Here is a 922,746-nt window from a genome sequence, read left to right as displayed (position 1 = left end):
CCGGGTTGACGGTGACGCCGGGTTCCACGATCTCGTCGATGCGGTCCAGGACGTCTGCGGTGAGAGCGACTGAGGCCGCCGGAAGATAGGACTCCAGCTGTGCCATGGTCCGCGGGCCAACAATCGCGGAGGTGATGCCGGGATGGTTGATGACAAAGGCAATGGCGAGCTCTATGAGGCTAAGCCCGGACTCTTCGGCCAGTTGCGCCAGGTCTTCAACGAGATCGAGTTTGCGCTGATTCGCGAACCTCGTCATGTCGAACCTGGCGCTCGGACGCGCACTTGATGTGGGCGAAGATGCTGAGTCTTTCCGCCATCGACCCGAAAGCCAACCGCCGGCAAGGGGACTGTAGCTGAGGGTGCCCATCCGATGGCGCTGGACGGTGGGAAGGACGTCTTCTTCTATCCCGCGCGCAAGAATCGAGTAAGGCGGTTGCTCGGTGACGAAGCGCTCCAGGTTGCGTTCCCGCGCCGCCCATTGTGCCTCCACGATTTGGGATCCTGAGTAGGACGAGGAGCCGATGTAACGGACCTTGCCCTGGCGGACCAGGTCCGTGAGGGCACCCAGCGTTTCCTCCACATCGGTGTCGGGACTGGGGCGATGGACCTGGTACAGGTCGATGTAATCGGTGTTGAGGCGGCGCAGGGAGTTCTCCACCTCACGGATGATCCACCGGCGGGAACCGCCACTCTGGTTGGGATCGTCAGGGTTCATGGGCATGAAGAACTTGGTGGCGAGAAAAACGTCGTCCCGCCTGCCCTCGATTGCCTTCCCCACGATTTCTTCAGAGGTGCCACCGGAATAGACGTCAGCGGTGTCGATGAAGTTGATGCCGGCGTCCAAGGCCCGGTGAATGATGCGGATGGCGTCGGCGTGGTCATTGTTGCCCCAGGGGCCGAACATCATGGCACCCAGGCACAGGGGGCTGACCTTCACGCCGGTGCGTCCCAGAAGACGGTATTCCATAGCGGTTCCTTTGCTCGGTTCTAGGCTTCGGGGATGACCATCGCGAAGCGCTCTTCGCGGGCTACGTCAGGGTCCGGTCCATTGCGGACGCCCGTGTCCAGGGCATCGATGGCGGCAAGTTCTTCCGGGCTGAGTTCGAAGTCGAAGACGTCGAAGTTCTCGGCGATGCGTGCAGGGTTGGTCGATTTCGGAATGGCTGACCGGCCCTGCTGCAGGTGCCAGCGAAGCATGACCTGGGCAGGACTCTTGCCATGCTTGCGGGCAACATCGGCAATGGTGGGGTCTTCCATGACGTTCCGGCGGGCTTCGCCCCAGCCGGGGTAGAACGTGATGCCACCGATCGGTGACCAGGCCTGGGTGAGTATGCCGTGCTCCGCGTCCGCTTCCTGGACGTCCCTTTGGATGAAGTACGGGTGCAGCTCCACCTGGTTGAGTGCGGGGACGATGTCCGTTGCGGCCAGGAGCTGCTTCAGGTGGTGGGGCAGGAAGTTGCTGACGCCGATGGCACGCACCTTTCCTTCGGCGAGCAGGCTCTCCAGCGCTTTGTAGGCGGCGATGACCTTGTCGAAGCGGTCCGGAGCGGGCTGGTGCAGGATCAGCAGGTCGAGGTAATCAACGCCCAGTTTGGCCGTGGCCTTCTCCCAGGCGTGCCGTGTCTGCTCGTAGCCGTAGTCGCTGACCCAGACCTTGGTTTCGATGAACACCTCGGACCGGTCCAGGCCGCTGTTGCGGATGCCTTCGCCGACTTCCCGCTCGTTGCCGTAGGCAGCGGCCGTGTCGATGTGCCGGTAGCCGGTGGCCAGTGCAGCTTCCACCGCCGCTGTTGTCTGCTCAGGGGGACTTTGGAAGACACCCAGGCCCAGGGCGGGCATCGTGACGCCGTTGTTGAGAGTAAGTTCGGTATTCATGTTTCCCATGGAACAGCACTTCCAAGCACTCCGGGAGTAACTCTTGTTCAGGGTAATGTCAGTGCCTCCCACCCCGCCGTGGCCCCGCGTAGCGTAGAGCCATGACACTCAGCGACGACGTTCGCAAATTCCTGACCTCCCGCCGTGCACGGATCACGCCGGAGGAGGCCGGCCTGCCCGCATACGGAGGCAAGCGCCGGGTGACCGGACTGCGCCGCGAAGAGGTGGCGATGCTCGCCGGCATGAGCGTTGACTACTACATCAGGCTCGAGCGCGGTAATCTCTCGGGCGCCTCGGACAACGTCCTGGAGGCGCTCGCCCGGGCCTTGAAGCTTGACGACGCCGAGACGGCCCACCTTTTTGACCTGGCCCGCTCCACCGCGGCGTCGCCGCGGGTTCGCCGCAAGAGCAGTCCCCGGACGGTGCGTCCCAGCGTGCAGCGCGTCATTGATGCCATCAGTTCGGCACCGGCTTGGGTCCGCAATGATCGCGGTGATGTCCTTGCGTCCAACGAACTGGGCCGCGCTCTCTACATGGACATGATGGCTGAGCGTCCCGGTCCGCCGAACAGTGCCCGGTTTACGTTCCTCAATCCGAAGGCCCGTGAGTTCTTCATCGATTGGGAGCGCAGTGCTGACGACATCGTCGCGGCACTGCGCTCGGCCGCGGGCAGGAACCCCTACGACAAAGACCTCAGCGATCTCGTCGGAGAGCTTTCGACCCGCAGTGAGGAGTTCGGCACGCGGTGGGCCCGGCACGATGTGAAGTACCACCGGACCGGACGCAAGCGTCTTCACCATCCCATCGTGGGCGATCTGGACCTCAGCTACGAGGCCCTGGAACTGGCGGCAGATCCAGGGCTGCGGATCAATGTCTACACCGCCGAGGAAGACACGCCCTCCGCCGATGCCCTGAAAGTACTTGCCAGCTGGGTCGCCACCCAGCGTGAAACGACCAAGGCGGCTGTCAACGAGGAGCAGTAATCCGCCGGCGCTCCTGGCGCCGGCGGATATGCCCAGGGGTGGACCTACCTAGGGATGGACGAGGATCTTCACCGCGGTGTCATTGTGGTGGATGAGCGTATTGAAGCCTTGCTCCACCAGGTCTTCCAACGCAATCCTCGCCGTGATGAAGGGCTCCAGATTTACCTTTCCCTCCTGGACCAGCTTGATGGCCTCGGCATGGTCCCGGACGTAGGCTATGGTGCCGCGCAGATCGATCTCCTTCAGCACGATCTTCTGCATGTCCACTGTCGCCGGCCGGCCCCAAATGGAAACGTTCACCACCACACCTGCGGGTTTCACCGCCGTCAGGAGCGTATCCAGCACCGCGTTGACTCCGGCGCACTCGAAAGCCACGTCCGCGCCCACGCCGTCTGTCAGCTCCAACAGCCGTGCCTGCAGATCCTCCTGGCCGGGGTCGATGACATAGTCGGCCACCCCGCTGGAGATGGCTTTGTCTTTCCGGGCCGCACTGAGTTCGCTGATCACCGTGGTGACCCCCTGGCTCTTCAATACAGCGGCCGTCAGCAGCCCGATGGGTCCTGAGCCACCCACCAAGGCAACGTCTCCGGGCTTGGCACCGCTGCGGGCGACCGCATGGTGGGCCACGGACAGGGGCTCGATCAAGGCGGCTTGATCCAGCGGGATGTTGCCGACTTTGTGGACCCACCTGGTGTCCACAACCACCATGCCGCCCAGGCCTCCACCTCCGCCGGAGAGCCCAATGAAGCCCATTTTGGTGCAGAGGTGATAGTTCCCCGCCTTGCAGGGCGGACACTCGTCGCACACGAAATAGGGTTCCACGACTACGTTGTCGCCCACCGAGAGCGCCTGGACACCCTCGCCAACGTCCACGATTGTTCCGGAGAATTCGTGGCCCATGGTCACCGGGGCTTCTTCCCTCGACAGGGGATGCGGGTGTCCGGGAGCAGGGACAAAGATGGGCCCTTCCAAGTACTCGTGGAGATCGGTTCCGCAGATGCCGCACCAGGCCACTTGGATCTTGACGGTGCCGGGCCGCACCTCCGGCTCCGGGACGTCGTCGATCCTGATGTCGTTGCGGCCGTGGAATCTTGCTGCTTTCATAATCGGCTCCTTCAGCGGGTGTGGTGGGATGGCTGCAGGCTGTACACGGGGGTGGGGAGCCCTTCCATCCGGGCTTTCAGCTGCAGGGCGAGGTACTTGGAGTAGTGCCGGCTTTGGTGCAGGTTTCCGCCGTGGATCCAGAGGTTCTCCACGTTGGTGGGTTTCCACATATTGCGCAGTTCTCCTTCCCAGGGCCCGGGGTCTTTGGGGGTGTCGGAGCCGTACCCCCAGCACTTGCCCACTTGGTCTGCCACTTCGGGTGAGACGAGGTCGGCGAGCCAGCCGTTCATGGAGCCGTAACCGGTTGCGTAGATGATCACGTCGGCTTCGAGTTCGTCGCCGTTGTCCATGATCACGGCGTTGCCGGTAATTTTGCTGACCTGGCCGTTGGCGAGCTTCACGCGGCCGTCGATGATCAGCTGCGATGCGCCGACGTCGATGTAGTAGCCGGAGCCGCGCCTCAGGTACTTGAGGAACAGGCCGGAACCGTCCACTCCGAAGTCCAGCTCAAATCCGGCGGCTTCGAGCTGGGAGTAGAACCCGGCGTCGCGCTTTGCCATTTCCTGGTACACCGGCACCTGGGCCTCCGGAAGGATGCGGTAGGGCAGGGAAGCGAAGAGGAGGTCGGCCTTTTCGGTGGTCACTCCGTTGGCCAGTGCTTTTTCGGAATAGAGATCGCCGAGGGCCAGGTCCATCAGGGATTCGCTCCGGGCGATGTGGGTGGATGAACGTTGGACCATGGTCACGTCCGCTCCGTGCTCCCAGAGGTCCGCGCAGATATCGTGGGCGGAATTGTTGGAGCCGATCACTACAGCTTTCTTGCCGGTCCAGTCCCCACCGCCGGGGTGCTTGGAGGAGTGGTATTGCTCCCCAAGGAAGGAGTCGGCGCCGTCGAAGACCGGGATGTTGGGGTAGCCGGAAACGCCCAAGGCGAAGACAAGCTGCCGGGGACGCAAGGTGACCCGTTCGCCGTCGCGGATGACGGTGACCTCCCACGTACCGCTTTCCTCATCCCACCGAGCTTTGGTGCATTCGGTATTGGACCAGTAGTTGAGCTCCATGATGCTGGTGTAGTGCTCAAGCCAGTCGCCGATCTTGTCCTTGGCTGCGAAGACCGGCCAGTCGTCGGGGAAGTTCAGATACGGCAGGTGGTCGTACCAGACGGGGTCGTGCAGGTGCAGGGACTTGTACCGGTTGCGCCAGGCGTCACCGGGACGGGCGTTCTTGTCCACAATGATGGTGGGCACGCCCAGTCTCCGGAGCCGTGCACCGAGGCCGATGCCGCCCTGCCCGCCGCCAATGACCAGGGCGTAGGGCTGGTCCTCATAGCCGAGCCTGGCAGCTTCTTCCTCTTTGCGTTCCAGCCAGGACTTCCTGCCTTTTTCGATACTGTGGGCCACTCCTTGTTCGCGGTGGGGACCCTTCTTTTCTTCGTATCCTTTGAGCTCCTGCATGGTTGTCAGCAGTGTCCAGCACTTTCCGTTGCGGAGCCGCAGGTGTGCGTAGCCCTTTCCTTGCAGGGTCTCGAAATTGACCCAGGCTTCGGGGTTCATGGCGTCGCCCGCGGCGTCCTCGGCCAAGGCCCAGTTGGATGGCTGGACATCGCCGAGCACGGCCTCCAGCATGTCCTTGATCCCGGCCTTGCCCTCAAGGGTCTTGAGGTTCCAGGTGAAGGAGACGAAGTCGCGCCAATACGATTCGTCATCAAACAGCGCCAGTGCTGCTTCGATGTCCCGGCTGCGCAGGGCTGCGTCGAACTGCGCCAGCCAGGTTTCCATAGCACCGTTGGGTGTGTCAGGCATGATTCCTCTTTCCGTTGCTTGCGAGTGGACACCATCCGGCACATCATTCACTGGAAAGTGGCCCACGTCACAAGTAAAGGGCGGAGGGGGTTACAAGAGGGTTACACGGGACGTTGGGGGTGAAAGCTACCCTCCAACAACGGAGTATTCGCTCTTCAGCTTCGCGGTCAGGCGCTCGACGTTCCAGGGGGCTCGCGGGGGAGCGATCGATGGTGGCAATGTACGACGGCGGACGCGTCACCGTCCGCTGGTGCCCGCCCAGGGTTAGGCTGGGGTTTCATAAGTTTTGGGGGAATGAATGAGACGTGGCTGGACGCTTTGCTGCGCAATGGTCATCCTGGTGGCCTTGTCCTCATGTGCCCGGCCCGGCATCGAGGAACTGGGACGAAGCGCCATCCGGGACCGCGCTGCAGAGGGTATGGACTGGTTCATCGGGTTTACCGCGGCCACGGATACGTCCGACAGGGACGCCGTGCGCTCAAAGTTACAGGGAAGCAGCGTCACATACTCGTTCGGTTGGGAGGCCGACGGCAACTTCCATGCCGACCGGTACTTCCGCGAACACCTAACCACCAGTGGGGGTTGGTGGGCTGAACAGCGAACCGTCAGCGCGTGTGTGCGATACACAGCAAAACCCGGAGGGCCGGTGATGGCATCCGTGGCCTGTCCGGACAGGCTCCCGTTCACGGAGCGGGTCGACGAGCAAGTCACCATTCCTTGAGTCGGAGCTGTCGGGTGTTAATCCCGGTTGGCTCGCTCTTTCAGCCGTAGAGGCCGGAAGGGAGGGGAGTGCGCCCGCCTAAATGTTGAACGGCTTGAGCACTACCATGACCACGATCGCCAGGACGATATCAAGGACAGCCAGCACGATCCCAGCAGTGGCCTTGACGCCTTGGGTCTCGGCTTTGCGGGCAAAGATAAAGGCCGCGATGCCCAAAGGAATTCCCAGGATGAACATGCCGATGACGCCCAGGATGATTGAGGTCTTCTTATAAGACTGGCCGAGCCTTCGTTGAATCTCGGTCTCGGTGGTGTCGGTTGTAGTAGTCACGGCTTGAAGGATAACCCGCGGACGCCCTAACTCTTGCAGTCCGCGTCCCTCAGCATCCTTACCACCCCCGCCCAAAACCGCCCTATCCTTAATTGATGAGCCACTCCGCCGAATCGACCATTGCCTTCGAGGGCCACTTCGCCCGCGACTTCCCCGAGCTGGCTGTTCCGTGGCGGGCGGAGGAGGCCCCGGATCCGCAGCTTCTGCTGGTCAATGAACCACTCGCCGTCGAACTTGGCTTTGACCCTGGTTTCCTGCGGAGCCCGGAGGGCGTGCGGCTGCTGATCGGCAACGCCCTGCCGGAGGATGCAACCCCGGTGGCACAGGGCTATTCCGGGCACCAGTTCGGTTTTTATTCCCCGCGGTTGGGGGACGGGCGCGCGCTGCTTTTGGGTGAGGTCGCCGACACTGACGGGAAGCTACGCGACATCCATTTGAAGGGTTCCGGCCGGACGCCATTCGCGCGGAACGGCGATGGCCGGGCCGTCGTCGGACCCATGCTGCGCGAGTACATCGTCAGTGAAGCGATGCACGCCCTGAATATTCCGACCACCAGGTCCTTGGCGGTCGTCGCCACGGGCCTATCGGTCCAGCGCGAGACAGTCCTCCCGGGCGCGGTCCTCACCCGCGTGGCGAGCAGCCACATCCGGGTGGGCAGCTTCCAGTACGCGAGGGCCGGCAACGACATCGAACTGTTGCGCCGCCTGGCCGACCATGCAATCGAACGCCACCACCCGTCGTCGAGCACTGCAGACAATCCGTACCTCGCCCTGCTCAAGGGCGTCATAGCGGTCCAGGCGCGGCTTGTAGCCCAGTGGATGCTGGTGGGCTTCGTCCACGGCGTCATGAACACGGACAACATGACGGTGTCCGGCGAAACCATCGACTACGGTCCATGCGCCTTCATGGACGGGTTCGATCCCGGTGCGGTGTACAGCTCCATCGATGAGCAGGGCCGGTACGCCTACCGCAACCAGCCGGTGGTGGCCGAGTGGAACCTGGCCCGGTTCGCGGAATCGCTGGTGCCTTTGATCCATGATGACGAGGAGCAGGCGGTGGCGCTCGCCGTCGAAGCACTGGGCGGTTTCCGGCAGCAGTACAGCGCTGCCTGGTTCAGTGGCATGCAAGCCAAGCTGGGGCTTCCGGAGGGAATCGACGACGCCGTTGCGTCGCCTCTGGTGGATGACCTCCTTATGCTGGTCCAGGAAGCGCGCGCCGACTACACCTCGTTCTTCCGCAACCTCGGCAAGGCGGCCCGCGGGGATGCCGAGCCCGTCCGCGGCGTGCTTCTCGATCTCCCGGCGTTTGACGACTGGCTGGAGCGGTGGCGGGCCCAGAAGCCCGACGCTGATGCCATGGACAGGGTCAACCCGATCTACATCCCGCGGAACCATCTTGTGGAAGAGGCACTCGCGGCTGCGACGAACGGGGACAAGGGCCCGACGGCGGAACTGCTGGAGGCGCTCAGCTCGCCTTATTCGGAACGCCCTGGACTGGAGAAGTTCGCGGCTCCGGCGCCTGAGAGTTTCGGCCCGTACCGGACTTTCTGCGGCACGTAGGTTAAATGCCAAGGGGAAGCGGCCCGGCTGGGTCGCTTCCCCTTGGCATTTGTCCTTGCCTTAGCTCCAGACGGCCCTGACTACCATGTCTGCACCGGCAGCCAGGTGGTTGCCGGTGTGCCCTGCATCCAGAACACAGACATCCTCTGATTCAGGCGCGCCTGTTGATACAAGGCATTCTGCTGCCCTGAAGCTAAGAAGGTCTACGGGGAGGCTGTCGCCTATTCGAAGTTCACTCATGATGCCCTTTTGCTTGGTCCGGGCATCGCAGTACGTCACGCTGGCCCGGGGTGTGGAGATACAACTTTTCTAGCGCCGGACTTCATCAGCGTTAACTCCATACTGCCTTGCCGCGGAGGGTTCCGTCTACGCAGGCCCCTGAGAGCTAGTGGAAGGGGGTGTCCCGCACGATGGCCATGAGTTCGTCGCGGAGTCCCTCGGAGTCCAGATTGATGGTGGAGAGCACCGAGTTTTCCTGGCCGTGGGACTGTTCCAACAGGTCAAGGCCCAATGGGGTGATCGACACCAGTTGGCTGCGTCGGTCAAAGCGGTTGGGTTCTTTGAGGATGTATCCGCGGGCTTCGAGCCTGTTGAGGAGCGGGCCCATGGTCTGCGCCTGCACGCGGACGTTCTGGGCCAGTTTTCCAGGGGTGATGGGCCCACCGGTTGCCACGGCATCGAGGGTGAGCACTGCCGGATAGGTGAGGCCAAGTGGGCGCAGTTTTTCGTTCCATGCCAGCTCCACCAGTCTCGCTGCCGTAGACAGCAACCGGCTGGTTGGCCAACGGTCCATATCAGGCATTCAGGCACCCCCGGCCTATCGCAAATAGTCAGCTTGCTTACTATGCTACATCAGCCGTTGGACGTAAGGGCGGTGGTCAACCGGCGACCCTGAATTGTTCAAGTACAACAAGCGATGAGTCGGTGATGGTGAAATCCTCGCCAAGCTCCGCTTTCATTGGCTCTGATGACCAGAATCCGGTGTGGCCGACCAGCCAGTCTGTGACCGTAACGTACCCCTCTCCTTCGGCCAGCACGTGATCCAACGGAACATCGCGGAGTGGGACGATCCGGACCGCTGTAGTGTGAATCACCGCCACCCTCTGTCCATCCGAATCGATGACCGCACCCCTGTGCCCGACAACGGGCAGCGGTTCGTTGCCGACCTCGTATTCGTGGAGAAGGGAAGTTGTAGCAGTCTTGCGGCCAGCCAGGATCGCACTGACCAAGCGATCGCGAAGTGGCCCGGGGAAGGCGAATTCAACGATGGGGAGCTGTTCATGCATACAAACAGCTAATCACTAAGTCAGGAGAGCTCGAACGCCGGCCTTCCGCCGCTTCGCTCGTCGCTGTGCACTTGCAAGGCCCGGCGCATGGCCTGGCGGTTTTCTTCCACCGCTTCGAGGTTGCCGGCCACCCGGTAGAGGTCCGCGGCCCACTGGAACTCGTCTGCAGCGGCACGGAAACGGGCTTCGTCGAACAGGCGGCGGCCAATGTGGTGGCGGACGTAGGCTTCCTCGTCGGGTGTCCGAACGGTCCGGAGCGCCTTTTCGTGAAGAACTGCGGCATCGTGCCAGCGGTATTGCCGTTGGTAGACCTGGGCGAGAATCAGCAGCAACTCGCGGCGGTCGGGGGAGTCGGGTAGAAGCTTGAAGCCTTCGTCCAGGGCTTCAGTGTCCCGGCGGAGCAAGCCCAGGTACCTTACGCGCTCCATGGGCGGACAATCGCCGGCCAGTGCAGCTTCCAGTGCGGCGCGGTCGATCACCACGTCGCGGAATGTCGAAGGGTCAGTACGCCAAAGACTTGCAGTATCTTCCACCGTGATGTGCCCCCCATAGGACTGTTACGGAGCCGACTGTGTTGCAGCCGCCGTCGATGGCAAGCTGCGGAAGTCTCCATAATCTCATGAAGTGACCACCCCGCAAGCCAATCGTCAGTGGAGCTGGCTGTCAGGGGGAGTAACCCGCCAGGAGTGGAACGGAACGGTGAGTCCGGCGCGGGTGGGGGCGCAGGTGAATGGGCCGGCGAAGGCGGCCAGCTCCGGGGCGAAAGGAACCACGCGCACCAGTTGCAGCGGGCCGGTCCCCGCCGCGGCCCGGATGGTCAGTGCGTCGCCCGAGCGGCTGATGCGCACACGGACCCGGCCGCCGTTCCACTCCGGGACCGGTGCCAAAGACCAGTCCGAGAAACGGTCGGTGACCACTGCGCCCAGTTGAGCGGCGCCGTCGGCGAATTCAACGCCCGCCTTGACACAATGCCCGGCGCTGACTCGGACGAAAATCCCCGCCTGGTCGAACTGCTGCGAGAACGCGGCGGTGAACCCAACCTCCATGGCGCTGTCCAGCGGAAACGGGGCAAGCAGCGCGTGTTCGGTGTCGTGCACGAAACCGTAGGAGGTGACGCGCCAGGCGTCGCTGCCTTCGGCTGCGGTGACCAGCAGGTCGGTTCCATCCTCGACGACGGCGGCCGGCTGGTTGGTCCACTCGCCGCGGCTCCACGCTAGTTCCGTACTCACAGTGCTCCTTGTTTCCCGCGATCAGTGACTCCACTCTGACACATGGCACGACAGTGCCAATTGCGCGCGTACGGGTAGGTAGTTCCTAATGCCGACGGAGGCAAAAGGCAAGTACCGATTACTCGGGCGCAGGGCAGATAATTGTTCTTTACTAAGTCCAGCGGATCACCGCAGGGGCAGGAGACGGTTACGTAGGAGGTGCAGGATGGAACAGATTGAGTTGGACGACAGCGTCCTCCGTCTGGAAAAGGGTGTCCTGCATCTGGTGTGGAACCACGGCGTGCGCATCGAAGCGGGGAATGCCCGTGCGGCCGTGGATGCCGTCAATAGACTTGCGGACGGTCGGAAACTCCCGCTGCTGGTGGACATGGCTGCCACTGGGTTCCTGAGCCGTCGGGCGCGGGAGGTCTTCGAGGAACCGTGCGCCGCGTCCAGGATCGCGTTACTGGGAGAGAGCCCGGTGGACCGCACCGTGGTCCAGTACCAGCTTCACACCAGCAAGGTTCCGTGCCCCACCATGTTTTTCACGTCGCGACTGGAGGCGTTGGGATGGCTGGCTGAAGCTTCCACTGCTGAGGGTGCGTCTGTTTCTGCCGGGCGGCCTACCGGCTTTCGATAGAGATCCCCGGGAGCGGGATTGCCGAAGATGCACACCCGGCACAGCAGGAATCTGTTGCGTCCGGTTCCGTGGTGCCGATAGTGGCCGATTCACCCGTGCCTTTCGGGCGCTGCACCACAGGTGCGCAACAGCTGTCCCCCTGCCAGGCGTTGATGCCTTCCCTGACGGCGATACCGGCTATGACCAGTGCGGCGCCGGCGTCCGCCCACCACCACCCCAGGGTGCTGTTGAGCACCAGTCCGATCAGCAGGACGGCAGAAAGGTACGTGCACAGGAGCGTCTGTTTCGAATCGGCGACGGCGGTCCTTGAGCCGAGCTCCCGGCCCGCGGTGCGCTGTGCCCAGGACAGTACCGGCATGATGGCCAGGCTAAGGGCGGCAATGATGATGCCTGCGGTGGAGTGCCGGGCTTCTCCGGCCCCTGTCAGCGAGCGGACGGCGTCGAGGGCCACGAACGCGGCCAAGGCAAAGAAGGAAAGCGCGATCACCCGGAGGGTGAGATGTTCACGCCGTTCCGGATCCTTGCTGGAGAACTGCCAGGACAATGCCAAGGCGGACGTGACTTCGATGATTGAGTCGAGACCGAAGCCGACCAGGGCCGAGGAATCCGCTACACCGCCGGCCCACAGTGCCACCGCGGCCTCGATGACGTTGTAGCTGATGGTGGCTGCAGCGAAAATCCGAATGCGGCGCATCAAGGTGAGCCGGCGCGCGGGGTGCATTGTTCCTTGGAATGTGCTCATGCGATGCAGCTCCCGTCGGGTGCGCAGCAGGCGGGATCGACGGAGAGGACGACGCTCATCAGGTCCTTGATGGCATGGCCCAGCCGGGGATCGGCGAGTTCATAGCGGGTACGGCGGCCGTCGGGGATCGCGACCACCAGTCCGCACCCTCTCAAGCACGTCAGGTGATTGGACATGCTTTGCCGTGATACGCCAATCGCGTCTGCCAAGTCGGACGGGAAGGACGGAGCCTCGGCAAGGGCCAACAGAACCTTGGCTCGGGTGGCGTCCGAGATCGCGTAGCCAAATCTGGCGAGGACCGGTGCGTTGGAGAGAACCTGCATAATTTTAGAGTACATCGATGAGTGTATTCATCCAATGATGTACCTAAGGCCGTTACGCGGCTCTTTCGGGTTACTGCAACTAGTCCTCGAAGTTGAGCTTTCCGTCGCTGCTCCCGGTTACCCTTTCAACAATCTCTTCGGCTACGACGCGGAGTTTCTGGTTTCGGTGGCTGGAGGCGGTGGTCAACAGCTGGAACGCCTCGTCGTGTCCACAGCGGTTCTGGGCCATGATCACGCCGCAGGCAAGGTCAATCACTGTTCTGCTGGCCATGGCGGCCTTCAGGTCCGTGTTCAGCTGCTCTGTGGCTTCGATCCGGATAGCAAGGCGCAACGTGCTTCCGGCAACGTCCGCAAAATCAGTGGCCTCCCTGATGACGTCCTCGGTGAAGAGTCCCGGCGCCGGCGCGAAGAAGTTCAGAACTGCCTCCGAGGTTTCGCCCAGCATCATAGGCACCCCGAGGGCGCTGTGGACGCCTTCTGCTGCAAGCAGCCGGCTGTACTCGGGCCAGTCGATGTCAGTTTCGACGTCGGCCAGCAGCACCGGGCGCCCCTTGTCCAGGGCTTCCAGGCAGGGACCCTCCTTGAGGGTTTGTTCAATATGGTCCAGGTGCACAGCCTTCTCACTGCTGCCCGCAACGGTGGCTGTGCGTTTGCGCCGGCGAAGTGTCACGGCACAATCGATACGGGCTCCGCTGGCTTGGCTGATGGCAGTTGATGCGAACCGGGTCAGGCCATCGAGGATTGCCTTGATGTCCGCGGAGCCAGCCACCAGCTCGTGGAGCCCGCGGATGTGCTCGGTAGGGTCAAAGGTCTCCATGCGCCTAATGGTAGGCCACTCCAGCCGCGCCTGCTCCCTGCCGCAGCCCCCTATCTCCCTGCTCTGGCCCCCTAATGCTGGTGTGCGCGCAGAGGCTCAGGATGATGCGTCTCCGGCGGGCGAACATGCTGCGGGAGCGTCGGCGAAGGTGAACCAGTCCGGGAGGGCCGCCGTGTACGCCTCGCGCACCTGGGGATTTTTGGTTGCCGTCCAGTCCACGGTGGCCTTCACCTCAACCTCGTTCTTGTCCCATTCGAACCAGTTGATCATTTTCAGGGCGGGGTAGTCCGTGGGGATGGCCGGATCGAAGAGCTGACCCCACCAGGCCTCTTTAATGGCCAAAGCGTCGGCACCCTCGCCTGATGCGACCGTGAGGGCCGCAGTCTCAGGGATGGCCACGGGTTTGTTCCGGGCGGTCCCGTACTCGGTATAGAAGTCCGGGACGGCGAGATCGTCGCCGCCGGCACCGTTGTAGTTGCCGGTCAGTTGCTGAAGGAATTTGCCCTGCTCGGGAATGACGTTGGCACCCCACGGATAGGTATTGCCCCAGTGGTAGAGGGACATGCCCACCCAATCCACTGCATCATCCCCGGGGTAGTAGGGGGCGTAGGGATCGTCAACGCCGGTGACTTCGCCATCTTTGTTGGTGTCCAACGCAGCGAACTCCGGTGTTCCGGCTACGGCTTGATACTTACCGCCGCTAAAGGGGTATCCGCCGCCATAGTTCGGCGCCCACATCATGGCGCTTCCTGCCGCCTTTGCATGAACTGCTGTGGCCACGCGCTGATAGGCGGCCACGTAGGCCGTGGGTTGCTGGCCCCAGGCATACCAGGACCCATTCATCTCGTGGGCGAACCGGACGATCACGGGAACGCCTGCGTTGTTGAACCGGGCCAGCATGGTTGACAACTCGACGGCAACCTCCGGTGTGACGGAAGCCAACCCTTGCTTGGGCTCGAGGGTGAGCAGCATCGTCCCGCCGTTGGCACGGATCTGCTCGAACGCGGCTTCAACGTTCCCTCTATCTGTCCCCGACATGGGAAAGTCGGTGAACGTCACCGTGACAGCGGGCCGTTGCCCAAGGTTCGCCGCGTATTGCTCAAGGGTTTCGTGCTCCCAGTCCAGATTCACGCCCGCCAGGATGCCTTCAGGTGGTGCCGAAGGAAAGGCGGCCCGGCACGTGGGGAGCGGCGAAGTGGTGGAGCCTGGCTGTGGTCCAACGCAAGCGCTCAGGGAACTCCCCAGCAGGGCCGCGCCAGTGACAGCAGCAAAGAATTTACGGGCTCCCCAAATCATGGCTTTCAATGTAGCAGCGCACCTGTAGCATCATCATCATCACCGCATTCCCGCGTAGAGGAGCCGGAAGCCATGTCTGAGATATCCGATGGAACTGCCACCACTACCAGCAAGACATTCAGTCGTGAGACGCGGGTAGCCACTCTCATCGACGCGCCTCCCTCCACGGTGTGGGGGCTGTTGACCGACGCCGGGAATTACCCCACGTGGAATTCCACGGTGGTGTCAGTGGACGGTGAGATTGCTCCGGGATCGAAGATCACCTTGGTGTCCACGTTGGACCCCAGCCGCACGTTCAAACTCAAAGTCAAGGAATTCCAAGCGCCTGCCAAGCTCGCCTGGGGTGACGCTCTGGGAACCCGGACTTACACCATCACCGAGACCAACGACGGCCGGTCCCGCTTCGAGATGGCGGAGAAGATAGGCGGGCCCGTCTTCCCGCTCTTCGCCAATAAGATTCCGTCCTTCGACGCCAGTTTCACCCAGTTCGCCGCAGACCTGAAAGCGGCTGCCGAAAAAGCTTGAGAATGACGACGGCGGTGCGGGGCACCTGCCGGACTCAGGGGACAAACCTGTAGCCCATCCCTGGCTCGGTGATCAGGTGCCGGGGGCTCCCCGGTTCCTTTTCGAGTTTTCGGCGGAGCTGGGCCATGTAGACGCGGAGGTAGTTGGCTTCCTTGGCGTAGGCAGGGCCCCAGACTTCCGTGAGGAGTTGCTGCTGGGTGATGAGCTTGTCCGGGTTCCTGACCAGGATGTCCAGGATGTTCCATTCCGTGGGTGTCATACGGACGTCCTGGCCGGCCTTGGTGATTTGCCTCTTGCCCAGGTCCACTGTGAAGGAGCTGGTCTCAACCCTGGTGATCTCTTCGCTGGGTTCGGTGCTTCGGCGCAACAACGCCCGCAGCCTTGCCAGGAGTTCCTCCAACCCGAAGGGCTTGGTGATGTAATCGTCAGCCCCTGCGTCCAGGGCTTCCACTTTGTCGTTGGAGCCGTGCCGGGCGGAGAGCACCAGAATCGGTACAGCACTCCATTCACGCACTGCAGCGATGACGGCGTTCCCGTCCATGTCGGGCAGGCCGAGGTCCAGGATCATCACCGCGATGGGCCGTTGGGCGGCGGCGCGAAGGGCGGACTCTCCATCGGTGGCGGTCACCACCGTGTATCCCTGGCCTTTCAAGGTGATGGCGAGCGCCCTGACAATGTGGGGGTCGTCGTCCACGACCAGAATGTTCACTAGGGGCCTTTCGGGGCAGGCAGTGCGGTAACAGGGGGAGCCGCGGGGCGTTGCGGCAGGTCCGGGGCGGGGCCTGTGGAGAGGGGGAGCCTGATGAGCATGGTGAGTCCGCCTCCGGGTGTTTCTTCGGCGGTGAGTGTGCCACCCATGGCCTCGGTGAATCCTTGGGCTACGGCAAGGCCCAGGCCCACTCCCGTGGTCGCAGGAACATCGTCCAGCCGTTGGAAGGGCTGGAACATTTTCAGGACGTTGCTGGCCGGGACGCCTTGGCCGTGGTCAATGATGCGCAGTTCGCCGGCGGGCCTGCCGTCCAGGGTTGTGGTGCTGAACCCTCCCGCGGCGCCGGCGATGACCACCTCGGAGTCAGGGGCGTATTTCACGGCATTTTCCACGATGTTCGCGATGACCCGTTCCAGCATGCCGGCGTCGGCGTCCACTTCGGGCATGTTGGGTGGCAGGTCCACCCGGACCCGTCCAGGTGCGATGCCATGCAGGGCTGCGGGGATCACGTCGTACCAGCGCAGGGGCTTGATGAGGGCATTGACGGAATCTGAAGTGATGCGGGACATGTCCAGCAGATTGCCGACCAACCCGTCCAAGCGGTCCGAGCATTCGTCGATGGTTGCCAGCAGTTCCTGCTCTTCGTCCTCGGTGTACTGCACGCCAGGCTGGCGCAACCCTCCAACAGCGAGCTTGATGCCCGCCAGGGGTGTGCGGAGGTCATGCGAAACGGCCCTGAGGATGGAGGTCCGCATGGTGTTGCTTTCGGCCAGCCGCGTAACTTCCCGGCGGGTGGCGGCGAGCTGGCCACGTTCGAGCAAAGCGGACAGATGCGTGCCGAAGGCTCCGAGGAGCCGACGGTCGCTGGCGGGCAGTATCCGGCCGCTGAGGACCAGCCTGGTGGTGCTGTCCACCTGTTCAATGTTGTCGACGTCGTCCTGGTCACCTTGGGTGCTGCCCGCTGCAGCGACGCGGCGCCATTCCGGCTCTGCTGGGGACGGCCGGAGCTGCCGGTAGTCCCCAGCAGAGGAAACGTACAGTGCCGCGCCGTGGACCTGGAAGACTTCCAGTGCTTGTTCCAGGAGATCCTGCACGGGGTCGTCTGCGGTGGTTGCCCCGCGGGTGAGGTCTGCCAGGGTGGCTGCTTCAGAGCGTGCGCGTGCTGCCTCCTTCGAGCGCCGAGCGGAGAGGTCCACCACCACAGCCACCGCGGAAGAAACTCCGGCGAACACCAGGAGGGCCAGGAGGTTCTGTGGGTCACTGATGGTCAATGTCCCCATCGGCGGAATGGAGAAGTAGTTCACCAGGACGCTGCTCCAGAGCGCACCCAGAAGGGCGGGCCACAAGCCACCCACCAGGGCAACGGCTACCGAGCCGCTGAGCTGGATCAGCACTGCCGTGGCAATGTTGTGGGTTGGGGCCGCCGCAAGCACCAGCTGCAGCAGCACCGGAACGATCACGGCCATGGCAAAACCGACGGCTACACGCACACGCCCGAGGTCGCGTTTGCGGGTGCGCTCCAGGCCGCGGCCTCCCAGGGGGTGGGAGACCATATGGACGTCGATGTCGCCGGATCCTCTGACGACGCGGCTTCCCACGCCACCGCTGAGCAGGTTCGCGGGGAATTTGCGGCGTGATACTCCCACCACGATCTGGGTGGCGTTCACACTCCGGGCAAAGTCCAGCAGCGCCTTGGCAGGGTCTTCTCCGGAGACGGTGTGGTAGCTGCCGCCGAGGTCCTTGACCAGGGTGCGTTGGGCTTCCAGGTCCTGGGGGGACTCGGCGGCCACACCGTCAGCTGCCCGGACGTGGACGGCCAGGAGGTCACCGCCGTTGACCCTCTTGAGGATCCGCGCGGCACGCCGGATCAGTACTTCGCCTTCGGCGCCCCCGGTCAGCCCGATGACGATGCGCTCGCGGGCAGGCCAGCTTTCCTCGATCTGGTTCTCTGCCCGGTAGCGCGCCAATCCTTCGTCCACGCGGTCGGCGAGCCAGAGCAGCGCCAGTTCCCGCAGTGCTGTCAGGTTGCCCACCCGGAAGTAGTTGGACAGGGCAGCGTCGATCTTGTCGGCATCGTAGATCTTGCCGTCGCCCAGGCGTTGCCGGAGCAGCTCGGGCGAAATATCCACCAGATGGATCTGGTCAGCGCGGCGCACGACGTCGTCCGGGACGGTTTCGGCCTGCTTGACGTCGGTGATGGCGCTGACAACATCGCCCAGGGAGGCCAGGTGTTGCACGTTCACCGTGGACAGGACATTGATGCCGGCGTCCAGCAATTCCTCAATGTCCTGCCAGCGCTTCTGGTTCCGGCTCCCGGGAATGTTGGTGTGGGCATACTCATCCACGACCGCGGTGTGTGGGCGCCGGGCCAGGACCGCGTCCAGGTCCATCTCTTCGAAGGTGCTTCCCCTGTACTCGATGGACCGGGTCGGCACGATCTCCAGCCCCTGGGTGAGCGCTTGGGTATCGGCGCGTCCGTGGTGCATGGCGAATGCCACCACCACGTCCTCGCCGCGGCCCAGCAGCCTGTGGGCTTCTTCGAGCATTGCGTAAGTTTTGCCGACGCCCGGTGCTGCCCCCAGAAAAATCCTCAGTGTTGCCCGCGCCATGTCCTCATTCTTCCACTCGGGAACCGAAGCTACTCACGGGTTCGCGGCCAGCCGGGCGACATCCAGATTCAGCAAGGTCACGTTGACTGAGGGCTGGCTGAGGAAGGCCTCGAGCCCGCTGCTGGTCTGCTGGTCCACCAAGGTCTGAACCTCGCCGGCTTCGAGACCGTGGGCTTTGGCAACCCGCTGGACCTGGAGATCCGCGTAGGCCTTTGAAATGTGCGGGTCCAGGCCTGATCCGCTGGCCGTGAGGGCATCAGCCGGAATGTCGGCTGGGTTGGCGCCCTCCGCCGCCGCGATAGCTGCACGGTTGCTGTTCACGGCGTCCAGGAGTTTGGGATCGTTGGGTCCTAGGTTGCTTGCTGAGGACGATGCCGGGTCCCACATGACGGCGGACGGCCGGGCGTGGAACCACTGTGGGCTCTGAGTTCCTGATTCGTCCGCCATGGTCTGGGCTATGAGCGCTGATGCTGCCGGCCGCCCGGCGGAGTCCTTCACGATGGATCCGTTGGCCTGGAACGGCGCAACCAGCTGCCCTGCGCCGAAGACCACCAGGGGGTAGAGCAAACCCAGCACGATGGTTGCCAGCAGCAGGAACCTGACTGCGGTGCCTGCTTGGCGAAGGTATCCGGAAATGGTGTTCATGGGTGGCTCCTAGCCGATGCCTGGGATGAGGGACAAGACCAGGTCGATGAGTTTGATTCCGAGGAACGGGGCAACCAGACCGCCCAATCCGTAGAGCAGCAGATTCCGGCCCAGGGCCTGGTTGGCTGACACTGCCCGGTACTTCACGCCCCGCAATGCCAAGGGGACCAGGACAATGATGATGAGGGCGTTGAAGATCACGGCTGACAGAATCGCCGACGCCGGACTGGCCAGCCCCATGATGTTCAGCAGTCCAAGCCCCGGGAAGGCTGCCGTGAACAGCGCCGGAACAATGGCGAAGTACTTGGCAACATCATTGGCCACAGAGAACGTGGTCAAAGCTCCCCGGGTAATGAGCAGCTGCTTGCCGATGCCCACGATGTTGATCAGTTTGGTGGGGTCCGAGTCGAGGTCCACCATGTTGGCTGCTTCTTTGGCCGCCGGCGTGCCGGAGTTCATGGCCACTCCCACATCCGCCGCCGCCAGGGCCGGAGCATCGTTGGTGCCGTCTCCGGTCATGGCCACCAGGCGTCCTTCACCTTGCTCCCGGCGGATGACGTCGAGTTTGTCCTCGGGCGTGGCTTCGGCAACGAAGTCGTCGACGCCGGCCTCCGCCGCGATCGCTTTGGCCGTCACCGGGTTGTCACCGGTGATCATGACCGTTCGGATTCCCATGGCGCGCAGCTCGGCGAAGCGGGCTTTCATGCCCGGCTTGACCACATCGGCAAGGTGAACTGTTCCCAGAACCCGTGCGCCGCCGTCGTGCGTGCTTTCGGCTACCAGCAGCGGGGTGCCGCCTTGGGCGGAAATCTCCTGGACGCGGCGCTGGACTTCCGCCGGGAGGCGACCGCCGGCGTCGGTGACAAAATGCCCGACGGCGGACGCGGCGCCTTTGCGGATGAGGCGGCCGTCCAGGTCCAGCCCGCTCATCCGGGTGCTGGCGGTGAACTCCACAACCGTGATGTCCGAGTAGGCGGTGCGCAGTCCGGCGAGGTCGGGACCGCCGATACCGCGGGCATCGGCGAGCTCCACGATGGAGCGGCCTTCCGGTGTTTCGTCGGCCAGGCTGGAGAGCCGGGCGGCGGCGGTGAGTTCATCGAGTCCGACGTCGTTGGCCGGGAAGAAGTTCACGGCACGCCGGTTCCCGTAGGTGATGGTGCCGGTCTTGTCGAGCAGCAGCGTGGTGATGTCGCCGGCGGTTTCCACTGCCCGGCCGGATGTTGCCAGTACATTGTGCTGCACCAGCCGGTCCATGCCCGCGATGCCGATGGCCGGCACCAACGCACCAATGGTGGTGGGGATGAGGCAGACCAGCAGCGCAACCAGCACGATGGGAGACGGAGTGGCGTTCGCCAGTGATGCGAAGGGCGCCAGGGCCATGGTCACTACCAGGAACACGATGGTCAGTGAGACGAGCAGGACGTGAAGGGCGATCTCGTTGGGGGTCTTTTGCCGGACGGCGCCCTCAACCAGCTTGATCATCCTGTCGATGAACGTTTCTCCGGGCTCGGCGGTGATGCGCACGACGATCTTGTCGGAGAGGACCTTGGTTCCGCCGGTCACCGAGGACCTGTCGCCGCCGGACTCCCTGATGACCGGTGCTGATTCGCCGGTGATGGTGGACTCGTCCACGCTGGCCAGGCCTTCGATGATTTCGCCGTCGGAGGGGATGACGTCCCCGGCTTCGCAGATGACGACGTCGTTGAGCTTCAGGTCAGTGCCGGCCACCACTTTGGTGGTTCCATCGTCCTGGCGCAGCCGTGCCGTGACGCCCTGGCGGCCTGCCCGGAGGCTGTCCGCCTGGGCCTTTCCGCGGCCTTCGGCGATGGCTTCGGAGAGTGTTCCGAACAGCACCGTCAGCCACAGCCATGCGGTGACTGCGATGCCGAAAATGTCCGGCTTCACGGCGCTGATCACGGTACAGGCCGCTGCTCCCACCAGCACGACGAACATGACGGGGGAGTGGACCATTTGCCGGGGATCGAGCTTCTTGAACGCGACCGGGAGGGCAGCCCGAAGCGAGGCGGCATTGAGCTTGGCCGGTGCCTTGGTGTGGTGCTTGTGTTCCAGTGGAACGGGCGGAGCATCAACGGGGTGGCCGGGTTTTTCGGACTCCGCGGCCGGAGCCGTGCTGGAGTTGGTCATTTGATAAGTCCTTCTGCGAGGGGGCCCAGAGCCAGGGCGGGGAAGTAGCTGAGCGCGGTGAGGATCACGGTCACGCCCAGCAGCAGGGAGCCGAACAGCGGGCCGTGGGTTGGTACCGTGCCGGAGGAGACCGGGATTTTCCTTTGCCGTGCCAGGGAACCTGCGAGCGCAAGGACCAAGGCGATGGGCAGGAACCGGCCCAACAGCATGGCGAGCCCCAACAGGGTGGAGAGGTAGGGGCCGGAGCTGGTGATGCCGCCGAAGGCTGAACCGTTGTTGTTGGCACCGGAGGTGAAGGCGTAGAGCAGTTCGCTGAACTGGTGCGGTCCTGATGCCGGGGCATTGGCCATCACCTCCGGCAGGAGTGCCGAAACAGCGGCGAGTACCAGCACCAGAGTGGGGGTTACCAGGATGTAGAGGGCCGCGATTTTCATTTCGCGGGGGCTGATCTTCTTGCCCAGGAATTCCGGGGTCCGCCCCACCATCAGCCCTGCGATGAAGACCGCGATGATGGCCAGGACCAGCATGCCGTAGAGTCCGGATCCTGTTCCGCCGGGTGCCACTTCGCCGAGCATCATGTTCAGCATTGCGACGCCGCCGGCCAAGGGAGGCAGTGAGTCGTGGGCGACGTTCACCGCTCCGGTGGAGGTCAGGGTTGTGGACGCGGCGAAGATGGAACTGGCCGCCGGACCCAGGCGCTGTTCGAAGCCTTCACCCAGGCCGCCGGCTGCCGCCGTCGCCGTTCCTTGTGCGGAGGAGACGGCCCAAGCCATCAGGCACGTCGAGGTCAACCAGAGTGCGCCCATCACAGCGGCGACGGTGTAGCCCTGGCGCTGGTCTCCCACCATCCGCCCGTACATGTACGGCAGTGCGGAAGGGATGAGGAGGATGAGGAAAACCTGGAACAGGCTGGTGAAGACGCTCGGGTTTTCGAAGGGGTGGGCTGAGTTGGCGTTGAAGTAGCCGCCTCCGTTGGTGCCCAGGACTTTGATGGCTTCCTGTGAGGCCACGGGACCGCCGGGAATGGTCTGCGCGGCGCCGGTGGCGGCGTTCGTGACGTCGGTGGACCAGAAGTTCTGCACGACGCCGCCAATCACCAAGGCGATGGCCGCTACGGTCGCGATGGGCAACAGGATGCGGAAGGAAGCGCGGGCGAGGTCCACCCAGAAGTTGCCCAACCGGTCTGTTGTGGTCCTTACGATGCCGCGGATCAGGGCCACGACCACCACGATTCCCACTGCGGCAGAGAGGAAGTTCTGCACGGCGAGCAGGCACATCTGGACGAAGATGCCCACGGTGGCCTCGGGAACGTATGTTTGCCAGTTGGTGTTGGTGACGAACGAGATCGCCGTGTTCATGGCGACCCATGGGTCTACGCCCGGCAGGGAGTTGCTGCCCGGGAGCACGCCTTGGAGACGCTGCAACGCGAAGATCACAAGAATGGAGATCAGCGAGAAGAGCAGAACGCTGCGCAGATATACAGACCAGCTCTGTTCAGTCCCGGCGTCCACTCCGGCCAGGCGGTAGAGGATCTTTTCAGGCTTTGAGTGTTTGGCACCGGAGAAGACCCGGGCCATGTACACGCCCAAAGGCTTGTGCAGGAGAGCGAGGACCAGAAGCAGTACGGCTATCTGGGTGATGAAGGATGCAGTGCTGAAGACCACCCGGGGTCACCACTTTTCCGGGTTGAGGAGCACTGCCAGCAGGTACCCTGCAAGGGCCAGGCCAAGGATGAACAGACTGACCCACATGATCGCGTCCGCGTTCATCGCCCACTCACCGGGCCTTCGCCGTCCACCATCTTGCCCAACAGGTGGGCCACCCACATCACGATTCCCATGCTCACCACAAGAATCACCACAACAGCCACGTCGGCCACTGGAACGTCCTTTCATCAGTGCCCCGATTGCGGGGCTGATGACAGTCAACTCCCGCAAAAGTGCTGAAAAGACGTTCCTTACGGTTCCTTAATGCGGACGTGGGAAATCTTGATGCGCTCTTAACGCGGAGGCGTTAAGGATTCGTCAAGATCTGCCTGCTTCCCGCCGATCCATAGCTGATCGGTGCTAGCTTCGGCACGGTGCTAGCTTCGGCACGGAAGCCTACCCATTAGGAAGATCGGGCATGACTGAACGCTCCCTCATCCGCCGCAGCCCGCTGCAGTTGGCTGTTGCTGACCAAGGGCAGCGCTTGGTGTCGGGGCTGCTGCATCCGGTGCGTCTGGTGCCTCTGGCTTTCCTGGCGGTGATCATCGTCGGCGCGGGCATGCTGATGCTGCCGATATCGAGGACAGGCGACAGCGGCGATATCGTCACCACAGCGTTCTTCACCGCGGTTTCGTCTGTGTGCGTCACCGCCTCATCATCGTTGACGCTGCATTTCTGGAAACCCGGCGGGAGTGCAGGGACCGCTAGCGGAATTAAGGTCACGACGTTCGTGGTCCCGGGCTGAGCACTGACTACATCTTGGAGAAAGTGCTCAATAAGACTCTCCGCATTCGACACGGTAGCCTGAATACAGGAGTCACCTCCCCCCTTCTGCCGCCATGGATGGCCTCTCCATTACGCCCACTTAGCGGTTGTATGTGCCGAGCGCCGGAGCCGAACCACGTACCCAGCTGAGTTGCGTCCCTCGCCTGACAATCAGGCCGCTGTAACCACGAGGTATCTAGACGGGATCGTCCAAACTCAGGGTTCCAGAAGTCGGCTTCGTGCTAGTTGACGTGCATGCGGATATCCCACAGAGGATCGACTTGTTCCGTCGAATGTGGCCAGATCGCGCGGACTCGGGCACGGGGAGGTTTTCGAACCAGGGTGGCGCTGGGACGGAGGCAGGTACTGGAACCGAGGTGATAACGCGCCCTACGGCGTCGGTGACAGAGGAGTAAGGCCGTTCGCCCATCCCGGTTGAGTCAAGTTTTCGAGGTCCATCAATCCGAAATCGGATATCAGGTCCAGGTAGTCACTGTCGACAATCTGGTCATAACGGCCGACTATTTCCAAAGCAACGTCAACGCACGAGACTACACTGCGACTCTTACGGAACCAGTTAGTCAGAATTTCCAGGTAAGCATCAGTTAGCCATCCTGACAGCATTCCGAATCCGATCAAGTCAATGCTGCCAATTCTTCCCTCATGAGACGCCATATTCCTTACTGCGTACATAGTGTTCAACAGTCCTGAGTAATAATCCCTTCGGTGAGACAAATGTGAACGCAAGCTGGATGCGCTTGATAAAGTGGATTTAACTAGGCCAAGCCGGTCAGCGCATATGGGAAGAAATTCGGGCACTTTGGATAGGATTTCAAGTGTCATTGCTAAGTTGTCCTCACCCGCAGTTGTCTCTTGCTTTCTTTGGGCCCAGGAAGAAAGATGCGAGAACCATGAATTAGGATTAGCCGTACGACCGTGGCTGGTAAGGCTGCTAGCAAGATCGAGTTCGGCCGCCTGCTGGGATACCAGGTTGGCCGAAACGGCACGCATTTGTTGTAGGATAACAGTACGCGAGAGATTAACTGTCCATTCGTCACCAATCTTATATGCGTTGGGCGAAACGGAAATAGAACGACGATAGTTCCAGAGCGTGGATTTGAGTTGCCTAACCCGCTTCTGATAACTAACGGAAAGTTCAGTGGTTATATCTGAACGAAGTGTGACCAGATCATTCCTAAACTCTTGTAATGCAAGAAGTTTTGGGATGTTACTCTGTACAGCCTCACTTTTCATTCCGGCACTTTCGAAAAATATCCAGCCGTACATGGCTGCAATCGACTCTGAGTGCGCCTCTCTTGCGAGTCGATTCAGTCCGAAGAGCCTCTCAATCTCGGGACTTGTCTCATGGAGTGCGGGGTAGGCGGAAGACTTGGAGTACCGCATTGGCTCATCGCCATAACTGCGGACCTTGCGACCATCCAACGAATACAAGATGGTTTCCTGCAAGCGCGCATGCGGCGCTCGACGCCCCGCTCGGTAATTTTCGAGTTTGCCCTCCAAAAAAGTTCTTGCTTGAACGGCCGCTATCTGTCCTGATGGCGCGGCCCATTCAAACGAAACAAAGCAGCCGGCGAAGCGTCCTTCTTTGACCTTGTGTGAGAAATGCCATTTGAATTTCGAGCGACTTTCTTTGTCCACATTGTAGTAGACGAGCGACGGCCCATCTTCGCCCTCGTCCTTTACCCGCCAACAGAATGCTCCCGATAGCACCTTTTCGATCTCAGCCAGCTTACGCACGCCACGAATGGCAAATGTGAGCTCGTAGATTTTATTCCCGCTGGGAAATAAGTAATCAAGAAGCTCTGTTTCGCTGGTGAACCGTGCCACGAGGTCTGTTCTGCTGAGTCCTGAGTAATTCCAGCCTTGCTCCACGAGGAGGGCACTAAAGGCTCCGGCTAGGTATCCGCCCAATCCCGCATCGCTCAGGTTTCTCGCTGCAGTGAGTATGCTGCCTCCGTACCTGTTGTGGTTCAGTTGGCTGCGCCATTGACTGATTTCTTCGGCGATCCGAACGCATGCGGAAGACTTGTCGCTTTGCTCGGGAAGGCTGTTAAAATCGCTTATCGCTTGCGATAGGGCAAGTGAGGGTGAGTGGGAGATGCTTCTTAGTTCTAGCTCCAAGAAGGACTGAGCCTGACCGACGCATAATTTGACCGCGCTCCATCGAGGTTGTTTGTTTGCCGCATAGCCGCGTGCCAAAAGCTCTAGCTGTTTTATGGTTCCAAGGAAGTTGGATAGAATCTGGGACTTGGCGCTAAAATTTGAATTAATTGAAAGATATTGAATTGATGTGGCGATTAGGGTTTCCGACTTCAAATGATTCTCCTGGTTGTCAATGGCGGCTTCGCCTATCATCTACTAGACTAATCGATAATGGAAACACGCTGACGGTTTGCCAACGCTTAGGTGAACGACTTTTCCTTGTAGCGGAAATAGTCTTTAGCCTAGTCACATCCGTGTTGGGTCGCTGCCAGGGCTCTCGTCCGGATGCTGTATGGATGCTACGTCTTCGGAGAGATGTCTTTAGCGCGCTGCCGGTGAGGGTCGGATTCTTCAGCCGGCTGTGGTGTCTCGCATCTTTAGTCGAGCCCTGTGCACATAAATCGTTTATCACCCTAGGTTTGGGGCGGCAATGCCTGGGAGAATGTGGAAGTGAGCGGATTTGCGTTTCACTGGGATCCGCAAACCTAATGCCCAACGCTTACAGGCAGAACTCATACGCCAACGTCACCGAGTGCCCGGCCGACGGACATCTCTCGCGGGGTTAGGATACGGTTCGCATTCGCATTAGCGCATGTAGGGGACTACTAGATCTTCGGTGATCACGCTCAGATTGGCGGCGCTGCCTATGACGGACTGGAGGCCTAGCGAGTCGAATGGGCCGACATTTAGTGGGACTGCGGTGACTGTAAACACCACGGTGGCAGTCGCCGACACACGTGGATTAGCACTGTCTCCTGAGTGTGGCTAATTCCGGCGAGGGCTATGACGGCCTAGCAAGGAGGCTTGCTCGGAGCGCGGCAGTGAGCCGGCCGCACCCTAAGAGCGTCACTGTGGCGGGCGCGAGCGCCACGATGAGCAGGAGTCTCGGGCCCGGAGTACGGAGTCAGGTACTCCGAACGGACTACCCAACTCAGAACCCTGGGGTGACGCGCTCGCGGCCAGCAAACGCGAGGCTGGATACAGGGCGCACGGCGCGCACTGGAAAGGGATGTTTGAAGAGGTCAGTTAAGAAATTGCTCGTGACAGTCTCAGCCATTGGAGCCGTGGTGGCGCTAGGGTTGGCGACTACCACCGTGGTGAACGTGGTCGCGAGCAACGCCGAGACCAGCAAGATCGAGTCCTATGGCCAGCGTGTGGATGTGAACGGCAGCAAGATGAACGTCTTGGTGACCGGTAGTGGGCTCAAAGACGTCGTTCTACTGCCGGGGTTTGGAACGTCGTCGCCAGTTCTCGACTTCGCGCCCTTGGTGAGGGACCTCGCCAAGGACCATCGGGTGATTGTGGTGGAACCCTTGGGCTACGGGTTGAGCGACGGCACTGACCGCGAGCGCACCACTGAGAACATCGTGCAGGAAGTCCATAGCGCCCTGCAGTCCCTCCACGTCAACCGCTACATCCTTATGGGCCACTCGATCGCCGGCATCTACGGCATCGACTACGTCAAACGGTACCCGGATGAGGTGAGCGCCTTTGTGGGCATCGATACCTCCGTGCCCGGGCAACCGGGCACCGATACGCAGTTCCCCACGGGCTTGATGTCAGCGGCGAAAAGCCTTGGCCTGCTGCGGGTGATCACTGCCATCGCGTTCGCGGACGACAACAACCCCGCCTACTCGGACTATGCAAATGATCAAATGCAGATGCTCACCAACCGGAACTCGATGTCGCCCACGTACCTCAACGAGATGGAGCACATAGGCTCGAACTTCCAGCGCGCCCTTGGAACCGGCTTCCCGAAGGATCTGCCGCTGCTGTTGTTCGCGGTTGCGGAGAACAAACAGAACCCGGAGTGGCTCGAGCTGCACCGCCGCCAGGTCGCCAGCGTCACCGACGGCACCGTGGTGCCTATCCCCGGCGAGCACTACCTTCACCACACGCATGCGGGGGAGATCGCGGATGGAGTGCGGGCTTGGGAGGTTGGGCGGGGTTAGCACGTCCTTCCTGCCAGCGGCCGGGCGAGCGTACGCTGAGGCCATGGAGTCCGAAGTCAGGACCGTGTCTCTGAAAACCGGGATCAGCGTGCCTTGTTTTGTGCAAGGGAACCTTGAACAAGCAATTGACGACGGCGGCGCACCACTGCTGCTCCTACACGCCTGGGGCGAATCCTGGCGGAGTTTCGATCGCCTCATTGCGGCGCTTCCGGGGATTGTGATTGTGGCTCCTGACTTGAGGGGTCATGGTGCGGCCGACAAACCCGGCAACGGCTACTCGCTTTCCGAAGTTGTTGAGGACGTCGTCGGCGTGTTGGAGGCATTCGGCGCCAGACAGGCACATGTCCTGGGTTCATCCAGCGGTGGTTACGTAGCCCAGCAACTCGCTGTCTCTCATCCGGACCTTGTCGCATCCTTGACGTTGGTAGGAGCACCCTTGACGCTCCACGGAAGGCCACCATTTGCGGCAGAGGTGGAGCGGCTTACTGACCCGATCTCAGAGAACTGGGTTCGTGAGTCTTTGGCCTGGTACAGAATGCTGCACGCCGTGCCGACCTCATACATTGAGGACCGAGTACAGGACGGTCTAGCCATGCCAGCCTCGGTTTGGAAGGCTTCAATGCGAGGATTCTGCGAGGCCGTTCCTCCAACGGAGACTGGCGAGATTTCCGTCCCGACGCTGATGCTTTGGGGCGCCCACGATCACCTTGTGCCGCGACAGCATCAGGAAACCCTGGTTGGCCGCATCAAGGACGCACGAGTGCAGATCTACGAAGGGACCGGTCACCTTGTGCTCTGGGAGTGTCCGGAGAGAGTCGCCGAGGATGTGACGCGCTTCCTCGGAGAGCTGTCCAAACGCCCGTAAGTTCGCTTCGGGCACCGCCCACGCCCTGTGACTAACGAGGCTCACCCTGGACTACTGCTGCGAAGCGGACTGAACGGGATCCGGCCGAACGTAGACCAGCCGACGGCGCACGGAACAATCGCGGGGAGATCGTCGATGCAGCAAGTCTCACGTCTGCTTCAAAACTTGGATTTCACCGCCCCATCACGCGTGCAGCCGGAGCCCGCCGCGTCGCACCCTTGCAGGGCACCAACTAGTGCCCGAGTTTCCAACAACCAGCTTGTAGCATTCGATCGACGTGAGGTTGAGTCATGGGGTTGCATTGCTGACCGCCTGAAAGTTCAGCTTGCAACCACCCAGGGCCTTTTCGAGCCGCAACTTCTTGAGTGAGACGCTTAAAGGCACCCTCCTGAACTAGCACATCTCAACGAGCTTCCAGCGCGCTTTGGGAACCACCACACGCATGCGAACGAGATCGCTGATGAGGATAGGGACTGGGAAGATGGGCTGATTATGTGCGCACACTCCTGTCAGGGGCGGTGCCAGCGTACGATGGGCCCATCTAGTCCGAAATCAAGACTTTTGCTCTCGTCGGCCGGGCAGGAGTCCGTCTCGTCCAGAGATCGGTGAGCACGTTCCACGCTATGGTGCGAACCCCGGTCCCTCGTATCGCTCGGCAGCCTATCTCAAGGCACTTGTCCAGCTACGTGTTCCCCGCTCCTTCCAAGGTGTTGAAACCTTCACAAATTTCCACCACCTGAGCGTCAGGTGGTGGGGCGCTTTCGGCGTTCCTATAGCTACAGCTAGACTCGGCACCTGTGGGCAGCGTGTTCAAGAGCTGGGTCTGCCCCGGGAAGGTCTCTCATGCTATTCGCCTCATTCCTCGTTGCTGCCCTGACGCTGACGTACGTCCTGGGGAGCAACCCCAATCGAGGCCTCGGCCGGTTCCTCGCTCCAGATTCCATGGCGACGATCATGCTTATCGCCATCTTCACGATCCGGCCGGTGTTCACCAACCGGTTTGACGAAGCTGCCTGGTACGGCCTCTACTTGCCCGATCAAGCCGAAGAGTCGCTGGCCCTAGGCGTCGGTATGACGTGCCTCGTTGGTTTGCTGTTGGGGGTCTTTCTTGCCAGGCTGCGGCCGACGAAGCTGCAAGCTCTTGAAAATCGATCGGCGGGTCCGCGTTCTTACGATGGATGGTCGTTTAGTCGGGGGAAGCTTGTGTTCGCGACGGTTGCCGGGCTTGGTGCTTACATCGCCCTTCTCATGGCCGTCGCCGGGGCAGACGTTATTCGTCAGCTCGCCGGGGGGCGCTCGAGCGAAGTGGCTTTGGCAGGAGTGCCGGAGATTGTCATGATGATTCCCCTGGCAGGATCCATCGCGGCAGCCATCTTCATCCTCGGGGCCAAGGACCGGCAGTTGGTCTTCTTCGACTTGGCGCTCATTATCGGTAGCACAGCAGCGAGCATCCTCATGGTCTCCCAACTAGGAACCCGCCGGTTCATCATTCCGGCAATGCTTCTTCCCGTCTTGGCTGCGCTCATTCGCAAGCCAGTCCGAGTCAAAGCGGGACACGTCATCATCGGCGCGGTAGCTATTCTCTTCCTCGCCATCGTCCCAATGGTTCGGGCCGCAGGAGCCCGGCGAGTCGGCGAGAACCTCGCGACTGCTTCGTGGCGGTACCTGCAAGAGGAAGGAATTGGCGGGGTGCTGCGCCCGGTTTTCGCGTCTTACGACACAGAGATGTTCGACTACATCGCTGTGGCCTCCCGAGGGCTGTCCGGAGACCAGTACGGATTAGGCAGGGGCACGCTCTTGGAGTTCTTTACTCGGCCGATTCCATCTTTCACCCGAATCGGCGAGCTCACGGGAGTGCCGTTCTCCGATCAGATGATCACCCGACTATTCGGAGGTGGATGTGGGGAACCGTTCTGCCCTGTCGCCTCAGTGGCGGGCGTTCTCTACTTCGACGGCGGGTTCATCCTCGTGTTCCTAGGCTCCATCGCTTTCGGCGCGGGCATGCGGGCAATAGCGAACCGCTGGGTCTACAACCGAGGTCTTTCACCGTTCCAGATGTTCGCTGTGGTGAGCGTCAGTTCGTTCGCGCTCGTAGCTGCCCGTACGAACACGATCCACACCATGTGGTGGTGCATCTACACGCTGATCATCGGCTACGCCATCATCAAGGTTTTGAACGCCAGAAGGAACGCGAGCATACCGGCAGAGCTGCAGAGCAGGCCGGGCAAGGAGTACGACTTGACGCCAGGTCGGACCAGAACCTAACGACCGGTAATGTGACATGGTCGCGTTAATGCTAAATCGCACGAACGGTCCTCTGTGCTTAGAAGGACCTTCGGCTCTGCGAAAAACTCGCCGCTACCGTCGTGATACTCAGCGGAGCACGATAAGCTCATGTTCCCTCGATAGGCTGCAAATTCACCGTTAGTCCCGGCGTGCCCAGGCTGCCGAGTGATACCTGTACATTTCCGCGATGAGTCGTGGACAGACTCAGGGGGTGAGAGGGGCCGGCCTTAATGGGCTGTCAGCGCGAGAGTCACGATTGCAATGGTTGCGGCGAGCAGTATCGAAAGTCCGAGGAAGGCGGGCCACTTCGGCCCAGACTTGTGCGGGTTGATGTCTATGTAAGGCAAGAACTTTTCGTGTCCCTTCAAGAGCGCGCAGCTAATTACTAGAAGTTGATTTTTCGGGTACGAGCGTGCCCAACGAGTTGGCAGGGCGGCACACCTCTGTTTGGGCAACATTTGTACTGAGGCGTGCCGCCCTGTCCTATCCTAAGGCTACTTTCCAAAATACCAATACGGTACCGGTGAACACTCATACAAATCGATAAGCAGTGGATCACTAACCTCGGTCGAGAGGCATTAGGGCCTTACTCGTTCGCCATGAAGTCCGCAGCGATGACTGTAGACCTGCGCGGGGAGTTAACGTACCCTGAGCGGTCCGAGGCCGCCCAGAATAAACGGGCGGCGGTGGTGCCGCCATAACTGCCAATGCTCGCCTCGGTGCCTGAATTTAGGCGCAACTTCGACGCTGCGTTTGCCTTGTTTTCCGTCCTAGGTGCTCGTTATGCCAGACCGAAACCCATGATGATGCTAACAAATGCAGCCGGATTATCCGCTTTCGGAGGCGGCGGAGGTCAGAGTTGGACCGACGGATGCCTTGGTTACTGCACGTGCTTGTGTCGTGGGTTCTCCAGTGGACGATGCATGTGCCGCAACTGGCCCTTGAGTAACGGCAGCCTGGTAATTTAGAGGTCTTCGTACGAGTACCTCTGAATCTGCACTGAAATCCACGGACTGCCGGAGAGATTGACTAGATGACCGGTCCTAGCTCAAATGCTGGGGCCGTCTACCGATGCCGTGGTCCCGACTGCCTTACTCAGTGCCTGCCTTCTCCACGAATACAGTCTTCAGGATGGACCAGCTGTCGCGGCACTCATTTGCAAATTTCGCTTCAGGAGTCTACCAGTAGTCGCTGCCCCGGGAGCGGGTACCATTTAGTCCAAACAGGAATTATGGCACGCAGCCGCACGTCGAAGCCGGAGCAGCGGGCTCGTCTTCGGGATCCAAGACGACGATAAGTAGCTTCAAAATCAGGGGGTCTAGGTTTTGGAGGGTTTGATTGCATTGAGTCGAGCAAGCGTGCGCGCGAAGACTACTCCTGAGACAGCTCCACAAGTGTTTGTGACAATATCTGAAACGGTTGAAAAACGAGAAGTGATAAATAGCAGCTGTCCGAACTCGATACTCAGGGAGGCTACCAAGCCCATGGCGGCTAGTTGCCACCAAGGCTTCCTTGGTAGGGCCCTGGCAGCGAAAAAGCCAAGCGGAATGAACATCGCTACGTTGGCTGAAGCCTCGACGAAATAATAGTCAAACCAGGCAGGGATGCCGAGCCCATGGAGATGCTTCAGGACAGTACTCAGCATACCAAGAATTGGTCGGTCTATTGGGCTGGGCCAAAAACCGACCAATGCCAGGCCCGCCATATATGCTGTCAGGGCTATTCGCCAGGGGTATTGGTTTTTCATGCGTTTCCTCAAGAACTTCGAATGAGTGCCCACGCACTGACGCCTATAGCCGCAATAGCCAGCAGCCCAAGCAGTACATATTGTGCGAAACCCCGGGGCAACTGGACTCTCCGCATCCCGGGGAAGCGTCGCGCAGTATGCCACCTTCGCCTTCTCCAGTGTCGCCCCATATTTCCTATGGATACCACAGTTGCCTTCCCTGTGGAAACGAAAACAACAAATCAGGGTGGTTTGCCGACAATAAGATTGTCGGCAAACCACCCTGACGTGGTTCAGAACCTATTAAGCAGAGACCTCGGTGCCCTTAGCGCGACGGCGAGCTACCACGACGGATGCCGTGCCGGCTGCCAGAGCCCCTGCGCCTACGAGGGACCAGAGGATGAGGCTGGAGTCAGCTCCGGTGTTCGCGAGCGGAACGCCGCCGGTGTTTGCCAACCCTGTGCCAGCACCGGCGTTTCCGCCGGTGTTAGAGAGGGCGGCACCGCCGACGACCACTGTGACCGGTCCAACGGTAACGCCGGAGGAGTTACCGGTAGCGGTGACTGCGTATGCGCCAGGCTCGTTGATGACAATGGGGGCCGAGAACGAGCCATTTCCATCAGCGGTAGCCCCGAGAGTCGACGGGGCCAGTGGGATACGTGCGGAAACTGACAGGCTGCCAGCGGACACGCTGCCACTAGCGGCAGGCGTACCCGTCGGCGTAACGGTGATGGTGATGCTTTCGCCTGGGGTGAAGCCGGTCCCGCTGAAGACAAATGCTTCACCGGGAGCCACGGAGGCATCGGAGACCGCAACGGACGTGTTTGGTGCCGGGTAGTTGGCATTGTTGGCTACGGCCGGAACTGCGCCGAGTAGTGCGATAGAACCTGCGAGAGTAAGTGCTGCGAGAGATTTTCTCATGTGTGTCCCCCCTGAGACCTTGGTGGTACGACGTGGTGTTTGGAGATTTCCGAGACCCTACGTGACCGTAAGCGAAATCTCAGTGTGCTGCCCATATAGAACTTACCATTCGATGGTAACCAGCGGCAAAGAAAATCCATACCCGTTACAAAGGATTAACGTGAACGTCCCGCCCTATTCACAGGCTGACAGGTTTGCGGGTTGGATCACGTCCTTAACGGGCTGGGTTGTGGGTGTGACAACGATTTTTGGCTCTGAAAGTTGAACGATATGACCGAATTTGAACTCCAAGACCATACTTTGCCCTGGTGCCAGCTGCACCGTGGACGTTCCCACCGCCCGCTGGTTATGGGTTTGCGCTGCAAACGGAATCTTGTCGCCATCCTTAAGAACCGTGTCAATATGGGACTGCACCGGTCCATAGGCGACGATATTTGTCTGTACGGTGCCAGCCGGTACCCCGAATATCCCAGCTCCTGTGACGTAGGCCGGGAGAGTTAGGGCAGCGTCTGCTGGGGCCGTGTTAGTGCTCGTAACTCTGACGTCAACTTCCCTATACCCGTCACGAGTGCAGTCCTTAACTATCTGAACTGATCGTTTCATCCAGTAGTCCATCTTGGCGCCGGTGCCATCGTTGAAGTAGACGCCAAACTCCGCAGGAGATATCACGGGGCCGGAAACTCTCCCACCAACCTTGTAGCGACCAATGGTGTCCTGTTCTTCGGGTGAGCCAGACCAGAGAAGGATACGACGATCCTCAACACCCTTGGCGAGAGCTTCCATGAGCCTCTTTGGATCTGTCTGCCCGGAGGACAACGCGCCGAATATCTCCTTTGCTGCTTCTGCGAAGTAGACGTCCTGGAGTTTCGGTTCATTAATCTTGGCATAGGCGTCCGACAACAAGGTCTGGACGACATTCCTGCTGGTTAGCTGAGTAGGCAAATCGTTCGCGATCTGCAAAAGGCCTGGGTCAGTCAGTGGCACCGGACCCGTGGCTTCCAGAATGAAGCTCAATGCAATCGGATCCAGGGAGACAACGCCATCAAGCGGTTCGCCGTATCTTTTTTCCCACATAGCTTTTGCAGTTTCGGCAGTCGTCGCAAAATCTGGTGTGAGGTTGACATCCTGCATGAACTTGCCAACTCTCGCGGAATAGATGACCTGTTCTTCTGCTCCGATTGCCACTGGCGGTGTGAAGGCTCCCAAAGCTGCAGCGCTCGTTTGGGCTTCCAACTTCAGTTGCCCTTTGTCCACATGGAGGACGGCAACTGCGCCGGGTATACCTCCGGTCGCTCTCGATTCTGCGTTGTTCTGCATCAATAGCAGGTAGCGCTTTGGTTTCTCCGCACCGAGCATGCTTGGCGCAAGGCGCGCAACATCTGCAGCGGTGTCCAAATCTTCCTGGAGTGAGGCTAACCCCGACCGTGCTTCAAACAATGGTTCCGAAACCTGCGGAAGTAGATTGTTCGTCTCGATACTATTTAGCCGTCTTGTGGATTCTCTTACAGCATGGGCGGCAGCTTGAACCTGTGGCGCTGCTGATTGCAGTGCGGCGAGGTTCATTCCGTCCGCGGTGGGGGCGAGTGACTTCCAGTCCAGAGACTGAAATGTCCCAACGAGTGGCGCGGCTCCGAGGCGAGCCACGTCGTCTGCTGAGATAGAAGCCTCACTGACGGCCTGAAGATTGGGTCCTAGCCATGGCAGTACAGCGGCGGCCTTCCAGACCGGATCGTCCGCGGCATCACGGGCAGACTTCGTGTGTTTCACGAGTGTGTCGACTGTTTCTGCCGCCTGAAGGGCGTTGTTGGCCTTTATCTCAGACTTCAGAGTTGGTATTAGCGCATTTGCTGCTTTCAGTTCCGTCTGGATAATCGTCGCTTTCGCGCCAAGCCAGACAGTAACAGCTAGGACAGTCACGGCCAATGCTGCCAGCCACACGTATGCTGTGGCCCTGCGCCGGCGTTGATGCTGGGCACGGCTGGGCTTCCTGGCTAGTGCGGGGGTGGAGTGAGTCGTCTCTTTCGACGTGTCATCATCATTGGCGTTCATCTACGGCCGTCCGAGTCCGCGATACTGCCAACCGGCAGCTCTCCACTTTGCAGGATCAAGGACATTGCGGCCATCCAAAATACGGGGGCTTGCCACAATTCTGCTTAGCATATGGGGATCGAGTTCCCGGTACTCCTGCCATTCCGTCAGCAGCAATACGATGTCGGCATGTCGGAGTGCCGACTCAACGTCTTGTACATATTGAAGTTCAGGAAAACGCCGCGAGGCGTTCACCAAGGCTTTAGGGTCCGTCACCGTCACTACAGCGCCTTGGAGCTGCAATTGCGCCGCAATGCTTAGAGCAGGCGAGTCGCGCACGTCATCACTTTCCGGCTTGAATGCAGCACCGAGCACGGTGATCCGTTTACCAAGCAGTCCGTCCCCACAGAGTTCCCGCGTCAGTTCAACGACTCTTGTTCTGCGGCGCATGTTGATCGCATCAACTTCACGAAGGAAAGTCAGAGCTTGATCCGCGCCAAGCTCGCCCGCCCTGGCCATGAAGGCGCGAATGTCTTTGGGAAGACACCCTCCACCGAACCCAATTCCGGCGTTGAGGAACTTGCGGCCGATTCTGTCATCCATACCAATAGCGTCTGCTAGGCGCGTGACGTCTGCGCCTGCGGCTTCGCAAAGTTCAGCCATGGCGTTGATGAAAGAAATTTTAGTTGCAAGAAAAGAGTTCGCCGCCGTCTTTACCAACTCGGCGGTGGGGAGGTCGGTTACCAGGCGAGGGGTACCGCTGGCCAAAGGAGTCGCGTAGAGCTCGTCCAGAATTCCTACAGCGACATGTTCCTCAAAACCGTCGCTTACTCCATAGACAAATCGATCAGGATGAAGAGTGTCGTTGACCGCGTGTCCCTCACGGAGAAATTCTGGGTTCCACACCAGATGAGCTTGCGGTTCATGCTCGGCGACCAGCACAGCTAGTCTGGCAGCAGTACCAACAGGGACGGTTGATTTACCGACGACGACTTCTCCGGCACCTAAATATGGCAGCAAGCCGTAAATGGCTGCGTCGACGTAGCTCATGTTGGCGCCATTTTCGCCCTTTTTCTGGGGCGTCCCGACACAGATGAAGTGGACATCACTCCCGGTAGCGGCGGACATATCGGTAGTGAAAGTCAGGCGACCTGTTTCCTGGACGTCCTCGAGGAGAACGTCCAGCCCGGGCTCGTAGAAGGGGGCTTTTGCAGCCGACAGGTCCGCGATTTTTTGGGCGTCAACATCGATTCCAACGACCTCGTGGCCTAGTTTCGCCATGCAGGCAGCGTGAACAGCGCCAAGGTAGCCGCAGCCGATTACAGATATACGCATTTCAATTCCTTCCGCAGTTCTCCGCGCGATAATGTGCTAGTAGGCACCCGAGCTGCTGAAAACAGCACGGACAGTGCGCAGAATGATCACAAGATCACCGGCCAGCGACCAATTTTCGACATAGTAGAGGTCCAACCGAACAGAATCCTGCCACGAGAGATTGGATCGTCCGCTAACCTGCCAGAGACCCGTCAATCCGGGTTTGACCAGCAGGCGGCGTCTGACGTCGTGCTCGTAGGCCGCTACTTCTCGAGGAAGCGGGGGCCGCGGGCCAACCAGACTCATTGAACCCGTAAAGATATTGAAGAGCTGAGGTAGTTCGTCCAAGCTGTAACGCCGGAGAACGCTTCCAATCCGGGTGATGCGAGGGTCGTTCCTAATCTTAAATAGTAGACCGCTACCCTCATTCTGCCCCTTGAGATCAGCTAACCGTGCTTCTGCGTCAACAACCATCGACCTAAATTTCAGCATCTGGAAGTGCTTACCTTCCTTGCCTACTCGCTCCTGTCGGAAGAGAACAGGACCACGGCTGTCAAATTTGATCAGCAACGCAATGATAGACAGAAGTGGCGCAACAAGGACTATGAGGATTCCGGACACGCCAATGTCGAAGAGACGTTTTGCCACGCGCTGGCCGCCTTCGAGGGTTGGCGTGGTCACGTGAATTAGTGGCAGTCCGGCAACCTGTTGTGTGTGGATTCTTGGGCCCGCAATGTCTGTCAGCGCGGGTGCCATGATCAGAGCGATGTTCCTAGCCGCGAGTTCCCATCCGAGATGTCGAATAGTTTGAGGGTGTAGTTGCACGCCGGCAGAAACGGCTACAGCATCCGCCTGGCAGCTATCGATGGCTGCCAAAACAGAATGCGTGTCAGGCTCATGCCCGAGGATCGGTAGCCCCGAATCGGGTTCTATCGTCATGTTGCCTGCTGCGCCAGGAGTGTATGCGGCCACAGGGAGATACCCCGAATGCTTCGCGCCATGAAGTGACGAAGCCAGATGTGCGATCGCACTCGGGCCACCGAGCAATAGCAGGCGCGACATGCTTTGGCCCCCCCGTCTGGCTACGCTCAGGTGTTGGCGAAGCAGCCAGCGCGCTAGCAAGAGGCCCACAAGCCCTACTGGCAATGCTATGCCTACATACCCCCTGGCAGTCTCGATGCGAAAGACGTACGAAAATATCGCCACCAGCCCGAAGAGCCAAAGCGAGGCAGCCGCGACACGTTTGTATTCGTCAGGCCCAGCTCCTAGAACACGGCTCTGCCTGCTATTCCAAGCGCCCAGCATGAACCACCATACGACGGCCAGACCAACAGACAGCCAAGCGTAATTAGGCTCTTGTCCTGAGATCACGAACTCGGGCTCTGCCCCAAAGCGGATTACGTAAGCGCCGACTACTGCCCAGACTATGACGAAAGCATCCACCACACGAAGCCTTCGTGACGTCAGTGCCTGCCAATTTTTCTCCCGACTCAAGGAGGCCCCCATTTTCAGTAATAGGAAGAGCAAATCTGTCGAGGATTAGTTACGGACCTGTGCAGAATTGGAGCGGAACCAAGCTACAGTTTCTCGAATGCCCTCTTCTAAGCCAATGGAGGCTTTCCAGCCTGCTGCCGCAAGACGAGAGACATCGAGAAGCTTCCTCGGCGTTCCATCTGGTTTGGAAGCATCCCATTCGATGCTTCCGACGTAACCAACAGCATCTGCGACAATCTCAGCGAGCTCCTTGATCGTTACGTCCGCGCCCGTACCGACGTTGACTTGTTCAGGGCCATCGTAGTTTTCCATCAGGTGGAGGCAAGCTGAGGCCATGTCGTCGACATGAAGAAATTCACGGCGCGGCGATCCCGATCCCCAGTTTGTGACAGAGGACGCACCTGATGTCAAAGCCTCGTCAAAGCGTCGAATAAGCGCCGGCAGTACGTGGGATCCTGAGGGTGAAAAGTTGTCCGCTGGGCCGTACAGGTTTGTGGGCATTGCGGAAATCCATGGCAGACCATACTGACGTCTTACGGCCTGGATGTGCATTATCCCTGCAATCTTTGCTACGGCGTAAGCATCATTCGTAGGTTCCAAATGGCCGGTCAGCAGAGAATCTTCCTTAATTGGCTGCTCAGCAAATTTCGGGTATATGCATGAAGACCCAAGGAAAAGCAGTCGTTCTGTCTCATATTCTCGGGCAGCATCCAGGACATTGACTTGAATTCTCAGATTGTCACTGAGGAAGTCAACCGGGAATGTGCTGTTGGCAAGAATACCGCCCACTTTGGCAGCGGCGAGTGCCACATAGCGCGGCTTATTTTGCTCAAAGAAGGTAAAGACAGCATCGCGATCTGTCAGATCTAGTTCGGACGAGGTGCGACCAATCAGTCGACCGAAACCCTCCGACTCGAGTTTGCGCCAAATAGCGGACCCAACCAAGCCTCTGTGGCCCGCCACGTAGAAAACGGCTTCCCGGTCGAGAGGACTTGGTTTGTAACCAAGAGGTTCGGACATCAGTTGTTCCAACTTTCAAGGTCCACGTCGTCGATCCAATGGCTGCCGGCATGCTTGAGCGCCTCAATATCGGCATCAACCATGATGCGAGCGAGCTCCGGCGTTTCCACCGTCGCTTTCCAGCCGAGCTTTTCGTGAGCCTTTGAAGCATCGCCAACCAAAGCGTCAACTTCTGTCGGCCTAAGATACCTGTCGTCGAAGCGGACGTGATCTTCCCAGTTCAGTCCGGCATGCTCGAATGCGATTTGCAGGAAGTCGCGGACAGTATAATTTCCGCCGGTGGCGAGCACGAAGTCATCAGGCTCATCTACTTGGAGCATGCGCCACATTCCTTCGACGTACTCCGCAGCGTAGCCCCAGTCGCGAACGGCATCCAGGTTACCCATGTAGAGCAAATCCTGTTTACCCGCCTTGATGGCGGCTACGGCGCGCGTAATCTTGCGCGTGACAAAGGTTTCTCCGCGGCGCGGGGACTCGTGATTAAACAGGATTCCGTTGACGGCGAACATGCCGTACGCTTCCCGGTAGTTCTTCGTCACCCAGTAGCTGTACACCTTAGCGGCGCCGTAGGGTGAGCGCGGATAGAAAGGCGTTTCCTCATTTTGGGGGGGAGGTGTCGCGCCGAACATTTCGGATGAGGAGGCCTGGTAGTACTTTGTCTCAATACCCGACATCCGTACGGCCTCGAGTAGCCGTATGGAACCTATGCCAGTTGTATCTCCAGTGTGTTCGGGCTCATCAAAGGAAACCCGGACGTGGGACTGAGCTGCAAGGTTGTAGACTTCGTGCGGCTTGATCTCGGCAAGCAGCGTCACTAGACGGGCACCGTCACTTAGGTCCCCATAGTGAAGGAAGAGCTTGGCCGAAGGGTCGTGAGGATCGACGTAAAGGTGGTCGATTCGAGCCGTATTGAATGTGGAAGCTCGCCGAATCAGACCGTGGACTTCATAGCCCTTCTTCAGGAGCAGCTCGGCGAGATACGAACCGTCCTGACCTGTGATACCTGTTATGAGCGCGCGCTTTACCATGATCCCCCAATAAGAGAATGAAAATCGTAGACGAGGTGGACCTAACGGCTCCGGGCCGAGACGATGGTCGATAAGAACTCATCATAGTGGGCAATTGCTGTGTCTTCAGACAATGTGACTCTTCTGAACCTAAGTCCGTTAGCAGCAAGACGGCGAGACTGTTCTGTTTCCTGACTGAGCTTTTCAATCTCGTCCACCAGGAGAGCCGGGCTTGCAGCATCAACGCGAAGGCCGCCTCCGGATGTTGCGATCTCAGCGGCGGTCACGCTTCCCGCGTCTGTAGCCGCTATAACCGGTACGCCTGCGTTGAAGTATGAGGTCAACTTGCTGGGAACAGCCATATCCTTAACGCCCGGAAGCTCATTGACTAAGAGAAAATCTGCCGCCGACAGGGCAACCTGAAAGTCATCGCCTGGGAGGGGATCAACAAAGTCAATCCTTTGGAGCCCCTCAGCTAGTTTCTCCAAACGCTGGCGCTGGTTTCCGTCGCCCATGAGTACGAACCGAAGCCGGCTGCTGCGTTCCTCAGCGATCCTGGCGGCGTCAACGACATTTTCCAAGCCTTGTTTCATCCCCATGTTGCCCGCATGGAGCACGACGATGTCGTCAGGTGCCCAATTCAGCCTGTCGCGCAGTTCCTTCTGACCGCTCGTCGGAGCTGCGGGCAGATGCGTCCAGTTGCGAATAACGCGAATTCGGTCGGGCGCTACAGACAAGGAATCCACCATGAACTGTCGAAAGCGTTCATGGATCGCAGTAACGCCATCGGCGCCCTTCAGTATTGCCGATTCGAGCTTTCCCATGGCATTCACAATGAGACTGCCTCCGGATCGCGTCTCGGCAACGCCTCGACTGTAAATGTCCTGTACCCAGAGACCAACCGCAGGACGGTTCGGCCTTAACTTTGTTCGGGCTATGGCCATGCCGCTGGAGAACAAGGCTGGACTGATAACCAGGACAACGTCGGGTTTGCCCCATCGCGAAAACATGAGACGTAGTCCGAAGCTTAATTCCATATGCATCCGGTTAGCCAGTGTTGGTCTTTTAGGCACGTAATGTCGCAGACGCTTCACGTTCACCCCGTTGACCACTTCGGTGTGCTTCCAGCCGGTGTAGTTGGGGTTGCGCCTCCACTCAGGGTAGTGGGGATACCCCGTGACTACCGTCACTTGATGGCCCATGGCTACAAGGCCTTCGGCCAGGCTCGATGTGTACGGCGCATTTCCGGTTGGCTCTGGCGCATAGTTTATGCCCAGTATGGCGATCTTGAGTTGTGCCGTTGATCGACAAGTAGATGACAAGTCAGGGTATCCTTCTCCGGGATTGAGTGATTGCGTAGATTCAGACACGAGGCTCACTTTCTGAACTTTGCTTTTTCGGAGACTTGATCGACAAGGCATCTAGCGCTTCGGAGTGTCGCCGACGCTCGTCCTCTGACTCAAAGCGCTTACCAACCGCACTCGCGGGAACCCCGGCAACGATCGTGTACGGGGGAACGTCTCTGGTTACAACAGAACCCGCCCCGACAACGCTACCCTCGCCGATGGTCACACCTCCAAGAATTATGGCGGCAGCTCCCACCCAGACATCGCGTTCGATCAGGACCGTGTCCGCTTCGGACTGAGGACGGTCGCCAACCCACAACCCTCGCACGATCGGAACTCCAATTTCATCAATTGAATGATCGTTGCGCCCGACGATTTGCACGTTCCGGGCGATGAGCACGAAGTCGCCGAGCTGGCCGTCGACTTCGACTAGGGAACCTGGCCCAATGGACACTGAGTGACCCACTGTTAGGCCATGAAGGGAGTTGATACGAGTACCAATTCCAGCTCTGAAATCCGTCCCAACGGACACGTTGTTCCCAATGGCCAGCCGGTTAAGGACTCGCCGAACCAGTGTTTGGGCGGGAGCCGGAATGCGACTCCGCGAACTACTGCTCGTTGACTTCACGGGGCCATCCCTCTTTGTTTAGTTGTTGGGTCTCGTTGACCAGACTGCTCAGAAGTCCTTGGGCCATGGTCTCCGCCGAATAGAAGCTACGCACCGAGGATGCGAGCGACTCCCTCGAAGGGAGCCCGTCGTTTAGCCAAAGATTGTTCATGCAAGCTGCAAGAGCTTCGGGATCGTTTTCTGTAAATCGAATGACGCCACCAAACTTTTCGAGTTCGATCTCTGGTGCATGTGGTTCATCATTCGCGACTAGCATTGGGGTCCCGAACCCGAGGCTCTGCGTCAAGCTGAGCCCCACATAACCGGGTGAGACGGAGAAGCGCGCTTTGGCATACGCGCTTCTGAGATCGGTCACAGAGGTCACTGCTCCCTTGAACTTGATCCGGGCGACGCATCCCAGGCTCCGTGCTAGTTGTTCAAGTCCGGCACGTTCTTCACCTTCACCGATGATGGTCAGGTGGGCTTCCGTATTAATCCGTGCGAAGACGGCGAAGGCTCTAATCAGTAGATCAACCTTCTTTTCAGTCACAAGCCTTCCAACGTACAGAATCTCGTTAGCTTCGGATTGGCGCGACGGAGGAGTGATGTCCCTTTCGTTATAGAGAGCATTAGGTGCCACCCATACAGGCTGATTTGGCAGCTCTTTGCGTGCAGGTTGAACACTGTCGTATCCGTAGAGTACGGTTCCGTGGGCCAAAGACCGCATGAGTCGGCGCAGTCCTGCCGTTCTGCTTGATGCTCCCGCTCGCGGGTGCAAATGCCCCCACACGAGGGTTCTTTTGCCTAGCACGCGGCGCAGACCGAGCAATATCCAGGCCGACAGGCATCGAGGATTGAGGTCGAGAATTAAGCTTTTTGCTCTGACCGCATGGGTCAAGTGGCCGGTGAGAAAAAATGCTCGGTTAAGTACGGTCAGGGACCGTAGTGGCGTGTAGAGCTCCTTCCCGATTCCTGTCCTGACGGAGCCACCGAGCTGTTGTGGCCCTGCAAAGAGAGCCACCGGACTAGGGGAAAGGTCGGTGAGTGCTTCCATACATGCTTGCCTATAAAAAGGCAGAACCGTGAGGTAAATTGCGAGTTCATCAGACTTCATGGGGTCCTACTCCTTGGTACGTGATTCGCTAGACATCTTGGGCGAAGAGTTCCGGCTTCACTGTTCGCTACTGATTATGGATTACTGATCTCAGGTCTAACAATTGACTCGTCCTACTGTGGGCGGATGTGGCCCAGGAAGCCGGCATCGCCTAGGCTAGGCATTGGCCGAGTGGGATGATCTCCAACGTCACAGCGCTTCACGACTTGACACGTGGCCAGATCGCTATCGGTCCATAGGGGAAGAAAATTCGACGTTTAATCAAGTTGGCCACGAGTCCGATTCTCTTGTCCCAGATGGCCTCGAGTCTTTCGGGTGCGGTTCCCACACTGCTTGCCACGACTTGGATGTCATCATCTGCATTTACACTCTTCTCCATTGTCAACATGCTGTCCATCGTTTCAGTGAGTTTGGCTCGAGCAATATTATGGCAGCCTGCACTTATTCGGCAGCGCACTGACAAGCTCGCCAGAGTTCCGTTCCGATATGCGGTCACCGCCAGTCTTTCCGCTTCTTTACTCGTGCCCGCCGCGGCTGTGTTTGTTTCTCACGAAGAGGTTTGGAAACTGGCAATAGTCTTTGCGGCCAACGTTTTTTCCGTGGGCTTCGACTGGGCTCGTTTTCGGTGCCTCTCAATTGACCGTAGATGGAGTGTGGCGATTGCTGACATAATCCGGTTCATCTTAGTTCTTCTGGTTGGGCTCATTGCGCAGACCCAAGACGGCTTGCTGTTCCAGGCCCTTCTAGCCTTCTCGTGCATTCTGCCCCTGCTTTTTCTAACAATCAGAATGGGCAGAATAGATGTATGGACTCCTTACGGCATATACAAAAGAGATGCGCTCCTTCAAGGGGTTGACTATGGTGTGAGTCAAATAAATACGACTTTGCCAATTCTGATTATTGGTGCATTGTCCGTCAGTGGCATTGTAGGGGGTTTCCGTGTCGCGCAGACAATACTGGGACCCCTAAATCTCGTATTTGCTTCCGCCTCTAGTACGGTTATCGCTAATGCGGCAAATGACGAACGGTACAGTTCCAGAAAGCTGGCGGCTACAGGAACTAGACTCGCCTGGCGGCTCACAGCTTTTTCGTCTGCTGTAGTTCTGGGGGTGTTCTTTGTAGTGGCGTATTTGACGCCGCCCCTCTCCGGTGTAAATGCGAGTGAGCTCGCAGTGGCCTGTGTTGCCGTTGGATTCGTTGCTGTCGCTTCGAGTGGGGCGGGGATTCAAGGCGTAGTTCTGAGATTGCTGGGTCACAATCGGCTTGTCACCAAGGCACGCATGTTTGTGGTCCTATCAAGTTGGATCGGGTTTATAGTCGGTTATTATTTCGGAGGTGCGGCATGGAGCTTAGTGGCAGGATTCACTCTCAGCGCCGCTGCGTTTCCTTTGGCCTACTTACTTCCGGCTCGGAGGATATTTAGCGGACTGGGTTGATCGCGAACCGGTTCGGCGCGTATGTGGCCTTGTGTTCGACGGCTGGAAAGTGCCGTGAGCGTTAGGCGTGGGCACTTCGACCACGCCTAATAACGTTGGCGCCGCCGGCCGACACCGCCAATGCCGCCAGTGAAGAGTACAGCCACTTGCATGACATCGTTTGGTGGCCCCCGAGTCAACATCTTGCCGATAATCCCGTGTTGGATCAGAGCCAATAGTGAACGAGACCTGACCTGAAAAACTCAAAGATTGAGCATAATCGCGGGGCGTCTTCGCTTGCCAGATTTGGCGTCCGCTGCGGCTAGATGCCAGATGTGAAGTGGCAAGGGGAAAGAAGCTGGATAATTGACGTCAGCCCGAGGAGTGAAGACGATCATCCAGGTGGTGCTATTGGAGCGACGACAATCACGACTCCTATCGCTTGGGATGCTAGTAGTGCGGGAATGACGAAAACCGGGTGCCGGCGACGGCAGCTCGCAGCATGACTAATGCTTCGACATTAGCAACAGAAGCCTATCTAAGGACGTGAACGGGCCAGGTGGTCTCACGCGAATGGAGAGTGCTAGTGCCAAGAATCCTGCGATTTCTTCGTAGGACCTCCACGAATCCTTCCATTTGATTTGGCTACTCGTCTATCTTGCAACGTCCTCCCGCCAACGTGCGCTACAACTGCTTAGAGCCCGCTGCTGACGAGGGCAAATATTAGCGTCGGTAGGACGGGAGAGCGGACGACCCCTGGTTGGCATGCTCCACCAAGTTGGCGGCCGTGCAGGCATTGATTCGATCAGGAGGGCAGCCGCTGTCTTCGTCGCCTTAAATGTGCGAGCTAGGCGAGAGCCGGACAGGCCAGGCAAAGAACTCTGATAACCCGTGAGAGTCTCAGTGCGGCTCCGGATACTAAGGTTCCGCAAATTACTTGCGCTGGTGGGACAAGCTCGAAAGCTGGCCGAAGCTCTAAAAGGCTCGCAATTGAGATCCGCGAAGTGTGTCCGGCGCTATCCAGGGTACGAGCTCAGTGATCGGTGAGTCCAGACAATTATCGCTCAACAGTTTTGCACAGGCCTCGCTCCAAGATCGGCAACCTCGCCCTGAGGTGGCTTTGGCTCTCCTTACTTGCGAACTAATTCAACTATTCGGGCTTCCGCACGTATTGATTATCTTCCTGCTGACTCGACACGTGCCGCAGGGTAGTGGTGTCCGGGCGTTCCTTCGGCTGATTGGACTGTGCCGGAAGAGACCCGGCTTTGGTCACGGCTTTGTCCTTTTGCGGAGCGCGAGGCCGCATCGCCGGAAGTGTAGCTGTAATAGCTGTACGCGTACGCATCCGGCCCCTTTGCAGGGAGCCGGTTGAGTACTACACCCAGGAGTTCAGCCTTCACCATCTCTAACGCCTTGAGCGACTTCTCTAAGTCGTGATGCTTAATTTTTTCCGTTCCAACGACGACTACCACTCCGCCGACATTCGGCGCCAAGACGGCTGCGTCCGTGACGGGCAGCAGGGGCGGGGCATCGATAATGACAGCATCAAACGCATTTTCCAGTCTTCGGAGTAGCGCCTCCATTTCCTCTGAACCTAGGAGTTCACTCGGGTTCGGAGGAATCTGGCCGGACGTAATCACGTAGAGGTTGTTGTCACCCCACGGCTGCAAGACATCGTTTACATCGGCCTGTCCGACCAAAACCGTGGTGAGACCTACGTTTCTGTCCAAGCTCAGATACTCATTCACCATGGGACGTCGAAGGTCTGCATCAACTAGACAGACGGATTGCCCAGCTTGTGCCATAGCGATCGCAAGATTGGACGCTGTGGTGCTCTTACCCTCGCCTGGAAGGGAAGAAGTGACCAAAACTGACTTCGCTTTGCCGGAAACATTAGCGAATTGAAGATTGGTTCGGAGCTGCCTAAAGGCTTCAGAACGAGGGCTTTGCGGTGCAGCTTGCGTTATCAGGGGCTTCTTGACGGCATCTTGGGAGAATGAGATCCCTCCAAGCAGCGGAACCTGAGTCACTCGTCGAAGGTCAAGCTCGCCGCGGATTCGATTATCAAGGATCGTTCTCAATAGAGCGATCCCAACGCCAATGGCCAGTCCTAGTACCAGTCCTAGCACTAGGTTCATTCGAGTATTGGGAGCAGAAGGGGAGGTCGGGGCACTGGCAGGTGTGATTATTGAAAGGCTGACCGGAGACGTACCGCCGGACTTGGGCTTTTCTAGCTGATCGACAGCTTTAACCAAACTGTTGGCGACAGCTTGAGCGATAGCGGCCGCTTCGACAGGCGAGTTATCCGAGACGCTAATGTTTATCAAAACGGTATTCAGATCCGTAGTGGCCTTGATCTGCGTAGCCAGCTCATCTGGAGATAGATCCAAACCCAACGAGTCGATTACGGGTTGGAGGACTACTGGCGAATCCACCGTCTTGACGTAGGACTGAACTCGAGCCTGGCTAAACGTGTTTCCTTGCTGGAGCTCCTGTACGGATCCAGAGCCCTGGATGGCAACAAAGAGACGGGCTTCCGCGATGTACGTTGGCCGAACGAGTACGGAAGCCGCACCCCCACAAAGCAGTCCCACAAGCGCAGCGGCGGTGATCACTAGCCAATTGCGGCGAACGATGCGCATATAATCGCGTAAGTCCAAACTGGGGTCCCCCTTGTTGATTTCTGGCAATCGCGCATGGCTTGCTTCCAGAAGGGCAATATTCGTGCGGTCTCGGCAATTGTACCCGCCCACCGGGGGTCTCCTCCGATGCGGCAGCCGAAGCGGAACAAGCGGTGGAAACAGTCACTGTCTCAACTCATTAGGCATTGGCCTCGTCCCGGCGGTGATTCCTTTCCCACGCGTGCTTGCAGAAGCCACTGCGGGTCTCGGCACATTACGCCGATTTAGGGAATGATGACCCGTTGCCCGGCAACAACATCATGCTGCAGGTCGGTGTCCAGCGCTAGTACGAGCACGGCAGGATCCCTCTACTCTGGGCGTCGTCATATCAAGAAGAGAATCCGGCATGGCAGTAGCCAGGCTTCGGCATGTGGAGAACCCAGTCCCAAAGAACCCAGAGGAGCTCGGTGGGGCGCTGGACGTCGCCTCTAAGGACTGCGGGGGCCGTCGCGGCGGTAGGCGGTCCGCTACCTAGCTGCCTCCATCCCGAACTCCTCCACACGCCTGCCCACTCCCAGCAGCTCAGCAATCGCAGCGATTGTTCGCTCTGACGCCAACCCGTCCCCATAAGGGTTCACGGCATTCGCCATGGCCTCAAAATGCGAAGCATCGTGAAGCAGCCGGCTCACCTCGGTAACAATCCGCTCCTCGTCCGTGCCGATCAACGCAACGGTGCCGGCTTCCACGGCTTCGGGGCGTTCGGTGTTGTCGCGCATCACCAGCACAGGCTTGCCCAGGCTCGGTGCTTCTTCCTGGACTCCGCCCGAGTCGGTCAGGACAACGTGGGCCAGGGAGAGCATGCGGGTGAACTCGCCGTAGGCCAAAGGCTCCGTAACCAGAACGTTCGGCTTCCCTTCCAATGCAGGTAACACGGCCTCGCGGACCACGGGGTTCTTGTGGGCCGGCAGAACGATCGTCAGCTCGGGCTCGGCGGCGGCAATGCGGGCAAGGGCCCGGCCCACTCCGCGCATGGCATCACCTTGGTTCTCGCGGCGGTGCGTGGTGACCAGAAGAATGCGGCGGCCACTCACAGCAAGCGACTCCAACGCAGGGTCAGAGAAAGGCACTTGCTTGTCCACGGTGGTCAGCAATGCGTCGATCACTGAATTTCCGGTGACCACGATGTCTGCAGCAGCAACACCCTCGGCCAGCAGGTTGGCCCGACTGGTAGTGGTCGGAGCCAGGTGCAGGGATGCGATCTGGCTGGTGATCTTCCGGTTGGCTTCTTCCGGGAAAGGGGAGAGCAGGTTCCCGCTGCGGAGGCCGGCCTCCACGTGGACCACGGGAATGCCGTGATAGAAAGCGGCGATGGCGCCGGCAGTTGAGGTAGTGGTGTCACCCTGGACGATCACCGCATCCGGCTTTCCAGCAGCAAACAGGGAGTCGAGCCCACTCATGGTGCGGGTCATGATGTCCGTCAGGGACTGGCCCGGCTGAAGAATGTTGAGGTCGTGGTCAGGGGTGATCCCAAAAAGCTCGTTGACCTGATCCAGCATTTCCCGGTGCTGGCCCGTGACCGTCACTACGCACTCGAAGAGCTCCGACTCCATCAGTGCACGGACAATTGGAGCCATCTTGATGGCTTCCGGTCGGGTCCCAAAGATAGGCATGATGGTGTGCACGTTTTCCCCCAAAAAGACCGGCCCGAAGGCGCCCGAAACTAGTGCAATCCTAGCCGTTCACAAGCAAGCAGAATTCACCAGAACCCTTAGCATTCAGGGCGTAGCCAGACATCGAACAGACCACCTGTTTCCACCACGAAGCGCCAAAGCCAGCCGGCGGGGGAGAGCTGCGGTTTGCTGCCCACCATGTGCACGTCGGCGGCTATGCATTGCTTCATCAAGGTGCCTGCCCGGAGCAGGTGATAGTCGGACGTCACCACAGTCACCGACTTCCAGCCGCGCTCCGCGGCAAGGTCCCGCAGATGGGCGGCTTCACCCCTGGTGTTCAGCGGATCCGGACGGAAGCAGTCAAGGTGAGCATCGCCGTCGTGCGCTTCACAAAACTGATCCGAACCGGCGTTGGCGGGCAATCCCGTGGTGACCACCACCAGGTCCGGAATGTCCAACTGCTCCCGCAAAGCCAAGCCCTCCGGGAGGCGTTCGCTGCTCATGCCGCCCAACACCACAATCGCGTCGGTCCGCTGGGGAGTGGCGTGGGGCGGGTTGTGGAAGAGGTGGTAGGCGGCCATCAGCCACAACAGCCCTGCGAGCATGGCAGCAACAACCGTCCAGGTGACTTTCCGTCGGAAGGTCACCGGGTATCAACGTCTTCGAACACCAGGAAAGTCTGGGTATCCAGGATGCCCTCCATGGACTGCAGCTGATCGAAGATCACGCGGCGGAGGTGGATGTTGTCGGTGGCGCGGACCAGGAGGATGACGTCGAAGTCGCCGCCCACCAAGGCGATGTGGTGGATCTCCGGGATGGCCCGCAGCTGTTCCTTCAACTCCCGCCAGGAATGCTGCTGCACCTTCAACGTCACATACGCGGACGATCGCAAGCCGGCTTTGATCGGATCCACCAGGGCCGTGAACTTGGTCAGCACGCCCTCGCCAGTGAGCCGCGCAATGCGGGAATACGCGTGGGCGCGGCTGATGTGCACGTTCTCGGCCACCTGCGTGATGGACATGCGCCCGTCCGTGGTGAGCTCGCGGATGATGTCGCGGTCCACACTGTCCAGCGGCACGGCGGTCTGCTCCGCCTCGGCCTCGCTCATGGGCTCTCCAATTCGTCTACAGCACAGGCGCGTAACCCAGCTCACAATTGCAATTCGTCTTTCAGAATACCCAGTTTAGGCAAGGTCTTCCATGATTCAGCGGAAAGCTGGATACGAAACTTCACCGGGGAACATACTAGAAGCACATAGTGGCTAGAGAAGGACGGACCAATGACGATCCACGCAGACCACTCTGCGCCGGAAACGGTTGTAGAGGACCAGGCTGCTGACGTTCGGACAAAATTCGGCATCAGCGTTGAGGACTACATGCTTCCCGCCCGGCACCAGATCCAAATGGTGAACCCGGACGGCACCCTCCGCCCCCATGACGAACAAGGCACCGAACCCGGCCACGAGTACCCCACGCCCGGCGACTCTGAACTGATGGCCGCCTACGAGCAGCTCGTCGTCGGACGCCGCGTCAACGACCAGAACTCGGCGCTCGTCCGGCAGGGCCGCATGGCCGTCTACCCCTCAAGCCACGGCCAGGAAGCCTGCCAGGTGGCAGCTGCCATGTGCCTCAGCGAAGGTGACTGGCTGTTCCCCACCTACCGCGACGCCGTCGCCGTCATGACCCGCGGGGTAGACCCCGTAGAGGTGATGACCATCTTCCGCGGCGACTGGCACGGTGGATACGACCCCAAAGAGCACAACGTCGGCATCCAGTGCACCCCGCTGACCACCCAGTTGCTGCACGCCGTGGGCGTTGCCCATGCCGCCAAGCTGCGCGGTGAAAACACGGTAGTGATGGCCATGTGCGGCGACGGCGCCACCAGCGAAGGCGACTTCCACGAGGCACTGAACTTCGCCGCTGTCTTCCACCTGCCCGTCATCTTCTTCGTGCAGAACAACAAGTACGCCATCTCCGTCCCGCTCAGCCACCAGTCCGTGGCGCCCTCGCTGGCCCACAAGGCTGTCGGCTACGGCATGGCAGGTGAGCGCGTTGACGGCAACGACCTCGTCGCGCTGCTCGCCGTGATGGACCGCGCGGTGAAGCTGGCCCGCGAAGGTTCCGGCCCGCTGCTGATCGAGGCTCACACGTACCGCATGCAGGCCCACACCAACGCCGACGACGCCACCCGCTACCGTCCCGACAGCGAAGTGGCCGAGTGGCAGGCCAAGGACCCGCTGACCCGCATGAAGTCCTACCTGACGGACAAGGGCCTGTTGGACGACTCCGCGTCCGAGCGCATCGCTTCGCATGCAGAGGCCGTCGCCACCCAGCTCCGCGAAGGCCTGGGCGAGGACGTCCCGGTGCAGCCGCTGGACCTCTTCAAGTACGTCTTCGCCAAGCCCACGCCGCAGTTGAAGGAGCAGTCAGACATGCTCGCCAGTGAACTTGCCCGCGAGGAGGGCGCAAAATGACCGTCACCACCGCCACCGCCAACGTCAGCGCCGCTACCGCCAGCGCCGCCGCTTCCGCTGCGGCCACCGCCGAGGCAACCGGTCCGCAGAGCCTCACGATGGCCAAGGCTCTCAACACCGCCATGGCCGACGCCATGCGTGCGGACTCCTCCGTGCTGGTCTTCGGCGAGGACGTCGGCATGCTCGGTGGCGTCTTCCGCATCACCGACGGCCTCATGGCCGAATTCGGCGAGCAGCGCTGCTTCGACACCCCGCTCGCAGAATCAGGCATCGTCGGCATGGCTGTGGGCATGGCCATCAACGGCATGCGCCCGGTCATCGAGATGCAGTTCGACGCCTTCGCCTACCCGGCCTTCGAACAGATCGTCAGCCACGTCGCCAAGATGCACAACCGCACCAAGGGCAAGCTCAAAATGCCCATGGTCATCCGTGTTCCCTATGCCGGCGGTATCGGGGGAGTGGAGCACCACTGCGACTCCTCCGAGTCCTACTACGCCCACACCGCAGGCCTGAAGGTCTACACCCCGGCCACCGTCGCCGACGGCTACCGCATGCTCCGCGAAGCCATCGACTCCGATGACCCCGTCATGTTCATGGAACCCAAGAAGCTCTACTGGTCCAAGGACCAGGTGGACCTGGGTGCCCTGCGCGCAGAGCACGACGCCGGGACCTCCACCGAGGGCCGCGCGGCTGTCGCCCGTCCCGGCACGGACGCCACGCTCATCGCTTATGGACCGTCCGTTCCCACCGCACTCGCCGCCGCGGCCGCTGCCGCCGAAGAGGGACGTTCGCTCGAAGTCATCGACGTCCGCACCCTCGTCCCCTTCGACGACGAGACCGTCTGTGCGTCCGTACGCAAGACGGGACGCGCCGTCGTCATCGCCGAAGCACACGGCTTCGCCTCCGTGTCCTCCGAGATCGTGGCCCGCGTCCAGGAACGCGCGTTCCATTACCTGGCCGCGCCGATCCTCCGCGTGACCGGTTTCGATGTCCCGTTCCCGTCTCCCAAGCTGGAGCACTACTACCTGCCAAGCGTCGACCGCATCCTCGACGCCGTCGACGACCTTCAGTGGGAGGACTAACCATGAGTTCAGATATGCAGGTCTTCAAACTGCCCGACCTCGGAGAAGGACTCACCGAAGCCGAACTGGTGAACTGGCTCGTCGCCGTCGGCGACGAGATCGTGGTCGACCAGCCCATCGCCGAGGTTGAAACCGCCAAGTCCATGGTTGAGGTGCCCTCGCCTTACGCCGGTACCGTCGCCGAGCTGCACGGGGAAGCCGGCCAAACGCTCGACGTCGGCAAGCCGCTGATCTCGATCGCCCGTGCTGGTGCGGGGTCGGGTTCGCCCGCTGCCGCGGCTCCGGCTGCCCTGTCCTCCGGGATTGAGGCGTCGCCCGCCGTGGAAGCCGCAGCTGAGACGTACCGGACCGAGGAAAAGGCCGGCTCCGGGAATGTACTGATCGGCTACGGCACGCCCGGGGGAGCGACCGGCGGCCGGACCCGTCCGCGCAAGGCGAGTGTCGCCGTCGTCGACCGGGCAGCCGAGCGCGTGGCTGAGCCGGCTGCAGTAGCTGAACCGGTTCTTGAGCCGGCTGTTGCCGGGACACGCATCCCGGGCAAACTCAGCGCTGTCATCTCGCCACTGGTACGGAAGATGGCGCGGGATCACGGTGTTTCGCTTGACGCGATTGAGGGTTCGGGCGCGAGCGGGCTGATCATGCGCAGGGACGTTGAAGCTGCGATTTCTGCGCCGGAGGCTCCGGTTGCTGCTGCACCTATTGCTGAGGCTCCTGCTGTTGCTTCTGCTGCTGCGGGGGCCGTTGATGGCCGCACTGGTTTGGCTGTGTCTGCCCGGACGCCTGTCCGTGGAGTCCGCAAGGCGGTGGCTGCGAACATGACGAAGAGCCGCTCGGAGATCCCCGAAGCCACGGTATGGGTGGATGTGGACGCAACCGCGCTCTTGGAGATGCGGGCCGAGCTCAAGAAGCGCGCTCCGCACGACACCCCCGGCCTGCTGGCCTTCATCGCTCGTTTTGTCACGGCTGGGTTAAAAAAGTACCCGGCCCTGAACACGCGCTTTGAAACCGCAGCCGACGGCTCCCAGGAAATCGTGGGCTTCGATGGAATCAACCTTGGTTTCGCCGCCCAGACCGACCGCGGACTCGTGGTCCCGTCGGTGCGCAACGCCCACGGAATGAGCGCCCGCGAACTGGACGCAGAGATCCGCCGACTCACCGCCGTCGCACGCGACGGAAAGGCGACCCCTGCGGAACTGGGCTCCGGCACCTTCACGCTGAACAACTACGGTGTGTTCGGCGTGGACGGCTCGGCCGCGATCATCAACTATCCGGAAGTTGCGATGCTCGGCGTCGGCCGCATCATCGACAAGCCCTGGGTGGTCAACGGAGAGCTGGCCGTCCGCAAGGTCACCGAACTGACCCTGGCCTTCGACCACCGCGTGTGCGACGGCGAAACCGCCGCAGGCTTCCTGCGCTACGTGGCCGACGCGATCGAGAACCCAGGCGGCGCGCTGGCAGACATGTAACCCCTCGACGCTTGCTCACGTCCCTAGGGCTTGGGTCGGACGCTTGCTCACGTCCCGCGCCCTTGGGTGGGACGCTTGCTCACGTTCCGCGCCCTTGGGTGGGACGCTTGCTCACGTTCCGCGCCCTTGGGCCGGACGCTTGCTCACGTCCCGCGCCCTTGGGCCGGTCGCTTGCTCACGTCCCGCGCCCTTGGGCCGGTCGCTTGCTCACGTCCCGGGCCCTTGGGCCGGACACTTGCTCGCTGTCCAAGGGCTATGGGACGTCGGAGAATCTCTTGATTTACCGTAGGGGCCGCACCCGGCCACTCGCCGAATCGGGCCACGAGATCGGCCCCCCTCGCCGGGCACTGTGCATCCGGCGAGCAACGCTGCGCAGAGCAACATGACGGTCATGCCCGCTCCTGGGTGTTGACCCCTCATTTGCCGGGCGGATCAATGTCGGCGCGCTCGGCGATCACGATGTCCTTAACATCGGTGACGTCTGAGGGCTCCGGCGCTGGGGCGAACAATGACACGGGAAGCATGGCATCGGCGCAGTCCAAAGCCGGGACGCTCGATGAGGATTCCACCCGCATGGTGCCGTCAGCCAGCCGTTCCATCCGGTACTCGACGCCGTGGCCCTTCAGCTGGGAAGGCACTTCTCCCTTTTCCGAAGACCACGCAGTTGCTCTGCACCCCCTGACAGCTGCCCGGTCCGGGTCGCCCCGGAAGTTGGGCGTCACAGAGAGGGGCAAGAACGGCGTTGGCCCGGGAAGGATGTCCGGGCGCCGTCTCTGTTTCACGTCGTCGAATGCCGGTCTCGCTGCACGGCTCCGCATATCCCTGCCGGCCGTTCGGACGAGCTCAGGTATCGAGAAATCGTTGATGTTGCGGGCCACGGCTTCTGCTTCGAGGAAGTCCCTGGTGGCCTGTACCCACGGGTCGGACTCCAACGGTCCTGTGGGAGCAGCCCCCTGCCATTCGACGGTCGGGTACGGCGGCGCTGGCCTCTTTTCGACCCTGCATCCTGCCAGCCCGCCGGCCGTAACTGCGGTGAGCACAACGATTGCCGTAGCCGAAAGCAGACGGCGATGCCGCCGTCGTGAATTTGTAGTGCGCATGTCTTCCCCCAAAGTGCCCAAGGTTCCCGGGCACCTTCCACCCTAGGCGGACCGGGCCGATGCTGCGATGGGCACCCCAGTCCATGCGTGTCGTCAGCGCGCTGAGCGGAGCGACGGCGGAAGCGACGGCGGGGGCGCGGGCCAGGTGCCGTATCGCTCGTCAAGGTCCTGGTTGGCGAGCTCCAGCGAGGATCCGCCACCGTATTGCTCCGAATTGATCCTCAAGGACACCAGTAGTGTCTTTGTTTTCTCCGGCGTCTGCCCCGGCCCATCAAACTTCAGGCGCACAAACTGTCCCCGATCCACCTCGTCCTGGGAGGCCAGTTGTCCCAGCGAGTAGTCAAGAAGCGCGGCCGGATCGCCGGCGAAGGCATCCGTTACGGACAGCGTCGCGTTGACATAGGCCGTTGTACCGTTCCGCGCACGGTCCGCTTGGAACGTCGCGCCGGGGATTTCCGACACGGCTGCTTCAGCTGCCGCCATTGGGCGCGACGGTGCGGCGGGCGTGGTGCAACCGCTCAGCAGAACACCAACGACGGCGGCTGCGGCACCTTTCCGGAGGGTGCTAATGATCCGCATCGTTTGCATCCTGGTTGTCGTCGCGCAGGGAGTGGACCATGCTTCGCAGGATCCTGAGCGCTGTTGATTGGTCCTCTTGTGTCATGCCGGCCAGCATCCTGAGCTCAACCTCCCTGACCGCAGTGGTCGCCTTCTCCAGCTTTCGCCGGCCAAGGGGGGTGAGCTGCGTAGGCAGGACTTTTCCAACCCGGGCCTCTGCCGGTCGCGTTACGTAACCGTCCCGCTCCAGTGCTTGGAGCAGGACATTCATGGATTGCCGTGTCACGAACGCCCCACGGGCCAGTTCGGAGTTCGATAAACCGGGGCGCTGCGCAAGAAGCTCCAGGCACGAGTAGTGGGTCACGGTCATCCCGAGCGGCCGAAGTGCTGCCTCCATGGCGACGCGGAGGGCGCTCGAGGCTTCCTTCAGCAGATAGCCCAGTGACGTGGTGAGGTCGATCCCGCGTTGACTCATGTCAGTATTCTGACATACATTGATGCGTGTCAGATAACTGACATAGAACTAAGGAGTTCCACCATGCCTGTCACCGGCCCCGACTTCATCTCCCTCCAAGTCCGTGATCTCGACGCCTCGCGGGCGTTCTACGAGAACTACCTCGGCCTCATCCGCTCGCAGGCCGGCCCGCCCCACGCCGTCGTCTTCGAAACCAGACCCATAGCCTTCGCGCTGAGGAGCATCGTCCCGGGTACTGATTTGGAATCCGTCGACCAACCCGGCATCGGCGCCGCTATCTGGTTGCACGCCACCGATGTCCAGGAAATCCACGACGCCCTGGCACGTGACGGCCACCCAATCGTCACGGCTCCGATCGACGGGCCGTTCGGTCGCACCGTCACCTTTGCCGACCCCGACGGATACCACGTCACGCTTCACGACCGGACCTAGGCAAAGAATGCGGGTGAGCTGTGGTGGTTCACTCACCCGCAAATAAGAGACGTTGATCACTCTTCCGCATCTCGACATCACAAAACGCGGCCTGAAAACACGAACTTGCTGAGGGACCCCCTGCGCTGGATGCGCGGGCCGCCGTCCTTTGTTCTCGTTTAGTTCAAGTTGAAGGAAATAATGCTGAAACGTCTCGCCGCGGGTTTGGCCGCGTCAACTCTGTTGGTTGCGGGGGTATTTGCTGCGCAGTTAGGCATGCCAACTCCCGCAACCGCAGTGGCACCCCCAACTGCAAGCACCTCCTTTGAGGCTCCACCTTGCCCGGGCACCACCGCACATGTGACCGACCCGTCCACCACCGTCGAGGGAGTCAGCCTCGCCAACTACAACCGCGGGCTCGTCGTTCCCCTGTACACCGCCAACGGTGTCGCTCCTAGCGGCGGCGATGCCACTGTTCCTCTGTGCGGCGTGCGGTACGCAACCGAAGCTGAAGGTGGACCCGCAAACGGCGGTCCAGTGAGCGCCTGGATGTACTGCACGGACCCGGAACTGCAGTCGTGCATCGATGGCCGCCCGCTTCATGACGACGTTGACAAGAACTCTGGCATGACCGACTTCCAACGTCGCGCCTTCGCCTACATCGTTCAGAACGGGTTCCAGTACACCAGCGGAACCGAAAGCGTATTCGTCACCTCTGATACGGACTCCGAGTCGCGCTACCGGGTTCAGCAGCTGGCCTGGTGCGTCGCGGATTACAACAACTTGCGGGAATACGCCCAGTCCATCTGTGATGAAAGCAAGCTGGGCCCGAACGATATCGAGGAGACACTCGACTTCCTGGCCGTGCCGTACGTTCCCGAGCTGGGCATTTCGCCGGCAACCCAGGGCCCCCTTTCTGTCGGCGACGAAGCGCGGGTAACGCTGAAAACCAACGTTGCAGGTACTCCCATCAACCTCTCGGCCTCCACGGGAAACGTAACCCTGTGCCCGGATGAAACAGACGCCACGCTGCGAGGCAACCTCCTGACTGTGGACACACAGCCCGTCGTTGGCGATTCCGTTGACGTCGATCTCTGTGTCACGGTTGACCAGCCCGGCACCCTGAAGCTGTCCGCCTCCGTGGTTCCGGCTACCGATGACAGCCTCAACTGGTTCCACAACGGCGACACTGACTGCCAGGTTTTCGCGGTCTTCAACCACGTTGACTCCAAGGTCATCAACGCATCGGCCACCGTCACTGTGGACGAGATCCCGGTAACGCCGACGCCGACTCCGACTCCGTCGCCTTCGGAGACGAAGCCGGTTGAGACGCCGACCCCGACTCCGTCGCCTTCGGAGACGAAGCCGGTTGAGACGCCGACGCCGACCCCGTCGCCTTCGGAGACGAAGCCGGTTGAGACGCCGACCCCGACGCCGTCGCCTTCGGAGACGAAGCCGGTGGAGACTCCGACGCCGACGCCGACTCCGACGCCTTCGGAGACGAAGCCGGTTGAGACGCCGACGCCGACCCCGTCGCCTTCGGAGACGAAGCCGGTTGAGACGCCTCCGGCGACGTCGACCCCCTCGGAGACGACCCCGCCGTCGTCAACTCCCTCGGAGACGACTCCGGCCGTGGCACCGAGTGAGGACAGCTGCGAGGAAATCCCGGGCGTCGCAGGTAATGGAACCTCGAATTCGGGTGTTTGCGCGGACAGGTCTGTGAACGAGGGCTCGGATGAGAACCTGGCCTCCACTGGTGCCCAGGCGACTCCCTACGTAGCGATCGCTGCGGTTCTTGTCCTCTTCGGGCTGGTCCTGATGTTGGTCACCCGCAGGAAGGCAGCTTCCCGTCACAGCTAATCGTCACTAGCGGTAGGCACCAGCCCATTACGGCATCCCGTCGGATGCTGTAGTGGGCTGGTCCTGCTTTATCCGGCACCGTTCCCGTCACAAATGTGACGGTGTGCACGGAGAGTCGAGAGTCAGCTTACAATTTCCTGGGGGTCAGCTGGTGGTCTCCAGTTGCCCGCGATCAGCTGTTCAAGGCTGCCGCGATTTTTCCCTAGGATGCCCAGTGAATAATCCCCGACTCCGTTCTCTAAGAACCATTGGCTTAGCCATGACCACGCTTCTGATCACCGGAGGACTGGCCGTCCAGCCAGCCGCTGCTGACCAGATCAACATCATTCCGAGCACCCCCAAGGTCCTCAAGGCCGCGGCAGAGACCCCCACTGACCAGTTCATCGTGGGTATTCGCGACAGCGCAGCCCAGGCCGCTGCGGTGAAGGCCGGGAACGCGGCGGACAAAGCAGCCACCAAACTGGGTGTGCAGGCCAAGAGCTCCCGTGAAAATGCCACCGGGGGTCACGTCATAAAGCTCGATGAGGCACTTTCGGCAACGGAGGCCCAGGCTTTCGTGGAAACCCTTCGCGCGGATCCCAACGTGGCCTACGCAGAGGCTGACGACATCATGCGTCCCACCTCGCACTCACAGGACTACGGCTACTTGGAGCAGTGGAACCTGTGGGACAACCTGTCCGGCGTCCGCACCCCGGGGGCCTGGGACTACAACCACGGCGAAGGCGTAGTTGTGGCCGTGGTGGACACCGGCATCACCAACCACCCTGAACTCAACGCCAATGTGTTGCCCGGCTACGACATGATTTCCAGCGCTGCCGATGCGCGGGATGGCAACGGCCGCGATCCCGACCCCACGGACCAGGGCGACTGGGTGCCGGCGGAAGAGTGTGAATCCGGCAGCCCCGCCGAGAACTCCTCATGGCACGGAACCCATGTGGCCGGAATCGTGGCGGCCCTTGGAAACAACAGCATCGGCATCTCCGGCGTTGCGCCGGGTGCCAGGATTCTCCCCGTCCGGGCGCTTGGCGTCTGTGGCGGCTACAGCTCCGATATCGCCGATTCGATCATCTGGGCTGCAGGTGGCGTAGTGGCTGATGCTCCCGTGAACCCCAACCCGGCCAAGGTCATTAACCTCAGCCTGGGCGGCATCAAAGAGTGCTCCACCACGTACCAGAACGCCATCAACTTTGCGTACAACGCCGGCGCCGTGGTTGTTGCCTCGGCAGGTAACTCCAACCGCCCTGCGGCTGATGCCAGCCCTGCCAACTGCCAGAACGTCGTCGCCGTAGCTGCCAGCGACAAAGCCGGAGCCCGGGCCGTGTACTCCAACTACGGTCCCACCGTAGACGTCACGGCACCCGGTGGCGACATGTCGGTTGACGTGAGCCGCGGAATTTTGTCCACCCTGAACTACGGAACCACCACGCCCGGCGAGCCCGCTTTCGCCTGGATGGAGGGAACGTCCATGGCCGCTCCCCACGTGGCGGGCGTTGCAGCTCTTCTTATGTCCGCCGAGGGCAGCACCGTCACTCCTGCACAGGTGGAGCAGCAGCTCAAAGAGTCGGCCAGGCCGCTGCCAGGTGGCTGCTCGGCCGGATGCGGCGCGGGCCTGGTGGATGCCACCGCGGCATTGAAGAAGTTCGGTGGCACCGCCCCCGCTGCAGCACTGAACAAGAAGCTCACTGACTTCAACGGAGACGGCACCAGCGACGTCATTGCCCGCGACGGCAGCGGTGCCCTGTGGCTTTACCGGGGCAACGGCTACGGGGGCTGGAAGGGCGGCCGCACCCAGATCGGTGTGGGCTGGAACGGCATGACCTCCATCGAGGCACCGGGCGACTTCAACGGCGACGGCTACGCAGATGTCATTGCCCGTGACGGCAACGGCGTGCTTTGGCTTTACCCGGGCAACGGTTGGGGCGGCCTGCTGGGCGCCCGTCAGATCGGTGCCGGCTGGAACGTGATGACCTCCATCAAGGCATCAGGTGACTTCAACGGCGACGCAACTGCTGACATCATTGCCCGCGACGGCAACGGCGTGCTCTGGCTTTACCCGGGCAACGGCACCGGCGGCTGGCTGCAGCCTCGCCAGATCGGCGCCGGCTGGAACATCATGACGGCCATCGACGGCGTAGGTGACTTCAACGGCGACGGCAAGGCAGACATCATTGCCCGCAACGGGTCCGGAGCACTCCTGCTCTACCCGGGGAACGGCACGGGCGGGTGGCTGGCCACCAGCCAAATCGGCTCCGGCTGGAACATCTTCAACGCCATTGAGGCTCCAGGTGATTTCGACGGCGACGGCAAGGTGGACGTCCTTGGGCGCAACACAGCCGGAGATCTGCTGCTGTACACCGGCGATGGCTCCGGATGGTGGCTGCGCTTCGGCCAGGTCGGCGCCGGCTGGAACGTCATGACCGCCATTCTCTAAATCCCCGCACCGGCGGCCGGTTCATTCCGCTCCCTCCCAGCTTTCCGTGGGTAGAGTAGAGGCCTGAACATCGCCGGATTGCAGTGGATACGGAGAACGCATTGTCAGCTTGGCTGGAACTTGGACCGGACAACTACGTCTTGGAAACCGAGGGATCGTTACTCAACACCGGGCTGGTGGTGGGCTCTGAGCTCGCCATGGTCATCGACACCGGCTGCGGCCCGCGCCAAGGCCGTGAGATCCTTGCTGCGGTTCGTGAAAAGACCCAGCTTCCGCTGGTGGTGGTGAACACCCATGCGCACTACGACCACTTCTTCGGTAACGCCGTTTTCGCTGACGACGGCGTTACCGAGTTTTGGGCGCACGCCAACTGTGCGGCCACCATCGAACGCGACGCCGACAACCAGCGACGCTTCGTGGCCACCAACGAACCCGAGATGGCAGCGGGGGAGGGCGACGCCGTCGAAATTGTTGTCCCCAACGCGCTGGTCCACGACCAGCCTGTGCTGGTGGACCTCGGCGGGATCACCGCCACGCTGTTCTACCTGGGCCGCGCCCACACGGACGGCGACCTGCTGGTAGGAACCAGCTCCACCCTGTACGTGGGTGACCTGGTGGAACAGGGCGCGCACCCGTCGTTCGAGGACTCCTATCCCGAAGAGTGGGCCGATGCGCTGCGGCACATCTCGGCGCTGAGGCACCGTTACGAATTCCTGGTCCCGGGCCACGGAAAACATGTCAGTGACGAGTTCGTCAAGACAATGGCAGACACCATGGGCACGGCGGTGCGCCAGGCAACCCAGTCCATCCGCGACATGCCCTCAGACGCCACCAAGGCCATTCCAGTGCTGCCTTACGGCCCCGAACAATCACGCTGGTTCATCAAGCGGCTGCAGGAAACCAACGCCCAAGGACGCACCTCGCTGGGCACGGCAGACTTTGGTCCCGGGAAAACAGGCTCCTACCCGACATAAACAAGGTTCCTTACAAATTTCTCATCTTCTTTACTCCTGACTATGGACTATTCCAATAGTCCTTCCTAGGATGAAGGCGACCAATGGTTCGCGACTACCTGGGGGTGTCGAGATGAGGGGTTCGCGCGTTTTTCCGCGTGCTGCCAGCATTCTCCGCTCCGTCATGGTCGCGGGTGCCGGTACCGCAATCTGGATGGCGCTCTCAGCCACCGCTGCAAATGCGGACGCGGGTCCTGCCGAAAAGAACCTCTTGGAGAGCACGACCTCATCGAGCTCCATCAGCATTCCGCTTCCCGACGTAGCCCTGCCGGCCGCCGTCAAGGGCTTGCTGCCGGCCGATCACCTCAACGTCCCCGTACCTGCCGTCACGCCCGTGATGCAGCACGCGGGCGGCACAGTGGATCAGGCAATAAGCGCCGTGCCGGTGGTCAACCAGGTCCTCCCAGGGGACGCCGCGGGAACAGTCGTGAACACAGTGCTCGTTCCGGCTACAGATACCGTGGACCGCACGGTTGACGTCGTTGTCCCGCCGGTGAACTCAGCCCTGGAACCCGTGCGCCTGGAACCTGTGACCGATGTGCTCAACCCCGTGGTGCAGCCGGTGGTGGGCGTGGTCGATGCAGTTCTGCCACCCCTCGATTCCGTGGTTCCACCGGTGACCCTTCCACCCGTAGTTGTGCCTCCGGTTGCCGTCCCTGCGGAGGAGGTCCCGGCTGCACCCGTTACCAGTGGGTCAATACCTCCGGCCGGACTGGACGCCGGCACCTCGCCGGGGACCGACGTCGTAATTCCAGCTGACCCGGCCACAAGTGCCCCGGCTGAACAAAGCCAACTTTCGGAACCGTCCGCGGCTGCGGGGACCGCACTCGATGCATCTCCATGGGTGATGTCCACCCGTAGCTTCGGCCCCACGGGAATCACCGCGGTGCTTGGCGCCTCGTCGTCGTCCGCTGATCCGGCAACGCAACCCGGTCTGCCGGGTGACCGCGACACGGTCCCATCAGGCCTCGCCGGCGGCGGTTCCGCCGGGTCTTCCAACGGTCCGCCAAACCCGGCGGCAGCGTTCCTCGCCGCCGCCCTGATCATCCCTGCCGACGCACTTCCTGGCCTCGCAACGGCCAGCGACGAACAACATCCCAAGCCGGTTTCATTCGATCCCGGCTCCTCTCCTGACTAGGTCCCCAGCCTCGCTGCACCGACTTTCGCGGCAGACGGCACTACAGACGATCCGTCATCGGACGTCTCCGGGAACAAGACCTTCAGGAGAAAAAGACCATGAACACGACCATTCGCAAGTGCCTGATCGGCACCTGCTTTGCCGGGGGCATGATTGTCCTCAGCGCCACCGCAGCCAACGCCGCGGATACCACCAGCGGCAAAGACGGACTTCTGTCCGGCACGCAAGTGGTGGCGCCAGTAACAGCGCCCATCAACCTCGGCGCAACCTCTTTGGGCCTGGTGGGGGACTCGGCAGCAACCAGTTCTGCCACACCCGCTGCAACTTCGGGTTCAGCACCCGCAGCCACCACCAACGGTTCCAACGGCATCGGATCCGGGACGCAAGTCGTAGGCCCGGTAACGGTGCCCGTAAACCTGGGCTCGTCGTCAGTGGGTCTGCTGGGGGGCTCCACTGCGGCGAGCTCAGCCACACCTGCCGCCCCGGCCGGGGCAACAAGTTCGACGCCGGCAGCAACCACCGGCGGCGCCGACGGTATCGCCTCGGGGACCCAGGTTGTCGCACCGGTAACGGTCCCCATCACGGTGGGGTCGACGTCGGTCGGCGTACTCGGTGACTCGGCAGCAACTTCAGGATCAGCAGCTCCTGCACAGGCCCAAGCGCCCGCGCAGGCAACAACGTCGGGGGGAGAGGGTATCGCGTCCGGCGCTCAGGTAGTGGCTCCGATTTCGGTCCCTGTTAACATCGGAGCCACTGCCGTGGGTGTGGCTGGGGATTCTGCGGCTACGTCCAGCGGTGGAGGTTCAGCTGCTTCTCATGCCGGCACCGGTTCGGGTGCTTCGACGTCCGGGTCCGAGGGTATTGGTTCGGGGACGCAGGTTGTTGCTCCGATTACGGCTCCGGTGAGCGTTGGTTCAACCTCTGCTGGCGTGCTGGGTGATTCGTCAGCCACGTCCGGTTCCAACGGCTCCACGGGTGGTTCGGCTCCTGCCGCTTCGGGTGCTTCGACGTCCGGGTCCGATGGCATTGGTTCGGGGACGCAGGTTGTTGCTCCGATTACTGCTCCGGTGAGCGTTGGTTCGACCTCTGCTGGTGTGCTGGGTGATTCGTCAGCCACGTCCGGTTCCAGTGGTTCCACGGGTGGTTCGGCTCCTGCCTCTTCGGGTGCTTCGACGTCCGGGTCCGAGGGCATTGGTTCGGGGACGCAGGTTGTTGCTCCGATTACTGCTCCGATCAGCCTCGGTGCTACCTCGGCCGGGCTGTTGGGTGATTCCTCGGCCACGTCCGGTTCCAACGGCTCCACCGGCGGCACGACCGGCACCTCGCCGGGTGCCAGCACCTCGGGATCTGATGGCATTGGTTCGGGGACGCAGGTTGTTGCTCCGATTACCGCTCCCGTGAGCGTTGGTTCAACCTCTGCTGGCGTGCTGGGTGATTCCTCGGCCACGTCCGGTTCCAACGGCTCCACCGGCGGCACGACCGGCACCTCGCCGGGTGCCAGCACCTCGGGATCTGAGGGCATCCTTGCAGGCACCCAGGTGATCGTTCCGATCACCGCTCCCGTAACCATTGGCTCGACTTCAGTAGGCATCGGTGGCGGTTCTGCCGGTAACGTAACACCTCCGGTTGTTACCCCGCCGGTTGTCACCCCGCCGGTTGTTACCCCGCCGGTTGTCACCCCGCCGGCCGAGTCCCCGATCACCGGAAGCCCCTCGACGGGCGGAGAACCTGGCGTTGACGAGCCCGTTGCCGGCGCCGTGACCGGAAGCATCACTGGCGGAAGTATCGTGACCGCAGGCAGCGTCCACTCGGCTGTTGGCACCAAAGGTTCGGTGACCGCGGCAGCTGCCACCGCCGTCGGAAATGCCAAAACCCTGGCCGCTACGGGACTGGACGGCAGCTTCGCACTCTGGGCAGGAGCGTTGCTCGTGATGGGCCTGGTCCTGACCGCCCTTGGTCGTCGGAAGGCAGCAGCCATCCGCAGCTAGGGCCGAGTGGTAATTCCGCTTCGCATGTAGTTGTTGCGGCTCCGGTCTTCGGAGCCGCAACAAACTGCGCGCCGCACCCAAGGCAGGGTGCGCGGTCAGTGAGGCTCTTGACGAGTTCTAGGATGAAAGGGATGACCACCACCCAAGCAGACAAGAACTTCAGCCTTCGCAGCATTGCGCTTCCGGCCTTCGGGCCCGCTCTGCTGTTCTGTATAGGCGAGGGGGCGGTCCTGCCGGTCATTGCGCTCTCGGCCAGAGAGCTCGGCGCTTCGGTGGCTGTCTCGGCGTTGATCGTGACGCTCATTGGGCTCGGCTCGTGGATCTTCAACATTCCGGCGTCGATCATCACCGAGAAGTTTGGTGAACGATGGTCAATCGTTGGCGCCGGTGCCTTGGGAGCCATGGCCTTGGGCGCTGCGGCTTTTGCCCCGCAGGTGGAGCACGGACTTTGGCTGCTCGCGGCGTCCATGACGTTGGTGGGCATGTCCGCAAGTGTCTTCAACCTTGCCCGGCAGAAGTACCTCACCGAGGCCGTGCCGGTCATCTTCCGCGCCCGGGCGCTGTCCACTCTGGGCGGTGTCACCAGGATCGGCATCTTCATTGGACCGTTCATTGGTGCCGGCGTGATGCAGTTCGCGGGCATCAGTGGTGCGTACTGGGTGGGGTTCGCGGGAATGATGGCGGCGGCTGCCTTGTCGCTCACCATCCCGGATTTGGTCGCCCCCGACACGTCCGACGGCGGTCCGCGCCCTCCGGCGTCGACGCTGCGGAGCGTAGCGGTGTCGCACGCGGGGGTGTTCCTGAGCGTCGGTTTCGGCATCCTGCTGCTGAGCGCACTGCGGGCTTCACGCCAGGTAGTCATCCCACTATGGGCCGACCATCTGGGCCTCGACGCCACCCATGCTTCACTGCTGTTCGGCTTGTCCGGAGCGATCGACATGCTGGTCTTCTACCCGGCGGGGAAGCTCATGGACAGGAAGGGCCGGCAATGGGTAGCGATACCGTCCACGGTGATCATGGGGTCGGCACTGATCCTGATCCCGTTCACGGCTGGTTTTGTCCCGTTGCTCCTGGTTGCACTGCTGATCGGCTTCGGCAATGGCATCAGTTCCGGATTGATCATGACGCTGGGCGCAGACTTCTCGCCGGACAACGGGCGGAGCCATTTCCTGGGAATCTGGCGTTTCATCGCGGACTCCGGCGCCACCGGGGGACCCGTGCTGTTATCGGGGCTGACTGCTGCGGTCTCGCTCTCGGCCGGCATCTGGGCCACAGGAATACTGGGTTTCGCAGCGGCAGCGGTGTTCGCCGTCGCAATTCCGCGGCTGAAGCACCGCCGCAACTACTGAGGCGCGAGCCGTCGCTACCAACTTTTATCGTGTCCTCGCCTCAAAACAACCCCATTAGGTTGTTTCGGCGCCGATCCCGCCCCAAAGTAGGTCAGGAAGCCACGCGTCCCGCAAGCGGACGCTTCCACGCCCGGTCCGGAATCTTGCCCGTCACCAATGCCACAGCGATCACCAGCAGCACCAGCCCCCACGTCGCGTTCGCTGTGTCGAGGGCCGTCCGCATCACCACAAAGGGCGGAATGACAGCCAGAACAGTGGCAGTGACGATCCGCCACATCGCCGGCCTCGACGCACCCGGGGCCAGGGCAGTGCTTGCAAGTTCCAGCCGGACCAGCGGCATGGAGGCCAGCAGCACCAGGGCCCACGCTGCCACATAGAAGAGGGGACGGCTGAGCCACCAATCCAAGCCCGCAGGCTCAGGGAACGGAAGCCGCAGCAGCAATGCGATCCCGAACATGGCAATGATCAACGGCAGGTGCCACAGGTAGATGGTCATGGCCCGGCTGCCAACAACGAACATCACTTTCTGCACCCAGCCACGATGCACGCAGCGCTGCAGGGCCGGGTACGCAGCCTTGACCAGCAGCACATGCGCCAGGCCCACAAGGATCAGCGGAAACATCGGCGGGTTCTGGTTGGTCAGCATGTCCACGGGATACGGGCCCGAGTGAGTGAGCAGAACCATCGCCGCGTAGCAACCGACCGCAGCCAGAACCAGCTGCCAGCGGGCAAAGCGGTCGAAAAACCCGTCGGCGTAGAAGAAGCCAAGCTGTTGCAGCAGTCCCCAAACGAACACCATGTTCAGCAGCCCGATCGGGTTGGAGTCGAAACCCCAGGGATTGCGCTCCAGGCCCAGGCGGAGGACATCGACGACGACGGCGCCCGCGGCCAACGCGGCGATGGTCCGGTAGGGCGCGGCTTCATGGAGCTTGGCCATGGTGGGGACCATGGCCTGGCAGATCAGGTAGGCGGCAAGGAACCACAGCTGTACTCCTGCTCCTGCCGCGATCACGGTGAGCAGATCGCCCGGGACGCCGGCCGCCGTCGCAATCCAGAGCGCAATGGCGAGGAACGCGTACAACGCAACCGTAGGACGAACCAAGCGCAGCACACGGTTCCTTAGGTAGTCGCCGGCATCGCCTCCCTTGCGGCGCAGGCTCCGCCACGAGGTCAAGGAGGCGAAACCGCCGACGATGAAGAAGAGCGGCATGACCTGGCCGAACCATGTGCCTTGAGCAAACCAGCTCAGGGAAGTCAGCGGATTGCCGACGCCGATGCCGGATTCGTCCACGCTGATGCCCATCATGAGCAGGTGCACGGCCACCACGGCGAACATGCAGGCAACCCGGATGAAGTCGACCACCAGGTCGCGTGAGGCAGGGGCGGCCGGATTGAGACCGCGAGGGCCGTGCTTAAGAGTGGAAGACATAGGAGCTCCTGGAGTTAACCGCTGTTTGTCCATCGAATGGAGTAACTCTAGCGCATGCGATCACATCCGTCGACGTCATTCGCGGAAACGTTGCGTCTTACCGGGTCAGTATTGCCGCTGCCGGGCGTAGCCTTGATGGGAGGGCCCGGCCAATTTCCCGAGTTTGAGGCAGTGCATTGAGGGTCCCGCCACATCCCACCAATCAAGAATGGCAGCGCTGATCACTATGCACATCAGGGAATTTTGGAATCAGCTTTCTTCCGAAACGCAGCAATGGCTAATCAACAATCCCGGCAGTGTCATCGTGCCGCGGACAGTCACGGCAATCATCAAGGGACAGACGGGTGAGGACAGTGCCGTAGACGGACACGGGGGCACGGTGCTTACGGATGAGGACCGCGCCTTCATCCGGGAACAGGCCCACCGGACCCGCAGTGAAGCTGTCGAGGGCTGAGCCGTTCGGTGGGCGGGCGCCGTCGTCGGGTTTTAAGCCTTACGGGGGTCAGGCCTTGCGGGCCGCCAAGCCGAACAGCCATGTACCGCCGAGCGCTGAAAGATATCCGGCGATCACGATGAAGGCCGTGCCCGCCCAGAAATAGTCGATGGTGCTGTCCGCGCTGAGTCCGGGCATCACTTGGAGCAATGAATAGGCGGCCACCATCAAGGCGGCCAGCAATGCGGCGACGGTGAGCCAGACCCAGATCCGGGAGGCGGCCCAATGCTCGCCGTAGCCCTTCCATACGTTCCATGTGCTGCCTGTCCGTAGGACCAGCCATCCCGCCGGCAGCATTACTGCGCCCACCACCAGGAACGCGGCGATGACGTCGGCGGGGCGGTGCCATTGGTTGATGAGGGTGGAGACGCCGGTGGCCACCGCGAAGGTACTTCCGAGGAAACCAGCCAGTGGACGCCAGCGTGGGGACACCATGAGGAAGACGGCTGCCGCGGCGGAGGCGGCCAGGGTGGTGTGCCCTGACGGGAGCGAGTTCAGTTCCAGTGTCTGCACGCCGCGGTCGGGCCGGTCGGGGATGAAGAATTTGAGGATTTGGGTGGCCAGGTTGGCGGCGACGCATGCAGCCACGGCGATCCCCGCGGCCTTCCAGCGGCGGCGCGCCACCGTTACGAAGAGCACCATGATGGTGGCTATTGCCAGCGAGAGCATGGGGAGCATGTCCAGGAATTCCGTGGAGGCACGGCCGGCGGTTCCGCTGAGGGCCGTCGCTTCGACCAGTGCCGACTCGTCGATGAACTGTCCAGGCGTGGTGCGCACAAAGAAGTAGTACGTCGCGACGAGGCCCACGATGCTTGCGGCCGTGGCCAGGCAGAAGAGGAAGCCTGTGCCTGCGCCTGCGTCGCGTGCTGGAAGCGGCCGTTTGCTCGACCTCCCGCTGGTGCGGAATTGCTGGGAACTCATTCTGACTAGACTGCCACAATTCGCTGGACGCCTCATGTGAGCTCCTCCCGCGCGTTGCGGGGTTAGTGAGCCACATGCAACATTCCTGTGACACTTGACACGTGTTAGGCGCTCGTCATACGCTTCCTAACACGTGTTAGGGAAGGAAATCTACATGTCGGGAACCAATGGGGCTTTGCGCGAATTCACACGTAGAAGTGCCCTCACAGCCCTCGGCGCCGGGATCGTTGGAGTCACTGCGGCATCGTGGCCGCGCCTGACCGGGGCCGATATCCCAGGCCGGGGCGACAACAGCCTCAGCATCGCCATCATGGGCACCGCCGCAGACGCCGCAGCCCGCCAGAAGGTCATCGACGCCTTCGCGAAGGTCCACCCGGAAATCAAGGTCAAGGTCCAGGCCATCCAGGCAGTGGACTGGAAGGACTTCTTCACCAAGATCCTCACCATGGTGGCAGCAGGCACTCCGCCGGACGTCGTCTACGTCGCAACCGAAGGCGCCCAGCTGTTCGCCGAGAAGTTGGCACACCCGCTTGACGAGTACCTTCGCCGGGACGCCGACCACATGAAGGAGTACTTCGCGGACGTCCACCCCAGCCTGGTGGAAGCGTTCATGTACAAAGGCAGCCTGTTCCAGCTTCCCATCGACTGGAACGCCGCCAACATGTACTACAACACAACCGCGCTCCGGCAGGCCGGACTGGACAGGCCGGCCGACGACTGGACCCACACCGACTTCCGGGCCACCCTCGCGGCCATGAAGAAGGCCAACCCCAAGGACTTCACACCGTACTACTGGACCAACCGTCTGTTCGGCGGCGTGGTCCCGTGGCTCTACGCCAACGACACCAGCTTCCTCAAGGAAACCAAATCCGCGGGCGGCGAATGGCTGTGGGACGGCTTCTACGCCAACGACCCCTCACGCGGCCTCCGCTCCGGCGGCTACCAATGGCTGGAACCCAACGCCGACGATCCCCGGGTCTTCGAATCCTTCGACTACCTCCGCGGACTGGTCAAGGACGGCCTTGGCGTCCGGCCCGAGGAAGGCGGCGGAAGCGCACTGATCGGCCTCTTCGCCTCCAACAGGATAGGTACGACGCCGGCAGGCGGCTATTGGGTCCAAGGCCTCCATGAAGCGGGGATGACAGACGACGAATTCGATGTCCAGTTCTTCCCGAAATGGCGGACACAGCGGCACCAGTTCGGCACGGCAGGCTACGCGATCATGAAGACCGCCAAGGACAAGGACGCAGCCTGGGAATGGGTGAAGTTCAGCTCCAGCCTGGAGGCCATGCGGATCGTGTTCCCCACGCCGAACACCACCCCCGCCCGCCGCTCCATGGTCAATGAGCAGCTCTATGCAGGAACCGGTCCACGGAACTGGAAGGTCTTCTACGACACCTTGGACAAGTTCCCCACCACAGGTCCCATTCCGGCGCCACCCCAGCAGGCCGCCGTCGAGACCGCCCTGATGAAAAACGTAAGCCTGGCTGTCAGCGGCGACGAGCGCCAACTCAAGGACGCTCTCAACTCCATGCAGCGCGACCTTGAACTGGCCCTGAGGAGGCAGCCATGAGTACCGCAACCAGTACCTCCACGGGGACGGGAAGTGAGCCGGGCCGCCCGCAAGCGGCCCGTAAGAACGCACAGGGGACCAAGCGCGGCCGTGTGCAGCAGCGCTGGCTGCCGTGGGCCTTCCTGGCCCCGACCATCGCGGGCATGGGAATCTTCACCCTGCTCCCGATCGTCGCTTCGATCGCGCTGGCCTTCTTCCGCTGGGACATCATCTCCGCGCCGACGTTCGTTGGCTTCGACAACTTTGCCGAGGTAGTCCAGGACCCCACCGTCCGGGTCTCGTTCCTGAACACCATCGTGTTCGTGGTGGTGGCGGTGGCGCTCCAGCTGGGACTGGCGCTCGGCCTGGCGATCATGGTGCAGGAGAAGCTCCCGGCCTGGCTGCGGGTGTTCTTCCGCTCTGCATTCTTCTTCCCGCTGATCCTGTCCGCGGCCTCGGTGTCGATCTTCATGCGCTACCTCTTCAACGAGCAGTTCGGCGTCGTGAACTGGTTGCTGTCCATCGTCGGCATCCCCGCGGTGCCTTGGCTGACGACGCCAGGCGGGTCGGCCGCCGTCGTGATCCTTGTGTACGTGTGGCAGAACTTCGGGTTCTCGTTCCTGCTGTTCATCGGCGGGCTGGCTTCCATTCCCGTGGAGACGTACGAGGCCGCCTCCATCGACGGCGCGACGGGCTGGCGCAAGCACTGGTTCGTCACCCTGCCCCTGCTGAGCCCCACCACCCTGGTGGCCTCGGTCATGGCCATCATCAACGCACTCCAAGTGTTCGACCAGCCCTACGTCCTCACCCGCGGCGGGCCCGGCGACTCAACGCGCACAGCCGTGATGGTGATCTTCGAGTCCGCGTTCCAACGCCTCGAGTTCGGCCAGGCTTCGGCGATCGGCGTGATCCTCACGCTCATCATCATGGCCATCACCGCCGCGCAGTTCCGGCTCAGCAAACGATTCGTCTTCTACCAGTAAGGCCCGCCATGACAACCATTCAAGAACGTGTCACCACCACGGAGCCTGTCGTCACGCGGAAGAAGCGCGATTGGTCAGTGGCCGTGCGCGTCGTCGTCTTGCTGATCGCGTCCGTCTTTGTCCTGGGCCCCGTGCTGTGGACGCTGTCCACCTCGCTGCGGCCGCCGTCGGAATCCTTCAAACTGCCGCCCGCATTCCTGCCGCTGAACCCGGACCTGACCTCCTACGAGCAAGTGTTCAAACAGCTCAACATCGTGGCCCTGGTAGTGAACAGTGCCCTGGTGACCGGGCTGATCGCCGTCGGGCAGATGATCACAGCCGCCCTGGCAGGCTACGCGTTCGCACACCTGAAATTCCGGGGACGCGGCGCGCTCTTCTCCATCGTGCTGGCCACCATGATGGTGCCCGCGCAGGTGACGATCGTGCCGGTCTTCATGCTGATCCGTGGAGTAGGTCTCTCCGACACCTTGCTGGCGCTGATTATTCCGGCCATCCCGACGGCGTTCGGCACCTTCCTGATGCGCCAATACTTCATGGGGTTGCCGGGTGAGCTCGCTGAAGCGGCAGCCATCGACGGAGCCTCGCCATGGCGGACCTTCCGCTCCGTCTACGCGCCGCTGGCCATGCCCGGCCTGGCGATCGTTGGCATCCTGGCGTTCAACTTCCACTGGAACGAGTTCTTCAGGCCCCTCATCATGACCATCTCCGAGCAGAACTTCACCCTGCCGCTGGGACTGGTGTCGCTCCAAGGCAACCTCGGCACCGGAAGCATTTCAGTGGTCCTTGCCGGTGTTGTCCTCTCCATGATTCCCGCGCTGGTGGTGTTCATGTTCGGCCAGCGCGCGCTGCAGGACGGGCTCACCGCAGGCACGGGCAAGTAGTTTCCCACTCACTCTGAAAGGTGTTCCGTTGACGGACCTTGCCCTTGACTCTCTCTCCTCAGCTACGACACATCCGGATGCGGCGTTCCCGCGCTTCCACCCGCGGCCGGCGCAGGGCTGGATCAACGACCCCAACGGCGTCAGCTACATCAACGGCCGCTACCACGTGTTCTTCCAGTACAACCCGGACTCCGCCCGGCACCAGCAGATCCAGTGGGGGCACGTCAGCTCCCCGGACTTGGTCCGCTGGGAAGAGCACCCGGTTGCACTCGTTCCCCAGGCCGGTGGACCGGACTCCGCCGGGTGCTGGACCGGCGTGGTGACTTCCGACGACGGAGTGCCCACCGCTGCCTACTCGGGCGTTCAGGACCACGGAGGGCATTCGCAGGTTGTGATCGCGCGCGGCTCCTCGGATCTGGTCACGTGGGAGCAGGACGGGCACGTTGCCGTGTCCATGCCTTCCGACCCGCTGGTTACCGCCGTCCGCGACCCGTTTATCTTCCACTTCAACGGTGCCCGCTACGCCATGCAGGGAGCCGGACTGGCGGACGGTCGGGCCGCCTTGCTGCTCTACACGGTGGAGTCCCTGGACGACTGGAAGTACCAGGGGATTTGGCTGACCACGGCTGACCCCGTAGCGGCTGTCCACACACCGGCTGAGATCTGGGAATGCCCGCAGCTGGTGCAGGTTCCCGCATCTTCGGGTGGCTCCGCATGGGTCATGATGTTCTCGCTGTGGCTCTCCGGGGACGACCACGAGCACGCGAACGGCGTGGGCCACCTGATCGGTTCCATGACCTCGGATCCCGACACCGGTTTGCCCGTTTTCGTACCCGTGTCCGGCGGCAAGTCCGATCTCGGCCGGGACTTCTACGCTCCGCAGATCATGCAGCTCCAGTACGGTTCCGCTGATTCTGCGCCTGCGGCTCTCTTGTGGGGATGGGCCAACGAAGGCCCCGGACGCGACGGCCGGCGTGGCCGCACCCAGGAAGAAATCGACGACGCCGGGTGGTCGGGTGTCCTGACGCATCCCCGCGTTGTGTCGGTGGTTGACGGGGCGCTGGCAATCACTCCTGCGCCCGAGGTTGAGGCTTACCGGGGCACTGCCGTGGCTTCCGGTGCCGGCGGATCCGTGGCGCTTCCGGGGTTCGCCGAGGTGCTGGTCCGGGGTGCTGTGGCCGGGTCTGGTTCTTTGGGGGCCGGGGCGGGGTCTTTGGAGGCCGGGTCTTCGGGGGAGGTGCAGTTGGTCCTTGGTTCAGGGGACAACGCACAGGTGGTCTACTCAGGTCCCTTGGTCAGGGAGCTGCGGATCTTCATTGATGCATCCCTAGTGGAGGTGTACCAGTCCGGGACCGTTGCCACCACCCTCCGGGCCTACCCGGCTCCGGGGGAGGGCTGGTCCCTCAACCTCCCCGACGGCGCGACTGCCGACGTCTGGGAGTTGGCGCTGCCCGCCGAGTAATCCTTCACATTGCGGGGCCTGGTCTGCGGTCTATCCCTGTCTTTTGGGGCGCAGATCGGGCCCCGCATTGTTGGGCCCAGCAATGCACGGGCCTCATTGTTCAGCTCAGTGTGGTGCCGGGCCTGTCGACTCACGCACCACCAAGCGGCAGGGGACCATCGTCTCCATGGTGCGTGCCGCCGTCGTGCCTTCACCGCCCTCGATGGTGTCCAGCAGGGTGGTCATGGCCGCGCGGCCGATTTCACGCAACGGCAGGGCCATGGTGGTGAGGGCCGGGACCATGGTGTCCGCGATGCGGGCTTCGTCGTCGTAGCCCATGATGGACAAGCCCCGGGGGACACTTAGGCCCAAATGGGCTGCAGCCAGGGCGACGCCGACTGCCAAGCGGTCATTTGCGCACATGATGGCCGTCGGGCGATCGGCCGGGGACACGCCGTCGAGCAGTTTCATGGCGCCGTGGTAACCGGCATCAATGTCCCATCCCGCCATGAAGACCCGCTCGTCGCGGAACGGAACTCCGGCCAAGGCGTGGGCATCCCGGTATCCCTGGACGCGGAGCGGTGCTGCGGGAGAATCCTCGGAGCCGGCGAGCAGCGCGATGTCCCGGTGCCCCCATTGCAGCAGATGCTCCGTGGCCTCCCTGCCGCCGGTGACCTCGTCGGGAATGACGTGGTGAAGCTGCGGTTGCGGATGTTCGTCATAGCAATTGGCCAGCACGGACGGTATGCGGAGCATCCCCTGCGGGATCTCGATCGGTTTCAGGCCGACAGTGACGTACATGAGGCCGTCCACCTGCCGGTCCAGAAGCGTCTCGATTGCGCTCGCATCCCGGGCAGTATCGCGCTCGGTGTCCATGACGAGAGTTACGAATCCACGGCTGCGGGCGATGTCGTCCGCCCCGCCGATGATGTTGCCGTCGAACGGGCTCACCACTACTTCGTCGGACAGGATGCCGATAACCCTGGACCGCTGGTTCCGGAGGCTCAGCGCGATGGCGTTGGGGGAGTAGTTCAGCTCCTTGGCGGCCTGTCGGATGCGGTCCTGGCTCTCCTTGGCCACGTTCCCGTCACCGCGCCCGTTGAGCACCAGCGAGACCGCGCTCCTGGAAACCCCCGCCCTCTTGGCGACGTCCAGTGCGGTGGCCTTGCGGTTCATGGGCTTCCTCTCCTGCCGGTTACTCAGCAGTCTACCTAACGCGTGTGAGGGTGCGGTCTGTCAGGTCGGGTAGCCCAGTTCTGAGAAAACAGCCTGCATGAAAGAGAGCGATTTGACGGCCCCTGCAACCAAGTAGAGACCCCACGCTGCAACGATGACTGCGATGGGCCAGAGTCCACGGCGTGGGGCCACCTTGTGGAGGATCACCGCCCTGCCGATGACATAGGGCACTCCGCCAAGAAACGACCACGCCCAAGGGAAAGGGCGCACGACGCCGCGGCGGGCAAGCCATCTGTAGTCAAAGGCAGCGAGCAGCACGGTTGCACAGTAGGTAACGGCCAGCCCGATCAGGATCAGGAAGTAGGTCGTTGAGAAGGCGTAGCCGGGATCGATGGAGGCATAGCCGCTGCTGTTAATGTACGGACGGACCTCCACACTCCACGTCAGCATCAAGGCGCCCACGCCGAAAGGCAGGCAGGCGATGAGCCAGACGAAAGGGTTCTCAACGCCTTGGTCTTTGCCAAGCAACGGGCGTTGGGCGGGCGTCGATTGGAATGCGGGCGGGCCCACGCGGTCCGTCCAACCGGTGCCGTTCCACCACCGCAAACAGCGGGGATCAGCCGGGTCGGGATACCATCCCGGCGCCGCCGTCACGTGGTGACCGAGTATCCGAACTGCGAGTACATCGACTGCATGAAGTTGGACATCCAGATGCCCGATACCACCAAGCTGATCACAAACACGGCAATGGTTGCCCAGATCGGCCACAAGCCTCTCTTGGGGGCGACCTTATTGACGATGACCGAACGTCCAATCACGTAAACAACGGAATTGAGGAACGCCCAAGCCCAATGGAAAGGACGCTCGACGCCGGACTTCAGCAGGCGCTGACGGTCCAGGTACGCGAAGAACACCGACAGTCCGTAGGAGACGAAGCCCGACCCCATGAGCAGGAAGTACGCCGGGGTGTAAATGGAGAAAGGATCAACGGTAGTGACGCCCTGCCGGGTGGTGATCATCCTGAATTCCGGCTGCCAGGTCAGCATGAAAATGACCGAGACAAGCGGCAGGAACGTGATGACCCAAATGAAAGGGTTGTACACAGGAGTTTGCGCACTTATCTGCGGACGTGGCTGAGGAACCGGCGCCTGGTACTGCATGGTGCGCGGGGCCTGCTGGGCAGTCCACGCAGTGCCGTCCCACCAGCGCACGAACCTCGGGTCCGAAGGGTCGGGGTACCAGCCGGCAGGAGTTGTGGAACCGGGCATTGATTGAGTCATGTTTCCCCCACGTTGTGTTGTGACTTCGAGAATATCGCGGTTGCCGTCTCTCGGTTATCAGGCGACCTTCCCCAGAGGTTATGTGGCGGTGTAAGCATGAATAATGAGCTTCTTTGACGACCTCCCCGAGCCCCCTGTCCGGCAACCCCTGACACAGCCGGCTCAGCCGGAATGGTCGGGGCCGCCGTCGGGCGAACTGCCCGGTGTAGTGTCCCCCGGCGGCTTTGTACTCCGCGGTGCCAACGCGGTGGTGGCCCTGAAAATGGTGGAAGTCTTCTCTACGGGATGCCTCTTGGACCTCGTATGGTGTGTTCGGCGCTCAAACGAATCCGACCAGGAGTGGCGGGACGTCATGGAACGGAGCTTCCAGCGGCCCGGGCTGCCGGGAATCATGATCGGGGCAGGGCTCCCGGACGGGCGCAAGGCGTTTGCCGGGGCAACAAGGCCATCCATGTTCGAAGGTTCCGAAGAGGTTACGGGGCCGGTTCTCGTGGAATGGGGAGGTGCCGGCGGCAGCGCCGGGGATCAGCAGGCAGAAGGCTCTGCACGGTATTGGCTGTGGCCGTTGCCTGCAGAGGGGGAGCTGAAAATCGTTGCAAAGTGGGATAACCAAGGGTTGGCCGAAAGCACCTTGACAGTTCCCGGTGAACGGTTGGCAACGGCACGGGAAGAAGTGCGCGGGTACTGGTCGGAGTAGTTGTCCACATAGCCCGTTCGGCTTGTCCTGGGCCGAAAAGGCCGCCGGTACAGTGGCACTATGCCTGTTCGCCTTCCTGATCTCCAAGAACTTCTCGATTCCGCCTACGTCGTCTCGTTGCCCATGCGCGTGAAGTTCCGCGGCATCATGGAGCGCGAGACCCTCCTGTTGCGCGGACCGCTCGGCTGGGGAGAGTTCTGCCCTTTCCCGGAATACGACGACGACGAATCCTCCCGCTGGTTGGCGGCCGCCTTGGAAGCGGGCTGGCTTGGGTTCCCGGAAGCGTTGCGGGACGCAATACCGGTGAACGCGACGGTCCCCGCGGTTTCGGCTGACCGCGTCCCGGAGGTACTCGCCCGGTTCGGTCGCGTAGATGCAGTCAAGATCAAAGTCGCTGAAAAAGGACAGCAACTCGCCGATGACCTGGCGCGGGTAGTTGCCGTGCGCGAGGCCCTTCCCGATGCCGCCATCCGGGTGGACGCCAACGGGGGCTGGGACGTGGACCAGGCAGTGGACGCGCTGGGGAAGCTATCAGCTGTCGGCTTGGAGTATGCAGAACAACCCGTGCCGACCATTGACGGCCTGGCGGAAGTCCGCCGCAGGCTTTCTTCGGCGGGAACACCGGTCCTCATCGCCGCGGACGAGAGTGTTCGCAAGGAAGATGATCCCCTGCGCGTGGCACGGGCCGGCGCCGCCGACCTCATCGTGGTCAAGGTTGCCCCACTCGGAGGAGTACGCCGCGCCTTGGACATTGTCCAGCAAGCCGGGCTGCCCGCCGTCGTCAGTTCCGCACTCGACACCTCCGTAGGTATACGGGCGGGCCTTGCCCTCGCGGCTGCCCTTCCGTCGCTGCCGTACGCCTGCGGTTTGGGCACCGTTTCGCTGTTCGCGTCGGACATCACCGTGGATCCCCTGGTGGCCGACGACGGCGCCATCCGCTTGCGGGACACGGCCGCGGATACCGGGCTGCTTGAGCAGTATGCAGCTTCGGCGGAGCGCCGGGACTGGTGGCTGGACCGCCTGCGACGCGTCCACTCCGTCATTGCCGGGAACCAGCACCGTTTGTTCACCGGGTCTTAACCAGAGGGACCTCTCAGCTTTGGATTCCGCTGAAAGGCTCAGCGGGAACCTCGTACACACTCTGGAAGGTCCCCCATGTCTGAAACCACCGGACGCACGTTTCCGCTGCTCCCCATGCTCGGCCACACCAAAGGCAAGCGCAGCGCCGTAACCTGCGCACTCAAGTGTGACAACGCCTGTGCCGGCGATGTCTGCAACACCAGCGCCAACGGCTACTTCCGGGACATCGCCTCCACGGCCATGTCCCGCCGCGCAGCCCTGGGCCTCGGCGCGGCAGGTGCGCTCGCCGTCGTTCTTGGTGGTGCCGTAACCGGTGCTGACTCTGCAGTCGCCGATTCGGGCAACGGACTGTCCAACGCGGCCAAGAAGGGCTTCGAGAAGTCCAAGCTTCAGTTCACGGCCATCAAGCCGGTCGACGCCGCCGTCGACGCTTTCACCGTTCCCGAGGGCTTCGGCTGGAACCCCATCATCAGATGGGGAGACCCGCTGTTCGCCGACTCACCGGCTTTCGATATCACCAAACAGACAGCTGCCGCCCAGGCCCGTCAGTTTGGTTACAACAACGACTACACGGACATCCTGCCGATCCCGGGCTCCAAGGACCGCCGTGCCGTTCTCTTCACCAACCACGAGTACACGAACGAGAACATCATGCTGCCGGTCGGCTTCGACGCAGCAGAAGCCCGTGCCATCGGCCGGGCCGCCCACGGCCTGGCCGTCGTGGAGCTCGAGCGCAAGAACAAGAACAAGCCGTGGAGCTACGTCCAGGGTGCTGCCCTGAACCGGCGCTTCCTCACCGACACTGTGTACGAACTGACCGGTCCCGCCGCCGGTACCAACCTCGTCAAGACCATTGATGATCCCGCGGGCCGCTGGATCAAGGGCACCCTGGGCAACTGCTCCGGCGGCACCACGCCGTGGGGCACCATCCTCTCCGGCGAGGAAAACTTCAACGGCTACTTTGCGACACCTGGAACCAGCGACGCAGACAAGCGCTACGGCCTGTCCTCGAAGCCAACCACCCGCCAGTGGGAGCTCGACGAGCCGCGTTTCGACACCCGCAACTCCGGCTACGCCAACGAAAGCAACCGCTTCGGCTGGATCGTGGAAGTTGATCCGTTCGACCCCACCTCCACGCCGAGGAAGCACTCCGCCATGGGCCGCTTCAAGCACGAGGGCGCCAACGTCATTCTTGCTCCGGACGGCCGCGTTGTTGCCTACATGGGTGACGACGAGCGCTTCGACTACCTCTACAAGTTCGTCTCCAAGGGCAAGTACCAAGCTGGTGACTCCAAGGCAGCACGCAAGAACAACATGAGCCTGCTCTCCGAAGGCGACCTGTATGTCGCCCGCTTCACGGGCGACTCGCCTGCGGCCGAGATTGATGGCACCGGCAAGGTCCCCGCCGACGGAGCCTTCGATGGTTCGGGCGAATGGTTGCCTTTGGTTGTCGGCGGCGCCTCAGCAGTTCCCGGCATGTCCGTGGCAGAAGTTTTGGTGTACACGCGACTGGCAGCTGACAAAGTCGGCCCCACCAAAATGGACCGTTGCGAAGACGTTCAGCCCAACCTGCGCACCGGCAAGGTCTACGTGGCCTGCACCAACAACTCGGACCGCGGCAAGGCAGGCAAGGAAGGGGCGACCGAGGTCAACCCGCGCACCCTCAACCGGGATGGCCACATCGTCGAGATCACCGAAGGCAAGGAGCAGACCGGCACCAAGTTCAACTGGACCCTGCTGCTCGTGGCCGGTGATCCCGCCAAGAACAACTCCACGTACTTCTCCGGATTCCCGGCCAACAAGGTGTCGCCGATTTCCTGCCCGGATAACGTAGCGTTCGACTCCGTCGGCAACCTTTGGATTTCCACCGACGGCGCCCCGTCCACCATCGGCTACAACGATGGTTTGTTCAAGGTCACTTTGGAAGGCCCGGAGCGCGGCAAGGTAGAGCAGTTCCTGGCCGTTCCCCGCGACGCCGAAACGTGTGGCCCGATCGTCCACGACGAAGAGCGCACCGTGTTTGTCGCGGTCCAGCACCCGGGTGAGGAAGGCACGTTCGACGCGCCCCACTCATACTTCCCGGACTATGTTCCGGCCGGGGCCACCCCGGCTGCCGGCGCGATTCGGGCACCCCGCCCTTCGATCGTGCAGGTGTTCCGCAAGTAACTGAAACCCCGAAACGCTCCCTTACCTCCTGGAGGTAGGGGAGCGTTTCTGCACCCCCCCCAACGCTTGCTCACGTTCCGCGGGTTTGGTTCGGACGCTTGCTCACATCCCTCGGGTTTGGTTCGGACGCTTGCTCACATCCCTCGGGTTTGGTTCGGGCGCTCGCTCACATCCCTTGGGTTTGGTTCGATCGCTTGCTCACATCCCTCGGGTTTGATCCCGACGCTCGGTCATGTTCCTCGGGTTTGATCCCGACGCTTGCTCACATCGGGTTTGGTTCGGACGCTTGCTCATGGTTCCCGATAACCACGGATCCACCGCTATTCCGACAGCCCCATTGGGACGTCAACGAAGGTCCCGCCAAACACCCGGGGCGTGAGCAAGCGTTTGGTGGGAAGGGCACGGGGAGTGAGCAAGCGTTTGGGGGAAACGCACGGGTTGTGAGTGAGGGAGAGGGGGAAGCGCACGGGTTGTGAGTGAGGGTTGGTGGGAAGGGCGCGGGGCGTGAGCAAGCGTTTGGTGGGAAGCGTCTGGAATGTGAGTGAGGGTTGGTGGGAAGGGCGCGGGGCGTGAGCAAGCGTTTGGTAGGAAGGGCGCGGGGAGTGAGCAAGCGTTTGGTGGGAAGCACCTGGAATGCGAGTGAGGGCTGGTGGGAAGGGCGCGTGGCGTGAGTGAGGGTGTGGGTGAAGGGGCCGGGTTGTGAGTGAGGGTGTGGGTGAAGGGGCCGGGTTGTGAGTGAGGGTGTGGGTGAAGGGGCCGGGTTGTGAGTGGGGGGTGGGGGAAGCAGCCGGGATGTGAGCGAGCGATGGGGGACTGCAGCCCCCAATAGACTGGAGCGGTGACTTCACAGGACTCTCTGACTTCCATCGCCGCCGCCCGGATCGCCGTTACTGCATTGCTCGACGGCGGCGTGCGGCACGCGGTGGTGGCCCCCGGTTCGCGGTCGGCTCCCATGGCCTACGCCCTCGCCGAGGCAGAAGCCGCGGGGCGGGTCCGACTTCATGTCCGGATCGACGAGCGGGACGCCGGCTTCACCGCCCTGGGCCTGGCGCTCTCCACGGAAGCCCCGGTCGCGGTCCTGACTACCTCGGGCACAGCCGTGGGGAACCTCCTTCCCGCTGTGATGGAGGCCAACCACTCGGCCGTTCCCGTGGTGGTCATTTCCGCCGACCGTCCCGAGGAACTGCACGGTACCGGGGCGAACCAAACCACCATCCAACTGGACCTTTTCGGCGATCACGTGCGCTTCGCCGTCGACGTCGCCGCGGGGGACAACCCGCAGAAGGCAGTCGCCACTGCGCTGTATGCAGCCACCGGTGCGTTGGAGGACACGCCGCCAGGTCCGGTCCAGGTGAACATCGCCTTCCGCGATCCGCTGACGCCCGAGACCGGGGATGCCCTGCCGGATACGCAGGGACACGGCGTGTTCCATTACGACGCCGGACCGCAGGCTTTGGAGCTTCCGGCAGCATCCAGCGAACTTGCCGAGCGACGGACCGTGGTCCTCGCTGGCCATGATGCCGGACCGGTGGCGGAGGCCTTCGCCCGAGCTCACGGTCTTCCCTTGCTGGCAGAGCCGTCCTCGAACGCCCGCTTCGGCCCCAACGCCGTTGGTCCGTATCGTGTGCTGCTGGAGCACTTTGGTCCCGGTTCACCCGCTCCCATCGAGCGCGTTGTCCTTTTCGGCCGGGCCACCCTGTCCCGCCCCGTTGCAGCACTCCTGGCCCGCGAATCGGTGGCATCAGCGATCTACCAGCCTGTCCCGGTCGCTTGGTACGACGCCGGCCGACGCCGCGAAACGCCCATCGAAGCCCTCCCGGAACTGGCCGCTTTCGCCGGCCGCGGCCCGACTGAATGGCTCGATACCTGGCTTCTCGCCGGCGCCGCGGCCCAACATGCACTGGATGGCGTGCTCGCGGGGGAGAGCCTTGCCAACGGCCCGTCCGTAGGAGCCGCCGTTTGGGAACACTCCCGCGGCCAACTCGTCCTCGGCTCCTCCAACGGCATCCGCGACGTGGACCTCGCCGGCCATCCGCATCAGGGCCCGATCGCCACCGTGTACGCCAACCGTGGCCTCGCCGGCATCGACGGCACCATCGCCACAGCTACCGGAATCGCACTTGGCAGTGGACGCGAAACCACCGTCCTCTTGGGCGATGTCACCTTCCTGCACGACGCCGGCGGCCTGCTCCTGGGCCACGGTGAGCCGGTGCCGGACCTCCGCATCGTGGTGCTCAACGACTCAGGTGGCGCCATCTTCGCACTCCTCGAACACGGCGCCGTGGAAGACTCAGGCGCCTACGGCACCGCCGTCGAACGCCTCTTCGGTACCCCGCACTCAGTGGACATCGCGGCACTAGCGGCGGCGTACGGCGTCGGACACCAAACAGTAAGTACGACGGCGGAACTCGCCGATGCACTCAAGTCGCCCTTGAAGGGTCGCACCATCGTGGAGGTACGCGTGGACCGGGCGGGTCTGCGCGGACTCCATGCCCGAATCAAGGAAGCCATCAACGCCGCCGTGGGCCACGGAAACTGAGGCAGGCCACAGACACTGACGGGGGCCACCCAAATTTGGGTGTCGTCAGTCCGTTTTCCGGGCACTCAGCAGTTTGCGTGGCGAGCGGTGGGTTGTCCACATAGGCCAACTCTGCCCTCGTGCCGCAGAAGCGGCCCACGAAGACTGTTGGAATGCGAAGGCTACCCAAACTCATTCTCGCCAAGGACCTGTCCATCCTCGGAGGCGATTCAAGGCCATTGTCCATGGATGCGAAGGCCGGGAAGCTCGTCCGCATCAGGCACGGTGTCTACGTCGATGCCCCTCAATGGCAGAAGCTGGAGAGCTGGGAACGTTACGCCCTGAACGTAGAAGCGGCAGCGGTGTGCTTGACGGCTCCGACCATCTTCTCGCACCACTCGGCGGCGTCGATTCACGGAATCCCCACTATCCTGCGCCACCAGCCTGTTCATGCCCTGACGACTTACACCGGAGGAGGCCGTTCGCGTGCGGGGGTGAGACGCCACTTGGTAGCCGAAGGAAGCGAGCGGGCCCAGGAAATCAACGGCTTCCTGGTCACAGACAGGATTCGGACCGTACTGGACATCGCCGCGTCGGTTCCGTTTGCCGAGGCCGTTGTCCCGGTGGATTTCCTGCTGAACAGAAAGCGAAACTCCCAGCCTGTGACCAAGGAGCAACTCTTGGACGGCATCAGCGGGACTTACTCCAAAGCAGCGGTCAGGCGAATCACAGCGGCGGTAAAGTTTGGTGCCGGAAACTCCGGTTCACCCGGCGAATCCTATGCCCGCGGCTTGATGCACGTCCTCGGTTTCGAGATTCCTTTGCTGCAGTATGCGGTGAACACCTCAAGGGGAACGGTGTACACGGACTACTACTGGGAGGGGCTTGCGTTGGTTGGAGAATTCGACGGCCGCGAAAAGTACATGAAGCCGGAGTACTTGCAGGGACGTACGCCTTCCCAGATAGTGATCGAAGAGAAGGCCCGCGAAGACGCCATACGCGCCACCGGCCGAAGAGTGTTCCGGCTGGTGTGGAGCGACCTGACGGTGAGCAAGCTGGAACGCGTGCTTGAGGCCGCCGGGGTTCCCCGCCGTCGTCGTGCTTCTGCAGTCCACCCAAATTCGTAGGCGAACCGGAAACGGGAGGGCGACACCCAAATGTGGGTGTCGCCCTCCCGTTTCTGTGGCGCCAATCAATATGCGCGGCGCCGACGGCGCCAGCGGCGCCAGCGAAAAGCTACGCTTCCTCGACGCCGATGTGCGTCGGGTCAAGGACGCGGCGCAGGAATTCCTTGGTACGCGGCTGGGTGGGGGCGCTGATGACGTGCTCCGCAGGCCCTTCCTCCACGACGACGCCGGCGTCCATGAAGACCACGCGGTCGGCCACTTCGCGGGCAAAGCCCATCTCGTGGGTGACCACCAGCATGGTCATGCCTTCCTGAGCCAGCTTCCGCATGACCGCAAGGACGTCGCCCACGGTTTCAGGGTCCAGTGCAGAGGTGGGCTCATCAAAGAGCATGAGCTTCGGATCCATGGACAAAGCGCGCGCGATGGCCACGCGCTGCTGCTGGCCACCGGAGAGCTGGTCCGGGAAACGGTCGGCCAAGTGTCCCAGGCCAACGCGCTCAAGGTTGTGGCGCGCAACGTCGGCCGCTTCGGACTTGGAGCGCTTGAGCACTTTCATCTGCGAGATTGTGCAGTTCTCCAGCACGCTGAGGTGCGGGAACAGGTTGAAGTGCTGGAAGACCATGCCCACGCTTTGGCGCATCTTGTTGAGGTCCACGTCGGGGTCGGTCGCTTCGAACTCGCCCACGTTGATGGTGCCGGCGTTGGGGTGTTCCAGCAGGTTGACGCAGCGAAGAAGGGTGGACTTGCCCGAACCTGATGGTCCGATCAGGCACACAACCTGGCCGGGTTCCACGGTCAGTGAGATGCCCTTGAGGACCTCGTTGCTGCCGTAGGACTTGCGCAGGTCTTTGATGTTGACGCCGGCGGCGCGAACGGTGGCCGTGCTCCCAGTGGAGTTATTCATGACTGTCCTGCCTATCGCTTGGTCCGCGCGGAGCGGCTTTCGAACTTCCTGGCAAGGAGGCTCAAGGGGATGGTGATGACCAAGTAGAAAGCACCTGCCACGAGAAGGGGGGTGAGGCCCGCGCCGAGGCTGGAGATGCCGTCGCGGCCGAACTTGGTGAGCTCGTACTGGGACGCCGTGAGGCCCAGGACGTAGATCAGCGAGGAGTCCTTGGTGAGCAGGATGATCTCGTTGGTCAGCGGGGGGAGGACGATCTTGAAGGCCTGGGGAATGACGATCGAGACCATCGCACGCCAGTGCGGCATACCCAGTGAACGCGCTGCTTCCATCTGGCCCTTGGGCACGGCCTGCAGACCGGCGCGAAGGGTTTCAGCGATGTACGCAGACGCCACCATGCCCAGGGAAACCATGACCACGATGTTGACGTCCCACTGCACACCGAAAGCCAGGGGAACACCGTAGCCGAAAGCGATGAAGACCAGCAGGGCAGGGACGCCGCGGAAGAACTCGATGTACCCGGTGGCGATCCAGCGGTACAGGGGGAAGGAAGAGAGCTTCATGAGGGCCAGCAGGAGGCCGCCCGACAAGCCCACCACGAAGGCCAGCGCCGTGTAGATAAGGGTGTTCTTGAGGCCAACCAGGAAGATATCCGGGAACATCGGCCCGATTTTGGCGAAGTTGAAGACGCTGGTGCCGATCGTCTTCCAGTCCACAGCAAGGATTACTGCGGCCAGGACCACAACGAATATCCCAGCCTGGACGTACAAACTGACTTTGGCTCGTTGACGTGCAGTCATTGCCATGGTGTTCTCACATTCATGTTGCGCAGCCGGGCCCCGAAACAACGTATCGTTTCGGGGCCCGCCTGCGTGGATCTCGGGAGAGCCGGGGCTCGGACTACTTGGTGGCTTCGCCGAACCAGGTGGTCTGGAACTTCTTCAGGGAGCCGTCATCAGTGATGCGCTTCAGGGTGCCGTTCACGGCGTCAGCCATGGCGGTGTTGCCCTTCTTGATGGCGATGCCCAGCTTCTCGCCCGTCGCGTAGTCCTCGACGCGCTTGAGGTTGGAATCGTCCTTGATGGCGTAGCCCAGCACGGACTGGTTGCCGATGGCTGCGTCGATGGTGCCGGCCTTGAGGGCCTGGACCAGGAGGCCGGAGTCCTCGAACTGCTGTGCGTCGATGCCCTTGTCCTTGGCGTACTGGGCGCCGGTGGTTGCCTGCTGGACACCCACCTTCTTTCCCTTGGCGCCGTCAATGTTGTTGATGCCCGAGGACGAGGTGGCCACCAGGGTCAGGTCGTCATCGAGGTAGGGGTTGGAGAAGTCCATGACGTTCTTGCGGACGTCAGTGATGGAGATCGAGGAGATGGAGACGTCGCACCCAGTCAGTGCAGTGCCGGTCTCGATGGCTTCGAAGGAGCTGTCCACCACGTTGAGTTCTGCCTTGATGTCCTTTGCGATCTCGGCAGCGATGTCCATGTCGAAGCCGACAATCTTGCCGTCCTTCTGGAATTCGAAGGGCTCGTAGGGCACATCCGAGCAGACGGTCAGCTTGCCGGCATTGATGAGTTTCAAGCCCGAGCCATCCGAGGCTGCGGGAGTGGAGGAACCACCGCAGGCGGTGAGGGCCAGTGCGCCGGCTGCGAGCACGGCGGCAATCTTGGTGCCGGACAGAACCGAACGGGAGATCTGCATGTTGTTTACCTTTTGTTGCGGTGGATGCTGAACTGAGTCGGTTTTAGTGTAGCGCCGAACATGAGATGTGCATCACAGGAAACGAAGTTTCACTATTAGATAACTAGTTTACGCACTTATCAACCACCGGAACCGAGGTCCTGTCTGGAATCCCAGATTCAGCGCTTGATTCCCAAGGCCTCAAGCATCGGCCGGAACTTTGCCCACGTCTCGGCCAGTTCAGCCTCCGGCTGCGAACCCTCCACGATGCCGCACCCGGCATAAAGCCGCACGGTGTTGGCGTCCTCGATCACGGCTCCGCGCAACGCAATTCCCCACTCGCCGTTGCCTGCAGCGTCGAGCCACCCGACCGGTCCGGCATAGGGGCCGCGGTCCAGATGTTCGAGTTTCCGGATCAACGCACCGGCCACCAAGGTGGGGGTTCCGCACACCGCAGCGGTTGGGTGCAACGCGTTGATCAAGGCCAGGCACGTCGGCACGTGACCTTCGATATCGGCCAGTTCCGCCTTCACATCCGACGCCAGGTGCCACACGTTGGGCAGCTCAAGGATGAAAGGCTCGCTATGGGAGTTCATCGCCTCGGAGAACGGTGCCAACTGTCGGGTCAGCGAATCAATGGCGATCTCGTGTTCGTGGCGCTGCTTTTCCGAACCGGCCAGGACCCGCTCCGCATATTCCATGGGGGAGCCGTCCATGCCGTCTGCATCCCGGCGATCCAGCGTCCCGGCCAGGACCCGCGCTTGCGCAGTGCGGCCCTCCACCTGGATGAGCATCTCGGGGGTCGCGCCCACCAGGCCATCAACACCGTACGTCCAGCATTCGCGGTACCTTGCGGCAAGTTGGCGAAGTACCTCCGCAGCGTTGACGCCCGCGGGAAGGGTGGCAACGACGTCGCGCGCCAAAACCAGCTTTTCCAGCTTGCCGGCGCGGATCTCCTCGACGCCGTCGGCAACCGCCTTCATCCAGTTCGCCTCGCTGAGGGAACCATGGCTGAGATAACCAGCCGAACCGTTGGCGGCAACAGCCTCAGGTGGGAGTTCGACGTCGGACCCTCCTGTCGCTGAGCCGTCGCCGTTGGGTTCGGTCAGCCAGCGTTCCACGGCGGCGAGGACACCGGCCTCGGTGAGGGGGCCGTCGTCGAACGTCAATTGAGTGGCCCAGCCGCGGCCGTCGCGGATACCGACCACCAATTCCGGGAGGATCAGGCGGGACACGTGCGGGGATGTTTTGGAGAAGGCAAACGAGCCGAAAGCCACGGGACCCGTGCCCGGGAGCTCAACGTGGTCCGTGATCTCTGCCTCAAGAATCAGGTGCCGCCACCAGATATCAGCCTCAAGGAAGCGCTCCGGGCCGGTGGCGTTGAAACGGGTCAGCTCGCCGTAGCCCACCAGGCCGGCCTCGCGCCGGGACCAGCAAAGGACGTCGTCCCGCACCAGAAACGACGGCAGCCCCCCTGGGGATGATTCAACATCGAGGGGGACTGTCAAGGTGCGGAGCGTGCTCGTCATGATGGAACAACAGTACTCCCGCGCGCAACCAGAACCTGAGCCGACTTCTACAGCGAAGCAAAGTCTGCTGAATGTCTGAGACAATTACTGGGTGAACCGAGCATCCTTGGAAAAGCGTCCGGACGAAGTTGCGACGATGTTTGATGATGTCGCCCCAAAATACGACGTCGTCAATGACGTCCTGTCCATGGGACAGACCCGGCGCTGGCGCCGGATCGTGGTGGACGCCATGGATGTGAAAGCGGGTCAGAAGGTCCTTGACCTCGCCGCCGGAACGGGCACTTCCAGCGAACCCTACGCCGACGCCGGCGTGGACGTGGTGGCCTGCGACTTCTCCCTGGGCATGCTCAAAGTGGGCAAGCGCCGCCGCCCGGACATCGACTTCATCGCCGGTGACGCCACCAACCTGCCCTTCGCGGACAACAGCTTTGACGCCTCCACCATTTCCTTCGGCCTGCGCAATGTCGTAGAACCCCGCAAGGCCCTGGAGGAAATGCTGCGCGTCACCAAGCCCGGCGGCCGCCTGGTCATTGCCGAGTTCTCGCACCCCGTGGTTCCCCTGTGGCGCAACCTCTACACCGAATACCTGATGCGCGCCCTGCCGGCCATCGCCACCAAGGTGTCGTCAAACCCGGATGCCTACGTCTACCTCGCTGAGTCCATCCGCGCCTGGCCGGACCAGGACCACCTGGCCCAGTGGCTCGCCGATGCCGGCTGGACCGACATCACCTACCGCAACCTCAGCGGTGGCATTGTTGCCGTGCACCGTGCGCAGAAGCCCGCCGAGCACCGCGAAAGTGTTCCCGTTGCCAAGCTGCGACGCCAAATCAAGCCGCGCCACCAGGCCGGCTAGCTCCGTACTGCCTGCTGACTTAGGACGACGTGAAAGTACTGATTGTTGGCGCGGGCCCGGCCGGGTCCACAGCCGCGTATTACCTCGCCCAAGCGGGCATCGACGTCACGGTGCTGGAAAAGACGTCGTTCCCCCGCGAGAAGGTCTGCGGCGATGGCCTCACCCCGCGGGCTGTTCGCGAGATCCAGAAGCTCGGCCTGCCCCACGCTGTTGAGGAAGGGTGGCGTCGCAACAAGGGCCTCCGCCTCATCGCCGGTGGTCGCACCATCGAGTTGCCCTGGCCCGAAGTTGCGGATTTCCCCACCTACGGACTGATCCGCACCCGCCTTGGCTTCGACGAGGACCTTGCCCGCCACGCCGAGTCGGCCGGTGCGGTGGTGCTGGAACGCCACAGCGTCACGTCCGCACTGACCGCCGATGACGGACGTGTCATCGGAGTCCGCGCTTCAATCCTGGACGAGTCCGGACGCAAGACGGGCGAAACGCGCGACTTCCACGCCGACGTCGTACTCGCCGCCGACGGAAACTCGACGCGAACCGCCGTCTCGCTGGGTATGCACAAGCGTGACGACCGCCCGCTGGGCGTCGCCGTGCGCACTTACTTCACGTCCCCCCGCCATGAAGACGACTGGATGGAAGGCTGGCTGGAACTCCCCGGCAAGTCCGGCAAGCCACTGCCCGGCTACGGTTGGGTGTTCGGCGTCGGCGACGGCACGTCCAACGTCGGCCTGGGCATCCTGAATTCGTCCAAGGAATTCGGCAAGCTCGACTACAAGCAGGTCCTGCGCGAATGGACCGCCGGTATGCCCTCGGAGTGGGGTTTCACCCCTGAAAACCAGGTGGGGGAAATCCGCGGCGCGGCGCTGCCGATGGGTTTCAACCGCACGCCGCACTACTCGCCCGGGCTGCTTCTGCTGGGCGACGCCGGCGGCATGGTGTCCCCGTTCAACGGCGAAGGCATTTCCTACGCAATGGAGTCGGCCCGGTTCGCCGCTGAGTTCATCATCGACGCCTCCTCCCGCTCGGCTTCAGCCGGGTGGACCGTCGACGACGCCGACGCGCACCTTTCCCGGTATGCGGACTATGTGCGGGACCAGTGGGGATCGCACTTCACGCTGGGAAGGCTCTTTGCTTCCTTGATTGGCAAGCCCGCGGTGATGAAGCTCGCGCTGCGCACCGGTATGCCGATTCCCGTGCTGATGCGTTTTGTAGTGCGCATGCTCGCGAACCTGACCGACCCGTCCGCGAAGGGCTTCGAAGACCGCGTGATCCGGGTCCTCGAGATGCTGGTTCCGGCAACGTCCAACAGTTCCTCTGCCCGCGCTGTGACGCCGGCAGGCTCCGACACCGCGGTTTCCGCAACAACTAGTTAGGGTTAACCCGTGACGAACTCTGCCGAACACAGCTGGACGCATGCCGGGCACGGCTTGCCGGACTCCACCGAGCCTTCCTTGAACACCACGGCAATTGCGACGGGCCTCCAGCTGCCCGCAGGTTTTGCTGCCATTGCAGGCGACGCCGAGCTTGGCCCTGCCATCACCAACAACCTTGCCCGGGTGGAGAAGAAGCTTCGCGAAGCCATCTCCAACTCGGACCCCCTGGCTGACGCGACGTCGCGGCACCTGGTGGAAGCCGGTGGCAAGCGGATCCGTCCGCTGCTCACCCTGCTGTGCGCACACCTGGGCGATGCTTCCCGGCCCGAGGTTGTCCAGGCAGCCGTGGTTGTTGAGCTCACGCACCTCGCGACGCTCTACCACGATGACGTGATGGACTCCGCCCCGTTCCGCCGTGGAGCTCCCACCGCCCACGAGGTCTGGGGCAACTCCGTGGCCATCCTTACCGGTGACCTCATCTTCGCCCGCGCCTCCATCCTGGTTTCCGAGCTCGGCTCCCGTGCACTCGGCATCCAGGCGCGCACCTTCGAACGCCTCTGCCTTGGCCAGCTGCACGAAACCGTGGGGCCCCGCGAGGACGAAGATCCCGTAGAGCACTACCTGTCCGTCATCGCCGACAAGACCGGTTCACTCGTAGCGGCGTCCGGCCAGCTGGGTGCGATCTTCGCCGGCGCTGATGAGGCATTTGAAGACCTGTTGGTGGAGTACGGCGAAAAGGTGGGCGTCGCCTTCCAGCTGGCTGACGACGTCATCGATGTCACCGGGGTGAAGGTCAAGTCCGGAAAGTCCCCGGGCACCGACCTCCGCGAAGGCGTACCCACTCTGCCCGTCCTGTTGCTGCGACGCGATGCTGCCGCAGGGGATACCTCCGCTGCCGAACTCCTTGAACTGATCGACGGTGACCTCTCCTCCGATTCGGCACTGGCTGAGGCCGTGGCCGGCCTGCGCGAGCACCCGGTCACGAACGAGTCCTGGAAGATCGCCCGCCAGTGGTCCGCCGAGGCCGTTGCTGCCCTGGCTCCGCTGCCGGAGGGTGTGGTGAAGGATTCACTGACCAACTTCGCCCACGCAGTGGTGGACCGCAGCAGCTAAGTCTTCTTGGGCGTGGCTTCCTGACCCGCTTTTGGCGCTTGACGGCCGCTTTGCACCCTTTTCGGGTTGCAAAGCGGCCGTTTTCGTTCCAAAGCAGCTCGGGTCGCCACGGCAGACGGTCGAATCACGACGCCGGCACCCACTTTGGTGTCCACCGCGACGGTCCGAAGTGCCCGGCTTCCCTGTTACCCAGCACGATGAGCACTTCAGCCACCATCTTCCCCGGATGGTGGACGACGTCGGAGTAGTAATAGCGGAGAACCAGCAGCCCGCCACGCATGCTGGCGTTGTTCCGGTACTGGTCCTTCTTAACCTGCCTGCCTTCCAAGTGGGTACCGCCGTCCAGCTCGATCACCAGGCAATCGTTGATCAGGCAGTCGACTTCACCAACTCCGGGTAGCTGCACGTGCATCTTCACCCTGAGTCCTGCCCTGGTGAAGTGGACATGAGCCAGGACTTCCAGCAAAGAATCCGCCCTGGGAAGGACCAACCCCACAACAGCCCGCGCCCGGCCATTGCGGGGACCCGCCAATTTGGACCTTAGATAATCCGGGCTGAGCAGCGCCTGGCTCACAGCACTCTGGACCATGACCAGGGACTCCAGCTCCGGCCGGCAACGAAGGGCGTGAATGAGAACGTCAGCCACGCCTGCAACAGGTAGATAGGGATGCGGGGGATGGGTCACGCCGGCGTGGTCAACAACCCGCGGGTTGGGCAGACCGTTGCCGCAGCTTAAGTGCAAAGTTTCTGGTTCGCGAAGTACCCAAAGGCCGTAGAACCTCGCTGCCGAGATACAGGTCAGGCGGCCATTCGCGCGAAAGGCGGCTACGACGTCGGGGTCTGCTCCTTTGGTGACGTAGACGCCTCGCTGCAATCGGGTGATCACCCCGTTGCTCAACGCCGATGCCAGTGTTCGTTCAGAGAACCCGGCCCGCTTCAAGTCTGCGGTTCTGGCCGCGCCGAGTCTGGATCGGAGGAATTGGGTGAGGTCCATCAGGCTATGGTTGCGGCGTTGGAGACGCACCAGAGCCTGCTTTTCGGCCTATGTGGATAACTACACCGGGCCGTAAAAATGCAACGGCATCTTTGAATTTACGTTGACGCCAAGAGTTGCGCTTGTGACAGGATTGTCATAAGCTATTCACGGATCCACTAAATGCCTCCGGTGGGTCTGATGCGAACGGAGATTGTGGTCCCGGTTCGGTGCAGCGTATGACTCGTAACGTTGCAGCGAGCCGGGGCCATTCCGTTTAAGCCCGGAAACCCGTGGCTTTGTGACCTTCTTTCAACGCAAAACAGCCCCTATGCAATCAATCAAGGTTGCATAGGGGCTGCGCGTCGTTCAAACAAGGTCAGGAAGCCACGGGGGCGCCCTGAAAAAGGACCTAGTCCTCGTCGTCGTTGAAAGCCCACTCGAACATGTCGAAGACGAACTCGGAGAACGTGCCTTCCTCGCTCTTCCACTGGCCGCGGGCATTGTTGCGGCGCCAGACGATGGGATCCGGGATGCTGAGGTCGGCGGTGCGGAAGCCCCAAGTGAACTGTTCGTCCTCGTCCTCAAGGAACATGAGGAAGCCTTCGTCATCGACTTCAAGTTCCTCGGGGTCCCAGAAGTAGTGGTACGCCTCCATGAGGTCCTCGCAACCGCCGATAGCAAGGTAGAACTCGCGAAGGACCAACGGGATGGTGAAGGAGTGTTCAGCGAGGGCGTCGTCCAGTTCGTCGGGCGTGAGGCCGTCTTCTTCCTGCCATTCATCCTCGAGATACTTTGGGACCAGCGCGCGGAACTTCTCGAGGAACATGTCAGTCATGCTCTTATCCTAGCTAATCCCGGGGACCCGAAATTGCGCCCCCACCAGTACCGGCACGGTGCCATCCCCGGACAGCCAACGGCACGTACCAGCTGCGTCGCCAGGCCGTCACCCGGAACGCGAAAACGACACCGGCAATGACACAAGCAGTGAGCCCGCTGAAGAGCCCCAGATGCCACATCAACGTGGTCAAGCCAGCACCTACGAAGGCAGGCAGTGCATAGATGTCGCGGTTGTTGAACAGGGTGGGGATCTCGTTGGCGGTGATGTCGCGAAGCAAACCACCGCCAACGCCCGTGGTCACACCCAGCAAGATCGCAGCCACGGGGTTCATGCCGGCACTGATGGCTTTGAGCGTTCCGGTAATGCAGAACAAGGCGAGTCCGCCGGCGTCGAACAACGTCAAAAGCGAGGTGAAGCGCTGGACGGAGGAAAACAGGTAGTAGACCAGCATGGCTGCGAGCAGCGGCGGCGCCAGATAGGCGGGATTCGTGAAGGCTATGGGAGGCCCGGCATTGATGACGATGTCGCGGATCACGCCGCCGCCCAAGGCAGCGATGGAGGCAAGCAGTATGGAGCCAACAAAGTCGAACTGCTTCCGGGCGGCCAACAGCGACCCGGAAACCGCGAAAAAGAACACGCCGATGAGGTCAAGCCAGAGAAGAACAATGTCAATGGAAATCAAGTGGACTGGTTCTTTCTTAACGTGCTTCACAACAGGTGCTGGCTCAACGTTACGCTAGCTCCCATGAACAGCCCCGTTTTGATCGCTTGCGCCCACGGAACCCGCAACGCTGAGGGCCAGGCGGCCATTCGCCGGGTTATGGCCGAGATCGAGGAACTCCGTCCCGGACTCCAGGTCCTGGAGGCCTATGTCGACGTCCAGGAACCCGAGTTGTCCGGCGTGGTGGAGGGCCTGCCCGAGGGGACTGCCGCCGTCGTCGTGCCACTCCTGCTGTCCACCGGCTTCCACATCAAGGTCGACGTGCCCAAGGCGATCAAGAGCCGGCCCGAAGTCGTGGCCGCCAGGCCGCTGGGCCCGGATCCCCGGCTTGCCGAACTGCTGGCCACTCATCTGCGCGCCTCGGGACTGGAAGAGAACGACGGCGTCCTGCTGGCTGCCGCGGGCTCGTCGCTGCCGGACGGATCGGTGGACTCGGAGGAGCAGGCTCGCCTGCTGGGGGAGCTGCTGCCGAACAAGGTGCGGGTCGCCTATGGTGCCAGCGCCCAGCCCAACGTGCCCGACGGCGTCGCCTCCCTGCGTGCCGAACTCGCCAACGATCCGAGCGGCTCCCACGGCAGGGTCTTCATTGCCTCCTACCTGCTGGCCACCGGCTACTTCCATGACCAATTGGCGAAGGCCGGTGCCGACGTAGTTGCGGCTCCGCTGCTTCCGTCGAAGGTTCTGGCCGAGATTGCCTTGGAACGCTACGACGCTGTGTTGGAAAGCCTCTCCTAACCTTTGTTTGCAAGGAAAACCGCCCTTCGGGGACCTGCATATCAGGCTGTCCGGAACAAGGCCGCTGGCGTGTTCGTGACGAAATGTTTCCCTAGGTGACTCAACATTTCCGGACCTTTGCTGGCGAAATCTGGCCAGACCTACAGTCGATGTATGACAGATACAGCTGTAGCCGGTGCGTCCGCTGACGCCGCAGTCCCTTCGCGCCCAGCACGCACCCGCCCGGCGGCCAAGCCCCATGGCCAGTGGAAGGTTGACGGCACTGCGCCGCTCAACGCCAACGAGACCTGGAAGCAGGAAGACAACGGCCTGAACGTCCGTGAGCGGATTGAGTCTGTCTACTCCAAGGAAGGCTTCGATTCGATCGACGGAACCGACCTGCATGGCCGTTTCCGCTGGTGGGGCCTCTACACGCAGCGCAAGCCCGGGATCGACGGCGGCAAGACCGCCACCCTGGAGCCGCACGAGCTCGAAGACAAGTACTTCATGCTGCGCGTCCGCATCGATGGCGGTGCGCTCACCACCGAGCAGTTGCGCGTTATCGGCCAGATCTCCGTGGACTTCGCCCGAGGCTCCGCCGACCTCACGGACCGCCAGAACATCCAGCTGCACTGGATCCGCGTGGAGGATGTGCCGGAAATCTGGCGCCGCCTGGAGGGCATCGGCCTGTCCACTACGGAAGCCTGCGGCGACGTCCCGCGCGTCATCCTCGGCTCCCCGGTTGCGGGAATCGCCAAGGACGAGATCATCGATCCCACGCCGCTCATCCACGAACTCGCGGAGCGCTTCATCGGCGACCCCGAGCTCGCCAACCTGCCGCGTAAATACAAGACCGCCATCACGGGCCACCCGTCCCAGGACGTCGTGCACGAGATCAACGACTTCGCCCTGGTGGGCGTTGTCCACCCTGAGCTTGGCGCCGGCTACGACCTCTGGGTTGGCGGCGGCCTGTCCACCAACCCCCGCCTGGCCGAACGCCTGGGGGTGTTCGTTTCCGCCGACGTCGCCGCTGAAGTATGGCTGGGCGTCACCAGCATCTTCCGTGACTACGGCTACCGCCGGATGCGCACCAAGGCCCGCCTGAAGTTCCTCATGAACGACTGGGGTCCGGCCAAGTTCCGCCAGATCCTCGAAGACGAATACCTTGGCTTCAAGCTTCCGGACGGCCCTGCCGCGCCCAAGCCCAACGCCCCGGGTGACCACATCGGCGTGCACGAGCAGAAGGACGGCAAGTTCTTCATCGGCGTGACCCCCACCGTGGGACGCACGTCCGGCGAGGCACTGGTGACGCTGGCCGACACCTTGGAAAAGCACGGTTCCTACCGCCTGCGCACAACTCCCCACCAGAAGCTCGTCATCCTGGACGTGGCCAAGGAGCAGGTGGAGCCGCTCATCGCTGAACTGGACACCCTGGGTCTGTCCGCCCGCCCGTCCGTGTTCCGCCGCGGAACCATTGCCTGCACGGGCATTGAGTTCTGCAAGCTGGCCATCGTCGAAACCAAGGTCACGGCAGCTACCGCCATCGCCGAGCTGGAACGCCGCTTGGCCGACCTCGTGGAGACCAAGCAGCTGCCCTCGGCACTGTCCCTCCACATCAACGGCTGCCCGAACTCCTGCGCACGTATCCAGACGGCCGACATCGGCCTGAAGGGCATGATGCTGCCAACGCCCGACGGCGACCCCACCCCGGGTTTCCAGGTCCACCTCGGTGGCGGGCTGGCCAACAACGAGCGCGAGGAAGCCGGTTTGGGACGCACCGTCCGCGGCCTCAAGGTCACGGTGGAAGACCTGCCCGATTACGTGGAGCGCGTGGTCCGCAAGTTCGTCGCCGTCGGCGCCGAGGGCCAGACCTTCGCCGAGTGGGCACACTCCGCAGATGAAGGAGACCTCCAATGACAGATCCCCAAACGCTTCCGGCAGCGCGTACCCTGCGGTCTCCGGAAGAGCTCAAGGCACTGGCCGAAGCCGGTGCCGCGGAGCTTGGCTGGAACGCCACGGCTCAGGAGGCAATCGCCTGGGTGGCACGGAACTTCGAACTGCCGGCCATCACCGTGGCGTGCTCCATGGCCGACGCCGTCCTGCCGGCCATGGTCGCGGACCAGCTTCCCGGCGTCGACGTTTTGTTCCTCGAAACCGGCTACCACTTCAAGGAAACCTACGAGACCCGCGACGAAGTAGCTGCCAACCTGCGCGTCAACGTCGTGGACGTCCTGCCGGAGAACACCGTGGAACAGCAGGACCGCCTGCTGGGCAAGGATCTGTTCGCCCGGGACGCCGCACAGTGCTGCGCGTTGCGCAAGGTCCAGCCGCTGCGCCGCTCGCTGTCCGGCTATGAGGTGTGGTTCACCGGCGTCCGGCGCGATGAAGCCCCCACCCGCACCAACACACCGGTGGTCACTTGGGATGAAGGTTTCGGCCTGGTCAAGGTGAACCCGATGGTGGACTGGTCCTTCGATCAGTTGCTGGAGTACTCCGAGGACAACATCCTCCCCGTCAACCCCCTCCTGAGCCAGGGCTACCCGTCCATCGGCTGCCAGCCCTGCACCCGCAAAGTGGCCCCGGGCGAAGACCCCCGAGCCGGCCGCTGGGCAGGTTCCGACAAGACAGAATGCGGACTACACACATGAGCACTCAAACAACCAGCGAGGACCTCGAGTTGAACCAGTTGCAGAGCGAAGCTGAAGGGGCCGCCGCGGCGTGGCGGGCATCGCGAAGCGGGCACGGCGGCCCTTCAGCTGAGCGCCTGAGCTCACTGGACACCCTCGAGTCCGAAGCAATTCACATCATCCGTGAGGTAGTTGCCGAATTCGAGAAGCCTGCGCTGCTGTTCTCCGGCGGCAAGGACTCCGTGGTTATGCTGCACCTGGCCACCAAGGCGTTCTGGCCCGGCAAGGTCCCTTTCCCGGTGCTGCACGTCGATACCGGCCACAACTTTCCGGAGGTCATCGACTTCCGCGACCGCACCGTTGAGCGCCTCGGTTTGAAGCTGGTTGTCGGTTCGGTGCAGGAGTTCATCGACCGCGGCGAACTGGCTGAGCGTGCCGACGGCACCCGCAACCCGCTGCAGACCGTCCCGCTGCTGGACGCGATCCAGCGCAACAAGTTCGACGCCGTTTTCGGTGGTGGCCGTCGCGACGAGGACAAGGCCCGCGCCAAGGAGCGCATCCTGAGCCTCCGTGACGAATTCGGCCAGTGGGATCCGCGCAACCAGCGTCCCGAACTCTGGAACCTGTACAACGGCCGCCACACGGTGGGCCAGCACGTCCGTGCGTTCCCCATCAGCAACTGGACCGAGCTGGACATCTGGCGCTACATCGAGCGCGAGAACATCGAACTTCCCAGCCTGTACTACGCCCACGAGCGTGAAGTCTTCGCCCGCGACGGCATGTGGCGTGCAGTGGGCGAAGTTTCCCAGCCGCTGCCCCACGAGGACGTCATCACCAAACTGGTCCGCTACCGGACCGTGGGCGACATGTCCTGCACAGGTGCGGTCGAGTCCGACGCACGCACCGTGGCCGACGTCGTAGTTGAAGTCGCTGCCTCCACCCTGACAGAACGTGGCGCCACCCGGGCAGATGACCGCATCTCCGAGGCCGCCATGGAAGACCGCAAAAAGGACGGCTACTTCTAAATGAGCACCGAAACATTGGCTGCCGGGCTGGAAACAGCCCTGCCCACAACCCTGTTCCGTTTCGCCACTGCCGGATCGGTCGACGACGGCAAGTCCACTCTGGTGGGACGCCTCCTTCACGATTCCAAGGCGATCCTTGCCGACACGCTCGACGCCGTCGCCCGCACCTCTGCCGACCGCGGCTTCGGTGGGGAGAAGGGCGGAATCGACCTCGCCCTCCTGACAGACGGCCTGCGCGCCGAGCGTGAGCAGGGCATCACCATCGATGTGGCCTACCGGTACTTCGCAACGGACCGCCGCAGCTTTATCCTTGCCGACTGCCCCGGCCACGTTCAGTACACCAAGAACACGGTGACCGGCGCGTCCACTGCGGATGCCGTCGTCGTGCTCATTGACGCCCGCAAGGGTGTGCTGGAGCAGACCCGCCGGCACCTCTCCGTGCTGCAGTTGTTGCGCGTTGCCCACGTCATCGTGGCGGTCAACAAGATCGACCTGGTGGACTTCAGCGAGCAGGTGTTCCGCGACATCGAGGCTGATGTGCAGAAGGTCGGCCGTGAGCTTGGCCTTGGTCGTGACGATTCGAATGCGGGCGGGGTGACCGATCTTTTCGTGGTTCCGGTGTCCGCCCTGGATGGCGACAACGTAGTGGACCGCTCGGACCGTACCCCCTGGTACACCGGCCCTGCGCTGCTGGAGGTCCTCGAAACCCTTCCGGCCGCCGATGAGCTCGAAGCCGAACTGGAGAGCTTCCGCTTCCCGGTACAACTGGTCATCCGTCCGCAGGGGGCCTTGGCTCCTGATGCTGTGGCTGGCGGGCTCGACGTAGAGGCCTACCGCGATTACCGGGCCTACGCAGGCCAGATCACGGAAGGCTCCGTGAAGGTAGGCGACGAAGTGTCCGTCATCAGCCCCGGCCACGAACCGCGCATCACCACGGTGGTCGGCATCGACTTCGCCGGCCAGTCGTTGGAGGAAGCTGCGGCACCACAGTCCGTGGCCGTCCGCTTGGCTGACGAGATCGACATCGCCCGTGGTGACACCATCGCCGCTGCCGGGACTGTCCGCGAAAGCTCCGCCGACCTCTACGCATCGTTGGCCTGGCTGTCACCGAAGCCGCTGCGCGAAGGCCAGAAGGTCCTGGTGAAGCACGGTACGCGCACGGTCCAGGCCCTGGTCCGCAACGTCACCGGCAAGCTGGACCTGGCTACCTTCACCGTAGAGCCCACCAGCACCTTGGAACTGAACGACATCGGGCATGCCCAGCTTCGGCTCGCCGCTGCTTTGCCGTTGGAAAATTACCTGCACCACCGCCGCACCGGCGCATTCCTGGTGATCGACCCCATTGACGGCAACACGCTGGCCGCCGGTCTGGTCAAGGACCACCCGGGCGACCACGAGGACGAACGTTACGTCATTTAGGGTCATACGTAGTCACAAACCGCAGCTTGTTCGCGACCCTCACGTTGTAAGGCGTGACCGACGAACAAGCTGCGGTTTTCTTTTACCGGGGAAGGACCCATGCCACAGAACACCACACTCAGCACCCTCCTTGAGGCAGGCACAGACCTGGTCCTGGACGGAGCGCTGGCCACCGAACTGGAAGCCCACGGCTGCGATCTGGAAGATGCCCTGTGGTCTGCCAAGGTCCTGCTGGAACAGCCGCACCTGATCAAACAGGTCCACCGCGACTACTTCGACGCCGGTGCCTCCGTAGCCATCACAGCCAGCTACCAGGCGACCCCACAGGGCTTCGCGCGGCGCGGGCTTTCCGTTCCGGAGTCATTGGAACTGGTGGCATTGAGCGTCCGCTTGGCCGATGAGGCGCGACAGGAAGCCTTGGCGGAGGGTTCTGCGAATGGGCCAATGCTGGTAGCCGGATCCGTTGGACCGTACGGCGCCTACCTTGCCGACGGCTCCGAGTACCGGGGCGATTACACGCTTTCCGCCGCGGAATTCCAGGATTTCCACCGGCCACGGATCGCGGCGCTGGTAGCGGCCGGCGCGGATTTCCTGGCCTGTGAGACGCTGCCGTCGTACGCCGAAGCAGAGGCGCTGTTGGCGCTCGTGGCGGAGTTCGACGTCGAAGCCTGGTTTACGTTTACGCTGCGGGACAGCGGCCACATCAGTGACGGAACGCCGCTGGAGCAGGTGGCTGCGCTGCTCAGCGCGGAACCGCGCGTGGCCGCCGTCGGCATTAACTGCGTGCCGCTGGAACTGGTGTCGGATGCGCTGGGCAACCTTCAGCAGGCCTCCGGCAAACCACTCGTGGCGTACCCGAATTCGGGTGAGACCTACGATGCCGTGACGAAAACGTGGGGACCGTCCCAGGGTGTCCAGGGCGGCGGCACGCTGGCGGGCAACGCTGCGGACTGGCGGCATCGTGGAGCCCATCTCATAGGTGGCTGCTGCCGCACAACTCCGCGCGACATTGAAGAGCTTGCGGCGAATATGACGCCACGTGAACCTTCGTGAACCTTGGTTTCTGCGGGATTGAAGCGGAAATATGACAGTCCCTACTGTGAAGGCATGACCTCTCCGGAATGGTCCTTCCTTGCCCAACACGGGCGATGTCACGGGGCCTGATCTTCGCCCCCTTTCGCATCCCACTTCTCATAAGGACCCCCCATGGCAAACACACCCGAGTCACAGAAACCCGATTCCGGTACCACCCGCATCGTCGCCGGTGAGACCGCACCCAAGCCCAAGCGCCGCCGCACCATCGAGATCGCCCTGGCCGTCGGCCTCGTGCTGCTGATCGGTGCAGGCGCGGCAGTGGCCTCCGCAGTTTCCAACAGCAACCAGGCTGCGCCGGCCCCCGCCACCACACCCGCGGCGGAGCTCAAGCTCGGCTACTTCAGCAACGTCACGCACGGTCCGGCCCTGGTCGGTACCAGCAAGGGCATCTTCGCCAAGAACCTCGGCGACACCAAGCTCACCACCCAGATCTTCAACGCCGGCCCCGCCGCCATCGAAGCCCTGAACGCCGGAGCCATCGACGCCACCTACATCGGCCCGAACCCGGCCATCAACTCCTTCGTCAAGAGCAACGGCGAGTCCATCAGCATCATCGCCGGCGCAGCATCCGGCGGCGCCCAGCTCGTGGTCAAGCCGGAGATCAACTCCGCAGCCGACCTCAAGGGCAAGGTCCTCAGCACGCCCCAGCTCGGCGGTACCCAGGACGTTGCACTGCGCGCCTGGTTGGGTCACCAGGGATTCAAGACCAACACGGACGGCAGCGGCGACGTCAACATCAACCCGACCGAAAACGCCCAGTCGCTGAAGCTCTTCCAGGACGGAAAGCTCGACGGCGCGTGGTTGCCTGAGCCGTGGGCCTCCCGTTTGGTCCTCGAAGCAGGAGCGAAGGTCCTGGTTGACGAGAAGGACCTCTGGGAGAACGGTGACTTCACCACCACCATCCTGATCGTGAACAAGAAGTTCGCCGCCGAACACCCGGAAACCGTCAAGGCACTCCTCAAGGGCCACGTGGAATCCGTGAACTGGCTCAATTCGGCCTCGGCTGAAGAGAAGGCCACCACCATCAACGCAGTCCTCAAGGACACGGCAGGCAAGCCACTTCCGGCGAATGTCATTGAGCGTGCTTTGCAGAACATCAAGTTCACCACTGACCCGCTCGCCGGGACGTACAAGAAGCTGCTCCAGGACGGCGTGGACGCGGGTACCACCAAGACCGCCGACATCAACGGCATCTTCGACCTCCGCACCTTGAACGAGGTTGAAGGCAAGAAGACTTCCGCCGCGGGTCTTGGCCAGGACTAAGCAGTAACGGGCTGGTCCGCTTCCCCATGCGATTCTCATGGGGAGCGGACCGGCCCTTAGGCACATCAGCTCTACCAATCAACACGAAGGACGGGACCATGCCAGTCGTACTCGAGAACCTGGGCAAACGCTTCGGCGACGGCGCCCCGGTGCTGGACGACGTCAACGCCACCATCGCGCAGGGCGAGTTTGTTGCCCTCCTCGGCGCGTCCGGCTGCGGCAAGTCCACCCTGCTGAACATCATGGCGGGACTGGAGAAGCCGACGTCGGGCGCTCTTGAAGTACCCAGCGATGGTGCCGCCTTCATGTTCCAGGACGCGTCCTTGTTCCCGTGGTTGACCGCGCGGGGAAACATCGAGCTTGCGCTGCAGTTGGCCGACAAGTCCAGCACCAAGGCGGGACGTCGGGAACGCGCCAACGAACTGCTGGAACTCGTGCACTTGGGCGGCGCGGGGGACAAGCGTCCCCACGAGCTCTCCGGCGGCATGCGGCAGCGCGTGGCCTTGGCGCGTTCACTGGCACAGGACCGGCAACTGCTGCTGATGGACGAGCCTTTTGCCGCCTTGGACGCCATCACCCGGGACCTCCTCCACGATGAGCTTGAGCGCATCTGGAAGGAAACCGGCCGGACCATCGTGTTCGTGACCCACAACGTCCGTGAAGCCGTTCGCCTGGGCCAGCGCGTGCTGTTGCTTTCGTCGCGTCCGGGTCGTGTGGTGGCCGAATGGGAAGTCACCGAGGAACACCGGACCGACGCCGGCCGTGCCGGGGAGTTGACCGGTGTCATTACCCGACGCCTTCGCGAGGAGATCCGCCGCCATGCCAAGTAACCCCATCACCACCGAAGAGCGGACCCTTCCCGTGACTGAATCCAAAGAACACATCACGTCGCCGTCGCTGAAGGGCAATGCCTCGGATCTCCGCGACCTCGAAGCAGGTTTGGACAACCTCCAGTCAGACGTCGGGAGCAAGCGAGGCATCGACTGGAAGCGTGTCCTCCTCCCCGTCGTGGCGCTGGTGGTCCTCATCCTCGCCTGGCAGTTCTACGTGTCGCTGGGCCTCAAGCGCCGTGACCAGGTTCCCGGTCCTCTCGATGTGCTCAACCAGCTTGTGGTCCTGTGGAGTGAGGGCAAAGTCCAGGAATCCGTGTGGACTTCGTTGCAGCGCGGCTTGGTTGGCTTCCTGATCTCGGTCGTCGTCGCCACGCCCGTGGGCTTGCTGCTTGCCCAGGTTGCGCCTCTGCGGCGTGCCTTCGGTCCGCTGATTTCCGGTCTTCAGGTGTTGCCGTCAGTGGCCTGGGTTCCCGCCGCCATCATCTGGTTCGGTTTGACGGACGCAACCGTGTACTTTGTGGTCCTCATGGGCGCCATCCCGTCCATCATCAACGGGCTCATCTCCGGCGTCGACCAGATCCCGCCGCAGTACCGCAGCGTTGGAACCGTCCTTGGTGCGAACCGGCTCCAGATGGCGCTGCAGATCGTCCTTCCCGCGGCCCTTCCCGGGTACATCGGTGGCTTGAAGCAAGGGTGGGCCTTCTCCTGGCGCTCACTGATGGCCGCCGAAATCATTGCTGTGGGTGGCACCATCGGCTTCGGCCTGGGCTCGCTCCTTGACCAGGGCCGCGCGTTGTCCGATATGGCTATCGTCATGGCCGCGATCCTGTTGATCCTGTTCGTGGGCATCCTGATCGAGCTCCTGGTGTTCGGGCCGATCGAGAAGCGCCTCCTGCAGCGCAGGGGTCTGCTGGCAGGCAGCTCGCGCTAACTCCGAGAGCGTTGTTGTTCGGAACGCCCGACGGCGGCCTCCCGCCGTCGGGCGTTGACGTTACCGCGCGTTAGAGACCGGCCAGCAGCCCCTTCATGTCCTGGATCTCCCGCTCCTGCGACGTCACGATGTCGCGTCCCAGCTGGATTGCCTCCGGATATTTGCCCTGAGCGATCTCGGTCTTGGCCATGGCCACCGCACCTTCATGATGAGTGATCATCTGGGTCAGGTAGAGCTTGGCCGCTACCGTACCTTGGGCGTCCTTGAGCTTCTGGAGTTCGGCCTCGCTCAGCATGCCGTCCATACCGTGTCCTGCGTGCCCGGAGGACGCCATGACGGGCATGTTCCAGCCCTCCAGCCAGGCCGTCATCTTCTGGATTTCGGGTGCCTGGGCCGCCTTGATCTGAACGGCCAACTGCGTCACCGACGCAGGAATATCCTTCTTGGCCAGGATCGCGTCCGACATTTCCACGGCCTGTGCGTGGTGCGGAATCATCATCTGGGCGAACATGACATCCGCTGCGTTGTGGGCTGTATCAGAGCTGCCCGCGGAGCCGTTGCCTGGTGAAGGGCTGGCCGAGGGTCCCGACATCCCGTGATCCATGCCGGGCATCGAATCGGAGCCGGGGGTCGATGCGCAGCCGGCCAGCGCGATCAGGGCCGCAAGGGCAGTCCCCGTGACAGTAAAGCGTGTTTTATTCATCAGTGAATGGTCCTTTGCCAATTCAGGCGGCTCATTGATGCCGCCAAGGGTAAGCAGATGAGTGCCCCGAGGCTTTGGGGCGTCGGGGGTACGGCAGGGTTGCCAGTCGGCGACCCTGTCCGGTGCTTACGTCCTGCTGATGCTGAGTTGCCCCGGGGTGGGGCCTGCAGGTTGATAGGACCAGGATGGCTGGGGCTCGTCATGTCCCCGGTCAGGGGAATCGGCGGCGACGGCGTCGCCGGGAGCCGATGCAGCGAGGGAACCCGTCTTCAGGGAAGGGGTGCACGTGGCGCCGGCGGCCTGGGAGCAGGCGCAGCTTCCCGACGTGCATTTGTCTGCTTCGGCAAGCGGAGTCTGCGAAAGGTGCTGCGCAGAGCCATGAGTGTGGTGGGCCGCAGCGGCCGCCGGCAGCGTTGCGGCTGCGGTGGATGCGTGCGTGCTATGGGACCCGTTGACCACGTGCATCCCGAAGATGCCGGCGATGACCGCGGCCACCAGCAGCAGGAGTGAGGCCCGCCGTCGAAAAGCCGCAAAAGTCCGGTAGGACAGGCGATTGGACACGTCTACCTGTGCTCCTTCCCTTTGCTCCGGACACGGCCAGTATACCCCTGGAGGGTATATGCGTCGAGTCATTCAAAGTGTGCAGCGCCTCAACCGGAACACTGCCTGACCCGGCGAATCAGGTAATCCCGAAAAGGAACACCTCGACCCTGCTGCGTCGATCTGCCGGTAGCCCTAGAATCGGCAAATGGGCCTTCTAACGTTCAGCATCAACGTCACCTTGGACGGTTGCGTCGACCATCGGGAGGGCATCGCCGATGACGAAACGCACGCCCTTTTCACCCGGCTCCTGGACCGGAGCGGCGCGATGCTCTGGGGCCGCACCACGTACGAGATGATGGAAAGCTACTGGCCGCTGGTAGCCAGCGGGGAAATCGATGCCCCGCCGGCGCTGCGCGAGTGGGCCCTGACATTGGAAACCAAACCGAAGTATGTCGTGTCGGCTACCCGAAGTGATTACCCGTGGACCAACAGCCACCACGTCACGGGCGACCTCCGAGCGGCGGTCCAGGAGCTCAAGGACAGGATTCCTGCGGGGGTGCTGATCGGCAGCGGGAAGCTTGCCACCGAGTTGGACCGGCTGAACCTGATCGACGAGTACAAGTTCCTGCTCCATCCCTTCATCGCCGGCCATGGCCCCACCTTGTATCACGAGGGACTGCTCGCCACCCGGCGCCTGGAGCTGGTCTCGGCGGAGCCTTTGAGTAACGGCACGGTCGCCATGCATTACCGCCGTGCTGATTGAGGAATGAGCACGCGTCGGTCAGCGTTGTTCCGGACATGCACAACAAACGGATCGGTTTCCTGTCCTTTGGCCATTGGGCCCGCGTCCCCGGCTCCTTGGTTCCCACTGCCGGCGAGGCCCTGAAGCAAGCGATCGAACTGGCCGTCGCCGCGGAGGAAGCGGGCATCGACGGTGCGTTCTTCCGTGTGCACCACTTTGCGCGCCAGCAGGCCTCGCCGTTCCCCCTTCTTGCAGCCATCGCAGCTCGGACCAGCCGTATCGAGATGGGCACCGGCGTGATCGACATGCGCTACGAAAACCCGCTCTACATGGCCGAAGAAGCTGCCGCCACGGACCTCATCAGTGACGGCAGGCTGCAGCTCGGCGTGAGCCGTGGTTCACCCGAGCCTGCCCGGAACGGTGCCGCGAACTTCGGCTATGTCCCCGCCGATGGTGAAGACGGCGGTGACATGGCCCGGCGTCACACAGCATTGTTCCGCAAAGCAATCGCCGGTCACGGCGTGGCCGAAGCCGATCCGCACTACTCCGGAGGTGCGACGGGTTTGCTTCCCATCCAGCCCCAGTCGCCGGGCCTTCCGCAGCGGATCTGGTGGGGAGCCGGCACCCGCAAGACAGCTGTGTGGGCTGCCGAGCAGGGCATGAACCTGATGAGTTCAACACTCCTCACTGAAGACACCGGCGTGCCCTTCGATGAGTTGCAGGCAGAACAGATCCGGATGTTCCGCGAAGCCTGGGCCGCTGCAGGTCATGATTTTGAGCCCAGGGTCTCGGTGAGCCGCAGTGTTATCCCGATCGTCGATGCTGAGGACAACCGCTACTTCGGCCTCCGCGCCCAGGCGGACAGCCAGGATCAGGTAGGGATCCTCGATGGAGCCTTGTCCAGGTTCGGCAAGAGCTACATCGGGGAGCCGGACGCCCTTGCGGACGAACTGGCCAATGACGCAGCTGTCCAGGCTGCGGACACCGTCCTGCTGACGGTACCCAACCAGCTGGGAGTGGAATACAACGCCAAGCTCCTGGGAAACGTGGCCAAGCACATAGCGCCGGCGTTCGGATGGCAGGCCAACCACGTAGTGTGATCCGGACGGCCCCTAAAGGCCGGTAGTGTTGCTCGCTGTGCGCGGTTGCCGTGCACCCCAGGAGCACTTGTGCGTCACGTCAACGACGACGGGACGCACCCAGACATTAGAGGTTTCCAATGGACATTCAGAATCTCCTCGAAGACATCGTCGGCGCAGTCCAACCGCACGTTGGCCAAGGGAAGGTGGCCGATTACATTCCACAGCTGGGATCCGTAGACCCGGACCAGTTCGGGATCTCGGTGGTTACCCGGGAAGGTGAGGTGTTTTCGGCCGGGGATGCCCATGTGGAGTTCTCCATTCAAAGCATCTCCAAAGTCTTCGCCCTCGCCTTGGTTCTGGCTTCCGACGGCGACCGTATCTGGAAGCGCGTCTTCCGCGAACCCTCGGGCAACCCCTTCAACTCGCTGGTCCAGTTGGAAAGCGAGGAAGGCATTCCCCGGAATCCGTTCATCAATGCCGGTGCGATCGTCGTGACGGACCGGCTCCTGAGCCTGACAGGCGACGCTGCGCACGCCGTCCGGGAATTGATGCGCCAGGAAACCGGAAATACGGGCCTCGATACGGATCAGGTCGTGGCGTCGTCCGAACTGGGCAAAGGGCACCGGAATGCTTCATTGGCCCACTTCCTGGCCAGCTGCGGCAACTTGGAGAACCCGGTCGATGATGTCCTGGACTCCTACGCCAAGCAATGCGCCCTGGCCATGACCTGCGAAGACCTGGCGCTGGCGACCCGGTTCCTCGCTTCGAACGGCCTGGGAGCCGACGGAACCCTGGTGCTGTCACCGGCGCAAACCAAGAGAATCAACGCCGTGATGCTCACCTGCGGGACGTACGACGCCGCCGGGGAGTTCGCGTACCGGGTGGGCCTGCCGGGGAAGAGCGGGGTTGGTGGCGGAATCGTGGCCGTGGTTCCGAACAAGTGCGCCATCAGCGTGTGGAGCCCTGGGCTGGGGCGTTCCGGCAATTCCGTGGCAGGTGTGGCCGCGTTGGACGAGTTCACCACGCGCACCGGGTGGTCCGTCTTCTAGCCCGCCGGATCCCGGGGCCCTTTGCAGACTTTTTGTGACGTTGGATTACCCAGCGTTACCGGTTGTTTCCGAGCCTTTGAAGCATATTACGGCGCCGCCCTACAGTTTTTTCATGGCAATACAGGACATTTACCCCACCGCGCTGAGGCTGCTCGGCCGCCCGGTGCTGGTCGTGGGCGGCGGCCCCGTCGCGGAACGCCGCGCCAAGGGGCTGCTCGACGCCGGTGCGAAAGTCACCGTGGTCGCTCCCATTGCCACTGAAACACTTCAAGGCTTCGACGCTTCGGGACTCCTCTCCTGGGAAGCGCGCGAATACCGCACGTCAGACCTCGACGGCGTCTGGTTCGTCCAGACGGCGACCGGCACATCCGCCGTGGACACCCAGGTGGCAGCCGACGCCGAGGCGCAGCGCATCTGGTGCGTCAACGCCTCCGACCACGAAGCTTCAGCCGCGTGGACGCCTGCCGTGGCCGTGGTGGACGACGTCAAGATTGCCATCAACGCCGGAGGAGACCCACGCCGCGCCATGGCACTGCGCAACGCTGTGGCCACAGCCCTTGAAACAGGTGACCTCCCGCTTCGCAGGCACCGCAAGCCGGGCGCAGGCGGCTCTGTGGCTCTGGTCGGTGGCGGTCCGGGCGACTCGGGACTCATCACCGTCCGCGGCAGGCGCCTGCTGGGCCAGGCCGACGTCGTTGTTGCCGACCGTCTTGGTCCCCGCGAGCTGCTCAAAGAGCTTGCGCCGGACGTCCGCGTGATCGAGGTCGGCAAGACGCCAGGCCACCATCCCGTGCCGCAGCTCGAGATCAACCGCATCCTCGTGGACGAAGCCCTGAAGGGCAATCGTGTGGTCCGCCTGAAAGGCGGCGACCCCTACGTCCTGGGGCGCGGTGGCGAGGAAGCAGAATTTTGCCGGCAGAACGGCGTCGAGGTTGAAGTGGTGTCCGGCGTGACGTCCGCGATTTCGGTTCCGGCAGCCGCCGGCATCCCGGTGACCCACCGCGGCCTGGCGAAGGGCTTCAGCGTGGTCACCGGCCACGAGGAGCTGTCCGAAGTTCCCGCACGGCCCGATCACACTGTGGTGTTGCTCATGGGAGTGGCGCAATTGCGCGATTCCGCGGCTGCCCTGGCAGGCTCGGGTCTGCCTTTGGACACTCCAGTGGGTATCGTAGAGAACGGGTATTTGCCGGACCAGCGCGTCACCATCGGCACTTTGGGAAGCATTGCGGACCAGGCGGAAGCCGTGGGTGTGGCCAATCCAGCGGTCATCGTGATCGGCGACGTCGTCCGGGTCAGCCCCTTTGCGCCCCAGCATTTCAAGACCGCCGACTACAGCACCATCACCCCCAACCGTCCCCGCGTCCGCAGTAACTGAGAAGAAGAAGGAACACAGCCGTGTCAATTAGCACCCCCGTAGGTTCTGCGGACCGTCCGCTCCGCGTCGCCGTCATCGGCTCCGGCCCCGCCGGCGTGTACGCAGCTGACATCCTGACCAAGAGCGAGGCCGTCAAGAGCGGCGAACTCAACGTCAGCATCGACCTCTTCGACCGCTACCCGGCCCCCTACGGCCTGATCCGTTACGGCGTTGCTCCGGACCACCCCCGCATCAAGGGCATTGTCAACGCCCTGCACAAAGTGCTGGACCGCGGCGACATCCGCTTCTTCGGCAACGTCGATTACGGCACGGACATCTCCATCGAGGACCTCCGCAAGCACTACGACGCCATCATCTTCGCCACCGGTGCCATCAAGGATGCCGACCTGAACATCCCGGGCATCGAGCTTGAGGGCTCCTTCGGCGGCGCGGACTTCGTGTCCTGGTACGACGGTCACCCGGACGTTTCCCGCGAATGGCCCCTGGACGCCAAGGAAATCGCCGTCCTGGGCAACGGCAACGTGGCCCTGGACGTGGCACGTGTCCTGTCCAAGCACGCTGATGACCTCCTGGTCACCGAGATCCCGGACAACGTCTACGCCGGCCTGAAGAATTCCCCGGTCACGGACGTCCACGTCTTCGGCCGCCGTGGCCCGGCCCAGGTCAAGTTCACCCCGCTGGAACTCCGGGAGCTTTCGCACTCCAAGGACGTCGACATCATCCTCTACGCCGAGGACTTCGAGTTCGACGAAGAGTCCGACCGCCAGATCCAGACGAACAACCAGACCAAGACCATGGTCGGCACTCTCACCAACTGGATCGCCGAGCAGCCCGAGGACCTGTCCGAGCTGAAGGCTTCCCGCCGCCTGCACCTGCACTTCCTGCACAGCCCGGTGGAGATCGTCGACTCCGCGGAGACTCCGGGCAAGGTTGCCGGCATCAAGTTCGAGCGCACCGAGCTGGACGGCACGGGCAACGCCCGCGGCACCGGCGAGTTCATCGACTACCCGGTCCAGGCCGTGTACCGCGCCATCGGCTACTTCGGTTCGGCGCTGCCGGACGTCGAGTTCGACCACAAGAAGGGCGTCGTGACCAACGACGGCGGCCGCGTCCTGGACGCCGACGGCCAGCACGTTCCGGGCCTCTACGCGACCGGCTGGATCAAGCGTGGTCCCGTCGGCCTCATCGGCCACACCAAGGGCGATGCCCTGGAAACCGTCACCTACCTGCTGGAGGACCGCGAAAACCTGCCGCTGGCTGAGGTCCCGGCGGCAGACGCCGTCGTGGATCTGCTGGATGCCCGCGGCGTGAAGTTCACCAGCTGGGAAGGCTGGCTGGCACTGGATGCCCACGAGCTCGCCCTCGGCGCAGCAGCCACCGAAGCCGGCGGCTCCCACGGCGTCGAAGTCCAGCGTGAGCGCATCAAGGTTGTGCCGCGTGAGGACATGGTCGACATCTCCCGCGATGGAGTCTCGGCACAGGTCTAAGACCAACGCGGGGTCACTTAGGGCCCATTCGGAGCTTCCGGATGGGCCCTAAGTGACCCCGCGTTGTTTTAAGGTGGGGGTATGGACGTCGTCGTCATTGAAACGCCCCAGCTGGGGGACCGGAGCTACCTTGTCCACGACGGTGCCGTCGCCCTGGTGATCGACCCGCAACGGGACATCGACCGGGTGGAAGCGGCAGCCGCCGACGCCGGCGTCCGGATCACCCATGTGGCCGAGACCCACCTTCACAACGACTACGTCACTGGCGGCCTCGTCCTGGCTGAAGCGCACGGAGCCGAGTACTGGGTGAACGCTGCGGACGAGGTGTCATTTGCGCGCGTCCCCGTCTCCGACGGCCAGGTTCTCCGCGTCGGCCGGCTGTTGGTGAAAGTGGTTGCCACTCCCGGGCACACCCACACGCACCTCTCATACGTGGTCCGCGATGACGCGCCCGACGGCGGTCCGGAGGCTGTGTTTTCAGGCGGCAGCTTGCTCTACGGTTCCGTTGGGCGGACGGACCTGGTGTCACCCCACGACACCGCCAAGCTGGCCCACAAACAGTATTCTTCGGTCCGTCGGCTGGTGGACGCGGCACCCCCGGACGCGGCACTCTACCCAACCCACGGATTCGGCTCGTTTTGTTCCAGCGGACCCGCGAGCTACCAGGATTCATCGACGATCGGCGAGCAAGCCCGGACCAACCATGCCTTGACGGACCCCCATGAAGACCACTTCGTCTCAGAGTTACTGGCGAACATTACGGCCTACCCTGCGTACTACGCCCACATGAGTCCCCTCAACGCGGCCGGTGTTGGTCCGGCGGAGCTGGAGGTGCCGGACTCCGTGGATGCCACGGAACTGGACAGGCGTCTCAAGGCGGGGGAGTGGGTAGTGGATCTGCGCAACCGCGTGGCTTTCGCGGACAGCCATCTGCACGGCAGCGTGGGCTTCGAGTACGGGAAGGGGGACAACTTCACCAGCTACCTCGGCTGGGTGATCCCGTGGAACCAACCGCTCACGTTGTTGGGACCGCGCGACGAGGTGGAGAAAGCGATCCGGGACCTGGCGAGGATCGGCATCGAAAGGCCGGATGCCGCCGTCGGGCCTGACGGCGGAGCCGTGGACATAGGTGCCTTGGCGCCGGAGTCTCCACAGGCGAGCTACCCGCACGGTGACTGGGCTGCACTCCTCAAGGGCAGGGAACCGGAGGACATGGTGTTGGATGTGCGCCGCCCGGAGGAATTCGAGGCGTCCCACATCAAAGGCGCCCTGAACGTTCCTGTCTACGAGCTCCTCGGCAGGATCACCGAGCTGCCGGACGCCAGGATCTGGGTGCACTGTGCCACGGGATATCGCGCCAGTGTTGCTGCCAGCCTGCTGGACCGGGCCGGCCGTGACGTGGTGCTGATCAACGCCAGGTTCAGGAACGCGGCCGGGGCAGGGATCGAGACCACGCCGTAATTGATGGGCTAGCGCGGGTTTTGGTCCGAGCAATAGTCGAGATTCCGGTAGACGCTGCGTACAGCGGCGTCGGGATCCCGCGCTTCCAGGGCGTCTACCAGTTCGTCGTGGCCCTCACGGGGAATGCCGTTGAAGCCGCCCTTGCGTTGCTGCCGCAAGAGGTCGTTGTGGAACACGCCGCCAAAGGACACATAGAGCTGGTGCAACAGCGGATTGCCTGATGCCAGGGCGACGCGTTCGTGGAACTCCCAATCGGCGCTGGCCCACGCAGGGTAATCCTCCGCAAGCCATGCATCGTGGCGGGCGGCAAGGAGCCGGCGCATCTCTGCCAGATCCTCCGTGGTGGCGTGCTTGGTGGCCAGACGGGCAGCCTGGGTGTCCAGGCCAAGCCGGACTTCCACGATGTGTTCCTGCGTGTGCTCGAGGTACATGCGCTGGGCTGCCCCGGACATCTCGCTGTTTGCACGCACATACGTGCCGTCACCGCGGCGGACTTCCAGCATGCCTGAGTGCGCCAGTGCTTTGATCGCCTCGCGGAGGGTGCCTCGGGAAACCCCCAACGTGGACATGAGCTCGGGTTCAGCCGGGATGCGTTCCTGCAATGGCCACTCGCCGGACTTGATCATGTCCCGCAGCTTCGCGGTGATTTCCTCGGCCAGGGCCGGGCGGTGGGAAGGCGTCAGGGTCATACGGTCCTCGGTGCGGTCTTGGTGGCAGTGCGCTTGCTGGTGAGCAGGTGGCAAGTGACCATGAGCGCCACAGCCACGATGGACAGCAGGCTCATGGGCAACACCCAGCCGCCGGTGGCGCTGTGGAGCAGCCCCATCCCGAAGGGGCCGATTGCCGCAATCAAGTATCCCAGCGATTGGGCGATGGTGGAGAGTGCGGTGGTTTCCGCCGTCGAACCTCCGCTTCGGCTGATGATCACCAAAACCAGCGGGAAGATGCCCAAGCCGAAGCCGAACAGCACAGCCGGCACCACGGCCATCGACGTCGGCAGCCACAGCATGGCGGCGATGGCCACCAGCGTGGAGCTGCTTGCGAGGTAGAGCGCGGGGCGGAGCATGCCGGGCCGTGAGCCGAAAGCGAGGAGGATCATTCCGGCGGCCACCGAAACCAACTGCATGACGCCGAACTGGAGGCCGCTTTCGGAGGCACTCAGCCCTTGGGAGGTGAGGATATAGGCGAACCAGCTCATCACGGCATATGCGAGGAAGGCCTGGAAGGTGAAGATGGCGGTGATCAGGATGCCGAGGCGCGTGCGGAGCAGTGGCCACATGGAGACGCGCGGGCGGTCGGTCTTGGTGGTGTTCCGGTGCGTGTGCAGGACTACGGGCAGGAAGCCGAGGAGCGCCGCGACACCCAGCAGGCCCCAGGCCGCCAGCCCCATGGACGGCGACCCGAGCTGCTGTGCCAAGGGAACGCTGACCGCTGCGGCGAAGGTTGCGCCGCCGGACATGGTGAACGTGTAGAGGCCGGTCATCATGGACGTGCGGTCCGCATAGTGCTCGCGGATGAACGACGGCATGGCCACGTTGCACACTGCCAGTCCTGACATGGCCAGGACCGTGCCGCCCAGCAGGGCGCCAGTCACCGGCACGCCACGGACCAGCAAGCCCGCAGCCAGGAGGGCCAAGGCGATGGCAATGGCTTTTTCGACACCTACGCGGCGGGTCAACCACGAGGTTCCCATGCCCGCCACCGCGAAGCACAGTAGTGGGATGGATGGCAGGACCGATGCCACCAGGGCCCCGTAGCCCAGGACCTGCTGCAGCTCGTGGAACAGGGCCGCGGCACTGGTAATCCCGGCACGCAGGTTCAGGCCGATGAGCACTACGGCAATAATGCCGACGACGGCGACGACGCGCGTCCTGGGGACTGCTTGGCTGGCCGAAGCGGAAGAAGCCTGGGTAGCAGCAATCGTCGGGATGTTTCCTGTCGTGGGTGTCAGAGGGGTCGTCGCCATATTTAAAGGTTAGACGTTTGACGTCTAATGTCTACAGTTTTGTGGCGAAGCTCTCCGGGAGCGGCTACCTGGGGTTGCGGGAGCCGAGCCGTTGGACCGCCAAGGCGAGCCATAGCTGCACCCGGTCCTGGGTTTGCGAGGGGTCGTAGCCGGTCAGTTCCGTGATCTGGGCCAGACGGTACCGCACGGTGTTCCTGTGGAGGGTAAGCGCCTCGGCAACCGCGGCCACGGAGCCGTTGTGGTTCAGGTAGCTCTCCAGGGTGGCCACCAACTCTGCGCCATGGGCGGCATCAAACTTGCGCAGCGGGGTGAGGGACTCGCTGGCCATGTCCGCCAACGGAACATCCTCGCTGGCCAGCAGTAGTGACGTCAGGCTCAGGCGTTCGGGCTCGTTCACCGGCAAGCCGTGCGCCGCGGCGTCGCGCGCTTCGAAATAGCTCCACCGCAGGCCGTTCGGCTTAGTGTAGGCCCCGCCGATGCCGATCACGGCGTGGATGCCGGCCTCTTGCAGGTGATCGCTAAAGCTCTTGGCCAGGGCGGTGGCGGAACTGCCGTCGTCGCTGACTACCGTCACCAAATCCTTGCCGACGACGGCGCTGACGCCGCCTTCCAGCGCCTGGGGCAGGGAAATACTGACCAGCTGTTTGTGGTGTGCCGTGGACTCGGCAACAAGCACTACGTTCTTGCGGGTGCTGTTGATGCCCACACCTGCCAGTCGACGGGCTGCCTCGATGGTTTCCAGGGTGCCGTGGATGACGTCGTCCAGTACCTGCCCGGCCATGGCACGCTGGGACTGCCGCTGCTTGACCATGTTGTTGAGCTCCACGCTGATCAGGTTCTGCGCGTAGCTGACGATTCCCGAATCGATGAAAGGCTGCCGCAACCAGAGCGTGCAGGCGTCCCTGCGGCCGGTGGGAATCGGATACGAAGCCCAACCGTCCGCCGTCGGGGCCGGTTTCCCCACAACGCTGTTGTAGAGCTGCGCGCTGAACTGGGTGAGCACGACGTCAGTTCGCAGCATGCTGCCAAGTTGCTTGAGGAGTTCATTGAGGCCGCCGCCGGTCAGCAGCGAGCGGGCAAGGATCTGGTGCCCGGCCAGGAGGCGTTCGAGGTTGGAATAATGGTCGGCGGAGTGGGACTCTGCCACGAGTTTGCCGATGGCGATGAACGGGATTTCGTAGGGCACCTCCACCAAGGGCAATCCCCAGCGGTTGGCCTCTGCGATCAGGGCTTCGGGAACCGATTCATGGGTGAGGCCTATACCGAAACCGATCCCCACAGCACCCGCGCGTTGGACCTGGCGGACGAAGCGCCGCTGATCAGCCGCGCTTTTGAGGCGAAGGCCCGTGGTGAGGACCAGCTCGCCGCCACTGAGGAAGCGTTGCGGGTCTTCCAGTTCGGTCACCGCGACCCAGCTGATGTCCTGGTTCCACGTGGTCTCGGCGAGGCCGGACTGACGGAGTTTCAGGGAGGGGACAGCGACGAGCGAAGCGAGGGACAGAGCCATGTTTAAAGCGTAACCCGGCGCTGGGCAAGCGCACTAAGCGGGGTGTGCTTGTGTGTGCAGCTGACTATTCCTTGCACCCCCTCCCTGGCATAGGCTCTGATCAGCTAAATCCATGCCCAGACACCGAAAGAGGGTTGCACGCCGTGGTTCAAACCTTGCAGAACTTCATCAATGGCGAATTCGTCACGCCGGCAGGTACGGGTCTCCTGGACATCGTTAACCCTGCCACCGGGGAAATCGTTGCCAAGTCGCCCATTTCGGTGCAAGCCGACGTGGACGCAGCCATGACCGCCGCCAACGAGGCCTTCAAGACCTGGAAGAAGGCAACCCCCGGCCAGCGCCAGCTCATGCTGCTCAAGCTCGCCGATGCCGTGGAAGCCAACAGCGACGAACTGGTGGAAGCCCAGCACCGCAACACCGGTCAGGTCCGCTCCCTGATCGCCTCCGAGGAAGTTGCGGCCGGCGCCGACCAGCTCCGCTTCTTCGCCGGTGCCGCCCGCATCATGGAAGGCAAGTCCGCAGGCGAGTACTTCGAGGGCCACACCTCCTACGTGCGCCGCGAACCGATCGGCGTCGTAACCCAGGTTGCGCCGTGGAACTACCCGTTCCTCATGGCCATCTGGAAGATCGGCCCCGCCTTGGCCGCGGGCAACACCGTGGTCCTGAAGCCCTCGGACACCACCCCGGAGTCCACCCTGGTACTGGCACGCCTTGCCGGCGAGATCTTCCCGGCCGGCGTCCTCAACGTTGTCCTGGGCACCGGCGAAACCGGCGCCATGATGGTTGACCACAAGGTTCCCGGACTGGTGTCCATTACGGGCTCCGTCCGCGCAGGCATCGCAGTTGCCAGCGGCGCAGCCAAGGGCCTCAAGCGTGCCCACCTGGAACTTGGCGGCAAGGCTCCGGCCATCGTCTTCAAGGATGCCGACATCAAGAAGAGCGCAGCGGCCATCGCCGAGTTCGCTTTCTTCAACGCCGGCCAGGACTGCACGGCCATCACCCGCGTGCTCATTGAGGACTCAGTCCACGATGACGTCGTGGCAGCCATGGTGGAGCACACCAAGACCCTGCACACCGGTTCGCAGAACGACGAAGACAACTACTTCGGTCCGCTCAACAACGTGAACCACTTCAACGCCGTGACCTCCGTGGTGGAGCACCTCCCGGCGAACTGCAAGATCGAAACCGGTGGCCACCGCGCAGGCGAGAAGGGCTTCTTCTTCGAGCCCACCATCATCACCGGCGCCAAGCAGAGCGACGACATCGTGCAGAAGGAAACCTTCGGTCCGGTCATCACCGTGCAGAAGTTCAGCACGGAAGAAGAAGCACTCGAGCTGGCCAACGACGTCGAATACGCCCTGGCGTCCAGCGTCTGGACCACCGACCACGGGACGGCCATGCGCATGAGCCGCGACCTGGACTTCGGTGCGGTCTGGATCAACACCCACATCCTCCTGACGGCAGAGATGCCCCACGGCGGTTTCAAGCAGTCCGGCTACGGCAAGGACCTCTCCATGTACGGCGTCGAGGACTACACGCGGATCAAGCACGTGATGAGTGCATTGGATGCATAACGCAATTGCATAGCGCAGTTGCGTAACGCGTCCGCGTAACCCGTACGAATTTCCCAGAAAGGCAACCACCCCATGACCACCACCGCGAACGAACTGTCGTACCGCATCGAGCAGAAGCGCAACATCAACGGCGCTTTCCCCGGCCCCAAGTCGCAGGCACTGGCCGAGCGTCGCTCCGCCGTCGTTGCTGCCGGCGTCGCCTCGGGCGTCCCCGTCTACGTTGAAGACGCCGACGGCGGCATCATCCGCGACGTCGACGGCAACTCCTTCATCGACCTCGGCTCGGGCATCGCCGTGACCAGCGTCGGCGCGTCCGATCCCGCCGTCGTCGCCGCTGTCCAGGAAGCTGCAGCGCACTTCACGCACACCTGCTTCATGGTTACCCCCTACGAGGGCTACGTTGCAGTTGCCGAGCAGCTCAACCGCCTCACCCCGGGCGACCACGCCAAGCGCACCGTGCTGTTCAACTCCGGCGCTGAAGCCGTGGAGAACGCCGTCAAGGTTGCACGCCTGGCCACCGGCCGCGACGCCGTGGTTGCTTTCGACCACGCCTACCACGGCCGCACCAACCTGACCATGGCCCTGACCGCCAAGGCCATGCCGTACAAGACCAACTTCGGCCCGTTCGCGCCCGAGGTCTACCGCATGCCCATGAGCTACCCGTTCCGTGAAGAGAACCCGGAGATCACGGGTGCCGAGGCAGCCAAGCGCGCCATCACCATGATCGAGAAGCAGATCGGTGGCGACCAGGTTGCCGCGATCATCATTGAGCCCATCCAGGGCGAGGGCGGCTTCATCGTTCCGGCCGAAGGCTTCCTGCCGGCACTGTCCGCATGGGCCAAGGAAAAGGGCATCGTCTTCATCGCCGACGAAGTCCAGTCCGGCTTCTGCCGCACGGGCGAATGGTTCGCCGTTGACCACGAAGGTGTTGTCCCGGACATCATCACCATGGCCAAGGGCATCGCCGGCGGCCTCCCGCTGTCCGCGATCACCGGCCGCGCCGACCTGCTCGACGCCGTCCACCCGGGCGGCCTCGGCGGCACCTACGGTGGCAACCCGGTTGCCTGCGCAGCAGCACTCGCCGCGATCGACACCATGGAACAGCACGACCTCAACGGCCGCGCCCGCCACATCGAAGAGCTCGCCCTGGGCAAGCTGCGCGAACTGGCTGAAGAAGTTTCCGTGGTCGGCGACATCCGTGGCCGTGGCGCCATGCTGGCCATCGAGCTCGTCCAGCCCGGATCCAAGGAACCCAACGCCGAGCTCACCAAGGCCGTTGCCGCTGCTTGCCTCAAGGAAGGTGTCATCATCCTCACCTGTGGCACCTACGGCAACGTGATCCGTCTGCTCCCGCCGCTGGTCATCAGCGACGAACTGCTCCTCGACGGCCTCGAGGTCCTCGCCGCAGCCATCAAGGCCAACGCGTAACTTTCACCGCTGTACACAGAAGGAGGGCCGGGGTTTCCCGGCCCTCCTTCTGTGTGTGCGCCGGGTTCGCCGGGTGGGCTGGAGCGGGCCGAGATCGCTGGAGTGGGCCGAGATCGCTGTAGCTATCCAGCGATCCTGCATGGGTCCCGCGATCTCGACGCCGGAGCGCCCTAGGTGCCCAGCGTCAGGTCCTTCTGGTGACCATGTCCGTCCAGCTGGACCTCGATGACCACGGGCCCGGCACTGACCAGGCCCACGCCGAGTTCGCCGGAGCGCGCCGAGATCGCCGTTCCTCGTCGAGATCGCCGTAGCTATCCAGCGATCCGGCATGGCTGCCGCGATTTCGACGCCGGAGCGCCCTAGGTGCCCAGCGTCAGGTTCTTCTGGTGACCGTGTCCGTCCAGCTGGACCTCGTTGACCACGGGCCCGGCACTGACCAGGCCCACGCCGGGATCACCGTAGCGAGCCGAGATCGCCGGAGTGGGCCGAGATCGCCGTTGCTATCCAGCGATCCTGCATGGCTCCCGCGATCTCGACGCCGGAATGCACGAGGTGCCCAGCGTCAGGTTCTTCTGGTGACCATGTCCGTCCAGCTGGACCTCGATGACCACGGGCCCGACACTGACCAGGCGCACGCCGTCGCCGGGCCACGCCGTCGCCGCAGTGGGCCGAGTTCGCCGGAGCGCGCCGAGTTCGCCGGACTGCGCCGAGATCGCCGTTGCTATCATGCGATCCTGCATGGCTCTGGCGATCTCGACGCCGGAACGCCCTAGGCGCCAAGCCTCAGGTTTTTCTGGTGGCCATGTCCGTCCAGCTGGACCTCGATGACCACGGGCTCGGCGCTGACCAGGGCCACGCCGTCGCCGCAGTGGCCCGAGTTCGCCGGAGCGCGCCGAGTTCGCCGTTCCTCGTCGAGATCGCTGTAGCTATCCAGCGATCCTGCATGGGTCCCGCGATCTCGACGCCGGAACGCCCTAGGTGCCCAGCGTCAGGTTCTTCTGGTGGCCGTGTTCGTCCAGCTGGACCTCGATGACCACGGGCCCGACACTGACCAGGCCCACGCCGCGATCGTCGTACCGTGCCGAGATCGCCGGAGTGCGCCGAGATCGCCGTTCCTCGTCGAGATCGCTGTAGCTAGACAGCGGTCCTGCATGGCTCCCGCGATCTCGACGCCGAAACGCCCTAGGCGCCCAGCGTCAGGTTCTTCTGGTGGCCATGTCCGTCCAGCTGGACCTCGATGACCACAGGCCTGACACTGACCAGGGCCACGCCGTCGTCGGCCTGTACAACGGTGCGCCACTGAGAACCAGGCAGCGTGATCCGGACGCTGGCTTGGGTCCGGGATGGGTCGGCCACGGACAGGGTGAGCTGGTTCCCGGCCTGGTGGGCTGCCAGGGTGCAGGAGCCGGAGACGGCATAGCCGCCTGCAGTGCCTGCTGCGAAGAAGTTGGCCAGGACGAGTTGGTCCTTGACCAGCTCAACCATCTGGACCTCCGACGAATTGGCCAGGACGTTGACATCGGGGTTGGCCGACTGGGAGAACGTAGTGGAATGGCTTGCCGCGGGCAACACCATGTAGGCATAGCCCGACCCGGATGGATCCACACCGTGGCGGTGCGTGACGGTCACATAGTCCCGGGTAACAGGATCGGTTGACCCGCCGGTGTCTGCTCCGGAGTTCACGTCGAACCAGCTCCCCGTTCGGCGGACCACGGCCACTTCAGGCACCCCGGACACTCCCGGCGCATCGAGGAACACGTAGCCGCCGTGCCCCTCGATGTGCACGGACCTCTTGAGCTGTACCGCTGCATCGCCGGGCGCCATGCGACGGTTCCGGGAATCGGTCCGCAATGCAGGCACGGTTCCTGTCGCGAACGCCCTGTTCTCCACCGTGGTCTGGACGGCAGCCCCACCCGTGCCGGTGATGCCCGCCCCCAGGCAGACCACCGCGTCATCAAGGAAGAACCAGGACTTCCTGCCGGACAAGGTCTTGTTGTGGTTGAGATGGTCCATGCCGATGACACCCCACCGGGCATCCACGGTGAGCCCACCGGCAAAAGCCTGGAAAGCGCGCGGAATTCCGGTCCCGGCGCCTCCCGCGCCGCTGGCCCGTGCTTGGTCATTGACCGTGGTGCCGGGAAGGGCGTAGGGATCCACCGTCGGCCAGAAATCGGAGCTGAACTGCGAGGGGTCCTGGCGGGTGTAAACGAACGTCATGCCGTCGCCCTGGTACCAGCCAAGGTTGTTCTCGCTGTTGCCCCACTCGTACCTGCCGATGCGCTTGGAGGACAGGTTCACCGTGCAACCCCACTGGGGGCGGTGGTGGACCAGTCGGTCCTGATCGGCGAACATGCGGCTGTACACCGGTGCCGGCGCGGAGACCACGGCGGTATTGGAGAGGACGTCCAGGGACAACAGGGACTTTGCCAGGCTCTGCGTTGGGTGCCCTACGAGTTTCTGGTCTGCGCAGCGTTCCAGCCAGCCCTTGGCCAAGGCCAGGAACCGGGAACGGTACGGCTCCTCGCAGCCCGGCGCCAACAGCAGCACCGCGGAGATCAGGCCGAAGCCGCTGACGTAGTCGGGTTCCCGTTGCCGCGACACGGCACGGCCGCGGACGGTGTCCATGATCCGGCCGTCCCACACGAACGGGGCATAGGTCTGTTCCACTGCCTCAAGGAGTACGGTTCTTTTCGGGTCGCTGACGGCCCACAAGCTCCCGCCAAGCATGGCAATGATCTCTGCGATACCGGCTAACGCCACCACGCCGTAGGTCCCGGCATAAGGCAGGTACGTGTGCTGCACGAAGGAGCCGTCGGTATAGAAGCCGTCGCCGCTGGTCACGTAGGTGAACACGCTGTTGACTCCACCGCGGACGGTGTCGCTCAGGGCATCACGTCCCAACGCGATTTCATCCGGATTGTTGTCCAGGATGCCGCGCATGCAGCAGGCCAGCGCCTTGTCCACGCGGTTGGCGCCTGTCTCGGCGAAAGATGTAGCACGGCCGCGCCAATTCGGGTTCGGTGCGAACCAGCGCACAGCTGCCAGCAGGGACGTCCGCAGGGCTTCGGGGACCTCGGTATGAAGCAGTGTCAGGATATCCACTGACTTGCGGGGAACACCGATTTCCCAGAACCACCAGTTTCCGGCAGCGCGCATCCCGGGCTTGTACGCGGTGTCATTGAGGAGCTTCAGTCCGGCAACAATGTCAGCGGCCAGTTCCGGGTTCCCGGCGTAGGGATTGCCGGGGACCGCGTAGCCCAACGCCATGTCGTAGAGGCGGTTGAAGTGCAGGCCCATGTTGCTGGTAGCCGCGGTGGACTGTCCTATACCCGTCAAGGGGATGTCGCTCCACAGAGAGGTCCGGACCGGCGCCTTGTCCATGGAGGTCCACCACGTTCCGGCGGTGCTGCCCATCCCTTCGAGCTGCCCTGCGAGTTCGGGGACATCCGCGGCGCTCCGGCTCCCGGTAAGGACCAGGCGTCGACGATCTATGAGTTCCTGCAAGCCGGCGTCGCCGGCTGCCATGGACGGCGCTGTCTGGGACAGCAGTGCCCCGGCGAGGGCGGCAGCCCCCGTGGTGCGGAAGAGATTTCGGCGGCTCATGGTGGGTCCAGTGAAGTTCAAAACTGCTCCGTTCAAAACTGTTTCGGGGGTGATGGGAATGCGGCTGCGGTGAAGCTCTCCGCAGCTTTATGTCCGGTTCCCGGGTCCCTCAACAGCAGTGAACGGAGAGTTCACGACTGTTTGGGAGGTGACACCGAGTCCCGGATGACTATGTGAGTGCCGACGGTGAGGGTGTTGTCGGAGGAGGCGCCGGCGTCGTGCGGAGACTGGGCCAGCGCCAGCCGCACGGCTTCGCGTCCCAGTTCCTCGAGCGGCACCCGCACAGTTGTCAGGCGGGGACGCAGCTCGCTGGCCACGGGAACGTCGTCGTAGCCAACAACCGAAATGTCCTCCGGGACCCTGATTCCGCGTTCTTCGAGAGCCTCCAGGATTCCGGCGGCCACGAGGTCGTTGGCACCAAAGACGGCGGTGAACCCAAGGTTCTGCTCCAACAGTTCGCGCATCCGGCTGTAGCCGAAGCCGCGGCCAAAGGCTCCTTCGTGGACCAGGGCAGGATCGCGTTCGATACCTCGGGCATCCAGGGCGCGGTAGAAACCGGCCAGCCGGGACGCCGTCGTCGAAAAATCACGGGGGCCACCGACGTAAAGGATCCTCCGGTGTCCCTGCGAGATCAGGTAGTCGGTAATGGCGAAGGCGCCTCCTTCGTTGTCGTAGGTGACCATCTTGGTGGGAACACCAGGGCCCAGGGACGGCCTGCCACAGAGGACCAACGCGGACCCTGCCGCAGCAAGCGCCCGGGCACGGTCGGCCATCTGCTTCCGGTAACGGGGGTCGTCCGACGCTCCGCCCACCACGATCACCGCATCAGTCCGCTGCTCGCGCATGAGGTCCACCAGCGCGAGCTCCCGTTCCTTGTCGCCATGGGTGGCGGTGATCAGGCACAGGCGTCCCTCGGCGCTCGCCTGCCGCTCCACGCCCCGGGCAATGTAAGCGAAGAAAGGGTCGGCGACATCGTTGATGATGATTCCGACCGTGCGGGTAGTGGCACCGGCCAGGGCACGGGCATGCGCGTTGGCCACGTAGCCGAGGTCCGACACGGAGCGGAAGATCCGCTCACGCGTGGCTTTGGCCACCGGGTAGTTGCCACTCAGAGCCCTGGAAACGGTGGCCACGGACACGCCTGCCGCCTGTGCGACGTCGGCAATGGTGGCGCCGCTGCCGCCGCGGGCATGGATCGGATCTGTGGGGGAGCTTTTGTCAGTCACTAGGCGATTCTCGCAAGATCCGCCGCCAATACCGGATAAGCCAAGGGCAAGCCCTCGCTCAATCGCCGGACTTCCGTGACGGCGTGGCTGCCCAGACGGTGGATCTCGTTGCCCATTGCCCCGGCGATATGAGGCGTCAGCACCACATTGGGCAGGGTGTGCAGGACCGAGTCGGCAGGCAGCGGTTCCGGATCCGTGACATCCAGATACGCGTCCAGCCGGCCCGACACGAGTTCCGCCGTCAGGGCTGCTGCATCGATCAGCGCGCCGCGTGCGGTGTTGATGACCAGTGTCCCGTCCTTCATGAGGGCAAGTTGCTGCGCACCGATGATGCCGCGCGTTTCAGCGATGTCCGGAGCGTGGATGCTCACCACATCGGAGAGGGCGCAGAGCTGGTCCAGGCCAACAGTTTCAACACCCAGTTTGGCGGCCTCGACGGCGGTGAGGTAGGGGTCGTAGACCAGTACCCGCGCGTCGAGGTTCTTGAGCAGTCCGATCACTTGGCGCCCGACGCGGGAGGCGCCCACCAAGCCGATCGTGACGCCGTTGGTTCCGATGGTGGGAAACCCTGCGGCGTTGCGGGAGGCGCCTGTCATGCGCAGTTGCTCACTGAACCTCCGGGCCCTCTTCAGGCCCATGACGATAGCGGCGAACGTGAACTCGGCCACCGGCACGGCATTTGCCGCGGCCGACGACGACACCTGGATTCCCCGGGTGTACACCTCAGGGGACAGGAAAGTTTTCACGGTGCCTGCCGCGTGGACGATGCAGCGCAACCGGGGCAAGTGGTCCAGCACGAAGGCATCAATGAGAGGAGCGCCCCACCCGGTGATGAGCAGTTCGGCGTCTCGGAGGCGCTCAAGGGTGCTCGGGACGGTGAAATCGGAGACGGGCTCGGGATCCAGCAGTGTGACGATTCCACGGAGCCGGGCAAGGTCCTCGGTGCTGAACAGGGTGGGCAGATTACTGCGGCCCATCACGAACGCAGCCTTGATGGTGCCGGCGTGCTGGAGGTTGGTGGTCACTGCAGGTTTCCGTCCGGTCGTGGTGATGAAAGCATAGAAAGCGCTTGCTATTTGCATGTCAGCGTAGGTGCGTCGAAGAATGGCTGTCAATCCCAGATTCCAATCAATATATGGATTCTTCTGTGTTATTGACATCACACAATTCTTCTGGGTAGCTTGTTCCCCATAGTAAACGCTTACTATTTCTAGCCGTCGAGCGCTTCCGGGCGCCGGGCCACTCCACATCCGCCGGCTTCGGCGCAGACAGAGGAAATACATGAGCAGCAACAGCCAGACACTCACGCCCCAGGCGACGCCCGACGTCGGCGGGCTGGCGCCGGTGGCGGAAGGCCGCCGTCGGGGTCGCCCACCCGGGGGACCTGCCGCAGGCCGCGGCCGCAAGAAGAGCCTCATGGCCCGGATCCGCCGCGACAAAGTGATGTTGCTGTTGATCGCGCCGGGCTTCCTGTACTTCGTGGTGTTCCACTATGTCCCGCTGGCCGGCAACATCATCGCTTTCCTGGACTACAAGCCTTACCTCGGATTCGTGGACAGTGTTTGGGTGGGCCTGGACAACTTCGCGGCCATGTTCCAGGACGGTGCCTTCTGGGAAGCCCTGCGCAACACCTTGGTGATCACGGGGCTCCAATTGGCCCTGTTCTTCCCGGTTCCCATCTGCCTGGCCTTGCTGTTGAACAGCATCGTGTCCGACAGGATCAGGAAGTTCGTCCAGAGCGTGGTCTACCTGCCGCACTTCATTGGCTGGGTGATCATCGTGGCAGTCTTCTCCGAAGTCCTCGGTGCCACCGGCGCTGTCCCGCACCTGCTGGAGAGCCTGGGCCTTCCGCGCTTCGACGCCATGACCACTCCCGAGTTCTTCCCGTTCCTGGTCACCATCCAGTCCATCTGGAAGGACGCCGGATGGGGCACCATCATCTTCCTGGCAGCCCTCATGAACGTGGATCAGGAACTGTACGAGGCCGCCGCAGTGGATGGAGCGAACGCACGGCACCGGCTGTGGCACATCACCCTCCCCGGAATCATGCCGGTGATCATCCTGCTCCTCATCCTCAACCTGGGCAGCATCCTGTCCGTCGGTTTCGAACAGATCGTTCTCCAGCGCGACAACGTGGGTCCCGGTGCCGGAGAAGTCCTGGATACCTATGTGTACTTCCACGGCATCCAGGACGGGCAGTGGGGTCCGGCGGCAGCCGTGGGCCTGGTGAAGGGCATTGTGGGCCTGATCCTGGTGCTCGGTGCCAACAAACTCGCCCATCTCTTTGGACAGGAAGGTGTCTATTCCAATGGCAAATCCAAGTAGCACCCTGGTGGCCGGTCTGGGCCGGCTGAAGCCCAAGGACACACGCCCGATCTGGATGGAGAAACCCAAGCCCGCCGTCCAGGTTGCCAAGACCATCGCATTGGTCATCATCTGCTTCCTGGCCCTGTACCCGCTGCTGGCCGTCTTGGCTACGAGCCTCTCCAGCCAAAGCGAGATCGCCAACAACAACGGCTTGGTCCTCTTCCCCAAAGAGCCCACGTTCGCTGCCTACCAGACCATCTTTGCCGGGGGAGTGGTGACCGATGCGTTGATCCGCTCGCTCCTTATCACCACCGTGGGCACGGCCCTCTCCCTAGTGGTTACGGTGGCCATGGCCTACGGCCTCACGCGCCGGGACCTGGTCGGCGGGCGCTTCTTCCTCATGACCGCCCTGTTCACCATGCTTTTCAGCCCCGGCATCATCCCCAGCTTCCTCATGGTCAAGGAACTCGGACTGCTGGACAGCTACGCGGCGCTGGTCCTGCCCACCTTGATGAGTGCCTTCAACCTGGTGGTGGTCCGGTCCTTCTTCATGAACCTCCCGCAGGAACTGTTCGAGGCCGCGAAGATCGACGGCGCGGGGGACTTCCGCATCCTGGTCCAGATGGTGTTGCCGCTCTCGCGAGGCGTGCTGGCCGTCGTCGGACTGTTCTACGCGGTGGGCTACTGGAACGCGTTCTTCAACGCCATGCTCTACCTGAACGATGACAAGTGGCCGCTGTCCATGATCCTGCGGCAATACGTGTTGCTCGGCCAGCCCATGGGCGACTCCGCAGTAGCCGAGATCGCGGTGCCGTCGCAGGCGATCCAGATGGCCGTCGTCGTGATTTCCCTGATCCCGATCGTGATCGTGTTCCCGTTCCTCCAGCGCTACTTCACCAAGGGCGTCCTCACCGGCGCCATCAAAGGCTAGTCCAACTCTCCATTCTTGAAAGGGAAGACCCATGAACGCAGTACCCTCTGCCGGCCCCAGCCGCCGGAACTTCCTCTCCGTAGCAGGCATCGGTGCGCTGGCTCTCTTCAGCGGCGGGGCCCTGGCCGGCTGCGGGCAGCGCACCACCAGTGTCGCCTCGAACGCCAGCGAAGCATTGTTGCCCACGCACATGCCCCTCCAGGCAGCCGCTGCCGACATCCCCGGTACTGCGCAAGGTGTGCCGTCGGCGTTCTACAAGTACCCCGCGCCGTTCCGCAGCGTGCAGACAGCACCGCTGAAGGGAGGCAAAATCACAGCTATCACCAACCTGTTCGGGACCGCTCCCAATGCGCGGGCGGACAACCCTGCGTGGCAGGCCATCGAAGCCCGACTGGGCGGGCAGGTGGACATCACCTCGGTCTCCTCGGACGACTACGCCACCAAGTTCAACACCATCATCGCGGGCGGCGAGCTTCCGGACCTCATGCTCAACGACGGCGCCGCCGTGCCCAACATCGTGGAGTTCCTGCAGGCCAAATGTGCGGACCTGACACCGTTGCTGGGCGGCGACAAGATCAAGGACTACCCCAACCTGGCCGCCATCCCGGAGGTGTTCTGGAAGCAGACCGTCCAGGCCGGCAAGCTGTACTCGCTGCCCATTCCGCGCAACCTCACCGGCGGATCCGGCTTCGTGAACCAGACGCTGTTGGAGAACGTCGGCGTCAAGTCCACTGAAGACATCAAGGACAAGGACGACTTCTACCGGGTGGCCAAGGAACTCACCAACCCCTCCAAGAACCAGTGGGCGTTGGGCAGCACCAAGTTTGGGCTCACCATGCTGCACCACATGTTCCGCACACCGAACGTCTGGAAGAACGACGGCGGCAAACTCACCAGGGCGTTCGAGACGGACGAATACATGGCAGCGATCGAGTTCGCAGCCAAACTCTACAAAGACGGCTTGTACGTTCCCGGCTCCGAAGGTTGGACGAAGTCGCAGATGGTCAACTCCTTCATCTCCGGCAAGGTGGCCATGATCTACGACGGACTCCCGGCCTACATCGGACCCACCGGTTACGGCCGCAGCGTTCCCGCAGCCAACAAGGCCAACAAAGCCGTCCCGTTCATCCCTGTGGGCCACGACGGCGGCAAGGCGCAGACCTGGTTGGACAACATCACGTTCGGCACCGTGATGCTCAAGAAAGCCGACGAAACCAAGCTCAAGGAAGTCCTGGCCGTGGCCAACTTCCTGGCGGCTCCGTTCGGCAGCGAGGAGTACCTGCTGCTCAACTACGGCGCAGAAGGGGCCGACTACACCTTGGACGCCAGCGGTAATCCCGTGGTGACCGATCGCGCCCTGCTGGACAACGCCGTGCCGTGGAAGTACCTGGCCGCACCGCAGCAAGTGGTGTACGACCCCAGCAACAAGGACATTTTGGACGTCATGCATAATGCCTACTCGAAGCTCATCCCGTTGGGTGTCGAAGATCCCTGTGGCACGCTGTTCAGCCCCACCAATGCCAGCAAGGGCGCCAAGCTGGGCCAGCCCGTCTCCGACGCCGCCACAGCAGTCATTGCCGGACGTGGCACCATGGACGCACTCAAGACTGCCGTGGCGGACTGGAAGAAGAATGGTGGCGACACCATCCGCGGCGAATACGAATCGGCGCTGGCCAAGTAGCCGATCCGCCCCGCCCCGGCCTGCACAACCCGGCCAGCACAACCCGGCCTGCACAACCCGGTCTGCACAACCCGGCCTGCACAACCCAAGGAACCCTGTGACACAGCTCCCGCCAGTAACCCAGCCCTGGCTTCCCCATCCTGATCCCGTCCTGTCTCCGCTCACGGGCTGGACCCGCGGCCATTGGGAAGCCACAGCCGACCATTGGCTCGGACACATCCGTGCCTACTCCAGCCCGCTCAAGGCCAGCCCACGCCTTCCGGGCCCGGTGACGCGTGACGGCGAGCGCCGGGAAGGCATGGAGACCATCGGACGGAGCATGCTGATGGCCGCGCCGCGGATCGCCGGTGCCCGTGGCCGGGACCGCTTGGAGTTGGCGGCTTGGTACCGGGAGGCGCTGCTGGCCGGTACCGAACCTGAGGGTGCAGAACGTTGGCCGTTGGGTGTCACGTGCAAGTCACCCTTGCTGGGGGTGACCAACTCGATCGTGGAAGCGGCGAACATCGCTTTCTCGCTCCACATCGCCAGGGAGTGGCTGTGGGAACCGTTGGATGCCGATGAAAAGAAGCAGGTTGCCGGCTGGTTGCGGCACCATGCCCGGCTCGAGGTGTGGGGTAACAACTGGCAGCTCTTTCCGGCAATGGCGGAGGGTTTCCTGCGTTCGGTGGGGGAGGACGTGTCGGGCTGCACGGGTGCGCGGAATGTGGCCCGGGTGGAGTCCTGGTATCTGGGCGATGGGTGGTACACCGACGGGCCGGAGCACGCCATCGACTACTACAACGCGTGGGCCATCCACCCTTATTTGTGGGCCTGGTACAAGATGACCGGCCGTGAGGATACCCCCGAGGGTCGCCGTCATCTGGAGCGTCTGCGCGAATTCGTGGGTACGCAGAGCCTGATGTTCGCCAGTGATGGGGCAGTGCTGCACGTCGGGCGATCCTTGGCGTACCGCACGGCCGTTCTGGCCGCCTTGTGGTGTGCCGAGATCTCTGGCGTGAACCCGTTGACGCCGGGTGCCACGCGTCGACTGGCGTCCGGGGTCCTGGCGAACTTCACCGCGAAGGGCGTTGGTGTTGATGGGCCGCCGAACCTGGGCTGGTATGACGAACATCTGGGCTCCTGCCAGGCGTACAGCGGGTTCGGTTCACCGTATCTGGCAGGCATCGGCTTCCTGGGGTTGGCGCTGCCGCCGGAGCACAGGGTGTGGCAGGACGTGGAAGAGCCGCAGCCCACAGATGGCCCGGCCGCTGTTCGGGCGTTGCCTGATGCGGGTTGGACTGTGATCAGCGATGGCGGCTTGGTCCGTCTCACCAACCACGGCAGCGACCATTGCGGCCTGCCCGTGGGCGGCGGCACGGACCCCGATGATCCGCACTACGCCAAGTTCTCCTATTCCACCCATACAGCGCCGGGTACAGGAGTTGCGTGGGAGGACAACGTGGATGGTCACCTTGCGTTGTTGGGGTCCGACGGCGTGGCGAGCCGGCGCTGTGCCCTGCGCGCCACCCGCACGGACGGCCTCGTCAGCGGATCCGTCCACATCCCTCAGCTGCACGGAAAGACCCTGCCCGGCACGGCCGTCAATACAGTTTCGGTGGTGCACGGCATCCACGAGCTTCGCTGCCATTTGGTCCGTGGCCCGATGGAGTATTCCGTCCGGGAGGGTGGCCATGCTGTAGCCGGCGCCACGCCGGTGGACGTTGGAACGACGGACAACACCGCGTGGGCCGGCAACGGTGATGTCTACGTCGCTGTGACTGCGGTGCACGGCTGGGACGAGCCGCGGACCACGCGGTATATGGATGCCAACGCCATGGGCAAGCACTCAGCAGTCCCCAGCCTTGGCGCGGAGCGCAACAGTGAGGAAACGGTCCACGTTGCCCTCCACACGCTGACCCGGGGACCGGCTCCTTCGCCGGAAGCGCTCCAGGCGGCTGCCGCCGTCGTGGTTTCCGGTACGGAAGTGTCCGTGTCGTGGGCCGGCGGTGCTTCGCAAACTTTCGATCTGCGGACGTTTGTCCCTTGGGATGGGCAGGTGGGTAAGTGATGGACCTCAAGTACGGCGCGTCGCGGGAAAATCCCCGCGAGGATGGTGCGATGCAGCGGTTCCGCGGCCATCGCGTGGGGCAGTTCATTCACTGGGGTCTTTACGCCCTGCCGGCTGGTCGCTGGGAAGGCAAAGACGTGGAGTTCGCCGCTGAGTTCCTGCCCCGCGTGGCGAAGATTCCGCAACAACGCTGGGAGGCGCTCGCGAACGATTTCACCCTGGCGGATTTCGACGCCGAGCGGTGGGCGGACACGGCAGTGGCGATGGGCGCCCGCTACATGACCATCACCACCAAACACCACGATGGTTTCTGCCTGTGGCCGAGCGCGCACACGGACTTCCACATGGGGAACACGCCCTCCGGCCGCGATGTCCTGGGTGAGCTGGTGGCCGCCTATGAAGCCCGGGGGATTGACGTCAACTTCTACTACTCGGTGCTGGATTGGCGGCACCCGGACTGGCGCTTCACGCTGGAGAACGACGCCGACAACCTGGCTTTCGCCCGCTACCTCGACTTCGCGATGAAACAGTTGGAAGAACTGGCCGAACGCTATCCGAGCGTGAAGGGCTTCTGGTTCGACGGCACGTGGGACGAATCCGTGAAGGCCAACGGGTGGTGGACCTGGGAGGTCGAACGGATGTTGAAAGAACGTCTTCCCGGCGTGGTGGTCAACAGCCGCTTGCGGGCGGACGACCTTGGAGCCAGACACGTGGACTCCAACGGCCACCTCATGGGCGACTACGAAAGCGGCTACGAGCGCCGGCTTCCCGAGCCCTGGGACACCAGCGTTGCCACCCGTGACTGGGAAGCCTGCATGACCATTCCGCAGGCGAGCTGGGGATACCACCAAGGCCCGTGGGCGCAGTCGACGCTCAAGCATCCCTGGGATGTGGTGGACATGATCGCCCACTGCACATCCCTGGGATGTGGTGGACATGATCGCCCACTGCACATCCCTGGGCGGCAACTTCCTGCTGAACTTCGGCCCCCGCGGCGACGGCTCCTTGGCCCCTGCCGAGGTGGAGATCGCCCGCAGGGTGGGGGAGTGGCTCGCAGTCAACGGTGAAGCGGTCTACGGTTGCGGGTACGCCGAGGGCTGGGAGTACCCGGGTTGGGGTTACTACACCCGCGACACCTCCAGCGGACAAGTGTTTGCTGTGGTCACGCGCCTGCCGGCGTCGGGGCGGGTGCGCCTGCAGCTCCCCGCGGGCCTGGAGCTCACGGGGCTCCGGACACCCGGGACCGGCGCGCACCCGTACAACAGGCTGGCAGATTCCGTATTCGAGGTGGAACTGCGGGCTGGCTCAGAGGCTGGTCCGGCCGTTCTTGCCCTGGAAACTGGACTCCTTGCCGGGCCTGCTTCCGAAAAGGAGCCCAATCCGGACGTGCTCGACTAGCTAAGCTCCGGCCGCTGCCACCCGGGCCTTCTTCCTCAGCACGGAATTCTTCCTGGTGGTCCGCAGCATGTCGATGGTCAGCAGGACCAAAGCAAGCCAGACAACGCAGAAGCCGATCCAGCGGGCCGTCGTCATGGTTTCGTGGAACACCAGCAGCGCCACAACAAACTGGAGGATCGGCGCGAAGTACTGGAGGAGGCCGATAGTGGTCATCGGGAGGCGACGGGCAGAGGCACCGAAGAAGAGCAGCGGAACAGCGGTGATCACGCCGGAAGCCACCAGCAACCAGAAATGTCCGGCGCCCATCGTCGTGAGGGTTTCAGCTCCCGTGACGCCCAGGACCACCATGGTGATGGCAGCAAAGGGAGCCAGCACCACGGTCTCAACGCTCAAGCTCGTCAAGGCATCCACCTTGGGACCAACGCGCTTCTTCACGAAACCGTACAAGCCAAAGCTGAACGCCAGAATCAGGGCGATCCAGGGGAGTTGCCCGTACGAGAAAGTCAGGACTCCCACCGCGACGAATCCAATGCCCACGGCCGTCCACTGCAAGGGGCGCAGCTTCTCCTTGAGGACGAAAACACCCAGGAGGACCGAGACCAGCGGGTTGATGAAGTAGCCCAGGGAGGTCTCAACAGCATGTCCGGTAGTGACGCCGAACGTGTAGGTGAGCCAGTTGATGGCGATCAGGCCGGCGGCGAGCGCGAGCGGCCCGAAGACGCTACGGTCCTTCAACGCTGCACCGAAAACCCGCCAGGCCCGCGTGATGGTGATCAGGAGGGCGCAAAAGATCAGGGACCAGACAATCCGGTTGGCCACGATTTCGATCGCCCCGGCAGGCATGAGGATAAAGAAGTAGAGGGGAAGCAGGCCCCACAGGCCGTAAGCGCCGATGCCGAACAGGATTCCCGCCGTCGACTCGCTCCTCACAGGCTTGGCGGAACCGCCGGTTCCTGCTCCACCGCCCTTGGCCGCCGCCGTCGGGGGCTGGTTTGAAGGGGAGCCTGAGATGATCTGTTCCGGAGTCGACACATTGTCGCCAACACCGGGTACTGCTGCAATATTCCGCAATTTTTGTGAATCTCTGTGACTCCTGCCATATAAGCGGCCGGGTGTAGGGTCGACACCTAGAATTGAAGTCTGCGCGCCCCCAACAGCGGCGTGGCTCACTGCTTCGGAAGGGCTCACGGTGTCCAACTCAGCCGCAACCATCCCCAATCGTCCCCTTCGCGTTGCCATTGTCGGTGCAGGCCCCGCAGGGGTTTACGCCGCGGATATCCTGACCAAGTCCAACGAGGTCAAGGACGGGCACGTTGAAGTGAGCATCGACCTCTTCGAGGCGTATCCCGCGCCCTACGGACTGATCCGCTACGGTGTGGCGCCGGACCATCCCCGCATCAAAGGAATCGTCAACGCCCTCCACAAAGTGCTGGACCGTGGCGACATCCGCTTCCTGGGCAACGTCACGTACGGCCGAGACCTTACTTTGCACGATTTCCGCTCCTTCTACGACGCCGTGATCTTCTCCACCGGCGCCATCAAGGACGCGGACCTGAACATTCCCGGCATCGACCTGGAAGGGTCCTTCGGCGGCGCCGACTTCGTCTCCTGGTACGACGGCCACCCGGACGTGCCCCGGGAATGGCCGCTGGATGCCAAGGAAATTGCCGTGATCGGCAACGGCAACGTTGCACTGGATGTAGCACGGATGTTGGTCAAGCACCCTGAAGAACTGTTGGTCACCGAGATCGCGGACAACGTGTTCGCAGGCCTCAAGAATTCGCCCGTCACCGATGTCCATGTGTTCGGGCGCCGCGGCCCCGCCCAGGTGAAGTTCACGCCGCTGGAGTTGCGCGAGCTCTCGCACTGCAAGGACGTGGACATCGTGCTGTACCCGGAGGACTTCGAGTTCGACGAAGCCTCGGATGAGGCGATCCGCAGCAACAACCAAATCAAGATCATGGTTAACACCATGACCAACTGGCTGGTGGAGGAGCACGCCGAATCCGAGCAGCCGTCCTCCCGCCGCCTGCACCTGCACTTCCTGCACAGCCCCGTGGAGATCCTGGACTCGCCGGAGACGCCCGGCAGGGTGGCCGGCATCAAGTTCGAACGGATGGAACTGGACGGCACAGGAAACGTCAAGGGCACCGGGGAATTCGTGGCGTACCCCGTCCAGGCCGTGTACCGCGCCATCGGCTACCACGGCTCGCCGCTGGATGAACTTGAGTACGACGCCCGCCGCGGCGTCATCCCGAACGACGGCGGCCGCGTCCTGGGCGCCGACGGCAAGCCCGTGCCGGGAATCTACGCCACCGGCTGGATCAAGCGCGGACCCGTGGGGTTGATCGGGCACACCAAGGGCGACGCCCTGGAAACCATCGGCTTCCTCCTCGAAGACCGGCTCAACCTGCCGCCGGCAGAAAACCCGGACCCGCAAGCCATCATCGACCTCCTGGAAGAGCGCGGGGTGGAGTACACCACTTGGGAGGGCTGGAACCGGCTTGACGCCCACGAGGCCGCACTTGGTGCTGCCTGGTCAGCATCCGACGAGAATCCGGACGGTGTGGTTCGCGAGCGCATCAAGGTTGTGCCGCGTGAGGAAATGATCCGGATCTCCCGCGGCTGACCCTTGGAGTTTTTGTACACCTAATGCCCCTATTCGGACGCTTTAGGGTCATCAGCTGTACAAAAACTCCATCTGGCGAATTAGACTCTCTCGTACTGTGCTGCCCACCGCGCGCGGCCCAACGCACAGAATGTCAGGGAGTTCGATGAGGAATCCAGTCCACCCGCCGGTTCCAGGCAGCGATGCCGCGGAGCTGCTGCAGAAGCGTGCCCTGGCCGGCCATGAACGCCTCGAATCCCTGCGCATTGGCGTGCCGGAAGATATCGTCGGGCTGCGCCGGCTGGTCCGGGAATCCTGGCAGCGTTCGGCGAGTCTCCAGGCCAACCCCGACGTCGCCGAAGCCCCCTTGGCGATGGAACGCGATGAGCTGGAGGAGTACCGCCGGCAGCACCCTTTGGCCACCATCATGCCCGTGATCAGGAAACTGCTGGTTCAGCCCAGCCATGACAGCGGTCTTCTCGTGGCCGTGGGGGACGACGTCGGGCGGCTCTTGTGGGTGGACGGCGATCCGGTGATGCAGCGGCGGGCCGAAGGCATGATGTTCGTGGCCGGCGCCGACTGGTCCGAAGCCTCCGTTGGCACCAGCGCACCCGGCACGGCACTCGCCCTCGACCGGAGCATCCAGATCTCCGGAGCCGAACATTTCAAGCGCTCCGTCCATCCCTGGAGCTGTACCGCGGTTCCCTTCCACGATCCCGATTCCGGTGCAGTGCTGGGCGTTGTGGACATCACCGGGACAGAAACGGCCGTGGCGCCGCACACCCTGTCCCTGGTGGAGGCGACGGTCGCAGCTGCCCAGGCGCAGCTGCGGATTGAGCGGCTGCAGCTCGCGGCCGCCGTTCGAGACAAACCACGACGCCGGAGCGCGGCCGCCGCTTCAACCCCCGCTTTGTACCGCAACAGCCTGCAGTTGCTGGGGCGTGACAGTGCCCTGCTCAGCATCGCCGGCCGGACGGTCTCCTTGTCCGCACGGCACAGCGAAATCCTTGCCATCCTGGGCAACCATCCGGATGGACTGAGCGCCGATGACCTCTGCGCCCTGCTTTACCCGGGCGACGGTTCTTCCGTGACGCTCCGGGCGGAGATGGTGCGGCTCCGGAAAGTCATCCAGGAGATCAGCCCGGACGCGGTTCCCGAATCCCGCCCCTACAGGCTGCCGGTCGAGTTGCTTCCGGACTCCGGGCAGGTCCTCAATTGCCTGCAGCGCGGCGCCCACCGCATTGCCCTGGAAATCTACAAAGGTGCGCTTTTGCCACGTTCGGAGGCACCCGGCGTCGTGCAGTTGCGGGAACGGGTGTCCCACCTGCTGCGGGAAGCGCTGCTCAGCGACGGCAGCGTCGATTCGCTCCTCAAATATGCGGAACTGCCCGAGGCGAAGTACGACGTCGACCTCCGCCTCGCCGTGCTGAAGCTGCTGCCGCCGCGCTCACCGAAGCGGGCGGCCGTGGTCGCCGATCTTGAGCGGATCGACGTCGAGTTGAAAGCGTGAGCTGACTCACACTGTTGCAACGTAGCTGCAACCCCCTGGCTCCTAGGCTCGGATCAATGGCGACAGCCACCGTGATTCGCAGCAAAGGAGCTAGCAATGACTGTTTATGCACAGCCGGGTGCCGAGGGTTCGAAGGTCACCTTCAAGGACCGCTACGAGAACTGGATCGGCGGCGAATGGGTTGCCCCGGTCAAGGGCGCCTACTTTGAGAACATCACCCCCGTGACGGGCAAGGCCTTCTGCGAAGTTGCCCGGGGGACGTCGGAGGACATCGAACTGGCGCTGGACGCAGCACACAAGGTTGCACCGTCCTGGGGGAAGACCTCCGCCACCGAACGCGCAGCCATCCTGAACAAGATCGCCGACCGCATTGACGAGAACGTGGAGCTCCTGGCTGTTGCCGAGACCTGGGACAACGGCAAGCCCGTCCGCGAGACCTTGAACGCCGACATCCCGCTGGCAGCTGACCACTTCCGCTACTTCGCCTCCGCCGTCCGCGCCCAGGAAGGCCACCTCTCCCAGCTCGACGAGGACACCACGGCGTACCACTTCAAGGAGCCGTTGGGCGTTGTCGGCCAGATCATCCCGTGGAACTTCCCCATCCTCATGGCCGTGTGGAAGTTGGCCCCGGCGCTCGCCGCCGGCAACGCCGTGGTCCTGAAGCCCGCTGAGCAGACGCCGACGTCGATCCTGGTTTTGATGGAGCTCATCGGTGACCTGCTTCCGGCCGGCGTAGTAAACGTGGTCAATGGATTCGGTGTGGAAGCAGGCAAACCGCTGGCGTCCAGCCCCCGCATCCGCAAGATCGCCTTCACCGGCGAGACCACCACCGGCCGGCTGATCAGCCAGTATGCGTCCAACAACCTCATTCCGGTCACGCTGGAACTTGGCGGCAAGAGTCCGAACATCTTCTTCGACGACGTCGCCGCCCAGAACGATGCTTTCTACGACAAAGCGCAGGAAGGGTTCACGCTCTTCGCCTTCAACCAGGGCGAAGTCTGCACCTGCCCGTCCCGCGCACTCGTTCAGGAAGGTATCTACGACTCCTTTATGACCGACGTCGTGGCCCGGACCAACAAGATCATCCAGGGCAACCCCTTGGACACCGACACCCAGATCGGCGCCCAAGCCTCCAACGACCAGTTGGAGAAGATCCTGTCCTACATCGACATCGGAAAGCAGGAGGGCGCCAAGGTCCTCACCGGCGGGGCCCGGGCTGAGCTGTCAGGCGATCTGGCCGGCGGCTACTACGTCCAGCCCACCATCTTCGAAGGCCACAACCGGATGCGGATCTTCCAGGAGGAAATCTTCGGCCCGGTGGTGTCCGTGACCAAGTTCAGCGACTACAACGACGCCATCGGCATCGCCAACGACACCCTCTACGGTCTTGGTGCCGGCGTCTGGTCGCGCAACGGAAATGTCGCCTACCGCGCGGGCCGGGAAATCCAGGCCGGCCGTGTGTGGGTCAACAACTACCACGCCTACCCGGCAGGTGCCGCCTTCGGTGGCTACAAGTCCTCAGGTATTGGCCGTGAAAACCACGCCATGATGCTGGACCACTACCAGCAGACCAAGAACCTCCTGGTCAGCTACAACGAGAACAAGCTCGGCTTCTTCTAAGAGTTTTTGTACAGCAGATGCCCTTATGGAGCGGACTTAGGGGCATCAGCTGTACAAAAACTCCCATCATTCGTACAGATCAAAGGAGATCGTCAATGACCACCACTATGCAAGCAGCAGTAGTCACTGAATTCGGAACCGACCTGAAGGTCATGGAGGTCGAACGCCCGACGCCGGGTCCCGGCCAGGCGCTGGTCCGCCTCATTACGTCGGGGGTATGTCATACCGACCTGCACGCCGCCGAAGGCGACTGGCCCGTCAAGCCGACACCACCGTTTATTCCCGGGCACGAGGGTGTCGGCGAAGTGGTAGCCCTCGGCGAAGGGGTCACGGACGTGGCGGTCGGCGACCTCGTGGGCAATGCCTGGCTGTGGTCGGCCTGCGGAGACTGCCAGTACTGCCGGACGGGGTGGGAAACCCTGTGCGAGTCGCAACAGAACGGCGGCTACAGTGTGGATGGCTCGTTCGGTGAATACATGCTGGTGGACACCCGCTTCGCTGCCCGCATCCCGGCAGGCTCGGATCCGGTGGAGGTTGCACCCGTGCTCTGCGCCGGCGTCACGGTGTACAAGGGCTTGAAGATGACCGAGGCCAGGCCGGGGCAGTGGGTCACCATCTCCGGCATTGGCGGCCTGGGGCACATCGCCGTCCAGTACGCAGTGGCAATGGGTCTGCGGGTGGCAGCGGTGGACATTGCCGACGACAAACTGGCGCTCGCCAAGGAGCATGGTGCCGAGTTGACGGTCAATGCACTGCATGAGGACCCGGCGGAGGTCATCCAGCGCGAAACGGGCGGCTGCCATGGCGTGCTGGTCACGGCCGTGCACCCCTCGGCGTTCGGACAAGCCATTGGCATGGCCCGGCGCGGTGGAACGATCGTCTTCAACGGTCTTCCGCCCGGAGATTTCCCGGCGCCGATCTTCGAGATTGTCCTCAAGGGCCTCACGGTCAGGGGATCGATCGTGGGCACCAGGCAGGACCTCGAGGAAGCGCTGGAGTTCTATGCCCAGGGGAAGATCAAGCCAACGGTGTCCACCCGGGAGCTCTCGGAAGTCAACGCAGTCTTCGACGAGATGAAGCACGCCAAGATCGACGGCCGAGTGGTTCTGAAGTTCTGATGAACGCCAACATGTCCCAGGACATCCTGGAAGCTTCGGTGACGCTGCCCGGGGAGGACTTCTCCCGGGTGGCGCTCACCGGAGCATCCGTGGAGCTGCTCCTCAAACTCTGGGAGCAGCACGGCCCTTTGATGTTCCACCAATCGGGCGGCTGCTGCGACGGCTCGGCTCCCATGTGCTACCCGGCGGGGGAGTTCTTGACAGGTGACTCCGACGTTCTCCTTGGGCGGTTCGACCTCGGGCCCGATGGAAATGCCAAACCACTGGAGTTCTGGATGTCCAAGGAGCAATTCAATTACTGGTCCCACACCCACCTCACCGTGGATGTGGTTCCGGGCCGAGGCAGTGGGTTCTCCGTTGAGTCTCCCGAGGGGAAGCGATTCCTGATCCGATCAACGCTCATGGACTGGGACGTGCCAAGCATTTAGGGTGGGTGGCTGGTGTGATGAGGGTTACGGGCCCTCATCACACCAGTCACACCTGTCACGCGAATTCGGTAGGCGTCTCACTATCTGGGATAAATATGGCCGTCCATTGGTCGGACACTATTCTTGATGAGTCCTATACCACCCCCATCCAGAATGTGGCATTTTTATGAACATTTTCAGGACCAAGTCGATTGAGCAGTCGATCGCCGATTCCGACGAGCCTGGTCGCAAGCTCAAGCGCAGCCTGAGCACGTGGGACCTCATGATCATGGGCGTCGCCGTCGCTGTCGGCGCCGGTATCTTCTCGGTGGGCGCGAAGGCTGCCGCCAACTTTGCCGGCCCCGCCGTCACTATTTCCTTTGCCATCGCAGCAGTCACCTGCGCGTTGGCCATCATGTGCTACGCGGAGTTCGCGACCGCAATTCCCGTTGCCGGTTCCGCCTACGTCTTCACGTACGCCACCATGGGCGAAGTCCTTGCCTGGATCATCGGCTGGAACCTCATCCTCGAACTTTTCACCGCCGCGGCAGTGATCGCCAAGTACTGGGGCATCTACCTCAGTACGGTGTTTGGCTTGATGGGCGTGGAGATGCCGCCCTCGATCAGTGTGTTTGGCGTTGACCTTTACTGGGGCGCCTTCCTCATCGTCGCGATCTTCACCGTGCTGCTGGTGCTGGGGACAAAGTTGTCCGCCCGCGTTGGCAACGTCTTCACGATGATCAAGATCGCTGTAGTGCTGTTCGTGATCGTAGTGGGCTTCAGCTACGTGAAGTTCTCCAACTACACACCCTTTGTTCCGGCCTCCGAACCGACTGCCGGAACGGGCGCGGCCGATGTCATGAAGCAGTCCTTCTTTGGCTTCCTGACCGGTGCTGCTCCGGCCCAGTACGGAACGCTTGGCATCTTCGCAGGCGCTGCCTTGGTCTTCTTCGCCTTCATCGGCTTCGACGTGGTGGCCACCTCCGCCGAGGAGGTCAAGAACCCGCAGAAGACCCTGCCCCGGGGCATCTTCGGCGGCCTGGCGCTGGTGACATTGCTCTACATCCTGGTCTCCCTCGCCCTCACGGGAATGGTTTCCTACACGCAGCTGGCCGAAGTCAAGAACCCCACCCTGACCACGGCTTTCGAAGCTGTGGGCAACACTGACGCCGCCAAGGTCATCGCTTTCGGTTCCCTGGTAGGCCTCACCACCGTCATCATGGTGCTCCTCATGGGCTTGTCCCGCGTGGTGCTTGCCATGAGCAGAGACGGTCTGCTGCCCCGCTCCCTTTCCAAGACCAGCGAGAAGCGCTCCACCCCGGCCCGCCTGCAGATCATCTGCGGTGCCGCCGTGGCGATCGTGGCAGGTGTGACCAAGGTGGACCTCCTGGAGGAAATGATCAACATCGGAACGCTGTCCGCGTTCGTGATGGTCTCCCTGGGCATCCTTGTGCTCCGCAAGAAGCGCCCCGACCTCAAGCCGGCGTTCCGCGTTCCGTTCGGCAAGGTCCTGCCCTGGGTCTCCGCCGTACTGTGCGTCTACCTCATGACCAACCTGGCCGTGGAAACCTGGATCTTCTTCGCGATCTGGCTGGTGATCGGCATGGTGATCTACTTCTCCTACGGCCAGCGTCACTCGCGGCTCAACGATAAGTTCGCAGCCGCCAAAGCCGCTGTCGCAGGCGGCGGCAAGACCACCGGCGACGAGGACGAAGACACCTTCACCAAGGTCTGACCCATCGCTGCTGCTTGTCAGGCAGCTGCTTTTGTCATAGCTCAAGGGGAACGCCCGGGAACCGCTGGTTTCCGGGCGTTTTCTGTTTCCGGGAGCGCACCCGTCCAGAGGGCCCTTCACTGGGCGCCAGCCTTGGGACCCTAGCCCTCACAGCGCTGGCCCCAACGCCACCAGCCCTCACGGCGCCGCGTACTCACTGACCCACTCCACCAGGGGCCTCAGCGTCTCCCAGCGGAAGGCAATCTCATCCTTGGCCGCTGCGGTGGACAACCACGCCGGCTGCCCGACTTCCACTCCGGCCGACAGGGACTTGTGCTTTAGCAGCTCCGCCCGCGGATGGTCCTTGTCAAAGCCGCGGGGAACGGTTTTGAGTTTTTCCCCTTCAATCGCAAAACCAGCAGCGGAGACGGCGTCGGTGATCTGTTGCAGCGCCAGGCCACTGTCCGGCGCGTCGACTGCGGCCCGGTAGCGTGCCAACTGGGCGGGCGTGTGGGAGTGGTAGCCCCCACCGATCAGGAGACCGTCGGCGCTGATCTGCACGTAATAGCCAACGCCCTCCCGTGTGGCTGCGAAGGCTCCCTGGGCCGTTTTATAGGGTGACTTGTCCTGGGAGAACCTGATGTCCCGGTTGGGGCGGAAGATCTTTGCGGGCCCGAACCTCGGCTCCAATTCCGCGAGGAGAGCCGTCAGCGGCTCCCTGACCTCGGCGTCGTATGTCGCTTTATGCTCCAGCCACCACTCGCGGTTGTTGTTCTCTTCAAGGTCCTCGTAGAAGCGGAAAGCGGCTGCCTGAATGCCTTCAAATGTGTTCATACAGGGATCCTATGGAGCGGCATGAGGGCGCAGCCATAGCTGGAGGCTGCTATGTGGAAACAAGGGCTATGTGGAAAACAAAAAGAACACCCCGCCGCGGAGTGGATCCGCGGCGGGGTGTTCCTGGAAGTGCTTGGAGCAAAGACGCTTAGAGCTTGTTGGCTGCTTCGGCGTCGGACTCGGTCTGGCCTGCGCCCAGGTTGGCACGGAGCTTGGCGCCGAGGTCGGCGTCAACGTTCGTCCAGTACTGGATGGCGCGTTCCTTGATGTCGGCGTTCTTCACGCCGCCAACAGCACCGGTGATGGTGTCCAGGAGGCGGGCCTTGGCGGCGTCATCGTAGACCTCGCGGTACAGGGTACCGGCCTGGCCGAAGTCGTCATCCTCAGCGTGCAGGGTGTGGGCGGAGAGGGTGAGCTCGCCGTCGTTCTCCCAGCCACCGGCGGGGGAGGTCGGCTCGACAGCAGCCGGGCCACCAACGGAGTTCGGTGCGTAAACCGGGGTGGACGGAGCGTTGAACAGGTAACGTCCCTGGCCATCCTGGCTGTAGTTGTTGACCTGGTTCTTGGGCTGGTTCACCGGGATCTGCGCGTGGTTGGTGCCAACGCGGTAGCGGTGTGCATCGGCGTAGGAGAAGATGCGGGCCTGCAGCATCTTGTCCGGGGAAGCAGCGATGCCCGGCACGAAGTTCGACGGCGCGAAGGTGGCCTGCTCGATCTGCGCGAAGTAGTTCTCCGGGTTCTTGTTCAGCTCCATGGTGCCCACGTGGATCAGCGGGTAGTCGGAGTGCGGCCACACCTTTGTGAGGTCGAACGGGTTGAAGCGGTACGTCTTGGCATCCTCGTACGGCATGACCTGAACGTGGAGTTCCCACGACGGGAAGTTGCCGGCCTCGATGTTCTCGGAGAGGTCGCGGATGTAGAAGTCTGCATCCGAACCGGCCAGCTCTTCAGCCTGGTCACCAGTGATGGTCTTGACGCCCTGGTTGGACTTGAAGTGGTACTTGACCCAGAAACGCTCGCCGGCGGCGTTGATCCACTGGTAGGTGTGCGAACCGTAGCCCTGCATTTCACGCCAGGAAGCCGGCAGGCCACGGTCGCCCATGAGCCAGGTGACCTGGTGTGCGGACTCGGGGGAGAGGGTCCAGAAGTCCCACTGCATGTCAGCGTCACGCAGGTGGGTACCCGGGAGGCGCTTCTGGGAGTGGATGAAGTCCGGGAACTTGATGCCGTCGCGGATGAAGAAGACGGGGGTGTTGTTGCCCACGAGGTCGTAGTTGCCCTCGGAGGTGTAGAACTTCACGGCGAAACCGCGGGGATCGCGCCACGTGTCGGGAGAACCGTTCTCGCCTGCAACGGAGGAGAAACGGATCAGCATGTCCGTCTCGACACCCGGCTGCAGGAAAGCAGCCTTGGTGTAGGCAGAAACGTCAGAGGTGGTCTTGAAGGTACCGAAAGCTCCGCCGCCCTTGGCGTGCACTACGCGCTCCGGGACCCGCTCGCGGTTGAACTGGGCGAGCTTTTCCACCAGGTAGTGGTCGGTCAGGATGATGGCACCGTCAGCGCCGACGGACTTCGAGTGCGCGTCGGACGTAACGGGGGCACCTGACTGGGTCGTTGAAATGGCAGTCATTGTTCTCCTTTTTCCTATTTCTGAGTTACTGAAGTATTTACGGGAAGCTGTTGTTTGGCCTGGCAATCCTGGCAGATGCCTTGGTAAAGGACGTCTGCGATCTGGATTGTCATGGGCTTGGAATTTTCGTTCCAGTGCGGTGTGAGGCACGGTGCGTGGCCCACTGCGCAGTCCACGTCCTCCACCTTGCCGCAGCTGATGCAGACGGCGTGGTGGTGGTTGTCGCCTACCCGGGTTTCGTAGAGCGCCGGGGAGTGCGGGGGTTCAAAGCGGCGCAGCATCTGCAAATCCGTAAGGTCGCTGAGCACTACATAAACGGACTGCGCCGTCAGTTCAGGCAGTTCCTGGCGGGCAGCGGCAAGGATGCCTTCTGCCGGGGAGTGCGGATGGTGCTGGACTGCGGCCAGCACTGCCAGCCGCTGTTTGGTTACACGCCTGCCGTGGGCATGCAGGGCCGCGGCCCATGCTTGCTGCTCAGCAGTGTGATCTGTCATGCATTCATTCAAACACTTATTTTGATAAGTTCACAATAAGGCAAGGCTAACTTCCGGTGAACGAAACAATTCCACTACCGGGTTGAGTTCTTCCGCGGCCGAGCGGCCGAGCGCATGCACCCGCAATGGCGTTCCCGGGGTCAGCGACTCCACGGCCAGGCAACTGAACCCGCTGACGCCACCGGACAGCGGCAGCGCGCCCAGCGATGCACCGATCGCCAAAAGGTCAGCAGGCGGGAAGTCCCGAACTGAGGCTACGCGGCTCACGGGCTCCATGACGGTATGGCGCTCACCCGCAGGAATCGTCCGTACCAGCACTGCGGGGTCCGGAACAGGTTCGACGGCGGCCCTGGCCGCGTCTGCGGACGCCAGGATCGCGTCGGGCAGCTCGCGGCGCAGTGACTCACGGATCGCCTCGTCGGTCGCCTCCAGTTCGGACTCGGGGAGGGCCACCCGACGGTGCGCCGGCAGCGAGAGCTGAAGTCCCGGCGTCGTGGTTTCGCCAGCCCAGCGTCCAAAAAGATGGAACGTCGGAGTTGACGATTCAGCCACAGGTTCACCCAGCCCGGCTCCCAGCGGATGCCACTGATGGGCGAACATGACGGCGCAGTGCTCCACGCCCAGGACCTTCGCCAAGGCCGCGCGTGCCAGATGGTGGCAAAAAAGCCAGTCAGTTGCGGACGGGAGCGCGAAATCCGTGGACGGATCAGACAACCTGACCACTACGTGCGCGGCTGTGAGGGGATGACGTGGCCGGGCGATCTCCCAAAAGCCCGAACGGTACAACAGTCGTCGTGACATGACCATGTCAACTCCTTCCCCGGGGTGAGCCTACCAAGCCGTGGCGCTGGTTAGGGTTGGACGGTGGCAAAACTACTGGCAGACATCACTCCGATCAAGGAGAGTCCTGCTTTTCGTCGTCTCTGGCTGGGGGCGTCCGTTGCCGCCATCGGCACCCAACTGACCCTCGTGGCTGTCAGCCTGGAGGTGTACCGGCTCACCCAGGAAAGTTTCTACGTGGGGCTCCTGGGTATCTTCGCGTTGGTTCCCCTGGTCATTGCCGGCCTCTACGGTGGATCCATCTCCGATGCCTACGACCGACGCAAAGTGGCCTTGATTGCGTCCCTCGTCTTATGGGCTTCCACGGCCGGCCTGGCACTGCAGGCGTGGCTGGGTCTGGGCAACATTTGGGTTCTTTATGCGTTGGTAGCCATCCAAAGCGGAGCGCAAGGCATCAACGGCCCGGCCCGGAGCGCCATCATTCCACTCCTGGTCCGCAAGGACCTGCTGCCCGCGGCCAACGCCTTGAGCATGCTGACCTTTGGCCTCTCGATGACCGCCGGACCACTCCTGGCCGGGGTACTCGTGGCAACCATCGGCTTCGGGTGGACCTACACGATTGACGTCATCAGCTTCACCTTCGCGTTGTGGGGACTTTTCAGGCTTCCGCCGCTGCCGCCCTCCAAGGATGCCGTCCGGCCCGGGTTCCGCTCCGCGGTGGAGGGCTTCCGGTTCCTGGGCGGGCGGCCCAACGTCCGCATGACCTTCATCATCGACCTCATCGCCATGATCTGCGCGCAACCCCGGGCCCTGATGCCCGCCATTGGCGCCGTGATGATCGGTGGAGGCGAAACCACCGTGGGTGTGCTGCTCGCTTCCACGGCTGTGGGAGCGTTCCTTGCGGGCCTCTTCTCTGGTCCGTTGGGAAGGGTACGCTGCCAGGGCAGCGCCGTGGTGTGGTCCGTGATGGGGTGGGGCGCCTCAATTGCCGGCTTTGGGCTGGTGGTGCTCCTCGCAGGTGATGCCGGACGCAATGGAACCACGCCGTGGCTGATGCCGGCCGCGCTCTGCTGTGCGCTCGCAGGTATTTCGGATTCCGTGAGTGCCGTTTTCAGGACCACGATTCTCCAGGCGGCCACACCGGACCATCTGCGTGGGCGGTTGCAAGGGGTGTTCATCGTGGTGGTAGCTGGCGGACCCCGGGTGGGAGACATGCTTGCCGGTGGAGTGACACAGTTCCTCAGCGAGGGTGGGGTGCTGTTGCTGGGTGGAGTCCTGTGCATTGCCCTGGCATGGCTCGCTTCCCGACTCCAACCCGGCTTCGTCGCCTACGATTCAAAGCATCCGGTGCCCTGAGCAGGCGGGGGCCAAGCCAGGAACCGGCGCCTGGGCCCGGAACAGGCGGACCGGCGTCGGCGTTAAACGAAGCAAAGCCCCTGCAAGAGCTGAAGAAAGAGAACGAGAGCAACGTGCATAAACACAACAATGGACTCAAGACCGCGGCACTCTTCGGTGTGCTGTGGGCGGTGTTGTTGGGTTTGGGCGCCATCATTGCCTCAGGAACCCGGAGCACCGCCCCCATCTGGATCATGGCCCTGATCGGCGTGGGCACCACAGCGTACGGCTATTGGAACAGCGACAAGATCGCCATTCGATCCATGGCTGCCTACCCGGTCACTGAGGCCCAGGCTCCCCAGCTGTACCAGATCGTCAGGGAGCTGTCCGTGCGGGCGAACAAGCCCATGCCACGGATCTACCTTTCACCCACCATGACACCCAACGCCTTCGCCACCGGCCGGAACCCCAAGAACGCCGCTGTCTGCTGCACCGAAGGTATCCTGCACCTGCTGGACGCCCGGGAACTCAGGGGCGTGCTGGGCCATGAGCTGATGCACGTGTACAACCGCGACATCCTGACGTCGTCCGTGGCCGCGGCTGTGGCCGGCGTCATCACATCCGTGGGCCAGATGCTGCTGATCTTCGGAGGCGGCGACCGGCGCAATGCGAACCCCCTGGCGACCATTGCCATGGCGCTGCTGGCACCATTTGCGGCCTCGCTCATCCAGATGGCGATCTCCCGCACCCGTGAATTCGACGCGGACGAGGATGGCGCCCAGCTCACCGGGGACCCGCTGGCACTGGCCTCGGCGCTGCGCAAGATCGAGTCCGGGGTGAGCCAGTTGCCGCTTCCGCAGGACCAGAGGCTGGTCAACGCCTCGCACCTCATGATCGCCAACCCGTTCCGTGGCGGCGGCATGCGGCGCATGTTCTCCACCCACCCGCCCATGAAGGAACGCATCAGCCGACTGGAGGGAATGGCAGGGCGCCCGCTCGCCTGACGTGCTTGCAGCAATAAGCTTGATGGAGAGGGCGCGGTAGTGCTGCTTGGTTTGTTCTGCGCGCCGCGCTGCGTCGGCATGACGGAGCCACTGACTGACACGGAACGGGCCCCGGGGATGCAAAACCCGGCAGGACGGTGTCTGGGTTATCAAGCGTCGTACCGCAACGTGGGCGCGACACATACCGTGGTTGAAGACCCGTCGAGCAGTTGGTACTGCTGCACCCGTCGCGGCGGAAATCCCCGGGGACTTCGCAGGAGGCCTGCACCTCAGTGCTGCTTTGTAGTGGGATATAGCGGCTTTCGCGTTCCGTGGACGGTTTGCCGGGTCCGAATATCCTGAGCAGGCAACCGACGCAACACCAGCGGCTGCAAGTTATTCGAGAACAGGCAGGGGATCACTGTATGTCATGGCGCCCGGGCAGCAGCGCTGCAAGATACTCTTCAACTCGAATGTCTTAGCTGCCAAGGGGGAAACCATGAGCGTTCAAGTACCGAGTCCAGAGCACATGCCTGTATCTACTTCAAGCAACGACCCGGCCAAGACTGTCAAGGCTCGAACCTCGGTCGGCGTCGGCCTCATGGTCTTCACCGTGCTCACGGCTGCCGGGTCCTTCCTGCTCTACCTTCCATACATTTCAGTGCTGGAATCGCTCACTGATGCCGACAGGTCCGAGCAGGCCGGGTTTATTGCGCTGAACGTCTGCTACCTTCTGGCGCTGCTGGGTACAGGAATCTGGAACGTCGCAGCCAGAAGGTCTTCATCGAAAGTTCCATTGCTTGCAGCGCTCGTGATGACACTCGTGGCGCTCACGCTGAGTTTGGTGAACACGATCGACGCCGTGGTGACCACGGGACGTCTGCCCGGGGTTTTCATCACGCTTCTGCTGGCGGCGCTGATCATCCAGACCATCAAGCTCTTGCGGGCAAAGCGTCTTTGAGGCCATGAACAAAGCACTGCTTCCCGACGATTGATCAGGTCGCTGAGGAACTCAATGTCTCTGCGGACCAGGTCAGGGCGCTGCTGAAGACGGAGAGCTGCTAGGCCTCAAGGTTGGATGCCGGAACGTGTGGCGCCTGGCTTACATCCGCGGCCATCCTGTCCAGTACCTGCAGTGATTACATCTGCAACGTTGTAATCCAATCCCGACGAGCATTGTAGCCAGTGCCTTTACCTGATATTTTGAGCCAACATCCTCGACATAAGTCCGAGGGGGCACAGCGAATATCGGGGGATATATGCGCCTAATTAGAAAAGCAGTGGCAGTGGGCAGCGTCGTAGTCGGGCTGTCCTTGAAACCTTCAGCCGCTCACACAAGCTCGGCTCCTGGCGACCTCAGCTCTTAGACACTCAACGGGATCCAGTACTGGAACCAAGCCAATGTCACCGCTACCAGCAGCAGCGCGTAAGCAGAAACCGGAAGCGGTCCAAACTTTCCAAAAGCGTCTCGCCAGCCATCCGGGCCACGATGTTCGAGAGCAGCTCGACGGGCAAAACTGCGGCGTTTCGGTCTGATCCCAGGCAAGGTCCAAAACCCGTGAGTCAATTTTTAGGGGAACCGATGAAAAACAGGTCGCGTAAGGTCAAGGTTCTTTCGGTTGTTCTGGGTGCTGTTGTTCTCGGCACTGCGGGAATCGGTGTCGCCAACGCCACAGTGCAGGCAACGGAGCAACCTCTACCCGAAATGTCCCAGGTGACTTCCTTCGCTGGGGATGCAGGTCTTGACCGCACCGCAGGAGGACAAACATATGGTGTCCCGGAGGAAATCAAGGGCCAAACCGCTGAGCCTGATCTGATTCGCGTATACGCCACGAACGGTCGACTCGGGTATATCCGCAACCCGGAACGCAAGGTTGCTACTGGCGATCCTTCGCTCTTCAAATCACCGGAAGAAGCCTTGAGGTGGCAGGAGAACCGTGTGCCAGGTCACGTAACCATCCCGGTCTACGACGTGGACGGCGTTACGAAGATCGGCGAGTTCGAGTTCTCCGCGCCCAACCCCACCAGTAATGTCAAGTAGCAGCATTTCAGGCCGAGAAGTCGTCTTGGAGCATTCATGCTCTATGGGGTGGCCCCTTGGCGTACGCCGCCTACCGCTGCACAGCTTGTCTCTGCTCCAGATCAGGGCTTCTCCGCCCAGGCCAAGCCTCGCCAGTTCTTAATTTCGGCATGACCCAAGCCGATGGGTCCGCGGCCGACCGAACCCGTTTGTCCGCTTACGCGTCAGGAACAGATCGATGCAGATTTCGTCTGGTGGATTGTCCTTACTGACGGAACCCAACAAGTCTGTCACGATCAGCTCGTTCCACCCGTGATGGGTCGGTGACTCGATTTCACCTTCCGCGTCACCGACGGTAAGTCTGCCCTGGGGTACTTGGACCCTTCCGCGGAATATTTCGGTTCTGTCCGCGCTCGAGGGATCCGCCTCCCCGGCTGGCCTGCATCAGCGATCGCTCAACCAGGGACTGCTAAGCGAACAGTCCTTCGCCGATGAACCCGCCGGCCTGCACCCCGGGAGGAACCGCAAACAAACCCGAACCGGTGTGCTTCAGGTACTCCACGGACAACGTGTCGCCCTTGGCCATTGCCAGTTGCATGGGCACGTAGTGCGTCCGTGGATCCTTCACGAAAGCGATGAAGAAGAGACCGGCATCCAGATGCCCCAGCCCATCCGAACCGTCCGTGAAGTTGTAACCTCGGCGGAGCATCCGCACGCCGTTGTTCTGGTCCGGGTGGGCCAGCCGCATGTGCGAGTCCATGGGAATCAGCGGCTCGCCATTGCGGCCCGCCATGGCAAAGTCCGGTGTGCTGAACTCATCGCCGCCTGACAAAGGAGCCCCGACGCCCTTGGTGCGCCCAATCAGCCCCTCCTGTTCACGCAGTGAGGTGCGGTCCCAGATCTCAATGTGCATCTGGATCCGGCGGGCCACCAGATAGCTGCCGCCTGCCATCCACTGCTCGGATGCAGGGCCGCCAGGGGCCACCCACACGTGCTCGTCCAGCAGCGCGTTGTCCTCGACTTTCAGGTTGTTGGTGCCGTCCTTGAAACCGAAGAGATTGCGGGGAGTCACCTGTGCCCGGGACGTTGAGGAGGTGCGCCCGAATCCGAGCTGGGACCAACGGACGCGGACCTTTCCGAATCCGATTCTCGCCAGGTTGCGGATGGCGTGCACGGCAACCTGCGGGTCATCGGCGCAGGCCTGGACCACGATGTCTCCGCCTGTGCGCCCCGGCTGGAGGTCGTCGCCCGGGAAGTGGGGGAGGTCGATCAAAGCCTCAGGTCGCCGCCCGTCCAGGCCGAACCGGACCTTGCCGTCCTTTTCGAACAGTCCGGCACCAAAACCAAACGTCAGGGTCAGTTTCGACGCCGCCAGGTCCAAAGCCTCGCCGGTGTCCTCCGGCGGGGCGTCATAAGGTCCATCGACGGCGCCGGTCTTGCCGGTGGGGTCCCCGGCCGCCATCGCCTGCGCCGCGGCAGTCCAGTCCTTCAGGAGCTTGATGAGTTCCTTGCGGTCCTCGGTGGTGACATCGAACGCGGCCATGTGGAGACGGTCCTGGGCAGGGGTCGTGATACCTGCCTGATGGTCTCCGAAGAACGGGACTACCGCTTCTCCGGCGGCCGGAACGGAGGCAGATGCTGCGGTTGCCGTCACGGCGTCGTGGCCCAGGAAGCCGGCGGCCAGGCCGGCAACGGCTCCGGCCCCGCCCACGCCCGCCAGTGACAGCAGGCCACGGCGGGACATCCGGGGGGTGACGGTTTCAGCGGTAGCCGCTGTGCCGCCGTCGGTCGCCCCTCGGGAGGTTACGACGTCGTTCGGCTCACCGGAACGCTCGACGCCGGCGGCGTCACCGGTGTGCCCGAAGGGGCAGCCGCTCACAGGACCACGGCTGAGGTGAGCTTGGAAAGGGGCTCACCCAGCGAGTCAACCAGCGAAGCCAAACCCTGGACTTGCTCCGGGCTGAGCTCGTTGTAGTAGGCAAAGCCGTCGCCCTTTGCGTGCTTCTTCAGTTCGGCCTGCAGCGCCGCGAACTTTTCATCCAAGGACTTGGAGAGCTCAGCGTCTTTCTGCTCCAGGGCCGGCTTCAGGCTCTCGAAGGCGATGCGGGCGCCGTCAACATTGGCCTGGAAGTCCCAGAGATCCGTGTGCGACCAGATTTCTTCTTCGCCGGTGACCTTGCCGGTGGCCACTTCATCCAGGAGTTCCTTGGCGCCATTGCCCAGCTTGTCCGCAGTGAGCTCCACGGTACGGGTGCGGGTGGCGAGGTCCTCGGTGTCGGCGACCAACTGCTTGGAGATGGCGGTGCGCTCAGCAACGGTCATGGCCGTGTAGCCTGCGGGCGGGAAGAGGTCCTTTTCGGCGCGGTGCCATCCGGTCCATTCCTGTCCGGGCTCAAGGTCGGCTTCGCGGGCATCCAACTTGGGGTCGAGGTCGCCGAAGGATTCAGCCACCGGCTCGATCCGTTCCCAGTGCATGCGGGTGGCCGCGTAGAGCTCGCGTGCCTTCGCGGCATCACCGGCGGCAAAAGCGTCGGCGAATGCCTTGGTGCCGGTGACGAGCTGTTCGGTCTGGTCCTTGACGTAGGCGGCGTACTGCTGGGTGCCGGTGTCCAGGAGCTTCTGGAAATCGGCGTCGACGCTGGGCTTGTTGCCGGACTCGGTGACCTCGAAGGAAGCGCGGATGCCATCGCCCTGCATGCCGGGCTTGCACGCGGTGTTGTACTTGCCTGCCGGGGCTGTGACCACCAGGTTGCGGGTGATCCCGGGTCCGATGTTCTCCACTTCGCCCAGGATGCGCAGGCCGTCTTCTGCCAGCAGGTAGAACTCCGTGACCTCGGTGCCTTCGTTCTTCACCGCGAAGGTGAGGTTGCCGCTGGGTGCGGTGGCAGCGGAAACCTTGCACTCGTTGGCCGTGCTGCTGACCTGGATGGGGCCATCCGCGGCGGCTGTGGTCTTCGCGTTGTCAGTGCAACCGGCGAGGACCAGGGGTACGGCCGCGGCCGCGCCGATCACGGCAAGGGTATTGCGGAGTTTCGTTGAAACGGGCATGGGTGAATCCTTTGTCTATGAACGGGCGCACGGCGGTGTGCCTGAGGGCGTAAGGGGAGACAGCCTTAGGGCTGTGCTGCGACTGCGGGAGCTGGGATGGTGCCGGCGGCTTTGGGACGGGAGGAACGGTTGGCCCGGATGTACAGGGACAGCACGGGGATCACGTACAGCAGCCAGGCTGCCGCTTCCAGCCACGTGGTGGCGGGGGAGAAGTTGAGGGTGCCTTTCAGCAGGGTGCCGTACCAGGACGACGGCGGGATGGCGGCTGAGACATCGAAGGCCAGGTTGTGCAGTCCCGGAAGGATGCCGGCTTCCTGGAGGTCGTGGACACCGTAGGCCAGTACGCCGCCGGCGATGATGATGAGGCCGACTCCGGTCCAGGTGAAGAAGCGGCCCAGGTTGACCTTCAGGACACCCCGGTGCAGCAGATAACCCAGCCCGGCGGCTGCGACCAGGCCGAGCAGCGCACCGAGCAAGGGGAGGGTTGTTTCGCCTGTGGCTTGGGCTGCAGCCCAGATGAAGAGGGCAGTTTCCAGCCCTTCCCGGCCCACGGCCAGTGCCGCCACGAGCACGAGGCCCCATGCGGCGCCGTCGGCCGCTTTGTCCACTTGGGAGCGCAGCTCGCCGCCGAGGCTGCGGGCGGTCTTGGCCATCCAGAAGACCATCCAGGTCACCAGTGCCACTGCAATGATGGAGAGCCCGCCGCCGATTGCTTCCTGGGCCTCGAACGTCAGCCCGCGGGGGCCGAAGGTCAGCAGTGCGCCGAAGCCGAGGGAGATGCCCATCGCGATTCCCACGCCGATCCAGAGGCGGGGAATCAGGTGCCGCCGTCCGGTCTTGATGAGGTAAGCCATCAGCAGGACCACGATGAGGGAGGCCTCCAGGCCTTCGCGCAGTCCGATCAGGAAGTTGGCGGTCATGGTGAGTGTTCTTTCGCTAAGGGGAGCCGTACTTAGGCTCGCCTAAGGAAGAAGAATACTGTGCCGCGGCTATTACGCAAACTAATCGTGCTCTAATTTTCCCGTCCATTACGACAGTCGCTGTAGTTACAGGCAACGAAAAAGCCGGGACGCGCTGCCCCGTGGGGCGTGCATCCCGGCTTTGGCGCGCCCTGGCCAATGCCGGGCGACCGCTTGGTTAGCTGCGGAAGTTCACGAACTGCAAAGCTCATATTGGCTGGCGTAGGGTGCCGTTGTCCCCCTTGTCATTCCGGGCTTCTCTCGTCGTCAGGCGTAGTTAGGATGGGGCGGGATTAGGGCCTCTTGCGGACTTTTTGCGGACTGACTGCGAGACTTGGCACCATGCCTGACTGCTGCTCATGCCACGCCACTAAGCTCGCGTACACGTATCCGGAGGCGGCGAACGCTGTTGGCGTTTCAGTCCGAACTCTCCAGCGCCTTGTTGAGCGCGGGGAACTCGCCGTGAAGTACATCGGCAGTAAGCCGGTCATACGGGCGTCAGAGCTAGACGCCTGGCTGGATAGCCTGCCGTCTGACGTGGGCCCATGAGGGGTCGCGTTTGAAACGCGACCGTCAGGCGAATGGATCCTTCTCCTGTCCGTCCACGGTCCACCATTGGTCCTTTTTGGCCTGTTGCTCACCTATCCAGATGACCAACCTTTCGACGTCGGCCTGAGTCAGTTTGATACGGTTGCCCACTCGAGTATGAATGCCTGATGCCCTGGCAAAGTTTCGGACGGTGGTCTTGGCTAGTCCGAGCTCTGGCGCCACTTCCTCGGGAGTGCGGTACGTCGCCTTGGAGACTGGGTCGGTAGTGCCAAGGTCATCGCCAAGGGTGTCACTACTAATGACGCCCTTTGCGCGGCCGCCAAGGGAGTCCACACTGTGTACAACCTCGCCTTCTTCAAGGTGGCTCACTGGGCGATGGCCGGCCTTTGGTTCCGCCGGTAGGTCATCCAACCATTGCGCCAGGTCTTCCACGCGGATTACACCTTTGGAGTTTGCGTAGCGGGCCATGAGGTTGCCGGCGGCCACTTGATACTTCAGGGTGCGGACGCTGTAGCCGCATGCCTCAGCGGCTTCCTCGAACGTGAGAGCCAGTTTCGGAACAGTCATGGCCTCAAGGGTACTTTCGGACAGATTTGTCAGGAAGTCCCATGCTCCTACTTGCTGCCTGAGTAGGATCGGGCGCATGGATGAGCCTCGAATGTTGACGACTGCGGAGCTGGCAGGCCGCCTAAGCGTCTCCACTGCCACTGTTCGCGCTATGTGCAATTCCGGCAAGTGGCCACACACGAGGATTGGCAGGCTTTACCGCTTCAGCGAAGAGCACTACCAAGCCATCATCGCCACGCCCGAGCCGGCCGAACCTTGGACGAAGGAGCGACAGAAAGAAGTCGCTAGGATGCTCAGTCAGCTCAGTGGGCGTTGATCCACGGGTGATATGGTGCGGGAAGTGCATGGGAGTCATGATTTACGCGTCATGGGATTGATTTCACGTTCTCATGCGTTATATACCATGCACATAGGCAACATGATTTAACATGCTGCCTCAAGCAACAGGAGATGAATTGAGCCATGGGGACCCTGCACCTAAGCCCGAACATGAACAAACGAAGGACGCTGAACCTGAGCAGCCTGCGTCTGAACAACTCGGCGGCGCTGGCTCAGATGGAACGCGACCTGACCCAGATGGAAGGCCGCTCTCAGGAGAACTACGAGCGCCTGATGAGAGAGGTCTCATCGGCTCTGGCGAGGAAGAAGAGCAAGAAGGGGAAATAGTCGATCCGGACCTTGACGAGGATCAGGCGCGGCGTGCGGTAGACATACTGGTCGCCAGGGCGTCGTCTCGTTCTTGGTCCGGCCCCATGCCGGACTCTGAGGAAATGGCGAAGTTTCAGGCCCTAGTCCCAGACGCGCCGGAACGCTTTTTTGCCATTGTTGAGTCCCAAACAATCGCTCCTTCCAAGCGGCTGGATCAGTTGGTCGCTGCACAAATTAACGAAGCCGTGAGGGGCCGACAGTCAGCTGTCGCGCTGATGGTTCTTTGTGTTGGCTGTGCCATTGTGTTCTTCGCTGTCGGTAATACCGTCGCCGGCCTGGCATTCCTTGGTCTGCCGGTGCTTGGCTTCCTGAGGGAGCTGCTGCCGGAGCGAGGCAGCAAGCAAATTCACCACCGCCGCGAGGAAGCCAAGGAACCTGAGCCTGACTCCGGCGATAGCTAGCACTTCTCAAGCAACCAGAGAGCCCCCACCCTCCGAAGAGGATGGGGGCTCCGTTGAGTTGCTGGCAATACCGGTCTTATGTTGCCCCTCTCGGCTATGCCGGGGGAAGCGCTGTCATAGGACGGAAGTTGGTTATGCGCCGGGCGTTGATCGCGTCCAGCCACACAGAGGCCCATAGGACGCTTCCAGACCACGCGAGGCTCGTTAGGCCCGCGTTGGCAACCGGGTAGCCGGGATATTTCGCGTGGATTCCATCGGTGTCGATGATCAGGGATAGGCCTTTGTCTTCTTGTGCAGTAAAGGCCTCAAATACGGGGAGGTATTCGTATCCCTTGTCCATTGCGTAGGCCCGCAGCGCGGACTGCCGCGCCGCGTGAGCTACGCCAGTTGTGGCCGGCGCCTTCTGCGGGTTCTGGGAGCTGATGACAATCTTGGTTTCCGGATGGGCAACCTTGAAAGCCGCCACGAATCCGTCCACCTCTGTAATGAAGGAGGCTGGCGTCGCAGTCCCCTTGTTGTGTCCGCCAGTGACAAAGAGGATGTCGAACTTTGTTGCTGCCGGGTAGAGGAGTTCCAGGCGGTCCTTCTGGTACGTGAGGTTGGTTCCACCAACGGCGCCATTCCAAACCTCGATCCCGCTGAGAATCGGCGGCGTGTAGGGCGTTTCGATGGTGATGCTGTCGAGCCGTGCGGCGTCGGCGGTGTTGTTAGCTGTCGATACCATCGCCCAAGTGCCCAGTGCCGCGTAATCCGCTTCGGTGATGGTGGATGTGTAGACCTTCGGCGTGCCGCCGTCTGGCGTGAGCGTGACGGTCAGGTTTTGGATCGCCAACTCTACTTTCACCGTGGCCTTCTGTGGCGTGGCAGAGGTGCCGGGGATACCGGTGCTGAAGTCGGTTGTGCCTAGCTGGGTGAGGACGTTATTGATCCGCTTGTAGACCGAGAGGTTCCCTACGCCTGTGGTGGATACCGCCAACTGAGCGAAAAGGTGGGTCGTAGAAGTTGCGGTTGTCTTGCCGTTCGAGCCAACGTAGAAGCGCATGTTCGGAGAGAAGCCGCTTGCGGAAGTAACTAGATCAACTGTTCCTGTGATGGTTGCATTCGGGGTGAGCGCGTTGACAGCCAGGTTGCGGGGGCCGTTGAGCGAGTGGGCAACCGACCCATCAGCAGTCCAGAATCCGCCCGAGTCACCGTCCCATACCTGCCCTCCGCTGGAAGTTGACCCGACAAGCTCAGAAGCGGTCCGATTGAACGTGTCCGTCATGATCACGCCGCCGGTGCCGCCAATAGACGATCCGGCTTTGATCGTCTCCATCGCCTTGTACGCCTGCACTGTGGCATCGAACTGCTTTTCGTACGTGCCGTAGGTAGCGGGCGTGATCTGCCCTATCCGGAGTAGGAATTTCCGGGGCGGGTCGTTCGAGTCATTCACGGTTGAGTCCCCGGCTATGGCGACGCGGAGGAAGCCCTGCCCATAATCCAGAGAATTTGCAACGAGTTCACTGGGCGTGAGTTCGGGAGTCAGAGGCCTTGCCGGGATTTGCTCACCAATAGTGGCATTAAGTGCCGTTGTTCCGAGGCGGGTGGGGAGGTTCGCGTCAGTTGTTTTGACTGAGGGCGGGAGGGTGAAGGTGTCATCTACAGATACGAGGCGGTTTACCATCGGTCATTCTCCAATCAGGTAGAAGCCGGGGTGTTCCGGATCCGGGGTGAGGGTTTTGGCTTGGATGTTCTCCGGAGACAACCGCTCCGGAAGATGCTTGTCGAAGATCTTGCCGGACTCATCAAGAGTCGGGACGTGCTTTACAGCCATTGTTGGCCTACCTTTCGGCTTGAATCGCAAGACACTGCTCCCCGGAGTGGGAAGCGAAACACGCGGGCTATGCCGCAACTGCGAAGTAATTTGAGTAGCTGTCAAAATGCTGCCCCGCCATCCCATTGCTCATCCGCCGGGGACTCTTCCTCCGGCTGTACGGCCTCCAGGAGGGCGATCTGCCGGCTGAACTCCATCTGCTGCCGGGAGATCGGCCCAAGCTCCCTGGGCAGTGTCCGAGGGTTATCCATGGCCCTAGCAAGGACGGCCCTGACCGCCCGAAGCTCATCCAGGCGGCTGCCAGATTCGGAAGCGTCGAAAACGGTCTGTCGTGGCATGTTCGGCGTCCCTTTCTGGCTGTTACGGATAATCGGCGGAATGTCGGGGAATGCGGATTTGCCCCATAGATTCGGGGCCTTCGCATCGGTCATAGTCCAACTTTGACCACCCGCCTGCCGAGCCTCCCGCAGAGGCCTTATCAGGACCGCGCTGACGCCATCTGGCCTGGCCGTGTGGAAAAAAACGCGGGGAGAGATCGCTATGCCGGAGGGGGCTAGGAGATGGGGGTGGAGGGGGTATAGGGCCTGGGGGTGCCGCGACAGTGGCATCTGGGCTGTGTCACGGCACCTCATCGGCTTAGCTGAATCCCATGGCTTTGGCTTGTGCGCGGGCTTCTGAGTGTTGGGCTTCTTCGGCTCTGGTGTCGCGCCGGCTGTTCGGTGCGCCGCGCTCCAGGTGGTTGGTTCGCTGTTCAAGTTCTTCTTGGCTGGTTGCCAGTTCGACGGTGATTCCGTCGTTGAGCATGTCCCAGACGTTGTGTTTCCGGTTGTGGTTGTTGTGAGTTGTGCTGCTGGTGAGTCGGTGCTCATCGAACTGGTGATAGGTGGGCTTGGTGTAGGCGAGGGCTGCATGAGCGGGGTTGTGTTCCAGCGGGGTGCCGGTGGCCACCGCAACGATGTACGGCAGGGCTTCGATCATGCCTTGGGTTTGGCTGTTGGCGGCGAAAGCTCCGGCTACGGCTTGGGCGTGCTTTGGTGGCATGTTCCCGGTTTGGCCTATGGCGTCTTCGAGGGTGACGTGGCCGATGACTGGGATTGCTTCTTGCATGGTTTCTACGGCTTCCTGGAATGCCGTGGCGAGTTCCTGGAGCAGGGCGGGGGCGTTGCTTTGGTAGTACTCAAGTTCTGCCTTGGATACTTCGACGCGGTGGCGGTATTGGAGGCTTCCCGTTTGTTCGGCCAGGACGCGGGCCAGAAGCATCTTCTGAATGTCCGAGTCCGCCGATGGGTCCTTGCCCGCTGAAGCGAGCTTGTAGGCAGCCTCAGCGACTTCTTCCTTCGTGGGTGGCCTGAATGCGGGCTGAGTCACTGCTGCTGTCTCGAATGCAGGGAGTGCAAGGCCGGCTATCTTGACAGCGCGCTTGAAGAGATGCGCGGTGGTCTGGTTGGTTTCGATGCTGTCTGTGATCTTGAATCGCATTGTGGTGTCTTTCGCTTAGTTGAAGAGTTCGCCGAGGAACTGCGTGGTCTGGTTCGGGCCTAGTTGGCCGGGGGTTCGTTCTTGGCCGGGGATTACGGGCCCTGAGGGTTTGGTGATGGCTGCTATCTGGTCTGCGTGGGTTTCGAGTTCTTCACGGGTGGATCCGCGGAGGGCGTCTGCAGGGACGCCTTTGGTCCGTGAGATGTCTTCCAAGAGGGCTGTCCGTTGACTGGCCTGCATCTGGTTAGTGAGTTCGCCGTTGGTGGTTTCGAGTTCAGTGATGCGGGCCTGTAGGGCTTCGGTCTGCCCGGCTTTGGCTTTGATCTCGTCGTAGTCTGCGGGTTGCTGGGTTCTTACCCTGGCCAGGCGTTCTTCGATGATGCGGTCTAGGTCTTGTTGTGTGGCCGGTGGGGTGTAGGTCATTGGGTTAATCGCTTTCTGTGATGGTGCTGGCTGCGTCCACGAGGTCATGGAGCTTGTCGGCCAGTCGTCGTGCTTCGTCGTAGGTAAGGTGCGCGGCGAGGTCGCGGCCCCAGAGTGAGATGCCCGGGGTTTCGTTGCCGGCTTGATCCCGCCACGTGTATTTACGGACCCGGATGCTGGGGCGACGGTTAGTCATGATGCCTCGAACATGTCTGGGTAGCGGGCTTCCATGGCTGCGAGTTGTGCAGTGCGTCGGTCTTCTACTGAGGTGGTTTCGAGCAATCCAGGCTTTTCAGCCGCGCTCGCTCTGGTGAGGTGCTTTTGATTGGTGATTTGTACTCCTCCTTGTTTTTCATCCTGTATTCCTCCGAGTGGTTCCTCAGTACTCATAGGGGGCAATGTTTCGTTGGGGCTGTTCCCAATGTTTCGTTGGGGCACGTGCGGCAATGATTCATTGGGTATTGGGGCAACGTCTTGTTGGGGCACCTGGGGCAATGATTCATTGGGGCTGATGTGCGGCCCGGTGGATGAGCGTTCGCGTGGGATGGCTTCCCAGGTGATGCCACGGCCGTTCCCAGCCTTACCGTTGTCCCATTTGGCGTAGCTCTGGTCGGGGTCCAGAGTGAGCGCATATTCTGCTCTGACTCCAAGCCTGGCTTCTCGGCTGGATACAACGGCGCCGGCGTATGTCAGTTTCGCGAGCGTCTGCCGGAAAGCTTCTTGCGAGCTGGAGCGTTTACCTTCGGTATCCAGCCCCATGGCGTCGGCCACTGCTTTCCAGCCTCCGAAATAGACGGGGGGCTTGTCAGCGTCGAGAGCTACGAGAGCCATGTACGCAAGCGCGCATTTTTCCCGGTAGTTGAGGTGACGCCAGTAGGCGAATACCTTTGCTACGTTCGAGGCTCCCATTCGTTGGCGTTCCGTTCGTTTCGTGGCCCTAGGCCTTTGACTCGGCCGTTACGGCCCTGGCAGCGATGATGAGGTCTGCGGCGAGGTCGTAGGCATCTTCGGGAGCCAAGTCTGCGTATCGAGGTTCCTCGTGGTCTGCTAGCCACAGTTCGATCGAGTGCCTATTTGTGGTGGCGTTCCATGCGGGCGTGATGATCCATCCGCGCTTGGCGTATTCATCTCCGACGTAGTGGTCTGAGCACCCGTCTGCGAGGTCGTATCCCGATGGTGGTTCCGGCGTTGTGTGCCCGAGCTCTTGGGCGACGTATTCGCTTCGTTCGAAGAACTCCACAGTGAAGTCCTCGTGATCGTGGTTCCACCAGTTCGGGCCGCAGGACTCTGCGAAGAAGTCGAGGATCTCGGTAAATCCCATGTCGAGTTGTTCGGCCAGGTCGCCAATCTCTCGTACAGTGGTTGGGACTTTGATAGTGTGCTTCATGGATCTACTCCTTGGTGGGTGTTGGTTCATCGGCGGTGACGGTCTTTGGCGAGGCGTCACCGCTTGTTTTTTGTCCTTTAATTCGAATCCGGCATCTCTTTGCTGGCGTCATCACTGGCACTGGTGGTCCTTCGCAGTAGCAGAGCCCGAGCCATTCGCAATTGCAGCCACTCATGCCGACTCCGACTCAAACGCTGCGTTGATGTACTCCTCGACATCGGACGCTCTGAAGACCCGGCGACCGCCAATTTTGGCGGACCGTGGAGCCGTGCCGCTGTGGATCATCCAACGCAACTGAGCTTCCGATTTACGGAGCCGTTCGGCAGTTTCCGCCAGCGTCAGCAGGGTAGCGATTGCTATTGCCACTTCTCCTCCTACATGTTCGATTCGACAACACTTGCTATTGCCGACAACTCAATGCTGGTTGTTGTCTTTGTTGTTGTCAAGCGCATACGATGTTCCACATGCAACAACAACCAATGCCGCAGACAACCGATGACCTGTTTGGGGCCGCAGTGGCAAGAGCGCGTCGAGCCCAAGGACTCAGTCAACGGGCTTTTGCGGAAGCGCTGGAGCGCGAAGGCATGAGCGTGGACGCTTCAGCGGTCTCGCGTATCGAGAAGGGCACGCGCTCGGTCCGGCTTGTAGAAGCGGTAGTGATTGCCAAGGCCTTGGGGGTGAGTCTTGGTCACTTGACTCTGGCACCGCCTAAAGATCCGCCCACGCAACTGAGGTCCTATCGCCTGGAAGCAAACTTGTCTCTGAGGAAGCTTGCTAACGAACTCTGGCCGACTCTGCTCAATATCTGGCAGGTTCTCGAGCACATCGAGAATTACCAAGAGGTTCTGCAAGACATTGAGGGGGAGCCGAGCGACATCCTCGAATATCTGGCCGGAGCCACGCAGCGACTAGACCAGTGGCCAGTGAGCTGGGAAGAAGTAGTTGCCTTCAGGGACGATCAGATCCCGGGCGTAGAGGCCTTCATGGCAAAGTTCGTTCGGTTGTATCTTGGCCGGGAGGCGCAGGGTAATGAAGCTGAGCGCCTTGTCGAAGCGGACTACACCGATGGCTTCAACCAGAATCCGGTGTAGAGGTGGCGAGCACCCAGAAGCGGCCTGATGGTCGCTGGCGGGCCCGGTACCGCGATGCTGCGGGTAAGGAGCACGCCAGGCACTTCTCGCGGAAGATAGACGCCCAGCGCTGGCTTGATGAAGTCACGGCGTCCGTAGTTACGGGCCGTTATGTGGATCCTAAGGCCGGAAAAATCACCTTCGCTCAGTGGTTTGAGCAGTGGGCCGCCGCGCAGGTTTGGGCCACGGGTACAAAGTTGAAGGCTGAGCAAGCGTTGGCTGCGGCGACGTTCCGAGATTCGCCAATCCGGTCGATTCTTCCGTCGCAGGTCCAGGCGTGGGTCAAGGGCCTATCTGCGAGGCTCGCGCCAGCCACCGTAAAGGTCTACTACAACATCGTGAGCTCTGCGTTCCGCGCTGCGGTAACAGACAAGGTGATTGCGGAGAACCCCTGCGTAGGGGCGAAGCTGCCCCGTGAGCGGCGTAGGGAAGCGGCGATGACCATTCCCACGCCTGAGCAGCTAGGGAAAGCCCTGAAGGCCGCCCCTGACTGGTTTGCCCCGTTCATTTCCGTGTGCGCTTTCGCCGGGTTGCGCTTGGGCGAAGCGGCTGGCCTGCAACTAGGGGATGTGGACTTCCTGCGTAGAACGATCAGTGTCTCCCGGCAGATCCAGGGGAGCACGAAGGCGGAGGCTGAAGTTGTCCCACCGAAGCATGGTTCAGAGCGGGTCGTTTTCGTGGCAGAGGAGTTGATCCAAGATCTTGCACAGCACGTCCAGGCTGTCGGCGTTTTCGGCAAGGAGCAGTGGCTATTCGGGTATGGAGGGGCGTACTTCAACCGAAACTCCGCGGCCGACCGCTGGAAGCAGGTTCGTGAGGCATCCGGCATAGGCACGTTCACGCTTCACGACTTGCGGCACTTCTACGCGTCGGGGCTTATCGCTGATGGCTGCGACGTCGTAACTGTGCAGCGGGCCCTGGGGCACGCGGCGCCGTCGATCACACTGAATACCTACTCCCACCTATGGCCGACTGCCGAGGACAAAACGAGGACCGCAGGATCAAGGCTGATCGCTGCGGTCCTCGGTGATTCTGCGGACTCTGTGCGGACTGCCGGGACAAGCGCCCAGTAATCACGCGGTCAGATCCGTATTAGCTGCGGAAGTTCACGAACTGGAGGTCGGCCTCTTCGAACTTCTTGAGGATGTTCATGGTTTCCTGAAGGTCGTCGCGGGACTTGGAGGTAACGCGGAGTTCGTCGCCCTGGATCTGGGACTTGACGGACTTGGGGGCTTCATCGCGGATGATCTTGTTGATCTTCTTGGCGATGTCCTGGGCGATACCTTCCTTGATGGTGCACTCCAGGCGGAATTCCTTGCCCGAGGGGTAAGGCTCGCCCTGGTCGAGGGACTTCAGGGAGATGCCGCGCTTGATGAGCTTGGACTGGAAGACGTCCAGGACTGCAAGTACGCGGTCCTCCGAGTTGGCCTTCATGAGGATCTTTTCGCCGCTGAAGTCGATCTCCGCGCCGACGCCCTTGAAGTCGTATCGCTGCGCGATTTCCTTCTGGGACTGGTTCAGTGCGTTGGCGACCTCTTGCTTGTCTACCTTGCTGACGACGTCGAATGTGGATTCGCCTGCCATGACTCTCCTTAGGTTGGGGGCCCTGTGAGGGCGGGTTGGGTCTGGCATCCAGCCTAGTACGGAAGCCGGCACTTGGGACGGTGGAGGGCTTTCACAGTTCGCTCACAGCACACGCAAGGTGGGAACCGAGGTAGCTGGCCGAGAGTTGTACCAGTTGAAAGAACGTATCGTCGGAGGATCAGCATGAGCAGCAAGGCCGTCCAGTCCATCAGCAAGTCCGCCTCGGCAGCAGCCGGTTCGATTGGCACGGCAGCCGTGGCAGCTGCAAGCGCCGTCGCTGCGGCGGCCGTGGCTGCGTCGATCGTACTGAGCCCGGTTCCCGATGCCACTGCCCGGATGGACGGCGTCCACGCAGATCTTCTGCGGGCCGTGCAGCTCAACCAGATCACTGCCGAACAGGCCGAGAGGTTCGAAGCCAAACTCGCGGGCAGGATCCTCGGACAAGCCTGAAACACGCGGAAAATCAGGGTGTCTGCGCCCGATTAGATTCTTCGCTGAAACTTCTGTAAGGTTGTCTCTGCCTTCGGTTACCGGATCGAAAGAAATGGTCTCCGGAAGTGATCTTCTTTTGAAGTTCGGCAGATTACCCGAGCGGCCAAAGGGGGCTGACTGTAAATCAGCTGGCAACGCCTACGGGGGTTCGAATCCCTCATCTGCCACCCAAAGAAAATCCCCGGAACCACTGGTTCCGGGGATTTTTTGTGCCCTGGTGGAATCTCGCGATTTGAGCTGCCATTTTCGTCCGGGCCACGACAATGGACGGAGGACACCCAAATTTTCGTGTCCTTGGTCCGGGGCGCTGTCCGCAGTGAATGTGGGTGTCCCCGGCCAGCGCGAGCCGGGCCGGGGTGGGGCGTCTGAGCCGGGGGCAGAAGTGGCCGCTCAGCGACTCTCCGAGATTTTCCGGAGTTCCGCAATCTCCAGCCGCAAGGCCGCGATTTCGCTCACCAGGTCCGCCATTTCAGCCCGGACTGGTTCTTCGGCCGCTGCTGCCTTTTCTCCCGCTGCGGCGGCGACCCCCTCGGCGTTCTCCTCGATCCGCTGGACAAGCCAGGAAGCGATGGAGGCCGTCACGATACCGAGAACAGCGATACCGCTCATCATCAGGGCGGCGGCTACCACCCTGCCAATGGGCGTCACCGGGTACAGATCGCCGTAGCCCACGGTGGTGATGGTGGTGACGGCCCACCATGCTGCGTCGCCGAAGGTCAGGATCTTGGCGTCGGGGGCGTTCTGTTCAACATCCAACACCGCCAGGGCACCGATGAGGATGAGCATGGCGGCGGCCCCGGCGACGTAGGTTGCCACCCGGCCACGGAGGGTTTCGCCCACGGTGCGTTGCAGCACGGAGAGGAGGGTGACCAGGCGCAACAACCGCAAAGGCCGGAAGAAGGGGAGCACCACGATCAGGAGTTCGTGGAGGTTCCATACAAACCAGCGCATGCGGTCCTCGGCAAGCCAGAGGTTGACGAAATAGTCCAGCGCGAAAATTCCCCAGGTGATCCACAGAATCACCTCGAAAGGGACTGCCGAGGGCCCGTCGACCCGGCCAATGACCTGCCACGCGTAGGCGGCGAGGAATATCAGTGCCGTGGCCATGAGCGGCCATTCGACGAGGTCCCGGTATCGCGCTTGAGTCATACGGGAATACTAGCCACAGGCCGGGCCGGCCGGGGGCTTGTGGAGTTGCTCAGGCGGTGGTTTCCAGCCAGTAGCCGTCCAGGTGGTGTATCAGTTGACGGCCCAGGCCGCCCTTGAGCTGGATCCAGAGGGTGCTGCGGTCGTCGGTCATTCCGTCCAGGGTTCCTTCGATGCGGTTCCCGCGCGCGTCCTGGAGCACCACTGTCTGGTGGCGCTGGAGTTCGGGCCAGACGTCGCCGCTGGGCCTGCTGGTTTGCAGCGTACTCAAAGGGATCTCCCTGATGTTTTCTTCCAATACGAGTTCCAGATATTGTGCACGTCTTTGATGAACCAGCGGTAAACGTTAGTGCAATCGTTGGACATAAAGTTGAACAAACAGCGAGGCCCGTGCTCGTTCCTTTGGCTGAATCCAGCAGAGCGTCCCACAATGCGGTCGGCATCTTTCGCTGGAAGTTACTCATGGGTAACATTGTTGCCATGCATCTGCTTCTACGCACCCTCATGTTGCTGTTCACGTCCTCCAAGCGCACGCCGTTGAACGTTTGGGACGAATCGTCGCTGCCCTTGCGGGTGCTTCCCACGGACATCGACATCGCCATGCACGTCAACAATGGCATGTACTTTTCCCTGATGGACCTGGGCCGGTTCGACCTCATGGTGCGCAGCGGGATCTGGAACAAGATGCGCAAACGGGGTTGGAGCCCGGTGGCTGCCGGGGAGACCATTGCGTTCCGCAAATCCTTGCAGTTGTGGCAGCGCTACACCATTGAAACCCGCATCATCGGCCTCGATACCAAAGCGATCTACTTCGAACAGCGCATGGTGGTGGACGGTGAGATCTACGCCCGTGCCCACATCGCCACCCGCCTGGTGGCCAAGGGCAAGCCCGTGACACAGGAGGAGATCATCGCCGAGTTCGGTGCGCCGCCGGCGGACCTTGAACTGCCCGAATGGATCCACGAGTGGCGCGAAAACAACGCGCTGCCCGGAGCGCGCCGTCCCGCACCGCACGTCTGGAACTAGACCCCAACGTCCCGCCGCTGCAAGGCCAAAGTTCCCAGCGCAATCAGTGCCGCCGATATGCACAGCAGCCCTGTCACAGCGCCCCAGTCAGCCCCGTTGGTCACGGGTGAATTGCCGTACGCCCAGTGATACGGCGAAAGGTTCAGCAGCCACTCCACATCGGGGCTTTGCCGGCCCACCGCGTTGAATACGTAGCCGAGGACCGCAACAGCAGCACCGGCAGCGACTCCGTACACCTTCCGTCCCGTGAGGGCGCCGGCACACAGTGCGGCTGTACCGCTCAGAAGGGCCAGGGCGGCGAACAGCAGCACTGCGCCGAAAAGATGCCCGACGTCGATCTCAAGTTTTGCGGGTCCGTTCAGTACCAGCACCAGCACGAAGACCAACGCGGTGAGCAGCACAATGCGGACCAAAATGGCCAACGCCCGCTCAAGGACCACCTGCACGCGGGTGACGCTGTGGGCGAGGGTGAGTTCCAAAAGCCCGGACTCCTCGTCACCTCCCACCGCCGCCGCGCCCCAACCAATGGAGGCCATGGACATCAGCAGGAAGCCGATGAGTCCGAAAAGGGTGGCCTGGGTGTAGCCGGGTCCCGTCGCTATTTGGTCGTAGTTCAGGGCCTTGGTCATGCCTTGAGGGAGGGCATCAATCATTTGCTGCATCTGGGCGCTGCCTCCGATGGACGGATACAACGGCAGGTACAGCATGATCGCGCCCGTGAGTCCCAGCGCCCATGCCAAGGTGGAGCGCCACGAATCAGTCAGTGCTTTGGTGAAGAGCGGCAATGGCCTAGGCACGGTGGGCTCCTTCCGGTTGATGGCTGGCTCTCTGGGGATTTCCCGTACTGGAGGGCGCTTCGCCGCCCGTATAGAGCGTCAGGACGGCTTCTTCCAGGTCCGGCTCTTCCAGGACCAGGTCTGTCAGGTGCAGCCGTGCCAGTTCCTGGACCAAGGGCTGGATATGGCCGGACAAGGTGGCCGTGGCTTCCACGGTTCCGCTCGCATGGCCGTCTGCGGGCAGTTCCCGCACCGCGATATTGGCGACGCCCGGCACCCGGGCCAGCAGCGCGCCGACGTCGTGCGCTTCCGTTCCGGTGCTGTTGAACCGCAGCTGCCTGACCGCCGCCGTCCTCAGAGCCTCCACAGTGGAAACGGTGACGATGTCGCCGTCGCGGAGGATGGCGACGGCGTCCGCGGCCTGCTGGACTTCGCTCAGGACATGCGAGCTGAGGAACACGGTGGCGCCGCCGTCCACGGCCTCGCGGACCATGGCATGGAAGACCTGCTGGACCAAGGGGTCAAGTCCGCTGGTGGGTTCGTCCAGGACCAGGAGCTCAGGCTTGTGCATGAACGCTTGCAGGAGGCCCAGCTTCTGCTTGTTTCCTTTGGATAGCTTGCGGGTCTGCCGGTCCAAGTCCAACTGAAGGCGGTCTGCGAGATCGTTGACGTGCCGTTCATCCACCGGGCCGCTGATGGCAGCAAAATGCTCCAGCATGCGGCGGCCCGTGGTGCGGTTCTCCAAATGCAGCTCCCCGGGCAGATAGCCGATCCGCCTTCGCAGTGCCGTGCCGCCCCGCCTCGGATCCTGTCCCAAAACGGAGATGGAACCGCCGCTGGGTCGGATGATGTCCAGCAGGCAGCGCATGGTGGTGGTCTTTCCGGCGCCGTTCGGCCCGATCACCCCGAAGACTGTCCCGGGTTCCACCGCGAAATCCAGCCCGTGCAGAACCTCGCGTTGACCGAACTTCTTGCGTAACCCCTTGACGACGATTGCCTGGGTCACGGGGCATGCTCCCTTCCGTTGTTGGTGTTGTTTCCTTCCAGGGCTTCGCGGGCTGCGTGCAGGAACCGCGCGTCCGAATAGAAGCCATGCGTATAGATCTCAAGAAGAGGCAGGGTGAGCTGGCGCAGAAGGTCGGGGCCGATGCCGTTGGGTTCCGGGGCCGGAGTGCCCAGCGTCCGCGAGAGGTGCCGGCCCAGCATGAGGATCGAAAGGCTGTTGGAGGCGATGATCACCGCGATGGACAGGATGTCGTCGAATTTCCGGATGGTGCCTGCTTCGATGCCGGTGTGGATGATGTCCTGGCACTGGTTCACCACAGCGTCGAAGAAGGCGTCTCCGGCGTCGGATTCATCACCCAGGCTGCGCCGGATATAGGCGATCTCTTCCGTGTACTGGTCCGGGTTGTTCAAGTAGTCCTGGATGAGCCTGCCGCTGGAACCGGGGTCTGCTTTTTCCCTGCCCTGAGTGGCTGTGAGGGCCAGGACGTGTTGGTCACAGGCCTCTCGGAGACCGGCTTTGCTGCCGAAATGATGGATGACCAACCCCGGGCTGACGCCGGCAATGGAAGCCACTGCCCGGACTGTGGCCCGGGAGAAGCCATCTCGGCCGAAGAGTCCGATCGCGGCGTCCCGGATGCGCGCCCTGGTGGTTAAATCGTCTGCGGTTGAACGCATGTTTCATACGCTAAACACTTGTTCAATGCGAATCAAGAGATTCCTGATACGGCGGGTTGCCGCTTTATTCCCAGTGACGCGGGAAGCGAACAGGGGCCCGCCCGGCGGGACTTCACAGACCGGGACGCGTACCGTGGAACCATGGCTACAGTTGACATCACTGGTGAACAGTTCGCATCGACCATCGAAGACAACGACATTGTCCTGGTGGATTTCTGGGCTGCATGGTGCGGCCCCTGCCGGCAGTTCGCGCCCACGTACGGAGCGGCATCGGAAAAGCACTCCGACGTAGTCTTCGCCAAAGTGGACACGGAAGCCGAGCAGCAGCTCGCCGCCGAGGCCGGGATCACCTCCATCCCCACCTTGATGGCTTTCCGCGAAAAGGTGCTCGTCTTCTCGCAGCCCGGCGCCCTGAACGCCCAGCAGCTTGAGCAGGTCATTGATGCAGTGAAGGGCCTGAACATGGAAGAAGTCCACGCCCACGTTGCAAAGTCCCGTGCCGAGGCTCAGGAAAAGGCACAGGAAAACTAGACTTCATCCGGCGAAATCGCCGTTAAAGCCCGAGGTCGCCGTAAATTTACGGCGACCTCGGGGCTTTAAGGCGTAACTGCAGCGTTTAGGCGTTCTCCTAGAGACGTTCCAGCTTTACGGGTTCGGCAAGCAGCGCGCTGAGTGACTCGTTCAGGTCCTGGACAGCGATGCCCTTGGAGTGCTTGTCCAGCAGCTCCTCGGATTCCCAACGCTCGGTCAGGACAAGCTTTTCCTCGGTGGCTTCGGTCAGTTCGTAGCGGATGCAGCCAGGCTCGTTGACGACCTCATCGATCGCGATTTCCAAAGCGAGCTTCACGCGGAAGAACTCGCCCTCGTTGGGGATGAACGTGGCCTGCAGGTCAATGGGTGCACTCATGGCTCCAACCCTACCGGCAGGACACGGCGCCGCTGGAGGTGGTTACGGTTCTGTTGCGCGGCCGGGCTTGGTAGCGTTCCGTCATGTTGTCCTACACCGCCGGAGACACTGACGTCCCGCTGCTCGAAGAGACCATTGGCGCCAACTTTGAGCGCATCGCCGCCCAATTCCCTCTGCGGGACGCACTCATCGAGGCAGCCGCCTCGCCCGGCGAAGACGCCCGCCGCTGGAGCTACCAGAAACTGAACGACGACGTCGACCGCCTCGCCCGCGCGCTGCTCGCCACCGGCGTGGCCAAGGGGGAGCGGATCGGCATCTGGAGTCCCAACTGCGCCGAATGGACCATCCTCCAGTACGCCACCGCCAAGATCGGGGCCGTGCTGGTGAACGTGAATCCCGCCTACCGGAGCCATGAACTGGAATTCGTGGTGAAGCAAAACGGGATGCGGATGCTGGTGACCGCCCCCTCGGACAGGAACAGCGACTACGTTGCCATGGCCAGGCAGGCAGCGGCTGCCTGCCCTGAACTCAAGGAGATTGTGTTCCTGCCGGGAGATCCTGCGGTGGGACTCCGCGCGGGCGTTCCGGAAGCCGGCCATGAACTCACGTACGGCGAGCTCCTGACCCGGGCGGACGGCGTCGGGCCTTCAGCGGTGCGCGACCGCATGGCCCAACTGGACCCGCACGATCCCATCAATCTGCAGTACACCTCGGGCACCACGGGATTCCCGAAAGGTGCAACGCTGACGCACCACAACATCCTCAACAACGGGAACTCGATCGGGCGGCTGCTGGGCTACACCGAGCATGACCGCGTGGTGATTCCGGTGCCGTTCTACCACTGCTTCGGGATGGTGATCGGCAACCTCAACGCGCTCAGTTTCGGGGCGGCCACCATCATTCCGGGCCGGGGCTTCAACCCTTCGGCCGCGCTGGAGGCTGTGCAGGATTTTGGCGGGACCTCGTTGTACGGTGTGCCCACCATGTTCATCGCGGAGCTCGCGCTGGAGGACTTCGGCTCCTACGATCTCTCAACCCTGCGAACCGGAGTGATGGCGGGGTCGCTGTGTCCCATCGAAGTGATGCGCCGCGTCATCGATGAGATGCACATGGTGGATGTGGCCATTTGCTACGGCATGACCGAGACCTCGCCCGTGTCCACCATGACCCGCGCCGGGGACACCCTGGAACAGCGGACCTCCACCGTGGGACGGACCATGCCGCACCTGGAGAGCAGGATCGTGGATCCGGGTTCCGGGGAAGTGGTGGAGCGGGGTGTGATCGGTGAACTCTGCACACGCGGCTATGCGGTGATGCAGGGGTACTGGGGCCAGCCCGACAAGACGGCCGAAGCCATCGACGGTGACGGCTGGATGCACACGGGGGACCTGGCCCGCATGGACGAGGACGGGTACCTGGTGATTGAGGGCCGCATCAAGGACATGGTGATCCGGGGCGGGGAGAACATCTACCCCCGCGAGATCGAGGAGTTCCTGTACCTGCACCCGTCCATCCAGGATGTGCAGGTGATTGGCGTGCCGGACCAGAAGTACGGCGAGGAACTCATGGCCTGCATCATCCTCAAACCCGGTGCGGAACCGCTGACGGCCGCGGACCTGGCCGACTACTGCCGGGGCAAGCTGGCCCACTACAAGATTCCGCGTTACATCGATGTCCGTGAGAGCTTCCCCATGACGGTGTCCGGCAAGGTCCGCAAGGTGGATATGCGCCAGGAAGCCGTATCGCGCCTCCACCTCTAAAGCCAACGCGGGGTCACTTATGGCCCATGTTTCCGCCATTTATGGGCCATAAGTGACCTCGCGTTGCAGTTGTCGGGAGGCAACCTGTGGATAACTCCATTCGATGGCCGCATTGCCGAGACACTGGATTGCATGGTTCGCATCAGTCCCTTGCCCGAGGTCCTCGGCGCCCGTCCTTTCACCGTCTATGAGTCACGCGCCTTGGGCGTGCCCAGGAAGCGTCTTCGGGCAAAGGACATCAAGGATGGCGGCCGGCTTATCTATCTGCCAAGGGAAACAGATCCGGATCTCTTTGAGCGCGCTCGGGTGCTTACGGCAGCTACCCCCGGTGCCTGGGTTTCGCATGAAACCGCGGCCGAACTGACCGGGTTGGGGCTTCCGCCGTGGATGGGGGACGGCGAAACGGTGCACTTGAGCAAGCCGCATGAACTACCCCGGGTTCGGCGGGCCGGTGTAACTGGTCACAGAGTTCGTGTTTTTCCGGGCGAGGTCATGGATCACCAAGGCATTCCGGTATCGGTCCGCCCCAGAACTTGGCTTGATTTGGCGAAGTCGTTGCCGCTTCCGTATGTGATCGCGATGGGCGACCAACTTATCCGTCGGCCAAGGCCGGCCCTGGAGATGCGTACTGAGCCGTACGCCCATAGTTCCGGATTGAGGTTGCTCATCCGGCAACATCCCAACCTCCAAGGGGTGGAGAAGGCGCGTTTGGCGTTGGATGAAATGCGGGTGGGCGCGGACTCGTTTCCTGAGACGTTCCTGCGCCTGGCTATGCGGGACGCCGGTCTTCCGGAACCGGAACTGCAATTGCCGCTGAATCTCGAGGACCCGTGGTCGCCGACGGCCGACCTCGGCTATCGACGCTTCCGGATCGCGATCCAGTACGACGGCAGACATCACCTTTCCAGGGAACAGCAGTCAAGGGACAACCGGCGTGATGAAGCGTTCCTCAGCGCGGGGTGGTCGTATTTCAAAGTGAACGCCGATGACTTGGCGGAGGGGTTCGCCGGAGTGATCTCACGCATCAGATCGGTGAAACTCCGCGCCCTGTAAGCCAACGCGGGGTCACTTATGGCCCATAAAAGGGGGAAATATGGGCCATAAGTGACCCCGCGTTGCTTTAGTGGTGGCGGTGATCCTGGACGGTCATCCGGGGCCCGAAAGTGGGCTTGCGGAAGCCGCTCAAATACAACATCCGCACCAGGCGTTGCCTCTGCCCGCGCCACGGTTCCAGCAGTTCGATCATGCCGGCGTCGTCCGTTTTCTGCCCCGTCAGGGCGTAGCCCACATAGGACGCCAGATGGTAGTCGCCGACGGAGATTGAATCCGGGCAACCGTGGGTCCGCTGGACAACCTCGGCCGCGGTCCACACTCCGATCCCCGGAATCGTCTGCATCCGGGCGCCGGCCTGCACTGAATCCAGCGCAGCCAAACGTTCAAGCGCGACGGCGGATTGCAGCGCCCGCATGACCGTCGCCGAACGCTGCGGGCCAACTCCGGCTTTGTGCCACTCCCATGACGGAATGGCCAGCCACTGCCGGGCCGTGGGAGGAACGAGGAGACCGGCCGGCGCTTTGCCTGGAGCAGGCGTTCCATAGCGGTACATCAAGTAGCGGTAGCCACGCCTTGCCTCCAAAGTGGTGACCTTTTGCTCCAAAATGGTGGGCACCAGGGAGTCAACCACCCGGCCAGTGGAGGGCAGGCGAACGGCCAGGTTCCGGCGTCGTGCTTCTGTGACCCGGCGCGGGAGGGTGGCGTGGAAAGCGGGTTCATCGAAAGCGGACCAGTCGTCATCGGCGCCCAGCAATCTTGGCACTCCGGCCACTGCGTCCGTTGCGCCCGGACCCCATGCCTGGGCTTCGACGAACGAATCGGAACCGGAACCACCCCCGGACAGCCGAAGCGTCACCGGGCCGGAGGCAGCTGTGAAGGCCATCCAGAATCCGCTGGAGTGTGCGGCGAAGGACGGATCCGCGTTGCCGCGCATGAGCGGAAACATGGTTTGGTCCAGACGGAAGGGGGCTCCAGGATGCCATCTGACGGCCGCATCTGCCGCGGCCGCCACAAGGGGCGGGGCGTCTGCGATGGTCATGTTTTCATGGTCGCACGCCGGGCTGACAATCCCATCAAAAGCCTCTTTCAGTGATGGCCGCCCGGGGCTAGACTCCGTGCTGTGGCGTGGGTGGGCCGCGCCGGAACCAGGGAACAGAACCCCAAAAACGAGGAGTGCCAGCCATGGCCGCCATAGTGCATTTTGAGATTCCCACCGAAGACACCGAACGGGCCAACAACTTCTACCGGACTACTTTCGGGTGGAACCTGAGCCCCATGCAAGGGATGGATTACACCATCGCCCTCACGGCGCCGTCCGATGAGCAGACAGGCACGCCGAAGGAACCGGGCGCCATCAACGGTGCGCTGTTCCCGAGGACTGATGCGCTGAAGACACCCGTCCTGACCATCGACGTCGACGACATTGACGCCGCTTTGGGGCAGGTCGAGTCCGCCGGAGGGTCGGTAGTCCAGGCCAAGAACCCGATACCCGGCATGGGGTGGTACGGCTACTTCAAGGACACCGAGGGCAACGTGATGGGTGTGTGGCAGACCGATCCATCGGCAGGGAGCTAGCCGGCCGGTCCGGCCCCAAAGCGGGCAGGCGGTAACTTTGTATCTATGAAGTACGCCCAGTCCGTGTTGGACCTCATCGGCAACACGCCGCTCATCAAGCTCAACCACGTTACGGACGGGATCAGGGCCACGGTCCTGGTCAAGCTCGAATACATCAATCCCGGCGGATCCATCAAGGATCGGATCGCCGTGAAGATGATTGAAGAGGCCGAGAAAGACGGACGCCTCAAGCCGGGCGGAACCATCGTGGAGCCGACGTCGGGCAACACGGGCGTAGGGCTGGCCCTTGTCGCCCAGCAGAAGGGCTACAAGTGCGTTTTCGTGGTCCCGGACAAGGTGGGCGAGGACAAGCGTGCTGTCCTGAAGGCGTATGGCGCCGACGTGGTGGTGACCCCCACCGCCGTGGCTCCCGACAGCCCGCAAAGTTACTACGGTGTCTCTGACCGCCTGGTCAAAGAAATCCCGGATGCCTTCAAGCCGGACCAGTTCTCCAATCCGGCCGCCCCCGGCAGCCACTTCGAGTCCACCGGCCCTGAAATCTGGAACGACACCGATGGCCGCGTCACGCACGTGGTGATCGGAGCCGGGACCGGCGGCACCATCACCGGCACCGGCCGGTACCTCAAGCAGGTTTCGGCTGACCGGCCGGAGTCCGACGGCGGCCCGGTCAAGATCATCGGCGCGGATCCGGAAGGTTCGGTCTACTCCGGCGGTACCGGCCGTCCTTACTTCGTCGAAGGCGTGGGCGAGGACATGTGGCCCGCCAATTACGATCGTGCCGTCCCGGATGACGTCATTGCTGTTTCGGATGCCGATTCCTTCGCCATGACCCGCCGCCTGGCAAGGGAAGAGGGCCTCCTGGTGGGCGGTTCCTCGGGTATGGCGGTGGTGGCTGCGCTGCAGGCTGCCAAGGACCTGGACGAGTCCGCCGTGGTGGTGGTCATCCTTCCTGACTCTGGCCGTGGCTACCTTGCCAAGATCTTCAACGACCAGTGGATGCGCTCCTACGGCTTCCTTTCCGGGGGCGAAGAAGCTTCCGTGGGCGAGGTGCTCAAATCCAAGACGGGAGAAATGCCGGACCTGGTCCATATCCACCCCAACGAGTCCGTCCGCGACGTCATCAACATCATGAACGAATTCGGCGTCTCGCACATCCCGGTCCTCTCGCAGGAGCCCCCGGTGGTGATGGGCGAAGTCCTGGGCGCGGTGGACGAGCGAAGCCTGACCAGCAAGCTGTTCCGGGGTGAAGCGAAGCTCACGGACAAGATCGCAGAGCACATGGGGGAGCGTCTCCCGGTGATCGGCTCATTGGAGACCATTTCTGCCGCGCGCGAGCTGCTGTCCGACGTCGATACCGTCATGGTGACTTTCGCCGGCGCCCCGGTGGGCATCCTGACCCGCCACGACCTTCTCGCCTACCTGAGCAACTGAAGCGCCCCGCTTCATCCATACCGTTGAACGAACAAAGAGGAGCTTCCATGTCTGCCAACACCAACGCCGGGTTCAACACGCGCGCTGTCCACGCCGGACAGGCCTTCGAACCCCGCACCGGCGCGGTTGTCCCGCCCCTGCACTTCAGCTCAACCTACGCCCAGGACGGGATTGGCAACCTGCGTTCGGGCTATGAGTACGGCCGCGGCGGCAACCCCACCCGCGATGCCCTCCAGGAACAATTGGCAGCCCTGGAAGGTGGCTCAGCCGCATTCTCCTTCGGTTCCGGACTCGCCGCGGAAGACTCCCTGATCCGTGCTGTGGCCCGTCCCGGTGACCACATCGTTCTTGGCAACGACGCCTACGGTGGCACCTACCGGCTCATCAACCGCGTGCTCGGCGACTGGGGCATCGGAAACACCCCGGTGGACATGTCAGACCTCGACGCCGTTGCTGCCGCGGTTGCCGCGAACAAGACCCGCATGGTGTGGGTTGAGACGCCCTCCAACCCGATGATGAAGATCACCGACATCGCGGCGCTCGCCGCCGTGGCGCACGACGCCGGGGCCCTCCTGGTGGTCGACAACACCTTTGCGTCTCCCTACCTGCAGACCCCGCTCGCCCTGGGCGCCGACGTCGTGGTCCACTCGACCACCAAGTACATTGGCGGGCACTCCGACGTCGTGGGCGGCGCCATTGTGGTCAAGGACGCCGAACTGGCCGAAAAGATCGGCTTCATTCAGTTTGCCGTGGGCGCCGTTTCCGGTCCCATGGACGCCTTCCTGACCACCCGTGGCTTGAAGACCCTGGGTGTCCGCATGGACCGCCACAGTGACAACGGCCAGGCCGTGGCCGAGTGGCTGCTGCAGCGTCCGGAGGTGGAAGCTGTGCTGTACCCGGGCCTGCCGGACCACCCCGGCCACGAGCTTGCCGCGAAGCAGATGAAGAAGTTCGGCGGCATGGTCTCCGTGCAGTTCAAGGGTGGAGAGGCCGCAGCGCGGACCGTTGCCGAGAACACGTCCGTTTTCACGCTTGCCGAATCGCTGGGCGGCATCGAGTCCCTCATGAACTACCCGTCGGAAATGACGCATGCTTCCGTGAAGGGTACGGAACTGGCTGTCCCCGTCAACCTCCTGCGCCTGTCCTGCGGCATCGAGGAAGCCGAGGACCTGATCGCGGATCTTGAACAAGCTTTCGCCAAGATCAGCAACGGCTGACATGGCGGCTTCTCCTTCACAGCTGGTGGCTTCCACCACCAAACGGGGCTGGATCCTCACGGTGGCAGCAGCCGTGGCCCTCGTGGTGGCAGTGTGCTTCCTGTACGCGTACTACGAGCCGGCCCTGAACGACTTCGAGGTCTACTTCTACGGCGGCGGCAAAGTCATGGAGGGCGGTGACCTCTACGCCATCCGTGATGGATTGCCGTTTACCTATCCGCCGTTCGCGGCCCTCCTCTTTGCCGGGCTGGCGGCGCTGGGGTTCTTCGCGGCCAGTATGGTTTTCATTCTGGTGGCCCTGGCCGGTGCCGCCATTGTGGCTGCCTGGCTGGCCAGGCACTACTTCGGCCTCAAGACCTGGCGGGAGGCTTTTGCCGATTACCGTTTCAGGACTACGGCGCTGCTGGGAACCGGTGCCATTCTGTTCCTGGGCCCGTGGCGTGACACGTTCGTCTTCGGGCAGATCAACATCATCCTGATGGGCGTGATCCTGGCTGACTTCGCCCTGTACGGGAAAGCCCGTGCGGGTGCCATCCGGTGGCCTGCGGGTTTGCTGATCGGCCTGGCTGCCGGGGTGAAGCTCACTCCTCTGGCCTTTGGTTTGTACTTCCTGGTCCGTCGCGACTTCAAAGCCCTGGGGTGGATGGCCGCCGGGTTCTTTGGTTCGATTGCGGTGGCCTGGGCTGTACTGCCCCAGGCTTCGCTGGATTTCTGGACCAAGATCCTTCCCGATACCGGCCGGATCGGCGGGCCGGCCTACGTCGACAATCTGTCCGTCAAGGGCCTGCTCCTCCACTTCGGCATGCCGGACTCTTCGGTCACCAACCTGGTGTGGATGGTGCTGTCCTTGGCACTGGTGGTCGTCGCCGGCCTCATCATCAAGTGGTCGGTGGCTGTAGATGAGAATTTCGTGGCAGTATCCGCCACAGCCGTCCTGATGCTCCTGATCAGTCCGGTGTCGTGGTCGCATCACTGGGTTTGGGTTGCCGTTGCCCTGCCCAGCATGGCCTTTGCGATGCACCGGGTGCCGTCGCGGAACGGACGGATGCGGCTGGCGGGGTGGGTCATTGTGGCGTGCTCCACCGTTGCCTTTTACATGACGCCCAAGAACCTGGCCGTGTGGGCGGGTGCTGCCGAATGGGGCAAAGACCCCCAGACCCAGTGGCAGCTCATGGTGTCAAGCCTGGGCGTGGTGTGCGGGATCGCGATGATGGTCTATTGGGCATTGGCGTACCACCCGTCCCGGGCCGGACTGGTTCCCGGTGGAACCAGCCTGAAACAGCGCTGACCCCTCCACGAAGGGCACCCCGGCCTTGCCCGCCTGCCACACCCTTTTGCGGTGAGGAGGCAGGACAAGGGCAGGATGCGCCAATCGTCCGTTAGCCGGAGATGCCTTCCTGTCCGTCTTCCTGGCGACCGGTCAGCCGGCGTCGGAACGTAGCGTCCTCGGCAGCGGTGACCTCCAGGTCATACCAACCGTTCAAGGTTTCCCAGCCGATCTTCTTCGAGTGCCCGGCTTTGAGCTTCACACTTTCGTGGCCCTGTGCGTACTGCAGCGACTTCAGAATCAGGGTCACTGTGGCCTTGCCGTTGTTGCGCACTTCCAGTTCCACGGCCTTGTTGCCGCGACGTCCGTTGACTGAAACGTCGACGCCGGAGGCCGCGCCCGCCGTCGTTCCCTTCAGTTCGTACTGGAAACGGTTGGGGCCGGTGACGACGACGTCGAATCCGCCTGAGGCAGGCGCGAGCTCCACCGTGGCATTCCCGAGGACGTCCACATGCCGTGGCTCCGTGACTTCGCCGGCGTAACCGTAGATGGCGAAATGGGTCGACCGGGTGCCTGAGTTCCCCAGTGCCAGGGTGATTTTGCCGGGCAGCACAGCGGCCGAAACCTGCGGGCGGTAGGGGAGGGGCCTGGCCGGGCGCGTGCCACTTTCCTGGATCGGCGCCACTTGGACGGCGGGTGGGGTGGGCCGCCAACGGCTGATCTTGGCGGGCACGGATGCTGGGTGGTCCAGAACCGGCGGCTTACCTGGCGAGCTGAAATTGAAGACGCCGGTCAGGTCGCCGCAGACTGCCCGGCGCCAGGGAGAGATATTGGGTTCCTGCACACCGGTCCAGCGTTCGAGGAAGCGAAGGACTGAGGTGTGGTCGAAGATTTCGGAGCTGACATAGCCACCCACCGTCCAGGGGGAGACTACCGTCATGGGTACCCGTGGACCCAGCCCGATGGGCAGCGCCGTGGTCCAGTCGGCGGATTCGCCTGTTGACGGCCGCGGCTGGACGGGTGGCGGGACGTGGTCGAAGTAGCCATCGTTTTCGTCGAAGTTGAGGAAGATCGCGGTGCTGTCCCAGGTATCGGGGTTGCTCGCTACCGTGTCCAGGAGGCGGTAGACGAAGTTTGCGCTGCCCACCGGTGTCGAGGCTCCGGGATGTTCGGAGTCGGCGGCCGACGGTACCAACCAGCTGACCTGCGGGAGGGTGCCGGAGGTGATGTCGGCGCTGAGCCGTTCCAGAAGGGTGTCCGGGCGGCCACGCCACATGGCTTTGTCGAACAGCGACCTTTCGGCCTCCGTGAGGGTGGCGCGGCCCTTCTCCAGCTGGGCCAGGAGGCGCTCCTGCTCGTCGGCCGTCTTGCCTGCCAGTTGGTCGTAGAACTCCTCGGTGGTGCGCAGCTTGCCGTCAACCGAGGCCAGCATCTTCCGCCCGATCACTTTGAAGGTCTGGAAGTACTCCACGGCGTTGTCCGTGAAGTTGTCCCAGTCCTGGTAGATCCTCCATGAGACCCCGGCCTGTTCCAGCCGTTCAGGGTAGGTGGTCCAGTCGTAGCCGCCGTGGTCATAGCCATAGGCCGCATTGGTCACAGCCCGGTTGTTCGTGCCGGGCTCCTTGCCGGTGGTACCGCTCCAGAGGTAGTTGCGGTTGGGATTGGTGGAGCCGTTGACGGAGCAATGGTAGGCGTCGCAAATGGTGAAGGTGTCTGCGAGCTCGTATTGCAGCGGGATGTCCTGGCGCTCGTAGAAGGTCATGGTGGATGCGCTCTTGGCAGGAATCCACTGATCGCACCAGCCGTTGTTCCACGCCCGGGTGGTCCCTTTGAAGGAATGGTCGAGGTCGCCCAGGTATTGGATGTCGGTTCCGGGTCGTCCCGCGAGTTCGGCTGCCTTGCGCAGGGAGAACGGCAGGACGGTTTCCCCGGTGGCGCGTGGCTGTTCGAACATGGATTTTCCGTTGGGCAGCCGGGTGACGGAATGGTCGCCGTAACCCCGGACTCCGCGGAGCGAACCGAAGTAGTGGTCAAAGGAGCGGTTCTCCTGCATCAGCACGATCACGTGCTTGATGGATTGCAGGCTCCCCGGCGGGGTTGGCCTGGCCATCGCCGCCTGCACGGAGGGGGGAAGCAGTGATCCGGCTGCCGCCAGCGCCGTCGCTGCCGCTGCCGTGCCGAGGAATCCACGCCGGGAGATTCCGGGAGATTCGGTTGAACGTTTCACCAAGTCAGGGTTGTTCAAGGACATTCAGGGTGCCTTTCGTGGTCAGAGTAGACCCGGCAAGCGTAGGCACCCCAGATGAACCGTGAGTGAACCTGGCAGAACCTGCAGGGTGTGTCGCCGTCATCCTCTAGCTTTCTTTAGGAAAGTCAACTAGCTTGGTTCGCATGCCTCTTCGCTCTGACTGGTCTGCCCGCACGTGCAGCCTCGCCCGTGGCCTTGATGTCCTCGGAGATCCCTGGGGAAGCCTGGTGCTGCGGGAAATCTTTTTCGGCAACGGCCGTTTCGACGCCATCAAGCAACGGCTCGAAGTAGCCGATACAGTCCTCAGCAAGCGCTTGGGATGGTTGCTCGAGGCCGGTTTGCTGGCACAGCGCCCCTACCAGGACGGGAGCCGCACACGGCAGGAGTATGTCCTCACCGCCAAGGGCGAGGACTCCCTGCCCGTCCTGAACGCCATCATCATCTGGGCAGAGAAACACTTGGACGCACCCAACGAGGTATCCCACATGCGGGTCCTCCACACGGACTGCGGACAGGCGACGTCGTCGGCCGATACCTGCACCCACTGCGGCACCCGCCTGACCGCCGCCAACACGAGCTGGCACAGCTTCAAGCGGACGGACCACCCGGTTCCGCTCGCCGTGGCGCCATCTGAAGCGCGCACAACAGCTCCCTCTGAAACGGAGATCCCCGCATGACCGCTCCCGACGTCACAGGGGTCCCCACCGAACCGCCGCGGCTTCCTTCCGGCAAGCGTCGCCGTCTCCACCCCGCCTGGATCGTGGCGGCAGTGGCCTTCCTTGCGCTGGTGGGAGCTGCCGGTTTCCGTGCAGCACCCGGCGTGCTGATGGTCCCGTTGCAGCAGGAGTTCGGCTGGTCCACCACGGTGTTGTCCTTGGCTGTCAGCATCAACCTGGTTCTCTTCGGGCTGACGGCACCTTTCGCTGCGGCCCTCATGGAACGCTTCGGCATCCGCAAGGTAACCGCGTTGGCGCTGTGCTTGATCGGTCTGGGTTCAGCTTTGACTGTCTTGGTGAACCAGTCGTGGCAGATCCTGCTTACGTGGGGAGTGCTCATCGGGCTGGGAACGGGATCCATGGCACTCGTCTTCGCGGCGACCATCGCCAACACCTGGTTCGCCAAGAGCCGCGGCCTGGTCATCGGCATCCTCACGGCAGGAAGTGCCGCCGGCCAGCTGGTGTTCCTGCCCTTCATTGCCGCCCTTGCGCAGAACCCCGGGTGGCGTGGAGCCTCCCTCCTTATCGCTGCGGGTGCGCTCGCAGTGGTACCGCTGGTGCTGCGGTGGTTGCGGAACTCGCCGGCCGACGTCGGGGTGTCGCCTTATGGGGCTGAGGAACCGGTGGTTCCCGCCGCCGACGCCGGAGCCACCCCTGCGGCGTCCGGCAAGCCTGAGCCTGCGCTTCCCAAAGACTCCGCGAACGCTGCCGTCCGAGCCCTGCAGGTGCTCAAGCGGGCCGCCAAAGTGCGGACGTTCTGGGCCTTGGCCGCGGGCTTCGCGATTTGTGGAGCCACCACCAATGGGCTGATCGGCACGCACTTCATTCCGTCGGCACACGACCACGGCATGCCCGAAACCACGGCGGCAGGCTTGTTGGCCGTCGTCGGGATTTTCGACATCGTGGGGACCATCGCCTCCGGCTGGCTGACCGACAGGTTCAACCCGAAAGTCCTGTTGGCCGTGTACTACCAGTTCCGGGGGATCGGGCTGCTGGTTCTGCCGTTGCTGCTGGGCTCATCCGTGGAACCGAGCATGATCATCTTCGTGGTGGTGTACGGACTCGATTGGGTAGCCACCGTGCCACCCACCGCAGCCATCTGTCGCTCGGTGTTCGGCGCAGACGGTTCTGTGGTGTTCGGCTGGGTGTTTGCCGCCCACCAACTCGGGGCCGCTGCGGCCGCCCTGGCTGCCGGGTTCATCCGCGACGCCACCGGTCACTACAACTACGCCTGGCTGGGGGCGGCAGCCATGTGCACGGTGGCTGCGGTCATCAGTGCCACCATCCGCAAGGACGCGGCGAAGAAGGAACCCATCGCTGTTGCCTGAAGATGTTGCGGGGCCCGCTCTGCGCTCCATTTTCCTCTGGAGTCGCGCAGAGCGGGCCCCACAACGGAAGGGGTACTAGCCCGCTGCGGTTATCCGGAAGGTCAGCGACCGGGCTTCGGGCCGCAAGGCGTAATCCGGCCAGACGTCCGGTCCGCATGCCCTGGACCCTAGGCCGTGCTGTGCCGCGTCCAGGTACAGGTAGCTGCCTTGGCTCGCCGGCAGCTCATGCGGGTGTGCGGCCGCGGAGATCTCCTGGGCTGTGTGCCGGGAAAGTGTGAAGCCCGGCAGGCGGCCACGGGAGTCCGGGAACGCATTGAACTGCAACCAAGGACTACCGGAGTCCTGCAGTTCCAGTGACCGTACGGCACTGCGATGACCCGACTCCTGGGGTTTGGCGTACGGAACTGCGAGCTCGTCGATTCCTGCCGAGTACCGTCCCACCAGTGTCGCGCGCATGCTGTCGGGGTAGGACTCGCGGGGACCCGTGCCGAACCACGACGCGCCATCTACGGAATCTGGAAGGTCCAAGCGGACGCCCAATCGTGGCCAGATAATGTCCCAACCGGTGCTCGGTACGATGTCCACGCGAAGCCACAGTTCGCCCTCGCACATTTGCCAGTTTTCCTCCACGGAGACCCAACGGGCGGTGTCGGCTGCGGAGTAGCGGGTCTGGATCACCACACCCGAATCGTCGGCGGACACCTTTTCAACCCGGCCCGTGAGCCGGTCCAGGCCAGCGGCGCGCCAGACGGTTTCCATGGAAGGGGCCGGAACGCCGTCGCCGTTGTTGAGCCAAGGATCAGCGAGGTCGTAGCTGCCGCGTCCGGCGCCGGCGTCGTTATCCGTAGGGGCGCGCCACAACTCCAGACGGGGACCGCCAACCGGCAGCCCGGCCAGCGAAACCAGGCGTCCTTCTTCGAACCGGGCAGGTCCAAGGTTGAGCGTTGAATCCACCGCCGCCATGGCCCGCCCGGCCGATGCCAGGGGTCGCGGGGCTGCCAAGCGGGGACGTGTCACCGCCAGTTCCAGCTGTGCCGCGGAGATCACGTGCCCGGCCTCGGCCCAGGCAGTGTCCTTGCGGAGCACCGCCTCAACCGTGAGCCAGTGTTCGCCGCTTCCATTACTGTCCAACGGTGGAAGTTCAATGCGCGCCGTGCCACCGGCGCCGAGTGACGCGCCCGTGGAATCAACAACGTCGAGCTCCCCGGACACGCCAAGCACGCCGTCCACCTCGGTTCGCCAGCGCAGCACGACATCCGACGCATCAGCGGTGTGCCTCAGGTTGGCGACGGAGACGAAGCGGCGAGTGCCGCCGTCGTTCGTTTCGGTGGAGAAGCCCAAGCGGATCGGTGCGACGATCTGCTTGTACTCAAAGAGGCCAGGGCTCGGCGTGGAGTCGGACAGCACCATGCCGTCCATCACGAAGTTGCCGTCGTGCACTACCTCGCCGAAATCCCCGCCGTAGGCGAAGAATTCCGTGCCATCGGCGGTGGTGGTCCTGATGCCGTGGTCCCGCCACTCCCAGACGAAGCCGCCGTGCAGCCGGGGGTAACGGTCCACCAGGTCCTCGTATTGGTCGATCGCGCCCGGGCCGTTGCCCATGGCGTGCACGTACTCGCACAGGATGAAGGGCTTGGTGCGTTGCCGGGCCGACTCCGCAGCGGAGCAGCCGAGCAGAAGGGAACCTGAATCATCGCGCCCGATCGCCTCTGTTTCCGGTACGGACGAGTACATCCGCGAGTACACGTCCGTATAGGCGCCCGTGTAGTCACCCTCGTAGTGGACGGGGCGGCCGGCATCGCGGGCGTGGGTCCACGCGGACATCGCAGCGAGGTTGGCGCCGGTACCGGACTCGTTGCCCAGCGACCACATGACGATGGAGGGATGGTTCTTGTCCCGCTCCACCGTGCGTTCCATGCGGTCCACGTACGCCTCACGCCAGGCGGGGTCGTCACTGGGGTTGCCCACCCAGCCGTGCCGTTCGAAACCGTGGGTCTCGAGGTCGCATTCCAGAATCACCCAGAAACCCAGTTCGTCCGCGATGTCCAGCAAGCGGGGGTGTGGCGGGTAGTGGCTGGTGCGGATCGCATTGACGTTGAACTGCTTCATCATGGCCAGGTCCGCGCGGGCAAAGTCCTCGTCGAACACGCGGCCGCGGTCCGGATGCGTCTCATGCCTGTTCACACCGTGGAACACCACGCGCCGGCCGTTCACCAGGAACCGGTCGCCCCGGATCTCCACGGTCCGGAAGCCCAACCGCAGCGAAACGGTCTCGCCTTCGCTGGCCACCGTCGCGTTGTAGAGGCGCGGAACCTCCGCGGACCAAGGCTCGACGGCGGGAATCGCCACCGGGGCGACGTCGGCAGCGGAGTTCCAGACGACGTCGATCTCCAGTTCGGGGACGGACAGGCGAACCGGGTAGGCGGCCTCACTTGCCGTGATCTCCGGGTCAATGATCCCGGCGCCGGCGGTGAAGGACGTCCGCAACCAGACGTCGTCGAGACCCTTCCGTGGCCGGGCCTGTACTGTCACATCGCGGAAGATGCCGGGCATCCACCACTGGTCCTGGTCCTCGATGTAGCTCGATGCGGACCACTGATGAACGCGGACAGCTATGACGTTCAGGCCCGCACGGACGGTGTCGGTGATGTCGAATTCCTGGGCCAGGCGGCTGCCTGTCCCCACTCCGATCTCGGTACCGTTGAGCCACACCTTGTAGCGGGATTCGACGCCGTCGAAACGCAGTACTGTCCTGTCTGCCGTGTTCCAATCCGAGGGGAGCTCGAACGTCCGGCGATAATCGCCGGTGGGGTTTTCGTCCGGGACATGGGGTGCATCCGTGGGGAACGGAAACTGGACGTTGGTGTAGATGGGCCGCCCGTAGGCGCCGTCTCCCTCCAACACCCAGTGCGCGGGAACGGGGATCCGGTCCCAGCCGGAATCGTCCAGGTCCTCTGCGGCAACACCCTCCACTGCTTCGCCCGCAGGGAGGACGCCGCGTCCGCCCGGGGTACCCGGCGCCCCGGGCAGCAGGCGGAACCGCCACTGGCCGTTCAATGAAAGAGCGGGCGCATCGCTGTGCAGCCAGCTCCGCGCGGGGAGGCGGTTGCCCGTGCCGGGCCCTGGATCCGTGATGTAGCCGGCTGTTTGGTAGGTGGTCATTTACTTGACGGCTCCTTCTGTCAGTCCACCGCGCCAGAAGCGCTGCAGAACAATCATGGCGATGCTGAGCGGAATGATGGAAAGCAGCACCCCGCCGGTTGTCAGTTCGTAGAATTCGGGCAAGCGGTCCACCTGGCTGAGCCAGTTGTTCAGGCCCAAAGTGATGGGGTAGAGCTCGGAGTCGGAGAGCATGACCAGCGGCAGGAAGTAGTTGTTCCAGATACCGACCAGCTGGAACAGGAACACCGTGACCAGCGCAGGGGTCAGTACCTTGAGCCCGATGGTATGGAAGATGCGGAGTTCGCCGGCGCCATCGATCCTGGCGGCCTCGATCAGCGAAGTGTCTACCGTTGCCTGCGCGTAGATCCTGCACAGGAACAGACCAAACGGCGAGACCAGCGAAGGCAACAACACACTCCAGTACGTGTTGGCCAGGCCCATCTGGCTGAACAGCAGGAACAACGGAAGCGCCGTCGCTGTACCGGGAACCAGCACGCCGCCGAGGATGGTGCCGAACACCAGGTTGCGTCCCTTGAACTCGTACTTGGCCAGGGCGTAGCCGCCTGCTGCCGCAAAGTACGTGGCCAGGAGCGCGCCGACGCCGGCGTAGATGGCCGAGTTCAGGAACCAGCGGCCAAAGATTCCGTTGTCGTAGCCGACTACGCGGCCGATGTTTTCCCACAGGGAGAACGTGGGAGCGAACCAGAAGCCATTGGTGGAGAAAAGGTCGGACGTGGACTTCGTGGAGGCGACGAAGACCCAGTACACGGGAATCAGGAAGTAGAGGGCAACCACCACCAAAAGGGCGGTGACAATGATGGTGGACGACCGGCGTCGTCCGGCTGATCGGTCCGGACCCGCGGACCGGGCCTTGGCAGCGGCTGCTGCGGGTGACTTGGTAGCTGTAGCGGTCATGATGACTTCCTGTTGGTCAGTGCGAGGAAGGCGAACGAAAGGGTGAAGGCGGCGACGGCGATGATGACCGACTGGGCGGCCGCGACGTTGTAGTCGTTGTAGGCGAAGGCCGTGGTGTAGGCGCTCAGGTTGGGCGTGTACTGGCTGTCAATGGCAGGGGCCACGGTTTTGAGGACCTGCGCTTCAGCGAACAACTGCAGGGTGCCGATGATCGAAAACACCGTGGTGAGCATGAGGGCCGGACGGATCAGGGGAAGCTGGATGCTGCGGGCAACCCGCCAGGTGGACGCTCCGTCCACCTTTGCCGCCTCGTAGAGTTCCACCGGAATGGCCTTGAGCTGCGCCACGATGATCAGCATGTTGTAGCCGGTGTAACTCCAGGTGACGATGTTGGCGATGGACCACAACACGCTGTTGGCGCCCAGGAAGTCCGGGGTAAGGCCGACGAGCTTGGCCGCGTCGAACAGGGGGCTGAGGCCGGGCACATAGAGGAAGGACCACAGGATGGTGGCAATGACGCCGGGAACGCCGTAGGGCATGAAGTAGGCGGCGCGGAAGAAGCCGGGCCATTTGGCCGATGCCGATTCCAACATCAAAGCCAGGACAGTGCAGAGGACGATCATGACGGGGACCTGGACGATGCCGAACAGCAGCATGCGGCCGATCGATGCCACGAAACTGCCGTCTGCCAAAGCCTGGGCATAGTTGCCGAACCCGGCGAACTCACTGGTCAAGCCCGCCTCGCCGAAGAGCCCGCTCCTGCTCACCTTGGTGAAGCTGGAGAGGATCGCCACCACAATGGGCAGCAGGAACGTGAGGGCGAAAAGCGCCAGGAACGGGGCCAGGAGAAGCCAGGGCGCGCGCGCCGCTGCGCCGATGCGCTTGCCCCGGCGGGGTGCTTCTTCGTGACGCTCTGCGGTAGGTGCCATGCGGGTGGTCGTCATGCCGTTTCCTTCCGGATGGTGAGGCCCTTGTTCTTGAAAACGGTGATGATTTGCTGCTCGGAAGCGGCAATCGAGTCCACCAGGGAGGTCCCGAAGGCCTTCTTCCGGAAGCCGTCACTGAGGATGTTGAAGGACTGCTGGGTTACGGGCCACCAGGACCAGTCAGGGTTTTGCTGCTGGGCTGCCGGGACGAAGATGTCCTGGTTGTAGTTCTGGCCGCCGAAGAAAGCCGAAGGTTGTTGCCGGTCCGTGCCAATGAAATCGGGATTCGGCGACCACCCGATGCCGCTGTTTTTGATCTCGGCGTCGATGCCATCTTTCGAAGTTGTCAGCCAGACGGCGAACTCCACCGCTTCCTTGGGGTGTTTGCTGTTGGCCAGGACGGCTGCGGTGGAACCGCCAAGGTAGCTGGAGCCGAATCCGGTGCCGCCCCACGTGGGCATGGGGGCGACGCGCCACTTTCCCTCCGAACCGCTGACGCCCTCGACCAGGGCATCGCCCCAGCTGCCGGTGACGGTGGAAGCAATGCCGCCCTTGCCTGCGGCAGCGAACCAGCCCGGTGAGAAGGCACCGTACGCAGTGGTGACGAGGTCGTCGTCGATCGCTTTGTCGAAGAAGCGCGCGGTGTTGAGCGTGGCGTCGTCGGTCATGTTGATGACCCAGCCATCCTCCTCCGGACGCAGCCATGCGGCTCCTGCCTGTCCGGCGAAAGAAGCGAAGGGTGAGGCGTCGCTGATCGGGAAGCAGTCCAGGTACGTGTCCACGGAACGAAGCTCGCGGGCCAGTCCGGCCCATTCGTCCCAGGTTTTCGGGGGAGTTCCACCCACCTTGTCCAGAATGGCCGGCTGGTAGAACATGGCCATCGGACCTGAGTCCTGGGGTATTCCGTAGACGCCGCCGGTGTAGCTGACCTGTTTCCACAAGGTGGGGTCGTAGAGGTGCGCGTGGTCGTTGGCTCCGTAGCGGGAGATGTCCACCAGTCCGTTGACCAGCATGAACTCCGGAATCGACCGCAGCTCCACCTGCGCCAGGTCCGGGCCACCCCCGGCCGCCAGTGCCGAGTAGAGCTTCTGGTATCCGCCTGCGTTGCCGCCGGGGATCCAGACGACGTCCACTTGGATGTTTGGATTCGCTGCATTCCAGATGTCGGCAACGTTCTGGAAGTCCTTCAACCAAGCCCAATACGTAAGCCGCACAGGACCACTGGCGACGGGGATGGTTGGTGCACTGTTCACGGACTGGGTTCCCGGAGTTGCGCAGCCGGACAGCAGCCCCATGGCTGCCGTGCCCAGGCCAGCGCCCAGAAGTTGTCTTCGAGTGAAACGGGTCATGAGCCTTCACCTCTTTGTGTCAGGTTGACGCTGCCGGCACCCGGAGGGCGGGCCCCGGCACGTCGATTGTGACCACGGTAACAGATAATTCGAGTGGTCACTCGAATTTCAAGAGAGGCCGGGATCCGCGTACACTGGCTAGCCATGACCACAAAGGACGTGGCCCGCGCAGCGAAGCGCGGCCCTTACGCGAAATCCGAGGAACGGCGCCAGACGATTCTGGACGCTGCGCATGCGGTGTTCGCTGCACGTGGCTACCGCGGGGGATCGCTGCAGGATGTCGCGGACCGTGCAGGGATGAGCCAGACAAGCTTGCTGCACTATTTCCCGTCCAAGCGCGACCTCCTGATGTCCGTCCTGGAACGTCGGGACGAGATCACCAGTGGCGCTTTTCCCGACGACATGGAAGAGGGCTTGGCCGATTCCGTCATCCGGACGGCCCTCTACAACGAGGACATTCCCGGAGTGATTGAGCTTTACACGGTCCTCTGCGCCGAATCGGTCACGGATGAGCACCCTGGCCGGGACTACTTCACCGAGCGCTACGAGCGGTTGCGCGCAAGCTACGGCCGGCGGTTCGAGGAACTCGCAGCTGTTGGCAGGCTCCGCCCGGGCGTGGATCCGGACCAAGCTGCGACCTCCCTGGTGGCTCTCTGGGACGGACTCCAAACCCAATGGCTCCTTGCCCCGGACCAGGTGGACGTGGCCAAGGGCCTTCGCGGCTACCTGGAACTCGTGATCCTCCCGGAACCCAATTAGGGGACAGTCGGCCAGTTGGGGCAGCCGCGTGGGCAGATTAGCCGCGGAACGCCCCGATGCCAGTGATGTGTTGGCCCAGGATCAGGGTGTGGACCTCGTCCGTGCCCTCGTACGTTCTTACCGATTCCAGGTTGTTGGCGTGCCGAAGGGGCGAGTAGTCCAGTGTGACGCCGTTGCCGCCCAGGATGGTGCGGGCTTCGCGGGCGATCTTGATGGCTTCCCGGACATTGTTGAGCTTGCCCATGGAAATCTGCTGCGGCTGGAGCTGCCCGGCATCCTTCAACCGGCCGAGGTGAAGGGCCAGCATGGTGCCCTTCTGGATTTCCAGCAGCATGTTCACCAGCTTCTCCTGGGTGAGCTGATAGCCGGACAACGGTCGCCCGAACTGCAAACGGTCAGCGGCGTAGGAAAGTGCGGCCTCGTAGGAATCACGCGCCGCCCCCATGGCGCCCCACGCGATTCCGTAGCGTGCCTCGTTCAAGCAGGAGAACGGGCCCCTCAGTCCCAGGGCACCCGGGAGGATTGCCGCCGGCCCCAGCCGAACGGCGTCGAACGTTACATCGCACTGAACGGACGCGCGCATGGAGAGCTTCGGCTCGATCGGCGTGGCGGTGACACCGTCCGTCCCGGCTGGAACAAGGAAGCCGCGGATGCCGTCATCAGTCTTTGCCCACACCACCATCACATCGGCAATGGAGGCGAGGCCGATCCAGCGCTTGGCGCCGTGGAGAATCCAGCCCTCGGATGTCTCACGGGCCTCGGTGATCATGGACGACGGATCGGATCCTGCCGTCGGTTCGGTCAGCGCGAAGCAGCCGATCAGTTCGCCCGCAGCCATCCGGGGGAGCCATTGCTCCTTCTGCTCCTCCGAGCCCCACTTGTGGATGGCGGTCATGGCGAGTGAACCCTGCACCGAGACGAAGGTCCGGATGCCGGAATCGCCGGCTTCCAGCTCCATGGCTGCCAAGCCATATTCGACGGCGGTCCGGCCGGGACAGCCGTAACCGTCCAGGTGCATGCCCAGGACGCCGAGCTCGCCCAGTTCAGGAGCGATCTCCCGGGGAAAGACCGCGTCTTCGTACCAGCGTGAGATGTTCGGGCGGATGCGCTGGCTGGTGTAATCGCGGACTTTATCGCGAAGGGCCAGCTCTTCATCCGAAAGCAAGGAGTCCAGGGCGAGGATGTCGGAGGTGTTCGTCGTTGAATCTCTCATTCCAGCATCGTAGGCGCCCGCAGCTGCCGGAGCTCCACCCGCTTCAGCGGATGCCTGGAGGCCCTTCAGTAGGATGGGTGCGGGGGCGACGCACTTCCCCCATTGCGACTTTGCTATTTTGGGGGATTTTGTATGGCACTGCCTGACGTCGATCCAAGGGCCACAGCGGCCGCCTCGCGACCACAAAGAACTGCGCCGACGTCTTCGGTGCTGCTGCGACTGCTGCCCGTGGCGGCGGTGGTGTTTCCGGTGTGGATCATGCTCGCCGAATGGGCCAAACAGGGCCTGGACTTCAGCGTGTACTGGTTCGGTGGAAGCATCCTGAACCAGGCCGGTGCCTCACCCTCGGACCTTTATGGGCCAACCGTGGCGACGGCCGGTGGCCCCCAGCTTCCTTTCACCTACCCGCCCTTTGCCGCGCTGGTGTTTGGGTTGTTGGCCCGGTTGCCGCAAAACATGGCACTCAACCTCTTCAACGTTGCCGGTGTGGCCGTAGCCGGATGGGTGGCGGTCACGATTGTCCGTTACTGGTCATCCAAGGCAGACCTCCGGGGCGCGCTCTCCTCCACGAAGGGCTGTTGGATTGCTGCAGCCCTCTTCCTTGCGATCCTCTTCCTGGGACCGTGGCGCGAGACGTTGGCCTTTGGCCAGATCAACATCCTGCTGATGGGCCTCATGGTGCTGGACTTGCTGGTGCTCTCCAGGCGCAGGGGTTCCCGGGCAAGCGGGTTCCTGGTGGGTGTCGCCGCAGGCATCAAGCTGACACCCCTGGTGTTCGGACTGTATTTCCTGATGCGCAAAGACTGGCGTGGCCTGGCGAACATGTCCCTGGGATTCGCCTTTACCGTCCTGCTCGGCTGGGTCGTGCGCCCGGCGGAGTCCATGAAGTTCTGGTTGGAGATCCTGCCCGACACCTCCCGGATCGGCGGGGCCGGCTACGTGGACAACCTTTCCATCAAGGGTGCGCTGCTGCACTTCGGAGTACCCCAGGATGCCGTGACCTTGCCCTGGCTCGCCCTGAGCCTGGGCACGTTGGTGCTGGCGGCCTTCCTGATCAGGGCAGCGAGCCAACAGGGTGCCCGGGTCGTAGCCGTCTCCACGACAGCCCTGGCCATGCTCCTCATCAGCCCGGTTTCCTGGTCTCACCACTGGGTCTGGATGGCCGTGGTCCTGCCCGCGTTTGCCTGGACCATCAAGGACACCCCGGTGCGCCTGAAGGCCCAGCGGACGGTGATGTCAGCTGTTCTCGTTCTCGCCACCCTGGTGTTCTTCTTCTCGCCCAAGACCATCGGCACAATGCTCGGCGCCGCTGACCTGAACGTCCAGACGCCCGGTGTGTGGATCATGGCCTCCAGTGCCGGCGTTTTATGCGCCGTCGCCATCCTTGCGTGCTGGCTTGGGGCGCTGCGCCGGAACGCTATCCGCACTGACGAGGTGCCGGACGTTCCCACACGGCTGCGGGAGTGGGCCGCAGCCCAAGTCCGCAACTGAGCAGCCCCAAGTCCAGTTGAGCTGCCCCGACCCCGCAGTTGAGCTGCCCGCTACTCGCCGCGTACCACTCCGGCGTCGGCCCGCTCACCCGTGAAGTAAGCCCGGGTGGAGGGAGCGAAACGGCACACAATTGCCAGGACCACGCCGAGTGCCAGGAGCAGCACGCCGCTCACGAAAGCTCCGCCGATCCCGAAGATCTGCGTATCGCCGTACGCCGGGTCCCACATCTGGACCGCGGAGATGAAGAACGCCGCTGTGAGTGACAGCGCGCCCAGGAGTGGAAGGATGCCCCGGAACCAGAGATTGCGGGCGGAGTCCCGGAGTGTCGAGCGGAAGTACCAGACGCAGGAGAACCCGGTCAGTGCGTAGTAGAAAGCGATGAACAGGCTGATGGCGCTGATGGAGTCGGAGAGCAGGTTTTCGCTCAGGAAGCTCATGGCCACGTAGTAGACCACGGCCACCGCGCCCATCACCTGGGTGGAGAAGCCCGGCGTCATGAAGCGCTCGTGGACCTTGCCGAAGCGTGCAGGGAGGGCACCGTGTACACCCATGGACAGTGTGCCGCGCGCCGTCGGCAGGATGGTGGTCTGCGTGGAGGACAGGACGGACGCCAGGACTGCGACGACTATCAGCCAGCCCCAGGGGCCGAGAACGACATCCTTCATGGCCAGGAAGACGTCGTCCTGGTTTGCTTCGTTGCCCAGGCCGATGCCGTCGGTTCCAATGGTCGCGTACATCATCACCAGCAGGGCGACGGAAACGTAGATCGCCACCAGCACGGAAGCAGAGATCACGGCACCGCGCCCGGGAGTCTTGGCCGGGTTCTCGGTTTCTTCGTTCAGGGCGAGGCAGGTGTCCCAACCCCAGTAAATGAACAACGCCAGCAAGGCGCCGTGGACCACGGCACCGGGATCGGCGAACGCCCCAGCGGGGTTGAACCATTCAAAGTCGAACGCCTGCCCCTCGGGCGCGCCGCCTGCGATCCGGAAAATGATCGCGACCGCGAAGATGCCCAGCGAGATGTACTGGATGTAAGTCAGTGTCCTCTGGACGTGTTCGCCCAGCCTGATGCCGCGGTGGTTCACGTAGGTCATGAACACGATGAACAGCACTCCGGTCGCGGTCACCAGCCACTTGTTCTCCGCCAATGAACCATCCCCTACCAGCAGCCAGAGGTACTTCCCGGCGATCTGGGCAAGATTTGCCAGCACCACGATCCCGGCCAGGGCCACGCCCCAACCTCCCAGCCAGCCGGCCCACGGACCAAACGCTTTGCGGGCCCAGAAGAACGTTGTTCCACAGTCCGGCATGGCGCTGTTGAGTTCACGGAAGGCATAGGCAATGAACAGGACGGGGATGAAGCCGAGGACCAGGATCAACGGTGTGTAGTTCCCGTTGACAGCAACAATGAGGCCCAGCGTGGCCGCCAGCGAGTACACAGGCGCGGTGGACGCCAGCCCCAGCATGACGGAGTCACCCAGGTCCAGGATCCCTGCGTGGAGGCCTTTGGAAGGTACGACGGCGGTACGGTCGCCGCCCGCCGTGCCGCCACCCGGCGTCGAGGTTTCAGTGCTCATAGTGCAGCTCCATAGGAAGTAGCAGGGGGCGCGACAGGCGCGGGGGAGTCGATGGTGTTGGGAACAAAGCGGCAGAAGTAGTCCGTGATGGGCCCGTCCGACTCGCGGATTCCGCACCCTACAGACTCGCCGTCCACCACCCACAGGCCCAGGACCGGGTGGTTTCCGTCGTAGTCGGGGAGCGGATGGTATTGCTGGTAGCACCAGCCTTCCCTGCCATATCCGCCGGGCTGGGAGATGTCGATGCCGGGTGCATGGATCCGGATGTTGTCTCCCTCGCGTCCGTGAAGTGGCTTGGCCACCCATTCCTTCAGCGGTCCGGGGTCTCCCAGGTAGGCGGGCAAGAGGTTTTCATGGTTCGGGTAGAGGTGCCAGAGGGCGGCCAGCAGGGCTTTGTTGGACAGCAGCATTTTCCATGCCGGTTCCACCCAGCGCGGGTTGTGGGCGCGCTGCAAAAGGCGGTGCCCGAAAGGCTCCTTCATCATCAGTTCCCACGGGTACAGCTTGAACATGGTGCTGATCATGAAATTGTCCAGGTCCACGAACCGGTTCAGGTTGGGATCCCAGCCGATGTCGGACATGTTGATGCCGATGGTGGTCCAGCCGCCCTGGCTGGCCACATCGCGCATGTAGGCAGCCGTCATCCAGTCCTCGCCGGACTCCTCGGCTTCGGAATGGGCAACATGCAGGGTGCTCATGCCGGTGCGGAACTGCAATTTCTTCCACTGCCGGATCAGGGCCTCGTGGATGCCGTTCCATTGGTCCTTCTCCGGGAAGACATCCTGCAACCAGAACCACTGGGCAACCGACGCTTCGATCAGTCCGGTGGGGGTGTCGGCGTTGTACTCCAGCATCTTCGCCGGGCCGCCTTTGCCGTCATAAATGAAGTCGAAGCGGCCGTAGATGTCCATGTCCCCGGCTTGGAGCGACTCGGCGGCAAGCTCCAGCGCCTGGCGCCCGATGCCGATGTCGCCCATGGCGCCGCTGGCAAGGTACTTCGCTGCCTCCAGGCACATGAGGTGCATGTCCTCGGCGGTCTTCTCGAGGGTTTCCACCTCGTCCATGGTGAACTCGTAGTAGGCCGATTCGTTCCAGTACTCGATCTTGCGGCCATCGGGCATGGTGGTGGTGGAGAAAACCAGGCCCTGTTCTTCGATCTTTTGCTTCCAGTCCGGCCTGGGCGCGGAGTGCAGTCGACGCACGCCTAGCCTCCCGAGCTTCCGCCGCTTTTGGAACTGCTGCCGAAGCCACCACGACTGACCGTGCCGCCCTTGGTGCTGTATCCCGTGGAGGACTTGGCTCCCTGGGGCACCGTCTTGGTGGCGGTCGGGTAGGAGCTGCGGTTCTGGCCGACGGCGGGCACACTGGCACCGCGCGAGTAGAAGTACCAGGCATAAACCCCGGAGCTCCGGCCTGCGGAGCTGCTGTTGTTGCACTGGTCATCGTCGACGCGCTCGCCGGTTTCTTCGTTGAAACAGACCTGGGCGTAGTCAGCTTCCTGCTCGTTGGAGGCGACGATGGCGGTGATGGTTCCAGCCAGCAGGGCCGTCACGCCCAAGCCCACCACGACGGTGCGGCGCTGGGAACGCTTCTTCTTCTTGGCTGCGGCGGCGGCATCACGTTCTCGTTCGCGTTCGAACGGGTCCACGACGGGGAGGGGTTGCCCCGGCTGGGGTTGGCCTGCTGCGCCGCTGGCAGCTGTTGCCCCGGCTGGTACCTTCTTGTTCCTCGCCGGCTTGTTCTTTGCCGGCTTTCCGCCCTCTTCCGGACCGTCTTCGACAGGGGTGAAGAGCTCAGGATGGAGTTCCGGCTTCGGTACCTGCCATGGCGGCGGCTTGGGAGGGTTGTTGGCCGCGTTGAAGGCATCGTTGTTGTCCCCGCCGCTGCCTTTGTTGCCGGCCGCGTCAGGGCTGTCTTTCGGGTCCATGTGTATCCCCCTGGATAGACCGTGGTGTGCCCGGCGCCACGCCGGGACCGGAATGCTCAGAGCAAGCCTAGTCCTTGCGAACGCCGCAGGCACTCACCCCGGCGGAAAGTGGGGAGAAGTACCCACCTTTGGAACCGTGTAAGGATGTAGCCATGGCGGGAACGGAGGCTCAGGGCAACGGCGATGACGGCGCGCTGCTGAGGTTTCCCACCGTGCGCGGTATCGGCCGTGGACGGGTAACGGCAGGACTGGTCCTGGCGCTTCTGTTGCCGCCCGCGGTGGAACTGGCGGTTACTGTCCTTAATTTCCGCAACTTCGCCATGATCATGCTTCTCCAACTGGCTGTGGCTGTGGCGGTAGCGGCCATTGGGGGTCTCTGGCCGGCCGTAGTGGCAGCGGTCCTGGGCAGCTTCCTCCTTAACTACTTCTCCGCAGACCCTGTTGGTTCGTTGTCCATTGCGGATCCCACCACGTTGTTCACCTTGGTGGTCTTCCTGGCCGTAGCCTGCGGAGTGGCCTTGGCCGTGGGCCTGGCCAGCCGCCGGGCGCAGGAAGCGGCAAGGTCAGGGGCGGAGGCCACGGCACTGAGTGAACTTGCCCTCCGGATACTGAGCTCGGATGGGAGCCTGGAGACCTTCCTGGAGAAAGTACGCGGCAATCTCGGCATGGATGCCGTGACGCTCCTCGGCTCGACGGCCACCGCCGCCCGAGGCGCCCCTGCCGAATGGCGGGTCCTCGCCAGCGCCGGCCCCAATCCGCCGGTGACGCATGCCGCTGCCGACCACGCCGCCGTCGTCGATCCGCATTACACGTTGCTGCTGCGCGGAGGGCCCTTGTCTCCGCAGCATCAGCGGATGCTGGTGGCGTTCGGCGCGTTCGTGGTGGCGGTGCGGGAGCGGCAGCAGTTGGTGAAGAGCAGGAGGGACAACATCCGGCTGTCCGAGGGCAACAAGATGAGGACGTCAATCCTCCGGGCGGTGTCCCACGATTTGAGGACTCCCTTGGCCGGAATCAAGCTCGCTGTCAGCAGTCTCCGGCAGGAGGATGTGACGTTTCCCCGGGAAGTCGAGCGGGAGCTGTTGGAGACCATCGAGGATTATGCGGACCGCCTGGACCACCTGGTGGACAACCTCCTGGACATGTCCCGCATTACTGCCGACGCAGTAAATCCATTGTTGAGCGGGATTTTGTGGTCGGATGTGCTGCCGGACGCGTTGCGGGGCGTGCCGCACGAGCGGCTGCGCAACGAACTGCCACCCAACCTGCCGCCCGTCCAGGCGGACGCAGGGATGCTGGAGCGGGTTGTCGCCAATATTGTGGAGAACGCCATGAAGTACGCCCCCGACTCGGATGTAGTGCTGACGGCCAGGACCGGCGAGGGCATCACCCTGGGGGAGCAGCCCGCCAGCGAACTGCGGATCACGGACCACGGGAAGGGTGTGGGCCACGAGGAGGTCCTTACCATGTTCCAGCCGTTCCAGCGCTTTGGAGATTCGTCTACGGGCGCGCCCGTGGGAGGAACAGGGACCGGCGGCGGAATCGGTTTGGGGCTTGCCGTGGCGAAGGGCTTCAGCGAGGCCATGGGCGGCAGGCTCGCGGCGGAGCCGACGCCGGGTGGCGGCTTGACCATGGTTGTCACCTTGCCGCTGTGGGCAGGTGATCCGCTGTGACGCTGGTGTTGATCGTTGAGGACGAGGCCCGCATTGCCCGGGCCATGCAGGTCACCCTCCAAGCCCACGGATACCAGGCCCTGACAGTGGGCAACGGAGCCGACGCGCTAAGTGCGGCCGCGAAGCATCCGGTCAACATCGTGGTGCTGGACCTTGGCTTGCCGGACATCGATGGCGTGGAGATCATCCGCCGCATCCGCGGCTGGAGCAGCATGCCCATTATCGTTTTGTCGGCCCGGCACGCTTCGGAGGACAAAGTGGAGGCGCTCGACGCCGGTGCGGACGACTACGTGACCAAGCCCTTCGGTTTGGATGAGCTTCTTGCCCGGCTCCGGGTGGCGTCGCGTCGTGTGGTCACCGGGGCCGAAGAGCCAACGTTGGCCACCGCCGATTTCGTGGTGGACCTGGCCGGCAAGCGGATAGTGAAGGACGGGGCCGAAGTCCGGCTGACCCCCACTGAGTGGAACATCCTCGAGCTGCTGGTCCGGAACAAGGGCAAGCTGGTCAGCCAGCAGCAGATCCTCACCCAGGTCTGGGGGCAGGCGTATGCCAAGGAAACCCAGTATCTGCGCGTCTACATCGCCCAGCTGAGGCGCAAGCTGGAACGGGACCCCGCTGAACCCCGCCACCTGCATACGGAAGCGGGGATGGGCTACCGTTTTGATCCTTAAACCCCTGCCCGCCCATCCGTAGACTGGTGCCCATGAACACCGCTTCCGTCCTTGCCGTTTGCCGCGTCCATCAACTGCTTCCCGATCCCCTGGGAAGCGTGGGCGTCACCGCCATCGACAAACGTCCCATCGAGGGACCGGTCAAGGTTCACAAGCTGGGTATCCATGGGGACGTGCAGGCCAGCCGTCTGCATCACGGTGGGGAAGACCAGGCCATTTATGCCTATTCGCAGGAGGACGCCGATTACTGGTCCGGCGAGTTGCAGCGGGACCTTCCCTCGGGAATCTTTGGCGAGAACCTGCGTGTATCCGGCATTGAGACCACGGGTGCTGTGATCGGCGAAAGGTGGAAGGTCGGACTGGATGTGGAACTTGAAGTGACCTCTCCCCGCACACCCTGCGCCACCTTCCAACGCGTTTTGGGGGAACCAACGTGGGTCAAGCGCTTTTCCGAGGCCGGGCGGGTGGGCACCTACCTGCGGGTGGTCAAGACGGGAAGCATCTCAGCGGGGGACCATGTCCACCGCACGTTCATTCCAAAGCACGGCATCACCGTTGGCCAGTGGTTCAGCGATCCGACTCCGGAACTGGTCCAGACCCTGCTTGATGCGGAGGCGGACGGGGAGATCCGTTTGCAGGAGGATTACCGCCCCGAGTTCGAAAAAGTGCTGCGGAGGAGCGGACTCTAGCAGCTCCGGAGGTCGGGTGTGAACAAGCTCACCCGGCCATCGCGGGGTCTTAAGTCGCGGTGGGGCCACCCTGTGCCCTACACTTGAAATATCCCCCACTCCGGAAATCCCTTTATCCTGCCCAATTCTTGAGGCAGGACTGGTAAGTGTTGGGGCCCGCAAATGTGTGCGGGCATTTTCATAGGGAGAGCCGGCTAAAGAAAACGCTGTACAGACTGCTGGGATAGCAGCCAAGAGATGCAGCGGGAAGTCCTGCCATGGGATTGCGATAGCGCCGGACTTCTTGCGAAAGCAGGGCACCTTGCCTGCTTTTGCGACGAGTAATGCGGCCAAGCCCAACCGGGCCGCGCCGACTGCCCTATGGATGAGGAATTTCCCCCTATGACCGAAAATCTCAACGAAAACTTCGACGCACGGAACACCGACTCCGCTGAAACAGCAGAGGTCACCGCACCCGCCGAAGCTGAAGCACCGGCTGCTGCCGCTGCCCCCGTCGAGACTGCCGCAGCTGAGTCTGCAGCCCCCGCCTTCACCGAAGCTCCTGCCCCCAAGGCAGAAGAGACCGAGGCTCCTGCCCCCAAGGCAGAAGAAGAGGAAGAAGAAGGCGTTAAGTTCGTCGATCTTGGTATCGATGGCCGCGTTCTGGCCGCCCTGCAGGATGTCGGCTACGAAAAGCCGTCCCCCATCCAGGCAGCCACCATCCCCCTGCTGCTTGAAGGCCGCGACGTCGTCGGTCTCGCCCAGACCGGTACCGGCAAGACCGCAGCTTTCGCTGTTCCTGCCCTTTCCCGTCTGGCCGAACTCCACGACCTCAACGGCCCGTCCCGCAAGACCCAGGCCCTGGTCCTGGCTCCTACGCGTGAACTGGCCCTGCAGGTTGCCGAGGCGTTCACTTCCTACGCCAAGCACATTGATGACTTCACGGTCCTCCCGGTGTACGGTGGCTCGGCTTACGGCCCCCAGCTCGCCGGCCTGCGCCGCGGTGCCCAGGTTGTTGTCGGTACCCCCGGCCGCGTGATCGACCACATCGCCAAGGGTTCGCTGGACCTCTCCGAGCTTCAGTACCTCGTTCTTGACGAAGCTGACGAAATGCTGCGCATGGGCTTCGCCGATGACGTGGAGCAGATCTTCCAGCAGACCCCGGAGAGCCGCCAGGTTGCCCTGTTCTCTGCCACCATGCCGGGCCAGATCCGCCGCATGTCCAAGCAGTACCTGAACAACCCTGCCGAAATCTCCGTGAAGTCGAAGACCACCACGGGTGCCAACACCAAGCAGCGTTACCTCCAGGTCATGGGCCCGCACAAGCTGGACGCCCTGACCCGCATCCTTGAGGTTGAAGACTTCGACGGCGTCATCGCCTTCGTGCGCACCAAGATGGCTACCGAGGACCTCGCCGACAAGCTGAAGTCCCGTGGCTTCCAGGCTGCCGCCATCAACGGCGACATCCCGCAGCAGCAGCGCGAACGCACTGTTGACGCGCTCAAGGAAGGCCGTATCGACATCCTGGTGGCTACCGACGTCGCGGCCCGTGGCCTTGACGTTGAGCGCATCAGCCACGTCATCAACTACGACATCCCCCACGACACCGAGTCCTACGTGCACCGCATCGGCCGCACCGGCCGTGCAGGCCGTTCCGGTGACGCGATCCTCTTCATGACGCCGCGTGAGAAGTACTTGCTGCGTTCCATCGAAAAGGCCACCCGCCAGCCGGTGGAGCAGATGCACCTGCCGACCGCGGAGACCGTGAACACGCTTCGCCTGGGCAAGTTCGCAGAGCGCATCACCGAGACGCTCGCGTCCGAGGATGTTGCTGCGTTCCGCGACCTCATCGCCTCCTACGAGGAAGAGCACAACGTTCCGGCTTCGGAGATCGCAGCCGCCCTGGCCGTCATGGCGCAGGGTGGACAGCCCTTGCTGGTCAAGGAACTGCCCGCAGCTCCGGAGTACCAGAAGCGCGAGCGCTCCAAGGATGGCTTCGGTTCCCGTGGCCCGACCCGTGCGCTCACCGAGGGCAACGCAACCTACCGGATCGCCGTCGGACGCCGCCAGCGCGTCATGCCGGGCTCCATCGTGGGTGCCATTGCCAACGAAGGCGGCATTTCCTCCGCACAGATCGGTGGCATCGACATCCGCTCGGACCACTCCCTGGTGGAGCTCCCGGCAGACCTGAGCCCCGAGCAGTTGCGCGCACTGTCCCGCACCCGCATCGGTGGCGAGCTGATCCACCTTGAGCTGGACAACGGCCGCAGGCCCAACAGCGAGCGTGGCGGCTACTCCGGTGGCGGACGCGGCGGCTACGGCGACCGTGAAAACCGCGGAGGCGGCAACTTCAAGGGCAACGGCGGATTCAAGAAGGAATTCCGCAAGTCCGACGGCGAGCGTTCCTCCGCTGACCGTGGCGGCCGTTCCTACAGCGACCGCACCGAGCGCACGGCAGGCAGCTACGGCGACCGCGACCGCGGCCAGGCCAGCGGCTCACGCTTCGGTGGTCACGGTGACGGTGCCCGCAAGCCCCGCACGGGTGGCGAAGGCAGCAACCGCGACTTCAACCGCAAGGGCAAGTGGTAAACACCAGCCCGGTAGTAAACATTAGGTAGTTCCCTTCAGGGGGCCGGCTTTCGAGCCGGCCCCCTGAGGCATTTAACGGGCCAGTACCGGTCTTGTTCGCCCGACCTTTCGCGTTGTGCAGCGGCATATCGGGCAGGACCGGGTTCCGCCCGGCTGACACCGGCCGTACGATCGAGGCACAGACCGAACCGCGCAGAACAGGGGAGTGCTCCATGGGATTGCTGGATAACTTGAAGAAGAACCTTGGCTTCGGGGACAAGGAACACGCGGACCGAGGCCAGCCGGCCCCAGGACATAGGGACACAGAGCACGACGACAGGCAACACACGGACAGCGTTCCTGTGGACAGCGTCGCTGCCGCGCCCCAGGAGGACCAGACTGCCGTGACCCAGGCCGCGGAGGACGCCGCCGCCGTCGAGGTTTCAGCATCGGACACTGCCGCAGCCGAAGCCGCGGCAGCCCAAGCTGCGCAGCAGCAGGCAGCAGCGGACGCTGCAGCCGCAGAGGAGGCCTCCCAGGAGGGACTGGAACCCGATGCCCCGGAAGTGCAGCCACAGGCGCAGGAGGCGGCCGCTGAGGCCGCAGCAGGGACAGGACAGCCAGGGCCGGTGGCGCCGCGTGTCACCGAAGTCGTGGTGGAGCAGGGGGACACCATGAGCGGGATCGCTGCGCAGTTCGGAGTGGACCTTGGTGCCTTGATCGCAAGCAATGCGGACACGGTGCCCAATCCCGACCAGATCTACCCGGGCCAAGTGCTGCGCCTGCCCTGATTTTCTCCGTTTGTAGATCAGCAAAAGTGCGTCTTTGCAAATTGTGTCGACGCCGTTTTTCCCCGTCGATTCGCCGATTTGTAGCTTCTGAAAACGTCCGGTAGAGTATTTACTCGTTGCCCCCCTAGCTCAGTGGTAGAGCGCGTTCTTGGTAAGAACGAGGTCACCGGATCGATTCCGGTGGGGGGCTCTGGATGAGGGCCTGTGTCAAGGCGGTTTTGACCGGCTTGACACAGGTTTTTCTCATTCGTGGCGGTGTAGCTCAGTTGGTTAGAGCGCACGACTCATAATCGTGAGGTCGGGAGATCGAGCCTCCCCACCGCTACAGAGCAAGACCCCGCAGATGTTGTCTGCGGGGTTTTTCGTTTATGGGACACAATGGGTCCATGAGCCGAATCGCGATTATTGGCGGCCACGGGAATGTGGCCCTGCATCTGTCCCGGATTCTTAGTGGTGAAGGTCACGACGTCACGTCGTTCATCCGCAATCCCGACCACGTGGCGGATGTCACGGAGACGGGCGCCTCCGCCGAGGTGCTCGACGTTGAAAATTCGACGACGGCGGAACTCGCCCAAGCGCTCCGGGGCCATGACGCCGTGGTCTGGTCCGCAGGCGCAGGCGGAGGCAATCCTGCCAGGACATACGCCGTGGACCGGGACGCTGCCATCCGTTCCATGGTCGCCGCGGCAGAAGCGGACGTCCAAAGGTATGTCATGGTTTCCTACCTCGGTGCTTCCAAGGATCACGGGGTCCCTCCGGAGAACCCCTTCTTCGCCTACGCGGAGTCCAAGGCCGCGGCCGATGACTACCTGCGCGGCACCGAGCTGGACTGGACTGTTTTGGGCCCTGGCACCCTGACGGACGACCCCGCCACCGGCCTGATCGAGCTGAACCCGGAAAACCCGGCCGAGGGCACCGGGACCTCCCGGGCCAATGTTGCGCTCGTCGCTGCGGCCGTCCTGGAACTGCCCGGGACCGTTGGACGTACCATCCCGTTCAGGGACGGGACCGAGGACGTGGTGGACGCCCTCACCAAGGACTGACACCCGGACCGGTTCCCCTCACGGGTGGGCTGCGGTCGGGGGAAGGCCTGTGCCTCGGGATATGTTGGTAGGGAACTTTTCCGGTGTTGCCCGGGGAAGGGCCTTACACCATCCGGGGAAGCAGGAACATGGATCAGCTGGCGCTCATAGTCGGATTGCTGCTTGCAACGGTGGTTGCTGTTGGCCTGGGGGACCGGCTCCGGCTTCCTTATCCGGTCCTGATGCTGCTCCTTGCGGTCGCGCTCACCTTCATTCCGGGCTTCCCCGAGTTTGAGATTTCGCCGGAATTGATCCTGCCGATCTTCCTTCCTCCGTTGCTGTTCGCCACGGCGCAGAAGAGTTCGTGGGCGGTGTTCCGGGTGCGCTGGCGGACACTGCTGCTGCTGGCCGTTGCCCTGGTGGTGGTCTCCACTGCTGCGGTGGCCGGTGCTGCCTGGCTCATGATTCCGGGCATTGGAATCCCTGCTGCGATCGCCTTGGGTGCCATGGTGGCGCCCCCCGATCCCGTGGCGGTGGAGTCCGTGGCCGGGCGGGTGCATATGCCGCGCCGGCTCGTGACGGTCCTGCAAAGCGAAGGCCTCTTCAACGATGCCGCGGCCATCGTGATCTTCCAGGCCGCCGTGGCCGCCACGATGTCAGGCAAGGAAGTGGGCCCGGAGGTGATCCCCCAGTTCGTGCTGGGCGCGGCACTGGCTGTGGTGATCGGCATTGCCATGGGCTTGCTGACCCGGTTCATCACCAAGCTGGTGACTTCCATGGTGGCCCGCAGCGCCGTGACCTTGGTGGTTCCTTTTGCGGCGTACATCCTCGCCGAAGAGCTCCACGCCTCAGGTGTGGTGGCCGTCGTCGTCACCGCTTTGGAACTGCAGCGCCATGCGCGTCCGCAGGATGCCGCTGAGCGCGTCACCAGGACGGCGTTCTGGGACGTGGTGGAGCTGCTCGCCACGGGCCTTGCCTTCGGCCTGGTGGGGCTGGAAATCCGCCAGGTCATCCGGGACGAAGGAACAGCCATCTTCGGGATGATCGGGATGGCGGTTGTCATCTGCGTTCTTGTTTTCGTGGTGCGGTACCTATGGCTTGGGCTGCTTGCCCTGACGGCCCGACGGCGGCGCAACCTCCTGCAGCCCACCTCACCCAAGGAGGTGCTGATCCTGACCTGGTGCGGAATGCGCGGGCTTGCCACGTTGGCGCTTGCGTTGGCACTGCCGCTGACGTTGCCTGACGGCAGCGATTTCCCCGCCCGGCACGAGATTCTGGTCATTTCCTGCGCCGTGCTTCTGGCCACCCTGGTTCTTCCCGGGCTAACCCTCCCATGGCTGATGCGGGTTCTGGACGCCACGGAAGACGGCTCCCATGAAAAGGACGCAGCCAAGGAGCTGGCCAAGCGGGCCCAGTCTGCCGCAGTTGCCGCCCTCAAGGAGCACGATCTCATGAAGGAACTTCCGCCGGAGAAGGTTGCCTTGATCAAGGAGAAGATGCGGCGTCTCCACGCCGAACTGCTGGACGGCACCTTGCGGAATGAATCGGCGGCCGAAAAGCGCAAGCGGGGACGCGAACTGTCCATCGCCGTGCAGACCATTGCCCTCGATGCGGCACGCCAGGAAGTGGTGGCAGCCCGCAACGAATTGGGGACCGACCCCGAGGTCGCGGACAGAGTCCTGCGTCAGCTGGACCTGCGCACCATGTCGATGCCGGACTAACCGGCCACTCTGTTTTTCGGCGCTTTATGTGTCGACGCCGGGTGTTTCGGTAAGGACGCCGGGTGCTTCGGTAAGGACGCCGGGTAAAGGTCCAGGGCGTGTTCCTCTACATAGTCCAGAGCGTGGCGGATCGCGCCAAGCGACACGATCCCGTCGCCCAGGACCGAGGCAGCCAGCCGCGGGGGAGTAAAGGTGAAGTCCGGCAGCTGCTTCGCAATGCCAGGAAGCAAAGCTTGGGCCGAGGGTGCCACGCCGCCTGCAATGACCACCAGCTCAGGGTTGACCAACGTGGCGATGGAACCGATCACCCGGGCCATGCGCCCTGCCACGCGCTCCAGGGCCTTCAAAGCGGCATGATCGCCGTCGGCTGCCGCCTTGAAGACCATTTCAGCGGTCAGTGCGGCGGGATCGTGGCCGCAGAGTTCGCCCAGTACCGAGTTGTCCCCCGGCGATTCGAGGGCCTCCTGTCCCCAGAGCACTGCGTAGTGGGCTATTCCGTAGGTGTCGCCCACGCCGTCCACGTTTTCGAGGAACCCGAGCTCCCCGAATCCGCCACGCTGGCCGTGCAGCAAGCGGCCGGACTCCAGGATGCCGGAACCCAGCCGGTCGCCGGCCAGCATGACCACCAGGTTGTCCACGCCTTGGGCTGTGCCCTGCCATCGCTCGGCCAACGCGGCCAGGTTGGCATCGTTTTCCAGAAGTACTTTCCATCCATGCCGCTCGGAGATGATCCCGCGGACATCGAAGGACTTCCAGAATTCCTGGGCGGTCAGGACTTCCCCGTCACGGCTGACCGGGGCAGCAACTCCGACGGAAACGGCCAGTACGGAGTCCGCTGTCGCGCCCGCCTTCTCCAACGCGTCTGCTGCGATCTTGTCCAGGACATCGGCACGCTCATCGGCGCCCACGGTGTCCGTCCGGAAGGACATGGTGACTTGGGAGAGTGGAGTGCCGGCCATGTCAGCCACGATCGCGGTGATCTTGTTGGCGCCGATGTCGATTCCGATCACGGTGGCCGCGCTGTCGTCGAAAACGAAGCGTCGGGCCGGCCTGCCTTTGACGTATTCCCCGGCTCCCCGCTGGTTCTCCAGTTCCTGGAGCCACCCGAGCCTGACCAGTTCGTCGCAGATGGAGATGACCGTGGCGCGGGAGAGCCCGGTGGACGCCATCAGTTCCGTGCCTGTCACCACTCCGGCGCCGCGCATGGCCTTGAGCATCGCGCCGGCATTGACCCGGCGGACGAGTTGGGTGGACGGAGCAGTTCCGGTCAGCATTCCGACTCCCGATGGATGAGGAAGCCGCCCATCGGAGTGACGGGACGGTGCATCTAAATTTAGTGCATAAATTTAGATGACAACACATTTCGTCCATCACTTGACGCTGTGGCGCCCATCACCCAACATTATCGATGGGTTATAAATTTATCACCTATCAAAAGTTGGGGACGAGGCCGCGGCCGGCCACTCCGCCATGGCATGGAAGCCATCCGGAGTTCCCGCGACGAAAGGACTACGGAGTCTGTGAAAGCAACGCGCAGGAAACGCCTGGCGGCGATGGTTTTGGGGTTGGCCCTCCTGGCCGGTCTCCTCTCGGGCTGTACCGGGGCACCAGGCAAGGAGACCATCCGCTTCACCTTCAGCAAGCGGGAGGCCATCGGCTTCATGACCAAGCTCGTCGCAGACTACAACGCCTCCCAGGACAAAACCGAGGTAGTACTGGACACCTCTGGCGTTGACGTCGTTTCGGCCAGCTTCGTCAGGGGCAACCCGCCGGACGTGGCCTTGGCGAACTACAACATGGAGACTTCCCGCTTCGTGCAAAGGGGAGCACTCAGTGACTTGTCCGGCACTGAAGCTGCCGGCCGTATCCGTGGGGACCTCCAGCCGCTTATGGACCAGTACGGTTCCTATCCCGGCCGCACCAGTGCATTGCCGTACTCGGTCATGGCGTCCTCGGTGATCTACAACAAGGAGATCTTCGCAGCGCACAACATCGCCGTGCCCAGGACCTGGAGCGAACTGATCGCAGCTTGTGATGCCCTGAAGGCGGCGGGTGTCACCCCCTTCTACGCCACGTGGAAGGACGACTGGACGATTGCGCAAGGATGGTTCGACTACTCGGTGGGCGGCCAAGTGGACACCCTTGACTTCTTCAAGAAGCTCGACGCCGAAGGCACCCGGGTGGGGCCGGATTCATCGGCGTCCTTCCAAAAGGATTTTGACCAGCCCGTGGGGAAGATGCTGACGCTGGCGCAGAACTACGTCAACAAGGATGCCGCGAGCCGGGCGTACGGGGACGGCAACCTCGCGTTCTCCCAAGGCAAGGCGGCCATGTACCTGCAGGGGCCCTGGGCGTTCAGTGAAATTGCCAAGACGGCCCCCGGCATGGACCTGGGTACGTTCCCCTTGCCGATGACCGAGGACCCCCAGGATCTGCGCGTCCGCGTCAACGTCGACCTTGCGGCCTGGATCCCGGAAGCGTCACAGCACAAGGAAGCCGCGCGCGGCTTCCTGGAGTACCTCTACCGTCCTGAAGTAATCGACTCCTACAACGCATCGCAGCTGGGCTTTGCGCCCACCAAGGATTCCGCCAAGGCCACCGACCCCCGGGTTGCGGGAATGGTGGAGTACTACGAGCAGTCCCGCGTGTACCAAGGCCCATCGGTGCTGGTTCCGCGCACCATCCCCATCATGAACTACACGCAGGCAATCGTCTTCGGCGCATCCCCTGCATCCACCCTCCGCACACTCGACGCAGATTGGGCGCGGCTGGCGTTCCGCCAGTAGTGCAGATTCCAGGGAGTCACATGTCCAGCATGACCACGTCATCCACATCCACCACGTCCGGCCAAGGGCAAGCCCGCCGGCAAAAGACCGGCCCCGCACTGCGTAGCAAGCGCCGGGTGGAACCCATCTTCTACTTGTTCCTGGTGCCGAGCCTGGTCCTGTTCACCCTGGCCATCACGGTTCCCGGCATTGTCGGCATCTTCTTCAGCTTCACCGACTCCATCGGATTCGGGGACTGGGACTTCGTCGGCCTCACCAACTACATCGCGATCTTCAGTGATCCTGCCATCCTGCAGAGCTACCTGTTCACGTTCGGTTTTTCGATCGTCACGGTAATCGCCGTCAACCTGGTTGCCTTCCTGCTGGCTGTGGGACTGACCGCGCGCATCCGGATGAAGACAGCGCTGCGGACGGTCTTCGTTATTCCGATGGTGGTCTCCGGCATCATCATCGCTTACGTCTTCAACTTCCTGTTCTCGAATTCCCTGCCCGCGGCCGGCGCTGCGGCTGGAATCCCGTGGTTGGAAAACAGCCTGCTGGCCAACCCGGACCTCGCTTGGGTCGCGGTGGTGCTGGTGACTGCCTGGCAGGCCGTTCCGGGAGCATTGCTGATCTACATCGCGGGGCTGGTGGCCGTGCCGGGGGATGTCTACGAGGCCGCCGAGATCGATGGTGCCGGAAAGTTCCAGCAGCTGACAAGGATCACGCTTCCACTCGTTGCCGGCTATGTGGTAATCAACGTCATCCTCGGTTTCAAGGGCTTCCTGAACGCCTTCGACATCATTGTGGGGCTGACGAACGGTGGCCCGGGAACCTCCACCAGAAGCATCGCCATGACAGTGATTGCGGGCTTCAATGGCGGGGACTACGCCTACCAAATGGCCAACGCCACGATCTTCTTCGTGGTCGCCATCCTGATCTCTCTCCTTCAGCTTTCGCTGACTCGCGGACGGAACGCACTCTGATGACCACTCAAGCCACCCTCACCATTGATGACACCCAACGCGGGACCGGTACCCGGACCGACCGGCGGAAGAAAGCTGCTCCGTCCCCGGAGCGCGTCAACTGGCCGGCAACCACCATCCTTGTGCTGTGTGCGGTGACTGTCCTGCTGCCCCTGTATGTGACGATCTCAATGGCCTTCAAGACCCAGGGGCAGGCAGTGGACGGCAACGCATTTTCCCTTCCCGCACCGTTCAGCATTGACGGCTTTGTCCAGGCATGGACCTTGACGAATTTCCCGGTGGGCGCTGCGATGTCGTTGCTGGTCACGGCGGGGACCGTCGTGGCTACCATCGTCCTGGCTGCCTTTGCCTCATATGCAATCGTGCGCAACTGGGAACGCCGGTTCTTCAGGTACTCGTTCTTCTACCTGCTGGGTGCCATGTTCATTCCGTTCCCGGTGGTTGCCCTCCCGCAGATCCAACTCACGGGCCGCCTCGGACTGGACAACCCTTTCGGCGTCATCCTCTTGGCTACCATGTTCCAGCTGAGCTTCAGCGTGCTGCTCTTCACGGCGTTTCTGCGTTCAATCCCCATGGAACTTGAAGAGAGCGCCAGGATTGACGGAGCCACCACGTGGCAGACCTTTTGGAAGCTGATCTTCCCGCTCCTGGCACCCATGAGCGCCACAGTAGGGATCTTTGCCTTCCTCTATGCGTGGAATGACTTCATGATGCCGTCGCTGATCATTTCGGATCCGGCGCTGCAGACGCTTCCGGTCCGGCAAAACCTGTTCCAGACCCAATTCAGCAACAACTACCACGTGTCTTTTGCCTCGTACCTGATGGCGATGGCACCGGCAATCATTGCCTACCTTTTCACGCAGAGGTGGGTCATGGCCGGTGTCACCCAAGGCGCCGTCAAGGGCTAGGCCAAATATTGACCTTCCGCGACCGGCGTTTCATACTGGTCCCGGAGCTAAATTTAGATTCTAAATCAAAGGAGTTTCGTGAGCACCTCCGCCACTCAGGCACACCGAACCGACGCAGACCGCATGTCCGATCCCAACTGGTGGCGCCAGGCGGCTGTCTACCAGATCTACCCGCGTAGCTTTTATGACGCGAACGGAGACGGTCTGGGCGACATCAAGGGCATCACGGCCAAGGTTCCCTACCTGAAGGAACTGGGGATCGACGCCGTCTGGCTGAGCCCGTTCTATCCGTCAGCGCTCGCCGACGGCGGATACGACGTCGACGACTACCGCAACGTGGACCCGAAGCTCGGGACGCTCGAGGACTTCGACGAGATGGCAGCTGCCCTGCACGCAGCCGGCATCAAGATCGTGGTGGACATCGTTCCCAACCACTCCTCCGACCGTCACGAATGGTTCAAGGAAGCCCTGGCATCGCCCAAGGGCTCAGCGGCTCGCGAACGCTACATCTTCCGTGACGGCAAGGGCGAGAACGGCGAGTTGCCGCCGTCGGACTGGGACTCGGTGTTTGGCGGACCCATCTGGGAACGGATCACCGAACCCGACGGCACCCCGGGGCAGTGGTACCTGCACATCTTCGCCAAGGAGCAGCCGGACTTCAACTGGGAGAACCCGGAGATCCGGGAGGACTTCCTGAAGACCCTGCGCTTCTGGTCGGACCGCGGCGTGGATGGTTTCCGCATCGACGTAGCCCACGGCATGGCCAAAGACCTTTCCGAGCCGCTGCCCATGAAGGCGGACCTTGAGGCAAAGGCCCACGGCACCGACGGCTTCATTGACGGTTCCCACCCGTTCTGGGACCGCGACGAAGTCCACGAGGTGTACGCCGAGTGGCGCAAGCTTTTCAACGAGTACAACCCGCCGCGCACCGCTGTGGCCGAGGCCTGGGTCCACGAGTCCCGCCGTGCCCGTTACGCCAGCCCGGAAGGTCTCGGCCAGGCATTCAACTTCGACCTGCTGCAGTCCGACTTTGATGCCGCGTCGTTCAAGAAGATCATCACGGACAATCTGGTGGCCGCCAAGGAGTCCGGAGCTTCATCCACGTGGGTCTTCTCCAACCACGACGTCGTCCGGCACGCCACACGCTACGGCCTGCCCAAGGGTGGTTCCGTGGCGCAGGGAACCAACGCGGCGCAGGACATCACGGGCGGAGAGCCCAAAGGCCAGGACGGAAAAGGCTGGCTGCTGGCCGGCGCGCCGGCCGAGGAGCTCGACGTCGAACTCGGCTTGCGTCGCGCCCGCGCGGCGACGCTCCTGCTGCTTGCGCTTCCGGGCTCCGCTTACCTGTACCAGGGGGAGGAACTGGGTCTTCGCGAAGTAACGGAAATCCCCGACTCCGAACGCCAGGACCCCTCGTTCTTCAGGAACCCGGGCGTGGAGATCGGCCGCGATGGTTGCCGTGTCCCGTTGCCGTGGACTGCGGAGGGCTCCTCCTTCGGCTTCGGTACCGGCCAGGCGCACCTGCCCCAGCCCGAATGGTTCGCGGACTACGCCGTAGCAAAGCAGGAAGGCGTCGAGGGTTCCACCCTGGAACTGTACCGGCGGGCACTACGTCTGCGCAGTGAACTGCAAACGGATGAAGAACTCGAGTGGGTGGAGACCGGCAACGCCGAGGTGCTGCACTTCAGCCGGCCCGGCGGATGGCACACGGTCACGAACTTCGGCGGGGAGCCCGTTGACCTGCCGGAAGGTGAGCTTGTCGTCGCAAGCGGTCCGTTGGACAACGGAAAGCTGCCGTCCGACACCACGGCCTGGATCGTTGCCAAGGCCTAAAGGAGCCACATTGACCAATGCGAACGGGCGGGGACGCCTCATCTATGGCTGCATGGGGCTCGGCGGTCCTTGGGACGGCACGTCCTACGGTGCTGCCGAGATTGACCAGGCCGCCGCCGTGATGGACGCTGCACAGGGCATCGGGATAAGCCTTTTCGACCATGCGGACATTTACCGCAACGGAAAGTCCGAGGCCGTGTTCGGCGAAGTCCTCGCCCGTTCGCAGGGTCTGCGCGAAAAGATCACGCTCCAAACCAAGTGTGGAATCAGGCTGGGGGAGCGGGGCCTGCAAACGCACTACGACCTGAGCCGTGAAGCAATTCTCGAACGGGTCAACGAAAGCCTGAAACGCCTTCAAACGGACTACGTGGACGTCCTGCTCCTTCACCGGCCGGATCCTTTGATGGACGCGCGCGAGGTAGCTGACGCCGTCGGGCAGTTAATGGCCGAAGGCAAGGTGCGGCAATTGGGTGTGTCCAACATGTCCGGCGCTCAGATCGCTTTCCTGCAGGACGCGCTGGAGACTCCCATCGTGGCCAACCAGCTTGAAATGAGCCTGCTTCGCAGCGACTGGCTGGAGAGCACCGTGCTGGTCAATCATCCCGGGGATGCGGGCTACAGCTTCCCGCACGGAACCTTGGAGTACTGCATGTCCCACGGGATCGAGCTGCAGGCCTACGGTTCCCTGGCCCAGGGGCGTTATACAGGTGCGAAGTCCGGTGACCTGTCCCTGGCTGAGTCGGCAACAGCGACGATGCTCGAAGAACTGGCCGGCGTGCATGGCACAACCCCTGAATCGGTGCTGCTTGCCTGGCTGATGAAACACCCGGCCCGCATCTCGCCGGTGGTTGGAACGACCAATCCCGCCCGGATCACAGCGTGCGCCGACGCGGCCGCAGTGGCCAAGGATATGACCCGGGCGCAGTGGTATGGCCTGTGGACAACGGCGCGCGGAAGCAACCTCCCCTAACCCGGACTGACCTTAACCCGGACTGAGTCGCAACCGGGATCGTTCCCGGCGTTCGGAACGATCCCGACTGCGACTCAGCCGGGTTAAAACAGCAACACATACAGGCCCCTACGAAACGGCAGGCGCAGCCACCGGAGCGACTACGGAGTACGTGCTTGAGTCGCCCTGGAGCGCCTGGCTCGGCTTGCCTTCGATGCTGAGCGGGATGTCACCGGCAATGGTCACCCGGTTGAGCTTGCGCGGCTGGCCGTCGTAGTTGTCCGGTGCGTAGTGCTGTGTGATGCGGTTATCGAACAGGACCACCTGGTTCGGCTCCCAATTCACCCGGACCACGTTCTCCGGACGTGTCACATACGCCTGCAGCAGACGGATGATGTCCTTCGACTCGGTGTTGGACAAGCCCACGATCCTGAGCCGTTGCGCGAAGCCCCCAATGAACAATCCGCGCTCGCCGGTCAAAGGGTGGACCCGCACTACAGGGTGGGCCGTCTCGAACTTCAACCGGGTGAATTCCTTGCGGCGTTCCTCGGCGTTCTGGTGTTCCAGGTTCTTGGGCACCGAGTAGTCGTAATCGTTGGTGTGGATGGCCCACAGGGAATCGGCGAAGGTGCGCAGCTCATCGGGGAGGTCCTGGTACGCGCCGGCCGAGGACGCGATCAGGGTCTCGCCGCCATAGGCGGGCAGGTCGATGCTGCGCAACGTGGAAGCCTGCGGCGGGTTGACCACGAAAGTGACGTCCGTGTGCCAGTTGTTGGCCGAGCCGTTCTCGCTGTCCACGGGAAGGACGTTCTCTTCGCCCTCCACCGATGCCACTGTCGGGTGCGCCTTGGTGAGCGGGCCGAAGTGCGAAGCGAACTTCACCTGTGCCTCATCGCTGAGGATGTTCGCCTCCCGGAACACCAGCGCCTTGTGTTCGTTGAGCGCTGCCCGGATCTGCGCAACAGTGTCCTCGCTGAGGTCTCCGCTGATGTCCAGCCCGCGGATTTCGGCGCCGATGCGTGAACCGAGTTTGGCGAATTCGAGCTTGGTTTCGGTAATGACGGTCATGGTTCTGTTTCCTTACTTATTGTGATGGTTGCGGCGGATGCCGCGGGGGTGGTTTCTAGGAAGCTGCGGCGCCCACGGCGGTCCGCCAACGGGAGAAGTGCCGTTCAAGTCCGACCAGCAGGAAGTTCGCGCCGAGTCCCAGCAAGGACACCGTGAGGATGCCCGCGTACATGTCCGGGATCAGGAAGCTGCTCTGCGCGTTCACGATCAGGTAGCCCAAACCGGCCTTGGCGCCCACCATTTCAGCAGCAATCAGGACCAGGATGGACGCGGTGCCGGCCATGCGGATGCCCGTGAAGATCGTGGGAACGGCAGAGGGAAGGATGACCTTCTGGAACAGCCGGAAGCTGTTGAGCCCCAGCGACCGTGCAGCCCTGATCAGCAGCGGGTCCACGGTCTTCACACCGGCGATCGTGTTCAGGAGGACCGGGAAGAACGCAGCGTACGCCACGATGCTGATCTTGGATTCCTCGCCAATGCCCAGCAGCAGCGTGAACACCGGCAGCAAGGCCAGCGCTGCCGTGTTCCTGAACAGCTCCAGCAAAGGGTTCAGCACCGAGTTCAGTCGTCCGTACCAGGCGATGAGGAGGCCCAGCGAAACGCCCGCCACCAGGGCCGCGCCGAAGCCGGCTACCGAGCGGGTCAGGCTGGCCGCGATATGGCCCTGGATGGTCCCGGATTCGAACAGCTTTCCCCACGCCAGCAGGACCTCATGCAGCGGAGGCAGGAACACCCGCGTCGATGGACTCGCCAGGTACGTCGGCCCCAGCTCCCACAGCGCCAGGAACGCCACGATCGCTGCGGACTTCCACAAGCCCGAGCCCAGCGCCGCGGTGACCCGCCGGACCCGGCCGGCTGCCGGCGTCGAACGTTCTGTGTGGGGGTCCTGCGTGCGGGAAGGTGCGACGGCGGTCCTCGCACCGGCCACAACGCCGGCCTGGGGTGCCGCTTCTTTTTGCGTAAGCGTGGTGGTCATCAGGCTGCGCTCCTTTCGGGGATGGTGGCGGGTTCGTCAGGGGCGCTGCCGTCGGGCAGGATCTTGCGGTGGCCCGCGTCCTGTGCCCGGCGGACTTCGTCGTGCAGCAGGGTCCATACCTGATGGCGGTGCTCCACGAATGCGGGGTGGGAACGGATGTCCTCGTCGCCCTCCCGGTCCGGGATATCGATGTCCACGATTTCCTTGAGGCGTCCCGGGCGGGCGCTGAGCACGGCAACGCGCTCGCCGAGGTACACGGCTTCGTCGATGCCGTGGGTGATGAACACGATCGTCTTGCCCGTGGCCTTCCAGATCCTGAGGAGCTCGTCCTGGAGTTGCTCGCGGGTCTGCGCGTCCAGGGCTGCGAACGGCTCATCCATCAGCAGCACATCCGGCTCGTAGGCCAGGCTCCGGGCGATGGCTACACGCTGCTTCATGCCGCCGGACAGCTCGTGCGGGTAGCGGTCCTCGAAGCCCGCCAGGCCCACCAGCGCCAGGTACTCGCTGGCTTTCGCGGCGCGCTCACGGCGATTCAGTTTCCTGCCATCCGGGCCGGCTCCTTCAAGCCCGATCGACACGTTGGCCGAGGCCGTGCGCCAAGGGAACAACGCGTACTGCTGGAACACCACGGCCCGGTCCTTGCCCGGTCCGGTCACTGCCTTGCCGTCCACCAATACCTCTCCCGAGGTGGGCGTGGAAAGCCCGGCAAGCAGGTCCAGAAGTGTGGTCTTGCCCGAACCGCTGGGCCCCACCAAGGTGAGGAATTCGCCGTCGCGGACATCCAGGCTGAGGGAATCGATGGCTGTGAGCGTCGTCGCGGGAGTGGACTTCGAGGCCCGGACCGTAAATTGTTTGCTGACGTTCCTGAGGCTGATCTTCGCGGTCATGGTCATCCCTTCTTCGCAGCGGCGAGATCGTTGAAGTCGTTGGTGTAGTACTTGGACGGCGTCAGCTTGTCCTTGACGATTCCGGCCGAGTTCAGCCACGCCTCCCACCGCGTGACGTCCTGGTCCTGGATCACGCCTGCATCCGGCACGCCGGGGCTCTTCCAGAACTTCAGGTTTGCCGTGCTTTCGTTGCGTCCGCGACTTTCGATGATCTTGGTGAACCGGGCAATGACTTCATCACGCGGTGTTTCCGCAGCCCACTTGATGGCCTTGGCAACGCCCGTGGTGAAGGTGCGTGTGGTGTTCGGGTTCTTTTCAATGAAGTCGCTGCGGAGGACGATCTGGCCGCCGGCGAAGTTGCCGAAAAGTCCAACATCGCTGAACAGGGACCGCAGGCCGCCGGCCTCAATGGCCCGGTCCTGGAGGACACCGCCCAGGGTGCCAGCATCCACCTGTCCGCGGCGGATTGCTTCTTCCGTGTCGTTGGGGGCCAAAGGAACCAGCTGGACCTGCTTGATCTCGTCCTGGCTCAGGCCGTTCTTGGTCAGGTAGCTGTTGATGACGGCTTCATGGTGGGCGCCAAGGGTGTTGACCGCGATCTTTTTTCCGATCAGGTCACGGGGTTCCTTGATGGAGCTGTCCGCCTTGACGTAGTAGCCGCTGAAGGTTTTCTCATCCGAACCGTAGTAGTTGACCACAGCCTTGACGGGGGCTCCGGCCTCGATCAGCTTGACTACCGCGCCGGAGAAAGCGCCGCCGAAGTCTGTCTGGTTCGTCGCAGCGGACTGGATGTCCTGGGGACCGCTGGTGGTGTTACCCACCCAGTCGAGTTTCAGGTCGCCCAGGTATCCGAGGTCTGCCGCCAGTTCGGGGAAAGTCACGTTGTTGGCCGAGCCCTGGTACCGAAGATCTTTGACTTCGTTGCCAGGCTGGCCGCCTTGTCCGGCTTCGGCTGCACCGCCGCAGCCGCTCACCGTCAGCGCTAGTACGACGGCGGCCGCGACGCTCAGGAGGGGCAGATGCAGTTTCATGGGAGCTACTTTCGATGGGTTGGGGTGGGTTGGGTTGGGTGTCGGGTGAGCCGGCTAACGCAATGGCCGGGGACCTTGCGCAACGGCTTGGGAACGATGAAAGCCCATGGCGACGGCGTGTGGGAAGTGGCGCGGTAACGCCCGGAAACGCTGCGAAACAGCCCGAAACGGGGCGAAATCCTGAGCCACGTCCGGCAATCGGAGGACTCAAAGACGCCGTATTGAGTCCCGTGAACAACAGCGACAGGTGCGCCTGAAATGACTGGCGCGGACCGCCGTCGGACGTTCATACTGCGGGACTCCACAGTCATATGGGGTTTAGTTCGTATTGATCCTCACAAGGAGGCCGAATTCTTCGCCTAGCGGGCGGCAGGGCAGATACGGTAGATACATGACGTCTAGCATCGCCGCCGAATCCATTCGGCCCACCCGCAACATTCCCGCCGACATCGCCCGCTCATGGCTTCTTGTGAACGCGATGAAAACGGAGCTTTTCGACGAATCCGCGGGTTCGCGCGCTGACGCCATCATTCTTGACATCGAAGACGCCGTGGACCCGTCCCAGAAGGACGCTGCACGCGAGAACGTGGTGAACTGGCTGACCGCAGGTGGCCAGGCCTGGGTCCGCATCAACGATGCCACCAGCAAGTTCTGGGCCGACGACCTCGCAGGACTGCGCGGAACTCCCGGCTTGCTCGGCGTGATGCTGGCCAAGACCGAGTCCGCCGACCAGGTCACCGAGTCCTACCACCGTATGGACGGCAAGACTCCCGTTATTCCGCTGGTTGAGTCCGCCCTCGGCATCGAGGAAGCCAACAACATTGCCCGTGCGCAGGGAGCATTCCGGCTCGCGTTCGGTTCGGGCGACTTCCGCCGCGACACCGGCATGGCGGCCACCCCGGAAGCCATGGCGTACCCGCGGGCCAAGCTCGTCGTCGCCAGCCGCGTCGGCAACCTGCCGGGACCGATCGATGGCCCCACCGTCGGCACCAACCACCCCATCCTGCGCGAGCAGACCGGCATCACCGTGACCATGGGCATGACCGGCAAGCTTTGCCTGGCCATTGACCAGACCACTGTGATCAACGAGGTCATCAGCCCCACGCCGTCCGACGTCGCCTGGGCCACCGACTTCATGAACGACTTCGAAGCCAACGGCCGCGTGATCCGCGACGGCTCCGACCTCCCGCGCCTGGGCCGCGCCGAGAAGATCATGAAGCTCGCCGTCGCCTTCGGAGTCCAGCCTTCGCTGTAGGCATGCCGGTCAGGTAGATATGCTCGTCCACGGAGTCGTTTGGGACTCGTCCTCTGCGGCGTTGCGGCTTTGGTCGCCGGAGTCGGAGTTCACTGATGTTGCGTTGGCCCGGGGCTCAGCCCTGGGCCTGCGCGTTTCCCCGGGTTTGTGGTGCCTGGGCCACAGCAAAGTCCACGGCCCGGGAGAGCGCACGCACGTTCCCTGCCCCAGTGGCTCTCCTGCTGAACGGGGCAAGCAATGCGGGACCTGCTTCGCCCGCGATGATTCCCGGCTGATGCACGACTTCCACCGGGGCGGCTCCGTTCCCACGGGCCTCCGCGCGTACCTGATGCAACCGCATTGGCTCTACGTGGCTACCTTCGCGAACGGGGCTACCAAAATCGGTACCGCGTCGGCGCCGCGCAAATGGAACAGGCTCGCGGAGCAGGGAGCGGTTCACGCTTCCTACGTGGCCCATGCCGAAGATGGCCGTGTTGTCCGGGTCCTGGAGGACCTTGTGACCCGCGAGCTCGGCCTCGTGCAGCAGGTCCGTTCCGCTGCCAAGGTGGCCGGACTCGTGGAGCCGCGCGACGCCGTCGAGCTTTCAGCCGTGAACCGGCAGCACGCCGGGCGCGTGCGCAGCTTGCTCGGCGGGCTGGCCATGACCGGTTTTGCCGTTGTGGAGGAAGAGTGGGACAGGCCCGCCCTGGCCGACACCCTCTGCACTGTCCGTCCCGGCGGCGTGCGTCACCGCTACCCGGCAACGTTCGACGACGGCGGGCACGGTCTGCGGATCCACTCACTGTCCGGGGCGATCGCCTTGGCGGGCCTGCCGGACGCTGCAGGCAACGAGGTCGAGGGCAGCTTCGTTGCCGACCTGGGCGCCTTGAAGGGCCGCAAGATCGAATTCGGTCCGCACACTACCGAGATCCCGGCCTTGCAGGACTCGCTCTTCTGACCTCCCGTTGCGGCGAGGGGCGACATCCCGACCCTAAAAAGCGCTTCTTTCCCTTGAAAGCCAACCCCTCGCACCCACCCCGCTAGACTTGGACGGTGCTAGAACAATTCTGGGCCACCGCCTCCACCTCCTACAAAGCGCTGGTTTTCAGCGCCATGGGGCTGATCGCTGTGGGACTCATCCTGTCCATTGTTGGGAACACCACAGGGAACCAGGCGCTGGCCATGGCCTCTTTGCCCGTGATCGGTGTCGGCTTGATCCTGCACGTCACCGGAATGGTGGTCCGGGGCCACAAGATCCGCAAGAGCTACAAGAAGTAGCGTGCCCGCGGTTTTCACGCTGCCCGGGAAGCCGCCGCCCGATAGGGTTGGACCATGAGTATCAATCCGGACCTGCAGGGCCGCAGCTACCCTGCCGCAGAGGTTTACGACGTCGGCCGTGAAAAAATCCGCGAGTTCGCCAAGGCCGTGAAGGCCACCAACCCGGCGCACTTCGATGTTGAGGCAGCAAAGGCCCTGGGCCACAGCGACCTCGTGGCACCGCCAACGTTCGCCATTATTGTCGCCCAACGTGCCGATGCCCAACTGGTTGAGGATCCCGAATCGGGCATCGACTTCTCCCGGGTGGTCCACGCCGACCAGCGGTTCACGCACCACCGCGCGATCGTTGCCGGCGACCGTCTGGTAGCCGAGCTGCATGTCGACGGCGTCCGGGCCATGGGTGGGGGAGCGATGATCACCACACGCTCCGAAATCTCCACGGAAGCCGGCGAGAAGGTCGCCACCACCACCTCGTCCATTTTGGTCCGCGGAGAGGGACAGTAACCATGAGCCACACATTCGAAGAACTCAGCGTTGGCCAGGAGATCGGCACGCGGAGCATTCCCGTCACCCGCCAGGACCTGGTGAAGTACGCAGGAGCGTCGGGGGACTTCAACCCCATCCACTGGAACGAAGCGTTCGCTACTTCCGTGGAACTCCCGGGCGTCATCGCCCACGGCATGTTCACCATGGGCGCCGCAGTCCAGTTGGTGAGCGACTGGGCAGGCGACCCTGCCGCCGTCGTCGACTACCAGACGCGCTTCACCAAGCCGGTCCTGGTCGCCGACACAACCGGCACGGATGAGGCCGGCGCTGTCATTGACGTCACCGGCGTGGTGGGAGCGCTCGACGCCGATGCCCGCACCGCCCGCATCGACCTCACCGTGGTAGCGGCCGGACAGAAAGTCCTCATGAAGTCGCAGGCGGTTGTGAAGGTCTCTTGAACCAACAGAACACCACCCCACACGGCAGCAAACCGAGCGCCACTGCGACTGCGATGTTGCGGTGGCGCGCCGCTGTTCTGGCGTCCTATGCTGCCAGCGGGGTGGCCTTCGCTACCTGGGTGTCCCGGCTGCCGGCCATCCGGGACGGCCTGGACCTGACTCCGGGCGGCATCGGGCTGCTGCTGATGTGCATGACGGTGGCGTCCTTCATCTCGATTTCAGCCTCGGGCCTCATCGTGCTTCGGCTCGGTCCCAAGCTCACCACGAGAATCGGCAGCTGCATGGTGGGGGCGGGGCTGATTGTGGTCGGCATCGGGACCTCGCTTGCCGCCAATCCGTTGGTGGTTGCCGCAGGACTGGTGGTCCTCGGCCTGGGTACGGCAAGTTGGAATACTGCGTCCAATGTCGAGGGTGCGGCGCTTGAACGCGAACTTGAACGGCACATCATGCCGCACCTGCACGGCGCGTTCAGCCTGGGAACCGTGGCTGCGGCGGGCTTCGGGGCCTGGGCAGCTGCCGTGCACATGCCGGTGTTCTGGCACTTCCTGATTTCCGGCTTCGTGGTGACGGCCTCGGTGGTGACTGCCGGCTTCTGGTTCCGATCGGAAAAGACCGCCCAAGCCACCACTAAATTCAGCCCCCACGAGACCGATACCTTCCGGGACCCCTCCACGGGCCCGCTGCCTGTTATTACTCCAACGCCGGCCGGCCAAGAGGGCGGCAAGGCAACCGCACCGCTGGACAACAAACGGCTTGTGGCCCTCGCATGGCGTGACCGCCGGACGCTGCTGATCGGAGTCCTTGTCCTTGGCCTGGCTTTGGCTGAGGGTGCGGCGGGTGACTGGGTGGCTCTGGCACTGGCAGACGGGCACGGCCAAAGCGACGCAGCGGGCGCCGTAGGTTACGGGGTGTTCGTGACGTTCATGACCATCGGCCGCTTCACGGGGACAGTCATCCTCGACCGGTTCGGGCGGGTGCTGGTGATGCGCTGGTGCTCGGCCACCGCCGTCGTGGGTCTTGCGCTTTTCGTGTTTTCGCCGGTTCCGTGGCTTGCGTTCGTTGCGCTGGCGGTGTGGGGACTGGGCGCTTCGTTGGGCTTCCCCGTCGGAATGTCTGCTGCCGCCGATGATCCCGTTCATGCCGCCGCCCGCGTCTCCGTAGTGTCAACCATCGGCTACGGGGCGTTCCTGTGTGGTCCTCCGCTCCTTGGATTGCTGGCAGAGCACTTCGGCATCCTCCATTCGCTGCTGGCCCCTCTGGCGCTGTTGGTGGTCAGTTTCTTCCTGGCACCCCTGGCGGGCAAGCAAAAGGCCTCGTCGGTGGAGCCGGCCGATGCCCGTTAGGCTTGATTGGTGACCCAGATGCTTCTTTCAGACTTGACCACAGCTGCCGTCGGCGGCCCCGCAGGGAACTACATTGAAGCCCGCACCGAAGCCGAAATCATCGACGCCGTCCGCTCGGCAGACGCCGCGGGGGAGAAACTCCTGATCATTGGCGGCGGGTCCAATCTGCTGATCTCCGACGACGGTTTCCCCGGCACCGTGGTAAAAATCGCTTCCGAGGGCTTTACCGTGAACTCCGAGGACAGCTGCGGCGGTGTCTCCGTGGTGGTCCAGGCGGGCCACAACTGGGATGCGCTGGTGGAATATTCCGTGCTGCACGCGTGGTCAGGCTTGGAGGCGTTGTCCGGCATCCCGGGTGCCACGGGCGCCACCCCGGTGCAGAACGTTGGCGCGTACGGCGCGGACGTGTCACAAACCATTGCCGCGGTCCGGACGTGGGACCGGGAGCGCAACGCTGTCCAGACCTTCACCAATTCCGAGCTGAAGTTCGGCTACCGTGACTCAATCCTGAAGCAAACCACTGTTGAGGGATCCCCGCGCTACGTGGTCCTGACCGTGGAGTTCCAGCTGCCGTTGGGCCGGATGAGCGCCCCGGTCCGCTACGCGGAATTGGCCCGGGCGCTGGGCGTAGAGGCAGGCAAGCGTGCCTACTCGAACGACGTCCGCCGGGAAGTCCTGCGGCTCCGGGGATCCAAGGGCATGGTCCTGGACGCGTCCGATCGCGACACCTACTCCACGGGTTCCTTCTTCACCAACCCCATTGTCCCCGCCGACCAGGCGGCAGGGCTGCCGGAGAATTCCCCCAAGTATCCGGCCGGTTCAGACGGCCTGGTGAAACTCTCCGCTGCGTGGCTGATCGACCAGGCCGGATTCGGCAAGGGCTTCGGGCTGGAGGAGACCAGCGTTTCCGGGGGGAGGGCTTCCCTGTCCACCAAGCACACCCTGGCCATCACCAACCGAGGCTCGGCCTCCACGGAGGATATGCTCGCCATCGCGCGCGAGGTGAGGGCCGGCGTCGTCGAACGCTTCGGCATTGAACTGCACCCGGAGCCGCTGCTGATCGGCGCCAGCCTCTAATCCCCTCGCGTGTTCCCGCGAGGGGCAAGCTTTCGGGTGTATAGGGCGTGGCTTAGGGTTGAGATCCCGCCCCTCGGCGCGTGTGGGCTAGCGTGTGCGGCGTTCGGCGATTGGCAGCACCTTGTTGAGCAGCAGGAACGTGAGTCCGCAGCTGACCGATCCCAACAGGAAGATCTGGCTGAACGCGATGCTTTGCGGCGACGGGCCGCTGGGCATGAACACGCCGGCCGTGGCGAATCCCACCAAGCCGAGCAGCAGCACGATCGCTCCGAGGAGGAAGCTGCGGACCTGCGCTGCCGCGGCGGGGTAGTACCAGGGTTCCGGGGCGTCGTCGTGGCGATCCGCAAGGGGCTGGCTGGCCGCTGCCGTTCCGATCAGCAGCGCCGCCGCAGCGGTTGCCACCAAGCTGACGGTCTGGATGGCTTGCATGGAGGGGGAGAGGCTTACTCCCGTTCCCACCGCCACGATCAGCCCGGAGCCAAGTCCCACGAGCGTGCAGAACCAGCCGGCGGTTGCCAACCACCGGCTCAACGGCCGCACAAACGGAGCGAGATCACCAAAAAGCATGAATTCATCCTAGGAGCCGCTGCTGGGTGACGGCTGGGAGGCGCGGCAAGGTTCCCTGTACCTGCCGGTCCTTTTAGGATGAAGCATGCCTGCACCCCTCACCCCGCGCGTCCTGGGCCGCTTGCGGCTCGCTGCCCAAGGCCTGTTGGGTAACGGCCTTCCGAGCGTCCCCGATGCCGTCCGTTGGATGACCGCCATGCAGGCACAGGACCTTGGCGCTGCGCTGTGGGCGGTGGGGCAGCGGGTTCCCGGTATTGCGGCCTCCGACGTCCGGGCGGCCCTCGACGCCGGGACGGTGGTGCGTTCGTGGCCGATGCGCGGCACGTTGCATCTGCTGGCACCAGAGGACCTCCGTTGGATCCTGGGCATCACCAGTGGCCGCTTGATGAACATGGTGGCCGGGCGCCACCGGGAACTTGCCATCACGCCCGACGACATAGCCCACTGCCGGGACATCGCCTTCACAACTTTCGACACGCTCAAAACCGAAGGCGCGCCGGGCGCAAGCCGCGAGCAGCTTTTCCTCGCGTTCGAGGAGGCCGGCCAGCTCACCAAAGCCCAACGCGGCATCCACCTGCTCGGCAGCCTCTGCCAGCGTGCATGGCTGGTTCAGGGGCCCATGGCGGTGTCCAACGGCAAGGTGGGCGTGCAGCAGCTGTTTGTGCCTTTCGATGAATGGATCCACCAGTCACGGGAGCTGGACAGGGAGCAAGGCATAGCTGAGTTGCTCTTCCGCTATCTGAGGAGTCGCGGGCCGGCCACCATCAAGGATTTCTCGTGGTGGAGCCAGATCCCCTTGAAGGAGGCGCGGGCTGCCCTCGATACAGTCCGGGACGGCCTGGTTGAGCTGGAGTCCGGCGGCACCAGCTACTGGCTCTCGCCGGAGTCAGCTGCAATGCTCGACGACGGCGTCCCCGGCTCGCGCTCATTGCTGGCTCTTCCCGGGTTCGACGAATACCTGCTCGGCTACCAGGACCGGAGCCTGGTCCTTGCCCCTGAATTCGCGGAGTTGGTGGTCCCGGGAAAGAATGGCGTGTTCAAGCGGATCATCGTCTCCGGGGGTGAAGTGATCGGGACTTGGGCGAGGACGGCGAGTGGCAAGACCATCGGAGTCGAGCCTGAGCCGTTCTCGGGGACGTTGGGGCCGGCGGCGGAACGGTCGTTCCAGGCACAGGGCCGGGCCTACCTGAAGTTCATGGCCGGCTGACCTGCTCGCTACGCCTCAAAGTCGTTGTCGGCCCGCTGTTTCGTTGCAGCCCAACGACGTTGTTGCGGGTCCGCGACGTTATTAGGGGCTGCGCGCCAAGGGCCGTCTCCGCGCGGGCATGGTTTGATGCGGCACTTGTCCACATACGGCGGAAATGGGATGTCCTGACATCCTGGACCAACTCACGATGAATGCATGCAATCGCGAAAACTGGATGCACTAATAGCCGCCAATTGGCCTGACAGCACCATTGCTGTTACGTCGGACCTCGCAGGAAAAGGCTTGGGCGCCCGCGTGCTGACAGCGGGTGTGCGCTCCGGCAAGCTTATTCGGGTAAGACGGGGCGCATACGCCCGAAGCTCAGACTGGCGTCGCCGACCTCCCTGGGAGCAGGACCTGCTGAGAATCCAAGCACACCAGCTTAGTTCGCGCTCGGCCATTCTTTACAGCCATGCCAGTGCCGCGCGCCTGCATGGATGCGCACCGTGGGATGGTGGGCCCCTGGTGCACGTCACCACGCCGTTCTCGCCGGCCCAGACAAGTTCCGGGGAGGATGTACGGGCACATGGTGCAGCGCTGGAAGCTGCCGAGATTGTTGAGATCCTGACTCCTTGGGGGCGACCCGCCAGAGTGACGAGCCTGGAGCGCACTGTCGTCGATTGTGCCCGGACCCTGGAATTCGAACGGGCACTGGTGGTCGCAGACCAAGCCCTTCGCAGAGGGGCGGATCCGGTGTTGATTCAGGCTTATGTGGACGGGGGCCGGATCACGAGAGGCGCTCGACGCTTGCGGCGGGTGCTGGACGCAATGGATGGCCGTTCCGAATCTGTGGGCGAGACCCGGACGCGTGCTCTTTTGGAGAGGCTGGGAATCCCGGAAGCCGTGCTTCAGCTCGAAGTCGATACTCCCATCGGTCGCTACCGCGGAGACTTCGGATGGCCGGACAGCAAAGTTATTCTCGAGTTCGACGGCCGTACCAAGTACTTCGACTATGCGCCCACTGACGAGGTGGTCTTTCAGGAACGGAGACGTGAGAAAGCACTCAATGCATTGGGCTGGGACGTTATCCGAATCGAGTGGCAGGATCTCGGCAGGCCGTGGGAAGTGGAACGGCAAGTGAAGACTGCCTTGTCGAGGCCAGAACGTCGAAAACCCGCTGTTCCGTTGCAGGGCAACAACGGAACAGCGGGCTAGGGACGTGGCAATGCCTGGGTTAGAGCTTGCCCGTCACAATGTTGAGCATGCGGCGCAGGGGCTCGGCTGCGCCCCACAGGAGCTGATCGCCCACGGTGAAGGCGCTGATGTATTCCGGACCCATTTCGAGCTTGCGGATACGGCCCACGGGGATGTCCAGCGTGCCTGATGCCGCAACCGGGGTCAGGTCTGCCATGGAGGCTTCCTTGGTGTTCGGAACAACCTTGGCCCACTCGTTGTCCTTGGCCAGGAGGTTTTCGATCTCCGTCACAGACAGGTCTTCGCGCAGCTTCAGCGTGAGGGCCTGGGAGTGGGAACGCATGGCTCCGATGCGGATGCACAGGCCGTCCATGGCGATGTGGTCCTTGCCCGCGGTTCCGGTTCCGGTGCCGAGGATCTTGTTGGTCTCGACGCCGGCCTTCCACTCTTCCTTGGACTGGCCGTTGCCGAGGTCGGCGTCGATCCAGGGAATCAGCGAGCCCGCGAGCGGCACGCCGAACTGCGTGGCGTCAACCCCGGTGCGCTGGGTGGCAAGCACCTTGCGGTCGATCTCCAGGATGGCCGATGCCGGGTCGTCCAGTTCGCTGCTGACCTCGTTGTTGAGCGTGCCGAACTGGTTGAGGAGTTCGCGCATATGGCGCGCGCCACCGCCGGAAGCGGCCTGGTACGTCATGGACGTGCCCCACTCCACGAGGTTGTTCTTGAACAGGCCGCCGAGGCCCATGAGCATGCAGGAGACCGTACAGTTTCCGCCGATGAAGTCCTTCACGCCGCCGGAGAGTCCGGCGTCGATGACGTCGCGGTTGATGGGGTCCAGCACGATGATCGAGTCATCGTTCATGCGCAGGGTGGAGGCAGCGTCGATCCAGAGGCCGTCCCAGCCGCGGCTACGGAGTTCACCATGGACCTGCTTGGTGTAGTCGCCGCCCTGCGCGGTGACAATAATCGGCAGCTTGGCAAGCGTCTCAATATCGAACGCGTCCTCGAGCTTGCCTGCCCCCTCTGCAAAGGACGGGGCGGCACCTCCTGCGTTCGAGGTGGAGAAAAATACCGGGTTGATGTTGGCGAAGTCGTTCTCTTCCTGCATGCGCTGCATCAGGACTGAGCCGACCATGCCACGCCAACCGACCAGTCCAACGGACGGATTAGCTGCTGTAGTCATTCACCAAGTCTAAACTTTCGAAGCAAAGTGCCGCTGTTGGTTACGTCACGCACGCGAAGCACGACGCCGGCACCCGCCACAGTGATGCTGCTGACTCAGTCGCGGGGAGCCGGCAGTGCGTCCGACTCCTGCAGCAGGGCGGCCTTGCGCTTGCGCAGGGCAAAGAAAGCACCGAAGGTGAACACCTGCGTCACGACCACCAGGACGATGATTCCAACGATCTTGTTGCCGCCCAGGATCATGGTCAGGCCAACAATGGCTGAGAGCAGGGCGAAGAGCGGCAGCAGCATGTAGCCCAGTACGAACAGGGTTTCGGGTTTTTTCAGCATGCTTAGTCTTCCTGGCTTTTCTGGCTTGCGTTCCGGCGCCATGTAGTGAACCGGTAGTTGGTGCCGTTCTTGGCGGTGAGCCACCCTTCGGCGGGCGCCATGGTGTCAAAGGTCCAGTCATCGCCGAGTTCGGGCGCGTAGGTGTCACCCTCCACATCGGTGTCGATGATGGTGATGACCGCCAGGTTGGCGATACCCATGGACTGGCGGTAGATGTCGCCACCGCCGACAATCCACACCTTCTGGCCTCCGGGTGCAAACTGGGATTCCAGCAGTGCCTCGTCCAGGGAGGAAACCACGACGGCGCCCTGGGCCTCGGGCGTGGATGCCCACTTTTCGTTGCGGGTCACCACGATGTTGGTGCGGCCCGGAAGGGGACGGTACTTTTCCGGGAATGATTCCCAGGTCCGCCGGCCCATGATGACGGGGTGCCCGGTGGTGATCCGGCTGAAGTGCTTCATGTCTTCAGGCAGCTGCCACGGCATGGTCCCGTCCTTGCCGATGACGCCGGACTTGGTCTGCGCCCAAATCATGCCGATGCCGGTCATTCTGGCAGCGGTTTCCTGAGTGAAGATGACGCCGGGAAGCTGGGCCGGATCCTCGGAGGAAGGAGCGCTCATACCGCGATCGGTGCCTTGATGGTGGGGTGGTGGCGGTAGCCGACCACCTCGAAGTCGTCAACGGTGTAGTCGAAGATGGAGTCCGGCTTGCGGAGGATCTTCAGCTGCGGGTACTCGTACGGTTCACGGCTCAGCTGCTCCGCGACCTGCTCCACATGGTTGTCGTAGACGTGGACGTCGCCCCCGGTCCACACGAATTCGCCGGGTTCGAGGCCAAGCTGCTGGGCCACCATGAGCGTCAGGAGCGCGTAGGAGGCGATGTTGAAGGGGACACCCAGGAAAGTGTCGGCCGAGCGCTGGTACAACTGGCAGGAGAGCTTGCCGTCGGCAACGTAAAACTGGAAGAACGCGTGGCACGGCGGCAGCGCCATGTCCTTGAGTTCGGAAACATTCCATGCGGAGACGATGTGGCGCCGGGAGTCCGGGTTCGCGGCGAGGCTCTTCATCACTTCGGAGATCTGGTCGATGTGGCCGCCGTCGGGCGTGGGCCAGCTGCGCCACTGCACGCCGTAGACGGGGCCGAGTTCGCCGTCCGCGTCCGCCCACTCGTCCCAGATGGTCACTCCCTGGTCCTGCATCCACTTCACATTCGAATCCCCGCGCAGGAACCACAGCAGTTCCACGGCCACGGACTTGAAATGGACCCGCTTGGTGGTGATGAGAGGGAAGCTCCCGGCGAGATCGAACCTCAGCTGGCGGCCGAAAACGCTGCGCGTTCCGGTGCCGGTGCGGTCCGATTTGTGTGTGCCGTTGGCCATGACGTCGCGCAGGAGGTCTTCATACGGGGTGGGAATCACGGTTCAAGCTTACTTGTACCGTGCCCATTAACCGCCAGCCGTCCACGAAGAAGATCAATGAGCGTTGCGTCACCCACACCCGCGTCGCGGGCGGCCAGGATCAAGCCGTCGACGGCGGCGATCACCGCAGCGTCTCCGCCCGCCACGCGGTGCGGCGCCCGAGGCGGCCCGACGACGACAGTGCCGTTCCGGCGTCGTGATTCGATGACGCCGGACAGCTCAAGTTCCTTGTAGGCACGCGCTACCGTCCCTGCGGCGATGCCGAGGTCCGCGGCCAGGCTGCGCACTGTTGGCAGGCGGTTTCCAGGTTCCAGGACCCCGACGGCGATCAGGGAGCTGAGCTGCCGGCGGATCTGTTCGTAGGGCGGAACCGGGTCTGCGAGGTCGATGGAGATTCCGGCGGTCATGGCGTCGGCTGGTTCTGCTTGGGTTCGGTGCCCCTGGGAATCGCCCGGAAAAGGCTCCGGACAGGCGTAACCGCGACGACGACGGCAATGACTGCTACAACGACTCCTGTCATGTACACAGGACTCGGTCCCAGCTGATTGAAAGCCGGGAACAATGTTCCCCATGCTTCGGCGTTGCCAAGCATCATCACCGCTGACTGTGCCAGAAGGAAGGCTGCCAGGGTTCGGACAATCCGGTACATCGAAATGGCGCGCAGTGCGGCATCAAGCCCGCTCTCGTCCCCCACTTCGGGAAGACCTCGACGACGGCGCGTGGCCAGGATCGCGGCAGCGCCCATCAGTCCGACCCCCATCGTGAGAAAGAGGTTGGCGGGCCAGGCGGGTGGGCCGACCAGGAGTGATTGGCCTGTACCTGTAAGGACGAGCGTTACCGCAAAGACCGTGGCCGAAACAATGCTGAAGGTGAGCAACCCCTTGGACACCGGCTGCCGCGGCCAACCGAGGGGCACCTCCGGGTGGCCATAGTTGCGGGCGATCAGTAACTCGCCTGCGGCAATGGTGAGCAGGACCAGGACGGCAGACACGGTGACGACAATCGCCGGGGCAAGGGAGCGCTGGCCTTCTACCGGAATGAAACCGAACCAGAACACCAGTGTCACAAGCGGCAAGACGGCAGCGACTCCCAGGACCGCTCCGAGGGAAACGCTGAGTTTTGCTGCGCCGTGGGTGCGGGGATCGGCGCGGAGAGCAGTGCCGCTGATGGCTTTCGCCGATGCCTGAAGCGAAGGAAGGACCGGCACCTTCCACCACCACATGACCAGCAGCACAGCCATGTTGACAAGACCCAAAACGTTGAACCACGACGATTGCCACGTTGCCCCAGGCGTCGGGAGGGCGGCAAAATTTCCCGCGATGCTGGCGAGGCCTGCGGCGATGGTGGCAACGGTCCGCAGCAGCCTGTTGGCTGCAATGGCTCGAAGCGTGCGGTTGTCGTCGCTGCTTAGCGTCTCCAGTTGGCGCCGTCGTGCGATGAGTACCAGGACGAGCCAGGTCCCTGCAACCAAAACCACTAAGGCGCCACCAAGCCACCCGGCAAGTTCCGAACCCGCGATCCTTCCATCCTGGCCCTGGCCTGTGTAGACCGTCGTTCCTATTGATGATGGGGAAGCGGGGACGGGACGCACCGGAGCGTGAGCGGGCAGGGCTGCAATCGAGACTATGGCGGTACCGGCATAGGCAACGATCACGACTGTTGTCCAGGCGAGTTTCGCCGGGAGGAAATCGCGGATCCTGCGGACGGTGAGTTCAGCGTACCTTTGCGGGGATTTGGGGGCCGGGTAGCTCCACTGGCCCAAGGCATGGACCACCAAAGACGCGGCGATCGGCCAAGCCAGGGCCGCCAGGAGGTCTTCCGAGGTGAAGGGCGCATTTGATGAGGTCGGACTGGCCCGGATCACCCCCGCGCTCATGGCTCCTTGCAGGGAGCTGGCCATCCAGCCAATGATGCCGACCCACAGGCCGTGTGATGCCACAGAGGTGGCATCCGGCTTGGACCACACTTGTACCCGCAGGAACAGGTACACCAAGACGGCGCCCACGACGGGCCCCACCAAAAGCAACGGCGGCACATCAAAGGACACGGCAAAGACCCCCAAGTCTTAGAAACATTGTGTCAAGTATTTGATACAAAGACGTGGGAGTCAACCGTGCCGGTACCTAGTCGTCGAAAGGCTTGACCTGCTCCACGGAAACTATCTTCCGCTCGGATCCCCGCGCTACCTGGCACACGATGACCTCACCCGGCGAAAGAAAGGGATCCGCGGAGGGGAGGACTGCGCGCAGGTTTTGGGGCATGTGCTGCCCCAGTTGCTTCAGTGCGGTAGGCAGGGCGGGCCTGTGCGTGCAAACGGCTATGGGCAGTTGCTTGTCGAACAAGGCCTCGATGGCTGCAGCCGTCTTTTTCGGAGAACGCTGATGGTGGTGCTCGGTGAGCGCCTCCACCAACTTGACCTTCGCCCCCGACGCTTTCGCATAGGGCGCTATGGTTGCCACACAGCGGGTCCATGGACTGGTCACCAGGCGCTGCGGTTTCCAGACGTCAAGAAGGCGCTGCACCGCAATGGCCTGCCGCTGGCCAGTGGCCGCCAAAGGACGGTCGCCCTCGGCCTTGGTCCAGGACGATCGCGGCTTGGCTTTTGCATGACGGATCAGGATCAAAGGCCACGTGTCGAGTTCACCCCGGACGTGTGCCTTCTCCAGATATTCCAAGGGTTTTACGTCCGTGGGATTGCTGAGGAATGACGCCGCCCGGTCAGGGCTGCACCACATCACGCTGTCCACTTCCTTGCCATCGGGACGGAGCGGTTCACCGTTGACTTTGGCGGCCCAATACTGGACCACCTTGAGGCCCGCCGACACGTGATAGTGGATGGCCGGGAGGGGAATGCCCAGCGGTGCCCGCAGGCCAATCTCTTCCCACACTTCACGGGCAGCGCATTCCGGAACCGTTTCGCCGGCGTCGAGCTTTCCCTTGGGCCATGACCAATCGTCATAGCGGGGCCGGTGGATCAACAGAACCTCCAAGGCGCCCTTGTTGAGGCGCCACGGGATGGCGCCGGCAGCGACAACGGCTACCGGCTCGCCGGGGTGGTCTGTCTGATCCTCCACGGGGGTATCGCTGTTCAAATCTTCCTTACCTCCGTGCCGACGCACGCTGGCGCGAACGCGACTCCAACAGCCAGGACTGCATGTCCAGCAACGGCTTGCCATCGGCATCCAGGTGGTGCCTGGTCCAGTGCCCTTGGTTATCCAAGTGCCAGCTGGCCGTTCCGTCGTCAACATAGCGGCGCATCAGATCCATGACCGTAGTGATGTCCTCCTTGCTGGACAGCTGCACCAGGGCCTCCACGCGGCGGTCCAGGTTGCGGTGCATCATATCGGCGGAACCGATGTACACCACGGGATCGCCGCCGTTGCCGAAGGCGAACACCCGCGAGTGTTCAAGGAAGCGGCCAAGGATGGACCTGACCGTGATGTTCTCGCTGAGGCCGGGAACACCGGGGCGGAGGGAGCAAATGCCACGAACCACGACGTCCACCTTCACGCCCGCCTGGGACGCGCGGTACAGGGCGTCGATGATGGCTTCGTCAACCATGGAATTGACCTTGATCTGCACCAGGCCGGGAATGCCGGCACGGGCGTTGCGGATTTCAGTTTCAATCCGCTCCACAAGGCCGGCCCGGACGGAGCGCGGTGCCACCAGCAGCCTCTTGAAGGTGGACTTCGGCGCATAGCCGGACAGCTGGTTGAAGAGCTTGGAAAGGTCTTCGCCCACCTGCTCGTTGGCGGTCAGCAAACCGAGGTCTTCGTAGTAGCGGGCCGTGCGCGGGTGGTAGTTGCCCGTGCCAATGTGGCAGTAGCGGCGGAGGCCATCCACTTCCTGGCGAACCACCAGGGACAGCTTGCAGTGGGTTTTCAGGCCGACGATGCCGTACACAACATGGACACCGGCCTGTTCCAGCTTGCGCGCCCAGGAAATGTTGGCTTGCTCATCGAAACGGGCCTTGATCTCCACCAGGGCCAGAACCTGCTTGCCGGCCTCTGCAGCATCGATCAGCGCGTCCACGATCGGGGAGTCACCGGACGTCCGGTAAAGAGTCTGCTTGATGGCCTGGACCTTGGGATCCGCTGCGGCCTGTTCGAGGAACGCCTGGACCGAGGTGGAGAAGGAGTCGTAGGGGTGGTGCAACAGGATGTCCCTGCGGCGCATTGCCGCGAAGACATTCGCCGCCTTGGAGGTCTCGGACTCGTTGAGGTAGCGGGATGTGTGCGGGACGTGTTTCGGGTAGTGGAGATCGGCACGGTCTATGCCACTGATCGCGGAGAGCCCCCGCAGGTCCAGCGGCGCGGGTACGGAGTACACCTCGGACTCCTCAACACCCAGTTCCCTGATGAGCAGGGCCTTGATGTTCGGGTTGATGTCCGTGGTGACTTCCAAACGCACGGGAGGGCCAAAACGGCGTCGCAGCAGTTCCTTCTCCAAAGCCTGCAGGAGGTTCTCGGCGTCGTCCTCTTCAACTTCCAGGTCCTCGTTGCGGGTCACCCGGAAGGTGTGGTGTTCCAGGACCTCCATGCCGGGGAAGAGCTTGTCCAAGTGGACAGCGATGACTTCTTCCAAAGCGATGAACCGGGCAACGCGGCCGGGAATGGCACCTGCGCGAGGCCCGTCCACGGAGATCAGGCGGGGCAACTGGTCCGGAACCTTGACGCGGGCGAAGAGCTCCTTGTCACTGATCGGGTTGCTGACGATCACGGCCAGGTTCAGGGAGAGGCCCGAAATGTACGGGAAGGGGTGGGCAGGATCCACGGCGAGGGGAGTCAGGATGGGGAAGACCTTCTCCTGGAACATGACGCTGATCCGCTGCCGGGCATCCTCATCCAGCTCATGCCAATGCATGAGGTGGATGTGTTCGTAGGCCAGGGCCGGCCGGATTTGCTCGGCAAAAACGCGGGCGTGGCGTTCCTGCAGCTTGTGGGCCTCTTCACCGATCTGCTCCAGCACCTCGATGGGGCTGAGCCCCGCGGGGGAGGGGACAGCCAGTCCGGTGGCGATACGGCGCTTTAGGCCGGCCACGCGGACCATGAAGAACTCATCCAGGTTGGAAGCGAAGATCGAGAGGAAGTTGACGCGCTCCAGCAGGAACAGATCGGGATCCTCGGCAAGCTCCAGCACGCGGGAGTTGAAGGCAAGCCAGCTGAGCTCCCGGTCCAGGAAGCGGTCCGGGGAGATGTCGCCTTCGGGTTCCAGGCTCGGCGCGAATTCGGGAATATCGATGCGGTCCTGGGTGGCCCGCGAGGCCGGCACTTCAGAGGATCCGAAGCGCGGAGGCAGTGTCGCCCCCTTAGAGGTGGATCCGGCGATGCCGACGGGGTCCGGCTGCATGGGGCTCTCCTAAGCTCAGGACTGGGTTTCCTCCCACATTACAAGCAATCGCGGTGTCCGAATCCAATGAGCCGCCGCCTTTCCCTGCGGTGATCGCGCCAGGTTAATTTTTCGTTAACGGACCGTACATCACATCGGTGTCCCAGCGGACGAATCCCAGTTTCTGGTATAGGGCCACAGCAGCCTGGTTGTCGGCGTCCACGTACAGCATCACGGCGTGGAGGCCCTGATCCTGGAGGTGTTTGATTCCGGCAACAGTCAAGGCTTTGCCGAGCCCCGAACCCTGTGCAGCCGGAGTAACGCCCACCACGTACACCTCGCCGATTGCCGGGTGCGGCCCTTGCCGGGGGTGGACCTTGGTCCAGTGGAATCCCAGGAGTTCGTCTGCGTCGTTGACGGCCAGGAAGAAGCCTTCGGGATCGAACCAGTCTTCTGCTTTCCGGGCCTCGAGGTCCTCGAGTGTCATGGAACCTTGTTCGGGGTGGTGGGAAAAAGCGGCGCGGTTGGCGGCCAGCCACGCCTGCTCGTCCTGGCCCGGCACGAAGGCGCGCAGCGAAACGCCGTCCGGGAGGGCGGCGTCGGGCAGTGCGGATGTCGACGACATCAGCCGCATCTTCCACAGTTCGCGTACCGGCCCGTAACCGAAACGGGTGGCCAACTGCGCAGCGGCCTCGTGGCCGCCGTGCGACCAGGCGCTGAGGCCTTCAAGGCTCCGTTCCTTCTGCAGGGCGTCCAACAGCCGTCCGGCCACCCCCTGGTTCCGGTAACTGGGGTGGACGGCCAGTTCCAGCACTCCGCTGGCGTCCGGCGCGTCAACGACGACGGCGATTCCCGCCAGGTCTTCTGCCGTTGCCGGGTCTGAGCCTTCGATCGGCGCATACAGTGCGAAAGACACGACGGAATGATCGCCGCCGTCGGCACCACGCAGCATCACCAGGGTCTGCTCGGACAGGGGCGGGTTCCCGTCGGACTCCTCCGCCGCGGCGGTGAGTGCCCTGAAATCCCTGAGGAGCTCGGCGTCCAAAGCGCCCTTGATGATCAGTACAGGCCAGTTCTCCGGGTGTGCTTGACTCATGGTGCAAGGCTATACGCCCCGGGCAAGCCCCGTAATTTGATGTCTCGGAGCAACGGAGGTAGTCTCGTTATCTCATTCGGCTTTGGCCGGGTACAGGGGGGATCCACCAGTGGGGTGGCCTCGATACGTTCGACCCGTATGTCCTCCACCAAGTAATGCAGAAAGGCCGGGATCCGTGTGGATCCCGGCCTTTCCTGTGTCTAAACCGTTCCTGTGTCTAAACCGTCAGGCTTCGGAGAGCTCGTCGTCGGGCAACCGCACCAGGGTGAGCCTGTAGCCGACGTTGCGGACCGTGCTGATGAGGTTCTCATGGTCCACGCCGAGCTTGGCGCGAAGACGCCTGATGTGGACGTCCACCGTGCGGGTGCCTCCGTAGTAGTCATAGCCCCAGACCTCGGTCAGCAGTTGCTGCCGGGTGAAGACGCGGCCGGGGTGCTGTGCCAGGTACTTCAGGAGCTCGAACTCCTTGAACGTCAGGTTCAGGGGTTGGCCGCTGACGCGGGCGGTATAGCTTGCTTCGTCAATAACGACGCCGGCGGCCCGGATCTCAGTCTGGGTTTCTTCCTCGCCGGGCACGGCACGCGCCATGGCCAGCCGGATGCGGGCTTCCACCTCGGCAGGTCCGGCGGAGTCGAGCACGATGTCGTCCACGGCCCAGGCCGAAGAAACAGCAGCCATGCCGCCTTCGGTAAGGATCAGCATCAACGGCGCGCTGAGTCCGGTTGCCTTGAGCAATTGCGTCAGCGAGCGGGCTCCTACCAGATCCTTGCGGGCATCAAGGAAGACGATGTCCGTGGGATCGGTTTCGAGCAAAGCGGTTGGTTCTGCCGGGAGGATGTGCACGCGGTGGTTCAACAACTCCAAGGCAGGCAAAATGTCCACCGAAGAGCCGGTGCTGTTCGTCAGGAGCAGGATGTGCGACATAGTTCCTCCAATGGGCTGTACGCGCATCATCGGGCGTCGAAACCGGAGTTTCACCGGCCGGTCCCAGCGCCCCGCGGCCCTTGCCCGTTGTGACGGGATCGAGGCCAGGACAGTGCGCTGTTGAAGTCTGAGTATACCCATCAGTGCCCTGCGACACATGGATTCGTGACGGGTTGGCAGGGGAATTACGACATATTGGGCCGGTATAAGGCAGGATTGTCGGGAGGCCGTAGAAGGCGCATCGGATTGAGGTCGGGCACACAGTGAAGTCTTGGAGCATCGGGGTATTCGGACTCGTGGCGCTCGCAGCCATCGTGGCCAGCACCTTCGTTTCCCGGGAAGCCATGGTTGGCGTGGGCATCGTGGCGTCTGCAGCAGTAGGCATCGGCTGGCCGCATTTCCTGGGAGTTCCGGCCAAGAAGACGCTGGCAGCTGTCATTGGACTGGCTGGCGCGGGATCGGCAGTAGCTGCCGCGTACCTGCCTGCCCCTGGCTTCCTTGACGGAACTCCGGCTTTTGTTGCCCTTGGCGTGATGGCCGTCTTCATTGTCCAACTCGTCCGGGGCACGGGCCAGGCCCAACGCCTGGAGTCAACGCTTGGCTGCAGTGCCGGCGTGCTGCTCAACTGCCTGGGCGCAGGCTGGATAGCCGGTGCCAGGTTCAACGGCGTGAGGGAAATGGTCCTCGTTGCCGGCCTGAGCGCAGCCGTTGCGCTGTTGGTAGGCATCATCCGTTGGCCGGACCGCATCGTGGCGCCGCTCGGAGTGGTCATGGCGGGCCTCATGGGTCCCCTCGCCGGCCTCGTTTTCTCGGACATCGCTGTGCTGCCCGCTGCCTTGGTGGGTGTCGTGGTGGGTTCGGTACTGGTGTGTTTCCGCCGCATGACCACCCTCAGGCGGGGGAGGCTTAACATTCCGGCAGCTGTTGGAATGGGCGTGGCCCCGGTCTGGGCCGTGGGCGCCTTGGCTTACTTCATAGACAAACTACTCATCTACTAGCGGTTAGGATTGCATCATGTCTGTACTCGCATTTGAAATCTTCTTCCTCGTTCTCCTTGGCTTGGCCAGCATCGCCATGGCGTGGTTTGCAGGATTTGTTGTCTACCGCCTTTTCAAGGGCCAGAAGTAAGCTTTCTGGTTCTGCAGCCCAACCGAGGTAACTGTTGTGCCTATTGAGATCCCGACAGATCTGACGCCCGAACTCGTTCCCCTTTCCTGGCTCATTGGTGAGTGGGAGGGCCGCGGCCGGCTCGGCAGCGGCGACGAGGATTCGGAACATTTCGTCCAGCACGTTTCGTTCACCCACAACGGCCTGCCGTACCTGCAATACCGGGCCGAGACCTGGATCAGCGACGACGCCGGCGCAAAGTTGCGTCCGTTGACGGTGGAGACCGGGTTCTGGGCGTTGGAGCGGAAACTTGAGGAAGGCGACGGCGGCCCTGGACTGATCCCGGCGGACATCGTCCCCGTTCTCAAAACGGCAGATGAAGTCGAAGAGCGCCGCAACAAGGACGGCGGATTCGATATCTCCGTCTCGATCGCCCACCCCGGCGGCATCACCGAGCTTTACTACGGCCAGATCAAGGGACCCCAGATCCAGCTGAGCACCGACATGGTGATGCGCGGGAGCCACTCCAAGGAATACACTGCAGCCACCCGGATCTTCGGCTTGGTGGACGGCAACCTCCTGTGGCGCTGGGATGTCGCAGCCAACGGCAAGACCCTCGAAGCCCACGCATCGGCGTTCCTGCACAAGGTTTCCTGACCCAAAGGGTTCACCGTACGTTCCGCGCAGCACGCCAGGCAGAAGGAGCAGAAAGTGACCGATCACCCCAAACCAGGCGGCTACGAGGGCCTTAAGGCCGTCTTCTTCAACGGCACCCTGAAGCCCTCACCGCAGCTCAGCAACACCGATGGCCTGATCCGGATCAGCCGGGACATCATGGAAAAGCAAGGCGTCACGACACGCCTTATCCGCACCGTGGACCACGACATCGCCAGCGGCGTCTATCCGGACATGCGTGAACACGGCTGGAAGACAGACGAATGGCCGGAACTCTATCCCGTTGTCCGTGACGCTGACATCGTGGTGGTTGCGGGTCCCATTTGGTTGGGCGACAACTCCTCCCAGACCAAGAAACTCATTGAGCGGCTGTATGCCCACTCCGGTGAGCTGACCAGCAAGGGGCAGTGGGCTTTCTACCCCAAGGTGGGCGGTTGCCTGATCACCGGCAACGAGGACGGCATCAAGCACTGTGCCATGAACGTGCTCTACAGTCTCCAGCACATCGGTTTCACCATTCCGCCCCAGGCCGATGCCGGCTGGATCGGTGCTGTGGGACCGGGACCCAGCTATTTGGACGAAGGATCCGGTGGCCCGGAGAGTGATTTTACTAACAGGAACACCACCTTCATGACCTGGAACCTGCTCCATATGGCCAAGCTCCTGCGTGATGCCGGGGGCATTCCCGCCTACGGCAACCTGCCCGAAGAGTGGAAGGCCGGCACGCGGTTCGATTTTGATAACCCGGAATACCGCTGAAGCGAAATATTGCCCAACCCGGAATACCCCTGAGCCGCAAGGACTTCTACTACATATGACTTACAAGAGCCCTCTGTTGTCGCGCCCTGGCGCCGTTGAAGATACCGGTCTGGACGAAGGCGTCGCGGCACACTACGGCGAACCGTTGCGTGAGCAGCGCGCTTTGGCAGCGGGCACCGCCGTCGTGGATCTGTCCCACCGCGGCGTGGTGACCGTGGCCGGACCGGACCGCCTGAGCTGGCTGAACACGCTGTCCTCCCAGCAGCTCACCAACCTGCAGCCGGGCGTCTCCAGCGAACTTTTGTTGTTGAGCGTCCAAGGGCGCATCGAGTTCGACGCCCGCGTCATTGACGACGGCGGGACCACCTGGCTGATCGTCGAAGCAGCCGAAGCGGCGCCCCTGGCTGACTGGCTGAACAAAATGAAGTTCATGCTCCGGGTGGAGATCGACGACGTCTCGGAGCAGTGGGCCGTGGTGGGGGCCACCAAACCGCTGGAGCAGTTCTCCTCCCGCCTTGTGTGGGAGGATCCGTGGCCGCGCGTGGGTCCTGGGGGTTACGCGTACAGCATCGTGCCGGAGGAATCCCACCCCGGGCTGGAGCGGCCCTGGTACGAATTCCTTGTTCCCGCAGCTGAGCTTGAGACCGCGGTGGAGGGCCTCCCGCTGGCCGGATCCATGGCAGCGGACGCGTTGAGGGTGGCTGCCTGGCGGCCCCGTCTGGGCGCGGAGACCGATGAGAAGACGATTCCGCATGAACTGGATCTGCTGCGCACCTCGGTGCACCTGAACAAGGGTTGCTACAAGGGCCAGGAAACCATCGCCCGGGTCCACAATCTCGGGCACCCGCCGAGGCGGCTGGTGTTCCTTCAGCTCGATGGTTCCCAGCACACCTTGCCGGCTGTGGGCAGTGTTGTATTTGCCGGGGAACGCAAGGTGGGTACTCTGACATCGGTGGCGCAGCACTTCGAGATGGGCCCTGTGGCGTTGGCCGTGATCAAGCGGTCCGTTTCCGCGGAGGAAACCCTCACGGTGATGGACGGCGAGGAGCCTTACATCGCAGCCCAGGAAGTGATCGTCGCCCCCGACGCCGGACAGGTTGTCGGGCGCCAGACCGGATTCCTGAAGGGACCCCACCGATGACCCCAAGCGATGGCCCTGCTGCCACAAACGACCAGACAGGCCCCGATGAGGAGACGCTGGCTCTGGCCCATGCCCTGTTCGACGCCGCCCGTGAGGGAAACACGGAGTTGCTGCGGGGCTATCTGAACGCCGGAGCCCCCGCCACCCTCACCAACGCGGCAGGGGATTCGCTGTTGATGCTCGCGGCCTACCACGGACATGAGGACGCCGTGCAGTTGATCATCCACCATGGTGCCGATGTCAACGCTGCGAACGACCGCGGACAGACGCCTCTCGCAGGCGCCGTTTTCAAGGGATATACCGGGGTCGCCAGGGCCCTGTTGGATGCGGGAGCGGATCCCGACGCCGGTACGCCCAGCGCGCGCGACGCCGCCTCGATGTTCGCCCGCACGGAAATCCTGGCCCTCCTGGGCTGACCGGGCTTTCCAGGTAAACCCCGGCCGCAGCAGCAGCCGGGGTTTACTTGCACCTGATTACTCCACGTGGAATAGTTGTTGTGGAATATTCTTGATGGGAGGAGCAGGCTGTGGCCAAAAGTGCTGAGTTGACGCCGTTGGGCGTTGCGTCATTGGCGCTTCTCGCCGAGCAACCCATGCATCCCTACGAGATGTACCAGGTGCTGATGGCCCGTCACGAGGACCGGTTGGTCAAAGTCCGTCCGGGCACGCTCTATCACGCGGTCGGACGGCTTGAGGAACACGGACTCGTGGAGGCGACAGGGACGGAGCGCGAAGGCAACCGCCCCGAGCGGACCACGTATCGGATTACGGAGGCTGGACATGCGGCATTGGACGCGCGGCTCCAGGCCATGCTCGCTGCTCCCGTCAACGAATACCCCGTCTTTCCCCATGCCATTGCCGAAGCGCACCACCTCCCCGCGGAGGTGGTGACCGGCCTCTTGGAGGACCGGCTGGTCGCCTTGAACGCCGACCTCGACTTCCTGGTCCATGCCGAGGAGGCCGTGACGGCCAAGGGGCTGGACCGCAAATACTGGATCGACATCACTTATCAGCAAGCCATGCTTCGAACCGAGATCGCGTGGATCCGCGGTCTCCTTGAGGAGTTGGGCACCGGGCAGCTGCCTTGGGATGAACCCCGCCCTGCCCTCACCGGACTTTCAAACAAGCCAAAGGAATCCCTTGGAAAACATAGCTAAGCCATGGCCCGCACTGTGGTCACTCGTGGTTGGCTTCTTCATGATCCTCATCGACACCACCATTGTGTCGGTCGCGAATCCGCGGATCATGGAAGGCCTCAATACTGACATCAACGCCGTTATCTGGGTCACCAGCGCCTACCTGCTGGCCTATGCAGTACCCCTTCTCATCACCGGCAGGCTTGGTGACCGCTTCGGACCCAAGAACCTGTACCTCATCGGCTTGGTGGTCTTTACCCTGGCCTCGCTGTGGTGCGGCCTTTCCGGCGACGTGACCATGCTGATCGCTGCCAGGGCGGTGCAAGGACTCGGTGCCGCCATGATGACTCCCCAGACCATGGCCGTCATCACGCGTATCTTCCCGCCGGACCGGCGCGGTGCCGCCATGGGCCTGTGGGGAGCCACTGCAGGCATGGCCGTACTGGTGGGCCCCATCCTGGGCGGCGTGCTGGTCGACAGCCTCGGCTGGGAGTGGATCTTCTTCGTCAACGTCCCGATCGGTCTTGTGGCTTTCATCCTGGTCATGCGGTTCGTACCCAAACTGACCACGCACAGCCACTCCTTCGACGTTCTGGGCGTGCTGCTTTCCGCCGTCGGCATGTTCCTGCTGGTATTCGGAATCCAGGAAGGCCAGACCTACAAGTGGGGCACTGTGACTGGGTTCATTTCGGTGTGGGGCCTGATCATCACCGGTCTCGCGGTTCTCGTGGTCTTTGTCCTCTGGCAGTGGATCCTCGAACGCCGCGGAGGTGAACCGCTGCTTCCCCTGGGACTGTTCAAGGAACGCAACTTCTCCCTGGGCAACACCACCATCATGGCAGTCGGCTTCACGGTGACAGCGTTCCCGTTGCCCACCATCTTCTACTACCAGACAGTCCGGGGCCTGACGCCGACCCAGTCGGCCCTGCTCATGATCCCTATGGCAGTGATCTCAGGTGCCCTGGCGCCCTTCGTGGGCAAGCTGATCGACCGGGCCAACCCCCGATGGTTCGCATCCTTCGGCCTGCTTTGCCTCTCCGGAGCCCTGTTCTGGACCGCTTCCTTGCTGGGCCCGGACACTCCCATCTGGATGTTCCTGCTGCCCAGTGCCTTGCAGGGTGTTGCCAATGCCTTCATCTGGGGGCCAGTGTCCAACGCCACCACCCGCAACCTGGAACCGCGCCAGGCCGGTGCCGGCTCGGGCGTCTTCAACACCACGCGCCAGATCGGTGCCGTGCTGGGTTCGGCTGCGATCGCTGCCCTGATCCAGTCACGCCTGGCGGCTGAGCTCCCGGCCGCACCAGCAGGCGCGCCGGTCGGCGAGGTCTCCATGGGCGGCACTTTGCCGGAATTCCTGCACGCGGGATTCTCGACGGCGATGAGCCAGTCCATCATGCTGCCGGCCTTCGCGATCCTGCTGGGCGCAGTCGTCGCTCTGTTCTTCGGCAAACCGAAGTCCGTTTCCGGTTGGGGCGCGAAGGCTCCTGCCCAGGCTGAAACGGCCGACGCCGAACTCCAGCGCTAAGCGTGGAGTCTTTGTCCGGCCGATGTCCTGGGGGAGACTCCCCGAAGGGCATTGGCTGTACAAAACTCCGGGCGGAATCAGCCGAGGAGCACGCTCGCGTGAAGCCCGCCCGTGGCGAAGCCAAGGCTGCGGGCCATCGCGAGTGCTCCGGTGTTGCTCACATCTGCCTTCCATTGCAGGGTCAGTCCGGCAGCAAGTGCTTCGTGGGCGGCGATCGAAGCAGCCAACCTTCCGATTCCGCGCCTGCGCCACGGGGGAGCCACCAGCACTCCCATGTTGGCCAGGATTCCCTCCCACTCGGAGTAGGCGCCGCAGGCCACAGGGGTGGGTTGCTCCTCTTCCGGATGCATGATGGTGAAGCGGTGCTCCAGGTTTTGGAGTCCCACTTCATTCACATCGTCGGGAGGGCATAGACCTTCCAGGCTGATGGCCTCGGGATTGCCGTGGGAAACCGTGAGGTCTTCGGACGGCTGTTGCAGGGGAAGATCATCTGCGAAGAACAGGGCCGACGAGCCAAGTCCGTGCCCGCCGTGCGACCGCGTCAGCGTCAACAATGTCACGTGCTGGGCCAACTCGGTATCGGGGATTCCCTCCGCCGCGTCCATTGCCCACTGCGGACCCACCAGGGCCGACACCCCGAACAGCCGCAGGAAAACCAGTGCGCGGGCTGAGTCGTCAACGCGGATGATCCTGGCGTCGGGGTCGCCCGGAGCAGTCCCTTCAGGGGCGAGTGCGGCAGCGGCGCCGGCGAAAGCGTCGTCGTCGAGCCCCAAATGGCGAGCCCACGCCAGCTGGATGATTGCAGCGGACGTGGGCTCCAGAGTCATGGATTCAGCCTAGCCGAACAGGACCGATGCTTCGTCGTAGCGGTGCTGCGGCACGGTCTTGAGCTTGCCGAGGGCTTCCTCGAAGCCCACATGCGAGATATCCGTGCCCTTGAGGGCAACCATGGTGCCCCAGCGGCCTTCGACCACGGAGTCGATGGCAGCCATGCCGAGCCGGGTAGCCAGGACGCGGTCGTAGGCCGTAGGCACGCCACCGCGTTGGATGTGACCGAGGATGGTGGCACGGGTTTCAATGCCTGTACGGGCCTCGATCTCGGGGGCCAGCTGGTCGGCGATGCCACCCAGACGGGGCCGGCCGAACGTATCCAGTCCGCGCTCGGAGTGCGGGGATTCCATGTGGTCCGGGACGAAGCCCTCTGCCACAACCACCAAAGGGGCGCGGCCACGGTCGTGGGCTTCCTGTACCCACTCCGTGATCTGTTCGATGCTGGCTTTCTGCTCCGGAATCAGGATCGCGTGGGCGCCCGCTGCCATGCCCGCGTGGAGGGCAATCCAGCCAACGTGCCGTCCCATGACCTCCGCGATCATGCAGCGGTGGTGCGACTCGCCGGTGGTGCGGAGCCGGTCGATGGCTTCGGTCGCGATCTGGACTGCGGTGTCGAAGCCGAAGGTGTAGTCAGTGGCATCGAGGTCGTTGTCCACGGTCTTGGGCACGCCAACGATTTTCAGGCCGGCGTCGGTGAGGCGCTTTGCCGCAGCCAGGGTTCCCTCACCTCCAATGGCGATGATGGCGTCAATGCCCAGACGTTCCATGTGGGCTTTGATGACATCCGGACCGCCGCCGTTTTCGAACGGGTTCGTCCGGGAAGTACCCAGGATGGTTCCACCTTGCTTGGCGATACCGCGGACCATGGTGCGGGGGATGTCTATGACATCGCCTTCAACCACACCGCGCCAGCCGTCGCGGAAGCCGACGAATTCCTGGCCGTGGATGGCAATGCCTTTGAGGACTGCTCCCCGGATCACTGCGTTGAGTCCGGGGCAGTCGCCACCGCTGGTAAGAATGCCAATTTTCATGTTTGCTCACTCATGGCTTGGAGGAATACGTGCAAGAGCGCCACGCTGAGCTCCCCATGATTGTAGACGGGCCTGTGGGGTAGGACACAAACGGTTACCTTCGAGCACGGATGTGCGGTGCTGGAAACATGGCCGAAATCAGCGAAAAGCGCCCCGCCGGGCCGGCGGGGCGCTTCATGTTCTGTCCGGGTTCGGCAGGTTTGCCCGAATGGTTACCGGGAGCGTTGGCTGATGAAGGATTCGAGGGCGATCTTGTTGTTCTGGTCCGGAAGGATGAGCCAGCCGAGGATGTACACCACCACTGCCGGCCCGGGGAGCAGGCAGAAGAGCAGGAAGGCCACCCGGACGTAAGCCACATCCACCCTGAGCTTCGCGGCGATGCCTCCGCACACGCCACCCAGCCAGCGTTGTGGTCCCCGCTTCAGGCCGAAGCCCCTGACGATGCTGAAGAACTTGTCCATGGCTACACACTTCCCTGTTGTGGTTGCTTTGTCACGTGGATCGGATGGATCGGGTGGATCACGGGGCAGGGCTCTTGGATTTCGCGGAGCCCTTACGGGCCGAGAGGAGTCCGCCGACCACCAGTGCGGCCCCGGCTCCGATCATCAGGCCTATCAGCACATAGGTACCGTTCAATGACACCCAGCCAAGAGTGGAGATGATGATCAGTGCCGCCAGGGCCACCACGATCAGACCCCACACTACGGTTCCAATGCGGGCCTGCCTGGGTTCGTCCTCCTCTTGGTGTTCCACCCGGAAGCTGGGCTCCAAAGGCGGTGTGAGGGGGATCGGCTGGAGACCGGGCTTCGGCAGGGCTTCCGTAGGGCGGGTTTCCTTGGGCAGTGGCTCGGTGGGCTGCGATCCGGGGGTCGTGAAGGGCTCGTTCGTGCTCATGTCAGTTTCCTTCCTTGATGGTCACGTTGCTGAAGGTTCCGTCGATTTCCACTACGAGGTTGGCCCCGGGTTTCCCGGTGTTGTAGAGGGTGCTGTCGTCCTGGAGCCGGCCACCGCGGTCTGCGCCGCGTTCGTTGAGGTTGCCGAAAGTCATGTCTGCCTTGACCTCGACGGGAACATCGTCCGGGATGATGACCGTGACATTGCTGGCGGTTGCGTCCACCGGGACCAGGACCTCGGAGATCAGCGGCGGCGTGGTGGTGACATTGCTCAGGTCAACAGTTCCCTTGGCTCCGGTGACGCTGATGCCCTGGCGTGCCTGTTCCAGGCTTGTCGGTGCCCAGTTGACGTCGTGGAAGGTCCAGCGATCGCCATTCCGGGGAACTACATTGAAGATTCCGCCAACGATCAGGGCTACGACGGCCAGGAAGCCAAGGAGGCCGGATGTCCGTCCCCGAAGTCCCGCGACCAGGATGCCCAGACCCAGCACGGCAGCACCGGTCGCCCACACCACGGCGTTGGCGGTGTTGCCCAGATCAATGACGTTGCCGGCGTCGAGCGCTTTCAACGTGCCGCCGGCCAGGAGCGCTGCACCGGCAGACACTGCGACGATGGCCGCGCCGGGTCCCTTGCGTTTGGGTGTGGCCGGTTTTTGTTCCCACCCCTGCGGCGGAGTAGGGCCCTGCGGCGGAGTGGGGCCGAACGGAGGACGCGGACCTGAAGGAGGGGTCGGCCCGGAAACGTAATTGCCCGGACCGTAACTGCCCGGACCGTAAGCTCCGCTGCGTGATCCCGCAGGCGTGCCCGCACCGTAGACAGGTACGCCGGCATTGGTTCCCGTGGCCGGGTAGGAGGCAGGAGCACCGTACGCTGCGGTTCCGCCAGGTGCGGCCGCGTAGTTCTGCGGGCTCATGGGCGCGGCTCCTTTCGACGCTTTGTTCCGCTGGACCAGGAAGTAGATGAGGTAGAAGACACCGCCCATCCAGAAAAGCGTCCAGAACAGGCCGGGAAGCCCGTTCCAGCCCCATCCCCAGAAACCGCGGCCCAGGCTTGGAAGTCCGATGATGACCGTGATCAGAGCACCTGTCATTCCACCCGACCACCGTCCGGCGCCTGCCTCCTGGACGTGGATCCGGCCATCCGGTTCGGGCAGGAGTGCCCACGCGATGCCGTAGAGGAGGACCCCGACCCCGGCAAAGAGCGCAAGGACAATGAAGATTCCGCGCACGATCAACGGATCAATGCCGAACCGGTGGGCTACACCACTGGCAACCCCGCCGATCCAACGGTCAGGTCCACGGCGGATGCCCTGGTCCCGGATCCAATCGAAGAAGTTCTGTTGGGGCGCCTGGGGAGCGTCCTCCGCCGGCGCGTAGGTCCCGGCAGCAGGGCCGGTGCCCGCAGACGCTCCGGCAGTGGGCTGGTCCGACGCCCCGGAAGGTGATCCGGAAGCTCCGGTGGAAGCGCTGGAGCCGGACGAGCCGGCGGTGTCGCTGGAGCCGGACGGGCCGGCGGTGCCGGACGCTCCGGGTTCCTCTGGGTTCATGCTGTTCGCGTTCATACTTCGATCCTGCCGCCCGGGCCCACATGCCCTCTACTGGGGGATACCCTGAATGATCCCTGAGAGAGCCCCTGACCCTGCCGGAATCCGGTTCGGGGAACCCTGATCCGTGCTTGGATTGGTACATGAGAACCGCCGTTGAACGCCCCCCGCTGGTCCGCAGCAGCGACCGCATGATCGCGGGCGTCTGCAGCGGCCTGGCGGATCACCTGGGGTGGCCGGTCAAGTTTGTGCGGCTTGGCATGGTGCTGGCCAGTTTTGCCGGCGGGGCAGGTGTGGCGTTCTATGCATGGCTGTGGACCATGGTTCCCACCGCGGATGAGAACGCCAAGCGCAATGCCCGCCGACCGGCGTCGCCCATTGCTCCTGCCGTGAGCCTGCCGCCTGTGGCCCCTGGAAGCATTGACACCGCCCAAGCGCCAAGGGCGTACGACGCCGGCGCCGCACCGGCGGCTTTCAGCGGACCGGCGGTGGCTGGTGCTCCGGGCGGCGGGTCGGCGGCCACCGGAGCCACAGGTCCCGCCGCAACAGCTCCGGACGCAGGCGCAAACCCGCCCGGAGGTTGGTGGGACGGCAGCGCCCTGGCATCGTGGTTCTCGTTCCGGAAGATTCAATACGGCAAGGAGATCCTCCTCGGTGCCGCGCTGCTTCTGGTTGCTGCCATTCTGATCGCCCGCCAATTCGGGGTCGACGTCCCCTTGGGCACTCTGATTCCGGTAGCAGCCATCCTCGGTGGTGCGGCGATTGCCTGGATGCAGCTGGACGAAACCCGCAGGGCCGGCCTGGTGGACAAGACGAAGGCCGACCAAGCCGGTGGCTGGGTCCGTCTCGCAGCAGGCCTGGCGCTGGTTGTGGCAGGCGTCCTGGTGATGGTGTCCGGTTCGGGTTCCTGGGAACAGACCTGGCTTGCCCTGCTGGCCTCCGTGGCTGTCCTGGGCGGCGTTGCCTTGGTGTTGCTGCCCTGGGGGCTGAAATTCTGGAAGGACCTCGAAACAGAACGGGCCGGCCGTGTCCGGGAGACCGAGCGCGCTGAAATCGCCGCCCATCTGCACGACTCAGTGCTCCAGACCCTCGCACTGATCCAGCGGCGGGCGGGATCCGAACAGGACGTGGTCCGCTTGGCACGCGCGCAGGAACGCGAACTCCGGACCTGGCTCTTCAGCGACCCCGCCAAGGAAACGGGCCTCCTGGCTGAACGGATCAAGGCGATCGCAGCCGAAGTGGAGGACTCCCACGGCAATGCGGTGGAAGTGGTCACCGTGGGCGATACCGAAATGACGGAACGGCACGAGGCCCTGGTGCAAGCGGCCAGGGAAGCGATGCTCAACGCGGCCCGGCACGGTGGCGGGACGGTATCGGTCTACCTTGAGAGCACTGACGGCAACACTGAGATCTTCATCAAGGACCGCGGCCCCGGTTTCAACCTTGACGCCGTGCCCGACGATCGCCTGGGCGTCAAGGAATCAATCATCGGCCGGATGAAACGGCACGGTGGAACCGCGGTCATCAACAGCAGCAGCGACGGCACGGAAGTCCGCTTGGCCCTTCCGTCAGCACCTTCGGAGGCGAATGAGCAGCGGAAAGGTGAAGCTTTCATGAGTGAGGCCCGAAACAGTGAAGTCCGGAACGGAGAAATGAAGCAATGACGATCAATCCTGATGGTGGTCCGGGACGCACTGTGCGGGTGGTGATCGTGGATGACCACACCATTTTCCGCTCCGGGCTGAAGGCCGATCTTGACGCACGCATGGACGTAGTGGGCGAAGCCGGAACGGTGGAGCAGGCCATCGCAGTAATCGCCGAGACCCGCCCCGGGGTAGTGCTCCTGGATGTTCACCTTCCCGGTGGCCTGGGCGGCGGCGGCCGCGAGGTCATCGCCGGTTCGTCCGCCTTGCTGGGTACCACCAGTTTCCTGGCCCTGAGCGTGTCCGACGCAGCGGAGGACGTGGTTTCGGTGATCCGGGCCGGCGCCCGCGGCTACGTCACCAAGACCATTTCCGGCAAGGAAATTTCCGACGCCGTGATCCGGGTTGCCGATGGAGATGCCGTGTTTTCTCCCCGGCTCGCAGGATTCGTGCTGGACGCCTTCGGAACGGCTCCGGCGGACATCGCGGATGATGAACTGGACAAGCTCTCCGCCCGGGAACTCGAAGTCATGCGGCTCATCGCCAGGGGATACAGCTACAAGGAAGTTGCCAAGGAGCTGTTTATCTCCGTCAAGACAGTGGAAACGCACGTCTCAGCCGTCCTGCGGAAACTCCAGCTCTCCAGCCGCCATGAACTCACCAAGTGGGCAGCGGAGCGACGCCTCCTCTGACGCTGGCTCACATCCCGCGGGGGATTTCCCAACGCTTGCTCACATCCCAAGCCTTAAACGCAAACGCTCTTCCACCTGTCACGGTGGAAGAGCGTTTGCGTTGGCTGCTTGCTACTTGGCCTTGCCCAGGAATTCCTGGATGCGGCGGACACCTTCAGCGAGGTCGTCGTCGCCCAATGCGTAGGAAAGGCGGACGTAGCCGGAGGGGCCGAACGCCTCGCCCGGAACCACGGCTACTTCGACTTCGTCGAGGATGAGCGCGGCGAGTTCAGCCGAGGTGCTCGGCCGGACCGGGCCGTTCGAGGTTTCGAATTCCTTGCCCAGCAGACCGCGGACGTCCGCGTACACGTAGAAGGCGCCGGTCGGCGTCGGGCATTCAACGCCGTCAATCGCGTTGAGTCCGGCGACGATCGCCTTGCGGCGCCGGTCGAAGGCCACCTTCATTTCGTCGACGGCGGTCAGCGGACCCGTGAGGGCAGCGGCGGCTGCGATCTGCATAATGTTGGAGACGTTGGACGTGGCGTGCGACTGCAGGTTGGTAGCGGCCTTGATGACGTCGGCAGGGCCGATCATCCAGCCGACGCGCCAGCCGGTCATGGCATAGGTCTTGGCAACGCCGTTGAGGATGACCACCTTGTCGCCAAGCTCCGGAGCGGCCGTGGCGATGGAGGTGAACTGGACGCCGTCGTAGGTCAGGTGCTCGTAGATTTCGTCCGTGACGACCCACAGGCCCTTGGATGCCGCCCACTTGCCGATCTCCGCAACCTGCTCCGGGCTGTAGACGGCGCCGGTCGGGTTGGAGGGGGAAACGAACAGGAGGATCTTGGTCTTGTCCGTGACAGCTGCTTCAAGCTGCTCGATGGTCACCAGGTAGCCCTGCTCCGGCCCGGCGAAAACCTCGACTGGCACGCCGCCGGCCAGGCGGATTGCCTCCGGGTAGGTGGTCCAGAACGGGGTGGGGATGATGACTTCGTCGCCCGGATCCACCAGGGTGGCAAAGGTGTTGTACACGGCCTGCTTGCCGCCGTTGGTCACCAGGACCTGGGCGGGATCGACCTTGTAGCCCGAGTCGCGGAGGGTCTTCTCCGCGATGGCCTTCTTCAGCTCCGGAAGCCCGCCCGCTGGGGAATAGCGGTGGTACTTCGGCTGCCCGGCTGCCTCGATGGCTGCCTGGACGATGTAGTCGGGGGTGGGGAAATCCGGTTCGCCGGCACCGAAACCAATCACGGGACGACCCGCGGCCTTCAGTGCCTTGGCCTTGGCGTCAACGGCAAGGGTGGCGGACTCGGCAATGGCTGAGATTCGCTGTGAAATGCGGGCGGCAGTTGTTCCGGCAGACATCTATGTACCGTTCTTCGCAGGCAGCTCGTGGGCTGGATGATGGGATTCGACGTAAACTACCTTATGCTGTTCTGCGGAGCTCCCGCGTGCCCACCTGGCTTTGTGACTGATAATGCTGGTCACAGGCCGAAAAGGGGACAGGGAGGTCCGGAACAAGGCCGGTTCGACTATCGCGAAATTCTTGCGTAGACTGGTTCACCGGTGTTGAAAAGCATCACAGGCTGAAGTGCGGCCTGAAACATGGATTCGATCCATAGGGTAGTGGCGCAATTGGTAGCGCAGCGGTCTCCAAAACCGCAGGTTGCAGGTTCGAGTCCTGTCTGCCCTGCGCAAGCTGTTCCGGCGGAAACGCCGGGGCACGCGCAGCAACCATGGCTCTGATCAGAGTCGGGTCAACGACTTTGCAAGGTGAGTGAGGACCAGGTGACCGAAACAGCTGCCAGCAGCTCGAAGGGCCGTCCCGCCAAGAAAGCCGATCGCGGCTTCTTCGCCCGTATTGCACTCTTCGTACGCCAGATCATCGGCGAGCTGAAGAAGGTCGTTGCACCCACCCGCAAGGAACTGATCAATTACACGCTCGTGGTGCTGGTGTTCGTGGTCATCATGATGGTCATCGTCACCCTTCTGGATCTCGCCTTCGGCACGGGAGTCAGCTGGGTCTTCGGTGGGTCAGGCGCTACGGACCGCTAAGCGGATCTGTCCGCAAACTGTGTGAAATCCCTTGGTTCGCCGGGAATTTTGCGGGGTTTGCGGAATTGAGCCATTTAAATAGGCATGTTAGGCAATGAGGAAGCAGGAGACCAAGTGTCTGAGCAGGAGCTCGAGGTAAACGAGACTGAGCTGGGCGAATCCGCCGAGGACTCAGCCGACGCCACGGCAATTGTCGCGGAAGAGTCCGAGGTCGATTCCGCTGCGCCCGAATCTGCCGACGTCGACTCTGAGGATTCCGAAGAGGACTTCGAGTCCGACGTGGATGAAGAGTCCGATGACGCGTCCGGCGAGGCTGCCGACGTCGAGACCGCGGAAGAGTCCGACGGCGACCAGCTGGCTGCCGCTGCTGCAGCAGCGCCTGCTGATCCCGCGGAGGAGTTCAAGGCCAAGCTGCGCCGCCAGGAGGGTGACTGGTACGTCATCCACTCCTACGCCGGTTACGAAAACCGCGTCAAGGCCAACCTTGAGACCCGCATCCAGACCCTGGACATGGAAGATTACATCTTCGAGATCCAGGTGCCCATGGAAGAGGTCGTCGAGATCAAGAATGCGCAGCGCAAGGTTATCAACCGCGTCCGCATCCCCGGTTACGTCCTGGTCCGCATGGACCTGACCGACGCCTCGTGGGGCGCCGTCCGTCACACCCCCGGTGTTACCGGCTTCGTGGGCAACGCCCACAACCCGGTCCCGCTCCGCCTTGACGAGGTCTTCTCCATGCTCGCCCCGGTCTTCGAAGAAGAGCAGGCAGAGCAGGGCAAGCCGGTCAACAAGCAGAACCAGGCCCCCGTGGCCGTCGACTTCGAGGTCGGCGAGTCGGTCATCGTCAAGGAAGGTCCGTTCGAGACCCTTCCGGCAACGATCTCCGAAATCAAGCCCGAGTCCCAGACCCTGGTGGTTCTGGTCTCGATCTTCGAGCGCGAAACCCCGGTGACGCTCGCATTCAACCAGGTCACCAAGATCTAGCTGATTCCAAAATTTCGCTCCTGTCCTGCCTGCTTAGCAGTTCGGGAGCGGCCGGCCGCCTCGCCATGGCGGCCACCAACCTGGGACGCGCTCCTGTGTCCCAGGAAGCTATTGAGAGAAGGACCCTACATTGGCTCCCAAGAAGAAGGTCACCGGCCTCATCAAGCTGCAGATCCAGGCAGGTGCCGCTAACCCGGCTCCGCCGATCGGTCCTGCACTTGGCCAGCACGGTGTCAACATCATGGAATTCTGCAAGGCGTACAACGCTGCAACGGAATCCCAGCGCGGAAACGTTATCCCGGTTGAAATCACGGTCTACGAGGACCGTTCCTTCACCTTCATCACCAAGACCCCGCCGGCTGCAGAGCTCATCAAGAAGGCTGCAGGCGTCGCCAAGGGTTCGGCTACCCCGCACACCGTCAAGGTTGCCAAGCTGACCCAGGCACAGGTTGAGGAAATTGCTTCCACCAAGATGGAAGACCTGAACGCCAACGACATCAAGGCTGCTGCCCTGATCATCGCCGGCACCGCCCGCTCCATGGGCATCACGGTCGAAGGCTAGAACCCTCGAAGGCCTATCGTGGCCTTCACCCGCCGGGCAACCGGTATCTGAAACATTGAAATGTCGCAGGATCCTTGCCGGATCCCCGACTGTGGCAGGGCCCAGCGCGGTCCGCAGACCACAACTGCACAAGGAGAAACAGCAGCATGGCAAAGCGCAGCAAAGCATATGAGGCAGCCGTAGCCAAGATCGAGGCAGACAAGGTCTACGCCCCGTTCGAGGCCATCACCCTCGCGAAGGACACCAACCCTTCCAAGTTCGACGCAACCGTTGAGGTCGCTTTCCGCCTGGGCGTTGACCCGCGTAAGGCTGACCAGATGGTTCGTGGCACCGTCAACCTGCCCCACGGCACCGGTAAGACCGCCCGCGTCCTCGTTTTCGCAACCGGCGACAAGGCTGAAGCAGCAATCGCTGCCGGCGCCGACTTCGTTGGTTCCGATGACCTGATCGAAAAGATCGCCGGCGGCTGGACCGACTTCGACGCCGCAGTGGCAACCCCTGACCTTATGGGCAAGGTTGGCCGCCTCGGTAAGGTTCTCGGCCCGCGTAACCTCATGCCGAACCCGAAGACCGGCACGGTTACCCCGGACGTCACCAAGGCTGTCAACGACATCAAGGGCGGCAAGATCGACTTCCGCGTCGACAAGCACTCCAACCTTCACTTCATCATCGGCAAGGTGTCCTTCGACGCCACCAAGCTGGCTGAGAACTACGCAGCAGCACTGGAAGAGGTGCTTCGTTTGAAGCCGTCCGCTTCCAAGGGCCGCTACATCCAGAAGGCTACCGTTGCCACCACGTTCGGCCCGGGCATCACCGTTGACCCGAACGTCACCAAGGTTCTCACCGACGCGTAAGCTTCGCGAGCACTGGCTCTGAAAAGGACCGTCCGGCTTTTGCCGGGCGGTCCTTTTTCTGTCGCTGCCTGCATTCGCTTCCAGCCTGTTTTCTTGTCGCCGTCTGTTCCGCGCGGGAGGCGGGCCGTAGGCTGTGGTGCGTGACGTCGTCGAACATTTCAGGGCCTTCCGGATTGACCGTGGAACGGATCCGTGTTCCCACGAGTCCGGACGCCGCAGATGCCCCTGACTTCCAGGCCTTTCACCAACTGAACGTCGTCCATGCCATGGAACTGTGGGGCAACCTGGACCGCTGCGCTACCCTGGCCGAGGCCGTCCTTTTCTGGCAGGGAAATGAATACGAAGAGCGCCAGGTCCATCTGGCCCGCCTCGATGGTGAGGTGGTGGGTTGCGGCACTTTGACGCTGCCCCTGAGTGAAAACACGACGACGGCGGGTGTGGACGTGCTTGTCGACGCGCCCTTCCGGCGCCGTGGCTTTGGATCCCGGATCCTGGCCCTGTTGGAGGAACTGGCCAGTGGCCGCGGGCGGGTTTCGTTCGATGCATACTGCGGAGAACCCATCGCGCCCGTCGACGCCGGCGTGGAGTTATTGGAGGCCAAGTCCGGCTCAGGCGGTGTGCCTTTGGACGCGGCATCCACACGCTTTGCCCTCCGCCACGGTTACTCGTTGGAGCAGGTCGAAACGAACAGCACGCTTGCCTTTCCCGTTTCCGGGGAATCGCTTGGGGTCCTGGAAGCGGAGGCCTTGAGACGCTCGGCGGGCTACAGCGTCCTGGGCTGGAAGTCGCGTTGCCCGGACCACCTCGTGGGCGCTTTCGCCAGCCTCAAGGGCCTCATGAGCACAGAGGTTCCCATCGCGGGCCTCGGGTGGGAAGGCGAGGTGTGGGACGCTGCCCGGGTCCGCCGGGAGGAAGCCACCTGGCAAGCCAGCGGTGTGGAGTCCGCCGTGTGCGCAGCCCGCCACGACGCTACGGGGGAGCTGGCCGCCTATACGGTCCTGACGCACCGTGAAGAGGCGCCGGCGGTGATCTACCAAGAGGACACCTTGGTGGCTCCCGGGCACCGGGGACACGGTTTAGGGATGCTGGTGAAAACCGGCAACCTTCGCCGCGCACAGGAACTCTGGCCGGACGCCACGTCGGTCATGACATGGAACGCCGTTGAAAACCAGCATATGCTGGCCATAAATATCGCCCTTGGATTCAAGCCGTCCGGCTTTGAAGGCGAATGGCAGAAACGGCTGGGATGACTGTAGACGAGACGGGTACCGTTCAGGTCGGGCAGCTGTGGGTGCCTGACACCCTGGACAGCCCTGAGGCCGCCGATTTCCTGGACGCCGTGGAAGTCGGACGCCGGGTGCGCATGGAAACGTGGGGGAGCGACGACCTCGCCTACACTCCCTTGGAAAAGCTGCTGGAATTTTCCGATCCCTATGAACGCCAGATCATCCTGGTTGCCAAGGTCGAAGGCGCCATCGTCGGTGTCGTGGACATCGCCTTGCCCCTGGCTGACAACATGGACCTGGCCGAATTCACCCTGGACATCCTTCCCGAGTACCAAGGGCAAGGAGTCGGGCGGCAACTGCTGGAGGCCGCCGAACAGCTGGCCCGCGCCGAAGGCCGGACCATGATCCTGGTGGACACCAACCACCCTGCAACGTCCCTGACGGAGGTACCCGAGGACCAGCTGATTCCGGGCAGCGGGGCCGGATTTGTCCCTGTCAGCAGCAGGGAGGTGGACTTCGCCAAGAGAGCCGGCTACACACTCCAGCACATCGAACAGTTCAGCTCCTGCATCCTTCCCCTGGACTCCCAGCTCGTAGCTGACCTCCAGCTGGAAGCGGAGGAAGCCAACGGGGGCCGCTATGCCCTCCACCACTGGACGGACCGCTGCCCGGACGCCTGGCTGGATGCTGTTGCCGCGTTGGAAAACGCAGCAGGCGAGGTTGTGCGTGACGATGCCGAGGACGATGCTCCCGAGGTTGAAGCGAGCGGAATGGTTTTCGACACCGCCGTCCTTCGGGAAACTGAAGACGCCGCATTGGCGCAGGGACGGCGCACGGTGGTTACCGCCGTCGAGCATCTTGAGAGCGGCAAGCTGGTGGGCCTGACCACCATCAGTGTCCTGGCCCACCGCCAGGACGTGGTCTTCCAGGACGACACCTTGGTCCTCCAGGAGCACCGCGGAAACAAACTGGGTTTGCTCATCAAAGTGGCCAACATGGAACGGCTCAGCGAGCAGTTTCCGGACGCAAGAGTGATCTACACCTGGAACGCGCCGGAAAACCGTTACCTCTTGACTGTCAACAAGCAGTTGGGGTTCACGACTGCCGGCATCACCGGACTGTGGCAGAAGGAACTGCCGGGCCGGGATAAGGGGCCGACAGTCTCCGAATAGGGGCAACCGCGGGCTGTAGTGCCGCCCCGATTTGGTTTGCCGCACACTGTCCCGTAACCTTGAAGTACCAAAGACCGTCGGTTGATGGGAATCCACTCTTTCGAGCACAGCTCAATTCTGCAGCCACGCCCCTGAGAACAAAGTGAATTCCTTGACGAAGGACCCTGAACATAGGGCGGCCGGCGCAGGTGAACGAAGCTAGTCTCCACGGATCGAACCGTGTTGAGCCAAGCCCCGTGCATCTGCGCGGGGCGTTTTTAGTTTTAGCTCTCGTGAGCGGGGACCCGGAAGACCGGCTTTATTCCCCGGAAGGAGGGTTATGACAACGCCTAGCAAGGTTTCCGCAGTTGCGGAGATCACCAACGATTTCAAGGAATCGAACGCGGCTGTCCTGACCGAATACCGCGGGCTCACTGTTGCACAGCTCAAGGAACTGCGTGTTGCGCTCGGCCAGGACACCAAGTTCTCGGTCGTCAAGAACACCCTGAGCGCCATTGCAGCCAAGGAAGCTGGAGTTGAAGCATTCAACGATCAGCTTGCCGGCCCCACTGCAATCGCCTTCATCAAGGGTGACGCTGTTGCTGCTGCCAAGAGCCTGACGGACTTTGCCAAGGCCAACAAGCAGCTGGTTATCAAGACCGGCGTCTTCGAAGGCAAGGCATTGGACGCAGCAGGAGTTGCCGCACTGGCAGCCCTGGAGTCCCGCGAACTGCAGCTTGCACGCGTTGCTGGTGTCCTCAAGGCTCCCGCATCTGCTGCTGCACGCATCATCGACGCTCTGCGCCTCAAGCTTGAAGAAGAGGGCGGCGCACCTGCACCGGCCGCTGATGAAGCCCCGGCCGAAGAGGCTGCTGCTGAAGAGGTTGCGGCTCCGGCCGAAGCCGCTGAAGCTGCAACCGAAGAGAACTAAGTTCTCCCCCCAAACAAACTCTGGTGTATGGATCGGCATCGTCCGGACCTGCACCAACTAATGGAAGGACGCCACCATGGCGAAGCTCAGCAACGAAGAGCTCATTGAAGCTTTCAAGGAACTGACCATCATCGAGCTCTCCGAGTTCGTCAAGCTCTTCGAAGAGACCTTCGAAGTTACGGCTGCTGCTGTTGCAGTTGCTGGCCCCGCTGCCGGCGGTGCTGCTGAAGCTGCTGAAGAGAAGACTGACTTCGACGTCATCCTCGAAGCTGCTGGCGACAAGAAGATCGCAGTGATCAAGGAAGTTCGCGCCATCACCTCCCTCGGCCTCAAGGAAGCCAAGGACCTGGTTGACAGCGCACCGAAGGCTGTTCTCGAAGGCGCCAACAAGGAAGCCGCAGAGAAGGCAAAGGCTCAGCTCGAAGAAGCTGGCGCAACGGTTACCCTCAAGTAACTCGTTTTGCTTTGGAAGCCCCGTCCGGTTCGCCGGGCGGGGCTTCCTGCGTTAAACAGCAACGCGGGGTCACTTATGGCCCATCCCAAGGGGATTTACCGGCCATAAGTGACCCCGCGTTGCTTTAAGAAGGTTCGCTGATGTCCGCTACGACGGCGCCCAGGGCTGAGGTCAGCGCATCGGCGTCAACAAAAGCGCTGCGTCCGTGTGCCCCGGCTCCCATGGAGATGCGCCGCCCCGTAATCGTGGCATCGGCGTACACGGGCCATGCCGTGGTGCTGCCCAGGGGAGTGATGGTTCCGCGTTCATAGCCGGTGGCGTCCAACGCCACCTCCGCGGGTGGCAGTGACAACTTGTTGACGCCCACCAGCGCGCGCAGCTTGGGCCAGGAGATCTGGCGGTCCCCGGGAATCAAAGCGAAGAGGAAGCTGCCGTCCCGGTGCTTGACCACCAGGGACTTCACAATGTCCGCCGGCCGGATCCCCAGGATGGTGGCGGCCTCTTCCAGGCTGCGCGCTGCGGGACGTTCGACGACGTCGACGTCCAGTCCGCGGGCGGCGGCGTCGGCAAGGAACCGCTCCGCACCCTCAGTCTCAATGCCGCCCATCAGTCGCGGTACAGCAGTAGTGCTTCGCCCTGGCCGCCTCCGCCGCACAGGGAAACCGCGGCTTTGCCGGTTCCCCGGCGCTTGAGTTCATGGGCAGCATGCAGGGCAAGCCGAGCGCCGGACGCTCCGATCGGATGGCCCAAAGCGATGGCTCCTCCGTGGATGTTGCACTTCTCCAGGGGATAGCGCAGGTCCTTGAGGGACTGCACCGCCACCGACCCGAATGCCTCGTTGATTTCAATGAAGTCGAGGTCTTCGGCCGTCCACCCGGCGCGCTTCAACGCCTGGGCGATCGCATTCGACGGCTGGGAGTGCAGCGAGTTGTCAGGCCCGGCAACCTGCCCGGGCTTGCCGACTACGGCGAGGTATTCCAGCCCGTTGTCCCGGGCGAAGCGGCGACTGGTCAGCACGAGTGCGGAGGCGCCGTCGGACAGGGGAGAGGAGTTACCCGCCGTGATGGTGCCGTCCGTCGCAAAGGCGGCCCGCAGTGGGGCTAGGGTTTCCACCGTGGTGTTGGGGCGGACACCCTCGTCCGTGGTGAGGACCAGTGGATCGCCTTTTCGCTGTTTGACCTTCACGGGAGCAATTTCGACGTCGAAGATTCCGTCCGCGATCGCAGCCGCGGCACGCTGGTGCGAAGCCGCCGCGACCTCGTCCTGGGCCTTGCGGTCTATGCCCAGGGTGACGTTCTTGGTTTCCGTGGACAGACCCATGGATTGTCCGTCGAAAGCGTCGGTGAGGCCGTCGTGGGCGGCAACATCCAATGCCTGGATGGAGCCATACGTCCAGCCCTGGCGGGAACCGGGGAGGAGGTGCGGGGCCCTTGTCATGGACTCCTGGCCGCCCGCGACCACCACGGTGGCATCGCCGCTGCGGATCATGCGCGCGGCATCAATGACTGCTGTCAGACCCGAGAGGCACACCTTGTTGATGGTCACGGCCGGGATGTTCCAGCCCACGCCGGCCGCGATTGCGCTTTGGCGGGCCGGATTCTGTCCGGCACCGGCCTGGAGGACCTGGCCCATGATGACGGCGTCAACCTGTTCGGGCTTTACGCCGCTCGCCGCCAGTGCGGCGCCGATGGCGTGCGCGCCGAGTTCGACGGCGGTGAAGCCCGCCAATTGTCCGTTGAGGCGACCCTGCGGGGTGCGGGAAGCGGCGAGGATGACAACGTCATTGTCGTCAGCGGAGTTGCTCATGGTCTCTCTTCCGGTCCGGGAATGGTGTAGCAAGGCTATCGCGGTGTTTGTGACTAACCGTTAAACGATCCTGCCCGCCCGCGCATTCCGGGTGGCCGGGACTTCCTTCATTGGGTGCCTGCGGCAACGGTGCTTGCAATCACGGACGATCTGGGGTAGACAGGAAGGCTGATTTGCCGTATTGTAGATATTTGCGTCTTCCCTGTTAACCTTCAGCCTTCATATAGCGGTGGGCTTTACCTCTCAGCTGCGTCATTGACGTGCCGTTCCAAAACGTGCACAACCATGCGCAGACTGGGTCCGGGTCATATAGCGGAACCGGATTAAGTATCCTGCGGAGCACTCTGCAGAATGCAAACGGGGGAGATCTGAAAACGCCTGAAGGTCTGTGGAAGGATCCCTCTTGGTCGCCTCGAGCACCTCTAATAACGAAACCGCTAACACGGCAAGCACCGATGGTGCCACCCGTCGCCTCTCATTCGCAAAGATTCACGAACCCCTTGATGTTCCGAATCTTCTCGCCCTGCAGACGGACAGCTTTGACTGGCTCGTCGGAAACGAACGCTGGCAGGCGCGGGTAGCGAAGGCTGTCGAGGAGGGCGACCTCAGCGTCGCCACCACCTCCGGACTTGCCGACATCTTCGAAGAGATCTCCCCTATCGAGGACTTCCAGGGCACCATGTCCCTGAGCTTCTCCGAGCCGGAGTTCGCTGACCCGAAGTACACCATGGCCGAATGCAAAGACCGTGACGCCACCTACTCGGCCCCGCTGTATGTCAAGGCCGAGTTCATGAACAACAACACGGGCGAAATCAAGCAGCAGACCGTGTTCATGGGCGACTTCCCCCTCATGACTGAGAAGGGAACGTTCGTCGTCAACGGCACCGAGCGTGTCGTTGTCTCCCAGTTGGTCCGTTCGCCGGGCGCCTACTTCGAGCGCACTGCAGACAAGACCAGTGACAAGGACATCTTCACTGCGAAGATCATCCCGTCCCGCGGTGCCTGGTTCGAACTCGAAATCGACAAGCGCGACCAGGTGGGCGTACGCCTTGACCGCAAGCGCAAGCAGTCGGTCACGGTTCTCCTGAAGGCCCTCGGCTGGACCGAAGGCCAGATCCTGGAAGAGTTCGGCCAGTACGACTCCATGCGCGCAACGCTGGAGAAGGACGCCACCGAGACCCGCGAAGACGCGCTTCTGGACATCTACCGCAAGCTGCGTCCGGGCGAGCCGCCCACAGTCGAGGCTGCCCAGTCCCTGCTGGACAACCTGTACTTCAACGCCAAGCGCTACGATCTTGCCAAGGTTGGCCGTTACAAGATCAACCGCAAGCTCGGCATCGACCGCTCCCTTGGTGACAAGGAAGCTTCGGTCCTGCACGTTGAAGACATCGTTGCCATGATCAAGTTCCTCGTTGCGCTCCACGCCGGCGAGAAGACCATCATGGGCAAGCGCGACGGCGAAGACCACGAGCTCCGCGTCGACATCGATGACATCGACCACTTCGGCAACCGTCGCATCCGCGCCGTCGGCGAACTGATCGAGAACCAGGTCCGCACCGGTCTTTCCCGTATGGAACGCGTCGTCCGCGAACGCATGACCACGCAGGACGTCGAGGCCATAACGCCGCAGACGCTGATCAACATCCGTCCCGTTGTGGCAGCCATCAAGGAGTTCTTCGGAACCTCCCAGCTGTCGCAGTTCATGGACCAGAACAACCCGCTCTCGGGTCTGACCCACAAGCGTCGTCTGTCGGCACTTGGCCCGGGTGGTCTGTCCCGTGACCGCGCAGGCATGGAAGTCCGTGACGTTCACCCGTCCCACTATGGACGTATGTGCCCCATCGAAACTCCTGAAGGCCCGAACATTGGTCTGATCGGTTCGTTGGCGTCCTACGGCCGCATCAACCCGTTCGGCTTCATCGAGACCCCTTACCGCTTGGTTTCCAACGGTGTTGTCTCGGACGAGGTCCAGTACCTCACGGCCGATGACGAAGCCGAGGTCCTGATCGCACAGGCCAACGCTCCCCTGGATGCCGACAAGAAGTTCTCCGAAGAGACCGTTCTTGTCCGTGCCCGTGGTGGTGGAGGCGAGCCCGTCCTGGTTCCCGCTGCAGACGTTCAGTTCATGGACGTTTCCCCGCGCCAGATGGTGTCCGTGGCAACGGCATTGATCCCGTTCCTCGAGCATGACGATGCCAACCGTGCACTCATGGGTGCCAACATGCAGCGCCAGGCTGTGCCGCTGGTCCGTTCCGAGGCTCCTTTCGTGGGCACCGGCATGGAACGTGCAGCAGCCGTCGACGCCGGTGACGTTGTCATCGCGAAGAAGGCCGGTGTGGTCACCGAGGTTTCCGCTGAACTCGTTGTCATGATCAACGACGACGGCACCGAGACCAACTACCGCATCAACAAGTTCGCCCGTTCCAACCAGGGCAACTGCTACAACCACCGTGTCCTGGTCAACGAAGGCCAGCGCCTGGAGGTTGGCGGCATCATCGCTGACGGTCCCGCAACGGACCAGGGTGAGCTTGCCCTCGGTAAGAACCTGCTCGTGGCATTCATGTCATGGGAAGGCCACAACTTCGAGGACGCCATCATCCTGTCCCAGCGCATTGTTGCTGAGGACGTCCTTTCCTCCATCCACATCGAGGAGCACGAAATCGATGCCCGCGACACCAAGCTTGGTGCCGAGGAAATCACCCGTGACATCCCGAACGTGTCCGAGGAAGTCCTGGCAGGCCTGGACGAGCGCGGCATCATCCACATCGGTGCCGAGGTTGAAGCAGGCGACATCCTGGTAGGCAAGGTCACCCCCAAGGGTGAAACCGAGCTGACCCCGGAAGAGCGGCTCCTCCGCGCCATCTTCGGTGAGAAGTCCCGCGAAGTCCGCGATACCTCGCTGAAGGTTCCCCACGGCGAGTCCGGTACGGTCATCGGCGTTCGCGTCTTCGACCGCGACAACGACGACGAGCTGCCCCCGGGCGTGAACCAGCTGGTCCGCGTTTACGTTGCAGCCAAGCGCAAGATCACCGACGGCGACAAGCTCGCCGGCCGTCACGGCAACAAGGGTGTTATCTCCAAGATCCTCCCGATCGAGGACATGCCCTTCCTTGCAGACGGTACCCCGGTGGACATCGTCCTGAACCCGCTTGGTGTTCCGGGTCGAATGAACGTTGGCCAGGTCCTGGAAACCCACCTCGGTTGGGTTGCCAAGACCGGTTGGAAGATCGAAGGCGAGCCGGAGTGGGTCAAGAACCTCCCGAACCTGCCCCGTGAAACCGGCCAGACCACCGTTGCCACCCCGGTGTTCGATGGCGCCCGCGAAGAAGAAATCACGGGCCTGCTTGACTCCACCAACGTGACCCGCGATGGCGACCGCCTGATCGACTCCTCCGGCAAGACCCGTCTGTTCGACGGCCGCTCCGGCGAGCCGTTCCCGGACCCGATCTCCGTCGGTTACATGTACATCCTGAAGCTCCACCACCTGGTGGACGACAAGATCCACGCGCGCTCCACCGGCCCGTACTCCATGATCACGCAGCAGCCGCTGGGTGGTAAGGCTCAGTTCGGTGGCCAGCGCTTCGGTGAAATGGAAGTGTGGGCGCTCGAAGCTTACGGTGCCGCCTACACGCTTCAGGAACTCCTCACGATCAAGTCCGATGACATCCATGGTCGTGTGAAGGTCTACGAAGCCATCGTCAAGGGCGAGAACATCCCTGAGCCTGGCGTTCCCGAGTCCTTCAAGGTCTTGATCAAGGAAATGCAGTCGTTGTGCCTGAACGTGGAAGTTCTTTCCACCGACGGAACCACGATCGAAATGCGTGACTCTGATGACGCAGTCTTCACGGCTGCGGAAGAACTGGGCATCGATCTGTCTCGCGCAGAGCCCAGTTCCGTAGAAGAGGTCTAGCAGCCGTTCCGGCGGGCACCACTTTGTGGCTGCCCGCCGGGACAGCTCCCTCTTCCCGTAACCAAGACTTCAGAATTTAGAGAACAAGAGAGAACAGGGACCATATGTCCAGCGAATCCTCCTTCGGCCTCATGCAGATCGGCCTCGCCACCGCGGAAGACATCCGTGGCTGGTCTTACGGTGAGGTCAAGAAGCCGGAAACCATCAACTACCGCACGCTCAAGCCTGAGAAGGACGGCCTCTTCTGCGAGAAGATCTTCGGCCCGTCCCGCGACTGGGAATGCTACTGCGGCAAGTACAAGCGCGTGCGCTTCAAGGGCATCATTTGCGAGCGTTGTGGCGTTGAAGTCACCCGCGCCAAGGTGCGTCGTGAGCGCATGGGCCACATCGAACTGGCCGCGCCTGTAACACACATCTGGTACTTCAAGGGCGTTCCCTCGCGCTTGGGCTACCTCTTGGACCTGGCACCGAAGGACCTTGAGAAGGTCATCTACTTCGCTGCCTACATGATCACCAGCGTTGACACCGAAAGCCGTCACGCCGAACTGCCGAACCTCCAGGTTGAGCACGACCTCGAGAAGAAGCAGATGATCGACAACCGCGACAGCGACATCGCCACGATCGCCCGCGACCTTGAAGACGAGCTTGCCCGTCTCGAAGGCGAAGGCGCCAAGGCTGCCGACAAGAAGAAGGCCCGCGACTCTGCCGACCGCCAGATGGCGAACGTCCGTAAGCGTGCCGACGCCGACATCGAGCGCCTTGAGCAGGTCTGGGACCGCTTCAAGAACCTCAAGGTCGCCGACCTTGAAGGCGACGAGGGCCTGTACCGCGAACTGCGCGACCGTTACGGTCTGTACTTCGAGGGCTCCATGGGCGCCGAGGCAATCAAGAAGCGCCTCGAAACCTTTGACATGCAGGCTGAGGCCGAGTCCCTGCGCGACACCATCCAGAACGGCAAGGGCCAGCGCAAGACGCGTGCCCTGAAGCGCCTGAAGGTTGTCAACGCATTCCTGACCACCAACAACAGCCCCCTGGGCATGGTTCTGGACGCCGTCCCGGTGATCCCGCCGGAACTGCGCCCGATGGTCCAGCTGGATGGTGGCCGCTTCGCGACCTCCGACCTCAACGACCTCTACCGTCGTGTGATCAACCGCAACAACCGCCTCAAGCGACTGCTTGACCTGGGTGCTCCGGAGATCATCGTCAACAACGAGAAGCGCATGCTTCAGGAAGCTGTTGACAGCCTCTTCGACAACGGCCGTCGTGGCCGCCCCGTCACGGGTCCGGGCAACCGTCCCCTGAAGTCCCTGAGCGACATGCTCAAGGGCAAGCAGGGCCGCTTCCGCCAGAACCTGCTCGGCAAGCGCGTCGACTACTCCGGCCGTTCGGTCATCGTTGTCGGTCCGCAGCTGAAGCTGCACCAGTGTGGTCTGCCCAAGCAGATGGCCCTGGAGCTCTTCAAGCCGTTCGTGATGAAGCGCCTGGTTGACCTCAACCACGCCCAGAACATCAAGTCGGCGAAGCGCATGGTTGAGCGTTACCGTCCGCAGGTCTGGGACGTGCTGGAAGAGATCATCACCGAACACCCGGTGCTGCTCAACCGTGCACCTACCCTGCACCGCCTCGGCATCCAGGCCTTCGAACCGCAGCTTGTGGAAGGCAAGGCAATCCAGCTTCACCCGCTGGTTTGTGGCGCCTTCAACGCTGACTTCGACGGCGACCAGATGGCAGTCCACCTGCCGCTGAGCCCGGAAGCCCAGGCCGAAGCACGCATCCTGATGCTGTCCTCGAACAACATCCTGAAGCCGTCCGATGGCCGCCCGGTGACCCTGCCTTCGCAGGATATGATCATCGGTCTCTACCACCTGACCACCAAGCGTGTCGGTTCTGCCGGCGAAGGCCGTATCTTCTCCTCGGTTTCGGAAGCAATCATGGCGTACGACGCCCGTGAGCTGCACCTGAACTCCCAGGTCAAGATCCGCCTGGACGACTTCGTGCCGTACGCAGGTTGGGAAGCTCCGGAAGGTTGGGAGCCCGGTCAGCCGGCTCTCGTTGAAACCTCCCTCGGCCAGGTCATCTTCAACCAGACGCTGCCTGAGGATTACCCCTGGGTTGAGGCTGTTGCCGACAAGGGCGAACTGTCCCGGATCGTCAACGACCTTGCAGAGCGCTACCCGAAGGTTGTTACGGCGGCAACGCTGGATAACCTGAAGGATGCCGGTTTCTACTGGGCCACCCGTTCGGGTGTCACTGTGGCAATCTCCGACATCGAGGTGCCGACTTCCAAGCCCGCCATCCTGGCTGGTTACGAGAACATGGCTGCCAAGATCCAGGGCCAGTACGACAAGGGCCTGATCGACGACGACGAGCGTCGCCAGGAACTGATCGAGATCTGGAACAAGGCAACCAACGAGATCGCCCAGGCGATGCGCGACAGCCTGTCCCCGATGAACACCATCAACCGCATGGTGTCCTCCGGTGCACGTGGTAACTGGATGCAGGTCCGCCAGATCGCGGGTATCCGTGGTCTTGTGGCCAACCCGAAGGGTGAGATCATTCCTCGCCCGATCAAGTCCTCCTACCGCGAGGGCCTGTCGGTTCTGGAATACTTCATCGCCACGCACGGTGCCCGTAAGGGTCTGGCCGATACCGCTCTGCGTACCGCCAACTCGGGTTACCTGACCCGTCGTCTGGTGGACGTTTCGCAGGACGTCATCGTCCGTGAAGAGGACTGTGGCACTGAGCGCGGTCTGGTCACCCCGATCGCCGTGCCGGATTCCAACGGTGAGCTCGTCCTGGACGAGAACGTCGAGAACAGCGCCTACGCACGTACGCTGGCTGTCGACGTCGTCGATGCCCAGGGCAACGTCCTGGCTGCCGGCGGCACCGACTGCGGCGACGTCGTCATCGACCAGCTGCTGGCTGCAGGCATCACCGAGGTCAAGGTCCGCTCCGTACTCACCTGTGAGTCCAAGGTCGGCACCTGCGCGCTCTGCTACGGCCGTTCGCTGGCCACCGGCAAGACCGTTGACATCGGCGAGGCTGTTGGCATCATCGCCGCGCAGTCCATCGGTGAACCCGGTACCCAGCTGACCATGCGTACGTTCCACACCGGTGGTGCTGTTTCCGCCGGTGGTGGCGACGACATCACCCAGGGTCTGCCCCGTATCCAGGAGCTCTTCGAAGCCCGTACTCCGAAGGGTGTCGCACCGATTGCTGAAGCAGCCGGCCGCATCACCATCGAAGAGTCCGAGCGCCAGATGCGCCTGGTCATCACTCCGGACGATGGTTCCGAAGAGATCGCCTACCCGGTGCTGCGCCGTTCCCGCCTCCTCATCGAGGATGGCGAGCACGTCAGCGTCGGCCAGAAACTGATCAACGGTCCGGTGGACCCGAAGCAGGTTCTGCGCATCATGGGCCCGCGTGCCGCACAGAAGTTCCTCGTGGACGAAGTGCAGGGCGTTTACCGCAGCCAGGGTATTGGTATCCACGACAAGCACGTCGAGGTTATCGTCCGCCAGATGCTGCGCCGCGTGACCGTCATCGAGTCCGGCGACTCCGACTTGCTCCCCGGTGAGCTTGCAGAGCGCGCCCGCTTCGAAGACGAGAACCGCCGCGTCGTGTCCGAGGGCAAGTCCCCGGCTTCGGGTCGTCCGGAACTCATGGGTATCACCAAGGCTTCCTTGGCTACCGAGTCCTGGCTGTCGGCAGCTTCCTTCCAGGAGACCACCCGCGTCCTGACGCAGGCGGCCATGGAAGGCAAGAGCGATCCTCTGCTCGGCCTGAAGGAAAACGTCATCATCGGTAAGCTCATCCCGGCTGGTACGGGTCTGCCCCGCTACACAGAGGTCACTGTGGAGCCGACGGAAGAAGCAAAGGCAAGCCTGTTCACGGGCCCCAGCGCTTTCACCGACTTCTCCTATGACGCCCTGGGTGGCGACGGCGCTCCCGAGTTCCACGCCATCCCGCTGGATGACTACGATCTCGGCAACGACTTCCGCTAGAAGCGGCAGTCGGCGTTATGACGGTCAGGCCCCGCACTTTCGAGTGCGGGGCCTGGCCCGTTAACGTCGCTTTTCCCCGGGTACCCGGGGGAGCGGGGCGACGACGGCGGCAGTCACCTGCCGCCGTCGTCCTCCATACACCCGATTAAGGCTCCAGATCAAGCCGTGCTAGACTTTCTGTAATTGTTCTGTGTGGCAGTGGATGAAGGCCGCCGCAGCATCATTTTGGTTTTGTTCTCATGGTGCTGGGTGGAGCCTGTTTCCGGGTTGCGGGCAACATGCGCAACGAATGCCGCACTTTTGCACGCCTACCGGAGTTTCGGCCGGCTGCACGAGCAACGCCAAAGTTCCCACGTTTACACCGGCTGGCGCCTGTGTGTGGGGGCAGAGATCAAACAACGGAGAACACGAAAGTGCCTACGATTAACCAGCTGGTCCGCAAGGGCCGCACGCCGAAGGTCTCCAAGACCAAGGCTCCCGCGCTGAAGGGCAGCCCGATGCGCCGCGGTGTTTGCACCCGCGTTTACACCACCACCCCCAAGAAGCCGAACTCGGCTCTCCGTAAGGTGGCACGTGTGCGCCTCAACGGTGGCGTGGAAGTTACCGCTTACATCCCCGGTGTTGGCCACAACCTCCAGGAGCACTCCATCGTGCTCGTCCGTGGTGGTCGTGTGAAGGACCTTCCGGGTGTCCGCTACAAGATCGTCCGCGGCGCACTCGACACCCAGGGTGTCAAGAACCGCAAGCAGGCCCGCAGCCGTTACGGCGCAAAGATGGAGAAGAAGTAATATGCCTCGCAAGGGTCCGGCCCCGAAGCGGCCGCTAGTTTCCGATCCCGTTTACGGCTCCCCGTTGGTCACTCAGCTGATCAACAAGGTTCTGGTTGACGGCAAGAAGTCCACCGCAGAGCGCATCGTTTACGGCGCACTCGAAGGTGCACGTGCCAAGTCCGGCGGCGACCCCGTTGCCGCTCTCAAGAAGGCCATGGACAACGTCAAGCCTTCCCTCGAGGTGCGTTCACGCCGCGTTGGTGGCGCCACCTACCAGGTTCCGGTTGAGGTCAAGCCGGGCCGCTCCACCGCCCTCGCTCTGCGTTGGCTCGTGGGCTACTCCAAGGCCCGCCGGGAGAAGACCATGACCGAGCGCCTCCAGAACGAAATCCTGGATGCCTCCAACGGTCTCGGTGCCGCTGTCAAGCGTCGCGAAGACACCCACAAGATGGCCGAGTCGAACAAGGCCTTCGCACACTACCGCTGGTAAAACTTCCCGAACGCCGCCGGCTCCACCGAGCCGGCGGCGGACGTGTAGTCCATCCGAAAGGGAGACCCCGTGGCACAGGACGTGCTTACCGACCTTAACAAGGTCCGCAATATCGGCATCATGGCCCACATCGATGCCGGCAAGACCACCACTACCGAGCGCATCCTGTTCTACACGGGTGTGAACCACAAGATCGGCGAGACGCACGACGGCGCCTCGACGACTGACTGGATGGAACAGGAAAAGGAACGCGGCATCACCATCACGTCTGCCGCCGTGACTTGCTTCTGGAACCAGAACCAGATCAACATCATCGATACCCCGGGCCACGTGGACTTCACGGTCGAGGTTGAGCGCTCCCTGCGTGTCCTCGACGGCGCAGTCGCAGTGTTCGACGGCAAGGAAGGCGTGGAGCCGCAGTCCGAGACTGTTTGGCGCCAGGCTGACAAGTACAACGTTCCGCGTATCTGCTTCGTCAACAAGATGGACAAGCTGGGTGCCGACTTCTACTTCACCGTAGACACCATCATTTCCCGCCTTGGTGCCAAGCCGCTGGTCATGCAGCTGCCGATCGGTGCCGAGAACGACTTCATCGGTGTGGTTGACCTCCTCGAAATGCGCGCCCTGGTTTGGCCTGGCGACGCAAAGGGTGACGTCACCATGGGCGCTTCCTACGAAGTGCAGGAAATCCCGGCGGACCTCCAGGCCAAGGCCGAAGAGTACCGCGCACAGCTCGTTGAGACTGTGGCCGAGGCTTCCGAAGAACTCATGGAGAAGTACCTCGAAGGTGAAGAACTCACCCTTGAGGAACTCAAGGCCGGCATCCGCAAGATGACCATCAACTCCGAGCTCTACCCCGTGTTCTGTGGCTCTGCCTTCAAGAACCGCGGTGTACAGCCGATGCTTGACGCTGTTGTCGACTACCTGCCGAACCCGCTCGACGTCCCGCCGATGATCGGTCACGATCCCCGCGACGAAGAGAAGGAACTGACCCGTAAGCCGTCTGCAGACGAGCCGTTCTCGGCCCTCGCCTTCAAGATTGCTGCGCACCCGTTCTTCGGACAGCTGACCTTCGTCCGCGTGTACTCCGGTCACGTTGAGGCCGGCGCCCAGGTGGTTAACTCCACCAAGGGCAAGAAGGAACGTATCGGCAAGCTGTTCCAGATGCACGCCAACAAGGAAATGCCTGTTGAAGGCGCTACCGCGGGCCACATCTACGCAGCCATCGGTCTGAAGGACACCACCACGGGTGACACCCTGTGTGATGCCAACAACCAGATCGTCCTCGAGTCCATGAGCTTCCCGGAGCCCGTGATCTCGGTTGCCATCGAGCCCAACACCAAGGGTGACCAGGAGAAGCTCTCCACGGCCATCCAGAAGCTCTCCGCCGAGGACCCGACCTTCCAGGTCTCCCTCAACGAAGACACGGGCCAGACCATCATCGCCGGCATGGGCGAGCTCCACCTGGACATCCTGGTGGACCGCATGCGCCGCGAATTCAAGGTCGAGGCAAACGTCGGCAAGCCGCAGGTTGCTTACCGTGAAACCATCAAGCGCGCAGTCGAGCGTCATGACTACACGCACAAGAAGCAGACCGGTGGTTCGGGTCAGTTCGCAAAGATCCAGATTGCGATCGAACCGATGGACACCTCTTCGGGCGAACTGTACGAGTTCGAGAACAAGGTCACTGGTGGCCGCGTTCCGCGCGAATACATCCCGTCTGTCGACGCCGGTATCCAGGATGCACTGAACGACGGCGTCCTGGCCGGTTACCCGGTTGTCGGCATCAAGGCCACGCTGATCGACGGCGCGTCCCACGATGTTGACTCCTCGGAAATGGCGTTCAAGATCGCCGGACGTATGGCTTTCAAGGAAGCTGCACGCAAGGCGAACCCTGTTCTGCTTGAACCGCTGATGGATGTTGAGGTCCGCACACCTGAGGAATACATGGGTGATGTTATTGGTGACCTGAACGCCCGCCGTGGCCAGATGCAGTCCATGGAGGACGCAGCAGGTGTGAAGGTTATCCGTGCACACGTTCCGCTGTCCGGCATGTTCGGCTACATCGGTGACCTGCGGTCCAAGACACAGGGTCGCGCCGTGTACTCCATGACGTTCAACAGCTACGCGGAGGTCCCGAAGGCAGTAGCCGACGAGATCATCCAGAAAACCCGCGGCGAGTAATCTCCCGGTAACGGATGCAATTCCGGTATCGGGAAGGCATCTAAGCGCTTGAGGCGGGGCTGTGGCGAGAGCCGCAGCCCGGCCCCTGCGCAAACAGGCTCTAGGAACTATCATTGGTTCCTGAATCTGCAATTTCACCAAAACCAAGCCCCCAAGTAGACTTGCTAAAGTTTCTGCCGCGAAAAGCGCGGCCGAGGAGCACTTCACTTGAAATCGTTCTAGGAGGAACCTGTGGCAAAGGCAAAGTTCGAGCGGACTAAGCCGCACGTCAACATCGGCACCATTGGTCACGTTGACCACGGTAAGACGACGCTGACTGCCGCCATTTCCAAGGTGCTGTACGACCAGTACCCGGATCTCAACGAGCAGCGCGACTTCGCGTCGATCGACTCCGCTCCGGAAGAGCGCCAGCGCGGTATTACCATCAACATCTCCCACGTGGAGTACCAGACCGAGAAGCGCCACTACGCACACGTAGACGCCCCCGGTCACGCTGACTACATCAAGAACATGATCACCGGTGCTGCCCAGATGGACGGCGCAATCCTCGTGGTTGCTGCAACCGATGGTCCGATGGCTCAGACCCGTGAGCACGTTCTGCTCGCCCGCCAGGTTGGTGTTCCCTACCTGCTGGTCGCACTGAACAAGTCCGACATGGTTGATGACGAAGAACTCCTCGACCTCGTCGAAATGGAAGTTCGTGAGCTCCTGAGCTCGCAGGGCTTCGATGGCGATGAGGCTCCGGTTGTTCGCGTTTCCGGTCTCAAGGCTCTGGAAGGCGACCCGGTTTGGGTCAAGTCCGTCCAGGACCTGATGGCAGCTGTCGACGAGTCCGTTCCGGACCCCGTACGTGACCGCGACAAGCCGTTCCTGATGCCGATCGAAGACGTCTTCACGATCACCGGTCGTGGAACCGTTGTTACGGGCCGCGCCGAGCGTGGAACCCTCGCCATCAACTCCGAGGTCGAGATCGTTGGCATCCGCCCGATCCAGAAGACCACGGTTACCGGTATCGAGATGTTCCACAAGCAGCTCGACGAAGCATGGGCCGGCGAGAACTGTGGCCTCCTGCTCCGCGGTCTCAAGCGCGACGATGTCGAGCGTGGCCAGGTTGTCGTCAAGCCGGGTTCCATCACCCCGCACACCGACTTCGAGGCAAACGTCTACATCCTTTCCAAGGACGAAGGCGGACGTCACAACCCGTTCTACTCCAACTACCGCCCGCAGTTCTACTTCCGTACCACGGACGTAACCGGCGTTATCACCCTGCCGGAAGGCACGGAAATGGTTATGCCTGGCGACAACACTGAGATGACCGTTGCGCTCATCCAGCCGATCGCTATGGAAGAGGGCCTCGGCTTCGCTATCCGCGAAGGCGGCCGCACCGTTGGTTCGGGACGTGTCACCAAGATCATCAAGTAGTCACTGCTTGTAGATCGGTGATCTCCCGGCCCAGCCGGTAGTTTGCTCGGAAGAACCCCACCGCTTCTGTGGTGGGGTTCTTCTTTGCTATTATTTATCTATCGAATGGATAAAACACTGGTTGACGCCCTATGCCGGTGATACCGAGGAGTCGCAATGAACGCCCTGCTGATCGTGATGCTTCTTGCCATAGCCGGAGTGGTCGGCAATGCATTGGGCCGGAGCCAAGGGCGCCGGGCGGCGCTTCGCGATGGCGCCCGCCCCGGGATGCCGAGCGCCCAGTACCAGGCGGGCTACCTGGCCGGACATATGGCAGGTTGGCGTGACGCCGAGGCCAAGCGCCAAGGGAGCAGTGCACAGCCACCGGCACAGCCTGCGCCTGCCGCCGTCCTGCCCACGAGCCAGGGGACTGTTGCACCCCAGCGCGTCCCTGTGCCGTTCCCACCCGGGCGCCCTTCATATGCAGGGCCAGCGCCCGTACATCAGCGGCCGGCCCAGCCGGCAGGAGCCCCGGTGCAGGGGCCGCCACCGGTGCAGGGTCCGCCCCCGGTGCAGGGACCACCGCCGGTGCGGGAGTCGCCTGCAGAGGTGGCGGCGAGGAAAGCCCGCCGCGACCAACAGAACATCAACATCACCCTCTATGTCGCCAGCCTCCTGTTGGTGGCCGCGGGGGCCCTGTTTGTAGGAACCAGCCTTCCGGAACTGTTCCGTTTCGCGGGGATCTGGTTCATCACGGCGTTGTTCTACGTCTCGGGATTGGTTATCCATGCGAAGATCCCGCGACTGCGGCCGGCGGCCACGGCCTTCGTAGGGACCGGACTCGCCCTCATTCCCGTTACCGGCCTTGCCATGTACAACTTCGTTCTGCACAACGGCCCCGCTGCCTGGCTGGCCACCTCCTTGCTGGGGACCGCGGTCTATGCGTATACGGCCGTCAAGCTGGACAACAAGATCCTGGCCTACTTGTCGATCAGTTTCGTTGTCTCCACCGCATGGTCGGGAGTCTCCATCCTTGGCGGTGCGCTGGTGTGGTATTTTACTGCGCTCATCGGTGTTGCCATCGTCCTGACATTGGGTGCGTTGCTTCGTCCACGTTGGATTCCTCCGCTTTACGTGCGCCCCCTGATGGTGCTGCACCCCTATGTTGTTCCGCTGGTGGCCTTGGCAGTAACCTGCACGCCGCACCTTTTGTCCCACGGTGAGTATGCCCTGGTGATGCTGATGTGTGGTTGCTACTTCACAGTGATGGTCCTGGTGCCCCGCGCCCGGTACAGGCTTCAACACTTCTATGCGGCCAGGGCGGCGCTGACCCTGTCCCTCCTGGGTCTGGTGTGGGATGCCACAGCCGACGTCAGCGCAGTGCTGCTGGCGGCGGTGCTCTGCCTCGGCGTCCAGTCACTGGGGGTTGCGTTCGGTGGCGCCATGCTGGCCCCCCGCCTGCGATGGAATGACGCGGTGTCGTGCTGGGGCCTGCAACTGGCGGCCGCTGCCGTACTGACGGCGGCTCTGGGCTTCGGCAACTTCGATCTCCCCGTCCAGATGCCCCTGTACGTGAGCATGCTGACCTCCATGGTGTTGGGTTGGAGGCTTACCAGGGGACCGGTGCCCGCCGCCGCTGTCCTTTTTGCGCCAGCTGCCGTCGCGGGGACCGGCCTCGTCTTCGCAGTCCTGTTGGGGGCACTGCCGGTTGCCGTGCTCTTGGCAGCGGCTGGTTCCTACTGGCTTCTGACCGCTTTGCTTCGACCAGCAGCCAACCGTCAGCACTTGGTGCTGGCTGGCCGGATAGCACTGACCGCGGCCGTCCCCAGCACTGTGGCAGCCATCTTTGAGCACAGCCAGGAAAGGGCTGCCTACACCCTGCTGGCGCTTATTGCTGCGGCGGCCGTTCAGGAACTTGGCAGTGCAATAATGAGGCGGCGCGGTGTCCGGCTTGTGGCACCGCAGGCAACTGCAGCTGTGTTCGGGGGCGTCGCGATGGCCACGCTCCTGCTGCTGCCCTTCGTTGACCACGCCGCGGGGCGTCCGAGTGTTTCGGTGGCGGTTCTTTTGGTCCTGGCCGCGGGGCTGGCCTCCGGAATGCTGCTTTTGCCCTCGGGAGAGGGCGTCGGAACCGGCCGGGAGACGTGGACGCCAACCGTCGGGGAGGTGCTGGCCCCCGTCACTGCCATCGTTGCCGGTGCCGTAGCCGCCGCTGCTGTATCACTCACATTGGCCAACTTGGTGCTCCTGGTAACAACCGCATACTTCGGCGTTACCGCGCTGCGGGTCCGGTCGGCGAATCCTCGCCAGGGGTACTGGTGGCTTGCACGCGCGGCCGGAACCGTGCTGATGGCCTCTGCCTATGTGGACGCGCTGCGTGGTGGGTGGAACCTGCAGATCGCGGGGGAGACCCCTGGCGTTCCGCTTGTCGTAGCAGTTGCTGCAGCATTGCAGTTGGCTTTCCCCCTGACAGGCCGGTTCCAGCAAAGGTTCCCTCGGGCTTCCGTGGTGGACGCAGCGGTGACGGTCGCGGTCATGGCGGGAGCCACCACCGCATTGTCGTTTGCTGTGGCAGCGGGTAGGTGGTTGCCCAGGGACAGTTGGCAAGCAGGGGTGGCAGCCGTCGCCACCGCTTTCGCTGCGGCGGCGTGCACCGTGGCCCTGCGTGGTCGCGCTGGCGCCTGGATTTTTGCTCCGGCAGCGTTGGCACTGCTTTTGCCGCTTCGGCTCGGGCACGTCCGCGACGTCGAGATCCTCATGGGCATCTTTGCCGGCTGCAGCGCCGTCATGATGGGCCTGGCCCGGGATTCCCGCATACGTGGCGCCTATCTGCTGGGGCTTCGGATTCTCGGGGCGTCCCTCATCACCGTAGTGGTGGCGGACGCTACGGACTCGTCGGCTGCTGTGACCATCGTGCTGGCCCTGCTTCTGCTGCTCCAGCACCTTGTGACCTTGTATCTGCGTCACCGCCACGTTGATGTTGCCTTCCAACAGCCGACGACGTGGGCCGCCTTGGGTGCGCAACTGTTGCTTCCTTTGGCCTACTTGGCGTCCGGGAATTACGACGGCGGCGGCCGTTGGGTGGTCATGGCCTGCTTGGTCATCGTCCCGGCAGCGGTGGCTATCGCCTGGCGGTTCCTTGGGCTCCGTGGCGCCCAATACCTGGGTGCCGCTGCTGTCGGGGTCCTGGTACTGGTTTCGGGGCCGGCGCTTCGATTCCCTTCTTATACGTGGCTGGCCCAGCCGCTCTTGAATGGGTCGCAGGTGCCCGTGGCCTTGTTCGGACTGGCTGCTTGCCTGGTTGTCTTCCGGATTGCCTTCCCGCCGCGGATCCAAAAGCCTGGCTCGACGACCCTGATCGCGGCGGAGCGCTGGTTCTGGTTGGCGTCGTCGCTGGCCTTCGTTCTCGTCGGCGGTGTGCTGACCTTGCGCATTGACTACGCCCTGACCGGGTTGTCGGTGCTGACACTGGCCGGCGTCCTGTTCGCTGCCTCCCACGTGGAACGCCTGCCTCGTCTCTACGCTGCGGCCGCACCAGCGGCCCTGTTAGGCGCGGTACCCGCCGTCGAGGGCTTGCTCCGCAACCTGCCGTCGGACGTGTGGGCGCACTACGCCGTCTGGCTTCTGGGCGCCGGAGGTACGGCAGCCGGCTTGTACGCGGCGAAGGTCTTTGGCCCGCCTGCGATTCGCCGTCAGCTATGGCGCCAGAGATCCCTGGCCGGCACCGCGGTCGCCGGCCTGGCGACCGCGGCGGTGGCGGGTATGTTCCACGACGCGACTGCCTTGGTAGCGTTCGTGGTGGTGTTGGCTGCGGGCGCAGTGGTGGTGGCTGAAGTTCCCCGAGGGAAATGGCTGGCCGGAGAACTTGCCGGGGTGATAGCCGTGGCTGCCCTGCAGCGGGCCTTGCTGTTCGTTGGTGGTGCCAGCCCCGACTGGTTCTGGACTGCCCAGTGGTACGTCGTGGCAGCTGCTGTTTTGGCAGGACTGCGCTACATCAGGGGACAGCGCGGGGAAGGCCTGCTGCGCCTGTGCATCGGAGCCGGGATCCTGTCCCTGACATCCGCGGGCACCATCTTTGGTGGAAGCTCCGGGCAGCAACTTTATGTACTTGTGGCACACGTGGTGCTGCTCGCCGTGGGGCTTGTCGTAGCCGAGCGCCTGCTGGTGGCTTGGGGGGCCATCGGCGTGGTGCTGAGCATCATGTGGGCGCTTCGCACCTATGCCTTCGCAATGCTGGCCCTGGTAGCCGTGGGCCTCATTGTGCTTGCGGTGTGGCGCTTGAACCGTAAGCCGCCCGCTGGTCCCCAGGGCCCGGCCGCCGACAATGGTTCGGATGACACGGCGTCCTCGCGGGGCTATGGTGGCGTCCGATAGGGTTGGATTCTACGAAGAGGAGCACGGTGTGGAATTCCTGATTTTCCTGGCAGTGATAGCGGCCATCGGCGGTGGGGTGCTGTGGGGGCGCAAGAACTTCCGGCAAGAGATCGAGCGTGCCAAGCGCATCCGGCGCGCCAACAAGAACCAGTAGCTTCGGGCGGTGACGCCGGCTGCCTGTCCAGCGCCCGCGGTCAAACCCGGTCGCGATTTAACCCGATAGCGATTTAACCCGGCTGCGCTACTCGTTGCGGCTACGCGCGCGAGCCAGCGCCCTGAGCCAGTAGAACGATTCCTTCGGAGTCCGTTCCAGGGTTTCAAAGTCCACGTGGACCAGGCCGAACCTCTGCGAGTAGCCCGCTGCCCACTCGAAGTTGTCCAGGAGCGTCCACACGTAATAACCGCGCAGATCCACGCCTTCCGCAGCGCCGCCGGGACCCGTCGCGGTGACGGCGTGGCCCAGATGCTCAGCCAGATACGCGATGCGGTTGGTGTCCGGGACAGGTCCGTCGACATGGGCGGGCTCCGGGAAACTCGCGCCGCCCTCCGTGATGAAAATTGGTGGCAGGGCCTCCCCGTACCGCTGCTTCATCTCCTGGAGAACCGTGGCGAGTTGTTCCGGGGCCTCGGGCCAGCCGAAGCCGGTGGTCTCGTACTCTTGGTAGGCGGCAAGGTGGAAAGGGATATTGGCCATCTCTTCTGCCTGCCCGGTAGGGATCTCGGCAGGCCCCCGCCCGGAAGCCACCTTGATGGGGTAGTAGTAGTTCAAGCCGTAGAAATCCAAGGGCTGGTTTATTGTCTCGAGGTCACCGTCGAGCACGGGACCCAGTGAGCGGAACCAAGGCCACAGGGGAAGCGAAGGCTTGGGGTATTGGCCAAGAAGGACCGCGTCGGCGTAAATGCGGTTCAGTATCAGGTCCAGGGCCTCAGCCATCAGACGGTCCGAGAGTCGGTTGCTGGCCGGCCGCACGGGGGAGTGCATATTGGACAGGCCGATCTTGCCCTTAGCCCCCTCTGCCCTGAGTGCTTTGACTGCCAGGCCATGGCCCAGCAGCTGATGATGGGCTGCAGGCAGGCTGTCGAACAGGAGCTGGCGGCCCGGGGCGTGCGCACCCAATGCGTAACCCTGCAGGGTAACGGAAACGGGCTCGTTCACTGTGACCCAGTGGTCCACCCGGTCGCCGAACCGGCGTGCGGCCACAGCGGCATACTCGGCGAGCCTCTGGGCAGTGTCCCTGTTCATCCAGCCGCCCTCATGCTCAAGGGCCAACGGGGTGTCCCAGTGGTACAGGGTGACCATGGGTGAAATGCCGGCGGCCAGGAGCTTGTCCAACAAGCGGTCGTAGAAGTCCAGGCCGCGCTGGTTGACCGCGCCTCGACCGTCGGGTTGGATCCTCGGCCATGACAATGACAAACGGTAGGAATCGACGCCCAGCTCCTGCATCAGGGCTATGTCTTCATCCGCGCGGTTGTAATGGTCGCACGCCACGGTGGGGGAGCCGCCGTCGACGATTGCTCCTGGCTTTTCCGCGAAAGCGTCCCACCCGGACGGGCCGCGTCCATCAGCCGTGAGGGAACCCTCAATCTGGAAGGCGGCCGCCGCTACCCCCAACGTGAAACTAGGCCGCAGGCGTGCAGCGAGATCTTCCACTGAGCCTGAATCCTGGACGGACATGCCACCATCATCCCCAGTTGGCGGGGGCCGGGCAATGCCCAATGCGGGCCGATTGGCCTTTGCTCCGGATTTCCGCCATACTGGATGAGTTGTTCAAGCGCTTCTTCGTGTCCCGATCCGGATAATGCCGGGTGTCAGGGTCCAGGTTGAAGCCCAAACATAACCCTGAACCCCATGGAATGCGGTCGAGTCTGCGTGGAAATCGCGACACGCCCGACCGCGGGGGTCGGTGCGCCGGCAGGTTGAGGAACCCGGGAATATCCGGATTCAGCTTGTGCGGCGTGTGGTGGTAAAACCTCAAACGCCTCGGCGGCCACATCAACAGGTAAGTAAACAGAGCAGCCCTAACTAGAGCAGCACTAGCTGAAAGAGAGTCAGGCGACATGGCGGGACAAAAAATCCGCATCCGGCTGAAGTCATATGACCACGAGGTCATTGATGTTTCAGCGCGGAAGATCGTTGAGACGGTCACGCGCGCAGGCGCAACGGTAGTCGGCCCGGTGCCGCTGCCCACGGAGAAGAACGTTTACTGCGTTATTCGCTCTCCTCACAAGTACAAGGACAGCCGTGAGCACTTCGAAATGCGTACTCACAAGCGTCTGATCGACATCATCGACCCCACGCCGAAGGCCGTTGACTCGCTTATGCGTCTCGACCTGCCTGCAGACGTGAACATCGAAATCAAGCTCTAGGGAGGTGCTGAGAGACTATGACCGCAACCCGTAACGTAAAGGGCCTGCTGGGCACGAAGCTCGGCATGACCCAGGTCTGGGACGAGAACAACAAGCTCATCCCGGTAACTGTCGTCCAGGCTGACTCCAACGTCATCACGCAGCTGCGCAACGCAGATGTCGATGGCTATGTCGCCGTCCAGATCGGCTACGGCCAGATCGACCCCCGCAAGGTCACCAAGCCGCTGGCTGGTCACTTTGAAAAGGCTGGCGTTACCCCTCGCCGCCACGTCGTCGAACTGCGTACCGCAGACGCCGCATCCTACGACCTGGGCCAGGAGCTCTCTGTTGAGATCTTCGAAGCCGGCCAGAAGATCGACGTCGTCGGCACCTCCAAGGGTAAGGGCTTCGCCGGTGTTATGAAGCGTCACGGCTTCCACGGCGTTGGCGCTTCCCACGGTGCCCACAAGAACCACCGTAAGCCTGGCTCCATCGGTGGCGCATCCACCCCGAGCCGCGTCTTCAAGGGCCTGAAAATGGCCGGCCGCATGGGCGCCGAGCGTCACACCACGCTGAACCTCACGGTTCACGCTGTTGACGTTGAGAAGTCGCTGCTCCTTATCAAGGGTGCCGTCCCCGGTGCCCGCGGCCAGGTCGTACTCGTACGCACCGCCGTGAAGGGAGCCTAGTTCAATGACTAGCACTGTCAAGGTAGACCTGCCTGCAGAGATCTTCGACGTCCAGACCAACGTGCCGCTGCTGCACCAGGTCGTCGTCGCACAGCTCGCTGCTGCTCGCCAGGGTACTCACAAGACGAAGACCCGCGCCGAGGTTTCCGGTGCAGGTCGCAAGCCGTTCAAGCAGAAGGGCACCGGCCGCGCCCGTCAGGGTTCCATCCGTGCTCCTCACATGACCGGCGGTGGCGTTGTCCACGGTCCGACACCTCGTGACTACAGCCAGCGCACCCCCAAGAAGATGAAGGCTGCTGCACTCCGCGGCGCCCTGTCTGACCGCGCCCGCAACGGACGCATCCACGTCATCGCTGAACTGGTAGCCGGCACCAAGCCGTCCGCCAAGGACGCACTGGCTTCGCTGCGCTCTGTCACTGAGCGCAAGAACCTGCTCGTCGTTATCGAGCGCGCCAACGATGTTGCTGCACTTTCCGTGCGCAACCTCCAGGATGTTCACGTTCTGTACGCAGACCAGCTGAACACCTACGACGTGCTCATCTCCGACGACGTGGTCTTCACAAAGGCTGCTTTCGAGGCGTTCGTCGCTGACAAGGCAAAGAACGAGGAGGCCTCCAAGTGAGCGTAACCACCATCAAGGATCCGCGCGACGTCGTGCTTGCACCCGTCGTTTCGGAAAAGAGCTACGGTCTGATCGACGAAGGCAAGTACACCTTCCTGGTGGACCCTCGCTCGAACAAGACCGAGATCAAGCTGGCCGTAGAGAAGATCTTCTCGGTCAAAGTTGACTCAATCAACACCATCAACCGTGCCGGTAAGCGCAAGCGCACCAAATTCGGCTGGGGACAGCGCAAGAGCACCAAGCGTGCGATTGTCACCCTCAAAGAAGGCACAATCGACATCTTCGGCGGTCCGCTCGCGTAGCGGAGACCACTTTAACGAGGAAATAAATTATGGGAATCCGTAAATACAAGCCGACTACCCCGGGCCGTCGCGGCTCGAGCGTAGCCGACTTTGCTGAAATCACGCGATCGACTCCGGAAAAGTCGTTGCTGCGTCCGCTGCACAAGACCGGCGGCCGTAACAACTCCGGTAAGATCACCACCCGTCACAAGGGTGGTGGGCACAAGCGCCAGTACCGTCTGATCGACTTCCGTCGTCACGACAAGGACGGCATCAACGCCCGCGTTGCCGAAATCGAGTACGACCCGAACCGCACGGCTCGCATCGCACTCCTGCACTACGTTGATGGCACCAAGCGTTACATCATCGCCCCCAACAAGCTGTCCCAGGGTGACTTCGTCGAGGCTGGCCCCGACGCTGACATCAAGCCGGGCAACAACCTGCCGCTGCGCAACATCCCGGTTGGTACCGTAATCCACGCAGTTGAACTGCGTCCGGGTGGCGGCGCCAAGATGGCACGTTCCGCAGGTGCTTCGGTACAGCTCGTTGCCAAGGAAGGCCGTTTCGCCCAGCTGCGTCTGCCCTCCGGTGAAATCCGCAACGTTGACGTGCGCTGCCGCGCAACCGTCGGCGAGGTCGGCAACGCCGAGCAGTCGAACATCAACTGGGGCAAGGCCGGCCGCATGCGCTGGAAGGGCGTTCGCCCGACCGTCCGTGGTGTAGCCATGAACCCGGTTGACCACCCGCACGGTGGTGGTGAAGGTAAGACTTCCGGTGGACGTCACCCGGTTAACCCGAACGGCAAGCCTGAGGGCCGTACCCGCCGTCCGAACAAAGAGAGCGACAAGCTTATTGTTCGTCGCCGCCGTACTGGCAAGAACAAGCGATAGGAGCCTGGACACATGCCACGCAGCCTGAAAAAAGGTCCTTTCGTTGACCAGCACCTCTTTGTGAAGGTCGCACGGGAAAACGATAAGGGCACCAAGAACGTCATCAAGACCTGGTCCCGTCGTTCGATGATCATCCCCGACATGCTCGGGCACACGATCGCCGTACACGACGGACGCAAGCACATCCCGGTGTTTGTCACAGAGTCGATGGTCGGGCACAAGCTCGGCGAATTCGCTCCCACGCGGACATTCCGCGGCCATGTTAAGGACGACCGTAAGGGCAAGCGCCGCTAAGGCGCCTGACTTTACGTCTTAGACGAGAGAAGGAAAGCAATGGAAGCCAAGGCTATTGCGCGTCACATCCGCGTAACGCCTATGAAGGCCCGGCGCGTCGTCAACCTTGTTCGTGGTAAGCAAGCGAATGAGGCTCTGGCAATTCTGAAGTTTGCCCCCCAGGCAGCTTCGGAGCCGGTATTCAAGGTACTTCAGTCGGCAATGGCCAACGCACGTGTCCTCGCGGACCGTGACGGCGTTGCATTCGACGACAGCGACCTGTTCATCAGCGAAGCATTCGTTGATGAAGGCCCGACCATGAAGCGGTTCCAGCCGCGTGCCCAAGGCCGCGCCTACCGCATCAGGAAGCGGACCAGCCACATCACGTTGGTCGTGGCAACCCCCGAGAAAGAGGAGGCTCGCTAAGTGGGACAGAAAGTAAACCCGCACGGGTTCCGACTCGGCATCACCACCGACCACGTTTCGCACTGGTTCGCTGACAGCACCAAGCCCGGACAGCGCTACAAGGACTTCGTCCGCGAGGACATCAAGATCCGTCAGCTCATGTCCACCGGCATGGAGCGCGCCGGCATCGCCAAGGTCGAGATCGAGCGCACCCGTGACCGTGTCCGCGTGGATATCCACACGGCACGCCCGGGCATCGTCATCGGTCGCCGCGGCGCCGAAGCAGACCGCATCCGCGGCGAGCTCGAAAAGCTCACCGGCAAGCAGGTCCAGCTGAACATCCTCGAGGTCAAGAACCCCGAGATGGAAGCACAGCTTGTTGCCCAGGGCATCGCTGAGCAGCTGACTTCCCGCGTGGCTTTCCGCCGTGCGATGAAGAAGGCAATGCAGTCCGCACAGCGTGCGGGTGCCAAGGGCATCCGTGTTGCTTGCTCGGGTCGTCTGGGTGGCGCAGAAATGTCCCGCTCGGAGTTCTACCGCGAAGGCCGTGTGCCCCTGCACACCCTCCGCGCGAACATCGACTACGGCTTCTACGAAGCCAAGACCACCTTCGGCCGCATCGGTGTGAAGGTTTGGATCTACAAGGGTGACGTAACCGCCAAGGAACTGGCTCAGCAGGCAGCTGCTGCTCCGTCCCGTGGCCGTGCAGGAGACCGTCCGGGCCGCCCGGGTGGCGACCGCCGTCGTCGTAACGACCGTCCGGCAGCTGAGGCAGCACCTGCTGCCGTTGAAGCACCGGCCGCTGAAGCTGCTGCCCCCGCAGCAGAAGGAGGACAGGCTTAAATGCTTATCCCACGTCGAGTCAAGCACCGTAAGCAGCACCACCCGGGTCGTTCCGGCGCTGCTACGGGCGGCACCAAGGTCAGCTTCGGTGAGTACGGTATCCAGGCCCTGAGCCCGGCATACGTAACCAACCGTCAGATCGAGTCCGCTCGTATCGCGATGACCCGCCACATCAAGCGTGGCGGCAAGGTCTGGATCAACATCTACCCGGACCGTCCGCTGACGAAGAAGCCTGCTGAAACCCGTATGGGTTCCGGTAAGGGTTCTCCGGAATGGTGGGTCGCAAACGTCAAGCCGGGCCGGGTTCTCTTCGAACTCTCCGGTGTCAATGAAGAGGTAGCTCGCGAGGCCCTGCGCCTGGCAATCCACAAGCTGCCGTTGAAGGCACGCATTGTGCGTCGCGAAGGTGGTGAATAGAAATGGCAGTAGGGTCGAAGGATCTCGCACCCGCACAGCTGGACGGTTTCGACAACGAGCGTCTCGTTGAAGAACTCCGCAAGTCCAAGGAAGAGCTGTTCAACCTGCGTTTCCAGTCCGCCACCGGACAGCTGGAGAACCACGGTCGCCTGCGCGCGGTAAAGAAGGACATCGCACGCATCTACACCGTTCTCCGTGAGCGCGAGCTGGGCATTCGTGCCGAGGTTGCCGCACCGGTTGTGGAAGCCAAGGAAGAAAAGAAGTCCAAGAAGGCTGCCAAGGCTGAAAAGGCCGAGGTTGAAGCTGGAGAGGACGCCAAGTGAGCGAGAAGGAAACTGTGACGGAAGCAGCAGCCAGCGCTGAACAGCGCGGTTACCGTAAGACGCGTCGCGGCTACGTTGTCTCTGACAAGATGGAAAAGACCATCGTTGTTCAGGTTGAAGACCGCGTAAAGCACGCTCTGTACGGCAAGGTTATTCGCCGCACCTCGAAGATCAAGGCTCACGACGAAGAGAACACCGCCGGCATCGGCGACCTCGTTCTCATCTCTGAGACCCGCCCGCTGTCCGCTACCAAGCGGTGGCGTCTGGTGGAGATCCTCGAAAAGGCCAAGTAAATCCGACGCCGGGCACGCCTGGCAGAGATTCACTGGAAAGGTCCGCATTCCCTATGGAATGCGGGCCTTTCCGCTTTCCCGGCCGGTTCGGTTACTGGCCCTGAACGTGCTAGGATATTGAGTTTGTATGGCGCCACTTGTGCGTCGTCCACTACCTCGTAAACAATCGTGCCGCTGCATACTGCCCCGCGCAGAGTTTTCTGCAAGGGAAGCTGATGCTTGTGGCACGGGCGTTTAGGCCTGTTCTGGCAAAATCCAGGCAGGTCAAGAGACACCCCGATCAACCGTTCCGCAAGGCTCATTCCGTATGCATGATTTCGGTCTGAGAACCGGCGCGACGCAAGGAGTAGAAATTGATTCAGCAGGAGTCGCGACTCAAGGTCGCCGACAACACGGGTGCTAAGGAAATCCTTACCATTCGCGTTCTCGGTGGATCCGGTCGTCGCTACGCAGGCATCGGCGACGTCATCGTCGCCACCGTCAAGGACGCTATCCCCGGCGGCAACGTAAAGAAGGGTGACGTCGTCAAGGCTGTCATCGTTCGTACCAAGAAGGAACGCCGCCGTGCGGATGGTTCCTACATCAAGTTTGACGAAAACGCAGCTGTGATCCTGAAGAACGACGGTGACCCCCGCGGTACCCGTATCTTCGGCCCGGTTGGTCGTGAACTTCGCGACAAGAAGTTCATGAAGATCGTTTCGCTGGCCCCGGAGGTGCTTTAGTCCATGGCTAAGATCAAGAAGGGTGACCTCGTTCAGGTCATCACCGGCGCCAAGCAGGAACGCGGCGGCGACCGCGGCAAGCAGGGCAAGGTCCTGCGCGTATTCCCGGCCACCAACCGCGTGCTGGTAGAGGGAATCAACCGCGTCACCAAGCACACCAAGGTCGGTCAGTCGCAGCGCGGCACCAAGACCGGTGGCATCGAGGTCGTTGAGGCCCCGATCCACGTTTCCAACGTTGCTCTGGTTGACCCGTCGACCAAGAAGCCGACCCGTGTTGGTTTCCGTCTCGACACCGTTGAGAAGGATGGCGCTACCAAGACCGTCCGTATCCGCGTGTCCAAGGCCACCGGGAAGGACATCTGATGAGTGAAACACTGTCTGAGACCACTGTCGCAAACAAGATCGTTCCGCGTCTGAAGACGAAGTACGCAGAGACCATCAAGAAGTCGCTGCAGGACGAATTCAACTACGCGAACGTGAACCAGGTTCCCCGCCTGGTGAAGGTTGTTGTGAACATGGGTGTTGGAGATGCCGCCAAGGACTCCAAGCTGATCGACGGCGCTGTCCGCGACCTCACCCTCATCACCGGCCAGAAGCCGCAGGTAACCAAGGCCCGCAAGTCGATCGCACAGTTCAAGCTGCGCGAAGGCATGCCGATCGGTGCACACGCAACTCTGCGTGGAGACCGCATGTGGGAATTCGTGGATCGTCTGGTTTCGCTGGCTCTGCCGCGTATCCGTGACTTCCGCGGCCTCAACGGCAAGCAGTTCGACGGTAACGGCAACTACACCTTCGGTCTGACCGAGCAGGTTATGTTCCACGAAATCGACCAGGACTCCATCGACCGCGTACGCGGCATGGACATCACGGTTGTCACCACCGCCAAGACCGACGACGAAGGCCGCGCGCTGCTCAAGGCGCTTGGTTTCCCGTTCAAGACCGAAAACTAACTACGTGACAGGTCCGACCGCGCAGGCTCGTAAGGGCAAGCGCAGCGGAAACCGGTACGAGGAAGGGCTATAGCCCAAATGACTATGACAGATCCTGTCGCAGACATGCTCACGCGTCTGCGCAATGCAAACTCGGCATACCACGACACCGTGTCCATGCCGTACAGCAAACTGAAGGCACGCGTTGCCGACATCCTGAAGGCTGAAGGCTACATTGCCGGCTGGAAGGAAGAGGACGCCGAGGTTGGCAAGAAGCTGACCATCGACCTGAAGTTCGGTCCGAACCGCGAGCGTTCCATCGCTGGCGTCCGCCGCATCTCCAAGCCGGGTCTCCGCGTTTACGCGAAGTCCACCAACCTGCCTCACGTGCTGGGTGGCCTGGGTATCGCAATCCTGTCCACCTCTTCCGGCCTCCTGACTGACAAGCAGGCCGGCAAGAAGGGCGTGGGCGGCGAAGTCCTCGCGTACGTCTGGTAACGGGAAAGGAAGAGAATAATGTCACGTATTGGACGTCTCCCCATCACCGTTCCTGCCGGAGTTGAGGTCAAGCTCGATGGCTCCGTCATCAGCGTCAAGGGTTCCAAAGGCGAGCTGAGCCACACTGTGGCCAGCCCGATCGAGGTCTCCCTGGAAGAGAACACTCTCACGGTCACCCGCCCGAACGACGAGCGCAACTCGCGTTCGCTGCACGGCCTGACCCGCACCCTGATCGCCAACATGATCCAGGGCGTTACCGAGGGCTACGAGAAGAAGCTTGAAATCGTTGGTACCGGTTACCGCGTTCAGGCAAAGGGTTCTGACCTGGAGTTCGCTCTGGGCTACAGCCACCCGGTTAACGTCTCTGCACCCGAAGGCATCACCTTCGTAGTAGAGGGTCCGACCAAGCTCTCTGTTGCGGGTATCAACAAGCAGCAGGTCGGCGAGGTTGCTGCCAACATTCGCAAGCTGCGCAAGCCCGACCCCTACAAGGGCAAGGGTGTCCGTTACGCCGGCGAAGTCATCCGCCGCAAGGTCGGAAAGGCTGGTAAGTAAACCATGGCCATCGCAATTAACAAGAAGCGTACGAACAAGAGCAAGTCGGCTGCACGCAACCGTCGCCAGCTTCGTATCCGCAAGCGCATCACCGGTACGGCTGCACGTCCTCGTCTGGTCGTCAACCGTTCGGCACGCCACATGTTCGTCCAGGTTGTCGATGACAGCAAGGGTGTAACCGTGGCTTACGCTTCCACTCTGGAAGCTGACCTTCGTGCACTTGACGGAGACAAGACTGCCAAGGCCAAGCGAGTCGGCGAGCTCGTTGCCAAGCGTGCAAAGGCTGCAGGCGTCGAAGCTGTTGTCTTCGACCGTGGCGGTAACAAGTACCACGGCCGCATCGCCGCCGTCGCTGACGGTGCTCGCGAAGGTGGGCTGGCACTGTGACCGTTGAAAATAACGAAAAGGACATTCAGGTGACTGAAGCTGTAGCTGCTGAAGCAACTGAGACCGCACCCGCTACCGATGACCGCCGCGGCGGACGTCGCGGCGAGCGTGGCGACCGTGGCCAGGGCCGCGGCGACCGTGGTGGCCGTGGTGGCCGCGACGGCGGTCGTGAAGCCGAGAAGAGCCAGTTCGTAGAGCGCGTTGTCACCATCAACCGCGTTGCCAAGGTCGTCAAGGGTGGTCGTCGCTTCAGCTTCACCGCACTCGTCGTCGTCGGTGACGGCAACGGCATGGTCGGCGTCGGCTACGGCAAGGCCAAGGAAGTTCCCGCTGCTATCGCAAAGGGCGTAGAAGAGGCCAAGAAGTCCTTCTTCCGCGTTCCCCGCGTTGGCAACACCATCCCGCACCGTGTGCAGGGTGAGGCTGCTGCAGGCGTTGTCCTGCTGCGTCCGGCTTCCGCCGGTACCGGTGTTATCGCCGGTGGTCCGGTCCGCGCGGTATTGGAGTGCGTGGGTATCCACGACATCCTCTCCAAGTCGCTCGGTTCTTCCAACGCGATCAACATCGTTCACGCGACCGTTGCCGCTCTGAAGCAGCTCGAAGAGCCCGCTTCCGTGGCTGCCCGCCGTGGCCTGCCGCTGGACGAGGTTGCTCCTGCTGCTCTGGTGCGCGCGCTCCAGAACCAGAAGGCAGGTGTTTAGTCATGGCTAAGAACCTGACTCCCTCCGACGCCAAGTTGGAGATCACCCAGATCAAGGGCGTCATCGGCGCCAAGCAGAACCAGATCGCCACCCTTCGGTCCCTCGGCCTGAAGCGCATCGGACACACCGTTGTCCGTACCGCTGACGCCGTGACCGTTGGCATGCTGAACACGGTTCCGCACCTCGTGAATGTAGAGGAGGCGAAGTAATGGCAGAGAACAAGACCGCCGCAGAGGCTGCTGAGAAGCAGAACACTCTGAAGGTCCACCACCTGCGTCCCGCCCCGGGTGCCAAGACAGCCAAGACCCGTGTTGGTCGTGGTGAAGGCTCCAAGGGTAAGACCGCTGGTCGCGGTACCAAGGGTACGAAGGCCCGCTACCAGGTAAAGGCTGGCTTTGCCGGCGGCCAGCTGCCGCTGCACATGCGCCTGCCGAAGCTGCGCGGCTTCAAGAACCCGTTCCGGGTTGAATTCCAGGTTGTAAACCTGGAGAAGCTCAACGAGCTGTTCCCGGAAGGTGGCACCGTCACCGTTGAGTCCCTGGTAGAGAAGGGTGCCGTTCGCAAGAACCAGCCCGTAAAGGTGCTCGGCACCGGCGACATCACCGTCAAGGTTGACGTCACCGTGCACGCATTCTCTTCCAGCGCTGCGGAAAAGATTGCCGCAGCAGGCGGATCCACCACCGCCCTCTAAGGGTTTGTGGGGCATCAGCCCGCTGTAACAAAGAATCCCGGTATGCGGGGCTTCGGCCCCGGATACCGGGATTTTTTTGGTGGTTGTGGACTCTCGATTATTCCGACGGCGTCACAAGCAGTTAGACTCGGTTGTTGGGTTTCATTGAGCCCGACCACATCCTTGTACTTTCTACTCAGGAGGACGCTTGCTAAGCGCATTCGGCCGGGCGTTTCGGACGCCTGATTTGCGACGCAAGTTGTTGTTCACGCTGGGAATCATCACAATCTTCCGCTTGGGAGCTTTCATCCCCTCGCCTGGTGTGAACTACCAGAATGTCCAGCAATGCTTGAACAACGGTGACACCTCGCAGGGCATCTACCAGCTGGTGAACTTGTTCAGCGGCGGCGCGTTGCTGCAGGTCTCGATCTTTGCCTTGGGCATCATGCCCTACATCACGGCGAGCATCATCGTGCAGTTGCTCCGGGTGGTTATTCCCCGGTTCCAGCAGCTGTACGAAGAGGGCTCATCGGGGCAGTCCAAGCTGACGCAGTACACCCGGTACCTCACCATCGCACTGGGCCTGCTGAACGCCACAACCCTGGTCTCCTTGGCTCGCTCGGGTCAGTTGCTGCCCGGCTGCAACCTGCCGATCATCCCCGATGAGAGCATCATTACCACCCTTCTGCTCATCATCACGCTGACAGCGGGCACGGGCCTGATCATGTGGATGGGCGAGCTCGTCACCGAGCGCGGCGTCGGCAACGGCATGTCGCTGCTGATCTTCACCTCGATCGCAGCCGGCTTCCCCCGCTCACTTGGCTCCATCTGGGAGACCAAGGGCCCGGGAACCTTCTTCATCGTTCTTGCCATCGGCCTGCTTACGGTGGCCCTGGTGGTCTTCGTGGAGCAGTCGCAGCGCCGTGTTCCGGTGCAGTATGCCAAGCGCATGATTGGTCGTCGCACCGTGGGCGGCACCAGCACCTACATTCCCATCAAGGTGAACATGGCCGGCGTCGTGCCCGTCATCTTCGCTTCCTCCATGCTGTACCTGCCCGGCTTGATTTCGCAGTTCAACCAGCCGAAGCCAGGGGAGCAGATGGCCCCGTGGGTTGAGTGGATCAACAACAACCTCACCCGTGGCGACCATCCCATCTACATGGCGCTTTACTTCGCCATGATCGTGTTCTTCACCTACTTCTACGTAGCCATCACCTTCAACCCTGAAGAAGTGTCGGACAACATGAAGAAGTACGGCGGGTTCATTCCGGGCATCCGGGCGGGTAAACCGACCGCGGACTACCTGCAGTACGTGCTTTCCAGGATTACTTTGCCTGGAGCCCTCTACCTGGGCTTCGTGGCGTTGATTCCACTGGTTGCACTCGTCCTGATCAATGCCAACCAGAACTTCCCGTTCGGTGGCACGTCAATCCTGATCATGGTGGGTGTCGGCCTGGAAACCGTCAAGCAGATTGATGCGCAGCTACAACAACGTCACTACGAAGGGCTTTTGCGATGACGAGAATGCTGATCATTGGACCTCCCGGTTCGGGCAAGGGTACGCAGGCTGAGCGGATTTCGGAGCGCCTCGGCGTAGTCGCCATCTCCACCGGCGACATCTTCCGTGCCAACGTCAAGGGTGAAACGCCCTTGGGTATCGAAGCCAAGAAGTACATGGACGCCGGTGACTTCGTTCCGGACAGCGTCACGAACAACATGGTTCGCGATCGACTGAGCCAGAGCGATGTCGAGAACGGCTTCCTGCTCGACGGCTACCCGCGCACCACCGCGCAGGTTGACTACCTCGACCAGATCCTCGCTGAGGGTGAGCAGGAGCTCGACGTCGTGCTCCAGCTGACCGCGGATGACGAAGAACTGGTTGCACGCCTTCTGGGCCGTGCCAAGGAAACGGGACGTTCGGACGACAACGAGGCCGTGATCCGTCACCGTCTTGACCTCTACCACGAGCAGACCGAAGCCGTTGTGGCCAAGTACGCTGAGCGCGGCATCCTTACTCAGGTGGATGGCATCGGCGGTATCGATGAAGTTACCGACCGCGTGCTCACAGCCATCGAGTCGGCCAAGGCTGTCTAGCGTTTTTCCACATAGCCGGGGAACCGGAGCTGGAGTGAAGGGTGTGTCCCGTACCATGGGTGCGGGACACACCCTTTTTCGTTGAGGCGGCACATTCTTGGGGGAAGCGCATGCAGACAGCTCTGTCAGGACGTAGCCGGATTTCGGGGCTTGAGGTCTACCTGCCACCGACGCGGCTGGATACGGCCGCCGTCGAACGCCGCATTGCCGAATCCAGCCCTGGCTTCCGCGTGCCGACGGGTCTGATCGGCCGGGTCACGGGAATCCGCTCCAGGAGTGTCATGTCCCCGACGGAGCAGGCGTCGGATCTGGCCGCCAACGCCGCTGCCAAGGTCCTGGCGGAATGCGGATTGCAGGCACCTGACGTGGACCTGCTGGTCTTTGCCTCTGCCAGCCAGGACATGGTTGAACCAGCTACGGGACACATGGTGGCAGCGAAACTGGGACTTTCATGCCCTGTGATGGACGTCAAGAACGCCTGCAACAGTTTCCTCAACGGTATGGAGGTTGCCGACGCTTTGATCGCCGGAGGGCGCTATGGGAGGGTTCTGGTGGTCACGGGGGAGTCGCCTTCCCGGGCGGTGCGGTGGTCGGTGCCGGACTTCCCGACGTTCGCCTCCAGCTTCCCCGGGTACACCATGAGCGACGGCGGCGCAGCAGTGTTGCTGGAGGCCGCGGTTGATCCCGCCGCAGCTGCAGACGGGGCGGCAGGAATCCTGGCCATGGGCTTCACCGCGCGAAGCAGCCATTGGTCCGTGGGTACCTTGGCGGCGGGAGGGTCGGCCTTCCCCCGTGATCCAGAGGCCAGCTACTTCAACATGGACGGGGAAAAGCTCAAGGATGCGTTCTTGGACCTCGGCTCCGACATCCTTGATGCGACTCTCGCGGAGATGCACCTCGCGTGGACGGACTTCGCTGTCGTCTGCGTACACCAGGTCAGCGCACCGTACCGGCATATATTCGCCGAAGGTGCCGGTGTGCCTGCGGAACTGCTGGTTCATTCCGTTGAGGACTTCGGAAACCTCGCCTCCGTCAGCCTTCCATTGCAGCTGAAGCTTGCCGTGGACAGTGGCAGGGCCGGACCCGGGGACCTGGTGGCATTGGTCGGTTTGGGCGGCGGCGTGAGCCTGGGAATGGCGGTGGTGCGGCTGTGAGCCCGCAAGAGGTTCGCAACAGGCTTACGAGTGCGGCTTCCACAAAGTCCTTATGCGTGGCCATGCCGATGCTCAATGAAGAGAAGCTGGTACGGCAGGCACTGGACTCGCTGGCGGCGCAGACGTTTCAGGATTTCACGGTAGTGGTGGTGGACAACGGTTCCACGGATCTCAGCTGCGCCATCGTGACTGAGTTCGCGTCAGCGCACCCGGGGATGGATATCCGGTTGGTTCACGACAGCGAGAAGGGCACGGGCGCGGCAGCTGATACCGGCATGCGCTTCGGCGTGGAGCACGGTGCGCGGTGGCTGGCCCGCACCGATGCCGATTGCCTGGCCGCACCGGACTGGACAGAGCGGATCATGGCTGCATTCGATGACGGCCTGGAGCTGGTTGCCGGACAGCTGAATCCCAGGGAGGACGAGGGCATAACTGCCCGTGAGCGGATCATGATGTTGTTGGCCGTCGAGGTGGCGTCGTTCTTCGGCCGGATCCGCCCGGGAAACAAGGGCGAGGGATACTTGGGTCCGTACCAGATGCTTCCTGGTTGCAACATGGCCATCACAGCAGACATGTATCACCGCTCCGGGGGTTTCCCCAGGACCAGGATCGAAGATCTCCATGAGGACCGCGCCTTGTCCAACCGGGTGCGTAAACTGACGCGTAACTACGCCCTGCGACGCGATGTTGTGGTGTTCGGTTCCTCCCGACGGGTCAAAGCGTGGGGGCTGAAGAACACTCTCGCCTGGTACGCGGACCACCGGTACCGCCCCGAACACGTGGATATCCGGTGATGCGGGGCCTTGCAGCGATCAACCCGCAGTGCACGGCGGAACGTTGGGAGCGCCGCGTCCATCTGGGAGCCCACCCCGTGTTGTATCCCGTGATCCGCGGCCTGGGTGCCATGGGTCCTGTGGTTCGCATCCCGGGACTCGGTGTGCTGGTCAGCGAAGCGGGACTGGTTCGGGAGGTGCTGATGAGCCAGGACGCCTACGTCAAGAACGGCCCATCAGGCTCGGGTGCGCTGTGGACCCCCGTTGTGGGGCCCAAGGCCTTGGTGAACATGGATGGTGAGGAACACAGGCTGCTTCGGCGGCGCCTGGGTGACCTTTTCACTCCCCGCTCCGTGGAGGGCATCGTGGAACCGGCAGCGGCAGCTCTGAAGGCGCGCCTGCACGGTGATTTGGACGCGAACGGCCGCGTGGATCTGGTGGACTGCGTCAAAGAACTGGCCGGCGGGGTCATCTCGCGCCTGCTGGGGGTTCCCGACGATGCCCCGGGGAGGCTGGCGGACAGGGAGCTTTTCGACCTCGGCTCCTCCATCTCGTCGCTTGTCCGCCTGGGCCGGCCGACGCTGACGGCGGGCCAAGTGGCCAAAGGAAAATCCGCCGTCGCGGTTTTGGCTGGACCGGTCCGGACGGCGTACAGGGAAAGCGACCCGGATACCTTCCCCGGCAGACTGCGTGAGCTCGGTATGTCAGAGGACGAAGCCATGGGCATCATCAGTGCGTTCGTGATGGTGGGCACCGAGACGCTGGTGTCGTTTGTGCCAAGGCTGGTGGCGTTGCTTGCTGACAGTGGACGGCTCAGTGAACTGGCCGCGGACAGGTCCGTTGTTCCGGCCGCCGTCAACGAGGCCCTGCGCTTCACGGTTCCTTCGCCCATGATGCTGCGGGACGCAGTGGTTGATGGATACATAGGCGGTACGAAGGTCTTCGCCGGGGACAGGATCCTGCTCTCAACCATCCACGCAGCCAAGAGCCTGGGTGGATTTGATCCGGCACAGGCAACACCACAGCAGGCACGTCAACTGTGGTTCGGTGCCGGACCGCATTTCTGTATCGGCATGCCGCTTGCCATGGCGGAAATCAACACGACGCTTGAGATGCTCCTGGACATGTACGCCCAGCGGCCGTGGTTGATCGCTGCCCGCCAGGTCAGCAGGGGAGTGCTGATTCCCGGGTATCGGAAGTTGGAGTTGGCCCATGCCTGACGAGACACCCGGCCTACCCCTGATGGCAGAGGATCTGATCACCGCCGTCTATGCCGTGGCGGACCGTGTTCCGGACCGTCCCGCCATCACGGCACCAGGCAAAAGCCGGCTACCGTGGGCACGGCGGAGAAACGACGGCGTCCGGCCCGGTCGTACCATCATGTACCGCGAGTTGGTGGATGGCATTGAGGCCACGGCCCGGCGTTTGCAGGATGACGGATTCGGGACAGGGGAGCGGATGCTCTTCTCGGTCCGTCCCAGTCCCGAAGCGTTTATTCTGGCACTTGGAGCCGTCCGGGCGGGCGGCTCCGTGGTGTTCATCGATCCCGGCATTGGGCCTTCGCTCTTCCGGGACCGGGCAGAACTGGCTGCGCCGCGCTGGGCCGCGTCGGAGTCACTCCTGTATGCCGTCAGCGCCAGGAGCCCGCTCCGTCCCATCGCACGCGGCCGCGGCCTGCTGCTCCCGGACTACGGGGCCATGGATGTCCGCCACTACTACTCCGGGCCGTGGCTCCCCGGCGTCCCCCGCGGCGCTTCGCCGGTAAAAGGGCTTGCGGCAACACTCCCGCAGGGGCAAGAGTCCGCCAGACCCACAGAAACGGTGACCGAACAGGAAGCGGTGATCATCTTCACCTCCGGTACCACCGGCTCACCCAAAGGGGTCATCCACACGAGGGGTTCCCTGGCCGCAGGTTTCGGGCAATTATCGACGCGTTGCAGCTTCGGTGAGGGGGACCGGATCCACTCCGAGCAGCTCATGATGGGCCTTCCGGCCTTGATCGCCGGCGCCCACTGGACGATGCCCGGTTATGGTTTCTCGGCTCACATCGACCCGCTTCGCCTGGCCGGCGAGTTGGGTGCCGTGACCGGCAAAGAAACGTCGTACGACGCCGCCACGCACCTTTTCCTGGTGCCCTCCCAACTGGCGCCCATCCTGGACGCCATCGAAGACGGTTCCGTCACTCTGCCAGCGACACTGAGAACAGTGATGCTGGGGGCCGCCCCCATCCTTGCTCCCTTCCTTGAACGGGCAATGAAGCTCCTGCCCGGGGTCGGGTTCAAACTCATCTACGGCATGACCGAGGTGCTGCCCATCGCCATTGCCGATGGCCGGGAGAAACTGGCCTTCGCGTCCGGCGCCGAAGCCGGGTTCACTGCGCCCGATGGCAGCGGTGAGGGCGACTTCCTCGGGGAGCCGCTGCCCGCCGTCGGGATCCGCGTAGCAGCCGACCACGAGCTGTTCGCCCGTGGGCCGAACATGTGCCGTGGCTACTTGGGCGAGGACCCCATGGTGGAGCACGCCACTGGCGACCTCGTCCGGCTGGACCACGGAGGAACCGGTGCGTCCAGGCTGGTCATGATCGGACGCAAGAAGGACATGATCATCCGGGGTAAGACAAACATCTACCCCGCGTTGTATGAGCCGGTCATCGCAGCTGTGCAAGGGGTCCGGACTGCCGTCATGGTGGGGGTACCGGACACTATCGGAGACGAGGCGGTATGGCTGGCGGTGGTCCCTGAACCGGACCAATCCGCTGTTGAGCTGAAGTCCCGGCTGGCCAGGGAACTGCCCATGCTCATCGACGAGTCCGCCCTTCCGGACCATATCGAAGTCCTGGAATCCATCCCATCCTCCGGCAGGCACAGGAAGCCGGACCGGGTGGCCCTGCGCGGGATGTTTGCCGTACGCCGGGACCCCGGGGAGGCCACATGAGGATTGCAGTGACAGGCGCGACGGGGTTCGTTGGAGGAGCCGTGGCGGATGCGGCTGAAGCCCGTGGCTGGGACGTCGTCCGCTATGCCCGCCGCCAGGGAGAGGGCTTGGAGTACTGGGACCTGGCGGGGCTGCCGCCTGCCCGGCTTCCGCACGTGGATGCGGTTGTCCACGCCGGTGCCCAGGTGGCCGACTGGGGAGACGCTGCCGTTTTTCACCGGGCAAACGTCGAGGGGACAAGGGCGGTCGCCGAAGCGTTCGCCGGGACACGCCTGGTCCATATCTCAAGCTCCAGCGTCTATCCGTGGTGGGAACCATGCGTGGATCGCCCCGAAGATGAGGTTGCTGCGCGACACCTGAATGCCTATGGACGCAGCAAGGCGCTCGCCGACGTCGAAGCCAGGAAACACGGCGATGCCGTGGCACTGCGTCCCCACGCCGTGTACGGCCCGGGTGACCGGACGCTGTTGCCCCGCCTCGTCAGCAACATTCGTGCAGGGCGGCTGCTCAGCATCGGGCACCCCGGGGTGAAACATCAACTGACCCATGTGGACAACCTGACACGGGCCGTCCTGGCCGCCTGCCAGTCGACGGTGCGCGGTGCGGTGAACGTGGGGGATGCCCAGCCTGTGGAGCTGGGGGCTGTATTGAGGCAGGTACTCGATGTTTCAGGACGCAGCGATGTCCCCGTCACTTACCTTCCGGAGCCCGCGGCCATGGCGCTCGCGGCCGTTTCGGAAGCAGCTTCGCGGGCTACGGGCCGTGCTCCGAAGCTGACCCGCTACGCCGTCAGCCAGGTAGGAAAGCAGCGGACGTACCGTTTGGACCGGCTGCGGGAGGAGCTGGGAATCGAGCCAATTTCGACCACGGTCTCGGATGCGGGAAAATGGTTGGAGCACGGGGCCTGATCGGTCCCAACAGCAAACCTTCCAGAGGAGAACATGGCGCTCGGTCAGCCCCGCATTGAATATAAGAACAACGAGCAGATGCGTACGATGCAGCAGGCCGGGCTTGTCCTGAGCAGGGCACTGGACGCTGCCGTTGCGGCTGCCAAGCCCGGCGTCACCACCAAGGACCTGGACGACGTTTTTGCAGCTGTCCTCAATGACGCAGGAGCCAAGTCCAACTTCCTCGGATACCACGGGTTCCCGGCGACCATCTGCGCCTCCGTCAACGAGGAAGTGGTCCACGGCATCCCCGGTGGACGTGTCCTCCAAGACGGAGACATCATCTCCATTGATGGCGGCTGCATCGTGGATGGCTGGCACTCCGACTCGGCGCGGACGGTCATCGTGGGCACCGCGGATCCCGAGGACCAGCGGCTGTCGGACGTCACCGAGGCCGCCATGTGGCGGGGTATCGCTGCCTTGGCCAAGGGCAAGTTCGTGGGAGACATCGGAAACGCCATCGATGACTACGTCTCCTCGGTCCCGGGCAAGCCGCTGGGCATCCTGGAGGACTACGTCGGCCATGGCATCGGTTCCGAAATGCACATGGCACCTGATGTCCTGAACTACCGGACCAGCCACCGTGGTCCGAAGATCCGCCCGGGCTTGTGCCTTGCGATTGAGCCAATGCTGGTTCGCGGCGACATCGAAACGGCCACCCTAGACGACGACTGGACCGTGGTCACCACTGACGGCAAGCGTTCCTGCCAGTGGGAGCACTCCGTAGCAGTGCATGAAAAGGGCATCTGGGTGCTGTCCGCCCCCGATGGAGGCGCAGAGCAATTGGCGCCCCTCGGCGTCGTGCCTGTCCCCATCCCGTAACTGCTCCAAAGGGAAGAGCGCGGCTACCGAAGTAGCCGCGCTCTTTTGTTTTTTCCAGAGGGGTCAGGACTTCAGCTTCGGCTTGACGTCCTTGGTGTAGATGCCCTCAAGCGTCTTCTTCAGCTCGGTCATGGTCGCCTGGACATCGCCCTGCTGCGTGAGGATTTTGGCTGCTGACTTGGCCATTTCCTGATCGGCGCCGGGCAGGAACACGCGGGCGTTGTCCTGGACCTTGGTAGCAGCGAGCTGGTCCATGGCTGTCTTGATCTGCGGAGTGGCCGCGAGAACAGAGGACATGTCTGCCGAGAGCCTGGTGGGCATGTATCCGGTGGCGGCTGAAAACGCGGCAGTGTTCTCCGGCTCGGTCATGAATTTAAGGAAGGTTGCCGCGGCCAGCTGCTCCTCCTTGGTGATGCCGCTGGGAATGCCGAGACCCGCACCGCCGGTAGGGCAGACGCTGCTCGGGACCTCGGGACCGCCGGGAAGGAACCCGACACCCACGTTGAACTTGGCTGCTTTCAGGACCCCCAGGAGCGAACCCGTGGAAGAAATGGTGGACGAGGTGATTCCGGCGGCAAAGTCGTCAGCGGCCTCCTTGGATGAAACACCGGCCCAGCCATCCTTGTAGATGGAGTCCTGGGCCCACTGAAGCGCGGCCACGGATTCCTTGGAGTCGCAGGTGATGTCCCAGCCCTTGGACCAGGCACCGCCCCAACCCCACAGGTTGTTCTGCAGCGTCCACCCGGCATAGCCCGCCAGGGCCGGGTAGATGTAGGCGTACTGCGCCCCGGAGGTGGCCTTGAGTTCGGGAGCCCACTCCGCGAACTCCTGCCACGTGGCCGGTGCGCGGTCCGGCAGGCCTGCTGCCTTGAAGTGGTCCTTGTTGTAGTAGAACAAGGGGGTGGAACGGCCGTACGGAAGGGCCCATTGCTTGTTGTCGTACTTGTAGTCGTCGACCAGCGATTTCTGGAAATCGTCGATCTTGATGTCCAGCTGCTTCACCAGGCCATCGATGGGGATGATGCTGCCGTTGGAGAAGTAACGGAACCACCAAACGTCGGAGAGCACAACCAGCCCGGGCAGACCGGTCTTGGCTGCCTGGGACGTCTGGAACTTCTGCGCGATCTCTTCATAGTTGGCGCCCGCGGTGACCAGGTTGACCTTGATATCGGGGAACTTGGCGTGGAACTTCTCGATGATCGCCTTTTCCACATCCTGCGACTTGCCGGGGTGGTTCGTCCAGAAGTCGATGGAGGCGGCCGGCTTGACGCCACTGAAGTCGATAGTGGCGGTGTCGACGGCGTCTGCCGTGCCCGCCGTCGACGGTCCGCCGCATGCGGCGAGGGCCGCTGCTCCGGCTCCGAGGCCTGCCAATCCCAGGAAATGGCGGCGGTCAAGGTTGGTGCGCATGATGCTTCCTCTCAATTACTGACTTTGATGCGAATGGTGTGGTGGAGAATCAACCGGTGACACTGCCTTGGGTCAGACCGGCAACGATGTAGCGCTGGAGTGCTGCGAAGACCAGCAGTATGGGGACGATCACCAGTACCGCGCCGGCCATGAGGATTCCCCAGCCGGCTCCGTTGCCTTCGGAGTTCTGGAGGAGTGTCAGTCCTACCGGAAGCGTCATGGTTTCGGGCCGGTCCGTGATGATGAGGGGCCAGATGTAGTCGTTCCATTCGCTGACCACGGTCACCAACGCCACGGTGGCGATCGACGGGACCGACACTGGAACGATGATCTGCCACAGCCTGCGCCAGTGTCCGGCGCCGTCAATCTCCGCCGCTTCAAGGATCGACGGCGGCAGCGTCAGGAAGTGCTGGCGCAGGAGGAACGTGCCGAACGCCGTGCCGAGCCCGGGAAGGATGATGCCCCACAGGGTGTTCTTTCCGCCCATGCCGGCGATCAGGATGTAGTTGGGCAGGATCGACACCTGCGCGGGGACCATAAGGGCCACAAGAATCAGCACGAAGATCACGTTTTTGAACGGGAAGCGCACGAACACCAAGGCATAGGCGGTGAGGATTGCCAGAACCACTTTGACCGACGAGCCCACGATGGTGACGATCAGGCTGTTGGCGAAGAACTGTGCGAACGGAACGGTGGTCATGGCCGTGACGTAGTTCTGCAGGTTCAGTGACTGGGGAAGGATCCGAAGGTCCATGGTGACGATTTCGCCGGGTTGCTTGAAGGAACTCAGGAGCATCCACAGCAGCGGCAGGAAGACCACCAGCGTTGCGACGATCAGGGGAACATAGCCGGTGGCCACGGTCTGGAGGAGATTGGACCTGGACAGGGGGTTGGGCCTGGCGGGCGGACCCTCCGGTGAAGCAGTCTGTTGGGGTTCTTCACGCACGACGACGGGTGCAGGGGCGCTCATGAATAGTGGACCTTTCGCTCAACGAACCGCAGTTGGAGGACGGTGATGACCAGCAGGATGGCGAAGAGGATCACCGAAATTGCGGCCGAATAGCCTGCCCGGTTGTATGCCCCGAAGGCCTGCAGGTACGCCTCGTAGATCAGCGTGCTGGTGCCGTTGCCCAGAGGGGTCATGATGCGGATGAGGTCGAAGGCCTGCAAGGAGCTGAGCATGGTGGTGATGAGCAGGAAGAACGTGGTGGGGGAGAGCAGCGGCAAAGAGATGTTGAAGAACCGCCGGAAACTGTTGGCACCATCCAGTGCCGCGGCCTCCATCACGTCGCGGGGAAGAGACTGCAACCCTGCCAGGAAAACCACGGCGCAGTAGCCCAGGTTCTTCCACACGTAGACGATGATGACCATCACCAGGGACAGCTGCGGATCGTTGATCCATTGCGGGCTCTGTTGCCCGAGTCCGCGCAGGATCCAGGCCAGCACTCCGTAACCGGGATCGAAGATGAACAGCCACACCAGGCCGACGCCCACTCCGGAGAGTACGTAGGGCGCGAACACCGCTGACCGGGCGAAGGTGGTTCCACGGACTTTCGAATTGAGCGCGAGGGCCACCAGTAGGCCAAGGATCATGGAGCCGCCTACGGTGAACACCGTGAAGATGGCCGTGGTTCCGAGGACCTTGGACGCATCCTCACTGGTGAAGAACGTGACGTAGTTCTGGAGCCCGACAACGGTGGCCGAGGCCGAGCCCAAGGTCCAGTCCAGTGTGGAGTAGTAGATGTTGTTGATCAGGGGCCAGTAGGTAAACGTGCCGATCAGGATCAGGTTGGGCAAGGCCATGGCAAGGAACACCACGAAGTCCTTGCGGCTGCGACCGGACCAGCGTCGTCTTGCGGGCACGGCGGTGCTGTTGTTCATCAAAGGGACAGTCATGTATTACTCACGGTTTCGGCGGAATGCGGGGCGCCTGCTCCCTGCCAGGGGCGGCGAAGACAGGCCTAGCTCACCACATTGACGCCGCGTGCCCGGGCCAAAATGGTCCTTCGTAGCGAGAGTTGTCTTACACTTCCGGACCCGTTTACCGGGCGTTACTCACGAGTTCGTATTTGAGGTTCGACTCCCGTTTCATGACCGGCCCGGGGGTGGAGAATGGACCCATGACGGCGATCACCGATGTCCCGGGTATCCGGGTTGGGCACATGCAGAAGAACGACGGCGGGTGGCTGAGCGGCGTTACAGTCGTCCTTCCGCCACCGGGAACCGTGGGTTCCATTGACGTCCGCGGCGGGGGCCCTGGCACACACGAGACCGACGCCCTGGACCCGACCACCTTGGTGTCCACGGTCGATGCCGTGGTCTTGACCGGCGGCAGTGCTTTCGGTTTGGCGTCGGCCACGGGTGCCCAACTCTGGTGTGAGGAACAGGGCCGCGGCTTCGCCGTCCCTGGAACTGTCGTGCCGATCGTTCCCGCTGCTGCCATCTTCGACCTCGGGCGCGGTGGCGACGTGCGCGCCCGACCCGATGCCGACATGGGTTACCGGGCAGCTGCGGCAGCGTTCGCCTCAGGCGACCATGCCGCCGTCGAACGTGGAAACGTCGGCGCGGGGACCGGTGCCGTTGTTGCCCGCGGACAGCACAAAGGCGGTGTGGGCAGCTCCTCGATCACTCTCGACGGCGGCGTGATCGTAGGTGCGCTGGCGGTGGTTAACGCGCTGGGTTCGCCCCAGTTTGGTCCTGCGGACCTGCAGCCCTCTGCGCGCTCGGTCGTTCCTCCCTTAGACGCGCGCGGCCGGGCTCCAGTCCCGCAGGCCGAGGATAAGCCAGCGCGGGACGAACCCCAGGGACTCAACACCACCCTCGTGGTGATCGCTACTAATGCGGTGCTGGATGTGGCTGAGTGCAAGCGGACTGCCTCGTCCGGGCATGCCGGGCTGGCGCGGGCCCTGGATCCTTCCCACACCCTCGCGGACGGTGACACCATTTTCGCCATGGCCACAGGCGCCGTCGCTCTTGACCGCAGCACCGAACAAGCGCGGCAGGTATCGCTGATCACCCTCCAAAGCGCGGCCGCCGAGGCGGTCCGGTTGGCCATTCTGGACGGCGTCCTGGCGGCCGAAAGCATCACGACGGCGGCCGGTCACTTCCCGGCTTATCGCCAAGCGGGGGAGTGACGGCGGGGGACACGTGCGCTACCATGGTCGGATTTAACTTTCCAGCCAGATTGGCGTAGAGTTATTTGTTGGTTGTCTGTGCAGCCGCGCCCTTTTTGGTGTCGTGGTTCCAAGGCGGTCAAGCAAACAAAAAAACGTCCGCTGGATCTTCGGTGCCTCATCGGAGGACGGTGGCAAACAACAGTTAGCGGAGGATATGGCCAAGAAGGACGGGGTCATTGAGATCGAGGGCGTTGTGACTGAGGCGCTGCCCAATGCGATGTTTCGCGTTGAGCTCACCAACAAGCACGTCGTTCTCGCACACATCTCTGGGAAGATGCGTCAGCACTACATCAGGATTCTCCCAGAGGACCGGGTAGTGGTGGAGCTGAGCCCATACGACCTCACACGTGGTCGTATCGTCTACCGCTACAAGTAAATTGCTGGGCGGCAGGGCAATAGTGCCCAACCCGCTCCAGCAGATCAACTGCAAAACACGCAAAGGAACGCCATGAAGGTCAAGCCGAGCGTCAAGCAGATCTGCGACAAGTGCAAAGTGATCCGCCGTAACGGCCGGGTCATGGTGATCTGCGAGAACCCGCGCCACAAGCAGCGCCAGGGCTAATTCCCCTTCCGGGAATCAGCGCCCGCAAGGGCAAACCTGGGTTGCTAGCCCACGCAAGTAAATAAAGGCAGCACAAGCTGTGCCAGGACTGCATTACAGAGCCTGGTCAGCGAACCCCCGGTCGGAGGCTGGGGCCGCACGGAACGTGCGGGTGTACTGCCTACGACCTCCGGTTTATTCAAGGAGTACCGCCACTATGGCTCGTCTCGCTGGCGTAGACATTCCCCGCGAAAAGCGGTTGGAAATTGCGCTTACTTACATCTACGGCGTGGGCAAGACCCGTGCACACGAAACCCTGGCTGCCACCGGCATCAGCGCTGACGTTCGCGTCAAGGACCTGACTGACGCCGAACTGGTTCAGCTGCGTGACTACATTGAAGGCAACTACAAGGTTGAGGGTGACCTTCGCCGCGAGGTAGCCGCTGACATCCGCCGCAAGGTTGAGATCGGCAGCTACGAAGGCCTGCGCCACCGCAAGGGCCTGCCCGTACGCGGACAGCGTACGAAGACCAACGCTCGTACCCGCAAGGGCCCGAAGCGCACCGTCGCCGGCAAGAAGAAGGCCGGACGTTAATCCCTCGGGATTGACCTGGTTTTCCCCCGATAACTTTCTGTAGGAGAAACAATGCCCCCGAAGACTCGTGGAGCGGTTCGTAAGCCGCGTCGCAAGGATAAGAAGAATATTGCGCTTGGCCAGGCGCACATCAAGAGCACCTTTAACAACACCATCGTGTCCATCACGGACCCGAACGGTGCTGTTATCTCATGGGCTTCCGCCGGTGAGGTTGGCTTCAAGGGCTCCCGTAAGTCCACCCCGTTCGCTGCCCAGATGGCTGCCGAAGCTGCTGCAAAGCGCGCCCAGGAGCACGGTCTGCGCAAGGTTGACGTCTTCGTCAAGGGACCGGGATCCGGACGCGAAACCGCAATCCGTTCACTTCAGGCCGCTGGCCTCGAGGTTGGCTCCATCCAGGATGTCACCCCCAGCGCCCACAACGGTTGCCGCCCCCCGAAGCGCCGCCGCGTCTAATTAGGTCTTCCCTGCCTGACTGGCCGGGCCTGCTATGGAGGTTTTGCTTCCATCAGCATGGCCCGGCTGGTCAGGCTGGAAACCGAAGCCGATTTCCACCACCTGTGTTGCGTCATATAGCGGATGCTCGCCGAAAGGAAACCTAAGTGCTCATTGCACAGCGCCCCACCCTGTCTGAAGAAGTTGTATCCGAGAACCGCTCCCGTTTCATCATTGAACCGCTGGAGCCGGGCTTCGGTTACACCCTCGGAAACTCCCTCCGCCGTACCCTGCTCTCCTCCATCCCCGGTGCCGCTGTAACCAGCATCCGGATCGATGGCGTGCTGCACGAGTTCACCACGGTTCCCGGTGTCAAGGAAGATGTCACTGAGATCATCCTGAACATCAAGAACCTTTCGGTTTCCTCCGAGCACGATGAGCCGGTTGTTGCATACCTGCGCAAGCAGGGCCCCGGAGTCGTCACCGCCGCGGACATTGCTCCGCCGGCCGGCGTCGAATTCCACAACCCGGATCTGCACATTGCCACTCTGAACTCGAAGGGCAAGTTCGAACTCGAACTGACCATCGAGCGCGGCCGTGGCTACGTTTCGGCAGCTCAGAACAAGTCCGGCGACTCCGAGATCGGCCGTATTCCGGTCGACTCGATCTACTCGCCGGTCATGAAGGTAACTTTCCGCGTGGAAGCTACCCGTGTTGAGCAGCGCACCGACTTCGACAAGCTCATTGTCGACGTCGAGACCAAGCAGGCAATCGCTCCCCGCGATGCTGTTGCTTCCGCAGGCACCACCCTGGTGGAACTGTTCGGTCTGGCTCGTGAGCTGAACACCGCAGCTGAAGGTATCGAGATTGGCCCGTCGCCGACGGACGCTGCCCTGGCAGCCGACATGGCTCTGCCGATCGAGGATCTGGACCTCACCGTCCGTTCCTACAACTGCCTCAAGCGTGAGGGCATCCACACCGTGGGTGAACTCGTTGCCCGCTCCGAGGCTGACCTGATGGACATCCGTAACTTCGGTGCGAAGTCCATCGACGAGGTCAAGGCAAAGCTCGTCGAACTGGGTCTGTCCCTCAAGGACTCCCCTCCCGGTTTCGATCTCGCAGCCCGCGCCGCAGCCATCGAAGAGGACGACGCCGCGTTCAGCGACGACGAGCTCTAAACAGCAGATCTTGGCCGCCGGGTCCAGCAATGGACCTGACCGGCTTACACAACAGGAGAAATAACTATGCCTACCCCCACTAAGGGTCCGCGCCTCGGAGGCGGCCCGGCTCACGAGCGTCTGATGCTCGCGAACCTGGCAGCTGCTCTGTTTGAGCACAAGCGCATCACCACCACGGTCACCAAGGCCAAGCGCCTCAAGCCGTACGCAGAGCGTCTGGTCACCTTCGCCAAGCGTGGCGACCTCGCTTCCCGCCGCCGCGTTCTCGGCCTGATCAGCGACAAGGGCGTTGTCCACGAGCTGTTCACCGACATCGCCGGCGCCGTTGCCAACCGCGATGGTGGCTACACCCGCATCACCAAGATCGGCAACCGCAAGGGCGACAACGCTCCCATGGCTGTCATCGAGCTCGTTCTCGAGCCGGTTTCCCCGAAGCAGGCCGTTGTTGCTGAAGCAACCGCTGCTGCTGCCAAGGCTGCTCCGGCTGCCGAGGAAGAGGTCGTAGAGACCGAATCCGTCGAAACCGAAGCTGCTGAGTCTGAAGAGGCTCCTGCCGCTGAAGTCGCTGAGACCGAAGAGGCTCCGGAAGCTGAAGCTGCTGAAACCGAAGAGGCTCCGGCCGCTGAGGACAAGAAGTAATTCACTGAATTCTTCACAGTAGACTTAAGTCTATGAACGAACGAAAACCCGCTGCCCCCGTTATGGGGGGCGGCGGGTTTTTGCGTGTCCGGCTGGATCTTTCCTACGACGGCGGCCCGTTCAGCGGCTGGGCATTGCAGCCGGGGCTGCGTACCGTGCAGGGTTCTTTGGAAGAAGCACTGGCGCTGTTGTTGCAACGACCCGTCCGCGTTACTGTTGCCGGCCGCACCGATGCCGGCGTCCATGCCCGCGGCCAGGTAGTACATCTCGATGTCACCGAAGCCGAGTGGCTCTCACTGCCGCGTGGCCACGAACTTGATCCCGCCGTCGCCCTTTTGCGACGCCTCCGCGGAGCCTTGAGCCGTATCCTCGGCGACCTCACCGGTGCAGTGGAAGTGCACGACGCCGGTCTGGCGCCGGAGGGTTTCGATGCGCGCTTCTCGGCGTTGTGGCGCAGGTACAGTTACCGGATTGCCGACGGTCCGGGGAGATGGGACCCGGTGCTCCGTGGGATCACGCTGTGGCACAAGGCGCCCTTGGATGTTGCCTTGATGAACCAGGGTTCCCGGTCCTTGCTGGGGCTCCAGGATTTTCGTTCCTACTGCAAACCCCGGGAAGGTGCCACCACCATCCGTGAGCTGCAGAAGTTCTCGTTTGATCGCGGAAGCGACGGCGTCATCGTGGCTACCGTTCAGGCTGACGCTTTCTGCCACAACATGGTGCGTTCGTTGGTTGGTTCGGCTCTGCGGGTGGGCGAGGGGCTGGAAACTCCTGAATGGCTGCACTCGCGGCTGTTGGAGCGCCGACGCGATGCCAAGTCGGTGCTCGCCGCGCCTCATCCGTTGGTCCTCGAAGAAGTGGCCTACCCGTCGGACAGTGAGCTGCTCGCCAGGGCTGAATTGACGCGGGCCCGGCGGGAGTAGCCTTCCTGTCGTCGCCCGGATGTTGTTAGCCCGGACGTTGGAGGACCCCCTCCCGGCTCTGGGTACCGGAAGGGGGCCGTTGTGGCACTCCGTGGTCTGGGATCCGCGAAGTGCCGGTCTATTTCCCGCAGGACATAATCAGCCGGGTTGGATGGAAAGTCGGCTGTCAGGAAAATGCCTTGATGATGCCCATTACTGCGGGACCCAGCAGGATGATGAACAGGGCTGGAAGGATGCAGAAAAGCAGGGGAAAGAGGATTTTCACCGGAATCTTCATGGCGTACTCCTCAGCCCTCTGCCGCCGTTTGGTTCGCATCTCTTGGGCCTGCGTCTTCAGGACCTTCGAGATCGCTATACCGTAGGCGTCCGCTTGGACTATGGCCCGAACAAAGCTTCGGACATCAGGAACGTCCACACGATCCGACATGGCGAGATAGGCCTCTTTGCGGCTTCGGCCCACTTGGATGTCCTGAAGAGTTCGTATGAGCTCATCCGCTAGGGGTCCTGACCCGTTGGCTGCCGCCCGTGCCATGGAAGCTTCGAAACCCAGGCCTGCCTGCACAGCAATCAGCATCTGGTCCAAGGTGTTGGGAAGTTCCATGCGAATCGCATTGCGGCGCTTGCCGGCGTTGGACCTGATCAACAGGTCCGGCACGAAATAGCACAGGACGATCGTAGCCAAACCGAGGAGTAACTTTCCGGCGCTGGGATCGCCCAGGTACAACATCAGGCCCAACAATGCGCCGGCGATTGAGAGCATAGGCTTCGCCGCCAGGACCCGGTCCAGAGGCCATTCCTTGGGCCGTCCTGCCCCCGCGAGTTGTTTGTCGAGCCATGCAATATAACCGTTGGGGGCGAATCGTCGGGAGACTCCTGCTATCCGTTGGACGGATGTAGTGGGACGGGCGGCGAGGGCGGAGGTGCGGCCCAGATTAGACCTGATATTACGGAGGCCCGTGCGGTCGCCGGCCACACCAAGCCAAACGAGCAAGGAAACCGGGGCAACAATGCAGAGGACTGCGGCGTAGGCAAAAAGCGTCATGGCTGGCTCCTAGAACTTCGGCTTGATAAGACGGCTGAGCCAGAACCACCCCAGGCCCAGCATCACAGCAGCCACCCCGATCATCAGGTATCCCGGAAGGGTCGAGGTAAAGGTGTGGGCGTAGGTGGGATTAATGAGCATCAGCGCGAAGAACATCACTATGGGCAACGCCAGAAGGACGAGGGCAGACATTCGTCCTTCCGCACTCAGCGCCCTTACTTGCCGTCGGATCTGGTTGCGATCCCTGATGGTTTCACCCACATGATCCAGTACTTCAGCGAGATCCCCGCCCACTTCCCGGTGGACTTCAATGGCTTGGGCAATCCACGCAAGATCTTCGCTTTTTGTCCTTTCGGCGACATCCAGCAAAGACCCGCCCAGGTCCCTGCCGATCCGGGACTCGTTAACCACGCGGCTTAGCTCTTCTGCCATGGGAGCCTGGCTTTCCACAGCGGCAGCATCCACTGCACGCAGGAGGCTGTGGCCTGCCCGAAGCCCACCAGTCAGGAGCTGAAGTGTGTCCGGCACCTGTTCCTCGAAGGCGGCTCTCCGACGTGCGGTCAGCAGACGAAGAGCGGCGTAGAGGCCGAGAACTCCGAAGAAGATGAAGACGATACACATGAACAGCCCACCCAATGAGGCCCCCGACACCGCGCAGACCAGCACCACAACGCCGGAAATGACCATATAGTCAGACGCCTGCTTCTTTAGCCCGGCGGCATCGAGGACTGCTGGCGAAAGAATGCCGCGCGGGCGGTCCAGCAACCGGGAGTCGATGAGGCCCTTGGCTGAGCCGGCAACGACGTTCAACGCCGTCCGACGCACCAGGGTTTGGGGTTGCCGTCGTTCGAGGGCAATTGTCCGCCTCGACTTCAGGACGACCGTCACCAAAAGCAACAGCGCGATGTAGACAAAGATCAGGCCAACCGCCAGAACCATTGGCGAGTCCCACAACACGTTCATCGTGGGCCTCCGGAGATCAGCGACCCGAAGACTGCTGGCGATACTTGAATGCCAAGGTCGGCGAACCGCTCCGTGAACCGGGGCCGGACGCCGGTAGGGATAGTTCGGCCCCTGAAGCGGCCGTTGGTGTCCACCCCCGCTGAGTAGTCGAAGACGAATGCATCCTGAAGAGTCACCACGTCCCCTTCCATCCCCTGGACCTCGGTGATGTGGGTGATGCGCCGGGTACCGTCCCGAAGACGGCTGATATGGACGATGAGGTTGACTGCCGAGGCAATCTGTTCCCTGACGGCCCGTAAGGGCAGGTCCATTCCCGACATCAGGACGAGGGTTTCAAGACGGGCTATGGCATCGCGTGGGGAGTTGGCGTGCACAGTCGAAATGGAGCCGTCATGCCCCGTGTTCATGGCCTGCAACATATCCAGGGATTCGCCACCGCGGACTTCGCCGACCACAATCCTGTCGGGCCTCATGCGAAGGGAGTTGCGGACCAGGTCACGGATGGAAATCTCCCCGCGGCCTTCAATATTGGCCGGACGGCTTTCCAGGCGCACCACATGCTCCTGCTGCAATTGCAGTTCCACCGCGTCCTCGATGGTGACGATCCGGTCATCCGCAGGAATGAAGGACGACAACACATTGAGAAGGGTGGTTTTACCGGTACCAGTGCCCCCGGAAACGATGATGTTCATACGTGCCTGTACGCATGCGCTGAGCAGTTCGGCCATTTCCGGAGTCATACTGCCAAACTCAATGAGTTTCGCCGCAGTCAGGGCTTCCCGGCCGAATTTGCGGATGGTCAGGGACGGCCCGTTAACGGCCAGCGGCGGAATGATGGCATTGACGCGGGAGCCGTCGGCCAAGCGTGCATCGACCAGCGGGGATGACTCGTCGATGCGTCGACCCACCCGGGAGACGATTCGCTCGATGACCCGGCGGAGAGCCTCATCCGACGTAAAGCGGGCTTCAGTCTTGTACAGCTTCCCCGCGCGTTCGACGTAGATGCTGTCGAACCGATTGACCATGATCTCAGTCACCGCGGAGTCGTTCAGGAAGCGTTGGATTGCTCCGTGCCCCATAACGTCGTCAAGAATTTCCCCGGTTAGCCGCTGCCGCTCGGCCGTGCTGAGTGGAACTTGCTCTTCGTCAACGACAAGTCGAAGTTCATCTCTGACGTACTGGTTGAGTTCGTTTTCTTCCAACGTGGAATCAGTGAGCCGGGAACCGAGGCGTTCGTACAGGGCCGACACCGCACGTTCCTTGAGCCCGGCCAAAGCACCGCTGGCCAGGATGGTTGAGGGTGTTTCCCCACCCCCTTCCGTGATACTGGATGCCGCCGCGGCAGCCCTGGCTTCCTGTATGTGCCCAAGCGTGGATGCTGTGGTGTCTGTCGGAAGAACGGTAGGAGTGCTCGTTGCCTCCTGGTGGCCGCTCTCCGGATTGCGAAGATTTTCAAATCTGCGTGCCAGACTCATCGAACTACCGCCCTTCTGTGTACCTGCTTGCGGGACCGTTCATCCCAATTCGGCTTGAACCGGCTCACAAGCAGCCGCAGCCCTTTCAAGGCAGCATCCCGGGTGGCGTCCTGAAGCAGGGGTACCCCCTTGTTGGTTGAATACGGCAACGTGCGGGAACGGGGTATCGCTACGTCGACAGGAACGCCAATGGTGGCTTCGATGTCCTTGAGCTGCAGCCCGCTCTTGTGGTCGGTCATGTTCAGTACAACGTGCCGGTTCTGGGGAAGCAGCTGCAACTCATCCAGGATTTGTAACCCGCTCCGGAGCCCACGAATGCTTGGAATATCCATCCCACAAACCCACACCGCATCCGTGGCGCATTCGAGGGCGGCCAACACGTGCTCTCCCAGACCCGGAGCCGTATCAACTACGACGTATTGGAATTCATGACGCAGTTGTTCCAGGAGGCGAGTGATATGAGCAGCCGAGATCCTGTCCATTTCTACTGGATTCCGTGGCGCGCACAGGGCATAGATGCTGGCAGGATGGACTGTGAGGTAGGTCTTGAGTACCATCGCGTCTTGGGTTGCTGGACCGAGGACGGCATCGGTGATGGTCCGTTCAGGTTCCAGCAACAATCCGCTGCCGACGTCGCCAAACTGCAGATCAAGATCCACAATGACCACTCCCATAGGCGCAACTTTGCCAAGGCCCACGGCCAGATTGGTGGCCACAGTGGTCTTGCCTACGCCGCCCTTGGGGGACATGACAGCAATGACGCGGCCGCCGGACCCGCTTGTTCCTTCTCCTGAGACAGGAGCCAGACCCCGGCGCCGGCCAGCCGCCGCCAGGCACGCCCTTTCTACCATGATGCGGATGTCTTCCACCTCGGCGGTGGGCGAAAGGATGTCGCGAACGCCGGCCCGCATGGCGCCAAGCACCAGCTCCGCCGTTTGGACTGCCGCCAGCACCACGCTGATTTCCGGATACTGCAGGTCCATCAACGATGCGAGCTTCAGCGACTCTGCCACTTCCAGCCCTGGCCCCAGAATCATCACCTCAGGGGGTTCGCCTAGGAGTTGGTCCAGGATGTCGCGGGGTCCCTCAGGCAAATAGTTCGCCTGGAACCATTGGAGACTGCCGCTCATGCCCGCTGTTGCGGTCCGAACGCGCTTCTCAAAGTCGTGATCCGCCGTGATGAGAATAAAGCGGCTCATTTGAACAACCTCCCCCGATCAAGGACGCCCGAGGTTCCTTCGGTAGCGCCAGATGGCTCCTTCGACAGGTAAACAGTGCCGAATTCGGCTGCATAGACGATCTTTTCCACGTCTACATCCGATCTTGCCAACGTGACCAAGTATTCGGTTTGGCTCGAGTTCTTATTGGCATTCAGCGCCCCGCCTCCGGAACCGCTGTCTGCCTTGGAATTGTCGGCGATTGTCCCACTCGCGTCCTGCACAGCTGTCACAAGGACTTTGCGGAAGGTGAGTTGGGTCTGGTCGGGAGAATTGGACTTCTCGTTTTCTTTGACCGACAGCATGACGCCCACAGTGTCACCGGCGATGAGGGTCCCACCAACAACACGTTCGATGGGTAGTTTCAGGGTTACTTCCTGGAGACCCGGCGGCAATTCAACCCGCCCCGGTCCAACCACGGCGTTCGGTTCCACCATGCGCGAGGCGAGAACTTGTTCGCCTCGCACGAGCTCCACTGCCGCGACCTTGGAACCGAGGTCGGACAGACTGTTGATGCTGTCCGAGGCGACGGCTGACTTTGGGACTGCCCTCTTGATGACGGAGTCTCCGAACTTGGCCGCCGTGGTGCCGGCCGGGATGTCCTTCTGGACGATGTAGACCTCTTCAGTCTCCGTGTTGGCCAAGGCGCGCTTGTCGGCGCCCTGGACGTAAAGAACAAGCATCACTGTTCCAATGATGGCTACGACAAGCGCAGCGATGCCTCCCAGTAGGCGAGCTTTCATTGCTTCTCCTGTTCGATGCGGGGCAGAGCGAATCCGGACCGCTATTTGATGAGTTTGACCACGACGGTGCCAAGATTTGCACCGGTCCCGGTGCCACCGCCTTCGATATCGTCAAGTGAGACGAATTTGATAAATTTCCCGATGATGCACCGGTCTGGTCCCGCCGAACACGAAAGGTTGGAGTTACCGACAGCGGCAGTTGTGTTGCGGAATTCGTAGACTCCGCCTTGGCCAAACTTCCAGCCTGTTATGCGAAAGGTTGCATAACCCATCAGGTGGAAGGAGCCTGTATTTCCAGTCCCTGTGGCGGTGTCAAATACTGGAAATGGCACCTCTAGCACCTGTCCGGAGCTCAAGGTATTAATCCAGCCCTGCAGGACGGAGGCACATTGTGAGGGTTTGTTGTTTCCCGGATCAGAGCCGGCGATGTTCCCGACCGTTGTCACAACTTTGCAGTCCTTGTCAGCGTCGTCCAGCCAACCCCACCCACCAGGAATGGTGTGTCCGGAGGGATTGGTACACGTAATGCCTGGTTTCCAGGAGACTTTCTGAAGGTTCCCGCTCGCCACACCTCCCGCGAGGTCCCAACACTTGTTGGAGAAAGCCAAGGGAAAGCCGCCGCCGCCGTTAGGGGCTACAAGTGCTGCGGTTGCTGTCGCCCCCACCGTGGCGGGCTCTGAACTCAATGCACTTGCGAACATCTTCGTCAGAAAGCCCGCGTTGCTGTTTCCGTCGATGGTGGAGGTTTTGACCGTCACCTGGTTTTGAACCGAGAGGTCAACAGACCTCACACGTGAAACACCGTCTCTGGAATTCTGGTCGGCGAGTTGTTTCGCAGCCGTGTTCGCACTGCTTTGCGTACAACCTGAGCTGGATGCACAGAGTTGGGCGACCGCGATCGCTCCTGCGTCAGCACCGTTCTGCAGCTCCCCGCGTTCGGCATAGATCTGCCCGACATCCACTGCCATGGCACCTGCGCCTATGAGTACCAGCATTATGAGCGCCACGAGCATGCCGCTTGCGCCGCGTTCATTGCCAGTCCCGCTGAACCTTGCCTTTAGCCACCGCACCGCATGGCCCCCTTACCAACTACGGAAAGCGTTGGGGTAAAGAGCCCGGTCAGTGTTGGAGAGCTGAATGTCACCGTCGCGGTGACAGTCGCACCCGGACTGCAGGCGCCGGATAGGCTGACGTTTCCGGGAGCAAGATTGATGCTTGGCGCCCCAGCCACTGCGGCGGCTTGGGCCTTGGCAGTGCTGTTGGTGACCGCCATGGTTCTGGCAGCCTCCCGCGCGGCTTGGGTAGTGGAAATCTGGAGATTGAAAAAGAATGCGAATTCCACGATTGCCACCACGAGGAGCAGGAGCAGCGGTGCCACCAGGGCGAATTCGACCGCCACCGCTCCACGCTCATTTGCGAGCCTTTTCTTCATGCCGTTCACGTAACCCTCCCAGGGGTTGGTGCCTAAGACAGCGATGCCGCGTCCGCGCGGGGCGGACGCGGCATCATGTTCGGGGCTGTGGGTGCTACCAGCTGTTGACCGTGGTGGCCAGCCCATTGAAGAAGCCGTTGAGGGCTCCGCCGAAGGCGCCTACGCCGCCGACGAGGATCAGCGCGATCAGGCCAACCAACAGTCCATATTCCGTCGCCGTCGCCCCCTTCTCTTCCTTGGTGAAGCGGTCCTTGACGCCGGCGATGAAGGCAATGGTGTGGATCATGAAAGTAGACATTGGAAAATCCTTCCCAGAAATGAATTTGATTTAGGAGAAAACGAGTGAGTAATGCTGGTGTATAAAGCAGTTCGAGATTTGAAAGGCCCTTGCTGCTCCAGCCGTTCGAATTCGATGACATAAGAATTCACCCATTGCACCAAAAGCCACAATGCGTAGCCGTACTCGATTTATTCGGGCAGCCAATACTTGCCGGATGGGGGCATGGGTGCGAAGTACTCAGTTCCGGCGCGCGGACAGCCGGAAACTACTTGGTTGCGGCAGGAGCCTTATACCTTGGAGAACGTCCTCTAGGCGAGGTAAGGGCGTACTAACCCAGGATCAGTTCAGGGCGAGGATGATGCCCAGGGTAGCGATGACCATCGCGGGCCCGTGGGCTGTTTCTGCGGGCTTTTTCGCCGAACGCAGGCGCAGCATGAGCACTGTGAGCACGCCGCCCACGATGAATCCCAGAAGTCCGCCAAAGAGTACTTGTTGCCAACCCAAGTAGCCCAAGTACATTCCAAGTGGTGCCGCGAGCTTCACATCGCCCATTCCGAGGCTTCCGGGCGAAATCAGCCCCAATATCAGGTAGCCAACGAAGAGTATGAAGCCGCCGGCCAGTGCTCGGAGCAGGTCTGTCCACCCAGGCTCAAGCATCGAAGACACGGCAAGGAGCCCCATTGCGCCGATAAGCAGGGCCAAAACAAGCGGATTCGGCAGCAAATGAAGTGTGAAATCAATACGTGAAAGTTGCACCCCAATAAGGGCCAGGAAAAGAAAAGCCGGCAATTCGGCCACCAATCCAAACCGCCACGCAAGCAGAGCGAAGAGCAGCGCGGTGACCACCGCCGTCGTGATCCGTATCTTCAGGGAGGGGAGGCCGCCGAGTCGCGGCAGCGTCCGCGCGATCAGCAACTCGGCCGCCGCACTCAGAAGGAGGCCGGCGAGAGCCAGCAGAAGCGGCATGGCAGGTCCGTCAGTCACGTGCACTCCCTCATTAACACAGGTTCACCCATGTGTGCTCACCCCATTTTGACCCGGGCGCCCCGTTGAAGGTATTGTTTAGAGTCGTTGTGCGTGTCCTATCTCGATGACACATGCCTACAGGGGGATCCAGTTGCAGGATCGCTAACTCCATGGGCATTTCGAGATCCTGGGATAACTGGTACATAGAGCCCTCACCTCTGCTCCGGTAGCGCATACATAGTAGGTACACGCCTCACTGCGTGTCGCCTAAAACATGAACGCCAGAACAAGAACGAGGCAAAACCGTGCGTACGTACACCCCGAAGCCCGGCGATATCAACCGCCAGTGGCACGTCATTGACGCCACCGACGTTGTCCTTGGTCGTCTTGCCAGCCAGACCGCAACACTGCTGCGCGGAAAGCACAAGCCGACCTTTGCGTCCCACATGGACATGGGCGACTTCGTCATCATCATCAACGCTGAAAAGGTTGCCCTCACCGGCGCCAAGCTGGAGCAGAAGCGCGCATACCGCCACTCCGGTTACCCGGGCGGCCTGACCTCGGTCAACTACGCCGAGCTGTTGGAATCCAACCCGGTTCGTGCTGTTGAGAAGGCCATCAAGGGCATGCTCCCCAAGAACTCCCTCGCAGCTCAGCAGCTGGGCAAGCTCAAGGTCTACGCAGGCCCCGAGCACCCCCACGCTGCACAGCAGCCGAAGACTTTCGAAATCACCCAGGTCGCCCAGTAGTCCTGGCCACCAACTAAACTTTTTATTACAAGGAGAACCGTGGCTCAGAACGAAGAACTGACCGCCGAAGCCGTCGAGGCTGAGGAAACCCTCACCAGCTACACCTCTGAAAGCAGCGCCGCTGCTGAAGATGCTCCCAAGAAGGAGCGCCCGGCACTGACCGTTGCCGGCGCAGCTGTTGGCCGCCGCAAGGAAGCCGTTGCACGCGTTCGCGTTGTTCCGGGTTCCGGCAAGTGGACCATCAACGGCCGCACGCTGGACAACTACTTCCCGAACAAGCTGCACCAGCAGGACGTCAACGAGCCCTTCAAGATCCTTGATCTCGAAGGCGCCTACGACGTCATCGCCCGTATCCACGGCGGTGGCATCTCCGGCCAGGCCGGTGCCCTGCGTCTCGGTGTTGCCCGCTCGCTGAACGAGATCGACGTCGACAACAACCGCGCCACCCTGAAGAAGGCCGGTTACTTGAGCCGTGACGCCCGCGTCATCGAGCGCAAGAAGGCTGGTCTCAAGAAGGCACGCAAGGCCCAGCAGTACTCCAAGCGTTAATTCGCTTCGCCCCATTACAGGGGTATCGGAAGCCCGTTCCGCCGTTTCGGTGGGGCGGGCTTCCGTCGTTTAACGCTGCCGTCACTGCGCACGCGCGTGGACCGGGTCAAGACGCTCCGGTGGCCCGATGAACAGGTGGTGCCGTGGCGTCGTCTAAACTTGACCCGATGTCTAGATTATTTGGAACAGATGGCGTGCGCGGTCTCGCGAACGGATTACTCACCGCTGAACTGGCTATGCAGCTCGCGCAGGCGGCCGCCGTCGTACTCGGCCACGACCGCGCGACAGACGGAAAGCGGCCCCGCGCCGTGGTAGCCAGGGACCCCAGGGCCAGCGGTGAATTCCTCGCCGCCGCCGTGGAGGCCGGGCTTTCCAGCTCCGGTATCGACGTTTACGACGCCGGTGTCCTCCCCACCCCGGCTGCGGCCTACCTGGTGGCAGATCTCGACGCCGACTTCGGCGTCATGCTGTCCGCCTCCCACAACCCTGCGCCGGACAACGGAATCAAGTTCTTCGCCCGGGGCGGCCAGAAGCTTCCCGACGACGTCGAGGACGCCATCGAAGCGCAGCTTGGCAAAGAGCCACAGCGGCCCGTAGGCGCCGACGTCGGACGCATCCAGCGCTTCTCGGACGCGGAGGACCGGTACATCGTGCACCTGCTCGGCACGCTCCCGAAGCGCCTGGACGGCCTGAAGGTGGTGCTTGACTGCGCCCACGGTGCCGCGAGTGGATGCTCGCCCCAGGTATTCAAGGACGCCGGCGCGGACGTGGTGGTCATCGGAGCAGAGCCTGACGGACTGAACATCAACGAAGGCGTAGGTTCAACCCACCTGGGTCCGTTGAAGGAAGCCGTGGTCAAGCACGGCGCAGACCTGGGCGTGGCGCACGACGGCGACGCGGACCGCTGCCTGGCCGTCGACCACGAAGGCAACGAAGTGGACGGTGACCAGATCATGGCGATCCTGGCGCTGGCACTCAAGAAGGCCGGCAAACTCAAGGATGACATCCTGGTTGCCACGGTCATGAGCAACCTCGGGCTGAAGATCGCCCTTCGCGATGCCGGCATCACCATCCGGGAGACCGGCGTCGGCGACCGCTACGTGCTTGAAGAAATGCGCGACGGCGGTTACAACCTTGGCGGCGAACAGTCCGGCCATGTGATCTTCTCCGATTACGCAACCACAGGCGACGGCGTCCTGACCGGACTGCAGCTGGCAGCCCAAGTGGCCCTCACCGGCCGCACGCTCCAGGACCTTGCCGGCGCGATGACCAAGCTTCCGCAGCTCATGATCAACGTCAAGGGTGTCGACAAGGCGCGTGCCGCCACTGACGAAGGCGTTGCCGCGGCAGTGGCTGCAGCCGAGCTCGAACTCGGTGAGACCGGCAGGGTGCTCCTCCGCCCTTCAGGCACCGAGGCCCTGGTCCGCGTCATGGTGGAAGCGGCGGACATGGAAACGGCCGAGCGCATCTGCACCGAGCTCGCTGCCGTGGTCAAGGAGCGCCTGGGCGCCTCCAGCGAACTGGCTGTCTAAGAACCGGGCTACAGGTAGTCCGGAGCAGCTTCAAGCCCGAAGTACTCTTCGAGAGTCGTGATGCCGCGTGTGGCCATGTCCACCGCAGCATCCACTCCGATGTACCGGAGGTGCCAGGATTCGTAGAAGTAGCCTGTGGTGTCGTGGAACATCCAGGGGTACCTGACGACGAATCCGAACTTGTGCGCATTGGCTTTGGCCCAGACCGCTGCAGGCTGCTCGGCGAAGCATGGCTGGAAGCTGCACGCTCCGCCTCCGTCGCCGATATCGAATGACCAGCCTGTCTGGTGTTCGGAGTGTCCGGGCCGCGCGGAGGCGCGATCGGCTGCGGCCTGCCCTGTGCTGGCAACATATCCGTTGTAGGTGGACACCTGCGTTGTGTAGGAACGGTAGCCCGAAGCCAGCGTCATGATGACGCCCTCCGATGCCGCTGCCCCGAACATCCTCTCTGCGGCAGCCGCCGTCGTGCTGTTCAAAAGGGCCGCTTCGCCGCTGACGGCGAGTCGGATGGCCGGCTGCACCAAGTCGGCCGGCACGAAGTCCTGAGGATTCAGCGGCCTGTGCTTGTTGACGATCACCCAGGGGCTGGTCGGATCGGTCAGGGAGTGCTGGGTCTTGATGGTGCTGGAAGGGGCCGGGCCCGGGCTGGTGGCCGCGGTGGGCTCTGCTGTGGGCTCTGCTGTGGCGGACGGCGTTGGTGTTGCGGCAGCGGCGCTTGAAGCTGGTGCAGGAGCCGCCACGTCGGTCTGGGCCGGCATGCTTGCGGCAGCAGGGGAGGGAGCCCCGTCCTGTGGCGTGCATGCCGTCAGGGCGGCGAGGCCGGCACTGACTGTGAGCAGCCCGGCGAAAGCCCGGCGGCTGGGCATCGGTGTGATTTCGTTCGGCAACTAGACCTTCCTCAGCAGCATGCGCCTGATGGAGTGGTCTGCATCCTTGGTGAGCACCAACTGTGCCCGACCACGTGTCGGCAGCACGTTTTCCTTGAGGTTGGGCTCGTTGATGCGCTTCCAGATACCCCGGGCGGTGGACTCGGCGTCGTCGTCCGACAATGTGGCGTAACGGTGGAAGTATGACTCGGGCTGGGCGAAAGCCGTACTGCGCAGCTTCCGGAAGCGGTCCACGTACCATTCCTCGATGTACGAGGTCTTGGCGTCGACATAAATGGAGAAATCGAAGAAGTCGCTGACGGCCAGGCCCTGTTTGCCGTCCATGCGGGGCCGTGCCGGTGCCAGCACATTCAAACCCTCGACGATCAGGACATCGGGGCGGCGTACAACAACTTCCTTGCCCGGCACGATGTCGTAGGTAACGTGCGAGTACCACGGCGCCCGGACTTCCTCTGCGCCGCCTTTGACCTCCGAAACGAAGCGAAGGAGCCCCCGCCGGTCGTAGGACTCCGGAAAGCCCTTGCGCTCAAGCAGGTGCCGGCGTTTGAGCTCAGCCAGGGGGTAGAGGAAGCCGTCCGTCGTAATGAGTTCCACGTTTGGCGTTCCTGGCCAGCGGCGCAGCATCTCGCGGAGAACGCGGGCGATGGTGGACTTGCCTACTGCCACGGAACCGGCCACGCCGATCACGAATGGCGTGCGCTGGGTTTGCTCACCAAGGAAGGTGGTGGTTGCGGCGTGAAGCTGGTGGGATGCCTGGACATAGAGGTGAAGGAGCCTTGAGAGGGGGAGGTAGACCTCCCGGACTTCCTTCATGTCCAGGGGATCGCCGAGCCCGCGCAGACGGAAGATGTCCTCTTCGTTGAGGGGCTGCTCCATCTGTGCTGCAAGCCTGGACCAGGTCTGGCGGTCCAGCTCGACAAACGGGGAAGCGCCGTCGCCATTAGCTTCGGTGCGTTGCAAAGTCACGATCATGATTCTGCCCTCCGCGCGGCTGATCAGGAAATGCGCGATGGCTGGGGGATGAATTATGGGTGCCGTAAAGGTCGCCAGGGACCCCATGAAATGGGATGTCCCACATCAGTTGTTTGCGTTAGCCGTTAGGCTTGTACCCATGTGTGGAATCGTAGGCTATGTTGGCAATTCGTCTCGCGAGGCAGCTGGTTACAGCGCCCTTGACGTCGTGGTGGAAGGGCTGCGCCGTCTGGAGTACCGCGGCTATGACTCCGCCGGCGTCGCAGTAGTGGCTGATGGGGCCATCTCATCCCGTAAAAAGTCCGGCAAGCTGAGCAACTTGATCGAGGAACTGGAAGCGCATCCCGTTCCCAAGTCCCTGACAGGCATTGGCCACACCCGGTGGGCCACGCACGGCGGCCCCACCGACCGCAACGCCCACCCGCACCTTTCCGATGGTGGGCGGTTGGCTGTCATTCACAACGGAATCATCGAGAACTTCGCCGAGCTCCGTCAGGAACTGCTCGCCAAGGGCGTGACGTTCGAATCCGAAACGGACACCGAGGTCGCTGCGGCACTTCTGGGAGACATCTTCCGGAACCAGCTCAACGGCGACGGCGGCAACCTCACCGAAGCGATGCGCCTCGCCTGCCAGCGGCTCGAGGGTGCTTTCACGCTCCTGGCAGTGCACGCTGACCAGCCGGACGTAGTTGTTGCTGCCCGCCGTAACTCTCCCCTGGTCGTGGGATTGGGCGATGGCGAGAACTTCCTCGGCTCCGACGTCTCCGGCTTCATTGACTACACGCGCCGCGCTGTGGAACTGGGCCAGGACCAGATCGTCACCATCACCGCGGACAGCGTTGAGATCACCGACTTCTTCGGCGCACCGGCTGAAGGCAAGGAATACCACGTTGACTGGGACCCTGCTTCGGCTGAAAAGGGTGGCTTCAGCTCCTTCATGGAGAAGGAAATCAACGACCAGCCCGACGCTGTGGCACAGACCCTCCTGGGACGCTCCGACCTCAACGGCAAGCTGACGCTGGACGAACTCCGTATCGATCCCGAGCTCCTCAAGCAGGTGGACAAGATCATCGTCCTCGCCTGCGGTACGGCAGCCTATGCGGGCCTGGTGGCCAAGTACGCCATCGAGAACTGGTGCCGCATCCCCACCGAGGTGGAGCTCGCCCACGAGTTCCGTTACCGTGACCCGATCGTGGACTCCAACACCCTGGTGGTTTCCATCAGCCAGTCCGGCGAAACCATGGACACCCTCATGGCCGTCCGTTACGCCCGGGAACAGGGTGCCAAGACGATCTCGATCTGCAACACCAACGGTTCCACCATTCCGCGCGAATCCGACGCCGTGCTCTACACGCACGCCGGTCCGGAAATCGCTGTCGCCTCCACCAAGGCGTTCCTTGCGCAGATCACGGCTGCCTACCTCCTGGGCCTCTACCTGGCCCAGCTGCGCGGCAACATCTTCTCCGGCCAGATCAAGGATGTCCTCGCGGACCTGAACAAGATCCCGGCCAAGATCCAGACAATCCTGGACAACGCAGGACCGCTGCGCGAGCTGGCCCGCAGCATGAAGGACGAAAAGTCCGTGCTGTTCCTCGGCCGTCACGTTGGCTACCCGGTTGCCCTCGAAGGCGCCCTGAAGCTCAAGGAAATCGCCTACATCCACGCAGAAGGCTTCGCCGCCGGCGAGCTCAAGCACGGGCCGATCGCCCTGATCGACGACGGCCAGCCGGTCTTCGTCGTCGTTCCGTCCCCGCGTGGCCGTGACTCCCTGCACTCCAAGGTGGTCAGCAACATCCAGGAAGTCCGCGCACGTGGTGCACGCACCCTGGTCATCGCCGAAGAGGGCGACGAGTCGGTCAAGGACTACGCAGAGCATGTCTTCTACGTACCGGAGACGCCCACGCTGCTCATGCCGCTGCTCACCACGGTTCCGTTGCAGATCTTTGCTGCCGAACTGGCCGGGGCGAAGGGATACGACGTCGATCAGCCGCGTAACCTCGCCAAGAGCGTGACCGTAGAATAACGGCATGATTGTTGGCATTGGCGTAGACGTCGTAGACATTGAGCGGTTTGGCCGGCAGCTTGAACGGACTCCCGGGCTGAGGGATCGCCTGTTTGTGCCCGCCGAGCGTGAACTCAACACACGGTCCCTGGCTGCCCGCTTCGCAGCCAAGGAAGCAGTGGCCAAGGTCCTGGGCGCACCGGCAGGCATGAACTGGCAGGATTGCTGGATCGGCCTTGACCAGAATGGTCCAACCATCCAGGTCAAGGGAACTGTGCTTGCCGTCGCTGAGGCCAAGGGTGTCAAGCGTTGGCACCTGTCGATGAGCCACGACGGCGGCATCGCCACGGCAACCGTCCTCGCTGAGGGCTAGACGGACACTTAAACAATGATCAGCGCCTTCACCGGACAACAGATCAGGGACGCGGAACAGCCGCTCCTGGACTCCGGTGAGGGCGCTGTTCTTATGCAACGGGCAGCGTACGGCCTCGCCCAGGCCGTGATCCGTGAGCTGAAGAAAAAACGCCGGTTGGCCGGTGCATGCGTCACGGTTCTCGCCGGCAAAGGCAACAACGGCGGCGATGGCCTCTATGCTGCCGCGTATCTCGCCCGACGCGGAATGCGTGCGACGGCGGTACTCGCCGGCGATTCCGTCCACGCGGAAGCATTGGCTGCTCTTCTCGCCGCAGGTGGGCGGGTTTTGCAGCTCGGTCCTTCAAATGCCGAAGAGCTCGCGGTTCTGTGTGCCGGTGAGGACGTGATCATCGATGCTCTGCTGGGTACCGGCGCCCGCGGGGGATTGCGCGAAGCCCCGGCCGAGCTGATTGCCGCGCTGCAGGAACTCGGACCACGGCTGGTTGTCGCCTGTGACGTCCCAAGCGGGCTGGATGCAGGCACCGGGGAGGTCCACTGGCCCGTGCTGGATGCCGACGTCACGGTCACGTTCGGTGGTGTCAAGGCAGGGCTCCTGACCGATCCGGGTGAGGGCTGCGCGGGGCGGGTGGAATTGGTGCAGATCGGCATCGAGGCCGGGCTTCAGGACCAGGCGCCGGAGTTGTGCCGCCTGACCGACCCGGACCTTGGCGCCTTGCTGCCCCGCCCCGGCCGGAGGTCACATAAATACTCCCGCGGTGTCCTGGGAATTGTTGCAGGCTCGTCCCGTTTTGCCGGCGCCGCTGTCCTGGGTGTGCACGCCGCAGCCCTCGCCGGGGTGGGCATGGTGCGCTACATCGGCCCCGGGTCCGCGGCGCGAATGGTTCTCTCCCGGACCCCGGAGGCCTTGTGGGAGGACAAGGATCCGGGCCGGGTCCAGGCGTGGGTAGTGGGTCCGGGCGTCGACGGAGAAGAGCAATTGGGCCGTGCAGGGGCTGCCGTGGAGGCGGCCCTGGGCCATGACCTTCCGGTCGTGGTCGATGCCGGGGCGCTGAGCCTCCTCCCGGACCGTTGCCCGCCCCAATGGATCCTTACCCCGCACGCCGGCGAACTTGCGTCCTTGCTGGATTCGCTGCCGCCCACGGGCGAAGTTGCGGTGACCCGGGCCGACGTCGAATCCCGGCCCCTGCACTTCGTACGCCAGGCGGCCCAACAAACCGGAGCCACAGTGCTCCTGAAGGGTGCCACGACACTTGTGGCGTCGCCGTCGGGAATTGTTTTCAGCCAGTCGGAGGGCATCCCCTGGATGGCGACCGCCGGCAGCGGCGATGTCCTGGCCGGAGTGCTGGGAGCGTTGCTGGCTCAGGCCGCTGAAGAGATAGGCGGCGACGACGGCGCGTATGCCGGCCTGGGCCTGGACGCTGCGGACCGCTGGGCTGCTGTGGCGGCCGTGGCGGCGGGCATCCACGGCAGGGCAGGGGCCCTGGCGTCAGCGGATTGCGACGGTGGCCCCCTTACAGCCTCGGCAATTGCTGCGGCTGTGCCGCGCGTTATTGGTTCGCTCAGCGCGGAATACGACCGAACAATACCGTAAGGTTACTGTCGTTGTCAGGGTACTGAGTAGGCTTGCAACAGTTGTTCGCATCATCAAGAGGAGAACGCATGGAAGTCTGGCCTGGATCGGCTTATCCGCTGGGTGCCACCTTTGACGGCACCGGCACCAACTTCGCGCTATTCAGCGAGAAGGCCGAAAAAGTGGAGTTGTGTCTCTTTGACGACGACGGCGGCGAAGTCCGCGTAGACGTTACCGAGGTAGATGGTTACGTATGGCACTGCTACCTGCCGCAGGTGCAGCCGGGACAGAAGTACGGCTACCGGGTTCACGGGCCCTACGATCCCGACGCCGGTCAGCGTTTCAACCCCAACAAACTGCTGCTGGATCCGTACGCAAAGGCCATCCACCGGCAGATCGACTGGGATCCGTCCCTTTTCTCCTACAACCTGGGAGACCCCGATTCGCGGAACGATGAGGACTCAGCGCCGCACATGATGCTGGGCGTCGTCATCAACCCGTTCTTCGATTGGGACGGCGACAAGCTCCTGAGGATTCCCTACCACAAGTCGGTCATCTATGAGGCCCACGTCAAAGGCTTGACCCAGCTGCACCCGGAAGTCCCCGAAGAGCAGCGCGGCACCTACGCCGGCGTGGCACACCCTGCGGTCATCTCGCACCTGCAGAAGCTCGGGATCACCGCAATCGAACTGATGCCGGTGCACCAGTTCGTCAACGACGGCATCCTGCAGGACAAGGGCCTGAACAACTACTGGGGCTACAACACCATTGGTTTCTTCGCGCCCCACAACAGCTACAGCTCCAAGGGCGACACCGGCCAGCAGGTCCAGGACTTCAAAGCCATGGTCCGTGCGCTGCACACCGCGGGAATCGAAGTCATCCTGGACGTTGTGTACAACCACACCGCCGAAGGCAACCACCTGGGGCCCACGTTGTCGTTCAAGGGCATCGACAACTCCGCGTATTACCGCTTGGTGGAAGATGACCAGAAGTACTACATGGACTACACGGGTACGGGCAACTCGCTGAACGTCCGCAGCCCGCACTCCCTGCAGCTGCTGATGGACTCCCTCCGCTACTGGGTCACGGAAATGCACGTCGACGGCTTCCGCTTCGACCTCGCCTCCACCCTGGCACGCGAGTTCTACGACGTTGACAAACTCTCCACCTTCTTCGAACTCATCCAGCAGGATCCCGTGGTTTCGCAGGTAAAGCTCATCGCCGAACCGTGGGACGTTGGTCCCGGTGGTTACCAGGTTGGCAACTTCCCGCCGCAGTGGACGGAATGGAACGGCCAGTACCGCGATACCGTCCGTGACTTCTGGCGCGGGGAACCCTCGACACTGGGCGAATTCGCTTCCCGGCTGACCGGGTCGGCTGACCTGTACGAACACTCAGGCCGGCGGCCGGTGGCATCGATCAACTTCGTCACCGCCCACGACGGCTTCACGCTGGCGGACCTCGTCTCCTACAACGAGAAACACAACGAGGCCAACGGCGAAGACAACAACGACGGCGAGTCCCACAACCGTTCATGGAACTGCGGCGAGGAGGGGCCGACAGACAACCCCATCGTCCTCGGCTTGAGGGCGCGTCAGCAGCGGAACTTCATTGCCTCCCTGTTCCTGTCTCAGGGCGTTCCCATGCTGCTGCACGGTGATGAACTTGGCAGGACGCAGAACGGCAACAACAACGGCTACTGCCAGGATTCCGAACTTACGTGGATCAACTGGGACAACGTGGACCAGCCCCTGATCGAATTCACCGCGGCCGTGAGCGCACTGCGTGCCAAGCACCCCAGTTTGCGGCGCAGCCGGTTCTTCGACGGACGCCCTGTCCTGCGTGGGGAGGGCGAGCGGCTCCCGGACATCGTATGGCTGGATGCTGACGCCAGCACCATGAGTCCCTCGGATTGGGATGAAGCCCTGGGCCGCTCCGTTGGCGTGTTCCTGAACGGTGACGGCATCCATGGCCGCGACAACCAGGGCCGCCGCATCACAGACGTCAACTTCCTGCTGTACTTCAACGCCGACCAGGAAGACGTCGACTTCCGGATTCCCTCGGATGAATACGCGCCGGCCTGGGATGTCATGATCGATACTGCCGGAGAGGGAGCCGAAGCGGGCGTCATCAAGCCCGACCAGATCCTTTCCGTTGGCGGTAAGTCGCTGGTGGTCCTCCGTGCGCACAGCACTCCCGAGATCGAGCCGGACCACTCCGTCGCTGCCTCGCTTGCTGCATTGACGCAGACGAGCACCCCTGAAACGGCCTCGATTACGGCTCCCGCCGTCACGTCGCTGCCGTATGACTACAAGGGCCCCGAGGAAGGGGACGACGCCGGCGAAGCTGCGGAAGCGGGCGAGGTTACGGAAGCGGGCGAGGCGAAGGAGACCGAATCATGAGGACGCCGGTCTCCACCTACCGTCTCCAGATCCGTCCCGGCTTCACCTTGCAGGATGCCGCCGGACTCACGGATTACCTGCACTCCCTGGGCGTCGATTGGGTGTACGTCTCGCCCATCCTGACCGCGGAGCAGGGCTCGGACCACGGCTATGACGTGACCAATCCCTCCACGGTGGACCCCTCCCGGGGTGGCCCCGAGGGTTTGGCTGCCCTGTCCAGGGCCGCCAAGGACAACGGCATGGGAATTCTTGCCGACATCGTGCCCAATCACATGGGTGTTGCCACTCCCAAGCAGAACGCCTGGTGGTGGAACCTCCTGAAAGACGGGCGGGATTCCAAATACGCCGAGGCCTTCGACGTGGACTGGGAATTCGGCGGCGGCAAGATCCGGATCCCGGTCCTGGGAAGCGACGACGACCTCGACCAGCTCAAGCTGGTGGACGGAGAACTGCACTATTACGACCACCGCTTCCCCTTGGCCGAAGGAACGTTCGCCTCAGGAGACAGCCCCAAGGATGTCCACTCGCGCCAGCACTACGAATTGATCGGATGGCGGCGGGCAGATGCGGATCTGAACTACCGCCGATTCTTCGCCGTGAATACCCTGGCCGGCATCCGGGTCGAAATTCCCTGGGTGTTCGACGAGTCGCACGCCGAGGTTGTCCGCTGGTTCCACGAAGGCCTGGTGGACGGACTCAGGATCGACCATCCGGATGGGCTTGCCGATCCGGAAGGCTACCTTGCCAGGCTTCGCGAGGCGACCGGGGGCGCTTACCTGCTTGTGGAGAAAATCCTCGAACCCGGCGAGCAACTTCCGGAGACTTTCAGCTGCGAAGGAACAACCGGTTATGACGCCCTCGCGGACGTAGACCGCCTGTTCGTGGATCCAACCGCCGAGGAATACCTCAATTCCCTGGACGCACGGTTGCGGAACTCGGAGAAAGCGGCCGATTACGCCGAGATGATCCATGGGACCAAGCGGCGGATCGCTGACGGCATCCTGCGCTCAGAGATCCTGCGGCTTGCCCGCTTGGTACCGGTCTCCCTGGAACTGCCGTTCGCCAAGGTGGCCGACTCCCTTGCCGAGGTCATCTGCTGGTTCCCCATTTACCGGACATATTTGCCCTACGGCGGGAAAACCCTCGTGGAAGCAATCGAGCGGGCCGGCCGACACCGCCCCGAACTCGAACCCGTCCTTGGGAAACTGCAGCCGCTCCTGCTGGATCCCGAAAGTGCTTTGGCGCGGCGGTTCCAGCAGACATCGGGAATGGTCATGGCCAAGGGCGTGGAGGACACCGCCTTCTTCCGCTACACCCGATTGGGCTCTCTCACCGAAGTCGGCGCAGACCCCACGGAGTTCTCGTTGCCCAGCGGGGTCTTCCACGAACGGATGGCCCGGCGCCAGCAGCTCCTGCCGCTCTCCATGACCACCCTGAGCACGCACGACACAAAGCGGAGCGAGGACGCCAGGGCGCGGATATCGGTTATTTCCGAGGCCGTGCCGGAGTGGGAACTTTTCCTTGGAACAGTTCAGCAGCTCGCGCCGATTCCGGACGGACCGTTGGCGGCGCTGGTCTGGCAGTCGATAGTGGGTGCCTGGCCGGCAGACCGCGGGCGGCTTCAGTCATACGCGTTGAAGGCGGCGCGCGAGGCCGGCAACTCCACCAACTGGACCGACCCGAACCCGGAGTTCGAAAGGCAGCTTGCAGCCGCCGTCGACGCCGCGTTCGACGTTCCCGAGGTCGCGGCCGCCTTGACGAACTTCGTGGCTGAGCTGGAACCATACGGGACCTCCAACTCGCTGTCCGCCAAGTTGATCCAGCTCACCATGCCCGGCGTCCCTGACGTTTACCAAGGCACGGAGTTCCGGGACGGATCACTGACCGATCCGGACAACCGACGGCCGGTGGACTTCAAGGCACGCAAAGAAGCTTTGGCAGCATTGGACCAGGGAGCGACACCGTCGTTCACGGAGGAATCGGCCAAGTTGCTGGTGCTCTCCCGGGCGTTGAGGTTGCGTAGGGACCGGCCCGAGCTGTTCGAAGGTTACTTGCCCGTCGCGGCGCAGGGAGCGGCAGCAGCACATGTGGTGGCCTTCGACCGCGGGTCTGGTCGTCGTGGCGCGCTGACTGTCGCCACGCGCCTTCCCCGTCGTCTTGCACGGGAAGGCGGCTGGCGGGACACCGTCATCGAACTCACGGTGAACTGCAGGGACGAGCTCACAGGGGCGAGCTATGCCCCGGGTGCTGTCCAGTTGAGCACCCTGCTGGAGCGGTACCCTGTGGCGCTGCTGGTACCCACTGACTGACGCCACCACGAATCACGGCAACGCACGCTTAAGGAACGTACAGGGGAACATCATGCTGAAGCACGCTGCTGGAAAGAATCTCTTTGATGTCTGGGCGCCGAACGCAAAAACCGTTCGGCTGGTGGCCGGAGGCCACGAATACGGCATGGAGCAATACGACGACGCCGCTGCCCACGGCTGGTGGCACGCGCCGGCTGAGGCGGTGGCAGGGGGAGTCGACGGCGTGCCGTACGGCTATCTTGTGGACGGAGAAGGACCGTTCCCTGATCCGCGTTCGCGGCGGCAGCCGGACGGCGTCCATGGCCTGTCTTCAACGTTCGACCCGTCCATCCACGAATGGAAGGATTCCGGCTGGAAGGGACGGAACCTCAAGGGTTCCGTCATCTACGAACTGCACCTGGGCACGTTCACGCCGGAGGGCACACTGGATGCCGCCGCTGGAAAACTGGACTACTTGGTGGACCTCGGCGTCGATTTCATTGAACTCCTGCCGGTCAACGGATTCAACGGTGTCCACAACTGGGGTTACGACGGCGTCCTTTGGTACGCCGTGCATGAACCCTATGGTGGTCCCGCCGCCTATCAGCGCTTTGTTGACGCGGCGCACGCTGCGGGGCTTGGCGTCATCCAGGACGTCGTCTACAACCACCTCGGTCCGAGCGGAAACTACCTGCCAAAGTACGGTCCTTACCTGAAATCGGGGGAGGGCAACACCTGGGGTGACTCCGTCAACCTTGACGGCCCGGGCTCCGATGACGTGCGCCGCTACGTTCTGGAGAATGCGGCGATGTGGCTCCGCGACTACCACGTTGACGGACTTCGGCTCGATGCCGTCCATGCACTCCGGGACGAACGGGCCGTGCACATCCTGGAGGACTTTGGTGCGCTGGCTGACCAGATCGAGTCTGAAACGGGGATACCGAAAACCCTCATCGCAGAATCGGACCTGAACAACCCGCGCCTCATCTATCCCCGCAAGGACAACGGCTACGGGCTGGAGGGGCAGTGGAGCGACGACTTCCACCACGCCGTCCACGTCAACCTCAGCGGAGAAACCACCGGCTACTACTCGGACTTTGAATCGCTGTCCGTGCTTGCCAAGGTCCTGGAACACGGCTTCTTCCACGATGGCAGCTACTCGAGCTTCCGGGGTCGCCATCATGGCCGGTCAATCCGGCATGACCTCGCGCACCCATCGGCCCTGGTGGTCTGCCTGCAAAACCATGACCAAATCGGAAACCGGGCCATAGGTGACCGACTCACCGCGACGTTGTCCTATGGCAAGTTGGCCATAGGTGCCGTGCTGACCATGACCTCTCCCTTCACCCCCATGCTGTTCATGGGAGAGGAGTTCGGTGCTTCAACGCCGTGGCAGTTCTTCACCTCCCACCCGGAGCCCGATCTGGGCAAGGCCACAGCCGAGGGACGGATCAAGGAGTTCGAGCGGATGGGGTGGGATCCGGCCGTTGTCCCCGATCCACAGGATCCCCAGACGTTCGAACGCTCCAAGCTCAAGTGGGAGGAGACCGGCGAGGGAGACCACGCCCGCCTGCTCCGGTTGTACCGGGATTTGGCACAGCTGCGCCGAAACACGCCTGAACTAGTCGACGGCGGCTTCGGGGACACCTCCGTCGAGTTCGACGACGAGGAACAGTGGCTGCAGATGTCCCGGGGGAAAATCCGTGTTGTGTGCAACTTCGGTGACGACGCACTCGTGACGGCCCTCGAGGGGTCCTTGTTGCTGTCTACCGATTCCGAAGCTGCCCTGGACGAGGACACGCTGACGCTCCCGGGCGCCAGCGCCGCCCTCGTACGCGTCAACTGACACAAGCAGTGAACCGGGGTGACGGCGCCCACATGGCGGACACCGCCGTCGCCCCGGTTTCCACAGTGGCAGGATGGTACGTATGACTTATTCGGCCGCGGAAAACCGCTACGAAACCATGCCCTACCGCCGTGTCGGACGCAGCGGGCTCAAGCTGCCCGCCATCTCGTTGGGCCTTTGGCACAACTTCGGCGACGACAAGCGATTCGACGAGCAACGCGCCATCCTGCGCAGGGCTTTCGACCTCGGCGTCAATCACTTCGACCTCGCCAACAACTACGGTCCGCCGGACGGATCGGCCGAAACGAACTTCGGACGCCACTTGAAGGACGATTTCAAGCCCTACCGCGACGAACTCGTCATCTCCACGAAGGCCGGCTACTACATGTGGCCTGGTCCGTACGGCGAATGGGGATCCCGCAAGTACCTGATTTCCAGCCTCGACCAGTCCCTCGAACGCATGGGCCTGGAGTACGTGGACATCTTCTACAGCCACCGCCCGGACCCCGAAACACCCTTGGAAGAAACCATGGGCGCCTTGGACTACGCGGTCCGTTCAGGCAAGGCGCTCTACGCGGGCATCTCGTCCTACACCCCTGAGCAGACCCTCGAAGCGGCCCGGATCCTCAAGGAACTCGGCACCCCGCTGCTGATCCACCAGCCGAGCTACTCCATGCTGAACCGGTGGACTGAGAATGGCTCACCCAACCTCTACGAGGCATTGGACCGAGTAGGCGCAGGCTCCATCGCCTTCTCGCCCTTGGCCCAGGGGATGCTGACCGACCGGTACCTCAACGGTGTGCCGGCCGACTCCCGCGCAGCAAAGGAACGCTTCCTGTCCGAGTCGCAACTGACCGAGGACAAGCTTGACCGGGTGCGCGGGCTCAACGCAATCGCCCAGGGCCGGGGACAGACGCTCGCCCAAATGGCTGTGGCCTGGATCCTCCGGGATCAGCCGAAGGGCTCGCCGGTGACGTCGGCACTGGTGGGAGCTTCCAGTGTGAAGCAGCTGGAAGACACGCTCAGCGCCATCCAAAACCTGGAGTTCACCACGGAAGAACTGACGGCGATCGACGAGTTTGCTGTTGAATCGGACATCAACCTGTGGGCGCAAAAGTAGCCGTTCACGATTGACATAAAACGGGAGGGGCCGGCCGGGAACAAAGGCGGCCCCTTCTGTGTTGGCTACAATGCAAGTGTGCGCCGAATGGCGCCGTGCCAATCAGTCGTGCCCTGGACTCAGCCAGCGGTGCGCCTGGCACCTGAGGTTTAGTTCTCAAAGGAGTTCCGTGTCTTCACATCCGATTCGTGTTGCCATTGTCGGCGTAGGTAACTGCGCCGCATCGCTGGTCCAAGGTGTTCAGTACTACCGCGACGCTGACCCCAAGGCCACGATCCCGGGTCTGATGCACGTCGAGTTCGGCCAGTATCACGTCAACGACGTCCACTTCGTTGCTGCTTTCGATGTCGACAGCAAGAAGGTTGGACTGGACCTGGCGGACGCCATCGGCGCCAGCGAAAACAACACCATCAAGATTGCCGACGTCCCCGCTACGGGCGTCACCGTCCAGCGCGGCCACACACTGGACGGACTGGGCAAGTACTACCGCGAAACCATCGTTGAGGCTCCGGAAGAGGCTGTGGACATCGTCGCTGCATTGCGCGAAGCCAAAGCGGACGTCATGGTCTGCTACCTGCCTGTTGGTTCGGACCAGGCCGCCAAGTTCTACGCCCAGTGCGCCATCGACGCCGGCGTCGCTTTCGTCAACGCACTGCCCGTGTTCATCGCCGGCACCAAGGAATGGGCCGACAAGTTCACTGCTGCCGGTATCCCGATCGTGGGCGACGACATCAAGAGCCAGATCGGTGCCACCATCACCCACCGTGTCATGGCTAAGCTGTTCGAAGACCGCGGCGTCACCCTGGACCGTACGTACCAGCTGAACGTCGGCGGCAACATGGACTTCAAGAACATGCTGGAGCGCGACCGCCTGGAATCCAAGAAGATCTCCAAGACCCAGGCCGTTACCTCAAACGTGGAGGCCGAGCTGCACGCCGACGACGTCCACATCGGGCCTTCCGACTACGTCGCCTGGCTTGATGACCGCAAGTGGGCCTTCGTCCGCCTCGAAGGCCGCAACTTCGGCGACGCCCCTGTATCCCTGGAGTACAAGCTCGAGGTATGGGATTCCCCGAACTCTGCCGGCGTGATCATCGATGCCATCCGCGCCGCCAAGATCGGCCTGGACCGCGGCATCGGCGGCCCGCTGCTCTCCGCTTCCAGCTACTTCATGAAGTCGCCGCCGGAGCAGTTCAACGACGACATCGCCCGCGAAAAGGTCGAAGCCTTCATCCGCGGCGACATCGAACGCTAAACACCGCAGGACCCCTTTGTCACCTGACGCCCCCGCACTGTGTGCGGGGGCGTCAGTCGTCTCCGGGACCCTCGCTCACATCCCCATGGTTTCCCACGGTCGCTTGCTCACATCCCTATGGTTTGATGGCGACGCTTGCTCACATCCCTATGGTTTGATGGCGACGCTCGCTCACATCCCTATGGTTTGACGGCGACGCTTACTCACATCCCTATGGTTTGACGCCGACGCTTACTCACATCCCTAGGGTTTGACGCCGACGCTTACTCACATCCCTAGGGTTTGACGCCGACGCTTACTCACATCCCTAGGGTTTGACGCCGACGCTTACTCACCCCTTCAAACGCGTGCGGGAGGGTTTGGTTGAAGGGCTTGGGTTGTGAGGAAGGGTCAGAAAAGGCCCGTGGGGTTGCCGTCGGCGTCGACGTCCATGCGCATGGCTGCCGGTTCCTTCGGAAGCCCGGGCATGGTCATGACGGCCCCGGTCAGAGCCACGATGAAACCGGCACCGGTTTTCGGGATGAGGTCGCGAACGTGCACCCGGAAACCCTTGGGTGCCCCGAGCCTGGAGGCGTCGTCAGTGAAGGAGTACTGGGTTTTCGCCATGCAGACGGGAAGGCCGGACCAGCCGTTCTTCTCAATCTCCGCAAGGCGTTTGAGGGCCGGCACGGAGAACTCCACGCCATCGGCCCCGTATATCTCCTGCACGATCGTCCGGATCTTGTCCTCCACAGGCAGTTCCAACGGGTAGAGGTGATGGAAACCGGACGGCGCATCCAAGGCAGCTGCCACCTTGGCGGCCAGTTCGTCCCCGCCGTCGCCGCCTCCACCGCGGCCCCAGACATCTGCGACGGCGGCCTCCACCCCTTCCGCTGCACACCATGCGAGGAGCCAGTCGAGTTCTTCCGCAGTGTCGGTAGCGAACTTGTTGATGGAGACAACCGGAGTGATACCAAATTTGGCCACGTTCCGGACATGCCTCTTGAGATTCTCCACTCCGGCAGCCATGGCATCCATGTTGGGCTCGCCGAGGTTCTCCTTGGGAACCCCGCCTTGCATCTTGAGGGCCCGGATGGTGGCAACAACCACGACGGCGGATGGCGCCACTGCTGCGATCCGCGCCTTGATGTCCATGTACTTTTCGGCGCCAAGGTCCGCCCCGAAGCCGGCCTCGGTGACCACCACGTCAGCCAGCTGCATGGCCGTCCTGGTGGCGATCAGCGAATTGCATCCATGGGCGATGTTCGCAAACGGACCCCCATGTACCAGCGCCGGAGTTCCTGCGATGGTCTGGACAAGGTTTGGCTTGATGGCGTCCTTCAGGAGCATCGTAAGCGCGCCTTCAACACCGAGATCCGCCACGGTGACCGGTGCCCGCTCATAGGTGTACCCGAAAGTGATTCTGCCCAGACGGCATCGGAGGTCGTCCAGGTCCGTGGCCAAGCAGAAGACGGCCATGATCTCGGACGCCACGGTAATGTCGAATCCATCCTGCCGTGGCACGCCCTGCGCGGGGCCACCAAGGCCGATCACCACTTCCCGCAGGGCACGGTCGTTCATGTCAAGGACGCGTTTGAACGTCATGCGGCGGGGGTCGATTCCCAGCTGGTTTCCTTGGAAGATGTGGTTGTCCACCAAGGCCATGAGGGCGTTGTTTGCTGAGGTGATCGCGTGGAAATCCCCGGTGAAGTGCAAGTTGATGTCGTCCATCGGCAGGACCTGGGAGTAGCCACCTCCCGTAGCCCCGCCCTTCATCCCCAGGATCGGCCCCAAGGAAGGTTCCCTAAGCGCGATCATGACTTTGTGTCCGGCGCGGGCCAGGGAATCGGCGAGTCCTACGGTGGTGGTTGATTTGCCTTCTCCGGCGGGAGTGGGGGACATGGCTGAAACAAGAACCACTTTTCCCGGCACCTTGTCGGCAGGGAACGCCAGCTTTCCGGGGTTGATCTTGGCTTTGTAACGCCCGTACAGCTCAAGGGCATCCACGTTGATGCCCGCTCTTTGGGCGATCTCCTCAATGGGGAGCATGGCGGCATTGCGGGCAATCTCAAGATCACTCATGGCCTTGTTTTCAGACATCGTTGTCCTTCGGCTGGATGTTCCCGTGTCACGGCTGACGCTTATGGCGCGCTAACGCTGTGCGCGACAATCTACCAGCCGCGAGGCCCGACGCTGAGGAACCTCAGGTCCTCGGAAGCAACAGGCCCCCGACGGCTTCACGGTAGCTGTCCAAGGTGATCGCAGCTGTGCGCTGCCAGCCGAACGATTCGGCATGGGTGGCCGCGAGCCGGCCCATGTCCTCGCGGGTCTGGACGTCGTCGTAGAGGTCCTCGAGGGCATCGGCCCAGTCCGTGGGGTTGTGTCCGTCCACCAGGATTCCGGTGCGGCCGTCCGAGATTGCCCGGGACAGACCACCGACGTTGGTGGCGACTACGGGTGTACCGCACGCCTGTGCTTCCAAAGCCACCAGGCCAAAGGACTCGCTGAACGATGGCATCACGACGACGTCGGCCGAGCGGAACCACCCGGCGAGTTCGGGCGCCACTACCGGCGGACGGTGGGTGACGACGTCGTCGAGTCCTGCTTCGTGGATGATCTGTTGGAGGTTGAAGTCCTTGGCGCCGCTCAACGAGCCCAGGATGGTCATTTCCAGGTCGATGTCCGGCCTGCGCTTGCGGAGGATTCCGGCGGCCTTGACGAAAATCTGGGGACCTTTGAGCCGCTGGATCCGGCCGGCAAACAGAATGTGGAAGCTCTCCGGCCGCACCTCCAGCCGGGCGCGTGACTTCTTTCGGAACGACGGCGTAAAGACGTTGAGGTCTACGCCGGGCGGAGCGATGTCGATCCGGTCGCGGTCCGCCCCGTAGTGCGACACGAGTTCATCGGCTTCAGCTGGGGTATTGGCTATCAGGCGGGCCGCGCCATCGACGATCCGCTGCTCGCCGTTCTCGCGGCGCCGCGGCTCCGGGTGTTCGCCGGGTTGCAGCACGAGGTTCTTTACCTTCGCCATGGTGTGCATGGTGTGCACCAGAGGAACTCCCCACAATGAGGCCAACTCAAGCCCCGCAACGCCTGAGACCCAATAGTGCGAGTGGATGGCGTCATAGCGGCCATGCAGTTGCCGGTTCCGGATATTGTCGATCTCCACCACCATGTGGTGCAGGAGTTCGGGCAGTTCCTCCTTGGGTATCTTGCGGCGTGGTCCGGCCTTGACGTTGTGGACGCACACGCCGGGACCGGGATGCTCGACGGCGGGCTGGCTGGCTTTGGTGGCGCGCGTAAAGATCTCCACTTCAACACCCGACTCGGCAAGTGCCATGGCCAAGGCCCGGACGTAGACGTTCATCCCACCGGCGTCACCGGCCCCGGGCTGCTCCATGGGGGAGGTGTGCAGTGACAAGAACGCCACTCGACGGACCATCGGCATCGCACTCCTCCTGACTTTCACCGCACGTGGCTTTTGCCCTGCAGAAAACACTACTCCTGCCAAACCGCGCCTCAATAAAGCGGCCCCGCTATGTGGACAAGGCTGCTAGCGTGTGGGCTGTGAGCCAAGAACAAAGCTTTGACATCCGCATCGCAACACCGGGCGACTGGGCCGGCATCTGGTCCATCCTGGAACCCGTGATCCGGGAGGGCGAGACCTTCACCTGGGACCGCGGCACACCGGAGGACGAAGCGAAGGCGAAGTGGACCAAGGAAGAGCCCGGCCAGACGTTTGTGGCCGTCGACAGGGAATCCGGCAAGATTCTCGGGACCGGCGAATTCCACCCCAACCAGGGCGGTGGTGGCAGCCATGTCGCCAACGCCGGTTACATGGTGGCGGCCAACCACTCGGGCCAGGGCATTGCGAGGGCGCTCTGCGCATACTCGCTCCAGGAAGCCAAAGCTGCGGGGTTCTACGCCATGCAATACAACGCGGTGGTGGAGAGCAACGTCAGGGCCGTGTGGCTGTGGCAGTCCATGGGATTCCGGATCCTTGCCACGGTGCCGGAGGCCTTCAACCATCCGGAGATCGGCTACGTGGGCCTGCACGTGATGTACCGCAAACTCTAGCCTTGTCCCGCCCTTACCCCCAGAGCCCGGCCATCCCGGGGAATGCCTCCTCATAGCCTGCCAGCAGCTGCGTGCCCAGCAGCTCCGATCCCACCAACGGGTGCGACGCAAACGCCTGGACGGCTGCTTCCCGGTCGTGGTCACGGACGGCGCGGATCGTCAGCCGCTCCACCTCCTTGACGCGCTGCATCAAGGTGAGGAACGGGCCCGGCGGCCTTTCCTGCGCGACTGCCACGGCGCCGTCGGGCGTCACCTGGGAGGGGACTTCGACGACGGCGTCCGGCGGCAACCCGGGCACGGCCACCTCCGCCGGGTGAAGACTCCCGGTGGGCAGCACGGGAGCGTTCGGCACGTTGAGGATGAGCTGGGCGGTCCCGCCGCCCGAGAGGGCCCGCATTACGGACAGAGCCACCCTCTCGTAGCCGCCACCAGCGAGATCGGACTCGTCGCGCTGTTCCCCGTGGGTGCGGGCTTCGGCGAGGTACCCCTCTTCACGGGATCGCCGGGCCGCATCCCATAGCGCATAGGCGTCCTCCGCCCGCAGCAGATCGGGGTAGAGCGAATGCTGCTGTTGGTGGATGGACGCCCCACGCGTTTGCCGTTGTCCACGGATAGCCTGGGTGGCCTGCGACGTCTGGTAGTAGTAATAGAGGTACTCGTTGGGCAGGCAACCGAGCTTTTCCAGGGTGTGCTGCCCGAACAGGCGCCCTTCTTCAATCGACTCAAGGGCGGCAGGATCCGCCAGCAGCCCGGGCAGGAGGTCCGCGCCACCTGGTGCCAGCCGGTAGAGCCAGCCGAGGTGGTTCAGCCCGTAGTAGCCCACGCCGTCGAGGTTTCCTTCCTCCAGCGGGACACCGGCTGCCCGGGCCGCCCGCTGGGCCAGGCCCCCAGCGGAATCACAGATCCCAATCACCCGGTTCCCAAGCAGCGGCACCAATGCCTCGGTGACCATTCCGGCGGGGTTGGTGAAGTTGATAAGCCATGCACCGGGGCAGTGACGCCGCATGGCCTGGGCGAGTTCGAGCATCCGGGGGATGGATCGCAGGGCGTAGGAAATCCCGCCTGCTCCGGTGGTCTCCTGGCCCAGCAGCCCCAGATCAAGTGCAACACGCTCATCGGCGATCCGGCCGGCTGTTCCGCCGGGCCGGATGGCCGCGAAAACCACGTCGGTTCCCGTGAGCGCCTGGCCAAGGTCGCTGCAGGCGACGACGGCGGGACCGGAACCGGGGCCTGTGGGCATATCGCGGAGTACGGCCTGGATTGCTTGGAGCCGTTGCCCATCGACGTCGAAAAGCACCAATTCGCTGACCAGGCCGGCGAAGGGGCCAGTACACAACGCCCGGTACACAAGGGGAACCCGGAATCCGCCACCGCCGGCGATCATAAGCCGCATGATCCGAGTCTATGCAGCTCCGCAAGCTGCAGCGTAGTCTGCCGTTCATGGACGCTATGCCGCAGCGACGATTCGACCCCCTTGCCTCCGTAAGGTCAGACGCTGACGCCGGGTGCGACCTTCTCCTGACCGGCACGGTTTTCCAGGACATTATTTTCACCGGCCTTCCCCAAGCGCCGGAACCGGGCACGGAAGTGTGGAGCGAGGGCATGGGAAGCTGCCCGGGAGGGGTGGCCAACCAGGCCATTGCGGCAGCGCGGCTCGGGTTGCGGACCAACCTTGCAGCGACCTTCGGAGACGACGGTTACGGCGACTACAACTGGCAGATCCTGGAGAAGCAGGAGCACGTGGACCTGTCGTTGTCGCAGCGGGTTCCCGGGTGGCACTCACCAGTGACTGTTTCCATGTGCGTGAACCAGGACCGCTCCATGGTCACCCACGGCCATCCCGCCCCGATCTCTGCTTCCCAGCTGATTGGCCAGCCTCCGCGGGCGCTCGCAGCCGTTGCGGACCTGGAGGAGGAGATGGAGCCGTGGATGCTGGCCGCAATGAAATCCGGTACCAAGCTTTTTGGGGTGGTGGGGTGGGACCCTACCGGGAAATGGTCGGAGCGCCGGCTGGACCAGCTGGAGAACTTTTATGCTTTCCTGCCCAACGCTCCCGAGGCCATGGCGTTCACCGGCAAATCCGACCCCTGGGCGGCGCTGTACTCGCTGGCTGACCGCGTGCCGGTAGCCGTGGTGACCTTGGGTCCCCAAGGGGCAGTGGCGGTGGACTCGGAGAGCGGCGAGGAAGAGTGGGTGCCTTCTTTGCCGGTCTCGGCTTCTGATCCAACGGGAGCAGGGGACTGCTTCGGTGCGGCCTTCATCGTGGGGTGCCTCGCAGGATGGCGGCTGGGTGACCGCCTGCGCTTTGCCAACCTGTGCGCTTCGCTTGCCGTCCAGGAGGTTGGCGGGTCCCTGGCCGCACCCGGCTGGGGAGACATCGCGGACTGGTGGCAGCGGGCGAACGCGCGGAAGGAGCGGCAAAGCAGCCAGTGGCTGAGGCGCTTCGCGTTCCTGGAACCGATCGTGAAGGACATCCCCGCTGAAGCCCAACGACGCGCCCGGGCCACTATCGCGCACTTGTCGGATGCCCAGTAGGGGTGAACGACCGTGCGCAGTTAACCCGAATTCACCGGCACCACTAGAATCTCTAGGGTGACTTATGAAGCAGCAGCAGATATCGGGATCGGCGAAAAGGCCTCAATAGCCAAGTCGGCGGTCCTGGAACGGTCCGCGGTGATCGATCTCGAAGCTGTACGCCACAACGTGCGGCAATTCGTCGCCATCGCCTCTCCTGCCGCGGTCATGGCCGTAGTGAAGGCCGACGCGTATGGTCACGGAGCCGTCCAGGTTGCGCGGGCAGCCCTCGACGCCGGTGCGGCGTGGCTCGGGGTGGCGCACATTTCCGAGGCCCTTGCCTTGCGGGCCGCCGGTATCGACGCTCCGTTGCTTGCCTGGCTGCACACCCGCGAGAGCAACTTCCAGGCAGCCGTCGCCGCGGGCATCGACGTCGGTATCTCCGGCTGGGAGCTGGATGCCGTAGTTGCGGCAGCCCGCGAACAGGAACGGCCTGCACGGGTACACCTCAAGGTGGACACCGGCCTGGGTCGCAACGGCTGCACCATTGCCGACTGGGATCAACTGCTGGGCCAGGCCATGGACTACCAGGACCAAGGCCTGCTGCGCGTGGTGGGGATCTTCTCTCATCTCGCCGTGGCCGATGAACCGCACCGCCCCGAAACCGATGAGCAGCTCGCTGTCTTCCGTGAAGCCATCGCCATGGCTGAAGACGCCGGTGTGGACACGGAGGTCCGGCATATCGCCAACACTCCCGCTGCGTTGTCGCGCCCGGATTCGCACTTCGACCTGGTGCGCGTGGGCCTCGGCGTCTACGGATTGTCGCCCTTCGAAGGCGCGACGTCGGCCGAACTCGGTTTGCACCCCGCCATGACCGTCCGCACGCTCCTGTCCAATTGCAAGCAGGTCCCGGCAGGGCAGGGCGTCTCCTACGGCCTGAACTACCGCACCAGCGAAGAAAGCACCTTGGGCCTGGTCCCGTTGGGCTACGCCGACGGGGTTCCGCGGATCGCCACGGGCGGACCGGTCCGCGTCAATGGCGTCAACTACCCGGTAGTGGGCAGGATCGCCATGGACCAGATGGTCATCGACCTGGGCGCCCTGACTCCTGAGGCAGCCGCGGAGCTTCGGGGCGCCGAAGCCGTCATGTTCGGCAATGGCTCCGATCACGGCCCCACGGCCGACGATTGGGCCGCAGCTGCCGGAACCAACAACTACGAAATCGTCACGCGCATCAGCCAGCGGGTGCCTCGCAGCTACGTCAATGAAGTACCCTCCCAGCCGGCATCGCAGACCGACGTTGCCACCGACGCCAAAGCAGCAGCGCTGTGAGCGAACCCCTGTGGGAACGCACGTTGAAGGTCACGACGGCGGAGCAGACACACGCGCTCGCAGCAGCGCTCGGTGAGGTGCTTGAGGCCGGCGACCTCCTTGTCCTGACCGGGGAACTGGGAGCTGGAAAGACCACGTTCACCCAGGGGCTGGGGGAGGGCCTGGGTGTAAGGGCCGGCATCATCTCGCCGACCTTTGTGCTGGTCAGGATCCATCCGAACCTTCCGGACGGTCCCAGGCCGGGTGGGCCTGACTTGGTCCATGTTGACGCGTACAGGCTGGACTCGGCCGCAGAGATCGACGACATCGACCTCGAAAACACCATGGACACCGCCGTCACGGTGGTGGAGTGGGGGCGGGACCGGGTGGAGCATCTCTCGGACAGCCGCCTGGAAGTGGAGCTGCACAGGGCCGTGGGCGGCGGCGCCTCGGCAGGAACGGTGACGGATGACGTCCTGGACTTTGACAGCGATGACGACGACGAGCCCCGCACCATTGTGTTCCGGGGATTCGGTCCACGGTGGGCGGATGAGCCACGGCTCCTGGCCACCGCAGGACAGCCGGACAGCGCAGCGCAACCGGACACCGCACACGAGGGAGATAACTGATGTTGATCCTGGCCATTGATACTTCCGCCGTTGCCAGCGCAGCCCTGATCTCCGACGACGCCATGGAAGGCGTGGTGGATTCCTTCGCCACGGAAGATACCCGTAGCCACGCCGAAGTTCTTGCCCCGGGTATTGAGAAGCTGTTGACCGGAGCAGGCGTTACCGGCGCGGACATCGATGCGATCGTCACCGGTGTTGGCCCGGGCCCGTTTACCGGGCTCCGCTCCGGTATCGCGACCGCCCGCACCTTGGCGTTCGTGTGGAACAAACCGTTGTACGGACTGATGAGCCTGGACGCCATTGCCCTTGAGGTGGCTGAATCCACTGCGGCAGCTCCCGGGTTCCTGGTGGCAACGGACGCCCGGCGCAAAGAGGTCTACTGGGCCCGGTACTCCCTGAAGGAGGGCCAGCTGCCGGATCTCGTGGATGGACCGCACGTGGGCTTCGCCTCCGAACTGCCCGACTTGCCGGTGTTCGGTGCCGGCGCCGGTCTGTACGCGGATGTGCTCAGGGCCGATGAAGACTTTGCGTCCACGCAGCCCGACGCCGCTTCCCTTGGCCAGTTCGCCCTTGCCCGGCTCGCATCAGGCCGGCCCCTTCTGGATTCGACCCCTCTGTACCTGCGGGAATCCGACGCCCAAGTACCGGGACCCCGGAAGCGCGCACTGTGATGGGACGGGAACTGTGAAATTGTCACCCAAACTGGAGCTCGCCGGGGTTTCCCTGCGCGACATGACCGAAGCCGACATCCCGGCCGTAGAGGCTTTGGAGCGCCGTTTGTTCCCCGTGGACGCATGGCCGCTGCAGATGTTCTTCGACGAACTGGCCCAGCCCGAAACCCGCCGTTACGTGGTGGCCGAGGCCGCAGGGGAGATCGTCGCTTATGCGGGATTGATGTGCATCGAGCCCATCGCGGACGTCCAGACGATCGCCGTCGTGCCTGAATTCGAAGGCCGGGGCATCGGCTCCGCGGTCCTCGCGGAGCTCATCGATGAGGCGCGGCGACGCCGCGCGGCAGACGTGTTGCTGGAAGTGCGGGCGGACAATCCCCGCGCGCAGCAACTCTATGTGCGTTTCGGGTTCGAGCAGATCCACGTCCGTCCCCGCTATTACCGCGACGGAACAGACGCCTTGATCATGAGGCTGGCCTTGAACGAAAAACACCCTTCCGAAGGAGCCCCAGCGTGAGCGGCCTTAATCGACAGCAGCCGCTGGTGCTCGGCATCGAGTCGTCCTGCGACGAGACCGGTGTGGGCATCGTCCGCGGGACAACGTTGCTGACCAACACTGTGTCTTCCTCCATGGACGAGCACGTGCGTTTTGGCGGCGTCATCCCGGAAATCGCTTCGCGGGCGCACCTGGACGCCTTCGTGCCCACGTTGCAGGAGTCGCTGCTTGAAGCCGGGGTTACCCTGGACGAGATCGACGCCATTGCCGTAACGTCCGGCCCTGGCCTCGCCGGGGCGCTTATGGTGGGCGTTTGTGCTGCGAAGGCCCTGGCGGTTGCCACGGGGAAGCCGCTCTACGCGATCAACCATTTGGTGGCGCACGTTGGCGTTGGCCTGCTGGATCAAAGGCGAACCCCGGAAGGAAAGCCCGACGCCGGTGCTGCCGCCGGCCTGGGTGCGGGGCAGTTGCCGGAGAACCTCGGGGCGCTCCTGGTGTCCGGGGGCCACACTGAAATCCTGCGCATCCGGAGCATCACGGACGATGTCGAGCTGCTGGGTTCAACCATCGATGACGCCGCCGGGGAGGCCTACGACAAAGTGGCGCGCATCCTTGGTCTGGGCTATCCGGGCGGACCCGCAATCGACAAACTGGCACGCCAGGGCAACCCCAAATCCATCCGCTTCCCGCGTGGCCTGACGCAACCCAAGTACATGGGGACCGCCGAGGAGAAGGGGCCGCACCGTTATGACTGGTCTTTCAGCGGTCTGAAAACTGCCGTGGCCCGCTGTGTGGAACAGTTCGAGGCCCGCGGCGAGGAAGTGCCGGTGGCGGATATCGCTGCCGCGTTCCAGGAAGCCGTAGTGGATGTCATCACCTCAAAGGCCGTTCTGGCCTGCAAAGAGAACGGCATCACGGACCTCCTGCTGGGCGGCGGCGTGGCTGCCAATTCCCGGCTCCGGGAACTGACCGGACAGCGCTGTACCTCGGCCGGGATCAGGCTTCACGTTCCGCCGCTGGATCTGTGCACGGACAACGGGGCCATGGTGGCGGCGCTGGGCGCCCAGCTGATCATGGCCGGCATCGACCCCAGCGGAGTGGAGTTCGCACCGGATTCCTCCATGCCTGTCACCACAGTGTCAGTACCTGCCCAGGCCGCCGGCCCGGGCAGGTAAACCGGGAACCGCTAGGCGTCGGGACCTTTTCGCATCTGCTGGACGAGGTCCATGACCACTGCCTGCAGGTCGCCGTTGTGTTCGGCGGCGACGCGGCGCTGCCGCTGGTAGCTGGCACCGCGTTCGACAATCTTCAGGACATCGGCCAGTTCTTCGGAGCAGCCAAGCTTGGCTGCCACAGGCTCAAGCCGCGCGGCGGTTTCGGCCAGGTGCTCGGTAACGAGCTGCTCGTTGCCCGCGGCATCGAGGATGATGATGGCTTCCATGCCGTAGCGGGCAGCGCGCCACTTGTTTTCCTGCACGTGCCACGGAGGCATGGTGGGGATGCTGCCCCCGGCATCAAGAATGGAGGAGAATTCGTCCACCAGGCACTGGGTCAGGGCCGCGATGGCACCGACTTCCTCAAGGGTTGCCAGGCCGTCACAGATGCGCATTTCGATGGTGCCAAGGTTGGCAACCGGGCGGATGTCCCAGCGGATTTCGGAGGTTGAGTCGATCACTCCGGTGGTGAACATGTCCTGGACGTAGGACTCGTACGCCTCCCAGGTTTCGAACTGGAACGGCAGGCCGGCTGTCGGAAGCTGCTGGAACATGAGCGCGCGTTGTGATGCGTACCCTGTTTCCTCACCGGCCCAGTACGGGCTGGAAGCTGACAATGCCTGGAAGTGCGGAAAGTAGTTGACCAGGCCATCCAGGACGGGGAGGACTTTTTCTTTCCTGTCGATGCCCACGTGGACGTGAACGCCGTAGATGACCATTTGGCGTCCCCACCATTGGGTACGCTCGATCAGTTTGGCGTAGCGCTCTTTGTCGGTGACCGGCTGCAGCAGGGGAGGGCTGAAGGGGTGGCTGCCGGCGCAAAACACTTCGACACCCATGGGATCGGTGACTTCGCGCACTGCGGCGAGGGACCGGCTGAGGTCCTCTTTGGCTTCGTTGACGGTCTCGCAGATGCCAGTGACGAGTTCCACCGTGTTGAGGAGCAGTTCGCGCTTGATATGGGGGTGTTCGTCGTCCTCATTGAGGTCCGGGTGGTTTGCCGCAACGCCTTTCAGGACGTCGTTCGCGACGGATACCAGTTCCCCTGTGCGTGCATTGACGAGCGCCAACTCCCATTCCACACCCAGTGTCGATTGCCTGGATGGCGCAAAATCAATCTGCACGTAGTCCCCTCGGTTTGTACTGTCCGGCTATGTGTACTGTCCGGCAATGTGTTGTTTCGGCCGGACACGGTTCCCGCTGCGGGGCCGCCAGCGGTCGGATCAAGTCTAATGCAGCCGGAACTCGCATGATTGCGGCGGGTGCGCGGGAGAAATGATCCGTCATTTGCTAATGCGAACCATTCGCATTAGAGTGTGTCCCATGCACCTCACGATCGTCAGTTCCTTGGACAGCCAATGCCGTGAGGCAGCCACTGAAAGACTGGGGTGGACCCATGCCAATTCCGTGGTGGTCCTCCACGACCTCCTGGATGGCTCACTGGTCCTGCGGCGCGTTTACCGCAACGGCCGGTTGTTCGAACGCGGGACGACGGTCCTGGAGCACGGTTGCCTTAGCTGCACCGTCCGGCTTGACGTGGTCCCGACGGCGGAACGACTCGCCGCCTGCGGCTTCGACCACGTCGTCCTGGGCCTGCCGCCAGGCGTCGCAGCCGGAATGGCCGTGGCGGAGCTCCGCAGTGGGCTCAGCCGCCCGGCGGTCATCGACAACGCCGTGCTCGCCTTGGACCCCGCAGAGTTGGACGACCACATCTGGGACCGTCACACCCTGTTTGAGTCCGGCTTCACGTCCATGCCCCAGGACGAGCGGACCAGTGGCGAATTCCTGGTCGGCGAATTCGGACACGTGGACACCGTGATGACCTATCCGGGATTGGGTGCCGTGCTGACGGGGGATCCCCGCGAGGGTTCGCCGCAGTGGGTGTCGGGGGTGGAGTTGCTCGGCGAATTGGCACCCCATGCAACCGTTGCCGCAGCGGCCGATGATTTCCGGCCGGGCTGCTTCGACCCCGCCGAAGCAGCGGCCCGCAACCGTCCCGGCGTCGTGCGTGTGCCCCTGGCTGAAACGGAAGGTTCCTTCCGGACCGTGCTCCATCGGGCTGCCCGGCCACTTCATCCGGGCCGTTTCAGGGAGGCGCTTCCGCGCTTGGCTGTCGGCATGCACTGGATGCGGGGCCGCCTGTGGATCGCCTCCGCTCCCACCAAGCGGATAGCTGTCCAAGGCATAGGTCCACGGATCTGGCTCGAGAGCACGGGCAATTGGATGGCCGATTCCACGGAAGCAGCCCCCATGGGAGAAGGCCTGCGCGGAGAAGTGGGTGCCGACGTCGACGCTTTCCTCGACTGGCACCCCAGCCACGGGGACCGCGGAACCGTCCTGGCCATCACTGGGCGGTCCGACGATGTTGACGCCGCGGAAATCCGTGAACTCCTGGAAGGCTGCCAGCTGACGGAGGCCGAAATGGCCATGGATGCCGACGCGTGGGATGACCCCCTGGAACTCAGCGACGCCCTCTAAGCCAAACACCAACAAAAAGGAGAAACACCATGAAGGTCCGAAACTCGCTGCGTGCACTCAAGAAGATCCCCGGGGCGCAAATCGTCCGCAGGCGTGGCCGCACGTTCGTCATCAACAAGAACAACCCGCGCATGAAGGCCCGCCAGGGCTGACCGCACGGAAGCCTGGAGGGGCGTTGTTTAATGGGTGGATGCCCATCCTGAACAAAGACATGTCATTGTGCATTTCGCTCGCGGCCCGGCCCAGCAACATCGGGACGAGGTTCCATAACTATCTGTACGATCTGCTCGGCCTGAACTTTGTCTACAAGGCATTCGCCCCCGCGGACATCACCCTTGCGGTGGCGGGCATCCGCGGCCTCCCGATCCGGGGTGCCGCGGTGTCCATGCCCTACAAAGAGGCAGTCATTCCGCTGGTTGACGTCATGGATCCGTCGGCCAAGGCCATCGATTCGGTGAACACCATCGTGAACAACGACGGCGTCCTCACTGCCTACAACACCGATTACATCGCGATCGCCAGGCTTCTGAAGGACCATGAAGTCCCCAGCGGCCATACTGTCCTGCTCCGCGGCGCCGGGGGAATGGCCAAAGCTGTTGCGGCCGCCCTGAGGGACGCCGGGTTCACTGCCGTCACCATCGTGGCCCGCAACGAAACCACCGGCCGAGCGCTCGCCGACCTCTACGGCTTCGATTGGCAGGACGACGTCAACGGAGCCACCGCGGACCTCATCATCAACGTCACCCCGCTGGGCATGGCCGGCGCGGACGAAACCGCCCAGTCCTTTGACGACGCCACCATCGCAGCCGCGCAGGTGGTGTTCGATGTGGTGGCCCTTCCCTCCGAAACGCCGCTCATCACCGCCGCGCGCGCTGCGGGCAAGCCGGTCATCACAGGAGCCGAGGTCATCGCCATTCAGGCCGAGGAACAGTTCGTCCTGTACACCGGCGTTCGCCCGACGCCCGGCCAAGTACGGGAGGCCTCGGAATTCTCGCGTCGCTGACGCCGCAGGCCTGCTAAGCCTGGGCGGTCACCGGTTCCACCACGACAGCCACTCTTTCCTCGCCGATCCTGGTGAGGACAAGGGTGGCTGTTTTCGCATCTTTGCCCTTGGCGGGTTTGGCGGGGAGCAGCTGCTTCCGCAGTTCCTCGGGTGTCACTGCCGTGCCGCGCTTCTTGATATCCAGCACGGTGATGTTGTTTGACTTCACCCACGCTTTGAGGGCCTTGACGTTGTACGGCATCACGTCCAGCACCTTGTAGGCCCGGGCAAACGGAGTGTCGTGGAGTTCCGGGGCGCAGATATACGCGATGTGCTCGTCCACCAGGTGCCCGCCCAGCCGCTCGGCGACGTCGGCCACCAGGCCCGCGCGGATCACCGCACCGTCGGGTTCGTAGAGAAAGCCTTCAACAGGCCCGACGGCGGCTTCCGGGCCACCGCCGAAGTCCTCGCCGCTGGTGATTTCGGCGGCGCCCTGGCTGCCAAGGAGCAATGCGGCGCGGCGGACGCCCGGGCGGGCTACTGAGTTGAACCACAGGGTGGCCTCGGTGACATCGCCGCCCACGGAGACCCATTGGGCCTCGCAGCCCGAAGGCACCGAGTCGTGGGGGATGCCCGGGCCCATCTTTACCCCTACCGCACGCCCTGTGGCCGCCACGCTCTCCACGAAGGACAACGGGGGCGAGAACGCCTCCGGGTCCCAGATTCTTTTGGTTCCCGACGTGGACGTGGTGCGTCGGGCAGGGTCCATCCACACGCCGTCGATGCCCTCGAGGTCCATTGATTCCGCGTCCGAGTGCACCACCGTTGCATGCGGGAAAGGCATGAGGTTGATCATGGCGCAGGCAGCGGTGGTTTCGTCCATCTCCACAGCGGTGACAGCAATGTCCATGGAAGCCATCGCCATGGAATCGGCGCCGAGGCCGCAGCCGAGATCGGCCACGTGGGTGATGCCGGCCTGGGCAAAACGTTCGGCGTGGCGGGCGGCGACGTTCAGCCGGGTTGCCTGCTCCAGGCCCGCCTGGGTGAACAGCATCTGCCGGGCGAATTCGCCGAACTTCGCCTCAGCCCGGGTCCGTAAACGGGACTGCGTGAGCACGGCGGCCACGAGTTCCGGGGAGTGGCCGGCCTTGCGGAGGCTGGCATTGACGCTGAAGGCATCAGCCTCACGGTAGGGTCCCAGCGAGGCAAGAAGCTCCCAACCTTCAGTGGTCAATAAAGGTGCGATCTGTTCCTGCGGTGCATGAGGCATGGGAACAAGCCTAACGTCGCGCGTCATGGCTGCGTGACTGGGGAATCAGCCGGATAGGGTTGTTTTCATGGAAGACAACGCAGCACCACAGCCCTCCCGCCTCACCACGTATGCCCGTCCCGCCCTGATCGCGGGCGCTGTCATCGCGGTGGTCTGCATAGGCTTGCTGATCGTTATTTTCGCGCTGGATTCCTTCAACGCAGCGGCCTACTCCGTCAGTGGCAAGAGCGTGAACGATGCGACGGATGAGGCACGCGACATCCGCGACCTCTACGCCGGTGCGCGCCTCGGCGGGATCATCGCGCTGGTGGTTTCCGGCATCGTGGCGGTGGCTTCGGCGGTGGTGCTCTACCTGAACCGCGGCAGCGCTTCCTTGGATGAGTACGACGACGGCGAAGACTACGACCTTGATGACCTCAGGGACCAGTGACAACGTTCACCGATGACGAAATGCTGGCACTCACCTTGACCGAGTGCTAACGCCTTACATAGAGTCTAGTTAGCACTCTCCCCTTGAGGGTGCTAATCACGCCAGGCGTCCACCGGCACCGCGACGACGGTTGTACGCCACGGCACCCTAGTTCTTAGTCCATGAATCAGCTCATGAAAAGGAGAGTCCGAGTGTCGGTCTCGATTAAGCCTCTTGAGGATCGTATTGTTGTTCGCCCGCTCGAAGCAGAGCAGACCACGGCTTCCGGCCTGGTTATTCCGGACTCCGCGCAGGAGAAGCCGCAGGAAGGCGAAGTTGTTGCAATCGGCCCCGGCCGCTTCGATGACAACGGCAACCGCGTACCGGTTGACGTAGCTGTTGGCGACGTCGTCATCTACTCCAAGTACGGTGGAACCGAAGTCAAGACCGGCGGCAGCGAGTACCTCGTTCTGTCCGCCCGCGACGTCCTTGCGATCGTCGTAAAGTAACTTCCTGGAGCCCCGCACCGCCGTCGCGTTGGAATCATTCCGAGCGTCAGCGGTGCGGGTTTTCTGTCTCGAAAGGACACAACCATGGCAAAGCAGCTTGCTTTTAACGATGCTGCCCGCCGGTCTCTTGAGGCCGGTATCGACAAGCTCGCCAACACTGTCAAGGTGACGCTGGGCCCGCGCGGCCGCAACGTCGTCCTGGACAAGAAGTGGGGCGCCCCCACGATCACCAACGATGGTGTCACCATCGCCCGTGAAGTTGAGCTTGACGACCCCTACGAGAACCTTGGCGCCCAGCTTGCCAAGGAAGTAGCCACCAAGACCAATGACGTTGCCGGTGACGGCACCACTACGGCAACCGTGCTGGCCCAGGCCCTGGTCAAGGAAGGCCTGCGCAACGTTGCTGCCGGCGCAGCTCCCGGCGAGATCAAGCGGGGCATCGAAGTTGCAGTGGAAGCCGTCGCTGCACGCCTCCTGGAGAATGCCCGCGAAGTCGAAGGCACCCAGGTAGCCAACGTCGCAGCCATCTCCGCGCAGAGCGATGAAGTCGGCGAGCTCCTCGCCGAGGCCTTCGGCAAGGTAGGCAAGGATGGTGTCATCACCATCGAAGAGTCCTCCACCACGCAGACCGAGCTGGTCCTGACCGAGGGCATGCAGTTCGACAAGGGCTACCTCTCCCCGTACTTCGTCACCGACGCAGAACGCCAGGAAGCTGTCCTCGAAGACGCCCTCATCCTGATCAACCAGGGCAAGATCTCCTCGCTGCAGGACTTCCTGCCGCTGCTCGAGAAGGCCCTGCAGGCCAACAAGCCCCTCTTCATCATCGCTGAGGACATCGAAGGCGAAGCCCTTTCCACCCTGATCGTCAACCGTATCCGCGGCACGCTCAACGTCGTTGCCGTCAAGGCTCCGGGCTTCGGCGATCGCCGCAAGGCCATGCTCCAGGACATCGCTACGTTGACCGGTGCGCAGGTAGTTTCCCCGGACCTGGGCCTGACGCTGGACTCCGTTGGCCTCGAGGTACTCGGTACCGCCCGCCGCATCACGGTCACCAAGGACAACACCACCATCGTTGACGGTGCCGGTTCGGCCCAGGACGTTGCCGACCGCGTTGCACAGCTCCGCGCTGAGCTGACCCGGACGGATTCCGACTGGGACAAGGAAAAGCTGCAGGAACGCCTGGCCAAGCTCGCTGGCGGCATCGGCGTCATCAAGGTTGGCGCAGCCACCGAGGTTGAGCTGAAGGAAAAGAAGCACCGCATTGAGGACGCCGTTTCCTCGACGCGTGCAGCCCTCGAAGAAGGCATCGTTTCCGGTGGCGGTTCCGCCCTGATCCACGCCCTGAAGGCCCTGGACGAGTCCCAGGCAGTCAAGGACCTCGAAGGTGACGCTGCGGCCGCTGTAGGCATCGTTCGCCGCGCACTGGTCCAGCCGCTGCGCTGGATCGCGCAGAACGCCGGCTTCGACGGTTTCGTGGTCACCGCCAAGGTTTCCGAACTCGAAGCCAACCACGGCTTCAACGCCAAGTCCGGCGAGTACGAGGACCTGATCGCCGCCGGCGTGATCGACCCCGTCAAGGTCACCCGCTCTGCACTCCGCAACGCCGCTTCCATCGCTGCCCTGGTTCTCACCACCGAGACCCTGGTTGCCGAGAAGCCCGCTGAGGAAGAAGACGCACACGCAGGCCACCAGCACTAAGCGCCTGTCCCACGGAAACCCCGGTCGCACCTAGTTGTGACCGGGGTTTCTGCTGTTAAGATCCTGTGCGATGCATCACAACTTCCGGGCCGGCGTATCGCTGTGGCCGCAGGGACCCGAATGACGCATCGGCACAGGTCACACACAGGAAGAGCTGCAAGAATGGATGGCTGAACCGGGCCCGGGGGAGGTGCGGAAGGCGGTCAGCAGCATCCTCGAACTGGGGGCGGGTGGGCTGAACCGCGTATTATGGATGCTTTGTGCCAGCCGCTTTAAGGAACTGCCTAACGTGACTACCCCAGCGATTACAGCCCCTGCCCACCGCGGTAGGCGGGCTTCCGGTCCCGTTGGAAAGTCCAAGTTCCGCCCTGAAATCCAAGGTCTCAGGTCACTGGCCGTCCTCATGGTGGTGAGCTATCACATCTGGATCGGCCGGGTTTCCGGAGGGGTGGATGTCTTCCTCCTCATCTCCGCGTTCCTCATGACCCTGCAGTTCACGGGCCGTTATAAACAGGGCCGCCCCATGGACCTCCTGCGGCACTGGCTGCACCTGTTCAGGCGGCTGCTGCCCGCCGTCGTGGTTGTCCTTCTGGGAACGCTGACAGCCACCTTCGTCCTCCTGCCACCTACCCGGTGGGCTGAAATTGTCCAGCAGGCCTGGGCGTCCTTGTTCTACTACGAGAACTGGCTGCTCCAACAGCTTGCGGTGGACTACTACGCCACGGACCACAGCATGGCCAGCCCGGTGCAACACTTCTGGTCACTGTCCATCCAGGGCCAGGTGTTCATCATCTGGCCGGTGATCTTCGCAGCGGTCGCGCTTCTGTGCCGCCGCTTTGCCCTCAGGTACCGGGCGACCCTCGTGTACGTCTTCGCCATAATTTTCCTGGTCTCGTTCGTTTACTCCATCATCTTCACGGCCACCAACCAGGCTGTGGCGTACTTCGATACCTTCGCCCGTCTGTGGGAATTTGCCTTGGGCACCTTGCTGGCCCTGGTGCTGCCGGGCTTGAACTTCTCCAAACCCGTCCGCGTACTGATGGGCTGGATCGGCGTCATTGCCATGCTCACCTGCGGCATCGTGCTGCAGGTCCAGACGGCTTTCCCGGGTTTCGTGGCATTGTGGCCCACCCTGGCAGCCGTCGCCGTCATCGCGGCAGGCCAGACCGGCAGCCGCTTCGGTGTCGACCGGATCCTGAGCTCCAAGTTCCTGGTCCGCCTGGGCGACAATTCCTACGCCTTGTACCTCTGGCACTGGCCCATCCTGGTCATCGCGCTGGGCTGGAGCGGCAAAGAGCACGCTGGATGGCTTTCCGGCACGGCCATCATCGCCCTCTCGCTGACGCTGGCGTTCCTCACCACCAAGTACATCGAGAAGCCCTTCCGCCAGTGGAAGTGGCCCGAGATGAAGCGCCGCCGTTCGTTCATCGCGATCGTCGCCTGCCTTGCCGTGGTCACTGCGCCCCTGATGGGCTTTCAATACAGGCAGGACCTTGAACAGCAGGCCGCTGAAGCCCGGATGGTCTTCGACAATCCCGGCGCCAAGGCACTGCTGCCCACGTATGTGAACGAGGTTGCCCCCAACGCCCTCACCCAGCCCACCGCGGAACGGATCGGGCGCGACTGGGCCAAGCTTCCGGACGGTTGCTCCGGTGATACCAAACCGGAGTCGCAGCTGCTGCGCGACAACTGCCAGCAGAACAACGTGGGCTCTGATGCCACCAAGACTGTCCTCGTCCTGGGCAACTCGCATTCCCAGCAATGGCTGGCCGCGCTGGGCCAGATGGCTGAAGAACACCACTGGCGCTTGTATGCCTTGCTGTACGGGGCCTGCCCGTTTGCGACCGACGATTCCGATGTCGAGCCCGAGTGCAATGAGTTCAACAGGGAAGTGCGCAAACACATTGAGGAGCACGCCCCCGACGCCATCTTCACGGTGGGCACCAAGGCCGAACCCTCGGAGCCGGACGAGAAGCTGACGCATGGATTCGAGGAACTCGTCTCTGAAGTCACGGCCCGCGGCACTGAGGTCGTCGCAGTACGGGACAATCCCAGGTTCACCTACAGCCTGACGGACTGCACCCTTTCGAAGGGAGTGGACAGCCCGGACTGCCGGCCGCTGAAAGCGGACGTACTGGCAGATCCGAGCCCCTTTGAGGAAGTCATGGGCAAGTACCAGGACCTGTTCCTGATCGACATGACAGACCTGATCTGCATCGGCCTCTATTGTCCGCCCATCATCGGCAATACCTTCGTCTACCTGGACGACAACCACTTGACCAAGACCTATGTGAAGAGCATGACGGACATGCTTGATGAGAGGTGGTTTGCCGCGACGGGGTGGCAACGATGATGAGCACCCGCACCAGCACTCGCAGCGTGGATAAAATCACGACGCCGGAACGCGGCTTCCGTCCGGAAGTCCAGGGCCTGCGCGCCCTGGCTGTGCTCATGGTCGCTGCCTACCACATCTGGCTTGGCCGGGTCTCGGGCGGGGTGGACGTGTTCCTCCTCATCTCGGCTTTCCTTCTGACGTTGTCGTTCACGCGGAAGCTCGAAGCCGGTTCGCCGCTGAAACTGCTGCGGCACTGGCTCCACGTGTTCAAGCGACTCCTGCCCGCCGTCGTCGTGGTTTTGCTGGGTGTTCTGCTGGCGACCTGGGCATTCATTCCGCAGAGCCGTTGGCCGGATGTCCTGGCCGAAGCCTGGGCGTCCCTGTTCTACCGGCAGAACTGGCAGCTCGCGGACAATGCCGTGGATTACTACGCGCAGGACCACTCCGGTGCCAGCCCGCTCCAGCACTTCTGGTCCCTGTCTGTCCAGGGCCAGGTGTTTGTCCTGTGGCCCCTGGTCTTCGCTGCCGTGGCGCTGCTGCAGCCAAGTCTGGCCCGGCTTCTCCCGAAGGGGCGGACGCTGAGTCACCGGAGCCTGCTCTTCTTCGCGTTCGGCGCGGTCTTTCTGGCCTCCTTGGTGTTTTCCATCGACCAGACCGCCAACAACCAGGAGTACGCGTACTTCGATACCCGTGCTCGGCTCTGGGAGTTCGCGCTGGGTTCCCTGCTCGCCCTGGCACTCCCGTACCTGAAGCCCGGGCGCAGGCTCCGGGTGTTCCTCGGTTGGGCTGGAATCTCCGCCATGCTCGCCTGTGGCCTGGTCCTGACTGTTGACCGGTCCTTCCCGGGATTCATCGCGTTGTGGCCCACGCTTGCCGCCGCCGCTGTCATCGTCGCCGGGCAGAGCGGCAGCCGTTTCGGCGTCGATCGCCTCCTGAGCTCACGGCCGTTGGTCCTGGTGGGTAACAACTCCTACGCCCTTTACCTGTGGCACTGGCCGGTCCTGGTGTTCTTCCTTCTGGTCAGCGGCACCACGGCTCCGAGCCTCTTGCAGGGCCTGGGCATCATGGCGGCGTCCATGCTCCTTGCGATCGGCACCACCAGGTTCGTGGAGGAGCCCATGCGCCGCTGGCAGTGGCCGGACGTGCGCTCCTGGCGCGCCGCCGTCGTGATAGCCGCCTGCGGTGCGTTGCTCGCCATGCCGGTGACCGTTTGGCAGGGTGCCATCGCCGCTGAAGATGCGGCGATTGCCGGCCAGCCCAAGGAACTGACGCCGGGGGCTGCAGCCTTGTCGCCGGAATTCGTCGGGCAGCCGGCCCAGGAGGCCATGATCATTCCGGCCCCTGCGGCCATGAAGGACGAGTGGGCTGACATCGACGGCTTGTGCACCGGAGACAACGTGCCCAGCGACCCCTTGCTGCAGGGCTGCCTCCAGAACGACGAACCCGACGTCGTCACCAAGGAAATAGTGGTCCTCGGTGATTCGCACGCCCAGCAGTACATGGCGGCGCTCGGCCCCATCGCCAAGCAGCACGGCTGGGAAGTGGTGACGTTGCTCAAAGGCAGTTGCCGCTTCGGCGCCGAATCCGTCGAACGTACCGACGAGTGCAATGAATTCAACAAGGCCAGCGCCAACTACGTGATGGAACACAAGCCTGACGCCGTGTTCACGGTGGCGTCGCTGACGCACGCTGATGCCCCGTTCGAGACGGAGGTGCCCGGATACCTCGAAGGCATCAAACCGTTCACGGACGCGGGGATCGATGTTGTGGGAATCCGCGACAATCCCAGGTTCAGCATCAACATGCCCGAATGCGTGCAGAAAAAGGGCCCCGACTCGCCCGATTGCAAGGCGCCGCTGGAAGAGTCCCTTGCGGAGTCTTCACCGTTGGATGATTACGTCGGAAAAGTCGAACGGCTGTACTTGATGGACATGAGCGACTTCATCTGCGAGCAGGGCACGTGCCCGGCAGTCGTTGGAAATGTCTATGTCTACAAGGACGACAACCACCTCACCAAGACCTACGTGCAAAGCATGATCCCGATGTTCGAGGAGCGGCTCCTGGCGGCCACCGGCTGGTCACGCAGCTGATTTTCGTTGCCCGGGGACTTGAAAACCGGCGACGGCGGCCTGCCGCCAGTGCTGTTGCTCACACTCCGGCGTTACGGAATATGGCGATTGCCGCGGAGGTTCTACTATTTATTCAACACTTATGCACAGGCCAGTCCCGTAATGACGGGCTGGTCATCAGTTGCAACCCCTACCAGTTAAGCCCCCGGAACCAAGGTAAGAGGCGCACTCATGACCCAGCCCGAACACAATCCCTTCGGCCTTATCGGCCTGACCTACGACGACGTCCTGCTGCTTCCCGGACACACGGATGTCATCCCGTCCGAAGCGGACACGTCTTCCCGGATCTCCAAGCGCATCACCGTGCAGACGCCGCTGCTGTCCGCCGCCATGGACACCGTGACCGAATCCCGCATGGCCATCGCCATGGCGCGGCAGGGTGGCTTGGGCGTGGTTCACCGCAACCTCGCCATCGACGACCAGGCGGAGCACGTTGACCGCGTCAAGCGCAGCGAGTCCGGCATGATCACCAATCCGTTGACCATCGGTCCGGAAGCCACCTTGCAGGAACTGGACGAGCTCTGCTCCCGGTACCGCGTGTCCGGCCTGCCGGTTGTTGACACCGACGGCCGCCTCCTGGGCATCGTGACCAACAGGGACACCCGCTTCATCCCGGAATCGGACTTCCCGTTCCGTAGTGTCAGCGACACCATGACCAAGATGCCGCTCATCACCGGGCACGTGGGCATCAGCCGCGACGAAGCCTCGCACAAGTTGGCCACCAACAAGATCGAGAAGCTCCCGCTGGTGGACGAACAGGGCCGGTTGAAGGGCCTCATCACCACCAAGGACTTCACGAAGGCCGAGCAGTACCCGCTCGCCACCAAGGACGATGAAGGCCGCCTGCGGGTCGGCGCTGCCATCGGCTTCTTCGGTGACGGCTGGGAGCGCGCCATGAAGCTCATCGACGCCGGCGTTGACGCGCTTTTCGTTGACACGGCCAACGGCCACTCCCAGGGCGTCCTGGACATGATCCGCCGCCTGAAGTCCGATCCCGTTGCAGCACACGTTGACGTGATCGGTGGCCAGGCCGCCACCCGTGAAGGTGCGCAGGCTCTGATTGACGCCGGTGCCGATGGCATCAAGGTTGGCGTCGGACCCGGATCCATCTGCACCACCCGCGTTGTTGCCGGCGTGGGCGTTCCGCAGATCACCGCAATCCATGAATCCGCCAAGGCTGCCATCCCGGCAGGCGTCCCGCTGATCGCCGACGGCGGCCTGCAGTACTCGGGCGACATCGGCAAGGCGCTGGTCGCCGGCGCCGACACCGTCATGCTCGGATCCCTCCTGGCAGGTTGTGAGGAGTCCCCGGGCGACCTCATTTTCGTCAACGGCAAGCAGTTCAAGAGCTACCGCGGAATGGGCTCGCTGGGTGCCATGCAGTCCCGTGGCAAGAACACGTCCTACTCCAAGGACCGCTACTTCCAGGCTGATGTTTCCGGCGATGACAAGCTCATTCCGGAAGGCATCGAGGGCCGCGTTGCCTTCCGTGGCCCGCTGGCATCGGTCGCCTACCAGCTGGTTGGCGGTCTCCGCCAGACCATGTTCTACACGGGTGCGCCCACCATCCCCGAACTCAAGGCCCGGGGCAAGTTCGTCCGCATCACCCCGGCAGGCTTGAAGGAATCCCACCCGCACGACATTCAAATGACCGTGGAAGCCCCCAACTACGGCTCCCGCTAATCACCTCCTGTTCCCCGCGGATTTCCGCGGGGAACAGTTGTTTAACCACCCGACTGTGTAACCGCCCGGTATCCGCCCGACGGTAATGTCGGCCCTCGGGAATAGGCTGGGCACATGTCAGAGAAGTCCGCGCAACCGCGGCACCCGGAGTCGATCCCGCTGAATCCGGGCCAACCGGGGAAAGCGCCGCCCCGCAAGCTGGCCCTGCGGCCGTACGCACGCGCCGTCGGGCAGGTCCTGAAGGTGAGCTTCAAGGCCTCACCGGTGGCGGTCATCATGAAAGTCCTTGGCTCGGTGATCTCAGCGACCCTGCCGCTTGTCACCACGTACTTTGCAGCGTTGACCACCACGGCCCTGGCTGCCGGCTACGCAGGGGACCCCGACGCGGGCCCCCGCGCAGTGCTTTACGTCGTCATCACAGCTGCCCTGGGCCTGTTCTGGGGTGCGTTCAGCAGTGTGGACCGCTACATCCAGCAGCTGATGAGCTTCAAGGTGGGCGCCATCGTGGGCGACCTGATGTACCAACGGTTCCTGGCACTGGAATTCTGGCGCTACGACGACAAAGAGACCGTGGATCTCTACGACCGCGCAAAGCGTTTCTCCGACTCCTATGCGCGGGTCCTGGACCGGATTGCGGCCATCTTCACCCAGCTCGTCTCGGTGATTCTAGCCGTCGGCGCGTTGCTGTTGGTGAGTTGGTGGATTGCCGTGATCGTGCTGGTGGCGATCGTGCCCAGCGTCTACCTCCAGTTCAAGCTGTCGCGTGAACAGATCGCCCACTGGAACACCCAGGTGGATTCGCGCAGGCAGCGCCGGATGATCGAGCAGAACCTGCTGCGGCCACAGCACATCGCTGAAATGCGGCTGTACGGCATTGTCGGCTATCTCATGGAACTTCGCTCCAGGTTGAGGGATGCCGACGAACGCAGGCGCCTGGACTTCCAGAAACGGTATATCCCCAAGCAGCTGGCTGCCGACGCCCTGCAATACGGCGCTGAAGTGGTATCGCTCGTGTGGGTGGTGGGGCAGATCATTGCCAGGGCCCAGCCGGTGGGTCAGTTCCTCTACGTCCAGCAGATCGTGAGCCGTGCATTGTCAACGGCGAACAACCTGGTGTCCTCGCTCAGTTCCATTGACGAGGACCTGGCCAACCTGAAGGACTACGAGCTTTTCATGGCGTTGCCGGTGCCCAGCGGAAACGAACAACCCTTGGAAGTGTCGCCCACCACCGTGGAACTGCGTGATATCCGCTTCAGCTATACGGGAAGTGACATCGAGGTCATCAAGGGTATTTCCATGACCATCAAGGCGGGGCAGCACATCGCCATCGTGGGGGAGAACGGCGCCGGGAAATCCACGCTGATCCGGATTCTGGCCGGGCTCTACCGGCCCGACTCCGGCCAGGTCTTGTTGGACGGGAAGGATCTGGCCGGAATTGACGTGACCAGCTGGCACCGGCACCTGGCAGTCCTGAGCCAGGAATTCCTGAAGTACGAGTTCGCCACGGCCGCAGAGAACATCTACCTCGGCGACGTCGACTTGCCCCGGGACGATCTGCGCATCCGGAAGGCGGCATCCGACGCGGAGGCCATGGAGTTCATCGACAAGCTGCCTAACGGGCTGGAAAACCATGTCAGCAACTGGATGGAAGATCCACGCGGGCGGAAGGGAAGCGGGCTCTCCGGCGGCCAGTGGCAGCGGCTGGCAATGGCCCGCAACTTCTACCGTGACGCCTCATTCATGGTGATGGACGAGCCCACCTCAGCCATTGATGCCCTGGCCGAGCACCGGATTTTCACGAGGCTCTTCGCCGATCGCAACAGCACCATCATCGCCATCAGCCACCGCCTTGCCACCATTGAGAAGGCGGACATCGTCTACATGCTGGAGGACGGTCGAATCGCCGAACAAGGTACGCACAGGGAACTGGTGGCCCTCCGCGGACGGTACTTCAGGATGTTCGAGTCCCAGCTTTCGGTGGATGAGGCCAGCCGGGAGAGTCCCGAGGCTTAGAGCGGCCCGTAGCCGGCATTGCCCACGGGATCGCGCCAGGTGGCAAGATCCTGTTCCAAAAGCGCCCGGAAGCGTGGATCACTAGCAGCTTTCCGACGCAGGGATTCCCGTGAACGGCCCATGATGGTGGCCGGGACGAGGATCGCGGCCACCAAAAGGAAGATCATGAACGCAAAAACCGTTGCCAGTGTCAGCAGCGTCCCGGGGTCCTGCCACGTTGAGGGTTTGGCCGTGAAAGCGAACAGTCCCGCGAAGACGACCAGGACAAACGCCACGAAGGAGAGCGCCCCCCGCAGGCTCCCGGGCCCACGATTGACCAGCGCACGGCTTGTCCGCGGCAACCGGTCCCGCACCCGGACGTAGAAGACGCCGCAGAGCACTGCGACTGCCGCGCCGGGAAGGCTGAGGGCGGCAATAGTCGCGAAGGTGCCAAGCCGGACCGCGAGGACGACGCCCAAAAGGACGAGGACTGCTCCGATTCCGGTCCCGGCAGCCCAGGCACCCATGTGGGCGCCGCGCGCGCCGGCGATTTCGCGCAGGCGGGAGCGCGCATTCGCCGGAGTGATGGCGGAGAGCTCAGGGGAAAGCCAATAGTCCAAGGGGCGGTCGGAATGGAAAAGTGGAGCGGGGCCGGACTGGTAGCTCACGCGTTCTGCTGCTCCAGTCCTGCGCGGATCCGGGAATCGAGCTGCTCACTCGCGAGGGCCGACGAGTCGAGGTTTTCGCCCTCGCCTTCAGCGATGGAAAGGGAACCGTCGGCCTCCGCTTTGACGTGGACTGCGCGGGAGGTTCCGTCCTTAAAGTGCCGGCGCGTTGTGGCGGCCGCGGGGTATCCGTCCGGTGCTTGCTTCAGGTAGTAGTCGGCCATCTGGATGGCCGTGGTGACCATGCCTTCGGAGCCCGTAATGGGGTGCAGCTCGTGAACGCCGTACCTGCTCAGGTTGAGCAGCAGGGCGCCCTGCTCTGCGCCAAACATGAAGGAGACATGTTCAGACGACGGGGTCACGAGGGCCGTTTCCAGCCACGACGTGGAATCTGCAAGCACTGCTGTCACCGTGGCAGCCGGGCCGACGGGCTGGAGTGCGTCGTTTTCGATCTTCATCAACCCACGCTCCAACAGCGTGGATACCCCTGCCTGTTCCAGGGGAGCCCCGGCTGCGTGGTCGAGGCGGAAGAGGGTCTGGCACCTCAGCGCGCCGTCGGTGCCAGCCAGTGCAATAAGTGCGATGAGCTCATGTTCGGTAATGAGCAATGCCTGGGTTTCTTCGGTCTGCGTGGTCATGTCTGCCTTCTCTTGAGCGGTTCTGTGTCCAGTCTAGGAAGTCGCGGGGTCATGTGAGCCATCCCCAGACCTTCTTCGCGCCGTCGGCTATCGCTCCGGCGGCGTCCTGCGCTCCCTCCCACACATGTTTCGCGCCGTCAGCGATCATGGAAGACGCGGAATCGTAGCCCATGTTGGTGGCCAACAGGCCGAGGCCACCCCAGGCGATGCCGGCAATGGCGCAGGCAGGGCCGATAACCGGGACGAAACTGCCCACGGCCAGGGCAGCGGAGATGCCGCCGTCCACGGCCATTCCGGGGTGTCCCGTCTGGATGCCTTGATAGACCTGCAACCCGCCGGTCACGACGCCCAATGCCCCCGAGACACGGCCGAGCATCGAACTGCCGTTGAGCAGTTGGGTGCCCCTGACATACCCGGCGCCGGCAGCCTGTCCGTACTGGGCACTCAGCCACGGCCACCTCGTCAGTTCAGTCACCAATCCGCCCCTGGCCATCTGGGCCAGGATGGAGTCCGCCACCACGCCGTTGGCAGTCACGAGGGCGTTTCCGGCCCACCATCCCTGGCTGCCGCTGACGCCGAGCACGCCTTCCAAGCCAGTGGTGGGGGCGACTCGGCTTCCATTGCTACCGGGGACCTGTGGGACGTTCGGTCCGCCAGACCCGCCGGGACCGCCAGATCCGCCCGGTCCGAAGCCGGCAACGCCGCCATCAGCACTGGCCTTCTGCTGTTCATCGGCCTGGGTGCGGAGCATCTTGGACGCGTCATCCAGGGAACGGGAGGCTTTGTGCAGCATGGGGCGCAGGGTGCTGCTCCACTCGCGTCGGAAGCGCTCGCCGTCGTTTCCTTTCCACGCCACGCTGGTGATCAGGCTGTTGACCTGGAGTTCCTGGTTCTGGAGCCGGCTCCCGGCTTGTCCCATCTGCTTGGACAACGAGCGGAGCTGTTCGATGTCGGCTCCGTAGAATCCGGGCGCCATGGTTCCCCCTTGCATGGTGTGGTGTGTTTCCGCAGGCTATCGGATTTGTCCGGGATCCTGCCATGGGCACCTCTGCCCATGTGGAAACTGCCAGGCGCGCACGGCAAGTAGCCAGCGCGCCCGGAACCGGCCGGGCTTTCAATGTCTTCTTGGCGCATTGTGAAGTGCCCACGCCATTTGCCGAATCGGGGTTCGGCAAGGGGTCCAGTAAAGTAAGAGCCGTGACTTATGAGATTGAGATTGGCCGTGGCAAGCGTGGGCGTCGTGCCTACTCCCTGGACGACATTGCGATCGTCCCCAACCGCCGGACCCGCGATCCCAAGGACGTCTCCGTCTCCTGGCAGATCGACGCCTACAAGTTCGACATTCCGGTGATCGCAGCGCCGATGGACTCGGCCATGTCGCCGGAAACCGCCATCGCCCTGGGCCGTTTGGGCGGCCTCGGCGTCCTGGACCTCGAGGGCCTGTGGACCCGCTACGAAGATCCCCAGTCCGTGCTGGATGAGATCTCAGCGCTCGCCGGCGAAACCGCGAGCCCTGCCGTTACCCGGCGCATGCAGGATCTCTACAAGGCACCCATCCAGCCTGAACTCATTACCAGCCGCCTTGCCGAGATCCGCGCCTCCGGCGTCACGGTGGCAGGCTCCCTGACGCCGCAGCGCACCCAGGAGCACTACAAGACCGTCCTCGCCGCCGGTGTGGACATCTTTGTCATCCGTGGCACCACAGTCTCCGCCGAGCACGTCTCCAAGAACCACGAGCCACTGAACCTGAAGCAGTTCATCTACGAACTCGACGTTCCCGTGATCGTCGGCGGTGCCGCCGGATACACCCCGGCGCTGCACCTCATGCGCACCGGCGCTGCCGGCGTCCTGGTCGGTTTCGGCGGCGGTGCCACCACAACTACGCGCCGCGCCTTGGGCATCCACTCGCCGATGGCGTCGGCCATCAGCGACGTCGCCGCCGCCCGCCGTGATTACCTCGATGAGTCCGGCGGCCGTTACGTGCATGTCATTGCCGACGGCGGCATGGGCGCCTCGGGCGACATCGTCAAGGCAGTTGCCATGGGCGCCGACGCCGTCATGCTGGGCAGCGCACTGGCACGGGCCGAGGAAGCCCCCGGCAAGGGCTGGCACTGGGGCCAGGAAGCCCACCACCTTGAACTCCCGCGCGGCGACAGGGTTAACGTTGGAACTGTTGGCCCCCTGGAAGAAGTTCTCTTCGGTCCCGGACACCACACCAACGGCACCTCCAACCTCATTGGTGCCCTGCGTCGCTCCATGGCGACCACCGGCTATTCGGACCTGAAAGAGTTCCAGCGGGTCGACGTCGTCGTTTCGCCGTACCTCGGCTAGGCCTAAAACAGAAGGAGGGCCCCGGGAACAGACCACACGCTGCTCCCGGGGTCCTTTTTTGCCGGATTCTGTCCGGATGCACCTCATCGGCAGCCCTGCCCAAGGCGACGAGCAACAAGTAGGGTAGGGGATTACCAGCTGTTGCGTTTGAGGAGGGGTCCGATGAGCAATGTCGCAGGCGGTCCGCAGGTGAATTCTCCGGGGGCACTTAGCCCGGAATCCCGTGCCGCATCCATTGATGTCCTGAAAGCCACTGCCGAGCCGGGCAAGGAGTTGGACATCCTGATTGTCGGTGGCGGCGTGGTGGGCGCTGGTGCTGCCCTGGACGCGGTCACGCGCGGGCTCACAGTTGGCATCGTCGAAGCCAGGGATTGGGCGTCCGGCACGTCATCCCGCTCCTCAAAGCTCATTCATGGTGGCCTCCGCTATTTGGAGATGCTGGACTTCGGGCTGGTCCAGGAAGCCCTGCAGGAGCGCGGATTGCTGATCCAGCAGATCGCACCCCACCTGGTCCGGCCCGTTCCGTTCCTCTACCCGCTGACCCACCGTTTCTGGGAACGCCCCTACGTGGGCGCAGGCATCATGCTGTACGACACCTTGGGTCTGACGTCCGGCCACAGCCGTGGTGTCCCCATGCACAAGCACCTCTTCCGGCGCGGCACCCTGCGTGCGGCTCCCAGCCTCAAAGACGATGCCTTCGTGGGATCGATCCGTTACTACGACGCCCAGGTCGATGATGCCCGGCTTGTGGTCAACCTGGTCAGGACAGCGGCGCATTACGGGGCACACGCGGCCAACAGGGTCCGCGTGGTCGACTTCCTCAGGGAGGGCGAACGCGTGGTGGGTGCCAAGGTGGAAAACCAGGAGGACGGCAGCGTCTTCGAGATCCGGGCCAAGCAGGTGGTGAATGCCACCGGCGTGTGGACAGACGAAACGCAGGCCATGGTCACAGACCGTGGCCAGCTCAAGGTCCGTGCCTCCAAGGGAATCCACCTGGTGGTGCCACGGGACCGCTTCCAGTCCACTGTGGGTCTGATCCTTCGTACTGAAAAGTCGGTGCTCTTCGTGATTCCCTGGGGCCGGCACTGGATTATCGGTACTACCGACACGGACTGGACGTTGGATAAGGCCCATCCGGCTGCATCCAGCAAGGACATTGACTACGTGCTGGAGCACGTCAACAAGGTACTCAAGCGTCCCCTGACCCGTGAAGATGTTGAAGGTGTCTATGCGGGACTCCGTCCGCTTCTGGCCGGAGACAACGACTCCACCGCCAAGCTGTCCCGCGAGCACGTAGTGGCCCACCCCGTCCCCGGTTTGGTGGTGGTGGCCGGTGGGAAGTACACGACCTACCGTGTCATGGCCAAGGATGCCGTGGACGAAGCAACGAGGGCCATGGACGAGCGTGTCCCTTCCAGCTGCACCGACACCATTCCTTTGCTGGGAGCGGAGGGATTCAAAGCGGCCTGGAACCGGCGGGGGAGGTCCGCCGAGCAAGCAGGTGTGCACGTGGCACGCGTGGAGCACCTGCTCAACCGCTTTGGGTCCATGGCATCGGAAGTCCTCGCCACGATCTCCGACAGGCCCGAACTGGGCGAGCCGCTTCCGGGCGCCGACGACTACCTGGCAGCCGAAGTCGTCTACGCAACAACCCATGAAGGCGCTCGGCACGTCGACGATGTTTTGACCCGCCGTACCCGGATCTCCATTGAAGCGTGGGACCGGGGTGTGTCTGCGGCGCCCGTAGTGGCTAAGCTGATGGGAGAAATCCTGGGCTGGAGCGATGCTCAGCGTGAAAGCGAGATCAAGCACTACCTTGCACGTGTGGAGGCTGAACGACTCAGCCAGCAGCAACCCGATGACGAATCGGCGGATGCCGCGCGCATGGGAGTGGATGACATCGTTCCCCTCCGCTGACAGGCGCAGGGAGTTGAGGCCGGGAGGCCACATGGAGGGAACACGACTTGGCTGAACCACTGGACCGATATGATGCGGAACTGACCACCCCGGACACGGTCATTCTTGAACTTGTTGCCGAGGACAAGATCGACGCCGCAGCACAGTTGGCTCAAAAGCTCCATCAGGCCGGACGGATCTCGGACCTTGATGGTTTCCTGGAGCAGGTACATTCGCGAGAACACCAGCTGGCCACCGGGCTTCCCGGCGGAATCGGTCTTCCGCATGCCCGCAGCGAATTCGTGGACCGGATCTCCATCGCCGTAGGCGTCACCAAGTTTGGCCATGCGCTGGACTTCGGGGCTGCAGACGGCCCTGCCACACTGATCCTCCTCATCGCCACACCGGCCAGCTCCTTCTCGGACCATCTTGAAGTTCTGGCCACGCTTGCGCGTTCCCTCTCCAAGGAATCATTCAGGGAGTCCCTGCGCCGTGCGCACGATCCCGAAGTGATTTCCGAGCTCATCAACTCCAGCCTGGTCTTCTTCGACCACTAAGGATTGGTGCCCCTCTAGGCTGCCCCAGCCCTCGTTTCGTTGTTCTACAGCCGGACGAAGTACGGTTAAGGGGTGTTGAAAACCGCTCTGAAACCCCGCTGGATCGCAGGACTGGTCTTTGCGCTTCTGTTGTCCGGGGTGTTCGTGCTGCTTAGCCAGTGGCAGCTCAGTCGGTCCACCCAGCACGAGAGCCCTGCTGCTTCCACCACTGAAGAAGTCAAACCCCTGGTCGACGTCCTGAAGCCGGGCCAGTTCTTTCCCGGCTCTGTTTCCGACCAGATGGTCACCGCCACCGGCTCCTACGATCCAGGCAAGCAGGTCCTGGTCGAGGGCAGGCTTTACAACAACCAAAAAGGTTTCTGGATCGTCACGGCCTTCGAGGTCAACGGCGCTCCTACGCTGAAGGGTGTCGCCGCCTCGCCGCAGACCTGGATTCCCGTAGCACGCGGCTGGGTGGCTGATGCCGCCCAAGCGGGCCCGCCGCCGTCGGGCACTCTTACGCTGACCGGTCGCCTGATACCGTCCGAAGCGCCCGTACCAAATGTCGACGCCGGCCCGGGCCGCGCGTCGGCGGTCTCCACCGCGGAACTCATCAACAGCTGGGATGTTTCAAGCTACCCCGGTTTCATAGCGGCCACATCCGAAGTGGCTGGCGGTGTGAGCGTCCCACTGGGCGACAACGTCAAGGCCCTCAATATTCCACCGCAGCCACCGGCAGAGCAGATCAACTGGCTGAACCTCTTCTACGCCGTGGAATGGGTGGTGTTCGCCGGATTCTCCGTCTTTATCTGGTGGCGGCTGGTGCGTGATGACTACCGCCGGGACCTCGAAGACGACGAGGACGACGACTACTACGATGAGTTTCCTGAAGACCCCCATGCCTTGCCCGCAACTACCGAACCTTCAAGTCCCGACCCAGAACATAAGGTGCAGCAATGATTGAGCCCAAACCTGCCATCCAGCCTGAGCAGTCAGGACCAAAGCCCAAAAAGCGGCGGTTCGGCGGGACGGAAGCGCAGATCCGTTCGGCCTTGAAGTTCTACAAAGTCATGGCCTACCTGACTGGTGCCATGTTGCTCCTGCTGTGCGCTGAACTGATCGCCCGGTACGTTTTCGGTGTTTCACTCTTCGCCGGCGGAACCAACGCCGTGACGGGCCAGCCCTTTGGCTTTGGCTTTGCCGAATCCGAGCCCAAGGGCGTCATTGGTGGATTCAACATCTCCACCACGGTGCTGATCGTGCACGGCTGGATGTACGTGGTTTACCTCGTCTCCAACTTCCGCTTGTGGTCGTTGATGCGGTGGCCGTTCTCCAAGATGGTCCTGCTGGCATTGGGCGGCGTGATTCCGCTGTTGTCCTTCATTGTGGAGAAGAAGTTCCACGCACAGGTGGAAGCGGAACTGGCAGCCAATCCCCAGGCTTCCAAGCGCTACTAGGCGCCACTGGCCGTTCCCGATGTGAGATGCCTAACGGGAGTGCCCGTTTTGGCCTCCGGCCGCCCTTGTCAACGTGCGCGGGGGCGGTCCGGCAAAGTAGTCTTGGTTGGTGACTACTCCCACCGCACCCCAGACTTCCCAGAAGCCGGTGCTGGTTGTTGACTACGGTGCCCAGTACGCGCAGCTGATTGCCCGCCGCGTCCGTGAAGCAAATGTGTATTCGGAAATTGTTCCGCACACCTTCACCACCGAGCAGCTTCTGGCCAAAGACCCGGCAGCCATCATCCTTTCCGGCGGACCCTCCAGCGTCTACGCTGAGGGCGCACCGTTCGTAGGCGCCGACCTCTTCGAGGCCGGGGTTCCCGTTTTCGGTATCTGCTACGGATTCCAGGCCATGGCAAACGCCTTGGGTGGCAAAGTGGCCCAGACCGGGCTGCGTGAGTACGGCGCAACCGAGGCGCTCCTGGTGGGCGATGCACGTTCCATTCTCGACGGCGTCCCGGCGTCCCAGAACACCTGGATGAGCCACGGCGACTCCGTCCACGAGGCACCCGAGGGCTTCGAAGTACTGGCAACGACGGCCGGCGCCCCCGTGGCTGCCTTCGCCAACGATGAGAAGCGCCTCTACGGTGTGCAGTGGCACCCGGAAGTCAAGCACTCCGTTCTGGGCCAGCATGTCCTGGAGAACTTCCTGTTCAAGGGCGCCGGTCTGAGCCCCAACTGGACCACCGGCAACATCCTTGAAGAGCAGGTGGAGCGCATCCGCCAGCAGATTGGCGACTCCAAGGTCATTTGCGGCCTTTCCGGTGGCGTCGACTCCGCAGTTGCCGCTGCCCTTGTCCAGCGTGCTGTCGGCGACCAGCTCACCTGTGTCTTCGTAGACCACGGTTTGCTCCGTGAAGGCGAAGCGGAACAGGTCGAACGTGACTTCGTCGCCGCCACGGGTGTCAACCTGTACGTTGCCAACGAGCAGGAACGCTTCCTGTCGGCTCTTGCCGGCGTCAGCGATCCCGAAACCAAGCGCAAGATCATCGGCCGCGAATTCATCCGCGCCTTCGAGGAAGCAGAGCGGGCCATCATCGCCCAGGCTGCTGCCGAAGGCGAGAAGATCAAGTTCCTGGTCCAGGGGACGCTGTACCCGGACGTCGTCGAGTCCGGTGGTGGCGAGGGTGCTGCAAACATCAAGAGCCACCACAACGTTGGTGGGCTCCCCGACGACCTGCAGTTTGAGCTGGTTGAGCCGCTTCGCGCCCTGTTCAAGGACGAGGTTCGTGCGGTAGGCGCGCAGCTGGGTCTGCCGCAGGAAATCGTAGGCCGCCAGCCGTTCCCCGGCCCCGGCCTGGGTATCCGCATCGTGGGCGAAGTGACCAAGGAACGGCTCGATCTGTTGCGCAAGGCCGATGCCATCGCTCGCGCCGAACTGACGGCCGCTGGCCTCGACAACGACGTCTGGCAGATGCCTGTTGTCCTCCTGGCCGATGTCCGCAGCGTTGGCGTGCAGGGCGACGGCCGTACGTACGGCCACCCGATCGTGCTGCGTCCGGTGTCTTCCGAAGACGCCATGACGGCGGACTGGTCGCGTTTGCCCTACGACCTCCTGGCGCGCATCTCCAACCGCATCACCAACGAGGTCGATGGGGTCAACCGCGTGGTGCTGGACGTCACCAGCAAGCCACCGGGAACCATCGAGTGGGAATAGCATTCTAAGTGGCCGGCTTCCATCGGGAAGCCGGCCACTGTGCTTTTCCGGCAGTTCCCTGCCGGTGAGCGATTGACATGTTGCAGTGAAAACCGGGCAATTTCGCGTCGGAACAGCGTTGCGGAGCGGGCTCGCCGTGGATTCCCGCTACCCTCGAAAGTATGCCGGTATGGTCCAAGGCGTCTAAAGCTAGTACAGAAAAGAAGGCAGAAGTTGTGTCAGTAGGTCAAGGCCAGGAAGAGGGCTCCGAAGAGCTCCGCAAATGGCTGTCTGGTCTCAAACCCGTCACCGGGGCAGACACTATGCTGCGTTTCGTCAAGACGCCCGAAGGCGCCATTGACCTCAGCAACGCGCACCCTTCGGGGCTGGCGCAGTTGCTGGCAGGGCGTCGGACGCGCCTGTCGACGCTCATCAGGGACCGCCAGCAGTACTTGGTCGCGGCACGTGCGGCGCGCAATATCCGATCCAAGATTTTCGAACTCAGCAACGACCGCGGTATCGAAGCCGGGTATCTTTCTGCCGGCACCGTGGTGTGGACCTCTGCGGTGGGCGGCAAGCCACAGCGCGTCTCCGCACCCGTGATGCTCACGTCCATCATCCTGACGGTCCGGCCGGGGGAGGACGACTTCGAACTTCAGCTCACTGAGCAAGCCCGGATGAATCCCGCCCTGGTGCGTCACCTCAAGACCGTCCATGGCATCGTCTTTGACGTCAATGCCGTGGCGCGAATGGCTTACAACACCGCACGTTTGGATCCGCAACCCGTCCTGGATCGCCTGTCCACGCTGGTTCAGCCGATCCATGGCGCTGAGGTTGAGTTCAATCTCCTGGTGACAACCCTGGCCGATCTGTCGGGCAACCTGGATGATCCTTGGATCAACCTGAACAACCCCACCGTGGCGGCCTTGGCGACGGCGGCCAACGGTGGCGACATCGAGCCGGAACCCATCAAGGCAGGCAGGTTCCCCAGCTTGGACCTCCGTGACCCGGCCGAAGAGTTGCTCCTGCTCGACGCCGACACGGACCAGCAGTACGTGGTTGACGCCGTTCGGGCTGGAGACTCCCTGGTGGTCAGCACACCCCCGGGCAGCGGACAAACGCAGACTGCCATCAACGCCATTGGCGCACTGGTGTGCGAAGGAAAATCGGTCCTGGTGGTGGGGGACAGGCAGTCCAGCCTTGCCGGGCTTTCCGCTCACCTCGAATCACTGGGGCTGGATTCGCTTCTGTTCCGGCCAGGCAATGGAGCCACCCCCCAGCAGCTCAAGGGCCAGCTGGTCCGGGCCATCATGCGCAACGAGAAGGCTCTTGAGCCCCAGCTCGGCAACCTTCACCAGACACTGACCGGGCATCGGCACGCCCTCATGGACCATGTCGCCTCCCTGCATAACGTGCGCGAACGATGGGGATGCTCGCCGTATCAGGCCATGCAGTCACTTGCTGAACTGACTTCGATCCATCCGGCACCCTCCACGACAGTTCGCTTGAAGCGCAGTGTCCTGGACAACATCAAGGACCGGGAAGAGCTGGCGGCCCGGCTCCGTCGCGCTGCCGAACTTGGCAGTTTCAGCCGGGCTTCGACCAACAGCCCTTGGTACGGTGCCCGATTGGTCACCCGTAAGGAAACCGAGGAAGCGCAGCAGCTTGCCCGCTTGGCGGCTGAGAAACTTCCTGTCCTTCGTGACCGCATGAAACAGGTGTCCGATCACGCTGAGATCCGCCTGGGAGAAACCTTTACTGAGTGGGGCGCGCAGCTCGAACTCCTGATTGCCGTGCGCGAGAGCCTGGACAAGTTCACGCCGGACATCTTTGACCGTCCGGTTCACGATTTGATCTCCGCAACGGCCAGTTCTGCATGGCGCCGCGAGCGGAACATCGAGATGCCTTCCATGCAGCGGTCCCGGCTGCGGCGGGTCGCCAAGGAGTATGTGCGGCCCGGTGTTCATATCGCCGATCTCCACAGCTCGCTGGTCCTTGTCCAGGAGCAGCGTGCGTTGTGGGCCGGTTACGCCACTACGCAGCGGCACCCGGCCGTTCCTTCCGGCCTGGCCGACCTCGGCGCACTGTACCGGGAGCTGGACGCTGAGCTGCGGCGCCTCGGTGAGGCGCTGAAACACACGTCGGCCGGAGGCTCGCTCCACGGTACGCCTTACGCGGAGCTGATGGAACGCTTGGAACAGCTCGTAGCCGACACCGCCACGCTGGAAACCTTGCCCGAACGCACGCTCCTCATTGAAGAAATGCGCGAGCACGGCCTCGGGGAGCTTTTGGCGGATCTGGCGGAGCGGGAGGTACCTGCGTCCTCGGTGGCCGCGGAGCTGGACCTGGCTTGGTGGCAGTCCGCGCTGGAAGCAATGATCAGCGGCGACGACTATCTTGCGATGTCCGACGGCGACTCCCTGAGGCGCCTCGAAGCTGAATTCCGGCTTGCTGACCAAGCCCACATCGCCAGCGGTGCTGCGCGGCTCCGCTGGCAGCTTGCCCAAAGGTGGCGCCAGGGATTGGTGGAGCACCCTCGCCAGGCTGAACTGCTGCGGGCCTTGCTGAAAGACGGCCGGGTTACCCTGCCTGCGCTGAGCGCCCAAGCCCCGGACCTCGTGCCGTTGCTTGTCCCGGTGTGGTCGGTCAGCCCGTACCTGCTGACCGGCGTCCTGCCGGCTGAGCAGAAGTTTGATGCCGTTGTGGTCATCGACGCTGAGTCCACCTCGTTGCAAGCGGTCCTTCCCGCGATCGCCCGTGCACGGCAGGTAGTTGCTTTCGGCGACGCGAAGATTGCCAATGCGCGGACCTTCAGCGTGGCCGTCGAACCCCCGGTTGCCGGAGTCGCGAGCCACGAGACTGTGGAGAGTGCCTTCAAGGCCTTGGCCAGGGTCCTGCCATCGTGGCAGTTGAATTGGGTGTATCGGGCAGTGGATGAAGACTTGATCCTGCAGCTGAGCAAGAACTACTACGACGGCGGCCTGAAGCGGCTGCCCGACGGCAACTCGGTTACGGGATTGGATCGCTCGATCCTTGTGGAGTACATCCCTGACGGCACCGGCCTTCCGGGCGCCGATCACGAGGGGGTCGAGTCCGTCACTGCCGAGGTCAACCGGGTGGTGGATCTTGTCTTTGAACATGCCACGCTGCGTCCCCGCACCAGCTTGGCTGTGGTGACGGCAAGCCTGCGCCACGCTGCCAGGATCGGCGAGGCCATCAGGCTCCAACTACCGAACCATCCATTGCTGTCTTCCTTCTTCGCCGCCGGCCCCGAATCCTTCCGCGTGGTGGATCTGGAACGCGCGCAGGGCTTGGTGCGGGACCATGTGATCTTCTCCCTCGGGTATGGACGCACCCCGCATGGCCGGGCGCTCCACTCCTTTGGACCGCTGTCCACTGAGGGTGGGCGTAACCGCTTTGCCTTGGCCATGACCAGGGCCCGGCGCTCCATGCACGTCCTGAGCTGCTTCCGGCCCGAGGACCTCGACCTCGATCGCCTGGCGCACGGCGCAGTGGACTTCTACGAGTTGCTGGACAGGGAGCTCTCGGGGAACAGCAATCTCGGAACCCCGGCATCCCGTGCCGTTGCCAGCGAGCAAGCACTTGGCGAGGACCCGTTGGTGGCGGATCTTGGCGAACGACTGCGTGCCCGCGGCGCCCGTGTCTGGCACCTTTACGACGGTGTGCTGGACATAGCCGCAGCCGCTGATCCTGTGCACACCATTGGCAGGGAAGGTGCTGAAATTCCCACGCCCGTCGCCATCGAGTCCGATGGCACGGAACGATACCGGCGCATGAGTGTCCGTGAACGCAGCCGGCTGCGGCCTCAACTGCTGGAGCGCATGGGGTGGCGTTACATGTCGCTGTGGACGATCGAAGTCTTCACGGACCCGTCCTCCTGCGCCGATCGCATCGGTTCCTACCTTGGACTGGAAAACCACATTCCGAAGGCTGCCGAGTCATCTCAGCATGGCTTCCTGGACATGGATGTTGAACAATTGAATCTGGACAAGGCTCAGCCTGTGTTCACCCGTTCCCCGGCCACCGGCCCGGATCACCAACCCGAGGAGGATGCCAAGGGGACGCGGGACCAGACAGGGGACAGGAAAGAAGCACCAATGACGGAACAAGGAAATGGTTCCACCGACGGCTCTGCCGGGGAGAACAGTGGATCGGACAACACGGCAGCTGAAAAAGCCGCCGAGCCGACGGCTGCCAAGCACAGCTCGGGCGGCATCCTCCCCACCAAGGCCGCGGAGGACGATCCCCGCAGATGGGGCGATGAAGCAGGCTATGACCACGAGCAGTGGTTGAAGGAACAGAAGCCCCCGCACTGGGGATGAGCGATTGAGCAGCTTCATGGGCTGACCAGAACAAAGAAAAGCTTGCCTTGCGTGGATGCGCCGGCAAGCTTTTCTGCTTGTTGGGGGTTGGCAGCGACCACCACCAGCCCTTCTGTATCGCTGGTGCCAAGCCATTCGCCGGCCTTGCCGCCCTGGGCCGAAGTCCAGAGAACAGGAACAGGGCCAGCCAAAACCTGGCTCTGGCGGGATTCGTCATAACTGCCGGACGCTGTGAGGACAACGGTCACCAGCTGCCCCGGCGACAGAAGCTGGATGGAAGAAGGATCGGCCATGCGCAGGGGGACGGCAGCGGAACCTGCAGGAGTGCCCGCGAGCAAGCCAGGGCCCAGGAGGCTTGAGTCCGTGGGTGTTTGTCCCTTGCCCAAAGGAGAGGCCAGCTGGCGCCCAACCAGGGTCGCGACGTCATCCACCCACGCGGATATGGCCAGTTCGGCTGCGACATCGACCCTGGTGAAATCTGACTCCTTCAGGCTCGCGCCGGCTGGTAGATCACGGGCTGCGACCAGGACGCTGACCCGGGCGGCCGACACAGGAGTCAGCTGCTGTACCGCCAGACCGGCAGCAAGGCATAGAAGCAGCGCGACGCAAAGCCGCCGGTTGCGGGAAAGCCACGCCCTGAGTGTGGGCTTTCGCTTTGGAGGTCCGTTGCGCCGCGCACGGCCGAACCCCCGTGGAAAGCGCCTGGGGGAGGGCGAGGGGTGGTACGGCAACCGTTCATGTCCAGCTGTTCCAGCTGAACGCTCGGCATGGGCAAGGGAGGCGCTACGGGCGGAGTGTGACATGCCGCCACGGTAGTCAGCAGCCCCGGCCGCCTAACAGGGGCCGGGTTGCCTATGTGGAAAAGTTCCGGAGCTAGCTCGCCGCGGCGGCCGGTGCGGGAGCGGGCGTGGCCGCAGCTGCGGGTGCAGCCGGTGACGTGGGCGCAGCGGATACTGTGCTGCCCTTGGCGTCGCGGGAGTCAGTGCGGTAGAAACCAGAGCCCTTGAAGACGACGCCCACGCTGTTGAACTTCTTGCGCAGCGTGCCTTTGCATTCAGGGCACTCTGTCAGGGAGCTGTCTGAGAAGGACTGGACGATGTCGAAGGCATGGTCACAGTCTTTGCAGGCGTATGCGTATGTGGGCACTGAGTTCCTCCTTTAGGACAAAGTTCAGGTCCTGCTCCGCCGTGCCGAATAACTTCCGCATTAGCAGTCCCAGGGCCTGAGTGCCAATTCTATCATCCGTCCCCCTGAGGTGTGCCAGCACTTGTGCCGGAGCTCACCAACCGGAACCCGCCGGAAATGACCGGGAGTCAGACGGGCTCCGCTGCGTTGTCGAGAACCACAACGCCCGAAGGTGTCAGCACTTCCCGCACGGGGCGATCGAAGGCCTCGGCGGGTATGGAGCCTGAAGGCAACAGATCGTCGTCGTACACCACCGCGATGGTGGGCGGCCGCCGGCCGGACGCGTCCAGGCCCTGCAGGAGTCGGTCGTAATAACCGCCGCCTTGGCCAATCCTGTTCCCGTCCCGGTCCACTGCGGTGGCCGGCATGAAGATTCCGGCCGTCGAAGCGACCACTGAACTGTCCAAGCGCTCACCGGTGGGTTCGTCGATGGGAGCGTAGGCGGACCGTGTGAAGACCGTGGACGGCGTCCAATACACCCAACTCAGTTGCCGTTCCGGTTCGCAGACGGGGAGCAGGACTTCATGGCCCGCTTCGTGGAGGGCTTCAAGCAGTGGCATGGTGGGCGGCTCGAAGGCGACTCCCACGTACACCGCGAACGACGACGGTGTTCCGGACGTGACGGAGCTGGCCCAAGAGGAACCGTGCCGGGCTATCGCTTCGCCCGCATCAGCGATTTGCCCTGGTGTCAGGGCCCTTCTGTACAGCCGCCGGTTGCGGCGGATGTCTTCTTTCGACGCCATCTGTATCCAATCCTGGGGGTTCGTCGGGTCCGGTTAAAGTGTTTCCTTGTGTGTTGCCGGCAATAAAATGTGCGGCCCGCGCGGCGGGGGGTTTACCTGATGCTCTCTTCCTTCCGTTACATTAGTCCGGTGACTCTCGATAACAACGCTGTCCGTAAGGCCGTCATCCCCGCAGCGGGTCTTGGTACCCGGTTCCTTCCCGCCACCAAGGCGATGCCGAAGGAAATGCTGCCTGTGGTCGATAAGCCCGCCATCCAGTACGTCGTCGAAGAAGCGGTGAAGGTTGGCCTGCACGACGTCCTCATGATCACAGGACGCAGCAAGCGCGCCCTGGAAGACCACTTTGACCGTGTTCCGGCGCTTGAAGCGACCCTGGCTGAGAAGGGCGACACCGCCAAGCTGGAAGCGATTCAGTCGGCTACCAACCTGGGCGACATCCACTATGTCCGCCAAGGCGACCCGAACGGCCTCGGCCACGCAGTCCTTCGTGCAAAGCAGCACGTCGGCTACGAGCCTTTTGCCGTCCTGCTGGGCGATGACCTCATCGACGCCCGCGACGACCTCCTGAGCGAAATGATTGCGGTCCAGCAGAAGACCGGCGGTTCCGTGGTAGCCCTGATCGAGGTCGAGCCTTCCAAGATCAGCGCTTACGGTTGCGCCGACGTCGAGGACATCGGCGAGGACGGTTACGTCCGTATCAAGCAGCTGGTGGAAAAGCCGTCGCCGGAAGAGGCGCCGTCCAACCTCGCCGTGATTGGCCGCTACGTGCTGCACCCGGCCGTCTTCGAAGTCCTGGAGCAGACCGGCCCCGGCCGCGGTGGCGAAATCCAGCTGACCGATGCGCTTGAGGTCCTGGCTGCCGGCGAAGGCGAAGGCTATGGCGTGTACGGCGTGGTGTTCCGCGGCCGCCGCTATGACACCGGCGACAAGCTCAGCTACCTGAAGGCGTGCATCGAGCTCGCGTGCGAACGCGAAGACCTTGGTCCTGAGCTGCGCGAGTGGCTGCCGAACTTCACCGCCACGCTTCCCCAGTAACACGGATGTACGGGTCTGCGATCTGGCCGGTAACGCTGGAGTGCGGAGACCTGGCCCTTCGGCCCATCCGCTATCGCGACAAGCGGGAATGGTCCGAGGTCCGTTCCCGGAACAGTGATTGGCTGGCACCGTGGGAGGCGTCCAACCCGGCTCCGGGTGGCCGCCTCCCCAGCTACCGCCAAATGGTTTCGTCCCTGAACGAGCAGGCCCGACAGTCCACCGCATTGCCGTTCGTCATCGTTGAACGCACGGCAGGCGCGCGGGAGCCCGCCATCGTTGGCCAATTGACGGTCTCGTCGATTGTGTGGGGATCGGCCATGATGGCCACGCTTGGCTATTGGGTGGACAAAGACCGGGCCGGGCGCGGGATCGCTCCCACAGCTGTAGCCATGGCCACCGACCACTGCTTCACCGTGTTGGGTCTGCACCGGATGGAAATCAATATCCGCCCCGAAAACGGGCCCAGCCTGCGCGTGGTGGAAAAGCTCGGATTCCGCGACGAAGGGTACCGGGAAAGGTATCTGCACATCAACGGACAGTGGGCTGACCATCGCTCCTTCGCGTTGACCTCCGAAGAAGTCCCGGAGGGTCTCTTGCGCAGATGGCTCAAAGGACAAACGGGCAGGTCATAGGGCTTTTCAGCTTTATCTCCAGTCATTTGCGGACTCGACCACGACACACCGGCCGCAATGCCGCCACCCCCGGTGATTTGCTTCTACGGTTTTGAATGTGGACTTCCCTCTCAGCAGCTCAGTGATACTCGTGGTCACTGTCGCGCTGTGGATGGTCTGGGTGGCGCCGTACGTTCTTCGGAACAGGCGGCAACAAGTCCAAGCGGCCGCTGTTCCAGCAGAGGCTTTCGACGACGAACCAGACGAACCGCAGGCAGGGGTGGTACTGACTTTGGCACCTCAGCAGGAGAAACCGATGGAGACCATGCACAGCAAAGCACAGGCGTCGCCCCAGGAATCCCGCGCGTCAGAGCCGTCCCTGGGGAAGTCGTCCAGCACTCCGTTCACCATCCGCTACGCGCGGCTCACACTGGCGGTGTCCGGACTTGCCTTGCTCGTGACGGCAATCGTTTCCGGCATACTCCGTCTTTTCGGCACGGGCTCTGTCTGGTTGCCCCTGGTCTCGTTCATCGGTGCGGTGGTCGCCGTCGTCGTTTTGCGTAAGCTCGCCCTTCGGGATCTTCGTGAACGACGCGCACGCCGTGCAGCGCAGGCGTCGCCCATTCCGACACCGGCACGCTACTTGCCGAAGGAGCCGGTTGTAGAGGCGAAGGAAACCACAGTTTTCGACGCCGAAGCCACCAGTCGTGAGGCCGCCCGCCTGTCGGCGGTCGAACTTCGCCAAGCGGCGTTGGCCGTCGCAGTTGCGGCCGGCGACGAGTCGGCGCAGGCCGCCGTTGACTCCAAAGGTGCGAGCTGGAAGCCCGTAGAGGTTCCCAAGCCCACGTATGTCGACGCTGCCAAGGCGCCCCGTCCGGCGCCGGAGCCCCTTGACCTTCCGGAGGCCCCGAAACCTGTCGGCAAGCCCGTCCTGAAGCAGGCCGCCGGGCAAACTGACGCTGCTACCGCAGTCGCTTCAGCCAAGGCCCCGAGTGCCCTGAGCAACCTGGACGATGTCCTGCAACGACGCCGCGCGTAACGAACCATGAGTTCCATCTGCGTCGCTGGTGGCACCGGACAGGTGGGCCGCGAGGTTGTCCGGCTCGCTTTGGCGGCAGGGCATAAGGTTTCAGTCCTCAGCCGGCACGTTCCGCCGGTCGGTTCGGCAAGTCATCACGACGGCGCCACTAACTTCGCCGGCGACGTCACCACAGGTGAAGGCCTGGCGGCCGCTATGGCGGGTGCCGACGTCGTTATTGACTGCCTCGAAGGCCAGTTCGGCAAGGCGCAAAAACAATTCGCCGACGGCGGCGCGAGGCTTCTGGCTGCCGCCCACACCAGCGGCGTCCCAAGAGCCGTGATGCTCTCCATCATCAATTGTGATATCAGCAGCTTTCCCTATTACGTGTCCAAAGCCGATAAGGAACGAAAGTATGCCGGGGCGCCGCTGGAAACCGTGGTGGTCAGGGCGACCCAGTTCCACAGTCTGGTTGCTGGGGTCTTCGCTGCGGGTTCCCGGGTCGGGCTGATCCCAGTGTTCAAAGGCGTGGATTTCCAGACGATTTCTCCGGCGGATGTTGCAGCAGTTCTGTTGGAAGAAGCGTTGTCGGATTCTCTTCCTTCGCTGCACCACCTGCGGACGGTAGGCGGTCCGGAGGTTCTCTCCATGCGCGCCCTGGCCGGGTCCTGGAAGGCTGTGACCGGCGCGCGGGGTTTGATTCTCACCGTTCCGTTGCCCGGCAGCATGGGGGCCTTCCTGCGCTCCGGACACAACCTCGCACCGGAGAAAGCGCTTGGCGCGGAGACGTTCGTGTCGTGGTTGGAAAAGCGCCGGGAAAGTTTGTAGCCTAGGGACACTGGTCTGGCGGAAACGTCTGGTCCGGGGGCTATAGCTCAGTTGGTAGAGCGCTTCGTTCGCATCGAAGAGGTCAGGAGTTCGAATCTCCTTAGCTCCACAGTTTGCAAGGAATTTGAGCCGTCGGACCTGACGGAATAAACACATACGTAACGCTTTGGCTTGGATAGGGTCATATAGGCACCAGTGAAACGGCTGACCCCCTCCGGAGCAGAGCGCTACAGCGTGGCTCTCAGTGTTTTGGGTGCTGCAACCGAAGTCCATAAGCGGGTGTGTCGCGGAGGAATTCGCGGAATGTCGGGACAGCGAAGTCCACGTACCCCCTGCTTGTTGTTTCAATGACCCCTGCGGCCAGAAGTCGGAGCCGGTATTGGCCGCCGTATACGGCGTTCACACCCAAACGCTCCGCGATTGCCGTTGTGCTGGATGGGCCATCGTCTTCAGCCATGGCCAGCAGGTACGACTGATCGACATCGGATAGAGCCGAGTAGGCAGACTGCAGGACGGTGGCACCCATACGGCGGCGGGCTTTCTGTACACCGGCAGCCAGCGCCTCGTCGGTGACTACGGCCCCTGATTTTCTCGCTTGACTCCACACGTGGTAGCCGACGAGCTGGATCAGGAATGGGTAGCCGCCCGTCGCTTCGGCCAGCTGCCGGAGATGTTCGTCGCTGATGCTCACGCCGCTTTCGGAGAAAGTATCTCTAAAGGCTTCGGCGACCTCGTCTATCGAGGTCCTGTGCAGGTCGTACTTTTCGGCGCGGCGAAGGAAGGTGGAGACGCCTTCGTTGAGCAGGTCTTCGACAGATTTAGGCAGACCAGCAAGGACCAGGCCAATGGGAAGGCTCTCCCGGATCAGATGTTGGACGACCGCTGCGATTTCGGAGAGCTCCGTCCGGTCCACGGCATGAATCTCGTCGATGCTGATCAGCAACCCGGTGTCCTGCTCGCTCAACTTTTCCAGCAGTTCGGTAATCTGCCGCCGCCAGTGAACCTCACGCACAGCCGGAAGCTGGGTATCCACGCGGAGGATTCCGAGCGTCACGCCGGTAATCCGGCGGCCGGCAGGGCCGTCCCCGAGCTCTTCAGCCGCGGCGCGGACGGCGCTGCCGATGCGGTCCACGAGTCCGGCCGTGGCGGTTTCCGAGATGACAATCCAGCCGTGCTCGATGGCTTCGTCTTCAATTTCCCCCAGCATGACGGTCTTGCCGATGCCGCGGGGTCCGGTGAAGATGGAGAGCAACCCGGGGGCTCCGGGCCCATTCTCGATGCTCTCGGCGAAATCTTGGCGCATGTCGTCCCGGCCGATAAGAAGCGGTGGGCGGGCACCAGCTGTCGGTTTGAACGGGTTTTTCGCGGCCACTTTTACACTCCTATAAATTCTTTAAAGTCTTTATATTTATTATAGTAGTGCGTAATAGGAGACGGGTCGAGAGCGGCTGCAACGGCACGTTCACGCCCGATCGTCGGGATAACCCCGTGAGGCTCATGACTGACGGTAGGGTGAGCCGCATGCGCAGTTACCTGGCTCGAATCGTCAGCGTTGTGGTCCTGGCTCTCGTTTCCGCCGTTGCCGTTCAGAGTGGTAACCCTGCGGTGGCGGCTCCTGAAGTGAGCGATTCCTATGAGGGCTCCGGCACGTTCACGTCCGTTGCCTATGATCCCGCGACGGGACTGTTTTACGCTGCCGATTTGTTAGGCGATACCGTCTCAGTGTTCAGGAACGGAGTGTTGACAACGAAGGTAGTCGTCGGGCAACACCCGGCCGCAATGGCACTGGATCCGCTGACGCACTCCGTGTATGTGGTCAATTCGGCAAGCGACTCGGTGTCGATCATCAATGGCACAACGGTGACAGCGACCATTCCGGTGGAGCACCAGCCGATGGATGTTGCCGTGGACCCTGGCACCGGGAAGATCTACGTTGCCAACGGGATGACGGGCCTGACTGTCATCGAGGGCGATCAGGTGACCGGCACGATACCCATCGATGGCGGCTATGTGTGGGCGGTTGCACTGGATACCTCCACCCACACCGTCTACGCGGCCAACTATTCCAACAGCAAAGTTTCGGTCATCAACGATGGCGTGGTCACACAGACCATTCCCACGACGAGCGGCGGTCCTTTGTCGATCGCGGTGGATTCGGTCACCCACGACGTCTACGTTCCGGGAGTCTTCGCCGGGACCATCTCGGTGATCAACGGGGACCGGGTCGTCAGGACCATCGAATTCGACCTGTACATGGATTTTCCGCGCTTCGTGGCGGTAGATTCCGCAACCCATACGCTATACGTAACTCACATCGGACTAAACACGGTGTCAGTGATCCATGGCAGCACCACCACACAGACTCTTTATGTCACGGATCCGGGCACGCCAAAGATCGATCCCGAAACACACGCGGTCTACGTACCTTCGCGGAACGGGTCAGTAGCGGTCATCCGGGATCCATCCAACCGGGATTTCACGACCGACGGTCGCGCCGATGTGCTGGCCAGAGACACCAACGGAGCCCTGTGGCTGTACCCGACCAATGGTGCCGGAGCTTGGCTCCCGCCGGACCGTGTGGGTCAGGGATGGAACTCCATGGCGTCCATAGTGGCTGGCGGCGACTTCAACAGTGATGGACGAGCGGACGTGCTCGCCACGGATGGAGGCGGGGCGCTGTAGTTGTACCCGGGCGACGGAGACGGCGGCTGGCATCCGCGGATTCAGGTCGGGCAAGGCTGGCAGTCGATGACTGCCATTGTCGGCCCGGGCGACTTCAACAGCGACAGCTTTCCCGACGTCCTGGCCCGTGACCAAGCCGGGGTTCTTTGGCTCTATCCGGGAAATGGGGCCGGCGGTTGGTCCGCCAGGGTTCAGGTGGGTCAGGGGTGGAACGCCATGACGACAATTCTTGGCGGCGGAAACTTCGCCGGAGATGGGGAACCTGATGTCCTGGCACGGGACACGTCCGGTGTGCTGTGGATTTATCCCGGCGACGGGGCAGGTGGCTGGTACCCGCCGGTGCGGTCCGGTCAGGGGTGGAACGTCATGACTGCCATCATCGCTCCCGGAGACTTCAACGGTGACGGCCGAGCCGACGTGCTGGCCCGTGACAGCGCGGGAATATTGTGGTTGTATCCTCGGGCCAGCGCCACTGGGTGGATGCCACGTGTTCAGGTTGGGCAGGGCTGGAACGTCATGAGCACCATTGTCTGACCTCTCGGAGCACCGAAACGAGTACGACTGGGCGGAACCAAACCCAGTCGCAGCGCGAGAAGCCAGCACGGGCGAGCAGGATGATGAGTGCGTCAAAAGATGGCATGACCGCGCCGTGTCCGCCGGGGAGGAACGCATTCTTGCCCGGACGGTGAATGGTGGACTTCACAGTTACCGCGCGGAAGAGATCACGCTGTATCGCCAAGGAAACCGCTGGTACGCGGTCGGTCAGCTGCCTACTTCGAACATCTGGACCGAAATGCATCCAGATTGCCGAGCACGCCAGAGAACGATGATGATGTTGAACTCTTGCTGATGAGCAAGGGGTTTGCGGACGACGGCTCGGTTATCGGCGGGGAGCAGAAAGCATCTGGCGGTGAAGGGAAAGGCCACCAGCCGCAGTCAGGGATGAAGGGCTGGTTCTCTCGCCTTTTCGGTCGCGCGACCTCCGGCAAATAGCCCGGCCACCGCTTGTCCGTTAGTCGGTGACGTTGACGTCTGAGGAAATGAAGAGAACCAAGTACTCCCGGGTGGGAGTTCGCATCGAAGAGGTCAGGAGTTCGAATCTCCTTAGCTCCACAGTTTAGGTGTACCGCAGCTATCTTGGCTGCAGTGAACGTGTCTCCCCGGGAACTTCGCCCACTTGGCTGGACGCCAGCAGTTGAAGGGCTCCTTCGGCGGAAGAACCAGGATCAGTCGCATACATGAGAATCCGGTGACCTGATTCGTCCGGAGGGGTAAGAACCTCGAAATTGAGCACCAGATCCCCGACGTCCGGGTGATGAAGGTGTTTCAGTCCGGACATGCAGTTCTCGACCGGATGCCGGGCCCACAGGGCTGCGAATTCTTCGCTTTTCATGGTCAGCTCTCCAACCAGGGAGGCCAGTTCGGGATCGTCCGCGGATTGGCCGGCAACCAGGCGCAGCGACGAAACAGCCCGCTTGGCTTCCTCGCCCCAATGTGTGTACAGCTCACGGGTGTGGGGGTCGAGGAACAGCATCCGGGTCAGGTTCGGCCTTGTCGCCGGCGTTGAAGGCGCAGAGAAGTCCAGATGACCGGCGACAAGCCTGTGGCCGAGGGCATTCCATGCCAGCACTTCGCTCCGGCGGCCCAAGACAACAGCCGGCGTGGTCGGCATCGAATGAATCAGCCGCAAGGTGCCGGGCCTGGCTTTGTCCGGCTTCATGGTTGTTCGCCGTTTGGTGGTCGTTGCCCGGGCAAGGTTGAACAGGTGCGTGCGTTCATCGCTGTTCAGGTTCAGGGCCCGGGAGATTGATTCGATGACAGCCTCGGAGGCGTTGCTGCTCTGGCCCTGCTCAAGGCGCGTGTAGTACGTGCTGCTGACTCCGGCAAGCATCGCCAGTTCTTCCCGGCGGAGCCCCGGTACGCGGCGGATGCCGTAGTTGAGGAGGCCGACATCCTCCGGCTGCAGGGAAGCGCGCCGGATACGAAGGAACTCCCCAAGTTCGCTTTGGCTGGTCATGAACCCATTCTGCCGGTCCTGCCTGAAACTGTCCTGTCCCTGCCAGGGGTAGGCAAGAGGGGGTGTGGTTGATGCGCTGGCATTCGGTGAAGGTGGAGATCCGAGACACTGCCGACGGACGCAGCAAGTACTCCACGGAAGGAAACACCCATGACCTCGCACCAGGACTTAGCCACAGGATCGGCTCCACCCCCATCAGAGGCCCGCCGGATTACCACGCCGTCTGCCCGAATGGCAGGCAGGCAACGACTCGCCCTCATCATCCTGCTCGCGGCCAGCTTCACCCTCGCCGTTGATTTCTCCATCCTCAACGTCGCCCTCCCCGCCATCGGTGCCGACGTCGGGTTCAGTTTGGAGAGCCTCCAATGGATTGCGACGGCGTTCGCCTTGTGCGCCGCCGGACTGACCTTACTGTTCGGACGTGTTGCCGACATCGTTGGCCGCCGCACGATGTTCCTCATAGGGATGGCGCTGCTCGGTGCAGCCTCCCTGGCCGGTGGCATGGCAGTCGACCCAGCCGTACTGCTGATCGCCCGTGTGGGCCAAGGTACCGCCACAGCCATCGTCGTGCCCGCTGCCTTGTCACTATTGCTGGCTTCGTTCCCGGAAGGACCGCTCAGGGACAAAGCCCTGGGACTCAACGGTTCCCTTATGGCCGCTGGGTTCACCACCGGCGCCATCCTGGGAGGCCTTCTGACAGACCTTCTCAGCTGGCGGTGGGCCTTCTTCCTGAACGTTCCCGTGGCCGTTGGAGTGCTTGCCATCGCTCCGATCGTCCTGGCCGAAAGCAAGCCCGCTGCCAAGCTGCGGTTGGACGTACCGGGGGCAATGACCGTAACTCTGGGCCTTCTGGCCTTGGTTTTCGGACTCACCAACGCTGCCGAGCACTCGTGGACCGATCCGCTGACCTTGGGTGGCCTGGGGGCCGCCGTCGTGTTCTTCCTTGCGTTCGCAGCCGTCGAGCGGCGTGCTGCGTCGCCGTTGGTGCCGCTGGAGATACTGAAGCGGTCGACCGTGGCCTGGTCGAACATCGCAGGCATTCTTGCGTTTGTCACGGAGACGTCCCTGGTGTTCCTCCTGACCCTGTATCTCCAGCAGGTCCTCGGCTACACACCTTTCGGTGCAGGTCTGGCCTTTGCAGTATTGGGTCTTGGTACTGTCCTGGGCGGCGTCCTCGGGCCGAAGATCATCGGCATGATCGGGAGCAAGAAGGCGATCGTTTATGGATTCCTCGTTCAGGCAACGGCCACTGGCCTGCTTGTGTTGCTCAGTGCTGACCCTGCCTCCATCGGCCTGCTGCTGACTGCAACGTTCATCGGGGGAGTCGCGAACCTTGTGGTCATTGTCGGGTTCATGGTCACCGCAACCTCGGGCCTGCCTGAATCCGAGCAGGGTTTGGCCACGGGACTGGCAACCATGAGCCAGCAGATCGGCATCACCCTGGGCATTCCGGTCATGAGCGCTGTCTTCACCGCGCATATTCTGGCCATCGGCCGCCAAGATGCCCTTTCGGTGCTCAGCGGCGTGACAGCCGCCGTCTGGGTCAATGCCGGGCTGTGCCTCCTGGCGGCACTTCTTGTGGCCGTGTTCCTGCGGAGACCGATGCCGGTCACCCCGCAGTCGCTACCGGCGGTCAGCTGACTGCCGGCGGCGCCTGACGTTTCGAATAACGAGCCATCCCAGAAAAACCGCCAACGCTGCGTACACGGCATAGTTGAGGAACCGCGAGTACTGGTCGATCAGGTGGTACTGCTTGCCAAGCAGTGACCCCAGGCCGATCAGTACTGCGTTCCACAGTCCCGCGCCGGCGATCGTGAAGACGGAGAACGTCATGAGGTTCATCCGTTCGGCGCCTGCGGGCAAGGAAATGAGGCTCCGCACTCCGGGGAGTAGCCTGCCGAAGAAAATCGCGGACTTGCCGTGGCGTTCGAACCAGCCGGAGGCTTTCTCGAAGTCCTCCCTGTCCACCAGCGGAAGTTTCGAAAGCAGCGAGATGGACCTCTCCAGACCAACCTTGTATCCGAGCCAATACAGGAACAACGCCCCTGCGTATGCGCCAAGGGTGCTGGTGACGAAGACCAGAACAATGTTCATGCTTCCCTGCTGGGTCAGGAACCCCGCGAGGGGGAGTATCACCTCGCTGGGGATGGGAGGGAACACGGTCTCCAGGAACGTCATCAGGCCCACGCCCCATTCGCCCAGGGCATCAATCACCTGGGCGGCGACCCCCACAATGCCGGTCAAGTCTTCGGTGGAACCTTGGGCTCTCGGTACACTGATCAACTCTTTGCCCTTTCATGGACTTCGCCACAGTAAACGCTATTGCCACGAGTGCTTTTGGGCAAAGTTGCCTGCTTGGACGCGCGGCTGCCTCTCTGATCCCGGCAGGGTGTCGTGCCCTTTACGGGCCCCGGAGGATCGGCAAGGATGACGAGATTACCCAGCCGTGCCTGAAGGAGCATCGCGATGACCAAGTACCTGATCTCTTTTCCCAGTGCTGCCATGGACATCACTGAGGAAGAACTCCCTGCAGTGGCTGCAGCGGCCCACGCCGTAGTGCAGGAGGCCAAAGACGCAGGAGTGTGGGTGTTCGGCGGGGGTATCGATGAAAGCATCCCGCCGGTCATGGTCGACGGCGGCGGCTCGGTTCGGGAGGGAACGTACCCGCAAACGTCGCAGCTCGAAGGTGGCTATTCCATCCTGGAGTTGCCCTCCTACGAGGCCGCACTGGAATGGGCCACAAGGATGGCGGCGGCGTGCCGCTGTGCCCAGGAAGTCAGGGCTTTCCAGTACGATCCTGCCAGCTGATGCCCATTGTTTTGGACCCCCGTCACCTATATCGTTGACTATATCGTTCAGTATCGTTCGCGAATCTCAGAGGTGAGCTTGATGCACAATTCATTCCCTTCAAATGGCTTTATGGGCAACAACCTGGATGGCATGTGGCAGGCCGTGGAAGAGTTCCGGTCACGCTTCGAGAAGCGCTCCGGGGGCCGGGCCGGGCGCGGCGAACTAAGGACCGCGATTTTGGCCCTCCTGGCTGAGCGTCCCATGCACGGTTACCAGATCATCCGGGAAATCGAGGAACGCAGCGGCGGAAGCTGGAAGCCCAGCGCGGGTTCCGTATACCCAACGCTTCAGCTGCTCTCTGATGAGGGATTCGTCAGTTCCGAGGAATCCAGCGGGCGCAAGATCTACGCCCTGACCGAAGCAGGCAGGGAAGATGTAGCAAGCTCCGAGACGTCCGCACCCTGGGGCTCCGTGGGCGCTGCATCGGGTCCCGGGTTCGCCGCATTGCCCAAAGCCGGGGTCGAGCTCGCCCAGGCCGCAGCGCAAGTGGGCCGGACAGGCACGCCACAACAGGTTCGGGAAGCGGTGACGGTGCTCGAAGAGGCTCGCCGCCGTCTGTACTCGATCCTCGCCCAGGACTGAAGGGGTGACGTCGGTTCGACCGGATCAGGCAGAGCACGTCCCGGGCGCTGTGAGTGCACGTGCCCGTTACCGTCGCATCCTGCGGTTCGCTGCCTGGCATCTTGCGGTGACGTGGTGGTTCGAGCTTTTCCTGCCAAGGTTGGGCCTGCGCCGGCTGACTGAACGCAATCGTGCCCGGCGAATGACGCGTTTCGCTCAACGGTTCCACCAACTCGCGGTGGAACTTGGCGGCCTGATGATCAAGGTGGGACAGTTCATGTCCTCGAGGCTCGACGTCCTGCCGCCCGAGATCACCGCCGAGTTGGAGGGCCTGCAGGACGAAGTGCCGCCCGTCCCGTTCCAAGCCATCCGCCAACTCGCGGAGGCCGAACTCGGCGCACCCTTGGAGTCGGTGTTCGCCTCCGTTGAGGAGGTGCCCATCGCGGCGGCCTCACTCGGACAAGCCCACCGCGCCAAACTCTTGGCAGGCAACGCGGAGGACACTGGGCTGAGCAGCGTGGTTTTCAAAGTCCAGCGGCCCGGGATCCATACCATCGTCGATATCGATCTTGCCGCACTGCGCAGGGTGGGAGGCTGGCTAAGCCGGATCCGCATTGTGTCCGACCGTGCCGATGTTCCCGCGTTGATCAAGGAATTTGCCCAGACCAGCCTTGAGGAGATCGACTACCTGAACGAGGCCGCGAATTCGGAGCGGTTCGCCGCTGACTTTGCCCATGACCCACGCGTGACGGTGCCGGGAGTGGTGTGGGAGCGGACCACCCGCCGTGTGCTCACCCTTGAAGACGTGACCGCCATCAAGATCACGGATACCGAGGCACTGCGGTTGGCGGGAATTGATCCCGCGACTGTCGCGCCCGTTTTCGCGTCAGTGATGTTTGACCAATTGTTCACCAATGGCTTCTTTCACGCCGACCCGCACCCCGGAAACATCTTCGTCACCCCGAACACCGGCACCTCGGAACATCCGTGGAAGTTGACGTTCATCGATTTCGGCATGATGGGCGAGGTTCCGGCGAAGACAAGGTCCGGCCTTCGGAAGCTCCTGATCGCAGCAGCCTCACGGGACGGCAAGGGGCTGGTGGCCGCCATCAGCGACGTCGGCGTGCTGATGCCCTCTGCGGATACGGTCGAATTGGAGCGGGCCATGACACAGCTCTTTGCCCGCTTTGGAGGCATGGGTTTCGCCGAACTGCGTGACGTGGATCCGCGGGAGTTCCGCGATTTCGGCGCAGAGTTCGGAAGCGTCATCCGTTCACTGCCGTTTCAGTTGCCGGAGAACTTCCTGCTTGTTATCCGGGCGATGTCCCTGACGTCCGGGGTTTGCAGTTCCTTGGATGCCCGATTCAATCTGTGGGATTCGGTCGAGCCCTACGCGGCACAGCTCCTTCGTGATGAACGCGGCAATCTGGTAAATGACATTGCCTCCCAGGCGATGGAGGCCGCGACGCTGGCCTTGCGCCTACCGAAACGCCTTGACAGCTTGATCACCCGGGTCGAGGACGGGTCGCTGCAGGTTTCGAACCGCAAGCTGGAACGCCAGCTGGCGCGGCTCATACGTTTGGCCCGTTACGGGGTGGCTGCTGTGCTCTTCGCTGCGTTGCTCATTGCCGGTTCCGTGGTCAGGGGAGGGGATGCGGTTCTTGGCGACGTGCTGATGTTTTCGTCAGTGATCCCGTTGCTGGGTGCGCTGCTGACGGGGCGCCGACACAGATCCTGAGGGCACGGCCAGTGCCGTGCCGCGCCGTAGAATTGCCCTGTGACTGAGACCCCTGCCCGTCGTCGTGAGGTATCCGGCGGCATGAACGGACCCATTCTGGTGGGCGTCATGCCTGGGCAGCATCCGTCGGTGGTGGAGCAGGCAGCCGTGGTTGCCGGCGGCACACGCCTTCCGTTGGTGTTCGCCTACGCCGATGTCACCGTCTATCCCGTGGACGGAACCACAGGAGGACCGGCGGCACCCATCGATCCCGATGGCGTGGACGGCGATTCCCGCAACGCCATCGAAGCGCTGAAGAAGACCATCGCGGATCAACTGTCCGGACTTGATATCCAATGGTCGATCACGCCGCTGGCGGGGGAACCTGCGCGTGCCCTGGCCCGCGAGGCGGAGGCCATTGGAGCGTCGATGATTGTGGTGGGTACACGCGAACACCGCCTGACCGCGGCACTCAAGGACGCAACTGCCGGTTCCGTGGCCCGCCATCTGTCTCACCGGCAGAACCGCCCTGTGCTGGTGGTGCCTGTGAACCCGCGGGTCCCGGACGACGATGACGACGAGTAAAGCCACACGCCCGGTACATCTGCACTGGCGGTTCATGGGGATAGTGGCCGCCGGAGGGGTGCTGGGGGCAGTGACACGCTATGGCCTGGGAATGGTGATCCCCGCGCCCGGAGCTTGGCCCCTTCCCACCCTGACCATCAACCTTTCCGGGGCTTTGGCCCTTGGTGCCCTTCTGGAGGGGCTCTCCCGCAGGGGTCCCGACGTCGGAAACCGCCGGGTGTTGCGGCTTGCGCTGGGAACGGGGTTCTTGGGCGCCTACACCACCTACAGCACCCTGGCCGTGGACGCCGTGCATTTGCTGAACGCTGACGCAATTCCCGCAGCTGCGGGCTACCTGACGGCAAGCCTGCTGGGCGGGGCCGCCGCTACGACTGCGGGCATATGGCTCGGCGCCTGGCATCACAGACTGACGGAGCGGGCCCGATCATGACGGTCCTTCTGCTTGGCTTGGCTGGAGGAGTGGGCGCGGTCGCCAGATTCATGGTCGATGGCCTCATTCGCGCAAGGCTGAAGACCGCCCTCCCCTGGGGTACCATCCTGATCAACGTTTCGGGCTCTTTAGTGCTCGGATTTTTAGCTGGGTTGATGATGCGCGGCGCGGCGTCCGAGACCCTGTACCTTGTCCTGGGCACTGGTTTCCTGGGAGGCTATACGACATTCAGCACGGCAAGCCTGGAGACCATCAGGCTTATCCAGAGCGGCAGGGCAGGGCTGGCCCTGATCAACGGTGTGGGCTCCATGGCCGCCTGTGTCCTGGCTGCCGCGGCCGGTGTCGGACTCACTTTTCTCCTGCCCTAAGCCGTGTGTGTCCGCCCGTCTAGGACGCAGTCGCGCGGCTGTAGGATCTAGCCATGGCTAACAAGACTTTCAATGAACTGTTGTCCGCCCAGGTTGCCAATGAGTTTGCAGCCTCCCAGCAGTACATCGCTGTGGCTGTGTACTTCGACGGTGAGGATTTGCCACAGCTTGCCCGGCATTTCTACCGCCAGTCCCTGGAAGAACGCAACCACGCCATGATGATGGTCCAGTACATGCTGGACCGTAACGTCCACGTCGAGATTCCGGGCATTGCCCCCGTGCGGAACAACTTCACCAACGCCAAGGAACCCATCGCCCTTGCCCTGGAACAGGAGAGGGAAGTCACCCGCAACATTGAGGAGATGTTCCGTGCTGCCCGTGCCGAAGGCGACGCTCTGGGCGAGCAGTTCATGTTGTGGTTCCTCAAGGAGCAGGTTGAAGAGGTCGCATCGATGACCACGCTGCTCAACATCACAGAACGCGCCGAGAATCTCTTCGACATTGAGAACTACGTCGCCCGCGAAGCAGTGGGCGACGGCGGCCACGACGCCAGCGCCCCCTCCGCTGCCGGTGGCGCACTTTAGGAACCGGCAACAGCCCGACGCAACGCGCATGACGGGGAAGGTCGCCGGAATCTCAGCTTCCGGCGGCCTCTTCGCGTGCAGCGTCGTCGTCCGCGTGGGACCGTCCGAGCAAGGACAGGCGGCTCGCGATGCGGGCGAAGTCCATCGGAAGGCCGCTGCGGCCGGCCCCGACGTCCCAGTCCAGCGGGCCGGGGCCGATCAGGAACAACGTGATGTCCTGATCGTGCAGCACGTCCACCACGTTGCTGAACCTTTGCCAGGCCGGCGCGGATGCCGCATCGGCGGCCGCAGGTGAGGGGACGCCGTCGATCACCCAGGTGGTGAACGTTTCGGCCAGTGCCAGATAGTCTGACGTGGAGGTCAACCCGCCGCACAACTCCTCGAATCCAACCCACAGGAGGTCGGGATCGGAGTTCTTGACGACCATCGGCTGGGTGGTGGGGGTCAGCACCCGGCTCTGCGACGGTGACGGGATGAACAGGCCCAGCCGGCCCAGCTGGCGGGACGTACCGGGTGTCACAATGCGTCCTGCCCGGAAGGACTCCCTGCCTTGGGGCTCTGCGGACCCGGCTGCGGGGAAGCGTCGAAAATCTGAAGAACCATCGATTGTCACTATGTCCATCATCTCCTTGATGGCCTCAATGGTGGGCAGGAAATGGTCGTGCCAAAGAGGGTTGGGTAGCAACTCGTCCGGCGCGTAGTTGGACGTGACCGCCAAGGGGATGCGGCGCTGCGCGGCAGTTCGCAGCAGACGCGCGATGAACATGCCATCGCCGACGTCGTGGACGTGAAATTCGTCAAAGAAGAGCACCTCAATGCCGTCCAGCAGCGAGTCCACCGAATGCTGGATGGCCGTCGAGCTGCCGGCATGGGAACCGTGTGTTCCGGCGTGGAGGCTGCGGAAGAAGTCGTGGAAATGCACCCGCCGTTTGCGCACATCGAGCTGCCCAAAGAAGCTGTCCATCAGCCAGGTCTTTCCCCGTCCCACAGGTCCGTGCAGGTAAAGGCTCCGTGGCATCTTCCGCGAAAGAGTCCGACGCCGGACCGTCACCTCCGCGCCCATGGCCGCCAACCGCCCGGCTGCACGCTGCTGGCTGTCTTCGAGCGCAAAGCCGGACTGTCCGGCGTCGAGGTTTATTCCTTCGAGCAACCTCCGGGCGATGTCCCGGGTTGCTCGTGGAGTTGGCCTCAAGAGTGGCGTCACAGCCATCCTTTGCGCTTGAAGATGACGTACATGAGCAGTGCCACGCCCACCATGAGGCCGATCGCCATGGGGTAACCAAGGTCCCAGTGGAGCTCGGGCATGTGGTCGAAGTTCATCCCGTAGATTCCTGCCACGAACGATGGCGCGAAGAGGATGGCAGCCCAGGAGGAGATCTTCTTGACCTGCTCGTTCTGGGCCGCGCTGGCCTCGTTCTGCCGGTTTGCGGTCAGTGTGCCGTCCAGGGTCAACGCGTTCTGGAGGAGGTCCCGGAACGAGTTCACACGGGAAATGACGCGTTGCACGTGGTCTTCGACGTCCCGGAGGGAACGCTGCAGCTCGATGTCCACGCCATATTTCTCGAAACCCTTCTCCAGAAGCGACATGATGTCCGGCAGGGGTTGGACCGCCCTCTGGAACTGGATCACTTCGCGGGCGAGTTCGTAGATCCTGCGGGAAACGGCGCTGTCACCGCTGAAGAGCTGGTCTTCGATTTCATCGATGTCGTTCTCCAGGCCGGCAACCACGGGCGCATAATCATCCACCACCTGGTCCAGCAGCGCGTACAGCACCGCTTCCGGGCCGTGGCAGAGAAGATCCGGCCGTGCTTCCAGGCGGTGGCGGACACGGGCAACCCCGCCGGTTTCGGCATGGCGGATGGTCACCACAAAGTTGACGCCGGTAAAGATATGGAGTTCCCCGAATTCCACGGACTCGGAGTCATCCAGATACCTCGCCGGTCGGAGAACCGTGAAGAGGTTGCTGTCGTAGCGCTCAATCTTGGGCCGCTGGTGCGCCGAGACGGCATCCTCCACAGCCAGCCGGTGGAGGCCGAACTCCCGGGCCACCGCGGCCATTTCTTCCTGCGTGGGGCGGTAGAGGCCGATCCAGGCCATGCCGCCGTGCTTGGCCAATGTCTCAAAGGTTTGCTCGAGGCTGTGGGGGGTGGCAGTGCGGACGCCGTCCACGTACACGGCGTTGTCGATAATGGTCACAGGTTGAACGCTACTGCATGGCCCCGATGATCGCCCCGGCAACAGTCATGGCAAGAATGTCGTGGCCGGAATCGATCACGGTAACCGTCGAGGGGCGTCCCGCAAAGCCGTTGTGGATCACGTGGCCACCTGCACGGAAGACCACGGCGATGATCAGGGCGAAGACGGCACCTGCCCAGAAGGTGTTGATGTCAAGCGCGCTGAGCAGGATCGCCAGGAGGATGCTGGTCACGGCCGCTGCGAGCATCATGGGTACCCAGATCCCGGCTCCGCCGTCGATGTTCTTCAGATCGTCCTCGGTCTTGCCGATGGCCTGCATCCACCTGCGTCCAAGAACGGCCGGCATGTACCAGACAAAGCCGATCACCATGCTTGAAACGAAGGCCAGGAGAACGGCGAGCCAGTTGATCTGGGAGATATGTGAGAGCCAATCCATGCCTAAGATCCTAGTTCGTTCAGGCCTCCGCGCCCGGGCTCTGGTTCTCGTTCCTGCTGCGTGTTGGTACTGAGGCCATCCGGCCGATGAGCGGTTCCGTGCGGTAAGGGATGTGCGTGTGGAGCGCCAGCACCGTTTCCGTCCTGATCACTCCTTTCGTGCGGAGGACCGAGCGCAGCGCGGACTGCAGATTATGGGTGTCGGTTGCGACCACCCGGCACCACAAATCTCCCCTGCCGGAGATCTCGTGCACTTCGAGGACCTGGGGGATGAGGCGCAGGGCGCCGATGACGCCGTCGAGTTCGCGGTGGGTGACCTCGATCGTGACGAAAGCGACGACGTCGTATCCCACCTTCTCCAGGTCGACCTCCCGTCCCGCGGCCTGAAGGACGCCGGTGCGGAGCAGACGCTTAAGGCGGCTTTGGGCGGTGTTCCTCGCGATGCCCAGACCGTCGCTTAGTTCGGCGATCTGGATGCGCGGATCCTTGATCAGTTCCAGGAGGATCCGCAGGTCCATGGGGTCGAGGGTGTTCAAATGGTCACTCCAGATCACTCGGCTGCTAGGTCTTTGAGTATTTTGCTCAATCCTTGCATATTTACAGCTCCCAAAGTTCAGTCCTCCTGCATTCTATTGCCATCAATACTTAGCCGGCCTGCGTTTCCCACAAGGAGGCCAAAACCGGCAACCGAGTCCGAAGGCATGGAAATGACTGTCTTGAGCGAACTCCGCATGCGTCCGGCCACCGCCGAGCGCTGGGGATGGGATGCCTCCACCACGGCCCGGTTGGTCCTGGCAGGGGTCGTGATCTTCACGTTGCTGGTTGGCGCGAACCTCGCCACACCCCTGTACCCCTTGCTCCAGGCCAGGATCGGCTTGTCATCGCTTGACGTGACCGTGGCCTTTTCCAGCTATGTGCTGGCGTTGGTGGCTGTCCTCATGGTGGCAGGGCACTGGTCGGATCACATCGGCCGACGGGCGGCACTGGTGCTCGCGGTCCTGGTGGGCCTGGCGGGCGGGGTGATCTTCGCCAACGCAGATTCCCTCCTTACCCTGTCTGTCGGCAGGGCGCTCCAGGGGGTCGCCGTCGGCCTCGCTACCGGAGCGAGTTCCGCGGCGCTGCGGGAGTTGCTGCCCCAACGTCCGGACTGGGCTTCTCGCTTCACGCTGCTTTCTTCGGCAGGTGGCGTGGCTGCAGGTCCTGCCATTGGCGGTCTTTTGTCGCTCCTCCCAGAGCCCACCCGCACGCCGTACTACGTCCACTCGGCCGTGCTGCTGGCCGCCCTCATTCCCCTGTGGCTGCTGAAAGCCAGGCCCGCGATCGCCCCCGCAGAAGGTCCAAAAGCCCATAGGGTGCTGGCACCCCGGAAACCGTCCATTTCACACGAGGCCAGGGGAGCTTTCTGGATGGCGGCCACCACTGGATTCCTGAGCTTTGCGGTCTTCGGTTTCTGCTTGTCCCTCGCGCCCGGATACTTCGCCACAGTGGTTCACGCAGACTCCCGGCCCTTGATCGGAGTGCTTGCCGGAGTCACCCTCGGCGCATCAGCACTCAGTCAATTGCTGGGTGTCCGTGGGCGTTTCGTTGTTCCCGCGGCGCTCGCAGTACTGGGTGTTTCCGTGATCCTCGTGGGAGCTGCCGCCGCGTGGTCAAGTCCTTGGCTGCTGGTGGCAGCGAGCATCTCGGCCGGCATGGGCCAGGGAATTGCCTTCCGGCAGGTATTCAACGAGGTCGCCGGAAAGGTAGAGGCGGCCCGGCACGCACAAGTCATCAGCACGGTTTACGTCATTACCTACCTTGGAAGCGCTGTTCCGGTGATTGGGCTGGGACTTGCCGTGACGGCACTTGGCCTGCAGGCCGCCGTCGTGGGCTTCACCGCGCTATGTGGCCTCGCCGCGCTGACGCTGGCCGCCGTGTCCATGAAGAGTGCCCTGCGGATCTGACGCTGCGGGGCCGGTGTTGGCAGGGATCCGGTGTTACTCGGGTAGTGGTCCCCGGTTGCCCGGGATGTGCTGGAACACCATGGTGGTTTCCGTGTGGCCGACCACGGGGTCGGTGGCTAGGTTGTCCAGGAGCCAGTTGCGGAGGTCGTCGGTATTTGCGACGGCGATGTGCAGCAGATAGTCCACCGAACCGGTGGTGTGGAACGTTGAGATGACGGCCGGGAGCTTGGGCACGCGCGCCGTGAAACGGTCGATCTGGTCGCGGTCGTGGGCGCGGAGGCGGACAGCGATCAAAGCCTGTACCGAGCGGCCAATGGCCGGCAGGCTCAGCACAGCCTCGAAGCCTTCAATAATGCCGCGCTCGGACAGGGCCCTGGTCCGCATCAGGGCCGTGGACGGTGCGATCCCCACGAGTTCTGCCAACTGCTTGTTGGAAATGCGGGCGTCATCTACCAAGGCAGCGAGGATCCGCTCATCGATCGCGTCCAACGGCTCTGCGCTGCCCGTGCTCGACCGAACATTCTTCGTGGGGTTGCTCACGGATCCTCCTGAAATTGCCTTCCACCCATCCTAAGCGGTGAATTCTTCAGGTGACTATCGTTGTGCGGGCTTGCTGCGGTCCCTCCGGCGGTCCAAGCGCTGGAGCGGCTCGCTGAGCAACATCAGGAGCAACGGAAGATTTCCCGCGGATGGAATCACAAGGGCCAGCACGAGGGCGGCGAGGAAAAGCCCGGCCACTATCGCCCCTGCCCGGATTCCGGAGCGTGCCTCCACCGCGTCCATTTCGTGAAGCTCGGGATGCGAACGGAGATAGATGCGTGCCAGGAGAAGCGTGAGGCTGGTGGCAAACAATGTCCCGATGTACACCAGGGGTTGGGCCCAATCGGCGTCCATCTGGGTGGAGAGCGACGTGGACACGGGCATGACCACAATGAAGAACATCCAGGCTACCGTCAGCCACAACAAACCCGAATCGATCTGCCGGACCTTGCGGAACAGGCGGTGATGATGCGTCCAGAACACGGCAATGAGGATGAAGCTGAGGGCAAAGCCCAGCAAAGCGTATTGTTCCTCGACGAGCCATTCCGCCGTGGTTCCATGATGATCGGCCAGTTCCCCCACGCTCTCCATGAGGGGAAGGATCAGCAGGGTCAAAGCAATCGCCACCACGGCATCGGTAAACGCCTGCAAACGTTCCGGCGACGACAGTACCCGTGTACTCGCGAGCTGTGTCATGCCTCCGATTCTAGGACCAACACGGCCCGAATCAGCGGGAAATCCGTGGTGAACGGTGCACTGCCAAGGTGACTGCCGCCGTCGTGCATGACAGGGCGATGACGCCCGCCGCCAAAGCGGTCCAGCCGAAGTGCTGGAAGACCAGGCCTCCGGCCCATCCGATCACGCTGGAACCGAGGTAATAGGACAGGTTGTACAGGGACGCTGCCTGTGCCCGGCCGGTAGTGGCAATGGCGCCGGTCCAGCCGGAGCCCACGCTGTGGGCTGCGAAGAAACCGCCGGTGAAAACTACCAGCCCGGCAAGGATGGCCACAAGGCTATCCACCAGGGTCAATGCCAACCCGGCCGACAAAACGGCGATGCCCGCTACCAGGACGTTCCGCCGTCCGAACCTGGTGGTGAGCCCGGCCGCCCAGCGGGAACTTACCGTGCCCGACAAGTAGGCAAGGAATATGAGGCTGACCAGGGTGGCTGGCAGCCCAAAAGGCTCGGCATGCAACCGGAAACCCAGGTAGTTGTAGACCGCTACGAAGCCACCCATGAGGAGGAACGCCTGCAGGTACAAGGACAGGAGTTTTGGATTGCGTGAATGTCCGCCCAACGTACTGAGGGCGCCACGGAACCCTGCGGCCGGGGCTGGCGTGAAGCGCCGCTGTTTGGGAACAAGCACCAGGAACAGGACGGCGGACACGGTGGCCAGCAGCGACACGGCAAGGGTCGCTGCACGCCAGCCCCACAGTTCGCCGGCGGGACCCGCCACGAGTCGCCCGGCAAGGCCGCCCAGGGTGGTGCCGGCTACGTAGCTCCCGGCGGCCAGGGCGGTATGGATCTTGGTGACTTCCTCATTGAGGTACGCGATGGCGATTGCGGGTATACCGCCCAGGGCCATGCCTTCCAGCATCCGCAGACCCAGCAGCATGGGCACATTCGGGGCCAGCGGAACAAGCAGTCCCAGGATCGTAGCGGCAGCGATGCCGATGGCCATGGCACGGACCCTGCCGATCCTGTCGGCAACAAACGACCACGGAAGCACGGTGGCGGCGAGACCAACCGTGGCCAGCGAAATGCTGAGTGCGGCTTCCGCTGCAGTGATCCGGAGGTCCGCTGCCATGAGGGGCAGCACGGCCTGGGTGGAATACAGCTGTGCGAACGTCGCGACGCCGGCCAGGGCCAATGCCGCCAGAACACGGCTGTAGCCGCGGGACCCCTTGGCGTGCCCGTCCCAGCTTTCGGTTTCAGCCTCAATGCTCGTTCTGTTCACCGGCCCAGAGTAGGACGACCTCGACTACCCATTCCAATGCATGGGTTACGTATAATTGATGCAGATATGCATGAGTTGTGTTGCTGAAAGGGAACGTCGTGGAACCGGATCACCAGCAGCTTGTCCAACTCCTCCCGCTCCTGCCGGTCCTGGCAGAACTGGGCCGCACCGAACATATGACGGAAACCGCGGAATTGCTCGGGGTACCGCAGTCCACGGTCAGCAGGGCCGTGGCTCGGGCCAGCGCGATCGTTGGGATGGACCTGTTGGTGCGGGACGGACGCGGTATACGTCTCACCTCCGCCGCGAAGGCCCTCCTCCCGTACATCGACGCTGCGCTGGAGGATTTCCAGGCAGGCCTGGACCGGGTACGCCACGAATCGGACGTCGTGCGGGGGAGGATCGGAGTTTCGTTCCAGCACACGTTCGGCGAAGCCACCCTCCCTCTCCTGATCAGTGCGTTCCGCGGCCGCCATCCCCACGCAGCGTTCGAACTCTGGCAGGGACCCCGCGACGATTGCCTGCAACAGTTGGCCAGTGGGGAGATGGACTTCGCCTTGACGGCGCCCATAGCGCCTGAGGGCCGGGGCATCCGCTCCCATCCGCTGTACCGGGAGCCGCTGAGGGCTGTGCTGCACTACCGGCACCCCTTGGCCGGGCGGCCCAGCGTCAACCTCTCGGAGCTGCGGCACGACCCCTACGTGACGCTGCCGGCCGGAGTCGGCTTGCGGGCACTGGGGGAGGCACTGTTCCGTGAAGCAGGGTTCCGGCCACGCATTGCCTTTGAGGTCCAGGAGTCCACATCCGCCCGAGGGCTGGTCTCGGCAGGGTTGGGGTTCAGCATCCTCCCGCCCGCCGGGCCCGGCTCCGGCACCGGACAATATCTGCCCAAGACGGAACTCGGGCTCGTCGAGGTGTCCATTGAATCCGATCTGGCGTTCCGGCAGATTGGCATCGCCTGGCGGGAGCGGACTTTCGAGCCGGACGCGGTTCGGCTTTTTCGCGAACTGGTGGTGACCGAAGGCGGCGAACTGTTGGCCGAACTCGTTAGAGCCCGTTCAGGAACTCCCTGACAACATCCCTCGCTGATCCTGTCCGCGCCTGCTTCCAGCCCGTTCCTGCCCACAAGTTGAGGCGGTGCGGATCGCCCGCCGCGGACGCCGCAGCACGGACCGGGGCAGTGAGGTGGTGGATGGCCGGGTAGCCCTTGGGGGCATCCTGATGATCCTGTACGAACTCGTTCACCAGGGAACGTGCCGGACGTCCCGTGAAAGCCTGGGTCATGGCGGTTTGAGTGAACTCAGGATTCCCCAACGCGTCTTTGTGCGATTGGCGCGCGCCGCTTTCGTCCGTGCGGAGCAGGGCGGTGCCAACCTGGGCGGCTGCTGCACCGGCAGCCAGGACCCCGCGGAGCGTATTGCCGTCCATGATCGCGCCGGCAGCTATCAGCGGAAGCCCGACGGCGGCCCGCACCCGGGCGACCAGGTCCGCCGTCGTACTGGCTGGCGATGTATCCGGAATGCCGGCCAGGAAGGCCGCAGTATGTGCCCCTGCGGAGGCGTGCTGGACGACCAGTGCGTCAGGGCCCTCCTCGGCAGCGGCGAGGGCTTCCTGAACACTGGTCACACTGGTGACAACGAGTGTTCCGGCCTTCTGCAGGGACCCGACCACTTCGCGCCCAGGGAGGCCGAAAGCGAAACTCACCACTTCCACCGGGTCCGTCACGAGGATGTCGATCTTCTCCTGCCAGGCGTCATCGTCATCGAGGCGAAGCGGGGGCAAAGTGACACCGTAGCGCGCAGCCTCTGGTTCCAGCTCGGCGCGGTAGGCTTCCAGCCGTGCCCGCTCCTTGGGCCCCGGCGACAGTGCGTCCGGGTCCGGAACAAAGACGTTCATGCCGAACCTGATCCCCAGCGCCCTCGCAGCGGAGACCTCCGCAGCCATGGACCCGGGACTCTTGTACCCGGCAGCGAGGAAGCCCAGCCCGCCGGCCTCATGGACAGCGTGTACCAACTTCGTTGTTGATGTCCCTCCTGCCATCGGGGCCGCAATAAATGGTGTGCCAAACAGGAATTGAGGCATGGTCGGTTCCTCCTCAGGACGCTCCAAGCTAGTCTTTCACGGTGAACAATCATGACTCTGCCCTGCATTCCCCTGCCCCCTCCGCGGCCGCGAGCGGCACCGTTATCGGGCTCGACATCGGCGGCACCAAGACCCGCGGTGTGAGGTTTCAGGACGACGAACCGGTCCGGGATGAAACGTCAGGCAGTGCCAACGTCCAGAATGTCAGCCGGGAGCAGGCTGCGGCGAACCTGGCCGAATTGTTCGGAAAAATCGGTGGTGGCCGGATCGACCAGGTATACGCAGGTGCCGGCGGAATCGATACGCAAGAAGATGCCCAGGCGCTCGCAGACCTGATCGCCCCCCACGCGCCGGGGGCGCGCATCACCGTGGTCCACGATTCGAGGCTGCTGCTGGCGGCCGGGGGAGCTGGCACCGGTGTGGCCGTCATTGCCGGGACCGGTTCGGCGGCGTGGGGAAAGAACGACGCCGGCGAGGAAGCCCGGGCGGGTGGCTGGGGCTACCTACTGGGGGATGAAGGAAGCGGGTACTGGCTCGGAAGGGAAGCCGTCCGGCACAGTTTGCGGCGGATGAATCAGGGCTTGGAGCCTGACCGGCTGAGCCGCGCTCTCCTGGATTCCTGCGGAGTGGATGAGCCGGGGAAGCTCATAGCCCTGTTTCATTCACCTGACACCGGCCGCCGCTACTGGGCACAACAGGCCCGGGTTGTGGTGGAAGCCGCCGACGCCGGTGACGAGGCCAGCCAGGCAATGGTGGTGCAGGCCGGGCGTGACCTCGCCGACCTCGCCGGACAGGCCACCCGCCAGCTGGGCCTGAACGGTCCGGTCATCCTGGGCAGCGGACTGGGAATGAACGTTCCACGTTTGCAGGAAGCGTTCACGGCGGCACTCGCCGAACAAGGCATCACGGATGTTCGGATCCTGCGGCAGGATCCCGTCTTTGGCGTTCCCCGTCTGATTGCCGAGCAGCGGGCATCAAGCCGGAAATAAGGCTCAGCCGCGCGTACGGGGACGCAGCTTGACGCCGGGAAGCGGGGGAGCCGGAATGCGGCCGGCTTCGGGACCGGCATCTGGTCCGTGGCCATGGACATGGCCGAAGCGCGAGGCCGCGGCAGCATCGGCGTCGAGCAATCCTTCGGCCTCCCATTCTTCGCGGGCCTGTTCTACTTCCTCGTGCGTCCGCCCAACGAAGTTCCACCACATGAGGAGGTCTTCACCGAAAGGCTCGCCGCCCAGGAGCATGAAGCGGGTGTCGGGTTGCGCTTCCACGGCGAGGCTGCTCCGGCCGGCGCCAAGATAGGCCAGGGGACCGGCCTGCACCTCCTGGCCGTCAATGACGAGGCGGCCGTCCAGGACCAGTACAGCGTGCTCGAAGTCGGGCCGCAACGGAAGTTCCAGCAGGCCCGATCCCACGATGTCGGCGCCAACGATGGGGCTGAACATGGTGGCAGGGGACCGCTGTCCGGCAAACTCGCCCACCATCACCGTGGCGGAGAAGCCGTCTCCCACGGCCACCGGCAGATCCCGGACTTGCTCGAACGACGGCGCGCGGTGGCGGTGCTCATCCGGAAGGGCAACCCAGAGCTGAAGTCCCCGTGACACCGGCAATTCCTCGACGAGGGGGCTGGAACCGTCTTCGGTGGTGGCCGGAAGGACCGAGAACTCGGAATGCGAAATACCGTTGCCGGCGGTCATGATGTTCAGCTCGCCGGGCCGCACCACAACGTCGCTCCCGACGCTGTCACGGTGCCGCACGGCACCTTCCAATGGCCAGGTGACTGTCTGCAGACCACAGTGGGGGTGGGGAAGGACGCTCATCGCCACCCGGTCCGGGCCGAAGCTGTCCAGGAAGCACCAGGCCCCTACGGTGGGCAGTCCACGCTGCGGCAGCGTCCTCATGACGTTCATCGCGCGGACGCCGCCCAGGGGGACTTCGCGTTCGGGCCACAGTTGAACGCATGGACCCTGCCCTTCGGGTGCGGCAGGGCAAACTTCCTGTGCAGGGGAAGTATCAAGATTGGTCACGTGTTCATCACCTGTGCATAAATGTTGGAAATTGAGCTAATCTGTTCCGTGTGAACAACGCCCTTTTGAGCTACAACGACGCTGTCCTTTACCGTTCGGGTGAACCGTACCGCATCCTCGCTGGAGCCATCCACTACTTCCGGGTTCACCCCGATCTGTGGCGGGACCGCTTGCGTCGACTCAAGGCCATGGGGGCCAACACTGTTGACACCTACGTAGCCTGGAACTTCCATCAGCCGCAGCGTGATGCGGCACCGGACTTCACTGGCTGGCGGGATGTTGGCCACTTCATCGACCTCGCAGCAGAGGAAGGTCTGGACGTCATCGTCCGCCCGGGTCCCTACATTTGCGCAGAATGGGACAACGGAGGCTTCCCGTCATGGTTGACCGGCATCCCGGGCATCGGGCTGCGGTGCATGGACCCGGTATTCACCACCGCCATTGAGGAATGGTTCGACCACCTACTGCCGATCGTTGCTTCCCGGCAGGCCTCCTTGGGCGGGCCGGTGGTGGCCGTGCAGATCGAGAACGAGTACGGCAGCTACGGCGATGACCATGAATACATCCGCTGGAACCGCCGGGTCCTCGAAGAGCGCGGCATCACGGAGCTGCTGTTCACGGCCGACGGCGGCACGGACTACTTTCTGGACGGCGGCTCTGACGCGGGAACGTGGGCTACAGCGACGCTGGGAAGCCGGGGAGATGAAGCCGTGGAGACATGGAAGCGACGTCGCCCAGGTGAACCGTTCTTCAATGTCGAGTTCTGGGGCGGCTGGTTTGACCATTGGGGCGAACACCACCACCGGCGCGATGCCGCCGATGCAGCGCATGAAGCCCGCAAGATGCTTGATCTTGGCGGCTCCGTTTGCGTCTATATGGCCCACGGCGGGACCAACTTCGGCCTCGGATCCGGAAGCAACCACGATGGCTCCCGCCTGCAGCCGACGGTCACGAGCTACGACTCCGACGCGCCCATCGCGGAGAACGGTGCCCTGACGCCTAAGTTCCATGCCTTCCGGGCAGAATTCTTCCGTGCGCAAGGCATTGTGGAGATGCCCGGGCTCCCCGCCGAATTGCTGGCGGACCCTCCGGTGGTCCCGGCGCAGTCGCTGCCATTGTCGGCCGGACCGGACGTGCTGGAGCTTGCACGCAGCTCCGGCAAGCCCGTCAGCAGTGTCAAGCCCCTCAGCTTCGAACAGTTGGGGCTCGACGCCGGTATGGTCCTGTACTCCGCCGACGCCATCTTGCCGGGCCGCGCCGACTCTCCCAGCGAGTGCCGGTTGAAGATCACTGGCCTGAACGACCGCGCCTACATCTGGGTGGACGGCGCTTTTGCCGGAGTGCTGGACGATACGAGCGGCGCAGAAGGCTTGCCCCTGACAGGGACTGGTGCCTCCGCCAAGCTGGACATTCTGGTGGAGAACCTGGGCCGCATCAACTACGGGCCCCTCACCGGGCAGGGCAAGGGAATCCTGGGCGGAGTCCTCATCAACCAGCGCTACGCGTTCCACTGGACACAGGTACCGGTGGCACTTTCCGAGTGGGGCAGCGAGGAGTTGGAAGACCTCGCCGGGGCCGACTTTGACCTGCGGGAACCGGCTGATACTTACGTTGCCTTGCCCGATTCCGGGAAGGGCTTCGTCTGGCTCAATGGTTTCCTTCTCGGACGGTACTGGGAAAAAGGACCACAGGTCACCCTGTACGCGCCCGCACCGTTGCTGAACGTTGGCCTCAACCGCATCAAGGTTCTTGAACTCGGCAAGCCGGGGACCGTCGTCGAGCTTCGTGAGCAGCCGGACCTTGGCCCCGAAGAGCCCGGCCCCATCGCCGCCGCCGAACTGCCCTAGGGATCAGGCAAAGCGAATTATGCTGGCACGATGAGCCCGCAGTTCGACACCCGCCCCGCAGCCTACGCCGTCATCGTCAAGGAGGAACGGATCCTGCTGGCCTACTGGAAGCAGGATGACAAGGAGGGGTGGACTCTGCCCGGCGGAGGCTTGGATTTCGCCGAGCACCCGGTTGATGGGTGCCGGCGCGAAGTCCGGGAGGAAACCGGCTACGAGGCCAGGGTTGACCGGATGTTGGGGATCGACGTCGGACACTGGCCCGGGGAGACGCAGGCGGACGGCTCAGTTCGGGGCTTCGAGGCCCTGCGTATTGTCTACGAGGCCACCGTGGTGGGCGGAGAACTGACCTACGAGGTGGATGGCAGTACTACCCATGCCGCGTGGATTCCTTTGCATGACGTCGGGAAGCTGAACAGGGTTTCCCTGGTCGACACGGCACTGCGCCTCCACAGTGAGCGCCCGGCAGACGGAAAGCCCGGCACGGAGGGCTAGCCAAGCTGCCCAACGGTTGGCTAGGCTTGGCATCGTTGCCGGCCTTCCATGCCGGCCCTGATGCCCAAGGAGGTGGATTTTGATGATTGCCATAACTTCGCGCGCCCCGCACGCGGCGGCGCACCGTCATCACACCACTCATCCTGTCCCGGCATCTGCCCGCCAGTAGCAGGCAACCGGGCCTCAGCAGAGGCATCCCATTGAACACTCACGCGAATACCTACGCGAACACTTACGCTTCTTCAAGCGACCCTTCATTGAGCAGCACCATGCCATTCCGCGGACCTGCGGAATACGGCTTTACAGCCAAGACAGCAGCGCTCTTCAGCGCCAATCTTCCGGCGGACAACCAGGACGCAGCCAGCCCCGGAAGGGTGGTCCGCTTGGACCGCAACCGCGTTCTCGTTGCCTCCGGTGAAGGCCTGCTGCATTTGCCCTATCCCACCCAAGGACTGGTGCCCGCCACGGGGGACTGGGTCTGGGTCGGCCGGAACAGTGCAGGCGAGCCGGCCGTCGTCGCCGTCCTTCCACGCTATTCCGCGCTGAGCCGCAAGCGGGCCTTCGAGGCTTCCTCGGAGGAACAAATCCTGGGCAGCAACATCGACATCGTCGCAGTGGTGGTCCCTGTGGACCGGCCACTCACGCACAACCGCCTGGAGCGCACCCTGGTGGCTGCTTGGGACTCAGGGGCCACACCGCTGGTGGTTATTACCAAAGCCGACCTGGCGGACCTCGCGGATGACGTCGTGGGGGAGGTCATCGTGCAGGCTGCGGGCGTGGAGGTGGTCACCACCTCCGCCGAGCACGGCGATGGGCTCGACGAACTCATGCAGCACATCCCCGACGGCGCCACCCTGGTTCTTCTGGGTCCCTCAGGAGCGGGGAAATCGACGCTCATCAACGCCCTGGCAGGCCGCGACGTCCAGCAGACCGGTGCCGTCCGCGCCGGCGACGGCAAGGGCAAACACACCACAACGGCCAGGGAACTGGTGCCCCTCAGCGGCGGAGCTGTCCTGATGGACACTCCCGGGGTGCGCGGGTTCGGACTCTTCGACGCGGAGGACGGGATGGAGGAGATGTTCGGTGACCTTGACGAACTCTTCGCCCAGTGCCGTTTTGCCGACTGCGCCCACCAGGCGGAGCCCGGCTGCGCCGTGCAGCAAGCGCTCGCCGAGGAGGCCCTGGATCCCCGGCGATGGGCCAGCTATTTGAAACTGCAACGCGAGCTCGCTGCCCTGAACCGCAAACATGATGCCGCGGCCCGCCGCGCCTACCAGCGCGAATGGCACCAAAAGGTGATGTCGGCAGACAGGGGCCAACGCGCCGTCGAACGTTACAAACATGACCAGGCCCAGGAACGGTCCGGCAGGGGAGCCAAACGAAGGAAGCGGTAAACATTGCCGATTGATTACGGAAATCGTGCCGCCGCTGACATCGTCGGTGGTGCTGGCTACGCTGGGTGAAGATTGCTTTGCAGCCAAGTAATAAGAGTGCATATGATCATCAGGCTCTACCGATGTTCTCGACCACAGATAGGTAAGCCCGGGTATGGCCGAAGCCATGATTGAGTTCCAGAGCGTCACCAAGCGATACCAGGGCGGGCAACCGGCGGTGGACGATCTCACCATGTCCATCGACAAAGGTGCCATTACCGTGTTCGTGGGGCCCTCGGGCTGCGGCAAAACCACGTCCCTGCGAATGATCAACCGCATGGTGGAGCCCACCAGCGGGACCATCACCGTGGCCGGTGAGGATGTGTCCCAGGTTCCGGCGGCAAAGCTGCGCCGCTCCATGGGTTACGTCATGCAGTCGTCGGGCCTCTTGCCGCACCGCTCCGTGCTGGACAACATCGCCACCGTCCCGCGGCTTAATGGCGTATCCAAGGCAGCGGCGCGGAAACGCGCGGCGGAACTGCTTGACGTCGTCGGCCTGGCATCGGTTCTCGGGAAGCGTTACCCGAGCCAACTCTCAGGTGGGCAGCAGCAGCGTGTCGGGGTTGCCCGGGCGCTCGCTGCTGATCCGCCCGTCCTGCTCATGGACGAACCGTTCAGCGCAGTGGATCCTGTGGTGCGCGACGAACTCCAGCAGGAGTTGCTGCGCCTGCAACGTGAACTTGCCAAGACCATCGTGTTCGTCACGCACGACATCGACGAAGCCACCGTGCTCGGCGACAAAGTTGCGGTGTTCGCCGTCGGTGGCAAGCTGGCCCAGTACGCCGCGCCGGAGGAAATCCTCAGGGCACCGGCAAACGACTTCGTTGCCTCCTTCGTGGGCCGCGACCGCGGTTTCCGGCACCTCGCCTTCAACGCCGCGGACGCCGTGACCCTGCACCCGGTGACCATGGTCAGCGCCAACGACGGCCACAGTGCCGGGCGTCGCTCGGGGGAATGGGCGCTCGTGGTCGACGAAGACACCCGTCCGCTGGGGTGGTCCTCGCCGCGTGACGGCGCCGGCCTGATCCCCGGCGGATCGCTCTTCCGCAAGGGGGACACGCTGCGTCGCGCCCTGGATGCGGCGTTGTCGTCACCGTCGGGTCTTGGCGTGGCGGTAGACGACGACGGCCGGGTTGCCGGAGTCCTGAAGGCGCCGGAGGTCCTGGCCTTGATCGAGGAAGTCCGGCACCACAGGGAGGACGCCACCTGATGGAGTGGTTCCTTGCCAACAGCGGCATGGTCCTGGGCCTGGCCGGCCAGCACCTGGTTCTCGCGATCATTCCGATGGTCCTTGGACTGCTGATTTCCATTCCCCTGGCCCAGCTGGCCCGGCGGAACAGCACACTCCGTTCGGTAGTGGCTACTGCTACGTCACTGCTTTACACCATTCCTTCGCTTGCCCTGTTCATCATCCTGCCCACCATTCTGGGGACCAGGATTCTGGACCCCCTGAATGTGGTGGTGGCGCTGACCATCTACGCCGTGGCCTTGCTGGTCCGCGCAGCGATGGATGCGTTCGACTCGGTGGACGACGATCTCCGGAACGCCGCCGTTGCCATGGGCTTCAAACCCATGGCCCGTTTCTTCCAAGTAGACCTCCCGTTGTCCCTCCCGGTCATGTTCGCCGGTCTTCGCGTGGTGTCGGTCAGCAATATCTCCCTGGTCAGCGTTGCGGCATTGCTGGGTGTAGGGAACCTTGGATTCCTCTTCACCGACGGACTGCAGCGGACCTTCATCACTGAAGTGGTGGTGGGAATCCTTGCCATCCTGGTCCTGGCCTTGCTGATGGATGCTGTTCTTGTGGTGTTGGAACGACTCCTGACGCCTTGGACCCGTGCAGCCGGTGGCAAGTCTTCGGGAGCTGACGCCACCACCTTGATCACTGAACCCAAGTCCGGTCCTGGCCTGCCGCGTGCAAGCCTTCGGCCCGATACGGGGGCGTCCGGATGAATATTTTCGCTGAAACCATTGCCTGGCTGCTCGACCCCAAGCACTGGACCGGAACCGGCGGGATTCCCACCCGGCTCTTCGAACACCTGCAGTACAGCGCCCTGGTGTTGCTCATTGCGGCCGTGATCGCTATCCCGGTGGGCCTCTTCATCGGGCACACGGGACGTGGCCGGGTTGTGGCTGTCGCTGTGGCCGGCGCGCTCCGGGCGTTGCCTACCCTCGGATTGCTGGTCCTGTTCGCCTTACTCGCCGGCAGCGGCCTGATGCCGCCGGTCTGGGCGCTGGTGATCCTCACCGTGCCGCCACTCCTGGCAGGTACCTATGCCGGTATTTCCAGTGTTGACGCCAACGTCGTTGACGCTGCGAGGGCCGTTGGCATGACCGAACTGCAAATCCTGTTCCGAGTGGAATTGCCCAACGGACTGCAAGTGATGTTCGGCGGTATCCGCACCGCGGTGTTGCAGGTCATTGCCACTGTTTCCGTGGTTGCCTATCTGCCGCTGGGAGGGCTGGGCCGGTACCTGTTCGACGGCCTTGTCCTTCAGGACTTCCCCAGGATGCTGGGCGGCTCGTTGCTTATCGCCGGACTTGCGATCGCCGTGGACCTGATCCTCGCCGGTGTGCAACGGCTTGTCCTCTCACCGGGACTGACCCTCGACTCAAAAGCAAAAGGCAGCCACAAGGCGGCCGAAGATCTCACAGCCACGGCGCCAGCCGGGGCTGCCGTTCAAGGAGGTACACCATGAAGAACCCCGTCCCAATGACCCTTACACGCCGTGGTCTTGGCGGCCTCGCAGCCGGTGTGGGTGTGGCCCTCGCCTTGAGCGCCTGCGGTGGCAGCCCCTTGGCCACCCCTTCCTCGGCGGCGCCCAGTGGCTCTGCCGGAGGCTCCCTGGTAGTGGGCTCCGCTGACTTCCCCGAGAGCCAGGTTATTGCCGAGATCTATGTCGGCGCCCTCAATGCCGCAGGCCTCACGGCTACGTCCAAGCCGAACATCGGTTCGCGCGAGATCTACTTCAAGGCCGTGCAGGACGGGTCCATTGACCTCGTTCCTGACTACTCCGGGAACCTCCTTTCCTTCGTCGACACAGAGGCCGCGGAGGTCTCGGCCGATGATGTCTACAAGGCGCTCCCCGGCAAGCTTCCCGAGGGCCTGGGTGTCCTAGAGGCTTCCAAAGCCGAGGATAAGGACGCGATGGTAGTTACCAAGGCGACGGCCGAGAAGTACCAGCTGAAGTCCATCGAGGACCTGGCCAAGGTGTGCAAGGACTTCACCATGGCTGCCCCGGCCACGTTCGAGACCCGCTCGTACGGTTTCCCCGGTCTGAAGAAGAACTACAACTGCGAACTCAAGGGCCTGCAGCCGTTCAGTGACGGCGGCGGCAACCTGACCCTGCAGGCATTGCTGGAAGACAAGGTCCAGGTGGCCGACATCTACACCACCACGCCGTCCATCGTTGACAACGACCTCGTTGTTCTTGAAGATCCCAAGAACAACTTCAAGGCCCAGCAGGTCCTGCCGCTCTACAACAAGGCAAAGATGACGGACAAGGCCAAGGAAGCACTCAACAACGTCTCCAAAATCCTCACCACCGACGATCTGATCAACCTGAACAGGGCCGTCAGTGGCGACCAGAAGCAGGCACCCAAGGACGCCGCAGCCGCTTGGCTGAAGGACAAGGGCATCGTTAAGTAGCATCCGCATAAAACCGCGTACGACGGCGGTGACGGACCCGCGCGGCTCCGTCACCGCCGTCGTCGTATATGTGAGTTAAGTCTCAGCTGAACTGCATCACCCGTGTGGCATATTTGAGGAATGGCGAAATTCAAGCAGTCCACCAAGCTTCATAATGTCCTCTACGACATCCGTGGACCGATTCTTCAGGCCGCCCAGCAGATGGAGGCGGAGGGTCACAGAATCCTCAAACTGAACATCGGAAACCCGGCCCCGTTTGGTTTTGAAGCGCCTGACGCCATCTTGGTGGACATGATCCGCCACCTCCCGAACGCCCAGGGCTACAGCGATTCCCGCGGTATCTTCTCGGCCCGGACAGCGGTATCGCAGTACTACCAGACCCGTGGCATCCAAAACATCCACGTCGACGACATTTACCTGGGCAACGGAGTCAGTGAACTCATCACCATGTCCCTCATGGCTTTGCTCGAGGACGGCGACGAGGTTCTGATCCCCACCCCGGACTACCCGCTGTGGACGGCCTCGGTTGCACTGGCCGGTGGCCGCCCGGTGCACTATCTCTGCGATGAGGAGTCCGGCTGGCAGCCCGATCTCGACGACCTCGAATCGAAGATCACTCCCCGGACCAAGGGAATCGTGGTGATCAACCCGAACAACCCCACGGGTGCCGTTTACCCGGAGGAGACGCTCAAGAAGATTGTGGCCGTGGCGGAGAAGCACGGCCTGGTGCTTTTCGCCGATGAGATCTACGAAAAGATCTTGTACGAAGACGCCGTGCATGTGAATTTGGCTGGACTGACCGGTGACGACGTCCTGTGCCTGACGTTCAGCGGCCTGTCAAAGGCTTACCGTGTGTGCGGTTACCGTGCCGGGTGGATGGCTATTTCCGGGCCGAAGAAGGACGCTGCGGATTACCTCGAAGGCATCAACCTCCTGGCCAACATGCGCCTGTGTGCCAACGTCCCTGCGCAGCACGCCATCCAGACTGCGCTGGGCGGCTACCAGAGCATCAACGACCTCATCCTGCCCGGCGGCAGGCTGCTGGAACAGCGCAACAAAGCCTACGACCTCCTCAATGCCATCCCGGGAGTCAGCACCCAGCAGGCCCGGGGTGCCTTGTACCTGTTCCCGAAACTGGATCCTGAGGTGTACCACATCAGGGACGACGAAAAGTTTGTCCTTGACCTCCTGAAGGAACAAAAGATCCTGGTTTCCCACGGGCGTGCCTTCAATTGGGTTCGTCCGGACCACTTCCGGATGGTGACCTTGCCCAACGTCAAGGACATCGAAGAAGCGATTGGCCGCATGGCGGACTTCCTGTCGAGGTATCCGGGCAACTAGCCTGAGGTGCATAGCCGCGCCATCGGGGCGCGGCCGGACAGAAGGGTACCGCCACATGGCTGCTGCAGTTGAGTTCGCCAAGAGTCCGGCCGAAGTTCTGAAGGTTGGCCCGGGCTTTTCGCTGGCTGGCGTTGACCCCCAATCCACTCCCGGCTACCCGGGGGCCAAGGCTGACGGCAAGGCGCTGCTTGCCGCCCAGGACGACCGGTTGGCCGGGCTGCAGGAGCAACTCTTCGCCGAGGGCAAGTTCGGCAGCTCCAAACGGCTCCTCCTGATCCTGCAGGCCATGGATACTGCGGGCAAGGGCGGGATTGTGAGCCATGTGGTGGGCGCCATGGACCCACAGGGCGTACACCTGGCCGCTTTCAAGGCACCCACGGAAGAGGAAAAGTCCCACGACTTCCTGTGGCGGATTGAGAAGCAGGCACCTGCTGCGGGCATGGTGGGCGTTTTCGACCGTTCGCATTACGAGGACGTCTTGATCCACCGCGTTCACGCCTGGGCGGATGGCGAGGAACTGGAGCGGCGGTATGCGGCAATCAACGATTTTGAGGCACGCCTTGCAGAGCAGGGCACCACTATCGTCAAGGTCATGCTGAACATCAGCAAGGACGAACAGAAAGAGCGTCTCATCGCCCGGCTTGACGATCCCGCCAAGCACTGGAAGTACAGCCGGGGCGACCTCGCCGAGCGCGCCTACTGGGACGACTACATGGCGGCCTACGACATCGCTTTTGAGAAGACATCAACGGAAGTTGCTCCCTGGCACGTCGTGCCGGCAAACAAGAAGTGGTACGCCAGGATCGCTGTTCAACAGCTGCTGCTGGACGCCCTCGGAGGCCTGGAACTGGACTGGCCCAAGGCCGACTTCGACGTCGCAGCCGAACGCGCTCTGGTGGCAGCCTCCTAGGGCTTCCGTTCCTGCTGGCGTCAGTCGGAGCCGGCGGCAGCTCCGGCGTCGTTCCCTGCGTCGCGGGCGGTAGCCAGGCGCTTGCGGGCGCCTTCCAGCCAGTCCTCGCAGCGTTTTGCAAGGGCCTCGCCGCGTTCCCAGAGGGCCAGGGACTCTTCGAGGCTGGCCCCTCCGGCCTCGAGCCGACTGACGACGGCGACCAGTTGCTCGCGGGCTTCTTCGTAGCTTAGTGAGTCCAGAGGATCGGTCCCGGGAGCTGATGGATTGTTGTCGGTCATGATGTCCTTTGCGTGGGTTTGCAGGGCTGTGGGGAAATCAGGGTTCCAGGATTTCCCCGTGGCCGGCGGAGACGGCCTTGAATCGTCCGTGGGCTACCCGAATGGCGAGTGCAGTCCCGTCCGGAGCTTCATCGGGAGTGCTGACCACATGGTGCCCTGCCTGGTCCTCCCCAACGAGCTGGACAACGGCGTAACCGCGGTCCAAGGTTTTCTGGGGTGACAGTGCCCGGACCTGGGCCCGCAGGTGATGCACTTGGTCCAGTGCCCTCACCACGGCCGTGCTGACCGCTGAATGTGTTCTGCGCTGGAGTCGATGGATATCCTCGGCGCGGGCGTCCACCATGGTTGCCGGGGAGGCAAGGACGGGGCGTGATTTCAGGGAATGAAGCCTGTCCATTTCGCGGTCCACCATGCGACTGATGCCGCGGCGCAGGTGCTCCCTCGCTTGCCGGACCATGGCCAGTTCTTCTGCGACGTCCGGAACGATCCTCTTGGCGGCATCCGTGGGCGTGGAAGCGCGGAGGTCCGCAACATCGTCGAGGATTGGCCTGTCGGCTTCATGGCCGATGGCACTGACCACCGGGGTGCTTGCCGCCGAGACCGCGCGAATAAGGTCCTCGTTGCTGAACGGCAGGAGGTCTTCCAATGCGCCGCCACCACGGGCCAGTACGATGACGTCCACCTGGGGATCGGCATCAAGTTTCTTCAAAGCGGCAATGATCTGGGAAACAGCGGTGTTGCCCTGGACGGCCACCTCCCTGACATCGAACTCCACTGCGGGCCACCGCAGGGCGGCATTACGCATGACATCTTTCTTGGCGTCCGAGTCCCTGCCGGTGATCAGGCCAATGCGGTGGGGGAGCAGCGGCAGCTTCTTCTTCCGGGAATCGGCAAACAGGCCTTCAGCTGCCAAGGCTTGGCGCAGCCTTTCAATTCTCGCGAGCAGGTCACCGAGGCCTACCGGTCTGATGTCCTTGACCGACATGTTCAGGCGCCCGGTTTTGACCCAGAAGTCCGCCTTCACCAGCGCCACCACCCGTGAACCGCGCTCCAACGGAATTTTTTGCCGGTCCAGCACGGTGGACCATACGGAGGCCGGCAGGGAAATCTCGGCGTCGACGTCGCGGAGAGTGAGGAAGGCGTTGCCGCCCCTGCGGTTCATTTCAATGACCTGGCCCTCGATCCACGCCGCCGGTGCACGCTCGATGTGGGCTTTGAGTTTCCGGGACAGCAGTTGCAGAGGCCAGGGATTGTCCGGGCTGGTTTCGGCAGCGGTCCCGGGGAGGGTTGATTCCGGCGTCGCTTCAGCGGACATGGCTGATCCGTGCCTGTCCCGGTCGCTGCGGTTGTGGCTGCATTCTTGTCGTCCTCATTCAGGGGTGCGTCCTTGGATGCCGGCCGCCTTCCAACTCTATCCATAGCTTTACCGCCGGCTCCGACATTTTTCCTATCATGTGGACAGACCTAGGATGGTGGCACTGCCCCCAACCCCAAGGATGACCTTGCGTACTTTTGTCTCAGCAGTTGGAATGGTCCTCGCCGTGCTCCTCACGGCCGTCGCCGTTCCCACCGCGTGGGTGGACCAGAACATCGTCCAGGAAGAAGGGTTTGTCCGTATCGCCGGATCCTTGGGAAATGACCCCGGATTCCAGGGCAGGCTGGCTGCGGCCGCTGTAGGGACCTTTGAGTCCTCAGTGGATCTCCCCGATCCCATTCAGTCGCTGGCCGCCGATGCCCTGCGGAAAGCTGCCTCGGGCATGCAGTCGTGGAGCGACTATCCGAAGGCCTGGGAGGACACTGTCAGGAACAGCCATAAACTCAACTTCGGCACAGTGGACCAAGCCGAGGAAGCCCGTGGCAGTACCGCACTTGTCCTGGACATCGGTCCCATGGTCAGGCTTGTTCGCGACCACTTCGCCGAGGCCACCACTATTCGCATTGATGTTCCGGCCGAGAGCCTGGTATCGCTGGGGCAGCCTTCCCACCGACAACTCGTCGAGCGGGTCGCGACGTTCGCTCCCTTGTGGTGGGTGGCGGCCCTGGGCGCTGTAGTTTCGGCCCTTCTGGCGCTCGTTGCCTCTCGACGCCGTTCCCTGGTTCTGGTGTTCCTCGGACTTGGCGGGCTCGCCCTTGCAGCCATTTGGACTGCCGGGGCTGATCTTGCCGGGGGAGTGGTGGGGAACCTCGACAGCGCCAACGGTGTGGCGGAGCTGTTCAAGGATGAGTTCCTCACTGCGGCCCGCGCCGGCTTCGGGCAATGGGTTGTGATTGCAGCGGTCGTCTCCGGCGTTGTCCTTGTGGTGGGCGTCATAGCAGCTGTGGTCTCAGGGCGACAACGGTCACGTTCTGCCCTGAGCTAAAGGCCGGGCCGGTAGCATGGAGGCATGACCAGCACAGCAGTTTCCATCCCGATGCCAACGGTGCCCCGCAGACGGCGATCTCCGGAAGAGGTACAGGCAGCGGCTCCCGTTACGGGTCCCAAGAAGGTCCTGCTGGCAGCTCCGCGCGGCTACTGTGCCGGTGTCGACAGGGCTGTCATCGCTGTTGAGAAGGCCCTGGAGCACTACGGGCCGCCTGTCTATGTCCGGAAACAGATCGTCCACAATGTCCATGTGGTCAGCTCCCTGGAAGAACAGGGTGCCATTTTCGTGGAGGAAACCGACGAAGTTCCCGAGGGCGCCTTGGTGATCTTCTCGGCGCACGGCGTTTCCCCCGCTGTTGTCCAGTCGGCTGAGGACCGTGGCCTGCGCACCATCGATGCCACCTGCCCCTTGGTCACCAAAGTCCATAAAGAGGCTGTGCGCTTCGCCAAGGAAGACTACGACATCCTGCTCATCGGCCACGAGGGCCACGAGGAAGTCGAAGGTACGGCCGGCGAAGCTCCCGAGCACATCCAGATCATCAACGGCCCCCACGAGGTAGACAAGGTCACCGTCCGTGACCCAGAGAAGACCATCTGGCTTTCGCAGACCACGCTGAGTGTGGACGAGACCATGGAAACGGTCCGTCTGCTGAAGGACCGCTTCCCGACGTTGCAGGATCCGCCCAGCGACGATATCTGCTACGCCACTACCAACCGCCAGGTGGCCATCAAGAAGATCGCCCCGCAGGCCGACCTCGTGATCGTTGTAGGTTCAGCAAACTCCTCCAACTCAGTACGTTTGGTTGAAGTTGCCCTCGAATACGGGGCCAAGAGTTCATATCGCGTCGACTTTGCGAACGAAGTGGACGAGTCCTGGTTCGAAGGCGTGGCTACCGTAGGCGTGACCTCCGGGGCCTCCGTTCCTGAAGTCCTGGTGCAGGACGTCCTGCGACTACTCGCGGACTATGGCTATGGCGAAGTCCAGGAAGTTGTCACGGCAGAGGAAGACCTCCTTTTCTCGCTGCCCAAGGAATTGCGTGCCACGTTGAAGAAGGCAGGCGACGTCACGCGTGCCCTGGGCGGCCGCGGAAACCGCCCCTCATCCTAGGTCTCAAACCCAGACACTGGGATCCGGACACTTTGACCCGTTGCGGGCCGTCTACTAACGGCCCGCAACGGGTCTTTTCAGTCAGGCTGCCGAATCCCGGTCTTCCCTGTTTTCAAGGAGCTCAGGTGCAGCCAGCGCCCTGGGGACGGCTTCCACCGACGGCGGGGCAGTAAGTCCGGCATCGTCCATGGTGTTGAGCTTGCGGGCCGTGGGGAGCACCCGCGCTTCCAAGGTGCCTACCATGGCGTTGTAGCGATCAACTGAGGTCTTGAGAGAGCTTCCCAGCTTGCTGACGTTCTCGCCCAGTGTGCCCATCCGTTCGTACAACTGCTTGGAGAGCTCAAACAGCTCGTGGGCGCTGTCCGTGAGGACATCCTGCCGCCAGGTAAAGGCCACTGATTTGAGGACTGCCAGCAGCGTGCCGGGGGAGGCAAGCACGACGTTCCGGGACAGAGCGTGCTCCAGCAAGGCCGGGTCGGCCTCAAGGGCGGATGCCAGGATCGACTCCGCCGGAAGGAAGCAGATCACCAGCTCGGGGGAGTTACCCGGAATGTCCCAGTACTTCTTGGTTGCCAGTGCATCGATGTGGGCCTTGAGCGCTTTGGCGTGCTGTGCAAGGAGTGTCTTCGAGTCCTGGTTGCTGGCAGGGGCTACCGATTCACCGAAGGCCCCGTCTCCATGCAACTGCTCCTGGGCAGCGAGGTAGGAGGCCAGGGGTACCTTGGCGTCCACCACAAGTTGCTTGCCGCCAGGCAGCTGAACCACGAGGTCCGGCCGCAACGTATTCTCGGTTCTGCCCGAATGCACCTGTTCGTGGAAGTCGACGTGCCGCAGCATCCCTGACGCCTCCACTACGCGCCGAAGTTGCACCTCGCCCCACTGGCCACGCGCGCTGTTGGAACGAAGGGCGGAAGCCAGCGCGTGGGTCGACCTGAGGAGTTGTTCATCGGAGAGGCGTGCGTCCTGCAGCTGTTGGGCAAGCTGTCCGTACTGCTCCACGCGGTCACGCTCCAGCAATGACACCTGCTGCTGTACCGCCGTAAGTTTCTCGGCTACGGGAGCCAACGCCCGCAGAACACTGCCGTCGGAGTTCCTGGCCGCGCTCAACTCGCGGTTCTGCGTAAACAAAAGCCGCCGCTCGGCGTCGGCCGCTGCCAACTGCGCCGTCACCTCCGAAAGCCGCGACGAGACGGCGTCGAAGTCCTCTTCCAAGCCAGCGCCCCGGCGTCGGAAGGCAACGTAGCCGGCAGCGAGACCAACCGCAGCGCCAACCAGCAGCATCAGCAAGGCCAAAACCAATCCAAATCCATCCATAAGGCAACCCTGTCACAGGGGTGCGACAGTTTTAGCGAGGCGGACCGGCAGTACGCGTGCTGACCGTGCAGGGCAAGCGGGGACGGGCTTCCTACGGGTAGAATCAATGCTCGTGGCTCTTACTATTGGCATCGTCGGACTGCCCAACGTCGGCAAATCAACCCTTTTCAACGCACTGACCCGCAATCAGGTGCTCGCTGCGAACTACCCGTTCGCCACGATCGAGCCCAACGTAGGCGTCGTGAACCTGCCTGACCCCCGTCTGGCGAAGCTGGCCGAAATCTTCGGTTCGCAGAAATTGCTGCCCGCTCCCGTGTCTTTCGTGGACATCGCAGGCATCGTGAAGGGCGCGTCCGAAGGCGAAGGCCTGGGCAACAAATTCCTGGCCAACATCCGCGAGGCTGAAGCCATCGCGCAGGTCGTCCGCGTTTTTGACGACCCCGATGTCATCCACGTCGACGGCAAGGTCGACCCGCGCTCCGATATGGAGACCATCAACACCGAGCTGATCCTCGCTGACCTTCAGACCATCGAAAACGCCATTCCGCGCATCGAAAAAGAAGTCAAGATCAAGAAGCGCGATGCCGCAGAGCTGGCAGCCATCAAGGCCGCCCAGACGGTGCTGGAACGTGGCGACACCATCTTCTCCTCCATCAAGAGCGACAAGCTCGAAATGGGCCACCTCAAGGAGCTTGGTCTCCTGACGGCCAAGCCGTTCATCTACGTCTTCAACGCCGACGAAGGCATCCTTGGCGATCCCGCCAAGCAGGAAGAACTGCGCGCCATGGTTGCCCCGGCCGACGCCGTCTTCCTCGACGCGAAGCTCGAATCCGACCTCGTTGAACTGGACGAGGAAGAAGCCCGGGAGATGCTGGAAATGAACGGCCAGTCCGAATCCGGCCTTGACCAACTGGCTCGCGTCGGTTTCCACACGCTCGGCCTGCAGACCTACCTCACCGCCGGTCCCAAGGAAACCCGTGCATGGACCATCCGCCAGGGCGACACCGCGCCCCAGGCAGCAGGTGTGATCCACTCAGACTTCCAGCGCGGTTTCATCAAGGCCGAGGTGGTCTCCTTCGATGACCTCATCGAGGCGGGCTCCATGGCCGAAGCAAAGTCCCGTGGCAAGGTCCGCATCGAAGGCAAAGAGTATGTGATGGCCGACGGCGACGTGGTGGAGTTCCGCTTCAACGTCTAGATTTTAATTGATGGAAATATGCCGCCCCCCGTGAATCGGAGGGCGGCATATTTTTCGTGGTGTCTGCCGGAGCGGTCCGCCGGTTATGACGACCCCATGAATTATGTCTGGCTATGGCACCATGAGCAGTAGAGAAAACAATAGGGGGAAATTGTTATGACCGAACCACATCAACCGACTGCCGCTCCGGACGGGCCGTCGCCGAATACAGTCCCGCACAATGCGGCACCGGACAGCCATTCAGCCATCGGTGCAGAAAGCGGCACCAAAAATATTGGCCCTACCAACGCCGGCCTCAAAACTGGGCCGGTGTCCAGCGTCGTCAGTTCTTTTGACGCAAAGTCGCTGATTCCGGGGGCCCTGGTGGGGGCCATTTCCTATGCAGCCGTTCTCATCACCGCATTTCTCTTCCTGATTCTGGCTCTTATAGGTGTGGCCATCAGCAACGGCGGCAACACCGATCTCCCGTCCAATTCGATGGTTTCCGGCGGTAATAGCAGCAGCATGCCGTCCCCGTGGTCCCTGATGGGTCAGTTGGCCGTTCAATTGGTAGTCATGAGCCAGCTTGGGGCGCTCGGCACGAGCATCGACGCAACATTTCCGTTAGTCGGAAGCGTCCAGGGTTCGGCATCATTCTTTGCCGTTCCACTGTTGTTGACTGCCATCTCAGTTGCAGTCCTGTTCCTTGCCGCACGGATTGCCGCAAAGCGGTCCGAAGCCCACACCACAGCCGGAATCTGGATCGAGGCAGCAACAGCCGGCCTCGTCTTCACCCTCTTGGTCAACGCCTTCGGTGCGATATTTGCCGTGAACCTGCCCATTCCCAATGTGAAGGTCAGCTCGATCGGGGCCGTGACCTTTGGCTCTGTGATTTTTGCGCTGATCCTCGGAACCCTCGCCGCATATTTGGGTCGGATGTCGGGTAAACCGCGCGTCCCGGCCCTTAGTGGGCCGGGTGCCGCAATCGGTCGGGCCTTCGAAGCTGTGGCCGTTCATTATGGTGTATTTCTTGCCATTGCGATTCCCGTCCTGGTAATTGCCATCGGCATTAAGTCCGGATGGCAGGCCTCGCTCTCTTCACCTTTGTGGGCGCCCACCGCAGGCTTTTTCATGTTCGGATTGGGCCACCTGAGTGCCGTTAGCCGCACCTGGAATTCCGGTTCCAGCATGTCTTCGTCGTCTAATTCATCAGGCTCGGATATCAGCTTTGGATTCGGCAATGCGCTCACCCAATTCGGCGTGCCGGGCTGGGCCGGGTGGCTGATGCTTCTCCTGGCATTGGTCTCCGTCGTGGTGGCTTCTGTTTTCTGGTACCTGCGCCGGGGGCCGGTGGTCAGCAACAAGATCACCGACTGGGTCCTGCTTCCCGCTTCTTTCCTGGTGGCCGGGACGTTGATGACGTGGCTCAGTGGCGTAACAGGAACGTTCGACGCCGGGTCACTGGCTTCGGGGGCCGTCAGTATGACGCTGGCGTGGTGGACGCCGTTCATCTTGCTGCTTTGGGGCGGCGCAACGGAAGTTTCAGCCCGTTTCCTGGCGCCACAGTTAAGCAGGTATGTGCCCTTGTCCCTGGCCGGCAGGATCGCTCCCGCCAAGCCTGTCGTTGCTGAACAGGCTGCCACCGCACCTGGTGACGGTCAATCCGTGCCGGCTCCCGCTGCGGCTCACCCGGCCCTGGCACCCAGAGAGCCCATGACTGCCCAAGCGAAGCGCAAGCTTGGTCTGATCCTGGGAGCAGCCGGTCTGGTCGTCGTACTGGTCGTCGGGGCATTCATCGCCGTCGATGTGATCAAGGGCAACAACGGACCAGACAAAGCCGTCGCCGGCTACCTCCAGGCGCTACAGAATGGCGAGGCGTCCAAGGCGATGGCCATCGCCGATCCCGGCGTCGCCACTGACCAGCGAATTCTGCTGACCGATGAGGTCTATTCCAAGGCGGGCAAGCGCATCGACAGGTTTGAGATCGTGTCTACGAATGTCTCAAACGACACAGCCACCGTGGTTGCCGCCATGTACCAGGACGGCCGGAAACAGCAAACGACCTACCGTTTGCATAAGTCCAACCCGGAGTTCTTGGATGATCACTGGGTCATGGACTCCGCGTCTCCCCGGACTTTGCGCATTTCGTCCGACACCCCGGTGAAAACCCTCCTGATCAATGGACAGTCAGTTGATGTCAACCTCTCTGACAGCCGCTCCGTGACGTATCCCGCCTTGCCTGGCGAGTACACGGTAGAGTTGCCGTCCTCGGAGAAGTATCTGTCAGCTCCTAAGCTGACCACGATGGTGACCATCGGCACCGTGTCGACTTCTTCAACGGCCAGCCTGAAGGTGGAAGCTTCAGAAGCATTGAAGTCAGAGGCAATGGCCCAAATCGATGCCTACCTGGCTGAATGTGTGAAGTCCACCGAGGCCCGGCCGGCCAACTGCCCCTTGAACAGCTACAGTTCCTCGCGCTACACAAAGAACTTCCGCTGGGCACTCACCACCAAGCCCACGTTCGTTGTCAGCAAGGGCTACGGCGAAACCCCGTGGCGTGTACGCACGTCGAATCCGGGGAAAGCGACCGTCACTTATGAGAAGGACAACTCATATGGTTTCGGGACGCCGGATTGGAAGACCACAACGGACACCACCTCAGTATCACTGAGCGCCAACATCAGCCTGGATGGCGGCAAGGTAAAGGTGTCGTTCAACGACTACTAGGATCCATAAATTGAGGCCCTTCCCGGTTCGCCGGGAGGGGCCTCAACAGTATGAAGAACTTTAAGGTTCAAGGAAAGCCAACGGGAACAGCTGGCACGGAGCTGCCGTTGCCATTGACCCAGCCCATCCATCGGGCGAAAGATGAAGCCGAGACGGGGTTGTTTCTGCGCCTGAAAAACGTCCTGTCCTGCTGTCAGACAGCGAATGCTACCACCGGGTAGTGTTTGACTTGAAATTCCCGCCGTTTTAGGCATGTGGAGGTTGCGGAACGGTTACAGTTTGGCCAGCATGTTCCAACATTCGGACGCAATGTGGGTAGGCTTACACTCACATGTAGGCAACGTCACAGTAGGAATCTGTGCCTTGCCTTGGGGGAACCTACCAAAATTCCCCTGATCAACTTCCCGACTCATAGGAGGCGGAATGCGTTTCTCGCGCACTTCCAAAGCTCTAGGCGTAGCGGCGGTCATCGCCCTCGCAATGACCGGTTGCGGCGGCGGCGGCAACAACGACTCCGGCGCATCCGGCGGTAACCCCAACAAGGTCATCATCGCTGACGGTTCAGAACCGCAGCGGCCGCTGATGCCGGCAGATATCAACGAGGTCGGCGGCGGAAAGATCGCAACGCTGATCTTCTCCGGGCTCGTTAGCTACGACCCCTCCGGCAAGCCGGTCAATGAACTGGCCGAGTCCATTGAGGCACCTGACGCGCAGAACTTCACCATCAAGATCAAGAAGGATCAGAAGTTCACCAACGGCGACGCCATCACGGCCAAGACGTTTGTTGACTCCTGGAACTATGGTGCAGCAGCGAAGAACGCTCAGCTGAGCGCAACCTTCTTCGAAAGCATCAAGGGCTACGACGAAACCAGTGCCAAGGGTTCCACCGTCGACACCATGTCCGGCTTGAAAGTTGTGGATGACACCACCTTCACGGTCGAACTCAAGCAGCCTGAGTCGGACTGGCCGTTGCGACTCGGCTACACCGCCTTCATGCCGGTCCCTGCCGCAGCACTCGCGGACCCGAAGACGTACGGCGAGAAGCCGGTAGGCAACGGTCCGTACAAGATGGCTGAGAACGGTTGGCAGCACAACGTGCAGATCCAGCTCGTTCCGAACGCCGACTACAACGGTCCCCGTAAGGCCAAGAACGGTGGCGTGACGTTCAAGATCTTCCAGAACGATGACGCCGCCTACCAGGATCTCCTGGGCAACAACCTGGACATCCTCCAGACGATCCCCACGAGCGCCCTCGCGAACTTCAAGACCGACCTCGGCGATCGCTTCATCGAGAAGCCGTATGCCGGTAACCAGACCATCGCCATTCCCGAGTACCTCCCCGAGTGGAGCGGAGAAGCGGGCAAGCTGCGCCGCCAGGCAATCTCCATGGCCATGAACCGTGAAGAGATCACCAAGGTAATCTTCAGCGGTGGCCGTCAGCCTGCCAAGGACTTCACGGCACCGGTTCTGGACGGCTACAGCGACAGCATCCCGGGCTCCGACAACCTCAAGTTCGATGCTGCCAAGGCCAAGGATCTGTGGGCCAAGGCCGACGCCATTCAGAAGTGGGACCCGAACACGGTCTTCACCATTGCGTACAACGCTGACAAGGGCGGCCACAAGGCTTGGGTTGAGGCCGTTACCAACCAGCTGAAGAACAACCTTGGTATCAAGGCTGAGGGTCTTCCGTTCGCTACCTTCAAGGAAGCCCGCGACCTTGCAACGTCCGGTAAGTTGACCGGTTCGATCCGTGCAGGTTGGCAGGCAGACTACCCGTCGCTGTACAACTTCCTGGGACCGATCTACAAGACCGGCGCAGGCTCGAACGATGCCCGCTACGAGAACCCCGCCTTTGACAAGGCCATCTCTGACGGACTCTCGGCCCCCTCGGTTGCAGAAGGCAACAAGGCCATGAACAAGGCCCAGGAGATCCTTCTGCAGGACCTCCCGGCTATCCCGCTGTGGTACCAGGTATCGCAGGGTGGCTGGAGCACCGGCGTCTCGAATGTTGACTACGGATGGGACGGCGTCCCGCTGTACTACAACATCACTGGCAAGTAAATAACGATCGGCGGCGGGGGCGCTCTAGAGGCGCTACCGCCGCCGTATCGCGTTGCAAATCAATGACGCCCAACTCCGGTTGGGCGTCCTTGTGCAGGCATACTTGGACCGTCGGCCCTGAACTCCTGCACATCGAACGAAAAGGTTCTTCGATGAACAACTCCGCTGCACCCCTGGACCGGGTGCCTGCTGTTCGGGGTGTATTGCGCTAATGGCCACATACATCCTGAAAAGATTCCTCCAGCTGATTCCTGTCTTCCTGGGGGCCACCCTCCTTGTGTATTTCCTGGTCTTCAGCCTCCCGGGCGACCCCATTGCGGCACTTTTTGGGGACAAGCCTGTCAATGAAGCCGTCGCGGCAAAGCTCAGGGCGCAATACAACCTGGACCAGCCGTTTATCGTTCAATACTTGCTCTACCTAAAGAGCATTTTTACGTTTGATCTGGGCCAGGACTTCTCCGGGCGTCCCATCGCTGCCGTCCTTGGCGAAGTGTTCCCGGTTACGGCCCGCCTGGCTGTCATGGCACTGATCTTTGAAGGTGTTTTTGGCATTGCGTTTGGTCTCATCGCAGGTCTGCGCAAGGGCAAGCTTTTTGACGGCACTGTCCTGATCGCTTCGTTGATCGTCATCGGTATCCCGATTTTCGTGCTCGGTTTCCTTTTGCAGTTCTTTATCGGCGTCCAGCTGGGGTGGGCTAAACCTACCGTGAGTTCGGCTGCGACCATACCGGACCTTATTCTTCCGGCGATCGTCCTGGGGCTGGCCTCTTTCGCCTACGTTTTGAGACTGACCAGAACCAGTGTTATCGAGAACATGAACGCCGACTACGTTCGGACGGCCACTGCCAAGGGGCTTTCCCGTTTCCGTGTGGTCAACGTGCACATTCTGCGCAACTCGCTGATCCCCGTTGTCACGTTCCTGGGTGCTGACCTTGGCGCCCTCATGGGTGGCGCGATCGTCACCGAAGGTATCTTCAACGTACCTGGCGTAGGCAACAGGTTGTACCGGGCAGTCCTGTCCGGCGAAGGACCTACCGTGGTATCGATCGTCACAGTTCTGGTGCTTGTCTACTGTGTCTCGAACCTGATTGTTGACCTTTTGTACGCCTGGCTTGACCCGAGGATCCGCTATGACGCCTGATAACAACCTGACGGGGCAGGACACAGCCCCGCGTCACATCGAGCACTTCGTTGCGGACCTCGAAGAGACGCCACTGCAAGCCACTGACAAGGTAAAAGAAGACCAAGCCCCTTCCAGTCTTTGGGGAGAGGCCTGGAAGAATCTGCGTAAGCAGCCTCTGTTCATCATTTCGGCCTTCATGATCCTGGTCGTAGTCGTCGTCTCTCTGTTCCCGGGCCTTTTCTCACCGATCGATCCCTCTGGCGAAGCTTGCCAGTTGGCCAACTCGAACGGCGGACCTGTCAGCGGCCACCCGCTCGGCTTTAACAAACAGGGCTGCGACGTCTACGCACGCGTCATCTTCGGAACGCGCTCGTCTGTGACAGTTGGCCTCTTCACCACGCTTGGAGTTGTCATTTTCGGCGGCACAGTGGGTGCCCTCGCCGGTTACTACGGTGGCTGGGCTGACGCACTCCTGGCTCGGCTCACTGATATCTTCTTTGCTCTGCCCCTCATCCTTGGCGCAATCGTCATGATGCAGCTTCCCGTCTTCCGGGCCAACCGCACGGTGTGGACGCTCATCCTGATTCTGATTACTTTCGGATGGCCGCAGATTGCCCGAATCACCAGAGGCGCCGTCATTGAGGTGCGGAATGCGGACTTCGTCATGGCTGCAAGGTCATTGGGTGTTTCGCGCTTCCGCTCCTTGCTTCGCCACGTGCTGCCCAACTCTCTGGCTCCGATCATTGTTGTTGCCACCATCTCGCTGGGCACATTTATCGTGGCGGAATCCACCCTGTCGTTCCTCGGCATCGGATTACCACCAAGCGTGATGTCTTGGGGCAACGACATCCAGGCAGCGCAGGCATCGTTGCGATCCAATCCCATGCCTTTGCTCTACCCGGCTATCGCCCTTTCCATCACCGTTCTGAGTTTCATCATGTTGGGTGACGCCCTTCGTGATGCTCTGGACCCGAAAGCGCGTAAACGATGAAAGGCCAAGCCATGAACCCTTCCGTTCACATCAAAGAAGAATCCGCTGGCCTCGAACGTCCGTTGCTGGAGATCAGGGACCTGGCAATCGACTTCGCGACAAGCAACGGCGAGGTTAACGCCGTCAGGAACGCGCACTTCACTGTCATGCCGGGTGAGACCGTGGCGATTGTGGGCGAGTCCGGATCCGGAAAGTCCACCTCCGCCCTGGCAGCCATTGGTTTGCTTCCGGGCAATGGGCGGGTGGCTGCCGGAGAGATCCTTTTTGACGGCGAAGACATTGCCCATGCGAGCGAAAAGCGGATGATTGAGCTTCGTGGCAACTCCATTGGAATGGTGCCGCAGGACCCGATGTCCAACCTCAACCCGGTGTGGAAGATCGGTTTCCAGGTCAAGGAAACGCTGAAAGCCAACGGCCTTCCGTCCGGGCCGGAGGATGTCGCCAAGGTCTTGTCCGAAGCTGGTCTTCCCGATGCGGCGCGTCGTGCCAAGCAATATCCGCATGAGTTTTCGGGCGGAATGCGCCAGCGCGCGCTTATTGCCATTGGCCTTTCCTGCCAGCCGCGTTTGCTGATCGCGGATGAGCCCACGTCGGCACTCGACGTGACCGTCCAGCGACAGATTCTGGACCACTTGGACAAGATGACGTCCGAATTGGGGACCGCTGTACTCCTCATCACCCACGACCTCGGGCTGGCTGCCGAGCGGGCGGACAAGGTGGTGGTGATGTACAAGGGACAGGTTGTGGAATCCGGTCCGTCCCTCGAGTTGCTGCGTAACCCGAAGCACCCGTACACCAAGCGCTTGGTCTCCTCGGCCCCGTCCTTGGCCTCCCGGCGTATTCAGGTTGCCAAGGAACAGGGCGTTGAGTCCGACGAACTGTTGGCGCCCAGCGAACCTGTGGTCGTTGAATCCGCGCTGCCTGAAGAGGTCCTGAAGGTTGAAGACCTGACCAAGGTTTTCAAACTTCGTGGCGGCATCGGCAAAACCACGGACTTCAAGGCTGTGGACGCAGTGTCATTCTCCGTTCGTCGAGGGACTACCACAGCCATTGTGGGCGAGTCCGGCTCCGGTAAGTCGACTGTGGCGCAGATGGTGCTTAACCTGTTGGAACCCACCTCGGGGAAGATCGTTTTCGACGGCGTTGACACATCAACGTTGAACAGCAAGGACTTGTTTAAGTTCCGCCGCAGGGTGCAGCCGATCTTCCAGGACCCTTACGGTTCCTTGGATCCGATGTACAACATCTTCCGAACCATCGAAGAGCCGCTGCGCACTCACAAAATCGGCACCAAGGCCAGCCGCGAAAAGAAGGTTCGTGAGCTGTTGGATCAGGTGGCGCTTCCGCAGTCGACCATGCGCAGATACCCGAACGAGCTTTCGGGTGGCCAGCGTCAGCGTATCGCCATCGCGCGTGCTCTGGCTTTGGACCCGGAAGTCATTATCTGTGACGAGGCCGTTTCCGCTTTGGACGTCCTGGTGCAGGCCCAGGTCCTGAACCTGTTGGCGGAGCTGCAGGACAACCTCGGTTTGACCTATCTCTTCATCACCCACGACCTCGCTGTGGTCCGTCAAATTGCCGACCACGTCTGTGTGATGCAAAAAGGCAAGCTCGTGGAAACGGGAAGCACGGACGAGGTCTTCGACAATCCCCGCGAGGCCTATACACAGGCCCTCCTGGATGCCATCCCGGGTGGATCCTTGCTCCTGCCCCCTGAAGTGGCCTGACCGGCGTCGTAATCCCGCTGCCGTACAGCAGAAGAGCCGGTGGTTCCCTGGAAAGGGAACCACCGGCTCTTGCCGTTTAGTACGGTCGCCTACTTTGCCGGCTGCGGGTTGTCCGGGCGGGCAGTGAGGCCCAGGGCCGTGAGCTCGCGCGCCAGGGCGACACCAAGCTTCGCGTGTCCGGTCGCCCTCAAATGAACGCCGTCCTGAAGGTCGCTGATGGCGTCGTATCGGGTGAGCCAATCGCCGGCACTGACGAACGGAATACCGTGCTTGGCGGCGATCCGGCCCAGGAGGGCGTCCACTTCCGTACGTCGTCCGCCTCCGTTGCTGACGCCGCGGGCCAGGGTGCCGATCATGGCCAGGCGGGAGCCCGGGTAGCGGGTCTTCAAGGCGGCCAGCAGCCGCTCGGCGTTGCCGGTGATCTGAGCATCCGTGGCGCGCTGCGTGGCGTCGTTTCCGCCGCCCTCCACCACGATCAAGGGTGGCTCGCCATAGGGAAGAACCCAGTCGCCGCGTTGCAAGGCGTCAATGTAGTTGCCGGTCTTGCCGTTGGTGGCGACGTATCCGGTACCGCCCATGCCCACCACATGCAGTTTGTAGCCGAGGGCTGCGATGCCTTGCTGCGGCCAGGAACCCGCCGGCATGGCTTGGGAATCACCGATCAATACGGCGGTGTGGCGGACATCGGCCAGCACCAGTTCGTTGCGGTTGTTCGTCGGATTCTTGTACAGGGAACCTGCCGGGAGATTCAGGGCGCTGGGTTGCGGGGCAACCCTGAGTGGTTTGTCAGCGGCGGCCGTCTGGGCGGGCGCGGGCGCAGCTGATCGTGAGGGGGCACTGGTTGGCACTGGGCTTGGTCCGCAACCGACCGTAAGGACGCCAACGGCGATCAAAGGTGCGATCATGCGAAACACGGCCGAAGATTGGCGCATTGATTGGTCTCCGTGGGGCACTGGTTCTGCTGCAATCATGGGGCACGGGAGCGTGAAAATCCAGCATCTTGACTTGTGTTTACGAACACGTGACCTGCTGTGACTGACGCCACAATTCATGGCCCGATGGCTTGCTTTTTAGGCTCAGAAATGCATCTGCGTTTAGACTGGATGCAGGTGCCCTGTGTCCCGGGGTCTTTTCGCTGTGTGTTCCGATCAAGTCGATCAGGTATGCGCGCGGATACAAACAGCTGACTTCACCACTGAATCGAGTCATTAACGCATGTCTGAAACCATCACCAACACTGCGTCGCGGAGCGATCTGCGCAACGTCGCGATCGTCGCACACGTTGACCACGGTAAGACCACCCTGGTCGACGCCATGCTCAAGCAGACCAACTCCTTCGCTTCCCACGGTGAGGTTGAGGACCGCGTCATGGACTCCGGTGACCTGGAGCGCGAAAAGGGCATCACCATCCTCGCCAAGAACACCACGGTTGCCTACAACGGCCCGTCGTCCAACGGCGAGACCATCACCATCAACGTGATCGACACCCCTGGCCACGCCGACTTCGGTGGCGAGGTGGAGCGCGGTCTGTCCATGGTTGACGGCGTTGTCCTGCTGGTTGACTCTTCCGAGGGTCCCCTCCCGCAGACCCGCTTCGTGCTCCGCAAGGCCCTTGCTGCGCACTTGCCGGTCATCCTCCTGGTCAACAAGACCGACCGCCCTGACGCCCGTATCGACGAGGTTGTCCACGAGTCCATGGACCTGCTCCTGGGCCTCGCTTCCGACCTCGCGGACGAAGTTCCGGACCTGGACCTGGACAAGGTACTCGAGGTTCCGGTTGTCTACGCCGCCGCCAAGGTCGGCCGCGCATCCCTGGACCAGCCGGCCAACGGCTCGGCCCCGGACAACGAGGACCTTGAGCCCCTCTTCAAGACCATCATCGAGCACATCCCGGCTCCGACGTACAACCCGGACGGCGTTCTGCAGGCTCACGTGACCAACCTGGACGCATCGCCGTTCCTTGGCCGCCTCGCCCTGCTCCGCATCTACAACGGCACGCTCCGCAAGGGCCAGACCGTTGCCTGGGCACGCGCCAACGGCGAACTCAAGAACGTCAAGATCACCGAACTGCTGGCCACCAAGGCCCTGACCCGTGTTCCTGCCGAAGAAGCCGGTCCCGGTGAAATCGTTGCAGTTGCCGGCATCGAGGACATCACCATTGGTGAAACCCTCACGGACGCCGAGAACCCGCAGCCGTTGCCGCTGATCACCGTGGATGATCCCGCGATCTCCATGACCATCGGTATCAACACCTCGCCGCTGGCCGGCAAGGTCAAGGGCGCCAAGGTCACCGCCCGCCAGGTGAAGGACCGCCTGGACAAGGAACTCATCGGTAACGTCTCCATCAAGGTTCTGCCCACCGAGCGTCCTGACGCCTGGGAAGTCCAGGGCCGTGGCGAGCTCGCCCTCGCCATCCTGGTGGAGCAGATGCGTCGCGAAGGCTTCGAGCTGACCGTTGGCAAGCCGCAGGTTGTTACCAAGACCATCGACGGCAAGATCCACGAGCCGATGGAGCACATGACCATCGACGTCCCCGAAGAGTACCTCGGCGCCGTAACGCAGCTCATGGCAGCCCGCAAGGGCCGCATGACCAACATGGCCAACCACGGCACCGGCTGGTGCCGCATGGAATTCATCGTTCCGGCCCGAGGCCTGATCGGCTTCCGCACGAAGTTCCTCACGGACACCCGTGGCGCCGGTATCGCAGCTTCCATCTCCGAGGGCTACGAGCCGTGGGCCGGCCCCATCGAATACCGCACCAACGGTTCGATGATCGCCGACCGCGCCGGTGTTGTGACCCCGTTCGCGATGATCAACCTGCAGGAACGCGGCTCCTTCTTCGTCAAGCCCACGTCCGAGGTTTACGAGGGCATGATCGTTGGCGAGAACTCCCGCGCCGACGACATGGACGTCAACATCACCAAGGAAAAGAAGCTCACCAACATGCGTGCAGCTTCCTCCGACACCTTCGAGAACCTGACGCCGCCGCGCGATCTGACCCTCGAAGAGTCCCTCGAATTCGCCCGCGAAGACGAGTGTGTTGAGGTGACCCCGGATGCAATCCGTATCCGCAAGGTCATCCTGGACTCCAACGAGCGCGCAAAGGCCAACCGCGCCCGCGCCAAGTCCTAACACCCGCTGGTTCTGAACCGGTCAAGGACAGCTGCATGAAGAAGGGAGTCGCCGGTACGGTCCGTGGCATAGCCGCGGCCGTACCGGCGGCTCTTTTCGTTGCTGCGGCAGGAACGGCACTGCACCGCCAGGCCATCCAGTGGGCCGGCGTCGGGATCCCTTGGGGCGTAGCCGCCGCGTTGCTGCTTCTCGCCTCGGTTCAGCTGTGGCTCGCCGCCTGGTCACGCTCGGTCGTCCCGACGGCGGTGGCAGGCGTGGTGGGTTATGCCGCCGTCGGCGTTTTGTCGTCGGCGGGGCCGTCCAAGCAGTTGGTGCTGGGCGACGCCGTCGGAAACGTTTGGGTTTTTGGGATCGGCGCTGTGACACTGGTCATGCTCGTGGCGGCCAGCCGCCTTCGAACTAGGACGCCTGTCGCCGCGGAGGTGGCGGCGGAACCTCTTTCGCCGCGATGACCAACGCCAAGGGAATTTCGACGTCGGCGGTGCGGGTCCGTACCGTGCAAACGGTGTCGTTGCTGCCCAGCAAGTAGCCCAGGGCGTCGGTGAGGCCTTCCTCGATCTTGTACCGCACCACGACCCGGATGCCCGGCGTTGCGTTGAGCAGGAACTGGCGGGGAGGCAAGTGTGGCGGATTCACCGTTTCATACTAAGACGCGGGCTAGGTTGGCGTGATCGCACTGTTGGATAATAGGCTCAGAAGTTGAGTGCCCGGCATCATGCCGGCAGTATTACCCGGCCATCGCCGGGACAAACCGTGGAGAGGTCTGGGACGTGACGTACGTAATCGCGCAGCCGTGTGTGGATGTCAAGGACAAGGCATGTATTGAAGAATGCCCTGTCGACTGCATTTACGAAGGTGAGCGTTCCCTCTACATCCACCCCGACGAGTGCGTCGACTGTGGTGCCTGCGAACCCGTATGCCCGGTAGAGGCCATCTACTACGAGGATGACACCCCGGAAGAGTGGGCCGACTACTACAAGGCCAACGTCGAGTTCTTTGATGACCTCGGTTCTCCGGGTGGAGCTGCCAAGATCGGCAACACGGGCAAGGACCACCCGTTCATCGCTGCCCTGCCCCCGCAGAACCAAGACCACTAAGGGCGGTAGCTAGGTTGATCTCAGCGGCACCGGCTTTCGGCCTGAACCTGCCTGACTACCCTTGGGAAGCCATGGCGCCGTATGTCGCCACGGCTGCCAAACACCCGGGCGGCGCGGTGAACCTTTCCATCGGCACCCCGGTGGATCCCACGCCCGGACTGATCCGGGACGCGTTGGCCAACGCAGCGGACGCCCACGGCTATCCGACGGTGCACGGCACCGAGGCACTGCGCCAGGCTGTCGTCGACTGGTTCGCCGCCAGGCGCGGGGTGCCCGGGCTGGACCCGAAGGACGTCATGCCTACGGTGGGCTCCAAGGAACTGGTGGCCTGGCTGCCGTTCCTGTTGGGATTGAGCGCCGGTGACGTGGTCGTCCGGCCCACGGTCGCCTACCCGACCTATGACATTGGCGCCTCACTGGCAGGTGCCACGGCCGTTGCTGCCGATGACCTGGATGAGCTGGATCCGGCAACCCGTGCAAAGGTCCGGTTGGTCTGGATCAACTCTCCGGGCAACCCCACAGGAAGTGTCCGGGATGTCGAGTCGCTTCGTCGGATCGTAGCCCAGGCCCGCGAATTGGGCGCAGTGGTGGCCTCGGACGAGTGCTACGCAGAACTGGGATGGGGCGAATGGGATGCCCAGCGCGGGGGAGAGGCTGTCCCCAGCATCCTGGATCCCAGGGTCACAGACGGCTCCACCGATGGCCTGCTGTGCGTCTACTCGTTGAGTAAGCAATCCAACCTTGCCGGTTACCGGGCAGCCTTCGTCGCCGGTGATTCCGCGATCATCGCCAACCTGGTCAACAGCCGCAAGCATGCCGGCATGATCGTGCCGTTCCCCGTCCAGGAGGCCATGCGCGTGGCGTTGGGCGATGCCGGCCATGTCCTCGCCCAGAAAGATCTGTACAGGGGGAGGCGCGAGAGGATCGTGCCCGCCCTGGAGAAATTCGGGCTGCAGATCCACCAGTCCAAGGCCGGGCTTTACCTGTGGTCCACAGCCGGCGAGGCCACCTGGGACACGGTGGCGAGGTTCGCGGAACTGGGCATTGTGGTGGGGCCGGGAGTTTTCTACGGAGACGCCGGTAACGGTTTCGTCCGCGTCGCTCTGACCGGCAGTGACGAGCGGATCGATGCCGCCGTTGAGAGGCTTGTCGCCAACGCATAACAATGCTGTGACTTGCGCCACTTATAGCGCCATTCCGCCAGTAACCGGAGGCTGCGGATTAGTTCCGCGGGGTTACTGGCGGTAGCTTTTTAACTGACTATCAATGGTGGCCTTCTCTAAGAATGCACTCCGGCCGTTGGAGCCCTGCGACAGCGGGGCCGAAGGCGGCGGCACCAGAAGGTGGTTGGACAAGCGTTCGATAGAGGCCCAAAGGCCTCATGAAGGGGACTCCATGACTGAGACCACCAGCGCGACACTGCGCCATGCCGGCGGCGAACTCGAACTGCCGCGCATCAAGGTTGTAGAAGGAAACGAAGGCTACGACGTTTCCAAGCTGCTGAAGCAGACGGGCGCCGTTGCCTATGACCCCGGCTTCATGAACACAGCGGCCACCACCTCGGCCATCACATACATCGACGGCGACGCAGGCATCCTGCGGTACCGCGGTTACCCCATTGAGCAGCTCGCGCAGCACTCGAGCTTCCTCGAAGTTTCCTACCTGCTGATCTACGGCAACCTTCCCACCCCCACGGAGTTGGAAGAGTTCGATCAGCGCATCCGTCGCCACACGCTCCTGCACGAGGAACTCAAGGGCTTCTTTGGCGGGTTCCCGCGCGACGCCCACCCCATGCCGGTGCTTTCCTCGGCTGTTTCGGCGCTGTCCACGTTCTACCAGGACTCGCTGGACCCCTTCAACGCGGAGCACGTGGAAGTTTCCACCATCCGCCTCATGGCCAAGCTGCCCGTCATCGCCGCTTACGCACACAAGAAGTCCATCGGCCAGCCCATGCTGTACCCGGACAACTCCATGAACCTCGTGGAGAACTTCCTGCGCCTGAGCTTCGGCCTCCCGGCTGAGCAGTACGAAATGGACCCGGTTGTCGTCAAGGCGCTGGACCTCCTGCTCATTCTGCACGCCGACCACGAGCAGAACTGTTCAACCTCCACCGTCCGCCTGGTGGGTTCGTCCAACGCGAACCTCTTTGCTTCGGTGTCCGCCGGCATCAACGCCCTCTTCGGACCCGCCCACGGTGGCGCCAACGAGGCCGTCCTGAAGATGCTCCGCCAGATCCAAGCCGACGGCATCAAGCCCGAGGACTACATGGAGAAGGTCAAGAACAAGGAAGACGGCGTCCGCCTCATGGGCTTCGGACACCGTGTCTACAAGAACTACGATCCCCGCGCCAAGATCATCAAGGCAACGGCACACGAAGTCCTGGGCAAGCTCGGCGGCAACGACGAACTGCTGGATATCGCCATGCGCCTCGAAGAGAAGGCCCTGGCCGACGATTACTTCATCCAGCGCAAGCTGTACCCGAACGTCGACTTCTACACCGGCCTGATCTACAAGGCCATGGGTTTCCCGGAGAAGATGTTCACCGTTCTGTTCGCCATTGGACGCCTCCCGGGCTGGATTGCCCAGTGGCGCGAAATGATCAACGACCCCCAGACCAAGATCGGCCGCCCGCGGCAGCTCTACACAGGGGAGCCGGAGCGCAACTACCCGGCCAACTAGTTTCAGGCCAATAACGACGGCGGCCGTCCCACCTCACGCGAGGTGGGACGGCCGCCGTTGTTGTTCCCGCCCCTAAAAGCAACGCGGGGTCACTTATGGCCCATGTTGGGGCCTCCAGGGGGCCATAAGTGACCCCGCGTTGCCTCAGGAAGCGTTGTAGCCGAAGGGGTTGTTCTTCTGCCAGCGCCAGTGGTCTTCACACATCTGGTCCACGGTCTTGGTGGTGGACCATCCGAGGTCCGCCAGCGCAGAGGATGCGTCGGCCCAGAAGGCGGGGAGGTCGCCTGCACGGCGGCCGGTGATCTCATAGGGGATCGGCTGGCCCACGGCCTTCTCGAAGGACCGCAGGACCTCCAGGACGGAAGACCCACGGCCGGAGCCGAGGTTCCAGCGCCGGACGCCGGCACGGTCGGCAATGTAGTTCAGGGCTGCTACGTGGCCCTCTGCCAGGTCCACCACGTGGATGTAGTCGCGCTGGGCCGTGCCGTCCGGGGTGTCGTAGTCGCCGCCGAACACCATCAGCTTCTCTCGGCGTCCAACCGCTACCTGGGCGATGAAGGGGACGAGATTGTTCGGAATGCCCTGCGGGTCTTCGCCGATGCGGCCGGACGGGTGGGCGCCCACTGGATTGAAATAGCGCAGCAGTGCGATATGCCAGCGGTCGTCCGCGTTGCCGAGGTCCGAGAGGATGTCCTCGATTTGTTCCTTGGTGCGGCCGTACGGGTTGTTGGCGCCGATTTCCATCTTTTCGATGTAGGGGATCGGGTTGTGCTCGCCGTAGACGGTGGCCGACGAGCTGAAGACGATGGAGCGCACGTTGTGCTTGTCCATGGCGCGGAGCAGGTTGAGGGTGCCCACGATGTTGTTGTAGTAGTAGGCCAGCGGCTCCTGGACGGATTCTCCTACAGCCTTCAGACCCGCGAAGTGGATCACGGCATCGATCTGGTGCTGGTCGAACACGGCCTCGACGGCGGGCTCATCCACCAAGTCAACCTTGTGGAAGGCCGCGTTCTTGCCGGTGAGCTCGGACACCCGACGCAGGGACTCCTCGCTGGAGTTCACCAGATTATCCAGCACGACGACGTCATGGCCGGCTTCCTGAAGGGACAAGACGGTGTGGGACCCGATGTAGCCGGTGCCACCCGTGACAAGAATTTTCATGGTCCCTACGCTATCGGAAATCGGAGCCACGCCGCTTCGTATTGAGCGGTGTTGAAGCACGTTCGTGCTAAAAACGACTGGTGCCCAAAATTGTTGATGCCGAAGCCCGGCGCCAGGAAGTCGTCCAAGCTGTATTCCGGATCATTGCCAGCGATGGCTTGGGACGGGCATCCCTCCGGGAAGTAGCCGACGAAGCCGGACTGGCCGTGGGCTCGGTACGTCATTACTTTGCCAGCAGCGACGAACTACTGGTCTTCTCCTTTGGGGTCGTCATTGACCGCATCGCCGGGCGCCTCGAGACGGCGCTGTCCGACGTTGAACTGGAAGTCGCCGGCAGTCCGGGACACCACGCAGCCGTCCTGAATCTCCTCGGACAGTTCCTGCCTTTGGATGAGGAACTCGCCGTAGACGCTTGTGTCTGGATGGCCTTCAGGCATGCCGCCCGTATCAAGCCCGTCCTCGCCCCGGAAGCTGAGCGGAGCCACAGGACCGTGGCAGCCGCCATTGGGCGGCTGATCCTGCTTCTGAACCCCGGCCAGGCCGATGCCAGGCAAACCCTGGTGACGGAGGCAGAGCGCCTTTTGGCCACCTTGGACGGGCTCTGTATGCACGCCTTGCTTCAGCCTGAGTGGATGACGGCCGAGGTATGCAGTGACGTCCTGGCATCGCACTTGAAGACGTTGGCGGAGCCAGCGGAGTCCTAGTGCCGGTACGCCAAAGCCCTGCTATCGGCATGGGACAGGGCAGCCCATCAGGAATAGACTGGGTGATGTCGGTATCCTGCTGATGGAGGTCTTGGGATGCACGTATCAGACGGCCAAGGGTGGCGCATCACCATGGACACGTCCGGACCGATGCTCATCGCACTGTATTTGCGCGATGTTGCCGGCCTGGACGGCGCGGGAAAGCCGAGCCTCTCCCACGCGGACCCCAAAGTCCGACACGCAGACCATAGCCATCTCACCTCCGACGTGGGCGGCATCAACGCCCTCAAAACCGAATGGGAAGCCTGGTGGGAAAGCCTGGTGAAGTCCTACCCCAAGCCGGTGTCCGAACTCGAGCCTCCAAGTTTCAAGGCTTTCGGTAACTCGCCGGCGCTCCAGAGGGTCCTCCAAGCCCATTTCGGCTCGGCCTTGGGATGGGCCACGGACAGGATTGACGAATACGCCCGGCTTGAAGCCGAACGAGCGGCAAGCGGCCTGAACCAGGTCCTCAGCGAAATGGTGGAAGACCGGCTGTTGGAGGTGGGCCGCAGCTCCCGGGATTTCGACCTCACCATCATCGAATTGCCGCTCAACGAGCCCCGGGCGTGGTACCTGGAGCCTGACACGATGATCATGAGCCACCGGCTCATGTCCCAGCCGGATGCCTTCCGAAGCTACGTCCAGCCCGTGGTTGAGATGCTCGCCTGACGGAGTTTTTGTACAGCTAATGCCCTTAAGGAGCGCTCTTAAGGGCATTAGCTGTACAAAAACTCATGTGGTGGGAGCTGACACTGTGATGGTGACAGCATCCGAAGATGCAGCGCCAGCTTGCCAACCATCGCGTTTTTCGCGGTTCCAGGTCTGGCCTGCGACATCCACCTGCGTGATGGACAACGCCTTTGCATTCGCAACGGCCCAGTGGGCTACAGCCCAGGCTTGGGTGCCCGTCAGCTCCAGTTGTATCGTGCGGCCCTGGACGGTGGCCGCCTGGGTGCCGAACGCCGTCGTGAGTTCATCCACGACGACGGCAGGGTCGCCTGCCGCTTCCGGCATGCGCAGTTCGCAGTTCAGTGACGACGCCGAATGTCCGGTCAGCGCGGATGCGAAGGCCCGGCCCATGGGCTCATGCTGGGCGTAGGCGCGGGGAAAGGCCGAGCGTTGGACTGCCTGGGCGGCCTGGGTGATTTCCATGGTCTCGTAGCCGGGCACCTTGACCAGGCCGTCGTAGAACGCATTGCTGGCATAGACCGGATCCATGATCTGCGCCTCGGTGCCCCAACCCTGTGAGGGCCTCTGCTGGAACAGGCCGCGGGAATCAGGGCCGGCGTCGTCACCGTAATTGATGTTGCGCAGCCTGGATTCCTGCATGGCAGTGGCCAAGGCAATGCTCGCGGCCCTGGGCGGCAGGCCACGTTTGACCGAGATGGCAGTGATGAGCGAAGCATTCGCAGCCTGGTCCGTGGCGAGCTCGTGGCTTTCGGAGCCGACGACGGCGGTGCAGCGCTCCGTGACCAGGGTCTCGGAGCGCTGCAGTACAGCGACGATCGCGTAGATGGCGCCTGCCACCAGGGCCAGAGCCAGCACCGCTACGATGGCGCGGCGGAACCGGCGCACGGATATCCTCCTGCTAGTTGGCGTGAAGCGCTTCGTTCAGCTCCACCGTCTGACCCTTGCGGGGGAGGACTTCCACACCGCCAGTGGTGGAGTTGCGACGGAACAGCAAGTTGGGGACGCCGGAGAGTTCCACAGCCTTGATGATCTGGCTGGTGTCTTCGCCGTTTTCGTCTTTGGGGCCCGGGACGCGGACGCGGGTGCCCGCGGTGACGTACAGGCCGGCTTCAACCACGGAGTCATCTCCGATGCTGATGCCCACGCCGGAGTTGGCACCAAGGAGAACACGCTCACCCAAGGCGATCTTTTCCTTGCCGCCACCGGAGAGGGTGCCCATGATGGATGCGCCGCCACCGACGTCTGTACCGTCACCGGCCACGACGCCTGCGGAGATGCGGCCTTCCACCATGGAGGTGCCCAGGGTTCCGGCGTTGAAGTTCACGAAGCCTTCGTGCATCACCGTGGTGCCCTCGGCAAGGTGGGCACCCAAGCGGACGCGGTCGGCGTCGGCGATCCGCACCCCGGTGGGGACGACGTAGTCAACCATGCGGGGGAACTTGTCCACGCCGTAGACCACGACGTTGCCGCGCTTGCGCAGGCGGGCGCGGGTCAGCTCGAAACCGTCAACGGCGGCCGGACCGAAGTTGGTCCAGACCACGTTGGGGAGCTTTCCGAAGATGCCGTCCAGGTTGATGCTGTTCGGCTTGACCAGGCGGTGCGAGAGGAGGTGCAGCCGGAGGTAGGCGTCGGCCGTGTCCGCGGGGGCGGCGTCGAGGTCGATCTGTGCGAAGACCACTTTCTGCTCGGTGCCGCGGTCGGCGTCCTTGCCCTCTTCTGCCAGTGCTGTGAGTGCGGGGTCGGCGTTGTCGACGTCACGCAGGGTCTCTGCGGCAACGCCCAGTGACGGTGCCGGGAACCAGACGTCCAGAACGGTTGCTTCCCCTGATGCCGAAGTGGCTATGGTGGCGAGGCCGAATCCGTAAGCTGATCGATCGTTGGTGGGCGCGTTTGCGGGCGCAGCGGAGGAAGCAGTTTCAGTCATGGGCCAAGTCTATCCAGCAGGCGGAGGTCGGCTGAAACGCGTCTCATGCCGGTGAAGTCGCATTTGTTGGCATTAAGCTGGACGGGTGACCCTGAACCCTGCTCCCGCCCTTCTTGACCTGCGCCAGGATGTTGCCCTGCTGACGGCCGCGATCATCGACTTCAACTCCGTCTCCGGCAACGAGACCGAACTGGCCGATGCCGTGGAGGCTGCCCTTCGCGCCATCCCTGCCTACACGGTGGTCCGCGATGGCGATGCCATTATTGCCCGGACCGAACTCGGGCGAGCTGAACGGGTGATCCTTGCCGGCCACCTGGACACCGTTCCCCTGCCCACCGTCGAGGGATCGCTCGGCACTGTACCGGCAACCTGGGAATCGGGCACGCCGGGGGAGGGTGTCCTGTACGGCCGCGGCACCACTGACATGAAGGGCGGCGTCGCAGTTCAACTCGCCCTTGCGGCAACACTGTTCGACGACGGAGCGCAGCCGGACAAGGACGTCACCTTCGTCTTCTACGACCACGAGGAAGTGGAAGCGGTCAAGAGCGGCCTTGGCAGGTTGGTCCGCAACCACGGAGACCTGCTGAAGGGTGACTTCGCCATCCTTTTGGAGCCAACCCACGGCACGGTGGAAGGCGGCTGCAATGGAACCAGCCGTTTCGAGGCCACCACGCTCGGTGAGACGGCCCATTCCGCACGGGCCTGGATGGGAGTCAACGCCATCCACGCTGCAGCCCCGATTCTTGAACGCCTGGCTGCCTACGAGCCCAGGACCATCAACGTGGACGGCCTGGACTACCGTGAGAGCCTCAACGCGGTGAAGATCAACGGTGGAACCGCCGGCAACGTGATCCCGGACCGTTGCGTGGTGGAAATCAACTACCGCTTCGCCCCGGACAAGACCCCGGATGAGGCCGAGGCCCATGTCCGCGAACTCCTGGAAGGCTTCGACGTCGTCCGCACGGACGCTGCTGCCGGCGCGCGACCGGGACTGAACCACCCAGCGGCTGCTTCCTTTGTTGCCGCGGTGGGCGCCGAGCCGAAACCCAAATACGGATGGACCGACGTCGCGCGGTTCAGCGAGCTGGGAATCCCGGCGGTGAATTTCGGCCCCGGCGATCCGCTGCTGGCGCACAAGGACAACGAACACGTCGACGCCGACGCCATCCGTGAGTGCCTCCGTGCACTGAGGACGTGGTTGGCGCCGTCGGCATAACCTGCCCATGACGCGAAGGAGGCCCGCAGCCAGTTTGGCTGCGGGCCTTCTTCGCAGGGGAGTGCGAGACTTCCCAGCTGCCGCCGTGGGACCTCGTTGCATTGGCGTTCAAGACACCGCTTGCGCCGATGAATGGTGCAGGGACATATTGCGGTCAGATCAATATCTACGTGTCCAGTGGGCTCGGTCCTGAAAGCATAAGCTCGAGGCCGTGCGTAACTATCTGATATCCAATTCATCAGCGTGAAAAACCCGGGATGCCGATTCTGGAAAGAATCGGCATCCCGGGTTTTTCGTTCTTGAGAGAGTTCGAGGTGCGTGAGACTACTTCTTGTCCGTGCCCGCTGCGTTGACTTGGAGATCCACCGTCTTGATGGCGGAGGCCATGCCGCCGGCTGCCTTCCTGGATCCGCGGCGTTCGATCCAAATGGCCAAGCGCGAAACGGAGAGGTTTATCAGGATGTAGATGGCTGCTCCGACAAAGAAGGCGGAGAACAGGAGGCTGGGCTCGAGGTCCGAAATGAGCTTCACCTTACGCAGGAGTTCCTCGTAGGCCACGATGTACCCGAGGGAAGTGTCCTTAAGGAGAACTACCAGCTGTGCCACCAACGAGGGCAGCATGCGCCGGATAGCCTGCGGAAACTCGATGCTCATTCGCGATTGAAAGCTGCGAAGACCAATCGCCAGGCCCGCTTCACGTTGCCCCTTCGGGAGGGACTGAATGCCGGCTCGCAGGATCTCAGCGAATATGGCTGCATTATACAACACGAGGCCGCTGACAACGGCCACGAACGGGCTCGTGGCAAACACCAGCAGTACGAACAAGATCATGAGAACCACCGGCATGCCGCGGAGGAACTCGAGAACCACTTGTGTGGGAATACGTATCCACGGAATCAGTGATATTCGGAGCAGGCACAAGGCGACGCCCAACGGAAAAGCGATCACCGCGGCGACACCTGCGGCCTGCAGGGTGGCCAGCAGACCCAAGCCCAGCTGCGTCCAGACGTCCTTGGCGGATTCGTTGACGAAGACCTCCCATCGCGAGGCATTGAAGATGCCCTGCGAGGACAGGATGACGATGGCGCCGATCACTCCACCGAGGATAATGAGCGCGCCAATTACCGAGGCGACGAGGGACATGCGCCTGGCCTTGGGGCCGGGTACGTCATAGAGAACGGAAGTCATCGGGCAATCGCCACCTTTTTCTCGACGAAGTGGGCAAGAAGTCCGAGCGGCACAGTGATCAGGAGGTAGAAGAAGGCCACACCGATCAGGATCCACATGACTGCGTCGCCCCGGCTATTGGACAGCTGAAGGCCATAGCCGAAAAGTTCGAGTACGAAGAACGCGCCGGCAACGGATGAGTTCTTGACCAACGCGATCATGATGTTGATCAAGGGGGGTACAACGGTGCGGAGCGCCTGGGGCAGGACAACCAGCCCCAGGACCTGGGTGAACGTCATCCCGACGCTGCGTGCGGCTTCCGCCTGGCCCACGGGAACACTGTTGACGCCCGAGCGCACGGCTTCTGCGACAAATGCGGCGGTGTAGCTGCTGAGAGCAATGATTGCCGCGACTTCGAACTGTTCAAATTTGACGCCGAGACGGGGCAGCACAATGGCGGAAAAGAAGAAAATAATAGTGAGGGGAGTGTTCCTGGCGACTTCAACGTAGAACGTGCTGAAACCGCGCAGGGCGGCAACGGGCGACACGCGCATTGCTGCCAGGAGGGTGCCAATGATTAGGGCAATGACGCCCGAAACAACAGCTAGGAACAGGGTTCGGAGAAATCCGTCCCAATATTGGGGAAGGCTCTCGAAGATGGCGTCCATGGCTTCCTTCGTCTGTGGCGGAAAAAGGACTGAATCCTAAAGATGAAAGGCTGTCGCCGCCCCGGCAGGGGACGGCGACAGCCACCGGTTCTTTTAGTAGCGGTCGATCTTCGGCAGGTCGGGGACTGTCTTGATGACCTTGCCCGCGGTTGCTTCCCAGGCCTTCTTGTACGTGTCGTCCTTGGCGAATTCCTCCAGCTGGTCGTTGATCCAGTTGCGGAAGACGGTGTCGTCCTTCTTCAGGCCGATGCCGTAGGGCTCTTTGGTGAAGGTTTCTTCGGATGCCAGTTTGAAGGCATCCGGTTCCTTGTCGACGTAGCCCGCAAGGATCACATTGTCCGTTGTAACAGCGACAACCTGCTTATTGCGGAGCGGTTCCAGGCAAGCAGTGTAGTTGGCTGCCGGAACGAGTTCGGCGCCGTACTTGTCGACGATGGTTTTGGCAGGGGTGGAGCCCGTGACGGAGCAGACCTTCTTGCCCTTGACGTCCTCTGGCTTGGTAATGGAGTTGTCGTCCTTGTTTACCAGGAGAGCCTGGCCGGCTTCGTAGTACGGGCCCGCGAAGGAAACCTTTTCCTTGCGGGAGTCATTGATGGTGTAAGTCGCTATGACAAGGTCTACGCGGCCTTGTTCGATGAATGGTTCGCGGTTGGCCGACACGGTCTCCACCCATTCGATCTTGTCAGCGGCGATGCCCAGCTTGGCGGCGATTGCCTTGCCCATTTCAACGTCGAAACCGACAGGCTTGCCGTCCAGGCCCTTCTGGCCGAAGAGCGGCTGGTCGAACTTGGTGCCGATGGTGATCTTCTGTGCCTTGTTCAGCTTTTCCATGGTGGTACCGGCTTCGAAGCTCGCCGAGGCGACAGGGGGAGTGGTGGTGCTGCTGCCGCCACACGCGCTCAGCGTGAGGGCAAGAGCAGCAGAAGCGGCCACCAGGAGCGACTTCCTCCGGGTAATAAGAGACTTCATGGTGTTCCTTTCATTGGATGGCCGCCTTACGGCCGGGGGTGCGGGCTGTAAGGAGCTAGTGGGTCAGTAGCTTGGACAGGAAGTCCTTGGCGCGGTCGCTCTTCGGGTTGGTGAAGAACTCCTCAGGGGTTGCGTCTTCCACGATCTGGCCGTCGGCCATGAACACCACACGGTCGGCAGCCTTGCGGGCAAAGCCCATCTCGTGGGTCACCACGATCATGGTCATGCCTTCCTTGGCCAGCTGGATCATGACGTCCAGGACTTCATTGATCATTTCGGGGTCCAACGCGGACGTCGGCTCGTCGAACAGCATCACCTTGGGCTTCATGGCAAGGGCGCGGGCTATGGCCACACGCTGCTGCTGTCCGCCCGAAAGCTGTGCCGGCAGCTTCGGAGCCTGATGCCCGACACCTACACGCTCAAGGAGGGCCATGGCTTCCTTGTCCGCGGTGCCCTTGGCGACCTTCTTGACCTTGATCGGCCCAAGAGTGACGTTCTCAAGAATCGTCTTGTGGGCGAACAGGTTGAAGGACTGGAAAACCATTCCGACGTCGGCCCGCAGGTGGGCGAGGTCCTTGCCTTCTTCGGGAAGCTTCTTCCCGTCGATGGCGATATCGCCGTCGTCGATCGTTTCCAAACGGTTGATCGCACGGCACAGCGTGGACTTACCCGACCCGGAAGGTCCGATAACAACCACGACCTCGCCCTTCCGGACCTGGAGGTTGATGTCTTTCAGGACGTGCAATTGACCGTAGTGCTTGTTGACGCCGTTCAGGGAGACGAGGGCATCGCCGGACGCTTGAGTAGTCATACGAAGAATCTAGCGAACAAAGAAGCAAATATGACCACGGTCACGGCAAGTTCCTGAAGATCGTGACTGAACAGAAACCTCCTCCCCAGCCATATACCAGACTGCAATGCAAGCCGCGGGTCGCTGCGATGGAGCTGGCGTCCATAAGCGCTAGCCTTGGGCAATGAGCATCAGCCAGCACTCAATTCCCAACCCGGATGCCAACGGCCACGACAGGACCACCCACGTGCCCCTGCCTTCGGAGATTGCGCCCGCCAAGCACAAAGGCTCTCTGGAGCTTCGGCGCAAACAGGCGGATACGGGAATGTCGGACCAGCATTTGCTGGATACGAGCGGTGCCGGACAGTTCATCCATACCGATCCCTGGCGCGTTCTCCGGATCCAAAGCGAGTTCGTGGAAGGTTTCGGTGCCCTGGCCGACCTGGGCCCCGCAGTAAGTGTTTTTGGTTCCGCACGCACCAAGCCCGGGACCGAGTACTACGAGATGGCAGTGGATGTCGGGCGCAAACTTGCAGAGTCCGGGGTCGCAGTCATCACCGGCGGCGGTCCCGGTTCCATGGAGGCTGCGAACAAGGGCGCTGTCGAGGGCAACGGAGTCTCCGTAGGCCTGGGTATCGAGCTTCCGTTCGAACAGGGACTCAACCAGTGGGTGGACCTGGGGATCAACTTCAGGTACTTCTTCGCCCGGAAGACGATGTTCGTCAAATATGCGCAGGGCTTTGTGGTGCTGCCCGGCGGACTCGGAACCCTCGACGAACTCTTTGAAGCCATGGTCCTCGTCCAGACCCGCAAAGTGACCTCGTTCCCGATTGTCCTCCTGGGTGTTCGGTTCTGGGGACCCATGATCGAATGGATCCGGGAGACCTTGGTGGCAGAGGGCATGGTGTCCGAAAAGGACCTCGACCTGATCCAGTTGGTCGACGACCCGGCCGATGCCGTTCACCGGGTGCTTCACGGTGCCCCGCTTCCCACACCTACGGGCGAGCAGCGCCCCGAGTAGCAGCGTGTTTCTGGCACGATGGACACTGTGAGCTTTTTCCTGGTGTTTCTCGCGATTGTCCTGGTTGGTGCGGCGCTGTACCTCGGCGCCGGAATCGTCCGTGGGCGCACGATCGGTACGGGCCTCGATGATCCCGTTCCCAACCTGCCCCCGGTGCTGTTACCGGCCGAGGCGCGGCCGTCCGACGTCGACTCCCTGCGGTTCGCGCTGGGATTGCGCGGCTACCGTATGGACCAGGTGGACCAGGTCCTCGATGACCTTCGCGACCAGCTGCGGGCCAAGGACCTCGAAATCGAGAGGCTCAGCGCGCTCGTACGGGAGCGGCCCGGGGACGGCGATTCCGGCCGTACCGGGCAGTGACCGTCCAGACGCCGGCCCGGCACGGCGAAGGACCCGCTGCGAGGCTCTCCAGGGCCGCGGCAGATGCTGGGGCAAGGATGTCCGGTTGGCCCTGGTGGTTGCAGGTATCGCTGATCTTTGTGGCTGCCCGCCTGGTCAGTGCCTGCATCTTCATGGCGGCCGCGCTCCAGCAGGGAACCAACCCATGGTTCCCACCGGCCCCCGACTACTGGAACTTCATCACGATCTGGGACGGACGCTGGTACCAACGGGCTGCCGATGACGGCTATCCCTCGGTCCTGCCGGTAGATGCCAACGGGGTAGTCAAGGAGAACGCCTGGGCGTTCTACGCTCTTTTCCCGCTCCTGGGACGAGGCCTCTCCGCCATGACCGGCCTTGGCACGCTCCAGGCCCTGACGGTTATCGCGATGGCTTCGGGGCTGGGCGCTGCCCTGGTGATCTTCAAGCTCTTCCGTGAATTCGCAGGGAAGCGCACGGCTTTGTGGGGCGTTGTTTTCGTCTCTACGTTCCCGGTGTCGCCTATTCTGCAAGTGCCCTATGCGGAATCGTTGAATCTGCTGCTGCTAGCGGCTTCATTGCTGCTGGTGGTCAGGCGCCGCTATCTGACAGCGATTCCCGTGGTCCTTCTGATGTGCCTGTCCAGGCCTACGGGCGTGCCCTTTGCCGCCATGGTGGGGTTGCTCCTGCTGTGGCGTTTGTGGGAGCGGTTCAGGCGGCCATCGACGGACACTGCTTCCTCCACGCGCAGCCTGGTTTCCCTGGCAGCGTTGGTGGTGGCAACGGGGATAGGCGCCCTCGCGTGGCCGGCCATAGCCTGGGCGGCGACCGGCGACCCGGCAGCCTATACGCGGACGGAAACGGCATGGCGGGGACACGATCTTGTGCCTTTCAAGCCGTGGTTCGACACCGGCCGGATGCTGTTCGGTCCCGTGCTTGGGGTCCTGGCGCCCTTTGTTTTCGCCGGTCTGTTTGTGCTGGTCATGGTGTCCGCTCCGGTGCGGGCGCTGGGGACGGAACTACGGCTATGGTGTGCCTGCTATATGGGCTACCTCCTGGTCTTCCTGCACCCACAGACCAGCACCTTCCGGATGCTCCTGCCACTGTTCCCCCTGGCCCTGGCGGCAGCTGCGCTGTCAAAGTCGAAGGCATACCGGGGGACGGCAGTGGTGATGTTCGTCCTCCTCCAAATTGTCTGGGTGGTGTGGCTGTGGGCTTGGGCCCCGCTGCCCGGAGGAGGCGACTATCCGCCCTGACGTGGACCTTTGCCCGCGAACGCTAATATGTACAAAGCCCGGACAAATAGGCCGTTGATTTCGCTACGGGCGGGTAAGTACGGGATAATGGACCAAGAGCAAGGACAAAGCACCTAACAGTGCCCGGCCATGGCGGCCTACCAAGCGGTGCCGCCGGCTGCAATTGCGACGCGGATCCAGCCCGGCCGGGTTGGGCGTGACTTGGGACAAATGGAGGGGATTTTCCTAATGGCGGCTATGAAACCACGGACTGGCGACGGCCCTATGGAAGTTACCAAAGAGGGACGCAGCCTCATCATGCGTGTGCCGCTCGAAGGTGGCGGACGGCTTGTGGTTGAGCTCAATGCCGCCGAAGCGGAAAACCTCAAGGAATGCCTCGTAGGTGTGACCGAATAGAGTTGCGAAGCAGGGCCCGGCGTGAGCTGGAGCCCTGCTTTTGTTTAACCTGTGGGCGGGCAGGTCGCCTTGCGGGGTGCCGGCGCCTCACAAGCGTCTACTTCTTGACGGCCACCAGAAGGCCATCGCCGGTGGGCAGCATCGCCGAAGCCAGCCGTTCGTCGTCGCGGATTGCCTTGCCGATCTGGCGCAGCACCACGGTAGTGGCGTCCCGCGCAGCCGGATTGGAGACGCGGTCTTTATCCAGGGCGTCGTTGATGACAAGCGTGCCACCGGATTTGAGCAAGCGGATCGCCTGCTCCACATATTTGGGAAAGTTCGGCTTGTCGGCGTCGATGAACACGAGGTCGTACGCTGAGTCGGTCAACCGCGGCAGGACATCCGCGGCACGTCCTGAGATGGTACGCGTGCGGTTGGCCGGGCTGCCGGACTCAAGGAACGCTTCCCTGGCGGCCTTGAGGTGTTCGACGTCAACGTCGATGGTGGTCAGGACGGCCTGGGGGCTCAGGCCACGCAGCAGGCAGACGCCGGACACTCCGGCTCCCGAGCCAACCTCCACCACTGTCTGCGCCTTGGAGGCCGCAGCGAGCACCGTCAGTACGGCGCCGACACCGGGACTGACGGGAGTTACCCCCAACTCGAAGGAACGCTCACGGGCGCGCAACATGACGTCATCCTCAGCCGGCAGATCTTCTGCGTAGGACCAGCTGCTTGACTTGTCGGCACTCATGAAGGGATTCGCTTTCCGCGGGTAGGGGTTGTTTGTACCAGACTACTGTGTCTGCCCCCGCTGGACCGCCGTTGCCCAGCGCCCCGGCGCTGTGTCCGCCCATGTTTTCAGCCTTGCGGGAAAAACTATGTCCAGTCAGGAAATTCCCAGACAAACTTGGGATGATATTGCTCCGGTCATCCAAGAGGTGGGCGGCACCGAATAATCGGTGAACCACAGTTTGAGGGGAGTGGACGATGCCGGCATCCAATGCTGCGCCAGTCCTGACATCGGAGGGCCTCGAGGCAGCCACTGACTGGGTCATGCCCAGCTGGGAGGAAGTGGTTTCCAACCACTCCGCCAAGGTGTACCGCCTTGCCTACCGCCTGACCGGCAACAAGTTCGACGCCGAAGACCTCACCCAGGAGGTCTTCGTGAGGGTCTTCCGCTCGCTCGAAAACTTCAAGCCCGGAACACTGGATGGTTGGCTGCACCGCATCACCACCAACCTGTTCCTTGACCAGGCCCGCCGCAAGAGCCGGATCCGCTTCGACGCGCTTGCCGAGGACGCGGAATCACGGCTGCCCGGACGTGAGCCGGGCCCCGAACAGAGCTTCGAACACAACAACCTCGACCTCGACGTCCAGCGGGCACTGGAGGAACTCCCGCCCGACTTCCGCGCCGCCGTCGTGCTGTGCGATCTTGAAGGTCTTTCCTATGACGAGGTCGCAGAAGCCTTGGGCGTGAAGCTTGGCACCGTGAGGTCCCGTATCCACCGTGGCCGCACCATGCTTCGGGAGAAACTGGCCCACCGGGACCCCCGTCCGGCCGAGGCCCGGAAGCCGCGCCTGAAGATGCCCCGCATCGCAAGTATCCTCTAGGTTGTCGATGCCCCGACGTCCTCATCGCCCGGGAGCCTCGTACCGGCGAAAGTTGGCTTCGCTGCGCCATTCCCGGAGCCCGGAGCATGTGCAGGAATGTGCGAAGTGCCGTGCCATGCTGCGCCAGGAACGGCAGTACATTGAACGCCTCCGTGATGCTGCTGTGCCTGAGGCCAGCCATGACCTCGCAGCGAGGTTGATCCAGCACACCGAACGGCTCGCAAACCATCCCGGGCAGACCTTGGACTCAACCCCGCCGGTGAATGGAATCCGTCGGGGTCTCAGGATCACGGCCATTGCTGCCGGCACCTTGACGGTCTCCGCTGCAGCCTTGGCCGCCTCGGCCTTTGTCGTGGCCGGGGACGAGCAGCCGCAGGCCTTTGTGGAAACCAACGACGCCGGCGTACTCGCCGGGGCGTGGACGGGCGGGCAAATGGAGTCCGCCGTAGCGCCGGCATTCAGGGCCGGGAGCACAGTTACCCTCAGTTCCGCCCAACTGGATGCCCTCAGGGGGGAAGGTTGGGCATGTCCTGAGCTGGCCGGAATGGGCTTCAGCGTCGTGTCCGCGCAAGCCACCATGGTCAACGGCCATCCGGCCGTGGAGATCAGGCTGGAGCACAACGGTCATTTCGCCACGATTGTGGAGGAGCACCGGCCTGCGGGGCAGGATCCGCAGGAACAGTCGACGACGGCGCAGCTCTCGGTCACGCAAGGAACCCCATGGAAAGCCGTCTACTCCACGCAGGCAGCAGTGATCAGCTATGCTTCCGACCTTCCGGCAGAGAGCGCTGATGACGCTGTCCCGGAGATAGTCCGGGCCGGTGATTCCGTATCGGAGGCTCCCCGCTTAAGGGGCTCGGAGACTTGGTACCCCAGGCTGCTTCGCGGTCTTCAGACCCTTCTTCGCCCCGCTGGTTTATGAGCGGCACCACAGACAAGGTAATCTTCGTAGCGTGCTTGGAATCAACGGCCCGGAGTTCATACTCCTTCTGATTATCGGCGTACTCGTCATCGGTCCCAGCCGTTTGCCCGAATACACTCAAAAGTTGGCCAATCTGGTCAAAGAAGTGCGGCGGATGGCTTCCGGCGCCCGCGAGCAGATCAAAGAAGAAGTCGGCATCGACATCGATGAAGTCGACTGGAAGAAGTACGATCCCCGTCAGTACGATCCCCGGCGCATCATCAAGGATGCCCTGCTGGACGATGACACCAAACCGGTCAGCGCCGGAGGACCGGCAGCCGCGGCCACCGCTGCTTCCGCTATTGCCGAAGAGGCCAAACCCAAGGCTCCTGTAAGGGTCATCGAGAGGCTCGCCGAAGGCGAAGCCGCTCCTTTCGACACTGAGGCAACCTAAGGCAGTAGCCTGCCCCGCTTCCCGTGGGCCACTGTGGTGATGCGTGCTGCCCACAGATCCTAGCGGGGCTCGATTCCCAACGACATGCCCGACAACCCGCGTGGCCGGGAGGCCAGGGCCGCAGCAATTCCTTCCATGGCCTTGGCAGCGGCAGTATCGGGCGCTGCCAGCACGACGGGCTTCCCTGCGTCCCCACCCTCGCGCAAACGGATATCCAACGGTATCTGCCCCAGCAAGGGAACGTCGTGGCCTACGGCTGCGCTCAATCTCTCAGCCAGGATGGTGCCTCCGCCGCTTCCAAACAGTTCCATGCGACCGCCGTCGGGCATTTCCAGGAACGACATGTTCTCGATCACGCCGGCCACTTTCTGCCCGGTCTGCGTGGCGATGGTTCCGGCGCGTTCGGCGACATCGGCTGCCGCTGCCTGGGGCGTGGTGACCACCAGGATCTCCGCGTTCGGCAGCAGCTGTGCCACAGAGATTGCGATATCGCCCGTGCCCGGAGGCAAATCGAGGAAGAGTGCATCGAGATCACCGAAGTACACGTCGGTGAGGAACTGTTCCAGGGCGCGGTGCAGCATGGGACCACGCCAGGCCACAGGCTGGTTGCCTTCGACGAACATGCCGATCGAGATGACCTTCACGCCGAAGGCCACGGGAGGCAGGATCATGTCATCCACCTGTGTGGGCTTCTGGGTGATACCCATCAGGGCCGGCACGGAGAAGCCATGGACGTCCGCGTCCACAACTCCCACCCGGAGGCCCTGGGCCGCCAGGGCACAGGCAAGATTGACGGTGACGGAGGACTTGCCCACCCCGCCTTTTCCACTTGCCACGGCGTACACCTTGGTCAACGAACCCGGTTTGGCGAACGGAATGCCGCGCTGGCCACCCGGGCCGCGGAGCTTTTCCTTGAGGGCTTCACGCTGGGCCGGAGTCATGACTTTCAGTTCCACGTCTACGCCGGTAACACCATCCACCCCCATCAGGGCGTCGGTCGCGTCCTGGGTGATGGTTTCGCGCAGCGGGCATCCGGCAATCGTCAGCAGGACGGCAACATGGACCATCCCGTCGTCGTCGGAAGAGACTGATTCCAGCATTCCCAGTTCCGTGATGGGGCGCCGGAGCTCGGGATCAATAACCGTTGCCAGGGCAGCGTGCAGCGCCTCGGCAGTTGCGGTGCTCATAACGTTCAGGCCCGGCTTTCAGGGGTGTCTGGGGATGGCTTGGCGGTGGAATGCTGGGGTCCGGCGGCCCGCGGAGGCCGTACCTTGGGGATCTGCTGGGTGCGGGGGCCACGGGACTTGTCCCGTTTCTCCTTCAGTTTCTCCTTGACCTTCTCCCCGGGTGACTCCGTGCCGTCAGCGGAGGCTTCGCTTTCGCGGAGTTCTTCCTGGGCGTCGATGATGTCCTCAAGCAAGCTGCGGAGCTCGGCCCGGACGTAGTCGCGGGTGGCTACCTCGCGCAAGGCGATGCGGAGTGAGGCAAGTTCCCTTGTGAGGTACTCGGTGTCGGAGAGGTTCCGTTCAGCGCGCTGGCGGTCCTGCTGGAGCGAGACACGGTCGCGGTCATCCTGCCGGTTCTGGGCCAGCAGGAGCAGTGGTGCGGCATAGGAGGCCTGCAGCGACAACATCAGGGTCAGCAGGGTGAAGCCCAACTCCATGCGGTCGAATTGCCACTCCGTGGGCGCAAACGAGTTCCAAGCGAGCCAGAACACACAAAACACGGTCATGTACACCAGGAATGTTGGCGTACCCATGAATCGGGCAAAACCCTCTGTTGCATTGCCGAAGGCGTCAGGATTGGGGGAGAACTTGGGGAGGATCCGTTGACGGCCACTCAGTGGCGTATCCAGGCTGCTGCCCGGGCGTGCCGTGCCACGGGGGGATCGGGTGCCGTTGTTGTCAGCCAATGCGGCCTCCAAGTTTCCTTATCGGGGCATCGTCCTCGTGGGCGCGCCAATCATCCGGTAACAAGTGATCCAGCACGTCATCAACAGTCACCGCCCCCACGAGGCGGCCGTCGTCGTCTACGACTGGAAGCGAATTCAGGTTGTACGTTGCCAGTGTCCGGGCGACCTCGCTGATGTGGGCCTGGTCCGAAAGAGGTTCCAGGTTCTTGTCCACGAGGTTGCCCAGGGGCTCCGGCGGGGGGAACCGCAGCAGTTGCTGTATATGCACCACACCGAGGAACCGTCCGGTGGGCGTCTCCAGGGGCGGGCGTGCAATGAAAATGGAGGAGGCCAGCGCCGGCGACAATTCCTCGCGGCGGACGTGCGCAAGAGCTTCGGCCACGGTGGCTTCCGGGGGGAGGATGACCGGAACAGGGGTCATCAAACCACCGGCGGTGTCTTCGTCGTATTCCAGGAGGCGGCGCACGTCTTCGGCTTCCTGGGGTTCCATCAGCTGCAGCAGCTCTTCTGCCTGGGCGGAAGGGAGCTCGGCAAGGAGGTCGGCGGCGTCGTCCGGGTCCATCTCTTCAAGGACGTCGGCCGCCCGCTCCACGTCCAGCGCAGAGAGGATGGTGACCTGGTCGTCTTCCGGGAGCTCCTGGAGGACGTCGGCGAGCCGCTCGTCCTGGAGTTCACTGGCGACTTCAAAACGCCGCTTATCGCTCATTTCCTGCAGGGCTTCGGCGAAGTCAGCAGGTTTGAGGTCTTCGTGCGTGGCGACGAACTGGGTAGCGGCCTGGGGCTCGTTGTGGCCCCCGGTTTGGGCGTCGGCCCAATCGATGATCAGGGTCTCGTTCCGGCGGAGCCTGCTCAGAGGGGAGAGCGAGTGACCACGGCGTACGAACAGCTTGCTCACGAACCAGTCCTTGGAGCGGTGCTGGTCCATGGCGATGTCTTCAATGGTGGCGTCGCCACTGCCATCGGCCAGCGTCACCCTGCGGTCGAACATCTCGGCCACCACGAGTGTTTCGGCACCACGCTGCTCGAAGCGCCGCAGGTTCACCAGCCCGGTGCAGATGATCTGGGTCTGGTCGATGGAGGTAATGCGCGTCATGGGGACGAAGACCCGCTTCTTGCCGGGAACCTCGACGACGATGCCGACGACGTGGGGCGCGCCGCGGGTCCCGCGGGAGAGCACCACGACGTCCCGCAACCGGCCCAGACGATCGCCCAGGGGGTCGAAGACGTCCAAGCCCAGAAGGCGCGCCACGAAGACGCGAGAAGGATGTGTGCTCATGTTTACAGGCTACCGAGTCTGCTCTCTTTTAGCTGAATTCCAGCCGCTTCACATGTCCATGGGACACAATGGGGCTATGTCTAACATTTTTGGTGCCCCCAAAGCCATTGAGGAATCCCGCAGCGTCCCCCAAGGCGACACCGTGGGTTCATATACCTCTTATTTGGATGCCCAGAAGGCGGTGGACTACCTTGCGGACCAGCAGTTCCCGGTTCAGCTGGTGTCGATCGTGGGCAACGACCTCAAAATGGTGGAGCGGGTGACCGGTCGCCTGAGCTACCCGAGGGTGGCGTTGTCCGGTGCGCTGAGCGGAATGTGGTTCGGCCTGTTCGTTGGCGTCATGCTCTCCTTCTTCACTCCTGCCGGTGGTCCGTTCTCCATCATTACCTCAGTGCTGATGGGTGCGGCCTTCTTCATGTTGTTCGGCATCGTCACCTATGCCATGCAGCGCGGCAAGCGGGACTTCACCTCCACCAGCCAGGTGGTGGCCACGAACTATGACGTCATTGTGGCCCAGGAGGCAGCCCACGAGGCACGCCGCTTGCTTCAGCAGCTCCCCATGAATCCGTCACAGGCCGCCACCGCCCAGACCAGCAACTACACCCCGCAGAATCCTCCGTTCCAGCAGCCGGGCCAAGCCCCGGAGCGCCCCTCCACGTGGAACGACCCCTACGGCCAGCGCGGTCCTGACGCAGCTCAGCCTGCAGCCCAGGGGCAGCCCGGGAACCCGGAAGGGACCCCCACAGGTCCTGCCCCGGCTGCGCAGAACCCAAAGCCGGCAGCTGTCCGCTATCCGGATCTGCCCGATGGCCGTCCGCAGTACGGAGTCAGGGTCACCGAGGGACAGAACGATGCACCCCGGGACGACGCGCAGCAGTCGGGCCACGAAGGCTCCACCAAGGAGTAGTCACTGACAGGGCACTGAACAACAGGGCACTGAACAACAGGGCACCTACAAACAGGGAAGGCCACCGGATCACCGGTGGCCTTCCCTGTTTGTTTCGTCTTGGAAGGGCTTTAGCCCTGCGCGTCCTGATAGATGCCCGCCATCCAGGATTCGACGTCGTCAGCCTTGCGCGGCAGTGCGGCGCTGAGGTTGACGGGGCCGTCGGCGGTCATCAGGATGTCGTCTTCGATCCGGACACCGATCCCGCGGTATTCCTCCGGGATGGCCAGGTCCTCTTCCTTGAAGTAAAGGCCCGGTTCGATGGTGAAGACCATTCCCTCAGTGAGGACGCCATCGAGGTAGAGCTCCCTCTTTGCCTGGGCGCAGTCGTGGACATCCAGGCCCAGGTGGTGGCTGGTGCCGTGCGGCATCCAGCGTCGGTGCTGCTGGCCTTCGGGGCTGATGGCTTCCTCGACGGATACGGGCAGCAGGCCCCATTCGGCCAGGCGCTCGGCCAGGACGGTGGTGGCCGCGGTGTGGATGTCGCGGAACTTCACGCCGGGCTGCGCGGCTGCGAAGCCGGCGTCGGCGGCATCGAGCACTGCTTCGTAGACTTTGCGCTGGACATCGGTGAAGGTGCCGGTGGCCGGCATCGTCCGGGTGACATCCGCGGTGTACAGCGAATCAGCTTCCACGCCTGCGTCGAGGAGAAGGAGCTCGCCGGCGTTCACGGTCCCCGAATTGCGGGTCCAGTGCAGCACCGTGGCGTTGTTGCCGGACGCTGCAATGGTGTCGTAACCGAGTTCGTTGCCTTCTTCGCGGGCACGGGCGAAGAAAGCACCTTCAACAACGCGCTCGCCGCGCTTGTGCGTGAGGGCGCGGGGAAGTGCGCGGACGACGTCGGCGAAGCCTTCGACGGTGGCTGCCACCGCGATCTTCATCTGCTCGATTTCCCATTCGTCCTTGATGAGGCGCAGCTCGGAGAGGGCTTCGCTGAGCTTCTCGTCCAAGGCATCCAGTTCGCCGAGGTCCAGGTTTTCGGGATCCTTCGCCGTGTTGTAACGGGCAGTATCCACCAGGGCGTCGATGTTCTCGTCCACCTTGCGGACGAGGCGGATGGAGATACCGCCGATTTCCGGGGCGCCCACGTTCTTGGTGATGGCCATTTCGAGTTCGGCGATGTGTGCCGCGGGAAGGCCCAGGCGTGCTTCGAACTCGGCAAGCGTCGGGCGGGCACCGATCCAGAACTCACCGGCTCGGGAGTCGGCGTAGAACTGTTCGGTGTCGCGGCCCGCCAACGGACGGAAGTAGAGCGTGGCAGTGTGGTGACCGCCGTCGTCGCCCTTTCCTTCGGCTACCGGCTCAAGGATGAGGACGGCGTCCGGCTCGTGGTCCACGCCCAGGCCGGTCAGGTGAGCGAAACCGGAGTGGGGGCGGAATCGGTAGTCGCAGTCATTCGAGCGGACCTTCAGCGGTCCGGCCGGGATGACAAGCCGTTCGCCTTTGAACAGTTCGGAGATGGTACGACGGCGGCGTGCAGCGTGGTCTGCAACGGCGTCCCGCGCAGGGGTCACCTGCGGGGCCGGCGCCCAGTTGCTGGCCATGAATGCCTTGAAGGCATCGGACGTGGGCCGCTGTGAGCGGTTGTTGACGCGCTCCTGCAGCGGCTGGGAATTTGTGGAGTCCATGTTTTGGGTGTTTTCGGCATCGTTCACCGTTACATCGTCCCACCAGTTCCTTGAGGAGGCCAACGGCGCAACACTCCAAGCGGCCCCGCATCCCATAGGCTGGGAAAGTGAGGATAGACCTGCATGCGCACTCCAATGTTTCCGACGGAACCGAGACACCGGCCGGCGTGATCGTTTCCGCCGTGGCCGCCGGTCTCGACGCCGTAGCCCTGACGGACCACGACTCAACGGACGGGTGGGAATCTGCGTCGGCCGCTGCCAGGGAACATGGCGTTGCGTTCGTTCCCGGCATGGAGATTTCCTGCCGGACCGAGGAAGGGATCAGCGTCCACCTCCTCAGCTACCTTCACGACCCCGCGCACGAGGGACTGCTCGAGGAAATTACGAAGTCCAAGGATGCCCGGCTGTCCCGGGCCGAACATATGGTGACGTTGTTGTCCGAGGATTACCCGCTGACGTGGGACGACGTCATCCACCACGTGGCGCCGGGCGCGACTGTGGGGCGCCCGCACATCGCTGATGCCCTGGTGGCGGCGGGAGTTGTTGCGGACCGGACGGAAGCCTTCACCTCCATCCTCACGTCTCATTCGCGCTACTTCGTGCAGCACTATGCACCCAACCCGGCCCTCGCCGTCGAGCTTGTCCGGGCGGCAGGCGGTGTTCCTGTCTTCGCGCATCCCGTGGCCTCGTCGAGGGGGCGCATCGTGGGGGAGCGGACCTACCGGGACATGATCGACGCCGGATTGCTGGGACTTGAAGTGGAGCATCGGGACAACCCTGAGGAGGGTAGGGCGTTCCTGCGCGGCCTCGCCGCAGAGCACGGGCTGTTGATGACCGGATCCTCGGACTACCACGGAGCGGGCAAACCGAACTTGCTGGGGGAGAATACGACGTCGCCGGAGGTCTTGGCGCGGATAGAGGAGTTGGCATCAGGCACCACGGTGGTTCGGTGAAGGGGGCCCGCTGATGGACCTGCAGTTGCTCGCCTCCGTGATCGTCACCCTGTTCGTGATCATGGATCCGCCGGGAACCGTGCCGATTTTCATGTCGTTGACGGCCCGGCTTTCCGCGAAGGACCGCAATCGTTCGGCATTCCAAGCCCTTCTGGTAGCCACCGGCGTGATCGTGGTGTTCGCGATCTTCGGCCAGTCCATCCTGAACTACATGCACATCTCACTGGCAGCACTGCAGGGTGCCGGTGGCCTGCTCCTGGTGCTCATAGCCCTGCAGTTGCTGACAGGCTCCACCAGCGGGGAAGAGAATGCTGCCAAATACAAGAACGTGGCTTTCGTGCCGCTGGGAACGCCGCTCATGGCCGGCCCGGGCGCGATTGTCGCCGTGATGGTGTTCGTTCAGCAGTCCAGCCAGCTGGCGGAGTATCTGGCTGTTGGGCTGGGCATCGCGGTGGTTTTGGCCTCCCTGTACCTGGCCATGCGGTTCGCGGGCGTGGTGCAGCGGGTGCTGGGCGAGAACGGGGTTGAGCTGGTGACCAGGATCGCCGGTCTGTTGCTTTCAGCCATCGCTGTGCAGATGATCGCCGACTCCGTGACGGCATTCGTGAAGGGTGTGGCCTGAGAATCCCTCAGGACAACCAGCCACTAAGCCGGGCCTAGAGGCCGGTTGGCAGCAGCTCGTGGAATCCGGCTTTGCTGCCCAGGCGTTTCCGCATGACCTCGATGGCCTGTTCGTTCTGGTCCACGCACACAAAGTTGCGGCCCAGCTTCGCAGCTACTGCACCCAGGGTCCCGGAACCTGCGAAGAAATCAAGGCACCAGTCGCCTTCGCGGCTCGATGCGGAGACGATCCTGCGCACCAGCCCTTCGGGCTTCTGGGTGGGGTAGCCGGTCTTTTCGCGGCCGGTGGGGGAGACAATGGTGTGCCACCACACGTCCGTCGGCAATTTGCCGCGTTCGCGTTTGGCGGGCGTGACCAGACCCGGTGCCATGTACGGTTCCCGGTCCACTTCTGCGTTGTCGAAGTGGTACTTGGCGGGGTTCTTCACGTACACCAGGATGTTGTCGTGCTTGGTGGGCCAGCGGTTCTTGGCGCGGGCACCGTAATCGTAGGCCCAGATGATCTCGTTGAGGAAGCATTCCCGGCCGAAGATGGCGTCGAGCATCACCTTGGCGTAGTGCACTTCCCGGTAGTCCAAATGCAGGTACAAAGTGCCGTCATCGGCCAGGAGACGCCAGGCTTCCACGAGTTTGGGTTCCAGGAAGGACCAGTAATCGCTGAACGCGTCGTCGTAGCTGTGGAGGGCGCCCTTGATGGTGTCATAGGAACGGCCCTTGAAGCCGACGCGGTCGCCGTCGCCGTCGGCGTTGCGGACCATGCGGGTTTCCTGCCGCCGCTGGACCCGGCCCGTGTTGAAGGGCGGATCCACGTAAATGAGTGTGAAGGCGCCGTCCGGCAGCGTTGGAAGGAATTCCGCGTTGTCCGCGTGCACCACCATGTTGCCGCCGTCCGGCGCCCAAACAGTTTCAGTCATCGACGGTTTTAGGCCTCGGTGTTGCCTGGCTGGGCAGCAGCCGTCTCGCCCGACACCACTTCGCCGTTGCGGCGGCGCGTGCGGGGGCGGCGAGTGCGGGCAGGCTTATCGGCGTTGTCTGCGGAGGCGTTGCGCGAGTCTGCCGCGCCGGAGGCCGGAGCTGCATCGCCTTCGGAGGTACGACGACGACGGGTGCGGTTGCTTCCGCCCTCGCCACGGGATTCGCTGGAGCCGCCGGACTTGCCGGAGCGGCCGCGGCCGCCGTCGCGCTTTCCGTCACGTCCGCCGTCGCGGCCGGAACCGCCCGAACGTGCGTTCTTCTTGCCGGTCTCGCCCAGGTCTTCAAGGACCTCGGCGTCAACGCCTGCCAGGACGCGCTTGTTGCGGGGCAAACGGCCCTTGGTGCCCTCGGGGATGTCGAGGTCACTGTAGAGGTGCGGTGAGGACGAGTAGGTCTCAACGGGCTCCGGAACACTGAGTCCCAGGGCCTTGTTGATCAGGCCCCAGCGCGGCATGTCGTCCCAGTCCACGAACGTGACGGCGGTGCCCTTGTTGCCGGCGCGGCCGGTACGGCCCACGCGGTGCAGGTAGATCTTTTCGTCTTCGACGCACTGGTAGTTGATCACGTGCGTAACGTCGTCGACGTCGATGCCGCGGGCCGCGACGTCGGTGGCGACGAGGACGTCCACCTTGTTGTTGCGGAACGCACGCAGAGCCTGCTCGCGTGCACCTTGGCCGAGGTCGCCGTGGATGGCGGCGGCAGCGAAACCGCGGTCAACCAGTTCCTCGGCAACCTTCGCTGCCGTGCGCTTGGTCTTGGTGAAGATGATGGTCCTGCCGCGGCCGCGTGCCTGCAGGATGCGTGCCACTACCTCGGTCTTGTCCATGGCGTGAGCACGGTAGATGAGCTGGCGGATATCGCGCTTGGTCAAGCCCTCATCGTTCGGGTCGGCTGCCCGGATGTGGGTGGGCTGCGTCATGTACCGGCGGGCCATGGCGATAACCGGGCCGGGCATGGTGGCGGAGAAGAGCAGCGTCTGACGGACTGCGGGGGTGCCGGCGATCAGGGTCTCGACGTCCGGGAGGAAGCCCAGGTCCAGCATTTCGTCGGCTTCGTCGAGAATGACCATCTTGACGTTCTTGAGGCTCAGGTGCTTTTGCTTGTAGAGGTCGATCAGGCGCCCGGGCGTGCCCACGACGATTTCGACACCCTTCTGCAGCGCATCGACCTGCGGCTCGTAGGCGCGTCCACCGTAAATGGTGGCGATACGGGCGTTCCGCTTGCGCGAGGCTGCCTGGAGGTCGTTGGCAACCTGTACGGCGAGTTCACGCGTGGGAACGATCACCAGGGCCTGGGGAGCGCCGGGAACAGCGAGCTTCTCAAAGCCTGCGTCGTCCCGGCCGACAACACGCTGCAGGGCGGGGATACCGAAGCCCAGCGTCTTGCCGGTGCCGGTCTTTGCCTGGCCGATGATGTCGTGGCCGCTCAACGCGACCGGGAGGGTCATGGCCTGGATGGGGAAGGGGTGCGTGATACCGGCGTCGGCCAAGGACTCGACGATGTCGGCGCGGACGTTGAAGTCCGCAAACGACTTTTCCTCGATCTCGTGGGGCGTCTCATCCGAGATGATCGTTTCCTCGGGTTCGATGGATTCAGTTCCGGTGGAGTCCGTCAGGACTTCATGGGTGTGCAATTCACTCACAGGGAGTTTCCTTATTCATTTGGGCATTGGCGCTGCATGCTCAACGGGGGCGGCGGAGCCGTACCGGAGCAGAACGGGCGCGCAAGCAAGTCCAGTGGAAGCCGATCGCGGGCTATCTAAGTACTGGCACTGGTGACCAGTTGGTACATCTCAAGATCGCGTAGGGGCGGGCTTGTTGAGTTCAAAAATTAACTGAATCAACGACCGGGCATCCATTACTACAGGGCCAGTCTATCCTCTGGGAGCCATAAAGCCCGGATCGTGGCGTGATGCGCGTCAGTTGAGAAGCTCGAACCTGATTTCACGGCTGGCGATTTCCGCCCTGACGAGACGCACCCTGACCTTGGTGCCGGACTCAAGTTCGCCGTCACACCTTGCGGTGACGGCAGGTTCTGCGATCTGGACGATACCGGACGGTCCACTGCCGTTTCCGTTGCCCTTGCCGGTGCCATTGCCGTTGTTGCTGTTTCCGTTGCCGTTCTGCGGCTTGGAACCGGAAATCACTACGGCGTCGAACTCCTGGCCTACGTGGTTGGCCACCAGTGCTGCTTCCACCGTGTCCAAGGCAGCGCGTTCAAGCCTGCCTGCCAATTGGTCAGAGGCTCCCATTATCTCGGGCAAGGAGGGCAACGCCTCGCGGACCCAGCGCGGAATTTCCCTGTTGTTGCACAGGGCATCGCAGATCACCAGGACGAACCGGTCGATGAGCCGCCGCAAGGGAGCGGTGGTGTGGGCATAGGGCGCGCCGATGGCTGCCTGGATCACCGTCTCCGGCACTTCGCCGTCGAACGGGGTGTATCCGGCACCCCTGAACAACATCCCGGCGGAGTGCAGGATGGCGAGCTGCTTGGGATCGGAGGCGTCCAGGGTCCGCAGGTACTCTCCGTAGGTGACCTGGCCGTCCCACGGTTTGCCCAAGGCCACGGTTTGCCGCTTGAAGTGCTGCAAGGACCTCTCATCGGGGGCGGGCATGGTCCGCAGTATGCCGACTTTTCCGTCCAGCATCAGCCGGGCCGCCGCCATGCCTGTCATGAGGGAGATCTGCGCGTTCCAGTCCTCCACCGGCAGTGACGGTGCTGCAACGATCCTGTACCCGCCGCCGTCGGTCGCCTGGACGATTTCCTGCTCGGGCATGTTGAGGCTTGCCCCACCACGGAGCCTCTCAAGTTCGACCCGTTTCAGTCCGACTTCCTTGAGGAGCTGCAGTACGGGCGGTGCCGAGCCGTCGTCGATCTGTTGCTGGGCTCCTTTATAGCTGAGTTTGGCGCGGCTGCGGACCGTGGCACGGGCGACGGAAACATTGACCACTTCCGCGTTGGCATCGAGGTCGAAATCCCAGACGAACGCACCACAGTCCTGATCGGCGAGCAGGCTGCCTGCGTTTTCGCTGATGATCTCCGGGTGCAAGGGGATGCGGCCGTCCGGAGCGTAGAACGTCTGGCCGCGGTGCCGGGTTTCGGCATCCAGCGCCCCGCCGGGAGCCACGAAAGACGGCACGTCGGCGATCGCGTAGAGAACCTTGTACCCCTCGCCGGCGCGATCAATGAACAGGGCTTGGTCAAGGTCCGTTGACGTTGCGGGGTCGATGGTCAGGAAAGGGACGTGCTTGAGGTCGCGATCGGGCAGGCGGAGGGATTCGACGGCGTCCCGTGCCTCCCGGACGGCATCAACCGGATAGTCGCCGGGCAGCTCCAGCTCCGTCCGGAGGGCCGCGAAAGCCGCTGCGAGCTGGTCCGATGAGTCGTCGACGTTGGGCGCTATCCGATGATGTGACACGAAAATCAGGGTAGCCCGAAACCGGCAGATAGTCTTGGACGCTTCCGGCTCCAAGCGATGCTGTCAGTGCGGCGGATGGCCAGCTGTTGCTGGCCATTAGCTTCTTGGCGGCCCGGGGAGGCAGGCGGTGGGGCGGTCGACGGCAGCCATCAACACCCCCGTAGCCCATTTGGGCCTGTTACCGTCTAAGGTATAAAGACGGTAACAAGGAAGGGGCAAGCTATGAGCGATTGGTCGCTACCCGAGCGGTTCGACGTCGGCGACGGTACGGTGCGATGGAACTCGGTCGGCGAGGGCCCGGCTCTCGTTCTGATGCACGGCACACCCTTCTCGTCGTACATCTGGCGAGACATCGCCCCGGTGCTTGCTCGTGATCACCGGGTCTACGTCTGGGACATGCTCGGATTCGGACAGTCGACCCGCACCGCGCCGGATGTGAGCCTCCGGCAGCAGGCGACGATCTTCGTCGAACTCCTCGAGCGCTGGGGGGTCTCAGCGCCTCGGGTCGTGGCGCACGACGTCGGCGGCGCGGTCGCGCTGCGGGCGACGCTCCTGCACGACGTGAACTTCGAGTCGCTCACGCTCATCGATGCCGCGACGGTGAGTGGTTGGGGCGCCGGCGGGTTCTTCCAAACCGTCCACCAGCACCCCGAGGCCTTCGAGGCGCTCCCCGACTGGGCTAGCGCTGCCCTGATCGACGCCAAGATCCGGTCCGGCAGTCACGTGGGTCTGCGTGCAGACGCCCTGGCTTCGTACACGGGCCAGTGGGCGGGTGCGGAAGGGGCACGGGCGTTCTACCGGCAGTACACCCAAGGCGGCGAGGAGAACACCGACGAGCTACAGGATCGACTCCGGCTGTTGGACATCCCGATCCACGTGGTCTGGGGCTCGGAAGATGCGTGGCTGGGTGTCGACTACGCCCATCGGCTCGTCACGGCACTTCCGGATCACGCGCGGTTCTCGATCATCGAGGGAGCCGGGCACATGGTGCCGGAGGATCGGCCCGGCGAACTCCTCAGTCTGCTGAGCGCGTGAACGCCGTGCAGTCCGCCGTGCCCGAGGAGCTGCGTGTCGTCGTGGAGTTTTGCAACAGCGCCACACTGCTGCACGGCACCGACGCGCTGGCGACCATCCGTGACGGGCGGGAGTGGCTGGTCCGGCATGGATGGGGCGGCGAGCCCACGCTCGAGCATCTCATCTCGTTGCGCGACGCCCGCGAGGTCATGCGCGCGTTCCTGGCCGACCGTACCGACACGGCAGCGCGATCCGCCCTGAACCAGCTCGCTCAGGAGCACTGGGCAGGCCCCCACGTCGACGACGACGGGCGGCTCGCGCTGACCCCGTCGGCCGGCCTGCCGGTCTCGCCGTCGGGAGCAGCGGTCGGGGCGCTCCTGCTCCACGGCTTGACCGGCTCGGGGCAGCGGCTCAGGACCTGCGCGTCGGAAGCGTGCAGGTGGGTGTTCTACGACAGTTCACGGTCCAGGACCCGGACCTGGTGCGACATGAACACGTGCGGGGCGCGGAGCAAGATGCGCCAGTACCGCGATCGGCTCACCTGAATCTGATCCGATCCGGTGGGTGGGCTGCGGCATCTGCAAGCCCCGACTCACCCTGTCGCCACAACCTGCCGATACCCCGACGGTCTGCGTGCCTGGGACTGTTGTGTGGAGAACCGTTACGCGGCGGCGTCCAGGGCTTCGAGCAGCGACTTGGCTGCCGCCGTCGGATCTTCCGCCTCGGTAATGGCGCGAACGACGACGATACGGCTGGCGCCTGCAGCGAGCACCTGCTCGACATTGCCGAGATCGATTCCGCCGATCGCAAACCACGGCACCTCCACGGCGCCTCCGGTGGTCTCCTCCGCGCGCCTGATCGCTTCCGCGGCATATGTGACCAAGCCGGTTCCCACCGCCTCACGGCCGGGTTTGGTGGGGGTCGCCCAGACGGGACCAACGCAGAAATAGTCCAGCCCAGGCTCGCCCGGCGAAGCCGTGATCGCGGCATTTACCTGCTCAGGTGTATGGGTGGAGAGACCAATCGAAGCAGGGCGGGGAAGGAAGGTGCGGGCAATCTCCAGCGGGAGGTCCTTCTGGCCCACATGGAACACCGGAGCCCCGGAAACACTGGCAATATCGGCCCGGTCGTTGACCGCCCAGAGCCGCCCGTGCCGTTCTGCGACGCCACGCAGGATCGCCAGCAATTCCAATTCCTCGGCCGCTTCGATCGTCTTGTCACGGAGTTGGATGATGTCCACCCCGCCCTGGAACGCGGCGTCGGCAAAGTCTTCGAAATCGCCTTGGCGCTTGCGCGCATCAGTGCACAGGTAGAGGCGGGCGCTGGCGAGGGCAGAGTGCTGGGTCATGGAATCCACAGTAGTTCCTCTAAACTGGGCACGTACTGCGGGAGCCGTGACCTACGTCTTTATGACCGTCCGGCTGAGAGGGCTTCAGAGCCGACCGCTTGACCTGATCCGGCTAGTACCGGCGTAGGGAAGGAAACAGATGGCAGAAGCCATTCACGCGGATGTTGCCGTTATCGGCGGAGGCGTCATCGGACTGGGCATCGCCCACCAGGCTCGGAAGCTGGGCCGCTCCGTAGCACTCATCGATCCGGCACCCGCCACCGGTGCGACATTTGCTGCTGCCGGAATGTTGGCGCCCGTGAGCGAGCTGCACTACCAGGAAGAAGACCTCCTGGAGCTCATGCTCGAGTCATCCCGGTTGTGGCCTTCGTTTGCCGGCGGCCTTCACCGGCCTGTGGAAGATACCGGATACCGCACGACGCCGACCCTCGCCGTGGGTGCCGATGCCGCCGACCGCCGGGCGCTCGCAGACCTTCGCACCGTCCAGCTCGCGGCGGGCCTGGGGGTCGAACCGTTGCCGTTGCGGACCGCCAGGGAACGCGAACCGCTCCTTAGCCCGCAAATTTCCTGTGCCTTTGATATCCCCGCCGATCACCAGGTGGATCCACGGAAGCTGGCGGAGTGCCTCATGGCAGGGCTGGCCGCGCATTCATCCGGCGATGGCACGTGGGTAGGCGGCGCCAGGGAAGGATTTGCCGTTGCAGAGTCCGCGCACGGCCTGTTGTGGGACGGGGACCAGGTAGCCGGAGTGGAGCTCGAATCCGGCAAATCCGTCATGGCCGGCGAAACCGTGGTGGCCAACGGGCTGGGCGCCCCCGTGCTCGCCGGCCTTCCTGAGGGTCTTGAACTTCCGGTCAGGCCGGTCTACGGGGACATCCTCAGGCTTCGGGTCCCCGCGCACCTCCAACCGCTGCTCACTGCCACTGTTCGTGGCATGGTCCGCGGGGTGCCCGTTTACATCGTTCCCAGGGACGACGGAACCGTAGTCATCGGAGCTACCCAACGGGAGGACGGCTTGTCGGCGGCCTCCAACGCAGTCTCTGCCGGCGGGGTGTACCAGCTCCTTCGGGACGCCCAGGTACTGGTTCCCGCGGTGGCCGAACTTGAACTCCTGGAAGCAACTGCGCGTGCCAGGCCAGGGACTCCGGATAACGCTCCGTTGCTGGGCCGCGTAGCCGGTTCAAGCGGGGACATCGCAGGCCTGGTGGTGGCCACTGGGTTCTTCCGGCATGGCGTCCTCCTGACCCCCGTGGCCGCCATGATCGTGGGGAAGCTGCTCAATGGTTCCCCTGATCCCCGCTGGTCCATCTTCCGGCCCGACCGTTTCAGTGCAACCCCGCGTTGTCCTCAACTCCACAGCAAGGAAACAGTATGAACATCAAACTCAACGGCGCCGTCCGCCAGGTGCCCGCCGACGCCTCCGTCAGCACGCTCGTCACGGCCGTCACCGGCCGCGCACTCGACCACCGTGGACAGGCGGCCGACGGCGGGAAGCTGGGTGTCGCCGTCGCCCGCAATTCCGAGGTGGTGCCGCGCAGCCAGTGGGCAGCTACTCCGCTGGCCGACGGCGATGAACTCGAACTCGTTACCGCAGTACAGGGAGGCTGAACCATGACCACAGCAAGCACCGAAATCCGTACTGACGCCTTGGTGATCGACGGCGTCGAATTCGGGTCCCGCCTGATCATGGGAACGGGAGGTGCGCCGAGCCTTGACGGGCTCGGAGCCGCGCTCCTGGCATCCGGAACCGAGCTCACCACCGTGGCCATGCGACGCTATTCGCCGGCCGAAACCGGTTCGCTGTTCCAGCTGCTGGTGGACAACAACATCCGGGTCCTCCCGAACACCGCAGGCTGTTTCACGGCGAAGGACGCCGTGATGACGGCGGAACTGGCACGCGAGGCGCTGGAGACCGACTGGGTCAAGCTGGAAGTCATCGCGGACGAGCACACGCTGCTCCCTGACGCTGTTGAACTGGTGGACGCCACCGAGCAATTGGTGAACCGCGGCTTCAAAGTGTTCGCCTACACCAACGACGATCCCGTGCTTGCCCTCCGCCTCGAGAACCTCGGCGCCACGGCAGTCATGCCGCTGGGCTCGCCCATCGGGACCGGCCTGGGCATCCTGAACCCGCACAACATAGAACTCATCGTGTCCCGGGCCTCCGTGCCGGTGGTGCTGGACGCCGGGATCGGAACAGCTTCCGACGCCGCACTTGCCATGGAACTGGGCTGTGATGCGGTCCTGCTGGCGACCGCAGTGACCCGCGCGCAGAACCCTGTGCAGATGGGCCAAGCCTTCAAACACGCCGTCATCGCCGGTAGGCTGGCCAAACAGGCAGGCCGGATTCCGCGTCGTGAGCACGCCTTGGCGTCGTCGGCCATGGAAGGCCGGGCGGAGTTCCTCTGAAGCCGGGTTCCTCCCGGGCCGGGTTCCCCGCAACGAAGGAGCAACCATGGTTAACAGGAAAGAACCGGTGCCCCCGGCAGAGGTCGAAGCCGCGCTCAAGGACCTCCCGGGTTGGAAGCTCCAAAACGGCCTCGTAACCGTTTACAAGACGTCGACGGCGGCCGAGGCTTTGGCCCTCATCGCGGCCATTGGACAGATCGCCGAAGAGCAGAACCACCATCCGGATCTTGACTGGCGGTACAACAGGGTCTTCCTGCGTTACGTGTCCCATGACGCCGGCGGACAGGTAACCCAACGCGACCTTGCTGCTGCCGCCTCCGTAAGTGAGGCAGCATCGGCCACGGGTGCCCTCGCTGAGCCGGGTCGCTATCCGGGCGCCGAGGGCCCTTAAACAGCAGTGACCATCACCCGTGGGTGATGGTCACTGCTGTTTTTCGAGCCTAGAGCCGCAAGGCCTTGGTCAGCGCCTCAGTATCATGCTTGGTGCGGGTCCGTCCCAGATAGACCACAATGCCCGCTGCCGCTGCACTTCCGAGCACGATTGGCAGGACCCAAGGGATCCACGTCGCGCCCGGCTGGTAGCCCAGTCCGGCACTGATGAAAGCAATCCAGCTCAGGGTGCCAACAGCGGCCGCAATGCCTGCGGGCAATGCAATCCCGTACCTGCTGTGCCGCTTATCGGTGGCCCACACGATGAAACCGGCAGCAACGGTGGCCAGAACCACGATGACAAGTGAAAGCATGAGACTCCTTAGCGGACGAAGGCGGGACGGTGAACGCTAGAGGGCGCCGAAGCCGACCCGGCGGACTTCCTCGGCGCCGATTTCCACGTATCCCAGCACGTTGCCCGGAACGATGACCTGGCGGCCCTTCTCATCGGTCAGCCGCAGTTCCGAGCCCTTGGACACGGCCTCGGCCACGATCTTGGCTACGGCGTCAGCGTCCAGGGCGGATTCGAGCACAATTTCACGGCCAACGTTCTGAATGCCGATCTTTACTTCCACAGCAAGGCCTCCAAGCCAATCAAGTGTTAAGTCAGTCCTCTATTTGTAGCCTAGGACTCTTTGGGGAATCGACTGATTCCGCGCCAAGCTAAACGATAGATCAGATCGCTGGCGACATCGAGGTCCAGGTTTCCGTCCGTTTCAAGCCAATAACGGGCGCTGACCTGGGCCATTCCTGCCAGGCCGCGACCCAGGAGCTGGGCTTCGAGGGGCGGGAGTTTGGTGTCCTCGGCAATGACATGGGCGACGGCGTCGGCGAACGTCTTGTTGAACGTCTCCAGACGGGAGCTGACATCGGGATCGTTGATGAGGTCGGACTCAAACACAAGGCGGTGCGCTTGGTCGTCGTCCGCGATGAACCTGTAATAGGCGCGCATGACGGCCTTGACGCGCTCCTTGTTGTCCGTGGTGGAGTTCAGTGCACCGAGCATCAAATCCGTCAGGGTTGCCAGATGGCTGTCCAGGAGCGCCATGTACAGCTCGCGTTTGGACGGGAAGTGCTGGTAGAGCACCGGCTTGCTGACGTGCGCAGTTTCTGCGATCTCGTCCATTGCCGCGCCGTGGAAGCCGTTGGAGACGAAGACTTCCAAGGCGGCGTTCAGCAGCTGTGCCCGGCGTTCGTCACGCGGCAACCTTGGTGAACGAGGTGAACCGGTCCGTTCCTGCTTTGCGGGTGCCCCATCGTTTGCCCGTGTGCCGTCAGCCACAGTCTGCCGCCTTTCCTTTGCAGTTATGACCACTCTACCGGTGGGTAATATGACCGGGCGGCATCGGCAGGCATACATTGGGGTATGGCCTCAATTGTTGCTGCCCACTCCGCTGCGCCCACCGTCCTGCCGCCCCTTGTCGAACCGGCCGCCGAGCTCTCGCCGGCCGAGGTTGAGCGGTACTCACGGCATCTCATCATTCCCGAAATCGGAGCCGTGGGCCAACGCAGGCTCAAGAATGCGAAGGTTCTTGTCATTGGCGCAGGAGGCCTTGGCTCGCCCGCCCTGCTTTACCTGGCCGCCGCCGGCGTGGGAACGCTGGGGATCGTCGACGACGACGACGTCGACCTCAGCAACCTCCAGCGCCAGGTCATCCACGGAGTCAAGGATGTAGGCACCCCCAAGATCGAATCAGCCCGCCGTGCAATCGCGGAGCTGAACCCCCTGGTCAACGTGGTCCTTCACAACATCCGCCTGGACTCCTCCAACGCATTGGAACTCTTCGCGCAGTACGACCTCATCCTTGACGGCGCGGACAACTTCGCAACCCGGTACCTGGTCAATGACGCTGCTGCGATCCTTGGCAAGCCCTACGTGTGGGGTTCCATCTTCCGTTTCGATGGCCAGGTCAGCGTTTTCTGGGCCCAGCACGGACCCAGCTACAGGGATCTTTACCCCGAGGCGCCTCCGGCAGGCTCCGTGCCGTCCTGCGGCGAGGGCGGCGTGTTCGGCATGCTGTGCGCGGCGGTCGGCTCGCTCATGGTGACAGAAGCCGTGAAGCTGATTACCGGCGTCGGACGTTCCTTGCTTGGCAGGGTGGCGCTGTTCGACGCCCTTGGCGGCAGCTGGCGCGAGATCAAGGTGTCCAAGGACCCGGAAGCCGAGCCAATCACGGAACTGACCGACTATGAGGCATTCTGTGGTGTGACACCCGCTGCCGCCACGGACCAGGACCACACCGTGACCGCGACCGAACTTGCCCGGATGCTGGCCGAGCGCGAAGCGGGGGAGCGGGACTTTGAGCTCGTCGACGTCCGCGAATCCGGAGAGCACAGCATTGTGAGCATCGACGGTTCGGTGCTCATTCCGCAGGGCCGGATCCTGTCCGGCGAGGCGTGGGTGGAACTTCCGCAGGACAAGGACATCGTGTTCCACTGCAAGGCGGGCACGCGCTCGGCAACGGTGCTGGAAGCCGCACAGAAGGCCGGCTACAGCCGTGTCAAGCACCTCGACGGCGGAATTCTCGCCTGGGTGCGGCAGGTGGAGCCCGCCAAGCCCGTCTACTGACCATTGCCCGTATCCCGGCTTCTCTGGGAAGCTCAAGCATGAGCGAAGAACGTACACAAACAGAACAGCGGCCCCTCGGCTCCGGGTTTGGACACGGAACCACGGCCATGGAGGTCATCGACGGGATCAACCTGCGCGGCAAGTCCGCCATCGTCACGGGTGGCTATTCCGGGCTTGGGCTGGAGACTGTGCGTGCCTTGGTCGCGGCAGGGGCAGAGGTGACAGTACCCGCCAGGCGCCTGGAGCACGCCCGTTCTGTACTGGCGGACGCTGGCCTGTCCGCGGACGTCCAGGTGGAGCACATGGACCTTGCCGACCAGGACAGCGTCAAGGACTTCGCCGCGCGATACCTGGCTGACCACGAAAAGCTGGACATCCTGATTAACAACGCTGCCATCATGGCCAGCCCGGAACAACGGGTCGGGCCGGGATGGGAAGCCCAGTTCGCGACGAACCACCTGGGGCACTACACGCTGGTGAATCTGTTGTGGCCGGCGTTGGTGGCCTCAGGCGATGCGCGCGTCGTGTCGTTGTCGTCCACAGGCCACAAGCTCTCACCCGTCCGGTTCGACGACTTCAACTTCAGCACTTCCTATGACAAGTGGCAGGCCTACGGCCAGGCCAAGACTGCCAACTCCCTCTTGGCGGTGGAACTCGACCACCTCGGCCGAGGCTCTGGCGTGCGGGCCTTCGCGGTCCACCCCGGTGGCATCATGACCGAGTTGCAGCGGCACCTGCCTAAGGAAGAAATGGTGGCAGCGGGCTGGATGGATGCAGAAGGCAACGTCCGCGAAGGATTCAAGACCCCTGAACAAGGTGCGGCGACGTCCGTGTGGGCTGCCACCTCGAAGGCCCTCAACGGCAAGGGTGGCGTCTACTGCGAAGACTGCGATATAGCCAAACCCACTGACAAGGAGTCTCCCTTGGCCCGCTACCAGGGAGTGGACGCCCACGCCGTCGACAACGCGGACGCAAAGAAGCTTTGGGCGTTGTCGGCAGAGCTGACGGGGATAAACGCTTTCGCGTAGGCCGGGTGTGGCTCAGGCGCTTTCAGAACGTAGCTGGTCGTGGTCCACGGGGCATTCCGTGGCCGCGGCCGCTGCCTGCGGTTGCTCCACGTGGATGCCGTACAGGGCCTCAAGGGCTGCGACGTAATCGTCTTGCTGGCCGTTGGCCGCGAGCTCGCGGGCTCGGACCGTGGGGATGTGGAGGAGCTGCTTGACCATGCGCCGAAGGGCGAACTCCACCTCCTCGGCGGCAGCGGTGCAGCCGTGCCGGGCGCGTACCTTCTCCATCTCGGCGTCCAGGACGTTCATGGTGTGGCGGCGCAACGCGACAATGGCTGTGTCGACGGAACGGGCTTCGCGTTCGGACTCGAAGGAGGCGGCAGCGCCTGTGACGATTGCGCTGGCCTGGGACAGCGACTCCGCCTGCTCCTGTGGAGCGGCGAGCCGAACCGACTCAAGGGTCAGCAATTCGACGCCTTCCAGTTCACCAACTGCGGGATCGAAATCGTGGGTGAGGGCAAGGTCGATGGCAATCAACGGCTTGCCCGAGTTGGCACGGACACGTTCAAGGTCCGCGGCTTCGACCCGGTTGTCAGAGCCACTGCAGCCGATCATGACGTCGGCGGCGGCCACAGCAGCGGGGAGCGTGTCGGCGTCGAGCGCGTTGCCGCCGCGGGTGGCGACGAAAGCTTCGGCGCGGCCGGAAGAAGAATAGACGGAGATGTCCGTGCAGCCGCGTTCCCGCAGGAGGGACATGGTGGCACCGGCATAGGCGCCCGTTCCGAACACCACGACTTTCTTGGTGGACCAGTCGTCATTCTCGGCAAGGTCCGTCGCGAGGTCCAAGGCCACGGAGACGATGGACAGGCCGCGAGAGCCGAGGGCGGTCTGTGCGCCAACGTCCTTGGCTGTCTTGGATGCAGCCTGGAAGAGCCGAACAAGCCCGGAGCTCGCTGTCCCTTCCTGCTGGGCTGTGATGAGTGCCCGGCGTACTTGGCCGGCGATTTCACGCTCACCCACCACGGCAGAGTCCAACCCGGCGCTTACAGCGAAGAGGTGGCGGGTGACCTCGGGACCTGTGTGGGTAGCGAAGGAGCGCGAGACGAGTTGTTCGTTGAGTCCGCTGAGCTCGCTGATCTGGGAAACGAGGGCGGAACGGGCTGCTTCGAGGTCAGCCCCGTTGGCCGTTTCGCCGTAAACCTCATAGCGGTTGCAGGTGGCGAGTACCACCGCTCCGGACACCACGGGGGAATCAGTCAGGGCTGCCGAGGCAAGCCCAGAGGAACCGTTGCTCAACTGAGCGACGGTTTCGAGGTCGATGTCGGCGTGTGTAGCCACCAATGAGAAAAGAACCACAGCACCCCAATCATAGCTTTTTCGTAGCCCGGTAGAACAATATGGCGCCGTGGGGATCCCCACGGAGGCCAGTGATCCGCGACACAACTGCCTTCTCCGGGCTGACGTGACAGTTTGTCGTTATCTTTTGTCCCGGATTTTCGGCACAATCAAAGGCATGACTTCTAGCACGGCAGCATCCAAGAGTACGGCCTCCAACTCCCCGGCGGGTAGCCTCGACGCCAACCACCCGCTGAAGGACGGCCGGACCTCGGACTCACCGTTGATCACGGCCTACCGTGGCGGCAAGCCCTCACGCAGGCCGGTGTGGTTCATGCGCCAGGCGGGCCGTTCGCTGCCCGAATACCTCAAGGTCCGCGAGGGCGTTGCAATGCTTGATTCGTGCTTGAGGCCGGAGCTGGCATCCGAAATCACGCTTCAGCCCGTTCGTCGCCACGACGTCGATGCCGCCATTTTCTTCTCGGACATCGTCATCCCCTTGAAGCTGGCAGGGGTCGGCGTGGACATCGTTCCGGGCGTTGGTCCGGTCCTGGACAAGCCGGTGCGAACCGCGGAGGATGTCGCTGCTCTTCCCAAGCTGACGTGGGAAGCCCTGGAGCCCATCCGCGAAGCCGTCCGCCTTACCGTTGCCGAGCTCGGCACGACGCCGCTCATCGGATTTGCCGGCGCCCCGTTCACGCTTGCCGCCTACATGGTTGAGGGCAAGCCTTCCCGCGACCACCTGGGCCCGCGGACCATGATGCACGCCGACCCTGAGACCTGGACCGCGCTGGCCAACTGGGCTGCCGACGCGTCCGGACTGTTCCTCCAGGCACAGCTCGAAGCGGGTGCTTCCGCAGGCCAGCTCTTCGACTCCTGGGCCGGTTCCTTGGGCCTGGCCGACTACACCAAGTACGTTGCGCCGGCTTCGACCCGTGCGCTGGACCACGTCCGCGGGCTTGGTGCGCCGTTGATCCACTTCGGAACCGGAACCTCCGAGCTCCTGGTCGCCATGCGCGATGTCGGCGTGGATGTTGTCGGCGTCGATTACCGGCTGCCCCTGGATGAAGCCAACCGGCGCCTGGGCGGGACGGTTCCATTGCAGGGCAACATCGATCCCGCGCTGCTTTCGGCACCCTGGGAAGTGCTGGAGGCGCACGTCCGGGAAGTCATCGCTGCCGGCGCCGGCGCCCCTGGGCACGTGCTCAACCTTGGCCATGGAGTACCGCCGGAAACCGATCCCACCGTGCTTACCCGCGTTGTGGAGCTCATCCACTCGATCCCCGCCAAGTAGGGCACGTGCGCGGCGGACACTCAACGCCCAAACAACTCCCGCCGGAAGCCAGGGCAGTGGTGGTGGGCGGCGGAATCTCGGGGCTCCTCGCAGCGCGGGAACTGGCCATAGCCGGCACTTCCGTCACCGTGCTGGAAGCGACCGGAGCGTGGGGAGGCTGCGTCGGGGGCCACGTAGTCGCCGGTCTGCACCTGGACAGCGGAGCGGAGTCCTTCGCCACGCGGTCTCCGGCGGTGGCCGACCTCGCGCGTGAACTCGGCCTGGCGGAACAGATCGTGGCTCCCCACCCGGGAGGGGCCTGGGTACAGCTGCCTGACGGTCCGCAGGAACTGCCCAAAACAGGTGTGCTGGGAATTCCCGCGAATCCGTGGGACCCGGAAGTCCGGCGTTCACTGGGATTCGTGGGAGCAGTGCGAGCTTCCCTTGACCGTTGGCTGCCGGCATCGGTGGGGACATCCTCCGAGGTCACCAGCGTCGCTTCGCTGGTCGCCGCCCGGATGGGCAAAAAAGTACTTGACCGGCTTGTCTCGCCCGTGGTGGGCGGTGTCCATTCGGCCGATCCTGCTCTCCTGGACGTTGATATGGTCGCGCCGGGACTTCGGGCGGGTCTGCGCAAACACGGTTCGCTTGCCGCAGCGGTAGCCGCGCAGCGGAAATCCGGCATCGCGAAAACCGGCAGCGGCCGGTCCGGTAGCGGTCCGGCGAAGGCGGGCTCCGCCGTCGCCGGCCTTATAGGTGGCATGAACACCCTGGTGACCGCGCTGGTAGCCGACCTCCGGGAACGGGATGTGGACCTGGTGCTCGACAAGCGCGCCGAGGACGTGATGAAAACCCGCGCCGGCTGGCGGGTCACCGCCGGAGGTTCGACGTACGACGCCGATCGCCTGGTCGTTGCGCTGGACGGTCCGGCCGCCGTTGGGCTTCTGGAGAAGTCCTTGCCTGAGTTGGCCGCCTTGCGTCCCGCTCCCGGACCGCTGGTGAGCCTGGTGACCCTGGTTGTGGATCTGCCGGAGCTGGATAGTCGTCCGCGCGGGACCGGCATCCTCGTGGCGCCGCAAACCCCCGGGATCAAGGCCAAAGCGCTGACCCACGCCACGGCAAAGTGGGATTGGCTGGCCGAAGAAGCAGGGCCGGGCACGCATGTCCTGCGTCTTTCCTATGGCCGGCGCGAGGAAGCCGGCGGGGGAGCGGACCTTGTTCTGGATGACGAATCCCTCCTGGCTGCATCCTTGGCGGACGCCTCGGCCCTGCTGACGGTGCCGGTGACCAGTGCAGACGTCGTTGATTGGGATGTCGTGCGGTGGGCTGGGGCGTTGCCTTTTGCCGCCGTCGGTCATAAACAGCGCGTAGCCCAGGTCCGGGAGGCTTGTGCCGCAGCCGACGGCCTGGTGGTCGTCGGCGGTTGGTTGGCCGGGAATGGCCTGGCTGCGGTGGTGGCGGACACGCGGCGCCAGCTCGCCCAAGGAAGCGCGGAAGAACCTTCGTTTCCGTGATTTGCGTCACTTCTACGGCTTGTAGAACTCATCCGTTTCGACTTAGCGGCTGGCACGGGGCAAACTTGAACCATGAGCCACACTTCTGTCGAATCTGTCACTAAAACTGCTGAAACCGAAGAGCAGTTCTTTACGCTCTGGACTGTATTCAAACGCTCGGCCGACGTCCTGCGCAGCGGCGATGCTGCCCAGGAATTTGAAGCCCTGGTCGAAAAACTTGCCGCCGACGGCGTAGTCCTGCGCGGCAGCTACGACGTCTCGGCCATGCGCTCGGACGCCGACATCATGGTGTGGCTCCATGGAGCCAAGCCGGAGGACCTGCAGGCCGCCGTCCGCTCCATCCGCCGCAGCAAACTCTTCGCCGGAACCGAGATCGTCTGGTCCGCCATGGGCGTGCACCGCGAAGCCGAATTCTCCAAGAGCCACGTCCCCGCTTACGCCCGCGGGGTTGAGCCCAGCACCTGGCTCTGTGTCTACCCGTTCGTCCGTTCCTACGAGTGGTACATCCTGCCCGCCGAAGAACGTGGCGCCATGCTGCGGGAGCACGGCATGCTGGGCCGGGAATTCCCCCAGGTCATCTCCAACACGGTCTCCTCCTTCGCGCTGGGTGACTGGGAGTGGATACTCGGCCTCGAAGCACCTGAACTCGTAGACCTCGTGGACCTCATGCGCCACCTCCGCGCAACTGACGCCCGCAACCACGTCCGCGAAGAAATTCCGTTCTACACCGGCCGCCGCGTCACCGCAGCGGAGATTGCAGAGGTCCTGGCATGAGCACGCCCGTTATCTCCACCGACCTGAACGAAGTGACCGAACGTGGTCGCCAGGAACCCCGAAACTACGATGCCGTATTGCTCGCATCCTTTGGTGGTCCCGAAGGCCAGGAAGATGTCATTCCCTTCCTGCGCAACGTGACCCGGGGACGCGGAATCCCCGACGAGCGGCTCGAAGAGGTTTCCCACCACTACCGCGCTTTCGGTGGCATCAGCCCCATCAACCAGCAGAACCGTGAGCTGAAAGCCGCCATCGAGGCTGAACTGGCCAACCGCGGTATCGAACTGCCGGTCCTGTGGGGGAACCGCAACTGGGACCCGTACATCGCGCCGGTCCTGCAGGACGCCTACGACGCCGGTCATCGCCGTATCCTGATGCTCACCACCAGCATCTACTCCTGCTACTCCAGCTGCCGCCAGTACCGTGAAGACATCGGCATTGCGCTGACGGAGACAGGTTTGGACGGCAAGCTCCAGGTGGACAAGATCCGCCAGTACTTCGACCACCCTGGCGTGGTCCAGCCCTTCCTTGAGGGGACTGCCGCCGGCTTGGAAGAGATCCGGGGAAAGCTCGCCGCTGCCGGGGAAGCCGACCCGGACTCGAAGATCCGCGTCCTTTTCGCCACGCACTCCATCCCCACGCGTGACGCCGAGGCCGCCGGCCGCTCCGAGGACGAGCCCCGCGAATTCGCCGAAGGCTCCGCATACGCCGCCCAGCACCTGGCCAACGCCAAAGCCATCATGGATGTCGTGGCACCCAACGTCGCCTGGGATCTTGTGTACCAGTCACGCTCCGGTGCACCGCACATTCCGTGGTTGGAGCCGGACATCAACGACCACCTTGAGGAGATTGCGCCCCAGGGCGTCCGCGGTGTAGTCATTGTTCCCCTCGGTTTCGTGAGCGACCACATGGAAGTTGCCTGGGACCTGGACACCGAAGCACTGGAAACCTGCAAGAACCTGGACATTGCGGCAACCCGTGTTCCCACACCGGGCACGCACGCCGCCTTCGTTTCGGGACTCGTGGACCTCATCTGCGAACGGACCGTGGACAACAACATCGCAGACCGTCCGCATGTCACGGACCTGGGCCCTTGGTACGACGTGTGCCGGCCTAACTGCTGCGAGAATTTCCGCGGGGCCAAGCCCGTCATTTCCGAAGCCGGAACCACGATCGGAACCCGCCACGACCCCTATCCAGCGTCGGAGGCAGCCAAGTGACCGTGCGCATCGGCACCAGGGCGAGCAAGCTGGCCCTGACGCAGACGCAGCAAACCGCCGACAGACTGGCTGCGGTTGGCGGCTTCCCGGTGGAGCTCGTGCACATCAGGACCGAGGGCGACGTCAAGACCGGGTCCCTGTCCCAAATGGGTGGCACCGGCGTCTTTGTTGCCGCGCTGCGTGATGCTTTGCTGGCCAACAGCTGCGATGTTGCCGTCCATTCCTTGAAGGACCTGCCCACTGGCGCTGCAGTAGGCCTGACCATCGCCGCCACGCCGCAACGCGTGGACGTCCGGGATGTCCTGTGTGCCCGCGATGGCATGACGCTCGCTCAATTGCCTGGAGGCGCCAGAGTAGGCACCGGGTCTCCCCGCCGCGCAGCGCAACTCCGGGCCGCCCGCCCGGATATTGAGGTGCTGGATATCCGCGGCAACGTTGATACCCGCCTGGGCCGCGTGCCGGGACTTCCCGGAAATCCGACGGATGAGGTTGTCCCCGGCAAAACGTGCGACCTCGATGCCGTCGTGCTGGCGGCCGCCGGCCTGGAACGCATCGACCGGCTGGACTCGGTGAGCGAGTTCTTCGAGACGGACGTGATGCTGCCTGCACCCGGACAGGGCGCACTGGCCATCGAATGCCGCACGGACGACGCCCCCCGGCAGGCTGGCAACACCGAGGGTTCCAACGGCGTGCTCGCACAGGCCCTGGCGGCATTGAACGACGACGACACCCGTCTTGCCGTGACAGCGGAACGTGCCGTGTTGGCCCGCCTCGAGGCCGGCTGCGCAGCTCCTGTTGGCGCCTATGCCTTCCGAAAAGGCAGCATGCTGCACCTGGAGGCCGTGGTATGCGCCGTTGACGGCACCAAGACGGTCCGCGAGAAGAAGGCTACCGACGGCTTGACCGAAGTGGGAGCTACGTTGCTGGGCATTGAAGTTGCTGAGCTTCTCCTGGCTGCGGGTGCCGCGGAGATCGCGGATCTTGCAGCGTCCTGAGTCAGCAAACCCCTGGCCCGAAATCCCGGACCCGGTAAACCCGGGCCCGGGAAAACCAGGCCCGGGAAAACCAGCAGTGCTGGCCGGTCGGCGCATCCTGATCACCAGGAGCGCGGACCGGGCCCAGCCGCTGGCGGACGCCCTGGGCGACCGTGGCGCGGAGCCGCTGGTGCTGCCGTTGATCGATTTCGAACAGGCACGTGACCAATCCGAACTCGACACCGGTCTGGACAGGCTTTCTGCCGGTGGCTTCGACTGGCTGGTCATCAGCAGCATCACCACGGTGCGGGTCTTGCTGGAAAAGGCAGCCGGGCGCGGCTTGGCCATCGCAGAGCTGCTGCCCGCCGGGACCAAAGTGGCCACCATTGGCCACTCATCCCGCCAGGTTTTGGAGTCCGTAGGGCTCGTCGTTGACTTGGCGCCGACTGACGTCCAGTCCGCCGAGGGGCTGTTGCAGGTGTGGGAACCAGCGTCGTCGCGGGTTTTCCTCCCACAGGCCGACATCGCAGCGACAAGGCTGAGGGAGGGTCTGGCCGCGAAAGGAGCGGACGTCACCGCAGTTGTTGCCTACCACACGGTGGACTATCCGGCCCGCGAAGAAGTGCGCGTGACCGCGGAGGTTCCTGCCGCCGTCGTGAATTCAGACGCCGTGCACTCCACCCGAGTCATTGCGGCCGTCCTGGAACCCGCCGATGCCCGAAAGGCGATCGACGCCGGGACCGTGGACGCGGTTGTTGCTGCCTCGCCCAGTGCCGCACGGCGGATCGCCGCCTTGTTTCCGTCCTTGGGTACGTGCCGTTTCATCGCGATCGGACGCCCGACGGCGGCAGAAGCCTCGCGGCTCCACCTCACCGTGGCTGCTACAGCCAAAGAACCAACCCCGGACGGCATCGTGGCCGCCCTCGAATCTGTTTTCGCCAACGAAGGGAACCCGCAATGAGCTTTCCGAACCATCGTCCCCGCCGCTTGCGCACCACTGCCGCGATGCGCCGGCTCACAGCAGAAAACAGGTTGGCTCCGGCCGACTTGATCCTTCCGGCGTTCATTCGTGAAGGCCTCACGGAACCGAGCCCCATCAGCTCCATGCCCGGCGTCGTCCAGCACACCACCGATTCGTTGAAGCGCGCAGCCGCCGAAGCTGTGGAACTGGGCGTGGGCGGCATCATGCTGTTCGGCGTACCTGCGGTCCGCGATGCCCGGGGCACAGCCTCCCTCGATCCCGACGGCGTCCTGAACAAAGCCATCCGCGACGTCAAAGCCGAAGTCGGCGATGACCTGGTGATCATGGGCGATGTCTGCCTGGACGAATTCACCGATCACGGCCACTGCGGCGTGCTGGATGCCGAAGGCTACGTGGACAACGACGCCACCTTGGAGATCTACGGCCGGATGGCCGTAGCCCAGGCAGAAGCAGGTGCGCACGTGCTGGGCCCGTCGGGCATGATGGACGGCCAAATCGCCGTCATCCGCCAGGCTCTGGAGGAATCAGGCAACAAGAACACAGCGGTGCTGGCTTACGCCGCCAAATACGCGTCCGCGTTCTACGGCCCGTTCCGTGAGGCTGTCGATTCCCAGCTCAAAGGCGACCGCCGGACCTACCAGATGGATGCCGCCAACCGCCGGGAGGCCATCCTGGAAGTGGAGCTGGACCTCGAAGAAGGCGCGGACATGGTCATGGTCAAGCCGGCCATGAGCTACCTGGACATCCTGGCTGACGTGGCTGCCATGAGCCCCGTGCCGGTCTCGGCCTACCAAATCTCGGGCGAGTACGCCATGATCGAAGCGGCTGCGGCCAACGGCTGGATCGACAGGCGCGGCGCCATTACCGAATCCGTGCTCGGGATCAAGCGTGCCGGAGCCGACACCGTCCTAACTTATTGGGCCTCCGAACTGGCAGGCTGGCTGAAGGAGTCCTGATGACATCCGTTTCCTCCGATCCCACGGCCCCGGTTGCGGCGGACCAGATACTGCTCGGCGTCAACACCTTCGGCGATGCGGGACTCGACGCCGAGGGGAACCCCAAGGAGCACGCCCAAGTCCTGCGCGAACTGCTGGAGGAAGCAAAGCTGGCTGACGCCGTCGGAATCCATGCCTTTGGCGTGGGAGAACACCACCGCCGCGATTTCGCGGTGTCCGCGCCCGAGGTCTTCCTGGCCGCGGCAGCGGCGGTGACCTCACGCATCCGGCTGGGCTCCGCCGTGACCGTGCTCAGTTCGGATGACCCCATCCGCGTCTTCCAACGATTCGCCACTGTTGACGCGCTGTCCAACGGACGAGCCGAAGTGATGCTGGGGCGGGGCTCGTTCATAGAGTCCTTCCCGTTGTTCGGACTGGACCTGGCTGACTACGAGGTCCTTTTCGAAGAGAAGCTGGAACTCTTCGACAAAGTGCGGGCACAGAAGCCCGTGCACTGGGAAGGGCGCACCAGGCCGAACGTCAACGGGCTGCAGGTGTACCCCAAGCTGCAGCACCACCTGCTGCCGGCCTGGATCGGCGTAGGCGGAACCCCCGAATCAGTGTTGCGCTGCGCCGAATACGGTTACCCCATCATCTTCGCGATCATCGGGGGAGAACCGCGCCGCTTTGCGCCCTTGGTCAACCTCTACCGCGAAGCCATGGCCAAGTACGGGCACCCCATGCGCCAGATCGCGACGCACTCACCGGGATTCATCGCCGATACCGACGAGGCCGCCCGCGAGGAGCTCTTTCCGCACTGGCTCGAACAGCGCAACCGGATCGGAGCCGAGCGTGGTTGGGGTCCGGGAAACCGTGGCGAATTTGATGCCATGTGCGGCCCTGACGGTGCGCTCTACGTTGGCTCGCCGGAAACCGTGGCGCAGAAAATCGCCCTGCTCAAGCGGAACCTGGGCGTGGATCGCTTTGACCTGAAGTACAGCAACGGGACGTTGCCCCACCAATCCATGATGCGCTGCATCGAGCTCTACGGCACCGAGGTGGCTCCGCGGGTTGCCGAGCTGCTGGCTTCGGCCTGAGCCATCTCCACCTCCGGGCGGCACGACCCGCCTGGAATCACTGAAAGAATAGGAACCATGACGTCAAACACCCCTGTGTCCGATCAGCTCTTCGACCGAGCACGGTCCCTGATGCCCGGCGGCGTGAACTCGCCGGTGCGCGCCTTCGGCTCCGTGGGGGGAAACCCGAAGTTCATGGTGTCCGCCAAGGGTGCCTACCTGACCGATGCCGACGGGCAGGAGTACGTTGACCTGGTATGTTCGTGGGGCCCTGCACTGCTGGGCCACGCCCACCCGGCCGTGCTCGACGCCGTCCACGCCGCCGTGGATAGGGGACTGTCCTTCGGTGCGTCCACCCCGGACGAAGCCAACCTGGCCGAAATCGTCAAGGAGCGCGTCTCCGCCGTCGAGCGCCTGCGCATGGTGTCCACGGGCACCGAGGCGACCATGACCGCAGTGCGCCTTGCCCGCGGCTTTACCGGCCGCAACCTGATCATCAAGTTTGCCGGTTGCTACCACGGCCACCTGGACGGTCTGCTGGCAGCGGCAGGCTCCGGCGTCGCAACTTTGGCATTGCCGGGGTCCGCCGGGGTCACCGAGGCTACCGCGGCGGAGACTTTGGTGCTGCCGTACAACGACCTCGACGCCGTCGAGGCCGCGTTCGCTGCGCACGGCAGGAACATCGCTGCCGTCATCACCGAAGCGGCGCCCGCCAATATGGGTGTTGTCACCCCCGGCGAGGGCTTCAACGCCGGGCTGTCCCGCATCACCAAGGAACACGGTGCCCTGCTCATCCTCGACGAGGTCCTCACGGGATTCCGCACCGGCTACGCCGGCTACTGGGGACTGACAGGCCGCCAGGAAGGTTGGGCCCCGGACCTGCTCACCTTCGGCAAGGTCATCGGCGGTGGAATGCCGACGGCGGCACTCGGCGGCCGTGCCGACGTCATGGACTACCTCGCTCCCGTGGGCCCGGTGTACCAGGCCGGCACCTTGTCCGGAAACCCTGTGGCCATGGCAGCGGGCGTCGCGACCCTGAGCCATGCAACTCCCGAGGTCTACGCCTACGTGGATGCCCGATCACTGGAACTCTCAGCCGCACTGTCCTCCGCGCTGGACGCTGAAGGGGTGGACCACTCCATTCAAAGGGCAGGCAACTTGTTCTCCGTTGCTTTCGGTACCTCGGCCCACGGTGTGCACAACTACGACGACGCCCAGGGACAGGAGAGCTTCCGCTACGCGCCGTTCTTCCACTCCATGCTGGACTCGGGCGTGTACCTGCCGCCGTCGGTTTTTGAGGCCTGGTTCCTGTCCGCGGCCCATGACGATGCCGCGATGAACCGCATCATCGAAGCCCTCCCTGCCGCTGCGAAGGCGGCTGCCTCGGCCTAGTCCGTCCCATGCCCCGGGCAGTTGCGACCGGCATTTACGGTCTGCAATTGCCCGGGGCATTGCCGTGCCCGCTCAGGGTAGGCTCGTAAGTGGAAACCCAACCCCAACGAATTACGGTTTACCATGCGCAAGTCCCACACAATTGCATCCCTCAGTATGAGCATCGTCGCCGCTGGAGCCTTCGTCGCCATCGCGTCAGGCTGTTCAACCGGGACAGGATCGGGCGGGGCATCGTCCGCAGCCGGAACGTCGCAGGTGCCCGCCTCATCGCAGCCAAGCCCGGCGACGGCCACACCTTCCCCGACGACTTCCGCTGCACCGGCACCCACGGCCGGGACCCCGTCACCGGCCGAGCAACAACTTGCGGCGTTAAGCCTTGAGCAGCGTGTCGGGCAGCTGTTCATGGTGGCGGCTAAGGCTACGGGCGCCGAGCCGGGCACCATGGAAGCGCTGAAAAAATACCATGCAGGGAATGTGTACCTCAGCGGGCGAAGCAAAGCCGGCACTTCCGCCACGGCTGCAGTCGTTTCCTCGCTGACCGGGACCGTTTCGCCTGCGACCACCGGCGGTGTTCCCCTGTTTGTCGCAACTGACCAAGAGGGCGGATTTGTCCAGGTTCTCTCCGGGCCAGGGTTCTCCACCATTCCCACAGCCTTGGTGCAGGCATCATCGGGTCCGGCGAAGATTCGGGCCGATGCCGCGGTGTGGGGGAGGGAGCTTCTCGGCGTGGGAGTCAACGTCAACCTTGCTCCTGTTCTGGACACGGTGACCAGTGCTCAGTTTGCACCCTCCAACGGTCCCATTGGCCATTTCCAACGTGAGTACGGCTTTGCGCCGGAGACTGTCTCGGAGCTGGGAAACGCCTTCGCCGATGGCATGAAGGACGCAGGGGTAGCGCCGGTGGTGAAGCACTTTCCGGGTCTGGGACGCGTTGTGCCAAATACCGATGTCACCAGCCATGTGCGGGACAGCGCTACAACCCGCACAGATCCTGCCCTGGGGCCTTTCAAGGCAGCGGTCGCGTCGGGCACCAAATGGGTCATGATCTCCAATGCCTATTACGACAAAATCGATCCCGCCAATATCGCACCGTTTTCGCCCATGGTGATGGACACGATGCTGCGCGGAGATATCGGATTCAAGGGCATTGTCCTGTCGGATGACCTGTGCAGCGCGGCCCAGTTGGAGGCTTGGTCAGATGCCGACCGTGCGCTGAACTTCTTTGGTGCCGGAGGAACCATGCTGGTCTGTGCTGATCCCACCAGCATTCCGGCGATGCACCAGGCTGTAGTGAAGAAGGCCCAGGCGGACCCCGCCTTCCGCGCCAAGGTGGACGCTGCCGCCCTGACGGTGCTGCGGATCAAGAACGGTCAGTAGGACCGGCGCACGAGCAGTAAAAAAGCCCCGCCCTTCCAGTGACGGGCATTGGCATGATCGTCGGGAAGGGCGGGGCTTCTCTGCAGTTCGGCTTGAGGACTTCCGGGGTCAGAGAACGTCCGAAAGGAAGCCTTGGAGGCGTTCCGTCTGCGGGTTGGTGAACAGTTGCTCCGGGGGACCGGACTCCACCACCACGCCGGCGTCCATGAAGGTCACGATGTCGGAGACGTTGCGGGAGAAGCCCATTTCGTGGGTTACCACCACCATGGTCATGCCTCCCTTGGCCAGGTCGGTCATGAGGGCGAGGACGCCCTTCACCAGTTCCGGGTCAAGAGCGGACGTGGCCTCATCAAAGAACATGACCTCTGGCTTCATGGCCAGTGCACGGGCAATGGCAACACGTTGCTGCTGACCTCCGGAGAGGTTGGCAGGACGTGAATCGGCCTTGTGCTTCAAACCCACAAGGTCGAGCTGGGCCAGTGCTTCATCGCGGGCCTGCTCCTTGGACATGCCGCGGAGTTTCCGCAGGGCCAGGGAAATGTTCTCGGCCACTGTTTTGTGCGGGAACAGGTTGAACTGCTGGAAGACCATGCCGATGCGGCGGCGAAGCTCGTCGGGGTTGTCCTTCAGCACCGAACGGCCATCCAGAAGGATGTCGCCTTGGTCCGGCTCGATCAGCCGGTTCATGACACGGAGCAGCGTCGACTTACCCGAACCGGAAGGTCCGATGACCGAGGCCGTGGTGCCCTTCTCAACATGGAGGTCGATACCGCGCAGCACATGGTTGCTGCCGAACGACAAATGGATGTTCTTCGCGGTCAGTGTCCCTGAAGCGAATTCACTCATGCCTGTGCTCCTTTTCCAACCACTGCGGCTGCCTCATCCGGTTCCTTCTTCTCCGGGCGGCCGGCGCGCATGCGGGCATCGATCCAGTTCACGAAGTGTGTGAGCGGGATCGTTAGTGCCAGATAGAAGATCGCTGCTGCAACGTACGGTGACAGGTTGCCGCTGTTGGCTGCGGCATCCTTGCCGATCTGGAAGATTTCCCGCTCGGTCGCCAGCAGGCCAAGCATGAAGACCAAGGACGATTCCTTGATCAACGCAATGAACTGGTTGACCAGGGCCGGAAGGACGCGGCGGATACCTTGCGGCACCACTACCAGGCGCATGGAGGAGCCGTAGCTGAAGCCGAGCGCCCGCGTGGCCTCGAGCTGGCCCTTGTCAACGCTCTGGATACCGGAACGGAAGATCTCGCCGATGTACGCGCCGGACATCAGCGACAACGCCGCGATGGCCATGGGGTACGGGCTGGTGGATCCGGTGAGTTCGCGAATGATCGGACCGAAACCGAAGCCAATCACCAGGATGGTCAGCACTGGCGGGAGCCCGCGGAGAATGTCCGTGTAAATGCGGGCTACCCACCGTGCTGCCGCGTTCCGGGAAATCCCCATCAGGGCAAGCAGCATCCCGAGGGCGGTGCCAATGATGCCCGAGACGACAGCCAGGACGATCGTGTTGGGCAGGCCAACGGCGAACATCTTGGGAATGACTTGGCCCATCGCCTCCCAGTCAAAGAAGGTATCGGCTAATTGATTGAGGATATCCATGGAACGCCTTGGTTACTTGGCCGGGAGCTGGACGGCCTTGCTGCCCGGCTTCCAGCCCTGGGGGGTCTGCTCTGCGGCAGTCGGACGGTCCTTGTACCACTCGGCCGTGAGCTTTGCCCAGGTGCCGTCAGCAATGACAGCATCCAGGCCGGAGTTCAAGGCGTCGATGAGCGGCTTGTTGTCCTTGTTCACGGCGTAGGCAGTGAAGTTCTGGGTGTTGACAACCTTCTCGGCGATCTTGGTGTTGTCGCCTTCCTTGACCTGGCCTTCGGCCTGCTGCGACGGGGCAACCCATGCGTCGATCTGGCCGTTTTTCACGTTGCCGTAGACGGTGTTGTAGTCAGGGAAACGTACCGGCTCGATCTTGAGGGTGTTCGTCATGTAGTCGTCCTGGACCGTGCCCTGGACAACGCCGATGCGGAGGCCTTCCTTGATGTCGCCGAAGCCGGTGATCTTGGAGTCGCTCTTGGTCACGACGGCCATGTAGCCGAAGTCGTAACCGTTGGTGAAGCCAACAGTCTTGCGGCGGGCGTCAGTGGTCGAGATGGAGGAGGATCCGACGTCGAACTGCTTGTTGCCCACCTGGGACAGCAAAGCGGAGAAATCGGTGGAAGCGAACTCGACCTTGAGTCCCAGCTTGTCGCCGATGGCGCGCAGGAGCTCGTTGTCGTAACCGGTGAACTTGCCGGAAGGGTCGATGAAGATGTTCGGCGGGGCGTCGGACAGGGTGCCTACGCGGATGGTGCCGTCGGTGATGAGGCCGAGCTTGGACTTGTCGATCTTGTCCAGGGGAGTAACGTCGGCGGTAGTGAAGCTGTCCAGCGACTTCTGGTCGCTGCCGGCGAGGGCGTCAGTGGCAGTTCCGCTGGGCTCGGAGCTTCCTCCGCCGCATGCTGCCAGGGAAATCACCAGGGCTGCGGCCACGGGGGCAACAGACAGCCACTTAGGGGCTTTGAATTTCATGAAGAAAATCACTTTCATCGGGTCACGGAGACGTTTCGCGGTGGGCGGGGAAACGGCAGCAATACAAAGGTTGGCTGTCCTAGCAGACTTCAACCCGCCAAACTTAATTATGTCACCAGCCCACAAGGGCGCCGTGAATCGAAGAAATGGTTGCTCACCCTCGATTTTCCCGAAGATCGTTCCCGTTGGAGCTGAATAGTAAGCTGACTGTTCCGGTTATGGCTCCGCGGGTGGAATTCACGCCTGAACTACGGGGCACCCGGGGGTTCCCGAAAAACGTGTGACATGCGTCGCAGAGAGCCTTTATCGGGGCCGGGGGCTAGAAACCGCCGCGGCTGGCGTCCACCGGAGGAAGCACTGGCCACTCACCCTCAATGACGGCAGTGGGCTTGCTGCGGCGCAGGTACTGCTGGAAATCCGCGGCCTGGGATGCGGCCCAGTCTACTTGCAGCTGGTGCAGCTTGGAGGCCGGCATCTGGAGTTTGGGAAACTTGCCGGCCATGGCATCCAGCACCCGGAGCGTGGCGAGGGCGTCGGCGGCAGAAGTATGCGCGTTGGTCAGATCAACCCCGTACTCCTCGCACAGGGCGGTCAGTGTGCGCTTGCCCTTGCGGTACCGGTCAACCTGCTTGTTCATCACATAGGGATCGAGCACAGGGAAGCGGCTCAGCTGGGGAACGCCGTAGCGGGCGGATTCGGCCGCCAAAACGGTGAAGTCGTAACTGGCGTTGAAAGCGATAACCGGAGTTCCGGCGTCGAACAGTTCCTGGAGTACCCCGGCGACCTCGCGCGTAACCTCCGCCGCCGGCCGCCCTTCCGCCCTTGCCTTCTCCGTGGTGATGCCGTGCACTTCGCTGGCTTCAGCGGGGATCTCCACGCCCGGATCCGCCAGCCATTCGTGTTCCGCGATGAGTTCCCCGTGGTCGTCCACCACGGTAATGGAAGCGGTGACGATCCGTGCGGAACGGGAGTTCTTCCCAGTGGTCTCGAGGTCGAATGCGGCGCGGGAGAGGGTGTTCCAGGAGCTCATGGTTTTCACGGTACCGGCTGGCACCGACACTACTGGGTAGGACACTCCTGCCGTTAGGCTGAACACATGCGGATGGAGTACGTAACGGCGGTCCTGGCCGTCGTGGACCTCGTTCCGCCTGCTTCGGCGGTGTCCTACGGCGACGTTGCCGAACTCCTCGGTTCGGGTGGGCCGCGGCAGGTTGGTGCTGTTATGAGCCACTACGGCAGCGCCGTGGCCTGGTGGCGGGTGCTGCGGGCAAGCGGAGAAGCGCCTCCCGGCCACGAAGCCGACGCTCTCCGGCACTATCTGGAAGAATCCACTCCGCTGCACGGTGCGTACCGGGCGTTCCTGCTGACCGGCGAAGGCAGGTGGCGCGTCGATCTCGCGGCGGCGCGATGGGCGCCCACGGACGGGGATTTTGACCAACTTGATGTGATCTCCGACCAGTTGGAGCGTCGACTCCATATATTGTCGGTACCCGATGATGAAATGACTGTGTGACCGCGACTCCTGCCAAACCCCGCCCAGCATCCGCAGCCCTCCGGCTGCTGCCGCCGCGGCAAACCCATTACGCGGCCCCTGCCTTGTCTCCCGACCAGCTCGCTGTGGTCTCCCTTCCGCAGGGGAGCGGGCCGATCCTCGTGCCCGGCGGTCCTGGAACCGGCAAATCCACCGTGCTCGTGGAGTCAGCTGTCCGCCGTGTCCGCGAGGACGGACTGGACCCCGAAGAGATCCTCATCCTTGCCCCGGGCCGCCATGCGGCCGCTGCCCTGCGCGACACCTTTACGGGTCGGCTGGACCGCAGCCTCAGTACGACGCCGGCCCGCACCTGGGCGTCCTATGCTTTCGATATCATCCGGCGCGCCAAAGCTGAAGGTGTCCTCCCGCTGGCGCGGCCGCCCAAGCTCCTCTCCGGTCCTGAGCAGGATCTCATCATCAAGGAGCTTCTGGAGGGCCACTCGCGTCCGGGCTTCCAGTTGCCCTGGCCGGACGACCTGGCCGCGGCGCTGCCCACCCGGGGCTTCCGCCATGAAATCCGCCAGTTGTTCGATCGCATCATCGAGTCCGGACGTACAGCTGACGATCTGGTTGGCCTGGCCTACGAGTGCGGAAGGCCCGACTGGATGGCCGCCGCAGAACTCTACAGCGAATACAGGGACATCCTCGATCTCCGTATGCCGGAGGCCTTCGACCCCGCCGGGATCATTACCACTGCCCGGCAGATATTCCAGGACTCCCCGGACTTCCTGGCTGAAGAGCGGCGGCGCCTTCAGTTGTTCCTGGTGGACGACGCCCAGGAATCCAACCCCGCGGTGTTCGAACTCCTGGCTGATGTTGCGGAGGGTAAGGACGCGGTGGTGACCTACTCCCCGGATACCGTGGTGCAGGGTTTCCGTGGCGCACGGCCGGATCTCGTAGCGGAGCTGCCGGCACTCCTGGGCGGTCCGGAGCGGGCCGTCCTGGAACGGCCACTGTCCATGACGCACCGCCACGCTCCTGCGGTGGCTGAGGCCTGGTCCCGGGTAGCGGCCCGTATTTCGCAGCGTTCCGGCGGTCAGTTGGCGAGGCAGATGGAACAGCCCCCGCACGCCGGGGCTGAAAATACGGCACTTTTCCCCGAGGGCAGGGTGGAAGGCCACGTGCTGCCCTCCGCCGTTCACGAGATGCGTTACGTCACCCAAAGAATTCTTGAAGCGCAGCTGCGGGATGGCCGCGAATTCAGCGACATCGCGGTGATTGTCCGCAATGGCGGGCAAATCTCACAGTTGCAGCGCTACTTGGGTGGACAAGGCATTCCGGTGCGGGTTCCGGTGGCAGACTCTGCTGTTCGCGACGAAGTCGCAGTGCGTCCCCTTCTTGAAGCATTTGCCGTTGTGTTGGACCCGGTCAAGCTGACCCCCGAGACCGCTGTATCACTCCTGACCTCCCGCATCGGCGGGGCTACGGCCATTGAACTGCGAAGACTCCGTCAGTCACTGCGGCGTGAGGAACTTCTTGGAGGTGGCGGCCGGTCCAGCGACGCGCTGCTGGTGGAGGCCCTGCTTGAACCGGGTGCGTTGGCATCGCTGGGTATCGAGGGCAGTGCTGCCCGACGACTCGCTCGAACAATCTCGGCCGGTGTTGCAGCCGTCGCCGAACCCGGAGCCAACGCCGAATCAGTTCTCTGGGCGTTGTGGCAAGCCACGGGCTTGTCCTCACGGTGGGCCGAAGCAGCCTTGGAAGGCGGTGCCGCCGGGGCCCGTGCCGATCGGGACCTTGACGCGATGATGGCGCTCTTCCACACTGCCGAACGTTTCGTGGACCAGCTTCCTGGCTCAGGGCCGGAGCAATTCCTTGACTATTTGCTGAACCAGGAGCTGCCAATGGACACGCTGGCAGCACGTGCACAACTTGAAGACTGCGTGGAAATCATGACCCCCGCCAGTGCTGCCGGGCGGGAGTGGCCGGTGGTGATTGTCGCCGGCCTCCAGGAAGGTGTCTGGCCAAATACCCGCTTGCGCGGCGAACTCCTGGGCAGCACGGTGTATGCCGATGCCGTGGAGCACGGGGTGGATTACGCCCTGGGCCGGGGACCGCTCAGCCGGCTCCGGGATATCCGGTACGACGAACTGCGAAGCTTCTCCACCGCCATCTCACGTGCACGTGAGGTCCTGATCTGCACGGCTGTCTCCTCTGAGGATGAGCAACCGTCCGCATTCCTGGACTATGTGGCTCCCTTGGGCCAAGGGGAATACAAACGCAGTTACACCCCCGTGGACCGCCCCATGACTTTGCGGGCCCTCGTGGCGGAACTCCGGCAGCACGTCCAACTGGACGAGTCCTCAGGCCAGGAGCCGGCGGCTGCGCAGGAGGCCGCCCGGATACTGGCCAGGCTTGCCAGCTCGGAGCCTCCGGTTCCTGGCGCGGATCCGGACACCTGGTGGGGCCTGGCGCCCCTGAGTTCCATGGACCCGGTTGTACCCCCGGGCGGCACAGTCTCCGTTTCACCGTCCAAAGTGGAAGCGGTCCACAAATCCCCGCTGGACTGGTTTGTCCAGGCCGCCGGAGGAGAGGCGGCCACCGATTTCGCACGCAGCCTGGGCACCCTTGTCCACAGCATTGCCCAGGACCTGCCCGAGGCTTCGGGCGGAGAGTACGTGGCCGAACTCGTCCGCCGTTGGCCTACGTTGGGGATGAAGGACAACTGGGAGGGGCGGCTGGACTTCCAGCGGGCTGAGCTCATGGTCCGGAAACTGGCCCAGTATGTCCTCATTATGCGAAGCGAAGGCAGGAGCCTTCTTGCGGTCGAGCACGACTTTGAAGTCCAGCTTCCTGACGTCAGGCTTGATGCGGTACCCGCCGGGGACCTGGACCCCGAAGGCCTCCAACGTCATGCCGTGCTCCGCGGTCAGGTGGACCGGTTGGAGCTTGATGCCGAGGGGCGGCTGGTCGTCGTCGACCTCAAAACCGGAAAGCGCCAGCCGGGCAAGGCAGAAGTCGCCAACCATCCGCAGTTGGGCGCCTACCAGGCGGCAGTTTTGAAGGGTGCGTTCCAGGACGCGGCGCCGTCCGGAGAAGAACCTGGTCCCGGGCTCCCCGCAGAAACGACGAAACCTTCCATGCCCGGGGGCGCTGTGCTGGCCCAACTCGGTACCAAGACCAAGAGTCCGGCTGTTCAGCAGCAGGACCCCCTGGAGCCCGGTGATAACTGGGCTGAGGCCTTGGTCAATGAGGCCGCAGCGTTGATGGCCGGCGCAACGTTTGAAGCACGGCACGATCCAGGCAAAAGCAGTCATGGCGGACATGGTTGCCGTCTTCCGGACATTTGCCCACTGTGCGCGCGAGGAAAGCAGGTTACCGAATGAGCACTGAACTCCTGGACGGTGTGGGGGCCTCCACATTCGATGGCGGCGCGGGTACCCCGGAGCCCCGTTTTACGCCGTCGCAGCTGGCGGACATCCTGGGCGAGAAGAACCACCCCACGTCCGAACAGTCGGACATCATTTCTTCCGCACTGACGCCGCGTCTGGTCATTGCCGGAGCGGGTTCCGGAAAGACCGCCACCATGGCCGACCGTGTGGTGTGGCTTGTCGCCAACGGCTGGGTCCGCCCGGAAGAGGTCCTGGGCGTGACGTTCACCCGCAAGGCTGCTGGAGAACTGGCCAGTCGAATCAGGAGCAAGCTGGCCACACTCCAGCGGGTGGCCGCCGAAGACGATGGCACCATCGGATTCCCGGCGGACCTGCTCGGCGCTGATGATCTGGAGCCCAGGGTTTCCACTTACCATTCGTACGCCAGCGCAATTGTGTCCGACTACGGCCTGCGCTTGGGGATAGAGCGTGATGTCGTCCTGCTGGGTGGCGCGCAGTCCTGGCAGTTGGCCAGCGAAGTCGTAGAGGCCTACGACGGCGACTATGAGCACTTCACAGCCGCAAAGTCGACGTTGGTCAACGGTGTCATCCAGTTGGCAGGTGAATGCGCCGAGCATCTCCAGGACCCGGCCATGGTGCGTGAATGGGTGCTCGAACGGGTGCAGGGATTCGAACAGCTTCCCTACGTGGCCGGAGCTAAGAAGAACCCGACACAGGCCGCCGGGGAACTGGCGGCGATGCTCCGGACCCGGGCCAGCGTGGCTGACATGGTGGTCCGATACCAGGAGGCCAAACGCCAGCGCGGGGTCCTGGACTTCGGGGACCTGGTGGCTCTGGCTGCCCGGATTGCGCGGGACATCCCTTTGGCCGCCGCCACGGAACGCGCGCGGTACAAGGTGGTTCTCCTGGACGAGTTCCAGGACACCTCGCACGCCCAGTTGGTTCTGTTTTCGCGGCTCTTCGGCCAGGGCCACGCCGTCACCGCTGTCGGTGACCCCAACCAGTCCATCTACGGATTCCGGGGCGCTTCGGCCGGTCAGCTCTTCCATTTCGTGCAGGAGTTCCCGGTCGTTCACAAGGCGGCCGGGGAAGATTCGACGTCGTACGCCGTGGCACCTACGTCCTACCTGACCACTGCCTGGCGGAACGGAAGGAACATCCTGCAGGCAGCCAATACCATCGCCGCGCCCTTGAACAAGGCTGCGGGCGCCGGCGCAGCGGCGGGGGAGAAAACGGACTCCGGGACCGTTTCCGTCCCGCCGCTGGTACCCAGTCCTGCCGCTGTTGACGGCAGCGTGGTCATCGGGCGGTTCGGAACTGATGAGGACGAGGCTGCCGCGATCGTCCGCGATGTCCGGCGTTACCAGCGGACTGTGTTCGAAGAAGAGGCCGACGGTACGCCGACGAAACCGACCATGGCGGTTTTGTGCCGCCGGCGCGCCCAGATGGAGTGCCTCCGCCGTGAGTTCGAACTGCAGGGAATCGCTTACGAGATCGTCGGCTTGGGCGGACTGCTGGACACCCCGGAGGTCGTGGATGTTGTGGCTACCCTGCGCGTCCTGGCTGATCCAGGACGTTCTGATGCCCTGATGAGGTTGCTTGCCGGGGCACGCTGGCGGATTGGTCCGGCGGACCTGATGGCTTTCAGCGACTGGTCCAGGTTCCTCGCCCGGCGTCGGTCCGCCCCGGACGCACAAGGTGAAGCGAGCGAAACTGACGAGGAAGCATCGGCCGTGGTGGTGGAAAGCGATATCACCGACGCCGCCAGCCTGGTGGAGGCTCTTGACTACCTGCCCAGGCCGGGGTGGACTTCCGGCCATGGAAGGAGCTTGAGCGGTGCGGCCTTGGATCGCCTGAACACCCTTGCCGCGGAACTGCGCTCCCTGAGGAGTTTCATCGGCGATGACCTCACCACGCTGCTGGGCGAGGTGGAGCGGGCCATGCTCCTCGACATCGAAGTTGCCGCCAAGCCGGGGGTCAGCATTCATCAGGCGCGACGAAACCTGGATGCCTTCCAGGACGCCGCGGCGAACTTCCTCCAGACCTCGCAGCGGATCGATCTTCTGGCCTTCCTGTCCTGGCTGGAGGCAGCCGCCTCCGAGGAAGGCGGTCTGGACGTCGCACCGCCGGAGACCAACCGCGAAGCCGTGCAGTTGCTGACCGTCCACGCCTCCAAGGGCCTGGAATGGGACGTGGTCTTCGTACCCGGCCTCAACGCAGGTTCGTTTCCCAGCAACAGGGACTCCCGGTGGAGTACCGGCGCCGCGGCATTGCCGTGGCCCCTGCGCGGAGATCGCGCCGACCTTCCTCAGTGGGACCTTGACCAGTCCGACCAGAAGGGCTGGCTGGATGCAGAGAAGGACTTCAAATCGGAAGTCCAACACCATGGTGAAGCTGAGGAACGCCGCCTTGCCTACGTTGCTTACACGCGGGCAAAGTTCGTCCTATGGGCCTCCAGCGCAGCGTGGAATGGTTCGCGCTCGGGGATAGCCGGGATGTCCGCCTTCCTTTCGGAGCTGGCGCCGCTTGCCGGGCTGGGGCAGGAAGGTGACGGACGTTGTGGCATTGCCGCGCAGGCCGACGTCCACCCTGATTCCGTGTCAGAAGAAGCCTTGCCCGACACCAGCCCTTTGACGACTTCGCTGGAGATAGCTCAATTTCCCTACGATCCTCTTGAAGGACCGTCCGACCCGAGGACCGGAGCCCGCCTCAGGCTGGCGCCTGGCCGTCGGGAGGCCATGGACCGGGCCGCAGCAATGGTGCGGGCATACATGGAAAATCCCGACATCGAACATTCCTCGCCCCCCTTGGGCGGTGCGGCCGGAAAGTGGTCGCAGGAAGCTGAGCTCTTGCTGGACCGGCAAAGGCGACGGAAGGCAATCCACGACATCCATCTGCCCAGCCATATCTCCGCGTCACTATTCGTGGACCTCGGCGACAACCCTGCGGCCGTACTGTCCCAGCTCCGCAGGCCTGTTCCCCGGGAACCGGGAATCTCGGCGCGCAAGGGTACAGCGTTCCATGCCTGGGTGGAGGAGTACTTCGGGACGACAGGAATGCTGGACCTCGACGAGGCTCCCGGCTCGGACTCGCACATTGATGAGGCCTATGGGCTGGATGACATGGTGGCTGCGTTCAAGCAGTCCGAGTGGGCGCAGCGTGCTCCGGCCTTCGTGGAGGTGCCCGTGGAAACCCGTATCGGTGACGTGGTTGTCCGCGGCAGGATCGATGCCGTGTTCCGTGACGCCGATGGCCGGTGGCAGTTGATTGACTGGAAAACCGGACGACGTCCGGCAGGAAGACAACTGGCAACGCGCGCGGTGCAGCTGGCCGTGTACCGGCTGGCGTGGGCGCGGCTCAAGGACGTGCCCCTGGAGGAAGTCAGTGCAGCCTTCTACTACGTGGCCGAAGACGCAGTGGTGCGCCCGCATGATCTGGGCAGCGCCGCGGAACTTGAACAGATCGTTGCCGAGGCCTTGAAAGCCAAGTGAGGTTCGGGCGAGGACAAATGAAGCCTAGGAACGGTCCGCCGTGTGCAGTGGCGTGACCACGCTGATGGCGGCCGTGGACGTGTCGTCATGGTCGCTTGAGGCATCGTCCCCGGCCCGGGCGGAATCCGCCGAGGCTGTCGTATCAGGCGAGTCAGTCGACCCTTCGGCGGCCGGCTCGGCAGCGGGGATTGCTGCCACCGAAACTGTTGGACCGGCGTCGGGAATTGCCACCACGCTGACCGCAGGTTGGTGGGCAGCAGCCATCGCGGCCTGATGCTCCGCAATTTCCCTTTCGGCGGCTTCCGCCTCTTCATCGCGGCGTGCCTGGTCCTCTATGTCGCTGGCGAGGGACTGCAGCATGGACTCAGCTTCCGCTGTCATGCTTTGATGTCCGGCTGCCATGGCCTTGACCAGATATTGGGCCAGTGCGAACTCTGCGAGCAGGGCAGCGCGGCGTAGCAGGTGGGCGTCCGGGGTCTCCCTGCGGGCCTGGGTGTAGTGGTCCAGCACTGCTTCCACAAACGACGTTTCGTTGGAGGCCACCAGCCACGCGAAATCGTCGGCAGGGTCACCGATCCGCAGATCAGTCCACCCTGTCACTGCGGTGACGTTGTCGCCCTGGACCATCAGGTTGTCTTCGTGGAGATCGCCGTGGACTACGGAGGTGTTGAACCGCCACAGGGCGACATCCTCCAGGGCATGCTCCCACCTGCGCAAGAGCGTGGCAGGAATCTTGCCCGTTGTTGCCGCCTGATCCAGTTCGTTGAGCTTGCGCTGCCTGAATTCATTGGCCGAATAGCTGGGAAGGTCTGCATTGATGACCAGGCTCAGCGGAAGATCGTGGACAGCAGCCAGTGCCGCACCGATTTCCTTGGCCAATGCCGGGCTGCTGGCCGAGAGTTCTTCGATGGACAGCACCGATCCCTGAAGGTGCGCATAAACGAAGGTAGTGAGAGAGCCCTGCCGGACGGTGCCGGCAATGGTGGGCACATGGAAGGGCAGTTCGGCCCGTACGGCAGGGGCGAAGGCCCGGAGCACCATGAATTCGGTTTCCAGGCGCGTGCTCGCCTCAGGATGGCGCGGCGAACGGACCCGCCAGCGTTTGCCTTCCGCGTCCAACAACGACGCGGAGTCGAAGTCTGCGTTGTCGTCGGGGGAATAAGCTGTAGCCGTCGGCGCCAAACCAGGCACCGCCGCGGTTGCTATAGCGGCCAGTTCGAGCGGTGTTCTTCTCACCTCTCCACGGTAGATTGAGTGCGGCCGATGGCCATGATGCAGCGCGGCGAGTCTTCAGATCCGCGTCAAATCGACAGCGGATCGGCCCAAAAGACCGACCTGGCTGCGTGCCGGCACCCGCTCTCCACAAGCGGCGGGCCTTTCAAATGTTTTTTGTCGGTACGAGTCAGTACGGTAGATACATGAGTCATACGGAGTCGCCGGCGCTTGCCAACCACCTGATGGACACTGTTCTTCCCGTCCGCCCTGCCATGGTGGATCGCGGTTCGGGCGTCCGTATGAAACCCGGCATGGTTGAAGACGTCATCGCTTCAGGCACTGCCAAGGCCATGGTCATCTCGCAGCGCAAAGCGCTGGTGACTGCGGAGGGGCTCTGGTTCGGCGACGCCACCGCCCTGTGGACCGCACTGAAGGAGTCCGACGCCGGTGCTGCCGCCATCTATTTGGGTACCACCTTGATGTCGTCCTCGTTGCCGGAAGGAACCCCGGTCCTCCTGTTCACAACCGCCGAGCACCCGGTTGCGGGAACGGCCACGATCCCCTCGGACGTCGAGTGGGCCGGGTTCCGGGATGTGGCTGCCACCTTGGATGCCATGGACACTGCACTGTTCATCGAAGCCAGTGCGATTTCCAACTGGCATGCCACCCACACGCACTGCCCGCAATGCGGCAACCCCACGGAGGTTGAAGCGGGCGGCTGGGTCCGGCGCTGTCCCAAGGACAACTCGGAACATTACCCGCGCACCGATCCTGCCATCATTGTCACCGTGGTGGGACCTGACGGCCGCCTACTCCTCGGTGGCGGCGGCCCTGTTGACGCCAAAAACTACTCAACCCTGGCTGGATTCGTGGAGCCGGGCGAATCCCTGGAACAAGCTGTGGTGCGGGAAATCGGAGAAGAGGTGGGTGTCCGCGTGACGGCCTGCCAATACCTTGGCTCGCAGTCCTGGCCTTTCCCCGCGTCCCTCATGCTGGGGTTCACGGCCACCACTGACGACGCCGTTGCCAGGCCGGACGGCGTGGAGGTAACACGGGCGCGGTGGTTCAGCAGGGATGAGCTGCAGGAAGCTGTGCTCAGCGGCGAGATCACGATTTCCACGCGGCTTTCGATTGCCCGTTCCCTGATCGAGCACTGGTACGGCGGCGTCATCGAAGATCCCCAGCCGTGACAGAGGTGTTTTTCGACGCCGGTGGCTCACTTGAGGAGCGCATCCTCGGCGGCTTGGACGACGAGCAACGTGAAGTGGCAAGTACCCTGACAGGTCCCATGTGCGTGCTGGCCGGAGCTGGTACCGGAAAGACCCGTGCCATCACCCACCGCATCGCTTACGGTGTCCACTCAGGGGTCTACAGCCCTCAGCGGCTGCTGGCCGTGACATTCACCGCGCGGGCCGCTGCCGAAATGCGCAGCAGGCTTCGCGATCTTGGCGTGGCCAATGTGCAGGCCCGCACCTTCCACGCCGCAGCTTTGAGGCAGTTGCAGTTTTTCTGGCCGCAAGCCATTGGCGGTACCTTGCCGAATCTCTTGGACCACAAGGCCAACATGATCGCGGAGGCTTCCCGCCGCTTGCGCCTCAGTACGGACCGCGCTTCCATCAGGGACCTGGCGGCGGAGATCGAATGGGCAAAGGTATCCATGCTGACGCCCGCCAATTACCTGGAGAACGCCCAGGGCCGTGGGACACCGGGCGGGTTCGACCTGACGGCAGTTTCGCGGGTTTTCCAGGCATACGAGGACATCAAGACTGACCGTAACGTCATCGATTTCGAAGATGTCCTGCTCATTACAGTGGGAATTCTCCAGGAGGATCCCAAGGTGGCTGCGACCGTTCGCGAGCAGTACCGGCATTTTGTGGTGGATGAGTACCAGGATGTTTCCCCGCTCCAGCAGCGGCTCCTGGATTTATGGCTTGGTGGCCGCGATGAGTTGTGCGTGGTCGGAGACGCCAGTCAGACCATCTATTCCTTCACAGGAGCCTCTCCCAAGCACCTGTTGGGATTCAAAACCCAATTCCCTGGTGCAAGCGTGGTCAAGCTCATCCGTGACTACCGGTCCACACCCCAGGTCGTGAAGCTGGCCAACGATCTTCTCGGATCCCGGCGGAGCGGGGGACCCGTCGCCGATGCCGCATGGGCGCCGCCCCTCAAGCTCGTGGCCCAACGACCGTCCGGTCCGGAACCGAAGTTCATGGAGTGCCCGGACGACGAGGCCGAGGCAGCTGTCGTCGCAGGCAGGATCCAGGAGCTGCTCGATGCCGGGGTCCAGGCCAGCGAGATAGCCATCCTTTTCCGTACCAATGGTCAATCCGAGGCTTATGAACAGGCGTTGGCATCTGCGGGCATCGGTTACCAGCTTCGTGGTGGTGAACGGTTCTTCGCCCGAAAGGAAGTCCGTGATGCCATCCTGCAACTCCGGGCTGCCACCCGGGCCGTTGCGGAGGGCCCCCAGGAGCCCCTGGGCCAGATCGTTCGGGACATCGTAGCGTCCCTGGGATACACCGAAGCTGCGCCGCATAACGGGGGAGCCCTCCGTGAGCGCTGGGAGTCTTTGGCCGCGCTGGTTGCCCTGGCTGACGAGTTGGCTGTGAGCCGCGGTGAGTCATTCACGTTGGCTGAGTTCGTCAACGAGCTCCAGGAACGTTCCGTGGCCCAACATGCCCCGACGGTCCAGGGTGTCACGCTTGCTTCGCTCCACTCTGCCAAGGGCCTCGAATGGGACGCAGTGTTCCTGGTGGGCCTCAGCGAAGGCCTGATGCCGATCTCCTTCGCCGATACGCCCGAAGACGTGGACGAGGAACGGCGGTTGCTCTACGTGGGCATCACCCGCGCACGTGAACACCTGAACCTGTCATGGTCAACGGCCCGCACACCCGGCGGGAGGGCCAACCGTAAACCATCGAGGTTCCTGGACGGCCTTCGCCCCGACTCCGTGGCGTCCGCAAATGCCCGTAGCAGGACAGGCCCGGTGCGCAGGAAAGCTGCCGCACCGGCGTCGTGCAGGGTGTGCGGAAGCATGCTCGCCACCGGCGCTGAACGGAAGGTGGGACGCTGCAACCAATGCCCGCCCTCTTACGAGGAACAAACGTTCGACGCCCTGCGGCAATGGCGCAAGGACGAGGCAAAATCCGCCGATGTCCCTGCCTACGTCGTTTTCACCGACGCCACCTTGACGGCAATCGCCGAGGCCAAACCGACCTCCCTGGAAGAGCTGGCGGGCCTGGCCGGCATCGGACCGTCCAAGCTGGAGCGCTATGGCGAAGCTGTCCTGGCGGTCTTGGCGGAGAGCGCTGTTCTCTGATGGCAGGCGCACGGGCAGGGGACCGCGACGTGCCCCAGGTGACCGACGACGGAGCTCCGGTTGTCGTGCGCCGGTCAACAAGGCGGCGTCGAACGGTCGCAGCATTTTGGGAAGACGGCAACGCCGTGGTCGCTATCCCGGCGAGCTTCACCAAGTCCCAGGAGCGTGAATGGGTACGGCGCATGCTCGTCAAACTCAAGAAGCAAGGCGAGCAGCGGTCCGGCAGGAGCAAGCGCCGCCCCGCAACTGATGAAGTACTTGCTGAGCACGCCGCGCATCTTTCGCGTACCTACCTCGGCGGGCGTGCTGTCCCGTCGTCGGTCCGTTGGGTCGGTAACCAGAACTCGCGGTGGGGTTCGACGACGCCCGCAGATGGCAGCATCAGGTTGTCCAACAAGCTCCAACCCATGCCGCAGTGGGTGATTGATTACGTCCTGGTACACGAGCTCGCGCACTTGCTTGTCGCAGGGCATAACGCGCACTTTTGGTCGTTGGTTGATGCCTACCCCGAGACCCAGCGGGCCAAGGCCTTCCTGGAGGGAGTGGCCTTCGCGACGTCGAGGGGGCTCACCGGAGAAGCCGGCCCCGAAGACCACTCCGATACAGCCTCGGACGAGGATTAAAGCAGCAACGGCCGCCTTTCGAGGCGACCGTTGCTGACGGTTGTGTTTGGGACCCGGTTATTTAACCGGCGGCTGGGGATCGTTGCCGTCGGAGTCAGGCTCGTCGGCCGGGGTGTCGGAAGATTCGGTTTCACCAGCGTCGTCGGCTGTTTCGTAGCCGCCGTCCAACAGTTTCTGAAGGGCATCGTCCACTTCACTGTCGCTTGCCTCGGCGAGGCGCCTGCGCTCGGAGAAGCCCTTGGGATCGTCCAGGTCGGCGCCGGTGGGCAGCAGGTCCGGATGGTGCCAGATGGCATCGCGTCCGGCGATGCCGCGCTCTTCCTTGAGGGTGGCCCACAAGGTGGCAGCCTCCCTGAGGCGTCGAGGACGCAGCTCCAAGCCGACCAGTGAAGAGAAGGCATGTTCTGCCGGTCCACCGGTGGCGCGCCGGCGTCGGACGGTCTCACGCAGGGCGGTCGCGGAGGGCAGGACCTTGTCGGTGGCCTCAGCGGTAAGTTCGTCCACCCAACCCTCGACAAGAGCGAGGGCAGTCTCAAGCTTTTCCAAGGCGGCCGTCTGCACGGGGGTGCGTTCCGGAGTGAAGACGCCCTGGGACAGAGCCGCCTGGATGCCTTCGGGGTTGCTGGGATCGAGATCCCGGGCCAGGTCTTCAATGCGGGACATGTCGATGTGGATGCCGCGGGCGTAGGCCTCGATGGCACCGAGCAAGTGGCCACGCAGCCACGGAACCTGCACGAACAACCTGGCGTGCGCTGCTTCACGGACGGCCAGGAACAAACGGACGTCGTTCTCCGGCAGGCTGAGCCCTTCGCCGAACTTGGCTACGTTCGCCGGCAGGAGTGCCATTTCCAGGTCCGCCAATGGGACACCGATATCAGTGGAACTGACAACTTCCGCGGACAGGGCACCGATTGCCTGGCCCAACTGCATGCCGAAGATCGCTCCGCCCATGTTCTGCAGCATGGAGGAGGCTCCGCCCATCATGGACTTCATTTCCTCGGGCATTTGTTGGGTGAGTGCATTGGACAAAGCGTTGGCAACGCTGTTCGCTACCGGTTCGGTCAGCCGCTTCCAGGTCCCAAGCGTCGCTTCCACCCATTCAGCGCGCGACCAGCCGCGTCCGATCAATCCTGTGGCGGACAGGTCAGTGACGGGGTCGAGCCATAATTCGGCGAGCCTCAGGGCTTCGTCGACTTCCCTGGCTTGTTGGGCCGTGACCGATGGGTCGCTGCTGGAGGCGGCCACCCGGCGGGCGTTCTCATGCGCAAGCTGCCAATTCACGGGGCCCTCGGAGGTGGAACTCATCATGGCCTGGACCTGGGCGAACATTTGCTGGAGCAGCTGGGGATCGTTGGGCAGGCCCGCAGCCTTGGCCAGTTCAGCGGGATCGATGTTGCCCATGCCCTGTCCGCCCATGAGGTTCTGCAGCATTTCTGCCAGGGGATCCTTGGGAGTCTCGTCGTCGTTGGACGGGTTGTTTGGGTTGGAAGTCATGGTGCCGCCGATCGTCGAACTGGCTGGTGATCTCTTTCACCGTACCGCGCGGCCGGAAAGCTGTCTGCCCGGACGCGGCGTCGTTCGCTGTAGGCAAAGCAGTACAGCTGCGCCGTACCGCGTAGTGTTGATGTTTGGTATGTGCTGCCGCCGCCTGCGGCGGGAGCAAGCCATAGGAACCGGTCACGCCATGCCGGAAAAAGAGAGGCCTCAATGCTTACTTCACCCAGCCCCGAGGGCTCCTTTACCTCGCGCCAGAGCCAGGATCCGCGTCAAAAGTCCGACGCCGATCCCTCCACGGTGCCTCCCGCACCTCCGGGTAACGGCCGCTACATGATCATGGTGATTTCAGGGCTGCTGGCTTTGGGCCTCGGCATCGGGGCGGCCGCGTTGCCGGTCCCGTACGTCATTGAGTCGGCCGGCCCGACGTTCAATACTCTGGGCAAGGACGGTGACAAGCCGGTCATCAGCATTTCCGGCCACGAGGCGTTCCCGGCCAAAGGGAACCTTGACCTCACTACCGTGGTCATGACCGGCGGTCCCAAGACTCCCGCCACTATTTTCGATGTCTTCCGTGCCTGGCTCGACAGTTCCAAGGCGATCTACCCCGAGGAACTCATTTATCCCAAGGGCACCACTGCAGAGCAGACGGTCCAGCAGGGCGAAATCGACATGGAGACATCTCAGGAGAATGCAGTGGCCGCAGCGTTGCGGCAGCTGGATATTCCCTTTGAGCAGCGGCTGGATGTTGCCGGATTGTCGGACCCTTCGCCGTCCGCCGGCAAGATCAAGGAAGGTGACCGCCTGAAGACCATCAACGGGAAGGCCATCACCTCGATGGCCGTAGTGCAGGCCGAACTTGCCGCGGGCGCGGGTGCTCCGGTCGCCGTCGGGGTGGAGCGGAACGGCGCCCTCGTCACCGAAACAGTTACCCCCACCATGAACCAGGCTGACCGGTATGTCCTCGGGGTGCTGTTGTCGAGCGATTTCACCTTTCCTTTTGATGTCAGCATTTCGCTGGACAACGTTGGAGGTCCCAGTGCGGGAATGATGTTCGCTTTGGGGATCGTGGACAACCTGACACCGGGTGATCTGACCGGGGGCAAACACATCGCCGGCACAGGCACCATCACCGCCGACGGAAACGTGGGCGCGATTGGCGGCATTGCGCAGAAGATGATCGGTGCCCGCCAGCACGGAGCCACTATGTTCCTGGCTCCGGCGGCGAATTGTTCCGACGTCGTTGGGCATGTCCCGGATGGACTTCAGGTCGTCAAAGTGGAGACGTTGGCCGACGCGACCGCTGCCGTGGAGCGACTCGGGTCCGGACAGGACACGGCGGGCCTTCCCACCTGCACAAACAACTAGACTGGCGGTGGAACTTAGCTCCACCGCCACTCGTGGCATATATGACGGCCTCCGCCATATCCCAGCGGCAGAGAATGTCAAGTACTCGCACACCGACTGTTCACTGACACCAATGAGGTACAGAGTTTGTCCCGTCCCGCCAGCTCCAACCCGCCCGGAAGATCACCGCTGAGACGAGGTGCCCTGACTCCGACGCTCATTGTCGTGGCCGTGGCCGTCGTCGGGTTCATTTTCTTCGCCAATGTGTGGACTGACGTCCTCTGGTACCAGCAGCTTGGTTTCTTCGAAGTTTATCTTCGGGAGAATCTTGCCAGGATCATCACGTTCCTGGTCGGTTTCGCCATGATGTTCGCAGCGGTCTTCTTTGCCATCAGGATCGCGTACCGTTCACGCCCCGTCTACGCTCCTGATGCGGAGTCCCGGGATAACCTCAACCGCTACCAGGCGCAGCTCGAGCCTGTCCGTCGGGTGGTCATGATCGGCCTGCCTATTCTCTTCGGACTCTTTGCCGGAAGCGCGGCAGCCAGCCAATGGCAAAAAGCCTTGTTGTTCTTCAACCAGGAGCCCTTCGGCCAAACGGACCCCCTGTTCAACCTCGACATCAGCTTTTACCTGATGTCGTTGCCGTTCCTGGGTTTCGTCACCGGGTTCCTCATCAGTATTACCGTGGTGGCCGGCATCGCCGGCATCCTCACCCACTATCTCTATGGCAGCATCCGCCTCATGGAGCGGGGCATCTTCACCAGCCGTGCAGCGCAGATCCACATTGCGGTGACGGGCGCGCTCTTCCTGATCCTGCTGGGCGTCAACTTCTGGCTGGACAGGTACACCACCGTCCAGAGCAACTCCGGCCGCTGGGCCGGCGCCTTGTACACGGACGTCAATGCCGTGGTGCCCACGAAGGCGATCCTCGCAGTTGCCGCGGCTTTGGTAGCCATCCTGTTCATTATTGCTGCGGTGATCGGCCGATGGCGCTTGCCGGTCATTGGTACCGCGATGCTGGTAATCACGGCGATCCTCGCCGGCGGCGTCTACCCCTGGGTTATCCAGCAGTTCCAGGTCCGCCCCTCGGAGAACACCCTTGAGCGGGAATTCATCGACCGCAACATCAACATGACGCGGTCTGCCTACGGCCTGGACAAGATTGATGTCTCCGCCTACAACGCCACGACGACGGCGACGGCCGGTGCATTGGCCGCGGACGCGCAGACCGCAGCCAACATCCGGCTCCTTGACCCGAACCTCATCTCATCGGCCTTTGCCCAGCTTGAGCAGTTCCGCCCGTACTACCAGTTCCCGCAGACCTTGAACGTCGACCGCTACATGGTGGACGGCAAGGTCCAGGACACGGTGATTGCAGTCCGTGAACTGAATCCCGACGGCCTGAGCGCGAACCAGCAGACCTGGGTCAACAGGCACATCGTGTACACGCACGGCTATGGCGTGGTGGCTGCAAAGGGCAACAAGTTTACCGCTGACGGCAAGCCCGAGTTCCTGCAGTCCGGCATTCCGTCCAACGGTGTCCTGGGCAACGACACTACCTACGAGCCCCGGATCTACTTCGGTGAGAACTCGCCCGAGTACTCGATTGTTGGTGCCCCGGATGGCGCTCCGAACCGCGAGCAGGACCGTCCGGCGAGCCGCGAAGGCGGGGGAGAGACGCAGTACACCTTCAATGGCAATGGTGGCCCGAACGTGGGCAACTGGCTCAACCGGATCCTCTACTCCATCAAGTTCCAGTCTTCGGACCTGTTGCTCTCGGACGGCGTCAACGCTGAATCGCAGATTCTCTACGACCGCAATCCCCGCGAACGGGTGGAGAAACTTGCTCCCTACCTGACGGTGGACGGCAATGCCTACCCGGCAGTGGTTGACGGCCGCGTGAAATGGATTGTCGACGGCTACACCACCAGCCAGTACTTCCCGTATTCGCAGCCGCAGCAGCTGCAGAACGCCACGGCTGACTCGCAGACCAGCGCCGGTCGGACCGTTGCCCTGCCGAACAGCTCCGTGAACTACATCAGGAACTCGGTCAAGGCCACGGTTGATGCCTACGACGGTTCGGTAAACCTCTACGCCTGGGACGACCAGGACCCCATCCTGAAGGCATGGCAGAAGGTTTTCCCGACCACCATCAAGCCGTACTCGGAGATGTCCGGCGACCTCATGAGCCACGTCCGCTACCCGGAGGATCTCTTCAAGGTCCAGCGTGAACTCCTGGGCCGCTACCACGTGACGGATCCTGACAACTTCTACCAGAACAACGACGCGTGGAGCGTTCCGAACGATCCCACCGTTTCCGAGGCAGTAAAGCAGCCGCCGTTCTACATGTCCCTGCAGATGCCTGACCAGGAGAAGCCTGCGTTCCAGCTGACCTCGTCGTTCATCCCGCAAACCGTGAACGGAAACGCCAGGAACATTCTGTACGGCTTCCTTGCGGCAGATTCCGACGCCGGCAACGTCAAGGGCGTCAAGGCAGACAGCTACGGCAAGCTGCGGCTCCTGCAACTGCCAACCGACACACAGGTTCCTGGTCCGGGACAGGCACAGAACAAGTTCAACTCGGACCCCACAGTGTCACAGGCGTTGAACCTCCTGCGCCAGGGTGCGTCCGACGTTCTGAACGGCAACCTGCTCACCTTGCCCGTCGGTGGCGGCCTGCTGTATGTCCAGCCTGTCTACCTGAAATCCACGGGTGAGACGTCCTATCCGACACTGCAGCGTGTCTTGGTTGCCTTCGGCGACAAGATCGGTTTTGCGCCGACGCTTGACGCGGCCCTGGACCAACTGTTCGGCGGCAACTCCGGAGCAACGGCGGGCGACTCGGCCAATAATGGCCAGACGCCCACCACGCCCCCGGGAACAACTACCCCGCCAGCCGGACCTACGGATGCCAAGGCTGACCTCAAGGCAGCCTTGGAGGCGGCCAACAAGGCCATCCAGGACGGTCAAGGAGCCCTTGCCAAGGGTGACTTTGCCGGTTACGGCGAACAGCAGAACAAGCTGTCAGAAGCCTTGAAGAAGGCCATGGACGCTGAAGCCCGACTGGGGACAACGTCGACGCCGTCAGCTACTCCAAGCGCGACGCCGTCACCATCGCCGAGCAGCTAAGGCCGCGCGTCGATTGAAGGCCGGCACCCGCTCCTTATGGAGCGGGTGCCGGCCTTTTTTGCACGTGCCGACCATCCGTGAGGCGGGGGGGAGATGCACATCACGTCGCCAGGATTTGGTCTGCCATTCACCGGACGGTAATGTTGTTCTTGCGACGCGGGGTGGAGCAGTTCGGTAGCTCGCTGGGCTCATAACCCAGAGGTCACAGGTTCAAATCCTGTCCCCGCAACTGGAGAAAAGGTCCGGATCAGTTATAGCTGATCCGGACCTTTTGTTTTGCCTCCAACCCTTGCTCACGTCCCGCGTGTTTGCCCCCAACCCTCGCTCACGTCCCGCGTGTTTGCTCCCAACCCTTGCTCACGTCCCGCGTGTTTGCTCCCAACTCTTGCTCACGTCCCGGCTGTTTGGGCGCAACCCTTGCTCACGTCCCGGCTGTTTGGGCGCAACCCTTGCTCACGTCCCGGCTGTTTGGGCGCAACCCTCGCTCACATCCCGCGTGTTTGCTCCCAACCCTTGCTCACGTTCCGGCTGTTTGGGCGCAACCCTCGGTCGCATCCCGCGTGTTTGGGCGCAACCCTCGCTCATGTGGACCAAGACTGCAGCGTGATCTGCGGCACCTTTGAAGGCCCATGGTCAGAGACACCCTGAACCGTGGGGTAGAGTTGTTCTTGCGACGCGGGGTGGAGCAGTTCGGTAGCTCGCTGGGCTCATAACCCAGAGGTCACAGGTTCAAATCCTGTCCCCGCAACTGGAGAAAGATCCGGATCAGTGAAACTGGTCCGGATCTTTTGTTTAACCCAGGGCGCTGAAAGATGTCGTTGACGACGTGGGTGCTAGCATCGAATCCGGATTTGCTGAGGCAGGAAAAATTCTTCGATGGGACAGCCTTATGGTCAATGGTGACGTCAACTCAGGCCCCGAGCACAAAACACTTCAGAGGGACAGCCCTGTAGCGGTGTACCAGCAGGTGGCTGACGTCCTGACGGACCAAGTGAGCCGTCTGGAACCGGGATCGCGCATTCCAACCGAAGAGGCCCTCATGGACGAATATGGGATCAGCCGAACGACTGTCCGGAAGGCAATCGAAACGCTGGTGTCCAAGGGGCTGCTGGTCCGTCGGCAGGGGAAGGGCACTTTCGTGATGGCCCAGCGCCCGGTGAAGATGCTGAATCGACTGGCACCCTTCATGGAAACCTTTACCGCTGCCGGCATGAAGACCGTCAAGGGGCTCATCGAATACAAATGGATGGAAAAGGACCGCAGTGTTCCAGCGAAATTGGTTTCCGATGACAACCTGGTCTTGGTAATCCGACGTTCCTACTCGAGCGCTGGGTGGCCGTACGCAATTGCGGAGATTTTCATTCCCTCACATATTGGGCGGCACATCAGCTTGGCTGACGCCGAGCGGAATTCCATCTACCAGGTCATCCAGGACAGAACGCTGAAGCCCCTCCATCGCGCCGAGATCACCGTGACCATGCATGCACCCCCTGAGCACCTTGCAGACGCTCTGAACGTGCGTGGGTTTGCGATGGTGCCCAGGCTCGAAAGGACCACGCTTGGACCCCATGGAGAGGTCCTGGAGTGCACAGTGACCTATTTCCATCCGAAGGGATTCGAAATTCGCGCCGAGGTTGCAACAGATGCCAGCCCGGGGCAAGAAACGCCGTCATCCACCGAAGGACAGGCGGCCAGCGCTTAAAACGAGGTGGGCAGGATCCCTCGGGATCCTGCCCACTTGGCTGTCAGCAACGCGTGGAAGGGGGTACCCTCCCGTTCGGCCTAGAGTTTGTCGAAGTCAGCTTCGTCGACCGTCGCCTCGGCGGATGCAGGGGCTCCGGCGCCGATTGCCGGCTTGGAGCCGCCGGACTTCAGTGCAGCAAGACGGGCTTCGATCTCCGTCTGCTCACCAAGGTCCTCAAGCTGGTTGAATTGTGCGTCGAGACTGGAGCTGGCAAGCTCCTGCTGGCCGAGGACCTTGGCCTCTTCCCGGCGGATCTTTTCCTCGAAGCGGCCAACCTCGCTCGTGGGATCCATGATGTCGATGCTCTTGAGGGCATCGTGTACCTGGGACTGCGCGGCAGCCGTCTTGGAACGTGCCACCAGCTCATTGCGCTTGGCGGTGAGCTGGTTGAGCTTGTTCTTCATCTGGTCAAGACCGGTCTTGAGCTTGTCCACGACCTCGGTCTGGGACGCAATGCTCGGTTCGGCCGCCTTTGCCTCAGACTCTGCGGTCATCTGGCGCTGGATGGCCACCTTGGCCAGGTTGTCGAACTTCTGGGCATCCACGGTGTCGCCGGCCGCGCGGTACTCGTCGGCTTTCCGGGACGCGGCCAAGGCTTTGTTGCCCCAGTCCTGTGCGTTCTTGATGTCCTCGTTGTAGTCCGCCTGCAGCATCCGGAGGTTGCCGATGGTCTGTGCCACGGCGGACTCGGCTTCGGCAATGTTGTTCGTGTAGTCGCGGACCATCTGGTCCAGCATTTTCTGCGGGTCTTCTGCTTGGTCAAGCAAGGCGTTGATGTTGGCCTTTGCCAGCTGCGAGATCCGACCGAAAATGGACTGCTTAACCATGGTGTTGCCTTTCGTCCTGCTCAGTGATGCCCACTGAATTCAGTGATCAGTTGTTGTACCGCTTCTATGCGGGGCACGGACCCCACTTAGTCTCTAGGTCTAGAAGTCGCCACCGCCGCCGCCGTCGCCACCCCAGCCGCCGCCGTCGAAGCCTCCACCGGAGTCACCGCCGCCGCCAAAGAAGCCGCCGTCACCGCCGCCGCTGTTGTGGCCGCCGCCCCAGCCACCTCCGCCGCCATTCAGGATGGAGTTGATGAGGATTCCACCTAGGATTGCGCCGCCAAGGCCCCCGCCACCGCCTCCGCCGCCAAACATGCCGCCGCGGCCATAGCCTTGGTCGGCGTAGCCGAACTGGTCGACATCGGATTGTGCGAGCTGGGCGGCCTGTGCCGCCAGCGAGTGGGCCTGCTGAGCGTAGGTCAGCGCGGTCACCGGGTCATTGCGGGAGATGGACAGGGCGTAGTCGAGATTGCGCTGAGCTTCGGCCAGCCGTGTCCTTGCTTCGGTACCAACGCCACCACGGCGAGCCGTGATGTAGTCCGAGGTCGCACTGATCTGGGCCTGTGCAGCCATGATGGTTTGCTGCAGTGAAGCCTGCGCGCGGCGGGCCTGCTCCTGCTGATCACGGATCCCGGACAAGGACTGGTCCAAGGCCTGGTGGGCCGACTCAACACGGCTGAGGGTGGCAATGGGATCGATCTTGCCGCCTTGGATTTCGGTCTTCACCTGCGTCAGGGCAGCTTCCACTCCGGCCACCGGGCCCGCGAGTTCAGGATGGGCACCCGATTGGATCATCGCCCGGGCTTGGGCGAGGTCCTGGCTGGTCTCGGCTACGGCACCATCGAGGGAGGCGCGTGCTTCATCCAGGCTGCCGGCAGTCTTGGAGATGGCCTCGATCAGGATGTTGGTCTGGTGAAGGCTTTCCTCAGCAGCGCGAACGGCAACTGCTGCCATGCTGCTCTCGCCAGCTGTCAGCTTCTCCTGTGCCGTGGTTGCTGCGTTCTGGACGAACGCCAGGCGTTCCTTGGCCTGCAAAATGTTGTCGGAGACCTGGGTCAACGCGGATTCTGCGTACTTGGCCCTGAGACCGTCAAGGGCCTGCTCGGCGTTGGCGATCTTGGCGTCGGCTTCCTTCGCCCCGGCCGTCACTGCTGCCAAGGCCTGCGGCGCGTTTTTTTCCAGTTCGCGCAGGGAGTCGAAGTCAGCCTTCTGGTCACGCAACGACGCCAGGGCTGCTTCGGAACGACGGATGATCTCGCCGAGCCAGCTGCGCTGCTGTTCTTCAGTGTCCGGGATATGGTCGTCCAGTTGTTGCTGAAGCTTGAAGGACTCCGTCATGTGGCCCTTGGCCTCTTCCAGGGCCTTGGTGAAGTTGCCAATCGCGGTGTCACCGTACTGCGCCTGCGCAAAGCCCAGCTCCTGTTCGCTGGAGCGGATGGCGTCGTCTGCTTCGATGAGCAGCGAGCCGCTCTTCTGACGCAGTTCCGGGATGCTGAGTCCCGCGAGCGGGTCAAGTTGTTCGCCTTGCGGTCCGTAGCTGCCGCTGACAGCCTTGGTTCCGCCCTTCTTGCGTCGGTTACGAAGGTAAAGGTATGTACCGGCACCACCGGCCGCCACGACACCCACCCCGACGAGGACTCCAACACCGGCACTCCCATTGGGGACGGTTCCACTGCCGCCGCCTGCTGCGTCGCCAATGGCTGCGGCAGCGTCGATGACTGCTTGGGCGTAGTTGCCAGCGCGCAGCTGGGGGTCAATGGCCTTGCTGGTGATTGTGTCCCGTTGGGCGTTAGTGATTTTGCTGTTGCTGGGCTTGCTCAGCTGGTACTGCCGCGTGTCGGTAGCAACAGCGAGAACCAGAGCATTGGGACCCAGCTGCGCCTTCTCGGCCACATCCTGGGTCCATTGCACGCGATCGGTGGGATTCTCGAACTTCTTGACGAAGACCGCGTGCAGCGTCATGGCGTGATCCTTGCCAAGTTTCTGGATGGCTTCTTCGACCTTCGCCTTGTCACCACCCAGTACTCCCGCGGAATCCACGATCTTGGTGGTGGGATCAAGCGTCACCGGGCTCTCCGCCCAAGCCGCGCCGGCCGGTAGGGCCAACAATCCAGCCACGCCAATGACAGCGAGTACGCGTTTAAATATTGACCGCATGTGCAACCCTTCAGCACGTCTGCGACTGGAACAAGGCGTACCAATCGTCACAGAATGCTCAGCGCCCCCACGCATGGTGTAAAGCCGCAGGTCGCTGTGGCAATTCCTCTTGATTCTATGGTGCACCCCATGGCCCGTCCACAGGGGTGAATATGCCACCAGCGAAATATAGGAGAAACATGGATTGTTGCCTCGTTGAGAGGCATCTAGGCGGCCCCGCAAGCGCAGACCTTAGCCTTTCAGGAAGCTCCCAGCGAACGTCCCCTTTTGTTCCAGTTATTGGGTACATAGTTGTTGAAGACGAGGACGAAAGGAAGACCCATGACGGAGAACCCAGCGCAGGGCAACGGACCGGAAGGTCGAGAGCCATCACAGCCCCATGCAACGTCGGGCCAGCACAATGATGCCAGCGGGCACAACGATGGCGCCCAGCAGCAACCTGCCTGGACTTCAGGGCAAAACCAGGGCGCGGATGGCGCGTCCCAGGCCACGACGCCCCTGCCGGCGTTCCAGCCGCAGGCCCAGGACCAGCAGCAGGACCAGCAGCAGGGCCATGGCCAGCAGCAAGGCCAGCCGCAGAACCAGCAGCCCTACTACGGCACTCCACAGCATCAGGATCCGGCGCAGCGCCCCAACTACCCGCAGCACCAGCCCTTCTACGGTGGCGGAGCAAACCCGGGCGGCAACAACCCCGGCACACAGTTCCAGAGCACCCAGGGCCAGCACCCCCAGGGCCAGCACGCTCAGGGAGTCCAGCACGCGACCGTAACCACCAAACGCAAGCCCGCGTTCGGAGTGGGAACACTTGTGGCGAGCATGCTCGCAGCGGGCCTCATTGGCGGTGGAGTTGTCGCGGGCAGCAACGCGTTGTGGGACAACCCCGCGCCGGCAGCGTCCACGGGTGGCCAGTCCAGCACCGTCATCGTGAACAACAAGGATGATGTCAACGTGATCACCGCCGCGGCCGCCAAGGCTTCACCCAGCGTGGTCACCATCAAGGCCACCAGCGGAAATGAAGGCGGAACCGGGTCCGGAGTCATCCTGGACGATCAGGGCCATATCCTCACCAACACCCACGTCGTGACCTTGGACGGCGCTACGTCCAACGCCGCCATCGAGGTCCGTACCAGCGAAGGCAAGGTCCTGAAGGCAACCGTTGTCGGAACGGATCCGTTGTCCGACCTCGCCGTCATCAAGGTCAGCGACGCCTCGGGTTTGGTTCCTGCCACCCTGGGTGACTCGTCGAAGATCAACGTGGGGGACACCGCCGTCGCAATCGGTTCGCCCTTGGGCCTGACCGGTACGGTGACGGACGGTATTGTCTCCACCCTCAACCGCACCATCAGCGTGGCTTCCTCGGCAGCGCCGAAGGAGGGCACCGACAATTCGCAGGGCGGCGACCAGGGCTTCCAGTTTGCGCCGCCGAACGGCCAGCAGGGTCAGTCCACCGCCAACGAAGGTTCCATTGCCATCAACGTGATCCAGACGGATGCTGCGATCAACCCGGGCAACTCGGGCGGCGCGTTGGTGAACAGCAAGGGCGAGATCATCGGCGTCAACGTCGCCATTGCATCCGCCGGCAGCGGCACGTCCGATTCGTCGAGCGGCAACATCGGCGTGGGCTTCAGCATCCCGATCAACCATGCCAAGCGCGTGGCCCAGGAAATCATCGATTCCGGCAAGGCCAGCCACGGCCAGTTCGGTGTTTCGGTCCGGGCGAAGTCTGCGACCAGCAGCGACTCAGGGTTCAGCGTGGGCGCGGAGGTTGCCTCGGTGACCTCCGGTTCTGCCGCAGCAAAGGCCGGCATCAAGGTTGGGGACGTCGTCACGAAGTTCGGTGACTACGCTGTCAGCGATCCCAACCAGTTGACTGCAGCGGTGCGGGAGCAGCCCGCAGGCGCCAAGGTCAAGGTCACCATCCAGCGTGGTGGCCAGAGCCAGGAAGTCGAGGTCACCCTCGACGCGGCGCAGCAGTAAGGCCCGGGAGAGGCAAACCATGACGACGGCCGGCACCTTTGAGGTGCGGGCCGTCGTCGTGCCGTCCCGGCGTGGTTCCGCAGGACTGAAACAGGGGTTAACGCTGGGAGTGGTTTTCTGCGGGCAATATGCTTAGCTAGGACGAGCCCACGCGCTGGGCAATTCACGGCCACGCTGTTGCGGTTGGCCGTCCACAAGCATGGAAGGCTGCTTCGAAGACAGTGGAAGAGACATTGAAGATTGTCGTTCTGGTCAAGCACGTCCCGGACGCGCAGTTCGACCGGCATATCACCGGACCTGCCAACACAACCGACCGTGAAGAGAGCATCCTGTCCGAATTGGACGAGTATGCCCTCGAGGCAGCATTGCAGCTGGCCGAGGAACGCGGCGGACCGAAAGCGGGCAACGAGGTCATTGCCCTGAGCATGGGCCCGTCGGGTGCGGTCAACGCGGTCAAGAAGTCGCTGCAGATCGGCGCATATTCGGGAGTCCACCTCAGCGATGACGCTTTGGCAGGCTCGGATGCTGCTGCCACGTCGCTGGCGCTTGCCGCTGCGATCCGGCACCTCTCGGCCGACGGACGTCCGGTGGACCTGGTCCTGACGGGCATGGCATCCACCGACGGTGAGACGTCGCTGGTCCCGGCCCAGCTGGCCGAGCGTTTGTCCCTCCCGCAGGTGACCTTCGCGTCCAGCCTGGAGATCGCGGGCGGCCGGGTCACGGCACGCCGGGACGCAGGTCCCTACTCGGAGACGGTTGAGGCTGCGCTTCCGGCCGTTGTTTCGGTGACTGACCAGATCAACGAGCCCCGCTATCCCAACTTCAAGGGCATCCTGGCGGCCAAGAAGAAAAAGATCACCTCCCTGGCGCTGTCCGACATCGGTGTGGACGCCTCGCAGGTTGGCCTCGCCGGGTCCTGGACCGTGGTTGAGTCCGCCGAAGCGCGGCCGCCGCGCACTGCCGGCACCATCATCACCGACGAAGGCGACGCTGGCATCAAGCTGGTCGACTTCCTTGCCGCCCAGAAGCTGCTCTAAAGGGGACTCCAACCATGGCAAATGCACTTGTTTTCATTGACAACCCGGGAGCCGCTCTCAAGAAGAGCAGCCTGGAGCTCCTGACCATCGCCCGCTCGCTGGGGGAGACCGCCGTCGCGTTCACCGGCGAGTTGTCCGACGACGTCGCCGCCACCTTGGGTGCCTACGGCGCCACGACGGTCTACCGGCCGTCGACGGACGACCTCGATAACTACCTCGTGGGTCCCAAGGCTGCCTACCTGGCTGCCGCCGCCGCAGCGTCCGGAGCCACGGCCGTCCTGCTCGACAACTCTCCTGAAGGCAAGGAGATCGCCGCCAGGCTTGGCATCAAGCTGAACGCCGGAGTCATCACGGATGTTGTGGGAGTGGAGCCTGACGGAACCGCGCACAAGTCGGTCCTGGCCGGCTCGTACAACACCTCCGCGAAGGCCACAACAGCAGTGACGGTCCTTTCGGTCAAGGCCAACAACGTTGAACCCGCACCTGCCGGCGCTGCAGCTGCCCCCGCCACGGCGACGGTGGACGTCCCCGGCGACGCCGTTGCGAATGCGGCCCGTATTTCGGCACGGGCCGAGAAACCGGTCAGTGGCCGCCCGGATCTCAGCGAAGCCAGGATTGTGGTGGCCGGTGGCCGCGGCGTGGACGGCGACTTCGGTCCGTTGGAAGAGCTTGCGGACGCCCTCGGTGCCGCTGTGGGCGCTTCCCGCGCCGCCACGGACGCCGGATGGATCGGCCACGATGCCCAGGTGGGCCAGACCGGTGTCACGGTTTCGCCGCAGCTGTACATTTCCGCCGGGATCTCCGGAGCCATCCAGCAGAAGGCCGGCATGCAGACGTCCAAGGTGATTGTCGCCGTCAACAAGGACGCCGAGTCTCCGGTGTTCGAAATCGCCGACTACGGCATCATCGGTGACCTGTTCAAGGTCATCCCGCAGGCCACGGCCGAAATCAAGAAGCGGAAAGGCTGATCCCTTTGCCCACTGACGCCACGTCAGCAAAGAGCCCGTTCGATGCCTCCACGGAGCGCGTCGAGCGGGTGCTTTGTTTTACTGCCCATCCTGATGACATTGATTTCGGTGCCGCAGGAACCATCGCCGCGTGGACGGCCGCGGGCGTCCAGGTCAGCTATTGCATCATGACCGACGGCGACGCCGGCGGTTTTGATCCCGCGGACCGTGCCAGGATCATTGAGCTTCGGGCCGAGGAGCAGCAACGGGCTGCCGCGCTGGTGGGTGTCACGGATATCCACTATCTTCACGAGCGCGACGGCTATCTGGAACCGTCACACGGCGTCATCAAGCAGGTGGTGAAGCTTATCCGCGAAATCCGCCCGGACATTGTGCTGACCATGCACCCGGAACGCAACTGGGACCGTCTTCAAAAGAGCCACCCCGACCATTTGGCCGCGGGGGAGGCGGTGACCCGGGCGGTATATCCCGCAGTCGAGAATCCGTTCGCGTACCCCGAACTGGCGGAGGCCGGCCTTGCCGCCTACAAGCTTCCGTGGCTGTGGTTCATCTCGAGTCCGGAGTCCAGGGAGAACCATTTTGTGGACGTATCCGCCCATGTGGAGGCCAAGATCGAGGCCATTCGGGTTCACGCCAGCCAGCACCCCGATGTCGCCGGGATGGAGCGGGTGGTCCGGGGAATGATGCTGGCGAATGGAGAGCGGGGCGGCCTCCCTTCGGGAACCAGCGCTGAGGCATTCCACGTGGTGTCAGTCAACGGGTCCAGTACCATCGCCGGCTTCTGACGTTGCCGTGGTGTAACCCGTGTCATATGCTTGATCTCGGTTAAATCATATTTATTCGAGGAAGGCAGACTTTGATGGCGAAGACTGCGCAACAACCCGTGCTGGTGATTATGGGAGTCTCCGGCTCAGGGAAGTCCACCGTGGCCGGCGTACTGGCCGGCAAACTGGGATGGGATCTGGCCGAAGGCGACGATCTGCACCCCGAAGCGAACGTAGCCAAGATGCACTCGGGCCAGGCGCTCACTGACGAGGACCGCTGGCCCTGGCTCGGCATCATCTCGGAGTGGATTCGAGAGCGTGCTGATGCCGGAGTGCCGGCCATCATCACGTGTTCAGCCCTGAAAAAGAAGTACCGTGACGTGCTCCGGGGCGAAGGCGTGGTGTTCGTGTTCCTGCAGGGAAGCAAGGACAAGATTTCCGACCGTCTCGCTTCCCGGCATGGACACTTCATGCCGCCGTCGCTTCTGGAATCGCAGTTCGAGGCGCTGGAGGAACCCACGGAAGACGAGAACTACATCTCGCTGTGCGTTTCGGCCTCTCCTGCCGAAGAAGCTGAAGAGGTCATTGAACGCCTGGGGCTGCACCCTGTGACCGGGGACTCCGAAGCGGGCGTTAAGTGATTGCCCTCCAGACGGCAGCGCAGGTGCAGGAATGGACCGGGCACGACACCCAACTGCTTGTGGTGGCAGCGCTGGGCATTGCCCTGATCGTGGTGCTGATCGCCAAACTCAAGCTTCATCCGTTCCTGGCCCTCGTCCTGGGTTCCGCCTTCGTTGGCCTGGCGTCCGGTGTTGAACTGGGCAAGGTCATCACCAACTTCGAGGACGGTGTGGGAGGTGTCCTCAAGGAGGTCGGGCTGCTGATCGCCCTCGGTGCCATGCTGGGGAAGCTGCTCGCGGATTCCGGCGGAGCAAACCGCGTCGTGGACACCCTGCTTGCCAAGGCAAGCGGCAACAAGCTGGTCTGGATGATCACGCTGGTGGCCGTCATCATCGGCTTGCCGATGTTCTTCGAGATCGGGCTCGTCCTGCTGCTGCCCGTGATTGTGCTGGTGACGCAGCGATCCAAGATGAAACTCATGAGGATCGCGATCCCGGCGCTGGCCGGCCTGTCCGTACTGCATGGGCTTGTGCCTCCGCACCCGGGACCGTTGATCGCCATCAGTGCTGTGAAGGCCGAACTTGGAACTACCCTCGGCCTGGGCATCCTGGTGGCAATCCCCACAGTCATCATCTGTGGCCCGCTGTTTTCGCGTCTGGCTGCACGCTGGGTTCCTGTCGATGCGCCGGCTGTGGCTGGCGGTATTGATACCCAGCACACGACGGACCTCAGCGAGGTCAAGCGCCAACCTTCGTTCGTGGTCACCCTGCTGACCATCATCTTCCCGGTCGTCCTGATGCTGCTGAAGGCCCTGGGCGGCATCATCTGGCCAAATCCTGACACCGCACCGGCCATCCGGATCTTCTTCGACTTCGTCGGCCAGCCGCTGGTGGCCATGACCCTCGCGGTCCTGGTGGCCATCGTGACCTTCGGCTATGCCGTGGGATTCACGGGCAGCAGGATCACGGCCAAGCTGGGTGAGAGCCTTGGTCCGATTGCTGCGATCCTCTTGATCGTTGGCGCAGGCGGCGGTTTCAAGCAAACGCTGATCGGTGCCGGTGTGGGTGACGCGGTGAAGAAATGGGCCGAGGGCGCCAACATGTCCGTCCTGGTGCTGGGCTTCATCGTTGCCGTAGCGCTTCGCCTCGCAACCGGCTCCGCCACGGTGGCAACCGTGACAGCTGCGGGCATTGTGGCGCCGCTGGCCAGCAGCCTGAGTCCGACCCATGCGGCGTTGCTCGCGTTGGCAATCGGTGCGGGTTCGCTGTTCCTGTCCCACGTCAATGATGCGGGGTTCTGGCTGGTCAAGGAGCTCTTCGGGCTCACCGTAGGCCAGACCTTCAAAACGTGGTCCGTGATGGAGACGCTGATTTCGGTAGTCGGCTTCGGCTTCGTGATGCTCCTGTCGCTGGTGTTGTAGCTCCAGGAACCAGCCGGCAAACAATGACGGCGGCCGTCCCCAAGGTGGGACGGCCGCCGTCGTGCATTAATTCCTTGCGCCTCAGGTGCTGAGGGCGACCACCAGGACCGGAGCGCTCGTGGGAGCCTGCGACCCGCCGGCCGGTTCAACGGTGATGGCAACGGACGACGCCGAAGACAAGCCCTTCACCACCGCCGGCTTCGAGAGCGTCTGGGCGTCCATGGTGCCCTGCGGAACCGGCGCGGAGCCGTCCTTGGGCAGCGTCCACAGCTGGTAGACCTTGCCTTCAGGAGCGGGGGCCACCCCGTCCATCAGGACCACGAACGAATCCTTGGCCGATGACGCGGAAATCGTGGCAGTACCGCCGCCGGGAACAGGGGCGGACTGCTTCTGCACATCCTGCGCCTGCAGGACCTGGTTGACGGGATCGTTCTGCGCCGAGACATAAGCGCCCACGCCGATTCCGCCGAGGCCGATCACTGCGGCTGCCGCCACTCCCACGATCCAGCGGCGTGCACCGCCGGCCCGCTGCCGCACTTCGCGTTTGGCCCTCGCCGCTGCGAGGTCGTCGACGGCGGGACTCACCGCGGCCGGTGCCGCCGGTTCCGCAGCTGCCGGGGCCGTTGCCTCCTGGGTTATCCGTTCCATGATGTTCCCGAAGAGGCCTGCGGGAGGCTCGTCCTGGGCGGTGAAGCTCACCGCCAGGGTTTCGCGTGCCTCGCGGACCCGCTGGAAGAACTCGGCTCCCTCGGGAGCGTCCTTGACGTAGTCGTCAATCATGGCCCGTTCGTCGTCACTGACGGCGTCCAGGGCGTAGATCTCAGCGAGTTCAAGCACTCGGCCCTCAGCGAGATCTGTAGCGATGTCGTTGGCAAACATTCTGCGGATAAAGCCTCCACCGGAGTTCTCAGTCATATCAGCCCACCCCCAGGCAGGTCTTCAGGCGCAGCAATCCGTCGCGGATGCGCGATTTGATGGTCGGCACGGCCGCGCCGAGATGTTCAGCCACTTCCCGGTAGGTCAGCCCGCCATAATAGGCCAGACGGACGGATTCACGCTGGGTGTCCGTCAAGGTACCGAGGCAGCGGCTGACGGCTTCGGCCTCGAGGTTGCTGTCTGCTTCCTCGGCCACCAGGTCCCGGTCCAGGTCCTGGCTGGCGGCGCCGTAGCGGGCCTCGCGGTCTGTGGCTGCCTGGACAGCCCGCACACGGTCGATGGCCCGGCGATGGGCGATGGTCATGAGCCACGCAAGCGGCGTTCCCGCGCTGCGGTCGAAATTGGCCGCACCCTGCCACACCTGGATGTAAACCTCCTGGGTGGCGTCCTCACTGAGGTCCGGGTCTATGAGCACGCGCCTGGCCATGCCGAAAACACGCCGCGAGGTCAGTGCATAGAACTCGGCGAATGCCTGCTGGTCTCTTGCTGCCACCAGCTCAAGCAGGCCGGTCAACTGCGTATTGAGGTCAGTGGCAGTGCTGGTAGCTTCGAAGACCGGTGGGCCGGGGTTGTTGGGGGTGTCCATTACAGTCCAGCATATGTTGTCGCGTCTGAATCCGGCAGCACTGCGGGGTCGCGTTGCGGGTGCGGCGATATGGCCGTGTTGTGTTAAGGCCCTGGTCTGCAACGCGCTCACGGAGGCTCCCTCAATGAATGTCCCTGACAGGATTGTCCCTGCGTAAGGTATTCGGTGCTGTGGCCGCCGTGGATGGGCTACACCTTTGCGCCGGCAAAACCGTTCTGCCGCCATGCCTCGAAAACGGCGATGGAGGCGGCATTGGCAAGGTTGAGCGAGCGCAACGACGGCCTCATGGGGAGCCGTACCCGTGCAGTGACATGCGGGTCCCGTTTGAGCCATTCCGGCAGGCCCACGGATTCGGGTCCGAACATCAGCACATCACCAGGGCGGTAGTCGATGTCTGTATAGGACGTCTCGCCGTCGGAGGTATAGGCGAAGACCCTCTCGGGCTGCAGGGCTTCCCAGGCGGCCTCGATGTCTTTGTGGACTGTGACGACAGCGAGGTCGTGGTAGTCCAGGCCGGCCCGCCGAAGCTTGGCATCGGAAAAATCGAAACCGAGGGGCTCCACCAAGTGAAGCTCGGCGCCCGTAATGGCGGCGAGCCGAATGGCGTTGCCGGTATTGCCCGGGATTTCTGGAGTGTGGAAGAGGATGCGGAACACCGTCCCATCTTAGTCAGGCGTGTGTTGGACACCTGACACAGGCCGGGAGCCAGGGCATGCCAGGAGCTAGTGCATACCCCGAAGCAGCCTGGCCAACACGGGAACCACAACCGTGTTGGGCGCGGGTCCCGAACCCAGGAATTGCTTCAGGCCACGGACAAGACCTGCGCCGTTGACAATCTCGACGGCGCTGCCCTGGCCCTTGCCGTAATGATCAATGACGGGCTCATGCAGGTTGCCGTCGGGGCTGTGCAGGACTACCCAGCCGGTGACGTTCAACTCCGGGAAGATGTCCTGCATGTGGCGGACAATGTGGGCTAGTTGCGGGGGAGCGACCGAGCGGCCGCCATGGCGCAATGAATGTCCGTCCCAGGCGTATGCGCCCTTGGGCAGCAGCATGGAACCAACCAATGCCAGCCTGTAGCCGGACAGGACAGCGTGGTCGATGTGGTTGTTGTCCGACGGCGAGCGCAGGCCGTTTATCAGCCGGGCGGCCGGGATGGCCGGGAGGACCTGGCGGCTGATGAGCTGCACCGTGCGCATTTCCCGTTGGATGCGGGCCTCGGCGCCGAAGATTCCGCGTTTGCGGGGGAGGCCGTGGACTTGTTGGGCCGCTTCGGCTGCCGAAACAAGGGGGACTTCGTTGGGGTCGTCGAAGGCGGGAACGTAGACCGGTGGATCGCCGGCAGTGTTGCGCCGCGTTGGAGGCCGCTTGACGTTGGTGCTTGCCGAAGGTCCTGGCGCCGCCGTGCCCGAATAGTCTCCGGGCCGGGCCTGGGCGCGTTCGGTGGTACCGCTGGCATAACGGCGATCGTACTCGGCCCTGCGCCGGGGGTCGATGAGTGTCTCGTACGCGAGGGTTACGCGCCGGAACATCTCTGCCTCTCCACCGTGATCGGGGTGGGCTTTCCGGGCAGCCTTGCGGTAGGCCACTTTGATCTCTTTGTCCGTCGCGGTGACGGCTACTCGGAGAACCTGATAGTGCGAACTGCTGCCCTCGGCCAAGCACGGGCCCTTCTCTAGTGATGACGGCCGCTCCATCGGGGCGGTATTGGCAAGTTTATCCAGCCACTATGTGAACGTCGGCACGGGGGCGCGTGGTTCCCCGGCTGGCATAATTCGGGCTGTGACTCCTCCGGAACGTTCCCGGCCCTCCGTGGCGCAAGGAAAGATTGTGCTGGCCGTAAACCCGGCGGCTTCTTTTGGCAGGTCCCGCGGGGCGGGGGACGAGGCCGCAGAGTATTTTCGCGCCGCCGGTTGGACCGTCGTCGTTCTTCAGGCCGGCGGCTATGAGCCCTTGGGTGCGCTGGTGCGACAGGCGCTGTTCTCTGATGAGGAGGTGGCGGCGCTGGTAGTGGTAGGTGGTGACGGAATGATCCACTTGGGCGTCAACGCGCTCGCAGGCCTGGAGGTGCCGCTCGGGATCATTCCCAGTGGAACGGGCAATGACGTGGCCAGGCTTTTGGCTTTGCCGTTGAACAGTCCCGCTGGTGCATGCCGGCGGGTCCTGGACGCCATGGCGGAGGGCGGACGGAGGATGGACGTCGGCAGGGTCAGGGCAGGAGGGAAGATCACCTATTTCGCGGGGGTGCTGTCGGCCGGGTTCGATGCCGCAGTGAACGAGCGCGCCAACTCCTGGCGCTGGCCGCGGGGGAAAAGCCGTTACAACCTGGCCATGCTGAGGGAGCTTGGGTCTTTTCGCCGGATTGAATACAGGGTCTGTGCTGACGGTGTGAGTTGGAACCAGCGGGCGTTGCTTATTTCCGTGGCAAACGGGCAATCCATCGGCGGTGGCATGCGCATCACCCCGGATGCCTTGCCGGATGATGGCTGGCTTGATCTCTTCGTGGTGGAGCCGTTGTCGCGGCTGAAATTCCTTTCCATTTTTCCGAAGGTCTTTGCGGGCAAGCACACGGGCAGGCGCGAGGTGATGATCCGCCGCGTCCGTGAGGTCCGGTTGGAGGCAGAGGGAGTGGTGGCCTACGCGGACGGTGAACGGCTTGCGGCGTTGCCGGTGGACATCGATGTCCTTCCGCTTGCGCTGCACGTCCTTGCCTAGATTGCCTTGCCCAAGCGGAGGATTCCTTGCGGGCGGCTAGACTCGGACGCGGCAGGGCGCAGTCAGGCGGCAGGGCATAGAGGCGGGAGCATCAGTTGGCGTTTAGCGTTCGACGGCGGCTGGCGGGGTCAGTTGCCCTGGGAACCGTGGGCGTCTTGCTCGCTTCCTGCAGCGTGAACGTACCCGACCCTTCAGCGCCGAAACCGGCGCCGTCGCAATCCACTCTCGCCACTCCAACCATCACGCCAGGGCATGATGCAGAGGCCGTGGCCGCGAAGGACTTGCCGTTGGCGGCGGGGGGCACTTTGGCTCCCGGTGATCCTGTGACGGTGTCGAGCAAGCTGGAGGAGGTGCCGGGCTGGTCTGTGGTGCACTCAGGCCTCCAGGGCGAGGCCCGGTTCAAGAAAGCAGACGGGTGCACGCTCGCAGCACGTGTCAGCGTCAACCAGGGCCCCTTGGTTGTGGCAGGTGACGATGTTGCCTCCACCAAGGGACTCTTTCATTACCTTGATGCGGGAATTGACGTGGAGAAACTGAAGCCTGCCACATTGCGGTGGGGTCAGGACTCCGATAAACCGGTTCGCAGCGTGGAGTTCCTGGCGTTGGAGTCCTCCGCAGCCTCAGGCGGCAGTCCAGTGGTGGTGCTGGCCAGGCTTTTCAGCGCTCCCGCATCTTCGGTGTATATCTCCCTGGCCTGTCCGGATGACGCTTCCCTGGCCAAGGCCCGGGCCGAGGTCGAGACGAAGCTGGCGGTGGTTCCGCCGTCGTAGTGGGACGACACTGAGCGCCGGGGCGCGGCATCGGTAGAATGGCAAGGTGCCTGTATACCTTGACCATGCCGCCACCACGCCGCTTTCGGCGGAAGCGCTCGCCGTCATGACACGCGAGTTGGCGAAGACGGGAAACCCGTCCTCCCTCCACGGTGCCGGCCGCAGGGCGCGGCGCGCCGTCGAGGACGCCCGCGAAACGCTCGCCGCCGCGGCGGGGGCCCATCCTTCGGAAGTCATCTTCACTTCGGGTGGGACAGAAGCCGACAACCTGGCCGTCAAGGGACTTTACTGGGCCCGCCGTGACGAAGACCGCCGCCGGACCCGGATACTCTGTTCCGCCGTCGAGCATCATGCGGTCATGGACACCGTCGAATGGCTTGAGCGCCACGAAGGGGCGGACGTTACGTGGCTTCCTGTGGACAGCGAAGGCGCGGTCCGGCTTGACGTCGTCCAAAAGGAGATCAGCCGGGATCCCGAATCGGTTGCCCTGGTAACGGTCATGTGGGCCAACAATGAGGTTGGCACCATCCAGCCGGTCGCCGACATCGTGGAGCTTGCCAGGCCGCACGGCATTCCGGTCCACTCGGATGCGGTACAGGCTTTCGGATCCGTTCCCGTCGATTTCCGGGCCTCGGGACTGTCTGCCATGTCCGTGTCGGGACATAAGCTGGGCGGCCCAGTCGGTGTTGGTGCACTGTTCCTTGGCAGGGCGGTGAAGCTGACTCCTGTCCAGCACGGGGGAGGGCAGGAGCGGGACGTACGCTCCGGCACTTTGGACACCCCCGCGGTCGCCGCTTTCGCCGCTGCAGCAGAAGCCGTCACCGCAAAGCTGCCAGAGGAGCGGGATCGACTGGCGGCGTTGCGTGACCCTCTCATCCGGGGAGTCCTTGAAGCTGTTCCAGACGCCGTGCTCCGTGGCGCCACGGGTGAGCGCCGGCTTCCCGGCAACGCCCACTTCACCTTCCCTGGCTGCGAAGGCGATTCACTGCTGTTCCTGCTTGACCTGGCAGGCGTTGAGTCCTCAACGGGTTCGGCGTGCACGGCCGGAGTGCCGCGGCCCTCGCACGTCCTGCTCGCGATGGGACTGGACGAGGACACCGCCCGTGGTGCCCAGCGCTTCACGCTTGGACACACGTCCACTGAAGCTGATGTTGAAGCCCTTCTGAAGGCACTTCCGGAAGCTTGCTCCAGGGCGCGGCAAGCAGGGATGGCAGGTCATGAGTCCTCCATCCAGACAGCGGCGACTGTCGCCCGGCGGGGTGTGGCCTAAGCCGCCACTACCGTCGGTCCATCCAGGCAGGAATTCGTCGAGGGGAATGTCCGGGTCGTTGGCGAGCCGGCTTGTGTGTGCTCGAAGCCTGCACCCTGTTGGACGGTGCAGAGGGTACATTCTGAAGTCATGACAGAGATCCGCTGGTTGGAAGCGTTTGTCGCCGTCGCCGAAGAACTCCATTTCGGCCGTGCCGCGCAGCGCCTGCATACTTCACAGTCACCGCTGAGCCAGACGATCCGGAAGCTCGAGGCGGACCTGGGGTCCCGCCTTTTTGAACGCAACACCCGCAGCGTTGCCTTGACATCTGCCGGGTATGCCCTCCTGCCGCGCGCGTACCGGGTACTTCAGGAAATGCGTCTGGCCCGGGAAGCGGCGCAGGCCGAAATTGAAGGCGTCAGGGGCAACATCAGGATCGGATTCTCCGGAGCGGTCAACCATCTGACCCTCCCGCCACTGACCCGTGCCGTGAGGAGGCGCCATCCGGACATCACGATGGACCTCATCAGCAGTGTCCGCACCACGGACGGATTGGCCAGCGTGGCAAACGGCACGTTGGACCTCGCCTTTGTCGGCCTTCCTGACGCTCCTGTCCCCGGGGTGGTGACGCGGCTGGTTGCAAGCGAGGAAGTCGGCGCGGTAGTGCCATTGGATCATCCGCTGGCGCAGGAAAAATCCATCCCTTTGCAGGCACTGGCGTCCGATGACTTCATCTCTCCGCCACTGGATGGTTCGTCCTCCATGACCGAAGTGATGCTCGCATCCTGCATGGCGGCCGGCTTCCGCCCGCGTATCGTCCAGGAGCTCTCGGACCCCTACATGGTGCTGACGTTCGTGGCCGCAGGAGTGGGGGTGACACTCATGAGCAACGGGATATCCGGGATCATCCCCTCCGGCGCCACCTACATTGCCTTGGACCCGCCACGGCACTTCATGAATCACTCCATCGCTTGGTCGGAGGAAAACGATTCCTCCGTGCTTGCGGCCGTGCTCGCAATCATCGAAGAGATATTCCCGGAGATCCCAAGGCCACCGCACATCATTTAGTTGGTTTTCAGCATAGTTATAGATCAATTTAGTCGTGGACACACTAAGTGATCGCCCCCACACTGGATGGAGAAGCCGCACCAAGCGCGGCAAACCGTTCCGCAGCCGGCCCGCCCGACGCTGCCAACGGTCCCGTTACCAGAAGGGAACACCATGTCAGTGTCGACATCGGCGCCAGCACAAACCAAGAACAACGCGAAAATCGCAGCAGTTTCAGGGTTCGTTGGCAGCGCACTTGAGTACTACGATTTCTTCATTTTCGGCTCTGCGGCAGCCCTGATCTTCGGCAAGCTGTTCTTCGCACCCGGCCCCTCGGCGATGCTGCTGTCTTTCGCCACCGTTGGGGTTGCCTACATCGCCCGCCCGCTGGGTGCGGTGATCTGCGGCCACCTGGGTGACAAATTCGGCCGCAAAAGGATCCTGCTGCTCACCCTCCTGCTCATGGGCGCTTCAACGTTCCTCATCGGCTGCCTGCCCACGTACAACGACATCGGAATGGCTGCGCCGATCCTGGTTGTGGCGCTCCGTCTCATCCAGGGCCTGTCCGCCGGCGGTGAATCACCGGGCTCAAGCTCCCTCACCCTTGAGCACGCACCCGAAAACAAGCGGGCTTTCTACACCAGCTGGACCATGAGCGGAATCATGTTCGGCATCGTCCTCTCAACCCTGGTGTTCATCCCCGTCGCGTCGATGCCGGAAGACCAGTTGCTTGCGTGGGGCTGGCGCGTCCCGTTCCTCGCCAGCGCTGTCGTTACGGTCATTGCCTTCGTACTCAGGCGGCTGCTGGAAGAGCCTCCCGTTTTCGAGGAAGCCAAAGCCCAGGACGAAGTCGTCAAGGTTCCGCTCGTCACGCTGTTCCGGCACCACTGGATCACGGTCACCCGCGTCACCGCGATGTCGTTGTTCACCATCATCAACACCATCATCAACGTCTTTGCCCTGTCCTACGCCACCTCCGTCGTCGGCGTTGACAAGGGCCTGATGCTGACAGTCATTGCCGTCGCCAACCTTGCCGCTGTGGCCATGGGCCCATTGGCCGGCATCCTCTCGGACCGGATCGGCCGCAAACCCGTTTTCGTCTCCGGCCTGGTGCTGCAGATCGGCATGATCTTCCTGTTCTTCATGGCATTGTCCGCAGCAAACCTTCCGCTGATCTTCGTCACGGGCATCCTCCTGATCGGCGTTGCGTACACCTGGTCCAACTCCATTTACCCCGCATACTTCCCGGAGCAGTTCCCGGTGAAGGTCCGCTACTCCGGCATGGCCATCAGCCTGATGTTCGGACTGCTCCTGGCAGGATTCGCACCCGTCATCTCCGAATTGCTGATCGGTGGCGACAAAGGCAACTGGGTTCCCGTCGCAACATTCGCCGCCGTGGCCTGCGCCATTTCGGCCGTCGCCGCGCTGCTGGCACCGGAGACGTTCAAGACGCCAACGGCCATGCTCGGACTGAAGAAGACAGCCCCTGCCGCAATTGCCGATAAGTCACGGGCATGAACCAGCGAACACTGGCGGACCCCCGTGGATTCCGGCACGACGGCGATGGCAACCATCGGTTCCTGGTGGGTTTGCTTGGCTCAGGGATTGCCGGGTCCCTCACTCCGGGCCTGCACGAGACGGAAGCCGACCGGTTGGGACTTAACTACACCTACCGCGTCATCGATCTGGACGTCATAGGACAAGCCGCGGAAAACTCTGCAGCGCTCGTCAGGCAGGCAGCCGATCTGGGATTCGACGGCCTGAATGTCACCCATCCGAGCAAACAGCTGGTGCAGGACGGCCTGGACGAACTCTCCGCGGAAGCCCGGATCCTCGGTGCCGTCAACACCATCACCTTTCACCAAGGCAAGGCCGTCGGGCACAACACAGATCACACCGGTTTCATCGCGGGTCTCCACGCCGGCCTCCCAACGGCTGCCACCGATTCCGTAGTGCTTCTCGGGGCTGGGGGAGCCGGGGCAGCGGTGGCCTTCGGTCTGCTCCGCAACGGAACCAGGCACTTGGTGATCTCCGACATTGAGCCGGCCAGGGCCGAAGCCCTTGCCCTTCGGTTGTCCCCGCACTTTCCGGACAGCCGGCTATCGGTGGACGGAACGGATGCCGTCGCCGGAAGCATCAGGACAGCCACCGGTTTGGTGAACTCAACGCCGATCGGCATGACGGGCCACCCTGGACTGCCCATCGACCCCGATGTGATCCACTCCCGGCTGTGGGTAGCCGACGTAATCTACAGGCCGCTCGAAACCGAACTGATCAAGGCAGCCCGTGCCAAGGGCTGCAAAGTCCTGGACGGCGGCCGCATGGTGGTGGGCCAGGCTGCCGCAGCCTTCGAGCTCTTCACGGGCATTCCCGCCGACGCCGAGGGCATGCTGGCCACGTTTCGACGGGAGGTCAGTTAGTCATGGGTTACCGTGCGCCAACCACTATCGCCGAGTCCCGCTGCCTGGTCATCGGGGCCGCCAGCGGAATCGGGCTGGCGACGGCTGAACGCCTCAGGTCTTCCGGCGCCACAGTCATGGGTGCGGACCTGCCATCGCCCACCTGGCCTGCCGGAGCAAGGACCTCGTCACCTGCAAGCACCTCGTCACCTGCAAGCACCTTGTCACCTGTAGGGGATGTCGCCGTGGACGTCACAGACCCGGCATCGGTTGCCGCCGCGGTCTCCGCGGCGGTGCTGGGCATGGGAGGCCTCGATGCCGTGGTCAACTGCGCCGGGATCCTCGGCCCCGTTGCCCCGGCAGCCGCAACATCTGTCGAGGACTTCGAACGCATCATGCGGATCAACCTGACGGGCGCCTTCATTGTCTCCAAGGCCGTGTTGCCCGGTATGGCCCAGGCAGGATACGGCCGGTTGCTCCATATCTCCTCGACGGCGGGCAAGGAAGGCGTTGTCAACATGCCGGCGTACTCCGCCAGCAAGGCGGGGATCCTGGGCCTGGTTAAGTCACTGTCCAAGGAGTTTGCCCTGTCCGGCATCACCGTCAATGCGCTCGCTCCGGGCAATGTGGTGACCCCGCTGTTCGCCGAAGTGCCGGCAGAACAGCAGGCGGCGCAGGCTGCCAAGATCCCCATGGGCAGGTTCGGAACTCCTGCCGAAGCGGCTGCCCTCATCGAATTCGCCGTGTCGCCCGCGGCGTCCTACACCACCGGCTTCGTCTTCGATCTGTCCGGCGGTCGGGCAAGCTACTGACCCAGCCCTACTGACCCAGCCCTACTGACCCCGTCGCACGCCTCCGGCTGGAGCGCACCACGAACTCCGGCCAGTACCAGAAAGTTAGCCCCGCTGATGACCACACCATCACCTCTTACCGCCGAACCCCTGCGCATCGGAATCGCAGGATGCGGCGCAATCTCACGCAACCACTTGGAAGCCTTCAACGCCCTTGCAGACGCCGTCATAGTCGGCGTCTGCGACGTGGACCTCCAGCGCGCCCGGGACACTGCCAAAGCTTGGGGAATCCCAGCCGCAGTGCACAGTGTTCCGGAGCTCCTCGGTCTCGGGGTGGACGTTATCTCGGTGTGCACGCCGCACCCCACCCACGAGGAAGTGGTGCTCCAGGCCGCTGCCGCGGGAGTCCACGTGCTCTGCGAGAAGCCCATATCCACGGACCTGGCCTCAGCGGAACGCATGGTCAAAGCCTGCGACGACGCCGGCGTCAGGCTCGGAGTCCTCTTCCAACGACGCTTCTGGCCGGCCGCGCAACGCATCCGCGCAGCGATCGACGACGGCACCCTTGGCCGGCCCATCATGGGCCGTTGTTCTGTGATGCTTCACCGCGAGCCTGAGTACTACTCCCGGGACGCCTGGCGCGGGACCTGGGCCAGCGACGGTGGCGGGGTGCTGATGACCCAGGCCATCCACTACATCGACCTCATGCAGTGGTTCATGGGAGAAGTGGCCGAGGTCTACGGCAAGATCAACACCTTCAAACACAGCGGCCACATCGAAGTGGAAGATTCCGCGACTGCGGTCATCACGTTCGCTTCCGGGGCCATCGCCACCCTGGAAGCTTCGACGGCGGTGTCCCCGAGCCTGGGCGTCCAGATCCGGATCACAGGAGAAACCGGAGCTTCGGCTTCCCTGACTGAATTCCCGGAAGGCAGCGACGGACGGGTGGACCTGTGGGCCGCGGCCGGGACGATCTCCTCCGAACCCGTCTTCCCGAGCGGGGTTGACCCGAACGTCAGCCTGGCTACGATCAACGGCCAGCTGATCCCACACCACACCGCCCAGGTCCGCGACTTTGTCCGGGCACTCCGGAACGGCTACGACCCGGCAATCACCGGCCGGGATGCGACGAAAGCACTGAGGATACTGCTGGCGGTCTACGAATCATCGCGCACGGGAGTCCCCGTCCGCTTCGACCACGCGCCTGCAGGCACACGAGCACCCGCAGAACTTGCAGGCTAAGGAACACCCATGGAACAAACAACACGCTATTCAGCCCGCCCCCTGGCACTTGGCCGCAACGGCCGCACCCCGAAAATCCTCCGGAACCGCCTGGCCTCCGCGCCCATGGAACGCAACTACGGCACCACTGACGGGCGGATCACCGATCAGTACATCGATTACCTCGTGACCCGGGCAAGGGCCGGACTCGGCATGGTGACTACCGAAGCGACATACGTTCGCGCGGACGGAAAGGGCCGAACCCACCAGCTCGGACTGCACAGCGACGCCATGATCCCGGACCTGCGGAGGCTCACTGACGCATTGCACGCCGAAGGTGCGCTCGCCGCCGTCGAACTCAACCACGGTGGGCGAACCGCGCAGGCTGCGGTCTCGGGGCATAAGAACCTTGCCCCTTCACCGGTAGCGTGCGAAGTTGCAGGTGGCGAGGTTCCCCGTGAACTCACTGTCGAGGACTGCCATGAGCTGGTGGAAGCCTACGCGCAGGCCGCACGCCGGGCGGTGGCCGCAGGCTTCGACGTGATCAACATCCACGGCGCCCACGGCTACCTGATCCACCAGTTCATGTCTCCTCTGTCCAACCACCGCACGGACGAGTTCGCGGCTCCGGAGCGGTTCGTGAACCTCGTCATCGACGCCGTGCGGGCAGCCGTCCCGGACACTGTGGTGGGCATGCGCGTCTCCGTCGTGGAGGGACCTGCAGACGGCATCACCGCCGAACAGCAGGTGGCCATCATCGCCAAGGCCCACTTGGAGCATCTGGACTTTCTGGACATCTCCGCCGGGAGCTATGAGGCCGGTGAATGGATCGTGCAGTCCGGGGAGTGGAAGCCGGGAATCCTGGCAGGCTATGCCAAGGCGTACCGGCAGTTTGGTCTTCCTTTGGGCATGGCCGGCCGCTTGAACTCGCCGGCCATTATCGAAGAGGTACTCCGGGACGGCAGCTGCGACTTCGTCAGCCTTGCCCGGGCGATCCATGCCGACCCGGGGTTCGTAGGCGGCGTCCTGCGCGACGAGCGTTACCGGCCCTGCATCGCCTGCAACGTGTGCATCGACAACCTGGGCCTCGGCCAGGTGACCTGCACAGTCAACCCGGCGGTGGGTCGCTCCCGTGTTCCCGTACCGACGCCCTCTGTCCGAGAGGGGTCCCGCGTGGTGGTTGTGGGCGCCGGACCCGCAGGTCTCACTGCCGCGCGCGAACTCGCCGAAGCAGGAGCGAAGGTGACCTTGTTCGACGACGGCGTCCGCCCGGGTGGCCGGTTTGCCCTCGCGGAAAGGATGAAATCCACCCCGGACTTCCACCGCTTCGCTGAATGGTCAGCGAAGGAGAACGCCCGGCTCGGCATCGAGGTCCGCCTGCGTTCGCACGTGGACACTGCGCACCTTGGCGGAGTGGTCCGCGCCACCGCGGCAGACGCCGTCGTACTGGCCACCGGCGGGCTCCGACCCGAGGCGGGCTTCAATGGCGGAGACATGTCCAACGTCCTTGACGTGCGCGACTGGCTCGCCGCCCACCTGGAAGTGCTCGAGGGCGGCACCGAGGACGTAAGCGACGTACCCGAAGCCCTGACGATCTGGGGTGCCGATTCGGTGGCCATGAGTGTGGCGGACACACTGGCAGACCGGGGGGCTGCCGTCCTGTTGATCGGCCCGCAGCAGGCCATCGCCCCCGAGTCGGGGCGCCGCGCCAAAATCCTGGCAGTGCCCCGGCTTGAAGCCAACCCCCGGGTGCGGATCCGCCTCGGCGTCGTCATCGAGGAGTTCGACGGGGGCCGTGTCCGGATCAGCGGACCGGACCTCCCTGCCGGAGGCGAATGGCTCGACGCGCCCGGACCGCTCCTGGTGTCACGGTCCGTCGCTCCCTTGGACAGCACTATTCCCCGAAACATCCGGGACGCAGAGTTGAGCCGCGTCGCCGGAGTGCCTGTGACATTGGCCGGAACCGTCGTGGACCAGACGCCGGCCATTGCCTCCAACGCCGTCAAGAGCGGCTACGACGCGGCCCAGCGGATCGCCTTCCTGCTCGCTGCAGACGCAGCCGCCACCAACGAACTGACACTGAACGGAACAAAGCGATGACCCGAAACGTGCACAGGCCGATCGGCCTGGCCCAGTTGTCCCTGCTTCACACCCCGCCTCCTGCCTTGGTGGACGTTGCCGCCGTGGCGGGTTTCGATTTCGTTGGACTCCGGGTCCGCCCCGTGACACCGACTGAAAGCCCCTACGACCTTCAGCCGGGGTCGCGGATGCTGCGCGAAACGTTGTCGCGGATGAAAGACACGGGCGTGACCGTGCGGGACATCGAGTTCCTTCTGCTCGACGGCACCGACCAACGTGACACGTGGCTGCGCATGATGGAAGCGGCCCAGGCCCTGGAGGCGAGCTCCATCACCGTTGCCGGTGCCGATCCGGACACCGCCCGACTGGTCGGAACACTTGCCCGGATGACAGAGGACGGCCGCGGATTCGGGATCACCCCCACGCTGGAGGCGATCTCCTACCAGCCCGTAGCCTCGATCGCCCAGGCCGCAGACATCGCACGGCAGGCTGGTTGTCGGATCGTGGTGGACACCCTGCACTTCAACCGATACAACGGTCCGGGCACAGCCAGGCAGTGGGACGCGTTGCGCGCCAACGCCGACCTCGTGCCGCTCCTGCAGTTGTGCGATGGGCCGCTTGCCCGACCCGGGACCCGGGATGGACTGGTCACCGAATCCCGCTCGGAGAGGGGCATACCCGGCGAGGGCGAGTTCGACCTCGCGGCCGCGGTTGCAGTATTACCGGCGATTCTTCCGGTCAGTGTGGAGGTACCTTCGGACCGGCGGGTCGCCGAACTCGGGGATGCCGGCTGGGCACGCCTGCTGAGGGCAGGGGTTGACGCCGTGCTGACCCGGGGCTGCAGCCTTCAGCCAAGCGGCTCTCCCGATACGGCAGGTGCAAAATGACCTGCAAGGGCACAGAGACCACGACGACGGAACTCGCCAATGGCGTCCGCGTACCCCTGATCGGCCTGGGAACCTGGCCACTCAGGGGCGAGGACGCCGCCGCGGCAGTGTCCCAGGCCATCAGCAACGGCTACCGGCACATCGACACAGCAGAAAACTACGCCAACGAGTCGGCTGTAGGGGAGGGCATCCGTCGCAGCGGCATCGCCCGGTCGGAGCTGTTCCTCACCACCAAGTTCAACACCCGGTGGCATAGCCGGAGCGGGGTGCGGGAGGCGTTCGACAATTCGGTGCAGCAGCTCGGGACCGAATACCTGGACCTGTTCCTGGTTCACTGGCCCAACCCGGCCCAAGGTCGATACGTCGACGCCTGCGAAGAACTGCAAAACCTCGTCGACGACGGTTCCATCAGGGCCTGGGGTGTTTCCAACTTCAAACCGTCGCACCTGAAGGCTGTCCAGGGGGCAGGCCTGGCAGTTCCGTTGAACCAAGTGCAAGTCGACCCCGAGCACGGCCAACCCGATCAGCTGGCCTACCACCGCGGACACGGGATAGTCACTGCGGCCTACAGTCCGCTGGGACGAAGCGGCGGATTCCTTAGCCACCCGGCAGTCGACGGTCCCGCTAAGGAACTGGGCAAGACTCCAGCCCAGATCGTGCTGCGCTGGCACGTCCAGCACGGCCGGGTAGCGGTACCCAAATCGGCAGACAGCCAACGCCAACAGCAAAACCTGGATGTCTTCAATTTCCGCCTGAACCAGCAGCACATGGCTGCGATCGACGCACTCGAAACCGGCGCGGCGCCCCGCCTGGACTCTGACACCTACTTCCACTGAGAAAGCACTGAACATGAATACACCCCTGGATTCCTCCTCTGCCCTGCCCGCCGTGGACTGCGACGTCCTGGTCATCGGCTCCGGCGCGGGCGGCCTGTCCGCAGCTGTGACCGCCGCCTATCACGGGCTGAAGGTGGTGGTTGTCGAAAAGGCCGACGTCTGTGGCGGCGCTACCTCCTGGTCCGGCGGCTGGGCCTGGACCCCCGGAAATCCCTTGGCAAAATCAGATGGCGTGGTGGAGGACCGCGAACAGTTCCGCACCTACCTGCGCCACCGGCTCGGAAACCACTACCAAGAGGACAGGGTGGAGGCTTTCCTGGAAGCCGTGCCCCACATGGTGGGGTTCTTCCAGGACAAGACAAGCCTGCAGTTCGTACCCGGTACCGAGATCAAAGACATCTACGGCGACACACCAGGAGCGGGCACCGGGCACCGTTCCGTCGGGCCCAAGCCGTTCAACGCACGCAACATCAGGCCCGGGCTCCGCGCGATGATGCGCCACCAGCTCTACGAAACCTCATTCCTTGGAATGGGCGTCATGGCGGGTCCGGATCTGCGCAAATTCCTCTCCGCCTCCCGAGGCAACGTCAAAGGCATCTTCCACGCCGGCTGGCGGGTTGCCTTCCATCTGCTCGATCTTGTTACACACCGGCGGAACATGCAGTTGGTCAACGGAACCGCGCTCACAGGCAGGCTGCTGAAGTCCGCTGATGACCTTGGTGTGGAGATCCGCGTCTCCACGCCGGCCAAACGGCTGGTGACGGATGCCTCGGGAAAGGTGGCGGGCGCCGTCGTCGATTCTCCCCAAGGGGAACTGCAGATCAACGCCTCCCGTGGCGTCGTCCTGGCGGCCGGAGGCTTCCCCAATGACGTCGCCCGCCGCAAGACATTGTTCCCGAAGACGCCCACGGGCCGGGAGCACTGGACACTGGCGCCAAAAGAAACCACCGGCGACGGCATTTCCATGGCACAGGCAGTGGGTGCCCGGTTTGAGACCGACGTTGAGTCGCCGGCCGCTTGGTGTCCTGTCTCCCTGGTCCCATACCTTAATGGACGCACCGGAACGTTCCCGCACATCATGGACCGGGCAAAACCGGGCAGCATCGGCGTCCGACGGGACGGCAAACGATTCGTCAACGAGGCCCAGGGCTACTACGACTACGTCCAGGGCATGTTCAACGCCACTCCTGAAGGTGAACCGGTCGAAGCGTGGCAGATCGCTGATGCAGCGTTCGTGCGAAGGTTCCCGTTGGGGATGGCCAAGCCCCTTCCCGTGCCGCTCTTTCCCTACCTGCGCTCCGGTTACCTGAAGAAAGGCAACACACTCGAGGAGCTGGCTGCGGCATGCGGCATCGATCCGCAAGGACTGGCAGAGACCGTCGCGGCATTCAATGACAACGCCCGCAAGGGCATTGATCCCGATTTCCAACGTGGCAGCAGTGAATTCAACCGCTATGGCGGCGATCCCGGAAACAAGCCCAATCCTTCGCTGCGTGCTTTGGAGAAGGGTCCGTTCTATGCTGTCCGGATTGTCCCCGGTTCGTTCGGTACCTTTGCCGGCCTCGCAGCAGATTCCCGGGCACGCGTCCTTGACACCCATGGCCAACCCATCGGCGGCCTTTATGTCGCGGGTAATGACCAGGCCTCAGTCATGGGCGGCCATTACCCCGCAGGAGGCATTAATCTCGGACCGGCCCTGACTTTCGGGTACATCGCAGGGCGCGATCTCGCTGACGCCACCATCTACGAGGACGACGGCGGCGCTGCCCCTTCGCAGCGACGGAACCTGGCGACGCTGGCCGAAAGAGCCGAAGGATCGGAATCCGAGGGTGGGTCAATCACAAGGATTTAGCTCTGGCGTGGTATCGCACGCTAGAATGGATGGGCGTCCACGGCCGTCAAAAGCCGGACAGGCCGCCACATCCCTTGATCCAGAAAGCCAGCATGCGAGTACTTGCAGCAATGAGCGGCGGAGTGGACTCCGCCGTGGCCGCCGCCCGAGCCGTTGAGGCAGGGCACGACGTCGTGGGGGTCCACCTCGCGTTGTCCCGCATGCCGGGGACCCTTCGCACCGGCAGCCGGGGCTGCTGCACCATTGAGGATTCCCGTGACGCGTGGCGGGCCTGCGACGTCCTGGGAATTCCCTATTATGTGTGGGATTTCTCCGAGCGCTTCAAGGAAGATGTCGTCCAGGACTTCATCGACGAATACGCCGCCGGACGGACGCCGAACCCGTGCATGCGCTGCAACGAGCGCATCAAGTTCGCGGCATTGCTGGAGAAGGCGATCGCCCTTGGTTTCGACGCTGTTTGCACCGGCCACTACGCCAAGGTGATCGAAGACGCTGACGGCAACCGTGAACTCCACCGTGCTGCCGACTGGGCCAAGGACCAGAGCTATGTCCTGGGCGTCCTGACCCATGAGCAGCTGAAGCACTCCATGTTTCCGCTGGCGGACACGCCCTCCAAGGCAGAAGTTCGTGCCGAGGCTGAGCGGCGCGGCCTGTCCGTGGCCAACAAGCCGGACAGCCACGACATCTGCTTTATCTCCGACGGCGACACCCGGGGCTGGTTGGCCGAAAAGATCGAGATGACCACCGGTGACATCGTTGATGAAACCGGGGCCAAGGTCGGCGAGCACCCTGGCGCCAACGCCTTCACCGTCGGGCAGCGCCGCGGGCTGAAGCTGGGCACTCCGGCTGCTGACGGCAAGCCCAGGTTCGTCCTCGAGATCCGTCCCAAGGAAAACAAGGTAGTCGTGGGCCCCGAAGCCCTGCTGGCGATCGACGAGATCCGCGGCATCAAGGTCTCCTGGGCCGGCCTGCCCATCCCGGAGGTCGCCACCGGCGCCAGCTTCGAATGCCACGCCCAGGTCCGTGCCCACGGCGATCCCGTCCCCGCAGTCGCGCACGTGGAAGCCGTCGAGGACGGGTCCGGCGTGGAACGGGCACAGCTCGTCGTCACCCTGACCGACCCCCTGCGTGGCGTGGCTCCCGGCCAGACCGTGGTTCTCTACCAAGGCAGCAGGGTCCTGGGGCAGGCAACCATCGACGCCGCGCGCTCACTTCAGCGGGTAGCCCTCTAAGAGCCATTGCCTCCCGAATGCCCCGACTCCATACTGGGCTAAGCAGCGTTTCCGCTGCGGTGTTTGGGGTCCGCATTCGGGACGGCGATGACTGTGGCATTTCCAAAGAAGAGCCCGGGAGACATCAAAGCCGGGCAGATGGTCTCCTTGACCATCCTTGCTGAGGGGCCGATAGCCCCCGCCGGGGGTGCGCCGCTGACGGCACAGGTACGCATACCGGTTGAACGGTTGCGGCGCGGTCCCACGGGCCACCGCTACGCCATCCATATCCGGAAGTGGCGGGGGACCACCGTATCCCCGGTGAGCCTGACGCAGCCGGGAGATCCTTGGCGTTTGATTTCCGAACCACCGCCGGCCGGCCTGCGCGAGCTCCTGGACGACACCCGCTTCCTGGCCCAGCACGTCTACGGTGTCGCGATGAGCACGCTGGAAATCTTCGAAACCACCCTGGGCAGGCGCATGCCGTGGAACCCCGAAGGGCGTGTGGTGCTCAAAGCCCGTGACCTGGTCACCGCAACAGACACCGGGTACGAGCGGGGCACCAACATCATCCGTTTCGGATCCGTGGACCGGATGGGATACAAAGTCCCGACTGCCCTGTACCGCGACATTGTTGCCCATGAGGTGACACACGCGATCCTGGATGGGTTCAGGCCGGCCTGGGCGGACCAGATGGCCACAATGGAACAGCTGGCCATGCACGAGGCTTTGGCCGACATCGTGGCCATCCTCTCCGTGTTCTCTTCCAAGGAAGTTGTGTACCGGCAGCTCGAAGCCGCGGCAGGAGGTTTCGAAGCGGGCCAGACCGTTGATGACGCAGTGCTGATGCGCTCGCTCTTTGACTTCGCCCGCGATCTCTTTGCCCGTGGGCCACTGCGCGAGCCGTTCGTCGGTGCCGCGCCGGAGGGCTGGCAGTTGCTCCCCGAACCCCACGCGCGGGGTGCTGTCGTGGTGGGTGCGGTGCTCCGGGCCGTCCAGCGCTTATGGTCCGAAAGGAATGCCCGCTACGGCGGGTTCCACAGCCTCCAGCAAAAGGCCGAGTCCGGTTCGATTGTGGCAACCAGGATCCTTCGCATGGTGATCCGGGGCCTGTCCTACATGCCGCCGGTGGATGTTTCCTGGCGCGATCTTCTGCGCGGAATCATAGCCGCCGACCTCGACATGGTTCCTGACGATGTCCATGGATACCGGGAAGCACTCCAAACCGAGTTTTCCGCAATCGGCATCCGCCGGGTTTCGTTGAACAACATCAGCGGGGTTGAGAACTACAGCGGGCTCCGTTACCCGATCCGCCTCTCGGCACTGGGATCAGACCCCCAGGAAGTACAGCGCTTCGTGTGGGAGAACCCGCGGCTCCTGGAGGCCGCCCGTCTCGAGCGGCGCACACCCCTGAGTTCCACCCGGGTCCGGACGTCCGAACGCGTATCGCCGGACGGGTTCATCATTTCCGAGATCGGAGCATCCTTCATCCAGACGGTCCGGATGAGCCGAAGGGAAGCCTATGTCCGCCTTGGGGTGAAGACCGGGCGGGACTTCATTGACGTCCGTGGAGGAGGACTGTTGAGGTTCGACGCCGGTGGCCGCCTCGTCTATGCCGCGCTCAAACCCGTCATGGACAGGGAACGGCAGGGCCAGCTGTTCGGTTCCGACCAGCACCACGAAGCCGAGCAAGCGGCCTCATCCGGGGTGCGCAACAAATTCCACGGCACGGGGGACTAGGCAGGCCGGAACGGCAGGGACCTGATGCGGGAACTGAACTCAAGCTCCCCAGGCCGCTTTGCGCGCAGCCCTCGACGCCTCAAGCTGCGCCACCTGGTCGAAGCCGCCGGCCTTCAATCCCTTGCTCACTTCTTTGAGGAGGTCAGCCCGCCCCAAGCCTCCGTCGCTGCGCAGGGATTTAACGAGGTTGTACGTGAACGCGCCGTTGTACCGGCCTTCCATCAGGGCATCCGCTGCGGTTTGGTCGGATCTGCAGGCTGCCATGAGGACCGGCGTGGACAACTTGGCGGTCTTGACAATATCGCGCAGGGTCCGGGTCTCCAGGTCCTCGTTCGCCATGACGGCCCGGGGCGTTGGTCCAGGCAGGAAGCGCGGGCGACGGCCGGGAATCAGGTCCAGCGACTTCAGCCCGGTACCACTGTGGCAGGTATCAAGCAGCACATCCATCAGGACGCCATCAGGAAGGCGGCCGAACACGGCAGCCAGTTCGTCGTCTGAAATGACCGTTCCGGGGTCCCAGGAGTCACCGGCATCGTTGATGTCGTGGCAGGCAAAGGCCTCATCAAGGCTGTCGTCTTCGTCGCCACCGGTATCCGGAATCTGCGTGCCATGGCTGGAGAAGGTGAACACGATCTGCTGGATGGTGCCCTCGACCGCCGCGTCCACCAGCTTGTTGACCTCCGCCAGAACCATCTTTTTGGTGGCTTTGTCATCTCTCAGAACGGTGACCTGTGATGCTGGGAATCCGTAGCTTTCCTCGAGCAGGCCGGCCAGATCCTCGGCATCGTTGACACAGCCGTGAAGCCAGCTGGACTCCGGAAGGTACTTGAATTTGTTGATCCCCACACAAAGGGCTGCCTTTTCCATGAGCCTGACTTTCGACGTGTGATCCAGCGGTTGAGCACCCGGGATAAACCATATTCCTGTCCCACCTGTCCGGCAATGCTCCCGTAGTGCCTGGGGAAGCTACTGGAAAGTAAATTTTGTGTCTCAAATCACCAAAACGGGGGTTCGCGGGCTTCGAAGTCTGGTTGAATCGAGGCACTAAGAGTGTGCTCCGTCACAAATATCCCACGGCGGAGCATCGAATCCATCGAACAGAAGGTTCACCAGATGGCACTGAACAAGAAGGCCCTGCACGGCGCTATCGCGCTGGCGGGCATCTCCGCATTCGCCTTAACGGCATGCACGGGCCCCTCCGGTGGCGGCTCCTCGTCTGCTCCGGCGGCCGCAGGCCCCATCGCCTACGGCACAACAGACAAAGTCACATCACTGGACCCCGCGGGTTCCTATGACAACGGTTCATTCATGGTGATGAACCAGGTCTACTCCTTCCTCCTGAATTCCAAGCCGGGTGGCGCGGAACCCGTACCGGACCTCGCCGAGTCATCGTCCTTCACGGCCCCTTCCGAGTACACCGTCAAGCTCAAATCCGGGCTCAAGTGGGCCAACGGCCACACATTGGACTCCAAGGACGTGAAGTTCTCCTTCGACCGCCAGGTGGCCATCAATGATCCTGCCGGACCGGCATCGTTGTTGACGAACATCGACAGCGTCAGCGCGCCCGATGCCACCACCGTGGTTTTCAAGCTCAAGAACGCCAACGATCAGACTTTCAGCCAGATACTCAGCAGCCCTGCCGCACCGATCGTCGATGACGAGGTCTTCCCGGCAGACAAGATCCTCTCCGATGACGAGATCATCAAGGCGAACGCGTTCTACGGCCAGTACACCATCGACAGCTACAAGAAGAACGAACTTGTCAGCTTCAAAGCCTTTGCCGATTACAAGGGCGTCCTCGGGAAACCGGCCAATGATGCAGCCACCATCAAGTACTACGCCAGCCCCACCAACCTGAAGCTGGAAATCCAGCAGGGAGCGATCGACGTCGCCTTCCGCAGCCTGAGCGCTACGGACATCGACGATCTCCGCAAGGACTCCAAGGTCAAGGTACTGACGGGTCCGGGTGGCGAGATCCGCTACATCACCTTCAACTTTGACACCATGCCGTTTGGAACCAAGGCAACCGGAGCGGACCCCGCCAAGGCTTTGGCAGTACGCCAGGCCGTGGCCAACCTCGTAGACCGACAGGCCATCGCCGACCAGGTCTACAAGGGCACCTACCTGCCCCTGTACTCCAACGTCCCCAGTGGATTCCTCGGCGCCAACGAGTCGTTCAAGGACGCCTACGGCGATGCCGGCAAGCCCAGCCTGGACAAGGCCAAGAAGGTCCTTACCGATGCTGGAATCACTGACAAGGTGGCATTGAACCTGCAGTACAACCCGGACCACTACGGCGGATCATCCGGTGACGAGTACGCCATGATCAAGGAGCAACTGGAGAAGTCCGGACTGTTCACGGTGAATCTTCAGTCCACTGAATGGGTCACCTACAGCAAGGCAAGCCGTGCCGACGAGTACCCGCTGTTCCAGTTCGGGTGGTTCCCCGACTTCAGCGACGCCGACAATTACCTCACCCCGTTCTTCCCCGACGGCGGATTCCTCAAGAACCACTACAACAACCCCACGGTGAACGACCTCATTGCCAAGCAGCTCACCGAGGCCGACAAGACCAAGCGTGAGGCGGACATCAAGGACGTCCAGAACGCGCTGGCCAAGGACATCTCCACCCTGCCGCTGCTTCAAGGCGCCCAGGTGGCTGTTGTCGGAAGCGGCGTGAACGGCGTCGACAAGACGCTGGATCCTTCCTTCAAGTTCCGTCTCGGAACCGTGTCCAAGTAACAACGCTCTGTGATGGGGGAGGCGGGCCACTGATCCAGTGTCCCGCCTCCCTTGCTGACCACCATCGTGGCCGGCGCGTATCAGCCAATCCCGCGCAATCCACGGGCAGGAAATACAGGTAACAATGACAACAGTTATAGAAGTACCCGAGGCTGAGCCCGGGGTAGTTGCTCCCAGGAGCAAGTCCAAGGGCGGGGGTGGACTCGGCAGGTACATCGTGATCCGGTTCTTCCTGATCATCCCCACCGTCTTCATTTTGGTGACCCTCGTGTTCTTCCTGATGAGGGTCATCGGCGACCCCATCACGGCAGCACAGGGTGGCCGGCTTCCTCCCGATGTCCTGGCCCAGCGGATCCACGACGCCGGTTATGACCGGCCGGTCCTGGTGCAGTACTTCGAGTACCTGGGCCAGCTCCTCACCGGCAACTTCGGCACCACCATCACGGACCGGCGTCCGGTCGTCGAGGTACTCTTCACTTTTGGCGCAGCAACGCTCGAGCTTTCCATCAACGCGCTGATCGTCGCGCTCGCCGTCGGTATCCCCTTCGGCCTCATCGCTGCCCAGCACCGGGACAAGACCCCGGATGCCTTCCTGCGGTTCTTTGCAATCCTCTGCTACGCAACGCCGGTGTTCTTCTCAGGGCTGCTGCTTAAGCTGACCTTCTCCGTGTGGCTCGGTTGGCTCCCAGTAGCCGGCCGTGCGTCAACGCGGACTGAACTGACCATGAGCAGTCTCGCGGCGCCGTCGGGCATCTACTGGCTTGATGCCATCCGCAGCGGCAACTTCACGGCACTGGGCGACGTCGTCTCCCACGCCATCCTTCCCGCAATCGCCCTTGGTTTGCTCACCGCCGGCGTCTTCCTGCGGCTGGTCCGCACCAACGTGATCGGGACCCTGGGCAAGGACTACATCGAGGCAGGACGCTCACGGGGTGTCAGCGAGTTCCGGCTCGTGACCAAGCATGCCTACAAGCCGGCCCTCATCCCGATCATTACCGTGATGGGCCTGCAAATAGCGCTCATGCTGGGCGGTGCGATCCTGACGGAGACCACCTTCGAATGGAAAGGCCTCGGATACCAGCTCGTCCAGTACTTGAATGCCCGTGACTTCGTCGCGGTACAGGGCATCGTCGTCCTGCTGGCCATCATCGTGGCCGTCACCAACTTCATCGTGGACATCATTGCCGCGCTCATCGACCCCCGAGTGAGGTACTGACCATGAGCACCCCCACACTCACCCCGCCCAGGCAGCCGCTTTTCTCCCGGCTCCCGGTCATCTCACATCTCAAAAAGAGCGTCGGGCTCCAACGCGGCATGCTCGTTGTGGGCGTCGTCCTCAGCGGGCTGTTCATCCTCACAAGTATCTTCGCGCCGCTGCTGGCGCCATACGGCTACTCCCAGCTCAGCGATGCATCTGGTTCCTTCCCCACCCAGCAAGCGCCGGGCGGCAAGCACCTGCTGGGAACCACTGTTGGCGGCTACGACGTCTTGTCGCGTGTCGTTTGGGGATCGCAGACCGCTGTAACGGTCATTATTGTCTCCGTTGCCATGTCACTGTTCCTCGGCGTCGCCCTTGGACTGCTTAGCGGGTACTTCGGCGGGTGGCTGGACCGGATACTGGTTGTGGTGGCCGACGCCATCTATGCCTTCCCCACCCTGCTTCTGGCAATCGTCATTTCCATCGTCATCAGCCGTGGCCAGTCCAGCTTCTGGGGCGGTATCTTCTCTTGCGCGTTCTCCATCACTGTGGTGTTCGTTCCGCAGTACTTCCGGGTGATCCGCGCCGAAACCATCAGGCTCAAGGCCGAACCGTTCGTTGAGTCGGCCAAGGTCCTTGGCGCCTCCAGCATGCGCATCATCGGGCGCCACATTTTCAAGAACGCCACCCGGACCCTGCCGCTCATGTTCACCCTCAACGCCTCCGAAGCGATCCTCACGTTGGCGGGCCTGGGCTTCCTGGGCTTCGGCATCGAACCCACCTCCGCGGCGGAATGGGGATTCGACCTCAATAAGGCACTGGCAGACACCTCCTCCGGTATCTGGTGGACAGGTGTCTTCCCCGGCATCGCGATCGTGCTCACTGTCCTGGGCCTCACACTCGTGGGCGAGAGCATCAACGACCTCAACGACCCCCGTATCCGGGGACGCAAACGTGCCGGAGGTGGCACCTCCACACCAGGAACGCCATCCGCACCAAGAACGCCGTCCACACCGGCAGAGGCAGGAAAACCATGACCACCAACCTTGGCCAGGTTTCGGACCAGGCACCCACAGGCCAGCCAGTACTGACCATTGACCGGCTGCAAGTCACCTTTGCCACCGACGGCGGAGACGTCCACGCAGTCAAGAACGTCAGCCTGGAGGTGAACCCCGGCGAAGTAGTCGCGATCGTGGGGGAGTCCGGTTCCGGAAAAACCGTGACAGCCAAGACCATTCTTGGCCTGCTTCCGGAAACAGCCATCAGCTCGGGCGCAGTTCTGATCAACGGCAACAACGTCATCAGCGTCAGCAAGTCCGCGCTGCGCAAGATCCGTGGCCGCGACGTGGCGATGGTGTTCCAGGAACCTTCCACCGCCTTGAACCCGGTCTTCACCGTCGGGTGGCAAATTGCCGAAGGCATCCGGGCACATTCATCCGACGGCAGGCGCATCTCCGCCAAGGAAGCGAAACAGAGAGCCACCGAGGCACTGCGCAAAGTGGGCATCCCCGACCCCGAGACCCGGGTCAACTACTACCCCCACCAGTTCTCCGGAGGACAGAAGCAACGCGTGGTCATCGCTGCCGCGCTCGCCTTGGATCCGGGGCTGATCGTTGCTGATGAGCCCACCACCGCGCTCGACGTCACCGTACAAGCCGAGATCCTTCAACTGCTCCGGGATCTGCGGGACAACTACGGGACGTCCATTGTGCTCATTACCCACAACATGGGCGTCGTGGCCGACCTGGCAGACAGGGTGGTCGTCATGTACCAGGGCGATGTGGTGGAGGAGGCACCCTCGAAGGTCCTCTTCGCCGAGCCCCGCCAGGAGTACACCCGCAAACTCCTCGCCGCAGTGCCTCACCTGGGCCGCCATTCGGCCTCCGAAGGAGCCCGCAGCAGGCTTCACCAGGATGGAAAAGTCCTGGTGGAGGCAAAGAACCTCACCATTGAATACCCGGGCCGTTTCGGCAGGCATGGGTTCAAAGCGGTGGACAATGTCAGTTTCACTGTTTCGGAGAACGAGGTCTTTGGCCTGGTAGGGGAGTCGGGTTCAGGCAAGTCCACCATCGGACGGGCCATCGCCGGCCTGAACCGGACAACGGGCGGCAGCCTGAAGGTGCTGGGTTACGAAATGCTGGACTTCAAGGAGCGGACTTTCCGGCCGCTGCGCAAGGAGATCGGCTTTGTATTCCAGGATCCTGCAGCGTCTTTCAACCCGCACCTCACCATCGGTGAGTGCGTCGCCGAGCCGCTGATGATCCACACCAAGCCAGGTGCGGCTGAGGCGCGGAAAAAGGTCGGCGAGTTGCTCGAGTCAGTCCAGTTGCCGGCGTCTTACGCGCAGCGGTACCCGCACGAGCTCTCCGGCGGACAACGCCAGCGCGCCTCCCTGGCACGATCCCTGGCGCTGAACCCCCGGCTGCTGATCGCCGACGAACCGACGTCCGCGCTGGATGTGTCGGTGCAGGCCAAGGTACTGGACCTGTTCAAGGACATCCAGGAACAGTTCGGATTTGCTGCCCTCTTCATCAGCCACGACCTCGCAGTGGTGGACATGCTGTCCCACTGGGTGGGCGTCCTCTACAAGGGACAACTGGTGGAGCAGGGGATCGGAAACCACGTGATGGGCTCACCGCAGCATGAGTACACCAAGCGTCTGATCGCCTCCTTGCCGGTGCCGGACCCCGAAGAACAAGCACGACGGCGGGAAGCGCACCGGGCACTGCTGGGCGGCTGACTCCCGGAGCCGAGTGCAGAAAGGCGCGTCCTGCGGTGCGGGGCGCGCCTTTCCGGGCTATGGCCGGGCAGCTACTCGGAGACGATGGCGATGTTGAACATCTTCCCTTGCGGCTGCTGCATGAAGATCCGCAGCCACAGCGGCAACCACATTTCCATGCCCCGTGCCGCGTCCAGTCCACCCAGGTCCCGGATGTGCCCGGGTTCCCACGCAAATTCCTGCAGCAAAGCAGAAACGGTGGACTTGGCGTCCAGGTCGTCGCCCGCAATGAACATGTCATGGGGCCCGGGAAGGCGGCCCGGATCCACCATCACCGGTGCACTGACCGTATTGAGCGACTTGACCACACGGGCCTTCGGGTAGCTCCGTTGGATGGTCTCGGCGATGCTGTCCGTGTTGCAAACCGTCAGAGGGGGCGGAAAGCCTTTGGAGCCATCCAGCGGGTTGGACACGTCAAGGAGGACCTTTCCGTTGAGGTTGTCCGCACCCGCCTCGGCAAGGATGGCCAGGCTGACTGTTCCCGGCGTGGCATTGATGATCAGGCCGGACCGGGAACACGCTTCCGCAAACGAGCCCGCATGCCCCCGGGCTCCCGCCTGTTCCGCCCACTGCATGCCCTTGGGGTTGCCTGATTCCCGGGACCCCATAGTGACTCCATGGCCCAGCTCCACCAGCTTGCCAGCCAATGCATGGCCCACCATCCCCGTGCCCAGAACCGCGATTTCCATGAAAGCTCCTTTGCCGAAACTGCAGTGATGGTGCCATTGTGCTCCGCTTCATACGCGGAAAACACTGCGTCCCGCACCATAGACTTGGATGCATGACCGAGCAGAACAATGCCCTTCCCCATGACGACGATTCCTTCAACCCGGCCGCGAGCTCCCTGGCCGGCCACGTTGACCGCTCCGTCATGGACGAACTGCTGTCCATCCGGTCCAGCATCGACAACATCGACGCAACCTTGGTCTTCCTGCTCGCGGAGCGGTTCAAGGCGACGCAGAAGGTGGGAGTGCTGAAGGCAACCCACAAGCTGCCGGCCGGGGACCCGGGCCGTGAAGCTGCCCAGATAGCCCGGCTCCGCCGTCTTGCCGAGGACGCCCACCTTGATCCTGCCTTCGCCGAGAAATTCCTGAACTTCATCATCAGCGAAGTGATCCGCCACCACGAGGCCATCGCCGAGGATCACCAGATTTCCAGCCAGCAGGCCTGATCCATGTCCTCTGTGACTGACCTGCGTGCAAGCGCGACTGCCCTGGGGCCGTGGCCGGGTAACGATCCCGCCGAGGCCATCCGGATCATCCGCGGGGAGCTGGGGGACCCGCATCTTCCTTTCCTGCCCGAACTGCCGGCCCGCGGGGTCGGGTCCGATGCCGTCGGCCGGACGGGTTCACTGCTCGTGGACCTGGACATCGACGTCCAGCCGCATGGATGGCGTTTGGTGGACAGGCCCGGCAAGGATGAACGGCGCGCGAGCTCGGCCCTGGCAACGGACATCAACATTCTGGCCGACGTGGCCGGTGCCGAGGACGTCTCAGCGACTGAACTCAAGATCCAGCTGATGGGCCCGTTGAGCCTGGCCGCCAGCCTTCACCTGCACAACGGCGAACGCGCGCTGCTGGACTACGGCGCCAGGCGGGACATTGTGGATTCTTTGGCGGCGGGCGTAGCGGAACACCTCCGCAAACTCTCCGCGGCCGTACCTGGCGCCCGCCTGGTGGTCCAGGTGGACGAACCGGAGATCGCTTCAGTCATGGCCGGGACCATCCCGACGGCGAGCGGTTACCGAACGCTGAGATCCATCGACGGCGAGGAAGTCACTGGCGCGTGGCGGTTGGTGATCGACGCACTCAAAGCTGCGGGCGTCGTCGAGACCGTCATTTCCGTCCCGGAAATCGAAGCACCCATTGATCGGATACTCGCCGCGGGTGCCGACGGCGTGGCGGTGCCGTTGAGGGCGCTGACTACACGCCAATGGGAGCAGCTCGCCGGTGCCGTGGAGGGCGGGAAGCGGGTATGGGCCGGTGCGTTGCCGACCGGCGATCCCAGGGCCCTGCTACCCAAGACCTCCGACGTTGTGGAGAGCATCTGGAAGCCTTGGCGCCAGCTCGGCCTGGAGGCCTCCGGCCTTGCCGGTCTCCGGGTCACACCTTCCACGGGGCTGGCGGACTTTACGCCGTCGGCGGCCAAGGACGTGCTGACGAAGCTGACAAAGGTTGCCGATGGCCTGGACCAACTGGCCCAGGGCTAGATCCGCGGCTCCCAACGGTCCGGTTCGGCATAGCGCGGAAGGGCCGTGCCGGGGGCGGCGCCCGGCAGATAGGGCGCAAGCCGGTAGTCGAAACGACCCGCGTACACCAGCACCAGGCCGATCTGCGGCTGGATCACTTTGACTTGGATGCGGTGCTTGCCCTCGGCCTCATCCCACCACTGTTCTGCGTAGGCTTTCGCATCCAACGCGGCTGGGAGGGGAAGGCGCAGCGGTCCCAGGAACAGCCGGCTCGCCCTGGAAATACCGCGAAGGCGGCCTTCATCGGTAACCGTGACGTCAAGGTCCGTGACCAGGCGGCGATACCGGCCAATATGGTCCACCAAGCGCGCCCGTTCGTTGGGTTGCTGTCCCGACGGCAGGACGGCGCTCGTCGTATCGTGGAACAGCCGCGTGCCGGTGGGGAAGTAGATCTCCCGCCTGGCCGTCAGGGCCGGACGGCCGAACGGGTCAACGTGTGCGTGGTTCTCGATGCGGAAAGGAATGCCCTCACCGTACTCCGGGAAGAACGCTTGCTCGCTCCCCGTGAGGGCGAGCAGGGGCCGCAGCCACCTCTGCCGGCAACCGACGACGTCAAAAATACCCTCCCCGATGCCATACGATCCGGAGCCGGCCGCCAGGGAAAAGTACTCCTGCACTTCCGGAGCCAACCTGGTGAAGTCATCACCGAGGGCAAGCTGGTAAATTGGCGCGTTCATGGCTGTCCTTCCTGGATCTGGAAACTAGAGACGACCGGCTGCTTTGAGCCTTATGTAGGTATCGGCCAGCAAAGGCGGCACGTCCAGCGGTTCGGCATCCACCACTTCGGCGCCAAGCTGGCGCAATTGGGCAGTGACTGCCGCGCGCTCAAGAAGCGCGCGTTCGGCAGCGGCGGCCCGGAACACCTGGCTGGCCGTGGTCCGTTCGGCCTTCATCGCCGCAAGCAGGGGATCGCGAACCGAAGCAACAATCACCACGTGCTGGCGGGACAGTTGCGCCACGGTGGGGAGCAGTCCTTCTTCGGGGGCCCCGCCGTCGAGCGCCGTCAAAAGCACCACCAGCGAACGGTGCGCCGACACGGCGCGTACTTGCCCCGGGATCTGCTGCCAGTCAAGTTCGATCAGCTCTGCTTCCAACGGCGCCATTGCCTGGACGAGCTGCCCCAGCAGGTTCCCCTTGGACGCCGACTCGACCCTGGCACGGAGCCTCCGGTCATACGCAAGGAAGTCCACGCGGTCCCCGCCGCGTTCGGCCAGCACCGCAAGCAACAGCGCTGCCTCGATTCCCGTATCGAGCCGCGGTTCGTCCTCTATCCTGGCGGCCGCTGTTCGGGACGTGTCAAGCACGACGACGACACGACGGTCGCGTTCCGGGCGCCAGGTCCTGACCACCACGGACGTGCGGCGGGCGGTGGCGCGCCAGTCGATGGACCGGACGTCATCGCCCCGGACGTAATCCCGTAGCGAGTCGAACTCGGTTCCGGCACCGCGGATCTGCACCGCTGCGCGGCCGTCCAGTTCACGGAGCTTCCTGAGCTTGGAGGGAAGATGGCGTTTCGAATGGAATGGCGGCAACACCCGCAACTGCCCGGGGAGTGGCCGGGCGCGTTGTCGGGCTGCCAAACCCAAGGGCCCCAACGAGCGGATGGTCACGTGCGGGCTTTCCAGATCCCCGCGTCTCCTGGGAACCAACGTCACAGTCATCCGGCGACGCTCGCCCGCAGGAACGGCCAAGCGTTGCACGGGATTCGTGGCTCCGGCGGACGGCTGCCACGCATCCCGGATGACGGCGTTCAGTTTCCGTCCGGTGGCGTTGGTCACCGACACCACAGATTCCGCGCTGCCTGCCAATGTGACATTCCCGGGTTGCAGACGCTCCAGGACAAGCTTTGCCGGGGACGCTGCCAGAAGCAGATCCAGAACAAGCGCCATTACCAGGACCACGCACAGCAGCAGTACCGTCGGCCAGGACGGGAACAGCACCAGTGGCACCAACCCTGCCAGGGCCAGCACTACGAAGCGACCGGTGATGGCCATTCAGGCCCCCTCGGCCAAGCGGACTCGGATCACCGCGGCACCGGAACCGAGGCGAGAATGCTCCCCAGGACGTCGTCCACCTGGATACCGTCCATTTGGGCTTCGGGCCGGAGCCCCACCCGGTGCCGGAGGCACGGAAGTGACAAAGCTTTGACGTCGTCGGGTGTCACGAAGGTCCGGCCGGACAGCCAGGCCCACGCCTTGGCCGTATTGAGCAGTGCCGTGGCACCACGGGGGGAGACGCCCAGTTGGAAGGACGGAGCGGACCTGGTCGCGCGGACAATGTCGACGATGTAAGACAGAAGTTCCGGAGCAACGGCAACCTGTGCAACTGCAGCCTGTGCCGATGAAAGGTCCGAGGCGCCCGCCACCGGCCGTACCCCGGCCGCAGCAAGGTCCCTCGGGTCAAAGCCATTGGCATGGCGTCGAATGACCTCGATCTCCTCCGCCCGTCCGGGCAGCGGCATGGTCAATTTGAGGAGGAAGCGGTCAAGCTGAGCTTCCGGGAGGGGGTAGGTTCCTTCGTACTCCACCGGGTTCTGGGTTGCCGCCACGATGAAAGGGACAGGGAGGGGACGCGAGACGCCATCAACCGACACCTGCCGCTCTTCCATCGCTTCCAGCAATGAAGCTTGGGTCTTGGGCGGCGTCCGGTTGATTTCGTCGGCCAACATGATGTTGGTGAAGACAGGGCCCTCGCGGAACGTGAATTCCGAGGAATGGGAGTCATAGACAAGCGAGCCCGTCACGTCGCCCGGCATCAAGTCCGGGGTGAACTGAACACGCTTGGTGTCCAGGCTCAGAGCTGTGGACAACGCCCGCACCAGGAGCGTTTTCGCCACACCTGGAACACCCTCCAACAGGACATGCCCGCCACAGAGCAGAGCGATCAGCATCCCGGTCACAGTGGGATCCTGCCCGACGACGGCCTTGCCGACTTCATCACGCACATTCAGCAGCGACTGGCGCGCCGGGTCCCCGGCAACCTGACGCTGGTGGTTTTCGTCGCTGGCCGGCACTTGGTTGTGCTGTGTCGAGGCATCGCCTTGCGGCGCGGCGTCGTCTTGTGTCATCGGGGCGTGTCGTGGCATCGCCCCGCCCGTGTACTGGCTGTTTGAGTCCGTGTAGCTGTTCGGCTGGCTGCTCATCGGCTCCTGGCCTCCTGTTCTATTCGTTCAAGCTCTTGTGCCCACTGCACCAGTTGTCCTTCGGTTCCCGGCCTGAAGTCGACCAGGACTGAACGTACTTCCGGGGCCGGCCTCCCCAGCCGCCGGGCGGATGCGTCCACTACGGCGTCCGTGCTTGCATCCGCTCCGAGGTTGAAATGGCGGGCAAGGCGGGTCAGGGTGCCCGCCCGCAGGTTTCCGGCCGCTCGTTCCACTGCCCGCGCATCCTGGTAAAGCCGGGCCCTTCCTTCGGCCGTTTCTGCTGCCTTGACCACAACGGGAAGAGGTTCGAAAACAAGGGGTCCCAGCCGCCGCCCACGCCAGCCGATGGCCAGCAGCGTCACGATGCCCAGCCAGGGCCCTGCGTAAGCCAACCATTTGGGTGCAAGTTCGCTGAGTGTGGGAGCCGTATCGGTCGCGGAGATGTCCTTGACTCCGGGCAGATACCAGATGAGGTCGGGGTTGTTCCCCAGTGTACGAAGTGCCAGTGCGGCGTTGCCCTGCGTGGCAAGATGCTCATTGTCCACCAGGTCCGTGCTGCCCAGGACTATCAACCGGCCGTCGGTTGATGCTGCATACAAACCGGGCCCGTCACCGCGGCTGGAGTAGCACATCTCGGGTCCCGCATAGACGGAGCCCTGCGCTGACACCGGGCCCGAGACCGTGGCATCCTCCACGGTACAGGCAGGTTCGATGACCGTTTGGCCCTCGGGAATCACACCGCCGGGACGGAATCCGGGACCAAGCCCGTTGAGTGTTCGCAGCCTTGGCTTGACCACCACCACGCGGTCTGCGGCTGCCGCGAGGTCCTGAATCCGGGATTGGTCGAGGTACCCGCGGGGGTCATAGAGAAAGACCGTGGTCTGGTCCTTATCCGACAACGCCGACACCGTGTCGTCGTAGGAATCCGTGGTGGTCAGGGCCACTCCGTGCCGTCCGAGGATCTCCGCTGCGGCCATTGCCCCATCGGGGGCCGGGTTCCGCGCGGAGAGCGCCCGGGAGTCCGTCCCGCCGGACATGCTGGTGACGGAAAGATACGTCACCAAACCCACCAGAAGTGCGCCGAGCGCAATCCATGTCAGGTGTTTCCGGAACCATTGGGTGAAAGCCTGACCGGGGGAGGGGACAGGGGATCCTGCCTCATGATCCTGAGCGGGCTCTTTGGCGGTCAGTGTCATCGGGGCACCGCGAATCCAGTGTGGACGGCGCCGTCAAAGTCGGGCTTCATCGTCAGCAATTCGGCATCCAGCCCGCGGGTGGACTCATAGTCGGCGCGGGTTGCACCCTGCTCACCGTAGCGGACGGCATCGAACAGGAGGGCTGCTGCGCCCAGGCGCGGTTGCACCGTGCTGAAGACCTGCCCCAGTTGCGCCGATGCTTCATCCGCGGTCCTGCCGGCCCGGACATCGATGATGTCCCGCTCTTCCGCCGATCGGACCAAAGCCCGGAACTGATCGACGACGGCGGCCGCCCAGTCGCCGTCGTTGGCAGCAGCTGACGCCCGTCTCCGGTAACCGTCGGCGTCGGCGGTGGCGTCGGCACCATAAATGTCATCGGTGCGGTTGGCGCGGCGGGCATTCAGCCGGGGTCGGACCACGAAAACCGCCACGATGATGAGCACCACGGCGATGGCAACAATCGCGGGCAGGGCGAAGTTGGTGCCCGGACCTGTTCCGTCGCCCTCCAACGATGAAAGCCAATCAAGGAAGTCACGCCATAGCTGGTCCAGCCATCCGGGGCGGGCATCGGAATATTGGGGTTTTCCAAGTTCTTCGATGGCCCAGCGCCGGGCTTCGTCGCGCTCCGGAGTCACAGGTGGTTCCATCGATAACAAAGGAGTAATCACTGCTACGGGTGATGCCGTCATACCGTGGGCCAGCCGACAGGACCCGGCGCAGCCGAGGGGCCGCCGGGCACTCCGTCAGGGTTGGCGCCCGTCTCCAGCATCCTCATCAACTCAACATCAAGGCCGTCGCGCCGCATGCGGAGATCCATGTAGATCAACGCAGAGACAGAGGACTGGAAAGCGAACGTCACCGATCCCACGAGGGCTTGGATTGCGGCGGTGATGACAGTGGTGATGACAAGCATGGAAGTGGTGGTTTCAGCATCGGGATGGGGTGCCACGGTTTCGCTGATGAATGCTGCAGCCAGGGATGCCGGGATCTGGACAACCTGGGCGATGATTCCCAGCATCAGGGTCACCACCAGGGTGATCCCGAATATCCGCCACCAATTGTTCTTGGTCAGCTGCCAGGACCGGAGGAGGCCGTCGTAGACGCCCGTTTGCTCCACCACGATGACGGCCGGCGAAAGCATCAGTTTCAGGGCGATCCAAACAAAGACGACGATGGAGCCAAGGCCGAGGGGAAGGACAATCAACAGCGCACCGGGTCCCATCGCGGTCAACAGGAGCACTGCGATGCCCACCACGGCGGCCCAAGCCAGTATTCCGCCGATGGTCAACAGTCCGGCAACGCCCAACAAGGGAAGGATCCGTTTCCCGGCAAGCTTCCACATCTGTTTGAAGCCCGTCCGCCGGTTGAGGACGGAACGGGCGACAGGGACTGCCAGAACACCCTGAAGGACAGACCCGAGGAATCCAAGCAGCAGCGTGACCCCGAGGGCTCCCGCCATAATGGCGAAAATCGGGCCCATGGCTTCAGTGAATTCAGCCCTGGAGTCCACTGATTCCAGGGAGACCGTCATTTGGAGCATCACCAGTGAGATAACCCCGGTGAAGACTGCTCCCAGCGCCTGCACGAGCAACGCCGAGCCAAACATGGAGGCAGCGTTGCGACGGATCGTCTGGAAGGATCCGTCCAGGATTTCGCCGAACTGCAACGGACGCAGCGGGATGACTCCCGGTTTGGGAGGAGCTATGTACTGAGGCTGGCCATACGGAGGTCCCGGTGGCCATGCAGGACCAGGGGCGCCCTGCCAATTCTGTGCCTGGTTTTGGGGGGCCGTCCACGCCGGCGGTCCGCCCCACTGCGGTTGGCTACCCCACGCAGGCTGTGCCCCGGGCACCTGGCCACCCGGTACTTGACCACCGGGTACTTGACCACCGGGCGGCATCCCGTATGGTGGCTGGTTTCCCGACGCCGGCTGGCCATCTGTCGGCGAATGATGGCCGTGGTCTGGCTGTGACACGTTTCCTCCCCATGAGGTCCGGTCCGCCGACAGTCGACGTCCCCCAGGCGGACCTTCGCACCCAGCCTATAGTCCCGCCGTCGTCCCTCATAGCCCGCCGCACGAGCAGTGTTTGCGGGCGTGCCGCGCCCCGGTGCAGTACGGTGGAACTGCCCCTTGGGCGCCATGCCGTGCACGGCGCCCAACAGGACAAAGACTTGGTGATAAGGGAATATATAACTATGAAGGCACGCATTCTGGTAGTTGACGACGACGAAGCACTCGCAGAGATGATTGGCATCGTCCTGCGGAATGATGGCTTCGAGCCGGTGTTCTGCGCAGATGGCGGCCAAGCACTGGACGTGTTCCGTTCGTCCAAGCCGGACCTGGTGCTGCTGGACCTTATGCTGCCTGGCTCCGACGGCATCGAGGTATGCCGGCAAATCCGTGGGGAATCGGATGTTCCGATCGTCATGCTCACCGCCAAGTCGGACACCTCGGATGTAGTTCGCGGACTCGAATCCGGTGCAGACGACTACGTTCCGAAGCCCTTCAAGCCCGCCGAACTGGTTGCTCGCGTCCGTGCGCGACTGCGTCCGGGCGACCAGAAGGCCCCCGAGACCTTGCGCATTGCGGACGTGACCATCGACGTCGCCGGTCACCTGGTGACCCGTGGGGGAGACCGCATCTCGCTTACTCCCCTAGAGTTCGACCTCCTGGTTGCCTTGGCGCGGAAGCCGTGGCAGGTCTTTACCCGTGAATTGCTCCTGGAACAGGTCTGGGGCTACCGGCATGCCGCTGACACGCGTTTGGTCAACGTCCACGTCCAGCGTCTGCGCTCCAAGATTGAACGCGATCCTGAAGCGCCTGAGGTCGTTTTGACGGTGCGTGGTGTCGGATATAAAGCAGGTTCCTGAGTCTCCGGTCGGGAAGACCGGCACGCCTGAAGAAGCCCAGGGATCATCAGGTCCTGACGCAGAAGGCGTGGGTACCGGAAGCCCGGCTCTGCCGTCCACACCGGAACCATCACCACCGCGGCCGGTCCGGAACCTGCCGTGGTTCTTCTCACGTGCCCGGATCTGGACGCGTCGCGGGCTGATCCTGGTCCTTCGGGTTTCCCGCCTCGTTTCCATCGGCGTACGCCAGATCAAACCGGGGTTGCGCTTCCTGTGGCGTTCGATCCTCCGCCGCTGGCGGCGTTCCCTGGAGTTCCGCACGGTCCTCACCACCTTGCTGCTGGCCGTTACATCCTTCGCGATCGTCGGCGCCTACCTGTCCAACCAGATCGCCAACAACCTCTTCCAGGAACGCCTGGCCCAGGCTGAATCGGAGTCCCGCTACAACGTCAAACAAGTCCAGGACACGTTCGACGGCGCACAGGTCACCGACCAGTCGAGCGTCATCACCCTCGTCTACGACACGTTGACAGCAGTCGAAGGCCGCGGCTCGGTCATCCAGCGCAGGTATGTCTTCGAAGCGGCACCGGAGCAGACCAAACCCCGCAACCGGTGGGTCGAGTCGCGTGCCTCGGACCAGCTGACCATCCGGGTAATACCCCCCGACCTCCGCAAGGCCGTTCAAGAAGGTGGCAAGCAACAGTTCTGGGCACCTACCCAATTCCCTGTGGGCAATGAGGACCGCCCCGGCATTGCCGTTGGAAACAAAGTCACCTTCAATGGCACTGTCTATGAGCTTTACCTGATTTACGACCTCAACACCGCGCAACAGACCCTGGATGAGATCCAGAATGTTCTGTGGGCAGGAGGTGCAGCCCTTGTCCTGATGATCGGTGCCATTGCCTGGTACGTCACGCGAAACGTCGTCAGTCCGGTCAGCCATGCCGCCGTCGTCTCGGAGAAGCTGGCTGCAGGGCAGCTGCAGGAACGCATGGTTGTGAAGGGCGAAGACGAAGTAGCCAGGTTGGGCGCATCCTTCAACCACATGGCGGCAAGCCTTCAGGAACAGATCACCCAGTTGGCTACTTTGTCGCAGATGCAGCAACGCTTCGTCTCCGATGTGTCCCACGAATTGCGCACTCCGTTGACCACCGTGCGGATGGCGGCCGAAGTCCTCTTCGATGCCCGTGAGGATTTCGACCCCATGAACAAGAGGTCGGCCGAGTTGTTGTACTACCAGGTTGAGCGCTTCCAGTCATTGTTGTCGGACCTGCTGGAAATCTCCCGCTTCGACGCTGGTGCCGCTGTCCTCGACGCCGAACCCCAGGACATCTTCCAAGTCGTAGCCCATGTGATGGAAGGCGCGGCTCCCGTGGCCGTAGAGTACGGTTCGGAAGTCCGCCTCAACGCGCGGGAGAAGAACATCATCGTGGAGATGGATTCGCGGAGAATCGAAAGGATCCTCCGCAACCTGTTGCTGAACGCGCTTGAACACGGCGAAGGCAAACCGATCCATATTTCGGTCGCGGCCAACCACGACGCCGTGGCCGTGTCCGTCAGGGACCACGGAATAGGTATGAGCCAGACTGAGGCGGCCCGGGTATTCGATCGTTTTTGGCGCGCGGACCCAGCACGTGCCCGGACCACTGGTGGCAGCGGCCTTGGCCTTTCAATCGCGGCCGAGGACACCAAACTCCACAACGGGTGGCTGCAGGCATGGGGCCAAAAGGGCTCCGGATCCAACTTCCGGTTGACACTGCCTCTCCGGCAGGGAGGTTCGATCGTCAAGTCCCCGCTGCTGCTTGAGCCTGCAGACATTGATTTCCCCGGTTCCGCAAGTGAGCGCCAAGTACTTGTGATCGGTACCGAAAACACCAGCACCGCGCCTGAATCCTCATCGGACAGCGAAGAGCCGGCCGCCCGGGATCACGAAGCAGGGGAGAAGCCATGACTCAGCCCGGACGCCGGCGCCGCGGGGTAATCCTCGCGCTGTTGGCTGTCATCATGCTGCTGCTCTCATCCTGTGCACAGATTCCGCGTTCGGGCCCGGTTGGCAAGAGCAAGGACGAAGGCGCTGGAAATCCCAACGCACCGGTGTTTTTCCCCGCTGCGCCCCGTGAGGGATCAAGTCCCGAAGCGATCATCGAGGACTTCTACATGGCCGGCAGCGGCTATGAGGATGACTATCCTGTGGCCCGCCAGTACTTGACGCAGGCCCAGTCGGTTACGTGGAAGCCGGATAAGCGGGCGATCGTTTTCCGCGAGGCAGAAGTGGTCAAGTCCTCCGGGGAAAACGAGTACCTTTACGTGCTCGACCTCGCCTACTCCGTGGACGCCGACGGCGTTGCGACGCAATACCCGCCCGGGACCAAGGAGACCATCCCGCTGACGCTCGAACAGGTGGAGGGTCAGTGGCGGATCTCCAAGGTGCCGGACGGAACCGCGATTCCCGAGGAAACGTTCAAGGTGATCTACGGAGCGTTCCCCATCTACTTCTATGACCCAACCTTCACCTATGCGGTGCCCGATTACCGGTGGTTCATCAAGAAGAACACGGTCAAATCCATGACCAGTGCCTTGCTGGCCGGTCCGGCGCCGTATCTGCGGGGGGCAGTTGTCAGTGCCTTCCCGTCAGGAATGAAGCTCGCGCGTGAATCCGTTCCGGTCGTTTCAGGTGCTGCGCAGGTGGATCTCTCGGCCAAGGAGTTGTTCGACGCTTCTGCGGAAGACCGCCAAAGGATGCAGAACCAGTTGGCTCTAACGTTCCGTAGCCAACCGGATGTCATCAACGTGCAATTGCGGGCAGACCAGGACCTGGTCCGTGTCGAAGACAATGGCACGGTCCTGCCACCAGTGGTGGACAAGACCGTTCCGGCCAGGCAGATCGCGGTGAACAACGGCGAGCTGGTTCGTTACGAAAACAACCGGATCACGCCGCTCCCCGATATCCAGTCGGTCGCCGGACTCGGTCCGCATTCGCCTGCCGAATCACCTGCATCCCAGACAACTGCCTTCCTCAACGGGGACAAGACCACCCTCTATTCGATCGAACCCGGCCAGCCCGCCCGCCAGCTGACTACCAGAAGTACCCTCACCGGGCCATCCTTCAGTCCGCAGGACTGGGTGTGGACAGCGGGTCCGGGGGCCAACGGGGCGGCAGAAGTGGTGGCCTACAAACCCACCGGCATCGCACCCGGTATGGCAATTCCCAACGTGACCATCACCCCGTCATGGCTTTCCGGTCGCACCGTGAAGGACTTCAGGGTTTCCCGGGAGGGAACCAGGGCGCTGGTCATTTCCGAGGCCAACGGGAAATCCACCGTGCAGATCGCCGGCATCGTCCGTAATCCCGATGGCGTGCCCAAGGATCTCACTGCCCCCATCACGCTCCTCACCACCGGGGCGGCAGACCAGGGAGTATGGGTGAATGCTTCGACCGTGGCAGTGATGTCCGCTTCGGCCACGTCCACAGTGGTTCCGGAGCTGCTCTCCCTCGCATCTGGTGAAGCACAACAACTCGCACCCTGGGATGGCCTGACCAGCATCAGCGCGGGCAATGGTCCCGAGCAGATCTTCGGCCAATCCGAGGCCGGAATCTTCCAACGGGTCGGAAACGGCTGGGAGCTGCAACTCAAAGGTCCCACGGAGCCGGCTTTCCCAGGGTGAGACCTGCGGACAGAGTATCCACATAGCACGCTTCGTATCTTCATCCTTCGCTGGCCCCGGTACAAACTGAGTCGATGAACCTTTCACCCGGCAGTTGGCCGTCCGGCGGAGGAAGCCGTGCCGCGCCGGACCCTGACCTGCTGGCGCCCGACCCGGGGAGGGCACGTCGCCGCGGACGGGACAACAGTCGGATTGCCCGGCTGATTGCGGCCTTGGAAGGCGCGCTGGAAGACCTTCGGACAATTGTGGTTCCGGTCGAATGCGTCTGTTGCGGTGCGGAAGATACCGTCCTTTGCGCAGGCTGCGCCAAGCGTGTGCGCCAATTGTGTGGTCAGCCCTTCCGGGCAGAGCTGCAATCGCCGGCCCTTGTTACTGTCGACGGCGGAGCGAGGCTCGGCGTGGTGGCTGCGGGACCCTACCGGGACGAATTGGCACAATGCCTGCTTTCGTTCAAGCATTACGGCCAGTGGCGACTGGCGGGTGTTTTGGCAGGATGCCTTGGGAAGGCCGTGGATGCTGCCGTCGGCAATGAGAGCGGCTATTGCCTTGTGCCCGTTCCCACCAGCGGCGGCGCCTACCGTAAGCGTGGATTCAGTCCACTGCATTTGATGCTCCTCATACTCCGGTTGCGCCACTCGCAGGCCCAATGTCCACACCGTGATGTGTTGACCAAGGTGCGGTTTTTACCCTTCCGCAGGGACGGTCGGGGATCCCTTCAGGCCCTGTTGCCAGGAATCGCGGATGCAATTCCGGGTCGTAAAGGCAGCGACGCCGTTTCAGGCCAGAAGGGGCTGGGGCGCGGAGAAAGGGCCCGCAAAGTCAGGGGTTCCATGCGCGTCAGGCGTACACGGACCAGACTGATCCAGGGAATGGGATGCATCCTTGTGGACGACGTCCTCACGACAGGGGCAACTCTGGCCGAGGCAGCACGTGCGGTGGAGGCCGCAGGAGGCGTGGTCTGCGGAGCAGTCGTGTTGGCGGCCACGAGGCCACCAGCCTACGCCTCAATCGCGCCCGCACACGACCACCTGTGAAGCTGTTAAGACTCAATCAAAAAATAAGTGGCCAAAGGATGAATAACGCGTTGCGATGAACTAACGTCGATTGTGGGTACCAAGAAAAGATGTACCTGTCGATAGCGGCTCGGAAAGGGGCTCGACTGTCCGTCAGATCAGCCCCCAACAGTGCCGTTGTCGTGTCACCTGAGTTATTTGGAGGGCACCATGGAGTTCATGATCAGCGGACGAAATCTGACAGTTTCAGACCGCTTTCGCGAATACGCCGGCGAGAAAATCTCAAAGATTGAATCGTTGGGGGACAAGGTCCAGCGAGTTGACGCCAAGGTTTCCAAGGAAACCAATCCCCGGCAGACGCCGGGCGAGCTCACCGTCGAAGTGACAGTCCTGGGCCGTGGCCCCGTCATCCGTGCAGAGGCCACAGCCGCTGACAAATTCGCTGCCTTCGATCTGGCGTACAACAAGCTGCTTGAGAGGCTTCGTCGTGCGAAGGACCGGAAAAAGGTGCACCACGGCCGGCACACGCCCAAGGCCGTGCGGGAAGCTACGGCAACTCTTGAACCCGCGAGTGCCAACGAGCCTCTCTACGTGGAGGCCAGCAACCACCAGGAGGCTGCTGCGGAAACAGTGGAGCATTCTCCTTATGACATCGAGAACGACATCCCCGCCGGCGACTCGCCTGTTTTGATCCGCCGGAAGGTGTTCCCTGCGGCATCCCTGACCCTGGATGATGCGGTGGACAACATGGAACTGGTGGGGCACAACTTCTACCTCTTCCTGGATAAGGAAACCAACGCTCCATCGGTTGTCTATCGGCGCAGTGGCTGGACCTACGGTGTGATTACCCTCGATTCCACCTGCGAACCCGGCGAAGATGCCGTCGAGGAGAAAATCCTCGCGTATCGGTCCGATGACCAAGCAGCCACCGCCAAGTAAGGCCTGCATCTGACGAAGGGATACCAATGACCGCTTCGCTGAGCCTCTCACAGGCGCGGCGGATCGCATTGGCAGCTCAAGGATTGGCAAAGGTCCGGCCCGCTGGCCCCGTGACTTCACGGGCAGTGGGCCGGACCTTTGCCCAACTGCAGCTTGTCCAGATCGATTCTGTCAATGTCCTCGCGCGGAGCCACTACCTTCCGTTCTTCTCGCGGCTGGGAAACTACGACACCAACATTCTTTTCAACCTCTCGTCCCGCAAGCCGCGGAAAATGATGGAGTACTGGGCGCACGAGGCAAGCTTCATACGACCCGAGCATTTTGCGGACCTGCTTCTGTGGCAAAAGCGCGCGTGGGTGGGGGCGCATCGCCTGGATCCGGGTATTCGTCGGGACATGGAAGACCGGATTTTGGCGGCTCTGGGCAGCGGGCCGCCCATGACGGCGTCGGAACTCACCGCAAAACTCGGACACACTCCCGCAGCCGATCGCGATAACTGGGGCTGGAACTGGAACATCGTCAAAAGGGTCCTGGAACACCTTTTTGAAGAAGGGCGCGTTTCAGCCGCTTCGCGGACTCCCCAGTTTGAGCGCAAATATACCCCCACCTCCCGGGTGGTCTCCACCTATCCCACGGTTGCCGTGGATGCTGAGGAAGCCCTTGACCGCCTTATTGAGGCAGCAGCCCAGGCCCACGGCATAGGAACCGTAAGGTGCTTTTCCGACTACTTCCGGACGCCGCTCAAAGCGGGGGCGGAATCAGTCCGAAGGCTGGTGGGCGCGGGCGTGCTGGAGCCAGTGACGGTCCGGGGATGGGAACGGGAGGTTTTCAAGCACGTCAATGCCAGGCTTCCACGGAAGGCCGAAGGGCGGGCGCTGCTGAGTCCCTTTGACTCCCTTGTCTTCGAACGGCGGCGTCTTGAGGAACTGTTTGGATTCCACTACCGGATCGAGATCTACACCCCTGCCGCGAAGCGCCGGTTCGGCTATTACGTGCTGCCCTTCCTGCTCAGGGAGGGCCTCGCAGCCAGGGTTGACCTGAAGGCAGACCGTGCATCAGGTCAGCTGCTGGTTCGCTCGGCGTTCCGTGAGCCGGACGCGCCGGCGGATACCGCCGTCGAGCTCGCTGCTGAACTTGGGCTCATGGCGACTTGGCTCGGACTGCAGGAAGTGGTGGTGTGGCCGGTAGGGGATCTCGCCGGTGACCTGGCGGACGCGGTCACAGGACGTCCGGCGCATCCCTATGCCGAACCCCGAAACGCCAGTCCGCTCAGAGGTGAACCCGGCCACGCTGCCTTGGTCTCTCCCGTAGACTGAAACAGCCAGAATTCGGCAGCATGAGACTGGGAGCACTTTCACGTGGCATCACTAATCGAAAAACTTCTCCGCACGGGTGACAAAAAGACCCTCAAGCAACTGCGGAACTATGCCGATTCCATCAATGCCCTGGAAGACTCTTTCAAGTCCTTCACGGATGCCGAACTTCGTGCCGAAACGGACGTTCTTCGGTCCCGGTACCAGGATGGGGAGACGCTGGACGCGTTGCTGCCGGAAGCCTTCGCTGCTGTGCGTGAAGCCTCGTCCCGAACCCTGGGCATGCGCCACTTCGACGTCCAGCTCATGGGCGGCGCAGCACTTCACCTGGGCAACATCGCTGAAATGAAGACCGGTGAAGGCAAGACCCTCGTCGCTACGGCGCCGGCTTACTTGAATGCGCTCACCGGCAAGGGCGTGCACGTGGTGACGGTCAACGACTACCTGGCTGAATACCAGTCCGAGCTCATGGGCCGCGTCTACCGCTTCCTTGGCCTCACCAGCGGTTGCATCCTCTCCAACCAGGATCCAACGGTCCGCAGGGAGCAGTACGCAGCGGACATCACCTACGGCACCAACAACGAATTCGGCTTCGACTACCTCCGGGACAACATGGCCTGGGACGCCAGCGAGCTGGTTCAGCGCGGACACAACTTCGCGATTGTGGATGAAGTCGACTCGATCCTCATCGACGAGGCACGTACACCGCTCATCATTTCCGGTCCGGCCCAAGGCGACACGAACCGCTGGTACAGCGAATTTGCCAAGGTTGTCCTTCGGCTCCAGCCCGACGTCGACTATGAAGTCGACGAGAAGAAGCGAACCGTCGGAGTCCTCGAAGCCGGTATTGAAAAGGTGGAGGACTACCTCGGGATCCAAAACCTTTACGAATCGGCCAACACGCCGCTCATCGGCTTCCTGAACAACGCCATCAAGGCCAAGGAACTTTTCAAGCGGGACAAGGATTACGTCATCCTCGACGGCGAGGTCCTGATTGTTGACGAGCACACCGGCCGTATCCTGGCCGGACGGCGCTACAACGAAGGTATGCACCAGGCCATTGAGGCCAAGGAAAACGTCGAGATCAAGGCTGAGAACCAGACCCTCGCCACAGTGACGTTGCAGAACTACTTCCGCATGTACTCAAAGCTCTCCGGCATGACCGGTACGGCAGAGACTGAAGCCGCCGAATTCATGAGCACGTACAAGCTCGGCGTGGTTCCCATTCCCACCAACCGTGACATGCAGCGCATCGACCAGTCGGACCTCGTCTACAAGAACGAGGTTGTAAAGTTCGACGCCGTCGTTGCGGATATCGCCGAGCGCCACGAGAACGGCCAGCCTGTGCTGGTCGGTACCACGAGTGTTGAGAAGAGCGAATACCTTTCCAAGCTGCTGGCCAAGGAAGGCATCCGCCACGAAGTCCTGAACGCAAAGAACCACGCCCGGGAAGCATCCATTGTTGCCCAGGCCGGTCGCAAGGGTGCAGTGACGGTCGCAACCAACATGGCTGGCCGTGGCACCGACATCATGCTGGGCGGCAACGCCGAATTCACCGCCATTGCCGAGCTCGCCAAGCGCGGACTGGACCCGGAGGAGAATTCCGAAGAGTACGAGGCCGCCTGGCCCGAGGCCCTCGCCGCAGCGAAGCAGGCCGTCAAGGACGAACACGAAGAAGTGCTGAACCTGGGTGGGCTTTACGTCCTGGGTACGGAACGACATGAATCCCGCCGGATCGACAACCAGTTGCGCGGCCGTTCCGGACGCCAGGGCGACCCCGGTGAATCCCGTTTCTATCTCTCCCTCACGGACGACCTCATGCGGCTGTTCAATTCGGGGGCAGCTGAGCGGCTCATGAACAGCTCGGTACCTGACGACGTCGCACTCGAGTCAAAGCTTGTCTCACGTGCCATCGCCTCGGCCCAGGGCCAGGTGGAAGCCCGCAACGCGGAACAGCGCAAGAACGTCCTGAAATACGACGACGTCCTCAACCGCCAGCGTGAAGCAATCTACGGCGACCGCCGTCGGATCCTTGAGGGCGATGACCTGCACGAAAAGGTCCAGTACTTCCTTGAGGACACCATCAACTCCCTCATTGATGCAGCAACGGCCGAAGGCAATGGCGACGACTGGGACTTCAACCAGCTGTGGACGAACCTGAAGACCCTGTACCCGGCGACGGTAACCCCTGAAGAAGTCATTGAGGAAGCCGGCGGCAAGTCGAGGATTACGGCTGATTTCCTGCGCGAAGAGATCCTCTCCGATGCGCGCCTCGTCTATCAGGCACGCGAAGAAGCCATCGGTTCCGAGAGCATGCGGGAACTGGAACGCCGCGTTGTACTGTCGGTTCTTGGTCGTAAATGGCAGGAACACCTTTACGAGATGGACTACCTCAAGGAGGGAATCGGGCTCCGAGCAATGGCGCAGCGTGATCCGCTGGTGGAATACCAGCGCGAAGGCTTCGTGATGTTCCAGAGCATGATGGAGGCCATCCGCGAGGAGAGCATCGGTTTCCTGTACAACCTTGAGGTGGAAGTGACGCCGGCCGAGGATGTCGTAGTGGCGGATGATTCGGCGGCCGGGGGACACACAGAACATCACGATCCCCAGATCCGGGCCGCTGGCCTGCAGGCACCGGAGAAACCGGCCCAATTGCAGTACACCGCACCCGGTGAAGATGGCGCTACGCAGACGCGGATCGAAGGACGTGCGTCGGGCCGTTCAGGGAACCCTGCCAAGGCAGCAAGCCAAGAACAGCGCAAACCCGCGAAGAAGAAGCGCCGCTAGGAACAATAAGCGTTAGGAACACCAAGGGGGCGATCCCACGGACATACCGGTCCGGGGATCGCCCCTTAGCCTTATCCGGACTTATCCGGACTTGTGGACCCCGGCCCGGACTCCCACGGACTCAGCCGATCTCAAGCGCAGTAACCTGCCACAAGCCGTCGGTCCGTTCGAGTCGCATGGCAACCGCACGGCAACGGCCCTCTTCAGCGACGACGATGCTGGCTTCGCAAATTGATTCACTGATGGAACAAGCGCGAACCGAACGGACCATCGGGCTGAGGTGCGGTTGTGGACTTCCCTTGCTGCGCGCTGCATGTTTGCGGGTCAGAGCCGCGCGATGTTGAAGGGCCAAATAGCATTCCGAGTCCAGCGAGCGCGACAACTGCACAAGCGGACGCGTGCCTGCAAGAACCTCAAGGGCGGCCTGGGCAATACTGCGCGCCACCAACCGGATGTCTGTGTCGGCCCCTTTTGTCGAGCCGGACGAGGCGCTGGCACGTTGGGTGCCTTGGCGGATTGGGGGCCGGTTTGCGGTTGCAACGGACAAGGTCATACCTCTGGCATTCACTACATGAGCCAAAGCGCGGGGAACGCTTATGCTCGGGTGGCTTCTGCTGGGATGACGCTGGGGTTTGCTGTGAGGCTTGCTGCCGCCCCTGAGTAGGCGGCTGTTTCATTGAGTCCGGGTGTGACGTTGCCGCTGCTATGCGGGTTCGGGAGGTTGAAGGATTTGGCCTGGAAGCAGTACGGCGGGGTTGTCACCGATGACAGAGCGGTTCGCGGCGTACCACTTCGGCCATGCGGCGGCAACATCCACGTCAGTCGAAAACGGTGCCAGCCTCGAGGCGGCTATGGACCAGAGTGTGTCCCCGGCTTTTACCTCCACACCGCTCACGCTCCCGGGTGCGGCTGCTGCATCGCGGGATCCTGGCTGGCTGAGTAGCCCTGGAACAACCACGGGTGGCCGGGGCCGCCAGCCCGGATCGGGCGCGGTCGACGTTGTGTTGCTGCTGTCAACTCCGCCCGTGGCTGCAGGAGACGGCTCCGTGAGGACTGTGCGGCCGTGCGTGGAAGTCGGAATCCACTCCGGCGTTGGTTGGACGTCTGCCTGAGCCAAGCCACCGCCAAGGAGGTTCATGCCCAGTACGGCTACCGCAAGCCTGACCATGAACGGGGGACTGAACCTCGAGAGGGCAGTGGCTCTGTTGCCGGCGCCCACCCGGTGGAGGAGGGCGGCGAGAAATGCCATCACTAGGGAAAGCACCCACCAGGCAACTATCGCTGTTCCCGCGGCGCTTGCAGCAAATCCTGCCAACACATCAAAGGAAAGGCTCTGATGATGTCGTTGGGAAGTCTGCCATTGGCCGACGAGGATGTTGCCTGCCAGCGCCAGAAGGAGTCCCAGCCCAAGGATCGCCACAGCAAGCCCGGTGTCTCTCCGCAAGGTTCGTGCCATTCAAAGCCCCCAAGCTTCGTTTGATGCAATTTGATGGAGTTTGATCAATCTGGAGTCCATTTTTGGCACACTTTTTCATGCCTGTCCAATCGTGGGTCTGCCTTGACGGGCAGGGATTGGCGTTGGCTCCGTAATGCAGCCTAGTCTGACGACATGAGATGGGACTCTCTCTTCAACGATTTGGAAGCACAATTTTTGGCTGAACGGGCCTTGGAGAGGGAAACGGAGATCACTGAACGGGCCAGGGTGGAGCTGGCGACGATCCAACTCACCGATCGGTTACGTGCCCTGGGTGCCGCGAAGGTCAAAGTGGTCCTCTCCGGCGGCGCGACGCTCCTCGGGGTGGTTACCCACGTTGGAGGTGAGTGGTTGGTCCTGACCGAGGGCGTCCGGCAATGGCTGGTTCCCTTCCCTTCGGTCCTCAGTTATCAGGGACTGGGCCGGTATGCGCAGAAGGCCTCTCCGCGGCTCCAATCTCCGCTGGGTATGGCCACAGCGCTGAGGGCGTTGGCCAGGAACCGGGCGTCGGTGATTGTGCATTTAGGCGCGTTGGCCAACGGGGGTCTTGAGTTGAGGGGTGTCATCGACAGGGTGGGGCGGGATCACTTTGATGTCGCTGTGGTGCAAGACGGTGAAGTCCGGCGCCCCGGCAATGTGGCCAGTGTTGTCACTGTCCCCTTCGGGTCGCTCGTGGCGCTCAGCTCAGCCAGCGGCCAGGAGCTCTAGGCGCTCCGGCTGCCAGGCTGGCCTGACTTGGATTTGGCCTCTTCTATCATTCGGCTGGCTTCGGCGTATCGGTCTTGAATGTACTGCTCGAGCATCGTCTCTTCGATACGCCATTGTCCGCGCCCTCCCACTTGGATTGCTTTGAGCTCCCCGCTGCGGACGAGGGCGTACGCCTGGGGGGAATTTATCTGGAGCTGTTCGGCGACATCGGCCAATGTCAGGAATCGGGGCATGGCTCCATTTTGCCACTCACACTGTCGTTTGGTGTAGTTATCCACAGTTTCGGCCCATTTGCGGCCACTGGCTTTGGGGTGGATATCGCCCGACGGTAAGAATGGGGAGGCGGGTCCGCCGACCATGCTCACAACACGTTCTGGGGGAGTAGACAAACATGGGTCCAATTGCACCTCTTGCCGCCGCACGCATCAGCAAGCCTTCATGGAAGGACCCCCGGCTGCTGATAGGCGTCCTGCTGGTGCTCCTGTCAGTGGCCGGAGCAGTTGGCTTGGTTGGAAGTGCTGACAAAACGACGCAGGTATACGCCGCCCGGGAAGAGATCGCGGTCGGCCAGCAGATAACCACTGAGGACCTTTCCATCGTCAAGGTGCGTTTGGATGAGGTTGAGGAAGGCTACATCACCGTTGAGGATGGACTGTCAGCCGGGAAGGTCGCCCTGCAGCGGGTGGCCAGGAACCAGCTGCTGCCCCGTGAAAGCCTCGGCACAGCCGATGCGTTGGACAGAAAGCCTGTGGCCATTGCCATGGACGGGGAGTTGCCGGCCCAGGCGGGCCCAGGGGCCCGGGTGGATGTTTGGGTTGCCATGCCTGGAGCGGCTGCGGCTTATGAGGATCCGCAGCTGCTGCTGCCGGGCGCTGAGATCGCGCAGATCGTCCCCGGCTCTGCCACATTGGGAGCGGCGAAAACCTCAACGGTGCTCGTCCTGGTCACAGACGGGCAGATGCCAAAACTGCTCGGGGCGCAGGCCAACAAGGCCAAGGTTTCCGTGGTCTGGAATCCAGCGGGACGGGTCTCATGAGTATCCCCGTCGTAACCGTTGGTGCCGCCCAGGAAGCCGTCATTGAGGGGCTGGAACGCCTGCACGGCCCTGTGACGGTTGTCCGACGCTGTTCAGAACTTGCCGAACTGATGGCTGCGTGCCAGAGCGGTTTGGCGCTGGCGGCCATAGTCGGTGACGGCTGCGAGGAACTCACCACGACGTTGGTGGACAGGCTTGCGGCGGTAGGTGTCTCTATCCTCGCCTTGACCGATAATCCGGATGAAGCCGGGCGGCTCCGCTCCATCGGAGTTGTTGCCGCGTCCTCGGATATTGAACCCAAAGCCCTCGCGGACGAGATTTCCCAAGCAGTGGCACGCGCCAGCCGTTATGGTCGGGCCGACAATGGCCTCAGCGCGGGTTTCGCGGATCCAAGTGTTGAACCGCCGCAGCTGGCGCTGCCGGATGGGAAATCGGAAGAGCCCAGTGATGGTGCGGGGCGCATCTTCGCGGTGTGGGGGCCAACCGGTGCCCCGGGCAGGACTTTGCTTGCGGTCAACATGGCGGCGGAATTGGCCGCTGATGGTCAGTCGGTCATCCTGGTGGACGCGGATAGCTACGGAGCCAGCGTGTCGGCGATGCTGGGCCTTCTGGACGAGTCGGCTGGTTTGGCCCAAGCGTGCAGACTCGCCGACCAGGGCCTGCTCGATGCCGATGCCCTGGCGGGTACGGCCAGCCGCGTCTTCACCAAGGCGGGTTCTTTTCGCGTTTTGACCGGGACCACGCGGGCGGACCGTTGGACTGAACTACGGGCCGCAGCTCTGACTCGCGTTTTGGAGAGAGCCAGGCAGCTGGCCGACACTGTGGTAATTGACGTGGGCTTCTGTCTCGAATCCGATGAAGAACTCAGCTTTGACACTTTGGCTCCAAGGCGTAACGCGGCAACACTTCGCAGTCTTGAGCTGGCCGACGTTGTCTTTGCCGTGGGGACCGCGGATGCCATCGGCGTGCCACGGCTGGTGCGGGGTTTGGCTGAGCTGGCAGAGGTTGTTCCGCAGGCGTCGCCACGAATTGTGTTGAACAAAGTCAAGCGATCAGCCGTTGGATATGCCCCGCACCAACAGTTGCAGGATGCCTGGAACCGGTACGGTCCAAGCACGGGCATCGACGCTTACCTCCCCTCGGATCCGCTCGCTTGCGATACGGCGCTGCTCACGGGATCTGTGCTCTTGGAATGCGCACCCGATTCAGAGCTGAGGATTGCCATCGCCGGCCTCGTATGTGCACCTGTCCATCAAAAACGCAATTCCTTTGGGCGAAGTATCAGAGCCCTGCAGCGCCTTAAGCGCTAGGCTCGGCATGTGGGCTGCAGAGTCGCAGCAATCAACTTGTGATGGAGGCGTTTGTCGATGTCGTCAGGATCCAGCGTGGAGGATCGGTCCGATGCAGCAGTTGTCCGTGAAGGGTTCTTCGGTGACTACTACGAGCACCTCGCGGAGGAGGATGCGCAGGCATATTCCCCGGAGCTGCTGATCTCGCGGGCCACCAAGCACAAAGCGGTCGCCCAGTCGCGCCGTCCGGGAAACGCCCTGGTGGAAATCGGCAGCGAATCCGATCGTAACGTTGTTTATATCGTCACGGATGACATGCCCTTCCTTGTGGACTCCGTGAACGCAGAGCTCGTCCGCCAAAACTGCGCCATCCGCATGGTCATGCACCCCTTGTTCGTCGTGACCCGTGACCGGGTTTCCGGCGAAATGCGCAGCGTTTCCCGGGTCCCGTCCACTGTGGGTATTTCCAGTGGCGACACCGCTGCTCTGCCGAGCATCGCCCACCTTCTCGGCGATGGTGACAATGCCTCGCACATGGAGTCGTGGATCGCCGTCGAAATTGACCGTGTCAGCGATGACGCCCGCGCACAACTCATTGAAGGCCTGCATCGCGTTCTCGGGGACGTGCGTGCCGCCGTCGAGGACTGGCCGAAAATGCGCAGCAAGGCGCTGGAACTGGCAGAAGCGCTCGGCGGAGTCTCCCATCCCGAGCAAGTTGCTGAGCTGCGGCAGGCGCAGGACCTTCTGCGCTGGCTGGACAACGGCAACTTCACCTTCCTGGGATACCGCGAATATGACCTCGTGGAGGAAGAGGGCGAGGACGTCCTGCAGCTTCGTGAGGACAGTGGCCTGGGACTCCTCCGCGCAGGGGACACCACCCGCCAGGTACAACACTTGACCGATGCGGGTCGCAAGAGGGCAAGAGAGAAGCGGGCGCTGGTCATCACCAAGGCAAACTCGCGCTCCACGGTCCACCGTCCTGCCTACCTCGACTACATCGGCGTCAAGAGCTTTGACGCCCAGGGCAACGTCAACGGTGAACGCCGGTTCATCGGGTTGTTCGCCACAAGTGCCTACACGGGTTCTGTCCGCAGTATCCCGATCGTCCGGGACAAAGTTGACGCGGTCCTGAGGAATGCTGGTTTCCCGATTGACTCACACTCCGGCAAGGACCTCCTGGGCATCCTTGAGACCTACCCCAGGGACGAACTCTTCCAGATCGAGATAGCGGATCTTGCCGCAACCGCCATGGGGATCCAGCGCCTGCAGGAGCGCCGCAGGACGAAGCTGTTCCTGCGTCCCGATATTTACGGCCGCTTCATGTCTGCCGTTGTCTACCTGCCCCGCGATCGCTACACCACCAGTGTCCGGCTTCGGATCGAGCAGGAACTCCGTGAGACGTTCCAGGCCGAGACGATCGACTACGAGGCCCGGATCACTGAATCGGCACTTGCCCGTGTCTTCTTCCGGATTCGTTTGCCTCGCACCGCTGAGCTGGCGGAAGTGAACGTACAGGAACTCGAACACCGGTTGATGCGGGCGTCGAGGTCCTGGAGCGAGGGCATTACGGAGGTGCTTCGAGAGCATCACCCTGCCGAGAGCGCAGATGCCCTGGCGGCTCTCTGGGCCGAAGCGTTCCCCGCTGGCTACCGCGTGGACTATGAGGTCGAAGACGCGCTGCAGGACATCGAACGCTTTGAGGAATACGGTGCCCAGGCGGAGCGGGCCGGTGAAGCCACTCGAAATGTGAAACCCGGCGTCCACGTGTACCTTCCCGACGGAGCGGGTGAGGCTTTGGAGGAAGACGCCCGGGTCAAGCTCTACCTGATGGAGCCAAAGAGCCTGAGCCAGATCCTTCCCTACTTCCACAACCTTGGCCTGGAAGTACTGGATGAGCGGCCATTCGAGATCGAAACTGCGGATCATCGCGATTTCTTCCTCTACGACCTGGGACTGAAGTACCCCGCGGGAGTCGACCCCCTGGCTACCGGAAGTCTCTTGGCCCAGTCCTTCGGTGCTGCAGTCACCGGTGCGGTGGAATCCGACAACTTCGATCGCCTGGTGCTCCGCGAAGGAATGCACTGGCGTCAGGTAGTGGTGCTGAGGGCGTACGCCAAGTACATGCGCCAAATGGGGAACACGAACTCCTTCGGCTTCATCGCCGATACCCTGCTGGGCAACCCCGACGTTGCGCGTGGGCTCATTGAACTCTTCTCAGCACGATTCGATCCCTCGGTGGCGGACGAGGTGCGGGACGAACGCCAGGAGGCAGCGCGTGCCTCCCTCGCCGAGTCGGTGGAACAGGTTGCCACCTTGGATGCCGACCGTGTCCTGCGGACCTTCATTAACCTTATTGAGTCCACGCTGCGAACCAATTACTTCCAGAACAAGGAATACCTCAGCTTCAAGCTGGACCCGACGTCGATTGAGGGACTGCCCTTCCCGCGTCCGATGTTCGAAATCTGGGTTTACTCCCCACGCGTTGAAGGGGTGCACCTGCGTTTCGGCAAGGTGGCTCGTGGCGGTCTCCGCTGGTCGGACCGCAGGGAGGATTTCCGAACCGAGATCCTTGGGCTGGTGAAGGCACAGACCGTCAAGAACGCCGTTATCGTCCCAACGGGTGCCAAGGGCGGGTTCTTCGCGAAGAAACTGCCCAATCCCGCCGTGGACCGCGCCGCCTGGATGGCCGAAGGTATCGAAAGCTACAAGACTTTCATCCGGGGCTTGCTGGATATTACGGACAACCTCGTGACGTCGGCCGACGGCGAAAGGCTTGTCCCGCCGTCGGACGTTGTTCGTCACGACGGCGACGACTCCTACCTGGTGGTGGCGGCCGATAAGGGCACGGCAACTTTCTCGGACACGGCAAATGGCCTGGCGGCCGAGTACGGCTTCTGGCTGGGTGACGCCTTCGCCTCCGGTGGATCGGTCGGTTACGACCACAAGGCGATGGGTATTACGGCGCGCGGAGCCTGGGAGTCGGTCAAGCGTCACTTCAGCGAACTCGACCTCGACACCCAGACCGAAGAGTTCACCGTGGTGGGCGTTGGCGATATGTCAGGTGACGTTTTTGGAAACGGCATGCTGCTGTCGCGCCACATCAGGCTGGTGGCCGCCTTCGACCACCGCCACATCTTCCTCGATCCCGCACCTGATGCAGCAGCATCCTTCGCTGAGCGGCAACGTTTGTTTGAGCTGCCCCGTTCTTCCTGGGACGATTACGACCGGGCACTCATCAGTGAGGGCGGCGGTGTGTATGCACGCCAGGCAAAGACGATTCCGGTCTCCGAACAGGTGCGGAAGTCGTTGGGCTTGCCCGAGGGAACGACACAACTCAGCCCGCCTGAACTGCTCCGCGCAATCCTGCTGGCACCGGCCGACCTCCTCTACAACGGTGGTATCGGCACCTACGTCAAGGCGAGCACGGAAACCCACGCAGCAGTCGGTGACAGGGCCAACGATTCCATCCGCGTGGATGGGCGTGACTTGCGGGTCAAGGTTGTTGGAGAGGGCGGAAACCTCGGATTGACCCAGCGCGGGCGTATTGAAGCCGCTCTGCAAGGCGTCATCCTTAATACGGATGCGATCGACAACTCCGCAGGCGTGGACTGCTCGGACCACGAGGTCAATATCAAGATCTTCGTGGACCGGATGGTGGCGGCCGGCAAGCTCCAAGAGGCTGAGAGGGCTGCCTTCCTCGCCGACATGACCGACGAGGTCGGCAGGCTGGTGCTGCAGGACAACATCGATCAAAACATCCTGCTGCTCAATGACCGGACGCGGGTCGCGGACTGGAGTCCTAGTTATGAGCGGCTCATGGACTGGCTGGAGAAATCCGCCGACCTCAAGCGGGACCTTGAAGCGTTGCCAACCACGGATACCCTCCGTGCCCGTTTGGAACAGGGCCAGGGCTTAACCTCACCGGAGCTCGCGGTCCTCGCGGCTTACGCGAAGATTGAGCTGGGTACGGCGTTGCGCGAAAGCAACCTGGCTGACGACCCGTGGTTCTCGGACACCATCCGCAACTACTTCCCGAAACAATTGCGCGAGAAGTTCGACGCCGAGCTGGACACCCACCCGCTGCGGCGCGAGATCATCGCCACCGTGGTGGCAAACGACATCATCAACCTGGGCGGCATCACGTTTGCGTTCAGGGCCATCGAAGAAACATCGGCGAACGAGGTCGCAGTGGCCAAAGCATTTGTAGCCCTGCGCGAAATCTACGACCTCGACCCAATGGTGGCTGAGCTGAATGCGCTGCCGGCGTCCTTCCCCACCGAGCACTGGAGCGAAGTTCATCTCGACATCCGGCGCTTGCTCGACCGGGCAGTGCGTTGGGTACTGGGACAAGGAATGGCATCACAGCCGATTGCCAGCGTCGTGGAAGCGTTCAAGCCCATGATGGAACCGTTGCGCGCCAAGCTTCTGGACTACCTGCGTGGTGAGGACAAGGTCCGCATCAGTGGCTGGCTCGACAAGGCGCTGAGTTGGGATCTTCCCGAACACCTCGCCCGGAGGTGGGCGGAACTCTTCGAGAGCTACGCCCTTCTGGACATCGCCCGGATCGCCCAGACCGGCAACGACACCGTGGAACATGTGGCACACGTTTACTACACAGTGTTCAACCGCTTCCACGTGGACTCGTTGCTCGAACGTATCAGCTCCCTGCCGCGGGATGACCGTTGGCAGGCTCTTGCCCGGGCAGCCCTTCGGGATGACCTGTACTCGACCGTTGCCGACATGACTACGTCAGTCCTTGAAGCAACCGAACCCAATGCGTCTGCCGAAGAACGGCTCAAGGCATGGGAGGGGCTGAACGCCGAGCAACTAGGCAGGGCGAAGACCATGTTTGATGAGGTCAACGCACTCGAGGCCGACGACATGGCCTCACTGTCGGTAGCATTAAGGCTCTTGAGGTCAATCGTCCGACGCTAGGAACATCCTCGCGTCGCAAATGGAGGTGCAGTGGCAATCTTTACAGACCCCATCAGGGAACACGCTGATTTCGGGCCTGGAGATGCCGAATGGCTGCACCTCCTCGTCGGTGACTGGCAAATGGTCGCCGACCTGGCTTTCGCTGACCTTGCGTTGTGGTTCCCACACCCTGAGTTCGGCTACATTGCCCTCGCCCACGTCCGTCCGTCAACATCGCACACGGTGTTCCATGCGGACTTCGTGGGTGAGGGCATCCGCTCGGATCTCCGGCCCTTGGTGGAGAAAGCATGGAACAGCAGGGCCATCGAGCGTTCAAGCGAAACAAGCTGGAGCAGCGAGATGGCCCTACGCGTTGAAGCGGTTCCCATGGTGCGCAACGGAAGAACACTCGCCGTCGTAACGTCCCACATGGACCTCTCCAGCTCCCGTATGCCTTCGCGGCTGGAGCTGACATATCGCCAGTGTGCCTACGACCTTCTTCGCATGGGCACTCTCGGACTGTGGCCGGACTTTGCTTCTCCGACGGGGTCGCGTCGAGGGGCTCCGAGGGTCGGTGACGGACTGATCCGGCTCGATGCCGACGGCATAGTCCAATACGCAAGTCCCAATGGTGTTTCGGCATTCCGCAGACTCGGTGAAGTCGAGTCGTTGGAAGGCCGTTCATTGGCTGAAGTGACCGCAGGCTTGCTGAAGGACCGGCGGATGGTTGACGAGACCCTGCCTTTGGTGGTCACGGGCCGCATGCCATGGCGAAGTGAAATTGAATCCAGGGGTGTCAGCCTTTCGTTGCGAGCCATCCCGCTTCGCGACGAGCAACACCGCTTCGGCGCTCTGGTGCTCTGTCGCGACGTTTCCGAGCTCAGGCGCCGGGAAATGGAGCTCGTCACCAAGGATGCGACCATCCGCGAAATCCACCACAGGGTCAAAAACAACCTGCAGACTGTGGCCGCCCTCCTGCGCATGCAGTCAAGGCGAATGGTCAGCGACGAGGCCAAGCAAGGCCTCGAACAAGCGATGCGGCGTGTAGCCACGATCGCACTCGTGCATGAAACTCTGTCCCAAGGTCTTACGCAGAGCGTTGACTTCGACGAGTTGATCGGGCGGCAATTCCGGCTGTCAGCCGAAGTGGCCTCGCCGTCGCAACAGGTGCGAACCGAACGTTCAGGGCTTTTCGGGGAGCTGCCCAGCGATTTTGCGACTCCGCTGGCACTGGTCATCAACGAGCTTGTTACCAATGCTGTCGAGCATGGACTGGAAGGCCGCACCGGAACAGTGTGGCTGGTGGCTGACCGGGCCGAAGGGGACGGCAAGGACGAGTTCCTGACCGTCACCATTGCCGACGACGGTGTGGGGCTGCCGGATGGGCAGTACACGGAGGGTTTGGGCTTGCAGATCGTCCGCACCCTGGTCACCAGTGAGCTCGGCGGAACCATCCAGTGGAGTCCGAGGGAGGGTGGCGGAACAGCCGTGGAGATTGTCCTTAACCTCGCCCGGGCCTAGCGCCCTCAGGTTCTGTCTGCCATAAAGAGAAAGGCCGCAGACCATTCGGTCCGCGGCCTTTCTCTTTCTTCGAAACTAGGAGGCGCGACGTGCGCGTGCTGCGCGACGCTTGAGTGCACGTCGTTCGTCTTCACTCATTCCGCCCCAAACGCCGGCGTCCTGGCCGGACTCCAATGCCCACTGAAGGCAGGTGTCCACCACGGGGCAGCGGCGGCAGACGCTCTTGGCTTCCTCGATCTGGAGAAGTGCTGGTCCCGTGTTGCCGACTGGGAAGAAGAGCTCCGGGTCCTTGTCGAGGCAGGCTGCGCGATTACGCCAATCCATGCTGATCAGTCACTCCATTCGTGAGAACTAGAAGGGCCTTTTGTGAAAACATTCACGAGAGGCTCCAAAGGAAAGGGGCCCGCATGGGCCCCCTTGGTCGTCTGAGTCAAGCGTTTCATGTTAACGCCTTGTAAACAAGGGGTGTTAGTGGTCGAAATGCTCGGAATCCGTGAGCGATGCATCACATCAGCCGCCAGTGCCCTCACTGCTAGATGACTATGTCCGGTAGTGTGCCAGTGTGTCAAGACCTCCTGTAGACCCTGCCCAACCTCACGCTGGCCACGATGGAAACAATGGTTCCGGCCGACAGTCTCCGAGCAACTCGGGAACCGTGCGTCCCCGAGGGATTCTGATCATTTCCGTCGTCGTTGTGCTCGAAGCGCTTGCCTTGCTGGCGGCCGCGGCCTGGTATGGCTTCGAGCTCCTGACTGGCGCTCCAGTGCTGACTTTTTGGGGAGCGGTCTTTACGCTTGTTCTGTTGCTGGCCTTCTCAACGTGGCTGTTCGCGGTGGGGCATTTCCTGTTCCGCGGGTACAGGTGGACCCGCGCGGCTGCGCTGGTGGCCCAACTATTCGTCCTCACCATAGGTTTTCCAACCATGACGGGCGGACTCGTGTTCCAAGGGCTGGCAATGATCCTTCCCGCGCTTGCCGCAATCATCTTCCTCTTCCAAAAAGACGTCATCTCTTACGCATCGCGTACAGGTGGTTCCGGCGACGTCTTATAGCGGTCCATCGCACGGCGTTCCGGGTGCGGTCACCCGCGTGCTGGAAGGCCGGAGGAGAGTACTGCCTGGCAGGGAGTAATTACACCGCGGTCGACAATGAAGCCGCGGCCAGGGCGCCGCGCGGTGTCGGGTTGAAGCCGGACACCCAGGAGCTCGCCGTCGTGCGGTTTTGAGGGCGACAAGACCAACCCCAAGCCGGCTGCTTGCACCTGCCTGGCCAGAGGAAGTTGGTGTAGGGCCGGGCCGAACGTAGCTGTCAGGATGATGCCTGCGACTTGCCCGTCCAGGGCATTGAGAGCCTGGCGGCCCTGGGCATCCAGGGAGTCTCCGTCATCCACCAGCAGCACACTTCCAGGATCCAGATTTCCCGCAGTGGCCTCCGACGCAGTTGAAGCCCAGAACGTTCCCGCAGAGGCTGCGTCCGGTGGAAAGAGCCACAAGGTCCCCGGGTTCAAGCGGACCAACGATCCAAGAATGGTGCTCTTGCCGGAACTTGGACCCCCCAGGACAAGGCTGACTCCCTTGTCCCTGAGGGGTAGCGCTGCGGGTTGTGCTTCGTCACCGGCGACACCGATCCAGAGAGGCTCCGGCACCTTTTCATCCGCCCCCACCGACCGGATTGCCGTACGCGGCTCTTTCTTCGAGCTGCCCAGCGCTGCCTTGCGGTTGAGGAAGTCCTCGCGTGTCAGCAGGTGGGGGAGGGGTCGCAAGCGAAAAGGCGGTTCGGCCGGAGCCAGGTCCCCAAAAGGCCAGAGCCCAGCTGTTGGCGCCTCCCTGAACTGCGCTGAGGCCGTTTGACCCTCGACGACGTTTCCCATCACTGCGGCCCGCCCCCGAACGGGTTCCACTTCGGGAAGACGAGGCCAGTGGAACCTGGATTCATCAGTTGTCCCCAAAGGAAAATAGGCACGATTTGGGATTGCGGCAAACAGGCGGGAGCTGACCAGTTCCCGCTCCCCGGAAATCAGAAGAGTGATGCCCACGGGGCTTCCGTCCCTGGCGATGTCGTGCAGAATGCCCTCAGCCCATTCGTGAGGGCCTCCTCGGAAGGCCGTTGACCAAGAGCACCAGCCGGCCACGATCAGCACCAGTGGCCGGCAACGCCCCTCGAGGCCACCCAAGGCGCGCCGTCGCTCCATTTCGGCTGCCAACCGCGACAGGATCCGGGCCGCGAAGCCAACTTGATCGACACCCGCGAAAGCCGCGATTCCTTGTTGCGACTCCAGCTGACCCAGTAATCGGCTCGCGTCCAGAATGTAGAGATGGGGCTGGGGCGCCCGGGTGGCCACCAGGGCGGTGATCGCGCGGAAGCTGTCCTGCATGCCACTTGATGCGTTGCCAATCAATGCCAGGTGTCCATGGTCGGCGGGCATCCAAGTGAGGCACTCAACCCGTTGCTGCGCAGGCTTGTCCACCAGTGCCACCGGTCCCACCCGCCAGGATGCCCTATCGCTTTCATGCATCACCTCAGGCCCACCCTCAGTTGAGAGTTCGGCCGTCCAAGGAATCGAGTGCGGTAGGGGTGCTGCGATGGGGCTTCGGGGAGAGGGAGTGCCCAAGTGGCGCCAAGCGGCGTTAATATTGGATACCAAACTCCCGGCGCCTGTAAGTGCCTGGGACGTGCTGCGGCCGGAACCGTCGACGTCCTTGCCGACGAGATCCCGACTGTCGAAGGGTTCGCCGAGCGCCTGGGCAACAGACCGAACAACCCGGTCAGGCGCGGCGCCGCTTCCCGGCGACAAATGGTCGGCCATGGGCGACACACCGCCGGATTGCGGAGCGTCCAGAGAGGCTGCTTGGAACTCTTCGGGCTCCTTCGATGCCGTTGCCAGGAACGCCCGCCCGGGAACATCAACGCCAATTGACGCAGCAGCCTTCGAATTGATGATGTCCACCGACTCCATCTCCGACTGGACTCGAAGTGCGATGCTGGAGGTCACGTTTGCCCTTATATCAGCGGTCAAGGCTCCTTGTGGTCGCTGAGTGGCCATGACCAGATGGATACCCAGGGAACGTCCGATCGTCGCCACCCGCATGAGTTCGTGGAGCGCAGCCGGAGCCTCGTCGACAAGGATCCGGAACTCATCTATGACCAGGATCAGGTGCGGGAGCCTGCAGTCCTTGGCGCCCTTCATTCGTTGGTATTCTGCGAGGTCCGTTGCCCCCCAGTCGGCGAAAAGCTTCTCGCGGTGCCGTATTTCTCCACGCAGCGACTCCAATGCCCGATCAAGATGCTGCCGGCTCAGATCCGTCAGGATGCCCACGCAGTGCGGGAGGGCTGTTAACGGACCCAGCCCTGAACCGCCCTTGAAATCGAAAAACAGAAAAGCTGCGTGCTCCGGCGGGACGCTCAGCGCGATGGAAGCAACGAAAGTCTTCAGCAGTTCGGACTTTCCAGAGCCGGTAGTACCCGCAATCAGAAGGTGGGGACCGTCCATCTTGAGGTCGAATGTGACCGGGCCGGCCCGGCCTTCTCCCAGCACAGCTGTCAGGCTTTCCAGTCCGGAGGCAGTGCGCCACCTGCTAAGGATCCGGCGTTGGCCGCAGGGAAGAAGGGCCGCCAGTGAAGACCGGTCTGGAAGAACGCCGTGAGTACGCGGCGCTTGCTCGCTCAACCTTGCGGCAACTGTCCGGCAGAAGCGATCGAATACCTCGGCGGGAACGAGGTCGGGCACAAAATCGAAGCGCTCACCTGCCGACTCAAAAGATGCAGCCACGCCCGACGGTTCGATGGTGATGGCGTCCAGGGGGACTGAAGCCCCGGAGTGACAGTGCAGTACCTGCCACTGGGCCTGATGCGAAGCCTGGATGGCTCGGGAAAGGGCCTCGTTCTCCTGCCCTGTTGGGCTCTCCATCACAATAAGAGTGCCCTGCCGGCCATGCCGGAGCGTGTTCACGGCAGCCACGGCCGCGTCAGCGTCCGCAGCGAGGGTCACCTGAGGGAGAAACCGGGCACTCAGGGGCAGGTCTTCGACTGCCCCCAGCAACACGATGGGAGCAGAGGCTGAGTTTGGGAAACTTGCAAGCTGCATGACGATGAATCGAAGCAAGGCTGCCACGTGTTTGCCGTGGCCTTGTATAGCCACGCGCCGATGGCCAGGATCTAACGAGACAGGGCACGAGCCGACGGGTGGCGGTGAGAAATGTCGGTCGCCAGGGACGAGGCGGATATTGGCCGAGGACTGGGCGGTGCCCAGTCGCAACCAAACCCGGGGCTCAGCCTGGACACCTCCTGCATTGGTATCCGGCGACGGCGTCCCGAGGTTTCCGCCTGAGGCCAAACCCCTTGCGCCAGGTCCCGCGGCCGCCGGACGGCTTTGGCCGGCTACCAGTAACTCGGCGGCAGAAGGCGAGCAACGGTGGCGTCTGGCGATGTCTTCGCGAACCGCATGATCAAGTGCTCGGCGGTATTCCTGCCGTCCCTTTCCCCCAAGCAACAAGGGGAAAACCAAGCCAAGCGCGGATATCGCAGAGAACCCCAAGTACATCCACATCCCGGTGGCCGCCGCGAGACCGATTCCGGCAATCAAAGGCAACCCTGCGGCAAGCGCGATGGTGGCCCGGCTCCCGTGGTTCTTTGCGCAGGGCACCTCGATTGGTTCCTGCACCGAACGACCCGCATCCGCTGCGACGGCAGGAAAGCACTCGTTGTCCGGCGCGAGGCTGAAAGTTGTATGCCCGCAACGGAGGCTGGAGCGGGATGTGACCAAAGCGCGGCGGACGGGCCGACCGTCCACATCTATGGGGTTCGCTGCAGCAACGCTGGTTACTTCCAAGCGTTCACCCGAGACATCCAGTAATGCGTGTTCCCTGGACATTCCAGGATCGGGTAGCGAAATCCCTGCAGTTCCACGGCCAATGTGGTGTTGCCCACGCGGAATCCGGAATACAGACCCTGCGGCAGGGCCGGTATGGGTGAGCAACATCAGAGGAAGCATGGTTGATGTTTCCGCCGGCGGCACGAATCCGTCCACGATCACTGCACCGGACACAAGAGGTGGCACCCCGACGGTCAGGTCGGCGAGATACCGCCCTGCAACAGAAAGCTGCCCGGTGTTCCGGACGGCCTTGATCAGGGCTTCCAGCTGGGCACCGGACGCGCCCGGCGGTACTTCGATGGTCAATTCCTCCGGATCCGCTGGCATGGGCGCAGTGGGGCTCCGAACGAGTGTGCACTCCAACGTCATTGCCTTGTCCTCCCTTTGCATGCACCACCATCGTTATGGAGCTCAGGACGAAACCGCAGCACCCCATGAGGTGTATGTGGACAACTTTTGCCAGGGAAGGGTAAACGGCGCCTTGACGCTGTGGCTTTGTGTCTCAGCTAAGATGAAACTCGTTGTCGCGTGTGCTCAATGAGGAAGGACCTTCACCGGTGATAGTGGTTGCGGAGAGCGCCGATGTTTCAGACAAGGCGGTAATTGGTGATGGATCAAAGATTTGGCATCTTGCCCAAGTCCGCGAGCAGGCCGAACTAGGGGTCAATTGCATCGTCGGACGCGGGGCCTACATCGGCTCCGGAGTCAAGATGGGGGACAACTGCAAAGTTCAGAACTATGCGCTTGTCTACGAGCCCGCGGAACTGGAGGCAGGGGTCTTCATCGGACCCGCCGTAGTGCTGACGAATGACACATACCCCCGGGCAGTTGCACCCGATGGAACTTTGAAGAGCGCCCATGATTGGGAGCCCGTGGGCGTCACTATTCGTGAAGGCGCGTCCATCGGCGCCCGCGCTGTATGTGTTGCTCCGGTCACGATCGGACGCTGGGCTACTGTGGCCGCGGGTGCTGTCGTGGCCAAAGATGTTCCTGATTTTGCTTTGATGGTCGGAGTTCCGGCCAAGCGCCATGGTTGGGTCGGCAAGGCCGGTTTCCCGCTGCAACGCAGCGGTGACAACTGGGTATGCCCGGAAACCGGCGCCACATATGTTGAACAGAACGAGACCCTTCGAGAGGTAGAGGCATGAGCCCCGAATTCATTCCCCCCGCCAAGCCCATCATCGGTGATGATGAGCGCAAGGCAGTAGAGGCTGTTCTGGCCTCCGGCCAACTCGCACAGGGTTCGGAGGTTGCGTCCTTTGAACAGGAATTCTCGCAGGTCCTCCTGGACGGCAGGGCAGCCGTGGCCGTCAACTCCGGAACATCCGGTTTGCACCTCGGCCTTTTGGCTGCGGGCATTGGCCCTGGCGATGAAGTCATCGTGCCGTCGTTTACCTTCGCGGCAACGGCCAACTCCGTGGCCTTGACGGGTGCTACCCCTGTCTTCGCCGATGTGGACATCGACCACTACACGCTGGATCCTGCTTCCGTCGAGTCGAAGATCACGGACCGCACCGCAGCCATCATGCCGGTGCACCTCTACGGTCACCCGTTTGACGTGGACGGAATCGGTGCAGTCGCCGCCAAGCACGGCGTGAAGGTCTTTGAAGACGCTGCCCAGGCACACGGCGCGGCAGTCAACGGCCGCAAGGTCGGTACATTCGGCGATTTCGCCATGTTCAGCTTGTACCCGACGAAGAACATGACCTCCGGTGAGGGCGGCATGGTCAGCACCGGCCTGGCCGACGTCGAACGGCGGCTTCGGTTGCTTCGCAACCAGGGCATGGAGCGCCAGTACGAAAACGAACTGGTTGGCTTCAACGCGCGCATGACCAACATTCACGCAGCAATCGGTCGTGTGCAGCTGACCAAGGTCGAAGGCTGGACGAAGACCCGGCAGGAGAACGCAGCATTCTTCGATGCAAACATCGAAGGTGTCGTTACCCCGAAGGTCGTTGAAGGCTACGAGCACGTTTATCACCAGTACACCATCCGGATTGCCGAGGACCGTGATGGCTTCGCGAAGGCCTTGCGCGAAGAGTACAACGTGGGCTGCGGCGTCTACTACCCGATTCCCAACCACCGCCTTGCGCCGTTCCAGACCTCCGATGACCTGCCGGTCACTGAAGAAGCGGCCTCCACTGTGCTGTCCCTTCCCGTGCACCCGTCACTTAGCCAGGATGACCTTGACCGGATCGTCGCTGCTGTCAACGCCGTTGCAAAGGCAGGTAGCTAGTGGCAAATCTGCGCGCTGGCCTCATTGGGCTGGGCATGATGGGCCGTCACCACGCACGCGTTATCCGCGAGCTCGAGGGTGTTGACCTTGTCGCCGTCGCTGACTCCTTTGGAGACCCCCACAACGTTGCCAGTGGGCTGGAGGTTTGCAATTCCGTCGAGCAACTCATTGAGCAGGGCATCGACATGGCTGTCGCCGCCGTGCCGACAATCCTCCACGAGGAAGTTGCCCTCCAGCTGGCCGAGGCCGGCGTGCACTGCTTGGTGGAAAAGCCGATTGCCAACGATTCTGTCTCCGGCCGCCGGATTGCGGAGGCCTTTGATTCCAAAGGCTTGATCGGCGCCGTTGGGCACATCGAGCGCTTCAACCCCTCCCTGCAGAGCCTCCGTGAGCGGCTTGAAAATGGCGATCTCGGCGAGGTCTACCAGATCTCCACCCGGCGCCAGGGCCCGTTCCCGTCCCGGATTGCCGACGTTGGAGTGGTCAAGGATCTTGCTACCCACGACATCGACCTCACCGCATGGCTGGCCCAGAGTAACTTTGTCAACGTCGTTGCGCACACTACATCACGGAGTGGTCGTCAGCACGAGGACATGGTCACTGCGATCGGGCACCTCAAGGACGGCGTAGTAACCAACCACATCGTCAACTGGCTCTCACCCATGAAGGAACGCACGACGGTTGTCCTGGGCGAGCGTGGCGCATACATTGCCGACACGATTTCCGCTGACTTGACGTTTGTCGAGAACGGCACCTTCCAGACGGACTGGGATTCCATCGCGGCATTCCGTGGTGTGTCCGAGGGATCGTCTACCCGTTTTGCCTTGGCCAAGCGTGAACCACTGAAGATGGAACATGAGGCTTTCCGCGACGCCGTTCTGGGCAAGTCCATGAACATTGTCACAATGGCCGAAGGCCTTGAGACCCTGCGCGTTGCTGAGGCTGTACTCAAATCAGCCGAAACGGGCGCTGTCGTCGCGCTGTAGCGCGGCTTGATTTTTGCACATTTGAACGGGAGGCTGGCGCAGGCCACGCCTCCCGTTCGTTTTTCCGGTCAATCGCTGCCCCCCCCTTCCGCGCGTTCCCGAATCGGGATTCGATCGTAACGTCGGGTAGCCTTGACCAGTAGACGTGGGCATTTTTGTGCCCGCACGCCAATACACAGGAGAGTTTGTGAACGCTGATCTCGTCGTCGTCGGCTCGGGTTTCTTTGGCCTGACCATTGCAGAACGCGCCGCTACCGAGTTGGGGCTGAAGGTTGCGGTGCTTGATCGCCGCCACCACATTGGTGGAAACGCCTACAGCGAGAACGAAGCGCAGACTGGAATTGAGGTGCACCGCTACGGAGCGCACCTCTTCCACACGTCCAACGAACGCGTTTGGGAGTACGTGAACCGTTTCACGACTTTCACGAAGTACCAGCACAAGGTTTACACCAGCCACAAGGGCGAGGTGTACCCGATGCCCATCAACCTGGGCACCATCAACCAGTTCTTCCGCTCGGCCATGAGCCCGACCGAAGCGAAGGCACTCATCGCCGAGCAGGCCGGTGAACTCGCCGGTACTGATCCGCAGAACCTGAACGACAAGGGTATCCAGCTGATCGGACGCCCGCTCTACGAAGCGTTCATCAAGCACTACACGGGCAAGCAGTGGCAGACGGACCCCAAGGACCTGCCCGCGGAGATCATTTCCCGGCTCCCGGTTCGCTACAACTACGACAACCGCTACTTCAATGACACGTACGAAGGGCTGCCGGTCGACGGATACACGGCCTGGATCGAGCGTATGGCGGACCACCCCAACATCGAAGTTGTCCTCAACACGGACTTCTTCGACGACGGCGAGTTCGGCCGGTCTTCCGTGCTGGGACAGGTGCCTGTCATCTACACGGGTCCCGTGGACCGCTACTTTGACTACGCAGAAGGTGACCTCTCCTGGCGCACCATCGACCTTGAAGAAGAGGTCCTGCCCATTGAGGACTTCCAGGGTTGCGCAGTGATGAACTATCCCGACGCCGAGGAAAAGTACACGCGCATCCACGAATTCCGCCACTTCCACCCGGAGCGGGACTACACCAAGGACGCGACGGTCATCATGCGGGAGTTCTCGCGCTTTGCGGAGAAGGGCGACGAGCCGTACTACCCCGTCAACACTTCCGACGATCGCCAAAAGCTGCTTGCTTACCGCGATCTGGCCAAGGGTGAGAAGTCCGTTCTGTTCGGTGGCCGCCTTGGAACTTACAAGTACCTCGATATGCACATGGCGATCGGCTCAGCATTGTCCATGTACGACAACAAGATCAAGCCGCACTTCACAGGCGGCGCCAAGCTTGAAAGTGGGGGAGTGGACGCATGACCACCACAACAAATGAAAGCCAGGAGACTGCCATGACGGCTTCCACCGACGTGAATGCCGCCGGTTCAACTGAACAGAACCTGCGGATTGTCCAGCGTGTCATTTTCCCGGCGAACCGCGACCTCGACACCCTCCCTCTGTACGTAGACCCGGACACGAGCACAGTTCAAAGATCAGGCCGGGGAAGCTCGGATGTGCAGGCCGTCGGCATGACCCGGCAGCTCCACCCGGAGGACATCCTCGACCGCGGTTCCGTCCAGGTCCGCCGTGGCGAACGTCTTTCCTTCGGCTCCTACTTCAACGCTTTCCCGGCGAGCTACTGGCGCAAATGGACGATTGCCACAAAGACGGTCCTTCACCTCGAAACCGAGGGCGAAGGTACGATCATTGTCTACCGCTCCAACGCACGCGGTGCATCCCAGCGTGTCGATTCCGTGTTGGTCGAGGGTTCCGCCTCGAACGATTTCGAGCTGACTCTTGCCCCGTTCGGCGACGGCGGGTGGTACTGGTTTGACCTGATCGCCGGCGGTGACGGCATGACCCTGAAGAGCGCTCACTGGGCCGTTCCGGACGAGGGCCGCACCCAGGGGCGCGTGACGTTGGGTGTCACCACCTTCAACCGCGCAGACTACTGCCTGGAAACCATCAAGGCTATTGACGGAGACCCCGGTCTTCGGGAAATTCTTGCCGAACTGATCATCGTCGACCAAGGAAACAAAAAGGTCGCCGACGAAGCCGGTTTCGACGCTGTCGCTGAATCCATGGGCGACCAGCTCCGGATCATCAACCAGGGCAACCTCGGCGGTTCGGGTGGTTTCGCACGCAACATGTACGAGATGCTCGTTTCAGACAAGAGCGACTACGTCATGCTGCTCGATGACGACATTGAACTTGAGACAGAGGGCGTGATGCGCGCAGTGGCATTCGCCGATCTCTGCCGCAAACCGACCATCGTCGGCGGACACATGTTTGACATGTACAACAAGTCTGTCCTGCATGCCTACTCAGAGGTGGTCAACTTCTACAGGTTCCTGTGGGGACCGGTGGAGGGCCTTGGCAATCATGACTTCTCCCAGGCCGGCCTGCGGTCCACGCCTCAGTTGCACCGCCGCTGGGATGCCGACTACAACGGCTGGTGGATGTGCCTCATCCCCAAGGCCGTGGTGGAGACCATCGGGCTCTCCCTGCCGGTGTTCATCAAGTGGGACGACGCTGAATACTCGCTCCGGGCCCGGGCAGCCGGCTTCCCGACAGTGACGCTTCCGGGTGCAGCTGTATGGCACGTCTCATGGGCAGATAAGGACGATTCCGTCGACTGGCAGGCGTACTACCATGAGCGCAACCGGCTCATCGCCACCCTCCTGCACTCCCCGTTCCCCAAGGGCGGACGAATCCTCCGCGAGAGCCTGAACACGGACATCAAGCACTTGGTGTCGATGCAGTACTACCCCGAGCAGGCCCGCGTCATGGCCCTGCGGGACGTCCTCGCCGGTCCCGGCGATCTGCACAAACAGCTGCCGACCACGATGCCGAAGCTTCGCGCCATGCGTGAAGAGTTCCCCGACTCCCAGGTCAAGACGGACCCCGCGGCGTTCCCGGAAGTTTTCCGGAAGCGCCCGCCCAAGAAGCCCCAGTCCTACAAGCAGCCGGGTGCGCTCGGTCTGTTGCCATGGGCAGTGAAAACCGTCCTGAAGCAGACGCTGGCTCCCGTCCGCGACACGGCCAAGGCCAACCCGGAGGCCCAAGTGGCCCACCAGGACGGAAAGTGGTGGAGCCTGGCCCACCTCGACAGCGCTGTGGTCTCGAACGCTGACGGCACCGGAGCTTCCTGGCACCTGAGGGACCCCAGGATGGCCCGCCAGTTGGTGGTTGAGTCTGCCAAGCTCCACGCACAGCTCTTCTCCAACTGGGAGACCCTTCGCGCGCAATACCGCGATGCCCTCCCTGAGATCACCTCCATGGAATCCTGGCGGGAAACGTTCGAAGCATCGGAGCCTAACAAGTAGCAATGGCCACTTCCACTGATACGTATGCTGTTCCAGGGGTAGGTGCCGGTCTGCTCGACGTCTATCGACGCCGGTACCTCCTCAAGTTGATCGTCCGCAAGGAACTCCGTGTTCGTTACCGGGGTTCGGTTCTGGGGCTGGCATGGTCCTACGTCAAGCCCCTGGTCCAGTACGTGGTGCTGTTCTTTGCGTTGGGCATTGTGCTGCGGGTTGGGGATCAGATCCCCAACTACGCGCTGTACATGTTCTCCGGCGTCATCGTTATCAACTTCTTCTCAGAAGCTTTCTCGAATGCCACGCGGTCCATTGTCTCCAACGCTGCGTTGGTGAAGAAGATCTATCTGCCGCGTGAATTGTTCCCGGTTGCCTCAGTGTGGGTCGCTGCGGTCCATTTCCTGCCTCAGCTGGTGGTCCTGCTTGCAGCCGCCTTGCTCACAGGCTGGCATCCGGACATCCTGCAACTCATCGGGGCTGCATTGGGCTTCGTCATTGTGGCTGTCACAGCGACTGGTCTGGGGTTGCTGGCTGGTGCCATCAACGTCTTCTTCAGGGACGCAGAGAACATCGTCGACATGTTGATGATGATCGTTACCTGGACCTCCCCGGTTCTTTACGACTGGACCATGATCAGACGCCTGGCCCCGGAATGGGTGCTGGTGATTTACCAGCTGAATCCGATCACGGTAGCCGTCGAACTGTTCCACTGGGCGTTCTGGTACCCAACAGTCAACCGGCCCGTTGAGTTGCCTCCCCATTTGATGTGGACCGGTCTGCTCGGACTCGGTATGGCTGCTTTGTTCCTTATTATCGGCCAGCTCGTGTTCCGACGGCTCGAGGGCCACTTTGCGCAGGAGGTCTAAATGGGTGCTGCCGTAATCGTCAAGGACCTCAAGAAAACGTTCAATCTTCGCCACTCGCACTCCCTGAAGGAAACGCTCGTTTGGCTGGTGAAGGGACGCAAGGGCGATCTGACCCGAAGGTTTGATGCGCTCCATGACGTCAGCTTTGAAATCCAGCCCGGGGAGACTGTCGCCCTCCTGGGCTTCAACGGTTCAGGTAAGTCCACCCTTTTGAAGCTCATTTCCGGAGTCATCCTTCCCGACAAGGGGACGGTGCGCACGAAAGGCCGCGTCGCTGGCCTCATCGAGGTGGGTGCAGGATTCCACCCGGATCTTTCCGGACGTGAGAATGTGTTCCTGAACGCCGCGATCCTGGGCATGACAGAACAGGAGATCAACGAGAAGTTTGATGACATAGTCGCCTTCTCCGAGATCGAGCAGTTCATCGATACCGAGGTGAAATTCTATTCTTCCGGTATGTTCCTGCGCCTCGCTTTCGCGGTCGCGGTCCACACCCAGCCGGACATTTTCCTTGTGGACGAAATTCTTGCCGTAGGTGACGAGCCTTTCCAGAGAAAGTGCCTCGCCAAGATCAAGCAACTCTCAGATGAGGGCCGGACACTGGTAGTAGTCAGCCACGACCTCGACATGATCTCCAGGATTTGCGACAGGGGAGTGGTACTTTCATCCGGCACCGTGCAGTTCGAAGGGCCTGCCGAGGAGGCAGTAGCCTGGCTCCGCGAGCACTGATTCCGAGGGCAGCAAAACTCCTTGTCATTAGGAGTCGCAGCCAACACAGAAAGGCCACCGTACCTCTTTTCACAGAGGTACGGTGGCCTTTTTTGCGCCCCGCGGTCACGTGCAAGGGGCCATAGGGCGCCAACAGGATAGGTGACCCAGCAACCCGGCTTTCCCAGGGCAACTGCCAACAGGTGGACAGTGAGACCCCTGCGTACGGAAAGAGCGCCCAAACCCGAAGGCGTGGACGCTCTTTTCCCGGACCGGGATGCCCTGGCTACACGGTGACCTTTTCGGCCGGTTCTACGACTAACTGCTCAGCGGACTTTCCGCGGCGGTAGCGCCGCACATAGTGGAATACGGTGAACAGCAGAATCCCGAACCACGCAGCTGCCTGGGCGGCAAGTCCCATGGTGAGTCCCGGCGTCGTGAAGGAAATGTCAACGGACTTGGCGCCGGCGGGGATGTCCACCATGATGACGCCGGCAGGTCCCTGCGTGAGCTTCTGTGTCTCGCCGTCGACCTTGACGGTGTAACCGGGCCAGGCGAGCCGCGCGAAGGTCAGTTTTCCAGCGTTGCCGTTGCCAGAGAGCTGGACGTGTTCGTCGTTCCCTGTCCGCACTGAGTCCTGGACGGTGATGCCGTCAGAAACCCATGAGACAGTGCCGGGGTGTGGCAAGGGGTTCTGGCGCTGCAGGATGGTCCGGGTCTCGTCTGATGCAACAATCGACCATCCCGGCGCGATGTCCAGCTGGTCCGGAGCGATCAGGGTTTTCTGGACGGCGACGGTTTCAACCTGAAGGACGTCAGCCAACGTGGCGTCGATTTCAGGCGAGGCCTGTTTGAACAGCTCGGTGTAGGCCAGCGGGCACGTTTCGCCGCGGTAGTTCATGCACAAGGCATTGACGTACGTCGTGAAGCTGATTCCGCTGTAGCGGCCCATGCTGTTGTTGACGTCAGCGTTGAGGATCTGGTTGCCGTACAGGAGGCGTCCCTCGGTGAATTCCGCGCCCGTGATCTTCATGGTGTTGAAGACCTGGATGGTGTTTCCCTTGTAGTTGCTGGTGGCATCCCGGAGGGTATCGGCATCCACGGGAGAGCCGATACCTGCAACTGCATTGTTGGGGACGAACTGACGGGACTGCATGCCCAAGGTGGCGATGGTTCCGACCACCATGACGGCGGCAAGGCCCCGGTAACCGAAGCGCTTCCATCCCAGGATCGCAAGCACAACCAGCACCAAAGTCACGGCCAGCGTGAAGAACTGCCACTTGCCGCCCTCCGGAACCATGGACCAGGCCCGGTAGGTTCCGAAGCCGAGGATCGCGACGGTGATGAACAACCGTTTCTTCCAGGCGGTGGTTTTCAAGCCTGCTGAGGCCACTACGGCGACAAGGACGATCACGCCCAAGTACACGTACTCGATGAGACGGATGGGCCAGCGGAAGACCAGAACCTGTGACGGGGCAAACGTCAGGAGGAAGTAGATTCCCGTAATGATATAGATGCTGAAGATCTGGCGGGACCGGTTCCTGAAGCTGCGGAAATCCAACCACGGAAGCAGAGGCAGAACGAACCATGCCAGGTAGCTTGAGGGGACGTTGTCGATGGGAGCCCAGAAGTTGTTGATCCGGGGCCTCATGGACGAGGTGCTCATCGTCAGGAGGGAAGACATGTCCGGCGAGAGGAAGAGATCGTTCAGGATCTCATTCTGCTGACGGACCGTTACGGCAGAGCTGAGGGGCAAAGGGAAGTACACCAGGACGGCAGTCAGGCCCACCAGAGCGCCCACGATGACGATCGGGATAAGGCGTCGCCAGTGCCGCATCAGCATCAGTTCGACGGCCACCGCTGCCAGGACGAGAATGACGCCGATGGCTCCGTAGGGATTGCCGGCTGTCATGGTGAGGAAGCCGAGCACGAACGGAAGGAAGGGCGAGGTGTTGCGTCGGGCGTAGCGGCGCACTGACCACCAGAAAACCGTGATCCAGGCAAAGGCCATGAGACCGCCGGGCCAGCGGGCCGCCTCGTAGAACAGGGTGAAGCCGCTGAACGGAATCGCTACACCGGCAGCCAGGGCCAGTGGCCTGTTTGACCCGTAGTCCCGGGCGAGCATGTACGTTCCAAAAGCCAACAGGGCAATGAACTGGACGATGATGAAGTAACTCGCCAGCGACAGGTTCTCGAAGTTGGAGACAATGACCGAGTTGACGATGTTTACGGGATTGAATATCCCGTAACCGACCTCGGCCACAATGTTGCCGCCCACCCAGCCCCCCGGTTCCATCAAGGGGAATCTGCCCGAACGAATCTCCTCACCCAGGTGCCGCCACAAGGGAAGGAAGGACTGCATCATGTCGTCCCAGTAGTAGAACGTGGGATTGAAGAGCCTGGGGATGATGGACGAGATGGCCGCGATGACGGCGGTAACAATGCCCCAATGCCAATCATGCTTCATGAAGTAGCGCCGCTTGGTGACAGGCGGGCGCTGGGCAGTGGCCTCGGAGGTTACTGCTGTCATGGTGGTACCTTGCTCCTTAGCGCGCGGCATAAGTTTGATTATTGGCCCGAAGAACGCCCGGGAATCGTAGACACCCGGGCGTGGAAAAGACCCACAGCATCAGCTGGGCTCTGAGGTGGAATCTCCGGGGGTCTTGGAAGCGGACTGCCGCCACCGGAAGTGCACAAAGGCGATTCCTACGCAGAGCAGGTCCGCAACAGTGAACATGATCCGGGAAAGCGCGGCGATTGCGGTTGCGGCACCGGCGCTCATCATCCCCGCCAGGGCAAGGATCAGGATGGCTTCCCGTGCGCCAACTCCAGCGGGCAGCAGGAAGGCCAGCACCCCGAGGGTCATCCCGAGAGCGAGGGCACCGGTGAGGACCAGGAACGTCGCCAGGTCCAGGGTTGCCTCGTGACCTACCAGGATCCACAGGTGCAGGCCGAAGCACAGGTACATGAGGACACCGAGGATGAAGGCTTTGACCATGGTGTTGGCCTGTATCCGCTCAGGCAGCGGTGGCCGGCGGAATACCTTGAGCACGAAGTTGACCAGGAAGGTCACAACGTTTGGGTTCATCGCCAGAATCACGACGGGGAGGATGACGTACAACCATTGCAGGTTCGGTTCCCGCTGGACAAGGATTGGCAGGGCTGAAGCTCCAACCACCAAAGCTGCGCCGATGGTGATGCCGGTACTGACCAAGGAAGCTACGAAGACCTGGGCCCGCGCGATGCCGTTTTTTCGGCCGAGCTCCATCTGGAGGACGAACGCCCAGACGGAGCCGGGAAGATATTTACCGATCTGGCCTACGAGGTAGATCTGGTTCAGGACCAGGCCCTGCGGCTCGATGTCAACAGACCTCAACAGGCTGGCCATGACAACCCGCCACATGTACATGCCCAGAAGAACCCCGGGGATGAGGGCAAGCAGCGAAAGCAGCACCTGCCACCATTGCAGGGCAAAGACCGTGGCTTGGACCTGTGGCCATTGGACTGCAATGAAGTACACCGCAGCGGCAAAGACGATGACCACCAGGGCGCGACGGGCAAAATCCACCAGTTTGGCTTTGGTGGTCTTGACCGGAGGCTGTTCCAAATTCACGTCATTGTCGTTCGACGGTGTTTCTGCGATCGATCCCGTCATGGGGCGTGTGTCCCCGCGCTGGGAGCAGCTGCCAGTTCGCTCTTGCGCCGGCGCATGGCAACCAGACCCTTGAACATCTTTACGACGTCGGCAGTCCGGATGGTGGTTTCGCCGGGTTCGTCATCGGGCGCCAAAGTAACGGGCACTTCCACTATGTCGAAGCCCTGTTTTTCGGCGGCGTAAACAACCTGGGTGCTGAAAAGGAAACCAGGATCGTCAAACCGGTCCACCATGTTCCGCAACCAGCCGCCGTCGACGATGAGCGTTCCCTGGGAGTCACCGACCTTGGACCCCAGAATCACCTGTCGGAGAGTCTTGAACCCGAAAGTGGTGAGTCCGCGGAGGGGGCTGCGCTGGATGTTCGAATTCTTGTGCGCTTTGGAACCTATGACCACATGCGGTTTTGGTTCGAGTTTCGCGTCCTCGTCAAGATCATCGGTCCCGAAGGGAAGATCATCGGCGGTCAGGAGGACACGGCGTCCGGAACTGGCCTCGATGCCCCTCCGGTACGCGTTTCCCATCCCTTTTTCGCTTTGGAGAACGTGGAATGTCACGTGTGGAGTGTCCACCGCGTGCTCGCGGGCAACCTTGAGTGTGTTGTCGGAAGATCCGTTCTCCACGATGATGATCTCGGAGTTGCCACTGGTTAGATAGCCGGAAAGGCGCGCCATTGTTGCCGCCAATATCCGTTCTCCGTTATAGACCGGGATCACAACGGAGAGATCCGGTTGGCCTGCCTGGTCGAAAGTCAAGACTCTCCTCGGTAGTTCGTGCCGACGAATTCTTGACGCCAGCCGCAGCCCGCAACTCTGGCGTCACGAGGTCCTTGCAAACCCTCAGTCTAGTTCATTCCGGCAAACGTTCTGCGGAAGCCCGGATGGGCCCACGGAACCCGGCCAACGAAAGGGGTGCACCGGATATTCTCCGATGCACCCCTCGAAACGGCAAGCCGGGCGGCTGGATCCGCTATGGGAGGGAGGTGAATCCCTGCCAACCGTTGCCTACCTGGCTCCAGGCAAGCCACCCGCCGGTGCCATTACCCGGATAGATCCAGAGGTTGCCGCTGGCATCCCGGGCGAGGACATCGGACTTGCCGTTGCCATTGAAATCGCCTGGTCCGAGGAGCGCCGTCATGCCGCCCCAACCGCTGCCGATCTGGGTGCGGGTGCCCCAGCCGCCAGTGCCATTGCCGGGATAGAGCCAAAGCCCGCCGCTGGTATCGCGTGCAATCACGTCGGTCTTGGCATCTCCGTTGAAGTCGCCGGTGCTGAAAAGGGTATTCATGACGTTCCAGCCGGCCCCGACCTGGGTCGAACCTGCTGTGAATCTACCGAGGCCGTCGCCCTTGTAGAGCCACAGCACGCCTGCCGCATCCCTGGCGAGGACGTCGGATTTGCCATCACCGTTGAAATCTCCGGGGGCAACGATCGCCGTCATTCCGCTCCAGCCACTTCCTACTGACACGGCCGGCTGCCAACCGCCGGTTCCGTTGCCCTTGAAGAGCCACAGCTGTCCGGCGCCATCCCTGGCGAGGACATCGCTTCGTCCATCGCCGCTGAAGTCCCGGGTTGGAACGATCAGGTTGTAGTTGTTCCATGCGGTACCGGTGTTGACCTTGCCCAACCATCCACCTGTGCCATTGCCCGGGTAGAGCCACAGTGTTCCGGCTGAATCGCGGGCCAGGACATCGTTCTTGGCATCGGAGTTGTAGTCCTTCCAAGTGTTGGCGGGAGCTGCAGGCAAGGTGTAGGTCTGCGAGGCTACTGCCGATTGGTTCCCTGCAGCATCAACGGCAAAGTACTTCACCGTGGTGGTTGCAGCCGGTGTGATCGTGACTGTCGTGGTGGCTACCTGGCTGGCAACTGTCGGAGTGGTGTTATCCGTCGTGTAGTAGATCTTTGCTCCGGACTCCGTCGTCAAAGTGACGCTCTGTCCCAGGGCCAGATTGCCTCCGGTCGGGTTGGCCGTAACAGCCGGCGCAACGTTATCCAGCACGTACACCTGTGTCTGGGGTGCGGAGGCGTTGTTCGCTGCATCCACTGCGATGTACTTGAGGGTCTTGCTGCCCATCGCAATCGGAGCCGTGTACAGAGTGCTGGCAGTGGTAGGTGTGCTGCCATCCTCTGTGTAGTAGATCTTTGCGTCCGCCTCACTTGCGGTGAGAGCGATCTTGCTGGAAGGACCGTAGGTGCCCGCGACGGGATCTGCTGTCACGGTTGGCGGTGTCGTGTCGGCGACGAAGACCGTAAAGTTCACACCGGCCACCGTCGTGTTTCCGGCCTTGTCCCTGGCTTCAACTTCGAACCTGTTCGGGCCATTGGCGATGTCCGCGTAAACCTTGGGGGAGGTGCATTCAGTGAAGGCATCTGTTCCCAACCGGCAACGGAATCCGGCAATGTCCGGCGAAGTGGAAGCAAACTGGAACTGGTACCCGGCACCCACCGTGGCACCACTGGCGGGAGCGGTGATCGCAACCTGCGGAGCCGTCAGATCCACTGTCACGGTCAAAGCAGCAGCAGGGCCGACGTTCCCGGCGGGGTCCGTGCTCCTGATCCGCAACGTGTGTGCACCCTCCGTGGTCAGCGTGAAGGTATCGCCCGGCACGCAAGCCTTGAAGTCAGCGTCAGCCGTGGAATCAACGGAGCAACTCAGTGTAGTTCCGGGTTCGAACGTCGCGCCGAGAACGGGCTTGCCGTTGACCACCTGTCCGCTGTTCGGTGCTGTGAAGACAGGAGCGGCAGGTGCCACTGTGTCTACGGTAAACGTGCGGGACACGGGAACGCCTCCTGGTGCAGGCCGGACGGAGAACGTCTGTGGCCCATTTGCCAGAACAGCTGAGGTGTAGGTGCCGCTGGTGCAATCTGTCCATGCGCCGCCGACTGAGCATTCCAGGGCACTGCCACTGGGGTCTGCGCTGACACCGAAGGTGGGTGTGGTGTCGTTGGTGAACGCCGGATTAGGCGATTGGCTACCGTTGGCAAGCGTTGGGCCGGAGGTAATCTGGGCTACGACTCCACCCAGGAGGCTCATCTTTCCTTGGCCGGTGGCCGGTGGGTTGTTCAGCTGTCCTGCATCATCCAGTACCAGCAACTGTCCGGCACGCATGCCCAGGCCGCTGATCTTGCTGAAGCCCAAAGCCCAGGAATTGTCCACGGTCCCGGTGCTGAGATTGAGGCGGGAAACTTTGTCCTTGCCTGCATCGGCGGCAGTGGCTCCGCTGCTTGTGCCCGTGTAGATGATGTGGGCGTCGTAGTCGTAGAAGATCGACGATGCGACACCGACATTGTAGGAGGCCAGTGGCACGTAGTTGGTCATGTCGCCGTCGTCGGGAGCCGAGAAGGCCCGCATCCCGGTGGTTTCCAGGACGTATACGCTGACGTGTCCGTTGCTGTCCCAACCAGCCGCTACCAGCCCCAGGGCTTTCGTGGTGACCGAGGCGATGGATTCGATGCTGGGATGCTTGATGGTTGGATCAACAATCTTGATGATCGAACGGGCATTCGCAAACGAAAGGTAGATGTTGCCGTCAGGGCCGTCGCTGACGGCATTCGGCCTGACGTCGCCATCCAGGATGGTCAGCGTGCTGCTGTACTCGAAGAGATCCAGTGCGGGACTCCATACGGCACGCACCACATGCGAGCTTCCCACCGATGAATCCGGGATGAACGCCGTCTCGTCTCCACTGCCTGCCGAGGAAGGCGTGGGATCAAGGATGGTGGCGACGCCCGGTACTTTCGGGCCTTGTTGGGATCCGGCCAAGGAGCCGCCCAGGCAGGTATCCTTTTCCACGGTGCCGGGCTGGCCATTGACTGGATCGCTCATGCGGCAGAAGCCTGCCACGCTGTCGGAGACCCATACTTTACCGACGGGATCGACTACCGTTCCGGCAGGCTTGGTGAGGCCTGTGCCTACCACCTGACGTTGTTGGTCGGCATAGGCCGGGGTGCTGGAAACGACAGCGGTCATTCCGGCGACAGCCAAGGCAGCAGCGGCCACGATTGTGGTCAGCTTCCTGCCTCGCAGCAGGCGTTGGGATAAATTCCGGGCTGTGGACTGTTCCATTACGCCACTTCCTTCAGCCACTTGGTCAGCACTGCCGACTGCGGCGCCATGGGGGCCAGCGTCAGTGCGCCTTTGACTATCGGTGCCCCGCCCAGCCCGTAGAGTGCGGTACTGATCGTCGGAGGATTGCTGCGGGTGCATGCCTTGACGATTGCAAGGCAGATGTCCGCCCGCCCACCGGATGCGCCGGCTTCAATGGCAACATTGACGGCTGCGTTTTCCTCGGCTTCGAGAACCTGGGGCTGCGGGCCGACGTAAGCTACGCGGACATCGGCAAACTTCTTGTACTGGGTATTGGCCCAGACTTCGGGAAGGCTCGACAACACCGCGAGCGATTTTCCATCAGCTCCGCGGCAGTCGAACTTGTACCTTTTTACCGGTTCAGGTCTTTCGGGACGAGGAGTGTCGGCATCGCCGGCATTCGTTACGCCCAGCCTGAACGGCTCAACATTTTGCGTGACTTGGACAGAGCAGCCCGTAAGAACGAGACCGGCAAGGCCAAACTGGACGACAGCGCGTCTTGGCATATCCACCGAGGGATCCCCACTTCATTCGGATGCTCCCCAGCTCCGCATGCAGTTGGATTTTCGCCCCAGCCGTTGCCGGCTGCATTACTCCATCTTCTCCCAAATTCCGCATTTGTCACTACTTAAGACGTCTTTTTCTGCAAGAAGAATTCCGCTTTGGCCTTCGGCAGCGTTTCCGGCCGCTTTCTGACCACCATCTGGTCCCTTGACACTCCACGTGCAGCCTTCCGGCGGCGTCTTCCGGAGGTGGAAGTTTCCGGGTGCCAGCCCGCCGTCGCCTACTACATGCTGACCGTCTCCAGCGCGGGCACCCGCAGCCCATAGGGCAATGATCTTTCCCTGGGGCGCTTTGGGGCACAGCTCGCTTGCTGCCTTCAGCAACTGCCGGCTGCTTCCACCGAAGATGTCCGAAGCAGAATCATCGCTGACGCGGGTACACAGCCCCAGTGCTGCCAGGTAGCTGTCCAGGCCTTGTGCGGGGTCCGTTCCGGGCGCCGCGACGGCAATGACATGGGCCTCGTCATCTGTGGGCTCATAGGGCTGCGGCCCGTCGTAGTTGGCTGTGCATGAGTCCAGCCGCAGGTAACCCGATGAGGCCCAGACTTCCGCCAGGCTTGAGAATGTGGTCTCGGGGACTGCGTTCAGACTGGTACAGGTATAGGAAAACCGGCCGGAGTCGTCCGGGTCGCCGGCGCCCTGCCCGCTGCCTTGTCCCTGTCCGCCGCCATGTCCCTGTCCGCTGGTGGGTTCAGCAGAAGTTTCCGACGGCGGTGCGGACTGGGACGGTGACGTCGGGACCGTGGGGGCTGATGTGGAAGGCGCAGTGCTCGAAGGTGTTGCTCCTGGAGCTGAGGAACAGCCCGAAGCAAGCAGCAGCACAGCTGCTGCTACCGCTGCAAGGTTATGAAATCGCATCGTGGCCTCCAGCTCCATGGTTGTCCGGAGCGAATGGCCGGGTCAACAGATTGCCCGGCGAATTGGGTATCGATACCGCTACGAATTGCGCGGCAGAGGTCCGCAGGACGTGCTGCGGTACGTCGAAGGCCCTGGCTTGTTGGCCAAGGCCTTCGACGGAAGTATGCCTGCCTAGGCGAGCATTGAGTTCAGAGTGTTGATGACAGTGGCTTCCACGCCACCAGTACCGCCGAGGAAGTGGCCGATGTGGCCGTAGACGGTCATGGATCCGCCAGCGATTCCAGGGTAGTCAGGATCCCATCCGCCCTCGTAACTGCCGCCCACCGAATAGGGAGGCAGGAATTGGGCGCTGGGCAGGTAGTAGCAGGATTCGTTGCCGTAGCCGCCCACAATGACGCCATTGGCTCCGCCGTACTTTGACCGGAAGTACGCTGCATAGCCACTGACGAGTTCGCCGCCCACTATGCCGATTTTGAGTTGTGGGCTGCCGCCGAATTTCCAAACCTGGAAGGGGCACGTGACGGAGGTGGAGTAGCTTCCGCTGTCGATCCGTCCGATCATCACTTGGGCGTGGCGTCCATACCAGGCCGGATTTCCATCCAGGTTGGGCAGCCTGGACGCGTAGGCCGCGCGCACGGCCGCCAGGTTGCCGGCTGTGGGCGTGATGTCCAGGGGAATCTGTACCTCTTGATAGCTCGTCTGGAGAGGGCTGCCGATGGTCCTTCCGGGGGTCTGCATGGCAATCGAGACGGCCGAACCCAGTTTGGTGGCATACTCGTCGCGAAGTTCCCAGCTGGGTTCGCCCATGGGATTCTGGTCTCCGGCCGCTCCCTGGAGGAAGAGCGCAAAGCAGTTCGTGTTGTTGTTCTCGATGTAGTTGCAGGCCCCCGCCGGGAAATCACCGTCAAAGAGTGTGCGCATGCCGGCAGCTACAGGGTGGCATGCGTAATTGAAAATGACCGCCCTCGCTTTGCCGTTTGCCCGACGCGCGACGATAACGGGAACGGTGTCTTCCAGGTACGGCAGACCTGCCCTGTTGTAAGCGATACTCGCCGTGGTGACTTTGTAGTCGAGAGTCACTGCCGTCTGGGCGTTGTTGAGCGCTTTTTGGGCTGCATCCACGAGGTCGTCTTCGAGCTGTTGGCTGTACGTTTCCACCATGGACAAATCCGACAGGCCGTAGCACATGAACGGGTGGAGGGTATCAACCACCACCGGCCCGTTATGTGTGTGGGTGGATTGGATCAGGATGTCCCCGTTGCTCCAGTTTGCGAGCTGGAGGATTCTCGCCCGGGCGCTTTGATGGAGTGAGTGCGGCAGCGCCAGGATGTCCACGCTCATGATCAGGTTGGGCGAGCCGTTTTCCCAGAGGATTATGGCCCTGGCCCACAGGGATTCGTAAGGTGCACTGCTGGTAGCCTCGCGACCACCGTCGAGGGTCCCGTACCCCGCCATGTATGGGTTGACATCCAACGGTGGGGAAATGCTGACCTTGGCCGTAGAAACGGTAAACGCCATGAAAGATCACTCCTTGATTGTGCGGAATGGTGACCTTCGTTTGCCCCCAAACAAAGCCCGTTTCCCATTGCGCTGAACAGCCAATACGTGAGACCACCTTCATTAGATCACGCAATCCGGAATATGAGGCCTATCCAATGAAGCGAACATCATTTGTTTCATTTGCGATGCTTTGCTACGAAAAACAGAAAGGACCCGCTCGCTCCGTTGTGGAGTTTGCGGGTCCTTCGCCAGTCGACGTTTGTTGGCTGCCTGGCGCTACCTGGATGCGGGGGAGAGGATCTTCAGCCCTGTCCAGCCGGATCCGATGACGCTGGTTGGACCCCATGCACGGTTTTGCCCAACGGGGTAATAGCGGAGCTCCCCGCCAGTTGTTCGACCTATGATGCCGGTTGAACCCGCTCCAGCAAATCCTCGGATTGCTCCAAAGCTGTTAATGACATTCCACCCTGTACCGATGGCTGCCGGAGCTTCCGGGATGAAACTCCCGGTACCGGTCGACCGGTAAAGCATGAGGTCTCCGGAAGCGGTTTTAGCCAGGAGATCGGCGTTTGAGTCCTTGTCGAAATCCATCTGGACTATGTCCAGCCCTGACCAGCCGGTCCCGATCTGGGTGCGCGTTCCAAGTGCCCCGCCTGATGGATTGCCGATCTGGAACAACCGGCCTGCGGGGTCGTATCCCACAATGCTTGGCCGGGGATCGGACTTCTTCCACGTCCCGACGGTCAGCGTCCAGTCCTGCCAGCCTGTACCCAGACTGATGGGAGAGCCGAAGCCGGCCCCCTTGAAGCCCGGGTAGAGTGTCAGCCGGCCGTCACTCCACTGGGCAAGGATGTCCAATGCGCCGTCGCCATTCCAATCAGTAAGGAAGCCCGCCTTCAATCCCGTCCATTGTTTCCCGATCAGTTCGGGAGAGGTGAGTCCGCCGGAACCTGAGCCCGCATACCGGTAAAGATTGCCGTCCTGCCGGATGGCAAGGACATCGGGTTCATCCACGCCCAGTGTTGCCTCGACGTTGACCGGGGCACCACCAATGAGCAGGGCATCGTTCCAGCCGAGACCAGTGAGGAAGCGGTTACCCCACGAGCCGTTCACCGCAGGGTAATAGTAGAGATCGCCGTTGGCGGCACGTGCCTGCAGTCCTTGCGAGCCGGAGCCGTTGAAGCCCGCTGCGGAGCTGACTGAAGTCATGGCGGACCATCCGTTTCCGATGACCCGTGCCGGCTCTGTAAGGAAGGACCCGAGCCCGTTGCTGCGGAACAACCGCATCGTTCCGTCGCCTGTTCTGGAGACGAGGTCCTGGCTGCCATCGCCGTCAAAGTCCAGGACATTGAACTGGTGCCCACTGAATCCGGTACCTATCAGGACACCGCCGCCCAGAGCACCGCCCGAGGCGTTCTGGTATCGGTACAGGTTGCCGCTGCCGTCCTGGCCAATGACTCCAGGGAAGGCATCCTTCGAGTTCCACCATCCGGTGGCAAGCGACATTTCCTGCCAGCCGCTGCCCACTTGGATGGGCGTGCTGAAGCCGCCGCCGGAAGTGCCGCGGAAAACCTGGAGTGTTCCGTCGGCCCATTGGGCCAGGATGTCCTGGACTCCGTCCTGGTTCCAGTCAACGACGTGGACGGAGAGGGCGTTGCCCCAGCCGGAGCCGATGGTCACGGGCCCGGAGATACGTCCCTGGCCGTCGGCTGGAAAATTATCGAGTCGTCCCGAAGGCATCACCGCAAGCACATCCGCTCCGGAACGGATGGAGGGATTCGAAGGGGTCGGAACACCCCGGGCAAAGGTACGGAGCTCATCAAAGGTGCCGTTGAAGATGTTCGAGTCGCCTTCGAAGGGGCCCGTGCTGCTGTACTGCCACATTGAGTAGTCGTTCCAACTGGCCGGCAGCGAGCCCGGCGAATTGGTGGGATTGTTCCAATAGGAAGCAATCCACAACGGGTAGCTCCCAAAGGTGCTGTTGCCTACGCAGGTATTCCACCAGTCGGTCGTGCTGTAGATGACGGGGAATCGACCGGTCAAGGCCTTGACGGTGTTGCCGAAGTCGGCTGCCCACTGACCCAGTTGGGCCTTGGACATGTCGTAGCACGTGTTGCCGAAATAGAAGCCGTTGATGGTCCGGCCCGCGTAGGGGTTGTACTCGATGTCAAGCACCGGAGGAAGAGTGTAGCCGTCGGCCGACCAGCCACCTCCATTCGCTACGAAGTACCTGGCTTGGTCTGCTCCGGATGACCAGTTCGGGATGGCGAAGTGATACGCGCCGCGAACCATGCCAACATTCCGTGAACCGTTGTATTGCTGGGTGTAGTTCTCGTTGAGGTAGTAGTTTCCCTCGGAAGCCTTGACGTAGGCCCACCGGGAGCCTTGGCTCCATTGGCTTTGCCAGTCGACGTTGCCCTGGTGTGCGCTCACGTCCTGCCCTTGGATTCCAATGGTGGGCCGCCAGTGGCCTGTGTCTGCCGCCATCGGTACCGTGGCCTTGACCGCTGCTCCTACGGCCTTGCCTCGGGCCGGTGCCGCCGCCTCTTTGTCCTGTTTGTTCGTCACGACCCTCGGGGAGCGCTGGCCCATTTCCGCGCCGCCGGCCGGGATGGCGGCGCGCATGGCGGCCTTCATACTCTCGGCGTCGGGTGCGTCACCAGGCATGGACTTGGGTTTTGTGGCCTGCGCTTCGGCTTTGCCGGCAGGGTCAGGCGCAGGTTGGGACGCTACACCGGGTGTAAGTTCGACGCCGGTGATCGGCGCTTGCTGGTCAGGCAGCTTTCCTTGCCGTGGGGTGCTTTCAACCGGAGGTGAAGCCGGGCCATTCCCAGCCGGCTGGGGGCCCTGAGATGATCCGCCGCCAGGAGCCTCAGAAGTGGGCGCCGGCTGCGGACCGGAAGTCTGTGCCCATGCGGGCGCGCAAAGGAAACTGCCTGCCGTAAGGGCGACGGTGAGCGCCAGCCCTGCCCGCACCATGGGGATGCGTCCGACCGGGTCCAAAAATTTACGTTTCATCATCACATCCGGCCCTGTACCGCGGCTCAGCGGTGCATGGTGTGGCTTAGGGACAAGCTCCGGGGCGCCTGCGCGTGAGACCAAAGGCCAGCTCCTAACGGGCTTTACCCTAACATTCTGAAACAGGAGTGACTAGTGGGATTCACGATGCCCCCGGGACCAGTGATCCCAAGTTATCCACATGCCGTCTGGACTGACTTGAGGCGGACCCTGGGCTCGCTTAGCGTAAGTCACTCGAGATGCGCCTCTCGTTTACGCAATCGTGACCATCGGGGGAGAGCTGTGGATGCTGTAAGGATCGTCGAGGGGGAGGTCAGGGAGCTCATCCGGCGTCGTGGTCTGGATCCACTGGAACAGGCTGGTGATGTCCGAAGCCTGGTGGACGCGGCAGTCAACGACTACGACGAACGGGCCCTCCTCGCTCCGCTTCCTCCCTTGGGTCACCTCGAGTCGGCGCGTCGTCTGATTTACGACGCTGTCGCGGGGTTCGGGCCATTGCAGCCGCTTCTGGACGATGAGTCGATCGAGGAGCTTTGGATCAATGCTCCCCACGAGGTCTACGTGGCCCGAAATGGTGAATCCGAGCTGACTACGATCAGCCTCAGTGAGCAGCAGGTCCGGGACCTGGTAGAGAGAATGCTTAAAACTTCCGGACGACGACTGGACTTGTCATCGCCCTTCGTGGACGCCGCACTTCCGGACGGTTCGAGGCTGCATGTGGCAATCCCGGACATCACCCGGAGGCACTGGGCTGTGAACATCAGGAAGTTCACCGCGCGCGCCAGCCGCCTGGAGCACCTGGTAGAGCTCGGCAGCCTGACACCACAAGCTGCGAGGTTCCTGGGCGCGGCAGTAGCGAGCGGCCTCAACATTCTTGTCTCCGGCGCCACGCAGGCGGGAAAGACCACCCTTCTCAATTGCCTGGGAGCGCACATAGGTTCACGCGAGCGGGTCATCACGGTGGAGGAAATCTTTGAACTCCAGCTTCCCTTACGGGATGTCATCGGACTTCAGTGCCGTCAACCGAATCTGGAGGGTGAGGGCGAAATCCCTTTGCGGCGGCTCGTCAAGGAAGCCCTTCGAATGCGGCCCGACAGGCTCATTGTGGGCGAAGTCCGCGAAGCCGAAAGCCTGGACATGCTCATCGCCCTCAACTCCGGGCTTCCCGGTATGTGCACTGTGCATGCCAATTCTGCCCACGACGCCGTAACCAAGATCTGCACATTGCCCCTTCTCGCCGGAGCCAACATTGCCAGTGCCTTTGTGGTCCCCACAGTGGCGTCGTGCATTGATCTGGTGGTGCATTGCGGCAGGCATCCGACAGGGCGAAGGCAGATAACGGAGGTCCTTGCTTTGGGGCGGAGGGTTGAAAACGGGATCATCGAATCCTCCACTGTCTTTGGGATGTCAGCAGGCCAACTGCAGCCGAGGCCCAACGCGATGCCCGCTGCGGAAAAGTTTGCCCGCGCAGGCTTCGACGTCTCCGCGCTGTTGGAGGTGAACTGATGCCGCCTCTCCTGGGCATTCTGTGTGGCTTGGGGCTTTTCCTTATCTGGTGGTCCACCTGGGATCAACCCACAGCCAGGCCACGGAAAAAGAAACGACGCCGCCTGGACCAATTGCTTTTGTCAGCAGGGATTGAAAAGGTCACAGGATCAGCCTTGCTCCTCACCTGCGGGGGTTTTGGGTGTGCGGTCATGGCGGTCTTCTTCCTCATCACAAGGGCGCCGGTGGTCGCGCTATGCTTCGGGTTGTTCGGTTCCTGGGCCCCCTTGGCAATCGTGAGGCGGAGGGCGCGAAAGCGTCGTGCGGCGCTTCGCTTGTTGTGGCCGGATGTCGTGGACCACCTGCGCTCGGCTATTCGCGCAGGCCTTGCCCTGCCTGAAGCGCTCATTCAGCTTGGATCCAAAGGACCGGAGGAATTGCGGCCGCTTTTCGTGGATTTTGGTGCCGACTACCGCTCCGGTGGGCATTTTGAGACTGCGTTGGACAGGCTTAAGGACCGTCTCGCGGATCCGGTGGCCGATCGCATCATTGAAGCCCTTCGAATGACCCGCGAGGTTGGCGGATCCGACCTGGGCCGAATGCTGGGGACTTTGTCCGACTTCCTCAGGGACAACTCCCGCACCCGGAGTGAGCTGGAAGCCAGGCAATCATGGACTATCAACGCTGCGAGGTTGGCAGTCGCGGCCCCGTGGATCGTCCTGGTGTTGATGGCCAGCCGTCCGGAAGCGATGCCGGCCTACAACTCAACCGTGGGAGCAATGGTGCTTCTCGCTGGCTTGCTGGTTTCCGTGTGCTGCTATTCCTTGATGCTTCGAATTGGTGCGTTGCCTGATGATGAACGCGTTCTGCGATGAGTACGTCGACGGCTTGGGCCGCGGTCTTCGGCGCCGTCCTTGTAATTGGATGCTGGCTCGTCCTGACGCGTCTGCCGTTCCTGCGGGGAATGACTTTTACGGAGCGCATCAGCCCTCAGCTGAAATCCAGGAACCTCGAGTCACGCCTCCTGCTTGCGCAAGAGCCGGACCTCACACCTTTTGGACCATTGGAACGAATCCTTCGTCCCATCTTTCGGGACGCGGTGAAAAACATGTCGCGGTTGAACGTTGGCTCCGCCGTCGCGGCAAAGAAGCTGGCCCGCTCCGGGTCCTCCAAAACGATCCTTGACTACAGGGTCGAGCAGATCCTTTGGGCCAGCGGAGGTCTGGTCGTGGCGTTGCTCGTGGTCACAGCACGCGCGGCATCCGGGCAGTTCAATCCGGCGGTGTCCTGCGTCTTGGTCGTTGGGGCTGCCTTGGGAGGGTATGTGCTCCGCGACATGGTTCTGGGGCAGCAGATCAAGCGACGTGAGAGAAGGATGCTGTCCGAGTTTCCAAGCCTTGCTGAGCTGATGGCTCTGGCCGTAGCTGCGGGCGAAAGCGCAATGGGCGCGATGGACCGGGTGAGCCGTAGCTCCCAAGGGGAACTCTCCAACGAGTTCGCGCTGATTCTTGCGGATGCCCGGTCCGGCAAGCCTCTGGCGGAAGCACTTCAGTCCTTTTCCAGCCGAGCGGAGTTACCACCACTGGTCAGGTTCTTTGATGGCTTGGTGGTGGCTGTCGAACGCGGGACCCCACTGGCAGATGTGCTTCGGGCACAGGCCGCCGATGTCCGGGATGCCGCCAAGCGGGAGCTGATGGAATCCGCAGGCCGCAAGGAGATAGCCATGATGGTGCCCCTCGTCTTCGGTGTGCTGCCACTAACGGTCGTGTTTGCCGCTTTTCCAGCCATCGCAGCCCTGCAGATGAGCCTCTAGTCCCTTGCATCTCCTCCTGCAGGAATGCGGCCCGGAACAAGCGGGAGCAGCAGCGCGCCACAGTCACAACACAGCAACACAGCAATACAGCAACAACACAGCATCACTGTCACTCAGCACCACAGCGACAACGCCGTATCACCGTTATTGGGGAGAATCATGAAAACATTTGCCAGCAGGTCGCCCATTGCACCAGTCCGTACCGTGTCGGGGCGGGCTTTGCTCACTGACTTCGTTTTGCGGGCGGCACCGCAGCCAGAGGAGCAAGAACGAGGAGACGTGCCTGGATGGGTCATGATCACACTCATGTCAGCGGTCTTGGTCGCTGGACTTCTTGCCCTCGCCACACCTGCCTTGAATGACTTGTTCACTCAGGCCATGTCGAAGGTGGGCAAATAGGCCGCGTGGAGGGGCAGGCCCTGTTCTCCACTGTCCTTCGCCCTTCAGGCTCGACCCGAGCCACCCGAGAACAAGGAACGGCTGTGGTGGACTTCGTATTGGTTGGAGCGCTGTTGACCCTGCTCTGCATGTCGGTCATTCAACTGATGCTGGTGTTGCATGTACGCAACACGCTCGTTGACGCTGCAGCTTCGGGAGCGAGGTACGGCGCGCTGGCCGACCGGACGTCATTGGAGGCAAAAGCCCGGACGGCGGAGCTGATTACCGCGGCCCTGAACGAGGGTTTCGCACAAAGCATCACCACGAGCGAAGAGGTAATGGACGGCATCCGCACGCTGGAGGTGACGGTGAAGGCGCCGATGCCGGTCCTCGGGTTGGTTGGACCTCAAGGCCTGATGGAGGTGCACGGCCATGCCGCCCTTCTTGGTTGAAGCGGCACATTCATTTGGCAAAGCGCTCCGGCTAAGGATGTGCTACGTCCTGTGCTTATCCGAACTGTCGGTCGAAGGTCGCGCCCGGAACATCGAAGGACAAAGGGGGAGCGCCGTCGTGGAATTTACCTTTCTCGCAGTCCTGTTGATGGTGCCACTGATTTACTTCGTGGTGACCATTGGGCAAATCCAGGGCGCATCGTTTGGAGTGGTCGGAGCGGCCGACCAGGCCGCGAAAGTTTTCGTCCTTCAGCACGACCCGGCAAGCGCGAGGAAAGCGGCGGAGCAGTCCGTAATTGTGGCGCTGGCCGACTACGGGCATACGCCGGATCAGGCCACCGTGGAGATTTCGTGTGATCGGGAAAATTGTCTGACAGCAGGGGCAAGTGTCACCGTTACTGTCCACCTCGATGTTCTGCTTCCCATGGTCCCGTTTGGTGACACCCTGAAGCTCAGCGCCAGTAAGGTGTCCGCCTCGGCCACGCAGATAGTGGGTCGCTACCAATGACCCGGGAACAAAACGTAAGAAGTCCTCGACCCCTCACAGCGTCCATGCCTCCCGGGGGACGCAGATACGGCGGCCCGCATCGCTTTGGCATTCTGCCTCGCAATGGCGTCCTCCACCGCGATGACGGGCAAATTACAGTGCTGATTCTCGGATATGTGGTGCTGGCACTGCTCCTGGCCACAGTGGTGATGGCCGCTTCCTCCGTGTACCTGGAACACAAGAAGCTCTTGTCCTTGGCTGACGGAGCCGCGCTCGCAGCCGCAGACTCGTACCTGGTGGGTGACCTGGAGGGCGGGAGCCTACCTGCTGTTTCTCTGATGGATGACCGCGTGCTGGCGGCTGCAGGCTCATATCTTGGGAAAAGCAACGCCTTCGCAGGCCACGAGCGATTGGAAGTGGGGGAGGGAACCGGAAGTGAGCCTGGCGGGACGGCAGTGGTGGTTCTCAGGTCCGTCGCCCACCCGCCGGTGATCAGCTTCCTGGTGCCGGATGGAATCGTCGTCGAGGTCAGGGCGACGGCGCGGTCGAGGCTCACGCAGTAATGAATCTACGGACAAAAGCCGGACAGCCAAGGGAGCCTGATGGATAGCGTACGCTGGGATAACCATGGCTGACATAGATTTTCCCGCAGAAATCCGCGCACTTCGAGCAACTTACGGCTCCATCGAAAACGTCACTGACGTTGACGCTCTCAAGGCTGAAATCGCCGAATTGAGCGAGCAGGCCGGGGCCCCGGACCTCTGGGATGACCCCGCATCGGCCCAGGTGGTGACATCCCGTTTGTCACACCGCCAATCGGAAGTCGAACGACTCGAAAAGCTCGCAGCCCGGATTGACGACCTCGAGGTCCTGGTCGAACTTGGGCAGGATGAAGGCGACGAAGCCTCAATGGCCGAGGCCGCCAAAGAGCTGGCGTCCATCCGCAAAGCCCTCGCGGAGCTTGAGGTAGTCACCTTGCTCTCGGGCGAGTACGACGAACGCGAAGCCGTGGTGACCATCAGGGCCGGAGCGGGTGGAGTCGATGCAGCCGACTTTGCCGAGATGCTGATGAGAATGTACTTGCGGTGGGCTGAACGCCACGGTTATCCCACCACGGTGATGGACACGTCCTACGCTGAAGAAGCCGGCCTGAAGTCCGCCACGTTCGAGGTCAAGGCCCCCTACGCCTTCGGCACCCTGAGTGTGGAAGCGGGCACTCACCGGCTGGTGCGCATCAGTCCGTTCGACAACCAGGGCCGCCGGCAGACATCCTTTGCAGCCGTTGAGGTCATCCCGTTGATCGAGCAGACGGATTCAATCGAAATACCCGACAACGAGATCCGGGTTGACGTCTTCCGTTCCTCCGGCCCGGGCGGGCAGTCCGTTAACACCACTGACTCCGCAGTACGCCTGACCCACATTCCCACGGGCATTGTGGTCTCCATGCAGAACGAAAAGTCCCAGCTCCAGAACCGGGCAGCCGCCATGCGCGTGCTGCAGTCCCGTTTGCTCCTGGTTAAGAAGGAACAGCAGGACGCAGAGAAGAAGGCACTGGCAGGGGACGTCAAAGCCTCATGGGGCGACCAGATGCGCTCCTACGTGCTGAACCCCTACCAGATGGTCAAGGATCTGCGGACCGAACACGAAGTGGGCAACACTTCGGCCGTGCTGGATGGCGACATTGATGACTTCATCGACGCCGGCATCCGTTGGCGCACCGGTAACCGCAACGCAGCGGCCAACCAGTAATACGCAGCAGCCAGCCAATTAGCAGGAGGCTGGCAGAGCGCTCCCAGACTCGGCCCTTATTACGCGACACGCCCCCGAAAGCCCCGTAATGCTGGCTTACCCGTGCGTATAGTCGAGTGGCCGGTGCTCTCACTTCCCCCATCGAAAGCCCGCGCTCCGGCTGTTGGACTGGGCGACTCATGTCATGTCCGGCGGGGTACTAAGGGCCATGATCAGATTTGAGAATGTCACCAAGGTCTACGAGCAGAATGCCCGACCGGCGCTCGATTCTGTCAGCCTTGAGATCAACCGAGGCGAATTTACGTTCCTTGTGGGCGCCTCTGGTTCGGGCAAATCCACTTTCCTGCGGTTGATCCTCAAGGAAGACAAGGCCTCAGCCGGATCCGTGTACGTTGCCGGCCAGAATGTCGCCAACATTTCGAGTTGGCGTGTGCCCAAGCTGCGCCGTGGGATCGGCGTCGTGTTCCAGGATTTCCGCCTGCTGCCGCAAAAGAACGTTTTCGCCAACGTCGCCTTCGCCATGCAGGTCATCGGGAAGAGCCGCTCCATTATTCGCGAAACGGTCCCCGAGGTCTTGAAGACCGTGGGCCTTGAAGGCAAGGAACGGCGCATGCCGCACGAGCTTTCCGGTGGCGAGCAGCAGCGGGTCGCGATCGCGCGCGCCGTCGTCAACCGTCCGGGAATCCTCCTTGCCGACGAACCGACCGGAAACCTGGACCCTATTACCTCGATGGGAATCATGGGCGTCCTGGACAAGATCAACCAGAACGGCACCACTGTGGTCATGGCCACCCACGATGACGACATTGTCAACGAAATGCGCCGCCGCGTTGTGGAGCTCAAAAACGGAAAGGTCATTCGCGACGAAGCGAAGGCCCTGTACACGTCGATGATTCCGGTAGTCGGCGAATCGCGCCGGCTGCGGGACGCCAGCGGCGAAGAACTCGACCGCGCGCAGGGGGCACAGCTGTGAGGCTCCTTTTCATCCTCGGGGAAATCGGCAGTGGTCTGCGCCGAAACCTGTCCATGGTTATTTCCGTTGTGCTCGTGACCTTTGTTTCGCTGACCTTTGTTGGTGCGGCGGGAATGCTGCAGATGCAGATCAACCAGATGAAGGGCTACTGGTACGACAAAGTCCAGGTGGCGGTCTTCCTCTGCAACGACGGTTCGACGGCGGTCGGCTGCGCGTCGGGACCGGCGACGAAGGAGCAGCAGGAAAACCTCCAGGCCATGTTGGAGTCTCCTGCGGTGAAGCAGTACATCAACGATTTCCAGTTCGAATCCCAGGCCGAGGCGTACAAGCACTTCAAGGAACAGTTCTCGAACTCTCCGATCGTTGATTCGGTATCAGAGGACCAGTTGCCGGCCTCATTCCGTATCAACATGAAGAACCCGGAAAAGTACCAGATCATCAGCGAGACGTTCTCCTCCCAGCCAGGGGTTGAAACAGTCAGCGACCAGAGGCAGGTCCTGGAACGGATCTTCTCGTGGATGAACGGAGCCTCGGTAGCGGCTGTCGGCGTGGCCGCGGTGATGATTTTCTGCGCGGTCCTCTTGATAACCACCACCATCCGACTATCGGCCTTCAGCCGACGGCGGGAGACGGGCATCATGCGGCTGGTAGGTGCTTCAAAGACGGTGATTCAGCTGCCGTTCATCCTTGAAGGTGTCATAGCCGCCGTCGTTGGAGCGGTTTTGGCCTCTGTTACCCTATGGCTGATGGCGCACTTCTGGCTCAACGGCGACCTTTCACGGCAATTCCTGAATACTCCGTTTATCTCCTCCACCCAGGTCCTGGTGATCGCCCCTGTGCTCATCGCCCTGGGCGCGGGCCTGGCGGGGATCTCGTCGCTGTTGACTCTCCGGCGATACCTGAAGGTTTAGCCATGAAGACCATGCCCCTCGGACTTACCACTGCTGCAAGCGAAAAGGATTCCTGATGACCACGTTGGACCCGAACTCCCTGCGTCGGCGCTTTGCGTCGGGCCAGGCTCGGATGCTGGGTGCCGTCCTCGCCGTCGGGCTGGCTGTCAGTCTCCTGTCGGGAGCGCCTGCAGCGCATGCGGACAACCTCGAAGACCAGCAGGCCGCACTGGAAGCAGAGGCCGCACGGGTACAGGCATCCTTGGAGTTCGTCGACTCGAATATTGCGAAAGCCGCCGGCGATCTTGTGATCTACCAGGGCCGCCTTCCCGGCGCCCAGCAGGCTTTGCTTGAAGCGCAGGGCCGCGTTGCGAGTGCCGTCAAGGAAGTGGAGGCTTTGGCCGCCAGGGTGGAACTCGCCCAGCAGAACAAGGCCAAGATCACCGAGCAGCTGGAAAACGACAAGCAGAAGATTACCGATACCAAGAAGCTGATCGGGCAGATCGCGTCGCAGGCCTACAAGTCCGGCGGCGTGCCCACGAATGTCGCCCTCTTGTTCGGTTCCAGCGAGTCCGGCAACCTGACCGAGTCCATGGATCTCGCTGACCAGGCCATGCGAAGCCAGAACGCGGCCATGACCAAACTGACCCAGCAGAACGCCACCAACGTGAACTCGCAAGCGCGACTGGTGGCGGTCGAGGAAGAAATCCAGGATCTCAAGGCCAAGGCAGACGCGGCACTTGAGCGGGAGAAATCAGCACGGGACGAGGCAGCCAGCAAGAAGGCTGAAGTGGACAAGCTGATCGAGGACACCACGCGCCTCAACGGACAGTTGCAAGCGGCCAAGCCGGGGATTGAAGCGAACCTCGCGCGGGTGAAGGCGGAACAGGACACTGTTGCTGCCGAGATCGTCGAGCGTGACCGCAAACTGCGGGAAGCCTGGGAAGCGGAGCAGCGCCGGCTCGCCGCCGAAGCAGAAGCCGCGGCCGCTGCGGCAGCCGCTGCCGCCGGACGCCCGGCACCTCCTGAAGCTCCTTATGTTCCGCCGGCTGCCGGTTCGCCGTCGGCGTTCGGCCTGCGCCATCCCTTCGCCAGCTATGTTCCGATCACCTCGGGCTTCGGATGGCGCGCGACGCCGCCCGGCACCATCGACTTCTACGGCACCGGCGGTTACATGCACACCGGCATCGACTTCGGCGCCCCCTGCGGGACTCCCGTTTACGCCGCAGCCGCAGGTGAGGTCTTCAACTCAGGCTGGAACTCTGCCGACGGCGGTGGATGGCGCGTCAAGCTGTCCCACGGTGTGGTGCAAGGCAACTCGCTGACCACGATTTACTACCACAACAGCAGCATCGTGGTGGCGAACGGGCAGAGGGTCGCGCAGGGCCAGCTCATTGCTTACTCGGGCAGCACGGGTAACTCCACAGGCTGCCACGCGCACTTCGAAACCTGGCTGAACGGTACAGCGGTGGATCCCATGACCCTTCTCTAGGGTCCGGGAAACGGCCCGCTCTGGCGTACACTGGTTCAAATCCGCAACTAATAAGGAGTTCTACCGTGCCCAAGGAAAGTGGCCGTAAGGTAGTGGCCACCAATCGGAAGGCCCGGCACAACTACCTCATCCTGGATACCTACGAGGCCGGCATCGCGCTGATGGGGACAGAAGTGAAGTCCCTCCGCGAAGGCCACGCTTCAATGGTTGACGGGTTCTGCACCTTCTACAACGACGAGTTGTGGATGGAAGGTATCCATATCCCCGAGTATCACCAGGGGAGCTGGACCAACCATGCCGCGCGCCGGCGTCGCAAGCTCCTGTTGCACCGCGATGAACTGGACAAGATCTCGCAGAAGATCCGCGAGTCCGGCTTCACGGTAGTTCCGCTGCAGTTGTATTTCCTGGACGGACGGGCAAAGGTGGAGATCGCCATCGCCCGCGGTAAAAAGGACTACGACAAGAGGCAGACCCTGCGTGAGCAGCAGGACAAGCGTGAATCCCTCCGCGAGCTGCGTGAACGCAACCGCCGGTAGGCACGTGCGTGTACAAGTGGGAATTACTTGCCTGCTGGATGCGTTATGATGAGTAGTCCGACAGGAGATTGACCCTTCTGTCGGGTTTGGTAACAAAATACGGGGATGATCGGTTTCGACGATGTTAGTCGCGACAGGTGAAGCGGGCCGAGGATGCAGAATTATCTCGTAAACGCTGTCTGCAAACCAATAAGTGCCGAATCTAAGCGCACTGACTTCGCTCTCGCTGCCTAAGCAGTAAGACAGTCCGTCAGCCCGGGGTTGCTATCGCCCCGGTTCCTGGCGTCATTTAGATAGCCACTGCTGTTTGCCTTCGTCATTGAGGTAAACGGGACTCTTAGATGACTGGGCCCGGATCAGCTACCTGTTTGCAGGATGGCTGGGGCCGAGAAAATCCGACGCAAACTGCGCCCGGAGAAGCCCTGACAACACGACATCGGACGGGGGTTCAATTCCCCCCATCTCCACCCCTGGGAAAGCCCCTGGACCCTCGCGGTCTAGGGGCTTTCCTGTGCCCCGAACCGGATGCGTTCACCTAAGGCGTACTGCGGCAAGGACTACCTGCATTCCGTGGATCGTTGAAGTGGATAGGCGCATCGCCCGGCAGGCGGCGGAAGGCGCCGGAGGCAGCGGGAGGCACAAAATGAGCATGGAGCCGGAATTCGTTCAGGATCCGGATGAGCAGCAAGCCTTGGACGCCTACTCACAAGTGGTTATCCGGGTGGCCGAGTCCGTGACACCCCATGTCGCCGCCATCGAAATGATGAGCACAGGCCGCAGGGGCCAGGTCCGGGTCGGCAGCGGGTCCGCAGTGGTCTTCACCGCTGATGGATACATGCTGACCAACGCCCACGTGGTGGCCGGCCTCCAGTCCGGCAGGGCCGTCTTTGCCGATGGCAAACATACTGACGTGGAGCTGGTGGGCGCAGATCCGTTGTCTGACCTGGCCGTAGTCCGCGGCTTGAAATCCACACCGCCGCCGGCCCTGCTGGGCGACGCCGATTCCCTGCGGGTAGGTCAACTGGTGGTCGCCGTGGGCAATCCCCTGGGGTTGTCCGGCTCTGTCACCGCCGGTGTGGTGAGCGGCCTGGGAAGATCCATCCCTGTCCGTGCAGGCGAGCACAGGAGGGTCATCGAGGACGTCATCCAAACCGATGCAGCGCTGAACCCGGGAAACTCCGGAGGTGCACTGGCGGATACCAAGGGACGCATCGTGGGAATCAACACTGCCGTGGCAGGTCTGGGGCTGGGCCTGGCGGTGCCCATCAATACGACAACGCAACGCATCATCGCTTCCCTGCTGAGGGATGGCCGCGTGCGCCGTGCCTATCTGGGCCTGGTGAGCACCCCAATTCCGCTGGATGCAAGCGCAGTGGTGAGGACCGGCCAGAAGGAAGGCCTGAGGGTGGTGGAGGTCATTTCCAATTCGCCCGCCGAGAAGTCCGGTTTACTGGCGGGGGACCTCGTGCTCCGGGCGCAGGGCAGGGCCGTGTCCAGCGCGGAAAGCCTGCAGAAACTGCTGTTCGAGGGTGCTATCGGGCAAGCTTTTCCGCTGACAGTACTACGGGACGGCAAAACTGTTCAGCTCACGGCCTATCCATCGGAAATGGGCCAGCAGTGAAGGTTGCCTAGGCTTTATTCTCCGGAACATCCACGACGCCGACAAAGCGGCTGCCGACGCCTTCGTACTCGCTCCGGACCTCGCCCAGGAAGAGCTTGGGGAGTTCACTGTTCCGGTGGGTTCCGCAGAAGACGAAGGAAAAGTCCGGCCACCATTTCTTGGGTCGGACTGCCTCGGAATAGCCGCAGACGGCGCAGGTGAGGTGGACCCAGACAGGTCGCTTTCCTGTTCTGTTGGCCCGGGACTGCGCCAGCCAGGCCGGCGGATTGTCCTGAAGGTCGCGGAGCTCGGCTTCGGAGAGTCGGGACGGAATGCCGTGGCGCTGAGCCATTTCCATCGAAATATCAAGGGCCAAAGCGGCATCACGTCTGCTGATCACCATTCAACGATACGGGACTTACGCGGCGTAGGCTGTGCACATGACTGACGCTCCTGTCCTGTTGCCGAGTACACCCCTCCAAAAACGGGTCCTTGTGGTGGCAATCGTGGCGTCGTTCATTGCCATCCTGGACGGCTTTGTGGTGAATCTCGCACTGCCCGCCATCGGCCGGGAGCTGGGTGGCGGCCTGGTGATACAGCAATGGGTGGTGGACGCGTACCTGCTCACGCTGGGGGCTTTGATTCTGGTGGCGGGGTCTTTGTCGGACCATTTCGGGCGGGCACGGATCCTTGAATGGGGCCTGGCAGGCTTCGCCGTCACGTCGATGCTCTGCGGCTTGGCGTGGAGCGGTGAAGTCCTGGTGGTCTCACGGGCCCTCCAAGGGATCGCAGGTGCGCTCCTGGTGCCAAGTTCGCTGGCCATGATCATCACGTCGTTCTCCGGGCCGGCGCAATCGAAGGCCATCGGCCAGTGGTCAGGATGGACCAGCGCGGCGGCCATTGTTGGTCCGCTGATCGGTGGCGCCGCCGTCGATCTTCTGTCCTGGCGGGTCATCTTCTTCATCAATGTGGTTCCGGCCTTGGCCATCTGGCCCATGCTCGCCGGTCTTCGCGCCTCCGACGCCGCCAGGGACAAGACGAAGCGGATCGACTATCTTGGGGCGTTCCTGGCCATGGTTGCTTTGGGCGGTCCGGTCTTCGCGTTCATCGAGCAGGGACGCATGGGATGGGGGAGTCCGCAGGTGTGGGTGCCCCTGATTCTCGGTGTGCTGGCCATGGTCCTGTTCTTGTTCCACGAAGGCAGGACGCCCGAGCCCATGCTGCCGCTCGGACTGTTCAGGATCCGCAATTTTGCCTGGGGCAACGTCGGCACGTTGGCCATCTATGCTGGAATATCCCTCGGTTTCTTCGTGTTGGGAATCTACTTGCAGCAGGTCGGAGGGCTGGGTGCCACCGTGGCCGGCATGGCTTTGCTCCCGGGCACCGTCATCCTGATGCTGGGAGCCTCTTACTTTGGTGGCCTGGCCGGCAAGTACGGTCCTCGATGGTTCATGACGATCGGTCCGTTGCTGTGCGGTGTGGGCTTCCTGATGTCCCTGTCCGTGCAGGAGCCCCTCAATTACTGGACGCAGGTGCTGCCCGGCCAGATTGTCTTCGGCCTGGGGTTGGCGACGCTCGTAGCGCCTCTGACGGCCGCGATCCTCGGCGCTGTTCCGCCGACGGAAGCCGGAATCGGCTCTGCCGTCAACAACGCGGTTGCCCGTATCGCAGGCCTTATTTCGATCGCTTTCGCGGGTGTGATTGTGGGGCCGGTTTTCACCAGGCAAGGGCTGTACAACGCCTTGGTGGTGACCGCCCTGCTGTTCCTGGCCGGCGCGGTGGCGTCCGCCGTCGGGATCCGCAACCCACCACGCGAGGCGGCGGCTGCTGCTGAACGGGAACCGGATGCGGCGTCCGACGACGGCGGTCCAGTCGGGCAGCCCGGCTGACCACCCGCGCCGCAAGGGTCAGCGCGCCGGGAGCACGCAGCCTTGGTGGGTGCCGGCACTCTTCACCCACAGCGCGGAGGCGACTTCATCTGCCAGGTCAAACTCCCGACCGGCAGCGCCGCTGCCTATCCGGACCACCAATGCCCCGCCGAAAGGCTTGCGCCCCATCACTTCAACGGGTGCGTCGAGCGCGATGTCCTCCGCGGCAAGGTACCGGAGGAGTTCGGGGTTTTCGTCGCTGATGCGGGTTATGCGGCCCGAGTGGCCCTGGTCGAGTTCGATCATGCGGTACGCATGCGGCAAGTCAACGGCACCGTCCGCTGACGGGATCGGATCGCCGTGGGGGTCCCGCACGGGGTGGCCGAGCTTGGCTGACATGCGTTCGATGAAGGTGTCGGACACCGCATGCTCCAGCATCTCGGCTTCGTCGTGGACCTCGTCCCAGCTGTAGCCGAGTTCCTCCACCAGGTACGTCTCAATGAGGCGGTGCCTGCGAACCATCGAAAGAGCGAGGCGCATGCCTTCGGAGGTCAAACGGATGGCGCTGTAGGGCTGATGGTCAACGAGGCCTTGGTCCTTGAGCTTTCGCACCATTTCCGACACCGAGGAATTGGCGACCCCGAGCCGCAGGGCAAGCTGTGAGGACGTGATCGGCTTGTCCTGCCACTCCGTATAGGAGTAGATGACCTTGACGTAGTCCTCGATCGAGGAGGAGGGCGTACTGGTCTTCACACCCCTAGCCTACCGTGGTGTGGCATCGTGGACTTTGTATGCACGCCAGGTCTGCGTCAGGTAGGGCAGCGGCACCGTGTCTCCCGGCGCGTGGCCAAGGTGTTCGTAGAGGTACCACTGGAGGTTGCCCATGATTTTGGCCCGCGTCGCTTCGTTGGCGCGCAGGTAGTAACTGCGCGACTTGGTCAACTCCATGATGTCCTCGGGCGAGATCGGGTCCTCCCACCTGGTGAGGTGGCGTTCCAGTCCGTGAAACTCCGGGCCGATAACCGGCCGGAATCCCGGCTTGTGGACGTCGCCTGCATGCATGATGCGCGAGAGCCTATGGACCCAGGGAATTGAGGTGTCCAACTGGTTCCAGATCAGCCCCAGAACCCCCGCGGGGCGCAGGATACGGGCGATCTCCGTGCTCGCGGCAAGGGGCTCGCACCAGTGCCAGGCCTGGGCAACGCTGACGACGTCGAATGCTGAGTCCGCCAGTCCGGTTGCCTCGGCCGTCCCCTCCGTCGCGTGAACATCGGGGTAGGTCTTTCGCAGTTGCGCCAACATATCGGTGGAAGGGTCGACGGCGGCCACCTCAAGTCCGCGTCCGGCCAGGAGTGCCGTGAACTTGCCCGTTCCTGCGCCGAGGTCCGCAGCTGTCGACGCCCCTTCGGGCAGGAGCCAATCAACGGAGTCCACAGGATAGCCCGGCCGCACGCGATCGTAGTGCTCTCCGCCATCCTGGAAGCTTTGGCCAAGTTCATGGCGCCGGGAGGCATGGAGCTTGGGTCCGCGGGGACCGGCGGGACCGGGAGTGACTGGAGCGCCGTTCGCTGAGCGCAGGGACACGCAAACTCCTTCACAGGGCCGTTAGAGGTACCCTACGAATTTACCCTCTAGTCGACCGTGCAGGGAGCGGCACCGGCTGTGCCCGGGGTGTTGGGCGCCCACTCGGGGTAGCTGCGGTGGTCGTTGGCCGGTACCCAGCGGCCCTCGTCCACCACATAGTCCCAGCCCAGGCCGTTGCGCTTGAGTTCCTCGATGCCTGCCAGTAGCCTGGTGGCGTCCTCCAACCGGGAGCCGACGCCGAAGCTTGCGCGCAGGGAACCCGAAGGCAGTCCCAGCCGCTTGAGCAACGGATGCGCGCAGAAACGTCCGTCGCGGAGGCCCACTCCGTGTTCGGCCGCCAGATATGCGGCGACCAGTCCGGCGTCGAATCCTTCTACGGAGAAGTTGACCACGCCGATGGTGTCCTCGGAATCGCTGAAGATCCGGTGGACTGTAACGCCGTCGATGGCTTCCAGGCCCTCAACCAGGTAGCTGCGGATGCCCGCTTCGTGTGCGTGCCAGGCGTCCTGGTCGAGGCCGGCGAGCACCTGAGTGGCGCGGGCGAGCGTCGCGGCGCCCAGGACGTTGGGGGAACCGCCCTCGTGCCTCGCCGGACCCGTGGCCCAGCTGACCGAGTCCAAGCGCGCTTCGCGGACAGCGCCACCACCTGCCAGGTGCGGGATCCCGGCGTCGAGCCAGTCCGGGCGGCCCACTACCACTCCTGCGCCGAACGGCGCATAGAGCTTGTGTCCTGAGAAGACGATGTAGTCGACGTCAGCCTCTGCGATGTTGACGCGGCGGTGCGGAGCGAGCTGGGCTGCATCCACCACGATCCTCGCGCCGTACTCGTGGGCCAGCGCGGCAAGCCGGGCGATCGGCAGGATCTCTCCGGTGACGTTCGAGGCGCCCGTGACGGCGAGCAGGCTGACGCCGCCCAGGGCCAGTTCGGCTTCGATCTTGTCCAGTGTTCCGGCCAGGGTCGGCGCCGCAACCACGCTGCGGTGCGGCACGCCCTGCCACGGGAGCAGGTTTGCGTGGTGCTCAATGTCCAAGTACAGGACCTCGCCGGCAAACTCGCCGTCGACCTGCGGGAGGCAGCCGGCCAGCAGGTTCAAGGAGTCCGTGGTGTTCCGGGTAAAGATCACCGAATCGTCTGCACGTCCGCCAACGAAGTCACGGACGATGTTCCGGGAATTCTCGTAGACGGAGGTGCTGATCTGCGAGGCGAAGCCTGCCCCGCGGTGAACGCTGGCGTAGTACGGGAGGACCTCGTTGAGGTAGGCGGAAACAATCGTCAGCGCAGGGGCTGACGCGCCGTAGTCGAGGTTGGCATAGCGGACGTGGCCACCTTGGATCAGAGGCGCCTGAAGCTCCGCGCCCGTGACGGCGGCGAGGGGACGCGCAGCTGCCGATTCGAGGGCGGCTTCGTCAACAAAGGAAGGGATGGTGTTTGCGTTGAACGTGACTGTGCTCATGGGACCTCACTCAAGAGGGACCCCCACAGGGGGATCCGCGCTTGCCGCATCCGTTCCGGACCGGCCGGGTCGTCACCCGGGGCACCCCACCGCGAATGGAGGGTTGCCGGCCAGCAAACCGGGGTTTAGCGCTGGCACTCGTGACCTGTAAAAAAGGCTAAGGCACGTCCGGGGGACGATCCAAAGCCGTGGGGTTTTGTTAAGCGCTTTGTTACGCGGAATGCCAAATCCCAGTTTCCGCGAACAAAAAACGGCGGACGCGCACAAAAGCGGGCGTCCGCCGTCGAAAATTCGGCAATCCGGAGTAGTGCCGGCCTCAGGCTTGGGACTGCAGGAGGTCGTCCAGTCCGGGGTTCAGCCGCTTCAGGACTTCCGAATGCAGGATGGAGTTGGTGGCCAGGGCGTTGCCGCCGAACGGTCCGTCTTCGCCTTCCAGGGAAGTGAAGCGCCCGCCTGCCTCCGTCACGATGGGGACGAGCGCCGCCATGTCGTAGAGGTTCAGCTCCGGTTCGCAGGCGATGTCCACCGCGCCCTCGGCCACGAGGCAGTAGGACCAGAAGTCACCGTAGGCACGTGTGCGCCAGACGTCCTCCGTGAGGTCCATGAATTCGTCCAGATTGCCCCGCTCCTTCCAGCCGGACAGGCTGGAGTAGGACATGGAAGCGTCGGCCAGGCGTGAAACGTTGGACACCTTGAGGCGGGTTGCTGAAGCGAGGGACCGACCCATGTAGGCGCCCATATCCTTGGCTGCCCACCAGCGTTTGCCCAACGCCGGAGCGCTGACCACACCAACGACGGGCTCGCCTTCATCGACGAGCGCGATCAGCGTTGCCCATACTGGAACGCCGCGGACAAAGTTCTTTGTTCCGTCGATGGGATCGATGATCCAGCGCCGCGATCCGTGGCCACTGCTGCCGAACTCTTCACCCAGGACTGCATCACGTGGACGCGAGCGCGACAACTGACCGCGGATAGCCTCCTCCGCAGCCTTGTCGGCATCGGTGACAGGGGTGAGGTCCGGCTTGGTTTCGATCTGCAGGTCCAGGGCCTTGAAGCGATCCATGGTTTGGGCGTCGACGGAATCGGCGAGGACATGGGCCAGGCGCAGGTCGTCGTTGTAGGTGGAAGCGGGTTGGGTCATGGCACCAAACTATCCTGAAATACTGGCGGCGGTGGGGACGTTACCGCTGCACCCTCAGTTTTCCAGTGTCATCAAGTAACCGTGCCGAGCTCTTTCGCTTCTTTGGCCTCCAGGCGTGGGTCCGCGCCCAGCAGGCGACGCAGTGACGCCAGGCGCGCCACCCCTGAAGGGCCCGCATGTCCTTCATTGACCCAGGCGTCCAGCCCGCAGTTCACTGCCGTAGCGTCGTGCTTGCATCCCCGCTCGCATGCTTCGGTGCCGGGTTCGAGGTCCGGGAAGGAATGCAGGATCCGGTCCGGATCCACGTGGGCCAAGCCGAAGGAGCGGATACCGGGGGTGTCAATGATCCAGCTGCCCGAGGGGGCATCCGCGAGCTTCAGCGCCAATGCCGAGGACGAAGTGTGCCGGCCACGTCCGGTGACGGCATTCACGCCGCCGGTGGCCCGCTCGGCGCCCGTCAACGCGTTGACCATGGTGGACTTGCCGACACCGGAGTGGCCCAGCATGACGGTCACTTTGCCACCGAGGTGTGCGCGGAGCCGGGAAACAGCATCCCTGTCCAACCGGGCCGACAGCCCATCATCGGATCGGGCATCAATGCCGCCGGCTTCAGAATCGGCTGTCCGGCTGATAATCACCGGGAAATCCAGGCTGACGTAGTTGGCCAGCAGTTCAGTGGGATCCTTCACGTCGGCTTTGGTGATCAGCAGCAGTGGCTCAATACCGGCGTCGTACGCCGCCACAAGGGCACGGTCGATGAACCCGGTCCGCGGTTCGGGATTCGCGGCTGCAACAACCACCACCAGCTGGTCGGCGTTGGCCACGACTACCCGCTCGATCGGATCCGTGTCATCGGCGCTGCGGCGAAGGAGGGTCCGGCGTTCTTCCACCCGGACCAGCCGGGCCAGCGTGTCCGGAGACCCGGAAACGTCGCCTACAAGGGCCACGAAGTCACCGGGCACAACAGGGTTGCGCCGGAGTTCGCGGGCGCGTGCGGCGATGATGATGCGTTCGTTGGGGGAGTCTTCGTCCACGATTGCCCGGTACCGCCCGCGGTCCACCGTGATGATCCGTCCGATCACGGCGTCATCGTAGCTGGGACGGTCCTTGGTCCGGGGTCGTGATCCTTTTTTGTTGGGACGGATCCGGACATCGGATTCGTCCCAGGAACGTGCGTCGCGGCCCATGGTCAGTTGCCGGCCTCATTCGTGCCGGCGGAGTCAAGCATTCGTGCCCACATCTCCGGGAACTCGGGCATCGTCTTGGATGTTGTGGCGATGTCTTCAACCTGGACGCCGTCGACGGCGAGTCCCAGGATGGCGCCGGCAGTGGCCATTCGGTGGTCTGCGTAACTGTGTACCACTCCGCCATGGAGGGAAGCTGGGCGAATTACCAGGCCATCGGCAGTTTCTTCCGCATCGCCACCAAGGCGGTTGATCTCGGCAACCAAGGCAGCGAGGCGGTCTGTTTCGTGTCCGCGGAGGTGGGCGATGCCCGTCAATCGCGAAGGGCCGGTAGCCAGAGCGCAAAGTGCGGCTACAGTCGGCGCGAGCTCGCTGGTTTCGTCGAAATCAGCACCCTTGATCTCATTGCCGCCGGTAACCGTCAGTGTTCCCCCGTCAAGGGTGACGCTTGCGCCCATGGCAGCAAGGATGGTCCGCCAGAGATCGCCCACCTGTGTGGTGCCGGTGGGCCAGTTGGGAATGCGGACGGTGCCGTGCGTTGCCAGGGCGGCGGCCAGGAAGGGGCCGGCGTTGGAGAGATCCTGCTCGATCCGCTGGTCGAAAGCACTGATACTACCGGGCGAAACGCGCCAGTGGTTGGGTACGGAGTCATCGACAGTAACGCCCACGCTCCGAAGCACCTCAACGGTCATGGTGATGTGGTCCAGGCTTGGAACGGGTTTGCCCACGTGCTCCAAGTGCAGGCCTTCGGTGAAGCGGGCGCCTACCAACAGCAACGCCGAGACAAACTGGGAGGAAGCGCTCGCGTCGATGACCAAGTGACCGCCGCGCACCTCGCCGGTGCCTTCCACCGTGAAAGGAAGGGACGACGGCGTCCTGCCGCCTTCGGCTGCGACCGGAACTCCCAGGGCGATCAGTGCCTCGATGATGGTTCCCATGGGACGGTTACGGGCATGGGGATCGCCGTCGAAGACTGTGGCGCCGCTGCGCAGGGCAGCCAGCGGGGGAACGAACCTCATGACGGTACCGGCCAGACCGCAGTCGATGGCTGTCGTTGAGCTCGAAGCAGAGGGGTCCAGGGGAGTGATCTCCAGGTCGGGCCCATAGTCACCGTCACCGGGTACCTCGGTGACGGTGGCACCCAACTGCCGGAGGGCCTGGATCATCAGGGCCGAATCGCGTGAATGCAGCGGAGCCCGGAGCCGCGAAGGACCATCCGCCAAGGCTGCCAGCACCAGGTACCGGTTGGTCAGCGATTTTGAACCTGGGACCGTCACTGTGGCGTCCACGGGCCCTTTGGCATAAGGGGCCGGCCATAGCGGGAGGCTGGCGGCTTTGTCCGGTTCGGTATTGGCGGCGGTGGTACCTGTCATGCTTCCTTATGCTCCAACTGCGTTGTCTACGGCCTTGCGCACTGCTTTGTCTGCCTTCTTGATCTGCTTGCCGGTGACTTTCCTGGCGTCGGCGGCAAGGTGCTCGGCCCGCCAGGCGATGCTCGGACGGCCTTCGGTGTCCACCGACGCCAACAACACGCCGCCGGTAAGTGAGATGTTCTTCAGGAGCTGGGCCTTCCGGGCGGTGCGCCCCTCCTTGGTGCTGATGTCGGCTGAACGCCATTCGACGTAGGAGTTCAGGGCGGACGTCAGCGCGAGCACCGTCGCTGCGAAACGCGAAAGCTTACCCAGTCCGAGCAGGGCTCCGGCGCCGAGCTGGGCTCCACCCAGGACCCGGGCGAGGGTCTTCTCGTCCGCTTTGAAGGGCAGCGATTCAGAGGCTCGTCGAAGGACCGGTGACAGTTGCTTGGCGGTGTCGTCAGCGTTCTTGAGCTTGTCCAGACCTGCAACGACAAAGCTGGATGCGAGCATGGGCCGCGCGAGAAAACGGATAAAAGACATGTTTTGCCTCCTGGGTGGCTTGCCACACTGTTCGATGAGTGTTGTGTTCACGGGGTGCAGTCGGATCTAGTCTTGCACTTTTGCGGAATATTTACCCAGCAGCGGCCGTTGTGAGTTTCAGGTGCGGTGGAGACCGGACTGCGGCACGGCGTTGCCGCTCGCTGAACGGAGTTGGTTTTTTGACTTTGGTGAAGGACCGCATGGTTCTACCGGAGGCCGGGTACGGGGTGCAGCCGGATTCTCCCAAGCTGACAGTAGACTTGGCAACGATGAGCACCATTGAACCGGCCGCAGCGGCCATGTACGAAGCAGCCGACGCGACGGACGACGATAACGCCCCGGCGCCGGCCGCCGTCGATGTTGCAGCGGAGAGCCCGGAGCAGCGGCGCGAGCGTTTTGAGCGCGACGCAATGCAGTACGTCGACCAGCTGTACTCGGCTGCCATGAGGATGGCGCGGAACCCTTCTGACGCGGAGGACCTCGTCCAGGAGGCCTACACCAAGGCCTTTTCAGCGTTCCACCAGTACAAGCCCGGCACCAACCTCAAGGCGTGGCTGTACCGGATCCTGACCAACACCTACATCAACCTCTATCGGAAGCGGCAACGAGAACCGCTGCAGTCCAATTCGGACACGATCGAGGACTGGCAACTGGCCAAAGCCGAGTCGCACACTTCGGCGGGCCTGCGTTCAGCCGAAGCCGAGGCTCTTGACCACCTGCCGGATTCCGACGTCAAAAACGCGTTGCAGGCAATTCCGGAAGAATTCCGGTTGGCTGTCTATTTCGCGGATGTCGAGGGATATGCCTACAAGCAAATCTCGGAGATTATGAATACCCCGATCGGCACTGTCATGTCGCGGTTGCACCGTGGCCGGAAGATGCTGCGGGACATGCTGGCGGACTATGCCGCCGAACGGGGCTTCAAGGCCCACACCGAAGATCAGGCTGCGGCCGGAAGCAACAATCAGGAGAAAGAGAAATGAGCGACTGCCAGGGATTGGGCGATTGCGACGATACGCGAATGCAGCGGATCTATGAGTATCTCGACGGTGCGTTGACACGTGAGGACCTCACGGAAATCAAGCAGCACCTGGATACGTGTGAAGAGTGTGCAGAACAGTATGACCTTGAGTGCCTCATCCGCACCATGGTCAAGCGTTCGTGCACCGAATCCGCTCCCGAGAACCTCAAGAATTCCATCCTGGACAGGATTCACTCGATCAAGCCTGTTGACGCCTGATCCGGCCGCTGGCTGGCACGGCCTCGTCTGTGAGGGCTTAACGCCAAGGGCCCCGGAAACCGCATGGTTTCCGGGGCCCTCGCTCTTAAGCCTGTGACGCTAAGCCGTTGGCTTAGGTGTTGGGACGCTTGCCGTGGTTCGCGCCGCCGCGCTTACGGTCACGACGCTTACGTGCACGCTTGCTCATAGCTGGCCTCCTTCAATGATTGATACTCAATAGAGCTGCCCTCCAGTTTCGCACATCCGGGTGCTGCGCCGCGAACCGGGAGGCGTCCGCGCGGCGGGGCGCTTTGCCTCAGCTCAGTTGTTGAGTGAATTCCTGATGGATATTCGGGCCTGGTCCAGGACCGCGCGGACCGTTTCCAGTGCCACTGGCGTCAGCGGGCGGGCAGCCCCGTGTTGACGCAACTCCACGCGGATGTCGTCCCGGAAGGCCTGCACCATCAATTCTGCTTCCTTGAGGATGCGCTGGCCTTCCGGTGTGTAGCCCGCCGTCCGACTGCGGAAAGCGGCGGAGGTGGCGTTTGTGCGGGCTGCTTCCGCCGTAGCGGCAAGATCGGCACGAAGGCCGCGCATGTTGCTGCGAATGTCCTCGCGTAAGTTGTCGGCGAGCCGCCTGACGGAGGCGGAGATGGTGTCTTCGACGTCCGCCAGTTCCTCCCGTCGGCTGTCCAGTTCCGCGCGCCCGGCTGAGGTGATGGAGTATTTCGTGCGCCGGCCCTCGGTCTCTGTAGCGACGAGACCTTCCTCTTCCAGCTTGCCCAGTCGCGGATAGATGGTTCCGGCGCTGGGGGAGTACGTTCCGCCGAAGCGGTCGCCGAGGGCCTTGATCAGTTCGTAGCCGTGCTTGGGACCGGTTTCCAAGAGGGCAAGGAGGTACAGGCGCAGTGCGCCGTGGGCGAAGACGGGAGTCATCAGAGACCAGCTTCCCCTGGCGACTGCCGGCTGTTGTCCGGTGACGGTGCCGAGCCGTGGATGATGTAGGTCTTGCCGGAGACCGTATTGGTGCGGACAAGCATGAGCCGTTCGTCAGGACCAACGATTGTGTGGACATTGCTGCCGGGCTGGGCGTACAGCTGGTCATCGATCACTACGGTTCCACTGGCTGATTTCGCCACGATATCCAGGCCAACGTCGTGGGGGAGCCGGATGGTGAGGTCGCCGGAGACCGAGTTGGCTCCAAAGTCGTTCGTGTAGTCCTGGAGATCGAAGCTGAGGTCGCCACTGACTGTGCTTGCCCGGACGCTTTTGAAGGTGCCCGACGCCGTGACTTCGCCCGAGACGCTCTTGGCGGTCAGGACGCCGTCGTGGTTCCTGGCGATGACTTCCCCGCTGACGGTGTTCACGTGGAGTTCGCCGTTGGTGCCGTCCGCCATGACGGAACCTGACACAGTGTTCAGGCGCGTGCGGCCGCTGACGCCGGACACCATTCCGTCGCCGCTGACGGTTCCGGCCTCGACGTCGACGCCGGGTGGCAGCGCGATCCCGACCACCACCGAGTTGGTGCTGCTGTTGTTGACGGTCCCCATGAGGTTGCGGAACCAGCCCTGCGGCCCCTGCAGCTGGTGGCGCACTTCCAGGCGCCCGTCCACCAGTGTCACCGTAAGGGGGTCGCCGGTGATTTCGCTGATCTCGATGCGGACAAAGGGTTCGTCGTGGGTCACGACGTCGAATCGGCCCTTCACTATGCCCAGCTTCAGGGAGCGGACGTTATCCACTTCAATGGTTTGCGGGCCCGTCACGGTCCATAGTTCGTCTGACATGATCCCTCCAAGTTGCGATATATCGCGTTGATGAAAACACGATATATCGCGTTTCCCGGCGAATCAAGAGCTCCAGCGAATCAAGAGGTAACGGACCCGGCGTCAGCTCCCGGCTTGGTAGACCTTGCCGATGAGTGACCTCGCGATGGTCACGGCAGGGTCCCGGCCGTCGGCCGCCGGTGCCAGATTTGTCCACACCACGAGGGTCACTCCGTTGACGGGATCGCTGCCCATGAAGGTGTTGAAGCCCGGAAGTTCGCCGGTATGGCCGTAGAGCTTCCCGAACTTCGCTATGCCCCAGCCGTAGGAAGCACGGTCGGGGTTTTCCGGGTTGGTGGGGATGACGCTGTCGAGTCGTTGTTGCTGGAACCCGGCATCGAGCAGCTTCCCATTAACGAGGGCTTCGCCGAGGATCTTCAAGTCCGTGGTCGTGGAGATTCCCGACCCTGCTGCCCAAGCCCATGACGGATTGACATCAGTAACGTCGTTCGGGGCCAGGGTGCCCGCGGCGGCTTCCTTTTGCATGTCCTCGGGAAGGGCAGGATTGGTCATCGTCAGGACGTTGTCACCGTAGAAATAGCCCTGGGGATGTGGCTCCGGAATGCTGTTGGACGAAACATCCGGAAAGACCGTTCCCTTTAAGCCGAGGGGCTGGAAAATGCGCTCCTTGAAGAGATCACCGAGTGGCTTTCCTGCGACCTTCTCGGCGATGAGGCCCAGAAGGACCGTGTTCGTGTTGGAATAGTGGAAGCCTTGCCCCGGGGCGAAATATGGCGGATGGGCAAACCCCAGCGCGAGGAGCTCTTCCGGTTTCCACTCCCTGCGCGGTTCTTTATCCATGGCTGAGTTGAGCTCAAGGGTTTCGGTGTAGTTGAACAGGCCGCTCCGCATGGTCAGGAGCTGCTCGAGAGTGATGCCGTCACCATTGGGAACGTCTGGACGGTACTTTGAAACGGGATCACCAAGGGCGAGCTTGCCCTCCTGGACGAGCTGAAGAATGACTGTGGTTGTCCAGGTCTTGGTGACCGAACCCACCCGGATGTGGTCCGCCATTGAGACCGGCCGTTCGGCGCCGCGGGTACCTGTGCCGTAAGACGCAGTGAGGGTTCCCTCGGGAGTTTCCAGCAGCACCATGGCTCCCGGGACAAGGACTTCCTTGGCTGTCCGCTCAAAGTCCGCGCGCAAGCCCTCTGAATCGAAGCGCTGCAGCGCCGTGGGCGCCGATGTTGGAGAAGCAGTGGATGCCGGTGCCGACGCGGCTGTTGAGGACGCGGGGGAGACCGGGGGACCGGAACTGCAGGAAACTGTGGCTGCCACTGCGGCAATTACTGCCGCCGCTGTTGCTGCTCTGACAGAAACCTGCATGTTCCGCGTCATGGCTACTCCGGTTGAGCGATATTAAGCCACTGGAACCAGCCGCGGTGCAGGACAAGCCACGCAATCAAGCCGTAGCCGGCCTGGCCCGGTGTTCCCCCATTGGCTGCGAGGTCCGTCCTCCACTGCTCATGATTGAGCAACGGGGAGAACGTGTCAACGTAGTGGTGGTTGCGCCGCGTGGTGACATCGGCAAAAGCTGTGTTGAGTTCAGCAAGACGCTTGTTGCGTGCCGGATCCAAAGTGGGAGGCGGACCAACCACGAAGACCTCCACGCTGCTGTGCGAAGCTCCGTCGAGGATGTTGGCCAGATTCAGCCGGCTCCGCGCTGTGGAAAGGCCAAATTCGAGATCGCGACCCGAAAGTCCGATCACCAGCCGGTTCTCATGGGTATCGCTGAAGCGCCTGCCGGCTTCATCCTGCCAGCGGGCGGCCAGGCCCTCTGTACCTTCCATGGGACAAGGGAGCGGAAAGCTCTCCACCACGACGGAGTCCTGGGGTGTGCGGGCCAGGACTCTACCGAGCCAGCCCAGGGCGCGGGGATCCCCCAGGCCCGCGAGCAGTTCATCTCCAACAGCTGCGATACGCAGCTTCCTGTCTTCCACGGTTACCTCTTCACACTCGTTACGGTCCTTGCACAGTTTCCGGATCATCGGCCGGTTTTGGGACCGGGTACCTGTCCCATTAAACAGAACTGCCCGGCCTGAGGCGTGCTAATCGCTCCTCAGGCCGGGCAGTTTCGTTTTTACTTACGTTCGAATGCCTGCTTGATCAGGGCATCCTGTTCTGCGGCGTGGCGCTTCATGGAACCGGCAGCCGTGGATGCCGACGCCGGACGCGAGACCAGGCGGAGCTTGCGGTCAAGTTCCGGTGCCAGGTTCAGGCCCATGAAGGGCCACGGGCCCTGGTTGGCGGGCTCGTCCTGCGCCCAAACGATGTCAGCGTTCGGGTACTTGGCGAGCTCGGCCTCGATCTCAGCCTTCGGCAGCGGGTACAGCTGCTCCACGCGGATGATCGCCGTGGACGTGTCACCGGACTTCTGGCGGTTGGAGAGGAGGTCGTAGTACAAGCGACCGGAGACCAGGATGACCCGGTCCACGTTTGCCGGCTGGACTTCCGGATCGCCGATAACGGGCCTGAAGCCACCCGTGGTGAAATCTTCGACGGCGGAAGCGGCGCCCTTGAGGCGCAGCAACTGCTTGGGTGTGAAGATGATCAGCGGCTTGCGCGGACGGCTGTATGCCTGGCGGCGCAGAAGGTGGAAGTGCGAGGCCGCGGTGGTGGGGTTGGCCACGATCATGTTGTCTTCTGCGCACATCTGAAGGAAGCGCTCAATGCGTGCCGAGGAGTGGTCCGGGCCCTGGCCTTCGTAGCCGTGCGGGAGCATGAGCACCAGTGAGGAGCGCTGGCCCCATTTCTGCTCAGCCGAGGAAATGAACTCGTCGATGATGGTCTGGGCGCCGTTGACGAAGTCACCGAACTGGGCTTCCCACAGAACGAGCGCATCCGGACGCTCCACCGAGTATCCGTATTCGAAGCCCATGGCCGCGTATTCGGACAGCAGGGAGTCGTAGATCCACAGCTTGGCCTGGTCATCGGAGAGGTTGCCCAAGGGCAGCCACTCGTTGCCGTTGGCACGGTCGTGGAAGACGGCGTGGCGCTGAACGAAGGTGCCTCGGCGCGAGTCCTGCCCTGCAAGGCGCACAGGTACGCCTTCCATGATCAAGGAACCAAAGGCAGCGATTTCGCCGAAGCCCCAGTCGATACCGCCTTCACGGGACATCTGCTCGCGCTTCTCCAGCAGCTGCTTGAGCTTGGAGTGGACGGTGAAGCCCTCGGGGATTTCCAGGTGGGCCTTGCCGATGCGGGCAAGAGTCTCAGCGGAAATCGCGGTGGACGTGGGGGCATTGGTCCCGAAGTCCGCCTGCTGGGCAATGGGACGCTCGATGTCCGAAACGGCCGCGGAGTCCGCGGTGATGATCGGGATCGGGGACGTCTGCGCGGCGTGGGTCTCGGCGAAGACCCGCTCCAGGCGCTCCTGGTAGTCGCGAAGCAGCTGCTCTGCTTCTTCTTCGGTGATGTCCCCACGGCCGATGAGCGACTCTGTGTACAGCTTGCGGACGGAGCGCTTGGCTTCGATCAGGTTGTACATGAGCGGCTGGGTCATCGAGGGGTCGTCGCCTTCGTTGTGGCCGCGACGGCGGTAGCAGACCATGTCGATGACGACGTCCTTGTGGAATCGCTGGCGGAACTCGTAGGCGAGCTGCGCAACGCGCACCACGGCTTCGGGGTCATCGCCATTCACGTGGAACACCGGTGCCTGGATCATCTTCGCGACGTCGGTGGAGTACGTGGAGGAACGTGAAGAGGACGGTGCAGTGGTGAAGCCGACCTGGTTGTTGACGATCACGTGGATGGTACCGCCGGTACGGTAGCCACGAAGTTGCGAGAGGTTCAGGGTTTCCGCAACCACGCCCTGGCCGGCAAATGCGGCGTCACCGTGGACCATGATGGGCAGCACCGGGAAGGACTCGCCCTGATCCAGGCGGTCCTGCTTGGCGCGGACGATGCCCTCAAGCACCGAGTCGACTGCTTCAAGGTGCGACGGGTTGGCGGCGAGGTAGACCTTGGTCTGCTTGCCGTTGTCCGAGGTGAAGGTACCTTCGGTTCCCAAGTGGTACTTGACGTCGCCGGAGCCCTGGACGGAGCGGGGATCCTGGGTGCCTTCGAATTCGCGGAAGACCTGTGCGTAGGTCTTGCCAGCGATGTTGGTCAGCACGTTGAGGCGGCCACGGTGGGCCATGCCGATGGCAACTTCATCCAGTCCGTCGTCAGCGGCGTCCGAAATGACGGCGTCCAACAGCGGAATCAGGGACTCGCCACCTTCGAGGGAGAACCGCTTCTGGCCGACGAACTTGGTCTGCAGGAAGGTCTCGAAGGCCTCTGCAGCGTTGAGCTTGGAGACAATGCGCAGCTGCTCTTCGCGGCTCGGCTTGGAGTATGGGTGCTCCAGCTGGTCCTGGAACCACTTGCGTTCGGCCGGTTCCTGGATGTGCATGTACTCGATGCCTGTGGTGCGGCAGTAAGCATCGCGGAGCACGCCGAGGATGTCGCGGAACTTAAGCTGCGGCTTGCCACCGAAGCCACCGGTAGGCCACTCGCGGTCGAGGTCCCACAGGGTGAGTCCATACGTCAGGACGTCAAGGTCAGGGTGCTTGCGCTGCACGTACTCCAGCGGATCGGTGTCAGCCATGAGGTGGCCGCGCACGCGGTAGGAATGGATCAGCTGCTGGATGCGGGCAACCTTGTTGATCTCGTCCGCGGGATCCACCTGCAGGTCCGGGCTCCAACGAACGGGTTCGTAGGGAATGCGCAGGGCTTCAAAGATCTCGTCGTAGAAGTTCTGCGCGCCGAGGAGGAGCTGGTGGACGAGCTTGAGGAATTCGCCGCTGCCTGCGCCCTGGATGACCCGGTGGTCGTAGGTGGAGGTCAGGGTGAGGATCTTGCTGATGGCGTTCTGGGCGATGATCTTCTCGCTGGCGCCCTGGAACTCGGCCGGGTAGTCAAGTGCGCCGACGCCGATGATGGCCGCCTGGCCCTTGGACAAGCGCGGGACCGAGTGCACGGTGCCGATGCCGCCGGGGTTGGTCAGCGAGACCGTGGTTCCTGCGTGGTCGTCAGCCGTGAGCTTGCCGTTGCGGGCACGCTTGATCAGGTCCTCGTAGGTGTGCCAGAACTCCGCGAAGTCCATGGTCTCGGCCTTCTTGATGTTTGGAACCATCAGCAGGCGGGTGCCGTCGGGCTTGGGCATGTCGATTGCGATGCCGAAGTTGACGTGCGCGGGCTGCACGGCGCTCGGCTTGCCGTCAATTTCGTCGTAGTAGACGTTCATTGACGGGAACTGGGAAAGCGCACGGACAACGGCGTAACCGATGAGGTGGGTGAAGGAGACCTTGCCACCGCGGGCACGGGCAAGGTTGGAGTTGATGACGACGCGGTTGTCGATGAGCAACTTGGCCGGAACAGCCCGGACGCTGGTAGCGGTAGGCACTTCGAGGCTGGTGACCATGTTGGTGGCGATGGCCTTGGCCGGGCCGCGGAGGACGGAAACCACGTCCTCTTCCGGCGCTGTCGGGGCCTTGTTGCTCTTGGGCAGCTGGGCAGGGATCGGCTGTGCAGCGGTGCCGGCGGCGGGCTTCTTTGCTCCGTCCCGGGCAACCGTGGCAGGTGCTTTTTTCGCCGGAGCGGGTGCGGCCGGAGCCGCGGGGGCGGCGGCCGGCGCTGCTGCGGGGGCCGCCGGCGCCGGTGCCGGTGCCGCTGCAGCCGGAGCTACGACGGGAAGTACTTGGGTAGGGGGATTGGCAGCTGATGGGGCTGCAGAGGTTCCGTTGGAAGAAGTGCCGTCAGCGGAAGCAAAGGATTCGAAGAGCGGCCACCATTTGGTGTCCACCGAGTTCTTGTCCTGTTGGTACCGCTCGTACAGTTCGTCAACGAGCCACTCGTTTCCGCCAAATTCCTCTGGTAGACGGTGGCTGGGCTGCTCTGGCACTTGAAATACGCCTCTTCCATGAGTGTTGTTTTCCCGCTGGCCAAAGTTGCTTTTCCGCAACGATGGGACAGGGTCCGGGTCCCGCGAACTCAGACCCCTGACAGTCTAGTTAGGATCGTTGGTTAACTGCCAATAGTGGTGACCTAAATCATGTTGCGGCTGACTTAGTGGCGTGGCTCTGCTTTTTTGTTGCGAAGTTGGCCCTCCTGAGGGAGACCACGGTTGCCGGACTGTAGACTGAAAGTCTTATGGACAGTAAATCTAGGTGCCGGCCTGGGAACTGTCGGGGGAGCCAATCTGGCAACTCCGCACAGCGTGCCCGTCGAGCCGGCAATACCCGTTCACATGCCCATCACGCGCCGGCGTTCACTGCCGGTGGTGCCGCAGACCGTGCGTCCGCTGCACCCGACCAGCCTCCGCCGGGGCGATTCCCCGAGCCGAAGGCCTTAACCCCGTTGCACGCGCCTGCCCTTGGAGGGATGCGCTAAGTGGAATGGATTCTTCTTCTCGCCGGTTTTGCCCTCATCCTCGGGACCGGCTTCTTTGTAGCTGTTGAGTTCTCCCTGGTGGCCCTCGACCAGGCAAGCGTCCAGCGCGCTGTTGACAATGGCGACCACGCTGCGGCTCCGTTGCTGAAGTGCCTCAAGTCGCTCTCCACCCAGCTCTCCAGTTGCCAGCTGGGCATCACACTGACCACGCTGTTGACTGGTTTCGTCATGGAGCCTTCCGTCGGGCAGTTGCTCCTCGGGCCGCTCGGCCTGCTGGGCCTCCCGAGCGAGGTCGTGCACTCCGTTGCCCTGATCGTGGCCATGGCCTTCGCCACGCTGCTGTCGATGCTTCTGGGCGAATTGGTCCCCAAGAACATGGCCATCGCCCTCGCCTTCCCGCTTGGGAAGCGGCTTGCCCGACCCCAACTGATGTTCACTGCCGTCTTCAAGCCGGCCATCGTGGTGCTGAACGGGTTCTCCAACAAGGTCCTGAACCTGTTTGGCCTGGAGGCCAAGGAGGAGATCTCGGGAGCCCGGACACCTGCTGAGCTCGCATCCTTGGTGCGCCGGTCGGCCGAACTCGGGACGTTGGATGCCGGTACGGCCAACTTTGTGGCCCGTACTTTGAACTTCTCCGGAAGGACCGCGGCGGACGTCATGACGCCCCGGATCCGCATGGAGACCATCGACGCCGACCAGCCGGTGACTGACATCCTTGACGCCGCGAGGCGTACCGGATATTCCCGTTTCCCCGTCATTGGCGATTCCACGGACGATATCCGCGGCGTGGTCCATGTCAAAAAGGCTGTGGCCGTACCCGCTGAACGTCGGGCCAAGCTCCAGGCCGGTGCCATCATGACCGATGTCCTTCAGGTCCCTGAGACCATCCACCTTGATGCCCTCCTGTCTGAACTGCGCGAAGGCAACCTGCAACTCGCCGTCGTGCTTGACGAGTACGGCGGCACGGCGGGCATTGCCACCCTTGAAGACCTGGTCGAAGAAATCGTTGGAGAGGTCGCTGACGAGCACGATAAAGTCCGGCCCGGCGTCCTGCAGAGCGCGACAGGCGACTGGTATTTTCCGGGCCTGCTGCGGCCGGATGAAGTGTCGGAACAGATCCCGAATCTCACCGTTCCCGACGAGTCTGCCTATGAAACCGTGGGTGGTTACGTCATGAGCCAGCTTGGCCGGATAGCCAAGGTGGGGGATGTCGTGGAAACGCCGGGAGGCACCCTGACAGTCACCAGGATGGATGGCCGCAGAATCGACAGGATCTGCTTCCACCACGTAGTCCGTGATGACGAGCAGGCCGACGCCGGATCCAACCACCACGAGGCAGGTGCCGTATGAGTGACTGGGTAGGAATTGTCTGGCTTGTCGTCCTTTTGATCGGCAATGCCTTCTTTGTCGGTGCCGAATTCGCCGTTATGTCGGCACGCCGCAGCCAGATCGAACCCCTGGCCGAGGCCGGCTCCAAGCGGGCGCAGACAACATTGCGCGCCATGGAGAATGTGTCGCTGATGCTGGCGTGTGCGCAGTTGGGCATTACCGTCTGCTCGCTCCTGATCCTCCAGGTTGCCGAGCCTGCCATTCACCATCTCCTGGCGGAGCCGCTCGAACTGCTGGGCGTACCGGTCGAACTGGCGGATATCTCCGCTTTCGTGATCGCGTTGCTGTTCGTCACGTTCCTGCATGTCACGTTCGGTGAGATGGTCCCCAAGAACATCTCGGTTTCCGTGGCGGACAAGGCGGCCCTTCTGTTGGCGCCACCTTTGATGTTCATCGCACGCGTGGTTAACCCGGTCATCTGGTCCCTCAACTGGTTGGCGAACCACATCCTGAGGTTGATGAAAATCGAACCGAAGGACGAAGTGTCTTCGTCGTTCACGCTTGAGGAAGTGCAGTCGATTGTCCAGGAATCCACCCGGCACGGCCTGGTGGACGATGAGACCGGATTGCTCAGCGGTGCTTTGGAGTTCTCGGAGCACACGGCCTCCCACATCATGGTGCCCCTGGACAAGCTGGTGGTGCTCAAGACGGCCTCCACGCCCGTCGACCTGGAAAAAGCGGTCAGCCGTACCGGCTTCTCCCGTTTCCCGATGGTGGACGACGACGGCGAACTGGCCGGATACCTGCACGTGAAGGACATTCTGTCCATCCCGGACGAGGGTCGCAGGCACCCCATTGCCGAGGGGCGCATCCGGTCCTTGGCCAACCTGTCACCGGACGACGAGATCGAGCAGGCCATGTCCGTCATGCAGCGCACCGGCTCGCACTTGGCCCGTGTTGTTGGCGCCGGTGGAGACACCCAGGGCGTCTTGTTCCTTGAAGACGTCATCGAGCAGCTGGTCGGCGAAATCCGCGATGCCACCCAGGCGACAGGCATTCGACGCTTCGGTGGTCAACAAGCCCAGGCATAACCGCCTGAGAGCTTGGAGTGCGGGCGGGCATCGATTTTTCAATCGATGCCCGCCTTTCGCTAAATAGGAATCATTCCCAATTAGGGCTACACTGGGATCTGCCCAGTAATTGTGTTTGATTCTCATTTTGAGTAGATCCGAGGTTTACGTGCGTCGTTACGCCGCCCGCCTGTCCGTAGCCGCTTCCGCAGGACTGGCCGCGCTCCTGCTGTCCTCCTGCGCCGGAACGGCCGGAGCTAACAGTCCTTCGGCTTCCGGGGCCATCGAAGTTGTCACGTCCACCAACGTCTACGGCGACATTGTGAAAGCAATCGGCGGAGACAAGGTGAACGTCAACGCCATCATCACCAAGACCAGCCAGGATCCTCATTCCTATGAGGCCAGTGCCCAGGACAAGCTGGTGATCTCCAAAGCCAAGCTCGTGGTGGAGAACGGCGGGGGCTATGACGAATTCCTGCACAAAATTGCCGATGAAACCAAAATCGGCCATGAGAACATGATCAGCGCCGTCGAAATTTCAGGGCTCGCCCCCGAAGGGGAAAGCCACAGCGAAGAGGCCCACTCCGAGGACGGCCACACGCATAACCACGGCGAGTTCAACGAGCACGTTTGGTACAACCTGGACGCCATGGGCAAGCTCGCCGATGCCGTGGCAAGCAAGCTCGGCAGCCTGGACGCGGACTCGGCCGCGACCTTTACGGGCAACGCAGACGCCTTCAAAGCCAAGCTCACTGAACTGACCGGAAAGCTCGACGCCGTGAAGGCTGCGGACGGGCACGCTCCCGTGGCGATCACGGAGCCTGTGCCGCTGTACCTCCTGGAAGCCGCGGGCCTTGAGAACAAGACCCCGGAAGCCTACAGCGCTGCTGTGGAAGAGGGCACGGACGTTCCGCCCGCCGTCATGAAGGAAACCACTGATCTTCTCAGTGTCGGTTCGGTCCGTTTCCTGGCCTATAACGAGCAGACTGCCGGTCCTCAGACCGAAACTGTCAAACGGGCAGCCGAGGCTGCCGGCGTGCCGGTTTTGAATTTCACTGAAACGCTGCCCGAGGGCAAGGACTATGTCCAATGGATGACCGACAATGTGGAATCGGTTTCATCCGCACTGAAGAAGTAGGCGTTTCCGGCTCCGGCAATGCGGTTAAGGGCCCCGCTGGCGTCCTAAGATGTTCAGGATGGCTGCGGGGCCTTTTGCCTGCCGCCACCGCCGCCGGTAGCGCCCCCACCCGGACGCCAGGCAGCGGCCCCCAACAAACTACGTTCACAGCAGCGTATGGATCGAGGACAACCTTTGACACCCGTAGTGAGCCTCCGCGGAGCCAGCCTGCAGTTCGGCAAGAGGACACTCTGGAGGGACCTCGACCTCGACATAAACCCGGGTGAGTTCTTCGCCGTCCTCGGCCCGAACGGGAGCGGCAAGACCAGCTTCCTCAAGGTCCTCCTGGGATTGCAGGAACTGCACTCCGGAACCGTGTCCCTGGGTGGGCATCCGGTGGAACGGGGCAGCAAGCGGATCGGCTACATTCCGCAGCAGAAGTCCTTCGCGCCGGATACACCCTTGCGCGCACGGGACTTGGTGGGCCTGGGCATCGACGGACATCGCTGGGGTATCCGGTTGTCGTCCGGCAAGGTCAACCAGCGCATCGACGAGTTGTTGGAACTGGTAGGAGCGTCGGACTACGCCAAGGTGCCGGTCGGGCAGCTCTCCGGAGGCGAACAGCAACGGCTGAGGGTTGCCCAGGCGCTGGCCACTGAACCGCAGGTCCTGCTCTGCGACGAGCCTCTTCTCTCCCTTGATCTTCACCACCAGCAGGGCGTCAGCTCGTTGATCAACCAGCAATGCCACGAGCGGAACAGCGCCGTGGTCTTCGTGACGCACGAAATCAATCCCGTGATCGACTACGTGGACCGCGTGCTCTATCTGGCCGGTGGCCAGTTCCGGGTCGGAACGCCGCAGGAGGTCATGACTACGGAAGTCTTGTCCGAACTGTACGACAGCCATGTGGAGGTCATCCACACCAACGGGAGGATCGTCGTCGTCGGTCTGCCGGACGCCACCACGCACTTCCATGACGACGCCCACGCAAGTGCAGGGGAGGACCTCTAAGTGGATCTGGACACCATTCTGCAGACCATCTTCAACTTCGAGAACTACGGCGAACTGCTGGTCCTCGTCCAGAACTCGCTCTGGGCCGGTGCCGTACTGGGACTCCTGGGCGGTCTGGTTGGGACGTTCGTGATGAAACGGGATTTGGCCTTCGCCGTCCACGGCATCTCCGAGCTCTCCTTTGCCGGGGCGGCCTTCGCGCTTCTGATCGGAGCCGATATCATCTTCGGTTCCCTGATCGGTTCGGTGGCGGCCGCCGTCCTGCTCGGCTTCATGGGTGTCAGGGCGCGGGACAAGAACTCAATCATCGGCGTCATCATGCCCTTTGGCTTGGGCCTGGGAATTCTGTTCCTGGCACTGTATGAAGGCCGGGCTGCCAACAAGTTCGGACTGCTGACCGGACAGATTGTCTCGGTGGATACCGTTCAGCTGCAGGCGTTGGCGGGAACCGCGGTGGTAGTGATGATCGCCTTGCTCGCCATCTGGCGTCCCCTGAGCTTTGCCAGCGTCGACCCGGAAATGGCTGAAGCCCGGGGTGTTCCCGTGCGCGGCCTGGCGATCGGCTTCATGGTGCTGCTGGGCATCAGTGTTGCCCTGTCCATCCAGATAGTCGGTGCGCTGCTTGTCCTCGCGCTGCTGATTACGCCGGCAGCGGCGGCGTTGCGTGTGACCACCTCACCCAAGCTGGTGGTGGTCCTGAGTGTAGCCTTCGCGTTGACGGCCACTGTGGGCGGCATTCTGCTGGCCCTCGGCAGCCGCATCCCCATCAGCCCGTATGTGACGACGTTGTCTTTCCTGATTTACGTGGTGTGCCGGATTATTGGCCGGGTGCGGAGCAACCGCGGCCTGAACGGCCGGGTCACGCGGGACCAGCCGGCCGGGGCTCTCTAGAGTTTTCCTGCGGCCTTTTTGGCGGTGCACTCGGGGCACAGACCAAAGATCTCCACTGTGTGGGCTACTTCGGTGAAGCCGTGTTCAGTAGCCGTGCGTGCTGCCCAGGTCTCGACGGCGGGTGCCTCCACCTCGACGGCCTTGCCGCAGTTCCGGCACAGAAGGTGGTGGTGGTGGCCCGTGACGGCGCAGCGACGGTAGACGGCCTCACCCTCACCATTTCGGAGGACGTCGATGAGGCCATCATCGGCCAGGGACTGGAGAATGCGGTAGGCGGTAGCCAAGGACACCGAAATGCCCTTGTTCTGCATCAGGCGGTACAGCTCCTGGGTGCTGACGAAGTCATCCAATTCGTCCAACGCTGCACTCACGGCCAAGCGCTGCTTGGTGACGCGCTGCTCCTTGACGCCGCCGGTGACCGGCCCGGCCGGGCCCGTAGTGGCGGAATTGGTGCCGTGTGGCATGAAAAGGCTCATTTCCGTGGGGATGCTGGCAAACTTCGATTTTACCAGCAGCGGCTGCTTGGAAACTCTCAGCGGCCGCCCCTAGGCTGGCCTCATGATGCTCACCAAGTACACCCACGCCTGTGTCCGGTTGGAGAAGGAAGGAAAAGTCCTGGTGATTGATCCCGGGACGTTCTCCGAATCCGCCGAAGCGTTGAACGGAGCTGACGCCGTGCTGGTAACGCACGAGCACAACGACCACCTCGACAGCCCGGAGGTCATCAAAGCTTTGCGGAGCAATCCTGACCTGGTGGTCCATGCGCCGGCCAGGGTAGCTGCCGCACTGCAGGAAGAAAGTGACATCGCCGACCGCGTGCACTCCGTCGACCCCGGTTCATCCTTTGACGTCGCCGGTTTCAGCATCCGGACTTTCGGCGGACAGCACGCCCTCATCCATGCCCAGATCCCGGTGGTGGCAAATATCGGCTACCTTGTGGACGACAACGTGTTCCACCCCGGAGACTCCTTCGTGGTCCCGGACGGGATCGAAGTCAAAACACTGCTGGTCCCCATCCACGCCCCGTGGTCCAAGATCGGCGAGGTTGTGGACTTCGTCATTTCCGTCCGCGCCCCCAGGGCCTTCCCGGTCCACGACGGCCTGCTCAACGAACTCGGGCGTGGCGTCGTCGAGGGTCATGTAACGCGGATCGGTGCACGGTACGGCACCAGCTACACGCGGCTCGCGCCCCGGGAGTCGGTAGAGGTCTAGCCGGGCCACACTCCTGTGTCGTGGAACCGGTCCAGCACTTTCTCGTGTGGAGCCGGATCCAGGCCATGGGCCGCGAGCCACCCGGCGTCGTAATAGCTGCCAACATAACGGTCGCCGCCGTCGCACATGAGTGAAACGATGCTGCCTTTGCGTCCTTCGGCCACCATCCGGGCGACCAGCTGCCAGACACCCCACAAGTTGGTGCCTGTGGAAGGGCCAGCGTGAAGCCCGGTCAGTTTGCGGAGGTGGCGCATGGCCGCGACGGATGCGGCGTCGGGCACCTGGATCATGTGGTCGATGACGGCCGGAACAAAACTTGGTTCCGAGCGGGGCCGGCCGATGCCCTCGATGCGGGAAGGCAGACCGGACGCTGCCGCCGCGTTGCCGTCCCGCCACGCAGGGTAGAAGGCCGAGTTTTCCGGGTCCACCACCGCCAGGCGTGTGGGGTAACGGTTGTAGCGAAGGTATCGGCCGATGGTTGCGCTGGTCCCGCCTGTGCCTGCTCCGACAACGATCCATTCGGGCACCGGGTGCTCTTCGAGGGCAAGCTGTTCGAAGATCGATTCTGCGATGTTGTTGTTGCCACGCCAGTCCGTTGCCCGCTCGGCGTACGTGAACTGGTCCATGTAGTGGCCGCCGGACGTCCGTGCGGTCTCTTCGGCAACGGCGTAGACCTCCGATGCATGGTCCACGAGCAAGCATGAGCCGCCAAAGTCCTCAATGAGGGCGATTTTCTCCGGACTGGTGGTTTTGGTCATCACGGCGATGAAGGGCAGGCCGATCAACCGGGCAAAGTACGCCTCAGAGACGGCCGTGCTGCCGCTGGACGCTTCCACAATGGTGGTGCCCTCGGTAATCCAGCCGTTGACGAGGCCATAGAGGAACAACGACCTCGCCAGGCGGTGCTTCAGGCTGCCCGAGCGGTGCGTGGACTCATCCTTGAGGTACAGCTGCACGCCCCAGTGTTCCGGCAGGGGCACCGCGTACAGATGCGTGTCCGCCGAGCGGTTGTTTTCGGCCTCGATGGTGCGGATGGCCTCGCTGGCCCAGGTCCGGTCCTGAATACACGAATTGCTCACCGGATAAGCCTAGGCTGGAAACGTGGTTCCGGCAGCAACGGGGCCATCACCCCCGGACGAAGGAGAACCCATGGCCACCCTGATGACTGCCACTGAGCTGCACCGGCGCCTTGAATCGGGAGAGCGGACCGTACTCCTGGATGTGAGGTGGGTCCTTGGCCGGACAGACGGGCACGCGAACTACCTTGAGGCCCATCTTCCGGCGGCGGTCTTCGTGGACCTCCCGACGGAACTTGCGGACCATGCCGCTCCAGGACGCGGGCGCCATCCTTTGCCCTCGCCGGACCGCTTCCAGGAGGCGGCCCGCCGTTGGGGGATCAACGACGGCGACACGGTGGTTGCGTACGACGACAGCGGCAGCATGGCCGCCGCCCGGGCGTGGTGGATGCTCCGCAACGCGGGGGTGGACTCCGTTTACCTCCTCGACGGCGGCCTGTCCTCCTGGCGCTCACACGGCTACGCCCTGGAAGCCGGCGAGGCGCGTCCCGCCGTCGGGAATGTCTCCCTGGGCGATGGCCTAATGCCGTCCATTACTGAGCAGGAAGCGGCGGAGTGGAGCCGCGATGGAGTGTTGTTGGATGCCCGGGCAGGGGAGCGGTACAGAGGCGAGGTGGAGCCCATCGATCCCCGGGCCGGGCACATTCCCGGTGCCTTCAGCGCGCCTACCACGCAGAACGTTTCGGAGGCGGGCACCTTCCTTCCTGCCGAAGAGCTGCGGCGCCGGTTCGAGGCGTTGGGTTTGGACACATCATCCAGGGTTGCTGTGTACTGTGGTTCCGGCGTCACCGCCTCCCACGAGATCGCTGCCCTGGAAATTGCAGGCTTCAGCGCGGCCTTGTTCCCCGGTTCGTTTTCGCAATGGTCGAACAACGGGGCGAATGAGGTAGTGGTCGGAGAGGGTCCTTATGGTGACGCTGCCGACGGCCCAAGTAGCATGAGCCGGTCCGACGGGAGTAGCGTCGAAGCATGAATCCTGGACGTCCTGTTCCCCCGCCCCTCGCGAAGACCATCTCTTTGGACACTGCCGGTTCCGAGCCCTCCACTGGAGTGTTGGCTGCGGCATATGGCGCCACTTCGCCGGTTAGCGGACTCGTGCCCCTGACAGTGGCCCGCCGCGAGCCTGGTGAAGACGACGTGGAGATCGCCATCGAATTCTGCGGCCTGTGCCACTCTGACGTGCACGCAACACGGGGAGAATGGCGGCAGCCCCCGTATCCGCTGGTTCCCGGTCACGAAATTGTTGGCAGCGTGACCAGGGTGGGATCCGCCGTGGAGGACTTCGCGGTCGGAGACCGTGTTGGCGTGGGTTGCATGGTGGACTCGTGCCGTGAATGCGACAGCTGCCTTGAAGGACTGGAGCAGTACTGCGAGCGCGGCAACGTGGGCACCTACGGCGCAGCCGATCCCCGCCACGAAGACGCCGTCACCCAGGGTGGATACTCGACGGCGGTGGTGGTGGACAAGCGCTTCGTGCTCCGAGTGCCCGGGAACTTGGACCCTGCTGCGGCAGCTCCGCTTTTGTGTGCCGGGATTACCACCTACTCGCCCTTGAGGTACTTCGATGTTGAAGAAGGCGACTCCGTTGGAGTGGTGGGGTTGGGCGGCCTGGGCCATATGGCGGTCAAGCTCGCCAAAGCCATGGGCGCGGAAGTCACGGTGTTCACCACCTCCGAGTCGAAGTTTGACGCAGCCCGGGAACTTGGCGCGGACCACGTGGTGCTGTCCAAGGACGCCGACGCGATGGAGGCTGCCAACCGCAGCATCGACGTCATTATTGATACCGTCGCCGCTCCGCACGACCTCAACCCCTACTTCCGTACGCTTCGGCTGGACGGTGCACTCTTCCAACTCGGGCTTCCTGCCGACGACATGCCCCCGGTCAGCCCCGGCCTGCTTATCCGTCGCCGCCTCGCCTACGCCGGTTCCTTGATTGGCGGCATCGAGGAAACGCAGGAAATGCTGGACTTCTGTGCCGAGCACGGAGTGGCCAGCGACATCGAGATTGTTGGCGCCGGGCAGTTGAATGAGGCCTACGACCGCATGGTGGCCGGCGACGTGAAGTACCGTTTTGTGCTGGATACCGCAACACTTCAGGAACCCTCCGAAAGGGCAGACGCATGAGCACATTGTTTACCAGGATCATCAACGGGGAGATCCCGGGCCGCTTCGTGTGGAAAGACGAGGAAGTGGTGGCTTTCCTGACCATAGCCCCCATTACCCAGGGCCACACCCTGGTGGTTCCGCGTGAGGAAGTGGACTCCTGGACGCATGCCACGCCGGAGCTTCTGGCCAAGGTCATGGATGTCGCCCAGAGCATCGGCAAGGTGCAGGAAGGGCTCTTCGACGCCAAGCGCGTTGGCGTCCTGATGGAGGGTTTTGAAGTGGACCACCTGCATGTCCACGTCTGGCCTGCGTATTCCACAGCAGATTTTGAGATCCACAATGTCGATCACAACCCGGACCCTGCGGTGATGGACGCGACGGCCGTAAAGCTGCGTTCCGCGCTGCGTTCAGCCGGACACGGAGACGCTGTCCCGGAAGACTGACTCCGCGTTCTTCTTAACCCGGCGGTGCTGTACACGCACCGCCGGGTTTTTTGTGCTTCGGGTTACGCCGGGGCCAGTGCCTGGTTGAGGACCGTGCGGATGCGTTTCTCCGAAACGGAATAGGCCGTGCCGAGTTCGACCGCGAAGAGGCTCACCCGCAGCTCCTCGATCATCCAGCGCACCCGGGTTAACTCAGCACCCGCCCGCCGTCCCGGGAGCAGCGCCGACACGGCGTCGTCGTAGTCATCCTCCAGCGCCTGCACGATGCCCATGTTCAGGCTGTCCCGCTGCACGTTGCCTGGAAGTTTCTCCAGCCGCTTCTCAATGGCCTGCAGGTACCGTGGCAGCTGGCTGAGCTGGGCGTAGCCCGTCTGTGCCACAAAACCGGGGAAGACCAATTGCTCCAACTGGCTCTTCATGTCATTGAGGGCGCTGATGAGCGGCAGGCTGGCGTTGGACTTCAGCGCTTTCTGGATGCGCCGCGTACTGGCCAGGATGCGTTCGACGACGGCCGTCACCGTGAAAACGGTGTCGATCAGTTCTGCCCTGACTACCTCATAGAGAGCATCGAAGGACTCCCTGTCCCATGGCAGTTCCTGGGGTACGAGTTTGTCGATCGCAGCCAATGCGCAGTCCGCAATCAGGGCGCTCACCGAACCGTGGGGGTTCTGGCTGAAGGTGAGCTTTTCGGTGTTGCTCAGGTGTTCGAGCACATAGCGGTCCGGAGAAGGAATCCGCAGGGCCAGCAACCGGATTACGCCGCTTCGCATGGCGGCTTCCTGCTCTGCCTTGCTTTGGAACACCCGCAGGGCCACTGACTTCCCCTCGTCCATCAGGGCGGGGAACCCCGTGACGGCATGCCCCTTCACAGCACGGCTGACCTGGCGATCCACGGTGCCGAAATCCCACTCGGTGATGCCGGTCCGTTCGGCTACCGTTCCTTCGCCAGGTGCCGGGGCTCCGGCTGGTGGCGCGGCTTGGCTGGCCGTTCCCTTGCCACTGGGGGTCCGCAGCGTGGTTGCCGGCGTGGCACCCAGTGATTCGGCGATGGCGCGGCGCGTGGCCGGTGCCAGTTTTTCCTGCAGTTCAGCGAGGTCCTTGCCCTCGTCCAGGACCTTCCCCTTGCTGTCCACCACTTTGAAGCTGACGCGCAAATGCGGAGGTACCGCATCCCAGTTCCACGAGCCGGGCGGAATGATGTGCCCCCTGAGCCGGCGCAGGACCAACTCCAGGGAAGGCTCCAGCTCGTCGACGGCGGGATCGAAGTCCGCTTCCAACGCCGCGGTGGCTTGCCTGGCCACATCCGGTGCCGGGACGAAGTTTTTCCGTACCTGCTTTGGAAGGGATTTGATGAGCGCCGTGACGAGCTCAACCCGCTGGCCGGGAATCTGCCAGCGGAACGGGGCATCGTCCAGCTGGTTGAGGAAAAGTACCGGAACTTCAGCGGTAACGCCGTCGGAAGGATTGGGAGCGGATCCGGGTGCCACAGGGTGGAACTCGTAGCTCAGGGGAAGCTCGAAGCCCTTGTGAAGCCACGTTTTGGGATACGCGGAGTCATCCAGCGCCTCGGCGTCTTCGCTCATCAACAGCGATTGATCGAAGTCCAGCAAATGGGGATCCGACTGCCGGGCATCCTTCCACCACTTATCGAAGTGCCTCTCGGAGACCACGTCCTTGCCCACGCGTGCGTCATAGAACTCGAAGAGAGTCTGGTCGTCAACCAGGATGTCGCGCCGTCGCATGCGGGTTTCGAGCTCTTCTATTTCCTGCAGGAGTGCCCGGTTGCGATGGAAGAACTTGTGGTGGGTCTTCCATTCGCCTTCCACAAGCGCGTGCCGGATAAACAACTCGCGGGAGAGCTCCGGATCGATGCGTCCGTAATTTACCCGGCGGTTCGGAATGATGGGCACTCCGTAGAGCGTGACCTTTTCGTGGGCCAGTACCGCACCCTGGCGGGAGGACCAGTGCGGCTCGCTGTAAGTTCGCTTCACCAGATCAGGGGCCACCTGCTCGGCCCATAAGGGATCGAACTTGGCAGCAACGCGAGCCCACAACCTGCTGGTCTCCACCAATTCTGCGGCCATGACGAAAGTGGGTGACTTCTTGAACAGCGCCGAACCGGGGAAGATCGCAAAACGGCTTCCGCGTGCCCCGGCATATTCGCGCTTGCGCTCATCGAGCAGGCCAATGTGGCTGAGCAGCCCGGATAGCAGGCTGATGTGGATGCCCTCGTAGTTCCCCACGGGGTCGGCTTCGCGTTTGTTATCCAGCGCGATGCCCAGGGGCTTGGCCAGCTGCCGGAGTTGTGTGAAAAGGTCCTGCCATTCGCGCACGCGCAGGTAGTTGATGAACTCGTTGCGGCACAGTTTGCGGAACTGAGTGGAGGACAGCTCGCGCTGCTTCTCCTGGATGTAGTTCCAGAGGTTGAGGAATCCGGTGAAGTCCGAGATATCGTCGCGGAAACGGGCATGCTTTTCCGCGGCGAGCTGCTGCTTGTCCGTTGGCCGTCCACGCGGATCCTGGATGGTCAGCGCGGCGGCGAGGATCATGACTTCGCGGACGCATCCGCGCTTTCCTGCTTCCACGATCATCCGGCCAAGCCGGGGATCGACAGGAAGCTGGGCGAGTTTCTGCCCGACGGCGGTCAGTCCACCGCCGCTTCGGCCGTTGCCGCGGGCGTCGGCGGACTTCGCCGGGCTTAAGGCGCCGAGTTCGCGCAGCAGGGTCACGCCGTCGTTGATGGCCCTGGTCTCCGGGGGTTCCACAAACGGGAAGTTCTCCACGTCCTTGGGTCCGCGGGCAACACCCATGGCAGTCATCTGCAGGATGACAGCGGCGAGGTTGGTCCGGAGGATCTCGGGATCCGTAAACTGCGGACGTGATTCGAAATCCTCTTCCGAATACAAGCGGATCGCGATGCCCTCCGACACGCGGCCGCAACGGCCTGAACGCTGGTTGGCCGATGCCTGGGAGACCCGCTCGATGGGCAGGCGTTGGACCTTGGTGCGGTGCGAATAGCGCGAGATGCGTGCCGTGCCGGTGTCGATCACGTACTTGATACCCGGGACAGTAAGCGAGGTTTCGGCCACGTTGGTGGCCAGAATGATGCGACGTTTACCCCCGGGATTGAAGACCCGGTGCTGTTCCTGGAGGCTCAACCGGGCAAAGAGGGGAAGGACTTCGGTGCCTGCAAGGCGCCGGTTGCTTTGGATGCGGCCGTTGATGGCCTCGGCGGCGTCGCGGATTTCACGCTCGCCGGAGAAGAAGATGAGAATGTCTCCCGGTGCTTCCTTGGCGAGCTCGTCCACGGCATCGCAGACGGCGTCAAGGGGATCGCGGTCTTCTTCGAGTTCGTCGTCCGAGGTCTCGTCATCAGCGTCCGCAGGCTGTGTAAGCGGGCGGTAGCGGATCTCCACCGGGTAGGTGCGGCCGGAGACCTCGATGATGGGTGCAGGCTCTTCATCACTGCCGAAGTGTTTGGCGAAGCGCTGGGGATCAATGGTTGCCGAGGTAATGATGATCTTCAGGTCCGGACGCTGCGGCAGGATGCGCTTGAGGTAACCCAGGATGAAGTCGATGTTGAGGCTTCGCTCGTGGGCCTCGTCAATGATGATGGTGCTGTATTTCCTGAGCAGTTTGTCCCGTTGGATTTCGGCGAGCAGGATGCCGTCAGTCATCAGCTTGATCTTGGTGGAGGCGCTGACCTCGCCGGTGAAACGGACCTGGAAGCCCACTTCCTGGCCGATTTCGACGTCCAGTTCGGAGGCGATGCGTTCGGCCACTGTGCGGGCCGCCAGACGGCGCGGCTGGGTATGGCCGATCAGGCCCTTGTCACCGAGGCCGAGTTCGAGGCACATCTTGGGGATCTGCGTGGTCTTGCCCGAGCCGGTCTCGCCGGCAATGATGGTCACTTGGTTTGCGGCAATGGCCGCCATCAGATCCTCGCGGCGCTCGGAGACGGGCAGCTCTGCGGGGTAGGAAATTTGAAGTGTCATGGCTGCTGCCAGTCTACTGTGGCCGGGGTTCGGCGTCCGCAGCGACAGCTCCGCTGTTTGTTTCAGGCCCGGCGGCGGCACTGAGCCGGTGCGAGAGGTGCCGTGCAAATGACCGGAATTCCTCCGGCTCGAGAATCTCGAAGTCCAGGTCCAGGGCAGCGAGGTAGGCTGCCGGCGCCGCCAGGTTGTCCCATCCGGACCGCAGGATCGTTGCTTCCGCTCCGTCGGCCGTCAGCGTCGCGTACTGGGAACTGACGACGGCGGCGACCTCGGCGAGCGGGGCGCGGAGGCGCACAACGACGTCGAACCTGTAGGGGGAGCGGGTAATGGATTGCTGGACGTAGGCCGCCAGGTCCTCCGCCGGCAATGGACGGGGCGCGTACTTCTTCCGCTCGGTCGGCAGCGAGGCAAACCGGTCGGCCCTGAACGTTCGCCAATCCTCGCGTTCCACGTCCCAGGCAACCAGGTACCAGCGCCGTCCCGTGTCCACCAACCTGTAGGGTTCGACCAGCCGGCGTGAAGCGTCGCCATCGGACTTGACGTAATCAAAGGAGATCTGGCGCCGATCCGATATTGCCGCCGAGACAACGGTCAGTTGTTGGGGATCGACGCTGGCAGCGTTGCTGGGAAGCGTTGTGACGGCGGCCTTGAGCATGGCGAATTTGGGGCGGAGCCGGGAGGGAAGGACCTGCTCCACTTTTGCCAAAGCGCGGACGGACGCTTCGCCGATCCCTGCCACAGGCCCCGCAGCCACGGAGTTGAGGCCCAGTGCCACGGCCAAGGCCTCGTTGTCGTCCAGGAGCAATGGCGGCAATTGGGCGCCGGCCCCCAGTTGGTACCCGCCGGCAATGCCGGGGGAGGCATGTATGGGGTATCCGAGATTACGCAACTTGTCGATGTCCCGACGCACAGTACGTTCAGTGACTCCCATGCGGTGGGCAAGGGCGGGGCCTGTCCATTCCCGGCGGACCTGCAACAGTGACAACAGCTGCAGGAGCCGGGCGGAGGTTTGGATCATGCAAGTGAATCTAGCCCATGCGCCACGGTGCGGCGGCCAGGCATACAGAAGGGCGCCCGCCGGTCAAAGGATCTCTGCAGTAATCCTTGGACTGGCGGGCGCCGATTGTAGATGTCGGGCTGACCTTGCAGTGGGCTGGCATGACCTAGTAGATGCGTGGATTCCAGTACGGGGCGCTGGGTGCCTCGAAGGCGCTCCAGGGTTCCCTTGACGTGACAGGAGGGTTGTGGCCGCGTCCGTCTTTCAGCAGGGCTGAGATGGTGGCTGCGACGGCGGTGATGAGGACGATGAAGAGGATGATTCCGAAGATTTCCATGTCTCCAGATTGCTCCTGTGCAGGCGCAAGAAACAGTGGCAGAAATGCCCCATTTAGATAATTTTCTGCCACACTGGAAGTATGTTGAAAACAGTCGCAGTGATCGTGGTTCCGGACTTCTCCGTGTTCGAGTTCGGCACGGCCTTCGAGGTTTTCGGGATCGACAGATCGGACCGCGGGGCTGGAGTTCCGGCCTTTGACTTCCGTGTCGTTACCCCGGAGCCGGGGGACGTCCGCATGAAGTCCGGACTCTCCCTGCACGTCAACCTTGGCCTTGAGGCGGCGGCCGATGCCGACCTCGTGATCATGGCGCCGTTTGGCCGGGATAAAGTCGTCCCTGAATCCGTCCTCGAAGCCTTGCGGGCGGCGCATGCCAGGGGAGCGTGGGTGATGTCCATTTGCTCAGGAGCATATGCGCTTGCCCGGGCAGGACTGCTGGACGGGCGGCGTTGTACTACGCACTGGCACTATTCCCGGGACCTGGCCAGCCGGTATCCATCCGTGATCGTGGATGAGAACGTCCTCTATGTACAGGACGGCACCATCATCACCAGTGCAGGCACTGCAGCGGGCATTGACGCTTGCCTGCACCTTGTCCGCGTGGAGCTTGGCGCCAACGTGGCCGCCGCCATCGCCCGCGATATGGTGGTACCGCCGCACCGCGACGGCGGGCAGGCCCAGTTCATCGACCGGCCGATGCCGACGTGCGGATCGGCGCCCATGGAAGCGCTGTTGCGGTGGATGGTGGAACACCTTGACGAGGAACACAGCGTCAACGAACTGGCAGCACGGCTTCACATGTCACCACGCACATTCGCCCGGCGCTTCCGGGCCGAAACCGGGACCACGCCCGCGGCGTGGCTGAATTCCCAGCGGGTGCTCCGGGCACAGGAACTGTTGGAAACCACAGAGCTGAACATTGACGAAGTCGCCCGCGAAGCCGGATTCGGGCATTCGGTCCTGCTGCGGCACCATTTCGCCAAAGTGCTCGACACGAGTCCGCAGAGCTACCGCCGGGCTTTTCGAGGGCAACTGGCCGAAGCCATCTGACGGCGTCAAGTGCTGGCTAACGGCGCCGGCCGGTGGTTCCCCGCGACTCGGAGCCCTCGGCTTTGGCGCACTCGATCAGTTCCTGCCACGGTCCGGTCACGGCACGGTCCGGCAGGGTGGCGCGGTGCTGTCCGGCCCGGATCGAGTACATGAAGCGGTCCGGTTCATTGACCGCCCGGGCCTGGCCCTTGGCTTCATCCCAGGGGCAGGCCTCGACAATCGGAAGCCATCGCTCCTTCTCATCCGGGGATACGGCTTCCACACTCCAGACACGTGTCATCGCGGCGATTCCTCCACTGCGTTGAACCGTAATTTTCATGACTGGCGGCTTCTCGTTCTACCCCTGCGACGTCAGCCCGTGGGCGGTCCGGATGCAGCGCGTCCGGTCCCGCCTCGTGACTAAACCTTGACCTTCACAGTGTCCCACGCCTTCCGGACGGCGTCATGCTCCGGTGATCCGCTGCCGAAGAGTTCCTCGGCCGTGGCCAGTGTCGTCCTGGCGAACTTCCCGAAAGTGCACGTAGCAGGGAGTGCCCCGCTGGTCAGGGTCCCGTACCAAATCTGGCCCGGTGCCTCCCAGGCCTTGCCGCCGAGTTCTGCTGCCACCAGATAGAAGGCCCGGTTTGGAATGCCCGAGTTGATGTGCACGCCTCCGTTGTCCGCACTCGTGCGGACGTAGCTGTCCATCGAGTCCGGCTGCGGGTCCTTGCCCAGGATGTCGTCGTCGTACGCGGTACCGGGAGCCTTCATGGAGCGGAGGGCTGCTCCCTGGACCTGCTCGGTGAACAAACCCTGTCCAATCAACCAACTGGCCTGCTCCACGGACTCCTGTTTGATGTACTGCTCCACCAGGACGCCGAAAACGTCCGACATCGACTCATTGAGCGCGCCGGCCTGGTTGCGGTAGGCCAGGTTGGCTGTGTACTGCGTGACCCCATGGGCCAGTTCGTGTCCGATGACGCTGACGGATTTTGTGAACCTCTGGAAGATTTGTCCGTCCCCGTCTCCGAAAACCATTTGGCTGCCGTTCCAGAAGGCATTGTCGTAGAGCTTTCCGTAATGGACAGTGGCATCCAGCGGCAGTCCGGCATCGTCAATGGAATCCCGCCCAAAAACTTCACCGTACAAACGGTGCGTTCCACCAAGTCCGTCATATGCTTCGTCAGCCGCGGCGTCCCCGACGGGGGCAGCGCCTTCCTTGCGAACCAGCTGACCGGGAAGATCCTCAGTGGTGAGGGCATCGAAGATGGTCCGCTTGGGCGGCCCTGGCTTGGCCTGCCGTGCGCTGGGCGGTGCCGCGGGAACCGGAGCGGTCCGGATGGCCTGCAGGCCCTTGATGTGCAGCAGGGATTCCTTGGCTGCACGGGCAACCGCCCGGAGCCGGGGTTCGTTCTGGGCAGCAATCCTGCGAAGCATGTACGGCGGGACGATGGAACACATCACGGCAAACCCCTTTTGCTATCGGAAAGACCAACTGGGATCAGCCTAGGAGCAAGGCCGGACAATTTTGCGGCATGGTCCCGGCAAGCCCGTAAGTGATAGTCGGTAGCCGGCATGCAGAAAACCCCGCCAGCAGGACTGGCGGGGTTTTCGTTTGTGCCCTCGATAGGATTCGAACCTACGGCCTTCTGCTCCGGAGGCAGACGCTCTATCCCCTGAGCTACGAGGGCATCCAGGGTATCCCTCCGTTGCCGGTGGGACGTCCTAGAGCTTAGCAGCCACGGCACCGCAAATGAAAACTGCAACACGGGCCCACATCCGGCCCGTTGTGAGTCCCACCATCAGCGGGAGCCGCCCGCGTCGCTTCAGTACCCGGCGAACGAGTCAACATGGACCCGTCGGGCGCCTGCACCGCGTGCCGCGGACCGCAGGGAATCAACGCTGGCGGGTGAGCCGGAGACGAATACTTCCCTGTCGGCGATGTCCGGAACCAGTTCCTTCAGGCGCGCTGCATCGATTCTGGAAGTGCCGGCGTCGCGCATGAACTCCGGGGGAGTGGAACCGTCGGCGAGCCGGGCAATCACGGTAGCTCCTGAGGCTTCCAGCTGTTCCACCCATGCCAGCTCGTCCCGGCTCTTCGCCAGATACAGCACCACGGTGTCGCGGGCGGTGCCGTCGGCCGCCAGTTGCGACAAGAAAGGCGTAATCCCGATACCTGCGGCCATCAACAGGACCGGTTTGCCGGCGTCGTGCGGGAGAAGAAAGTCCCCACCAACGGCAGTGGCGGAAACGGTTTCCCCTGGCCGAAGGGCAAGCAATGCTTTCTTGGCGCTCGACAAAGGCTCGGCGGTACCCACGCCAAAAGTCACTTCAGGCGCACCGGGAGCGCTGGTGATGCTGAAAATCCGACGTCGGCCCCTGCCGTCCGAACGCGAATGCGGCAGGTTCAGCTCCATGAACTGGCCTGCGTCAAAACGTACCGGCCGCGCCGGTTCGAAACGGAATTCCGTGCTCCCGGGCGTCAAGACGCGTGATTCCTTGAACGTCAGTTCCACCCCGCCCCGTTGGCCCAGGAAGAAAGCGATGAGATTGCCCAGCAGCAGCGCCAGTTCCGGGGAATTGGCCACGAACCCGAAGTTGTAAGGAACCGCAAAGACAACACCCACGACGGCGGCAAGCGCCAGCTGCTGCCAGCGGCGGGGAGGAAGGGTGAGCGGCTCGGACAGCATGAAGCCCACGAAGAACAGAAGGGGCCGTTGGGCCAGGGTCTGCCACAAAGCCTGCCCGAAGGTCATGCTCCGGTTCAGGAGCTCAAGGGTGATGATCCCGCTTGCCACCACGAGGAACACAGTGGCCATGAGCAGCTTGCGGGTACGGTACAGGACCAGCAGAACGCCCGGCACCAGCAACCACAGCATCGCCGGGGTTGCCGCCCACCACGTAGCAATATTCAAGCCGGTCAGGCCGGTGATGAATGCGCCAGCGGCGGCCGGATTGAAGATGTGCCTGCCGCGAAAGGCCAAAGCGTACTTGGACACGCTCGCCAATACGCATGCCAGCGCCACACCGGCCATGTCGGTGAGCCCAAAAGCGGGCCAGAACAGGAAGTAGAGGAGCAAAGCCGTGATGAGTGAAGACTCCGTGTGTGGTCTGACACGGAATACGACGGCGAGCAAACGGTTCGATCCATACGTAACGCCCAAGCACAGGAGCAGGTGGACCAGCATCTCCAGCAGGCCGAAGGTCAGCCACCCCAGCACGTTGAGGATCATGCTGTACACCACCAGCACCCCGAGGACCCACAGGATCAAGCGGTACATGGTGAAGCGGCCCAACCAGGTGTCAACGCGGGACTTGGCAGCAATCATGTGAACAGTCTCCCCTCAAAACCCGACGAAAACGCGGCACTGCCCGTCGAAGAGACCCTGAGCCACGAGAACTCGAATTCCTTCTCAAGCGGTGCAGGATCCACCATGAACAATGCCGTGGCCAACCCGTCCGCGACCAGGGCGCTCGCCGCCATGGTCCACGTGGCCACTGTGGTGCGGACCGGCTTGCCGGTGGTGCCGTCCAGGACATGGTGCAGGCCGTCGTCCCATGCCCGGCGGTTGGCCGCCGAAGCGCACAGCGCCGCGTTGTCCAACTCGACGGTCCCAATGGCCTGTCGTGGGTTGTAAGGATGTTCCAGCGCGACACTGACGGGATGGGCCCCCGAATGAAGCATGTCGCCGCTGCCATCCACCAGGAAATCATCGATGCCCGCTCCCCGGAGTATCCCTCCCAACAGGTCCACCAGCTGGCCTTTTCCGGCCGCGCCGATGTCCACCACCAAGGGTTCCCTGGCGGTCATCGTCGTGCCTGTCCACTCAAGGACGTCCTCCCAACGGGGTGGTGCCTGGGCTGCTCCCGTCGGGATGAGGGAGTAGCTGGCGTCGTAACCCAGCCTTTCCAGGCTGCTTCCAATAAGAGGGGTCATGGCCCCGTCGCTCAAGCGGTAGGCCGTGGCATACAGTTCCTGAAGCCCGGTGGCGTGGTCCGGCAACGTGATGCTGCCCGGACCGCGGGAGAGGCGGGCCACCAAGGAATCGGCCCTGAAACGCGACCACGTCATGTCGTACGCTTCGACAGCGGCAAGCAACTCCCCGGTGAGAACGGGAGCCAGCTGATCCGGCGTCGAAATTTCCCACCGTGTGCCGATCCCGTCGAAGCTGAAGTTGCTCCAGCCCGGATGCGGCATGACCGCTACTTGGCCTGCGACTTGATCTGCTCGAGGGCATCATTGAACCCCCCGGACGTGAGGGAAGAACCGGCCACCTTGGACACCTTCAGTTCGTCCACGTCCTTCCCTACAATCTGTGCCGCGATGCCACTGGCAAACTCACCTTGGAATTTCTTGGTGTTGGGGTTGGAGGGGTGGACTGTGATGTTCACCGCTGAGACCTTATCGGCGGCCAGTGTCAGTTCCACGCCCACTGTTTCCTGCCCATTCGGTGACGTGTAGGTTCCATCCGCACTGTAGGTACCGTCCTTGTAGGTGGTAGCTCCGGTGGTAGCGATGGCGGACGAGCCTGTGGGCGAAGGGCTGCCTGTCGAGGCCTGGCCGCCCTCCTGGGTGGCCGGCGCTTGGGTGGCAGGCGCTTGGGTGCTGGGCGCGCATCCAGCGGCTGTTCCCGCGATGGAGAGGCCGGCAATGCCAACATAGATGCTCTTGCGGAGTGGCGTAGTCATGATTCTGCTCGTTTCAACTGGACAAGTTCAACCGGAAGTATGTCGTCGTGGGGCTCGTGGTCATGGCACTGGCAGGCCCCGGATGAGGGGCGCGGCCGGCGTCCATGTTCTTCACAACGTTGAAATCAGCGTAATGGTTCAGTCTGTGGCGGCTGCCTGCGGTCCCTGTGCGCCGGCTGTGTCCGGATTGTCCACATACGGGCCCACCAATTCCGCGTCTTTGCGGGCCACCGGTAGGCTAGATCCGTGACTCCCGATGAACTCTCTGCTGCCATATCCGCCTGCCTTAAGGTCGCTGTCTCCACTGGCGAAATCGCCCTGACGGAATCTGCTGTGCCCGACGCCGTACGCGTGGAGCGACCCAAGAACCGGGACCATGGTGATTGGGCCACCAACATCGCCCTGCAGCTGTCCAAGCAGGCCGGGATGAATCCCCGCGAATTTGCAGGCATCCTGAGCAACCATCTCCAGGGCATCCCCGGCGTCGCCGGCGTGGAAATCGCCGGACCGGGCTTCCTGAACATCACCGTGGATGCCGCTACGGCCGGAACCCTTGCCAAGACAATCGTTGAGGCCGGATCCGCCTACGGCACCAACCAGGCGCTCGCGGGCCGCGTCGTCAACATGGAGTTCGTCTCCGCAAACCCCACGGGTCCGCTGCACATTGGCCACACCCGCTGGGCGGCGCTAGGTGACGCCATTGCCCGTGTCCTGCGTGCATCAGGTGCTGACGTCACGGCCGAGTACTACATCAATGACGCCGGTTCGCAGATGAACGTCTTCGCCAACTCCGTGCTTTCCCGCCTTCATGGCAGGGGTGTTCCCGAGGGCGGATACCCGGGCGAGTACATCCGCGAGCTTGGCGACGAGGTCCTGAAGGCACACCCGGACATTCGCGAACTGACGGATGAAGCCGCCCTGCCGGTCATTCGGGCTGCTGCTTACGAGGCCCAGATGGCGGATATCAAAACCACCTTGGCTGAGTTCGGCGTGGAGTTTGATGTCTTCTTCTCCGAAAAGGAACTGCACGACGCCGGAGCGATCGAGTCCGCCGTTGCGCGCCTTCGCGAGCAGGGGCATGTCTACGACGACGGAGGCGCCGTCTGGCTGCGCACCACCGACTTTGGTGACGACAAAGACCGCGTCATGATCCGTGCCAATGGCGAACCGACCTACTTCGCCGCCGACGCTGCCTACTACCTGTCCAAAAAGGACCGCGGATTTACCGAAAAGATCTATCTCCTCGGCGCCGACCACCACGGATACATCAACCGGCTGAAGGCGATTGCGGCCTGCGCAGGCGACGACCCCGAGGTCAATATCGAGGTCCTCATTGGACAGCTCGTCTCCGTGAACGGTGCCAAGCTGTCCAAGCGCGCCGGCAACATCATCGAGCTCAAGGACCTCATTTCCTGGCTTGGCAAGGATGCGGTGCGTTACTCCCTGGCACGCTTCCCGGCCGACTCTCCGCTGACCTTGGATCCGGAACTGCTTAAGAAGAACTCCAACGAGAACCCCGTGTTCTATGTGCAGTACGCGCATGCCCGCTCACGTGGCACTGCCCGCAACGCGATCGAGGCCGGTGTGGACCGTTCCGTGTTCGATGCCTCGCTCCTGGACCACGCAACCGAGAACGAACTGCTCTCTTACCTGGGCAGCTACCCGTCGATCGTGGCCAAGGCCGCCGAGCTCCGTGAGCCCCACAGGGTGGCCCGCCACCTCGAGGTCATCGCCGGCGCCTACCACCGCTGGTACGACGCGTGCCGTGTGTCGCCGCAGGGCGACGAGCCTGTCCAGGACGTGAACCGGACACGCTTGTGGTTGAACGACGCTACCAGCCAGGTACTTGCCAACGGACTCGAACTGCTCGGTGTTTCGGCGCCGGAACGGATGTAGCGAAATGACCACAGAATTCAGCAACGCTTCTTCTCTTGCACCGGAATGGTTGGCCCTCCCGGAAGACCTCAACGCCCTTCAGCCGTCCATGTGGGCGGCCGGGGTGGCGAAGAATGGCGCCGGTGAAGTCGCCATCGACGGTGTTTCGGTCAAGGAACTCAAGGAACAGTTCGGGACTCCGCTCTTCGTCATGAGCGAGTCGGATTTCCGTTCACGGGCCCGGGCCTTCAAAGACGCTTTCGATGCTGCATTCGCAGACATCTGTGGGGGAGTGGATGTCTACTACGCCGGCAAATCGTTCCTGTGCACGGCAGTAGCCAGCTGGGTGGCAGAGGAAGGCCTTCGACTGGACACCTGCTCCGGCGGTGAGCTCGCCGTTGCTGCCCGCGCCGGGATCGAGGGACGGAATCTCGGCCTGCACGGCAACAACAAGTCGGACGCGGAGATCAACCGCGCGCTGGACATGCACGTTGGCAGGATCGTGGTGGACAGCCTCGACGAGCTGGAACGCGTAGCCAAGATCGCCTCCAGCCGCGGCGAAACCGCCAAAGTCATGCTGCGCCTTACTCCTGGTGTGCATGCCCATACGCATGAATTCATTGCAACGGCCCACGAGGACCAGAAATTCGGCCTCTCCATGGCCGAAGACTCCACTGAGGAAGCCGGCCTGTCCGCTGCCGAGGAAGCGGTGGCAGCTGCGACGTCCTATCCGGGAATTGAGCTCCTGGGCCTGCATTGCCACATCGGCTCGCAAATCTTCGAGCCTGACGGTTTTGCCGTGGCAGGAGAAAAGCTTCTGCGGTTCCTTGCCGCGATGCAGAGCAAGTACTCCATCGTCCTGCCTGAACTTGACCTCGGCGGTGGCTATGGAATCGCTTACACCCCGGTGGACACTCCGCGTCCGCCGGCCGAGATCGCGCAGGCGATGGCCGCCGTCGTGCGTTCCACCTGCGCCGAACTGGGGATAACCTCGCCCCGCATCTCAATTGAACCGGGACGGGCGATCGTGGGCAGCACCACGTTTACCCTCTACGAAGTAGGCACCCTCAAAACGGTCCGCGTGGATGCTCCCGGCGTTGACGCAGGGCAGGAGAACGTTACGTATCCGCGCCGCTATGTGTCGGTGGACGGTGGAATGAGCGATAACGCCCGTCCGGTGCTGTACGACGCGGATTATTCGGCGATTTTGGCCTCCCGTGATTCCACCGCGGCTCCGCAGCTGTCCCGAGTAGTGGGCAAACATTGCGAGAGCGGCGACATAGTTGTTAGAGATGTATATCTGCCCGCGGACGTGGCAGCCGGTGATTTGCTCGCAGTACCGGGTACCGGCGCCTACTGCTGGGCCCTCTCCAGCAACTACAACTACCTGGCCCGGCCTGGCGTTGTCGCTGTACGCGACGGAGCCGCCAGGTTGATCGTCCGCGGCGAAACCGAAGAAGATCTCTTGAACCGCGACATGGGAGTGGCGAATGTCTGAAGTGCGAACCTTGAAAGTGGCCCTGCTGGGCTGTGGCAACGTTGGGGCCCAGGTCGCGCGGATTCTGATTGACGACGCCGAGGCACTTGCCGCCCGCAGCGGTGCACGCCTGGAACTGTCCGGTATCGCTGTCCGCACCATCGATTCCCCGCGCGACGTCGAACTGCCGCGCGAGTTGTTCACCACTGACGCCGACACTCTGGTCAAGGACGCCGACCTGGTCATCGAACTCATGGGCGGAATCGAGCCTGCCCGTTCGTTGATCCTCACCGCGATCCAGAACGGCGCCTGCGTGGTCACCGGCAACAAGGCCCTGCTTGCACAGGACGGACCCACCCTCTACGAAGAGGCCGATAAAGCCGGAGTGCAGCTGTCCTACGAGGCCGCCGTCGCCGGCGCCATCCCCATCCTTCGTCCCATCCGCGACAGCCTGTCCGGGGACCGGATCACCCGCGTGCTGGGCATCGTCAACGGCACCACCAACTTCATCCTCGACCAGATGGACAGCACCGGTGCGCAGTTCGCTGACGCCCTCGCCGAAGCCCAGCGACTGGGCTACGCCGAAGCGGACCCGACAGCGGACGTTGAAGGGCATGATGCCGCAGCGAAGGCTGCCATCCTTGCATCGCTTTCGTTCCACACACGCTTCTCCCTGGACGATGTCTACTGCGAAGGCATCACCAAGGTCAGCGCCGAAGACATCGCCTCGGCCAAAGAAGCCGGCTTCGTCATCAAGCTTCTCGCGATCGCCGAGAAGATCGACTCTTCGGACCACGGCAGTGGCATCTCGGTGCGGGTCCACCCCACGCTGCTCCCGCGTGAGCATCCGCTGGCGGCTGTCCGTGGAGCCTTCAACGCAGTGTTCATCGAGGCCGAAAACGCCGGCGAACTGATGTTCTATGGCCAGGGCGCCGGGGGAACACCAACAGCATCCGCTGTGCTCGGCGATCTCGTTTCCGCCGCCCGCCGCCTGGTTCTGGGCGGTCCCGGCCGTACCGAGACCACCACCGGCCACGTTCCGGCGCTCACCATTGACGCCTCCGATACGAGCTACTACATCGGCTTGGATGTCGCTGACCAGGCAGGCGTGCTTGCCCGGATTGCCCATATCTTTGCGGAAAACGGCGTTTCCATCGAAATCATGCGTCAAACGATCCACCGCGACTCTGCCTCGAATGTTGAGTCGGCCGAGCTGAAGATCGTGACGCACCGTGCATCCGAAGCTGCACTCGCAGCAACCGTTGCGGCCGTCAAGGGCCTCGACGTCATCAATTCCGTCACATCCGTACTGCGGGTAGAAGGGGTCTAAGTGGCTCACCAATGGCGCGGAGTAATCCGCGAGTATGCTGATCGTTTGCCCGTAACGGAAGCCACGAAGGTCATCACCCTCGGCGAGGGCGGCACTCCGCTGGTTCACGCGCAAAAACTGTCGGAGCTGACCGGTTCAGAGGTCTACCTCAAAGTCGAAGGCATGAACCCGACGGGCTCCTTCAAGGACCGCGGCATGACCATGGCCATGACGGCTGCTGTCGAGGCCGGCGCCAAAGCCGTAGTTTGCGCCTCCACGGGAAACACCTCCGCATCGGCCGCTGCCTACGCCACGGCCGCGGGTCTGAAGTGTGCGGTGCTTGTTCCTGAAGGCAAGATTTCCATGGGCAAGCTGAGCCAGGCCATCGCCCACGGTGCCACGTTGCTGCAGGTCGATGGCAACTTCGACAACTGCCTCGACATCGCCCGCAAACTCGGTGAGTCCTACCCCGTCTTCCTGGTGAACTCGGTCAATCCCGCCCGCATCCAGGGCCAGAAGACCGGTGCCTTCGAAGTTGTGGATTCTTTGGGCGACGCCCCGGACATCCACGTTCTTCCCGTCGGCAACGCAGGAAACATCAGCGCGTACTGGAAGGGCTACAAGGAGTACGCCGCGCCGTTCGAGACCTCCAACGGGACCCTTCCGGCCGTTTCCACCAAGACTCCCACCATGTGGGGCTTCCAGGCCGCCGGCGCAGCCCCCTTCGTTGCCGGCCACCCCATCACAGAGCCTGACACGATCGCAACTGCCATCCGCATCGGCAACCCCGCTTCGTGGGAGACGGCCGTGGCCGCACGCGACGAATCAGGCGGTCTTATTGAAGCCGTCACCGATGACGAGATCCTGGACGCCCACCGCTGGTTGTCTTCCAAGGAAGGCGTCTTCGTCGAGCCCGGCTCGGCTGCCGGCGTCGCCGGCTTGATCAAGAAGCACGCGGCAGGCCAGGTACCGTCGGGCAAGACCATCGTCATCACTGTCACCGGGCACGGACTCAAAGATCCCCAGTGGGCTCTCCGGACCGAAGACGGCAGTGAAGTCCAGCCGGTCAAGGTGCCGAACGACGTCGTCACCGTTGCAGCAGAACTGGGACTGGAAGAAAACTAAGAGTGGAATCAAAACAGCCCACCGCGACCGATCGGGTAATCGTCGCGGCAGGCCAACGGCTGACCGTCAAGGTCCCTGGTACGAGCGCCAACCTGGGCCCGGGCTACGACAGCCTGGGCCTGGCCCTCTCCATCTACGACACTTTGACGGTGGAGACCCTCACCACCGGAGAGCTTGAGTTCGAGCTCTCCGGTGAGGGCGCCGACACCCTTCCCCGCGATGCCACCCACCTCGTGGTGCGCGCCATCGATCTTGCACTGGAGCGTCTGGGTTTCCAGCACACCGGCTTGCGGATCACCGCGGACAACGTCAACCCCCATGGGCGGGGTTTGGGTTCCTCTGCCTCGGCAGTGGTCGCTGCGGTGACGGCTGCGAACGCGTTGGTACCGCAGGAGGCCCAGCGCGACACTCAGTGGATCCTGCAGCTGACAAGCGAGATGGAAGGCCACCCGGACAACGTCGCACCGGCGATTTTCGGCGGACTGGCGCTGTCGTGGCAGGACAGCGAGCAGTACAGCAGTACCCGTGCGGAGGTGGCACCCGCTGTTACTCCGGTAGTGGCTGTACCGGATTACGAGCTGTCCACCGAGACGGCGCGTGGACTGCTCCCGGCATCGGTCGGCCACCACGCAGCTGCGATGAACTCCGGACGCGCCGCATTGCTGATCCACGCCCTCACGGCAGATCCCGGACTGCTGTTGCCGGGTACGGAAGACTACCTTCACCAGAGCTATCGTGCCCAAGCCATGCGGCCCAGCGCCGAACTCATTGCAGCTTTGCGGGCAGCAGGGCACGCAGCCGTTGTTTCCGGCGCCGGACCAACCGTGATGATCCTTGCCAATGGTTCCGACGAAGCCGCAGCAGCGGTCCAATTCATCAATTCGTTTACTGCAGCCAACACACCCGACGTTGGTTGGCGTGTGATGACGCTGGCTGTTGACGTTCAAGGTGCTAGAGTGGAAGTGCACCGCCGGTAAAGCCGCGGGCAGTTCCCTGATTTTGGACTTCGGTGTTTCGCCGTACCTTTCGTCAACTGTGCCAACGTTGGTGGTGTCGTCTCTTTCCGGCCTGCATCAGGTGCCGCAGAACTCTCTGTTTCCTGAATTTCAGGCTGGCTGTCCGGGTAACCGGATCCAGTGAAGGCGATCAGTATCCGGCCCTGTTGGCCACAATCCATCAGGCACGGCCAAAATCACCGGCTGCAGATCTGAACTGCAGCCCAGAACAAATCATCGCGTCCAGCTCTCGCTCTGGACGCCGTCGAGGGGGAAGGATCCTTCGTGACAGAAACCACTGAGCTGGCTTCAGCTGTGGACACAACATCTTCTGCTGCTGAGTCGTCAACGGCAGCAACCAAGAGCAGCGGCCTTGCAGGCCTCAAGCTCGCCCAGCTTCAGGCTCTTGCGAGCCAGCTGGGTATTTCGGGGGGATCCCGCATGCGCAAGGGGGACTTGGTTACGGCCATCTCTGCCCACCGTGCGGGCACCTCCACTACCAAGGCTCCAGCCAAGGCCACGTCGGCCAAGGCTCCCGCCGTGGCCAAGGAAGCCCCGGTTGCAGAAGCCAAGGCCACGGAAAAGAGTGCGCCCGTTGAGGCAGCTGCCGAGGCTCCGGCCCAGGAAGCTCCCCGTGGGCGTGGACGTGGACGCAGCCGCCGCGCCACCAGTGATGGCGTTGTTGCAGCTGCGGAGGCAGCCGCGACCACCACTGCCACCGCCTCCGAGCCTGAAGCAGCACCCGCCGTCGAAACGCCGGCCGCGGCCGAAGCAACCGAGGCGGGCTCCGAACGTCGTCAGCCCCGTACCCGCAACCGTCGCCGCGGCGAAGCTGCCGCAGCTCCGGCTGAAGCAGCGGAAGCGCCGGCAGCCGAGCAGCGCAACGACCGCACGGAACAGCGTGAGCAGCGTAACGACCGCACGGAACAGCGTGAGCAGCGTAACGACCGCACGGAACAGCGTGAGCAGCGTGAGCAGGCCGACTCCGGCGACCAGCAGCGCGAACGCCGCGACAACAACCGTGGCCGCCGTGAAGACAACAACGACGGCGACGACACCGGCAACCGCCGCAACCGCCGCAACCGCCGTGACCGAAACGACCAGAACGACCGCAGCGACCGCCGGGGCGGCCAGGACGGCCGTGACGGCAACACCCGCAGCGACCGTTTCCGCGATCGCAACGAACGTCGTCGTGGACGCGCCCAGGGACCGGACGTTGACGACGTCGAGGTTACCGAGGACGACGTCCTGCTTCCCGTGGCAGGCATCCTGGACGTTCTGGAGAACTACGCGTTCATCCGTACGTCCGGCTACCTCCCCGGCGCCAACGACGTCTACGTCTCCCTGGCACAGGTCAAGAAGTACAACCTCCGCAAGGGTGACGCCGTCGTAGGTGCCATCCGTGCACCGCGTGACGGTGAGGACCGCAGCCAGCAGTCGGCCCGACAGAAGTTCAACGCGCTCGTTCGCGTCACATCCGTCAACGGCAAAACCCCTGAGGAACTCAAGGACCGCGTCGAGTTCGCAAAGCTCGTTCCGCTGTACCCGTCAGAGCGCCTGCGCCTGGAAACGGACCCCAAGAAGATCGGTCCGCGTGTCATCGACCTCGTGGCTCCGATCGGCAAGGGCCAGCGTGGCCTGATCGTTTCCCCGCCGAAGGCCGGCAAGACGCTCATCCTGCAGTCCATCGCGAACGCAATCACCACCAACAACCCTGAGGTCCACCTCATGATGGTGCTGGTTGACGAACGTCCCGAAGAAGTTACGGACATGCAGCGCACCGTCAAGGGTGAGGTCATTGCCTCTACCTTCGACCGTCCCGCCGACGACCACACCACGGTTGCCGAGCTCTCCATCGAACGCGCCAAGCGACTCGTGGAGATGGGCATGGACGTGGTGGTTCTCCTGGACTCCATGACCCGTCTGGGCCGTGCCTACAACCTCGCAGCACCGGCCTCCGGCCGTATCCTGTCCGGTGGCGTGGACTCCGCAGCACTGTACCCGCCCAAGCGCTTCTTCGGTGCGGCCCGCAACATCGAGAACGGTGGCTCGCTGACCATCCTGGCAACGGCTCTTGTTGAGACCGGCTCCAAGATGGATGAAGTCATCTTCGAAGAGTTCAAGGGCACTGGCAACATGGAGCTCCGCCTGTCCCGCCAGCTGGCGGACAAGCGCATCTTCCCGGCTGTGGACGTCAACGCGTCCGGCACGCGCCGCGAAGAGAACCTGCTCTCGCCTGAGGAGGTCAAGATCATGTGGAAGCTGCGCCGCGTACTTTCCGGACTGGAGCAGCAGCAGAGCCTTGAGCTGCTGACCAACAAGATCCGGGAGACCCAGAGCAACGTCGAGTTCCTCATGCAGGTTCAGAAGACGACGCTCGGAGCGAAGTCGGACAACGACAAATAGCTGTGCTCTAACCGCTCAAAATATGCCGGCCCCGCCCCTGCGCCGGGCAGCTTCCGATCTGCGATCGGAAGCTGCCCGGCTCCGGCAGGCCCGAAGCCACTCCCTGGCCGGCATATTTTGAGCGGTCTTTGTTTAAACGGAATCCTTGACCCGACCCCACGCGAGGTCATATGGCCCATGTGGGCCCCGCCAGATGGGCTGTACGTGACCCCACGATGCAGTTATTAGACTTGTAGAAGTCGAAAGAGGTTTGAAAATGTTTGAGTCCGTACAGGGATTGCTTGATGAGCATGCTGCTATTCAGGCACAGCTGAGCGATCCTGCCGTTTATGCCGATCAGTCTGCTGCCAGGAAGTTGGGGCGGCGCTCCGCGCAGCTCCAAGGCATTGTGGAGGCGTACAACAAGTGGCGCGGGCTCAATGACGATCTGGAAGCGGCCAAGGAAATGGCTGACGAGGATCCGGAGTTCGCCGCAGAGGTTGAACAGTTGGAGGAACAGATCCCTGCCGCGCAGGAGCGTTTGCGCCGCCTGTTGATCCCGCGCGATCCGGACGATGCCCGCAACGTCATCCTTGAAGTGAAGGGTGGCGAAGGTGGCGACGAAGCCGCCTTGTTCGCTGGCGACCTTCTGCGCATGTACATGCGTTACGCCGAGTCCCGTGGCTGGAAGACAGAAATGATTTCAGCTACCGAGTCCGACCTCGGTGGTTACAAGGACGTTGCTGTCGCCATCAAGGGCAACTCGAACGATCCCGCACAGGGCGTTTTCGCCCGCTTGAAGTTCGAGGGCGGCGTGCACCGCGTACAGCGTGTTCCCGTGACCGAATCACAGGGGCGTATTCACACCTCGGCCGCCGGTGTGCTGGTTCTCCCCGAAGTGGACGAGCCCGAAGAACTTGAGATCAACCAGAACGACCTCAAGATCGACGTTTACCGTTCCTCGGGCCCGGGTGGTCAGTCCGTGAACACCACCGACTCTGCCGTCCGCATTACCCACTTGCCCACGGGCATCGTCGTCGCCATGCAGAACGAGAAGTCGCAGCTGCAGAACCGCGAAGCCGGCATGCGCGTCCTCCGCGCCCGACTCCTTGCCCACCAGCAGGAACAGATCGACGCCGCCAACTCCGAGCAGCGCAAATCGCAAATCCGGACCATGGACCGTTCGGAGCGCATCCGCACGTACAATTTCCCGGAAAACCGCATCGCAGACCACCGCACGGGCTACAAGGCCTACAACCTCGACGCCGTCATGAATGGCGATCTTGAGCCCGTCATCCAGTCCGCAATTGAAGCAGACGAGCAGGCACGCCTGGACGCCATCGGCGAATAGCCGAGCCCAAGCGCCTACGACTTCAGCATCCAGGGTCCATTAATGACGTTTTACCAAGGCCAGAGCCTCGCGGACGCAGTTCGCGAGGCTACTGCCGTTTTGTCCGACGCCGGTGTTCCCAGCCCACGCGTGGACGCTGAGTTGCTGGCCGACCACCTGTTGGGTGTGGGGCTTGGCCGGCTCCGTGCCATGCTCCTCGGCGATGCGCCCTCTCCTGATGGCTATGGGGACTTGGTGCTGGAGCGGGCGGCCCGGGTTCCGTTGCAGCACATCACGGGCGTCGCGTATTTCCGTCACCTGGAGTTGCGCGTGGGCCCGGGGGTGTTCATACCCCGACCGGAAACGGAATCGGTGGTTCAACTGGTCATCGACCACGTCTCGGGCATGGCAAACCCGAAGGTGGTGGATCTCGGTACGGGTTCGGGTGCCATTGCAGGCTCGATAGCCCACGAAGTTCCCGGCGCTGAGGTCCACGCGGTGGAATACAGCAGCTTTGCGCACGCCTGGGCGGCCCGAAATCTCGAACCTTTGGGGGTTTCGTTGATCCAGGGCGACCTCCGGGATGCCCTTCCTGAGCACAACGGTACCTTCGACGTCGTCGTCTCCAACCCCCCATACATCCCGTCCGAGGCGATACCCTCGGAACCGGAAGTCGCCCTCCACGATCCTCCCGAAGCCCTGTACGGTGGGGGAGCGGACGGTATGGAGCTTCCGACGGCGGCAGCTGCCTCTGCGGCGCGGCTCCTGAAACCGGGCGGCTACTTCGTGATGGAGCACGCCGAAGTCCAGGCACAATGGATCGCCGGTATGCTGCAACGCGCCGGACGCTGGCAAGAGATCACCACACACTTTGACTTGAACGGCAAAGAACGTGCAACCAGCGCGGTACTGGCAAGCATCGCGCCTGATGAGTGAAAGAATAGCGCTGTGACCACAACCTACAACTGCACTTCCGAGGACCAGCGTGCTGAAGGACTTCAGCACGCCCAGCGCGCCATCAGCGAAAAGAAGTGCATCGTCATGCCCACGGACACCGTCTATGGCATTGCTGCCGACGCTTTTTCTCCTTTGGCTGTAACCATGTTGCTCGCTTCCAAGGGCCGCAGCCGGCAGATGCCCCCTCCCGTGCTGATTCCCCGCGTTAATGCCCTGGACGGGCTGGCAACTGATGTACCTGCTGACGCGCGGGCATTGGCACAGGCTTTCTGGCCCGGCGGGTTGACATTGATCCTGCACGCGCAGCCGTCCCTGGACTGGGACCTTGGCGATACCAAGGGCACCGTAGCCCTTCGCATGCCGGATGACCACCTTGCTTTGGATCTATTGAGCATGACGGGGCCGTTGGCGGTTTCATCCGCCAACCGGACCGGCCAGGAAGCAGCACAGACGGCTTCCGAGGCACGCCTGCAGCTGGCTGAATCCGTTGAGGTATACCTTGAAGGCGGCTTCCGGCCCGTCAAGGGTACCAACGCCGTGCCTTCCACGATTGTTGATGCAACATCCACTCCTTTCCGCGTGGTGCGGCAGGGGGCCATAGAACTTGAACGCCTCCGGGAGATCGTGCCCTCGATCCTTGGCATCGGTGAGACTGTCGCTGCCGCTGAACCGGAAGCCCCCCAGGAACCAACCACCGAGGACGTTGCTGAGGAGCCGGCCCCCGCGGACGAAACCGGCGAGAAACCGCCTGTCGAAGCATCGGAGGAGCCTGCTTCGGTGAAAAACGCCGCTCAGGACGCTGCACCCGCAACAGCGAAGTCCCAGGCTGCAAGCGAAAACCAGCCGGAATGATTCCAGCACGCCAACGCGTCCCCGTCCTCGACGTGGACGCCACTCCGATGCGCGTCCAGGAACTTCTCGATGCCATGGGCAGCCTCCTCGCGGCCGGAACCACAAGTACGGTATTGGGACATAATCTCCACAGCGTCACCTTGGTGCATTCGCACCCTGATGTTCGAGCGGTCTATGAGGAGGGTTCCATCGTCCTCTTGGACGGCGCTCCCGTTGCCATGTTGTGGGGACTCGCGCACAAACGGCAACTGCAGCCGATTGGCGAGGGGACCATGGCTTACAGGCTCGGCTCCATGGACTGGATTCCTGAGTTGGGAAAGATTCCCGGACTTCAGCGGGTCGCCGTCGTCGGGGCCGGCCGCGAGGCGAACAGCAAGGCGGTTGCCCGGCTGGCATCCATCGTCCCAGGTGCGACTGTGGACGGGATGCCCGGTGAAGCATGGGATGAGTCCTTGGAAAGTGCCGTCGTGGAGTGGTTGAAGGGGTTCCGCCCGCAACTTGTATTGCTGGGACTCGGGATGCCGCTTCAGGAAACAGTCCTGCATCGCAGGCTGGGTCAGCTTCCCCCTGCTGTCTACTGCGCAGTCGGGGGTGCCATTGAGCAGGTGGCGGGTGTCCAGAAGCTCGCGCCTCGCTGGCTGGGTCGCTTGGGGCTGGAATGGGCCTGGCGCCTGGTTCTGCACCCCGGGAGGGTTGCCTACCGGGTATTTGTTGAACCGTGGAAGCTGGCTGCCCTGCTGATTCGGCGCCGTATCCAACCATCCAAGACCAGAGGCAAATAAATGACGTCCCAAGCTGTCGTGGTCGCTGTGGTAGTGACCTTCAACCGCCGTGATCTCCTCCAGACCACTTTGGAGGGCATCAGCGCAGGTACCCGGGTACCGGATGCGATCGTCGTCGTCGACAACGCTTCCACCGACGGAACCGCCGAATTCCTCAAGCAGTACCAAGGACCGGTGACAACCGACGTCGTCACATTGAACACCAACGTTGGCGGTGCAGGAGGATTCGTCGTCGGTATGGAACGTGCCGTTCTGGATCACAACGCGGACCACGTGTGGATCATGGATGACGACACGGAACCGCAGCCGGCCGCTCTGCGCGAAGCCCTCGAGGTGTCCGATGCCTACCGGCAGCAGACCGGGGAAGCCCCGGCATTCATAGCAAGCCGCGTTGTGTGGAGCGACGGACGGGACCACCCCATGAACAGAATGCGTCCCCGGATGGGCGCAAGCGACGACGCCCGTAGCGCCGCTGCCCGCATCGGGGCTACGCAGATCCGGAGTGCTTCCTTTGTGTCGGTGCTGATCCGTGCCGAAGAGATCAAACAGCACGGACTTCCGATCGCAGATTACTTCATCTGGAACGACGACCTCGAGTACACGGCCAGGATTTCCCGTCGGGGGATCGCTTTGACCACGAACGCGTCCGTGGCCAACCACCATACGAAAGTCTTCGGCGACGCAGGAGCAGATCCTGGGCCTCGCTTCTACTACGAGGTGCGGAACAAGCTCTGGGTTTACACCCGCTCGAACGCTTTGGCCCCTTGGGAAAAAGTCCTGTTCACGGGGGCTTCGCTCCGCAACTGGACGCGGACCATCGCTGCTTCGTCCAACCGCAGGGTACTGTTGGACGGGCTTTTCAAGGGCCTGCGGCACGCCTTGAGGGCTCCGCGTTCGAACGCGGAGGTACTGGACGGAATCTACTCTCTGCGCGACGTCCAGGAGCCCGCCCGGTAACACCCAAACAGCCAGGTCGCAGCCAAAACAAGCTGCGGCCTTGCGGCTGCGTCACAGGGTGGTCACGGCCATTGGCATTAGTATCGTGACTAGAGTCCACAGAAATCCCGCAACATTCGGCACAGCCGGTGCAGGCATGGCGACGGAGTAGTTCCATTTATCCACTGACAGAATTCCACACCCTGAGCTGCCCTGAGTTGCCCCTCTCTGCAGCGCCCGGGCCGCGTGCCCTGGTCAAGGTGTCCGCAACGTCCAGCGGGCTGCTCCATGGAGTCGCCCCATGATCATGTATCTGCTGATGGCACTCACGGCCGCCGTTGTGGCCTACGCGGGAACATGGGGCGCCCGCGTCGTCGGAAACAAGCTTCGTTTGTACCAGCCCATCCGAAGCCGTGACATGCACTCCGCCTTGATCTCGAAGCTTGGCGGCCTGGGTATTTTCGTGGGTTTTTTCGCCGCACTTGTGGTGGCGTCCAACTCCTTCTTCGTCAAGGACATCTTCAGGCACAACGATGCTCCCTGGGGAATCCTGGCAGGTGCCGTGGTGATTGTGGCGGTGGGGGTCGCCGACGACATCCTGGATATCCGCTGGTGGATCAAACTCCTGGGCCAGGGCGCTGCCGCCTTCATCGTGGCCATTTGGGGCGTTCGGATGTCCGTAGTGCCGTTCATTCCCGAACCCATTTTCCTGGACTCCGAAGTAGTCCAGATAGTCCTTACCACAGGTTTGATCGTGACCACGATGAATGCCGTCAACTTCATTGACGGGCTGGATGGCCTGGCGGCCGGCGTGGCCATCATCGGGGGAGGAGCGTTCTTCCTCACCGCCTACTGGGTCCACCGGAACAACCCCTCCACCGACAACTCGGACCTCGCAACCCTCCTGATGGCCATCCTGGTGGGCAGTTGCATTGGCTTCCTGCCCCACAACTGGTTCCCGGCGAAGATCTTCATGGGAGACTCCGGGGCGATGCTCATCGGACTCCTCATGGCCTCTGCTGGCGTCGTTGCCACGGGACAAATCGGTTCCGGCCTGTATGACCGCGCGAACGGCATCCCCACGATCGTTCCTATCCTGCTGCCGTTTGCCGTCCTATCCCTTCCCCTCCTGGATCTGGGCATGGCAGTTGTCCGGAGAACAGCGCGGGGGCAGTCTCCGTGGTCGGCTGACCGCGGGCACCTTCACCACAAGCTGGTGGACCTGGGCTACTCGCACCGCACCGCCGTCGTGATGTTGTACGTGTGGACCTGCATCCTGGCCTTCGGTGGCGTCGCCTTTGCCGTGTTCCCCTGGCAAATGGTGCTGATCATCGTCATCGCCGCCGCGCTGGTCATGGCTGTCGTGACGGCGTGGCCTTACATTCGCCGGACCAAGAACGACTCCGCTCTCTAAGTTTCAAGTTGCCGAGCTGGACTTTGGACGGGGCTGATCCTGACGGAACCCTCACCGCGCACCCCATTTCACCAACAGGGTCTGCAGCGTTCCCATTGTTTGACAACTTGTGACAAGCCTGTAACCATGGTGCAGTCAAGTCCATTGCAAATGATGTAAAAGTGATGTCAAGCGATGGGCATTCGGTGATCCTGCAACTCGGGATCGATATTTGGGGGAGTCAAAAGTATGGGACGATTTGCAAAGATTGCCGCTGTCGGGGCACTGGCCTTGGGTTCGGTGGCGTTGGCGCCTATGTCTGCTCAGGCCTCAGCCGGAACTGGAAGTGCCGTGGAAGCTCAGGCATCAACTACGGCTACGGCGTGTGGCTTTCTAGGCACCAGCTACTGGATCGCGGGTCAGACGTCGGCTTACAACCACTGCGGTTCGGGCAAGGTGCTTGTCCGGCTCGACTACAATGTTGGCAGCGACACGAGGTGCCTCAACCCGGGTGTGACCGACGGAATTACTAGTCCGTTGTGGAATCCGATCATTAATATTTATGCCATTGGATCCTGCTAGCCAGCAGGAGTCGATCAGGGTTGGAAGTACAAGAGGACCCGGTTTCAGCGCTAGCTGGAACCGGGTTCTTTTGCGTGATTTGAAGAGGTGGGAATCCCACACTCCGCGAGGGTAGGGCGTCCGCGCATTGAGTGCATGGCTGCGAAGACTGGCCTCTGTGAACATCTGGCGTGCGATGCGCGAGTCAGTCTCTTCGGCATCAGTTGGCTTGGCGTGTCAGCGGTGACCATTAGGTGGAAAACTGCTGGCATGGCCTGCACCTGTTCTATCTCGTGTAGAATTCAGGTGCAGTGCATTGCTGCACACTTCCCCTTTTACAGATGACGATAGGGATCTCCATGGCTTCAAACGCCGAGCCCGGGCCTGAGCCGGGCAATGGTCCTCTTGAAGCTTCCGGTGCCACGCCCTCGCTTTGGCTGCATCTTCTAAAGCTCAGCACCATTGTGGGATCGGCAGGTCTGCTCGTTGCTGCTGCCTTGGCCGCCCTCATGGACGGCCCAGCGGGTGCTCTGTCGGAGGTTCTTGGTGGACTGCTGGTGATGGTGTTCTTCGGCATCAGTCTGTTGGTGGGCCACTACGTAGGACGAAATAATCCCTCCGGGGCCATTGGCTTGTTCGTTGCTACATACTTCGTAAAGGTCGTCGCTTTCGCCGTAATACTTTTCGCGATCGGCAGACCTGAGTGGCTGCACTCGCGGTGGTTCGTGATCGGTGCCATTGTGACCGTGGTTATGTGGCAGGCTGCTGAGCTCTATGGCTTCAGCAAGGCGCGCCTTCAAACCTTCAACGACCCCAACTCCAGTGAAAGAACCGGCGATGTCTGAGCCAAAGCGATCCGGCCAAAGGGCCGGTCAAGAAGTGGGTAGCGGTGGTGCGGGCTACAACGATGGTATGGCCGTATTCAGCTATATAACTGGCGGAATCATCGTCTGGAGTTTGATAGGGTGGGGTCTGGATAATCTGTGGGGTACCCGCTGGATTGTGCTCGCAGGCGCTCTGCTTGGAGCTCTCGGAGGATTTTACTTGTCCTACATGCATGGCCTCACCGGCAGCAAAAAACGAACTGGTGGCGACCGTGCTGCCAGCGGCCCGTCCAAAGACGGTCCCAGCAATGCCAAATAATTTCACAAGGGAACCAGCAGGCCATGCTTCTGCAGGAACCCACCAAACGCCCAATGATGGACACTGCAGAGAGGAAACGCGTTGATCGCGCTTGCGCTCCCGGCCAAAGACTCAGGAGAGTTTGCCCCTCCTGGTATTAACGAAATGCATTTGCCGGCAATCCTGCCGTGGGGTGCGGCAGAAGGATTCTCGAAGCAGATGCTGCTGGTGATCCTTTCGGTCGTCATCATTGCTACCTTCTTTGTGATAGCTGCACGTAAGCAGCAGCTGGTTCCTGGCAAGCTGCAGTTCGCAGGCGAGATGGCCTACGGCTTCGTGAGGAACAGCATCGCCAAGGACATCATCGGTGGCAGGGACTTCATGAAGTACGTCCCGCTGCTGTTCAGTTTGTTCTTCTTCATCCTGGTGAACAACATTTACGGAGCAATTCCGTACATTCAGCTTCCTACCTTCTCTCACGTAGGCGGTACCTATGTGATGGCAGCCATCGTCTACATCACGTGGATTGCCATTGGCATCAAGAAGAACGGTCTGCGCTACTTCAAGTTGGCCACGGTTCCTTCTGGAGTTCCGGCATACATCCTGCCGCTGATCATTCCGATCGAGATCATCTCCAACTTCCTCGTCCGCCCCGTTACGCACAGCCTTCGTCTGTTCGCAACCATGCTGGCAGGACACCTGATCGTCATGATCGCTGGCGCGGGTATCGAATTCCTGATCTCCCAGGAGAACATCCTGCTCCAGGGCACATCGGTGTTGATCCTTGTCGGCGCGATTGCCATGTACATGCTGGAGGCGCTGATTATGGTGCTGCAGGCATACGTTTTTACGCTGTTGACGGCTATCTACATTGAAGGCGCGCTTCACGCCGATAGCCACTAGGCACCCTCAACTTCCCCCGCAGCGGGGATGAAGCAACCCAAACAACCTGCCACAGAGCTGGCATCTTGAAAGGAAGAAAAATGGAAGGCACTCTCAACCTCGTAGGTTACGGTCTGTCCGCAATCGGCGGTGGTATCGGTGTTGGCCTCGTGTTCGCCGCATACATCAACGGTGTTGCACGCCAGCCGGAAGCTCAGCGCGTCCTGCAGCCCATCGCGTTCTTGGGCCTCGCCCTGACTGAAGCCCTCGCCATTCTCGGCCTGGTCTTCGCGCTCGTTCTCTAGCCAGACTTCATAACGAGCGAACATCCAGAACCGAGTAGAAAACGACGGGTGAAATATGAATCAGCTGATCATCTCAGCCGCCACAGAGGGCGAAGAGGTCAGCCCCCTCACTCCCAACCTTTGGGAAATGGGCGTTGTCCTAATCAGCTTTGCCGTTCTCATGTTCATCGTGGTCAAGTTTGTTGTCCCGATGTTCGAGAAGACGTTCGCAGAGCGGGCGGAAGCCATCGAAGGCGGTATCGCCAAGGCTGAGAAGGCCCAGGCTGAGGCATCTGCTGCACTTGAAGAATACAAGCAGCAGCTCACCGACGCCCGGGCCGAGGCCAACCGCATCCGCGAAGAAGCACGCGCCGAAGGCGCCCAGATCCTCGCGGACCTGAAGGCCAAGGCTGCAGCGGAGTCTGCACGCATCACCGAGCAGGCACACGCCGCCATCGAATCGGAGCGCCAGGCAGCTGTTGTCTCGCTTCGTTCCGAGGTCGGCACCCTGGCCACCACCCTGGCCGGCCGCATCGTTGGTGAAGCACTCACCGACGACGAGCGCGCCGCCCGCGTCGTGGACCGCTTCCTGGCAGATCTGGAGACCCAGAGCGCAGGTGCAGCTAAATAATGGCAGGTATATCGAGCGAATCGCTGACCACAGCGCTGGCGCAGTTGGAAGCCAAGCTTCCCTTCGCTTCGCTGCAGTTGGCTAAGGACCTCTTCGGAATCCTGGGAACGGTGGACAGCTCGGCTGGCTTGCGCCGCGCCCTGACTGACCCGTCCCGTTCAGGAGACGAAAAGTCGGCGCTGGTCAAGCAGCTGGTTGGCGGAAAAGTCTCCGCTGATGCTGCTGAGATTGCAGGTGGATTGGCCGGCTCACGCTGGGCATCGGCCCGCGATATCGGCGATGCACTCGAGACGCTTGCCGCCACGGTGGTCATTGCCGTAGCTGAAAACAAGTCGGCCGTTTCTGCCTCCGGTATCACGGGGCTGGAAGAGCTGGAAAACGATCTGTTTGCCTTCAACCAGGCCGTCGCCTCCAGCCACGAAGTACAACGTGCTCTGTCTGAGCCGCAGGCATCGCCCGCGGCGAAGATTGCATTGGCCGAGAAGCTTGTTCCTGGCAGCAGCGAGGAAGCCAAGGTTCTCATCAGCCAGGCAGTTACGCAGCCGCGCGGTGTCAAGCCGAGCAAGCTCGTCGAGTCATTCGCCAAGCTTGCAGCCAAGCGTCAGCAGCGCTGGATTGCAACTGTCAGCGTTACCCGTCCGTTGACGGAAACGCAGGCCAGCCGTCTGCAGACCGGACTTGACGCCCTGTACAGCCGCGAACTGAAGGTCAACGTAAATGTTGACCCCGCACTGATCGGTGGAATCCGTGTCCAGGTAGGTGACGAAGTGCTCGACGCTTCGGTAGTTGCCCGCCTCAGCGAACTCCGCCGTCAGCTCGCTGGCTAGCGAAGACAAAGCACAACTTAACTGATATAAAACCCGGTCATCGTGAGCAACGATGATCACGAAAACAGGAGAGCAGGGACTGCAGATGGCCGAATTGACCATCAACGCCGACGACGTCCGTAATGCGTTGAACGAGTTCGCGGCGTCCTACGAACCCGGTAACGCAGAGCGCGTAGAGGTTGGTCGTGTGACCACCGCAAGTGACGGCATCGCCCGTGTTGAGGGTCTTCCCTCGGTCATGGCGAACGAGCTGCTTCGCTTCGAAGATGGCACGCTGGGCCTGGCCCAGAACCTTGACGTCCGCGAGATCGGTGTCATTATCCTCGGTGACTTCACCGGTATTGAAGAAGGCCAGGAAGTTCACCGCACCGGTGAAATCCTGTCCGTTCCGGTTGGCGATGCCTTCCTGGGTCGCGTTGTCGACCCCTTGGGCCAGCCGATCGACGACCTCGGCGAGATCAAGGCCGAGGCCACCCGTGCACTGGAACTCCAGGCTCCGGGCGTCACCGAACGCAAGTCGGTTCACGAACCGATGCAGACCGGCCTCAAGGCTATCGACGCCATGATCCCGATCGGCCGTGGCCAGCGTCAGCTGATCATCGGTGACCGCCAGACCGGTAAGACGGCCATCGCCGTCGACACCATCATCAACCAGAAGGCCAACTGGGCTTCCGGAGATGTCACCAAGCAGGTTCGCTGTGTCTACGTCGGTGTTGGCCAGAAGGCTTCCACCATCGCAGCCGTCCGCCAGACCCTCGAGGACCACGGCGCGCTGGAGTACACCACCATCGTGGCGTCCCCGGCGTCCGACCCTGCTGGCTTCAAGTACCTGGCGCCGTATGCAGGTTCGGCCATCGGCCAGCACTGGATGTACGGCGGCAAGCACGTTCTGGTGATCTTCGATGACCTGTCCAAGCAGGCCGAAGCCTACCGCGCCGTGTCCCTTCTGCTGCGTCGTCCGCCGGGACGCGAAGCATACCCGGGTGACGTTTTCTACTTGCACTCCCGTCTGCTGGAGCGTTGTGCCAAGCTCTCCGACGAGCTCGGTGCAGGTTCGATGACCGGTCTTCCGATCGTCGAGACCAAGGCAAACGACGTCTCCGCTTACATCCCGACCAACGTGATCTCCATTACCGATGGTCAGATCTTCCTCCAGTCGGACCTCTTCAACGCCAACCAGCGCCCCGCTGTTGACGTTGGTGTGTCCGTCTCCCGCGTTGGTGGCGCTGCACAGGTCAAGTCCATGAAGAAGGTCTCCGGTACCTTGAAGCTGGACCTGGCCCAGTACCGCGACATGCAGGCATTCGCCATGTTCGCCTCGGACCTGGATGCTGCTTCCCGTCAGCAGTTGACCCGTGGTGCACGCCTCATGGAACTGCTGAAGCAGGGCCAGTACTCGCCGTTCCCTGTCGAGAATCAGGTTGTTTCCATCTGGGCCGGCACCAACGGCTACTTGGACGACGTTCCGGTTGAGGACATCAGCCGCTTCGAGTCCGAGTTCCTGGAGCACCTCACGCACAAGTCCTCCATCCTGACCACGCTGGCACAGACCAACGTCCTGGATGACGACACCGCTGCAGCTTTGAAGGAAGCCATTGTGTCCTTCAAGAAGGGCTTCTTCGGCGAAGGCGACAACCACTTGGTTGGCGCTGGCCACGAAGAGCACGCAGCGATCTCCGGCGGCGACGTCGACCAGGAAAAGATCGTCAAGCAGAAGCGCTAGTTTCGATAACCTGCTCTGCCGGGGTCCGCAAGGGCCCCGGCAGGGCAGCACATCGGGAACTTAGGAAAGGATAAGTATGGGAGCCCAGATTCGGGTCTACCGTCAGAAGATCAGCTCGACGACGTCGATGCGCAAGATCTTCAAGGCGATGGAACTGATCGCTACCTCGCGCATCGGTAAGGCCCGCGCCCGCGTAGCAGCTTCACTGCCTTACGCGAACGCGATTACCCGCGCCGTTTCTGCTGTCGCAACTCAGAGCGAAATCGACCACCCGCTGACCACCGAACCGGAGCAGATCCGCCGCGCCGCAGTCCTGATCGTTACATCGGACCGTGGCCTTGCAGGATCCTACTCGGCGAGCGTGCTCAAGCAGGCTGAAGGTCTCTTCGAGCTTCTTCACGCAGAAGGCAAGGAAGTCAAGGCGTACCTGGTTGGCCGCAAGGCTCAGGCGTACTTCGATTTCCGCAATCGGTCCTACGCCCGCGTATGGACCGGTGGCACGGACGCACCGGAATTCGAAACCGCGCAGGAAGTCGGAGCTGCACTTCTCGAAGACTTCTCCACTGATTTCGAAGAGGGTGGCGTGGATGAAATCCACGTTGTCTACACCCGCTTCAAGTCCATGGTGACGCAGGAACCGACGGTTATCCGTCTGCTTCCGCTGGAGGTCGTCGAAGAGGAAGCAACCTCGGAGTCCGAGCTGTTGCCGTTGTACGAGTTTGAACCGGAAACAGAGCAGGTGCTTGACGCACTGCTTCCGCGTTACATCGAGTCCCGCATCTTCGCAGCCATGCTGCAGGCAGCAGCTTCCGAGCTCGCAGCCCGCCAGCGTGCAATGAAGTCGGCCGGTGACAACGCGACGGATCTGATCAAGAAGTACACGCGCCTTCGCAACACGGCCCGCCAGGCCGAGATTACGCAGGAGCTTTCCGAAATCGTGGCCGGCGCCGACGCTCTCGCGTCCTAGCCTGCAACGGATTCGGCTCGAAGCCGCACCTGCAACAAACAGATAAACTTAACCCACGCCATCTACTGAGTGAAGTGAGAGAGATGACTGCCACTGCTACCGAACACGTAGCAACGGCCGGTGCCACCGGCCGCATTGCCCGTGTTATTGGTCCGGTTGTCGACGTCGAATTCCCGGCTGACGCAATCCCCTCGATTTACAACGCTCTGACCACCGAGATTACTCTCAACGGTCAGACCAAGACCATCACGTTCGAGACCTCCCAGCACCTGGGTGACAACCTCGTCCGCGCCATCTCCCTGCAGGCTACCGACGGACTCGTCCGCGGCACCACCGTCCAGGACTCCGGCGCTCCGATCTCCGTGCCCGTTGGCGACGGCGTCAAGGGCCACATCTTCAACGTACTCGGCAAGCCGCTGGACGTTGAAGAGTCCGAGATCAAGGCCGACGCTTACTGGCCGATCCACCGCAAGGCTCCGAGCTTTGCTTCCCTCGAGGGCTCCACGGAGATGCTCGAGACCGGCATCAAGGTCATCGACCTTCTCACCCCGTACATCAAGGGTGGAAAGATCGGCCTCTTCGGCGGCGCCGGCGTGGGCAAGACCGTTCTGATCCAGGAAATGATCACCCGTGTTGCCCGCAACTTCGGTGGTACTTCCGTATTCGCCGGTGTCGGCGAGCGTACCCGTGAAGGTAACGACCTCTGGGTTGAAATGGAAGAGGCCGGCGTCCTCAAGGACACCGCCCTTGTCTTCGGCCAGATGGATGAGCCGCCGGGAACGCGTCTGCGCGTGGCCCTGTCCGCGCTCACAATGGCGGAATACTTCCGCGATGTCCAGAACCAGGACGTGCTGCTCTTCATCGACAACATCTTCCGCTTCACGCAGGCAGGTTCGGAAGTTTCCACGCTGCTCGGCCGTATGCCGTCCGCCGTGGGCTACCAGCCGAACCTTGCTGATGAGATGGGTCTGCTCCAGGAGCGCATCACCTCCACCAAGGGTCACTCCATCACGTCGATGCAGGCCATCTACGTGCCGGCTGATGACTACACCGACCCGGCTCCGGCCACGACCTTCGCACACCTCGACGCGACCACGGAACTTTCCCGTGAAATCGCCTCCCGTGGTCTGTACCCGGCCGTTGACCCGCTGACGTCGACCTCCCGTATCCTGGATCCTCAGTACATCGGCAAGGACCACTACAACACGGCTGTCCGTGTTAAGCAGATCCTGCAGAAGAACAAGGAACTCCAGGACATCATCGCCATCCTCGGTGTTGACGAACTGTCGGAAGAGGACAAGATCGTCGTGTCGCGTGCACGCCGTATCCAGCAGTTCCTCTCCCAGAACACCTACACCGCCAAGCAGTTCACCGGCGTCGAAGGCTCCACCGTGTCCATCAAGGACACCGTCGAAGGCTTCACCGCCATCTGCGACGGCGAGCTGGACCACATCGCAGAGCAGGCGTTCTTCAACGTCGGCGGCCTGGATGACGTCGAGCGCAACTGGGCCAAGATCCAGGAACAGACCAAGTAGTATGGCTGAGCTCGAGGTTGAGATTGTCGCGGCGGACCACTTCGTGTGGTCCGGAGCGGCCAAGATGGTGAAGGCCCGCACCAGCGATGGTGAAATCGGAATCCTGCCGGGCCACTCGCCCCTTTTGGCCATCATGGCCGAGGGCGAGCTGGCAATCCAGCCGGTTTCCGGTGACCGGATCGCTGTAGTTGTTGACGGTGGGTTCTTCTCCGTGGACAACGATCGCGTGGTCATTGTTGCTGACAACGCCAAACTGGGCGAAGCGGCTACAGCGGGGATCCGATAGCACGACCTTGATGGACGATTCCCTCATTCCGTTCATCGCCTTGGCAACAGCGTTCACGTTGCTGATCATTTCACTGTGCCTTTTGGGGGTGCGCCGCTTCAATCTGCGGCGCGCCCTCGGCACGATCGACGCCTCCATTTGCACGGCTGGAAACAGCTGGCAGATGGGGGTTTGTCGTTATCAGGACAATGATCTCGAGTGGTTCCGCCTGATGTCGCTGAGTGTGGTGCCCAAACATAAGTTCAAACGCAGTTCACTGGAGCTCCTCGGGCGCCGCCAACCGACTGAGGACGAGCTCGTCAAAGTCCAGCCCGGGGTCGTAGTGGTTGAACTGCAGTACGAAGGCAAGAAGTTCATGCTTGCGATGAACTTTGATGCCTATGCCGGGCTGTCCTCCTGGCTGGAGGCCGGGCCGGTTATCGGCGTCGGAACCTGGCGTTAGGCGTTATGGACTTCCTGTTGGACGTCAGCCTCGTCAGTGGCCCGTTTCTGTGGTTCAGCATCGTTTGCGGCGTGGCAGGGGCAGCCTACCTGCTGTGGCGGCGGAAGCGGTCCTGGTTTTTACTTGTTCCCGCCTCCCTGTTGGCTTCCATCGGCCTGGTGACTTTGGTCCACTGGATCCTCGTGGACGTGCTGGCCGCGTTTTCAGAGAACCTCCCGTTCGAGACGGTGGCCTGGTCCGTCCCGGCAGTTGCGGCCGTCCTGCTCTGTGCCGCACGTTTTCCGCGTAATTCCTGGAAGGGTCGCGGGTTCAGTACCCTGGCTATGCTTGGGGTCATCTTGCTCAGCGCTGTCCAAGTTAATCTGTATTTCGGGTTGAACAATACGGTGGCCGACCTCCTGGGCACCGCTGTTGCACGCATCCAACCGCTGGAGCAGAGCCTCAAGCGTTCTCCCGGTTCCACTCCCGGTCCCTTGGCTTCGGCATGGAAGGCACCTGAGTCCATGCCGTCCAACGGCATTCTGCGTAAGGCCGCGATTCCCGGATCTGTGTCGGGCTTCAGTGCCCGCGAAGCGTATATCTACTTTCCGCCGGCATATCAGACCACCCCTCGGCCTGTCCTTCCCGTGCTGGTCCTTTTTTCCGGTCAACCCGGTGGCCCTGCGGACTGGTTGACGGGCGGTCAGCTGCGGGCACAAATGGACCGGTTCGCTGAAGCCCATCAGGGCATTTCACCGGTAACCGTGGTGGTGGATCCCAACGGGTCCGGCAGCGCCAACACCATGTGCATGGACAGCCGGATAGCCCCTGCAGACACATACCTTTCGAAGGACGTTCCAGCCTGGATTTCCGAGAACCTTGACGTTTCCGCGGACCACAAGCAGTGGGCTGTGGGCGGATTCTCCTTCGGCGGGACGTGTGCGCTGCAAATGGGCACGGCACACCCGGACATTTTTCCATCGGTACTGGCTTTCTCGGCGGAGCGTGAGCCTGCCCTCGCCAAGGACCGCAACAAGACCATTGCGGACTCGTTCGACGGCGACGTCGCGGCTTTTGAATCCCGGACGCCTTTGGCGTTGATGGGGGAGCGCACCTTTGCCGGCAGCGGTGTGTACTTCGCCGCCGGCGCAACGGACAACGAGTTCACCAATTACATGCACGAACTGGCCCAAAGTGCCGCAAGCGCCGGTTTCCAAACCGAAGAGCACACCATCCGGAACGCTGGTCATTCCTGGGACGCCGTAGTGCGCGGAATGCCGGGTGGCCTGGACTTCCTCGCCACGCGTTGGGGGCTGCGCAAGTGAGCCTTGCTGTCAGAGGGGTCATCTTGCCTGCATTGCGGCAGGCCGCGCAGCACGTCCGGCGCACCCCTTTCACCGTCGGCGTCCTGGCGCTGTTTGTGGCGCTATCCATCATCTCCGGCAGCTTCGTCACGGGGCCTCCGGACACCTGGCTGCGGGTGGCAGGCGTCAGCCTGGCTGGTCTCAAATCGGGTGAGTGGTGGTCGATTTGGACCTCGCTCTTCTTCACGACCAACCCCTTGGCTTACGTCACTGCTGTCCTGATGATCGTCTTCCTTCTAGGGCTTGCCGAACGGCGCTTCGGCTCGTTCAAGACCGCGGCTGTATTTTTCGGTAGCCAGTTTGCCAGTGTGTCGGCATTTCTGTTGGTCACGCAGGTCGCGCAAGCCTTCGACGACGATTGGCTGGCCCGGATGGCCGAAACCCGGCTGATCGGACCCTATGCAGCAGTCCTGTCCACGTGTTTGGCGGCCAGCGCGCTCCTTCCCATGCTGTGGCAACGACGCCTGCGGACAGTGGTGCTGTCAATTTCCTTGCTCCTTGTGTTGTACGTGGGCCACGCGGAAACGGTGGTGGGCTTCCTCGGAGCCTTGATCGGTTTGGCGGCGGGCTGGTGGACCCAAAGCAGCCAGGGGCATCTCCACCTGCACAGGTCCACAGGCAGGGAAGTCCGGAACCTGCTGTCTCTGACGATGGCAATTTTTGCGGTGGGTCCTATCGTGACCGCGGCTGCGAAAAGCCCTTCGGGTCCGTTGGCCTTGCTCCGGGATGTCATCCTCAATCCGATACCTACACTGGGCCAGCTTGAGAGCAACTGCGGGGGCAGCATCGATGTCTCCTGTTTGGAGCTGGGACGCCAAGGCTACACAGGTCCCTTCGGACTGGCGTTGGCCGTGGTGCCTGTGGTGCTCCTGCTGATCTGCGCTGACGGGATGAGGCGCGGACGCCGTCTCGCGCTGGGCATCGCGGTAGGCGTGCAGGTGCTCGTGGTTGTGCTTTCGGCCATCTACCTGGGACTTTTTGCCACCATCCCAAGGCCACAGGGCCGTCCGCATTCAGGGATGATGAGCTCGGCCGTAGTGCACCTCATCCCGCTGGTGCTGGTGCCCCTGATTCTCGCTGTGCTGTTGTTCGCCTATCGGGGACACTTCCGTGTTGTCTCCGCGCACCGTCTCCGGCGCAGGGTGTTCTGGTCTGTTGGCCTGACCGGCGCCGGGCTTGGTCTCGCCTATTGCATCGTGTGGTTTTCCTCCGGGGGCATGTCACGGGACGGTGGCCTCCTCGGCTTGGCTTCGGAGCTTGCCAGGCAATATCTTCCTGTTCCGCTTCCGGGGGCTTACCGGAAGGTCTTCGCCGAGCGTGACGTGCTGGAAGTGTTCCTGTTCTCCTATTCCGGCACTGTCTTCTGGCTGGTCGCGCTGGTTGGGGTATGGGTCCTTTTCATCCGAGGGAACCATACGGGAGGCCGTGACCACGAGGCGCGTTGGCAGGCCCGTCACCTAGTGAAGTCCGGGGGCGACTCATTGTCGTGGATGGCGCTGTGGGAGCCGAACAAGTACTGGTTTGCACCGGACGGGACCGGGGGAGTGGCCTACCAGCAACACGGGCACGTGGCCCTGACGATGGCGGGTCCGTTCGGGCCGGCCGGGAAACATGTGGAAACAGCCGGCGGCTTCCTGGAGTACTGCTCGCAGCACGCGCTGATCCCCTGCCTTTACTCCTGTACCGATGAGCTGTGGCCCATGCTGGAGGCGCGGGGCTTCCGCCGGGTGGCGGTCGCCCAGGAAACCCGTTTGCGGATCCGGGGCTTGGAATTCCGCGGCAAGGAATGGCAGAACGTCCGGACCTCCCTGAACCGAGCGGCGAAGTTGGGCATTACGGCACGCTGGAGCAGGTTCTCTGAGCTGCCCAATGGCATACGCACGCAGATCAGTGAGGTGTCCGAGGAATGGGCGGCCCAAAAGAAGATCCCGGAAATGGGCTTCACATTGGGAGGCCTGGATGAGCTCGAGGACGATGAGGTCCTCTGCGGCGTAGCGGTGGATGACGCCGGCCATGTCCATGGCGTAACCAGTTGGCTGCCGGTTTTCGAAGACGGGAAGATCGTCAGCTGGACTCTGGACTTCATGCGACGGCGCGGCGATGCCTTCCCCGGGGTGATGGAATTCCTCATCGCCTCGGCTGTCCTCCACTTGCGCGATTCAGTGGAAGTCATCTCCCTGTCGGGCTCGCCGCTTGCCCGGGAAAAGGGTGAGATCGAACAGCAGGCCAAAGGCCTGGCGGGTCTGCTGGATGTCGTGGGTCAGGCCTTGGAGCCCGTTTATGGGTTTCGGTCCCTTGCGTCCTTTAAGTCACGATTCCAACCCGAGTACCGGACGCTGTACATGTACTACCAGGACCCGCTGCACCTGCCCGCAATGGGACGGGCACTCAGCCGGGCATACCTTCCCGGGCTGTCGGTTCGACATTCCGCCAGGCTGCTCCGGACATTGGTTGGTTGAATTGTCAATCCTTTTATCGTTGCCCTTTCTTCGCTTTCTTCACGTTTAGTAACAGTCACTGTCGTAATGGGACCCGGCGGCGGGCTATTGAACTGCCTTATGCCGTTGAACCCGGATTTAAACAGGTTGGCCCCGGCTCGAAAGCCAGGGCCAACCTGTTTGTCGTTTCTGCGGGAAGCAGAAATCAACGGTTAAGACTAGACGACGGTAACGCCGGTGGCCTGGGGGCCCTTGGCGCCCTGGCCGATCTCGAACTGAACGCGCTGGTTCTCATCGAGGGTCTTGAAACCACCGGTCTGGATCTCGGAGTAGTGAACGAAAACGTCCCCATCCGAGTCGTCCGGGGTGATGAAGCCGAAGCCCTTTTCAGCGTTGAACCACTTTACGGTTCCCAGTGCCATGTATATCTCCTCATTATGGAACTTCAGTCCGATACACTTCGTACCGGCCTTGTTACTCCGCGAGAAGACCTGAATTCCTCCCAGGCGGACCTGGTCGGATTCGCAGGAGCTTCACGCTCGCAACTCGTCTTGCGAGCATGAAAACCACCTACACAAAGACTGCTACAACACTTTCATGTGCTCTGCCGGAGGTCAACGGTCTTTAGGCGTATTTGAGAAAAATTTAGGTAAAAAGAAGGTAACGCATGGTTGCCTGCAATTACCCCTGACTTCTCTAAGACAACCATTGCCCGTTGCGCATCACACGGGTCAGTTCAAGGTCCTCATTGGTGACAACAACATCGGCACGCAGTCCGCGCCGCAGCCCGCCAATTTCATCCGAAAGGCCCAGGACCGCGGCCGGCACTGCGGTGGCGGAACAGACGACATCAGGAAGGGCGACGCCGGCGGCCACCGTTTTGCGGACAACGTCCAGGAGCGTAGCGGTGCCCCCCGCGATCGAACCGGTGGCATCGAGCGTGGCTACGCCGCTGCTGACCGTGACCGGGGACGGGCCAAGCATGTAACTGCCGTCGGAAAGGCCGGCCGCCGCCATGGAGTCGGTCACCAGGACAACGTTGGCCGCACCGACCAGCTGGAAGACGGTGGCCACCATGCTGGGGTCCAGATGCGTCCCATCGGCGATCAGTTCGACCACGGCTTTGCCCTCCTGCGCCATGCGAAGGCACGCAGCCACGGGTCCTGGCGCGCGGTGATGCATCGGAGGCATCCCATTGAAAAGGTGGGTGACGGTCGGGAGTGAACTCACGCCGTCGAAACCTGCTGACTCAAGCCCTTCGCGGGCGGCGGCCAACGACGCCGTGGCGGTGGCGTCGTCACAGTCCGTGTGCCCCAAGGAAGGCGTCACGCCATGGGAAGTCATGAGGTCCACCAGTGCGGCCGCGCCGGGGAGTTCCGGGGCGTATGTCATGGTGGCGAGCTTGCCGGCCGCAGCGGCCACCAACTCATCCATGAGTTCCAGGTCCGGCTCGAGCAGGTAGTCCGGGTTCTGGGCTCCGCAGCGCGCGTGGGAGAGGAACGGACCCTCGAGATGGATTCCGGCGACCAACCCTTCCTCTGCGAGCTTCACGAAAAGCTCGATGCCACGCAGGAGGTCCTCCCGTGGAGCGGTGACCATGCTGGCAAGGAACGTGGTGGTTCCCGAACGGTGCAGGAACTCGATGGCCTTGCGGGCCGCCACTTCCGCGCCGCTCGGAAAGTCGCCGCCGTTGCCGCCGTGGCAGTGGACGTCAACCAGGCCGGGAATGAGGTAGCTGCCGCTGGGAACTCCCAGGCGGATGGCCCCTTCGAAACCTTCGAAGGTTTCCTGGTCAAAGGCATCGGCAGGACCGGCGTAGGCAATCCGGTCCCCGTCGATGGCCAGCAGGCCGTCTTCCACCACCTCGCCGTCGCTGACCAGCGTTCCTTTGATGATCTGATGGCTTGGCGCGGACGATGTGGCAAAACGGGTTGCGGCAGTCATGTTCCGATTCTAGTGGCCCGGGGCACACTCAGCCCGAGGCGTCCTCAGAAGAGGCGGGACTCGCTGTCATCCACACCGCGCATGGCGTCATAATCGAGCGTCACGCAATCGATGCCGCGGTCATTGGCGAGGACTTTCGCCTGCGGCTTGATCTGCTGGGCGGCGAAAATGCCACGGACCGGTGCCAGCAAAGGATCCCGGTTGAGCAATTCCAGGTACCGGGTGAGCTGCTCAACGCCGTCGATGTCGCCGCGGCGTTTGAGTTCGACGGCGACTGTGGCGCCGGAGGCGTCGCGGGCAAGGATGTCCACGGGGCCGATCGCCGTGAAGTATTCGCGGCGGATCAGCGAGTAACCGGCACCGAGGGTCTCGATCTGTTCGGCCAGGAGGCGCTGCAGGTCCGCTTCGACTCCATCCTTGATCAGTCCCGGGTCGGTGCCCAGGTCATGAGAGGTGTCGTGGAGTTGTTCGTAGATATTGATGATGAGGCGGTCATCGGTCTTGGCTGACTGCACCGTCCATTGCTCCACTACTCCCTCTTCCACCTCGGTTTCCTCGGGGGTGGTCACCCGCAGTGTGGCAGGCGGGCTCATCCAGTTCAGCGGCTTGTAGGAGCCGCCGTCGGAGTGCACCAGCACCGAGCCGTCCGCCTTGACCAGCAATAGCCGGGTGGCGAGGGGGAGGTGGGCCTTCAGGCGGCCAACGTAATCAACAGAACAACGGGCTATGACGAGTCGCACCCGCCCCACATTACCGCGTATGCCCGGTTGCCTGGGGCAGAATGGAGGTATGCCCCGCTCCAACCGTCCCCGCCGCAACGCGTCCGGCCCACGTCCCGGCAGTGGAGGAGGCAAATGGGCGGAACCGGTGCCGGAGCTCGATCTTGAGCGGGCCCGGGCGGGGATCGCCCGGCGCGAAAGTGCTCCGGATGGTGACTGGATGGTGCGGACCATGACGGCCAGGAAGGCGGAAAAGCAGTACATCTGCCCGGGTTGTTCAACGGCGATCCTGCCGGGAATCGCCCACCTGGTGGTGTGGTCCGACAACCACCTCTTCGGCCAGGCCGCGGGGTTGGCTGAGCGCCGCCACTGGCACACCAATTGCTGGACTACCCGGACGTACCGCTACCGCTGATGCGCTTAGGCTTGGATGCATGACTTTCGATCCCGCCTCGTTCGTTTTCACCCCACAGGACGCGCCATCGGAGATCCGTGCCTCAACGGTTCTTCCCGCCAAACGCGAGAATGTGGAATTCACCACCGAGGACGGCAAGGTCCTGCTGGGCGAGCTCGCCCTGCCGGAATCAGGGGAGATCACGGCCACGCTGATAACGCTGCATCCGTTGCCGACGCACGGTGGCTTCATGGATTCCCACGTCTACCGCAAGGCTTCCTACAGGCTTCCTGCCTTGGCTGGCGTCGCGGTGCTTCGCTTCAACACCCGTGGCACATCATCTCCGCGCGGGACAAGTGAGGGACAGTTCGAAGAAGGCGTAGGTGAGCGGTACGACGTTGAGGCGGCTGTGCGTTTCGCCGTCGAACGCGGCCTGCCGAACCGCTGGCTGGTGGGGTGGTCTTTCGGGACGGAACTGGCGCTGATGTATGGAGCGGTGGAGCCGGTGGCAAGCCGGATCGAAGGCGCGGTTCTGTTGTCCCCGCCGCTGCATCGGGCCACGGATGTGCACCTCAAGGAATGGGCGGAGTCCGGCAAGCCGCTGACGGTCCTGGTGCCTGAGCATGATGACTACCTGCAGCCGGAAGAGGCTGCCGGCCGGTTCAGCCTGGTGCCGCAGGCCCGGGTTGTTGGCGTCGACGGAGCCAAGCACCTTTGGGTGGGCGAAAAGTACGCGGCGCGCGTCCTTGATGAGATCGTCGACGACGTCACGCCGGCGGGTGCCGGCGCCCAGGGACTGCCGCGTGTGTGGGCGGGGTCGGTGGCCAATGCCTGATCTGGTGGCCAATGCCTGATCCTGTGGCGAGTGCCTGATCCGGCTGGTTCGTGGCGAACATCCCGGACATGAAGAAGCCCCTGAACCAAACGGTTCAGGGGCTTCTTCATGGGCACATCACGACCGTCAGTGCCGGTCCTGGCGGACAATGAAGACTTCCTTGATGAGCAGCATGATGGCGGCCGCGGTGGGAATGGCAATCAGTGCGCCCAGGACGCCCAGCAAACTGCCGCCGGCAATAACGGAGATGACGGCCACCGCGCCCGGCACTGCGACTGCGCGCTGCATGATGCGCGGCGAGATGAAGTAGGCCTCGAACTGGAGGTAGGCGAAATAGGCGATCGCGTAGACAACGGCCGTCTGCCACCCTGCGGTGAGGGCCACGAGGATTACAACGACGGCGGCGATCATGCCGCCCACGAGCGGGATAAAGGCGAGCAGCGCCACGACGAATGCCAGCAGGACGCTGAAGGGAATCCCCAGGATGGTCATCACGATGAAGGCGAAGATGGCGTTCAAGAGGGCGACGCAGGCCTGGCCGATCACGTAGTTGCCCACGGAATCCGTGATGGCTTCGGACAACGCTTCCACGCGTGGGCGGCGGGAACGGGGTGCCAGCCGGTAGGCCCATTTCTTCATGGAGGGCAGGGCTGCCAGGAAGTACAGGCTTAGGACCAGGACAATGAGGGAACCGAAGAGGCCGTTGGCCACGGTTGAACCGAAACCAACAACACCGCCAAAGATGCCGCCCATGGCTTCGGGGTCCTTGACGAACTTGTCCAGTTCGGTGGTGATCCGGTCGCGAACGCCGAACTGGCTGTCCACGTTGCGGAAGAAGTCCGAGTCGAGGAAGCCGCGGATCCAATCCGGGGCCTGCCGCACGATTTCGGACACCTGCTCAACGATGGTGGGAATCAGGGTCGCAAAGAAGCCGGCAACAGCAAGTACCAGGGCGGAGACAGAGATCAGGATGCCTGCCGGGCGCGGTACTTTGTGGGACTCCAGCCAGCGCACCACGGGGTCAAGGCCCAACGCAATGAAGAGGGCGGCCACGATCCACAGGATCAGCTGGGTGGTGTTGCTTGCGATATAGAACACCGCAAGGGCGACTCCCACGCCAGCCGTTCCCATGAAACCGACGTAAAGAGGGTGCTGCGACGACATCCGGGGGCCGGGCGCGCCAAAGCCGTGATCGTCTTCCGGGCGGAAGCCGTCCTGATCGCCCGTTCCGTCGTCTTCCGGCGGCATCTCGAAGCGGACACGGGTGCGCGCGCCGGGGATGGGCTGCCTGAGCCTGCGGCTGATGGCGGCGAGCCGCCCGGTCCGGACGGGAACCGAGGCTGACGGCGCGTCCGATGACGCGTTCACCGCGGCTGACCCGGGCTCATCGTCGGGACGGGACTCCATGTGGTCTTTCACGCGCTTGTACAGCCTTTTCGTTGGTGGTGCAGGGTCAATTCAGGCAGTTATGGGCCCGGATATCATGATCATCGCCACACTATCAGGACCGCGGAATCGGGCCACAGCGGCGCCACGGCAGGCTTTTTCGGGTGTCGCCGGGATCACCCCGATCTGACTCCTTGATAACAAAACGGTTACCCTTGAAGTTCAACGACCGCTGATGATAGGTGATCCTGTGCGTTTGAAGACTGCAGCCTTGCTGGTGCTGCTGGGCCTGCTGACGATGTTGGCCGGCATTGGCCAGCTGACTTTCTGGGCCCCCGCTGAGACGGTGACGGCTTCGGTTCCCAGCGATACCAAAGCTGCCCCGCTGACCGTGATCGATCAAAAACTCATTGACCTGCATGAGGGGCCGGTGAAGATCAAGATCCAGGGCGAAGGCAACTACATGATTGCCACTGGCCGCCCCGACGACGTCAACGCCTGGGTAGGTAAGACCGCCCACACCACGCTGACCGGCGTCTCGGCAGACCAGAAGTCACTCGAAGCGACATCCGCCGATGGTGAGGCCACTGCGCCGTCCCCGGCAGGTTCCGATCTCTGGGTCAGCACTGAAGACGCGAGCGGCGATTACGAATACACGTGGAACCCGCCCGCTGACGGCGAGTGGTCCTTGCTGGTGGCTGCCGACGGAACCAAGCCTGCCCCGTCTGCCATCTCCATGACCTTCCCGAACAAGGAAACCACCCCTTGGGCTGTGCCCCTGATTGTTCTGGGCATCATCATCATTCTGGTTGGCGCGGCGCTGCCGTTCATTGCCAAGGCTCTGGGCAGTCGTCGTAAAGACGGCGAAGGAGACGGGCCGCAGGGTGGCGAAGCAACCACCACCCTGCCCGTACAGTCGCCCACCGGCGATGAGGCCCGCCGTCGTACTGGTGGAGTCGAAGGTCCGGCGTTGCGCGTCACTGCCGTCGCAGCCGCCTTGGCCGCCGTCATGGTCGGCGGGTCCGCTGTGGCCGCCCAAGCCACCACCTCACCGAATGCCACCTCCACCGCGTCGGCTTCCTCACCAGCTGAGGGCGACGGCGGAACACCGGTGATGCTCGAATCGCAGCTCCAGCGCATCCTGGAGCAGGTAGCCAGCACTGTGGACGCAGCCGATGCCGCGAAGGATGCTGCCAAACTGGCCCCGCGCGTCGACAAAATGGAACTCCAGATCCGCACCCAGAACTACAAGATCCGGTCCACCGTTTCGGCGTACGAACCGCGCATGCCTGTCCGGGCCACCAAGCTCGAGAGCAGCGTCATCAGCACCAAGAAGGACTGGCCCAGGACCGTCTATGCCCTGACCCAGGGTGAAGGAAACGTCGTTCCGCAGGTCCTCACGCTCGTTCAGCTTTCTCCGCGTGAGAACTACAAGCTGTGGGGCACCGCGCCACTCCAGCCGGGCACCAACTTCCCGTCCTTCCCGGTGGCCCGCAAGGGCACTACGCCAGTGCCTGCCAGCGACAGCACCGGCCTGGCCTACAGCGGCAACCAAGCGTTGGAAATCCTGAGTGAGATGCTGACGAACCCGGATTCGCCAAACCGGAGCAAGCTCGCCGATGGCCAGTCGTCCCCGTATATCGCCGGGGCCCTTGCCTACCAGGCGGACACCGTGAAGAACGGCACCAGCGCCAACTTCAAGTTCACCCACACTCCGGTGCCAAACCAGACTGTGGTGCTGAAGACCGCTGACGGGGGAGCACTGGTAGTGGGACGCCTGGACTTCGCGTTCGAGGGAACTCCCAAGGCGGCGGGCGACAAGCTCCTGCTTGAGGACGACTCCGCCGTATTCGCCGGCGGCAAGGAAACCACCACCGGCATGGTCCTGAACTTCGCCGAGTCCGTGGCCGTGTACATCCCGCCTGCGGGATCATCCGATCCCATGAAGCTCGTGGCCGCTACCCGCGGTCTGGTTGGAGCCAGCTTCAAGTAGCCCGACCAGCAGGTAGGCAGCGGCTAGAGTGGACGGTATGAGTTCGCCCGGATACCGACCCACTCCAGCCGCTGCCAGCCAGCTCAACCTGCGCGGCGCCGTCGACCTCTCGTCGTTGCGCCGCCCGACCCCGCCACAGGGGCCTCCTGCCCCCGCGGACGGGGAGACACCCCAAGGGGGTGAGGCCGGCAAAGCCCCGCTCCGTGTGGATGCAACAGAAACAAACTTCCAGGATCTGGTGCAGTTGTCCGCCCAGATTCCCGTACTGTTCCTTCTCTGGTCCCGGTACGCCCCCGAATCGCCCGCTGTCCTGGACACTGCCCAGCAGGTCGTTGAAAGCTATGGCGGACGGCTGGTGCTTGCCGCCGCTGACGTAGATGCCTTCCCTCAACTGGCCCAGGCCTTCCAGGTAGAAGCCGTCCCGACTGCCGTCGCCGTGATCAAAGGCCAGCCTGTTCCGTTGTTCCAAGGCCCGGCGGATGACGCCCAAATCCGGAACCTCGTCGATGAACTGCTCAAAGTGGCCGCCGCGAATGGTGTCACCGGAAGCATCGGCGACGCCGCGCAGGCTGACGATGCCGAACCCGCACCGCTCCCGCCGCTGCACCAGGCCGCCGTCGATGCCATCGAAGCCGGTGACTACGACGCCGCTGCAGCGGCCTACAAGCAGGCGCTCCTTGAACAGCCGGCTGATGCTGAGGCAAAAGCAGGCCTGGCACAGGTTGAGTTGATGGCAAGGCTGGAGAAACTCACCGCCCCCGAGGCAGAAGCCCTCCGCGACCGTGCCGCCCAGGAGCCCGATGATGTCGAGGCGCAACTGGGCGTCGCTGACCTTGACATCTCAGGTGGCCACATCGAGGACGGCTTCAACCGGATCATCAGCTTCATCGGCAGGAACTTCGGTCCCGAGCGGGAGACTGCCCGTCTGCGGCTCTTGGAGCTCTTCGAGGTTGTGGGAATAAAGGACGACCGCGTGGCCAAGGCCCGGCAGGGATTGGCGAGGGTCCTCTTCTAGTGGGATCGGCGCTGTTTTCTCCGCTCACCTTGCGTTCGCTGACCATCCCGCACCGGGGTTGGGTCTCGCCGATGTGCCAGTACAGCTGCCATCCGGAGACTGGTGAGGGGGTTCCGAACGACTGGCACCTGATGCACTTGGGTTCCTTCGCCGCCGGAGGCGCTGCGCTGATCATGAGTGAGGCGGCGGCTGTCAACCCGGTGGGCAGGATCAGCCCGTTGGATGCCGGCCTCTATTCGGATGAACAGGCTGCCGCTTGGGAACGGATCGTGCAGTTCGTGCACAGGCACGGCGCCGTGGACTGCAGGATCGGTGCCCAGCTCGCGCACGCAGGGCGGAAGGCCTCCACTTACTGGCCGTTCGCGGAACGTTCGGGTTCGGTCCCGGCGGACGACGGCGGCTGGTCGACAGTCGGTCCAACGAACCAGGCCTATGACGGCTATGCGGCGCCGGCGGCCATGAGCGAAGAGGACATCCAGGGTGTCGTGTCCGACTTTGCCGCAGCGGCCGCCCGGGCTGTGGCCGTTGGCTTCGACACTGTCGAAATCCACGGCGCCCATGGGTATCTTCTGCATCAGTTCCAGAGCCCGCTCATCAACACCCGTACGGACCGCTGGGGTGGAAACGAGGAGGGCCGGAACCGGCTCATGCTCACAGTGGTGGAGGCTGTCCGGGAAGTCATTCCCGATTCGATGCCTCTTCTCCTGCGCATCTCGGCCTCCGACTGGGCCGACGGCGGCGTGGAGGTGGGAGACTCGACCAGGCTGGCACGCGCTGCGGCAGAACGGGGCGTTGACCTGGTGGATGTCTCCAGCGGAGGGGCGGTTGCGCATCAGAAGATCCGCGCGGTACCCGGCTACCAGGCCGGGTTCGCCGAGCAGGTAAAGCGCGACGCCGGTGTGCCCACCGCCGCGGTGGGGCTGCTGACAAGTCCAACCCAAGTGGAGGACATCGTGGCCAACGGCAGGGCCGATGCCGTATTCATGGCGCGTGCGGCGCTCCGCGATCCGCATTGGTGGCTCCGGGCTGCCTACGGGCTTGGCTACGATCTGCCCTGGGTTCCGCAGTACCAGCGGGCCGTGCCCCGCCACGGCTTCTAGAACCCCGGCGCGCCTCTGCCCACGAGGTTAGGCTGGTCACATGACGGAACCACGCCATGAATCCATGCCCATATCCACGCCCGCCCAGGCATCCGAGTCCCCGCCCGCGGCTTCCACGCCCGACGCCGCTGCATCAACGCGGCCGGCGCAACCGCCGCAGACACCAGGTGAGCCGCCCTTGGCTGCCCTGTCCATCAGGGGGCTGGCCAAGAGATTCGGCGAGAAGATCGCCGTCGACGGAGTCAGTCTGGAAGTACCGGCGGGCTCGTTCTACGGAATGGTCGGACCCAATGGGGCCGGCAAGACCACCACGCTGTCCATGGCCACAGGCTTGCTGCGTCCTGACTTCGGCACCGCATTGGTCCACGGAGTCGATGTCTGGGCCCAACCACTGGCCGCCAAGAAGCTCATGGGCGTCCTGCCCGATGGCGTCCGCCTGTTCGACCGCCTGACCGGCGAACAATTGGTCACATATTCCGGCCTCCTGCGGGGCATGGATCGTGACGTAGTGGGCACGAGGGTTTCGGAGCTGTTGGCGGCCCTTGACCTCGAAGCCGATGCCGGCTCCCTTGTGGTCGACTACTCGGCCGGCATGACCAAGAAGATTGCCTTGGCATCGGCGCTGATCCATGCGCCGCGGCTGCTGGTGCTGGACGAGCCGTTCGAGTCGGTGGATCCGGTGTCGGCGGCCAACATCCGGGGCATCCTGGAAAGCTATGTAGCGTCCGGGGGCACTGTCATCGTCTCGAGCCACGTGATGGATCTCGTGCAGCGCATGTGCAGCCACGTCGCGGTAGTTGCCGGTGGCCGGGTCCTGGCCGCAGGCTCTGTTGATGAGGTCCGCAACGGTTCGACCCTGGAGGAACGCTTCGTCCAGTTGGTAGGCGGCGGACACCGGACGGAGGGGCTGGAATGGTTGCGCACCTTCTAAGCCTGAAGTGGCGCCTGCTTCTTAACGGGTTCAAGCGGAGCCCATGGCAGTTGGTCGGTATGGCGTTGGGATTGCTCTACGCCTTGGGAATGCTGGTCCTCCTTGTTGGAGGCCTTATAGCGCTGCGGTGGGCCGATCCGGAGATCGCCCACACCGTGGTGGTATTGGGTGGAGTGGCCACTGTCCTGGGCTGGGCGATCATCCCTCTGGTAGCGTCCGCAGCCGACATGACACTGGATCCCGCACGTTTCACCACGTTCGCGATCCCGTCCCGGCAGCTCCTGACCGGTTTGGCTCTTGCTGGATTCATTGGCATCCCCGGCCTGGCAACGTTGATAGCGGCCCTGGGAACGGTAGGGACCTGGTGGCGGAGCGCTCCGTCTGTGGTGGGCGCCTTGCTGGGTGCCGTCCTGGGAGCCCTGACCTGCATCGTGTTGTCAAAGGTGGTGACTACGGCTACCGCCGGCCTTTCGGCCTCACGCCGGTTCAAGGACATCAGCAGCATCATCGTTTTCATCCCCCTGGTCCTGCTGGGACCCATCATGATGGGAATCGTAGAGGGTGTCCGCAACACTTCGGATTACCTTCCCGGGCTCGCCCGTACCCTGTCGTGGACACCCCTCGGTGCAGCGTGGTCGCTCGGCGGGGACCTCGAAGCAGGGGAGTGGGCAGCCGCCGGACTGAAGGTTTTGATTGCGCTGGCCACCATCGGCGCACTGCTGCTGTGCTGGCACTTGCTTCTTCGGCGCGCGCTGGTGACTCCCACCTACTCGGGAGGCTCAGCCCGGAAGGGCGGGAAGCTTGGTCTCTTCGGCACGCTTCCCGGCACTCCTACGGGTGCGGTTATGGCGCGTGCCTTGGTCTATTGGATGAAGGATCCGAGGTATGCGGCATCGTTGGTCATCGTTCCGCTGTTCCCCGTCCTCTTCTTCTTCGGCAGTTCGCAGAGCGGCAGCTACGGGTTGTTCATGATTCTTGGACCGTTGACGGCTTTCACCATGGCCTGGTCCATCTGTGCAGATGTTTCCTACGACAACACCGCTTTCGCGTTGCACCTGGCCGCGGGTGTCCGGGGAATCGATGACCGGTTGGGCCGCGCCTTGGCATGCCTGGTCATTTCACTTCCCGTGGTGCTGGTCTTTACCGTGGGACCGTTGTTCCTCACCGGGGACTGGCAGTGGCTGCCCAACCTTTTGGGATTGTCGCTCGGAACGCTGCTCACGGGGCTGGGACTCTCCTCGGTGATCTCGGCCCGGTATAACATTGCCGTACCCTTGCCTGGCGACAGCCCCTTCAAGAAGCCTCCGGGAAACGTTGCCCAGACATTGCTTGTCCAGGGAGCCGGGATGGCAGTCCTGGCTCTGCTCCTCATTCCGGAACTCGCCTTGGTGGCCGTCCAGGCCTTCAGCGGCGGTCCTGAAGCAGGTTGGATCAATCTCGCGGTTGGTCCTTTGCTGGGCCTGGCTCTTTTCGTGGTGGGCGTTCGCCTCGGGGGGAAGTGGCTCGACGCGCGCGGACCGGAGATGTTTGCCGAGCTCAGCGTTAACCGCTGATTCCGTAATAACCGTGATTGCCGTGGCCTATAGATGGGACATGGGATAACCTCTGTGACAGAAGATGATCCTCAGAAAGAAAGGCCATGACGATGGAAGTTGTCATTCTCCCGGGCACCAAGCAGATCGGTGCGCTTGCTGCCGATGCCATCGAGGCATTGGTGCGGCGAAAGCCGAATGCCGTGCTGGGGCTTGCCACGGGATCATCTCCTTTGCCCATCTATGACGAATTGGCCAGCCGCTACGAAGCCGGGGGCCTGGACTTCAGCCAGGCCCACGGCTTCGCCCTGGACGAATATGTTGGCCTTGAGGCTGGACATCCTGAGTCTTACCGGGAAGTAATCCGGCGTGAATTTACCAACAGGGTGAACATCAAACCGGAGAACGTCCACGGCCCCGATGGTGCCGCCGAAGACCTTGAAGCAGCATGCCAGGACTACGAGGACGCCATTAAGGCCGTCGGAGGCGTGGATCTCCAGATCCTGGGCGTGGGCACTGACGGGCATATCGGGTTCAATGAGCCTGGCTCATCCCTTGCCTCGAGGACACGGATCAAAACCCTGATTGAGCAGACGCGCAAAGACAACGCCCGCTTCTTCGACAGCATCGACGACGTCCCGCACCACGTGGTGACCCAGGGGCTGGGGACCATTATGGACGCCAAGCACGTGGTCCTGGTGGCCACGGGCGCCCAAAAAGCCCAGGCGGTCCGGGATTTCGTGGAAGGCCCGGTGGCTGCGATTTGCGCGGCATCGATCCTGCAGATGCATCCCCACGCCACCATCCTGGTGGATGAAGCGGCAGCTTCATCACTGAAACTGGCTGATTACTACCGGCACACCTACGACAACAAGCCGGAGTGGCAGGGCCTGTAGACGGTAAGATGTTTGGCATGACTACGCTTCCTCCGGATCCATTCGAAAACGACCCCATGCGCGAGCTTTCCGGAGCCGGAACGTCCACTTCCACCATTGAGCGTGAAGAAACACGCCAGGAAGTGGAGCCCGGCGACCGCGAGCGGTTCTCCCACTACGTCCGCAAGGAAAAGATCATGGAGTCGGCCCTGACCGGCGAGCCCGTGATTGCCTTGTGCGGCAAAGTCTGGACGCCGGGCCGCGATCCGCAGAAGTTCCCGGTCTGCCCGGAGTGCAAGGAGATTTACGAAGGCCTCCGTCCCGGCAATGACGGTGGAAACAACGGCGGCCCGGGCAACTCCAAGTAGTGGGTGGGAAGAAAACACAGTCCCCTTCTGAACGTCACCGCTTTCCGGTCCGCTTTTGCGTGCCCGAAAAGCCTGAGGCAACCGCAACTGCCGTGAGGCCGGGGGAGTCAGCATGACAGAAACACTTTTTGGTGGTCCTTCACTGCCTCCCGCGTATCCGGAGCGCGCAGCTTGGGGAACGGCTCCCAAGCTGCGCGCCTGGCAGCAGGAGGCACTTGACCTGTACATGACCCGCAACCCGAAGGACTTCCTGGCCGTGGCGACGCCCGGTGCAGGTAAGACCACCTTCGCCCTGCGGATTGCGACCACGCTGCTGGACAGCGGCGTGGTTAACCGCATCACCATCGTGGCGCCAACGGACCACCTCAAGAGGCAGTGGGCCGATGCTGCCGCCAAGGTGGGTATCGCCATCGATCCCAACTTCAAGAACTCCGACGGCCAGCACGGCAGGGGGTTCGTGGGCGTTGCCGTCACTTACGCACAGGTGGCCAGCAAACCAATGCTGCACCGTGCCAAGACTGAAGCCGCACGCACCCTGGTGATCCTTGATGAGATCCACCACGGTGGTGAAGCCCTGTCGTGGGGCGATGGCCTCCGTGAGGCTTTCGATCCCGCCGCCCGGCGTCTGTCCTTGACGGGTACGCCTTTCCGTTCCGACACCTCACCCATTCCTTTCGTCGAATACGCCGAGGACCGGGACGGGATCCGCAGATCCAAGGCCGATTACACGTACGGCTATGGCAACGCACTGCGGGACCACGTCGTGCGCCCCGTCCTGTTCATGGCCTACTCCGGCCAGATGCGGTGGCGAACCAGTGCCGGGGACGAAATGGCGGCTTCCTTGGGCGAGGCAGCAGTCACCAAGGACATCACCTCACAGGCTTGGCGCACAGCTCTGAATCCCACCGGGGAATGGATTCCCGCCGTCCTGGCAGCTGCGGACAAGCGCCTCAGCGAAGTCCGTCGAACAGTGCCTGACGCCGGTGGCCTGGTGATAGCCACGGACCACGATGACGCCCGCGCCTACGCCGGCCAGTTGAAGAAAATCACCGGCCAATCGCCCACAGTGATTCTCTCGGACGACTCCAAGGCATCGAGCAAGATCGAGGAGTTCTCCGCAGGGGACAAGCGCTGGATGGTCGCCGTGCGCATGGTGTCCGAAGGTGTTGACGTACCCCGCCTCTCCGTGGGCGTCTACGCCACCTCTACCTCGACCCCCTTGTTCTTTGCCCAGGCTGTCGGACGTTTTGTCCGTGCGCGCAAAAGGGGCGAAACGGCGTCGGTCTTCCTGCCGTCGGTACCGCCCTTGATGATTCTCGCCAACACCATGGAGGCCGAGCGCGACCATGCGCTGGACCGCCCTGAAAAGGACGAGGACGGACTTTTCAGTCCCGAAGAAAACCTGATGGCCGAGGCCAACCGCGAAGACAAAGCTTCCGACGAGCTCACCAAGGGCAAATTTGAGGCGTTGGACTCCCAAGCGTCCTTCGACCGTGTCCTGTTCGATGGTGGCGAGTTCGGTACCGGGGCGGACATCGGCTCCGACGAGGAACTGGACTTCCTCGGCATCCCAGGACTCCTTGATGCCGAGCAGGTGGGAACGTTGCTCCGGCAGCGCCAGCACGAGCAGCAGTCGCGCAAGAAGCGGCAGTCGCCACTGGCTGCTGCGGCTTCGCCGGCGATTCCGGACCACCGGATGCTCATGGACCTGCGCAATGAGCTGGCCAAGAACGTTGCCGCGTGGGCTGCCCGGACAGGGACGCCGCACGGGGTGGTCCACACCAAGCTGCGCGAGGTTTGCGGCGGTCCGGCTGTTGCCCAGGCCAACGAGGAGCAACTGCAGGCACGGCTTCGGAAGCTTCAGGACTGGTTCATTGGCCGGAAGTAACCAGTAACACGCCCACATGACAAAAGGGCGCCGCTACCAGCGGCGCCCTTTCGTCATCTCCGCGTGACTTCAGGGAACGGGGCCCTGGGGCAGATGCGATGGTTCAGATGCGATGGTTCAGATGCGATGGGTCAACTGTGATCGACGTCGACGCCGGCAGCTTCCATTTCGTCGAAGGTGTCACTGAGGTCCCCGGCGATTCCCGCGGTGAGGCCGGCGATCACGGTGGTGTTGTATCCGGCCTGGACAGCATCCAAAGCTGTGGCTTTGACGCAATAGTCGGTAGCCAGGCCAACAATCACCACGTCTTCAACGTCATGGCTCTGGAGCCAGTCATCGAGCCCGATCGCGTCCTCGTCGAGTACTTCCTCGACCGCTGCTCCCGCCTTCAGGTCCCCGGTAGGAACATCGTCTTCCGGGGCCAGGACGCCTTCGAAGCCCGAGTAAGCGGCTGTGTACTGTCCTTTGCGGAAGTACGCCTGGATGTACTCAGGGTCAAGGTCCTCATGGAGCTCGGCGCCCTTGCTACGGGCCCGGCAGTGCGGCGGCCACGAGTCCACCATGTCGGGATCGTCCGAGAAATGGTCGCCCGGTTCGATGTGCCAGTCCTGCGTGGCGACGATGTGATCGAAGTGCTGCTGGTTGGCGTCCACATACTCCGTAATCGCGGCAGCGACATCCGCGCCGCCTTCGACCGCCAAAGTGCCACCCTCACAGAAGTCGTTCTGGACATCAACGATGATCAAGGCCCGGGACATCAGTTCTCCTCGTAAATGGTGGGAATGGCGGCTTCGCCACGCTGCAGGCGGTTCACTACGGGTGGCAGTTCGGCCATGGTTGCCGCATGGCGCTCCTTGGCGCGGACAACACCTTCCGGCCCGGTCCATCCCGGCAGGACCTCGCCGTTCTTGACGAACTGATGAAGCAGCGGACGGTCGTTGCCGTCATCTTCCGGGCGGTGGCCGATGCCCACGACTTCGGCGGTGGCCCTTCCGCGCTCGTTGAGCTTGCGGAGGGCGTACTTGCGGCCACCGACGCTTGCCTTGTTCTTGGCAGCCTTGGCCACGGAGATGAACTCACCGGCGTCGTTGGTGCGGCTGACCAGCTTGTAGACCATGCTCGCCGTCGGAGCTCCTGAACCGGTGACCAGCGACGTCCCCACGCCATAGGAGTCCACCGGGGCAGATTGCAGCGCCGCGATGGCGAACTCGTCCAGGTCCGAGGTCACCACGATGCGCGTGTTGACGTTGCCGAGGTCATCGAGCAGTTGCCGGACCCATTGCGCCTGGGCAACGAGGTCGCCGGAGTCCAGACGTACTGCGCCGAGTTTGTCACCGGCGAGCTCGACGGCGGTCCGAACCGCAGTTTCGACGTCGTAGGTATCGACCAGCAGGGAAGTCCCCGGACCGAAGGTGGCAATCTGGGCTTCGAAGGCCTCGCGCTCGGTGTCATGAAGAAGCGTGAAGGAGTGGGCTGCGGTACCGACGGTTTTGATGCCGTAGCGCCGGCCGGCTTCAAGGTTGGAGGTACTGGCGAAGCCGGCGATGACAGCGGCGCGTGCTGCCGCCGTCGCCGATTCCTCCTGTGTGCGCCGGGAGCCCATCTCGATACAGGGGCGGGTTCCGGCCGCCGAGGTCATCCGTGACGCGGCCGAGGCTATGGCGCTGTCGTGATTAAGGACCGAAAGGACGAACGTCTCAAGGATGCAGGCCTCGGCGAAAGTCGATTCGACGATGAGGATGGGGGAGTTGGGGAAATAGGCATCCCCTTCGGCGTATCCCCAGATGTCGCCGCTGAACTTGTAGTCGGCAAGGTAATCCAGGGTCTCCCTGTTCACTACCTTGTTCTGCTCCAGGAATGCGAGTTCAGCATCGCCGAACCTGAAGTCCGCAATGCCTTCCAGCAAGCGTCCCGTGCCACCCACCACGCCGTAGCGGCGGCCATCCGGCAACCGTCGGGCGAAGGCTTCAAACACAGAACGGCGATGCGCGGCACCTGAGTGCAGGGCGGCCTGCAGCATCGTCAGTTCGTAGTGGTCTGTGTACAAGGATGTTGCGGGGTGGTCCCACGACGCGGCTCTACTCACGAATTCACTCTAGTGCGAGCCGCCATAGAATGGACAGATGAGCCCTAGCGTTGCGTTTGGCACGGACATCGATGAGCGGACGGAAGCTGCAGAGCAAACGTCAACTGATGTCCTGACAGCCCCTGATGTCCCCTGGAACCTGGTGATCTGGAACGATCCCGTCAACCTGATGAGCTACGTGAGCTATGTTTTCCAGAGCTACTTCGGCTACTCCGAGTCGAAAGCACACAAGTTGATGATGGAGGTCCACAAGAAGGGCCGCTCCATCGTTGCGTTCGGAAGCAAGGAACAAGTGGAGCAGCATGCGGTGGCCATGCACGGTTTTGGCCTGTGGGCCACCGTGGAGAAGGCTGCCAGTGGCAATGAAACACCCGGAAAGGGCGGCCGCCAGCGTGGCTAAGGCATTCAAATACGGTCTTAAAGGCATCACCGGGTTCCTTGAACCGGCTGAACGTGATCTCCTCCGCGGATTGCTGGACGACGTCATCTCCATGCTGGACCCGGAAGTCCGGGAGAACGAAGACCCGCTGGCTGCCCTGATTGGCCTGGACATGGACGTTAAGCAGCCAACGGACAGGGCCCTGCTGCGGCTCCTGCCCAACGTTATAAAGGACGACGACGGCGGCTCGCTTGAGTTCCGGCAACTCACCGAACGCTCAGTCCGGGAAAACAAAATCGGCGCCCTGCGGGCAACGGCCATGGGTTTGGACAAGGAAGACCTGGTCCTGACGCCCGAGGAGGCTGCCCGGTGGTCAATGGCTCTCAACGACGTCAGGCTTGTTCTGGCCGAACGTCTGGACATACGCGATGAAGCGGACGCCGAGCACATCCACACCATGCAGGACTGGAGCCAGGCTGAAGATGTGGAGAGCTACTTGGCCCTGGTCTACAACTTCACTACGTGGCTGCAGGAGTCCTTGGTGCAGGCCATGATCTCCGCCAGGCAGGCAAAATCCTGATCCCGGGGGCCTGGCGCCACCCACGCCTTGTGACACATAAGACACGAGGCGGAGGACACACCTGATGGCCGCACTCCACGGGAAGCCTTATTCTCGAATAATCATGACTTCAGCATCGGGTTCACAAAGCGGCGCTACGGGCAGTAGCGCCCCCGTCAGCACAGGGGAAATCGTGGGAACGCGCCCGATCGGTATTTTTGATTCCGGCGTGGGCGGATTGACGGTGGCACGATCCATCATCGACCAGCTGCCCAACGAATCCATACTCTACGTTGGCGATACTGCCAACGGACCGTACGGTCCGCTCCCGATTGCAGAGGTCCGCGCCAACGCCCTTGGCGTGATGGACGAACTCGTGGACTCCGGAGTGAAGCTCCTGACCATTGCCTGCAACTCGGCATCGGCGGCTGTGCTTCGCGATGCGAGGGAAAGATACACGGCCCGGTACGGCATCCCGGTGATTGAAGTGATTCAACCGGCTGTCCGCCGTGCGGTTTCAGCCACCCGGTCCGGAAAGATCGGCGTCATCGGAACATCTGCCACGGTGGGTTCGCGAGCATATGAGGACACCTTTGCCGCTGCACCGGACCTCACCATCACGTCCGTGGCCTGCCCGGCTTTTGTGAGTTTCGTGGAGGCTGGCGTCACCACCGGACCTGAGCTCCTGGCGGCCGCCAACGAGTATCTCGCCCCGCTCAAGGATGCCGGCGTGGACACCGTCGTCCTCGGATGCACGCACTATCCCTTGCTGACCGGGGTCATCTCGTTCGTCATGGGTGAGGACGTCACGCTGGTTTCCAGTGCAGAAGAAACCGCCAAGGACGTCTACCGGGCCCTGGCCACCCACGGTATCCAGCGCACTGGATCGAGTGCGCCGAGCCACGAGTTCATCGCCACCGGGGACGCTGCGCAGTTTGAGATACTGGCGCGCCGTTTCCTGGGACCCGAAGTCCTCTCCGTGAAGCATGTCGACCACGTGGCAGCGCAGTATCCAACCGGCAGCCTCGCCCGGATCACCCCCGAGATGCTGGAAGCAGCCAAGTCCGGTGCCGGCCTTGGCCGCCGCTCGTATTTCGTGAACCCCGGAGCGAGCGCGGACGCAGCCATGGGGCGTGGCTTGTGAAGCTGACCATTGTCGGGTGCACCGGATCCTTCCCCGGGCCGGGATCGCCGGCGTCGTGCTACCTCGTCACCGCCCATGACGGCGAACGCGAGTGGAAAATCGTCATGGACCTTGGCAGCGGTGCCCTGGGTACCATCCAGCGCTACACGGACCTTGAAGACATCGACGCGATCTTCCTCACGCACCTGCATCCTGACCACTGCATGGACCTGTGCGGCCTCCACGTCGCGGTGCGCTGGAAGCCGGGCGGCTGGGGACGGGACCGCCTTCCCGTGTGGGGCCCGGCTGCCACTGCCGACCGGATGGCCACGGCCTACGGTTTGGAGCTGGACCCGGGGATGCATGAGGAATTCGACTTCACCAACTGGACCGAGCTCAAGCCCGTCGCTGTTGGTCCCTTCACCGTGACGCCGTTCGCCGTGAACCACCCGGTGGAGGAGGCCTACGCCTTGCGTGTCACGGCCACCGAACCGGGCAAGGACGGTGTCCCCGTGACCAAGATCCTGACGTATTCGGGCGACACCGATTCCTGCCAGGGACTGGAAGACGCCGCCAAGGGGTCGGACCTCTTCCTGTGCGAGGCGGCCTTTGAAGAGGGGCGGGACGACGACATCAAGGACGTCCACCTCACCGGCAAGCGCGCGGGCGAGGCTGCAACGAATGCAGGAGCCAAACGCCTTCTCCTCACTCACATCCCCGTGTGGACCTCGCAAACCAAAGTGTTGTCCGAGGCCAAGCCAGTGTTCGCCGGGGACGTCGCCGTCGCCGTGGCCGGAGTCCACTACACGATCTAGAAGCCACTACACGATCCGGCAGCCACTGCACGCTCCGGCAAGGCCCGGCGGTGGCAGTACCGTCATCGTCGCTAAGCTTGGAGCATGACTTCTGAAGCTACAGCCACACCCGTCGTCCGTGCCGATGGCCGGACCCCTGACCAACTGCGACCCATCAGTATCACCCGCGGCTGGTCCAAGCAGGCTGAGGGTTCTGCCCTGATCGAGTTCGGCAACACCCGGGTTCTCTGCACCGCTTCCCTGACCGAGGGCGTGCCACGCTGGCTCAAGGGCGAAGGCCGCGGCTGGGTGACAGCCGAATACGCCATGCTTCCCCGTGCCACGAACACCCGTTCGGACCGTGAGTCCGTCAAGGGCAAGATCGGCGGCCGCACCCACGAAATCTCCCGCCTGATCGGTCGCTCCCTGCGCTCCATCATCGATACCAAGGCACTCGGCGAGAACACGATCGTCCTGGACTGCGACGTCCTGCAGGCCGACGGCGGCACCCGCACCGCTGCCATCACTGGCGCTTACGTCGCGCTCGCCGAGGCCATCCGCTTTGCCCGGGAGAACAAGCTCATCTCCCGCAATGCCGAGCCCCTTGTGGACACCATTGCGGCGGTTTCCGTTGGCATCATCGACGGTGTCCCCATGCTGGACCTGCCCTACGTTGAAGACGTCCGGGCGGAGACCGACATGAACGTCGTGGTCACAGGCTCGGGCAAATTCGTCGAGGTCCAGGGCACCGCGGAAGGTGCTCCGTTCGATCGCGACGAACTCAATGCCCTTCTCGACCTTGCTCTGCTGGGCACAACCCAGCTCGCCGCCATCCAGCGCGAGACGCTGGCGGAAGCTCCGTGAGCGCCGCCTCGGCGGCCGGCGGTCCCCGTCTCGTTCTCGCCACCCACAACAAGGGCAAGCTGAAGGAACTCCGCGAACTGCTGCGGGGCCAAGTGCCGGGCCTCGACGTCGATACCCAAGTGGTGGATGCCGCCGCAGCGGGTGCCCCCGACGTCGCAGAAACCGGCGTCACCTTTGCCGAGAATTCGCTGCTCAAGGCCCGTGCCGTGGCCGAAGCGACCGGCTTGGTTGCCATCGCCGACGACTCCGGGCTGGCAGTGGATGTCCTGGGCGGCGCACCCGGGATCTTTTCGGCCCGTTGGTCGGGCCGGCACGGTGACGACACCGGCAACCTGAACCTGCTGTTGGCACAACTGTCCGATGTTCCGGATCAATTCCGTGGGGCAGCGTTCGTGTGCGCCGCGGCCCTGGCTGTCCCGGGGACGGATGGCATCGCCCACGAGACCGTGGAGTACGGCCAGCTGGAGGGGACGCTTCTTCGTGAACCCCGCGGTGAAGGGGGCTTCGGCTACGATCCGGTGCTGCAACCTGCCGGCATGGACCGCAGCTGCGCCGAGCTGAGCTCCGAGGAAAAGAACGCCATCAGCCACCGCGGTCAAGCGTTCCGGGCTTTGCTGCCTGCGGTCATCGCTGCTCTTTCCGGGACCGCGACGCCGACGCAGCAGTAACGTCATCGGCTGACTGTGCAGCCGTCAAAGAAGAGGCACCCCGCGTTCGCGGGGTGCCTCTTCTTTGCTGTGAAGCTTTTGCTGTGGCGCTGCGGGAGCCTTAGTGCTCGCCGTGCTTCCCACCGTCATGTTCTTCGATGAATTCCTCCACCGGGTCCGTCCCTTCGGCTGCGGCTTTACGCTTCGCCACAAAGCCGCGGGTGACCTCGATGATGACCGGGATGACGGAGATCAGCACGATGACAATGAAGATGATGTCCAGGTTCTTGCTGACCCAGGGGATACGATCGCCCAGAACGTAGCCCAGGAACGTGACGCCGCCGCCCCACAGCACTGCGCCGATGACGTTGAAGATGAAGAACTTGCGCTTGTCCATCTGGGCAACGCCCACAATGACGGGGACGAACGTGCGGATGATGGGGACGAACCGCGCCAGGATCAACGCTTTCCCGCCGTGCTTCTCGAAGAAGGCGTGGGCGCTCTCGACGTTCTCTTTCTTGAAGAGCTTTGAGTCCGGACGGTTGAAAATCGCTGGACCGGCCTTGGAACCGATGAGGTAGCCCGTCTGGTTGCCGATGATCGCGGAGACGATGATCAGGCCGGCCAGGGCCCAGATGTTGAACTTGATGGTATCCGTGGCAACCAGTAGGCCCGCGGTAAACAGCATTGAGTCGCCGGGAAGGAAGAAGCCCACCAGCAGGCCCGTCTCGGCAAAGACGATGCCGCACACGAGGAGTACAACCCACGGTGCCAGGGCAGGATCGGCCAGGAAGATCTGGGGGTTGAGCCAGTCGGGCAGGAACGAAGCCATGGAGGGCTGCACCGGTCCTGCACCCCCGAAAGTGGATACGGCAAGGTCGCTCATCGCAGAAAAGATCACCCAACAAGCCTACTGGACGGCCGTCGTCGTCTTTTTCGGTGAAAGTCTTGACTCAATCTTTGGCGGTTGTATGGTTAGTTACATGAGTAATGAACCAATGAGGCGGTGTTGCTCATGATCGATGACAGCAAACCGATCTTTATGCAGATCGCCGAACTCATCGAGAACGGAATCGTGGACGGCAGCCTGGCGGAGGAATCCCAAGTGCCTTCCACCAATGAGTTCGCAGCTTTCCACCGTATTAATCCGGCAACGGCAGCCAAGGGCGTCAACGTGCTGGTGGATTCAGGAATTCTCTACAAACGCAGGGGGATAGGGATGTTCGTGGCGACAGGGGCGCGCGCCAACGTGATAGCGCGGCGCACCGAGGAATTCTTCGAACAATACGTCAAGCCGCTGGCCCTGGAAGCCCGAAAGCTGGGGATCTCGAAGGAGCAGCTGAACACCATGATTGAACGCAGTTCCGGACTCGCACCTGACTCCGGAACGGACAAGGAAAGGAGCGCGGCCCTGTGAGCGATACCGTCGTCGAGGCCCGTAACCTGTTCAAGAAATACAAGGATCTCAACGCGCTGGACAACGTCAACCTGAGCCTCCCGGCCAACCGCATCTACGGCCTGCTCGGACGTAATGGCGCCGGCAAGACCACCTTGATGTCCGTCCTTACGGCCCAGGCCTTCGCGAGTTCGGGCGAAGCCCTCGTCTTCGGCTCCGGCGCTTACGAGGACGACTCTGTGCTGTCCCGTATCTGTTTCATCCGAGAGTCCCAAAAATACCCGGATGACTTCCAGCCCAGGCACGCCTTCCGCTCCGCCGCGCTGTTCTACAGGAACTGGGACCAGAAGTTCGCGGACCGGCTGGCCGAGGACTTCCAGCTCCCCGTCAAGAGACGAATCAAAAAGCTCTCCCGCGGCCAGCTGTCCGCCGTAGGAGTCATCATCGGCCTTGCCTCACGCGCAGAACTGACGTTCTTCGACGAGCCGTACTTGGGACTCGACGCCGTAGCCCGGCAATTGTTCTATGACCGGTTGGTGGAGGATTACGCGGAACATCCGCGAACCATCATCCTGTCCTCCCACCTGATCGATGAGGTAGCCAACCTTCTGGAACACGTAGTTGTTATCGATCAGGGCCGGATCATCATGAACGCGGACGCGGAGGACATCCGTGGCTCCGCCGTGACTGTTTCCGGTTCCGCAGACAAGGTGGACTCTTTCCTCTCCGGCCGGAAGATCCTTCATCGCGAAACCCTCGGTTCCCTGGCCTCGGTGACTGTGGACGAGACGCTCAACAGCCACGAACGCGCGGAAGCGCAGGAGCTGGGGCTTGAACTCTCGCCCGTATCCCTGCAGCAGTTGGTGGTTCGCAAAACCATGGCCGGAACCGGCACCAAGGGACAGGGTGCCCAGGAGTTCGCAGACGACGCGTTGGAGGCAAAGCGATGAGCAGAACACTAGCGGTTGCCCGGATGCAACTGATCAACAAGTGGACCTACATTGGATGGCCGCTGACCATCCTGGCCGCTTCGTTCCTGATGTCGCTGGCCATCTTTGCGCTTATTCCCGTCAACGAGGGCAAGTACGGCGGTGGAAGCCAAGCCCCCTTGTGGTACTTCCTGGTGCTCGGAATCCAGAGCATGACCTTGGTGTTCCCGTTCTCCCAGGGACTGAGCATCAGTCGTCGGGCTTTCTACCTGGGTACTGTGGGGCTCTTCTCGCTCATCGCTCTTGGCATGACAGGCCTTTATCTCCTGGGTGGTGCCATTGAAGGGGCAACGAACGGTTGGGGTGTCTATGGCTACTTCTTCAAGATTCCGTGGGTCACGGACGGGCCTTGGTACTCAACAGCGGCCTTCTTCTTCGTGGTGATGATGTTCATGTTCATCATCGGGTTCTGGTTCGCCACCATCTTCAAGCGCTGGGGGACAACCGGAACTCTGGTATCAACGCTGGGAACGGCGGTGGCCCTCATCGGCCTGGCTGCGCTGGCAACGCTGCTGGGATGGTGGGGCGCAGTGGGAAGCTGGACGGCCCAGCAGACCCCACTGAGCGTCAGCGGGTGGATGGCATTGTTGTGCGTGGCACTCGCAGCCGGCTCCTACGCCACTCTTCGCCGGGCCACACCTTAGGCAACACGGTAAGCAACACGATGTAGCGTTCCCCACATTAGCGGTGCAAGTGGCCGCCCCGCCGTCGAAATCGGCAGGGGCGGCCTTTTCCGGCTGTAATCTTGTCCAGTGGCATTGGACTTTACGGCGATCGACTTTGAAACAGCCAACGGCTTCAGGGGGTCGCCCTGTTCAGTGGGTCTCAGCAAGGTCCGCAACGGGGTTGTTGTGGAGGAAGCCTCCTGGCTGATGCGTCCCCCTGAGAACCACGATCATTTTGAGTTCCACAACACCCGCATCCACGGCATCCGTGCCGAGGACGTAGCGGGTCAGCCCAGGTTCGGTGAGCTGTTCCCCGAAATCGGCGCGTTCATCGGCGGCGATATCCTGGCCGCACACAACGCCGCCTTCGACCTTGGAGTCATCAGGTCCGGGTTGGAAGTCTCCGGTCTCGCCGGGCCGGCCTACGACTACGTCTGCACCGTGATGCTTTCGCGCCGGTGCTATTCACTCGTTTCGAACTCCCTGCCGTATGCGGCCGAAGAAGCCGGCGTACCGCTCGTGAACCATCACGACGCCGCAGAGGATGCCCGCGCATGCGCCGGGATCCTGGTGGACATCGCACGGCGCAACGATGCCAACAGCATCGCCGAGCTCTACCTTTCCCTGGGACTAAGCCTGCCAAGCCAGCCCGCTTTCGACCCCGCCTTCGGCTTGTCCAAGGCGACGATGTCCGCGTTGGCCGCCAGGACGGGCAGCTCCTTCGAGCGAACACTGGACCGCACTCCGGGCATCGCCGGCGGCTGGTCTGCCTGGCCGGAGGAAGGACCCAATCCTCTGCCCAACCCCGCGGCAGAGCCCGGCCACCCCCTGTTCGGGCAAACAGTGGTCTTCACCGGAGACCTCGCGATCACCCGGCCGGAAGCCAAATCGCGGGCCGCGGAGATGGGCGCCCGGCCCGAAAGCCGCGTCACCGCCCGGACCACGGTTCTCATTGTCGGCGACGGTTTCGTGGCCGGAGACCTTCGTGCCGGACGGCTCACGGGCAAAGCCAAACGGGTCCTGGAACTCCACGCCAAGGGCCAACAAATCGAGGTCGTCTCGGAGGGTGAGTTCCTGCAGATGGTCGGCGGCGCATAAGGCCCCCGCGGGTCATAGTGCGCAACAATGCTTCCTGTCCGGGGAGCGGGACTCCTAGCCTTGGCTAATGAGCAAGCCAAGCGTTTCCCTGGCCCCGGCGCGGCAAACTGCCAACGCGCCGGCGGGCGGGGTTGATTGGCGGAGAGTCTTCGCTTTCCCCAACCCGGTCAACGAATACGCCGCCCGGATAACTGCCGGCCTGGTGGTGATCCTTGCCGTTACGACGCTGCTGACCAGCTGGGGTGGGGGACTGGTAGCACTGGCGGCCGGCTTCTGGCTGCGGGTCCTGTTTGGTCCCCGGATTTCCCCGTTGGCACTGCTATCCGTCAAAGTCCTGGCGCCCAGGATCGGGCGTGCCAAGCTGGTGCCCGGTCCTCCCAAGCGCTTCGCCCAAGGCATCGGGGCAGCTTTGACGAGTGCCGCCGTCGTGTTGTTCTTCACCGGCTTCCAGCCGGCGGCATGGGTGCTGCTCGCGTTGTTGATCGTGGCAGCCTCACTGGAATCGCTGGCCGGCTTTTGCCTCGGTTGCGCCATCTTTGGCTTCCTCCAGCGCCGGGGCCTTATCCCCGCCGACGTGTGCGAGGCGTGCGCCGACATCTCCGTTCGCAGATCGTAGGGTCCCTCAGCCGGTGGTCACGGCAAGCAGCCTGTCCGCCATGCCGCGAATGACCTCGGGGGCTTCCAGTGCTTCCAGCCAGTCCGCGGGAAGGCACTCTTCACCATAAAAGGCGCCCAGGATGTTTCCTGCGATGGAGCCTGTGGAGTCGCTGTCGCCGCTGTGGTTGACGGCAACCGCCACCGCATTGCGGAAGTGCTCGGCGGGGTCCCCGCCGCTGGTAGCCAGAACGGCGTAAAGCCCGACGGCGAGTGCCTCCTCGGCAACCCACCCCTCACCGAGCGCTGCGGTCAGCTCTTCCGGGCTCAATACTGTGTTCCGGGCGGACAACTGCAACGCGGCTTCAAGGCTCTCGGAGAGCTCCGGGGCCTTGGTGGGGACATTGTTCACATATGCGAGAGCTTCCTTGGCTGCGTCCCGGACATCGCTGCCGGCAACAATGTGATGGATCAGCAGGCTGAAAGCGGCCGCGCTTAACCGTGCTGAAGGGTGTCCGTGGGTCAACGAGGCTGCGTCGGAACTGAGTTTGTAGACGGCGTCCCGGGAGATGTGGGGGATCAGGCCGAACGGCGCCGAACGCATTACTGTGCCGCATCCCTTGGACTCAGGATTCACCGGCCGCGCCACCGTTCCCATCTCGCCCGTGGCCAGGCCGCTGAGGCAGGCGTTGCCCGGAGCCCGCCGGTGCCGGAGCACAGCCTGGGCATCGATCCACCGGGGCTGCGGGACAGGCGCTGACGAGGAAACCGCAACGTCCTGCGTCGCAAGCCAGCGCAGGTAGGCAAGCCACAGGCAGGCGATCTCGTCTGCCGCCACTCCATCGTTCGCCCATTCGAGCGCCTCCACCAGACCATCCACCGTGTACAGCGTCATCTGGGTGTCGTCCGAAAAGTGGCTGCCGCCGTCGAGCTGTTCAAACGAGGTCAGTCCCGCGGAGCCGTAGCGTGCCCGAATCGCCGCGATGGAGTCAAACTCGACGGCGTATCCCAGGGAATCGCCCAGGGCCCCGCCCAAAAGGGAGCCGTAGACACGGGACTTGAAGGACGGCGCGGCGGGGGAAGTAGCTTCAACACTCATGCCAGTAACTTACCGTGCCCGTGAGGCCCCGCTGATATGGTGGGGAAGCTGTCCGGCACTGCGAAAACTTGGAGAGATAACGTGCGTGAACCTGCTTGGCGACGAACAGGTAAAACACCTGACTACAGGTTTTCGATGGCGAATGAGCGTACTTTCCTGGCCTGGATCCGCACTTCGCTGGCTCTGCTTGCCGGCGCTGTGGCCGTAGATCAGTTGGCGCCGAATATCGCGCCGACGCCCGTCCGGCTGGTTTTATGCGTCCTGCTGGCCCTCGTAGGGGCCGGCCTGGCGGCACTGTCCTACCGCCGGTGGGGCCAGATGGAAGCGGCGATGCGGCAGGACCAGGCACTGCCTTTCTCACGGGTGATGTTATTCATGACCATAGTGGTAGCCGTGGCAGCGTTCGCCTTCGCGGTGCTGATCCTGGTGGCCCGATGAGCAGGAAGACCCAGTGACCGGCACCGTTCCGGAAAGTACCCGGGATCCCGGCCTGCAGCCCGAGCGGACCACCCTTGCCTGGCGCAGGACGCTGATCTCCCTGGTGGTGGTGGACCTGTTCATCTGGCGGAGTTGGCTGACATCAGAGCCTTCCTCCGGCACCATCGTTACCGGCCTGCCCGGACTGGACTATCAAGGGATCTGTGCGCTGGCCGCCGCGGCAGCCACCGTTGTCCTCGCTTCCGTGGTGTGGGTGCGCTCACGGCAACTCCAGGCCGGCTTCCAGGCAGCCCCCACGCGGTTGATCCTGGCCAGCACCCTGGCCGTGATGGGCCTCGGCGCCGCCGCGATCGCGGCCATTTCCTTGGGCGGATAGGCTCAAGGGGCAGCTTTCATCGCCTCCAGCGTTAACCCAGCAACTGTCCAGATTCGGGTGGCAAGATACTCGAGGGCTCCTGGCGCGTTGAAAGGCGTGCCCTAGTGTTGCCCGCTGTGCTTCGGCACCAGCGCACCAACTTTCACACCGACCGTAAGGACCCGTTCCACATGACCTCTTCTGTGCAGGCCGCTACCGATCCCCAACCGGGACTCCTGGCCAGGCTGTCGGCTGAAGCCCTGGGATCGTTGTTCATTGTGCTCGTTGCAGTGGGTGTATCGATACTCTCGAGCCCTGCAGCGGCGCCTTTGCCCTCAGCCTTGGCCGCCGGGCTGACCGTGACTGTGTGCATGTTGGCTTTCGGGCACGTTTCGGGTGGACACTTCAATCCCGCGATCACCTTGGGCAACCTCATTGCCGGACGCATCCGGGCGCTCGCCGCCGTCGCGTATATCGCAGCACAGCTCATCGGAAGCGTGGTTGGTGCAGCCCTTGTCTACGTTGTGGTGACTACCGTGCCCGTTCTCGCGGATGTGCGGGCCGCTTTTGGTTCCACAGCAGCCGGCTTCGGGGAGCACGCTCCCGCCCAAACCCAGCTGGCGGGCGTGTTGCTGGTGGAAGTTATCGGTTCTGCTTTGCTTGTTGCCGTCTTCCTCGGATCGGCAGCCGGACGCCGTGCCCTTCCTTCCTTGGCACCGTTCGCAGTGGGCCTGGCGACGGCCGTACTGCTGCAGTTCGGCCAGGTTCTTGGCAACCTCCCTTTCAACCCCGCACGCGCAAGCGCGCAAGCTTTCTTCAGCCCCTCCTGGGCCATTGAAGGACTGTGGCTTTTCTGGGTGGCACCTCTGATGGGCGCAGCACTTGCCGGACTCGCTTTCCGCGGTTTCCAGGGGTTGTCCGGGCCTGCCCGCGCCGCTGCCGAACACCAGGGTGGGACAGACGCCATCAACGACCACTTCGACGCTGGAAACGGGATCGCTGAGGAGGCTGCGGACACCCGGGCCGAAACGACTCCGGAGCCGCTCCCTGCGAAGCCGGCGAACGATGACGCACGCGACTTTTTCGACGGCAAGAAAGGCTAGCAACCGGCCAGGATCGACGCCGGGCGGCTTGTCTGCGCTTTATTGTCGGTGACCCCGGTTAGCTTGGAATCATGCGGTTACTCCATACTTCGGATTGGCATCTGGGCCGGTCGTTCCACGGCGTTGGCATGCTCGAGGCCCAACGCGGCTTCGTGGACCAGCTGGTGACGTTCGTGGACGCCAACTCGGTGGACGTCGTGCTCATTGCAGGGGACGTTTATGATCGCGCCCTGCCGGGCCTGGACGTCGTCACACTGCTGGATGATGCTTTGGTGCGGCTCACCCGGGCCGGGGCCAGCGTTGTGCTCACCAGCGGCAATCACGATTCCGCCATCAGACTGGGTTTCGCTTCCCGGTTGCTGGAACGAGGGGGAGTGCACTTGCGCACGCGGGTGGAGGACCTGGACAGCCCCATTGTTTTCCCTTTTGGAGGCGAACGGGACGCCCCGGGCCAAGTGGCGGTCTACGGAATTCCCTTCCTTGAACCCCGCCTTGTGGCCGAGCGGCTGGGCGTGGACTCTGCCAACCACTTTGACGTCACACAGCAGGCAGTAGGGCTTATCAAGAAGGACGTTGAACGTCGCCGCGAATCCGGACCTGTCTACGCGGTGGTCCTGGCACACACATTTGCCAGCGGAGGCATCACGTCCGAAAGCGAGAGGGACCTCAGTATCGGGGGACTGGGAGCGGTGCCCTTGGACCTCTTCGAAGGATTCACTTACACGGCACTGGGCCACCTCCACGGACGGCAGCAATTGGCCGGCAATGTGCGCTACTCGGGTTCGCCGCTGGCGTACTCATTCTCCGAAGCCAAGCACAGCAAAGGTGCCTGGTTGGTGGACATCAACCCGTCAGGGGACATCGACGTCCAGGAAGTAGTGTGGGAAGCCCCCAAGACCCTGGCCGTACTGCGCGGGACTTTGGATGAGCTCCTGGAGTCCGGGGAGTATGCCTGGGCGGAAGAGGCCTACTGCCAGATCACCATTACTGACGCGCAGCGGCCAACCCAGGCCATGGAAAAACTGAGAGTCCGCTTTCCGGACACGTTGGTCCTTTCCTTTGATCCCGAAGGCGCCGGGACCCGGACCACGACGAGCTACAGTGACCGACTCGCCAAGGCCCAGGACGATCTCGGAGTCTGCTGCGGCTTCCTGGAGCATGTCCGGGACCGCGGAGCCGGCGAGGCCGAAGAAGCTGCGCTCCGGGAAGCACTCGAAGCCGTCCGCCTGGAAGAGGCGGAACTGTGAGAATCCATCGCCTGGAAATAGAAGCCTTCGGCCCTTTTGCCACTGCCCAACACATCGACTTCGACCACTTGGGAGCGCAAGGACTCTTCCTCCTCAACGGTGCCACCGGGGCAGGCAAGACCAGCATCCTTGATGCCATCTGCTTTGCCTTGTACGGAGCCGTGCCCGGCGCACGCCAGGAAGGAAAACGCCTCCGCAGCGATCACGCGGCACCTTCAGCCGAACCACGCGTCGTCTGCGAATTCTCGGCACGCGGACGGCGCTTCGAAGTGACGCGCTCGCCCGCCTGGGAACGCCCCAGCGCACGGGGCAGGAAAGGGTTCACCACCCAGCAGGCGAAGACCCTCCTTCGGGAACGGATCGCCGGGAGTTGGGAGGAGAAATCCTCAAGGAACGACGAAGTCGGTGCCGAGCTCGCGGACATTTTGGGGATGGACAGGGAACAGTTCACCCGCGTGGTGATGCTTCCCCAGGGTGATTTTGCGGCGTTCCTCAGGTCCAAGGCCAACGACCGCCTGGAGCTCCTGCAGAAACTCTTCGGTACGCAACGCTTTGAAGCCGTCGAACGCCGGATCGCACGGCAGGCGGCGGAAGCCGCCCGGGCCGTGCAGGAAAATTCCTTGGAACTCAAGCTGTTGCTGGACCGGGCTGCAGCGGAGCGCCGGCAACTGGGGCTCGACCAAGCCGCGACGGAAACTGCCGGGACTACAGTTGCCAACCCTGATGCCGGCGGAACAGCCGGGCAGGAACCGGAGGCCTGGCTGGCAGAGGTGGCAGCGGAGGTGAGTGCTGAATGGACGCGGAGGACAGACGAAGCAGACCAGGCAGAGTCGCTGTCCTCGCGCCTTGCCGAACAGTTCCGGCAAGCCCAGGAAAAGTCATTGCGGCATGCCCGGCTCGGAGCCGCAACGCAGAGGCGCGTCCTTCTTGAACTGGCCGCGCCGCGGGCACTGGAGAACAAGGACAAGCTCGCGAGGCACCGCCGGGCTTCCGTTCTGAGCGGCCAGCTTGACGCCGTTGACTCCTCCGCCCGCAAGTATCGCGCTGCCGTCGCACAGGTTGAGCAGCTACGGGAACGGCTCGAAGCTGCAGGGCTGGAGGCAACAAACTCCAGCGCATCCCTTGAACGCCTCAAGGCCACCTATGCGGTTCTGGAAGCCCGCCTCCCTGACGAAAAGCGACTGGAGGACATCGCCGGCCGGCTTGCCGCCAAGCGTCGCGAACAGGCAGACCATGAAGCAGCAGTCGACCGGGCCGTGGACGAACTGGAACGGCTGCGTGAAGAAGCAGCAGCTGTGAGCGGCCTGATTGAACCACTGGAACCGGCGGCTGATGGACTCGCGGAGCTTGAGCGCGAAACAGCCACTGCTGCTGAGCTGGTGGAAATTGTGTCCCGCCATGCCGAGGCAGCCAACGAGTTGGCAGAGATCTCCGAGAAACACCTTCGAGCCCGTGCCACGGCCCAGGATCACCGCCAGGAATGGCTTGACGTTCGCGAGCTCCGCCTGGCCAATGCGGCAGGGGAGCTGGCTGCCGCGTTGGAGAGCGGTCAGCCATGCGCTGTGTGCGGGAGCGAGGACCACCCGCATCCCGCAGCTGCGGTACGGTCGGCCCTGTCCCTGGCCCAGGAAGAGGAACACGCCAGGGAGCGGTTCGAGGCCAGCGAAAAAGCCCAGGGTGTCCTTGCCGAGCAAGTCTCCGCAGCCGCCCAGATCCTTGCCGGACTAGCGGCTCAAGGCGGCACCGTGGATGCGGAGGAGGCACAGGCGCGTCTCCTGGCTGCCCGGACCTCGACTTCGGCGGCGACAAAGGCATCCCGGACCCTGAACCAGCTTCGGAGCAAGCAGGAGGGCATCACCAGGAAACTGGCTCAAGTGCAGGAGCAGCACGCAGAGGACGCCGGTGCAGCCTCCCGGGCGTCCTCGGCCGTCCTTCACCTGCAGGAACAGCACGACACCTTGAAGGCCGACCTCGCCGGTCTACGGGAAGATTTCCCGAGTCTTCGTGAACGGTTGGCAGCCCTGTCCGCCGAGCGCACGCTCCTTCAATCGGCAGCTGATGCCGACCGGGAACTCCAGCAGGCAGGACAAGCTCAGGCCGACGCCGCCGTATCGCTCCAAAATGCCTTGCCGGACTCAGGGTTCGCCTCGGCAGAGGAAGCGCGTGGCGAACTGCTTCCGCCGGCCGATGTGGTCGGTCTGGAGAAAGACGTGGCTGATTTCGACACTGAGGCGGCCCGCCTGGACGAGTTGTTTGCCAGCGAGGACTTGGTTCTGGCGGCCAAGGAAGTCCGGATCGGCGAACTTCCCCTGCCCGAGGCTGAACTCGCCGAGGTCAAGCTCCACGCCGCCGACGCGGCTGATCGTGCAAGGGCGGCAGCATTGTCGGCAGCCCTTGCCGCGAAATCGGTGGAGGCCATTGAACGGATCCGGGTCGAGTACAACACCTTGGCCGAGGCCGGCAGGGAACCCCGCAACCAGGCCCGCATCCTGGCTGAACTGGCCGACACTGTCCGGGGCGCCGGGGACAACAACTACCGTATGAGCCTGAACGCCTACGTCCTGGCGGCACGCCTTGAGCAAGTGGCACTCGCGGCCTCGGAAAGGCTCGTTGCCATGAGCGACGGCCGGTACACGCTGCAACACACCGACGCCCGCGCGGCCCGGAACCAGAAATCCGGCCTCGGCCTTGAAGTGGTGGACGAATGGACGGGCCAGCGGCGCGACACCTCCACGCTGTCCGGCGGGGAATCCTTCATGGCCTCGCTTGCCCTGGCCCTCGGCCTGGCTGACGTGGTCCAGCAGGAGGCGGGCGGCGTGGACATCGAGACACTGTTTGTCGATGAAGGCTTCGGCAGCCTGGACGAACAAGCGCTGGAGCAAGTGATGGACGCTTTGGAAGGATTGCGCGACGGCGGCAGGGTAGTGGGCCTGGTCAGTCACGTTGCCGAAATGAAGCAACGCATCACCAACCAGCTCCAGGTGGTCAAAGGACGGCACGGCTCCAGCGTGCGGATTGCCGAAGCTGTTCCGGTCTGACAGGTATCCGATAGACTTAACCCGTTACACCGGGTCGCGCGCATCGGGAGGAGGGACGATGCGCAACCTTTAGCGAACCCGGATTAATGGAAAAAACTTCTGTGGCCTCCCAGCCCTTGTCATCGACACCCGCGCGGACCTCGCGTCTGCCTGGCCGTTTCGCACGGCTTCCGGAACTTGCCGGACCTGGTTTCCTGCCGCTGGGCCTCTTCGCCCGGCTCCCCCTCGCCATGTTGACCGTTGGCACCCTGACCTTGGTGACCTCAGTCAGCCACTCGTATGCAATCGGTGGCATGGCTGCAGGAGCGGTCGGCATCGGCTCCGCCCTGGGCGCACCTGTCCTGGGCTCCCTGGCTGATCGTGCGGGGCAACGCATCGTCCTGCTCGTCGCCGCGGTCATCAATACCCTGGCTGTTGCCGGGCTTTTGGCCGCCGCCTATATCACTCCCGGCTACGGGGAGGTAGCCGATGCTGCGGGCGTCCTGATCGCGGCCTTCCTTGCCGGTGCGAGTTGCCCCCAGGTAGGTCCCATGGCCCGCGTGCGCTGGATGGCCCTGACCACCCGCAATCTTTCTCCCGGCGCAACCGGTGGGAAAAGAAGCGTGGCCGCCAGCCGGGCTGATCTTGACACGGCACTATCTTACGAAGGCACCGCTGACGAGGTGACGTTCGTGCTCGGCCCGGCGCTGGTGGGTGTGCTGGCCAGCATGGTAGCCCCATGGCTGCCGCTCGCGCTTGCCGCCGTCATGACCATCACCCTGGTCCCTGCTTTCGCCGTCCACCCCAGCCAGCAGGCCGTGGTGCCGGCTCCGCGGAAGGTGAAGGCCGGCGTCGAGGGTTCAGGCGAAGAGGGCACTCAGGCGGCCGCACCGCGACGCAAGCGGTGGGCCGGGGCGGTAGTGGCGGTGCCGGTGGTGGCCATGGTGTGCATGGGCACCTTCTTCGGCGCGACGCAGAACGCGTTGAGCGCCTTTTCAGCGCAATACGCCACTGCAGAGATTGCGGGCCTGTTGTACGCGGTGATGGGTCTGAGCTCGGCGGTTGCCGCGTTGTCTGTCGCGTTCTGGCCGCAGCGCTTCAGCTTGGCTTCGCGGTGGGTTGTGGCTGCCTTGGCGATGTCCGCTTTGTCCTTGCTGCTGCTTCTTCCTGCGGGTATCTGGCCCATGGTTTTCGTACTGCTGGTGCTCGGCATTCCGGTGGGTCCGGTCATGGTCACGGTCTTCAGCATCGGAGGCGTCGTCGCCCCGTCCGGCCGAATGGCGACTGTCATGACTGCCCTGGCCAGCGGGATTGTGGCCGGTACGGCGCTTGGCTCCTACCTGGCCGGACAGCTGGCCGAGACGCAGGGCCCGGGCGCAGCTTTCGTGGTTTCCATGGCCGCCGCCGCGGGCCTCCTGCTGCTGGGTGTTGTGACGTCCTTGGTGATGAAGCGCCAGCCTCAGGCGTAGTCGAGCGCACCGGACAGGGACCGGGCCATGAGCTCCACCAAACGCTTGGACCGCTCCTCGTCGGGGTCTGCCAGGTGCTGCATGCTGATGCCGTCGATCCCCGAGATGAACAAGCGGGTGATGTCCTCCAGATTGGCGGGGACGGGCTCGCCGGCGGCTTCAGCGGCTCCGCGGAACAACTCCAGCGTTGAGCCCACCCACCCGTCGTACATGGAGCGGTTCATGAGCAATGCCTGGGGCTGGTCGTCGGCTTCCACCCGGAAGCGTCGGAGCAGCAGTTCGAACGTGGTGACCTGTTCGTGGGGGTTTTCCAGCATGCGGCTCCAGATGCGCCGGGCGTGGGCGCCCACCATGTGGCGCAGGCCCATGCCAGGGTCGGGGACGGGGTCCAGTGCCTTGGCGTAGTCCCTGCTGAGGAAGTTATAGACCTCTTCGAGGAGTTCGTCCTTGCTGCGGAAACAGTAGTGCAATGCCGCGAGGGGGGCGTCGGCCTCGCTGGCGATGCGACGTGTCGTAGCCGATGCCAACCCATCCTGTGCGATCACCCTGGCTGCCGCCTCGACGAACTGCAGGCGCCTTTCTTCGGCGGGAACCCTTGCCATCCGTTACCTTCCTCATGCTTCTTTCCACCCGTGATCGGATCCACCAACCCAGCGGTCTCATCGATCGTAGGCGCTCTCCGCCGTGACGGCCTCGTGGCCGTGCCGTGGCGGCGGAAAAGTCCTCTGTAAGAAATTTTACGTCAAAACCTAGTCAAGTGACCCAGTCAAGCGACATACTTCTTTCAGGAACGTTGTCTGCATCACATCCGGATGCGGTGACCTGAGGAGAATCGATGCAGGATTTCGCTGATCTGGTGATCACGAATGCCTCTGTCCACACCATGGACCCGGCGCAACCACACCGCATGACTGATGCCATCGCCGTCAAGGACGGCTGCGTCGCAGGGCTCGGCCACGACGATGTGAGCCGGCTGATTGGCCCGGAAACGCGGGTTGTTGACGCCGCAGGAGGGGCTGTTATTCCCGGCATCAATGATGCCCATTTGCACTTCGTCTCGGCGGCGATGGCCGCCTTCGGCTATGTGCGGCTGGACCCGGACATCGCCCCGGACTGGGCAGCCGTCGTCGATGTGCTGACGGCAGCACCGGTGGGCCCCGATGGCTGGATCCGCGCCCACGGCTGGGACGAGTCGATACTTGGACCGGCCAAGGGCCTGTTGGATTGCCGCCCTGACGCGCCCCTCGTGGCGTTCGACGCCACCGGCCACCAGCTCCTGGCCAACCGGGAAGCGCTCAAGCGTGCCCGCATCAGCGCCACGACCCCTGATATCCACGGCGGCGTGATCGTCAGGGGAGGGGACGGTGCCCCTTCCGGCCTGTTCCAGGACGGTGCCATGGAACTCATCTCCCGTGCCATGCCACCCGTTCCGGCCGCAACGCTCCGCCCGGCGCTGCTTCGCTTCCAGGAGTATCTGCACTCGCTGGGCATCACCTCCCTCACGGAGCCTGGATTGGGGCCGGCCAGCGCCGGGCTCATGGACGGAGCAGGTTCGACGGCGGCGCTCGGGTTGCTGGGCGACCTCGCCTTGTCAGGCGAACTGACGCTGCGGATCAATGTCCTCATGCTCTTCGCCGGAACCGGGGGAGCCAATGCCCCGGCCGTTGAGGAAGGCCTGCGAAGCGGGCTGGCAGAAAGCTGCAGGAACCGCGGCATCGATCCGGAGCAATTGAGGATAGCGGGCGTCAAAGTCTTCGCGGACGGGATCCCACGCAGCGGCACCGCCTGGATGAGCGAGCCCTATGGCACGGCCTGTACGCACGGCAGCCTGGTGATCCAGGGTGCCAGCGATGGCGAACGGGTGGCTGAACTCAACCGGATTCTGCAACTCATCAACGATGCCGGACTGCAGGCCGGTGTCCACGCCACGGGAGATGCGGCCACCGCCGCAGCTGTGCAGGCGATCATCGAAGCCACTTCTCCCGGCGGGAGTCCCGCGTCCGCCGGGAATCACCACAACCGCCACTACATCATCCACGGAGCCTTCAGCGACATAACCACCCTGCAGACCATGGCTTCCCGGGGCATCGGATACAGCACCAACCCCCTGATCCGCCAGGAAGCCGGGGACATCATGCGCCAGGTCCTCGGCGAGGACCGCTTCTCCCGCCACCAGCCCCTGCGTTCAGCAGTGGAGGCGGGCGTACGTTTCAATATTGCTTCCGACGCACCTGTGACCAGTCCGGATTGGCGGCGCACAGTGGTGGCCGCCGTCCGGCGTGCCACCCGCTCCACCCCTGGTGCACCGGGTGACCCCGAGCGGATCACCGGTCAGCAAGCGCTGGCTGCCATGACCCTCGAGGCTGCCTGGCAGGATCACGCGGAGCACTCCAAGGGCTCCCTGCTACCCGGCAGGACAGCAGATCTGTGCCTGTTATCCACCCCGTGGCCGGCCGATGAGGAGATCGAGAAACTCCTCGACACAGACATCCGGCTCACTCTCAGCGGTGGCCGTGGAGTCCACCCGTCCACCAGCTAGAACCATTTTCTTCCGTTTAAACCATTCGTCATTCAAGGAGCAACACATGCGACGCATTATTCCTTTGGCCGTGGCCGCTGCACTGTCCATGGCACTTGCAGCCTGTGGCGGCGGCTCCGGCCCGGCTGCCGTCCCGGCCGCCGATGGGACCACCACCCTTAAAGTGGGAACCATCGGCATAGGGTCCGACGCCGGCATCCGCCTCGCGGCCGACAAGGGCTACTTCAAGGAACAGGGCCTCAACGTCGAGATCTCTGTCATCGCCAACCCTCCCGCGGGAATTGCAGCCGCCCAGAGCGGTCAGATCGACCTCAGCTATACGCCTTCCATTCCGCTCCTGAATGCCTTGAGCCAGAACGTGCCGCTCAAGATCGTTGCCGCAGCTGACGGATACAAGGACGGGGCAGGAAAATCCAGCGACCTCAACCGCGTGGACGATACTGGCCTCCTCGTCCGGAAGGATTCATCCATCACCCGCCCGAAGGACCTCGAGGGAAAGAACGTTAGCGTTCCGGCAAGGAAAGCGCAGCTGGAGGTGACGGTCAGCAAACTGGTCAAGGATGACGGGGGAGATCCCGCCAAAGTGAACTGGATGGTCCTGGACCCGTCATCGGCCCTTCAGTCGTTGAATTCCGGACGCGTGGACGCGGCGTCCCTGGTCGCTCCGTTTACCTCCAAAGCGGTGTCAGAGGGGAACCGCCTGCTGGCGTCCCCCGGGGTCGAGTTCTTTGAGCAGGGAGCAATTGGCCTGTGGGTCTCCGGGGCTAACACGGTGAAGTCCAAGGAAAAGGCCTTGGCAGGGTTCAAAGCCGCCATCTACAAGGCGAACGCTTACGCCAACGGCCACATCGATGAAGTGCAGCAGCTCAGTGCGGAGATCACCAAGACCCCGCTTGACGTGGTCAAGTCTGGGGCCGTCAACTACTGGCCCGATGAGGTCCGTGTGGAAGACATTGAGCGGGCCAACAACAATCTCGCCGACCTCGGCTTCCTGAATGCGCCGGTGAAACTGCCGGCCGACCTCATCTTCGGCAAGTAGGCAGGAGAACGCCATGGGAGATTCATCATGAAAGCGTCCGTACGCCCCTACGCCTTCAGCATCGTGGGCGTCGCGGGGGCCCTGGTCATCTGGCAGCTTCTCGCAGAGGCCAAGGTTGCAGGAACTGCCCTGCCGCCGGCTACGACAGTGTTCACGACCCTTGCGACCATCCTGGGAACAGGAACCTTCTGGTCCTCACTGGGGGCCACGATCGGCATCGCATTGCTCGCTCTGGCGCTGTCTGCCGTGGCCGGCGTAGCCATAGGGCTGCTCGTCGGCAGTTTCGAGTCCGTCAAGTACGCCACCTTGGCCGTCTTGGAGTTCCTCAAGCCGGTCCCGCCGATCGTCATCCTGCCCCTTGCCGTGCTGGTCCTCGGCCCAACAGCAGAGATGTCGCTGTTCCTCGTAGTATTCGGTTGTTTGCTTCCCATCGTCATGCAGACCGTGGATGGCGTTCAGGGCACCGACCCCGTGGCACGCGACACCGCCCGTTCCTATGGCATGGGAGAGGGCGAAATCCTGGCCCGTGTGGTGCTTCCCAGCGCCATGCCTTACATAGGAACAGCGATGCGCGTGGCAGCTCCTGCAGCCTTGGTAGTTACCGTGGTGGCCGGACTCCTCGGCGGCGGCCCGGGCCTCGGCCAAAACATCTACCAGGCCCAGGCTGCGGGTGACTACGCCGGACTCTACGGTTTGGTGATTGTCCTCGGAGTCCTGGGCCTCCTGTTCCAAGGTGCCACGCGCCTGGCTGAGCGCCGGGTCCTGCACTGGCACGAGTCCTACCGGGAAGCGGTGCCGCGATGAGAATCACAATGCGTAACTGGGTGATCGGCGTCGCCGCCCCTGTGCTTCTGTTGGTGGCGTGGTGGTTCCTTTCCGCGGACTCCACAGATCCTTTCTTCCCCCCGCTGCAAACCATCCTTGTCCGTTTCCAGGAATTGTGGCTCTTTGAACACTTCCAGTCCGACGTCCTGCTCAGCCTGGGAAACCTGTTCCTCGGTTTCGTCATCGCTGCTGCGGCCGGGATCGCACTGGGGTTCATCACGGCCCTGGTTGCTCCTGTCCGGTGGATGCTTGACCCGTTGATCCACTTCCTCCGCGGAATACCCCCGGTAGCGCTGGTGCCGATCTTCATCTCGCTCATAGGCTTCGGCACCCAGATGCGCGTCACCAGCATCGCCCTGGCGGCGCTGTTTCCCACCATGATTGCCACGGTGGACGGCATCCGCAGCGTCAGCAACGACCTCTTGGACGTCTCCAGGGTCTACCGCCTGACCCGCAAGGAACGTGTGCTGAAGGTGCTCCTGCCGGCGGCGCCCCGCAGATCTTCTCCGGGCTGCAAGTGAGCCTGCAGGTGGCGTTCATCGTGATGATCGCCAGCGAGATGCTGGGCAGTTCCCAAGGGATCGGAGCCATGACTTTGCTGGCCCAACAGAGTTTCATGACGGCGGACATGTGGGCGGGAATCCTGCTCCTTGGCGTCATCGGCTTCCTGGTCAACATCCTGTTCAGCCTCCTTCGTCGCAGGGTCCTGTCCTGGTACATCGGATCCCGCCGCCTGGCGCGTGCATCATGAGCAACCGTCCGGCCCCGACTCTTCCCACCCGAAACAGAAAGTCCACCATGGCACAGCAACCAGAAACACGAGTAAGCGCCGCCACGCCCCGGTTGGACGTGGCGCACCTCGCCAAGACCTATGGCAGCGGAGGAAAAGCACGCACGGTCATCGAAGACCTGACCTTCACGGTGGATGCCGGCGAGGTTGTCTGCATCGTGGGTCCATCCGGCGTCGGCAAGACGACCCTCCTCAAATGCTTGGCCGGACTCCAGCCCGCGACCAGCGGAAGGGCCGCCATCGATGGGCGGACCATCAGCGGCCCGCCTCCGGAAATGGCCTTGGTCTTCCAGGACTACAACCGGTCGCTGATGCCATGGCTCACGGTCAGGAAGAACCTGGTTCTTCCCCTGCGGCATCTCAAGTTGTCCGCAGCGGAACTGAAGGAGCGCTGCGACAGTGCGCTCGCCGCAGTCGGCCTCTCCCACGCAGACAACCAGTATCCCTGGCAGCTGTCCGGCGGCATGCAGCAACGCGTCGCGATCGCCCGGGCGTTGGCCTACCGGCCCGAGTTCCTGATCATGGACGAACCTTTTGCGTCAGTGGATGCGCAGACGCGGTTCGACCTGGAGGACCTGTGCCTGAAGATCCGGCGGGATTTCAACATGACCATCCTGGTGGTAACGCACGACATCGACGAAGCGGTCTACCTTGCGGACCGGGTGGTGGTCCTGGGGTCACGGCCCGCGCGCGTGCTCAAGGTGGTGGACGTGGACCTGCCCGCTCCCCGCGACCAGATCACCACGCGCTCGCTGCCGGAATTCTCCCGGCAGCGCACAGAGGTGCTCTCACTCATCAAGAGGCCTGCATGACGGGGCAAGGCGCCAGCGGCAACCGCCGGCCCAACGTCCTGTTCATCATCGCCGACCAGCTCCGGGCAGACCACCTGGGCTTCGGCGGCAACGGCACTGTCAGGACCCCACACCTGGATGCGCTCGCGGCCAGGAGCATCGTCTTCGGGAATGCGACAGTGGCCAATCCTACGTGCATGCCCAACCGTGCCAGCCTGATGACCGGGCGGTGGCCGTCGGCGCATGGAACCCGGTGCAACGGCATCACGTTGGATCCCCTGACGCAGACGGTTCCGGGATCCTTGGCTGCCGGCGGCTACCGCACGGTGGGAGTGGGAAAACTGCACCACCAGAACATGGGCTGGGAATTTGAACCCCACCAGGCCGAGGAAATCCGGGCCACCGACCCCATGCTTTTGGACGCGGCGGCCGGGGACGCCCGCCGTCATGCTTTCCCTGCCGGGTGGGACCAGTGGGAAAACCGCGAAGCGCACGATGAGCGGTTCATTGCGCTGCCGTCGGACTACTACGGCTACCAGCACGTAGACCTGGTCATTGGACACGGCGACCGGCCTGGTGGCCACTACGTGCATTGGGCCAGGGAACGGGGCGTCGACCCGGAGACTTTGGGTGGTCCCGGCAACTCGTCCAACAGATATGGCGGGTGGGACCAGGTGTACCAAACGGCCATTCCAGCGGAGGTGCACCCCACCAGCTACGTGAGCGAGAAAGCGATAGAGCACCTGAAGGATGCCGCGGGCCAGGATCAGCCGTTCTTCATGTTCGTGTCCTTTCCCGACCCCCACCACCCGTTCTCCCCGCCGACCGGCTACTCCGGGCTCTATGATCCGGCGGCCATGCCACTGCCGCTCGGCTTTGACCAGGACCACGAAGCATCGCCGGCGCACGTGCGGGACATGATTGAACACCGAGGAGAGCCGAATCCGGACCCCACCATGACGTGGGCCGCGACGGAGGAGCAGTACAGGAACGCGGCAGCCGCGCAGTACGGCCTGATCACCATGATGGACGAGCACATTGGCCGGATACTCGATGAGCTGGACAGGCAGGGGCTGGCGGAGGACACCATCGTGGTGTTCACCAGCGACCACGGTGACCTGTTCGGCGACCACGGCCTGATGCTTAAGCACTTTGTCCACTACCGCGCTGTCACGAATGTCCCGTTGGTGCTGCACATCCCCGGAAGGCCGCCGGGCCGGACGGAGGCGCTGGTTTCCAGCGCGGATGTGGCACCCACGCTGCTGGAGCTCACTGGATCCCGGGGTTACCGCGGAATCCAGGGACGCTCGCTGGTGCCTTTGTTGGAAGGGGCTACTGAGCAGCACCGGGACGCGCTGTTGGTGGAGGAGGAGCAGCCGTTCGGTTTGCCGGGTTTGCCGGGACCGGTCCGCATGCGGACGGTCATCACGCCTGAGGGGAGGTTGACCAGGTACTTCGGCACTGACCTTGCCGAACTGTACGATCACCGCACCGATCCCGGTGAGTTGACCAACCGCGCCGGTGATCCCGCTTTCGCTGAGTTGGAGGACCGCCTGCTGCGAACCATGCTGGAGGAGATGGCCGCTTTGACGGATGAAGGGACAGCCCCGACGGCGGCAGCGTAGTCAACTGCCCGAAACACCGGCCCGACGGCGTCCCCTGGGTTCCGGTGCAGGGAACCGTTAGTGGCTGTTGCGGTAGCCGGTGGGGGAGTTCCCGAAAGCTGCCCGGAAAATCCGGCTGAAGTGGGCGGCGTCGGTGAACCCCCAGCGGGCCGCAATGGCGGTAACGGGCCGTTCGGCCAGCACCGGATCCCGCAGGTCACGCCGGCATCTCTCCAGCCGCCGTTGCCGGATGGAGGCAGCCACCGTGGTTCCGATTTCCTGGAAAAGATCGTGGAGGTGCCGGGTGGAGATGTAGTGGGCCGCCGCTATGGTTCCGGGGGAGAGCCCGGGATCTCCGAGGTTGGCTTCAATGTAGTCGTGGATACGCCCCAGGAGCAGCAGGTGCGGGTCCCGGCCGGTTTCGATCAGTTGATCGAGTTCGCCGTTGAACAAGGTGGTCACCAGATCCAGTGCGTTGTGGACCAGCCGGAGCCCGTTGGTGCCGGAGAGGGCATCGAGGTTGTCGGCCAGTTTCACCAGGAACGGGCTGATCAATTCACCCAGGCCTTCGTCGCCGGGTATCCGCAACGCAGTGACGTGGCCCATGGCCTCTGCCGGCAAGTCCAGCAGGACGTGCGGAAACATGAGCACCAAAGTGCGGAAGTCGTCGTCGAACGTTAGTTGATAGGGGCGGGAGGTGTCGTAGATGGAGAGGTCCCCCGGGCGCAAGACGGCTTCGCGATCGTCCTGAACCAGGCGACCCGATCCACTGAGCTGGATGCTGAGCTTGAAGAAGCGGCCCGTGGACTTGGCAATCAGCTCCGGGGTGCGCAGTACGGTGTGGGGTCCGGCGGTGATTTCCACCACCGAGATCTGTCCCAGGACGCGGGCGCGCATGGTTCCGTGGAATGTCGAATTGCGTGGCCCCTGGGCCAGCAGGGGTACGAAGGAAGCGGAGATTGCCCTGCTCCACTCCTGGAACGACTCCGCCACGATGGTTTCCACGGTTGCGGGGCCCGTATCAGCCGCGACGGTCATCAAGTTCCCTTTCAATGGCCCGTGGTGCCGCTGCCAGGAGGCAAGAACGCCGGTGGCGCGGATGTGAGCTTGCCCACGATTCTACACCGGCGCCCGGGCGCGAACGTGCTTGCGTGCAGCGACAAGCTCCTTGCCGTGTGAGACAAGTCACGCACCCGCCGTGCGGTGGAAGATTGCGGAATGACAGACATCGTGCCGCGCACATCTCCCGCGGCGCCGAGGCAGGAGCACACTATGAGCGTGGATAACCCCGTTATGGGCACGACCGCCCGAACGGTCGAAAGCAAGAGACGGCTTGGCGTACCGGCAGTGACCTTCATGATTATCGCGGCCTCTGCGCCGTTGACCGTCCTCGCAGGCGGAGTGACCACAACGTTCGCGGTGACCGGCGTGACGGGTGTTCCATTGTCCTTCCTGGTCCTGGGTGGAATCCTGGCGCTCTTCGCGGTGGGCTATGCGGCCATGAGCCGCTATGTCACCAACGCCGGCGCCTTCTACGCCTACATAGCACAAGGCATTTCGCGGCCTGCGGGCGTGGGCGCGTCACTGGTTGCCCTCATGGCCTACAACCTGATGCAGGTAGGCATCTACGGACTGTTCGGCTTCACGGTTTCTTCGCTGCTTTCCGCGCGACTGGGCATCAGTGTCCCATGGTGGATTCCGGTTCTGGTCTGCATCGCCATCGTCGGCTGGCTGGGTGTCAACAGGGTTGACCTCTCCGCCAAGGTACTCGGCGTCCTGGTGGCCCTCGAATTCCTGGTGGTCATCGTTTACGACGTCATCAGCCTCGCCGTGGCCCCGGAAGGTGTCAGCGCTGCCACCTTCAGCCCGGAGACGCTGTTTGTGCCCGGGATCGGAGCCGTCCTGTCTTTCGGCATTGCGGCGTTCATGGGCTTCGAATCCGCCGCCATCTACGGTGAGGAGTCAAAGGATCCCCAGCGTACTGTTGCGAGGGCAACGTTCGCAGCTGTGGGAATCATCGCCGTCTTCTACGCGGTATCGGCCTGGGCCATGACCATGGGGGCCGGCCCCTCCGCCGTCATTGCGACGGCCACAGAGAATGGTCCGGACATGATCTTTGCGTTCCTGGGTGCCAACGGAGGCGTGCTGCTCAGCGACATCGCCCAGCTCCTCTTCGTCACCAGCCTCTTCGCGGCACTTGTCAGCTTCCACAACGCCGTAGCGCGGTACTTCTTCTCCCTCGGCCGCGAGCGCGTCCTGCCTTCGGCGCTGGCCAAGGTCCGGGCCGGCAGCGGGGCGCCGTACGCCGGTTCGCTGGCGCAGACGGTGATCGCCGTCGTCGTGACCCTGGCGTTCGCCATCGCAGGATCCGGTTCCGAACTCGGCGAACTGTACCCCGTGCTGACCATGTTCACGTGGCTGACCAACAGCGGGGCCATGGGGCTGGTGCTGCTGATGACCGTGGTGTCGGTTGCCGTGATCGGCTTCTTCCGCCGGCAGCAGCACGGCGCGAGCCTGTGGGTCAGGGTCGTTGCGCCGGCACTGGGCTTCGTGTTGCTCGCAGTGGTTTTCGTGCTCATCCTGGCCAACTTCAACGTCTTGCTGGGACAGACGGAGTCGACGGCTGCCACGTTCGTCCTGCCGCTGTTGGTCCTGCTTCCAGGAGTCGTGGGCGTGGTGTGGGGCCTGCGCCTGCGGCGCTCGCAGCCTGCGCTGTACGCCCGGATCGGGCATGGCTCGGAGGACTGATCCTCTGAGGCCCGCAAAGGAAGCCCCGGCACGTTCTCCGTGCCGGGGCTTCCTTTGTTCCACCCTGCCGTACTAGCCCGCTATGGCCGGATTCAGTTCCGGGGTGTGGTGGGTGATGCTGATCAAGCGGCCGTGTGCGCCGAACGTGAAATGTACGGGTTCCGTGCCTTCCTCGTTCCAGCCGAAGAGGCTGCCGTGGGAGCGGATGGCCCGGGGATCGCGGTGGTCGGCCACTGTGACCGAGCCGCACGGGATGACTTTCTCCCGCCAGGTGAAGACGAAGATTCCGGGGCGGACCTGGAGAACGGTGTTGGAGTCGGTGTCTGCCAATCCGCGCTCCGGACCGGCGAGGCATTGCCAGGTGTACCAGGTGGGGCTGAGGTAGATGTGTTCGTAGGCGTGTGATTCGCTGTAGACCCATTCGACGCGCCGGCCGATGAGTGCCGTGCTTTCCGAGATGGCCTCGCCCGTGGCGGAATAACCGTCCAGTGTTCCGGGGCGGAAGTCGTGGTGCACGGCGACACTGGAGGCGGTGGCCCTGCCGAGCGCGGCGCCGATGTAGAGCGCCCGGCCCCGCGCAAGATCAAGGACCAGGGATACGGCGAGTTCCGGTTCCAGGACGCTCTGCCATTGGCAGTAATACAGCTCCTCGGCTACAACGAAGGCTTCGTAGGCGGCTGTTCCTGCGTGGCCGGCGGCAGCCCATTGCACTTCTTCGTCGTCGAAGCTGAAGGTCATGGGTCCGCCGTCGCCGCGGACGGAAAATTGTTGCCCGGCCAGGTCCTGTACGGCGGGGGCCTTATTGGCGTCGAAGCCGGGGGCCAGTCCGTCCAGCGGCAGCCAGTTGGAGGTGTCAAGAAGATTCAGGCTCATGGATTCCTTCTCGTGCTCGAAAGAAGGACCGGACGGCGTGTCCGGTCCTTCTTCGAGTATTCGGTGCCCTGGCCTTGGAGTCTTGTGCTGTGGGGCACGCCGCTTGACCTGGAAGGAAAGGTTCAGGCCAGTTGGCTTTCGATGCGTGCAGCACTGGCTGCCAAGGCCTTTCCAACGGCGTCGGCGTCCTGGTCCAGGCGGATATAGACGACGGCGATCGCCGCCGGCCGTCCGCCCGGAACTTTGATGGGCGCAGCAATGGAAGACAGTCCGGCAACGACTTCGTCGTGGCTGGTGGCGTAGCCGACGCGTCGGGCTTCGTGGGCCTCGGGCCGGTAGGGGTTGCCCGCGCCTACCTGCTGCCAGCGTTCCTCGGTCATGGTGGATTGGATGGCAATACCGGGGGCACCTGTGCTGACGGGATGACGGCTGCCCGGGTGCTGGGCGAGCGCCGCACCTGTGTGCCGTGGTTCGACGGTGACAAGGGTGACACATTCCTGGTGGTCCCAAACGGCGATGAAGGCCGTCATGTGGAGGGTGTTTGCCAGTTGTGTGAGTTCGGGGAGGGCAGCGGTTTGCAGGTTCCGTGAGACGCCGCTGGCCAGGACCGAAAGGCCGGGGCCGGGCTGGACGCGTCCGGAGTCGTCGCGAACCAGCAGGGAATGGTCTTCCAGGGTCCTGAGTATCCGGTAGGCCACGGAGCGGTGCACGCCCAGTGCTTCTGTGAGTTCTCCAATGGTGAGCGGCCGATCGGCGGCGGCGAGGATCTCCAGTGCCCTGATTCCACGGGAGAGCGTTTGGGACGGCGGGACCTGTGTCCCGGCTTCCGGCTGGCCCTTGACGCCGCTGCTTGGATTCATGCGAACCATCCTATGTTGGCGGTGCGGCGTGGGGGCTGTGCTTTGGGTCACAAGCTGTAGTATTGTTTCCTAACTGACCGTTCTGTCGGTTAATGCACGTCTCGCATCGCTCTGCACACATCCCTGGAGTTTCAATGACCGCAACTTCCACTGTCGACTCGCCGTCAGGCCCAAGCAGCAAGCGCGAAGAGCGCCGCGTCCTGGCCGGAACCCTGGTGGGCACCACCATCGAGTGGTACGACTTCTTCATCTTCGCCCAGCTCACTGCGACGCTGCTGGCGCCTTTGTTCCTCTCTCCCTTGGAGAAGTCCAACCCGGGAGTGGCCCAGCTTTTGTCCTTTGCCACCATCGGAATCAGCTTCCTGTTCCGTCCTCTCGGAGCCTTCGTCGCAGGGCACCTTGGCGACAAGATGGGTCGCAAGGCCGTACTCGTCATGACGCTGGTCATGATGGGAGCTGCCACCGCACTGATCGGTGTCCTGCCCACCTACGAAACGATCGGGCTTTGGGCACCTGTGCTGCTCATCTTCCTGCGGGTCGTCCAGGGCTTCTCCGCCGGCGGTGAATGGGGCGGTGCTGCCCTCATGGCCGTGGAGCACGCACCGATCAAGAAGCGTGGACTCTTCGGTGCCTACCCGCAGATCGGTGTGCCCATCGGAATGATCCTGGCTACCGGTTTGCTCTTCTTCCTGCAGTCGGGAATGTCCAAGGAGGCCTTCTCTGCCTGGGGCTGGCGTGTGCCCTTCCTGCTGTCCGTTGTTCTGATCGTGGTGGGTTACCTGATCCGCCGCGCGGTCGGCGAGAGCCCCGTCTTCAAGGAACTTGCCCAGCGAAAGGCTGAAAGCAAAGCTCCCCTGGGTGAACTCTTCCGCAGGAACAAGAAGGAAGTTGTCCTCGCTGCGCTGATCTTCATCGCCAACAACGCGGCAGGCTACCTGCTGATTGCATTCTTCATCTCCTACGCCACCAAGGCCCTGAAGATGCCGCTGCCACAGGTTCTCCTGGCCACCACCATCGCTTCCTTCGGCTGGCTCATCTTCACCATGGTGGGCGGTTGGCTCTCAGACAAGATCGGCCGCGTGAAGACGTTCTTGATCGGCTATGGCCTGGTCTTTGCCTGGATGATTCCGATGTTCGCCCTCATCGACACCAAGGACATCCTGCTCTATGGGACTGCGCTGTTCGTACTGACGATCGGCCTGGGCCTGTCCTACGGTCCGATGTCGGCCATGTACGCAGAAATGTTCCCGGCCCAGGTGCGCTACTCGGGCATCTCCATCGGCTATGCCCTTGGTGCCATCCTCGGTGGAGCTTTCGCGCCGCTGATTGCCCAGGCGCTCCTGGATGCCACCAAGTGGTCCGGTTCGGTTGGCCTCTACATCATGGGCCTCTGCATCATCTCCGCCGTTGGCGTGATCCTCGCCAAGGAAACCCGGGGACGTCCGCTGGGGTACAGCGTCCACCACTGACATCGACACGACAAAAGCGGGTGCGGTCCACATGGACCGCACCCGCTTTTTGTCATTGCCGGGACCCTTTCTCCGCTACCGGGTCCGACGCCGGCTACGGACGCCCGGCGACGCCCGCGCCTTCCAGCTGGCGCACCACATCGGCGTCGGAAAGCTGTTCGAAGTGACCGTAGAAAGCGCCGACAGCATGGAATTTACCTGGCGTGTGCAGGGCAAAGACAACATCGCAGACCCGGGCGAGCGATGCCGACGCTTCAAGCGATGCAACCGGGACGGCCACCACTACGGTGCCCGCTCCTGCCGACCGGACGGCTTCCACCGCGGCCCGCATGGTGGCGCCGGTGGCAAGTCCGTCGTCCACCAGGACAACAGTCTTCCCGCGCAGGTCGTGGTCCGTGCCCGGGTATTCCTTGGCCCGGCGCAGCAGCTCCGAACGTTCCCGGGCTTCGACGCTATCCAAGGCCGACTGGGAGATGCCGCGGGCAAGAATGAGATCCCTCAAGGGTTTGTTGACGATCCGGAGCACCTCGCCCTGTGACAACGCCAAAGCCCCGAACGCAGTTTCGTCCCGGCCGGGAATTCCCAGTTTTCGCACCAGGAGGGCGCCAAAGGGCAGGTAGAGTTCCCCAGCTGCTGCAGCGGCTACCGGAATACCACCCCGGGCGAGCCCGAGGATGATGGTGTCCGGTCGCTCCCTCAGCTGCGGGAGTCCTTCAGCCAGGCGTCGACCGGCTTCCGCGCGGTCCTTGAAACGCATGCCCATCTGCTCCACTTCCACGTCATTTGTTGCCCTTCCAAGCCTACCGTCCACACCTTGCCCGGCGCGGCCTCCACTGAAAGCATGGGCTTGTGAACAAGCCCATCGGATATTGGATCAAAAGGCTGGACGCTGCGCTGGAAGTCCAGTTGGACCGCACCTTGGCGCGGATCAAGCTCACGCGCCGCCAGTGGCAGACTCTTGCCACCCTGGCCGAGCACTCCATGCTTCCGGACCAGCTTGAGGAGGCACTGCAGCCACTGTGGGGCGGTGACATCCGGTTGCGCGAGCGGGAACTGGCAGCCTTGGTGGGCCGGGGAATGATCACGATGATCGATGACCGTTTGGCGCTGAGCGAGCGGGGACGGGAGAAGTACCACGAGGCGCAGCAGCTGGTGGAAGATGCGCGTCAGGATCTTTCGATGGGCATCGGCATCGATGAATACGCCATGGCATTGAGCGTCCTGGAGCGCATGAGCCTCAACGCGGAACGGCTGGCCCGCTAGACCAGCCGTACCGCGTCGGGAGGTTTAGACGCCCAGGAATTCGACGGCAGCGTCCTTGAAGGCCCGGCTTGTGATCACATTGGTGTGCGTGCGCCCGGGAATGACCAAGGTCTCCACCATGCCGCCATGCTTGCCCGCGATGGAGGCAAGCTCCGGCATGGTCGCAGCCCTTTCGTCCTTCTCGCCGGCCACCAGGAGCAGTGGCATGTGCGGGGCCGCCTCGGCAGGATCGAAAGGTTCGCCCTTGATGGCCTCGATGAGCGACAACATGGCAAACAAATTGTTGCTGGGCAGCATCTGGGCCATCTTCAACAGCCCCGCGGTGGACTGGTCCTCTATGGGCGTGCCGTCAGCGAGGTGCTTTTGAGCAGCCACAAGGTCGAACGCTGCCAGCGGATCTGCTGAGCTTGGGCCGCCCAGGACGATCCTATGGACCAGATCGGGCTGCGTGGCACCAAACTCCCACGCCAGCCGTGATCCGAGCGAATAACCAATGACATCAAGTCCCGTGGAAGGGTCGCCGTCGCGCAAGGGGCGTGCACCGGCGTCGGTCACTATCTGCAGGAGATCCGCACGGATCCGGCTGGGGGTGTAGGAGTCCAGGTCCTCGGGGGAGTGGCTTCGGCCATGGCCGGGCAGGTCCACAGTGATGACCCTGCGCCCGGCGTCCTGGAGCGTGGTGATCCAGCCGCTGTCGGCCCAGTTCAGTTTGCTGGAGGAAGAGAAGCCATGGATCAGCAGGACGGGGCGCAGCCCGGCATCGGAAGCCGGCTCATGAACCTCGACGAACAGCCCAGGGTCGGTACCTTCCACTGTGTGCCGCTGCTGTTCCACGGTGTGCCTGCCAGTCATCATGTCAGTCCTCATCGAGTACGGCGCTCAGGCGGACCCTGCGCTTGGGTGCTTCGTCCTTCGGAACAGTGCCCACGATTCCGGCGGTGTCGTCCGGAACCTCGAACACGATCAGCGGTGCGCCAACGTTGATGGTCTCACCGGGCGCCCCGTGAATACGCACCACTTTACCCGCCTGGGGGCTGGGCAATTCGAGCGCGGACTTGCTGGTTTCGAGTTCCACGATCGGCTGGTTGCGTTCCACTTGCTGGCCGGGTTCAACCAGCCAGTCGAGCACGGTTGCCTCGATAAGGCCCTCGCCGAGGTCCGGAAGCGGGAAGGAAATTTCAGCCACGGCGGTACTCCAGTACGCGTTGGATCCCAAAGAGGATGCGGTCGATGTTGGGGATGTATTCGTCCTCCAGGTCGCCGGAGGGGTACGGGACGTCGAAGCCGGTCACACGCTCCACCGGTGCCTTCAGCGTTGCGAAACAACTTTGCGTAATGAGTTGGGCGACTTCGGCGCCGAGGCCCGAGGTCAGCGGCGCTTCATGGACGACGACGGCGCGCCGCGTCTTCCCAACGGACCTCGCCAAGGCTTCGGCATCAATGGGCTTGAGCCAGCGCAGGTCAAGGACTTCAATGTCTATGCCGTCCTCGGCCGCGAGCTCGGCCACCTGGAGGCACCGGGCTACCATGGCACCCCACGCCACCAATGTGAGGTGGCGGCCTTCCCTGGCCACGCAGGCGCCGGTGAGGCTGCCGCCGTCGGGTGAGCTGCCGTCGTGCGCTGCTGTGGCAGGGACAGCGGCAGCGGAGGTGACATCCACCGGGCCCTTCTGCCAGTAGCGGGACTTCGGCTCCATGAAGATGACCGGGTCCGGCCGCGTGGCAGCGTACTTGAGCAGATGGTAGGCGTCGTGCGGGTTTGAAGGGGAAACCACCTTGAGTCCCGGTACGTGCGCGAACAATGCCTCGAGGCTTTCGCCGTGGTGCTCGGGTGCACGGATACCGCCGAAGCTGGGCACGCGCAGGGTGATGGGCATGGGCAACGTGCCGCGACTGCGGTAGTTCATCCGGGCGATCTGGCAGACGATCTGGTTGATGGCCGGATAGGCGAAGCCATCGAACTGGACCTCGGGAATCGGGTGGAAACCGGCCATGGCCAAACCTACCGACATGCCGAGGATTCCGGACTCGGCCAAGGGCGTGTCGAACACGCGGTCCTCGCCGTGCTTGGCTTGGAGGCCGTCGGTGATGCGGAACACGCCACCGAGCCGGCCGCAGTCTTCGCCGAAGATGACAGCTTTGGGGTTTTCGGCCAGGACCTCATCGAGTGCGCGATTGAGCGCCTGCTGCATGGACAGTTGTTCAATGCCGGCCGTTTCAGCGGCGGCGGAGGGCATTTCGGTGATCGTCTCAGACATGTTCTGACTCCTCGCGCCACGCGCTGGCTTGGGATTGAAGGGCCGGGGTTGGCTCCTGGAACACGAGGCTGAACATTTCAGCGCCCGGGCGGGGACCCAGGTCCTGGATTCCGGTCCGGATGGCTTCTGCTTCTTCCTCTGCCCTGCGTTGGGCGTCGGCAAAGAAGGCTTCGTCTGCAACGCCGTCGGCCAGCAACCTTTGCTTGAGCCGCTCCAGCGGGTCCTCTCCGGCGTCGAGTCGCTCTTCTTCCAGGGTCCGGTAACGGCCGGGATCGTCGGCGGTGGAGTGTGGCCCGCGGCGATAGGTCATGGCTTCGATCACCACGGGTCCGTTGCCGCGGCGGCAGTGGGCGAAGGCGGAGCGGGTGGCTTCGAAGACGGCGACGACGTCGTTGCCATCGACCTGCAGTGCAGGTATGCCGTATCCGGCCGCCCTTGCTGCGACGGATCCGCCGGCCACTTGGCGTTCGGTGGGCACGGAGATTGCCCAGCCGTTGTTCTGGATGAAGAACACCACAGGTGCCTTCATGACAGCGGCGAAGTTCATGGCTTCGTGGACGTCGCCCTGGGATGAGGCGCCATCGCCGAAGTACGTCATGGCTACCCCGGTTTCGCCGTCAGCGGCGGCAAGGGTCTGGCCGTGGGCCCATCCCACGGCATGCAGGACCGAGCCCGCCACCACGGCCTGGATAGGTGCGAACCTGGATTCCAGGGGGTTGTACATTCCGCCGTGCCACGTGGCCTTGTGGGTGGACATGTAACCCACCATGTCCAGGCCCATGGCCCGGGCCACGCCCATCTCCCGGTAGGTGGGGAAGACGAAGTCCCGGTTCAGGTCCACGGCGTAACCGCTGCCCACCTGGGCTGCTTCCTGCCCAAGCTCAGGCGCGTACCCGGGGATGATGCCCTGGCGTTGCCAGGCTACGGCTGAAGTGTCCAGGTGCCGGACCGCTGCCATCAGCGTGTACAGCTCGCGGAGTTGATGGTTGGAGAGCGGGGCGGCGTCGTCATCGACGGCCGCAAGCGCTGGTTGAGTCGTCATGGTTGTGACCCTAGTCACCGCATAAACTCTTTCGCAATAAGCTCAGTGGTAACACAACACTTTGTACAAGTTGAATAAGCAAAGAAGCCCTGCGCAGTACAAACTGCACAGGGCTTCCGGAATCTTGCTAGCAGTAGATTACCTGGCCTGGTGGTCCGGCTTTCCTGCTTTTGCCTTGGCGTTGAGGAAGCAGCCGGCGGCAATGACCAGGATGAGGATGAAGGTGCCCACCAGCTGGCCCGCGCTCTCAGGGTTGGCGAAACCCACCACGAAGATCAAGCCCAGCAGGACCAGGCCCAGGATGGTGAGGTAGGGGAAGCCCTTCATGCGAAGGGGCAATTCTGCGCCTTCGCGGTCAGCCCGGCGCCGCAGGATGAATTGGGACACCAGCGCGGTACCCCAGACAACCAGGCAGGTGGACCCTACGAGGTTCAGCAGGGCAGGCAGGATCTTCTCCGGAAAGAGCAGCTCCAGGATGGTGGCAATGAAGCCGAAGGCTACCGAGATTCCGACGGCGGCCACGGGCACCTTGGCGGTGCTCAGCTTCGACAGGAGGCGGGGCGCTTCGCCACGCTCGGACAGGGAGAAGATCATCCTGGATGCGCCGTAAAGGTTGGCGTTCAAGGCGGAGAGCAGCGCTACCACGGCAACCAGGGTGATGGCCGTTCCCGCACCGGGAATTCCTGCGATGTCGAGTACTCCGGCGAAGGGGGACTTCAGGCCCTCCGAGCCCACAGGAAGAATGGCGGCAATGACGAAAACGGAGCCGATGTAGAAGACCAGGATGCGCCAGACCACCGTGCGGATGGCCTTGCCGACGCTGTGGGCGGGATTTTCTGTTTCAGCCGCGGCGACGCTGACAATCTCGGTGCCACCGAAGGCGAAGATCACCACGAACAAGGCCGCGGCGGTGCCGCCGATGCCGTTCGGCGCAAAGTCGCCGAAGGCGGAGAGCCCTGGTGAGGTGGCGTTCGGCAGCCAGCCGAACAGCAGCGCGGCGCCGATGAGCAGGAAGATCACGATGGCCGCCACCTTCAGGATGGCGAACCAGAATTCGAACTCCCCGAAGTTCCGGACGCCCACCAGGTTGATGCCCGTGAACACCACCATGAACACCAGTGCCAGGACCCAGACCGGGATCACCGGCCAGACCGAGAAGAGCAGTCCGGCGGCACCCAGTGCTTCTGCCGCGATCACCACCACCAGCTGCAACCACCACAGCCAGCCGATGGTTCCGCCGGCGGTCTTGCCCATGGCTTTTTCGGCGTAAACGGAGAAGGCGCCGCTGTTGGGGTTCGCCGCCGCCATCTCGCCCAGGGCCCACATGACGAGGATGATCAGTGTTCCCGCTACGAGGTAGGAGATGAGGACGGCCGGGCCGGCGGCCTGCACGCCGGCGCCGGAGCCCAGGAAGAGGCCTGCGCCGATCGCGCTGCCCAAGCCCATCATGGTGAGCTGGCGGGGCTTGAGTGAATGGCCGAGGCCGGATGTTGGGGCAGGAGCCGCGATGGACTTCGTTGTCATACGTGTCTACCTTCTATGGATTTCATACGGGGTGTGGCGTGCCGGCCTCTTGGGCCGGGCAGGCGCGGCGTCGACGACGCAGCAAGAGCCGTGGAATAATTCTCGCAGTTTGTAAGATACATCACTTTTTGCTTAGGCGATGTGATGAGTAGAGAACCCCGGGGACAGGAACTTTGATGCTGGTCGATGCGCTTGATGCAAGAATTGTACGTTTCTTCACTGATTCACCGCGATCTTCCGTGCTGGAGGCCTCGCGGGTACTGAAGGTTGCCCGGGCGACGGTGCAGTCCCGGATTGACCGGATGATTGAAAACGGGGTCATTGGTTCCTGGGTCCCGCAGCCCGATCCTGCCAACTTCGGCTTCCCGGTGGTGGCGTTCTGTTCGGTCACCATCACCCAGGAGATCGGCCACGACGCCATCATTGAGAGCCTCAGCGCCATTCCCGAGATCATTGAGGTCCACACGGTTACGGGGAACTCCGACCTCATGGTGCGGATCGCCGCCCGGTCCAATCCGGACATGCAGCGCGTGCTCGATGCCATGATTGCCACCAAATCCGTGGTCCGCTGTTCCTCCGTGATAGTGCTCAACAGCCATATCCAAGGCCGCACCTTGCCGCTGATGGAGGCGGCGGCGAAGGCAGTGTGACGTAAAGCATTTTGCGGACCGGGCGCAGAGTCGTACCATTAGTTCTAGTCAACATGACTTTAACTAAAGCTCCGGTTCCTGGACCGGACGGCGACGAAGCGAGGTGAACGCCGTGAACCCCAGCTCAGCAAACGTCGCCGAGAGGCGGCTCGCACCGCCGTCGTTGGCTATTTCCACGGTGATTTTCGCCCTCCGTCCCAGCGAAACATCCGGCCGCCCTACGCTGTGGCTGCCGCTGGTCCGCAGGATCCGAGAGCCCTATAAGGACATGTGGGCCCTCCCTGGCGGTCCCCTTGCCCATGACGAATCGCTGCAGGACGCGGCCTCACGGAACCTTCGCGAGACCACCGGCCTGACGCCGCATTACCTCGAGCAGCTCTACGCCTTTGGGGGACTTCACCGCTCGCCCACGCAACGTGTGGTGTCGATCGTCTACTGGGCATTGGTGCAACCCACCGAGGCTGCGCTGGCGGACGAATCCGAGAACGTCCGGTGGTTCCGCGCAGACCGGCTGGGCGAACTCGCCTTCGATCACAACGCAATCGTGGACTACGCGCTGTGGCGGCTGCGCAACAAGATGGCCTACGGGTCCATTGCCTACCACCTGCTGGGGGAGTACTTCACCCTGGCCCAGGTCCGCGAAGTCTACGAGGCCGTGCTGGACCGGCAACTCGATCCCGCGAACTTCCGCAGACACATCAAGGCCACACCGGAAATCGAAGAAACCGGTGAATACCTCCAAGGCGGAAAACACCGCCCACCACGCCTCTACCGCTTCACCGGCACGCCCGGCCTCGGGCCAGATAACAGGAGTACACCATGAGCAGCGTCAACACTGCCGTCCAGCTGATCACCCGCGAAGAAGCCGAAAAGGGCCTCTCCCGCGCAGGGTCCACGTGCAGCCCGGCCCTGGCCAGGGGTCCCTGGGAATACGACCTTGCCGAAGCCCTCTCCGGCGAGCCCGCCTACGGCCCGGGCGCCTCCAGCAGCGACGTCGCACCCAAGGCGACGCCGCGACAAGGCCAGCTTCCGGAAGAGTACAAGAAGGCCACAGATGCCGAACTGGATGCCCGCATCCGCGCCGCCAAAGCGACGCTCGGGGACCGGGCCGTCATCCTGGGGCACTTCTACCAGCGTGACGAAGTCATCCAGTACGCGGATTTTGTGGGCGACTCCTTCCAGCTGGCCAACGCGGCCCTCACCAAGCCCGACGCCGAGGCGATTATCTTCTGCGGCGTGCACTTCATGGCCGAAACCGCCGACATCCTTTCCACCCCCGAGCAAGCGGTGATTCTGCCCAATCTCGCCGCGGGCTGCTCCATGGCAGACATGGCGGACGAAGACTCCGTTGAGGAATGCTGGGAACAGCTCGAAGAGATTTTCGGCACCGGGGTGGACGAACAGGGCAGGGTTCCCGTCATCCCCGTTACCTACATGAACTCCTCAGCAGCGCTGAAGGCCTTCTGTGGTCGCAACGGCGGCATCGTCTGCACCTCCTCCAATGCCAAGGTGGTCCTGGAATGGGCCTTCGAGCGTGGCCAGCGTGTCCTGTTCTTCCCGGATCAGCACCTGGGCCGCAACACCGCCAAGGCACTGGGCGTCCCGCTGGAACAGATGCCGATGTGGAATCCACGCAAGGAACTGGGCGGCAATGACGAGCAGACGCTCCTGGACTCCCGGGTGATTCTCTGGCATGGCTTCTGCTCGGTGCACAAGCGCTTCAACGTGGGCCAGATCGAAAAAGCCCGCCAGGACTTCCCGGGCGTCAACGTCATCGTGCACCCCGAATGCCCCATGGAAGTTGTTGTCGCCGCCGATTCTGCCGGTTCCACCGACTTCATCAAGAAGGCGATTGCCGCCGCCACCGAACCCACCACGTTCGCCATCGGTACAGAGATCAACATGGTGAACCGCTTGGCTGCGGAAAACCCGCAGCACACCATCTTCTGCCTGGACCCCGTGATCTGCCCGTGCTCCACCATGTACCGCATCCACCCCGGCTACCTGGCCTGGGTGCTTGAGGAACTTGTCGAGGGCCGCATCGTCAACCGCATCACTGTGGACGACGCCGTACAGGACAACGCGAAGATTGCCCTGGAACGCATGCTGGCCGCGAAGCCCGCATAGCCGACCCGGCACATCAGACCTAGCCGAATCGAGCCCCACATGACTACAGAGAGCCTGGCTGGAAAGACCGCACATGGGCGGTTGATCGTCGTCGGAAGCGGCATCGCCGGCCTGTACTCTGCCTTGCTTGCCGCAGAGGCCGGTGCGGAAGTGGTGCTGCTGACCAAAGGCGCGCTCGCGGACAGCAACACCTACTATGCGCAGGGAGGGATCTCTGCCGTGCTGGAGGAACCCGCTCCCGGTGACACCGTAGCTGCCCACATCGCCGACACTTTGCGGGCCGGCGCCGGTCATTGCAACGAAGAAGCCGTTCGGGTGCTTTGCATCGAAGCGCGGCGGGACATCGCAGGGCTCGGGCGGTTCGGTGTGCGGTTCGATCTTGACGACGACGGCGACCCCGCACTTGGACTCGAGGCAGCGCATTCGGCGCCACGGATCCTCCACGCGGGCGGCGACGCCACCGGTGCAGGAGTAGCCTCGGCCCTGATCAGGACCGTCCTGGACTTCCAGGCACAGGGCAGGATCCAGGTGATCGGGCATGCCCAGGTCACGGACCTGATCCACCAAGCAGGCCAGGTGGCAGGCGTCAACTTCCTCCACGAGGGACGTGGGCAGAGCCTCCGTGGCGACGCCGTTCTTCTTGCCACGGGAGGCGCCGGGCAGCTGTTCGCCCAAACCACCAACCCCTCCGTGGCCACAGCCGACGGCCTGGCACTCGCGTGGCGGGCAGGAGCTGCACTGGCTGACCTCGAGTTCTTCCAGTTCCACCCCACCTGCATGGTGCCCGGTGGAGCCCCCCAAGAAGCAGACGGCGATGCACACCCCCTGCTGATCTCCGAGGCAGTCCGCGGCGAAGGCGCCATTCTCCTTGACGCCAACGGCTATCGCTTCATGCCGGACTACCATTCGGACGCGGAGCTTGCGCCGCGCGATGTGGTCTCGCGCAGCATCGCCCTGCACCTTGACACGTTGGGCGACCCCAACGGGCACGTGTTCCTCGACGCCACCGTCATTGAAGAGTCGCGCGGTGCAGGGTTCCTGGAAAAGCGCTTCCCGACCCTGAGCCGGCACACCCGCCAGGCCGGCCTCGACTGGACCAGGGACCTGGTTCCCGTGGCACCGGCGGCGCACTACTGGATGGGTGGGGTGGTAACGGACCTCCACGGCCGGACTTCGGTTCCCGGGCTGCTGGCTGCCGGTGAAGTCGCGTGCACCGGTGTGCAGGGGGCAAACCGGCTGGCCAGTAACTCCTTGCTTGAAGGACTGGTGTTCGGGCGCAGGGCTGTTGAAGGGTTCCTTGGGTCGTCCGGTGAGTCGTCTGACGGAGCCCCTCTGCGTGCCGACTCGGCCGCGGGCGGCCTCGCTTTTACGCACGCTGCCGGGACCCCGGCAGGCGACAATCGCAGCGGAACCCTCAACGAAACTGCCGCGCCAGCGGGAGCCAGCGGGTTCTCGCGGCAGGCCCTTCGGCGGCTGATGACCGCCAAGGCTGGCGTGCTCCGGAGCGGGGAGTTGTTGGCTGAGGCCGCAGAGGTCTTGGGGGAATGGGAAGAGGCTGCCGGTCCCTTGAGCGTTCCGGAGTCCCTGGATGTCCGCGTACACGAGGACGCCAACCTTCTGCTGGCCGCCCAGTTGCTCGTGAGGGCTGCCCGGGAACGACGGGAGTCACTGGGGGCGCATTACCGCAGCGACAGCGTGAAGGCACCAGCCGCCGTCGACGATTTTGACAAGCGTTACACCATGAGCCGGAAAGTGAGCCTCGTCCATGACTAACCTGACCCTCCCCGCAGCCCCCGTGCGGGATATTTTGGAACGGGCCTTCGCGGAGGATGCGCCCAGCGGGGACATCACGTCCCAGCTGCTCATTCCGGCTGAGGCGCAGGCCGTGGCGGTCCTCAACGCCAGGGTCCCCGGCGTGTTCAGCGGCGGAACCGTGTTCCGCGACGCCATGAAGACAGTTGATCCGGCCACCGAAGTGGAGTTGCTCCTCGCCGATGGTGAAGCTTTCGACGCCGGAACCCACCTTGCACGCGTCAGCGGCAGTGCACGCTCGGTCCTGCTGGCCGAGCGGGTGGGCCTGAACCTGGTGCAGCGCATGAGCGCGATCGCCACCAAAACCGCAGAGTTCGTCCGGCTGGTGGAAGGGAGGCGGGCCCGGATCACCGATACCCGCAAGACCACCCCCGGTCTGCGGGTGCTGGAGCGCTACGCCGTCCGCTGCGGCGGGGGAGCGAACCACCGTTACAGCCTCTCCGACGCCGTGCTCGCCAAGGACAACCACCTCGCCGTCATGACCGGCGGCGACGCCGGCAAACTGACTGAGCTGCTGATTGCTGCCAAAGCCCAGCTTGGCCACACCACCCACTTCGAAGTCGAAGTGGACAGCGCAGAGCAGATCGAACCAGTGCTGGCAGCGGGCGTGGACACCATCATGCTGGACAATTTCTCCCTGGAGGAGCTGCGTGCCGGCGTCAAGCAGGTTGATGGCCGGGCCATCGTGGAAGCCAGCGGCAACGTAAACCTGGACACCGTCACCGGCATCGCCGCAGCAGGAGTGGATGTCATCTCCATCGGCGGCCTGACCCACAGCGTGAACGCCCTGGACCTTGGCCTCGACATCGAACTCACCACGGGCCGGAACTGAAAGCCGGCTCCGGTCATGATCTTCCTCGACGCCGCTGCCACCACGCCGGTCCGCCGCGAAGTGCTGGAGGCCATGTGGCCCTATCTCAGCGGCGAGTTCGGCAATCCCTCAAGCCACCACACGCTGGGTGAATCGGCAGCGGCGGCGCTCGCGGCGGCACGGTCCGGCGTCGCGAAAGTGTTCAACTGCCGCCCCGGCGAGGTCACGTTCACCTCGGGTGGCACCGAAGCGGACAACCTTGCCGTCAAAGGCATCGCATTGGCGCGGCGGGAGGCTGACCCTGCATTGAAGCGGGTGGTGATCAGCGCCGTCGAACACCCGGCGGTGGAGGAATCGGCGCGCTACCTGGAACGGGTCCACGGTTTTGTGGTGGATGTCGTGCCGGTAGACAGCGACGGTGTTGTCACTGTGGACGCGCTGCGCAGCGTCCTTCAGCCGGGGACCGCCCTGGTGAGCATCATGTACGCGAACAATGAAATCGGAACCGTGCAACCTATCGCCGACCTGGCAGAGGTTGCCCACGATGCCGGTGTTCCCTTCCACACGGACGCCGTACAGGCTGCCGGGTGGTGTCCGCTGGATGTGAAGGAGCTCGGCGTTGATGCCATGAGCATTTCAGCGCATAAATTGGGGGCGCCGAAGGGTTCCGGAGCCTTGTTCGTCAAAGGCCGGCTGCGCCTGGAACCCCTCATGCACGGGGGCGGGCAGGAGCGGGGCAAACGTTCGGGAACGGAAAACGTGGCCGGAGCCGTCGCTTTGTCTACGGCCTTGGCGCTCTCCCATGCCGAACAGCGGGAACAGGCGGACCGCGTTGCGCTCTTGCGTGAGACCTTCATTCAGCGGGTTTCGGACACCGTTCCTGACGCCATGCTGACAGGACATCGGAGCCGGCGCTTGCCGTCGGTCGCGTCCTTCTGCTTCCCGGGAACCAGCGGCGAATCGGTCCTGCTGGAACTCGAACGCTTGGGAGTCGTGTGCTCCAGCGGTTCGGCGTGTGCTGCTGGATCAGATGCGCCGTCGCCGGTTTTGGTGGCGTTGGGCATCGCTCCGGAAACCGCTCAGACGGCGGTTCGCTTCAGCTTCACTTCCGCCATCACCGGCAAAGAACTGGAGACGGCCGCCGGGGCGGTGGAAACCGCCGTCGCGCGTGTCAGGAACCTCGCGGCCCCGCAAGCCGGCTGACGCCGTGCGCTGCGCCGGGTGCTCGGCGCCGGGTACTCGACGCCGGTGTTCGGTGCCGGACGCGCCGTGTTGGAGGTGCCGTGTTAGACGTGCCGCGCCCGCCTGAAAATCCAGTGACGCAGCAAGGTGAAACGGACGGCGGTGGCCACGAACCCGGACAAGGTAGTGGTCCAGAGTTCCTCGGCGACGCTGGCTTCCGGCTTTAAAAGATGCAGGACACCCAAGCTGCCACCTGTGATCAGCAACGCGATGCCTATCACGAGCACGCCGCTTAGGTGGTCCCGCGCACGCTTTTTACTGCCAGTGATCTTGAACGTCAGGCGGCGGTTAAGCGCCGTATTCATGAGTGAGGTCAGGATCAACGCCACGGCATTGGCCAGTTGCGGGTCGATGAGTGGACGCAGCAACGCGTAGATGGCCAGCGAGCTTCCCGTGCAGATAATCCCGACGCCGGTGAAGCGCAGCAGCTGCCTCACGACGGGGTATCTCAGTACGCCGCGATGCCTTTTCCGGGGTGGTTTGTGAGGAGGAGACGGCAGTAGCCCTGTGGCGTCCGCAGCTGTCTCCATGGGGTTAAGCCTGACACACTATGCCGGCAGTTCCTCCCAGGAGGCGCCGGTCACGGGGTTGCTGAGCTCGCCGATTCCTTCGATGCTGCACACCACGGTGTCGCCGGGGTGGATGCGCGCGCTCTCGGCCGGGAAGCCGGTGAGGACCAGATCGCCGGGCTGGAGAGTCATGAACGAGGTGAGGTAGACGAGGATCTCCTCGACGTTCCAGCCAAGATCGGCGGTGCTGGCCGGCTTCAAGGCGGTTCCGTTGTGAATGATCCCGATGCCCAGCCGGGGGTAGTCCACGGTGGTCACTATCCACGGGCCGGCCGGGGTGAAAGTGTCCTGGCTCTTGGCGCTGATCCACAGTTCGTCGCTCTTTTGCAGGTCCCGGGCTGAAACATCGTTGCCGATGGTGAAGCCCAGGACTGCGGACCGGGCGGTTTCCAGGGTCAGGTTCCGCGCCGCACGGCCAACCACGATCGTTAGCTCCGCTTCGGGATCCACATGGCCGACGGACGTGCTGAGCTGGATGGCTTCGCCCGGGCCAATCACGCTCGAGGCCGCCTTGTGGAAGGCCTGGGGAGGCAGGTCGCGGCCGGGTTGTCCGGTGTTGTGGGCCATGCCGAAGACGTTGACCGGCACGGACGGCGCAAGGAACGTGAAGGCGTCTTCAGTGACTTTCGAACCCTTTTCCCAGCCCCCGCGCGAAGGGCTGGGCGCATTGGCCCGGGATGACGGAAACGGGGAGTCGATGACGGACCATATTTTCCCCTCGGCGGACGCGAAATCCGGGGCGTCGTTTGCTACAAAGAAGTGCTCGTCCGGTGAGGCCGGATCGAGGGGGCGGACGCGGGCGATTCGACGCGCGGGGGCTGAAGTCATGATGACATCCTACGTCCTCCGTCGGTGATGCCGCACTTGAGGCGCCCGACGCCGTCGTCATTTGCCGTGCCGTGGAGGGAACCCCACAGGCGCGGGGCTTAGAATCCCTCTCATGCGTCTGGCGATTATCGGGTTGATTCTGCTTGTAGCGGGCGGGGTAACCGTGGCCACGGGGGTCCTGCCGTGGCACGAGGTAGCGGTCCTCGTGGACCGGGTAGCTCCGATCCTGGCATTTGTCGTCGCCATGACCGTCGTAACCGAACTCGTCAGTGAAGCCGGCACCTTCCAATGGGTCGCCCGGCATTTGCGCAGATGGGGGAGGGGACGCAGCGTCCTGCTGTGGTTGCTGCTGGCGCTGTTCGCCACCTTGAGCACAATCTTCCTGTCCCTGGATACGACGGCGGTCCTCCTCACTCCCGTCGTGGTCACCGTGGCCCGGCAGGCAGGACTGCCTGTCCTGCCTTTCGCGCTGACAACTGTGTGGCTGGCCAACACAGCCAGCCTGCTGCTGCCCATCTCGAACCTCACCAACCTCCTGGCGCAGCACAACCTGGGTGGGATCACCCCGGCCCAATTCGCCCAGCTCATGTGGGCGCCCTCGCTTGCCGCCATCCTGGTGCCCCTGGCCTTCATCGCCCTCGTTTTCCGGCGCGAACTGCGCAAGAGCTACGGCCTGGATGAATCCCGCCCGACGGTCGCTTCCACGGCCAAGGCCCCCGACCGCCTTCTGCTGGTGGGCAGCGCGGTGGTCCTGTTGCTGCTGCTGCCGGCCCTGGTGTCAGGAGCTGCCATCTGGATTCCGGCATCCCTCGCAGCGGCGGTCCTGGCAGTCCTGTTCGTTCTTCGGCGGCCCGCGGTCCTGAAGATCACGCTGATTCCCTGGTCGCTGCTCCTGTTCACCTGTGGCCTGTTCCTGGTTGTCGAGGCCACCCAGTACCTGGGCGCATCAGCAATACTCGGTGAAGTGGCGGGCCAGGGCAGTGGCTTCATCGAACTCCTACGGCTCGCCATGACCGGTGCCCTCGGCTCAAACGTCGTCAACAACCTGCCGGCCTACCTTCTGGCCGAGCCGCTGGCAGGAACCCCGGAAAGGATGGCGGCGTTGCTGGTGGGCGTCAACGCAGGTCCGTTGATTGCCCCCTGGGCGTCCTTGGCAACACTGCTGTGGCACGACAGGCTGATGCGGATGAACGTACACGTGAAATGGCAGGGCTACGCGGTGATGGGCCTGCTGGTGGCACCGCTGACCATAGTCGCCGCCATTGCGGCGCTCGCAGCCTTTGGACCAGGTGGGTTGTTCGGCTAGCCTGCGTACAGTTCGCCGACCGGCACCTCCGCAGGCAACCTGTTGGCCGGGCCCGCGAGCGGGCACGCCCAGGCCTCGTTGTAGGCGCATGAGGGGTTGTAGGCGAAGTTGAAATCGAGGGTGAACTCCTGCCCGGCGCCCGTTCCCCTCGTCCCGTGGAATGAACCTTTGATGGTGTCCAGAAGGTACCTGCCGGCACCGTAGCTGCCACCCTGTTTGCCGGCGGTCGCATCACGGAACGGCACGAAGATCCCGCCACCGTAGCTCCGGAGCCGCCAAACAGCCAAGGAGCCAAGTCCGGGCAGTTCAAACGTGCCGATCCGGGTGAATGGCACCACTCCGTCAGTCCCGGTCTGGACATTCATTTCCTGTCCCTGGCCTTCCGGCTGGAGCACGGCATGGAACCGGTAGGCGGGGTCGTACCCGGCGGTCTGCAATCCGGAAAACGATGCCTTCATCTCCGGCGTGAGTGCCGAGGCAGGATGCGTGGCAAACATCAGGTCCCGCTCCTGGCGCCAGTACACGTGTGCGTCGAAGGGATTGGTCGCTGCGAGTTGCCGGACCTTGTCATAGAGGGCGAAGGTCTTCAGACGCCAGTCAGCTATGTCTACTGCGGACATCGTGGGGATAGTGTCCTCGGATTCGTCGTGCTGAGTAGGGGCCATACCCTCAGCCTAGACCTGTGCGTGTCGCGGCACCCCCGCCGCTAGGCTGTCCTCATGACTGGCACGAGGAATCCGGGCGGCATTCCGCTCAAACTAGCCGCCGTGGCGCTTGCGGGTTCCATGGTGGTGGGCACAGCGGCATGCTCATCCGAAAACAAGGGCCCACAGGTCACCGCTACAGCGACTTCGCGGCCGAACAGTTCCGAATCGGGGACCGGGGCGCCTGAAGGCTCGACGACGACCCCCACCACTGAGGCCAGCCCAGCGACATCTCCGGCCGGCTCGAGCGCAACGGACGCTCCTTCCGGGTCACCGACCGCGGGTCCGGATCCGGCTCCCACGGCCCTGTCCTGGAAAACCTATACGGATGCCGCCAAGAGCCTCAGTTTCGAGCTTCCGAAGGACTGGATCGCGCAATCCGCAGAACCTGCGGCCGGCTCGTTGGCTGGCGCCGTCAAGGTGGAAGTCAAAGATGGCGCAGGGAAATACATAGCCACCCTCCAAACAGGGTTGCCTCCGTCCGCTCCGGCTGCCTGCCCTGCCGGGCAGGGGAAGCCCTACGTGGTGATCAGCAGCACGCCCGTTGACGTACCGCACTCCGACGGGCCGGACACCATTGATCCGCGGATGGTCTTCCGCGTCATCCAGGGGTATAGGTTCTTCGGTTCCTATGGGATTACCAACATGGTGGCCGGCGTTGACGGCCAGGCGTGCGAGCTTGTCAACCGCGTACAGGGACCGGCAGGAAAAGGCGACTTCTCGTTCGGGGATGTCCTTGCCCTGCATGCCTTCGCTGCCGAGGAAAAAGTGGCACCCGTGAAGTCTTTCGATACGCTGGACCTGGCCGCTAAATACGTGGCCCACGATTCTGAATTCGCCAACGTCCAGCGGATGCTACTGTCTCTGAAGGTCAATCCGTAGTCCTGGGGTTGGCTGATCCACACACTCGGCGGCGTTGGGGGCCGCGCGCCGCAACCCAGTCCGGAGATCAATGGAACGCAACGTTGCTGCCACGCTCGTTTTCAAGACCGCGGCCAACACCAAAGTGGCCATGGCCATTGCCGTGGCCAACAACCCAGGCTATGACCTGGTGACCGAGAACCTGTCGGTCACTGTTGCGGGCGAGGAACTTCCTGTAGCCGAACTCAGCGACCACCATGGTGGACGGTTCCACTATCTTGAGTTCGCTGAGCCCAGCGAAGTAACAGTGGACTACCGGGCAAGTGTCCACGGCTATGCCGTTCCCGATACGTCCACTCCCATGGAGCTCATCCGGTATGTCAGGCCAAGCCGTTACGCGGAGTCGGACAGGCTGCTGCCCACCTCCTATGCCGAATTCGGCGGCCTGCAGGGTGCCGAACTGCTCCACGCAGTTCGTGACTGGGTCCACGGAGAGCTCCGCTACGTCAGTGGCTCGTCGCGGGGGACGGATGGAGCCGTGGAAACCCTGCTGCACCGCAAGGGTGTGTGCAGGGACTTTGCCCACCTCGCCATTGCCTTGTTGCGCTCCAAGGATGTGCCTGCGCGCCTTGCTGCCGTCTACGCCCCCGGCCTGAGCCCCATGGATTTCCATGCGGTGGCCGAAGCCTACGTTGACGGGTCCTGGCGGATCATTGATCCCACTGGCCTGGCGCCGCGTGAATCCATGCTCCGCATCACCGCCGGGCGTGACTCCTCGGACACTGCATTTCTTTCCACGGTGGGTGGAAGTCTCTCGCTGAAGACCCTGAAGGTCAGCGCTTCCATTAACGGAGAGCTCCCGGTGGAGAACCACCGGGAGCTCGTCAGCCTGCGCTAGTGTCCGGCCACTGAGGCACGGAGCTTCTCGGTCAACCGCAAGAGTTCGCGCTGTTCATCGGCCGTGAGAGCGGGCGCCACCAGGGTTGCGATGTCGCGCACGTGTTCGCGCCCGATGGTTTTTTGAAGTTCCCGTCCCGCTTCGGTGAGGGCCAGCAGGACCCCGCGGCCGTCGTCGGGGGCGGTGGTCCGCTCCACGAGTCCGCGCTTCTCCAGCCGGTCCACCAAGCGGCTCAAGCTGGACTGGCTCAGCAGCACTTTGTCGTTGATCTCGTTCAGGCGCAGCTGGCCTGACGGGCAGCGCGAAAGCGTGAACAGGACGTCGTATTCCTTCACGGGCAGGGTCTTGAAGGCCGGTCCGGACTGCAGCTTCCGCATCACCGCCACCTGGGAGCGGAACAAAGACTCCCAGGTTTCGGCGGCGAGGCGGACGGCAGAGGACCCCGAGGGGGCGGGCATCAGGCGTCCTGGCCCGCTGCACCGGCGGTAGCCGACTCGGTGACCTTGGCTTCCAGGGCGGCTGCCACGCGGGAGGCGTGGGTGGGCGCATCCGGCACGTGTGCGGGCTTCATGGCGGCGTACTCCTTGCGCAGGACCGGCAGGACTTCCTCGCCAAAGAGGTCCAGTTGCTCCAAGACGGTCTTCAGGGGAAGGCCGGCGTGGTCGATCAGGAACAACTGGCGCTGGTAGTCGCCGAACGCTTCACGGAAGGTCAGGGTCTTCTCGATGACTTCCTGCGGGCTGCCGACGGTCAGGGGCGTTTGCGACGTGAAGTCCTCCAGCGACGGGCCGTGTCCGTAAACCGGGGCGTTGTCGAAGTACGGACGGAATTCCTTGACGGCGTCCTGGGAGTTCTTCCTCATGAAGAACTGGCCGCCGAGGCCCACGATCGCCTGGTCTGCCTTGCCGTGGCCGTAGTGCTCGTAGCGCTCACGGTACAGGCCGATCAACTGCTGGTAGTGCTCCTTCGGCCAGAAGATGTTGTTGGCGAAGAAGCCATCGCCGTAGTAAGCAGCAACCTCCGCGATCTGGGGAGTGCGGATGGAGCCGTGCCAGACGAAGGGAGCGACGTCGTCGAGCGGCCGCGGCGTCGAAGTGAAGTTCTGCAGCGGGGTACGGAACTTGCCGGACCAGTTGACAGTGTCCTCATCCCAAAGCTTGCGGAGCAGGCTGTAGTTCTCGATCGCGAGTTCGATGCCGTCCTGGATGTTCTTGCCGAACCAGGGGTACACGGGCGCCGTATTGCCGCGACCGAGCACCAGGTCCACGCGGCCATCGGAGAGGTGCTGCAGCATGGCGAAGTCTTCTGCGATCTTCACGGGGTCGTTGGTGGTGATCAGTGTGGTCGCAGTGGACAGCGTGATGCGCTCTGTCTGGGCAGCGATGTAAGCCAGCGTGGTGGTGGGGGAGGAGGAGAAGAACGGGCGGTTGTGGTGCTCGCCCAGGGCGTAGACATCCATGCCGATTTCTTCGACCTTCTTAGCGATGGCAACGGACGCCTTGATGCGCTCGTTTTCGGTGGGCGTGCGGCCCGTTGTGGGGTCAGTCGTGATGTCGCTGACGCTGAATACGCCGATCTGCATGATGTGCCTTTCTCCCTGCCCGTGGTCCCGGGCTCTGTAAACAGTGTACCTCAAACTAGATGCATTTGCATGTATCAGTGCCTGTAACAGGACAGGGCCGGGAATTGTTCCCGGCCCTGCTTGGGTGATTGTCGGGGAGCTACTCCCCGGGATTGTGGGCCGCGCGGCGGCCCTTGACCCGGGGGATCATGCCCGTGGTCCAGTCCTGGAACTCGTCTGCACCACTGCCGCCCTGGCCATTGCTTCCCTGGCTGTTGCTTCCGGGTGCCGGAGTTGGCTTTTCCTGCAGCTCCCGCAGCAATTGCTTCTTCTCCCTGCGTCCTTCCACCAGTTTGTACAGGACAGGGACCAGCACCAGGGTCAGGGCCGTTGAAGAGACAAGACCGCCAATGACGACGATGGCCAAAGGTTGCGAGATAAAGCCCCCACCGCCTGTCAGGCCCAGCGCCATCGGAGTCAAAGCGAAAACAGTTGCCAGCGCCGTCATCAGGATGGGGCGGAGACGTTGCCGGGCACCATGGGTGATGGCGTCAGCGACGTTCATGCCGGGGCGGCCGTCATGCGGTTTGCGATATTGATTGATGAGGTCGATCAGGACAATCGCGTTGGTCACCACGATGCCCACCAACATCAGCATGCCGATCAGTGACGGCAGGCCCAACGGCACACCTGTCAGCAACAGAAGGCCGATGGCGCCTGTGGCCGCGAACGGCACGGAGACCAGCAGGATCAGGGGCTGGATGAGTGACTTGAATGCCGCCACCATGATCACGTAGACAATGGCAATCGCCGCCAGAAGCGCCAGGCCCAGTTGGCGGAAAGACTCCGCCTGCTGGGTGGTGGCGCCGCCGATGGTGGCGGTGACTCCGGCGGGCAGCTCTACCTTGGCGAGCCGCTCCTGCACGGCGGTGCTGACGCTGCCGAGGTTGGATCCCGACGGCGTAACGGTCACCCGCGCGGTCCGCTGGCCGTTGCTGCTGGTGATGGATACCGGCGTGTCCACTTGTTCGACGGCGGCGATGGTCTCGAGCGCGACGCCTCCGCGGGCCGTGGGGAGCTGGAGCGCCCGAACGGCGGCAAGACTGTTGAACCGGGTCCCTTGGCCGATCTGGACCGGGTAGTCATCCGTGTCGATCCGGACTGTGCCGGCAGGGATGGGGCTGACCGTGGAGGCGAGGAACGCACCCACTTGTTCCTCGGTCAAACCCGCAGCTACTGCCTTGGCACGGTCAACCCGGACCTGGACCACGGACTGGGTGGATGCCAGGTTGGTTGAGACTTCCGTGCTGCCGGGAACACCCTCCATGGCCTTGACCATGGCATCACTGGCCGTCTTCAGGTCAGCGGAGTTGGCAGCCTTGATGGTGATATCCACTGTGGAGGACGTCCCGAATCCGCCTTGCTGGGAGCCAACGGTGATCTTGCCTGCCGCCCCGGCCAGCTTGTTCCGGACTTCCTCCTGGAGCTTGCCCTGGTTGACTTTCTCGTCGGTGACGATCGTGAACGTCGAGTTCGATGAACCCGTCGATGTCAGGGCAGCGAAGCCGGTCTGGGCGTTGCCGGAGGTTACCTGCACATCCTTGATGCCCTCGATGCCCTTGAGGGCATCCTCAACCTTCGTGGCCTCTTCACTGGTTGCCTGCAGGCTGGTGCCGGCCGGCAGGACCTGCCGGACCGTCATGCTGTTCTCCCCGGAGCGGCCCAGCAGGTCCGTGGCCAGCAACGGTGACACGGCGATGGTCGCCACCAGGATCAGGGCTGCGGCGGACAAGGTCATGACAGGGTGCTTCTGGGTCTTTGTCAGGATCGGAAGGTAGCCGCGCTGGAGCCGGCTCCTCTGCTCGGCTTCACGTGCTTTCTCCGCCGTTTCCTTACCGGAGCCTTCCGTATCGGAGTTAGCGGCCTCGGCGCCCTTCCTGGGCGACGACAGGAACCAGTAAGCCAGTACGGGGACGATGGTCAGGGAAACCAGGAGCGAGGACAACAAAGCTATGGTCACGGTCAGCGCGAAGGGGCGGAACAACTCACCGGCGAGATCGCCCACGAACGCGATCGGAAGGAACACTGCAACCGTCGTCAGCGTCGACGCCGTAATGGCCCCCGCCACCTCGCGGATCGATGTCAGGATGGCCGCGAGCTTGTGTTCGCCGTAGCTCAAGTGCCGTTTGATGTTCTCGATCACCACGATTGAGTCATCCACCACACGCCCGATGGCAATGGTGAGGGCGCCCAGCGTGAGGATGTTCAGTGAGTACCCGGTGGCAGAGATGCCAATGAAAGTTATCAGCAGGGACAGCGGAATGGACACTGCCGTGACCAAGGTCGAGCGGACGGACATCAGGAACACCAGGATGACCGCCACGGCAAAGCCAAGGCCCAGGAGCCCTTCAGTGGTGAGGTCCTTGATGGATTTCTCAATGAACGGGGCCTGGTCAAAAACAGGAGTGAAGGTGGCGTTGTTCCCCAGTTCCTCTTCCATCGTCCCGATGGCGTCACGGACAGCATGGGAGATCGCCACAGTATCGCCCTCGGGCTTCTTCGTGACGGACAGGGCCAACGTCGGCTTGCCGTTGGTTCGCGTAATTGATGTGGCGGCGTCGTCTTCGATGCTGACGTCTGCTACGGCACCGATGGTGGTGGCTTTGCTGGTTCCTGCCAGCGGAAGTCCCTTGATGACGTCCAGGGAGTCCACAGGACTGCCGAGTTGGAGGGAGAGCGTTTTGCCCTGGTCCTCGATGGTGCCGACGGGAACCAGGGTCCCGTTGTTCTTCAGCGCGCTGCTGATGGATTGGACCGAGGCTCCCGTTGAGGCGAGATCGGCCTGGCGGGGCTGGATCAGGATGTGCTGGCTGGCGCCGCCAGTCACGTCGGCGCCCCGGACGCCGTCGATCTTCTGGAGGCGGGGCACGCTGAGCCTGAGCAGGTCCGCGTTGAGTTCACTCAGCGGTTTGTCGGACGAAACGGCCAGGTAGACGATCGGGAAGTCGCTGATGTTGCCCGCGATGGACTGCGGCTCCACGTTGGCGGGCAGCACTCGCTTGGCGTTGGAAATGGCCCGGTCGATCTGGTTGCGTGCGCGATCGAGATTGGAGCCATAGGTGAACACCATGGTGATCTGCGAGACGCCGCTGCGTGAGGTGGACGAGGTTGATTCAAGTCCTTCGACGCTGTTCAGCGCAGTTTCAAGGGGCTGGCTCAGCTGCTTGTCCACCACCTCCGGCGAAGCGCCTGGCATGGAGGTGACAACTGTGATCTGAGGGAACTCGATGGACGGGATGAGTTCCTGCTTCAGCGACCCCATGGTGATCACGCCGAACACCGCCGCAAAGACGGTGATCAGCGCGATCAGGGCCCGGTTGCCCAGGGAAAGCTTGGCCAGGCGGAACATTGCATCGACTCCTGTGGTCTACGAAACGATTCGTCTGACGGGAACCGGCCGCAGCCCCGGGGTGTCGCCTAGCCCTGGACGGCGTTGGCCACTTCCAATTGCAGGGACCTGGCTGTGCTGGCCTCCAGTTCGGCGGCAAGGTCCGGGTTCTCATTAAGCTTGACGCCGTAGCCCGGCATCATGTCCTTGAGCTTGGACTGCCATCCCTTGAAGTTCTTGGGGAAGGACTTCTGCAGGAGTTCGATCATGATCGGCACAGCCGTGGACGCTCCAGGCGATGCACCGAGGAGGGCGCCGATGGAGCCGTCGCGGGAGGCGATGACCTCGGTGCCGAACTGCAGGACACCACCCTTCTGGGGATGCTTCTTGATGATCTGTACACGCTGGCCGGCAGTGATCAGTTCCCAGTTGCTGCCGACGGCCTCGGGGTAGTACTCGCGCAGCGATTCCACCTTGGCTTCGTGCCGCTTGGCAACCTCCTTGATGAGGTAGGCCGTGAGATCCATGTTGTCCTTGGCCACTGCCAGCATGGGGATGATGTTCCCCGGGCGGATGGACAGGGGAAGGTCAAGGTAGCTGGAAGTCTTCAGGAAGTTGGTGGAGAAGCCGGCGTAAGGACCGAACAGGAGGGAACGCTTTCCGTCCACAAAGCGGGTGTCCAGGTGGGGTACGGACATCGGGGGAGCGCCGACCGAGGCCTGGCCGTAGACCTTGGCACTGTGCTGGGAGGTGATGGCATCATCGGTGCAGCGGAAGAACTGTCCCGATACGGGGAATCCGCCGTAGCCCTTGCTTTCCGGGATGCCCGAGGCCTGCAGCAGGTGGAGCGCACCGCCGCCGGCGCCAACGAAGACAAAGTTGGCGTGGATACGGCCGTGCTCGCCGGACTTGGCATGCTTGATGGACAGATCCCAGCCGCCGCCTGCTGCGCGGTTGATGTTGGTGACGTCGTGGCCGTAGTTGACCTCGGCCCCGCTGCCCTGCAGGTAACCGGTCAGCTCGCGGGTCAGGGCGCCGAAATCGACGTCGGTGCCTTCCGCTGCGCGGGTGGCGGCGACACGCTGCTTGCGGTCACGGCCCTTGACGATCAGGGGTGCCCACTTGGCGATTTGGTCCTGGTCCTCGGTGTACTCCATGCTGCGGAACAGCGTGTTGGGCTTGAGGGCCTCGTAGCGGGTCTTGAGGAATTTCGCGTGGTCCTCGCCAATGACGAAGCTCATGTGCGGAACGGTGTTGATGAAGCCCTTGGGCGATCCGATCACCTTGCTGTCCACCAAGTGGGACCAGAACTGGCGTGAGAGCTGGAACTGCTCGTTGATGTGGAGGGCCTTGGAAGGATCCACGGAACCGTCCTTGGCTGCCGGTGAGTAGTTAAGCTCACACAGGGCAGCGTGTCCGGTGCCGGCGTTGTTCCACGGTCCAGAGCTCTCGAGCCCCGCTTCGTCGAGTCGTTCGAACAGGGAGATGGTCCAGGTGGGTTCAAGTTGCTTGATGAACGCACCGAGGGTGGCACTCATGATTCCGCCGCCAATAAGGACGACGTCGGCATGTTGAGTCTTGGAAATGAAGGTCACGATCAATCTCCGTTAGCGGCGGCACTGGCTGTCACAGAATATCCCCGTGCAGACCCAATACTGAAATTGTGGGGAATCGTCAAGGCTTTAAGCGGACGTTCGTGAAAACTTCGTTGAGGACCGGTGAAGCGGGGTAGCTTTCCACCTTGTTGGACAACGCCAGTGCCGAGATGGGGAAGGCGATCGGGACTGCCGGCACGGACGCGGCAATCTCGGCATTGATGGCCTGGTACTGGGCATTGCGGTCATCGCCCTCAGGCATGGCGCGTGCCCTTTCGATCTTGTGGAAGACCTCCGAGTCCGTGTAGCCGAACTCCGCCCGGCTTTCGCCGAAGAGGGGCCCCAGGAAGTTGTCGGCATCGGCATACGAGCCGTTCCATCCGAGCAGGTGCAGCCCACGGTCCCCGGCGGACTGGACCTTTTGGAGGTAGCCGTTTTCCCAGTCAATGGGAACCGGTTTGATGTTGAGGCCAACGGCAACCAGCTGACGGCTGATTTCGGCGTAGATCTTCTCGGGAGTGGGCATGTAGGCCCGCGTGGCATTCAACGGATAGTAGAACTTCAGTTCCTCACCCTTGTAGCCGGCCTTCTCGAGAAGCTGTTTGGCCTTCTCAGGGTTGTATCCCAGCGAAGGGGCGTTGTTGTTGAAGCCGCTGAGCTTTGGCGGCACGAACTGGGACGCCTGGGCAGTGTTGTCGATGAAGAACTTGCGGATCAGGGATTCTTTGTCCACGGCCATTTCAATGGCTTGGCGGACCTCCAGCTTGTCCAGGGGTGCCACTGCCTGGTTGATGCCCAGGTACATCACGGAGAACGGGTCCCGTTGGATGATCTGGACACCCTTCTTGACGAGTTGGTCGAAGGTTGCCGGCGTCACGAGGTCGTAGGCGTCGATTTTGCCATCCAGAAGAGCCTGTTGCCGTGTCTCGGCGCGGTCGTAAGGGATGAAATTGATGGTGGCTATCTGGCCCCTGTTGCCCCAATAGCCTTTGTAGCTTTGGAGGGTGATCTTGTTCTCGTCCCAGGTTCCAAATTGGTAGGGACCGGTCCCCACGGGGTGGCTCGCGTAGGCAGAAACTGCCTGGCCGTTCCGGGTCTGGTCAAGAACGTTGGCGCGCTGCGCTTCCAGGGCGGCGGGGGAAGAAATGGCGAAGGCCGGAAGCGTCAGTGCCTGCAGGAACCCGGTGAAGGGCCTGGTCAGGTTGATTTGGACGTCAGTGGGTGAGACCACCTTGCAGTCCTTGAAGATGGAGAAGACGGGCTCGTCCGAATAGGCCTTGAAAACGCCCTGGAATGAGATTCCCGGTGCCTGCTTCCGGAGATCGGCAGGGAAGCTGAACCAGCGGTTGAAGTTGGCACACACTGCGGTTGCGTCGAAAGGTGTTCCGTCGTGGAAGGTGACTTTGGAGCGGAGGGTGAAGTCGTAGGTCAGACCGTTGTTGCTGTCTTTCCACTCCGTGGCCAGCAGGGGAGTGGTGTCTCCGGTTGATCCGTCAACACCAACCAGTCCCTCAAGGACCTGGCGCGTTACACGGTAGGACTCGGAATCGGCCGTCATGGCAGGGTCAAGGCCCAAGGGCATCGACGCCGTGCCGAAGTTGAAGGTGGCCGCCGGCTCGGCCGGGGCTGAGCTTCCGGTAGACGACGACGGCGCGGGGCCAGGCGTTCCTGTACATGCCGCCAGCCCCAGTACTGCAAAAACAGAGCCCACCTTGAGCAACTGCACGGTCAGGCTCCGCATTTTGCTGCTTGCCACTCTTGTCCCCTCAAGCCGGTTGAAATGCCACGGCCGGCTTAGGCCAGACCACATTCCAGTCTAGTTGAACGTCCCGAACGCACTTCCCAGCGCTTATTCAGGTAGCTGTCCCCGCTGCTTGAGGAAAAACCCCCGGCTCTGCAACCGGGGGTGCTCCGTGTGCCCATGGCCACGGTCCTTCTTGACTCTTGTGCGCAAGGGGGGACTTGAACCCCCACGCCCGAAGGCACAGGAACCTAAATCCTGCGTGTCTGCCAATTTCACCACTCGCGCTGGCCGGCATTCAGGCCCCCTTCGGGCGCCCGATGCCATATACGGCCTCCAGTGTACCCGTTACCCGTCCAGCTTGAGGTCCCGGCGCAGCTTGGCTACGTGGCCCGTGGCGCGGACGTTGTACTGGGCCAGGGAAACCTTGCCATCGGGGTCAACCACGATGGTGGAGCGGATCAGCCCCTGGTAGGTCCTGCCGTAGTTTTTCTTTTCGCCCCATGCCCCGTAGGCGTCGGCGACGGTGTGCTCCTGGTCGGACAGCAGCGGGAAGGTGAGTTGCTCTTCCGCCGCAAATTTGGCGATGGCGTCCACGGAATCGGGGGAGACTCCAACAACTTCGTAGCCGGCCGCTTGCAGGGAACCCAGAGTGTCTCTGAAGTCACAAGCCTCTTTGGTGCATCCGGGAGTAGAGGCGGCCGGGTAGAAGTAGACGATGGTTTTTCGGCCCCGGAAGTCGGACAAACTGACGTTTTCGCCCGAGGCGTCCTGCAGGGTGAAGTCCGGTGCAACGTCGCCGGGGATAAGTCGTTCAGCCAAAATATGCTCCTTGCTTTTGGTCGCGATTTCCCAGTTTAGACCGCAGAAGCCACGTCCCCGGCTCTTGCGCGCATATACTGTCGGCATGCCAGATATGGAGAGATGGCCCACTACCCGACTGCTTTCGACAGCTGCACGCCTGGTGGAAATCTCGTGGAACGAAAAATTGAAGTCCATCGGCCTTACCCACGCCGGGGTCATTGCCATGCAAGTACTTGCAGCCAAGGGTGCAATTACCCAGGCGGCTTTGGCTGAAGTTGCGAGGGTCAAAGCCCAGACCATGGGGACCACCCTTGCCAGGCTCGAGCTGCACGGGCACGTTACACGCCAACGCAGCGACTCGGACCGCAGAAGCCACGTGGTCACCCTGACGGAGGCCGGTAGCGCAGCCCTTGCGGAAGCTGTGAAGCTGGAGCAGGAAGTGTTGTCGCCTGTCGCTGTGGATACAGCGAGGCTGCGTGAGGAACTCCGGATTGTTGTCCGGGGGCTTGCGGGCTTGCCCGCTCCCGAGCAGGAATCCCAGGAAGTCGAAAGCGACGTGCCGCAGGCCTGATTCAAAACCGGCAAGGGCCTTTCCCTGCCGGCAATTCCTGCCAGTCAAAAAAGTAAAGGCTCCGGATCGTGTGAACGATCCGGAGCCTTTTGTCTTGGTGCACCCCCCGGGACTCGAACCCGGAACCCATTGATTAAGAGTCAATTGCTCTGCCAGTTGAGCTAGAGGTGCAGCTATTGTTTCGGTCTTCGAGGGAATTCGCATTCCTTGCGGACCTCCGCAACGACAAATAACTCTACACCACAATTCGCGGATTCAAAACCACGCTCAAAGTGAAGCTGCGCACGGCGCGGGATGGCATTCCTGAGGAAAAACAAAAGACCCTGGAGTGAATTCACTCCAGGGTCTTTCAGTGGTGCACCCCCCGGGACTCGAACCCGGAACCCATTGATTAAGAGTCAATTGCTCTGCCAGTTGAGCTAGAGGTGCAGCTGTTGATTTCGATCATCCGTGGGGCGTTTCCTTCCCCGGCGATCTCCGCAACGACAAGTAACTCTACACGACTTGGCCCGAAGTGCGAAATCGAGCCGGGGCACTTGCCGCGCATCATGGTTGGCTCCGCAAAATCAGCGCGAAGTCGGGGTTTTTGTTGTTGCTGAGCACCCATAGATCGCCGTTCGGTGCGCGGGCTACGTCCCGCAAGCGGCCGTACCCGCCTGTGAAATAAGCCACAGGGGTTCCTGCCGTTGGGCCATCGAGGGGAACGGCCCAGAGCCGCTGGCCGCGAAGGGCGCCGGTGTAAGCCACGCCGTTGATTATTTCCAGCCCGCTCGGCGACGCCTCGGACGTCGAGGGCCAGACGACCTTCGCATCGGTCAGGCCGCTTCGGCCCGGCGCCCCCGTCACCAGAGGCCAGCCGTAATTGCCGCCAGGGAGGATGAGATTCAGTTCGTCGTCCACGTCAGGGCCGAACTCGCTTGCCCACAGCCTACCTTCGGCGTCCCAGGCCAGGCCTTGGACGTTCCGGTGCCCATAGCTGTACACAGGATTGTCACCGAAAGGATTACCCGGCGCGGGGCGCCCCTCCGGGGTCAGGCGGAGGATCTTGCCACCCAGGGCATCCGTGTCCTGCGGTTGCTCCCTGCGCTGGGAGTCCCCGGTGCCGACATAGAGCATTCCGTCCGGACCGAAACGAATACGTCCTCCGTTGTGGGTCGATGCCTTCGGGATTCCAGGGAAGATGACCTCCGGTGTGCCGAGCCCCGAGGGCCCGTCAGCATCCTCCTTGAGTTGCATCCGGACAATCCGGTTGTCAGTTGCCGACGTCAGATAGGCATAGAGCCACCGGTCGGAGACAAAAGACGGCGACACGGCAAGTCCCAGCAATCCGCCTTCGCCGCCGGGAACGACGCCGGGTACCTCGGCTATCGGGGTCGCGCGGCCGTCCTTGATCCCCACGAGCCGCGCCGAATCCCGTTCGGACACTACGGCGGTGCCGTCCGGCAGGAAGACGACGGACCATGGCAGCTGGAGCCCGACGTCGAGCTTTTGCAGGACCTCAGGGGCCGGCGGTGCGGCCTGCCCCGTCCGGCTCGATCCGGAGCCGGCCGGATTCGGGGTGGCCGCGGTGCCGGGCGAGGAGGTGCCTCCGGTGCAGGCTGAAAGTGCCACTGCCAACACAAACGCATGGCCGGCCGCCACAAGCCGTTGTCCTCCCGTGAAGCCTTTTCCTGCGCCTTGGTGTCCCATGCCTGTGTGCTGCTCCTGAAGCGACGGATTCCGCGGATGGCCGGATCAGTGCCTGCTGCGCCGGGGCGGACGGAATCCGGCTGCCTCAGCATGGGCTGCGGATTCGAACCAAACGTCCGCTTCGACGTCGTTGTAGTCGGCGGCGTCCTCATCGTGATACGTCATGGTCGCCGCAATTGCCTTGACGGGATGGCCTTCGCGCTGCGTGCTGGACGAACCGGTTCCGTAGGGCTCCTCCGCGGCAAGGTGTCCGGACGGGCCGGTTTCCTCGATCGCAGAGCCTTCAGTCGTGGCTTCTTCAGCTGTGGTGTCTTCAACGGTGTCTTCGCCGGCTGCGGTCTCGGCACCGGGGAGTGTGGGGGAGTGCGGAGCAGTGTACTCCTCGTGATGGACCGGTGCGCCTGCAGCGTCAGTCCACGATGATTCCCACTCGGCTTTGTCGGCTGCGTCATCGGCCCTGGCGACGTCGTCAGCGGTGACCTCGACGGCGGGCGCCTCCTGCCAGTCGTCAACGTCGCCGGCGTCGGCAGTGTGCAACCTGGCGTCGGTATCCACTACCGGTTCGTCCACCACCGGCTCTTCGACAACCGGGGCTGCAATGACCGGTTCCTCGACCGTCAGACCGGGTGTTGCGGCCTTCTGCACGTCGGTTTGCCCGTCGGTTTGCACGTCGGCGGATTCATCGGAGGCCCCGGGGCGAACGCCGGCCTCACCAACGGCAGGTTCACTTGTCTCGCCGTGAGGTTCAACTGCTGTTTCGTCGGGGCGTGGTTCGTCTGCGCGTTCTTCGTCTGCGCGTTCTTCTTCCCTGAGCGGCTCGTCAGCGGTTGGTCCGCTGCCCTCGGCAGCTGCTTTGCCAAGGTTGGTTACGCCGGCCAGTCCGGCGACTCCCGCAGTCACCGCACCCGGATCCGGTACGGTTCCGGTATTGGTGGACTCCATTGCTGCGGGAGCCGGGCTAGCGGTGGTATTCGAGGTTTTGTTGCGGCTCATGAGCCACCAAAGAATCGCGACGACCAAAACAATGACAATGACCCAAATTAACCAATCCATGGCGGGTGCCCTTCTGCTCACAGGGGTGCAGTACGTGGTATTTCAGACGTTACGTGCCTGCTATTGGGCTGTCCAGCTTTTGGCCGGCCGGTCCCCGGAATTGATCAGATTACTGAGGAAGGTCGGGCGGCAAATTCTTTGGAAGGAATTCCTGCCCGTCGCCTAGTCTGGCTGCATGGACTTCAAAAGGCTGCAGATTCTGCGGGAGCTGGCTGATCGCCAAAGCGTGGGCGCCACCGCAGATGCCATGAATGTCACTGCTTCCGCCGTTTCCCAGCAGTTGAAGACACTGCAGGCCGAATTGGGCGTGACCCTGGTGGAAAAGGCCGGCAGGGGAGTGCAGCTGACTGAGGCCGGACACGCCATGGCTGCTGCAGCCGCCGAAATAGCTACAGCCATGGCCCGCGCTGAGTCCACCGTCGACAGCTACCGGAAAGGCTGGCAGACCAATGTTTCAGCGGCATTCTTTCCAAGTGCGGCGGAAATGCTGCTGCCGGGAATGCTGCATCGTGTAGCCGCTGTGGAGGGACTGGGCTTCGATGCCCATTTCGAGGATCCGGGAACGGCACATTTTGCTCCTTTGGTGGCCGACTATGACATCGTGCTGGCGCACAGCGTGGATGGGCCCGAGGTCTTTGCCCGGCCGGGACTAGCGGTAGTCCCGCTGCTGGAGGAAGCACTCGACGTTGCCATGCCTGCCGGGCACCCGCTGGCGTCCAAAGCGCGGTTGACTCCGGAGGACGTGGTGGACCACCCCTGGATCGGCGTTCCTGAGGGGATTCCCCTTTGACGCGGTCCTTCGGCAAATCGAAGTCCATGCAGGCAAGCACGCCACGCGCGGCCAGCGGTATCCGGACCTGAGGGTCCTTGAAGCACTGGTGGGGGCAGGCCACGGAATCTGCCTCCTTCCCCGCTATACGGCCCGCGCCAGTGCACGGAAGGGATTGGTCCTCCGTCCGCTCACGGGAGTAAAGGCGAGCAGAAGCATCGTCGCCCTGTCGCGGCAGGAAGTGGCCGCACGGGCCACGATTGCAGGCGTGCTGGAGATGCTCCAGGCTGAGGCTGCCGGGATCGCCCGCCAGGCGGGCGACACCTGAGCCGCCGGCGCAACTCCACATGTGCCGGGTTTCCGCAATAATTGCCGGTTCGGGCTTAACCCGGCGGGGAAGAAGCGCTGGCGCCACCAGGTGCACATAGACTTTGGACCATGACCGACACCAACATTGCTACAGACAACACGCCGGACATCAAACCCCGCAGCCGGGTCGTCACCGATGGCATTCATGCCGCTCCCGCCCGTGGCATGTTCCGCGCCGTCGGCATGGGCGATGACGACTTTGCCAAACCCCAGATTGGTGTCGCGAGCTCGTGGAACGAAATTACCCCCTGCAACCTCTCCCTTAACCGGCTCGCGCAGGGCGCCAAGGAAGGCGTCCATGCCGGCGGTGGCTTCCCGATGCAGTTCGGCACGATCTCCGTATCGGACGGCATTTCCATGGGCCATGAAGGCATGCACTTCTCGCTCGTCTCCCGCGAAGTCATTGCCGACTCCGTGGAGACCGTGATGCAGGCCGAGCGCATTGATGGTTCGGTCTTGCTGGCCGGTTGCGACAAGTCCCTCCCGGGGATGCTCATGGCGGCCGCCCGCCTGGACCTCGCTTCGGTGTTCCTCTACGCCGGTTCGATCATGCCGGGCTGGGTCAAGCTCGAAGACGGTTCGGAGAAGGAAGTCACCCTCATCGACGCTTTCGAAGCGGTGGGTGCCTGCGCCGCCGGGAAGATGAGCATGGAGGACCTCACCCGCATCGAAAAGGCCATCTGTCCCGGCGAGGGCGCCTGTGGCGGCATGTACACGGCCAACACCATGGCGTGCATCGGCGAAGCCCTTGGCATGTCCCTCCCGGGCTCGGCGGCACCGCCGTCGGCAGACCGCCGTCGTGATGACTTTGCGCGCAAGTCCGGCGAAGCGGTGGTCAACCTGCTGCGCCTGGGCATCACCGCGCGCGACATCATGACCAAGAAGGCCTTCGAAAATGCCATCGCCGTGACCATGGCGTTCGGCGGTTCCACCAACGCCGTGCTGCACTTGCTGGCGATCGCCCGTGAGGCAGAGGTCGAACTGACGCTGGATGACTTCAACCGCATCGGGGACAAGATTCCGCACCTCGGCGACTTGAAGCCCTTTGGGCGTTACGTCATGACCGACGTCGACAAGATCGGCGGCGTGCCGGTCATCATGAAGGCGCTGCTCGACGCCGGGCTGCTGCACGGCGACTGCCTCACCGTCACCGGCAAGACCCTCGCCGAGAACCTCGCCTCCATCAACCCGCCGGATCTGGATGGCAAGATCCTCCGCGCGCTGGACAACCCGATCCACAAGACCGGCGGCATCACCATCCTCCACGGATCCATGGCGCCGGAGGGCGCTGTGGTCAAGAGCGCCGGCTTCGATGCCGACGTCTTCGAGGGAACCGCCCGTGTGTTCGAGCGCGAGCAGGGCGCCCTGACGGCCTTGGATAATGGCGAGATCCACAAGGGCGACGTTGTGGTCATTCGCTACGAGGGCCCCAAGGGCGGCCCGGGCATGCGCGAAATGCTTGCCATTACCGGCGCCATCAAGGGCGCGGGGTTGGGCAAGGACGTGCTGCTGCTGACTGATGGCCGCTTCTCGGGCGGCACCACCGGCTTGTGCATCGGCCACGTTGCGCCGGAAGCCGTCGACGGCGGTCCGATCGCCTTTGTGCAGGACGGCGACCGCATCCGTGTCGACATCGCTGCCCGTTCGTTCGACCTCCTGGTTGATGATGCGGAGCTCGAAGCCCGCAAGGAGGGCTGGCAGCCGCTGCCCGCCAAGTTCACCAAGGGTGTGCTGGCAAAGTACGCAAAACTGGTCCACAGTGCTTCCACGGGAGCTTACTGCGGATAATTTCCTGTCTTGGACTCCGCTCCGGCAATGGGGCGGAGTCCGGCAGGCGGACATCGCTGTCCAAATAGTGAGATACGATAGTGGTCAATTGACACGTATCTCACTTTGAGGGAACACTGAACGCATGATCACATTCGTTACCGTCGGCGTCGTCGTCCTTACCAAGCGCGTGGCTTAGCCCGACTGGTAACGAACCGTCACGCGCAAACCCCTCGAAGAGCCGCAAGGCTGAGGGGTTTTTTTATTCCCAAGACCCACCCATTGAAGATCCACTAAGGAAGAGTCCGATGAGCAAAGGATCGCCGATCAGCCCCTCGCTGATGGCTGCAAAGTCCGCTGGAGCCCACAAAGCTCCGGAAAAGGTCGACCGATCGACGGAGTCCGTCGTCGTCGATTCTGCTGCACCTCTCTCTCCTGTACTTGGGCCGAACACCGTTGTACCCCCGACGGTGATGACCGGCTCGCAAGCAATTGTCCGTTCGCTCGAAGAACTCGGCGTGGACGATATTTTTGGTTTGCCCGGTGGCGCGATCCTGCCCACCTATGACCCCTTGATGGCCTCCAGCATGAATCACATCCTGGTCCGTCACGAACAGGGAGCCGGCCACGCCGCGCAAGGCTACGCCATGGTTACCGGACGGGTTGGCGTTTGCATCGCCACCTCGGGACCCGGTGCCACCAACCTCGTTACCGCCATCATGGATGCCCACATGGACTCCGTGCCGATGGTGGCCATCACCGGCCAGGTCGCCAGCGGAGTCATCGGCACCGATGCCTTCCAGGAAGCGGACATCGTGGGAATCACGATGCCCATCACCAAGCACTCATTCCTGGTGACCGACCCCAACGACATTCCGCACGTCATGGCCGAAGCCTTCCACCTGGCATCCACCGGCCGGCCCGGTCCGGTCCTGGTGGACATCGCCAAGGATGCCCAGGTCGGCCAGATGACGTTCTCGTGGCCACCGAAAGTGGATCTGCCCGGGTACCGTCCCGTGGTCCGCGGGCACAACAAGCAGGTCCGCGAAGCGGCCAAGCTGATCGCAGCATCCAGCAAGCCTGTTCTCTACGTAGGCGGCGGCGTGGTCAAGGGCCACGCATCTGCAGAACTGATGGAACTCGCTCTGGCTACCGGCGCTCCCGTGGTCACCACCCTCATGGCCCGCGGAGCGTTCCCGGACTCCCACCCGCAACACGTCGGCATGCCCGGCATGCACGGTTCGGTGTCCGCGGTCACCGCCCTCCAGCAGGCAGATCTGCTGATCACCCTGGGTGCCCGCTTCGATGACCGCGTGACAGGTGTCCTGAAGACCTTCGCGCCCTTTGCAAAGGTCATTCACGCCGACATCGACCCCGCGGAAATCTCCAAGAACCGTACGGCCGATGTCCCGATCGTAGGTTCGGTCAAGGAAATCATTCCGGAACTCACGGAGGCCGTGAAGACCCAGTTCGAGCAGAGCGGCGCTCCGGACCTCGATGCATGGTGGGCCTTCCTGGGCAACCTGCGCGAGACCTACCCGCTCGGTTGGACGGAGCCCGAAGACGGACTGTCCGCCCCGCAGCGCGTCATCAAGCGCATTGGTGAACTCACGGGTCCGGAAGGCATTTACGTTGCAGGCGTTGGCCAGCACCAGATGTGGGCCGCCCAGTTCATCAAGTACGAGCGCCCGCATGCCTGGCTGAACTCCGGTGGTGCCGGCACCATGGGCTACTCGGTTCCCGCGGCGATGGGTGCCAAGGTCGGTGAGCCGGACCGCGTGGTCTGGGCCATTGATGGAGACGGCTGCTTCCAGATGACCAACCAGGAACTGGCTACCTGCGCCATCAACAACATCCCCATCAAGGTGGCCATCATCAACAACTCCTCGCTGGGCATGGTCCGCCAATGGCAGACCCTGTTCTACGAGGGCCGCTACTCGAACACCGATTTGAACACCGGCCACGACACCGTCCGGATTCCGGACTTCGTCAAGCTGGCGGATGCCTATGGTTGTGCAGCTTTGCGTTGTGAGCGTGACGAGGACATCGACGCCACCATCCAGAAGGCGCTTGAGATCAATGACCGCCCGGTGGTCATCGACTTCGTTGTGAGCCCCAACTCGATGGTGTGGCCGATGGTGCCTTCGGGCGTCAGCAATGACCAGATCCAGGTTGCCCGCAACATGACCCCGGAATGGGAAGAGGAGGACTAGGCATGAGCCGTCACACATTGTCCGTTCTGGTCGAAGACAAGCCCGGCGTGCTGACCCGCGTGGCCAGCCTCTTCGCCCGGCGCGCGTTCAACATCAATTCACTTGCTGTGGGCCCCACCGAGGTTCCCGGGATGTCCCGCATGACGGTCGTCGTCGATGCCGACGGCGATCTCATCGAGCAAGTCACCAAGCAGCTCAACAAACTGGTCAACGTGATCAAGATTGTGGAGCTGACTTCCGAATCTTCCGTACAGCGTGACCACATCCTGGTCAAGGTACGTGCGGATGCCGCGACACGTCTGCAGGTTACCCAGGCTGCAGACCTGTTCCGCGCCGCTGTCGTCGACGTGTCCACAGACTCGTTGGTGATCGAGGCAACCGGTACCCCCGAGAAGCTCGCAGCACTTTTGTCAGTGCTCGAGCCGTTCGGCATCCGTGAAATCGTGCAGTCCGGCACCTTGGCCGTTGGACGGGGATCCCGCTCCATGAGTGACAGGGCGCTACGCTCCGCGTAAAACCAGGCGCGATGGGTCAGTGGATTTCGTTGGCCCGTCCCGCCGAGCGTTGCGTCCAGAACCGCAGCACCACATCAATATCTACGAAAAACCACTCAAGAGGAGTTACGCAAGTGACTGAAATGTTCTACGACGACGACGCAGACCTGTCGATCATCCAGGGCCGCAAGGTAGCCATCGTTGGCTACGGCTCCCAGGGCCACGCCCACGCACTGAACCTGCGCGATTCCGGCGTCGAGGTTGTCATTGCACTCAAGGACGGCTCGAAGTCGACCGCCAAGGCCGAAGACGCAGGTTTCACGGTCAAGAACGTAGCCGACGCCGCCGAATGGGCCGACGTCATCATGATCCTGGCGCCGGACCAGCACCAGCGCGCAATCTACAACGACTCCATCAAGGACAAGCTGACCGAGGGCAAGGCACTTGCGTTCGCCCACGGCTTCAACATCCGCTTCGGCTACATCGAAGCACCGGCCGGCGTTGACGTCATCCTGATCGCCCCGAAGGCACCGGGCCACACTGTGCGCCGCGAATTCGAAGCCGGCCGTGGCATCCCGGACATCATCGCCGTCGAGCAGGACGCTTCCGGTTCCGCTTGGGACCTGGCCAAGTCCTACGCCAAGGCAATCGGTGGCACCCGCGCAGGCGTCATCAAGACCACCTTCACCGAAGAGACCGAAACCGATCTCTTCGGCGAGCAGGCTGTTCTCTGCGGTGGCGTTTCCCAGCTCGTCCAGTACGGCTTCGAAACCCTCACCGAAGCCGGCTACCAGCCGCAGATCGCCTACTTCGAGGTTCTCCACGAGCTCAAGCTCATTGTTGACCTCATGTGGGAGGGCGGCATCGCCAAGCAGCGTTGGAGCGTTTCCGACACCGCCGAGTACGGTGACTACGTCTCCGGTCCCCGCGTCATCACCCCCGAGGTGAAGGAAAACATGAAGGCTGTCCTCGCGGACATCCAGAACGGTGCTTTCGCAAAGCGCTTCATCGACGACCAGGACAACGGCGCAACCGAGTTCAAGGAACTCCGCGCCAAGGCCGAGAAGCACCCGATCGAAGAAGTTGGCCGCGAGCTGCGTTCGCTGTTCTCCTGGCAGCAGCAGGACGCCGACTACGTCGAAGGTTCCGCAGCCCGCTGATTGCCCCTCGTGGCAGCAGCACTGCACCAGCATTAAGCAGCGACGCCCGTCCGGCGAGTTTCAGCCGGGCGGGCGCCGCCGTTTCCAGCACCGTTTCTCCACCGAATTGCACTCCCGGTGGTGCTGTGAACTTCTTCACATCGCTTCCGGTCCGGCCGTAACATCCCTCGCCGGCACCGGAAACACGGCCCGGATTCGATATTCTGGGCTGGTCCCGGCGCCGTGCCCCGGGCCCCGCATCCGCTCCTTGTCCAGTTCTGTCCCAAGTTGTCCAAAGTAAGGTGCCACCCCGTGTCAGCCAGCAAACCCGTAGTCCTCCTCGCTGAGGAACTTTCGCCCGCAACAGTCGAGGCATTGGGCCCGGATTTTGAAATCCGCCAGACCGACGGTGCCGACCGTTCCCAGCTGCTGTCTGCCATCGCCGACGTCGATGCCATCCTGGTCCGCTCTGCCACCCAGGTGGACGCCGAGGCAATTGCCGCGGCGAAGAACCTCAAGGTCATCGCCCGTGCAGGAGTAGGACTGGACAACGTGGACATCAAGTCCGCGACGCAGGCCGGCGTCATGGTGGTCAATGCGCCGACGTCCAACATCGTCTCGGCCGCGGAGCTCACCGTGGGTCACATCCTCAGCCTCGCCCGCCACATTCCGCAGGCCAGTTCGGCGCTGAAGAACGGCGAATGGAAGCGTTCCAAGTACACCGGCATCGAACTCTTCGAGAAGAAGATCGGCATCATCGGCCTGGGCCGCATCGGCGCCTTGGTGGCAGCACGGCTCCAGGGCTTCGAAACCGAAATCCTTGCCTATGACCCCTACATCACCTCTGCCCGGGCGGCGCAGTTGGGCGTCAAGCTGGTCACGCTGGATGAACTTCTGGAGAACGCTGACTTCATCACCATCCACATGCCCAAGACACCGGAAACGGTAGGCATGCTCGGCGCCGACGCCTTCCGCAAGATGAAGGAATCCGCTTATGTCATCAACGTTGCCCGCGGCGGCCTGATTGACGAAGAAGCGCTTTACATCGCATTGAAGGAAGGCCAGATCGCAGGCGCCGGCGTGGACGTTTTCGTCAAGGAGCCCAGCACCGACCTGCCGTTCTTCGAACTCGACAACGTCGTAGTCACCCCGCACCTCGGCGCATCCACCGACGAAGCCCAGGAGAAGGCCGGCATTTCAGTCGCCAAGTCTGTCCGCCTGGCCCTCGCCGGTGAGCTCGTACCGGATGCCGTGAATGTTGCCGGTGGCGTTATTGCCTCCGATGTCCGTCCGGGCATCCCGCTGATCGAAAAGCTGGGCCGGATCTTCACTGCGCTCACCCACGCTTCGCTGACGCAGATCGACGTCGAAGTTGCCGGTGAGATCGCTGCCCTGGACGTCAAGGTTCTTGAGCTGGCAGCCCTGAAGGGTGTGTTCGCCGATGTTGTCACGGAGCAGGTTTCCTACGTCAACGCACCGGTCATCGCCGAGCAGCGCGGCATCAACACCCGGCTCATCACCACGCCGGAGGCTGAGGACTACCGCAACGTCCTGACCATCCGCGGTGCCCTCAGTGACGGTTCGCAGATCTCGGTGGCCGGCACCCTGACCGGTCCCAAGCAGGTCGAGAAGCTGGTAGGCGTCAACGGCTACGACGTCGAAATCCCCATCAGCGAGCACCTCGTGGTGGTGGCCTATGCCGACCGCCCCGGTGTCATCGGCACCATCGGCCACATCCTCGGCATGAACAACATCAACATCGGTGGCATGCAGGTTGCCCGCCAGACTGAAGGCGGCCAGGTTCTGGCCCTCCTGACCATCGACAGCTCAGTTCCGCAGCAGGTGCTCGAAGCCATCAAGGCCGGCATTGGCGCAGACATGGTTCGCGAAGTGGACCTGGAGGACTAGGACTGATCCACATCAGCTGAAGTCCGCGTGCCGGCGACACACCTTTGGCACGCAGAAGTGGCCGGTCTGCTTACAATGGCTGGGTCCGGGATTCGGACCCGGCAGCAGGCCGGCCACAACTTTCAGCACACCCAGCCCGGTATTCCGCTGTGTTTTTTCAGGATTACCGGACAATGTGTGCGCGCCCGCAATCAAGGTCTCAGGGAGCCCAATGAACGCCGTCCAAAGGTTCATCAGAAGCCGTGTGCTGCTGCTGACCGCGGCCATTTTGATCGTCGCAATGTGCTTGTCCGTCCTCGTTCAGAGCCAGTCGCAGGCGGCTCTGAACCGGACAGTGGACGAGAACTCGCGGGGACTCTACGACATCCTGGTCCAGGCCAAGCCTGACCAGTCACAAAAGGACGACGGTGGTTCCCTGATCCAGCCGGAAATCGCCAACGGCCAGGGCGGAATCAGCTTTGACCAGTTGGAGAAAATCCGGGGCATGGGCCAGACTGCCGTGGCAGCCCCCATCAGCCTTGTCTCGCGGGTGTCCCAGAACCTTGAAGCTCCGCGCCTGAACGCGATGGACTACCTGGGGTACAACGCAGGACTCGCCGGAGCCGTGACGGCAGGGGACCCCTCTGCCATGGATGCCAGCAAGTGGCCCGCCGCGGAGTCCGTGTTTTCTGATTCTCCCAAGAAGTACCGCTTGACCGCGTCCGCCACGAGCTCTGACGGCGTCAAGGAGCAAACACTCTTCAAGACCAGCGCCGAGGGCACCTTGGGCAAGGGCCGCCTGGTGCAGGAGCAGGCAGCAGGCGGAAGCAACGTCCGGATCGCCGGCCCCGATGGCGAGACCGGCATCAAGTTCCCGGCACCCGCACTCGGCTCCGAGCACAACCTCTTCAATCTCTCGGTAGCGCTTCCCATGGCGCCCGAGGTGACCGAGTCCGTCGTCGCCGTCGATCCCTCCTCTGAAAGGGCACTGCTGGGTTCCGCAGGCGACTTCCTGGCACCGCTGGAGAAGGCACCGCCTGCAGACGCACGCGACGCCGGCGCCATCGGCCGCCACTTCGAAAGCCTTTTCACCACGGGCCTCACCATGGACCAGTTGGAAGAAGGACCCGACTTCCTCGGCGTGAAGCTCAAATACTGGGCGCCGCTCATGACGCAGTACCAGCAGGCAAAGCGTGACGGACTCCTGACCGCTGATTCGAAGGCCATTCCGTTGATCGTGCGGACGGGCACGTCCCTGGACCTGAAGTACTCGGTGAAGATCGAGGAACTGGACGCCAGCGGGAAAGTGGTCAAGGACGTAGGAACTGTCACCAAGTCCTTGGACAAGGACTACCTGCCCTTCGTTTCGAAGTCCCCGTTCGCCCTTGAATGGCCCGGTTCCACTGACCACAGCCAGTTGCTGGGCAGCACCGCTGCCTTCAGCCAGGGACTCTACAACCCCGCTACCTGGAGCACTGCTTTCGCTGCCGCCCCGCAGTACAAGGACGGCGACGAAGCTGCCAATGGTGCCTCCGACAAGAGCGCGACGCCGGGGGACTGGGTAACCGTCAACCGCCTGCCCGAGAAGTCCTCCTTCGGCGCTGCCGTGGACCAGACCCAGCGCAAGCCCGTGGACGAGCGCTCTTACCGGGAAGACCTTGAGACAGGCAAGAAGCCTGCGGCACCCCTGCCCATGGTCTACGGCACCTTTGACCCCGCCGCGGTCCAGGCTGCGGCCGGCGATGTCAACAAGCTCCCCTTGGGCGGATACGACCCCACGCCCATGAGCCTGACCAAGGACGCAGAAGGCAAAGACGTCGAGGGCAAGGAACTCAAGCCCTCACTCAGCGCGACGGGCCTCGTCAGCCAGTCCGCGGGCGCCATCACCGATTACTACGGTCTTGCGGCTGCCCGCGGTTACGACTCCAACGCCAACGTCATTGACGCAGTGCGGGTCCGTGCATCCGCCACCGGCAACTGGAAGACCGCCCAGCCCGAGGTCGAGAAGCTGGCAGCACAAATCCGTGAACTCGGTCTGGAAGCCACCGTCGTGGCCGGCTCCGCCCGCGAAGACGCCAACATCTTCGTGCCCGGATACAGCAAGGACGACGCCGGCAAGGAGTCTCCGCTGGGCACCGTCCAGCAGTCATGGGTCCGGCAGAATGCGGCTGACGCCGTCTCCGGCTCCCTGACCGGAACCAACATCACGCTGCTGTTCCTGACGTTGCTTGGTGCCACGCTCCTCACAGGAGCGTCCACTGTCAGCTATATCCGCCAGCGCAGAAGCGAGGCAGGCATCCTGCGCGCCATGGGCTGGACCCAGAAGCGCATCCGCTCCTGGGTGCTGGAAGAGTTCGCTGTAGGCGCTGCGGCACTGGCTGCTGCAGGCGTCATCCTCAGCCTCCTGAGCTGGAACATTGCCACCGTCATTGTGTCGGTGACCATGCTGGTCATCTACAGTGCCGCCGCCCTCCTGGCGGCTCAGCAGCTGCGTCACCGTGTGGTGATAGACCAGGAACCCCAGCACGACGAGCGACTGGTCACCGTTGACTCACCCCTGACGTTCGCCAACAGGCAGCTGACCACAAACCGGTTCAACTCCATCTCCCTCGCTGTCGCCGTGGGCGTGTTTGGCGCCGCAGTGGGTGCACTGATCGCGCTGTTGATCGACATCCCCCGCGCGGCAGGTGCCAGCGCCCTCAGTGTCCTGGCCGCGGCCAGCATCGCTTTGCCGAGCGTGATCCTCGCTGTCTTCGGCGTCGTGGTCGGTCTCTTGCTGACCTTGGTCACCGGCAGGTTCGAGCTACATGCCAAGCGGGAATACCTTGGTACCTTGCGGGCCATGGGCTGGAACCCGGACATGCTGGGCCAGGTCCGGTTCTTCGAAAACGCACTTGTCGGCACAGTGGCACTTCCCTTGGGTGTCCTCGGTGCCCTGGGGCTTGGTTTGCTCCTGGCCCCCTACGCAGCCCTGTGGGCCGGGCTCGCCGGTCTGCTGGCCGTAATTTGCTGGATTCCCATTGCAACGAAAGTAGTCAAATGACTGACAACCTCAACCCCGAGCTGACGGCCACCCCGGAATCCACGGAAGAGTCGCTGCAGACCAGGGCCAACACCATCGTGAGGGCCGCTGACCACGCAACCCCGCTGGAGCTGAGCAGGGTCACCATCCACTACGGCGGTGACAAGGGCGGTGCTGAGGAAGTCGACGTCGTCGACGACTTCAACCTGACCCTCCACGCCGGCGAGATGCACTGTGTCGCAGGACGAAGCGGCTCCGGTAAAACCAGTATCCTCACGGTCAGCGCCGGACTGACGCTGCCGACGTCGGGCAAGGTCTTCTGGGAGGGCCAGCCGCTGGACGCCATGGGCGACGACGAAATCGCGGACCGCCGCCGTGCACTGATCGGCTACGTGGACCAGGGCGGTGCCCTGATCGATGGCATGAGCGCCTTGGAGAACGTGTTGCTGCCCGCTGTCCCGGACGGCGAAGTCGAACAGCGCACTGAGATGGCGAAGGACCTCCTGGACCTCGTGGGCCTTGGGCGCCGAATGCGCCACCGCCCGGCCCAGCTCTCCGGCGGTGAGCGCCAGCGCGTGGCGATCGCCCGGGCCCTGATCCTTGGCACCCGCGTTCTGGTGGTCGACGAACCGACGGCAAGCCTTGACCGGGCCGCCGCCAACCGCATCATTGGCATCCTGAAGGACACCACCAGCGACGGCATCGCGGTGCTGGTTGCATCGCACGACCACGAGCTGGTTCGTCTCAGCGATACGCTGACCGAACTTAACTAAGCTATTTCATCCGAAAAAAAGGTAACTTCTTAGAGTGACGTCTCCAGAGAAATCCCCGTTCTACATCACCACCGCAATCAGCTACCCCAATGGCGTGCCGCACATCGGCCACGCCTATGAGGTCATTGCGACTGATGCCATGGCGCGCTTCAAGCGCCTTGACGGCCATGAGGTTTTCTTCATGACCGGAACGGACGAGCACGGCCTCAAGATGCAGCAGTCCGCAGAGAAGGAAGGCCTCACGGCCAAGCAGCTCGCGGACCGCAACTCTGCCGCCTTCAAGCAGATGAGCCTGGACCTGGGCATCTCGTACGACCGTTTCATCCGCACCACGGACGCGGACCACTACACGGCCTCGCAGGCCATCTGGAAGAAGATGGAAGCCAACGGCGACATCTACCTTTCCAAGTACGAAGGCTGGTACTCGGTCCGCGACGAAGCGTATTACGTTGAGGACGACACCGTGGTGAAGGAGGACGGTCTCCGCTATTCCAAGGAAACCGACACCCTGGTTACCTGGACTGCTGAGGAAAGCTACTTCTTCCGGCTTTCCAACTACCAGGAAAAGCTCCTGGAGCTGTACGAAGCCCGCCCTGAATTCGGTGCTCCACAGTCACGTTTCAATGAGGTCATCAGCTTCGTAAAGCGTGGCCTCGAGGACCTGTCCATCAGCCGCACAACCTTTGACTGGGGCGTTCCGGTCCCGGGTGACGAAAAGCACGTCATGTACGTGTGGGTCGACGCCCTGACCAACTACCTGACCGGCGTGGGTTACCCCGACGTGGAGTCCGAGTCCTTCAGGAAGTTCTGGCCGGCCGATGTACACGTGATCGGCAAGGACATTTCGCGCTTCCACGCTATCTACTGGCCTGCGTTCCTGATGAGCGCCGGACTGGAACTGCCCGAGCGCGTCATGATCCACGGCTTCCTCACCAACAACGGTGTGAAGATGTCCAAGTCCCTCGGCAATGTTGTTGCTCCCCAGGACTTCGTGGCGCAGTACGGCCTGGACCAGTGCCGGTACTTCTTCCTCCGTGAGGTTCCGTTCGGCGCTGACGGCAACTACAACCACGAGGCCATCGTCGGCCGCATGAACGCGGACCTCGCCAACAACTTCGGCAACCTTGCCCAGCGTTCCTTGTCCATGGTGGCGAAGAACTGCGACGGCAAGGTTCCGCAGCCCGGTGCGTTCACGTCCGAGGACGAAGCGCTCCTGGAGCAGGCCGGTGCGTTGCTGGAGACTGCCCGGAGTGCCTTCGAAAAGCAGGAGTTCAGCCGGGCGCTCGAAGCCATCTGGACTGTTTTGGGCGATACAAACGCCTACTTCGCCGAACAGGCTCCGTGGGTACTGCGCAAGACGGACATCGAGCGCATGAACACGGTCCTGTACGTCACGTTGGAGGTCGTCCGGATCGTGGCGATCCTCGCCCAACCGGTCATGCCGACGTCGTCCGCGAAGCTCCTTGACGTCCTCGGCCAGCCCGAAGGCGAGGCGCGCCTCTTTGCCGCCATCGCGGCGCCGCTGGCGGCGGGCACCGAGCTGCCTGCGCCTGCGCCGGTGTTCCCGCGTTACGAGGAGCCGGCCGAGGCATAACCCTCGATCAGCTACCAGCCTTAAATAAGAAACGCTCCCGCACTTTCCCCCGGTACAACCGGGGAAAGTGCGGGAGCGTTTCCCGTTCACGTGCAATGAGCCGGAGCGACTACGCCGTGGCCAGTCCTTCGACCGGCGACAGCCGGGCCGCGCGCCGGGCAGGTATCACTGACGCCAGGAGACCGGCCACCACCGCGACAGCGAAGACCGCCGTCAACTGAAGCCATGGCACCGTCGGTATCACGGTGGCCACGCCGCCCAGGGTGGCCTGCGCGCCAAGCCAGCCGTACACGATCCCCATACCTGCACCCATGATGGCGGCGACGCCGGCGACGAGCACTGCCTCGATCGCCAACATCCCGCGCAGCTGGCCCGTCGTCAGGCCCAGGGCACGCAGAAGCGAGTTCTCCCGGGTCCGTTCCAGGACTGAGAGGGACAAGGTGTTGGCGACACCGATCAAGGCGATCACCACCGCAACCCCGAGGAGCCCTGTCACCACCAGGAGAAGGACATCGATGATGCTGTTGAAGGTGACCCGCTCGATCGCGGCACCACTGACGGTCCGTTCATGGACACCCAGTGCCGTAGCTATCTCCTTCTGCAGGGCCTGGACCCGGTCCCCGGATACGGAATCGTCCAGTTTCACCCACACCATGCCCGGTACCCCGGCCAGGGGACCGGAGCCTACGCTGGAGGACTCCACGAACGCCGGGACGTGGCGGGTACGCAGGACCTTGGCGTCGAGGGTGACCTGGCCGCCCGCCGTCGACAACGTAGCTGGTCCTTCCGGCGAGTCTTCCGGCAGGTAGACAGTGCCGGGGCTTGGCTTCAGATGGTTGTCCCGCAGGACAGAAGCGGCATCGGCTGCGGACAGGCCGTAAACGGTGGTTCCGCCGGAGGCGTCGTCCTGGATGGCGCCTACCGGCTGAAGCAGGACCGCAGAGCTGACGCCATCGAGCCCCTTGATCCGGGAGACAGCCTGTGCGGGGTCGCCGGAACCGCTGCCTTCCGTTGCCGTCTGCGCGGAAAGATCCACCGGATAGTTCTCCGCCAAGGTGTCGTTGAACGCCTGGCGGGACGTTGCTGCGCCGGTCATCATGAGGGAGACCAGCGTGACGCCGATCAACAGCGCCGCCGCCGTTGCCGAGGTACGTGCCGGGTTGCGGGTGGCATTCACCGCTGCGAGCTTGCCTGGAACACCAGCCGGTGCCGCCAGACGGCCGGCAAGGGCAACCACCGTGGGTATGAACAGCGTGGAGCACAGCAGGATGCCCACAAAGGACGCGGCGCCGCCCAGCAAGGCCACGCCAAGCACCACATTGATGCTGCCGTACACCAGCAGCGCAGCTCCACCAAGCAAAGCTGCCAGGCCCACGAAAAGCCTGACCTTGCCGCGACGGTTCCGGACGGAGGCGTCATCGGCCGGCCGCAGCGCTGCAAGAGGGGCGACGGCGGTGGCCGCCTTCGCCGGGACCAGCGCCGCCACCACGGTCAGCAGCGTTCCGGCCACCAAACCGGCAATGATGGCCGACGGCGGCACGGCCAACGTGGCGAATGCCTGCTCAGGCTGGGACCTGGCCCAGGCAATCAGGGCGGTCATCAGGCCAGTCGCAGCGAGGACGCCCAGCACCGAGGAGATGAAGCCGACAACAAGGGCTTCAAGCATCACCGAGCCACGGATCTGTCCCCGACCGGCGCCGAGGCAACGCAGGAGCGCGAGCTCCCTGGTCCGCTGGGCCACCAGCACGGAGAACGTATTCGCCACCACCAACGTAGAGACCAGGATGGCAATGCCGGCGAAGGCAAGGAGGACGATCGTCAGCTGGTCCTGACCAGCGCTCAGCATCGCCACCGTCGAGGTCACCTTCTCCTGCGCGGTCTCAAGCACCGGCTCCACCGCTCCTGCGGCTTCCATCCGGTGGGCGATGTACTCCTTGGCCGACGAAACATCCTCACCGGGTTTGAGGGCGAACTGCAGCCCGGAGAAACCAGCGCCCGCGTCCTGCACCGCATTAAGGACGGACTCGGAGGCAACAAGCTGCGCCGCTGAAGAGGAGAAGGGGTCGTTGGTGGCCTGGAGCAGGCCTGAAATGGTGACCTTCGCATTCTTGACCGGACCACCGCCCTGCAACACCAGCGTGCTGCCAACCGCCAGGCCAAGGTGCCCGGCGGTCTTGACGTCGATCGCTGCCTCCAAGGCGTTGGCGGGCATGGACCCGGAACTGATCACAGCACCTTCCAGGGACGCTGGTGCCAGGTTCCGCAGGCGCCCGTACTGTTCGCCGCCGCCGGCCTGGAACGTCACGTAGGTGGACCGCTCGGCGTAACTGGCCTCCACGGCCGGGGCGGACGCCGCAGCATCCACGGCAGCCTGGGTGAAGGGCTCGCCGTTCTTGGACGTGGCAACGAGATCTGCGTTGCGGTAAGCCTCCCCGATGCTTGCGCCCAGGGAAGCATTGGTACTGGCGCCGACCATGAGTGTTGAGGACAGGAACATCACGGACAACATGACGGCAAGTCCGATGGCAATGAACCGCCGGAAATGCGTCGTCAACTGCGAAAGGGCAACACGCAACATACCTCAGGCCCCCAGCTTGCCGAGGGCCGTCAGGACGGAGTCCGCCGTGGGCTGGTGGATCTCGCCCACCAGGCCGCCGTCGCTCATCAACACCACCCGGTCCGCGTAGCTGGCCGCCACAGGATCATGGGTGACCATGATGATGGTCTGGCCCATCTCCTGGCTGCTCCGGCGCAGCAGGGCAAGGACCTCGCCGCCCGCCTTGGAGTCCAGGTTGCCGGTAGGCTCGTCGCCGAACACGACGTCGGGCCGCGTCAGCAGTGCCCGGGCTACTGCCACACGCTGCTGCTGGCCGCCGGACAGCTCATGGGGACGGTGCTTCAACCTGTCCTTCAACCCAAGGGTGCCAACAACGGTTTCCAGCCACCCGGCGTCGGCCGTTGTACCTGCCAAGGCGAGCGGAAGCGTGATGTTCTGCTCGGCCGTCAAGGTGGGCACCAGATTGAAGGCCTGGAAAACGAAACCGATCCGCTCGCGGCGTAGCGCCGTGAGCTGCCGGTCATTGAGTCCGGTGAGCTCTGTTCCGCCCAGGACGATCCTGCCGGAATCGGCTGTATCGAGCCCCGCCAGGCAGTGCATAAGCGTTGATTTGCCGGAGCCCGACGGGCCCATGATGGCCGTGAACTTCCCGGCGTCGAAGCTCACCGAGACTTCGTTCAAGGCCGTCACGCTGGTATCGGCGCGGCCGTAGCTCTTGGTCAGCTTGAAAGCCTCGACGGCGGGACGCGCCTGGGCGGCGTCCGAGCCTTCGGGGCGACCGGTTCCGTGGGGATGGGGGAGAGGCGTGAAAGTCGTCATGGTTCCACGCTATGGTCCGGCCCCTGCCTGCGGGATCGGGCTGTGGGCCCATTACCGCCGGGCCGTGCTCATACCGTGGTCTGAGCCTAGGTCCCCGGAGACACAACCCCGGTTTCGTAGGCGATGACCACTACCTGCACCCGGTCCCGGGCTCCCAGCTTGGCCAGGATGTGCCCCACATGGGTCTTCACCGTAGCTTCCGAAAGGAACAGCCCAGCTGCGATCTCGGGATTGGACTGTCCCTGCGCAATGAGCTGGAACACCTCGCGCTCGCGGTTCGTGAGGGACTCGACGGCGGCCGCGTGCTCGCTCTGCTCGGGCGTCTGGGTCCTGAGCAGGGGTGCCACGTGGTCCAGCAAGCGGCGGGTGGTGGAGGGCGCGATGACCGCGTCCCCCCGGTAAACGGTGCGGATGGCTTCGAGGAGTTCTTCCGGCGGTGCATCCTTCAGGAGGAACCCGCTGGCGCCGGCCTGGATGGCGGCCAGCGCATATTCATCGAGGTCGAAGGTTGTGAGGACGACGATCTTGACCTCCGCGCGTTGCGAACCCCGGGGTTGCGATGCTGCCTGCTCCAGGATGCGGCGGGTGGCTTCAATGCCGTCCATCCCGGGCATGCGGACATCCATAAGGACCACGTCCGCGGCCGTGGCGCTGAGCGCTTGAAGGGCCTCGATGCCGTTGCCTGCTTCGGCGACCACGTCGAGGTCCGGCTGCGAATTGATGAGCATGCCAAGGCCCGAACGGACCAGTTGCTGGTCATCGACGAGTGCGACCCGGATGGGTGCGGGGAGTTCAGGCATTGCTCAGGCCTCCGAATAGGGAATGAAAGCGGACACACGAAAACCGCCGCCTTGTACGGGGCCGGCCGTCAATGAACCATCGTAGAGCGAGACCCGCTCTCCCATTCCGCGCAGCCCGTTTCCGCCGCCTGCCGCCGGCGGATCGGCAGCGGCGCCCCGGCCGTCGTCGACGATGTCCAGTTGGAGGCCGCGGCCTTGCCAGGTCAGCGTCACATTCGCGGTGGCCTTGGGGCCGGCGTGCTTCATGACGTTCGTGAGGGATTCCTGGATGATGCGGTAGGCGGTGAGTTCGGCTCCGGCAGGAAGGGACCTCCGCGGGGTGCCCACTTGCTCGAAGCCCACCTGGAGGGAAGCCGCCCGGAAGCCCAGGAGCAGTTCGTCCAGGTCCGAGAGCCGGGGTTGCGGGCGCGTGGGGGAGTCCTCATCCGAGCGCAGGATGCCCAGGAGCCTCCGCATTTCGCCCAGCGAGTCCCGTCCCGTGGCGGCGATGGTGGCCAGTGCCTCGGTGGCAAGTTCCGGTTTGGCTGCGGCAGCGTACCGTGCCCCGTCCGCCTGCGTGATGATCACGGACAGCGAGTGCGCCACGATGTCGTGCATCTCCCGGGCAATGTGGGAGCGTTCGTCGGCGGCGGCCAGTTTCCGCTCCTGCAACTGCTCTACTTCCATTCGGCGGGTGCGGTCCTCGAGGGCTTGCAGTTGGAGCCTGCGGACTCGGGTGAGGTCACCGAGGGTCCAGCTTACGAGGACAAGCATCCAGATCAGCACGGTGTACAGGGCACCGATGGTGAGGCCCATGATGCCCGACTCCACACCCGTGGAGTATTCCCGCGATGTGAGCATCACGCCGCCGACCAGGCCGGCCACCAGCACGGTGCGGCTCGCCCAGGCCGGACCGTACGCTGCGGTCGCGTAGATGACCAACGGGACCGCTATCTGGCCGGCCACCGGCTCGGCGCCCACCGCCCACTGGAGGAGGCACACCAGAATGACGACGCCGGCCGCAACCGCCGGGCGGGTGCGTCGCCAGGCGAGGGGCAACAGCAGGCTGCAGGAGAGCAGGAACAGCCAGGGGCGGTCAGCAAGGAGGTACACGGGTCCAAAGAGCAGGATCAGGATGCACGTTGCTGTCAGATCAACTGCAAAACGGTTGATGCGGAACCATTCGTATACTGCGTGCCTTCTATCCACGGTAAGACTCTATGTGCTGGGCCGGGGCTGGGCATCATGCCAGGGTCTGAGCCCGTTCACTGCCGAATGTTCGAGGAGTGAGACGATTTTGACCAGCATGTGGATTGCTTGGCTAGATAGACGTATGAGTGCATCGTCCATCAACCTCGCTGTCATCCCCGGCGACGGCATTGGCCCTGAGGTCATCGCCGAAGCCGTCAAGGTTCTCGAAAAAGCCGTAGCCGCCGAAGGCGTGGCTCTTGAGCAGACCCACTACAAGCTCGGTGCCCAGCACTGGCTTGAGTCGGGCGAGACCCTGCCTGACGAGGTTCTTGAAGATCTCCGCACGCGTGATGCCATCCTCTTCGGTGCCGTGGGCGCAGCGCCCGGCGATACCCGAATTCCCTCCGGAATCATCGAACGCGAAATGCTCCTGAAGTTGCGCTTCAGCCTTGACCACTTTGTGAACCTGCGTCCGTCGCGGCTCTATGGAACGGTCGGCAGCCCCTTGGCGAACCCCGGGACGATTGATTTCATTGTCGTCCGTGAAGGAACCGAAGGGCCCTACGTGGGCAACGGCGGGACTTTGCGCGGGGGCACTCCCCACGAAGTTGCCACTGAGGTTTCCCTTAACACCGCCCACGGCGTGGAGCGCGTAGTCCGCGATGCCTTCCGCCGGGCCAGCGAGCGTCCGCGCAAGCACGTTACGCTCGTCCACAAGCACAACGTCCTGGTCTTCGCCGGACACCTGTGGAAGCGGACCGTCGAGGCCGTGGCACAGGAATTCCCCGACGTCACCCACGATTACCTGCACATCGACGCGGCCACCATTTTCATGGTGACTGAACCTTCGCGCTTCGATGTGATCGTCACCGACAACCTCTTCGGCGACATCCTCACCGACCTCGCTGCTGCCGTCACCGGCGGTATCGGCCTGGCGGCATCGGGGAACATCAACATGGACCGCACGGCACCGTCCATGTTCGAACCCGTACATGGCTCAGCTCCGGACATCGCCGGCCAGCAGAAAGCCGATCCAACCGCGGCCATCCTCTCCGCAGTGCTCCTTCTGGACCACCTTGGCTACACCACGGCGGCCCGCAAGATCGAAGCGGCAGTTATTGCCGACGTCGAGAACCGCGATGGAAAGCCGCGCAGCACAGCTGCCATTGGCGACGCCATTGCGGCCGCACTTTAGGCCCATTACTCAGGCGTAAGCTTGTCTTGAATTATTTATCTGCTTCCCTGGTCCATCGCTGAACCACACCCTTTGGGGGCCCGGTTCGCCATGCCAGGTAGCTGACTGTGGAGGAAACATGACTCAGACTGCCCATGGCGTCGAATTCAGCCAGCAGCTCTCGGAAAACCCGAAGTCTGCTGAGGAGCGTGCAGCCATCCTGGCGAACCCGGGATTTGGCGACTACTTCACCGACCACACCGCCGTCGTCGACTACAAAGTTGACGCCGATGGCAATGGCGGTTGGCAGAATGCCCGGATCGAGCCCTACGGCCCCATCTCCCTGGACCCCTCGGCTGCTGTCCTGCACTACGGCCAGGAAATCTTTGAGGGCCTGAAGGCCTACCGCCACGCCGATGGTTCCGTATGGACCTTCCGGCCCGAAGCCAACGCGGCACGACTGAACAAGTCCGCCCGCCGCCTGGCTCTCCCCGAGCTGCCTGAAGAGTACTTCCTGGGTGCCATCCGCGAACTCGTGCAGGCGGACCAGCAGTGGGTCCCGTCCGGAGACGGCGAAGCCCTCTACCTGCGTCCGTTCATGATCGCCACCGAGGCCTTCCTCGGCGTCAGGGCTGCACGCGAGGTGTCCTTCCGCGTCATCGCATCTCCCGCCGGCAACTACTTTGGCGGCGAGCTCAAGCCGGTCTCCATCTGGATCTCCCGCGAGTACGCCCGCGCCGGCCGCGGTGGAACCGGCGCCGCCAAGTGCGGTGGCAACTACGCCGCGTCCCTGATCGCACAGCAGGAAGCCGAAGCGAACGGCTGCAAGCAGGTCCTGTTCCTGGACCACTTCAATGACGACGCCGTGGAAGAACTCGGCGGCATGAACGTCTTCTTCGTCATGAAGGACGGTTCCCTGGTGACTCCCGCTCTGAGCGGCACCATCCTCGAGGGCGTCACGCGCATGTCCGTCATCCAGGTCGCCCGGGACATGGGCCGCGAGGTCACCGAGCGGAAGATCACCCTGGACGAGTGGCGCGATGGAGTAGCATCCGGCGAGATCACCGAAGTTTTTGCCTGCGGTACAGCCGCGGTGATCACTCCGATCGGTGTCCTCAAGGATGCGACTGAGTCCATCGGCGCCGAGGACGCAAAGGCCGGGGAAACCACCATGGCCATTCGCGGGAAGCTCCTCGGAATCCAGACCGGAACTGTAGAGGACACGCACGGCTGGCTGACCCGGCTGGTCTGATCCTCAGGATTTCCCGGGACAACTGAAACGCACGACGGCGGTCCTGCCCTTGGTTTACAAGCGGCAGGGCCGCCGTTCTGCTTCCCGGACGCTGGCTCACATCCCACGTGTTTCCTTCCGATGCTTCCTCACATCCCGCGTGCTTCCTTCCGACGCTTCCTCACATCCCGCGTGTTTCCTCCCGACGCTTCCTCACGTTCCGCATGCTTCCCATCGACGCTTCTTCACATCCCACGTGTTTGAGCTGATCGCTTCTTCACATCCCACGTGTTTGAGCTGATCGCTTCTTCACATCCCACGTGTTTGAGCTGGTCGCTTCCTCTCGTTCCGGGTGTTTGAGCTGGTCGCTTCCTCTCGTTCCGGGTGTTTGAGCTGGTCGCTTCCTCTCGTTCCGGGTGTTTGAGCTGGTCGCTTCTTCTCGTTCCGGGTGTTTGAGCTGGTCGCTTCCTCTCGTTCCGGGTGTTTGAGCTGGTCGCTTCTTCACGTTGCGGGTGTTTGAGCTGGTCGCTTCTTCACATCCCACGTGTTTGAGCTGGTCGCTTCTTCACGTTGCGGGTGTTTGAGCTGGTCGCTTCTTCACATCCCACGTGTTTGAGCTGGTCGCTTCCTCACGTTCTGCGTGTTTGAGCTGGTCGCTTCCTCACGTTCTGCGTGTTTGAGCTGGTCGCTTCTTCACATCCCACGTGTTTGAGCTGGTCGCTTCCCCACATCCCGCGTGTTTGAGCTGGGTCTGATCTGGGTTTGACCGAAATCACCGGGAGTCTGATGCTGCCCGCTTGTCGGTGAGTCGCGAGGCCCGACGTCGGCACCCAGGCTGGGTGCCGACGTCTGGGCTTTCGCTCTTGTGCGGCTGAGGGAGGGTTGGGTTGAAGGGGGTGGGGTGTGATGGAGGGTTTGGTTGAAGGGGGTGGGGTGTGAGGGAGGGTTGGGGTTGAAGGGGGTGGGGTGTGAGGGAGGGTTTGGTTGAAGGGCGTGGGGTGTGATGGAGGGTTGGGTTGAAGGGCGTGGGGTGTGATGGAGGGTTGGGGTTGAAGGGGGTGGGGTGTGAGGAAGGGTTGGGGTTGAAGGGGGTGGGGTGTGAGGAAGGGTTGGGGTTGAAGGGGGTGGGGTGTGATGGAGGGTTGGGGTTGAAGGGGGTGGGGTGTGAGGGAGGGTTTGGTTGAAGGGGGTGGGGTGTGGGAGGGTGGGTTGAAGGGCGCGGGATGTGAGCGAGGGTTGGGGTTGAAGGGGGTGGGGTGTGAGGAAGGGTTGGGGTTGAAGGGCGCGGGATGTGATGGAGGGGCAGGAGGATGCCAAGATGGGACTGTGACTCCTGAACCAATGGCGACTCCAGACCACGCGCCCACGGGCGGCTCCTCCTTGCAGCGCAGCAGCGCACTGACACGCTTCCGGCTTGCACCCAACCCCGGCCCGATGAGCCTGGACGGCACCAACTCATACGTCATCGGCGCTCCTGGTTCGGGCACATCAGCCGTTGTGGACCCGGGCCCCCAGGATGAACAACACTTGGCCGAACTGGCAGCAGCCGGCCGGGTGGAGTTGATCCTGATAACCCATCGCCACGCCGACCACACTGAGGCATCCGCGCGTTTTCATGAGCTGACGGGTGCTCCGGTGCGGGCGATGTCCCCGGAATACTGCCACGGCGGCGAGCCTCTCCGGGACGGTGAGGTCATCAACGCGGGGGGAGTGGAAATCCGTGTGCTGGCAACGCCCGGCCATACCTCGGATTCGGTGTGTTTCCATCTCCCCGACGACGGTCCCCGAGGATCGGTCCTTACGGGCGACACCATTCTGGGCCGGGGCACCACTGTGTTGGACTACCCGGATGGCCGGCTGGGGGACTACCTTGCCAGCTTGGATAAGCTCGAAGCCCTTGGCGGGGCAACACTGCTCCCCGCCCACGGCCCTGTTCTTCCAGCATTGGACGGGAAGTGCCGCGAATACCGTGAACATCGGCTGCAGCGTCTTGCGCAGATCAGGGCAGCCCTGGAACAGGTGGGCGAGGACGCAACGATCGCCCAGGTTACGGACGTGGTGTACGCCGACGTCGACCCCTCCGTCAGGTGGGCCGCTGAGACCTCCGTGGCCGCGCAGCTGGAATACCTTCGAAGCTAAGCGGTGACGGTAGGCTTGGGCCCATGCGTATCGCCCGGTTTGTAGTTGATTCTGATCCCCTTTACGGCGTTGTCGAAGGCGAGCCCGGCAGTGAGGAAATCACTGTCATCAACGGCGACCCTTTCTTCAACGGCGTTGAACGTACCCACGTGAAGCACAAGCTGGAGGACGTGCGGCTCCTTGCCCCCATCATTCCCCGCAGCAAGGTCATTGGCGTGGGCAGGAACTTCGCAGAACACGCTGCGGAACTCGGCAATGAAGTGCCGCAGCAGCCGCTGCTTTTCCTCAAGCCGAACACCTCGGTGATCGGCCCGAACGATCCCATCATCCTTCCCGAGTTCTCCGAGGAGGTCTCGTTCGAGGCTGAGCTGTGCGTCGTCATTGGCCGCATCTGCAAGGACGTTCCCGAGGACCGCGCGGATGACGTCATCTTCGGCTACACCTGCGGCAACGACCTCACTGCCCGCGATGTCCAGAAAACGGACCTCCAGTGGGCCCGCGCCAAGGGCTTCGATACCTCCGCGCCGCTGGGACCGTGGATCGAAACCGAATTGGATCATGAGGACCTCTCCATCCAGGGGCGCCTCAATGGTGAGCTCCGGCAGGACGGCAGCACCAACCAAATGATTCGTGGCGTTCGTGAGCTCGTATCGATCGTTTCTCACGCGTTCACGCTTCTTCCGGGCGACGTCATCATGACTGGTACCCCGGCAGGTGTCGGTCTCGTCAGCGAAGGCGACCGTTTTGACGTCGAGATCGAAGGCATCGGACGTCTCTCCAACCCCGTCGTTCGCCGCTAGGCGAGCGGACTGAGCAAAACCACGACGGCGGTGCTTGCCTTTCGCACGAAAGGCAAGCGCCGCCGTCGTGCGTCTTCGCCCGGGAAACCGAAGCAGTGGCAAGCGGTAAAGTTGGAACTACTATGACTACTGCTTCTGCGTCCACCGCTGCCTCCAGCGCCATTCCTGCCGTCAACGCCGAGACTCCGGTCCGAGTCCGTTTCTGCCCGTCACCCACAGGCACCCCGCACGTTGGCCTGATCCGCACGGCCTTGTTCAACTGGGCTTACGCGCGCCACACCGGCGGCAAGCTGATCTTCCGGATCGAGGACACCGACTCTGCCCGCGACAGCGAAGAGAGCTACCACCAGCTGCTGGATGCGCTCAAGTGGCTCGGCATCAACTGGGATGAAGGTGTGGAGGTCGGCGGCCCGCACGAACCCTACCGCCAGTCGCAGCGCGGCGACATTTACCAGGACGTCATCGCCAAGCTCAAGGCCGGCGGACACGTCTACGAGTCGTACTCCACCCCGGATGAGATCGAAGCCCGCCACCGGGCCGCCGGACGCGATCCCAAGCTGGGCTATGACGGATTCGACCGCCACCTCACGGAAGAGCAGCTCGCGCAGTTCAAGGCCGAGGGCAGGGAAGCCGTCCTGCGCCTCCGCATGCCGGACGAGGACCTGACGTTCAACGACCTGGTTCGCGGCGAGATCACGTTCAAAGCCGGTTCCGTCCCGGACTTCGCAGTGGTCCGCGCCAATGGTGCCCCGCTGTACACATTGGTGAACCCGGTGGACGACGCGCTCATGGGAATCACCCACGTCCTGCGTGGCGAGGACCTGCTGAGCTCCACCCCGCGGCAGATCGCCTTGTACCGGGCGCTGTACGCCATCGGTGTCGCCGAGTACATGCCGGAGTTCGGCCACCTGCCCTACGTCATGGGCCAGGGGAACAAGAAGCTGTCCAAGCGCGACCCCGAGTCGAGCCTGTTCCTCCACCGCGAACGCGGCTTCATTCCTGAGGGCCTGCTGAACTACCTATCCCTTCTTGGCTGGTCCCTGAGCGCTGACGAAGACATCTTCACGGTGGAGCAGCTGGTGGCCAACTTCGACATCCACGATGTCCTTGGCAACCCTGCGCGCTTCGACATCAAGAAAGCCGAAGCCATCAACGGCACGCACGTCCGGATGCTTGCCCCCGCGGACTTCGAAGAGCGCTTGGTTCCGTACCTTCGTGCAGCCGGTTTCGTGGGGGAGATCCTTACCCCGCGCCAGGAAGAGATCCTCGCCGAGGCAGCCCCGCTGGTCCAGGAACGCATCACCCTGCTGGGAGAGGCTCCGGAGATGCTTGCCTTCCTGTTCAAGGCCGACGACGCCATCGACATTGCGGACGACGCCCGCAAGGGCCTCCCGGCCAACCTGGAGGAAGTTCTGGACGCGGCCCTCGCCGCTTTGGAACCCATCGAAGAGTGGACGGCGGAGAACATCCAGACCGCGCTCAAGCAGGCTTTGGTGGAGGACCTGGGCATCAAGCCCAGGGCTGCGTTCGGACCTGTCCGCACGGCCATCTCCGGTCGTCGTATTTCCCCGCCGCTGTTCGAGTCGATGGTGATCCTGGGCAAGGATTCCTCGTTGGCCCGCGTTCGCGCTTTCCGCGGCTAGGAGAGGCACCTGTCATGGCGATTGCAACTGCTTTCGGCGCTATCCGCGGTGTCCTGTTCGACATTGACGACACTCTGGTGGACCTGGAATACGCCATGACGACAGCTTTGCGTGACGTCAGCGAACATCTCCTGCCCGGCCTTGACCAGGCCGGGTGGGTGAAGTTCGGCCGGATCTTCACGCACGAAACAACGCATTTCTACGACCGGTACCTTGCCGGTGAGCTGACCTTCAATGAGCAGCGGCTGCTGCGGGGCAGGGCCGCCCTGGGTCACTTTGGCGTGGAACTCGACGACGGCGAGGACGCGCAAGCGTGGGTGGCCGAGTATCACCAACGCCAGACAGCGTACGTACGCGCCTTCTCTGATGTTGAAGGCGTGCTGGACGCGCTCGATGCTGCCGGGATCCCTTATGGGGCTGTCAGCAACAACGTGCACGATTACCAGCGTGCCAAGTTGGACGGCGCCGGCCTGTCGCGGATCGGGATCCTGGTGGGGACGGACACTGTGGGTGTCGCCAAACCTGACCCGGCAATCTACCTTGAGGGCGTGCGCCTTCTCGGCACGGAACCGGGGGAGACACTCTACGTAGGCGACAACCGGCTGCTTGATGCCGATGGTGCCGACGCAGCAGGGCTGGTGGGAGTCTGGCTCAACAGGACCGGCGAAGTGGTGGAAGAGTTCACCGGGCGCCAGGTGGATTCCCTCGCGCAATTGCTGGCCAAGACCCCGACGGCCGCCTGAGTTTTCCGTGTGATGCAGGTAACGGCCCGCCAATTTGTGCAGGTGGCGAGACTCCGGTAGAGTCATTACTCGTGCTGAGGGGCACGGAGGGAAAAGCTGAGGGAAACCAAGGCAAGGAACTCCGGTCCGAAAGTCACTTTGGGATATGGTGTAATTGGCAACACTACGGTTTCTGGTACCGTCATTCTAGGTTCGAGTCCTGGTATCCCAGCTCTGAAATTCCGCGTAAATACGCGGAAAATTCGGAACCTCCGATCCGCGAAAGCGATTTGGAGCGAAGCTGAAAGTATGAAATACTCATTCAGCTTGATCGCCGGAAACGGTGACAAAAAAGTGCAAGGCCCCATCGTATAGCGGCCTAGTACGCCGCCCTCTCACGGCGGTAACGCGGGTTCGAATCCCGCTGGGGTCACAGTGAATCCCCCGGAACATGTGTTCCGGGGGATTTCTTTTTGCCCATTGAGCCTGCCCGGCGCTCGTGAACGGGACGGGGCTGGCATGATGATGCTGTGACCGAACACGCAGACCCGCCGGCAGCCCGGAGCAGCCCTGTGCCCCCGAGTGCGGCAGCCGCCGTCGAAACCCTGGAAGCTGCACGCGCCGGACTTGCGGCCACCACCCTTCCTTTGGCGGTGCCCGAAGTGCAGGAGGCCCGCCAATGGATACGGGAGTCCCTGGCGCAGCTCGATGATTACATCATTCCCCGCTACCGCAGCCTGGACGCGCCGCTGCTGGCCGTTGTCGGCGGTTCAACCGGGGCCGGAAAGTCGACGTTGGTCAATGCCCTGGTGGGGTTTCCGGTGACCCGTTCGGGAGCGATCAGGCCTACAACGCGCCAACCGATCCTTCTGCACCACCCCAACGATGCGGAATGGTTCGAAGGACAGAGGATCCTTCCGAACTTGCAGCGGATCCGGGGAACGGTCTCGTCAGTCCCCGTCCCGGCGAACCAGGCCGGCGCGGCCCCCGACGCCCAGGCGATCACCTCGCTGGTATTGCTGGGGCACCCTGCTGTGGCGCAGGGCATTGCCCTGCTGGATGCCCCGGATGTCGACTCCATTTCCGACGACAACCGCAGACTCGCGGGGCAGCTGCTCGCCGCGGCCGACCTTTGGATCTTCGTCACCACCGCCAACCGCTACGCCGACGCCGTTCCATGGCGTCTGCTCCTTGATGCGGCTTCGCGGGACATCACCGTCGCCGTGGTCCTGGACCGTGTGCCGCCGGCAGCTGAGGACGAAGTCCGGACCGACCTGCAGGCGATGCTGGACCGGCAGGGACTTGGGGAGGCGAAACTCTTTGTCGTGCCCGAAAGCGCGTTGGACGGGCTGGGAATGTTGCCGGCGGGAGCGGTGGAGCCCTTGCGCCTGTGGCTCGGTGCCTTGGCCGCCAATGCCGCCGGCCGTGCCGAGGTCGCCCGACGGACACTCAACGGTGCCGTCAAGGCCGTGAGTCTTCGCCTGGAGGCTGTAGCGGTCGCCACGGCGGCACAGGACGCTGCAGCCCGTGACCTGGAGGGATCGTGCTCCGAGGAATACGAGCACGCACTGACCCGCATCCTGGAAGCCACCAAGGATGGGGCACTCCTCCGCGGAGAAGTATTGGCCCGTTGGCAGGATTTCGTGGGAACGGGGGAGTTCTTTCGGGCCCTGGAGCAGAACATCGGCCGGATGAGGGACCGCATGGGCGCCTTTTTCCGAGGCGAACCGGCACCGGCTGTAAAGGTGGAGACGGCGATCGAAACAGGGCTGCAGGCAGTGATCCTCGATGAAGCGGCCACTGCTGCTGAAAACGTTGACAGGCGCTGGCGGGCGGACCCGGCGGGCCGCCAACTACTGGGCCACGACGACCTCTCCGGAACCAGCGAAGGCTTCGATGCCAAGGCGGCCGCGGCAATCCGAACTTGGCAGGAAGGCCTGATGGAGATGATCCGGACCCAAGGACAGGGGAAGCGGACCCAGGCCAGGTGGCTGTCCTTCGGGGTCAACGGGCTTGGTGCTGCGCTCATGGTGGTGGTCTTCTCCATGACGGCTGGCCTGAGTGGTCTGGAAATCGGGATCGCGGGCGGCACGGCGGTGGTTGGGCAGAAGCTGCTCGAAGCGGTATTCGGCGAGGATGCTGTCCGTCGCCTTGCCCAGCAGGCCAGGCAGGACCTGCACACGCAGTGCCAGCGCCTGCTGGATGAAGAACGGCTCCGCTTCCTCACCAGGCTCGAGACCGTTCAGCCGGTCTCGGGTCCTGATCTCGCTCTGCACGCCAAGGCCCTCCGCCGGCTGGCAGGGACTGCATGAGCCGCCACAGTCTGGTCCGTGAGTCGTCCGCATTGCAGCGCAGGCTCGAAGCCCTCAATACCGCACGCGAGCTGGCCGAAGGCGTTCTTCCCGATCAGGAACTCCAGTCCGTCTACGACGTTCTGGAGCGGGCAACTTCCCGGCGCTCCCTATCGGCAGGACATACCGTGGTGGGCTTTTTCGGAGCCACCGGGAGCGGCAAGTCATCCCTGTTCAACGCAGTTTCCGGCAGCGAACTGGCCACCGCGGCTGCGCGGCGGCCCACCACCTCCGAGCCTTTGGCGGGTATCTGGGGTGAGGACGGCAGCGGACCCCTGCTCGATTGGTTGGTCGTGAAGGACCGTCATGTACTTCCGCCGGTTACCGGCTTTGCCGACGAGGACAGTGGGCTGGTGCTCCTGGACCTGCCGGACTTCGATTCCACCCGGGTGGAAAACCGGGAGATTGTCCAACGGATGGTTGGCATGGTGGATGTCCTGGTGTGGGTGATGGACCCGCAGAAATACGCCGATGCCGCGGTGCACAACGACTTCCTCCGGCCCATGGCTACCCACGGCGCCGTCACCTTGGTTGTCCTGAACCAGATCGACAAACTGGGCGCACCGGACGCCGCCGCGGTTCTGGACTCCTTGGAAGGGATCCTCGCACGCGACGGCCTGGGGACCGTCCGCGTGCTGGGCGCTTCGGCGCTGACGGGCGACGGCGTCTCCGCCGTCCGCGGGGCCATCAGGAACGTCGTGGTCCAGCGGGCAGCGACCACGCAGCGCTTGGCAGCCGACGTCGCCAAGGCTGCTGCCGGGTTGTCGAAAGCGTCGGGCGACGGTGAAGCACGCGGGATCAAGGCAAACGCAAGGGCTCGCCTTGCATCGGAACTGGCGACGGCGGCGAACGTCCCTGTGGTGGTGGACGCGGTCCAGCGTTCGTTCCAAAGGGAGTCGGCGCGCAGGACGGGGTGGCCGGTCACACGGTGGTTGTTGCGATTCCGTCCCGATCCCCTGCGGAGGCTGAATCTGGGGCGGAGCGACACCAGGCCCGAATTGAGCCGCACGTCCTTGCCTCCGGCCGGTGCCCCTGAGCGTGCCCGCACGGATGCCGCCGTCCGGGAGTTCGCTGATGAGGCCTCGGCCGGCGCTCCGGGTCCTTGGCGGGCAGCCATTCGCGGGGCAGCGAGGGATGGCCGGGACCAATTGCCCGATGCCTTGGACCAGGCCATTGCCGGAGCGGACCTGAAAACGGCTAAACGTCCCCTCTGGTGGCTGTTGTTCAACACCCTGCAATGGTTGGCCCTCCTCTTGGCGGTCGGCGGGCTGGGCTGGCTCGGAGTCCTGGCAGCCTTGGGCTACTTCCAAATGCCCGTGCCTGAGGTTCCGCGCACGGAGGGGTGGCCGTGGCCCACGTTGATGGTGGCCGGGGGAGTGGCGTTGGGAGTGCTGTTGGCCATTACCGGCCGCATTCTGGGCGGCTGGGCGGCACGCATCAGGGCAGCCGGCGCGGCGAAGCGTCTGAAAGCGGCCGTGGCCGTGGTGGCGGAGCAAAGGATCGTGGAGCCCGTGGGAGTGGAAATCACGCGGTTGAAAGCCTTCAACGCTGCACTGAAAGCCGCGCGCCCGGACTAAGGTGCGCCCGGACTAGGATTCGCCCGGACTATGATGCGCCCGGCTAGAGAGCGGCCGCGGCGTCCCTGACTTTGACCAGCGTACGGAGGTTCCGGGTGGTGGTGCTTGCCTTGTAGCGTGGCTTGGCGGAGAGCTTGCTGAACGGGCTGTCCAGGGTGCCGCCTGCAGGTGCCAACCAGGCGGAGGCTTCAGGGCCCAGGCGCACTTGCGCCACGCCCCCCAGTTCTTCGGCTGCTGCAAAGAGCTCGTCAAGCATCGCGGTGTCCGAGGCTAAGGTGATGTAGCTGTGCGTCGACTTGTCATCCGCGGGGTACGGGCAGGCCTCCACAAGTTCGGCGACCCTCTGCGCTGTCAGGACCACCACCCAGGCGTCGTAGCCGAAGGAGTCCCGCAGGCACTGTTCGAACCGGGCCTTGACGTCCTTGGCGCTGAGGTCGCTTTGCAGCACCACATTCCCACTTGCCAACAGGGTCTTGACCTTGGTGAACGGGCAGTCCTGGAGCGCTGCCTTGAGGTCGGCCATCTTGATGTTGATGCCGCCCACATTGATTCCGCGCAGGAATACGGCGTAGCTTTCCATGGCTAGTCGTTGTTCTTCCGCAGGGCCTCCGTCAGGACCCGCGCGGCATTGCACACGACTTCGGCGTGCAGGCGGCCGGGCTGGCGGGTGAGTCGTTCTATCGGACCCGAGATGGACACTGCGGCGATGACCCTGCCGGAGGGTCCGCGCACCGGCGCGGAAACCGAGGCGACTCCGGGCTCGCGTTCGCCGAGGCTCTGACCCCAGCCCCGGCGTCGTACTCCTGCCAGGACGGTGGGCGTGAAGCGGGCGTTCTGAAGTCCCTCAAGGAGCCGGTCATGGTCTTCCCAGGCCAGCAGAACCTGTGCTGCGGAACCGGCCTTCATGGACAGCTGCGTGCCTACGGGAATGGTGTCGCGCAGGCCGATGGGACGTTCTGCCGAGGCCACGCATACGCGCCAGTCACCTTGGCGGCGGAAGATCTGTGCGCTTTCGCCCGTGGCGTCGCGAAGCTGGATGAGGACCGGGCCGGCCGAAGCAATCAACCGGTCTTCGCCGGCGGCGGAAGCAAGCTCAACGAGCCTGCTGCCCAGGACAAAGCGCCCTTGGATGTCGCGGCTGACGAGCCTGTGGTGAACCAGTGCCAGGGCGAGCCGGTGAACCGTGGGGCGGGCGAGACCGGTGGCTGCTACAAGCTGGGCAAGTGTCGTTGGCCCGGCCTCGAGGGCATCGAGTACCTGGGCCGCTTTATCAATGACACCGACTCCACTAGAATTGTCCATGTAATGATATTGCCGTCTCAATATCTGAGATGCAAGTTGTTTCACTGGCCTATTTCGCAAGCGTGCTGGTTCAGTGGATGAAGAACAGTTCAGTGGATGTAAACCATCCGACCGCAGTGAAGGGAGCAAGGCCGTGGGAAAGACACTGGCCGAGAAAGTCTGGGACGCGCACGTTGTGCGCAAGGGTGAAGGCGAAGGAGCCAATGCCCAGCCCGATCTTCTCTTCATCGACCTTCACCTGGTTCACGAGGTAACATCCCCGCAGGCATTCGAGGGCCTGCGCCTGGCCGGCCGCAAGCTGCGCCGCGTGGACCTGACCATCGCCACGGAGGACCACAACACTCCCACGCTGGACATCGACAAACCGATCGCCGACCTCACCAGCCGCACCCAGATCGAAACCCTGCGCGCCAACTGCAAGGAATTCGGTGTGCGCCTGCACTCCCTGGGTGACAAGGAACAAGGCATCGTCCACGTCGTGGGTCCGCAGCTGGGCCTGACCCAGCCCGGCATGACCGTGGTCTGCGGCGACTCGCACACCTCCACCCATGGCGCCTTCGGTGCACTGGCCATGGGTATCGGCACGTCGGAAGTGGAGCACGTCATGGCCACCCAGACACTGTCCTTGAAGCCGTTCAAGACCATGGCCATCAACGTCGAGGGCACCTTGCGTCCGGGCGTCACTGCCAAGGACATCATCCTCGCAGTCATCGCCAAGATCGGTACCGGCGGTGGCCAGGGCTACGTCCTGGAATACCGTGGTTCGGCTATCCGTGCCCTGTCCATGGACGCCCGCATGACCATCTGCAACATGTCCATCGAGGCCGGCGCACGTGCCGGCATGGTCGCGCCGGACCAGACCACGTACGGCTACATGCAGGGCCGCCCCCACGCGCCGGAAGGCGCGGACTGGGATGCCGCCGTCGAGTACTGGAACACGCTGCACACCGACGCCGACGCGACCTTCGACGTCGAGGTGGACCTGGACGCAGACACGCTTGAGCCGTTCGTGACCTGGGGTACCAACCCGGGGCAAGGTGTTTCCCTCTCGGCCAAGGTTCCGTCTCCCGAAGACTTCGGTGACGAGAACGCCAAGGCTGCCGCTGAGCGTGCCTTGCAGTACATGGGCCTGGAAGCCGGAACGCCCATGAAGGACATCCGCGTGGACACCGTGTTCCTGGGGTCCTGCACGAACTCCCGCATCGAGGACCTGCGCGCTGCAGCGGATATCATCCGGGGCCGGGAGAAGGATCCGAAGGTACGGATGCTGGTGGTTCCCGGATCGGCGCGCGTCCGTCTGGAAGCCGAGGCCGAGGGCCTGGACAGGGTCTTCAAGGACTTCGGTGCCGAATGGCGCTTTGCCGGCTGCTCCATGTGCCTGGGCATGAACCCGGACCAGCTGGAACCGGGGGAGCGTTGCGCCTCAACGTCCAACCGCAACTTCGAGGGCCGCCAAGGCAAGGGCGGCCGCACACACCTGGTCTCGCCCGTGGTGGCTGCAGCGACTGCCGTCCGCGGCACGCTGAGCTCGCCGTCGGACCTTGAGTCCGCCGCCACAGGCACTTTGACCGGAATCGCAGTCTAGGAGGATCCCATGGAAGCTTTCACAACCCACACCGGCATCGGGGTCCCGCTGCGCCAAAGCAACGTGGATACCGACCAGATCATCCCGGCCGTGTACCTCAAGCGAATCACCCGTACCGGGTTCGAGGACGCCCTGTTCGCCGCGTGGCGCAAGGACGAGTCCTTCATCCTGAACCAGGCCCCGTTCAACGCCGGTTCCGTGCTGGTGGCAGGCCCGGACTTCGGTACCGGCTCATCACGTGAACACGCCGTTTGGGCCTTGAAGGACTACGGCTTCAAAGCGGTCCTCTCGTCCCGTTTTGCCGATATCTTCCGCGGCAACTCCGGCAAGCAAGGACTCCTGGCAGCACAGCTTGCGCAGGACGACATTGAACTGATCTGGAAGGTCCTGGAGAACGCTCCCGGTACCGAGGTGAAGGTGGACCTGGTCAGCAAGACGGTCGAGTGCGGCAATGTGGTGGCACCGTTCGACATTGACGACTACACCCGCTGGCGCCTGCTGGAAGGCCTGGACGACATCGGCCTGACCCTCCAGCACGAAGAAGACATCACCGCATACGAAGCCACCCGGCCGTCGTTCAAACCCCGGACGATCCCAGCAAAAGTCGATGCCCGTTAGCCGCTGACCCTTCATCGGAATTTCCGCTGGCAGAGGACCGCCGGACCCCCTTGTGAGGGTCCGGCGGTCCTTTTTTGCGGGAGTTCGGCCTGGACCGGATCCGTACGGCGCGGGGCGGGTCCATTTCGGTTCGGTTACGTGAGCTTCTATGCTTAGCTGGAGCCTTTGTAAGTTTGGGGGGCGAGTAGTCGTGAGGAAACCGGTATAGATGAGTAGTGTTCTGACAATCCGCGGTGGGGTCCCGTTAACTGGACGAGTGACCGTTCGCGGTGCCAAGAACCTGGTGCCCAAGGCGATGGTGGCCGCGTTGCTGGGCAGCGAGCCATCGGTGCTGAGGAACGTGCCGGAAATCAAGGACGTCGAGGTCGTCACCAGCCTTCTGAAGCTGCATGGTGTGACTGTCGTCAAAGATCCGGAGTCGGGTGACCTCACCCTGGATCCGAAGGACGCCAAGACGGCCTCCAGCACCGCAATCGACGCACACGCCGGCGATTCAAGGATCCCCATTTTGCTGTGCGGACCGCTGATCCATGCGATCGGTGAGGCCTTCATCCCGGATCTCGGTGGTTGCAAGATCGGTGACCGGCCCATTGACTACCACCTGAATGTCCTTCGCCAGTTTGGTGCCGTGGTGGAAAAACGCCCCGGCGGCATCCACATTTCGGCCCCCCACGGCCTGCACGGCGCCAAGATTTCCTTGCCCTACCCGTCCGTGGGGGCTACGGAGCAGGTTCTGCTCAGTGCAACGCGGGCCGAAGGCATCACGGAGCTTATTGGTGCGGCAACCGAGCCGGAGATCATTGACCTCATCGCTGTCCTCCAGAAGATGGGCGCCATCATCAGCGTCCAGACTGACCGGACCATCCGCATCGAGGGCGTCAAGGACCTGCGCGGGTACAACCACCGTGCACTCCCTGACCGCAACGAGTCCGCTTCCTGGGCCTCGGCTGCGTTGGTAACCCGCGGGGATATCTTCGTTGAAGGTGCTTCCCAGCGGGACATGATGACGTTCCTGAACACCTACCGAAAAGTGGGCGGCGGAATGGACATCGGCGACGACGGCATCCGTTTCTACCACCAGGGTGGAAAGCTCAGCCCGCTTGTCCTGGAGACGGACGTGCACCCGGGCTTCATGACCGACTGGCAGCAGCCGCTGGTGGTCGCGCTGACCCAGGCCGATGGCGTGTCAATTGTCCATGAGACCGTTTACGAGAACCGGTTTGGTTTCACCGAGGCTTTGGCCCGCATGGGGGCAAACATCCAGGTGCACCGCGAATGCCTTGGCAGCGTGCCCTGCCGCTTCGGCCAGCGGAACTTCCTCCACTCCGCGGTGATCTCCGGCCCCACGCCCCTGAGGGGCACCGACATTGATATCCCGGACCTTCGCGGCGGCTTCAGCCACCTCATTGCAGCGCTGGCAGCAACAGGAACCTCCAAGGTCACCGGGATCGATATCATCAACCGCGGTTACGAGCGCTTCACCGAGAAGCTGGCCGCCCTGGGCGCCGATTTCGACATCACCACCATCAAGTAGCGGGGGATCCTTTGAAGGAATCGGCCACGAGCCGTGCCATGTTCATATTGCTGGCGGGCCTTGCCCGTCCGGCGATGAATATGTTGATGGCAAAGAAGTGGGAAGGCATCGGGAAACTTCCCGCGGGCGGTTTCATCGCCGTGCCCAACCACTGCACCGAGATTGATCCCATTGTTGTGGGGCACCTGGTGTACAACCAGAAGCGGCCACCCCACTTCCTGGCAAAAGCGGGGCTCTTCAAGGTGCCCGTACTGGGCAGCCTGCTTCGGGCCACGAAACAAATCCCGGTTGAACGCTCGACGGCGGGTGCGAACCGCTCGCTGCAACTGGCCAAGGAGGTGGTGGACGCCGGTGGCGCCATCATCATCTATCCCGAGGGAACCCTGACCAGGGATCCCGACCTGTGGCCGATGAAGGGCCACACCGGGGCGGCCCGCCTTGCCCTGCAAACAGGAGCACCGGTAGTACCCATGGCCCATTGGGGCGCACAGGAGGTCTTCCCCCGGTACGCCAAGCGCTTCCATGTCTTTCCCCGGAAGACCGTCCGCGTGCTGGTGGGTGAACCTGTGGACTTGAGCTCCTTCGCCGACCGGCCACTCGACCGGGCCACGCTCACCGAGGCCACGGACGTGATCATGGACGCCATCACAGCCCTCCTGGAGACGCTTCGTGGCGAAAAAGCGCCGGCTGAACGCTGGGACCCCGCGCTCCACAAACAAAGCAAGCATGGCCGTTTCGTTGAGGGGGCACCCTCCGAGACCCAGGATCCGGAGGCCGGCAAGTGACCGTGATCGAAAGCGCCGGTTTCGTTCCCGGCACTGTGGCCGTTCTGGGTGCAGGGTCCTGGGGCACCACGTTCGCGAAGATCCTGGCTGATGCAGCCATTGCGGCCGGTGTCGAGCGCAGCATCCGCATCTGGGGGCGCCGCGCCGAAGTAGTGGAGCAGATCAATACACTTCACCGCAACGAGCAGTACCTGAAGGACATTGACCTCCCGGCCTCCATCACGGCGTCCACGGATGTGGCAGAGGTGCTGAAGGATGCCACCCTCGTGGTGCTCGCTGTACCTGCACAGTCGTTGAGGCCGCAGTTGGGTGACTGGAAACCGCTGTTGTCGTCCGACGCCGTGGTTGTTTCCCTCATGAAGGGCCTGGAACTGGGCACGGACGCCCGCATGAGTGAAGTCATTGCGCAGGAACTTGGTCTTTCGGAGAGCCGCGTCGCTGTGGTTTCCGGACCCAACCTCGCCATGGAAATTGCCAGGGAACAACCGACTGCCTCCGTTGTTGCGTGCAGCGATGCCGATACGGCGGCTGCTATTGCCCTGTGCTGCACAGCGCCCTACTTCCGCCCCTACACCAGCACGGACGTGGTGGGCGTCGAGATCGGCGGCATCGTCAAGAACGTGATTGCCCTGGCGGTCGGAATCTGCGAGGGCCGGCAAATGGGCGACAACACCAAGGCGTCAGTGATAACCCGCGGACTCGCGGAAACGTCCCGGCTGGCTCTCGCCCTGGGCGGCGAAGCCCACACCATGGCCGGACTTGCCGGACTCGGCGACCTCGTGGCCACGTGCTCGTCTGCGCTCTCCCGGAATCACACTGCCGGCCGCCTGCTGGGTGAAGGCCTCAGCCTGGTGCAGGTGGCCGAACAGATGACCCAGACCGCTGAAGGCATCAAGTCCGGCCCCGCCGTGCATGAACTGGCGGGGAAACTGAATGTAGAAATGCCCATCACCGCAGCCGTAGTGGCCGTGCTTGAAGGCAGAATGTCCGTTGATGACCTGGGGCCGCGCTTGCTGGCCCGGGCACTGAAGTCCGAAGGCGACTACTGATGGTGACTGAAGAACCCACACCCGTGAAGGCGAAACCCCGCGTGGCGATCCTCTTTGGGGGCCGCTCAAGCGAACACGCTGTCAGCTGCGTCACGGCAGCTGGCGTCATGGGAGCCATCGACACCAACAAGTACGAGGTCATCCCTATCGGCATCGCGAAGTCGGGCCAGTGGGTTTTGGCTTCGGGAGATACCAGCCAGTGGTCCTTGAGCTCCAGGTCGCTTCCCGAGGTGGCGGCGTCAGGGCAGACTGTGACGTTGGCCGAAGTCGGCGGTGAGCACCAATTGATCGTCACAGAGCCCAACGCCGTCCCCCGGGAGCTGGGCTCCGTTGACGTCGTGTTCCCATTGCTGCATGGCCCGTGGGGTGAGGACGGAACAATCCAGGGCCTCTTGGAGTTGTCCGACACGCGCTACGTAGGCGCAGGCGTCCTGGCCTCCGCAGTGGGCATGGACAAGCACTTCATGAAGGTTGTCTTCGAAGCCGCCGGGCTGAAGGTGGGTCCCTACGTAGCCGTGACGGACCGCGAATGGGTGACCGACGCCGAGGCCGTGCGCAAACGCGTGGACAAGCTTGGTTTCCCGGTCTTCGTCAAGCCCGCCCGCGCGGGTTCTTCCATGGGAATTTCGAAGGTTGACTCCCTGGACGGCCTGGATGCCGCCGTCGAGGAAGCCCGCCGCCATGACCTGAAGCTCGTTATCGAAGCCGGGATTGTGGGACGTGAAATCGAGTGTGCCGTCCTGCAAGGACGCGGCACCGACGCTCCCCGCACGTCTATGCCCGGTGAAATTGCCGTGGCGGCCGGGGAACACGATTTCTACGACTTCGCTGCCAAGTATGTGGAGGACGGGGCCGCCGCACTCAGCTGCCCGGCCGACATGCCCGACGAAGCCATTGCCCGCGTCAGGGAACTGGCCGCCGTCGCTTTCGACGCCGTAGGCGCGGAAGGCCTCAGCCGTGTGGACTTCTTCTACACCCCGTCCGGCGAGCTGATCATCAACGAGATCAACACTATGCCTGGCTTCACTCCCAAGAGCATGTACCCGCAGATGTGGGCAGCCTCCGGACTGTCCTACGCCGAATTGATCGATGAACTGATCCACTTGGCGCTGACCCGGAAAACGGGCCTGCGCTAAGCTCACGATGCTTGGGCACTGCCTGCCTTGGCAGGCGGCGCCCAAGCATCGCCGCTATTTGCCTGTCGGCAGGTTCTGCAGGTCTTCCTGGCCTACGCACTTGCCGCTTGCCTTGATTTTTCCGACGGCGGCGGCGAGCTCGGTCAGGACAGTTGCGGAGCTGATGTTGGCAGCCTCCAGTTTGACCGGGTCGACCAGGATTTCCGTGGCGGGCTCGCGGCCGAATGTGGTCAGCGTGTACACGGGGTCGCCTTCCTTGATGACCCAATCGATGTTATTGACGCTGACACAGCGGTCCGTCGTGGGTCCGGGGACATTCACACCACAGCGCAGGATGATCTGGGACGGATCGCCCCATGCTGCCGTCGCCTGGCTGTTGGTCTTGCGGAGGGCGGCATCGCCGATCTTGTCGGGCAGGGCCACCATCATGGGGGCGCAGGCAGGGTTGGCGGCGTCCGCGGCAGCAGTGACGTCAACGGCAGGTGAACAGGCCGACAAAGCGAGCACGGATGCAGAGGCCAGGGAAATGGCCATGGCAGTCCTGTGGAGGGTCTTTCGATGCATCCTTCCAGCCTATCCCGCATGGACTGCCTGCCCGACGCGGGTAGCGTGGGTCACAACCGCGAAGCCGCCGCAGGGGCAGCCCGTCATTATTGTGTCGGTGGATCGCGATAGCGTAGAACCGTGCCCGCAGAACAAGTGACCGTCCAAGACCTTTCGGAGTCCGAGCTCCTCGCCCGGATCTTTCCCCGGCTGAACAGCAGCCCCGGCGTCCTGCTGGGACCCGGTGATGATGCAGCCCTCGTAGCGGCCCCGGACGGCCGCACCCTGATTTCCATAGATACCCAAACGCAGGACCAGGACTTCAGGCTGCAGTGGAACAACGGCTACAGGACCAGCGGCTACGACGTCGGCTGGAAGGCCGCGGCGCAGAACCTCAGTGACATCAATGCCATGGGAGGCACTGCCACCTCGCTGGTGGTGAGCCTGACCATGCCGCCGTCCACTCCCGTCGATTGGGTGGAGGCTTTTGCGGACGGCCTCACTGCAGCCATCGTCGAGCTGGGGGCACCGGACTGCTCTGTTGCCGGAGGGGACCTCGGCCGGGGCCGGGAACTCGCCGTGACGGTCGCCGTCGTCGGAACTCTTGCCGGAATGGCGCCGGTGCTGCGCTCTGGCGCCCGGCCAGGGGATGTGGCGGCGGTTGCCGGCACGCTCGGCCGGGCAGCCGCAGGCTGGGCGTTGCTTGAAAGCGACGTCCCGCTTGAGAAGCTTGACGAGGAGCTGAGGGGTTTCGTGGGGAACCAGTGCAGGCCTCTGCCGCCGCTGGCAGCAGGACCGCTTGCTGCGAGGGCCGGCGCCACTGCAATGCTGGACATCTCCGACGGTCTGTTGCGCGACGGCGCCCGGCTGGCCACCGCCAGTGGTGCCGTGCTGGACTTCGATCCCATCGCGTTGAAAAAGTATGCCGCCGTGCTGGAACCGGCAGCTGCCTTGCTGGGTGCCGACGCCATGGCATGGGTCCTTGGCGGGGGAGAAGACCATGGCTTGCTGGCCACGTTCCCAGCCGGTATTCAGCTGCCGCAGGGCTTCACTGCGATAGGCTCAGTTCAAGCCGTTGTCGAGCCGCCAGGCAGCGGCGTCCGGATTGCCGGGCATGCTGCTGACACCGTTGGATGGGATCACTTTGCAGACTAAGATCGCCGCGAATGCGCACGCCATGAAACGTTGGCTCGGCAAGGCGGAGGTGGTCCTCGGAAACCACAGCGACCGCCTTAATGCGATCAACATCTTTCCCGTCGCCGACGGCGACACGGGCACAAACCTGTATCTGACGGTCCGTGCTGCCGTTTCTGCCTTGGATGAACCTGCCGTTGCGGCGTCAGAATCAGGCCACGATGTTGGCGCGGTTCTGTCAAAGGCCGGCCAGGCAGCCATGGAGCAAGCGCGGGGGAATTCGGGAACGTTGTTCGCGGTCTTCCTGTGCGCGGCCGCTGAACCTTTGGCAGGCAAAACACGCCTTAGTGCCCCGCTCCTGGCTACCGCGCTTAACAGGGCCCAGATACGTGCCTGGTCCGCGCTCAGCGAGCCCGTGGCCGGAACCATGCTTTCAGTCCTGGAAGCCGCCGCCCATGCCGCGCAGCGGGTCGACGCAGAGCAGGACGGCGACGACAGCAACCATGCGCTGGGGTTGTCGCTCGATGCCGTGGTGGAAGCTGCCTACCAAGCCGTTCTTCGCACCGAGGATGAGCTCGCCCAGTTGCAGGAAGCGCACGTGGTCGACGCCGGCGGCGTGGGCATGCTCCTGGTATTGGACTGTCTTCGTTCCGCAGTGCTCGGCGAGGAACTGCAGGACGAAATGCTGGACAACCTGCACGGCTACAAGCTGCAGGATCCACACATCCATGAGCACATGCCGGCAGATGACGGCGTGGAGGTCATGTGCACCATCAGCCTTTCCCCGCTCAACGCTGCCATCCTGCGGCAAAGGCTGGATGAGATGGGCGACTCCGTCATCATGAGCCAGGTCGGGGGTGCCCGGAACGACGACGACGATGACGAGGAATCGCCGATGGAGGCCAGTTACCGTTGGCGTGTCCACGTCCACGTTCCGGATCCCGCTCCGGCCGTGGAACTGATCCGTTCGCTCGGGGAACCGAGCGATATCGCCGTCAGCCAGCTTGCCCTGCCCCGGCATGATTCAGACCAGCCACGGCATGATTACTGAACTGGAACTGCCCCTCGAACGCAGGATCGGTAAGCGGTCCGCGGCAGTTATCGATAAACACCTGGGCCTCAAATCAACCGGTGCTCTGCTGAACTACTTCCCGCGGCGTTACCTGAGCCGTGGAGAGCTGACGCCCATCAGCAACCTGCCGTTGGACGAGGAAGTCACGCTCATCGCCCGCGTCCTGTCCAACAGCACCCGCCAGATGCGCGCCCGCCGTGGTTCCATCACAGATGTCGTCGTCACCGATGAGGCCGGCGGAAGCGGTGTCGCGGGGACCCTGAAGGTGAGTTTCTTCAACGGGTTCCGCGCCAAGGCGGAGCTGCTGGCCGGTCGCCGGGCCATGTTTTCGGGGAAGGTGACACGCTACGGTGGGGCTCTTGGCCTGACCAACCCCGACTTCCTGTTGCTCGATGAGGACCCTGAAGCCGAAGGCTCCGTGGACCCTGCGAAGCTGGCCGCCATGCCTATTCCGGTGTACCCGGCGACAGCCAAACTGACCAGTTGGTCCATTCACAAAGTGATCACTGCGCTCCTGCAGACCATGGACCTTGACGGGCTGGAGGACCCGATCCCGGAGCATCTTGCCGGGAGGGACGGTTTGCTGAGCGTCGCTGAGGCGTATCGGCTGATCCACTCGCCGGAGACCCCCAAGGACTGGCAACGGGCGCAGGAACGATTCCGATACCAGGAAGCTTTGGTCCTGCAGACTGCCTTGGCGAGGAGGCGCGCCCAGCTTGCGGCCGAGGAAGCCACAGCCAGGCGACCGCTGCCCGGGGGCCTCCTCAGCACCTTCGACCGGAACCTCCCGTTCACGCTGACCGCCGGCCAGTCCGCCGTCGGAAAGACCCTGGCCGAGGAGCTGGGCCGGGATACGCCCATGAACCGGCTCCTGCAAGGCGAAGTGGGTTCCGGCAAAACAATCGTTGCCCTGCGCGCCATGCTCCAAGTCGTGGATGCCGGAGGCCAGGCCGCGCTCCTCGCACCCACCGAGGTCCTTGCCGCCCAGCATTTCGATTCAATCCGCCGGACCCTGGGCCCACTTGCCCGCGACCATATTTTTGGCGGGGCAGGCATGCTCGGCGGAGACTCCGGGCAGCAAGCCGTCCAGGTAACCTTGCTGACCGGTTCCATGCCCACCGCGGCACGAAAGCAGGCAATGCTTGATGCGGCGTCCGGGAATGCCGGGATCGTCATCGGCACGCATGCCCTGCTGAGTGACAAGACGAGTTTCCAGGATCTCGGCCTGATTGTGGTCGATGAGCAGCACCGCTTCGGGGTGGAGCAGCGCGATGCCCTCCGGGCAAAAGCACAACGTCCTCCCCACTTGCTGGTGATGACCGCAACTCCCATTCCGCGTACCGTCGCCATGACTGTGTTCGGTGACCTTGAGACCTCCATCCTTGACGAGCTTCCCGCCGGACGCGCCCCTATCTCCACGCATGTGGTGGGGCTCTCGGAAAACCCGGGTTGGGCTGACCGCATCTGGAAGCGGTCGCGCGAGGAGGTCGACGCGGGACACCAGGTCTATGTGGTGTGCCCCAAGATCGGATCGGACGACGACGGCGACTTCAGTCCCGGCGAATCGGAACCGAGCGAAACGGAACTCCAGGACGAGGGCGGGGCGAGGGAGCTCGCGTCGGTGACTGCCGTCGTCGAGGGCCTCCTGCAGGAGCCGTCCCTGGCCGGTGTTCCAGTGGCACCCCTGCACGGACGGCAGGACCCGCAAATGAAGTCTGAGACCATGGCCTCATTTGCGTCCAATGAGACCAAGGTCCTGGTTTCCACCACTGTCATCGAAGTGGGCGTGGATGTCCACAACGCCACGTTGATGGTGATCCTTGATGCTGACCGTTTCGGCATTTCCCAGCTCCACCAATTGCGGGGACGTGTGGGGCGCGGCGGGCTTCCGGGCACGTGCCTGCTGGTGACCACCTTGGAGCCCGGGCATCCGAGCCGGCGCCGCCTGGAGGCGGTTGCGTCCACTACCGACGGTTTTGAATTGTCGCAGGAGGACCTCAAGCTGCGCCGTGAAGGCGACATCCTGGGGGCTTCACAGTCCGGCGGACGCTCCACTTTGAAGCTGCTCCGGGTCCTTGAGCACGAGGACATCATTGCCCGTGCAAGGGCCGACGCCCAGTCCCTGGTGGCGGACGATCCCGCGTTGGCGGACCAGCCCGCGCTTGCCGCCGCGATAGATCAGTACCTGAACCCTGAGAAGGAGGCGTTCCTTGAACGCGGTTAGAAGCCCCGGCAAAGGCCCGCAAGGAGTATGCCTGTGAGCCGCATCATCGCCGGAGTTGCCGGCGGAAACCCTCTGGCAAGCGTCCCCGGCAATGCCACCAGACCCACGACGGACCGCGTCAAGGAGGCCCTGTTTTCGCGTCTGGAATCGTTGGCGGTGATCGACGGCGCGCGGGTCCTGGATCTCTACGCGGGCTCGGGTTCGCTGGGTGTCGAGAGCGCCAGCCGGGGCGCGCACAGCGTGGACCTGGTGGAGTTCGATGCCAAGGCAAGCGACGTCTGCCAACGGAACGCGGACCTGGTCAACCAGACCCTGGGGTCCAAGAAGGTTTCCGTCCACCGTTCCAAGGTGGAATCGTTCCTGGAGCGTGCAGGCGATGCTTCGGTGTGGGACCTGGTCTTCCTTGACCCGCCCTACCCCCTGGACGAACCGGCGCTGGCTGCGGTGCTCGAAAAGCTGGCACTGCACCTGGACGATGCCGCCGTTGTGGTGGTGGAGCGCAGTTCCCGCAGCCCCGAACCGTCGTGGCCGGATGCCTTGGAGTGTTTCGCCGACAAAAAGTACGGGGAGACCAAGCTGTGGTTCGCTGAACCGGCATGAGCACTGGTTCCGTTTAGCCGGTGATCCGGTCCAGGTCCACGCCCGTCAGGACGGCAGCCGGGTGGGGTCCGCGGGCCAGTAGTTCAGCTGTCCATTCCGCGGGCCATGGCGTACGTGTGCCGACCAAAATTATGTTGCCCGGATAGCGGCCTTCAAACATGCCGGCCTCCGCGAACGCAGCAACATCCGGCATGGCCTTGCGCAGCGCTGAGACCTGGCTGCGGACAAGCGTGAGCGCCGGCTCGTCGCCCACATTGACGATGAGGACGCCATCGGGAGCCAGCCGGGCTGCTGCCTCTTCATAGAACTCCCGGCAGGCGATATGGGAAGGGGCCTCGGGCCCGGAAAAGATGTCAAGGATGACGACGTCGAACCCCGCCTCGGCGGGAAGTTGCGCCAATGCGTCGCGCGCGTCGCCGATATGGGAGGTCAGCCTTGTACCGTCGGGCATCGGCAGTTTCTGGAGGACAAAGTCCAGGAGTTCACGTTCCAGTTCAACGGCGTACTGTTCGGAGCCCGGTCGGGTGGCCTGGATGTAGCGGGCCAGTGTAAGTGCCCCGGCGCCCAGATGAAGGGCCCGGATGGGGCGGCCAGGTTCTGCAGCCAGGTCCACCACGTGCCCGATCCTGCGGAGGTATTCATAGAAGATCTCACCGGGCGCCGCCAGGTTTACGTGTGACTGTTCGGCTCCGCCGATGCTCAGGATGAAGCTGCCCTCCACGAGGGGGTCTGTATCGATCGTGGCGTGCTGGCCGCTGGTGCGGAGGAAGCGGGCGGCATGGCCGGAATCCCGGGAATTCACAGGCGTTCCTTGAGCGTAGCCAGGCGCCCGGCAGCTTCTTCCAGGACGTCGATCTTCTTGCAGAAGGCAAAACGCAGCAGGCTGCGGGTGCGTTCGGCGCCTTCCGGATGACAGAAGACCGGAACAGGGATGGCAGCCACTCCGACGAGTCCGGGCAGGCGCCTGGCGAGATCAACGGAATCCCTGATGCCCAGCGGCGCGGTATCGACGTTGATGAAATACGTGCCGCTGGGGTTGAAAACGCCGAAGCCTGCGGCGCGGAGGCCTTCGGCGAGGATGTCCCGCTTTTGCCGGAGGGTATCGGCAATGCCCTGGTAAAACGCGTCGGGAAGGCCCAGGCCGACCGCGATGGCGCCCTGGAAGGGCGTGCCGGAGCTGTAGGTCAGGAATTGCTTCACGGTGCGTACAGCTGCCACCAGGTGTGCCGGTCCGGTGAGCCAGCCGATCTTCCATCCGGTGAAGGAAAACGTCTTGCCGGCGGAGGAAATGGTGATGGTTCGTTCGGCGGCGCCGGGCAAGGTGGTGATCGGGATGTGCGGCACTCCGAAGGTGAGATGCTCATACACTTCGTCGCTGAGGATGACGGCGTCGTATTTGACGGCCAATTCCACGATCCTGGCGAGGACGCTCTGCGGAAATACGGCACCCGTGGGGTTGTGCGGGTTGTTCAGGAGGACAATTTTGGTTCTGCTGCTGAAGGCTTCTTCCAACGTTTCGAGGTCCGGCAGGAAATCAGGGGCCAGCAGGGGAGCGGTGACATGCTTGGCGCCGGACATCCCGATGATGGCACCGTACGAGTCGTAGAAAGGCTCGAAGGTCAGGACCTCGTCGCCGGGTTGGACGAAGGCGAGCAGCGCCGCTGCGATGGCCTCGGTTGCTCCCGTAGTGACAAGGACTTCATTGTCGGGATCCGGGTCCAGGCCGTAAAACCGTTGCTGGTGGGCCGAGACGGCCTCCCGCAATGCGGCAACCCCCTTGCCTGGCGCATACTGGTTCGCTCCTGCCGCAATGGCGGCCTGCGCTGCGTCCTTGATCTCTACGGGGCCGTCCTCGTCGGGAAAGCCCTGACCGAGGTTGATGGCTCCGGTGGACACAGCCAGTGTGGTCATTTCTTCGAAGATGGTGACTCCCAGGTCCCCGGCAGGTGAGAGCAGGTTGGCTCCCATAGCGGCCCGTTTCCAAGGTGCCGGAGCGTCGGCTGAAGTTCCAATAAGGGGAGCGCTGCTGCCTGCTGATGCCATGGCAGCCATGGTATCCCGGCGAAGCCATGGGGTAGGTTCGTCTCATGAGACGCGCGGTATGCCCTGGATCCTTTGACCCCATCCACAATGGACATCTCGAAGTCATTGCCCGGGCCGCCGGCCTGTTCGATGAAGTCATCGTTGCCGTGTCCACCAATTACGCCAAAAAGTACCGGTTCAGCCTCGAAGACCGGATGGAGATGGCACGCGAAACGTTGGCTTCCCTGCGCGGAATCATCGTGGAGCCCATGGGTGAAGGCCTGCTGGCCGAGTATTGCCGCCACAGGGGCGTTTCGGCGATCGTCAAAGGCCTGCGCTCGTCCTCGGACTTCGACTACGAGTTGCCGATGGCCACGATGAACCGCCAGTTGACCGGCGTCGAAACCGTCTTCCTGCCCGCCGAAGCGCACTACGTCCACCTGTCCTCCACCCTGATCAAGGAAGTCAATGTCCTGGGCGGGGACATCTCTGATTACGTCCCCAAATCTGTGTTGAAGCGGCTCCTTGCAGGCGAGCCGCCCACTGAAGCGCCCCGCAAGGGGTAGGCTTGTCGGGTACCTGCGCCCTCATGCAGAGTTCCCCAAGCTGAAACCAGCGTACTTCTGTGCGCGCCCGGTGCCGGTTTGAGTCCTCAAGCGTGATCAGGCTAAGATGGTACGTCGGTCATATGTTCTACAGGAGTTCTCATTAAGCGAGATGCAAGTTCGCCCTTGGCGCTGGTAGTCAAGGACCTTGGACGCAGTCCAGGGACCATGCGGACACTCAACGAGCATGTACCTGCGCCAAGTGACCTTGGTGTGGCGCTCATTGGCGTAAAGGAAGGCTCGGATATCGAGCTGGATCTTCGTCTTGAGGCCGTACACGAAGGAATTCTGGTATCCGGATCCGCGATCGTCGAAGTAACCGGCGAGTGTGGGCGATGCCTGGATCCCCTTGCGTATGACCTTGAGGTCAATGTGCAAGAACTTTTCTTCTACGAAGGTGCTGAGCTTTCGGCCGAAGAAGACGATGAAGAGCAACGTCGAGTCGAGTGCGATCTGATCGATCTTGAGCCGGTGTTGCGGGACGCAGTTGTCACTATGCTGCCGTTCCAGCCGGTGTGCCGGGAAGACTGCCAGGGTCTGTGCTCCGAATGTGGAGCGCGCCTGGAAGACGAGCCGGGGCACCACCACGAGGTCATTGACCCTCGCTGGGCTGCCCTAGCTGATCTGGCTAAGACTGACCGGCAAACCGATTAGTAAGTGTTCGTCTAAGAGAGAAATGAGATAGCCGTGGCTGTTCCCAAGCGGAAAATGTCTCGCGCAAATACACGCGCCCGCCGTGCCCAGTGGAAGGCAACTGCCCCCAACTTGGTCAAGACCATCGAAAACGGTCAGGTTACTTACAGCCTGCCGCACCAGGCAAAGGTCGTTACTGACTCTGCCGGCACCGCGCTGTTCCTTGAATACAAGGGCCGCAAGGTCGCAGACGCCTAATCTGCCGTAGAGGCTGACTAAGGATGTCTTCAACTGAAGAGCTTCTGAAGCGTCTCGGTGTCTCCATTGACACCGAGACGCTTCGTCTTGCTCTCACACATCGCTCATACGCGTATGAGAACGGCGGGATCCCCACCAACGAGCGCCTTGAGTTCCTCGGCGACTCCATCCTGGGTTTCTCCGTGACCGATTCCCTTTACCGTGAGAACCCCACGCTGCCTGAAGGCGAGCTGGCCAAGCGCCGCTCCGCCGTCGTCAGTACGCGCGCCCTGGCCGGAATCGGCCGTGAGATCGGCGTCGGCGAGTTCATCTACCTCGGCCAAGGCGAAAAGCTTACTGACGGCAAGAACAAAGCCTCCATCCTGGCTGACACCATGGAGGCGCTGATCGGTGCCACTTATCTGTCGAACGACATCGAAACCGCACGCCAGCTGGTCATGCGGCTCGTGGGACCCCTCCTGAAGGACGCAGGTGCCCTGGGCGCCGGCACGGACTGGAAGACCAGCATCCAGGAGCTCACCGCCAGCCGGCAATTGGGCGCCATCCACTATGCGGTGGAAGGCTCCGGGCCGGATCACGCGCGGACTTTCGAAGCCGTACTGAACATTGGCGGAACACCCTACGGACGCGGTTCCGGGCACTCCAAGAAGGAAGCAGAGCAGGAAGCGGCCGCCGATGCCTGGCGTGCCCTGACTGCCCTGGACACGACCCCGACTGGTCCGGCGTCCGCTTGATCCATGCCTGAGCTTCCCGAAGTAGAAGTGGTGCGCCGTGGCCTTGCCCGATGGGTCAGGGGCCGGACCATCACAGCCGTCGAGGTGCTGGACCCACGCTCCATCAGGCGCCACGCCTTGGGGACCGAAGACTTCGTGGGGAATCTGGAACACGCCACGGTGCTTGACGTCGTGCGGCGGGGAAAGTTCCTGTGGATGCCTCTCTCCATGGACGGTGTGTCCGCCACCGGTGATGGGACCCTTCCCGAGGTCGCGACCCTGCCCAAGGTCGCGCTTATGGCCCATCTGGGAATGAGTGGACAACTTCTCATGCAGGATCCGGACGTGCCGGACGAAAAACACCTTAAGGTCAGGATCTCGCTGAGCCCGGTGGAGGGCATGCCGGAACAACTCAGGTTCGTGGACCAGAGGATCTTCGGCGGACTCTTCGTGACCTCCCTTGTGCCCACCCCGGACTCCGGGCCCGGTGGCCTGGGCGAGACGCCGCTGCCGGAGATCGCCGAGGAAGCCTCGCACATAGCAAGGGATCCGTTGGATCCGTGGTTCTCATTCGACGCGTTCTACCGGAACGTCAAGAAGCGGAAGACGGGCCTGAAGCGTGCCCTGCTGGACCAGGGAGTTATCTCCGGTATCGGCAACATCTACGCCGACGAGGCCCTGTGGAAGGCGCAGCTCCACTACGCACGGCCCACCGATACCTTGCGACGGGCAGATGCCGAGCGGCTCATCTCGGCCGTCAAGGATGTCATGGACGCCGCCTTGGCCGCCGGCGGGACCAGCTTCGACTCCCTCTACGTTAACGTCAACGGCGATTCCGGCTACTTCGCGCGCTCCCTCAACGCCTACGGGCGGGCCGGTGAATACTGCCTGCGTTGTGCCGGGAAGGGGCTTCAGAGCGTCATCAAACGGGAACAATTCATGAACCGTTCCTCCTACACCTGCCCGGTTTGCCAGCCCCGCCCACGGAATGGGCGCTGGTAGCGCCAAAACTGTTCCGGAATCGTGGCGTGAATGGCAGACTGTCCCCATGAAACGCTTGGTGCGGTACATCGCCATCGCACGGCCGAACGCCACCTCGTCGCAGGTGGCGTCACTTCTACCCGCCGCCCCTGAGTCCCACGCCGTAAATCCGCGGCCGGGCGGGGCTGTTCTTCCGGTCATGCCATGATGGCGCGGCGGCTGGTCATCGCAGGCATATGCCTTGCCGTGCTGATCGCCGCCGTCGCAATACTCTTTGACCAACTGGCGGTGAAGCCGGCCCCTTCGGCGCAGACGACGTCCTCGTCGTCGCCAAGCCCGGGCTCGACTGTCCCCGGGTCAACAGCTTCGGCGGGAACCACGTCGCAAGGCGCCGAGGTACCCGGCTCCGGTAGTTCGCCGTCGGATGCTTCAGCAAGCGGAGGTACTGAAAACGGTGGCGACGGCGGTTCGTCACCGTCCGCCGGCCAGCCACTGGAAGTCCTTCCCCCTGTGACGGCAACACCGACAGGGCTGCCCGCGCCAACTGCTCCCGCTCCACTGATCACCGGAGCCTTGCCGGAGCCTGGTACCGCAGCCGGTGAAATGGTGGACGGCTGGCCCGCAGGGATCCTCACCTTGCCGGCGGGCTCGACCATCGGTTCAACCTCCGTGTCGACCTCGGGCAACACGCTCCAGGTCGCAGCTGACGGCATCATCGACAAGCCCCGTGCAGAGGTGCTTGGTTCCTTCCGGGACTCTTTGGTGTCCCATGGATTCTGGTCCGAAGACGCTCCGGCAGCGGAAGGATCCTCGGCTGCCCGGTTCGTACGGGGAACGGATACGGTCACTGTTTCGGTATCAACCACAGGGACCGGCAGCTCGCGGTTCCAGCTTCTGGGCAGCCTGCACACGGCGGCGGATTAGGGCACCCATGTATATTTCCCTTTCTGACCGCAGCGGCGGTAAGCGGGATAAACCGCAGGGCATGGGGACGGCACTATCCAGCGAGGTGCCGTTCCGCTTGTCCCCGGTGATCCTGTGGCTGGGCATTGTCAGTATGGTCACCGATGTGTCCTCGGAGTCGGTGTCGGCCGTCCTGCCCCTGTACGTGACAGGTTTCCTGGGCCTGTCCACGATCGCTTTCGGTGTCATCGACGGCATCAACCAAGGTGCCAGCGCCATCGTCAGGATCGCCGCAGGTTGGGCCGCCGACCGCAGCGGCCACCCCAAACGGATAGCTTTGGCGGGCTATGGCTTGTCCATGCTCGCCAGGATCGGTTTCCTTTTCGCCGGGGGTTTTTGGGCGATTGCGGCCATTGTTACCGGTGACCGCATCGGCAAAGGCATCAGGACCGCTCCGCGTGATGCGCTGATTTCAGTCTCGGCGCAGCCGCAGCATCTGGCGAGATCGTTCGGCGTGCACCGGATGCTGGACAACATCGGCGCGGCAGCGGGTCCGTTGATCGCCTTCTTTGTGCTGTTGATGATTCCCAACGGGTTCAGCACCGTGTTCGTGGTGTCCCTGGCCTTCGCGGTGATCGGTGTCGCCGTCCTTGCCCTGGTGGTGCCCGACATTCAGGCCAAGGCCCTGAAGGGAGCCGGGGCACGGCAGGACCGCAGGCTTTTCGCATTTTCCTGGAGCCATTTGAAGGAACCGGGTTTGGGCAAGCTGCTGATCGCGGCAGGGCTCTTGGGCCTGGTCACGATTGGTGACGGTTTCATCTACCTGGTCCTGCAGGACAGGGATTCGTTCGCGGTCCAGTGGTTTCCCCTGCTTTTTGTGGGCACCAACGTGGTGTTTCTTGCTTTGGCCATTCCGCTGGGACGGCTGGCAGACCGCGTGGGGAAGATCCCGGTGTTCGTCGCCGGGCACGTTGCGCTGCTTGCTACGTATTTGTTGGCCGCGGCTCCTTTTGGCGGGCTTTGGGCGACGCTGGGCTGTTTGGTCCTGCTGGGTGCCTTTTACGCAGGCACTGACGGCGTCCTGGCCGCGCTGGCCAGCCAGCTGACGCCGTCGGGAAAACTCGCCACGGGAATCGCCTCCGCGCAGACTGTGGTGGCTCTGACCCGCATGCTGGCCTCGGCCGGTTTCGGTGTGTTGTGGTACGCCGTTGGCGCTTCCGCCGCGATGCTGGTTGCGGGGGCGGCCTTGGCGTGTGCCGTCGTGGCCGTGATGTTCATCCTCCGTGGTGCCAAGCGTGATGTCCCGGCCGACGTGAGCGACGAAGCATGAGGGATCGCGCCTCCGGCGGCGCCCCCACGGGGAAGGTGCGGTGGGGTGTCCTCCTGGTAGTCACTGTACTGGTCCTTGTCGCAGCGGGCGTCTACGCGGTGGGGGCCTACCAACGCTTTGAAGAAAGCCGGACGGCGGCCTCGTCCGTGGGGACCTCAGCCGGCGGACAGCTCCCCGGTGCTCCGTTCGTGCTGTTCCGGAACACCGCGTCAGGGCAGGGGTACGGGAACGCCGCAACTGTTCCGTTGTCGGATCCCGGCGGTAGCCGGGCCGTGAGCGGCCAGGAATGCGACCGGGTCTACGGCTCGCCGGAGCAGGTGGTGTGTTTGCGCACCAACCGGGGGCTGGTGACCTCTTTTGAAGCCGATGTGTTCAACCGTAACTGGGAGCAGCAACGGGCCTGGCCGCTTCCCGGGATCCCCAGCCGGACCCGGATCAGCCCCGACGGCTCCAATATTGCCACTACGGTGTTCGTCACCGGCCACTCCTATGCGACAGCAGGATTTTCCACCGCCACCGAAATCAGCCTCCCAGGCGGTTCCACCGGCAACCTCGAGGACTTCGCCCTGCTGGTCAACGGCGAACGGTTGCAGGCTACCGACCGCAACATCTGGGGGGTGACCTTCGCACCGGACCAGGCGGATGTTTTCTATGCCACTGCGGCCGCCTCCGGACGCATCTGGCTGGTGCGGGGGAGCCTGTCAGCAAGGACTTTGACGGCTGTCCATGACAACGTGGAGTGCCCTTCGATTTCCCCGGACGGGACCCGGATCGCGTACAAGAAGAACGACGGCGGTGCGCTGGCAGCACACTGGAACGTCGCGGTTCTTGACCTCGCCAGCGGACGCGAGACCGTCCTTGCCGAAAAGCGCAGTGTGGATGACCAGATCGAGTGGCTCGATGACCGGAGCCTTCTCTATGGCTTGCCGGACGAGACAACGGACGGGGACAGCAACATCTGGAAGCTGGAAACGGAACCGGGCGCCCAACCAAGCATGTTCATTGCCCATGGTTGGTCGCCCAGCGTCGTTCGCTGACGTTGTTGCTTCAGCAGATCCCGAGCAAGCCGCAGACGAGTCCAGTCTGGGTCGGGCTGGGTGACGGGGTCGCTGTCGGTGACGGGGTCGGGGTCGCTGTTGCCGTAGCTGTTGCCGTTGCCGTCGCTGTTGGGGTTGCTGTCGCTGTTGGGGTTGCTGTCGGCGTGGCAGTAGGTGATGGTGACGGCGCCGCCTGCTGCTGGGCTGGAGCTGCGGTGGAGTACACCACATCCACGAAGTAGTTCGTGGCGTTCCAGGAACTGGTGGGCATCACGCCGCCTGAGCCGTACCGGTAGCGTCCGTTGTTGGGGCCCGAGGCCGTGAACACTCCGCTCGTCCATGTCTGGTTAAAGAATCCCTGCGTTGAGGAGTAGCGGCCGTTTGGCGCCCGGTAGGAGACCACGTAGGTCTGTCCGGTAGACAAGGCAACCGGGGTTGCCAAGGTGGCGGTTTGCCAGCCGGTCGCTGTTTCGTTGGTGAAGGTCACCTGTGCCAGCCTGGTGCCTGCGGCGTTCCACAGCGAGCCAACATGGGTGCCTGTGTTCCCGGTTCCCTTGTAGAAGCGGATCCCTGTGACGTTCCCCGCCTGGGACACCGTGAAGGCAGTTCCGAGCTCCACCGAAAGCGGGTCGGAGTTGGCGGCAACCTGGGGAAGCAACGAACCGAAGATCGTCGATTGCTGGACGGCTGCCGCCGCCGTGGTGAACTGCCAGGTGGTCGGGGGCAGGGTTTGCCCCTGCGGGGTGGCCACGCCCGAGACGTTGGCGGATATCTGGGTGTTGGCGGGAAGGGCGGCCGTCGGCGTGAACGTGATGGTGCGGGCGTCAGCTGAGAGTGCTGCCGTTCCTGCGACAGAGGATCCGTTCGCGGTCAAAGTGAACGTGGCGCCCGGATTGATGGCGGTGGAGAACGTGATGGATGGTTTCACGTCCGTGGGAATGGCGGTGGCTCCTGGAGCGGGCACCTGGGCACTGATGGACAGGGGAGGTGCGGCTACGGTGAAGACCAGGTCCACCAGGTAGCTGGCCGTGGACGCCGTACTCGGGAAGTCACTGGTGTAGGAGTACGCCCCCGAATCCGGCTGGGTCTTCAGCGGTCCGCTCGTGAAGCCTTCACCGAAGCCACCGGAGGTGTAGGAGTACTTGCCTGTGGGCGTCTTGTAGGCAGCTACATACTCGGTGTCCGCCTGGATGTTCACGGGCTGGCTGAACGTAGCAGTCTGCCAGCCGGTACTGGATTCGTTCGTGAACGTCACGGTCGCCAGGACCTGGCCGCCCACCGTGTAGAGGTATCCGGTGTGGGTCCCGGTGTTGCCGGCCGACTTGTAGAAGCGCACACCGGTCACCTGGCCCGCAGTGTCGCTGGTGAAGCGGACACCCAAGGTCAAGGGCACGCCATCATCTACTTCGAGGGTCGTTGGCGTCACCGTGTCCTCGTACAGGGTGCACGGGCACGAACCGGGTGTGCCCGCGGCCTGTACTGTGGTGAACTGCCACGTCCCACCGGATGACATTGGTTGTCCGGAAACGGCCGTAGCAGTCACCGTGGCCGTGTAGGAAGTAGCCGCCGCCAAAGGTGCCGAGGGCGTGAAGGTCACCTTGCGGGTGTTGCTGTCATAGACAGTGGTCCCGGCAACGGCGGCACCTGCGGCCGTCTTGAGTGACAGAGCGACGCTTGAGGACACGGCTGCTTCCGAAAGAACCGCGCTGACCGTTGTGTTGAGCGGAACGCTCGAGGCGTTCGGAATGGGGGAGTGGCCACCAACGGTGAACGGAGGCGCCGAGACCACCACCACTACGTCCACCAGGTAACTGGTGGAGGACCTCGAAGCAGGGAAGTCCCCGCTGTAGCTGTAGGCCCCGGCGTCCGACACAGTCCGCAACGGTCCAACGCTCAGTCCGGCCCCAAAGCCGTTGGCGGTTGCCGAATATGCGCCCGTGGTTGACTTGTAGCTAGCTATGTACTCGGTATTGGCAGCCATTTGGACCGGCTGGCTGAACATGGCCGTCTGCCACCCGGAACTGCTCTCATTGGCAAAGGTGACCGTTGCCAGCTGCTGCCCGCCCGCTGTGTAGAGCGCGCCTGTATGGGTGCCGGTGTTGCCGGCTGACTTGTAGAAGCGGACCCCGGTCACCTGACCGGCGGAGACACTGGTGAACCGTACTCCCAAGGTCAGCGGGACTCCGTCCTGGATTTCCGCGATGCCGGGAGTAACGGAGTCGTCATAGAGGCTGCACGGGCACGATCCCGGCACGGACGCCGTGGCAGCGGTGGTGAAGGTCCACGTGCCGCCCGAGGTGACCTGGCCTCCCGTGCTGTCAGTGCCTGACAACGTTGCCGTGTACACGGTGCTGAAGGCCAGCTGGGATGCCGGAGTGAACGTTGCCTTGCGCGTGGTCGCGTCATAGCTCGTAGTGCCCGTTACCGTTCCGGCAGAAGACTTCAGGACCAGCTGGACGCTGGCTGGGGTCACTGGCTTGGAGAAGGAGGCGCTGACCTTGGTGGTCACGGGGACGCTGGACGATGACGGAATGGGGGACTGCCCGGACACCGTCAGCGGCGAAGTATCCACGGTGCTGAAAACTGCATCAACGAAGTAGTTGCCACCGTTGAAACTGGTGGTCGGGAAGCCTTGCGAGGTGTTGTACACGCCCGCAGGCTCCGCCCCGAAACCACCGGTGACCTTCAACGGCGGATCATTGAATCCAAAGCTCGCCCACTGGTAGTCCTTGGTGGCATAGTGCCCCCTGGGTGCCCAGTACGAGACCGTGTACTTTTGGCCCGCGGAAACTGCTACCGGCTGGCTGAACAGCACGCTCTGCCAGCCCGAGGCGGTTTCATTGGCAAAAGTGGCGGTAGCCAGGCGGGTGCCGGTGGAGCTCCACAACGAACCCGTGTGGGTTCCGGTATTGGCCGAGCTCTTGTAGAACCGGACCCCCGTCACGAAGCCATTCACTGAGGGCGTGAACCGCAGGCCCATTTCGTAGGCACCGCCGTCTCCGGAGTCGGTGATGGCAGGGACAGTTTGGCCAAAGACGCTGTAGGGTCCGGTGAGGCCAAGGTTCCTCGTAGACACGGCTCCGATGTTGGCGCTGTCATCCACGGCCCGAACCTGGATCGCGGCGGTGTCCAGGCCCTTCTGGATGTAGGTGTAGGTCCAGGAAGCCTTGCCCTGGGCCGGGTGCCAGGTAGTACCGCCGTCGGTGGAAACCTCGACGCCGGCCACAACACCGCCGGTGTCCGTGGCAGTTCCGGTGACCGTCACGCTGCTTCCGTGCGCGATGGTTGCGCCGTTGGCTGGAGCGGTGATGGTCGCCGTGGGGCCGGTCAGATCCGAGCTCGCGCTCGCAGCAACAAGCCCGGCCGCGCGGGTTGCCGGCTGAACGCCCATGTCCGCAAACAAGTTCACTTGAGCCTGCCGCATGCGCATATCGGCAGCGGCGCCGTCGCCGTCGTGCTCCTGATCCAGGCCCCAGGTCCACTGGACGCTGCCGGCCGAGAAGACAAGAGCCCCGCTGGCCGCCCGGTACAGGGTGATGTGATGCGTGGTTGTGCCGGGCTTGACCGTATTTCCGTAATCCTGGAGGTACTCGCTGACGCTGCCGACTGTTGTGGACAGCTGGATCAGACCTGACGGCCGGAAACCGTTATCGAGGTCCTCGTCGGATTCATAGCCCACTGTGTGCGGCGCCAAGGCAGCAGTGGCACCTGCGGGCAGGGAAGCCAGTGAGGTATTGCGCCACAACCGCGACTTTCCTTCAGCGGCTGACACCGTCACTGGAAGGTCGGTGTAGTTGGACATATACAGCGTGCCCGTCAATCCGTTTTCGGGCAGACCACCGCCATTGGCCTGGGATGCGTAGCGCGGATCCCGCCATGTTCCGGTCCATTGGCTGGTGGGGTCGATCTTTCCGTTGCTCCACGTCTCCTTGTAGCAGGTCAAGGTGCGGCCCGCGGCGCCGTCCACGGAGGAGGGCTCGAACCGCGTACGCCAGTACATTTCATTGCCCGAAAGGAACTGGAGGTTGACGCCCGCGTCGCGGGCCGCAGTAACATTGGCCCTTTGGGGGCCGGACCAGTATTCGTCGTGGCCGACGGAAAGAAATACCTTGTGGTTCAGCAGCTCCGCACCATTGCGGTCAACGTCAAGGCCGCTGACGTAGCTGACGTCATAGCCGTTTTGTTCCAGGAACCGCACCATCGGATATTCGTTGGCGAAGTAGAAGTCCCGGCCTCCGATGCCGCCCCGGGTGTTCACGGGGCGGTTGTAGCTCACTTTGTAGGCGCGCCCGTTGACGGCCCCCTGGTAGAAGTCGGCGCCGCCATACGTGTTGTAGGCCTGCCAGGTCTGGTCCGCTGTTTGGAAAACGATCGATGAACGGTTTCCGTCGTTCCTGACGATGAAGGTGATGTGGCTCTGGCCGCCCGTATCCGGGCGAGTGAGAAGGGCGATATAGACCCCGGAGACCGCGGTCGCAGGTACCTGCCAGGTGGCCGAAACAGCCCAGGTACCGCAGTCATAGAGTTCGGTCGTCAGATCGTTCCTGCATGCGGGCTGCGTCTGGCGCAGGACCGATGGAGTGACGTCGGCAATCTTCCGCGCACCGTTGCCTCCATACCAGCCCGTGCGGTAGATCGCGATGGTGTAGCTGGGGGCCTTCGTGTCGATCTTGAAGCGGATGGGTTGTCCGGCATTGACGCTGATCTCGGTGGAGAAACCCTGGATTGTGTCATCCCCGGCCCCGTCAATGTCCCATTCCGAGGGCGGGCTGCCCGGTTTGGAATTCTCACACGCCACAGCGTTCACTATGGGGTCGCAGGGGCCCGCCGCCACAGCCGCGGGGGCGGTCAGGGGCAGCAACGCTGCCACCATTGCCAGCACCAAAGTGAAGAGCAGCCCCTTGAGGGCCCGCTGAGGTGGGGTTGCTGAAGGACCGGGCATGAGAACTCCTGGAGTGGTACGCCAATTGCTACGACGGGTCTGCGTCTTCACACAGCCCCTGCTTGCCGCTCCCCAGCCAGGGTCAAACCAAGATCTTCAGTTATGGAAACCACGGTGCCTTGTGGACAGGCGTTCCTACTACGGGACCGGATCCAGCCAAAGCCGAACAGAAGTTCAAGCCGAGGCCGGATCACCGGAACGAATCCACCAAGTAACCCTTGGCAGGAGTGTAGGGGTGCGGCATCCCTGCCGCAAGGCTTTCCCGCTGCAGATCCGTGGATTTCACGTAAACGGCAGTAGATTTAGGGGGACACAAACACCCGGGCCACCCAGGAGAACCGAAGCGCCTTGCATTTGAAAAGTTTGACCGTCCGCGGATTCAAGTCGTTTGCGTCGGCCACGACGTTCGACTTCGAGCCCGGCGTCACTGCCGTCGTCGGTCCCAATGGATCCGGCAAATCCAACGTGGTGGACGCGCTGGCCTGGGTCATGGGCGAGCAGGGCGCAAAAACACTGCGCGGCGGAAAAATGGAAGACGTCATCTTCGCCGGAACCTCGGGCCGCCCGCCACTTGGCAGGGCCCATGTGTCGCTGACCATCGACAACGCGGACAACGCGCTTCCCATCGAGTACAGCGAAGTAACCATTTCCCGCACCCTCTTTCGCGCCGGTGGTTCCGAATACGCCATCAACGGTGCGCCGTGCCGGCTGCTGGACATCCAGGAACTCCTCTCGGATTCCGGTCTCGGCCGGGAAATGCACGTGATTGTTGGCCAAGGCCAACTGGACCGCGTCCTACACGCTACGCCCGAAGACCGCCGGGGCTTCATCGAAGAAGCCGCAGGCATCCTCAAGCACCGGCGGCGCAAAGAAAAAACAGTGCGCAAGCTGGAGGCCATGCAGGCCAACCTGGCACGGCTCAGTGACCTCACCGCCGAAATCCGTCGGCAACTGACCCCCTTGGGGAAACAGGCCGAAATCGCCCGCCGCGCCCAAACCGTCCAGTTCGACGTACGCGACGCCCGCGCCCGTCTCCTTGCCGACGACCTCGTACAACTGACAACCACCCTGGAACAGGACGTCGCCGACGAAGCCGCGCTCAAGGAACGCCGCCAGGTAGTCGAAGCCGGGCTGGGCGTGGGACGGCGACGGCAAGCAGAGCTGGAACAGCACGCCGCAGAAGCAACCCCCCGCCTCAACGCCGCCCGCGATACCTGGTACCAGCTCTCCGCCGGCAGGGAGCGTCTGCGTTCGCTGGGTTCGCTGGCCGCTGAACGGCGGCGCCTGCTGGGCTCCTCCGAAACTGCACCCGAATCGGGGCGCGATCCGGAACACCTCGAGCGCCAGGCCGCCAGGGTCCGCGAGGAACAAGCAGCCCTGGAACACGACATCCTGGCAAAACAGGCCGCACTGCTTGAAGCCACCGTCGCCAAGGACGCAGCCGAAGCACTCGCAGCCGCCGAAGACAAACGCCTCACAGTCATGTTGCGAGCTGCAGCCGACCGCCGCGAGGGGCTTGCCCGTCTCGCCGGCCAGCTTGCTGCCGCACGGTCCCGGGCAGAGGCAGCCGAGGCCGAGCGCGGCAGGTTGCGGGAGTCGCTGGGGGCCGGAGATGAGCGGCGTAGAAAGGCGCAAAGCGAGTTCGCCGCCCTTGAAGCGCAAGTCGCCGGCGTCGAGGACGGCGAGGAAAGCCTGGATGCCGAATACGAGGAAGCAAGCGCGGCGCTGGACGGAGTACTTGCCGAAATTGAAGAACTCAAGGCTTCCGAGCGGGAGGCAGTCCGTGAGCGGGACGCCCTGACGGCCCGGCGGGATGCGCTTCAGCTCGGACTCAACCGCAAAGATGGCTCCGGGCACCTGCTGACGGCCGAAGGAGTACTCGGTCCGCTGGCGGGTTTGATCAGCATCGAGCCCGGCTGCGAGGCCGCCATTGCCGCGGCCCTGGGCAGCGCCTCGGATGCCCTGGTGGTTGCCGGTGCCGACGCCGCCGTTGCTGCCTTGGGTCTGTTGAAGAAGGACGACGCCGGTCGTGCGGCGTTGCTCTTGGCCGGCGGTTTCGCCGAAGAAGACGACGCCCGGACCGCCGTCGAACTGCCTGCGGGATGCCGCCGGGCTGTCGACGTCGTAAAAATAGCCGACCCGGCGGGCCACGGTGCCCTCGGACTCCTGGCCAATACCGTCGTGGTCGATGACCTCCGCACGGCGGCGGCGCTGGTCGCGGACCACCCTGAAGTGAAGGCAGTCACCACCGACGGTGACGTTTTTACCGCCGTGACCGTCCTTGGCGGCTCAGCCACCGCACCATCGCTTCTTGAAGTCCAGGCCGCAGTGGACGACGCCGATGCCCGCCTTCATGAGGTCACCGCCCGGCTGGAGCGTGGCCGTTTCGCCCTCGCCGGGGCCCAGGCCCGCCGCGCCGAAGCGCAGGACCGTGCCGATGCCGCACTGGAAAGACTGCATGAGTCCGACGCGCGGCTTGCTGCTGTCGCCGAACGCCTGGGCCACCTGAATTCTGTTCTGCGCAGCGCAGTGGGCGAAAGCGATCGTCTGGCGGCCTCCATGGCCAAGGCTGAAGCAAATATTGCGGAGGCGCAGCTGGATCTGGAAGTTGCTGCCGAGCGCCTTGCTGCCGCCCAGGAAGTCCCTGACGAGGAACCCTCCACCGACCAGCGGGATGAACTTGCCGCTGAGGCGAGGACGGCCCGCGCCCTGGAGACGGAAGCCCGGCTGGCGCTTCGCACTGCCGAAGAGCAACTTGGCGCGGTCAGCAACCGGGCTGCCTCCCTGGAGCGGGCTGCAGCCACCGAACGCCGTGCGCGTGAGGAGGCTGCACGACGGGCCCAGCGTCGCAGGGCACAGGCCCAGCGTGCTGCCGCTGTTGTTTCGGCGGTCGAACAGACTCTGCGCTACGTGGACGTCTCGGTGGAGGTGGCTGCCGATGAACGGGACCAGGCCGAGCAGAAACGCGAACTCCTTGAAAAAGAGCTTTCGGACGTCCGCTCGGGCAACGAGGCCCTGGCACGCGAGCTTGCCGAACTGACCGATTCGGTGCATCGGGATGAGATGGCACGGACACAACAGCGGCTGCGGATCGAGGCCTTGGAAAGCCGGGCAATCGAGGAACTGGGACTTTCCGCTGAGCAGCTCATTGCCGACTACGGCCCGGACCGGCCGGTTCCGCTTCCCGCCGGATCCACCACGGACAAATGGGCCGAACTGCGGGCCCCCGTCGACGAAAACGGCGAACCTGTGGTGGAAGGTGTTCCCTTTGTCCGGGCGGAGCAGGAGAAGCGGCTGAAGAAGGCCGAGCGCGAGCTGGCAGCCCTGGGCAAAGTGAACCCGCTGGCGCTCGAGGAGTTTGCAGCCCTGGAAGAGCGGCACCAGTTCCTGAGCTCGCAGTTGGAAGATCTCAAGTCCAGCCGGAAAGACCTGCTGGACATCATCAAAGAGGTGGACAAACGCGTCCAGCAGGTCTTCACGGAAGCTTTCGCGGACACCTCAGCCCAGTTCGACCACGTCTTTGCCAGGCTCTTCCCCGGTGGCGAGGGAAAGCTGGTTCTTACTGATCCGGATGACATGTTGACCACGGGCATCGAGGTAGAGGCCCGTCCCGCCGGGAAGAAGATCAAGAGGCTTTCACTGCTTTCAGGTGGTGAGCGCTCCCTGACTGCTGTCGCACTGCTGGTTGCCATCTTCAAGGCGAGGCCTTCACCGTTCTATGTCATGGACGAAGTCGAAGCGGCGCTGGATGACACCAACCTGGGCCGGCTCATCACCATCTTTGAAGAATTGCGGGAGTCCAGCCAGCTCATCGTGATCACCCACCAAAAGCGCACCATGGAAGTGGCCGATGCCCTCTACGGTGTGACGATGCGCGGTGATGGCGTGTCAACCGTCATCAGCCAGAGGCTCGGTGCCGGGGCTTAGCTTTATGAGAAGGTAGGGGAGTGAACGATTTCCTACCCATAATTCTGTCCATTCTCGCTGCGCTCGTAGTGGTCGGCGGACTCGTGCCGGTATTGATGAAGGCCCGCAAATCGGGCGCAAAATACCCCGGAACGCGAGATGCGAACGATCCTTTGCAGTCGTCGGCAGCAGGCGGCGGAACCCTTGTGGAGGACCGCCCGGATGCGGCTAAGGCACCGGCCCCGACCTTTGACGGAACAGTCGAAGGCACGGATGTTCCGGACGACGCCGCAGGGCTCGAAACCATCGCCATCGACACCCCGGCGCCGGTCGAAGGGCGCCTGACCCGCCTGCGCGCCCGCCTGGTCAAGTCCAACAACATCCTCGGCAAGGGCCTGCTGGCCTTGCTGTCCGGCGACAAGATCGACGAGAACGTCTGGGATGAGGTGGAGGAAACCCTTCTCCTGGCCGATCTCGGCACCGAGCCCACCATGCAGTTGGTTGATGCATTGCGTGAGCGTGTCAAAGTCCTGGGCACCCGCAGCCCCGAAGACGTCAAGGCCATGCTCAGGGAAGAGCTCATCAAGCTGGTTGATCCCGGGATGGACCGTTCACTGAACGTCGAACGCAAAGGCGACCGTCCCGCCGTCGTGCTTGTTGTCGGTGTGAACGGCGTCGGCAAGACCACCACCGTGGGCAAGCTGGCGCGTGTCCTGGTGGCCGAAGACAAGGACGTGCTGCTCGGTGCTGCTGACACCTTCCGTGCCGCCGCGGCTGAGCAGCTGGCCACGTGGGGACAGCGCGTGGGTGTGCCCACGGTCAAGTCCGACATCGACGGCGCGGACCCCGCCTCGGTTGCCTACGAGGCCGTGAAGGCAGGCATCGACCAGGAGGTCGATGTGGTCATGGTGGACACGGCAGGACGCCTGCAAAACAAGACCGGCCTCATGGATGAGCTGGGCAAGGTGAAGCGGGTCATCGAGAAGCTGGCGGAGGTGGACGAGGTCCTGCTGGTACTGGACGCCACCACCGGCCAGAACGGACTCAACCAGGCACGGGTTTTTGCTGAAGTGGTCAACATCACCGGCATCGTGCTGACCAAGCTCGACGGCACGGCCAAGGGCGGCATCGTTGTCGCCATCCAGAAGTCCCTCGGCGTTCCGGTAAAGCTGATCGGCCTGGGTGAAGGCCCGGACGACCTTGCACCCTTCGAAGCGGAAAGTTTCGTTGACGCACTGCTCAACTAAACAGCGGAACAGCTGAAGAGCTCCAGCCAAACAGAACTCCCACTGGACTGGCCGGCAGCAGTGGTTGACCCGAAACCGGGCAACCTCGGCCGCCGGTCAGTTCCTGGGTTTAAGGGGTTCCCTTGCAGGCAGCCACGCTGCCGCGGTGACCAACAGCACCGCACCCGTCAGGCCGAACGCCCAGCCATAGCCCAAGCGGTCGGCGATCAGGCCGGCAACCACCGGGCCGATGATTGCGCCAGTATCGGCAGCCATCTGGAAGACGGCAAGCACCTTGCCGCCCGAGCGTCCCCTTCCAATGACATCGGCGACGGCGGCCTGCTGCGCCGGCCCCAGCAATCCGGAGCCGAAGCCTGCTATGGCGGAGGCGATGAAGAAAGCAGCCAGATCCGTGGTCAGGCCGATGAGCCCTGTGGCCAGTCCAGTGATGACCAGGCCAGGGATCAGCAGGCGTTTTCGTCCCCAGGCATCTGCCAGGCGGCCGGAGAACGTCAGGGCAAGGGCATTTCCGACGGCGAACACGGCCAGTGCCCACGCCGCGGTTTCCGGACGTGAATCCAGGACGGCCACAGCAAAGAGCGGGATGGTAGCCATGCGGACGCCGAACGTCACCCAGCCGTTGCCGAAGCTGGAAAAAACCGCGGCGCGGTAGGCGGAGTCGGACAGCGCCTCTTTCAAAGCCATTGCGGGTGCCGGTCCCGCCTCTTGGGCGGCATTGCCGTCACCTCGGAGCATTGTCCGGACCACCAGGGCAGCAACAAGGAGCGCTCCGGCATAGGCCAGGAAGGGAACCCTCAGCCCGAAACCTGCCAGCAAGCCACCCACCACCGGCCCCAGGACGCTGCCAATCAGGAACGCCGAAGCATAGGCGCCTGATACCCTGCCACGCCGTTCCGGCGGTGCGAGCCGGATGAGCAGTCCCATGGCCGCAACGGTAAACATCACCGAGCCGGCCCCGCCGAGTCCGCGGAAGATCAGCAGCTGCCAGTAGTCCTGGGCAAACGCGCAGGCTGCGGTGGATACGGCAACGATCAAAAGGCCGGAGACGTACACGTTCCGTTCCCCGAACCGTCCGATCAATGCCCCGCCCGCCGGTGCGAAGACCAGCCGCATGAAAGCGAAGATGCTCACGATCACGGCAGCCGCGGTGGCACCGACGTCGAAGGTCGTGGCGAATTGCGGCAGAACGGGAGCGACCAGCCCGAATCCCAAGGCGATCAGGAACGCGGCAGCCAACATCACCTTGATGTCCCGTGGCAAGGGCGCCTTTTCCTGCCGGATCCTTGGAACTTTGGTGGATCGGGACGACTGGGTCATTCGGGGCTGGTCCTTCTGGTGGGTTTTTGGCACTTCTGCGCTGCGACGGGGTTGAGCTGGGCAATTCCTGTGAAGTCTGACGCCTGAAACATATCCGTAACATCGGAGATATGCACCATTTACGTTGGGGAGGTTGTTGTAACCGGCCCGCAATATAAATCCAGCGCAGGTGAAACACGGCGGCACAAAACTCTTAAGCAGGACGCAAAAGGCGTCAGGACAGCGGTTGAACCGCAGATCTAGCAAGAGAGGAACGTGCACCATGGAACTTACCGCAGGTCACGTATGGGTCATGGTGGCGGCGGCGCTTGTGCTGTTCATGACACCTGGTCTGGCATTTTTCTACGGCGGCATGACACGCGCCAAAGCAGCCCTGAACATGATGATGATGAGCTTCATCTCCATCGGCATCGTCGGGGTCGTCTGGGTGATGTGGGGCGCATCGATGAGCTCCGGGGAAGGTTTCCTGGAGATCGTGGGCAACCCGTTCGCTTCGTTCGGTCTTATCGGAGTTGAAACCACCCCGGACGCGATGATCAAGATTGGCTACGCAGCTACGTTCGCCATCATCACCGTCGCCCTCATCAGCGGTGCGATCGCAGACCGTGCCAAGTTTGGTGCCTGGAGCATCTTCGTTCCGGTCTGGGTCACCCTGGTCTACTGCCCACTGGCCTACATGGTCTGGGGTGGAGGCTTGTTCGGCCCCGAAGGCGCAATCGGCAAGGCCCTCGGCCCGGCCATCGACTTCGCCGGCGGCACCGTGGTTCACATCAACGCCGGTGTTGCAGCTCTCGTCCTGGTCCTCATCATTGGCAACCGCCGCGGTTTCGGCAAGGACCCCAACCACCGTCCCCACAACATCCCGTTCGTCATGCTCGGTGCTGCAGTTCTGTGGTTTGGCTGGTTCGGCTTCAATGGCGGCGCAGCTACCACTGCGGAACAGGCGGGCCTGATCTGGATCAACACCCTGGCAGCACCCGCGGCAGCCATGATCGGCTGGCTCATCACGGAACGTATCCGCGACGGCCACCCGACATCGCTCGGCGCAGCGTCCGGTGTAGTCGCCGGTTTGGTAGCCATCACCCCTGCCTGCGCAAACGTTGATCCCATCGGCGCCCTGGCGCTCGGTGTGGTTGCCGGTGTGGCCTCTGCCCTTGCTGTCGGCCTGAAGTTCCGCTGGGGCTTCGATGACTCTTTGGACGTCGTGGGAGTCCACCTCGTCTCCGGAATCATCGGCACCGTGGCCCTTGGCTTCATCGCCAAGTCCGTGGACGGAGTTGGAGGCGGCCTCTTCTACGGCGGAGGATGGACCCAGATGTGGGCACAGCTTGCTGCGGCCGGCATTGCCATCGCGTTCTCGGCTGTCATGACGGCCATCATCGCCTTCGCCATCCACAAGACCATGGGCTTCCGGGTTTCCACGGAACAGGAGAACGTGGGCGTTGACCTCAGCCTCCACGCTGAGACCGCTTACGAGTTCGGCATCAACGGCCACGGCGGCAGCTTCCAGCCGCTGCACGAGGCCATGACCGGCAAGTCGGAAACCACCGCAACCAAGGCACCCGCAGAGGGCAAGGAGAGTGTCCAGGCATGAAGCTCATCACAGCGATCGTTCGTCCCGAAAAGCTTGAAGCGGTCCGTGAAGGCCTCGAAGCCTACGGAGTCCAGGGCCTGACGGTCAGCGCGGCCAGTGGTTATGGCCGGCAGCGCGGCTATACCGAGGTATACCGCGGAGCTGAGTACAACGTGGATTTGCTGCCCAAGATCCGGATCGAGGTTCTCGCCACCGACGAGCAGGCGGACGACATCCTGGATGTCCTCATTGCCAGCTCGAATACCGGACGCGCAGGTGACGGCAAGGTATGGACCGTGGACGTTTATGAAGCGGTCCGGGTCCGGACCGGCGAACGTGGCGCAGCCGCAATCTAGGACAGCAACACAGTAGCCAGGACAGCAGCACCGTCCAGGTGATGGCAAAGCGGGCCGGGTACCCCTCAAGGTATCCGGCCCGCTTTGCGCTGCGCTGACCTAGTTGTCGACGGCGGTGGGCCAGCCCGCCGGACCCTCGCTCCCGGCGTCGTATTCTTCCAGCGGCACCTCGCCGTCCGCCCAGGCCCGAAGGACCGGCTCGATGATCCGCCAGCAGTCTTCGGCGGTGTCGCCGCGGACGGACAGCAGGGGATCGCCGGTGAGGATTCCTTCCAGGACTTCGCCGTAGGGCAGCATTCCCGCTGCGCTCAGTTCTGCCATGAGGGTCGCGCGGTCCAGCGTGAAGATGTTTCCGGGCCCATTGACATCGACATGGAGCTCCAAGGTGTCCGGCCCGAAACCAATCCGTAGTTGGTTGGGGGAGTCCACGCCCGTAAAGCCCACCGGCAGCTGGGGAACCGGCCGGAAGGTGATGACAGCCTCCTTCCGGCGTTCTCCCATGGCTTTTCCGGACCGGAGGATGAACGGGACGCCCTTCCACCGCCAGTTATCAATGTCCACCTGGACTTCGGCCAGGGTTTCGGTGTTGCGCCCGGGATCCACGCCTTGTTCAGCGGCGTAGTCGGGGACTGTACGTTCGCCGAGGGTTCCGGCGGTGTACCTGGCCCGCCGTGTGGAGGCATCGAAGGGGGCTTTGATGCTGCTGGCGCGCAGCACGGTTGCCACAGCGTCACGGAGATCGCGTTCTTCGATGGTGGCCGGGGCATCGATGGCCAGGAAAGCCATGATGTGCAGGAGATGGCTTTGGATCATGTCACGCAGGGCACCGGCAGCGTCGTAGTAACGCGCCCGTCCTTCGAGGGCCAGGTCTTCGTCGAAGACGATTTCCACCTTTTCGACGTGCTCACGGTTCCAGACGGGTTCCAGGAATCTGTTGGCGAAGCGTAGGCCCAGGATATTCAGGACTGTCGCCTTGCCCAGGAAGTGGTCCACGCGGTGGATGTGGTCCTCGGGCACCAGGGCCGCCAGGGTCTTGTTCAGTTCACGCGCTGATTCAGTGCCCGAGCCGAAGGGCTTCTCCATCACCAGGCGCGTGCCGGCCGGCACCTGCTCACGCCGCAGTATTTCGCAGGCCTTCTGGCTGACGTGGGGAGGCAGTGCAAAGTACACGGCGACCGGCCCCTCCAGCTGCGCCAGCAGTTCGGCCAGGGGGCCATCCGCTGTCACATCCACCTGGTGGTATTCGGTACTTTCGGCAACTGCGGCCAACGCCGCGCGTCCGGCAGTATCGGCGGACTCCGACGCCGCCTCGAAGGCGCCCTTGACCCGTTCCTGCCATTGATCCGGTGACCACGGGTCCGAACCGGCGCCCACCAGCCTCAGTCCGGGGGCACGGCCGGCCGCCAGGAGTCCGGCTAGTCCGGGCAGGAGCAGCCTGCCTGTCAGGTCCCCGGACGCGCCGAGGATGAGCAACGTTTTTACAGTTGTTTTACTGGTCACTGTGCCAGCATGCCACCTTGCCAGCGTGACTTGGTACCCTAGATAGTCGAGTCCCGTGGTTAACGCCGGACCGGCCACCATTCGTAGACCATCGAAAGAAGTGCGCGGCGCGTGTTCAATTCACTCTCTGACCGGTTGACAGCAACCTTCAAGAACCTCCGTGGCAAGGGCCGCCTCACCGAGGCTGACGTCGATGCCACCGTCCGAGAGATCCGCCGTGCCCTCCTGGACGCGGACGTCGCAGTGTCCGTGGTCCGCGAGTTCACAGGCCGCATCCGTGAACGCGCCCTGGGTGCCGAGGTTTCGGGAGCGCTGAACCCGAGCCAGCAGATCGTCAAGATCGTCAATGAGGAACTCAAAGAGATCCTCGGCGGCGAGACCCGCCGCATACGCCTGGCCAAAACCGGCCCCACCATCATCATGCTGGCCGGCCTTCAGGGTGCCGGTAAGACCACCCTCGCAGGCAAGCTCTCCAAGTGGCTCAAGGCCCAGGGCCACAGCCCCATGCTGGTGGCGTGCGACCTTCAGCGCCCCAACGCAGTGACCCAGCTCCAGGTAGTTGGCCAGCGCGCCGGTGTCCCGGTGTTCGCCCCGCACCCGGGTGCCACCTCCGAACTTGAGCACCCCGCCGGTGACCCGGTTGCGGTAGCCAAGGCCGGCGTCGAGGAAGCCCGCCAGAAGCTTCACGACGTCGTGATCGTGGACACCGCCGGCCGCCTCGGCGTGGACGCCGAGATGATGGACCAGGCCCGTCGCATCCGCCAGGCGATCATTCCCAACGAAGTCCTTTTTGTCATCGACTCCATGATCGGCCAGGACGCCGTCAACACGGCGATGGCGTTCGATGAAGGCGTCAACTTCACCGGCATCGTGCTTTCGAAGCTCGACGGCGACGCCCGCGGTGGTGCCGCACTTTCCGTTGCGTCGGTCACCGGTAAGCCGGTCATGTTCGCGTCAACGGGCGAAGGCCTTGACGATTTCGAACTCTTCCACCCGGACCGGATGGCTTCCCGCATCCTGGACATGGGTGACGTACTTACCCTGATCGAACAGGCTGAGAAGGCGTGGGACAAGGACGAAGCAGCCCGGATGGCGAAGAAATTCGCCGACCAGGAAGACTTCACCCTTGACGACTTTCTGGCCCAGATGCAGCAGATCCGCAACATGGGCTCCATGAAGAAGATGCTCATGATGATGCCGGGTGCGCAGAACATCCGCCAGCAGCTTGAGAACTTCGACGAAAAAGAGATCGACCGCGTCGAAGCGATCGTCCGTTCCATGACCCCGCACGAGCGTGTGGCTCCCAAGATCATCAACGGCTCACGCCGCGCCCGTATCGCCAAGGGTTCAGGTGTCCATGTTTCCGAGGTCAACGGCCTGCTGGAGCGTTTCGCCCAGGCGCAGAAGATGATGAAGAAGCTGGCCCAGGGCGGCGGCATGCCGGGCATGCCCGGAATGCCCGGCCTCGGTGGTCCCGGTGGAGGACGCAAGAACGGGAAGAACGCGCCCAAGAAGAAGGCACGGTCGGGCAACCCGGCCAAGGCTGCCCAGGAGCTGCGTGACGCAGAGGCCAAGCGGGCCAATGCGGCCTCGGCGGCTCCCACAGGCGCGGCCTTCGGCCAGGGCGCAGCGGACTTCGACCCGTCCTCGCTCAACCTTCCCAAGGGTTTCGACAAGTTCCTCGGTAAATAACCGTGCCGACATCCCGGCCCCGCGTCGGAGCCGGGATGTCAGAGCCGTCGAATAGGCTGAACCAATGCATAAGCAGCGCGTAGTCTTCCTTCACGGCCTGGGCAGTTTTGGTGCTGCGGCCTGGCCGAAGCAGCACGGCATGGCGCTTGGCTATGATGCACTTTTTCTCCGGAGGCACGGTTTTGATCCGGTCGCGGAACCGGCGGAATCCAACGTCGCTGCCGACGTCGCCATCGTGATTGGTGCCTTGGCTGATTCAGGGGGCGGCCACGTCGTGGCGCACGAGCAAGGCGCGATCTCCGCCATGTTGGCGGCCGTTGAGCGCCCTGATCTTGTGCATTCGCTTTCCTTGGTGGAGCCCGCCTGTTTGTCCCTGACTGCTGAGCTTCCCGCTACCGCTTCATATCGGGCGCTGATGGAACCGCTGTTTGAGGTGCGGGGCCAGCTCAACGACGCCGATTACCAGCGTGAGTATTTCCTCCGCGCGTTTTCCGCCGAAACGGGAGGGCTCGACTCTCCCGAGGCCCGGCGTTCTGCCCGCAGGCTCCGGCTCCAAGCTCCGCCGTGGGAAGCTCCACTGCACATTGTTCCTGGTGTTCCCACCCTGGTTCTTACGGGTGGTTGGGAGCCGCTGTACGAGGAAATCGCCGCGTACCTCCAGGAGACCGGTGCCCTCCGCCGTGTGGCAGCAGGCGGGCACCGGCCCCAGGACTCACCCGACGGCGATCACATCATCCGCTCGTTCGTCGCAGAGGTGGGACGGGCCAGGTCAGTTCAGGCTTCCTGACTGCGTGGTCCCATCGATCGGCTCCGGCGTCCGTGCGGAGGCCACCTGGAGCTCCGGCAGGTAGACCTTTCCACCGGAGGCGAGGAACTCCGCACTCTTTTCCCGCATCCCGCTGTACATTCCGGCGATCGCCGCTTGGGATTCTGCTGAACCGTATTCGTCGCGGATGTCCTGGCTGATGCGCATGGAACAGAACTTGGGCCCGCACATTGAGCAGAAGTGCGCCGTTTTGGCGGGTTCGGCCGGCAGCGTTTCATCGTGGAACGACTCGGCCGTCACAGGATCGAGGGAGAGGGCAAACTGGTCCCTCCACCGGAACTCGAAGCGCGCCTTGGAAAGTGCGTCGTCGCGCTCATGTGCGCCGGGGTGCCCCTTGGCAAGGTCCGCCGCGTGCGCCGCGATCTTATACGTGATCACCCCTGTTTTGACATCGTCTTTGTTGGGTAGGCCCAGGTGTTCCTTGGGCGTGACGTAGCAGAGCATGGCCGTACCGTAGCGGGCGATCTCCGTGGCACCGATGGCTGAGGTGATGTGGTCGTAGCCGGGGGCGACGTCGGTGACCAGCGGACCCAGGGTGTAGAACGGTGCCCCTTTGCAGAGTTCCTGCTGCCGTTCCACATTTTCGCGGACCAGGTGGAACGGGATATGCCCGGGACCTTCCACCATCACCTGCACGTCGAATTCCCAGGCGCGCTGTGTGAGTTCGGCCAGGGTGTCCAGTTCCGCGAATTGTGCGGCGTCGTTGGCGTCAGCGGTAGCGCCGGGACGCAGGCCGTCGCCGAGGGAAAACGCGACGTCGTACTTGGCAAAAATTTCGCACAACTCGTCGAAGTGCGTGTACAGGAAGTTCTCCTGGTGGTGGGCCAGGCACCACCCCGCCATGATGGACCCGCCACGGGAAACTATGCCTGTCACGCGGTTGGCGGTCAGCGGTACGTACCTGAGCAGTACACCGGCATGGATCGTCATGTAGTCCACGCCTTGCTCGCACTGTTCGATCACTGTGTCACGGAAGATTTCCCACGTGAGCTTGTTGGCTTCTCCATTGACCTTTTCCAGCGCCTGGTAGATGGGAACGGTGCCGATCGGAACAGGGGAGTTGCGGATCAGCCACTCGCGGGTGGTGTGGATGTCGTCGCCGGTTGACAAGTCCATGACGGTGTCCGCGCCCCACTGCGTAGCCCACTGAAGCTTGTCCACTTCTTCGGCAATTGAACTGGTGACGGCCGAATTGCCGATGTTGGCGTTGATCTTCACCAGGAAGGCCTTGCCGATAATCATGGGCTCGGATTCGGGGTGGTTGATGTTGTTGGGAATGATCGCGCGGCCGGCGGCGACTTCGCTGCGGACCAGTTCGACATCGCAATTCTCGCGCAGCGCCACGAAACGCATCTCAGGCGTTACCTGGCCTTGCCGTGCGTAGTGCATCTGGGTGACGGTCTTACCCTCGACGGCGCGCCGAGGCACCGGTTGCGCGCCCTTCCACTCGGCTGAGGCGGCCCCGCGGCGAACAGCCGACTTGCCGTCGTCGAGCAGGTTCCGTTCGCGGCCGGAATAGGCCTCAGTGTCGCCGCGGGACTCGATCCATGCGGCCCGGAACGGTTCCAGGCCCACGACCGGATCGCTGCCCGGGCCTGCCGTCCGGTACACCTGCAGTGGTGCGTTGGCTTGGCCATTGGGGGAGGGCTCCAGCGCGATTTCCGTGACGGGGACGCGGATTCCGGCATCATGGTCTTCAAGCCATGCCAGCGAATGGGACCTCAGGGACTGCGTAACAGGCTCGTTTTGGGCAGGGCTGGACTCGCTTTGGGCAGGGCTGTGCTGTGTTTTGGTGGTGCTCAAAGGATTACTCACTTCCTTCGCCGGCATTACCCGGACAGGTTCAACGGTCGCAGGCTGCCTCAGCCCGATCTCAGCCCCTGCAAGGGCCCCCGTGTGGTCGTAGACGAAGCTACCACAGCTGGCAGGGGGCGCCCAGTCACATCAGTCCGCCGAAGCCTGCCGCCCCGCTGCGGATTAGGCTTTTGCCATGGCCAACATCATTGAATTCAGCGGACCCGTGCTCGTGGCAGCAGATGACGTGCGCCAAGGAATGTGGTCTGTTGGGGGAGCGCTGACGTTTGAAAAACCGTCGTCCCCTCCCGACAAGGTACTGGACGGTTGGGTCCTGCCGGGTTTCGTGGATGCCCACTGCCATATCGGATTGGGCGCCGGTGGGGCCGTGGACGACGCCACCACCCTCGCGCAGGCCCAGGCCGACCTCGCTTCGGGAACCCTGCTGATCCGCGACTGCGGATCTCCCAGCGACACACGTTGGGTGCAGCAGCGGACGGACTTGCCCCGCATTATCAGGTCCGGCCGCCACATCGCCCGAAGCCGTCGGTACCTGCGCGGATTGGGCCATGAGATTGAACCGGAACAGCTGGTGGAGACCGTCCGTAAGGAGGCCCGCGACGGCGACGGTTGGGTGAAGCTCGTAGGCGACTGGATCGACCGGGGCATTGGCGACCTGGCGCCCTCTTTTCCGGCAAAGCTGGTCAAGGACGCCGTAGCTGCCGCCCACGAGGAAGGTGCCAGGGTCACGGCGCACTGCTTTGCGGAGGACACAATCGACGACATGCTGGATGCCAACATCGACTGCATCGAACATGCCACTGGCCTTCTGCCCCGGCACATCCCACGGCTGGTGGAGCAGTCAGTGCCGATCGTTCCCACGTTGGTGAACATTGCGACCTTTCCGGAGATCGCCGCCCAGGCGGCGCCAAAGTTCCCCGGGTACGCGGACCACATGACGCGGTTGTGGCAGCGCCGGCGTGAGCGGGTCCTTGAGGCTTTCGAGGCCGGGGTGGCGGTCTACGCGGGAACGGATGCGGGCAGCGTGATCAAGCACGGCCGCATCGCGGACGAAATGCATGAACTGCACGACGCCGGCCTGCCGCCCGCCGCGGTCCTGGATGCCGCTGCGTGGGGCGCCCGGAAGTGGCTGGGAGCCGACGCCATCAGCGAAGGCGCCAGTGCCGACGTCGTTCTCTGCCATGACGATCCCCGGCACGACCTACGGACGGTATCCGGGCTCAAGCACGTGGTCCTTCGCGGTGAACTCATGGGATGAGCGTCAAATGGTTGGGAATAAATTGAAGCTTCAAGTAATTTAGAGAAGTAGAACCTGCCGAAAGGCGGACACTTCAACACCGGGAGCTTCACATGTCCACATCATCCGCACAGGACCTTCTTCCTGCCGACCTCGCCATGGGCACTGTCATGCTCAAGGTCGGCGACATGAAAGTCATGAGTGACTACTACCAGCGTGCTTTGGGCCTTGTGGTCGTGGCCGAACAGGACGGCGGCCTCTACCTGGGCCGGGCAGGCAAGCCCGTGGTTCACCTGGCGCCGGCTGCGGGGCTCCAGATTCCGGGGCGGGGGGAAGCCGGGTTGTTCCACACCGCCATACTGTTCCAGGATCAGCCCTCACTGGCGGCCACCATCGCCACCGCTGCCGGATACGAACCCCGGGCGTTCGTGGGCAGCGCAGACCACCTGGTCAGCGAAGCGTTCTACTTCACCGACCCGGAAGGCAACGGCATCGAGCTTTACTACGACAAGCCCCGTGAAACCTGGCAGTGGGACGGCAAGAACGTCGTCATGGACAACGTGGCCCTCCCGCCGCAACGTTTCCTTCAGCAGCACCTGAGCGAAGAGGCCGTCACGGGCCAGCATCAGGCAGCGGCCGGTGTCGGGCACGTCCACCTTCAGGTGGGTGACGTCGCCACCGCCCAGGACTTCTACGTCGGGACCCTGGGCTTCGAGCGGACCGCGGGCTGGCACGGCCAAGCACTGTTCGTATCCGCCGGCGGCTATCACCACCACATGGCCATGAATGTCTGGAACAGCCGGGGTGCCGGCCCCCGCAAGGACACTCTTGGGCTGGGGGAAGTGTTGATCGAGGTTACATCCAGCGAGGATGTCGGGGCCTTGGCGGACCGTTTGCGCGTTGCCGGGGTGCAGAACCATCACACCGGCGCTGAACTGCAGTTCGAAGATCCGTGGCGGAACAAGCTTCGGGTGGCTGTTCGCTAGGCAGCATCCCGCCGGAGTACCCGTCGGTGCCCCGTGCTGCACTAGGCTGGGCAGTGACGGTTCGGGACCCTGGCGGGCCTGCGCCGGACGTCCCGTCAGCACGAAGGATTGAGAGTACTTTCCATGGGCTTTGCCGAAATTTTTGTAGCCACCCACGACGAAGCACTCAAGCGGGCGGCAGCCCTGGGTAAAGGTGCCGATGCCGCAGGCCCTGCAGTCCGCATCAACGGCATAACGGACTTCGAGGTGGAACAACTGGGCGACCTCGCCGGCCAGGCCGTCCATGCCGCAGGCGCTGACTACGAACTCGCGCTGGTGGACGTCACCAGTGACGCGCTGCTTGGCGTTCCCGAAGCGATGGTGAGGGCCTTGGCCGAATTGCTCACGTATGAGAGCGAAGGTGAAGCCAATGTCCTGGATGACGTTGCTTCCGCCTGGGCGGAACAAGAAGACATGCCGTTCGACGCCGCCCAGTCCCGGCAGTACGTTCAGCAACTTGCCGCTCTGGCCACGGACGTGGAAAAAACGGAGCGCGCCGGGCTTTACGTCTGGTCCGAATAGCCACCTCTCGGGCTGGGTCCGGGCACTGACCGGGCCTTGGTGTGACCAAGAACTCACCGACCCGGAGGGCTTGAGTCGTAATCTACCCGGGCATCTGGCACAATAGACAGGTACTCGATCGGTGCGGCCCCTCTCTCCGTGCTCGTATCTTGTCCTTCGAACCGTCTAGTATGGCCCGCCCCACGGGTGCAAAACGTCGGGTTCAACCCCGTTTCAGAAACAGGAGTGACCACAAAAGTGGCCGTAAAGATTCGCCTTAAGCGCTTCGGTAAGATGCGCGCACCGTACTACCGCATTGTCGTCATGGATGCCCGCGCCAAGCGCGATGGCCGTGCCATTGAAGAAATCGGCAAGTACCACCCCACCGAAGAGCCGTCGTACATCGAGGTCGCTTCCGAGCGCGCCCAGTACTGGCTTTCCGTTGGCGCCCAGCCGACTGAGCAGGTTGCTGCGATCCTCAAGATCACCGGTGACTGGCAGAAGTTCAAGGGCCTCCCGGGCCAGGAAGGCACCCTGAAGACGAAAGCTCCCAAGGAAGCTTTCGTAGCACCGGAGAAGGGTTCCGTCATCATCCCGGAAGCCATCACCAAGAAGGCCAAGAAGGACGACGCTGCCGAGGCTCCGGCCGAGGCTGAAGCAGAGACCACCGAGGCTGAGTAAGTTGCTGGCAGAAGCGCTCGAGCACTTGGTTCGTGGGATCGTTGACAGCCCTGAGGATGTCAAGGTCAGTGCCAAGAACAACCGCCGCGGGGAATCCCTTGAGGTGCGCGTTCACCAGGAGGACCTCGGACGGGTGATCGGCCGTCAAGGACGGACCGCACGCGCACTGCGCACTGTGGTTGCCGCCTTGGCTGGTGGCGAGCAGGTCAGGGTCGACGTCGTCGACACCGACCGCCGCCGGTAACGCGCTCAGCACTGCTTGTCTTAGATCCGGCCCCTTCACCGAATATGGTGGAGGGGCCGGATTGCTTTGTCCAACACTTCACACCGTGGCTGCCCGGCGGCGCGGAACAACAGGAATTCAGAGGAACCCATGCAGCTCCAGGTGGCCCGGATCGGTAAACCCCATGGCATTCGCGGCGAGGTAACGGTGCAGGTACTCACTGACGCACCCGCAGAGCGCTTCGTCGCCGGAACCGAGTTCGTCGTGGAGCCGGCGTCCGCCGGACCCCTGACCGTCCGCAGTGCCAGGTGGAACAAGGACATCCTGCTGCTCGGATTCGAGGAGATCGCGGACCGAAATGCCGCCGAGGCCATCCGCGGCGCCAAGCTGTACATCGAAACCGAGGAACTCGACGACGAAGACGACGACGAGGGTTGGTACGAACACGAACTCGTTGGGCTGGAAGCGCGCGTTGGATCCCAGGTCGTGGGCAAGGTTGCAGCGCTGACGACGTTGCCTGTTCAGGACCTGCTGACAATCACCACGGACGAGGGAAAGGAAATCCTTGTTCCCTTCGTGGATGAAATCGTTCCCGAGGTCAACATCGAGGACGGATACATCCTCATCACCCCGCCTGCGGGACTCTTTGAGCTCAATGACGACTCCTCTGACGACGCAAACGATGCTGCGGGGGATGACGCCTGAATGAGGATTGATGTCGTCAGTATTTTCCCCGAATACCTGGCCCCCCTTGAGCTCTCCCTCATAGGCAAGGCCCGGCAGGACGGATTGCTGGAGCTCAACGTCCACGATCTCCGCAGCTTCACCACCGACAAGCACCGGACGGTGGACGATACCCCGTACGGCGGCGGTGCCGGGATGGTCATGAAGCCTGAACCCTGGGCCCAGGCCCTTGAGTCGCTGGTGCCTGCGCACGAAGGTGCCAAGCCCGTATTGATCGTTCCGTCACCGGCAGGACAACGCTTCAACCAGGCGCTGGCCTACGAACTCGCTGAAGAAGAGCAGCTGGTCTTCGCCTGCGGCCGATACGAAGGCATCGACGAACGCGTCATGGACTGGGCCCGGGACCACTTCACGGTGCGCCCCGTCAGCCTCGGGGACTACGTTCTCAATGGTGGCGAGGTAGCTGTCCTTGCCATGGTTGAGGCAATCGGTCGCCTGCTTCCCGGGGTGGTCGGAAACCCGGAATCCCTGATCGAGGAGTCGCACTCCGACGGCCTCCTGGAGTATCCCGTCTACACCAAGCCCTCGTCGTGGCGGAACCACGATGTTCCGGAAATCCTGCTCAGCGGCAACCACGGAAAAATTGCCCAGTGGCGCCGCCACGAGCAGTTCCGCCGCACCGCAGAGCGCCGGCCTGACCTCTTGGCGGATTTCGACGCCGGTGCTTTGAGCCGCGCCGACCGCAACGCGCTGACGGAACTCGGCTATGACGTGGTGGATGGACGCCTGCAGGCCAGGCACGGCGGCGACGCCGCCAACTAGCGCTGCCCGCCGCCGTCGGGAGTTCCAGTCCCGCCAGTTGGCTGGATGGCTGCGCTTATGGCAGAATTAACCCTTGTGTCTGCTGGGCTGACACCTGCCACAGGGGGAGTTCAGCCAACAGTCGGACAACCCGGTGACGCCAATCAGTGGCGGAACCGGACACTAATAAAACTTCGGCGGAGATTTCCGGTAGGCCTTCGGGCTGCGGGCTTGTTCGCCGTAACCCAAAGTGAATGACCTGTGGCGTTCACCAGGAGTGGATTAATGCATATCCTCGATAGCGTAGATGCAGCCTCGCTGCGTAACGATGTTCCTGAGTTCCGCGCGGGTGACACCCTCAAGGTTCACGTCAACATCATCGAAGGCAAGAACTCCCGTGTCCAGGTTTTCCAGGGCTTCGTCCTTGGCCGCCAGGGCGACGGCGTTCGCGAAACCTTCACCGTGCGCAAGGTTTCCTTCGGTGTCGGCGTAGAGCGTACCTTCCCGGTACACTCCCCGATCATCGACAAGATCGAGGTCGTCACCAAGGGTGACGTCCGCCGCGCCAAGCTTTACTACATGCGCGCACTGCGCGGTAAGGCTGCGAAGATCAAGGAAAAGCGCGACTTCGCCAAGTAAGTCCTGCGACTTACGCAACGGGTCCAGGATTCGTGCCCGGTTGTATCCGGAGCAATCCGCAACGCAACAGGGATACGAGTCATGGACACATCAGAACGCCAGCCCCGGAAACAGGGCTGGCGTTTTGTTTTGCTCGCACTGGTCCTCGCGATCGCCATCAGCGGATTGGTCCGTTCCCTGTGGCTTGATGTCTACTACATTCCCTCGGAATCCATGGAGCCGCTCCTGATGACGGGCGACCGGATCCTGGTATCGCGGACCGACTTCAGTGCCGAGCCGATCCGCCGGGGCGATGTTGTGGTCTTTGATGGGCGGGGTTCGTTTGCTCCGCTGAGCAGCGGGCGCGGTCCATTCGTTGACGCCGCCTCTGCAGCAGCCCAGTGGTTCGGGCTGACGGGCAGCGACACCACATACGTCAAGAGGGTCATCGGGGTGCCGGGTGACCATGTCCAGTGTTGTGATACCGGCGGCCGCCTCACAGTGAACGGTCAGGTACTTGAGGAACCCTATCTGTACCCGGGAGACGAACCCAGCAAGCAGAAGTTCGACGTCGTGGTGCCTCCGGACCGGCTCTGGTTGATGGGCGACCATCGCTCGCGGTCTGCTGACTCCCGTGGCTTGCTGGGTGCGCCCGGCGGAGGAATGGTTCCGATGGACCGGGTTATCGGCCGGCCGGTCCAGATCATCTGGCCACTTGATAGATTTGCAGAGATGCCTCGCTCCACGCAGGCCGAAACACCATCGAAGAACGGACAGTAGATGCCGGACAAAGCTCCTGGGAACCCCGAGCGGTACGACGACGACTCGCGGCTCCCGGACGGAACGGCAAGTGCCGCTGGTGTAGCGGAGCCGGATGCTGGTGCAGCAGAGCCTGAAGAGGATCAAAAGAAGCCCCGCAAGAATCCTGCCCTGGTGTGGATCAAGGAAATCGCCACTGTCGTGGCCATTGCACTGGTGTTGTCCTTCCTGCTGAAAACCTTCCTCTTCAAGGCTTTCTACATTCCCTCGGAGTCCATGGAGAGCACCCTGGACGTTTACGACCGCATCTTCATCAATTTGCTCGTTCCCGGACCCTTTGACCTTTCGCGGGGAGACGTCGTGGTCTTCAAGGACACGCAGGCCTGGCTGCCGCCCGTGGCACAGAAACCCGCCGGCCCCATGGACTGGGTAGGGGGCACGCTCGAGTTCGTGGGCTTGGCTCCGGATGCCAGCGAGCAGCACCTGGTGAAGCGCGTCATCGGACTGCCGGGCGATCATGTCACGTGCTGTGACGCCCAAGGCCGCGTCAGCGTCAATGGCGTCGCGCTCAATGAAAGCTATATCAACCCCGCGGAACTGCCTTCCCCGCAGTCGTTCGACGTCGTCGTGCCGGAAGGTAAAGTGTGGGTTATGGGCGATAACCGCAACCACTCGGCTGACTCGCGGGCCCACCAGGAAGTCAACGGTGGATTCGTCAACATAGAGGACGTCGAAGGCAAGGCAACCGTCATCGCGTGGCCGATCAACCGGTGGACCGTCCTCGATAACTATCCGGACGTTTTCCGTAATGTCCCTCAAGGCACCCCGGCGAAGTAATGGCTACCGCAACAGCCCGGAAGAAGACCCCCGCCAAGGCGAAGGCCAAGGCCCAGGCAGGTTTTCCCACCCTCGACGTTGAGCGTTCCTTTCTGTCCTCCGGGGTGCGCTTGCTGGCCGGTGTCGACGAGGTGGGCCGTGGAGCCTTGGCTGGCCCGGTCAGCGTTGGCATCACAGTGGTCGACCTTGCCGATCACGGCCTGCTGGCCGATGTCCGCGACAGTAAACTCCTCAAACCAGAGGACAGGGACAGACTGGAACCCCTGGTCCGTGAATGGGCCCTGGCGTCAGCTGTAGGTCATGCCTCGTCCCGGGAAATCGACGAGATCGGCATTATTGCGGCTTTGCGTCTGGCAGGCACGCGTGCGTGGTGTGACATCCTGGACGGCGGCGTCACGCCTGACCTGGTCCTGTTGGATGGGAGCCATAACTGGCTCTCACCCGAGGTCCAGGCATCTCTTTTTGATCCTGCCCCGGCGGGCGCCGGCTGCGAGGCACCGGTCCACACCAGGGTAAAGGCGGACATGAGTTGCCTGAGTGTTGCTGCAGCCAGCGTATTGGCCAAGGTGGCTCGTGACCGCATCATGGTGGACCTTCACTCCGAGCTGCCGGCTTACGGCTGGAACGTGAACAAGGGGTATGCCACCGCCGCACACAGGGATGTCATCCGCCTGCATGGTCCCAGCGCGTACCACCGGACCAGCTGGCACCTGACGGGGCCCGACCCCGAGTAGAGCAATCCTGTAGCTTTCTGTTGCAGGTCTGGCGCATGGCACCTTGCAGATGGTGCAAAGATGGAACCATGAGTGCCGAGGACCTTGAGAACTATGAAACCGACATGGAGCTGCAGCTCTACCGTGAGTACCGGGATGTAGTCGGTCTGTTCAGCTACGTTGTAGAGACGGAGCGGCGGTTCTATTTGGCCAACCATGTTGATCTCCAGGCCCGCAGCGCAGACGGGGAAGTTTACTTCGATTTGACCCTGCAGGACGCTTGGGTCTGGGACGTTTACCGTTCGGCCCGTTTCGTCAAGAACGTCCGCGTGATTACTTTCAAGGACGTCAACGTCGAGGAACTGCCCCGCAGCGAAGACCTGGCCTTGCCGAAGGACGGCGGCCTGGGCGATCTCGGAGATCTTGGCAACTAGCCTGCTTCACTGCACTGTTCCTCCACAGCGCTGATTCCGGCGGGTTTACGCACATAGCCTCCTAAGCCCCTGCCGCTCACCCCCTCCAGCCGGAAGGCTGGACAGCGGAGGTGATGGTCATGAGAGCAAAAGACCGGCTTGGCCAAAATGGCGAGGCATTGGCTGCGGATTTCCTGACGGATCAGGGGATGCGGATCATTGATCGCAATTGGCGGTGTGCGGAGGGTGAGATAGACATCGTCGCGATCGACGGTGACACCTTGGTGGTTGCCGAGGTCAAAACCCGGAGCAGCCTGGACTACGGGCACCCCTTCGAGGCTGTTGGAGCGGCAAAGCTCGCCCGTTTACACCGGCTCCTTTCCTGTTGGTGCCGGACCCACGAGTTCAAAGCGTCGCGTCAGCGTGTCGATGTCGTCTCGGTGGTGGACGGCGGCGTCGGTGATCCTGTGCTTGAGCACCTGCGGGGTGTCGGCTAGGTGGGGGTGGGTCGCAGCTACTGTGTTGCCCTTGTGGGCCTGAACGGTTACATCGTGGAAGTGGAGGCCGACATTGGGCAGACGCTTCCGAACTTTGTGATCCTGGGGCTCCCTGACGCCGCCTTGAACGAGGCCAAGGAACGTATCCGATCAGCCGCGCAGAACTCCGGAATACCTTTGAGCCGCCGGAAGATCACGGCCAACCTGATCCCAGCGTCACTGCCTAAACGGGGATCGGGCTTCGACCTCGCCATCACAATGGCAGTGCTTCGTGCTGCCGAGGACATCCGTTCTATCGATGGAACAGTCTTTATCGCCGAGCTTGGCCTGGACGGCAGGCTGAGGCCGGTCCGGGGAATGCTGCCCGCCGTCATGGCTGCCGTGCAAGCCGGGTATCCGGACATCGTGGTGGCGGAGGCGAATGTTGCCGAGGCTGCTTTGGTGCCCGGCGCGAACGTCCGAGGCTATATGACGCTGGCACGGCTCGCCTATGATTTTGGCGCAGACCCGAAGGACCTAGCCCTGGACTACGATCCCATGGACGAGGATGTCCCGGAGATTGACGCCGTTGAAGTGCCGGTGGTGCCGGACCTTTGCGACGTTTCAGGGCAGGAGGAAGCCCGGCAAGCGTTGGAAGTCGCTGCCGCCGGCGGACACCATATGCTGCTGACGGGGCCGCCGGGTCTATGTCCTTAACCATGCATGCGTGAAGGCGCGAGCGGTGGCTGAATTGCAGTCAAAACGTGCTCGTGACTTTCATCGCGGATGCAGCGCCTGCACGAGCCCGGCCGAGCTGCTGCCCTCGCCTGGGCGGCGGTCTCCGGCAAGACGGTCAGATCTAGTGAGATGGGTCCTGATCAGTCACGGAGGGGTTCATTGGTCATATGAGGCAACGTTCTCGGACCCACCCCTATTGCTAACAGTGTCTGGTCTTCAGATGGTACTGAACTCCATCAGCCCTGGGCCTCGGCACATTCTTTCGCACGCCTGCATCGACCCCGCCAGGACGACCGGGCCAACGGTAAGAAGGATGGTAGGCATGAGTTAGCAGCTTGCGCCACGGGTGCCAGGGGTAAGGCGGAAGTGGTCCATGGGTGGGCTGTGCGCTCCAAAGGGGAGAACGTCTTCGCCCCCATGTGTCAGATTGCATTCCAGGACCCACTCGTGTCCTTGTCAGGAAGGAAAGAAGAGGACTCTATTGTGACAGGACCCGGATGGGGCGCTGACGTCACGTTGGGTGTACCAATCTGATAGTGGTTGAACTGCCATCCATTCGGGGCTTCGAGACCGGTCCTGCTAGGTCCGCTGCCTCAAGTGAGGCGTGGGCCGCTCCGGAAGCCCTCCGAGCTGCGCCCGGGGCTACCCCAGGACCTCCAACTCCTGGAGCTTTCCAAGCGCCACGCCCGCCATAAATTGTGTCTGGTCGACGAGGACACTGTCGTCAAACACTGCCCTGGGCGAGTGCATGGGGGCCCACTCCATGGGGTCGATATCTGGAGACCCAGCTCCGAGGTGCCCGTACGCTCCTGGGACCTCCACGAGGACACGGGAGAAATCGTCAGAGCCGGTCCTGGGGGACGGGCTGGGCACGAACCGGTGCTCTCCGAAGAACGTCCGTGCGGTCCTGCCCCAGAGTTCGGCGTCACTTTCGTGATTGACGGTGGCCGGCATAACCGGAGTGAACGTTGCCTCGGCTGTCAGTTGATGAGCAGTCGCCAGTTGCCGGATGAGATCCGGCAACTCCTGTGCGAGCCGCGCTTCGACACCGGGGCTGAAAGACCTGACGCTGGCCCTGAATTCCGCCGAATCAGGTATGACATTAGAGGCGGAACCGCCATGGAATTGGCCCACGGACAGTACCACGGGATCAAAAACGTTGAATCGCCGGGTGATGTACGTTTGGAGCGCGCCAAGCATTTCAGCAGCTACCTGTATGGGATCCAGAGCTTGGAAGGGGCGTGAACCGTGCCCGCCACGCCCGATAACCTTGACGGACAGATCTCCGAAGGCAGCCATGTAGGAGCCGGCACGGGTCGTGAACACGCCTGACGGGATGTCCGAAACGACATGCAAGGCGTAGGCAGCATCCGGTCGCCTGCCGGCTGCGTTAAGAACGCCTTCCTCCAGCATGATGCGGGCCCCCTCATGTCCTTCCTCCCCCGGTTGGAACATGAAGATGACGTCACCGGTCAGGCTGTCACGTACGGACGAAAGCAACCGGGCGGCACCAATCAGGCCCGCTGTATGCAGGTCATGACCGCAGGCATGCATCGCTCCATTAGTCGAGGCAAAGGGTATTCCCGTCTTTTCTGCCACAGGAAGGGCATCCATGTCACCTCTGAGCAGTACAGTGGGACGGCTCCCGACGGGGGCCTGGGTGGCCCCGCCGCGTAGTACCGCAACCACGGACGAGGCTGCTTTTCCCAGGCTTATTTCGAGGTCGAGTCCCTTGAGTGCCTCAAGGACCCGGGCCTGGGTGCGGGGCAGATACAGGCCGACTTCAGGATCGGCGTGCATTTCCCTACGGAAATCGACCAGGTCGCTTCCATAGGCCGGGATCGCCGCTGTGGCGTCCTCAAGGAAACTCAGCGGTGAAAACCGCACCGTATCTGTCGTTGAAGTATCTGTCATTGAAGGACTTTCTCGTCTCATGTTGCCAGGCTCTGGCCTGCTGCTTTCCCGAGAGGACGCGGACCCCCGTCTTAGCCACGCGTCACGTTCCCGGACTGTTTGTCGCAGGCCCCCACGGGGCCTGGCCTACGCTTGTTGGGGTCGGATATGGCGCCTAGAGCGGGGAATCCGTCCTGTCCACGCCAACCACGCGGTCGCCGGTGAAGAAGCGGACGCCATACTGCGGACCGTGGCCACCGATACCGCTGGTGCCCCAAAAGCTCTGGCGTGAACTGCCGGCGAGGTCGCTCATGAATGTGCCGTTGATGCGGACTTCACCGGCACGAATACGGGATCCCACTTCGATGGCCCTTGCTTCATTGGCACCGAATACGTAGGCATCCAGGCCGGTTGCGGGGCCGTTCGCATGGGCAAGTGCCTCCTCGACCGAATGCACCGGATGTACCGTTACCAGCGGCCCGAAAAGCTCTTCCGTGGCGGCCTCGGCGGCACATCCGACGATCATCCCCGGTGCCATGAACCAGCCGTCAAGACCCGGCAGCTCGCCGCCAGTGACGAGCTTTCCCCCCAGCTCGAGGAGCCGATTCACTGAGGCTTTCAAGCCATCACGCTGCCGCTGGAATGCCAGGGGACCCACTTGCGTCGACTCATCCAAGGCGTTTCCGACCCGAAGCTTACTGAGTTCAAACTTCATAGCTTCAACGAAACGGTCGTGAATCGACTCGTCAACCAGTACTTTGCCTGGCGCCTCACACCACTGGCCGTTGAGACGCGTCATGCCCTGCACAATGGACCGCGCCGCCGAGCTGACGTCGGCGTCATTCAGAATGATCACGGGATTGTTGGATCCGAGCTCCATCTGCATGACCGCCAGGTTGGACGCGGCAGCCTGCGCAACCGTCCGGCCTGCGGAATCGCCACCCGTAAATGAAAGAGCCTCGATCCTGGGGTCCGATGTCAGCAGTGCTCCTGTCTCCGAATTCCCATGAATCAGCTGAAACGCGGCGCCCGGGTATCCCAGTTCGGTCATGGCAGACACGATCGCCTCAGCGAAGAGCTGGCAACCGCTGGGGGCGTTCTCGGAGGGTTTGAGGATGACGGGGCAACCGGCCGCCATGGCTGCCGCCACCTTGCCGACCACGGTGAACGTTGGGGCATTCCAGGGGCCGACGATGAGGGCTGGGCCGAGGGGCTTGCGCAGGATGACCACAGACCTGGCATGGTCAAGGGTCTCCGATTCACCAAGCTGTTCCGCTTCAGCAATAGTTCCGCGGACTCTGTCACCCAGTGCACCGGCAATCAGGCGGGTGGTGCGGATAGGAACCCCGGTGTTGATGCTGTCCTGGAGGGCGACTTCTTCGCTCTTCGCATCGAGGGACGCGGCTACCTTCGTCAAGAGCTCAAGGCGGTCCGGGAGTTTGATGTCTTCAAGTTTCCCGGACCTGTGAAGGGTCGCTGCTGCCGCGAGTGCCCGCTCGACATCATCCTTTGCGGTCTTGCGCATCGGCTGCCGGGGTTCGCCAGTATTTGGGTTGGTAAGGTAGCGGCCGTTTTCCTCGAGCTGCAGCCATGTGCCATTGACAAAGGAGCGTTGCTCGACGAGGTCGGGGGCAATATCAGTCAGTTGGGCTAGTCCTTCAGTCATTTAAGGGTTGCTCCTCTGGTTTCGTTTGTGGGTTTTGTCGTCCATAACCAGTGACGGCAGGGGCTGGCCCCCGATGTTTGCTGTTCATGTTCGGAAGGCTGTGCAGCGGCCTAACGTTCGTTCCGGCCCGGCTGTGGCGCAAAGCAAGATCGCGATCACCGGTAACCAGGCCGACGCCGCAACGATCTACGCAGTTATCTGGATCACGATTGCCTGTTGGTCATGTTCAGCACGACGCGGATCGTCGACGCATCCGCCATCGCTTCGAATCCCTCGTTGATGCGGTCGAAGGGCAGCTCTTTGGTAACCATTCCATCGAGATCCAGCCGATTGTTCAGGTAGTGGTCGGTGAACATGTCGACATCGCTGAGGAACCTGTTCGCACCCATGTACGCGCCTTGGAGGTGTCGGTCGCCGTAGATGAGTGCATCTGCGGGGATACGCAGTTCGGACCCGGTGGGCATGAGACCGAGTATGCTGGCGGTTCCGTTCGGGCTCAGGAGCGAAAAGGCGAGTTCCGCTGTCTCACTGCGGCCGACCGCCTCGATTGCATGGCTAACACCCTGGGGAAGAAGTGACCGGACCTGGATGAGTGTTTCTGTCGGGTCAGGTGATGAGAGAACTGTGTCCGTGGCACCGAAGTTGCGGGCGAGCTCCAGCTTCGCGGGCACGGCGTCAATGGCAATGATCCGTCGAGCCCCAGCCAGCCTTGCACCCTGGATGGCGGCTATTCCGACGCCGCCGCAGCCGATTACGGCGACAGTATCCTCTGGCCCTACTTTTGCGCCGTGAATGACCGCGCCGACTCCTGTACTGATGCAGCAACCGAGAAGACATGCCACCTGGGGAGGCAGGTCAGAGCCGACCACTGCAACGGATGCCTCTTTCACCAAGAAGGCCTCCGCAAATGCGCCGATACCGCCGAGCGACTCGACGCTTGATCCATCATGTGAGATGAGTCTGGGCCGCTGCCGCTCACGCATCGAGTCGACCCGTTCGCACTGGGTCGGGCGCCCGCTGATGCAGTTGCGGCAAGCGCCACAGGACGGGGTTATGGTTGTTACGACGCGGTCTCCAGTCTTAATTCTTGTGACGCCGGAGCCGACGCGCTCGACAATGCCTACGACTTCATGTCCGAGGACCGCCGGCAGGGAGATATCCAGGGCCCCCTTCAGGTAGTGCAGATCGCTGTGGCAAAGGCCAACTCGCTCCGTCCGGATGAGGACCTCATGGTCCTCCGGATCATCCAGCAGCAGCTCGCGGATCTGGAGAGGTGTTCCGGGCTTTTCCAGTACGGCGGCAAGAATGGGTGTAGGCACTTGGCTTCCTTGAGGGTTTAGGCATTTGCAGATGGATCGCTTCGACCATCTTCGGCCCTGGCAGAGTTTCAAAAGTGTGTGGAGGGAACAGCCTTTACGGCCACTATGTGCAAGGTGACCAGCGTCGGCACATGGTGGAATGACAGGGATTAAAGACAGCTTCCGCTTCCAACTCGGGATCCGCTCCGGCTGTCATCCACAGCGGCCCACCGCTCAACATGGTGTTCCATGGCGCGAAGGGCTTCCTCCAGCTTCGCCAGCAGTACCCGGGTCTCCTCTTCGCTGATCACCAAGGGCGGGGACAGGATCACCGCGTTGTTCAGCGGAGCAATGCCTGCCGGATAGACAATAAGCCCCTGGGCGAGGCATTCCTGCACGAAGGTGTTGGCCGCTCCGAGCGCAGGATCGGGCGCCTGCTTGCTTTCCTGGTCCGTAACGAACTCGAAGCCCCACAGCAGGCCCCGGCCACGGACATCGGCCATGCAGTGGTACCTGGCTGCCAGGGAGAGCAGTCCTTCTTTGAGCTGCTTCCCCCGCTGCCGGACGTTTGCAAGGACGTTCCGGCGTTCCATGAAGTCCAGGACCGCCAGGCAGGTGGCTGCCCCCAGGGGATTCCCCGAAAAGGTGTGCCCGAACGGAGCGACACCGCTGCCTTCCCTGAGCGCCTCGACAACATGGCCTCGGAGCAGGACGCCGGCAACAGGGGAATAACCGGCACTTAATCCTTTACCGATGAGAAGAAGGTCCGGGACGACGTTCTCGTAGGAACTCGCAAACCAATCTCCCGTCCGCCCGACGCCCGTGATGACCTCATCAATGATCAGCAGCACATTCAACCGGTCACAGATTTCGCGCAACCGGGAGAGGTAGCTAGCCGGAGGCGTCAGGACCCCGCCGGCGGCTCCAACGATCGGTTCCACGATCACTGCTGCGACCGTGCCAGGGTCCTCGTTCCGAATGGCATCTTCGAAGGCTTGCGCAGCCCGCAGCGCGTATGCTTCTTCGTTCTCGCCCGGCTGCGCGAAGCGATACGCGTAGGCCGGCGGGGCGAAGGAGAACGCATGCAACAACGGCCCGTAGTCGGGGCGGCGTGCTGCATGTCCCGACATTGACAGGGCTCCCATGGTCATGCCGTGATAGCTGATGTTCCGGCCGAGAACTTTGACTTTGCCCGGGAGCCCCCTTTCGCGCCAGTAGCTGACTGCTGTCCGGATGGCGAACTCGGACGCCTCTGATCCGCTGTTGACGAAGAATGCCCAGTCAAGGTCTCCCGGTGCCAGATCGGTGAGCCGCCTTGCCAAGGCCTCGGCGGGCACATTCGTGAACTGGGTTCGGTAAGTAAAGGCCACCCGGCATGACTGCGCCTTCATCGCCTCTGCAACTTCTTCTACGCCATGGCCGATGTTTGCAGTCATGGCCCCGCTGCACCCGTCCAGGTACTGCAGACCGGCTGAGTCATACAAGTAGACCCCCCGGCCATGGGTGACCACCGGGTATGTCTTATCAATGGTCTGCTTCAACAGAGCGCTCTCAGAAATGGAATACTCCTTTACTGTCCTGGCGAGCCTTCTGAGGCGTTTGTACCAGGGCTGATAGATGGTCGCTTGCCTCAGTGGAGGTCCGGCGGTGTTGCACAGGCCTCAGAAGATGCAGGCCGGGCCATCGAGTTGACCCCGTCAGGTATGACCAGAAGTGGGGTGATCAGAGATCAACGGGTTCGGCACTGCTGTGGTGACGTCGTTCTGGAGGTCACCACAGCAGTGCCTCGGGCCCGGCACGAGTCCGGAATCCCGGGGGGTTAGCTCTTGTTTTCCGCCGTAGCGCAGTTCTCGCTTTTGGCCGGTTCGTGCTCCTGGCTTGATACCGGGGGCAGAAGCGCGGCGTATGCTTCGGGCCGTTTTGAGCGCATCACCAGTGCGGTCACCAAACCGCCGACAAACAGGGCTCCCATGACCGTTAGCAGGATGCCTGCAGCCAGGTCACCGCCGACAAGAAGCCCAAAGTTCTGCACGACCAGGAAGACAATCGCGCCGAGACCGATCACAGCAAGAGCGGGAGCAAACAGCGTGGCCCACAGCTTTCCTGTTGCCTTTCTCCGGAAGAACACGAGCACCGAGAATGACGTGAGGGCCATCAGAACCACCACGCCGAGTGTTGCTGATCCCGAAAACCAGGTGTACGCCTGCGTCACCGGGTCTAGCCCGAGGAGCGCCTCGACCCCAAGCAGGGCAATTGCCACGACCGACACAGTCAACGAGGCCCTGGAAGGAGCTCGGTGTCGGGGATGGACCGTGCCAAGCCCGGAGGGGAGCACGCCCTGCGTTCCGAGGGTGAACAGGTAGCGCGTCAGCACGTTCTGGAACGTGAGAATGCAGGCGAAGAGGCTGCTGATCAGGAAGACTTGAAGGAGAGTTGCCAGGACAGGGGAGACGTACTTCGCGGCCAAACCGACCACGATGCTGGTGGGATCATTCGTAGCCACTTCAACGATGTTGCTGTCACCGATACCGGCCTGCATGGCCCATGCGGTGAACGTGTAGAAGATGCCGACAGCGAGGACGGCGATGTACGTTGCGCGCGGTATTGTGCGGTCGGGGTCACGCGCTTCGTTGCGGAAAACAGCGGTGGCCTCAAAACCAATGAATGAGAAGAAGGCAAACATGACGCCCAGCGGCGGGACACCTTCACCCAGACGGGCGGGGGACAGTGAGTCACCGCTCAAACCTTCCGCACCGCCGTGGACAACCACCCCGATGTTTACTGCCAACAGAACGACCGTTTCAATGACCAGGACCACACCCAGCACCTTGGCGGAGAGCTCGACGTCCCGGTACGCAAGAGCACCGCAGATCGCCATCAGCACCAGACTGCACAGCCACCAAGGCAGATCCGGGCCGCCCAGATCGTGAACAGTGGTCTGGGCCGCTGATCCCAAGTATGAACACAGCGCAAGAAACAGGAGCAGGTAAGTACCCAGTGCAAAGGTGGAAGCCCCTAGCCCCATGCCCCGGCCGAGGCCAGTCTGTATGTAGGTGTAAAAGGCCCCCGCATTTTTCACGAACGGCGTCATACGCGTGAAGCCAATCGCGAACAGAAACAGGATCGCCGTGGCGATGAGGAAGAACAGTGGACCGCCCGTGCTTTCCGAGGCAGATACCACCACAGGCCAGCCGGCCACGACAGCTGTCATCGGTGCGGCACCAGCCACAACCATGAACACGATTGATCCGACACCTAGCCCGCGGCCGAGTAACTTGTCGGGGGTCAGGAGTCCGTTGGGTCCGGCATCCACCGGCTCAAATTGAACATTATTAGTTGCCATTCGTCCCTCCCGGACGTTTGAAGCCTAGTCATTTCACGATGCTTTCGACAGGGCGAAAATGAGTAGCACCGCTGAAATCCAACTGCAGTCGTGGCCCCCTTGCCACGGCTGCTGTGAACTGGGTTACAGCCTAAAGTCGCTCCTTACACGCTGCTGTGTCAGCTCTGCACACTATCCCCACCGCTCATGGTCGCAATGCACAGTTTTGGCGCATGTCACCCCGGTGTGCATGTTGCACATGCCTGACATCGATGTGGTGCCCGTCGCACTCGCTCCCTGGCCGGAGCCCGGGCATGCTCGATACCAACGGAGCTTCCCAGACTCCACATGGGACTAGGAATCTTTGACGAAATCCACTCTCCTGAAGGAGCACCCGAGTATGAGCAGCATTATTTCCGTTTACAACCCCGCTACAGAGGAACTGATTGGTGAAGTCCCTTCGTACGACTTGGCTGAGGTTGACGCGGCCGTCGAGCGTGCCCGGAAGGCGCAGAGCATTTGGGCGCGGAAGCCTATCGCCGAACGCCGTGACGCCCTCTGGGCCATCGCGGACGCTGTCATCGCGCACACCGACGAGCTGGCCTTGCTCGAATCAACCGACGTGGGCAAACCGCTGGCCGCCGCCCGGCAGGAAGTGCTCGGAGTAGCCGAATGCTTCAAGTACTACGCGGGCATTATCGACAAGATCCTCGGCGACACCATTCCCGTCGACGGTGGCATCAGCATGACCTTCCGTGAGCCGATGGGCGTCGTAGCCGTCATCTCCCCGTGGAACTTCCCTCTGCCGATCGCGTCATGGGGTATCGCACCTGCCCTCGCCTGCGGCAACGCCGTAATCGTTAAGCCTGCGGCCCTCACCCCGCTGTCCACTGTCCGTCTTGGCCAAATCGTGAACGAACTGGGCGTCGTCGGCGACGCGCTGCAGGTCCTCACCGGCTCTGGGGCACGCGTCGGTAACGCCCTTGCCGAACACCCCGGCGTTAACAAGGTCAGTTTCACCGGTTCCACCGAAACCGGCCGGTCGATTATCCAGGCAGCGTCCAAGACGATGAAACGGGTCACCCTCGAACTGGGTGGCAAGTCCGCCAGCATCGTCTACAACGACGTAGACCTTGCAAAGTGCGTCCAGGCGGCGCCTATGTCTGTCTTCGACAACACTGGTCAGGACTGCTGCGCCCGCAGCCGTTTTCTCGTTCAGCGGGGAGTCTTCGACGAGTTCGTTGAAGGGTTCATCGAAACGACCCGCGCCCTGAAGATCGGTAACCCGCTCGATGCCACAACAAATCTCGGCCCTCTGGTATCGGCCAGCCACCGCGAATCCGTGTCCAGCTTCCTCGGTGACGGACTGAACGTTGTCACCGCAGGCGAGGCACCGGAGGGTCCCGGCTTCTGGATGGCACCGCGGATCGTTATTGCGCCGGACCCCAAGAGCCGGGTGGCAACTGATGAGATCTTCGGCCCCATCGCCTCGGTCATCCCCTTTGACACCGAGGAAGAAGCCATCGCCCTGGCAAACAGCTCCATCTACGGGCTCAGCGGCTCCATCTGGACCAACGATGTAGGCCAGGCACTCAGGACAGCACGGGGAGTGGAGTCCGGGGCTCTGTCCGTCAACTCCAACTCTTCGATCCGGATGCAAACGCCCTTCGGCGGCTTCAAGCAGTCCGGCATCGGCCGCGGACTGGGCCAGGCAGCCATCGAGGCCTACACCGAACTCAAAACCGTCTTTGTAAGGACTGATCGTGACAACTGAGACAGGGGAACTGGTCCGCACCGACCAAGGCATCTCTTCCGAAGTTTCCGGTGCAACAGACAGTGCTGTGCAGACCCTGAGCGTGCTTTACGGCAGCCAGACCGGGAACGCAGAATTCCTGGCATCCAAGATCGTGGACAAGGCAAACGCCCAGGGCTATGCAGCCGAGCTGATGAGCCTGGACATGCTCACCCCCGAAGATGCGGCGCGCAAGGACCGGCTGCTGATCGTTACCGCCACACACGACAACGGCCACATGCCCGATAACGCGCAACCGTTTTGGGATCAACTTCAGAGCGCTGGCGCAGACCTCTTTGAGGATGTGCCCTTCGCGGTCCTTGCCATTGGCGACTCGATGTACGAAGACTTCTGCAAGGCCGGCATCGACCTTGACACACGTCTTGGCGAACTCGGCGGCAAGCGGATCCTTGACCGCCTTGACTGCGATGTCGACTATGACCTGACGTCGGGCAAGTGGATCAAGGGCATGCTTGAGACCTTCAAGACAGTTGTTCCCAAGAAGCCAGGCAAAACCCCGCAAGCCTCCTCCGCCCCGGGAACAACGCCCGCTGAGCAGCCCAAAACCACCCGCCGGGAACCTGATACGGCCACTGTCGTCGAGGCCCGCCTCCTGAGCGCTCCGGAGTCTGAAAAAGAGGTCTGGCACTATGAGCTGGAGGTCAGCGGCGACGGCCGCAACTACCGGCCGGGTGACTCACTCGCCGTAATCCCGGCCAACTCCGGCGAGCTCGTCGATGACCTCCTCGCCTTTCTGGGCCTCGAGGGAAGCGAGGTGTTCGGTAACGACGGCAAGACAGTACGCGAGTCCCTCCAAAACGACTATGAGCTTCGGCTGCCTCATCTGGGCATCGTGGCCTGGCTGGTTGAAGATCTCGCGCCCGATCATCCCGTGCGGAACCTCGTCGAGTCCGGTGATCGCCTGGCGTTGGAGAATTGGCTGTGGGGACGGGACATGCTGGACGTCCTGCAGGAAACGAGATCAACAGATGTTGATCCGCACGAGTTCATCCCAATGCTGCGGCCTTTGCAGCACCGGTCTTACTCCATCGCATCCAGTCCACTTGCTGACGGTGACCGTGTCCACCTGACGGTCTCTTCCGTGCGGTACGAGGCTGCCGGGCGCCGGCATTCGGGCGCTTGCAGCGGTTTCCTCCAGTCCGCCGCGGAAACCAAGACGGCCATGAAAGTGTTCCCGCTGCCGGCCCACGAGTTCCACCTGCCCGACGACAGCTCAACTGATGTGATCATGATCGGCCCAGGCGTCGGAATTGCCCCGTTCCGCGGCTTCCTTCGTGAGCGCGAAGTCTCACAGGCCCGGGGACGGAACTGGCTGCTCTTCGGGGACCGTCACGAGAAGCCGTCCTGGCTCTATCAGGATGAAATGGAAGAACTGCAGACCAATGGAGTGCTGGACCGGCTCAGCCTGGCGTTTTCCCGGGATCAACAGGGCAAGGTCTACGTCCAGGACAGGATCCGCGAGGAAGGTGAAGACGTTTTTGCCTGGCTGTCGGGCGGTGCTTCGGTCTACGTGTGCGGCGGCAAACAGATAGCACCTGACGTTGACGAAGCCTTGCTGGCCGTGCTCATCAGCCACGGTGGAATGACGCCCGAATTGGCGCACGACTACCTGCAGTCCATGAAAGGCGAAGGACGTTACGTCAAGGACGTCTACTAAGCCTGCCTGCCCGCTCGGTTCCGGGGATTTTCGCACCCCTGGAACCGGGCAGGAACACAACAAAGCCTTGGCCTGAGTGCAGGGACGCGGTCTCAAATGTGACGTGGCTTACCGAATGCATGTAGCCGGCAATCATGATGTGCACTTTGCACATACGCCCGCGAGACCCCGCATTTAGTGTCTTTAGTAACCGATATCAATGAGGATAAAGAGGTACACAGTGAATCCGATCACACAGGTCCCGGAGGACCTCCAAGAACTCGAGGCAATCGACATGCAGGATAAAACCGCCGCAAGGTCAGCCCACGACGAACTGCAAAAGTTCGTCTCCGAAAACGACATCAAAACCTTCAAAGTGGGCGTCGTGGACCTGGACGGTGTGTGGCGCGGCAAGCGCATCCCCGCCCGGTACTTCCTGGAAAGTGTCGCTGAGCGCGGCACAAACATCTGCAACATCATCTTCGGCTGGGACATTCAGGATGAGATCATTTCTGATCTCAGCTACACGGGGTGGGACTCGGGCTACCCTGACGTGACCCTGCTGCCGGATCTCAACACCCTGAAGGTTGTTCCGGGGGAACCTGGGGTCGCATCCGTCATTTGCGATGCCTACGAAATGTCCGGCGAGCCGGCGGCGATCTGTCCCCGGAGCATTCTTAAGCGGGTTGTGAAGAAAGCCGAAGACCTCGGTTACTCGCCGGTCTGCGCCTACGAGTTCGAGTTTTACCTGTTCAAGGGGACTCCAACCGAGCTTGCCGCCAACGGCTGGCGTGACCTGACTCCCATCACGGCTGGCAGCCACACCTACAGCCTCGTCAGGGACACAGGCACCGAGTTCCTCATCGGCGAGATCCGCCGCCGCCTGTCTGAGCAGGGTATTTTCATCGAGGCCAGCAACAGCGAAAACGGCCCGGGCCAGTTCGAGATGAACATCCACTACTCGGATGCTCTCGCAGCCGCGGACAACGCCCTCCGGCTTAAGGCCACCGTCAAGGAGGTCGCAGCTGAAGCCGGCTACACGGCATCGTTCATGGCCAAGATCAACCCGGAGTGGGCCGGCTCCTCCGGGCACATGCACCAGAGTCTCTGGGATCCGGAATCCGGCAAGTCAGCTTTCGCCAATGCCGAGGAGCCCGGCGAGCTGAGCGCCGTCGGGTACAACTACCTGGCGGGCGTCGTCGAGACGGCGCCGGAGCTTACCGCCCTCTACCTGCCCACCATCAACTCCTATAAGCGGACCGAAGGCGGGCAATGGGCCGGATCCAGCGCCACCTGGGGCCTGGACAACCGTACGGTTGCCATCAGGTCCATCCCGTCAACGGGCAGTGCTGCGCGCATCGAAAACCGGGTACCTGGCGCTGACGCCAATCCTTACCTGGTCATCGCTGCCAGCATCGCCGCCGGCCTGCACGGCGTGGACACAAAGATGACCGCTCCCAAGCGGGTGGTAGGCAACGCATACGCCCTGGAGGAGGGACACCAGGTAAAGGAGCTCCCCGCAACACTCGGCCAGGCCATCGAACAGTTCGAGAAGAGCGAGGTCGCCAAGGAGTACTTCGGTGAAACCTTCGTCACGCACTACGTCCAGACGAGGCGCTGGGAGCTCCGCAAGCTTCAGACCAGTGTCACCGACTTCGAAATCGCACGTTACCTGGAACGAATCTAGCGCCCAGTGCAGCGCTGAGAAGCGTTCAATCCACCATTTTCCTTACCAAGAAAGAAGAAACACCCAATGACTACTCACCCCGGAAAGATCGCCGCAGTCACCGGAGCCGCGTCCGGAAACGGCCTTGCCATCGCAGAAAAGCTGCTCAAGGAGGGCGCTACCGTCGTAGCCCTCGACCGTGACGAGGCCGCGCTCGAGCGCCTGGTTGGCCAGCACCCGGAAATGGTTCCTGTTGTTATGGACGTCGCCGACGAGGCTTCGGTCGGCAGCGGCATGGCCGAGATCGATGCCAAGTTCGGCCGGCTCGACACCCTCGTCAACAACGCAGGCATCGTCAAGGGCAGCAACTTCGATGACCTCGGCGTTGCCGAATGGGACCAGGTCTTCGCCGTGAACTCCACAGGCCCGTTCCTGGTCAGCCAGGCTGCACGTCCGCTGCTGGAGAAGGGCGCCGCCGCCCGAGGCGACGATTCAACCAGCGCCATCGTCAACATCACATCAGTCGAGGCCCATATCGTCATCGCCAGCAGCGGGCACCCCCAGGTGCATTACAACGCTTCCAAGGGTGCACTCCTGATGTTCACGAAGGCTTTGGCCATCGAAACCGCGGCTTCCAAGATCCGCGTCAATGCTGTTGCCCCGGGCTTCATCGAGACCCCGTTCACCAAGTCCGTGCTGGAGAACCAAGAGGCCGTGAAGTTCCTCCTTGACCGTACGCCGCTCGGACGTATCGGCCGCCCGTCCGACGTTGCCAACGCCGTCGCGTTCCTGGCCAGCGACGAGGCCAGCTGGGTGACCGGTACCACCATCCACGTCGACGGTGGCTGGCTGGTTTACTGACATGAGGGCGCCCCTTATTGCCATTTCAGCGGCTCGGCAAACCGTCGATACCGCCTTCGGCCCGATGCCTTCAACAGTCCAGAACATGGCCTACGCCAACGGCGTCCTTGCCGCGGGCGGCCGTCCTGCCATTCTTCCGTCAACGGCAACAATCCCCGATGCGGCCCTTGAAGGGTTCGACGGGCTCATCCTCACCGGCGGCGGCGACATCAGCCCCCGACTGTATGGCGAGGACCCGATCGACACGGTCTATGACGTCTGCGATATCCGGGACGATTTCGAGATCGAGCTTTACAACGAGGCCATGCTTCGTGGCATACCGGTCCTGGCGACCTGCCGGGGAATGCAGCTTGTCAACGTCATTCGCGGCGGAACCCTGGTCCAGGAAGTAAGCCCGGACCGAGGGCACTGGCAGGACAACCCTTCGCACCAACCGTGGCACAGGGTGCAGCTGGAACCTGATTCCGAACTTGCCCGGATCGCTAAAGGCCTGAGCATCCCGGTGAACAGCTACCACCACCAGGGCCTGGGAAGGCTCGGGAAAGCCCTTCGCATTGTGGGACGGGAAGGCGATGTTATTGAGGCAATCGAAGCCGATGATGCCAGCCTGATCGGGGTGCAGTGGCATCCCGAACACATGGTCGATTATGACGAAGCCCAGAAGGCTCTCTTCGTGGATCTCGTGGAGAAGGCCGCGGCACACGCACAGTCAGAGCAACTACTTCAGGAGCAATTCTCATGAGCACAGAAACCGAGCGCGGGCTCAGCCACAACAAGTCAGACTTTGACTTCCACGGACGGGCACTCGACAACATTTTCGACGACTACCAGGACATGCTCGCCAACGGTCCTGTCGGTCACAGCGACAAGTATGGGGGCTTTTGGTACATCACCAAGAGCGAAGACATCTTCAATGCAGAGCAGGATCCTGACACTTTCGCTGTCGGTCCCTCCATGCTCCTCCCTGCCTTCGGCACCGATGTCCCCCTTATCCCGATTGACATCGATCCGCCGACCCACGCTGACTTCCGCAAGATCCTGCTGCCGATGTTCACTCCCATGAATGTTTCCAAGCTGGGCCCGGGAATGCGGGAGACCGCCCGGCAGCTCTGCCAGGAGGTCCTCGCGGCGGGCGACGTCGTTGATGTCTCGGCGAAGCTTGCCCGCCCGATGCCGACAATCATCTTTAGCCGCCTGGCCGGATATCCGGAGCAGGACTGGCCGATTTTCGACCGGTGGATCGATGAGATCATCTATGAGCGCACGGCCCATCCTGAAACGGCCTACGCGGCCGGACGCGAGCTCAACGATTACTTCGACCGCCTTCTCGACGAACGGGAAAAGGCCGGACCGGAAGCAGAGGCCAGCAACGATCTGATCACCCAGCTTCTGAAAGCGGAGGTGAAGGGACGGAAGCTCACGCGTGAAGAACTGCTGTCGTACTGCTACCTGCTCTTCCTGGCCGGGCTGGATACGACCGCCTGGGCAATCCGGTCCGCCCTTTGGTACCTTGCCGGCAACCCGCACGCCCAGCAGCAGTTGCGTGAAGACCCGGACCTGATCCCCACAGCTGCCGAGGAGTTCCTGCGGACGCTTTCTCCGGTCCAGGCCATGGCCCGCACAGCAAAAGCAGACACAGTTGTCCGTGGCCAGGAGATCAAGGCCGGGGAACGCGTCGTGCTCGTCTTCGGCGCGGGCAACCGGGACCCGGAGGTCTACGAAGAACCCAATGAAATCAAGATTGACCGTGAAGACAACCGCCATCTGGCCTTCGGCGGCGGTATCCACCGGTGCCTTGGATCGAACCTTGGCCGCGCCGAGATGGTTATTGCCATGGAGGAATTCCTGAAGGCTGTCCCTCACTTTGAACGGGCGAATGACGACGAGCCGTGGCACGGCGTCGGCCCGCTTACCCTCAAGATTGGAGCTTGATCACTATGGGAGAACTTTGGGTCGATGGAGGGCGTTGCCAGGGCCACGCCCGGTGCTGGGCGCTGGCACCCGAAACCTTCGAGATCGACGAGGAAGGCTATGCGCACGTCATTCCTGGCCGCGAAAACAGCGGCGACGAGCCGAACGTCCGCAAGGCCATCCGGAACTGCCCTGAACGGGCAATCCTTGAACGGGAATCGACCGAGGCCGGCGAAAAAGCCGCAGAGGTTTCGGCGTCGTGACACATCTGCCAGACCGGGTCGCGATTATTGGCGCTTCGGTTGCATCGGCGATGCTGATTGAACGCAGCCGTGAGCTTGGGTTTGCAGGCGAATTTATCGTCATAGATTCCGACCCGAATGCGCCTTACGACCGGCCCCCGCTGTCCAAGCAGTTTCTTTTAGGCACTGGTTCCGTCGAACCGGCCGAGTGGTGGCCGGAGGCTACGCCGATCCTCAACGCAAAGGCGATCGGGCTGCTCCCTGACAAGCGGACTGTTCTGCTGGACAAGCTCGGAGAAGTGGCGGCTGACGCGGTCGTCATCGCATCCGGAGCCGGTTCCATCAGACTGCCAAAAGAGCCGGCAGGCGTTCTCAGCCTGAGAACCGCCGAGGATGCCCTCGCCCTGCGCAATGCCGTGGATGCAGGGGCTGCCAGTGCGATCATCATCGGCGCCGGAACCATTGGTGCGGAGCTCGCCTCCACACTGGCCCAGCGTGGGCTTGCGGTCACCGTAGTGGATCTGGCTCCGCAACCAATGCAGCGCTTCTTTTCAGGACATCTGGGGGAAGAAGCAAAGGCATGGATGCACTCGGCCGGTGTTGTAACCCACTTTGGAGTTGCTGTGGAGTCCATTCAGAAAACCGATGCCGCATGGACAGTCCAGGTCAGCGGCCTGGACCTGCACGCCGACCTTGTTATCAGCGCTGTCGGCGCCCGGCCCAATACTGAATGGCTGACCTACAGCGACCTCGACATTTCCAACGGAGTCCGTTGCACTGCCGACGGGAAGGCGCTGCTGACCAGCGGTGAAATCGCTGACGGGATCTTCGCTATCGGAGACGTTTCGGCACGGCAGGCCGAGGACGGAACGTTTCGGCGGTTCGAGAGTTGGACTCAGGCGCAACGGCACGGTGCAGCCCTGGCTGAATACTTCGCCGGCTTCGAATCCATGGAACTGGAACAGGCTCCGTACGGATGGACGGAGCAGTTTGGTCGAAAGGTCCAGGTACACGGGATGCTTCCGCCGGAAGGCGAACTTGTGCAGGTCTACGCTGCCGAGGAACGCAACGCCGCCTTGTACCGGATCGGATCCGCGGAGGAGGAGGCGGCCTGGATTGGCGTCAACGCGCCAAGGCAGTTCAGTCGGGCCTCCATGGGCATGAGCCTCCTAAGCTGAAAAGATGAATACCCCTGCTGAGCCCGCGGCGCCGCAACCGAACGAGGTCCTGCCGGCTGACTATCGCCAAAAACTCCAAATAGCAGAGCTCCGGGCAGATACCCTGTCTGAGCTCACGCAGCTCATGATGGAAGGACCCGATCCGCTCGCGCTTGCTCAAAGGGCAGTGGACCTGGTTGCCAGGGCAACAAACTCAGCAGGGGTTTTCGTCTACCTGTGGGATGAACAGGAACAAGTTCTTGTTATGCGTGCAGGTACCGCTGGAGTGCAGAGCCAGCAAGTTGGAAGGGTCACCCTTCGCCTCGGCGAGGGGGTAACCGGCTGGGTGGGGCTTACCCGGCAGTCAGTTGTCCTTAACAAAAACATTCAGCAGGATCCGCGGTTCGTCAGCATCAGCGAACTGCAGGAAGAAGATTTCAACTCGATGCTGGTAGTCCCGATCGTGGCTCCGACCGGGACGCTCCTGGGTGTATTCAGCCTCTGGTCGTATGTCGAGGAAACCTTCACGTGGGAGTCAAAGCTGATTGCCGACGAGGTGGGCATGCTGCTTGCCAGCGGCCTGCTGCAGGCTGAGACTGTTGATGACTTGCGGCGTCAGTCTGCAGCAGCACATTTCCTTGTAGATTTCCCGATCAACTCCGCCACTTCGGTTCTGCAATGCGCTCAAGTGGCCGCCCAGTCGATCCTCAAGCACATGAGCTCCGACGGTTGCGTCATCGAATATTTCGGTCGTGGTCCAGCCACATCCCCGCCCACTGCCATCGCAATGGACAAGGGCGAGCGAAGCGGAACAGTGGTTCGAACCACTCACTCACGAACAGCAACCTCCGAATTTATCGAATCCAACTTCGCCGGACATGAGCGGATATCTGTTTCCTTCGGCCTGACGAGCACCCGGGGCATCGTCACCTGCTACCGTCCACGCCGCTATTCCGCCAGGGAACTTGACCGACTCAGCGCCATTTGCTCCCAACTGGCCGCCCTGTTTGAAGCAGTAGAACTGGAATCGGTAGGTTCCTCCCATGCTTCACGCCTGCTTCGAAGCGTCGGCACGAGCACATTCGCCCGCATTCTGGAGGAGTCAGGCTGGTCAAAGGGCCGCACACTGCCTGTCCTGGTACGGGTGAAACGGCTGAAATTCGACTCGGATGCGGTGTCCAGGCGCATTGCCCCCTACCTGCAGGAACTGGCCGGCCCACGGTCCCTCGTCTTCACGGAGGGACCCCTCAGCCTGCTCTTTATTGATACCCCCTCCGGTACGGGAGAGGAGATCAAGGCGAAGCTGGAGACAACTCTTTCTGAGCTCGACGAACACCGCGGCGTCTCAGCCTTCGCCGGCCTCGGTCCGGTGGCCCGCGATGTCGCTTCCCTGCAGCCTGCGCTTTCCGACGCCGAGACCGCACTGGCATGGACAGAACTGGTTGCCAGGACGTCCGGGAGACGGGTCACCTCTTTCAGCGAAATAGAACATCTGCAGGACGTGCCGCTCGTAGGGGAAGGGATGTCTGCGGAGATCAAGGACGTGCTCGCTGAACTCAGGTCCCTCATGCGCTACGACGCAGAAAATGGAACCCAGTTGGCCGAAACAGTTGCCATGCTGCTATCCAACAAGGGATCCATTGCGGACACGGTCTCCAAGTTGCACATCCACCGCAACACGCTCCGGCAACGCCTCCAGCGCGTAGAGCAGCTCATCGGTCATTCCTTCGAAGAATCCGGAGACTGGCTACCCACAGGCATTGCCGCACGGTTGGCGGTGCGGGAAGGCCAGCGCGCGGTTCTTCAGTGACGGCAACGGCCGCCCAAACTAAATTCCTGTTCAAGGACCGTCCCATGGTGTGAATAGTGTCGACCCCAGCCATCCGAAGCGCCAATGCCTCAGCTCTGCAAGCACACACATTCGGATCTCCATGTGCAAATGGCACTGCGGTCGCGGCGATGCCGTTCGCTACCTTGAAGTATTGGAAACTCCGATCGCCCGATAAGGAATTCGAGCATGACCTACCAGCCAGATCTTTCCCGAGGCGCCGGCACTTTGCAGGCCCTCGTCATACAGCCGGATCCCTATTGCCCGATCGACCGTCTCGGCCTGTGGCTGCACGATGAGGGTATAACCACCAGAATTGTCCAGCCATTTAATGACGACGTGATCCCGGAAATACTTCGGGAGGACGCCCTGGTGGTCCTGGGCGGTGACATGAGCTCGCTGGACGACCATGTCTATCACTGGCTTGCCCACATCCGCAGCCTTATGGCAGCTGCTGCCAGCCACAGGAAGCCCACACTTGGGATATGCCTCGGAGCTCAGCTGATGGCACAGACTTTCGGCGGTACGGTGACCAGGGGCGACCAGGGCCTCGAGGCGGGAGTCGTAGAGGTAGCATTACGGTCCGAGGCGGCCGGGGATCCCCTGATGGCCGGGTTACCGGGCCCTTTCTGCGCCGGGGCCATGCATGGGGACATGATCGACCACCTGCCACCTTCGGCGGTCTGGCTCGGGATGACCGCCCAATATCCGCATCAGGCTTTCCGGGTAGGCGAAATGTCGTGGGGAGTTCAGTTTCACCCTGAGCTGTCGCCGGCGGTCTACCGCCAGTGGCTATCCCTGGTCGACGAGAATGACGCGGTTGCCATGGAGCGGGCAGGGCATGGTATGCAGGCGTTCGAGAATCAAGACCAGATTGTGAGGGAGCATACTGAGGCAATGGCACGACGCTTCGCCCACCTGGTCCGAACGACCGCAACAGTGGCTTCCCAGTAGACCAAGTGGTGTGGCGGCGCTGCCGTTGCGGCTTGGACGTGTCCTGGACATCCGGCGCCGCGCCTCCTGCCCCCGGCACCAGTCATTCCAAGGGGGCGGGAACATGCCATATCCGTCGTGATCGGATGCGCCAGGTATGTGGCCCTTCGCAGATGAGCGTGGTTAGTGCTGGCTGAGACTGTCCCCGCCGGGCATTGGATGTTGTCGGTGCGGCGTGGTGCGGTGGGAATAAGGTCAGGGCCTCTTTGAATTGGTTGCGGCCAAGCAAACCAACACCCAAAAGAGACCCTGACATGAATAACTCTATGTCTTGTTCCGGTGGCCGCTGGTGCACGCGCGCCGGATGCGCTGCTCGGTGTCGAGGGCCTCCACATCAACTCCGTCACAGCAACCGCCAACGGCCTGGTTCTGCACGTCGAAACCGGTGAAACCCTCAGTGGCTGTCCGGGCTGCGGCGTCGTCGCGGTCGGGCACGGCCGCCGGCCGGTTCGTCTCCATGACACCCCGTGTTTCGGTCGTCCGGTGCGGCTGCTGTGGGCCAATCGCGTCTGGCGCTGCCCCGACCCGGACTGTCCGGGGGAACACCTTCACCGAGGAACACCCGTTGGCCGGGCCGCGGGCGAAACTCACCGCCCGGGCAGTGGCATGGGCGACCGACGCGCTGCAGCGTTTCGACACTTCCGTTTCAGCCCTGGCCCATCAGCTCGGCTTTTCCTGGCACACCGTCTGGGACGCCATCAAGGCAGAGGCCACCAGGCGCATCGGCATCACGGAACGGCTGGCCGGCGTGAACGCGCTCGGCGTCGACGAGCATGTCTGGTCACACACGGGCCCGCCGGGATCCGGCATGGTCACCGGGATCGTGGACCACACACGGGACGCCCGCGGCATAGTTCACGCCCGGTTGCTGAACCTCGTTCCAGGACGGTCCGGGAAGGCCTACGCCGACTGGCTCAAAGAGCGCGGTGCCGCCTTCACCACCGGCATCAAGACAGCGGCCCTGGATCCGTTCCGTGGCTACGCGAACGCAATCCGCGATGAATTGCCAGAAGCCATCACCGTCCTGGACGCGTTCCACGTCGTAAAACTCGGATCGGCCATGGTCGATGAGGTCCGCCGCCGCGTCCAGCAGGACACCCTCGGACACCGCGGCCGCAAGGGCGATCCGCTCTACGGCATCCGCCGGGCGCTGCAAGTCGGCGCCGAACACCTCACCGACAAACAAACCGCCCGGCTCGACGCGAAGCTCACCCTCGGGGACCCGCACCACGAGGTCACCCTGGCCTGGCAGTGCTACCAGAAGCTCCGCAACATCTACCACGCCAGACCCGAGCGAGGCAGGGAACTAATCAACGAAGTGATCGCTTCGTTCCCGTCCTGCCCGATCCCGGAAATCTCACGACTGGGCCGGACGCTCAAACAATGGAAGGCAGCGATCCTGGCCTACTTCGACACCAACGGCGCCTCCAATGGACCCACCGAAGCGATAAATGGCGTCATCGAAACCACCCGCAGAATCGCCCGTGGCTTCCGCAACTTCACTAACTACAGACTTAGATGCCTACTCGCCGCCGGCGGCCACCGCCCCTACCGGATCAAACAAACGAACCATGCCTAAACGCGAAGGGCCAGGTATGTTGAAGCGCCTACGTATCTTGAGCTCCTTGCAACAAACAAACGCACCCGTGTCTTCAGGTGTTTCCCAGCACCGGCCCCAAGCGGTGTCGAACAGGTTCCCTCAAAGACGACGTCACGGTACTTTCACGAAGGATGGTGCTCTCATGGTCAGCGGAGCCAGGGTCTCTCCGGCTGAGTAGCTGTCTGCGAAGACAGCCGCTCCTGCGCTGGTCAACGCTACCTGGACATTCGCCCACATGGTTACGCCGTCTTCCACCGACACCGCCGGCAAACGGAGATCGGCGAGCTGCACCGTCTCGTTTCCTTGCTCGATGGACAGGCATGCCCCGTCCGGCCCGACTTCTATTTTTGGGTTGCAAATTGCGACCGACATAAGCCCATGGTGGGCGAGGAAGCGCGCCTCCCCACCGAACTGGAGCACAAAGTGGTCACCGGCAGACTGGTCCAGGCTCTTGAACGGGAAATAGAACTGCCGGGTATTGGTCACGGCAGCACCGTCACGCAAGAGTATGCGTCCGTCATGCATGGACTGCACGTAGCGGACAAAGCTGTCTTTGACCGCCCATGCCATGCCGAGATCTGCTCTTTCAACAGTGAGTTCGGACATCAGGGTTCCTTTGTCGTTGCCAGGTTGCACAGGGCCGGTGGCGCTCCCCGCTCTCTGACACACCAGGTAGGGGAGGGGCTTGCGGCTGTTCATCTTCGACCATTTTCGTGGCGGTTCAGGTGATCGACATGTACTGCGGGCACATCATTCGCGCGGACCGTGTGCCTGGCGCCCATCGGAAAGGACGGTCGTTGAGGTTACGAGCCTGCTGGGGGAGCGCTGATGGGCGCGGCCCGTCAGGCCGGGTCTGAATTAGAGTGCCATATTCAGTCGTTCAGACGCGATGCACTCGTAGACGAGCCCGGGAGGAATCCGGTGGCAGAGCTCCAGGGTGTAGGACCAGGGGCCGTGCCAGGTGACAAGAACACCTGACGCTTCACTGTTGTCCCGTTGGGAACGCAGCCTGGTGATTGCTGCTGACAATTCATTATCACTGTGAAACCGTTCCCGATGCTGTACGTATCCAGCCGCCTTGGACTGCCCGCCCCTCATGATGCAGCCTCCCGCTGGAAGTCAGGGCAACGGCTGAACCTCTCGGTTTCCCACTTGTAGTCGACCCACACGTTGAAACCGTCTGCCCGGTGAAATAGCCGGCGGGGCTCAGCGCCGTCACTGTCGAGCCACAGGATTTGATCATCGTCGGTGACTGCATCGACAACTCCGCGCCGGATCTCCTCATCCTGAAGTTTAACAATGACCGGCTGGCCAATCAGCGGCTGCCACTTGGGTTGCAGGTGAAATGCCATTCGATGCTTTCCCTTCCTGTGAAGCGGGCCGTGTCTGCCTTCTATCGGGCAGACACGGCCGATGCCTTAAACCGTTACCAGGTCCTGCCAGTCGGCGAGGTCATGCCCGTGGGCATCGCTGACAGACTTGTGGGTGACCTTGCCTGCCGCCACGTTCAGACCGCCGGCGAGAGCGGGGAGCCGGTCGAAAGCACCCTTGACGCCGTAGTTGGCCAAAGCCACCGCGTAGCGGAGCGTGACGTTGGTCAGGGCGTAGGTGGAGGTGTTCGGGACAGCGCCGGGCATGTTGGCCACGCAGTAGAAGATCGTCTCGTGGACCTTGTACGTGGGTTCCTGGTGCGTGGTGGGGTGGGTATCTTCAAAGCAGCCGCCCTGGTCCACGGCGATGTCAACGAGCACCGAGCCGGGCTTCATCCGGGCCACGAGGTCGTTGGTGACGAGCTTGGGTGCCTTGGCGCCCGGGATCAGGACGGAGCCGATGACGAGATCAGCATCGATAACGGACTTTTCGATCTCGTATGAGTTGGACGCTACGGTCTTCAGGCGGCCCTGGTACTGGGCGTCCAGCTCGCGCAGCCGGTTGATGTTGATGTCCAGGATGGTGACGTCGGCGCCGAGGCCGAGCGCCATGGCCGCGGCGTTGGTGCCGGCGACGCCTGCACCGAGGACGACAACCTTGGCGGGACGGACGCCCGGAACGCCGCCGAGCAGCACACCCTTGCCCCCTGCCGGCGCCATGAGCGAGGTCGCACCGACCTGGACGGAGAGCCGGCCGGCCACTTCGGACATCGGGGCGAGCAGCGGCAGTGCCCGGCCTTCCTGAACGGTCTCGTACGCGATGGCGGTGACACCGGATTCGACAAGCGCCTGGGTCAGTGCGGGTTCCGCTGCAAGGTGCAGGTAGGTGAAAAGTAGCAGGCCCTCACGGAAGTGCCGGTATTCGGATGCCACGGGTTCCTTGACCTTCATCACCATGTCGGCCCGCGCCCAGGCCTCCTCTGCGGTCTCGACGATCTCGGCTCCGGCAAGGGCGTACTCCTGATCGCTGATGCCGGAACCGGCGCCGGCGCCGGTTTCCACGAGCACGTCGTGGCCGTTTGCTTTGAATTCGTGGACGCCGGCGGCAGTGATCGCGACGCGGAACTCGTTGTTCTTGATTTCCTTGGGGACGGAGATGATCATGACTCATGCTTTCTGAGGGGATTGATGCTTGTGGGCAAAAGAATGACAGAAAATGCGGAAACGTGAGCCCTGCTCGCAGGATCTGCGGCAGAATGGAAGCAGCTCATTAATTCCTGCATTGTGAGGAGCGTTACAGAGTGTCGGACTCGCAGAAACTGCAACAGGTGCCATTGGACGAAGTGGACCACAAGCTTCTTGGCCTGCTGTCCAATAATTCAAGGCGTACCAATCAGTCGTTGTCGGAGGCCCTCGGACTTGCGCCGTCAACCTGTCTTGCCCGCCTCAAGGCGCTCAAAGAGTCGGGGGTAATCAAGCGCTTCACCGTCGAAGTCGCACCCGAAGCAATGGGCCTGCCCCTCCAGGCCCTGGTCAGCGTGCGGCTTAGGCCTGGGGCCCGGCACCTGATGAATGCCTTCGGAAATGAGTTGCGGGACCTGCCCGAGATCAAGCAATTCTTCGTTCTTGGCGGTGCAGATGATTTCCTGATCCACATCACGGCCAGGAATACCGAGCACATCCGTCAATTCGTACTGGACCATCTGTCATCGAATCCTGCCGTCGCAGGCACCCAGACCAACCTCGTGTTCGAGCATGGCCACGGAACCGCCTTCGGACTCTAGGGATCTGGGACAAATGCCGCCGATGGCCCAAGCCAAAGGGCATCCCCGTTTTTCCCGACATCTGCGGCAGGCCCTGGTCGGCGAAACAGCAGGGACGCTGACTCCTTCCAGTCCATGTATTGCACTAGTGGGGGGCGGCCCCACCTGCTGCAATGGCAATACGAGACGCGAAAGAGTCGCTCATCAGGGAAAGGAGTCGAAGTGTCATCCTCAGATGCACATAACCCCGACTTTCAGAAAATCTTCGAAAGTCTGCCGAACCAATACATCATCGTCACCCCCGACAGAACGATCGTCGCTGCCACTGACTCGTTCCTTGCATCTACGGGAAAGAGCCGCGAGGGAATCGTCGGCATGGACATCCTCGAGGCTTTTCCGGACAACCCGGACAACCCTGACGCCAAGGGAACAGAGATTCTGCGCAGCTCCATCGAGCGTGTTGTCGAAACCGGCAAGATCGATATTCTTCCGCCTGTTCGCTATGACATCGAGAACTCAGACGGGATTTTCGAGCCCCGGTGGTTCCAGCCCCTGAACGCTCCGGCTTTCGACGATGACGGCAAGCTCGTCTATGTCCTGCACGGGGCGGAAGACATCACGGCTCAAATGACGAGCAAGAGCTGAACCCCGGCCGCCACCGACCCGATAAAGGACTGAAATTATGGACGACGTCAAAGCAACCCTCATTGGAGGACCGACCCTGCTCCTCGAGATCGCCGGCTACCGGATGATCACTGACCCCACCTTCGATTCCCCCCAGGTCTACCACCACCCAATCGCCGGACCCGTCATCAAGAAGCTCGCCCCCAGCGCCACCCCCGAGGAGCTTGGCCACGTTGACCTGGCACTCGCCTCCCACGAGCACATCGACAACCTGGACGTGGCCGGCCGGGGTTTTCTGACGATGGTGCCGCTTGCCCTCACCACGACGGAGGCTGCGAAGAACTTCGGCCCCAACGTCCGCGGGACCAGCGACTACGAGACTCATACCGTTACGCTTCCCGATGGCAGGCAGATGAAAATCACGGCAGTGCCGGCGCATCATGGCCCGGAGGGCGTGTGGGACGCACTCGGGCCCGTTATTGGCTTTGTCCTCGAAGCAGAGGGCATGCCGACGATTTACATCAGCGGTGATAACTCCGAGCTGGATATCGTGCGCGAAATTGCGGATCGTTTTCCAGCCATTGATATCGCTGTGCTCTTCGTCGGCGGCGCAAAATTCGATGTGATCGCAGATGGCGCGTACATCACCCTCAGCAATGACCGGGCCCTGGAGGCGGCCAAGATCATGGGTGTCAAGAAGGTCGTTCCAGTGCACGAGGATTCGTGGGAACATTTCAGCCAGAATGCGGACCAGATCAGCAAGCTTTTCGCCGATGCCGGGCTCAGCGAACTCCTCATCGCCTTGAAACCGGGGGAGTCTGCAGACATCCGGCTCTAGCAAACGGACCGCAGAATCGAAGGTTGGACGGTTATCGGCCAACCTTCGATTCTTGCTTAAAGGCAGAACCGGTGAAGGCCTGCGACGGACAGGCGGGCATCAACTTATGTGCGTGGCGCACACACAGCACCTCGAAGGGTCGGGAAGAATGGTGGCAGCACAACTCACGGATCGCTTGGAGCTCAGGGACGATGACGACCATTGCGGAGCAGTTCACCCGGGAACAAGACGACCTGGCGAAAACAGCAGGGCGCCCGAGTGCCGATTATTGGTCGATATCACAAGGGCTGCGGCTGCTGGGTGACCGCTGGTCCCTATTGATCGTGCGCGAACTCCTCTGCGGTGAAATGGGGTTCAACGATATGTCCCGGGCCCTGCCTGACCTTTCGCGGACACTGCTTTCCCAGCGGCTCAAGCGCCTGGTCCAGCTGGAGCTTGTCGTTCGCAACGATGAAACCGGCCCCCGCGGCTCACGACGCTACAGACTGACGCCGGTCGGCTACGCGCTGCGGCAGACCTTGGAGTCGCTGGGCCTCTGGGCGAGTCATTGGCATGCGCCCTTTGAGAATGACCTGCGGACAGGGCTTGGCACGCTGCTCGAACACATGGGCCGCAGCCTTGTGACAGATTCCCTGCCCAGGAAGTCGATTGTCCTGGGGTTCGAGTTCGACAACGTCAGGGGAGCTCCCCTTCATGGCTGGATCTGCACAGAGAACAGCAAGACAACCGCGAGCATCGGCCGCGCAGAACGTGTCCCGGATCTTCAGGTTCATGTCGCCCCGCGGGTGCTCTACGACCTCTGGTGGGGTCTGCGCCGCTGTGAGGAGGCGCGGCAGCTGGGCTCCATCGGGTTTGTTGGCCCGCAAGAGTGGGCTGCGGACTTCTCCGGCTGGTTCGCCCCTCGGGCAGCTTCCTAACGGTCAGCGCCCACCATACGGTGCCCCGCGGTTGACAGGCCCGCCGTTTCCCGGCTTCCTGCTATACAGGTACGTTGCACTGGGTCCTGTTTCTGGATGCCATGCAGGGATATGAAACAGGGTCTACACCCCTTAGCCGGGGGAGAGTAGGGTCAAGTAAACAGAGGTGCCGTCGCCCAAGCGTGTCTAAGAGACCACGTTGTGCCGGCGCTGCTTTCTTGGAGGAACCAGGATGGCTGGATGGAATGCTGACACGGCTGCCGGCCCAGTAGGGGCAGGGACCGTCACCCTGGTCGAGGAAACCTCGTTCTGCATTTCTTTGCCCAATGGCGACATTCATCCCGAGCACCCGCATGGCCTGTTCGTGCAGGACACCCGATTCCTGTCCCGCTGGAACCTGACAGTCAACAGTCATCCGCTTGAGTCCCTCGCTGCCGAGACGCGCGAGCCGTTCCGGGCCCTGTTTGCAGGTCGCGTTCCCCGTTCCGACGGATATGCCGACAGCCCGCTGATCGTGGAGCGCCTGCGGGAAGTCGGCGCGGGTATTCAGGAGCGACTTACCGTCCGCAATTATTCAACCAAACCCGTCGAATGCGCGATTTCCCTCGAGGTTGAAGCTGACTTCGCGGACCTTTTTGAAGTGAAGGAAGCCCGGATCCAGCGTGCGTGGGACGCAACCCGGTACGTGGATGGGGACCAGCTGACCATTTCCGGTGTCTGGCAAGGCATGCGAAAACGGGTCGTCATTCAGGCTCCGGGAGCAGAGGTGAAGCCGGAGGGGGTCACCTTTCTGGTATCTGTCCCACCGCAAGGGGACTGGAGCGCTGTCGTCAGTGCCCGGGTTGAGGTTGAAGGCTCTGGCCGGAGCGCCACCCTTGTCCACCCTGAGGGGGAGGAGTTGTCCCCCAGTGACCGGCGCCGCAAGGAATGGGTTGCCAGGATTCCCGTCGTTCGCATGGGTAACCGATCCATTGAGCGTACGTTACGGCGGAGCTACGACGACTTGGGTGCCCTCCGGATCGAGGATCCGGATCATCCCGAACGCGTTGTGGTGGCGGCAGGTGCGCCGTGGTTCATGACGCTCTTTGGCCGGGATTCCCTGTGGGCCTCGGAAATGGCGTTACCGGTGGATCCCTCACTGGCTTTGGGGACGCTGCAGACGCTGGCGGACCGGCAAGGAACCATCGTGGACCCGCTGACCGAGGAGGAGCCCGGCAAGATCCTGCACGAAGTAAGGCTTAGCCTCAATGCCGGTTTGGCCCTTGGAGGCAACTCAGCCTACTACGGGAGCGTCGACGCGACTCCGTTATTTGTGGATGTGCTCGGAGCCGTCAGCCGGTGGGGATTCGGAGCAGATATTATCGCCGGTTTGCTGCCCCACGCGGACCGCGCCCTGGAATGGATACGTCACTACGGGGACAAGGACGGCGACGGTTTCGTCGAATATGAACGGCTCAACGACCAGGGCCTGATAAACCAAGGCTGGAAAGACTCCTGGGACGGCATCAATTTTGCCGATGGAACACTTGCGGAGCCCCCGATCGCGCTCTGTGAAGTCCAGGCCTATGTCTATGCTGCGTATACCGCGCGTGCCTGGATGGCATACGACGCGGGCGACACGGCACGGGGAGATGATCTCGCCGATCGGGCGGCGGAACTGAAGCGGAGATTTAACGAGCAGTTCTGGATGCCGGACCGGGGGTACTATGCAATCGCACTCGACGGCAGGAAGCGACAGGTGGACGCGTGTGCTTCCAACATGGGCCACTGTCTGGTCTACGGACTCGTAGACGAGGACAAGGCTCCGCAGGTTGCCGAGCGGCTTATGTCTCCGGAGATGTTCAGCGGCTGGGGTATACGGACCTTGGCCAGCAACATGGGCGCATATAACCCGGCCAGCTATCACAACGGCTCGGTATGGCCCCACGACAATGCAATCATCGCTGCCGGTCTGTTGCGATACGGCTTCGTGGCGGAAGCACAGCGCATTACCACTGCGATATTGGAAGCCGCCGAATTCTCGGGCGGGCGCTTGCCCGAGCTCTTCTGCGGCTTCAGCCGTGATCAGTTCGCCGAACCCGTACCCTATCCAACGGCGTGTTCGCCCCAGGCTTGGGCAGCAACGGCCCCGATCCTCCTGGTGACGAACCTGATGCGGTACGACGTTCATGTCTCCCGTCGGGGACTGTGGATGGATCCTGTGCTTCCGGAAGCCTATGGTGATCTGCACATCACCAACGCACCTGTGGGTGGCGGCCGGATCACCATCGACATCGATAGGTCCGGCCCCTCTATTCAGGGCCTGCCTGAGTGGATGGAATTTCGACGCGGACATCGGCCATGGATTACGGAACTGGTCGAACAGGCAGACCGCCGACGACGGAAGTAGGCAGCCTGACTGTCGTCGACACCCTCGATGTTACAGCGCCGCCATCCCCTCTGGGACGAAGCCGGCGAACAGTTAGATGATGACTTCTGGCACGCCTCCCGTTAGGCGCGGCGACTTGCCCAACGGGAGACGTGGCATGATGAGCGCTATCTTCAGCGCTCATCGTGCCCGCACTTCACATGGCGCCTACGCGCCCGCTCAGTGCTCCGGCCAGTAGTCGTAGACGTCACTGGTCCCACGCATGAATTCGATAAAGACGCAGTCCCTGTCCCCGACGGTCCATGCTTCATGCTCCGGCGGCAGCATCATAAGATCTCCGGCTGAGAATTCCTCCTCGGATCCGGTACGCTGGCGCACCCCCAAACTGCCTTCCAGGATGTAGGCGACATGCGGCATGGGACACATATCCGTGTCGAGAATTCCGGTCTTGACCGCATCCTCCGTCACTGATGCTCCCACCGGGAAACGGACGAGAAGGGCGCTGGCCCCGTCAAGGGTCACCATCCTTTTCGTGATCCGCCCGATAGTAATGAGTTCGTACTTGTCCTCGTCGACAAAATTGGCCTTCTGCATACGTGTGAGGTCTACAGCCATAGTTCTTCCTCTGCTCCTTCGTCGTGTAAAGCGTCCGCAGTGACGCCTTGTTTCAATTCAGCGACCTGCTCTCTCTACCGGACAAGTACGAAAGCTGTACTGACCCCCATACCGCAGGCACGCATAAACGGCGCTCAAATCTACCCACGTTGCGCACTATACCCCCGGGGGGTATAGTGGATGCGTTGTCAGTGACAAGGCATGTCCCGGCCGGTGCCAACACCCGCTTTCACGGCCCGTCAACCCCAGCGCCCATTGATGCTCCATCAAGGAATGGAAACTGACATGTTTGAATCTGGAAACCGCACTGAGCTTCCCCTCGCCTCGAGTGCGGGATGCAGTTGCTGCACAGCCAACGTCTTTTCGCAGCCCACCTCCTCCGCTGCTGAGCTCACTCTCGAGGGCCTAACCTGCCGGCATTGTGCCCAGACAGTCGAGAAGGCCGTCCTGGTCCTTGAGGGAGTGGATTCTGTGGCTATTGAGCTCGTTCCTGGTGGCCTTTCCCGCCTCCTGATGGGCGGCAAAGCCGCCGCGGCTGCTGTACGCCAAGCCGTCATTGCCGCCGGTTACGTGGTTAGCGGCTAGTAATTCCCTGGAACTTCACGCCGCAAAAACGGCCCAGAAGTTGGCGCCCCCTCCCGAAACAGGAGGCATCGAAGCGCGCCCGCGGGCGAATGAATCCCTCCACAACTGGCCAGCGGGGTCCACCCGAACCCCAGCAGGCCGCGCAACCCCAAAAAACACCCGACTCGGGTACCCCCTGAACTTTCTGCGGGCTCTGCTGCCCGCCAATTTGTAGAGGACATGCTATGACCGGAAAAACAGGACAGCGGCGCGGATTGGTGCCGTTGCTGGTGATCGCGACCGCACAGCTGATGCTGGTGCTCGACGACTCCATCGTGAACATCGCGTTGCCTAGCATCCAGCAGGAACTCGGGGTGAACGCCGTGCATCTGCCCTGGATTGTGAATGCTTATAACCTCACGTTCGGGGCTCTGCTGCTCCTGGGCGGTCGGCTTGGCGATCTCTACGGACGGCGGCATGCATTGCAGGCCGGTCTCGCCCTCTTCGTCATCGCATCGCTGGCCGGGGGTCTTGGCCCCAACAGCGAGACCCTCATCGCCGCCCGAGCGGTTCAGGGGCTGGGAGCAGCACTGGTTGCGCCCAACGCCCTGGCCCTCATTGCGACAACCTTCTCCGAACGCAAGACCCGTGATGCAGCCCTGTCGCTGTACGGCGCGATGTCCGCTCTCGGAATTGTGGTGGGATTGCTTCTTGGTGGCGGCCTGACCGACACCCTCGGCTGGCGGTGGGTCTTTTTCATCAACGTACCCATCGGCATCCTCGTGCTCCTGGGCAGCCGGACCTTGGTGAGCGCAGGACGGCACGCCGGGAGTCTCGATGTCAGGGGCGCCGTATTGGGAACCAGCGGCATGGTCGCCCTGGTGTACGCAATTACCCGCTTTGGCGAGGAGGGTTTCGCTGACCCTCTGGGCCTTGGTCTGGTAGCCGCTGCAGCCCTGCTGCTGGCTGCCTTCATCGCCCTGCAATCCCGCAGCAGCACGCCGCTGGTCCCACTGGGGCTGTTCCGGGACCGTGGCCGCGCTGGCGCATACGCCTCCATGCTGCTGCTAGCCATTGGTCCCATGGGCAGCTTCTACGTGATCACCCTCTATCTCCAGCAGGTTCAGCATTACGGCCCTCTGCGGACCGGTGCCAGCTGGCTGCCGTTCGCGGCAGGGCTGGTGCTCGGGGCAGGGGCCGCGCCTAAGCTGCTGCTGAAGATGGCCACGCGCCTCATCGCAGCAGCGGGGGCACTGCTCAGTGCCGGGGCTGCCTTCTGGTTCTCCTTCATCCAGGTAAACACGAACTACTGGCTGCACCTGGCACCGGCCATGTTCATCCTCGCCCTTGGGTTCGGTCTCGGCATTATCGCCCTGACCCAGGCCGCCGTATATCACACGAAGGAAACCGAGGCCGGAATTGCCTCTGCGCTGCTGAACTCGGCCCAGCAAATCGGCGTTGCCCTCGGACTGGCCGTTTTGGCAGGCGTTGCTGCAACGGTCAGCAACAGCAGCCAGCATTCGGCCGTCACCGAGGCAGGCCAACTGGTCGCCGGATACGGCAGCGCACTTGCCGTCGCGGCTGGGCTGCTGGTGGCTGCAGGAATACTGGCTGCAGCTACCTTGCCTTCCCGAACCGCGGCACAGGCCAACGCCCCCGCTGCGGCCGGAATTCATTAGGCGGACCCGGACAGGGACTGTCTCCAGTGACGAGAAGGTACAGCATGCGCGCCCCTGTGCCTGGGCGCGCATGCTCGGCGACAGGTATCGTCCGCTCGAAAAGCGCAGCTAGAGCCTCGCCTAGATACCACCGGGTCACCGTTCAATAGCCGGCGGACCTCGCGAAACGCTTCGAAGCGGCGGTTGACCCGGGCTTCCCCGCCCCTGTGGGCAGTATTCCTGGCCGCTAACAACCCGGTGCTGCGCTTCAGGGGATCCTCCTCCGACTTTGTGTTCCGCCAGCCTAGCCCTGGTGTATCCCCATTCTGGAGGACATGCAACGGAATTTGTAGGTCTGCGGTACCCACGAGAACCCCAGAGCTGGTCGGACCGATCCTGGTTACCGTCCACCAATCAGCCAGAATTTCGATGTCAGCAGGGCGCGCACACATGGTCTTTACGCTTTCCTGCCACGCTTGCTGGTCCACCCATCGGTATGCTGAAAGGCGTCGATGACGTCCTGGTACGCCAGGTAAGTGACGTCCAAATCAATGTGATCATCATGGTCGGCCCGCAGGCGTTCCAGCCAGGCGGAGCCCGGCCGGGGGCATCCTGACCGTCTCAGATCGAGAGTCGTCACAGCCGAGTGACAGTCCCAAAACCAAGGAGAAGCATCCATGAACAAGAACGAGCTGGCCCAGTTGGGCCTCGACACGGATGGCCTTACGCCGGACGCCGACTACGTCCCGAACCCCTTCACCGCCGATGACGGTGTACACGTCGACCTCGTGTACCGCGCCTACCTGCAGCTCGAGCAGATCAACGCGCTGGGCGGCATCAACTTGCTCGGCGGCTCGCGCGAGCGGCTGGAGGAGATCTATGGCGGACTTGAGGATGGCATGGATCTGATGACGGCGGTGACGCGCTTTGGCGACGATGAGCAGCAGCATCGCGCCCAGCAGCTCATCGCGGCAGGGAAGATCAGCGGCTCCTGACAGGCCTCGACGGAACCCCGACAGCCCCGGCTGTCGGGGTTCTTTCTTTCGTCATGCAGACCGGACTGGCAAGAACCCTTGGATATGCCGAGGCCCGGCATGCGTCGCGCGGACATCAACTGAACCAGGCGAGGCCCACTCTTCCCCTGGACAGGGACCGCGGGAACCTCAGCATTTGGTTCCATAGCCGCTCATTATCCGTCCATGCCGCGGCTCCTGTCTCCCGGCGCGTCCATGCGCCTAAGCAGGAAGAAGTCCGACCCTGGTGTTCATGTGGTGTTCGCACCGTTCTGCCTGATAATGCAAGAATCGCAGCACCCTCGCTCACACCGTTATTCGCTTTCCTCCGGGTCTATCCCCTTAAGCATGTATGCGTGGAGGCGTACGAGCAGTGGCCGATTTGCCGTCAACCATGCGCGCGACATCTCGCGATCCTCCGGGAGATCAACGCCGTGGTCCCGTTTCAGGGAGAGGTTGGAGGACCCGAAAATCGTTGTCTGGTGTCACTCCCGCCGACCTTTGCTGCAGGTCCCGGCTAGGATGACGGTAATAGTTCTCAGGTCAGCTGGGGGAATGGCGCAAGAGTTCATCGCGGATCGGTATGCGGCGATCAGGGGTAGCCACAGGCAAGGTGGACAAGGCGATGTCTTCAAGGCCGTCGATCTGGACAGTGGTAAAGAAGTCGCGGTTAAGGTCATTCCAGGCACAAAGGATGCGGTCAACGCCATCTTTTTCACGAGGGAGACGGATGCACTTGCCCGACTCGACCATCCCAACGTCGCCCGGCTCCTCGACAAAGGCTTCGACGCCCAACGTGGTGACTACTACATCGTCCTCGAGTGGATTCCAGACTCCCTGACGGAATGGCTCGCAGCCCTGGGCGAGCCCCCAGGGTGGGATGATCTGTGCGAGACTATTGGGCTCCCCCTTTCGAGCGCGCTAGCCCACGCCCACGCCAACGGTGTGTTGCATAGGGATATCAAACCCACCAACGTCTTGTGGGACGGCCATGGACCGCTGCTTGCCGACTTCGGCATTAGCAAAATTAAGAACCAAGTGGCTGCACCGGGAGATGCCACAGTCGTGGACCACGCCTCCACGCCTTATGCACCGCCGGAAAAGGTTACGAAGGCGGCAGCGAACCGGGACGTCCACGGGCTCGCAGCCACGTTAGTCCGCTGTCTCGTCCCCTACGAGCTGCGCAACTATGCAGACATCTCACGAGCCTTGTCAGACGACGTAGACGGCATAGATGTCCCTGAACAGGTTATGGACCTGTTGAAGCGCTGTCTGAGCAATGACCCGAGCAACAGGCCCAAAGATGGCCAGGTCCTGGACCTCGAGCTCCGTAAGCTCCACTCCAACCGCAGCCGGAAATGGCGCGCCCAAACCGAGATGGCAGTCAACCTCACCACGCAGGCCCGCACGCAGTTGCTGAAAGCACGTGCTGACTCGATCCCTGAACGCTCGATCGAAACCCTCATGGGAACAGCCACGTACGCCGTCCCCCGCAGAGTCCAGAAGGGTTCAGCGGTCATCCTCAACCCGGACGAGTTCGAGCTCGTCGGCGACGAGCTCTGCCTCGTCGTCAAGTTCACGCAGGGAGGCATGGTCTGCACGCGAGCCGACGTCCGCGATTTCTACGAACTTGAGGCACGCCGTCGCTCGCCAGCAGCAGTCCTCCTGCCGTCAGATCAGTACATCTGGACCGCCCGGCAACCGGCGAGCCCGCTGGCTGCATACCGCGCGACCAACGAGCTTCACGAACTCCTTCGGCAGGCCATCCAGGATGCCGAGGACCGCGACAGCGAACGATTCCGCCAAAGCCGACTTGACGGCTGGTCACGACTCATCGAGGCCAAGGAGGAACTCGACAGGAAACTCGAAGACCCTGTCGGATACAGGCTCAACTCCCGTCACTGGAACACCGCAAACCTCCAACTGGACCACGAACCGCGTGAGGAAATCCTCGACCAGGACCTCTTGGCCCGCGAAACAGCCCGGCCTACGTCCGGAACCGCTGTTTCATGCGTCGTGGAGGAGATCGACGGAGACGAGGCGACCGTCCGAATCTCAGGAAACCCTGCCGATTTTCCTGAAGACGGAGTCCTGGTCAGGAACCGGACAGCCTCGAACACCGCAGTGCGGCGACAACGGGAAGCACTCGGCTCGCTCCGCGACCAAAGAAGCCTGCGCCCGGACCTTCGCGACCTGGTACTGGACCCCGCGTCGAGCTCTCCTGCCCAGCCAGTGGAGTTCGCGCCCATCAACGCGGACCTCGACGACGACAAGAAGGTCGCAGTGGCAAAGGCACTCGGAGCCTCTGACCTCTTCCTCGTCCAAGGCCCACCGGGCACCGGAAAGACGTCCTTCATCTGCGAGCTCGTCGCCCAGCACCTGAGGGCCCGTCCAAATGACAGGATCCTCCTCGTCAGCCAGATGCACGTTGCTCTTGACAACGCCGTAAGCCGTCTCGACAGGGCAGGAGTGGACGGCCTTGTCCGACTCTCGACGCGAGAAGACCAGGTAGCCCAGGAGGCGGTCCATCTCCTCCTGCCGAACAAGATCAAAGCCTGGACGGAGGAAGTGAGGCACAGGGCTGGCCAAGGGCTCGAGCAGCTGGCCGCTGCCGCCGACGTCTCCGCCCTGAGCCTCCGATTGGCCTTCGCCGCAGAGGAGGCCGCAGCCGCGCTGCGGCTCCGGGACCAGCGTAAGGCAGAACTCGAATCATTCGACCCACAGGACAGCGACGACGACGTCGAAAACGAACTGACGGATCGGCTGGACAGGGCTGAGAAGGCGGCAGCCCTCGCCTTGGACACGGTTCGACAGCAGGCCGGTGCCGTTGATGCCAATGTCGCCGAACAGGAAACCATCGAAACACTCACCCAGCTTTCCGCAGCGTGCCTGGATAGTAGGCCCGACGCTGCCCGCCTCCGGGACATCATGCGCGCCCAAGCCGACTGGCTGGCAAGCCTTCAGGATCCCCGCGCGGCCGAGCTGCTGTTCCTTCCGAAACAGTCCGTCATCGCCGGGACGTGCATGGGATTCTTGGGAAACCAGAGCGTCCGCGATATCGACTTCGACCTCTGCATCGTCGACGAGGCGTCACGGGCAACTTCCACCGAACTCTTCGTCCCCATGGTGCGTTCGCGCCGGTGGGTGCTCGTGGGCGACACGAAACAGCTCCCGCCGATGCGCGAAGAGGTCATGGACCACAGTGAGCTTGTCGATACCTACAATCTCGACGAACTGCTCGGCTCCGACTCGCTGTTCAGCATCCTGGTTGCAGAGTCACCAAATGACTGCAGAGAGAGCCTCGTCACGCAGCATCGGATGGCTCGCCCCATCGGACAACTGATCTCCAACACCTTCTATGACAAGCAACTGGTGCACGATCCGCATCCTTCACTCGACGGAGAAGCCCTCAGCGGGCAACCTCGCGTGGCGTGGTTCTCGACAAGTCGTCGCGAAACCCGACATGAAGACTCGGCCAAGGCGAAAAGCTCCTCGAACTCGACCGAGGTCGACATCGTCTGCCGACGACTTTCCCGACTGGAAGAAATGGCCGAAAGAGGCGAGCTCCACCGTCTGGACGGCAACCGGATCGAAGTCCTTGTCCTCACCGGATACCAACGACAGCTCCACATGCTGGACCGCGCAGTCCGGGCCCTTAATCTTCCCCACCTCGACACCAGCGTCAAAACGATCGACGCCGTACAGGGCAGAGAAGCGGACGTCGTAATATTCTCCGTCACCCGGAGCAACGCCCGACTCGAAATGGGTTTCCTCTCCGAGTCCTTCGGGGAAGGCCGCATCAATGTGGCTCTTTCACGCGCACGCGAACTCCTCTGGATTGTCGGAGACTCGGAATTCTGCACTGCGAAAGACGGACCGCTGAAAAGAGTGCTCCACCACATAGAACACACCGACGATTGCCGAATGGAGTTCGTGTGACCGACCCCCTCGCCCTCGCTGCCCGACGCCACGCCCACGTCATCCCTGGCCACCTCTTGGTGTCCGCAGAGCCCTGCGCCATCCCAGCCTCAGTGCTCACCGTCGACCTGCTGGCCGAAAGAGCCAGCGAGCTCGGCGTCGCCGAGCGATACACCCTCCGGGCCATCAAATTAGGTTTGAAGCGGATCGAGGAAATCTCCTGGTTCCTCGGACTCGATCAAGACGATACCGCGAATGTGATCGGGGCCCTGCTGCAGAGGGAGATGATCGACTACAGGGCGCTCGACACCGACCACCGCCACATACAACTCCTGCCCCCTGGGCAAGAGGCACTCGAGGATACTGTGGCAGAGGCTCCGAAAGTCGTCACCCTCTCGGTCATGTTTGACAGGATCGTTCGCAAACCAGTCGCCTGGACTAAACGATCCCTCACACGCGCAGCCGAGGTAGGGAACCGTGTAGGAATATTGGTCCTGCCGCCAGCGTCAGGCGAACCTGCAGCCGTAGACGAACTGTCCGCCGCCGACCTCACCGCAATTCTCGGGGGCAGGAACCAGGTCAACCGGATACTCGGCACTCTCGGTGTCACCGAGAACCGGAAGTACTTCAAAGAAGCCATCCTGCTGATCTATAAAGGAATCGACTCCGACTCGGTTCGTCTGGGCCTAGACATTGACGGTACGTGGAGTCCGGCCCACGAGGTGCAACTCGAGCGCCTTCAGACCGTCGATCGACTCGGCATCAGAATTGAAGGACCGCAGTCGCCCGCCGACGGCCAAACACGGACCGACTCACCGGAGCCCGGCGTTACCCCGACGATGGCGCGAGAAGAGGTTCTCACGCTCCAAGCGATGGCAGACGGTCCCGAAACCGGGACAGTGGGACCCCATCCGGATACCGGCGCAGAAGCCGGCCAGACTGTCGATTCGGCCGCGATACGGTGGCTCGGCACCTATGAGCATCCCTGGATTCTCGATGAAGCAGTGACAAAGGCCCGGCGGAGACTCCTCATCATCAGCCCGTGGATCACAAGTGCCGTGGTCACAAAGACCTGGATCAGGCAAATCGAGAAATTGGCTGCGAAGTGCCCTGTCATCATCGCCTGGGGATATGAAGACCAGCCTAAGATCGACGAGTCCCTCACCGAGCTTCATTCGGCAGCGCGACGGTCAAAACAGCTTGCCGTAGTGCGATTGAAGAACACCCACGCCAAGGTGCTCGTCGGCGACGACTTTTATGTCACGACAAGTTTCAACTGGCTATCGTTCAGAGGGGACAGGAGCCGACGGTACCGAATGGAGGAAGGAACGCTCGTCCGTGAACGCAGGCTTGCCGACCTTGCCTATGAGCGGTATCTGGACCAGGTCAGAGAGCAGGCATTGGAGGTGGTCGGCAACCTTCCCAACCCGTCCGGGGCCGCTCTTCCCGATGCCAGCACCTCGAGCACGTCGCCAAACGCTGCATCCGATGCCCAAGATGACAACAGTGAGGGCCACAGCAGCCGGCCACCACGGCACCGAAAGCCGAGGAAGACGCCTCCAGATGAGGCATGGGCACGGCTTCGCACCGGAGAGACGATTCCTGGCCGGATCCAAGGCTTCGCCGTCTTTGGAGTGTTCGTCACCCTCGAAAACGGCATCGTGGGCCTCATCCACAATTCGCGACTGCCGTCCACCATGCGAAGGCCGGAGGGGAACGGCCTCGCTATCGGAGGACGCGTCAATGTCCGGATTCTTGAGGTCCAACCCGAACGCAAACGCGTCTCGCTCGCACTGCAGGGCTAAAACACGGCCCGCTTCTGTATTGGCGGATCTAGGTGCATGGCTCCAGATCTGATTTGATCGACCCATGAGCCGCAAGTAGAAGCGCAATTCAACGCGCCCTGCCAATGGGATCCAATCCGACGTAAAGGTGGTCGCCAGTTCACCTGAGACGAAAAGGATAGTTGCCGTTCTTGGCGACATCGATGACGAAGCACACACTGCCGCACGGCACAGCTGGCCGGATCACCCGTCCCGCGAGTACGACTTCGACGCGGCGATCCTCACTCGCGGCATCAACGCGCTTAAGGGCATCCGTATCTTGGTTGAGAACGGGCATTGGGAGCTGGCACAAGGCGTGCTGCGCCAGCTGTTCGAGCTGGTCGTGAACATCGAATACCTCCACCATCAGGAGGACCGCGGCGAGGCCATGCGGCGGTATGTGAAGTTCGGTGTCCTGGAGAAGCTCGAAGCCCGTCGCGACGAGATGAGATACGACGCACAAGCCGGACACCCAGTTAACCTTGCGAAGCTTGATGCCTTGGAGAAGTACCTAGAGACTTCTGAATTCGATGAGTTCCGGAATAAGAAGGGTGATTTCATCACCAGCTGGGCATCGCGGAAAATCTGGGAAATGTGCGAGAAGTCGCCGTTGAAGATGCGCCAGCACCAGTACAAGCTTCTCTATAGCGCATGGTCCGAGCACGCGCATGCGACTCCGGGAGCCCTGGTCGATGCGATCCTGCGGAGCTCCGGACCTGGTTGGGTGGAAGAGGTCATGGCCGACGATGAGGCCAATATCCAAGAGTGCGTTCGGATGGGTGTCGCACTGTTTGTTGAGCTGCGAATGTACTTGCCTTGCATCGAACCGATTGTTCCCGAGATGGCCAATGGCTGGTTCCATCGGGTTCTTCCCTCCGAGCTTCGGGGTGGTGAGCATGGTGCATCCGTATGGGGTCCAGTCGCCCAGGTAAACATAAACGCCAGCGGTCTCGACCAGGTATCCGTATCCGAGAGCGGAGACTAGATTCGAGGTAAAAAATCCCCCAAGTGCGCATCGTTAAGGAGCGTGGGGGATATGTCAGCAGTACGAGCGTGTGTTCTGGCCGCTCTTCGTCCCCGAGGCCAAGAACATGCTCCGCTGGCGCGTCCGGCTGGAGTGCGGCTGCACTCACGAGGTCTTCACGCACGGGGAGGACGAGTTCCCGGACGATCGCAGCCACCTCGACCCCATCACCCGATGCCGACTTCCCGCCGGCGAGTATTGGTGCCCGTCCGACCTACCCAGATGCCCTACCGCGACATCGTCGAGTGGGTTGACAGGAAAATCACGGAGTTCCCAGCCCGATGCTGAGGAACCTGACTACGACTGGATGGACGCAGAGACCTGGGCGAAGATCCGAAAACCCCGGCCACACTCGTCTGCTTTCTGGAAGGTCAAGCTCGACTGCGGGCACCATCAGCAAGTCTGCACTGACGTGGATTGGAAGCCTGAGATGAGCCCAAGTTGTTGTCCGAGGAGCGCGTCGCGGAGATCCGCCGTGATTTCGAGGAGAGTTGGGCGACCCAGGGGAACACTGGCTGGCCACACGAGGGCCCCGAGCGCGACCACATCCGGAAGATGATCGGCGGCAGCCTTCATCAAATTTTTTCACTGCTCAAGCATGAAAGCCCGGTACGACATCCGGAGCTCCACTATGGTGTGAGACCGAGCCTCACCAAGGCCGCGCACGTGATCAGCCCTCCCCCTGCGACAGAGGCGAGTATCAGGGATGACTTCACGAGGAGGTGCTTCGTCCAGGCAATCTTGCTCATGCGGACCATCTGATTGGATAGGATTGGCAGCATATCGGCGTCTTTGATCTTGGCCGGCAGTTGTTCCAGAGGCCAGAACTTCAGGTGTCCGAAGTAGATAAAGTTGTCTCTCCACTCCTTCTTAACGTGCCACATACGCAACCGGGGGATAACCACCCACATTGCGCAACCGGCCGCCAGTATCAGGGCAATTCCAGCTCCGTAGTATGTGATCTCTTGGACCGGGCCTTCGAGGCGGTTGAACAGACGGTCCTTACCCGAGAGGGTAACTAACATCGCTAGGCCGGCTGATTCGAGTGCAAACGCGAAGGAGGCCTTCGCGTCAACCTTTCCAGTCCAGTCGACGAGAGCGCCGTGGATACGCCAGGCAGTATCCAGCGCATCCTTGTCGCTTTTGCCTGATCCGGCTTCTGCATTTTTGCCCCGACGCATCAGACCGACCAGCGATACGAGGATTTGTAATAGGAGTAGGTCTTGCCACCCATCGCGTAGCTGAACGGGCCGTGCCACATATTGACTCCTTTGCTCAGTTTGGCGGAGTCATTCAGGCCGTCATATGCGCCCTTGCCGATGAATGTGGTGAAGTGGTCCTGCCGTATGTCGCTCAGTTTCGCCGCAAGGTTTGGGGCTGTCCCCACGGAAATCATGTCGTCACTGCCCCTGAACCCTGCTCGGACGAGGAGAGACTTGCCGCTTGCTATTCCGCATGCGTGCTTGAGCTGCCAACCATTCTTCTTGATAGATCCAAACTGGCTCGCTATAGCGGGCTGCACCAGATTGTTCATAGCCCACTTGATCTGCAGAGCTGACTTGGCCGCTCTTGTGTTCCTGTCCGTGCCAGCAAAGATCCCCATGACCCGATCTCCATCAAAGCTGCGGATGTGGCCGTTGTTGGCGCGGATGATCCGCGTACTCACAGATAAGTAGGCTTTCATGACCCTGGCTACTGTGTCGGGGGGAGCGATGGCGACGAGCCCGGATGAATCCGCCATGTCAGCGTAGAGGTAAGTTGATGGCAGATACACACCCTGTGAGTACCCCATCTTGGCTGGATCAGGAACGGATTCAATAACACCGTCATTCCTCACTGTCGTCGTGAGACTCGTGTTGACCGTCTTCACGATGTCATCCTCGACGGCTGATCTCAGCGTCATGCTTCTCCTTGCTTCGCTATCTAGTAATGGATCCAAGCCTATGGGGAGGGGCTGACACTAACCGGCGACTTTGATTCATTCCCGGGCGGTCAGAGAATCTTGAGGCCGTAGTTAGACGTTCTGATCTCTTCTACGCGGCCACCACCGATATCTTTCGGGTACGCCAGACTCCACATAGCATTCCCCTCCCCGCTGCTATAACACGTTGAATAGGCCATCTCTTTCCACATCCGGTCAGTGATGGTCGTGCGTGCTCCGTGCAGGTCACTTAGCTTCGCGGCTATGTTCGGAGCGTCCCCGATGGAAACCAGGTCGTTACTGTTGCGAACGCCAGCACGCACAACGAGCGCATCTCCAAGATCGATTCCGGTCCTGCTGCTTAGCACCCAACTTGATTTGAGGTACTCGCTGAGGCGGTATGCCAGGCTGGGCCTGACTATCTCGTCCACTGCCCATTTGATTTCCAGGGCCGTCCTTGCAGCCACAGTCGGGGCGTTGTCTCCGATGAAAATGGCCATTACGCGGTCTCCGTCGTAGCTTCGGATCTCACCTTTGTTGTCACGAATTACTCGCGTGACAGCAGCCAAGAAAGCACGCACGATCTGAGCGGCCGTCGTAGCGGAGTGATTCTTGGCCAAACCGGAAGAGTCTTCCATGTCTGTGTAAAGATAAACCGCTTTCAGCCAGACACCCCCGTTGTTCAGATTTATTGAATCTGAGGTCGGCACCACTTGGCCCCGCCTTGTGTCCAGCTTGGTCTTGAGGAGGGAGTCTACCGCTGTGCTGTAGTCATCCTTGCGAGTCATGATCCCCATTTCAACGTAGCGAGCGAAAGCTTTAACAGCCTACTAACTGTCATGTTCTTTGGGCCTTGTGTCCAGCCGCCGGGGCCGAGGGCTTCCAGCGACCAGCGACCAGCCCATGCCCTCGATGAAAGCCACAGCGCGCTCGAACATGGCCGGGCTTCCCACGGACAGCTCGAGCCAAAGGCCCGGCCATATCCGCCGAGCCTGCTGTGCGTGACAGGGGAGGGGACGAGATATCTGACATCGCCTCAGTTTTCCAATCGCGGGAACCGAGCTCGCCAACCAGTATGTATGTGGTGATCGCACTGGGATGGGCCTGTTTGTGCTGATTTCGCAGGGATCTTTTCTCCTCGCTAAGTGAGCGTAAAACCTACCCTTCACATGGACCCCCGGGGACATGTCCTTAAGTATTCGCGTGATGTGTTCACTGTAACGACAGGAATTTCCTCCACTCGCACGTGGTGCTCATCGCTCCAGCGCTGCCCACTTAACGTGGGAAGTTGGGTTTGGTTTTCCGGAAGTCTAAGTGTCTATTGGCTCGCTGGGCACGCCTGCAAGCGATGCGAAACGCCGATCGTACGCGAAAAGTTCATGAATCGCTCCAGCCACTTTTGCCCGGTTTGCCAGCAAAATCGCTAGCTTGAGCGTCAGCGGAGGCCGATGAGCATATGGTGATCCAAGGGCGCGCGACCGTCACGTTGGGGATCCGGACGTGGCCGTGCTCGACTGCTCTTCCCATTGACATTCATGTTTTGCCGGCCGAGTGGTTGAGTCAGACTGGAACGAGGCATGATCAGTTTCAACGTCAGTGGTCGCGGCTAATGTCCATAACATCGAACGAATGGAGGAGGTACCATGGCGCTGAAGACGTCGCTGGCAGGGCGGGTGCGGAACACGACACTGCCGAAAACCCATGCGCTGCTCCCGCTGCACGAGGCGGTCGTCAACGGCATCCAGGCGATCGACGCGCGGTTCCCAGACGATGCCGCTGGCCGAGGGCGTCTCACCGTCCGGATTCACCGGGAGCGGCAGGGCGCGTTCGACCTTAGCGCGGGCTCTCCCGGCCGCGCACCGCTCAAGATCATCACCGGTTTCAGCGTCGAGGACAACGGCATCGGGTTCACGCCCGACAACATGACGTCCTTCGAGACGCTCGACAGCGACTACAAGGCCGGTATGGGTTGCCGCGGCGTGGGCCGGCTGCTCTGGCTGGTGGCGTTCGATCGCGTCGAGGTGCGCAGCGCCTATTACGAGGGTGGGACCCTTGCGGGACGTCAGTTCAGGTTCTCGGTCAGTCAGGACGTCGTGCGCGACGACGCGCCCGACGGACTGACCGATGCCGGCAGCTCTGTGTGTCTGGAGGGCTTCAAGAAGCCGTACCAGCAGAGCGCGGCGAAGACGGTTGAGGCCATCGCGCGCGAAATCTTCGAGCACTGTATCTGGTACTTCCTCCGCGACGGCGGCGCTCCCGACGTGTTCGTGTCTGACGACGATGAGACGTTCTCGCTCAAGGACTTTGTCGAAGAGCTCGGGCACTCCGAGACTGCAGCGTCGTTCGAGGTCAAGGGCCAGACGTTCGAGATGCTCAACCTGCGCCTCAAGACCTCGGCCCGCAACGCGACGCCGCGCCTGCACTGGTGCGCCGCGAACCGGGTCGTCAAAGACGAGAGCATCGCGGGGAAGCTGCCGGGCCTCTACGCGCGCATGAAAGACGGCACCTCAACCGAGTTCACCTACGTCTGCTACCTGTCCTCGACCTACCTCAACGACCACGTCAGGGCCGACCGCACGGACTTCGACCTGCCGGAGCGCATGGCGGGCGACGCCCTGATCGACGAGCCGACGCTCGACGACATCCGTACAGGCGTCCTGCAGGAGGTCTCGAAGGCGCTGACCGAGCCGCTGGCATCGGCGCGGGTCGCGAGCAAGGAGCGGATCCACCAATACGTGAGCACCAAGGGGCCGAAGTACCGCCCGCTCATCAAGCGCATCGAATCAGCCGGGATCGTCGTGGACCCGTCGATGAAGGACTCCGACCTCGAAATGGAGCTGCACAAGCATGCCCAGAGGATCGAAACCGATTTACTGGCAGAGGGCCAGGCCGTATTCGCGGATTCGAGCGGAGACAAGCCCGAAGATTACGACGAGCGCCTCGCCAAGTACCTCGTGACAGTGAAGGATTTCAACCAGTCCGACCTGGCGAACTACGTCGCCCGACGACGAACGACCCTCGACATCCTCGCGAAACTCATCGAGTCGGACGGCAACGGCAAGTACGCCCGCGAGGACCGTATCCATGAGCTGCTCTTCCCGATGCGGCAGGACTCGAACGAGGTCGGGGTCGACGCGTCAAACTTGTGGATCCTCGACGAGCGGCTCGTCTTCCACGACTACCTCGCGTCCGACAAGACGTTCAAGAATATGCCCGTCACGGACGATGCCTCGACGAACAGACCAGACATTCTGGCAACCCGCGTGCTCGAGCCGGACTTGCCCGTGCTCGCGTCCGAAGGACAGAAGCTGCCGCTGCAGTCGATCGTCGTCGTCGAGCTCAAGCGTCCCATGCGCAATGATGCGACGGCGGAGGATAAGAACCCCATCGCACAGTGCCTCGACTACGTCGCGCGCGTCCGTGAGGGCAAGGCGGCGACTGCAACTGGGCGACCGATCCCGTCGAGCGCGCAGGAGCCGCCGGCTTTCTGCTATGTCATCGCCGACCTGACGCCGACGATGGAGCGCATGTGCAAGCTGTCGACCCTGACCAAAACACATGACGGGCTCGGGTACTTCGGCTACATCGAGCCCTACAAGGCCTACGTCGAAGTCATCAGCTTCGACGGTCTCGTCAATGCGGCCACAGAGCGGAACAGGGCGTTCTTCGATAGGCTCGGCCTGCCGTCGAGCTAGGCGACGATCAGCGACATGCTCCTCCGCGTAGCACGGCTGCATGTCCGATGTTGTGGGACCTTCGGGGAGGTGTGCCAGAGCTAGTCAAGTGATGGAGGTCCCGATCGGCTGATCGTCAGGCTGGAGGCGTTGGACGGCAAGTTCGACCCCTGGCGTCCGGCGGAGATCCTGCTCCGCAATCCGGCGAAACTGGAGAAGCTCTCCCAGACAACGCTCCAGTGCCGGGGGTATGTCTTTAACCGAGTATGCGTGAAAGTGTGCGAGAGGTGGCTTATGTCGCGGAGGCGTTGGACCTGAGGTCTTGAGCCGGTGGGTAGGTGTCAGCGGTACCAGCCGCGGCGGGTGGGTACTTCTATCCGCGGGATTTCGTGCGGTTTCAGCGGACGTTGGGGAACCGGGCGGATGGTGTAAGGGGTGATGCGGTCCTCCTCGTGCTCCCTCTCGATCATTTCTGCGGTGCCCTTGTCAGTCCTGCGGATGTGGTCCACAGCCCATGTCAGGAGGACGTCGAGGCGATTGACTTCCGCTTCTGCAGCCAAGAGCCGTTCATGGGCCGTCACCGAGCCGTAACCGCACCATTGGCGGAGGATCTCATGAACGGGCTTTTGGCGGCGCAGGTAATAGTCGTATTCAAACTCGGCAGAAGTCGTTAACGGTTCCCGGGTTTCCCAGTTTTCAATTGTTCCGCCCCGTTTGGATTTTTCTCGAGCCACCGCTTCCTGGGCCATGACGAGGTCCAGGACCGGGGCCGGGTTCCTGCGACAGGCCAGCTCCACGACAGCCAGCGCCGCACGCGGCGATAGGAACACCTCGCCGTCGTGAACCAGCCAGGAAAATCGGGCTTGGAAGGCAGCCACGGTCTGTCCGGTGAGCGCTTCGAAGGCGACGTGATCGTGGACCGTCAACGAATCGTCGCTTGAAGCGACAGACAGCTCGGCGACCTCCGAAGGTACAACCAGCTCAAGGGCCGCCCAAAGGGCCGACGCCTCATGTTCGTCGATGGCCTCGGCCTTGAGCCGCCTCCAGCCATCCATTGCGGCATCGTACGGGACTACGTCTTCCCACGGTACCTTGAGCCGCGAGCGAGGGACGTTCTCCTCCCTGCCCGGTGGATGGCCGTGCATGTGACGGATGTCGACCCGGAATCTTCGACCCTCCTGATGCACCGCCACGATGTGCACCCGCTCGGACGGCGCATTGTCACGCTGCCTGTAGGCCCACTCTTCCCCCGGGCAGGGACTACGGGAAACCTCAGCATTTGGTTCCATAGCCGCTCATTATCCGTCCACACCAGGCTGCTGTCTCCTAGCAGATTGGTGCCAACAATTAGCCGAACGAGAAACCATCAGCTGGAACTGCGCAGGACCGGGCTTTTGTTCAAAGCTACGTTTTCGGGATGATGTCCGGCTTGTTCCTAGACTTGGGTGACGCTGTGGACGAGCATTGAATAGTGAGCGCCGCCGACACTGCCCCGGTCGATGACCAGACACGTGAATCCGCAAGACTGCTGAAGCGAGTACCTGGGCGGGCGCGGCCTCAGAAGGAGGCCCTCCGGGAGTTCGAGGAGGGTGTCGCCCAGTTGCGTCAGCATTACGACCCGGTATTCTGGCCGCTCTTCGTCCCGGAAGCCAAGAACATGTTTCGCTGGCGCGTCGAGTTGGAGTGCGGATGTAAGCACGAGGTCAACACGCACGGAGAGGACAAGTATCCGGACGATCGCCGCTTCCCCGACCTCATCAGTCAGTGCAGGCTTCCCTCCGGGGAGTTCTGGTGTACGACTGACCACGGACCTGCTCAGAAGCCGTATCGGGACATCGTCGAGTGGGTCGATCGCAAGGTCACGGAGTTCCCGGCGGACCCTGTGGAGCCGGAATACGACTGGATGGACGCCGAGGACTGGGCGAAGATCCGGAAACCCAAGCCACACACGTCGGCGTTCTGGCGGGTCAGGCTCTCCTGCGGGCACTATGAGCAAGTCTGCACTGATGTGGATTGGAAGCCCGAGGACGGGCCCAAGCTGGTGTCCGAGGAGCGCATCGTGGAAATCCGCCGTGATTTCGAGGAAAGCTGGGCGGCAGCGGATAACCCTGGATGGCCTGAAAAGGGTGTCGAGCGAGACCACATCCGGAAGATGATCGATCTGCGCTGGCCGCGCCCCGAGCCCGAGAGGGACTGCTTCACGTGTACGCAGGTGCGGCGGATCACTGGCTATCAGCGGATCGGCTGGCTCGTTACGAGGACGACGCCGGCACCGCGTCCGTCGACGAACCTCGATCGGGAGAAGATCGAGGCTCGACTCGCCGCGGCGGAGGCTGAAGTCCAGCGGCTGCGCAAGCAACTCGACAACCCAGGCAACGCTTGAATTCACAACGACGCGATCTTGACTTCGTATTTTGGGAAGGGTCGCAAGAACTACACCCCCGATGGGAACGGGAAGCGGACCAAGGACGCCTATGACGAGTTCAGCGTTCGGCAGTTCATCGCGTTCACATCAGGGGATGTTCTATGAGTATTCGTAGGGCTATCCTCGGCAGATGAACCAACATGCAGTACCGACCGAACCAGGTCAATACATATTTGCGTTCAGCCTCAGCCGAGGGTGGCTTCGGATAGCTGGGACGTGTGCAGTTGCTGCGGTGGTTATGGCCGTCGTGGCAAACGCAACAGAGCCGTTCCGAGCCCCCTTGGGAATCGCGCTAGGCGTCCTCGCGATAACCCTACTCATCGCACTTGCCATCAAAGGTTCATCACGACGGCAGGCGCAGGAACCAGCGGCAGCCCGAGCCCGCACGGGCGGGCATCGGAGGTTGTTTGGCAAAATGCGGGGCAGAAGGTCCTTAGCGGCAGAACTGGCTCTCCTTGCAGAACTCCATGCGAAGGGTGCACTCTCTGACGAGGAATTCAGCGCCGCCAAGCTCCGTACCCTTGCGGACTGACATCCAGCGGCTGCTTCGTCAGTCTCTTAGCCACTTCAGGGGCAACTTCGGCCAAGAATTCGCCCATCGTGCCCCGCAGTGAGGGAAAAGAAGGCCCACCGATGGGGGACCGGCAGGCCTTCAGCACGCCACGCTACAGCAGCGCGCATGGAACATCGACTGGACTAAGAGGTGAAACAAACGAGTTCCAAGTTGTCGTTCTTCTCTTTGTCCGGGGCATGGATCGGGGTTGTTTCCGGCGTTGGAAACGCCGCCCGCCGCACGGGAATAACGCGTCTGTTCGGCTGCTGCTATCTGCCCGGCCATGGGGCTGGGCGCTCGGTCGTAGTGTCCCGGACGCTTTGAGGGGACATTGATACTCTGGGCAGAGGGGAAAAGGGGGAACACGGAAATGGGTCTTAGAAGTCTTTTTCAACGAAAAGCCGCAACCGCGGCACCCATAGGTCCAGTCGTGGCCGCAGGACCTGTCCCAGGCGCGCCCATGTCACCTGAGCTCCAAGCGGAACTGCGGGAAGCGTGGGCAGAACTAACTGAGGCCGCCAAGGCATCGAAAGTGACAAACTTCCACGCCTGTACACGTACGGCCCGGCACTGGACCGAGGACCCGGCGGCAGTCAGGGCCATAGCGGCCACACTCCGTGAATTCCCGGATACAGACAGCCAGCAGACGACATAGTGACCTACGGGCGTTCGATCGTAGGTCACTACAGCTCACCGGAAGGCCGGCGGTCGACATTTTCACTCAGCTCCTGGGACGGTTGCAGGGAATTGACATGCGGTGGGCGAGGATTGAGCCATGGTAAACGTATCCGCGGTTTAACCGCCGTGATCTACAAGCAGATTGAGTCCGTGTCGATGCTCCACCCTGTGTCCTCATGAAGAAGATGAGGCTCCGGTACGCCGGAGCGTGTCGGCTGTGCGGTGCATCTCTTCCGGCCGGGACGGAAGCGATCTACGAGAGCGAGACGAAGACCGTCCGATGCTTGGAGTGTGCCACCGAGACCCCGGAAACAACCCCCGACCTGGAACGACTTGGTGATGTGTCGTTGTCGGCTGTATCCGGAGTAGCTGGCTCGTCAGCCCGACGCGAGTATGAGCGTCGCAAAGCGAAAGACGAGGAAAAGCTCCGCGAGAAGTGGGGTCCATTCGGCGGCATCGCAGTCACCCTCTCTGACGAACGCCAAAGCACCAAGTCCTGGGATCGAGGCGCGATTGGCGAGGAACGCCTCGGCGCTCGGCTGGATGCCCTGGCCGCTGATGGCCTGGCCGTCCTTCACGACCGACGCATCCCCGGATCGAAGGCCAACATCGACCACATAGCCATCACTCCCAGTGGAATCTGGGTCATTGACGCCAAACGGTACAAGGGACGGCCTGAACTGAAGGTCGAGGGTGGCATCTTTCGCCCCCGCGTCGAGAAACTCCTCGTCGGCCGACGGGATTGCACGAAGCTGGTCGATGGGGTGCTCAAACAGATCGACGTCGTGCGAGACCTTATTGGGGATGTTCCGGTCACCGGGGCGCTGTGCTTTGTTGAAGCCGACTGGCCCTTGATCGGGGGCGCATTCTCGACCCATGGCATTCATGTACTCTGGCCGAAACGGCTGGCCAAAGTGCTTGTAGAAGAGCCCGCCGGCGACGTTGACGTGGCGAGGATGCGTGAGACGGTTGCCTCCCGGTTCAAGCCTGCTTGAGTCAGGTGGCCGCCTCGCCGTCGGAGCATCTTCCGCTGTCGCCTTCTACGCCATGCGTTGCGGTCTCCGAGTCGGTAGCACCAAGGTTCGCATGCTGTGTCGGTGCCGGACAGTATCTTTATAGCAATTGCTGACCACATTCGAAGCGTGCACTCAAGATCCAGGAGAACCTCCACATGACGACGATAGTCGGCGACGGACAACGCTCCGCGCTGCACCAAATGAGCCGAGGCACTGCGAATGCCCTGAGCGGTGATGTTCACAGCTGGACTCCTGATGTGCACGGAGCCATATGAACGATCGCCGCATGCGCCTAGGTGATTTCTCTCAGCTCGCCCGGCAATGCCGTGAGAGCGGGTACGGATTCGCCGAGTTCCGGCAGCTGGAGAGGGTCCACCAGCTTGGTTGGCCGGATGATGTTCTGGAGCAATGGGTATTTGACCACGCCGAGAATGTCTCGTTCCTGAATGACTACGGGGAGGTCGATCTCGCCCAGATCGATTGGCAGGTCGAAGTATTGCCCGTCGACGATTTCATGGTGATGCCGACAGGACCGTCCGACCGAGGAGCCATAGAGGATTTCGCAGAGAATCCGGACCACTGGGTCGCCGTTCGCAGGTACGGCGTACACATGGGTGTGGGGCTCTGTTGGGAAGTCCACGGCACCTGGAAGCGGTGGCCGATCGTGCTGGACCGGGACCTAGTCAACCCGGGAGATTTCAGTCTTCAGCTTGTCGAAGGGCGCACCCGTGTGGGCATCCTGCGCGGCCGTCGACTGTGTGGGAGTGTGGTGGCAGACCGGCATCTGGCATGGGTCGGCCGCCGACGAGCATGAGCGGCCAGACGACTGCCCTTGGAGTGGCGATCAATTCCCATCATGAGATGCCACGATGAAGTCCTCACCTATCCGGAAGCCCTCCACCATGACCTCGCCAGCCCAGCTCGCCACGATGATCCGCTTCTACCTCGAGACCCTTGGCGAGACCAACGCGCATCACCCGTTCGAGCAGCTGTGTCTCGGTCTGACCCGCCGTCGCATCGTCAGTAACGTCTTGCCTGCGACGGGCCCGGTCTCAGCCGGCGGCGACGGAGGACGTGACGCCGAGAGCTTCTGGAGCATGGTGGCCAAGGAGCTGCCGGACACGTCACTCTTCACCGCTCTTGCCACTGAGGATGCAGTCGTTCTCGCAGTAACTGCGCAGCGCGAGAACGTTCCGTCCAAGATCCGGTCTGATCTTGCGAAGATCTGCGGCAAGGGGGAGCCGGTCGACCGTGTCATCTATTTCACCGTCGCGCCTGTCGACACGGCGAAGAGGCATGAGCTCCAGGCACACGCGCGCGAACTGCATTCGATTGCACTGCAGATCTGGGATGCGCAGGCGATCGCGAACGAGATCGCCAGTGCGGACCTGTTCTACCTCGCCGTCGACTTCCTCCATCTGCCATCCTCCCTCGCGCCCGCGCGCGAAGAGTCCCGTGATGAGCTCCCTGACTGGTATATCGAGGAACGCAATCGCTGGCGAACACCTTCAGCCCGCTCAGGCTCGATGGGGGAGTTCGTCGACCTGCGGGAAGGCCTTCGGTTCTCCAGCCTGAATCCGGAGGCGCGTGCCGACCTGCCCGACTGGCTCGCTTCGGCGCGGGCACTGAGAGATGAGGCACATAGAAGAGACGATGTGCTCAACCGCATCGACTACGAAATCGTCCTCGCAACCGGGTTCGGGCTCAACACACTGAAGCCGGTCGACGGGATCCTCCGCGGCTACTTCGGGCGGCTAACCTCCCAAGCATCCGACTCCGGCGTGCTGGTCGACGCCATCACCCTGCTGCGCCTCGTGCAGGCGACGTTGCCGCGAGGCGGGACCACCATCACATCGGATGAAGCGGAGGCATGGACCGAGGACTTGGAGAGGGTGCTTGAAGCCAAGCTGCGTGCAGCGCCCGGGATGAATGCGAAGGCGGGCCTGCTGGCAGCCGGTGCGATCCTCGCTCTCGGTCCCCGGGGCTTCACGCCGGAGGAGCTCGACGAAGTCTCCGGACCTGGTCCGTTGATGTCGGAGATCCACCAGAAACTGAGCGCCGCCAAGCGGGAAGGACGCGGGCTTCCGGGTGTGCCGTCCGACGCGGAGCTGCGCGACCTCGAAGCAGGCATGAGGCATTTGGTCGACCTCGTGGAGACCCTGCCGGAGGCTCCGATGGTACCCCTGGATGAACTCATGTCGATCTTCGATTTCACATCGCCTGCCCTGATCGACCACCCTGACTATCTCAAGGTGCGCCAAGCGCTGGACGATGTAACGATCGAGCGCTCGGGGCGGGCTTCGGCAGGAGATCGGGCACAAAGCCGCGCCATGGCTCTGCTCCAAGGAGGCCGGGCCCTAGACGCCCTTCGTGAGATTCATTCCGCGAAGTTCAGCTGGCTCAACGGCGACGCTGCCGAGGGCGCGGCCATCATGATGCTGCTCGCGTCGGCCGTATACAGCGACCTCGGACTTCCGCTGGCCGCGAAGCAGTACGCGATGAGCGCGGTATCGGTCGCAAGAATGAGCGGCGGCCCCGATCTCGCCGTCCTCGTGGCCCGGGGCATCATCCTGACTGCGACGTACGAGCACCAGGCCGGCCAGTGGCTAACCGCCACCGAAACGTTCAAAATCGGGATCTGGGCGCAGGCGCAACTGGCGGGTGATCCGTGGAGCTTCGAGCGCTATCCGTATTTCATGGACATGCTGATCGACCAGTGCCACGTCCTGCGGGCCGCGTCTTCGCTTCGCCCCGGGCTGTTGCCTGCCATCGAACGCGTGGTCCAGTCCACCGAGCTCGATGAGCTCGTCGCTCCGATGCTGGCCTCGGTCGCGCACATTGAGCCCCCCGGAGAGGATGAGACCGCAGACGCGGCGGACCGCGGGGGCCTTGGGCGGCCCTTCTCCGATGCAGGCCCGGTGCGCGAGTACAGCTGGGCCGCGCTCGGCAATGTATGGGTCGTGACCGCCCCGAACGAGCGGGCCCACGTACTCGCGGCCGAGAGATTCGTGGCGGCTGTGCAGATCACCCTCGCTGACCTCGCCGGCGAGGACCTCCTTCTCGTGCCAGGTGAGATCCGCGTCGAGGTCGAAGTCTCGGACCGGCCCGTGGAGCCCGGATCGGTGTTCACCGCGGAGTCGGAGCGCGACCGTGGCACAGTCGGGCATCGGGTGATCCTCTCCCGTTCGGGAGCCTTGGCACCCGAAGCGGACCAGCTCGAGGTCACCTCCGCTGTGCTCCAGGCGATCGTCACCCAGTCGCTCCTCGGGCAGCCGGCATTCATCGCCGTGATGGAGCGGACCTTCGAACGCGGGCTTCCGCACATGCTGACCTGCGTGCGTCCCTACGACGACCTCGTCGACGTTCACAAAGATTCGTTCTACGACGGGATCAGCGGATTGTCAGGGGGTCTCATCGGAGCCGACAGGCCGCGGTCGCCAAAGCCCGCCACCGGACTGCGCAGGAAGCTTCCGGAACATGCATCGGCCTACGACCGTGCCGCGTCCATTGATGCGATCGCCGCACGATACGAGAAAATGCTGCCACCGGTGCGGCTGACGCTCCCGCGGCTTGCTGGGGACACGGACTTCATCAAACTTGTGACATCGCTGCGTGCCGAAGGGTGGAAGGACTGGCACCTTCTCCTCGCGGTCGTCAACATTGTGGTCAATGGACGCGCAGCGCAGCGCGGCCTGAACATGACAACCTCGATTACCAAGGCCGACGTCGAACGAGTCAGTTTGCTCACGCAGGAGGAGGAACGGGAGGAGGACCCGGAGCCGCCGCTGAAGATTTTCACCGAAGACAGGATGTGGTTTCACCTCTCGAACGCCGCGCTCACGACCGTACGTCGGTGGGGACTGGAGGTGCGCCTCAACCGTGTGGACCCACGATCGTTCCTCGGACTCCTGGGCGACCGCTTCAACTACTGGGACGACGACGTTGAACATGAGCCAATCTTCACGACGCCGCGCTGATCTTCCTGTCGCATGCGTCTCCTGTTCCGGCCAGACCCTGTTCAGCCCGTCAGCTACTGACAGCTGTGCGGGTGGCCGACTGTTGGGAGCGACGCTCGTGATGTGCCTGCAGAAATCGACGCGTGCCGCCTTGTGCTCATGCCGTTCGCCACGAACCGGACCAGCGGCTCGGCATCGTTCGTCAGCACGTCCAGAACCTCATCGGGCGTGTCAGGATTCAGTGCAACGAGCAATGCCAGGTCGACGCTGCGTGCCGCCAGATCAAGAAGTACGCCGGCAGGCGTAGCGCCGTTGAAGGCGACTGCCTGAAGAACAAGCTCGTCGCTGTCTTCGGCGAGGGAAGCGAGCAGGTTTGCCGGCGAGTGAGGATTCGCAGCCACGGCTCGTCGCACGTGTGTGCTTCGTCGTTCTCCGCCGAGGAAGGAGAGGATGTCCGCGTCTGCGTTCGGGTCAAAGGCCACCAGCAGCCGCACTTGGGCCCGGCTGTTCGCAGCCATTTCAAGGAGCATGGCGCGGTTCGTCGGTGTCGGGGCTTGTTTCTGGTTGAATTCGGCAACGGCATCATCGAACGATTCACCCCGGCGGTGGAACACCTCTCGTGCTCCAGGATTCGCTAATGCAATTTCCCGCACCTCTTGTGATTCGTCATTCAGCAGGCGCTCCAGCACGTCGAGAGGGAGATTGGCCCGGTCCGCTACGCCTTGACGCACCCTTGGCGACGCATCATGCGATAGTGCAATGATCGTCGCTGGCAGAGTCGATTCGTTTCCTGAAACCCGTGTTCGGACGTACTCGTCCGGGTCCATCGAGAGCTTCTCCAGAGCGTCGACCGGCGTGCGTGGGTTTGCCGCGACGGCCGCCTGGATGTAGCGGTCCGCAACGCGGGCGAGCCTGGTCAGCACAGCGGGCGGTGTTCGCTCGTGACTCGCTGCAACGTCGCGGACATCGGGGTCCCGATGACGGCTCTTGGACAGACGGACCAGAGCCTCCTCGATCACGCCCCCCGGTACCTCCGAAGACGCCAGATCGATAACCGCGGCGAGCACACCAGGAAGACGCCAGTCCGGCGCGTCGTGCAAAACCGAGGTCGCCGTATCAGCGATGAGCTCCGTGGGCGTGCTCGGGTTCTGAAGAACCTCAAGGCGCACCTCCCACTCCGGGTCAGAAGCAAGAGCAACCATAGCGCTCTGGGGGAGCCGTTCATGCCGTGCGACGGCGCAACGGACATCGAAGTCATCATCGGCGGCCAGCCGCATGAGCACGCCGAGCGGGAGGTCATCAAGCTCCGCAAGGAACACCCGTGAACCTGCATCCCGGCTCTTGAGCATCTTCTCGATGAGTATGCCTCGGTCCTCCGCGCCGACGGACGGGTTCGCCACCAGTCGCGCACGGATTGTCGGCGACGTGCTGGCAAGCAGCTGCTCCAGCACGTCAGGGGGAGTGGAACGATGCGAGGCCAGAACCGACAGCACCTCGTCGTTGTATCGTGCCCGATCCTGACGATCCATGTTATTGAAATCGCTGGATCCGTGCGTGCGGAACTGCAGCCGTGCAGCGCGTGATGTTCCGAGCTCAGTAAGCAAGGAAGCGAGGTGGTCGTCGACCTTGTGCACCGTCCGGCAGAGCGCGCGCCAGCGGATGGCGGGGTCAGGATCCTGCAGCAGGGCGTCACGTATTCCGTGATGATCGACAGGTCGTTGCCATGCTGCCGCTCTCCGCAGCTGCGCCGGACGGTCGGCGCTCATCAGATCCGATGCGATGTCATTCGGCAGTCCTGCCCGGAGCCATGCAGGCACCTCAAGCCGGCGTTTCGCCTGCATACCCCAGCGCCAGCTCGCGTCCGGAATCGGCAGTCTAGTTGCCCATATCGCTGACGCGCCGTTGATCATCATGATGAAGTTGCAGAGCCACGTTGCGTCCGACGTCGGGCTGACAGGGGCCCTGTCGATGCTCATGATGGTGCCCGCCGGAGCGGGCATCCCAGAAGGGCGCGCTCCTGGCTGAGACAACAGGACGACCGCTCCGTCGTTCGAGCGCGCCGTCCACTGCACGCTGGCGTCCGGATCCGACGCCAGGGCTTTGATGACTTCATGCTTCGCACGTGGATTCGCGGCGACAGCGCGGCGGACCGCGACGCTCTTGTCGCGCGCAAGAGTCAGCAGGATGTCATCAGGTGCCGCTTCGTTCATCGCGACGCCTTTGCGGACACTCCATGCGCGATCCGCGGCAAGCGCACGCACCGTTGCCTCTGGTGTGACAGTGTTGCGCCCGACGCGGCTCCGGATGCTTGGGTCCTCGCTCAGGGCCAGTTTGTCCAGCTTCTCAAAGTGCGTGTGCCGATTCTCGGCGAGGATCTGGTGTTTGTGGCGCTCGGGCACTGGCTCCTTGAGCGCGATCTGCTGGTTTCCGGTGGTGCGCACAAAGCCTTCCCGCAAGGAGGGGAGGAGCATCTCCGGGTCCCCGGAAAGCAGCCGCGTGAGGCTCCACGTCGGCATCAGACCCTGGCGCGGAAGCCAGATCCCGACCTGGCGGATGCCGAGACGGTCGTCGAGGTCGAGCATGACGTACCCGAGGAGCTGCAACAGGAAGCCGCGTAGCTCGGACACGCTGAGCCGGTTGTACACCTTGCAGTCGATCAGAGTGTCGCCGATGATCCAATCAGCGTCCGCGCCGCCCACGAGCTCCGACCCCGCGAACCCGGGGTTCGACGCAAAATCTGTTCCGTCTGCGATCTCGCCGCACCATTCCTCGAGCTGCATCCGGCCGGCCTCGACGAGAGAGCCGATGTCGGCCACCATCATCGGGCTGATCTGGTCCGCGAAAGAGGGTCCGTCGCTGGCATTGTCCAGCAGCTTCCCGGTTCTGCCGCTCAGCGCCCGTGCCCCGGACCGCAGGACACGCTCGCAATGGGCAAGAAGGACTGAGGCCCGATCAAGATCAGTGTCATTCGCCGGATGGTGCAGCAATGCCTGCGCGACGTCGAATGACTCAGCGAGAACTGACACCCGATGGTGACCGTTCTCGACCCAGGCAGTGTATTCGGCTGCCCGGGCTACGCCTGCCGCGGCGGCTGATGCCCGCGGATCGAAACCACCGAGTTCGATCCGTGCACGGAAATCGAAAGCCGTGCCTGAAAGTGTGCCATCAACCCCGGCCGCCCGCGGGATAACGACTTCAGCGTCAACGAGCGCGGTGAGTCCGAGTTCGCCGGCAGCAATCCGCGCGCCCGCGGTGTTGCCGGCCGAAGCTTCAAGGCGCGGTGAGACCCGCTCAAGGTAGGCCCGCACCGGTGAGCCGGAATCCTTCAAACAGTCAGTGAGGCTCAACTCTGGTCACGCTCTAAGAAACTTGGCCGTTGGTTCATGCCCTTAGCGTACGTGGGCCCTACGACACGAGAAGATCAGGCTGCCGAAGTCTTGCGTCGTCCGAGCACCGACTTCGCCGATTCACCGCGATGCTGATCTACCCATGAATCTATGATGATCCCGTGACGATTCCTGACTTGAGCGCACTTACTCTTTCTGAGCTGCTCCAACTGCAATCGCGCATCGGACAGGAGATTATTCGCCGCGGTGTCTCCCGCACATCCGGCAGTATTCAAGGTGAGGTCGGCGAAGCTCTGGCGCTGGCGGTCTACGGTGGCGTCCTTGCGCCCCCTGGGACGAAGGGATACGACCTAACTGACGCGCTGGATCGCAAGATCCAGGTGAAGACGCGTACGTTGCCGAGGGGAGTGGACCGCATGTTCCAGTTCGACTCGCTCGACATCGATCTGGCTCTGTGCATTAGATTCGACCGGGAAACGAACGCGTTGGATTGGGCGCTGGAGTTTACGGGCGAAGAGCTCCGGAATCTCGTCAGCCCTCACGCCCGTGGTCCGAGACTTCCGATGGTTCGGGCGCGCCGCAGTGGGATCGACGTGACGGCGAAGTTTCGGTCGGCTTACGAGGCACTGGCTGGCATGAAGGGTTGAGGTGTGCCGTTGATCTTCCATGATTGCTCCGCACCAGGCCGATGCTGCTCTCTCATCACCGACTCCACCAACGGTAAGCAATACATCGGGAAGGCGGACGGGGCTGAGCGTGTCCTCGGTCGGTGGACGAGCTACGCTGGCGATGGTCACGGCGGAAACGTCGCTCTCCGCGAACTTGCCTACGACAATGCAGCCGGAGAGACTACAAAGACAGACCACGCCCGGCACTTTGTCTTCAACCTTTGAGCGTTTTCGGACCCAGCACACCTTCCACGAAAGTGGATTCAGCGGAGTCGCACTACAAGGACGCGCTGATGACACGACAATTCGGCCCCGACAGAAACTGATCAATAGATGACACCACGTCCACGCCGTGCCTGGCGGGCGGCAGCAAAAGCCAAGCAGGAGTCCAAGGAATTGGGGGAGCTGCACGCGGTTGAACCAGCGTCGCGCCGTAGCGATGGTTCACCCAGGGTAGGCCCGGGCCAGGTTTACGCGGTGAGCTCGGGAAAGGTCTATCACCCGGCCTGGTGTAACTCAGTGGGCAATGTCTGGGACGAAAACCCGAAACGGCTTCTGGTCGTCGAGGAGACCGGTGTTGGCGGCCGGAAGGCCTGCAAAGCCTGCGACGAACCCTTGCAGGCCTGACTTTCTACATTTGGCGGCTAGCCGGAACACTAAGATCTTGTCGCTTCGTAGGCGGCTTCCTGGATGCCCCTAAGTATCTCACTGGTGCAGCGTCCGTTCCGGGTGGCTTGTCCTAGCGGTCCCGTGAGGGCGGAAACACGACAATGCCACGGACCGGGATGGGGCTGGACGGCGGCTAGTATCCAAGGATGGTCAAACAGATGAGGGACGCGGCCTTCAAAGCTGAGCAGTTCGCCGGTGTGCACCTTCCACACGTCACTGCAGTGAACCAGCTGGTCGAGTCCCTCCGGGAGCCTGAGCCTTCGACCGGCCGGGGGTGGGTGCCGTACGTCGCGCCTCTTCATGGGGGCTCGGAGGCCCGGATCCTGAGCATTTTGCGTGATCCCGGGCCGATGACCCACGAGACCATGGGCTCCGGAATGCTGTGCGTGGAGAACGACGACGATTCCGCAGCCCTCCAATGCCAACTGCTCGCCTCGGTGGACCTGACGCCTGCTGACCTGACCCCTTGGAACGCCTACCCGTGGTACCGCCACGATCAGTCCAGCGGTCTGAGGAGCCCGCAGATCACGGAAGGGCTGAACCCTTTGGCCCGGTTGATCGACTTGATGCCAAAGCTCGAAGTTGTACTCCTCCAAGGCGGCGAAGCGCAGACCCTGTGGAAGCGGTTCGCCCGCAAACACCCCCGTGTCGCTGCCCGATATGCAGCAGTGGAAACCTACCACCCCGGCAGGACGGCACTCAGAGACCCTGATCCGACAGTTCGGGAAGCCCGTGCCAACCGCCGTTTCGAAGCTTTTCGCGAGGTTCGTCAGATTCTGGACCGCGGGCAGGATGCCCGCTAGGTCGGGTACATGTGCAGCCATTTATCCATGCCCTCCACGAAGCCATCTGACTTCGGATACGGCAGAGCCAAGCCGCTAGTTGCGCTTTTCGGCCGGCCGGTACCTGTCACCAAAGGCGACCAAGGAGCTCTGGAGCAGCGTCATGCTGCCCAGTATGTCCACTGGCCGGGAACGGGTTTCTGCCGGCAGCGGGCTGACCATCCAGGCGGCGAACACGTTATGAGGAATCTTCAGGATCATCGCCTGATCAAAGAGACGCAGCACAGGTTCGTGGAAAAGCCCATCTTTGAGCTGGAAGCCCGGGCAGAAGGTTCCCTCGCCGATGATCTGTTTACCGGACTAAGTCGATGGTTAACGGCGCGTGTCGCCGGCCTGGGACGAGCCCTGTCAGCGTCATGCTTTGGTCATGGATGTCTCGGATCGCAGTGGGGATCGGCATCGAGCGGAGGGACTGACCGTCGCGAACGTCGGGCGGGTGATTCCTCGCTCCGGTGTTCCTGGGTTCGTGGTCCTCGACGCGTTGGGCGAGGAGTTCGCTCCTGCCACGGAGTATCTGCTTGAGCTGGCAGCGTCGGACCGTTCGACTCAAACGGTACGAACCTATGCCTTGTCGTTGCTTCGGTTCCTTCGATTTTTATGGGCCGCCGGGGTCAGCTGGGAGCAGGCAACGTCCCTTGAAGCGCGTGATTTCGTGTTGTGGGCGCGCCAGGCCGAGAAGTTCGTCGGGAATCGTAGCGTCCCGCAACGGCGGGGGAGCCGGAACCTTGTCACGGGAAAGAGGCATCTCGGAATGCGGTACTCACCTTCGACGATCAACCACACGACGACGGTGTGTAAGGAGTTTTACGCTTTCCAGCTTCGGATGGGTGAAGGGCCCATCGTGAATCCTTTCGAGCTGCGCCGCGGGCGAGCCCATGCGCATCATGATCCTCAGCGGGAGTTTGCCCCGGTGCGGCGCCAGCCCTTGCGTCAGCGCGAGGCGCACCGGGTGCCGCGATCAATTCCGGATGGAAAGTTCAATGATCTGTTCCGGCGTTTGCGGTCTAACAGGGACCGGGCGTTGGTGGCTTTTTATGTCAGCAGCGGTGCGCGGGCGAGCGAGCTGCTCGGGCTCACGGGTGACCGGGTCAACGTGGGTGACCAGCTGATCGGCGTTTCCCGCAAAGGTGGCCAGATGCAATGGTTGCCCGCTGCGCCTGATGCTTTCGTATGGCTTCGGCTCTATCAGCTCGAAGGAGGCGTCGCCGGCCCGGATGAACCGGTTTGGCTCACGCTGCGGGGCGAGCCCCGTCCTCTGACCTACGAAGCCATGCGCGCCGTACTGAGACGCTGCAACGACCTGCTCGGTTCGAACTGGACGCTGCACGATCTGCGGCACACGTTCGCGATCCGAGCGCTCGAGGGCGGGATGGGCCTTCACGAAGTCCAGGAGTTACTGGGTCACCAGTCGCTGACTACGACCACGGTCTATGCGGTTCCGCATATGGAGGAAGTCATCGAGCATTACCGGGCCCATCTGAGCAGCAGGACTTCCCCTGCCGCTGACAGTTCACCGGCCGGTCAGCCCTATAACCCCGATGAGTTGCGCGTGCTTTGGGGGAACCAGTGACAACTCCGCCCATCAATAAGATCCAGACCGCACGACGAAGCTGGAATGACCACACGCCGCCACCACAGGAACAACAACCGCCTGCACTGCCGCCCATCCCGCCTGGCCCGCTGACCAGCGCCAGCATTGAGGACATCATCAACCGTCTTGAGGACTGCAGCCCGTACTGGCCACAGGTGCATGAGCACAGGGCGCGCATTCGGCGCTTACTCGGTCATTTGAGGCAGTTGCCGGGTGAAACCTGGCAGGACCGCTGGGCGCTGTTCGAGGGCCAGGTCGGGCATGACGCTCTGACGTGGCGGCTCAGAATAGCCGGCGGTTCAAGCAAGAACACGAAGAATCGCAACGAGGTCGAAGGACTCAATGCGGTGATGGGACCGCTGCTGGCTCTGGACGTCATGCGCCCGTCCCACCGGTGGATCGCGGGTCAGCGCTTTGCCTTCTGGAAAGCACTCAGCCGGTTCCGGGATCCCGCCCACACCGCTGAACTCGAAAAGGCCCTCGTCCATGCGAAGGCTTCACCGGCCCAGGCCACTAGCGGGATCCTCACCTTAGGTCGCATTCAGGCCCATACAGGCAAATCGATCCGCCAGCTCACAGCCGAAGACATCCTCGACCTGACTACCCAGCTTCCCGGGAAGCTGATCGACGTCAGCCGCAGCGGGCTGACCGCCGTATGGCCCGTGCTGCACGGGCTGGGATGGATCAGACACGATTCCGGGACCATGCCCACACGGCTCCGCGTCGGACCGAAAACGGTGGATGAGATGGTCGACTACTACGACATCACCGGCCCCTGCCGGGAACCACTCATCCGCTATCTTCAGGTCCGGTCGGCTGGCCTCGACTACGCCTCGCTCTGTGCTTTGGGCAGGTATCTGGCCGGCCTCTTCTTCGCCGACATCGTCAAGCACTACCCAGGCCAACGCAGCTTCGCACTGACTCCGAAGCAGGCTGCTGGCTGGAAAGCCAGGGTCAAAGTCAAGGCCGACGGCTCGCCGCGCCGGGAAGTTTACAGCGTCTTCTTCTCCGTCCGCGCGTTCTATCTCGACATCAGCCAATGGGCACTCGAAGATGCCTTCTGGGCGCAATGGGTCGCCCCAAGCCCCATAACCTTCGCCGAAACCCGCGGTTACGTGAAGCACCGGCGCGCGACCATCGCAACGATGCAGCAGCGCACCCGTGAACTGGCTCCCGTGTTGCCCCGTCTGGTGGAGGCTGCCGAACAGGCCCTCCGCGCAGCAGAAGCAACCCTGGCGGATGCCAAGATGGCCGGCGCCGGCCAAACTATCGACATGGACGGCGAGGCTTGGGAAGTCTTCCAGAGCAGTGAACATGCGCATGTCCGGATTCGGCACAATGGAAAGGACCGGGACCTGTCCTTTGAAGAGGACAACGCCTTCTGGACTTGGGCGCTTGTTGAGACACTTCGACACACCGGTGCACGGATCGAAGAAGTCCTCGAGTTGGTGCACATGAGCATCCAGCCCTATAAGGTTCCAGGGGCCGGGGAGACCATACCGCTGCTGCACTTCGCTCCGAGCAAGACCGATACCGAGCGTCTGATGGTGGCAGGCCCCGAGCTCGTGCACGTGCTCTACCGAGTGCTTTCGCGTGTCACCAAGGACACGGGTGGTGCACCGCTGACACAGCGATGGGACTCAGCTGAGAAAGTGCTGAGCTCACCTCTTCCGCACCTGTTCGTCCGCCGCCGTGGCGCCGGACCGCCGAAGGTGATGACGACGGCCACCGTCTCCACGCTGCTCAATGACTTGGCGGGACGCGCACAGATCAAGGTCAGCGGTGTCGAGGTGAGGTTCACCCCGCACGATTTCCGTCGCATCTTCGCGACCGAGGCACTTGCCAGCGGCCTGCCTCCACACATCGTGCAGGTGCTGATGGGGCACGCCAGTCTGGCGACGACTCAGGGATACGCAGCGATTTATCCCAGGGACGTCATCCGGCACCACCGCACCTTCATCGAAAGGCGACGGGTCATTCGGCCCACCGAAGAATACCGCGAACCAACCGCCGCCGAATGGGACGAATTTGAAGCCCACTTCGTGCAGCGCAAACTCAGCCTAGGCAGCTGCGGACGCGCCTACGGCACCGGCTGCCAACACGAACACGCCTGCCTCCGCTGCGCCCTCCTCCGACCCGACCCAACCCAAATTAGCCGTCTCCAAGACATCATCGACAACCTCGAAGAACGCATCACCGAAGCCGAACAACACGGCTGGCTCGGCGATGCCGAAGGACTGCGCGTTACCCTCAAAAGTGCCGATCTAAAACTCGCCCAAATGTATAAGCTGCAGAACCACCACGGGACGGAAGTAGTCGAACTCGGAACCCCGCGAATCAGGACTATCAAGAAACAAACGACGGATGACAACATCCACTGAACCGGTCACCTCGGGTCGTTGTTGCTGTCTTCCTCTTCTGCTTCGTACCTGTACTCCTCCGGAAGCTTCCTCATCTGCCTTATTGAGAGGAAAGCGCACTACCACCGATGAGTACCAGGGCTGCGGCAATGAAGAGATGGTCCCGCGTCGGCTCGCGTAGTAGAAAGATGGGCCCCACGATCAATGCGATGACACCAATAGTGATTTGGACCCACCAAAAAATCCTGGAGCGCCTCTCCTGCGGATGAATCCAAGGCTTCATTGCGATTCGCTTTCGCCAACACATCGTTGTGGTCGTGCTGACAGCGTAACAGCGGCAAACTTTCGAGCACCACGGCCACGAGCGTGAAAAGGAGCCGGCGCGAAAGTCCACAAAGACCTAAGCCTGGGCGTCCCCAGCCCCACTAGTCCGGATAAGAATACCCGAACTGCCCGGCGCATGGCCTCCGGGTCGCCGAGGGATTGGAAATGCGTCTCCAGGTCTGCCGCTGTCGGCAGGGTGAATTCTTCGCGGATGCTGTTCCAGATATGCTCCGGAACAGCCGGCCAAAACCGCTCAGCCTTCGCATTCGACGCAGTAGGCATGGCCGTCCTTCTCGCGGGCCTTCTGCGAACGGTGGCGGACCAGGAAGCAGGACCAGCAGGTGAACTCATCGTCAGCCTGCGGGATGACCTGGACGACCAGCTCTTCGGCAATGAACTCCCCGCCAGGGGTCAGGCCGTCCAGGGCGTCAGCCTCGTCGAGCTCCTGAACCACGGATTTCGCATCCGGGGCTTTGGCGGACTTCAGGGCCTCCAGGGAGTTTTCCTGGGATTCCTTGACGTCGGTGCGCAGTTCATCGTAATCGGTTGCCACGGAGGTGCATCTCTTCTCTGTTGATGGGGATTACCGATCCTGCAACGTACAGGACACGGGAAGAATTCCATAAAAAAGCGGCTGCATGGGCACACAATCAGAACCCCAGGGAACATGAGCATTGCCGAGAGTCAGTCGCACACGTGGGGTTTCAATATCAGGAAGTGACACCTAGTCTGGGACAGAGCCGATGGCCGCGACATTTGCGGACCCAACCACCGGTTCGTTCGTCTTATAACTCTGGTCTTTGGGGGAACCTTGAGTGATCCGGAATACCCGCAGCAGCAACAGCCGCGCGTCTTCGATACTTCGTTCAACTACATGACCGACACCCCTCCAGGGACTGACCCGGACAGTGGCAGTCCGAATCTCCGGGCGGACCACGAGCTGCTGTGGACCAAGACGCTGAACTCCGGCGTCCTGTTCGAACCGACCGCGCCGCCGAAGCGTACGGACGGCTACCTCATCTTCACCGACCCCTCCAGAGCGATGCATTGGTACGGCAGTGACGCCATCACCCACTCCTACACCGGCCGGGCACGTACGGCGTCTCTGGCGAACGCCATCGCCTCGCTGAATGAGGAGCAGCGGGCCCGCTACCTGAAGCCGCCGTACACCATCGGCAGTGCGATGATCTGGCCCGTCAGGAAGAAGGACCGACCCACGATGAACCAGGCGAGGGGGCTCAGGTCGCTCATCGCCGACCGGATGGATCTGACCCTGGAGTGCATCCGGCGTCATTACGCAGGAGAACCGGAGAGCCCACTGGCCAATGTCATCAACGCGTACGCGGACTTCTTTGCGTTCTTCGACGGATTCAAGGAGTTCGTGGACTTCTTCCACTTTCAAGACCTCGTGACGCCCGACTACGAAGAGGTTCGGTTCTACCTTCCCTTCGACAACTTCAAGCGTTCCGGGATGCCGGCCACAAAAGACGAGTACGTAACGTACCGGGAGGCCACGCTGGAGTTCATCGCGGCACGGAACCGTCGGATGGCCGCTTGGGTCATGGAGAACCACCCCGGGATTGAGGTTCGCCATACAGACTGACTACCCAGCGACGTCGCAGGGTCAGTCAGGGTCATAGTCCGCGGATTGAAGCCATAGGGGGATTCATGGAACTACCAGCCATCCTGAAAGAAGAGAACGTCGAAGCCGCAGCCGAACTGCTCCGGCGCTACTACCTTGAACCGTCCAGAAAGACGGGGCTGCTCAGTACCGGCAGTTACTTTGATGAATGGGCGAACCGCGGCGACAACCCGCAGGTGAGGGACAGGATCACCGACAGCGACGCTGTCGCCGTGTCCATGCTCAGCGTCAAAGTGCCGGCCCAGGCCATCATCGGACTGCAGGAGGAGCTGTTGGCGGGGAAAATACAGGATCTCCTGGCTGATATACCCACCGACGTGAAGATGAGCGACCTCACGGTCGCGGAAGCGGAAGCCACTCTCGGGGAGGGCAGCCCCTCATGGCTGCTCTGGCAGGAGCTGAGACGCACACCCAAAACGCGCTGGGATGTCGGGGCCACCACAGCCAGCAAGATCATGGCGAGGAAGCGACCGCATCTCATCCCCATCTGGGACAAAGTAATTGGGGCAGTCGTGGGCAAAGACACCTCTGAAGGCCAATGGCTGAATTGGCACAATCTCTTCATGAAAGACCCCGACCTTGCTGGACGATTGGGGCGCATTCACAAGCTTTCTACGGTCCACACACCCATTTCCGAACTGCGCATCATGGACGCCATCCTGTGGCGCTACGGCAAGGACCATGGCATCAAGGGCGGGCGAGCCGGCAAACTCGGAATCGCCGGCTGAAGCACAGCGAAGCCACGACAAACTTGGTCGAATCTCGAAACCGCCCGCGCCAGCTTCGCAGCCGGCCGATGTCGTCCGATGAAGGAATAGCTACGAGTTCGGAGCTTCGTATGAGTACGGAAACGAGCCCCCGACGCGACCGGACAATGCAGTCAGCTCTGCCTCGGTTTCCCTGAACCGGATCACTTGAGGGCCCAATGTGTTGACCCCCTCCGGTCCCTTCACCACGAGGGTTCGCGCTATGGTCCTGCCCAGTTGATCCAGTTCCTGGTTGAGTCGCCGCAATTCTGCCTGCTCGAATTTGGAGCGCTTCATCACTTCAGGGTGCCTGTCGCATTGCGTGCAGCGTCCCCTCGGGCCCACATCAGCCATCATGGTCACATAGATGCCTCTTTGGCCGGATCGCCACTGACCATCCATGATCGAGCACCACTGAGTGTGGAACAGTTTCCCGGTTCGTGTGACGTACACCTGTCCGTAACCTGCCACAGGTGACCCGTCGTCACGGTGGCTTTGCGGCTCAACGCGAACGAGCGGCCGTTCCTTTGCCCGGTGCTCAGCTTTCGCTTCTTCTTTGAGTCGCAGCCTCTCTGCCCGCTTCTCCGCACGCTCCAATTTGGAGCGCTTCTTCTCTGCAGGGTCCTGGTCGCATTGCGGGCAACGTCCCCGCAGGCCCACATCCGCAAGCATGGTCAAGTAGATGCCTCCATTGGTGGCGCGCCAGTGGCCGTCCATGATCCCACACCATTGAGTGTGGAACAGCTTGCCCGACCGGGTCACATACGCCTGACCTTCACCTGCGATGGGCGACCCGTCGTCACGGTGGCTTTGCGGCTCAACGCGGACGAGCGGCCGTTTCGTTTTCGCCCCGTGGTCGGCTTTCACTTCTTCGTGTGTGGTGCTCACAACCCGTTCCTTCTCCCAAGACCTCTGCCATATCCTTCCATGATGGGGAGGTCCACCTCCACCATGCCATCGAAGGGTTGACGGGCAAGCCCGCCGAGTCCAGTACCTGCGGATCAGCACGAACCCGGTGAACGCACTCGACGACACACAATTCCTCGCTGATACCGTGGAAAGAGGGCAAATAGTCTCCTTTTGAAGACGTGTGTGAGTCGGGGGAAGCATGACGGAGTGGAAGCCGGGTTGGTGGGCACGCGCGTTCAGAGGTGCCGGGTCATGGGTGCTGTCGATCCGTGAGGGCCGCCTGCGCGTCTGCGGAATCCCCCGGGAGGTGGACGCTGATGTCATCGACGTCCTCAGACTCGCAGTCGATGAAGGCTCAGGGCAGCTCATCGTCACTCTCGTCCACGGGACGGAGACGGTGCTCAATGGGCTGTCTCGTCGCGCGGTGCGTGAGGTTGCCGCTGCGTACCGCTCCGAGCTCGATGAGCGACGGCATCTCGCCGCCCTGCTCTCAAAGGCTGAGGAGCAGGGCGAGGCGGCCGGCCTGTGGTGGTCCCGGGTCCGGGATGTGATGGACCGACTACGGTGGGCGGACCAGGACACGATCGCCGCGCTCGCGGACTCCCGTCCGGACGTCGCTGTGTGGCTGGCTGCCGACAGCGATCCGCGGCTCTCCGGGCTTCCCAGGGGCAAACGTGAGGACCAGCGTGCCGCAGTCGACGCCTGCTGCACCACTGACTTGTCAAGGTGGGCTGCCCAGCGCAACGAGGCGTTCCTGGAGTGGGAGAAAAACGACCTTGCCGACTTCTTCCGCAAGGTCGAGAAGTCGCCGTTGACGGAAGAGCAGACGAGGGCGACGGTCTGCTTCGACAACCGGGTGCGTGTTATCGCGGCCGCGGGCTCCGGGAAGACGTCGACGATGGTAGCCCGCGCCGGGTATGCGATCCGGCGTGGCATCGCCCAGCCGACGGAGATCCTTGCCCTCGCATTCAACAAGAAGGCAGCCGGTGAGCTCTCGGAGCGGCTTGTCTCCCGCCTCGGCGATGACGGTGCGTCGGTAGCGTCGAGCACTTTTCACGCCTTCGGACTGCGAGTCGTCGGTGAAGCCACCGGTCGAAAACCTTCAGTCCCCGATGACATCACCAATGGCAACGGGATCGGGCGGCTCGCGGCGATCGTTGATGGGCTCCGTGACCGGGACCCGGCCTTCCGGCGTGACTGGGACCTTTTCCGGCTCGTGTTCGGCAGGCAACTGCCGGACCTCGGGGACGAAGACGAGCCTGAGACGTGGGACAGGAACAAAGGTATTAACGGCTTCGGCACTCTCGCAGGGGAGGTCGTTAAGAGCCAGGAAGAGGTGATGATCGCAAACTGGCTCTTCCTGAACGGCGTCCGATACGAATACGAGCGACCCTACGCGCACGACGTTGCGGACGCGCACCACCGTCAGTATCAGCCGGACTTCTACTATCCGGACATCGACGTCTGGCATGAGCACTGGGCGCTCGGTTCAGACGGCAACCCGCCGCCAAATTTTGACGGGTATGCCGAGAGTATGGCGTGGCGGCGTCAGACCCACACTCGATACAGCACAAGACTTATCGAGACAACCTCGGCAACCATCCGGGACGGGTCCGGGTTCGAGCACCTCGAACAGGAGCTCCGCCGACACGGAATCCAACTCGAGGAAGACCCCTACCGGGAGGCGGTAGGGGAGTCTCCGATCACCGAACCAGCCATGATGACGCTGATGCGGTCGTTCATGGCCCACGCGAAGGGCAACCGCCTCACCCCTGACGTGCTGACGCAGCGGGCCGGCCGAACCTTGCGGGCCAGGCTCTTCACACGCCTGTACGGCGTCATCCTCGCCGAATGGGACCGTCAGCTCCGAGCTGCGGGCCAGATCGATTTCGAGGACATGCTGAATCTCGCAACCGATCACGTCGAGTCGGGCCGGTGGACGAGTCCATACCGGCTCGTCATGGTCGACGAGATGCAGGACACCAGCGCTGCACGCGCGGCGTTGGTTCGGGCGCTGATGAAGACTTCTGGAAACTACCTGTACGCGGTCGGCGACGACTGGCAGTCCATCAACAGGTTCGCGGGCTCAGACCTCGGTGTGATGACCCGCTTCGATAATTGGTTCGGGACAGCGTCCACCATCTGGCTGGACCGCACCTTCCGGTCCCCGCAGTCCCTGTGCGATGTCGCGGGTGGGTTCGTGATGAAAAACCCCAATCAAATCTCCAAGAACGTCCGATCTTCAGCGCCGGAGGCTGGCGAGACCGTATGCGCCGTCAGTGTACGGGAGCGCAGCCACTACGGATCGGCCGTCCGGCAGCACCTGACAACCCTTGACTCAGAGCTCACGGAGCCAGCCACTGTGCTGCTGCTCGGCCGGTACTCCCGGTCCAAGGACGATGTCACCTCGGCCCTGGAAGCCAGATACGCCAACCTGACCATCGAGTTCAACACCGTGCACGCCTCGAAAGGAAAGGAGGCAGACTACGTCGTTGTGCTCGGCCTTGAGAGGAACGGATTCCCCAGCATTGTCGAGGATGATGCTCTCCTGCAACTGGCCATGTCCGCCCCTGACTCCTACCCACACGCAGAAGAACGACGCCTGTTCTATGTCGCACTGACCCGTGCCAAGCGCTCAGCGCTCCTGGTCACGCGCGCCGGTAGGGAATCAGCGTTCCTCCTCGAGCTGGTCGGAGATCGTGTCGTCAAGATCCGATCCGCGACAGGCGACGACATCACCCCAGTGGTCTGCCCGAAATGCAAGAAACACACGATGAGGGAACGCAAAGGGCCCTACGGCCGGTTCTTCGGCTGCGCCGGGTACCCGACCTGCAATGGAACGATGAAACTCGCTGATAGTTAGGGACAAGGATGCCTTCCATGTTCCGAGGCGCAGGTTCTACGCTTGGCGATATTTTGGCCGACTGACGCGTCCAACCCACGTGGTCGGCCAAGCCGAGCCTTGCGGAATGCAGCACTTGCAGAGGCCATCATCACACCGATACGCAGACCACGCGGGTCACCACCCTTAAAAATGTATGCTTTACGGGTGCGAGCCGTTGCCTATATCCGCAGGTCCAAAGACCCCACCGAGGGCAACGCGTCGCTCGTCGACCAGCGTGCCTGGATCATGGCGGAGAGCCGGAAGCTCCACCACACGGTCGCCAAGCACGACATCTTCGAAGAAGTCGTCAGTGCCTACCGTGACCGGCACCGCCCCGAGCGCGACCGCCTCGAAGGGGTCCTCGCCGAAGGCGACGTCAAGGCGCTCTACGTCCGGGACCTCGACCGACTGGCACGGCGGTTGATGGACACCGCCCGCATCGTCGACACCTGCAACCGCCACAACGTCACGATCTACACCCATGACCGCGTGTTCGCCCCTCGATCGCCCGACACCATCCTGCTGATCTCCGTCCTCGGCGGCCTGGCGGAGACCGAGGCGGCGACCACGAGCAAGCGGCTGAAGCGCACCGCCGAGAACATCCGCCAGAAGGGCGGCTGGAACGGCCCTGCCCCGTACGGCTGGATGCGGCCCGAACAGCGCAACGCCGACGGCGTGAAGACGCTGAAGCTGCACCCGGAGGAGAGCAAGACCGTCCGCCGCATCGTCGAATGGCGGCTCGACGGACTCTCCGTCGCCGAGATCGTCCGGGAGCTCAACCAGCAGGGCCTGACCAACCGCGAGGGCCGGCCATTCCAATACCGCGCCGTCGCCTCCCTACTGCGCCATCCGCTCCTGGCTGGATACAACTCCCTCACGGCCAAGGCCGATGGACGCAGCGGCGGCCCAGGTCCGGACTTCCGCGACACGCGCAAGATCGTCATCGACAAGGATGGGCGTCCGGTCAAGAGTCATGAGGCGGTCTGCACGGAGGCCGAGTGGGAAACCCTGCGCCTGCTGATGAAACCCCAACCGCTCAAGCGGACCCGGGCCCGCGCCGGAGGCCTTCCCCTGGTCGGCCTCGTCTACTGCGCCGGCTGCGGCACCAAGATGACCAGCAACAGGTCGATGGGTGAGTCGGGATCGTACGTGTGCAACGGACGGATGCGCGGCGCTGACTGCCCCGGCGTTGCAATCAACCGGGAAGCCCTGGAGCGCTTCATCCGCGACGTCGTCGCCGGATCGCTCGACAGCCCCGAGGTGATGGAGCTGCAGGCCGAGAGGCTGAACCAGGCCGCGGAAGGGAGCGCGAGCTCGGAGTTGTCCGAGCTCCACGAACAGGCTGATGCCCTGGGGGACTCCATCCTGATCCTGCGGGCCCAGATCAACACCGCGCCGGCCAGCGCGATGTCGGCACTGCTGAACCGCATCGGTGAGGAGGAGGCCCTCAAGGGACAGATCGAGATGCGGATCTCGGAGAAGACCGAGGGGCGACCGAGGGCGATCCCCGACATCAGCGGGGCCGAGTTCCTCGAGCTCTCCGAGACAGAGCAGAAGTCGATCATCAGGGCCTTCCTCCGCAAGGTCGTGGTCTACGCCGACGACGGAAAGCGCGGGTCGGTCAAGGGGATGTTCGGCTCCCAGGGCACGAACCTGAGCCGGATCGGCTTCTGGTATCTCGGCGAAGCTGACGACCAGGAGCCGCGCCGCGGGGGCGGGTACTCGCTCATGCCCTCGAACGGCAGCTACCAGTGCCCCAAGTGCGAAGAACCCCGGACGTTCCGCTACCGGAACAACCTGCGCCACCACATGAACTACGCGCACCCGCAGCCAGTGCCGTGTCCTGAGTGCGGCCAGGAATTCCCTTTGCCCGGGCTGCCCAGCCACCGCCGCAACAAGCACGGGGTCAAGGGCTCACGCCAGTCCTGGAGCTGACTCTCGGGGACTAGGCGGCCCGACGGCGACCCAAGCGCGCAGGCTTGGCAGCCTCAGCTGCCCCCGCCCGCCGGATGGCCACCGAGGCCGCCACGGCGGCTCCGGCCTGGATGGCCTCCACCGGGATCGGGCGGAGGGCGATCGCGGCTGCAGCTGCCGCCGAGATCTGCACTGGCCTGCGCGGGGAGGCAGATGCAGACAAAGCCACACCGCGTTCAGCGGTGGTGACCTGTCCTGCCATGACTGCCTGCCTCAGATAGCTGTGCTTTGAATGCCTATCGGCACTCTATCAACTAATGAGTCAGAGGATCAATCGAATGGAATCTGATACGAGTCGAATCGTCACACTCGGGGATGAGTCGACGGGATGGAGCGGGCTCAGGCCGCGGCAGCCCCGGTGTCACTGATCCCGGCCAGCAGCCACTGCTCGGACAAAGGGTCGCGGCGCAGCTCGAAGGTTCGCAGCGCCGAAGTGGACGTCAACCGGACCTGAACCTGCCAGTGTTCGACGCTGATCAGGTCGCCGCTGCCCACCGGTGCCCGCTTGGCGGTGTTCCACCAGTCGGCACGGGTGAACCAGTGCACAGGTTCCGCGGCCACGGCCCAGATCCTGCCGTCATGCCTGACGGCCAGGGGAACCCCCTTCGCCGTGAAGCGGACCTCCACCGGAGCGTCCAGAGGTTTGCTATTTGATGCTGTTGCTGCCACGGGTCCGCTCTTCAAGATTCCTGTTCATCATTTCTTCCCGGCGGGTAACCGCCGAACTCCACACCCAGGTCCGGTACGTCACCGGCCCGTCCTTCCATGTCACTTCGACCGCTTTCGCTGTCCAGGCGAAGACCTCGCCGTCCACCAGTTCGGCGCAGTTCGGGAACCGGATCCATGCCTTGACGGGGATTCCGGGATACCCGTTCTTTGTCGGGAAGTGTTCGAAGTCGAGCTCTTCCACGGTCAGCCCGATCGGGCCGGCCCGCCGCGCATACTGCGCTTGCAGTGCAGCGGCGAACTCTTCGGAGGACATAACACAACCTTAGAACACATATTCGAATAGGCGACCCACAAAGATGGCGGCTACGGCCGGCCGCCTCGCTCCCGGGAATCACCATTGGTCCTGTTTTTCGATCCCCTGGGCACCAGGCTATAAAAGGGCTCCGACAACGTCCGGAACGGACTGATCCTGGTCCGCTGCCGGCTCGGCACAAAACGGCGTAGTGTCCGACAATGGGGACATGCCAGCTGCTTCTGCCCCCTGCACCGTCCACCACCTCTACTCCACACCCGGTCACCTCCTCCCCGCGTGCGGTGTAACCCCTGGCCCTGACGGGTCCGAGTGGCACACCGGACACGACGCCGGGGTCCTGCAGGTGTTCTCCGCGCAGGGATCCGCGTGCTGCTCTCTGTGTCTGGAGTTGTCCCTGTCATCTCCTGACTGACATGTGCAAGGTGGTACAGGTGGTACGTGGTCTGCCATACTGGTAGAGAAAACAGGTATACGAGTGGAAATCCTGCTCAGCCCCGGCTGAGCAGATCGTCCGTCCAGGCGGGCGTGGATAGTCCAGCTTCGGCTCCCGGGCTTGGCCTGGGAACGGGGGCTCGGGGAAACAGTTCTGAACTGTGGAGCCGAGACGCTGGACCTTCCGAACACTCATTGCCTGGACACAGAGCCAGGACGACAGGACCGACCAGAAGGACGAGAAGGCCATGGACATCACCAGTACCGCACACGTGACGCGGACGAAGCTGGCCGCGACCGCTGCAGCCCTGGCATGCGCCGCGCTCGTGCTCAGTGGCTGCAGCAGCTCCGGCGGGGACGGGCGGTACTTCGCCACCTCGGAAGGACAGAACGGCGACATCGTCGTCGTGGACGGTGACCAGATCACCTACTTCGACACCGCGAGCCGCCAGGACCTCGCCTGCCACTCCATCAACTCCGTCCTCGACGACCCTAAGGCGGCCGCGGCGAAGGGCGAGCTCAAGGACGCCTACACCGTCCGCGGCACCGGCAAGATCAACGAGTCCAAGTCCTCCGTGGACTGGACCGAGGCTGGCCGCAGCACCACCGAGACCGGCTCGATCAGCTTCGGCAAGGACAAGTCGACCATGGAGTTCGTCTTCTCCAACGGCGTCAACGACGTCGTGCTCGTGCCCGTCGACAGCGAGCAGGGCAAGGCCGTCAAGACCAAGTACTGCGGCTAAGGAGGCTGACCCCTTGACTGCCCCGATCGACCTGCAGCACCGGAGCCCCGTGGACCACGCGTCCGCGGGGCTCTGCCTTTTCTCTCCCGGGATGCGCCCGCGCGCCAGACAGGATGCAGGAGGTCGGACATGACGCTCATCGGACCGATCAGGTACTACAAGGAGCGGGTGGCGTACCCCAGCGACGAGCAGCTGCGCGCAGCAAGAGCCACCTGGGATTTCGACGACATCCGCCGGCCGACGGACGATGTCGACTGCACGCACATCCAGCTGATCGAAGTCTCCGGCCGCAACGCGGGGGAGCGGCGGCAGCTCGAGGAGGAGAAACTCACACGCTTCTTCGACTACATCGGCACCCGGGCCGGCTTCCGGGTGCTTACCCACCAGAAGAAGCCGGACTCGGCCACTTCGGCCTTCGTCTCGCACGAGATCGTCTACGTCATCGAGTCCCGGCCGACCAGGGGGTATGCCAAGCTCACCCTGCGCTCGGAGCTGCCGCGCAGCGGGACCGCCGGTGCCGTCTCGGACATCTTCAGCGCCGAGGGAATCGACCGCATCTCGCGGATCTTCGACAAGGGCCCCCGGAGGGATTGAGGCCGGTGCTGCAGTACGATTGCCGCCCGACGGGAAAAGAAGACCCCGTGGACATCACGTCCACGGGGTCTTCTCGTGTCTGACTGGCTGGCAGTCCCGTATGAGTCCTACAGCCGTCCGCCCTTCAGGCGCAGCGCCCGGTACTCCTCGATCGTCTCCGGCGGCCGTCCGTACTTTGGCGCATATGTCTCGACGAAATCGATCTCGGCCCAGGTGTCCCGGTGCCGGACCCGCGACCTGGCCAGCACCGCAAGCGCAGTTACTGAAACGACCACGTTGGCCAGCCACCACAAGATGGCGATGAGGACCGCCGCCTGGACCAGTCCCCGTTCGGAGGAGCCCGTCTGTGCTGCCACGGCCGCCAGGGCCGTTGAACTACCCAAAGCCATGCACCCGAGCAGGAGCCCTGCCGCCCAACCCTCCGTCGGCACCCGCCGGCGCACCAGATCAGCGGGGCTGTCGCGATCGCGGACCAGCCGCAGCGCCTCGCGCAGGAATAACACAGCAGCCATCGCGGCCAGGCAGTTCACCGCCAGCTCGCGCGCTCCCTCGAGCCACCAGCGCCCCGAGTGCCACCAGCCCAGCGGAAACTCGTCGCGCGCCTTGCCTCGCAGATTCATCCGGTCCATCCTTTCCCCCGTGGCAGGCAAAGGGCGGCGCACCCCTTGTCGGAGTGCGCCGCCCTCATCACCAACGATCAGTTCTTCGGGTCCTCAGCCGGCTTCCTCCGCGACACGGGATCGTCCGTGCGCTTCGGAGCCGGATCCGCCGTCCGCCGCGGCTGGGCCGGAGCCGGCTGCGACGGCTTCGGGGCCGGGGCCGGGGCCTTCGGAGCCTGAGCCGCCGGTGCCGGTCGACGTCCGCTGCGTGGAGCCGGCTGGACACCCTGGCTGCCCTGAGCGCCTCCGGTAACCCGGCCACCGACACGGGGCTGGGTAGGAGCCGGAGCAGGAGCCGGGGCCTGCGGACGCTGACCGGACTGGCCCTGCGCCTGCGCCGGAGCGCCGGTGCGGGGCTGGACCGGAGCCCGGTGGGCACTGCCCTGGCCGGTCGGAGCCTGGACCGGAGCCTGCGGGCTGCGGCGCTGGCTGCCGCTGGCCTGCGGGATACCCGGTCCTGCCTGCACAGCACGGGAGCCGGAACCCGCGTTGGCCTGCGGCTGCTGGCCTTCGGCGGCCCGCGTCGCCCGGGTGCCCGGAATCCCCGGGACCGCTGCGACGACGGGGTTCACCTGCGCGGGCCCGACGGTGCCAGCGGTGAAGCGCGGGCCCTGGCCCGAGGAGGCAGGAGCCGCCTGCTGTCCGGTGCCGAACTGCGTCGGTGCCGACTGGCCGGCGTCCGCCTTGCGGCCACGGCTGGTGTGCGCACCGCTATCGGTGCCGCCCGTGAGCCCGTCCCGCTTCTGGCCCTGACCCTGGCCATGGCCCGGCTGCCCGGTACCAGGAGCACCCTGCGCGCCGCCGAGCCCGAAGCTCGTCTGGCCGCCGGTGGCCTGGCCGCCCCGCGAGGAGGGACCCTGGCCGGTGCTGTAGCCGAGGTTCGACAGGCCGCCCTTGCCGCTCAGGGTCTGAGCAGTCTCCTTGTCGGAGCGGGAGCTCCCCGCCTTGCCGCCCGTGAGCTGCAGAGGACCGCCCTTGTCGCCGGGACCCTCGGGACCACCAGCGGACGGGCCGCGGCCGCCGCTGTCACCACCACCGCCGGGAACCGGACCGGGGCCGGCGGGGCTGCCGCCGTCGGGGCCGGCTTCCGGACCGTCGTTCGGACCGGCGGCCAGGGCCAGCGCGCCCTTCCCGGCAGCAAGCGACTTCTGCTCACCGTTCAGGCCGCCGGCGTTGGTCGACGAGCCCTTGCTGCCACCGGGGGTGCCGCCGGGCTTCGTGGCCCCGCTGCCGCCGAGCTTGCCGCCGACGCCGGAGGCGAGCTTGTTACCCATGGCCATGCCCGCTCCGGCCCCGGCTCCCGCAGCCAGCGCGGGGAGCATGCCGCTCTTGTCCGGCTTCGGTGCGGTGTTGGTCTCGAGGAACTTGTCCACGAGCTTGGTGAACACCTCGTCCATCGCCTGCAGCACGACCTTGCGCACCCGCAGGAGCGCCAAGGTGATGCCGATGATCAGCAGCGAGGAGATCAGGGTCAGGATGACCACAATGATCCCGCCGAGCATGCCTGAGCCCCACAGGCCGTCCTGGGACACCCAGGCCGACACCGGTCCGGAGATGATGTCCGGGATGGAGATCAGCAGCTCCGAGACGAACTGGTAGATGAACAGCGTCACCAGCACCTCGAGGATCAGTGCGACGGAGTAGACGATCACCTTGCTGATCGCGGCGATCGCGCCCAGCGTGGCGAACGGCACCGCGGCCACGAGGCTGAAGGTGCGCTTGACCGCGCCCACCAGCATGCCGATGGCGTACCAGAAGCCGAGCAGGACCATGCTGCCCAACACGACGCCGGCGTTCTGCCAGTACATGAACTTCGCCGGGCCCGTGCCGACCTGGCTGACCGCCATGTGGTCCTCGCGGGTCAGGCCGCTGGTGACGTTGTTCGAGCTGTACATCGTCATCGAGTCGGGGCCGAAGCCGGTGTTCAGGTAGTTGTACGCCGACAGCGCCGACATGTTGCAGGAGACCGGGGCGTTGTCCGCCCAGACCGAGAACCCACAGCCGTGCTTGGTGCCCTGGGTCGAGAAGCTCGTCGTGTTCCCGCCCGGGTTCGAGGAGGTCAGGCCCTTGCCGCCGGCCGCCAGCACCGGGTGGTTGGTCGGGATGTAGTCCGACTCGCCGTGCCCGCCGAAGTTGTCGCTGTCACCGTAGGACTTCTTGTCGATGAACCACTCCTTCTTCACATCGCTGTTGACCGGCAGGTTGGTAATCGCGCTCTTGATGCCCGACTCGAAGTCCGACGCCGATGTAATCTGGCCCGAGATGTAGCTGTTGAGCATGCCGAAGGTCTCGCCCACGGCGTTGAAGTCGCCCGCCGGGCTGCCCTCCATGCCGACCAGGCTGTTCTTCCAGGCCGTCTCGGCATTGGTCGCACCGGGGCCCACGCTGATGTCGCAGAAGGTCGAACCGTGCGCCTGCTTGTTGATCGCCAGTGCCGTCGTGCGCACCGACATCATCGCGTTGTTGCTGGCCTGGCCGTTGTCCCAGGCGATAACGGCCTCATCGGGAACGCCGAGACGGTCGTTCATCATCCAGGCCTCGAAGTCCACGTACGTGGAGAGCACCACACGGGTCGGGCCGGCGTGCTGGCCCAGCAGCGAGTCATCGAACTTGTCCAGGACGCCGGTGTACATCGAACCCATCAGCGGAAGGCCCACGCCAATGAAGACGACGCGCACGACGAGCTTCTTGATCGCCGAGCCGCGGTCCATCTTCTTGAACAGCACCAGGCCAATAATCAGGAATCCGATGAAGAGCGGGACCAGCGCCTCCCAGGCGATGGACTGCAGCAGGCCGTACCAGCTTGCGATCCAGTGCTGCAGGCCCGCCAGGGCACCGCCGCCGGCCTGGCCACCGGTCATCCCGTCGGCGAGGTCCTGCTGGTGCGCGCTGTTCGTATTGCCGCCGGAGTCCGCGACGCCTGCGACCGCCTGGTAGAACCACATGAACGGGTTCAGCACCTTCAGCAGCTGGATGATGAGATAGAACAGCGTGCCCACGGCCAGCGCCATCGCGTAGAGCAGCCAGATCGCGCCGCCGCCGATGAGCGACAGGATCTGTCCACCGATGCCCGAGGACATCGTGTCCAGGCCGAGGTCGGCGTTGGCCGCGCCGAAGTGGGCGTAGTCCACCATGCCGGAGTAGACGTTCTTGCCGCTGCCGCTGGCTGTCGCATTCAGCGTGTCGTACCCGATGGTCTGCGTGGAGCCCGTCGCCTCGGCGAAGAGCCAGCCGACTACGTTGAAGAGGCTGAATTCGGAGTCGGCGTAGCCGAGCATGTCGCCGCCCGTCGCCGGGTCGGCGGTGATCGCCCGCCAGTCCTCGTTCATCCGATCCTCGGGCTTGTCCTTGCCTTCGGGGGAGTTCTCCTGACTGAAGTACGTCGAGGCATTCGACGCCAGCTGGTACAGCGAGTAATTGTCGCGGTCCTCGTCGTCGGCAGCGTGCGCCGATGGCGCGAACACCGTCATCAGCAGCGGCACAACCAGTGCCACGAGCAGCGACAGAGCCAGGACGCACACCAGCCCGCCCCGGGCAGTCGCCGCGGCCCGGGCCCGCGCCGCGAGCGTGATGGTCCCGTTCATCTTTCCCTTCCTGTCTGTCGTGTCCGTGATGGCCGTCATGACTTGCCCAGCTTCCGCGGGGCGGTCCCGGCCTTCTTCATGGCCTTCCTGCGGTCGGCCCGCCCCACCTGGTCCTCAGAGCGGTCCTCCTCGGACTCGACGCCCTGGCGGGCGCTGGTGAGCTTCGCGCCGGGTGCCGGCTTGTCCTTCATCAGCTGGTCCATCCGGGCCGCCTCGTCGGCCTTGGCGGCCTCCAGGCGAACCTGCCTGCGCTGGGCCTCGCGGAAGGGGTTGATCCCCAGCGCGAGGTCGAGGTGGAAGACCACGTTCGACACGTCCCGGCGAAGGTAGGTAAGGTTCTCGCCCTTGGTCGTGATGAGCTGGGCGAGGTCCGGCGGGATCTGCTGGTGCAGCTGCTTCTGGTACTCCGCCACCGTGCGGTCGCGCATCGGCCCGAAGAGCGTGTAGTCCGCGGCGTCGAACTTGTTGAAGTCCGAGTCCGCGAGCATCTTGTCGACGTCGTTGTAGCTGTAGACCACGCGGCCGCCGCGCTCGTGCATGTGGTCGAACTGGTCGCGCAGGTACTTCTTGACGCGGTCGTCAATCTGCTCGGTGCCGTGGATCACCACGGTGTCCCCGAGCCCGAGCTTGCCGACGGCGAAGCCGACGATGTTGACCAGCTGGGCCATGGCCACGCCCTTGCCGCGGCGCATCAGCCGCGAGAAGTCGTAGACCACGCGCCGGGCATCCCGGACCCCGTCCACGGCCGATGCCGTGTGGTTGTTGAACAGGTCGCCGTTCGTGCTGAGCATCGTGTTCGCGATGCCGCGCAGCACGTTGTACGCGCGCAGCTGGTCGGGGTCGGTCTTGCTTGAGTTCAGCAGGGCTTTGTGCGCGGTGTCGAGGTACGAGACGAACATCTGCAGCCGCGGCACCTGCTGGTGCGGGATGTTGACCACGCGCAGGCGGTGCCGCTGGTCCTTGGCGTTGTGCCGCCACATGCCCTGCTCGACGTAGAAGTCGGTCGCCGTGTCCTCCAGCGCGGAGCGGATGATCGAGCCGATTGCCCCGTCCGTGGTCTCGTAGAGCTGCTCAAACATCAGCTTGAGCTTCTCCATCTGCGCGGCGAAGACCGTCAGTTCGTCGTCCTCGTCGCCGAACAGCTCGAAGGGGTTGACGTCACCGCGGTTCAGGTCCACGCGCGAGGTCAGCCGCTCGAAGTTCGGGCCGAGCTTGTCCAGGTCCGCCCCGTCCAGCACGAGGTGGACCACCGAGCGGTTGCCGAGCATGCAGGCCTGCGAGATCTTCGAGCACCACATGTTCGACACACGCTGGCGGTCCAGGTACTCGCTCAGGGTCGCGTCTGCCACGACAACGTGGTGCTCGTACCGGTTCACGTCCATGAGTACGGCCGAGTTGTTGACGTCGCCGACCATGTAGCCGACGTACTCGCCGCCCCGGTCGTTCAGGCCGTTAGTCACCAGCGAGTACGAACCCGCGAGCTCGGTCGAGGTGAAGTGGAAGCCCTTGCCGCGCTTCTTCTCGTTGTTCTTGAACAGGCCCGAGAGTTCCTGGCGCTGCTCGCCGGCGTACGCCGCAGCCTTCAGCGTGCCGAAGCGGTCGATGTACAGCCGCGTGACGCGGTCGACCGAGTCGTCCAGCGTCTCCAGGTCCGGAGCCTTGAGAAACAGGCGGTTGTGCACCGACAGGTAGCTCGCGCCGTCCTGGATCTCGCCGATGGTGACCTCAAGGTCGGAGGAGATCTTGGCGGCCTTGCGCTTGGAGGAGGTCGTGCCGGTCTCCTCCTGCTCGTTCGCGTCAAGGCGGTCGAGCTTCTCCGACTGCTTGGTGAACGAATCCACCCACTTCTCGTCCATCCGGCGCACCTGCTCCAGGACGACCGCGGTGACGCGCTCGTCGAGCCCGTCCGGGATCCGGTCGATGCCCCAGAACGCGGCGAAGTTGTCGTGCGCGGCGTCGTCGTGGAAGAACGCGAGCACGCACGCCACGGAACCGTCGACCTCGAAGTAGTCGGAGCGGAAGACGTACTTCTCCCGAGGCTTGAGCGCCAGCAGGTGCGGATACGAGTCGAACCGCCCCTCCAGCTTCTTCATCTCCTGGCGGCGCTGCCACCAGTTCTTCTTCGGCTCGGCCACCTCGGCCGGCTCAGCGGCGACCGCCGGCGCGGTCACCTCGGACGGCTCCGCCGTCCCGTCCGTGGCGGGATCGCCGTCGAGAGCGGCCTCCAGTTCATCCACGCCCGGCACGGCCGTCGCGTCCCCGCCCCGGGGCTTCTTCCCCGGAATGCCCAGCTGCGCGCGGGCCTTCGTCATCAGCGCCATGTCACCCTTCGTCCTTCCTTTGTTCGTCCAGCTCGGCCCGGTCAGTTCAGTGAGGCCTTGAGAGAGTGCAGGTCGTCCTCGATGCCCTGGTAGAAGACCCGCAGCATGGGCTCGGTCTCCTCGCGGTCGAGGACCGTAGCCTCCTTGATCATCAGCGCGGACCCCTCGACCTCGGACTGCAGCACCATGTGCGCCCGGCGCAGAGCGTCAGCGCTCTTGCCCTTGAGCAGCAGGTACTGGTGGATCGAGGTGAACTTGCCACCGACGTGCTGCGTGAGGATGTCATACTGCTCGTTCTGCAGCTCGATCAGGTCAGGGTCGCGGACCTCGAGGGCGTGGTTGCGGTGCTCGAGCGAGGCCACCTGGTGGTAAATCCGCTGCGGCTCCTTCGTGGTGACGAAGGACCACTCGCAGTTCGTGTCGATCTTGCGCCAGAAGGCGTCGACCCGGTCCAGGATGCCGATGCGGTCCTCGTCGAAGAGCAGGTACGACGCTGAGCCCACGACCAGGTAGACCTGCCCCTCACCGCCGTCGGAGAAGTGGATCCGGCCGTCCTCCTCGATGCCGTCGATGCCGACGATCGAGTAGAAGTCGCTCGGGTCCGAGCTGCGGCGGGTGAAGACGTTGCGTGCCCGGGACGGGGCGTACGCCAGCAGGGCGGGCACGTTCATCGCCCGCAGCTCCTTCGTCTTGGTCATGCCGCCGAAGTAGACGATCAGTGCCAGGCCCCAGATGACGAAGAGCGTGATGAACACCGGACCCGAGCTCGCCACGAAGGTCTGCGTCACCGCCCACAGCAGCGCCAGCGCGCCCCCGCCGAAGAAGAACAGCTGCTTGATGGGGGAGGGCTTCGCCGCCCAGCCGCCCTTGCTGAGCGTGATCTCGTGGTCGAGGAACGACCTGTTGAGGCTCGTCGGCACCTTGTACGACATCTTCGCCATGAATCTCTCCCTGCTGCCACCACTGATTTGTCTGTGCCTGTCCGAATGCCCTCATAGACGAGGGATACATGACTACTCTACCTTAGATAGACCTATCGAATCGAGCGTGGCTGACGCAAGAATGGCACCGCCCAACGGACTCGGACGTGCGATCCGATGCCGTCGGGCGGTGCCGTGGCGTGCTGATGTACGTGGACGGACAGTCTATCGGACTGACCTCCGAATAATCATTCAGGAACGAGTCTGCGCAACCTCAGCCGAAGGAGGGGACGAGCTTCCTCTTGCCGCCCTCGTCCTTCCAGGCCAAGGTCGCGTCGAACTTCTTTCCCTTGCTCGAGGTGAAGCCCGTACCCTTGATCGTCTTGCCCGCGGCCAGTGCCGCGAGCTGATCGTCGGTGAAGGCAACCCCGCACCAGCTCTTCGGCGGGGAGTCCAGGGAGGCCTCGAAGTCAGGCACGATCTTCTTACCCTCACCCTTCTTCTCCTCGCGGAAGAAGACCTTGCACTGGAAGCGGTTGCCCTTCTTTGAGACGAAGTCGCTGGACTCGACGCCCTCGCCAGCCATGAGGAGGTCGATCTCCTCGGGCGTAAAGGTGTAGTGGCACCAGGACGCCGGCGGCAGAGCGTTGCCGCTGGCGTCGCGGCGGCCGAAGCCGAGCTTCTGGAACCCGACGAACTTCCGGCCCTTGAAGGTGCCCTCGCCAAGCTCGCCGAAGACCTCATAGGCCTTGCCCGTGGTGCTCTTCGCCGAAAACTCGATCGTCTCCCCGGCCAGCAGCCGGGCGACCTCGTCGTCGGTGAAGCGGTGGCCGCCCCACTCACGCGCGAACACCACATCCTTGCCCGTCTTGGCCCAGGTGCCCTGCGCCCGCTCCTTCCGGGTGACGGCCTCCTCCTTGAGCCCCAGTGCGGAGCGCATCGTCGCGGCGTTCTTCTGCATGGTCGCGATGTCCTCGCGCACCCAGTCGGCCACGACCGCGAGGCGCTCCTCTGCGCTCGGGCCGGTGCCTGCGGCAATCTCCTTCATATCGGCATAGACCTTCTCGGTCAGCGCCAGGTCGCCGATCCGGGTGCCCGGAAGCAGCCGCCAGCTCATGTCCCCGGCCTCGGCGAGGGTGAGCTTGCGGCCCTTCTCCAGCAGCAGCGGGTACTTCGTCTTCGTCGAGGTCACCTCGGAGTACGTCGAGGTCCGGGTGGCACCCGTGCCCACGTCGCGCTTCTCCAGCTGCTTCATCAGCCACTTCATGCTCGGGTGCTCGGGGCGCTTGTTCGCACCCTCGAAGACGAAGGGCTCAGCGTTGGTGCCCAGGCCCTTGGCCGACTCGTTCTCGTCGCCCTCGGCGGTGTCGTCGCCGGCGTCCGGATCGAACACCGCCTTCCAGCCTGCCGACATGGGCACGTTGGCGATGCCCACGAAGTCCGGATAGTCCTTGACGTGGCCCTTCTGCTGCTCGTAGACGTAGTCCTCGGCGATCATCGCCAGGTAGTTCTTGCCCAGCGTCTCGTAGATCAGGCGGCCGGCCTTGCCGAAGCGCTGCTCGACCTCGTCCAGTGAAGCGGGCACCTTCGGGCCCGGCCGGTTCGCACCGTGCGCGCCCTGGGGCTTGACGTGCGTCTTGCGCGGCTGGCGGTGCGTCAGGAGCTTCACGTCCACACCCACGACCCCGGCAATCTTGTCCACCAGGGGCGCGAGCTCGTCGAACTGCTCGGGCGTGATCGTCACGTCGGCAGTGCGCGGGTAGCTGACGGCCTGGGCCTCGTACATGGACTGGTAGGTCGAAAGCACGAGCTGGGCCTTGATCCCCTTGCCCACCAGGAGCGAGGACAGTGCGGCCAGGTCCAGCAGCTTCGGTGGCGCGGTCTGCTTCGTCGCCTTGCCGTCGAGCACGACGGGGGAGGGGCCGTACTGGTTCGTCACCTGGTCCTTCTGGTCGAACCGCGGCTCCTCCGGGTTCGTGTACATCACGTCGTTCTCGTCACGGAACCGGTTCTGGAAGAACGGCTTCTTGACGTAGTCGTTGTACGCCTTCAGCTGGTCGCCGACGAGCTTGACCATCGCCGACTTCAACCGGCCCTGGCGCAGCACCGTGTCCTGCCCGGACTGGCGGGCCATGTTCGTGGCGATGCGGGTGAACTGCATCGAGAGCAGGTCGAACTGTGAGCGGTAGCGCGCCTTGCGGTACTCGTCGAAGTCCAGGAGTGACGGAATGACCTTGCGCGCGGCGAAGGCCTTCTGCAGCGAGGCCGGAGCCTCATCAGTGAAGTACATGCGCGACCACTTGCCCGGCTTCAGCCCCAACTCGAGGAAGGCATTGACCGCGATCATGCCGCCCTCGCCCGTGGGGTCGACGTCGGTGGCGATCACGATCTCGTCGCACTTGCACAGGGTCCGCTTCACGTCCGCGGCGACAGAGCTCGCGTTCTTGATCACCTCCAGGCTCCAGTCCAGCTGCTGAGGGTCCCAGGGCAGGTTGCCCAGGTCCCAGGTCCGGTACTTCCCGGCCACGTCCGGATCCGCCACCATCCGGTGCGGATCGACGAACTCGTACAGGTGCCCCCGGGCGTGGGCGATGACGAACTGCTCCCCGTTGTACGTGCCGTTCATGCCGCCGAGGGCTGCAGCGAAGTGCCGCGCCGCGCTCGGCTTCTCGGTGAGGATCCCGACAACCATCATGACTCCCTTTCGTCGGTGACTCATAAACCAGTCGACTCATAAATCAGTCACAAGTCTATCGACAGAACGAGTCGAATGGCGAGTCTGAGCGAGTCGCCCAGCGAGTCGAGTGGGAGCGGCGAGGGCCCGCGCCGGCACGCCGGTCAGAGAGGGCCTGGATCATTCACGACGACCCCGGATCGAGGTAACGTCTATAGAGTCG

General features: G+C 62.8%; 825 protein-coding genes, 13 tRNA genes, 1 other RNA gene, 3 pseudogenes and 3 riboswitches (1 of these 845 cut by a window edge). Of the genes and pseudogenes, 532 read left to right on the top strand and 310 right to left on the bottom strand.

Annotated elements, in window-relative coordinates:
* Together ACNAOU_RS17400 and ACNAOU_RS17395 are read right to left on the bottom strand one after the other, a co-directional pair.
* Positions 1-967: the 5' portion of an aldo/keto reductase gene (locus ACNAOU_RS17400; RefSeq protein WP_422757352.1), read on the bottom strand. It extends 56 nt beyond the left edge of the window; only the first 967 of its 1,023 coding nucleotides appear in the window; the start codon lies at positions 965-967; its stop codon lies beyond the left edge, outside the window.
* 20 nt (positions 968-987) lie between these two features.
* On the bottom strand, positions 988-1,884 hold the full coding sequence (locus ACNAOU_RS17395; protein ID WP_422757351.1) for an aldo/keto reductase: 897 nt from the start codon (positions 1,882-1,884) through the stop codon (positions 988-990).
* 92 nt (positions 1,885-1,976) lie between these two features.
* On the opposite strand from ACNAOU_RS17395, the gene ACNAOU_RS17390 reads away from it, so the two are divergent.
* Positions 1,977-2,858 carry a helix-turn-helix transcriptional regulator gene (locus tag ACNAOU_RS17390; protein WP_018776912.1) on the top strand — a complete coding sequence of 294 codons (882 nt, stop codon included), beginning with the start codon at positions 1,977-1,979 and terminating at the stop codon, positions 2,856-2,858.
* Between the two features lie 48 nt (positions 2,859-2,906).
* Here ACNAOU_RS17390 and ACNAOU_RS17385 read toward each other — a convergent pair whose 3' ends face one another.
* Together ACNAOU_RS17385 and ACNAOU_RS17380 are read right to left on the bottom strand one after the other, a co-directional pair.
* Complete coding sequence (locus ACNAOU_RS17385; protein WP_422757350.1) at positions 2,907-3,962, bottom strand: 2,3-butanediol dehydrogenase; 1,056 nt, start codon at positions 3,960-3,962, stop codon at positions 2,907-2,909.
* A gap of 11 nt (positions 3,963-3,973) precedes the next feature.
* Positions 3,974-5,764, bottom strand: a complete 1,791-nt coding sequence (locus ACNAOU_RS17380; protein WP_039242685.1) for an NAD(P)/FAD-dependent oxidoreductase — start codon at positions 5,762-5,764, stop codon at positions 3,974-3,976.
* A gap of 298 nt (positions 5,765-6,062) precedes the next feature.
* On the opposite strand from ACNAOU_RS17380, the gene ACNAOU_RS17375 reads away from it, so the two are divergent.
* A complete protein-coding gene (locus ACNAOU_RS17375; RefSeq protein WP_422757349.1) occupies positions 6,063-6,485 on the top strand; it encodes a hypothetical protein in 423 nt (140 codons plus the stop codon).
* A 78-nt stretch (positions 6,486-6,563) separates the two neighbouring features.
* On the opposite strand, the gene ACNAOU_RS17370 is transcribed toward ACNAOU_RS17375, so the two are convergent.
* Positions 6,564-6,815 carry a hypothetical protein gene (locus tag ACNAOU_RS17370; RefSeq protein ID WP_055971322.1) on the bottom strand — a complete coding sequence of 84 codons (252 nt, stop codon included), beginning with the start codon at positions 6,813-6,815 and terminating at the stop codon, positions 6,564-6,566.
* 95 nt (positions 6,816-6,910) lie between these two features.
* Here ACNAOU_RS17370 and ACNAOU_RS17365 point away from each other — a divergent pair, with 95 nt between their 5' ends.
* Positions 6,911-8,374, top strand: a complete 1,464-nt coding sequence (locus tag ACNAOU_RS17365) for a protein adenylyltransferase SelO (protein WP_422757348.1) — start codon at positions 6,911-6,913, stop codon at positions 8,372-8,374.
* A 385-nt stretch (positions 8,375-8,759) separates the two neighbouring features.
* Here ACNAOU_RS17365 and ACNAOU_RS17360 read toward each other — a convergent pair whose 3' ends face one another.
* The 4 genes from ACNAOU_RS17360 to ACNAOU_RS17345 form a co-directional block, all read right to left on the bottom strand.
* Positions 8,760-9,176 (bottom strand): MarR family winged helix-turn-helix transcriptional regulator, encoded by a 417-nt coding sequence (locus ACNAOU_RS17360; RefSeq protein ID WP_026267045.1) that lies wholly within the window; start codon positions 9,174-9,176, stop codon positions 8,760-8,762.
* A 76-nt stretch (positions 9,177-9,252) separates the two neighbouring features.
* Positions 9,253-9,660, bottom strand: a complete 408-nt coding sequence (locus ACNAOU_RS17355; RefSeq protein WP_055971327.1) for an ASCH domain-containing protein — start codon at positions 9,658-9,660, stop codon at positions 9,253-9,255.
* Positions 9,661-9,680: 20 nt separating this feature from the next.
* On the bottom strand, positions 9,681-10,142 hold the full coding sequence (locus tag ACNAOU_RS17350; RefSeq protein ID WP_018776905.1) for a hypothetical protein: 462 nt from the start codon (positions 10,140-10,142) through the stop codon (positions 9,681-9,683).
* A 165-nt stretch (positions 10,143-10,307) separates the two neighbouring features.
* Complete coding sequence (locus ACNAOU_RS17345; RefSeq protein ID WP_422757347.1) at positions 10,308-10,889, bottom strand: DUF1349 domain-containing protein; 582 nt, start codon at positions 10,887-10,889, stop codon at positions 10,308-10,310.
* Between the two features lie 205 nt (positions 10,890-11,094).
* Here ACNAOU_RS17345 and ACNAOU_RS17340 point away from each other — a divergent pair, with 205 nt between their 5' ends.
* The gene (locus ACNAOU_RS17340) at positions 11,095-11,508 is read left to right on the top strand and encodes an STAS/SEC14 domain-containing protein (protein WP_039242673.1); all 414 of its coding nucleotides are present in this window, start codon (positions 11,095-11,097) and stop codon (positions 11,506-11,508) included.
* Here the strand turns inward: ACNAOU_RS17340 and ACNAOU_RS17335 are convergent.
* From ACNAOU_RS17335 to ACNAOU_RS17320, 4 genes are all read right to left on the bottom strand, one after another.
* Positions 11,492-12,250, bottom strand: coding sequence for a cation diffusion facilitator family transporter (locus ACNAOU_RS17335; protein ID WP_281444981.1), 759 nt, complete (start codon positions 12,248-12,250; stop codon positions 11,492-11,494). The genes ACNAOU_RS17340 and ACNAOU_RS17335 overlap by 17 nt on opposite strands.
* Complete coding sequence (locus ACNAOU_RS17330) at positions 12,247-12,573, bottom strand: ArsR/SmtB family transcription factor (protein ID WP_110503748.1); 327 nt, start codon at positions 12,571-12,573, stop codon at positions 12,247-12,249. Before ACNAOU_RS17330 ends, ACNAOU_RS17335 begins: the two co-directional genes overlap by 4 nt.
* 79 nt (positions 12,574-12,652) lie before the next feature.
* Positions 12,653-13,390 (bottom strand): GAF and ANTAR domain-containing protein, encoded by a 738-nt coding sequence (locus ACNAOU_RS17325; RefSeq protein WP_018776902.1) that lies wholly within the window; start codon positions 13,388-13,390, stop codon positions 12,653-12,655.
* 96 nt (positions 13,391-13,486) lie between these two features.
* Positions 13,487-14,686, bottom strand: coding sequence for a glycoside hydrolase family 26 protein (locus tag ACNAOU_RS17320; protein WP_422757346.1), 1,200 nt, complete (start codon positions 14,684-14,686; stop codon positions 13,487-13,489).
* 72 nt (positions 14,687-14,758) lie between these two features.
* Between ACNAOU_RS17320 and ACNAOU_RS17315 the strand changes: the two genes are divergently transcribed.
* On the top strand, positions 14,759-15,211 hold the full coding sequence (locus tag ACNAOU_RS17315) for an SRPBCC domain-containing protein (RefSeq protein WP_422757345.1): 453 nt from the start codon (positions 14,759-14,761) through the stop codon (positions 15,209-15,211).
* Positions 15,212-15,245: 34 nt separating this feature from the next.
* Here ACNAOU_RS17315 and ACNAOU_RS17310 read toward each other — a convergent pair whose 3' ends face one another.
* From ACNAOU_RS17310 to kdpF, 6 genes are read right to left on the bottom strand one after another with little or no spacing between them, the layout of a single operon-like run.
* Complete coding sequence (locus ACNAOU_RS17310; RefSeq protein WP_079580903.1) at positions 15,246-15,920, bottom strand: response regulator; 675 nt, start codon at positions 15,918-15,920, stop codon at positions 15,246-15,248.
* Complete coding sequence (locus ACNAOU_RS17305; RefSeq protein ID WP_422757344.1) at positions 15,920-18,529, bottom strand: ATP-binding protein; 2,610 nt, start codon at positions 18,527-18,529, stop codon at positions 15,920-15,922. Before ACNAOU_RS17305 ends, ACNAOU_RS17310 begins: the two co-directional genes overlap by 1 nt.
* Before the next feature lie 33 nt (positions 18,530-18,562).
* Positions 18,563-19,174, bottom strand: a complete 612-nt coding sequence (gene kdpC, locus ACNAOU_RS17300; protein WP_422757343.1) for a K(+)-transporting ATPase subunit C — start codon at positions 19,172-19,174, stop codon at positions 18,563-18,565.
* A 9-nt stretch (positions 19,175-19,183) separates the two neighbouring features.
* Complete coding sequence (gene kdpB / locus ACNAOU_RS17295) at positions 19,184-21,319, bottom strand: potassium-transporting ATPase subunit KdpB (protein ID WP_422757341.1); 2,136 nt, start codon at positions 21,317-21,319, stop codon at positions 19,184-19,186.
* On the bottom strand, positions 21,316-22,983 hold the full coding sequence (gene kdpA / locus ACNAOU_RS17290) for a potassium-transporting ATPase subunit KdpA (protein ID WP_422757340.1): 1,668 nt from the start codon (positions 22,981-22,983) through the stop codon (positions 21,316-21,318). Before kdpA ends, kdpB begins: the two co-directional genes overlap by 4 nt.
* Before the next feature lie 6 nt (positions 22,984-22,989).
* Entirely contained in the window at positions 22,990-23,088 is a 99-nt protein-coding gene (gene kdpF / locus ACNAOU_RS17285) for a K(+)-transporting ATPase subunit F (protein ID WP_110503754.1), read from the bottom strand.
* A 355-nt stretch (positions 23,089-23,443) separates the two neighbouring features.
* On the opposite strand from kdpF, the gene ACNAOU_RS17280 reads away from it, so the two are divergent.
* Entirely contained in the window at positions 23,444-23,770 is a 327-nt protein-coding gene (locus ACNAOU_RS17280; RefSeq protein ID WP_422757338.1) for a hypothetical protein, read from the top strand.
* A 410-nt stretch (positions 23,771-24,180) separates the two neighbouring features.
* Here the strand turns inward: ACNAOU_RS17280 and ACNAOU_RS17275 are convergent, their stop codons facing one another.
* Positions 24,181-26,127 (bottom strand): hypothetical protein, encoded by a 1,947-nt coding sequence (locus ACNAOU_RS17275; protein WP_422757337.1) that lies wholly within the window; start codon positions 26,125-26,127, stop codon positions 24,181-24,183.
* Between the two features lie 926 nt (positions 26,128-27,053).
* Here ACNAOU_RS17275 and ACNAOU_RS17270 point away from each other — a divergent pair.
* The 3 genes from ACNAOU_RS17270 (at position 27,054) to ACNAOU_RS17260 (ending at position 31,095) form a co-directional block, all read left to right on the top strand.
* Positions 27,054-27,965, top strand: coding sequence for an alpha/beta fold hydrolase (locus ACNAOU_RS17270; protein ID WP_422757336.1), 912 nt, complete (start codon positions 27,054-27,056; stop codon positions 27,963-27,965).
* Positions 27,966-28,008: 43 nt separating this feature from the next.
* Positions 28,009-28,830 carry an alpha/beta fold hydrolase gene (locus tag ACNAOU_RS17265; protein ID WP_422757335.1) on the top strand — a complete coding sequence of 274 codons (822 nt, stop codon included), beginning with the start codon at positions 28,009-28,011 and terminating at the stop codon, positions 28,828-28,830.
* Positions 28,831-29,673: 843 nt separating this feature from the next.
* The gene (locus tag ACNAOU_RS17260) at positions 29,674-31,095 is read left to right on the top strand and encodes a hypothetical protein (protein WP_422757334.1); all 1,422 of its coding nucleotides are present in this window, start codon (positions 29,674-29,676) and stop codon (positions 31,093-31,095) included.
* Positions 31,096-32,434: 1,339 nt separating this feature from the next.
* Here ACNAOU_RS17260 and ACNAOU_RS17255 read toward each other — a convergent pair.
* The 10 genes from ACNAOU_RS17255 to ACNAOU_RS17210 all read right to left on the bottom strand — a co-directional run bounded on the left by ACNAOU_RS17255 (position 32,435) and on the right by ACNAOU_RS17210 (position 43,693).
* Positions 32,435-32,863 carry a VanZ family protein gene (locus ACNAOU_RS17255; protein WP_422757333.1) on the bottom strand — a complete coding sequence of 143 codons (429 nt, stop codon included), beginning with the start codon at positions 32,861-32,863 and terminating at the stop codon, positions 32,435-32,437.
* 282 nt (positions 32,864-33,145) lie between these two features.
* Positions 33,146-33,763: an LPXTG cell wall anchor domain-containing protein gene (locus tag ACNAOU_RS17250; RefSeq protein WP_422757332.1), complete on the bottom strand. Its 618-nt coding sequence runs from the start codon at positions 33,761-33,763 to the stop codon at positions 33,146-33,148.
* A gap of 174 nt (positions 33,764-33,937) precedes the next feature.
* Positions 33,938-35,680 carry a DUF4012 domain-containing protein gene (locus ACNAOU_RS17245; RefSeq protein WP_422757331.1) on the bottom strand — a complete coding sequence of 581 codons (1,743 nt, stop codon included), beginning with the start codon at positions 35,678-35,680 and terminating at the stop codon, positions 33,938-33,940.
* Between the two features lie 132 nt (positions 35,681-35,812).
* A complete protein-coding gene (locus ACNAOU_RS17240; protein WP_422757330.1) occupies positions 35,813-37,126 on the bottom strand; it encodes a UDP-glucose dehydrogenase family protein in 1,314 nt (437 codons plus the stop codon).
* A gap of 36 nt (positions 37,127-37,162) precedes the next feature.
* On the bottom strand, positions 37,163-38,611 hold the full coding sequence (locus tag ACNAOU_RS17235) for a sugar transferase (RefSeq protein ID WP_422758691.1): 1,449 nt from the start codon (positions 38,609-38,611) through the stop codon (positions 37,163-37,165).
* A 33-nt stretch (positions 38,612-38,644) separates the two neighbouring features.
* Positions 38,645-39,619: a GDP-L-fucose synthase family protein gene (locus ACNAOU_RS17230; protein ID WP_422757329.1), complete on the bottom strand. Its 975-nt coding sequence runs from the start codon at positions 39,617-39,619 to the stop codon at positions 38,645-38,647.
* The gene (gene gmd / locus ACNAOU_RS17225) at positions 39,619-40,647 is read right to left on the bottom strand and encodes a GDP-mannose 4,6-dehydratase (protein WP_422757328.1); all 1,029 of its coding nucleotides are present in this window, start codon (positions 40,645-40,647) and stop codon (positions 39,619-39,621) included. The genes ACNAOU_RS17230 and gmd overlap by 1 nt, the downstream gene beginning before the upstream one ends.
* 41 nt (positions 40,648-40,688) lie before the next feature.
* The gene (locus ACNAOU_RS17220; protein WP_422757327.1) at positions 40,689-41,996 is read right to left on the bottom strand and encodes a glycosyltransferase family 4 protein; all 1,308 of its coding nucleotides are present in this window, start codon (positions 41,994-41,996) and stop codon (positions 40,689-40,691) included.
* Positions 41,989-42,426: a DapH/DapD/GlmU-related protein gene (locus ACNAOU_RS17215; RefSeq protein ID WP_422757326.1), complete on the bottom strand. Its 438-nt coding sequence runs from the start codon at positions 42,424-42,426 to the stop codon at positions 41,989-41,991. The genes ACNAOU_RS17220 and ACNAOU_RS17215 overlap by 8 nt, the downstream gene beginning before the upstream one ends.
* 154 nt (positions 42,427-42,580) lie before the next feature.
* Positions 42,581-43,693 (bottom strand): glycosyltransferase, encoded by a 1,113-nt coding sequence (locus ACNAOU_RS17210; protein ID WP_422757325.1) that lies wholly within the window; start codon positions 43,691-43,693, stop codon positions 42,581-42,583.
* 386 nt (positions 43,694-44,079) lie between these two features.
* Here ACNAOU_RS17210 and ACNAOU_RS17205 point away from each other — a divergent pair, with 386 nt between their 5' ends.
* On the top strand, positions 44,080-45,129 hold the full coding sequence (locus tag ACNAOU_RS17205; RefSeq protein WP_422757324.1) for a hypothetical protein: 1,050 nt from the start codon (positions 44,080-44,082) through the stop codon (positions 45,127-45,129).
* A gap of 1,154 nt (positions 45,130-46,283) precedes the next feature.
* Here the strand turns inward: ACNAOU_RS17205 and ACNAOU_RS17200 are convergent.
* The 4 genes from ACNAOU_RS17200 to ACNAOU_RS17185 all read right to left on the bottom strand — a co-directional run bounded on the left by ACNAOU_RS17200 (position 46,284) and on the right by ACNAOU_RS17185 (position 50,507).
* Positions 46,284-47,861, bottom strand: coding sequence for a polysaccharide biosynthesis tyrosine autokinase (locus tag ACNAOU_RS17200; RefSeq protein ID WP_422757323.1), 1,578 nt, complete (start codon positions 47,859-47,861; stop codon positions 46,284-46,286).
* A gap of 395 nt (positions 47,862-48,256) precedes the next feature.
* The gene (wecB, locus tag ACNAOU_RS17195) at positions 48,257-49,399 is read right to left on the bottom strand and encodes a non-hydrolyzing UDP-N-acetylglucosamine 2-epimerase (protein WP_422757322.1); all 1,143 of its coding nucleotides are present in this window, start codon (positions 49,397-49,399) and stop codon (positions 48,257-48,259) included.
* A gap of 98 nt (positions 49,400-49,497) precedes the next feature.
* Positions 49,498-50,046, bottom strand: a complete 549-nt coding sequence (locus tag ACNAOU_RS17190; RefSeq protein WP_422757321.1) for a YdcF family protein — start codon at positions 50,044-50,046, stop codon at positions 49,498-49,500.
* On the bottom strand, positions 50,043-50,507 hold the full coding sequence (locus ACNAOU_RS17185; protein WP_018776870.1) for an Lrp/AsnC family transcriptional regulator: 465 nt from the start codon (positions 50,505-50,507) through the stop codon (positions 50,043-50,045). The genes ACNAOU_RS17190 and ACNAOU_RS17185 overlap by 4 nt, the downstream gene beginning before the upstream one ends.
* A gap of 171 nt (positions 50,508-50,678) precedes the next feature.
* Here ACNAOU_RS17185 and pdhA point away from each other — a divergent pair, with 171 nt between their 5' ends.
* Genes pdhA through ACNAOU_RS17170 form a run of 3 tightly spaced genes read left to right on the top strand, consistent with a single transcriptional unit; the run spans position 50,679 to position 54,420 of the window.
* The gene (gene pdhA, locus ACNAOU_RS17180) at positions 50,679-51,872 is read left to right on the top strand and encodes a pyruvate dehydrogenase (acetyl-transferring) E1 component subunit alpha (RefSeq protein ID WP_422757320.1); all 1,194 of its coding nucleotides are present in this window, start codon (positions 50,679-50,681) and stop codon (positions 51,870-51,872) included.
* Positions 51,869-52,954, top strand: a complete 1,086-nt coding sequence (locus ACNAOU_RS17175) for an alpha-ketoacid dehydrogenase subunit beta (RefSeq protein ID WP_039242626.1) — start codon at positions 51,869-51,871, stop codon at positions 52,952-52,954. The genes pdhA and ACNAOU_RS17175 overlap by 4 nt, the downstream gene beginning before the upstream one ends.
* Positions 52,955-52,956: 2 nt before the next feature.
* Positions 52,957-54,420, top strand: coding sequence for a dihydrolipoamide acetyltransferase family protein (locus tag ACNAOU_RS17170; RefSeq protein WP_422757318.1), 1,464 nt, complete (start codon positions 52,957-52,959; stop codon positions 54,418-54,420).
* 416 nt (positions 54,421-54,836) lie between these two features.
* Here the strand turns inward: ACNAOU_RS17170 and ACNAOU_RS17165 are convergent, their stop codons facing one another.
* The 3 genes from ACNAOU_RS17165 to ACNAOU_RS17155 form a co-directional block, all read right to left on the bottom strand.
* Positions 54,837-55,520 (bottom strand): hypothetical protein, encoded by a 684-nt coding sequence (locus tag ACNAOU_RS17165; protein ID WP_422757317.1) that lies wholly within the window; start codon positions 55,518-55,520, stop codon positions 54,837-54,839.
* A gap of 93 nt (positions 55,521-55,613) precedes the next feature.
* Positions 55,614-56,099: a hypothetical protein gene (locus ACNAOU_RS17160; protein WP_422757316.1), complete on the bottom strand. Its 486-nt coding sequence runs from the start codon at positions 56,097-56,099 to the stop codon at positions 55,614-55,616.
* Positions 56,086-56,553, bottom strand: a complete 468-nt coding sequence (locus tag ACNAOU_RS17155) for a MarR family winged helix-turn-helix transcriptional regulator (protein ID WP_110503767.1) — start codon at positions 56,551-56,553, stop codon at positions 56,086-56,088. Before ACNAOU_RS17155 ends, ACNAOU_RS17160 begins: the two co-directional genes overlap by 14 nt.
* 63 nt (positions 56,554-56,616) lie before the next feature.
* Between ACNAOU_RS17155 and ACNAOU_RS17150 the strand changes: the two genes are divergently transcribed.
* From ACNAOU_RS17150 to ACNAOU_RS17120, 7 genes are all read left to right on the top strand, one after another.
* The gene (locus ACNAOU_RS17150) at positions 56,617-56,985 is read left to right on the top strand and encodes a VOC family protein (RefSeq protein WP_018776863.1); all 369 of its coding nucleotides are present in this window, start codon (positions 56,617-56,619) and stop codon (positions 56,983-56,985) included.
* A gap of 339 nt (positions 56,986-57,324) precedes the next feature.
* The gene (locus ACNAOU_RS17145) at positions 57,325-58,824 is read left to right on the top strand and encodes a hypothetical protein (protein ID WP_422757315.1); all 1,500 of its coding nucleotides are present in this window, start codon (positions 57,325-57,327) and stop codon (positions 58,822-58,824) included.
* Between the two features lie 259 nt (positions 58,825-59,083).
* Complete coding sequence (locus ACNAOU_RS17140) at positions 59,084-61,255, top strand: S8 family serine peptidase (protein ID WP_422757314.1); 2,172 nt, start codon at positions 59,084-59,086, stop codon at positions 61,253-61,255.
* An 83-nt stretch (positions 61,256-61,338) separates the two neighbouring features.
* Positions 61,339-62,229, top strand: coding sequence for an MBL fold metallo-hydrolase (locus ACNAOU_RS17135; protein WP_422757313.1), 891 nt, complete (start codon positions 61,339-61,341; stop codon positions 62,227-62,229).
* A gap of 112 nt (positions 62,230-62,341) precedes the next feature.
* Positions 62,342-63,406 (top strand): hypothetical protein, encoded by a 1,065-nt coding sequence (locus ACNAOU_RS17130; RefSeq protein ID WP_422757312.1) that lies wholly within the window; start codon positions 62,342-62,344, stop codon positions 63,404-63,406.
* A gap of 98 nt (positions 63,407-63,504) precedes the next feature.
* On the top strand, positions 63,505-65,394 hold the full coding sequence (locus ACNAOU_RS17125) for a beta strand repeat-containing protein (protein WP_422757311.1): 1,890 nt from the start codon (positions 63,505-63,507) through the stop codon (positions 65,392-65,394).
* A gap of 131 nt (positions 65,395-65,525) precedes the next feature.
* Entirely contained in the window at positions 65,526-66,743 is a 1,218-nt protein-coding gene (locus ACNAOU_RS17120; RefSeq protein ID WP_018776857.1) for an MFS transporter, read from the top strand.
* Positions 66,744-66,834: 91 nt separating this feature from the next.
* Here ACNAOU_RS17120 and ACNAOU_RS17115 read toward each other — a convergent pair whose 3' ends face one another.
* On the bottom strand, positions 66,835-68,172 hold the full coding sequence (locus ACNAOU_RS17115) for an acyltransferase family protein (RefSeq protein WP_422757310.1): 1,338 nt from the start codon (positions 68,170-68,172) through the stop codon (positions 66,835-66,837).
* A gap of 208 nt (positions 68,173-68,380) precedes the next feature.
* On the opposite strand from ACNAOU_RS17115, the gene ACNAOU_RS17110 reads away from it, so the two are divergent.
* On the top strand, positions 68,381-68,626 hold the full coding sequence (locus ACNAOU_RS17110) for a hypothetical protein (RefSeq protein WP_422757309.1): 246 nt from the start codon (positions 68,381-68,383) through the stop codon (positions 68,624-68,626).
* A gap of 48 nt (positions 68,627-68,674) precedes the next feature.
* Here the strand turns inward: ACNAOU_RS17110 and ACNAOU_RS17105 are convergent, their stop codons facing one another.
* Positions 68,675-69,586 (bottom strand): phosphatase PAP2 family protein, encoded by a 912-nt coding sequence (locus tag ACNAOU_RS17105; protein ID WP_064721517.1) that lies wholly within the window; start codon positions 69,584-69,586, stop codon positions 68,675-68,677.
* A gap of 154 nt (positions 69,587-69,740) precedes the next feature.
* Between ACNAOU_RS17105 and ACNAOU_RS17100 the strand changes: the two genes are divergently transcribed.
* From ACNAOU_RS17100 to ACNAOU_RS17085, 4 genes are read left to right on the top strand one after another with little or no spacing between them, the layout of a single operon-like run.
* Positions 69,741-71,159, top strand: coding sequence for an ABC transporter substrate-binding protein (locus ACNAOU_RS17100; protein WP_422757308.1), 1,419 nt, complete (start codon positions 69,741-69,743; stop codon positions 71,157-71,159).
* Positions 71,156-72,121, top strand: coding sequence for a carbohydrate ABC transporter permease (locus ACNAOU_RS17095; RefSeq protein WP_422757306.1), 966 nt, complete (start codon positions 71,156-71,158; stop codon positions 72,119-72,121). The genes ACNAOU_RS17100 and ACNAOU_RS17095 overlap by 4 nt, the downstream gene beginning before the upstream one ends.
* Positions 72,122-72,129: 8 nt before the next feature.
* Positions 72,130-73,002 carry a carbohydrate ABC transporter permease gene (locus ACNAOU_RS17090; protein ID WP_018776851.1) on the top strand — a complete coding sequence of 291 codons (873 nt, stop codon included), beginning with the start codon at positions 72,130-72,132 and terminating at the stop codon, positions 73,000-73,002.
* Positions 73,003-73,030: 28 nt separating this feature from the next.
* The gene (locus ACNAOU_RS17085; protein WP_422757305.1) at positions 73,031-74,464 is read left to right on the top strand and encodes a glycoside hydrolase family 32 protein; all 1,434 of its coding nucleotides are present in this window, start codon (positions 73,031-73,033) and stop codon (positions 74,462-74,464) included.
* Between the two features lie 105 nt (positions 74,465-74,569).
* On the opposite strand, the gene ACNAOU_RS17080 is transcribed toward ACNAOU_RS17085, so the two are convergent.
* From ACNAOU_RS17080 to ACNAOU_RS17070, 3 genes are read right to left on the bottom strand one after another with little or no spacing between them, the layout of a single operon-like run.
* A complete protein-coding gene (locus tag ACNAOU_RS17080) occupies positions 74,570-75,619 on the bottom strand; it encodes a LacI family DNA-binding transcriptional regulator (RefSeq protein WP_422757304.1) in 1,050 nt (349 codons plus the stop codon).
* Between the two features lie 60 nt (positions 75,620-75,679).
* A complete protein-coding gene (locus ACNAOU_RS17075) occupies positions 75,680-76,273 on the bottom strand; it encodes a DUF2510 domain-containing protein (protein WP_422757303.1) in 594 nt (197 codons plus the stop codon).
* Positions 76,270-76,899, bottom strand: coding sequence for a DUF2510 domain-containing protein (locus ACNAOU_RS17070; protein ID WP_026267033.1), 630 nt, complete (start codon positions 76,897-76,899; stop codon positions 76,270-76,272). The genes ACNAOU_RS17075 and ACNAOU_RS17070 overlap by 4 nt, the downstream gene beginning before the upstream one ends.
* 103 nt (positions 76,900-77,002) lie before the next feature.
* Between ACNAOU_RS17070 and ACNAOU_RS17065 the strand changes: the two genes are divergently transcribed.
* The 5 genes from ACNAOU_RS17065 to ACNAOU_RS17045 all read left to right on the top strand — a co-directional run bounded on the left by ACNAOU_RS17065 (position 77,003) and on the right by ACNAOU_RS17045 (position 84,487).
* Positions 77,003-77,596, top strand: coding sequence for a hypothetical protein (locus ACNAOU_RS17065; protein WP_055971462.1), 594 nt, complete (start codon positions 77,003-77,005; stop codon positions 77,594-77,596).
* Positions 77,597-77,656: 60 nt separating this feature from the next.
* Complete coding sequence (locus ACNAOU_RS17060; RefSeq protein ID WP_422757302.1) at positions 77,657-78,676, top strand: o-succinylbenzoate synthase; 1,020 nt, start codon at positions 77,657-77,659, stop codon at positions 78,674-78,676.
* A gap of 75 nt (positions 78,677-78,751) precedes the next feature.
* Positions 78,752-80,842, top strand: a complete 2,091-nt coding sequence (locus ACNAOU_RS17055; protein ID WP_422757301.1) for a PhoX family protein — start codon at positions 78,752-78,754, stop codon at positions 80,840-80,842.
* Between the two features lie 838 nt (positions 80,843-81,680).
* A complete protein-coding gene (menD, locus tag ACNAOU_RS17050; RefSeq protein WP_422757300.1) occupies positions 81,681-83,381 on the top strand; it encodes a 2-succinyl-5-enolpyruvyl-6-hydroxy-3-cyclohexene-1-carboxylic-acid synthase in 1,701 nt (566 codons plus the stop codon).
* A gap of 152 nt (positions 83,382-83,533) precedes the next feature.
* A complete protein-coding gene (locus ACNAOU_RS17045; protein WP_422757299.1) occupies positions 83,534-84,487 on the top strand; it encodes a hypothetical protein in 954 nt (317 codons plus the stop codon).
* Positions 84,488-84,596: 109 nt separating this feature from the next.
* Here ACNAOU_RS17045 and ACNAOU_RS17040 read toward each other — a convergent pair whose 3' ends face one another.
* From ACNAOU_RS17040 to ACNAOU_RS17025, 4 genes are all read right to left on the bottom strand, one after another.
* On the bottom strand, positions 84,597-85,391 hold the full coding sequence (locus ACNAOU_RS17040) for an amino acid ABC transporter ATP-binding protein (protein ID WP_018776842.1): 795 nt from the start codon (positions 85,389-85,391) through the stop codon (positions 84,597-84,599).
* Between the two features lie 11 nt (positions 85,392-85,402).
* The gene (locus ACNAOU_RS17035; RefSeq protein ID WP_018776841.1) at positions 85,403-86,194 is read right to left on the bottom strand and encodes an amino acid ABC transporter permease; all 792 of its coding nucleotides are present in this window, start codon (positions 86,192-86,194) and stop codon (positions 85,403-85,405) included.
* 94 nt (positions 86,195-86,288) lie between these two features.
* The gene (locus ACNAOU_RS17030; RefSeq protein ID WP_018776840.1) at positions 86,289-87,086 is read right to left on the bottom strand and encodes an ABC transporter substrate-binding protein; all 798 of its coding nucleotides are present in this window, start codon (positions 87,084-87,086) and stop codon (positions 86,289-86,291) included.
* 158 nt (positions 87,087-87,244) lie between these two features.
* Positions 87,245-88,594: an isochorismate synthase gene (locus ACNAOU_RS17025; protein WP_026267032.1), complete on the bottom strand. Its 1,350-nt coding sequence runs from the start codon at positions 88,592-88,594 to the stop codon at positions 87,245-87,247.
* A gap of 91 nt (positions 88,595-88,685) precedes the next feature.
* Here ACNAOU_RS17025 and ACNAOU_RS17020 point away from each other — a divergent pair, with 91 nt between their 5' ends.
* From ACNAOU_RS17020 to ACNAOU_RS17010, 3 genes are read left to right on the top strand one after another with little or no spacing between them, the layout of a single operon-like run.
* A complete protein-coding gene (locus tag ACNAOU_RS17020; protein ID WP_026267031.1) occupies positions 88,686-89,447 on the top strand; it encodes a demethylmenaquinone methyltransferase in 762 nt (253 codons plus the stop codon).
* 29 nt (positions 89,448-89,476) lie between these two features.
* On the top strand, positions 89,477-90,820 hold the full coding sequence (locus ACNAOU_RS17015; protein ID WP_189075311.1) for a geranylgeranyl reductase family protein: 1,344 nt from the start codon (positions 89,477-89,479) through the stop codon (positions 90,818-90,820).
* 9 nt (positions 90,821-90,829) lie between these two features.
* Positions 90,830-91,933, top strand: coding sequence for a polyprenyl synthetase family protein (locus tag ACNAOU_RS17010; protein ID WP_018776836.1), 1,104 nt, complete (start codon positions 90,830-90,832; stop codon positions 91,931-91,933).
* A 124-nt stretch (positions 91,934-92,057) separates the two neighbouring features.
* Here ACNAOU_RS17010 and ACNAOU_RS17005 read toward each other — a convergent pair whose 3' ends face one another.
* From ACNAOU_RS17005 to ACNAOU_RS16995, 3 genes are all read right to left on the bottom strand, one after another.
* Positions 92,058-92,927: a type IV toxin-antitoxin system AbiEi family antitoxin domain-containing protein gene (locus tag ACNAOU_RS17005; protein WP_354626980.1), complete on the bottom strand. Its 870-nt coding sequence runs from the start codon at positions 92,925-92,927 to the stop codon at positions 92,058-92,060.
* Between the two features lie 391 nt (positions 92,928-93,318).
* Positions 93,319-93,744 carry a hypothetical protein gene (locus ACNAOU_RS17000; protein WP_018776834.1) on the bottom strand — a complete coding sequence of 142 codons (426 nt, stop codon included), beginning with the start codon at positions 93,742-93,744 and terminating at the stop codon, positions 93,319-93,321.
* Between the two features lie 13 nt (positions 93,745-93,757).
* Complete coding sequence (locus ACNAOU_RS16995) at positions 93,758-94,429, bottom strand: trimeric intracellular cation channel family protein (RefSeq protein WP_018776833.1); 672 nt, start codon at positions 94,427-94,429, stop codon at positions 93,758-93,760.
* Between ACNAOU_RS16995 and ACNAOU_RS16990 the strand changes: the two genes are divergently transcribed.
* The 9 genes from ACNAOU_RS16990 to ACNAOU_RS16950 all read left to right on the top strand — a co-directional run bounded on the left by ACNAOU_RS16990 (position 94,430) and on the right by ACNAOU_RS16950 (position 104,375).
* A complete protein-coding gene (locus ACNAOU_RS16990; RefSeq protein ID WP_018776832.1) occupies positions 94,430-95,203 on the top strand; it encodes a sirohydrochlorin chelatase in 774 nt (257 codons plus the stop codon).
* Between the two features lie 153 nt (positions 95,204-95,356).
* Positions 95,357-97,099: a nitrite/sulfite reductase gene (locus ACNAOU_RS16985; RefSeq protein ID WP_039242596.1), complete on the top strand. Its 1,743-nt coding sequence runs from the start codon at positions 95,357-95,359 to the stop codon at positions 97,097-97,099.
* Positions 97,096-97,830 carry a phosphoadenylyl-sulfate reductase gene (locus ACNAOU_RS16980; RefSeq protein WP_422757298.1) on the top strand — a complete coding sequence of 245 codons (735 nt, stop codon included), beginning with the start codon at positions 97,096-97,098 and terminating at the stop codon, positions 97,828-97,830. Before ACNAOU_RS16985 ends, ACNAOU_RS16980 begins: the two co-directional genes overlap by 4 nt.
* Positions 97,827-98,834 carry a sulfate adenylyltransferase subunit CysD gene (gene cysD, locus ACNAOU_RS16975; protein WP_018776829.1) on the top strand — a complete coding sequence of 336 codons (1,008 nt, stop codon included), beginning with the start codon at positions 97,827-97,829 and terminating at the stop codon, positions 98,832-98,834. The genes ACNAOU_RS16980 and cysD overlap by 4 nt, the downstream gene beginning before the upstream one ends.
* Positions 98,835-100,253, top strand: a complete 1,419-nt coding sequence (locus ACNAOU_RS16970) for a sulfate adenylyltransferase subunit 1 (RefSeq protein WP_018776828.1) — start codon at positions 98,835-98,837, stop codon at positions 100,251-100,253.
* Positions 100,254-100,352: 99 nt separating this feature from the next.
* Positions 100,353-101,306, top strand: a complete 954-nt coding sequence (mmuM, locus tag ACNAOU_RS16965) for a homocysteine S-methyltransferase (RefSeq protein WP_422757297.1) — start codon at positions 100,353-100,355, stop codon at positions 101,304-101,306.
* 153 nt (positions 101,307-101,459) lie between these two features.
* Complete coding sequence (locus tag ACNAOU_RS16960; protein WP_018776826.1) at positions 101,460-102,611, top strand: ABC transporter substrate-binding protein; 1,152 nt, start codon at positions 101,460-101,462, stop codon at positions 102,609-102,611.
* Between the two features lie 98 nt (positions 102,612-102,709).
* Entirely contained in the window at positions 102,710-103,441 is a 732-nt protein-coding gene (locus ACNAOU_RS16955; protein ID WP_018776825.1) for an ABC transporter ATP-binding protein, read from the top strand.
* On the top strand, positions 103,431-104,375 hold the full coding sequence (locus ACNAOU_RS16950; protein ID WP_422757296.1) for an ABC transporter permease: 945 nt from the start codon (positions 103,431-103,433) through the stop codon (positions 104,373-104,375). Before ACNAOU_RS16955 ends, ACNAOU_RS16950 begins: the two co-directional genes overlap by 11 nt.
* A gap of 70 nt (positions 104,376-104,445) precedes the next feature.
* Here the strand turns inward: ACNAOU_RS16950 and ACNAOU_RS16945 are convergent, their stop codons facing one another.
* A complete protein-coding gene (locus tag ACNAOU_RS16945; RefSeq protein ID WP_079580855.1) occupies positions 104,446-105,078 on the bottom strand; it encodes a DUF305 domain-containing protein in 633 nt (210 codons plus the stop codon).
* A 126-nt stretch (positions 105,079-105,204) separates the two neighbouring features.
* Positions 105,205-105,639, bottom strand: coding sequence for a hypothetical protein (locus tag ACNAOU_RS16940; protein ID WP_275775836.1), 435 nt, complete (start codon positions 105,637-105,639; stop codon positions 105,205-105,207).
* A gap of 187 nt (positions 105,640-105,826) precedes the next feature.
* Between ACNAOU_RS16940 and ACNAOU_RS16935 the strand changes: the two genes are divergently transcribed.
* The 6 genes from ACNAOU_RS16935 (at position 105,827) to ACNAOU_RS16910 (ending at position 112,817) form a co-directional block, all read left to right on the top strand.
* Positions 105,827-106,384 (top strand): dihydrofolate reductase family protein, encoded by a 558-nt coding sequence (locus ACNAOU_RS16935; RefSeq protein WP_422757295.1) that lies wholly within the window; start codon positions 105,827-105,829, stop codon positions 106,382-106,384.
* Between the two features lie 35 nt (positions 106,385-106,419).
* Positions 106,420-107,463: an LLM class flavin-dependent oxidoreductase gene (locus ACNAOU_RS16930; RefSeq protein ID WP_110503788.1), complete on the top strand. Its 1,044-nt coding sequence runs from the start codon at positions 106,420-106,422 to the stop codon at positions 107,461-107,463.
* A 119-nt stretch (positions 107,464-107,582) separates the two neighbouring features.
* Positions 107,583-108,494, top strand: coding sequence for a glutaminase (locus ACNAOU_RS16925; protein WP_055971492.1), 912 nt, complete (start codon positions 107,583-107,585; stop codon positions 108,492-108,494).
* A gap of 112 nt (positions 108,495-108,606) precedes the next feature.
* Positions 108,607-109,869, top strand: coding sequence for a uroporphyrinogen-III C-methyltransferase (cobA, locus tag ACNAOU_RS16920; protein ID WP_422757294.1), 1,263 nt, complete (start codon positions 108,607-108,609; stop codon positions 109,867-109,869).
* 20 nt (positions 109,870-109,889) lie between these two features.
* Positions 109,890-111,356: an FAD-dependent oxidoreductase gene (locus ACNAOU_RS16915; RefSeq protein ID WP_055971495.1), complete on the top strand. Its 1,467-nt coding sequence runs from the start codon at positions 109,890-109,892 to the stop codon at positions 111,354-111,356.
* Positions 111,357-111,437: 81 nt separating this feature from the next.
* Positions 111,438-112,817, top strand: coding sequence for an MBL fold metallo-hydrolase (locus tag ACNAOU_RS16910; protein ID WP_422757293.1), 1,380 nt, complete (start codon positions 111,438-111,440; stop codon positions 112,815-112,817).
* An 8-nt stretch (positions 112,818-112,825) separates the two neighbouring features.
* Here the strand turns inward: ACNAOU_RS16910 and ACNAOU_RS16905 are convergent, their stop codons facing one another.
* From ACNAOU_RS16905 to ACNAOU_RS16895, 3 genes are all read right to left on the bottom strand, one after another.
* Complete coding sequence (locus ACNAOU_RS16905) at positions 112,826-113,506, bottom strand: FadR/GntR family transcriptional regulator (protein WP_079580847.1); 681 nt, start codon at positions 113,504-113,506, stop codon at positions 112,826-112,828.
* Complete coding sequence (locus ACNAOU_RS16900; protein ID WP_018776811.1) at positions 113,503-114,783, bottom strand: MFS transporter; 1,281 nt, start codon at positions 114,781-114,783, stop codon at positions 113,503-113,505. The genes ACNAOU_RS16905 and ACNAOU_RS16900 overlap by 4 nt, the downstream gene beginning before the upstream one ends.
* Before the next feature lie 64 nt (positions 114,784-114,847).
* Complete coding sequence (locus tag ACNAOU_RS16895) at positions 114,848-116,290, bottom strand: PucR family transcriptional regulator (RefSeq protein WP_039242536.1); 1,443 nt, start codon at positions 116,288-116,290, stop codon at positions 114,848-114,850.
* Between the two features lie 143 nt (positions 116,291-116,433).
* On the opposite strand from ACNAOU_RS16895, the gene ACNAOU_RS16890 reads away from it, so the two are divergent.
* Positions 116,434-117,864, top strand: a complete 1,431-nt coding sequence (locus ACNAOU_RS16890) for a gamma-aminobutyraldehyde dehydrogenase (protein WP_422757292.1) — start codon at positions 116,434-116,436, stop codon at positions 117,862-117,864.
* Between the two features lie 72 nt (positions 117,865-117,936).
* The gene (gene gabT, locus ACNAOU_RS16885; protein ID WP_018776808.1) at positions 117,937-119,292 is read left to right on the top strand and encodes a 4-aminobutyrate--2-oxoglutarate transaminase; all 1,356 of its coding nucleotides are present in this window, start codon (positions 117,937-117,939) and stop codon (positions 119,290-119,292) included.
* Positions 119,293-119,792: 500 nt separating this feature from the next.
* On the opposite strand, the gene ACNAOU_RS16880 is transcribed toward gabT, so the two are convergent.
* The 4 genes from ACNAOU_RS16880 to ACNAOU_RS16865 all read right to left on the bottom strand — a co-directional run bounded on the left by ACNAOU_RS16880 (position 119,793) and on the right by ACNAOU_RS16865 (position 125,146).
* Positions 119,793-120,020, bottom strand: a complete 228-nt coding sequence (locus ACNAOU_RS16880; protein WP_422757291.1) for a hypothetical protein — start codon at positions 120,018-120,020, stop codon at positions 119,793-119,795.
* A gap of 454 nt (positions 120,021-120,474) precedes the next feature.
* Positions 120,475-122,895, bottom strand: coding sequence for a polysaccharide lyase 8 family protein (locus tag ACNAOU_RS16875; RefSeq protein WP_422757290.1), 2,421 nt, complete (start codon positions 122,893-122,895; stop codon positions 120,475-120,477).
* Positions 122,896-123,026: 131 nt separating this feature from the next.
* Entirely contained in the window at positions 123,027-124,121 is a 1,095-nt protein-coding gene (locus tag ACNAOU_RS16870; RefSeq protein WP_422757288.1) for a LacI family DNA-binding transcriptional regulator, read from the bottom strand.
* Positions 124,121-125,146 (bottom strand): hydroxyacid dehydrogenase, encoded by a 1,026-nt coding sequence (locus ACNAOU_RS16865; RefSeq protein WP_422757287.1) that lies wholly within the window; start codon positions 125,144-125,146, stop codon positions 124,121-124,123. Before ACNAOU_RS16865 ends, ACNAOU_RS16870 begins: the two co-directional genes overlap by 1 nt.
* A 256-nt stretch (positions 125,147-125,402) precedes the next feature.
* On the opposite strand from ACNAOU_RS16865, the gene ACNAOU_RS16860 reads away from it, so the two are divergent.
* The 6 genes from ACNAOU_RS16860 to ACNAOU_RS16835 all read left to right on the top strand — a co-directional run bounded on the left by ACNAOU_RS16860 (position 125,403) and on the right by ACNAOU_RS16835 (position 132,485).
* A complete protein-coding gene (locus tag ACNAOU_RS16860; protein WP_422757286.1) occupies positions 125,403-126,446 on the top strand; it encodes an ABC transporter permease in 1,044 nt (347 codons plus the stop codon).
* Entirely contained in the window at positions 126,430-127,359 is a 930-nt protein-coding gene (locus ACNAOU_RS16855; protein ID WP_018776803.1) for a carbohydrate ABC transporter permease, read from the top strand. The genes ACNAOU_RS16860 and ACNAOU_RS16855 overlap by 17 nt, the downstream gene beginning before the upstream one ends.
* Before the next feature lie 31 nt (positions 127,360-127,390).
* Positions 127,391-129,040, top strand: coding sequence for an extracellular solute-binding protein (locus ACNAOU_RS16850; RefSeq protein WP_422757285.1), 1,650 nt, complete (start codon positions 127,391-127,393; stop codon positions 129,038-129,040).
* Between the two features lie 97 nt (positions 129,041-129,137).
* Positions 129,138-131,087, top strand: coding sequence for a DUF2264 domain-containing protein (locus ACNAOU_RS16845; RefSeq protein ID WP_422757284.1), 1,950 nt, complete (start codon positions 129,138-129,140; stop codon positions 131,085-131,087).
* Positions 131,087-132,154 carry an alpha-L-fucosidase gene (locus ACNAOU_RS16840; RefSeq protein ID WP_422758690.1) on the top strand — a complete coding sequence of 356 codons (1,068 nt, stop codon included), beginning with the start codon at positions 131,087-131,089 and terminating at the stop codon, positions 132,152-132,154. The genes ACNAOU_RS16845 and ACNAOU_RS16840 overlap by 1 nt, the downstream gene beginning before the upstream one ends.
* Complete coding sequence (locus ACNAOU_RS16835) at positions 132,093-132,485, top strand: hypothetical protein (protein WP_422757283.1); 393 nt, start codon at positions 132,093-132,095, stop codon at positions 132,483-132,485. Before ACNAOU_RS16840 ends, ACNAOU_RS16835 begins: the two co-directional genes overlap by 62 nt.
* Here the strand turns inward: ACNAOU_RS16835 and rarD are convergent, their stop codons facing one another.
* Positions 132,486-133,556 (bottom strand): EamA family transporter RarD, encoded by a 1,071-nt coding sequence (gene rarD / locus ACNAOU_RS16830; RefSeq protein WP_064721538.1) that lies wholly within the window; start codon positions 133,554-133,556, stop codon positions 132,486-132,488. It abuts the gene before it with no gap.
* Positions 133,557-133,674: 118 nt separating this feature from the next.
* Here rarD and ACNAOU_RS16825 point away from each other — a divergent pair, with 118 nt between their 5' ends.
* The 6 genes from ACNAOU_RS16825 to ACNAOU_RS16800 all read left to right on the top strand — a co-directional run bounded on the left by ACNAOU_RS16825 (position 133,675) and on the right by ACNAOU_RS16800 (position 141,483).
* Entirely contained in the window at positions 133,675-135,114 is a 1,440-nt protein-coding gene (locus ACNAOU_RS16825; RefSeq protein ID WP_422757282.1) for an FAD-dependent oxidoreductase, read from the top strand.
* A 145-nt stretch (positions 135,115-135,259) separates the two neighbouring features.
* Complete coding sequence (locus tag ACNAOU_RS16820; RefSeq protein WP_422757281.1) at positions 135,260-136,603, top strand: GAF domain-containing protein; 1,344 nt, start codon at positions 135,260-135,262, stop codon at positions 136,601-136,603.
* 96 nt (positions 136,604-136,699) lie between these two features.
* Positions 136,700-138,223 carry an aldehyde dehydrogenase family protein gene (locus tag ACNAOU_RS16815; protein ID WP_018776796.1) on the top strand — a complete coding sequence of 508 codons (1,524 nt, stop codon included), beginning with the start codon at positions 136,700-136,702 and terminating at the stop codon, positions 138,221-138,223.
* Between the two features lie 95 nt (positions 138,224-138,318).
* The gene (adhP, locus tag ACNAOU_RS16810; RefSeq protein ID WP_179128300.1) at positions 138,319-139,341 is read left to right on the top strand and encodes an alcohol dehydrogenase AdhP; all 1,023 of its coding nucleotides are present in this window, start codon (positions 138,319-138,321) and stop codon (positions 139,339-139,341) included.
* A gap of 11 nt (positions 139,342-139,352) precedes the next feature.
* The gene (locus ACNAOU_RS16805; RefSeq protein ID WP_026267023.1) at positions 139,353-139,769 is read left to right on the top strand and encodes a DUF779 domain-containing protein; all 417 of its coding nucleotides are present in this window, start codon (positions 139,353-139,355) and stop codon (positions 139,767-139,769) included.
* A gap of 166 nt (positions 139,770-139,935) precedes the next feature.
* A complete protein-coding gene (locus ACNAOU_RS16800; protein WP_064721541.1) occupies positions 139,936-141,483 on the top strand; it encodes an amino acid permease in 1,548 nt (515 codons plus the stop codon).
* Between the two features lie 177 nt (positions 141,484-141,660).
* Here the strand turns inward: ACNAOU_RS16800 and ACNAOU_RS16795 are convergent, their stop codons facing one another.
* From ACNAOU_RS16795 to ACNAOU_RS16780, 4 genes are all read right to left on the bottom strand, one after another.
* Positions 141,661-142,296 (bottom strand): DUF2461 domain-containing protein, encoded by a 636-nt coding sequence (locus ACNAOU_RS16795; RefSeq protein WP_275775801.1) that lies wholly within the window; start codon positions 142,294-142,296, stop codon positions 141,661-141,663.
* A gap of 148 nt (positions 142,297-142,444) precedes the next feature.
* Entirely contained in the window at positions 142,445-143,926 is a 1,482-nt protein-coding gene (locus ACNAOU_RS16790) for a catalase (protein ID WP_018776791.1), read from the bottom strand.
* 14 nt (positions 143,927-143,940) lie between these two features.
* Positions 143,941-144,420, bottom strand: a complete 480-nt coding sequence (locus tag ACNAOU_RS16785; RefSeq protein WP_018776790.1) for a Fur family transcriptional regulator — start codon at positions 144,418-144,420, stop codon at positions 143,941-143,943.
* Positions 144,421-144,450: 30 nt separating this feature from the next.
* A complete protein-coding gene (locus tag ACNAOU_RS16780; RefSeq protein WP_422757280.1) occupies positions 144,451-145,221 on the bottom strand; it encodes a hypothetical protein in 771 nt (256 codons plus the stop codon).
* A 63-nt stretch (positions 145,222-145,284) separates the two neighbouring features.
* Between ACNAOU_RS16780 and ACNAOU_RS16775 the strand changes: the two genes are divergently transcribed.
* From ACNAOU_RS16775 to ACNAOU_RS16760, 4 genes are all read left to right on the top strand, one after another.
* Positions 145,285-146,556, top strand: a complete 1,272-nt coding sequence (locus ACNAOU_RS16775; RefSeq protein ID WP_422757279.1) for an MFS transporter — start codon at positions 145,285-145,287, stop codon at positions 146,554-146,556.
* 113 nt (positions 146,557-146,669) lie between these two features.
* Positions 146,670-147,539: a zinc metalloprotease HtpX gene (htpX, locus tag ACNAOU_RS16770; protein WP_039242510.1), complete on the top strand. Its 870-nt coding sequence runs from the start codon at positions 146,670-146,672 to the stop codon at positions 147,537-147,539.
* A gap of 478 nt (positions 147,540-148,017) precedes the next feature.
* Complete coding sequence (locus ACNAOU_RS16765) at positions 148,018-148,479, top strand: hypothetical protein (RefSeq protein WP_422757277.1); 462 nt, start codon at positions 148,018-148,020, stop codon at positions 148,477-148,479.
* A gap of 621 nt (positions 148,480-149,100) precedes the next feature.
* The gene (locus tag ACNAOU_RS16760; protein WP_039242506.1) at positions 149,101-149,559 is read left to right on the top strand and encodes a hypothetical protein; all 459 of its coding nucleotides are present in this window, start codon (positions 149,101-149,103) and stop codon (positions 149,557-149,559) included.
* Positions 149,560-150,007: 448 nt separating this feature from the next.
* On the opposite strand, the gene efeB is transcribed toward ACNAOU_RS16760, so the two are convergent.
* The 3 genes from efeB to efeU form a co-directional block, all read right to left on the bottom strand.
* Entirely contained in the window at positions 150,008-151,417 is a 1,410-nt protein-coding gene (efeB, locus tag ACNAOU_RS16755; protein ID WP_422757276.1) for an iron uptake transporter deferrochelatase/peroxidase subunit, read from the bottom strand.
* Positions 151,414-152,586 (bottom strand): iron uptake system protein EfeO, encoded by a 1,173-nt coding sequence (gene efeO, locus ACNAOU_RS16750; RefSeq protein ID WP_422757274.1) that lies wholly within the window; start codon positions 152,584-152,586, stop codon positions 151,414-151,416. The genes efeB and efeO overlap by 4 nt, the downstream gene beginning before the upstream one ends.
* A gap of 65 nt (positions 152,587-152,651) precedes the next feature.
* The gene (gene efeU, locus ACNAOU_RS16745; protein ID WP_039242499.1) at positions 152,652-153,506 is read right to left on the bottom strand and encodes an iron uptake transporter permease EfeU; all 855 of its coding nucleotides are present in this window, start codon (positions 153,504-153,506) and stop codon (positions 152,652-152,654) included.
* Between the two features lie 381 nt (positions 153,507-153,887).
* On the opposite strand from efeU, the gene ACNAOU_RS16740 reads away from it, so the two are divergent.
* Positions 153,888-154,094, top strand: coding sequence for a helix-turn-helix domain-containing protein (locus ACNAOU_RS16740; protein WP_422757273.1), 207 nt, complete (start codon positions 153,888-153,890; stop codon positions 154,092-154,094).
* A gap of 24 nt (positions 154,095-154,118) precedes the next feature.
* On the opposite strand, the gene ACNAOU_RS16735 is transcribed toward ACNAOU_RS16740, so the two are convergent.
* On the bottom strand, positions 154,119-154,661 hold the full coding sequence (locus ACNAOU_RS16735; RefSeq protein WP_422757272.1) for a hypothetical protein: 543 nt from the start codon (positions 154,659-154,661) through the stop codon (positions 154,119-154,121).
* On the opposite strand from ACNAOU_RS16735, the gene ACNAOU_RS16730 reads away from it, so the two are divergent.
* The 3 genes from ACNAOU_RS16730 (at position 154,660) to ACNAOU_RS16720 (ending at position 155,770) form a co-directional block, all read left to right on the top strand.
* The gene (locus tag ACNAOU_RS16730) at positions 154,660-154,977 is read left to right on the top strand and encodes a helix-turn-helix domain-containing protein (RefSeq protein ID WP_422757271.1); all 318 of its coding nucleotides are present in this window, start codon (positions 154,660-154,662) and stop codon (positions 154,975-154,977) included. The genes ACNAOU_RS16735 and ACNAOU_RS16730 overlap by 2 nt on opposite strands.
* 146 nt (positions 154,978-155,123) lie before the next feature.
* A complete protein-coding gene (locus ACNAOU_RS16725; protein ID WP_422757270.1) occupies positions 155,124-155,327 on the top strand; it encodes a hypothetical protein in 204 nt (67 codons plus the stop codon).
* Between the two features lie 104 nt (positions 155,328-155,431).
* Complete coding sequence (locus tag ACNAOU_RS16720; protein ID WP_422757269.1) at positions 155,432-155,770, top strand: hypothetical protein; 339 nt, start codon at positions 155,432-155,434, stop codon at positions 155,768-155,770.
* Between the two features lie 94 nt (positions 155,771-155,864).
* On the opposite strand, the gene ACNAOU_RS16715 is transcribed toward ACNAOU_RS16720, so the two are convergent.
* From ACNAOU_RS16715 to ACNAOU_RS16675, 9 genes are all read right to left on the bottom strand, one after another.
* Positions 155,865-157,202 carry an SGNH/GDSL hydrolase family protein gene (locus ACNAOU_RS16715; protein WP_422757268.1) on the bottom strand — a complete coding sequence of 446 codons (1,338 nt, stop codon included), beginning with the start codon at positions 157,200-157,202 and terminating at the stop codon, positions 155,865-155,867.
* A 234-nt stretch (positions 157,203-157,436) separates the two neighbouring features.
* Positions 157,437-157,583, bottom strand: a complete 147-nt coding sequence (locus ACNAOU_RS16710; protein ID WP_422757267.1) for a hypothetical protein — start codon at positions 157,581-157,583, stop codon at positions 157,437-157,439.
* Between the two features lie 101 nt (positions 157,584-157,684).
* Positions 157,685-158,014, bottom strand: coding sequence for a hypothetical protein (locus ACNAOU_RS16705; protein ID WP_422757266.1), 330 nt, complete (start codon positions 158,012-158,014; stop codon positions 157,685-157,687).
* A 205-nt stretch (positions 158,015-158,219) separates the two neighbouring features.
* Positions 158,220-159,062, bottom strand: a complete 843-nt coding sequence (locus ACNAOU_RS16700; RefSeq protein WP_422757265.1) for a hypothetical protein — start codon at positions 159,060-159,062, stop codon at positions 158,220-158,222.
* A 15-nt stretch (positions 159,063-159,077) separates the two neighbouring features.
* On the bottom strand, positions 159,078-159,485 hold the full coding sequence (locus ACNAOU_RS16695; RefSeq protein ID WP_422757264.1) for a hypothetical protein: 408 nt from the start codon (positions 159,483-159,485) through the stop codon (positions 159,078-159,080).
* Positions 159,486-159,489: 4 nt separating this feature from the next.
* A complete protein-coding gene (locus ACNAOU_RS16690; protein WP_422757263.1) occupies positions 159,490-159,681 on the bottom strand; it encodes a hypothetical protein in 192 nt (63 codons plus the stop codon).
* Positions 159,678-160,394: a hypothetical protein gene (locus tag ACNAOU_RS16685; RefSeq protein ID WP_422757262.1), complete on the bottom strand. Its 717-nt coding sequence runs from the start codon at positions 160,392-160,394 to the stop codon at positions 159,678-159,680. Before ACNAOU_RS16685 ends, ACNAOU_RS16690 begins: the two co-directional genes overlap by 4 nt.
* A 28-nt stretch (positions 160,395-160,422) precedes the next feature.
* Positions 160,423-160,872, bottom strand: a complete 450-nt coding sequence (locus ACNAOU_RS16680) for a hypothetical protein (RefSeq protein WP_422757260.1) — start codon at positions 160,870-160,872, stop codon at positions 160,423-160,425.
* A 171-nt stretch (positions 160,873-161,043) separates the two neighbouring features.
* Complete coding sequence (locus ACNAOU_RS16675; RefSeq protein WP_422757259.1) at positions 161,044-161,238, bottom strand: helix-turn-helix transcriptional regulator; 195 nt, start codon at positions 161,236-161,238, stop codon at positions 161,044-161,046.
* Positions 161,239-161,336: 98 nt separating this feature from the next.
* On the opposite strand from ACNAOU_RS16675, the gene ACNAOU_RS16670 reads away from it, so the two are divergent.
* Together ACNAOU_RS16670 and ACNAOU_RS16665 are read left to right on the top strand one after the other, a co-directional pair.
* Entirely contained in the window at positions 161,337-161,963 is a 627-nt protein-coding gene (locus tag ACNAOU_RS16670) for a helix-turn-helix domain-containing protein (RefSeq protein WP_422757258.1), read from the top strand.
* Between the two features lie 2 nt (positions 161,964-161,965).
* Entirely contained in the window at positions 161,966-163,075 is a 1,110-nt protein-coding gene (locus tag ACNAOU_RS16665) for a tyrosine-type recombinase/integrase (RefSeq protein WP_422757257.1), read from the top strand.
* A gap of 19 nt (positions 163,076-163,094) precedes the next feature.
* Here ACNAOU_RS16665 and ACNAOU_RS16660 read toward each other — a convergent pair whose 3' ends face one another.
* Positions 163,095-163,586 (bottom strand): YajQ family cyclic di-GMP-binding protein, encoded by a 492-nt coding sequence (locus ACNAOU_RS16660; protein ID WP_018776783.1) that lies wholly within the window; start codon positions 163,584-163,586, stop codon positions 163,095-163,097.
* Positions 163,587-163,769: 183 nt separating this feature from the next.
* Between ACNAOU_RS16660 and ACNAOU_RS16655 the strand changes: the two genes are divergently transcribed.
* Both ACNAOU_RS16655 and ACNAOU_RS16650 read left to right on the top strand, forming a co-directional pair.
* On the top strand, positions 163,770-164,036 hold the full coding sequence (locus ACNAOU_RS16655; RefSeq protein WP_018776782.1) for a hypothetical protein: 267 nt from the start codon (positions 163,770-163,772) through the stop codon (positions 164,034-164,036).
* 127 nt (positions 164,037-164,163) lie between these two features.
* Positions 164,164-164,245: transfer RNA gene (locus tag ACNAOU_RS16650), tRNA-Tyr, on the top strand.
* A 223-nt stretch (positions 164,246-164,468) separates the two neighbouring features.
* Here ACNAOU_RS16650 and ACNAOU_RS16645 read toward each other — a convergent pair.
* Both ACNAOU_RS16645 and ACNAOU_RS16640 read right to left on the bottom strand, forming a co-directional pair.
* Positions 164,469-165,227 carry a potassium channel family protein gene (locus ACNAOU_RS16645; protein ID WP_422757256.1) on the bottom strand — a complete coding sequence of 253 codons (759 nt, stop codon included), beginning with the start codon at positions 165,225-165,227 and terminating at the stop codon, positions 164,469-164,471.
* 49 nt (positions 165,228-165,276) lie between these two features.
* Positions 165,277-165,495 carry a hypothetical protein gene (locus ACNAOU_RS16640; protein WP_026267021.1) on the bottom strand — a complete coding sequence of 73 codons (219 nt, stop codon included), beginning with the start codon at positions 165,493-165,495 and terminating at the stop codon, positions 165,277-165,279.
* 209 nt (positions 165,496-165,704) lie between these two features.
* Here ACNAOU_RS16640 and ACNAOU_RS16635 point away from each other — a divergent pair, with 209 nt between their 5' ends.
* The gene (locus ACNAOU_RS16635; RefSeq protein ID WP_079581001.1) at positions 165,705-166,250 is read left to right on the top strand and encodes an acyl-CoA thioesterase; all 546 of its coding nucleotides are present in this window, start codon (positions 165,705-165,707) and stop codon (positions 166,248-166,250) included.
* On the opposite strand, the gene ACNAOU_RS16630 is transcribed toward ACNAOU_RS16635, so the two are convergent.
* Genes ACNAOU_RS16630 through ACNAOU_RS16620 form a run of 3 tightly spaced genes read right to left on the bottom strand, consistent with a single transcriptional unit; the run spans position 166,247 to position 168,706 of the window.
* The gene (locus ACNAOU_RS16630; protein WP_026267019.1) at positions 166,247-167,047 is read right to left on the bottom strand and encodes an ABC transporter permease subunit; all 801 of its coding nucleotides are present in this window, start codon (positions 167,045-167,047) and stop codon (positions 166,247-166,249) included. The genes ACNAOU_RS16635 and ACNAOU_RS16630 overlap by 4 nt on opposite strands.
* Complete coding sequence (locus tag ACNAOU_RS16625) at positions 167,040-168,032, bottom strand: ABC transporter ATP-binding protein (RefSeq protein WP_422757255.1); 993 nt, start codon at positions 168,030-168,032, stop codon at positions 167,040-167,042. The genes ACNAOU_RS16630 and ACNAOU_RS16625 overlap by 8 nt, the downstream gene beginning before the upstream one ends.
* Complete coding sequence (locus ACNAOU_RS16620) at positions 168,029-168,706, bottom strand: TetR/AcrR family transcriptional regulator (RefSeq protein WP_422757253.1); 678 nt, start codon at positions 168,704-168,706, stop codon at positions 168,029-168,031. The genes ACNAOU_RS16625 and ACNAOU_RS16620 overlap by 4 nt, the downstream gene beginning before the upstream one ends.
* Positions 168,707-168,847: 141 nt before the next feature.
* On the opposite strand from ACNAOU_RS16620, the gene trxA reads away from it, so the two are divergent.
* Positions 168,848-169,237: a thioredoxin gene (gene trxA / locus ACNAOU_RS16615; protein WP_018776775.1), complete on the top strand. Its 390-nt coding sequence runs from the start codon at positions 168,848-168,850 to the stop codon at positions 169,235-169,237.
* Between the two features lie 97 nt (positions 169,238-169,334).
* Here the strand turns inward: trxA and ACNAOU_RS16610 are convergent, their stop codons facing one another.
* Complete coding sequence (locus ACNAOU_RS16610; RefSeq protein WP_018776774.1) at positions 169,335-169,613, bottom strand: putative quinol monooxygenase; 279 nt, start codon at positions 169,611-169,613, stop codon at positions 169,335-169,337.
* Between the two features lie 83 nt (positions 169,614-169,696).
* On the opposite strand from ACNAOU_RS16610, the gene ACNAOU_RS16605 reads away from it, so the two are divergent.
* Together ACNAOU_RS16605 and ACNAOU_RS16600 are read left to right on the top strand one after the other, a co-directional pair.
* Complete coding sequence (locus ACNAOU_RS16605; RefSeq protein ID WP_110503800.1) at positions 169,697-171,373, top strand: AMP-binding protein; 1,677 nt, start codon at positions 169,697-169,699, stop codon at positions 171,371-171,373.
* Positions 171,374-171,505: 132 nt separating this feature from the next.
* Positions 171,506-172,426, top strand: a complete 921-nt coding sequence (locus ACNAOU_RS16600; protein WP_422757252.1) for an endonuclease domain-containing protein — start codon at positions 171,506-171,508, stop codon at positions 172,424-172,426.
* A 67-nt stretch (positions 172,427-172,493) separates the two neighbouring features.
* Here ACNAOU_RS16600 and ACNAOU_RS16595 read toward each other — a convergent pair whose 3' ends face one another.
* Complete coding sequence (locus ACNAOU_RS16595) at positions 172,494-173,465, bottom strand: DNA-3-methyladenine glycosylase family protein (protein ID WP_422757251.1); 972 nt, start codon at positions 173,463-173,465, stop codon at positions 172,494-172,496.
* A 143-nt stretch (positions 173,466-173,608) separates the two neighbouring features.
* Between ACNAOU_RS16595 and ACNAOU_RS16590 the strand changes: the two genes are divergently transcribed.
* From ACNAOU_RS16590 to ACNAOU_RS16575, 4 genes are read left to right on the top strand one after another with little or no spacing between them, the layout of a single operon-like run.
* Entirely contained in the window at positions 173,609-174,001 is a 393-nt protein-coding gene (locus ACNAOU_RS16590) for a VOC family protein (protein ID WP_039242487.1), read from the top strand.
* Between the two features lie 45 nt (positions 174,002-174,046).
* Positions 174,047-175,432, top strand: coding sequence for a cystathionine beta-synthase (locus ACNAOU_RS16585; RefSeq protein WP_018776769.1), 1,386 nt, complete (start codon positions 174,047-174,049; stop codon positions 175,430-175,432).
* A 47-nt stretch (positions 175,433-175,479) separates the two neighbouring features.
* On the top strand, positions 175,480-176,649 hold the full coding sequence (locus ACNAOU_RS16580; RefSeq protein ID WP_018776768.1) for a cystathionine gamma-synthase: 1,170 nt from the start codon (positions 175,480-175,482) through the stop codon (positions 176,647-176,649).
* A 1-nt stretch (position 176,650) separates the two neighbouring features.
* Positions 176,651-177,937 (top strand): glycosyltransferase 87 family protein, encoded by a 1,287-nt coding sequence (locus ACNAOU_RS16575; protein ID WP_110503804.1) that lies wholly within the window; start codon positions 176,651-176,653, stop codon positions 177,935-177,937.
* Positions 177,938-178,028: 91 nt separating this feature from the next.
* On the opposite strand, the gene ACNAOU_RS16570 is transcribed toward ACNAOU_RS16575, so the two are convergent.
* Positions 178,029-180,143: a phosphocholine-specific phospholipase C gene (locus ACNAOU_RS16570; RefSeq protein WP_422757250.1), complete on the bottom strand. Its 2,115-nt coding sequence runs from the start codon at positions 180,141-180,143 to the stop codon at positions 178,029-178,031.
* A 164-nt stretch (positions 180,144-180,307) separates the two neighbouring features.
* On the opposite strand from ACNAOU_RS16570, the gene ACNAOU_RS16565 reads away from it, so the two are divergent.
* On the top strand, positions 180,308-180,841 hold the full coding sequence (locus ACNAOU_RS16565) for a winged helix-turn-helix transcriptional regulator (RefSeq protein WP_422757249.1): 534 nt from the start codon (positions 180,308-180,310) through the stop codon (positions 180,839-180,841).
* Positions 180,838-182,208, top strand: coding sequence for an MFS transporter (locus tag ACNAOU_RS16560; RefSeq protein ID WP_422757248.1), 1,371 nt, complete (start codon positions 180,838-180,840; stop codon positions 182,206-182,208). The genes ACNAOU_RS16565 and ACNAOU_RS16560 overlap by 4 nt, the downstream gene beginning before the upstream one ends.
* Positions 182,209-182,283: 75 nt before the next feature.
* Here ACNAOU_RS16560 and ACNAOU_RS16555 read toward each other — a convergent pair whose 3' ends face one another.
* The 4 genes from ACNAOU_RS16555 to ACNAOU_RS16540 are packed head-to-tail and all read right to left on the bottom strand — an operon-like array spanning position 182,284 to position 188,560.
* Positions 182,284-185,370, bottom strand: a complete 3,087-nt coding sequence (locus ACNAOU_RS16555) for a glycoside hydrolase family 2 TIM barrel-domain containing protein (protein ID WP_422757247.1) — start codon at positions 185,368-185,370, stop codon at positions 182,284-182,286.
* Entirely contained in the window at positions 185,371-186,285 is a 915-nt protein-coding gene (locus ACNAOU_RS16550) for a carbohydrate ABC transporter permease (protein WP_422757246.1), read from the bottom strand.
* Complete coding sequence (locus ACNAOU_RS16545) at positions 186,282-187,229, bottom strand: carbohydrate ABC transporter permease (protein WP_422757245.1); 948 nt, start codon at positions 187,227-187,229, stop codon at positions 186,282-186,284. The genes ACNAOU_RS16550 and ACNAOU_RS16545 overlap by 4 nt, the downstream gene beginning before the upstream one ends.
* Positions 187,226-188,560, bottom strand: coding sequence for an ABC transporter substrate-binding protein (locus ACNAOU_RS16540; protein WP_422757244.1), 1,335 nt, complete (start codon positions 188,558-188,560; stop codon positions 187,226-187,228). The genes ACNAOU_RS16545 and ACNAOU_RS16540 overlap by 4 nt, the downstream gene beginning before the upstream one ends.
* 144 nt (positions 188,561-188,704) lie before the next feature.
* On the opposite strand from ACNAOU_RS16540, the gene ACNAOU_RS16535 reads away from it, so the two are divergent.
* Positions 188,705-189,319: a TetR/AcrR family transcriptional regulator gene (locus tag ACNAOU_RS16535; RefSeq protein ID WP_018776759.1), complete on the top strand. Its 615-nt coding sequence runs from the start codon at positions 188,705-188,707 to the stop codon at positions 189,317-189,319.
* 37 nt (positions 189,320-189,356) lie between these two features.
* On the opposite strand, the gene ACNAOU_RS16530 is transcribed toward ACNAOU_RS16535, so the two are convergent.
* On the bottom strand, positions 189,357-190,532 hold the full coding sequence (locus ACNAOU_RS16530) for an acyl-CoA dehydrogenase family protein (protein ID WP_039242469.1): 1,176 nt from the start codon (positions 190,530-190,532) through the stop codon (positions 189,357-189,359).
* Between the two features lie 132 nt (positions 190,533-190,664).
* On the opposite strand from ACNAOU_RS16530, the gene ACNAOU_RS16525 reads away from it, so the two are divergent.
* Positions 190,665-192,023 (top strand): glycosyltransferase 87 family protein, encoded by a 1,359-nt coding sequence (locus ACNAOU_RS16525; protein ID WP_422757243.1) that lies wholly within the window; start codon positions 190,665-190,667, stop codon positions 192,021-192,023.
* Between the two features lie 50 nt (positions 192,024-192,073).
* On the opposite strand, the gene ACNAOU_RS16520 is transcribed toward ACNAOU_RS16525, so the two are convergent.
* Genes ACNAOU_RS16520 through ACNAOU_RS16510 form a run of 3 tightly spaced genes read right to left on the bottom strand, consistent with a single transcriptional unit; the run spans position 192,074 to position 195,527 of the window.
* On the bottom strand, positions 192,074-193,600 hold the full coding sequence (locus ACNAOU_RS16520; protein WP_018776756.1) for an APC family permease: 1,527 nt from the start codon (positions 193,598-193,600) through the stop codon (positions 192,074-192,076).
* A complete protein-coding gene (locus ACNAOU_RS16515; protein ID WP_018776755.1) occupies positions 193,597-194,802 on the bottom strand; it encodes a glutathionylspermidine synthase family protein in 1,206 nt (401 codons plus the stop codon). The genes ACNAOU_RS16520 and ACNAOU_RS16515 overlap by 4 nt, the downstream gene beginning before the upstream one ends.
* Positions 194,803-194,804: 2 nt before the next feature.
* The gene (locus ACNAOU_RS16510; protein WP_018776754.1) at positions 194,805-195,527 is read right to left on the bottom strand and encodes a hypothetical protein; all 723 of its coding nucleotides are present in this window, start codon (positions 195,525-195,527) and stop codon (positions 194,805-194,807) included.
* 152 nt (positions 195,528-195,679) lie between these two features.
* On the opposite strand from ACNAOU_RS16510, the gene ACNAOU_RS16505 reads away from it, so the two are divergent.
* From ACNAOU_RS16505 to ACNAOU_RS16465, 9 genes are all read left to right on the top strand, one after another.
* Positions 195,680-197,197 carry a sensor histidine kinase gene (locus tag ACNAOU_RS16505; protein ID WP_018776753.1) on the top strand — a complete coding sequence of 506 codons (1,518 nt, stop codon included), beginning with the start codon at positions 195,680-195,682 and terminating at the stop codon, positions 197,195-197,197.
* Positions 197,194-197,868 (top strand): response regulator, encoded by a 675-nt coding sequence (locus ACNAOU_RS16500; protein ID WP_018776752.1) that lies wholly within the window; start codon positions 197,194-197,196, stop codon positions 197,866-197,868. Before ACNAOU_RS16505 ends, ACNAOU_RS16500 begins: the two co-directional genes overlap by 4 nt.
* 32 nt (positions 197,869-197,900) lie before the next feature.
* Complete coding sequence (locus ACNAOU_RS16495) at positions 197,901-198,557, top strand: MOSC domain-containing protein (RefSeq protein ID WP_055971594.1); 657 nt, start codon at positions 197,901-197,903, stop codon at positions 198,555-198,557.
* 381 nt (positions 198,558-198,938) lie between these two features.
* A complete protein-coding gene (locus tag ACNAOU_RS16490) occupies positions 198,939-201,125 on the top strand; it encodes a DEAD/DEAH box helicase (protein ID WP_079580800.1) in 2,187 nt (728 codons plus the stop codon).
* Positions 201,126-201,337: 212 nt separating this feature from the next.
* The gene (locus ACNAOU_RS16485) at positions 201,338-201,895 is read left to right on the top strand and encodes a LysM peptidoglycan-binding domain-containing protein (protein ID WP_422757242.1); all 558 of its coding nucleotides are present in this window, start codon (positions 201,338-201,340) and stop codon (positions 201,893-201,895) included.
* Between the two features lie 118 nt (positions 201,896-202,013).
* Positions 202,014-202,085: transfer RNA gene (locus tag ACNAOU_RS16480), tRNA-Thr, on the top strand.
* Positions 202,086-202,146: 61 nt separating this feature from the next.
* Positions 202,147-202,220 (top strand) — tRNA-Met (locus ACNAOU_RS16475).
* 61 nt (positions 202,221-202,281) lie between these two features.
* Positions 202,282-202,938 carry an SDR family oxidoreductase gene (locus tag ACNAOU_RS16470; protein ID WP_422757241.1) on the top strand — a complete coding sequence of 219 codons (657 nt, stop codon included), beginning with the start codon at positions 202,282-202,284 and terminating at the stop codon, positions 202,936-202,938.
* 128 nt (positions 202,939-203,066) lie between these two features.
* Entirely contained in the window at positions 203,067-204,638 is a 1,572-nt protein-coding gene (locus ACNAOU_RS16465) for a Na+/H+ antiporter (protein ID WP_039242464.1), read from the top strand.
* Here ACNAOU_RS16465 and ACNAOU_RS16460 read toward each other — a convergent pair.
* Positions 204,635-205,912, bottom strand: a complete 1,278-nt coding sequence (locus ACNAOU_RS16460) for an ROK family protein (protein WP_422757239.1) — start codon at positions 205,910-205,912, stop codon at positions 204,635-204,637. The genes ACNAOU_RS16465 and ACNAOU_RS16460 overlap by 4 nt on opposite strands.
* A 279-nt stretch (positions 205,913-206,191) precedes the next feature.
* On the opposite strand from ACNAOU_RS16460, the gene ACNAOU_RS16455 reads away from it, so the two are divergent.
* From ACNAOU_RS16455 to ACNAOU_RS16435, 5 genes are all read left to right on the top strand, one after another.
* Positions 206,192-207,424, top strand: a complete 1,233-nt coding sequence (locus ACNAOU_RS16455) for an ABC transporter substrate-binding protein (protein ID WP_422758689.1) — start codon at positions 206,192-206,194, stop codon at positions 207,422-207,424.
* Positions 207,425-207,444: 20 nt separating this feature from the next.
* Positions 207,445-208,389, top strand: a complete 945-nt coding sequence (locus ACNAOU_RS16450; RefSeq protein ID WP_422757238.1) for a carbohydrate ABC transporter permease — start codon at positions 207,445-207,447, stop codon at positions 208,387-208,389.
* Positions 208,389-209,297 (top strand): carbohydrate ABC transporter permease, encoded by a 909-nt coding sequence (locus tag ACNAOU_RS16445; RefSeq protein WP_018776743.1) that lies wholly within the window; start codon positions 208,389-208,391, stop codon positions 209,295-209,297. The genes ACNAOU_RS16450 and ACNAOU_RS16445 overlap by 1 nt, the downstream gene beginning before the upstream one ends.
* Before the next feature lie 78 nt (positions 209,298-209,375).
* Positions 209,376-211,130: a glycoside hydrolase family 13 protein gene (locus tag ACNAOU_RS16440; protein ID WP_055971610.1), complete on the top strand. Its 1,755-nt coding sequence runs from the start codon at positions 209,376-209,378 to the stop codon at positions 211,128-211,130.
* A gap of 52 nt (positions 211,131-211,182) precedes the next feature.
* Positions 211,183-212,100, top strand: a complete 918-nt coding sequence (locus tag ACNAOU_RS16435) for an aldo/keto reductase (protein WP_039242560.1) — start codon at positions 211,183-211,185, stop codon at positions 212,098-212,100.
* 108 nt (positions 212,101-212,208) lie between these two features.
* Here the strand turns inward: ACNAOU_RS16435 and ACNAOU_RS16430 are convergent, their stop codons facing one another.
* From ACNAOU_RS16430 to ACNAOU_RS16415, 4 genes are read right to left on the bottom strand one after another with little or no spacing between them, the layout of a single operon-like run.
* Entirely contained in the window at positions 212,209-213,147 is a 939-nt protein-coding gene (locus ACNAOU_RS16430) for a TauD/TfdA dioxygenase family protein (RefSeq protein WP_110503818.1), read from the bottom strand.
* Positions 213,148-213,202: 55 nt separating this feature from the next.
* Positions 213,203-214,123 (bottom strand): ABC transporter permease, encoded by a 921-nt coding sequence (locus ACNAOU_RS16425; RefSeq protein ID WP_422757237.1) that lies wholly within the window; start codon positions 214,121-214,123, stop codon positions 213,203-213,205.
* On the bottom strand, positions 214,123-215,010 hold the full coding sequence (locus tag ACNAOU_RS16420) for an ABC transporter ATP-binding protein (RefSeq protein ID WP_354626933.1): 888 nt from the start codon (positions 215,008-215,010) through the stop codon (positions 214,123-214,125). Before ACNAOU_RS16420 ends, ACNAOU_RS16425 begins: the two co-directional genes overlap by 1 nt.
* Before the next feature lie 2 nt (positions 215,011-215,012).
* Entirely contained in the window at positions 215,013-216,041 is a 1,029-nt protein-coding gene (locus ACNAOU_RS16415) for an ABC transporter substrate-binding protein (RefSeq protein ID WP_422757236.1), read from the bottom strand.
* Between the two features lie 391 nt (positions 216,042-216,432).
* Between ACNAOU_RS16415 and ACNAOU_RS16410 the strand changes: the two genes are divergently transcribed.
* The 7 genes from ACNAOU_RS16410 to ACNAOU_RS16380 all read left to right on the top strand — a co-directional run bounded on the left by ACNAOU_RS16410 (position 216,433) and on the right by ACNAOU_RS16380 (position 221,917).
* Positions 216,433-217,296, top strand: coding sequence for an HpcH/HpaI aldolase/citrate lyase family protein (locus tag ACNAOU_RS16410; protein WP_018776736.1), 864 nt, complete (start codon positions 216,433-216,435; stop codon positions 217,294-217,296).
* A gap of 19 nt (positions 217,297-217,315) precedes the next feature.
* A complete protein-coding gene (locus ACNAOU_RS16405; RefSeq protein ID WP_055971621.1) occupies positions 217,316-218,233 on the top strand; it encodes a DUF2797 domain-containing protein in 918 nt (305 codons plus the stop codon).
* Between the two features lie 95 nt (positions 218,234-218,328).
* Entirely contained in the window at positions 218,329-218,553 is a 225-nt protein-coding gene (locus ACNAOU_RS16400) for a DUF3188 domain-containing protein (protein ID WP_422757235.1), read from the top strand.
* A gap of 54 nt (positions 218,554-218,607) precedes the next feature.
* A complete protein-coding gene (locus ACNAOU_RS16395) occupies positions 218,608-219,057 on the top strand; it encodes a MaoC family dehydratase N-terminal domain-containing protein (RefSeq protein WP_018776733.1) in 450 nt (149 codons plus the stop codon).
* Positions 219,058-219,059: 2 nt separating this feature from the next.
* Complete coding sequence (locus tag ACNAOU_RS16390) at positions 219,060-219,497, top strand: MaoC family dehydratase (RefSeq protein WP_018776732.1); 438 nt, start codon at positions 219,060-219,062, stop codon at positions 219,495-219,497.
* A 53-nt stretch (positions 219,498-219,550) separates the two neighbouring features.
* Positions 219,551-220,840: an MFS transporter gene (locus tag ACNAOU_RS16385; protein ID WP_018776731.1), complete on the top strand. Its 1,290-nt coding sequence runs from the start codon at positions 219,551-219,553 to the stop codon at positions 220,838-220,840.
* 9 nt (positions 220,841-220,849) lie between these two features.
* Positions 220,850-221,917 carry a UDP-N-acetylmuramate dehydrogenase gene (locus ACNAOU_RS16380; protein ID WP_422757234.1) on the top strand — a complete coding sequence of 356 codons (1,068 nt, stop codon included), beginning with the start codon at positions 220,850-220,852 and terminating at the stop codon, positions 221,915-221,917.
* A gap of 87 nt (positions 221,918-222,004) precedes the next feature.
* Here ACNAOU_RS16380 and ACNAOU_RS16375 read toward each other — a convergent pair whose 3' ends face one another.
* Positions 222,005-222,484 carry a hypothetical protein gene (locus ACNAOU_RS16375; protein WP_018776729.1) on the bottom strand — a complete coding sequence of 160 codons (480 nt, stop codon included), beginning with the start codon at positions 222,482-222,484 and terminating at the stop codon, positions 222,005-222,007.
* Between the two features lie 85 nt (positions 222,485-222,569).
* On the opposite strand from ACNAOU_RS16375, the gene ACNAOU_RS16370 reads away from it, so the two are divergent.
* Both ACNAOU_RS16370 and ACNAOU_RS16365 read left to right on the top strand, forming a co-directional pair.
* Entirely contained in the window at positions 222,570-223,691 is a 1,122-nt protein-coding gene (locus ACNAOU_RS16370; protein WP_422757233.1) for a winged helix DNA-binding domain-containing protein, read from the top strand.
* 504 nt (positions 223,692-224,195) lie between these two features.
* On the top strand, positions 224,196-224,885 hold the full coding sequence (locus ACNAOU_RS16365; protein WP_235503006.1) for a DUF559 domain-containing protein: 690 nt from the start codon (positions 224,196-224,198) through the stop codon (positions 224,883-224,885).
* Positions 224,886-224,904: 19 nt separating this feature from the next.
* On the opposite strand, the gene asd is transcribed toward ACNAOU_RS16365, so the two are convergent.
* The 10 genes from asd to ACNAOU_RS16315 form a co-directional block, all read right to left on the bottom strand.
* Positions 224,905-226,047 carry an aspartate-semialdehyde dehydrogenase gene (asd, locus tag ACNAOU_RS16360; RefSeq protein WP_055971632.1) on the bottom strand — a complete coding sequence of 381 codons (1,143 nt, stop codon included), beginning with the start codon at positions 226,045-226,047 and terminating at the stop codon, positions 224,905-224,907.
* 95 nt (positions 226,048-226,142) lie between these two features.
* The gene (locus tag ACNAOU_RS16355; RefSeq protein ID WP_018776726.1) at positions 226,143-226,376 is read right to left on the bottom strand and encodes an NF038396 family protein; all 234 of its coding nucleotides are present in this window, start codon (positions 226,374-226,376) and stop codon (positions 226,143-226,145) included.
* Positions 226,377-226,378: 2 nt separating this feature from the next.
* Positions 226,379-226,996, bottom strand: a complete 618-nt coding sequence (locus ACNAOU_RS16350) for a dihydrofolate reductase (RefSeq protein ID WP_079580765.1) — start codon at positions 226,994-226,996, stop codon at positions 226,379-226,381.
* On the bottom strand, positions 226,993-227,754 hold the full coding sequence (locus ACNAOU_RS16345) for a thymidylate synthase (RefSeq protein ID WP_052247255.1): 762 nt from the start codon (positions 227,752-227,754) through the stop codon (positions 226,993-226,995). Before ACNAOU_RS16345 ends, ACNAOU_RS16350 begins: the two co-directional genes overlap by 4 nt.
* A 35-nt stretch (positions 227,755-227,789) precedes the next feature.
* Positions 227,790-228,200: a GntR family transcriptional regulator gene (locus ACNAOU_RS16340; protein ID WP_064721582.1), complete on the bottom strand. Its 411-nt coding sequence runs from the start codon at positions 228,198-228,200 to the stop codon at positions 227,790-227,792.
* Entirely contained in the window at positions 228,197-229,840 is a 1,644-nt protein-coding gene (locus ACNAOU_RS16335) for a hypothetical protein (RefSeq protein ID WP_422757232.1), read from the bottom strand. Before ACNAOU_RS16335 ends, ACNAOU_RS16340 begins: the two co-directional genes overlap by 4 nt.
* Positions 229,841-229,916: 76 nt before the next feature.
* A complete protein-coding gene (locus ACNAOU_RS16330) occupies positions 229,917-230,885 on the bottom strand; it encodes an NUDIX hydrolase (protein WP_039242427.1) in 969 nt (322 codons plus the stop codon).
* Between the two features lie 7 nt (positions 230,886-230,892).
* Entirely contained in the window at positions 230,893-233,142 is a 2,250-nt protein-coding gene (locus ACNAOU_RS16325) for an RNA degradosome polyphosphate kinase (protein ID WP_018776720.1), read from the bottom strand.
* A gap of 103 nt (positions 233,143-233,245) precedes the next feature.
* Entirely contained in the window at positions 233,246-234,217 is a 972-nt protein-coding gene (gene mshD, locus ACNAOU_RS16320) for a mycothiol synthase (RefSeq protein WP_039242424.1), read from the bottom strand.
* A gap of 225 nt (positions 234,218-234,442) precedes the next feature.
* Positions 234,443-235,141: a winged helix-turn-helix transcriptional regulator gene (locus ACNAOU_RS16315; protein WP_018776718.1), complete on the bottom strand. Its 699-nt coding sequence runs from the start codon at positions 235,139-235,141 to the stop codon at positions 234,443-234,445.
* A gap of 263 nt (positions 235,142-235,404) precedes the next feature.
* Here ACNAOU_RS16315 and ACNAOU_RS16310 point away from each other — a divergent pair, with 263 nt between their 5' ends.
* The 7 genes from ACNAOU_RS16310 to ACNAOU_RS16280 all read left to right on the top strand — a co-directional run bounded on the left by ACNAOU_RS16310 (position 235,405) and on the right by ACNAOU_RS16280 (position 241,483).
* Positions 235,405-236,139: a hypothetical protein gene (locus tag ACNAOU_RS16310; RefSeq protein WP_039242423.1), complete on the top strand. Its 735-nt coding sequence runs from the start codon at positions 235,405-235,407 to the stop codon at positions 236,137-236,139.
* Positions 236,140-236,305: 166 nt separating this feature from the next.
* Positions 236,306-236,905 carry an FABP family protein gene (locus ACNAOU_RS16305; RefSeq protein ID WP_018776715.1) on the top strand — a complete coding sequence of 200 codons (600 nt, stop codon included), beginning with the start codon at positions 236,306-236,308 and terminating at the stop codon, positions 236,903-236,905.
* A 54-nt stretch (positions 236,906-236,959) separates the two neighbouring features.
* Positions 236,960-237,682, top strand: a complete 723-nt coding sequence (locus ACNAOU_RS16300) for a flavodoxin family protein (protein WP_422757231.1) — start codon at positions 236,960-236,962, stop codon at positions 237,680-237,682.
* A gap of 55 nt (positions 237,683-237,737) precedes the next feature.
* The gene (locus ACNAOU_RS16295) at positions 237,738-238,823 is read left to right on the top strand and encodes a YgfZ/GcvT domain-containing protein (protein ID WP_422757230.1); all 1,086 of its coding nucleotides are present in this window, start codon (positions 237,738-237,740) and stop codon (positions 238,821-238,823) included.
* Positions 238,820-239,239, top strand: coding sequence for an ankyrin repeat domain-containing protein (locus ACNAOU_RS16290; protein ID WP_018776712.1), 420 nt, complete (start codon positions 238,820-238,822; stop codon positions 239,237-239,239). The genes ACNAOU_RS16295 and ACNAOU_RS16290 overlap by 4 nt, the downstream gene beginning before the upstream one ends.
* Before the next feature lie 110 nt (positions 239,240-239,349).
* Positions 239,350-239,979: a PadR family transcriptional regulator gene (locus ACNAOU_RS16285; protein ID WP_018776711.1), complete on the top strand. Its 630-nt coding sequence runs from the start codon at positions 239,350-239,352 to the stop codon at positions 239,977-239,979.
* Positions 239,963-241,483 (top strand): DHA2 family efflux MFS transporter permease subunit, encoded by a 1,521-nt coding sequence (locus tag ACNAOU_RS16280; RefSeq protein ID WP_055971651.1) that lies wholly within the window; start codon positions 239,963-239,965, stop codon positions 241,481-241,483. Before ACNAOU_RS16285 ends, ACNAOU_RS16280 begins: the two co-directional genes overlap by 17 nt.
* Positions 241,484-241,560: 77 nt before the next feature.
* On the opposite strand, the gene ACNAOU_RS16275 is transcribed toward ACNAOU_RS16280, so the two are convergent.
* From ACNAOU_RS16275 to ACNAOU_RS16255, 5 genes are all read right to left on the bottom strand, one after another.
* Positions 241,561-242,310 carry a GNAT family N-acetyltransferase gene (locus ACNAOU_RS16275; protein WP_039242416.1) on the bottom strand — a complete coding sequence of 250 codons (750 nt, stop codon included), beginning with the start codon at positions 242,308-242,310 and terminating at the stop codon, positions 241,561-241,563.
* 9 nt (positions 242,311-242,319) lie between these two features.
* Entirely contained in the window at positions 242,320-243,345 is a 1,026-nt protein-coding gene (locus tag ACNAOU_RS16270) for a 6-phosphofructokinase (RefSeq protein ID WP_018776708.1), read from the bottom strand.
* 212 nt (positions 243,346-243,557) lie between these two features.
* Entirely contained in the window at positions 243,558-243,806 is a 249-nt protein-coding gene (locus tag ACNAOU_RS16265; RefSeq protein WP_018776707.1) for a PspC domain-containing protein, read from the bottom strand.
* Between the two features lie 58 nt (positions 243,807-243,864).
* Positions 243,865-244,239 (bottom strand): hypothetical protein, encoded by a 375-nt coding sequence (locus tag ACNAOU_RS16260; RefSeq protein WP_055971654.1) that lies wholly within the window; start codon positions 244,237-244,239, stop codon positions 243,865-243,867.
* Between the two features lies 1 nt (position 244,240).
* Positions 244,241-245,800 carry a PspC domain-containing protein gene (locus tag ACNAOU_RS16255; protein ID WP_422757229.1) on the bottom strand — a complete coding sequence of 520 codons (1,560 nt, stop codon included), beginning with the start codon at positions 245,798-245,800 and terminating at the stop codon, positions 244,241-244,243.
* A 125-nt stretch (positions 245,801-245,925) separates the two neighbouring features.
* Here ACNAOU_RS16255 and ACNAOU_RS16250 point away from each other — a divergent pair, with 125 nt between their 5' ends.
* A complete protein-coding gene (locus ACNAOU_RS16250) occupies positions 245,926-247,446 on the top strand; it encodes a PspC domain-containing protein (RefSeq protein ID WP_018776704.1) in 1,521 nt (506 codons plus the stop codon).
* Entirely contained in the window at positions 247,443-248,117 is a 675-nt protein-coding gene (locus ACNAOU_RS16245) for a LuxR C-terminal-related transcriptional regulator (RefSeq protein ID WP_422757228.1), read from the top strand. Before ACNAOU_RS16250 ends, ACNAOU_RS16245 begins: the two co-directional genes overlap by 4 nt.
* Before the next feature lie 111 nt (positions 248,118-248,228).
* On the opposite strand, the gene ACNAOU_RS16240 is transcribed toward ACNAOU_RS16245, so the two are convergent.
* Complete coding sequence (locus ACNAOU_RS16240; protein WP_039242412.1) at positions 248,229-249,458, bottom strand: pyridoxal phosphate-dependent aminotransferase; 1,230 nt, start codon at positions 249,456-249,458, stop codon at positions 248,229-248,231.
* A gap of 255 nt (positions 249,459-249,713) precedes the next feature.
* Here ACNAOU_RS16240 and ACNAOU_RS16235 point away from each other — a divergent pair.
* From ACNAOU_RS16235 to rplL, 9 genes are all read left to right on the top strand, one after another.
* Positions 249,714-249,786 (top strand) — tRNA-Trp (locus ACNAOU_RS16235).
* Positions 249,787-249,866: 80 nt separating this feature from the next.
* Positions 249,867-250,148 (top strand): preprotein translocase subunit SecE, encoded by a 282-nt coding sequence (gene secE, locus ACNAOU_RS16230; RefSeq protein WP_026267011.1) that lies wholly within the window; start codon positions 249,867-249,869, stop codon positions 250,146-250,148.
* Positions 250,149-250,262: 114 nt separating this feature from the next.
* On the top strand, positions 250,263-251,132 hold the full coding sequence (gene nusG, locus ACNAOU_RS16225) for a transcription termination/antitermination protein NusG (protein WP_018776700.1): 870 nt from the start codon (positions 250,263-250,265) through the stop codon (positions 251,130-251,132).
* A gap of 130 nt (positions 251,133-251,262) precedes the next feature.
* A complete protein-coding gene (gene rplK, locus ACNAOU_RS16220; RefSeq protein ID WP_011775609.1) occupies positions 251,263-251,694 on the top strand; it encodes a 50S ribosomal protein L11 in 432 nt (143 codons plus the stop codon).
* Positions 251,695-251,840: 146 nt separating this feature from the next.
* Positions 251,841-252,548, top strand: a complete 708-nt coding sequence (gene rplA, locus ACNAOU_RS16215) for a 50S ribosomal protein L1 (protein ID WP_018776699.1) — start codon at positions 251,841-251,843, stop codon at positions 252,546-252,548.
* A gap of 140 nt (positions 252,549-252,688) precedes the next feature.
* A complete protein-coding gene (locus tag ACNAOU_RS16210) occupies positions 252,689-253,798 on the top strand; it encodes a GNAT family N-acetyltransferase (RefSeq protein WP_422757226.1) in 1,110 nt (369 codons plus the stop codon).
* Positions 253,777-254,946: a GNAT family N-acetyltransferase gene (locus ACNAOU_RS16205; protein WP_079580749.1), complete on the top strand. Its 1,170-nt coding sequence runs from the start codon at positions 253,777-253,779 to the stop codon at positions 254,944-254,946. The genes ACNAOU_RS16210 and ACNAOU_RS16205 overlap by 22 nt, the downstream gene beginning before the upstream one ends.
* A gap of 319 nt (positions 254,947-255,265) precedes the next feature.
* A complete protein-coding gene (gene rplJ / locus ACNAOU_RS16200; protein WP_018776696.1) occupies positions 255,266-255,856 on the top strand; it encodes a 50S ribosomal protein L10 in 591 nt (196 codons plus the stop codon).
* 76 nt (positions 255,857-255,932) lie between these two features.
* The gene (rplL, locus tag ACNAOU_RS16195) at positions 255,933-256,310 is read left to right on the top strand and encodes a 50S ribosomal protein L7/L12 (protein WP_018776695.1); all 378 of its coding nucleotides are present in this window, start codon (positions 255,933-255,935) and stop codon (positions 256,308-256,310) included.
* A 124-nt stretch (positions 256,311-256,434) separates the two neighbouring features.
* Here rplL and ACNAOU_RS16190 read toward each other — a convergent pair whose 3' ends face one another.
* Positions 256,435-256,917, bottom strand: a complete 483-nt coding sequence (locus ACNAOU_RS16190; protein WP_018776694.1) for an aminoacyl-tRNA deacylase — start codon at positions 256,915-256,917, stop codon at positions 256,435-256,437.
* Entirely contained in the window at positions 256,917-258,116 is a 1,200-nt protein-coding gene (locus ACNAOU_RS16185; protein WP_018776693.1) for an acetyl-CoA C-acetyltransferase, read from the bottom strand. Before ACNAOU_RS16185 ends, ACNAOU_RS16190 begins: the two co-directional genes overlap by 1 nt.
* 403 nt (positions 258,117-258,519) lie before the next feature.
* Between ACNAOU_RS16185 and rpoB the strand changes: the two genes are divergently transcribed.
* The 8 genes from rpoB (at position 258,520) to ACNAOU_RS16145 (ending at position 275,403) form a co-directional block, all read left to right on the top strand.
* Positions 258,520-262,026, top strand: coding sequence for a DNA-directed RNA polymerase subunit beta (gene rpoB, locus ACNAOU_RS16180; protein ID WP_026267008.1), 3,507 nt, complete (start codon positions 258,520-258,522; stop codon positions 262,024-262,026).
* A gap of 104 nt (positions 262,027-262,130) precedes the next feature.
* Entirely contained in the window at positions 262,131-266,030 is a 3,900-nt protein-coding gene (locus tag ACNAOU_RS16175) for a DNA-directed RNA polymerase subunit beta' (protein ID WP_018776691.1), read from the top strand.
* 413 nt (positions 266,031-266,443) lie between these two features.
* Positions 266,444-266,818, top strand: a complete 375-nt coding sequence (gene rpsL / locus ACNAOU_RS16170) for a 30S ribosomal protein S12 (RefSeq protein WP_009358312.1) — start codon at positions 266,444-266,446, stop codon at positions 266,816-266,818.
* Position 266,819: 1 nt separating this feature from the next.
* Positions 266,820-267,290 carry a 30S ribosomal protein S7 gene (rpsG, locus tag ACNAOU_RS16165; protein WP_003803829.1) on the top strand — a complete coding sequence of 157 codons (471 nt, stop codon included), beginning with the start codon at positions 266,820-266,822 and terminating at the stop codon, positions 267,288-267,290.
* A 69-nt stretch (positions 267,291-267,359) separates the two neighbouring features.
* Positions 267,360-269,474 carry an elongation factor G gene (gene fusA, locus ACNAOU_RS16160; protein WP_018776690.1) on the top strand — a complete coding sequence of 705 codons (2,115 nt, stop codon included), beginning with the start codon at positions 267,360-267,362 and terminating at the stop codon, positions 269,472-269,474.
* A 231-nt stretch (positions 269,475-269,705) separates the two neighbouring features.
* A complete protein-coding gene (tuf, locus tag ACNAOU_RS16155; RefSeq protein ID WP_018776689.1) occupies positions 269,706-270,896 on the top strand; it encodes an elongation factor Tu in 1,191 nt (396 codons plus the stop codon).
* Positions 270,897-271,052: 156 nt separating this feature from the next.
* On the top strand, positions 271,053-275,249 hold the full coding sequence (locus ACNAOU_RS16150; RefSeq protein WP_422757225.1) for a hypothetical protein: 4,197 nt from the start codon (positions 271,053-271,055) through the stop codon (positions 275,247-275,249).
* Between the two features lie 28 nt (positions 275,250-275,277).
* Positions 275,278-275,403: a hypothetical protein gene (locus tag ACNAOU_RS16145; RefSeq protein WP_255520211.1), complete on the top strand. Its 126-nt coding sequence runs from the start codon at positions 275,278-275,280 to the stop codon at positions 275,401-275,403.
* An 87-nt stretch (positions 275,404-275,490) separates the two neighbouring features.
* Here the strand turns inward: ACNAOU_RS16145 and ACNAOU_RS16140 are convergent, their stop codons facing one another.
* Complete coding sequence (locus tag ACNAOU_RS16140) at positions 275,491-276,924, bottom strand: GH1 family beta-glucosidase (RefSeq protein WP_422757224.1); 1,434 nt, start codon at positions 276,922-276,924, stop codon at positions 275,491-275,493.
* Between the two features lie 383 nt (positions 276,925-277,307).
* On the opposite strand from ACNAOU_RS16140, the gene rpsJ reads away from it, so the two are divergent.
* The 28 genes from rpsJ (at position 277,308) to map (ending at position 295,817) form a co-directional block, all read left to right on the top strand.
* Positions 277,308-277,616 (top strand): 30S ribosomal protein S10, encoded by a 309-nt coding sequence (rpsJ, locus tag ACNAOU_RS16135; RefSeq protein WP_003803825.1) that lies wholly within the window; start codon positions 277,308-277,310, stop codon positions 277,614-277,616.
* 17 nt (positions 277,617-277,633) lie between these two features.
* Positions 277,634-278,284, top strand: a complete 651-nt coding sequence (gene rplC, locus ACNAOU_RS16130; RefSeq protein WP_422757223.1) for a 50S ribosomal protein L3 — start codon at positions 277,634-277,636, stop codon at positions 278,282-278,284.
* Between the two features lie 4 nt (positions 278,285-278,288).
* The gene (gene rplD / locus ACNAOU_RS16125) at positions 278,289-278,906 is read left to right on the top strand and encodes a 50S ribosomal protein L4 (protein WP_018776684.1); all 618 of its coding nucleotides are present in this window, start codon (positions 278,289-278,291) and stop codon (positions 278,904-278,906) included.
* Positions 278,903-279,208 carry a 50S ribosomal protein L23 gene (rplW, locus tag ACNAOU_RS16120; protein ID WP_011775593.1) on the top strand — a complete coding sequence of 102 codons (306 nt, stop codon included), beginning with the start codon at positions 278,903-278,905 and terminating at the stop codon, positions 279,206-279,208. Before rplD ends, rplW begins: the two co-directional genes overlap by 4 nt.
* Before the next feature lie 29 nt (positions 279,209-279,237).
* Positions 279,238-280,077 (top strand): 50S ribosomal protein L2, encoded by an 840-nt coding sequence (gene rplB / locus ACNAOU_RS16115; protein WP_011775592.1) that lies wholly within the window; start codon positions 279,238-279,240, stop codon positions 280,075-280,077.
* 12 nt (positions 280,078-280,089) lie between these two features.
* Positions 280,090-280,371: a 30S ribosomal protein S19 gene (gene rpsS, locus ACNAOU_RS16110; RefSeq protein ID WP_011775591.1), complete on the top strand. Its 282-nt coding sequence runs from the start codon at positions 280,090-280,092 to the stop codon at positions 280,369-280,371.
* Positions 280,372-280,410: 39 nt separating this feature from the next.
* On the top strand, positions 280,411-280,776 hold the full coding sequence (gene rplV, locus ACNAOU_RS16105) for a 50S ribosomal protein L22 (RefSeq protein WP_018776683.1): 366 nt from the start codon (positions 280,411-280,413) through the stop codon (positions 280,774-280,776).
* Positions 280,777-281,598 carry a 30S ribosomal protein S3 gene (gene rpsC, locus ACNAOU_RS16100; protein ID WP_011775589.1) on the top strand — a complete coding sequence of 274 codons (822 nt, stop codon included), beginning with the start codon at positions 280,777-280,779 and terminating at the stop codon, positions 281,596-281,598. It begins immediately after the preceding gene.
* On the top strand, positions 281,599-282,015 hold the full coding sequence (gene rplP, locus ACNAOU_RS16095; protein ID WP_003803795.1) for a 50S ribosomal protein L16: 417 nt from the start codon (positions 281,599-281,601) through the stop codon (positions 282,013-282,015).
* 2 nt (positions 282,016-282,017) lie between these two features.
* Positions 282,018-282,338, top strand: coding sequence for a 50S ribosomal protein L29 (gene rpmC, locus ACNAOU_RS16090; RefSeq protein ID WP_014922387.1), 321 nt, complete (start codon positions 282,018-282,020; stop codon positions 282,336-282,338).
* Positions 282,335-282,631 (top strand): 30S ribosomal protein S17, encoded by a 297-nt coding sequence (rpsQ, locus tag ACNAOU_RS16085; protein WP_011775587.1) that lies wholly within the window; start codon positions 282,335-282,337, stop codon positions 282,629-282,631. Before rpmC ends, rpsQ begins: the two co-directional genes overlap by 4 nt.
* Positions 282,632-282,984: 353 nt before the next feature.
* Positions 282,985-283,353 carry a 50S ribosomal protein L14 gene (rplN, locus tag ACNAOU_RS16080; protein ID WP_003803789.1) on the top strand — a complete coding sequence of 123 codons (369 nt, stop codon included), beginning with the start codon at positions 282,985-282,987 and terminating at the stop codon, positions 283,351-283,353.
* Between the two features lie 3 nt (positions 283,354-283,356).
* A complete protein-coding gene (gene rplX, locus ACNAOU_RS16075; protein WP_018776682.1) occupies positions 283,357-283,716 on the top strand; it encodes a 50S ribosomal protein L24 in 360 nt (119 codons plus the stop codon).
* Entirely contained in the window at positions 283,716-284,303 is a 588-nt protein-coding gene (gene rplE / locus ACNAOU_RS16070) for a 50S ribosomal protein L5 (RefSeq protein WP_018776681.1), read from the top strand. The genes rplX and rplE overlap by 1 nt, the downstream gene beginning before the upstream one ends.
* 78 nt (positions 284,304-284,381) lie before the next feature.
* Positions 284,382-284,780: a 30S ribosomal protein S8 gene (rpsH, locus tag ACNAOU_RS16065; RefSeq protein ID WP_011775584.1), complete on the top strand. Its 399-nt coding sequence runs from the start codon at positions 284,382-284,384 to the stop codon at positions 284,778-284,780.
* Positions 284,781-284,798: 18 nt separating this feature from the next.
* Positions 284,799-285,335 carry a 50S ribosomal protein L6 gene (gene rplF, locus ACNAOU_RS16060; RefSeq protein ID WP_018776680.1) on the top strand — a complete coding sequence of 179 codons (537 nt, stop codon included), beginning with the start codon at positions 284,799-284,801 and terminating at the stop codon, positions 285,333-285,335.
* 3 nt (positions 285,336-285,338) lie between these two features.
* On the top strand, positions 285,339-285,722 hold the full coding sequence (gene rplR, locus ACNAOU_RS16055; RefSeq protein ID WP_018776679.1) for a 50S ribosomal protein L18: 384 nt from the start codon (positions 285,339-285,341) through the stop codon (positions 285,720-285,722).
* Between the two features lie 29 nt (positions 285,723-285,751).
* Positions 285,752-286,423 carry a 30S ribosomal protein S5 gene (gene rpsE / locus ACNAOU_RS16050; RefSeq protein ID WP_179128297.1) on the top strand — a complete coding sequence of 224 codons (672 nt, stop codon included), beginning with the start codon at positions 285,752-285,754 and terminating at the stop codon, positions 286,421-286,423.
* 2 nt (positions 286,424-286,425) lie between these two features.
* Positions 286,426-286,632: a 50S ribosomal protein L30 gene (gene rpmD, locus ACNAOU_RS16045; RefSeq protein WP_018776677.1), complete on the top strand. Its 207-nt coding sequence runs from the start codon at positions 286,426-286,428 to the stop codon at positions 286,630-286,632.
* Positions 286,632-287,114 carry a 50S ribosomal protein L15 gene (rplO, locus tag ACNAOU_RS16040; RefSeq protein ID WP_018776676.1) on the top strand — a complete coding sequence of 161 codons (483 nt, stop codon included), beginning with the start codon at positions 286,632-286,634 and terminating at the stop codon, positions 287,112-287,114. Before rpmD ends, rplO begins: the two co-directional genes overlap by 1 nt.
* A 187-nt stretch (positions 287,115-287,301) precedes the next feature.
* A complete protein-coding gene (gene secY / locus ACNAOU_RS16035) occupies positions 287,302-288,612 on the top strand; it encodes a preprotein translocase subunit SecY (protein ID WP_039242402.1) in 1,311 nt (436 codons plus the stop codon).
* 5 nt (positions 288,613-288,617) lie between these two features.
* A complete protein-coding gene (locus ACNAOU_RS16030; RefSeq protein ID WP_018776674.1) occupies positions 288,618-289,187 on the top strand; it encodes an adenylate kinase in 570 nt (189 codons plus the stop codon).
* 110 nt (positions 289,188-289,297) lie between these two features.
* Positions 289,298-290,341: a 3-oxoacyl-ACP synthase III family protein gene (locus tag ACNAOU_RS16025; RefSeq protein WP_193589839.1), complete on the top strand. Its 1,044-nt coding sequence runs from the start codon at positions 289,298-289,300 to the stop codon at positions 290,339-290,341.
* Between the two features lie 62 nt (positions 290,342-290,403).
* Positions 290,404-291,135 carry a glycosyltransferase family A protein gene (locus ACNAOU_RS16020; RefSeq protein WP_018776672.1) on the top strand — a complete coding sequence of 244 codons (732 nt, stop codon included), beginning with the start codon at positions 290,404-290,406 and terminating at the stop codon, positions 291,133-291,135.
* Positions 291,135-292,334 carry a cytochrome P450 gene (locus ACNAOU_RS16015; protein ID WP_422757222.1) on the top strand — a complete coding sequence of 400 codons (1,200 nt, stop codon included), beginning with the start codon at positions 291,135-291,137 and terminating at the stop codon, positions 292,332-292,334. The genes ACNAOU_RS16020 and ACNAOU_RS16015 overlap by 1 nt, the downstream gene beginning before the upstream one ends.
* Positions 292,327-294,048, top strand: a complete 1,722-nt coding sequence (locus tag ACNAOU_RS16010; RefSeq protein WP_055971677.1) for a class I adenylate-forming enzyme family protein — start codon at positions 292,327-292,329, stop codon at positions 294,046-294,048. Before ACNAOU_RS16015 ends, ACNAOU_RS16010 begins: the two co-directional genes overlap by 8 nt.
* A complete protein-coding gene (locus ACNAOU_RS16005) occupies positions 294,045-294,956 on the top strand; it encodes an NAD-dependent epimerase/dehydratase family protein (protein WP_035733122.1) in 912 nt (303 codons plus the stop codon). Before ACNAOU_RS16010 ends, ACNAOU_RS16005 begins: the two co-directional genes overlap by 4 nt.
* Before the next feature lie 33 nt (positions 294,957-294,989).
* Complete coding sequence (gene map / locus ACNAOU_RS16000) at positions 294,990-295,817, top strand: type I methionyl aminopeptidase (RefSeq protein ID WP_422757221.1); 828 nt, start codon at positions 294,990-294,992, stop codon at positions 295,815-295,817.
* A 63-nt stretch (positions 295,818-295,880) separates the two neighbouring features.
* On the opposite strand, the gene ACNAOU_RS15995 is transcribed toward map, so the two are convergent.
* From ACNAOU_RS15995 to ACNAOU_RS15985, 3 genes are read right to left on the bottom strand one after another with little or no spacing between them, the layout of a single operon-like run.
* Positions 295,881-297,227, bottom strand: a complete 1,347-nt coding sequence (locus tag ACNAOU_RS15995) for an ABC transporter substrate-binding protein (RefSeq protein ID WP_422757220.1) — start codon at positions 297,225-297,227, stop codon at positions 295,881-295,883.
* A 49-nt stretch (positions 297,228-297,276) separates the two neighbouring features.
* A complete protein-coding gene (locus ACNAOU_RS15990; RefSeq protein WP_039242392.1) occupies positions 297,277-298,197 on the bottom strand; it encodes a carbohydrate ABC transporter permease in 921 nt (306 codons plus the stop codon).
* A complete protein-coding gene (locus tag ACNAOU_RS15985) occupies positions 298,194-299,108 on the bottom strand; it encodes a carbohydrate ABC transporter permease (protein WP_018776665.1) in 915 nt (304 codons plus the stop codon). Before ACNAOU_RS15985 ends, ACNAOU_RS15990 begins: the two co-directional genes overlap by 4 nt.
* A gap of 239 nt (positions 299,109-299,347) precedes the next feature.
* Here ACNAOU_RS15985 and ACNAOU_RS15980 point away from each other — a divergent pair, with 239 nt between their 5' ends.
* From ACNAOU_RS15980 to ACNAOU_RS15945, 8 genes are all read left to right on the top strand, one after another.
* The gene (locus ACNAOU_RS15980) at positions 299,348-300,361 is read left to right on the top strand and encodes a P1 family peptidase (protein ID WP_422757219.1); all 1,014 of its coding nucleotides are present in this window, start codon (positions 299,348-299,350) and stop codon (positions 300,359-300,361) included.
* 196 nt (positions 300,362-300,557) lie between these two features.
* A complete protein-coding gene (infA, locus tag ACNAOU_RS15975; protein ID WP_011775571.1) occupies positions 300,558-300,779 on the top strand; it encodes a translation initiation factor IF-1 in 222 nt (73 codons plus the stop codon).
* A 72-nt stretch (positions 300,780-300,851) separates the two neighbouring features.
* Positions 300,852-300,965 carry a 50S ribosomal protein L36 gene (rpmJ, locus tag ACNAOU_RS15970; RefSeq protein ID WP_011775570.1) on the top strand — a complete coding sequence of 38 codons (114 nt, stop codon included), beginning with the start codon at positions 300,852-300,854 and terminating at the stop codon, positions 300,963-300,965.
* Between the two features lie 196 nt (positions 300,966-301,161).
* A complete protein-coding gene (gene rpsM / locus ACNAOU_RS15965; RefSeq protein WP_011775569.1) occupies positions 301,162-301,539 on the top strand; it encodes a 30S ribosomal protein S13 in 378 nt (125 codons plus the stop codon).
* Between the two features lie 51 nt (positions 301,540-301,590).
* Positions 301,591-301,992, top strand: coding sequence for a 30S ribosomal protein S11 (gene rpsK / locus ACNAOU_RS15960; protein WP_014922380.1), 402 nt, complete (start codon positions 301,591-301,593; stop codon positions 301,990-301,992).
* A 146-nt stretch (positions 301,993-302,138) separates the two neighbouring features.
* Complete coding sequence (locus ACNAOU_RS15955; protein ID WP_011775567.1) at positions 302,139-303,149, top strand: DNA-directed RNA polymerase subunit alpha; 1,011 nt, start codon at positions 302,139-302,141, stop codon at positions 303,147-303,149.
* Between the two features lie 66 nt (positions 303,150-303,215).
* Positions 303,216-303,788: a 50S ribosomal protein L17 gene (rplQ, locus tag ACNAOU_RS15950; RefSeq protein WP_064721598.1), complete on the top strand. Its 573-nt coding sequence runs from the start codon at positions 303,216-303,218 to the stop codon at positions 303,786-303,788.
* A gap of 32 nt (positions 303,789-303,820) precedes the next feature.
* On the top strand, positions 303,821-304,711 hold the full coding sequence (locus ACNAOU_RS15945) for a tRNA pseudouridine synthase A (protein WP_227453537.1): 891 nt from the start codon (positions 303,821-303,823) through the stop codon (positions 304,709-304,711).
* 166 nt (positions 304,712-304,877) lie between these two features.
* On the opposite strand, the gene ACNAOU_RS15940 is transcribed toward ACNAOU_RS15945, so the two are convergent.
* The 9 genes from ACNAOU_RS15940 to ACNAOU_RS15900 form a co-directional block, all read right to left on the bottom strand.
* Positions 304,878-305,753, bottom strand: a complete 876-nt coding sequence (locus tag ACNAOU_RS15940) for a type II secretion system F family protein (protein ID WP_422757217.1) — start codon at positions 305,751-305,753, stop codon at positions 304,878-304,880.
* 9 nt (positions 305,754-305,762) lie between these two features.
* Positions 305,763-306,716 (bottom strand): type II secretion system F family protein, encoded by a 954-nt coding sequence (locus tag ACNAOU_RS15935; protein ID WP_422757216.1) that lies wholly within the window; start codon positions 306,714-306,716, stop codon positions 305,763-305,765.
* Entirely contained in the window at positions 306,713-308,191 is a 1,479-nt protein-coding gene (locus tag ACNAOU_RS15930; RefSeq protein WP_055971692.1) for a CpaF family protein, read from the bottom strand. The genes ACNAOU_RS15935 and ACNAOU_RS15930 overlap by 4 nt, the downstream gene beginning before the upstream one ends.
* Positions 308,188-309,390, bottom strand: coding sequence for an AAA family ATPase (locus ACNAOU_RS15925; protein ID WP_055971695.1), 1,203 nt, complete (start codon positions 309,388-309,390; stop codon positions 308,188-308,190). Before ACNAOU_RS15925 ends, ACNAOU_RS15930 begins: the two co-directional genes overlap by 4 nt.
* Positions 309,387-310,151, bottom strand: coding sequence for a Flp pilus assembly protein CpaB (gene cpaB / locus ACNAOU_RS15920; protein ID WP_200942008.1), 765 nt, complete (start codon positions 310,149-310,151; stop codon positions 309,387-309,389). Before cpaB ends, ACNAOU_RS15925 begins: the two co-directional genes overlap by 4 nt.
* A 41-nt stretch (positions 310,152-310,192) precedes the next feature.
* Positions 310,193-311,119: a pilus assembly protein TadG-related protein gene (locus tag ACNAOU_RS15915; protein ID WP_235503009.1), complete on the bottom strand. Its 927-nt coding sequence runs from the start codon at positions 311,117-311,119 to the stop codon at positions 310,193-310,195.
* Between the two features lie 89 nt (positions 311,120-311,208).
* Positions 311,209-311,583, bottom strand: coding sequence for a TadE/TadG family type IV pilus assembly protein (locus ACNAOU_RS15910; RefSeq protein ID WP_055973058.1), 375 nt, complete (start codon positions 311,581-311,583; stop codon positions 311,209-311,211).
* A 94-nt stretch (positions 311,584-311,677) separates the two neighbouring features.
* Positions 311,678-311,881, bottom strand: coding sequence for a Flp family type IVb pilin (locus tag ACNAOU_RS15905; RefSeq protein WP_055971700.1), 204 nt, complete (start codon positions 311,879-311,881; stop codon positions 311,678-311,680).
* Between the two features lie 321 nt (positions 311,882-312,202).
* The gene (locus ACNAOU_RS15900; RefSeq protein WP_422757215.1) at positions 312,203-312,847 is read right to left on the bottom strand and encodes a prepilin peptidase; all 645 of its coding nucleotides are present in this window, start codon (positions 312,845-312,847) and stop codon (positions 312,203-312,205) included.
* Between the two features lie 287 nt (positions 312,848-313,134).
* Here ACNAOU_RS15900 and rplM point away from each other — a divergent pair, with 287 nt between their 5' ends.
* The 3 genes from rplM to glmM all read left to right on the top strand — a co-directional run bounded on the left by rplM (position 313,135) and on the right by glmM (position 315,659).
* A complete protein-coding gene (gene rplM, locus ACNAOU_RS15895) occupies positions 313,135-313,578 on the top strand; it encodes a 50S ribosomal protein L13 (protein ID WP_011775554.1) in 444 nt (147 codons plus the stop codon).
* A 39-nt stretch (positions 313,579-313,617) separates the two neighbouring features.
* Complete coding sequence (gene rpsI / locus ACNAOU_RS15890) at positions 313,618-314,127, top strand: 30S ribosomal protein S9 (protein ID WP_018776652.1); 510 nt, start codon at positions 313,618-313,620, stop codon at positions 314,125-314,127.
* Positions 314,128-314,294: 167 nt separating this feature from the next.
* Positions 314,295-315,659 carry a phosphoglucosamine mutase gene (glmM, locus tag ACNAOU_RS15885; protein WP_026266997.1) on the top strand — a complete coding sequence of 455 codons (1,365 nt, stop codon included), beginning with the start codon at positions 314,295-314,297 and terminating at the stop codon, positions 315,657-315,659.
* A gap of 8 nt (positions 315,660-315,667) precedes the next feature.
* Here the strand turns inward: glmM and ACNAOU_RS15880 are convergent, their stop codons facing one another.
* On the bottom strand, positions 315,668-316,546 hold the full coding sequence (locus ACNAOU_RS15880) for a M15 family metallopeptidase (protein WP_370874695.1): 879 nt from the start codon (positions 316,544-316,546) through the stop codon (positions 315,668-315,670).
* Positions 316,547-317,518: a type I pantothenate kinase gene (coaA, locus tag ACNAOU_RS15875; protein WP_018776649.1), complete on the bottom strand. Its 972-nt coding sequence runs from the start codon at positions 317,516-317,518 to the stop codon at positions 316,547-316,549.
* A 139-nt stretch (positions 317,519-317,657) separates the two neighbouring features.
* On the opposite strand from coaA, the gene glmS reads away from it, so the two are divergent.
* From glmS to ACNAOU_RS15835, 8 genes are all read left to right on the top strand, one after another.
* Complete coding sequence (gene glmS / locus ACNAOU_RS15870) at positions 317,658-319,541, top strand: glutamine--fructose-6-phosphate transaminase (isomerizing) (RefSeq protein WP_018776648.1); 1,884 nt, start codon at positions 317,658-317,660, stop codon at positions 319,539-319,541.
* 4 nt (positions 319,542-319,545) lie between these two features.
* Positions 319,546-319,893: a holo-ACP synthase gene (locus ACNAOU_RS15865; protein WP_018776647.1), complete on the top strand. Its 348-nt coding sequence runs from the start codon at positions 319,546-319,548 to the stop codon at positions 319,891-319,893.
* Positions 319,894-319,908: 15 nt separating this feature from the next.
* Positions 319,909-321,486 (top strand): NAD(P)H-hydrate dehydratase, encoded by a 1,578-nt coding sequence (locus ACNAOU_RS15860; protein ID WP_422757214.1) that lies wholly within the window; start codon positions 319,909-319,911, stop codon positions 321,484-321,486.
* Between the two features lie 68 nt (positions 321,487-321,554).
* Positions 321,555-323,867, top strand: a complete 2,313-nt coding sequence (gene glgX, locus ACNAOU_RS15855; RefSeq protein WP_416428349.1) for a glycogen debranching protein GlgX — start codon at positions 321,555-321,557, stop codon at positions 323,865-323,867.
* A complete protein-coding gene (treY, locus tag ACNAOU_RS15850) occupies positions 323,864-326,176 on the top strand; it encodes a malto-oligosyltrehalose synthase (protein WP_422757212.1) in 2,313 nt (770 codons plus the stop codon). Before glgX ends, treY begins: the two co-directional genes overlap by 4 nt.
* 52 nt (positions 326,177-326,228) lie before the next feature.
* Positions 326,229-328,001 carry a malto-oligosyltrehalose trehalohydrolase gene (treZ, locus tag ACNAOU_RS15845; RefSeq protein ID WP_422757211.1) on the top strand — a complete coding sequence of 591 codons (1,773 nt, stop codon included), beginning with the start codon at positions 326,229-326,231 and terminating at the stop codon, positions 327,999-328,001.
* 82 nt (positions 328,002-328,083) lie between these two features.
* Positions 328,084-329,121, top strand: a complete 1,038-nt coding sequence (gene mgrA / locus ACNAOU_RS15840) for an L-glyceraldehyde 3-phosphate reductase (RefSeq protein ID WP_422757210.1) — start codon at positions 328,084-328,086, stop codon at positions 329,119-329,121.
* A gap of 169 nt (positions 329,122-329,290) precedes the next feature.
* A complete protein-coding gene (locus ACNAOU_RS15835; protein WP_018776641.1) occupies positions 329,291-330,376 on the top strand; it encodes an inositol-3-phosphate synthase in 1,086 nt (361 codons plus the stop codon).
* A 390-nt stretch (positions 330,377-330,766) separates the two neighbouring features.
* On the opposite strand, the gene ACNAOU_RS15830 is transcribed toward ACNAOU_RS15835, so the two are convergent.
* Positions 330,767-332,455: a formate--tetrahydrofolate ligase gene (locus ACNAOU_RS15830; protein WP_422757209.1), complete on the bottom strand. Its 1,689-nt coding sequence runs from the start codon at positions 332,453-332,455 to the stop codon at positions 330,767-330,769.
* A gap of 103 nt (positions 332,456-332,558) precedes the next feature.
* Entirely contained in the window at positions 332,559-333,803 is a 1,245-nt protein-coding gene (gene mshA, locus ACNAOU_RS15825; protein ID WP_064721605.1) for a D-inositol-3-phosphate glycosyltransferase, read from the bottom strand.
* Positions 333,804-333,913: 110 nt separating this feature from the next.
* On the opposite strand from mshA, the gene ACNAOU_RS15820 reads away from it, so the two are divergent.
* Positions 333,914-334,432, top strand: coding sequence for a GNAT family N-acetyltransferase (locus tag ACNAOU_RS15820; protein WP_039242338.1), 519 nt, complete (start codon positions 333,914-333,916; stop codon positions 334,430-334,432).
* Between the two features lie 13 nt (positions 334,433-334,445).
* Here the strand turns inward: ACNAOU_RS15820 and ACNAOU_RS15815 are convergent, their stop codons facing one another.
* Positions 334,446-335,825 carry a 6-phospho-beta-glucosidase gene (locus ACNAOU_RS15815; RefSeq protein WP_354626908.1) on the bottom strand — a complete coding sequence of 460 codons (1,380 nt, stop codon included), beginning with the start codon at positions 335,823-335,825 and terminating at the stop codon, positions 334,446-334,448.
* Positions 335,826-335,872: 47 nt separating this feature from the next.
* On the opposite strand from ACNAOU_RS15815, the gene ACNAOU_RS15810 reads away from it, so the two are divergent.
* Genes ACNAOU_RS15810 through tsaD form a run of 6 tightly spaced genes read left to right on the top strand, consistent with a single transcriptional unit; the run spans position 335,873 to position 341,228 of the window.
* Positions 335,873-336,967: a carbohydrate kinase family protein gene (locus ACNAOU_RS15810; protein WP_354626907.1), complete on the top strand. Its 1,095-nt coding sequence runs from the start codon at positions 335,873-335,875 to the stop codon at positions 336,965-336,967.
* Between the two features lie 57 nt (positions 336,968-337,024).
* Positions 337,025-338,278, top strand: a complete 1,254-nt coding sequence (gene alr, locus ACNAOU_RS15805) for an alanine racemase (protein WP_422757208.1) — start codon at positions 337,025-337,027, stop codon at positions 338,276-338,278.
* Positions 338,275-338,886 (top strand): tRNA (adenosine(37)-N6)-threonylcarbamoyltransferase complex ATPase subunit type 1 TsaE, encoded by a 612-nt coding sequence (gene tsaE / locus ACNAOU_RS15800; RefSeq protein WP_193589827.1) that lies wholly within the window; start codon positions 338,275-338,277, stop codon positions 338,884-338,886. Before alr ends, tsaE begins: the two co-directional genes overlap by 4 nt.
* The gene (tsaB, locus tag ACNAOU_RS15795; protein WP_064721608.1) at positions 338,886-339,557 is read left to right on the top strand and encodes a tRNA (adenosine(37)-N6)-threonylcarbamoyltransferase complex dimerization subunit type 1 TsaB; all 672 of its coding nucleotides are present in this window, start codon (positions 338,886-338,888) and stop codon (positions 339,555-339,557) included. The genes tsaE and tsaB overlap by 1 nt, the downstream gene beginning before the upstream one ends.
* Before the next feature lie 13 nt (positions 339,558-339,570).
* A complete protein-coding gene (gene rimI / locus ACNAOU_RS15790; RefSeq protein ID WP_018776632.1) occupies positions 339,571-340,074 on the top strand; it encodes a ribosomal protein S18-alanine N-acetyltransferase in 504 nt (167 codons plus the stop codon).
* On the top strand, positions 340,071-341,228 hold the full coding sequence (gene tsaD, locus ACNAOU_RS15785) for a tRNA (adenosine(37)-N6)-threonylcarbamoyltransferase complex transferase subunit TsaD (protein WP_018776631.1): 1,158 nt from the start codon (positions 340,071-340,073) through the stop codon (positions 341,226-341,228). Before rimI ends, tsaD begins: the two co-directional genes overlap by 4 nt.
* An 11-nt stretch (positions 341,229-341,239) precedes the next feature.
* Here the strand turns inward: tsaD and ACNAOU_RS15780 are convergent, their stop codons facing one another.
* Positions 341,240-342,391, bottom strand: a complete 1,152-nt coding sequence (locus tag ACNAOU_RS15780; protein ID WP_422757207.1) for a glutamate--cysteine ligase — start codon at positions 342,389-342,391, stop codon at positions 341,240-341,242.
* A 199-nt stretch (positions 342,392-342,590) separates the two neighbouring features.
* Between ACNAOU_RS15780 and ACNAOU_RS15775 the strand changes: the two genes are divergently transcribed.
* From ACNAOU_RS15775 to ACNAOU_RS15765, 3 genes are read left to right on the top strand one after another with little or no spacing between them, the layout of a single operon-like run.
* Positions 342,591-343,745: a GTP-binding protein gene (locus tag ACNAOU_RS15775; protein WP_422757206.1), complete on the top strand. Its 1,155-nt coding sequence runs from the start codon at positions 342,591-342,593 to the stop codon at positions 343,743-343,745.
* 29 nt (positions 343,746-343,774) lie between these two features.
* On the top strand, positions 343,775-343,897 hold the full coding sequence (gene ykgO / locus ACNAOU_RS15770; RefSeq protein ID WP_011775528.1) for a type B 50S ribosomal protein L36: 123 nt from the start codon (positions 343,775-343,777) through the stop codon (positions 343,895-343,897).
* Positions 343,898-343,935: 38 nt separating this feature from the next.
* Positions 343,936-344,748: a shikimate 5-dehydrogenase gene (locus ACNAOU_RS15765; RefSeq protein WP_018776628.1), complete on the top strand. Its 813-nt coding sequence runs from the start codon at positions 343,936-343,938 to the stop codon at positions 344,746-344,748.
* Between the two features lie 13 nt (positions 344,749-344,761).
* On the opposite strand, the gene ACNAOU_RS15760 is transcribed toward ACNAOU_RS15765, so the two are convergent.
* Positions 344,762-345,997, bottom strand: coding sequence for a class I SAM-dependent methyltransferase (locus ACNAOU_RS15760; protein ID WP_064721611.1), 1,236 nt, complete (start codon positions 345,995-345,997; stop codon positions 344,762-344,764).
* A gap of 67 nt (positions 345,998-346,064) precedes the next feature.
* Here ACNAOU_RS15760 and ACNAOU_RS15755 point away from each other — a divergent pair, with 67 nt between their 5' ends.
* The 7 genes from ACNAOU_RS15755 (at position 346,065) to ACNAOU_RS15725 (ending at position 356,773) form a co-directional block, all read left to right on the top strand.
* Positions 346,065-346,427 (top strand): hypothetical protein, encoded by a 363-nt coding sequence (locus ACNAOU_RS15755; protein WP_422757205.1) that lies wholly within the window; start codon positions 346,065-346,067, stop codon positions 346,425-346,427.
* 191 nt (positions 346,428-346,618) lie between these two features.
* On the top strand, positions 346,619-346,915 hold the full coding sequence (groES, locus tag ACNAOU_RS15750) for a co-chaperone GroES (protein WP_018776625.1): 297 nt from the start codon (positions 346,619-346,621) through the stop codon (positions 346,913-346,915).
* Between the two features lie 84 nt (positions 346,916-346,999).
* On the top strand, positions 347,000-348,613 hold the full coding sequence (gene groL / locus ACNAOU_RS15745; protein ID WP_018776624.1) for a chaperonin GroEL: 1,614 nt from the start codon (positions 347,000-347,002) through the stop codon (positions 348,611-348,613).
* 253 nt (positions 348,614-348,866) lie between these two features.
* Positions 348,867-350,966: an acyltransferase family protein gene (locus tag ACNAOU_RS15740; RefSeq protein WP_416430141.1), complete on the top strand. Its 2,100-nt coding sequence runs from the start codon at positions 348,867-348,869 to the stop codon at positions 350,964-350,966.
* Positions 350,963-353,038 (top strand): acyltransferase family protein, encoded by a 2,076-nt coding sequence (locus ACNAOU_RS15735; RefSeq protein WP_422757204.1) that lies wholly within the window; start codon positions 350,963-350,965, stop codon positions 353,036-353,038. The genes ACNAOU_RS15740 and ACNAOU_RS15735 overlap by 4 nt, the downstream gene beginning before the upstream one ends.
* A gap of 210 nt (positions 353,039-353,248) precedes the next feature.
* The gene (gene guaB / locus ACNAOU_RS15730) at positions 353,249-354,760 is read left to right on the top strand and encodes an IMP dehydrogenase (protein WP_018776621.1); all 1,512 of its coding nucleotides are present in this window, start codon (positions 353,249-353,251) and stop codon (positions 354,758-354,760) included.
* A gap of 114 nt (positions 354,761-354,874) precedes the next feature.
* Positions 354,875-356,773, top strand: coding sequence for an ABC transporter ATP-binding protein (locus ACNAOU_RS15725; protein ID WP_018776620.1), 1,899 nt, complete (start codon positions 354,875-354,877; stop codon positions 356,771-356,773).
* Here ACNAOU_RS15725 and ACNAOU_RS15720 read toward each other — a convergent pair.
* The 3 genes from ACNAOU_RS15720 to ACNAOU_RS15710 are packed head-to-tail and all read right to left on the bottom strand — an operon-like array spanning position 356,770 to position 359,031.
* A complete protein-coding gene (locus ACNAOU_RS15720; protein ID WP_422757203.1) occupies positions 356,770-357,420 on the bottom strand; it encodes a hypothetical protein in 651 nt (216 codons plus the stop codon). The two genes, ACNAOU_RS15725 and ACNAOU_RS15720, sit on opposite strands and share 4 nt — an antisense overlap.
* On the bottom strand, positions 357,417-358,055 hold the full coding sequence (locus ACNAOU_RS15715; RefSeq protein ID WP_422757202.1) for a hypothetical protein: 639 nt from the start codon (positions 358,053-358,055) through the stop codon (positions 357,417-357,419). Before ACNAOU_RS15715 ends, ACNAOU_RS15720 begins: the two co-directional genes overlap by 4 nt.
* Positions 358,056-358,104: 49 nt before the next feature.
* Positions 358,105-359,031, bottom strand: coding sequence for a WXG100 family type VII secretion target (locus ACNAOU_RS15710; protein ID WP_422757201.1), 927 nt, complete (start codon positions 359,029-359,031; stop codon positions 358,105-358,107).
* A gap of 221 nt (positions 359,032-359,252) precedes the next feature.
* On the opposite strand from ACNAOU_RS15710, the gene ACNAOU_RS15705 reads away from it, so the two are divergent.
* The 7 genes from ACNAOU_RS15705 (at position 359,253) to ACNAOU_RS15675 (ending at position 370,296) form a co-directional block, all read left to right on the top strand.
* Positions 359,253-360,386, top strand: a complete 1,134-nt coding sequence (locus tag ACNAOU_RS15705) for a GuaB3 family IMP dehydrogenase-related protein (protein WP_018776616.1) — start codon at positions 359,253-359,255, stop codon at positions 360,384-360,386.
* Positions 360,387-360,548: 162 nt separating this feature from the next.
* Positions 360,549-362,303, top strand: a complete 1,755-nt coding sequence (locus ACNAOU_RS15700) for a glycerol-3-phosphate dehydrogenase/oxidase (protein WP_018776615.1) — start codon at positions 360,549-360,551, stop codon at positions 362,301-362,303.
* A 47-nt stretch (positions 362,304-362,350) separates the two neighbouring features.
* On the top strand, positions 362,351-362,839 hold the full coding sequence (locus ACNAOU_RS15695; RefSeq protein WP_018776614.1) for a PTS sugar transporter subunit IIA: 489 nt from the start codon (positions 362,351-362,353) through the stop codon (positions 362,837-362,839).
* Between the two features lie 72 nt (positions 362,840-362,911).
* Entirely contained in the window at positions 362,912-363,778 is an 867-nt protein-coding gene (locus ACNAOU_RS15690; RefSeq protein ID WP_026266990.1) for an SURF1 family protein, read from the top strand.
* Positions 363,775-364,275 carry a DUF3817 domain-containing protein gene (locus ACNAOU_RS15685; protein WP_018776612.1) on the top strand — a complete coding sequence of 167 codons (501 nt, stop codon included), beginning with the start codon at positions 363,775-363,777 and terminating at the stop codon, positions 364,273-364,275. The genes ACNAOU_RS15690 and ACNAOU_RS15685 overlap by 4 nt, the downstream gene beginning before the upstream one ends.
* Before the next feature lie 109 nt (positions 364,276-364,384).
* Positions 364,385-365,974: a glutamine-hydrolyzing GMP synthase gene (gene guaA / locus ACNAOU_RS15680; protein WP_026266989.1), complete on the top strand. Its 1,590-nt coding sequence runs from the start codon at positions 364,385-364,387 to the stop codon at positions 365,972-365,974.
* 161 nt (positions 365,975-366,135) lie between these two features.
* Positions 366,136-370,296: an AAA family ATPase gene (locus tag ACNAOU_RS15675; protein ID WP_422757200.1), complete on the top strand. Its 4,161-nt coding sequence runs from the start codon at positions 366,136-366,138 to the stop codon at positions 370,294-370,296.
* 14 nt (positions 370,297-370,310) lie between these two features.
* Here the strand turns inward: ACNAOU_RS15675 and ACNAOU_RS15670 are convergent, their stop codons facing one another.
* From ACNAOU_RS15670 to ACNAOU_RS15660, 3 genes are all read right to left on the bottom strand, one after another.
* Entirely contained in the window at positions 370,311-370,847 is a 537-nt protein-coding gene (locus ACNAOU_RS15670) for an RcpC/CpaB family pilus assembly protein (RefSeq protein ID WP_422757199.1), read from the bottom strand.
* Positions 370,848-371,169: 322 nt separating this feature from the next.
* Positions 371,170-371,442, bottom strand: a complete 273-nt coding sequence (locus tag ACNAOU_RS15665; protein ID WP_018776608.1) for an FmdB family zinc ribbon protein — start codon at positions 371,440-371,442, stop codon at positions 371,170-371,172.
* Between the two features lie 167 nt (positions 371,443-371,609).
* A complete protein-coding gene (locus ACNAOU_RS15660; RefSeq protein WP_039242310.1) occupies positions 371,610-372,224 on the bottom strand; it encodes a 5-formyltetrahydrofolate cyclo-ligase in 615 nt (204 codons plus the stop codon).
* A gap of 99 nt (positions 372,225-372,323) precedes the next feature.
* On the opposite strand from ACNAOU_RS15660, the gene galU reads away from it, so the two are divergent.
* From galU to ACNAOU_RS15635, 5 genes are all read left to right on the top strand, one after another.
* Entirely contained in the window at positions 372,324-373,259 is a 936-nt protein-coding gene (galU, locus tag ACNAOU_RS15655) for a UTP--glucose-1-phosphate uridylyltransferase GalU (protein WP_018776606.1), read from the top strand.
* Between the two features lie 5 nt (positions 373,260-373,264).
* Positions 373,265-373,891, top strand: a complete 627-nt coding sequence (locus ACNAOU_RS15650) for a GNAT family N-acetyltransferase (protein WP_018776605.1) — start codon at positions 373,265-373,267, stop codon at positions 373,889-373,891.
* Positions 373,892-374,021: 130 nt separating this feature from the next.
* A complete protein-coding gene (locus tag ACNAOU_RS15645; protein ID WP_189075443.1) occupies positions 374,022-374,909 on the top strand; it encodes a hypothetical protein in 888 nt (295 codons plus the stop codon).
* Positions 374,910-374,915: 6 nt separating this feature from the next.
* Positions 374,916-375,716, top strand: coding sequence for an SDR family oxidoreductase (locus ACNAOU_RS15640; protein WP_275775597.1), 801 nt, complete (start codon positions 374,916-374,918; stop codon positions 375,714-375,716).
* 36 nt (positions 375,717-375,752) lie between these two features.
* A tRNA-Ala gene (locus ACNAOU_RS15635) sits at positions 375,753-375,825 on the top strand.
* A gap of 132 nt (positions 375,826-375,957) precedes the next feature.
* Here ACNAOU_RS15635 and ACNAOU_RS15630 read toward each other — a convergent pair.
* Positions 375,958-377,088: an AAA family ATPase gene (locus ACNAOU_RS15630; protein WP_018776602.1), complete on the bottom strand. Its 1,131-nt coding sequence runs from the start codon at positions 377,086-377,088 to the stop codon at positions 375,958-375,960.
* Positions 377,089-377,237: 149 nt separating this feature from the next.
* Here ACNAOU_RS15630 and ACNAOU_RS15625 point away from each other — a divergent pair, with 149 nt between their 5' ends.
* Together ACNAOU_RS15625 and ACNAOU_RS15620 are read left to right on the top strand one after the other, a co-directional pair.
* The gene (locus ACNAOU_RS15625) at positions 377,238-378,398 is read left to right on the top strand and encodes an FG-GAP-like repeat-containing protein (RefSeq protein WP_422757198.1); all 1,161 of its coding nucleotides are present in this window, start codon (positions 377,238-377,240) and stop codon (positions 378,396-378,398) included.
* A gap of 66 nt (positions 378,399-378,464) precedes the next feature.
* On the top strand, positions 378,465-378,932 hold the full coding sequence (locus tag ACNAOU_RS15620) for an FG-GAP repeat domain-containing protein (protein WP_422757197.1): 468 nt from the start codon (positions 378,465-378,467) through the stop codon (positions 378,930-378,932).
* Between the two features lie 598 nt (positions 378,933-379,530).
* On the opposite strand, the gene ACNAOU_RS15615 is transcribed toward ACNAOU_RS15620, so the two are convergent.
* Positions 379,531-380,415 carry a helix-turn-helix transcriptional regulator gene (locus ACNAOU_RS15615; protein ID WP_055971748.1) on the bottom strand — a complete coding sequence of 295 codons (885 nt, stop codon included), beginning with the start codon at positions 380,413-380,415 and terminating at the stop codon, positions 379,531-379,533.
* Positions 380,416-380,646: 231 nt separating this feature from the next.
* On the opposite strand from ACNAOU_RS15615, the gene ACNAOU_RS15610 reads away from it, so the two are divergent.
* Positions 380,647-382,056, top strand: a complete 1,410-nt coding sequence (locus ACNAOU_RS15610; RefSeq protein ID WP_422758688.1) for an MFS transporter — start codon at positions 380,647-380,649, stop codon at positions 382,054-382,056.
* Here the strand turns inward: ACNAOU_RS15610 and ACNAOU_RS15605 are convergent.
* Positions 382,039-382,698 carry a DedA family protein gene (locus ACNAOU_RS15605; protein ID WP_422757196.1) on the bottom strand — a complete coding sequence of 220 codons (660 nt, stop codon included), beginning with the start codon at positions 382,696-382,698 and terminating at the stop codon, positions 382,039-382,041. The genes ACNAOU_RS15610 and ACNAOU_RS15605 overlap by 18 nt on opposite strands.
* A gap of 183 nt (positions 382,699-382,881) precedes the next feature.
* Here ACNAOU_RS15605 and ACNAOU_RS15600 point away from each other — a divergent pair, with 183 nt between their 5' ends.
* From ACNAOU_RS15600 to ACNAOU_RS15570, 7 genes are all read left to right on the top strand, one after another.
* On the top strand, positions 382,882-383,223 hold the full coding sequence (locus ACNAOU_RS15600; protein WP_055971757.1) for a YciI family protein: 342 nt from the start codon (positions 382,882-382,884) through the stop codon (positions 383,221-383,223).
* 111 nt (positions 383,224-383,334) lie between these two features.
* Positions 383,335-383,847, top strand: coding sequence for a PadR family transcriptional regulator (locus ACNAOU_RS15595; protein WP_018776595.1), 513 nt, complete (start codon positions 383,335-383,337; stop codon positions 383,845-383,847).
* 4 nt (positions 383,848-383,851) lie between these two features.
* Positions 383,852-385,564, top strand: a complete 1,713-nt coding sequence (locus tag ACNAOU_RS15590) for an ABC1 kinase family protein (RefSeq protein WP_422757195.1) — start codon at positions 383,852-383,854, stop codon at positions 385,562-385,564.
* A gap of 39 nt (positions 385,565-385,603) precedes the next feature.
* Positions 385,604-386,128 carry a universal stress protein gene (locus ACNAOU_RS15585; RefSeq protein ID WP_039242297.1) on the top strand — a complete coding sequence of 175 codons (525 nt, stop codon included), beginning with the start codon at positions 385,604-385,606 and terminating at the stop codon, positions 386,126-386,128.
* Between the two features lie 34 nt (positions 386,129-386,162).
* A complete protein-coding gene (locus ACNAOU_RS15580) occupies positions 386,163-386,558 on the top strand; it encodes a fluoride efflux transporter FluC (protein ID WP_422757194.1) in 396 nt (131 codons plus the stop codon).
* Entirely contained in the window at positions 386,555-386,926 is a 372-nt protein-coding gene (crcB, locus tag ACNAOU_RS15575; protein ID WP_422757192.1) for a fluoride efflux transporter CrcB, read from the top strand. The genes ACNAOU_RS15580 and crcB overlap by 4 nt, the downstream gene beginning before the upstream one ends.
* A gap of 53 nt (positions 386,927-386,979) precedes the next feature.
* Positions 386,980-387,510, top strand: coding sequence for a ferritin (locus ACNAOU_RS15570; RefSeq protein WP_018776590.1), 531 nt, complete (start codon positions 386,980-386,982; stop codon positions 387,508-387,510).
* Positions 387,511-387,562: 52 nt separating this feature from the next.
* Here ACNAOU_RS15570 and zapE read toward each other — a convergent pair whose 3' ends face one another.
* Genes zapE through ACNAOU_RS15550 form a run of 4 tightly spaced genes read right to left on the bottom strand, consistent with a single transcriptional unit; the run spans position 387,563 to position 390,677 of the window.
* Positions 387,563-388,720, bottom strand: a complete 1,158-nt coding sequence (gene zapE, locus ACNAOU_RS15565; RefSeq protein ID WP_422757191.1) for a cell division protein ZapE — start codon at positions 388,718-388,720, stop codon at positions 387,563-387,565.
* Positions 388,711-389,706 carry a magnesium/cobalt transporter CorA gene (corA, locus tag ACNAOU_RS15560; protein ID WP_422757190.1) on the bottom strand — a complete coding sequence of 332 codons (996 nt, stop codon included), beginning with the start codon at positions 389,704-389,706 and terminating at the stop codon, positions 388,711-388,713. The genes zapE and corA overlap by 10 nt, the downstream gene beginning before the upstream one ends.
* Before the next feature lie 10 nt (positions 389,707-389,716).
* Entirely contained in the window at positions 389,717-390,142 is a 426-nt protein-coding gene (locus ACNAOU_RS15555) for a DUF1761 domain-containing protein (RefSeq protein ID WP_055971777.1), read from the bottom strand.
* Between the two features lie 19 nt (positions 390,143-390,161).
* Positions 390,162-390,677 carry an Lrp/AsnC family transcriptional regulator gene (locus ACNAOU_RS15550; RefSeq protein ID WP_026266981.1) on the bottom strand — a complete coding sequence of 172 codons (516 nt, stop codon included), beginning with the start codon at positions 390,675-390,677 and terminating at the stop codon, positions 390,162-390,164.
* Positions 390,678-390,848: 171 nt separating this feature from the next.
* Between ACNAOU_RS15550 and ACNAOU_RS15545 the strand changes: the two genes are divergently transcribed.
* On the top strand, positions 390,849-392,084 hold the full coding sequence (locus ACNAOU_RS15545) for an MFS transporter (RefSeq protein WP_055973071.1): 1,236 nt from the start codon (positions 390,849-390,851) through the stop codon (positions 392,082-392,084).
* A gap of 33 nt (positions 392,085-392,117) precedes the next feature.
* Here ACNAOU_RS15545 and ACNAOU_RS15540 read toward each other — a convergent pair whose 3' ends face one another.
* From ACNAOU_RS15540 to ACNAOU_RS15530, 3 genes are read right to left on the bottom strand one after another with little or no spacing between them, the layout of a single operon-like run.
* A complete protein-coding gene (locus tag ACNAOU_RS15540; RefSeq protein WP_011775479.1) occupies positions 392,118-392,624 on the bottom strand; it encodes an Lrp/AsnC family transcriptional regulator in 507 nt (168 codons plus the stop codon).
* A 54-nt stretch (positions 392,625-392,678) separates the two neighbouring features.
* Positions 392,679-393,320, bottom strand: coding sequence for a TMEM175 family protein (locus tag ACNAOU_RS15535; protein ID WP_055971780.1), 642 nt, complete (start codon positions 393,318-393,320; stop codon positions 392,679-392,681).
* Between the two features lie 31 nt (positions 393,321-393,351).
* A complete protein-coding gene (locus tag ACNAOU_RS15530) occupies positions 393,352-394,581 on the bottom strand; it encodes an MFS transporter (protein WP_064721630.1) in 1,230 nt (409 codons plus the stop codon).
* Positions 394,582-394,679: 98 nt separating this feature from the next.
* Here ACNAOU_RS15530 and ACNAOU_RS15525 point away from each other — a divergent pair, with 98 nt between their 5' ends.
* Positions 394,680-395,654 (top strand): LysR family transcriptional regulator, encoded by a 975-nt coding sequence (locus tag ACNAOU_RS15525; RefSeq protein ID WP_064721811.1) that lies wholly within the window; start codon positions 394,680-394,682, stop codon positions 395,652-395,654.
* Here ACNAOU_RS15525 and ACNAOU_RS15520 read toward each other — a convergent pair.
* Entirely contained in the window at positions 395,629-396,663 is a 1,035-nt protein-coding gene (locus ACNAOU_RS15520; RefSeq protein WP_064721631.1) for a nitronate monooxygenase, read from the bottom strand. The genes ACNAOU_RS15525 and ACNAOU_RS15520 overlap by 26 nt on opposite strands.
* Positions 396,664-396,704: 41 nt before the next feature.
* On the opposite strand from ACNAOU_RS15520, the gene ACNAOU_RS15515 reads away from it, so the two are divergent.
* Positions 396,705-397,652 (top strand): N-acetylglucosamine kinase, encoded by a 948-nt coding sequence (locus ACNAOU_RS15515; protein WP_064721632.1) that lies wholly within the window; start codon positions 396,705-396,707, stop codon positions 397,650-397,652.
* A gap of 3 nt (positions 397,653-397,655) precedes the next feature.
* On the opposite strand, the gene ACNAOU_RS15510 is transcribed toward ACNAOU_RS15515, so the two are convergent.
* The gene (locus ACNAOU_RS15510; RefSeq protein WP_026266977.1) at positions 397,656-398,687 is read right to left on the bottom strand and encodes a pirin family protein; all 1,032 of its coding nucleotides are present in this window, start codon (positions 398,685-398,687) and stop codon (positions 397,656-397,658) included.
* Positions 398,688-398,737: 50 nt separating this feature from the next.
* Between ACNAOU_RS15510 and ACNAOU_RS15505 the strand changes: the two genes are divergently transcribed.
* The 9 genes from ACNAOU_RS15505 (at position 398,738) to ACNAOU_RS15465 (ending at position 408,356) form a co-directional block, all read left to right on the top strand.
* Positions 398,738-400,534, top strand: a complete 1,797-nt coding sequence (locus ACNAOU_RS15505; protein WP_422757189.1) for a glycoside hydrolase family 35 protein — start codon at positions 398,738-398,740, stop codon at positions 400,532-400,534.
* A gap of 30 nt (positions 400,535-400,564) precedes the next feature.
* Positions 400,565-401,026: an NUDIX hydrolase gene (locus ACNAOU_RS15500; RefSeq protein WP_018776577.1), complete on the top strand. Its 462-nt coding sequence runs from the start codon at positions 400,565-400,567 to the stop codon at positions 401,024-401,026.
* Between the two features lie 269 nt (positions 401,027-401,295).
* Positions 401,296-402,420 (top strand): ribosome small subunit-dependent GTPase A, encoded by a 1,125-nt coding sequence (gene rsgA / locus ACNAOU_RS15495; protein ID WP_189075440.1) that lies wholly within the window; start codon positions 401,296-401,298, stop codon positions 402,418-402,420.
* Between the two features lie 154 nt (positions 402,421-402,574).
* Positions 402,575-403,669 carry an ABC transporter ATP-binding protein gene (locus tag ACNAOU_RS15490; RefSeq protein WP_039242277.1) on the top strand — a complete coding sequence of 365 codons (1,095 nt, stop codon included), beginning with the start codon at positions 402,575-402,577 and terminating at the stop codon, positions 403,667-403,669.
* Entirely contained in the window at positions 403,669-404,409 is a 741-nt protein-coding gene (locus tag ACNAOU_RS15485; RefSeq protein WP_018776574.1) for an ABC transporter permease, read from the top strand. The genes ACNAOU_RS15490 and ACNAOU_RS15485 overlap by 1 nt, the downstream gene beginning before the upstream one ends.
* Positions 404,406-405,155, top strand: coding sequence for an ABC transporter permease (locus ACNAOU_RS15480; protein WP_039242274.1), 750 nt, complete (start codon positions 404,406-404,408; stop codon positions 405,153-405,155). The genes ACNAOU_RS15485 and ACNAOU_RS15480 overlap by 4 nt, the downstream gene beginning before the upstream one ends.
* Positions 405,152-406,105 (top strand): ABC transporter substrate-binding protein, encoded by a 954-nt coding sequence (locus tag ACNAOU_RS15475; protein ID WP_018776572.1) that lies wholly within the window; start codon positions 405,152-405,154, stop codon positions 406,103-406,105. Before ACNAOU_RS15480 ends, ACNAOU_RS15475 begins: the two co-directional genes overlap by 4 nt.
* A gap of 120 nt (positions 406,106-406,225) precedes the next feature.
* Positions 406,226-407,446 (top strand): pyridoxal phosphate-dependent aminotransferase, encoded by a 1,221-nt coding sequence (locus ACNAOU_RS15470; protein ID WP_018776571.1) that lies wholly within the window; start codon positions 406,226-406,228, stop codon positions 407,444-407,446.
* 55 nt (positions 407,447-407,501) lie between these two features.
* Positions 407,502-408,356: a polyphosphate kinase 2 family protein gene (locus ACNAOU_RS15465; RefSeq protein WP_039242273.1), complete on the top strand. Its 855-nt coding sequence runs from the start codon at positions 407,502-407,504 to the stop codon at positions 408,354-408,356.
* 20 nt (positions 408,357-408,376) lie between these two features.
* Here ACNAOU_RS15465 and ACNAOU_RS15460 read toward each other — a convergent pair whose 3' ends face one another.
* Together ACNAOU_RS15460 and xseA are read right to left on the bottom strand one after the other, a co-directional pair.
* Positions 408,377-408,634, bottom strand: coding sequence for an exodeoxyribonuclease VII small subunit (locus ACNAOU_RS15460; protein WP_039242271.1), 258 nt, complete (start codon positions 408,632-408,634; stop codon positions 408,377-408,379).
* A 37-nt stretch (positions 408,635-408,671) separates the two neighbouring features.
* On the bottom strand, positions 408,672-409,949 hold the full coding sequence (gene xseA / locus ACNAOU_RS15455) for an exodeoxyribonuclease VII large subunit (RefSeq protein WP_055971805.1): 1,278 nt from the start codon (positions 409,947-409,949) through the stop codon (positions 408,672-408,674).
* Positions 409,950-410,130: 181 nt separating this feature from the next.
* Here xseA and ACNAOU_RS15450 point away from each other — a divergent pair, with 181 nt between their 5' ends.
* Together ACNAOU_RS15450 and ACNAOU_RS15445 are read left to right on the top strand one after the other, a co-directional pair.
* Positions 410,131-410,994, top strand: coding sequence for a hypothetical protein (locus tag ACNAOU_RS15450; protein ID WP_422757188.1), 864 nt, complete (start codon positions 410,131-410,133; stop codon positions 410,992-410,994).
* Positions 410,995-411,018: 24 nt separating this feature from the next.
* The gene (locus ACNAOU_RS15445) at positions 411,019-412,104 is read left to right on the top strand and encodes a 4-hydroxy-3-methylbut-2-enyl diphosphate reductase (RefSeq protein ID WP_018776566.1); all 1,086 of its coding nucleotides are present in this window, start codon (positions 411,019-411,021) and stop codon (positions 412,102-412,104) included.
* An 81-nt stretch (positions 412,105-412,185) separates the two neighbouring features.
* Here ACNAOU_RS15445 and ACNAOU_RS15440 read toward each other — a convergent pair whose 3' ends face one another.
* Entirely contained in the window at positions 412,186-413,418 is a 1,233-nt protein-coding gene (locus ACNAOU_RS15440) for a DNA recombination protein RmuC (RefSeq protein WP_018776565.1), read from the bottom strand.
* A 112-nt stretch (positions 413,419-413,530) separates the two neighbouring features.
* Between ACNAOU_RS15440 and ychF the strand changes: the two genes are divergently transcribed.
* The 6 genes from ychF (at position 413,531) to ACNAOU_RS15410 (ending at position 423,224) form a co-directional block, all read left to right on the top strand.
* Positions 413,531-414,616 carry a redox-regulated ATPase YchF gene (gene ychF / locus ACNAOU_RS15435; RefSeq protein WP_026266974.1) on the top strand — a complete coding sequence of 362 codons (1,086 nt, stop codon included), beginning with the start codon at positions 413,531-413,533 and terminating at the stop codon, positions 414,614-414,616.
* A 156-nt stretch (positions 414,617-414,772) separates the two neighbouring features.
* Positions 414,773-417,322 (top strand): hypothetical protein, encoded by a 2,550-nt coding sequence (locus ACNAOU_RS15430; RefSeq protein ID WP_422757186.1) that lies wholly within the window; start codon positions 414,773-414,775, stop codon positions 417,320-417,322.
* A 423-nt stretch (positions 417,323-417,745) separates the two neighbouring features.
* Entirely contained in the window at positions 417,746-419,383 is a 1,638-nt protein-coding gene (locus ACNAOU_RS15425; RefSeq protein WP_018776562.1) for a peptide ABC transporter substrate-binding protein, read from the top strand.
* A gap of 211 nt (positions 419,384-419,594) precedes the next feature.
* On the top strand, positions 419,595-420,524 hold the full coding sequence (locus ACNAOU_RS15420) for an ABC transporter permease (RefSeq protein ID WP_018776561.1): 930 nt from the start codon (positions 419,595-419,597) through the stop codon (positions 420,522-420,524).
* A complete protein-coding gene (locus tag ACNAOU_RS15415) occupies positions 420,514-421,497 on the top strand; it encodes an ABC transporter permease (RefSeq protein ID WP_018776560.1) in 984 nt (327 codons plus the stop codon). The genes ACNAOU_RS15420 and ACNAOU_RS15415 overlap by 11 nt, the downstream gene beginning before the upstream one ends.
* 11 nt (positions 421,498-421,508) lie before the next feature.
* The gene (locus tag ACNAOU_RS15410) at positions 421,509-423,224 is read left to right on the top strand and encodes an ABC transporter ATP-binding protein (RefSeq protein ID WP_422757185.1); all 1,716 of its coding nucleotides are present in this window, start codon (positions 421,509-421,511) and stop codon (positions 423,222-423,224) included.
* An 89-nt stretch (positions 423,225-423,313) separates the two neighbouring features.
* Here ACNAOU_RS15410 and ACNAOU_RS15405 read toward each other — a convergent pair whose 3' ends face one another.
* Complete coding sequence (locus tag ACNAOU_RS15405) at positions 423,314-424,195, bottom strand: SGNH/GDSL hydrolase family protein (RefSeq protein WP_370874698.1); 882 nt, start codon at positions 424,193-424,195, stop codon at positions 423,314-423,316.
* A gap of 244 nt (positions 424,196-424,439) precedes the next feature.
* Here ACNAOU_RS15405 and typA point away from each other — a divergent pair, with 244 nt between their 5' ends.
* Both typA and ACNAOU_RS15395 read left to right on the top strand, forming a co-directional pair.
* Positions 424,440-426,356 carry a translational GTPase TypA gene (gene typA / locus ACNAOU_RS15400; protein WP_018776557.1) on the top strand — a complete coding sequence of 639 codons (1,917 nt, stop codon included), beginning with the start codon at positions 424,440-424,442 and terminating at the stop codon, positions 426,354-426,356.
* A 35-nt stretch (positions 426,357-426,391) separates the two neighbouring features.
* A complete protein-coding gene (locus ACNAOU_RS15395) occupies positions 426,392-426,808 on the top strand; it encodes a hypothetical protein (RefSeq protein WP_422757184.1) in 417 nt (138 codons plus the stop codon).
* Here ACNAOU_RS15395 and ACNAOU_RS15390 read toward each other — a convergent pair.
* Positions 426,756-426,992, bottom strand: coding sequence for a hypothetical protein (locus ACNAOU_RS15390; RefSeq protein ID WP_082499713.1), 237 nt, complete (start codon positions 426,990-426,992; stop codon positions 426,756-426,758). The two genes, ACNAOU_RS15395 and ACNAOU_RS15390, sit on opposite strands and share 53 nt — an antisense overlap.
* Positions 426,993-427,126: 134 nt before the next feature.
* Between ACNAOU_RS15390 and fdxA the strand changes: the two genes are divergently transcribed.
* The 3 genes from fdxA (at position 427,127) to ACNAOU_RS15375 (ending at position 430,132) form a co-directional block, all read left to right on the top strand.
* Positions 427,127-427,453, top strand: a complete 327-nt coding sequence (gene fdxA, locus ACNAOU_RS15385) for a ferredoxin (RefSeq protein WP_018776555.1) — start codon at positions 427,127-427,129, stop codon at positions 427,451-427,453.
* Between the two features lie 14 nt (positions 427,454-427,467).
* Entirely contained in the window at positions 427,468-428,616 is a 1,149-nt protein-coding gene (gene dapC / locus ACNAOU_RS15380) for a succinyldiaminopimelate transaminase (RefSeq protein WP_039242259.1), read from the top strand.
* Positions 428,617-428,848: 232 nt separating this feature from the next.
* Positions 428,849-430,132, top strand: a complete 1,284-nt coding sequence (locus tag ACNAOU_RS15375; protein ID WP_018776553.1) for a citrate synthase — start codon at positions 428,849-428,851, stop codon at positions 430,130-430,132.
* Between the two features lie 144 nt (positions 430,133-430,276).
* Here the strand turns inward: ACNAOU_RS15375 and galE are convergent, their stop codons facing one another.
* A complete protein-coding gene (galE, locus tag ACNAOU_RS15370) occupies positions 430,277-431,293 on the bottom strand; it encodes a UDP-glucose 4-epimerase GalE (protein WP_039242247.1) in 1,017 nt (338 codons plus the stop codon).
* Between the two features lie 80 nt (positions 431,294-431,373).
* Here galE and ACNAOU_RS15365 point away from each other — a divergent pair, with 80 nt between their 5' ends.
* Both ACNAOU_RS15365 and ACNAOU_RS15360 read left to right on the top strand, forming a co-directional pair.
* Positions 431,374-431,997: a TetR/AcrR family transcriptional regulator gene (locus tag ACNAOU_RS15365; RefSeq protein WP_422757183.1), complete on the top strand. Its 624-nt coding sequence runs from the start codon at positions 431,374-431,376 to the stop codon at positions 431,995-431,997.
* 96 nt (positions 431,998-432,093) lie between these two features.
* Entirely contained in the window at positions 432,094-432,705 is a 612-nt protein-coding gene (locus tag ACNAOU_RS15360; RefSeq protein ID WP_018776550.1) for a hypothetical protein, read from the top strand.
* 63 nt (positions 432,706-432,768) lie between these two features.
* Here the strand turns inward: ACNAOU_RS15360 and ACNAOU_RS15355 are convergent, their stop codons facing one another.
* On the bottom strand, positions 432,769-433,611 hold the full coding sequence (locus ACNAOU_RS15355) for a hypothetical protein (RefSeq protein ID WP_064721640.1): 843 nt from the start codon (positions 433,609-433,611) through the stop codon (positions 432,769-432,771).
* A 13-nt stretch (positions 433,612-433,624) separates the two neighbouring features.
* Positions 433,625-434,650 (bottom strand): 2,3,4,5-tetrahydropyridine-2,6-dicarboxylate N-succinyltransferase, encoded by a 1,026-nt coding sequence (dapD, locus tag ACNAOU_RS15350; protein ID WP_064721641.1) that lies wholly within the window; start codon positions 434,648-434,650, stop codon positions 433,625-433,627.
* Between the two features lie 85 nt (positions 434,651-434,735).
* Here dapD and dapE point away from each other — a divergent pair, with 85 nt between their 5' ends.
* Complete coding sequence (gene dapE / locus ACNAOU_RS15345; protein ID WP_018776547.1) at positions 434,736-435,866, top strand: succinyl-diaminopimelate desuccinylase; 1,131 nt, start codon at positions 434,736-434,738, stop codon at positions 435,864-435,866.
* 324 nt (positions 435,867-436,190) lie between these two features.
* Here the strand turns inward: dapE and ACNAOU_RS15340 are convergent, their stop codons facing one another.
* The 4 genes from ACNAOU_RS15340 to ACNAOU_RS15325 all read right to left on the bottom strand — a co-directional run bounded on the left by ACNAOU_RS15340 (position 436,191) and on the right by ACNAOU_RS15325 (position 439,481).
* A complete protein-coding gene (locus tag ACNAOU_RS15340; protein WP_018776546.1) occupies positions 436,191-437,054 on the bottom strand; it encodes an amino acid ABC transporter permease in 864 nt (287 codons plus the stop codon).
* Positions 437,051-437,701: an amino acid ABC transporter permease gene (locus ACNAOU_RS15335; RefSeq protein ID WP_018776545.1), complete on the bottom strand. Its 651-nt coding sequence runs from the start codon at positions 437,699-437,701 to the stop codon at positions 437,051-437,053. Before ACNAOU_RS15335 ends, ACNAOU_RS15340 begins: the two co-directional genes overlap by 4 nt.
* A 93-nt stretch (positions 437,702-437,794) precedes the next feature.
* The gene (locus ACNAOU_RS15330; RefSeq protein WP_018776544.1) at positions 437,795-438,670 is read right to left on the bottom strand and encodes a glutamate ABC transporter substrate-binding protein; all 876 of its coding nucleotides are present in this window, start codon (positions 438,668-438,670) and stop codon (positions 437,795-437,797) included.
* Positions 438,671-438,725: 55 nt separating this feature from the next.
* A complete protein-coding gene (locus tag ACNAOU_RS15325) occupies positions 438,726-439,481 on the bottom strand; it encodes an amino acid ABC transporter ATP-binding protein (RefSeq protein ID WP_018776543.1) in 756 nt (251 codons plus the stop codon).
* A gap of 163 nt (positions 439,482-439,644) precedes the next feature.
* Here ACNAOU_RS15325 and ACNAOU_RS15320 point away from each other — a divergent pair, with 163 nt between their 5' ends.
* From ACNAOU_RS15320 to ACNAOU_RS15305, 4 genes are all read left to right on the top strand, one after another.
* Positions 439,645-440,481: a TIGR00730 family Rossman fold protein gene (locus ACNAOU_RS15320; protein WP_018776542.1), complete on the top strand. Its 837-nt coding sequence runs from the start codon at positions 439,645-439,647 to the stop codon at positions 440,479-440,481.
* Positions 440,482-440,499: 18 nt separating this feature from the next.
* Positions 440,500-440,841 carry a DivIVA domain-containing protein gene (locus tag ACNAOU_RS15315; protein ID WP_018776541.1) on the top strand — a complete coding sequence of 114 codons (342 nt, stop codon included), beginning with the start codon at positions 440,500-440,502 and terminating at the stop codon, positions 440,839-440,841.
* Between the two features lie 77 nt (positions 440,842-440,918).
* A complete protein-coding gene (locus tag ACNAOU_RS15310; protein ID WP_193589800.1) occupies positions 440,919-442,094 on the top strand; it encodes a hypothetical protein in 1,176 nt (391 codons plus the stop codon).
* A gap of 228 nt (positions 442,095-442,322) precedes the next feature.
* Entirely contained in the window at positions 442,323-442,490 is a 168-nt protein-coding gene (locus ACNAOU_RS15305) for a DUF3117 domain-containing protein (RefSeq protein ID WP_064721643.1), read from the top strand.
* Positions 442,491-442,587: 97 nt separating this feature from the next.
* Here the strand turns inward: ACNAOU_RS15305 and ACNAOU_RS15300 are convergent, their stop codons facing one another.
* Positions 442,588-443,220, bottom strand: a complete 633-nt coding sequence (locus ACNAOU_RS15300) for an O-methyltransferase (RefSeq protein ID WP_026266969.1) — start codon at positions 443,218-443,220, stop codon at positions 442,588-442,590.
* Positions 443,221-443,456: 236 nt separating this feature from the next.
* Here ACNAOU_RS15300 and sigE point away from each other — a divergent pair, with 236 nt between their 5' ends.
* The 3 genes from sigE to ACNAOU_RS15285 all read left to right on the top strand — a co-directional run bounded on the left by sigE (position 443,457) and on the right by ACNAOU_RS15285 (position 445,435).
* The gene (gene sigE, locus ACNAOU_RS15295; protein WP_018776537.1) at positions 443,457-444,080 is read left to right on the top strand and encodes an RNA polymerase sigma factor SigE; all 624 of its coding nucleotides are present in this window, start codon (positions 443,457-443,459) and stop codon (positions 444,078-444,080) included.
* A 115-nt stretch (positions 444,081-444,195) separates the two neighbouring features.
* A complete protein-coding gene (locus ACNAOU_RS15290; RefSeq protein ID WP_422757182.1) occupies positions 444,196-445,002 on the top strand; it encodes a hypothetical protein in 807 nt (268 codons plus the stop codon).
* Between the two features lie 31 nt (positions 445,003-445,033).
* Positions 445,034-445,435, top strand: a complete 402-nt coding sequence (locus tag ACNAOU_RS15285; protein ID WP_018776535.1) for a twin-arginine translocation protein subunit TatB — start codon at positions 445,034-445,036, stop codon at positions 445,433-445,435.
* A 59-nt stretch (positions 445,436-445,494) separates the two neighbouring features.
* On the opposite strand, the gene ACNAOU_RS15280 is transcribed toward ACNAOU_RS15285, so the two are convergent.
* From ACNAOU_RS15280 to ACNAOU_RS15270, 3 genes are read right to left on the bottom strand one after another with little or no spacing between them, the layout of a single operon-like run.
* Complete coding sequence (locus tag ACNAOU_RS15280; RefSeq protein WP_422757180.1) at positions 445,495-446,622, bottom strand: Mrp/NBP35 family ATP-binding protein; 1,128 nt, start codon at positions 446,620-446,622, stop codon at positions 445,495-445,497.
* Between the two features lie 5 nt (positions 446,623-446,627).
* A complete protein-coding gene (locus tag ACNAOU_RS15275; RefSeq protein WP_018776533.1) occupies positions 446,628-447,359 on the bottom strand; it encodes a DUF1003 domain-containing protein in 732 nt (243 codons plus the stop codon).
* The gene (locus ACNAOU_RS15270) at positions 447,340-448,623 is read right to left on the bottom strand and encodes a magnesium transporter MgtE N-terminal domain-containing protein (RefSeq protein ID WP_026266967.1); all 1,284 of its coding nucleotides are present in this window, start codon (positions 448,621-448,623) and stop codon (positions 447,340-447,342) included. Before ACNAOU_RS15270 ends, ACNAOU_RS15275 begins: the two co-directional genes overlap by 20 nt.
* Positions 448,624-448,699: 76 nt before the next feature.
* Here ACNAOU_RS15270 and ACNAOU_RS15265 point away from each other — a divergent pair, with 76 nt between their 5' ends.
* The gene (locus ACNAOU_RS15265; protein WP_354627668.1) at positions 448,700-449,530 is read left to right on the top strand and encodes a general stress protein; all 831 of its coding nucleotides are present in this window, start codon (positions 448,700-448,702) and stop codon (positions 449,528-449,530) included.
* Positions 449,531-449,640: 110 nt separating this feature from the next.
* Here ACNAOU_RS15265 and ACNAOU_RS15260 read toward each other — a convergent pair whose 3' ends face one another.
* On the bottom strand, positions 449,641-451,224 hold the full coding sequence (locus ACNAOU_RS15260; protein WP_422757179.1) for an aminopeptidase P family protein: 1,584 nt from the start codon (positions 451,222-451,224) through the stop codon (positions 449,641-449,643).
* Positions 451,225-451,304: 80 nt separating this feature from the next.
* Here ACNAOU_RS15260 and ACNAOU_RS15255 point away from each other — a divergent pair, with 80 nt between their 5' ends.
* Together ACNAOU_RS15255 and ACNAOU_RS15250 are read left to right on the top strand one after the other, a co-directional pair.
* A complete protein-coding gene (locus tag ACNAOU_RS15255; RefSeq protein ID WP_422757178.1) occupies positions 451,305-452,150 on the top strand; it encodes a PHP domain-containing protein in 846 nt (281 codons plus the stop codon).
* Positions 452,151-452,163: 13 nt separating this feature from the next.
* Positions 452,164-452,772 carry a MarC family protein gene (locus ACNAOU_RS15250; protein WP_064721647.1) on the top strand — a complete coding sequence of 203 codons (609 nt, stop codon included), beginning with the start codon at positions 452,164-452,166 and terminating at the stop codon, positions 452,770-452,772.
* 34 nt (positions 452,773-452,806) lie between these two features.
* On the opposite strand, the gene ACNAOU_RS15245 is transcribed toward ACNAOU_RS15250, so the two are convergent.
* From ACNAOU_RS15245 to ACNAOU_RS15235, 3 genes are all read right to left on the bottom strand, one after another.
* Entirely contained in the window at positions 452,807-453,685 is an 879-nt protein-coding gene (locus ACNAOU_RS15245; protein ID WP_018776527.1) for a DNA-methyltransferase, read from the bottom strand.
* 8 nt (positions 453,686-453,693) lie between these two features.
* Positions 453,694-455,388 carry a DEAD/DEAH box helicase gene (locus tag ACNAOU_RS15240; RefSeq protein ID WP_422757177.1) on the bottom strand — a complete coding sequence of 565 codons (1,695 nt, stop codon included), beginning with the start codon at positions 455,386-455,388 and terminating at the stop codon, positions 453,694-453,696.
* 276 nt (positions 455,389-455,664) lie between these two features.
* The gene (locus ACNAOU_RS15235) at positions 455,665-457,164 is read right to left on the bottom strand and encodes an RNB domain-containing ribonuclease (RefSeq protein WP_020608507.1); all 1,500 of its coding nucleotides are present in this window, start codon (positions 457,162-457,164) and stop codon (positions 455,665-455,667) included.
* 222 nt (positions 457,165-457,386) lie between these two features.
* Here ACNAOU_RS15235 and ACNAOU_RS15230 point away from each other — a divergent pair, with 222 nt between their 5' ends.
* Entirely contained in the window at positions 457,387-458,199 is an 813-nt protein-coding gene (locus ACNAOU_RS15230) for an alpha/beta fold hydrolase (protein WP_422757176.1), read from the top strand.
* A complete protein-coding gene (locus ACNAOU_RS15225) occupies positions 458,196-458,723 on the top strand; it encodes a CGNR zinc finger domain-containing protein (RefSeq protein ID WP_422757175.1) in 528 nt (175 codons plus the stop codon). Before ACNAOU_RS15230 ends, ACNAOU_RS15225 begins: the two co-directional genes overlap by 4 nt.
* 116 nt (positions 458,724-458,839) lie before the next feature.
* On the opposite strand, the gene thiE is transcribed toward ACNAOU_RS15225, so the two are convergent.
* Positions 458,840-459,526, bottom strand: a complete 687-nt coding sequence (gene thiE, locus ACNAOU_RS15220) for a thiamine phosphate synthase (RefSeq protein WP_026266965.1) — start codon at positions 459,524-459,526, stop codon at positions 458,840-458,842.
* A gap of 27 nt (positions 459,527-459,553) precedes the next feature.
* Positions 459,554-459,673: riboswitch (TPP riboswitch) on the top strand.
* Here thiE and thiO point away from each other — a divergent pair.
* The 4 genes from thiO to ACNAOU_RS15200 all read left to right on the top strand — a co-directional run bounded on the left by thiO (position 459,666) and on the right by ACNAOU_RS15200 (position 462,326).
* Complete coding sequence (thiO, locus tag ACNAOU_RS15215; RefSeq protein ID WP_422757174.1) at positions 459,666-460,901, top strand: glycine oxidase ThiO; 1,236 nt, start codon at positions 459,666-459,668, stop codon at positions 460,899-460,901. Its footprint overlaps the riboswitch before it by 8 nt.
* On the top strand, positions 460,898-461,134 hold the full coding sequence (gene thiS, locus ACNAOU_RS15210; RefSeq protein WP_064721652.1) for a sulfur carrier protein ThiS: 237 nt from the start codon (positions 460,898-460,900) through the stop codon (positions 461,132-461,134). Before thiO ends, thiS begins: the two co-directional genes overlap by 4 nt.
* Positions 461,135-461,137: 3 nt before the next feature.
* Positions 461,138-461,935 carry a thiazole synthase gene (locus ACNAOU_RS15205; protein ID WP_039242222.1) on the top strand — a complete coding sequence of 266 codons (798 nt, stop codon included), beginning with the start codon at positions 461,138-461,140 and terminating at the stop codon, positions 461,933-461,935.
* A gap of 46 nt (positions 461,936-461,981) precedes the next feature.
* A complete protein-coding gene (locus tag ACNAOU_RS15200; RefSeq protein ID WP_422757173.1) occupies positions 461,982-462,326 on the top strand; it encodes a 4a-hydroxytetrahydrobiopterin dehydratase in 345 nt (114 codons plus the stop codon).
* Positions 462,327-462,375: 49 nt separating this feature from the next.
* Here ACNAOU_RS15200 and ACNAOU_RS15195 read toward each other — a convergent pair whose 3' ends face one another.
* From ACNAOU_RS15195 to ACNAOU_RS15185, 3 genes are read right to left on the bottom strand one after another with little or no spacing between them, the layout of a single operon-like run.
* Positions 462,376-462,678, bottom strand: a complete 303-nt coding sequence (locus ACNAOU_RS15195; RefSeq protein WP_018776517.1) for a membrane protein — start codon at positions 462,676-462,678, stop codon at positions 462,376-462,378.
* Between the two features lie 36 nt (positions 462,679-462,714).
* On the bottom strand, positions 462,715-462,939 hold the full coding sequence (locus ACNAOU_RS15190; protein WP_018776516.1) for a DUF3107 domain-containing protein: 225 nt from the start codon (positions 462,937-462,939) through the stop codon (positions 462,715-462,717).
* 50 nt (positions 462,940-462,989) lie between these two features.
* Complete coding sequence (locus ACNAOU_RS15185) at positions 462,990-463,724, bottom strand: TetR/AcrR family transcriptional regulator (RefSeq protein WP_218670569.1); 735 nt, start codon at positions 463,722-463,724, stop codon at positions 462,990-462,992.
* 6 nt (positions 463,725-463,730) lie between these two features.
* Here ACNAOU_RS15185 and moeB point away from each other — a divergent pair, with 6 nt between their 5' ends.
* Both moeB and ACNAOU_RS15175 read left to right on the top strand, forming a co-directional pair.
* Positions 463,731-464,933 (top strand): molybdopterin-synthase adenylyltransferase MoeB, encoded by a 1,203-nt coding sequence (moeB, locus tag ACNAOU_RS15180; RefSeq protein WP_110503886.1) that lies wholly within the window; start codon positions 463,731-463,733, stop codon positions 464,931-464,933.
* Between the two features lie 38 nt (positions 464,934-464,971).
* Positions 464,972-465,961 (top strand): SDR family NAD(P)-dependent oxidoreductase, encoded by a 990-nt coding sequence (locus tag ACNAOU_RS15175; protein ID WP_422757172.1) that lies wholly within the window; start codon positions 464,972-464,974, stop codon positions 465,959-465,961.
* Positions 465,962-465,973: 12 nt separating this feature from the next.
* Here ACNAOU_RS15175 and ACNAOU_RS15170 read toward each other — a convergent pair whose 3' ends face one another.
* Positions 465,974-467,296, bottom strand: a complete 1,323-nt coding sequence (locus ACNAOU_RS15170) for a glutamyl-tRNA reductase (protein WP_422757171.1) — start codon at positions 467,294-467,296, stop codon at positions 465,974-465,976.
* A gap of 157 nt (positions 467,297-467,453) precedes the next feature.
* Here ACNAOU_RS15170 and hemE point away from each other — a divergent pair, with 157 nt between their 5' ends.
* From hemE to ACNAOU_RS15120, 10 genes are all read left to right on the top strand, one after another.
* Positions 467,454-468,569, top strand: coding sequence for a uroporphyrinogen decarboxylase (hemE, locus tag ACNAOU_RS15165; protein ID WP_018776511.1), 1,116 nt, complete (start codon positions 467,454-467,456; stop codon positions 468,567-468,569).
* Between the two features lie 5 nt (positions 468,570-468,574).
* Positions 468,575-470,062, top strand: coding sequence for a protoporphyrinogen oxidase (gene hemG, locus ACNAOU_RS15160; RefSeq protein ID WP_413306221.1), 1,488 nt, complete (start codon positions 468,575-468,577; stop codon positions 470,060-470,062).
* Between the two features lie 72 nt (positions 470,063-470,134).
* Positions 470,135-470,836 (top strand): hydrogen peroxide-dependent heme synthase, encoded by a 702-nt coding sequence (hemQ, locus tag ACNAOU_RS15155; protein WP_018776509.1) that lies wholly within the window; start codon positions 470,135-470,137, stop codon positions 470,834-470,836.
* Positions 470,833-472,056 (top strand): ferrochelatase, encoded by a 1,224-nt coding sequence (locus tag ACNAOU_RS15150; protein WP_110503889.1) that lies wholly within the window; start codon positions 470,833-470,835, stop codon positions 472,054-472,056. The genes hemQ and ACNAOU_RS15150 overlap by 4 nt, the downstream gene beginning before the upstream one ends.
* Entirely contained in the window at positions 472,053-473,051 is a 999-nt protein-coding gene (gene hemC / locus ACNAOU_RS15145) for a hydroxymethylbilane synthase (RefSeq protein WP_422757170.1), read from the top strand. Before ACNAOU_RS15150 ends, hemC begins: the two co-directional genes overlap by 4 nt.
* 76 nt (positions 473,052-473,127) lie before the next feature.
* Positions 473,128-473,991, top strand: a complete 864-nt coding sequence (locus ACNAOU_RS15140; RefSeq protein WP_422757169.1) for a uroporphyrinogen-III synthase — start codon at positions 473,128-473,130, stop codon at positions 473,989-473,991.
* On the top strand, positions 473,988-474,968 hold the full coding sequence (gene hemB / locus ACNAOU_RS15135; protein ID WP_018776505.1) for a porphobilinogen synthase: 981 nt from the start codon (positions 473,988-473,990) through the stop codon (positions 474,966-474,968). The genes ACNAOU_RS15140 and hemB overlap by 4 nt, the downstream gene beginning before the upstream one ends.
* Positions 474,968-476,044 carry an LLM class flavin-dependent oxidoreductase gene (locus tag ACNAOU_RS15130; RefSeq protein ID WP_422757168.1) on the top strand — a complete coding sequence of 359 codons (1,077 nt, stop codon included), beginning with the start codon at positions 474,968-474,970 and terminating at the stop codon, positions 476,042-476,044. The genes hemB and ACNAOU_RS15130 overlap by 1 nt, the downstream gene beginning before the upstream one ends.
* A 57-nt stretch (positions 476,045-476,101) precedes the next feature.
* Positions 476,102-477,415 (top strand): glutamate-1-semialdehyde 2,1-aminomutase, encoded by a 1,314-nt coding sequence (gene hemL / locus ACNAOU_RS15125; RefSeq protein WP_018776503.1) that lies wholly within the window; start codon positions 476,102-476,104, stop codon positions 477,413-477,415.
* A gap of 156 nt (positions 477,416-477,571) precedes the next feature.
* Positions 477,572-478,792 (top strand): glycoside hydrolase family 3 N-terminal domain-containing protein, encoded by a 1,221-nt coding sequence (locus tag ACNAOU_RS15120; protein WP_281444339.1) that lies wholly within the window; start codon positions 477,572-477,574, stop codon positions 478,790-478,792.
* A 108-nt stretch (positions 478,793-478,900) separates the two neighbouring features.
* Here the strand turns inward: ACNAOU_RS15120 and ACNAOU_RS15115 are convergent, their stop codons facing one another.
* From ACNAOU_RS15115 to ACNAOU_RS15100, 4 genes are all read right to left on the bottom strand, one after another.
* Entirely contained in the window at positions 478,901-479,638 is a 738-nt protein-coding gene (locus tag ACNAOU_RS15115) for an amino acid ABC transporter ATP-binding protein (protein ID WP_018776500.1), read from the bottom strand.
* Entirely contained in the window at positions 479,635-480,399 is a 765-nt protein-coding gene (locus ACNAOU_RS15110) for an amino acid ABC transporter permease (protein ID WP_018776499.1), read from the bottom strand. Before ACNAOU_RS15110 ends, ACNAOU_RS15115 begins: the two co-directional genes overlap by 4 nt.
* A 12-nt stretch (positions 480,400-480,411) precedes the next feature.
* The gene (locus ACNAOU_RS15105; RefSeq protein WP_026266960.1) at positions 480,412-481,362 is read right to left on the bottom strand and encodes an ABC transporter substrate-binding protein; all 951 of its coding nucleotides are present in this window, start codon (positions 481,360-481,362) and stop codon (positions 480,412-480,414) included.
* 319 nt (positions 481,363-481,681) lie between these two features.
* Positions 481,682-482,392 carry a 3'-5' exonuclease gene (locus ACNAOU_RS15100; protein WP_026266959.1) on the bottom strand — a complete coding sequence of 237 codons (711 nt, stop codon included), beginning with the start codon at positions 482,390-482,392 and terminating at the stop codon, positions 481,682-481,684.
* A gap of 66 nt (positions 482,393-482,458) precedes the next feature.
* Between ACNAOU_RS15100 and ACNAOU_RS15095 the strand changes: the two genes are divergently transcribed.
* The 3 genes from ACNAOU_RS15095 to ACNAOU_RS15085 are packed head-to-tail and all read left to right on the top strand — an operon-like array spanning position 482,459 to position 489,716.
* Positions 482,459-482,875, top strand: a complete 417-nt coding sequence (locus tag ACNAOU_RS15095; protein WP_018776496.1) for an MGMT family protein — start codon at positions 482,459-482,461, stop codon at positions 482,873-482,875.
* Entirely contained in the window at positions 482,872-486,219 is a 3,348-nt protein-coding gene (locus ACNAOU_RS15090; RefSeq protein WP_422757167.1) for an ATP-dependent helicase, read from the top strand. Before ACNAOU_RS15095 ends, ACNAOU_RS15090 begins: the two co-directional genes overlap by 4 nt.
* Positions 486,216-489,716, top strand: coding sequence for an ATP-dependent helicase (locus tag ACNAOU_RS15085; RefSeq protein ID WP_422757166.1), 3,501 nt, complete (start codon positions 486,216-486,218; stop codon positions 489,714-489,716). Before ACNAOU_RS15090 ends, ACNAOU_RS15085 begins: the two co-directional genes overlap by 4 nt.
* 24 nt (positions 489,717-489,740) lie before the next feature.
* Here the strand turns inward: ACNAOU_RS15085 and ACNAOU_RS15080 are convergent, their stop codons facing one another.
* A complete protein-coding gene (locus ACNAOU_RS15080) occupies positions 489,741-490,952 on the bottom strand; it encodes a macrolide 2'-phosphotransferase (protein WP_275775510.1) in 1,212 nt (403 codons plus the stop codon).
* A gap of 182 nt (positions 490,953-491,134) precedes the next feature.
* Here ACNAOU_RS15080 and nudC point away from each other — a divergent pair, with 182 nt between their 5' ends.
* From nudC to ACNAOU_RS15065, 3 genes are read left to right on the top strand one after another with little or no spacing between them, the layout of a single operon-like run.
* Positions 491,135-492,121, top strand: coding sequence for an NAD(+) diphosphatase (gene nudC, locus ACNAOU_RS15075; RefSeq protein WP_422757165.1), 987 nt, complete (start codon positions 491,135-491,137; stop codon positions 492,119-492,121).
* Positions 492,118-494,250 carry an ATP-dependent DNA helicase UvrD2 gene (locus ACNAOU_RS15070; RefSeq protein WP_018776491.1) on the top strand — a complete coding sequence of 711 codons (2,133 nt, stop codon included), beginning with the start codon at positions 492,118-492,120 and terminating at the stop codon, positions 494,248-494,250. The genes nudC and ACNAOU_RS15070 overlap by 4 nt, the downstream gene beginning before the upstream one ends.
* A complete protein-coding gene (locus ACNAOU_RS15065; RefSeq protein WP_018776490.1) occupies positions 494,250-494,873 on the top strand; it encodes a YgjP-like metallopeptidase domain-containing protein in 624 nt (207 codons plus the stop codon). The genes ACNAOU_RS15070 and ACNAOU_RS15065 overlap by 1 nt, the downstream gene beginning before the upstream one ends.
* A 57-nt stretch (positions 494,874-494,930) precedes the next feature.
* Here the strand turns inward: ACNAOU_RS15065 and ACNAOU_RS15060 are convergent, their stop codons facing one another.
* Positions 494,931-496,367, bottom strand: a complete 1,437-nt coding sequence (locus tag ACNAOU_RS15060) for a zinc-dependent metalloprotease (RefSeq protein ID WP_039242198.1) — start codon at positions 496,365-496,367, stop codon at positions 494,931-494,933.
* 213 nt (positions 496,368-496,580) lie between these two features.
* On the opposite strand from ACNAOU_RS15060, the gene ACNAOU_RS15055 reads away from it, so the two are divergent.
* The 5 genes from ACNAOU_RS15055 to ACNAOU_RS15035 all read left to right on the top strand — a co-directional run bounded on the left by ACNAOU_RS15055 (position 496,581) and on the right by ACNAOU_RS15035 (position 502,548).
* Positions 496,581-497,735, top strand: a complete 1,155-nt coding sequence (locus ACNAOU_RS15055; protein ID WP_422757164.1) for a YlbL family protein — start codon at positions 496,581-496,583, stop codon at positions 497,733-497,735.
* A gap of 126 nt (positions 497,736-497,861) precedes the next feature.
* Positions 497,862-500,846: a UPF0182 family protein gene (locus ACNAOU_RS15050; RefSeq protein WP_026266956.1), complete on the top strand. Its 2,985-nt coding sequence runs from the start codon at positions 497,862-497,864 to the stop codon at positions 500,844-500,846.
* 155 nt (positions 500,847-501,001) lie between these two features.
* Positions 501,002-501,075 (top strand) — tRNA-Met (locus tag ACNAOU_RS15045).
* A gap of 445 nt (positions 501,076-501,520) precedes the next feature.
* A tRNA-Met gene (locus tag ACNAOU_RS15040) sits at positions 501,521-501,594 on the top strand.
* 78 nt (positions 501,595-501,672) lie between these two features.
* Positions 501,673-502,548 (top strand): GntR family transcriptional regulator, encoded by an 876-nt coding sequence (locus tag ACNAOU_RS15035; protein WP_422757163.1) that lies wholly within the window; start codon positions 501,673-501,675, stop codon positions 502,546-502,548.
* A gap of 80 nt (positions 502,549-502,628) precedes the next feature.
* Here ACNAOU_RS15035 and ACNAOU_RS15030 read toward each other — a convergent pair whose 3' ends face one another.
* Together ACNAOU_RS15030 and ACNAOU_RS15025 are read right to left on the bottom strand one after the other, a co-directional pair.
* Positions 502,629-503,417, bottom strand: a complete 789-nt coding sequence (locus ACNAOU_RS15030) for a PspA/IM30 family protein (protein WP_018776485.1) — start codon at positions 503,415-503,417, stop codon at positions 502,629-502,631.
* Between the two features lie 99 nt (positions 503,418-503,516).
* Positions 503,517-505,574, bottom strand: a complete 2,058-nt coding sequence (locus tag ACNAOU_RS15025; RefSeq protein WP_422757162.1) for a TPM domain-containing protein — start codon at positions 505,572-505,574, stop codon at positions 503,517-503,519.
* Between the two features lie 321 nt (positions 505,575-505,895).
* On the opposite strand from ACNAOU_RS15025, the gene ACNAOU_RS15020 reads away from it, so the two are divergent.
* From ACNAOU_RS15020 to ACNAOU_RS14995, 6 genes are all read left to right on the top strand, one after another.
* Positions 505,896-507,551, top strand: a complete 1,656-nt coding sequence (locus ACNAOU_RS15020) for a S1C family serine protease (RefSeq protein ID WP_422757161.1) — start codon at positions 505,896-505,898, stop codon at positions 507,549-507,551.
* Positions 507,552-507,784: 233 nt separating this feature from the next.
* Positions 507,785-508,588 carry an electron transfer flavoprotein subunit beta/FixA family protein gene (locus tag ACNAOU_RS15015; RefSeq protein WP_035733182.1) on the top strand — a complete coding sequence of 268 codons (804 nt, stop codon included), beginning with the start codon at positions 507,785-507,787 and terminating at the stop codon, positions 508,586-508,588.
* 14 nt (positions 508,589-508,602) lie between these two features.
* Positions 508,603-509,556, top strand: a complete 954-nt coding sequence (locus tag ACNAOU_RS15010) for an electron transfer flavoprotein subunit alpha/FixB family protein (protein WP_018776480.1) — start codon at positions 508,603-508,605, stop codon at positions 509,554-509,556.
* 5 nt (positions 509,557-509,561) lie between these two features.
* Positions 509,562-510,341 carry a PIG-L deacetylase family protein gene (locus ACNAOU_RS15005; RefSeq protein WP_018776479.1) on the top strand — a complete coding sequence of 260 codons (780 nt, stop codon included), beginning with the start codon at positions 509,562-509,564 and terminating at the stop codon, positions 510,339-510,341.
* A 74-nt stretch (positions 510,342-510,415) separates the two neighbouring features.
* Complete coding sequence (locus tag ACNAOU_RS15000; RefSeq protein WP_018776478.1) at positions 510,416-510,961, top strand: gluconokinase; 546 nt, start codon at positions 510,416-510,418, stop codon at positions 510,959-510,961.
* On the top strand, positions 510,958-512,361 hold the full coding sequence (locus tag ACNAOU_RS14995) for a gluconate:H+ symporter (protein WP_052247237.1): 1,404 nt from the start codon (positions 510,958-510,960) through the stop codon (positions 512,359-512,361). The genes ACNAOU_RS15000 and ACNAOU_RS14995 overlap by 4 nt, the downstream gene beginning before the upstream one ends.
* 81 nt (positions 512,362-512,442) lie before the next feature.
* On the opposite strand, the gene ACNAOU_RS14990 is transcribed toward ACNAOU_RS14995, so the two are convergent.
* The 4 genes from ACNAOU_RS14990 to ACNAOU_RS14975 form a co-directional block, all read right to left on the bottom strand.
* Positions 512,443-513,276 (bottom strand): anti-sigma factor, encoded by an 834-nt coding sequence (locus ACNAOU_RS14990; RefSeq protein ID WP_422757160.1) that lies wholly within the window; start codon positions 513,274-513,276, stop codon positions 512,443-512,445.
* Position 513,277: 1 nt separating this feature from the next.
* Positions 513,278-513,994 carry an ECF RNA polymerase sigma factor SigK gene (gene sigK / locus ACNAOU_RS14985; RefSeq protein WP_144401306.1) on the bottom strand — a complete coding sequence of 239 codons (717 nt, stop codon included), beginning with the start codon at positions 513,992-513,994 and terminating at the stop codon, positions 513,278-513,280.
* Between the two features lie 77 nt (positions 513,995-514,071).
* Entirely contained in the window at positions 514,072-514,539 is a 468-nt protein-coding gene (locus ACNAOU_RS14980) for a tRNA (cytidine(34)-2'-O)-methyltransferase (protein ID WP_039242162.1), read from the bottom strand.
* A gap of 66 nt (positions 514,540-514,605) precedes the next feature.
* A complete protein-coding gene (locus ACNAOU_RS14975) occupies positions 514,606-515,544 on the bottom strand; it encodes a J domain-containing protein (RefSeq protein ID WP_422757159.1) in 939 nt (312 codons plus the stop codon).
* Between the two features lie 121 nt (positions 515,545-515,665).
* Between ACNAOU_RS14975 and ACNAOU_RS14970 the strand changes: the two genes are divergently transcribed.
* From ACNAOU_RS14970 to ACNAOU_RS14905, 14 genes are all read left to right on the top strand, one after another.
* A complete protein-coding gene (locus ACNAOU_RS14970; RefSeq protein ID WP_422757158.1) occupies positions 515,666-516,598 on the top strand; it encodes a diacylglycerol/lipid kinase family protein in 933 nt (310 codons plus the stop codon).
* Between the two features lie 173 nt (positions 516,599-516,771).
* The gene (locus ACNAOU_RS14965; protein ID WP_422757157.1) at positions 516,772-517,368 is read left to right on the top strand and encodes a hypothetical protein; all 597 of its coding nucleotides are present in this window, start codon (positions 516,772-516,774) and stop codon (positions 517,366-517,368) included.
* Positions 517,369-517,414: 46 nt separating this feature from the next.
* Positions 517,415-518,638, top strand: a complete 1,224-nt coding sequence (locus ACNAOU_RS14960) for a cysteine desulfurase family protein (protein WP_422757156.1) — start codon at positions 517,415-517,417, stop codon at positions 518,636-518,638.
* 129 nt (positions 518,639-518,767) lie between these two features.
* Complete coding sequence (locus tag ACNAOU_RS14955; RefSeq protein WP_422757155.1) at positions 518,768-519,685, top strand: LysR family transcriptional regulator; 918 nt, start codon at positions 518,768-518,770, stop codon at positions 519,683-519,685.
* 153 nt (positions 519,686-519,838) lie between these two features.
* A complete protein-coding gene (locus tag ACNAOU_RS14950; RefSeq protein WP_210077069.1) occupies positions 519,839-521,182 on the top strand; it encodes an MFS transporter in 1,344 nt (447 codons plus the stop codon).
* Complete coding sequence (locus ACNAOU_RS14945; RefSeq protein ID WP_018776467.1) at positions 521,179-522,084, top strand: shikimate dehydrogenase; 906 nt, start codon at positions 521,179-521,181, stop codon at positions 522,082-522,084. Before ACNAOU_RS14950 ends, ACNAOU_RS14945 begins: the two co-directional genes overlap by 4 nt.
* A 2-nt stretch (positions 522,085-522,086) precedes the next feature.
* A complete protein-coding gene (locus tag ACNAOU_RS14940; protein WP_082499719.1) occupies positions 522,087-522,875 on the top strand; it encodes an SDR family oxidoreductase in 789 nt (262 codons plus the stop codon).
* A 96-nt stretch (positions 522,876-522,971) separates the two neighbouring features.
* Positions 522,972-524,096 carry a Gfo/Idh/MocA family protein gene (locus ACNAOU_RS14935; RefSeq protein ID WP_422757154.1) on the top strand — a complete coding sequence of 375 codons (1,125 nt, stop codon included), beginning with the start codon at positions 522,972-522,974 and terminating at the stop codon, positions 524,094-524,096.
* Positions 524,097-524,105: 9 nt separating this feature from the next.
* A complete protein-coding gene (locus ACNAOU_RS14930; protein ID WP_422757153.1) occupies positions 524,106-526,175 on the top strand; it encodes an FAD-dependent oxidoreductase in 2,070 nt (689 codons plus the stop codon).
* The gene (locus tag ACNAOU_RS14925) at positions 526,172-527,041 is read left to right on the top strand and encodes a sugar phosphate isomerase/epimerase family protein (RefSeq protein WP_422757152.1); all 870 of its coding nucleotides are present in this window, start codon (positions 526,172-526,174) and stop codon (positions 527,039-527,041) included. Before ACNAOU_RS14930 ends, ACNAOU_RS14925 begins: the two co-directional genes overlap by 4 nt.
* On the top strand, positions 527,038-527,877 hold the full coding sequence (locus ACNAOU_RS14920; protein ID WP_422757151.1) for an aldo/keto reductase: 840 nt from the start codon (positions 527,038-527,040) through the stop codon (positions 527,875-527,877). The genes ACNAOU_RS14925 and ACNAOU_RS14920 overlap by 4 nt, the downstream gene beginning before the upstream one ends.
* A gap of 13 nt (positions 527,878-527,890) precedes the next feature.
* A complete protein-coding gene (locus ACNAOU_RS14915; protein WP_422757150.1) occupies positions 527,891-529,729 on the top strand; it encodes an FAD-dependent oxidoreductase in 1,839 nt (612 codons plus the stop codon).
* 110 nt (positions 529,730-529,839) lie between these two features.
* Positions 529,840-530,961: a tRNA 2-thiouridine(34) synthase MnmA gene (gene mnmA, locus ACNAOU_RS14910; protein ID WP_229778574.1), complete on the top strand. Its 1,122-nt coding sequence runs from the start codon at positions 529,840-529,842 to the stop codon at positions 530,959-530,961.
* 93 nt (positions 530,962-531,054) lie between these two features.
* A complete protein-coding gene (locus ACNAOU_RS14905) occupies positions 531,055-532,680 on the top strand; it encodes a hypothetical protein (RefSeq protein ID WP_146230279.1) in 1,626 nt (541 codons plus the stop codon).
* Between the two features lie 39 nt (positions 532,681-532,719).
* On the opposite strand, the gene ACNAOU_RS14900 is transcribed toward ACNAOU_RS14905, so the two are convergent.
* Entirely contained in the window at positions 532,720-533,526 is an 807-nt protein-coding gene (locus ACNAOU_RS14900; RefSeq protein WP_229778548.1) for a caspase family protein, read from the bottom strand.
* 267 nt (positions 533,527-533,793) lie between these two features.
* On the opposite strand from ACNAOU_RS14900, the gene ACNAOU_RS14895 reads away from it, so the two are divergent.
* From ACNAOU_RS14895 to ACNAOU_RS14880, 4 genes are all read left to right on the top strand, one after another.
* Positions 533,794-535,422: an ABC transporter substrate-binding protein gene (locus tag ACNAOU_RS14895; protein ID WP_026266945.1), complete on the top strand. Its 1,629-nt coding sequence runs from the start codon at positions 533,794-533,796 to the stop codon at positions 535,420-535,422.
* Positions 535,423-535,546: 124 nt separating this feature from the next.
* Positions 535,547-536,638: an ABC transporter permease gene (locus tag ACNAOU_RS14890; RefSeq protein ID WP_018776455.1), complete on the top strand. Its 1,092-nt coding sequence runs from the start codon at positions 535,547-535,549 to the stop codon at positions 536,636-536,638.
* Positions 536,639-536,640: 2 nt separating this feature from the next.
* Positions 536,641-537,657 (top strand): ABC transporter permease, encoded by a 1,017-nt coding sequence (locus ACNAOU_RS14885; protein WP_189075181.1) that lies wholly within the window; start codon positions 536,641-536,643, stop codon positions 537,655-537,657.
* Positions 537,654-539,360 (top strand): ABC transporter ATP-binding protein, encoded by a 1,707-nt coding sequence (locus ACNAOU_RS14880; protein ID WP_189075180.1) that lies wholly within the window; start codon positions 537,654-537,656, stop codon positions 539,358-539,360. Before ACNAOU_RS14885 ends, ACNAOU_RS14880 begins: the two co-directional genes overlap by 4 nt.
* Before the next feature lie 71 nt (positions 539,361-539,431).
* On the opposite strand, the gene ACNAOU_RS14875 is transcribed toward ACNAOU_RS14880, so the two are convergent.
* Positions 539,432-540,088 carry an NADPH-dependent F420 reductase gene (locus ACNAOU_RS14875; protein ID WP_422757149.1) on the bottom strand — a complete coding sequence of 219 codons (657 nt, stop codon included), beginning with the start codon at positions 540,086-540,088 and terminating at the stop codon, positions 539,432-539,434.
* Between the two features lie 92 nt (positions 540,089-540,180).
* On the opposite strand from ACNAOU_RS14875, the gene ACNAOU_RS14870 reads away from it, so the two are divergent.
* Complete coding sequence (locus ACNAOU_RS14870) at positions 540,181-540,570, top strand: chorismate mutase (RefSeq protein WP_018776451.1); 390 nt, start codon at positions 540,181-540,183, stop codon at positions 540,568-540,570.
* 3 nt (positions 540,571-540,573) lie between these two features.
* Positions 540,574-541,608 carry a hypothetical protein gene (locus ACNAOU_RS14865; protein WP_422757148.1) on the top strand — a complete coding sequence of 345 codons (1,035 nt, stop codon included), beginning with the start codon at positions 540,574-540,576 and terminating at the stop codon, positions 541,606-541,608.
* Here ACNAOU_RS14865 and ACNAOU_RS14860 read toward each other — a convergent pair.
* Genes ACNAOU_RS14860 through ACNAOU_RS14835 form a run of 6 tightly spaced genes read right to left on the bottom strand, consistent with a single transcriptional unit; the run spans position 541,605 to position 547,651 of the window.
* A complete protein-coding gene (locus ACNAOU_RS14860; RefSeq protein ID WP_189075178.1) occupies positions 541,605-542,324 on the bottom strand; it encodes a DUF4166 domain-containing protein in 720 nt (239 codons plus the stop codon). The genes ACNAOU_RS14865 and ACNAOU_RS14860 overlap by 4 nt on opposite strands.
* Positions 542,325-542,348: 24 nt before the next feature.
* Positions 542,349-543,641: a DUF58 domain-containing protein gene (locus ACNAOU_RS14855; RefSeq protein ID WP_079580576.1), complete on the bottom strand. Its 1,293-nt coding sequence runs from the start codon at positions 543,639-543,641 to the stop codon at positions 542,349-542,351.
* A 29-nt stretch (positions 543,642-543,670) separates the two neighbouring features.
* Entirely contained in the window at positions 543,671-544,789 is a 1,119-nt protein-coding gene (locus ACNAOU_RS14850; RefSeq protein ID WP_416428182.1) for an AAA family ATPase, read from the bottom strand.
* A complete protein-coding gene (locus tag ACNAOU_RS14845) occupies positions 544,786-545,985 on the bottom strand; it encodes a DUF4350 domain-containing protein (RefSeq protein WP_422757147.1) in 1,200 nt (399 codons plus the stop codon). Before ACNAOU_RS14845 ends, ACNAOU_RS14850 begins: the two co-directional genes overlap by 4 nt.
* Positions 545,982-546,620 (bottom strand): DUF4129 domain-containing protein, encoded by a 639-nt coding sequence (locus ACNAOU_RS14840; RefSeq protein WP_179128288.1) that lies wholly within the window; start codon positions 546,618-546,620, stop codon positions 545,982-545,984. The genes ACNAOU_RS14845 and ACNAOU_RS14840 overlap by 4 nt, the downstream gene beginning before the upstream one ends.
* A 50-nt stretch (positions 546,621-546,670) precedes the next feature.
* Positions 546,671-547,651 (bottom strand): glycerophosphoryl diester phosphodiesterase membrane domain-containing protein, encoded by a 981-nt coding sequence (locus ACNAOU_RS14835; RefSeq protein ID WP_018776444.1) that lies wholly within the window; start codon positions 547,649-547,651, stop codon positions 546,671-546,673.
* A gap of 530 nt (positions 547,652-548,181) precedes the next feature.
* Here ACNAOU_RS14835 and mtrA point away from each other — a divergent pair.
* The 3 genes from mtrA to ACNAOU_RS14820 are packed head-to-tail and all read left to right on the top strand — an operon-like array spanning position 548,182 to position 552,501.
* Positions 548,182-548,856 (top strand): MtrAB system response regulator MtrA, encoded by a 675-nt coding sequence (gene mtrA / locus ACNAOU_RS14830; RefSeq protein WP_018776443.1) that lies wholly within the window; start codon positions 548,182-548,184, stop codon positions 548,854-548,856.
* On the top strand, positions 548,828-550,786 hold the full coding sequence (mtrB, locus tag ACNAOU_RS14825; protein ID WP_422757146.1) for an MtrAB system histidine kinase MtrB: 1,959 nt from the start codon (positions 548,828-548,830) through the stop codon (positions 550,784-550,786). The genes mtrA and mtrB overlap by 29 nt, the downstream gene beginning before the upstream one ends.
* Entirely contained in the window at positions 550,783-552,501 is a 1,719-nt protein-coding gene (locus ACNAOU_RS14820; protein WP_018776441.1) for an LpqB family beta-propeller domain-containing protein, read from the top strand. Before mtrB ends, ACNAOU_RS14820 begins: the two co-directional genes overlap by 4 nt.
* Positions 552,502-552,584: 83 nt before the next feature.
* Here the strand turns inward: ACNAOU_RS14820 and ACNAOU_RS14815 are convergent, their stop codons facing one another.
* Positions 552,585-553,106 (bottom strand): hypothetical protein, encoded by a 522-nt coding sequence (locus tag ACNAOU_RS14815; protein ID WP_422757144.1) that lies wholly within the window; start codon positions 553,104-553,106, stop codon positions 552,585-552,587.
* Between the two features lie 264 nt (positions 553,107-553,370).
* Between ACNAOU_RS14815 and ACNAOU_RS14810 the strand changes: the two genes are divergently transcribed.
* From ACNAOU_RS14810 to secA, 4 genes are all read left to right on the top strand, one after another.
* Positions 553,371-553,535, top strand: coding sequence for a phosphoribosyltransferase family protein (locus ACNAOU_RS14810; RefSeq protein WP_229778546.1), 165 nt, complete (start codon positions 553,371-553,373; stop codon positions 553,533-553,535).
* Between the two features lie 189 nt (positions 553,536-553,724).
* Entirely contained in the window at positions 553,725-554,453 is a 729-nt protein-coding gene (hpf, locus tag ACNAOU_RS14805; RefSeq protein WP_018776439.1) for a ribosome hibernation-promoting factor, HPF/YfiA family, read from the top strand.
* A 26-nt stretch (positions 554,454-554,479) separates the two neighbouring features.
* Entirely contained in the window at positions 554,480-555,769 is a 1,290-nt protein-coding gene (locus ACNAOU_RS14800) for a winged helix-turn-helix domain-containing protein (RefSeq protein ID WP_422757143.1), read from the top strand.
* A gap of 42 nt (positions 555,770-555,811) precedes the next feature.
* Complete coding sequence (gene secA / locus ACNAOU_RS14795) at positions 555,812-558,553, top strand: preprotein translocase subunit SecA (protein ID WP_018776437.1); 2,742 nt, start codon at positions 555,812-555,814, stop codon at positions 558,551-558,553.
* A gap of 121 nt (positions 558,554-558,674) precedes the next feature.
* Here the strand turns inward: secA and ACNAOU_RS14790 are convergent, their stop codons facing one another.
* Together ACNAOU_RS14790 and ACNAOU_RS14785 are read right to left on the bottom strand one after the other, a co-directional pair.
* Positions 558,675-558,998 carry an Rv3235 family protein gene (locus ACNAOU_RS14790; RefSeq protein ID WP_231375202.1) on the bottom strand — a complete coding sequence of 108 codons (324 nt, stop codon included), beginning with the start codon at positions 558,996-558,998 and terminating at the stop codon, positions 558,675-558,677.
* A 258-nt stretch (positions 558,999-559,256) separates the two neighbouring features.
* Positions 559,257-560,009 carry a LysM peptidoglycan-binding domain-containing protein gene (locus tag ACNAOU_RS14785; protein ID WP_422757142.1) on the bottom strand — a complete coding sequence of 251 codons (753 nt, stop codon included), beginning with the start codon at positions 560,007-560,009 and terminating at the stop codon, positions 559,257-559,259.
* A gap of 153 nt (positions 560,010-560,162) precedes the next feature.
* On the opposite strand from ACNAOU_RS14785, the gene ACNAOU_RS14780 reads away from it, so the two are divergent.
* Complete coding sequence (locus ACNAOU_RS14780) at positions 560,163-560,735, top strand: hypothetical protein (protein ID WP_055971976.1); 573 nt, start codon at positions 560,163-560,165, stop codon at positions 560,733-560,735.
* Here the strand turns inward: ACNAOU_RS14780 and ACNAOU_RS14775 are convergent.
* Positions 560,732-560,968, bottom strand: a complete 237-nt coding sequence (locus tag ACNAOU_RS14775) for a helix-turn-helix domain-containing protein (RefSeq protein ID WP_018776433.1) — start codon at positions 560,966-560,968, stop codon at positions 560,732-560,734. The two genes, ACNAOU_RS14780 and ACNAOU_RS14775, sit on opposite strands and share 4 nt — an antisense overlap.
* Before the next feature lie 158 nt (positions 560,969-561,126).
* Here ACNAOU_RS14775 and ACNAOU_RS14770 point away from each other — a divergent pair, with 158 nt between their 5' ends.
* Genes ACNAOU_RS14770 through ACNAOU_RS14755 form a run of 4 tightly spaced genes read left to right on the top strand, consistent with a single transcriptional unit; the run spans position 561,127 to position 569,495 of the window.
* A complete protein-coding gene (locus ACNAOU_RS14770; protein ID WP_422757141.1) occupies positions 561,127-561,771 on the top strand; it encodes a flagella basal body P-ring formation protein FlgA in 645 nt (214 codons plus the stop codon).
* Entirely contained in the window at positions 561,768-563,081 is a 1,314-nt protein-coding gene (locus ACNAOU_RS14765) for an AAA family ATPase (protein ID WP_422757140.1), read from the top strand. Before ACNAOU_RS14770 ends, ACNAOU_RS14765 begins: the two co-directional genes overlap by 4 nt.
* A gap of 57 nt (positions 563,082-563,138) precedes the next feature.
* A complete protein-coding gene (locus ACNAOU_RS14760; protein WP_422757139.1) occupies positions 563,139-567,995 on the top strand; it encodes an NAD-glutamate dehydrogenase in 4,857 nt (1,618 codons plus the stop codon).
* A 30-nt stretch (positions 567,996-568,025) separates the two neighbouring features.
* Entirely contained in the window at positions 568,026-569,495 is a 1,470-nt protein-coding gene (locus ACNAOU_RS14755; protein ID WP_018776429.1) for a sensor histidine kinase, read from the top strand.
* A 75-nt stretch (positions 569,496-569,570) separates the two neighbouring features.
* Here ACNAOU_RS14755 and ACNAOU_RS14750 read toward each other — a convergent pair whose 3' ends face one another.
* Positions 569,571-569,819 (bottom strand): WhiB family transcriptional regulator, encoded by a 249-nt coding sequence (locus ACNAOU_RS14750; RefSeq protein WP_003804966.1) that lies wholly within the window; start codon positions 569,817-569,819, stop codon positions 569,571-569,573.
* Between the two features lie 238 nt (positions 569,820-570,057).
* Here ACNAOU_RS14750 and ACNAOU_RS14745 point away from each other — a divergent pair, with 238 nt between their 5' ends.
* Positions 570,058-570,546, top strand: coding sequence for a hypothetical protein (locus ACNAOU_RS14745; protein ID WP_035733094.1), 489 nt, complete (start codon positions 570,058-570,060; stop codon positions 570,544-570,546).
* A 29-nt stretch (positions 570,547-570,575) separates the two neighbouring features.
* Here the strand turns inward: ACNAOU_RS14745 and ACNAOU_RS14740 are convergent, their stop codons facing one another.
* Positions 570,576-574,691: an FtsK/SpoIIIE domain-containing protein gene (locus ACNAOU_RS14740; protein WP_422757138.1), complete on the bottom strand. Its 4,116-nt coding sequence runs from the start codon at positions 574,689-574,691 to the stop codon at positions 570,576-570,578.
* A 203-nt stretch (positions 574,692-574,894) separates the two neighbouring features.
* Between ACNAOU_RS14740 and ACNAOU_RS14735 the strand changes: the two genes are divergently transcribed.
* The 7 genes from ACNAOU_RS14735 (at position 574,895) to ACNAOU_RS14705 (ending at position 582,553) form a co-directional block, all read left to right on the top strand.
* Entirely contained in the window at positions 574,895-575,512 is a 618-nt protein-coding gene (locus ACNAOU_RS14735) for an acyltransferase (RefSeq protein ID WP_018776426.1), read from the top strand.
* Positions 575,509-576,600, top strand: a complete 1,092-nt coding sequence (locus tag ACNAOU_RS14730) for a DegT/DnrJ/EryC1/StrS family aminotransferase (protein ID WP_018776425.1) — start codon at positions 575,509-575,511, stop codon at positions 576,598-576,600. Before ACNAOU_RS14735 ends, ACNAOU_RS14730 begins: the two co-directional genes overlap by 4 nt.
* Positions 576,600-577,586, top strand: coding sequence for a Gfo/Idh/MocA family protein (locus ACNAOU_RS14725; protein ID WP_018776424.1), 987 nt, complete (start codon positions 576,600-576,602; stop codon positions 577,584-577,586). Before ACNAOU_RS14730 ends, ACNAOU_RS14725 begins: the two co-directional genes overlap by 1 nt.
* Before the next feature lie 187 nt (positions 577,587-577,773).
* Complete coding sequence (gene glf, locus ACNAOU_RS14720) at positions 577,774-578,958, top strand: UDP-galactopyranose mutase (protein ID WP_018776423.1); 1,185 nt, start codon at positions 577,774-577,776, stop codon at positions 578,956-578,958.
* Positions 578,955-580,964: a glycosyltransferase gene (locus tag ACNAOU_RS14715; RefSeq protein ID WP_422757137.1), complete on the top strand. Its 2,010-nt coding sequence runs from the start codon at positions 578,955-578,957 to the stop codon at positions 580,962-580,964. Before glf ends, ACNAOU_RS14715 begins: the two co-directional genes overlap by 4 nt.
* A 2-nt stretch (positions 580,965-580,966) precedes the next feature.
* Positions 580,967-581,824: an ABC transporter permease gene (locus ACNAOU_RS14710; protein WP_018776421.1), complete on the top strand. Its 858-nt coding sequence runs from the start codon at positions 580,967-580,969 to the stop codon at positions 581,822-581,824.
* Positions 581,825-582,553, top strand: coding sequence for an ABC transporter ATP-binding protein (locus tag ACNAOU_RS14705; protein ID WP_018776420.1), 729 nt, complete (start codon positions 581,825-581,827; stop codon positions 582,551-582,553).
* 265 nt (positions 582,554-582,818) lie between these two features.
* Here the strand turns inward: ACNAOU_RS14705 and ACNAOU_RS14700 are convergent, their stop codons facing one another.
* The 8 genes from ACNAOU_RS14700 to ACNAOU_RS14665 form a co-directional block, all read right to left on the bottom strand.
* Positions 582,819-585,062: a hypothetical protein gene (locus tag ACNAOU_RS14700; protein WP_422757136.1), complete on the bottom strand. Its 2,244-nt coding sequence runs from the start codon at positions 585,060-585,062 to the stop codon at positions 582,819-582,821.
* Positions 585,063-585,161: 99 nt separating this feature from the next.
* Positions 585,162-586,187, bottom strand: coding sequence for a lysylphosphatidylglycerol synthase domain-containing protein (locus ACNAOU_RS14695; protein WP_018776418.1), 1,026 nt, complete (start codon positions 586,185-586,187; stop codon positions 585,162-585,164).
* Positions 586,184-586,939: a glycosyltransferase gene (locus ACNAOU_RS14690; protein ID WP_018776417.1), complete on the bottom strand. Its 756-nt coding sequence runs from the start codon at positions 586,937-586,939 to the stop codon at positions 586,184-586,186. Before ACNAOU_RS14690 ends, ACNAOU_RS14695 begins: the two co-directional genes overlap by 4 nt.
* Before the next feature lie 214 nt (positions 586,940-587,153).
* A complete protein-coding gene (locus tag ACNAOU_RS14685; protein WP_193589764.1) occupies positions 587,154-590,249 on the bottom strand; it encodes a chitobiase/beta-hexosaminidase C-terminal domain-containing protein in 3,096 nt (1,031 codons plus the stop codon).
* Positions 590,249-590,575 (bottom strand): hypothetical protein, encoded by a 327-nt coding sequence (locus ACNAOU_RS14680; protein ID WP_018776415.1) that lies wholly within the window; start codon positions 590,573-590,575, stop codon positions 590,249-590,251. The genes ACNAOU_RS14685 and ACNAOU_RS14680 overlap by 1 nt, the downstream gene beginning before the upstream one ends.
* A gap of 285 nt (positions 590,576-590,860) precedes the next feature.
* Positions 590,861-591,691 carry a hypothetical protein gene (locus ACNAOU_RS14675; RefSeq protein ID WP_422757135.1) on the bottom strand — a complete coding sequence of 277 codons (831 nt, stop codon included), beginning with the start codon at positions 591,689-591,691 and terminating at the stop codon, positions 590,861-590,863.
* Positions 591,692-591,862: 171 nt separating this feature from the next.
* On the bottom strand, positions 591,863-593,209 hold the full coding sequence (locus tag ACNAOU_RS14670; protein WP_018776412.1) for a hypothetical protein: 1,347 nt from the start codon (positions 593,207-593,209) through the stop codon (positions 591,863-591,865).
* Positions 593,210-593,467: 258 nt separating this feature from the next.
* On the bottom strand, positions 593,468-595,858 hold the full coding sequence (locus ACNAOU_RS14665; protein WP_422757134.1) for a GH25 family lysozyme: 2,391 nt from the start codon (positions 595,856-595,858) through the stop codon (positions 593,468-593,470).
* Between the two features lie 633 nt (positions 595,859-596,491).
* Here ACNAOU_RS14665 and ACNAOU_RS14660 point away from each other — a divergent pair.
* The 14 genes from ACNAOU_RS14660 (at position 596,492) to ACNAOU_RS14595 (ending at position 608,085) form a co-directional block, all read left to right on the top strand.
* On the top strand, positions 596,492-597,715 hold the full coding sequence (locus ACNAOU_RS14660) for a CpaF family protein (protein WP_079580559.1): 1,224 nt from the start codon (positions 596,492-596,494) through the stop codon (positions 597,713-597,715).
* Positions 597,715-598,569, top strand: a complete 855-nt coding sequence (locus tag ACNAOU_RS14655; RefSeq protein WP_110503930.1) for a type II secretion system F family protein — start codon at positions 597,715-597,717, stop codon at positions 598,567-598,569. The genes ACNAOU_RS14660 and ACNAOU_RS14655 overlap by 1 nt, the downstream gene beginning before the upstream one ends.
* The gene (locus tag ACNAOU_RS14650) at positions 598,566-599,507 is read left to right on the top strand and encodes a type II secretion system F family protein (RefSeq protein ID WP_422757132.1); all 942 of its coding nucleotides are present in this window, start codon (positions 598,566-598,568) and stop codon (positions 599,505-599,507) included. The genes ACNAOU_RS14655 and ACNAOU_RS14650 overlap by 4 nt, the downstream gene beginning before the upstream one ends.
* A gap of 159 nt (positions 599,508-599,666) precedes the next feature.
* Positions 599,667-599,906, top strand: a complete 240-nt coding sequence (locus ACNAOU_RS14645) for a hypothetical protein (protein ID WP_110503932.1) — start codon at positions 599,667-599,669, stop codon at positions 599,904-599,906.
* A gap of 83 nt (positions 599,907-599,989) precedes the next feature.
* Positions 599,990-600,337 carry a TadE/TadG family type IV pilus assembly protein gene (locus ACNAOU_RS14640; RefSeq protein WP_422757131.1) on the top strand — a complete coding sequence of 116 codons (348 nt, stop codon included), beginning with the start codon at positions 599,990-599,992 and terminating at the stop codon, positions 600,335-600,337.
* Between the two features lie 118 nt (positions 600,338-600,455).
* On the top strand, positions 600,456-600,845 hold the full coding sequence (locus ACNAOU_RS14635) for a hypothetical protein (protein ID WP_345799333.1): 390 nt from the start codon (positions 600,456-600,458) through the stop codon (positions 600,843-600,845).
* Between the two features lie 131 nt (positions 600,846-600,976).
* A complete protein-coding gene (locus tag ACNAOU_RS14630; RefSeq protein WP_275779946.1) occupies positions 600,977-601,387 on the top strand; it encodes a pilus assembly protein TadG-related protein in 411 nt (136 codons plus the stop codon).
* A 64-nt stretch (positions 601,388-601,451) separates the two neighbouring features.
* The gene (gene prfB / locus ACNAOU_RS14625) at positions 601,452-602,573 is read left to right on the top strand and encodes a peptide chain release factor 2 (protein ID WP_018776403.1); all 1,122 of its coding nucleotides are present in this window, start codon (positions 601,452-601,454) and stop codon (positions 602,571-602,573) included.
* A gap of 208 nt (positions 602,574-602,781) precedes the next feature.
* Positions 602,782-603,546, top strand: coding sequence for a cell division ATP-binding protein FtsE (gene ftsE / locus ACNAOU_RS14620; RefSeq protein WP_018776402.1), 765 nt, complete (start codon positions 602,782-602,784; stop codon positions 603,544-603,546).
* On the top strand, positions 603,543-604,457 hold the full coding sequence (gene ftsX / locus ACNAOU_RS14615) for a permease-like cell division protein FtsX (protein WP_018776401.1): 915 nt from the start codon (positions 603,543-603,545) through the stop codon (positions 604,455-604,457). Before ftsE ends, ftsX begins: the two co-directional genes overlap by 4 nt.
* 55 nt (positions 604,458-604,512) lie before the next feature.
* Positions 604,513-605,928, top strand: coding sequence for a M23 family metallopeptidase (locus tag ACNAOU_RS14610; RefSeq protein ID WP_018776400.1), 1,416 nt, complete (start codon positions 604,513-604,515; stop codon positions 605,926-605,928).
* A gap of 65 nt (positions 605,929-605,993) precedes the next feature.
* Positions 605,994-606,464 (top strand): SsrA-binding protein SmpB, encoded by a 471-nt coding sequence (gene smpB / locus ACNAOU_RS14605; RefSeq protein WP_018776399.1) that lies wholly within the window; start codon positions 605,994-605,996, stop codon positions 606,462-606,464.
* A gap of 101 nt (positions 606,465-606,565) precedes the next feature.
* Positions 606,566-606,934: a transfer-messenger RNA gene (ssrA, locus tag ACNAOU_RS14600) on the top strand.
* 179 nt (positions 606,935-607,113) lie between these two features.
* On the top strand, positions 607,114-608,085 hold the full coding sequence (locus tag ACNAOU_RS14595; RefSeq protein WP_156369763.1) for a trypsin-like peptidase domain-containing protein: 972 nt from the start codon (positions 607,114-607,116) through the stop codon (positions 608,083-608,085).
* Between the two features lie 7 nt (positions 608,086-608,092).
* Here ACNAOU_RS14595 and ACNAOU_RS14590 read toward each other — a convergent pair whose 3' ends face one another.
* A complete protein-coding gene (locus ACNAOU_RS14590) occupies positions 608,093-608,467 on the bottom strand; it encodes a hypothetical protein (RefSeq protein WP_026266935.1) in 375 nt (124 codons plus the stop codon).
* Between the two features lie 31 nt (positions 608,468-608,498).
* On the opposite strand from ACNAOU_RS14590, the gene ACNAOU_RS14585 reads away from it, so the two are divergent.
* Positions 608,499-609,953 carry an MFS transporter gene (locus ACNAOU_RS14585; protein ID WP_055972048.1) on the top strand — a complete coding sequence of 485 codons (1,455 nt, stop codon included), beginning with the start codon at positions 608,499-608,501 and terminating at the stop codon, positions 609,951-609,953.
* A gap of 18 nt (positions 609,954-609,971) precedes the next feature.
* On the opposite strand, the gene ACNAOU_RS14580 is transcribed toward ACNAOU_RS14585, so the two are convergent.
* The 7 genes from ACNAOU_RS14580 to ACNAOU_RS14550 form a co-directional block, all read right to left on the bottom strand.
* Positions 609,972-610,685 (bottom strand): metal-dependent transcriptional regulator, encoded by a 714-nt coding sequence (locus tag ACNAOU_RS14580; protein ID WP_055972051.1) that lies wholly within the window; start codon positions 610,683-610,685, stop codon positions 609,972-609,974.
* A 9-nt stretch (positions 610,686-610,694) separates the two neighbouring features.
* On the bottom strand, positions 610,695-611,516 hold the full coding sequence (locus tag ACNAOU_RS14575) for a class I SAM-dependent methyltransferase (protein WP_422757130.1): 822 nt from the start codon (positions 611,514-611,516) through the stop codon (positions 610,695-610,697).
* A gap of 47 nt (positions 611,517-611,563) precedes the next feature.
* The gene (locus ACNAOU_RS14570; RefSeq protein ID WP_064721721.1) at positions 611,564-612,970 is read right to left on the bottom strand and encodes an aminotransferase class V-fold PLP-dependent enzyme; all 1,407 of its coding nucleotides are present in this window, start codon (positions 612,968-612,970) and stop codon (positions 611,564-611,566) included.
* 32 nt (positions 612,971-613,002) lie between these two features.
* Positions 613,003-613,116, bottom strand: a riboswitch (SAM riboswitch).
* Between the two features lie 170 nt (positions 613,117-613,286).
* The gene (gene hisN / locus ACNAOU_RS14565; RefSeq protein ID WP_064721722.1) at positions 613,287-614,111 is read right to left on the bottom strand and encodes a histidinol-phosphatase; all 825 of its coding nucleotides are present in this window, start codon (positions 614,109-614,111) and stop codon (positions 613,287-613,289) included.
* Between the two features lie 71 nt (positions 614,112-614,182).
* Positions 614,183-615,298 (bottom strand): ribosome small subunit-dependent GTPase A, encoded by a 1,116-nt coding sequence (rsgA, locus tag ACNAOU_RS14560; protein WP_055972060.1) that lies wholly within the window; start codon positions 615,296-615,298, stop codon positions 614,183-614,185.
* A 2-nt stretch (positions 615,299-615,300) separates the two neighbouring features.
* Positions 615,301-616,668: a 3-phosphoshikimate 1-carboxyvinyltransferase gene (aroA, locus tag ACNAOU_RS14555; protein WP_193589755.1), complete on the bottom strand. Its 1,368-nt coding sequence runs from the start codon at positions 616,666-616,668 to the stop codon at positions 615,301-615,303.
* Positions 616,669-616,674: 6 nt separating this feature from the next.
* Positions 616,675-617,190, bottom strand: a complete 516-nt coding sequence (locus ACNAOU_RS14550; RefSeq protein WP_055972066.1) for a DoxX family membrane protein — start codon at positions 617,188-617,190, stop codon at positions 616,675-616,677.
* Between the two features lie 179 nt (positions 617,191-617,369).
* Between ACNAOU_RS14550 and ACNAOU_RS14545 the strand changes: the two genes are divergently transcribed.
* Both ACNAOU_RS14545 and rsrA read left to right on the top strand, forming a co-directional pair.
* A complete protein-coding gene (locus tag ACNAOU_RS14545; RefSeq protein WP_018776388.1) occupies positions 617,370-618,173 on the top strand; it encodes a sigma-70 family RNA polymerase sigma factor in 804 nt (267 codons plus the stop codon).
* Positions 618,170-618,430 (top strand): mycothiol system anti-sigma-R factor, encoded by a 261-nt coding sequence (gene rsrA / locus ACNAOU_RS14540; protein ID WP_018776387.1) that lies wholly within the window; start codon positions 618,170-618,172, stop codon positions 618,428-618,430. The genes ACNAOU_RS14545 and rsrA overlap by 4 nt, the downstream gene beginning before the upstream one ends.
* A gap of 112 nt (positions 618,431-618,542) precedes the next feature.
* Here the strand turns inward: rsrA and ACNAOU_RS14535 are convergent, their stop codons facing one another.
* The 6 genes from ACNAOU_RS14535 to ACNAOU_RS14510 all read right to left on the bottom strand — a co-directional run bounded on the left by ACNAOU_RS14535 (position 618,543) and on the right by ACNAOU_RS14510 (position 626,116).
* On the bottom strand, positions 618,543-618,617 hold the full coding sequence (locus ACNAOU_RS14535) for a 50S ribosomal protein bL37 (RefSeq protein ID WP_369299106.1): 75 nt from the start codon (positions 618,615-618,617) through the stop codon (positions 618,543-618,545).
* A 113-nt stretch (positions 618,618-618,730) separates the two neighbouring features.
* Positions 618,731-619,345, bottom strand: coding sequence for a PadR family transcriptional regulator (locus ACNAOU_RS14530; protein ID WP_422757128.1), 615 nt, complete (start codon positions 619,343-619,345; stop codon positions 618,731-618,733).
* A complete protein-coding gene (locus tag ACNAOU_RS14525) occupies positions 619,345-620,193 on the bottom strand; it encodes a DUF4097 family beta strand repeat-containing protein (protein WP_422757127.1) in 849 nt (282 codons plus the stop codon). The genes ACNAOU_RS14530 and ACNAOU_RS14525 overlap by 1 nt, the downstream gene beginning before the upstream one ends.
* 102 nt (positions 620,194-620,295) lie before the next feature.
* On the bottom strand, positions 620,296-621,570 hold the full coding sequence (locus tag ACNAOU_RS14520; RefSeq protein WP_422757126.1) for a serine hydrolase domain-containing protein: 1,275 nt from the start codon (positions 621,568-621,570) through the stop codon (positions 620,296-620,298).
* 2 nt (positions 621,571-621,572) lie between these two features.
* Positions 621,573-622,220 (bottom strand): GDSL-type esterase/lipase family protein, encoded by a 648-nt coding sequence (locus ACNAOU_RS14515; RefSeq protein ID WP_422757125.1) that lies wholly within the window; start codon positions 622,218-622,220, stop codon positions 621,573-621,575.
* 92 nt (positions 622,221-622,312) lie between these two features.
* Complete coding sequence (locus ACNAOU_RS14510) at positions 622,313-626,116, bottom strand: multifunctional oxoglutarate decarboxylase/oxoglutarate dehydrogenase thiamine pyrophosphate-binding subunit/dihydrolipoyllysine-residue succinyltransferase subunit (protein ID WP_018776381.1); 3,804 nt, start codon at positions 626,114-626,116, stop codon at positions 622,313-622,315.
* A gap of 488 nt (positions 626,117-626,604) precedes the next feature.
* On the opposite strand from ACNAOU_RS14510, the gene ACNAOU_RS14505 reads away from it, so the two are divergent.
* From ACNAOU_RS14505 to ACNAOU_RS14485, 5 genes are all read left to right on the top strand, one after another.
* Positions 626,605-627,954, top strand: a complete 1,350-nt coding sequence (locus tag ACNAOU_RS14505; protein WP_039242086.1) for a hemolysin family protein — start codon at positions 626,605-626,607, stop codon at positions 627,952-627,954.
* Positions 627,951-629,024, top strand: a complete 1,074-nt coding sequence (locus ACNAOU_RS14500; RefSeq protein WP_018776379.1) for a hemolysin family protein — start codon at positions 627,951-627,953, stop codon at positions 629,022-629,024. Before ACNAOU_RS14505 ends, ACNAOU_RS14500 begins: the two co-directional genes overlap by 4 nt.
* 115 nt (positions 629,025-629,139) lie before the next feature.
* On the top strand, positions 629,140-630,141 hold the full coding sequence (locus tag ACNAOU_RS14495) for a metal ABC transporter solute-binding protein, Zn/Mn family (RefSeq protein ID WP_422757124.1): 1,002 nt from the start codon (positions 629,140-629,142) through the stop codon (positions 630,139-630,141).
* A gap of 156 nt (positions 630,142-630,297) precedes the next feature.
* Positions 630,298-631,131 carry a metal ABC transporter ATP-binding protein gene (locus ACNAOU_RS14490; protein WP_193589753.1) on the top strand — a complete coding sequence of 278 codons (834 nt, stop codon included), beginning with the start codon at positions 630,298-630,300 and terminating at the stop codon, positions 631,129-631,131.
* The gene (locus ACNAOU_RS14485) at positions 631,132-632,022 is read left to right on the top strand and encodes a metal ABC transporter permease (protein WP_018776376.1); all 891 of its coding nucleotides are present in this window, start codon (positions 631,132-631,134) and stop codon (positions 632,020-632,022) included.
* On the opposite strand, the gene ACNAOU_RS14480 is transcribed toward ACNAOU_RS14485, so the two are convergent.
* The gene (locus ACNAOU_RS14480; protein WP_018776375.1) at positions 632,019-632,486 is read right to left on the bottom strand and encodes a Fur family transcriptional regulator; all 468 of its coding nucleotides are present in this window, start codon (positions 632,484-632,486) and stop codon (positions 632,019-632,021) included. The genes ACNAOU_RS14485 and ACNAOU_RS14480 overlap by 4 nt on opposite strands.
* Before the next feature lie 94 nt (positions 632,487-632,580).
* Here ACNAOU_RS14480 and ACNAOU_RS14475 point away from each other — a divergent pair, with 94 nt between their 5' ends.
* Positions 632,581-633,234 carry an MBL fold metallo-hydrolase gene (locus tag ACNAOU_RS14475; protein WP_193589751.1) on the top strand — a complete coding sequence of 218 codons (654 nt, stop codon included), beginning with the start codon at positions 632,581-632,583 and terminating at the stop codon, positions 633,232-633,234.
* On the opposite strand, the gene ACNAOU_RS14470 is transcribed toward ACNAOU_RS14475, so the two are convergent.
* Positions 633,231-634,313 carry a PLP-dependent cysteine synthase family protein gene (locus ACNAOU_RS14470; protein ID WP_039242076.1) on the bottom strand — a complete coding sequence of 361 codons (1,083 nt, stop codon included), beginning with the start codon at positions 634,311-634,313 and terminating at the stop codon, positions 633,231-633,233. The two genes, ACNAOU_RS14475 and ACNAOU_RS14470, sit on opposite strands and share 4 nt — an antisense overlap.
* 70 nt (positions 634,314-634,383) lie before the next feature.
* Here ACNAOU_RS14470 and ACNAOU_RS14465 point away from each other — a divergent pair, with 70 nt between their 5' ends.
* The 3 genes from ACNAOU_RS14465 to ACNAOU_RS14455 are packed head-to-tail and all read left to right on the top strand — an operon-like array spanning position 634,384 to position 636,859.
* Entirely contained in the window at positions 634,384-635,283 is a 900-nt protein-coding gene (locus tag ACNAOU_RS14465) for a sulfurtransferase (RefSeq protein ID WP_422757123.1), read from the top strand.
* Positions 635,280-636,434 (top strand): NAD(P)-dependent alcohol dehydrogenase, encoded by a 1,155-nt coding sequence (locus tag ACNAOU_RS14460; RefSeq protein ID WP_039242072.1) that lies wholly within the window; start codon positions 635,280-635,282, stop codon positions 636,432-636,434. The genes ACNAOU_RS14465 and ACNAOU_RS14460 overlap by 4 nt, the downstream gene beginning before the upstream one ends.
* On the top strand, positions 636,431-636,859 hold the full coding sequence (locus ACNAOU_RS14455; RefSeq protein ID WP_018776370.1) for an HIT family protein: 429 nt from the start codon (positions 636,431-636,433) through the stop codon (positions 636,857-636,859). The genes ACNAOU_RS14460 and ACNAOU_RS14455 overlap by 4 nt, the downstream gene beginning before the upstream one ends.
* 62 nt (positions 636,860-636,921) lie before the next feature.
* Here ACNAOU_RS14455 and hrpA read toward each other — a convergent pair whose 3' ends face one another.
* From hrpA to ACNAOU_RS14440, 3 genes are all read right to left on the bottom strand, one after another.
* The gene (hrpA, locus tag ACNAOU_RS14450; RefSeq protein ID WP_422757122.1) at positions 636,922-640,854 is read right to left on the bottom strand and encodes an ATP-dependent RNA helicase HrpA; all 3,933 of its coding nucleotides are present in this window, start codon (positions 640,852-640,854) and stop codon (positions 636,922-636,924) included.
* 13 nt (positions 640,855-640,867) lie between these two features.
* On the bottom strand, positions 640,868-641,872 hold the full coding sequence (locus ACNAOU_RS14445) for a helix-turn-helix transcriptional regulator (RefSeq protein WP_018776368.1): 1,005 nt from the start codon (positions 641,870-641,872) through the stop codon (positions 640,868-640,870).
* A 145-nt stretch (positions 641,873-642,017) separates the two neighbouring features.
* Positions 642,018-642,188: a hypothetical protein gene (locus tag ACNAOU_RS14440; protein ID WP_018776367.1), complete on the bottom strand. Its 171-nt coding sequence runs from the start codon at positions 642,186-642,188 to the stop codon at positions 642,018-642,020.
* Between the two features lie 81 nt (positions 642,189-642,269).
* Here ACNAOU_RS14440 and ACNAOU_RS14435 point away from each other — a divergent pair, with 81 nt between their 5' ends.
* Positions 642,270-643,238: a GlxA family transcriptional regulator gene (locus ACNAOU_RS14435; RefSeq protein ID WP_422757121.1), complete on the top strand. Its 969-nt coding sequence runs from the start codon at positions 642,270-642,272 to the stop codon at positions 643,236-643,238.
* 16 nt (positions 643,239-643,254) lie between these two features.
* Here ACNAOU_RS14435 and ACNAOU_RS14430 read toward each other — a convergent pair whose 3' ends face one another.
* From ACNAOU_RS14430 to ACNAOU_RS14405, 6 genes are all read right to left on the bottom strand, one after another.
* Positions 643,255-643,557 carry a protealysin inhibitor emfourin gene (locus tag ACNAOU_RS14430; protein ID WP_026266931.1) on the bottom strand — a complete coding sequence of 101 codons (303 nt, stop codon included), beginning with the start codon at positions 643,555-643,557 and terminating at the stop codon, positions 643,255-643,257.
* Between the two features lie 80 nt (positions 643,558-643,637).
* On the bottom strand, positions 643,638-644,678 hold the full coding sequence (locus tag ACNAOU_RS14425) for a M4 family metallopeptidase (RefSeq protein WP_018776364.1): 1,041 nt from the start codon (positions 644,676-644,678) through the stop codon (positions 643,638-643,640).
* A gap of 157 nt (positions 644,679-644,835) precedes the next feature.
* Positions 644,836-644,908 (bottom strand) — tRNA-Arg (locus ACNAOU_RS14420).
* A 135-nt stretch (positions 644,909-645,043) separates the two neighbouring features.
* Positions 645,044-646,546, bottom strand: a complete 1,503-nt coding sequence (locus ACNAOU_RS14415) for an FAD-dependent oxidoreductase (RefSeq protein WP_422757120.1) — start codon at positions 646,544-646,546, stop codon at positions 645,044-645,046.
* Positions 646,543-647,415, bottom strand: a complete 873-nt coding sequence (locus ACNAOU_RS14410; RefSeq protein ID WP_422757119.1) for an FAD:protein FMN transferase — start codon at positions 647,413-647,415, stop codon at positions 646,543-646,545. The genes ACNAOU_RS14415 and ACNAOU_RS14410 overlap by 4 nt, the downstream gene beginning before the upstream one ends.
* Before the next feature lie 5 nt (positions 647,416-647,420).
* On the bottom strand, positions 647,421-647,906 hold the full coding sequence (locus ACNAOU_RS14405) for an FMN-binding protein (RefSeq protein ID WP_039242062.1): 486 nt from the start codon (positions 647,904-647,906) through the stop codon (positions 647,421-647,423).
* 246 nt (positions 647,907-648,152) lie between these two features.
* On the opposite strand from ACNAOU_RS14405, the gene argS reads away from it, so the two are divergent.
* The 26 genes from argS (at position 648,153) to ACNAOU_RS14275 (ending at position 676,384) form a co-directional block, all read left to right on the top strand.
* Positions 648,153-649,802, top strand: a complete 1,650-nt coding sequence (gene argS / locus ACNAOU_RS14400; RefSeq protein ID WP_306877036.1) for an arginine--tRNA ligase — start codon at positions 648,153-648,155, stop codon at positions 649,800-649,802.
* A 4-nt stretch (positions 649,803-649,806) separates the two neighbouring features.
* Positions 649,807-651,279, top strand: a complete 1,473-nt coding sequence (lysA, locus tag ACNAOU_RS14395; protein WP_422757118.1) for a diaminopimelate decarboxylase — start codon at positions 649,807-649,809, stop codon at positions 651,277-651,279.
* Complete coding sequence (locus ACNAOU_RS14390; RefSeq protein WP_039242059.1) at positions 651,272-652,588, top strand: homoserine dehydrogenase; 1,317 nt, start codon at positions 651,272-651,274, stop codon at positions 652,586-652,588. The genes lysA and ACNAOU_RS14390 overlap by 8 nt, the downstream gene beginning before the upstream one ends.
* Positions 652,589-653,692, top strand: coding sequence for a threonine synthase (gene thrC, locus ACNAOU_RS14385; protein WP_018776356.1), 1,104 nt, complete (start codon positions 652,589-652,591; stop codon positions 653,690-653,692).
* A 2-nt stretch (positions 653,693-653,694) separates the two neighbouring features.
* The gene (thrB, locus tag ACNAOU_RS14380) at positions 653,695-654,669 is read left to right on the top strand and encodes a homoserine kinase (protein WP_018776355.1); all 975 of its coding nucleotides are present in this window, start codon (positions 653,695-653,697) and stop codon (positions 654,667-654,669) included.
* A 303-nt stretch (positions 654,670-654,972) separates the two neighbouring features.
* Positions 654,973-657,093 carry a transcription termination factor Rho gene (gene rho, locus ACNAOU_RS14375; RefSeq protein ID WP_193589747.1) on the top strand — a complete coding sequence of 707 codons (2,121 nt, stop codon included), beginning with the start codon at positions 654,973-654,975 and terminating at the stop codon, positions 657,091-657,093.
* A gap of 256 nt (positions 657,094-657,349) precedes the next feature.
* Positions 657,350-658,423, top strand: coding sequence for a peptide chain release factor 1 (gene prfA, locus ACNAOU_RS14370; protein WP_018776353.1), 1,074 nt, complete (start codon positions 657,350-657,352; stop codon positions 658,421-658,423).
* A gap of 42 nt (positions 658,424-658,465) precedes the next feature.
* Positions 658,466-659,338, top strand: a complete 873-nt coding sequence (gene prmC / locus ACNAOU_RS14365) for a peptide chain release factor N(5)-glutamine methyltransferase (protein WP_018776352.1) — start codon at positions 658,466-658,468, stop codon at positions 659,336-659,338.
* Positions 659,339-659,350: 12 nt separating this feature from the next.
* On the top strand, positions 659,351-660,211 hold the full coding sequence (locus tag ACNAOU_RS14360) for an L-threonylcarbamoyladenylate synthase (RefSeq protein WP_018776351.1): 861 nt from the start codon (positions 659,351-659,353) through the stop codon (positions 660,209-660,211).
* Positions 660,208-660,993, top strand: a complete 786-nt coding sequence (locus ACNAOU_RS14355; RefSeq protein WP_039242051.1) for a WecB/TagA/CpsF family glycosyltransferase — start codon at positions 660,208-660,210, stop codon at positions 660,991-660,993. Before ACNAOU_RS14360 ends, ACNAOU_RS14355 begins: the two co-directional genes overlap by 4 nt.
* On the top strand, positions 660,994-661,950 hold the full coding sequence (locus ACNAOU_RS14350; RefSeq protein WP_039242049.1) for a glycosyltransferase: 957 nt from the start codon (positions 660,994-660,996) through the stop codon (positions 661,948-661,950). It abuts the gene before it with no gap.
* 280 nt (positions 661,951-662,230) lie between these two features.
* A complete protein-coding gene (locus tag ACNAOU_RS14345) occupies positions 662,231-663,343 on the top strand; it encodes an MraY family glycosyltransferase (protein ID WP_422757117.1) in 1,113 nt (370 codons plus the stop codon).
* A 228-nt stretch (positions 663,344-663,571) separates the two neighbouring features.
* Positions 663,572-663,904, top strand: coding sequence for a DUF6355 family natural product biosynthesis protein (locus ACNAOU_RS14340; RefSeq protein WP_220034246.1), 333 nt, complete (start codon positions 663,572-663,574; stop codon positions 663,902-663,904).
* A gap of 338 nt (positions 663,905-664,242) precedes the next feature.
* Positions 664,243-664,728, top strand: coding sequence for a hypothetical protein (locus tag ACNAOU_RS14335; protein ID WP_422757116.1), 486 nt, complete (start codon positions 664,243-664,245; stop codon positions 664,726-664,728).
* The gene (locus ACNAOU_RS14330) at positions 664,721-665,026 is read left to right on the top strand and encodes a hypothetical protein (protein WP_079580533.1); all 306 of its coding nucleotides are present in this window, start codon (positions 664,721-664,723) and stop codon (positions 665,024-665,026) included. The genes ACNAOU_RS14335 and ACNAOU_RS14330 overlap by 8 nt, the downstream gene beginning before the upstream one ends.
* 81 nt (positions 665,027-665,107) lie before the next feature.
* Positions 665,108-665,908 carry a F0F1 ATP synthase subunit A gene (atpB, locus tag ACNAOU_RS14325; protein ID WP_026266929.1) on the top strand — a complete coding sequence of 267 codons (801 nt, stop codon included), beginning with the start codon at positions 665,108-665,110 and terminating at the stop codon, positions 665,906-665,908.
* 80 nt (positions 665,909-665,988) lie between these two features.
* Positions 665,989-666,192, top strand: a complete 204-nt coding sequence (atpE, locus tag ACNAOU_RS14320) for an ATP synthase F0 subunit C (protein WP_018776345.1) — start codon at positions 665,989-665,991, stop codon at positions 666,190-666,192.
* Positions 666,193-666,247: 55 nt separating this feature from the next.
* Positions 666,248-666,802 carry a F0F1 ATP synthase subunit B gene (locus ACNAOU_RS14315; protein WP_018776344.1) on the top strand — a complete coding sequence of 185 codons (555 nt, stop codon included), beginning with the start codon at positions 666,248-666,250 and terminating at the stop codon, positions 666,800-666,802.
* The gene (locus ACNAOU_RS14310; protein WP_018776343.1) at positions 666,802-667,629 is read left to right on the top strand and encodes a F0F1 ATP synthase subunit delta; all 828 of its coding nucleotides are present in this window, start codon (positions 666,802-666,804) and stop codon (positions 667,627-667,629) included. The genes ACNAOU_RS14315 and ACNAOU_RS14310 overlap by 1 nt, the downstream gene beginning before the upstream one ends.
* A gap of 85 nt (positions 667,630-667,714) precedes the next feature.
* Positions 667,715-669,352 (top strand): F0F1 ATP synthase subunit alpha, encoded by a 1,638-nt coding sequence (gene atpA, locus ACNAOU_RS14305; RefSeq protein WP_011775259.1) that lies wholly within the window; start codon positions 667,715-667,717, stop codon positions 669,350-669,352.
* Between the two features lie 76 nt (positions 669,353-669,428).
* Positions 669,429-670,319 (top strand): F0F1 ATP synthase subunit gamma, encoded by an 891-nt coding sequence (locus ACNAOU_RS14300; protein WP_018776342.1) that lies wholly within the window; start codon positions 669,429-669,431, stop codon positions 670,317-670,319.
* 83 nt (positions 670,320-670,402) lie between these two features.
* Positions 670,403-671,854 (top strand): F0F1 ATP synthase subunit beta, encoded by a 1,452-nt coding sequence (gene atpD / locus ACNAOU_RS14295; protein ID WP_014922173.1) that lies wholly within the window; start codon positions 670,403-670,405, stop codon positions 671,852-671,854.
* A gap of 1 nt (position 671,855) precedes the next feature.
* A complete protein-coding gene (locus tag ACNAOU_RS14290; protein ID WP_018776341.1) occupies positions 671,856-672,140 on the top strand; it encodes a F0F1 ATP synthase subunit epsilon in 285 nt (94 codons plus the stop codon).
* Between the two features lie 10 nt (positions 672,141-672,150).
* Positions 672,151-672,582: a DUF2550 domain-containing protein gene (locus ACNAOU_RS14285; protein ID WP_018776340.1), complete on the top strand. Its 432-nt coding sequence runs from the start codon at positions 672,151-672,153 to the stop codon at positions 672,580-672,582.
* A 5-nt stretch (positions 672,583-672,587) separates the two neighbouring features.
* Entirely contained in the window at positions 672,588-673,886 is a 1,299-nt protein-coding gene (locus ACNAOU_RS14280; protein ID WP_422757115.1) for an alpha/beta hydrolase, read from the top strand.
* Entirely contained in the window at positions 673,868-676,384 is a 2,517-nt protein-coding gene (locus ACNAOU_RS14275) for a phosphatidylglycerol lysyltransferase domain-containing protein (protein WP_422757114.1), read from the top strand. Before ACNAOU_RS14280 ends, ACNAOU_RS14275 begins: the two co-directional genes overlap by 19 nt.
* 197 nt (positions 676,385-676,581) lie before the next feature.
* Here the strand turns inward: ACNAOU_RS14275 and ACNAOU_RS14270 are convergent, their stop codons facing one another.
* From ACNAOU_RS14270 to nucS, 3 genes are all read right to left on the bottom strand, one after another.
* Positions 676,582-676,785, bottom strand: a complete 204-nt coding sequence (locus ACNAOU_RS14270) for a cold-shock protein (protein ID WP_018776337.1) — start codon at positions 676,783-676,785, stop codon at positions 676,582-676,584.
* Between the two features lie 274 nt (positions 676,786-677,059).
* On the bottom strand, positions 677,060-678,307 hold the full coding sequence (gene nagA / locus ACNAOU_RS14265; RefSeq protein WP_422757113.1) for an N-acetylglucosamine-6-phosphate deacetylase: 1,248 nt from the start codon (positions 678,305-678,307) through the stop codon (positions 677,060-677,062).
* 44 nt (positions 678,308-678,351) lie between these two features.
* Positions 678,352-679,047 carry an endonuclease NucS gene (gene nucS / locus ACNAOU_RS14260; RefSeq protein WP_018776335.1) on the bottom strand — a complete coding sequence of 232 codons (696 nt, stop codon included), beginning with the start codon at positions 679,045-679,047 and terminating at the stop codon, positions 678,352-678,354.
* A gap of 49 nt (positions 679,048-679,096) precedes the next feature.
* Here nucS and ACNAOU_RS14255 point away from each other — a divergent pair, with 49 nt between their 5' ends.
* Both ACNAOU_RS14255 and ACNAOU_RS14250 read left to right on the top strand, forming a co-directional pair.
* Positions 679,097-679,441, top strand: a complete 345-nt coding sequence (locus tag ACNAOU_RS14255; RefSeq protein ID WP_018776334.1) for a hypothetical protein — start codon at positions 679,097-679,099, stop codon at positions 679,439-679,441.
* A 19-nt stretch (positions 679,442-679,460) separates the two neighbouring features.
* Positions 679,461-680,255: an alpha/beta hydrolase gene (locus ACNAOU_RS14250; RefSeq protein ID WP_416428272.1), complete on the top strand. Its 795-nt coding sequence runs from the start codon at positions 679,461-679,463 to the stop codon at positions 680,253-680,255.
* Between the two features lie 126 nt (positions 680,256-680,381).
* Here the strand turns inward: ACNAOU_RS14250 and ACNAOU_RS14245 are convergent, their stop codons facing one another.
* Complete coding sequence (locus ACNAOU_RS14245) at positions 680,382-681,674, bottom strand: AI-2E family transporter (RefSeq protein WP_026266926.1); 1,293 nt, start codon at positions 681,672-681,674, stop codon at positions 680,382-680,384.
* A 202-nt stretch (positions 681,675-681,876) separates the two neighbouring features.
* On the opposite strand from ACNAOU_RS14245, the gene ACNAOU_RS14240 reads away from it, so the two are divergent.
* The 8 genes from ACNAOU_RS14240 to ACNAOU_RS14205 all read left to right on the top strand — a co-directional run bounded on the left by ACNAOU_RS14240 (position 681,877) and on the right by ACNAOU_RS14205 (position 691,343).
* Positions 681,877-683,634, top strand: a complete 1,758-nt coding sequence (locus ACNAOU_RS14240) for a hypothetical protein (RefSeq protein ID WP_018776331.1) — start codon at positions 681,877-681,879, stop codon at positions 683,632-683,634.
* Positions 683,635-683,671: 37 nt separating this feature from the next.
* On the top strand, positions 683,672-684,649 hold the full coding sequence (locus ACNAOU_RS14235) for a co-chaperone YbbN (RefSeq protein ID WP_422757112.1): 978 nt from the start codon (positions 683,672-683,674) through the stop codon (positions 684,647-684,649).
* A complete protein-coding gene (locus ACNAOU_RS14230; protein ID WP_039242034.1) occupies positions 684,649-685,749 on the top strand; it encodes an NADH:flavin oxidoreductase/NADH oxidase in 1,101 nt (366 codons plus the stop codon). Before ACNAOU_RS14235 ends, ACNAOU_RS14230 begins: the two co-directional genes overlap by 1 nt.
* Before the next feature lie 40 nt (positions 685,750-685,789).
* Positions 685,790-686,680 carry an ABC transporter ATP-binding protein gene (locus tag ACNAOU_RS14225; protein ID WP_039242033.1) on the top strand — a complete coding sequence of 297 codons (891 nt, stop codon included), beginning with the start codon at positions 685,790-685,792 and terminating at the stop codon, positions 686,678-686,680.
* Positions 686,662-688,233 carry a hypothetical protein gene (locus ACNAOU_RS14220; RefSeq protein WP_026266924.1) on the top strand — a complete coding sequence of 524 codons (1,572 nt, stop codon included), beginning with the start codon at positions 686,662-686,664 and terminating at the stop codon, positions 688,231-688,233. Before ACNAOU_RS14225 ends, ACNAOU_RS14220 begins: the two co-directional genes overlap by 19 nt.
* Before the next feature lie 92 nt (positions 688,234-688,325).
* Positions 688,326-689,108 (top strand): glucosamine-6-phosphate deaminase, encoded by a 783-nt coding sequence (nagB, locus tag ACNAOU_RS14215; protein WP_026266923.1) that lies wholly within the window; start codon positions 688,326-688,328, stop codon positions 689,106-689,108.
* An 8-nt stretch (positions 689,109-689,116) separates the two neighbouring features.
* Complete coding sequence (locus ACNAOU_RS14210; protein ID WP_018776325.1) at positions 689,117-689,455, top strand: DUF3039 domain-containing protein; 339 nt, start codon at positions 689,117-689,119, stop codon at positions 689,453-689,455.
* Positions 689,456-689,567: 112 nt separating this feature from the next.
* Positions 689,568-691,343, top strand: a complete 1,776-nt coding sequence (locus ACNAOU_RS14205; RefSeq protein WP_018776324.1) for a DEAD/DEAH box helicase — start codon at positions 689,568-689,570, stop codon at positions 691,341-691,343.
* A 131-nt stretch (positions 691,344-691,474) separates the two neighbouring features.
* Here ACNAOU_RS14205 and ACNAOU_RS14200 read toward each other — a convergent pair whose 3' ends face one another.
* Positions 691,475-692,101: an isochorismatase family protein gene (locus ACNAOU_RS14200; protein WP_018776323.1), complete on the bottom strand. Its 627-nt coding sequence runs from the start codon at positions 692,099-692,101 to the stop codon at positions 691,475-691,477.
* Complete coding sequence (locus ACNAOU_RS14195) at positions 692,101-693,429, bottom strand: nicotinate phosphoribosyltransferase (protein WP_026266922.1); 1,329 nt, start codon at positions 693,427-693,429, stop codon at positions 692,101-692,103. The genes ACNAOU_RS14200 and ACNAOU_RS14195 overlap by 1 nt, the downstream gene beginning before the upstream one ends.
* A gap of 37 nt (positions 693,430-693,466) precedes the next feature.
* Between ACNAOU_RS14195 and clpS the strand changes: the two genes are divergently transcribed.
* From clpS to rdgB, 6 genes are all read left to right on the top strand, one after another.
* The gene (clpS, locus tag ACNAOU_RS14190) at positions 693,467-693,829 is read left to right on the top strand and encodes an ATP-dependent Clp protease adapter ClpS (RefSeq protein WP_018776321.1); all 363 of its coding nucleotides are present in this window, start codon (positions 693,467-693,469) and stop codon (positions 693,827-693,829) included.
* A complete protein-coding gene (locus tag ACNAOU_RS14185; protein WP_422757111.1) occupies positions 693,822-694,388 on the top strand; it encodes a DUF2017 domain-containing protein in 567 nt (188 codons plus the stop codon). Before clpS ends, ACNAOU_RS14185 begins: the two co-directional genes overlap by 8 nt.
* Positions 694,389-694,491: 103 nt before the next feature.
* Positions 694,492-695,511: a glutamate racemase gene (murI, locus tag ACNAOU_RS14180; RefSeq protein WP_370584010.1), complete on the top strand. Its 1,020-nt coding sequence runs from the start codon at positions 694,492-694,494 to the stop codon at positions 695,509-695,511.
* On the top strand, positions 695,508-696,305 hold the full coding sequence (locus ACNAOU_RS14175; protein ID WP_416428281.1) for an MBL fold metallo-hydrolase: 798 nt from the start codon (positions 695,508-695,510) through the stop codon (positions 696,303-696,305). Before murI ends, ACNAOU_RS14175 begins: the two co-directional genes overlap by 4 nt.
* Before the next feature lie 84 nt (positions 696,306-696,389).
* Positions 696,390-697,148 carry a ribonuclease PH gene (gene rph, locus ACNAOU_RS14170; RefSeq protein WP_018776317.1) on the top strand — a complete coding sequence of 253 codons (759 nt, stop codon included), beginning with the start codon at positions 696,390-696,392 and terminating at the stop codon, positions 697,146-697,148.
* The gene (rdgB, locus tag ACNAOU_RS14165) at positions 697,145-697,816 is read left to right on the top strand and encodes an RdgB/HAM1 family non-canonical purine NTP pyrophosphatase (RefSeq protein WP_416428283.1); all 672 of its coding nucleotides are present in this window, start codon (positions 697,145-697,147) and stop codon (positions 697,814-697,816) included. The genes rph and rdgB overlap by 4 nt, the downstream gene beginning before the upstream one ends.
* Positions 697,817-697,916: 100 nt before the next feature.
* On the opposite strand, the gene ACNAOU_RS14160 is transcribed toward rdgB, so the two are convergent.
* Positions 697,917-698,681 carry a DedA family protein gene (locus ACNAOU_RS14160; protein ID WP_018776315.1) on the bottom strand — a complete coding sequence of 255 codons (765 nt, stop codon included), beginning with the start codon at positions 698,679-698,681 and terminating at the stop codon, positions 697,917-697,919.
* Positions 698,682-698,810: 129 nt separating this feature from the next.
* Here ACNAOU_RS14160 and ACNAOU_RS14155 point away from each other — a divergent pair, with 129 nt between their 5' ends.
* The 5 genes from ACNAOU_RS14155 (at position 698,811) to ACNAOU_RS14135 (ending at position 702,559) form a co-directional block, all read left to right on the top strand.
* Positions 698,811-699,212: a GntR family transcriptional regulator gene (locus ACNAOU_RS14155; protein WP_179128283.1), complete on the top strand. Its 402-nt coding sequence runs from the start codon at positions 698,811-698,813 to the stop codon at positions 699,210-699,212.
* Entirely contained in the window at positions 699,209-700,141 is a 933-nt protein-coding gene (locus tag ACNAOU_RS14150; RefSeq protein WP_422757110.1) for an ABC transporter ATP-binding protein, read from the top strand. The genes ACNAOU_RS14155 and ACNAOU_RS14150 overlap by 4 nt, the downstream gene beginning before the upstream one ends.
* A complete protein-coding gene (locus tag ACNAOU_RS14145; RefSeq protein WP_026266919.1) occupies positions 700,138-700,824 on the top strand; it encodes a hypothetical protein in 687 nt (228 codons plus the stop codon). The genes ACNAOU_RS14150 and ACNAOU_RS14145 overlap by 4 nt, the downstream gene beginning before the upstream one ends.
* A gap of 108 nt (positions 700,825-700,932) precedes the next feature.
* Entirely contained in the window at positions 700,933-701,943 is a 1,011-nt protein-coding gene (locus ACNAOU_RS14140) for an exonuclease domain-containing protein (protein WP_018776311.1), read from the top strand.
* Between the two features lie 67 nt (positions 701,944-702,010).
* Entirely contained in the window at positions 702,011-702,559 is a 549-nt protein-coding gene (locus ACNAOU_RS14135) for a DUF4395 domain-containing protein (RefSeq protein WP_422757109.1), read from the top strand.
* A 6-nt stretch (positions 702,560-702,565) separates the two neighbouring features.
* Here ACNAOU_RS14135 and ACNAOU_RS14130 read toward each other — a convergent pair whose 3' ends face one another.
* Positions 702,566-703,636, bottom strand: a complete 1,071-nt coding sequence (locus ACNAOU_RS14130) for an ADP-ribosylglycohydrolase family protein (protein ID WP_416428289.1) — start codon at positions 703,634-703,636, stop codon at positions 702,566-702,568.
* A 135-nt stretch (positions 703,637-703,771) separates the two neighbouring features.
* On the opposite strand from ACNAOU_RS14130, the gene ACNAOU_RS14125 reads away from it, so the two are divergent.
* The 6 genes from ACNAOU_RS14125 (at position 703,772) to ACNAOU_RS14100 (ending at position 711,265) form a co-directional block, all read left to right on the top strand.
* Positions 703,772-704,074 (top strand): YidH family protein, encoded by a 303-nt coding sequence (locus tag ACNAOU_RS14125; protein WP_018776308.1) that lies wholly within the window; start codon positions 703,772-703,774, stop codon positions 704,072-704,074.
* Positions 704,075-704,087: 13 nt separating this feature from the next.
* Positions 704,088-704,450 (top strand): DUF202 domain-containing protein, encoded by a 363-nt coding sequence (locus tag ACNAOU_RS14120; RefSeq protein ID WP_018776307.1) that lies wholly within the window; start codon positions 704,088-704,090, stop codon positions 704,448-704,450.
* Positions 704,451-704,620: 170 nt separating this feature from the next.
* Positions 704,621-705,532 carry an aquaporin gene (locus ACNAOU_RS14115; RefSeq protein WP_110503962.1) on the top strand — a complete coding sequence of 304 codons (912 nt, stop codon included), beginning with the start codon at positions 704,621-704,623 and terminating at the stop codon, positions 705,530-705,532.
* A gap of 71 nt (positions 705,533-705,603) precedes the next feature.
* Entirely contained in the window at positions 705,604-706,779 is a 1,176-nt protein-coding gene (locus ACNAOU_RS14110) for an exonuclease SbcCD subunit D (RefSeq protein ID WP_416428292.1), read from the top strand.
* Complete coding sequence (locus ACNAOU_RS14105; protein ID WP_422757108.1) at positions 706,776-709,817, top strand: AAA family ATPase; 3,042 nt, start codon at positions 706,776-706,778, stop codon at positions 709,815-709,817. The genes ACNAOU_RS14110 and ACNAOU_RS14105 overlap by 4 nt, the downstream gene beginning before the upstream one ends.
* Positions 709,818-709,903: 86 nt before the next feature.
* Entirely contained in the window at positions 709,904-711,265 is a 1,362-nt protein-coding gene (locus ACNAOU_RS14100; RefSeq protein WP_110503964.1) for an MFS transporter, read from the top strand.
* Here ACNAOU_RS14100 and ACNAOU_RS14095 read toward each other — a convergent pair.
* Positions 711,256-711,867, bottom strand: coding sequence for a TetR/AcrR family transcriptional regulator (locus ACNAOU_RS14095; RefSeq protein WP_018776302.1), 612 nt, complete (start codon positions 711,865-711,867; stop codon positions 711,256-711,258). The genes ACNAOU_RS14100 and ACNAOU_RS14095 overlap by 10 nt on opposite strands.
* A gap of 233 nt (positions 711,868-712,100) precedes the next feature.
* On the opposite strand from ACNAOU_RS14095, the gene ACNAOU_RS14090 reads away from it, so the two are divergent.
* From ACNAOU_RS14090 to ACNAOU_RS14065, 6 genes and pseudogenes are all read left to right on the top strand, one after another.
* Positions 712,101-713,804, top strand: coding sequence for an amidohydrolase (locus tag ACNAOU_RS14090; RefSeq protein ID WP_422757107.1), 1,704 nt, complete (start codon positions 712,101-712,103; stop codon positions 713,802-713,804).
* 46 nt (positions 713,805-713,850) lie between these two features.
* A complete protein-coding gene (locus tag ACNAOU_RS14085; protein ID WP_422757106.1) occupies positions 713,851-714,843 on the top strand; it encodes an ABC transporter substrate-binding protein in 993 nt (330 codons plus the stop codon).
* 27 nt (positions 714,844-714,870) lie between these two features.
* Positions 714,871-715,647, top strand: a complete 777-nt coding sequence (locus ACNAOU_RS14080) for an ABC transporter permease (RefSeq protein WP_422757105.1) — start codon at positions 714,871-714,873, stop codon at positions 715,645-715,647.
* Positions 715,644-716,419 (top strand): annotated as a pseudogene (locus ACNAOU_RS14075) (ABC transporter permease). The gene ACNAOU_RS14080 and the pseudogene ACNAOU_RS14075 overlap by 4 nt, the downstream one beginning before the upstream one ends.
* Positions 716,416-717,270, top strand: a complete 855-nt coding sequence (locus ACNAOU_RS14070) for an ABC transporter ATP-binding protein (RefSeq protein WP_422757104.1) — start codon at positions 716,416-716,418, stop codon at positions 717,268-717,270. The pseudogene ACNAOU_RS14075 and the gene ACNAOU_RS14070 overlap by 4 nt, the downstream one beginning before the upstream one ends.
* Positions 717,267-718,874, top strand: a complete 1,608-nt coding sequence (locus tag ACNAOU_RS14065; protein WP_422757103.1) for a sulfatase family protein — start codon at positions 717,267-717,269, stop codon at positions 718,872-718,874. Before ACNAOU_RS14070 ends, ACNAOU_RS14065 begins: the two co-directional genes overlap by 4 nt.
* 57 nt (positions 718,875-718,931) lie before the next feature.
* Here ACNAOU_RS14065 and ACNAOU_RS14060 read toward each other — a convergent pair whose 3' ends face one another.
* Positions 718,932-719,891, bottom strand: a complete 960-nt coding sequence (locus ACNAOU_RS14060; protein ID WP_018776295.1) for a helix-turn-helix domain-containing protein — start codon at positions 719,889-719,891, stop codon at positions 718,932-718,934.
* 234 nt (positions 719,892-720,125) lie between these two features.
* Between ACNAOU_RS14060 and ACNAOU_RS14055 the strand changes: the two genes are divergently transcribed.
* Positions 720,126-721,601: an APC family permease gene (locus ACNAOU_RS14055; protein WP_064721756.1), complete on the top strand. Its 1,476-nt coding sequence runs from the start codon at positions 720,126-720,128 to the stop codon at positions 721,599-721,601.
* Positions 721,602-721,673: 72 nt separating this feature from the next.
* On the opposite strand, the gene ACNAOU_RS14050 is transcribed toward ACNAOU_RS14055, so the two are convergent.
* Entirely contained in the window at positions 721,674-722,474 is an 801-nt protein-coding gene (locus ACNAOU_RS14050; protein WP_018776293.1) for a MoaF C-terminal domain-containing protein, read from the bottom strand.
* Positions 722,475-722,596: 122 nt separating this feature from the next.
* Complete coding sequence (locus ACNAOU_RS14045) at positions 722,597-723,343, bottom strand: IclR family transcriptional regulator (RefSeq protein ID WP_035733076.1); 747 nt, start codon at positions 723,341-723,343, stop codon at positions 722,597-722,599.
* A gap of 125 nt (positions 723,344-723,468) precedes the next feature.
* Between ACNAOU_RS14045 and ACNAOU_RS14040 the strand changes: the two genes are divergently transcribed.
* Positions 723,469-724,803: an MFS transporter gene (locus ACNAOU_RS14040; RefSeq protein ID WP_018776291.1), complete on the top strand. Its 1,335-nt coding sequence runs from the start codon at positions 723,469-723,471 to the stop codon at positions 724,801-724,803.
* Between the two features lie 94 nt (positions 724,804-724,897).
* Here ACNAOU_RS14040 and ACNAOU_RS14035 read toward each other — a convergent pair whose 3' ends face one another.
* A complete protein-coding gene (locus ACNAOU_RS14035; protein ID WP_422757101.1) occupies positions 724,898-725,581 on the bottom strand; it encodes a phosphoribosyltransferase in 684 nt (227 codons plus the stop codon).
* Between the two features lie 71 nt (positions 725,582-725,652).
* On the opposite strand from ACNAOU_RS14035, the gene ACNAOU_RS14030 reads away from it, so the two are divergent.
* Complete coding sequence (locus tag ACNAOU_RS14030) at positions 725,653-726,066, top strand: MarR family transcriptional regulator (RefSeq protein WP_018776289.1); 414 nt, start codon at positions 725,653-725,655, stop codon at positions 726,064-726,066.
* 24 nt (positions 726,067-726,090) lie between these two features.
* Here the strand turns inward: ACNAOU_RS14030 and ACNAOU_RS14025 are convergent, their stop codons facing one another.
* From ACNAOU_RS14025 to ACNAOU_RS14005, 5 genes are all read right to left on the bottom strand, one after another.
* Complete coding sequence (locus tag ACNAOU_RS14025; RefSeq protein ID WP_018776288.1) at positions 726,091-726,921, bottom strand: alpha/beta fold hydrolase; 831 nt, start codon at positions 726,919-726,921, stop codon at positions 726,091-726,093.
* A 1-nt stretch (position 726,922) separates the two neighbouring features.
* Positions 726,923-727,252, bottom strand: coding sequence for a biotin/lipoyl-containing protein (locus ACNAOU_RS14020; RefSeq protein WP_018776287.1), 330 nt, complete (start codon positions 727,250-727,252; stop codon positions 726,923-726,925).
* A complete protein-coding gene (locus tag ACNAOU_RS14015) occupies positions 727,245-728,324 on the bottom strand; it encodes an alpha-ketoacid dehydrogenase subunit beta (protein WP_413302964.1) in 1,080 nt (359 codons plus the stop codon). Before ACNAOU_RS14015 ends, ACNAOU_RS14020 begins: the two co-directional genes overlap by 8 nt.
* A complete protein-coding gene (locus tag ACNAOU_RS14010) occupies positions 728,317-729,366 on the bottom strand; it encodes a thiamine pyrophosphate-dependent enzyme (RefSeq protein WP_422757100.1) in 1,050 nt (349 codons plus the stop codon). Before ACNAOU_RS14010 ends, ACNAOU_RS14015 begins: the two co-directional genes overlap by 8 nt.
* A gap of 138 nt (positions 729,367-729,504) precedes the next feature.
* Positions 729,505-730,890: an amino acid permease gene (locus ACNAOU_RS14005; RefSeq protein ID WP_413302960.1), complete on the bottom strand. Its 1,386-nt coding sequence runs from the start codon at positions 730,888-730,890 to the stop codon at positions 729,505-729,507.
* 176 nt (positions 730,891-731,066) lie between these two features.
* On the opposite strand from ACNAOU_RS14005, the gene ACNAOU_RS14000 reads away from it, so the two are divergent.
* The 6 genes from ACNAOU_RS14000 (at position 731,067) to ACNAOU_RS13975 (ending at position 737,493) form a co-directional block, all read left to right on the top strand.
* Positions 731,067-731,540 carry an Lrp/AsnC family transcriptional regulator gene (locus ACNAOU_RS14000; protein WP_018776283.1) on the top strand — a complete coding sequence of 158 codons (474 nt, stop codon included), beginning with the start codon at positions 731,067-731,069 and terminating at the stop codon, positions 731,538-731,540.
* A gap of 103 nt (positions 731,541-731,643) precedes the next feature.
* Positions 731,644-732,363 carry an NUDIX hydrolase gene (locus tag ACNAOU_RS13995; protein ID WP_018776282.1) on the top strand — a complete coding sequence of 240 codons (720 nt, stop codon included), beginning with the start codon at positions 731,644-731,646 and terminating at the stop codon, positions 732,361-732,363.
* Positions 732,360-733,667 carry a quinolinate synthase NadA gene (gene nadA / locus ACNAOU_RS13990; RefSeq protein WP_422757099.1) on the top strand — a complete coding sequence of 436 codons (1,308 nt, stop codon included), beginning with the start codon at positions 732,360-732,362 and terminating at the stop codon, positions 733,665-733,667. The genes ACNAOU_RS13995 and nadA overlap by 4 nt, the downstream gene beginning before the upstream one ends.
* 39 nt (positions 733,668-733,706) lie before the next feature.
* Positions 733,707-735,440 (top strand): L-aspartate oxidase, encoded by a 1,734-nt coding sequence (locus tag ACNAOU_RS13985; protein ID WP_422757098.1) that lies wholly within the window; start codon positions 733,707-733,709, stop codon positions 735,438-735,440.
* The gene (nadC, locus tag ACNAOU_RS13980; RefSeq protein WP_422757097.1) at positions 735,433-736,311 is read left to right on the top strand and encodes a carboxylating nicotinate-nucleotide diphosphorylase; all 879 of its coding nucleotides are present in this window, start codon (positions 735,433-735,435) and stop codon (positions 736,309-736,311) included. Before ACNAOU_RS13985 ends, nadC begins: the two co-directional genes overlap by 8 nt.
* Positions 736,312-736,326: 15 nt before the next feature.
* Positions 736,327-737,493 (top strand): cysteine desulfurase family protein, encoded by a 1,167-nt coding sequence (locus tag ACNAOU_RS13975; RefSeq protein ID WP_422757096.1) that lies wholly within the window; start codon positions 736,327-736,329, stop codon positions 737,491-737,493.
* A gap of 83 nt (positions 737,494-737,576) precedes the next feature.
* On the opposite strand, the gene ACNAOU_RS13970 is transcribed toward ACNAOU_RS13975, so the two are convergent.
* Both ACNAOU_RS13970 and ACNAOU_RS13965 read right to left on the bottom strand, forming a co-directional pair.
* Entirely contained in the window at positions 737,577-738,062 is a 486-nt protein-coding gene (locus ACNAOU_RS13970) for a GtrA family protein (RefSeq protein WP_422757095.1), read from the bottom strand.
* 18 nt (positions 738,063-738,080) lie between these two features.
* Entirely contained in the window at positions 738,081-738,929 is an 849-nt protein-coding gene (locus ACNAOU_RS13965) for a fumarylacetoacetate hydrolase family protein (protein ID WP_018776276.1), read from the bottom strand.
* A 112-nt stretch (positions 738,930-739,041) separates the two neighbouring features.
* Between ACNAOU_RS13965 and ACNAOU_RS13960 the strand changes: the two genes are divergently transcribed.
* Positions 739,042-740,235: an SLC13 family permease gene (locus ACNAOU_RS13960; RefSeq protein WP_110503974.1), complete on the top strand. Its 1,194-nt coding sequence runs from the start codon at positions 739,042-739,044 to the stop codon at positions 740,233-740,235.
* On the opposite strand, the gene ACNAOU_RS13955 is transcribed toward ACNAOU_RS13960, so the two are convergent.
* Positions 740,232-740,900 (bottom strand): DUF1684 domain-containing protein, encoded by a 669-nt coding sequence (locus ACNAOU_RS13955; RefSeq protein ID WP_039241977.1) that lies wholly within the window; start codon positions 740,898-740,900, stop codon positions 740,232-740,234. The genes ACNAOU_RS13960 and ACNAOU_RS13955 overlap by 4 nt on opposite strands.
* Before the next feature lie 54 nt (positions 740,901-740,954).
* Here ACNAOU_RS13955 and ACNAOU_RS13950 point away from each other — a divergent pair, with 54 nt between their 5' ends.
* Together ACNAOU_RS13950 and ACNAOU_RS13945 are read left to right on the top strand one after the other, a co-directional pair.
* Positions 740,955-741,821 carry a hypothetical protein gene (locus tag ACNAOU_RS13950; protein ID WP_422757094.1) on the top strand — a complete coding sequence of 289 codons (867 nt, stop codon included), beginning with the start codon at positions 740,955-740,957 and terminating at the stop codon, positions 741,819-741,821.
* Positions 741,822-741,891: 70 nt separating this feature from the next.
* Positions 741,892-742,698 carry a transglutaminase-like domain-containing protein gene (locus ACNAOU_RS13945; RefSeq protein WP_055972202.1) on the top strand — a complete coding sequence of 269 codons (807 nt, stop codon included), beginning with the start codon at positions 741,892-741,894 and terminating at the stop codon, positions 742,696-742,698.
* On the opposite strand, the gene ACNAOU_RS13940 is transcribed toward ACNAOU_RS13945, so the two are convergent.
* The 7 genes from ACNAOU_RS13940 to bcp all read right to left on the bottom strand — a co-directional run bounded on the left by ACNAOU_RS13940 (position 742,695) and on the right by bcp (position 751,805).
* On the bottom strand, positions 742,695-743,156 hold the full coding sequence (locus ACNAOU_RS13940; RefSeq protein ID WP_018776271.1) for a MarR family winged helix-turn-helix transcriptional regulator: 462 nt from the start codon (positions 743,154-743,156) through the stop codon (positions 742,695-742,697). The genes ACNAOU_RS13945 and ACNAOU_RS13940 overlap by 4 nt on opposite strands.
* The gene (locus ACNAOU_RS13935; RefSeq protein WP_018776270.1) at positions 743,156-744,280 is read right to left on the bottom strand and encodes an LLM class flavin-dependent oxidoreductase; all 1,125 of its coding nucleotides are present in this window, start codon (positions 744,278-744,280) and stop codon (positions 743,156-743,158) included. The genes ACNAOU_RS13940 and ACNAOU_RS13935 overlap by 1 nt, the downstream gene beginning before the upstream one ends.
* 139 nt (positions 744,281-744,419) lie before the next feature.
* On the bottom strand, positions 744,420-747,668 hold the full coding sequence (locus tag ACNAOU_RS13930) for an efflux RND transporter permease subunit (protein ID WP_413302938.1): 3,249 nt from the start codon (positions 747,666-747,668) through the stop codon (positions 744,420-744,422).
* A gap of 68 nt (positions 747,669-747,736) precedes the next feature.
* Positions 747,737-749,242 (bottom strand): malate:quinone oxidoreductase, encoded by a 1,506-nt coding sequence (locus ACNAOU_RS13925; RefSeq protein ID WP_018776268.1) that lies wholly within the window; start codon positions 749,240-749,242, stop codon positions 747,737-747,739.
* A gap of 79 nt (positions 749,243-749,321) precedes the next feature.
* On the bottom strand, positions 749,322-750,998 hold the full coding sequence (locus tag ACNAOU_RS13920) for an ABC transporter substrate-binding protein (protein WP_374757539.1): 1,677 nt from the start codon (positions 750,996-750,998) through the stop codon (positions 749,322-749,324).
* 191 nt (positions 750,999-751,189) lie between these two features.
* Positions 751,190-751,271: transfer RNA gene (locus ACNAOU_RS13915), tRNA-Leu, on the bottom strand.
* A 60-nt stretch (positions 751,272-751,331) separates the two neighbouring features.
* Positions 751,332-751,805, bottom strand: a complete 474-nt coding sequence (bcp, locus tag ACNAOU_RS13910; protein ID WP_018776266.1) for a thioredoxin-dependent thiol peroxidase — start codon at positions 751,803-751,805, stop codon at positions 751,332-751,334.
* Positions 751,806-751,890: 85 nt separating this feature from the next.
* Between bcp and ACNAOU_RS13905 the strand changes: the two genes are divergently transcribed.
* Entirely contained in the window at positions 751,891-752,358 is a 468-nt protein-coding gene (locus tag ACNAOU_RS13905; RefSeq protein ID WP_026266909.1) for a MarR family winged helix-turn-helix transcriptional regulator, read from the top strand.
* A 95-nt stretch (positions 752,359-752,453) separates the two neighbouring features.
* Here ACNAOU_RS13905 and ACNAOU_RS13900 read toward each other — a convergent pair.
* The 4 genes from ACNAOU_RS13900 to ACNAOU_RS13885 form a co-directional block, all read right to left on the bottom strand.
* Positions 752,454-752,529: transfer RNA gene (locus ACNAOU_RS13900), tRNA-Lys, on the bottom strand.
* Positions 752,530-752,711: 182 nt separating this feature from the next.
* Positions 752,712-752,787 (bottom strand) — tRNA-Lys (locus tag ACNAOU_RS13895).
* 117 nt (positions 752,788-752,904) lie between these two features.
* On the bottom strand, positions 752,905-754,047 hold the full coding sequence (locus ACNAOU_RS13890; protein WP_416428319.1) for a PQQ-dependent sugar dehydrogenase: 1,143 nt from the start codon (positions 754,045-754,047) through the stop codon (positions 752,905-752,907).
* A gap of 45 nt (positions 754,048-754,092) precedes the next feature.
* A complete protein-coding gene (locus tag ACNAOU_RS13885; RefSeq protein ID WP_275775267.1) occupies positions 754,093-755,100 on the bottom strand; it encodes a hypothetical protein in 1,008 nt (335 codons plus the stop codon).
* A gap of 175 nt (positions 755,101-755,275) precedes the next feature.
* Between ACNAOU_RS13885 and ACNAOU_RS13880 the strand changes: the two genes are divergently transcribed.
* The 10 genes from ACNAOU_RS13880 (at position 755,276) to metG (ending at position 769,127) form a co-directional block, all read left to right on the top strand.
* Entirely contained in the window at positions 755,276-755,890 is a 615-nt protein-coding gene (locus ACNAOU_RS13880) for a LysR family transcriptional regulator (RefSeq protein WP_422757093.1), read from the top strand.
* The gene (locus ACNAOU_RS13875; protein WP_422758687.1) at positions 755,871-756,197 is read left to right on the top strand and encodes a LysR substrate-binding domain-containing protein; all 327 of its coding nucleotides are present in this window, start codon (positions 755,871-755,873) and stop codon (positions 756,195-756,197) included. Before ACNAOU_RS13880 ends, ACNAOU_RS13875 begins: the two co-directional genes overlap by 20 nt.
* A 110-nt stretch (positions 756,198-756,307) precedes the next feature.
* Positions 756,308-758,026: a dihydroxy-acid dehydratase gene (gene ilvD, locus ACNAOU_RS13870; RefSeq protein WP_018776261.1), complete on the top strand. Its 1,719-nt coding sequence runs from the start codon at positions 756,308-756,310 to the stop codon at positions 758,024-758,026.
* Positions 758,027-758,313: 287 nt separating this feature from the next.
* Positions 758,314-760,218 (top strand): acetolactate synthase large subunit, encoded by a 1,905-nt coding sequence (locus ACNAOU_RS13865; RefSeq protein WP_064721771.1) that lies wholly within the window; start codon positions 758,314-758,316, stop codon positions 760,216-760,218.
* A gap of 2 nt (positions 760,219-760,220) precedes the next feature.
* Positions 760,221-760,733 carry an acetolactate synthase small subunit gene (gene ilvN, locus ACNAOU_RS13860; protein WP_011775174.1) on the top strand — a complete coding sequence of 171 codons (513 nt, stop codon included), beginning with the start codon at positions 760,221-760,223 and terminating at the stop codon, positions 760,731-760,733.
* Positions 760,734-760,846: 113 nt separating this feature from the next.
* Complete coding sequence (ilvC, locus tag ACNAOU_RS13855) at positions 760,847-761,872, top strand: ketol-acid reductoisomerase (RefSeq protein ID WP_018776259.1); 1,026 nt, start codon at positions 760,847-760,849, stop codon at positions 761,870-761,872.
* 291 nt (positions 761,873-762,163) lie between these two features.
* Complete coding sequence (serA, locus tag ACNAOU_RS13850) at positions 762,164-763,759, top strand: phosphoglycerate dehydrogenase (RefSeq protein WP_422757092.1); 1,596 nt, start codon at positions 762,164-762,166, stop codon at positions 763,757-763,759.
* Between the two features lie 211 nt (positions 763,760-763,970).
* Positions 763,971-766,781 (top strand): FtsX-like permease family protein, encoded by a 2,811-nt coding sequence (locus ACNAOU_RS13845; protein ID WP_422757091.1) that lies wholly within the window; start codon positions 763,971-763,973, stop codon positions 766,779-766,781.
* Positions 766,778-767,533 carry an ABC transporter ATP-binding protein gene (locus ACNAOU_RS13840; RefSeq protein WP_018776256.1) on the top strand — a complete coding sequence of 252 codons (756 nt, stop codon included), beginning with the start codon at positions 766,778-766,780 and terminating at the stop codon, positions 767,531-767,533. Before ACNAOU_RS13845 ends, ACNAOU_RS13840 begins: the two co-directional genes overlap by 4 nt.
* Before the next feature lie 34 nt (positions 767,534-767,567).
* Positions 767,568-769,127 (top strand): methionine--tRNA ligase, encoded by a 1,560-nt coding sequence (gene metG / locus ACNAOU_RS13835; protein WP_422757090.1) that lies wholly within the window; start codon positions 767,568-767,570, stop codon positions 769,125-769,127.
* A gap of 109 nt (positions 769,128-769,236) precedes the next feature.
* Here metG and ACNAOU_RS13830 read toward each other — a convergent pair whose 3' ends face one another.
* The 4 genes from ACNAOU_RS13830 to ACNAOU_RS13815 all read right to left on the bottom strand — a co-directional run bounded on the left by ACNAOU_RS13830 (position 769,237) and on the right by ACNAOU_RS13815 (position 774,491).
* Positions 769,237-771,705, bottom strand: a complete 2,469-nt coding sequence (locus ACNAOU_RS13830; RefSeq protein WP_422757089.1) for an ABC transporter permease — start codon at positions 771,703-771,705, stop codon at positions 769,237-769,239.
* Between the two features lie 3 nt (positions 771,706-771,708).
* On the bottom strand, positions 771,709-772,503 hold the full coding sequence (locus ACNAOU_RS13825) for an ABC transporter ATP-binding protein (protein ID WP_039241956.1): 795 nt from the start codon (positions 772,501-772,503) through the stop codon (positions 771,709-771,711).
* Between the two features lie 86 nt (positions 772,504-772,589).
* Positions 772,590-773,303 (bottom strand): response regulator, encoded by a 714-nt coding sequence (locus ACNAOU_RS13820; RefSeq protein WP_018776252.1) that lies wholly within the window; start codon positions 773,301-773,303, stop codon positions 772,590-772,592.
* Positions 773,304-773,306: 3 nt separating this feature from the next.
* Entirely contained in the window at positions 773,307-774,491 is a 1,185-nt protein-coding gene (locus tag ACNAOU_RS13815; RefSeq protein ID WP_422757088.1) for a sensor histidine kinase, read from the bottom strand.
* A gap of 124 nt (positions 774,492-774,615) precedes the next feature.
* Between ACNAOU_RS13815 and ACNAOU_RS13810 the strand changes: the two genes are divergently transcribed.
* From ACNAOU_RS13810 to ACNAOU_RS13765, 10 genes are all read left to right on the top strand, one after another.
* Positions 774,616-775,668, top strand: coding sequence for a 3-isopropylmalate dehydrogenase (locus ACNAOU_RS13810; RefSeq protein ID WP_189076842.1), 1,053 nt, complete (start codon positions 774,616-774,618; stop codon positions 775,666-775,668).
* A 118-nt stretch (positions 775,669-775,786) separates the two neighbouring features.
* The gene (locus ACNAOU_RS13805; RefSeq protein WP_018776249.1) at positions 775,787-776,899 is read left to right on the top strand and encodes a branched-chain amino acid aminotransferase; all 1,113 of its coding nucleotides are present in this window, start codon (positions 775,787-775,789) and stop codon (positions 776,897-776,899) included.
* A 1,320-nt stretch (positions 776,900-778,219) separates the two neighbouring features.
* Positions 778,220-779,017 carry an MBL fold metallo-hydrolase gene (locus ACNAOU_RS13800; RefSeq protein ID WP_422758686.1) on the top strand — a complete coding sequence of 266 codons (798 nt, stop codon included), beginning with the start codon at positions 778,220-778,222 and terminating at the stop codon, positions 779,015-779,017.
* Between the two features lie 23 nt (positions 779,018-779,040).
* Positions 779,041-779,817, top strand: a complete 777-nt coding sequence (locus ACNAOU_RS13795) for a fumarylacetoacetate hydrolase family protein (RefSeq protein ID WP_018776247.1) — start codon at positions 779,041-779,043, stop codon at positions 779,815-779,817.
* 122 nt (positions 779,818-779,939) lie between these two features.
* On the top strand, positions 779,940-781,460 hold the full coding sequence (gltX, locus tag ACNAOU_RS13790) for a glutamate--tRNA ligase (RefSeq protein WP_018776246.1): 1,521 nt from the start codon (positions 779,940-779,942) through the stop codon (positions 781,458-781,460).
* A 14-nt stretch (positions 781,461-781,474) separates the two neighbouring features.
* Entirely contained in the window at positions 781,475-782,203 is a 729-nt protein-coding gene (locus ACNAOU_RS13785; RefSeq protein ID WP_018776245.1) for an HAD family hydrolase, read from the top strand.
* A gap of 139 nt (positions 782,204-782,342) precedes the next feature.
* Positions 782,343-782,414, top strand: a tRNA-Gln gene (locus ACNAOU_RS13780).
* A gap of 128 nt (positions 782,415-782,542) precedes the next feature.
* A tRNA-Glu gene (locus tag ACNAOU_RS13775) sits at positions 782,543-782,615 on the top strand.
* Positions 782,616-782,712: 97 nt separating this feature from the next.
* Positions 782,713-784,494 carry a dynamin family protein gene (locus tag ACNAOU_RS13770; RefSeq protein ID WP_422757087.1) on the top strand — a complete coding sequence of 594 codons (1,782 nt, stop codon included), beginning with the start codon at positions 782,713-782,715 and terminating at the stop codon, positions 784,492-784,494.
* Positions 784,491-786,110 (top strand): GTPase, encoded by a 1,620-nt coding sequence (locus ACNAOU_RS13765; RefSeq protein WP_422757086.1) that lies wholly within the window; start codon positions 784,491-784,493, stop codon positions 786,108-786,110. Before ACNAOU_RS13770 ends, ACNAOU_RS13765 begins: the two co-directional genes overlap by 4 nt.
* 43 nt (positions 786,111-786,153) lie before the next feature.
* Here ACNAOU_RS13765 and ACNAOU_RS13760 read toward each other — a convergent pair whose 3' ends face one another.
* Both ACNAOU_RS13760 and ACNAOU_RS13755 read right to left on the bottom strand, forming a co-directional pair.
* Positions 786,154-786,690 carry a DUF1697 domain-containing protein gene (locus ACNAOU_RS13760; protein ID WP_422757085.1) on the bottom strand — a complete coding sequence of 179 codons (537 nt, stop codon included), beginning with the start codon at positions 786,688-786,690 and terminating at the stop codon, positions 786,154-786,156.
* 2 nt (positions 786,691-786,692) lie between these two features.
* Positions 786,693-787,412, bottom strand: a complete 720-nt coding sequence (locus tag ACNAOU_RS13755; protein WP_014922101.1) for an IclR family transcriptional regulator — start codon at positions 787,410-787,412, stop codon at positions 786,693-786,695.
* Between the two features lie 133 nt (positions 787,413-787,545).
* On the opposite strand from ACNAOU_RS13755, the gene leuC reads away from it, so the two are divergent.
* From leuC to ACNAOU_RS13725, 6 genes are all read left to right on the top strand, one after another.
* The gene (gene leuC, locus ACNAOU_RS13750) at positions 787,546-788,997 is read left to right on the top strand and encodes a 3-isopropylmalate dehydratase large subunit (RefSeq protein ID WP_422757084.1); all 1,452 of its coding nucleotides are present in this window, start codon (positions 787,546-787,548) and stop codon (positions 788,995-788,997) included.
* A gap of 9 nt (positions 788,998-789,006) precedes the next feature.
* Positions 789,007-789,615, top strand: coding sequence for a 3-isopropylmalate dehydratase small subunit (gene leuD, locus ACNAOU_RS13745; RefSeq protein WP_018776240.1), 609 nt, complete (start codon positions 789,007-789,009; stop codon positions 789,613-789,615).
* A 208-nt stretch (positions 789,616-789,823) separates the two neighbouring features.
* On the top strand, positions 789,824-791,149 hold the full coding sequence (gene murA, locus ACNAOU_RS13740; protein WP_026266908.1) for a UDP-N-acetylglucosamine 1-carboxyvinyltransferase: 1,326 nt from the start codon (positions 789,824-789,826) through the stop codon (positions 791,147-791,149).
* 11 nt (positions 791,150-791,160) lie between these two features.
* Positions 791,161-791,934, top strand: coding sequence for a lysophospholipid acyltransferase family protein (locus ACNAOU_RS13735; protein ID WP_026266907.1), 774 nt, complete (start codon positions 791,161-791,163; stop codon positions 791,932-791,934).
* Positions 791,931-792,983, top strand: a complete 1,053-nt coding sequence (locus ACNAOU_RS13730) for an NAD(P)H-dependent glycerol-3-phosphate dehydrogenase (protein ID WP_018776237.1) — start codon at positions 791,931-791,933, stop codon at positions 792,981-792,983. Before ACNAOU_RS13735 ends, ACNAOU_RS13730 begins: the two co-directional genes overlap by 4 nt.
* Positions 792,983-794,119, top strand: coding sequence for a D-alanine--D-alanine ligase family protein (locus ACNAOU_RS13725; RefSeq protein WP_018776236.1), 1,137 nt, complete (start codon positions 792,983-792,985; stop codon positions 794,117-794,119). The genes ACNAOU_RS13730 and ACNAOU_RS13725 overlap by 1 nt, the downstream gene beginning before the upstream one ends.
* Positions 794,120-794,173: 54 nt before the next feature.
* Here ACNAOU_RS13725 and ACNAOU_RS13720 read toward each other — a convergent pair whose 3' ends face one another.
* Positions 794,174-794,683 (bottom strand): DUF3515 family protein, encoded by a 510-nt coding sequence (locus ACNAOU_RS13720; protein WP_026266905.1) that lies wholly within the window; start codon positions 794,681-794,683, stop codon positions 794,174-794,176.
* Positions 794,684-794,803: 120 nt separating this feature from the next.
* On the opposite strand from ACNAOU_RS13720, the gene thiL reads away from it, so the two are divergent.
* The 4 genes from thiL to rsmD are packed head-to-tail and all read left to right on the top strand — an operon-like array spanning position 794,804 to position 799,692.
* On the top strand, positions 794,804-795,817 hold the full coding sequence (gene thiL, locus ACNAOU_RS13715) for a thiamine-phosphate kinase (RefSeq protein ID WP_020608502.1): 1,014 nt from the start codon (positions 794,804-794,806) through the stop codon (positions 795,815-795,817).
* A 22-nt stretch (positions 795,818-795,839) separates the two neighbouring features.
* Positions 795,840-796,847 (top strand): DAK2 domain-containing protein, encoded by a 1,008-nt coding sequence (locus ACNAOU_RS13710; RefSeq protein WP_210077029.1) that lies wholly within the window; start codon positions 795,840-795,842, stop codon positions 796,845-796,847.
* Positions 796,837-799,092 carry an ATP-dependent DNA helicase RecG gene (locus ACNAOU_RS13705; RefSeq protein WP_422758685.1) on the top strand — a complete coding sequence of 752 codons (2,256 nt, stop codon included), beginning with the start codon at positions 796,837-796,839 and terminating at the stop codon, positions 799,090-799,092. The genes ACNAOU_RS13710 and ACNAOU_RS13705 overlap by 11 nt, the downstream gene beginning before the upstream one ends.
* A gap of 33 nt (positions 799,093-799,125) precedes the next feature.
* Positions 799,126-799,692, top strand: a complete 567-nt coding sequence (rsmD, locus tag ACNAOU_RS13700) for a 16S rRNA (guanine(966)-N(2))-methyltransferase RsmD (RefSeq protein WP_018776231.1) — start codon at positions 799,126-799,128, stop codon at positions 799,690-799,692.
* A 13-nt stretch (positions 799,693-799,705) separates the two neighbouring features.
* Here the strand turns inward: rsmD and ACNAOU_RS13695 are convergent, their stop codons facing one another.
* Positions 799,706-800,494: a spermidine synthase gene (locus ACNAOU_RS13695; RefSeq protein WP_179128447.1), complete on the bottom strand. Its 789-nt coding sequence runs from the start codon at positions 800,492-800,494 to the stop codon at positions 799,706-799,708.
* Complete coding sequence (locus ACNAOU_RS13690) at positions 800,491-801,744, bottom strand: aminotransferase class I/II-fold pyridoxal phosphate-dependent enzyme (protein ID WP_422757083.1); 1,254 nt, start codon at positions 801,742-801,744, stop codon at positions 800,491-800,493. The genes ACNAOU_RS13695 and ACNAOU_RS13690 overlap by 4 nt, the downstream gene beginning before the upstream one ends.
* A gap of 35 nt (positions 801,745-801,779) precedes the next feature.
* Between ACNAOU_RS13690 and coaD the strand changes: the two genes are divergently transcribed.
* The 9 genes from coaD to ACNAOU_RS13645 all read left to right on the top strand — a co-directional run bounded on the left by coaD (position 801,780) and on the right by ACNAOU_RS13645 (position 808,174).
* Positions 801,780-802,280 (top strand): pantetheine-phosphate adenylyltransferase, encoded by a 501-nt coding sequence (gene coaD, locus ACNAOU_RS13685; RefSeq protein WP_018776228.1) that lies wholly within the window; start codon positions 801,780-801,782, stop codon positions 802,278-802,280.
* Between the two features lie 165 nt (positions 802,281-802,445).
* Positions 802,446-802,973 (top strand): YceD family protein, encoded by a 528-nt coding sequence (locus tag ACNAOU_RS13680; protein ID WP_422757082.1) that lies wholly within the window; start codon positions 802,446-802,448, stop codon positions 802,971-802,973.
* 33 nt (positions 802,974-803,006) lie between these two features.
* Positions 803,007-803,210 carry a 50S ribosomal protein L32 gene (gene rpmF, locus ACNAOU_RS13675; RefSeq protein ID WP_011775139.1) on the top strand — a complete coding sequence of 68 codons (204 nt, stop codon included), beginning with the start codon at positions 803,007-803,009 and terminating at the stop codon, positions 803,208-803,210.
* Positions 803,211-803,233: 23 nt separating this feature from the next.
* Positions 803,234-803,944 (top strand): ribonuclease III, encoded by a 711-nt coding sequence (gene rnc / locus ACNAOU_RS13670; RefSeq protein WP_018776226.1) that lies wholly within the window; start codon positions 803,234-803,236, stop codon positions 803,942-803,944.
* Positions 803,945-803,947: 3 nt separating this feature from the next.
* Positions 803,948-804,925, top strand: a complete 978-nt coding sequence (gene mutM / locus ACNAOU_RS13665) for a bifunctional DNA-formamidopyrimidine glycosylase/DNA-(apurinic or apyrimidinic site) lyase (protein WP_018776225.1) — start codon at positions 803,948-803,950, stop codon at positions 804,923-804,925.
* A gap of 46 nt (positions 804,926-804,971) precedes the next feature.
* Positions 804,972-805,112, top strand: coding sequence for a hypothetical protein (locus ACNAOU_RS13660; RefSeq protein ID WP_155845886.1), 141 nt, complete (start codon positions 804,972-804,974; stop codon positions 805,110-805,112).
* Positions 805,109-805,828, top strand: coding sequence for a hypothetical protein (locus ACNAOU_RS13655; protein ID WP_422757081.1), 720 nt, complete (start codon positions 805,109-805,111; stop codon positions 805,826-805,828). The genes ACNAOU_RS13660 and ACNAOU_RS13655 overlap by 4 nt, the downstream gene beginning before the upstream one ends.
* 61 nt (positions 805,829-805,889) lie before the next feature.
* Positions 805,890-807,137 (top strand): MFS transporter, encoded by a 1,248-nt coding sequence (locus tag ACNAOU_RS13650; RefSeq protein WP_422757080.1) that lies wholly within the window; start codon positions 805,890-805,892, stop codon positions 807,135-807,137.
* Positions 807,134-808,174, top strand: coding sequence for a TolB family protein (locus ACNAOU_RS13645; protein ID WP_422757079.1), 1,041 nt, complete (start codon positions 807,134-807,136; stop codon positions 808,172-808,174). Before ACNAOU_RS13650 ends, ACNAOU_RS13645 begins: the two co-directional genes overlap by 4 nt.
* A gap of 10 nt (positions 808,175-808,184) precedes the next feature.
* On the opposite strand, the gene ACNAOU_RS13640 is transcribed toward ACNAOU_RS13645, so the two are convergent.
* Positions 808,185-813,116 (bottom strand): DUF4082 domain-containing protein, encoded by a 4,932-nt coding sequence (locus tag ACNAOU_RS13640; protein WP_422757078.1) that lies wholly within the window; start codon positions 813,114-813,116, stop codon positions 808,185-808,187.
* Between the two features lie 348 nt (positions 813,117-813,464).
* Here ACNAOU_RS13640 and smc point away from each other — a divergent pair, with 348 nt between their 5' ends.
* Positions 813,465-817,043, top strand: coding sequence for a chromosome segregation protein SMC (gene smc / locus ACNAOU_RS13635; RefSeq protein WP_416430213.1), 3,579 nt, complete (start codon positions 813,465-813,467; stop codon positions 817,041-817,043).
* A 20-nt stretch (positions 817,044-817,063) separates the two neighbouring features.
* A complete protein-coding gene (gene ftsY / locus ACNAOU_RS13630; protein WP_018776218.1) occupies positions 817,064-818,269 on the top strand; it encodes a signal recognition particle-docking protein FtsY in 1,206 nt (401 codons plus the stop codon).
* A gap of 96 nt (positions 818,270-818,365) precedes the next feature.
* On the opposite strand, the gene ACNAOU_RS13625 is transcribed toward ftsY, so the two are convergent.
* Complete coding sequence (locus ACNAOU_RS13625) at positions 818,366-819,586, bottom strand: MFS transporter (RefSeq protein ID WP_193590648.1); 1,221 nt, start codon at positions 819,584-819,586, stop codon at positions 818,366-818,368.
* Between the two features lie 262 nt (positions 819,587-819,848).
* Here ACNAOU_RS13625 and ACNAOU_RS13620 point away from each other — a divergent pair, with 262 nt between their 5' ends.
* Both ACNAOU_RS13620 and ACNAOU_RS13615 read left to right on the top strand, forming a co-directional pair.
* Entirely contained in the window at positions 819,849-821,180 is a 1,332-nt protein-coding gene (locus tag ACNAOU_RS13620) for an ammonium transporter (RefSeq protein WP_018776216.1), read from the top strand.
* Entirely contained in the window at positions 821,177-821,515 is a 339-nt protein-coding gene (locus ACNAOU_RS13615) for a P-II family nitrogen regulator (protein WP_017199639.1), read from the top strand. The genes ACNAOU_RS13620 and ACNAOU_RS13615 overlap by 4 nt, the downstream gene beginning before the upstream one ends.
* Positions 821,516-821,614: 99 nt before the next feature.
* Here the strand turns inward: ACNAOU_RS13615 and ACNAOU_RS13610 are convergent, their stop codons facing one another.
* Positions 821,615-823,015, bottom strand: coding sequence for a glucose-6-phosphate dehydrogenase (locus ACNAOU_RS13610; RefSeq protein WP_413306061.1), 1,401 nt, complete (start codon positions 823,013-823,015; stop codon positions 821,615-821,617).
* 111 nt (positions 823,016-823,126) lie between these two features.
* Here ACNAOU_RS13610 and ffh point away from each other — a divergent pair, with 111 nt between their 5' ends.
* Both ffh and ACNAOU_RS13600 read left to right on the top strand, forming a co-directional pair.
* A complete protein-coding gene (ffh, locus tag ACNAOU_RS13605) occupies positions 823,127-824,707 on the top strand; it encodes a signal recognition particle protein (protein WP_018776214.1) in 1,581 nt (526 codons plus the stop codon).
* A gap of 64 nt (positions 824,708-824,771) precedes the next feature.
* Positions 824,772-825,494: an alpha/beta fold hydrolase gene (locus ACNAOU_RS13600; RefSeq protein ID WP_039241905.1), complete on the top strand. Its 723-nt coding sequence runs from the start codon at positions 824,772-824,774 to the stop codon at positions 825,492-825,494.
* On the opposite strand, the gene thiC is transcribed toward ACNAOU_RS13600, so the two are convergent.
* A complete protein-coding gene (gene thiC / locus ACNAOU_RS13595) occupies positions 825,477-827,336 on the bottom strand; it encodes a phosphomethylpyrimidine synthase ThiC (protein WP_413306067.1) in 1,860 nt (619 codons plus the stop codon). The genes ACNAOU_RS13600 and thiC overlap by 18 nt on opposite strands.
* A riboswitch (TPP riboswitch) is annotated at positions 827,332-827,439 on the bottom strand. (Overlaps the previous gene by 5 nt.)
* A gap of 84 nt (positions 827,440-827,523) precedes the next feature.
* Between thiC and ACNAOU_RS13590 the strand changes: the two genes are divergently transcribed.
* The 14 genes and pseudogenes from ACNAOU_RS13590 to ACNAOU_RS13525 all read left to right on the top strand — a co-directional run.
* Positions 827,524-828,606 (top strand): amidohydrolase family protein, encoded by a 1,083-nt coding sequence (locus tag ACNAOU_RS13590; protein WP_422757077.1) that lies wholly within the window; start codon positions 827,524-827,526, stop codon positions 828,604-828,606.
* A gap of 92 nt (positions 828,607-828,698) precedes the next feature.
* The gene (locus ACNAOU_RS13585) at positions 828,699-829,571 is read left to right on the top strand and encodes a VOC family protein (protein WP_422757075.1); all 873 of its coding nucleotides are present in this window, start codon (positions 828,699-828,701) and stop codon (positions 829,569-829,571) included.
* Between the two features lie 123 nt (positions 829,572-829,694).
* On the top strand, positions 829,695-830,132 hold the full coding sequence (locus ACNAOU_RS13580; protein WP_018776209.1) for a hypothetical protein: 438 nt from the start codon (positions 829,695-829,697) through the stop codon (positions 830,130-830,132).
* Between the two features lie 237 nt (positions 830,133-830,369).
* Complete coding sequence (gene rpsP / locus ACNAOU_RS13575) at positions 830,370-830,792, top strand: 30S ribosomal protein S16 (protein ID WP_018776208.1); 423 nt, start codon at positions 830,370-830,372, stop codon at positions 830,790-830,792.
* Between the two features lies 1 nt (position 830,793).
* On the top strand, positions 830,794-831,036 hold the full coding sequence (locus tag ACNAOU_RS13570; protein ID WP_011775119.1) for an RNA-binding protein: 243 nt from the start codon (positions 830,794-830,796) through the stop codon (positions 831,034-831,036).
* Positions 831,037-831,165: 129 nt separating this feature from the next.
* Positions 831,166-831,720 (top strand): ribosome maturation factor RimM, encoded by a 555-nt coding sequence (gene rimM, locus ACNAOU_RS13565; RefSeq protein ID WP_064723397.1) that lies wholly within the window; start codon positions 831,166-831,168, stop codon positions 831,718-831,720.
* The gene (gene trmD, locus ACNAOU_RS13560) at positions 831,721-832,521 is read left to right on the top strand and encodes a tRNA (guanosine(37)-N1)-methyltransferase TrmD (protein ID WP_422757074.1); all 801 of its coding nucleotides are present in this window, start codon (positions 831,721-831,723) and stop codon (positions 832,519-832,521) included.
* A gap of 264 nt (positions 832,522-832,785) precedes the next feature.
* Positions 832,786-833,139, top strand: coding sequence for a 50S ribosomal protein L19 (gene rplS / locus ACNAOU_RS13555; RefSeq protein ID WP_014922079.1), 354 nt, complete (start codon positions 832,786-832,788; stop codon positions 833,137-833,139).
* Between the two features lie 81 nt (positions 833,140-833,220).
* Complete coding sequence (lepB, locus tag ACNAOU_RS13550; protein ID WP_275775183.1) at positions 833,221-833,898, top strand: signal peptidase I; 678 nt, start codon at positions 833,221-833,223, stop codon at positions 833,896-833,898.
* Complete coding sequence (gene lepB / locus ACNAOU_RS13545) at positions 833,899-834,714, top strand: signal peptidase I (protein WP_422757073.1); 816 nt, start codon at positions 833,899-833,901, stop codon at positions 834,712-834,714. It begins immediately after the preceding gene.
* Positions 834,714-835,448 (top strand): ribonuclease HII, encoded by a 735-nt coding sequence (locus tag ACNAOU_RS13540; protein WP_275775179.1) that lies wholly within the window; start codon positions 834,714-834,716, stop codon positions 835,446-835,448. The genes lepB (ACNAOU_RS13545) and ACNAOU_RS13540 overlap by 1 nt, the downstream gene beginning before the upstream one ends.
* Positions 835,449-835,516: 68 nt before the next feature.
* Entirely contained in the window at positions 835,517-835,861 is a 345-nt protein-coding gene (locus ACNAOU_RS13535; protein WP_018776202.1) for a DUF2469 domain-containing protein, read from the top strand.
* Between the two features lie 110 nt (positions 835,862-835,971).
* Positions 835,972-836,337: a YraN family protein gene (locus tag ACNAOU_RS13530; protein ID WP_181423256.1), complete on the top strand. Its 366-nt coding sequence runs from the start codon at positions 835,972-835,974 to the stop codon at positions 836,335-836,337.
* Positions 836,338-837,021, top strand: a pseudogene (locus ACNAOU_RS13525) (magnesium chelatase domain-containing protein); the annotation flags it as partial.
* Positions 837,022-837,696: 675 nt separating this feature from the next.
* Here ACNAOU_RS13525 and ACNAOU_RS13520 read toward each other — a convergent pair.
* The 5 genes from ACNAOU_RS13520 to ACNAOU_RS13500 all read right to left on the bottom strand — a co-directional run bounded on the left by ACNAOU_RS13520 (position 837,697) and on the right by ACNAOU_RS13500 (position 845,254).
* Positions 837,697-838,968, bottom strand: coding sequence for a M20 metallopeptidase family protein (locus ACNAOU_RS13520; protein WP_133830840.1), 1,272 nt, complete (start codon positions 838,966-838,968; stop codon positions 837,697-837,699).
* A gap of 154 nt (positions 838,969-839,122) precedes the next feature.
* Positions 839,123-840,613: an aldehyde dehydrogenase family protein gene (locus ACNAOU_RS13515; protein WP_207604505.1), complete on the bottom strand. Its 1,491-nt coding sequence runs from the start codon at positions 840,611-840,613 to the stop codon at positions 839,123-839,125.
* Between the two features lie 203 nt (positions 840,614-840,816).
* Positions 840,817-841,932, bottom strand: a complete 1,116-nt coding sequence (locus ACNAOU_RS13510; RefSeq protein WP_422757072.1) for a Zn-dependent alcohol dehydrogenase — start codon at positions 841,930-841,932, stop codon at positions 840,817-840,819.
* A gap of 149 nt (positions 841,933-842,081) precedes the next feature.
* On the bottom strand, positions 842,082-843,422 hold the full coding sequence (locus tag ACNAOU_RS13505) for an aspartate aminotransferase family protein (RefSeq protein WP_207605890.1): 1,341 nt from the start codon (positions 843,420-843,422) through the stop codon (positions 842,082-842,084).
* Positions 843,423-843,730: 308 nt separating this feature from the next.
* Positions 843,731-845,254, bottom strand: coding sequence for an APC family permease (locus ACNAOU_RS13500; protein ID WP_422757071.1), 1,524 nt, complete (start codon positions 845,252-845,254; stop codon positions 843,731-843,733).
* 379 nt (positions 845,255-845,633) lie between these two features.
* On the opposite strand from ACNAOU_RS13500, the gene ACNAOU_RS13495 reads away from it, so the two are divergent.
* The 11 genes and pseudogenes from ACNAOU_RS13495 to ACNAOU_RS13445 all read left to right on the top strand — a co-directional run bounded on the left by ACNAOU_RS13495 (position 845,634) and on the right by ACNAOU_RS13445 (position 858,919).
* Positions 845,634-847,007 (top strand): aldehyde dehydrogenase family protein, encoded by a 1,374-nt coding sequence (locus ACNAOU_RS13495; RefSeq protein ID WP_133830837.1) that lies wholly within the window; start codon positions 845,634-845,636, stop codon positions 847,005-847,007.
* Positions 846,997-848,703 (top strand): diflavin oxidoreductase, encoded by a 1,707-nt coding sequence (locus tag ACNAOU_RS13490; protein WP_133830836.1) that lies wholly within the window; start codon positions 846,997-846,999, stop codon positions 848,701-848,703. The genes ACNAOU_RS13495 and ACNAOU_RS13490 overlap by 11 nt, the downstream gene beginning before the upstream one ends.
* A 220-nt stretch (positions 848,704-848,923) precedes the next feature.
* On the top strand, positions 848,924-850,369 hold the full coding sequence (locus ACNAOU_RS13485) for a glutamine synthetase family protein (RefSeq protein WP_422757070.1): 1,446 nt from the start codon (positions 848,924-848,926) through the stop codon (positions 850,367-850,369).
* A 66-nt stretch (positions 850,370-850,435) separates the two neighbouring features.
* Complete coding sequence (locus ACNAOU_RS13480; RefSeq protein ID WP_133830835.1) at positions 850,436-851,209, top strand: SDR family NAD(P)-dependent oxidoreductase; 774 nt, start codon at positions 850,436-850,438, stop codon at positions 851,207-851,209.
* Between the two features lies 1 nt (position 851,210).
* Complete coding sequence (locus tag ACNAOU_RS13475; protein WP_133830834.1) at positions 851,211-851,951, top strand: gamma-glutamyl-gamma-aminobutyrate hydrolase family protein; 741 nt, start codon at positions 851,211-851,213, stop codon at positions 851,949-851,951.
* Positions 851,948-853,141 (top strand): cytochrome P450, encoded by a 1,194-nt coding sequence (locus tag ACNAOU_RS13470; RefSeq protein ID WP_133830833.1) that lies wholly within the window; start codon positions 851,948-851,950, stop codon positions 853,139-853,141. Before ACNAOU_RS13475 ends, ACNAOU_RS13470 begins: the two co-directional genes overlap by 4 nt.
* Positions 853,142-853,146: 5 nt before the next feature.
* Positions 853,147-853,383: a ferredoxin gene (locus ACNAOU_RS13465; RefSeq protein WP_133830832.1), complete on the top strand. Its 237-nt coding sequence runs from the start codon at positions 853,147-853,149 to the stop codon at positions 853,381-853,383.
* On the top strand, positions 853,380-854,540 hold the full coding sequence (locus ACNAOU_RS13460) for an NAD(P)/FAD-dependent oxidoreductase (RefSeq protein WP_242703047.1): 1,161 nt from the start codon (positions 853,380-853,382) through the stop codon (positions 854,538-854,540). Before ACNAOU_RS13465 ends, ACNAOU_RS13460 begins: the two co-directional genes overlap by 4 nt.
* A gap of 4 nt (positions 854,541-854,544) precedes the next feature.
* Positions 854,545-856,329, top strand: a complete 1,785-nt coding sequence (locus ACNAOU_RS13455) for a helix-turn-helix domain-containing protein (protein WP_133830831.1) — start codon at positions 854,545-854,547, stop codon at positions 856,327-856,329.
* A gap of 207 nt (positions 856,330-856,536) precedes the next feature.
* Entirely contained in the window at positions 856,537-857,301 is a 765-nt protein-coding gene (locus ACNAOU_RS13450; protein WP_133830830.1) for a type 1 glutamine amidotransferase, read from the top strand.
* Positions 857,302-857,594: 293 nt separating this feature from the next.
* Positions 857,595-858,919: pseudogene (locus ACNAOU_RS13445) on the top strand (ISL3 family transposase).
* A gap of 132 nt (positions 858,920-859,051) precedes the next feature.
* Here ACNAOU_RS13445 and ACNAOU_RS13440 read toward each other — a convergent pair.
* The 3 genes from ACNAOU_RS13440 to ald all read right to left on the bottom strand — a co-directional run bounded on the left by ACNAOU_RS13440 (position 859,052) and on the right by ald (position 861,474).
* Positions 859,052-859,546 (bottom strand): HtaA domain-containing protein, encoded by a 495-nt coding sequence (locus ACNAOU_RS13440; protein ID WP_242703048.1) that lies wholly within the window; start codon positions 859,544-859,546, stop codon positions 859,052-859,054.
* Between the two features lie 488 nt (positions 859,547-860,034).
* On the bottom strand, positions 860,035-860,292 hold the full coding sequence (locus ACNAOU_RS13435; protein ID WP_133830829.1) for a hypothetical protein: 258 nt from the start codon (positions 860,290-860,292) through the stop codon (positions 860,035-860,037).
* Between the two features lie 66 nt (positions 860,293-860,358).
* Positions 860,359-861,474 (bottom strand): alanine dehydrogenase, encoded by a 1,116-nt coding sequence (gene ald, locus ACNAOU_RS13430; RefSeq protein WP_166183130.1) that lies wholly within the window; start codon positions 861,472-861,474, stop codon positions 860,359-860,361.
* 164 nt (positions 861,475-861,638) lie between these two features.
* On the opposite strand from ald, the gene ACNAOU_RS13425 reads away from it, so the two are divergent.
* From ACNAOU_RS13425 to ACNAOU_RS13405, 5 genes are all read left to right on the top strand, one after another.
* A complete protein-coding gene (locus ACNAOU_RS13425; protein ID WP_235509700.1) occupies positions 861,639-862,094 on the top strand; it encodes an Lrp/AsnC family transcriptional regulator in 456 nt (151 codons plus the stop codon).
* A gap of 201 nt (positions 862,095-862,295) precedes the next feature.
* Entirely contained in the window at positions 862,296-862,718 is a 423-nt protein-coding gene (locus tag ACNAOU_RS13420; protein ID WP_205679365.1) for a PAS domain S-box protein, read from the top strand.
* A 37-nt stretch (positions 862,719-862,755) separates the two neighbouring features.
* Complete coding sequence (locus ACNAOU_RS13415; protein ID WP_133830826.1) at positions 862,756-863,535, top strand: MBL fold metallo-hydrolase; 780 nt, start codon at positions 862,756-862,758, stop codon at positions 863,533-863,535.
* A 191-nt stretch (positions 863,536-863,726) separates the two neighbouring features.
* Complete coding sequence (locus tag ACNAOU_RS13410) at positions 863,727-864,452, top strand: winged helix-turn-helix transcriptional regulator (RefSeq protein ID WP_133830825.1); 726 nt, start codon at positions 863,727-863,729, stop codon at positions 864,450-864,452.
* A 232-nt stretch (positions 864,453-864,684) separates the two neighbouring features.
* Positions 864,685-866,841 (top strand): glycogen debranching N-terminal domain-containing protein, encoded by a 2,157-nt coding sequence (locus ACNAOU_RS13405; protein ID WP_133830824.1) that lies wholly within the window; start codon positions 864,685-864,687, stop codon positions 866,839-866,841.
* A gap of 198 nt (positions 866,842-867,039) precedes the next feature.
* Here ACNAOU_RS13405 and ACNAOU_RS13400 read toward each other — a convergent pair whose 3' ends face one another.
* On the bottom strand, positions 867,040-867,435 hold the full coding sequence (locus ACNAOU_RS13400; RefSeq protein WP_133830823.1) for a hypothetical protein: 396 nt from the start codon (positions 867,433-867,435) through the stop codon (positions 867,040-867,042).
* 285 nt (positions 867,436-867,720) lie between these two features.
* On the opposite strand from ACNAOU_RS13400, the gene ACNAOU_RS13395 reads away from it, so the two are divergent.
* The 6 genes from ACNAOU_RS13395 to ACNAOU_RS13370 all read left to right on the top strand — a co-directional run bounded on the left by ACNAOU_RS13395 (position 867,721) and on the right by ACNAOU_RS13370 (position 877,396).
* Positions 867,721-868,020 (top strand): heavy-metal-associated domain-containing protein, encoded by a 300-nt coding sequence (locus tag ACNAOU_RS13395; RefSeq protein WP_133830822.1) that lies wholly within the window; start codon positions 867,721-867,723, stop codon positions 868,018-868,020.
* A gap of 224 nt (positions 868,021-868,244) precedes the next feature.
* Positions 868,245-869,678, top strand: a complete 1,434-nt coding sequence (locus tag ACNAOU_RS13390) for an MFS transporter (RefSeq protein ID WP_166183129.1) — start codon at positions 868,245-868,247, stop codon at positions 869,676-869,678.
* A 656-nt stretch (positions 869,679-870,334) separates the two neighbouring features.
* Positions 870,335-870,652, top strand: a complete 318-nt coding sequence (locus ACNAOU_RS13385) for a hypothetical protein (RefSeq protein WP_133830821.1) — start codon at positions 870,335-870,337, stop codon at positions 870,650-870,652.
* A gap of 573 nt (positions 870,653-871,225) precedes the next feature.
* On the top strand, positions 871,226-874,609 hold the full coding sequence (locus ACNAOU_RS13380; protein ID WP_166651675.1) for a serine/threonine-protein kinase: 3,384 nt from the start codon (positions 871,226-871,228) through the stop codon (positions 874,607-874,609).
* Positions 874,606-876,393, top strand: a complete 1,788-nt coding sequence (locus ACNAOU_RS13375; protein ID WP_133830819.1) for a S1 RNA-binding domain-containing protein — start codon at positions 874,606-874,608, stop codon at positions 876,391-876,393. The genes ACNAOU_RS13380 and ACNAOU_RS13375 overlap by 4 nt, the downstream gene beginning before the upstream one ends.
* Positions 876,394-876,520: 127 nt before the next feature.
* Positions 876,521-877,396, top strand: a complete 876-nt coding sequence (locus tag ACNAOU_RS13370) for a DUF5677 domain-containing protein (protein ID WP_284975249.1) — start codon at positions 876,521-876,523, stop codon at positions 877,394-877,396.
* A 668-nt stretch (positions 877,397-878,064) separates the two neighbouring features.
* Here ACNAOU_RS13370 and ACNAOU_RS13365 read toward each other — a convergent pair.
* The 3 genes from ACNAOU_RS13365 to ACNAOU_RS13355 form a co-directional block, all read right to left on the bottom strand.
* Positions 878,065-878,616 carry a Pycsar system effector family protein gene (locus tag ACNAOU_RS13365; protein ID WP_133830817.1) on the bottom strand — a complete coding sequence of 184 codons (552 nt, stop codon included), beginning with the start codon at positions 878,614-878,616 and terminating at the stop codon, positions 878,065-878,067.
* Entirely contained in the window at positions 878,616-879,338 is a 723-nt protein-coding gene (locus ACNAOU_RS13360; protein ID WP_133830816.1) for an adenylate/guanylate cyclase domain-containing protein, read from the bottom strand. The genes ACNAOU_RS13365 and ACNAOU_RS13360 overlap by 1 nt, the downstream gene beginning before the upstream one ends.
* Before the next feature lie 89 nt (positions 879,339-879,427).
* Positions 879,428-880,144 carry an adenylate/guanylate cyclase domain-containing protein gene (locus ACNAOU_RS13355; protein ID WP_133830815.1) on the bottom strand — a complete coding sequence of 239 codons (717 nt, stop codon included), beginning with the start codon at positions 880,142-880,144 and terminating at the stop codon, positions 879,428-879,430.
* Between the two features lie 381 nt (positions 880,145-880,525).
* On the opposite strand from ACNAOU_RS13355, the gene ACNAOU_RS13350 reads away from it, so the two are divergent.
* Both ACNAOU_RS13350 and ACNAOU_RS13345 read left to right on the top strand, forming a co-directional pair.
* Positions 880,526-880,783, top strand: a complete 258-nt coding sequence (locus ACNAOU_RS13350; RefSeq protein WP_284975304.1) for a zinc finger domain-containing protein — start codon at positions 880,526-880,528, stop codon at positions 880,781-880,783.
* Between the two features lie 216 nt (positions 880,784-880,999).
* Positions 881,000-883,051 (top strand): ATP-binding protein, encoded by a 2,052-nt coding sequence (locus ACNAOU_RS13345; protein WP_284975250.1) that lies wholly within the window; start codon positions 881,000-881,002, stop codon positions 883,049-883,051.
* A gap of 320 nt (positions 883,052-883,371) precedes the next feature.
* On the opposite strand, the gene ACNAOU_RS13340 is transcribed toward ACNAOU_RS13345, so the two are convergent.
* On the bottom strand, positions 883,372-884,085 hold the full coding sequence (locus ACNAOU_RS13340; RefSeq protein ID WP_422757068.1) for a hypothetical protein: 714 nt from the start codon (positions 884,083-884,085) through the stop codon (positions 883,372-883,374).
* A gap of 416 nt (positions 884,086-884,501) precedes the next feature.
* Between ACNAOU_RS13340 and ACNAOU_RS13335 the strand changes: the two genes are divergently transcribed.
* The 4 genes from ACNAOU_RS13335 to ACNAOU_RS13320 all read left to right on the top strand — a co-directional run bounded on the left by ACNAOU_RS13335 (position 884,502) and on the right by ACNAOU_RS13320 (position 887,681).
* Entirely contained in the window at positions 884,502-885,413 is a 912-nt protein-coding gene (locus ACNAOU_RS13335; RefSeq protein ID WP_133830813.1) for a hypothetical protein, read from the top strand.
* Between the two features lie 172 nt (positions 885,414-885,585).
* Positions 885,586-885,987: an SHOCT domain-containing protein gene (locus tag ACNAOU_RS13330; RefSeq protein WP_347876396.1), complete on the top strand. Its 402-nt coding sequence runs from the start codon at positions 885,586-885,588 to the stop codon at positions 885,985-885,987.
* Between the two features lie 481 nt (positions 885,988-886,468).
* Positions 886,469-886,663 carry a hypothetical protein gene (locus tag ACNAOU_RS13325; RefSeq protein ID WP_133830812.1) on the top strand — a complete coding sequence of 65 codons (195 nt, stop codon included), beginning with the start codon at positions 886,469-886,471 and terminating at the stop codon, positions 886,661-886,663.
* A 199-nt stretch (positions 886,664-886,862) separates the two neighbouring features.
* Entirely contained in the window at positions 886,863-887,681 is an 819-nt protein-coding gene (locus ACNAOU_RS13320; protein WP_243835341.1) for a nuclease-related domain-containing protein, read from the top strand.
* A gap of 313 nt (positions 887,682-887,994) precedes the next feature.
* Here ACNAOU_RS13320 and ACNAOU_RS13315 read toward each other — a convergent pair whose 3' ends face one another.
* Complete coding sequence (locus ACNAOU_RS13315; protein WP_422757067.1) at positions 887,995-888,342, bottom strand: hypothetical protein; 348 nt, start codon at positions 888,340-888,342, stop codon at positions 887,995-887,997.
* A 229-nt stretch (positions 888,343-888,571) separates the two neighbouring features.
* Between ACNAOU_RS13315 and ACNAOU_RS13310 the strand changes: the two genes are divergently transcribed.
* Positions 888,572-891,679, top strand: coding sequence for a hypothetical protein (locus ACNAOU_RS13310; protein ID WP_284975251.1), 3,108 nt, complete (start codon positions 888,572-888,574; stop codon positions 891,677-891,679).
* Between the two features lie 53 nt (positions 891,680-891,732).
* Here the strand turns inward: ACNAOU_RS13310 and ACNAOU_RS13305 are convergent, their stop codons facing one another.
* Positions 891,733-895,005 carry a hypothetical protein gene (locus tag ACNAOU_RS13305; RefSeq protein ID WP_133830810.1) on the bottom strand — a complete coding sequence of 1,091 codons (3,273 nt, stop codon included), beginning with the start codon at positions 895,003-895,005 and terminating at the stop codon, positions 891,733-891,735.
* A gap of 161 nt (positions 895,006-895,166) precedes the next feature.
* Here ACNAOU_RS13305 and ACNAOU_RS13300 point away from each other — a divergent pair, with 161 nt between their 5' ends.
* The 3 genes from ACNAOU_RS13300 (at position 895,167) to ACNAOU_RS13290 (ending at position 897,145) form a co-directional block, all read left to right on the top strand.
* Positions 895,167-895,652, top strand: a complete 486-nt coding sequence (locus tag ACNAOU_RS13300; protein ID WP_133830809.1) for a hypothetical protein — start codon at positions 895,167-895,169, stop codon at positions 895,650-895,652.
* 354 nt (positions 895,653-896,006) lie between these two features.
* Positions 896,007-896,300 (top strand): hypothetical protein, encoded by a 294-nt coding sequence (locus ACNAOU_RS13295; protein WP_284975253.1) that lies wholly within the window; start codon positions 896,007-896,009, stop codon positions 896,298-896,300.
* Positions 896,301-896,488: 188 nt separating this feature from the next.
* Entirely contained in the window at positions 896,489-897,145 is a 657-nt protein-coding gene (locus ACNAOU_RS13290) for a uracil-DNA glycosylase (protein ID WP_133830808.1), read from the top strand.
* A 75-nt stretch (positions 897,146-897,220) separates the two neighbouring features.
* On the opposite strand, the gene ACNAOU_RS13285 is transcribed toward ACNAOU_RS13290, so the two are convergent.
* Entirely contained in the window at positions 897,221-897,385 is a 165-nt protein-coding gene (locus ACNAOU_RS13285) for a hypothetical protein (protein ID WP_422757066.1), read from the bottom strand.
* 166 nt (positions 897,386-897,551) lie between these two features.
* Here ACNAOU_RS13285 and ACNAOU_RS13280 point away from each other — a divergent pair, with 166 nt between their 5' ends.
* Complete coding sequence (locus ACNAOU_RS13280) at positions 897,552-898,754, top strand: tyrosine-type recombinase/integrase (protein ID WP_422757065.1); 1,203 nt, start codon at positions 897,552-897,554, stop codon at positions 898,752-898,754.
* On the top strand, positions 898,751-901,156 hold the full coding sequence (locus ACNAOU_RS13275) for a tyrosine-type recombinase/integrase (protein WP_422757064.1): 2,406 nt from the start codon (positions 898,751-898,753) through the stop codon (positions 901,154-901,156). Before ACNAOU_RS13280 ends, ACNAOU_RS13275 begins: the two co-directional genes overlap by 4 nt.
* Before the next feature lie 556 nt (positions 901,157-901,712).
* Here ACNAOU_RS13275 and ACNAOU_RS13270 read toward each other — a convergent pair.
* On the bottom strand, positions 901,713-902,012 hold the full coding sequence (locus ACNAOU_RS13270; RefSeq protein ID WP_133830806.1) for a DUF4193 domain-containing protein: 300 nt from the start codon (positions 902,010-902,012) through the stop codon (positions 901,713-901,715).
* Positions 902,013-902,270: 258 nt separating this feature from the next.
* Between ACNAOU_RS13270 and ACNAOU_RS13265 the strand changes: the two genes are divergently transcribed.
* Together ACNAOU_RS13265 and ACNAOU_RS13260 are read left to right on the top strand one after the other, a co-directional pair.
* Complete coding sequence (locus tag ACNAOU_RS13265) at positions 902,271-903,062, top strand: DUF6994 family protein (RefSeq protein WP_284975254.1); 792 nt, start codon at positions 902,271-902,273, stop codon at positions 903,060-903,062.
* Between the two features lie 65 nt (positions 903,063-903,127).
* Positions 903,128-903,829: a DUF6308 family protein gene (locus ACNAOU_RS13260; RefSeq protein WP_284975255.1), complete on the top strand. Its 702-nt coding sequence runs from the start codon at positions 903,128-903,130 to the stop codon at positions 903,827-903,829.
* 90 nt (positions 903,830-903,919) lie between these two features.
* Here ACNAOU_RS13260 and ACNAOU_RS13255 read toward each other — a convergent pair whose 3' ends face one another.
* Complete coding sequence (locus ACNAOU_RS13255; protein WP_243835338.1) at positions 903,920-904,735, bottom strand: hypothetical protein; 816 nt, start codon at positions 904,733-904,735, stop codon at positions 903,920-903,922.
* Positions 904,736-904,955: 220 nt separating this feature from the next.
* Between ACNAOU_RS13255 and ACNAOU_RS13250 the strand changes: the two genes are divergently transcribed.
* Positions 904,956-907,619, top strand: a complete 2,664-nt coding sequence (locus ACNAOU_RS13250; RefSeq protein ID WP_284975256.1) for a UvrD-helicase domain-containing protein — start codon at positions 904,956-904,958, stop codon at positions 907,617-907,619.
* Positions 907,620-907,805: 186 nt separating this feature from the next.
* Entirely contained in the window at positions 907,806-909,575 is a 1,770-nt protein-coding gene (locus ACNAOU_RS13245; RefSeq protein WP_166651674.1) for a recombinase family protein, read from the top strand.
* 10 nt (positions 909,576-909,585) lie between these two features.
* On the opposite strand, the gene ACNAOU_RS13240 is transcribed toward ACNAOU_RS13245, so the two are convergent.
* The 3 genes from ACNAOU_RS13240 to ACNAOU_RS13230 all read right to left on the bottom strand — a co-directional run bounded on the left by ACNAOU_RS13240 (position 909,586) and on the right by ACNAOU_RS13230 (position 910,596).
* Complete coding sequence (locus tag ACNAOU_RS13240) at positions 909,586-909,816, bottom strand: hypothetical protein (protein WP_133830802.1); 231 nt, start codon at positions 909,814-909,816, stop codon at positions 909,586-909,588.
* A 137-nt stretch (positions 909,817-909,953) separates the two neighbouring features.
* On the bottom strand, positions 909,954-910,283 hold the full coding sequence (locus tag ACNAOU_RS13235) for a hypothetical protein (protein ID WP_374111515.1): 330 nt from the start codon (positions 910,281-910,283) through the stop codon (positions 909,954-909,956).
* Entirely contained in the window at positions 910,261-910,596 is a 336-nt protein-coding gene (locus ACNAOU_RS13230; RefSeq protein ID WP_133830801.1) for a hypothetical protein, read from the bottom strand. The genes ACNAOU_RS13235 and ACNAOU_RS13230 overlap by 23 nt, the downstream gene beginning before the upstream one ends.
* 593 nt (positions 910,597-911,189) lie before the next feature.
* On the opposite strand from ACNAOU_RS13230, the gene ACNAOU_RS13225 reads away from it, so the two are divergent.
* Entirely contained in the window at positions 911,190-911,771 is a 582-nt protein-coding gene (locus tag ACNAOU_RS13225) for a hypothetical protein (protein ID WP_284975257.1), read from the top strand.
* Between the two features lie 129 nt (positions 911,772-911,900).
* The gene (locus tag ACNAOU_RS13220) at positions 911,901-912,365 is read left to right on the top strand and encodes a hypothetical protein (RefSeq protein ID WP_133830799.1); all 465 of its coding nucleotides are present in this window, start codon (positions 911,901-911,903) and stop codon (positions 912,363-912,365) included.
* Positions 912,366-912,472: 107 nt separating this feature from the next.
* On the opposite strand, the gene ACNAOU_RS13215 is transcribed toward ACNAOU_RS13220, so the two are convergent.
* The 5 genes from ACNAOU_RS13215 to ACNAOU_RS13195 form a co-directional block, all read right to left on the bottom strand.
* The gene (locus ACNAOU_RS13215) at positions 912,473-912,994 is read right to left on the bottom strand and encodes a hypothetical protein (RefSeq protein WP_422757063.1); all 522 of its coding nucleotides are present in this window, start codon (positions 912,992-912,994) and stop codon (positions 912,473-912,475) included.
* Between the two features lie 68 nt (positions 912,995-913,062).
* Positions 913,063-916,608, bottom strand: coding sequence for a hypothetical protein (locus ACNAOU_RS13210; RefSeq protein WP_285247726.1), 3,546 nt, complete (start codon positions 916,606-916,608; stop codon positions 913,063-913,065).
* Positions 916,609-916,643: 35 nt separating this feature from the next.
* Entirely contained in the window at positions 916,644-918,929 is a 2,286-nt protein-coding gene (locus tag ACNAOU_RS13205; RefSeq protein WP_133830796.1) for a hypothetical protein, read from the bottom strand.
* Positions 918,930-918,970: 41 nt separating this feature from the next.
* Positions 918,971-919,870 carry a hypothetical protein gene (locus ACNAOU_RS13200; protein WP_133830795.1) on the bottom strand — a complete coding sequence of 300 codons (900 nt, stop codon included), beginning with the start codon at positions 919,868-919,870 and terminating at the stop codon, positions 918,971-918,973.
* 253 nt (positions 919,871-920,123) lie between these two features.
* Positions 920,124-922,568: a DNA topoisomerase gene (locus tag ACNAOU_RS13195; protein ID WP_422757062.1), complete on the bottom strand. Its 2,445-nt coding sequence runs from the start codon at positions 922,566-922,568 to the stop codon at positions 920,124-920,126.
* Positions 922,569-922,746: the final 178 nt, after the last annotated feature.

The sequence above is a fragment of the Paenarthrobacter sp. C1 genome (assembly GCF_049315185.1).
GTDB classification, from domain to species: domain Bacteria; phylum Actinomycetota; class Actinomycetes; order Actinomycetales; family Micrococcaceae; genus Arthrobacter; species Arthrobacter nicotinovorans.
The sequence above is the reverse complement of the archived record's forward strand: the minus strand, read 5'-3'. Positions and strand labels throughout refer to the sequence as shown.

What these genes read in the sequence shown, in the direction of transcription:
- ACNAOU_RS13645 (WP_422757079.1), top strand. Translation starts at nt 807,134, where the DNA reads ATGAGGGATCGCGCCTCCGGCGGCGCCCCCACGGGGAAGGTGCGGTGG.
- ACNAOU_RS14080 (WP_422757105.1), top strand. Translation starts at nt 714,871, where the DNA reads ATGAAAGCGTCCGTACGCCCCTACGCCTTCAGCATCGTGGGCGTCGCG.
- ACNAOU_RS15440 (WP_018776565.1), bottom strand. Translation starts at nt 413,418, where the DNA reads ATGGATGGATTTGGATTGGTTTTGGCCTTGCTGATGCTGCTGGTTGGC.
- ACNAOU_RS16670 (WP_422757258.1), top strand. Translation starts at nt 161,337, where the DNA reads ATGCAACAACAACCAATGCCGCAGACAACCGATGACCTGTTTGGGGCC.
- ACNAOU_RS13690 (WP_422757083.1), bottom strand. Translation starts at nt 801,744, where the DNA reads ATGGCTGCCATGGCATCAGCAGGCAGCAGCGCTCCCCTTATTGGAACT.
- ACNAOU_RS14350 (WP_039242049.1), top strand. Translation starts at nt 660,994, where the DNA reads ATGACGTCCCAAGCTGTCGTGGTCGCTGTGGTAGTGACCTTCAACCGC.
- ACNAOU_RS13540 (WP_275775179.1), top strand. Translation starts at nt 834,714, where the DNA reads ATGGCTACCGCAACAGCCCGGAAGAAGACCCCCGCCAAGGCGAAGGCC.
- ACNAOU_RS16695 (WP_422757264.1), bottom strand. Translation starts at nt 159,485, where the DNA reads ATGACCTACACCCCACCGGCCACACAACAAGACCTAGACCGCATCATC.
- moeB (WP_110503886.1), top strand. Translation starts at nt 463,731, where the DNA reads ATGGCCTCAATTGTTGCTGCCCACTCCGCTGCGCCCACCGTCCTGCCG.
- rplA (WP_018776699.1), top strand. Translation starts at nt 251,841, where the DNA reads ATGGCAAAGCGCAGCAAAGCATATGAGGCAGCCGTAGCCAAGATCGAG.
- ACNAOU_RS16450 (WP_422757238.1), top strand. Translation starts at nt 207,445, where the DNA reads ATGTCCAGCATGACCACGTCATCCACATCCACCACGTCCGGCCAAGGG.
- ACNAOU_RS13350 (WP_284975304.1), top strand. Translation starts at nt 880,526, where the DNA reads ATGGACCCCCGGGGACATGTCCTTAAGTATTCGCGTGATGTGTTCACT.
- ACNAOU_RS13975 (WP_422757096.1), top strand. Translation starts at nt 736,327, where the DNA reads ATGATCTTCCTCGACGCCGCTGCCACCACGCCGGTCCGCCGCGAAGTG.
- ACNAOU_RS14050 (WP_018776293.1), bottom strand. Translation starts at nt 722,474, where the DNA reads ATGAGCCTGAATCTTCTTGACACCTCCAACTGGCTGCCGCTGGACGGA.
- ACNAOU_RS17055 (WP_422757301.1), top strand. Translation starts at nt 78,752, where the DNA reads ATGTCTGAAACCACCGGACGCACGTTTCCGCTGCTCCCCATGCTCGGC.
- ACNAOU_RS14955 (WP_422757155.1), top strand. Translation starts at nt 518,768, where the DNA reads ATGACAGAGATCCGCTGGTTGGAAGCGTTTGTCGCCGTCGCCGAAGAA.
- ACNAOU_RS17390 (WP_018776912.1), top strand. Translation starts at nt 1,977, where the DNA reads ATGACACTCAGCGACGACGTTCGCAAATTCCTGACCTCCCGCCGTGCA.
- ACNAOU_RS15985 (WP_018776665.1), bottom strand. Translation starts at nt 299,108, where the DNA reads ATGAACAACAGCACCGCCGTGCCCGCAAGACGACGCTGGTCCGGTCGC.
- ACNAOU_RS17280 (WP_422757338.1), top strand. Translation starts at nt 23,444, where the DNA reads ATGACTGAACGCTCCCTCATCCGCCGCAGCCCGCTGCAGTTGGCTGTT.
- ACNAOU_RS16190 (WP_018776694.1), bottom strand. Translation starts at nt 256,917, where the DNA reads ATGGGCGGCATTGAGACTGAGGGTGCGGAGCGGTTCCTTGCCGACGCC.
- gltX (WP_018776246.1), top strand. Translation starts at nt 779,940, where the DNA reads ATGACTACTGCTTCTGCGTCCACCGCTGCCTCCAGCGCCATTCCTGCC.
- ACNAOU_RS16950 (WP_422757296.1), top strand. Translation starts at nt 103,431, where the DNA reads ATGCCAAGTAACCCCATCACCACCGAAGAGCGGACCCTTCCCGTGACT.
- ACNAOU_RS14045 (WP_035733076.1), bottom strand. Translation starts at nt 723,343, where the DNA reads ATGGTTCGCATGAATCCAAGCAGCGGCGTCAAGGGCCAGCCGGAAGCC.
- ACNAOU_RS15500 (WP_018776577.1), top strand. Translation starts at nt 400,565, where the DNA reads ATGAGCCCGCAGTTCGACACCCGCCCCGCAGCCTACGCCGTCATCGTC.
- ACNAOU_RS13340 (WP_422757068.1), bottom strand. Translation starts at nt 884,085, where the DNA reads ATGGATGGCTGGAGGCGGCTCAAGGCCGAGGCCATCGACGAACATGAG.
- ACNAOU_RS13785 (WP_018776245.1), top strand. Translation starts at nt 781,475, where the DNA reads ATGGCGATTGCAACTGCTTTCGGCGCTATCCGCGGTGTCCTGTTCGAC.
- typA (WP_018776557.1), top strand. Translation starts at nt 424,440, where the DNA reads ATGTCTGAAACCATCACCAACACTGCGTCGCGGAGCGATCTGCGCAAC.
- ACNAOU_RS13830 (WP_422757089.1), bottom strand. Translation starts at nt 771,705, where the DNA reads ATGTTGCGTGTTGCCCTTTCGCAGTTGACGACGCATTTCCGGCGGTTC.
- ACNAOU_RS14595 (WP_156369763.1), top strand. Translation starts at nt 607,114, where the DNA reads ATGGAGCCGGAATTCGTTCAGGATCCGGATGAGCAGCAAGCCTTGGAC.
- ACNAOU_RS17125 (WP_422757311.1), top strand. Translation starts at nt 63,505, where the DNA reads ATGAACACGACCATTCGCAAGTGCCTGATCGGCACCTGCTTTGCCGGG.
- ACNAOU_RS13410 (WP_133830825.1), top strand. Translation starts at nt 863,727, where the DNA reads ATGACGACCATTGCGGAGCAGTTCACCCGGGAACAAGACGACCTGGCG.
- ACNAOU_RS13625 (WP_193590648.1), bottom strand. Translation starts at nt 819,586, where the DNA reads ATGACCCAGTCGTCCCGATCCACCAAAGTTCCAAGGATCCGGCAGGAA.
- ACNAOU_RS13805 (WP_018776249.1), top strand. Translation starts at nt 775,787, where the DNA reads ATGACTCAGACTGCCCATGGCGTCGAATTCAGCCAGCAGCTCTCGGAA.
- ACNAOU_RS14775 (WP_018776433.1), bottom strand. Translation starts at nt 560,968, where the DNA reads ATGCCCCGATTCCTGACATTGGCCGATGTCGCCGAACAGCTCCAGATA.
- ACNAOU_RS15925 (WP_055971695.1), bottom strand. Translation starts at nt 309,390, where the DNA reads ATGAGCCGCTTTATTCTCATCACGGCGGATCACGACTTTGAGAAGCGC.
- ACNAOU_RS15580 (WP_422757194.1), top strand. Translation starts at nt 386,163, where the DNA reads ATGGGGATAGTGGCCGCCGGAGGGGTGCTGGGGGCAGTGACACGCTAT.
- ACNAOU_RS17035 (WP_018776841.1), bottom strand. Translation starts at nt 86,194, where the DNA reads ATGGCAATGACTGCACGTCAACGAGCCAAAGTCAGTTTGTACGTCCAG.
- ACNAOU_RS16535 (WP_018776759.1), top strand. Translation starts at nt 188,705, where the DNA reads ATGACCACAAAGGACGTGGCCCGCGCAGCGAAGCGCGGCCCTTACGCG.
- ACNAOU_RS16275 (WP_039242416.1), bottom strand. Translation starts at nt 242,310, where the DNA reads ATGACTCTGGAGCCCACGTCCGCTGCAATCATCCAGCTGGCGTGGGCT.
- ACNAOU_RS13515 (WP_207604505.1), bottom strand. Translation starts at nt 840,613, where the DNA reads ATGACTGAAGGACTAGCCCAACTGACTGATATTGCCCCCGACCTCGTC.
- ACNAOU_RS16250 (WP_018776704.1), top strand. Translation starts at nt 245,926, where the DNA reads ATGAGAACCGCCGTTGAACGCCCCCCGCTGGTCCGCAGCAGCGACCGC.
- ACNAOU_RS15625 (WP_422757198.1), top strand. Translation starts at nt 377,238, where the DNA reads ATGCGCAGTTACCTGGCTCGAATCGTCAGCGTTGTGGTCCTGGCTCTC.
- xseA (WP_055971805.1), bottom strand. Translation starts at nt 409,949, where the DNA reads ATGTCCGCTGAAGCGACGCCGGAATCAACCCTCCCCGGGACCGCTGCC.
- ACNAOU_RS17140 (WP_422757314.1), top strand. Translation starts at nt 59,084, where the DNA reads ATGACCACGCTTCTGATCACCGGAGGACTGGCCGTCCAGCCAGCCGCT.
- wecB (WP_422757322.1), bottom strand. Translation starts at nt 49,399, where the DNA reads ATGCCTATCTTTGGGACCCGACCGGAAGCCATCAAGATGGCTCCAATT.
- rplC (WP_422757223.1), top strand. Translation starts at nt 277,634, where the DNA reads ATGACCGCAACCCGTAACGTAAAGGGCCTGCTGGGCACGAAGCTCGGC.
- ACNAOU_RS13355 (WP_133830815.1), bottom strand. Translation starts at nt 880,144, where the DNA reads ATGACTCGCAAGGATGACTACAGCACAGCGGTAGACTCCCTCCTCAAG.
- ACNAOU_RS16960 (WP_018776826.1), top strand. Translation starts at nt 101,460, where the DNA reads ATGGCAAACACACCCGAGTCACAGAAACCCGATTCCGGTACCACCCGC.
- ACNAOU_RS13755 (WP_014922101.1), bottom strand. Translation starts at nt 787,412, where the DNA reads ATGGACAATTCTAGTGGAGTCGGTGTCATTGATAAAGCGGCCCAGGTA.
- prfB (WP_018776403.1), top strand. Translation starts at nt 601,452, where the DNA reads ATGGCTGACATAGATTTTCCCGCAGAAATCCGCGCACTTCGAGCAACT.
- ACNAOU_RS17240 (WP_422757330.1), bottom strand. Translation starts at nt 37,126, where the DNA reads ATGCGTATATCTGTAATCGGCTGCGGCTACCTTGGCGCTGTTCACGCT.
- rnc (WP_018776226.1), top strand. Translation starts at nt 803,234, where the DNA reads ATGTCTTCAACTGAAGAGCTTCTGAAGCGTCTCGGTGTCTCCATTGAC.
- nagA (WP_422757113.1), bottom strand. Translation starts at nt 678,307, where the DNA reads ATGACTGCCGCAACCCGTTTTGCCACATCGTCCGCGCCAAGCCATCAG.
- glgX (WP_416428349.1), top strand. Translation starts at nt 321,555, where the DNA reads ATGGAAGTCTGGCCTGGATCGGCTTATCCGCTGGGTGCCACCTTTGAC.
- ACNAOU_RS14155 (WP_179128283.1), top strand. Translation starts at nt 698,811, where the DNA reads ATGATCGATGACAGCAAACCGATCTTTATGCAGATCGCCGAACTCATC.
- ACNAOU_RS15600 (WP_055971757.1), top strand. Translation starts at nt 382,882, where the DNA reads ATGACCAAGTACCTGATCTCTTTTCCCAGTGCTGCCATGGACATCACT.
- ACNAOU_RS14610 (WP_018776400.1), top strand. Translation starts at nt 604,513, where the DNA reads ATGACCACGTTGGACCCGAACTCCCTGCGTCGGCGCTTTGCGTCGGGC.
- ACNAOU_RS14765 (WP_422757140.1), top strand. Translation starts at nt 561,768, where the DNA reads ATGAGTATCCCCGTCGTAACCGTTGGTGCCGCCCAGGAAGCCGTCATT.
- ACNAOU_RS14860 (WP_189075178.1), bottom strand. Translation starts at nt 542,324, where the DNA reads ATGAACGCGCCAATTTACCAGCTTGCCCTCGGTGATGACTTCACCAGG.
- adhP (WP_179128300.1), top strand. Translation starts at nt 138,319, where the DNA reads ATGACCACCACTATGCAAGCAGCAGTAGTCACTGAATTCGGAACCGAC.
- ACNAOU_RS16780 (WP_422757280.1), bottom strand. Translation starts at nt 145,221, where the DNA reads ATGTCACGACGACTGTTGTACCGTTCGGGCTTTTGGGAGATCGCCCGG.
- ACNAOU_RS15710 (WP_422757201.1), bottom strand. Translation starts at nt 359,031, where the DNA reads ATGGCGCCCGGATTCTACGGAGCCGACATCGAACAGCTCCGCTCGTTG.
- ACNAOU_RS17120 (WP_018776857.1), top strand. Translation starts at nt 65,526, where the DNA reads ATGACCACCACCCAAGCAGACAAGAACTTCAGCCTTCGCAGCATTGCG.
- ACNAOU_RS15930 (WP_055971692.1), bottom strand. Translation starts at nt 308,191, where the DNA reads ATGAGTCTGGCACGCAGATTTGAAAATCTTCGCAATCCGGAGAGCGGC.
- ftsE (WP_018776402.1), top strand. Translation starts at nt 602,782, where the DNA reads ATGATCAGATTTGAGAATGTCACCAAGGTCTACGAGCAGAATGCCCGA.
- ACNAOU_RS14480 (WP_018776375.1), bottom strand. Translation starts at nt 632,486, where the DNA reads ATGCCACACGGCACCAATTCCGCCACTACGGGCCCGGCCGGGCCGGTC.
- ACNAOU_RS14645 (WP_110503932.1), top strand. Translation starts at nt 599,667, where the DNA reads ATGAAAACATTTGCCAGCAGGTCGCCCATTGCACCAGTCCGTACCGTG.
- ACNAOU_RS15535 (WP_055971780.1), bottom strand. Translation starts at nt 393,320, where the DNA reads ATGACACAGCTCGCGAGTACACGGGTACTGTCGTCGCCGGAACGTTTG.
- ACNAOU_RS16405 (WP_055971621.1), top strand. Translation starts at nt 217,316, where the DNA reads ATGCTCGTCCACGGAGTCGTTTGGGACTCGTCCTCTGCGGCGTTGCGG.
- ACNAOU_RS13905 (WP_026266909.1), top strand. Translation starts at nt 751,891, where the DNA reads ATGCCAGATATGGAGAGATGGCCCACTACCCGACTGCTTTCGACAGCT.
- ACNAOU_RS14945 (WP_018776467.1), top strand. Translation starts at nt 521,179, where the DNA reads ATGAACCAGCGAACACTGGCGGACCCCCGTGGATTCCGGCACGACGGC.
- cobA (WP_422757294.1), top strand. Translation starts at nt 108,607, where the DNA reads ATGGCAATACAGGACATTTACCCCACCGCGCTGAGGCTGCTCGGCCGC.
- mnmA (WP_229778574.1), top strand. Translation starts at nt 529,840, where the DNA reads ATGAGCGGCGGAGTGGACTCCGCCGTGGCCGCCGCCCGAGCCGTTGAG.
- ACNAOU_RS13455 (WP_133830831.1), top strand. Translation starts at nt 854,545, where the DNA reads ATGAATACCCCTGCTGAGCCCGCGGCGCCGCAACCGAACGAGGTCCTG.
- tsaB (WP_064721608.1), top strand. Translation starts at nt 338,886, where the DNA reads ATGTTGATCCTGGCCATTGATACTTCCGCCGTTGCCAGCGCAGCCCTG.
- ACNAOU_RS15620 (WP_422757197.1), top strand. Translation starts at nt 378,465, where the DNA reads ATGACTGCCATTGTCGGCCCGGGCGACTTCAACAGCGACAGCTTTCCC.
- ACNAOU_RS15940 (WP_422757217.1), bottom strand. Translation starts at nt 305,753, where the DNA reads ATGACGCTTTTTGCCTACGCCGCAGTCCTCTGCATTGTTGCCCCGGTT.
- ACNAOU_RS16465 (WP_039242464.1), top strand. Translation starts at nt 203,067, where the DNA reads ATGGATCAGCTGGCGCTCATAGTCGGATTGCTGCTTGCAACGGTGGTT.
- ACNAOU_RS14530 (WP_422757128.1), bottom strand. Translation starts at nt 619,345, where the DNA reads ATGACTCCCGTCTTCGCCCACGGCGCACTGCGCCTGTACCTCCTTGCC.
- ACNAOU_RS16790 (WP_018776791.1), bottom strand. Translation starts at nt 143,926, where the DNA reads ATGACTGCCATTTCAACGACCCAGTCAGGTGCCCCCGTTACGTCCGAC.
- ACNAOU_RS14200 (WP_018776323.1), bottom strand. Translation starts at nt 692,101, where the DNA reads ATGTCCCGGGCCTTGATCATCGTTGATGTCCAGAACGACTTCTGTGAG.
- ACNAOU_RS14460 (WP_039242072.1), top strand. Translation starts at nt 635,280, where the DNA reads ATGAATCCTGGACGTCCTGTTCCCCCGCCCCTCGCGAAGACCATCTCT.
- rplS (WP_014922079.1), top strand. Translation starts at nt 832,786, where the DNA reads ATGCATATCCTCGATAGCGTAGATGCAGCCTCGCTGCGTAACGATGTT.
- ACNAOU_RS15315 (WP_018776541.1), top strand. Translation starts at nt 440,500, where the DNA reads ATGGACACTGTGAGCTTTTTCCTGGTGTTTCTCGCGATTGTCCTGGTT.
- ACNAOU_RS13970 (WP_422757095.1), bottom strand. Translation starts at nt 738,062, where the DNA reads ATGGAGACAGCTGCGGACGCCACAGGGCTACTGCCGTCTCCTCCTCAC.
- ACNAOU_RS16295 (WP_422757230.1), top strand. Translation starts at nt 237,738, where the DNA reads ATGACTTACAAGAGCCCTCTGTTGTCGCGCCCTGGCGCCGTTGAAGAT.
- ACNAOU_RS14340 (WP_220034246.1), top strand. Translation starts at nt 663,572, where the DNA reads ATGGGACGATTTGCAAAGATTGCCGCTGTCGGGGCACTGGCCTTGGGT.
- ACNAOU_RS15410 (WP_422757185.1), top strand. Translation starts at nt 421,509, where the DNA reads ATGAACCCTTCCGTTCACATCAAAGAAGAATCCGCTGGCCTCGAACGT.
- ACNAOU_RS15905 (WP_055971700.1), bottom strand. Translation starts at nt 311,881, where the DNA reads ATGTCTACTTTCATGATCCACACCATTGCCTTCATCGCCGGCGTCAAG.
- mtrA (WP_018776443.1), top strand. Translation starts at nt 548,182, where the DNA reads ATGAAGGCACGCATTCTGGTAGTTGACGACGACGAAGCACTCGCAGAG.
- ACNAOU_RS14085 (WP_422757106.1), top strand. Translation starts at nt 713,851, where the DNA reads ATGCGACGCATTATTCCTTTGGCCGTGGCCGCTGCACTGTCCATGGCA.
- ACNAOU_RS14005 (WP_413302960.1), bottom strand. Translation starts at nt 730,890, where the DNA reads ATGACAACGAAGTCCATCGCGGCTCCTGCCCCAACATCCGGCCTCGGC.
- ACNAOU_RS14335 (WP_422757116.1), top strand. Translation starts at nt 664,243, where the DNA reads ATGGCTTCAAACGCCGAGCCCGGGCCTGAGCCGGGCAATGGTCCTCTT.
- thiS (WP_064721652.1), top strand. Translation starts at nt 460,898, where the DNA reads ATGAACATCAAACTCAACGGCGCCGTCCGCCAGGTGCCCGCCGACGCC.
- ACNAOU_RS13720 (WP_026266905.1), bottom strand. Translation starts at nt 794,683, where the DNA reads ATGCATCGAAAGACCCTCCACAGGACTGCCATGGCCATTTCCCTGGCC.
- pdhA (WP_422757320.1), top strand. Translation starts at nt 50,679, where the DNA reads ATGACGATCCACGCAGACCACTCTGCGCCGGAAACGGTTGTAGAGGAC.
- ACNAOU_RS15265 (WP_354627668.1), top strand. Translation starts at nt 448,700, where the DNA reads ATGTCTAACATTTTTGGTGCCCCCAAAGCCATTGAGGAATCCCGCAGC.
- ACNAOU_RS14000 (WP_018776283.1), top strand. Translation starts at nt 731,067, where the DNA reads ATGCTGGTCGATGCGCTTGATGCAAGAATTGTACGTTTCTTCACTGAT.
- ACNAOU_RS14655 (WP_110503930.1), top strand. Translation starts at nt 597,715, where the DNA reads ATGCCGCCTCTCCTGGGCATTCTGTGTGGCTTGGGGCTTTTCCTTATC.
- ACNAOU_RS14440 (WP_018776367.1), bottom strand. Translation starts at nt 642,188, where the DNA reads ATGGAAATCTTCGGAATCATCCTCTTCATCGTCCTCATCACCGCCGTC.
- ACNAOU_RS17355 (WP_055971327.1), bottom strand. Translation starts at nt 9,660, where the DNA reads ATGCATGAACAGCTCCCCATCGTTGAATTCGCCTTCCCCGGGCCACTT.
- ACNAOU_RS15120 (WP_281444339.1), top strand. Translation starts at nt 477,572, where the DNA reads ATGAGCATCGTCGCCGCTGGAGCCTTCGTCGCCATCGCGTCAGGCTGT.
- ACNAOU_RS15305 (WP_064721643.1), top strand. Translation starts at nt 442,323, where the DNA reads ATGGCGGCTATGAAACCACGGACTGGCGACGGCCCTATGGAAGTTACC.
- ACNAOU_RS16550 (WP_422757246.1), bottom strand. Translation starts at nt 186,285, where the DNA reads ATGACCGCTACAGCTACCAAGTCACCCGCAGCAGCCGCTGCCAAGGCC.
- ACNAOU_RS15700 (WP_018776615.1), top strand. Translation starts at nt 360,549, where the DNA reads ATGAGCAATGTCGCAGGCGGTCCGCAGGTGAATTCTCCGGGGGCACTT.
- ACNAOU_RS16680 (WP_422757260.1), bottom strand. Translation starts at nt 160,872, where the DNA reads ATGAAGCACACTATCAAAGTCCCAACCACTGTACGAGAGATTGGCGAC.
- ACNAOU_RS13940 (WP_018776271.1), bottom strand. Translation starts at nt 743,156, where the DNA reads ATGCCCGCCCCCTCGGGGTCCTCTGCCGTCCGCCTCGCCGCCGAAACC.
- ACNAOU_RS14465 (WP_422757123.1), top strand. Translation starts at nt 634,384, where the DNA reads ATGGCCACCCTGATGACTGCCACTGAGCTGCACCGGCGCCTTGAATCG.
- ACNAOU_RS14670 (WP_018776412.1), bottom strand. Translation starts at nt 593,209, where the DNA reads ATGGCGTTTACCGTTTCTACGGCCAAGGTCAGCATTTCCCCACCGTTG.
- ACNAOU_RS13200 (WP_133830795.1), bottom strand. Translation starts at nt 919,870, where the DNA reads ATGGCGAAGATGTCGTACAAGGTGCCGACGAGCCTCAACAGGTCGTTC.
- ACNAOU_RS16375 (WP_018776729.1), bottom strand. Translation starts at nt 222,484, where the DNA reads ATGCTTTTTGGTGATCTCGCTCCGTTTGTGCGGCCGTTGAGCCGGTGG.
- ACNAOU_RS15055 (WP_422757164.1), top strand. Translation starts at nt 496,581, where the DNA reads ATGCTTACTTCACCCAGCCCCGAGGGCTCCTTTACCTCGCGCCAGAGC.
- ACNAOU_RS14705 (WP_018776420.1), top strand. Translation starts at nt 581,825, where the DNA reads ATGGGTGCTGCCGTAATCGTCAAGGACCTCAAGAAAACGTTCAATCTT.
- ACNAOU_RS15205 (WP_039242222.1), top strand. Translation starts at nt 461,138, where the DNA reads ATGACCACAGCAAGCACCGAAATCCGTACTGACGCCTTGGTGATCGAC.
- ACNAOU_RS13535 (WP_018776202.1), top strand. Translation starts at nt 835,517, where the DNA reads ATGAGTGCCGAGGACCTTGAGAACTATGAAACCGACATGGAGCTGCAG.
- ACNAOU_RS17155 (WP_110503767.1), bottom strand. Translation starts at nt 56,553, where the DNA reads ATGAGTCAACGCGGGATCGACCTCACCACGTCACTGGGCTATCTGCTG.
- ACNAOU_RS17105 (WP_064721517.1), bottom strand. Translation starts at nt 69,586, where the DNA reads ATGAGTTCCCAGCAATTCCGCACCAGCGGGAGGTCGAGCAAACGGCCG.
- ACNAOU_RS16725 (WP_422757270.1), top strand. Translation starts at nt 155,124, where the DNA reads ATGGGGACCCTGCACCTAAGCCCGAACATGAACAAACGAAGGACGCTG.
- ACNAOU_RS16205 (WP_079580749.1), top strand. Translation starts at nt 253,777, where the DNA reads ATGGCAGAAACGGCTGGGATGACTGTAGACGAGACGGGTACCGTTCAG.
- ACNAOU_RS15640 (WP_275775597.1), top strand. Translation starts at nt 374,916, where the DNA reads ATGAGTTCCATCTGCGTCGCTGGTGGCACCGGACAGGTGGGCCGCGAG.
- ACNAOU_RS15425 (WP_018776562.1), top strand. Translation starts at nt 417,746, where the DNA reads ATGCGTTTCTCGCGCACTTCCAAAGCTCTAGGCGTAGCGGCGGTCATC.
- ACNAOU_RS16530 (WP_039242469.1), bottom strand. Translation starts at nt 190,532, where the DNA reads ATGAGAGATTCAACGACGAACACCTCCGACATCCTCGCCCTGGACTCC.
- ACNAOU_RS16955 (WP_018776825.1), top strand. Translation starts at nt 102,710, where the DNA reads ATGCCAGTCGTACTCGAGAACCTGGGCAAACGCTTCGGCGACGGCGCC.
- ACNAOU_RS14935 (WP_422757154.1), top strand. Translation starts at nt 522,972, where the DNA reads ATGACCACACCATCACCTCTTACCGCCGAACCCCTGCGCATCGGAATC.
- nadC (WP_422757097.1), top strand. Translation starts at nt 735,433, where the DNA reads ATGACTAACCTGACCCTCCCCGCAGCCCCCGTGCGGGATATTTTGGAA.
- ACNAOU_RS13930 (WP_413302938.1), bottom strand. Translation starts at nt 747,668, where the DNA reads ATGTTCCGCCTGGCCAAGCTTTCCCTGGGCAACCGGGCCCTGATCGCG.
- ACNAOU_RS17070 (WP_026267033.1), bottom strand. Translation starts at nt 76,899, where the DNA reads ATGACTCAATCAATGCCCGGTTCCACAACTCCTGCCGGCTGGTACCCC.
- asd (WP_055971632.1), bottom strand. Translation starts at nt 226,047, where the DNA reads ATGACTACAGCAGCTAATCCGTCCGTTGGACTGGTCGGTTGGCGTGGC.
- ACNAOU_RS14940 (WP_082499719.1), top strand. Translation starts at nt 522,087, where the DNA reads ATGGGTTACCGTGCGCCAACCACTATCGCCGAGTCCCGCTGCCTGGTC.
- glmM (WP_026266997.1), top strand. Translation starts at nt 314,295, where the DNA reads ATGTCTAGATTATTTGGAACAGATGGCGTGCGCGGTCTCGCGAACGGA.
- thiO (WP_422757174.1), top strand. Translation starts at nt 459,666, where the DNA reads ATGGCAGAAGCCATTCACGCGGATGTTGCCGTTATCGGCGGAGGCGTC.
- ACNAOU_RS13845 (WP_422757091.1), top strand. Translation starts at nt 763,971, where the DNA reads ATGAACGCCGTCCAAAGGTTCATCAGAAGCCGTGTGCTGCTGCTGACC.
- ACNAOU_RS14650 (WP_422757132.1), top strand. Translation starts at nt 598,566, where the DNA reads ATGAGTACGTCGACGGCTTGGGCCGCGGTCTTCGGCGCCGTCCTTGTA.
- mutM (WP_018776225.1), top strand. Translation starts at nt 803,948, where the DNA reads ATGCCTGAGCTTCCCGAAGTAGAAGTGGTGCGCCGTGGCCTTGCCCGA.
- ACNAOU_RS13210 (WP_285247726.1), bottom strand. Translation starts at nt 916,608, where the DNA reads ATGAACGGGACCATCACGCTCGCGGCGCGGGCCCGGGCCGCGGCGACT.
- ACNAOU_RS16585 (WP_018776769.1), top strand. Translation starts at nt 174,047, where the DNA reads ATGAAGTACGCCCAGTCCGTGTTGGACCTCATCGGCAACACGCCGCTC.
- ACNAOU_RS16945 (WP_079580855.1), bottom strand. Translation starts at nt 105,078, where the DNA reads ATGAATAAAACACGCTTTACTGTCACGGGGACTGCCCTTGCGGCCCTG.
- ACNAOU_RS17080 (WP_422757304.1), bottom strand. Translation starts at nt 75,619, where the DNA reads ATGAACCGCAAGGCCACCGCACTGGACGTCGCCAAGAGGGCGGGGGTT.
- ACNAOU_RS15025 (WP_422757162.1), bottom strand. Translation starts at nt 505,574, where the DNA reads ATGCGGTCAATATTTAAACGCGTACTCGCTGTCATTGGCGTGGCTGGA.
- map (WP_422757221.1), top strand. Translation starts at nt 294,990, where the DNA reads ATGGCGCTCGGTCAGCCCCGCATTGAATATAAGAACAACGAGCAGATG.
- ACNAOU_RS16685 (WP_422757262.1), bottom strand. Translation starts at nt 160,394, where the DNA reads ATGGGAGCCTCGAACGTAGCAAAGGTATTCGCCTACTGGCGTCACCTC.
- ACNAOU_RS17185 (WP_018776870.1), bottom strand. Translation starts at nt 50,507, where the DNA reads ATGAGCGAGGCCGAGGCGGAGCAGACCGCCGTGCCGCTGGACAGTGTG.
- ACNAOU_RS16290 (WP_018776712.1), top strand. Translation starts at nt 238,820, where the DNA reads ATGACCCCAAGCGATGGCCCTGCTGCCACAAACGACCAGACAGGCCCC.
- ACNAOU_RS14405 (WP_039242062.1), bottom strand. Translation starts at nt 647,906, where the DNA reads ATGACTACGCCACTCCGCAAGAGCATCTATGTTGGCATTGCCGGCCTC.
- coaA (WP_018776649.1), bottom strand. Translation starts at nt 317,518, where the DNA reads ATGATCGTGACTTTGCAACGCACCGAAGCTAATGGCGACGGCGCTTCC.
- ACNAOU_RS13230 (WP_133830801.1), bottom strand. Translation starts at nt 910,596, where the DNA reads ATGTCCTCCGAAGAGTTCGCCGCTGCACTGCAAGCGCAGTATGCGCGG.
- rph (WP_018776317.1), top strand. Translation starts at nt 696,390, where the DNA reads ATGACTTCTGAAGCTACAGCCACACCCGTCGTCCGTGCCGATGGCCGG.
- ACNAOU_RS14880 (WP_189075180.1), top strand. Translation starts at nt 537,654, where the DNA reads ATGACCACCAACCTTGGCCAGGTTTCGGACCAGGCACCCACAGGCCAG.
- ACNAOU_RS16970 (WP_018776828.1), top strand. Translation starts at nt 98,835, where the DNA reads ATGAGCACCGAAACATTGGCTGCCGGGCTGGAAACAGCCCTGCCCACA.
- ACNAOU_RS13865 (WP_064721771.1), top strand. Translation starts at nt 758,314, where the DNA reads ATGAGCAAAGGATCGCCGATCAGCCCCTCGCTGATGGCTGCAAAGTCC.
- trmD (WP_422757074.1), top strand. Translation starts at nt 831,721, where the DNA reads ATGAGGATTGATGTCGTCAGTATTTTCCCCGAATACCTGGCCCCCCTT.
- ACNAOU_RS13935 (WP_018776270.1), bottom strand. Translation starts at nt 744,280, where the DNA reads ATGCAGATCGGCGTATTCAGCGTCAGCGACATCACGACTGACCCCACA.
- rimM (WP_064723397.1), top strand. Translation starts at nt 831,166, where the DNA reads ATGCAGCTCCAGGTGGCCCGGATCGGTAAACCCCATGGCATTCGCGGC.
- ACNAOU_RS17170 (WP_422757318.1), top strand. Translation starts at nt 52,957, where the DNA reads ATGAGTTCAGATATGCAGGTCTTCAAACTGCCCGACCTCGGAGAAGGA.
- ACNAOU_RS14430 (WP_026266931.1), bottom strand. Translation starts at nt 643,557, where the DNA reads ATGAAAATTACGGTTCAACGCAGTGGAGGAATCGCCGCGATGACACGT.
- ACNAOU_RS16580 (WP_018776768.1), top strand. Translation starts at nt 175,480, where the DNA reads ATGTCTGCCAACACCAACGCCGGGTTCAACACGCGCGCTGTCCACGCC.
- ACNAOU_RS14875 (WP_422757149.1), bottom strand. Translation starts at nt 540,088, where the DNA reads ATGGAAATCGCGGTTCTGGGCACGGGGATGGTGGGCCATGCATTGGCT.
- ACNAOU_RS14090 (WP_422757107.1), top strand. Translation starts at nt 712,101, where the DNA reads ATGCAGGATTTCGCTGATCTGGTGATCACGAATGCCTCTGTCCACACC.
- ACNAOU_RS15395 (WP_422757184.1), top strand. Translation starts at nt 426,392, where the DNA reads ATGAAGAAGGGAGTCGCCGGTACGGTCCGTGGCATAGCCGCGGCCGTA.
- ACNAOU_RS15325 (WP_018776543.1), bottom strand. Translation starts at nt 439,481, where the DNA reads ATGACTACTCAAGCGTCCGGCGATGCCCTCGTCTCCCTGAACGGCGTC.
- ACNAOU_RS14100 (WP_110503964.1), top strand. Translation starts at nt 709,904, where the DNA reads ATGGAAAAAACTTCTGTGGCCTCCCAGCCCTTGTCATCGACACCCGCG.
- ACNAOU_RS16325 (WP_018776720.1), bottom strand. Translation starts at nt 233,142, where the DNA reads ATGCAGCCGGACCCCGTCGGCATCGCCGGATCCACCTCTAAGGGGGCG.
- ACNAOU_RS14270 (WP_018776337.1), bottom strand. Translation starts at nt 676,785, where the DNA reads ATGGCACTGGGAACCGTAAAGTGGTTCAACGCTGAAAAGGGCTTCGGC.
- ACNAOU_RS17230 (WP_422757329.1), bottom strand. Translation starts at nt 39,619, where the DNA reads ATGTCCGAACCTCTTGGTTACAAACCAAGTCCTCTCGACCGGGAAGCC.
- ACNAOU_RS14410 (WP_422757119.1), bottom strand. Translation starts at nt 647,415, where the DNA reads ATGCCGCATCCGGGCTGGAGCAACTTCAGCTTCGACGGGATCGGCACA.
- ACNAOU_RS16315 (WP_018776718.1), bottom strand. Translation starts at nt 235,141, where the DNA reads ATGTCGCACATCCTGCTCCTGACGAACAGCACCGGCTCTTCGGTGGAC.
- treY (WP_422757212.1), top strand. Translation starts at nt 323,864, where the DNA reads ATGAGGACGCCGGTCTCCACCTACCGTCTCCAGATCCGTCCCGGCTTC.
- rsgA (WP_055972060.1), bottom strand. Translation starts at nt 615,298, where the DNA reads ATGGGCCGCGACGCACGTTCCTGGGACGAATCCGATGTCCGGATCCGT.
- ACNAOU_RS13325 (WP_133830812.1), top strand. Translation starts at nt 886,469, where the DNA reads ATGTCACCTGAGCTCCAAGCGGAACTGCGGGAAGCGTGGGCAGAACTA.
- ACNAOU_RS14990 (WP_422757160.1), bottom strand. Translation starts at nt 513,276, where the DNA reads ATGACTGAGAACTCCGGTGGAGGCTTTATCCGCAGAATGTTTGCCAAC.
- aroA (WP_193589755.1), bottom strand. Translation starts at nt 616,668, where the DNA reads ATGACAGGTACCACCGCCGCCAATACCGAACCGGACAAAGCCGCCAGC.
- ACNAOU_RS16815 (WP_018776796.1), top strand. Translation starts at nt 136,700, where the DNA reads ATGACTGTTTATGCACAGCCGGGTGCCGAGGGTTCGAAGGTCACCTTC.
- ACNAOU_RS14390 (WP_039242059.1), top strand. Translation starts at nt 651,272, where the DNA reads ATGTCTGAAGTGCGAACCTTGAAAGTGGCCCTGCTGGGCTGTGGCAAC.
- ACNAOU_RS15200 (WP_422757173.1), top strand. Translation starts at nt 461,982, where the DNA reads ATGGTTAACAGGAAAGAACCGGTGCCCCCGGCAGAGGTCGAAGCCGCG.
- ACNAOU_RS16545 (WP_422757245.1), bottom strand. Translation starts at nt 187,229, where the DNA reads ATGACGACCACCCGCATGGCACCTACCGCAGAGCGTCACGAAGAAGCA.
- ACNAOU_RS14675 (WP_422757135.1), bottom strand. Translation starts at nt 591,691, where the DNA reads ATGCGATTTCATAACCTTGCAGCGGTAGCAGCAGCTGTGCTGCTGCTT.
- ACNAOU_RS14895 (WP_026266945.1), top strand. Translation starts at nt 533,794, where the DNA reads ATGGCACTGAACAAGAAGGCCCTGCACGGCGCTATCGCGCTGGCGGGC.
- ACNAOU_RS15570 (WP_018776590.1), top strand. Translation starts at nt 386,980, where the DNA reads ATGGCTAACAAGACTTTCAATGAACTGTTGTCCGCCCAGGTTGCCAAT.
- ACNAOU_RS16240 (WP_039242412.1), bottom strand. Translation starts at nt 249,458, where the DNA reads ATGTCTGCCGGAACAACTGCCGCCCGCATTTCACAGCGAATCTCAGCC.
- ACNAOU_RS16860 (WP_422757286.1), top strand. Translation starts at nt 125,403, where the DNA reads ATGAGCAGCAACAGCCAGACACTCACGCCCCAGGCGACGCCCGACGTC.
- ACNAOU_RS14250 (WP_416428272.1), top strand. Translation starts at nt 679,461, where the DNA reads ATGACTTTCGATCCCGCCTCGTTCGTTTTCACCCCACAGGACGCGCCA.
- ACNAOU_RS16590 (WP_039242487.1), top strand. Translation starts at nt 173,609, where the DNA reads ATGGCCGCCATAGTGCATTTTGAGATTCCCACCGAAGACACCGAACGG.
- ACNAOU_RS16425 (WP_422757237.1), bottom strand. Translation starts at nt 214,123, where the DNA reads ATGACCACCACGCTTACGCAAAAAGAAGCGGCACCCCAGGCCGGCGTT.
- ACNAOU_RS16880 (WP_422757291.1), bottom strand. Translation starts at nt 120,020, where the DNA reads ATGATAGCAACGGCGATCTCGGCGCAGTCCGGCGAACTCGGCGCGCTC.
- ACNAOU_RS16385 (WP_018776731.1), top strand. Translation starts at nt 219,551, where the DNA reads ATGTTGCGGTGGCGCGCCGCTGTTCTGGCGTCCTATGCTGCCAGCGGG.
- galE (WP_039242247.1), bottom strand. Translation starts at nt 431,293, where the DNA reads ATGAAAATTCTTGTCACGGGTGGCACCGGCTACATCGGGTCCCACACC.
- ACNAOU_RS16850 (WP_422757285.1), top strand. Translation starts at nt 127,391, where the DNA reads ATGAACGCAGTACCCTCTGCCGGCCCCAGCCGCCGGAACTTCCTCTCC.
- ACNAOU_RS14800 (WP_422757143.1), top strand. Translation starts at nt 554,480, where the DNA reads ATGACCGCTTCGCTGAGCCTCTCACAGGCGCGGCGGATCGCATTGGCA.
- ACNAOU_RS15405 (WP_370874698.1), bottom strand. Translation starts at nt 424,195, where the DNA reads ATGATTGCAGCAGAACCAGTGCCCCACGGAGACCAATCAATGCGCCAA.
- ACNAOU_RS16620 (WP_422757253.1), bottom strand. Translation starts at nt 168,706, where the DNA reads ATGCGTTCAACCGCAGACGATTTAACCACCAGGGCGCGCATCCGGGAC.
- ACNAOU_RS16700 (WP_422757265.1), bottom strand. Translation starts at nt 159,062, where the DNA reads ATGCGATTCAAGATCACAGACAGCATCGAAACCAACCAGACCACCGCG.
- ACNAOU_RS16820 (WP_422757281.1), top strand. Translation starts at nt 135,260, where the DNA reads ATGAGGAATCCAGTCCACCCGCCGGTTCCAGGCAGCGATGCCGCGGAG.
- ACNAOU_RS14685 (WP_193589764.1), bottom strand. Translation starts at nt 590,249, where the DNA reads ATGGAACAGTCCACAGCCCGGAATTTATCCCAACGCCTGCTGCGAGGC.
- ACNAOU_RS14060 (WP_018776295.1), bottom strand. Translation starts at nt 719,891, where the DNA reads ATGACCGTCGCGGCTGATACGGGCCCCGCAACCGTGGAAACCATCGTG.
- ACNAOU_RS15340 (WP_018776546.1), bottom strand. Translation starts at nt 437,054, where the DNA reads ATGACTTCCGTTCTCTATGACGTACCCGGCCCCAAGGCCAGGCGCATG.
- ACNAOU_RS13450 (WP_133830830.1), top strand. Translation starts at nt 856,537, where the DNA reads ATGACCTACCAGCCAGATCTTTCCCGAGGCGCCGGCACTTTGCAGGCC.
- ACNAOU_RS15185 (WP_218670569.1), bottom strand. Translation starts at nt 463,724, where the DNA reads ATGTATGCCTGCCGATGCCGCCCGGTCATATTACCCACCGGTAGAGTG.
- lepB (WP_422757073.1), top strand. Translation starts at nt 833,899, where the DNA reads ATGCCGGACAAAGCTCCTGGGAACCCCGAGCGGTACGACGACGACTCG.
- ACNAOU_RS13960 (WP_110503974.1), top strand. Translation starts at nt 739,042, where the DNA reads ATGCGTCTGGCGATTATCGGGTTGATTCTGCTTGTAGCGGGCGGGGTA.
- rsrA (WP_018776387.1), top strand. Translation starts at nt 618,170, where the DNA reads ATGAGCGACTGCCAGGGATTGGGCGATTGCGACGATACGCGAATGCAG.
- ACNAOU_RS15085 (WP_422757166.1), top strand. Translation starts at nt 486,216, where the DNA reads ATGAGCACTGAACTCCTGGACGGTGTGGGGGCCTCCACATTCGATGGC.
- ACNAOU_RS16785 (WP_018776790.1), bottom strand. Translation starts at nt 144,420, where the DNA reads ATGACAGATCACACTGCTGAGCAGCAAGCATGGGCCGCGGCCCTGCAT.
- ACNAOU_RS13390 (WP_166183129.1), top strand. Translation starts at nt 868,245, where the DNA reads ATGACCGGAAAAACAGGACAGCGGCGCGGATTGGTGCCGTTGCTGGTG.
- ACNAOU_RS13890 (WP_416428319.1), bottom strand. Translation starts at nt 754,047, where the DNA reads ATGGGACACCAAGGCGCAGGAAAAGGCTTCACGGGAGGACAACGGCTT.
- ACNAOU_RS14550 (WP_055972066.1), bottom strand. Translation starts at nt 617,190, where the DNA reads ATGTCTTTTATCCGTTTTCTCGCGCGGCCCATGCTCGCATCCAGCTTT.
- gmd (WP_422757328.1), bottom strand. Translation starts at nt 40,647, where the DNA reads ATGGTAAAGCGCGCGCTCATAACAGGTATCACAGGTCAGGACGGTTCG.
- ACNAOU_RS14115 (WP_110503962.1), top strand. Translation starts at nt 704,621, where the DNA reads ATGACCTCTTCTGTGCAGGCCGCTACCGATCCCCAACCGGGACTCCTG.
- rpmJ (WP_011775570.1), top strand. Translation starts at nt 300,852, where the DNA reads ATGAAGGTCAAGCCGAGCGTCAAGCAGATCTGCGACAAGTGCAAAGTG.
- nadA (WP_422757099.1), top strand. Translation starts at nt 732,360, where the DNA reads ATGAGCAGCGTCAACACTGCCGTCCAGCTGATCACCCGCGAAGAAGCC.
- ACNAOU_RS15475 (WP_018776572.1), top strand. Translation starts at nt 405,152, where the DNA reads ATGAAGAACCCCGTCCCAATGACCCTTACACGCCGTGGTCTTGGCGGC.
- ACNAOU_RS17235 (WP_422758691.1), bottom strand. Translation starts at nt 38,611, where the DNA reads ATGGGGGCCTCCTTGAGTCGGGAGAAAAATTGGCAGGCACTGACGTCA.
- ACNAOU_RS14160 (WP_018776315.1), bottom strand. Translation starts at nt 698,681, where the DNA reads ATGAGCGACCTTGCCGTATCCACTTTCGGGGGTGCAGGACCGGTGCAG.
- ACNAOU_RS16985 (WP_039242596.1), top strand. Translation starts at nt 95,357, where the DNA reads ATGACAGATACAGCTGTAGCCGGTGCGTCCGCTGACGCCGCAGTCCCT.
- ACNAOU_RS15520 (WP_064721631.1), bottom strand. Translation starts at nt 396,663, where the DNA reads ATGCCTCAATTCCTGTTTGGCACACCATTTATTGCGGCCCCGATGGCA.
- ACNAOU_RS15375 (WP_018776553.1), top strand. Translation starts at nt 428,849, where the DNA reads ATGACTGAGACCACCAGCGCGACACTGCGCCATGCCGGCGGCGAACTC.
- ACNAOU_RS15765 (WP_018776628.1), top strand. Translation starts at nt 343,936, where the DNA reads ATGCCCATCCTGAACAAAGACATGTCATTGTGCATTTCGCTCGCGGCC.
- ACNAOU_RS13345 (WP_284975250.1), top strand. Translation starts at nt 881,000, where the DNA reads ATGGCGCTGAAGACGTCGCTGGCAGGGCGGGTGCGGAACACGACACTG.
- ACNAOU_RS17045 (WP_422757299.1), top strand. Translation starts at nt 83,534, where the DNA reads ATGCGAAGGCTACCCAAACTCATTCTCGCCAAGGACCTGTCCATCCTC.
- ACNAOU_RS17110 (WP_422757309.1), top strand. Translation starts at nt 68,381, where the DNA reads ATGGCAGCGCTGATCACTATGCACATCAGGGAATTTTGGAATCAGCTT.
- ACNAOU_RS15760 (WP_064721611.1), bottom strand. Translation starts at nt 345,997, where the DNA reads ATGCCTCATGCACCGCAGGAACAGATCGCACCTTTATTGACCACTGAA.
- ACNAOU_RS14850 (WP_416428182.1), bottom strand. Translation starts at nt 544,789, where the DNA reads ATGAGCAGCCAGCCGAACAGCTACACGGACTCAAACAGCCAGTACACG.
- ACNAOU_RS16340 (WP_064721582.1), bottom strand. Translation starts at nt 228,200, where the DNA reads ATGACCGCCGGAATCTCCATCGACCTCGCAGACCCGGTTCCGCCCTAC.
- ACNAOU_RS15150 (WP_110503889.1), top strand. Translation starts at nt 470,833, where the DNA reads ATGAGCACGCCCGTTATCTCCACCGACCTGAACGAAGTGACCGAACGT.
- ACNAOU_RS13360 (WP_133830816.1), bottom strand. Translation starts at nt 879,338, where the DNA reads ATGACGCTGAGATCAGCCGTCGAGGATGACATCGTGAAGACGGTCAAC.
- ACNAOU_RS14255 (WP_018776334.1), top strand. Translation starts at nt 679,097, where the DNA reads ATGCCCCGCTCCAACCGTCCCCGCCGCAACGCGTCCGGCCCACGTCCC.
- lysA (WP_422757118.1), top strand. Translation starts at nt 649,807, where the DNA reads ATGACCACAGAATTCAGCAACGCTTCTTCTCTTGCACCGGAATGGTTG.
- rpsJ (WP_003803825.1), top strand. Translation starts at nt 277,308, where the DNA reads ATGGCGGGACAAAAAATCCGCATCCGGCTGAAGTCATATGACCACGAG.
- ACNAOU_RS16705 (WP_422757266.1), bottom strand. Translation starts at nt 158,014, where the DNA reads ATGACCGATGCGAAGGCCCCGAATCTATGGGGCAAATCCGCATTCCCC.
- ACNAOU_RS16565 (WP_422757249.1), top strand. Translation starts at nt 180,308, where the DNA reads ATGCCTCTTCGCTCTGACTGGTCTGCCCGCACGTGCAGCCTCGCCCGT.
- ACNAOU_RS17335 (WP_281444981.1), bottom strand. Translation starts at nt 12,250, where the DNA reads ATGAGCACATTCCAAGGAACAATGCACCCCGCGCGCCGGCTCACCTTG.
- ACNAOU_RS13435 (WP_133830829.1), bottom strand. Translation starts at nt 860,292, where the DNA reads ATGGCATTTCACCTGCAACCCAAGTGGCAGCCGCTGATTGGCCAGCCG.
- ACNAOU_RS14040 (WP_018776291.1), top strand. Translation starts at nt 723,469, where the DNA reads ATGACCGCAACTTCCACTGTCGACTCGCCGTCAGGCCCAAGCAGCAAG.
- ACNAOU_RS16260 (WP_055971654.1), bottom strand. Translation starts at nt 244,239, where the DNA reads ATGAGCACGAACGAGCCCTTCACGACCCCCGGATCGCAGCCCACCGAG.
- ACNAOU_RS16555 (WP_422757247.1), bottom strand. Translation starts at nt 185,370, where the DNA reads ATGACCACCTACCAAACAGCCGGCTACATCACGGATCCAGGGCCCGGC.
- zapE (WP_422757191.1), bottom strand. Translation starts at nt 388,720, where the DNA reads ATGGCTGTGACGCCACTCTTGAGGCCAACTCCACGAGCAACCCGGGAC.
- ACNAOU_RS17340 (WP_039242673.1), top strand. Translation starts at nt 11,095, where the DNA reads ATGGAACAGATTGAGTTGGACGACAGCGTCCTCCGTCTGGAAAAGGGT.
- ACNAOU_RS13945 (WP_055972202.1), top strand. Translation starts at nt 741,892, where the DNA reads ATGGAACGCAACGTTGCTGCCACGCTCGTTTTCAAGACCGCGGCCAAC.
- ACNAOU_RS15485 (WP_018776574.1), top strand. Translation starts at nt 403,669, where the DNA reads ATGGAGTGGTTCCTTGCCAACAGCGGCATGGTCCTGGGCCTGGCCGGC.
- ACNAOU_RS13480 (WP_133830835.1), top strand. Translation starts at nt 850,436, where the DNA reads ATGACTACTCACCCCGGAAAGATCGCCGCAGTCACCGGAGCCGCGTCC.
- ACNAOU_RS14315 (WP_018776344.1), top strand. Translation starts at nt 666,248, where the DNA reads ATGAATCAGCTGATCATCTCAGCCGCCACAGAGGGCGAAGAGGTCAGC.
- rplQ (WP_064721598.1), top strand. Translation starts at nt 303,216, where the DNA reads ATGCCTACCCCCACTAAGGGTCCGCGCCTCGGAGGCGGCCCGGCTCAC.
- ACNAOU_RS13820 (WP_018776252.1), bottom strand. Translation starts at nt 773,303, where the DNA reads ATGCCTGAACTCCCCGCACCCATCCGGGTCGCACTCGTCGATGACCAG.
- ACNAOU_RS15685 (WP_018776612.1), top strand. Translation starts at nt 363,775, where the DNA reads ATGATTGAGCCCAAACCTGCCATCCAGCCTGAGCAGTCAGGACCAAAG.
- ACNAOU_RS17095 (WP_422757306.1), top strand. Translation starts at nt 71,156, where the DNA reads ATGAGTACCGCAACCAGTACCTCCACGGGGACGGGAAGTGAGCCGGGC.
- ACNAOU_RS14285 (WP_018776340.1), top strand. Translation starts at nt 672,151, where the DNA reads ATGGACGATTCCCTCATTCCGTTCATCGCCTTGGCAACAGCGTTCACG.
- ACNAOU_RS16930 (WP_110503788.1), top strand. Translation starts at nt 106,420, where the DNA reads ATGCACAACAAACGGATCGGTTTCCTGTCCTTTGGCCATTGGGCCCGC.
- ACNAOU_RS15810 (WP_354626907.1), top strand. Translation starts at nt 335,873, where the DNA reads ATGGACGCTATGCCGCAGCGACGATTCGACCCCCTTGCCTCCGTAAGG.
- rplL (WP_018776695.1), top strand. Translation starts at nt 255,933, where the DNA reads ATGGCGAAGCTCAGCAACGAAGAGCTCATTGAAGCTTTCAAGGAACTG.
- hpf (WP_018776439.1), top strand. Translation starts at nt 553,725, where the DNA reads ATGGAGTTCATGATCAGCGGACGAAATCTGACAGTTTCAGACCGCTTT.
- ACNAOU_RS14300 (WP_018776342.1), top strand. Translation starts at nt 669,429, where the DNA reads ATGGGAGCCCAGATTCGGGTCTACCGTCAGAAGATCAGCTCGACGACG.
- trxA (WP_018776775.1), top strand. Translation starts at nt 168,848, where the DNA reads ATGGCTACAGTTGACATCACTGGTGAACAGTTCGCATCGACCATCGAA.
- rpmC (WP_014922387.1), top strand. Translation starts at nt 282,018, where the DNA reads ATGGCAGTAGGGTCGAAGGATCTCGCACCCGCACAGCTGGACGGTTTC.
- ACNAOU_RS15450 (WP_422757188.1), top strand. Translation starts at nt 410,131, where the DNA reads ATGACCTTGCGTACTTTTGTCTCAGCAGTTGGAATGGTCCTCGCCGTG.
- rplD (WP_018776684.1), top strand. Translation starts at nt 278,289, where the DNA reads ATGACTAGCACTGTCAAGGTAGACCTGCCTGCAGAGATCTTCGACGTC.
- ACNAOU_RS16455 (WP_422758689.1), top strand. Translation starts at nt 206,192, where the DNA reads ATGGTTTTGGGGTTGGCCCTCCTGGCCGGTCTCCTCTCGGGCTGTACC.
- ACNAOU_RS15650 (WP_018776605.1), top strand. Translation starts at nt 373,265, where the DNA reads ATGTACGGGTCTGCGATCTGGCCGGTAACGCTGGAGTGCGGAGACCTG.
- ACNAOU_RS14740 (WP_422757138.1), bottom strand. Translation starts at nt 574,691, where the DNA reads ATGCCAGCGGATCCGGAGGAATTGACCATCGAAGTACCGCCGGGCGCG.
- ACNAOU_RS13585 (WP_422757075.1), top strand. Translation starts at nt 828,699, where the DNA reads ATGTCCACATCATCCGCACAGGACCTTCTTCCTGCCGACCTCGCCATG.
- ACNAOU_RS13580 (WP_018776209.1), top strand. Translation starts at nt 829,695, where the DNA reads ATGGGCTTTGCCGAAATTTTTGTAGCCACCCACGACGAAGCACTCAAG.
- ACNAOU_RS14820 (WP_018776441.1), top strand. Translation starts at nt 550,783, where the DNA reads ATGACTCAGCCCGGACGCCGGCGCCGCGGGGTAATCCTCGCGCTGTTG.
- ACNAOU_RS17000 (WP_018776834.1), bottom strand. Translation starts at nt 93,744, where the DNA reads ATGACTGACATGTTCCTCGAGAAGTTCCGCGCGCTGGTCCCAAAGTAT.
- ACNAOU_RS16795 (WP_275775801.1), bottom strand. Translation starts at nt 142,296, where the DNA reads ATGAACACATTTGAAGGCATTCAGGCAGCCGCTTTCCGCTTCTACGAG.
- ACNAOU_RS15280 (WP_422757180.1), bottom strand. Translation starts at nt 446,622, where the DNA reads ATGAGCACCGCAACTGCCGAGGCGCTGCACGCTGCCCTGGCAACGGTT.
- ACNAOU_RS16245 (WP_422757228.1), top strand. Translation starts at nt 247,443, where the DNA reads ATGACGATCAATCCTGATGGTGGTCCGGGACGCACTGTGCGGGTGGTG.
- ACNAOU_RS15815 (WP_354626908.1), bottom strand. Translation starts at nt 335,825, where the DNA reads ATGCGGCTTATGATCGCCGGCGGTGGCGGATTCCGGGTTCCCCTTGTG.
- ACNAOU_RS14870 (WP_018776451.1), top strand. Translation starts at nt 540,181, where the DNA reads ATGACCGAGCAGAACAATGCCCTTCCCCATGACGACGATTCCTTCAAC.
- ACNAOU_RS16840 (WP_422758690.1), top strand. Translation starts at nt 131,087, where the DNA reads ATGGACCTCAAGTACGGCGCGTCGCGGGAAAATCCCCGCGAGGATGGT.
- ACNAOU_RS14110 (WP_416428292.1), top strand. Translation starts at nt 705,604, where the DNA reads ATGCGGTTACTCCATACTTCGGATTGGCATCTGGGCCGGTCGTTCCAC.
- rplJ (WP_018776696.1), top strand. Translation starts at nt 255,266, where the DNA reads ATGACAACGCCTAGCAAGGTTTCCGCAGTTGCGGAGATCACCAACGAT.
- ACNAOU_RS14145 (WP_026266919.1), top strand. Translation starts at nt 700,138, where the DNA reads ATGAGCAGAACACTAGCGGTTGCCCGGATGCAACTGATCAACAAGTGG.
- ACNAOU_RS17005 (WP_354626980.1), bottom strand. Translation starts at nt 92,927, where the DNA reads ATGGACCTCACCCAATTCCTCCGATCCAGACTCGGCGCGGCCAGAACC.
- ACNAOU_RS13655 (WP_422757081.1), top strand. Translation starts at nt 805,109, where the DNA reads ATGATGGCGCGGCGGCTGGTCATCGCAGGCATATGCCTTGCCGTGCTG.
- ACNAOU_RS13885 (WP_275775267.1), bottom strand. Translation starts at nt 755,100, where the DNA reads ATGGATTGGTTAATTTGGGTCATTGTCATTGTTTTGGTCGTCGCGATT.
- mgrA (WP_422757210.1), top strand. Translation starts at nt 328,084, where the DNA reads ATGACTTATTCGGCCGCGGAAAACCGCTACGAAACCATGCCCTACCGC.
- ACNAOU_RS15615 (WP_055971748.1), bottom strand. Translation starts at nt 380,415, where the DNA reads ATGACCAGCCAAAGCGAACTTGGGGAGTTCCTTCGTATCCGGCGCGCT.
- ACNAOU_RS13290 (WP_133830808.1), top strand. Translation starts at nt 896,489, where the DNA reads ATGGTCAAACAGATGAGGGACGCGGCCTTCAAAGCTGAGCAGTTCGCC.
- ACNAOU_RS13500 (WP_422757071.1), bottom strand. Translation starts at nt 845,254, where the DNA reads ATGGCAACTAATAATGTTCAATTTGAGCCGGTGGATGCCGGACCCAAC.
- ACNAOU_RS15545 (WP_055973071.1), top strand. Translation starts at nt 390,849, where the DNA reads ATGACTGTCTTGAGCGAACTCCGCATGCGTCCGGCCACCGCCGAGCGC.
- ACNAOU_RS15415 (WP_018776560.1), top strand. Translation starts at nt 420,514, where the DNA reads ATGACGCCTGATAACAACCTGACGGGGCAGGACACAGCCCCGCGTCAC.
- mshA (WP_064721605.1), bottom strand. Translation starts at nt 333,803, where the DNA reads ATGCCGATGGTCCGTCGAGTGGCGTTCTTGTCACTGCACACCTCCCCC.
- ACNAOU_RS16495 (WP_055971594.1), top strand. Translation starts at nt 197,901, where the DNA reads ATGAACACCGCTTCCGTCCTTGCCGTTTGCCGCGTCCATCAACTGCTT.
- ACNAOU_RS14475 (WP_193589751.1), top strand. Translation starts at nt 632,581, where the DNA reads ATGATGCTCACCAAGTACACCCACGCCTGTGTCCGGTTGGAGAAGGAA.
- ald (WP_166183130.1), bottom strand. Translation starts at nt 861,474, where the DNA reads ATGATCATCTCCGTCCCCAAGGAAATCAAGAACAACGAGTTCCGCGTC.
- ACNAOU_RS13465 (WP_133830832.1), top strand. Translation starts at nt 853,147, where the DNA reads ATGGGAGAACTTTGGGTCGATGGAGGGCGTTGCCAGGGCCACGCCCGG.
- ACNAOU_RS15290 (WP_422757182.1), top strand. Translation starts at nt 444,196, where the DNA reads ATGCTGCGCCAGGAACGGCAGTACATTGAACGCCTCCGTGATGCTGCT.
- ACNAOU_RS15460 (WP_039242271.1), bottom strand. Translation starts at nt 408,634, where the DNA reads ATGACCGACAACAATCCATCAGCTCCCGGGACCGATCCTCTGGACTCA.
- ACNAOU_RS16610 (WP_018776774.1), bottom strand. Translation starts at nt 169,613, where the DNA reads ATGAGTGCACCCATTGACCTGCAGGCCACGTTCATCCCCAACGAGGGC.
- ACNAOU_RS16905 (WP_079580847.1), bottom strand. Translation starts at nt 113,506, where the DNA reads ATGACCCTGACGCCTTCCCACCGCCCGGCCCTGGCCGAGGAAATCACC.
- ACNAOU_RS17025 (WP_026267032.1), bottom strand. Translation starts at nt 88,594, where the DNA reads ATGACGAGCACGCTCCGCACCTTGACAGTCCCCCTCGATGTTGAATCA.
- ACNAOU_RS13205 (WP_133830796.1), bottom strand. Translation starts at nt 918,929, where the DNA reads ATGGCGCTGATGACGAAGGCCCGCGCGCAGCTGGGCATTCCGGGGAAG.
- dapD (WP_064721641.1), bottom strand. Translation starts at nt 434,650, where the DNA reads ATGACTGAAACTGCTTCCTCCGCTGCGCCCGCAAACGCGCCCACCAAC.
- mshD (WP_039242424.1), bottom strand. Translation starts at nt 234,217, where the DNA reads ATGAGTCAAGCACACCCGGAGAACTGGCCTGTACTGATCATCAAGGGC.
- ACNAOU_RS16255 (WP_422757229.1), bottom strand. Translation starts at nt 245,800, where the DNA reads ATGAACGCGAACAGCATGAACCCAGAGGAACCCGGAGCGTCCGGCACC.
- ACNAOU_RS16635 (WP_079581001.1), top strand. Translation starts at nt 165,705, where the DNA reads ATGCATCTGCTTCTACGCACCCTCATGTTGCTGTTCACGTCCTCCAAG.
- ACNAOU_RS16525 (WP_422757243.1), top strand. Translation starts at nt 190,665, where the DNA reads ATGGCACTGCCTGACGTCGATCCAAGGGCCACAGCGGCCGCCTCGCGA.
- ACNAOU_RS16020 (WP_018776672.1), top strand. Translation starts at nt 290,404, where the DNA reads ATGCCGATGCTCAATGAAGAGAAGCTGGTACGGCAGGCACTGGACTCG.
- ACNAOU_RS13800 (WP_422758686.1), top strand. Translation starts at nt 778,220, where the DNA reads ATGGCGACTCCAGACCACGCGCCCACGGGCGGCTCCTCCTTGCAGCGC.
- ACNAOU_RS16910 (WP_422757293.1), top strand. Translation starts at nt 111,438, where the DNA reads ATGGACGTCGTCGTCATTGAAACGCCCCAGCTGGGGGACCGGAGCTAC.
- rplR (WP_018776679.1), top strand. Translation starts at nt 285,339, where the DNA reads ATGGCCATCGCAATTAACAAGAAGCGTACGAACAAGAGCAAGTCGGCT.
- ACNAOU_RS15990 (WP_039242392.1), bottom strand. Translation starts at nt 298,197, where the DNA reads ATGAGCGCCCCTGCACCCGTCGTCGTGCGTGAAGAACCCCAACAGACT.
- ACNAOU_RS14520 (WP_422757126.1), bottom strand. Translation starts at nt 621,570, where the DNA reads ATGACGCGGAACATGCAGGTTTCTGTCAGAGCAGCAACAGCGGCGGCA.
- ACNAOU_RS16420 (WP_354626933.1), bottom strand. Translation starts at nt 215,010, where the DNA reads ATGACCGCGAAGATCAGCCTCAGGAACGTCAGCAAACAATTTACGGTC.
- rplV (WP_018776683.1), top strand. Translation starts at nt 280,411, where the DNA reads ATGGAAGCCAAGGCTATTGCGCGTCACATCCGCGTAACGCCTATGAAG.
- ACNAOU_RS17065 (WP_055971462.1), top strand. Translation starts at nt 77,003, where the DNA reads ATGAGCTTCTTTGACGACCTCCCCGAGCCCCCTGTCCGGCAACCCCTG.
- rplB (WP_011775592.1), top strand. Translation starts at nt 279,238, where the DNA reads ATGGGAATCCGTAAATACAAGCCGACTACCCCGGGCCGTCGCGGCTCG.
- kdpF (WP_110503754.1), bottom strand. Translation starts at nt 23,088, where the DNA reads ATGAACGCGGACGCGATCATGTGGGTCAGTCTGTTCATCCTTGGCCTG.
- ACNAOU_RS14810 (WP_229778546.1), top strand. Translation starts at nt 553,371, where the DNA reads ATGGGATGCATCCTTGTGGACGACGTCCTCACGACAGGGGCAACTCTG.
- cpaB (WP_200942008.1), bottom strand. Translation starts at nt 310,151, where the DNA reads ATGAAAGCTCGCCTACTGGGAGGCATCGCTGCGCTTGTCGTAGCCATC.
- rpmD (WP_018776677.1), top strand. Translation starts at nt 286,426, where the DNA reads ATGGCTAAGAACCTGACTCCCTCCGACGCCAAGTTGGAGATCACCCAG.
- ACNAOU_RS16895 (WP_039242536.1), bottom strand. Translation starts at nt 116,290, where the DNA reads ATGGCTCTGTCCCTCGCTTCGCTCGTCGCTGTCCCCTCCCTGAAACTC.
- ACNAOU_RS15195 (WP_018776517.1), bottom strand. Translation starts at nt 462,678, where the DNA reads ATGCTTTCACTTGTCATCGTGGTTCTGGCCACCGTTGCTGCCGGTTTC.
- ACNAOU_RS15755 (WP_422757205.1), top strand. Translation starts at nt 346,065, where the DNA reads ATGGAAGACAACGCAGCACCACAGCCCTCCCGCCTCACCACGTATGCC.
- ACNAOU_RS13365 (WP_133830817.1), bottom strand. Translation starts at nt 878,616, where the DNA reads ATGCGTCGGGGCAAAAATGCAGAAGCCGGATCAGGCAAAAGCGACAAG.
- ACNAOU_RS15595 (WP_018776595.1), top strand. Translation starts at nt 383,335, where the DNA reads ATGGGCAACAACCTGGATGGCATGTGGCAGGCCGTGGAAGAGTTCCGG.
- ACNAOU_RS16655 (WP_018776782.1), top strand. Translation starts at nt 163,770, where the DNA reads ATGAGCAGCAAGGCCGTCCAGTCCATCAGCAAGTCCGCCTCGGCAGCA.
- ilvD (WP_018776261.1), top strand. Translation starts at nt 756,308, where the DNA reads ATGACCGACACCAACATTGCTACAGACAACACGCCGGACATCAAACCC.
- ACNAOU_RS14770 (WP_422757141.1), top strand. Translation starts at nt 561,127, where the DNA reads ATGGGTCCAATTGCACCTCTTGCCGCCGCACGCATCAGCAAGCCTTCA.
- ACNAOU_RS13220 (WP_133830799.1), top strand. Translation starts at nt 911,901, where the DNA reads ATGACGCTCATCGGACCGATCAGGTACTACAAGGAGCGGGTGGCGTAC.
- ACNAOU_RS16270 (WP_018776708.1), bottom strand. Translation starts at nt 243,345, where the DNA reads ATGAAAATTGGCATTCTTACCAGCGGTGGCGACTGCCCCGGACTCAAC.
- ACNAOU_RS16175 (WP_018776691.1), top strand. Translation starts at nt 262,131, where the DNA reads ATGTCCAGCGAATCCTCCTTCGGCCTCATGCAGATCGGCCTCGCCACC.
- rsgA (WP_189075440.1), top strand. Translation starts at nt 401,296, where the DNA reads ATGCCATTCCGCGGACCTGCGGAATACGGCTTTACAGCCAAGACAGCA.
- ACNAOU_RS15250 (WP_064721647.1), top strand. Translation starts at nt 452,164, where the DNA reads ATGGACCTGCAGTTGCTCGCCTCCGTGATCGTCACCCTGTTCGTGATC.
- ACNAOU_RS17360 (WP_026267045.1), bottom strand. Translation starts at nt 9,176, where the DNA reads ATGCCTGATATGGACCGTTGGCCAACCAGCCGGTTGCTGTCTACGGCA.
- ACNAOU_RS15245 (WP_018776527.1), bottom strand. Translation starts at nt 453,685, where the DNA reads ATGACTGAAACTGTTTGGGCGCCGGACGGCGGCAACATGGTGGTGCAC.
- ACNAOU_RS16645 (WP_422757256.1), bottom strand. Translation starts at nt 165,227, where the DNA reads ATGACTCAAGCGCGATACCGGGACCTCGTCGAATGGCCGCTCATGGCC.
- hemQ (WP_018776509.1), top strand. Translation starts at nt 470,135, where the DNA reads ATGAGCCACACTTCTGTCGAATCTGTCACTAAAACTGCTGAAACCGAA.
- ACNAOU_RS15465 (WP_039242273.1), top strand. Translation starts at nt 407,502, where the DNA reads ATGGCTGCTGCAGTTGAGTTCGCCAAGAGTCCGGCCGAAGTTCTGAAG.
- ACNAOU_RS15020 (WP_422757161.1), top strand. Translation starts at nt 505,896, where the DNA reads ATGACGGAGAACCCAGCGCAGGGCAACGGACCGGAAGGTCGAGAGCCA.
- ACNAOU_RS16605 (WP_110503800.1), top strand. Translation starts at nt 169,697, where the DNA reads ATGTTGTCCTACACCGCCGGAGACACTGACGTCCCGCTGCTCGAAGAG.
- ACNAOU_RS15310 (WP_193589800.1), top strand. Translation starts at nt 440,919, where the DNA reads ATGTCCGGTTGGCCCTGGTGGTTGCAGGTATCGCTGATCTTTGTGGCT.
- ACNAOU_RS16510 (WP_018776754.1), bottom strand. Translation starts at nt 195,527, where the DNA reads ATGGACCCGAAAGACAGCCCTGACGCGGCCGGCAACAAAGGCAGCGGC.
- rplO (WP_018776676.1), top strand. Translation starts at nt 286,632, where the DNA reads ATGGCAGAGAACAAGACCGCCGCAGAGGCTGCTGAGAAGCAGAACACT.
- mmuM (WP_422757297.1), top strand. Translation starts at nt 100,353, where the DNA reads ATGCCACAGAACACCACACTCAGCACCCTCCTTGAGGCAGGCACAGAC.
- ACNAOU_RS13320 (WP_243835341.1), top strand. Translation starts at nt 886,863, where the DNA reads ATGAAGAAGATGAGGCTCCGGTACGCCGGAGCGTGTCGGCTGTGCGGT.
- ACNAOU_RS15470 (WP_018776571.1), top strand. Translation starts at nt 406,226, where the DNA reads ATGGCGAAATTCAAGCAGTCCACCAAGCTTCATAATGTCCTCTACGAC.
- ACNAOU_RS16015 (WP_422757222.1), top strand. Translation starts at nt 291,135, where the DNA reads ATGCGGGGCCTTGCAGCGATCAACCCGCAGTGCACGGCGGAACGTTGG.
- ACNAOU_RS14130 (WP_416428289.1), bottom strand. Translation starts at nt 703,636, where the DNA reads ATGAGTGTTGAAGCTACTTCCCCCGCCGCGCCGTCCTTCAAGTCCCGT.
- ACNAOU_RS15980 (WP_422757219.1), top strand. Translation starts at nt 299,348, where the DNA reads ATGACGGCGATCACCGATGTCCCGGGTATCCGGGTTGGGCACATGCAG.
- ACNAOU_RS16490 (WP_079580800.1), top strand. Translation starts at nt 198,939, where the DNA reads ATGACCGAAAATCTCAACGAAAACTTCGACGCACGGAACACCGACTCC.
- ACNAOU_RS16935 (WP_422757295.1), top strand. Translation starts at nt 105,827, where the DNA reads ATGGGCCTTCTAACGTTCAGCATCAACGTCACCTTGGACGGTTGCGTC.
- ACNAOU_RS14710 (WP_018776421.1), top strand. Translation starts at nt 580,967, where the DNA reads ATGGCCACTTCCACTGATACGTATGCTGTTCCAGGGGTAGGTGCCGGT.
- ACNAOU_RS14425 (WP_018776364.1), bottom strand. Translation starts at nt 644,678, where the DNA reads ATGTGTTCCATCGTCCCGCCGTACATGCTTCGCAGGATTGCTGCCCAG.
- ACNAOU_RS14885 (WP_189075181.1), top strand. Translation starts at nt 536,641, where the DNA reads ATGAGCACCCCCACACTCACCCCGCCCAGGCAGCCGCTTTTCTCCCGG.
- ACNAOU_RS14490 (WP_193589753.1), top strand. Translation starts at nt 630,298, where the DNA reads ATGGATCGAGGACAACCTTTGACACCCGTAGTGAGCCTCCGCGGAGCC.
- ACNAOU_RS16720 (WP_422757269.1), top strand. Translation starts at nt 155,432, where the DNA reads ATGGCGAAGTTTCAGGCCCTAGTCCCAGACGCGCCGGAACGCTTTTTT.
- rpsS (WP_011775591.1), top strand. Translation starts at nt 280,090, where the DNA reads ATGCCACGCAGCCTGAAAAAAGGTCCTTTCGTTGACCAGCACCTCTTT.
- rpsH (WP_011775584.1), top strand. Translation starts at nt 284,382, where the DNA reads ATGACTATGACAGATCCTGTCGCAGACATGCTCACGCGTCTGCGCAAT.
- ACNAOU_RS17395 (WP_422757351.1), bottom strand. Translation starts at nt 1,884, where the DNA reads ATGGGAAACATGAATACCGAACTTACTCTCAACAACGGCGTCACGATG.
- ACNAOU_RS15915 (WP_235503009.1), bottom strand. Translation starts at nt 311,119, where the DNA reads ATGGCAGTGGATGTCGGGCAGATCTATGCCGAACGCGGGGAGCTGCAG.
- nagB (WP_026266923.1), top strand. Translation starts at nt 688,326, where the DNA reads ATGGAAGTTGTCATTCTCCCGGGCACCAAGCAGATCGGTGCGCTTGCT.
- ACNAOU_RS13400 (WP_133830823.1), bottom strand. Translation starts at nt 867,435, where the DNA reads ATGGCTGTAGACCTCACACGTATGCAGAAGGCCAATTTTGTCGACGAG.
- ACNAOU_RS17250 (WP_422757332.1), bottom strand. Translation starts at nt 33,763, where the DNA reads ATGAGAAAATCTCTCGCAGCACTTACTCTCGCAGGTTCTATCGCACTA.
- ACNAOU_RS13985 (WP_422757098.1), top strand. Translation starts at nt 733,707, where the DNA reads ATGACTACAGAGAGCCTGGCTGGAAAGACCGCACATGGGCGGTTGATC.
- ACNAOU_RS13615 (WP_017199639.1), top strand. Translation starts at nt 821,177, where the DNA reads ATGAAGCTCATCACAGCGATCGTTCGTCCCGAAAAGCTTGAAGCGGTC.
- ACNAOU_RS16150 (WP_422757225.1), top strand. Translation starts at nt 271,053, where the DNA reads ATGAACGCCCTGCTGATCGTGATGCTTCTTGCCATAGCCGGAGTGGTC.
- ACNAOU_RS14235 (WP_422757112.1), top strand. Translation starts at nt 683,672, where the DNA reads ATGAGTTCGCCCGGATACCGACCCACTCCAGCCGCTGCCAGCCAGCTC.
- ACNAOU_RS13725 (WP_018776236.1), top strand. Translation starts at nt 792,983, where the DNA reads ATGGTGACTGAAGAACCCACACCCGTGAAGGCGAAACCCCGCGTGGCG.
- hemL (WP_018776503.1), top strand. Translation starts at nt 476,102, where the DNA reads ATGACGTCAAACACCCCTGTGTCCGATCAGCTCTTCGACCGAGCACGG.
- groL (WP_018776624.1), top strand. Translation starts at nt 347,000, where the DNA reads ATGGCAAAGCAGCTTGCTTTTAACGATGCTGCCCGCCGGTCTCTTGAG.
- ACNAOU_RS13215 (WP_422757063.1), bottom strand. Translation starts at nt 912,994, where the DNA reads ATGGACCGGATGAATCTGCGAGGCAAGGCGCGCGACGAGTTTCCGCTG.
- ACNAOU_RS14855 (WP_079580576.1), bottom strand. Translation starts at nt 543,641, where the DNA reads ATGGCCATCACCGGTCGCTTCGTAGTGCTGGCCCTGGCAGGGTTGGTG.
- ykgO (WP_011775528.1), top strand. Translation starts at nt 343,775, where the DNA reads ATGAAGGTCCGAAACTCGCTGCGTGCACTCAAGAAGATCCCCGGGGCG.
- ACNAOU_RS13295 (WP_284975253.1), top strand. Translation starts at nt 896,007, where the DNA reads ATGACACCACGTCCACGCCGTGCCTGGCGGGCGGCAGCAAAAGCCAAG.
- ACNAOU_RS13440 (WP_242703048.1), bottom strand. Translation starts at nt 859,546, where the DNA reads ATGTCCGAACTCACTGTTGAAAGAGCAGATCTCGGCATGGCATGGGCG.
- ACNAOU_RS14890 (WP_018776455.1), top strand. Translation starts at nt 535,547, where the DNA reads ATGACAACAGTTATAGAAGTACCCGAGGCTGAGCCCGGGGTAGTTGCT.
- ACNAOU_RS16765 (WP_422757277.1), top strand. Translation starts at nt 148,018, where the DNA reads ATGAGCGTTCAAGTACCGAGTCCAGAGCACATGCCTGTATCTACTTCA.
- ACNAOU_RS16690 (WP_422757263.1), bottom strand. Translation starts at nt 159,681, where the DNA reads ATGACTAACCGTCGCCCCAGCATCCGGGTCCGTAAATACACGTGGCGG.
- ACNAOU_RS16520 (WP_018776756.1), bottom strand. Translation starts at nt 193,600, where the DNA reads ATGAGCACTGAAACCTCGACGCCGGGTGGCGGCACGGCGGGCGGCGAC.
- ACNAOU_RS13405 (WP_133830824.1), top strand. Translation starts at nt 864,685, where the DNA reads ATGGCTGGATGGAATGCTGACACGGCTGCCGGCCCAGTAGGGGCAGGG.
- ACNAOU_RS14135 (WP_422757109.1), top strand. Translation starts at nt 702,011, where the DNA reads ATGAGCAAGCCAAGCGTTTCCCTGGCCCCGGCGCGGCAAACTGCCAAC.
- ACNAOU_RS16005 (WP_035733122.1), top strand. Translation starts at nt 294,045, where the DNA reads ATGAGGATTGCAGTGACAGGCGCGACGGGGTTCGTTGGAGGAGCCGTG.
- ACNAOU_RS15865 (WP_018776647.1), top strand. Translation starts at nt 319,546, where the DNA reads ATGATTGTTGGCATTGGCGTAGACGTCGTAGACATTGAGCGGTTTGGC.
- ilvN (WP_011775174.1), top strand. Translation starts at nt 760,221, where the DNA reads ATGAGCCGTCACACATTGTCCGTTCTGGTCGAAGACAAGCCCGGCGTG.
- galU (WP_018776606.1), top strand. Translation starts at nt 372,324, where the DNA reads ATGCTCTCTTCCTTCCGTTACATTAGTCCGGTGACTCTCGATAACAAC.
- murA (WP_026266908.1), top strand. Translation starts at nt 789,824, where the DNA reads ATGAGTAGTGTTCTGACAATCCGCGGTGGGGTCCCGTTAACTGGACGA.
- ACNAOU_RS16710 (WP_422757267.1), bottom strand. Translation starts at nt 157,583, where the DNA reads ATGGCTGTAAAGCACGTCCCGACTCTTGATGAGTCCGGCAAGATCTTC.
- ACNAOU_RS17380 (WP_039242685.1), bottom strand. Translation starts at nt 5,764, where the DNA reads ATGCCTGACACACCCAACGGTGCTATGGAAACCTGGCTGGCGCAGTTC.
- ACNAOU_RS16430 (WP_110503818.1), bottom strand. Translation starts at nt 213,147, where the DNA reads ATGACCGTCATTACCGAAACCAAGCTCGAATTCGCCAAACTCGGTTCA.
- ACNAOU_RS14760 (WP_422757139.1), top strand. Translation starts at nt 563,139, where the DNA reads ATGTCGTCAGGATCCAGCGTGGAGGATCGGTCCGATGCAGCAGTTGTC.
- ACNAOU_RS16575 (WP_110503804.1), top strand. Translation starts at nt 176,651, where the DNA reads ATGGCGGCTTCTCCTTCACAGCTGGTGGCTTCCACCACCAAACGGGGC.
- ACNAOU_RS16010 (WP_055971677.1), top strand. Translation starts at nt 292,327, where the DNA reads ATGCCTGACGAGACACCCGGCCTACCCCTGATGGCAGAGGATCTGATC.
- ACNAOU_RS14015 (WP_413302964.1), bottom strand. Translation starts at nt 728,324, where the DNA reads ATGTCTGAGACGATCACCGAAATGCCCTCCGCCGCCGCTGAAACGGCC.
- ACNAOU_RS17160 (WP_422757316.1), bottom strand. Translation starts at nt 56,099, where the DNA reads ATGCGGATCATTAGCACCCTCCGGAAAGGTGCCGCAGCCGCCGTCGTT.
- ACNAOU_RS17385 (WP_422757350.1), bottom strand. Translation starts at nt 3,962, where the DNA reads ATGAAAGCAGCAAGATTCCACGGCCGCAACGACATCAGGATCGACGAC.
- cysD (WP_018776829.1), top strand. Translation starts at nt 97,827, where the DNA reads ATGAGCACTCAAACAACCAGCGAGGACCTCGAGTTGAACCAGTTGCAG.
- ACNAOU_RS16435 (WP_039242560.1), top strand. Translation starts at nt 211,183, where the DNA reads ATGGGGCTCGGCGGTCCTTGGGACGGCACGTCCTACGGTGCTGCCGAG.
- ACNAOU_RS15300 (WP_026266969.1), bottom strand. Translation starts at nt 443,220, where the DNA reads ATGAGTGCCGACAAGTCAAGCAGCTGGTCCTACGCAGAAGATCTGCCG.
- guaB (WP_018776621.1), top strand. Translation starts at nt 353,249, where the DNA reads ATGACCCAGCCCGAACACAATCCCTTCGGCCTTATCGGCCTGACCTAC.
- ACNAOU_RS16760 (WP_039242506.1), top strand. Translation starts at nt 149,101, where the DNA reads ATGAAAAACAGGTCGCGTAAGGTCAAGGTTCTTTCGGTTGTTCTGGGT.
- ACNAOU_RS14415 (WP_422757120.1), bottom strand. Translation starts at nt 646,546, where the DNA reads ATGATTGCTGCCAAGTCCCGCGTTGACACCTGGTTGGGCCGCTTCACC.
- ACNAOU_RS17210 (WP_422757325.1), bottom strand. Translation starts at nt 43,693, where the DNA reads ATGAAGTCTGATGAACTCGCAATTTACCTCACGGTTCTGCCTTTTTAT.
- ACNAOU_RS14205 (WP_018776324.1), top strand. Translation starts at nt 689,568, where the DNA reads ATGACAGAAACACTTTTTGGTGGTCCTTCACTGCCTCCCGCGTATCCG.
- ACNAOU_RS16540 (WP_422757244.1), bottom strand. Translation starts at nt 188,560, where the DNA reads ATGACCCGTTTCACTCGAAGACAACTTCTGGGCGCTGGCCTGGGCACG.
- ACNAOU_RS14815 (WP_422757144.1), bottom strand. Translation starts at nt 553,106, where the DNA reads ATGCAGTGGACTGAATCCACGCTTACGGTAGGCGCCGCCGCTGGTGGG.
- ACNAOU_RS15100 (WP_026266959.1), bottom strand. Translation starts at nt 482,392, where the DNA reads ATGAGCTCCTGGAACACCCTCTCCCGCGCCGCATTCGACCTCGAGACC.
- ACNAOU_RS13380 (WP_166651675.1), top strand. Translation starts at nt 871,226, where the DNA reads ATGGCGCAAGAGTTCATCGCGGATCGGTATGCGGCGATCAGGGGTAGC.
- ACNAOU_RS14950 (WP_210077069.1), top strand. Translation starts at nt 519,839, where the DNA reads ATGTCAGTGTCGACATCGGCGCCAGCACAAACCAAGAACAACGCGAAA.
- rplE (WP_018776681.1), top strand. Translation starts at nt 283,716, where the DNA reads ATGAGTGAAACACTGTCTGAGACCACTGTCGCAAACAAGATCGTTCCG.
- lepB (WP_275775183.1), top strand. Translation starts at nt 833,221, where the DNA reads ATGGACACATCAGAACGCCAGCCCCGGAAACAGGGCTGGCGTTTTGTT.
- ACNAOU_RS15830 (WP_422757209.1), bottom strand. Translation starts at nt 332,455, where the DNA reads ATGTCTGAAAACAAGGCCATGAGTGATCTTGAGATTGCCCGCAATGCC.
- ACNAOU_RS17365 (WP_422757348.1), top strand. Translation starts at nt 6,911, where the DNA reads ATGAGCCACTCCGCCGAATCGACCATTGCCTTCGAGGGCCACTTCGCC.
- ACNAOU_RS15360 (WP_018776550.1), top strand. Translation starts at nt 432,094, where the DNA reads ATGCACGTATCAGACGGCCAAGGGTGGCGCATCACCATGGACACGTCC.
- ACNAOU_RS15000 (WP_018776478.1), top strand. Translation starts at nt 510,416, where the DNA reads ATGGCGAAGACTGCGCAACAACCCGTGCTGGTGATTATGGGAGTCTCC.
- ACNAOU_RS14240 (WP_018776331.1), top strand. Translation starts at nt 681,877, where the DNA reads ATGATAGGTGATCCTGTGCGTTTGAAGACTGCAGCCTTGCTGGTGCTG.
- ACNAOU_RS13415 (WP_133830826.1), top strand. Translation starts at nt 862,756, where the DNA reads ATGGACGACGTCAAAGCAACCCTCATTGGAGGACCGACCCTGCTCCTC.
- ACNAOU_RS15480 (WP_039242274.1), top strand. Translation starts at nt 404,406, where the DNA reads ATGAATATTTTCGCTGAAACCATTGCCTGGCTGCTCGACCCCAAGCAC.
- ACNAOU_RS14210 (WP_018776325.1), top strand. Translation starts at nt 689,117, where the DNA reads ATGTTTGGCATGACTACGCTTCCTCCGGATCCATTCGAAAACGACCCC.
- efeO (WP_422757274.1), bottom strand. Translation starts at nt 152,586, where the DNA reads ATGCCCGTTTCAACGAAACTCCGCAATACCCTTGCCGTGATCGGCGCG.
- thiE (WP_026266965.1), bottom strand. Translation starts at nt 459,526, where the DNA reads ATGACCCAGCACTCTGCCCTCGCCAGCGCCCGCCTCTACCTGTGCACT.
- ACNAOU_RS14525 (WP_422757127.1), bottom strand. Translation starts at nt 620,193, where the DNA reads ATGTCAGACGAACTATGGACCGTGACGGGCCCGCAAACCATTGAAGTG.
- ACNAOU_RS16460 (WP_422757239.1), bottom strand. Translation starts at nt 205,912, where the DNA reads ATGCTGACCGGAACTGCTCCGTCCACCCAACTCGTCCGCCGGGTCAAT.
- efeU (WP_039242499.1), bottom strand. Translation starts at nt 153,506, where the DNA reads ATGACCGCCAACTTCCTGATCGGACTGCGCGAAGGCCTGGAGGCCTCC.
- ACNAOU_RS14665 (WP_422757134.1), bottom strand. Translation starts at nt 595,858, where the DNA reads ATGCCTGGTGACGCACCCGACGCCGAGAGTATGAAGGCCGCCATGCGC.
- ACNAOU_RS16025 (WP_193589839.1), top strand. Translation starts at nt 289,298, where the DNA reads ATGCAGACAGCTCTGTCAGGACGTAGCCGGATTTCGGGGCTTGAGGTC.
- ACNAOU_RS13495 (WP_133830837.1), top strand. Translation starts at nt 845,634, where the DNA reads ATGAGCAGCATTATTTCCGTTTACAACCCCGCTACAGAGGAACTGATT.
- ACNAOU_RS16470 (WP_422757241.1), top strand. Translation starts at nt 202,282, where the DNA reads ATGAGCCGAATCGCGATTATTGGCGGCCACGGGAATGTGGCCCTGCAT.
- leuD (WP_018776240.1), top strand. Translation starts at nt 789,007, where the DNA reads ATGGAAGCTTTCACAACCCACACCGGCATCGGGGTCCCGCTGCGCCAA.
- ACNAOU_RS16560 (WP_422757248.1), top strand. Translation starts at nt 180,838, where the DNA reads ATGACCGCTCCCGACGTCACAGGGGTCCCCACCGAACCGCCGCGGCTT.
- ACNAOU_RS16390 (WP_018776732.1), top strand. Translation starts at nt 219,060, where the DNA reads ATGAGCCACACATTCGAAGAACTCAGCGTTGGCCAGGAGATCGGCACG.
- ACNAOU_RS13195 (WP_422757062.1), bottom strand. Translation starts at nt 922,568, where the DNA reads ATGAGTCACCGACGAAAGGGAGTCATGATGGTTGTCGGGATCCTCACC.
- ACNAOU_RS15740 (WP_416430141.1), top strand. Translation starts at nt 348,867, where the DNA reads ATGCTTTGTGCCAGCCGCTTTAAGGAACTGCCTAACGTGACTACCCCA.
- ACNAOU_RS15320 (WP_018776542.1), top strand. Translation starts at nt 439,645, where the DNA reads ATGAGCATCAGCCAGCACTCAATTCCCAACCCGGATGCCAACGGCCAC.
- ACNAOU_RS14065 (WP_422757103.1), top strand. Translation starts at nt 717,267, where the DNA reads ATGACGGGGCAAGGCGCCAGCGGCAACCGCCGGCCCAACGTCCTGTTC.
- ACNAOU_RS14785 (WP_422757142.1), bottom strand. Translation starts at nt 560,009, where the DNA reads ATGGCACGAACCTTGCGGAGAGACACCGGGCTTGCTGTGGCGATCCTT.
- ACNAOU_RS17320 (WP_422757346.1), bottom strand. Translation starts at nt 14,686, where the DNA reads ATGATTTGGGGAGCCCGTAAATTCTTTGCTGCTGTCACTGGCGCGGCC.
- ACNAOU_RS16410 (WP_018776736.1), top strand. Translation starts at nt 216,433, where the DNA reads ATGACGTCTAGCATCGCCGCCGAATCCATTCGGCCCACCCGCAACATT.
- rplF (WP_018776680.1), top strand. Translation starts at nt 284,799, where the DNA reads ATGTCACGTATTGGACGTCTCCCCATCACCGTTCCTGCCGGAGTTGAG.
- gabT (WP_018776808.1), top strand. Translation starts at nt 117,937, where the DNA reads ATGACCACCACCGCGAACGAACTGTCGTACCGCATCGAGCAGAAGCGC.
- ACNAOU_RS13765 (WP_422757086.1), top strand. Translation starts at nt 784,491, where the DNA reads ATGAGCCGCCACAGTCTGGTCCGTGAGTCGTCCGCATTGCAGCGCAGG.
- ACNAOU_RS13660 (WP_155845886.1), top strand. Translation starts at nt 804,972, where the DNA reads ATGAAACGCTTGGTGCGGTACATCGCCATCGCACGGCCGAACGCCACC.
- ACNAOU_RS15270 (WP_026266967.1), bottom strand. Translation starts at nt 448,623, where the DNA reads ATGAGCACACATCCTTCTCGCGTCTTCGTGGCGCGCCTTCTGGGCTTG.
- ACNAOU_RS15610 (WP_422758688.1), top strand. Translation starts at nt 380,647, where the DNA reads ATGGCAGGCAGGCAACGACTCGCCCTCATCATCCTGCTCGCGGCCAGC.
- clpS (WP_018776321.1), top strand. Translation starts at nt 693,467, where the DNA reads ATGAGCCCTAGCGTTGCGTTTGGCACGGACATCGATGAGCGGACGGAA.
- ACNAOU_RS14125 (WP_018776308.1), top strand. Translation starts at nt 703,772, where the DNA reads ATGGCGAATGAGCGTACTTTCCTGGCCTGGATCCGCACTTCGCTGGCT.
- atpD (WP_014922173.1), top strand. Translation starts at nt 670,403, where the DNA reads ATGACTGCCACTGCTACCGAACACGTAGCAACGGCCGGTGCCACCGGC.
- ACNAOU_RS16660 (WP_018776783.1), bottom strand. Translation starts at nt 163,586, where the DNA reads ATGGCAGGCGAATCCACATTCGACGTCGTCAGCAAGGTAGACAAGCAA.
- rpsM (WP_011775569.1), top strand. Translation starts at nt 301,162, where the DNA reads ATGGCTCGTCTCGCTGGCGTAGACATTCCCCGCGAAAAGCGGTTGGAA.
- ACNAOU_RS15945 (WP_227453537.1), top strand. Translation starts at nt 303,821, where the DNA reads ATGAACGAACGAAAACCCGCTGCCCCCGTTATGGGGGGCGGCGGGTTT.
- ACNAOU_RS13955 (WP_039241977.1), bottom strand. Translation starts at nt 740,900, where the DNA reads ATGGCCCCTACTCAGCACGACGAATCCGAGGACACTATCCCCACGATG.
- ACNAOU_RS14280 (WP_422757115.1), top strand. Translation starts at nt 672,588, where the DNA reads ATGGACTTCCTGTTGGACGTCAGCCTCGTCAGTGGCCCGTTTCTGTGG.
- ACNAOU_RS13250 (WP_284975256.1), top strand. Translation starts at nt 904,956, where the DNA reads ATGACGGAGTGGAAGCCGGGTTGGTGGGCACGCGCGTTCAGAGGTGCC.
- ACNAOU_RS16505 (WP_018776753.1), top strand. Translation starts at nt 195,680, where the DNA reads ATGGCGGGAACGGAGGCTCAGGGCAACGGCGATGACGGCGCGCTGCTG.
- ACNAOU_RS15860 (WP_422757214.1), top strand. Translation starts at nt 319,909, where the DNA reads ATGATCAGCGCCTTCACCGGACAACAGATCAGGGACGCGGAACAGCCG.
- ACNAOU_RS15445 (WP_018776566.1), top strand. Translation starts at nt 411,019, where the DNA reads ATGACCAGCACAGCAGTTTCCATCCCGATGCCAACGGTGCCCCGCAGA.
- ACNAOU_RS15110 (WP_018776499.1), bottom strand. Translation starts at nt 480,399, where the DNA reads ATGGATATCCTCAATCAATTAGCCGATACCTTCTTTGACTGGGAGGCG.
- ACNAOU_RS16740 (WP_422757273.1), top strand. Translation starts at nt 153,888, where the DNA reads ATGCCTGACTGCTGCTCATGCCACGCCACTAAGCTCGCGTACACGTAT.
- ACNAOU_RS16355 (WP_018776726.1), bottom strand. Translation starts at nt 226,376, where the DNA reads ATGCTGAAAAAACCCGAAACCCTGTTCGTACTGGGCTACATGCTGCTG.
- ACNAOU_RS17090 (WP_018776851.1), top strand. Translation starts at nt 72,130, where the DNA reads ATGACAACCATTCAAGAACGTGTCACCACCACGGAGCCTGTCGTCACG.
- ACNAOU_RS15230 (WP_422757176.1), top strand. Translation starts at nt 457,387, where the DNA reads ATGAGCGATTGGTCGCTACCCGAGCGGTTCGACGTCGGCGACGGTACG.
- ACNAOU_RS16350 (WP_079580765.1), bottom strand. Translation starts at nt 226,996, where the DNA reads ATGAGCGCTCCTTCCTCCGAGGATCCGGCCCAGCTTCCCGGCGTCATC.
- ACNAOU_RS14435 (WP_422757121.1), top strand. Translation starts at nt 642,270, where the DNA reads ATGTTGAAAACAGTCGCAGTGATCGTGGTTCCGGACTTCTCCGTGTTC.
- hisN (WP_064721722.1), bottom strand. Translation starts at nt 614,111, where the DNA reads ATGACCCAACCCGCTTCCACCTACAACGACGACCTGCGCCTGGCCCAT.
- atpE (WP_018776345.1), top strand. Translation starts at nt 665,989, where the DNA reads ATGGAAGGCACTCTCAACCTCGTAGGTTACGGTCTGTCCGCAATCGGC.
- ACNAOU_RS17260 (WP_422757334.1), top strand. Translation starts at nt 29,674, where the DNA reads ATGCTATTCGCCTCATTCCTCGTTGCTGCCCTGACGCTGACGTACGTC.
- ACNAOU_RS17205 (WP_422757324.1), top strand. Translation starts at nt 44,080, where the DNA reads ATGCTGTCCATCGTTTCAGTGAGTTTGGCTCGAGCAATATTATGGCAG.
- ACNAOU_RS14220 (WP_026266924.1), top strand. Translation starts at nt 686,662, where the DNA reads ATGGTTGCGCACCTTCTAAGCCTGAAGTGGCGCCTGCTTCTTAACGGG.
- ACNAOU_RS15130 (WP_422757168.1), top strand. Translation starts at nt 474,968, where the DNA reads ATGACATCCGTTTCCTCCGATCCCACGGCCCCGGTTGCGGCGGACCAG.
- ACNAOU_RS16595 (WP_422757251.1), bottom strand. Translation starts at nt 173,465, where the DNA reads ATGACCATCGCAGACGCCCCGCCCCTTGTGGCGGCCGCGGCAGATGCG.
- ACNAOU_RS16395 (WP_018776733.1), top strand. Translation starts at nt 218,608, where the DNA reads ATGAGTATCAATCCGGACCTGCAGGGCCGCAGCTACCCTGCCGCAGAG.
- sigE (WP_018776537.1), top strand. Translation starts at nt 443,457, where the DNA reads ATGCCGGCATCCAATGCTGCGCCAGTCCTGACATCGGAGGGCCTCGAG.
- ACNAOU_RS14700 (WP_422757136.1), bottom strand. Translation starts at nt 585,062, where the DNA reads ATGACAGCAGTAACCTCCGAGGCCACTGCCCAGCGCCCGCCTGTCACC.
- ACNAOU_RS14070 (WP_422757104.1), top strand. Translation starts at nt 716,416, where the DNA reads ATGAGCAACCGTCCGGCCCCGACTCTTCCCACCCGAAACAGAAAGTCC.
- ACNAOU_RS15175 (WP_422757172.1), top strand. Translation starts at nt 464,972, where the DNA reads ATGAGCGAAGAACGTACACAAACAGAACAGCGGCCCCTCGGCTCCGGG.
- ACNAOU_RS14930 (WP_422757153.1), top strand. Translation starts at nt 524,106, where the DNA reads ATGGAACAAACAACACGCTATTCAGCCCGCCCCCTGGCACTTGGCCGC.
- glmS (WP_018776648.1), top strand. Translation starts at nt 317,658, where the DNA reads ATGTGTGGAATCGTAGGCTATGTTGGCAATTCGTCTCGCGAGGCAGCT.
- ACNAOU_RS15115 (WP_018776500.1), bottom strand. Translation starts at nt 479,638, where the DNA reads ATGAGTGAATTCGCTTCAGGGACACTGACCGCGAAGAACATCCATTTG.
- ACNAOU_RS14695 (WP_018776418.1), bottom strand. Translation starts at nt 586,187, where the DNA reads ATGACGGGATCGATCGCAGAAACACCGTCGAACGACAATGACGTGAAT.
- ACNAOU_RS17315 (WP_422757345.1), top strand. Translation starts at nt 14,759, where the DNA reads ATGTCTGAGATATCCGATGGAACTGCCACCACTACCAGCAAGACATTC.
- ACNAOU_RS15430 (WP_422757186.1), top strand. Translation starts at nt 414,773, where the DNA reads ATGACCGAACCACATCAACCGACTGCCGCTCCGGACGGGCCGTCGCCG.
- ACNAOU_RS16900 (WP_018776811.1), bottom strand. Translation starts at nt 114,783, where the DNA reads ATGGCGACGACCCCTCTGACACCCACGACAGGAAACATCCCGACGATT.
- ACNAOU_RS13760 (WP_422757085.1), bottom strand. Translation starts at nt 786,690, where the DNA reads ATGGAAAGCTACGCCGTATTCCTGCGCGGAATCAATGTGGGCGGCATC.
- ACNAOU_RS14055 (WP_064721756.1), top strand. Translation starts at nt 720,126, where the DNA reads ATGAGCGTGGATAACCCCGTTATGGGCACGACCGCCCGAACGGTCGAA.
- ACNAOU_RS13310 (WP_284975251.1), top strand. Translation starts at nt 888,572, where the DNA reads ATGAAGTCCTCACCTATCCGGAAGCCCTCCACCATGACCTCGCCAGCC.
- ACNAOU_RS14750 (WP_003804966.1), bottom strand. Translation starts at nt 569,819, where the DNA reads ATGGATTGGCGTAATCGCGCAGCCTGCCTCGACAAGGACCCGGAGCTC.
- ACNAOU_RS13640 (WP_422757078.1), bottom strand. Translation starts at nt 813,116, where the DNA reads ATGCCCGGTCCTTCAGCAACCCCACCTCAGCGGGCCCTCAAGGGGCTG.
- ACNAOU_RS15995 (WP_422757220.1), bottom strand. Translation starts at nt 297,227, where the DNA reads ATGCGCACCAACCTTGACCGCCGCCATTTCCTGGGATTGGCAGGCCTC.
- kdpC (WP_422757343.1), bottom strand. Translation starts at nt 19,174, where the DNA reads ATGAACACCATTTCCGGATACCTTCGCCAAGCAGGCACCGCAGTCAGG.
- ACNAOU_RS14355 (WP_039242051.1), top strand. Translation starts at nt 660,208, where the DNA reads ATGATTCCAGCACGCCAACGCGTCCCCGTCCTCGACGTGGACGCCACT.
- ACNAOU_RS17130 (WP_422757312.1), top strand. Translation starts at nt 62,342, where the DNA reads ATGAGGGGTTCGCGCGTTTTTCCGCGTGCTGCCAGCATTCTCCGCTCC.
- ACNAOU_RS15105 (WP_026266960.1), bottom strand. Translation starts at nt 481,362, where the DNA reads ATGAAATTCAAAGCCCCTAAGTGGCTGTCTGTTGCCCCCGTGGCCGCA.
- ACNAOU_RS14715 (WP_422757137.1), top strand. Translation starts at nt 578,955, where the DNA reads ATGACCACCACAACAAATGAAAGCCAGGAGACTGCCATGACGGCTTCC.
- treZ (WP_422757211.1), top strand. Translation starts at nt 326,229, where the DNA reads ATGCTGAAGCACGCTGCTGGAAAGAATCTCTTTGATGTCTGGGCGCCG.
- ACNAOU_RS16030 (WP_018776674.1), top strand. Translation starts at nt 288,618, where the DNA reads ATGCTGATCATTGGACCTCCCGGTTCGGGCAAGGGTACGCAGGCTGAG.
- ACNAOU_RS14915 (WP_422757150.1), top strand. Translation starts at nt 527,891, where the DNA reads ATGAATACACCCCTGGATTCCTCCTCTGCCCTGCCCGCCGTGGACTGC.
- ACNAOU_RS14780 (WP_055971976.1), top strand. Translation starts at nt 560,163, where the DNA reads ATGAGATGGGACTCTCTCTTCAACGATTTGGAAGCACAATTTTTGGCT.
- rpsG (WP_003803829.1), top strand. Translation starts at nt 266,820, where the DNA reads ATGCCTCGCAAGGGTCCGGCCCCGAAGCGGCCGCTAGTTTCCGATCCC.
- ACNAOU_RS14225 (WP_039242033.1), top strand. Translation starts at nt 685,790, where the DNA reads ATGACGGAACCACGCCATGAATCCATGCCCATATCCACGCCCGCCCAG.
- ACNAOU_RS13330 (WP_347876396.1), top strand. Translation starts at nt 885,586, where the DNA reads ATGAACCAACATGCAGTACCGACCGAACCAGGTCAATACATATTTGCG.
- ACNAOU_RS13590 (WP_422757077.1), top strand. Translation starts at nt 827,524, where the DNA reads ATGGCCAACATCATTGAATTCAGCGGACCCGTGCTCGTGGCAGCAGAT.
- ACNAOU_RS17330 (WP_110503748.1), bottom strand. Translation starts at nt 12,573, where the DNA reads ATGCAGGTTCTCTCCAACGCACCGGTCCTCGCCAGATTTGGCTACGCG.
- ACNAOU_RS13620 (WP_018776216.1), top strand. Translation starts at nt 819,849, where the DNA reads ATGGAACTTACCGCAGGTCACGTATGGGTCATGGTGGCGGCGGCGCTT.
- ACNAOU_RS16415 (WP_422757236.1), bottom strand. Translation starts at nt 216,041, where the DNA reads ATGAAACTGCATCTGCCCCTCCTGAGCGTCGCGGCCGCCGTCGTACTA.
- infA (WP_011775571.1), top strand. Translation starts at nt 300,558, where the DNA reads ATGGCCAAGAAGGACGGGGTCATTGAGATCGAGGGCGTTGTGACTGAG.
- ACNAOU_RS15490 (WP_039242277.1), top strand. Translation starts at nt 402,575, where the DNA reads ATGGCCGAAGCCATGATTGAGTTCCAGAGCGTCACCAAGCGATACCAG.
- ACNAOU_RS13795 (WP_018776247.1), top strand. Translation starts at nt 779,041, where the DNA reads ATGCGTATCGCCCGGTTTGTAGTTGATTCTGATCCCCTTTACGGCGTT.
- ACNAOU_RS13840 (WP_018776256.1), top strand. Translation starts at nt 766,778, where the DNA reads ATGACTGACAACCTCAACCCCGAGCTGACGGCCACCCCGGAATCCACG.
- ACNAOU_RS13650 (WP_422757080.1), top strand. Translation starts at nt 805,890, where the DNA reads ATGGGGACGGCACTATCCAGCGAGGTGCCGTTCCGCTTGTCCCCGGTG.
- ACNAOU_RS13600 (WP_039241905.1), top strand. Translation starts at nt 824,772, where the DNA reads ATGCATAAGCAGCGCGTAGTCTTCCTTCACGGCCTGGGCAGTTTTGGT.
- ACNAOU_RS14730 (WP_018776425.1), top strand. Translation starts at nt 575,509, where the DNA reads ATGAGCCCCGAATTCATTCCCCCCGCCAAGCCCATCATCGGTGATGAT.
- ACNAOU_RS14925 (WP_422757152.1), top strand. Translation starts at nt 526,172, where the DNA reads ATGACCCGAAACGTGCACAGGCCGATCGGCCTGGCCCAGTTGTCCCTG.
- ACNAOU_RS13965 (WP_018776276.1), bottom strand. Translation starts at nt 738,929, where the DNA reads ATGACTTCAGCCCCCGCGCGTCGAATCGCCCGCGTCCGCCCCCTCGAT.
- ACNAOU_RS16925 (WP_055971492.1), top strand. Translation starts at nt 107,583, where the DNA reads ATGGACATTCAGAATCTCCTCGAAGACATCGTCGGCGCAGTCCAACCG.
- ACNAOU_RS15420 (WP_018776561.1), top strand. Translation starts at nt 419,595, where the DNA reads ATGGCCACATACATCCTGAAAAGATTCCTCCAGCTGATTCCTGTCTTC.
- ACNAOU_RS13240 (WP_133830802.1), bottom strand. Translation starts at nt 909,816, where the DNA reads ATGGCAGGACAGGTCACCACCGCTGAACGCGGTGTGGCTTTGTCTGCA.
- ACNAOU_RS13285 (WP_422757066.1), bottom strand. Translation starts at nt 897,385, where the DNA reads ATGATCCTGAAGATTCCTCATAACGTGTTCGCCGCCTGGATGGTCAGC.
- ACNAOU_RS17175 (WP_039242626.1), top strand. Translation starts at nt 51,869, where the DNA reads ATGACCGTCACCACCGCCACCGCCAACGTCAGCGCCGCTACCGCCAGC.
- ACNAOU_RS17255 (WP_422757333.1), bottom strand. Translation starts at nt 32,863, where the DNA reads ATGAAAAACCAATACCCCTGGCGAATAGCCCTGACAGCATATATGGCG.
- hemB (WP_018776505.1), top strand. Translation starts at nt 473,988, where the DNA reads ATGAGCTTTCCGAACCATCGTCCCCGCCGCTTGCGCACCACTGCCGCG.
- ACNAOU_RS15910 (WP_055973058.1), bottom strand. Translation starts at nt 311,583, where the DNA reads ATGAAGAAAAGGCTCGCAAATGAGCGTGGAGCGGTGGCGGTCGAATTC.
- ACNAOU_RS13470 (WP_133830833.1), top strand. Translation starts at nt 851,948, where the DNA reads ATGAGCACAGAAACCGAGCGCGGGCTCAGCCACAACAAGTCAGACTTT.
- ACNAOU_RS15775 (WP_422757206.1), top strand. Translation starts at nt 342,591, where the DNA reads ATGCACCTCACGATCGTCAGTTCCTTGGACAGCCAATGCCGTGAGGCA.
- ACNAOU_RS16600 (WP_422757252.1), top strand. Translation starts at nt 171,506, where the DNA reads ATGGTTCGCATCAGTCCCTTGCCCGAGGTCCTCGGCGCCCGTCCTTTC.
- ACNAOU_RS14095 (WP_018776302.1), bottom strand. Translation starts at nt 711,867, where the DNA reads ATGGCAAGGGTTCCCGCCGAAGAAAGGCGCCTGCAGTTCGTCGAGGCG.
- ACNAOU_RS14590 (WP_026266935.1), bottom strand. Translation starts at nt 608,467, where the DNA reads ATGGTGATCAGCAGACGTGATGCCGCTTTGGCCCTTGATATTTCGATG.
- ACNAOU_RS14570 (WP_064721721.1), bottom strand. Translation starts at nt 612,970, where the DNA reads ATGAGCACAGTCACGTTCAACGCAAACACCATCCCTTCCTTTGTTGAC.
- ACNAOU_RS13520 (WP_133830840.1), bottom strand. Translation starts at nt 838,968, where the DNA reads ATGACAGATACTTCAACGACAGATACGGTGCGGTTTTCACCGCTGAGT.
- ACNAOU_RS15935 (WP_422757216.1), bottom strand. Translation starts at nt 306,716, where the DNA reads ATGAACGTGTTGTGGGACTCGCCAATGGTTCTGGCGGTTGGCCTGATC.
- ACNAOU_RS17305 (WP_422757344.1), bottom strand. Translation starts at nt 18,529, where the DNA reads ATGGCGCGGGCAACACTGAGGATTTTTCTGGGGGCAGCACCGGGCGTC.
- ACNAOU_RS16855 (WP_018776803.1), top strand. Translation starts at nt 126,430, where the DNA reads ATGGCAAATCCAAGTAGCACCCTGGTGGCCGGTCTGGGCCGGCTGAAG.
- ACNAOU_RS14310 (WP_018776343.1), top strand. Translation starts at nt 666,802, where the DNA reads ATGGCAGGTATATCGAGCGAATCGCTGACCACAGCGCTGGCGCAGTTG.
- ACNAOU_RS14500 (WP_018776379.1), top strand. Translation starts at nt 627,951, where the DNA reads ATGAGTGACTGGGTAGGAATTGTCTGGCTTGTCGTCCTTTTGATCGGC.
- ACNAOU_RS14345 (WP_422757117.1), top strand. Translation starts at nt 662,231, where the DNA reads ATGATCATGTATCTGCTGATGGCACTCACGGCCGCCGTTGTGGCCTAC.
- ACNAOU_RS14865 (WP_422757148.1), top strand. Translation starts at nt 540,574, where the DNA reads ATGTCCTCTGTGACTGACCTGCGTGCAAGCGCGACTGCCCTGGGGCCG.
- ACNAOU_RS15735 (WP_422757204.1), top strand. Translation starts at nt 350,963, where the DNA reads ATGATGAGCACCCGCACCAGCACTCGCAGCGTGGATAAAATCACGACG.
- kdpB (WP_422757341.1), bottom strand. Translation starts at nt 21,319, where the DNA reads ATGACCAACTCCAGCACGGCTCCGGCCGCGGAGTCCGAAAAACCCGGC.
- ACNAOU_RS16185 (WP_018776693.1), bottom strand. Translation starts at nt 258,116, where the DNA reads ATGAGCAACTCCGCTGACGACAATGACGTTGTCATCCTCGCCGCTTCC.
- murI (WP_370584010.1), top strand. Translation starts at nt 694,492, where the DNA reads ATGACTTCAGCATCGGGTTCACAAAGCGGCGCTACGGGCAGTAGCGCC.
- rplX (WP_018776682.1), top strand. Translation starts at nt 283,357, where the DNA reads ATGGCTAAGATCAAGAAGGGTGACCTCGTTCAGGTCATCACCGGCGCC.
- ACNAOU_RS17265 (WP_422757335.1), top strand. Translation starts at nt 28,009, where the DNA reads ATGGAGTCCGAAGTCAGGACCGTGTCTCTGAAAACCGGGATCAGCGTG.
- rplP (WP_003803795.1), top strand. Translation starts at nt 281,599, where the DNA reads ATGCTTATCCCACGTCGAGTCAAGCACCGTAAGCAGCACCACCCGGGT.
- ACNAOU_RS17100 (WP_422757308.1), top strand. Translation starts at nt 69,741, where the DNA reads ATGTCGGGAACCAATGGGGCTTTGCGCGAATTCACACGTAGAAGTGCC.
- ACNAOU_RS15335 (WP_018776545.1), bottom strand. Translation starts at nt 437,701, where the DNA reads ATGGACGCCATCTTCGAGAGCCTTCCCCAATATTGGGACGGATTTCTC.
- ACNAOU_RS14025 (WP_018776288.1), bottom strand. Translation starts at nt 726,921, where the DNA reads ATGATGACTGGCAGGCACACCGTGGAACAGCAGCGGCACACAGTGGAA.
- ACNAOU_RS17040 (WP_018776842.1), bottom strand. Translation starts at nt 85,391, where the DNA reads ATGAATAACTCCACTGGGAGCACGGCCACCGTTCGCGCCGCCGGCGTC.
- ACNAOU_RS15330 (WP_018776544.1), bottom strand. Translation starts at nt 438,670, where the DNA reads ATGAAGTCTCTTATTACCCGGAGGAAGTCGCTCCTGGTGGCCGCTTCT.
- ACNAOU_RS13260 (WP_284975255.1), top strand. Translation starts at nt 903,128, where the DNA reads ATGGAACTACCAGCCATCCTGAAAGAAGAGAACGTCGAAGCCGCAGCC.
- ACNAOU_RS14010 (WP_422757100.1), bottom strand. Translation starts at nt 729,366, where the DNA reads ATGACGACTCAACCAGCGCTTGCGGCCGTCGATGACGACGCCGCCCCG.
- ACNAOU_RS15030 (WP_018776485.1), bottom strand. Translation starts at nt 503,417, where the DNA reads ATGGTTAAGCAGTCCATTTTCGGTCGGATCTCGCAGCTGGCAAAGGCC.
- ACNAOU_RS13825 (WP_039241956.1), bottom strand. Translation starts at nt 772,503, where the DNA reads ATGACGACTTTCACGCCTCTCCCCCATCCCCACGGAACCGGTCGCCCC.
- ACNAOU_RS17375 (WP_422757349.1), top strand. Translation starts at nt 6,063, where the DNA reads ATGAGACGTGGCTGGACGCTTTGCTGCGCAATGGTCATCCTGGTGGCC.
- ACNAOU_RS16805 (WP_026267023.1), top strand. Translation starts at nt 139,353, where the DNA reads ATGTCCCAGGACATCCTGGAAGCTTCGGTGACGCTGCCCGGGGAGGAC.
- ACNAOU_RS15715 (WP_422757202.1), bottom strand. Translation starts at nt 358,055, where the DNA reads ATGACCACGCAGACCGAAGAAACCCAGGCATTGCTCATTACCGAACAT.
- ACNAOU_RS14290 (WP_018776341.1), top strand. Translation starts at nt 671,856, where the DNA reads ATGGCTGAGCTCGAGGTTGAGATTGTCGCGGCGGACCACTTCGTGTGG.
- ACNAOU_RS17150 (WP_018776863.1), top strand. Translation starts at nt 56,617, where the DNA reads ATGCCTGTCACCGGCCCCGACTTCATCTCCCTCCAAGTCCGTGATCTC.
- ACNAOU_RS15660 (WP_039242310.1), bottom strand. Translation starts at nt 372,224, where the DNA reads ATGGCGTCGAAAGAAGACATCCGCCGCAACCGGCGGCTGTACAGAAGG.
- ACNAOU_RS14845 (WP_422757147.1), bottom strand. Translation starts at nt 545,985, where the DNA reads ATGACACTGACCGCCAAAGAGCCCGCTCAGGATCATGAGGCAGGATCC.
- rpsK (WP_014922380.1), top strand. Translation starts at nt 301,591, where the DNA reads ATGCCCCCGAAGACTCGTGGAGCGGTTCGTAAGCCGCGTCGCAAGGAT.
- ACNAOU_RS15675 (WP_422757200.1), top strand. Translation starts at nt 366,136, where the DNA reads ATGCCGGTATGGTCCAAGGCGTCTAAAGCTAGTACAGAAAAGAAGGCA.
- coaD (WP_018776228.1), top strand. Translation starts at nt 801,780, where the DNA reads ATGAGACGCGCGGTATGCCCTGGATCCTTTGACCCCATCCACAATGGA.
- ACNAOU_RS15065 (WP_018776490.1), top strand. Translation starts at nt 494,250, where the DNA reads ATGGCAGGCGCACGGGCAGGGGACCGCGACGTGCCCCAGGTGACCGAC.
- hrpA (WP_422757122.1), bottom strand. Translation starts at nt 640,854, where the DNA reads ATGACACTTCAAATTTCCTACCCCGCAGAGCTGCCCGTCTCCGAGCGC.
- ACNAOU_RS15095 (WP_018776496.1), top strand. Translation starts at nt 482,459, where the DNA reads ATGCGGATGGAGTACGTAACGGCGGTCCTGGCCGTCGTGGACCTCGTT.
- ACNAOU_RS14515 (WP_422757125.1), bottom strand. Translation starts at nt 622,220, where the DNA reads ATGATCCGGAAACTGTGCAAGGACCGTAACGAGTGTGAAGAGGTAACC.
- atpA (WP_011775259.1), top strand. Translation starts at nt 667,715, where the DNA reads ATGGCCGAATTGACCATCAACGCCGACGACGTCCGTAATGCGTTGAAC.
- ACNAOU_RS16730 (WP_422757271.1), top strand. Translation starts at nt 154,660, where the DNA reads ATGGCCTCAAGGGTACTTTCGGACAGATTTGTCAGGAAGTCCCATGCT.
- ACNAOU_RS13280 (WP_422757065.1), top strand. Translation starts at nt 897,552, where the DNA reads ATGGATGTCTCGGATCGCAGTGGGGATCGGCATCGAGCGGAGGGACTG.
- ACNAOU_RS16485 (WP_422757242.1), top strand. Translation starts at nt 201,338, where the DNA reads ATGGGATTGCTGGATAACTTGAAGAAGAACCTTGGCTTCGGGGACAAG.
- ACNAOU_RS14330 (WP_079580533.1), top strand. Translation starts at nt 664,721, where the DNA reads ATGTCTGAGCCAAAGCGATCCGGCCAAAGGGCCGGTCAAGAAGTGGGT.
- ACNAOU_RS13475 (WP_133830834.1), top strand. Translation starts at nt 851,211, where the DNA reads ATGAGGGCGCCCCTTATTGCCATTTCAGCGGCTCGGCAAACCGTCGAT.
- hemE (WP_018776511.1), top strand. Translation starts at nt 467,454, where the DNA reads ATGACTTCTAGCACGGCAGCATCCAAGAGTACGGCCTCCAACTCCCCG.
- nudC (WP_422757165.1), top strand. Translation starts at nt 491,135, where the DNA reads ATGAGTCATACGGAGTCGCCGGCGCTTGCCAACCACCTGATGGACACT.
- ACNAOU_RS15010 (WP_018776480.1), top strand. Translation starts at nt 508,603, where the DNA reads ATGGCAAATGCACTTGTTTTCATTGACAACCCGGGAGCCGCTCTCAAG.
- ACNAOU_RS16140 (WP_422757224.1), bottom strand. Translation starts at nt 276,924, where the DNA reads ATGTCCGTCCAGGATTCAGGCTCAGTGGAAGATCTCGCTGCACGCCTG.
- ACNAOU_RS16980 (WP_422757298.1), top strand. Translation starts at nt 97,096, where the DNA reads ATGACAGATCCCCAAACGCTTCCGGCAGCGCGTACCCTGCGGTCTCCG.
- ACNAOU_RS16370 (WP_422757233.1), top strand. Translation starts at nt 222,570, where the DNA reads ATGCCTGCACCCCTCACCCCGCGCGTCCTGGGCCGCTTGCGGCTCGCT.
- ACNAOU_RS17115 (WP_422757310.1), bottom strand. Translation starts at nt 68,172, where the DNA reads ATGTCTTCCACTCTTAAGCACGGCCCTCGCGGTCTCAATCCGGCCGCC.
- prfA (WP_018776353.1), top strand. Translation starts at nt 657,350, where the DNA reads ATGTTTGAGTCCGTACAGGGATTGCTTGATGAGCATGCTGCTATTCAG.
- ACNAOU_RS14445 (WP_018776368.1), bottom strand. Translation starts at nt 641,872, where the DNA reads ATGATCCAAACCTCCGCCCGGCTCCTGCAGCTGTTGTCACTGTTGCAG.
- ACNAOU_RS15725 (WP_018776620.1), top strand. Translation starts at nt 354,875, where the DNA reads ATGTCAGAGAAGTCCGCGCAACCGCGGCACCCGGAGTCGATCCCGCTG.
- ACNAOU_RS17060 (WP_422757302.1), top strand. Translation starts at nt 77,657, where the DNA reads ATGCCTGTTCGCCTTCCTGATCTCCAAGAACTTCTCGATTCCGCCTAC.
- ACNAOU_RS13950 (WP_422757094.1), top strand. Translation starts at nt 740,955, where the DNA reads ATGACTGGCACGAGGAATCCGGGCGGCATTCCGCTCAAACTAGCCGCC.
- prmC (WP_018776352.1), top strand. Translation starts at nt 658,466, where the DNA reads ATGACGTTTTACCAAGGCCAGAGCCTCGCGGACGCAGTTCGCGAGGCT.
- ACNAOU_RS16875 (WP_422757290.1), bottom strand. Translation starts at nt 122,895, where the DNA reads ATGAGCCGCCGAAATCTCTTCCGCACCACGGGGGCTGCCGCCCTCGCC.
- crcB (WP_422757192.1), top strand. Translation starts at nt 386,555, where the DNA reads ATGACGGTCCTTCTGCTTGGCTTGGCTGGAGGAGTGGGCGCGGTCGCC.
- ACNAOU_RS14920 (WP_422757151.1), top strand. Translation starts at nt 527,038, where the DNA reads ATGACCTGCAAGGGCACAGAGACCACGACGACGGAACTCGCCAATGGC.
- ACNAOU_RS17325 (WP_018776902.1), bottom strand. Translation starts at nt 13,390, where the DNA reads ATGGAGACCTTTGACCCTACCGAGCACATCCGCGGGCTCCACGAGCTG.
- ACNAOU_RS13705 (WP_422758685.1), top strand. Translation starts at nt 796,837, where the DNA reads ATGATTACTGAACTGGAACTGCCCCTCGAACGCAGGATCGGTAAGCGG.
- ACNAOU_RS15555 (WP_055971777.1), bottom strand. Translation starts at nt 390,142, where the DNA reads ATGGATTGGCTCTCACATATCTCCCAGATCAACTGGCTCGCCGTTCTC.
- ACNAOU_RS13880 (WP_422757093.1), top strand. Translation starts at nt 755,276, where the DNA reads ATGGACTTCAAAAGGCTGCAGATTCTGCGGGAGCTGGCTGATCGCCAA.
- ACNAOU_RS13385 (WP_133830821.1), top strand. Translation starts at nt 870,335, where the DNA reads ATGAACAAGAACGAGCTGGCCCAGTTGGGCCTCGACACGGATGGCCTT.
- ACNAOU_RS16445 (WP_018776743.1), top strand. Translation starts at nt 208,389, where the DNA reads ATGACCACTCAAGCCACCCTCACCATTGATGACACCCAACGCGGGACC.
- ACNAOU_RS16800 (WP_064721541.1), top strand. Translation starts at nt 139,936, where the DNA reads ATGAACATTTTCAGGACCAAGTCGATTGAGCAGTCGATCGCCGATTCC.
- ACNAOU_RS17030 (WP_018776840.1), bottom strand. Translation starts at nt 87,086, where the DNA reads ATGCAGATCTCCCGTTCGGTTCTGTCCGGCACCAAGATTGCCGCCGTG.
- ACNAOU_RS13810 (WP_189076842.1), top strand. Translation starts at nt 774,616, where the DNA reads ATGAGTGCATCGTCCATCAACCTCGCTGTCATCCCCGGCGACGGCATT.
- ACNAOU_RS15060 (WP_039242198.1), bottom strand. Translation starts at nt 496,367, where the DNA reads ATGACTTCCAACCCAAACAACCCGTCCAACGACGACGAGACTCCCAAG.
- ACNAOU_RS16735 (WP_422757272.1), bottom strand. Translation starts at nt 154,661, where the DNA reads ATGACTGTTCCGAAACTGGCTCTCACGTTCGAGGAAGCCGCTGAGGCA.
- ACNAOU_RS13395 (WP_133830822.1), top strand. Translation starts at nt 867,721, where the DNA reads ATGTTTGAATCTGGAAACCGCACTGAGCTTCCCCTCGCCTCGAGTGCG.
- ACNAOU_RS14455 (WP_018776370.1), top strand. Translation starts at nt 636,431, where the DNA reads ATGAGCACATTGTTTACCAGGATCATCAACGGGGAGATCCCGGGCCGC.
- ACNAOU_RS16265 (WP_018776707.1), bottom strand. Translation starts at nt 243,806, where the DNA reads ATGGACAAGTTCTTCAGCATCGTCAGGGGCTTCGGCCTGAAGCGGGGA.
- ACNAOU_RS17165 (WP_422757317.1), bottom strand. Translation starts at nt 55,520, where the DNA reads ATGCGCACTACAAATTCACGACGGCGGCATCGCCGTCTGCTTTCGGCT.
- ACNAOU_RS13710 (WP_210077029.1), top strand. Translation starts at nt 795,840, where the DNA reads ATGAAACGTTGGCTCGGCAAGGCGGAGGTGGTCCTCGGAAACCACAGC.
- ACNAOU_RS16345 (WP_052247255.1), bottom strand. Translation starts at nt 227,754, where the DNA reads ATGGCCAACGGCACACACAAATCGGACCGCACCGGCACCGGAACGCGC.